The sequence below is a fragment of the Moraxella sp. ZY200743 genome, from assembly GCF_050885545.1.
Taxonomy (GTDB): domain Bacteria; phylum Pseudomonadota; class Gammaproteobacteria; order Pseudomonadales; family Moraxellaceae; genus Moraxella; species Moraxella haemolytica.
In genome coordinates, this window is the sequence record NZ_CP091313.1 from 1 (window position 1) to 922,746 (window position 922,746).

841 protein-coding genes, 26 tRNA genes, 9 rRNA genes, 2 other RNA genes, 23 pseudogenes, 1 CRISPR repeat array and 3 riboswitches (1 of these 905 only partly in view) are annotated in these 922,746 nt (G+C 42.3%); of the genes and pseudogenes, 513 read left to right on the forward strand and 388 right to left on the reverse strand.

Translation table 11 applies throughout. The annotated features are described in order from the left end of the window. From dnaA to gyrB, 4 genes are all read left to right on the forward strand, one after another. A complete protein-coding gene (gene dnaA / locus L3D27_RS00005) occupies window positions 1-1,398 on the forward strand; it encodes a chromosomal replication initiator protein DnaA (protein ID WP_432481207.1) in 1,398 nt (465 codons plus the stop codon). 79 nt (window positions 1,399-1,477) lie between these two features. Next, window positions 1,478-2,635 (forward strand): DNA polymerase III subunit beta, encoded by a 1,158-nt coding sequence (dnaN, locus tag L3D27_RS00010; protein ID WP_432481208.1) that lies wholly within the window; start codon window positions 1,478-1,480, stop codon window positions 2,633-2,635. 2 nt (window positions 2,636-2,637) lie between these two features. After that, window positions 2,638-3,777, forward strand: coding sequence for a DNA replication/repair protein RecF (gene recF, locus L3D27_RS00015; protein WP_432481209.1), 1,140 nt, complete (start codon window positions 2,638-2,640; stop codon window positions 3,775-3,777). Between the two features lie 138 nt (window positions 3,778-3,915). Further along, a complete protein-coding gene (gene gyrB / locus L3D27_RS00020; protein ID WP_432481210.1) occupies window positions 3,916-6,372 on the forward strand; it encodes a DNA topoisomerase (ATP-hydrolyzing) subunit B in 2,457 nt (818 codons plus the stop codon). A gap of 23 nt (window positions 6,373-6,395) precedes the next feature. Here gyrB and L3D27_RS00025 read toward each other — a convergent pair whose 3' ends face one another. Then, a complete protein-coding gene (locus tag L3D27_RS00025) occupies window positions 6,396-6,542 on the reverse strand; it encodes a hypothetical protein (protein WP_432481212.1) in 147 nt (48 codons plus the stop codon). Window positions 6,543-6,554: 12 nt separating this feature from the next. On the opposite strand from L3D27_RS00025, the gene guaA reads away from it, so the two are divergent. Next, window positions 6,555-8,117: a glutamine-hydrolyzing GMP synthase gene (gene guaA, locus L3D27_RS00030; protein WP_284673687.1), complete on the forward strand. Its 1,563-nt coding sequence runs from the start codon at window positions 6,555-6,557 to the stop codon at window positions 8,115-8,117. Window positions 8,118-8,186: 69 nt separating this feature from the next. Here guaA and L3D27_RS00035 read toward each other — a convergent pair whose 3' ends face one another. From L3D27_RS00035 to copM, 3 genes are all read right to left on the reverse strand, one after another. Further along, window positions 8,187-8,741, reverse strand: coding sequence for a DUF2059 domain-containing protein (locus L3D27_RS00035; RefSeq protein ID WP_284673688.1), 555 nt, complete (start codon window positions 8,739-8,741; stop codon window positions 8,187-8,189). Window positions 8,742-8,884: 143 nt separating this feature from the next. After that, a complete protein-coding gene (locus tag L3D27_RS00040; RefSeq protein ID WP_432481213.1) occupies window positions 8,885-10,732 on the reverse strand; it encodes an ABC transporter ATP-binding protein in 1,848 nt (615 codons plus the stop codon). Between the two features lie 150 nt (window positions 10,733-10,882). Next, window positions 10,883-11,560 carry a CopM family metallochaperone gene (copM, locus tag L3D27_RS00045; protein ID WP_432481214.1) on the reverse strand — a complete coding sequence of 226 codons (678 nt, stop codon included), beginning with the start codon at window positions 11,558-11,560 and terminating at the stop codon, window positions 10,883-10,885. 372 nt (window positions 11,561-11,932) lie between these two features. On the opposite strand from copM, the gene L3D27_RS00050 reads away from it, so the two are divergent. Beyond that, entirely contained in the window at window positions 11,933-13,180 is a 1,248-nt protein-coding gene (locus L3D27_RS00050; RefSeq protein ID WP_432481215.1) for a D-amino acid dehydrogenase, read from the forward strand. Between the two features lie 31 nt (window positions 13,181-13,211). Beyond that, window positions 13,212-13,562: a RidA family protein gene (locus tag L3D27_RS00055; RefSeq protein WP_432481924.1), complete on the forward strand. Its 351-nt coding sequence runs from the start codon at window positions 13,212-13,214 to the stop codon at window positions 13,560-13,562. 90 nt (window positions 13,563-13,652) lie between these two features. On the opposite strand, the gene L3D27_RS00060 is transcribed toward L3D27_RS00055, so the two are convergent. Then, complete coding sequence (locus L3D27_RS00060; RefSeq protein ID WP_432481216.1) at window positions 13,653-14,933, reverse strand: valine--pyruvate transaminase; 1,281 nt, start codon at window positions 14,931-14,933, stop codon at window positions 13,653-13,655. 607 nt (window positions 14,934-15,540) lie between these two features. Here L3D27_RS00060 and cas1f point away from each other — a divergent pair. The 5 genes from cas1f to cas6f all read left to right on the forward strand — a co-directional run bounded on the left by cas1f (window position 15,541) and on the right by cas6f (window position 22,352). Next, on the forward strand, window positions 15,541-16,509 hold the full coding sequence (gene cas1f / locus L3D27_RS00065; protein ID WP_432481217.1) for a type I-F CRISPR-associated endonuclease Cas1f: 969 nt from the start codon (window positions 15,541-15,543) through the stop codon (window positions 16,507-16,509). After that, window positions 16,506-19,553, forward strand: a complete 3,048-nt coding sequence (locus L3D27_RS00070; protein WP_432481218.1) for a CRISPR-associated endonuclease Cas3'' — start codon at window positions 16,506-16,508, stop codon at window positions 19,551-19,553. Before cas1f ends, L3D27_RS00070 begins: the two co-directional genes overlap by 4 nt. Window positions 19,554-19,766: 213 nt before the next feature. Next, on the forward strand, window positions 19,767-20,711 hold the full coding sequence (gene cas7fv / locus L3D27_RS00075; protein WP_284673694.1) for a type I-Fv CRISPR-associated protein Cas7fv: 945 nt from the start codon (window positions 19,767-19,769) through the stop codon (window positions 20,709-20,711). A 16-nt stretch (window positions 20,712-20,727) separates the two neighbouring features. After that, window positions 20,728-21,750, forward strand: coding sequence for a type I-Fv CRISPR-associated protein Cas5fv (gene cas5fv / locus L3D27_RS00080; protein ID WP_432481219.1), 1,023 nt, complete (start codon window positions 20,728-20,730; stop codon window positions 21,748-21,750). Further along, window positions 21,750-22,352 carry a type I-F CRISPR-associated endoribonuclease Cas6/Csy4 gene (gene cas6f / locus L3D27_RS00085; protein ID WP_432481220.1) on the forward strand — a complete coding sequence of 201 codons (603 nt, stop codon included), beginning with the start codon at window positions 21,750-21,752 and terminating at the stop codon, window positions 22,350-22,352. Before cas5fv ends, cas6f begins: the two co-directional genes overlap by 1 nt. 49 nt (window positions 22,353-22,401) lie before the next feature. Here cas6f and def read toward each other — a convergent pair whose 3' ends face one another. After that, window positions 22,402-22,914: a peptide deformylase gene (def, locus tag L3D27_RS00090; RefSeq protein ID WP_432481221.1), complete on the reverse strand. Its 513-nt coding sequence runs from the start codon at window positions 22,912-22,914 to the stop codon at window positions 22,402-22,404. Window positions 22,915-23,089: 175 nt separating this feature from the next. On the opposite strand from def, the gene hisB reads away from it, so the two are divergent. Beyond that, window positions 23,090-23,686: an imidazoleglycerol-phosphate dehydratase HisB gene (gene hisB / locus L3D27_RS00095; protein WP_432481925.1), complete on the forward strand. Its 597-nt coding sequence runs from the start codon at window positions 23,090-23,092 to the stop codon at window positions 23,684-23,686. Between the two features lie 11 nt (window positions 23,687-23,697). Beyond that, window positions 23,698-24,339 (forward strand): imidazole glycerol phosphate synthase subunit HisH, encoded by a 642-nt coding sequence (gene hisH / locus L3D27_RS00100; RefSeq protein ID WP_284673698.1) that lies wholly within the window; start codon window positions 23,698-23,700, stop codon window positions 24,337-24,339. Window positions 24,340-24,519: 180 nt separating this feature from the next. Here hisH and fabF read toward each other — a convergent pair whose 3' ends face one another. Both fabF and L3D27_RS00110 read right to left on the reverse strand, forming a co-directional pair. Further along, window positions 24,520-25,824, reverse strand: a complete 1,305-nt coding sequence (gene fabF / locus L3D27_RS00105) for a beta-ketoacyl-ACP synthase II (RefSeq protein WP_284673699.1) — start codon at window positions 25,822-25,824, stop codon at window positions 24,520-24,522. Between the two features lie 514 nt (window positions 25,825-26,338). Next, a complete protein-coding gene (locus L3D27_RS00110) occupies window positions 26,339-27,547 on the reverse strand; it encodes an anhydro-N-acetylmuramic acid kinase (protein WP_432481222.1) in 1,209 nt (402 codons plus the stop codon). A gap of 229 nt (window positions 27,548-27,776) precedes the next feature. Between L3D27_RS00110 and L3D27_RS00115 the strand changes: the two genes are divergently transcribed. The 7 genes from L3D27_RS00115 to L3D27_RS00145 all read left to right on the forward strand — a co-directional run bounded on the left by L3D27_RS00115 (window position 27,777) and on the right by L3D27_RS00145 (window position 35,039). Beyond that, window positions 27,777-28,193 (forward strand): DUF7606 domain-containing protein, encoded by a 417-nt coding sequence (locus L3D27_RS00115; RefSeq protein WP_284673701.1) that lies wholly within the window; start codon window positions 27,777-27,779, stop codon window positions 28,191-28,193. A 500-nt stretch (window positions 28,194-28,693) separates the two neighbouring features. After that, window positions 28,694-30,225: ribosomal RNA gene (locus L3D27_RS00120) — 16S ribosomal RNA — on the forward strand. Between the two features lie 61 nt (window positions 30,226-30,286). Continuing rightward, a tRNA-Ile gene (locus L3D27_RS00125) sits at window positions 30,287-30,363 on the forward strand. Between the two features lie 4 nt (window positions 30,364-30,367). Further along, window positions 30,368-30,443 (forward strand) — tRNA-Ala (locus L3D27_RS00130). 267 nt (window positions 30,444-30,710) lie between these two features. Continuing rightward, a 23S ribosomal RNA gene (locus L3D27_RS00135) occupies window positions 30,711-33,568 on the forward strand. Window positions 33,569-33,699: 131 nt separating this feature from the next. Next, a 5S ribosomal RNA gene (rrf, locus tag L3D27_RS00140) occupies window positions 33,700-33,813 on the forward strand. Together the 16S, 23S and 5S rRNA genes with 2 tRNA genes alongside form the textbook arrangement of a ribosomal RNA operon. Before the next feature lie 173 nt (window positions 33,814-33,986). Continuing rightward, a complete protein-coding gene (locus L3D27_RS00145; protein ID WP_432481223.1) occupies window positions 33,987-35,039 on the forward strand; it encodes a hypothetical protein in 1,053 nt (350 codons plus the stop codon). 72 nt (window positions 35,040-35,111) lie between these two features. Here the strand turns inward: L3D27_RS00145 and erpA are convergent, their stop codons facing one another. Beyond that, window positions 35,112-35,444, reverse strand: a complete 333-nt coding sequence (gene erpA / locus L3D27_RS00150; RefSeq protein ID WP_284673703.1) for an iron-sulfur cluster insertion protein ErpA — start codon at window positions 35,442-35,444, stop codon at window positions 35,112-35,114. 109 nt (window positions 35,445-35,553) lie between these two features. Here erpA and L3D27_RS00155 point away from each other — a divergent pair, with 109 nt between their 5' ends. The 4 genes and pseudogenes from L3D27_RS00155 to L3D27_RS00170 all read left to right on the forward strand — a co-directional run bounded on the left by L3D27_RS00155 (window position 35,554) and on the right by L3D27_RS00170 (window position 40,290). Then, window positions 35,554-37,479, forward strand: a complete 1,926-nt coding sequence (locus tag L3D27_RS00155; protein ID WP_373628449.1) for an ABC-F family ATP-binding cassette domain-containing protein — start codon at window positions 35,554-35,556, stop codon at window positions 37,477-37,479. Window positions 37,480-37,481: 2 nt separating this feature from the next. Further along, window positions 37,482-37,679, forward strand: a pseudogene (locus tag L3D27_RS00160) (DnaJ domain-containing protein); the annotation flags it as partial. Window positions 37,680-38,218: 539 nt separating this feature from the next. Further along, the gene (locus L3D27_RS00165; RefSeq protein WP_432481224.1) at window positions 38,219-39,187 is read left to right on the forward strand and encodes a YheT family hydrolase; all 969 of its coding nucleotides are present in this window, start codon (window positions 38,219-38,221) and stop codon (window positions 39,185-39,187) included. Then, a complete protein-coding gene (locus tag L3D27_RS00170) occupies window positions 39,187-40,290 on the forward strand; it encodes a metallophosphoesterase (protein WP_284673707.1) in 1,104 nt (367 codons plus the stop codon). The genes L3D27_RS00165 and L3D27_RS00170 overlap by 1 nt, the downstream gene beginning before the upstream one ends. A gap of 107 nt (window positions 40,291-40,397) precedes the next feature. Here L3D27_RS00170 and dapB read toward each other — a convergent pair whose 3' ends face one another. The 5 genes from dapB to L3D27_RS00195 form a co-directional block, all read right to left on the reverse strand. Next, complete coding sequence (gene dapB, locus L3D27_RS00175; protein ID WP_284673708.1) at window positions 40,398-41,201, reverse strand: 4-hydroxy-tetrahydrodipicolinate reductase; 804 nt, start codon at window positions 41,199-41,201, stop codon at window positions 40,398-40,400. Between the two features lie 141 nt (window positions 41,202-41,342). Then, window positions 41,343-45,287, reverse strand: a complete 3,945-nt coding sequence (locus L3D27_RS00180; protein WP_432481225.1) for a S6 family peptidase — start codon at window positions 45,285-45,287, stop codon at window positions 41,343-41,345. A 613-nt stretch (window positions 45,288-45,900) separates the two neighbouring features. Further along, a complete protein-coding gene (gene dnaJ / locus L3D27_RS00185) occupies window positions 45,901-47,052 on the reverse strand; it encodes a molecular chaperone DnaJ (RefSeq protein WP_432481226.1) in 1,152 nt (383 codons plus the stop codon). A 294-nt stretch (window positions 47,053-47,346) separates the two neighbouring features. Then, the gene (locus tag L3D27_RS00190) at window positions 47,347-48,324 is read right to left on the reverse strand and encodes a DsbC family protein (RefSeq protein ID WP_284673711.1); all 978 of its coding nucleotides are present in this window, start codon (window positions 48,322-48,324) and stop codon (window positions 47,347-47,349) included. 61 nt (window positions 48,325-48,385) lie between these two features. Next, complete coding sequence (locus L3D27_RS00195) at window positions 48,386-49,087, reverse strand: pseudouridine synthase (protein WP_432481228.1); 702 nt, start codon at window positions 49,085-49,087, stop codon at window positions 48,386-48,388. 82 nt (window positions 49,088-49,169) lie between these two features. On the opposite strand from L3D27_RS00195, the gene L3D27_RS00200 reads away from it, so the two are divergent. Beyond that, a complete protein-coding gene (locus tag L3D27_RS00200; RefSeq protein WP_432481229.1) occupies window positions 49,170-49,775 on the forward strand; it encodes a YigZ family protein in 606 nt (201 codons plus the stop codon). Between the two features lie 51 nt (window positions 49,776-49,826). On the opposite strand, the gene L3D27_RS00205 is transcribed toward L3D27_RS00200, so the two are convergent. Both L3D27_RS00205 and L3D27_RS00210 read right to left on the reverse strand, forming a co-directional pair. Further along, on the reverse strand, window positions 49,827-49,982 hold the full coding sequence (locus L3D27_RS00205) for a hypothetical protein (protein WP_284673714.1): 156 nt from the start codon (window positions 49,980-49,982) through the stop codon (window positions 49,827-49,829). A 338-nt stretch (window positions 49,983-50,320) separates the two neighbouring features. Then, window positions 50,321-50,497: a hypothetical protein gene (locus L3D27_RS00210; RefSeq protein WP_432481230.1), complete on the reverse strand. Its 177-nt coding sequence runs from the start codon at window positions 50,495-50,497 to the stop codon at window positions 50,321-50,323. A 36-nt stretch (window positions 50,498-50,533) separates the two neighbouring features. Here L3D27_RS00210 and L3D27_RS00215 point away from each other — a divergent pair, with 36 nt between their 5' ends. Together L3D27_RS00215 and rraA are read left to right on the forward strand one after the other, a co-directional pair. Next, window positions 50,534-51,445 (forward strand): pseudouridine synthase, encoded by a 912-nt coding sequence (locus L3D27_RS00215; protein ID WP_432481231.1) that lies wholly within the window; start codon window positions 50,534-50,536, stop codon window positions 51,443-51,445. A 120-nt stretch (window positions 51,446-51,565) separates the two neighbouring features. After that, window positions 51,566-52,066 carry a ribonuclease E activity regulator RraA gene (gene rraA / locus L3D27_RS00220; protein WP_373628459.1) on the forward strand — a complete coding sequence of 167 codons (501 nt, stop codon included), beginning with the start codon at window positions 51,566-51,568 and terminating at the stop codon, window positions 52,064-52,066. Window positions 52,067-52,229: 163 nt separating this feature from the next. Here rraA and L3D27_RS00225 read toward each other — a convergent pair whose 3' ends face one another. Continuing rightward, window positions 52,230-53,384, reverse strand: coding sequence for an RNA-guided endonuclease InsQ/TnpB family protein (locus tag L3D27_RS00225; protein ID WP_432481232.1), 1,155 nt, complete (start codon window positions 53,382-53,384; stop codon window positions 52,230-52,232). Next, window positions 53,381-53,978, reverse strand: a pseudogene (locus L3D27_RS00230) (IS607 family transposase). The gene L3D27_RS00225 and the pseudogene L3D27_RS00230 overlap by 4 nt, the downstream one beginning before the upstream one ends. 371 nt (window positions 53,979-54,349) lie before the next feature. Here L3D27_RS00230 and sstT point away from each other — a divergent pair. From sstT to L3D27_RS00260, 6 genes are all read left to right on the forward strand, one after another. Next, a complete protein-coding gene (gene sstT / locus L3D27_RS00235; protein WP_284673718.1) occupies window positions 54,350-55,561 on the forward strand; it encodes a serine/threonine transporter SstT in 1,212 nt (403 codons plus the stop codon). Between the two features lie 185 nt (window positions 55,562-55,746). Beyond that, entirely contained in the window at window positions 55,747-56,658 is a 912-nt protein-coding gene (locus L3D27_RS00240) for a LysR family transcriptional regulator (protein WP_284673719.1), read from the forward strand. Between the two features lie 178 nt (window positions 56,659-56,836). Beyond that, complete coding sequence (locus L3D27_RS00245) at window positions 56,837-58,033, forward strand: aromatic amino acid transaminase (protein ID WP_432481233.1); 1,197 nt, start codon at window positions 56,837-56,839, stop codon at window positions 58,031-58,033. A gap of 252 nt (window positions 58,034-58,285) precedes the next feature. After that, window positions 58,286-61,174: a transferrin-binding protein-like solute binding protein gene (locus tag L3D27_RS00250; RefSeq protein WP_432481234.1), complete on the forward strand. Its 2,889-nt coding sequence runs from the start codon at window positions 58,286-58,288 to the stop codon at window positions 61,172-61,174. Between the two features lie 38 nt (window positions 61,175-61,212). After that, complete coding sequence (locus tag L3D27_RS00255) at window positions 61,213-64,032, forward strand: lactoferrin/transferrin family TonB-dependent receptor (protein WP_432481235.1); 2,820 nt, start codon at window positions 61,213-61,215, stop codon at window positions 64,030-64,032. A 346-nt stretch (window positions 64,033-64,378) separates the two neighbouring features. Next, window positions 64,379-65,806 (forward strand): surface lipoprotein assembly modifier, encoded by a 1,428-nt coding sequence (locus tag L3D27_RS00260; protein ID WP_432481236.1) that lies wholly within the window; start codon window positions 64,379-64,381, stop codon window positions 65,804-65,806. 84 nt (window positions 65,807-65,890) lie between these two features. On the opposite strand, the gene L3D27_RS00265 is transcribed toward L3D27_RS00260, so the two are convergent. After that, entirely contained in the window at window positions 65,891-67,390 is a 1,500-nt protein-coding gene (locus L3D27_RS00265) for a leucyl aminopeptidase (RefSeq protein ID WP_373628523.1), read from the reverse strand. Window positions 67,391-67,668: 278 nt separating this feature from the next. On the opposite strand from L3D27_RS00265, the gene L3D27_RS00270 reads away from it, so the two are divergent. Both L3D27_RS00270 and lptG read left to right on the forward strand, forming a co-directional pair. Continuing rightward, the gene (locus L3D27_RS00270; protein ID WP_432481237.1) at window positions 67,669-68,883 is read left to right on the forward strand and encodes an LPS export ABC transporter permease LptF; all 1,215 of its coding nucleotides are present in this window, start codon (window positions 67,669-67,671) and stop codon (window positions 68,881-68,883) included. Beyond that, window positions 68,880-69,968, forward strand: coding sequence for an LPS export ABC transporter permease LptG (lptG, locus tag L3D27_RS00275; RefSeq protein ID WP_432481238.1), 1,089 nt, complete (start codon window positions 68,880-68,882; stop codon window positions 69,966-69,968). Before L3D27_RS00270 ends, lptG begins: the two co-directional genes overlap by 4 nt. Before the next feature lie 170 nt (window positions 69,969-70,138). Here lptG and ompR read toward each other — a convergent pair whose 3' ends face one another. Beyond that, window positions 70,139-70,873: an osmolarity response regulator transcription factor OmpR gene (gene ompR / locus L3D27_RS00280; protein WP_432481239.1), complete on the reverse strand. Its 735-nt coding sequence runs from the start codon at window positions 70,871-70,873 to the stop codon at window positions 70,139-70,141. A 294-nt stretch (window positions 70,874-71,167) separates the two neighbouring features. Here ompR and L3D27_RS00285 point away from each other — a divergent pair, with 294 nt between their 5' ends. Continuing rightward, entirely contained in the window at window positions 71,168-73,534 is a 2,367-nt protein-coding gene (locus L3D27_RS00285; protein WP_432481240.1) for a helix-hairpin-helix domain-containing protein, read from the forward strand. A gap of 121 nt (window positions 73,535-73,655) precedes the next feature. Here L3D27_RS00285 and gltA read toward each other — a convergent pair whose 3' ends face one another. Continuing rightward, window positions 73,656-74,933, reverse strand: coding sequence for a citrate synthase (gene gltA, locus L3D27_RS00290; protein ID WP_284673728.1), 1,278 nt, complete (start codon window positions 74,931-74,933; stop codon window positions 73,656-73,658). Window positions 74,934-75,944: 1,011 nt separating this feature from the next. Between gltA and sdhC the strand changes: the two genes are divergently transcribed. The 7 genes from sdhC to lpdA all read left to right on the forward strand — a co-directional run bounded on the left by sdhC (window position 75,945) and on the right by lpdA (window position 85,432). Further along, window positions 75,945-76,334: a succinate dehydrogenase, cytochrome b556 subunit gene (sdhC, locus tag L3D27_RS00295; RefSeq protein WP_284673729.1), complete on the forward strand. Its 390-nt coding sequence runs from the start codon at window positions 75,945-75,947 to the stop codon at window positions 76,332-76,334. Next, on the forward strand, window positions 76,334-76,690 hold the full coding sequence (gene sdhD / locus L3D27_RS00300) for a succinate dehydrogenase, hydrophobic membrane anchor protein (RefSeq protein WP_284673730.1): 357 nt from the start codon (window positions 76,334-76,336) through the stop codon (window positions 76,688-76,690). The genes sdhC and sdhD overlap by 1 nt, the downstream gene beginning before the upstream one ends. A 46-nt stretch (window positions 76,691-76,736) precedes the next feature. Beyond that, window positions 76,737-78,587: a succinate dehydrogenase flavoprotein subunit gene (gene sdhA / locus L3D27_RS00305; RefSeq protein WP_284673731.1), complete on the forward strand. Its 1,851-nt coding sequence runs from the start codon at window positions 76,737-76,739 to the stop codon at window positions 78,585-78,587. Between the two features lie 102 nt (window positions 78,588-78,689). Beyond that, window positions 78,690-79,400: a succinate dehydrogenase iron-sulfur subunit gene (locus L3D27_RS00310; protein ID WP_284673732.1), complete on the forward strand. Its 711-nt coding sequence runs from the start codon at window positions 78,690-78,692 to the stop codon at window positions 79,398-79,400. A gap of 400 nt (window positions 79,401-79,800) precedes the next feature. Continuing rightward, window positions 79,801-82,635 (forward strand): 2-oxoglutarate dehydrogenase E1 component, encoded by a 2,835-nt coding sequence (locus L3D27_RS00315; RefSeq protein ID WP_432481241.1) that lies wholly within the window; start codon window positions 79,801-79,803, stop codon window positions 82,633-82,635. 73 nt (window positions 82,636-82,708) lie between these two features. After that, window positions 82,709-83,926, forward strand: a complete 1,218-nt coding sequence (gene odhB, locus L3D27_RS00320) for a 2-oxoglutarate dehydrogenase complex dihydrolipoyllysine-residue succinyltransferase (protein ID WP_284673734.1) — start codon at window positions 82,709-82,711, stop codon at window positions 83,924-83,926. 60 nt (window positions 83,927-83,986) lie between these two features. Beyond that, on the forward strand, window positions 83,987-85,432 hold the full coding sequence (lpdA, locus tag L3D27_RS00325) for a dihydrolipoyl dehydrogenase (RefSeq protein WP_432481242.1): 1,446 nt from the start codon (window positions 83,987-83,989) through the stop codon (window positions 85,430-85,432). Window positions 85,433-85,734: 302 nt separating this feature from the next. Here lpdA and L3D27_RS00330 read toward each other — a convergent pair whose 3' ends face one another. Continuing rightward, a complete protein-coding gene (locus L3D27_RS00330; RefSeq protein WP_432481243.1) occupies window positions 85,735-87,003 on the reverse strand; it encodes a YadA-like family protein in 1,269 nt (422 codons plus the stop codon). Window positions 87,004-87,411: 408 nt separating this feature from the next. On the opposite strand from L3D27_RS00330, the gene L3D27_RS00335 reads away from it, so the two are divergent. From L3D27_RS00335 to L3D27_RS00345, 3 genes are all read left to right on the forward strand, one after another. After that, window positions 87,412-88,278, forward strand: coding sequence for a UTP--glucose-1-phosphate uridylyltransferase (locus L3D27_RS00335; protein ID WP_432481244.1), 867 nt, complete (start codon window positions 87,412-87,414; stop codon window positions 88,276-88,278). Window positions 88,279-88,479: 201 nt separating this feature from the next. Beyond that, the gene (gene pgi, locus L3D27_RS00340) at window positions 88,480-90,108 is read left to right on the forward strand and encodes a glucose-6-phosphate isomerase (protein WP_284673738.1); all 1,629 of its coding nucleotides are present in this window, start codon (window positions 88,480-88,482) and stop codon (window positions 90,106-90,108) included. Then, window positions 90,105-91,325: a UDP-glucose 6-dehydrogenase gene (locus L3D27_RS00345; protein ID WP_284673739.1), complete on the forward strand. Its 1,221-nt coding sequence runs from the start codon at window positions 90,105-90,107 to the stop codon at window positions 91,323-91,325. Before pgi ends, L3D27_RS00345 begins: the two co-directional genes overlap by 4 nt. Window positions 91,326-91,454: 129 nt before the next feature. Here the strand turns inward: L3D27_RS00345 and L3D27_RS00350 are convergent, their stop codons facing one another. Continuing rightward, a complete protein-coding gene (locus L3D27_RS00350; RefSeq protein WP_432481245.1) occupies window positions 91,455-92,465 on the reverse strand; it encodes a M48 family metallopeptidase in 1,011 nt (336 codons plus the stop codon). 2 nt (window positions 92,466-92,467) lie between these two features. Continuing rightward, window positions 92,468-93,556, reverse strand: a complete 1,089-nt coding sequence (locus L3D27_RS00355; RefSeq protein WP_432481246.1) for a YjgN family protein — start codon at window positions 93,554-93,556, stop codon at window positions 92,468-92,470. A gap of 318 nt (window positions 93,557-93,874) precedes the next feature. On the opposite strand from L3D27_RS00355, the gene rdgB reads away from it, so the two are divergent. The 8 genes from rdgB to L3D27_RS00395 all read left to right on the forward strand — a co-directional run bounded on the left by rdgB (window position 93,875) and on the right by L3D27_RS00395 (window position 103,850). After that, window positions 93,875-94,486 carry an RdgB/HAM1 family non-canonical purine NTP pyrophosphatase gene (gene rdgB / locus L3D27_RS00360; RefSeq protein ID WP_432481247.1) on the forward strand — a complete coding sequence of 204 codons (612 nt, stop codon included), beginning with the start codon at window positions 93,875-93,877 and terminating at the stop codon, window positions 94,484-94,486. 278 nt (window positions 94,487-94,764) lie between these two features. Then, window positions 94,765-96,099, forward strand: coding sequence for a trigger factor (gene tig, locus L3D27_RS00365; RefSeq protein ID WP_432481248.1), 1,335 nt, complete (start codon window positions 94,765-94,767; stop codon window positions 96,097-96,099). Window positions 96,100-96,239: 140 nt separating this feature from the next. Then, the gene (clpP, locus tag L3D27_RS00370; protein ID WP_432481842.1) at window positions 96,240-96,887 is read left to right on the forward strand and encodes an ATP-dependent Clp endopeptidase proteolytic subunit ClpP; all 648 of its coding nucleotides are present in this window, start codon (window positions 96,240-96,242) and stop codon (window positions 96,885-96,887) included. Window positions 96,888-96,896: 9 nt separating this feature from the next. After that, window positions 96,897-98,153, forward strand: a complete 1,257-nt coding sequence (gene clpX, locus L3D27_RS00375; RefSeq protein ID WP_284673745.1) for an ATP-dependent protease ATP-binding subunit ClpX — start codon at window positions 96,897-96,899, stop codon at window positions 98,151-98,153. Between the two features lie 132 nt (window positions 98,154-98,285). Further along, a complete protein-coding gene (locus L3D27_RS00380) occupies window positions 98,286-99,551 on the forward strand; it encodes an NRAMP family divalent metal transporter (RefSeq protein WP_432481249.1) in 1,266 nt (421 codons plus the stop codon). Between the two features lie 161 nt (window positions 99,552-99,712). Beyond that, window positions 99,713-101,869, forward strand: coding sequence for a fatty acid oxidation complex subunit alpha FadB (gene fadB / locus L3D27_RS00385; RefSeq protein ID WP_432481250.1), 2,157 nt, complete (start codon window positions 99,713-99,715; stop codon window positions 101,867-101,869). Window positions 101,870-101,900: 31 nt separating this feature from the next. Next, window positions 101,901-103,073: an acetyl-CoA C-acyltransferase FadA gene (gene fadA / locus L3D27_RS00390; RefSeq protein ID WP_432481251.1), complete on the forward strand. Its 1,173-nt coding sequence runs from the start codon at window positions 101,901-101,903 to the stop codon at window positions 103,071-103,073. Window positions 103,074-103,337: 264 nt separating this feature from the next. After that, window positions 103,338-103,850 (forward strand): hypothetical protein, encoded by a 513-nt coding sequence (locus L3D27_RS00395; protein ID WP_432481252.1) that lies wholly within the window; start codon window positions 103,338-103,340, stop codon window positions 103,848-103,850. Window positions 103,851-104,105: 255 nt separating this feature from the next. On the opposite strand, the gene panF is transcribed toward L3D27_RS00395, so the two are convergent. Continuing rightward, window positions 104,106-105,530 carry a sodium/pantothenate symporter gene (gene panF, locus L3D27_RS00400; protein ID WP_432481253.1) on the reverse strand — a complete coding sequence of 475 codons (1,425 nt, stop codon included), beginning with the start codon at window positions 105,528-105,530 and terminating at the stop codon, window positions 104,106-104,108. After that, window positions 105,527-105,811, reverse strand: coding sequence for a YhdT family protein (locus L3D27_RS00405; protein ID WP_432481254.1), 285 nt, complete (start codon window positions 105,809-105,811; stop codon window positions 105,527-105,529). Before L3D27_RS00405 ends, panF begins: the two co-directional genes overlap by 4 nt. Before the next feature lie 158 nt (window positions 105,812-105,969). Here L3D27_RS00405 and L3D27_RS00410 point away from each other — a divergent pair, with 158 nt between their 5' ends. Further along, window positions 105,970-106,689 (forward strand): nitroreductase family protein, encoded by a 720-nt coding sequence (locus L3D27_RS00410; RefSeq protein ID WP_432481255.1) that lies wholly within the window; start codon window positions 105,970-105,972, stop codon window positions 106,687-106,689. Between the two features lie 125 nt (window positions 106,690-106,814). On the opposite strand, the gene ykgO is transcribed toward L3D27_RS00410, so the two are convergent. From ykgO to hisIE, 7 genes are all read right to left on the reverse strand, one after another. Beyond that, on the reverse strand, window positions 106,815-106,955 hold the full coding sequence (gene ykgO / locus L3D27_RS00415; protein WP_284673755.1) for a type B 50S ribosomal protein L36: 141 nt from the start codon (window positions 106,953-106,955) through the stop codon (window positions 106,815-106,817). A 108-nt stretch (window positions 106,956-107,063) separates the two neighbouring features. Beyond that, window positions 107,064-108,044 (reverse strand): tRNA dihydrouridine synthase, encoded by a 981-nt coding sequence (locus L3D27_RS00420; RefSeq protein ID WP_284673756.1) that lies wholly within the window; start codon window positions 108,042-108,044, stop codon window positions 107,064-107,066. A 14-nt stretch (window positions 108,045-108,058) separates the two neighbouring features. Beyond that, window positions 108,059-109,546, reverse strand: coding sequence for a UvrD-helicase domain-containing protein (locus L3D27_RS00425; protein WP_373628525.1), 1,488 nt, complete (start codon window positions 109,544-109,546; stop codon window positions 108,059-108,061). Window positions 109,547-109,635: 89 nt separating this feature from the next. Continuing rightward, complete coding sequence (tatC, locus tag L3D27_RS00430; RefSeq protein ID WP_432481843.1) at window positions 109,636-110,379, reverse strand: twin-arginine translocase subunit TatC; 744 nt, start codon at window positions 110,377-110,379, stop codon at window positions 109,636-109,638. 59 nt (window positions 110,380-110,438) lie between these two features. Further along, complete coding sequence (tatB, locus tag L3D27_RS00435) at window positions 110,439-110,957, reverse strand: Sec-independent protein translocase protein TatB (protein WP_373628501.1); 519 nt, start codon at window positions 110,955-110,957, stop codon at window positions 110,439-110,441. A 17-nt stretch (window positions 110,958-110,974) separates the two neighbouring features. Continuing rightward, on the reverse strand, window positions 110,975-111,199 hold the full coding sequence (gene tatA, locus L3D27_RS00440) for a Sec-independent protein translocase subunit TatA (RefSeq protein ID WP_284673759.1): 225 nt from the start codon (window positions 111,197-111,199) through the stop codon (window positions 110,975-110,977). Window positions 111,200-111,288: 89 nt separating this feature from the next. After that, complete coding sequence (hisIE, locus tag L3D27_RS00445; RefSeq protein WP_432481257.1) at window positions 111,289-112,104, reverse strand: bifunctional phosphoribosyl-AMP cyclohydrolase/phosphoribosyl-ATP diphosphatase HisIE; 816 nt, start codon at window positions 112,102-112,104, stop codon at window positions 111,289-111,291. A 217-nt stretch (window positions 112,105-112,321) separates the two neighbouring features. Here hisIE and rpmI point away from each other — a divergent pair, with 217 nt between their 5' ends. Beyond that, the gene (rpmI, locus tag L3D27_RS00450; protein WP_029102391.1) at window positions 112,322-112,519 is read left to right on the forward strand and encodes a 50S ribosomal protein L35; all 198 of its coding nucleotides are present in this window, start codon (window positions 112,322-112,324) and stop codon (window positions 112,517-112,519) included. 14 nt (window positions 112,520-112,533) lie between these two features. Next, a complete protein-coding gene (gene rplT, locus L3D27_RS00455) occupies window positions 112,534-112,890 on the forward strand; it encodes a 50S ribosomal protein L20 (protein WP_432481258.1) in 357 nt (118 codons plus the stop codon). 179 nt (window positions 112,891-113,069) lie between these two features. Here rplT and L3D27_RS00460 read toward each other — a convergent pair whose 3' ends face one another. Next, entirely contained in the window at window positions 113,070-114,089 is a 1,020-nt protein-coding gene (locus L3D27_RS00460) for a porin (RefSeq protein WP_284673761.1), read from the reverse strand. A 337-nt stretch (window positions 114,090-114,426) separates the two neighbouring features. Here L3D27_RS00460 and pheS point away from each other — a divergent pair, with 337 nt between their 5' ends. From pheS to L3D27_RS00495, 7 genes are all read left to right on the forward strand, one after another. Then, window positions 114,427-115,455 (forward strand): phenylalanine--tRNA ligase subunit alpha, encoded by a 1,029-nt coding sequence (pheS, locus tag L3D27_RS00465; RefSeq protein ID WP_432481259.1) that lies wholly within the window; start codon window positions 114,427-114,429, stop codon window positions 115,453-115,455. Window positions 115,456-115,546: 91 nt separating this feature from the next. Continuing rightward, window positions 115,547-117,946, forward strand: a complete 2,400-nt coding sequence (gene pheT, locus L3D27_RS00470; protein WP_432481260.1) for a phenylalanine--tRNA ligase subunit beta — start codon at window positions 115,547-115,549, stop codon at window positions 117,944-117,946. Between the two features lie 44 nt (window positions 117,947-117,990). Further along, window positions 117,991-118,290, forward strand: a complete 300-nt coding sequence (locus tag L3D27_RS00475; RefSeq protein ID WP_284673764.1) for an integration host factor subunit alpha — start codon at window positions 117,991-117,993, stop codon at window positions 118,288-118,290. Window positions 118,291-118,504: 214 nt separating this feature from the next. Continuing rightward, window positions 118,505-118,768, forward strand: a complete 264-nt coding sequence (locus L3D27_RS00480) for a type B 50S ribosomal protein L31 (RefSeq protein ID WP_284673765.1) — start codon at window positions 118,505-118,507, stop codon at window positions 118,766-118,768. A 237-nt stretch (window positions 118,769-119,005) separates the two neighbouring features. Beyond that, entirely contained in the window at window positions 119,006-119,893 is an 888-nt protein-coding gene (locus tag L3D27_RS00485) for a cell division protein ZipA C-terminal FtsZ-binding domain-containing protein (RefSeq protein WP_432481261.1), read from the forward strand. Window positions 119,894-120,004: 111 nt separating this feature from the next. Further along, the gene (ligA, locus tag L3D27_RS00490; protein ID WP_432481262.1) at window positions 120,005-122,080 is read left to right on the forward strand and encodes an NAD-dependent DNA ligase LigA; all 2,076 of its coding nucleotides are present in this window, start codon (window positions 120,005-120,007) and stop codon (window positions 122,078-122,080) included. Between the two features lie 91 nt (window positions 122,081-122,171). After that, on the forward strand, window positions 122,172-123,080 hold the full coding sequence (locus tag L3D27_RS00495; RefSeq protein ID WP_432481263.1) for a DMT family transporter: 909 nt from the start codon (window positions 122,172-122,174) through the stop codon (window positions 123,078-123,080). Between the two features lie 55 nt (window positions 123,081-123,135). Here L3D27_RS00495 and L3D27_RS00500 read toward each other — a convergent pair whose 3' ends face one another. Further along, a complete protein-coding gene (locus L3D27_RS00500; RefSeq protein ID WP_432481264.1) occupies window positions 123,136-123,669 on the reverse strand; it encodes a hypothetical protein in 534 nt (177 codons plus the stop codon). Between the two features lie 35 nt (window positions 123,670-123,704). Beyond that, window positions 123,705-124,172, reverse strand: coding sequence for an Lrp/AsnC family transcriptional regulator (locus tag L3D27_RS00505; protein ID WP_284673769.1), 468 nt, complete (start codon window positions 124,170-124,172; stop codon window positions 123,705-123,707). 172 nt (window positions 124,173-124,344) lie between these two features. Here L3D27_RS00505 and rarD point away from each other — a divergent pair, with 172 nt between their 5' ends. Further along, window positions 124,345-125,289, forward strand: a complete 945-nt coding sequence (rarD, locus tag L3D27_RS00510) for an EamA family transporter RarD (RefSeq protein WP_432481265.1) — start codon at window positions 124,345-124,347, stop codon at window positions 125,287-125,289. 89 nt (window positions 125,290-125,378) lie between these two features. On the opposite strand, the gene smpB is transcribed toward rarD, so the two are convergent. Beyond that, window positions 125,379-125,846, reverse strand: coding sequence for an SsrA-binding protein SmpB (gene smpB / locus L3D27_RS00515; protein ID WP_284673771.1), 468 nt, complete (start codon window positions 125,844-125,846; stop codon window positions 125,379-125,381). A gap of 221 nt (window positions 125,847-126,067) precedes the next feature. Between smpB and nfsA the strand changes: the two genes are divergently transcribed. The 21 genes from nfsA (at window position 126,068) to typA (ending at window position 146,991) form a co-directional block, all read left to right on the forward strand. After that, entirely contained in the window at window positions 126,068-126,850 is a 783-nt protein-coding gene (gene nfsA / locus L3D27_RS00520; RefSeq protein ID WP_432481267.1) for an oxygen-insensitive NADPH nitroreductase, read from the forward strand. Between the two features lie 94 nt (window positions 126,851-126,944). After that, window positions 126,945-127,037, forward strand: a riboswitch (TPP riboswitch). A 33-nt stretch (window positions 127,038-127,070) separates the two neighbouring features. Continuing rightward, window positions 127,071-127,778 (forward strand): ABC transporter ATP-binding protein, encoded by a 708-nt coding sequence (locus L3D27_RS00525; RefSeq protein WP_284673773.1) that lies wholly within the window; start codon window positions 127,071-127,073, stop codon window positions 127,776-127,778. A gap of 8 nt (window positions 127,779-127,786) precedes the next feature. After that, the gene (locus L3D27_RS00530) at window positions 127,787-128,530 is read left to right on the forward strand and encodes an ABC transporter permease (protein WP_284673774.1); all 744 of its coding nucleotides are present in this window, start codon (window positions 127,787-127,789) and stop codon (window positions 128,528-128,530) included. 42 nt (window positions 128,531-128,572) lie between these two features. After that, window positions 128,573-129,556: an ABC transporter substrate-binding protein gene (locus L3D27_RS00535; protein ID WP_284673775.1), complete on the forward strand. Its 984-nt coding sequence runs from the start codon at window positions 128,573-128,575 to the stop codon at window positions 129,554-129,556. Window positions 129,557-129,699: 143 nt separating this feature from the next. Continuing rightward, window positions 129,700-130,197 (forward strand): pantetheine-phosphate adenylyltransferase, encoded by a 498-nt coding sequence (gene coaD / locus L3D27_RS00540; RefSeq protein ID WP_284673776.1) that lies wholly within the window; start codon window positions 129,700-129,702, stop codon window positions 130,195-130,197. 9 nt (window positions 130,198-130,206) lie between these two features. After that, window positions 130,207-130,461: a YfhL family 4Fe-4S dicluster ferredoxin gene (locus tag L3D27_RS00545; RefSeq protein ID WP_284673777.1), complete on the forward strand. Its 255-nt coding sequence runs from the start codon at window positions 130,207-130,209 to the stop codon at window positions 130,459-130,461. Between the two features lie 19 nt (window positions 130,462-130,480). After that, an RNA gene (gene rnpB / locus L3D27_RS00550) (RNase P RNA component class A) lies at window positions 130,481-130,824 on the forward strand. Window positions 130,825-130,927: 103 nt separating this feature from the next. Next, window positions 130,928-131,004: transfer RNA gene (locus tag L3D27_RS00555), tRNA-Met, on the forward strand. A gap of 384 nt (window positions 131,005-131,388) precedes the next feature. Further along, window positions 131,389-132,920, forward strand: a 16S ribosomal RNA gene (locus L3D27_RS00560). Between the two features lie 61 nt (window positions 132,921-132,981). After that, a tRNA-Ile gene (locus L3D27_RS00565) sits at window positions 132,982-133,058 on the forward strand. Window positions 133,059-133,062: 4 nt separating this feature from the next. Next, a tRNA-Ala gene (locus L3D27_RS00570) sits at window positions 133,063-133,138 on the forward strand. A 267-nt stretch (window positions 133,139-133,405) separates the two neighbouring features. Continuing rightward, window positions 133,406-136,263, forward strand: a 23S ribosomal RNA gene (locus tag L3D27_RS00575). Window positions 136,264-136,394: 131 nt separating this feature from the next. Next, window positions 136,395-136,508, forward strand: a 5S ribosomal RNA gene (gene rrf, locus L3D27_RS00580). 159 nt (window positions 136,509-136,667) lie between these two features. Then, the gene (lepA, locus tag L3D27_RS00585) at window positions 136,668-138,467 is read left to right on the forward strand and encodes a translation elongation factor 4 (RefSeq protein ID WP_432481268.1); all 1,800 of its coding nucleotides are present in this window, start codon (window positions 136,668-136,670) and stop codon (window positions 138,465-138,467) included. 45 nt (window positions 138,468-138,512) lie between these two features. After that, the gene (lepB, locus tag L3D27_RS00590) at window positions 138,513-139,613 is read left to right on the forward strand and encodes a signal peptidase I (protein ID WP_432481269.1); all 1,101 of its coding nucleotides are present in this window, start codon (window positions 138,513-138,515) and stop codon (window positions 139,611-139,613) included. 24 nt (window positions 139,614-139,637) lie between these two features. Then, window positions 139,638-140,408 carry a ribonuclease III gene (gene rnc / locus L3D27_RS00595; RefSeq protein ID WP_418001268.1) on the forward strand — a complete coding sequence of 257 codons (771 nt, stop codon included), beginning with the start codon at window positions 139,638-139,640 and terminating at the stop codon, window positions 140,406-140,408. Between the two features lie 136 nt (window positions 140,409-140,544). After that, the gene (gene era / locus L3D27_RS00600) at window positions 140,545-141,540 is read left to right on the forward strand and encodes a GTPase Era (RefSeq protein ID WP_432481271.1); all 996 of its coding nucleotides are present in this window, start codon (window positions 140,545-140,547) and stop codon (window positions 141,538-141,540) included. A 205-nt stretch (window positions 141,541-141,745) separates the two neighbouring features. After that, window positions 141,746-142,507 (forward strand): DNA repair protein RecO, encoded by a 762-nt coding sequence (gene recO / locus L3D27_RS00605; protein ID WP_432481272.1) that lies wholly within the window; start codon window positions 141,746-141,748, stop codon window positions 142,505-142,507. A 61-nt stretch (window positions 142,508-142,568) separates the two neighbouring features. Then, window positions 142,569-143,324: a pyridoxine 5'-phosphate synthase gene (locus L3D27_RS00610; protein WP_432481273.1), complete on the forward strand. Its 756-nt coding sequence runs from the start codon at window positions 142,569-142,571 to the stop codon at window positions 143,322-143,324. 292 nt (window positions 143,325-143,616) lie between these two features. Beyond that, window positions 143,617-144,930: an OmpA family protein gene (locus L3D27_RS00615; RefSeq protein WP_432481274.1), complete on the forward strand. Its 1,314-nt coding sequence runs from the start codon at window positions 143,617-143,619 to the stop codon at window positions 144,928-144,930. A 216-nt stretch (window positions 144,931-145,146) separates the two neighbouring features. After that, window positions 145,147-146,991: a translational GTPase TypA gene (typA, locus tag L3D27_RS00620; protein WP_284673784.1), complete on the forward strand. Its 1,845-nt coding sequence runs from the start codon at window positions 145,147-145,149 to the stop codon at window positions 146,989-146,991. A 193-nt stretch (window positions 146,992-147,184) separates the two neighbouring features. Here typA and mutM read toward each other — a convergent pair whose 3' ends face one another. Both mutM and L3D27_RS00630 read right to left on the reverse strand, forming a co-directional pair. Then, the gene (gene mutM, locus L3D27_RS00625; protein WP_373628054.1) at window positions 147,185-148,099 is read right to left on the reverse strand and encodes a bifunctional DNA-formamidopyrimidine glycosylase/DNA-(apurinic or apyrimidinic site) lyase; all 915 of its coding nucleotides are present in this window, start codon (window positions 148,097-148,099) and stop codon (window positions 147,185-147,187) included. 11 nt (window positions 148,100-148,110) lie between these two features. Beyond that, the gene (locus L3D27_RS00630; RefSeq protein ID WP_432481275.1) at window positions 148,111-150,480 is read right to left on the reverse strand and encodes a RelA/SpoT family protein; all 2,370 of its coding nucleotides are present in this window, start codon (window positions 150,478-150,480) and stop codon (window positions 148,111-148,113) included. A gap of 511 nt (window positions 150,481-150,991) precedes the next feature. Here L3D27_RS00630 and L3D27_RS00635 point away from each other — a divergent pair. Further along, window positions 150,992-152,794 carry a DEAD/DEAH box helicase gene (locus L3D27_RS00635; RefSeq protein ID WP_432481276.1) on the forward strand — a complete coding sequence of 601 codons (1,803 nt, stop codon included), beginning with the start codon at window positions 150,992-150,994 and terminating at the stop codon, window positions 152,792-152,794. A gap of 55 nt (window positions 152,795-152,849) precedes the next feature. Here the strand turns inward: L3D27_RS00635 and rlmD are convergent, their stop codons facing one another. The 4 genes from rlmD to L3D27_RS00655 form a co-directional block, all read right to left on the reverse strand. Further along, a complete protein-coding gene (gene rlmD / locus L3D27_RS00640; protein ID WP_432481277.1) occupies window positions 152,850-154,283 on the reverse strand; it encodes a 23S rRNA (uracil(1939)-C(5))-methyltransferase RlmD in 1,434 nt (477 codons plus the stop codon). A gap of 141 nt (window positions 154,284-154,424) precedes the next feature. After that, a complete protein-coding gene (locus tag L3D27_RS00645) occupies window positions 154,425-155,927 on the reverse strand; it encodes a tripartite tricarboxylate transporter permease (protein ID WP_432481844.1) in 1,503 nt (500 codons plus the stop codon). Window positions 155,928-155,930: 3 nt separating this feature from the next. Further along, window positions 155,931-156,383: a tripartite tricarboxylate transporter TctB family protein gene (locus L3D27_RS00650; RefSeq protein ID WP_284673789.1), complete on the reverse strand. Its 453-nt coding sequence runs from the start codon at window positions 156,381-156,383 to the stop codon at window positions 155,931-155,933. A 78-nt stretch (window positions 156,384-156,461) separates the two neighbouring features. Next, window positions 156,462-157,511 (reverse strand): Bug family tripartite tricarboxylate transporter substrate binding protein, encoded by a 1,050-nt coding sequence (locus L3D27_RS00655; protein ID WP_284673790.1) that lies wholly within the window; start codon window positions 157,509-157,511, stop codon window positions 156,462-156,464. Between the two features lie 333 nt (window positions 157,512-157,844). Between L3D27_RS00655 and L3D27_RS00660 the strand changes: the two genes are divergently transcribed. Further along, complete coding sequence (locus L3D27_RS00660; RefSeq protein WP_284673791.1) at window positions 157,845-158,576, forward strand: sulfite exporter TauE/SafE family protein; 732 nt, start codon at window positions 157,845-157,847, stop codon at window positions 158,574-158,576. 79 nt (window positions 158,577-158,655) lie between these two features. Here L3D27_RS00660 and L3D27_RS00665 read toward each other — a convergent pair whose 3' ends face one another. Beyond that, entirely contained in the window at window positions 158,656-159,435 is a 780-nt protein-coding gene (locus tag L3D27_RS00665) for a 3'-5' exonuclease (protein ID WP_418001269.1), read from the reverse strand. Between the two features lie 34 nt (window positions 159,436-159,469). After that, a complete protein-coding gene (gene cysM, locus L3D27_RS00670; RefSeq protein ID WP_284673792.1) occupies window positions 159,470-160,378 on the reverse strand; it encodes a cysteine synthase CysM in 909 nt (302 codons plus the stop codon). Window positions 160,379-160,527: 149 nt separating this feature from the next. On the opposite strand from cysM, the gene L3D27_RS00675 reads away from it, so the two are divergent. The 4 genes from L3D27_RS00675 (at window position 160,528) to L3D27_RS00690 (ending at window position 170,364) form a co-directional block, all read left to right on the forward strand. After that, complete coding sequence (locus tag L3D27_RS00675) at window positions 160,528-163,524, forward strand: ATP-binding protein (protein ID WP_432481278.1); 2,997 nt, start codon at window positions 160,528-160,530, stop codon at window positions 163,522-163,524. A 278-nt stretch (window positions 163,525-163,802) separates the two neighbouring features. Next, window positions 163,803-167,747: a phosphoribosylformylglycinamidine synthase gene (gene purL / locus L3D27_RS00680; protein ID WP_432481279.1), complete on the forward strand. Its 3,945-nt coding sequence runs from the start codon at window positions 163,803-163,805 to the stop codon at window positions 167,745-167,747. Between the two features lie 213 nt (window positions 167,748-167,960). Beyond that, window positions 167,961-169,217, forward strand: coding sequence for a sodium/glutamate symporter (gltS, locus tag L3D27_RS00685; protein WP_284673795.1), 1,257 nt, complete (start codon window positions 167,961-167,963; stop codon window positions 169,215-169,217). Window positions 169,218-169,356: 139 nt separating this feature from the next. Beyond that, window positions 169,357-170,364: a hypothetical protein gene (locus L3D27_RS00690; RefSeq protein WP_432481280.1), complete on the forward strand. Its 1,008-nt coding sequence runs from the start codon at window positions 169,357-169,359 to the stop codon at window positions 170,362-170,364. Window positions 170,365-170,468: 104 nt separating this feature from the next. Here the strand turns inward: L3D27_RS00690 and L3D27_RS00695 are convergent, their stop codons facing one another. Beyond that, the gene (locus L3D27_RS00695; RefSeq protein ID WP_432481281.1) at window positions 170,469-171,470 is read right to left on the reverse strand and encodes a bifunctional nicotinamide-nucleotide adenylyltransferase/Nudix hydroxylase; all 1,002 of its coding nucleotides are present in this window, start codon (window positions 171,468-171,470) and stop codon (window positions 170,469-170,471) included. A 221-nt stretch (window positions 171,471-171,691) separates the two neighbouring features. Here L3D27_RS00695 and nfuA point away from each other — a divergent pair, with 221 nt between their 5' ends. Next, the gene (nfuA, locus tag L3D27_RS00700; RefSeq protein WP_284673798.1) at window positions 171,692-172,327 is read left to right on the forward strand and encodes a Fe-S biogenesis protein NfuA; all 636 of its coding nucleotides are present in this window, start codon (window positions 171,692-171,694) and stop codon (window positions 172,325-172,327) included. Between the two features lie 121 nt (window positions 172,328-172,448). On the opposite strand, the gene L3D27_RS00705 is transcribed toward nfuA, so the two are convergent. Both L3D27_RS00705 and L3D27_RS00710 read right to left on the reverse strand, forming a co-directional pair. After that, window positions 172,449-173,450 carry an adenosine kinase gene (locus L3D27_RS00705; RefSeq protein ID WP_432481282.1) on the reverse strand — a complete coding sequence of 334 codons (1,002 nt, stop codon included), beginning with the start codon at window positions 173,448-173,450 and terminating at the stop codon, window positions 172,449-172,451. A 132-nt stretch (window positions 173,451-173,582) separates the two neighbouring features. After that, a complete protein-coding gene (locus L3D27_RS00710; RefSeq protein WP_373628042.1) occupies window positions 173,583-174,032 on the reverse strand; it encodes a universal stress protein in 450 nt (149 codons plus the stop codon). Between the two features lie 310 nt (window positions 174,033-174,342). On the opposite strand from L3D27_RS00710, the gene tauD reads away from it, so the two are divergent. The 4 genes from tauD to L3D27_RS00730 all read left to right on the forward strand — a co-directional run bounded on the left by tauD (window position 174,343) and on the right by L3D27_RS00730 (window position 180,467). Beyond that, a complete protein-coding gene (gene tauD / locus L3D27_RS00715) occupies window positions 174,343-175,197 on the forward strand; it encodes a taurine dioxygenase (RefSeq protein WP_432481283.1) in 855 nt (284 codons plus the stop codon). Window positions 175,198-175,244: 47 nt separating this feature from the next. After that, window positions 175,245-176,690 carry an APC family permease gene (locus tag L3D27_RS00720; protein ID WP_432481284.1) on the forward strand — a complete coding sequence of 482 codons (1,446 nt, stop codon included), beginning with the start codon at window positions 175,245-175,247 and terminating at the stop codon, window positions 176,688-176,690. Between the two features lie 225 nt (window positions 176,691-176,915). After that, window positions 176,916-177,221 carry a PepSY domain-containing protein gene (locus L3D27_RS00725; RefSeq protein ID WP_432481285.1) on the forward strand — a complete coding sequence of 102 codons (306 nt, stop codon included), beginning with the start codon at window positions 176,916-176,918 and terminating at the stop codon, window positions 177,219-177,221. A gap of 261 nt (window positions 177,222-177,482) precedes the next feature. Then, window positions 177,483-180,467, forward strand: coding sequence for an insulinase family protein (locus tag L3D27_RS00730; protein WP_432481286.1), 2,985 nt, complete (start codon window positions 177,483-177,485; stop codon window positions 180,465-180,467). A 57-nt stretch (window positions 180,468-180,524) separates the two neighbouring features. Here the strand turns inward: L3D27_RS00730 and glyS are convergent, their stop codons facing one another. The 3 genes from glyS to glyQ all read right to left on the reverse strand — a co-directional run bounded on the left by glyS (window position 180,525) and on the right by glyQ (window position 183,772). Further along, window positions 180,525-182,603, reverse strand: coding sequence for a glycine--tRNA ligase subunit beta (glyS, locus tag L3D27_RS00735; RefSeq protein WP_432481287.1), 2,079 nt, complete (start codon window positions 182,601-182,603; stop codon window positions 180,525-180,527). 73 nt (window positions 182,604-182,676) lie between these two features. After that, the gene (locus L3D27_RS00740) at window positions 182,677-182,820 is read right to left on the reverse strand and encodes a hypothetical protein (protein ID WP_284673806.1); all 144 of its coding nucleotides are present in this window, start codon (window positions 182,818-182,820) and stop codon (window positions 182,677-182,679) included. A gap of 19 nt (window positions 182,821-182,839) precedes the next feature. Further along, the gene (glyQ, locus tag L3D27_RS00745) at window positions 182,840-183,772 is read right to left on the reverse strand and encodes a glycine--tRNA ligase subunit alpha (RefSeq protein WP_284673807.1); all 933 of its coding nucleotides are present in this window, start codon (window positions 183,770-183,772) and stop codon (window positions 182,840-182,842) included. A gap of 269 nt (window positions 183,773-184,041) precedes the next feature. Between glyQ and L3D27_RS00750 the strand changes: the two genes are divergently transcribed. Both L3D27_RS00750 and L3D27_RS00755 read left to right on the forward strand, forming a co-directional pair. Further along, a complete protein-coding gene (locus L3D27_RS00750) occupies window positions 184,042-184,329 on the forward strand; it encodes a hypothetical protein (RefSeq protein ID WP_432481288.1) in 288 nt (95 codons plus the stop codon). A gap of 217 nt (window positions 184,330-184,546) precedes the next feature. Beyond that, window positions 184,547-184,912, forward strand: coding sequence for a hypothetical protein (locus tag L3D27_RS00755; protein WP_432481289.1), 366 nt, complete (start codon window positions 184,547-184,549; stop codon window positions 184,910-184,912). A gap of 68 nt (window positions 184,913-184,980) precedes the next feature. On the opposite strand, the gene L3D27_RS00760 is transcribed toward L3D27_RS00755, so the two are convergent. Continuing rightward, window positions 184,981-185,238, reverse strand: coding sequence for a PspC domain-containing protein (locus L3D27_RS00760; RefSeq protein WP_284673810.1), 258 nt, complete (start codon window positions 185,236-185,238; stop codon window positions 184,981-184,983). Between the two features lie 141 nt (window positions 185,239-185,379). Between L3D27_RS00760 and nadR the strand changes: the two genes are divergently transcribed. Next, the gene (gene nadR / locus L3D27_RS00765) at window positions 185,380-186,276 is read left to right on the forward strand and encodes a multifunctional transcriptional regulator/nicotinamide-nucleotide adenylyltransferase/ribosylnicotinamide kinase NadR (protein ID WP_432481290.1); all 897 of its coding nucleotides are present in this window, start codon (window positions 185,380-185,382) and stop codon (window positions 186,274-186,276) included. A 9-nt stretch (window positions 186,277-186,285) separates the two neighbouring features. Further along, window positions 186,286-187,017 (forward strand): nicotinamide riboside transporter PnuC, encoded by a 732-nt coding sequence (gene pnuC, locus L3D27_RS00770; protein ID WP_432481291.1) that lies wholly within the window; start codon window positions 186,286-186,288, stop codon window positions 187,015-187,017. 82 nt (window positions 187,018-187,099) lie between these two features. Here the strand turns inward: pnuC and pgsA are convergent, their stop codons facing one another. Further along, window positions 187,100-187,747 (reverse strand): CDP-diacylglycerol--glycerol-3-phosphate 3-phosphatidyltransferase, encoded by a 648-nt coding sequence (gene pgsA / locus L3D27_RS00775; RefSeq protein ID WP_432481292.1) that lies wholly within the window; start codon window positions 187,745-187,747, stop codon window positions 187,100-187,102. A gap of 307 nt (window positions 187,748-188,054) precedes the next feature. Between pgsA and L3D27_RS00780 the strand changes: the two genes are divergently transcribed. Beyond that, a tRNA-Gly gene (locus L3D27_RS00780) sits at window positions 188,055-188,130 on the forward strand. Between the two features lie 20 nt (window positions 188,131-188,150). After that, window positions 188,151-188,226, forward strand: a tRNA-Gly gene (locus tag L3D27_RS00785). A gap of 214 nt (window positions 188,227-188,440) precedes the next feature. Here the strand turns inward: L3D27_RS00785 and L3D27_RS00790 are convergent. Then, window positions 188,441-188,656: a helix-turn-helix domain-containing protein gene (locus L3D27_RS00790; RefSeq protein WP_046699028.1), complete on the reverse strand. Its 216-nt coding sequence runs from the start codon at window positions 188,654-188,656 to the stop codon at window positions 188,441-188,443. A gap of 123 nt (window positions 188,657-188,779) precedes the next feature. Between L3D27_RS00790 and L3D27_RS00795 the strand changes: the two genes are divergently transcribed. Together L3D27_RS00795 and L3D27_RS00800 are read left to right on the forward strand one after the other, a co-directional pair. Next, window positions 188,780-188,995, forward strand: coding sequence for a hypothetical protein (locus L3D27_RS00795; protein WP_284673814.1), 216 nt, complete (start codon window positions 188,780-188,782; stop codon window positions 188,993-188,995). Between the two features lie 11 nt (window positions 188,996-189,006). Then, window positions 189,007-190,266, forward strand: coding sequence for an Arm DNA-binding domain-containing protein (locus L3D27_RS00800; RefSeq protein WP_432481293.1), 1,260 nt, complete (start codon window positions 189,007-189,009; stop codon window positions 190,264-190,266). 505 nt (window positions 190,267-190,771) lie between these two features. Here L3D27_RS00800 and L3D27_RS00805 read toward each other — a convergent pair. The 3 genes from L3D27_RS00805 to L3D27_RS00815 form a co-directional block, all read right to left on the reverse strand. Beyond that, entirely contained in the window at window positions 190,772-192,901 is a 2,130-nt protein-coding gene (locus tag L3D27_RS00805; protein ID WP_432481294.1) for an SNF2-related protein, read from the reverse strand. Further along, window positions 192,901-193,920 (reverse strand): hypothetical protein, encoded by a 1,020-nt coding sequence (locus tag L3D27_RS00810; protein ID WP_432481296.1) that lies wholly within the window; start codon window positions 193,918-193,920, stop codon window positions 192,901-192,903. Before L3D27_RS00810 ends, L3D27_RS00805 begins: the two co-directional genes overlap by 1 nt. 62 nt (window positions 193,921-193,982) lie before the next feature. Then, window positions 193,983-194,297, reverse strand: a complete 315-nt coding sequence (locus L3D27_RS00815) for a hypothetical protein (RefSeq protein WP_373628027.1) — start codon at window positions 194,295-194,297, stop codon at window positions 193,983-193,985. Window positions 194,298-194,735: 438 nt separating this feature from the next. On the opposite strand from L3D27_RS00815, the gene L3D27_RS00820 reads away from it, so the two are divergent. Next, the gene (locus L3D27_RS00820) at window positions 194,736-196,460 is read left to right on the forward strand and encodes an ATP-dependent nuclease (protein ID WP_432481297.1); all 1,725 of its coding nucleotides are present in this window, start codon (window positions 194,736-194,738) and stop codon (window positions 196,458-196,460) included. Continuing rightward, window positions 196,453-197,784, forward strand: coding sequence for a UvrD-helicase domain-containing protein (locus tag L3D27_RS00825; RefSeq protein WP_432481298.1), 1,332 nt, complete (start codon window positions 196,453-196,455; stop codon window positions 197,782-197,784). The genes L3D27_RS00820 and L3D27_RS00825 overlap by 8 nt, the downstream gene beginning before the upstream one ends. A gap of 104 nt (window positions 197,785-197,888) precedes the next feature. On the opposite strand, the gene L3D27_RS00830 is transcribed toward L3D27_RS00825, so the two are convergent. The 4 genes from L3D27_RS00830 to L3D27_RS00845 form a co-directional block, all read right to left on the reverse strand. Continuing rightward, window positions 197,889-198,338 (reverse strand): DUF4113 domain-containing protein, encoded by a 450-nt coding sequence (locus tag L3D27_RS00830; RefSeq protein WP_432481299.1) that lies wholly within the window; start codon window positions 198,336-198,338, stop codon window positions 197,889-197,891. A 161-nt stretch (window positions 198,339-198,499) separates the two neighbouring features. Then, a complete protein-coding gene (locus L3D27_RS00835) occupies window positions 198,500-199,156 on the reverse strand; it encodes a hypothetical protein (protein ID WP_432481300.1) in 657 nt (218 codons plus the stop codon). Then, window positions 199,119-199,577: a LexA family protein gene (locus L3D27_RS00840; protein WP_432481301.1), complete on the reverse strand. Its 459-nt coding sequence runs from the start codon at window positions 199,575-199,577 to the stop codon at window positions 199,119-199,121. The genes L3D27_RS00835 and L3D27_RS00840 overlap by 38 nt, the downstream gene beginning before the upstream one ends. Window positions 199,578-199,638: 61 nt before the next feature. After that, window positions 199,639-200,568 (reverse strand): LysR family transcriptional regulator, encoded by a 930-nt coding sequence (locus tag L3D27_RS00845; RefSeq protein ID WP_284673824.1) that lies wholly within the window; start codon window positions 200,566-200,568, stop codon window positions 199,639-199,641. 335 nt (window positions 200,569-200,903) lie between these two features. On the opposite strand from L3D27_RS00845, the gene L3D27_RS00850 reads away from it, so the two are divergent. From L3D27_RS00850 to pcaD, 17 genes are all read left to right on the forward strand, one after another. Beyond that, window positions 200,904-202,247, forward strand: a complete 1,344-nt coding sequence (locus L3D27_RS00850) for an MFS transporter (protein WP_432481302.1) — start codon at window positions 200,904-200,906, stop codon at window positions 202,245-202,247. Between the two features lie 206 nt (window positions 202,248-202,453). Next, on the forward strand, window positions 202,454-203,566 hold the full coding sequence (locus tag L3D27_RS00855; RefSeq protein WP_432481303.1) for a muconate/chloromuconate family cycloisomerase: 1,113 nt from the start codon (window positions 202,454-202,456) through the stop codon (window positions 203,564-203,566). A 38-nt stretch (window positions 203,567-203,604) separates the two neighbouring features. Next, window positions 203,605-203,895 carry a muconolactone Delta-isomerase gene (gene catC, locus L3D27_RS00860; RefSeq protein WP_432481304.1) on the forward strand — a complete coding sequence of 97 codons (291 nt, stop codon included), beginning with the start codon at window positions 203,605-203,607 and terminating at the stop codon, window positions 203,893-203,895. Between the two features lie 100 nt (window positions 203,896-203,995). Continuing rightward, window positions 203,996-204,919, forward strand: coding sequence for a catechol 1,2-dioxygenase (catA, locus tag L3D27_RS00865; protein ID WP_432481305.1), 924 nt, complete (start codon window positions 203,996-203,998; stop codon window positions 204,917-204,919). Window positions 204,920-205,006: 87 nt separating this feature from the next. Continuing rightward, window positions 205,007-206,050: an MBL fold metallo-hydrolase gene (locus L3D27_RS00870; protein ID WP_432481306.1), complete on the forward strand. Its 1,044-nt coding sequence runs from the start codon at window positions 205,007-205,009 to the stop codon at window positions 206,048-206,050. A 54-nt stretch (window positions 206,051-206,104) separates the two neighbouring features. Then, the gene (gene benA / locus L3D27_RS00875; protein ID WP_432481308.1) at window positions 206,105-207,490 is read left to right on the forward strand and encodes a benzoate 1,2-dioxygenase large subunit; all 1,386 of its coding nucleotides are present in this window, start codon (window positions 206,105-206,107) and stop codon (window positions 207,488-207,490) included. Then, window positions 207,487-207,996 carry a benzoate 1,2-dioxygenase small subunit gene (gene benB, locus L3D27_RS00880; protein ID WP_432481310.1) on the forward strand — a complete coding sequence of 170 codons (510 nt, stop codon included), beginning with the start codon at window positions 207,487-207,489 and terminating at the stop codon, window positions 207,994-207,996. Before benA ends, benB begins: the two co-directional genes overlap by 4 nt. A gap of 208 nt (window positions 207,997-208,204) precedes the next feature. After that, on the forward strand, window positions 208,205-209,215 hold the full coding sequence (gene benC, locus L3D27_RS00885) for a benzoate 1,2-dioxygenase electron transfer component BenC (RefSeq protein ID WP_432481311.1): 1,011 nt from the start codon (window positions 208,205-208,207) through the stop codon (window positions 209,213-209,215). Window positions 209,216-209,331: 116 nt separating this feature from the next. Next, a complete protein-coding gene (locus L3D27_RS00890) occupies window positions 209,332-210,528 on the forward strand; it encodes a M20 aminoacylase family protein (protein ID WP_373628009.1) in 1,197 nt (398 codons plus the stop codon). A 19-nt stretch (window positions 210,529-210,547) separates the two neighbouring features. Further along, window positions 210,548-211,942, forward strand: coding sequence for an MFS transporter (locus tag L3D27_RS00895; RefSeq protein WP_373628008.1), 1,395 nt, complete (start codon window positions 210,548-210,550; stop codon window positions 211,940-211,942). Between the two features lie 77 nt (window positions 211,943-212,019). After that, a complete protein-coding gene (locus L3D27_RS00900; RefSeq protein WP_284673835.1) occupies window positions 212,020-212,820 on the forward strand; it encodes a 1,6-dihydroxycyclohexa-2,4-diene-1-carboxylate dehydrogenase in 801 nt (266 codons plus the stop codon). Between the two features lie 44 nt (window positions 212,821-212,864). After that, complete coding sequence (locus L3D27_RS00905) at window positions 212,865-214,046, forward strand: benzoate/H(+) symporter BenE family transporter (RefSeq protein WP_432481313.1); 1,182 nt, start codon at window positions 212,865-212,867, stop codon at window positions 214,044-214,046. 55 nt (window positions 214,047-214,101) lie between these two features. Then, window positions 214,102-215,502, forward strand: coding sequence for an SLC13 family permease (locus L3D27_RS00910; RefSeq protein WP_432481314.1), 1,401 nt, complete (start codon window positions 214,102-214,104; stop codon window positions 215,500-215,502). A 19-nt stretch (window positions 215,503-215,521) separates the two neighbouring features. After that, window positions 215,522-216,208 (forward strand): 3-oxoacid CoA-transferase subunit A, encoded by a 687-nt coding sequence (locus tag L3D27_RS00915; RefSeq protein ID WP_284673838.1) that lies wholly within the window; start codon window positions 215,522-215,524, stop codon window positions 216,206-216,208. A gap of 11 nt (window positions 216,209-216,219) precedes the next feature. Further along, a complete protein-coding gene (locus L3D27_RS00920) occupies window positions 216,220-216,870 on the forward strand; it encodes a 3-oxoacid CoA-transferase subunit B (RefSeq protein WP_284673839.1) in 651 nt (216 codons plus the stop codon). A gap of 23 nt (window positions 216,871-216,893) precedes the next feature. Further along, window positions 216,894-218,099 (forward strand): 3-oxoadipyl-CoA thiolase, encoded by a 1,206-nt coding sequence (gene pcaF, locus L3D27_RS00925; RefSeq protein WP_284674539.1) that lies wholly within the window; start codon window positions 216,894-216,896, stop codon window positions 218,097-218,099. 10 nt (window positions 218,100-218,109) lie between these two features. Then, window positions 218,110-218,886 carry a 3-oxoadipate enol-lactonase gene (pcaD, locus tag L3D27_RS00930; protein ID WP_284673840.1) on the forward strand — a complete coding sequence of 259 codons (777 nt, stop codon included), beginning with the start codon at window positions 218,110-218,112 and terminating at the stop codon, window positions 218,884-218,886. A gap of 114 nt (window positions 218,887-219,000) precedes the next feature. On the opposite strand, the gene L3D27_RS00935 is transcribed toward pcaD, so the two are convergent. From L3D27_RS00935 to L3D27_RS00945, 3 genes and pseudogenes are all read right to left on the reverse strand, one after another. Next, a complete protein-coding gene (locus tag L3D27_RS00935; RefSeq protein WP_284673841.1) occupies window positions 219,001-219,513 on the reverse strand; it encodes an IS3 family transposase in 513 nt (170 codons plus the stop codon). After that, complete coding sequence (locus L3D27_RS00940; RefSeq protein WP_284673842.1) at window positions 219,474-219,800, reverse strand: IS3 family transposase; 327 nt, start codon at window positions 219,798-219,800, stop codon at window positions 219,474-219,476. The genes L3D27_RS00935 and L3D27_RS00940 overlap by 40 nt, the downstream gene beginning before the upstream one ends. Before the next feature lie 32 nt (window positions 219,801-219,832). Next, window positions 219,833-220,120, reverse strand: a pseudogene (locus L3D27_RS00945) (transposase); the annotation flags it as partial. A 1,107-nt stretch (window positions 220,121-221,227) separates the two neighbouring features. On the opposite strand from L3D27_RS00945, the gene L3D27_RS00950 reads away from it, so the two are divergent. Both L3D27_RS00950 and L3D27_RS00955 read left to right on the forward strand, forming a co-directional pair. Further along, complete coding sequence (locus L3D27_RS00950) at window positions 221,228-221,353, forward strand: hypothetical protein (RefSeq protein WP_284673844.1); 126 nt, start codon at window positions 221,228-221,230, stop codon at window positions 221,351-221,353. Between the two features lie 488 nt (window positions 221,354-221,841). Further along, on the forward strand, window positions 221,842-223,386 hold the full coding sequence (locus tag L3D27_RS00955) for a peptide MFS transporter (protein WP_284673845.1): 1,545 nt from the start codon (window positions 221,842-221,844) through the stop codon (window positions 223,384-223,386). 135 nt (window positions 223,387-223,521) lie between these two features. Here the strand turns inward: L3D27_RS00955 and asd are convergent, their stop codons facing one another. Beyond that, on the reverse strand, window positions 223,522-224,361 hold the full coding sequence (gene asd, locus L3D27_RS00960; protein ID WP_432481316.1) for an archaetidylserine decarboxylase: 840 nt from the start codon (window positions 224,359-224,361) through the stop codon (window positions 223,522-223,524). Between the two features lie 150 nt (window positions 224,362-224,511). Between asd and dtd the strand changes: the two genes are divergently transcribed. Beyond that, on the forward strand, window positions 224,512-224,964 hold the full coding sequence (dtd, locus tag L3D27_RS00965) for a D-aminoacyl-tRNA deacylase (protein WP_373628001.1): 453 nt from the start codon (window positions 224,512-224,514) through the stop codon (window positions 224,962-224,964). A 57-nt stretch (window positions 224,965-225,021) separates the two neighbouring features. Here the strand turns inward: dtd and L3D27_RS00970 are convergent, their stop codons facing one another. Both L3D27_RS00970 and L3D27_RS00975 read right to left on the reverse strand, forming a co-directional pair. Beyond that, on the reverse strand, window positions 225,022-226,416 hold the full coding sequence (locus L3D27_RS00970) for a D-amino acid dehydrogenase (protein ID WP_432481317.1): 1,395 nt from the start codon (window positions 226,414-226,416) through the stop codon (window positions 225,022-225,024). After that, window positions 226,349-227,086 (reverse strand): YgfZ/GcvT domain-containing protein, encoded by a 738-nt coding sequence (locus tag L3D27_RS00975; protein WP_432481318.1) that lies wholly within the window; start codon window positions 227,084-227,086, stop codon window positions 226,349-226,351. The genes L3D27_RS00970 and L3D27_RS00975 overlap by 68 nt, the downstream gene beginning before the upstream one ends. A 164-nt stretch (window positions 227,087-227,250) precedes the next feature. Here L3D27_RS00975 and L3D27_RS00980 point away from each other — a divergent pair, with 164 nt between their 5' ends. The 5 genes from L3D27_RS00980 (at window position 227,251) to lysM (ending at window position 233,138) form a co-directional block, all read left to right on the forward strand. Then, entirely contained in the window at window positions 227,251-227,589 is a 339-nt protein-coding gene (locus L3D27_RS00980; RefSeq protein WP_284673849.1) for a zinc ribbon domain-containing protein YjdM, read from the forward strand. A 70-nt stretch (window positions 227,590-227,659) separates the two neighbouring features. Continuing rightward, window positions 227,660-228,955, forward strand: a complete 1,296-nt coding sequence (hemL, locus tag L3D27_RS00985) for a glutamate-1-semialdehyde 2,1-aminomutase (RefSeq protein ID WP_432481319.1) — start codon at window positions 227,660-227,662, stop codon at window positions 228,953-228,955. A 160-nt stretch (window positions 228,956-229,115) separates the two neighbouring features. Then, the gene (gene secA / locus L3D27_RS00990; protein WP_432481320.1) at window positions 229,116-231,914 is read left to right on the forward strand and encodes a preprotein translocase subunit SecA; all 2,799 of its coding nucleotides are present in this window, start codon (window positions 229,116-229,118) and stop codon (window positions 231,912-231,914) included. Window positions 231,915-232,106: 192 nt separating this feature from the next. Then, a complete protein-coding gene (locus tag L3D27_RS00995) occupies window positions 232,107-232,379 on the forward strand; it encodes a hypothetical protein (protein WP_284673852.1) in 273 nt (90 codons plus the stop codon). Between the two features lie 276 nt (window positions 232,380-232,655). Further along, on the forward strand, window positions 232,656-233,138 hold the full coding sequence (gene lysM, locus L3D27_RS01000) for a peptidoglycan-binding protein LysM (protein WP_373627996.1): 483 nt from the start codon (window positions 232,656-232,658) through the stop codon (window positions 233,136-233,138). A gap of 62 nt (window positions 233,139-233,200) precedes the next feature. Here the strand turns inward: lysM and L3D27_RS01005 are convergent, their stop codons facing one another. After that, window positions 233,201-233,539 (reverse strand): hypothetical protein, encoded by a 339-nt coding sequence (locus L3D27_RS01005; RefSeq protein ID WP_373627995.1) that lies wholly within the window; start codon window positions 233,537-233,539, stop codon window positions 233,201-233,203. A 494-nt stretch (window positions 233,540-234,033) separates the two neighbouring features. Here L3D27_RS01005 and L3D27_RS01010 point away from each other — a divergent pair, with 494 nt between their 5' ends. The 10 genes from L3D27_RS01010 (at window position 234,034) to L3D27_RS01055 (ending at window position 241,529) form a co-directional block, all read left to right on the forward strand. Further along, window positions 234,034-235,812, forward strand: coding sequence for an acetolactate synthase 3 large subunit (locus tag L3D27_RS01010; RefSeq protein WP_432481322.1), 1,779 nt, complete (start codon window positions 234,034-234,036; stop codon window positions 235,810-235,812). Continuing rightward, the gene (gene ilvN, locus L3D27_RS01015; protein WP_284673856.1) at window positions 235,812-236,324 is read left to right on the forward strand and encodes an acetolactate synthase small subunit; all 513 of its coding nucleotides are present in this window, start codon (window positions 235,812-235,814) and stop codon (window positions 236,322-236,324) included. The genes L3D27_RS01010 and ilvN overlap by 1 nt, the downstream gene beginning before the upstream one ends. Beyond that, window positions 236,324-236,611 carry a putative quinol monooxygenase gene (locus L3D27_RS01020; RefSeq protein WP_373627992.1) on the forward strand — a complete coding sequence of 96 codons (288 nt, stop codon included), beginning with the start codon at window positions 236,324-236,326 and terminating at the stop codon, window positions 236,609-236,611. Before ilvN ends, L3D27_RS01020 begins: the two co-directional genes overlap by 1 nt. Window positions 236,612-236,647: 36 nt before the next feature. After that, window positions 236,648-236,827, forward strand: coding sequence for a hypothetical protein (locus tag L3D27_RS01025; protein WP_432481324.1), 180 nt, complete (start codon window positions 236,648-236,650; stop codon window positions 236,825-236,827). Window positions 236,828-236,877: 50 nt separating this feature from the next. Continuing rightward, complete coding sequence (locus L3D27_RS01030) at window positions 236,878-237,246, forward strand: PIN domain-containing protein (protein ID WP_432481325.1); 369 nt, start codon at window positions 236,878-236,880, stop codon at window positions 237,244-237,246. Window positions 237,247-237,291: 45 nt separating this feature from the next. Continuing rightward, window positions 237,292-238,314: a ketol-acid reductoisomerase gene (gene ilvC / locus L3D27_RS01035; protein ID WP_284673857.1), complete on the forward strand. Its 1,023-nt coding sequence runs from the start codon at window positions 237,292-237,294 to the stop codon at window positions 238,312-238,314. A gap of 156 nt (window positions 238,315-238,470) precedes the next feature. After that, on the forward strand, window positions 238,471-238,890 hold the full coding sequence (locus L3D27_RS01040; RefSeq protein ID WP_284673858.1) for a hypothetical protein: 420 nt from the start codon (window positions 238,471-238,473) through the stop codon (window positions 238,888-238,890). 319 nt (window positions 238,891-239,209) lie between these two features. After that, complete coding sequence (locus tag L3D27_RS01045; RefSeq protein WP_284673859.1) at window positions 239,210-239,422, forward strand: cold-shock protein; 213 nt, start codon at window positions 239,210-239,212, stop codon at window positions 239,420-239,422. A gap of 379 nt (window positions 239,423-239,801) precedes the next feature. Beyond that, the gene (locus L3D27_RS01050) at window positions 239,802-240,551 is read left to right on the forward strand and encodes an electron transfer flavoprotein subunit beta/FixA family protein (RefSeq protein WP_432481326.1); all 750 of its coding nucleotides are present in this window, start codon (window positions 239,802-239,804) and stop codon (window positions 240,549-240,551) included. Between the two features lie 45 nt (window positions 240,552-240,596). After that, window positions 240,597-241,529 (forward strand): FAD-binding protein, encoded by a 933-nt coding sequence (locus tag L3D27_RS01055; protein WP_432481328.1) that lies wholly within the window; start codon window positions 240,597-240,599, stop codon window positions 241,527-241,529. 116 nt (window positions 241,530-241,645) lie between these two features. Here L3D27_RS01055 and L3D27_RS01060 read toward each other — a convergent pair whose 3' ends face one another. From L3D27_RS01060 to L3D27_RS01075, 4 genes are all read right to left on the reverse strand, one after another. Further along, entirely contained in the window at window positions 241,646-242,506 is an 861-nt protein-coding gene (locus L3D27_RS01060) for a metallophosphoesterase (protein ID WP_432481330.1), read from the reverse strand. A 6-nt stretch (window positions 242,507-242,512) separates the two neighbouring features. Next, complete coding sequence (locus L3D27_RS01065; RefSeq protein WP_432481331.1) at window positions 242,513-243,304, reverse strand: TrmH family RNA methyltransferase; 792 nt, start codon at window positions 243,302-243,304, stop codon at window positions 242,513-242,515. A 71-nt stretch (window positions 243,305-243,375) separates the two neighbouring features. Next, window positions 243,376-244,374, reverse strand: coding sequence for a class 1 fructose-bisphosphatase (locus L3D27_RS01070; protein WP_284673864.1), 999 nt, complete (start codon window positions 244,372-244,374; stop codon window positions 243,376-243,378). Between the two features lie 473 nt (window positions 244,375-244,847). Further along, on the reverse strand, window positions 244,848-245,729 hold the full coding sequence (locus tag L3D27_RS01075) for an AraC family transcriptional regulator (protein ID WP_373627984.1): 882 nt from the start codon (window positions 245,727-245,729) through the stop codon (window positions 244,848-244,850). A gap of 149 nt (window positions 245,730-245,878) precedes the next feature. Here L3D27_RS01075 and L3D27_RS01080 point away from each other — a divergent pair, with 149 nt between their 5' ends. From L3D27_RS01080 to L3D27_RS01090, 3 genes are all read left to right on the forward strand, one after another. Next, window positions 245,879-246,217, forward strand: coding sequence for a carboxymuconolactone decarboxylase family protein (locus L3D27_RS01080; RefSeq protein WP_373627982.1), 339 nt, complete (start codon window positions 245,879-245,881; stop codon window positions 246,215-246,217). A 69-nt stretch (window positions 246,218-246,286) separates the two neighbouring features. Further along, complete coding sequence (locus tag L3D27_RS01085) at window positions 246,287-247,150, forward strand: cysteine hydrolase (protein WP_284673867.1); 864 nt, start codon at window positions 246,287-246,289, stop codon at window positions 247,148-247,150. Between the two features lie 75 nt (window positions 247,151-247,225). Beyond that, on the forward strand, window positions 247,226-248,164 hold the full coding sequence (locus tag L3D27_RS01090; RefSeq protein ID WP_432481332.1) for a dicarboxylate transporter/tellurite-resistance protein TehA: 939 nt from the start codon (window positions 247,226-247,228) through the stop codon (window positions 248,162-248,164). 353 nt (window positions 248,165-248,517) lie between these two features. Here the strand turns inward: L3D27_RS01090 and L3D27_RS01095 are convergent, their stop codons facing one another. From L3D27_RS01095 to trxA, 3 genes are all read right to left on the reverse strand, one after another. Then, a complete protein-coding gene (locus tag L3D27_RS01095; protein WP_432481333.1) occupies window positions 248,518-248,850 on the reverse strand; it encodes a hypothetical protein in 333 nt (110 codons plus the stop codon). 369 nt (window positions 248,851-249,219) lie between these two features. Beyond that, window positions 249,220-250,494 (reverse strand): transcription termination factor Rho, encoded by a 1,275-nt coding sequence (rho, locus tag L3D27_RS01100; protein ID WP_373627979.1) that lies wholly within the window; start codon window positions 250,492-250,494, stop codon window positions 249,220-249,222. Between the two features lie 191 nt (window positions 250,495-250,685). Then, window positions 250,686-251,006, reverse strand: a complete 321-nt coding sequence (trxA, locus tag L3D27_RS01105; protein ID WP_284673871.1) for a thioredoxin — start codon at window positions 251,004-251,006, stop codon at window positions 250,686-250,688. Between the two features lie 46 nt (window positions 251,007-251,052). Here trxA and L3D27_RS01110 point away from each other — a divergent pair, with 46 nt between their 5' ends. Continuing rightward, on the forward strand, window positions 251,053-251,217 hold the full coding sequence (locus L3D27_RS01110) for a hypothetical protein (protein WP_284673872.1): 165 nt from the start codon (window positions 251,053-251,055) through the stop codon (window positions 251,215-251,217). A gap of 30 nt (window positions 251,218-251,247) precedes the next feature. Beyond that, complete coding sequence (locus tag L3D27_RS01115; protein WP_284673873.1) at window positions 251,248-252,000, forward strand: RluA family pseudouridine synthase; 753 nt, start codon at window positions 251,248-251,250, stop codon at window positions 251,998-252,000. 80 nt (window positions 252,001-252,080) lie between these two features. Here the strand turns inward: L3D27_RS01115 and L3D27_RS01120 are convergent, their stop codons facing one another. From L3D27_RS01120 to L3D27_RS01135, 4 genes are all read right to left on the reverse strand, one after another. Then, window positions 252,081-252,410, reverse strand: a complete 330-nt coding sequence (locus tag L3D27_RS01120) for a beta-lactamase hydrolase domain-containing protein (protein WP_284673874.1) — start codon at window positions 252,408-252,410, stop codon at window positions 252,081-252,083. A 159-nt stretch (window positions 252,411-252,569) separates the two neighbouring features. Further along, entirely contained in the window at window positions 252,570-254,279 is a 1,710-nt protein-coding gene (locus L3D27_RS01125) for a SulP family inorganic anion transporter (protein WP_373627977.1), read from the reverse strand. An 89-nt stretch (window positions 254,280-254,368) separates the two neighbouring features. Next, a complete protein-coding gene (locus L3D27_RS01130; protein WP_432481334.1) occupies window positions 254,369-254,764 on the reverse strand; it encodes a hypothetical protein in 396 nt (131 codons plus the stop codon). Window positions 254,765-254,893: 129 nt separating this feature from the next. After that, on the reverse strand, window positions 254,894-255,220 hold the full coding sequence (locus L3D27_RS01135; protein ID WP_432481335.1) for a BolA family protein: 327 nt from the start codon (window positions 255,218-255,220) through the stop codon (window positions 254,894-254,896). A gap of 149 nt (window positions 255,221-255,369) precedes the next feature. On the opposite strand from L3D27_RS01135, the gene L3D27_RS01140 reads away from it, so the two are divergent. Then, a complete protein-coding gene (locus L3D27_RS01140) occupies window positions 255,370-255,543 on the forward strand; it encodes an oxidoreductase-like domain-containing protein (protein WP_284673878.1) in 174 nt (57 codons plus the stop codon). Then, window positions 255,536-256,771, forward strand: coding sequence for an NAD(P)/FAD-dependent oxidoreductase (locus tag L3D27_RS01145; RefSeq protein ID WP_432481336.1), 1,236 nt, complete (start codon window positions 255,536-255,538; stop codon window positions 256,769-256,771). Before L3D27_RS01140 ends, L3D27_RS01145 begins: the two co-directional genes overlap by 8 nt. Window positions 256,772-256,834: 63 nt before the next feature. Here the strand turns inward: L3D27_RS01145 and aat are convergent, their stop codons facing one another. After that, the gene (gene aat / locus L3D27_RS01150; protein ID WP_432481337.1) at window positions 256,835-257,587 is read right to left on the reverse strand and encodes a leucyl/phenylalanyl-tRNA--protein transferase; all 753 of its coding nucleotides are present in this window, start codon (window positions 257,585-257,587) and stop codon (window positions 256,835-256,837) included. 142 nt (window positions 257,588-257,729) lie between these two features. After that, window positions 257,730-258,671 carry a thioredoxin-disulfide reductase gene (gene trxB, locus L3D27_RS01155; RefSeq protein WP_432481845.1) on the reverse strand — a complete coding sequence of 314 codons (942 nt, stop codon included), beginning with the start codon at window positions 258,669-258,671 and terminating at the stop codon, window positions 257,730-257,732. A 358-nt stretch (window positions 258,672-259,029) separates the two neighbouring features. Here trxB and L3D27_RS01160 point away from each other — a divergent pair. The 3 genes and pseudogenes from L3D27_RS01160 to topA all read left to right on the forward strand — a co-directional run. Further along, window positions 259,030-261,726 (forward strand): annotated as a pseudogene (locus tag L3D27_RS01160) (DNA translocase FtsK); the annotation flags it as partial. 117 nt (window positions 261,727-261,843) lie between these two features. Beyond that, window positions 261,844-262,389, forward strand: coding sequence for a hypothetical protein (locus tag L3D27_RS01165; RefSeq protein WP_432481338.1), 546 nt, complete (start codon window positions 261,844-261,846; stop codon window positions 262,387-262,389). 223 nt (window positions 262,390-262,612) lie between these two features. Beyond that, a complete protein-coding gene (topA, locus tag L3D27_RS01170) occupies window positions 262,613-265,249 on the forward strand; it encodes a type I DNA topoisomerase (protein WP_432481339.1) in 2,637 nt (878 codons plus the stop codon). A 209-nt stretch (window positions 265,250-265,458) separates the two neighbouring features. Here topA and L3D27_RS01175 read toward each other — a convergent pair whose 3' ends face one another. The 8 genes and pseudogenes from L3D27_RS01175 to L3D27_RS01210 form a co-directional block, all read right to left on the reverse strand. After that, complete coding sequence (locus tag L3D27_RS01175; protein WP_432481340.1) at window positions 265,459-265,869, reverse strand: hypothetical protein; 411 nt, start codon at window positions 265,867-265,869, stop codon at window positions 265,459-265,461. Between the two features lie 161 nt (window positions 265,870-266,030). Then, on the reverse strand, window positions 266,031-266,159 hold the full coding sequence (locus L3D27_RS01180; RefSeq protein ID WP_432481342.1) for a hypothetical protein: 129 nt from the start codon (window positions 266,157-266,159) through the stop codon (window positions 266,031-266,033). Between the two features lie 3 nt (window positions 266,160-266,162). Further along, window positions 266,163-266,306, reverse strand: a pseudogene (locus L3D27_RS01185) (DUF1016 N-terminal domain-containing protein); the annotation flags it as partial. Window positions 266,307-266,338: 32 nt separating this feature from the next. Then, complete coding sequence (locus L3D27_RS01190) at window positions 266,339-266,530, reverse strand: DUF1016 N-terminal domain-containing protein (RefSeq protein WP_432481343.1); 192 nt, start codon at window positions 266,528-266,530, stop codon at window positions 266,339-266,341. Continuing rightward, entirely contained in the window at window positions 266,527-267,576 is a 1,050-nt protein-coding gene (locus tag L3D27_RS01195) for a hypothetical protein (protein WP_432481344.1), read from the reverse strand. The genes L3D27_RS01190 and L3D27_RS01195 overlap by 4 nt, the downstream gene beginning before the upstream one ends. After that, a complete protein-coding gene (locus tag L3D27_RS01200) occupies window positions 267,569-269,278 on the reverse strand; it encodes a hypothetical protein (protein WP_432481345.1) in 1,710 nt (569 codons plus the stop codon). Before L3D27_RS01200 ends, L3D27_RS01195 begins: the two co-directional genes overlap by 8 nt. Continuing rightward, complete coding sequence (locus L3D27_RS01205; protein ID WP_432481346.1) at window positions 269,278-270,351, reverse strand: AAA family ATPase; 1,074 nt, start codon at window positions 270,349-270,351, stop codon at window positions 269,278-269,280. The genes L3D27_RS01200 and L3D27_RS01205 overlap by 1 nt, the downstream gene beginning before the upstream one ends. Window positions 270,352-270,443: 92 nt before the next feature. Then, window positions 270,444-272,027 (reverse strand): peptide chain release factor 3, encoded by a 1,584-nt coding sequence (locus L3D27_RS01210; protein WP_432481347.1) that lies wholly within the window; start codon window positions 272,025-272,027, stop codon window positions 270,444-270,446. Window positions 272,028-272,335: 308 nt separating this feature from the next. Between L3D27_RS01210 and L3D27_RS01215 the strand changes: the two genes are divergently transcribed. The 3 genes from L3D27_RS01215 (at window position 272,336) to L3D27_RS01225 (ending at window position 277,390) form a co-directional block, all read left to right on the forward strand. Continuing rightward, window positions 272,336-272,701, forward strand: coding sequence for a diacylglycerol kinase (locus L3D27_RS01215; RefSeq protein ID WP_432481348.1), 366 nt, complete (start codon window positions 272,336-272,338; stop codon window positions 272,699-272,701). Between the two features lie 95 nt (window positions 272,702-272,796). Then, a complete protein-coding gene (gene polA, locus L3D27_RS01220; RefSeq protein ID WP_432481349.1) occupies window positions 272,797-275,694 on the forward strand; it encodes a DNA polymerase I in 2,898 nt (965 codons plus the stop codon). A gap of 190 nt (window positions 275,695-275,884) precedes the next feature. Beyond that, window positions 275,885-277,390, forward strand: a complete 1,506-nt coding sequence (locus L3D27_RS01225; protein WP_284673891.1) for an anthranilate synthase component I family protein — start codon at window positions 275,885-275,887, stop codon at window positions 277,388-277,390. On the opposite strand, the gene L3D27_RS01230 is transcribed toward L3D27_RS01225, so the two are convergent. From L3D27_RS01230 to L3D27_RS01255, 6 genes are all read right to left on the reverse strand, one after another. Then, window positions 277,391-277,648 (reverse strand): YkgJ family cysteine cluster protein, encoded by a 258-nt coding sequence (locus L3D27_RS01230; RefSeq protein ID WP_432481350.1) that lies wholly within the window; start codon window positions 277,646-277,648, stop codon window positions 277,391-277,393. Further along, window positions 277,641-278,141 carry a hypothetical protein gene (locus tag L3D27_RS01235; RefSeq protein ID WP_284673893.1) on the reverse strand — a complete coding sequence of 167 codons (501 nt, stop codon included), beginning with the start codon at window positions 278,139-278,141 and terminating at the stop codon, window positions 277,641-277,643. The genes L3D27_RS01230 and L3D27_RS01235 overlap by 8 nt, the downstream gene beginning before the upstream one ends. A 262-nt stretch (window positions 278,142-278,403) precedes the next feature. Next, window positions 278,404-278,724, reverse strand: a complete 321-nt coding sequence (locus L3D27_RS01240) for a hypothetical protein (RefSeq protein WP_373628716.1) — start codon at window positions 278,722-278,724, stop codon at window positions 278,404-278,406. Between the two features lie 9 nt (window positions 278,725-278,733). Then, window positions 278,734-279,306 (reverse strand): hypothetical protein, encoded by a 573-nt coding sequence (locus tag L3D27_RS01245; protein WP_432481351.1) that lies wholly within the window; start codon window positions 279,304-279,306, stop codon window positions 278,734-278,736. Between the two features lie 48 nt (window positions 279,307-279,354). Continuing rightward, window positions 279,355-280,224, reverse strand: coding sequence for a chemotaxis protein (locus L3D27_RS01250; protein ID WP_432481352.1), 870 nt, complete (start codon window positions 280,222-280,224; stop codon window positions 279,355-279,357). Between the two features lie 350 nt (window positions 280,225-280,574). Beyond that, on the reverse strand, window positions 280,575-281,351 hold the full coding sequence (locus L3D27_RS01255) for a helix-turn-helix transcriptional regulator (protein WP_432481353.1): 777 nt from the start codon (window positions 281,349-281,351) through the stop codon (window positions 280,575-280,577). Window positions 281,352-281,464: 113 nt separating this feature from the next. Here L3D27_RS01255 and L3D27_RS01260 point away from each other — a divergent pair, with 113 nt between their 5' ends. The 17 genes from L3D27_RS01260 (at window position 281,465) to gorA (ending at window position 300,118) form a co-directional block, all read left to right on the forward strand. Beyond that, complete coding sequence (locus tag L3D27_RS01260; protein WP_432481846.1) at window positions 281,465-281,704, forward strand: helix-turn-helix domain-containing protein; 240 nt, start codon at window positions 281,465-281,467, stop codon at window positions 281,702-281,704. A 288-nt stretch (window positions 281,705-281,992) separates the two neighbouring features. After that, a tRNA-Thr gene (locus tag L3D27_RS01265) sits at window positions 281,993-282,068 on the forward strand. An 83-nt stretch (window positions 282,069-282,151) separates the two neighbouring features. Then, a tRNA-Tyr gene (locus L3D27_RS01270) sits at window positions 282,152-282,235 on the forward strand. Between the two features lie 29 nt (window positions 282,236-282,264). Continuing rightward, window positions 282,265-282,338: transfer RNA gene (locus L3D27_RS01275), tRNA-Gly, on the forward strand. 4 nt (window positions 282,339-282,342) lie between these two features. After that, window positions 282,343-282,417 (forward strand) — tRNA-Thr (locus tag L3D27_RS01280). Between the two features lie 735 nt (window positions 282,418-283,152). Beyond that, a complete protein-coding gene (gene tuf / locus L3D27_RS01285) occupies window positions 283,153-284,343 on the forward strand; it encodes an elongation factor Tu (protein ID WP_284673437.1) in 1,191 nt (396 codons plus the stop codon). A 154-nt stretch (window positions 284,344-284,497) separates the two neighbouring features. Continuing rightward, window positions 284,498-284,573: transfer RNA gene (locus L3D27_RS01290), tRNA-Trp, on the forward strand. Window positions 284,574-284,636: 63 nt separating this feature from the next. Next, window positions 284,637-285,113: a preprotein translocase subunit SecE gene (gene secE, locus L3D27_RS01295; RefSeq protein WP_284673898.1), complete on the forward strand. Its 477-nt coding sequence runs from the start codon at window positions 284,637-284,639 to the stop codon at window positions 285,111-285,113. 31 nt (window positions 285,114-285,144) lie between these two features. After that, a complete protein-coding gene (gene nusG / locus L3D27_RS01300) occupies window positions 285,145-285,675 on the forward strand; it encodes a transcription termination/antitermination protein NusG (RefSeq protein ID WP_432481354.1) in 531 nt (176 codons plus the stop codon). Between the two features lie 124 nt (window positions 285,676-285,799). After that, window positions 285,800-286,231, forward strand: coding sequence for a 50S ribosomal protein L11 (gene rplK / locus L3D27_RS01305; RefSeq protein ID WP_432481355.1), 432 nt, complete (start codon window positions 285,800-285,802; stop codon window positions 286,229-286,231). Further along, window positions 286,231-286,932 (forward strand): 50S ribosomal protein L1, encoded by a 702-nt coding sequence (gene rplA, locus L3D27_RS01310; protein ID WP_284673901.1) that lies wholly within the window; start codon window positions 286,231-286,233, stop codon window positions 286,930-286,932. Before rplK ends, rplA begins: the two co-directional genes overlap by 1 nt. A 311-nt stretch (window positions 286,933-287,243) precedes the next feature. After that, window positions 287,244-287,747 (forward strand): 50S ribosomal protein L10, encoded by a 504-nt coding sequence (rplJ, locus tag L3D27_RS01315; protein ID WP_373627928.1) that lies wholly within the window; start codon window positions 287,244-287,246, stop codon window positions 287,745-287,747. Window positions 287,748-287,816: 69 nt separating this feature from the next. Further along, window positions 287,817-288,188 (forward strand): 50S ribosomal protein L7/L12, encoded by a 372-nt coding sequence (gene rplL, locus L3D27_RS01320; RefSeq protein ID WP_284673903.1) that lies wholly within the window; start codon window positions 287,817-287,819, stop codon window positions 288,186-288,188. A gap of 634 nt (window positions 288,189-288,822) precedes the next feature. Then, entirely contained in the window at window positions 288,823-292,932 is a 4,110-nt protein-coding gene (gene rpoB / locus L3D27_RS01325) for a DNA-directed RNA polymerase subunit beta (RefSeq protein WP_432481356.1), read from the forward strand. A gap of 80 nt (window positions 292,933-293,012) precedes the next feature. Then, complete coding sequence (gene rpoC, locus L3D27_RS01330; RefSeq protein ID WP_432481357.1) at window positions 293,013-297,242, forward strand: DNA-directed RNA polymerase subunit beta'; 4,230 nt, start codon at window positions 293,013-293,015, stop codon at window positions 297,240-297,242. A 188-nt stretch (window positions 297,243-297,430) separates the two neighbouring features. Beyond that, window positions 297,431-298,657: a phosphoglycerate dehydrogenase gene (serA, locus tag L3D27_RS01335; protein WP_284673906.1), complete on the forward strand. Its 1,227-nt coding sequence runs from the start codon at window positions 297,431-297,433 to the stop codon at window positions 298,655-298,657. An 81-nt stretch (window positions 298,658-298,738) separates the two neighbouring features. Continuing rightward, complete coding sequence (gorA, locus tag L3D27_RS01340) at window positions 298,739-300,118, forward strand: glutathione-disulfide reductase (protein WP_432481358.1); 1,380 nt, start codon at window positions 298,739-298,741, stop codon at window positions 300,116-300,118. A gap of 93 nt (window positions 300,119-300,211) precedes the next feature. Here the strand turns inward: gorA and bioD are convergent, their stop codons facing one another. The 4 genes from bioD to nadD all read right to left on the reverse strand — a co-directional run bounded on the left by bioD (window position 300,212) and on the right by nadD (window position 303,473). Continuing rightward, the gene (gene bioD / locus L3D27_RS01345; RefSeq protein WP_373627923.1) at window positions 300,212-300,880 is read right to left on the reverse strand and encodes a dethiobiotin synthase; all 669 of its coding nucleotides are present in this window, start codon (window positions 300,878-300,880) and stop codon (window positions 300,212-300,214) included. An 8-nt stretch (window positions 300,881-300,888) separates the two neighbouring features. Next, window positions 300,889-302,211 (reverse strand): adenosylmethionine--8-amino-7-oxononanoate transaminase, encoded by a 1,323-nt coding sequence (bioA, locus tag L3D27_RS01350; protein ID WP_432481359.1) that lies wholly within the window; start codon window positions 302,209-302,211, stop codon window positions 300,889-300,891. Between the two features lie 183 nt (window positions 302,212-302,394). Continuing rightward, on the reverse strand, window positions 302,395-302,778 hold the full coding sequence (gene rsfS, locus L3D27_RS01355) for a ribosome silencing factor (RefSeq protein ID WP_432481360.1): 384 nt from the start codon (window positions 302,776-302,778) through the stop codon (window positions 302,395-302,397). A gap of 50 nt (window positions 302,779-302,828) precedes the next feature. Next, a complete protein-coding gene (nadD, locus tag L3D27_RS01360) occupies window positions 302,829-303,473 on the reverse strand; it encodes a nicotinate (nicotinamide) nucleotide adenylyltransferase (RefSeq protein ID WP_432481361.1) in 645 nt (214 codons plus the stop codon). A 327-nt stretch (window positions 303,474-303,800) separates the two neighbouring features. Between nadD and uvrA the strand changes: the two genes are divergently transcribed. Together uvrA and L3D27_RS01370 are read left to right on the forward strand one after the other, a co-directional pair. Continuing rightward, entirely contained in the window at window positions 303,801-306,668 is a 2,868-nt protein-coding gene (uvrA, locus tag L3D27_RS01365; protein WP_432481362.1) for an excinuclease ABC subunit UvrA, read from the forward strand. A gap of 269 nt (window positions 306,669-306,937) precedes the next feature. Further along, the gene (locus L3D27_RS01370) at window positions 306,938-307,672 is read left to right on the forward strand and encodes a single-stranded DNA-binding protein (RefSeq protein WP_432481363.1); all 735 of its coding nucleotides are present in this window, start codon (window positions 306,938-306,940) and stop codon (window positions 307,670-307,672) included. Window positions 307,673-307,830: 158 nt separating this feature from the next. Here L3D27_RS01370 and L3D27_RS01375 read toward each other — a convergent pair whose 3' ends face one another. Next, window positions 307,831-308,973, reverse strand: coding sequence for a glutathionylspermidine synthase family protein (locus tag L3D27_RS01375; protein WP_432481364.1), 1,143 nt, complete (start codon window positions 308,971-308,973; stop codon window positions 307,831-307,833). Beyond that, on the reverse strand, window positions 308,970-309,608 hold the full coding sequence (locus L3D27_RS01380) for a hypothetical protein (protein ID WP_373627919.1): 639 nt from the start codon (window positions 309,606-309,608) through the stop codon (window positions 308,970-308,972). Before L3D27_RS01380 ends, L3D27_RS01375 begins: the two co-directional genes overlap by 4 nt. 239 nt (window positions 309,609-309,847) lie before the next feature. On the opposite strand from L3D27_RS01380, the gene L3D27_RS01385 reads away from it, so the two are divergent. From L3D27_RS01385 to ccmE, 3 genes are read left to right on the forward strand one after another with little or no spacing between them, the layout of a single operon-like run. Further along, on the forward strand, window positions 309,848-310,651 hold the full coding sequence (locus L3D27_RS01385; RefSeq protein ID WP_284673914.1) for a heme ABC transporter permease: 804 nt from the start codon (window positions 309,848-309,850) through the stop codon (window positions 310,649-310,651). A gap of 11 nt (window positions 310,652-310,662) precedes the next feature. After that, window positions 310,663-310,902 (forward strand): heme exporter protein CcmD, encoded by a 240-nt coding sequence (ccmD, locus tag L3D27_RS01390; protein ID WP_284673915.1) that lies wholly within the window; start codon window positions 310,663-310,665, stop codon window positions 310,900-310,902. 51 nt (window positions 310,903-310,953) lie between these two features. After that, window positions 310,954-311,460: a cytochrome c maturation protein CcmE gene (ccmE, locus tag L3D27_RS01395; RefSeq protein ID WP_432481365.1), complete on the forward strand. Its 507-nt coding sequence runs from the start codon at window positions 310,954-310,956 to the stop codon at window positions 311,458-311,460. A 138-nt stretch (window positions 311,461-311,598) separates the two neighbouring features. Here the strand turns inward: ccmE and L3D27_RS01400 are convergent, their stop codons facing one another. The 4 genes from L3D27_RS01400 to L3D27_RS01415 form a co-directional block, all read right to left on the reverse strand. Next, on the reverse strand, window positions 311,599-312,423 hold the full coding sequence (locus L3D27_RS01400) for a MetQ/NlpA family lipoprotein (protein WP_373627916.1): 825 nt from the start codon (window positions 312,421-312,423) through the stop codon (window positions 311,599-311,601). Window positions 312,424-312,591: 168 nt separating this feature from the next. After that, window positions 312,592-313,281, reverse strand: coding sequence for a methionine ABC transporter permease (locus tag L3D27_RS01405; RefSeq protein ID WP_284673918.1), 690 nt, complete (start codon window positions 313,279-313,281; stop codon window positions 312,592-312,594). Beyond that, window positions 313,271-314,320, reverse strand: a complete 1,050-nt coding sequence (gene metN, locus L3D27_RS01410) for a methionine ABC transporter ATP-binding protein MetN (RefSeq protein ID WP_284673919.1) — start codon at window positions 314,318-314,320, stop codon at window positions 313,271-313,273. The genes L3D27_RS01405 and metN overlap by 11 nt, the downstream gene beginning before the upstream one ends. A 123-nt stretch (window positions 314,321-314,443) precedes the next feature. Continuing rightward, the gene (locus tag L3D27_RS01415; protein ID WP_284673920.1) at window positions 314,444-315,391 is read right to left on the reverse strand and encodes an NAD(P)-dependent oxidoreductase; all 948 of its coding nucleotides are present in this window, start codon (window positions 315,389-315,391) and stop codon (window positions 314,444-314,446) included. Between the two features lie 253 nt (window positions 315,392-315,644). On the opposite strand from L3D27_RS01415, the gene rapA reads away from it, so the two are divergent. From rapA to L3D27_RS01430, 3 genes are all read left to right on the forward strand, one after another. Then, window positions 315,645-318,506 (forward strand): RNA polymerase-associated protein RapA, encoded by a 2,862-nt coding sequence (rapA, locus tag L3D27_RS01420; RefSeq protein ID WP_432481366.1) that lies wholly within the window; start codon window positions 315,645-315,647, stop codon window positions 318,504-318,506. Between the two features lie 41 nt (window positions 318,507-318,547). Beyond that, window positions 318,548-318,898, forward strand: a complete 351-nt coding sequence (locus L3D27_RS01425) for a 5-carboxymethyl-2-hydroxymuconate Delta-isomerase (RefSeq protein ID WP_284673922.1) — start codon at window positions 318,548-318,550, stop codon at window positions 318,896-318,898. A 126-nt stretch (window positions 318,899-319,024) separates the two neighbouring features. After that, complete coding sequence (locus L3D27_RS01430) at window positions 319,025-320,533, forward strand: YifB family Mg chelatase-like AAA ATPase (protein WP_284673923.1); 1,509 nt, start codon at window positions 319,025-319,027, stop codon at window positions 320,531-320,533. 133 nt (window positions 320,534-320,666) lie between these two features. Here L3D27_RS01430 and L3D27_RS01435 read toward each other — a convergent pair whose 3' ends face one another. Next, window positions 320,667-321,344: a phosphoglycolate phosphatase gene (locus L3D27_RS01435; RefSeq protein ID WP_432481367.1), complete on the reverse strand. Its 678-nt coding sequence runs from the start codon at window positions 321,342-321,344 to the stop codon at window positions 320,667-320,669. A 492-nt stretch (window positions 321,345-321,836) separates the two neighbouring features. Between L3D27_RS01435 and L3D27_RS01440 the strand changes: the two genes are divergently transcribed. Continuing rightward, complete coding sequence (locus L3D27_RS01440; protein ID WP_432481368.1) at window positions 321,837-322,379, forward strand: outer membrane beta-barrel protein; 543 nt, start codon at window positions 321,837-321,839, stop codon at window positions 322,377-322,379. A gap of 144 nt (window positions 322,380-322,523) precedes the next feature. On the opposite strand, the gene minE is transcribed toward L3D27_RS01440, so the two are convergent. From minE to L3D27_RS01465, 5 genes are all read right to left on the reverse strand, one after another. Continuing rightward, complete coding sequence (minE, locus tag L3D27_RS01445; protein ID WP_284673926.1) at window positions 322,524-322,799, reverse strand: cell division topological specificity factor MinE; 276 nt, start codon at window positions 322,797-322,799, stop codon at window positions 322,524-322,526. Between the two features lie 3 nt (window positions 322,800-322,802). Next, window positions 322,803-323,618, reverse strand: a complete 816-nt coding sequence (minD, locus tag L3D27_RS01450) for a septum site-determining protein MinD (RefSeq protein ID WP_284673927.1) — start codon at window positions 323,616-323,618, stop codon at window positions 322,803-322,805. Window positions 323,619-323,869: 251 nt separating this feature from the next. Continuing rightward, complete coding sequence (gene minC / locus L3D27_RS01455) at window positions 323,870-324,586, reverse strand: septum site-determining protein MinC (RefSeq protein ID WP_373627907.1); 717 nt, start codon at window positions 324,584-324,586, stop codon at window positions 323,870-323,872. Between the two features lie 143 nt (window positions 324,587-324,729). After that, entirely contained in the window at window positions 324,730-325,830 is a 1,101-nt protein-coding gene (locus L3D27_RS01460; protein WP_373627906.1) for a hypothetical protein, read from the reverse strand. A gap of 83 nt (window positions 325,831-325,913) precedes the next feature. Continuing rightward, entirely contained in the window at window positions 325,914-326,879 is a 966-nt protein-coding gene (locus L3D27_RS01465; protein WP_284673930.1) for an acyltransferase, read from the reverse strand. Between the two features lie 480 nt (window positions 326,880-327,359). Here L3D27_RS01465 and L3D27_RS01470 point away from each other — a divergent pair, with 480 nt between their 5' ends. Together L3D27_RS01470 and L3D27_RS01475 are read left to right on the forward strand one after the other, a co-directional pair. Beyond that, window positions 327,360-328,007 (forward strand): OmpA family protein, encoded by a 648-nt coding sequence (locus tag L3D27_RS01470; RefSeq protein ID WP_432481369.1) that lies wholly within the window; start codon window positions 327,360-327,362, stop codon window positions 328,005-328,007. Window positions 328,008-328,173: 166 nt separating this feature from the next. Further along, on the forward strand, window positions 328,174-328,782 hold the full coding sequence (locus L3D27_RS01475) for a M48 family metallopeptidase (protein ID WP_432481370.1): 609 nt from the start codon (window positions 328,174-328,176) through the stop codon (window positions 328,780-328,782). Between the two features lie 9 nt (window positions 328,783-328,791). Here the strand turns inward: L3D27_RS01475 and L3D27_RS01480 are convergent, their stop codons facing one another. Next, entirely contained in the window at window positions 328,792-329,706 is a 915-nt protein-coding gene (locus L3D27_RS01480) for a hydrogen peroxide-inducible genes activator (protein ID WP_284673933.1), read from the reverse strand. A 175-nt stretch (window positions 329,707-329,881) separates the two neighbouring features. Here L3D27_RS01480 and ahpC point away from each other — a divergent pair, with 175 nt between their 5' ends. After that, a complete protein-coding gene (ahpC, locus tag L3D27_RS01485; RefSeq protein ID WP_284673934.1) occupies window positions 329,882-330,448 on the forward strand; it encodes an alkyl hydroperoxide reductase subunit C in 567 nt (188 codons plus the stop codon). A 175-nt stretch (window positions 330,449-330,623) separates the two neighbouring features. Here the strand turns inward: ahpC and L3D27_RS01490 are convergent, their stop codons facing one another. Continuing rightward, window positions 330,624-330,845 carry a YdcH family protein gene (locus L3D27_RS01490; protein ID WP_284674546.1) on the reverse strand — a complete coding sequence of 74 codons (222 nt, stop codon included), beginning with the start codon at window positions 330,843-330,845 and terminating at the stop codon, window positions 330,624-330,626. A 228-nt stretch (window positions 330,846-331,073) separates the two neighbouring features. On the opposite strand from L3D27_RS01490, the gene ahpF reads away from it, so the two are divergent. Then, entirely contained in the window at window positions 331,074-332,630 is a 1,557-nt protein-coding gene (gene ahpF / locus L3D27_RS01495; protein ID WP_373627902.1) for an alkyl hydroperoxide reductase subunit F, read from the forward strand. A 375-nt stretch (window positions 332,631-333,005) separates the two neighbouring features. Here ahpF and L3D27_RS01500 read toward each other — a convergent pair whose 3' ends face one another. The 6 genes and pseudogenes from L3D27_RS01500 to L3D27_RS01525 all read right to left on the reverse strand — a co-directional run. Further along, complete coding sequence (locus L3D27_RS01500) at window positions 333,006-334,472, reverse strand: APC family permease (protein ID WP_432481371.1); 1,467 nt, start codon at window positions 334,470-334,472, stop codon at window positions 333,006-333,008. A 107-nt stretch (window positions 334,473-334,579) separates the two neighbouring features. Beyond that, window positions 334,580-335,836 (reverse strand): 4-aminobutyrate--2-oxoglutarate transaminase, encoded by a 1,257-nt coding sequence (gene gabT, locus L3D27_RS01505; protein ID WP_432481372.1) that lies wholly within the window; start codon window positions 335,834-335,836, stop codon window positions 334,580-334,582. Between the two features lie 62 nt (window positions 335,837-335,898). Then, window positions 335,899-337,269 (reverse strand): annotated as a pseudogene (locus L3D27_RS01510) (NAD-dependent succinate-semialdehyde dehydrogenase); the annotation flags it as partial. Then, window positions 337,269-337,365 (reverse strand): annotated as a pseudogene (locus tag L3D27_RS01515) (IS1595 family transposase); the annotation flags it as partial. The pseudogenes L3D27_RS01515 and L3D27_RS01510, both read right to left, overlap by 1 nt. 231 nt (window positions 337,366-337,596) lie before the next feature. Next, window positions 337,597-339,267: a DUF262 domain-containing protein gene (locus L3D27_RS01520; RefSeq protein ID WP_432481373.1), complete on the reverse strand. Its 1,671-nt coding sequence runs from the start codon at window positions 339,265-339,267 to the stop codon at window positions 337,597-337,599. Window positions 339,268-339,376: 109 nt separating this feature from the next. Next, window positions 339,377-339,481 (reverse strand): annotated as a pseudogene (locus L3D27_RS01525) (NAD-dependent deacetylase); the annotation flags it as partial. A gap of 111 nt (window positions 339,482-339,592) precedes the next feature. On the opposite strand from L3D27_RS01525, the gene L3D27_RS01530 reads away from it, so the two are divergent. Both L3D27_RS01530 and L3D27_RS01535 read left to right on the forward strand, forming a co-directional pair. Further along, window positions 339,593-339,793, forward strand: coding sequence for a hypothetical protein (locus L3D27_RS01530; RefSeq protein ID WP_432481374.1), 201 nt, complete (start codon window positions 339,593-339,595; stop codon window positions 339,791-339,793). A gap of 2 nt (window positions 339,794-339,795) precedes the next feature. Further along, window positions 339,796-341,151: a DNA cytosine methyltransferase gene (locus tag L3D27_RS01535; RefSeq protein WP_432481375.1), complete on the forward strand. Its 1,356-nt coding sequence runs from the start codon at window positions 339,796-339,798 to the stop codon at window positions 341,149-341,151. A 44-nt stretch (window positions 341,152-341,195) separates the two neighbouring features. On the opposite strand, the gene L3D27_RS01540 is transcribed toward L3D27_RS01535, so the two are convergent. The 5 genes from L3D27_RS01540 to gatC all read right to left on the reverse strand — a co-directional run bounded on the left by L3D27_RS01540 (window position 341,196) and on the right by gatC (window position 346,847). Next, entirely contained in the window at window positions 341,196-341,897 is a 702-nt protein-coding gene (locus L3D27_RS01540; protein ID WP_432481376.1) for a hypothetical protein, read from the reverse strand. Window positions 341,898-342,187: 290 nt separating this feature from the next. Further along, window positions 342,188-343,657: an Asp-tRNA(Asn)/Glu-tRNA(Gln) amidotransferase subunit GatB gene (gatB, locus tag L3D27_RS01545; protein ID WP_432481377.1), complete on the reverse strand. Its 1,470-nt coding sequence runs from the start codon at window positions 343,655-343,657 to the stop codon at window positions 342,188-342,190. A 33-nt stretch (window positions 343,658-343,690) separates the two neighbouring features. After that, window positions 343,691-344,632 (reverse strand): class A beta-lactamase, encoded by a 942-nt coding sequence (bla, locus tag L3D27_RS01550; protein ID WP_036364342.1) that lies wholly within the window; start codon window positions 344,630-344,632, stop codon window positions 343,691-343,693. 54 nt (window positions 344,633-344,686) lie between these two features. Then, window positions 344,687-346,162, reverse strand: coding sequence for an Asp-tRNA(Asn)/Glu-tRNA(Gln) amidotransferase subunit GatA (gene gatA / locus L3D27_RS01555; RefSeq protein ID WP_432481378.1), 1,476 nt, complete (start codon window positions 346,160-346,162; stop codon window positions 344,687-344,689). 382 nt (window positions 346,163-346,544) lie between these two features. Continuing rightward, window positions 346,545-346,847 (reverse strand): Asp-tRNA(Asn)/Glu-tRNA(Gln) amidotransferase subunit GatC, encoded by a 303-nt coding sequence (gatC, locus tag L3D27_RS01560; RefSeq protein ID WP_284673943.1) that lies wholly within the window; start codon window positions 346,845-346,847, stop codon window positions 346,545-346,547. A 280-nt stretch (window positions 346,848-347,127) separates the two neighbouring features. On the opposite strand from gatC, the gene L3D27_RS01565 reads away from it, so the two are divergent. From L3D27_RS01565 to rplQ, 30 genes and pseudogenes are all read left to right on the forward strand, one after another. Continuing rightward, entirely contained in the window at window positions 347,128-347,727 is a 600-nt protein-coding gene (locus L3D27_RS01565; protein WP_432481379.1) for a Maf family protein, read from the forward strand. Between the two features lie 76 nt (window positions 347,728-347,803). Beyond that, a complete protein-coding gene (locus L3D27_RS01570; protein WP_373627891.1) occupies window positions 347,804-349,270 on the forward strand; it encodes an Rne/Rng family ribonuclease in 1,467 nt (488 codons plus the stop codon). A gap of 520 nt (window positions 349,271-349,790) precedes the next feature. Further along, window positions 349,791-350,102, forward strand: coding sequence for a 30S ribosomal protein S10 (gene rpsJ, locus L3D27_RS01575; protein WP_003656991.1), 312 nt, complete (start codon window positions 349,791-349,793; stop codon window positions 350,100-350,102). A gap of 50 nt (window positions 350,103-350,152) precedes the next feature. Next, a complete protein-coding gene (gene rplC, locus L3D27_RS01580; protein ID WP_284673946.1) occupies window positions 350,153-350,791 on the forward strand; it encodes a 50S ribosomal protein L3 in 639 nt (212 codons plus the stop codon). A gap of 14 nt (window positions 350,792-350,805) precedes the next feature. Then, the gene (gene rplD / locus L3D27_RS01585) at window positions 350,806-351,408 is read left to right on the forward strand and encodes a 50S ribosomal protein L4 (protein ID WP_284673947.1); all 603 of its coding nucleotides are present in this window, start codon (window positions 350,806-350,808) and stop codon (window positions 351,406-351,408) included. Next, the gene (gene rplW, locus L3D27_RS01590; protein WP_432481380.1) at window positions 351,405-351,734 is read left to right on the forward strand and encodes a 50S ribosomal protein L23; all 330 of its coding nucleotides are present in this window, start codon (window positions 351,405-351,407) and stop codon (window positions 351,732-351,734) included. Before rplD ends, rplW begins: the two co-directional genes overlap by 4 nt. A gap of 11 nt (window positions 351,735-351,745) precedes the next feature. Beyond that, a complete protein-coding gene (gene rplB / locus L3D27_RS01595; protein ID WP_284673949.1) occupies window positions 351,746-352,573 on the forward strand; it encodes a 50S ribosomal protein L2 in 828 nt (275 codons plus the stop codon). Window positions 352,574-352,585: 12 nt separating this feature from the next. Then, on the forward strand, window positions 352,586-352,861 hold the full coding sequence (rpsS, locus tag L3D27_RS01600) for a 30S ribosomal protein S19 (protein WP_284673950.1): 276 nt from the start codon (window positions 352,586-352,588) through the stop codon (window positions 352,859-352,861). A 9-nt stretch (window positions 352,862-352,870) separates the two neighbouring features. Beyond that, entirely contained in the window at window positions 352,871-353,200 is a 330-nt protein-coding gene (rplV, locus tag L3D27_RS01605; protein WP_036364312.1) for a 50S ribosomal protein L22, read from the forward strand. 2 nt (window positions 353,201-353,202) lie between these two features. Then, a pseudogene (gene rpsC, locus L3D27_RS01610) lies at window positions 353,203-354,034 on the forward strand (30S ribosomal protein S3). Continuing rightward, complete coding sequence (gene rplP, locus L3D27_RS01615) at window positions 353,932-354,345, forward strand: 50S ribosomal protein L16 (RefSeq protein WP_029102635.1); 414 nt, start codon at window positions 353,932-353,934, stop codon at window positions 354,343-354,345. Before rpsC ends, rplP begins: the two are co-directional and overlap by 103 nt. Next, on the forward strand, window positions 354,345-354,542 hold the full coding sequence (rpmC, locus tag L3D27_RS01620; protein ID WP_036364307.1) for a 50S ribosomal protein L29: 198 nt from the start codon (window positions 354,345-354,347) through the stop codon (window positions 354,540-354,542). Before rplP ends, rpmC begins: the two co-directional genes overlap by 1 nt. Further along, the gene (rpsQ, locus tag L3D27_RS01625; protein WP_284673951.1) at window positions 354,539-354,811 is read left to right on the forward strand and encodes a 30S ribosomal protein S17; all 273 of its coding nucleotides are present in this window, start codon (window positions 354,539-354,541) and stop codon (window positions 354,809-354,811) included. Before rpmC ends, rpsQ begins: the two co-directional genes overlap by 4 nt. A 133-nt stretch (window positions 354,812-354,944) precedes the next feature. After that, window positions 354,945-355,313, forward strand: a complete 369-nt coding sequence (gene rplN, locus L3D27_RS01630) for a 50S ribosomal protein L14 (RefSeq protein WP_029102638.1) — start codon at window positions 354,945-354,947, stop codon at window positions 355,311-355,313. Window positions 355,314-355,329: 16 nt separating this feature from the next. Beyond that, window positions 355,330-355,647: a 50S ribosomal protein L24 gene (gene rplX / locus L3D27_RS01635; RefSeq protein ID WP_029102639.1), complete on the forward strand. Its 318-nt coding sequence runs from the start codon at window positions 355,330-355,332 to the stop codon at window positions 355,645-355,647. A gap of 20 nt (window positions 355,648-355,667) precedes the next feature. After that, a complete protein-coding gene (gene rplE, locus L3D27_RS01640; RefSeq protein ID WP_284673952.1) occupies window positions 355,668-356,204 on the forward strand; it encodes a 50S ribosomal protein L5 in 537 nt (178 codons plus the stop codon). A gap of 10 nt (window positions 356,205-356,214) precedes the next feature. Then, window positions 356,215-356,520: a 30S ribosomal protein S14 gene (gene rpsN, locus L3D27_RS01645; protein ID WP_373627878.1), complete on the forward strand. Its 306-nt coding sequence runs from the start codon at window positions 356,215-356,217 to the stop codon at window positions 356,518-356,520. An 11-nt stretch (window positions 356,521-356,531) separates the two neighbouring features. Then, window positions 356,532-356,930 carry a 30S ribosomal protein S8 gene (gene rpsH / locus L3D27_RS01650; RefSeq protein WP_284673954.1) on the forward strand — a complete coding sequence of 133 codons (399 nt, stop codon included), beginning with the start codon at window positions 356,532-356,534 and terminating at the stop codon, window positions 356,928-356,930. A 188-nt stretch (window positions 356,931-357,118) separates the two neighbouring features. Beyond that, window positions 357,119-357,652: a 50S ribosomal protein L6 gene (rplF, locus tag L3D27_RS01655; protein WP_373627876.1), complete on the forward strand. Its 534-nt coding sequence runs from the start codon at window positions 357,119-357,121 to the stop codon at window positions 357,650-357,652. A gap of 15 nt (window positions 357,653-357,667) precedes the next feature. After that, window positions 357,668-358,018, forward strand: coding sequence for a 50S ribosomal protein L18 (rplR, locus tag L3D27_RS01660; protein WP_284673956.1), 351 nt, complete (start codon window positions 357,668-357,670; stop codon window positions 358,016-358,018). Window positions 358,019-358,020: 2 nt separating this feature from the next. Then, on the forward strand, window positions 358,021-358,518 hold the full coding sequence (rpsE, locus tag L3D27_RS01665; RefSeq protein ID WP_284673957.1) for a 30S ribosomal protein S5: 498 nt from the start codon (window positions 358,021-358,023) through the stop codon (window positions 358,516-358,518). Window positions 358,519-358,535: 17 nt separating this feature from the next. Continuing rightward, window positions 358,536-358,715, forward strand: coding sequence for a 50S ribosomal protein L30 (gene rpmD / locus L3D27_RS01670; RefSeq protein WP_284673958.1), 180 nt, complete (start codon window positions 358,536-358,538; stop codon window positions 358,713-358,715). Beyond that, window positions 358,715-359,155, forward strand: a complete 441-nt coding sequence (gene rplO / locus L3D27_RS01675) for a 50S ribosomal protein L15 (RefSeq protein ID WP_373627873.1) — start codon at window positions 358,715-358,717, stop codon at window positions 359,153-359,155. The genes rpmD and rplO overlap by 1 nt, the downstream gene beginning before the upstream one ends. Window positions 359,156-359,159: 4 nt before the next feature. After that, window positions 359,160-360,506 carry a preprotein translocase subunit SecY gene (gene secY / locus L3D27_RS01680; protein WP_284673959.1) on the forward strand — a complete coding sequence of 449 codons (1,347 nt, stop codon included), beginning with the start codon at window positions 359,160-359,162 and terminating at the stop codon, window positions 360,504-360,506. Between the two features lie 23 nt (window positions 360,507-360,529). Continuing rightward, the gene (rpmJ, locus tag L3D27_RS01685) at window positions 360,530-360,646 is read left to right on the forward strand and encodes a 50S ribosomal protein L36 (protein ID WP_036364264.1); all 117 of its coding nucleotides are present in this window, start codon (window positions 360,530-360,532) and stop codon (window positions 360,644-360,646) included. 137 nt (window positions 360,647-360,783) lie between these two features. Beyond that, the gene (rpsM, locus tag L3D27_RS01690; protein ID WP_284673960.1) at window positions 360,784-361,140 is read left to right on the forward strand and encodes a 30S ribosomal protein S13; all 357 of its coding nucleotides are present in this window, start codon (window positions 360,784-360,786) and stop codon (window positions 361,138-361,140) included. A gap of 19 nt (window positions 361,141-361,159) precedes the next feature. Then, window positions 361,160-361,552, forward strand: coding sequence for a 30S ribosomal protein S11 (rpsK, locus tag L3D27_RS01695; protein ID WP_036364258.1), 393 nt, complete (start codon window positions 361,160-361,162; stop codon window positions 361,550-361,552). Window positions 361,553-361,564: 12 nt separating this feature from the next. After that, complete coding sequence (gene rpsD, locus L3D27_RS01700; protein ID WP_277808221.1) at window positions 361,565-362,206, forward strand: 30S ribosomal protein S4; 642 nt, start codon at window positions 361,565-361,567, stop codon at window positions 362,204-362,206. A gap of 26 nt (window positions 362,207-362,232) precedes the next feature. After that, window positions 362,233-363,237: a DNA-directed RNA polymerase subunit alpha gene (locus L3D27_RS01705; RefSeq protein ID WP_432481382.1), complete on the forward strand. Its 1,005-nt coding sequence runs from the start codon at window positions 362,233-362,235 to the stop codon at window positions 363,235-363,237. Window positions 363,238-363,254: 17 nt separating this feature from the next. Continuing rightward, window positions 363,255-363,614 (forward strand): 50S ribosomal protein L17, encoded by a 360-nt coding sequence (rplQ, locus tag L3D27_RS01710; RefSeq protein ID WP_284673962.1) that lies wholly within the window; start codon window positions 363,255-363,257, stop codon window positions 363,612-363,614. Between the two features lie 173 nt (window positions 363,615-363,787). Here rplQ and L3D27_RS01715 read toward each other — a convergent pair whose 3' ends face one another. After that, entirely contained in the window at window positions 363,788-364,357 is a 570-nt protein-coding gene (locus L3D27_RS01715; RefSeq protein ID WP_373627867.1) for a Sua5/YciO/YrdC/YwlC family protein, read from the reverse strand. A gap of 18 nt (window positions 364,358-364,375) precedes the next feature. After that, window positions 364,376-365,110 carry an elongation factor P hydroxylase gene (locus tag L3D27_RS01720; protein WP_284673964.1) on the reverse strand — a complete coding sequence of 245 codons (735 nt, stop codon included), beginning with the start codon at window positions 365,108-365,110 and terminating at the stop codon, window positions 364,376-364,378. A gap of 162 nt (window positions 365,111-365,272) precedes the next feature. On the opposite strand from L3D27_RS01720, the gene L3D27_RS01725 reads away from it, so the two are divergent. From L3D27_RS01725 to L3D27_RS01795, 15 genes are all read left to right on the forward strand, one after another. Further along, window positions 365,273-365,845, forward strand: a complete 573-nt coding sequence (locus L3D27_RS01725) for a YceD family protein (protein ID WP_432481383.1) — start codon at window positions 365,273-365,275, stop codon at window positions 365,843-365,845. A gap of 250 nt (window positions 365,846-366,095) precedes the next feature. Further along, the gene (gene rpmF / locus L3D27_RS01730) at window positions 366,096-366,278 is read left to right on the forward strand and encodes a 50S ribosomal protein L32 (RefSeq protein WP_284673966.1); all 183 of its coding nucleotides are present in this window, start codon (window positions 366,096-366,098) and stop codon (window positions 366,276-366,278) included. Between the two features lie 211 nt (window positions 366,279-366,489). Then, window positions 366,490-367,443, forward strand: coding sequence for an ACP S-malonyltransferase (gene fabD, locus L3D27_RS01735; protein WP_432481384.1), 954 nt, complete (start codon window positions 366,490-366,492; stop codon window positions 367,441-367,443). Then, window positions 367,440-368,168 (forward strand): 3-oxoacyl-ACP reductase FabG, encoded by a 729-nt coding sequence (gene fabG, locus L3D27_RS01740; RefSeq protein WP_432481385.1) that lies wholly within the window; start codon window positions 367,440-367,442, stop codon window positions 368,166-368,168. The genes fabD and fabG overlap by 4 nt, the downstream gene beginning before the upstream one ends. Before the next feature lie 249 nt (window positions 368,169-368,417). After that, the gene (gene acpP, locus L3D27_RS01745; RefSeq protein ID WP_284673968.1) at window positions 368,418-368,651 is read left to right on the forward strand and encodes an acyl carrier protein; all 234 of its coding nucleotides are present in this window, start codon (window positions 368,418-368,420) and stop codon (window positions 368,649-368,651) included. 479 nt (window positions 368,652-369,130) lie between these two features. After that, on the forward strand, window positions 369,131-369,709 hold the full coding sequence (locus L3D27_RS01750) for a hypothetical protein (RefSeq protein ID WP_432481386.1): 579 nt from the start codon (window positions 369,131-369,133) through the stop codon (window positions 369,707-369,709). A 162-nt stretch (window positions 369,710-369,871) separates the two neighbouring features. Further along, window positions 369,872-370,225 (forward strand): hypothetical protein, encoded by a 354-nt coding sequence (locus tag L3D27_RS01755; RefSeq protein WP_432481387.1) that lies wholly within the window; start codon window positions 369,872-369,874, stop codon window positions 370,223-370,225. A gap of 3 nt (window positions 370,226-370,228) precedes the next feature. Then, on the forward strand, window positions 370,229-370,444 hold the full coding sequence (locus L3D27_RS01760) for a hypothetical protein (RefSeq protein WP_373627860.1): 216 nt from the start codon (window positions 370,229-370,231) through the stop codon (window positions 370,442-370,444). Window positions 370,445-370,471: 27 nt separating this feature from the next. Then, window positions 370,472-371,353 (forward strand): hypothetical protein, encoded by an 882-nt coding sequence (locus L3D27_RS01765; RefSeq protein WP_432481388.1) that lies wholly within the window; start codon window positions 370,472-370,474, stop codon window positions 371,351-371,353. Window positions 371,354-371,361: 8 nt separating this feature from the next. Then, entirely contained in the window at window positions 371,362-371,652 is a 291-nt protein-coding gene (locus L3D27_RS01770) for a hypothetical protein (protein WP_432481389.1), read from the forward strand. A 26-nt stretch (window positions 371,653-371,678) separates the two neighbouring features. Further along, a complete protein-coding gene (locus L3D27_RS01775; protein ID WP_432481390.1) occupies window positions 371,679-372,182 on the forward strand; it encodes a hypothetical protein in 504 nt (167 codons plus the stop codon). Beyond that, complete coding sequence (locus L3D27_RS01780) at window positions 372,122-372,946, forward strand: hypothetical protein (protein ID WP_432481391.1); 825 nt, start codon at window positions 372,122-372,124, stop codon at window positions 372,944-372,946. The genes L3D27_RS01775 and L3D27_RS01780 overlap by 61 nt, the downstream gene beginning before the upstream one ends. Continuing rightward, complete coding sequence (locus L3D27_RS01785) at window positions 372,943-373,806, forward strand: hypothetical protein (RefSeq protein WP_432481392.1); 864 nt, start codon at window positions 372,943-372,945, stop codon at window positions 373,804-373,806. The genes L3D27_RS01780 and L3D27_RS01785 overlap by 4 nt, the downstream gene beginning before the upstream one ends. Window positions 373,807-373,968: 162 nt before the next feature. Then, entirely contained in the window at window positions 373,969-374,985 is a 1,017-nt protein-coding gene (locus L3D27_RS01790; RefSeq protein WP_284673975.1) for an aspartate carbamoyltransferase catalytic subunit, read from the forward strand. Between the two features lie 87 nt (window positions 374,986-375,072). Further along, window positions 375,073-376,236 (forward strand): dihydroorotase, encoded by a 1,164-nt coding sequence (locus L3D27_RS01795; protein ID WP_432481393.1) that lies wholly within the window; start codon window positions 375,073-375,075, stop codon window positions 376,234-376,236. Window positions 376,237-376,325: 89 nt separating this feature from the next. Here the strand turns inward: L3D27_RS01795 and L3D27_RS01800 are convergent, their stop codons facing one another. Next, the gene (locus L3D27_RS01800; RefSeq protein WP_432481394.1) at window positions 376,326-377,819 is read right to left on the reverse strand and encodes a YihY family inner membrane protein; all 1,494 of its coding nucleotides are present in this window, start codon (window positions 377,817-377,819) and stop codon (window positions 376,326-376,328) included. A 296-nt stretch (window positions 377,820-378,115) separates the two neighbouring features. Here L3D27_RS01800 and wrbA point away from each other — a divergent pair, with 296 nt between their 5' ends. Together wrbA and L3D27_RS01810 are read left to right on the forward strand one after the other, a co-directional pair. Further along, window positions 378,116-378,712, forward strand: coding sequence for an NAD(P)H:quinone oxidoreductase (wrbA, locus tag L3D27_RS01805; protein WP_432481395.1), 597 nt, complete (start codon window positions 378,116-378,118; stop codon window positions 378,710-378,712). A 77-nt stretch (window positions 378,713-378,789) separates the two neighbouring features. After that, on the forward strand, window positions 378,790-379,206 hold the full coding sequence (locus L3D27_RS01810; RefSeq protein ID WP_432481396.1) for a hypothetical protein: 417 nt from the start codon (window positions 378,790-378,792) through the stop codon (window positions 379,204-379,206). A 145-nt stretch (window positions 379,207-379,351) separates the two neighbouring features. Here the strand turns inward: L3D27_RS01810 and L3D27_RS01815 are convergent, their stop codons facing one another. Continuing rightward, complete coding sequence (locus L3D27_RS01815; RefSeq protein WP_432481847.1) at window positions 379,352-379,996, reverse strand: DUF3108 domain-containing protein; 645 nt, start codon at window positions 379,994-379,996, stop codon at window positions 379,352-379,354. A 354-nt stretch (window positions 379,997-380,350) separates the two neighbouring features. Between L3D27_RS01815 and L3D27_RS01820 the strand changes: the two genes are divergently transcribed. The 8 genes from L3D27_RS01820 to L3D27_RS01855 all read left to right on the forward strand — a co-directional run bounded on the left by L3D27_RS01820 (window position 380,351) and on the right by L3D27_RS01855 (window position 389,392). After that, entirely contained in the window at window positions 380,351-381,802 is a 1,452-nt protein-coding gene (locus L3D27_RS01820; RefSeq protein WP_432481397.1) for an alpha/beta fold hydrolase, read from the forward strand. 265 nt (window positions 381,803-382,067) lie between these two features. Next, window positions 382,068-382,370, forward strand: a complete 303-nt coding sequence (locus tag L3D27_RS01825) for a co-chaperone GroES (protein ID WP_284673982.1) — start codon at window positions 382,068-382,070, stop codon at window positions 382,368-382,370. Window positions 382,371-382,511: 141 nt separating this feature from the next. Further along, window positions 382,512-384,143 (forward strand): chaperonin GroEL, encoded by a 1,632-nt coding sequence (gene groL / locus L3D27_RS01830; protein ID WP_284673983.1) that lies wholly within the window; start codon window positions 382,512-382,514, stop codon window positions 384,141-384,143. A gap of 223 nt (window positions 384,144-384,366) precedes the next feature. Continuing rightward, window positions 384,367-385,809 carry a tRNA 5-hydroxyuridine modification protein YegQ gene (gene yegQ / locus L3D27_RS01835; protein ID WP_432481398.1) on the forward strand — a complete coding sequence of 481 codons (1,443 nt, stop codon included), beginning with the start codon at window positions 384,367-384,369 and terminating at the stop codon, window positions 385,807-385,809. Window positions 385,810-386,038: 229 nt separating this feature from the next. Then, complete coding sequence (locus L3D27_RS01840; RefSeq protein ID WP_284673984.1) at window positions 386,039-386,359, forward strand: DUF4298 domain-containing protein; 321 nt, start codon at window positions 386,039-386,041, stop codon at window positions 386,357-386,359. Between the two features lie 21 nt (window positions 386,360-386,380). Continuing rightward, complete coding sequence (locus tag L3D27_RS01845) at window positions 386,381-386,638, forward strand: YfhL family 4Fe-4S dicluster ferredoxin (protein ID WP_284673985.1); 258 nt, start codon at window positions 386,381-386,383, stop codon at window positions 386,636-386,638. A gap of 209 nt (window positions 386,639-386,847) precedes the next feature. Beyond that, window positions 386,848-387,069, forward strand: coding sequence for a CsbD family protein (locus tag L3D27_RS01850; protein ID WP_284673986.1), 222 nt, complete (start codon window positions 386,848-386,850; stop codon window positions 387,067-387,069). Window positions 387,070-387,361: 292 nt separating this feature from the next. Beyond that, window positions 387,362-389,392, forward strand: coding sequence for a TonB-dependent receptor domain-containing protein (locus tag L3D27_RS01855; protein WP_373627841.1), 2,031 nt, complete (start codon window positions 387,362-387,364; stop codon window positions 389,390-389,392). Window positions 389,393-389,641: 249 nt separating this feature from the next. On the opposite strand, the gene L3D27_RS01860 is transcribed toward L3D27_RS01855, so the two are convergent. The 4 genes from L3D27_RS01860 to lptM all read right to left on the reverse strand — a co-directional run bounded on the left by L3D27_RS01860 (window position 389,642) and on the right by lptM (window position 393,443). Further along, on the reverse strand, window positions 389,642-390,640 hold the full coding sequence (locus L3D27_RS01860; RefSeq protein ID WP_432481400.1) for a tyrosine recombinase XerC: 999 nt from the start codon (window positions 390,638-390,640) through the stop codon (window positions 389,642-389,644). A 62-nt stretch (window positions 390,641-390,702) separates the two neighbouring features. Then, window positions 390,703-391,608 (reverse strand): diaminopimelate epimerase, encoded by a 906-nt coding sequence (gene dapF, locus L3D27_RS01865; RefSeq protein WP_432481401.1) that lies wholly within the window; start codon window positions 391,606-391,608, stop codon window positions 390,703-390,705. A 230-nt stretch (window positions 391,609-391,838) separates the two neighbouring features. Next, window positions 391,839-393,167 (reverse strand): diaminopimelate decarboxylase, encoded by a 1,329-nt coding sequence (gene lysA, locus L3D27_RS01870; protein ID WP_432481849.1) that lies wholly within the window; start codon window positions 393,165-393,167, stop codon window positions 391,839-391,841. 114 nt (window positions 393,168-393,281) lie between these two features. Further along, window positions 393,282-393,443 carry an LPS translocon maturation chaperone LptM gene (lptM, locus tag L3D27_RS01875; protein WP_284673990.1) on the reverse strand — a complete coding sequence of 54 codons (162 nt, stop codon included), beginning with the start codon at window positions 393,441-393,443 and terminating at the stop codon, window positions 393,282-393,284. Window positions 393,444-393,731: 288 nt separating this feature from the next. On the opposite strand from lptM, the gene L3D27_RS01880 reads away from it, so the two are divergent. Next, on the forward strand, window positions 393,732-394,919 hold the full coding sequence (locus tag L3D27_RS01880; protein WP_284673991.1) for an acetate/propionate family kinase: 1,188 nt from the start codon (window positions 393,732-393,734) through the stop codon (window positions 394,917-394,919). 343 nt (window positions 394,920-395,262) lie between these two features. After that, window positions 395,263-396,327, forward strand: a pseudogene (pta, locus tag L3D27_RS01885) (phosphate acetyltransferase); the annotation flags it as partial. A gap of 87 nt (window positions 396,328-396,414) precedes the next feature. Here pta and yaaA read toward each other — a convergent pair. Next, window positions 396,415-397,197, reverse strand: coding sequence for a peroxide stress protein YaaA (gene yaaA / locus L3D27_RS01890; protein WP_284673993.1), 783 nt, complete (start codon window positions 397,195-397,197; stop codon window positions 396,415-396,417). A 184-nt stretch (window positions 397,198-397,381) separates the two neighbouring features. Here yaaA and L3D27_RS01895 point away from each other — a divergent pair, with 184 nt between their 5' ends. Together L3D27_RS01895 and L3D27_RS01900 are read left to right on the forward strand one after the other, a co-directional pair. Next, window positions 397,382-398,458: an enoyl-CoA hydratase/isomerase family protein gene (locus L3D27_RS01895; RefSeq protein WP_432481402.1), complete on the forward strand. Its 1,077-nt coding sequence runs from the start codon at window positions 397,382-397,384 to the stop codon at window positions 398,456-398,458. After that, a complete protein-coding gene (locus tag L3D27_RS01900; protein ID WP_284673995.1) occupies window positions 398,449-399,285 on the forward strand; it encodes an HpcH/HpaI aldolase/citrate lyase family protein in 837 nt (278 codons plus the stop codon). Before L3D27_RS01895 ends, L3D27_RS01900 begins: the two co-directional genes overlap by 10 nt. Window positions 399,286-399,304: 19 nt before the next feature. Here L3D27_RS01900 and epmA read toward each other — a convergent pair whose 3' ends face one another. The 8 genes from epmA to L3D27_RS01940 form a co-directional block, all read right to left on the reverse strand. Beyond that, the gene (epmA, locus tag L3D27_RS01905) at window positions 399,305-400,270 is read right to left on the reverse strand and encodes an EF-P lysine aminoacylase EpmA (RefSeq protein WP_432481850.1); all 966 of its coding nucleotides are present in this window, start codon (window positions 400,268-400,270) and stop codon (window positions 399,305-399,307) included. A gap of 19 nt (window positions 400,271-400,289) precedes the next feature. Further along, window positions 400,290-401,351 (reverse strand): 4-phosphoerythronate dehydrogenase, encoded by a 1,062-nt coding sequence (locus tag L3D27_RS01910; protein WP_432481851.1) that lies wholly within the window; start codon window positions 401,349-401,351, stop codon window positions 400,290-400,292. Between the two features lie 28 nt (window positions 401,352-401,379). Continuing rightward, entirely contained in the window at window positions 401,380-402,534 is a 1,155-nt protein-coding gene (locus L3D27_RS01915; protein WP_432481403.1) for an AI-2E family transporter, read from the reverse strand. A 126-nt stretch (window positions 402,535-402,660) separates the two neighbouring features. Continuing rightward, entirely contained in the window at window positions 402,661-403,128 is a 468-nt protein-coding gene (locus L3D27_RS01920) for a YaiI/YqxD family protein (RefSeq protein ID WP_284673998.1), read from the reverse strand. Between the two features lie 209 nt (window positions 403,129-403,337). Then, window positions 403,338-404,459, reverse strand: coding sequence for a 5-(carboxyamino)imidazole ribonucleotide synthase (locus L3D27_RS01925; protein ID WP_284673999.1), 1,122 nt, complete (start codon window positions 404,457-404,459; stop codon window positions 403,338-403,340). Window positions 404,460-404,579: 120 nt separating this feature from the next. Next, on the reverse strand, window positions 404,580-405,116 hold the full coding sequence (purE, locus tag L3D27_RS01930; RefSeq protein WP_284674000.1) for a 5-(carboxyamino)imidazole ribonucleotide mutase: 537 nt from the start codon (window positions 405,114-405,116) through the stop codon (window positions 404,580-404,582). A 137-nt stretch (window positions 405,117-405,253) separates the two neighbouring features. Continuing rightward, window positions 405,254-406,165, reverse strand: coding sequence for a metallophosphoesterase (locus tag L3D27_RS01935; RefSeq protein ID WP_432481404.1), 912 nt, complete (start codon window positions 406,163-406,165; stop codon window positions 405,254-405,256). Between the two features lie 120 nt (window positions 406,166-406,285). Beyond that, the gene (locus L3D27_RS01940) at window positions 406,286-406,894 is read right to left on the reverse strand and encodes a rhomboid family intramembrane serine protease (RefSeq protein ID WP_284674002.1); all 609 of its coding nucleotides are present in this window, start codon (window positions 406,892-406,894) and stop codon (window positions 406,286-406,288) included. A gap of 413 nt (window positions 406,895-407,307) precedes the next feature. On the opposite strand from L3D27_RS01940, the gene L3D27_RS01945 reads away from it, so the two are divergent. Both L3D27_RS01945 and L3D27_RS01950 read left to right on the forward strand, forming a co-directional pair. Beyond that, window positions 407,308-408,924 carry an OmpA family protein gene (locus tag L3D27_RS01945; RefSeq protein WP_432481405.1) on the forward strand — a complete coding sequence of 539 codons (1,617 nt, stop codon included), beginning with the start codon at window positions 407,308-407,310 and terminating at the stop codon, window positions 408,922-408,924. A gap of 162 nt (window positions 408,925-409,086) precedes the next feature. Next, a complete protein-coding gene (locus L3D27_RS01950) occupies window positions 409,087-409,839 on the forward strand; it encodes a pseudouridine synthase (RefSeq protein WP_432481407.1) in 753 nt (250 codons plus the stop codon). 23 nt (window positions 409,840-409,862) lie between these two features. Here the strand turns inward: L3D27_RS01950 and L3D27_RS01955 are convergent, their stop codons facing one another. Then, on the reverse strand, window positions 409,863-411,623 hold the full coding sequence (locus L3D27_RS01955) for a M61 family metallopeptidase (RefSeq protein ID WP_432481408.1): 1,761 nt from the start codon (window positions 411,621-411,623) through the stop codon (window positions 409,863-409,865). Window positions 411,624-411,811: 188 nt separating this feature from the next. On the opposite strand from L3D27_RS01955, the gene L3D27_RS01960 reads away from it, so the two are divergent. Beyond that, a complete protein-coding gene (locus L3D27_RS01960; RefSeq protein ID WP_432481409.1) occupies window positions 411,812-412,297 on the forward strand; it encodes an FKBP-type peptidyl-prolyl cis-trans isomerase in 486 nt (161 codons plus the stop codon). 338 nt (window positions 412,298-412,635) lie between these two features. Here the strand turns inward: L3D27_RS01960 and nqrF are convergent, their stop codons facing one another. The 6 genes from nqrF to L3D27_RS01990 are packed head-to-tail and all read right to left on the reverse strand — an operon-like array spanning window position 412,636 to window position 418,723. Next, window positions 412,636-413,871, reverse strand: coding sequence for an NADH:ubiquinone reductase (Na(+)-transporting) subunit F (gene nqrF, locus L3D27_RS01965; protein WP_373627823.1), 1,236 nt, complete (start codon window positions 413,869-413,871; stop codon window positions 412,636-412,638). Window positions 413,872-413,881: 10 nt separating this feature from the next. Then, on the reverse strand, window positions 413,882-414,490 hold the full coding sequence (gene nqrE / locus L3D27_RS01970; protein WP_284674008.1) for an NADH:ubiquinone reductase (Na(+)-transporting) subunit E: 609 nt from the start codon (window positions 414,488-414,490) through the stop codon (window positions 413,882-413,884). Next, complete coding sequence (locus tag L3D27_RS01975) at window positions 414,490-415,149, reverse strand: NADH:ubiquinone reductase (Na(+)-transporting) subunit D (RefSeq protein WP_284674009.1); 660 nt, start codon at window positions 415,147-415,149, stop codon at window positions 414,490-414,492. The genes nqrE and L3D27_RS01975 overlap by 1 nt, the downstream gene beginning before the upstream one ends. 1 nt (window position 415,150) lies before the next feature. Further along, window positions 415,151-416,137 (reverse strand): Na(+)-translocating NADH-quinone reductase subunit C, encoded by a 987-nt coding sequence (locus L3D27_RS01980; protein ID WP_432481410.1) that lies wholly within the window; start codon window positions 416,135-416,137, stop codon window positions 415,151-415,153. Further along, on the reverse strand, window positions 416,124-417,350 hold the full coding sequence (locus tag L3D27_RS01985; RefSeq protein WP_373627820.1) for an NADH:ubiquinone reductase (Na(+)-transporting) subunit B: 1,227 nt from the start codon (window positions 417,348-417,350) through the stop codon (window positions 416,124-416,126). The genes L3D27_RS01980 and L3D27_RS01985 overlap by 14 nt, the downstream gene beginning before the upstream one ends. Before the next feature lie 26 nt (window positions 417,351-417,376). Then, complete coding sequence (locus L3D27_RS01990) at window positions 417,377-418,723, reverse strand: Na(+)-translocating NADH-quinone reductase subunit A (RefSeq protein ID WP_432481411.1); 1,347 nt, start codon at window positions 418,721-418,723, stop codon at window positions 417,377-417,379. A 460-nt stretch (window positions 418,724-419,183) separates the two neighbouring features. Here L3D27_RS01990 and hisA point away from each other — a divergent pair, with 460 nt between their 5' ends. Next, window positions 419,184-419,909, forward strand: a complete 726-nt coding sequence (hisA, locus tag L3D27_RS01995) for a 1-(5-phosphoribosyl)-5-[(5-phosphoribosylamino)methylideneamino]imidazole-4-carboxamide isomerase (protein ID WP_432481852.1) — start codon at window positions 419,184-419,186, stop codon at window positions 419,907-419,909. A 328-nt stretch (window positions 419,910-420,237) separates the two neighbouring features. Here the strand turns inward: hisA and L3D27_RS02000 are convergent, their stop codons facing one another. Further along, window positions 420,238-421,032, reverse strand: coding sequence for a helix-turn-helix domain-containing protein (locus tag L3D27_RS02000; protein ID WP_432481412.1), 795 nt, complete (start codon window positions 421,030-421,032; stop codon window positions 420,238-420,240). Window positions 421,033-421,200: 168 nt separating this feature from the next. Here L3D27_RS02000 and L3D27_RS02005 point away from each other — a divergent pair, with 168 nt between their 5' ends. From L3D27_RS02005 to L3D27_RS02025, 5 genes are all read left to right on the forward strand, one after another. Further along, the gene (locus L3D27_RS02005; protein WP_432481413.1) at window positions 421,201-422,163 is read left to right on the forward strand and encodes a proline racemase family protein; all 963 of its coding nucleotides are present in this window, start codon (window positions 421,201-421,203) and stop codon (window positions 422,161-422,163) included. 1 nt (window position 422,164) lies between these two features. Next, the gene (locus L3D27_RS02010; RefSeq protein WP_432481414.1) at window positions 422,165-423,442 is read left to right on the forward strand and encodes an NAD(P)/FAD-dependent oxidoreductase; all 1,278 of its coding nucleotides are present in this window, start codon (window positions 422,165-422,167) and stop codon (window positions 423,440-423,442) included. Window positions 423,443-423,484: 42 nt separating this feature from the next. Further along, window positions 423,485-424,351, forward strand: a complete 867-nt coding sequence (gene dapA, locus L3D27_RS02015) for a 4-hydroxy-tetrahydrodipicolinate synthase (protein WP_432481415.1) — start codon at window positions 423,485-423,487, stop codon at window positions 424,349-424,351. Window positions 424,352-424,362: 11 nt separating this feature from the next. Then, window positions 424,363-425,850, forward strand: coding sequence for an aldehyde dehydrogenase (locus L3D27_RS02020; RefSeq protein ID WP_432481416.1), 1,488 nt, complete (start codon window positions 424,363-424,365; stop codon window positions 425,848-425,850). Window positions 425,851-425,946: 96 nt separating this feature from the next. Further along, complete coding sequence (locus L3D27_RS02025; RefSeq protein WP_432481417.1) at window positions 425,947-427,389, forward strand: alanine/glycine:cation symporter family protein; 1,443 nt, start codon at window positions 425,947-425,949, stop codon at window positions 427,387-427,389. Window positions 427,390-427,934: 545 nt separating this feature from the next. Here the strand turns inward: L3D27_RS02025 and L3D27_RS02030 are convergent. Then, window positions 427,935-429,173, reverse strand: coding sequence for a hypothetical protein (locus tag L3D27_RS02030; RefSeq protein ID WP_432481418.1), 1,239 nt, complete (start codon window positions 429,171-429,173; stop codon window positions 427,935-427,937). A gap of 151 nt (window positions 429,174-429,324) precedes the next feature. Continuing rightward, window positions 429,325-431,571, reverse strand: coding sequence for a ribonuclease R (gene rnr / locus L3D27_RS02035; protein WP_432481419.1), 2,247 nt, complete (start codon window positions 431,569-431,571; stop codon window positions 429,325-429,327). Window positions 431,572-431,663: 92 nt separating this feature from the next. On the opposite strand from rnr, the gene rimI reads away from it, so the two are divergent. After that, window positions 431,664-432,152, forward strand: a complete 489-nt coding sequence (gene rimI, locus L3D27_RS02040) for a ribosomal protein S18-alanine N-acetyltransferase (RefSeq protein ID WP_284674020.1) — start codon at window positions 431,664-431,666, stop codon at window positions 432,150-432,152. Between the two features lie 81 nt (window positions 432,153-432,233). On the opposite strand, the gene infC is transcribed toward rimI, so the two are convergent. The 3 genes from infC to thrS all read right to left on the reverse strand — a co-directional run bounded on the left by infC (window position 432,234) and on the right by thrS (window position 436,280). Then, window positions 432,234-432,731, reverse strand: coding sequence for a translation initiation factor IF-3 (infC, locus tag L3D27_RS02045; RefSeq protein WP_373627930.1), 498 nt, complete (start codon window positions 432,729-432,731; stop codon window positions 432,234-432,236). A 94-nt stretch (window positions 432,732-432,825) separates the two neighbouring features. Further along, the gene (locus L3D27_RS02050) at window positions 432,826-434,139 is read right to left on the reverse strand and encodes an ATP-binding cassette domain-containing protein (RefSeq protein ID WP_432481420.1); all 1,314 of its coding nucleotides are present in this window, start codon (window positions 434,137-434,139) and stop codon (window positions 432,826-432,828) included. A 206-nt stretch (window positions 434,140-434,345) separates the two neighbouring features. Then, window positions 434,346-436,280 carry a threonine--tRNA ligase gene (gene thrS / locus L3D27_RS02055; protein ID WP_432481421.1) on the reverse strand — a complete coding sequence of 645 codons (1,935 nt, stop codon included), beginning with the start codon at window positions 436,278-436,280 and terminating at the stop codon, window positions 434,346-434,348. 284 nt (window positions 436,281-436,564) lie between these two features. Between thrS and L3D27_RS02060 the strand changes: the two genes are divergently transcribed. From L3D27_RS02060 to L3D27_RS02125, 14 genes are all read left to right on the forward strand, one after another. Then, window positions 436,565-437,512 (forward strand): metal ABC transporter substrate-binding protein, encoded by a 948-nt coding sequence (locus L3D27_RS02060; RefSeq protein WP_284674024.1) that lies wholly within the window; start codon window positions 436,565-436,567, stop codon window positions 437,510-437,512. 397 nt (window positions 437,513-437,909) lie between these two features. Next, window positions 437,910-438,935 (forward strand): metal ABC transporter ATP-binding protein, encoded by a 1,026-nt coding sequence (locus L3D27_RS02065; RefSeq protein ID WP_373627803.1) that lies wholly within the window; start codon window positions 437,910-437,912, stop codon window positions 438,933-438,935. Further along, complete coding sequence (locus L3D27_RS02070; RefSeq protein ID WP_373627801.1) at window positions 438,928-439,803, forward strand: metal ABC transporter permease; 876 nt, start codon at window positions 438,928-438,930, stop codon at window positions 439,801-439,803. The genes L3D27_RS02065 and L3D27_RS02070 overlap by 8 nt, the downstream gene beginning before the upstream one ends. A 44-nt stretch (window positions 439,804-439,847) precedes the next feature. Further along, a complete protein-coding gene (locus L3D27_RS02075) occupies window positions 439,848-440,675 on the forward strand; it encodes a metal ABC transporter permease (RefSeq protein WP_432481422.1) in 828 nt (275 codons plus the stop codon). 69 nt (window positions 440,676-440,744) lie between these two features. Beyond that, the gene (locus L3D27_RS02080) at window positions 440,745-441,755 is read left to right on the forward strand and encodes a threonine aldolase family protein (protein WP_432481423.1); all 1,011 of its coding nucleotides are present in this window, start codon (window positions 440,745-440,747) and stop codon (window positions 441,753-441,755) included. Window positions 441,756-442,382: 627 nt separating this feature from the next. Next, a 16S ribosomal RNA gene (locus L3D27_RS02085) occupies window positions 442,383-443,914 on the forward strand. A 61-nt stretch (window positions 443,915-443,975) separates the two neighbouring features. Further along, a tRNA-Ile gene (locus L3D27_RS02090) sits at window positions 443,976-444,052 on the forward strand. 4 nt (window positions 444,053-444,056) lie between these two features. Then, window positions 444,057-444,132, forward strand: a tRNA-Ala gene (locus L3D27_RS02095). Between the two features lie 267 nt (window positions 444,133-444,399). Next, a 23S ribosomal RNA gene (locus tag L3D27_RS02100) occupies window positions 444,400-447,257 on the forward strand. 131 nt (window positions 447,258-447,388) lie between these two features. Continuing rightward, window positions 447,389-447,502 (forward strand): 5S ribosomal RNA (gene rrf, locus L3D27_RS02105). A 60-nt stretch (window positions 447,503-447,562) separates the two neighbouring features. Beyond that, window positions 447,563-448,099, forward strand: a complete 537-nt coding sequence (locus L3D27_RS02110) for a pilus assembly FimT family protein (protein WP_284674029.1) — start codon at window positions 447,563-447,565, stop codon at window positions 448,097-448,099. Window positions 448,100-448,110: 11 nt separating this feature from the next. After that, complete coding sequence (locus tag L3D27_RS02115) at window positions 448,111-449,145, forward strand: 5'-nucleotidase (protein WP_284674030.1); 1,035 nt, start codon at window positions 448,111-448,113, stop codon at window positions 449,143-449,145. Between the two features lie 68 nt (window positions 449,146-449,213). Next, a complete protein-coding gene (locus L3D27_RS02120; RefSeq protein WP_432481424.1) occupies window positions 449,214-450,056 on the forward strand; it encodes a TatD family hydrolase in 843 nt (280 codons plus the stop codon). Next, window positions 450,053-450,823, forward strand: coding sequence for a tRNA threonylcarbamoyladenosine dehydratase (locus L3D27_RS02125; protein ID WP_284674032.1), 771 nt, complete (start codon window positions 450,053-450,055; stop codon window positions 450,821-450,823). The genes L3D27_RS02120 and L3D27_RS02125 overlap by 4 nt, the downstream gene beginning before the upstream one ends. Window positions 450,824-450,885: 62 nt before the next feature. On the opposite strand, the gene efp is transcribed toward L3D27_RS02125, so the two are convergent. Then, the gene (gene efp / locus L3D27_RS02130; RefSeq protein WP_284674033.1) at window positions 450,886-451,455 is read right to left on the reverse strand and encodes an elongation factor P; all 570 of its coding nucleotides are present in this window, start codon (window positions 451,453-451,455) and stop codon (window positions 450,886-450,888) included. Window positions 451,456-451,600: 145 nt separating this feature from the next. Here efp and epmB point away from each other — a divergent pair, with 145 nt between their 5' ends. From epmB to lpxC, 3 genes are all read left to right on the forward strand, one after another. Then, complete coding sequence (epmB, locus tag L3D27_RS02135) at window positions 451,601-452,617, forward strand: EF-P beta-lysylation protein EpmB (RefSeq protein ID WP_432481425.1); 1,017 nt, start codon at window positions 451,601-451,603, stop codon at window positions 452,615-452,617. Between the two features lie 57 nt (window positions 452,618-452,674). Beyond that, window positions 452,675-452,751, forward strand: a tRNA-Val gene (locus L3D27_RS02140). A gap of 199 nt (window positions 452,752-452,950) precedes the next feature. Further along, window positions 452,951-453,868 (forward strand): UDP-3-O-acyl-N-acetylglucosamine deacetylase, encoded by a 918-nt coding sequence (lpxC, locus tag L3D27_RS02145; protein WP_284674035.1) that lies wholly within the window; start codon window positions 452,951-452,953, stop codon window positions 453,866-453,868. A gap of 328 nt (window positions 453,869-454,196) precedes the next feature. Here the strand turns inward: lpxC and L3D27_RS02150 are convergent, their stop codons facing one another. After that, window positions 454,197-454,712, reverse strand: a complete 516-nt coding sequence (locus tag L3D27_RS02150) for a hypothetical protein (RefSeq protein WP_373628070.1) — start codon at window positions 454,710-454,712, stop codon at window positions 454,197-454,199. A gap of 272 nt (window positions 454,713-454,984) precedes the next feature. Between L3D27_RS02150 and L3D27_RS02155 the strand changes: the two genes are divergently transcribed. Next, entirely contained in the window at window positions 454,985-455,647 is a 663-nt protein-coding gene (locus L3D27_RS02155; protein WP_432481427.1) for a CHAP domain-containing protein, read from the forward strand. Window positions 455,648-455,744: 97 nt separating this feature from the next. Here the strand turns inward: L3D27_RS02155 and L3D27_RS02160 are convergent, their stop codons facing one another. Together L3D27_RS02160 and L3D27_RS02165 are read right to left on the reverse strand one after the other, a co-directional pair. After that, entirely contained in the window at window positions 455,745-456,344 is a 600-nt protein-coding gene (locus tag L3D27_RS02160; protein ID WP_432481428.1) for a hypothetical protein, read from the reverse strand. A gap of 69 nt (window positions 456,345-456,413) precedes the next feature. Further along, the gene (locus L3D27_RS02165; RefSeq protein WP_284674040.1) at window positions 456,414-456,734 is read right to left on the reverse strand and encodes a YhbY family RNA-binding protein; all 321 of its coding nucleotides are present in this window, start codon (window positions 456,732-456,734) and stop codon (window positions 456,414-456,416) included. 176 nt (window positions 456,735-456,910) lie between these two features. Between L3D27_RS02165 and L3D27_RS02170 the strand changes: the two genes are divergently transcribed. The 3 genes from L3D27_RS02170 to L3D27_RS02180 all read left to right on the forward strand — a co-directional run bounded on the left by L3D27_RS02170 (window position 456,911) and on the right by L3D27_RS02180 (window position 460,524). Next, window positions 456,911-457,543 carry an RlmE family RNA methyltransferase gene (locus tag L3D27_RS02170; RefSeq protein WP_284674041.1) on the forward strand — a complete coding sequence of 211 codons (633 nt, stop codon included), beginning with the start codon at window positions 456,911-456,913 and terminating at the stop codon, window positions 457,541-457,543. A 125-nt stretch (window positions 457,544-457,668) separates the two neighbouring features. Then, the gene (gene ftsH, locus L3D27_RS02175) at window positions 457,669-459,567 is read left to right on the forward strand and encodes an ATP-dependent zinc metalloprotease FtsH (protein WP_284674553.1); all 1,899 of its coding nucleotides are present in this window, start codon (window positions 457,669-457,671) and stop codon (window positions 459,565-459,567) included. A 177-nt stretch (window positions 459,568-459,744) separates the two neighbouring features. After that, window positions 459,745-460,524, forward strand: a complete 780-nt coding sequence (locus L3D27_RS02180) for a lysophospholipid acyltransferase family protein (RefSeq protein ID WP_284674042.1) — start codon at window positions 459,745-459,747, stop codon at window positions 460,522-460,524. Window positions 460,525-460,606: 82 nt separating this feature from the next. On the opposite strand, the gene L3D27_RS02185 is transcribed toward L3D27_RS02180, so the two are convergent. The 5 genes from L3D27_RS02185 to L3D27_RS02205 form a co-directional block, all read right to left on the reverse strand. Beyond that, window positions 460,607-461,095 carry an FKBP-type peptidyl-prolyl cis-trans isomerase gene (locus tag L3D27_RS02185; RefSeq protein ID WP_432481429.1) on the reverse strand — a complete coding sequence of 163 codons (489 nt, stop codon included), beginning with the start codon at window positions 461,093-461,095 and terminating at the stop codon, window positions 460,607-460,609. 163 nt (window positions 461,096-461,258) lie between these two features. After that, window positions 461,259-461,774 carry a signal peptidase II gene (gene lspA, locus L3D27_RS02190; protein ID WP_373628078.1) on the reverse strand — a complete coding sequence of 172 codons (516 nt, stop codon included), beginning with the start codon at window positions 461,772-461,774 and terminating at the stop codon, window positions 461,259-461,261. Then, a complete protein-coding gene (gene ileS, locus L3D27_RS02195; protein WP_432481430.1) occupies window positions 461,767-464,553 on the reverse strand; it encodes an isoleucine--tRNA ligase in 2,787 nt (928 codons plus the stop codon). Before ileS ends, lspA begins: the two co-directional genes overlap by 8 nt. Window positions 464,554-464,645: 92 nt before the next feature. After that, window positions 464,646-465,110 carry a hypothetical protein gene (locus L3D27_RS02200; protein WP_284674046.1) on the reverse strand — a complete coding sequence of 155 codons (465 nt, stop codon included), beginning with the start codon at window positions 465,108-465,110 and terminating at the stop codon, window positions 464,646-464,648. Then, a complete protein-coding gene (locus tag L3D27_RS02205; protein WP_432481431.1) occupies window positions 465,107-465,874 on the reverse strand; it encodes an MFS transporter in 768 nt (255 codons plus the stop codon). The genes L3D27_RS02200 and L3D27_RS02205 overlap by 4 nt, the downstream gene beginning before the upstream one ends. Window positions 465,875-466,395: 521 nt before the next feature. Between L3D27_RS02205 and L3D27_RS02210 the strand changes: the two genes are divergently transcribed. After that, complete coding sequence (locus tag L3D27_RS02210) at window positions 466,396-467,709, forward strand: solute carrier family 23 protein (protein WP_432481853.1); 1,314 nt, start codon at window positions 466,396-466,398, stop codon at window positions 467,707-467,709. A gap of 227 nt (window positions 467,710-467,936) precedes the next feature. After that, window positions 467,937-469,439, forward strand: coding sequence for an alanine/glycine:cation symporter family protein (locus L3D27_RS02215; RefSeq protein ID WP_284674048.1), 1,503 nt, complete (start codon window positions 467,937-467,939; stop codon window positions 469,437-469,439). A 213-nt stretch (window positions 469,440-469,652) separates the two neighbouring features. Here L3D27_RS02215 and fdxA read toward each other — a convergent pair whose 3' ends face one another. The 4 genes from fdxA to ampD all read right to left on the reverse strand — a co-directional run bounded on the left by fdxA (window position 469,653) and on the right by ampD (window position 473,236). Next, on the reverse strand, window positions 469,653-469,976 hold the full coding sequence (fdxA, locus tag L3D27_RS02220; RefSeq protein WP_284674049.1) for a ferredoxin FdxA: 324 nt from the start codon (window positions 469,974-469,976) through the stop codon (window positions 469,653-469,655). 295 nt (window positions 469,977-470,271) lie between these two features. Beyond that, window positions 470,272-470,769, reverse strand: coding sequence for a hypothetical protein (locus L3D27_RS02225; RefSeq protein WP_284674050.1), 498 nt, complete (start codon window positions 470,767-470,769; stop codon window positions 470,272-470,274). A 140-nt stretch (window positions 470,770-470,909) separates the two neighbouring features. After that, window positions 470,910-472,460 carry a murein biosynthesis integral membrane protein MurJ gene (gene murJ, locus L3D27_RS02230; RefSeq protein WP_284674051.1) on the reverse strand — a complete coding sequence of 517 codons (1,551 nt, stop codon included), beginning with the start codon at window positions 472,458-472,460 and terminating at the stop codon, window positions 470,910-470,912. A 152-nt stretch (window positions 472,461-472,612) separates the two neighbouring features. Then, window positions 472,613-473,236 (reverse strand): 1,6-anhydro-N-acetylmuramyl-L-alanine amidase AmpD, encoded by a 624-nt coding sequence (gene ampD, locus L3D27_RS02235; protein ID WP_284674555.1) that lies wholly within the window; start codon window positions 473,234-473,236, stop codon window positions 472,613-472,615. Between the two features lie 43 nt (window positions 473,237-473,279). Between ampD and L3D27_RS02240 the strand changes: the two genes are divergently transcribed. Further along, complete coding sequence (locus tag L3D27_RS02240) at window positions 473,280-475,064, forward strand: Lnb N-terminal periplasmic domain-containing protein (protein ID WP_284674052.1); 1,785 nt, start codon at window positions 473,280-473,282, stop codon at window positions 475,062-475,064. A gap of 73 nt (window positions 475,065-475,137) precedes the next feature. Then, on the forward strand, window positions 475,138-475,977 hold the full coding sequence (locus L3D27_RS02245; protein WP_284674053.1) for an NAD-dependent epimerase/dehydratase family protein: 840 nt from the start codon (window positions 475,138-475,140) through the stop codon (window positions 475,975-475,977). A 71-nt stretch (window positions 475,978-476,048) separates the two neighbouring features. Here L3D27_RS02245 and L3D27_RS02250 read toward each other — a convergent pair whose 3' ends face one another. The 11 genes from L3D27_RS02250 to L3D27_RS02300 form a co-directional block, all read right to left on the reverse strand. Next, window positions 476,049-478,412: a penicillin-binding protein 1A gene (locus L3D27_RS02250; protein ID WP_284674054.1), complete on the reverse strand. Its 2,364-nt coding sequence runs from the start codon at window positions 478,410-478,412 to the stop codon at window positions 476,049-476,051. A gap of 328 nt (window positions 478,413-478,740) precedes the next feature. Beyond that, entirely contained in the window at window positions 478,741-479,907 is a 1,167-nt protein-coding gene (gene prpF / locus L3D27_RS02255) for a 2-methylaconitate cis-trans isomerase PrpF (RefSeq protein ID WP_432481432.1), read from the reverse strand. A 5-nt stretch (window positions 479,908-479,912) separates the two neighbouring features. Beyond that, a complete protein-coding gene (locus L3D27_RS02260) occupies window positions 479,913-480,317 on the reverse strand; it encodes a type II toxin-antitoxin system death-on-curing family toxin (protein ID WP_284674056.1) in 405 nt (134 codons plus the stop codon). Next, window positions 480,317-480,487: a hypothetical protein gene (locus L3D27_RS02265; protein ID WP_046696179.1), complete on the reverse strand. Its 171-nt coding sequence runs from the start codon at window positions 480,485-480,487 to the stop codon at window positions 480,317-480,319. The genes L3D27_RS02260 and L3D27_RS02265 overlap by 1 nt, the downstream gene beginning before the upstream one ends. A 47-nt stretch (window positions 480,488-480,534) precedes the next feature. Continuing rightward, the gene (locus tag L3D27_RS02270; RefSeq protein ID WP_284674057.1) at window positions 480,535-482,355 is read right to left on the reverse strand and encodes an ATP-dependent nuclease; all 1,821 of its coding nucleotides are present in this window, start codon (window positions 482,353-482,355) and stop codon (window positions 480,535-480,537) included. Between the two features lie 37 nt (window positions 482,356-482,392). Next, window positions 482,393-484,972 carry a Fe/S-dependent 2-methylisocitrate dehydratase AcnD gene (gene acnD / locus L3D27_RS02275; protein WP_284674058.1) on the reverse strand — a complete coding sequence of 860 codons (2,580 nt, stop codon included), beginning with the start codon at window positions 484,970-484,972 and terminating at the stop codon, window positions 482,393-482,395. A gap of 1,078 nt (window positions 484,973-486,050) precedes the next feature. After that, window positions 486,051-487,211 carry a bifunctional 2-methylcitrate synthase/citrate synthase gene (gene prpC / locus L3D27_RS02280; protein WP_284674059.1) on the reverse strand — a complete coding sequence of 387 codons (1,161 nt, stop codon included), beginning with the start codon at window positions 487,209-487,211 and terminating at the stop codon, window positions 486,051-486,053. A gap of 145 nt (window positions 487,212-487,356) precedes the next feature. Continuing rightward, window positions 487,357-488,124, reverse strand: coding sequence for a sulfite exporter TauE/SafE family protein (locus L3D27_RS02285; RefSeq protein ID WP_284674060.1), 768 nt, complete (start codon window positions 488,122-488,124; stop codon window positions 487,357-487,359). Window positions 488,125-488,133: 9 nt separating this feature from the next. Further along, window positions 488,134-488,916, reverse strand: a complete 783-nt coding sequence (locus tag L3D27_RS02290) for a TauD/TfdA family dioxygenase (RefSeq protein WP_284674061.1) — start codon at window positions 488,914-488,916, stop codon at window positions 488,134-488,136. A gap of 63 nt (window positions 488,917-488,979) precedes the next feature. After that, the gene (gene prpB / locus L3D27_RS02295) at window positions 488,980-489,870 is read right to left on the reverse strand and encodes a methylisocitrate lyase (protein WP_284674062.1); all 891 of its coding nucleotides are present in this window, start codon (window positions 489,868-489,870) and stop codon (window positions 488,980-488,982) included. Between the two features lie 289 nt (window positions 489,871-490,159). Then, window positions 490,160-491,095 carry a LysR family transcriptional regulator gene (locus tag L3D27_RS02300; RefSeq protein WP_432481433.1) on the reverse strand — a complete coding sequence of 312 codons (936 nt, stop codon included), beginning with the start codon at window positions 491,093-491,095 and terminating at the stop codon, window positions 490,160-490,162. Window positions 491,096-491,490: 395 nt separating this feature from the next. Between L3D27_RS02300 and L3D27_RS02305 the strand changes: the two genes are divergently transcribed. The 3 genes from L3D27_RS02305 to L3D27_RS02315 all read left to right on the forward strand — a co-directional run bounded on the left by L3D27_RS02305 (window position 491,491) and on the right by L3D27_RS02315 (window position 494,240). Beyond that, the gene (locus tag L3D27_RS02305; RefSeq protein ID WP_284674065.1) at window positions 491,491-491,757 is read left to right on the forward strand and encodes a DUF4212 domain-containing protein; all 267 of its coding nucleotides are present in this window, start codon (window positions 491,491-491,493) and stop codon (window positions 491,755-491,757) included. Window positions 491,758-491,760: 3 nt separating this feature from the next. After that, window positions 491,761-493,536, forward strand: coding sequence for a sodium:solute symporter family protein (locus tag L3D27_RS02310; RefSeq protein ID WP_284674066.1), 1,776 nt, complete (start codon window positions 491,761-491,763; stop codon window positions 493,534-493,536). A gap of 236 nt (window positions 493,537-493,772) precedes the next feature. Beyond that, window positions 493,773-494,240, forward strand: a complete 468-nt coding sequence (locus L3D27_RS02315; protein WP_284674067.1) for a hypothetical protein — start codon at window positions 493,773-493,775, stop codon at window positions 494,238-494,240. Window positions 494,241-494,428: 188 nt separating this feature from the next. On the opposite strand, the gene L3D27_RS02320 is transcribed toward L3D27_RS02315, so the two are convergent. After that, window positions 494,429-494,941 carry a helix-turn-helix domain-containing protein gene (locus L3D27_RS02320; RefSeq protein ID WP_432481434.1) on the reverse strand — a complete coding sequence of 171 codons (513 nt, stop codon included), beginning with the start codon at window positions 494,939-494,941 and terminating at the stop codon, window positions 494,429-494,431. Between the two features lie 62 nt (window positions 494,942-495,003). Here L3D27_RS02320 and L3D27_RS02325 point away from each other — a divergent pair, with 62 nt between their 5' ends. The 10 genes from L3D27_RS02325 (at window position 495,004) to gdhA (ending at window position 506,771) form a co-directional block, all read left to right on the forward strand. Then, window positions 495,004-495,999, forward strand: a complete 996-nt coding sequence (locus L3D27_RS02325; protein WP_432481435.1) for a TerC/Alx family metal homeostasis membrane protein — start codon at window positions 495,004-495,006, stop codon at window positions 495,997-495,999. Window positions 496,000-496,037: 38 nt separating this feature from the next. Beyond that, on the forward strand, window positions 496,038-496,613 hold the full coding sequence (locus tag L3D27_RS02330) for a TerD family protein (protein WP_432481436.1): 576 nt from the start codon (window positions 496,038-496,040) through the stop codon (window positions 496,611-496,613). An 81-nt stretch (window positions 496,614-496,694) separates the two neighbouring features. Beyond that, window positions 496,695-497,372, forward strand: coding sequence for a hypothetical protein (locus L3D27_RS02335; protein ID WP_432481437.1), 678 nt, complete (start codon window positions 496,695-496,697; stop codon window positions 497,370-497,372). 176 nt (window positions 497,373-497,548) lie between these two features. Continuing rightward, a complete protein-coding gene (gene ggt, locus L3D27_RS02340) occupies window positions 497,549-499,321 on the forward strand; it encodes a gamma-glutamyltransferase (protein WP_432481438.1) in 1,773 nt (590 codons plus the stop codon). A gap of 239 nt (window positions 499,322-499,560) precedes the next feature. Further along, a complete protein-coding gene (gene tsaD, locus L3D27_RS02345) occupies window positions 499,561-500,589 on the forward strand; it encodes a tRNA (adenosine(37)-N6)-threonylcarbamoyltransferase complex transferase subunit TsaD (protein ID WP_373628102.1) in 1,029 nt (342 codons plus the stop codon). 221 nt (window positions 500,590-500,810) lie between these two features. Continuing rightward, on the forward strand, window positions 500,811-501,788 hold the full coding sequence (locus tag L3D27_RS02350) for a DUF1852 domain-containing protein (RefSeq protein WP_373628103.1): 978 nt from the start codon (window positions 500,811-500,813) through the stop codon (window positions 501,786-501,788). Between the two features lie 88 nt (window positions 501,789-501,876). Further along, window positions 501,877-502,914, forward strand: a complete 1,038-nt coding sequence (locus L3D27_RS02355) for a methionine synthase (RefSeq protein ID WP_432481439.1) — start codon at window positions 501,877-501,879, stop codon at window positions 502,912-502,914. A 77-nt stretch (window positions 502,915-502,991) separates the two neighbouring features. Next, window positions 502,992-503,483 (forward strand): flavin reductase family protein, encoded by a 492-nt coding sequence (locus L3D27_RS02360; RefSeq protein WP_284674077.1) that lies wholly within the window; start codon window positions 502,992-502,994, stop codon window positions 503,481-503,483. A gap of 248 nt (window positions 503,484-503,731) precedes the next feature. Further along, complete coding sequence (locus tag L3D27_RS02365) at window positions 503,732-505,183, forward strand: C13 family peptidase (protein ID WP_284674078.1); 1,452 nt, start codon at window positions 503,732-503,734, stop codon at window positions 505,181-505,183. 247 nt (window positions 505,184-505,430) lie between these two features. Continuing rightward, window positions 505,431-506,771, forward strand: coding sequence for an NADP-specific glutamate dehydrogenase (gdhA, locus tag L3D27_RS02370; protein ID WP_284674079.1), 1,341 nt, complete (start codon window positions 505,431-505,433; stop codon window positions 506,769-506,771). 279 nt (window positions 506,772-507,050) lie between these two features. Here gdhA and L3D27_RS02375 read toward each other — a convergent pair whose 3' ends face one another. From L3D27_RS02375 to L3D27_RS02390, 4 genes are all read right to left on the reverse strand, one after another. After that, window positions 507,051-507,893, reverse strand: coding sequence for a sulfite exporter TauE/SafE family protein (locus L3D27_RS02375; RefSeq protein WP_284674080.1), 843 nt, complete (start codon window positions 507,891-507,893; stop codon window positions 507,051-507,053). Between the two features lie 19 nt (window positions 507,894-507,912). Further along, window positions 507,913-508,101: a cbb3-type cytochrome oxidase assembly protein CcoS gene (ccoS, locus tag L3D27_RS02380; RefSeq protein WP_284674081.1), complete on the reverse strand. Its 189-nt coding sequence runs from the start codon at window positions 508,099-508,101 to the stop codon at window positions 507,913-507,915. Window positions 508,102-508,297: 196 nt separating this feature from the next. Then, window positions 508,298-509,758: a protein adenylyltransferase SelO family protein gene (locus L3D27_RS02385; protein WP_284674083.1), complete on the reverse strand. Its 1,461-nt coding sequence runs from the start codon at window positions 509,756-509,758 to the stop codon at window positions 508,298-508,300. Between the two features lie 95 nt (window positions 509,759-509,853). Beyond that, entirely contained in the window at window positions 509,854-511,035 is a 1,182-nt protein-coding gene (locus tag L3D27_RS02390; RefSeq protein ID WP_432481440.1) for an acyl-CoA desaturase, read from the reverse strand. Between the two features lie 355 nt (window positions 511,036-511,390). On the opposite strand from L3D27_RS02390, the gene L3D27_RS02395 reads away from it, so the two are divergent. Beyond that, window positions 511,391-512,002: a TetR/AcrR family transcriptional regulator gene (locus tag L3D27_RS02395; protein WP_284674085.1), complete on the forward strand. Its 612-nt coding sequence runs from the start codon at window positions 511,391-511,393 to the stop codon at window positions 512,000-512,002. A gap of 178 nt (window positions 512,003-512,180) precedes the next feature. Here L3D27_RS02395 and nhaA read toward each other — a convergent pair whose 3' ends face one another. Beyond that, window positions 512,181-513,404 carry a Na+/H+ antiporter NhaA gene (gene nhaA / locus L3D27_RS02400; protein ID WP_432481441.1) on the reverse strand — a complete coding sequence of 408 codons (1,224 nt, stop codon included), beginning with the start codon at window positions 513,402-513,404 and terminating at the stop codon, window positions 512,181-512,183. A 124-nt stretch (window positions 513,405-513,528) separates the two neighbouring features. Here nhaA and L3D27_RS02405 point away from each other — a divergent pair, with 124 nt between their 5' ends. The 6 genes from L3D27_RS02405 to L3D27_RS02430 all read left to right on the forward strand — a co-directional run bounded on the left by L3D27_RS02405 (window position 513,529) and on the right by L3D27_RS02430 (window position 519,049). Beyond that, complete coding sequence (locus L3D27_RS02405; RefSeq protein ID WP_284674087.1) at window positions 513,529-513,669, forward strand: hypothetical protein; 141 nt, start codon at window positions 513,529-513,531, stop codon at window positions 513,667-513,669. Window positions 513,670-513,809: 140 nt separating this feature from the next. Further along, a complete protein-coding gene (gene coaBC, locus L3D27_RS02410; RefSeq protein WP_284674088.1) occupies window positions 513,810-515,096 on the forward strand; it encodes a bifunctional phosphopantothenoylcysteine decarboxylase/phosphopantothenate--cysteine ligase CoaBC in 1,287 nt (428 codons plus the stop codon). Then, window positions 515,093-515,821, forward strand: coding sequence for a sulfite exporter TauE/SafE family protein (locus L3D27_RS02415; protein WP_432481442.1), 729 nt, complete (start codon window positions 515,093-515,095; stop codon window positions 515,819-515,821). The genes coaBC and L3D27_RS02415 overlap by 4 nt, the downstream gene beginning before the upstream one ends. A 211-nt stretch (window positions 515,822-516,032) precedes the next feature. Then, a complete protein-coding gene (locus tag L3D27_RS02420) occupies window positions 516,033-517,742 on the forward strand; it encodes an AMP-binding protein (protein ID WP_432481443.1) in 1,710 nt (569 codons plus the stop codon). 132 nt (window positions 517,743-517,874) lie between these two features. Next, window positions 517,875-518,591: a ribonuclease PH gene (rph, locus tag L3D27_RS02425; protein ID WP_284674091.1), complete on the forward strand. Its 717-nt coding sequence runs from the start codon at window positions 517,875-517,877 to the stop codon at window positions 518,589-518,591. Beyond that, on the forward strand, window positions 518,591-519,049 hold the full coding sequence (locus tag L3D27_RS02430; protein ID WP_432481444.1) for a hypothetical protein: 459 nt from the start codon (window positions 518,591-518,593) through the stop codon (window positions 519,047-519,049). The genes rph and L3D27_RS02430 overlap by 1 nt, the downstream gene beginning before the upstream one ends. 30 nt (window positions 519,050-519,079) lie before the next feature. Here the strand turns inward: L3D27_RS02430 and hemJ are convergent, their stop codons facing one another. From hemJ to serB, 5 genes are all read right to left on the reverse strand, one after another. After that, window positions 519,080-519,505: a protoporphyrinogen oxidase HemJ gene (gene hemJ / locus L3D27_RS02435; RefSeq protein ID WP_284674093.1), complete on the reverse strand. Its 426-nt coding sequence runs from the start codon at window positions 519,503-519,505 to the stop codon at window positions 519,080-519,082. Window positions 519,506-519,602: 97 nt separating this feature from the next. Next, entirely contained in the window at window positions 519,603-521,444 is a 1,842-nt protein-coding gene (locus L3D27_RS02440) for an autotransporter domain-containing protein (RefSeq protein ID WP_432481445.1), read from the reverse strand. 54 nt (window positions 521,445-521,498) lie between these two features. Next, window positions 521,499-522,551: a biotin synthase BioB gene (gene bioB / locus L3D27_RS02445; RefSeq protein WP_432481446.1), complete on the reverse strand. Its 1,053-nt coding sequence runs from the start codon at window positions 522,549-522,551 to the stop codon at window positions 521,499-521,501. A 132-nt stretch (window positions 522,552-522,683) separates the two neighbouring features. Next, entirely contained in the window at window positions 522,684-523,163 is a 480-nt protein-coding gene (locus tag L3D27_RS02450) for a hypothetical protein (protein ID WP_432481448.1), read from the reverse strand. Between the two features lie 186 nt (window positions 523,164-523,349). Further along, window positions 523,350-524,453, reverse strand: coding sequence for a phosphoserine phosphatase SerB (gene serB, locus L3D27_RS02455; RefSeq protein WP_432481449.1), 1,104 nt, complete (start codon window positions 524,451-524,453; stop codon window positions 523,350-523,352). A 293-nt stretch (window positions 524,454-524,746) separates the two neighbouring features. On the opposite strand from serB, the gene L3D27_RS02460 reads away from it, so the two are divergent. The 11 genes from L3D27_RS02460 to L3D27_RS02510 all read left to right on the forward strand — a co-directional run bounded on the left by L3D27_RS02460 (window position 524,747) and on the right by L3D27_RS02510 (window position 536,122). Continuing rightward, the gene (locus tag L3D27_RS02460; protein ID WP_284674098.1) at window positions 524,747-526,048 is read left to right on the forward strand and encodes a hypothetical protein; all 1,302 of its coding nucleotides are present in this window, start codon (window positions 524,747-524,749) and stop codon (window positions 526,046-526,048) included. Between the two features lie 139 nt (window positions 526,049-526,187). Then, window positions 526,188-526,415: a PA3496 family putative envelope integrity protein gene (locus tag L3D27_RS02465; RefSeq protein WP_284674556.1), complete on the forward strand. Its 228-nt coding sequence runs from the start codon at window positions 526,188-526,190 to the stop codon at window positions 526,413-526,415. Between the two features lie 97 nt (window positions 526,416-526,512). Further along, window positions 526,513-527,034, forward strand: a complete 522-nt coding sequence (locus L3D27_RS02470; RefSeq protein ID WP_432481450.1) for a YecA family protein — start codon at window positions 526,513-526,515, stop codon at window positions 527,032-527,034. Between the two features lie 89 nt (window positions 527,035-527,123). Then, window positions 527,124-527,525 (forward strand): YbjQ family protein, encoded by a 402-nt coding sequence (locus tag L3D27_RS02475; RefSeq protein WP_432481451.1) that lies wholly within the window; start codon window positions 527,124-527,126, stop codon window positions 527,523-527,525. Window positions 527,526-527,540: 15 nt separating this feature from the next. Further along, complete coding sequence (locus L3D27_RS02480; protein ID WP_284674101.1) at window positions 527,541-528,035, forward strand: YbjQ family protein; 495 nt, start codon at window positions 527,541-527,543, stop codon at window positions 528,033-528,035. Between the two features lie 119 nt (window positions 528,036-528,154). Continuing rightward, complete coding sequence (locus L3D27_RS02485; protein WP_432481452.1) at window positions 528,155-531,025, forward strand: valine--tRNA ligase; 2,871 nt, start codon at window positions 528,155-528,157, stop codon at window positions 531,023-531,025. Between the two features lie 73 nt (window positions 531,026-531,098). Beyond that, a complete protein-coding gene (locus L3D27_RS02490) occupies window positions 531,099-532,241 on the forward strand; it encodes a hypothetical protein (protein WP_432481453.1) in 1,143 nt (380 codons plus the stop codon). 11 nt (window positions 532,242-532,252) lie between these two features. Then, complete coding sequence (locus L3D27_RS02495) at window positions 532,253-533,542, forward strand: DNA cytosine methyltransferase (RefSeq protein WP_432481454.1); 1,290 nt, start codon at window positions 532,253-532,255, stop codon at window positions 533,540-533,542. Between the two features lie 373 nt (window positions 533,543-533,915). Next, window positions 533,916-534,695, forward strand: a complete 780-nt coding sequence (locus L3D27_RS02500; protein WP_432481455.1) for a DpnI domain-containing protein — start codon at window positions 533,916-533,918, stop codon at window positions 534,693-534,695. Beyond that, the gene (locus L3D27_RS02505) at window positions 534,682-534,852 is read left to right on the forward strand and encodes a DpnD/PcfM family protein (RefSeq protein WP_432481456.1); all 171 of its coding nucleotides are present in this window, start codon (window positions 534,682-534,684) and stop codon (window positions 534,850-534,852) included. The genes L3D27_RS02500 and L3D27_RS02505 overlap by 14 nt, the downstream gene beginning before the upstream one ends. A 358-nt stretch (window positions 534,853-535,210) precedes the next feature. Next, on the forward strand, window positions 535,211-536,122 hold the full coding sequence (locus L3D27_RS02510; RefSeq protein WP_432481457.1) for a DUF5655 domain-containing protein: 912 nt from the start codon (window positions 535,211-535,213) through the stop codon (window positions 536,120-536,122). Here the strand turns inward: L3D27_RS02510 and L3D27_RS02515 are convergent. Both L3D27_RS02515 and L3D27_RS02520 read right to left on the reverse strand, forming a co-directional pair. Continuing rightward, a complete protein-coding gene (locus L3D27_RS02515; protein WP_432481458.1) occupies window positions 536,106-537,020 on the reverse strand; it encodes a histone deacetylase family protein in 915 nt (304 codons plus the stop codon). The two genes, L3D27_RS02510 and L3D27_RS02515, sit on opposite strands and share 17 nt — an antisense overlap. 27 nt (window positions 537,021-537,047) lie before the next feature. Further along, window positions 537,048-537,656 carry a YbjN domain-containing protein gene (locus L3D27_RS02520; RefSeq protein ID WP_432481459.1) on the reverse strand — a complete coding sequence of 203 codons (609 nt, stop codon included), beginning with the start codon at window positions 537,654-537,656 and terminating at the stop codon, window positions 537,048-537,050. A gap of 152 nt (window positions 537,657-537,808) precedes the next feature. On the opposite strand from L3D27_RS02520, the gene ccmA reads away from it, so the two are divergent. Next, on the forward strand, window positions 537,809-538,432 hold the full coding sequence (gene ccmA, locus L3D27_RS02525; protein ID WP_432481460.1) for a heme ABC exporter ATP-binding protein CcmA: 624 nt from the start codon (window positions 537,809-537,811) through the stop codon (window positions 538,430-538,432). Continuing rightward, window positions 538,429-539,103: a heme exporter protein CcmB gene (locus L3D27_RS02530; RefSeq protein ID WP_284674110.1), complete on the forward strand. Its 675-nt coding sequence runs from the start codon at window positions 538,429-538,431 to the stop codon at window positions 539,101-539,103. Before ccmA ends, L3D27_RS02530 begins: the two co-directional genes overlap by 4 nt. Before the next feature lie 70 nt (window positions 539,104-539,173). Here the strand turns inward: L3D27_RS02530 and L3D27_RS02535 are convergent, their stop codons facing one another. The 5 genes from L3D27_RS02535 to L3D27_RS02555 all read right to left on the reverse strand — a co-directional run bounded on the left by L3D27_RS02535 (window position 539,174) and on the right by L3D27_RS02555 (window position 542,254). Beyond that, the gene (locus tag L3D27_RS02535; RefSeq protein ID WP_284674111.1) at window positions 539,174-540,025 is read right to left on the reverse strand and encodes a nitrilase-related carbon-nitrogen hydrolase; all 852 of its coding nucleotides are present in this window, start codon (window positions 540,023-540,025) and stop codon (window positions 539,174-539,176) included. 27 nt (window positions 540,026-540,052) lie between these two features. Then, window positions 540,053-540,253 (reverse strand): sulfur carrier protein ThiS, encoded by a 201-nt coding sequence (thiS, locus tag L3D27_RS02540; protein WP_284674112.1) that lies wholly within the window; start codon window positions 540,251-540,253, stop codon window positions 540,053-540,055. Window positions 540,254-540,294: 41 nt separating this feature from the next. After that, on the reverse strand, window positions 540,295-540,660 hold the full coding sequence (locus L3D27_RS02545) for a DUF423 domain-containing protein (protein ID WP_284674557.1): 366 nt from the start codon (window positions 540,658-540,660) through the stop codon (window positions 540,295-540,297). Between the two features lie 67 nt (window positions 540,661-540,727). Continuing rightward, window positions 540,728-541,582: an RNA polymerase sigma factor RpoH gene (gene rpoH / locus L3D27_RS02550; RefSeq protein ID WP_284674558.1), complete on the reverse strand. Its 855-nt coding sequence runs from the start codon at window positions 541,580-541,582 to the stop codon at window positions 540,728-540,730. 324 nt (window positions 541,583-541,906) lie between these two features. Next, a complete protein-coding gene (locus tag L3D27_RS02555) occupies window positions 541,907-542,254 on the reverse strand; it encodes a sulfurtransferase TusA family protein (protein ID WP_284674113.1) in 348 nt (115 codons plus the stop codon). A 183-nt stretch (window positions 542,255-542,437) separates the two neighbouring features. Between L3D27_RS02555 and L3D27_RS02560 the strand changes: the two genes are divergently transcribed. Further along, complete coding sequence (locus L3D27_RS02560; RefSeq protein WP_432481461.1) at window positions 542,438-543,925, forward strand: M48 family metalloprotease; 1,488 nt, start codon at window positions 542,438-542,440, stop codon at window positions 543,923-543,925. A 103-nt stretch (window positions 543,926-544,028) separates the two neighbouring features. Here L3D27_RS02560 and L3D27_RS02565 read toward each other — a convergent pair whose 3' ends face one another. The 8 genes from L3D27_RS02565 to sodC form a co-directional block, all read right to left on the reverse strand. Then, window positions 544,029-544,475 (reverse strand): GatB/YqeY domain-containing protein, encoded by a 447-nt coding sequence (locus tag L3D27_RS02565; RefSeq protein ID WP_432481462.1) that lies wholly within the window; start codon window positions 544,473-544,475, stop codon window positions 544,029-544,031. 68 nt (window positions 544,476-544,543) lie between these two features. Then, window positions 544,544-545,371, reverse strand: a complete 828-nt coding sequence (gene rsmI / locus L3D27_RS02570) for a 16S rRNA (cytidine(1402)-2'-O)-methyltransferase (RefSeq protein WP_432481463.1) — start codon at window positions 545,369-545,371, stop codon at window positions 544,544-544,546. A gap of 128 nt (window positions 545,372-545,499) precedes the next feature. After that, window positions 545,500-546,189 carry a ribosome biogenesis GTP-binding protein YihA/YsxC gene (gene yihA / locus L3D27_RS02575; protein WP_432481464.1) on the reverse strand — a complete coding sequence of 230 codons (690 nt, stop codon included), beginning with the start codon at window positions 546,187-546,189 and terminating at the stop codon, window positions 545,500-545,502. A gap of 197 nt (window positions 546,190-546,386) precedes the next feature. Next, window positions 546,387-546,740, reverse strand: coding sequence for an integrase core domain-containing protein (locus tag L3D27_RS02580; protein WP_432481465.1), 354 nt, complete (start codon window positions 546,738-546,740; stop codon window positions 546,387-546,389). After that, window positions 546,712-546,936 carry a DDE-type integrase/transposase/recombinase gene (locus tag L3D27_RS02585; RefSeq protein WP_284674118.1) on the reverse strand — a complete coding sequence of 75 codons (225 nt, stop codon included), beginning with the start codon at window positions 546,934-546,936 and terminating at the stop codon, window positions 546,712-546,714. The genes L3D27_RS02580 and L3D27_RS02585 overlap by 29 nt, the downstream gene beginning before the upstream one ends. After that, a complete protein-coding gene (locus L3D27_RS02590) occupies window positions 546,920-547,228 on the reverse strand; it encodes a hypothetical protein (RefSeq protein ID WP_432481466.1) in 309 nt (102 codons plus the stop codon). Before L3D27_RS02590 ends, L3D27_RS02585 begins: the two co-directional genes overlap by 17 nt. Window positions 547,229-547,285: 57 nt before the next feature. Then, on the reverse strand, window positions 547,286-548,077 hold the full coding sequence (locus L3D27_RS02595; RefSeq protein WP_432481468.1) for a hypothetical protein: 792 nt from the start codon (window positions 548,075-548,077) through the stop codon (window positions 547,286-547,288). Between the two features lie 116 nt (window positions 548,078-548,193). Continuing rightward, window positions 548,194-548,733: a superoxide dismutase [Cu-Zn] SodC gene (sodC, locus tag L3D27_RS02600; RefSeq protein WP_432481469.1), complete on the reverse strand. Its 540-nt coding sequence runs from the start codon at window positions 548,731-548,733 to the stop codon at window positions 548,194-548,196. Between the two features lie 205 nt (window positions 548,734-548,938). Here sodC and L3D27_RS02605 point away from each other — a divergent pair. The 4 genes and pseudogenes from L3D27_RS02605 to L3D27_RS02620 all read left to right on the forward strand — a co-directional run. Next, window positions 548,939-550,152, forward strand: a pseudogene (locus L3D27_RS02605) (IS3 family transposase); the annotation flags it as partial. 146 nt (window positions 550,153-550,298) lie between these two features. Beyond that, window positions 550,299-550,727: pseudogene (locus L3D27_RS02610) on the forward strand (replication initiation protein); the annotation flags it as partial. Window positions 550,728-550,784: 57 nt separating this feature from the next. Next, window positions 550,785-551,276, forward strand: a complete 492-nt coding sequence (locus L3D27_RS02615; protein ID WP_432481855.1) for a hypothetical protein — start codon at window positions 550,785-550,787, stop codon at window positions 551,274-551,276. A gap of 852 nt (window positions 551,277-552,128) precedes the next feature. Beyond that, on the forward strand, window positions 552,129-552,551 hold the full coding sequence (locus L3D27_RS02620) for a DUF417 family protein (RefSeq protein WP_373628137.1): 423 nt from the start codon (window positions 552,129-552,131) through the stop codon (window positions 552,549-552,551). Window positions 552,552-552,684: 133 nt separating this feature from the next. Here the strand turns inward: L3D27_RS02620 and L3D27_RS02625 are convergent, their stop codons facing one another. The 3 genes and pseudogenes from L3D27_RS02625 to L3D27_RS02635 all read right to left on the reverse strand — a co-directional run bounded on the left by L3D27_RS02625 (window position 552,685) and on the right by L3D27_RS02635 (window position 556,257). Beyond that, a complete protein-coding gene (locus tag L3D27_RS02625; protein WP_432481470.1) occupies window positions 552,685-553,725 on the reverse strand; it encodes an IS481 family transposase in 1,041 nt (346 codons plus the stop codon). Window positions 553,726-553,822: 97 nt separating this feature from the next. Then, window positions 553,823-554,299 (reverse strand): DEAD/DEAH box helicase family protein, encoded by a 477-nt coding sequence (locus L3D27_RS02630; protein WP_432481471.1) that lies wholly within the window; start codon window positions 554,297-554,299, stop codon window positions 553,823-553,825. After that, window positions 554,300-556,257 (reverse strand): annotated as a pseudogene (locus L3D27_RS02635) (site-specific DNA-methyltransferase). Between the two features lie 314 nt (window positions 556,258-556,571). Here L3D27_RS02635 and L3D27_RS02640 point away from each other — a divergent pair. From L3D27_RS02640 to L3D27_RS02660, 5 genes are all read left to right on the forward strand, one after another. After that, window positions 556,572-556,871: a hypothetical protein gene (locus tag L3D27_RS02640; protein ID WP_432481472.1), complete on the forward strand. Its 300-nt coding sequence runs from the start codon at window positions 556,572-556,574 to the stop codon at window positions 556,869-556,871. A gap of 297 nt (window positions 556,872-557,168) precedes the next feature. Further along, window positions 557,169-557,465, forward strand: coding sequence for a c-type cytochrome (locus L3D27_RS02645; RefSeq protein ID WP_284674126.1), 297 nt, complete (start codon window positions 557,169-557,171; stop codon window positions 557,463-557,465). 328 nt (window positions 557,466-557,793) lie between these two features. After that, window positions 557,794-558,486, forward strand: a complete 693-nt coding sequence (locus L3D27_RS02650; protein WP_373628146.1) for a c-type cytochrome — start codon at window positions 557,794-557,796, stop codon at window positions 558,484-558,486. Window positions 558,487-558,622: 136 nt separating this feature from the next. Next, a complete protein-coding gene (locus L3D27_RS02655; protein WP_432481473.1) occupies window positions 558,623-559,717 on the forward strand; it encodes a hypothetical protein in 1,095 nt (364 codons plus the stop codon). Next, on the forward strand, window positions 559,705-560,058 hold the full coding sequence (locus L3D27_RS02660) for an RnfH family protein (RefSeq protein ID WP_432481474.1): 354 nt from the start codon (window positions 559,705-559,707) through the stop codon (window positions 560,056-560,058). Before L3D27_RS02655 ends, L3D27_RS02660 begins: the two co-directional genes overlap by 13 nt. Window positions 560,059-560,174: 116 nt before the next feature. Here L3D27_RS02660 and L3D27_RS02665 read toward each other — a convergent pair whose 3' ends face one another. Then, entirely contained in the window at window positions 560,175-560,546 is a 372-nt protein-coding gene (locus L3D27_RS02665; protein ID WP_284674130.1) for an outer membrane protein assembly factor BamE, read from the reverse strand. 354 nt (window positions 560,547-560,900) lie between these two features. Between L3D27_RS02665 and fur the strand changes: the two genes are divergently transcribed. Then, window positions 560,901-561,335 carry a ferric iron uptake transcriptional regulator gene (gene fur, locus L3D27_RS02670; RefSeq protein ID WP_284674131.1) on the forward strand — a complete coding sequence of 145 codons (435 nt, stop codon included), beginning with the start codon at window positions 560,901-560,903 and terminating at the stop codon, window positions 561,333-561,335. Window positions 561,336-561,465: 130 nt separating this feature from the next. Here fur and L3D27_RS02675 read toward each other — a convergent pair whose 3' ends face one another. Further along, entirely contained in the window at window positions 561,466-562,506 is a 1,041-nt protein-coding gene (locus tag L3D27_RS02675) for a type IV pilus twitching motility protein PilT (protein WP_284674132.1), read from the reverse strand. Between the two features lie 187 nt (window positions 562,507-562,693). On the opposite strand from L3D27_RS02675, the gene L3D27_RS02680 reads away from it, so the two are divergent. Together L3D27_RS02680 and L3D27_RS02685 are read left to right on the forward strand one after the other, a co-directional pair. Continuing rightward, window positions 562,694-563,386, forward strand: a complete 693-nt coding sequence (locus L3D27_RS02680) for a YggS family pyridoxal phosphate-dependent enzyme (protein WP_284674559.1) — start codon at window positions 562,694-562,696, stop codon at window positions 563,384-563,386. Between the two features lie 133 nt (window positions 563,387-563,519). Beyond that, the gene (locus L3D27_RS02685) at window positions 563,520-564,581 is read left to right on the forward strand and encodes an NADH:flavin oxidoreductase/NADH oxidase (RefSeq protein WP_432481475.1); all 1,062 of its coding nucleotides are present in this window, start codon (window positions 563,520-563,522) and stop codon (window positions 564,579-564,581) included. A gap of 374 nt (window positions 564,582-564,955) precedes the next feature. On the opposite strand, the gene L3D27_RS02690 is transcribed toward L3D27_RS02685, so the two are convergent. Next, window positions 564,956-565,228: a YkgJ family cysteine cluster protein gene (locus tag L3D27_RS02690; protein ID WP_432481476.1), complete on the reverse strand. Its 273-nt coding sequence runs from the start codon at window positions 565,226-565,228 to the stop codon at window positions 564,956-564,958. Between the two features lie 11 nt (window positions 565,229-565,239). On the opposite strand from L3D27_RS02690, the gene L3D27_RS02695 reads away from it, so the two are divergent. The 3 genes and pseudogenes from L3D27_RS02695 to L3D27_RS02705 all read left to right on the forward strand — a co-directional run bounded on the left by L3D27_RS02695 (window position 565,240) and on the right by L3D27_RS02705 (window position 567,407). Continuing rightward, the gene (locus tag L3D27_RS02695) at window positions 565,240-565,380 is read left to right on the forward strand and encodes a hypothetical protein (RefSeq protein ID WP_284674134.1); all 141 of its coding nucleotides are present in this window, start codon (window positions 565,240-565,242) and stop codon (window positions 565,378-565,380) included. A gap of 368 nt (window positions 565,381-565,748) precedes the next feature. Beyond that, window positions 565,749-565,832: pseudogene (locus L3D27_RS02700) on the forward strand (IS1595 family transposase); the annotation flags it as partial. Window positions 565,833-565,874: 42 nt separating this feature from the next. After that, on the forward strand, window positions 565,875-567,407 hold the full coding sequence (locus L3D27_RS02705) for a class I SAM-dependent methyltransferase (RefSeq protein ID WP_432481477.1): 1,533 nt from the start codon (window positions 565,875-565,877) through the stop codon (window positions 567,405-567,407). Between the two features lie 121 nt (window positions 567,408-567,528). Here the strand turns inward: L3D27_RS02705 and L3D27_RS02710 are convergent, their stop codons facing one another. The 3 genes from L3D27_RS02710 to L3D27_RS02720 all read right to left on the reverse strand — a co-directional run bounded on the left by L3D27_RS02710 (window position 567,529) and on the right by L3D27_RS02720 (window position 569,479). Continuing rightward, entirely contained in the window at window positions 567,529-567,744 is a 216-nt protein-coding gene (locus tag L3D27_RS02710; RefSeq protein ID WP_373628152.1) for a hypothetical protein, read from the reverse strand. A gap of 207 nt (window positions 567,745-567,951) precedes the next feature. Then, on the reverse strand, window positions 567,952-568,146 hold the full coding sequence (locus L3D27_RS02715; RefSeq protein ID WP_432481857.1) for a hypothetical protein: 195 nt from the start codon (window positions 568,144-568,146) through the stop codon (window positions 567,952-567,954). A gap of 13 nt (window positions 568,147-568,159) precedes the next feature. After that, window positions 568,160-569,479 (reverse strand): hypothetical protein, encoded by a 1,320-nt coding sequence (locus tag L3D27_RS02720; protein WP_432481478.1) that lies wholly within the window; start codon window positions 569,477-569,479, stop codon window positions 568,160-568,162. Between the two features lie 81 nt (window positions 569,480-569,560). On the opposite strand from L3D27_RS02720, the gene L3D27_RS02725 reads away from it, so the two are divergent. Next, window positions 569,561-569,704, forward strand: a complete 144-nt coding sequence (locus L3D27_RS02725) for a hypothetical protein (protein ID WP_432481479.1) — start codon at window positions 569,561-569,563, stop codon at window positions 569,702-569,704. A 158-nt stretch (window positions 569,705-569,862) separates the two neighbouring features. Here L3D27_RS02725 and L3D27_RS02730 read toward each other — a convergent pair whose 3' ends face one another. The 4 genes and pseudogenes from L3D27_RS02730 to L3D27_RS02745 form a co-directional block, all read right to left on the reverse strand. Further along, a complete protein-coding gene (locus tag L3D27_RS02730) occupies window positions 569,863-570,594 on the reverse strand; it encodes an SGNH hydrolase domain-containing protein (protein WP_432481858.1) in 732 nt (243 codons plus the stop codon). 542 nt (window positions 570,595-571,136) lie between these two features. Then, complete coding sequence (locus tag L3D27_RS02735; protein WP_432481480.1) at window positions 571,137-571,322, reverse strand: hypothetical protein; 186 nt, start codon at window positions 571,320-571,322, stop codon at window positions 571,137-571,139. Then, the gene (locus tag L3D27_RS02740; RefSeq protein WP_432481927.1) at window positions 571,304-571,435 is read right to left on the reverse strand and encodes a hypothetical protein; all 132 of its coding nucleotides are present in this window, start codon (window positions 571,433-571,435) and stop codon (window positions 571,304-571,306) included. The genes L3D27_RS02735 and L3D27_RS02740 overlap by 19 nt, the downstream gene beginning before the upstream one ends. Before the next feature lie 74 nt (window positions 571,436-571,509). Continuing rightward, window positions 571,510-571,758 (reverse strand): annotated as a pseudogene (locus L3D27_RS02745) (transposase); the annotation flags it as partial. 382 nt (window positions 571,759-572,140) lie between these two features. Here L3D27_RS02745 and cysS point away from each other — a divergent pair. Further along, window positions 572,141-573,574, forward strand: coding sequence for a cysteine--tRNA ligase (cysS, locus tag L3D27_RS02750; RefSeq protein ID WP_432481859.1), 1,434 nt, complete (start codon window positions 572,141-572,143; stop codon window positions 573,572-573,574). Between the two features lie 157 nt (window positions 573,575-573,731). On the opposite strand, the gene L3D27_RS02755 is transcribed toward cysS, so the two are convergent. Together L3D27_RS02755 and L3D27_RS02760 are read right to left on the reverse strand one after the other, a co-directional pair. After that, window positions 573,732-575,036 carry a homoserine dehydrogenase gene (locus tag L3D27_RS02755; RefSeq protein ID WP_432481481.1) on the reverse strand — a complete coding sequence of 435 codons (1,305 nt, stop codon included), beginning with the start codon at window positions 575,034-575,036 and terminating at the stop codon, window positions 573,732-573,734. A gap of 156 nt (window positions 575,037-575,192) precedes the next feature. Next, window positions 575,193-576,002, reverse strand: a complete 810-nt coding sequence (locus tag L3D27_RS02760; protein ID WP_432481482.1) for a DsbC family protein — start codon at window positions 576,000-576,002, stop codon at window positions 575,193-575,195. Between the two features lie 354 nt (window positions 576,003-576,356). Here L3D27_RS02760 and guaB point away from each other — a divergent pair, with 354 nt between their 5' ends. Beyond that, window positions 576,357-577,829 carry an IMP dehydrogenase gene (guaB, locus tag L3D27_RS02765; protein WP_432481483.1) on the forward strand — a complete coding sequence of 491 codons (1,473 nt, stop codon included), beginning with the start codon at window positions 576,357-576,359 and terminating at the stop codon, window positions 577,827-577,829. A 75-nt stretch (window positions 577,830-577,904) separates the two neighbouring features. Here the strand turns inward: guaB and L3D27_RS02770 are convergent. From L3D27_RS02770 to L3D27_RS02785, 4 genes and pseudogenes are all read right to left on the reverse strand, one after another. Next, window positions 577,905-578,448: pseudogene (locus tag L3D27_RS02770) on the reverse strand (IS3 family transposase); the annotation flags it as partial. 108 nt (window positions 578,449-578,556) lie between these two features. Continuing rightward, window positions 578,557-578,835: pseudogene (locus tag L3D27_RS02775) on the reverse strand (IS3 family transposase); the annotation flags it as partial. 5 nt (window positions 578,836-578,840) lie between these two features. Continuing rightward, window positions 578,841-579,032, reverse strand: a complete 192-nt coding sequence (locus L3D27_RS02780) for a hypothetical protein (protein ID WP_432481169.1) — start codon at window positions 579,030-579,032, stop codon at window positions 578,841-578,843. A 57-nt stretch (window positions 579,033-579,089) separates the two neighbouring features. After that, window positions 579,090-579,386, reverse strand: a complete 297-nt coding sequence (locus tag L3D27_RS02785; protein WP_432481168.1) for a helix-turn-helix domain-containing protein — start codon at window positions 579,384-579,386, stop codon at window positions 579,090-579,092. 708 nt (window positions 579,387-580,094) lie between these two features. On the opposite strand from L3D27_RS02785, the pseudogene L3D27_RS02790 reads away from it, so the two are divergent. Continuing rightward, window positions 580,095-581,072: pseudogene (locus L3D27_RS02790) on the forward strand (phage tail tape measure protein); the annotation flags it as partial. 366 nt (window positions 581,073-581,438) lie between these two features. Here the strand turns inward: L3D27_RS02790 and L3D27_RS02795 are convergent. The 14 genes and pseudogenes from L3D27_RS02795 to fic all read right to left on the reverse strand — a co-directional run bounded on the left by L3D27_RS02795 (window position 581,439) and on the right by fic (window position 594,092). Further along, window positions 581,439-582,275 carry a tetratricopeptide repeat protein gene (locus L3D27_RS02795; protein ID WP_432481860.1) on the reverse strand — a complete coding sequence of 279 codons (837 nt, stop codon included), beginning with the start codon at window positions 582,273-582,275 and terminating at the stop codon, window positions 581,439-581,441. A gap of 284 nt (window positions 582,276-582,559) precedes the next feature. Continuing rightward, window positions 582,560-585,382, reverse strand: a complete 2,823-nt coding sequence (locus L3D27_RS02800; RefSeq protein ID WP_432481484.1) for a lactoferrin/transferrin family TonB-dependent receptor — start codon at window positions 585,380-585,382, stop codon at window positions 582,560-582,562. A gap of 126 nt (window positions 585,383-585,508) precedes the next feature. After that, window positions 585,509-587,329 (reverse strand): transferrin-binding protein-like solute binding protein, encoded by a 1,821-nt coding sequence (locus tag L3D27_RS02805; protein WP_432481485.1) that lies wholly within the window; start codon window positions 587,327-587,329, stop codon window positions 585,509-585,511. Window positions 587,330-587,540: 211 nt separating this feature from the next. Beyond that, window positions 587,541-587,891, reverse strand: a pseudogene (locus L3D27_RS02810) (aminotransferase class I/II-fold pyridoxal phosphate-dependent enzyme); the annotation flags it as partial. Between the two features lie 475 nt (window positions 587,892-588,366). Next, window positions 588,367-588,759, reverse strand: a complete 393-nt coding sequence (locus L3D27_RS02815) for a hypothetical protein (RefSeq protein WP_432480698.1) — start codon at window positions 588,757-588,759, stop codon at window positions 588,367-588,369. Continuing rightward, window positions 588,735-589,223, reverse strand: a complete 489-nt coding sequence (locus tag L3D27_RS02820) for a hypothetical protein (protein WP_432480699.1) — start codon at window positions 589,221-589,223, stop codon at window positions 588,735-588,737. Before L3D27_RS02820 ends, L3D27_RS02815 begins: the two co-directional genes overlap by 25 nt. A 157-nt stretch (window positions 589,224-589,380) precedes the next feature. Beyond that, a complete protein-coding gene (locus L3D27_RS02825) occupies window positions 589,381-589,731 on the reverse strand; it encodes a hypothetical protein (RefSeq protein WP_432480700.1) in 351 nt (116 codons plus the stop codon). Next, on the reverse strand, window positions 589,691-590,020 hold the full coding sequence (locus tag L3D27_RS02830) for a hypothetical protein (RefSeq protein ID WP_432480701.1): 330 nt from the start codon (window positions 590,018-590,020) through the stop codon (window positions 589,691-589,693). Before L3D27_RS02830 ends, L3D27_RS02825 begins: the two co-directional genes overlap by 41 nt. A gap of 49 nt (window positions 590,021-590,069) precedes the next feature. Further along, a complete protein-coding gene (locus L3D27_RS02835) occupies window positions 590,070-590,609 on the reverse strand; it encodes a hypothetical protein (protein ID WP_432480702.1) in 540 nt (179 codons plus the stop codon). 90 nt (window positions 590,610-590,699) lie between these two features. Continuing rightward, window positions 590,700-591,134: a hypothetical protein gene (locus tag L3D27_RS02840; RefSeq protein WP_432481486.1), complete on the reverse strand. Its 435-nt coding sequence runs from the start codon at window positions 591,132-591,134 to the stop codon at window positions 590,700-590,702. A 141-nt stretch (window positions 591,135-591,275) separates the two neighbouring features. Beyond that, window positions 591,276-591,623 carry a helix-turn-helix domain-containing protein gene (locus L3D27_RS02845; protein WP_432481487.1) on the reverse strand — a complete coding sequence of 116 codons (348 nt, stop codon included), beginning with the start codon at window positions 591,621-591,623 and terminating at the stop codon, window positions 591,276-591,278. Window positions 591,624-591,633: 10 nt separating this feature from the next. Beyond that, window positions 591,634-591,834, reverse strand: a complete 201-nt coding sequence (locus L3D27_RS02850) for a helix-turn-helix transcriptional regulator (protein ID WP_432481488.1) — start codon at window positions 591,832-591,834, stop codon at window positions 591,634-591,636. Window positions 591,835-592,076: 242 nt separating this feature from the next. Continuing rightward, window positions 592,077-592,898: a hypothetical protein gene (locus L3D27_RS02855; RefSeq protein ID WP_432481489.1), complete on the reverse strand. Its 822-nt coding sequence runs from the start codon at window positions 592,896-592,898 to the stop codon at window positions 592,077-592,079. A 105-nt stretch (window positions 592,899-593,003) separates the two neighbouring features. Then, window positions 593,004-594,092 carry a protein adenylyltransferase Fic gene (gene fic, locus L3D27_RS02860; RefSeq protein WP_432481490.1) on the reverse strand — a complete coding sequence of 363 codons (1,089 nt, stop codon included), beginning with the start codon at window positions 594,090-594,092 and terminating at the stop codon, window positions 593,004-593,006. 505 nt (window positions 594,093-594,597) lie between these two features. On the opposite strand from fic, the gene L3D27_RS02865 reads away from it, so the two are divergent. From L3D27_RS02865 to L3D27_RS02880, 4 genes are all read left to right on the forward strand, one after another. Further along, complete coding sequence (locus L3D27_RS02865; RefSeq protein WP_432481491.1) at window positions 594,598-594,855, forward strand: hypothetical protein; 258 nt, start codon at window positions 594,598-594,600, stop codon at window positions 594,853-594,855. 273 nt (window positions 594,856-595,128) lie between these two features. Beyond that, window positions 595,129-596,139, forward strand: a complete 1,011-nt coding sequence (locus L3D27_RS02870) for an IS1595 family transposase (RefSeq protein ID WP_432481492.1) — start codon at window positions 595,129-595,131, stop codon at window positions 596,137-596,139. A gap of 8 nt (window positions 596,140-596,147) precedes the next feature. Continuing rightward, on the forward strand, window positions 596,148-596,948 hold the full coding sequence (locus tag L3D27_RS02875; protein WP_076555225.1) for a DNA-methyltransferase: 801 nt from the start codon (window positions 596,148-596,150) through the stop codon (window positions 596,946-596,948). Further along, window positions 596,945-599,653: an N-6 DNA methylase gene (locus L3D27_RS02880; RefSeq protein WP_076555224.1), complete on the forward strand. Its 2,709-nt coding sequence runs from the start codon at window positions 596,945-596,947 to the stop codon at window positions 599,651-599,653. The genes L3D27_RS02875 and L3D27_RS02880 overlap by 4 nt, the downstream gene beginning before the upstream one ends. A gap of 233 nt (window positions 599,654-599,886) precedes the next feature. Here the strand turns inward: L3D27_RS02880 and L3D27_RS02885 are convergent, their stop codons facing one another. Both L3D27_RS02885 and L3D27_RS02890 read right to left on the reverse strand, forming a co-directional pair. Next, the gene (locus L3D27_RS02885; protein ID WP_432481861.1) at window positions 599,887-601,122 is read right to left on the reverse strand and encodes a tyrosine-type recombinase/integrase; all 1,236 of its coding nucleotides are present in this window, start codon (window positions 601,120-601,122) and stop codon (window positions 599,887-599,889) included. A gap of 254 nt (window positions 601,123-601,376) precedes the next feature. Then, window positions 601,377-601,453 (reverse strand) — tRNA-Arg (locus L3D27_RS02890). Window positions 601,454-601,726: 273 nt separating this feature from the next. On the opposite strand from L3D27_RS02890, the gene L3D27_RS02895 reads away from it, so the two are divergent. The 4 genes from L3D27_RS02895 (at window position 601,727) to queF (ending at window position 605,155) form a co-directional block, all read left to right on the forward strand. Continuing rightward, window positions 601,727-602,275 (forward strand): c-type cytochrome, encoded by a 549-nt coding sequence (locus L3D27_RS02895; RefSeq protein WP_284674155.1) that lies wholly within the window; start codon window positions 601,727-601,729, stop codon window positions 602,273-602,275. Window positions 602,276-602,494: 219 nt separating this feature from the next. Continuing rightward, window positions 602,495-603,472: an ABC transporter ATP-binding protein gene (locus tag L3D27_RS02900; protein WP_284674157.1), complete on the forward strand. Its 978-nt coding sequence runs from the start codon at window positions 602,495-602,497 to the stop codon at window positions 603,470-603,472. Further along, entirely contained in the window at window positions 603,469-604,239 is a 771-nt protein-coding gene (locus L3D27_RS02905) for an ABC transporter permease (RefSeq protein WP_432481493.1), read from the forward strand. Before L3D27_RS02900 ends, L3D27_RS02905 begins: the two co-directional genes overlap by 4 nt. A 76-nt stretch (window positions 604,240-604,315) precedes the next feature. Next, entirely contained in the window at window positions 604,316-605,155 is an 840-nt protein-coding gene (gene queF, locus L3D27_RS02910) for an NADPH-dependent 7-cyano-7-deazaguanine reductase QueF (RefSeq protein WP_432481494.1), read from the forward strand. A gap of 131 nt (window positions 605,156-605,286) precedes the next feature. Here the strand turns inward: queF and L3D27_RS02915 are convergent. Next, window positions 605,287-605,362, reverse strand: a tRNA-Glu gene (locus tag L3D27_RS02915). Between the two features lie 162 nt (window positions 605,363-605,524). After that, window positions 605,525-606,013, reverse strand: coding sequence for a YajQ family cyclic di-GMP-binding protein (locus tag L3D27_RS02920; RefSeq protein WP_373627438.1), 489 nt, complete (start codon window positions 606,011-606,013; stop codon window positions 605,525-605,527). Window positions 606,014-607,182: 1,169 nt separating this feature from the next. Here L3D27_RS02920 and L3D27_RS02925 point away from each other — a divergent pair. The 5 genes from L3D27_RS02925 to L3D27_RS02945 all read left to right on the forward strand — a co-directional run bounded on the left by L3D27_RS02925 (window position 607,183) and on the right by L3D27_RS02945 (window position 615,651). After that, a complete protein-coding gene (locus L3D27_RS02925) occupies window positions 607,183-607,689 on the forward strand; it encodes a toxin-activating lysine-acyltransferase (RefSeq protein ID WP_019520343.1) in 507 nt (168 codons plus the stop codon). A gap of 35 nt (window positions 607,690-607,724) precedes the next feature. After that, a complete protein-coding gene (locus tag L3D27_RS02930; protein ID WP_432481495.1) occupies window positions 607,725-610,508 on the forward strand; it encodes an RTX family hemolysin in 2,784 nt (927 codons plus the stop codon). Window positions 610,509-610,572: 64 nt separating this feature from the next. Continuing rightward, a complete protein-coding gene (locus L3D27_RS02935; RefSeq protein WP_432481496.1) occupies window positions 610,573-612,786 on the forward strand; it encodes a type I secretion system permease/ATPase in 2,214 nt (737 codons plus the stop codon). Window positions 612,787-612,832: 46 nt separating this feature from the next. Beyond that, on the forward strand, window positions 612,833-614,260 hold the full coding sequence (locus tag L3D27_RS02940; protein ID WP_432481497.1) for an HlyD family type I secretion periplasmic adaptor subunit: 1,428 nt from the start codon (window positions 612,833-612,835) through the stop codon (window positions 614,258-614,260). An 83-nt stretch (window positions 614,261-614,343) separates the two neighbouring features. Then, the gene (locus L3D27_RS02945; protein ID WP_432481498.1) at window positions 614,344-615,651 is read left to right on the forward strand and encodes a TolC family protein; all 1,308 of its coding nucleotides are present in this window, start codon (window positions 614,344-614,346) and stop codon (window positions 615,649-615,651) included. A 148-nt stretch (window positions 615,652-615,799) separates the two neighbouring features. Here L3D27_RS02945 and rnt read toward each other — a convergent pair whose 3' ends face one another. The 3 genes from rnt to argG form a co-directional block, all read right to left on the reverse strand. Then, a complete protein-coding gene (gene rnt / locus L3D27_RS02950; protein WP_284674165.1) occupies window positions 615,800-616,480 on the reverse strand; it encodes a ribonuclease T in 681 nt (226 codons plus the stop codon). Beyond that, window positions 616,480-617,538 carry a dihydroorotase gene (gene pyrC / locus L3D27_RS02955; RefSeq protein WP_432481499.1) on the reverse strand — a complete coding sequence of 353 codons (1,059 nt, stop codon included), beginning with the start codon at window positions 617,536-617,538 and terminating at the stop codon, window positions 616,480-616,482. Before pyrC ends, rnt begins: the two co-directional genes overlap by 1 nt. A 341-nt stretch (window positions 617,539-617,879) precedes the next feature. After that, on the reverse strand, window positions 617,880-619,220 hold the full coding sequence (gene argG, locus L3D27_RS02960) for an argininosuccinate synthase (protein ID WP_432481500.1): 1,341 nt from the start codon (window positions 619,218-619,220) through the stop codon (window positions 617,880-617,882). A 295-nt stretch (window positions 619,221-619,515) separates the two neighbouring features. Here argG and L3D27_RS02965 point away from each other — a divergent pair, with 295 nt between their 5' ends. Further along, window positions 619,516-620,025, forward strand: coding sequence for a L,D-transpeptidase (locus tag L3D27_RS02965; protein WP_284674168.1), 510 nt, complete (start codon window positions 619,516-619,518; stop codon window positions 620,023-620,025). Between the two features lie 65 nt (window positions 620,026-620,090). Beyond that, complete coding sequence (locus tag L3D27_RS02970; RefSeq protein ID WP_284674169.1) at window positions 620,091-621,113, forward strand: LysR family transcriptional regulator; 1,023 nt, start codon at window positions 620,091-620,093, stop codon at window positions 621,111-621,113. Between the two features lie 176 nt (window positions 621,114-621,289). Here L3D27_RS02970 and L3D27_RS02975 read toward each other — a convergent pair whose 3' ends face one another. The 3 genes from L3D27_RS02975 to L3D27_RS02985 all read right to left on the reverse strand — a co-directional run bounded on the left by L3D27_RS02975 (window position 621,290) and on the right by L3D27_RS02985 (window position 624,308). Further along, entirely contained in the window at window positions 621,290-621,913 is a 624-nt protein-coding gene (locus L3D27_RS02975) for a FixH family protein (RefSeq protein ID WP_284674170.1), read from the reverse strand. Between the two features lie 249 nt (window positions 621,914-622,162). Then, a complete protein-coding gene (ccoG, locus tag L3D27_RS02980; RefSeq protein WP_284674561.1) occupies window positions 622,163-623,518 on the reverse strand; it encodes a cytochrome c oxidase accessory protein CcoG in 1,356 nt (451 codons plus the stop codon). Window positions 623,519-623,924: 406 nt separating this feature from the next. After that, window positions 623,925-624,308, reverse strand: a complete 384-nt coding sequence (locus L3D27_RS02985; RefSeq protein ID WP_432481501.1) for an SCP2 sterol-binding domain-containing protein — start codon at window positions 624,306-624,308, stop codon at window positions 623,925-623,927. Between the two features lie 780 nt (window positions 624,309-625,088). Between L3D27_RS02985 and ccoN the strand changes: the two genes are divergently transcribed. From ccoN to ccoP, 4 genes are read left to right on the forward strand one after another with little or no spacing between them, the layout of a single operon-like run. After that, on the forward strand, window positions 625,089-626,579 hold the full coding sequence (gene ccoN, locus L3D27_RS02990) for a cytochrome-c oxidase, cbb3-type subunit I (RefSeq protein ID WP_284674172.1): 1,491 nt from the start codon (window positions 625,089-625,091) through the stop codon (window positions 626,577-626,579). Between the two features lie 10 nt (window positions 626,580-626,589). After that, window positions 626,590-627,228 carry a cytochrome-c oxidase, cbb3-type subunit II gene (ccoO, locus tag L3D27_RS02995; RefSeq protein ID WP_373627449.1) on the forward strand — a complete coding sequence of 213 codons (639 nt, stop codon included), beginning with the start codon at window positions 626,590-626,592 and terminating at the stop codon, window positions 627,226-627,228. Beyond that, window positions 627,228-627,404: a cbb3-type cytochrome oxidase subunit 3 gene (locus L3D27_RS03000; protein WP_284674174.1), complete on the forward strand. Its 177-nt coding sequence runs from the start codon at window positions 627,228-627,230 to the stop codon at window positions 627,402-627,404. Before ccoO ends, L3D27_RS03000 begins: the two co-directional genes overlap by 1 nt. Beyond that, window positions 627,401-628,471: a cytochrome-c oxidase, cbb3-type subunit III gene (gene ccoP / locus L3D27_RS03005; protein ID WP_432481502.1), complete on the forward strand. Its 1,071-nt coding sequence runs from the start codon at window positions 627,401-627,403 to the stop codon at window positions 628,469-628,471. Before L3D27_RS03000 ends, ccoP begins: the two co-directional genes overlap by 4 nt. A 155-nt stretch (window positions 628,472-628,626) precedes the next feature. Here ccoP and L3D27_RS03010 read toward each other — a convergent pair whose 3' ends face one another. Further along, entirely contained in the window at window positions 628,627-629,586 is a 960-nt protein-coding gene (locus L3D27_RS03010; RefSeq protein ID WP_432481503.1) for a hypothetical protein, read from the reverse strand. 226 nt (window positions 629,587-629,812) lie between these two features. Here L3D27_RS03010 and L3D27_RS03015 point away from each other — a divergent pair, with 226 nt between their 5' ends. Continuing rightward, the gene (locus tag L3D27_RS03015; RefSeq protein WP_432481504.1) at window positions 629,813-631,060 is read left to right on the forward strand and encodes a lipoprotein-releasing ABC transporter permease subunit; all 1,248 of its coding nucleotides are present in this window, start codon (window positions 629,813-629,815) and stop codon (window positions 631,058-631,060) included. A 9-nt stretch (window positions 631,061-631,069) separates the two neighbouring features. Beyond that, window positions 631,070-631,744: a lipoprotein-releasing ABC transporter ATP-binding protein LolD gene (gene lolD, locus L3D27_RS03020; RefSeq protein WP_284674178.1), complete on the forward strand. Its 675-nt coding sequence runs from the start codon at window positions 631,070-631,072 to the stop codon at window positions 631,742-631,744. Window positions 631,745-631,808: 64 nt separating this feature from the next. On the opposite strand, the gene L3D27_RS03025 is transcribed toward lolD, so the two are convergent. Further along, window positions 631,809-632,447 (reverse strand): DUF2062 domain-containing protein, encoded by a 639-nt coding sequence (locus tag L3D27_RS03025; protein WP_432481505.1) that lies wholly within the window; start codon window positions 632,445-632,447, stop codon window positions 631,809-631,811. A 334-nt stretch (window positions 632,448-632,781) separates the two neighbouring features. On the opposite strand from L3D27_RS03025, the gene orn reads away from it, so the two are divergent. Then, complete coding sequence (gene orn, locus L3D27_RS03030) at window positions 632,782-633,372, forward strand: oligoribonuclease (RefSeq protein WP_373627453.1); 591 nt, start codon at window positions 632,782-632,784, stop codon at window positions 633,370-633,372. Between the two features lie 140 nt (window positions 633,373-633,512). Here the strand turns inward: orn and L3D27_RS03035 are convergent, their stop codons facing one another. From L3D27_RS03035 to L3D27_RS03060, 6 genes are all read right to left on the reverse strand, one after another. Then, complete coding sequence (locus tag L3D27_RS03035) at window positions 633,513-633,845, reverse strand: DUF3144 domain-containing protein (protein ID WP_284674181.1); 333 nt, start codon at window positions 633,843-633,845, stop codon at window positions 633,513-633,515. Between the two features lie 226 nt (window positions 633,846-634,071). Then, window positions 634,072-635,238, reverse strand: coding sequence for a methionine adenosyltransferase (gene metK / locus L3D27_RS03040; protein ID WP_432481506.1), 1,167 nt, complete (start codon window positions 635,236-635,238; stop codon window positions 634,072-634,074). Between the two features lie 248 nt (window positions 635,239-635,486). Then, complete coding sequence (locus tag L3D27_RS03045) at window positions 635,487-635,684, reverse strand: hypothetical protein (RefSeq protein ID WP_284674183.1); 198 nt, start codon at window positions 635,682-635,684, stop codon at window positions 635,487-635,489. Window positions 635,685-635,819: 135 nt separating this feature from the next. Further along, window positions 635,820-636,101, reverse strand: coding sequence for a colicin immunity domain-containing protein (locus L3D27_RS03050; protein ID WP_432481507.1), 282 nt, complete (start codon window positions 636,099-636,101; stop codon window positions 635,820-635,822). After that, entirely contained in the window at window positions 636,098-637,297 is a 1,200-nt protein-coding gene (locus tag L3D27_RS03055) for a colicin D domain-containing protein (RefSeq protein WP_432481508.1), read from the reverse strand. The genes L3D27_RS03050 and L3D27_RS03055 overlap by 4 nt, the downstream gene beginning before the upstream one ends. A gap of 191 nt (window positions 637,298-637,488) precedes the next feature. Further along, window positions 637,489-638,649 (reverse strand): MFS transporter, encoded by a 1,161-nt coding sequence (locus L3D27_RS03060; RefSeq protein ID WP_432481509.1) that lies wholly within the window; start codon window positions 638,647-638,649, stop codon window positions 637,489-637,491. 249 nt (window positions 638,650-638,898) lie between these two features. Here L3D27_RS03060 and L3D27_RS03065 point away from each other — a divergent pair, with 249 nt between their 5' ends. From L3D27_RS03065 to secB, 7 genes are all read left to right on the forward strand, one after another. Continuing rightward, window positions 638,899-640,206, forward strand: a complete 1,308-nt coding sequence (locus tag L3D27_RS03065) for an FAD-dependent monooxygenase (protein ID WP_432481510.1) — start codon at window positions 638,899-638,901, stop codon at window positions 640,204-640,206. Between the two features lie 79 nt (window positions 640,207-640,285). After that, a tRNA-Ser gene (locus L3D27_RS03070) sits at window positions 640,286-640,376 on the forward strand. 37 nt (window positions 640,377-640,413) lie between these two features. Next, window positions 640,414-640,504 (forward strand) — tRNA-Ser (locus L3D27_RS03075). Window positions 640,505-640,640: 136 nt separating this feature from the next. Then, window positions 640,641-641,702, forward strand: coding sequence for a ribosome small subunit-dependent GTPase A (gene rsgA, locus L3D27_RS03080; protein WP_432481511.1), 1,062 nt, complete (start codon window positions 640,641-640,643; stop codon window positions 641,700-641,702). Between the two features lie 145 nt (window positions 641,703-641,847). After that, window positions 641,848-642,267, forward strand: coding sequence for a rhodanese-like domain-containing protein (locus tag L3D27_RS03085; RefSeq protein WP_432481513.1), 420 nt, complete (start codon window positions 641,848-641,850; stop codon window positions 642,265-642,267). 126 nt (window positions 642,268-642,393) lie between these two features. Further along, complete coding sequence (locus tag L3D27_RS03090; protein WP_284674189.1) at window positions 642,394-642,654, forward strand: glutaredoxin domain-containing protein; 261 nt, start codon at window positions 642,394-642,396, stop codon at window positions 642,652-642,654. 89 nt (window positions 642,655-642,743) lie between these two features. Then, window positions 642,744-643,181 carry a protein-export chaperone SecB gene (gene secB / locus L3D27_RS03095; protein WP_284674190.1) on the forward strand — a complete coding sequence of 146 codons (438 nt, stop codon included), beginning with the start codon at window positions 642,744-642,746 and terminating at the stop codon, window positions 643,179-643,181. A gap of 146 nt (window positions 643,182-643,327) precedes the next feature. On the opposite strand, the gene L3D27_RS03100 is transcribed toward secB, so the two are convergent. The 9 genes from L3D27_RS03100 to L3D27_RS03140 all read right to left on the reverse strand — a co-directional run bounded on the left by L3D27_RS03100 (window position 643,328) and on the right by L3D27_RS03140 (window position 652,597). Beyond that, window positions 643,328-644,089 (reverse strand): YdcF family protein, encoded by a 762-nt coding sequence (locus L3D27_RS03100; RefSeq protein ID WP_432481514.1) that lies wholly within the window; start codon window positions 644,087-644,089, stop codon window positions 643,328-643,330. After that, window positions 644,056-645,144: a UDP-N-acetylmuramate dehydrogenase gene (gene murB / locus L3D27_RS03105; protein WP_432481515.1), complete on the reverse strand. Its 1,089-nt coding sequence runs from the start codon at window positions 645,142-645,144 to the stop codon at window positions 644,056-644,058. Before murB ends, L3D27_RS03100 begins: the two co-directional genes overlap by 34 nt. Beyond that, a complete protein-coding gene (locus L3D27_RS03110) occupies window positions 645,125-645,595 on the reverse strand; it encodes a low molecular weight protein-tyrosine-phosphatase (protein WP_432481516.1) in 471 nt (156 codons plus the stop codon). The genes murB and L3D27_RS03110 overlap by 20 nt, the downstream gene beginning before the upstream one ends. Before the next feature lie 300 nt (window positions 645,596-645,895). Further along, complete coding sequence (locus L3D27_RS03115; protein ID WP_373627463.1) at window positions 645,896-646,321, reverse strand: RNA-binding S4 domain-containing protein; 426 nt, start codon at window positions 646,319-646,321, stop codon at window positions 645,896-645,898. A gap of 32 nt (window positions 646,322-646,353) precedes the next feature. Beyond that, window positions 646,354-646,773: an ASCH domain-containing protein gene (locus tag L3D27_RS03120; protein WP_284674195.1), complete on the reverse strand. Its 420-nt coding sequence runs from the start codon at window positions 646,771-646,773 to the stop codon at window positions 646,354-646,356. A 58-nt stretch (window positions 646,774-646,831) separates the two neighbouring features. Beyond that, window positions 646,832-648,559: an arginine--tRNA ligase gene (gene argS / locus L3D27_RS03125; RefSeq protein WP_432481517.1), complete on the reverse strand. Its 1,728-nt coding sequence runs from the start codon at window positions 648,557-648,559 to the stop codon at window positions 646,832-646,834. Window positions 648,560-648,843: 284 nt separating this feature from the next. Next, window positions 648,844-650,385, reverse strand: a complete 1,542-nt coding sequence (gene ilvA, locus L3D27_RS03130) for a threonine ammonia-lyase, biosynthetic (protein ID WP_432481518.1) — start codon at window positions 650,383-650,385, stop codon at window positions 648,844-648,846. A 505-nt stretch (window positions 650,386-650,890) separates the two neighbouring features. Next, on the reverse strand, window positions 650,891-651,640 hold the full coding sequence (locus L3D27_RS03135; protein WP_284674198.1) for a YebC/PmpR family DNA-binding transcriptional regulator: 750 nt from the start codon (window positions 651,638-651,640) through the stop codon (window positions 650,891-650,893). Between the two features lie 42 nt (window positions 651,641-651,682). Beyond that, complete coding sequence (locus L3D27_RS03140) at window positions 651,683-652,597, reverse strand: LysR family transcriptional regulator (RefSeq protein WP_432481519.1); 915 nt, start codon at window positions 652,595-652,597, stop codon at window positions 651,683-651,685. Between the two features lie 100 nt (window positions 652,598-652,697). Here L3D27_RS03140 and L3D27_RS03145 point away from each other — a divergent pair, with 100 nt between their 5' ends. The 4 genes from L3D27_RS03145 (at window position 652,698) to L3D27_RS03160 (ending at window position 655,787) form a co-directional block, all read left to right on the forward strand. Next, window positions 652,698-653,387 (forward strand): pirin family protein, encoded by a 690-nt coding sequence (locus L3D27_RS03145; RefSeq protein WP_373627468.1) that lies wholly within the window; start codon window positions 652,698-652,700, stop codon window positions 653,385-653,387. Between the two features lie 140 nt (window positions 653,388-653,527). Continuing rightward, the gene (locus L3D27_RS03150; RefSeq protein WP_284674201.1) at window positions 653,528-654,073 is read left to right on the forward strand and encodes an NADPH-dependent FMN reductase; all 546 of its coding nucleotides are present in this window, start codon (window positions 653,528-653,530) and stop codon (window positions 654,071-654,073) included. 97 nt (window positions 654,074-654,170) lie between these two features. Further along, window positions 654,171-655,004, forward strand: a complete 834-nt coding sequence (locus L3D27_RS03155; protein WP_432481520.1) for an ion transporter — start codon at window positions 654,171-654,173, stop codon at window positions 655,002-655,004. A 60-nt stretch (window positions 655,005-655,064) separates the two neighbouring features. Further along, a complete protein-coding gene (locus tag L3D27_RS03160; protein ID WP_432481521.1) occupies window positions 655,065-655,787 on the forward strand; it encodes a rhomboid family intramembrane serine protease in 723 nt (240 codons plus the stop codon). Here the strand turns inward: L3D27_RS03160 and L3D27_RS03165 are convergent. Further along, entirely contained in the window at window positions 655,771-656,565 is a 795-nt protein-coding gene (locus L3D27_RS03165) for a UDP-2,3-diacylglucosamine diphosphatase (RefSeq protein WP_432481522.1), read from the reverse strand. The genes L3D27_RS03160 and L3D27_RS03165 overlap by 17 nt on opposite strands. A 102-nt stretch (window positions 656,566-656,667) precedes the next feature. After that, window positions 656,668-657,177, reverse strand: a complete 510-nt coding sequence (locus L3D27_RS03170) for a peptidylprolyl isomerase (RefSeq protein WP_373627474.1) — start codon at window positions 657,175-657,177, stop codon at window positions 656,668-656,670. A 231-nt stretch (window positions 657,178-657,408) separates the two neighbouring features. Between L3D27_RS03170 and L3D27_RS03175 the strand changes: the two genes are divergently transcribed. From L3D27_RS03175 to recJ, 3 genes are all read left to right on the forward strand, one after another. Beyond that, complete coding sequence (locus L3D27_RS03175) at window positions 657,409-659,166, forward strand: glutamine--tRNA ligase/YqeY domain fusion protein (protein ID WP_432481523.1); 1,758 nt, start codon at window positions 657,409-657,411, stop codon at window positions 659,164-659,166. 234 nt (window positions 659,167-659,400) lie between these two features. After that, window positions 659,401-660,336: a 4-hydroxy-3-methylbut-2-enyl diphosphate reductase gene (ispH, locus tag L3D27_RS03180; RefSeq protein ID WP_284674206.1), complete on the forward strand. Its 936-nt coding sequence runs from the start codon at window positions 659,401-659,403 to the stop codon at window positions 660,334-660,336. Window positions 660,337-660,391: 55 nt separating this feature from the next. Continuing rightward, window positions 660,392-662,161 (forward strand): single-stranded-DNA-specific exonuclease RecJ, encoded by a 1,770-nt coding sequence (gene recJ, locus L3D27_RS03185; protein ID WP_432481524.1) that lies wholly within the window; start codon window positions 660,392-660,394, stop codon window positions 662,159-662,161. A gap of 252 nt (window positions 662,162-662,413) precedes the next feature. Here recJ and L3D27_RS03190 read toward each other — a convergent pair. The 8 genes from L3D27_RS03190 to leuS form a co-directional block, all read right to left on the reverse strand. Further along, window positions 662,414-662,489, reverse strand: a tRNA-Asn gene (locus L3D27_RS03190). Window positions 662,490-662,525: 36 nt separating this feature from the next. After that, a tRNA-Lys gene (locus L3D27_RS03195) sits at window positions 662,526-662,601 on the reverse strand. A 71-nt stretch (window positions 662,602-662,672) separates the two neighbouring features. Next, window positions 662,673-662,748, reverse strand: a tRNA-Lys gene (locus L3D27_RS03200). A 126-nt stretch (window positions 662,749-662,874) separates the two neighbouring features. Beyond that, entirely contained in the window at window positions 662,875-664,881 is a 2,007-nt protein-coding gene (locus L3D27_RS03205) for a MacB family efflux pump subunit (protein ID WP_432481525.1), read from the reverse strand. Window positions 664,882-664,940: 59 nt separating this feature from the next. After that, on the reverse strand, window positions 664,941-666,242 hold the full coding sequence (locus tag L3D27_RS03210; protein WP_432481526.1) for an efflux RND transporter periplasmic adaptor subunit: 1,302 nt from the start codon (window positions 666,240-666,242) through the stop codon (window positions 664,941-664,943). A 322-nt stretch (window positions 666,243-666,564) separates the two neighbouring features. Next, complete coding sequence (gene holA / locus L3D27_RS03215; RefSeq protein ID WP_432481527.1) at window positions 666,565-667,593, reverse strand: DNA polymerase III subunit delta; 1,029 nt, start codon at window positions 667,591-667,593, stop codon at window positions 666,565-666,567. Window positions 667,594-667,602: 9 nt separating this feature from the next. Next, window positions 667,603-668,085, reverse strand: a complete 483-nt coding sequence (locus L3D27_RS03220; RefSeq protein ID WP_284674210.1) for a hypothetical protein — start codon at window positions 668,083-668,085, stop codon at window positions 667,603-667,605. Window positions 668,086-668,126: 41 nt separating this feature from the next. Next, on the reverse strand, window positions 668,127-670,724 hold the full coding sequence (gene leuS, locus L3D27_RS03225) for a leucine--tRNA ligase (protein ID WP_432481528.1): 2,598 nt from the start codon (window positions 670,722-670,724) through the stop codon (window positions 668,127-668,129). 104 nt (window positions 670,725-670,828) lie between these two features. Here leuS and L3D27_RS03230 point away from each other — a divergent pair, with 104 nt between their 5' ends. Beyond that, the gene (locus tag L3D27_RS03230) at window positions 670,829-671,185 is read left to right on the forward strand and encodes a Spx/MgsR family RNA polymerase-binding regulatory protein (RefSeq protein ID WP_432481529.1); all 357 of its coding nucleotides are present in this window, start codon (window positions 670,829-670,831) and stop codon (window positions 671,183-671,185) included. Between the two features lie 223 nt (window positions 671,186-671,408). Here L3D27_RS03230 and argB read toward each other — a convergent pair whose 3' ends face one another. Further along, a complete protein-coding gene (argB, locus tag L3D27_RS03235) occupies window positions 671,409-672,314 on the reverse strand; it encodes an acetylglutamate kinase (RefSeq protein ID WP_432481530.1) in 906 nt (301 codons plus the stop codon). Between the two features lie 107 nt (window positions 672,315-672,421). Beyond that, window positions 672,422-672,886 carry a dUTP diphosphatase gene (dut, locus tag L3D27_RS03240; protein ID WP_432481531.1) on the reverse strand — a complete coding sequence of 155 codons (465 nt, stop codon included), beginning with the start codon at window positions 672,884-672,886 and terminating at the stop codon, window positions 672,422-672,424. Window positions 672,887-673,220: 334 nt separating this feature from the next. Between dut and L3D27_RS03245 the strand changes: the two genes are divergently transcribed. Both L3D27_RS03245 and L3D27_RS03250 read left to right on the forward strand, forming a co-directional pair. Continuing rightward, entirely contained in the window at window positions 673,221-673,589 is a 369-nt protein-coding gene (locus L3D27_RS03245) for a CidA/LrgA family protein (RefSeq protein ID WP_432481862.1), read from the forward strand. Further along, a complete protein-coding gene (locus tag L3D27_RS03250) occupies window positions 673,582-674,307 on the forward strand; it encodes an LrgB family protein (protein ID WP_432481532.1) in 726 nt (241 codons plus the stop codon). The genes L3D27_RS03245 and L3D27_RS03250 overlap by 8 nt, the downstream gene beginning before the upstream one ends. Window positions 674,308-674,550: 243 nt before the next feature. On the opposite strand, the gene htpX is transcribed toward L3D27_RS03250, so the two are convergent. The 4 genes from htpX to lptD form a co-directional block, all read right to left on the reverse strand. Further along, entirely contained in the window at window positions 674,551-675,456 is a 906-nt protein-coding gene (htpX, locus tag L3D27_RS03255; protein ID WP_432481533.1) for a protease HtpX, read from the reverse strand. A gap of 245 nt (window positions 675,457-675,701) precedes the next feature. Then, the gene (locus tag L3D27_RS03260) at window positions 675,702-676,448 is read right to left on the reverse strand and encodes a lytic transglycosylase domain-containing protein (RefSeq protein WP_432481534.1); all 747 of its coding nucleotides are present in this window, start codon (window positions 676,446-676,448) and stop codon (window positions 675,702-675,704) included. A 214-nt stretch (window positions 676,449-676,662) separates the two neighbouring features. After that, complete coding sequence (locus L3D27_RS03265; protein WP_432481535.1) at window positions 676,663-677,976, reverse strand: peptidylprolyl isomerase; 1,314 nt, start codon at window positions 677,974-677,976, stop codon at window positions 676,663-676,665. 156 nt (window positions 677,977-678,132) lie between these two features. Beyond that, window positions 678,133-680,784 (reverse strand): LPS assembly protein LptD, encoded by a 2,652-nt coding sequence (gene lptD, locus L3D27_RS03270; RefSeq protein WP_432481536.1) that lies wholly within the window; start codon window positions 680,782-680,784, stop codon window positions 678,133-678,135. Between the two features lie 217 nt (window positions 680,785-681,001). Between lptD and L3D27_RS03275 the strand changes: the two genes are divergently transcribed. The 4 genes from L3D27_RS03275 to L3D27_RS03290 all read left to right on the forward strand — a co-directional run bounded on the left by L3D27_RS03275 (window position 681,002) and on the right by L3D27_RS03290 (window position 683,184). Beyond that, on the forward strand, window positions 681,002-682,018 hold the full coding sequence (locus tag L3D27_RS03275) for an aminoglycoside phosphotransferase family protein (RefSeq protein ID WP_284674220.1): 1,017 nt from the start codon (window positions 681,002-681,004) through the stop codon (window positions 682,016-682,018). A gap of 138 nt (window positions 682,019-682,156) precedes the next feature. Then, window positions 682,157-682,864, forward strand: a complete 708-nt coding sequence (locus L3D27_RS03280) for a nucleotidyltransferase family protein (RefSeq protein ID WP_432481537.1) — start codon at window positions 682,157-682,159, stop codon at window positions 682,862-682,864. Between the two features lie 162 nt (window positions 682,865-683,026). After that, a tRNA-Val gene (locus L3D27_RS03285) sits at window positions 683,027-683,102 on the forward strand. A 5-nt stretch (window positions 683,103-683,107) separates the two neighbouring features. Further along, a tRNA-Asp gene (locus L3D27_RS03290) sits at window positions 683,108-683,184 on the forward strand. Between the two features lie 376 nt (window positions 683,185-683,560). On the opposite strand, the gene metG is transcribed toward L3D27_RS03290, so the two are convergent. The 9 genes from metG to rsmD all read right to left on the reverse strand — a co-directional run bounded on the left by metG (window position 683,561) and on the right by rsmD (window position 691,725). Then, window positions 683,561-685,600, reverse strand: a complete 2,040-nt coding sequence (gene metG, locus L3D27_RS03295) for a methionine--tRNA ligase (protein ID WP_432481538.1) — start codon at window positions 685,598-685,600, stop codon at window positions 683,561-683,563. Between the two features lie 125 nt (window positions 685,601-685,725). Further along, a complete protein-coding gene (locus tag L3D27_RS03300) occupies window positions 685,726-686,115 on the reverse strand; it encodes a stringent starvation protein B (protein ID WP_432481539.1) in 390 nt (129 codons plus the stop codon). Window positions 686,116-686,117: 2 nt separating this feature from the next. Further along, a complete protein-coding gene (locus L3D27_RS03305; RefSeq protein ID WP_432481540.1) occupies window positions 686,118-686,765 on the reverse strand; it encodes a glutathione S-transferase N-terminal domain-containing protein in 648 nt (215 codons plus the stop codon). A gap of 192 nt (window positions 686,766-686,957) precedes the next feature. Beyond that, a complete protein-coding gene (locus tag L3D27_RS03310; protein WP_284674225.1) occupies window positions 686,958-687,680 on the reverse strand; it encodes a cytochrome c1 in 723 nt (240 codons plus the stop codon). Continuing rightward, the gene (locus tag L3D27_RS03315; RefSeq protein ID WP_284674565.1) at window positions 687,680-688,897 is read right to left on the reverse strand and encodes a cytochrome b; all 1,218 of its coding nucleotides are present in this window, start codon (window positions 688,895-688,897) and stop codon (window positions 687,680-687,682) included. Before L3D27_RS03315 ends, L3D27_RS03310 begins: the two co-directional genes overlap by 1 nt. A 23-nt stretch (window positions 688,898-688,920) precedes the next feature. Next, window positions 688,921-689,505, reverse strand: a complete 585-nt coding sequence (gene petA, locus L3D27_RS03320) for a ubiquinol-cytochrome c reductase iron-sulfur subunit (protein ID WP_284674226.1) — start codon at window positions 689,503-689,505, stop codon at window positions 688,921-688,923. A gap of 533 nt (window positions 689,506-690,038) precedes the next feature. Next, the gene (gene rpsI, locus L3D27_RS03325; protein WP_284674227.1) at window positions 690,039-690,425 is read right to left on the reverse strand and encodes a 30S ribosomal protein S9; all 387 of its coding nucleotides are present in this window, start codon (window positions 690,423-690,425) and stop codon (window positions 690,039-690,041) included. Between the two features lie 10 nt (window positions 690,426-690,435). Next, window positions 690,436-690,867, reverse strand: coding sequence for a 50S ribosomal protein L13 (rplM, locus tag L3D27_RS03330; RefSeq protein WP_373627496.1), 432 nt, complete (start codon window positions 690,865-690,867; stop codon window positions 690,436-690,438). 273 nt (window positions 690,868-691,140) lie between these two features. Continuing rightward, window positions 691,141-691,725, reverse strand: a complete 585-nt coding sequence (gene rsmD, locus L3D27_RS03335) for a 16S rRNA (guanine(966)-N(2))-methyltransferase RsmD (protein WP_284674229.1) — start codon at window positions 691,723-691,725, stop codon at window positions 691,141-691,143. Window positions 691,726-691,976: 251 nt separating this feature from the next. Here rsmD and L3D27_RS03340 point away from each other — a divergent pair, with 251 nt between their 5' ends. From L3D27_RS03340 to adk, 6 genes are all read left to right on the forward strand, one after another. Next, window positions 691,977-693,287 carry a hypothetical protein gene (locus L3D27_RS03340; RefSeq protein ID WP_432481541.1) on the forward strand — a complete coding sequence of 437 codons (1,311 nt, stop codon included), beginning with the start codon at window positions 691,977-691,979 and terminating at the stop codon, window positions 693,285-693,287. Between the two features lie 190 nt (window positions 693,288-693,477). Further along, on the forward strand, window positions 693,478-695,490 hold the full coding sequence (locus L3D27_RS03345) for a heme lyase CcmF/NrfE family subunit (protein ID WP_432481542.1): 2,013 nt from the start codon (window positions 693,478-693,480) through the stop codon (window positions 695,488-695,490). Between the two features lie 5 nt (window positions 695,491-695,495). Further along, window positions 695,496-696,074: a DsbE family thiol:disulfide interchange protein gene (locus L3D27_RS03350; protein WP_432481543.1), complete on the forward strand. Its 579-nt coding sequence runs from the start codon at window positions 695,496-695,498 to the stop codon at window positions 696,072-696,074. 9 nt (window positions 696,075-696,083) lie between these two features. Further along, entirely contained in the window at window positions 696,084-696,587 is a 504-nt protein-coding gene (locus L3D27_RS03355; RefSeq protein WP_284674233.1) for a cytochrome c-type biogenesis protein, read from the forward strand. Then, window positions 696,584-697,843, forward strand: a complete 1,260-nt coding sequence (gene ccmI / locus L3D27_RS03360) for a c-type cytochrome biogenesis protein CcmI (RefSeq protein ID WP_432481544.1) — start codon at window positions 696,584-696,586, stop codon at window positions 697,841-697,843. Before L3D27_RS03355 ends, ccmI begins: the two co-directional genes overlap by 4 nt. Before the next feature lie 201 nt (window positions 697,844-698,044). After that, window positions 698,045-698,701: an adenylate kinase gene (gene adk / locus L3D27_RS03365; RefSeq protein ID WP_432481545.1), complete on the forward strand. Its 657-nt coding sequence runs from the start codon at window positions 698,045-698,047 to the stop codon at window positions 698,699-698,701. 87 nt (window positions 698,702-698,788) lie between these two features. Here adk and L3D27_RS03370 read toward each other — a convergent pair whose 3' ends face one another. Further along, window positions 698,789-699,448 carry a hypothetical protein gene (locus tag L3D27_RS03370; protein WP_432481546.1) on the reverse strand — a complete coding sequence of 220 codons (660 nt, stop codon included), beginning with the start codon at window positions 699,446-699,448 and terminating at the stop codon, window positions 698,789-698,791. A gap of 159 nt (window positions 699,449-699,607) precedes the next feature. Between L3D27_RS03370 and L3D27_RS03375 the strand changes: the two genes are divergently transcribed. After that, the gene (locus L3D27_RS03375) at window positions 699,608-700,030 is read left to right on the forward strand and encodes an HIT family protein (RefSeq protein WP_284674566.1); all 423 of its coding nucleotides are present in this window, start codon (window positions 699,608-699,610) and stop codon (window positions 700,028-700,030) included. 147 nt (window positions 700,031-700,177) lie between these two features. On the opposite strand, the gene L3D27_RS03380 is transcribed toward L3D27_RS03375, so the two are convergent. Beyond that, window positions 700,178-700,951, reverse strand: coding sequence for a ferredoxin--NADP reductase (locus L3D27_RS03380; protein ID WP_432481547.1), 774 nt, complete (start codon window positions 700,949-700,951; stop codon window positions 700,178-700,180). A 172-nt stretch (window positions 700,952-701,123) separates the two neighbouring features. Between L3D27_RS03380 and tsaA the strand changes: the two genes are divergently transcribed. From tsaA to L3D27_RS03395, 3 genes are all read left to right on the forward strand, one after another. After that, complete coding sequence (gene tsaA, locus L3D27_RS03385; protein ID WP_284674567.1) at window positions 701,124-701,846, forward strand: tRNA (N6-threonylcarbamoyladenosine(37)-N6)-methyltransferase TrmO; 723 nt, start codon at window positions 701,124-701,126, stop codon at window positions 701,844-701,846. 95 nt (window positions 701,847-701,941) lie between these two features. Further along, window positions 701,942-703,037 (forward strand): peptide chain release factor 2 gene (gene prfB, locus L3D27_RS03390; protein WP_432481548.1). Its coding sequence is split into 2 segments (ribosomal slippage): window positions 701,942-702,013 and window positions 702,015-703,037, totalling 1,095 coding nucleotides; the frame shifts between segments, so codons are not numbered across the junction. Between the two features lie 151 nt (window positions 703,038-703,188). Further along, window positions 703,189-704,703, forward strand: a complete 1,515-nt coding sequence (locus tag L3D27_RS03395) for an acetyl-CoA hydrolase/transferase family protein (protein WP_284674239.1) — start codon at window positions 703,189-703,191, stop codon at window positions 704,701-704,703. A 221-nt stretch (window positions 704,704-704,924) separates the two neighbouring features. Here L3D27_RS03395 and L3D27_RS03400 read toward each other — a convergent pair whose 3' ends face one another. Beyond that, a complete protein-coding gene (locus tag L3D27_RS03400) occupies window positions 704,925-706,208 on the reverse strand; it encodes an acetyl-CoA C-acetyltransferase (RefSeq protein ID WP_284674240.1) in 1,284 nt (427 codons plus the stop codon). A 275-nt stretch (window positions 706,209-706,483) separates the two neighbouring features. On the opposite strand from L3D27_RS03400, the gene L3D27_RS03405 reads away from it, so the two are divergent. From L3D27_RS03405 to hpt, 4 genes are all read left to right on the forward strand, one after another. After that, the gene (locus tag L3D27_RS03405; RefSeq protein ID WP_432481549.1) at window positions 706,484-707,845 is read left to right on the forward strand and encodes a 3-oxoacyl-ACP reductase; all 1,362 of its coding nucleotides are present in this window, start codon (window positions 706,484-706,486) and stop codon (window positions 707,843-707,845) included. Between the two features lie 133 nt (window positions 707,846-707,978). Beyond that, window positions 707,979-708,857, forward strand: a complete 879-nt coding sequence (locus L3D27_RS03410) for a MaoC/PaaZ C-terminal domain-containing protein (protein WP_284674242.1) — start codon at window positions 707,979-707,981, stop codon at window positions 708,855-708,857. A 158-nt stretch (window positions 708,858-709,015) separates the two neighbouring features. Beyond that, on the forward strand, window positions 709,016-710,275 hold the full coding sequence (locus L3D27_RS03415) for a serine hydrolase domain-containing protein (RefSeq protein ID WP_432481550.1): 1,260 nt from the start codon (window positions 709,016-709,018) through the stop codon (window positions 710,273-710,275). A 63-nt stretch (window positions 710,276-710,338) separates the two neighbouring features. After that, complete coding sequence (gene hpt, locus L3D27_RS03420) at window positions 710,339-710,875, forward strand: hypoxanthine phosphoribosyltransferase (protein ID WP_284674244.1); 537 nt, start codon at window positions 710,339-710,341, stop codon at window positions 710,873-710,875. Window positions 710,876-711,153: 278 nt separating this feature from the next. Here the strand turns inward: hpt and ilvD are convergent, their stop codons facing one another. Continuing rightward, window positions 711,154-713,052, reverse strand: coding sequence for a dihydroxy-acid dehydratase (ilvD, locus tag L3D27_RS03425; protein WP_432481551.1), 1,899 nt, complete (start codon window positions 713,050-713,052; stop codon window positions 711,154-711,156). Between the two features lie 651 nt (window positions 713,053-713,703). Between ilvD and L3D27_RS03430 the strand changes: the two genes are divergently transcribed. Beyond that, window positions 713,704-715,335 (forward strand): BCCT family transporter, encoded by a 1,632-nt coding sequence (locus tag L3D27_RS03430; protein WP_432481863.1) that lies wholly within the window; start codon window positions 713,704-713,706, stop codon window positions 715,333-715,335. Window positions 715,336-715,427: 92 nt separating this feature from the next. Then, window positions 715,428-717,101: direct repeats of the CRISPR family, unit length 36 nt; unit sequence ATCTACAATAGTAGAAATTAAGGAAGGTCGTTAGAC. 129 nt (window positions 717,102-717,230) lie between these two features. Here L3D27_RS03430 and cas2 read toward each other — a convergent pair. The 6 genes from cas2 to nth all read right to left on the reverse strand — a co-directional run bounded on the left by cas2 (window position 717,231) and on the right by nth (window position 725,565). Further along, on the reverse strand, window positions 717,231-717,500 hold the full coding sequence (gene cas2, locus L3D27_RS03435; RefSeq protein WP_284674246.1) for a CRISPR-associated endonuclease Cas2: 270 nt from the start codon (window positions 717,498-717,500) through the stop codon (window positions 717,231-717,233). After that, entirely contained in the window at window positions 717,500-718,504 is a 1,005-nt protein-coding gene (cas1, locus tag L3D27_RS03440) for a type V CRISPR-associated endonuclease Cas1 (protein ID WP_432481552.1), read from the reverse strand. The genes cas2 and cas1 overlap by 1 nt, the downstream gene beginning before the upstream one ends. A gap of 15 nt (window positions 718,505-718,519) precedes the next feature. Beyond that, window positions 718,520-719,086 carry a type V CRISPR-associated protein Cas4 gene (gene cas4, locus L3D27_RS03445; protein WP_284674248.1) on the reverse strand — a complete coding sequence of 189 codons (567 nt, stop codon included), beginning with the start codon at window positions 719,084-719,086 and terminating at the stop codon, window positions 718,520-718,522. Between the two features lie 61 nt (window positions 719,087-719,147). Continuing rightward, entirely contained in the window at window positions 719,148-722,939 is a 3,792-nt protein-coding gene (cas12a, locus tag L3D27_RS03450) for a type V CRISPR-associated protein Cas12a/Cpf1 (RefSeq protein WP_432481553.1), read from the reverse strand. Between the two features lie 224 nt (window positions 722,940-723,163). Then, window positions 723,164-724,543 carry an APC family permease gene (locus L3D27_RS03455; protein ID WP_432481864.1) on the reverse strand — a complete coding sequence of 460 codons (1,380 nt, stop codon included), beginning with the start codon at window positions 724,541-724,543 and terminating at the stop codon, window positions 723,164-723,166. A 374-nt stretch (window positions 724,544-724,917) separates the two neighbouring features. Then, the gene (gene nth / locus L3D27_RS03460; RefSeq protein ID WP_284674570.1) at window positions 724,918-725,565 is read right to left on the reverse strand and encodes an endonuclease III; all 648 of its coding nucleotides are present in this window, start codon (window positions 725,563-725,565) and stop codon (window positions 724,918-724,920) included. Between the two features lie 282 nt (window positions 725,566-725,847). Between nth and L3D27_RS03465 the strand changes: the two genes are divergently transcribed. Beyond that, window positions 725,848-726,444 carry a 4'-phosphopantetheinyl transferase family protein gene (locus L3D27_RS03465; protein WP_373627518.1) on the forward strand — a complete coding sequence of 199 codons (597 nt, stop codon included), beginning with the start codon at window positions 725,848-725,850 and terminating at the stop codon, window positions 726,442-726,444. 79 nt (window positions 726,445-726,523) lie between these two features. On the opposite strand, the gene gcvP is transcribed toward L3D27_RS03465, so the two are convergent. The 4 genes from gcvP to gcvT form a co-directional block, all read right to left on the reverse strand. Further along, window positions 726,524-729,370: an aminomethyl-transferring glycine dehydrogenase gene (gene gcvP / locus L3D27_RS03470; RefSeq protein ID WP_432481554.1), complete on the reverse strand. Its 2,847-nt coding sequence runs from the start codon at window positions 729,368-729,370 to the stop codon at window positions 726,524-726,526. A 239-nt stretch (window positions 729,371-729,609) separates the two neighbouring features. After that, window positions 729,610-729,990, reverse strand: coding sequence for a glycine cleavage system protein GcvH (gene gcvH / locus L3D27_RS03475; protein WP_373627521.1), 381 nt, complete (start codon window positions 729,988-729,990; stop codon window positions 729,610-729,612). A gap of 50 nt (window positions 729,991-730,040) precedes the next feature. After that, window positions 730,041-730,283: a hypothetical protein gene (locus tag L3D27_RS03480; protein WP_284674253.1), complete on the reverse strand. Its 243-nt coding sequence runs from the start codon at window positions 730,281-730,283 to the stop codon at window positions 730,041-730,043. Between the two features lie 169 nt (window positions 730,284-730,452). Then, complete coding sequence (gcvT, locus tag L3D27_RS03485; protein ID WP_432481555.1) at window positions 730,453-731,550, reverse strand: glycine cleavage system aminomethyltransferase GcvT; 1,098 nt, start codon at window positions 731,548-731,550, stop codon at window positions 730,453-730,455. Between the two features lie 136 nt (window positions 731,551-731,686). Beyond that, a riboswitch (glycine riboswitch) is annotated at window positions 731,687-731,816 on the reverse strand. Between the two features lie 16 nt (window positions 731,817-731,832). Further along, window positions 731,833-731,961, reverse strand: a riboswitch (glycine riboswitch). A 104-nt stretch (window positions 731,962-732,065) separates the two neighbouring features. On the opposite strand from gcvT, the gene L3D27_RS03490 reads away from it, so the two are divergent. The 5 genes from L3D27_RS03490 (at window position 732,066) to rplI (ending at window position 734,294) form a co-directional block, all read left to right on the forward strand. Then, window positions 732,066-732,386: a YcgL domain-containing protein gene (locus tag L3D27_RS03490; RefSeq protein WP_432481556.1), complete on the forward strand. Its 321-nt coding sequence runs from the start codon at window positions 732,066-732,068 to the stop codon at window positions 732,384-732,386. A gap of 147 nt (window positions 732,387-732,533) precedes the next feature. Further along, complete coding sequence (locus L3D27_RS03495; RefSeq protein ID WP_432481557.1) at window positions 732,534-733,013, forward strand: hypothetical protein; 480 nt, start codon at window positions 732,534-732,536, stop codon at window positions 733,011-733,013. Window positions 733,014-733,157: 144 nt separating this feature from the next. Then, a complete protein-coding gene (gene rpsF, locus L3D27_RS03500) occupies window positions 733,158-733,556 on the forward strand; it encodes a 30S ribosomal protein S6 (RefSeq protein ID WP_284674257.1) in 399 nt (132 codons plus the stop codon). Window positions 733,557-733,573: 17 nt separating this feature from the next. Next, the gene (gene rpsR, locus L3D27_RS03505; RefSeq protein WP_076556033.1) at window positions 733,574-733,801 is read left to right on the forward strand and encodes a 30S ribosomal protein S18; all 228 of its coding nucleotides are present in this window, start codon (window positions 733,574-733,576) and stop codon (window positions 733,799-733,801) included. Window positions 733,802-733,817: 16 nt separating this feature from the next. Then, the gene (rplI, locus tag L3D27_RS03510) at window positions 733,818-734,294 is read left to right on the forward strand and encodes a 50S ribosomal protein L9 (RefSeq protein ID WP_277809231.1); all 477 of its coding nucleotides are present in this window, start codon (window positions 733,818-733,820) and stop codon (window positions 734,292-734,294) included. Between the two features lie 270 nt (window positions 734,295-734,564). On the opposite strand, the gene L3D27_RS03515 is transcribed toward rplI, so the two are convergent. The 5 genes from L3D27_RS03515 to msrB all read right to left on the reverse strand — a co-directional run bounded on the left by L3D27_RS03515 (window position 734,565) and on the right by msrB (window position 737,959). Further along, window positions 734,565-735,308 (reverse strand): amino acid ABC transporter ATP-binding protein, encoded by a 744-nt coding sequence (locus tag L3D27_RS03515; protein ID WP_432481558.1) that lies wholly within the window; start codon window positions 735,306-735,308, stop codon window positions 734,565-734,567. 11 nt (window positions 735,309-735,319) lie between these two features. Further along, the gene (locus tag L3D27_RS03520; RefSeq protein ID WP_432481559.1) at window positions 735,320-736,033 is read right to left on the reverse strand and encodes an amino acid ABC transporter permease; all 714 of its coding nucleotides are present in this window, start codon (window positions 736,031-736,033) and stop codon (window positions 735,320-735,322) included. Between the two features lie 74 nt (window positions 736,034-736,107). Beyond that, a complete protein-coding gene (locus tag L3D27_RS03525) occupies window positions 736,108-736,950 on the reverse strand; it encodes an amino acid ABC transporter substrate-binding protein (protein ID WP_373627530.1) in 843 nt (280 codons plus the stop codon). A 436-nt stretch (window positions 736,951-737,386) separates the two neighbouring features. Continuing rightward, window positions 737,387-737,485 (reverse strand): transposase family protein, encoded by a 99-nt coding sequence (locus L3D27_RS03530; protein ID WP_373627531.1) that lies wholly within the window; start codon window positions 737,483-737,485, stop codon window positions 737,387-737,389. A gap of 54 nt (window positions 737,486-737,539) precedes the next feature. After that, the gene (msrB, locus tag L3D27_RS03535; RefSeq protein ID WP_432481560.1) at window positions 737,540-737,959 is read right to left on the reverse strand and encodes a peptide-methionine (R)-S-oxide reductase MsrB; all 420 of its coding nucleotides are present in this window, start codon (window positions 737,957-737,959) and stop codon (window positions 737,540-737,542) included. A 293-nt stretch (window positions 737,960-738,252) separates the two neighbouring features. Here msrB and L3D27_RS03540 point away from each other — a divergent pair, with 293 nt between their 5' ends. The 5 genes from L3D27_RS03540 to L3D27_RS03560 all read left to right on the forward strand — a co-directional run bounded on the left by L3D27_RS03540 (window position 738,253) and on the right by L3D27_RS03560 (window position 745,169). Beyond that, the gene (locus L3D27_RS03540) at window positions 738,253-739,815 is read left to right on the forward strand and encodes an aminotransferase class I/II-fold pyridoxal phosphate-dependent enzyme (RefSeq protein ID WP_373627532.1); all 1,563 of its coding nucleotides are present in this window, start codon (window positions 738,253-738,255) and stop codon (window positions 739,813-739,815) included. Between the two features lie 367 nt (window positions 739,816-740,182). Beyond that, window positions 740,183-741,859: a nitrite/sulfite reductase gene (locus L3D27_RS03545; protein WP_432481561.1), complete on the forward strand. Its 1,677-nt coding sequence runs from the start codon at window positions 740,183-740,185 to the stop codon at window positions 741,857-741,859. Between the two features lie 21 nt (window positions 741,860-741,880). Further along, window positions 741,881-742,393 carry a DUF934 domain-containing protein gene (locus tag L3D27_RS03550; protein WP_432481562.1) on the forward strand — a complete coding sequence of 171 codons (513 nt, stop codon included), beginning with the start codon at window positions 741,881-741,883 and terminating at the stop codon, window positions 742,391-742,393. 230 nt (window positions 742,394-742,623) lie between these two features. Continuing rightward, window positions 742,624-743,979: a siroheme synthase CysG gene (gene cysG / locus L3D27_RS03555; protein ID WP_432481865.1), complete on the forward strand. Its 1,356-nt coding sequence runs from the start codon at window positions 742,624-742,626 to the stop codon at window positions 743,977-743,979. Window positions 743,980-744,146: 167 nt separating this feature from the next. Then, complete coding sequence (locus L3D27_RS03560; RefSeq protein WP_432481563.1) at window positions 744,147-745,169, forward strand: mechanosensitive ion channel family protein; 1,023 nt, start codon at window positions 744,147-744,149, stop codon at window positions 745,167-745,169. 190 nt (window positions 745,170-745,359) lie between these two features. On the opposite strand, the gene sthA is transcribed toward L3D27_RS03560, so the two are convergent. Together sthA and ppsR are read right to left on the reverse strand one after the other, a co-directional pair. Continuing rightward, on the reverse strand, window positions 745,360-746,853 hold the full coding sequence (gene sthA / locus L3D27_RS03565) for a Si-specific NAD(P)(+) transhydrogenase (protein WP_432481866.1): 1,494 nt from the start codon (window positions 746,851-746,853) through the stop codon (window positions 745,360-745,362). Between the two features lie 116 nt (window positions 746,854-746,969). Then, on the reverse strand, window positions 746,970-747,854 hold the full coding sequence (ppsR, locus tag L3D27_RS03570) for a posphoenolpyruvate synthetase regulatory kinase/phosphorylase PpsR (protein ID WP_284674267.1): 885 nt from the start codon (window positions 747,852-747,854) through the stop codon (window positions 746,970-746,972). Window positions 747,855-748,117: 263 nt separating this feature from the next. Here ppsR and ppsA point away from each other — a divergent pair, with 263 nt between their 5' ends. The 13 genes from ppsA to pyrF all read left to right on the forward strand — a co-directional run bounded on the left by ppsA (window position 748,118) and on the right by pyrF (window position 761,073). Then, complete coding sequence (gene ppsA / locus L3D27_RS03575; RefSeq protein WP_284674268.1) at window positions 748,118-750,481, forward strand: phosphoenolpyruvate synthase; 2,364 nt, start codon at window positions 748,118-748,120, stop codon at window positions 750,479-750,481. A 138-nt stretch (window positions 750,482-750,619) separates the two neighbouring features. Continuing rightward, window positions 750,620-752,266: a tetratricopeptide repeat protein gene (locus L3D27_RS03580; RefSeq protein ID WP_432481564.1), complete on the forward strand. Its 1,647-nt coding sequence runs from the start codon at window positions 750,620-750,622 to the stop codon at window positions 752,264-752,266. 323 nt (window positions 752,267-752,589) lie between these two features. Then, the gene (locus L3D27_RS03585; RefSeq protein ID WP_432481867.1) at window positions 752,590-753,693 is read left to right on the forward strand and encodes an MFS transporter; all 1,104 of its coding nucleotides are present in this window, start codon (window positions 752,590-752,592) and stop codon (window positions 753,691-753,693) included. A 19-nt stretch (window positions 753,694-753,712) separates the two neighbouring features. Then, entirely contained in the window at window positions 753,713-753,976 is a 264-nt protein-coding gene (locus tag L3D27_RS03590) for a hypothetical protein (RefSeq protein ID WP_432481565.1), read from the forward strand. A 51-nt stretch (window positions 753,977-754,027) separates the two neighbouring features. Continuing rightward, complete coding sequence (locus tag L3D27_RS03595; protein ID WP_432481566.1) at window positions 754,028-754,936, forward strand: RDD family protein; 909 nt, start codon at window positions 754,028-754,030, stop codon at window positions 754,934-754,936. A 66-nt stretch (window positions 754,937-755,002) separates the two neighbouring features. Next, complete coding sequence (gene ung / locus L3D27_RS03600) at window positions 755,003-755,722, forward strand: uracil-DNA glycosylase (RefSeq protein WP_432481567.1); 720 nt, start codon at window positions 755,003-755,005, stop codon at window positions 755,720-755,722. Continuing rightward, on the forward strand, window positions 755,704-756,309 hold the full coding sequence (tadA, locus tag L3D27_RS03605) for a tRNA adenosine(34) deaminase TadA (protein WP_432481568.1): 606 nt from the start codon (window positions 755,704-755,706) through the stop codon (window positions 756,307-756,309). Before ung ends, tadA begins: the two co-directional genes overlap by 19 nt. 53 nt (window positions 756,310-756,362) lie before the next feature. Further along, window positions 756,363-757,052, forward strand: coding sequence for a (d)CMP kinase (gene cmk / locus L3D27_RS03610; RefSeq protein WP_432481569.1), 690 nt, complete (start codon window positions 756,363-756,365; stop codon window positions 757,050-757,052). Continuing rightward, complete coding sequence (locus tag L3D27_RS03615) at window positions 757,049-757,261, forward strand: hypothetical protein (RefSeq protein WP_432481570.1); 213 nt, start codon at window positions 757,049-757,051, stop codon at window positions 757,259-757,261. Before cmk ends, L3D27_RS03615 begins: the two co-directional genes overlap by 4 nt. A 412-nt stretch (window positions 757,262-757,673) precedes the next feature. After that, window positions 757,674-759,347 (forward strand): 30S ribosomal protein S1, encoded by a 1,674-nt coding sequence (gene rpsA, locus L3D27_RS03620; protein WP_373627555.1) that lies wholly within the window; start codon window positions 757,674-757,676, stop codon window positions 759,345-759,347. A 305-nt stretch (window positions 759,348-759,652) separates the two neighbouring features. Further along, window positions 759,653-759,961 carry an HU family DNA-binding protein gene (locus L3D27_RS03625; protein ID WP_284674279.1) on the forward strand — a complete coding sequence of 103 codons (309 nt, stop codon included), beginning with the start codon at window positions 759,653-759,655 and terminating at the stop codon, window positions 759,959-759,961. A 38-nt stretch (window positions 759,962-759,999) separates the two neighbouring features. Further along, window positions 760,000-760,365 (forward strand): LapA family protein, encoded by a 366-nt coding sequence (locus L3D27_RS03630; protein ID WP_432481571.1) that lies wholly within the window; start codon window positions 760,000-760,002, stop codon window positions 760,363-760,365. A gap of 9 nt (window positions 760,366-760,374) precedes the next feature. Beyond that, window positions 760,375-761,073, forward strand: a complete 699-nt coding sequence (gene pyrF, locus L3D27_RS03635) for an orotidine-5'-phosphate decarboxylase (protein WP_432481572.1) — start codon at window positions 760,375-760,377, stop codon at window positions 761,071-761,073. A gap of 89 nt (window positions 761,074-761,162) precedes the next feature. Here pyrF and ybeY read toward each other — a convergent pair whose 3' ends face one another. From ybeY to folE, 5 genes are all read right to left on the reverse strand, one after another. Beyond that, window positions 761,163-761,591, reverse strand: a complete 429-nt coding sequence (gene ybeY, locus L3D27_RS03640; protein ID WP_373627608.1) for an rRNA maturation RNase YbeY — start codon at window positions 761,589-761,591, stop codon at window positions 761,163-761,165. A 94-nt stretch (window positions 761,592-761,685) separates the two neighbouring features. Beyond that, window positions 761,686-762,753 (reverse strand): PhoH family protein, encoded by a 1,068-nt coding sequence (locus L3D27_RS03645; RefSeq protein WP_373627559.1) that lies wholly within the window; start codon window positions 762,751-762,753, stop codon window positions 761,686-761,688. A 148-nt stretch (window positions 762,754-762,901) separates the two neighbouring features. Next, a tRNA-Asn gene (locus L3D27_RS03650) sits at window positions 762,902-762,977 on the reverse strand. A 112-nt stretch (window positions 762,978-763,089) separates the two neighbouring features. Beyond that, a non-coding RNA gene (gene ssrS, locus L3D27_RS03655) (6S RNA) lies at window positions 763,090-763,284 on the reverse strand. Window positions 763,285-763,409: 125 nt separating this feature from the next. After that, window positions 763,410-764,015, reverse strand: a complete 606-nt coding sequence (gene folE / locus L3D27_RS03660; RefSeq protein WP_284674572.1) for a GTP cyclohydrolase I FolE — start codon at window positions 764,013-764,015, stop codon at window positions 763,410-763,412. A gap of 295 nt (window positions 764,016-764,310) precedes the next feature. Between folE and argC the strand changes: the two genes are divergently transcribed. From argC to folD, 7 genes are all read left to right on the forward strand, one after another. Further along, window positions 764,311-765,381 (forward strand): N-acetyl-gamma-glutamyl-phosphate reductase, encoded by a 1,071-nt coding sequence (gene argC, locus L3D27_RS03665; protein WP_432481573.1) that lies wholly within the window; start codon window positions 764,311-764,313, stop codon window positions 765,379-765,381. A gap of 51 nt (window positions 765,382-765,432) precedes the next feature. Next, window positions 765,433-765,645: a heavy-metal-associated domain-containing protein gene (locus L3D27_RS03670; protein ID WP_284674285.1), complete on the forward strand. Its 213-nt coding sequence runs from the start codon at window positions 765,433-765,435 to the stop codon at window positions 765,643-765,645. A gap of 418 nt (window positions 765,646-766,063) precedes the next feature. Further along, window positions 766,064-768,334, forward strand: a complete 2,271-nt coding sequence (locus L3D27_RS03675) for a heavy metal translocating P-type ATPase (RefSeq protein WP_432481574.1) — start codon at window positions 766,064-766,066, stop codon at window positions 768,332-768,334. A gap of 133 nt (window positions 768,335-768,467) precedes the next feature. Continuing rightward, on the forward strand, window positions 768,468-769,250 hold the full coding sequence (locus tag L3D27_RS03680) for a hypothetical protein (RefSeq protein ID WP_432481575.1): 783 nt from the start codon (window positions 768,468-768,470) through the stop codon (window positions 769,248-769,250). A gap of 70 nt (window positions 769,251-769,320) precedes the next feature. Further along, a complete protein-coding gene (locus tag L3D27_RS03685) occupies window positions 769,321-769,683 on the forward strand; it encodes an ATP-dependent Clp protease adaptor ClpS (protein WP_432481576.1) in 363 nt (120 codons plus the stop codon). 132 nt (window positions 769,684-769,815) lie between these two features. Next, on the forward strand, window positions 769,816-772,140 hold the full coding sequence (gene clpA / locus L3D27_RS03690; RefSeq protein ID WP_432481577.1) for an ATP-dependent Clp protease ATP-binding subunit ClpA: 2,325 nt from the start codon (window positions 769,816-769,818) through the stop codon (window positions 772,138-772,140). A gap of 52 nt (window positions 772,141-772,192) precedes the next feature. After that, a complete protein-coding gene (folD, locus tag L3D27_RS03695; RefSeq protein WP_432481578.1) occupies window positions 772,193-773,047 on the forward strand; it encodes a bifunctional methylenetetrahydrofolate dehydrogenase/methenyltetrahydrofolate cyclohydrolase FolD in 855 nt (284 codons plus the stop codon). A gap of 60 nt (window positions 773,048-773,107) precedes the next feature. Here the strand turns inward: folD and L3D27_RS03700 are convergent, their stop codons facing one another. After that, window positions 773,108-773,902, reverse strand: coding sequence for a M15 family metallopeptidase (locus L3D27_RS03700; protein WP_284674291.1), 795 nt, complete (start codon window positions 773,900-773,902; stop codon window positions 773,108-773,110). A gap of 105 nt (window positions 773,903-774,007) precedes the next feature. Beyond that, on the reverse strand, window positions 774,008-775,099 hold the full coding sequence (gene truD, locus L3D27_RS03705) for a tRNA pseudouridine(13) synthase TruD (RefSeq protein WP_432481579.1): 1,092 nt from the start codon (window positions 775,097-775,099) through the stop codon (window positions 774,008-774,010). A 304-nt stretch (window positions 775,100-775,403) separates the two neighbouring features. Here truD and L3D27_RS03710 point away from each other — a divergent pair, with 304 nt between their 5' ends. The 4 genes and pseudogenes from L3D27_RS03710 (at window position 775,404) to rclC (ending at window position 779,646) form a co-directional block, all read left to right on the forward strand. Then, complete coding sequence (locus L3D27_RS03710) at window positions 775,404-777,224, forward strand: acyl-CoA dehydrogenase C-terminal domain-containing protein (protein ID WP_432481580.1); 1,821 nt, start codon at window positions 775,404-775,406, stop codon at window positions 777,222-777,224. Window positions 777,225-777,360: 136 nt separating this feature from the next. Beyond that, window positions 777,361-778,053 (forward strand): annotated as a pseudogene (locus L3D27_RS03715) (acyl-CoA dehydrogenase family protein); the annotation flags it as partial. A gap of 199 nt (window positions 778,054-778,252) precedes the next feature. After that, the gene (locus tag L3D27_RS03720; RefSeq protein WP_432481581.1) at window positions 778,253-778,588 is read left to right on the forward strand and encodes an ATP-binding protein; all 336 of its coding nucleotides are present in this window, start codon (window positions 778,253-778,255) and stop codon (window positions 778,586-778,588) included. Between the two features lie 449 nt (window positions 778,589-779,037). Further along, a complete protein-coding gene (gene rclC, locus L3D27_RS03725) occupies window positions 779,038-779,646 on the forward strand; it encodes a reactive chlorine resistance membrane protein RclC (protein WP_432481582.1) in 609 nt (202 codons plus the stop codon). A 249-nt stretch (window positions 779,647-779,895) separates the two neighbouring features. On the opposite strand, the gene L3D27_RS03730 is transcribed toward rclC, so the two are convergent. From L3D27_RS03730 to dnaE, 9 genes are all read right to left on the reverse strand, one after another. Then, complete coding sequence (locus L3D27_RS03730) at window positions 779,896-781,728, reverse strand: phosphoenolpyruvate carboxykinase (GTP) (RefSeq protein ID WP_432481583.1); 1,833 nt, start codon at window positions 781,726-781,728, stop codon at window positions 779,896-779,898. Window positions 781,729-782,132: 404 nt separating this feature from the next. Further along, window positions 782,133-782,678 (reverse strand): acyl-CoA thioesterase, encoded by a 546-nt coding sequence (locus L3D27_RS03735; protein WP_284674295.1) that lies wholly within the window; start codon window positions 782,676-782,678, stop codon window positions 782,133-782,135. A gap of 42 nt (window positions 782,679-782,720) precedes the next feature. Then, window positions 782,721-783,746 carry a 23S rRNA pseudouridine(2605) synthase RluB gene (gene rluB / locus L3D27_RS03740; RefSeq protein WP_373627581.1) on the reverse strand — a complete coding sequence of 342 codons (1,026 nt, stop codon included), beginning with the start codon at window positions 783,744-783,746 and terminating at the stop codon, window positions 782,721-782,723. A 143-nt stretch (window positions 783,747-783,889) separates the two neighbouring features. Then, on the reverse strand, window positions 783,890-784,519 hold the full coding sequence (gene scpB, locus L3D27_RS03745; protein ID WP_432481584.1) for an SMC-Scp complex subunit ScpB: 630 nt from the start codon (window positions 784,517-784,519) through the stop codon (window positions 783,890-783,892). 85 nt (window positions 784,520-784,604) lie between these two features. After that, entirely contained in the window at window positions 784,605-785,543 is a 939-nt protein-coding gene (locus tag L3D27_RS03750) for a segregation and condensation protein A (RefSeq protein WP_284674298.1), read from the reverse strand. A 1-nt stretch (window position 785,544) separates the two neighbouring features. Continuing rightward, window positions 785,545-786,609: a tryptophan--tRNA ligase gene (trpS, locus tag L3D27_RS03755; protein ID WP_373627584.1), complete on the reverse strand. Its 1,065-nt coding sequence runs from the start codon at window positions 786,607-786,609 to the stop codon at window positions 785,545-785,547. A 49-nt stretch (window positions 786,610-786,658) separates the two neighbouring features. Then, window positions 786,659-787,447, reverse strand: a complete 789-nt coding sequence (gene cysE / locus L3D27_RS03760) for a serine O-acetyltransferase (protein ID WP_284674574.1) — start codon at window positions 787,445-787,447, stop codon at window positions 786,659-786,661. Window positions 787,448-787,598: 151 nt separating this feature from the next. Further along, window positions 787,599-788,405 carry an RNA methyltransferase gene (locus L3D27_RS03765; protein WP_373627585.1) on the reverse strand — a complete coding sequence of 269 codons (807 nt, stop codon included), beginning with the start codon at window positions 788,403-788,405 and terminating at the stop codon, window positions 787,599-787,601. A gap of 75 nt (window positions 788,406-788,480) precedes the next feature. Next, entirely contained in the window at window positions 788,481-792,233 is a 3,753-nt protein-coding gene (gene dnaE, locus L3D27_RS03770) for a DNA polymerase III subunit alpha (protein WP_432481585.1), read from the reverse strand. 212 nt (window positions 792,234-792,445) lie between these two features. Here dnaE and L3D27_RS03775 point away from each other — a divergent pair, with 212 nt between their 5' ends. From L3D27_RS03775 to recD, 3 genes are read left to right on the forward strand one after another with little or no spacing between them, the layout of a single operon-like run. Then, window positions 792,446-796,507 carry an exodeoxyribonuclease V subunit gamma gene (locus tag L3D27_RS03775; RefSeq protein ID WP_432481586.1) on the forward strand — a complete coding sequence of 1,354 codons (4,062 nt, stop codon included), beginning with the start codon at window positions 792,446-792,448 and terminating at the stop codon, window positions 796,505-796,507. Next, the gene (locus L3D27_RS03780; protein ID WP_432481587.1) at window positions 796,497-800,390 is read left to right on the forward strand and encodes a UvrD-helicase domain-containing protein; all 3,894 of its coding nucleotides are present in this window, start codon (window positions 796,497-796,499) and stop codon (window positions 800,388-800,390) included. The genes L3D27_RS03775 and L3D27_RS03780 overlap by 11 nt, the downstream gene beginning before the upstream one ends. A gap of 57 nt (window positions 800,391-800,447) precedes the next feature. Further along, window positions 800,448-802,436, forward strand: a complete 1,989-nt coding sequence (gene recD / locus L3D27_RS03785) for an exodeoxyribonuclease V subunit alpha (RefSeq protein WP_432481588.1) — start codon at window positions 800,448-800,450, stop codon at window positions 802,434-802,436. On the opposite strand, the gene dusB is transcribed toward recD, so the two are convergent. Next, complete coding sequence (dusB, locus tag L3D27_RS03790) at window positions 802,428-803,417, reverse strand: tRNA dihydrouridine synthase DusB (protein WP_432481589.1); 990 nt, start codon at window positions 803,415-803,417, stop codon at window positions 802,428-802,430. The genes recD and dusB overlap by 9 nt on opposite strands. Before the next feature lie 211 nt (window positions 803,418-803,628). On the opposite strand from dusB, the gene L3D27_RS03795 reads away from it, so the two are divergent. Beyond that, window positions 803,629-803,853 carry a hypothetical protein gene (locus tag L3D27_RS03795; RefSeq protein WP_432481590.1) on the forward strand — a complete coding sequence of 75 codons (225 nt, stop codon included), beginning with the start codon at window positions 803,629-803,631 and terminating at the stop codon, window positions 803,851-803,853. A gap of 52 nt (window positions 803,854-803,905) precedes the next feature. Further along, entirely contained in the window at window positions 803,906-804,943 is a 1,038-nt protein-coding gene (locus L3D27_RS03800) for a tyrosine-type recombinase/integrase (RefSeq protein WP_432481591.1), read from the forward strand. Here the strand turns inward: L3D27_RS03800 and L3D27_RS03805 are convergent. The 3 genes and pseudogenes from L3D27_RS03805 to L3D27_RS03815 all read right to left on the reverse strand — a co-directional run bounded on the left by L3D27_RS03805 (window position 804,940) and on the right by L3D27_RS03815 (window position 808,361). Beyond that, a pseudogene (locus L3D27_RS03805) lies at window positions 804,940-805,924 on the reverse strand (phage portal protein). The gene L3D27_RS03800 and the pseudogene L3D27_RS03805 sit on opposite strands and share 4 nt — an antisense overlap. Further along, window positions 805,921-806,595: a DNA-methyltransferase gene (locus tag L3D27_RS03810; protein WP_432481592.1), complete on the reverse strand. Its 675-nt coding sequence runs from the start codon at window positions 806,593-806,595 to the stop codon at window positions 805,921-805,923. Before L3D27_RS03810 ends, L3D27_RS03805 begins: the two are co-directional and overlap by 4 nt. Next, window positions 806,595-808,361: a terminase large subunit domain-containing protein gene (locus L3D27_RS03815; RefSeq protein WP_432481593.1), complete on the reverse strand. Its 1,767-nt coding sequence runs from the start codon at window positions 808,359-808,361 to the stop codon at window positions 806,595-806,597. Before L3D27_RS03815 ends, L3D27_RS03810 begins: the two co-directional genes overlap by 1 nt. A 158-nt stretch (window positions 808,362-808,519) precedes the next feature. On the opposite strand from L3D27_RS03815, the gene L3D27_RS03820 reads away from it, so the two are divergent. The 6 genes from L3D27_RS03820 (at window position 808,520) to L3D27_RS03845 (ending at window position 812,698) form a co-directional block, all read left to right on the forward strand. Continuing rightward, window positions 808,520-809,332, forward strand: coding sequence for a GPO family capsid scaffolding protein (locus L3D27_RS03820; protein ID WP_432481594.1), 813 nt, complete (start codon window positions 808,520-808,522; stop codon window positions 809,330-809,332). Window positions 809,333-809,342: 10 nt separating this feature from the next. After that, complete coding sequence (locus L3D27_RS03825) at window positions 809,343-810,356, forward strand: phage major capsid protein, P2 family (RefSeq protein WP_432481595.1); 1,014 nt, start codon at window positions 809,343-809,345, stop codon at window positions 810,354-810,356. A 9-nt stretch (window positions 810,357-810,365) separates the two neighbouring features. Beyond that, window positions 810,366-811,052: a phage terminase small subunit gene (gene gpM / locus L3D27_RS03830; RefSeq protein WP_432481596.1), complete on the forward strand. Its 687-nt coding sequence runs from the start codon at window positions 810,366-810,368 to the stop codon at window positions 811,050-811,052. A 186-nt stretch (window positions 811,053-811,238) separates the two neighbouring features. Beyond that, a complete protein-coding gene (locus L3D27_RS03835) occupies window positions 811,239-811,688 on the forward strand; it encodes a head completion/stabilization protein (protein ID WP_284673106.1) in 450 nt (149 codons plus the stop codon). Then, window positions 811,685-811,891, forward strand: coding sequence for a tail protein X (locus L3D27_RS03840; protein ID WP_284673105.1), 207 nt, complete (start codon window positions 811,685-811,687; stop codon window positions 811,889-811,891). The genes L3D27_RS03835 and L3D27_RS03840 overlap by 4 nt, the downstream gene beginning before the upstream one ends. Window positions 811,892-811,894: 3 nt before the next feature. Next, entirely contained in the window at window positions 811,895-812,698 is an 804-nt protein-coding gene (locus L3D27_RS03845) for an N-acetylmuramidase domain-containing protein (RefSeq protein ID WP_432481597.1), read from the forward strand. Here the strand turns inward: L3D27_RS03845 and L3D27_RS03850 are convergent. Next, window positions 812,695-813,003 carry a HigA family addiction module antitoxin gene (locus tag L3D27_RS03850; RefSeq protein WP_373630525.1) on the reverse strand — a complete coding sequence of 103 codons (309 nt, stop codon included), beginning with the start codon at window positions 813,001-813,003 and terminating at the stop codon, window positions 812,695-812,697. The two genes, L3D27_RS03845 and L3D27_RS03850, sit on opposite strands and share 4 nt — an antisense overlap. A gap of 17 nt (window positions 813,004-813,020) precedes the next feature. Continuing rightward, on the reverse strand, window positions 813,021-813,302 hold the full coding sequence (locus tag L3D27_RS03855) for a type II toxin-antitoxin system RelE/ParE family toxin (RefSeq protein WP_373628916.1): 282 nt from the start codon (window positions 813,300-813,302) through the stop codon (window positions 813,021-813,023). Between the two features lie 64 nt (window positions 813,303-813,366). Between L3D27_RS03855 and L3D27_RS03860 the strand changes: the two genes are divergently transcribed. Together L3D27_RS03860 and L3D27_RS03865 are read left to right on the forward strand one after the other, a co-directional pair. After that, window positions 813,367-813,897: a phage tail protein gene (locus tag L3D27_RS03860; RefSeq protein ID WP_432481598.1), complete on the forward strand. Its 531-nt coding sequence runs from the start codon at window positions 813,367-813,369 to the stop codon at window positions 813,895-813,897. Further along, window positions 813,894-814,352, forward strand: a complete 459-nt coding sequence (locus L3D27_RS03865) for a phage virion morphogenesis protein (RefSeq protein WP_432481599.1) — start codon at window positions 813,894-813,896, stop codon at window positions 814,350-814,352. The genes L3D27_RS03860 and L3D27_RS03865 overlap by 4 nt, the downstream gene beginning before the upstream one ends. A gap of 43 nt (window positions 814,353-814,395) precedes the next feature. Here the strand turns inward: L3D27_RS03865 and L3D27_RS03870 are convergent, their stop codons facing one another. From L3D27_RS03870 to L3D27_RS03920, 11 genes are read right to left on the reverse strand one after another with little or no spacing between them, the layout of a single operon-like run. After that, a complete protein-coding gene (locus L3D27_RS03870; RefSeq protein WP_432481600.1) occupies window positions 814,396-814,872 on the reverse strand; it encodes a D-Ala-D-Ala carboxypeptidase family metallohydrolase in 477 nt (158 codons plus the stop codon). 9 nt (window positions 814,873-814,881) lie between these two features. Continuing rightward, window positions 814,882-815,211 (reverse strand): hypothetical protein, encoded by a 330-nt coding sequence (locus L3D27_RS03875; protein WP_432481601.1) that lies wholly within the window; start codon window positions 815,209-815,211, stop codon window positions 814,882-814,884. Continuing rightward, entirely contained in the window at window positions 815,208-815,504 is a 297-nt protein-coding gene (locus L3D27_RS03880; protein ID WP_080946064.1) for a phage holin family protein, read from the reverse strand. Before L3D27_RS03880 ends, L3D27_RS03875 begins: the two co-directional genes overlap by 4 nt. Beyond that, on the reverse strand, window positions 815,501-815,947 hold the full coding sequence (locus tag L3D27_RS03885) for an enoyl-CoA hydratase (RefSeq protein WP_432481602.1): 447 nt from the start codon (window positions 815,945-815,947) through the stop codon (window positions 815,501-815,503). The genes L3D27_RS03880 and L3D27_RS03885 overlap by 4 nt, the downstream gene beginning before the upstream one ends. Next, entirely contained in the window at window positions 815,940-816,530 is a 591-nt protein-coding gene (locus L3D27_RS03890) for a DUF4376 domain-containing protein (RefSeq protein WP_432480801.1), read from the reverse strand. The genes L3D27_RS03885 and L3D27_RS03890 overlap by 8 nt, the downstream gene beginning before the upstream one ends. A 1-nt stretch (window position 816,531) precedes the next feature. Continuing rightward, window positions 816,532-818,559 carry a phage tail protein gene (locus L3D27_RS03895; protein WP_432481603.1) on the reverse strand — a complete coding sequence of 676 codons (2,028 nt, stop codon included), beginning with the start codon at window positions 818,557-818,559 and terminating at the stop codon, window positions 816,532-816,534. Then, a complete protein-coding gene (locus L3D27_RS03900; protein ID WP_432481604.1) occupies window positions 818,556-819,098 on the reverse strand; it encodes a phage tail protein I in 543 nt (180 codons plus the stop codon). Before L3D27_RS03900 ends, L3D27_RS03895 begins: the two co-directional genes overlap by 4 nt. Further along, window positions 819,095-819,868: a hypothetical protein gene (locus L3D27_RS03905; protein WP_432481605.1), complete on the reverse strand. Its 774-nt coding sequence runs from the start codon at window positions 819,866-819,868 to the stop codon at window positions 819,095-819,097. Before L3D27_RS03905 ends, L3D27_RS03900 begins: the two co-directional genes overlap by 4 nt. Before the next feature lie 2 nt (window positions 819,869-819,870). Continuing rightward, window positions 819,871-820,764: a baseplate assembly protein gene (locus tag L3D27_RS03910; RefSeq protein WP_432481606.1), complete on the reverse strand. Its 894-nt coding sequence runs from the start codon at window positions 820,762-820,764 to the stop codon at window positions 819,871-819,873. 15 nt (window positions 820,765-820,779) lie between these two features. Beyond that, window positions 820,780-821,118 (reverse strand): GPW/gp25 family protein, encoded by a 339-nt coding sequence (locus L3D27_RS03915; RefSeq protein WP_373627429.1) that lies wholly within the window; start codon window positions 821,116-821,118, stop codon window positions 820,780-820,782. Then, entirely contained in the window at window positions 821,118-821,693 is a 576-nt protein-coding gene (locus tag L3D27_RS03920) for a phage baseplate assembly protein V (RefSeq protein WP_432481607.1), read from the reverse strand. The genes L3D27_RS03915 and L3D27_RS03920 overlap by 1 nt, the downstream gene beginning before the upstream one ends. Before the next feature lie 167 nt (window positions 821,694-821,860). Between L3D27_RS03920 and L3D27_RS03925 the strand changes: the two are divergent. The 4 genes and pseudogenes from L3D27_RS03925 to L3D27_RS03940 all read left to right on the forward strand — a co-directional run bounded on the left by L3D27_RS03925 (window position 821,861) and on the right by L3D27_RS03940 (window position 824,039). Beyond that, a pseudogene (locus L3D27_RS03925) lies at window positions 821,861-823,027 on the forward strand (phage tail sheath protein). 42 nt (window positions 823,028-823,069) lie between these two features. Next, window positions 823,070-823,585, forward strand: a complete 516-nt coding sequence (locus L3D27_RS03930; protein ID WP_432481608.1) for a phage major tail tube protein — start codon at window positions 823,070-823,072, stop codon at window positions 823,583-823,585. Window positions 823,586-823,626: 41 nt separating this feature from the next. Further along, window positions 823,627-823,914 (forward strand): phage tail assembly protein, encoded by a 288-nt coding sequence (locus tag L3D27_RS03935; RefSeq protein ID WP_432481609.1) that lies wholly within the window; start codon window positions 823,627-823,629, stop codon window positions 823,912-823,914. 5 nt (window positions 823,915-823,919) lie between these two features. Further along, window positions 823,920-824,039, forward strand: a complete 120-nt coding sequence (locus L3D27_RS03940) for a GpE family phage tail protein (protein WP_373627403.1) — start codon at window positions 823,920-823,922, stop codon at window positions 824,037-824,039. A gap of 45 nt (window positions 824,040-824,084) precedes the next feature. Here L3D27_RS03940 and L3D27_RS03945 read toward each other — a convergent pair whose 3' ends face one another. After that, complete coding sequence (locus tag L3D27_RS03945; RefSeq protein WP_373627402.1) at window positions 824,085-824,225, reverse strand: hypothetical protein; 141 nt, start codon at window positions 824,223-824,225, stop codon at window positions 824,085-824,087. Between the two features lie 31 nt (window positions 824,226-824,256). Between L3D27_RS03945 and L3D27_RS03950 the strand changes: the two genes are divergently transcribed. Genes L3D27_RS03950 through L3D27_RS03965 form a run of 4 tightly spaced genes read left to right on the forward strand, consistent with a single transcriptional unit; the run spans window position 824,257 to window position 828,806 of the window. Beyond that, the gene (locus tag L3D27_RS03950; RefSeq protein WP_432481610.1) at window positions 824,257-827,517 is read left to right on the forward strand and encodes a phage tail tape measure protein; all 3,261 of its coding nucleotides are present in this window, start codon (window positions 824,257-824,259) and stop codon (window positions 827,515-827,517) included. Next, window positions 827,399-828,142, forward strand: coding sequence for a hypothetical protein (locus L3D27_RS03955; RefSeq protein ID WP_432481611.1), 744 nt, complete (start codon window positions 827,399-827,401; stop codon window positions 828,140-828,142). Before L3D27_RS03950 ends, L3D27_RS03955 begins: the two co-directional genes overlap by 119 nt. Window positions 828,143-828,156: 14 nt before the next feature. After that, window positions 828,157-828,648 (forward strand): phage tail protein, encoded by a 492-nt coding sequence (locus L3D27_RS03960; protein ID WP_432481612.1) that lies wholly within the window; start codon window positions 828,157-828,159, stop codon window positions 828,646-828,648. Further along, window positions 828,645-828,806, forward strand: coding sequence for a hypothetical protein (locus L3D27_RS03965; protein ID WP_432481613.1), 162 nt, complete (start codon window positions 828,645-828,647; stop codon window positions 828,804-828,806). Before L3D27_RS03960 ends, L3D27_RS03965 begins: the two co-directional genes overlap by 4 nt. Window positions 828,807-828,932: 126 nt before the next feature. On the opposite strand, the gene rpmG is transcribed toward L3D27_RS03965, so the two are convergent. The 6 genes and pseudogenes from rpmG to alaS form a co-directional block, all read right to left on the reverse strand. Further along, window positions 828,933-829,088: a 50S ribosomal protein L33 gene (rpmG, locus tag L3D27_RS03970; RefSeq protein ID WP_003659281.1), complete on the reverse strand. Its 156-nt coding sequence runs from the start codon at window positions 829,086-829,088 to the stop codon at window positions 828,933-828,935. 39 nt (window positions 829,089-829,127) lie between these two features. Continuing rightward, window positions 829,128-829,364 carry a 50S ribosomal protein L28 gene (gene rpmB, locus L3D27_RS03975; protein ID WP_432481614.1) on the reverse strand — a complete coding sequence of 79 codons (237 nt, stop codon included), beginning with the start codon at window positions 829,362-829,364 and terminating at the stop codon, window positions 829,128-829,130. Between the two features lie 266 nt (window positions 829,365-829,630). Continuing rightward, complete coding sequence (locus L3D27_RS03980; protein WP_284674306.1) at window positions 829,631-829,969, reverse strand: HopJ type III effector protein; 339 nt, start codon at window positions 829,967-829,969, stop codon at window positions 829,631-829,633. 141 nt (window positions 829,970-830,110) lie between these two features. After that, window positions 830,111-830,278 (reverse strand): annotated as a pseudogene (csrA, locus tag L3D27_RS03985) (carbon storage regulator CsrA); the annotation flags it as partial. Window positions 830,279-830,471: 193 nt separating this feature from the next. Continuing rightward, the gene (locus L3D27_RS03990; protein WP_284674307.1) at window positions 830,472-831,758 is read right to left on the reverse strand and encodes an aspartate kinase; all 1,287 of its coding nucleotides are present in this window, start codon (window positions 831,756-831,758) and stop codon (window positions 830,472-830,474) included. A gap of 262 nt (window positions 831,759-832,020) precedes the next feature. After that, entirely contained in the window at window positions 832,021-834,684 is a 2,664-nt protein-coding gene (gene alaS, locus L3D27_RS03995) for an alanine--tRNA ligase (protein ID WP_432481615.1), read from the reverse strand. A gap of 304 nt (window positions 834,685-834,988) precedes the next feature. Between alaS and L3D27_RS04000 the strand changes: the two genes are divergently transcribed. Further along, window positions 834,989-835,201: a hypothetical protein gene (locus tag L3D27_RS04000; protein WP_432481616.1), complete on the forward strand. Its 213-nt coding sequence runs from the start codon at window positions 834,989-834,991 to the stop codon at window positions 835,199-835,201. Between the two features lie 194 nt (window positions 835,202-835,395). On the opposite strand, the gene purB is transcribed toward L3D27_RS04000, so the two are convergent. Further along, window positions 835,396-836,784 (reverse strand): adenylosuccinate lyase, encoded by a 1,389-nt coding sequence (purB, locus tag L3D27_RS04005; RefSeq protein ID WP_432481617.1) that lies wholly within the window; start codon window positions 836,782-836,784, stop codon window positions 835,396-835,398. 251 nt (window positions 836,785-837,035) lie between these two features. On the opposite strand from purB, the gene L3D27_RS04010 reads away from it, so the two are divergent. Further along, window positions 837,036-838,139, forward strand: coding sequence for an adenine-specific methyltransferase EcoRI family protein (locus tag L3D27_RS04010; RefSeq protein ID WP_432481618.1), 1,104 nt, complete (start codon window positions 837,036-837,038; stop codon window positions 838,137-838,139). A 115-nt stretch (window positions 838,140-838,254) separates the two neighbouring features. Here L3D27_RS04010 and mnmA read toward each other — a convergent pair whose 3' ends face one another. Next, the gene (gene mnmA, locus L3D27_RS04015; protein WP_284674311.1) at window positions 838,255-839,370 is read right to left on the reverse strand and encodes a tRNA 2-thiouridine(34) synthase MnmA; all 1,116 of its coding nucleotides are present in this window, start codon (window positions 839,368-839,370) and stop codon (window positions 838,255-838,257) included. 62 nt (window positions 839,371-839,432) lie between these two features. On the opposite strand from mnmA, the gene ispF reads away from it, so the two are divergent. The 4 genes from ispF (at window position 839,433) to L3D27_RS04035 (ending at window position 841,503) form a co-directional block, all read left to right on the forward strand. Then, window positions 839,433-839,912: a 2-C-methyl-D-erythritol 2,4-cyclodiphosphate synthase gene (gene ispF, locus L3D27_RS04020; protein WP_432481619.1), complete on the forward strand. Its 480-nt coding sequence runs from the start codon at window positions 839,433-839,435 to the stop codon at window positions 839,910-839,912. Between the two features lie 152 nt (window positions 839,913-840,064). Continuing rightward, complete coding sequence (locus tag L3D27_RS04025; RefSeq protein WP_432481620.1) at window positions 840,065-840,640, forward strand: cysteine hydrolase family protein; 576 nt, start codon at window positions 840,065-840,067, stop codon at window positions 840,638-840,640. 66 nt (window positions 840,641-840,706) lie between these two features. Next, window positions 840,707-841,042 carry a Grx4 family monothiol glutaredoxin gene (grxD, locus tag L3D27_RS04030; RefSeq protein WP_284674314.1) on the forward strand — a complete coding sequence of 112 codons (336 nt, stop codon included), beginning with the start codon at window positions 840,707-840,709 and terminating at the stop codon, window positions 841,040-841,042. Window positions 841,043-841,179: 137 nt separating this feature from the next. After that, on the forward strand, window positions 841,180-841,503 hold the full coding sequence (locus L3D27_RS04035; protein WP_284674315.1) for a hypothetical protein: 324 nt from the start codon (window positions 841,180-841,182) through the stop codon (window positions 841,501-841,503). 71 nt (window positions 841,504-841,574) lie between these two features. Here the strand turns inward: L3D27_RS04035 and L3D27_RS04040 are convergent, their stop codons facing one another. From L3D27_RS04040 to dnaB, 10 genes are all read right to left on the reverse strand, one after another. Next, window positions 841,575-842,813: a ribonuclease D gene (locus tag L3D27_RS04040; protein WP_432481621.1), complete on the reverse strand. Its 1,239-nt coding sequence runs from the start codon at window positions 842,811-842,813 to the stop codon at window positions 841,575-841,577. A 5-nt stretch (window positions 842,814-842,818) separates the two neighbouring features. Further along, window positions 842,819-843,412, reverse strand: a complete 594-nt coding sequence (recR, locus tag L3D27_RS04045; protein ID WP_284674317.1) for a recombination mediator RecR — start codon at window positions 843,410-843,412, stop codon at window positions 842,819-842,821. 6 nt (window positions 843,413-843,418) lie between these two features. After that, window positions 843,419-843,751 (reverse strand): YbaB/EbfC family nucleoid-associated protein, encoded by a 333-nt coding sequence (locus L3D27_RS04050; RefSeq protein WP_284674318.1) that lies wholly within the window; start codon window positions 843,749-843,751, stop codon window positions 843,419-843,421. Between the two features lie 151 nt (window positions 843,752-843,902). Further along, window positions 843,903-846,179 (reverse strand): class 1a ribonucleoside-diphosphate reductase subunit alpha, encoded by a 2,277-nt coding sequence (gene nrdA, locus L3D27_RS04055; RefSeq protein ID WP_284674319.1) that lies wholly within the window; start codon window positions 846,177-846,179, stop codon window positions 843,903-843,905. A gap of 414 nt (window positions 846,180-846,593) precedes the next feature. Further along, on the reverse strand, window positions 846,594-850,175 hold the full coding sequence (gene putA / locus L3D27_RS04060) for a bifunctional proline dehydrogenase/L-glutamate gamma-semialdehyde dehydrogenase PutA (protein ID WP_432481622.1): 3,582 nt from the start codon (window positions 850,173-850,175) through the stop codon (window positions 846,594-846,596). Between the two features lie 262 nt (window positions 850,176-850,437). Next, a complete protein-coding gene (locus L3D27_RS04065) occupies window positions 850,438-851,520 on the reverse strand; it encodes a L,D-transpeptidase family protein (protein ID WP_432481623.1) in 1,083 nt (360 codons plus the stop codon). A gap of 135 nt (window positions 851,521-851,655) precedes the next feature. Next, window positions 851,656-852,384: an SIMPL domain-containing protein gene (locus L3D27_RS04070; protein WP_373627383.1), complete on the reverse strand. Its 729-nt coding sequence runs from the start codon at window positions 852,382-852,384 to the stop codon at window positions 851,656-851,658. A gap of 261 nt (window positions 852,385-852,645) precedes the next feature. Further along, window positions 852,646-853,566: an ornithine carbamoyltransferase gene (argF, locus tag L3D27_RS04075; protein WP_432481624.1), complete on the reverse strand. Its 921-nt coding sequence runs from the start codon at window positions 853,564-853,566 to the stop codon at window positions 852,646-852,648. 108 nt (window positions 853,567-853,674) lie between these two features. After that, a complete protein-coding gene (alr, locus tag L3D27_RS04080; RefSeq protein WP_432481625.1) occupies window positions 853,675-854,802 on the reverse strand; it encodes an alanine racemase in 1,128 nt (375 codons plus the stop codon). Window positions 854,803-854,859: 57 nt separating this feature from the next. Next, on the reverse strand, window positions 854,860-856,287 hold the full coding sequence (gene dnaB / locus L3D27_RS04085) for a replicative DNA helicase (protein WP_432481626.1): 1,428 nt from the start codon (window positions 856,285-856,287) through the stop codon (window positions 854,860-854,862). A 133-nt stretch (window positions 856,288-856,420) separates the two neighbouring features. On the opposite strand from dnaB, the gene pdxA reads away from it, so the two are divergent. Continuing rightward, window positions 856,421-857,521 carry a 4-hydroxythreonine-4-phosphate dehydrogenase PdxA gene (gene pdxA / locus L3D27_RS04090; protein WP_432481627.1) on the forward strand — a complete coding sequence of 367 codons (1,101 nt, stop codon included), beginning with the start codon at window positions 856,421-856,423 and terminating at the stop codon, window positions 857,519-857,521. A 134-nt stretch (window positions 857,522-857,655) separates the two neighbouring features. On the opposite strand, the gene L3D27_RS04095 is transcribed toward pdxA, so the two are convergent. From L3D27_RS04095 to L3D27_RS04150, 12 genes are all read right to left on the reverse strand, one after another. Further along, a complete protein-coding gene (locus tag L3D27_RS04095) occupies window positions 857,656-857,865 on the reverse strand; it encodes a hypothetical protein (protein WP_284674327.1) in 210 nt (69 codons plus the stop codon). An 834-nt stretch (window positions 857,866-858,699) separates the two neighbouring features. Then, on the reverse strand, window positions 858,700-858,918 hold the full coding sequence (locus L3D27_RS04100; protein WP_432481628.1) for a helix-turn-helix transcriptional regulator: 219 nt from the start codon (window positions 858,916-858,918) through the stop codon (window positions 858,700-858,702). Between the two features lie 166 nt (window positions 858,919-859,084). After that, window positions 859,085-859,705, reverse strand: coding sequence for a hypothetical protein (locus tag L3D27_RS04105; RefSeq protein WP_432481629.1), 621 nt, complete (start codon window positions 859,703-859,705; stop codon window positions 859,085-859,087). Next, a complete protein-coding gene (locus L3D27_RS04110) occupies window positions 859,695-860,561 on the reverse strand; it encodes a recombinase RecT (RefSeq protein ID WP_432481630.1) in 867 nt (288 codons plus the stop codon). Before L3D27_RS04110 ends, L3D27_RS04105 begins: the two co-directional genes overlap by 11 nt. Further along, a complete protein-coding gene (locus tag L3D27_RS04115) occupies window positions 860,539-860,844 on the reverse strand; it encodes a hypothetical protein (protein WP_432481631.1) in 306 nt (101 codons plus the stop codon). The genes L3D27_RS04110 and L3D27_RS04115 overlap by 23 nt, the downstream gene beginning before the upstream one ends. Next, window positions 860,844-861,026, reverse strand: a complete 183-nt coding sequence (locus L3D27_RS04120; protein WP_432481632.1) for a hypothetical protein — start codon at window positions 861,024-861,026, stop codon at window positions 860,844-860,846. Before L3D27_RS04120 ends, L3D27_RS04115 begins: the two co-directional genes overlap by 1 nt. Before the next feature lie 114 nt (window positions 861,027-861,140). After that, window positions 861,141-861,287: a hypothetical protein gene (locus L3D27_RS04125; RefSeq protein WP_432481633.1), complete on the reverse strand. Its 147-nt coding sequence runs from the start codon at window positions 861,285-861,287 to the stop codon at window positions 861,141-861,143. A gap of 82 nt (window positions 861,288-861,369) precedes the next feature. Next, entirely contained in the window at window positions 861,370-862,098 is a 729-nt protein-coding gene (locus tag L3D27_RS04130; protein WP_432481634.1) for a BRO-N domain-containing protein, read from the reverse strand. Between the two features lie 258 nt (window positions 862,099-862,356). Further along, entirely contained in the window at window positions 862,357-862,674 is a 318-nt protein-coding gene (locus tag L3D27_RS04135) for a hypothetical protein (RefSeq protein WP_432481635.1), read from the reverse strand. A 56-nt stretch (window positions 862,675-862,730) separates the two neighbouring features. Next, window positions 862,731-862,916 (reverse strand): hypothetical protein, encoded by a 186-nt coding sequence (locus L3D27_RS04140; protein WP_432481636.1) that lies wholly within the window; start codon window positions 862,914-862,916, stop codon window positions 862,731-862,733. An 827-nt stretch (window positions 862,917-863,743) separates the two neighbouring features. Next, window positions 863,744-864,607: a hypothetical protein gene (locus L3D27_RS04145; RefSeq protein WP_432481637.1), complete on the reverse strand. Its 864-nt coding sequence runs from the start codon at window positions 864,605-864,607 to the stop codon at window positions 863,744-863,746. A 31-nt stretch (window positions 864,608-864,638) separates the two neighbouring features. Beyond that, window positions 864,639-865,379 (reverse strand): LexA family transcriptional regulator, encoded by a 741-nt coding sequence (locus tag L3D27_RS04150; protein ID WP_432481638.1) that lies wholly within the window; start codon window positions 865,377-865,379, stop codon window positions 864,639-864,641. Window positions 865,380-865,542: 163 nt separating this feature from the next. On the opposite strand from L3D27_RS04150, the gene L3D27_RS04155 reads away from it, so the two are divergent. Genes L3D27_RS04155 through L3D27_RS04190 form a run of 8 tightly spaced genes read left to right on the forward strand, consistent with a single transcriptional unit; the run spans window position 865,543 to window position 868,920 of the window. Then, the gene (locus L3D27_RS04155) at window positions 865,543-865,728 is read left to right on the forward strand and encodes a helix-turn-helix domain-containing protein (RefSeq protein ID WP_432481869.1); all 186 of its coding nucleotides are present in this window, start codon (window positions 865,543-865,545) and stop codon (window positions 865,726-865,728) included. Between the two features lie 43 nt (window positions 865,729-865,771). Continuing rightward, window positions 865,772-866,260 carry a hypothetical protein gene (locus tag L3D27_RS04160; protein ID WP_432481639.1) on the forward strand — a complete coding sequence of 163 codons (489 nt, stop codon included), beginning with the start codon at window positions 865,772-865,774 and terminating at the stop codon, window positions 866,258-866,260. Beyond that, the gene (locus L3D27_RS04165) at window positions 866,257-867,108 is read left to right on the forward strand and encodes a replication protein (protein WP_432481640.1); all 852 of its coding nucleotides are present in this window, start codon (window positions 866,257-866,259) and stop codon (window positions 867,106-867,108) included. Before L3D27_RS04160 ends, L3D27_RS04165 begins: the two co-directional genes overlap by 4 nt. Then, window positions 867,101-867,751: a hypothetical protein gene (locus tag L3D27_RS04170; RefSeq protein ID WP_432481641.1), complete on the forward strand. Its 651-nt coding sequence runs from the start codon at window positions 867,101-867,103 to the stop codon at window positions 867,749-867,751. Before L3D27_RS04165 ends, L3D27_RS04170 begins: the two co-directional genes overlap by 8 nt. After that, entirely contained in the window at window positions 867,748-868,161 is a 414-nt protein-coding gene (locus tag L3D27_RS04175) for a hypothetical protein (protein ID WP_432481642.1), read from the forward strand. Before L3D27_RS04170 ends, L3D27_RS04175 begins: the two co-directional genes overlap by 4 nt. Then, on the forward strand, window positions 868,158-868,520 hold the full coding sequence (locus tag L3D27_RS04180; protein ID WP_432481643.1) for a hypothetical protein: 363 nt from the start codon (window positions 868,158-868,160) through the stop codon (window positions 868,518-868,520). The genes L3D27_RS04175 and L3D27_RS04180 overlap by 4 nt, the downstream gene beginning before the upstream one ends. Further along, complete coding sequence (locus L3D27_RS04185; RefSeq protein ID WP_432481644.1) at window positions 868,517-868,765, forward strand: hypothetical protein; 249 nt, start codon at window positions 868,517-868,519, stop codon at window positions 868,763-868,765. The genes L3D27_RS04180 and L3D27_RS04185 overlap by 4 nt, the downstream gene beginning before the upstream one ends. Further along, the gene (locus L3D27_RS04190; RefSeq protein WP_432481645.1) at window positions 868,762-868,920 is read left to right on the forward strand and encodes a hypothetical protein; all 159 of its coding nucleotides are present in this window, start codon (window positions 868,762-868,764) and stop codon (window positions 868,918-868,920) included. The genes L3D27_RS04185 and L3D27_RS04190 overlap by 4 nt, the downstream gene beginning before the upstream one ends. A gap of 75 nt (window positions 868,921-868,995) precedes the next feature. Here L3D27_RS04190 and L3D27_RS04195 read toward each other — a convergent pair whose 3' ends face one another. Together L3D27_RS04195 and L3D27_RS04200 are read right to left on the reverse strand one after the other, a co-directional pair. Next, window positions 868,996-869,406 carry a type II toxin-antitoxin system HicB family antitoxin gene (locus tag L3D27_RS04195; RefSeq protein WP_432481646.1) on the reverse strand — a complete coding sequence of 137 codons (411 nt, stop codon included), beginning with the start codon at window positions 869,404-869,406 and terminating at the stop codon, window positions 868,996-868,998. Between the two features lie 49 nt (window positions 869,407-869,455). Continuing rightward, complete coding sequence (locus L3D27_RS04200) at window positions 869,456-869,638, reverse strand: type II toxin-antitoxin system HicA family toxin (RefSeq protein WP_432481647.1); 183 nt, start codon at window positions 869,636-869,638, stop codon at window positions 869,456-869,458. Window positions 869,639-869,977: 339 nt separating this feature from the next. On the opposite strand from L3D27_RS04200, the gene L3D27_RS04205 reads away from it, so the two are divergent. From L3D27_RS04205 to L3D27_RS04250, 10 genes are all read left to right on the forward strand, one after another. Further along, the gene (locus tag L3D27_RS04205) at window positions 869,978-870,217 is read left to right on the forward strand and encodes a hypothetical protein (protein ID WP_432481648.1); all 240 of its coding nucleotides are present in this window, start codon (window positions 869,978-869,980) and stop codon (window positions 870,215-870,217) included. A gap of 301 nt (window positions 870,218-870,518) precedes the next feature. Beyond that, entirely contained in the window at window positions 870,519-871,298 is a 780-nt protein-coding gene (locus L3D27_RS04210; protein WP_432481649.1) for a BRO family protein, read from the forward strand. 57 nt (window positions 871,299-871,355) lie between these two features. Beyond that, the gene (locus tag L3D27_RS04215) at window positions 871,356-871,625 is read left to right on the forward strand and encodes a hypothetical protein (RefSeq protein ID WP_432481650.1); all 270 of its coding nucleotides are present in this window, start codon (window positions 871,356-871,358) and stop codon (window positions 871,623-871,625) included. A gap of 9 nt (window positions 871,626-871,634) precedes the next feature. Then, window positions 871,635-872,162, forward strand: coding sequence for an antA/AntB antirepressor family protein (locus L3D27_RS04220; protein ID WP_432481651.1), 528 nt, complete (start codon window positions 871,635-871,637; stop codon window positions 872,160-872,162). Continuing rightward, window positions 872,146-872,613, forward strand: a complete 468-nt coding sequence (locus L3D27_RS04225) for a hypothetical protein (RefSeq protein ID WP_432481652.1) — start codon at window positions 872,146-872,148, stop codon at window positions 872,611-872,613. Before L3D27_RS04220 ends, L3D27_RS04225 begins: the two co-directional genes overlap by 17 nt. Next, a complete protein-coding gene (locus tag L3D27_RS04230) occupies window positions 872,610-872,798 on the forward strand; it encodes a hypothetical protein (RefSeq protein WP_432481653.1) in 189 nt (62 codons plus the stop codon). The genes L3D27_RS04225 and L3D27_RS04230 overlap by 4 nt, the downstream gene beginning before the upstream one ends. Further along, complete coding sequence (locus L3D27_RS04235) at window positions 872,795-873,118, forward strand: hypothetical protein (RefSeq protein WP_432481654.1); 324 nt, start codon at window positions 872,795-872,797, stop codon at window positions 873,116-873,118. Before L3D27_RS04230 ends, L3D27_RS04235 begins: the two co-directional genes overlap by 4 nt. A 38-nt stretch (window positions 873,119-873,156) precedes the next feature. Beyond that, window positions 873,157-873,411 (forward strand): hypothetical protein, encoded by a 255-nt coding sequence (locus L3D27_RS04240; protein WP_432481655.1) that lies wholly within the window; start codon window positions 873,157-873,159, stop codon window positions 873,409-873,411. A gap of 29 nt (window positions 873,412-873,440) precedes the next feature. After that, window positions 873,441-873,740, forward strand: coding sequence for a dATP/dGTP diphosphohydrolase domain-containing protein (locus L3D27_RS04245; RefSeq protein WP_432481656.1), 300 nt, complete (start codon window positions 873,441-873,443; stop codon window positions 873,738-873,740). Continuing rightward, complete coding sequence (locus L3D27_RS04250) at window positions 873,721-874,113, forward strand: antiterminator Q family protein (protein ID WP_432481657.1); 393 nt, start codon at window positions 873,721-873,723, stop codon at window positions 874,111-874,113. Before L3D27_RS04245 ends, L3D27_RS04250 begins: the two co-directional genes overlap by 20 nt. A gap of 116 nt (window positions 874,114-874,229) precedes the next feature. Here the strand turns inward: L3D27_RS04250 and L3D27_RS04255 are convergent, their stop codons facing one another. Continuing rightward, window positions 874,230-874,439 (reverse strand): hypothetical protein, encoded by a 210-nt coding sequence (locus L3D27_RS04255; RefSeq protein WP_432481658.1) that lies wholly within the window; start codon window positions 874,437-874,439, stop codon window positions 874,230-874,232. 662 nt (window positions 874,440-875,101) lie between these two features. Between L3D27_RS04255 and L3D27_RS04260 the strand changes: the two genes are divergently transcribed. The 25 genes from L3D27_RS04260 (at window position 875,102) to L3D27_RS04380 (ending at window position 896,792) form a co-directional block, all read left to right on the forward strand. After that, complete coding sequence (locus L3D27_RS04260; RefSeq protein WP_432481659.1) at window positions 875,102-875,842, forward strand: BRO-N domain-containing protein; 741 nt, start codon at window positions 875,102-875,104, stop codon at window positions 875,840-875,842. Between the two features lie 222 nt (window positions 875,843-876,064). After that, window positions 876,065-876,541, forward strand: a complete 477-nt coding sequence (locus L3D27_RS04265) for a hypothetical protein (protein ID WP_432481660.1) — start codon at window positions 876,065-876,067, stop codon at window positions 876,539-876,541. Next, entirely contained in the window at window positions 876,541-878,016 is a 1,476-nt protein-coding gene (locus L3D27_RS04270) for a terminase (RefSeq protein WP_432481870.1), read from the forward strand. Before L3D27_RS04265 ends, L3D27_RS04270 begins: the two co-directional genes overlap by 1 nt. Beyond that, on the forward strand, window positions 878,016-879,434 hold the full coding sequence (locus L3D27_RS04275; RefSeq protein WP_432481661.1) for a DUF4055 domain-containing protein: 1,419 nt from the start codon (window positions 878,016-878,018) through the stop codon (window positions 879,432-879,434). The genes L3D27_RS04270 and L3D27_RS04275 overlap by 1 nt, the downstream gene beginning before the upstream one ends. Next, a complete protein-coding gene (locus tag L3D27_RS04280; RefSeq protein ID WP_432481662.1) occupies window positions 879,412-880,956 on the forward strand; it encodes a minor capsid protein in 1,545 nt (514 codons plus the stop codon). Before L3D27_RS04275 ends, L3D27_RS04280 begins: the two co-directional genes overlap by 23 nt. Further along, window positions 880,953-881,153, forward strand: a complete 201-nt coding sequence (locus tag L3D27_RS04285; protein ID WP_432481663.1) for a hypothetical protein — start codon at window positions 880,953-880,955, stop codon at window positions 881,151-881,153. Before L3D27_RS04280 ends, L3D27_RS04285 begins: the two co-directional genes overlap by 4 nt. A 95-nt stretch (window positions 881,154-881,248) precedes the next feature. After that, window positions 881,249-881,866 (forward strand): hypothetical protein, encoded by a 618-nt coding sequence (locus L3D27_RS04290; RefSeq protein ID WP_432481664.1) that lies wholly within the window; start codon window positions 881,249-881,251, stop codon window positions 881,864-881,866. A gap of 2 nt (window positions 881,867-881,868) precedes the next feature. Then, window positions 881,869-882,885: a hypothetical protein gene (locus L3D27_RS04295; RefSeq protein WP_432481665.1), complete on the forward strand. Its 1,017-nt coding sequence runs from the start codon at window positions 881,869-881,871 to the stop codon at window positions 882,883-882,885. A 10-nt stretch (window positions 882,886-882,895) separates the two neighbouring features. Beyond that, window positions 882,896-883,099, forward strand: a complete 204-nt coding sequence (locus L3D27_RS04300; RefSeq protein ID WP_284674360.1) for a hypothetical protein — start codon at window positions 882,896-882,898, stop codon at window positions 883,097-883,099. A gap of 54 nt (window positions 883,100-883,153) precedes the next feature. After that, entirely contained in the window at window positions 883,154-883,501 is a 348-nt protein-coding gene (locus tag L3D27_RS04305; RefSeq protein WP_432481666.1) for a hypothetical protein, read from the forward strand. Window position 883,502: 1 nt separating this feature from the next. Then, a complete protein-coding gene (locus L3D27_RS04310) occupies window positions 883,503-883,877 on the forward strand; it encodes a glutamate 5-kinase (RefSeq protein WP_432481667.1) in 375 nt (124 codons plus the stop codon). Then, entirely contained in the window at window positions 883,864-884,211 is a 348-nt protein-coding gene (locus L3D27_RS04315; RefSeq protein ID WP_432481668.1) for an HK97 gp10 family phage protein, read from the forward strand. Before L3D27_RS04310 ends, L3D27_RS04315 begins: the two co-directional genes overlap by 14 nt. Window positions 884,212-884,213: 2 nt before the next feature. Continuing rightward, the gene (locus L3D27_RS04320; RefSeq protein ID WP_432481669.1) at window positions 884,214-884,603 is read left to right on the forward strand and encodes a phage tail terminator-like protein; all 390 of its coding nucleotides are present in this window, start codon (window positions 884,214-884,216) and stop codon (window positions 884,601-884,603) included. A gap of 85 nt (window positions 884,604-884,688) precedes the next feature. Further along, window positions 884,689-885,201: a Rha family transcriptional regulator gene (locus L3D27_RS04325; RefSeq protein ID WP_432481670.1), complete on the forward strand. Its 513-nt coding sequence runs from the start codon at window positions 884,689-884,691 to the stop codon at window positions 885,199-885,201. Window positions 885,202-885,227: 26 nt separating this feature from the next. Further along, window positions 885,228-886,145: a phage tail tube protein gene (locus L3D27_RS04330; RefSeq protein WP_432481671.1), complete on the forward strand. Its 918-nt coding sequence runs from the start codon at window positions 885,228-885,230 to the stop codon at window positions 886,143-886,145. Window positions 886,146-886,329: 184 nt separating this feature from the next. Then, window positions 886,330-886,782 (forward strand): hypothetical protein, encoded by a 453-nt coding sequence (locus L3D27_RS04335; protein ID WP_046702037.1) that lies wholly within the window; start codon window positions 886,330-886,332, stop codon window positions 886,780-886,782. A gap of 645 nt (window positions 886,783-887,427) precedes the next feature. Then, window positions 887,428-888,180, forward strand: a complete 753-nt coding sequence (locus L3D27_RS04340; RefSeq protein ID WP_432481672.1) for a hypothetical protein — start codon at window positions 887,428-887,430, stop codon at window positions 888,178-888,180. A gap of 300 nt (window positions 888,181-888,480) precedes the next feature. After that, entirely contained in the window at window positions 888,481-888,624 is a 144-nt protein-coding gene (locus L3D27_RS04345; RefSeq protein WP_432481673.1) for a phage antirepressor N-terminal domain-containing protein, read from the forward strand. 264 nt (window positions 888,625-888,888) lie between these two features. Further along, window positions 888,889-889,716: a phage antirepressor N-terminal domain-containing protein gene (locus L3D27_RS04350; RefSeq protein ID WP_432481674.1), complete on the forward strand. Its 828-nt coding sequence runs from the start codon at window positions 888,889-888,891 to the stop codon at window positions 889,714-889,716. A gap of 289 nt (window positions 889,717-890,005) precedes the next feature. Then, window positions 890,006-890,188 (forward strand): hypothetical protein, encoded by a 183-nt coding sequence (locus L3D27_RS04355; protein WP_432481675.1) that lies wholly within the window; start codon window positions 890,006-890,008, stop codon window positions 890,186-890,188. Next, on the forward strand, window positions 890,151-890,978 hold the full coding sequence (locus L3D27_RS04360) for a DUF6414 family protein (protein WP_432481676.1): 828 nt from the start codon (window positions 890,151-890,153) through the stop codon (window positions 890,976-890,978). Before L3D27_RS04355 ends, L3D27_RS04360 begins: the two co-directional genes overlap by 38 nt. Before the next feature lie 74 nt (window positions 890,979-891,052). Next, a complete protein-coding gene (locus tag L3D27_RS04365) occupies window positions 891,053-895,132 on the forward strand; it encodes a tape measure protein (RefSeq protein ID WP_432481677.1) in 4,080 nt (1,359 codons plus the stop codon). Window positions 895,133-895,341: 209 nt separating this feature from the next. Then, a complete protein-coding gene (locus L3D27_RS04370; RefSeq protein ID WP_432481678.1) occupies window positions 895,342-895,674 on the forward strand; it encodes a phage tail protein in 333 nt (110 codons plus the stop codon). Between the two features lie 66 nt (window positions 895,675-895,740). Continuing rightward, window positions 895,741-896,121 carry a hypothetical protein gene (locus L3D27_RS04375; RefSeq protein ID WP_432481679.1) on the forward strand — a complete coding sequence of 127 codons (381 nt, stop codon included), beginning with the start codon at window positions 895,741-895,743 and terminating at the stop codon, window positions 896,119-896,121. A 5-nt stretch (window positions 896,122-896,126) separates the two neighbouring features. Then, window positions 896,127-896,792, forward strand: coding sequence for a phage minor tail protein L (locus tag L3D27_RS04380; RefSeq protein ID WP_432481680.1), 666 nt, complete (start codon window positions 896,127-896,129; stop codon window positions 896,790-896,792). Here L3D27_RS04380 and L3D27_RS04385 read toward each other — a convergent pair. Continuing rightward, the gene (locus L3D27_RS04385) at window positions 896,789-897,196 is read right to left on the reverse strand and encodes a type II toxin-antitoxin system HicB family antitoxin (protein WP_432481025.1); all 408 of its coding nucleotides are present in this window, start codon (window positions 897,194-897,196) and stop codon (window positions 896,789-896,791) included. The genes L3D27_RS04380 and L3D27_RS04385 overlap by 4 nt on opposite strands. 58 nt (window positions 897,197-897,254) lie before the next feature. Continuing rightward, window positions 897,255-897,443 carry a type II toxin-antitoxin system HicA family toxin gene (locus tag L3D27_RS04390; RefSeq protein ID WP_432481026.1) on the reverse strand — a complete coding sequence of 63 codons (189 nt, stop codon included), beginning with the start codon at window positions 897,441-897,443 and terminating at the stop codon, window positions 897,255-897,257. 130 nt (window positions 897,444-897,573) lie between these two features. On the opposite strand from L3D27_RS04390, the gene L3D27_RS04395 reads away from it, so the two are divergent. Then, on the forward strand, window positions 897,574-898,359 hold the full coding sequence (locus L3D27_RS04395; RefSeq protein WP_432481681.1) for a C40 family peptidase: 786 nt from the start codon (window positions 897,574-897,576) through the stop codon (window positions 898,357-898,359). Here L3D27_RS04395 and L3D27_RS04400 read toward each other — a convergent pair. Together L3D27_RS04400 and L3D27_RS04405 are read right to left on the reverse strand one after the other, a co-directional pair. Continuing rightward, window positions 898,322-898,627, reverse strand: a complete 306-nt coding sequence (locus tag L3D27_RS04400; protein ID WP_284674377.1) for a HigA family addiction module antitoxin — start codon at window positions 898,625-898,627, stop codon at window positions 898,322-898,324. The two genes, L3D27_RS04395 and L3D27_RS04400, sit on opposite strands and share 38 nt — an antisense overlap. 7 nt (window positions 898,628-898,634) lie before the next feature. Beyond that, window positions 898,635-898,916, reverse strand: a complete 282-nt coding sequence (locus L3D27_RS04405) for a type II toxin-antitoxin system RelE/ParE family toxin (RefSeq protein ID WP_284674378.1) — start codon at window positions 898,914-898,916, stop codon at window positions 898,635-898,637. 57 nt (window positions 898,917-898,973) lie between these two features. On the opposite strand from L3D27_RS04405, the gene L3D27_RS04410 reads away from it, so the two are divergent. The 7 genes from L3D27_RS04410 (at window position 898,974) to L3D27_RS04440 (ending at window position 906,010) form a co-directional block, all read left to right on the forward strand. Continuing rightward, window positions 898,974-899,540 carry a tail assembly protein gene (locus L3D27_RS04410; protein WP_432481682.1) on the forward strand — a complete coding sequence of 189 codons (567 nt, stop codon included), beginning with the start codon at window positions 898,974-898,976 and terminating at the stop codon, window positions 899,538-899,540. 10 nt (window positions 899,541-899,550) lie between these two features. Further along, on the forward strand, window positions 899,551-903,549 hold the full coding sequence (gene gpJ, locus L3D27_RS04415) for a TipJ family phage tail tip protein (protein WP_432481683.1): 3,999 nt from the start codon (window positions 899,551-899,553) through the stop codon (window positions 903,547-903,549). A gap of 45 nt (window positions 903,550-903,594) precedes the next feature. Beyond that, window positions 903,595-903,954, forward strand: a complete 360-nt coding sequence (locus L3D27_RS04420; protein WP_432481684.1) for a hypothetical protein — start codon at window positions 903,595-903,597, stop codon at window positions 903,952-903,954. Continuing rightward, window positions 903,951-904,412, forward strand: coding sequence for a hypothetical protein (locus tag L3D27_RS04425; RefSeq protein ID WP_432480820.1), 462 nt, complete (start codon window positions 903,951-903,953; stop codon window positions 904,410-904,412). Before L3D27_RS04420 ends, L3D27_RS04425 begins: the two co-directional genes overlap by 4 nt. Next, window positions 904,376-905,023, forward strand: coding sequence for a hypothetical protein (locus L3D27_RS04430; RefSeq protein WP_432480821.1), 648 nt, complete (start codon window positions 904,376-904,378; stop codon window positions 905,021-905,023). Before L3D27_RS04425 ends, L3D27_RS04430 begins: the two co-directional genes overlap by 37 nt. A gap of 106 nt (window positions 905,024-905,129) precedes the next feature. Further along, window positions 905,130-905,447 (forward strand): phage holin family protein, encoded by a 318-nt coding sequence (locus L3D27_RS04435; protein WP_373628935.1) that lies wholly within the window; start codon window positions 905,130-905,132, stop codon window positions 905,445-905,447. 26 nt (window positions 905,448-905,473) lie between these two features. Beyond that, window positions 905,474-906,010: a TIGR02594 family protein gene (locus tag L3D27_RS04440; RefSeq protein WP_432481685.1), complete on the forward strand. Its 537-nt coding sequence runs from the start codon at window positions 905,474-905,476 to the stop codon at window positions 906,008-906,010. A gap of 55 nt (window positions 906,011-906,065) precedes the next feature. Here the strand turns inward: L3D27_RS04440 and L3D27_RS04445 are convergent, their stop codons facing one another. The 6 genes from L3D27_RS04445 to rpoD form a co-directional block, all read right to left on the reverse strand. Then, window positions 906,066-907,424, reverse strand: coding sequence for a tyrosine-type recombinase/integrase (locus tag L3D27_RS04445; RefSeq protein ID WP_432481686.1), 1,359 nt, complete (start codon window positions 907,422-907,424; stop codon window positions 906,066-906,068). Window positions 907,425-907,580: 156 nt separating this feature from the next. Then, window positions 907,581-907,667 (reverse strand) — tRNA-Leu (locus L3D27_RS04450). A gap of 95 nt (window positions 907,668-907,762) precedes the next feature. Then, entirely contained in the window at window positions 907,763-911,542 is a 3,780-nt protein-coding gene (locus tag L3D27_RS04455; protein ID WP_432481687.1) for an AAA family ATPase, read from the reverse strand. A gap of 3 nt (window positions 911,543-911,545) precedes the next feature. Continuing rightward, the gene (locus tag L3D27_RS04460; RefSeq protein WP_432481688.1) at window positions 911,546-912,826 is read right to left on the reverse strand and encodes an exonuclease SbcCD subunit D C-terminal domain-containing protein; all 1,281 of its coding nucleotides are present in this window, start codon (window positions 912,824-912,826) and stop codon (window positions 911,546-911,548) included. A gap of 64 nt (window positions 912,827-912,890) precedes the next feature. After that, window positions 912,891-913,217 (reverse strand): YbeD family protein, encoded by a 327-nt coding sequence (locus L3D27_RS04465; RefSeq protein ID WP_373627376.1) that lies wholly within the window; start codon window positions 913,215-913,217, stop codon window positions 912,891-912,893. 217 nt (window positions 913,218-913,434) lie between these two features. Further along, a complete protein-coding gene (gene rpoD / locus L3D27_RS04470; protein ID WP_432481689.1) occupies window positions 913,435-915,297 on the reverse strand; it encodes an RNA polymerase sigma factor RpoD in 1,863 nt (620 codons plus the stop codon). A 295-nt stretch (window positions 915,298-915,592) separates the two neighbouring features. On the opposite strand from rpoD, the gene L3D27_RS04475 reads away from it, so the two are divergent. From L3D27_RS04475 to L3D27_RS04490, 4 genes are all read left to right on the forward strand, one after another. Further along, window positions 915,593-916,111: a hypothetical protein gene (locus L3D27_RS04475; RefSeq protein ID WP_284674388.1), complete on the forward strand. Its 519-nt coding sequence runs from the start codon at window positions 915,593-915,595 to the stop codon at window positions 916,109-916,111. A gap of 91 nt (window positions 916,112-916,202) precedes the next feature. Next, a complete protein-coding gene (locus L3D27_RS04480) occupies window positions 916,203-916,508 on the forward strand; it encodes a hypothetical protein (protein WP_284674389.1) in 306 nt (101 codons plus the stop codon). A 155-nt stretch (window positions 916,509-916,663) separates the two neighbouring features. Then, complete coding sequence (glnA, locus tag L3D27_RS04485; RefSeq protein WP_284674390.1) at window positions 916,664-918,073, forward strand: type I glutamate--ammonia ligase; 1,410 nt, start codon at window positions 916,664-916,666, stop codon at window positions 918,071-918,073. Between the two features lie 99 nt (window positions 918,074-918,172). Then, window positions 918,173-919,420 carry an FAD-dependent monooxygenase gene (locus tag L3D27_RS04490; RefSeq protein WP_432481690.1) on the forward strand — a complete coding sequence of 416 codons (1,248 nt, stop codon included), beginning with the start codon at window positions 918,173-918,175 and terminating at the stop codon, window positions 919,418-919,420. A gap of 143 nt (window positions 919,421-919,563) precedes the next feature. Here L3D27_RS04490 and L3D27_RS04495 read toward each other — a convergent pair whose 3' ends face one another. Continuing rightward, on the reverse strand, window positions 919,564-920,472 hold the full coding sequence (locus L3D27_RS04495) for a lysine exporter LysO family protein (protein WP_284674392.1): 909 nt from the start codon (window positions 920,470-920,472) through the stop codon (window positions 919,564-919,566). A gap of 207 nt (window positions 920,473-920,679) precedes the next feature. On the opposite strand from L3D27_RS04495, the gene L3D27_RS04500 reads away from it, so the two are divergent. Together L3D27_RS04500 and rlmKL are read left to right on the forward strand one after the other, a co-directional pair. After that, entirely contained in the window at window positions 920,680-921,864 is a 1,185-nt protein-coding gene (locus L3D27_RS04500) for a mechanosensitive ion channel family protein (protein ID WP_284674393.1), read from the forward strand. 102 nt (window positions 921,865-921,966) lie between these two features. After that, window positions 921,967-922,746: the start of a bifunctional 23S rRNA (guanine(2069)-N(7))-methyltransferase RlmK/23S rRNA (guanine(2445)-N(2))-methyltransferase RlmL gene (gene rlmKL, locus L3D27_RS04505; RefSeq protein WP_432481691.1), read on the forward strand. Its footprint extends 2,043 nt past the window's final position; 780 of the gene's 2,823 nt are visible here — the first part of the coding sequence; its start codon is at window positions 921,967-921,969; the stop codon falls past the right edge of the window.

Consider the following 922,746-nt stretch of genomic DNA (forward strand, 5'->3'; position numbering starts at 1 on the left):
ATGTACTTGTTTGATGAAGATGGGGAGAGCCCGCCTAAGTTGCCTAAATCGCAACCAACTTCGGTAGAGTTTTGGCAACAGTGCTTAGAATTTTTGTCTTCTGAGGTGTCAGAGGTGGATTTTACAAGCTGGCTTGCCCCACTACAGCCGAGCTTAGATGGCGGTGCGTTGGTGTTATCTGCCATCAATCACTATTTTGTAGAGCATGTCAATAAGCATCATCTTGAGCTGATTAAAGAGGCTGTCAAGCGTTGTGCTCCACCAGAGGTAGGTGAGGTTCGTTTGGCGGTTGCCAAGGTAATTGAGGTTGAACCAAAAGGCGATAAGCTTACTTTGAAAAAAAGCAAGGTAAGTACGCAGATTGATGAAAGTGAGCAAATAGAAGAGCATTATACTTTTGATGCTTTTGTTAAGGGTAAGTCTAACGCCTTTGCTTATAATGCTTGCTATGATTTGGGAAAAAAGGCAGGGAGTAGTCTATACCCTTTGGTGTTTTTGTATGGCTCATCAGGATTGGGTAAGACGCATCTGATGCATGCGGTGGCACACCGTTACCAAAAAGCTGGGTTGAAGTTTTGTTGTTTGACCAAAGACCACTTTTTTCGCATCACCAAAGAGGCATTTCGAGATAATAAAGTGGACCAGTTGGTCAAAAGGATTTGTAAGGCGGATTTGCTGATTATTGATGATATTCATCTAATTAACGCCAAAACCGCACCACAAGTATCTGAGCTACTGTTGACAATTTTTAGTGAATTTGGCAAAAATAAAAAACACCGCATTATTTTGGCATCGGACAGACAGCCAACTCAACTAAATAACTTTGATGAACGCTTTAAATCACGGTTTTCTGGTGGGCTAAACTTACTGATTGAGCCACCTGATATTGATATGCGGGTGCAAATTTTGGAAAAAAAGGCAAGTATCTTAAACATGGGGCTGCCTAAGGAATGTGCATTATTTATCGCCCAAAATGTCGCCCCTGATGTTCGCCGCTTAGAGGGTGCGTTAAATCAAGTGCATGCAAGTTTTACCATGTCAGAGGAGCCTGTTAGTTTATCCTTAGTGCGTCACGCCATTAAGGATCATGTTGAGGCACGAGCTAGGGCGGTTAATGCTGATAATATCCGTGATTTGGTCGCTCAGTATTATGGTGTATCCGCCAAGGATTTGATGGGTAAAAAACGCAGTCGTAATATCGCAAGACCACGCCAGATGGCGATGGCGCTGATTCGTGAGTTAACTCAAGACAGCTTTCCTGAGATTGGACAGTTTTTTGGTGGGCGAGACCACACGACCGTAATGCACGCTTGCAAGGCGATTGAAGAGTTGCGTTTAAGTGATGTAAAGGTGGAAAAAGCCTATCAAGCCTTAAAAGCAACATTGGAATTTGAATGATGAATGCTGTAGCCAAACAAAACTTGTGTTTGTCTTAAAAAATGAGTAACATAGATGCATTAAAAATTAGGAAGTAGCAATGAAATTAACCATCAATCGTAACACCCTGATTAATGCCATCAGCCTTGTGGCAAAGGCGGCAGATAAGCATCACCGCTTAGGACCTATCTTGGCAAATATTAAGTTTGTTTTAGAAGATGGTCTGTTGACTTTGGTGGCGTCTGATTTGGAGCTTGAATTAACCGCTCGGGTGCATCTACCAGAAGGTGCTTGCATTGAAGCAGGTGAGACCACTTTACCTGCCGAAAAACTGTTTGTGATTTGTAAGGCGTTGTCTGATGAAGTGGTAACGCTTGATGTTGGTGATTCACGCTGTTTGGTGGTTGGTGGCAAGATTAAATATACCTTAAAAACCTTGCCTGCTAAGGATTTTCCAAGCATTGGCACACCAAGCGTGGCTACCGCTATTGATATTAATCGTGCTGCCTTATTTGATTTAATTAATCACACCCGTTTTGCCATGGCAACCCAAGATGTCCGTCATTATTTGACGGGTATGCTGTTTGAGATTCATCAAGACAAACTGACGGTTGTGGCGACAGATGGGCATAGATTGGCGGTGGCTCACAGAGTATTGAGTGCCAGTTATGATGAACGCCGTGTCATTATCCCTGGTAAAGCGGTGGGTGAGCTTGAAAGACTACTGAGTGAAATTGTTAAGTCTACAGAAGATGAGGTGGTGTCGCTAGGCTTTGATGAGCAGTTTTTGCAGGTATCTTTGACATTTGGTAGTGACAGTGATTATGTAGGTATGCAGGTAACTATGGTGGCACGCTTGATTGAGGGTAAGTTCCCAGACTATCGCCGAGTGTTGCCACCAAGCTATGATAAGGCAGCGGTATTTAATAAAGATGAGGCGGTTGAGGTATTGCGTCGCCTGTCGGTATTGGTCAGCAAAGAGTCGCCAGGCGTGCTGTTTGATTTTGCAGAGGCTGATAAAGTCAAAGTAAGCGTACGCAACCAAAGAGAGCAAGATGAAGCAGAGGAGTATCTTTCTGTCAGCTATCAAGGTGAGCCACTTGAGGTATCATTCAATGAAACCTATCTGCGTGCAGTACTAAGAGTCTTGCATGGCGATATTCGCATTGAGATGACTGAGTCGGTAAAACCTGCACTCATCTACCAAGTGGGTAATGAGATGAATTATCAATATGTTGTTATGCCGATGCGTGTATAGTTATGATTCATCAATTACGCGTTCATACACTGCGTAACTTGCATCAAGTTTCACTGTCATTAGCGGATTGCAATCTTATCATTGGTCAAAATGGCAGTGGCAAAACATCGCTTTTAGAGGCGGTGTTTTTGCTTTCTCGAGGCAAAAGTTTTCGCCATCATGAGCCCAGACGGTACATCACACATCACGCTAAAGCCTGTACCATTTGGGCAAGGATTGATGGTGATAAGACCATTGCCATCCAAAAGCAGCTGGATGCTGCTTCGCTTGCCACCACGACACTAAAAGTTGATCACAGCGTGGTCAATAGCCAGAGCGTCTTGTCATTTTTATTGCCAACCTTATTGATTGATCCGGCTGGCATGGCGGTATTAGAAGAGGGTAGTGCCAATCGCAGACAGTTGCTTGATTGGCTATCGTTCCATGTGGAACCAAAGTTTTATCCTGCTTGGCTAGCCTATCAGCGTCTATTAAAACAGCGTAACACCTTGCTAAAATCCGCCTATCTACCCATCAATGAGCTAGGGGCGTGGGATAGAGAGTTATCGTCTTATGCTTCTGTTTTGCACAAGCATCGGCGAGCGGTGTTTGATGAGTGGCGAGGTTTTTTTGATGCGATGGTGGGGCGACTTTTACCCAGTTATCAAGAGCGGATTTATCTTGCTTATCAAGCAGGGTTTGATGATAAGTTGGGGTTGTTTGATATACTGCAATCTCGGTCTGCTCAAGATAGAGAGCTTGGATATACACGCATCGGAGCACATCGTGCTGATGTTACCATACTGTTAAAGCAGACGAATGAGCAGGGCGAAAAAATCAGAGAGCAGGCGGTTAATGTCTTGTCTCGTGGTGAAAAAAAACTGCTGATTACCGCCCTAAAACTCTCACAATTACAGATGATTTGTCAGTATTTGGATGGTATAAAGCCCGTGGTGCTGATTGATGATATTGATGCAGAGCTTGATGAGCAGGCGGTGGATTTATTGCTTGGGGTTTTGCTATCACTGCCTTGTCAGGTATTCATCACAAGTTTGCAGATGGACATCAAAGATAAAATTACTGATAAACTGCGACATCTTAATAGGGGTTCTGGGCAGTTTAAGGTGTTTCATGTGGAACAGGGTGATGTGGAGATGGGTTAGGTTTGAAGTGATATATAACCGCCGTCCGTGCAAATTCATGACTTTTTGCGAAAAAAAATGCTATAATAGACAATCATTTTAATTTTTAGTCATGCCTTTGCAGGCAAAAAAATTAAGCATAAATCTTAAGGAAGTTTCATGATTGAGCAGCCACAACACGGTGATTCTACCGATACCCAGAATACTGAATACAGCTCAAAAAATATCCGAGTTTTGCGTGGGCTTGAGGCTGTGCGTGTCAGACCAGGTATGTACATCGGTGATACAGATGATGGTACAGGCTTGCATCACATGGTGTTTGAGGTGGTGGATAATGCCATTGATGAGGCATTAGCTGGGCATTGTGATGAGATTAACATTGTCATTCATGAAGATGAATCAGTTTCGGTCATGGATAATGGTCGTGGCATTCCTGTAGATATTCATCCAGAAGAAGGGGTGTCGGCAGCTCAAGTGATTATGACCGTGTTGCACGCAGGTGGTAAGTTTGATGACAATTCCTATAAGGTGTCAGGCGGTCTGCACGGTGTGGGTGTGTCGGTGGTCAATGCTTTATCCAAGAAACTCACCCTAAACATCTGGCGTGATGGTTATTTGTACACCCAAGATTACACTGATGGTGTGCCCAACTTTGATTTAAAGCAGGTTGAACCTACTGATAAGACTGGCACACAAGTGAGATTTTACCCAAGTGGTGAAATTTTTAGTGGTACGGTGTTTGATTATGATATTCTTGCCAAACGCTTGCGTGAATTATCTTTTTTAAATTCAGGTGTACGCATCGTCTTAACTGATGAGCGTGATGATAAGGTGCAGGTTTTTGAGCATAAAGGCGGTCTGTCTGAGTTTGTTACTTTCATCAATGAAGGTAAACAAACGCTCAATGATATTTTCCATTTTACCGCGCAGACAGCAGATGGTATAGGTGTGGAGGTAGCACTACAGTGGTCGGACAACTATAATGAAAAAGTGTTGTGCTTTACCAACAATATCCCCCAAAAAGATGGTGGTACTCACCTGTCGGGTTTTCGTTCAGCACTTACTCGCTGTTTAAATCACTACATGGAAGCTGAGAATATTGGTAAAAAAGAAAAAACTCAGATAACAGGTGATGACGCACGAGAGGGTTTGGTTGCGATTGTTTCGGTTAAGGTTCCTGACCCAAAATTTAGTTCACAAACCAAAGATAAGCTAGTTTCTAGCGAGGTAAAATCAGCGGTTGAAGCCACCATGCATGAACGATTGAGCGAGTATCTGCTTGAAAATCCAGCCGCAGCCAAAGCGATTGCAGGTAAAATTATTGATGCTGCTCGTGCTCGTGAAGCGGCTCGTAAGGCACGAGAAATGACTCGCCGTAAGACTTCGCTTGATATTGCAGGCTTGCCAGGAAAGCTGGCGGACTGTCAAGAAAAAGATCCTGCTTTGTCTGAATTGTATATTGTCGAGGGTGATTCGGCAGGTGGCTCTGCCAAGCAGGGTCGCAATCGTAAGATGCAGGCAATCTTGCCACTTAAGGGTAAGATTTTAAATGTGGAGCGTGCTAGATTTGACAAGATGTTATCATCTGCTGAGGTGGGCACGCTGATTACAGCACTTGGTACAGGCATTGGTGCTGATGAATATAATGTTGAAAAACTTCGCTATCATAAAATCATCATCATGACCGATGCCGATGTGGACGGCTCGCATATTCGCACATTGCTATTGACTTTCTTTTTCCGTCAAATGCCAGAACTCATTGAGCGTGGGCATATTTATATTGCTCAGCCACCACTTTATAAGGTTAAAAAAGGCAAGCATGAGCTGTATTTAAAAGATGATGAAGCATTAAAATCATATCTGTTATCATCAACCATTGATGATAATCAGTTGTTCTTGGACCAAAATACCCCTGCGGTAACGGGCGTGGCACTAGAAAAGTTGCTTAATGACTACAACCAATCACAAGTCATCAAACATCGCTTGCAGAATAAATATCCATCAGAGTTGCTAGATGCACTGACGCTCATCCCAAAATTCTCGGCTGATTTTGGCAATCAAGCTGTCATGCAGTCATGGGTAGATGAGCTGCAAATAAAACTAAACCAATCAGCAGGGCATTTGTCGCCGAAGGTGGAGTTGATTGAAGTAACAGGTGGTGATGATGCCCAAAAGCAACAATGGCTGCCACGAGTAACGATATTTGTCCATCGTTTGCCACAATATTATACGCTAGATTCAGCATTCCTAAACTCATCGGAATATGCCCGATTGCTTAAATTTTCTAGCCAGTGGAATACCGTGCTTGGCGATGGGGCGTTCTTGCGTCGTGGCGATAAAGATTTGGTCATCAAAGATTTCCATCATCTGTGGGAATACATGATGACAGATGCACGCCGTGGCATGACCATTCAGCGTTACAAGGGTTTGGGCGAGATGAATGCTGATCAGCTTTGGGAGACGACAATGGATCCTGAAAATCGCCGAATGTTAAAAATTACCATTGAAGACGCCATCGCTGCCGATCATCTGTTTAATTGCTTGATGGGTGATGAGGTTGAGCCACGCCGTATATTCATTGAGGAGAACGCACTCAACGCTGAAGTGGATGCTTAATCAAATCAATAAAAAGCCCAAATTTATGTTTGGGCTTTTTTATGGCGATGGGAAGCACCAAGCATTGCTTTTTTGGTGCTGTCATCAGAATTATTGGGTGGGCAAGTGGTGTAGTGGTCGCCATTTTCTCTAAAAAATGCTAAAATAGCCATATTATCTTTACGCATCACAAAGGACGCACCATGACCGCAAACATCACCACCGACCGCATTTTGATTTTGGATTTTGGCTCGCAGTACAGTCAGCTCATCGCCCGCCGTGTGCGAGAGGCTGGTGTGTATAGCGAAATGTATGCCTATGACATCACGGATGAAGAGATTCGTGCTTTTGCTCCTAAAGGCATCATCTTATCAGGTGGTCCTGAGAGTGTGCATGAGGCAGGCTCACCACGTGCACCAAAAGCGGTGTTTGAATTGGGTGTACCTGTACTGGGCATTTGCTATGGTTTTCAAACGATGACCGAGCAATTAGGCGGTAAGGTTGAGGCGGGCGACATCAAGGAGTTTGGCTATGCCAAAATTGATATTGTCCAAAACGATGGCTTGCTTAATGGCATGGCGGATGCACAAAATCAATCGCAAGTGTGGATGAGTCATGGCGATAAAGTCACCAAACTTGCTGAAGGTTTTGGTGTTACCTCCAGTACGCCAAGCTGTCCTTTTGCGTCTGCCTCCGATGAAAATCGCAAACTGTATGGCGTGCAATTTCACCCAGAGGTTACCCATTCAGAAAAAGGCGAACAGCTGATTAGCAACTTTGTGCATGGCATCTGTGGCTGTGGCAATGCGTGGAATTCGGATAATATTATTGAGCTTCGTATTCAGCAGTTGCAAGAGCAGATTGGCGATAATCAAGTATTGCTGGGTCTATCAGGTGGCGTGGATTCATCGGTGGTGGCAGCACTCTTACACCGTGCCATTGGCGATAAGTTGACTTGTGTGTTTGTGGATAATGGACTGCTGCGTCTCAATGAAGGCGATCAAGTCATGCAAATGTTTGCTGACAATATGGGCATTCGCGTGATTCGTGCCGATGCTGAAGAGCGTTTTTTAAATGCACTGGCTGGCGTAACTGACCCAGAAGCCAAACGCAAAATTATTGGTCGTGAGTTTATTGAAGTATTCTCAGAAGAAGCTCGTAAACTAGATGGCATCAAATTTTTGGCACAAGGCACGATTTACCCTGATGTCATTGAGTCTGCCAAATCCAAGCATGGCAAGGCTCATGTGATTAAGTCTCACCATAATGTTGGTGGTTTGCCCGATGATTTGGCGTTTGAGTTGGTTGAGCCTTTGCGTGATTTATTCAAAGATGAAGTGCGTAAACTTGGCGTGGCATTAGGCATTCCTAAACATATGATTTATCGCCATCCGTTCCCAGGGCCGGGTTTGGGTGTGCGGATTTTGGGCGAAGTCAAGAAAGAATATGCCGATATTTTGCGTGTGGCGGATGATATTTTTATGCAAGAGCTGCGTGCAAGCGGTTGGTATGATAAGACCGCCCAAGCCTTTGCCGTATTTGAGCCTGTTAAGTCGGTTGGTGTGGTGGGCGATGGTCGCCGCTATGCGTGGGTGATTGCCCTTCGAGCGGTGGAGACGGTGGATTTTATGACCGCTCGTTTTGCTCATCTGCCTTATGATTTAGTAGATAAAATCTCAACTCGCATCATGAATGAGATTGCCGATGTCTCTCGTGTGGTCTATGATGTATCAAGTAAGCCGCCTGCGACGATTGAGTGGGAATAATCATGGTCTTGGCATTGTAGAACGCCATAAACAAACCCCCTTGTATCATAAGGGGGTTTATTGTTGGTGCTATTTAAGAAGTTCTTTTACTTTGTCTTCAAATGCCGGTAAGTGTTTTTTTGTTGCTTCTTCAACCTTTTGTAAAAACTTCGCATCTTTACTGATAATGTCAATCGCTTTGTTGCTTACCTCATTCATTATCATATTTTCTTTAACGACAATATCCTGACCGATGGGGGATTGATAAAAATTAATCATCGCATCAACTTCTTGTTGGGTGTGGTGCTTTTTGGCGACCTGTAGATAAATTTGTTTGGTCTTTTCAAAAAGTTCGATGGTGTCATCAATGTCTTGCCATACGGTTTCGCCAAATTCGTTGAATAGAATTTCAAGCTGTGCTTTTTTGTCATCAGGCAGGTGTCGAAAGCCAGGTCCGAGTAAAGCTGATTGGGTCAATGAGCTGGTAAAACCAAGCTTCATGCTATCTTTTAAAACTTGCTCGGCATGAGTAACTTGCATCAATTGGTCTAATGATGTATCGCTAGGGGTCTGGGCAATGGCATAAGTGCCAAATGTTAATCCTGCCAATAAATATGCTGTGATGATGCCTTTTTTGAGTGTCATGATAATTCCTATTAAATGAAAATCATTATCTATTATATCAAAAAGATGGATTCTGTCAAGAAGACTGGCTGTTTGCACCAAAAACAAAACCCTAAATCGTATATGATTTGGGGTTTTGTTTTTGGTGGTTAAAATGGTTGGGTTTATTCCATCTCACCTAAAAACCCACCAGATTGCCTTGCCCAAAGACTGGCATAGACGCCGTTTTTGGCGATGAGTTCATCATGGCTGCCCATCTCAATGATTTGTCCTTTGTCCATCACCACCAGCTTGTCAAGACTTGCAATGGTGGATAGACGATGAGCGATGGCGACAACGGTTTTGCCCACCATCATATCATCTAGGCTTTGGGTGATGGCATATTCAACCTCACTATCTAGGGCGGATGTCGCCTCGTCCAAAAGAAGAATTGGGGCATTTTTGAGCATTACACGAGCGATGGCGATACGCTGACGCTGACCACCAGAGAGTTTTACGCCACGCTCGCCCACTTGGGTATCTAGCCCTGTGTTGCCGTATTTATCTTGTAGGGTTTGGATAAAGTCCCATGCGTGGGCAGCTTTGGCAGCGGCGATGATGTCTTCATCGGTGGCATCGGGTTTGCCATAGGCGATGTTTTCACGGATGCTGCGGTGCAATAGGGCGGTATCTTGGGTTACCATGCCAATGTTCTTGCGTAGGGAAGTTTGGGTAACATGGCTGATGTCTTGACCATCAATATAGATGCCACCACTATTGATGTCATAAAAACGAAGTAGTAGGTTAACCAAGGTGGATTTTCCTGCACCGCTTCTGCCGACCAAGCCGACTTTCTCGCCTGCTTTAATGCTTAAATGAAACTGCTTGAGCAACTGGCTTTGGTTGTCATCTTTGCCATAATTAAACGACACATTGTCAAAAACAATCTCACCACGAGTAACGCTAAGTTCATGAGCGTCTGCCTTATCAGTAATGGCGTGGATAGTGGTTAGTGTACTCATGCCATCTTGTACTGTACCGATATGTTCAAATAGGCTTGCTACCTCCCACATGATCCACTGAATCATTGCTTTTAGGCGTAGGGCGATGCCAGATGCAACTGCAATCGCTCCGACTGTTACCTCGCCCATCATCCATAGATATACACCAATGGCGGTGCTACCGACAATCATGAATAATGAGACTGTTTCACTGGTGGTACTAAGCATGGATACCCATCGCATTTGAGCGTGTACTGTTACCATAAACTCTTGCATGGCGGATTTGGCATGGCGAAGTTCACGGTTGGAATGGCTAAATAGCTTGACCGCACTGATATTGGCATAAGCATCGGTTACACGCCCTGTCATTAAGGCACGAGCATCTGCTTGGTTGCTGGCGGTTTGTCTTAGGCGTGGCAAAAAGAACTTTAGCATTGTTGTTACAACAATCAGCCATAGGACAAATGGGGCAAATAACCAAATATCCAACCCTAACAAAATCACGCCACTGGTAATCAAATATGCCAAGACGAATGACACCATCTCTGCCATCGTCATGATGGTATCACGCACGCTCAAGGCAGTCTGCATGACCTTGGCAGAGACTCGTCCGGAGAATTCGTCTTGATAAAACTGCATGGATTGTCCTAGCATGTGCTTATGAAACCACCAACGCAGTCGCATGGGAAATACGCCTTGTAGTACTTGAAAACGCACCAGATTACCGATAAATTCGCCAATGATTGACAGTATGCACAGACCCAGTATCATGATGATGGTCTGCCCTTTTTCCTGCCAAAGGGTTGTGGGTGTATAAACAGTCAGCCAATCCACCACATCACCCGCCCAAGCAAATAGCAACGAGCCAAATACCCCAAGCAGAATTGATAGTATCATGCGAATAAAAATCCAAAATCTCGCCCCTTCGCTACACGCCCACAGGAATGAAAAGAGCTGACCTTTGGTCATGATGGGCATGTCGTTGTCTGGATATGGATTGATTTTGCGTTCAAAATAAGAAAATAAAGACATGATTTGGCTGTTTATTATAAAAATTGGTTTTATTATAGCAGATTTTGATTGGCGGTTTTGTGCTTTAAGTTGGACAAAAACCACACCCAAAGAGTGTGGTTTTATGAAAAGGTCTATATTTTTGATGGGTGTATTACCCAGTATCAAAGCTTATTTTGTGTTGGCTAACCAATCTTGCATTTGTTTGATTTCTGGCGTTTGGGCGTTTTTGATTTGAGTTGCCAGTGCTTTGATATTAGCATCTTTGCCATATTTTAGTTCGATGTCTGCCATTTCAATGGCACTTTGATGATGGGGAATCATGCCTTTAACAAAAGCGATGTCAGGATTTTCATCCATGATGCCATTCATCATCTCGTCATGACCTGATAGTTGTTCATAATCTTGAATGTGCGAGCTGTCATCACTGGTTAATGACGCATTGTCTTTTAGCCATGATTGCATGATGTCAATCTCTGCTTGCTGACCGTCAATGATGGCTTGAGCCAATTTTCGAAGCTCATCATCTTTGCCATATTTTAGTTGGATTTGAGCCATGGCAACTGCCCCTTCGTGATGGGGAATCATGCCTGCCACAAATGCTGTATCAGGGTGGGCGTGCTTCATGGCGGCTGTCATTTTATCGTGCATGACCTGCATGGCTTCCATGTATTCTACAGCATGTGCAGGTGCGTTATCGGCATGATGATGTGCATGGCTGTCCGTTTCGGTGTGTTGGGCGGTGTCTGTGGCAACGGGTGCGTCAGATGTTGCTTCTTGTTTAGGCTGACTACAAGCGGTTAAAGCGATGAGTGTAGAAATTGTCAGTATGGCGTGATAAGTTTTCATTAGATAACCTTTAAAATGGATAACAAAACAGCTCTTGGCGGTCTTGCTTTTTAGTGTGGATTAAGAAATATTATAACAAAAGATACTATAACATAAGTATGAAGATTGTCAAATTAGGCGATGAGTTCTAATCAGACGACCTTGAAAAATTTGTCAAATCGGTGCTAATGGGTGGATTGATATATCTTTGAATTTAAATGATATAATCACTCTTTGCGATTAGGGCGATTAGACTTGGGTTTGTTTGGATTGATTTTTTGCAAATGTCTTGTTTTCGCTGTGGGTATGATATAGAATATCTGTAAGGCTTGCTATTGGCAAGCTATTTTATTTTGCCCCTTGTTTTATTATTGTTCATATATAAGGACTGTTATGAAGATACTTATCTTGGGCGGCGGTGTGATCGGTGTAACATCCGCTTATTATCTTGCTAAAATGGGCGTAGAGGTCACTGTCATAGACCGTCAGCATGATGTTGCTGAAGAGACGAGCTTTGGTAACGCAGGACAAATATCCCCTGGTTATTCAACCCCTTGGGCAGCCCCTGGTATTCCTATCAAGGCCGCCAAATGGCTTGTGCAAAAACACGCACCATTTTCCATCGGACCTGATGGCTCATGGTGGCAGGCAAGTTGGGCAATGCAAATGTTTGCTAACTGCAATGAGTCTTGTTATGCCATCAACAAAGAGCGAATGATGCGTGTTGCAGAATATAGCCGTGATTGCTTGCGAACATTAAGAGATGAGACAGGCATTCAGTACGAACACCGCACCAAAGGTACGCTACAGCTGTTTCGTAAGCAGGCACAGTTGGATGTTGTTGGGCGTGATATTGAGGTTTTAAAAGAATGTGGGGTGGCTTATGAGCTACTCAACAAAGACGACCTAGTAAAAGCTGAGCCTGCCTTGATTCATGCCAAAGATAAACTGGTTGGGGGTCTAAGACTACCCCATGATGAGACAGGTGATTGTAATTTATTCACAAAACGCCTAGTGGACATTGCCAAAGGACTGGGTGTAAAATTCTTGTTGAATAACAACATTCACGCCATTCATCACAACGGCAATCGCATCACAGGCGTATTGACGGATGAAGGTATGTTAACCGCTGATGGTTATGTACTGGCGATGGGTAGCTATTCACGAGAAATGGGACAAACTTTGGGTTTGGATTTACCTATTTATCCTGTAAAAGGTTACTCGCTGACCATACCTATCATTGATGCTGACAACGCCCCTGTATCAACTGTACTTGATGAAACTTATAAGATTGCCATTACTCGCTTTGATGACCGCATTCGTGTGGGTGGCATGGCAGAATTAAGCGGATTTAACCTGATGCTAAATCCTGCTCGCCGTGCTACGCTTGAGATGGTGGTGAGTGATTTATTTACAGGAGGTGATTTGTCAAATGCGACTTTTTGGACAGGGCTTCGTCCAATGACTCCAGATGGCACACCCATCATCGGTGGTACTAAGTTTGATAATTTATTCATCAATACAGGACATGGTACGCTTGGCTGGACGATGGCGTGTGGTTCAGGCAAACTTATTGGCGACATCATCACAGGGCAGATGCCTGAGATTAGCCTTGATGGGTTGTCGCTGGCACGGTATTGAGAAAATTTGGTTATTTTATTAGGAGAGAATGATGACAACCATCACCAAACTAGACAGTAATGCCACTTTAAGTGAAATTGCCATTCATGGTGGCATGGTTTATTTGGCAGGGCAAGTACCCAATGATGACAGCCTAGATATTACAGGTCAATCCAAAGAGGTGTTTGCCAACATTGATGCTGCTCTGGCTAAGGCAGGTTCAGACAAATCAAAAATGCTATCAGCACAGGTGTTTATTACCGACCTTGCCAACTTTGATGCTTTTAATACAGCATGGAATGAGTGGATAGATGGTGTTACACCGCCTGCTCGTGCAACCGTTGAGGCCAAGCTAGTCAATCCAAATTGGTTGATTGAAATCATGGTCATTGCCGCGATTTAATTGCCTAGCTAAACTAAACCCCTTGAATCATTGATGTATTTTAATGCTTCAAGGGGTTTTTATTGGGTTGGTAAAGGGTGTGGGTGGTGCTTAGCCTTGTTGATAAATTTTTCTTACCACTTCACCAATAGTAGCAATGCCTTTGATTAGGGTGTCATCATCTTGGGCGATAGATAGGCGGATACATTCATGTGCGTGCGGATAATTATCGGTATCAATGCCTAAGAAAAAATGCTCGCTTGGAATGATGAGCGTGCCTTTTTCTTTTAAAATTTCGTACAATTTGGTTGTAGAAATTGGGAAATTTTCAAACCATACCCACAGGAAAATCGCCCCTTCAGGTTTATGAATTTTAACCGGTAAATCACAAAACTGCTCTTTTAAGAGTTTGATGGCAAATTGGGCTTGCTTGGCATAAAATGGACGAATATGCTCATTGGATAGGCGTACGATGCTATCATCGGCGAATAATGGTGTCGCAATCGTTGCTCCAAAACGCACAGGCGAGAGATTGACGATGGCATTCATCGCACTCACGGCACGCACCACATCGCTATTTGCTACGATAATACCTGTTCTGGTGCCAGGCAGTCCGATTTTTGATAGGCTAAAACATAAGATCGTCTGTGTATCCCAGTTGAGTGTTGCTTGGGTGTGGATGATGTTGGGAAAGGGAGCGCCATAGGCATTATCAATGATCAGCGGAATGTTGTATTTTTTTGCAAGTCGGTCTAATCTTGCCATTTCCTTATCGGTCAGCACATTGCCTGTAGGGTTGGTGGGGCGAGAGCAACAGATTGCTCCGATTTTGCCATTTGTAAGTTCTGGTAGATTTTCAAGTTTGTCAAAATCCACTCGATATTTAAAAAATCCTTCTTCGCCATCGTGATTGATCTCTTCGATGATGGGCGGTATGGATAAAAAATGTGTGTCATCAATATGGGTATCCGCATAGCCAACATACTCAGACGCCAAAGGCAACAAAATTGCCTTTTCACCATCATCAAAATGCCCAGCAAATAAATTAAATAGATAAAAAAATCCATTTTGTGAGCCGTTGGTCAAGACGATGTTATCCGCTGTCAGCCCCCAACCGTAATGACGATTAAAAAAATCTACCAAAGTGGCGATGAATTTGGCATCACCTTGCGGGGTGGAGTAATTTGCCATGCTCTCTAAGGCGTGTCGGTCATTTGCTATCTTAATAAGAGTGTCTTGAAAGACAGTATTAACCGACCTGATTACTGCTGGATTACCACCACCGAGCATATTGATGGGTTTGTCGCTTGCTAGGGCTTTGCCCAGATCGTCCATCAGCTGTAAAATACCGCTATTTTTGGTGAATTTCTTACCGAAGCTTGAAAATTTCATTGCCTGCCTGCTGGTTGCTTGCTTTGTTGGGGTTTGGTGTCATATTTTATGCCAATTCATCAAAAATTAAAATATAAAGATCATATGTTCCACATGAAACATATGATCTAAAAACATAGCTTGGAATTTACTTAAACTGTTAAGATTTGTCTAAGCCACCTATGCGGTGTAAGACTCATGCTTGTGTCTATGGATATCAATATCATTTTTCTAAGCCACCTATGCGGTGTAAGACGGTGAATCTATGACACTAAACAATGATGATAATTTCTAAGCCACCTATGCGGTGTAAGACAGCAACGGTAAAACCGCCAGCTTTGTTATTAATTTCTAAGCCACCTATGCGGTGTAAGACTAGATATTTTAGATAAAAAACCAATAAAATTCAAGGTAGTTAGCAAATTTTTTGCTAAAAAACCAATGATTTTTTCCCTAATTATAATTTATTGATTTTATTAAGTTTTTAAATAGTGTCAAAAATAAAGGGTGAAAATCACCATCTTTTTACACTTGATTATAAAATAGCTTTGCTCATAATTCAAACCTTCTTGACAAGGACCAATCATTGTGGTTGAATTTAAAAAAACTTTACATTGAGTTGCGGATAATGGACATCCTTAAACCTACTGACCTAAAAGCCATTCTGCATTCCAAACGAGCTAATATTTATTATCTGCAATATTGCCGTGTGATGCAAAAGGACGGACGGGTATTGTATCTGACAGAAGGTCAAAACGAGAATCTTTATTACAATATTCCAATCGCTAACACCACCTGTATTTTATTGGGTACAGGTACTTCCATAACTCAAGCGGCGATGCGACTATTGGCAAGTGCAGGGGTGTTGGTGGGATTTTGTGGGGGTGGTGGCACGCCTCTTTTTACTGGCTGCGAAATAGAATGGCTCACACCGCAATCTGAATACCGACCAACAGAATATGTACAAGGCTGGTTGTCGTGGTGGTTTGATGATGACAAACGCTTAATCATCGCCAAACAATTACAATTAGCACGACTTTGTTTTTTGCAAAAAGTTTGGCAAAAAGATAAAGACTTTAAATCTTATGGTTTTGATATTAAGGATGAGTTTGTTGCCAAACTGCTTGATCAATATCAAAAAGAGATTGTATTACAAGACAGTAATCATGATTTGCTCGCATTAGAAGGACGAATGACCAAAGAGCTTTATAAAATCGCCGCCCAAAGCACCCGCAATGCAGGATTTCATCGTGATGTTGATGGCATTGATAAAGCCAACCGGTTTTTAAATCATGGCAATTATTTAGCCTATGGTTTGGGGGCAACCACCACTTGGGTGCTTGGCATTCCGCACGGCTTTGCGGTGATGCATGGTAAAACAAGGCGTGGGGCATTGGTGTTTGATATTGCTGATTTAATTAAAGATGCGATTGTGTTGCCACTTGCTTTTATTTGTGCAAAAGACAATGCCAGCGAACAAGAGTTCCGCCAAGAAGTATTAAACTATTTTACCGATTATCATGCACTTGATTTTATGTTTGATACGGTTAAGGAAATGGCATTAACAAAGGATTTTTCAAAAAGAGAAGGGCAATGAATGTTATCTTTATTTCAGAGTGCCAGAAAAAAGCCTTAAATCGTACTCGCAAAGTATTGGATGCTTATGCCAACCGCATTGGCGGTAATGCGTGGCAAACTGCCATTACCGAAGAAGGTTTGGCGATGGTCAAAAAATTACTTCGCCAATCGGCAAGCAAAAATACGGCAGTGAGTTGCCATCGCATTGCCACTCGAAATCGCACGGAACTGGTTTGGATGGTGGGCAATAAAGACAAATTTAATGAACAAGGGTTTGTACCCGTTAATTATACAGAAAAGGCAGTTTTTATGGATTTACCAATTGAAACCAAAGGTATTTTAGCCAATACACACGGACAACCATTAAGCCAGCATTTATTTGCGGTGGGCTATTTGGCATATCATATTATTGAAAAATTAAATATAGACAACCCTAATTTATCAAAATCAGCATTTATCGCAGGGATATTGCACGATATTGGCAAACTTGACCCCAAATTTCAAGAATGGGTAACAAAAAAATATAGTCCCAATAGCGATGATGAGTTGGATAATATCATATTGCCTGATGATGGTGTACATATTAGCAGTAATGATAAAGGGTTTTCTAAATTTAGTTTTGAAAAATATCCCCGTCATCACGAAATATCTTGGTTGTTGGCAAATTCTTTATTAAGAGATGAAAAATCATTAAATAAAAGTCAATTAAAACAAATCTTTCATGCCATTTATTGGCATCACACTCGTCCTTATCGTAAAAAAGAAGATGAAAAATATTTTGAAACCGCTCGTGGTATTGATAAAAAATGGCAAGAATATGTAAAATTAGCCCCATTAAAGAATCAAATTTCTGCTGTTTTTAAAGACATTCAATCTTATATTGAACATTTTGATTATCCTATTGCCCTACCAAAATTCAAAGATGATTATGAATTAAGTGACAATGACCTACCAGATTATAGAGAATATGATAATTTAGCCGATAAAATTGATGAATTTACCGTTAATATTCAAGATAATGCCCTACATAATTTAGTGCGTATGGCGGTAATTAGTGCCGATAGAATGGTCTCTAAAATGTCGCCTGATGATTTGGCAGAATATTTGGCGGAAAAATCCTTAATTCACGCCCTAGATAATGAATTAAATCATGGCAATTTATTATCATCACATATTGAACATTGTTTAAATCAGTTTAATAAAAACCACCCCAATAGCGAAAGAAATAAAGCACAAACAATCTGTGCTGACCAATTAAAGTCGGTTGGCGAATATACAGGCTTTGACAAAAATTATATCGCCGTATTGCAAGGACCTGCTGGCTGTGGTAAAACCAAAATCGCCCTAGAATGGGCGTTTAAAACAGACGCCAAACAAATCATTTGGGTTTGTCCAAGAGTGCAAGTATGTTTGGGGATTTTGCAAGATTTAACAGGAAAAGATTATTTACCAAATGCCAGTATTGAAATTTTTACGGGCGAATACAAAAAGATTATAACAAATCATCAAACATTTGATGATGCATCTGATACCAACCCAAATGATTATTTTTCTGGGGATGTTGTGATTACCACCATTGACCAAATGGTAAATCACATTATTTCTCATCAAAAAATTACGGGCTTATTAAAATTTATGCAATCACATATTGTGTTTGATGAGTTTCACGAATTAATTGTTCAGCCTGCCCTAAACTTATTATTTGCTGAACTGATTGAGATGAAAAAACACCAAAAACAGCATGCCAATACATTGCTGGTTTCGGCAACACCGCATTATTATTTCATTCAAAATGTATTGAAATTGGATAATAACGACATTGTCAAAATAGACAGTTTTAATACTGCTCAATATCGTATTTCTTTGCAATCTTATGACGAAACTTGTGAAAATAATCCATTGGCGCATCAAAAACAGGACAGTCAGAAAAAAACCTTTGTGATTAGCAATACCGCCCAAAATGCTCAAATCGGTTTTTTAGTACATCAAAATGATGAAAATGCCATTTTATTGCATTCCAAATATACTCGCCAAGATAAGGCGGATTTATTTTATCAAGTTTTTGAATGTTTTAAACAAAATGGCAATGGCGATTATGACATTTTGCGTAGTGGACCGATTGTACAAGCGTCATTAAATATTAGCTGTGAAAAAATGCTGACTGAAATGACGACCGCCGAAAATTGGTTACAGCGAATGGGGCGACTTGACCGTTTTAATTTAAATGGACAAGTAAATGATTATATTACTATTTACCCAAATTCTGCCATAAGCGGTAAACAAACCAGTAAAACCGCCAAATTTTTAGCCAATATGAATGGCTGGTACAGCAGTGTGGCTTGGCTGAATTTTTTACAAAATTATTTAAAAGATAAAGACACAGATACCGTTTACATCAATGAATTGTATCAAGTTTATGATAATTTTTATCAAAATGCACAATGCCAAGAAAAAATTCAAAACGATGTACTCGGTGCTTTAAAAGAAAGTGTGAAACTTATCAATGATAAAGTTACCGACCCAATCAGTACGCCTGCAAACAAAAAATCAAAAGACGGTGTGATGAAAATGTCTAAAACTTCATTGCGTGGCGATAATTGTTTTGTGCAAATGGCGGTGTGTGAAGTGGACAATCAATTAACACCAACATTTATTGATGAATATGCTTATGATGAAGATACCGACCATAGCGAAATTGTTGTTGGGCTGACTGAAAGCATCAATCGCATTCAAGGTGGGCGTTTTGAAATGCGAGACAGCAATAAAAACCTATTGGCATTTATGCACAAAAAACATCACAATATTATGAATACCAAATTGGGCGATAATCGCATTAAGGCAAGTAAATTTGATTGGGAATTATTAAAATTGGCTCGTTCGCCCCAATACCCAATTTATTTAAGTTATACGCCCAGTGATTTAGAACCGATTGGCGGAGAGCGAGAACGCCATGAGTTTGCGATGTATTATGTTAGATCAACCAAGCAACCTGTGGGAACAATGCCCATTCAGTTATTGAGAACCCCACAATCCGAAGATGGTGGGGTGGATGAAGCAGAATGAAAGAAACCACCTATGCGGTGTAAGAAACATAAAATACCACTATCAATTACTAAGCTACCTATGCGGTAGTTGCGTGTATTTTAGCACCTTTTGAAATATTTTTCTAAAATACCACGATCAAGGATTTATTTTTGAAAGGCAGAGTGTTACCATACAACCTTTGGTAAGGCTTTTGCCTTTTTCAATCGTTATTATTTATCAATGGAGCAAATAATGCAAAAAATTGCTGGTATTAAAAGCGTTGATTTTAAAATTCAAGCGTTTGGACACGGTGTGGTCAATTGGAATGGTCCGACTACATTAAGCAGTGAAGGGCGTACCGTGGATAATCACACTTTGCCTAAATTGCGTGGTTATAGCAATTTAACGGGCAAAATTAAAGATGAAACAGGCTACAAATACAAAAAAGAAGCGACCGATATTGATTTTAAACAAACGCCTTTATATATTAGCCAAAATTGTATTCGTCATCATTTATTCCGTGAACAAGCCTATGATTTGCACTTTGCCAATGACAAAGGCTTGGATAAAGTATTGGCATCGTTAACAGGATTAATTCGTGGTTATGTTGTGCCGGCCAGCCAATGCAAACGCACCAGCCCATTATTGTTGGAAGATTTTGTGGATATTTTGGGTAATGGTAATTTTGAGCAATTTGGACAAGCTGGCGAGAGAGACAGTTCATCGTTTTTCTCCAAAACCACTTTTGGTGATACTGAATATATCGCTTATGGTTCTATTAGCATTGAGCAATTACAATTTATTTCACTGGATAATAAATTTGACCGTTGTGCCATGATTATTAAAGACAACCAAGGCGAACAAATTGCCAAACAAATCCAAGATTTTATTCAATCTTTGGATAATACTCGCACGCCAAAAGCCACATTCCACGCTAATTATGTGCGTAAAGGCACGATTTATGAACAAGGCGAAGTGGGTATTTTATTGGACGATGTGGCGATTGATATTTTGATTGATACCACTTTAAATCTGATTCGTGATTTGGCAATTCGTCAAGCCAAAGGCTATATGTATGTAGATAATATTGAAGTGGATTATAATGACAGCAATAAAATGATGCGAATTAAACGCAGTCCTAATGAAGTCAAACCAGAACAATCAGGTCATTATGCAGTTTATTTTGAAGCCAAATGATATTGGGGGATGAATAATGCGAATTATCATTGAATATGAAGCCTCTTGGCGAAATTCTTTTTTGGACGGCTCTAATGATGAGCCGTTACCCAGAAAGGGGCGTAATTTTATTGGCTCAATGACCGAATTGAAAAGGCCTGAAAGCTTTTTGCCCAGAGAAGTTAGTAAAAATACGGTGTTGGGGATTTTAAGTCGTTTGATTGGCGACCAAAGAAAATTGTATCAAGCACGGCAAAGCCAAGATTATTATTTTGCGGATTTGGAAGATTTTATTGATTTTAAAGATAATCCCAACATTATCAATCACGAAATTGCTTATATTCGCAATATGAAAGGCAGTACTGACCAAAATGCCTTTACAGGTATGATTAAAGTTAATGACCCGATATTTTTGTCAGATTATTCTTATGAATTTTGGAATGTATTGTCGTTAAATATTGATGAATTATGTGATTTTATTATCAATGATAAAGCAATTACTGATTTTAAGATTGATAATCCAATTTCACTTGACCCTATTGCTATTTTAAATCGCCTTGGAACCATTGGAAAATCCAAACCAGTGGACTGTATAGATGTCATTAAACTAGCGTCAGACAAATTAGCAAGTTTATTTGATAAATACAAGCCATTGAATACTAAAGGCTTGCAACTGATTTTACCAATGTATTGTTCGGCATTGTATTTGCAGATGCAGCGATTGGCAAAGCGTTTTGACATGACTACCGCCAAGTCTAGAATGGGTGGGATTAGTGGCATTTCTAATAATGGTTTTACGCCCAAAGATTTTATGGACAAATACACAACAGGGGCGAAAAAAATAATTTATGGCAATCCCTATGTGCGTGAAGAGTTTATCAAAGGTGAAGGCAAAATCAACCACACTTTAAAAAAGGTAAGCGGGAAACTGGAAATCATTTTAAATATTGAACCACAAAAAGCCATTGAGCTGAAACAAATGATTGATAATGCAGGCGTATCGTCATTTTATTTGGGCAAGAAGGGCTTGGCGTATGTAACAGACATTCGGGAGAAATAATGAATTATTATCTTGAAATCACGCTGATTGATGGTGAAAAATCATTATACGAATTGTGGGCAGCTTTGTATTTACAAGTGCATTTTTCATTGGTAGCAATGCAAAAAATGAATACTCACAATATTGGTGTCAGCTTTCCCAATTACCGTTTTATACAAAAAGACGGTAGAACTTTTGCCAGTTTGGGTGATAAATTGCGGATTTTTGCTAATGACGAAGAGCTTTTAGGGGTTTTTATGGCGGATTTGCAAAATCGCTTGAATGATTATGTAAAAAATTGGGAAGGTTTTTTGCATTTTAAATCGATTAAAGCTGTTCCTGAAAACCATGGCCACGCCATTTTTAAACGCTACCATGCCAAAAACATGGAAAAAGTCGCCCAAGAATTTGCCGAATTTAAGGGTATTGATTTTGATACGGCTTTGACCCATTGCCAAACACACAAAGCCCAGCCCAAACACCATCCGTTTATCCGCCTAAAAAGCGAAACCACAGGGCAAGATTTTTGTTTGATGATTGAAAAACAAACCGTAGAACAGGCTGTCATTGGTAAGTTTAGCAGTTATGGCTTAGGCGGGGCGAGCGTGCCTGATTTTTCATAACCATAAAAAACACAGTCGTTTTTGACTGTGTTTTTTATGAGTGGTAAGCTTAGCCTTTTTTTGTAATGACTTTGCGTACTTTTTCTCGTGCTCGGTCTTGTTTTAGGCGAGATAAATAGTCCACAAAAACAATGCCTTTTAAGTGGTCAAGCTCATGCTGAATGCACACCGCTAACAAACCGTCTGCTTCAATGCTAAATCCCTGCCCGTTTTCGTCCAGTGCTTCGATTCGCACTCGAGCAGGGCGTTCTACCGTATCGTACACCTCAGGAATGGACAGACAACCCTCTTGATAAGGAACAAGCTCATCGGTCAGAGGGGTAACTTTAGGATTGATATATACTTTTGGTTGTGGCTCTTCATCTTCTTTGGCAAGGTCCATCACCACTACTTGTATATGTCTGTCCACTTGCGTGGCAGCAAGTCCGATACCTCGTGCATCATACATGGTATCAAACATATCCTGAATTAAGGTCTTGATGTCATCATCAATGTTATCCACTTCTTTGGCGACCGTACGCAGGCGTGGGTCAGGGTAATTTAAAATCGGTAATAATGCCATAATAACTGCTCATTTTTTATTAAATCGTCCCATTATAATGCAAAGCCCAATGATTGGCAAAATTTATTGCTATATTGATGATAATTTCCCCAAAAGTCGCTTATTTTTGTGTAAAATGATCAGTTTGTATCATTCACCGGTCTTTTAGCCAAAAATATCTTTATCAGGAATAATGATGACAACACCACGCACCGCCCAGATTACCAGAAATACCGCCGAGACGCAGATTTTTGTGACCATCAACATTGACGGTACAGGCATTAGTAAACTTGATACGGGTGTGCCATTTTTGGATCATATGCTAGAGCAGATTACCAGACATGGTCTGTTTGACTTAGAAATTAAATGTGTGGGCGATACTCACATTGACGATCATCATAGTGTAGAAGATATTGGTATTGCTTTGGGTCAGGCATTAAAAATTGCTTTGGGTGACAAAAAAGGCATTCGCCGTTATGGTCATTTTTATGCACCACTTGATGAAAGTTTAAGTCGTGTGGTGGTGGACATTTCAGGTCGCCCAAGTTTGCACATGGACATACCGTTCACCCGTGCTTATGTGGGCAAGCTCGATGTGGATTTATTTAGTGAATTTTTTTATGGATTGGTGAATAATGCTGCCATTACTTTGCACATTGATAACCTAAAAGGTAAAAATAGCCACCACCAGATTGAAAGTGTGTTTAAAGCATTGGCACGAGCATTGCGTATGGCGTGCGAGATTGATGAGCGAGCCAATGGTGCGTTGCCATCAACCAAAAATGTATTATAAGGTACTTTTTTATGACAAAAATTGCATTATTAGACTATGGCGTGGGCAATCTGTATTCGGTTGCCAATGCTCTAAAAAAGGTGGGTGCAGATGTCATCATTACTAATGAGCCTGCCAAGATTGATGTCTCTGACAAGGTGCTACTACCAGGGGTTGGGGCAATTGGTGATGCGATGCGTTACATGATGGATGCTGGTGTGGATGTGGCGGTCAAAAAGGCATTAAATGAAAAACCTGTCATGGCAATCTGCGTGGGTATGCAGGCGATGTTTGATTACTCAACAGAAGGTGGGCAAGTGCCATGCCTAAGCGTTATTGCAGGCAGTGTACAGCGATTTGATGCCAGCTGGACAGATAACGGGCAGGCTATTAAGATTCCGCATGTGGGGTGGAATGTGGTAAATGCCGATACCGACCATGTGCTGTGGCAAGGATGTGCTGGTAGGCACTTTTATTTTACACACAGCTACTACTGCGAGCCTAATTTTGATGATGAGAGAAATAAGGATATCATCGTGGCGACTTGTGATTATGGCAAGGTATTTTGTGCCAGTGTCATTAAAGACAATTTGTTTGTCACGCAATTTCACCCAGAAAAAAGCCATGATGCAGGTCTAAAACTACTATCCAACTTTGTTGAGTGGCAACTTTGATGTTTCATGTGGAACATTGATGGTGTCATGGGGTGTATGGTTTTTTGGTGGAATGCCAAACACACATAGAAGGACCAATAAACGCTCAAGAGAGTATTAAAAATAAAATGCACATCACATCCGATGTGCATTTTCATTTAGGTCAATAGCCAGTGGGATAGGCTTTTTTGAATAATGTCATCAGTTTTGCCAGCGGGCAAAGACCAGACTGCCATTTGTACCACCAAAACCAAAGCTGTTGCTAATGGCGTAGTTGAGATTGTTTACTTGTCTGGCTGTATGAGCGATGTAGTCTAGTGTACAGCGTTCATCAGGATTATCTAAGTTGATGGTGGGTGGCAAGGTTTGGTTTTGTAGGGCAAGCACCGTAAAGATTGCTTCAACCGCCCCTGCTGCACCGAGCAGATGCCCTGTCATGGATTTGGTAGAGCTTACCAAGATGTCATCGCCAAAGACGGCTTGAATGGCGGCACTTTCAGCGACATCGCCAGCAGGCGTGCTGGTGCCATGGGCATTAACATATCCAACTTGGTTAGCATCAATACCTGCATCATTTAGGGTATTTTTCATGGCACGCTGTGCTCCTTCACCATTCTCTGGTGGGGAAGTAATGTGGCTTGCATCATCGCTCATGCCAAAGCCAATCAGTTCTGCCAAGATGGTCGCTCCACGAGCCTTAGCGTGAGCTAGGCTTTCAAGTACCAACGCACCAGCACCATCACCAAGAACGAAGCCATCACGGTCCTTATCAAAAGGGCGACTGGCTTTAGTTGGTTCGTCATTGCGAGTGGATAGGGCATGCATCGCTCCAAAGCCTGACATGCCAAGAGGTGTAGAGGCTTTTTCGCTACCACCGACCAGTACTGCATCCAGATCGCCATAAGCGATAAGACGAGCTCCAAGTCCGATGGCGTGTGTTGAGGTGGTGCAGGCGGTTGCGGTGGCAAGGTTTGCCCCTTTTAATCCGTGGCGAATCGCAATCAGACCTGCTGGCATATTAACAATTGCACCAGGAATGATAAAAGGTGAGACCTTTTTTACTCCATGTGTTTTTAAGGTGTCTCGGCTGCTTTCAATGGTGCCAATTCCACCGATTCCAGAACCCATCACGACGCCAAAACGCTCACCACCAACATTGATGGGTAGGCGATCGCCTTTGGTGCTGTCAATCAGACCTGCATGATGCAGTGCCTGTGCAGAGGCAACCTGTGCATAGCACATGAACTCATCATAACGGCGGACTTCTTTGGGGTTTAGATGCTCTTTGGCATCAAAGTCTTTCACCATTCCTGCAATTTGTGAGCGTAGTTCTTCAACAGGTGTGCCATCAAAAAAAGCATCAATCTTAGTAATGCCACTGATACCATGAGTAAGGTTATGCCAAATGGTGTCAAGGTCATTGCCCACTGGTGTGATAGCCCCCATGCCAGTGATGACGACACGCTGATGGTCTGGACGCTGGGAGTAAATGATTTTTTGTGTCATGGCGATATTCCATTAAAAATTGACTTGGCATCAAGTGCCAAGAGTGCATTCATGTTTTGTTACAAATTGCCTTATCTTAGCATGATTTTTTAGTGATGAAAAGTTTACAAGTGTATTTTTATGCTAATGGGTTTTATTGATGTTATTTGTTTGGTTGCATAAAATATCGTAGGTCTGTGCCGTGCTTTATCCGAAAACAAGACAATAAGCCATTGAGTTATTTAGAAGATGCTGAATTGATAGGACTAATGGGTATCTGCTAATGAGTACTTGACTTGCTTTTACCCTTGATTGTTTGAGCTGTTTTGACCGTATTTGACAAACTGAGACAGCCCATAAGTTTGATGAATGCTCTTTATTATCAGATGATGGCTTGTTCAACGCTCACTGCATTAAGAATCATGTTTAATCCAGTGAATATAGGCTTATTTATTGGTAAAGTTGTCATCATGCCTTAAAAATAAAAACCGCAATTTATGTTATGCGGTTTTTGTTTTATGAAACGATAAGTTATTTAAGGAAAGCACACCTGACCTAGCACCACACTTTGACTTGCACCTGTTACACTTGGCAAATTGCCAGTACGCAAGAGCATGGTTTGGCGAGCTAGCCAAGCAAAGGCTAAACTTTCAACAAGCATGGGCGGAATACCCATGTCATCACTCAAATGAATCTGCCAATTAGGCAGATGAGTGGCAAGTCGTTCTATGAGATAGTCGTTTAACGCACCGCCACCACAAACGACCAGCTTGCCGTGCTTGGCAATTTGTAGTAGTGCATGAGCAACGCTGACGGCAGTCAAATCAATGAGCGTGGCTTGAACATCAGCGGCGGTGTAGGGAATAGGATTTGTCTTGTCAAAGATACTTAGTTCTTGGTCAAGCCATGATAAGTTAAACTCTTCTCGTCCTGTGCTTTTTGGATAAGGTTGCCCAAAAAATGGGTGGGTTAATAGCTGACCAAGTAAATCGGGGATAATTTGCCCAGTTTTTGCCCAGTTGCCATCTTTATCAAAATCTTTCCCAGTATGGCGTTTACACCAGCCATCAAGCAATAGATTGGCACAACCTGTATCAAAGCCAATGGTTGCACGCTCGCCGTTAGATAATAAAGTAATGTTGGCAATACCGCCTAGATTTAGCACGGCTTTTTCGCCGTGTTCGTCAAAGTTGTTAAAAATTGCTTCGTGAAATGCAGGAGTAAGTGGTGCTCCTTGACCACCCACCGCCATATCACGGCGACGAAAATCACTGACGACAGCGATGCCGGTGCGTTCAGTCAATACATTTGGGTCGAGCAATTGGAGGCTAAAATGCCATTTTGGGCGATGACGCACCGTTTGTCCATGACAACCAATCGCACAGACGCTCTCGGTCTCTACTTTTGCCTTATGAAGCAGCTCCAGCACCACAGATGCCGCCAACTCACCATAAAACACACTCGCCCAGCCAAATACATCAAGCTCGCTTTCAAAAGCAAGACAATTTTTCTGAATGTAGTCGCTCACACCATTAGGTACAGTAAGAGCCAGTAGGGCGGCTTTTAGGTCGTCAGGAAAACGAACGCTATGGCTTTCAATGACCACAGGACGCTCATCATCGAATCGACACAAGACCGCATCCAAAGCATCTAAGCTTGTGCCGCTCATCATGCCGATGAAATAAGGCTGATTGTCTATGTTTGCCCAGTCTAAGGATTCGTGTTGTAGAAACTCGTTCATCATGATTTGCCATCGCAAAAAGTCAAAGCATAGCAAATTTTCCAAGAAATTGTAATCATCGTCGTAAAATGTAATGATTTTTTGCAAAAAAGGGATTTTTGGGGTCCAATATTGCTTGGTAGCAATAAATTTTAACCATATTGTGCTACAAACCCTCGCTTTTTAGACCTATAGTTTCATCATGGAACAGTAAGGCTCCATATTCTGTGTATTGTCACTATAAGGAACAATAATGAAAGCTCTAAAAACAATCGCCCCAGTTCTTGCCCTTGGTTTGGCTTTTGCAGGTACTGCACACGCACAAACGATGGACGCTCGTCAAGCCGATGCGACAGCAACCAAAGTTCGCCAAGTAACTTACCAATGCAACGCAGGTGGCAGAGTTACGGTCAATTTTGGCTTTAATAAGCACAATCTGCCAACTTTCGCCGAAGCTCGTTTGGGCGGTAAGACTCGGTTCTTGCCAATCAACTTGTCAGCATCGGATAATGTAGACACCAATTTTGGCGACGAGAACAGCTGGAACATCAGCACCGATGCTTTGACATTGAACAACTACCACAAGTCTAGCTTGATGGTACAAGATTCAGACTCAAGCATCGCTTACAAAAATTGCCGAGTCGTCAGCACTAAGAGAATTAAAGGCTGACAGTCAAAAGCCGATGTTGATTCTACAAAAAACAGCCCACACCCGGGCTATCCCCCCTTAAAAAACCCCATAAAAACCAATCACCTACAAACTTTCTACCACATTCTTAAAAAAACCCCTTTACAACCAAAAAAATCAAGGTATAATACCCACCACTCAAGCACAGCAAGTCATAAAAAACTTATTTAAATTCAATAAGTTAAAAAATTTGAGACGAGAATTAACAAATCTCAAAAAAACTTTAAAAATTTTTAAAAAAAGCTTGACACCAAATAAAAACAGCGTATAATACGCACTCATTCGCTGGACGACAACGAATGACACTATTTAAAATCCAAACTAAAGAACAACTTGTGTGGATTTTTGCTAATACAAGATAATACAAAAATTATCATTTATCAAGCAAAAATACTCAAAGTTAATTCATTTACACGATGAGCAAATTTGCTAGTAATAAATGAGCCAAGATTGACCCACTTAATGGGTTACTTAGAAAGATTAAACTGAAGAGTTTGATCATGGCTCAGATTGAACGCTGGCGGCAGGCTTAACACATGCAAGTCGAACGATGACGCTCTAGCTTGCTAGAGAAGATTAGTGGCGAACGGGTGAGTAATGCTTAGGAATCTGCCTATTAGTGGGGGATAACGTAGGGAAACTTACGCTAATACCGCATACGTCTTACGAGAGAAAGGGGGCTTTTAGCTCTCGCTAATAGATGAGCCTAAGTCGGATTAGCTAGTTGGTGGGGTAAAGGCCTACCAAGGCGACGATCTGTAGCTGGTCTGAGAGGATGATCAGCCACACTGGGACTGAGACACGGCCCAGACTCCTACGGGAGGCAGCAGTGGGGAATATTGGACAATGGGCGAAAGCCTGATCCAGCCATGCCGCGTGTGTGAAGAAGGCCTTTTGGTTGTAAAGCACTTTAAGTGGGGAGGAAAAGCTAGTTGCTAATACCAGCTAGCCCTGACGTTACCCACAGAATAAGCACCGGCTAACTCTGTGCCAGCAGCCGCGGTAATACAGAGGGTGCAAGCGTTAATCGGAATTACTGGGCGTAAAGCGAGCGTAGGTGGCTGCTTAAGTCAGATGTGAAATCCCCGGGCTTAACCTGGGAACTGCATCTGATACTGGGTGGCTAGAGTAGGTGAGAGGGAAGTAGAATTCCAGGTGTAGCGGTGAAATGCGTAGAGATCTGGAGGAATACCGATGGCGAAGGCAGCTTCCTGGCATCATACTGACACTGAGGTTCGAAAGCGTGGGTAGCAAACAGGATTAGATACCCTGGTAGTCCACGCCGTAAACGATGTCTACCAGTCGTTGGGTCTCTTGAAGACTTAGTGACGCAGTTAACGCAATAAGTAGACCGCCTGGGGAGTACGGCCGCAAGGTTAAAACTCAAATGAATTGACGGGGGCCCGCACAAGCGGTGGAGCATGTGGTTTAATTCGATGCAACGCGAAGAACCTTACCTGGTCTTGACATACAGAGAATTCGCTAGAGATAGCTTAGTGCCTTCGGGAACTCTGATACAGGTGCTGCATGGCTGTCGTCAGCTCGTGTCGTGAGATGTTGGGTTAAGTCCCGCAACGAGCGCAACCCTTTTCCTTAGTTACCAGCGATTTAAGTCGGGAACTCTAAGGATACTGCCAGTGACAAACTGGAGGAAGGCGGGGACGACGTCAAGTCATCATGGCCCTTACGACCAGGGCTACACACGTGCTACAATGGTAGGTACAAAGGGTTGCTACACAGCGATGTGATGCCAATCTCAAAAAGCCTATCGTAGTCCGGATTGGAGTCTGCAACTCGACTCCATGAAGTCGGAATCGCTAGTAATCGCAGATCAGAATGCTGCGGTGAATACGTTCCCGGGCCTTGTACACACCGCCCGTCACACCATGGGAGTTGATCTCACCAGAAGTGGTTAGCCTAACGCAAGAGGGCGATCACCACGGTGGGGTCGATGACTGGGGTGAAGTCGTAACAAGGTAGCCGTAGGGGAACCTGCGGCTGGATCACCTCCTTAACGATATTATCTGATTAGCAAGAATTCACAACAAGTTGTTCTTTAGTAAGATGTTTAAAACGGGTCTATAGCTCAGTTGGTTAGAGCACCGTGTTGATAACGCGGGGGTCATAAGTTCAAGTCTTATTAGACCCACCATATTGGGGTTATAGCTCAGTTGGTAGAGCGCCTGCCTTGCACGCAGGAGGTCAGGAGTTCGACTCTCCTTAACTCCACCATATTTAAACATCAAAAGCATACATAAGCAATTTGATAAGAGATTTCTTATTTATGCTTTAACTTTATGAACTGACGAAGTTCATATCATTATTTAACAACGAAAATATGAGTCTGGGTTAATTATTTAATTCCAACAAATAATTAACCATTCCAATCACACTCCACTTCTTTTATAGAAGGTGATTGGATAAAGTAAAGAGAACTGAATCAAGCGTAAACATAGGTAAATCGTTACACATTACCCATAAGACCCCTTGGGGTTGTATGGTCAAGTAATGAAGTGCACATGGTGGATGCCTTGGCAGTCAGAGGCGATGAAAGACGTGATAGCCTGCGATAAGCGTCGGTGAGGTGGCAATATCCTGTGACCCGGCGATTTCTGAATGGGGAAACCCACCTATCATAAGATAGGTATTCTATTCTTTGGATAGAAGGCAAACCGGGAGAAGTGAAACATCTCAGTACCCCGAGGAAAAGACATCAATTGAGATTCCCCAAGTAGCGGCGAGCGAACGGGGAGGAGCCGATCAAATTTACAGTAGCAAAATGGCGTGGGAAAGCCAACCATAGTAGGTGATAGTCCTGTATGCGAAACTGTTTATGAGACATATTAAGTAGGGCGAGACACGTGAAATCTTGTCTGAAGATGGGGGGACCATCCTCCAAGGCTAAATACTCCTGACTGACCGATAGTGAACCAGTACCGTGAGGGAAAGGCGAAAAGAACCCCTGTTAGGGGAGTGAAATAGAACCTGAAACCGTGTGCATACAAGCAGTCGGAGCGGACTTGTTCCGTGACGGCGTACCTTTTGTATAATGGGTCAGCGACTTATATTCTGTAGCAAGGTTAACCGTTTAGGGGAGCCGTAGGGAAACCGAGTCTTAATAGGGCGTCTTAGTTGCAGGGTATAGACCCGAAACCGAGTGATCTATCCATGAGCAGGTTGAAAGTGCCGTAACAGGCACCGGAGGACCGAACCCACTGTCGTTGAAAAGCCAGGGGATGACTTGTGGATAGGGGTGAAAGGCTAATCAAACTCGGTGATAGCTGGTTCTCCCCGAAAGCTATTTAGGTAGCGCCTCGGACGAATACCATTGGGGGTAGAGCACTGTTTCGGCTAGGGGGTCACACCGACTTACCAAACCGATGCAAACTCCGAATACCGATGAGTACTATCCGGGAGACAGACGGCGGGTGCTAACGTCCGTCGTCAAGAGGGAAACAACCCAGACCGCCAGCTAAGGCCCCAAATTCCTAGTTAAGTGGGAAACGATGTGGGAAGGCACAGACAGCTAGGATGTTGGCTTAGAAGCAGCCATCATTTAAAGAAAGCGTAATAGCTCACTAGTCGAGTCGGCCTGCGCGGAAGATGTAACGGGGCTCAAACTAGGAGCCGAAGCTGCGGATTTAATTGTTTCAATTAAGTGGTAGGGGAGCGTTGTGTAAGCCTGTGAAGGTGTATCGTAAGGTATGCTGGAGGTATCACAAGAGCGAATGCTGACGTGAGTAACGACAATGCGAGTGAAAAGCTCGCACGCCGGAAGACCAAGGGTTCCAGTCCAACGTTAATCGGGGCTGGGTGAGTCGACCCCTAAGGCGAGGCCGAAAGGCGTAGTCGATGGGAAATTGGTTAATATTCCAATACTTGTTTATGATGCGATGGAGGGACGGAGAAGGTTATGTCAGCCTGGCGTTGGTTGTCCAGGTGGAAGGATGTAGGTAGGTTTAGTAGGCAAATCCGCTAGACTATTACTGAGATCTGATAGCAAGCCAGTTTACTGGCAAAGTGGCAAATACCATGCTTCCAGGAAAAGCTTCTAAGCGATAGTCATAAACAAATCGTACCCGAAACCGACACAGGTGGTCAGGTAGAGAATACCAAGGCGCTTGAGAGAACTCTGCTGAAGGAACTAGGCAAAATGGTACCGTAACTTCGGGAGAAGGTACGCTGCCGATGGTGATAAGACTTGCTCTTTGAGCTGTTGGCAGTCGCAGATACCAGGCTGCTGCAACTGTTTATTAAAAACACAGCACTCTGCAAACACGAAAGTGGACGTATAGGGTGTGATGCCTGCCCGGTGCTGGAAGGTTAATTGATGGGGTTAGCGTAAGCGAAGCTCTTGATCGAAGCCCCAGTAAACGGCGGCCGTAACTATAACGGTCCTAAGGTAGCGAAATTCCTTGTCGGGTAAGTTCCGACCTGCACGAATGGCATAATGATGGCAGCGCTGTCTCCAGCAGAGACTCAGTGAAATCGAAATCGCAGTGAAGATGCTGTGTACCCGCGGCTAGACGGAAAGACCCCGTGAACCTTTACTACAGCTTTACATTGAACTTTGACCTAACTTGTGTAGGATAGGTGGGAGGCTTTGAAGTGGTGACGCCAGTTGCCATGGAGCCAACCTTGAAATACCACCCTGGTTATGTTGGGGTTCTAACTTAGATATAACAGTATCGAGGACAATGTATGGTGGGTAGTTTGACTGGGGCGGTCTCCTCCTAAAGAGTAACGGAGGAGTACGAAGGTGCGCTCAGAACGGTCGGAAATCGTTCAAAGAGTATAAAGGCAAAAGCGCGCTTAACTGCGAGACCCACAAGTCGAGCAGGTACGAAAGTAGGTCTTAGTGATCCGGTGGTTCTGTATGGAAGGGCCATCGCTCAACGGATAAAAGGTACTCTGGGGATAACAGGCTGATACCGCCCAAGAGTTCATATCGACGGCGGTGTTTGGCACCTCGATGTCGGCTCATCTCATCCTGGGGCTGAAGCAGGTCCCAAGGGTATGGCTGTTCGCCATTTAAAGAGGTACGCGAGCTGGGTTTAGAACGTCGTGAGACAGTTCGGTCCCTATCTACCGTGGGCGTTGGAAATTTGAGAGGATCTGCTCCTAGTACGAGAGGACCAGAGTGGACGAACCTCTGGTGTTCCGGTTGTTTCGCCAGAAGCATTGCCGGGTAGCTACGTTCGGATGGGATAACCGCTGAAAGCATCTAAGCGGGAAGCCCACCTCAAGATAAGATTTCCCTAAAGAGCCGTTGTAGACTACGACGTTGATAGGTTGGGTGTGGAAGCATGGTGACATGTGTAGCTAACCAATACTAATTGCTCGTTTGGCTTGACCATACAACACCCAAGTGGTTTAAAACCATTTCATGTGTTGTATAAGTAAGTGTAAAGATTTTACCTAACAAGCTTGAATCAATCTTGAATAAAAATAAAAAAACAGACTCATACAGCGTTGTTAATCCTTTTACGCTGACGACAATAGCAAGATGGAACCACCTGATCCCTTCCCGAACTCAGAAGTGAAATGTCTTAGCGCCGATGGTAGTGTGGTTCGCCCATGTGAGAGTAGGTCATCGTCAGCATCTTATTTCAAACCCCTCACATTGGAAGATGTGGGGGGTTTATGTTTGGGGTTGGGTTTCATATTGTTACTTTAAGTGTACTAAAGGCATACTGAAAATTCATGAGAAATCATTTACAATGAATTAAATACTAAGGTATTGTTTTTATTCACTTTTTATAGGTTTTAGTAATTATGAAAATTCATACAACAGTGGCTAGACGCCCATCTTGGCGTGGTATTCTTGCAGGACTTTTGATGGGTCTTGTGGTTTCTATGATGATGTTAGCCTTAGCATTGGTGCTAAGCTCATTTTTATCGCTAGATCTTCGCGGTGCAGGTATTGCAGCGGGCATTTATGCTGCCGTAACCGCTTTATTGAGTGCATTTGTGGCTGGCTTCTTTGCTGTCAAAGCCTCCGCACCAGAAGCCTTATTTGGTGATGGTACTGACATTCTACCAAAAGATGCAACATTGACAGGCATTCTGACCGCAGCTGCGATCGTGGTGATTACTTCTGTTTTTGCAATGAACAGCGTATCAGGTATTGTAAGAACTGCAGGAAATGCGGTTGGTACGACAGCAAGTGCTATAGGTGGGGCTGCTAGTGCTGTAACCTCAACAGCTGCTACCGTTGCCGGTGCTGGTGCGGTAGCTGCTAATTCAGATGGCAATCTTGCAGGCCGTGCAGAAGAGCTGTATCAAAAAGCAACTGGTAACATCAATCGTCAAGATATTGAAGCATGGGTTGCCAAGAATAATGATGCTTTTAATCAATCGCAAGTACATGCAACGGTGAATGTACTAGAAGATATGTTAAACAAAACTCGCAATGATGTCGCTCAAATGGATTTTACCAATCTTGATACTTGGAAAAATATTGATGAGTATGCTAAACAGCGTGCAGATGAGATTGAGACTGTATTGACTGGCGATGAATTGATTGACCGTTTACAAGCAGAAGGTCTAAATCAAGCTCAAGCTGTTGAAGTTCAACAAGAAACATTAGCTTCTTATCACGAATATCTTGATAATACTAAGCAAGCCGTTGCTGATGCTCGTGCAACCATGAAACAAGCATTGCAAGTTGCCGAAGATACTGCTCGTAAAGCAGCTCTATACTCTGGTCTTTTCTGGTTGATAAGCACGCTATTAACTTTCTTGGCAAGCATCATTGGTGCAAGAACAGCTGCCGCTAATTATAGACTGTCTGTCTCACCAGTAGTATTGCGTGATGAGCGTAAATAATTCATGATTAAATCAATAAAACCTGCAAGTTAGCAGGTTTTATTTTTGATCTAAATTTGACTAAAAATCGCCTTAAATTGAAAAAGACGATCCGCAACCACAAGTGGTGGTGGCATTAGGGTTGTTAACCACAAAACGAGAACCTTCTAGCCCTTCAATATAGTCAATGGTCGAGCCATGCAAGTACTGATAACTTAGACTGTCTACAACTAAAATTGCATCGCCATTTAAAAAAGTGGCATCATCTTCTTCAACTTCTTCAGCAAAGTCAAAGCCATAAGAAAAACCTGAGCAGCCACCACCTGTAACATAGACTCGTAGCATGAGCGAATCATTATTTTCGGCCATCTTTAGTTTTGCTAACTTTTTGGCGGCATTGTCCGTGAGTGTCATGAGATTGTTCATTGTCGTCTCTGATTGTTTTTGTGTTGGTATTATATCATAATCGGCAAGATTTTAATTATACAAGGAATGTCTCTGTTATAATAGATGGCAAACTGTTTGGAAGTATCTTATGATTGATTTTAAAAATGTGTCGGTTCGCCGTGATGGCAGGTTGCTGTTTAGCGATGTCAATTTACAGCTGCACAAATCGCAAAAAATTGGTCTGACAGGCAATAATGGCACAGGTAAATCCACCTTGTTTGCTACTTTATTGGGCGAGCATCAGACGGATGTGGGCAGTGTTGAGATGCCAAGTGATTGGCAGATTGCTCACATGGCACAAGAAGTGCACGCAACTAAGATACAAGCGATGGATTATGTGCTGTCTGGTGATGGTGAATGGTATGAGTTAAATCAAAAATTACAAAATCAATCGGCATTGTCCGCCGAAGAGATTGCTCCTATTTATGGGCGGTTTGAGGAGATTGATGGCTTTCGTATACCGACTAAGGCTGCACAGATTCTCTCAGGTCTTGGCTTTAGCGATGGTGATCACACTAGAGAAGTGGCAACTTTCTCTGGTGGCTGGCGGATGCGACTCAATCTTGCTCGTACACTCATGCACCGTGCTGATGTTTTGCTACTTGATGAGCCGACCAACCATTTGGATTTGGATGCGATTTTGTGGTTGGAAGAGTGGCTTGCTAAGTTTGATGGCTTGATATTGTTAATTAGTCATGATAAGGATTTTTTGGATGCGGTGGTGGGACATATTTTGCACATTGAGCAGGGCAAGATTACGCTGTACTCAGGCAATTATAGTCAATTTATTCGTACTCGTGCCGAACGCCTTTCTCAGCAAGCACAAGCCTATGAAAAACAGCAAGCAATAAAAGCACATTTGGAGAATTTTATCCGCCGTTTTGGGGCAAAAGCAACCAAAGCCAAACAAGCCCAAAGTCGTGCCAAACAGCTAGAGCGTATGGCTGATATTGCCCCCGTGATGGCGGATTCAGCTTTTAGTTTTGAGTTTTATCCGCCAAGTCATATGGCAAGCCCATTGATTGTACTGGATAATGCCACCATCGGTTATGACAAACCGCTCATGACAAAGGTAAATTTACAAATCACGCCTGAAGTGCGTTTGGGTATCTTGGGGGCAAATGGTGCGGGAAAATCAACCCTAATTAAGGCGTTGGTTGGCGATTTGCCATTGCTTGGTGGTGCATACAAGGTGTCAGAAACTTTAAAACTTGGGTATTTTAATCAGCATCAGATGGATGCGTTAGATGGCAATGCCACGCCGATGATTCTGCTTCGTAGGCTAGCAGGGGCAACCTCAGATGCTGATTTACGGGCATTTTTAGGGAGTTTTGATTTTCGTGGCGAGAAGATTGATACGCCGTGCTATCTTTTCTCAGGTGGTGAGCGTGCCAGATTGACCCTAGCACTCATCGTTTGGCAGCGTCCGAATGTACTGGTGCTTGATGAGCCAACCAACCATTTGGATTTGCAGATGCGAGATGCACTCATGCTTGCTCTACAAAATTTTGAAGGGGCGTTAATTTTGGTATCGCATGACCGTGGATTGATTACTTCAGTTTGTGATTCTCTCATCTTGGTAGCTGATGGGCGAGCAGAAGAATTCGCTGGCGATATGGTTGATTATGCTGAGCATCTAAGACACGCAAGATTACAAAGGCAAGCTAAGACGGTCAGTTTAAATACGCAAAACAAAGTTGCCAATCAGACATTAGGGCTGTCCAAAGAAGAAAAGCGTAAACTGGCGGCTCAAAATCGTGCCAAGACTGCACCACTGCGTAAAGAAATAGAAAGGCTGGAAAAACAGCTAGACAAACTTTCTGATGAGCTGAGTCGTGTTGAAGAAACCTTGTCCGACCAAAGCCTATATGATGATGCTAATAAAGAGAGGTTGTTGTCTTTGTTATCTGAGCAATCTAATTTACAATCTGAGCTTGGCGAGGTAGAAGAGTTACTACTTTTGGCGATGGATAAGCTTGAGTGCTTAGAGCAGTCATTAGAACAAGGTGGCTAGTGATGAAACATGATGTACCTGTTGATTATTATGCGGTTTTGGGTGTGTCAAAGTCAGCAAGCAAAGATGAGATAAAGCGTGCTTATCGCAAACTTGCCACACGCCATCATCCTGATAGAGTGGGAGAGGGTGGTGAGATTGTGCTTATCAATGAAGCCTATGCCACTTTAAAAGATGTGGAGAGTCGTGCCAGATATGATGCTTATCACACCATTTATTGTAGTGTGATGGGCAAGGCGGTTCATCAAATTGGAAAAAAACTGCAACAATCGCCCACAGCTATGGCAAATCTACAAAAAGCCCAAATCAAGGTGCATCAGCTGATGCGTGCCACCGAGCGGCGTTGGCAGACATTGGAGTATGATTGGCAGCATGATAAGGGTGCTTTTAAAAATGCTAAAATCTTAATAGATAAAGCATGGACGATGTTCAAGCAAGCCCAAAGCCACACCAAACAACAAGCACTGCCTGTACTTGTCATTAGTGCTGATGTCGCTATGCATGGCGGACAAGTTGGCTTTGTGCATTTTGGTAGGAATATTCGCACCACGCTACCTAAGGGGTTATCAGATGGCTTGCAGGTTAAACTTGTCATTGATGGTGCGGAGGCATGGTTTGTAATCAAGGTGTCTGATGTATCATGTTGATATGGACGGCTGTGGTTAGGTGCGTATTGAAATTTAGCAAAACCTTGCCTTGATGGATTTATAGATTTGTTTTTTAAGGAATGATAAGAGAGATGATGAATACAACTTTTGCTCCGCCTTTTTGGCTAAAAAACCCACACATTCAAACAATCCTACCAAAATTTTTGGTGAAAGATGCACTTGATTATGAACGCCATCTTTACAAAGACAGTTTGGATGAGAGTGATGTGGCATTTGATTATCTACTGGCGGATGATGTCTTGGTAGATGGTAAATACCAAAAACCGTTGGTTGTACTGTTTCATGGCATGGAGGGTTCAAGCCAAAGTCATTATGCACGAACGCTTGCTAAGCAGGTGCAGACGGCAGGTTTTCATTTTGTGGTGCCTCATTTTCGCTCGTGTGGCGGCGTGGCGGTATCTGGCAAGATATTTTATAATGCAGGCGATACTGCAGAGTTACACCATTATTTAGGTATCTTAAAACAGCAATATCAGACCATCTATGCGATGGGCGTGTCTTTAGGTGGTAATGCCCTTGCCAAATACATGGGCGAGTATGGCACTGATGCCATCTGTGAGCGTGCGGTGGTGGTGTCTGCTCCTGTGGACTTGGCGAGTGCGTCGATTGCGATGGATCGACTGCTTGGCAAAAAAATCTATACGCCATATCTGTTAAATCCTATTATTAAAAAAGCACTGGACAATCAGATTACTGCTGATGAAATCACTGCTCTAAAGCGTGCTAAATGTATGGGTGATTTTGATAATATATTTACCGCACCTCGCCATGGTTTTGTCTCTAAAAATGATTATTATCGTCAAGCGTCCGCTTTGCCTTATTTAAAGGAAATAGTCAAGCCGACACTCATCATCACCGCTAAAGACGATCCGTTTTTGGGGGTAACGGCGGAGCGTGGCGATGTTTCATCACAAGTTGTTCTGCTAACTACCGAGCATGGCGGTCATATTGGCTTTATTGATTATGATTATGCTACTCGTGCATTTTGTATGGATTATATTCCAAAGCGGGCATTGGCATTCTTTGAGGGTTGTGTGTGATGCGAATGCTATTTTTGGTGGTCATTGTCATTTTATTTCAGCTGTTTACTTTTATTGTCGGTCGTGGGCTTGAGTGGTTGGTGCGCCCGTATGTCGCCAAGCCTAGACGATGGATCACGCCGGCGTTCTTTGTGGTGAGTAATGTGTTTTTGGCGGTGTTGTTCTTCGGTCAATTTCGCCTTGGTGTGGGCTATCTGGCGGTGTTGTGGCTTGGCGTGCTAACCGTGATGATGGTGGTTTTGGCATCGTTTATCTTGCGTAGGTTATCGCTTGATGGGCGGTTTTCTACCGTGATTAGGGTATTTGCTGTTTTGGTGTTTGGTGTGTTGGTGGGGTTGTCAGTTTATAATGCCTATACACCGACCGTGCGATATCTGTCGGTGCAAATTGATAAACCGATGGCAAAGCCTGTACGCATTGGGTTGGTATCAGATTTACATTTGGGCAGTCTGTTTGGTGCCAATCAACTAGATAGACTATCTGAGTTATTAAAAGATGAGCGAGTTGACCTATTACTCATGGCAGGCGACATCATGGACGATGATACAAAAGCCTATGACGAACAGAATATGGCGGCGGCGTTTGCACGAGTGGTTACAGCTACCACAGATGGCGTAGTAGCAAGTTTGGGCAATCATGATTTGTATGATACCGATGCTTACCTTGATATTGTTCAGGCGATCCGTGAGGCAGGAGCGACTTTGCTTGATGATAAGGTTGCGACCATTTATGCAGGCGGTGTACCACTTTCTATTATTGGTCGCTTTGATGATCATGTGCTTAATAGACAAAGCAGTGATGAGTTGTATGGTCAGCTTAGTCAGCAACAACAGTTACAGCCTGTAATCCTGCTTGATCATCGTCCCAGTCAGATCGATGAGAATGTCAAGTTGCCCATAGATTTGCAGGTGTCGGGACATACGCATAATGGGCAGTTGTTTCCTGCCAATTTTATTGTAAAAATGCTAAACCGTGTTGCTTATGGGTATAGACTCATCAATGGCACACACATCGTGGTATCATCAGGCTATGGTTTTTGGGGCATACCTTTGCGTTTGGGCAGTCAGTCAGAGCTATGGGTGATTGAATTGTCAGGTAAGTAGGTCTTATTCATCAACCGCAAAAAATTAAAGAGTAAATAAAAAGCGTTTTGATAATGAACGCTTTTTTATTTACTTGATAACCTAGTCAAAGCTGTGCAAGCCAGTATTTAACTGGCTTTTAAACCTAAGACATCTTGCATGTCGTACAGACCTGCTGGTTGCTTGCTTGCCCAAATGGCAGCACGCACTGCCCCTGCAGCGAAAGTTAGGCGACTCATTGCTTTGTGTGTGATTTCGATGATTTCGCCATTCATGATGAACTCGACCGTATGCTCACCGACAATCTCACCGCCACGAATGGCGTGCATACCAATCTCGCCTTGACTGCGTTTGGTCGCACCTTGACGACCATGAACAAGGGCGGTTTTTAGGCTTTGCCCACGAGCGGTGGCAACCGAATTTGCCATCATTAGGGCTGTGCCAGACGGTGCATCAATCTTATGTTTGTGGTGATGCTCAATAATCTCAACATCAGCATCTAACCCCAATACCTTGGCTGTGGTGGCAAGTAGATTTAGGCTTAGGTTGACACCTGTTGAGAAGTTGCCTGCATAGACGATGGGAATGGTTTTGCTTGCTTCTTGTAATTTGGCTTCTTGTTCATCACTAAGACCAGTTACACCCATCACAAGGGCGGTCTTATGGGTAGTGCATTGAGCGAGTACTTCATCTAGTGCTTCAGGTAAGCTAAAGTCAATGAGTGCGTTAATTCCTGACACATCCAGCGTGCTTAGAGCAACGCCATTTTTGCCTGTCCCAATAAACTCACCGGCATCTACCCCAATGAGACTTGAGATACCACGCACAAATGCACCTTTTAGGGTGGTGTTTGGATTGTCTTGGGTGGCTTGTAGTAGCATTCGCCCCATGCGACCTGACGCACCCATGATGCCGATATTTAGGCTATTCATGCTTTGTCCTTATATTAGATGATTTGATGTGTTTTGATTATAACAAACCTTGTGTGGTTTTTCATCAGTATCTGTAAAGAAAAAACCGATGAAAAACCAAAAAATCTCGCCAAAATTGATGTTTTGGTGAGATAATGGCAATTACCAAGTATAGCCCAATCGGATACCTGCTTTGGTTTGCTTATCTGTTTCGTCACCATAATGCTGTTCAACCTGCACGCTGGCATTTAACAATCCTCGTTGCACCATCACACCAACATTGGCATATTTATCATCGCCAAAGTGTTGTGCAAAGCGATGATTATTGACCGATACCACACCCATTCCTTGATTATGCTGATAACCCAAGCCGATACTTGGGGTGATGGTCAATGTGCCATAACTTAGGGCGGTTTGTAGCTGGATATCGCCACCAATTTGGTTGATATGCGTGCGGTCTAGTGCGATATTTGCCCCATTGAGATGATAATTTGCCCCATCAAGTTTGTGATGGCGAGCATAGACGCTTGGTAAGATTACGATTTTTTCGCCAAATTGATGATTAATGCCTATGCCAACGCTTGAAAAATGACGCTTGTTATGATTGCTTGCCACTACGGCATTGGTGCGACCAAAGCCTAAATCCAACATAAAGGCAGTATCATGCCAATGATATTTGGCAAAAATATTAGCAAGCATGCTGTTTTGTTCAGTATGCATACTATCAGCCAGTTGAGCGGTACTGTTTTGTTTCGTGATGGCGACGCCGTAGCGTAGATTGTCCGTTTGGCGACTTAAGCCAAGCTGTTGACTGTTGGTTTTGCGGTCATATGGACGGTATAAATTGCTTTGATGCGTGCCTTGACTATGATCAGCTTGCAACCAGATACCGCTCAAATTACCATGTAAAGTCTGACTTAGGCGATGACTCAGCGATAAAATATCGTACGCCTGCAATGATAAATCTGACAACGCAGCATTGGTATAACGGCTGATGATGTCAGCTTGTTTTTGTTGAGCTAAACGCTCACGCTCTGCTTGTTCAGCCTTAGCCTTTTCTTCTGCTTCACGAGCTAAACGCTCTTTCTCTGCTTGCTCTTTTGCTAAGCGTTCCGCTTCTAGTCTTTCTTTTTCGGCTTGTTTGTCCAATTCTGGATTGTACAAATAGAACGCTTGTGCGTCATTGCCCAGCGTATAACGGTACGCTCCCAAATCCACAGCACTGTTCGCTAGTGTTATGGTCGGGTTGTTTTGGTTGCCCAGTGTCTTGATGAGTGTGAGCTTGCTGTTTGGGGCGGCAGGTTCTGCACCGTCATTGGCAATGTGCAAAGTGTGCTGACCTGCGGTCGTGCCATGCACCACAATCTGATCGCCCAGTAGGTCTTTGATGCGGGTGCGATAATAAATCTGGCTACTGCCTGTCAAATCGCCCAAAACATTTAGGGTGTGAAAGTCGCCATCTTGGCTGAGTTTGATGGCACCACTGTTGAGTGTCAAATTGCCAATCGTGCCATTTTGATTCATCTGCCATTGACTATGATTGAGTTTTAGATTGGTGTTTTGAGAACCCAAGATAGAACCTGTCCAATCGGTGGCGGTCAAGGTTGCCCCAGCGTTGCCATCAAGATGGACATCGCCTTTCAAGACGGTATCTACTCGATGAGTTTGCTGGTCGGTAGGCGACAGCGTTTGGCAGTCAATCAAGCCGTTATAGTCTGAGCGAACGCACAGTTTGCCCTGACTGTTTGGCAAAAATCCAATGTCAAATTTGGCATTGTTTTTCCCCACCAAATTGGCATAGATGGCATTTGCCCCTCGTGCCGACATGACGGTGGCGTGATTATTGGCGTTGATGGTTTTGGCAGTATATTGTGTCTCTACCCAAGTGTTTTTATTGGGGTCAAAATCTTTTTGGCTAAGATGGTCAAACGCCTTTGGTGTGGGTCTGCCCGCCAAAATAAGTGTGCCATCTTGGGCGGTCAAGTCATTGACAAAACTACCGCCTGTCAGTAGCCATTTTGCCTGTTTATTTGTGGGATTAAAGACGACATTAAGCTCGCCTTGTTGTTCTGTATTGCCCAACTGACCTGCAAAAGCGGTCATCACGCCTTGACTGTCCAGCAAGGCTTGTTTGGCATTTTGGGCTTGCGTGGCATCACTGCCCAAATCGATGTAGTTGGCGGTATTTGCCCCAGATTGTCTGTCCAGATGGGCATTGCCAATGACGGCATAATGTCCGTTTTCATCCTTGCCAAAGACAAAATCACGAGACGAACGCCATGTCAAAGTAGAAGCCGCTTGGGTGTTGTTATTGATGATTTTGGCACCGTCGTCAACATTGTGCAGGTAGTCGGTGGTGATGGATTGACCGTTTAAATCTAGCACACCGCCTTTGTGTCCAAAACGAAAATCGTTGTTTTTGACTTGGTTGGCACGGTTGAGAATGACTTGACCACGACCGCTGGTCAGCTCTACATATTTGGCAGCTTGTCCGTCTTTATCCAGCACAACCGTGCCATCGCCCACGCTGATGCCGCCTTGATTGTTGCCTTGCCCACTGATGGTCAGCGTGCCAGCACCCAGCTTGGCAAGATATTCGTCGGTTTGTCCAAGCTGGCTGTACACAGTGATTTTTTCTTTGATACCAACTTGGTAATCCACATGACTACCATCGCCCACATAGATACCACCGCCTGTGTGCGTCTTGTTATCGCCTGTGATGAGCAGGTTGGTTGGTGCGTCTGTACCAATATAAAGTGAGCCGCTTTTTTGATCAATGTCGCTGGTAAGTGTTAGTGTACCACTGGTGTCAATGTACACATCTTTGTGTTTTTCTACCAAAGTCTCGTTAAGCTGTGTGTCATCCTCTTTCTGTTGCCAGACCAGCGCGTCCGATGTAAGGGGGGCTATGGCATTATTGTATTCGGTCAGTTGTTTGAAATATGGGTCAAACAGGGTGTATTGGTCGCTATACGCATTGACTCGGTTGATGCGGTCTTGGTTGGTCGCACCGCCATTGCCACTTTGTACAAAACCGATCAATTCCCATTGCTGGGTCAGTTTGTTAAATCCATAAAGACCGCTGCCGCTATCACCCGGCTGAATGGCAGCAGCTAGGGGCAGACGCTTGCCATCTGGTGTGACGACAGGGGTGTCATTGGCATCATAAAATTTGCGATAATCGGTGTCTTCGCCAGTCAGATAAAAGGACAGATTGTTGACATCGGTGTTGTTTTTGCTGTAATTGACAGAAAGTTCTGGTTTTAGGGCAGGGGGCAGACCTGCGGTCAAAAATTCATATACAAAAGTATTTGTGCCCAAGTCTGTATGATGTGGGTACACGCCTTGGAATGATACAGGATCACCTGTGTTTGGGTCTACCATTTCTAGCACGCCAGCACCCACATGAACAAAAGCACTGTAATTTTCTACCTTAAAGTTGCCCATGTCATCTAGGCTTGGTGTCGGTGCGGTTTCGGTAACTAGCTTGTGCAAGCGTGGTAGGGCAATGTCATACACAGAGTTTATGTTATAATATGCCCAAAAATCATTTTCTAGGTTGTTAGAAGTTGCTTCATCTTCGGTCTTGATGATTTTGCGATTGTCAAAACCTGCTGGGTAGCGATTTGTATGCACACCGTGTATATTGAGGTCTTTTTCCATGTCGTTGCGTTTGACGACAAAATAGTGATTTTTTGGGGCGTGATGACTGTCATTTGCCCCAAAGCTCAGTCCATCGTACACCAGTTGCAAATTGCTAGCGGCGGTGTTGGAACGATCTTTGGCAAATTGTTGATGGTCTTGCCCGAGCAGTACATGGGTCGGATTGTGCTGTACTGTCCCTGTTAGCTGTGGTGAGATGAGCGTAACCACGCCAGATTTGGTATTGGCGGCACTAAAATCAGGCACGGGCACACCTGCTGGCAGTAGCGTACCGATGATGTCGCCATTTTTGTTGCGAATCACAATGTCGGTTGCACCAGCTACAAATTCGCCTTTATTTTCGGCAAAATCTCGATAGGTTTGCAAATCAATGTCATCACGAATACTAGAAGCATGGGCAATATGGCTGGCAATGGCGGTGGCAAGAAGGGTGCGTTTTAGCATAAAAAATCCTTTGTTGAATCTTATTAGGGAAAATTTTTTGTTATTATTCAATAAAAAATACCCAAAAGCAAGACAGACAATCTGTAAAACTTCACTTTTTGCAAAGATTGGGTAAAAACCCCCCAACGATTGCTGGGGCTTGAAGTGATGGGGTCTGTTAGCTCGACAAAAAGATGATACAAACAATTTTAACTTTTACAAGTTAAAATTGATATAGACGGCGTTGTAAAAATTATTTAATCACTGTTGCATAAAGTGCGGTTACCAAAGCTACCTAAGGATATAATGTTGTTTTCTTATTAATATTTGTTTGGCTTGTATTTTAGTAATTCTTGCCTTGCGTTCTTTAGCTTCGACCTCCAAGTGTTCAACAATATTTTTCTAAGCCACCTATGCGGTGTGCTACTAGATATTTTATATAAAATATCTTATGTAATCAAGGTTTATGGTGTGATATATTAAAAAGACCAATATTTTTTTTGTTTATTGATAAACCCTTGATTTTATTTTTAAAAATTATAAACAATAAGTGTCCACATATTGATTTTTGGTGAGTGATGGACTGATTGCAAAATTGAAAAAGCACGGCTTGTTACCGTGCTTTTTCAATAGATTAGTCAAACAAATCTTTGACATCATCTTTTATTTTATCAAAAAAGCCTTTTTTCTTGGCATTGGCAATATTTTCCTTGCCGAGACTCGCTTTGAATTGACGCAACAGCTCTTTTTGTTCATCACTTAGGTTGGTTGGGGTCTCAACGATGATACGACAAATTAAATCGCCCACCATGCCACTGCGTACAGTCGTAACACCTTTGCCACGCACTCGTAGCAGTTTGCCAGTTTGAGTGCTTTCAGCAACTTTGATTTTTAGGCGACCATCTAGGGTTGGTATCTCAACTTCATCACCTAAGGCGGCGGTGGCTATATCTACAGGAATATCCATGTGCAAATCCGCACCGTTGCGGGTAAATATTTCATGATCTTTGACATGAATCTCTACATACAGATCGCCATTTGGCATACCAGTATCGCCTGCCTCACCTTTGCCTGCTAGACGCACACGGTCGCCATTGTCCACACCAGCGGGAATGGATACCTCTAGAGTCTGAGATTTTTGTTGTTTGCCTTCGCCATGACAGTCTGGGCAAGGGTTCTTGATGGTTTTGCCAGTTCCATGACAGTTAGGGCAGGTCTGTTGCATAACAAAAAAGCCTTGCTGTACACGCACTTGACCATGACCGCCACAACTGGTACAAGTAACGATGTCGGCGTCTGATTTCGCCCCTTTGCCATGACAGGTGGTACAGCTGACCGATGCACTAAAGTTGATTTCTTTTTTACAGCCTTTAACCGCTTCTTCGAGTGTTAAAGCCAGTCGGTATAATAGGTCATTGCCCTTGCTAGCACGAGAGCTACGAGAACCACCAAAAAAGTCGCCAAAACCACCACCGCCGAACTGTCCAAAAATATCGCCAAAGATGTCGCTAAAATCGCCACTAAAGCCACCTGCACCACCAAATCCGCCATTATTCATGCCTTGTTCAAAGGCGGTATGACCCATGCGGTCATAACTGGCACGCTTTTGGGCATCGGATAATACCTCATATGCCATCGTGGCTTCTTTGAATTTTTCTTCGGCACTTGGGTCGTCTGGGTTTTTATCGGGGTGGTATTTCATTGCCAGACGGCGATAGGCTTTTTTGATTTCTTTCTCGTCTGCTGATTTATCCACACCTAGGACGGTATAAAAATCTCTACTCATGTTAATTCCACAATATCAAGATAGTTTTGCCTTTAATGGTGGTTGTGTCTGTTTTATCAAGGCAGATGATAAGAAAAATTAAGAAAATTATGAAAATGAAGCAAAGCGGGTAGATGTGTCATTCACCAACACAGGCTGAGTTGGTGAATGACTAAGTTGAACCAAGCAGTAAAACCACAAAAGGATAATCAACCGGGCTGTTGTGAATAGGTTGCTTGTTTATCAGCCATATTAAAAAATATGCCCAATTCATCAATGGTTCGTTGGATGATTGATGACATCACCAATCGTTAGCTACTGGGCATTGACAAAATCAATCAGCTCGCTTGTGTCAATCTGTCCTTCAAAGAGTGTGCCGTTTTCATGAAAAATGGCAGGCGTGGCAAAAATGGCTAAGGCGTGGGCGATCTGTTGGTTACTGGCAAGTTTGTTGTCTAAACTTTGACAATCTTGGGCGGTGTGAATGTCTTTCATGGCAGCACTTAATAGTGCAGCTCGCTTGTCATTATCAGATTCGCACCAGATTCTAGCCATAGGAACATGCGACTCATCATAGATGGGGTAGCCGATGGCCTTGACGGTGATGCCTTGACTATTTAGTTCATGGATTTTTTCATGAAAAATCCTGCAATACGGACAATGAATGTCAGTGGCCACATATAAAGTAGCATGGCGTTGACCTTTGGCAGGGTAGGTGGTTAAGGCTTGCTCATCAAGTTGGGTAAAAACATGGCGGTTTTTGGTGAGTTCAAACTCATCATCAAGACCTGCTAAGCGACCATTTTTGATGACAGAAATCTCTGAATTGATGAAATATTTGCCATCACTACTCACCAAAAAGGTCGTGCCACTACCTGACACGCCCCACAGTAGTCCATCAACATTTGTGTGATAAAACATACTTTGCTCATTGATGTTTTTTAGAGCGGTCATGTTGTTCAGTAAGGCGGTTTTATGGGTGTTGCTGATGGGTGTACCTGCCTTTCCTGAGCTGATTTGTCCATTGATGGGGGTGATTGGGCTTGGGTTTGGTTCGATGTTGCCACCAATGATGTAGCTTAGGTCATCAGTGATGAGTAGTGGTTCTTGATCACCTGCCAAACGAATCTGTGTGAGTGATGTGATGGGGCTTGGGCTAATATCTGCAATCGGTACAATCAGCCCTGCATCAAAGAGCGTACGGCGGATATCGTCATGCGTTGGTGCGGCGTTGGCGGTGTGAATGCTTGCCATGATAATGAGACTTGCAAGTATAGACTTGATGATGTTCATAGATTTCATATGTGTTACTAATAAATATTGTGCGTAAGTGTTTAATTGATGATATTGACTATTAAAACTGAACCACTTCTTCTGCTGTCAAAAATCGGCATTCGCCCATCTCTAGACCGTCTAGGTTGATTGCACCGATACTGGCTCGGTGAAGCTCGATGACTTTATTACCAAAATACGCCATCATGCGTTTGACCTGATGATACTTGCCTTCGGTGAGTATCAAAGTAGCGTGTGTCTCATCGCTAAAAGACAGCTGAGCAGGACGAGTTTTAACATCATCACCTTCTAATAAGACGCCATTTGCCACCTGCTTGATGGCGTTCGCTTGTTCATCGGCAGTCATGGGGTCGGCAAGGGTGAGTTCATAGCGTTTGGGCTGATGGCGTTTGGGGCTAGTAACTCGGTGTAGCCACGCCCCATCGTCTGATAGGAGCAATGCTCCTGTGGTATCAACATCAAGCCGTCCTGCGATGCGTAAACTTGATACTTCTGGCACAGCGATCAGCTCGGTTACGATGGGGTATTCTTTGGCTTTTAGGGTGCATTCAAATCCATCTGGTTTGTATAGCAGAATGTAGCGGTTGCCGTCCGCCACGGATAAGGGTTCGCCCGCCCACAACACTTCATCATCTACGCCAATGTGCGTGCTACCATTTTTGTTGATTTCGTCATTGATGGTAACCTCGCCTCGGTGGAGTATCTTTTTGCACTCACTACGAGACAGCCCAGTCGCTTTGCTTAGAAATTTATCAAGTCTCATGATTTTTATCGCTTAAATAAAGTAAAATAATGGGTTAAAATAGCCTTAGTCTATCATATTTACCCAGATTAACAAATAAAAAATGACCTATCACACTCCTGCTATCCCCTGCCAAGCTGTCTATGAAATCAAAAAGAGCGAATTTCTCGCCTTTGCTTATCCCATTAACAATAAAAGCGATATCATGTTTCATGTGGAACATTTACGCCAGACCTATCCTGATGCTCGCCATCATTGCACCGCTTATATCATCGGTGATCCACATAACACCACATCGGCAGGCTTTGATGATGATGGTGAGCCAAATGGTACGGCAGGAAGACCGATTTTAAATGTTTTGCAACATAAGGGCATTGGTAATGTGTTGGTCGTGGTGGTGCGATATTTTGGGGGGATTAAGCTTGGGGCAGGGGGGTTGACTCGAGCCTATGCGACCGCAACACAACTGGTGGTAGATGAGATGACACTGACCATCTTTGTGCCTAAATCTGTGCTGACCGTTGCCACCACCTTTGCTCACGAAGCCCAAGTTCGTTATTTGGTTGGGCAAATGGACGGTGAGATTTTATCGGTGGATTATGGTGCTGATGTCGTGATGAGTGTGCAGATGGATAGCGAAAAAGTGAGTGAATTTGGCGGTGGTCTTGGGGTTTATGGGTTGCTTTTGGACGAAGAGAGCGAAGAATAAAAAAATCCTTTAAAATTCGCATCTTAAAGGATTTTTTGGTGGGGTTATTGATTAGATTTTACATGCACCGCCTTCACAATCATCAATAGCGGTGTCGCTGTCAAAACCGCCACTGACTGCACTGTCGGCAAAGTCGCCTAGCATGACATCAAAGTCTAGTTCATCAAAATTGACATCAAGTTCATCGGATTGGGTTTGTGCGTTCATAACATACCTTTAATGTTTGGTCAAATCTAAGAGAGTGATTAGTGAGCCATTATATCAAAAATGACATCAAAAAACTGCCAAAATTAGCAAGGTGTGCAGATATTGGCGGTTGTGCAATTGTTTATCATCATTTTATAATTAAACATAAAGCCACAGAGAAAACCCTGTGGCTTTATGTTATCTTACTTTTCCATCTACTCCATGTTTGTAATCCATCACTTATCAGCGTTCATCCATGTGGCGTATCCATTTGCCATCTCCTTGCTGATGTGCGTATTATGCCAATTTCTGATATGTATGAAAATACGCTAATATCGTAAAGTTGTGTAAGAAAATGCTTACAAGAAGTTTACCACATCGGTGGTGTCTATCTTGGCAAGCCTGCTTGTCCTTGCCATAAATATAGCTAAAAGCTGATGCCAGATGCTAAGCATTGCCAAGCTCGTTGCCCAAAATAGATAAAACACTTTATAATACCCCCATGATGACCACTGGTTCAACTCTTTATTACTCATGCTAAAGCCAAAAACTAAACCAACATTAGAAACAAAATGACAGCCAAGCCCAAAGACTTACCCATGCTAGACGGTGTATCCGCCAGTATGATTTATCTAGGGAAAATGGATGCTGTGGTGCAACCAAAGCGTCTTTTTGATTTTTTGTGCCAAAAGTTCGCCCACATTGCTGTTGATGAATGGCGACAGCGGTTTGTTGATGGGTTGGTGTTTTGGGATGATGGTGTGCCTGCTTGTATTGATGATGAGTATGACTATGGGCGGACGATTTATTATTATCGGTTTTTAAAACATGAAATCATTGTGCCGTTTTCTCATGAAATTATCTTTGAAAACCAAGAATTGATGGTGGTGGATAAGCCACATTTTTTGACCATAACACCCAGTGGTCAATATGTACAACAGACACTACTGACTCGCCTAAAAAAAGACAGTGGCAATTCCAAGTTATCGCCCATTCATCGACTGGATAAAGAAACGGCAGGGCTGATACTCATCAGTAAAAATTCTGCCACTCGTGGGCTTTATCAATCCTTATTTAAAAGCCAAAACATCAAAAAAATCTATCACGCCATAGCACCTGTTAGGCATGATTTAATGTTTCCGCTGGATTTGCACTTACATCTGGTGCGAAAAGAGCCGTTTTATACCATGAAAGTGGCAGACGGCACGCCCAATTCTCACACGCACATCACCCATCTTCAGACAAGGGGCGACTGGGCAAAGTATGAACTATATCCCACCACAGGCAAGTTACATCAGTTGCGTGTGCATCTAAGTCATCTGGACATTCCCATCAAAAACGACCCATATTACCCTACGGTACGCCATAAAGCACCTGATGATTTTGGTTCACCGTTGCAACTGCTAGCAAAGTCGTTGTCTTTTATTGATCCTATTACTGGCGAGCTGATGGCTTTTGAGTCGAAGCGTCAGTTGGAATTCTAGCTTGCAGGTATGATTGACAAAGGTGTTAGGAGATGCTAATGTGGCAAAATCCGCACAGCTGATGGCAAGATTGGCAGGTGGATGATTGATGAGACATAGATTGTTATCAAGGAGTGTGCGATGAGCGAATTTGTTACTTGTGATTTATTGGACGAAAATGAGGATAAGGATATTGGGGTTGTCAGCCCAAGCATTGACGGTAAGTGTTTTAGGAATTTTGGTGGTAAGTTGGCATTTGGCGGGCAAGCCGTTACTGTAAAATGCTTTGAGGATAATTCTCGTGTTAAAGAGCTGTTGGCAACCAAAGGTGAGGGCAGAGTGCTTGTCGTTGATGGCGGTGCTTCCATGCGTTGTGCATTGCTTGGCGATATGATTGCAAAAGGGGCAGTAGAGCAGGGTTGGGCAGGCGTGATTGTCTATGGGTGCGTGCGTGATGTTGATGAATTGGCTGTGCTTGATTTGGGTGTGCAGGCATTAGGATGTATTCCCAAAAAATCCACCAGAAAAGGTGTGGGTGAGACGGGCATTACTCTAAATTTTGGGGGTGTGAGTATCTGTGAGGGCGACTATGTCTATGCGGATAATAATGGCGTTTTGGTTTCTAAGATCAAACTATTATGATTGCCCAGATTGATGCTTTACTGTTCCTTAAAACCTATCTAAACTTACCCAAAGGCAAATTTAGCGTTTAATTTCTACTTCATCACCCATTGCTCTTGTCATTTGACTTAAGACTTACATAAGCTCCATAGACTAACACGGTAGAACCTACCGCTTGTTGAAATTAAGATAAAGTTAAGACTTTATCCGCCTGTTTTAAAATGTTTAAGCTTGCATTGACATCACGGTCATGATTTGCCTTACAATTTGGACAAGTCCAATGACGTGTTGCTAATGTCAAGTTTTCTTTAGTTACTACAAAACCACAACATGAACAGGTTTTACTACTTGGATAAAATCTGCCCACTTCTTTGACGGTTTTATTGTGTATATTGGCTTTATAAATCAGTTGTCTTTTAAACTCATAAAAACCCAAATCGCTGATAGCAAGGCTTAGTTTACGGTTTTTTACCATACCTTTGACATTTAAGTTTTCTATACAAATCACATCAAATTGTTTAACAAGCTTGCTTGTTAATTTGTGCAAAAAGTCTTTTCTGACACAACTGATTTTATGGTGCAATCGTGATAGCTTGGTTTTCGCTTTTTCACGGTTGTTACTGCCTTTTTGTTTTCTTGATAAAGATTTTGACAATCTTTGTAGTTTTTTAAGTTTGCTTTTTAAAGGTTTTGGTGCTTTAACTTTTTCGCCATTGGATAATACCGCCAAGTCTGTAACCCCTAAATCAATGCCAACACTTTTGTGTGTTTTGGTATTTAATTTTGGTAGATTGTTGATTTCTACGCCAACAGACACAAACCATTTACCGCCTTTTTTAAAAACGGTAGCATTCATCAATTTACCCATAAAACGCAAGTTTTCTGTTAATTTTACAAAGCCTAGATTTGGGATTTTTATCTTTTTGCCAATGATTTTGAACTGGTCATTGGTTAGGCTAAATCTGTCATTCACGCCTTTGGTTCTAAATTGTGGGTATTTGGCTCGCCCTTTAAAAAAGTTGTCAAATGCCTTGCCTAGCTGAATAATGGCTTCTTGTGGGGAGTATTTGGTAACTTCGCTCATAAAGGGGAATGCTTGCTTTTTTATGCTATTAAGCTGTTTTCTTAGTTTAAATTGGCTTGGGTTTTTAAGTTTGCTGTTGTCAACTTGTATGCCATTTTTTAAGCAATCATTACGGTATTTTTTATCGGCTTCGTATTGTGTTTGCCATTCATTTAACGCCCAGTTATAGGCAAAGCGAGCCACTCCGCAAGCTTTTTTAAAATATGTCGCTTGTTTGTTATTTGGAGCAAGCTCTATGATGTGTCCTAATATCATGGCTGTTCTTTGACCATTTGCTTGACTTGTTTTTTGTATTTTCTAAGCCCATACAATCGGCTACTAAAGCTATGAATGATGGCAAGCATATCTTCAACCAGCTCTTGTTGTGGCGATAGTTTTTCTTGATTGGCAACCACAATTTGACAGTTATGGCGGTTTGCCATGTGTTCAAAATAATTAAATCCAAAACGTGCAAGACGGTCTTTGTGAGCGACATACAAAGTTTTTATCTCACCAATTTCTATTCTGTCCATAAGTGATAAAAAAATTTTGCGTTTAAAGTTTAAGCCGCCACCGACTTCACTATGCCATTCATCAACGGCGATGCCTTGTGCTAAACAAAAGGTTTGCATGGCTTCTAGTTGTGATTGCAAATCGTCTTTTTGAGCATGGCTTGACACTCGGCAATAAACAACGATTTTACCTTGATTGTTTGGCTTTTCAAGATTTAAGACTTTAAATATATCATCATCAGTATAAACACGGTGGTTGGTTTCCGTTCTAAGTGGTACAAGGCGTTTTTCTCTATCCCAACGCCTCAATGTAGATACTGACACACCGTTTTTTAGCAAATTCTTTGGGTTTATACATGATTAATAACCTATCTATTTTATAGTATTATAGATAGTTTAGATATATTTTCAATGCCTAGTTAATTGCTCTAAAAACGCCTAAATAAGGGCGTTTTTTGGTTGTAGGCGGTCATTCATGACGATTAGTTTGGCTAAGGTGAGTATTTTTGTATCAATGTATCAAAGAAAATTAGGTATAATTATGGTGTTTTTTGTCAAATGACCATCGGTATGCCTAACACGATGTTTTTTGTTCAGAATTTTCTCAATGATGGAAAACGCAGTGGATGACGATTGATGTGGTAGAATGTTGGGTTTTTTGAATCTTTAAATACTTAAAAGTAAATGAGTACATGTTGGCTCATTGATCAATATTAAGCAGGAGTTTGTATGCGTGCTTTGGTAAACGCCTATCTAAAAGCAGGACTAGTACCCATGATTATTTTAGGGTTGGTGCTTGGGGCGATTGTGGGGGCGGTGTTGCCTTCGGTTGGTGCGGCTGTCGGCATTTTGGGGTCGATTTTTGTGGGTGCGTTAAAGGCAGTTGCTCCGATTTTGGTATTCTTCTTGGTGATTGCAGCGGTAACTTCTCATCGTGGCGGTGGCGATTTACGCATCAAACCTGTGTTTATTCTGTATTTGGTAGGGACATTTACTGCGGCATTGACAGCGGTTGTGGCAAGTTTTGCTTTTCCAACAGAGCTTGCACTCGTAGCGGCAGAGGGCATGGAGCAGACGCCACCACAGCATCTGAAGGAAGTCTTGACTACGCTACTAATGAATCTGGTGGCAAACCCTGTCAAATCATTGGCAGAGGCGAACTACATGGGTATCTTGACTTGGGCGATACTCATTGGCTTGGCACTGCGTCATGTCAGTGAGGCTACTCGCCAAGTGGCAACCAGTCTAAGCAGTGCCATCACAAGCGTGGTCAAGTGGATCATCGCCTTTGCTCCAATTGGTATCTTTGGATTGGTGGCGGTAACCGTCGCTGAAACAGGACTTGAAGCATTGTTTGGCTATGCTCATTTGCTAGCGGTGTTGGTGGGTTGTATGTTATTCATCGCTTTGGTGATAAACCCCATCATTGTCTTTGCCATGACTCGAAGCAATCCTTATCCGCTGGTGTTGGCGTGTCTGCGTGAATCAGGTGTAACGGCGTTTTTTACTCGTTCATCGGCGGCAAACATTCCTGTGAATATGAATCTTGCACGCAAACTTGGACTCAATGAGGAGACCTACTCAGTAACCATTCCTTTGGGGGCGACCATCAACATGGCAGGTGCTGCCATTACCATCAATGTGCTGACCTTGGCGGCAGCTCATACACTAGGTATTGATGTGTCATTTGGTTCGGCATTGTTGCTTGCCATCATTGGTAGCTTGGCGGCTTGTGGTGCATCGGGTGTGGCAGGTGGCTCACTGCTACTGATTCCGATGGCGAGCAATTTATTTAGCATTCCTAATGACATTGCCATGCAGGTGGTAGCGATTGGCTTTATTATTGGTGTGGTGCAAGACTCGGCAGAAACGGCGTTAAATTCATCAACCGATGTGCTGTTCACGGCGGCGGCTGACCCCAAATACCACTATAAGGGCTAAAAAGCCAATCATAAGAAAACCGACCATCATCAGGTCGGTTTTTGTTTTTGTGCTTGTGCATTGTATGGGTAGGTAGTGATTAACATTCAAAATAAATTGATATTATTTTTTTGTGTAACTGCTTGTATCTTGGTGATTATGATTTATAATAATAACTTATACATATATTACTAGGATTGATAATCGTGAGTACCACACTGCGTCAGCTACGAGCTTTTGTCTTGGTTGCTGAACAAAATAGCTTTACTAAGGCCGCTGAAACTTTGTGTTTGACTCAGTCTGCTCTAAGCGGTTTGATTAAAGAGCTTGAACAAAATCTAGATGTCAAGCTCTTTGACCGTACGACTCGCAAGCTAAACCTATCTGATGCAGGAATGCGACTACTGCCACAGGCTCGCCGTGTGCTAAACGAAATGTCTGTGCTAAATGAAAAAGTCTCCAATCTTAAATCCTTGCATCAAGGTCATGTGCGTTTGGCGGTCTCGCAGCAGCTTTCAGCATCTACGATGCCCAAGTTCATCGCTAAGTTTTGTGAGTTGCATCCACACATTCAAGTAACTTTGACGGATTGTTCGGTTGATGATGTGGTTGACCACATTGAGAATTTGGAAGCGGATTTGGGTGTTGCTCCTGAGCGAGCCTATTCTAACGACTTGCAGACGGATACATTATTTCGCTCACCATTTTATTTGGTACTGCCCAAGTCGCACCCTTTTGCCAATAAAGACAGCGTTCGTTGGACGGATTTGCTCAATGAACGACTAATTACCTTAAATGGACCTTTTATCAAGTCGCTACAAAATGAGCTACCTGCCCCGATTTCTAGCCGTATTTTTAATCCTGACTTTGAGGTGAATTTCTTGTCCACGGCACTAGGCATGACCAGAATGGGCTTAGGTGTTACCTTGTGTCTTTTATATGCTGCCGAATGGGTGGAACAAAACGGTCTGGTCATGCGACCCATTGCCGAACCTGTGGTAGAGAGAAATTTTTTGTTGTACACGCACAAAAACCGTTCGCTATCCCCTGCTGCGATGGCGTTTAAGGCATTTTTGATTGAAAATGCTCATGAGTTTTTGGTCAGCCACCCTAAGTAGCAAGGCTAGATGATTAAATGATGGCAGATGCGTATTGATTATACCAATTTAACTGCACAAAGTGCGTATTTTCAGTTATACTGTATCTGCTGTTATTGCTTGATGGTTTTAATGACAATTTTTTATTATTTTTTGTTTGATAACTTTGCCAATCGGCTTTTAACTCAAGGAAATTGATATGTTTAATCATGTTGAGCGTTATGCAGGCGACCCAATTTTGGGTTTGATGGATAAATTTGCACAAGACTCTCGTACCGACATTAAGGTAAATTTGGGTGTTGGCGTGTACTATACAGAAGATGGCAAGCTACCTGTGCTTGAGTGTGTCAAGACAGCCGAAGCACAAATCGCCAATCCACCACGCCCACGAGGTTATCTGCCGATGGATGGTCTGACAGGTTATAAAAAAGCCTGTCAAGAACTACTGTTTGGTAAAGACAGTCAGGCGGTAGCAGAAGGTCGAGTGGCGACGATTGCTACGCTGGGCGGTTCTGGTGCATTGAAAGTAGGTGCAGACTTTATACATCAATGGTTTCCGACTGCTAAGTGCTATGTGTCAAATCCAACTTGGGGCAATCACATCAGCATCTTTGAGGGGGCTGGTATTGAGGTGGATAAATATCCTTACTATGATGCTGCCACCATTGGTGTCAAATTTGATAAGATGTGTGAGTTCTTTAAGGGCTTAAATGAAAATGATGTGGTGCTACTGCATCCGTGTTGCCACAATCCAACAGGCGTGGATTTATCAAATGAGCAATGGGACATTGTGCTTGACATCATCAAAGACAAGAAACTCATCGCCTTTATGGATATTGCTTATCAAGGCTTTGGCGATGACATGAATGGTGATGTGTACGCCATTCGCCGTGCTGTTGAGTTGGGCTTGCCGATTTTTGTGTCAAATTCATTCTCAAAAAACCTATCTCTTTATGGTGAGCGTGTCGGTGGCTTGTCGGTGGTTGCACCATCAGCCGAAGAAGCACAACGAGTGCTAGGTCAATTAAAATTCACCGTACGCCGTATCTACTCAAGCCCACCATCACACGGTAACGCAGTGGTTGATATCGTCATGAATGATGATACTTTGTTTGCCCAGTGGGTGAGTGAAGTTTATGAAATGCGTGATCGCATTCGTGAGATGCGTCAAAAATTACAAGATACTTTGACCGCTAAATTGCCTGAGCGAGATTTTAGCTACTTTACCAAACAGCGTGGTATGTTTAGCTTTACAGGGCTGACGGCTGAACAGGTGGTGCGTCTGCGTGAAGAATTTGCCGTATATATGGTAGAAAACGGTCGTATGTGCATCGCAGGCTTGAACAATAAGAATGTTGAGTATGTCGCCAATGCAATGGCAGAAGTACTAAAATAAATAAGCGATAACTTAACCTAATCAAAAAAACCGCTCAAATTAGAGCGGTTTTTTTGATGGTTGTGCAGGAATGATGTTTGTTTTTAATTGTTATTGATAATTGTTATTGTTTTTTTATTTATTATCAAATATAATGATATTTGAGAAAGTTAATGTCAATCTTGTATTTTTTTATTACATAGGATAACAAAATGATAAGGTTGTCGTAAGTATTGACTGAATTCTGGTTTATTTTATTGCTTGGAGCTTGATATGTCTGACCCAACTTATACGCTAAAATTTACCCCATTACCTTTGGTGCTTGCCATCAGTACAGCCTTATTAACTGCCTGTGGTGGTGGCAGTTTTGGCAATCCTAATCATATTGAATCGGGCGTTAACCCACTGGTCGCACCTAAGTCTGACAAAACCCCAGATGCGTCAGACAAGAAAGAAGTTGAGAAATTATCGCCTGAACAGGCACTGATTCAACCCACAGTGGGCAGTGTCGCAGCCATTCCAAAACGAAATGTGTACTCTGATGCCGAAAAGGGAGAAGAAGAGCGAAAAGCCATTGGTGTCGCTGACATCAGCGGTGCAGATGCTGACACCATCAAAGCACTCAAAGAGAAGCTGGCTAAGCAGTACCCTAATAAAAAAATCTATGAGAATACTAAGACTAATAAAAATTATAAGTTTGTCAAGGCTGGTTGGTTATTCTCTGAATTTTATGCCACAGATCTTAATGCAGAAACAACAGACAAGCCAAACACCAGATACCACATCGGTGATGGCTATGTCTATTATTATGGCGAACAGCCAACCATGGGCTTTGCTAAAGGCAAGGCGAAATATACAGGACATTGGGATTTTTCAACCGATGCCAAAAGAGTGCGACTTACAAAGACAGATAGTGGTGATGGCAAAAAGGCAGAATTTATTGGCGGTGGTTCTGCATATGGCATGGATGGAAAGTTTGGCGACCATCTTGGTGCCACCAGTTTTGCTGAGACCTATCCTTCAGAATATGCACCGAGAGAGGGTCATCATAAAGCAGAATTTGAGGCAGATTTTGATAACAAAAAACTTACAGGCAAGCTAAGCACTCAAAAGAAAGATGCCACCAATAAGGATGCAAAGCCGTACTATGTGGACAGATACACCATCGATGCCACCATCAAAGGCAACCGCTTTACTGGTAGTGCGACTGTACCACAAGATCAAAAGGACAATAATCTTACCTTGTTTAATAAAGATGCGACCAATCGCTTAGAAGGTGGCTTCTATGGGGATAAGGCTCAAGAACTGGCAGGTAAATTCTTAACCGATGATGAGTCGGTGTTTGGGGTATTTGCTGCCAAGCAAACAGGCGATGCTGGGGAGCTTGCCAAGCACTATGATTCACTGTATGTGGATATTACCAAAGACGAAAAATTCAATCCAAGAAAGGTAAGTAGTATCAATGACTTGCTTGTCTTGGGTGATATCAGTCAGCTTGTGGTTAATTCGCAGGTCATTGATTTATTACCACAACAAGGTGGTAAGAAAGTCTCACAAAAAACGGTTGCACTGCCCACAGGTCAAAAAGCGGTCATCACTAACTTTGGCACATTAGATGGCGTGCTAAATGTCGGTCATATCGCCAAGACAGGAATAAGCAACCAAAAAACACTGTCTCAGGTCATCGAAGAGAACAAAGCACAGACAGAAGAAAGAAAAAAAGCACTGGAAGAGAAAATCGCCGCTGCTAAACAAAAAGCCAAAGATCAGTTTATGGATAAAGTAGAGAGCTTAAGAGATGAATTGCGTAATATTTTGAGTGAATATATTTTGGCGGAAGAAGAGAGGCGAGAGAAAGAAGCTTTGAGCAAAACCATCTTGAAGCAGGTGTTGTCAGGTTATGGCAAGCAAGATGGGTCGCAAGAAGAGCAACAAATTATGAAGTTGTTGGGCGAGCTGGTTGAAAATAGCGATTTTGATGAAGAAGATGGTTCAGGTGATGAAGCATTTGATAAAAGTCAAGCAGTGATTGATAAAATTATTTCCATATTCGAGAAGGGTGAAAAACACAATCCGAATGATGAGAAAAACTGGCAACACCTGATTAAAGCAGATAAAGAAGTCCTAGCTTTGGCAGAGACCGACAAAAAGAATGCAGATGATTATAGTCCTGGTGCGATTCGACTCGCACAAGACCAGTTGCGTGCTAAGATTCACCAAGATCAACAGGAGTTGAGCGACATATTGAGTGAGCATCATACATTTGCTTTGTTAGAGGATGGTCTAGCTGATGCTTCGGAAGCACAAGACATACCTGCTCGCATCAAAGCTAAGATTCTAACTTATTATAGTAATACTCACCATACTAGCATTGAAAAGAAAATTAAGACTTTTATAGATGCTATTGATGAAAAAGTCAAAGTAGCAAAAGAAGAGTTGGCAAAGGTAAGTGGGGTTGAAGCTCAGGAACAGCAAATCTTGAAAAAACTCGAGCATGATATTGAGGATTCACAAAAAGCACTGGTTGGGCTGATTGCGTCAGGTGATAAGGCTGATGTTGATAATAAGGATAATCTGATGGTTTATCTGCTCAAGATGCCACAGGTAAGAGACATGACCATTGATGATTCGCTAAATGGTTTTTATGTTCTAGGTGAGCAGACAGTAGCCAGTGAGATTCCGAAGACAGGGCAGGCTCAGTATCAAGGTGCATGGTATGGCAGAATCCATAATAATCGCAGTTGGAGCGTTACACCAGCTGAGACCAAGGCTCAGTTTGATGTTAATTTTGATAAAAAAACATTAGAGGGTACGCTCACTGAGAATAAATCTAATGATCCGACTTTTACTATCGCTGCCAAGATTGAGGGTAATACCTTCTCTGGTACAGCAATCGCCAATGAAAAAGGTATTTATGTAGATAAATATCTTGATATTGCAGGGGGCGTGATTAAACAAAATCCAGTGCTGAGTGATAATTTACAAGGCAGTTTTTATGGTAAAGATGCTAAGCATTTAGCAGGTGGTTTTTCTTTTGATGGCGTATTAACCAAATATGATGGTACGAACACTTCTGAAGATGCAATAGATACTTTAGAAACTGTGATTGGTGGCGGTGTGTTCTATGGCACCCAAGACGATAAAAAGAAAGTAACCCAATAACCCAATAGCAATCATCAAATAAAGATAAGAGGAAAAACATGAAAACTGTTAATTGTCGTTTGACTCATCTGAGTTTGGCGGTGTGTGCGGTGTTGTTCGGCGGCATCACACCGGCAATCGCTGATGATGATAAGAAAAATGAACACACCAATGTAAATGTGAACACGCCAAACATCGTGCTAGATGAGATTGCTGCGGTCATTAAAAAACGCCCAACCAAAAGAAGCGAAGAGGTAACAGGGCTTGGTAAGACGGTCAAGACCGCAGAAGAAATCAGCGAAAAACAAATCCTATCGATTCGTGATCTGGTACGAGACACCCCTGGCGTGGCTGTTGTTGAACAGGGTCGTGGAGCCAGTTCTGGATACACCGTGCGAGGCATGGATAAAAACCGTGTGGCGGTTACGGTAGATGGTCTAAACCAAGCACAGTCTTATTTGGTACAAAAACGGCAGGACGATGATGGTCGCGAAGGCAGTGGTGCGATTAACGAGATTGAGCTTGAGAATGTCAGTGCGGTGCAAATCAGCCAAGGGGCGAGCGGTACAGAATCTGGTAGTGGTGCACTAGGTGGTGCGGTGAGTTTTCGTACCAAAAGTGTCGATGATGTGCTAGATGGCGACCAAAAGTTCACTACTTTTTATAAAGGGGCGTATGCCAACCGTGATAAGCAAATCATGCACTCGGTAGGTGCTGCCTTTCGTAGCGACAAAGTAGATGCACTGGTGCAATACACCGACCGCACCAAAGATTCGGTGCAACCACACAAAGACATTCTTAAAACCCGGTATCGTGTCTGGCGTTGGGCAAGCACGCCTGAGGATTTTAAAAACGGCGGCATTGAATTTGATAAATACAAATTCGTCATTGCTGAGGAATGTGCAGACTATCAAAATAACATCGATGGCTGCCAAGCCAAACCAACTGTCTCTAGTAAGCCAGTCTCAGAGGACATGAGTGCCAAAAACTACACCGGTAAAAGCCGTGTGATGGGTGATCCGATGGACTATGAGTCGGGGTCTTATTTGGCAAAATTTGGCTATAACATCACCGATGGTCAAAGATTAGAAGCCATCTATGAAAACACCAAACAGCAGTACGATACCAGAGACATGACCAAAGAGGCGTATCATTTGGTGGACCACCCAAATCTCAAAGGCGGTCCGTTAAACGCCAGTGCGAACAGTAAAAAAGTCTATACAGGTCAAAACTATCATGAAGGCTTTGTCAAAGCAGACTTCATAGGGGCTCAATATGCTCAAGCCAGATTCATCAATGAGCGACACAACAAGACTCGTTGGGGTCTAGACTATCAGCTTAAAGGTGGTGATGTTCTGGGCGTGTTTGATAAGGCAAACATCAGCTTTGACCGTCAGTCGGTCAATATTGACAACTTTGCCATCACGAAAGCCTGCTCGGTTTATCCAAATGTGGACAAAGATTGCAAGCCAAGTCCTGATAAGCCAAATTCTAGTGAATCGACCAACCGTACGACTTACAATGAATTGCACAATTTGATTCGTGCTAATTTTGCCAAAAGCTGGCATGGCGAAAAAATCACGCACAATATCCAAGGCGGTGTCGGTTTTGATAAATTCAAATCGACTCGTGGCATTAGTGATTTGCATACCAGAAGATACCTACAAAACTTCAAATTCCTAGCTGATAAAAAGAACAAAGACGGCGAATTTATCCAAGTGTGGTCAGCGGACAAACCCACACTAGACCACCTTGATATCTGCCGAGATATGCCAGAGAGACTGGGTGAGGCTCGCAAATGTGGCGACAGTGTCATCACAGGTTATAATGCCTATGCTAGCTTAAAAGACACGATTCACTTTGGTGAGCGCACTGACTTGAGTATTGGGCTACGCCATGATAAGCACAAGTTCAACACTGATGATGACTGGACCGGTACTGGCAAATATAGTAATACTTCTTGGAATGTTGGCTTGGCGTTTAGACCGACTGACCGTATCGAACTGCTGTATCGCATCTCATCAGGCTATCGTGTCCCAAGTTTCAAAGAGCTGTTCGGCTATCGCCTAGATGGGCAAACCAAAGAACAAACAAAAACGCCACCATTTGATAGAATTTTCCGTCATGAGGTAACCAATGTGCGTCCAGAGAAAGCCTTGAACCAAGAGATTGGGGCGGTATTTGGTGGTAATTTGGGTAATTTGGAGGTCAGCTACTTTGACAACCGTTATGAGGATTTGATTGACCTAACGCTCAAAAGTTTCCCTGGTGCGACACCACTGTTGCCGAGCAACAACATTTGGGCATATCGTAACTACCAAGATGTGCATTTAAATGGCTTTACGCTGGGCGGTAAGCTGTATTTTGATGCGTTGTCAGACAAACTGCCATCAGGATTGACAGGACGATTGGCTTATCTAAGAACCAATGTCAAATCTAACAAGCTAAAAGATGTGTTTGTTAATGCAGATGGATATTTCTTAGATACCATCACGCCCACCCGTTATGTCTTGGGTCTAGATTATGCTGCTGATAGTGATAAGTGGGGCATGGGAGCAACTTGGACCTTTACAGGTGCTAAAAATGAGGACGAGCTAAAAACAAAAGCTTTCGTCCCAAGTGGAGAAAGTTATGAGCGACGGGCAACGAACGCTCGTAGTGGCAAATGGCAGACGCTAGATTTATCGGCGTTCTACCGCCCCAACCAGTATATTACTGTGCGTGGTAGCATTCAAAACGCATTGAACCATCGCTATAGCACTTGGGAATCGTTGCGTCAGACTTCTATCACTTCTGGCAATGCACACGAGCAAGGTTCGTTCAATCAGTATGCCGCCCCTGGTCGCAACTTTGTTGTATCGCTAGAGATGAAATACTAATCGCTGTAGAGCTTAGGCTTAATTCATCGTATCAGAGATTAAGCCTAAACAATAAGGCTCATACGCTTATGATATGACCTATGTACGCCCACCATATCATCAATACGATACTAAAGTGGGCGTATTTTTTTGTGGCATAAGACGATGGGTGTTAGATGTATTTTATTGTTCATGGTTACTGCTAATCAAGATTGAACCATCAATATAATTTTGCCAATGCGTAAGTTTACTGTTGGTTGTAGACTAAGTCTATTAGGTGGCTTTAGCGTTATTTGCTTTTAGGTAATATCAGATAAAAATGTGAGAAACTATCATGTGTATAAAATTTGTTGGAAAAAAAACATCTGTGAAGGTGTTATCAGGTTTGATGCTGTCATTGATGATGCAGGCTCATGCCAGTCAGATTGACGAGCAAAGCCAAGATGACAGAAGGCGACAATCTGCCTATCAGCCTTTTGTTCTGCCTGCCGTACCTGCCGATCCAGAGTTGCCTATCGCCAACCCAAAAACGCAGGCGATGATGGTTGATGAACAAGCATTGTTAGAGCAATCAGAGCTATTAGCAAGAGCGATGCTGTCAGCATTGGTATATCATCAGGCTGATGGCGTAGAGGTGCTATTGCCCATCTATGAAGCACAGCCGAAAACGCTGATAGAAGCACCAATGATTATCTGGGCGAGAGCGACCTTAGCAACCAAGAAGCAAGACCATCGGACGGCCACTGCCTTATATCAAGAGCTTGTTAAGGACTATCCTGATAACCAACTTTTTAAAGCACGACTGGTTCAAAGCCTAGTTGCCCATCGTCAGTATAAAGAAGCACACGACATCATCACGACCGACCCCATCTTAGCGGTGCAGATGGCACCTTATGTTAGGGCGATTGATGAGATGGGCAAAACAAACATTCGTATCGGAGGCAATCTGATTATTGATAAAAACATCAATAATGCACCTAGGAGCCGTGATTTGGGTGGTGGTTGGACAGCAAACGAACCCATCTCGGCACATGGCTTGGCGTCAAATGTTGGTATCTCCAAGCGATTCTTGCTAGAGCAGGGTGTATCAATCACGCCAGAGCTTGGTGTTCGCAGTAAGTTATACCGTGATGCCAAGCAGTATAATGAAGTTGCAGTACGCTCATCTTTTGGGATTGGTCTGCGTGATGATAAAGGTGGTCTTAGCATCGCACCTTTTCATGAAATCACTTATTATGCGGGGGGAGGTAAGGATAATCACAAGCTGACGCATTTTTCTGATAGTCTGGGTGTGCGTGTTAGGGCTGATAAGATGCTTGATAATGGTGGGCAATTCTCAACCCAAGCAGAAATTGCCAAAAATCGCTATCAGACTCGTAAGCATCTAGATGGGCATAGTACGAGCATTTCTCCTAGTTTTAGCAAGCGATACGCCGCTTTGGGTAATGCTTGGCTTAGTGTGGGGGCGGATTTTAACTATGTCAAAACCAAAGATAAAGATGATTCGTACCGCAGGTTTGGGCTGACAGGTGGACTCACCAAGCAGTGGCAAGATGTCGGCATGAGTGCCAATGTCAGCTATGCCAAAAGACGCTATCTAGCACCCATGCCTATTTTTAAGCAAACGCAGGTCAATGATGAATATGGTGCTGGGGTCAGCCTTTGGCATGATAAGTTAAAATACAAGAACTTTATGCCACGCCTAACTTGGCAATACCAAAAAACTGACAGTAGTATCGCCTTGTATCGCCATGATAAGAACCGAGTGTTTGTTGAAATCACAGGCAGTTTTTAGATGGTTGATGACTGTTTTTGTCAAAAATAAAACGCCCACATGAGGCGTTTTATTTATTTAGCTTGTTTGTTCAACACTCATCAATCAGCTGACTTGTGATTTTAGGTATTGCATCAACATTGGCACAGGACGACCTGTCGCCCCTTTATTGCTACCGCTAATCCATGCAGTACCTGCGATGTCAAGGTGTGCCCACGCTTGACCTTCTTTGATGAAATGCTTCAAAAAACACGCTGCGGTGATAGAGCCACCTTCACGACTGCCGATGTTTTGTAAGTCGGCGAACTTTGATTTTAGTTGGGCGGCATAACCATCATCTAGTGGCATTTGCCAAATTAGGTCGCCTGCGTATTCGCCTGCTGACTCTAGGGCAAATAGCGTGTCTTCGTCATTACTAAATACGCCTGAACGCACGCCACCTAGTGCGATGACGCACGCACCTGTCAAGGTGGCAGCATCAATGATGGTGCGTGGCTCATAGTTGTCTTGGACATAGCACAGAGCATCGCACAGTACCAGACGACCTTCGGCATCGGTGTTTAGGATTTCAACACTGGTGCCGTTCATTGCAGTAACGATGTCGCCTGGGCGAGTGGCAGTGCCTGATGGCATATTCTCAGCACAAGCAAGTACGGTAACAATATCAAGTTCAAGACCTGCTTCACACACAGCTTTGGTTGTGCCTAACATGGCGGCTGCACCACCCATGTCAAACTTCATCTCATCCATGCCTGCACCTGGTTTTAGTGAGATACCACCTGTATCAAAGGTAATGCCTTTGCCCACTAGGGCGATAGGATTGGATAGTTTGGATTTTTTGTTCTTTTTGGTTTTGCCAAAGTATTCGATGATGACCAATTTGCCTTCTTCAGCAGAGCCTTGTGAAACAGCCATGAAACAGCCCATGCCCAGTTTGGCGATTTCTTTTTCACCTAAAACGGTAACTTCAACTTTATCGCTGTATTCTTTGGCAAGTTTTTTGGCTTCTTTGGCGATGGCACTTGGGGTTAGGAGATTGGGTGCTTCATTTGCCACATCACGAGCAAGGCTTTGACCGATAAAAGTCGCTTGAGCGTACTCAAGAGCGGCTTTGTAGTCTCTTTCGCTGTCTTTGTTGTTAATGAAGTTGATGGCGGTCAGTTGGTCGGCATCGGCTTTTTGGCTCAAGTGGCGGTCAAAGCGATAACCGGCATTTAGAATGCTCAGCACAAACTGTGTGAAGTGCTTTTGGCAGATTGTATCGCCCCAGATGATGGCGGCGGATTTTTGGTTTTTAATGGCTTTGTAGGTTGCGTCCCCTACCTTTTGAATGTTGGTTGCCAACTTGTCAAGTTTGCCCACGCCGATAATGGTAATGCCGGCACGGTCGCTGTCTAGGGCATAATCACTGACGCTATCGCCCAGTGTTGCTTTAAAGCCAGACTTTGCGATTAAGGCTTTGGCGTGTTCTGTATGTTCGCTGTTGTGATTACCCAGTATTACCCCTTCGCTGTCAGCGAAAAATACCAGTTGCGGTAGTGGGTTGGTTTTGGTGGGTTTTTTTAGGGTGAGTTTTGGATTGACTTGTAGTGTTATTGACATGATGTATCCTTGTTTGATGCCGTTTGTAGTTTAAAGGGGCTGTCAAGCTGATGGAGCAATTAGCATGACAAACGCCCTAGTTTAGCACATTTAACATACATTATGGAATGATATTCATAAAATAATATTCATCAAACAAGGTGTGCATGACATGATGGGTGGTATGAAATAAATCGTTGCGTTTTTATGGCTAAAAATAACAAAATCACGGTACAATCACGCCTTTTTGGTGTGGTTTTTTGCTATAATAACAGGTTATTTTATCTAGATTGGATAATGCTGTGATTCTACGCCGCTACATGATACGAGAAGTTGCTACGACCACCGCCTTAGTTTTGGGGTTTTTGGTGGTGATGCTTTTGGGTGGGCGATTGATTCGTTATTTTGGAATGGCAGCAGAAGGCGGTCTAGATGTTGGTGTATTGTTTGCCTTGATTGGCTATAACTTGCCATATTTTTTGGAGTTGATTTTTCCGCTGTCGTTTTTTATTGGACTTATGCTTGTTTTTGGGCGACTTTATGCTGACCATGAGATGGCGGTCTTCAATGCCAGTGGTATCAGTCGTGGACGAGTGGCAAGATTGCTGATGCCTTTGGTGGTGATTGTATTTTTTGCCCAAAGTGCCATCACCATTTGGGGTAAGCCGTGGGGTGTAGCAAAAGCGACCAACATTTGGCAAGAGCAATCCGCCCTAGAGGTGTTTGATCTCATCACACCAAAAAAATTCATCAGTAGCGGTGATTACCATCTGTATGTGGGCGATGTTGGCAAAAATAGAGAATATCTAAAAGATGTCATCGTCATTCAGATGGCAAGCAACCAAAAAATAGATGCCACAGCATTTGGCGACATCAGTCGTCAAGATACCAAGACCGCCGCCAAAGCTGAAGTAGCCGTTCAGCAGATTCCAACCAAATTATTAAGCGAAAAAGACAGTATTATCTTTGCCAAATCTGCCACGCAGGTGGCAAGCGATGATGGTGTGGTGCGACTAGACTTACATCAAGGGCGACGCTATGAAGTTGACGCAACCAGCAAAAAATACAGCCAAGTTGGTTTTGAACGCTATCGCATCAGTCTATCAGCGAGCAAGACTGACGACCTAAAATCAATGAAAATTGAAGGTTGGAGTACGCCAGAACTGCTCGCCAATTTAAACAAAAACATCTCAAATCCAAGCGATAGCCAAATCCATGCTGAGCTTGGCTATCGTCTGAGTTTGCCTTGGCTTATCATCATCGCTGTCATGTTAGCACCATCTTTGGCACAGGTGCGACCACGACAGGGGCGGTGGTTGAAGTTGATTCCTGCCATTTTTATTTTTGTGGTCAATGTACTCATTATCATTTCCCTAAAAGAGAGTATTGCCAAAGGCAAGATGGGCGGTTGGGCATATCCTGCGGTGCTTGCGGTACTGTTTTTGATTGCCTTATATATCAATTATCATGAACGCACCATGACACGACTGCGTCTAGGGCGGAGAATTCGCACATGAAGTCTTATATCTTGGCACGCTATGTGATTTATGCCGCCTTATTTGCGATGTTAGGGGCGGTGATTGGGCTATGGCTGTTGCAGATGGTTTTTGCCTACTTGGGGGAGCTTGAGAATCTGAGTGATACTTATACGGTCAAAGACGCATTGACTTTTATTTTGTATCGCTCGCCATATTTTTTGGTGCAGTTCATTCCGACTGGTGCATTGCTGGGGGCGGTGATTGGGCTTGGGCTACTGGCGGGCAATAGTGAGCTGGTGAGTATGCAGGCAGCAGGTGTGAGTAAATATCGCATCATTGGTTGGGCGATGTTACCTGCGAGTATCTTTGTGGTGATTTCGTTGGCGGTGAATCAGTTTGTTCTGCCCATCACCAACCAAAAAGCCGACACCATCACGACACACAACACCCAAGATAGGCTTGTTTCTATCAATGGTTATTGGTCGGTCAGTGAGCATGATACAGGGCAAGATATCGTCTATATTAGTTATGCTGACAGCGAAGGTAAACTGGGCGAGATCAAGCGATACACATTGGATAATAATAGCAATCTGACCGTTGCCATGCGGGCAGTATCAGGCAGTTATGATGGGCAATCAGACACTCGTTATAATTGGACCATGAATGATGTTGATGTGGTGAATATCCAACAAAGTGGCGTCAAACAGCGTCATGACAGTAAAAGACAGCTAACGCTTCCTATCGCTCCGACTGATGTGCATCTGCTGACTCGTGAGCCTGAAGATATGTCACTGACTGACCTATATGCCCACAGACAGCTGATGAATCATCAAGGCATATCATCTGCTCGTCATGAGCTAAAATTTTGGCAAAAACTGTTCTCGCCATTTGCGGTGCTATCTTTGGTATTGGTGGCATCGTCATTTGTTTTTGGTTCACTACGCTCGCACGGTTTGGGGCTTCGTATCGTTGTGTCGTTATTGACAGGACTGTTATTTAGCTATTTGACCGACTTGACAGGTTTTATCGCCTTAGCCACCAAATTTTCACCTTTTATTATGGCACTATTACCCATCATCATTAGTACGGTAGTGGGGATATATCTTTTACAAAAACGCCAGTAGATGGCTTGGTTGGATTAGCATGGCGTGCCTAAAAAATCAGTGCCTTTATCTTTTGTTTAATCTGTCTTTTTGCTTAAACTGAGTGGTTTTTTAAGAAAGTTTTGACGGATGTATTGATTTGATAAATAAAAAAAGAGCAGGTAATCCTGCTCTTCTTCATTTGCTGTGTCTTAACCTTCTGCTCCATCTGGAACGAATACATAACCTACGCCCCATACGGTCTGAATATAGCGAGCTTGCGATGGATTGTCTTCAATCAAGCGACGCAGGCGAGATACTTGCACATCAATAGAACGCTCCATAGCTCCCCATTCACGACCACGAGCCAAATTCATGAGTTTATCACGAGTCAAAGGCTCTCTTGGGTGCTGTACTAGGGCTTTTAGGACGCTAAATTCACCTGTGGTTAGGGTAACGACATTGCCATCACGCTTTAAGGTGCGAGTAGATAAATCTAATGCCCAAGGACCAAATTCTACGACTTCTACCTGTTGGCTAGGTGCACCAGGCAGTTCTCGGTTTTGTCGGCGTAGTACAGCCTTGATACGAGCCAGTAGCTCTTTTGGGTTAAATGGCTTGGGCAGATAATCATCTGCACCTGATTCTAGTCCTGCGATACGGTCAGTGTCAGAGCCTTTGGCGGTGAGCATGATGATGGGTATGTCTGAATTTTCGGCACGCAGACGCTTACAGATACTGATGCCATCTTCGTCAGGCAACATTAAATCAAGTACGATGAGCGAGAAAATCTCACGAGAGATGAGTTTGTCCATCTGCTTGCCATCGTGTGCCATACGCACCACAAAACCGTCATCTTCTAAGAAACGCTGAAGCAGTGTACGCAAGCGAACATCATCATCAACAACCAAGATGCGATGAGCGATATTTTCGTTCAATTCTGTCATGTCTTATCCTTAGGGTGTGTGAATTTGCGATTGTTGTATTTAGTGTACAACATCACACAAAAAAATGTAACAAGTTTTTGGAGACTTTATTAAATTTTTGACAAAAAATTGACACCAACAACTCATCATGCCACACCCAAGCCATAAACAAAGCAATCTTGGCAAACAATCACAAGTTTCGCCAGATATGATGAGACGGTAAACGAAGTTGGATTTTGTGCTTTTTGGAGTGCTATGGCAATGATACTGTGATAAAATAGGGGTATTTTTAGGTTTATTTTAAAGAATTTGCTTATGACAGACTCGGTTTTAACTTCTATCAATCATCAAGCCATCTATGACCAGCTCGCCAAAGAACATGGTATCAAGGCGACTCAAGTGGCGGCATTTGCCCAGTTGTTCGATGATGGTGCAAGCGTACCTTTCATTGCTCGTTATCGTAAAGAGCAGACAGGTGGTTTAGATGATGCGGTACTGCGTTTGCTAGAAAAAGGCTTGGCGACCGAGCGAGATTTGGCGGAGCGACGCCTAAAAATCATTGCTCTGTTGACCGCACAGAACGCCCTAAGCGATGAGCTGACCGCACGCATTGAGACGGCAAGCACGAAACTTGAGCTTGAAGAGATTTATCAGCCGTATCGCCCCCGTCGTCGTTCGGTGGCATCTCGTGCCAGATTGGCTGGACTTGAGACGGTTGCACACGATATCCTAGCAGGCAAAAATCCTGTAGAAGCCCTGACTGGTTTTAGCTGTCCTGATACTTTGACTGATGAGACAGGTGAGACTTTTGAGGCAGATTTTAAGGATTTGGACAAGCAGTTGGCAGGTGTGCAGGCGATTATCCTAGATGCTTGGGCGCAGGATTTAGATTTGCTCGATGCGGTGCGTTTAGGTTTTAATAAGACTGCCAGCATTCGCTCAGAGCTTATTGATGAAGATAAACGAGAGGTAGGCGAGAAGTTCAAAGACTACTTTGAGCATAGTGAGCCATTTGCTAAGCTGTCTAATCATCGTTTGCTTGCTATGTTGCGTGGTCGCCAAAAAAATGTACTGGTGTTGCATGTTGATGGCGAAGATGAGCCGTTTGTTGAGCAAATCAAAAAACACTTTAATATCAATGAGACAGCGGATAATGGTGTCTTTTTGGCACAGACGGCAGAGAAGTTGTGGCATGCCAAGTGGCGAGCTCAGATTGAGCATCGTTTGCTGACAGAACGCCGTGTGGCGGCTGAGACAGATGCCATTGATGTCTTTGCTGAGAATCTAAAGCATCTGCTCATGACCGCTCCTGCTGGTCGCAAGGTCATCTTGGGTGTGGATCCAGGCATTCGTCATGGAGTAAAAATGGCAGTCATCGATGCCACAGGCGATGTGCTAGCAACCGAAACGGTGTATCCGTTCGAACCTTATAATAAAGTTGATGAAGCAAAAGATAAGATTGCCAAACTCATCAAAGAGCATGGCGTGGCATTGGTTGCCATCGGTAACGGCACTGCCAGTCGTGAAAGTGAAATGCTGATTAAAGAAGTGATTGGACAACAGCAACTAAACGCCACTGCATTGGTCATCTCAGAGGCAGGGGCGTCGGTGTATTCAGCGAGCGAACTGGCGTCTGCTGAATTGCCAAATCTAGATGTGTCGGTGCGTGGGGCAGTATCGATTGCCCGCCGTCTACAAGACCCCTTGTCCGAGCTGGTCAAGGTAGAACCAAAAGCCATCGGTGTGGGGCAGTATCAGCACGATGTCAACCAAGCCGAGCTTGAGTCCAGTCTTGATAAAGTTACTGAGGACTGTGTGAACGCAGTGGGTGTAGATGTCAATACGGCAAGCCCTGCCATCTTGGCACACATTGCAGGCTTAAACAAAAATGTCGCTCAGCAGATTGTTGATTATCGCCGTGCTAATGGTGCATTTAAAAACCGTGATGAACTAAAAGCCGTGCCACGCTTAGGGGCAAAAACCTTTGAACAAGCGGCAGGTTTCTTACGCATTAAAGATGGTAATGAGCCGTTAGATGCCACAGGTGTGCATCCTGAGAGCTATGGACTGGTGTATGAAATTTTGCGTAAGGCGGACAAATCACTCTCAGAAGTACTGGGTAATGAGACGCTTGCCAAGTCGCTAAACGACAGCAGTGATAATTTTAGTCAGCTTGCCACTGTGTTAAATGAGCTTGCCAAACCTGCACACGACCCACGAGGCGAGTTTAAGACTGCCAAGTTTCGTGATGATGTCAATTCCATCAAAGATTTATCTGTTGGTATGATATTAGAGGGTGTGGTAACCAATGTTACCGCTTTTGGTTGCTTTGTGGATGTGGGTGTGCATCAAGATGGGTTGGTGCATATCTCAGAGTTATCCGATGAGTTCGTAGAAAACCCTGCTTCTGTCGTCAAGCCTCAAGACATCGTGAGTGTGCGTGTGATTTCGGTAGATGAAGCTCGTGGGCGTATCGGCTTTAGCATGAAATCAAAGAGCGAACAAGCCAATGATGATAAGAGCGACAAAGAGAACAAAAACAAGGATAAACCCAATAAAGAGCGTGCAGATAAGCCAAAATCTGGTCGCAAATCCACCAAGTCAGATAAATCTGCTAAAACTCAAGAGAGAGCCGATAAAATGGGTAGTTTTGGGGCATTACTAAAACAAGCAGGATTATAAACTAAATGTTTTAAAATAAACCATCTTAGGGTGGTTTATTTTTTTATCCCACCAATGTTAATCCAAAACTTTATGATTGACCAAAAAAATCCCCCAAGTGGGGGATTTTTTGTACGCAAAATTATTTGCGGTCTTCAATCTTAACAAAAGAACGGTGGGTCTCACCAGTATAACGCTGGCGTGGACGACCGATTTTGAAGGCTTCTGAGTGCATCTCTGTCCAGTGTGCAATCCAACCTGCGGTACGAGCCAGAGCAAAGATTACAGTGAACATTGAGGTTGGGATACCAATCGCTTTTAGAATGATACCAGAATAGAAGTCCACATTCGGATATAGCTTACGCTCGATGAAGTATGGGTCAGATAGAGCGATTTTTTCTAGTTCCATCGCTAACTGTAGTTTTGGATCATTAACACCAAGTGCACCCAATACCGCATCACAAGTTTCTTTCATGACTTTGGCACGAGGGTCAAAGTTCTTATAAACACGGTGACCAAAGCCCATTAGCTTGGCTTCTTTGGTTTTAACTTTTTCCATGAATGGAGCGACATTCTCGATGCTACCAATCTCATCTAGCATGGTAAGAACGGCTTCGTTTGCACCGCCGTGTGATGGTCCCCACAAGGCTGCGATACCAGAAGCGATACACGCATAAGGGTTGGCACCTGTTGAGCCTGCCAGACGCACAGTAGAAGTTGATGCGTTTTGTTCGTGGTCGGCATGCAAGGTGAAAATTTTGTCCATTGCGTCAACCAATACAGGATTTGGACGATAATTCACATCACCTGGAGTGGCGAACATCATGTATAGGAAGTTTTCGGCATAGCTGAAGTCTTTTCTTGGATACAAAAATGGCTCGCCAATAGAATATTTGTAGCTCATTGCTGCTAAGGTTGGTACTTTTGCAATCAAATCTACCGCAGTCTCATCACGATGCTTGACATCAGAGATATCTAGGTGATTGTGATAGAATGCAGACAATGCACCAACCACGCCAATCATAATCGCCATTGGGTGAGCATCACGGCGGAAACCTTCAAAAAACTTACGCAGTTGGTCATGTACCGCCATCTTGCTAGAGACGCGTGCATAAAACTCGTCTTTTTGCTCGGCGTTTGGTAGGTCGCCGTATAGTAGGGCGTAGCATACTTCTAGATAATCAGCGTTGTCTGCTAGTTCATCAATGGCATAGCCACGGTGTAGCAACTCACCTTTATCGCCATCAATGTAGGTCAGCTTAGATTCAACTGGGGCAGTCGCCATGAAGCCTGGGTCATAAGTCCAAAAACCTGCTTTATTGACCGCACTGATGTCTAAGACAGGGCGACCTAATGTTGTCTCCAATACTGGCATCTCATATTCTGTGCCATCTACAATTAATTTTACTTGCTTTGACATAATAAACCTCTTTGGTTGTTAGCGTCCATTCTGCATCATACTAGATGAGAGATGACGAGTTGAATCGCATCTTCGTTAATTCGTTTAATCGCAAGATGCGACATCCTTGTTGAGCTTTTTTGTGCATATCTTCTCAAAATACACACCAAACTGGTGTGATGATACAAAAACTTTGCACAACTTACAAGCCCCCATCAGAAAATTTTGCTTGTTTGGCTTGTGCATGAAGCACAATTTCGTTGTGATATTTGGTGCTTGATGGGTATTTGATGATGATTAAAACTGGATAAACTTTAAGAATAACAAAATAACCATGCTAGTTAAATCAAAGCTAATGACATCTACAGTTTATCTCCATGATTTTAGGGGTAATTCATCGCTTTGACAAGCGTTTTTATCCTTTGGACATTATTTGTAACAATATTGTATGGACGAATTGCATGGGCGAATGATACGACCCGCCACACAATTTGTGATCAAAATAGACATCTCTACTAAGACCACCTAAATTTCATGGCAAAAGCTCAGATAGCAACAATCTTAAGCAGATTTGGCTGTGATATTGCGATTGTTTTTTATTAGTTACAAAAAATTGCTACATTTTTGATAAAAAGATCTAAATTTATTTGTAAAATTTTATCAAGCGTTTTATAATTCCGATATTTACCAACCTACTTTTATAAATGATAACCACTTGCATTGCAAGACTTTTTTGGTATCGGGCTTAATCGCCAATCAGATTGCCAACTCTTGGATAAGCTCATCTTATAAAAGTGTATTTTTTATGGTGTTCGCTGTGTGGCGTTTCAATTTTTAGCTGCATCGTTTTTTATTTAGTTTGGTTAAAATTTGTTTGGCTTGTCTGGTTTATAACAAAAATAAGAGTGATTGATTTTGTTGGACTAATTGCGTTAACTAATTTTACTGAACCAAGAAATAAGAATTTGTATCTAAAATGATGCACCCCGTCAGCCAGCTCTCCTTGCCCTTTGCGGCGTAAATTAGATGAGGATGCCCGCTGTGAAAAGCAACCGACCGATAAATTTACCTCTTAGTCAAGTGATTGCGGTGAACTCAAAATCACCAATCGCCATGGCTTCTATCTTGCACCGTGTTTCTGGCATTGTGCTATTTTTACTTGTTCCTGTGATGCTGTATCTCTTGCAAGTCTCATTGTCATCTCCTGAGGGTTTCGCCTCAGTGTTTGATAATGTCTTGGTTCGTTTTGTGGCATGGGTTTTTGTGGCGGCGACCGCTTATCATTTTGTGATGGGTGTTAAGCACTTGCTTGCAGACCTTGGCATGAATGAAGAATTTAAGTCTGGGAAGACCGCTGCCATCATCAGCTTTGTGATTGCGGCAATCTTGATTGTAGCTTCGTTTGTATGGGTGATGTTCTAATGTCTAGAAATAATTCAGGTATTAAAAGTGCGACAGGTCTAACTGGTTCAGGCTCTCGTGATTGGATCTTGCAACGCATCAGTGCGGTTGTGCTGGCAGTTTATGCTGTGGTAGTTGTGGGATTTTTCCTATTCAATCAAGTTGATTACACCGCTTGGCACGGCTTTATGACAAGCCTACCAATGAAGCTATTTAGCTTGGTGACGATTTTATCGCTTGTATTCCACGCATGGGTAGGTATGTGGACGGTATTTACTGACTATGTTAAGTCATCAGGTCTGCGTTTGGTGCTACAAGCAGCTGTCATCGTGGCTGTTTTGGTTTACCTGTTTTGGGGTGTGATGATTTTTTGGTAATCTGCCAGTCATCAACTGATACATTGATAACATTTTAGGAATTAACATGGCATCAGCACAAGATAATACAATTAATAACATTCCAACGCTCAACTTTGACGCAGTCATCGTTGGTGGTGGTGGTTCTGGTATGCGTGCATCATTGCAGCTGGTTGAAGGCGGCATGAAAGTGGCGGTACTGACCAAAGTTTTCCCAACTCGTAGCCATACCGTAGCAGCACAAGGCGGTATCGGTGCATCATTGGGTAACATGAGCAATGACAACTGGCATTTCCACTTCTATGACACCGTCAAAGGTTCTGACTGGCTAGGCGACCAAGACGCTATTGAATATATGTGCCGTGAGGCTCCAAAAGTCGTCTATGAGCTAGAGCATATGGGTATGCCGTTTGACCGTAATGCAGACGGCACGATCTATCAGCGTCCATTTGGTGGGCATTCTGCCAACTATGGCGAAAAAGCTGTACCTCGTGCCTGTGCCGCTGCTGACCGTACAGGACACGCTCTACTGCACACCTTATATCAAAAAAACCTTGAAAAAGGCACTCAATTTTTCGTTGAGTGGATTGCTCTTGACCTCATCAAAGATGGCGAAGGCAACATCAACGGTGTGGTGGCTTTAGACCAAGAAACAGGCAATATCTCTGTATTCCAAGCCCAAACAACTGTTCTGGCTACTGGTGGTGCAGGTCGTATCTTTAAAGCCTCTACGAACGCCTATATCAACACAGGCGATGGTTTGGGTATGGCGGTGCGTGCAGGCATTCCACTACAAGACATGGAATTTTGGCAATTCCACCCAACAGGTGTGGCAGGAGCTGGCGTGCTATTGACCGAAGGCTGTCGTGGCGAGGGTGCTATCCTTCGTAACAAGCACGGCGAGGCATTCATGGAGCGTTATGCACCGACCCTAAAAGACCTAGCACCTCGTGATTTCGTTTCTCGTTCTATGGACCAAGAAATCAAAGAAGGTCGTGGCTGTGGTCCTAATGGCGACTATATCGTGATGGACATGACGCATCTGGGTCATGCCGAAATCATGAAGCGTTTGCCATCGGTGTTTGAGATTAGCCATAACTTCGCTAATGTGGACATCACCAAAGAGCCAGTACCAGTTGTACCAACCATTCACTATATGATGGGTGGTATTCCAACCAACATTCACGGTCAAGTAACCGTACCTGTACTAGACGGTCAGGTAGATGAACAAGGTCTATATACTGAAGGTCGCATCATCAAAGGTCTGTATGCCATCGGTGAATGTGCGTGTGTGTCAGTACATGGTGCGAACCGATTGGGTACGAACTCTTTGCTTGACCTTGTGGTGTTTGGTCGTGCAGCAGGTCAACATATCCTAGATGAGTTTGCAAAATCTGACCATGGCTACAAGCCGTTAGACCCACGAGTGCTAGACTTCACTCAAGCTCGCCTTGATAAGCTACAAAACTCTACTGAGGGCTATAATGCCCAAGAAGTTGCTGATGAAATCCGCAGTATCATGCAGTCTCACGCAGGCGTATTCCGTACCCAAGCGTTGATGGACGAGGGTGTTGAGAAGATTTTGGCACTTGCACCAAAAGTTGAGCAAATCTATCTAAAAGACAAATCAGCTGTCTTTAACACCGCACGCATCGAAGCACTAGAAGTGGCGAACCTGTATGAAGTTGCTAAGGCGACCATGCTGTCAGCTGCCCTGCGTCATGAGTGCCGTGGTGCCCATTCTGTGCTAGATTACGAGCGTCCTGCTGATGATGAGTATGCACCACTAGGTCGTAACGACCATGAGTGGATGAAGCATACGCTTTGGTATTCAGAAGGCAACCGTGTGATTTATAAGCCTGTTCGTAAAAAGCCACTGACTGTGGACTATTGTGAACCACGAGTTCGTACTTTCTAATTTCGTTTCATATTCTTAGATGTGTTGGAATAATGACCCATAAAACATAGCATTGTGTCATTATTTCAGCCATCATCAAAAAAAATTTTGTGGAGAAGTACCATGAGTCGAGGCACTCGCATTGTAGAGATTTATCGCTACGATCCAGATAAAGACAATGCCCCTTATATGCAAACTTATGAGATTGAGCTACTAGAATCTGATCGTATGTTGCTAGATGTGTTGTTGCGTCTTAAAAAGATGGACGAAACACTTACTTTCCGCCGCAGCTGCCGTGAGGGTATCTGTGGTTCTGATGGCATGAATATTAATGGCAAAAATGGTTTGGCGTGTTTGATTAACATGAACACCTTGCCAAATAAGATTGTGGTGCGTCCATTACCTGGCTTGCCTGTGATTAAAGATTTGGTTGTGGACATGAACCAATTCTATGCCCAGTACGAAAAAGTACACCCATACCTAATCAACAGCCAACCTGCACCACCAAAAGAGCGTTTGCAGTCGCCCGAAGACCGTGAGAAGCTAAATGGTCTATACGAATGTATTTTGTGTGCATGCTGTTCTACTTCTTGCCCATCGTTCTGGTGGAACCCTGATAAGTTCCTTGGACCATCAGCACTATTGAACGGCTACCGTTTCATCATTGATAGCCGTGATAGCGATACCCAAGCTCGTTTGGCTCGTCTTGATGACCCATTTAGCTTGTTCCGTTGCCGTGGTATCATGAACTGTGTGTCGGTATGTCCAAAAGGTCTAAACCCAACCAAAGCCATCGGTCATATCCGTAATATGTTGCTTGATGTAGCAGGCTAACTGCTCGTTGGGCGGTATCAAAGGTCTTATCTAAAGATAAGACCTTTTGCTTTGCAATAGCTGATGATGAACAGCCAACAGGGTGGTTGTCATGAGTTTAACCAATGACACACAAAATGGCTTAAAGTAGGAAATTTTATAAATAAGTGCTGATTATCATCACAAAATGAATAATGATGATGGTTGTTTTGCTGATTTTTACGAAAATTTACGACCATGCACATTTTTAAAAACATTCCAACTTGTTATCTTGCATTAAATGGCGTACACTATACGGTTAATATGCGTCTCATTTGAAAGCATGGACGCATAGGTAGATATTTAGGTCAATATTTAGACGATTGGTTCACTTATTGATGAGATTTTATCCTAAAAATTCACCAAGAAAATGGCGAACATTATGACAAACAGTAAAGACACGGTGGCATATCAAAACACCGAATTAGCAGCAGATGGTGCAGCGTATATTGAGGCGTTGTACGAAGATTATTTGGCAGATAAAAATAATGTTAGCGAAGAATGGCAAGCCTATTTCGCCAATTATCGCACCGATACAGATGCACCGCATAATGCCATCAAAGAGCAGTACCTGCTACTGGCTCGCAACCAAACCAATGCCCGTCCTGTTGCACAAGGTGCAGATAGATGCGACCCTAAACAGATGGCGGTACAACAGCTCATCTCTGCGTATCGTCGCCGTGGTCATCGCAAGGCCAATCTTGATCCATTAAATCTACAAAACCGTCCTGCCATTGAAGAGCTGACTTTGGCATATCACGGCTTATCTGAGGCTGATCTGGATACGGTATTCCCAACCAACTTGATGAGCATTGGCAAAAATGAAGCCACTTTGCGTGAGATCATCGAGATTTGCGAACGCATCTATTGCGGTAGTATCGGCTATGAATATATGCATGTCTTTACTGCTACCGAGAAAAAGTGGTTTGAGGACTATATTGAATCTAATCAAGGTCATATCCGCTTTGATAAAGACAAAAAACTTGAAATCTTTGATCGCTTGACCGCCGCCGAAGGTCTAGAAAAATACCTAGCTCGTAAATACACAGGCGTAAAACGCTTCGGTATAGAAGGTGGCGAAAGTTTTATCCCTGCGGTACACGAGATGATTCAGCGTGTGGGTACTTATGGTGCCAAAGAAGTGGTCATTGGCATGGCTCACCGTGGTCGCTTGAACCTATTGGTTAATATCATGGGTAAAAACCCATCAACATTGTTTGATGAATTTGATGGCAAAATTCAGCCAACCGTAGGCTCAGGCGATGTGAAATACCACAACGGCTTTAGCTCAAATGTCATCACCAAAGGTGGTGAGCTACACCTTGCTTTGGCTTATAACCCATCGCATCTAGAAATCGTCTCTCCTGTCATGCTAGGTTCGGTGCGTGCTCGTCAAGCCAGACGCTCGGAAAAATACGGCTATGAGATTGATAACAAGACCGTACTGCCTATCGTGGTGCATGGCGATGCTGCCTTTGCAGGTCAGGGTGTCAACCAAGAGACTTTCCAGATGTCGCAGACTCGTGCCTACAAGACAGGCGGTACTTTGCATATCGTGATTAACAACCAAGTGGGCTTTACCACCAGTCGTCCAGAGGACGCTCGTTCAACCGAGTATTGCACCGATGTGGCGAAGATGGTTCATGCACCGATTTTGCATGTCAATGGCGATGACCCAGAGGCAGTGGTGTTCGCTTCTCAGCTACTGGTGGATTATCGCAACGAGTTCGGTCGTGATATCGTGTTGGATATCGTCTGCTATCGCCGTAACGGACACAATGAGTCAGATGAGCCATCAGCAACCCAGCCACTCATGTACAAAATCATCAAAAAACTGCCAACCGCACGCACGCAGTACGCAGATAAATTGGTGAAAGAGGGTATTATCACCAAAGATGAAAGCACCCAAATTGAAGACAACTACCGTGTGGCACTAGACAACGGTCAAGATGTCGCACAAGGTTTGGCTAAGGAGCCAGACACTAGCTTGTTCGTGGACTGGTCGCCGTATATTGGGCATAAGCTAGAAGATGACTGGGATACAGGCGTTGATATTGAAAAATTAAAGTCCTATGGTCGTGCGATGGCAAAAGTGCCAGAGGGCTTTGAGCTACAACGCCAAGTCGCCAAAGTACTAGAACAACGCCTTGCCATGCAGACAGGCGAAGAGCCACTCAACTGGGGTGCGGCAGAGACTTTGGCATATGCGTCATTGGTTGATGAAGGATTGTTGGTGCGTATCACAGGTGAAGATGTGGGTCGTGGTACTTTCTCTCATCGTCATAGCGAACTGTACAACCAAAAAGATGGCAGTATGTACATTCCGCTACAGCATATCCGTGAAGGTCAAGCTCGTTTTGCTACTTATAACTCACTATTGTCAGAAGAAGCGGTGCTTGCCTTTGAATATGGCTATGCCACCACCATGCCAAATGCTTTGGTGGTATGGGAAGCACAGTTTGGCGACTTTGCTAACGGTGCACAGGTCGTGATTGACCAGTTCATCTGTTCTGGCGAGACCAAGTGGCAGCGTCTGGCAGGTCTTACCATGCTATTGCCACACGGTTTTGAGGGTCAAGGTCCAGAGCATTCTTCAGCTCGCTTGGAGCGTTATTTGCAGTTGTGTGCTGAGGATAATATGCAAGTCATCACCCCAACGACACCTGCACAGATTTTCCATGCGTTGCGTCGTCAAGTGGTGCGTCCTGCTCGTAAGCCACTGATTGTCATGTCGCCAAAATCATTGCTTCGCCACCCACTTGCCACATCCACTCTAGAAGAGCTAGCGAATGGCAAATTTGAAACCGTGCTACCAGAGATTGACGCACTAGATAATCATGCAGTAACTCGTGTGGTGCTGTGTGGTGGTAAGGTGTACTATGAGCTACTTGACCAGCGTCGTAAACTGGGTCTTAATCACATCGCCATTGTGCGTGTGGAGCAGTTGTATCCGTTCCCTGCTGAGCGTGTGAAGGCTGAACTTGCCAAATATCCGAACGCCACATCTGTTGTGTGGACGCAAGAAGAGCCGAAAAATCAAGGAGCGTGCTACTTCATCATGCCAGAGCTGTACGACTTGGATACCAACCTATCCATTGAAATGGCAACTCGCCCTGCGGCTGCTGCCCCTGCGACAGGCTCACCAAAGATTCATAATGCACAGCAAAAAGCCCTGATTGCCGAAGCATTGGGTGTTGATGCTGAAGTGTTACAATGATTGATACACCAAACCGATGCTAAGTCGGTTTGGTCTTTTGCCATATTTTATTGATTATAATTAGGAGTTCATCATGTCTCAAATTAAAGCCCCAGTATTCCCAGAGTCGGTACAAGACGGCACTATCGTTGAATGGCATATCGCCGAAGGCGAGCAGGTCAGCCGTGACCAACTGCTTGCTGAAGTTGAAACTGATAAGGTTGTGCTAGAAGTCGTTGCCCCTGATGATGGCGTGATTACTAGCATCATCAAAGGTGTGGACAGCACGGTGCTATCTGATGAGGTGATTGCCGAGTTTGAAGCAGGTGCAACCGCTGCAGCACCATCAGCACAGACGCCAAGCGAGTCAGAAGCTGCTAAAGGCACGACCATTGACCCTACTTCTGTGGCAGCCCCTGTACAACCAAAAGCGACCAATGAAGGCGATTTTAAAGACCAATCGCCTGCTGTCCGTAAAGCCGCCAAAGAAACAGGTGTTAATCCTGCCGATGTTCAAGGTTCGGGTCGTGGCGGTCGTGTTACCAAATCTGACATGATCAACCCAACGCTAAAAACCACCTCTGGTAGCGTGATTGCCACTGCGGTGGGTGAGCGTGCTGAGACTCGTGTGCCAATGACTCGTCTGCGTAAGCGTATCGCTGAGCGTCTGTTGTCAGCAACCCAAGAAACAGCGATGTTGACCACTTTCAACGAAGTGAACATGAAGCCTTTGATGGACTTGCGTGCTAAGTACAAAGACCAATTTGAGAAGCGTCATGGCGTAAAATTGGGCTTCATGTCGCTATTTGTTAAAGCGGCGACCGAAGCGTTGAAGCGTTTCCCTGCGGTTAATGCTTCTATTGATGGTGATGATATCGTGTATCACGGCTATTATGATGTGGGCGTAGCGGTGTCTTCTGACCGTGGTTTGGTTGTGCCTGTGCTTCGTGATACCGACAACATGGGTCTGGCTGATATTGAAGGCGGTATTCGTGATTATGCCACCAAAGCCCGTGAAGGCAAGCTGTCTATTGATGAGATGACAGGTGGCACATTCACCATCACCAACGGCGGTGTGTTTGGCTCACTACTATCAACCCCAATCATCAACCCACCACAAACTGCTATTTTGGGTATGCACGCCATCAATGAGCGTCCGATGGCGGTTAATGGTCAAGTGGTTATCCTGCCGATGATGTATCTGGCTTTATCTTATGACCACCGCTTGATTGATGGTAAAGATGCGGTACAATTCTTGGTAACCATCAAAGAGTTGATCGAAGATCCTGCACGCCTAATTCTTGATATCTAATCTGTTATTTAGATGCCTATCGCAAGGTGGGCATCATTCATTACAAAAGAGAGAATAATAATGAAAACTTCATATGATTTGGTTGTAATCGGTGGTGGTCCTGGTGGTTATGAAGCTGCCATTCGTGCCGCTCAGCTTGGATTTAGCACCGCCTGTATCGAAAAACGCATTCATAAAGGCGAGCCTGCTTTGGGCGGTACTTGCCTAAATGTGGGCTGTATCCCATCAAAGGCTCTGCTAGACAGCTCACACCGCTATGAAGCAACTCGCCACGAGCTAGACGAGCATGGTATCACCACAGGCGATGTCGCCATTGATGTCGCCAAAATGCTAGCACGCAAAGACGGTATCGTCAAAGGCTTGACCGCAGGCGTGGCAGGTCTATTAAAAGGCAATGGTGTGGACTGGCTACAAGGCGTGGGTACTTTGCTTGATGGCAAATCTGCCGAAAAACAAGTCAAATTCACCGCTCATGATGGCACCGAGACCACCATCACTGCTAAGTATGTGATTTTGGCGGCAGGTTCTGTGCCGATTGAGATTCCTGTTGCTAAGACTGATGGCGAGTATATCGTAGATAGCACAGGTGCTTTAGAGTTTAGCGAAGCACCAAAACGCCTAGGCGTGATTGGTGCTGGCGTGATTGGCTTGGAGCTTGGCTCGGTATGGCGTCGCTTGGGTTCAGAAGTGGTTGTGTATGAAGCCATGCCAGAGTTTTTGGCAGTGGCTGATAAAGACATCTCAAAAGAAGCTGCCAAACTCCTTAAAAAACAAGGTCTTGACATTCGTGTGGACACCAAAGTTACGAACGCTGAGGTGGTGAATGGTGAGGTGGTGGTTACGACTGATATGAAAGGCGAGGTTAAGACCGAGACCTTTGATAAGCTTATCGTCTGCGTGGGTCGCCGTGCGTATAGCGAAGGTCTATTGGCTGATGGCTGTGGCATCGAGCTGACCGAGCGTGGCTTGGTAGCGGTAGATGACCAATGCAAAACCAACCTAGATGGCGTATATGCCATTGGCGATTTGGTGCGTGGTCCGATGCTTGCTCACAAGGCGATGGAAGAAGGCATGATGGCGGTAGAACGCATTCATGGCGAAAAAGCCCAAGTGAACTACGATACCATCATCAGCGTGATTTATACTCACCCTGAGATTGCGTGGGTGGGTCTGAGCGAACAAGCCGCCAAAGACAAAGGTCATGAAGTTAAAACAGGCTCATTTAGCCTAGCTGCTAACGGTCGTGCCTTAGCTCAAGGCGAAGGTCAAGGCTTGATTAAAGTTGTGGCAGATGCCAAGACTGACCGTCTGTTGGGCTTGCACATGGTGGGCGTGGGTGCAGGCGATATCGTACATCAAGGCATGATTGCTCTTGAGTTTGTGTCTAGCGTTGAAGATTTGCAGCTGATGACATTTGCTCACCCAACAGTATCAGAAGCCGTGCATGAAGCGGCACTGTCGGCAGATGGTCGAGCGATTCACGCCATTCAGCGTAAAAAACGCTAATCTGAGCCAAAATAGCAAATCCAAAAAACACCCACACAATGGGTGTTTTTTTGTGCTTGACTTTTGTCTGACCTTGTCTTGAATGATACACGGCTTGGTGGCTTTATAGCTTGGTATATGGCTTTATACATGGGCTTGTGTGTGGCTTTTAGGATTTGGGTTGGTTGTGATGGTAAGAAGTCATGCTGTCCATCTCAACTACGCAAATACGCAAATCCACAACAAAGGTCCACAACAAAAAAACCGCTCAAAATCATTTGAGCGGTTTTTATTGCCAGTATTGTTAGACAATACAGCGTGCATTATTTCCAGCGGTAGCCTGCACCTGCACCGAAAGTACCAGAGCCAGAAGAGTTCAATGAACCACCCAGCTTGTAGGTGAACTTACCAGTTTCGCTAGCACCAGTAAAACCAAGTGCGATGGCACTTTCGCCATTATAGAAGCCTGTGCCACCAGTGATGTACTGGCTGCCTGCTGCTGGTGCTGGCATCATGGCAAGAGCAACAGAACCTGCAATACCGGCACTTAGGTCTTTGTCCAGTCTGTTGATTTTACCATTAAGGTTTTGATGTCCTGACTGTAGCGTGTTGATTTTGGTGTCAAATGCATCTACTTTATTGCCAAGTGTGTTCACTTGCTCTTGGTCCGCCTTTTTCTTCAAATCGGCTCCAATGGTGCCAACTTCTGTTTGCAATTTAGCGATATTGCCTTGGTTTGTACCTGCGATAGAAGCTAGGTAAATATCCGCTTGTTGTAGAGCATCAACAGCAGATTGATTTGCTTTGGTTGCGATGGCAGCGGTGTTTTGAGCGATGGCAATGCTGTTGGTGTCTGCAGTTTCAGCAACTGCATTGACATATTTTACTGTATCAACGATGTCATTGGCGTTCTGAGCGATGGCAGCGGTGTTTTCTGCGATTTTACCTTGTTGCTCGTTGTTTACTGAGACAGCATCATCTGCAACCGCTTTGGCTACTCGTGCTTCTTCTTTCAAGGTATCAAAATCAGCTTGGCTTGCTTTGGTTGAGATTTGATTTAATACATCAGCAAAAGTTTCTTGAGTATTCTTCTCTTGGTTGCCTAGTAGCGTCAATACAGTTTCAGTATCTGCTTTGGTCGCTAGAGCAGCATCAACATCAACTTTATTTGCTTTGATCGCTAGAGCAGCATCAACATGTTCAGCCATACTTAAGATGTCATATTGGGTTCTATGAGCCCACTCTGAAAAGTCGTCTAAATCAGCTTCGGTTCTATAAGTCCAATCTGAAAATTTTTCTAAATCAGCTTCATGGTTGACAGCGACCTTATAGAGCAGTCTTAAATACTCTTTATTCTGAGAACTGTCGAAATGATTGTCGAAATGATCCTTTATTACTTCGAGTGGATTTTCTGGCTCTGACGAAGCATCAGTACTATCTTGAGCAAACGCTTGGCTGGCAGTTGCACTTGCCAATACGGTCAACGCCAATGCTGAGGCAACCACTCGACCTTTAGAACGAGAAGTGGCGATTTCTGAGCAAACCACAGATTGACCAAGCGAGTTGCGTTTGACTTTAAAGATTTTATTCACAAGATAACTCCTATCTGATATCTGATTTGTGATGAAAGGTAAATAAGAACCCAGTGTGTAGCTTTTGGGCACCCATCGCCATATGTTTTAACATTGTTTTGCTTTATGGTAACAAAACATCGCTTTTGTGTCAAATATATTTTAGCATCATTTGAAGCCTTGCTATAAAAAATTTTTTTTTTGGATTTTTTGGGTGCATAAGATGAGCGGATGTATTATTGGTGAGATGGGTCATTTGCCTGCATTGTCATTATGCGATGTGTGTTATAATCAAACATTGATTGAATGTCATGAGGTTGAATGGTCATGATGGATCATTTGGCTGGTCTGATGCTCAAGGTGTCATGACTTTTTTGAATTGCTGTTATTTAATCATAGTAGCCATTGTAGATGTGATAGGTAGTTTAGATGAAATCAGTAACTTATGCCATCATTCCTTGTGCAGGCTTTGGCACACGGATGCTCCCGCTTTCAAAAGCCATCCCAAAAGAGCTGTTACCACTTGGTAACAAGCCCGCCATTCACTATGTCGTCATGGAGGCGGTGCGTGCTGGCATCAAAAATATCGTGCTTGTCAATCACGCCCAAAAGAGTGCGATAGAAAATTATTTTGACACCAACAGCGAACTAGATACCCAACTTCGCTCAAAAGGCAAAGATGACATGGCAGATGGGCTGACTGTGTTGCCAGATGGTGTGCAAATCATCAGCGTCCGCCAAGGCAAGCCTTTGGGGCTAGGGCACGCTGTGCTTTCGGGGCGTGCGGTGGTGGGCGACCGTCCTTTTGCGGTGCTACTGCCTGATGTGGTCATCGATCCTTATCACACCGACTATGCAATGCACAATCTGGCTTATATGCTTGATCAATTTGCCAGTACAGGTCGCAGCCAGATTTTGGTTGAACCTGTGGCAAAAGAAGACATTCACAAATACGGCATTGCCAAACTCAATAACGCCCAGACCCTACAAAAAGACGAACAAAACCAGTCCTTTGCTGTCATGGGCTTTGTAGAAAAACCAACCGCCGATGTTGCTCCATCAAACTTGGCGGTCGTGGGTAGATATGTGTTTGACCCTAAGATTTTTGAGTATCTTGATGGGGCTGTCCCAAGCGTTGGCGGAGAGATTCAGCTGACCGATGCCATCGATGCGTTGATTGGCAGTCGTGGTGTGGATGTGGCGACCATGGTGGGCGATAGTTTTGATGCCGGCGACATGACCAGTTATATGCGTGCGTTCATGTACTTCGCCAACAAGCAACTCGCCGAGAAGTAAATCACCAAAAAGCAACTGACTAAAAACGGCTTACAAAAAACAGTTTGCAAAAACAGCTCTCTGGGCGGTCATCAAGTCAGATGGCATTATCTTTTGTGTTGTTTTTTTGGTTTTTGGTGGTAAGTCTTTGGTGGTCTGTTTGAGACACGCTTGTCTTTTGGTTCATGACCTAAAGTTTATGTGGAATTGCAGGATAATATCATGCTCAATACAACACACTCAACAACTTGGCAATCTCTTTGGTCTTATGCCACCACGCCCCTAGATTTGGGCGATTTGTTTTGGTCTGACCCTAAGCGAAGCGAGAGATTTAGTGCCAGTGCTTGCGATATTTTTATGGATTTTAGTAAGCAGGCGATTGATGATGAGATTTTGGCGGATTTATTGACGCTAGCAGATGAGTTTGAATTATCCAGTAGGATTAATGATTTATTGACTGGCAAAAAAATCAACGACACCGAAAACCGCTCAGCCCTGCACACCGCCCTTAGACTGCCTAAAGGCGAGACGCTGATGGTGGACGGCATTGATGTGGGCGGTCAAGTCCACGCCAGTTTAGAAAAATGTGCAACGATGGTGGAGCGTATCCGCACCAAAGTATGGCGTGGCTATTCTGGCAGGGCGATGAGCGATGTGGTCAATATCGGAGTGGGTGGGTCTGATCTTGGACCATTGATGGCAAGTGTCGCTTTAGATGAGTGGGCGGATACCGATACTCGTGTGCATTTTGTCTCTAATATGGACGGCACTCAGCTTGATACTTTGCTAAAAACTCTAAATCCCCAGACCACTTTGTTCATCATCTCTTCAAAATCTTTTGGCACTGCCGATACGCTCGCTAATGCACAGACGGCTTTGTCGTGGCTGTTGTCTTTTTGTGATCATAGACCGACGGTTTTACGCCATCATTTTATTGGCATTTCTACTCGCCCTGACAAGATGAGCGAGTGGGGAATCCATGACGATAACCAACTACTGCTTTGGGACTGGGTGGGTGGACGCTTTTCTATGTGGTCGGCGATTGGGCTTGCCATTGCGATTAAGGTGGGCATGGACAACTTTTATGAGCTGTTGGCAGGGGCAAGCGACATGGACAGACACTTTGCCCAAAGCTCGTTTGAACAAAACCTGCCAGTGCTGTTGGGTCTGCTTGGCGTGTGGAATGCGACATTTTTGGGAATCAATGCCCATGCTGTCTTACCCTACGATGGACGGCTGAAATTTTTTCCCAATTATCTCACTCAGCTTGAAATGGAATCTAATGGCAAATCAGTGGCACGCAACGGTCAAAAAGTGGCTTATCAGACCTGCCCAATTTTATGGGGAGATATTGGGTCAAATGCTCAGCACGCTTTTTATCAGCTGTTACATCAAGGTACTCAAAGGGTATCGTGCGACTTTATCACGCCCATCAACCGCTACGACAACCACCAAGCACATGACAGACAATTAGACAATCAGCATAAATTATCACTGGCAAACTGCCTTGCCCAGTCGCAGGTGTTGGCGTTCGGCAATCGTGCCTTGCCTGATGAATTAAGAAATCATGATGATCAATTTAGCCAATTTAAACAATATCGAGGCAATCAGCCGTCCACCACCTTGCTACTGAGTGCTTTATCGCCCAAGACGCTAGGTTCGCTCATCGCACTGTATGAGCACAAAGTCTTTGTGATGAGTGTGATTTGGCAAATCAACCCTTTTGACCAATGGGGCGTGGAAGTCGGCAAGGTGATGGCACAAAGCGTGTTTGGCGTGCTAAATGGCAATATGGGTAGCTTTGATGGCTCTACCAATCATTTACTAAAAGTCATTTTGGATAACAAATGAAACAGATTCAAATCATTGGCATCAATCATGAGAGTATCAATACCGCCATATTTTTGGCAAGTCATGCTTGGCAGGTGTCTATTTTGGCAAGCCAACAACAGATAGATGAAGTCTTGATGCCTTATCAGTTTGACCGTCAATTGTCGTTATTGTGGCAGTTTTATGTAACTGATAACAAAATCATCATTCAAGCCGACCTAAAGCCGACCCCTTATTATTGGCTGTTTTTTGATGAGCATCATGATAATGACTGTCTTAATCTTGACCTAAATCCAAGCTCACAGGTCATCTTAAGCGGTGCAAAGCCATTGGGGTTTTTTGATGATTTTGCAGAGCGGTTAGCGACCAACTGGGTGTATTATGTGCCATTTAATTTTTTAAAAGACGGTAACAATTTTAATGCGTTTTTTCATATTGAATTATTGCTGATTGGCGAGAAATTACAGGGCAGCGTTGATCATTCTGATGTGTTGGCGTCTTTGATAAAAAATAGCGACAAGCACTATTTTGCTGATATTAAGACCGTTGAATTGGCAAGAGCAAGCATCATAGGAATGCTTGCCACACGGCTGTCCTTCATCAATGAGATGGCACGACTGGCTGATGGTGTCGGCGTGAATATCAAGCAGATTGAGACGATGATGGGGCTAGATAAGCGTATCGGCTCGCATTATCTAAAAGCAGGTTGGGGATTTGGTGGTAAAACTTTGCCCAATGAATTGGCACACTTAACCCAAAGTTTCCATGATAATGGCGTGGACACTTCGCTATTAAAAGCAGTGGCAGATGTCAATGGCGACCAAAAAGAGCTGATATTTAGAAAGTTTTGGCAGTATTTTAATGGTGGGATTGAGAATAAGCAGGTGGTGATTTGGGGGGCGGGTTATCGCACCAATACCCCAAAGACCACTGGCAGTGCCATTCATGCCTTACTAAAACTGTGCTGGGCGTATGATATTAAAACTTGCGTTTATGCGGTCAATACTGCCGATGAACTAAAAAGTCTATATGGCGATCAGCCGTTATTCCAACTGCTAAGCGACCCATACACGCTCACAACCGCCCACGCCTTATTCATCATCAACTGGTCGGAGAATGAGCTGATTGATATGGGCAGATTAAATAACTTTACCTTGCCGATATTTGATGCCAAAAATGTCTTTGATGATGAGCAGGTGTTGAGTTATAAAGGGTTTTATACAGGCGTGGGCAAGTAAGTCTGACAAGATGACAAGTGATTGGATGGTGGCACACGCTTAAATGAAGTGGTGGCTGTCTTATGGAGATGACCTAAAAAAACCGCCCAATTATCACAAGGGAATAATTGGGCGGTTTTTTTGATGGGTTTATTTGCTGTGTTGATTGACCTGCTCGATACGCTTGTTGGTGTCAGGGTGGGTGGAGATGATGGACCAATGCCCTTGTTCGCCGTGTTCTTTTTGCATTTTTTCAAAAAAACTGGCGAGATGTTTGGGAGAAATGCCCAAGCGTGTCAGCTCATTGATGGCAAACCTGTCTGCTTCTAGTTCTGCTTTTTGGGAGTAATGACTGCTCGTCAGTAGCGTAGGCAAGGCGAGCAAGATATCAGAGGTGTCGCCTGTGATGATGACGATGAGTACACCCAAACCCAAGCTACTGATGGCTTGTTCTAGACTGTGGCGGTGTACCAGATGCCCTTGTTCGTGGGCAAGCACGGCGAGAATCTCATTATTATCATCACTTAGCTTGATGAGTTCATCGGTGATGACGATGGTGTTGTTGGGAATGGCAAAGGCATTTGCACCAAGAGAGTCGCCATGGCGCACCAGTATTTTGGCTTTTGGGTTGCTATCTAGCTTGTCATATAGGCTGATGATTTCGTCTTGGCGTGCTTGGGGCAGGGTGCTTGGCAAGGTGAGCTCCATGACATAGTCTTCTGCCTGATCACCAAGCCTAACTAGCGTATCTGCAGGTAGGCTCTGGGCGAGATGGTGAGAGGCGGTAGGAATGCCGTAGCGAAATAGCCCAAAGACGAACAGGCACACCACGATGAGACTTGTTCCTATCCAACTCCAGCGAGTCTCCATCTTTTTGATGTTGCCAAACAGTTTTTTGTTGTCAAGTGTTAGCCAATCAGGAATGACCGCCAACTCAGCCCTTGCCCCATCATGAAACATCAGTACATGGGGCGAGTTGTCAATGGCGGGTAGGTATTCACAGTCTTTGATGAAGTAGCGTTGTTCATGTGAGCCATGCTTATTTTGCCATGTGATGACAAAGCCGTCCGCCTGCCCTTGATAAAAGATGGGGCTTAAGCGTGCTAAATGAGGCTTGCTGATTTTGCCATCAAAATAACGAATGTTAATCGCTTCTGCCATGATTACCACGAGACATCAAAATCAAATACATCACTAATCTCTTCGCCAATCGGTGAGACATGGTCTGCACTTGGCGTGGTGAGCATTTCAAAGTCATCATAAGCGACCAGTGAGAGCGTCTCTGTCTTATAGCGGTGCAAACGCACGCTCGCCCATGGATAAAGCAGACCCAGACTTATGATGATGGCGATGTAATTGGTTAGGTTGATTAGGGCAAATTTCATCACACTAAAATTCACCAACTCAAAGCGATTATCCCCCAAAGTCAGCTTGCCCCAGATGGCTTTATGTAGATAGCCTTGCACGAGCGGTATGATGAGTAGTATGCCCACATAGAACAGCCCAATCATTATCGCAAATATAGATGTCATCGTATCGTTATCCATATCAGAGATGATATCCATATAGCCACCAAAACCAATAATAGCAGAGATGACCATCATCAAGATGAATAGTACTATTGGCAATAGCATGGCTTTATAATAATCCAGTACGCTGGTGTTAAAGTTGAATTTGAGCTGTCCAAAATAGGTGTTATCAAATTGATAGTGTTTAAACAACCAAAGACTAAATGGCATGAGCAGACCAAAACTGACAAGGTTTAATAATACAATGGCGATACACATCATATATAAAGTGCCAAGCGTACCCCCAAAGCCAAAGCGAATGTTGTTGTACTGACTGTTTCTTGCCATAAAACGCATGGTAGAACGAATGAGCCATGGAAATAAAACAAACAAAACAAGAAAGCCGGCGATGGCAAGCTCTGGCGAAAAATTACTAAAAATATTGATTACTAAATAAACCACAATGGCAATCATTCGTCCAATTAAAATCCGTTTTGGGCTGGCGGTAAAGTCAAAAGTCTCTCCGCCGATTTCAGTATTGCCATAAAAATACCGCAGACGACGCACTTTCGCCCACGGCGAATAGATACCTAAGGTAATGATGGTCAAAAACAAATTGACAATCCAAATCTTAAAATAAGCCGACCCACTGCCATAAAAGGTAAAGCGATGTGTGCTGGGTGTCGCTGATGATCTGGGTGTGATAGAGGTCTGTGCCGTCAGTAAGGTATTGTCGTCATGCATAATCTGTCCTATTGATGTGAAGTCTATTATTGCAAATGCTAAACTAACAACTGTTGGGCGGTATGTATTGTTGATTAACATATAAAAGATATTGTAGCAATGTTATTCCAAAAGATAAATGCTTATTTTGGGGTATGCGTGTGTAACTTTGACCTATTCAGCGGTCATTGGGTGAGCTTTTGTGCCAGTGTTATCAAGGTTTTTGTGCTACAATGGTGCATGATGTCAGTTATCATAAGTCATCGCAGGTCATCATCAGGTGAGACAGCCCAAAAATTAACAAGTTAACTATTTTTTTAGGTTTTGTGGAGTGAAGTCATGTTGGATAGTCAAAAAATCGTCTTAGCCAGTAATAATAAAGGCAAACTGGCTGAGTTTCAGGTGTTGTTTGATGAGACAAATTTGGGGCTGACCATCGTCCCACAAGGCGAGCTTGGCATTGATGACGCCATCGAAGATGGTCTGTCGTTCGTGGAGAATGCGTTGATTAAAGCACGCCATGCAAGCAGTAAGAGCGGACTGCCTGCCATCGCTGATGACAGTGGACTGTGTGTGCCTATTTTGGGGAATTTTCCAGGGATTTATTCGGCACGATTTGCAGGCGAGCATGGCAATGACTTGGCGAATAATAACAAGCTACTTTGTGAGCTAGCACCTTTTTTTGAAAAGGGCGAGACGGTGGAGGCTTTTTTTGTTTGTGTGCTTGCCCTTGTTCGCCATCAAGATGATCCATTGCCAATCATCGCACAAGGTCTGTGGCGTGGGCAGATTTTGCCACAGCCACAAGGCGAGCATGGTTTTGGCTATGACCCGCTTTTTTGGCTACCAGAATTACAAAAAACTTCAGCACAGTTAGACAAAGCCAAGAAAAATAAAATCAGTCATCGAGGTCAAGCATTGCAATCACTGATATCAATGCTAAAAAGTTAAGCTAAAGCCAAACTGCTCGACCGATTGGTTATCAAGGGTTTGATGGGTGGTGGTTTGATGTCCACAAGCCACCTGCTACCACAGATACAGCATGATGTTTATCGCTCTTGGTGTGATGCAATCTTGATAAACTGGGGGCCTGTCTTTTGCTTGTTATTTTTATGGAAAAAAGCTATAATGGCTATCTTTTAAGAATTTTATGGCATCTGTTGCCTGTTTGGATTTGTATTTTTTTGTTTTAAGCTATTGATTTTTAATAATTTTTTAAGGTAATTACCATGAGCAATTTAGACATCACAGTCAATGTACTGTCGGACAAAGAGACTCAACTGACTGTAAAAGTCCCTGTCGCTACCATTCAAAGCCGTGTTGAAAGCCGTATCCGTTCTGTGGCAAAGACTGCCAAGATTGACGGTTTCCGCAAGGGCAAAGTGCCAGTTAGCCACATTCGTGCCCAGTATGGTGCAGGCATTCAACAAGAAGTCATCAACGATGTGATTCGTGATACGGTATTTGAAGCCATGAGTGAGCAAAAAGTGCGTGCTGTTGGCGTACCAAATATTGATGATGTGAAACTTGAAGATGACTTTTTGGTTTATCAAGCCACTGTTGAGACTTTCCCAGCGGTAGAAGTTCAAGGCATTAGCGAGATTAAAGTAGAACGCCAAACTGCCACCGTATCTGATGAAGATGTAGATACGATGATTGAAAACCTACAAAAGCAACGCCAAACTTACGAGACCAAAGACGGTGCGCTAGAAGATGGCGATGAAGCGACTTTTGATTTTGAAGGTACGATTGACGGCGAGAAGTTTGAAGGTGGTGCAGCTGAAGATTATCGCTTGGTCATCGGTTCAGGTCGCATGATTCCTGGTTTTGAAGATGGCATGAAAGGCATGAAAGCTGGCGAAGAAAAAACCATCAAGGTAACTTTCCCTGCAGACTACCAAGCTGAAAACCTACAAGGCAAAGAAGCAGATTTTAAAATCAGCGTTAAAGAAGTTAAAACACCAAAACTACCAGAGCTAAACGAAGAGTTCTTTGAGCTGTTTGGTGTTAAAGAAGGTGGTCTTGATAAGCTAAAAGCCGATGTTCGCAAGAACATGGAGCGTGAAATCAAGAATGCAGCTCGTAACCAAGTCAAGCAAGCTGCTTTTGACGCATTGCTTGAAAAGAATGAATTTGATGTGCCAAAAGCAATGCTAGAGCAAGAGATTAACCGTCAGCGTGAACAAATGCTACAACGCTTCGCTCAGCAGTTCGGTACTAATCCAAACAGCTTTGGTGCAGATATGCTACCAAATGAGTTGTTTGAAGACCAAGCACTTCGTGCGGTGCGTTTGGGCGTATTGGCTAGCCAAATCATTGAAAAACAAGGTCTTGAAGTTGACCAAGAGCGAGTTACTGCATTCATTGCAGAAGCAGCAGAGAACTATGAAGATCCGTCTGAGGTCATCGAATACTACACCAACGACAAGCAGCAGCGTGCCGGTATCGAGGCTGTGGTACTAGAAGATCAAGTGGTTGACTATCTGCTTTCACAAGCAAAAGTAACCGATAAAGAAGTGAAATACCAAGATTTATTGGCAGCTGCACAGCAAGCACAGCTATAATCTCTTTGGGCTTACAATAAATCCATAAAAATACCCCAAACAGTGTTTGGGGTATTTTTTAATTAGTGGTAGAATAGCAGAAATTTTTCGTTTTTAATTTAGTGAATGATTAGTAAATAATGGGAAAATCAATGAACCACATGAAACATAATCCGTATTATGATCAACTGATGGATACTTACCACGCACCACGCTCCGCCCTTGTACCCATGGTGATTGAGCAGTCAGGGCGTGGCGAGCGTTCGTTTGACATTTTCTCTCGCCTACTGCGTGAGCGAGTGATTTTCTTGACAGGTCAAGTAGAAGACCACATGGCGAATTTGATTGTCGCTCAGCTTTTGTTCCTAGAAGCAGAGAATCCTGAAAAAGACATTCATCTATATATCAACTCCCCTGGTGGTGTCGTAACAGCAGGCATGGCGATGTTTGATACCATGAATTTTATCAAGCCTGATGTATCGACCATCTGCATGGGGCAGGCGTGTAGCATGGGGTCGTTTTTATTGGCGGCAGGGGCGAAGGGTAAACGCTATGCCTTAGCGAACAGCCGTGTCATGATTCATCAGCCATCAGGTGGAGCACAAGGTCAAGCAACCGACATTGAGATTAGTGCGCGTGAAATCCTAAAAATCCGTGAACGCCTAAATCGCATACTTGCCGAGCGTACAGGTCAACCACTTGAAAAGGTTGAGCGAGATGTAGAGCGAGATTATTGGCTAGATGCGTACGAAGCACAAGAATACGGCTTGGTTGATAGCGTCCTTGATAGACGCCCAGCACAGCTGTAAGGGGGCGTCATGACTGATACACTAAATACTTGCTCATTTTGCGGTAAGAAAAAAACCGAAGTCAAAAAACTAATTGCAGGCGATGGTGCTAGCATTTGTAATGAATGCGTAGCACAATGTGGGGATATGCTTGCAGGTGCCGGCATTGACGCTGAGCCGTTGAATGACTCATCAGCCAAAGATGCCGATGCGTGGGAAAATGCCAAGCTACCAACCCCAAAAGAGCTACGAGCTCATCTGGATGAATATGTCATCGGTCAAGACACGGCAAAAAAAGCCTTATCGGTAGCGGTCTATAACCACTACAAGCGACTAAAATCCGCCAAAAAAGATGAAGCGACAAGCAAAGAGAAAGTTGAGCTTGCCAAAAGTAACATTCTGCTAATCGGACCGACAGGGTCAGGCAAGACGCTACTGGCTCAGACTTTAGCACGCCTACTAGATGTGCCATTTGCCATGGCAGATGCCACAACCTTGACCGAGGCAGGCTATGTGGGCGAAGATGTGGAAAACATCGTCCAAAAGCTACTACAAGCCGCCGATTATGATATCGAGCGTACCCAAAAAGGCATTATTTATATTGATGAGATTGATAAAATCACCAAAAAAAGTGAAAATGTCTCCATCACTCGAGATGTTTCAGGTGAGGGTGTGCAACAAGCACTCTTAAAAATCATCGAAGGCACAGTAGCGAATATTCCGCCACAAGGTGGACGCAAGCACCCACGCCAAGAGATGATTCAGGTGGATACAAGCAATATTCTCATCATCGTTGGTGGGGCGTTTGCAGGGCTTGACCGTATCATTCAACAGCGTACTGAGACGACAGGCATGGGCTTTAATGCCACCGTCAAGGCAAAAAAAGAGGCGAAAATCAGCGAGCTGTTCCGTGAGGTTGAGCCTGAGGATTTGGTGAGATTTGGTATTATTCCAGAGTTCATCGGTCGTCTGCCTGTCATCGCTACGCTAGATGAGCTTGATGAAGAGGCGTTGGTTCAGATTTTGACCGAACCAAAAAATGCCCTAACCAAACAATATCAGTACCTGTTTGAGATGGAAGGGGCGAAGCTGAACTTTGATGAAGAAGCCCTAACCGCCATCGCCAAAAAAGCCATGAAGCGAAAAACAGGGGCGAGGGGTCTTCGTTCTATCATTGAAAATGCCCTGCTTGATACCATGTACGAATTACCAAGCATGGAGGGTGTCAATGAAGTATCGGTTACTCGTGAGGTCATTGACGAGGGTAAAGAGCCTGTGATTTCTTAAGCATAAGCCCTAGTTGGTGATTTTCAACTGGGGCTTATTTATGGTTGTATTTTTTGCAGTGATAAATATTGCCAAGCCTTTTTTATTATTGCAACTGACCTATGCCACCTAGCTTTGTATAGCCAATTTGGGATGAATATTAGCCTGATTGTTAGGAGTAATGCAGTGATTACAATGAATTGGAAAGCCTTTGGGCCTGGTATTTTGATGGCATCGGCTGCCATTGGGGCTTCGCATTTAATTTCATCAACTCAAGCAGGGGCTTTGTACGGTTGGCAACTTGCCATCTTTATCGTGCTTGCCAACTTATTTAAATATCCCTTTTTTCGTTTTGGGGTTGATTATACTTATGAGTCTGGCAAATCTTTGGTAGAGGGCTATGCCCAAAAAAGCCGTGCTTATCTTTATCTATTTTTTGTGATGGCATTCATCTCAGGGATTATCAGTACAGGGGCGGTGGCGATGCTCTGTGCGGTTATTTTGGGGGAGTTGTTGCCAGAGAGTTGGTCGCTGTCTATCCCTATGCTGTCGGTCATTTCGGTATTGGCAAGTTGGTTGTTTTTGGTGGCAGGTCGCTATAAATTGCTAGATGGTGCTACCAAATGGATTGTCATCTTATTGACCATCACCACCATTTTGGCTGTTGCCATCGCCATGGGAAAACCATCAGTGGTTGCCCCTGATTTTGTGCCTGCCAGTCCTTTTAATTTGGCGGCATTGGGGTTTATTGTGGCACTCATGGGTTGGATGCCAGCTCCTATTGAGATTTCTGCCATTACTTCCTTATGGACCATACAAAAACGCCGTGAGAATCCTAAGCTGACCCATGAGCAAGGATTGCTTGATTTTAATGTGGGTTTTTTGGCATCGGCGATACTTGCCATCGTGTTTTTGGCACTTGGGGCGTTGGTGCAGTATGGTTCAGGTCAAGAGATTCAGTTGGTGGGTGGTAAATATGTTGGGCAACTGATTGGTATGTACACCCAAACCATCGGCGAGTGGTCTGGGCTACTTGTGGCGTCCATTGCGTTTTTGTGTATGTTTGGCTCGACCATCACGGTGATTGATGGCTACGCTCGTCTTAATGCTGAGTCGGTACGATTGATTCGCAAGAAGCATCATTTTGGTAAACACACCTTGCGTGCATGGCTGAGCTTTTTTAGTGTGGCAGGCTTGGTGCTGATTTTATATTTTGGGTCGGCATTGACCAGTATGCTAAAATTTGCCATGATTATGGCGTTCGTTTCTGCTCCTGTATTTGCATGGCTAAACTTTGCATTGGCTCGTGAACAAGAGCATCTCCATAGATGGCTAAGGGTGCTGTCTTGGGCAGGGTTGGTGTTTTTGACGGGCTTTGCATTGTTGTTTTTATCACACTTTTTTGGCATATTAAGCTAAATCGCTTAAAAGCCCTGACGCTTAGATGGTGGCAGGGCTTTTTTCATGACTTGTCAGTCAATTTTTTAAAAAATCCTACCGCAAATGACAAAAAGTTTGTTATATTAAAATAACTTTCTAGTAAAACCCATCAGTAAATTCATCAACAAAGGACCATGATAATGACTGAAATTTTTAAAGGCAATAGCCTAACATTGACTTTAGTGAATGGTATCGCCAACTTGTGTTTTGATAATCAATCACAAAGCGTCAATAAATTTGACGCCAAGACCAATGCTGAATTTACCCAAGTGGTTGAACTGCTTGAGGGGCGAGATGACATACAAGGTCTTGTTGTAACATCTGGCAAAAAAGTATTCATTGCAGGGGCGGACATCACCGAGTTCGTTGGTCATTTTCAGCGTTCAGCAGGCGAGATTGAATCATGGCTACTTGATATCAACCGCACCTTTAACCGCTTTGAGGATTTGCCGTTTCCAAAAGTCTGTGCTATCAATGGTGCGGCGTTAGGCGGTGGTTGTGAGATGACTTTGGTGTGCGAGTATCGTGTCATTGGTGCATCAGGTCAGGTGGGTTTTCCTGAGACCAAGTTGGGTATTTTTCCAGGATTTGGCGGTTCGGTACGAGCCCCCCGTATCATTGGGGTGGATAATGCCCTAGAGCTGATTGCCAAAGGCAATGCCCTAAAGCCTGCTGATGCCATCAAAGCGGGCTTGGTTGATGCGGTGGTGTCAGATGAGTATCTTGAACAATCGGCACAAGATTTGGTCAAAAAGTGTATTCAAGGTGAGCTTGATTGGCAGGCAAAACGAGCGGAGAAGCTGGAGCCTGTTAAGCTAAATGCGACCGAACAAATCATGGCGTTTAATTCTGTCAAAGGGGCGATTTTTGCCAAAGCCAACCCTAAGCATTATCCTGCCATTGCTCTTGCCTTAGAAGCGGTAGAAAAGCACGCCAATCTTAACCGTGATGAGGCGATTAAGGTGGAGGCGGCCAATTTTGTCAAAGCTGCCAAGACACCACAAGCACAGGCACTTGTGGGGGTGTTCTTAAATGATCAGCTTGTCAAAAAGCGTGCCAAAGAGCAATCTAAAGATGCCCATGATATCAATGAGATGGCAGTGCTTGGTGCAGGCATTATGGGTGGTGGTATTGCTTATCAAGCGGCGGTTAAAGGGCTACCCATCATCATGAAAGACATCAAGAGTGAACAGCTTGATTTGGGCATGAATGAGGCGAGCAAACTGCTTTCTAAAGAAGTTGAGCGAGGTAAAATCAATGCCACTAAGATGGGTGCGACACTATCAAAAATCCGCCCAACGCTCAATTATGGCGACTTTGCTACCCCTGATATCATCATTGAGGCGGTGGTTGAAAATGAGAAAGTAAAAAAATCAGTGCTTGCCGAGACCGAAAGCCTGATTAAAGATGAGGCGATTTTGGCATCTAATACTTCCACCATCAGCATTACTGAGCTTGCCACTGCACTAAAACGCCCAGAGAATTTTGTGGGTATGCACTTTTTTAATCCTGTGCATCGTATGCCACTTGTTGAGGTGATTCGTGGCGAAAAGACAAGCGATGAAGCGATTGCCACTACTGTTGCTCTTGCCCAAAAAATGGGCAAAACGCCGATTGTGGTTAATGATTGCCCAGGATTTTTGGTGAATCGTGTGTTATTCCCTTATTTTGGGGCGTTTGATTTGCTCATCAAGCACGGTGCAGACTTTGTGAAGATTGATAAAGTCATGGAAAAATTTGGCTGGCCTATGGGTCCTGCCTACCTGCTTGATGTGGTGGGAATTGATACAGGAGTACACGCCAGTGAAGTGATGGCGAACGGTTTTCCTGACCGCATGAAACCAGAGTATCAAACTGCTACGAGCGTGATGTTTGCCAACAATCGTTTGGGTCAAAAAAATGGCTTTGGTTTTTATCGGTATGAGCTTGATAAAAAAGGCAAGCAAAAAAAATCAGTTGATGCGACTGTTTATGAGTTGCTACAACCTGTGCAAGATACAAATGGCGTGTCATTTGATGACCAAGAGATTATTGACCGCTTGATGGTGGCGTTTTGTAATGAGACGGTGCGTTGCCTAGAGGAGGGCATTGTCGCCAGTGCTGGTGAGGCAGACATGGCGATGTTGATGGGGTTGGGATTTCCACCGTTTCGTGGTGGACCGTGCCGTTATATCGACCAAGTTGGTGTAAGCGAGTTTGTCGCTCTTTGTGATCAATATGCACATCTTGGTCGTGCGTATGAAGCCCCAGAGTTGCTTAAGCAAATGGCAAAAGACAAAAAAACATTTTACGCTTAATGATGAATCAAGAAGAATTTAAGGAAAAATTATGACAACTCTATCTCCAAAAGATGTGGTGATTGTTGATGGTGTACGCACCGCCATGGGCAAATCCAAAAATGGTATGTTTCGTCATGTACGAGCTGAAACCTTGTCAGCTAAGTTGATGAAGGCATTGATTAAAAGAAATAATCTGGACCCTAATGAGCTTGAAGATGTCATCTGGGGTTGTGTGAACCAAACCTTAGAACAAGGTTGGAATATCGCCCGCCATGCAAGTCTATTGGCAGGCATTCCTAAGCATGTATCAGCCCAGACTGTGAACCGTCTGTGTGGCTCGTCCATGCAAGCATTGCATACTGCCGCCGCTCAAATCATGACCAATCAAGGCGAGGTGTTCATCATCGGTGGGGTTGAGCATATGGGTCATGTGGCGATGATGCATGGTGTGGACTTAAACCCAAGCAGTTCAAAGCAAATCGCCAAAGCGTCAAACATGATGGGTCTGACCGCAGAGCTGTTGGGTCGCATGAATGGTATTAGCCGAGAAGAGCAAGACAAATTTGCTCTAAATTCGCACCTAAAAGCCGCCAAAGCCACCGTTGAAGGACGATTTGACCGTGAGATTGTGGGCGTGGAAGGGCATGATGAAGCAGGTAATTTGCAGTTATGTACAAAAGATGAGGTCATTCGTTTTGATGCCAGTTTAGAAAGTTTACAAAAACTACGGCCTGTCTTTGACCCTGCCAATGGCACAGTAACGGCAGGTTCGGCATCGGCACTCTCAGATGGTGCGTCTGCCATGTTGGTGATGTCCGCCCAAAAGGCCAAAGCATTGGGATTAACCCCAAGAGCTCGCCTTCGTGGCATGGCAGTGGCAGGCTGTGATGCTGCCATCATGGGCTATGGTCCTGTACCTGCCACCCAAAAAGCATTAAAGCGTGCAGGCGTGAATATCTCTGACATTCAGACGATTGAGCTGAATGAAGCCTTTGCCGCTCAGGGCCTATCGGTATTAAAAGGTTTGGATCTTTACGACCGCCAAGACATTGTCAATCATCATGGCGGTGCAATCGCTCTAGGGCATCCGCTTGGTTGTTCAGGTGCACGAATCACCACCACTTTATTAAATGTGATGGAGCAGCAAGATACCGAGTTGGGGCTTGCAACGATGTGTATCGGTCTGGGTCAAGGTATCGCCACCATCATTGAGCGAGTATGATGATTTTGGCTTTCTTAAAATCCAAGCAGTCGCTTGGATTTTTTTATGAGCTTAAGTTTGGTGTTGCTGTCTATGAAGAGATGGTTTGTAAAAAATTATCAATCTATCATCTTAGGCTTAATGATTGGTGTATGCAAAAAAAGGAGTAATGGTGAAAAAAATCATACATGATTGTTTTATTTAGGATACAATTTGACGGACTTTCAAGTGCAATTCATGGTATGATAATACCAATTTTTTATGATACTTTTTTTGAGGGGAGAAATGATGAAATTACGCAATGCCATGTTTAACACCATGTTCGCTGTTGCCTTGACAACAATGGGTATCTCTGCCCATGCCATGTTGCCTACGCCAAAAAACGCACAGCAGGCATCTGATATCCTACAGATTGACCAAAGAGTGAATGCGTTCTTGGTTCATCAAGATGCAACAGGAAAAGAAGTCTTGCAACCATTGACCGCAAGTGATAATGTAGCTCGTGGCGAGATTGTGGAATATCAAGGGCTATTCACCAACCAAGACACCAACCGTGTGCGTAGCATGATAGCGACACTAAACATTCCTGAGGGGGTGGAGCTTGTTGGTGCGGTTGAGCCTGCCATTGTGAAGGCAAGCACTGATGGTCAGCGTTTTGTTCATATGCCGATTCGTGCTAACATCAACGGACAGGTTCGAGAGTTACCACTGAGCTACTACAAGGCATTACGCTGGACGGTTGAGGATTTGGGTATTGGTGCGACAGCGGTCGTCAAATATCGTGTGCGTGTCAAATAACGCACGATTTGAACTGGCAATCTAAAATCTTGCCAATAGAGTCTTAAAGTTGGCGTTGTGATTAACCAAATCAAGATTGCAACGCCACTTGTATTTTTAGGTTAACAATTAACAGTAGTTTTAAGTTGAGCCAATCGTTTTTTGTCATCACTCAATAGTGGCTGATACTTTTTGATGAGTTGATGGACGATGAACCGACCGCCATGTTAGGCTATTGCCTTGATGACCAATCAATAGCCACCCAATTTTTTATCATTATTCTCCTAGTTTATTGCCCACCAAAAATGCCACAAGCCCAATAATGAGTGTAGGCACTACAGCGTGCAAATCCCAAAAGCTGATTTTAAAATAAGCAAAGATAATGTAGCAGGTCAGTCCTGATAGCATGGAGGCAATAGCTCCTATGGCATTGGCTTTTTTGTAATACAACCCAAAGATCAACACCCACAAGAAAGTCGCTTCAAGCCCACCAAAGGATAAAAGATTTAGCCAAATGAGCATATCGGGCGGATTGAACATGGCGACAGCTGCCAAAATCACGGTAAAGATGAGCGTCAGAAGAGTGGAATAGCGTTTGATTTTCGCTTCATGTTGAACCTCTTCAGGTCTGATAGATAAGTATAAATCCTTGATGAGTGTGCTTGATGACTGAATCAGCATGGAGTCAATTGATGACATGATTGCTGCCATGGGGGCTGCTAAAAACACCCCTGCCACAAAGGGTGGTAATACCGTCATCATGAGAGTTGGAATGACCTTGTCAGGTACATCAAGCTCTGGTATGACAGCCCGAGCCAACACCCCTGCTAGGTGCATACCTAAGACCAGTACACCCATGACCATCGTGCCAACCAATATCCCACGATGGAGCGAGCGACTGTCCTTATATGCCATTGCACGAATGGCGGTGTGAGGTAGCCCAATCAAACCAAAACACACAAGCACCCAAAACGAGAGCATAAAGGTCGCTGATAGTTTATCATCAACGCCTGTGGGCATAAGCAGGCGTGGGTCAATGCTATGTAAGGTTGTCATGGCACTATCAATACCGCCTGTTGCCATCACTGTACCACCCAGCAGCAGCACCGTACCAATCATCATCACCAGACCTTGCACGGTGTCAGTTAAGACCACCGCTCTAAATCCACCAATAAAGGTATAAAGCCCAATCACGAAGGCGAACACACCAATGGATAGTTCATAAGGTAGTCCTAGTGTGGCTTCCAAGAGACGACCTGCACCAATAAACTGTACCACCATCATGCCAAAGAATGCAAGCAATAAGGATAGGCAAGCCAGCCATACCACAACTTTGTTTTGGTAGCGAGCATAGAGTAGGTCGTTAATCGTGATACTGCTTGTCTTGCGAGCCAAGATGGCAAATTTTTTGCCTAGCGTGCCAAGAGTTAGCCATATCGCTGGGACTTGTATCATAGATAGTAGCACCCAGCCTAGACCATATTTATATGCTGCACCAGGTCCTCCAATGAATGAGCTTGCCGAGATGTAAGTCGCCACTGTCGTCATCGCCAGTACGAAACCACCCATAGAGCGAGAGCCAACATAGTACTCACTCAAAAATTCGCCTGATGAGCGTTTTTGATAAGCGTGCCACGCCACCGCAAAGACAAAAAACAAATACAGACCAAAAGGTATCAGAATATGAATGTTGATGTTCATACATGACCCCCTAAATCATTATCATCATTGAGTTTGTCATGACCTTCCAAATCCATCTCTTTATATACTGTCTTTAAGACAGCAAGGCTAATCAAAACAAATAAGATGGGCAGGACAATACAGCTTAGCTCAAACCATAATGGAAAACCTAAAAATCCTGTGCCATCAGGCATGAAATAGCCAAAAACAACCCACCCAATAAGATATAAAAGGGTGAGATAAACTGACCATTTGGCTTCACGGTTTAGCTGGTGGGTTGGGGAGGGTGTGTGCTGTGGCATGGCAATGATTTGTCTGATAAATCAAGATGTTGGGGTTCATTTGAAAAAAGGTCGTTAGTGTAGCATAAAATGTGATGGCAAATTGTAAAAAATTTGACTAGAATAGATGCAGTCTTAGAGCATCGTATTGATGTAAGCCTTATGATATTGGAGATAAGATGAGTCTGCATGATATTTTGAAATATCGCCGTTCTGTTCGTGATTATTTGCCTGTGGATATTGACGATGCGATGGTTAAGCATTGCCTTGAGCTTGCCACCTTAGCACCCACCAGTTCAAATATGCAGTTGTATGAGTTTTATCACATTACAGATAAAGCCATGCTCGGTCAAATTGCCAAAGCCTGCTTATCACAAGGAGCAGCAGCCACCGCCAATCAATTGGTGGTTTTTGTTATTCGTCCTGATTTGCACCGAGTACGAGCTAAGACGGTGTTTGATTTTGAAAAACAAAATATTCAAAACTACAGCCCTGTCGATAAAGTCGCCTCTAGGATTAAGCGGTTTGATACTTATTATAATCGCTTGATGCCACTGTTGTACAACCAAAGCCGATTTATCCCAAAAGCTCGTGAGGCGCTGGCTCGTACGGTTGGTAAGTTTCGCCCCATTCAGTCGGAAATCTCGTTTGATGATATGCGTATCGTCATGCACAAAAGCTGTGGTCTTGTTGCTCAGACTTTCATGCTGGCGATGAGCGAGAAGGGCTTGGATACTTGTCCGATGGAAGGCTTTGATGGTCGTGTGATTAAGGAGCTACTAAACCTACCAAAAAGTAGCGAGATTAACATGGTGGTTTCTTGTGGTGTGCGGAGCGATAAGGGCGTTTGGGGAGATAGGTTTCGTGTGCCATTTGCTGAAGTTTATCACAAGATTTAGCTGAAGCGTAATCAATACTGCCGTCAAGGCGGTATTTTTTTGTTAATGTTGTAAATATTGGTGTGGTTTTAAGGTTTATAAATACCGCTTGATATAAGCGGTATTTTAACTTACCTACCGGGCTGTTATTTTTTCTTTTTGCCACCTTGCACGGCTTTAAAGCGAGGATTTGATTTGCAAATCACAAAGGTGCGTCCACGACGACGGACGACTTGGCAGTCTTCGTGGCGATTTTTGGCGGATTTTAGTGAAGATAGCACTTGCATGATGTTTCCTTATAAATGTTATAACATAACCTTCAAAAAGCATTATACGCCCATTTTCCTGCTTTGACAAGAGCATATGGGCGGATTTTAATTTTGGGGGACGAGTAGTCAGTCAGATGTATTGCGACTTGTTGTTAGAGCGTCAATGATGGTGTCTTTATTTTTTAGGCGTTTGATGGTGTGCCACAGCGTTTCTGCTTCAAGATAGCCTTTGGTGAGCATGCCAAGCCATTGCTTATAGCGACCAATTAAGCCTGATTGATTGTCTGTGTCGTCATCTAAAAATTCAATTTGAGCGTCAACGAGTGCCTGCCAGCTTAGTTCAATGTTTTGATTATGAATCTGGGCAATCAAATCAGGACGAGTAACCGCACCACGACCAAGCATAAGATGGGGTGTATTAGAGCGAATCATACAGCGGTGAGCATCATCTGCTGTCCAAATCTCACCGTTGGCGATGATGGGTAAGTCTAAAGTGGTAAAAGGTTCAATAAGCTCCCAATAGGCAGGTGGTTTATATCCTTGTGTTTTGGTGCGGGCATGAATGGTTAGCCAGCTGGCACCAGCACTGCGGACGGCGTCGCCAATTTCTTTCATCTTGGAGGTGTCGGTATAGCCTAGCCGAATCTTGGCAGAAACAGGCGTAAAGGAAGGCGTGCTGTGGCGTACAGCATGGATGATGCGATGAATACTCTCTGGCTCATCTAGTAGCACCGCACCGCCTTTGTGGTTATTGACTGTCTTGGCAGGACAACCAAAATTCAGGTCAATGGCGTGTGCCCCAAGTGAGATGGCGGTGGCAGCACTTTGGCTCATGGTGTCAGGGTTGTTGCCCAGTAGCTGTACATGAATGGGTGTGCCACTTGCTGTTTTGCCATCGGTGTGTAACTCTGGCACATATTTGTAGAATACATGAGCAGGCAAAGGATAATGCGTTACCCGAATGAACTCACTGACAGACCAGTCATAGGGTGTGCCAAGTCGTGTGGCGATGTCAGTTAATATCCGCCGCATGAGTGGGTCGGTCAGCCCTTCCATTGGTGCAAGTAGGCGAACAGGGTGGGTGAATAGGTGTGAAAATGTGTTCATGGGGTCGGCTAAAATTATTTATAAATCAATTTTTTATCATCAAGTGCTAAACTTGCCATCAAATCACCAATATGGTGTATGTCTAGGACTTCTTTGGCACGAGTGCAAGCGACATACAGTAAGCGTAATTCTTCAGGAGAGATTTTGATGGTGTGGCGATTGATGTCGTACAAAAAATCATCGCTAATTTGTACACGAGACCATTCCAGCCCCTTTGCTTTGTGGGCGGTGGAAACCACATAATCTGCGTGGCTTTGGGTGGTTAGACTTTTAATGGCACTGGAGATTGTCTGTGTGCCATGCTCTTCGATGAGCTTTACCCAAGTTTTTAAATCAGACCCTTCGCCTGTCTCGCTAAATTCTTGCACTTCTCCCCAATGCTTAAAAAAAGCAAGCTCAGGCACGCCATAGGCAGATTTACCTGTTTTTAGGCTCTCGGCGGCATGACAAAACCGTAAAATTCGCTCACTATCAGCTTGTAGGGCGACTTTATGCCCTGCTTTTAGCCCTGTTAGTAAATGGCTGATAGCAGTGGCGTTGGTACGACACAAAATCGCATCTTTTTTCCCCTGAGCAAGCAGTTTGGCAATACGGCTTGAGATGGCAGGGTTGCCTTTTAGGGGGGTTTCTTCTTGTAGGGCGGTTAAAAATATATTGGCAACTTTGGCAATCTCATCACCAAAGCGAAACGATTGCGTTAGTAGGGTCTGTGGATAAGGTAGGCGTTTCATGGCATTTAATGCCCCACGCCATTCATAAATTTGTTGATGGGCATCGCCTACATAAATGGTTTGTTTGTCTTGGCGAATGAGTGCACCCATCATCAAGGGGTCTGCGTCTTGTGCTTCATCAAATAAAATAAAGTCAGCAGGAATGATGGGGTTAGATAGTGTCCATAGTTTTAGGTAAATGTCGTGTCCGATGCCTGACTGATGGCGTGGGTCAATAGATTGTAACCATCGCATTTCTAGGGCAGGGTATAGTAGCTCTTGCAAGTGTTCACCATCAGCTTGGCTTAGCCATGATGGTGGAGTGATGTGGCGTGGGGCAGGATAGGCACTCGATGTTTTACAAAAATTGGTCAAGCCTTCACTGACGATATTGGCAAGTTTGGCGGGGGTGAGCGTAACTGATTTGTTAACACCGTCTATCTTTCTTTCCACTTGAATGGCGGATAAATTTAGCTCGCTAGCCAGTCGGCTGGGCGTTAGGCGTGGTAGACTAACCTTGGCGGTTACATCACGATTAACATGGCGATAAGCAAGAGAGTGGAAGGTCTGGCAGCGTACATTTCTTGGGAATTTGCTCTGAGCTTCGTTGGCGATGGACTTGTTGAATGCTAGGTACAGCCCCCGACCATTCATGTGGTCGCTGATGAGTTTTAAGGTGGTGGTTTTACCTGCACCTGCATAGGCAACGATTTTGAATGATTGTCCTGTCATTGCCATCTGTAAGGCAGCAAGCTGCTCATCGGTGGGTGCGTAGGTGGTGGCTGAACTCATGGGCAGATTAACTGATGACAAAACCGCATCATTATAGCATAGTTTTGTAAGGTTGTCGGCTTGACTTATGATGTCAAGATTGACAAAGATTATGGCTTATCGTTTGCTTGAGAAATAGCGTCTTTAGGGGAGGGTTCTTTGACCAAAATCTTTGCCATCAATAGACCAAACTCAAACAGTAGGCACATTGGAATGGCAAGCATGAGCATACTTGCTCCATCAGGTGGTGTAACGATGGCAGCAATAAAAAAACAACCAACGATGATATAGCGTCGTTTATCCGCCAACGCTTTTGGGCTGATGATACGCATTAGCACCAATAGCAAGATTGCCACAGGTATCTCAAACATCACTCCAAATACAGCAAAAAGCTTAATCACAAAATCAAGATAGCTTTGAATGTCTGTCATTGGTAGGACATTATCAGGTGCAAACATCACAAAAAATTTGAGTGCAGGAACAAGCACCACAAAATAAGCAAACGCCACACCCACATAAAATAGTATGATGGCAGATAATAGTAATGGTAAGGCGGCTCGTTTTTCGTGCTTATAAAGAGCAGGTGAAACAAAGCCCCAAATCTGTGCAAGAATAAACGGCACAGTCAAAAATAGCGACACAAAAAAGGTTAGTTTAATTGGTGCTAAAAACCCAGATGCGACATCAGTGGCGATGAGACTGGCTTCTTTGGGCAATAGAGCAACCAGTGGGTTTGAGATAAAATCATATAATTCTCGGCTAAATCCAATCAATGCCAAGAACACCACGATGACCACCAAAAACATACGAATAAAGCGAGTCCGTAGCTCAGCAAAGTGTGCCATGAATGGCATATCGCCTTCATGACTGGGTGTGTGTTGCTTGGAGATGTTGATATCAGGGGTTAAATCGCTCACGCACCCCCCTGATGTAGCAGTTTATCTGCTTGATGATTGGGTAAAAAAGGCGGTGGTGGCAGACGGCGTTTTTTGTCATACTCGCCCAATAAGAACCAGCGGTTCACCATTGGCATATTAAATGCGGTTTCAAGTACTGCTGTTTTTTGGGCGTTGTGATGGTGGATTGGTGATTCATCATCATTTGTGCTTGTTTGCCAGCTTTCTAGAATGTGGTGTTTGTTGGTGTGAGCGGTTTGTTCGGTCTGATCTATGGTGCGTTGGAGCTTGACTACTTGCTGTTTCATTGCCGCTTCTGACTCTTTGATTTTGGCAAGCTCGGCTTTGAGTTCTTCTTGAACTTCTAAAAGCTGCATTTCGCTGACAAACTCACTTTGCAGGCGTGCTGACATACGGCGAAATTTGCCGTACCATTTGCCCAGTGTGCGTGCTGCCAATGGCAGTTTTTCAGGACCAAGCACGATGAGTGCAATGATGCCAAATAAAGTCAGCTCAAAAAAACCAAGATTTGCCACAAATAAATCCTAAGTGATCAGCTGTCGCTTGGCTTGTCGTTTTTGATTTCTTTGATTTCAGCGATTATGGGTTTATTGTCGCTGTCAGAAAGTTTAGGTTTGTCTTCATCTTTAACAGCATCCTTAAAACCTTTAACAGCAGAACCTAAATCTTTGCCTGCATTTTTAAGTTTGCTTGTGCCAAAGATTACCACCACTACCAATAATAAAATGATCCAATGCGTGATTGAAAAACTACCCATAACCCATCCTTAAAAGATTACTTTGTTGTTTTAAAAATAGTCTAACACAAAATTTTAATAAAATGATGAAAATTTAGCTCATTTGGCTGTTATGACTGTACTGTACGGCTATTTTTTTCATCAATGCCCGACAACCCAAAGCGTCTGCCAAGCTCATCTAGTACTGCCTGCCCTGATAAGCCCAAGTGGTGCAAGGCGACCAAACCATGAAACCAAGTGTCCGCCACTTCATAGACAAGCTCGGATGCCGCCTTGTCATCATCAACGCCTTGGGTGCGAACAAGTTGCAGTTCTTTGGCAGAGATGATGGATTCAGTTGCTTCTTCGCCTACTTTTTCTAGGATTTTGTTTAATCCTTTGTGGTATAAACTTGCCACATAAGAGCTGTCTTTGTCAGCAAGTTTTCTTTCTGCTAGGATATCATCTAGTTTTGCGATGATGTTATCTATGCAAAGAGTGGCCGTGGTGTTTTTGTTGTGAACATGGTCGGCTTGGTTGCTTGTTGAGCTGTGAGACCTACCATAAATCTCATCAGGATTTTTGATGACCTGATCCACGGTTATCCATCTGCCTTCAGTGGTATCTAGCTTGTCATAAAAGCATGAGCGACGCCCTGTATGGCATGCGATATCACCAATCTGCGTAATGATTAGCACGATGACATCTTTATCACAATCGGTGCGTATTTCATGAACAATTTGAGTATGACCTGAGCTTTCGCCTTTATGCCATAGCTGATTGCGAGAGCGAGAGTAGTACACTGCTTGCCCTGTTTGTGCGGTAAGTGTCAGTGCTTCACGGTTTTGCCATGCCAACATTAGAATTTGCCCTGTATCACGGTCTTGGGCAATGGCAGGAATCAGCCCATCGGCATTAAATCGTAGAGCGTTAAGATAGTTCATCATTATCTCCTATTTTGCGATATTTTAGCACACTATCTAATGATCTGACTAATCTAAATGAGATAAAACATCTGCTGGTTTGTATTATTTGTCATAGTCAAGTCTTGCAATTTATTTTGTTATCTTTTATAATGTTGCTCCCACCTTCCGTTATTTGTTTTGAACAAATTGACAAAAAGGTTCATCGGTTGGACAACCAACCTTTAACAAAGAGGTTACCATGAAAGTAAAATTAAAAACCAAGCGTGGTGCAGCTAAGCGTTTTAAAAAAACCGCTAATGGTTTTAAGCGTAAGCAAGCCTTCAAACGCCACATCTTGACCAAAAAGTCTCCTAAGCGTATCCGCCAACTTCGTGGTTGCGTGATGGTTCATGTCGCTGATGTTCCATCAATCCGCCGTATGTGCCCATACATTTAATTTAGGAGAATATAATGGCTCGTGTAAAACGTGGTGTACAGGCTAACCGCCGTCATAAAAAAGTTCTGGCTCGTGCAAAAGGTTACTACGGTGCTCGCTCTCGTGTGTATCGTGTTGCTGTACAAGCTGTGATGAAAGCAGGTCAATACGCATACCGTGACCGCCGTAACAAAAAACGCTCTTTCCGCCGTCTGTGGATTGCTCGTATTAATGCAGGTGCTCGTCTAAATGGTTTGTCATACAGCCGTCTTATCAATGGTCTTAAAAAGGCAAGCATTGAGATTGACCGCCGTATTCTAGCAGACATCGCCATGCATGATGCAGCAGCATTCACTGCAATCTGCGCAAAAGCAAAATCTGCTTTGGCATAAGTCTAAGCATATATTTAGTTTCGACTAAATTTAAAAACCGCAATACTCCGTGTTGCGGTTTTTTATTTACCTGCGTTTTGAAAGTGGGTAGTTGCTTATTTGAATGATTGGTCTATAAACAAGCCCACTCAATGAGTGGGCTATTTTCTAACTTTACCTATGGAGATGATGGTAGGGTGTTAGAAGCGATATACTGCACCTAACTCAACACCTTTTTTATCAACTTTGGTTTTATTATATTCTTCTTTAGAAAAACCGACATTAGCAAAACCAAGTAGATTTTTGCTGACATCATAAGAGGCACCCACATTCAGACCAACTACCTCTCCATCACCATAACCTTTATAGTTATCGGTATAAGAGATCTCAGCCCAAGTGGTTACAGAGTCTTTGGGTTTGTAAGCTACACCAGTAAACAATGCAAGCTCGTTATCATTGCTATTGTAGTCGGTGTATTGAGCTGTGCCATGCACCGACCATTGGTCGTTAATTGTATATTCACCAGAACCAAGTAGTGAATTTAGGTCATTGCCTGCACGAGTATAAGCGACATTTAGTGAGGTTTTATCTTTAGTGTATTGAGCACCGACAATGACAAAATCACGATCAACTGATTTTTCCTCTCCATTTTTAAAAGTAATAAAAGAGCGCGAACCTTTTTTACCTTCATCCATACCATAGTGTATGAATGCGGTAGTAGTGTCGCTGTTGAATTTTGGTGTAGTATATAAAAAGCTATTATTTACCCAGTTACCTGCATGGCCAGAAAATGGACCAATGCCTGTCCCCCATAGCCATGCATTGCCTGTAACAAGATCATCGTCTTTTGAGATGGTGCGACCTGCTTGTAGACGGCCATAATCTGCATGGTTTAAGGCAATCCAACCTTGACGAGCAGAAAAGTTGGCACTAGTACTTTCAGCGACATCAACTCGATACTCTAAGCGATATTCTAGGTCAAGTTTATCTTTGAGCTTTTCTGAACCTTTAAAGCCGATACGAGAGTTACCTGTTGTAAACTTGGGTCGAGCCGAGTCTTTGGTGGTAATACCATTTTTGGTGGTTTCGGCACTTTCACTTGCAAAAGACATACGAATTTGACCATAGATGTCGGGGGCAGCAATGGCGACAGTAGAAAGTGTTGCAATGCTGGCTAGGGTGGCGACTTTGAGAGAAGTAGCTAAAACAGAATGTTTCATAGAAGTGTTTCCTTGTGGCTGATAATCCATGCACCATCAGTGACTTTAGTCCAAAAAGTGTAATAGTGCGACAGCAAAAATTTGCAATTCTACAATAAAGTATCAAAAATGCAATCTAAATATACAAATTTAAGACAATTATGTCAACAGGGTTTTGAAAAATTGTAAAATTTTTTTACATAAAATGATTTTTAAGAGTGGTTGTGCCCATTGGTATTTGTTGATTGGCAGAATAATTATTGTAACCAAAGCAAATCGCTTATTGATATTTGAAAATGAATTATTTACAATAAGTTGTTTATTTTTCTATAAAAAATCTGATAAAAGTTGTACATTTATGACCACAATACCCACCTTGAATCAGCCTTTAGCGAATCTTACAGAGCAGGATTTTGCTACATTTGGCGAATCGGCTTGCTCATTAATCCAGCACGCTCAAAGTGAAACAGAGCTGCAAGAACTTAAAGTTGCCTTGCAAGGCAAAAAAAGCGACATCACCATCTTGTCCAAGCAGATGGGTTCTTTAGATGCTGATGGCAAAAAAACCTACGGTGCATATTTGCATGAGTTACGCACCAAGATAACCGTAGCATTTGATGAGCGTGGACAGCTTTTGGCACAAAACGCCCTAAATGCTAAACTTGCCAGTGAGACAGTTGATGTCAGTTTGCCAGCACGAGGTGTGGCGATTGGTGGACTGCATCCCATTACGCAGGTAACCGAGCGTATGAAGCAGTTCTTTACTCAGGCAGGATTTAGCGTGGCGACAGGTCCTGAGGTGGAGAGTGATTATTATAACTTTGAGGCACTTAATATCCCAGATCATCACCCTGCTCGATCGATGCACGATACTTTTTATTTTGATGCCAATTATCTGCTGCGTACACATACTTCAGGTGTGCAGATTCGCACGATGGAGAAATCGGAGCCACCACTTCGCATCATCTGCCCTGGGCGTGTGTATCGCTCCGATAGCGACCAGACGCATTCACCAATGTTTCATCAGATGGAGGGCTTGATGATTTCTAAATCATCTAACTTTGCTGAGTTAAAAGGTGTGATTCATGAGTTTTTAAATGCTTTTTTTGGCAAACAGATGACCGTTCGTTTTCGCCCATCTTTCTTCCCATTTACCGAACCATCTGCTGAAGTGGATATCTTATCAGACAATGGCAAATGGCTAGAGGTTCTGGGCTGTGGTATGGTTCATCCACAGGTGCTGCGTAACTGTGGCATTGACCCTGACGAGTATACAGGATTTGCTTTTGGTCTTGGGATTGAACGCTTTGCCATGCTGTATTATGGTGTGAATGACTTGCGTTTATTTTTCCAAAATGACATCAGATTTTTAAAGCAATTCGCCTAAGAATTGGGCGACTGATGAATGGAAGCGGTCAAAATGAGTGGCAGGCCCAATCTTGATGAATATTGACACAAAATAGAGTTTTGAGAAATTTATGAAAATCAGCGAAAATTGGCTAAGACAATGGGTAAACCCCACCAACACTTCAGCAGAGCTTGGCGAACAACTGACGATGGCAGGGCTTGAACTTGATGATGCCCAGATGGTTGCACCGCCATTTAGTAGTGTGGTGGTTGGGGAGGTTATTACCTGTGAACAGCATCCAGATGCTGATCGTTTGCGTGTTACGACCGTCAATATCGGTCAACCAGAACTGCTACAAATTGTGTGCGGTGCACCGAATGTGCGAGCAGGGTTAAAAGTAGCGGTAGCGACAGTGGGTGCGGTATTGCCACCGGTTGACGGCAAAGAGTTTAAAATTAAAAAAGGCAAACTGCGTGGTGTAGAATCTCAAGGCATGCTATGCGGTGCTTCAGAGATTGGCTTGGTTGATGAAATTGATGGCTTGCTTGAGTTGTCGCCTGATGCACCCATCGGTGTCTGTGTGCGAGAATATTTAAATTTAGATGCCATGATTTTTGACATTGCCATCACACCAAATCGTGGCGACTGTTTTAGTGCATTAGGTATTGCTCGTGAGATTTCGGTGATTAACCGTTTGTCATTAAATCACCCAGTCATCACTCAGGTTGCCCCAAGCATTAGCCAGACTCCCAGCGTTAAGGTGCTCAGTGATGATGCTTGCCCACGCTATTTAGCCCAGTATATTGGTAATATCGACCGCACGGTTAAAAGTCCTGCTTGGTTGATGGAGCATTTGACAGCGTCAGGGGTGCGTACACACAACTTTTTGGTTGATGTTACCAACTATGTGCTATTAGAGCTTGGTCAGCCACTTCACGCCTTTGATGCTGATAAAATCGTAGGCGATATTGTCGTACGACTGGCACAAAAACAAGAACAGGTGGTACTACTCAATGAGCAAAGCATTACTTTGACAGGTGATGAGCTGGTCATTGCCGATGATGAAGGTGTGCTTGCCTTGGCAGGTATCATGGGAGGGCTGCGTTCTGCTGTTAGCGATGAGACGACCAATATCGTGCTTGAGTCGGCACATTTTCATCAGCTTGCCATCGCAGCACGAGCCAGACGCTTTGGGCTACATACCGATGCCAGCCAGCGATTTGAACGAGGCGTGGATTTTGAGTTGCCATTGACGGCAATAAACCGTGCCACAGCATTGATTTGTGATATTGCAGGCGGTGAGGCAGGTCAGATTACCACCGTTGAAAACACACAAAAACTGCCTAAGCGTGAGGCAATTCATCTACCGTTAGCTAAGATTGAACAGCTATTGGGCATTAAGCCATCTGCTGATGAAGTGCTAGATATCTTAAATCGCTTGGGAATTGATAGTACAATCAACGGTGATGGTCTTATCTGTCAGCCACCAAGTCATCGTTTTGACATAAGCATTGCCGAAGATGTGGTTGAAGAGGTGGCTCGTATCTATGGTTATGATAAGATTGAGGCGACTTTACCAAGTTTTGCGGTGGACATGAGTCATGACGATACGGCAGATTTGACTTATGCCATCAAGGCAGTATTGGCGACTTCAGGTTATTTTGAGGCAGTGAGTTTTAGCTTTAGCGATGCCAAGATTGAGGCACTATTCAATGATGATCAGTTGGGATCGGTTCTGCCACTTGCCAACCCGATTTCATCAGAGCTTGCGGTGATGCGTCGTACTTTGCTATCTAGTATGTTGCCTGTGGTATCGTATAATCTAAAACGCCAACAATCTCGTGTGCGTCTGTTTGAAACAGGGTTATCGTTTATTGGTCAAGACATCAAAGATTTGGTACAGACCCCAAGTCTTGCTATCGTTGCTACAGGTCTTGTGGCAGATGAGGGCATTTATGACAAGCGAGAAATGGACTTTTTTGATTTAAAGCATGATATTGAAAGTCTATTGCCAAAGCGTCTAGATAAGAGTGCAGTTGAATACCAACGAGCGGATTTGGCGTTCTTGCATCCTGGTCAAAGTGCTTATCTGGTAGTGAATGGAGAAAAACTAGGTTGGTTTGGTCAGTTGCACCCAAGTATTGCCAAAGCACTTGATTTGCCTAGTGTATGGGTAGCACAATTTGCTTTAGAGAGTTTGATTGACCTGCATCGTGCAAAAAATACCATTCATTCACCAAGTAAATTCCCAAGCGTTCGCCGTGATTTGGCATTTTTGGCGGATACTTCGGTGGTCTGGCAAGATTTGATTGCGGATATTCGTGGGGCGGCAGGGCAATATTTGAGCGATTTGTGGCTGTTTGATGTCTATCAAGGCGAGCATTTACCAGAGGGTAAAAAATCATTGGCGTTTGCGATGTTATTTCAAAATGCCGATGCCACACTTGAAGACGAAGCCATCAAGACCGCAATGGATGATGTCGTCAAGGTTTTAACTGACAAACACGGCGTGCAGCTTCGTGACGGCTGATTAACACATCAACTGAAGGTACAATGGGATAACAAGGAAAAATCATGAGTGCATTAACCAAGGCTGATATGATTGACCGCTTGACCATTCGCCTACGCATCACTCGCCAAGATGCTAGGCAAATTGTCGATAAGTTTTTTGAAGAAATTAGTCAAAATTTGGCAGATGGCAGAGAGGTTAAAATCTCAGGCTTTGGCAATTTTGTACTAAAAGACAAAAAACCAAGACCGGGTAGAAATCCAAAAACTGGCGAAAGCATTCCTGTCAAAGCAAGGCGAGTAGTTACTTTTAAGGCGGGTCAAAAATTTCGTACTCGAGTTGAGATGGAAAGCGACCACCAATAATAATCTGGGCAAAAGCTAGCTTATTTTTAGTTGAAAAGTGGGTATGCCTTTGTTATAATATCGGTTCATTTTTCCCACTTAAGTTGGCTAATAGATGATAAGGCATGGTGCGACATACCAAAGTTGGTTGGTGATGGCGTGGCTATGTTTGATTGCCTAAGAATTGGTTTTGCGGGCAGTTTTTATTAGTGCTTAGGTTTATTGGACAATTATCATGCGTAAAGACATTCACCCAGATTACAAAGAAGTTCTATTTCACGACACCAATGCTGATGTGTACTTCCTAACTCGCTCAACCGTTGCCACTAAAGCAACTCGTGAATACGAAGGTAAAGAGTACCCATATTTCCCGCTTGATATCTCAAGTGCTTCTCACCCATTCTACACTGGTGAGCAACGCAAGGCATCTAACGAAGGTCGTGTTGCCAGCTTCAACAAGCGTTTTGGTGCGTTTGCAAGCCGTGGTAAAAAAGCCTAATCATATTTGTGCTTTACAATGTGCTCAAAAACCGTCCTTATGGGGGCGGTTTTTGGTGTTTGGGAAATGATTATATGAGTTGTGCTAAAATACAATAAAATTGGTTGATTTTCTGAACAAATAGATGACGAATCAAGCACATCGTGATAGACTATGCGTATTTATTGACTGACTTTTTGAGTCTCATCTGAAGACGAATAAACTGGGGTAATTATGGAACAAAGTGTGCAATTGCTCATGACCATACTGGCTATGGTTGCTGGGCTGATTTTGATTGTGCTAGCGGTAGTGCGTCTTATTAAGGCGAAGCAGGTGGGTGATGTTGAAACAGATGTTCAGCACAAGGACGGTTTGCCCATCACACCAAGAGATGAGCGTATGTCGCAAACAGCCACTAAAGCGACGCCACAAGATGATGAAGATACAGATGCACTAAGTAATATGGCGGCGGTCGCTGCATCATCGCCTGTAGTAAATGCCGATAGGACGCCGGAGTCGCCCACTAAGGCGTCAGCAATTTATGAAGCACCAATTGACCAAAACTCCACTCAGGTGAGCGGTCTGGACGAGCAAGTTCATGATTTGGATGTGCCAGACTTCCAAGAAGCAACTGAATTGACTCAGCCTGCTAGCGAACAAAAAGCACCGCTAATAGACAGATACTTATCTCAGGAAGTCAGCTCTGATCAAAACAATGGACCATTATTAAACGCTAAAGATACTGTAACCATTGTCATCACGCCACGCAATTTTTTTACGGGCTTGCCAGGTAAGAGTATCTTGGGGCTGGTGCGTGAATATGGGCTAAAATACGGTGTAATGGAGATGTTCCATCGTTACGAACATGAGAATGGCACAGGTGATTTGTGGTTTAGTATGCTTGGGGCGAATGATGCAGGCGTGCAATCTTTTGACCTAAACACTTTATCAGAAAGTCGTTTTAATACCATTTTGTTGTTCTTGTCATTGCCACATCCTTACGCTTTGCGTGGTTTTGATAGCATGGTATCGACCGCACAGATGATTGCTAGCGATATTGACGCAGATTTGTACGATGAGCAAGGCGAGCTGTTAAACGATGAAAGACTTGCTAAATTGCGTGCTGATATCGCCAATTATCAATAATCAATGAATTGATGCAAAACCGTCTTTTAAGGCGGTTTTTGTGTTATTTGCCAAGACAACCCTTGCCACAAACCACCGTCAAAACCTATCAACCCAATATTTGAGTGAGCCATGACAGATTTATTCAGCTTTAATGACCAATCTAACAACCAAGACGCATCTGATGAGATGGGCGTTATTGGGCGGATGCGTCTTTTGATTGACGCCCTAAAAAAACACAATCACGCCTATTATGTACTAGATAATCCAACCATCTTGGATGATGAATATGATAGCCTAAGACAACAGCTGATTAAGCTAGAGACTGATTTTCCTGCCCTAAAACAGCCTGACAGCCTTACAGATAAAGTGGGTGATGCCCCTTTGCCTGCGTTTGTTCAGGTGCCACATGACCTTGCCATGTTGTCTTTGGGCAATGTTTTTAGCCTAGATGAGTTATCCGCCTTCATGAATCGTATTAACGATCGCCTAGATGCTAAAAATCAGAATCCTGAATACGAAATGGAGTTGAAATTAGATGGTCTGGCAGTATCCTTAAAATATGTGAATGGTGTGTTTACCCAAGCCATTACTCGTGGCGATGGGCGTATTGGTGAAGACATTACGCACAATGTCCGCACTATTTGTAACTTACCACAGGTATTGCCCGCCTGCCAAGATATTGCTTTGCTTGAGGTGCGTGGTGAGGTGCTAATGCCAAAGGCAGGTTTTGAGAAATTAAACCGCCAAAGCCAAGAGCGTGGAGAAAAAGTCTTTGCCAACCCCAGAAATGCTGCCGCAGGTTCGCTTCGCCAGCTTAATCCTGCCATTGCCGCTGCTCGTCCTTTGGCGTTCTATGCTTACTCGGTAAATCAAGGATTACCCCAGAATATCGCCACTCAAAGCGGGGCTTTGCAATATCTACAGACGCTCGGCTTTGAGACTGCACCTTTTGATACGGCTGCCACGCCCATAGGTGTGCAAGATTTCTATGAACACATTATCAAGACTCGTGCTAGTTTGCCGTTTGAGATTGATGGCGTGGTAGTGAAAGTTAATTCATTGCAGCTACAAAGTGATTTGGGTTTTTTAAGCCGTGAGCCACGCTGGGCAACTGCTTATAAGTTTACGGCTGAAAGTGCCGTAACCAAACTTTTGGCGGTAGAATGGCAAGTGGGGCGTACAGGTCAGCTTACCCCTGTGGGTAAGCTAGAGCCTGTCAATGTGGGTGGTGTTACGGTAAGCAATGTTACTTTACATAACTTTGGCGAGATTGGACGGCTTGGACTGATGGTTGGTGATATGGTTAGCATTCACCGAGCAGGCGATGTCATTCCAAAGGTATCGAGTGTATTGGCTGAGCTTAGGGGTGCTGATGTTAGCCCTGTGTATCTGCCGAAGAGTTGCCCTGTTTGTGAGTCTGAGGTGGTGTTGCCAGAAGGAGAGGCTTTGGCACGCTGTACAGGTGGTTTGTATTGCCCCGCTCAATCAAAAGAGGCTTTGGTGCATTTTGTCTCACGCCGTGCGATGGATATTGATGGCCTAGGGGAGCAGTGGCTGATTAAATTCTTTGAAATGGGATTGATTAAGACGGTGGCGGATATCTACACGCTAAGCAATCACCAAGAGCATCTTGTAACGCTAGAAGGTTTGGGTGAAAAATCCGTTGCTAATATGCTAAATGCCATTGAAAAATCAAAAAATACCACACTGTCTCGCTTTATTTTTGCGTTAGGCATTCGTGGGGTGGGTGAGTCAACAGCACTGAATTTGGCACACTATTTTTGTGATTTTGAGGCACTAAGACAGGCGGATGTTGCTACGCTTGTTGGTGTGCCTGATGTGGGCGACATCACCGCCCATAGTATCAATGATTTTTTTGATAGTGCACACAACAATGAGGTCATTGATGCACTACTAAATTCAGGTGTGGCATGGGAGGCGATGACCAAGAGTGCTTTAAATACACCGCTTGAGGGTCAGACTTGGGTGGTAACAGGTACGCTGTCTGCGATGGGGCGAGATGAGGCAAAAGCTCATTTGCAGGCGTTAGGGGCAAAAGTATCAGGCTCGGTATCTGCTAAGACCGGTGTGCTACTGACGGGTGAAAAGGCGGGCTCTAAGCTAGCTAAGGCTAACGAGCTTGGCATAAAAATCGTTGATGAAGAGGCGTTCTTGGCTCTGCTTGGTGAACATGGGCGTGTGTGATGCTACTAAGAGCAAATATGGTGTTGTGCTTGACTTTACTAATGGTTATGATGGATTATCAAATATAAATATTAAGTTATGAATAAGGCAAATGATGGGCAATCAGCATACGCAACCTAGAAGCAAAAGTGATGTACTGTCAATGGCTGGACTGTTGATTGGTTGTGTTTTGTTTGGACTTGGGAGTTTGATTGTTGCTCATGTTGATGGTCTAGGTGGCTTTGCGATGGCGTTCTGGCGACTGTTCATCTCAGCCTGTATTTTCTGGGTGCTTTCCATGATTTGTCGTCAAGCCTTTCCCACTAGCAAAAAATCCATTGCTTTGGCTTTGGCATCAGGAGTGGCATTGGGGCTTGACTTGGCATTGTGGCATGAGAGCATCTATGCAGTAGGACCGGGTATCTCTACCTTGTTAAATAGCTTACAAATATTCTTTTTGGCATTCATTGCTTTTTTGTGGTTTGGTGAAAAACAAAACAAAATACAGCTGATGAGCCTTGCCATGGCATCGATTGGTGTGATATTCATTGCTAGCCCTGAGTTTGCAACCAATGATTCGGCATTATGGGGCTTTGTTGCTGGTATTGCTTCAGGCGGTTTTTTGGCGTTATCAATGGCGTATATTCGCCGTGTACATGAAGTAGCCAAAGTTGCCATATTGCCTATGATGACCATCATTGGTACAGGTGGAACAATGGCACTTTTGCCCATGATGTTTTTGTGGAATGATGGGCAAATTTTGCCAATGACCATGAGTGAGTGGGGCTGGGTTTTGGTTTATGGTGCTGTCATGCAGTGCTTGGCTTGGGGCTTGATTGGTTATTCCATTCCAAAGTTAGCATTATCTTTGACAGGGCTTTTGTTGTTGTCTGAGCCTGTAGCAGCACTACTCATTGATTATTTTTGGTTGGATAAAGCGATCAACGCATGGCAATGGGGTGGGGCATTTTTGGTGATGCTTGCCATTTATTTAGGTTCATTTGGGGCAAAAAACCATTAATGTTGCCATCAGCCAAAAAAGAGATACTCCTTTTTTGGCTGAATTGTTCATTGGATTATTGTTTTGGTGTGATTTTGATGGGTAGCACCAGACCTTCGCCAAATTTATCGGCAAAGATATAGTCTCGTTCATCAGCGATGACATTGTCTGTGGTATGGATAATGAGAGCCATATTTGCTCCATCTACAAGCTCATGACCTAGATAACTGTTCTCAAGTTGGTCAAGTAGTTTGCCTAAGGCTTCAGGGGATGCCATGCTTACGATAATGCTGTGCTGTGCTTCGCCATCGCTGATTTTATGGGCAGTGGCGTAGTTTTTGACTGCTTGGCTATCAATGGCGATGGGGTATGGATAGTTTGCTAGGTCGGCTCGGGGTGTTTTTGTATCAATGAGCGACCAGTCGATTTGAATTTTACCATCCGGTGTGGTTATGGGCTGTGACTCGATGGCGTCATCAGCATCAGATAAGATATCAGTTGGTGCTTGGCTACTATGTGCGTTGGTGGTGCTTTTTGTGGTCTGTAATGGTTCAGGTTGTGTGCAGGCAGTCAGATAGCACAATAGACCAAGACTTAGAATTTTTTTCATGATAAACCTTGAGTGATAAGAATGTGAAAATGCGTTTATTTTAGCGTAATTTTTGTACCAGATTTAATAAAATTCATGACGAATTGACTATTAAAATGATTAACATTGTTTTCGCTGGTCAATAACCTGCGTGTAAAGGCGTGGTAGTCCCGCATGTTTTGACTGTTCACTACCAGCATGAAGTCATAATTTCCAGAAATCTCATAGCACATCATCACCTGCGGTTCAGCAGACATGATCCGCTCAAACCGTTGTTGCATGGAAACATTAGAAGTGGCCATTTTAATCATGACTAACACTGTCAATCCATAGCCGACTTTCAGTGGATTGATGATGGCAACCTGACGGTCAATAACTTGTTGTTCGATGAGTGTGTTGATTCTGCGTTGGGCGGTAGCGATAGAGATGCGTGCATGCTCAGCAATGATTTTTAGGGGTGTGGTGGCATCATCTTGTAGTAGGTTTAAGATGACTTTATCGGTATCGTCTAGAGTGTGATTCATGGCAGAGTATTCATAAAATAATTTTACGCAATTCTTTTAGTCTGTGAGAAATTTTATCAAAAATATAAAAAATTTGCAAAATAAAAGCATATTTTATAAAAAATCCAAAATTTTTATCAACAACTTCCCTTAAAATAAGTGCGATGATTTAATGCAAAAAAAGCAGGCATTCATGAGCAATAACACATCTACCGCCATCAATCAATCCACAAACACGAGTCGTCAGAAATTCATCCTAGGGGTGGTCCTGGCAGTTTTTGCCAATGTTTTGTTTGGTGTGCTTTATTCTTATGGTCAATGGCTATCGCCGTTGTCGGGTACGAGCGTGTTTTTGTGGCGAATGGTAATGATTTTGGGGTGCCTGCTCATCTTTTTGGTGTTTAGTGGTCAAATCAAGAGCGTTATCGGCGACCTAAAAGCGGTGCATGGTGTTAAGGCGTGGGCGTGGTTGCTACTGCCGACCCCGATTTTTGGTAGTCAGCTATGGCTATTTATGTGGGCACCGTTAAATCAGCAGGGCGTACAGACGGCGATGGGGTATTTTTTATTTCCTTTGGCGATGGTGCTGTTTGGTTGTATATTTTTTAAAGAAAAACTGACCAAGGTTCAGTGGCTTGCTGTATTGTTGGCGGTGGCGGGTGTGGCATTGGAGATTATGCGGACAGGTGAGCTAAGTTGGGCGACTTTTTGGGTCTGTATGACTTACCCCATCTATTATGTCATGCGTCGTGTACAAAAGGTGCGTGCCATCACAGGCATGTTTGTGGATGCGGTGCTAATCGCCCCATTTTGCTTGATATACCTATTGATGTATGATCAGAATGTGAGTATGGTGTTGCAAGATGGTTGGTTATTTCTAAAAGTCGTAGGGTTGGGTGTGATTAGCATATTGGCACTACAATCGCATCTAGAAGCAAATCGACTCCTGCCTGTTAGTCTGTTTGGTTTGGTGGGCTATCTTGAACCTGCGTTGCTGTTCTTGTTGGCAGTAACGGTGCTTGGCGGTACATTTACACTAGATATGCTAGCTAGCTATGGATTGATTTGGGCAGGTATTTTATGCTTGATAGTACAAGGCATGAGTACCATCAGTGGTAATAAAAACAAGCCTGCCTAACTTTTTTGATGGCATCATTAGCATATCAAAGAGATTAAACACACAGCCTCTTTGATATGGCTTGTTGTCAATGTTGTAAATAGGCTAATTTAGCGTAAGTCCGCCTTAAAGCCACGCTTTTTATCCATTTGCCAATCACGCTCTTTGAGAGTCGCTCTTTTGTCGTGTAGTTTTTTGCCTTTGGCAAGAGCGATTTCACATTTGACTCGTGATGCTTTCCAATAGCATGACAGTGGCACGACCGCATAGCCTTTTTGATTGACCATGCCAAATAATTTGTCAATCTCACGGCGGTTTAATAGCAACTTTCTGGTACGAATGTTGTCAGGGTTTATGTGAGTTGAACTGGTTAATAGCGGTTGAATGTGTGCTCCGAACAAGAATGCTTCGCCATTTTTAAAGATAACATAGGCATCGGTGATGGTCATTTTGCCTGCTCGAATGGATTTAACTTCCCAGCCTTCTAAGGCCAATCCTGCCTCAAAAGTTTCTTCAATAAAATATTCATGCCTTGCTTTTTTGTTGGCACAGATTTGGTTACTTGGTTTTTTTGCCATGATAATTGTCCAGTTTTTGTATTTTTTGTTTAATCTTGATTGGTATTATAACAAATTATCTTAGCAGATAAAGTAGCCCATCTGTTAATTGTGAAAATCTGCCCCAAAATACAAAAAATTGTCAAATCAATTTGCCTTTGTGGTTGATAATTGATACCATGCTAGCTTATATTGATTTTTATAGTTTTTTGATAATTAACAAACTAAAAAGGAATGCGTTCATGCTAAACAGTGCATCTACCATTGAAACCCTGCTCAATCACCGCTCAATACGCAAATACACAGGCGAGCCGATTTCTGATGAGGCGTTAACTACCATCTTGGAAGCAGGGCGTGCAGTATCAACTTCTAGTTTTTTGCAGGCAACCAGTATCATTCGTGTGATTGATACCAATAAGCGTACCGCTTTGCGTCAGATTTCGTGCGACATGAGTGAAGAGGAATACACTCAGGCATTGGCAGAGGGTAAGCGATTGGGTCATGGCTATGTAGAGTCATGTGCAGAATATTTGGTTTTTTGTATGGATGCTCATCGCCACAATCAGCTTGCCGATGTGCAGACAGACTGGATGGAAGTGACGCTTATTGGTGCTATTGACGCAGCACTTATGGCACAAAATATCCTTGCCGCCGCCGAGAGCTTAGGTCTAGGTGGTGTATATATTGGCTCGCTTCGCAACGATATTGAGCGTGCAGGTGAAATTTTGGGCTTGCCAAAGCATGTTGTGCCATTGTTTGGATTATGTTTGGGGCATCCTGATTGGGAATCTAAGATTAACCAATCACAAAGACCGCGTTTGCCACTACAAACGCTGGTTTCTACTGATACTTATCAAATCGCTAGCGATGATGTGCTTGCCACTTATAATGAGCAGGTGCGTGAATACTATCAGGGGCGTGGTCTTGATTTGGATTGGAAGGCTCAAATTGCTGCAACATTTGGTGGCGAAGTGCGTCCTTTCATGTTAGACTACCTACAAAAGCAAGGTTTTGCCAAACGCTGATTAGCCTAACAAAACCTTTATTATTATAGTCATGATTTAACCGTGAGTGGTTTTATGAATTATCTTGGCTTATAATTGCTCAAATTATAGTTATTTTGTTTAGTCGGGGTGCTGTCATAGATGGCTGAGATGATACCCGTGAACCTGTTCAGTTAATGCTGTCGTAGGAAACTAACCATGTTGATCATTCCTTGTGCCGCTTTGCTTGGCGAGGTAATCCATGATGTGTGTTGAGATTGTGGGTTTATCGTTCAAGTTTGGCGAGCAGTCTATTTTTCATGATTTTGATTTCACCTTGCCAAAAGGGCGGTTTACTAGCCTATTGGGTGCATCAGGTGTGGGCAAATCAACCCTTCTTCGCATCATCGCAGGACTTGAGCAGAATTTTACTGGTCGGATAGGTTTTGCTGATGGCATTCAATTATCCTATTTGGCTCAGCACGACTCTTTGTATCCGTGGCTGTCTGTCTTGGACAATGTGCAGTTATCCGCCCATTTGTCAGGACAAAAAACACCGCACACCAAAGAGGAGGCGTTGCTTTTATTAAAAAAAGTCAAGATGGATGCCTATTTACACAAAAAAACCTATGAATTGTCAGGTGGACAGCGTCAGCGGGTAGCATTGGCTCGCACTTTGATGATGAAGGCGGATTTGGTGTTGATGGACGAGCCGTTTTCAGCTCTTGATGCGGTAACTCGTCATGAGTTACAGGCTCTATCTTATGACTTACTACAACAAAAAACTGTCCTGCTTATCACCCATGATCCCCAAGAAGCGATTCGTCTAAGTGATGATATTTATGTGCTAAAACAGTCCCCTGCTGTAATTTCTACTAAAATTAGCCCAAGTGGTCGCCCTGTCAGACAACTTGACGATGGTGAGTTTGGTGTATTGCACGCACGACTTTTGAGTGAACTTTCGGTTTAGGGGTGGTGATGAAACTGATTAAAATACCCTTGATTGCACTCATACTCATCTTGTTGTGGCAGTTTGTGGTAAGTATCTTTGAGTTGCCCCGTTATATCCTGCCAAGCCCAATGATGGTGTTGGATACTTTTTTGGTCAATACACCGCTGATTTGGCATCACACCAAGGTTACTTTGCTTGAGATTTTATTGGGTTTGGGGGTTGGTGCTGTCATGGGAGTGTGTTCGGCATTGCTTCTTAGTAGTTCAAGGCGAATTTCATCGATTTTGTTGCCATTGCTTGTCATTTCGCAAGCGATTCCCGTATTTGCCATTGCACCGCTTTTGGTGTTATGGCTTGGTTATGGCATTGCATCTAAGATTGTCATGACTGTGCTTATTATTTATTTTCCAGTAACGACAGCCTGTTTTGATGGACTTTGCCAAACCCCAAAGGCTTGGCTAGATTTAGCAAAGACTTATCGTATCAGTGCATGGCAGACGCTCTTAAAAGTAAAATTGCCTGCTGCTTTGCCTGCATTGGCGTCAGGACTTAGAATCGCCATCTCTATTGCTCCGATTGGTGCAGTGGTAGGCGAGTGGGTTGGTTCATCTGAAGGGCTAGGATATCTTATGTTACACGCCAACGCCAGAATGCAGGTGGATTTGATGTTTGTGGCATTATTTGTACTATTGATCATTGCGTTGGTGTTGTATTTTGCGGGCGATTGTTTATTAAAACGCCTAATTCCATGGGCGACTCATATGCATTAATCATGTTTGTTTACAACAACCAAAAAGTAAAGGAGTTTTATTGTGATCTCTAAATTTTTATCAGGTGTGGTGGTACTTGCGATGGTGGGCGTGCTGACAGCTTGCACTCCCAATAAGGATAAACAAGCAGATACCGCCATGCCAAGCACCCAAAAAGTATCACTGCTACTTGATTGGTTTGCCAATCCCAATCATGCCGCCATTATCGTTGCTAGGCAAAAAGGCTATTTTGATGATCAGGGTTTGGAGGTAGAAATTATTGAGCCTGCCGACCCATCTATGCCGCCGAAGCTTGTGGCAGCCCAAAAAGCAGACATCGCCATTGATTATCAGCCACAGCTTCAACAGCAAGTTGCAGAAGGTCTGCCTTTGGTAAGAATTGGTACGGTCATCGACTCGCCATTAAACAGTCTGGTGGTATTAAAAGAGAGTGGTATTTCTAATCTTGCCGATCTAAAGGGTAAAAAGATTGGTTATTCAGTCAGTGGTTTTGAAGAGCTTTTGTTAAAAACCATGTTGGCTTCTGCCAGTCTTGATGCAAAAGATGTTGAATTGGTTAATGTTAATTGGTCTTTATCGCCATCATTACTTAGTGGTCAGACAGATGCGGTGATTGGTTCGCTTCGCAACTTTGAACTCAATCAACTAAAACTTGAAAAGCATGAAGGTTTGGCATTCTATCCTGAACAACACGGTGTGCCTGCTTATGATGAGCTGATTTTTGTCGCTCATAAGCAACGCATTCAAGAAGAGAAACTGGCTCGTTTTATGACGGCCATTCAGCAGGCGACAGACTTCATCAAGACCAATCCAGATGAAGCATGGAAATTGTTCGTTTCTTATAAGCCAAACGAGTTGGGTAATGAATTAAATCGTCTGGCGTGGACAGATACTTTGCCACATTTAGCGGATAATCCAAAGGTGTTAGACAAAGCGCGCTACGAGACGATGGCGAATTTTATGCAACAACAAGGTCTAACTAAGTCTCTACCTGATGTTAGTGAATATACGGTCGAGCTGCCATGATGAATGGGATAATTGAGTAATGGTTTGATAAAATGCGACTTGCTAGGAAGTTGGTGCATCCTTATAAATTTCTATCAAAATTGGTTTAAAGTTCATAAAAATTTTGGTAGCATAAGCACCTAATTTTTAAAAAGCGATGTGTCATGACTAATCATGCCCAAAAAAAAGCTCTCTATCCTGGTACTTTTGACCCCATAACTAATGGTCATGTGGATCTTGTCAAGCGAGCATTAAGATTGTTTGATGAGGTGGTCATTGCCGTAGCATTCGCTCACCATAAAAAACCTTTGTTTAGTTTTGATGAGCGAGTGGCATTGGTGGAGTCAGTTTTTGATGGCGATCCAAGGATTTCTGTAGTGGGTTTTGAGGGACTCTTGGTGGATTTTGCTAAAGAGCAAGGAGTTCAAGCAGTCATTCGTGGACTTAGGGCAGTGTCAGATTTTGAATATGAATTTGGTTTGGCGAACATGAATCGCAGTTTAGATGAGAATTTTGAAGCGGTATTTTTAACGCCATCTCAAGAGTATTCATTCGTTTCATCAACTTTGGTGCGTGAGGTAGCAAAGTTGGGTGGTGATGTTTCAAAATTTGTGCCACCTTGTGTCTTGGCAGGTTTTGAACAGAAGTTTTTAACAAGATAAGCTGAATTTATGGCATTAAAAATTACACAAGAGTGCATCAATTGTGATGTATGTGAACCTGTATGTCCAAACGAGGCAATATCAGCAGGCGATGACATTTATGTCATTGACCCTAATTTGTGTACTGAATGTGTTGGGCATTTTGATACACCCCAGTGCGTGGATATCTGTCCTGTAGACTGTATCCCAAAAGACCTTGATCACTTTGAAGACCAGATGGCATTGTTGCAAAAATTTCATAGAATAACAGGACAATCAGCCTAAACTGTGCTATAATAGCCACTTGGCAAACCAGACAATCGCCACTTCTATATAGAAGGGGAGGAAAGTCCGGGCTACATAGGGCAGAGTGCTAGCTAACGGCTAGGGGGCGAAAGCCTACGACCAGTGCAACAGAGAGCAGACCGCCTATATTTATATGGGTAAGGGTGAAAGGGTGTGGTAAGAGCACACCGCATGACTGGCAACAGTTCATGGCATGGTAAACTCCACTCGTAGCAAGACCAAATAGGTGTCCAACGAGTTGCCCGCTTGGGACACGGGTAGGTTGCTTGAGCGTATTAGCGATGATACGCCTAGATGAATGATTGTCCACGACAGAACCCGGCTTATCGGTTTGCCCGCTTTTTTAATTTCTTAAATATTTAAAAATATTTAAAAATATTTAAGAAATTGCAAAAATTAGCATTGACAGCAGTTAAAACTATCTGTATAATTTGCACCCTGTAATGGCGATGTAGCTCAGCTGGTTAGAGCGCACGACTCATAATCGTGAGGTCAAGAGTTCAAGTCTCTTCATCGCCACCAATTACAAATGATAATAATTAAAATTTTTTCAAAAAATACTTGACTTAATTTTAATATATTATATAATGTTATCTCAGCTAACGAACAAGCCTTTTTAATCTGAAAATTGTCATTAAAAACAAATTTCAAAAATTTTTAAAAAAAGCTTGACACCAAATAAAAACAGCGTATAATACGCACTCATTCGCTGGACGACAACGAATGACACTATTTAAAATCCAAACTAAAGAACAACTTGTGTGGATTTTTGCTAATACAAGATAATACAAAAATTATCATTTATCAAGCAAAAATACTCAAAGTTAATTCATTTACACGATGAGCAAATTTGCTAGTAATAAATGAGCCAAGATTGACCCACTTAATGGGTTACTTAGAAAGATTAAACTGAAGAGTTTGATCATGGCTCAGATTGAACGCTGGCGGCAGGCTTAACACATGCAAGTCGAACGATGACGCTCTAGCTTGCTAGAGAAGATTAGTGGCGAACGGGTGAGTAATGCTTAGGAATCTGCCTATTAGTGGGGGATAACGTAGGGAAACTTACGCTAATACCGCATACGTCTTACGAGAGAAAGGGGGCTTTTAGCTCTCGCTAATAGATGAGCCTAAGTCGGATTAGCTAGTTGGTGGGGTAAAGGCCTACCAAGGCGACGATCTGTAGCTGGTCTGAGAGGATGATCAGCCACACTGGGACTGAGACACGGCCCAGACTCCTACGGGAGGCAGCAGTGGGGAATATTGGACAATGGGCGAAAGCCTGATCCAGCCATGCCGCGTGTGTGAAGAAGGCCTTTTGGTTGTAAAGCACTTTAAGTGGGGAGGAAAAGCTAGTTGCTAATACCAGCTAGCCCTGACGTTACCCACAGAATAAGCACCGGCTAACTCTGTGCCAGCAGCCGCGGTAATACAGAGGGTGCAAGCGTTAATCGGAATTACTGGGCGTAAAGCGAGCGTAGGTGGCTGCTTAAGTCAGATGTGAAATCCCCGGGCTTAACCTGGGAACTGCATCTGATACTGGGTGGCTAGAGTAGGTGAGAGGGAAGTAGAATTCCAGGTGTAGCGGTGAAATGCGTAGAGATCTGGAGGAATACCGATGGCGAAGGCAGCTTCCTGGCATCATACTGACACTGAGGTTCGAAAGCGTGGGTAGCAAACAGGATTAGATACCCTGGTAGTCCACGCCGTAAACGATGTCTACCAGTCGTTGGGTCTCTTGAAGACTTAGTGACGCAGTTAACGCAATAAGTAGACCGCCTGGGGAGTACGGCCGCAAGGTTAAAACTCAAATGAATTGACGGGGGCCCGCACAAGCGGTGGAGCATGTGGTTTAATTCGATGCAACGCGAAGAACCTTACCTGGTCTTGACATACAGAGAATTCGCTAGAGATAGCTTAGTGCCTTCGGGAACTCTGATACAGGTGCTGCATGGCTGTCGTCAGCTCGTGTCGTGAGATGTTGGGTTAAGTCCCGCAACGAGCGCAACCCTTTTCCTTAGTTACCAGCGATTTAAGTCGGGAACTCTAAGGATACTGCCAGTGACAAACTGGAGGAAGGCGGGGACGACGTCAAGTCATCATGGCCCTTACGACCAGGGCTACACACGTGCTACAATGGTAGGTACAAAGGGTTGCTACACAGCGATGTGATGCCAATCTCAAAAAGCCTATCGTAGTCCGGATTGGAGTCTGCAACTCGACTCCATGAAGTCGGAATCGCTAGTAATCGCAGATCAGAATGCTGCGGTGAATACGTTCCCGGGCCTTGTACACACCGCCCGTCACACCATGGGAGTTGATCTCACCAGAAGTGGTTAGCCTAACGCAAGAGGGCGATCACCACGGTGGGGTCGATGACTGGGGTGAAGTCGTAACAAGGTAGCCGTAGGGGAACCTGCGGCTGGATCACCTCCTTAACGATATTATCTGATTAGCAAGAATTCACAACAAGTTGTTCTTTAGTAAGATGTTTAAAACGGGTCTATAGCTCAGTTGGTTAGAGCACCGTGTTGATAACGCGGGGGTCATAAGTTCAAGTCTTATTAGACCCACCATATTGGGGTTATAGCTCAGTTGGTAGAGCGCCTGCCTTGCACGCAGGAGGTCAGGAGTTCGACTCTCCTTAACTCCACCATATTTAAACATCAAAAGCATACATAAGCAATTTGATAAGAGATTTCTTATTTATGCTTTAACTTTATGAACTGACGAAGTTCATATCATTATTTAACAACGAAAATATGAGTCTGGGTTAATTATTTAATTCCAACAAATAATTAACCATTCCAATCACACTCCACTTCTTTTATAGAAGGTGATTGGATAAAGTAAAGAGAACTGAATCAAGCGTAAACATAGGTAAATCGTTACACATTACCCATAAGACCCCTTGGGGTTGTATGGTCAAGTAATGAAGTGCACATGGTGGATGCCTTGGCAGTCAGAGGCGATGAAAGACGTGATAGCCTGCGATAAGCGTCGGTGAGGTGGCAATATCCTGTGACCCGGCGATTTCTGAATGGGGAAACCCACCTATCATAAGATAGGTATTCTATTCTTTGGATAGAAGGCAAACCGGGAGAAGTGAAACATCTCAGTACCCCGAGGAAAAGACATCAATTGAGATTCCCCAAGTAGCGGCGAGCGAACGGGGAGGAGCCGATCAAATTTACAGTAGCAAAATGGCGTGGGAAAGCCAACCATAGTAGGTGATAGTCCTGTATGCGAAACTGTTTATGAGACATATTAAGTAGGGCGAGACACGTGAAATCTTGTCTGAAGATGGGGGGACCATCCTCCAAGGCTAAATACTCCTGACTGACCGATAGTGAACCAGTACCGTGAGGGAAAGGCGAAAAGAACCCCTGTTAGGGGAGTGAAATAGAACCTGAAACCGTGTGCATACAAGCAGTCGGAGCGGACTTGTTCCGTGACGGCGTACCTTTTGTATAATGGGTCAGCGACTTATATTCTGTAGCAAGGTTAACCGTTTAGGGGAGCCGTAGGGAAACCGAGTCTTAATAGGGCGTCTTAGTTGCAGGGTATAGACCCGAAACCGAGTGATCTATCCATGAGCAGGTTGAAAGTGCCGTAACAGGCACCGGAGGACCGAACCCACTGTCGTTGAAAAGCCAGGGGATGACTTGTGGATAGGGGTGAAAGGCTAATCAAACTCGGTGATAGCTGGTTCTCCCCGAAAGCTATTTAGGTAGCGCCTCGGACGAATACCATTGGGGGTAGAGCACTGTTTCGGCTAGGGGGTCACACCGACTTACCAAACCGATGCAAACTCCGAATACCGATGAGTACTATCCGGGAGACAGACGGCGGGTGCTAACGTCCGTCGTCAAGAGGGAAACAACCCAGACCGCCAGCTAAGGCCCCAAATTCCTAGTTAAGTGGGAAACGATGTGGGAAGGCACAGACAGCTAGGATGTTGGCTTAGAAGCAGCCATCATTTAAAGAAAGCGTAATAGCTCACTAGTCGAGTCGGCCTGCGCGGAAGATGTAACGGGGCTCAAACTAGGAGCCGAAGCTGCGGATTTAATTGTTTCAATTAAGTGGTAGGGGAGCGTTGTGTAAGCCTGTGAAGGTGTATCGTAAGGTATGCTGGAGGTATCACAAGAGCGAATGCTGACGTGAGTAACGACAATGCGAGTGAAAAGCTCGCACGCCGGAAGACCAAGGGTTCCAGTCCAACGTTAATCGGGGCTGGGTGAGTCGACCCCTAAGGCGAGGCCGAAAGGCGTAGTCGATGGGAAATTGGTTAATATTCCAATACTTGTTTATGATGCGATGGAGGGACGGAGAAGGTTATGTCAGCCTGGCGTTGGTTGTCCAGGTGGAAGGATGTAGGTAGGTTTAGTAGGCAAATCCGCTAGACTATTACTGAGATCTGATAGCAAGCCAGTTTACTGGCAAAGTGGCAAATACCATGCTTCCAGGAAAAGCTTCTAAGCGATAGTCATAAACAAATCGTACCCGAAACCGACACAGGTGGTCAGGTAGAGAATACCAAGGCGCTTGAGAGAACTCTGCTGAAGGAACTAGGCAAAATGGTACCGTAACTTCGGGAGAAGGTACGCTGCCGATGGTGATAAGACTTGCTCTTTGAGCTGTTGGCAGTCGCAGATACCAGGCTGCTGCAACTGTTTATTAAAAACACAGCACTCTGCAAACACGAAAGTGGACGTATAGGGTGTGATGCCTGCCCGGTGCTGGAAGGTTAATTGATGGGGTTAGCGTAAGCGAAGCTCTTGATCGAAGCCCCAGTAAACGGCGGCCGTAACTATAACGGTCCTAAGGTAGCGAAATTCCTTGTCGGGTAAGTTCCGACCTGCACGAATGGCATAATGATGGCAGCGCTGTCTCCAGCAGAGACTCAGTGAAATCGAAATCGCAGTGAAGATGCTGTGTACCCGCGGCTAGACGGAAAGACCCCGTGAACCTTTACTACAGCTTTACATTGAACTTTGACCTAACTTGTGTAGGATAGGTGGGAGGCTTTGAAGTGGTGACGCCAGTTGCCATGGAGCCAACCTTGAAATACCACCCTGGTTATGTTGGGGTTCTAACTTAGATATAACAGTATCGAGGACAATGTATGGTGGGTAGTTTGACTGGGGCGGTCTCCTCCTAAAGAGTAACGGAGGAGTACGAAGGTGCGCTCAGAACGGTCGGAAATCGTTCAAAGAGTATAAAGGCAAAAGCGCGCTTAACTGCGAGACCCACAAGTCGAGCAGGTACGAAAGTAGGTCTTAGTGATCCGGTGGTTCTGTATGGAAGGGCCATCGCTCAACGGATAAAAGGTACTCTGGGGATAACAGGCTGATACCGCCCAAGAGTTCATATCGACGGCGGTGTTTGGCACCTCGATGTCGGCTCATCTCATCCTGGGGCTGAAGCAGGTCCCAAGGGTATGGCTGTTCGCCATTTAAAGAGGTACGCGAGCTGGGTTTAGAACGTCGTGAGACAGTTCGGTCCCTATCTACCGTGGGCGTTGGAAATTTGAGAGGATCTGCTCCTAGTACGAGAGGACCAGAGTGGACGAACCTCTGGTGTTCCGGTTGTTTCGCCAGAAGCATTGCCGGGTAGCTACGTTCGGATGGGATAACCGCTGAAAGCATCTAAGCGGGAAGCCCACCTCAAGATAAGATTTCCCTAAAGAGCCGTTGTAGACTACGACGTTGATAGGTTGGGTGTGGAAGCATGGTGACATGTGTAGCTAACCAATACTAATTGCTCGTTTGGCTTGACCATACAACACCCAAGTGGTTTAAAACCATTTCATGTGTTGTATAAGTAAGTGTAAAGATTTTACCTAACAAGCTTGAATCAATCTTGAATAAAAATAAAAAAACAGACTCATACAGCGTTGTTAATCCTTTTACGCTGACGACAATAGCAAGATGGAACCACCTGATCCCTTCCCGAACTCAGAAGTGAAATGTCTTAGCGCCGATGGTAGTGTGGTTCGCCCATGTGAGAGTAGGTCATCGTCAGCATCTTATTTCAAACCCCTCACATTGGAAGATGTGGGGGGTTTATGTTTGGGGGGTTGACTGAATAATTTCATCTCTTATCTTTGAATTGTCTGTGCTTTTTTGAATAAAAACTGCTACAATACCCTGTTATTATTTTTTATTTTGTGACCCATCTTACTCATGACAGATCTTACTCATATCCGTAATTTTTCAATCATTGCTCACATTGACCATGGTAAAAGTACACTTGCCGACCGCTTCATTCAGGTGTGTGGCGGACTTTCTGAAAGGGAAATGCAAGCTCAAGTCTTAGATAGTATGGACATTGAGCGAGAGCGAGGCATTACCATTAAGGCACAGTCGGTTACTTTGTATTATAATCACCCAAATGGTGAGCAGTACCAATTAAATTTTATTGATACGCCAGGCCATGTGGATTTTAGTTATGAGGTTTCTCGTTCGTTAGCGGCCTGTGAAGGTGCATTATTGGTGGTAGATGCTGCTCAAGGTGTTGAAGCACAGAGTGTAGCGAACTGTTATACAGCAGTTGAGCAAGGGCTTGAGGTGCTGCCTGTGCTGAATAAAATTGATTTACCGCAGGTTGAGCCTGAACGAGTGATTGAAGAGATTGAGGATATCATTGGTATTGAGGCGGTAGAAGCACCTCGAGTATCAGCGAAAACAGGTCTTGGTATTGATGAGTTGCTACAAACTTTAGTGGAAACCATTCCTGCACCAACAGGCGATAGAGATGCTCCTTTGCAGGCTTTGATTATTGATTCTTGGTTTGATAATTATTTGGGTGTGGTATCGCTAGTGCGTGTGCGTGAAGGTGAGGTGCGTACAGGCGACCGTATTTTTGTTAAATCAACAGGTGAAAGCCACTTGGTAACTTCTATTGGTGTATTTACGCCAAAACGCTTGGAGACGGGTGTGTTAAAGGCGGGCGAAGTTGGTTTTATTATCGCAGGCATTAAAGACATTCAAGGTGCACCTGTGGGCGATACCATCACTTTGGCTAAGACCCCTGAGGTGGAGAATATTCCTGGCTTCCAGAAGGTAACACCGCAAGTTTATGCGGGTATGTTTCCGATTGATTCAAGTGATTTTGAAAAATTTCGTGAGGCTTTACAAAAGCTACAAATCAATGATGCAGCCTTATTCTTTGAACCTGATACTTCAGATGCTTTGGGTTTTGGATTTCGTTGTGGCTTTTTGGGTATGCTACACATGGAGATTATCCAAGAGCGATTGGAGCGAGAGTATGACCTTGATTTGATTACCACTGCACCATCGGTCATCTATGAGGTGGTTAAGAAAAATGGCGATGTTGTCTATGTTGACAACCCATCTCGTCTACCTGATGTGGGCGTGATAGCTGAATTTCGTGAACCGATTGCCAGATGTCATATCCTTGTTCCACAAGAGCATCTGGGCAATGTCATTACTCTTGCTATCGAACGCCGAGGCGTGCAGGTGGACATGAAATTTATGGCTCGCCAAGTACAAGTAATCTTTGATATCCCAATGGGCGAGGTTGTGATGGATTTTTTTGATAAATTAAAATCTGCTTCTCGTGGTTTTGCGTCGCTAGATTATGGTTTTGAGCGTTATCAAGCAGATAAATTGTCTCGTGTTGATGTGCTGATTAATGGTGAGAAGGTTGATGCTCTTGCCATGATCTGCCATCAAGAACATGCACGCCGTCGTGGCGGTCAGCTGGTTGAGAAGATGAAGGAGTTGATTCCACGCCAGATGTTTGATGTGGCGATTCAGGCCGCCATTGGTAGTCAGATTATTGCTCGCTCCACTGTTAAGGCAATGCGTAAAGATGTTCTTGCTAAGTGTTACGGTGGCGATGTCAGTCGTAAGAAAAAACTGCTTGAAAAACAAAAAGCAGGCAAAAAACGCATGAAGCAAGTAGGCTCTGTAGAAATTCCGCAAGAAGCATTTTTGGCAGTGCTAAAAGTTGATAGTTAATATGATGTGTGAATTTTGGTTGATTAATAAAGTTGGGGTGTTGTTGTGAATTTTGACATCAATTTAATACTGGTACCAGTAACCATCGTCTTTTTATTGGTGTGGTTGGTGGATAAATTTGTCCTAAAACAACATCAAGTCATTAAGTTGTCGGACAAAAAATTAAGGCAGGTACAAAAACAGCTTAATGAAGCTAAGCAAGTCTTGCACGGCCGTTTAAAAGAGCATGGGCTGTCAGATGATATTGATGTATTGGTGCCAACACAAACCACACCCCATGAAGTGATGCAGGCACACAATTCTTATCAGCGTGCTAAGCAAGAGCTTTTGTTGGCTCAAGTGGATAAAGAGGGGCAGTCTGAGAACTTCTTGGTGCGTTGGGCGTACGAATTCTTACCAATCTTATTGTTGATTGTAATTGTGCGTTCTTTTGTTATTGAGCCATTTACCATTCCATCAAGCTCAATGGTACCAACCTTGCATACAGGTGATTTTGTGGTGGTTGATAAGTCATCCTATGGCCTTCGCCTGCCTGTTACCCACACCAAAATCTTAAATACAGGCAGTCCAGAGCGTGGCGATGTGGCGGTATTCCGCTATCCTTTAGAACCAAATATGTACTACATCAAACGAGTGATTGGTCTACCAGGCGATACAGTGTCTTATAAAGATGGGAATTTGTCTGTTAATGGCGAACAGGTTGCTACTAAGAAAGTTGAGCATGGGATTGATGATGAACTTTTAAATATCTTGATGCCTAAGCAGATTCAAAATTATGTGCTAAGCGATGATGAGCGTGCTAGACTGGGGCGTGAAGAAGAAAAATTTGCTCATTATTATCAAGAGTCGTTGGGCGAGCATCGCTATTTGGTGCGTTATCTGGGTGATTTAAATTCATCATCACAAGGTGATTTTCTAAAAGAAGTAGCACCTGAGGTCATCGCTTCAGAGGGTAAAGAATGGTCAATTCAAGTGCCAGCAAATCAATACTTTGTATTGGGAGATAACCGAGACAGCAGCAAAGATTCTCGTTATTGGGGTTTTGTGCCAGAGGAGAATTTATCAGGTAAGGCGACTTATATTTGGATGCATAAAAAGCCTGGCTTGAATTTACCAAGTTTTTCTCGAGTGGGTGCGATCGATTGATAATATGGATTGTTAGGACGATAAATGAACCAATCAGATAAAATCATGACCCATGGACGCAAGGCAACTTCGTTAGATAAATTGACGCATTTTGCCAATTTTGAACAGGGGCTACCTGTTTTATGCGAAAAATTGGGTTATGAGTTTGATGACCCAAGTTTATTAAGGCGGGCATTGACGCACCGTTCGTATAACCCCAAAGAAAGTTATGAACGATTGGAGTTTTTGGGAGATGCGTTACTTGGTATGATGATTGCAGAGGCATTGTTTTTGCATTTTCCACGCCATGATGAAGGTAAGCTCACTCGTATGCGTGCAACTTTGGTACGCCAAGAGACTTTGGTGCAGATTGCCGAACGGCTTGAATTATCTAGACATTTGATTTTGGGTGTGGGCGAGCGAAAGGGTGGAGGTCGTCATCGTGCGTCTATCTTGGCGGATGCGGTGGAAGCAATCGTTGCGGCGGTATATCTTGACAGTGGTGATATCAAGCTTGTCAAAAATTTAGTGAAAACTTGGTATGAATCGCTCATCTTGGAGGTGGGTGAGGAAAAAGTACTAAAAGATGCCAAATCTCGCCTACAAGAGTGGCTGCAGGGCAATCGCATGACCTTGCCAACTTATGAGCTTGATGAGATTATTGGCAATGCCCCCAATCAGGTATTTGTTGTAACTTGCTGTGTAAATATTGAGGACATCAAGCCTATTACACAAATGGGTGAGTCTCGCCGTATTGCTGAGCAAAAGTGTGCCGAGTTGATGATAAATCAACTTAACAAAACCCAAACTGCTTAAATTGGCACATTTCATCATACAAACCTTGATGAGTTTTTTAAACCCGCCTTTTAAATTGGGCGGTTTTGTGCTTTAATAGCATGGACTTTATCTGATTGATTTTAACGCTAAACAAATTTGAATAACAAGGAAAAATATGACTGACAACCGTTCGACTGCCGATAATGATGATGTGATTTTGGCATTTTTTGATGATAAACCAACATTAAATCTAGATGGCTTTAAGTCTGGCTTTGTGGCGATTGTGGGTCGTCCAAATGTTGGAAAGTCCACACTCATGAATCATCTGCTTGGACAAAAACTCTCCATCACTAGCCGAAAACCACAGACGACTCGCCACCGCATACACGGGATTTTGACTGATGAACAGATGCAAATTGTGTTTGTTGATACTCCTGGTATTCATGCCAAAGAGGTCAAAGCGATTAATGAACGCATGAATAAAGCGGCGGTGTCAGCGTTGTCTGATGTGGATTTGGTATTATTTGTTGTTGATGGATTGCAGTGGCGTGAAGATGATTTATTGACCTTGGAAAAACTTTCAGCGACCAATCTGCCTGTTGTACTGATTATCAATAAAGCAGATACCATTAAGGATAAGTCGCTGATGTTGCCTGTGATTGAAAGTTTTAATGAGAGCTTTGATTTTGCGGATATTGTACCAGTCTCAGCACTTCGTGGATATAATTTGCCACGCCTAAAAGAGGTAATTGGCAAGTTTTTGCCCATTCGTCCGCCTATTTTTGATGCCGAACAAATCACTGATCGTTCTGAGCGGTTCTTGGCAAGTGAGATTATCCGAGAAAAAATCATGCGTCAATCAGGCGATGAAGTGCCGTATGATTTGACCGTGCAAATTGATACTTTTAAAGATGAGCCTGCTCATAAAGACTCAGAGACAGGTAAATGGCGTAAGGCGATGACTTTTATTGATGCGACCATATTTGTTGAACGAGCAGGGCAAAAGACCATCATTATCGGTGATAAAGGCAGTCGCATTAAGCAAGTCGGCATCGATGCTCGTAAGGACATGGAGGCACTGTTTGATCGAAAAATCATGCTCACCCTATGGGTGAAGGTGAAAAAGGGTTGGTCAGATGATGAGCGTGCCTTGACAAGTTTGGGTTATTAAGGCAGTGATGAATGTGCTGATGATGCTAGGTGTGCTTGCCCCATTATTTGTGCAAATATTGGTAAGAGAATCAAGTATTGCCTAGACATCATCACATGGCTACTGTGCAATACCAAATGAATGATGAGTTTTTAAGTAGGTGGTAAAAAGATTTCTTATAGTTTCTTATTCAAGAAATTCCTAAATCATAGGTTCTTAGACAACCATGAAAAATCAGCGACTGACAGGCTACCTTTTACATACACGACCCTATCAGGAAAAGCGAGCTATTTATCAGCTATTTAGTCATGAATTTGGGTTGGTACACGGAGTAGGTGCAAGAGGTATGCCTACTTTTGTGTTACTTGAGCTGTTTGCTGGCGGAAAAAATGAGCTTAAGACATTCAGTCAGATTCAGTTGTCAGCACGGTCAGTATTAAAGCCTGTCATGGGGCAGGTGCAATACGCACTACTGTATATGAATGAGGTGCTAAGTCGCCTGTTGCCTTTGGAGAGTCCTTGTCCAACGCTTTGGCAGGTTTATCATGAAGAAGTGATCGCACTGCAAGCATTGGGCAATCTTGAGGCATCAGGCAACACTCGTCATCTTAAGGTGTCTTTACGGCGGTTTGAGAGGGCGTTATTTGATGAGCTTGGAGCAAGCATTGATTTTATCTATGATGCTGTGGGTAAGAAGATTGATGCAGAGGCTTATTATCGTTTTGTGCCAGAGATGGGGTTTATCTTGACTACATCATCCATCATTCATCAAGCACAAAGTGAGGGAAAGAAAGTGAGCCGAGTGTCTTATCTGGGTTGTGATTTGCTACTCATGGGGCGGGCAGATGGTGATGAGAAAATCTATTATCAAAAGATAGAAGAATTTGGTCAACTGCAACGAGATGTCATGAATTATCTGCTGGATTATAAACCATTGCACAGCCGAAAATTGTGGCAACAAAGTTTATTTTATCAGCAGTCATCATAGTTGGCAAACTTTGTTGTGTTGGTGTATGTTAATGTAAAAATGGTTAGGAAAAAGGTGTTTTATGTCAAATTTACCACTGCTTGGGGTTAATATTGACCATGTGGCGACACTTCGTAATGCACGAGGGGTTGATTACCCCTGTCCGATACAGGTGGCACTATTGTGCGAGCAGGCGGGTGCAGATGGTATTACGCTACATTTGCGTGAAGATCGCAGGCATATCAAGGACGCTGATGTCTATGCCATGAAAGATAGGCTAGCTACTCGCATGAATCTTGAGATGGCGGTAACCGAAGAAATGCTAGCCATCGCCCTTGATGTCCAGCCAACTTGGGTGTGCTTGGTGCCTGAAAAACGCCAAGAAGTTACCACAGAAGGTGGTCTTGATGTGGCAAATCTAAGAAGATTGCCGGAATTCATTCAAGCCTTGCAAGAAAAAAACATCTTGGTGTCGTTATTCATTGATCCAGAGTTTCATCAGATAGATACTGCCATCGCCTGTGGTGCTGATGCCATCGAGCTACACACAGGAGCGTATGCTGAGGCAGGGCTGTCGGGTAATATGCAACTTGTCAGTGATGAATTGAGTCGTATCAAACAGGCGGTGCGATACGCAAAAGAGCAGAGTGATACGCTACTTGTGAATGCAGGGCATGGCTTGACACGAGAGAATGTGTCCAGTATTGCTTGTATCGAAGGTATCCATGAGCTTAATATTGGGCATTCGCTCATTGCAGATGCGATATTCATGGGGATTGGCCAGGCAGTCAAAGAAATGAAAACGGCCTTTGCTTCAAAGCCTATTGATATACGCTAAAGTATGCTAAAATAAGTGCTGTTTAGTATTTGCTTATTTTTTGATGAATGGTTGTTTAAAATTTAAGAGCCATTGTAAATAATTAGCATTTTAATGTAATGTTATGTAACGATCATCCAAAAAAAGGTTGTAAAATTCACCCATTGCCGTTAAGCTAGATATATCTATCTTTAAATTAAGGGTTGTCTGCGAAAGTAACTGTTGGCAGATGACCAACTTAATGGTAGAATAAGACATTGGTAATGTTATATTACATAATTTTTTAAAACCAACCATTCCTTCGGAGGAAGTTATGAAATTCAATAAAATCGCTCTAGCGGTACTTGCTACTGCAACGACCGCAGCTTCTGCTGGCGTAACTGTGAGCCCACTACTACTAGGCTATCATTATAATGATGAGGCTCATGACAAACAGCGTGAAGTGTTGCGTACTGGTAAAACACTTGAGACCAATCAAAAGCATACTGATGGTGTTGCTCTTGAGAGTGATCTATGGGTAGGTGCTGCACTTGGCGTAGAACTAACCCCATCTACCCAACTACAAGTTGAGTATGGTTTGTCTAGTGCGGATGCACAAGCTTCTAAGAAATCAGCAGAAATGGCCGCAAACCGTTTTGATTCAGAGCAACAAACTATTAGCGGTAACTTCCTAATCGGTTTGGGTAATTCTAATGCCAAGTTAAAGCCATATGTTTTAATTGGTGCTGGTCAACAAAAAACTAAAGTTGAGAACCAAGTAGCTTATACTGCTGACGCAGCAAACGCACCTTATGGCGACATCGCTCAAAATCAACAAGTTGCTGCAGGCACTAAAGTTACTAGCTCAAAAGATACGATTGGTAACATCGGTCTAGGTGCTCGCTACCTAGTAAATGACGCATTGGCTCTTCGTGGTGAGGCTCGTGCGATCCACAACTTTGACAACAAATGGTGGGAAGGTCTAGCTTTGGCAGGCTTGGAAGTAACTCTAGGCGGTCGCTTGGCACCAGCTGCTGTGATTGTAGAGCCTGTAGTTCCTGTGGTACCTGTAGAGCCTGTAGTTCCTGTGGTTGAAGAGCCAGTGGAAGAAATCACTGTTGTAGAACCTGTTGAGACTATCATTGATAGCGATTTTGATGGTGTGCCAGATCACCTAGATGCTTGCCCAGATACGCCACGCAATGTAGTGGTTGATGCACGTGGCTGCCCACAAACTGTCGTACTAGAGGAACAACTACGCCGTGAACTACGCGTATTCTTCGACCGTGACCAGTCTGCAATCAAACCACAATTCCGTGAAGAAGTTGCAAAAGTTGCACAGTCTATGAATGAGTTCCCGAATGCTACTGCTGTTATTGAAGGACATGCATCTAAAGACAGCAACCGTTCAAGTGCTAAGTACAACCAACGCCTATCAGAAGCTCGTGCAAACGCTGTTAAGCTAATGCTAGCTAACGAGTTTGGTATCGCACCTAACCGTCTAAGTGCTATTGGCTACGGCTTCGACCGTCCAATCGCTCCAAACACTACTGACGAAGGTCGTGCGTTGAACCGCCGTGTAATCGCTGTGATTACTGGCAACAAATCAACTACTGTAGAGCAAACTAAAGATATGGTTGTTCGATAATCAATCCCTTGATTATTAAGTGGTTAAAAGAACCGTCATGATTGACGGTTCTTTTTTTATTTTGGGTTGCTTCTTTTACTATGGCTAAAATCATGATATAATAGTTGACTTTTCTTATTGTACTTAAGTTCTAAGAAGACTGTCCCTATTGGGCAATTTATGCCCATTCAAGTTATTTTTTGCTGAATTAGCAATCCTTATTTTATACGAGTATTTATGGCAGACGACATTAAGCATTTGCGTAACATCGCAATCATTGCCCATGTTGACCACGGTAAAACGACTTTGGTTGATAAACTATTGCAACAATCTGGTGCGTTAGGCGAGCGTTCAGGTGAGATTGAGCGTGTGATGGATTCCAACGCTTTGGAAAGTGAGCGAGGCATTACCATCTTGGCAAAAAACACCGCCATTCGTTGGACTGATGGTCGCACAGGTACTGAATACCGCATCAATATTGTGGACACCCCAGGCCATGCTGACTTCGGTGGAGAGGTAGAGCGTGTGATGTCGATGGTGGATTGTGTGCTGTTGCTGGTTGATAGTCAAGAAGGTCCAATGCCACAGACTCGCTTTGTTACTCAAAAAGCGTTTGCTCGTGGACTTAAGCCGATTGTTATCATTAACAAGATTGATAAGCCTGCCGCACGAGCTGATTGGGTGATTGACCAAGTGTTTGATCTGTTCGACAGCTTAGGTGCGACTGATGAACAGCTTGATTTTCCTATCGTCTACGCATCTGGAATCAACGGCATTGCAGGTCTTGAGCCAGATAATTTAGCGGCTGACATGACCCCACTGTTTGAGACCATTGTGGATATCGTAGAATCGCCTAAGGTTGATGCCGATGGTCCATTCCAAATGCAAATCTCAAGCCTAGACTATAACAGTTTTGTTGGTGTTATTGGGGTGGGTCGTATTCAGCGTGGCTCGGTGAAAACCAACACACCTGTTACCGTGATTGATAAAGATGGTAATAAGCGTAATGGACGCATCTTAAAAATCATGGGGTATCATGGACTTGAGCGTGTTGATGTTGATTCTGCTCAAGCAGGCGATATCGTCTGTGTAACAGGTTTGGATAGTTTAAATATTTCAGACACCATTTGTGACCCATCTAATGTTGAGGCGTTGCCTGCATTGTCGGTTGATGAGCCGACCGTATCGATGACTTTCCAAGTCAATGACTCGCCTTTTGCAGGAAAAGAGGGTAAGTTTGTTACTTCTCGTAATATTCGTGAGCGTCTTGACCGTGAGTTGATTCATAATGTCGCCTTGCGTGTTGAGGATACTGACAGTCCAGAGAAGTTCAAAGTTTCAGGTCGTGGTGAGCTACATCTATCTGTGCTTATTGAGAACATGCGTCGAGAGGGCTTTGAGCTGGGTGTATCTCGTCCACAGGTTATCATGAAAGAGATTGATGGCGTGATGTGCGAGCCTTATGAGAATGTTACTTTTGATGTTGAAGAACAGCATCAAGGTGCAGTTATGCAAGAGATGGGAGAACGCAAAGGCGAGCTAACCAATATGGAGGTTGATGGCAAAGGTCGTATTCGTATCGAAGCGACAGTGCCGTCACGAGGACTGATTGGTTTTCGCTCAGCATTTTTGACCATGACATCAGGCACGGGCATCATGACTTCAAGCTTTAGCCATTATGGACCTGCCAAAGAGGGTTCGGTGGCAAAACGCCAAAATGGTGTATTGGTATCTATGGTAACAGGTACTTGCTTGGGTTATGCCCTATTTAGCTTACAAGAGCGTGGTCGTCTTTTTGCTAAGCCACAGCTTGAGGTCTATGAAGGCATGATTGTGGGTATTAACTCTCGTTCTGATGATATGGTGGTAAACCCAACAAAAGCAAAACAATTAACCAACATTCGTGCGTCTGGTTCGGATGATGCAATCATCTTAACACCTGCATTGGATTACACTTTGGAGCAAGCTTTGGAATTCATCGAAGATGATGAGTTGGTTGAAGTTACACCAAAATCAATTCGTATTCGTAAGCGTTATCTAACAGAAAATGAACGCAAGCGTCTTGGTCGTAAGAAAGACTGATTTGATTATCCTTAAAAAACTGCCCATGAATAAGCTGTTTCATGGGCAGTTTTTTATTTATTATGTATCATTGATAAGCATAGTTGAGATGGGTGAGCGGTGATGTGGTAAGTTTAAGCATGATATCATGCTTTTAAATAGATGACTATTGAGTGATAAAAATCTATGGTTCTTAAGTTTTGGTGGTTTATGGCTATTCTTTGGTTGTGGATAATGGCTGACAAGTGGGACAATAGACGCTTGCTCGCCCACAGATTTTTTGATTTTCCAGAATACTACCGCATTGGGTGCAGGGCTTGCCGTGATTGCCATAAGCAAGCAAAGTCTGCTGAAAATACCCCGTTTTGCCACCACCTACCGTAAAATCACGCAAAGTTGAACCGCCTTTTTTGATGGCTTCTGCCAAAATCTGCTTGATGTGCTTGACCAGCTTGGCAATTTGCTCTTTGCTGATTTGATGGGCGGGTTTGGCAGGGTGAATGCCTGACAAAAAAAGACTCTCGGCAGCATAGATATTACCCACGCCTACCACGACCGTTTGGTCCATGATGAGAGTTTTAATGGGTTTGGTTATGGCTTTAGTGGGCTTAGCACAAGGACTATTGGTATCATTGAGTCTATGGATATGCCGATATAGATAATCAGTATTAAAAGCATCATCTAAAGGCTCAACACCCAGATGAGCTAAGAATCTATCTTTTGCATTGTCCTTATTATCAAGATGTGCGTCATTATCCGCCCAAAGTATGATGCCAAAACGGCGTGGGTCGTGGTAATGCAGGGCGACATCGCCAAAGCTGATGATGAGATGATCATGTTTTCTGGCGATGGGAGCATTGCTGTTGATGGGGTGTTGTTGCAAGCTACCTGACATTCCTAAATGAACAAGTAGTACCTTATTAGCATTATCTGCATTATGACGAAAATGCAAAAGTAGATATTTGGCTCGGCGTTCTACCAAGGATAATTGAAAGCCAATTAAGCCATCTAAATCATGTGGCATCATGTAGCGTAGCTTGGGCTGATGTACATGAACAGCGGCAACGGTTTGATTAAGTAGTGGGTCTAAGCTTTTTTTGGTGGTCTCAACTTCGGGTAATTCTGGCATATCAATCACTATTAGTTGGTACTGCGTCTGGCGTGCAGAACATCAGGTTGTTGTTCAATCTTGGCAAGCAGGCGTGACAAGTGTGCCAAACCTGCCACTTCAACATAAAATTTCATATGACTGATGGTCTCGTCAGATGAGATGGTTTCGGCACGGTGAATATTAACTTTTTCTTTATCAATGATATTGACCAAATCACGAAGTAGCCCTTTGCGATTATAAGCTTCGACATGAACGGTTACAGGCTGATAACGCCCAAAAGCTGTCTGCCAATTTGCACTGATATGGCGTTCAGGTTCTTTATCAATCAATCTTAGGTATTCAAGGCAACTGGCGTGGTGAATGCTTACGCCATGCGACACGGTAACAAAACCAGCAATCGGTTCGCCATGCACGGGTGTACAGCACCCAGCCAGATGGATTTCAACATTATCAAGCCCTTGTAAGTCAATTTGATATTTGTTGGGGCGAGATGGCGTTTTGATTTCAATGCTGCCTTCATCAACAGGTGGTGTGTTGAGATTTAGGCGATGACTGATTCTACCAACCAACTGCACCACGCCCACATCGCCCATCACTAAGGAGACGAACAAATCTTCTTCATTTTTGGCATTAAATTCTTCTAGATAGTCGCTAAGCTCTACCTGACTTGGGTTGATGGAAAATCTATCAAGCTCACGCAAGAACATGGCACGACCGAATTCAATGTTCTTGTCTCTATCTTGTTTGTTAAACCATTGGCGAAGTTTGGATTTGGCACGGTTGGTATGAATGTACCCAAGCGAAGCAACGAGCCAATCACGATTAGGCTCTCGGTTGGACTTGGTGATGATTTCTACTTGGTCACCTGTCTTGGGCTGATGTGTGAGTGGCACATAGCGTCCATTAACCTTTGCTCCTTGAGCTCGGTTGCCAACTTCAGTGTGCACATGATACGCAAAATCTAGGACGGTTGCTCCTTTGGGTAGCTCGGTAATGTCGCCATCACGGCTAAAGACATAGATGCGTTCGTTGTCTTCTAAATCGAGTTCGTCATCTAACTCAACATTTTCTAGTTTATCATTGCCAAGTAATTGGCGTAGTGAGCTGATTTTTTGAGTTAAATAGTCGTCTTTTTTGGCTTTTAGACCTTCTTTATAATTCACATGAGCCGCTTTGCCAAGCTCTGCTTCAAAGTGCATGTCAAAGGTGCGTATTTGTACTTCTAGTGTGCGATGATTGGCAATGACGGCAGTATGTAGCGACTTGTAGCCGTTCGGCTTAGGGTTGGTGATGTAGTCATCAAACTGCTCTGGAATATGTCGCCATAGTCCATGCACAATCCCTAAGGTGTGATAGCATTCGGTATTGGTATCAACCAACACTCGCAAGGCACGAATGTCGTAGAGCTGGTCAAATGATAGGTTCTTCTTTTTCATCTTACGCCAGATGGAGTAGATGTGCTTGACACGCCCCGATACTTCTGCCTTGATGCCTGCTGTGATGAGTGCGTTACTTAAATCAGCTTGAACAGTTTCAATGTAGAATTCTCGTTCGCTGCGTTTTTCGGCAAGTAGGTTGGCGATTTTTTTGTATTCGTCAGGGGCAAGGTAGCGAAACGCTAAGTCTTCTAATTCCCATTTAAGCTGAGCGATAGATAGGCGGTGTGCCAGTGGTGCGTAGATGGTCATCACTTCACGAGCAACTCGCTTTTGGCGATCGGGGGGTGCAAAAGACAGTTCACGCATGGCAAAGGTGCGTTCAGCCAGCTTGATGAGTACGGCACGAACATCGTTGGTGGTGCTGATGAGCATACTATAAATAGTGGACAGCTGATCTCGTTGTTCGCTTTCAAAATAGTCTTCTAGGCGTTTGTTCTCTTCGATACTTTCAGACAGTCGCCCCATTGCCAGTGTGTCTGCGACCAGATGGGCGATGTCTTCGCCAAAATTATGTCTGATGGTGTCAAGGCTGACCAACTCTCGGCGTGCTGTGCGATAAAGCATGGAGGCAACCAAGGCGTTCTCATCTTGAAATAGATATGCCAAAATATCTGCCATGCCGATGCCTGTGGCATAAGCACCTGAGCGACTAGCGTGAGGCTTGCTTGCTTGCACCCTAACAAAGTCGCAAGCACGGCGAAGCATCGGCAAATCGTCTTTGCCAATGCGTTCAGCAACGGTGGATAACCAAGTTTCCACATCAATGTCGGACTCACTGATGGTGGCAGGGGTCTGCGTCTGCTCGGAATGATCTAGAGTGGTTTTTAGTTTTGGGTGAGCCAGCTGTGCCTTAAAATCTGGGTGTAGCTCTTTGGCAACCAAACTTGCCGCCAATGTCGCACTGTCGGTGTCGCTATTTTCGCCGCTTAGTAGTGGTAAGCCTTCACGAATTTGTACCACGATATGTCCTTTTGGTTGTTTTAGGGCGAATACCAATCCTAGCTTACTTAAAAGTTGATTTTGGGTTCGCCTAGAGTGTCAGTGGGGATATTATGGCATTTTCTGAATATTTTTGAAAGTAAAATCCCATAAATTAGCGTGCATTTATTGAGTAATTATCCATCAAATATATTTTAATATTTCTTCTAAATTGGTATCTTTTGTGATATAATTAACAAACTGTCAACTTGTTAGCCAATGGCTCAATGATGACAATATATAATTGATGACATCGCATTTTTTGAGTTTGTATGTTCGGTGCTTGGATGGGAAAACCCTTAAAAAAGTACACTTACTCTGCCGTGTGGCAAAAATACCTTTCTGATTCGCGATGATTTTGATGAGCTGTTGCTCAATTCCCACCCCGACAAAATGCCAAAATATTTCGCCTTAAACTCGCCATTGATTTGGTGGCTTGATGTTTTTTCTCATCTCGTGGTTTGATATATACAAGAATACATAAAGGTTATTTATGCCCCAATTTGATGATGCAGGTGCAATCGGCACGCTGCCTAATGATTCTGCTGTCCTTGAAAATAGCAAAGAAAAAAGTGAGTCAGATGGTCTGACTTTTGAAGATTTATCACTCAATAAGCCTATCTTAAAAGCTCTGGTTAAAAGCGGCTACACCAATCCAACACCCATTCAAGCAGGGGCGATTCCCCATGCACTATCAGGTCGTGATTTGCTACTGTCAGCACAGACAGGTTCAGGCAAGACTGCGGCATTTGTATTGCCTATCTTAGATAAACTGAGTCGCCAAAGCTGTCTTGATAAGCACATCTATGCACTGATTTTGACACCGACTCGTGAGTTGGCTCAACAGGTACATGATAATGTACGCCGTTATGGGGCGAATTTGCGTGGAATGTATAGCATTCCTTTGGTGGGTGGTTCGCCTTATGGTGGTCAGATTCGTGCCTTAAGAAAGGGTGTTCAGGTTGTCATTGCCACACCTGGTCGTCTGATTGACCACATGAACGAAGGTCGTGTGGATTTGTCCAAACTTGAGGTGTTGGTGCTAGATGAAGCCGACCGCATGCTTGACATGGGCTTTGCTGATGATATTCAGACCATCTTGCAAAATGCTCCGGCATCTCGCCAAACCGTCATGTCATCAGCAACTTGGGATGGTGCAGTGGGCAAGATTGCCGAAAGTTTCACTAACAATCCTGAGAAAGTCTCTATTAAGGTTGAGAGTGGACATATTGAAGAGTCGGTGTATTTTTGTGATGATTTTCATCACAAAAATAAGATTCTGTTGGAGCTGTTGGGCAATCAAGATATTAATCAAGCCGTGATTTTTGCTGCCACCAAACGCAGTACAGAACAGCTAACTCAGACACTGACTGACGCAGGGCTAAAAGCACGCTATTTACATGGTGATTTGCCACAAGGTAAAAGAAACCGCATCATCAGTGATGTCAAAAGCGGTAAATGCGACTTTTTAGTGGCGACCGATGTGGCGGCACGAGGCATTGATATCTCTGCCATCAGTCATGTGGTGAACTATGATTTGCCTCGTCAGGTTGAAGACTATGTACATCGTATCGGACGCTGTGGGCGTGCAGGGCGTACAGGTGTGGCAATGAACTTGTGTAGTTTTGATGATCGTGGGCAATTAAGAAATATTAACCGCTATCTAAAACGCACCATGAGCGAAGAGACCATTGAAGGTTTTGAGCCTAAGCGTCCCCCATTTGAACAAGAAGAATGCCGTAAGAATAACCCACGAAAAAAAGACGGTCGCCGTTTTGAGGGCAGACGAGCTGAGCAAGGTCATCGTCAGGACCGCACAAACAAAAAAGCGAGATCTTCTTATGACCGACAAGAACGCCAAGATTGGCATGACCGTCCAAAGCGTCAAGATCGTCGGCAGGAAAATTATACATCAGATGCTCCTCGTGAGTGTACCTTTGAAAGTAGGGGGCGTGAGTTTGATGGTAATCGTAGCTACCATCGCCAAAGTCACCACCAAGATGGTCGCCAATCTCGCCCACAACATGACAGACGCACAGATGGCTTGTATGCCAATACGCATGAGCATGGTAATACACGCCCTAAGCGTCATTCTGATAAAGAATCAGGGTATGGCAGTCATGGCGAATTTCGCAATCGCTCTCGCCAAGAGCATCGCAATGAGCGTCAAGATAGACCAACAAACAAGTTGTACAAGACGCCAAATCAGGGCATGAAAAAGCCAAGAGTGGTAGAAGAGGTATTTTCTTCTAAGCGTCAAGATAGGGCACCAAAACGCCGCTTCCAAGTAAACTAACAAAACCCAAATAAAAAAGCACGCCAATTGGTGTGCTTTTTTATTTGAGCTGACTTTATGATTGGTTGTTTTGAGTTGGGCTGATGGGGTGGATTTTTTCAAAGCGAGCAATGCTCTCAACATGACCTGTATGGCAGAACATATCCATAACGCCAGTATGCGTGAGACGGTAGCCTTGGGCGATGATGGTAGCGGTGTCTCTGGCAAGCGTGATGGGGTCGCAAGAGACATAGACGATGCGTTTGGCTTGAAAGTTGCCTAAATACGCCATGACGGTAGCAGCCCCTGAGCGAGGTGGGTCAATGAGCAAGGCATCAACACGCTTTGCCCAAGGCTTGTCTGAGAAATCTTGGCTTAAATCCTGAGTGTAGAACTCGGCATGACAAATGCCGTTTTGTGCTGCATTCATGGTAGCACGCTTGACCATCTCAGCACTGCCTTCAACACCTATGACACGCCCTGTTTCGCCCACACAGCGAGCCAAAGGTAAGCTAAAATTACCCAGACCGCAGAACAAATCAAGCACGGTCTCGCCTTTTTGTAAGTCTAATAGGTCGCAGGCGAGCAGAACCATTGGTGAGTTTACCGAAAGATTAACCTGCGTAAAATCAAGCGGTGAGCATTCTAAGCGTATGTCAAAATTTGGCAGTTGATAAAACAGCCCACCTGATGGCGGTGTACTTTGAGTGTTTGGCAATTCATTGCTATCAATACGATGCACACTGTTTTCACCATGCGGTTGTAAATACAATTGCCAGTTTAGATGTTGACAGAGCTGGATGAGTGATTGTCTGTCTTGTTTGTTGAGCTTTTGGGTATGTCTGATCACCATTGCTACTTGTGATGACTCATCACCTGTGGCAAATTCAAGGTGCGTAATACCACCAACTCCTTTAAGCTGGGCGAGCGTGGCTTTTAGCGTCTTAAGATGATGGTTAATTCGATTATCCAAGATGGGGCAGTCATCAATATCGGTGAGAAAGTTGCTGTTTTTTTTACGAAATCCAACAATGAGTTGCCCACTTTTTGGTAAATGGCGAACACCAAGTCTGGCTTTAGTGCGATAGCCGGTACGCTTGCCGACCACAGGAGTAAGCCAATGGTTTGGGGTAACTTTGGCGTGATGAGTAAGATGATTGGCAAGCACGGACTGCTTATGTTTTAGTTGCTCATCAGCGTGCAGATGTTGCAAACTACAACCACCACACACACCAAAATGCCGGCAAAAAGGCATCTGTCTTTTGGTGCTGGGGCTGAGCACTTCTATAGCTCGTCCTTCATCAAAGGATTTTTTATTGCCTGTGATGGCGACTTTGACTGTTTCATTGGGCAAGGCAAAATCAACAAAGACTTTTTTGCCACTGTTGTTGCCATGTGTGTCGTCATAGCTTGCGATGCCACGCCCATCGTGTGTTAAAGCATGGATGTTTAGGATAACAGGCTGTGTTTGGGTTTTTGCGTGCTGATGAATGGGGCGATGCTTGGTCATGCTAAAAGAGCTACTGATGAATTGCGGTTATTATAGCATGAAATGATGATGCAAAATCATCATAAAAATCATGATGATAGGGTTGTGTTATTTAGATGGTGCAACCAAAAAAGCCCACCATGACGGCGGGCTTTTTATGAGTTAGGCAATTTTTTTGATTTTTTTGCCTTTAATGGCACGGTAAATTGGTAAAATAACCATCACCACTGCCAATGCCCAAAGCACCATTGAAATTGGGCTTTGCCATAGTATGCCTAGGTCGCCTTGAGAGATGGATAATGCACGGCGAAGGTTGGATTCCATCAGATGACCAAGTACATAGCCTAAAATGAGTGCTGATAATGGGAAATGTAGTTTACGCAGGAAGTAACCAAACACACCCAATGCAATCATTAATACCAGATCAAAAATGGTACTGTGAATTGAATACACGCCCACGAAGCTCACCGCAGCGATGGCAGGTATTAAGATGTAGTTTGGAATGTCTAGTAGCTTGGCAAAAAACTTAACAAGTGGTAAGTTTAAGGCAAGCAAAATCACATTACCGATGAATAATGACGCAATTAAACCCCACACGATGTCAGGTTGCTCCGCAAATAGTTGAGGACCTGGCGTGATGTTGTAAAGCGTCAACGCACCCATCATGACCGCTGTTGTGCCAGAGCCAGGCACCCCAAGAGTGAGCATGGGAATGAACGAACCGCAGGCAGACGCATTATTAGAGGCTTCTGGGGCGGCGATACCACGCAAATCGCCATCACCAAATTTGCCGTTTTCGCCTGCAATCTTGCGTTCATTGGAATAAGTCATGGCAGAGGCGATGGTAGCACCTGCACCAGGCAAAATACCGACCACAAAGCCAGTCAGACCACTACGAATGATTGCACCCAAAGAGAATAGAAACTCTTTAAGGTTTACCATGCCACGCTTGCCCTGTTCTAGAGCCTTTTGACCAGCACTGGTGTTTTCTAGCATGATTAAAATTTCGCTCACACTAAAAAAACCAATCACAATCGTAGTAAAAGCAATGCCGTCTGATAGATTGACTGAACCGAAAGTGAAGCGATATACACCTGTAACAGCATCAACCCCTACGGTTGCAAGTAATAATCCGATAAGAGCGGCGATGCCTGTTTTTAATGGTGCATCACCCACCAGACCACTTAGGCAAGTAATGGCAAAAACCATTAAAGCAAAATACTCGGCAGGACCAAATGAAATCGCCCATTTTGCCAAGAGTGGAGCAAACAATACCACACCTGTGATGGCAATCATTGAGCCAATGAAGGAGCTTAAGGCGGATAAAGATAAAGCAATACCGGCTTTGCCTTGCTTGGCAAGCGGATAGCCATCTAGTGTGGACATGATTGCCGCTGCATCACCTGGAACATTGATTAAAATTGCCGAGATGCGACCGCCATACTCACAGCCTAAATACACAGCAGCCAATAGGATTAGGGCACTTTCAGGTGGTAGACCTAAGGCATATGCAATCGGTAATAAAATCGCCACGCCATTGATTGGTCCTAGACCTGGCAACATACCCACAATCGTCCCAATGAATGCTCCGATGAGAGCAATCAGTAGGTTTTGAGGTGTAGTAGCAATGGCAAAGCCATGCATTAAAAAATCAAAAGTTTCCATCATTTACCCCAAAATTGACCCAAGTACACCTGCAGGTAAGCTGACCTCAAGCGGACCATTAAATAAAAAATAAGTAGCAACTGCCATAATGGTTGATGCAATTAGGGCTTTTAGCCAATGCCCGCCAAACAGTACGCCAACAACCCATGCCATCAAGGCGGTGGCGATGATGTAGCCCAACATCTCAAAAAGAACAGCATACAAAATCATGGCAATAGTACATAGTACTAAATTTTTGATGATGGGAATATTTAGTCCAAGCTGAATTTTTTCGCTAAATTTAGCAGGGCGAAAAGCGATGATGGCGGTCAATATTGCCAATAAAACCAATAGCATGACAGGGTAAGGTCGTGGACCTATTGGGTCATATGAAATTGGTGCGGTATAGCCCCATGCAATAACAAGCAAAATGAGAGATACCAAAAGCATGAGCCCTGAAAATATACGGTCAACCATACAGTTTCCTTTTTTCCTTTAGAAAAACCAAATCCTAACAGATAGGATTTGGTTTGTGATGAAATGGTAACAGGGGTGTTACTTGGCTTGCTCAGCGGTCTTTACCAAATTAAATTCATTAGATAGAGCGTGTAGCTTTTGTGTTTCATCATAAATGTATTGCGTCAGTTCATCACCTGTCATGGCAAATGGGAATAGCTCACGGTTGGTGCGAAGTTCAGCAAACTTCGGATCGGCAAGCATTTTGTCAAACTGACCTTTCCACCAGTTATAAGACGCATCAGATGCTTCTGGTGCCATGTAATAACCACGAATTACAGGCCATTGAATATCAAAGCCTTGTTCTTTGGCAGTAGGAATATCTTTAAAGCCTTCCCCCTCTAGACGCTCTGGAGCGAACACAGCAAGTACACGCAACTTGCCTGCCTTAACATGTGGCATCACCTCAGCTAGACCTGCTGACACAACTTGGATGTGATTGCCAAGTACGGCTGTAACCGCCTCGCCACCACCTTCCATCGCCACATAACCCATGGCATCTGGGTTGATTCCTGCTGCTTTAGCAAGTAGGGCTGTTTGCATCCAATCTTGACCACCGACGCTACCACCTGCACCGAAAGTTACAGATTTAGAGTCTTTTTTTAAGGCGTCTACTAGGTCAGCTAGGTTCTTGTATGGTGAGTCAGCATTAACCGCCACCATGCCATAATCTGTACCTACTGCTGCAAGCCAACGCACATCTTTTTCGGTGAATTGACCGAATTTGCCTTGTGATAGATTTAGGATGGAGCCTGTTGAGAAAGCAACGATTGCATCGCCATTTTTACGGTCATTGGCAACAATTTTGTTATAAGCTACTGCACCTACGCCACCAGGCATATAAGTAACACGCATTGGTTTATCAATCAGTTCTAAATCCTGAAGACCTGATTGGGCAAGCTTACAAGTTAAATCAAAACCACCACCTGGCTTGGCAGGAGCGATACACTCTGGGCGTTTAGGTGCTTGTGTCACTACTTCTGTGCCAGCTGCAGCATCCGTGGCTTGTGCTGTTTCTTTTTTGTCGCCACCGCAAGCAGCTAGGGCAAGAATAGATAGGGTGATGGCACCGTGCTTAAATAGTTTCATAATATCAACTCCGGATATAAGATATAAGAATTCTCAATGGGTCTGCTGTTCAGATCTATTGGGAAGTATGCAGTAAGACTGTAAAAAGCCGTTTTAGTCTTTTTGAAACTATATGTATTATAGCGGAAAGAAAAGTAGCTTGGCAATTACAAAATAGAAAATATTTTTATAAATATGCCATGATTGAGATAAAATAAGACAGACTTGCGTTGTGTTGTTTTTGTTGTATTTGCTTTTAGAGTTGATGTCGGTGTTGTTTGTTGTTGAGCTTCTTGGCTTGTGTTTTTTTAAGAATGTTGCTACATTATTCTCCCTATCATCGGTGCGTTTGTTATGTTAGATCATCTTATTTTGGTCATCATTAATTTTTTTACTTCGGCTTTGGCGGGCATCACAGGGCTAGCAGGCGGTACGATTTTACTTGGGTTAATGCCCATGTTTTTGTCCGCCAGTGCAATCATTCCTATTCATGCCACCACTCAGCTAGCAAGCAATGTAAGTCGTGTTTGGCTTGGCAGGCGTGATGTGGTGCTGACTTATTTTCGCCCATTCATTGTGGGAGCATTGATAGGGGTGTTGTTTTTTGGCATGGCGGTAAAATTTGTTAAACTTGACTTAATTCCGTTATTTATTGCCTTTTATATCCTTTTGACTCAGTGGTCCGGCACTGTCAATCGCTTATTAAAAAGTTTAGAGAATTTTTATCTGATCGGTTTTGTGCAGGTGGGTATTGGGCTGTTTGTTGGTGCTCCTGGACCTTTGCATATACCCATGTTGATGAAAAAATATGATAATAACGATGTCATTGTTAGTACAGGTTCGCTGATGATGACTGTTGTGCATGTTTTTAAATTGATTGTTTATATCATTTTAGGTTTTAGTTTCATTGAGCATTGGCGATTGATTGTACTGATGGCGTTATCGGCATCATTTGGCTCATGGGTTGGCGTAAAACTGCGTAACCGCCTGCCGATGGCATGGTTAAAAGCTACCATGCCATGGCTACTTAGTGCCATTGCCATTAAGATTATTTATGATAATGTGGATAAATTGGGTGTGTTTTGATGGGTGGAATGGGGGCTCTTAGGGTTGGCAGGGCAGACAAAATAAAAAGCAGGTAAATGACCTGCTTTTTGGTTGATGTCTAGTTGGTTTGCCATGCTTGCAAAAAGCGTTCGTGGCGAAGTGTGCCATCGTCATTGGTGATACTGGCAACAAACTCATGTGTCTGCTCGCTGATACGCTGGCAAAGCTGTGTATCCGCCTTGCCTGTTAAGATAAGCCAGCGTAGATAAACCAACCAAGTGTTTAATACATCAGATTCACAGTAGGTGGTTAGCTTTTGCCATTCGTTATTTTGCACCATTGGCATGACCTGAGAGCCATCTATATCGCCCTTACCTGCAAAGCCACACAGTGAAGCGATGGTGTCTAGCTTTTGTTTGTTGTAGCCGTTATAAAGCGATAGCTTGTCCATTAGGTCAATGTGCATCTCGCCATAGCGATACAGATAGTCGGGTTTTTTGTCGGCATTAAACAATGCAGGAGCACTGATGCCATGATGTAAAGCACGATACAGCAACACAGGAATGTCAAAGCCTGATCCATTCCAACTTACCAAAGTGGGTTTTTTGTCAAAAGCACGAAAAAAACTCGCCAAAATCTCATGCTCGTCTTTGTTGTCCAATGATAAAGATTTTAGGGTAAACTGTCCATGTTCCACCCAAAGAAATGACAAACAAGCAATTTTATGCAAGGGCAGACGCATAAAGTCATTTCCTGCTTCGGCATGGCGTAGGGCTGTGAGTGCAATCAAGGCATCATCATCATTTAACCCCTGTAGTTCAGGATAAAGTCGTCTGCCTGTCTTAATATCAGGAATGGTTTCGATGTCAAAGACCAAAACAGGATTATTCATGTTCATAATGTGCCTTGTGAATGCTTGTTTGGTAGATTGGTCAGTTGTCCACTACACCGAATAGACCTGTGGATAGATATCGGTCACCACGGTCGCAGACGATAAAGACGATAACTGCATCAGGGTTGTCTTTAGCGATTTGGTGGGCCGCCCAAGCTGCACCCCCTGATGACACCCCACAAAATACCCCTTCTTCTTTAGCAAGTCTACGCATGTAGGTTTCGGCATCTTGTTGATTGACATCCATCACCTTATCCACCAAAGACGCATCAAAAATACCAGGTAGATATTCTGTTGGCCATCTGCGAATGCCTGCGATACTAGAATGTTCGTCAGGCTGTAGACCAATGATTTGTATGGCGGGGTTTTGCTCTTTTAAAAATTTGCCAACCCCCATAATTGTGCCTGTTGTGCCCATTGAACTGACGAAATGGGTGATTTTACCGTTTGTTTGTGCCCAGATTTCAGGGCCTGTGGTCAGATAGTGTGCTTCTTTGTTATCGTTATTATTAAACTGGTCAAGCACGATGCCAAGCCCATCTGCTTGCATTTGTAGTGCCAAATCTCGAGCTTCTTCCATGCCTTGCTCTACTTCAATCAAGGTCGCCCCATAAGCAGTTACGGCATCTTTACGCTCTTGGGTGGAGTTTTTTGGCATAATTAGGGTCATCTTATAGCCTTTCATGGCGGCTACCATAGCAAGAGCGATGCCTGTATTGCCACTGGTTGCCTCAATGAGTGTATCGCCTGCTTTAATATCGCCACGCTTTTCGGCTTGGTCAATCATGTTAAAAGCAGGGCGGTCTTTGACAGAGCCTGCTGGGTTATTGCCCTCTAGTTTGGCAAGTAAAGTCGCCTTAGTATCCTTGTTCAGTCGATTTAGTTGTACTAAAGGGGTATGCCCCACACAATCTGCCAAAATGGTGGTCTGGGTGATGAAATTACTCATAAACAATCCTGTTGTTATTATAAACGACAAAGAAGAATTATCGGACTAAAAATTAGTCTATTATAACACACTCTTTTTTCAAAAATACGCCAAAAGCGTGCTAAACTACCCCAAGAGACAATCTGTGGTTGGTAGATGATGGCTTGTGTATGAATAAAGTGCGTTTTGGTCTAAAAAGTGCCTACGGGCAGTTGATTTTACTGGTGTTTTTGCCCATTGCGGTACTGGCGATGGTTGGTGGTTATTTGGTGTTTAGTGAGGTGCGTCGTGCGGTCTTATCTGAGCAAGACATACTGGCACAAGCGGCATTGCTTCGTTATGAGACAGCGGCACGACCACGATTAGAGCGATATGGACTGACACAGGCAGAGGCTTTTTTTGATGAAGTGTTTGTTAATGCGGTACTACCTTATAATGCCCATAACCATCAAAAAACCACGACATTAAGCGATACATTAGAAAGCCTAAATCAAATGCGGCAGCAGCGAGTACAGCGTCTTGCCATCATGAATGATAAAGGAGAGCCTTTGCATTCATTTGGTATGAATGCTGATGCCAGTTGGACAAGTTTTGATGTATCAGCACCTCATGTTCTAAGGCTTAAGACCTCACAGGGTGTGGCGTATGGCAATCCTGTGAGTGTCAATGGCAAGCAGTTTTGGTTGTTTGTTGAAATGGACAACAAGCCTTTGACCTTGACCTATTATCATGTGTGGCTTGCTTTGTCCATCACAGGATTGATGACGATTTTGTTGCTCTTATTGATTTTAAACAGCTACTCAAAACGCTGGATTACTCCAATTTATGAAATGCGACTGTATCTACAGCGACTTGATGTAACAAATCTATCAAACCCCACCTCAGTTAATGTAGATGGTGAGTTTTCTTTATTGCAGAAGGATTTTTTAAAGGCATTAAAACGGTTGGATGGCAGCTTTAATGAACTAAAAAACCATGCCGAAGAGACGGAAAGGGATTTGCAACAAGCCTTTGACGAGATGGAGATGCAAAATATCTCCATTCGTAATGCTCGTGATGCAGCCGTATCCACCAGTCAAGCCAAATCGGCATTTTTGGCGAACATCAGCCACGAACTAAGAACACCACTGAACAGTATTGACGGTTTTATCAACCTACTGGCTCGCAAACAAGGACTAACAAGCGAACAAAATCTATATGTGCAAACCATCAAAAAATCATCAGCACACCTATTGGCTTTGGTGAATGATGTGCTTGATTTTTCTAAGATTGAAGCAGGAAAACTTGTACTTGAACATCATGAGTTTGACCTGTATGCCACGATTTATGATGTGGTGGATATGTTATCTCCAGCAGGACTTGAAAAGCACCTGCGACTGGCGGTGTTATTTTATCATGATGTGCCAACCAAAGTGGTGGGCGATAGTCTGCGAGTGAAGCAGATTTTAACCAATTTAGTGGGCAATGCGATTAAGTTTACTGACGCAGGCGGTGTGGTGGTGCGTGTCGGCTTATCTGATGTTCACGATGGCTATCTAAATATTGCTGTTGAAGACACAGGCAAAGGTATTAGCGAAACGGACAAAGCACAGCTGTTTAAGAGCTTTAGCCAAGGGGATTTGTCGGTAACTCGCCGTTATGGTGGTACAGGTCTTGGGTTGGTGATTTCTAAACAACTTACCATGATGATGGGTGGCGATATTGGCTTTTTTGACAATAACAGCGAAAATATCGCACCAACAGGGGCGACTTTTTGGTTTGAGATGCCTACCAACATAGATATTCCTGACGAGATGAATGGCGAAATGATGGCTAGTAAACCAAATATGAACGCCAATGTGTTGGTTTGGATTAACCATGCTCCTGCGGTGCAAGTATTAAAAGCAAGTCTTGCAGGGACAGGCGTGGTCATCACAGAGGCGATTGGTTTGGCTGATTTGCTTGAACAGCTAGATGATACGCACGAATTTGATTGGGTGATTGTTGATAACTTTGGACAGGATGCCGCCCAAGATGATATTGGGGCGATTTTAAGGCAGATTCGCCTTCGCTATGATGGCAGACTGATGGCGTATGGTTATCAGGTGGGTATGGATGCTGCACTGCTTGAACGCTATCATGCTAATGCTCTGTATGAACCGATGGATAAAAGACAGCTGTACGAACTGTTGTCAAATCAGCCCAACCAGTTGGTCGCCAAACCCATCAGACAGCAGAGATTTACAGGCACTCGTGTGTTGGCGGTTGATGACCATTTGCCAAATCTGCTTGTGCTTGAGGCATTGCTTGGAGAGCTTGGGGTGGAGGTTGTCATGGCGGGCAGTGGCTTTGATGCCATTGAAATTATGACCAAGACTGCAACATCGCAGGGGTTGCCGATTGATTTGATTTTTATGGATGTGCAAATGCCTAGAATGTCAGGGCTTGAAGCAAGTATTGAAATTCGCAAAATTGAACAAGCCCACCTGTCTAAGCCTGTGCCGATTATCGCCTTGACTGCACATGGGCTATCTGATGAAAAAGACAGGTTGGTCGCTGCAGGATTGAATGATTATGTGGGTAAGCCTATCGGTCATCAACAGCTACTGCAAACTTTACAGCGTTGGCTTGGGCATGATGATGCGGATAAGGCGGTGTTGCTTAATCAGCAATCTGATGACATGCCATATCAAGAGATGCAGTTGTTTGATGATAAATTTGTCAATAAGATTGATGGCATGACTCATACGACAACACCAATCAACACCACGCCTAGTGCCACGATGGAGCTTTTGGACATTGACTGGCAAGATGCCTTAAGTCGTGCAGCAAATAAAGCTGAGCTTGCTGAGAAACTACTGACCATGATGATTGATAATGCCGAGCAAGAAAAACAGTTGCTTGAGCGTGCATGGGCAGACAGAGACAGAAAGACGCTTGCCGACCTTACGCATCGTATGGTTGGGGCATCACGATATACAGGTGTACCCAGACTGCGTCAGGCAGCACAGGACTTTGAGAGTCGGTGCCGAGCTGATATTACAGAGGTGAGTGCTAGCCATTTTGTGAGTATGCGTCCTAGCTATCGTGCGTTGATAGATGCACTTGATGATTTGGGGACGGTGGACCTAAAGGGACAGCTTGCCAAGCAGGTACTTGATGAGAATAAAATGAATTGGAAAATGTAGTCTAAGATGGGGCTTTTGTGTTGACTGGATTTGTTGTTTGTCCAAAAGCCAGTAAGCTATAAGGTAATATTTATTCACCGAATGATGAGCACATGGCTCAATTTAAATTACTGGTTTAATGTGATTATGGATTTTTAGAATGCGTTGAAATTTTGTGCGATTTTTATGGGCAATTTGCCTTGATTGCCTAATAAAAAATCAGTGATCATCTGTTATATCTTGGATTATCTGTTATAATGGCAGTATTTATTTTTCATCATTTGACAAGGGCATTGTTCATGATTAGTACCATCGCAGGACATCGTTTTTTAACGGATTTTCAAGCCAAGAAATTGGCGACACAGCTTAAGGAGAAAGCAGGACTAAAGATTAGTGCGGTAGACAGTCAGCAGGTTTATGTTTTTGATGATATCGTTGATGGCGATGACCATAAAAAGGTCATCAATTTGCTTAATCAGGGCGATGAAGTTGCTCTAAAGACTGCCCAAAAGGGTCAGATGCAAGTGGTGGTATCGCCACGCTTTGGGACGATTAGCCCATGGGCATCAAAGGCAACTGATATTTTCAATAATTGTGGCATTAAGGTTAATCGTCTTGAGCGAGTGGTGGTTTTTACTTTATCAGGTGACAATCTACCTGCTAAATTGCCCGCCACTGCCGAAAATATCCTACATGACCGCATGACCCAAAGTTTGGTGTATGAGCTAGATGATGTTAAGGCTTTGTTTGTTGATGGTGAGCCTGCCCGCCTAGAGTATGTAAACATCATGCAAGATGGTCGTGATGCTTTGGTGCGTGCAAATATTGAATTTGGTTTTGCCTTGTCTGAAGAAGACATTGATTATTTGGTGGATAATTTTACGCAGTTGGGACGCAACCCGACCGATGTAGAACTCATGATGTTTGCTCAGGCGAACTCGGAGCATTGCCGTCATAAGATTTTTAATGCCGAATGGACGATTGATGGTGAGGTGCAACCAAAATCATTATTCAAGATGATTAAAAATACGCACGAGAAAAACGCTGATGGCATTTTGTCTGCCTATAAGGACAATGCAGCGGTGATGTCAGGCTTTGCGACATCTCGTTTTTACCCCAACAAAAATGCGTCAGGCGAGTCGCAGTATGGCTTTCATGACGAACAAATTGACATCTTAATGAAGGTTGAAACACACAACCACCCAACCGCCATCGCACCATTTTCAGGAGCATCAACAGGGGCGGGCGGTGAGATTCGTGATGAGGGTGCAACAGGTCGTGGCGGTAAGCCCAAGGCAGGGCTGGCGGGTTTTAGTGTATCGCATCTGCACCTGCCGAATATGCCTGAAAAATGGGAGGTCTTAGGTCAAGTTTCTACCAAAGACTACGGTAAACCTGAACGCATGGCAAGTGCTCTTGACATCATGATTGATGGTCCGTTGGGCAGTGCCGCCTTCGCCAATGAGTTTGGTCGTCCGAATTTAAACGGCTATTTTCGTAGCTTTCAATTAGATACTTCTGCCAAGCAGGACGGCAGCCAGATGCGTGGCTATCATAAGCCCATTATGATAGCAGGGGGCTATGGTAATATTAAACGCAACTTAGTGCAAAAAAACGCCATTACTGAGGGCGATTTGCTTATCGTACTTGGCGGACCTGCCATGCAGATCGGTCTGGGTGGTGGTGCAGCCAGTTCTGTAGATAGTGGCAAGCTTGATGAAGGGCTAGATTTTGCATCGGTGCAACGAGATAATGCCGAGATGGAGCGTCGTTGTCAAGAAGTGATTGATGCGTGTTGGGCGATGGCAAAAGATGGCGAGGATAACAACCCTATCATTTCTATCCATGATGTGGGTGCAGGCGGATTATCCAATGCCATGCCAGAATTGGTCGATGATCATGAACTGGGTGCTCACTTAAACTTAAGAAAAGTACCATCGCTTGAACAAGGCATGTCGCCGATGGCAATTTGGTCAAATGAAGCTCAAGAACGCTATGTGCTTGCCATCTCGCCAAAGAGTGAGAAACTTTTTGATGAAATTTGTGCTCGAGAACGCTGTCCTTATGCCATCTTGGGTACAGCAACAGCCGTGCGTGAACTAAAAGTTGATGACAGTCTGTTGCCAGAGCAACCTGTGGATATGCCAATGCAGGTGTTATTGGGTGGTACGCCACGCATGAAACGCAGTTTTAACCGCACGCATAGCGAGCTTTGCCCACTAGATGTATCAGGTGTTGATGTTCGTGAAAGCATCAAAGATGTACTACGCCATCCAACGGTCGCTAGCAAGTCGTTTCTTATTAGTATTGGCGATCGTTCCATCACAGGTATGGTAACCCAAGATCAGTATGTCGGTCGCTATCAGGTGCCTGTGGCAGACTGTGCGGTAACAATGTCAGGACTACTGGCTGATACAGGCGAAGCGATGGCGATGGGTGAACGCACGCCTGTGGCACTCATTAGCCCAAAAGCATCAGCTCGTCTGGCGGTGGGCGAAGCATTGACCAACATTGCATCAGCACGCATCAATAAAGTGTCAGAGGTTACGCTATCTGCCAACTGGATGGCAGCGTGTGGCGATGACAAAGAAGATGCAGCCTTGTTTGATGCTGTACACGCCATCGGCGAAGAGCTTTGCCCTGCCTTAGGTATTACCATCCCTGTCGGTAAAGACAGCCTATCCATGAAAGCAGGCTGGAGTGATGATGGCATAGAAAAGAGTGTCAGCTCACCCATGAGTCTTATTATCACAGCTTTCGCTCCTGTTCAAGATGTCGCCAAGACCATGACGCCTGAGCTTGCGAATGCGGACGCTAGCTTGTATCGTTTGGATTTATCAGGCGGAAAACTGCGTTTGGGTGCATCCATCTTTGCCCAGACATTAAGTCAGCTTGGCGATGATTGTCCTGATGTAGAAAATCCGTCCACTCTGGCCAATTTCTTTGCGTTTATCCAAGCGGCGAATGAAGCAGGCGTGATTTGTGCGTATCATGACATCAGTGATGGTGGTATGATTGCAACGGTTGCTGAGATGCAGTTCGCAAGCCGGCTAAAAATTTTATTAGAGCTTGAAGATAATCATCTATTAGGGCAGCTGTTCGCTGAAGAGTTGGGCGTGGTCATTCAAGTGCTACCACAAGATGAAGGGCGACTGATTGAGCTGGCAAAGACGCATCAGGTGGCAGATTTACTCAGTGTGATTGGTCATACTTTTGCAACACCAATCGGTGGGGCAAACCAAGATACGCTTGATATCATCACCTCAACGCTGTCATTGACTTTCACTCGTAGCGAGTTGCAACAAGAATGGAGTAAGGTAAGTCATGCCATCGCTTCCATGCGTGATAATTCTGCTTGTGCTGACCAAGAATTTGCCTTGATTGCTGATGCCAACTATCATGGTTTGATTGCTGATGCGAATTTTGAGTTGGATTTGGCGGTGGAAGCTCCTTATGTGAATAGTCGCACCAGTCAGCCTAAGGTTGCTATTTTGCGTGAGCAAGGTGTGAATGGTCATCTAGAGATGGCAGCAGGCTTTGTGCGCGCAGGCTTTGATGCGGTGGATGTGCACATGAGCGACTTGATGAGCGGACGCATTAACCTAAGGGATTTTGAGGGTTTGGTGGCGTGCGGCGGTTTTAGTTATGGTGATGTGTTGGGTGCAGGCTCTGGTTGGGCGAATTCTGTCTTATTCCATGATGAGCTTCGTATGCAGTTTGCTAGATTTTTCCATCGCCCAGAGACTTTCGCTCTAGGTGTGTGCAATGGCTGTCAGATGATGAGCCAATTAAAAGAGTTGATGATTGGTGCAGAGCATTTTCCACGCTTTACTCTTAATCAATCAGCACGCTTTGAAGCACGCACGGTCAATGTAAGAGTAGAACGCACCAAGTCTGTCCTACTAAAAGGCATGCAAGGCAGTATCTTGCCGGTAGCAGTGGCACATGGTGAGGGCTATGCACAGATGAACGATAGGTCGATGAATGAGCTTATTCGTCATGGTCAGATTGCACTACGCTATGTGGATTCACAAGGCTGTCCGACTGAGCATTATCCACTTAATCCAAACGGCTCGCCGCAGGGCATTACAGGTGTATGTAGTACTGATGGGCGTGTTACTTTAATGATGCCACACCCAGAGCGTACACTGCGTGCGGTGAATCACTCTTGGAAGCCTGATGAATGGAAGAATGATGGTGCGTGGATGCGTCTGTTCCGTAATGCTCGTGCATTCCTTCGTTAGTCTTTGAGCTATCTTAAAAACGAACATCTTGATATGTTCGTTTTTTTGTTTTATGGTACTACATGGGGTTGGGTAAGATTTTGCAATCGCAGAGTAAACTTGTTACAATACACGCCGTTTAAAAAGGCAATTGTATTGGAAAGTAGCAACCATATCTTTTAAGATGGATATGTTATGCGTGCCTTTTTTGAGATTTTTGTTTTTGGAGTTGTTATGGAAATTGTATTAAATGGCTATTATACCTTGATTTTAGCCACGCTGGTCTTGCTACTTGGCAAGGTACTGGTTAAGAATATTAAGTTCTTGGAGCATTTTAATATCCCTGAACCTGTGGCAGGTGGCTTGGTGGCGGCAGCTGTTATCTATACGCTACACGCAGTTTTTGGTTATTCTTTTATATTTCAAAAAGAGCTACAGACTGCCTTTATGTTGATGTTTTTTGCATCTATCGGACTGTCAGCTGACTTTAGCCGTTTAAAGGCAGGTGGTGTACCATTGCTTGTGTTGTCTGCTTTGGTATCAGTATTCATCATTGTTCAAAACGCCGTTGGTGTAGGCTCAGCGATGCTACTTGGCATTGATCCAATGTTGGGTCTGGTGGCAGGCTCTATCTCATTGACGGGCGGTCATGGCACGGCAGGTGCATGGGGTGCGACACTTGAGCAAACCTATGGCGTGGCGGCAGCGACCACATTGGGTATTGCGTGTGCGACTTATGGTCTGGTGTCAGGCGGTATTATTGGTGGACCTGTGGCACAACGCCTCATCAATCGATTAGGAATCAAACCTCAGGCTGTGACGGCGAACACCGCTCATGGCAAATCGCTAGATGGCGAGCCAAACATCAATGAGAAGGACTATGCTTCTGAAGAGATGTTTGAAAAAGCAGATAGCACTCGCTTGATTACCGCCATCTCTGCGGTTGAAACTTTGGCATTGTTTGCGGCGTGTTTGGCATTTGCCGATATCATGACAGGCATAGCAAAAGGTACTTGGTTTGAGTTACCGACCTTTGTTTGGGCGTTATTTGGCGGTGTGGTGATTCGCAATGTCTTGACCACTATATTTAATTTTGATATGTTTGACCGTGCCATTGATGTATTTGGTAATGCTGCCTTGTCGCTATTTTTGGCGATGGCACTGTTGTCATTAAAACTTTGGGAGCTTGCTGGTCTGGGCTTGCCAATTTTTATCATTTTGGCGATTCAAACAGTGGTTATGGTACTGTATGCGATTTTTGTTACCTTTAATGTCATGGGTCGTGATTATGATGCAGCGGTACTTGCAGCGGGTCATTGTGGTTTTGGACTTGGGGCAACACCGACGGCCATTGCTAATATGCAAGCAATCACTGACCGCTATTTGCCATCACACAAGGCATTTTTGATTGTGCCGATGGTGGGAGCGTTTTTTGTGGATATTGTAAACGCCATCGTATTGCAGATATTTACTAAACTGCCATTTATGTAATTGATGCATGTGTATCATGTGTCATATTCATATGACATGATTAACCAAAAAACCCTGCATGATGCGGGTTTTTTGTGCTTGTTTTTTCAATCAAATGTGCTACAATCCTTGCTAAAATGACCAATACGCATCCATCAAAATGAAGAATCTATTAAAATACACGCTGTGTATAACGACTGGGCTAGCAGGAGTTGTTTATGCCCAAAATCCAGAAACGGTGTCCGATGAGATGGGTGCGTTATCTGTGCCAAGAGATGAGATGCGGACGACTTGGCTGGATAAAAAACGCTACGATACCAAAGACTATCTAAACAAGACCGCTGATAAGTTGGACCGATGGTTTGGGCAGACCGACCCAAGTAATCCTGCCTATGCATCATTAAGAGTGATGGCTGATATACATTGGGATGAGTATGATGGCACAGCCATCAAACCCCGTGTTCGTGGCAAATTAAAACTGCCTACCCTAGAGAATCGGCTGAGTGTCGTCTTTGGTGATGATAATTTGGATACCGATACCAAAGGTGGTATGCATAATGATGGGCGTGCAATCACTCGCACCAATCGGCGATTTGACAGACGCCAAAGCCGACAAGAGAACTCATCGCTTGGGATTAGATGGTCAAAATTCCAAGAAAACAAAAATATTGAGACTGACATTGATTTGGGTGTGCGTTCTGATGATGTTTATCTAAAAATGCGTGCAGGTAAGCGATGGGAGCTATCACAAGGAGTCAATGCCTATTTTGAGCAGATGTACCGCTATGGCTCAAAAAGCGAACACTATGGGCGGACGACTTTGGAATTTAGCCAACCGCAATCAGACAGTCGTACTCTCATTAACCGTACGCATTTGCATTACACCCATCAAGATGTTGAGGATTTAAACTGGGCAAATAGTTTTTATCAGCAACATCATTGGTCAGCCAAGTACGGTCAGCGTGAATTTAGCTACGGCATTTATGCAGGTGGTCATATCGAAAATAAAAAAGTCAGCCTAAATATCTATGGTCCTTATGCCAGCTATCGTCAGCCTGTATGGCGTAAATGGCTGTTCTTACAAGGTGATGTTAGCTATTATAATAATAAGTCTGAAAATAAAGACCATCGTGTCGGTGTGTTTGGGCGTGTGGAGATGGTATTTTAACTGATTGGATAACCAATGGTGTGTATAATTAAAAAGACAGCTGTTTAGGCTGTCTTTTTAATTATAACTGTCGTATTAAAGTTTATCGTATTAAAACTTGAGAGTTAAATTCCTAAAATGTTGGTGATGATACTATAGTGATCTTCAAACATTTTTTTGCCATCTAGAGCATGAATGGGCAGCCAAAACACGCCTTTGGCATCATCGCCTGCTTTGACGGTGGGTAGGTCATCGCCTGTCAATTCAAAATGAAATACTGTGGTAATCGTGCGACCTCGTAAAGAGCGGTCAGGTGCATCAAAAGTATGGCGAGATTTTAGGGTGTTGTGGTTAATACTTAGTCCAGTTTCTCCAGATAGTTCACGCAACACACAATCAATCAAACGCTCGTCAATGTCCAAAAATCCCCCAGGTAATGCCCATAGCCCATTGCCGTATTCACCTCCACGCTCAACGAGCAAAATGTGTCCTGATTGCACGATTAGAGCATCAGCGGTGGTAAAGATGGGTGGATATGGGGTGTTTTGCCATTGTTTCTTAAATGCTTGAATATGGTGGTATTCATCATATAGCTTAACATAGTTTGTTGTATGCTTAAATGCCTGTAAAAACTGCCAAGAGGCATCAGGCATACGCTCATCAATGATACCATCGGCGAAGTACAGCTTTCTAAGTGGTGTGGCGGATAAATTCTCAAAGCTAGGAAGTTCAATCGCTCCCCAATTTGGAAATAGCGATAAATAATACGAACTGTCATCTTTATTGTGTCCGATGATGCCGATGCGTGCGTTCGCTTCTGTGGTGTGCACGATGGCAGTCTGGATATTTTGTAACCATTTGTGGTCATTGTACAGTGTGTCATCAATGGGTAGGCAGTGGATTCTTTTGCGGTCAGTATCACCGAATGCACCGAGTATCATCTGGGTACGCTCCTCAAAAGTAAAGGGGTTTTTGATGGTGCGTGGACTGTTGGCAGAGCCGATGAGCATGATGACTTGCCGAGCTTTGCTTAATGCTTTTTTAACGACAAATTCATGCCCATGATGAAAGGGTTGAAATCGTCCAATAAAAACCAAATGGTCAAATTCGTCATTCGTGTCAGTCATATATTATACCTATCGTCAGCCATAAAACCACTCAATAATAGCAGAAAAATCCATAAAATGAGAAAAAAGTTTATCAAACTACCTTGATAAAGTCCTTTTATGTTACCATATAAATGGCAATAAACCGACTGATTTGGTCAAGATTATCATTATTGACAACTTGTCTAAGCTTTTTTAGGTTTCTCAATCAACTCATTTTTATATCAATACAGAGAACAGTCATGAGCGATATTCAAGAAGACACCCAAGATACCCCATTAAGTAGCAATATCATCATCACGCCATCGGCACAAGGTTATCTTGCTGAGCTACTTGCCAAACAAGAAGTTGAAGGCATTGGCGTGCGCATCTTTGTAGAGTATCCTGGTACGCCTCGTGCGGAATGCTGTATGAGTTATTGCCAGCCTGATGAGGTTGATGAATCGGATTTGCAGATTTTGTTTGAGGCATTCATTGCCCATATTGACGCACCAAGCATTCCTTACCTACATGATGCAGTCATTGATTATAATAAAGACCGCTTTGGCGGGCAGTTAACTTTCCGTGCACCAAATTCAAAAGTACCGCAAGTCGGTGCTGATGCCAGTGTTGAGGAGCGCATCAATTATGTCCTACAATCAGAGATTAACCCAAACCTTGCCAGTCATGGCGGTATGGTAGAGTTGGTAGATTTGATTGAAGATGAAGCAGGCTTGACAGCGGTGCTGAAATTCGGTGGTGGCTGCCAAGGCTGTTCAGCGGTGGATGTTACCTTGCGTCAGGGCGTAGAAGTGCAACTAAAGCAATCAATCCCAGAGCTAACCCAAGTGGTTGATGATACCGACCATAGCATCTTGGATAATGCGTATTATAAATAATTTACAATCATTCAAACGCTTTAGAGTGATGAATGGGAGTAAGTACTTACTCCCATTTTTATATTCATCAAAAGCCATCTAAAATCAAAAGTTTGTCATTTTTTTTTGGTGATATTTGTCATCAGCCTAAAATCTGGGCTTTAATGGACTGGTACTCTTGGGTAGATAGGCGAGGACCGAACTGCATGACGATGCGACCTGCAACATGGGTGGCAAGTTTTCCACATTGTTCTAATGAATAACCGTTGGTCAATGCGTATAAGAAAGCTCCCGCATAGTTATCGCCTGCACCATTGGTATCAATGGGGCTATCGATTGATAGTGATGGTACGCTAAGTATGTTGCCAGATTGGGCGATGAGCGTTGGTTTGTTGCCATTGGTAATGACTACCAAATCGGCAAATTTGCCTAAAGCTTGAATGGCTGTCTCTTGGCTAGTTGCACCTGTGTAGAGTATGGCTTCTTCGCTGTTGCAAAAGATGGCATCAACACCGCCTAAAAGCATGCCATCTAACCCATCTTTGGCGAATTTGACCACTGCAGGGTCGGCAAAACTGACGGCCACTTTGACACCCTGCTCTTTTGCTTGCTGGCGTAGGCTTGCGATACCGTCCGTGATGGATGGCGACATGGCAAGATAGCCTTCTAAGTAAAGCCACTTTGCCCCTTGTAGGGCGTTGGGATTGATATTTGTCTTGTTAATCTGACTGCTTGCGCCTAGATGTGTCTGCATGGTGCGTTCGCCATCTGGTGTAACCAGTACCACGCACGAGCCTGTTGTGCCGTTGGTATCGATGGCAACACTGGCATCGGTGGTAACGCCTGATTGCTCAAGGTCGGATAAATAAAAATCGCCCATGTCATCGCCACCCACTCGGCAGTTATAAAATGCACGACCACCTAAAGAGGCAAATGCCACCATGCTGTTGGCGGCCGATCCACCGCCTGCTTGTTTGGCAGGGTGGTCGCCTGCTTGAGTGAGTGTGGCAAATAGAGTGTTTTGGGTGTCTGATTCGGCAAGTGTCATATTGCCACGAGTTAAGGTGGTGGCGGTTAGGGTTTCGTTACTGATTTTAAATTCGGTATCCACTAGGGCATTACCTATGGCAACAATATCAAACATGATGTTCCTAAGTTTAGTGTAAAAATGATAAGACAGTCAATAAAATAGGGCAATCACGCCCAATGCACTCATCATCAAGGGGTTGTGTGCATGATAGTTTTTCATCTTTAATCTGAATAAAAGATGAAAAACTTACTCAGTGGCCAACTGTACGACAAGCAAGTCGCTATCAACATCAGGCAAGATGCTATCAGCAGTCGCTCCTGCCAACCATGCCGATAGCCCTGTGCGTTTATGGCGACCGATGACCACAAGGTCAATGGCGTTATTTTTACAGTAATCCACGATGCCTTTGCGTCCTGAGATGGCGGTTTTTATTTTAACATTATGGGCGTGAAGGCTGTTTCTGGCTAGCACTTGGGCAAGGCGGAAGCGTGCTTCTTGACAGCGTTTATTATCAATCTCTTCGTGCAGTGCCGATGCCGGTATCAGCTCATAGCCAAAGCCAAACATGGTCTCTTCGACAATGTGCAGTACAGACAGTTGGGCGTTTGGCGATGCGTCCAAAATCCATTTTGCCTTGGTAGCAACCAAGTCTGTATCATCTCTTAAATCCGTTACCAGTAAAACATGTTGATACATTACGACTCTCCTGTGGTTGATGAGCAGATGCTCAAGGTGAATGATTTATCGTTAATGAAAGGATTATCTTATTAGTACAATTTTAGTATAACAAAAAACCTGACCACCGTCAGCTAAATTCTATTAAAAATGAATTTTTGACTACTTGAATGATTTTGCCATACTTATGCGGATAATTACTTAACTAATTCTTTTTTGGTGTTTTAAATTTTGATGATTTATCACTAATATAATTGAGTCAATCATTTCTTATGATTATATATTTTTCATTATTTGTTAGTTTTTTGGTTGTTATTTTCAAGGATTTCATATGACAGCACAGATTCTGATCATCAAGCCTATCAAACAAACCATCGGTGCCATCATCGAGGGCGTGAATTTAAACGAGCTAACCGATGAAGCACTTGCTCAGATTAAGCAGGCTTTGTTGGATCATCAGGTAATTTTCTTTCGCAATCAGGATTTGACAACTGACGCACAAGTCAATCTTGCCAAATCATTTGGTAGTTTACATATTCATCCAGTCTTTCCAACTGTGCCAAATGTGCCTGAAGTCATCGTGCTAGACAGCCATCAGACCGACCTAAAAGACAATGAGCTTTGGCATACTGATGTTACTTTTAGTAAGACGCCACCACTAGGCTGTGTACTAAGAGCGGTCAAAATCCCACCATCAGGTGGTGATACCCTATGGGCAAGTGCAACGGCAGCATTTGAAGCACTAAGCGGTGATATCCAGGAAAAAATCAAAGGCTTGACCGCACTACACGATATTCGCCTGTCATTTCCAAAAGAGCGTTTTGGTGGTGTGAGTGAAGCAGAAAAAGTCCGTTTAGAGGAGATTTATCATAACAACCCACCGGTGGTACATCCTGTGGTGCGTACCCACCCTGACACAGGCAAGCCAATTTTGTTTGTGAGCGAGGGTTTTACCGCCAAGATTAACGATTTGCCAGAAGAAGAGGGTAAGGAGCTGTTAGATTTTTTAACACAGCACGCTGTCAAAGAAGAGTTTCATCTGCGTTGGCAATGGCAAGAAGGCGATGTTGCTATTTGGGATAACCGTTGTACGCAGCATAAGGCATTGTTTGATTATGGTGATGCCCATCGTATCATGCACCGTGCTACCATCAATGGCGATGAGCCTTACTATGTGATTAACTAACCATGTTATCAGCTAAAAAATCTGTGATAATGCACTAAGGATAAGCGATGAGTGGTTCTGGTCAATCTCATAAAACATCAAATCAAGGATTTAAAGCCAGTTGGGTCTATGCCATGGCGGTAGGCTCTGCGGTTGGTTGGGGTGCTTTTGTACTGCCTTACGAATGGCTTTTATCATCAGGACTGATTGCGGTTGTTGCAGGCTTTGTGATTGGGACACTGCTTGTTGGTGTGATTGCCATCAACTATGGTTATGCCACTAGGTCTTTGCCTGTAACAGGCGGTGGCATTGCTTTTGCTTTAGCGACTTTTGGGAGAGTGCATGGCTTTATTGCAGGATGGGCACTCATGCTTGGCTATATGGGTATCATCGCCCTGAATGCGTCAGCGGTTACTTTGGTATTAAGACTTGTTATTCCTGATATGATGATGCAAGGTGCGTTATATGAAATTTCAGGTTGGACTGTCTATGCTCCTGAAGTCTTGGTGGCATCACTGTTTTTGGTGGGATTTGCTTACTTGAATATAAAAAATACCGCTATCTCTGGACGGGTGCAGGTCTTGGCGGTCGTGCTGATGCTTTTGGCGGTGGCAACTGTGCTGTTTGGTACTGGTATCCATTATGTTACACATCAAGAACGACTACCGCTACTACCACCTGATGGTGTGGGGTTTTGGTCGGCAGTGGGGGCGATTGTTGCTTTTGCACCGTGGGCGTATGTGGGTTTTGATGGCATTCCACAACTGGCAGGCGAGTTTCGTTTTTCTGCAAACAAAATCATGAGACTGCTTGTTGGCAGTATTGTCAGTGCCAGTTTTTTGTATGTGGCGGTTATCTTGTCGGCGGCATTCGCCTTAGGTGGGCAGATGGCGTCATTTGCTGGTAGTTCATGGGAGATAGGTCATGCCATCTCATCGGTGATGGGTAGGTTTGGTTTGGTGCTGATGGTTTTGTCGGTTAGCATGGGTGTTTTGACGGGTTTGAATGGTTTTTATGTGGCGGCAAGTCGTGTTATCTTGACCTTAAGTCGCAGTCAGATGCTACCTGCATCACTTGGGCGACTTCACTCCATATACGGCACGCCATCTTATGCGTTTTATGTTGTCATGGCAGTCTGCCTGATTAGTCCTTGGTTTGGTCGTGCGGCACTGCTTTGGATTGTGGATATGACCAGCGTTGGTATTGCTGTTACCTTTTTTTATACTTGTGCCTGTGCTTATAAATTGGGTCGTGATGGGGCGGTATTTGGTATGAGCGTTCAACAAAAGAGCAATGCACAAAGGATTATTGGTATCTTAGGCATGGTCATCTCGGTAGGGTTTTTATTATTGTTGCTATTGCCGAACTCAGCTGGTGCTCTTAGCCTGCCATCACGATATATGCTGGTGCTATGGGTGCTACTTGGTATTTTGTTTTATGTTGTTAGGCGGGCTGATTTGTATCGCACAAGTGATGCTGAGTTAAGACAGGTGCTGTTTGATCAGGTTTATTGATGGAGTAAAATCAATGCAGAGTGTCATTTGATATTTTTTAGATTGGGTTAATTTTTTATGAGAATTTATCAAGATTGGGTAAAAAAAGTATTTGAAGTATTGCATAAATAAAACAAATTATTAATATAATCAAGATAACAAGAAAAAATAATGGACTTTGATGGGTGAAGCTGTTATTGTAACTGCATAAATTTTTAAGTTAATCTTAGTCTTAAGGAGAGTTTGATGATGAAGCGTATCATATCAACCTTAGCATTATCAGTATTTGCCATGTCGTTTACTGCGACTGCATCAGCTGATGAAGACAGACGCATCTATCAACAAAATAAAGCTCAATATATCTCACACGCCAAAGCAGGCGAGATTGCCAAAGCTCATGTTCAAGGCACTGCTGTTAAGCAAGTTGAATTTGACCATGACAGAATGTACGGTGCTCATTTTGATGTAGAGATAATAACTGCACAAGGTGAGTATGATGTCAAAGTTGATGCTAAGTCAGGCAAAGTCATCTCAAGTAAATTTGATGACTAACCTAGACACAACCAGTCATACCAAAAGCAGTTAATTAAAAAAAATCGCAGGTTTTAGACTTGCGATTTTTTTAATTGCGTTTTTATTCATGATTCAAAGATTGGAATGTTTAAATGTATATCAATAAGACCATGCAAGCATTCATTTTTTGGGTTAAATTATGCTAAACTATGGCTTTTTACTGCTATTTTTATCGTTTCACCAGTAAATTGGTAACCAATTTTTTAAGCAACTTAAGATAATAAAAGCAAGGAATTAATCATGATAACCACCAAATCCGACAATACCCCTAAACAACACCCAAGCCCAGCCTTTGAATGGCTTGGCACCACAAAAATCGAAGCCTTAGATATTGATGTTGAGCATTATCGCCATAAAGAGACAGGGCTGGTGCATTTTCATCTTGCTTGTCAAAATGATGAAAATGCTTTGATGATTGGCTTTGCTACCCAACCAATGACTTCTCGTGGCGAAGCCCATATCTTGGAGCATGTGGTTTTATGCGGTAGTGAAAAATATCCTGTCAGAGATCCATTTTTTAGCATGATTAAGCGTTCATTGCAGACTTTTATGAATGCGATGACGGCGGCAGATTGGACGGTTTACCCTTTTGCGACACAGAACAAGAATGATTTTTTTAATCTATTGTCCGTCTATGCTGATGCGTGTTTTTTTCCAAATATTCATGAACTGGATTTTGCCCAAGAGGGTATTCGTGTTGAGATCAATGATGACGGAAAGCCTGAGTACCACGGCATTGTTTTTAATGAGATGAAAGGAGCGATGAGTGGTGAGATTGATCAATTATACTACGCTTTGACACCGCATCTATTCCCAACAACTACCTATCATTATAATTCAGGTGGCGATCCAGAGCATATCATCAAGCTAACCCATGAGGATTTGTTAAAATTTCATCAGGCGCATTATCACCCATCAAATGCCATTGTGATGAGCTTTGGTAACATTGAGGCAGTCCAAATCCAAGAGCATCTACAAAAGAATGTACTGGTGCGATTTGATGATGTCAGTCGCCCTAAGATTGGCAAAAAATTCGCTTCTGTGCTTGAACAGCGACTAGATGAGCCAGTAAGAGTTTTTGATACTTATACCGCTGATGATAATGGCGGACAAAAAACCCATCATGTGCTGTCTTGGCTACTTCCTAGTATCAAAGATCCAAAAGAACGCTTGGCAATGCGTCTAATGGAAGGGGTGCTTGTTGAGCATTCAGGCTCGCCGCTGCGTGCCTACCTAGAAAGTTATGCCCATGCAACCGCTCCTAGCCCACTGCTAGGATTGGATGACAGTCATTATGAGATGGTGTTTTATGCAGGGGTGCGTGGTTCGGATGTTGATTATGCTGATGATGTGGAGGCGGGCATCTTAGGTCTGCTACAGCAGGTGGTCGCAGATGGTGTGAATCTTGAGACAATCGAAACGGTGCTACATCAAATAGAGCTGGACCAACGACACATTGGTGGCGATAGTATGCCTTATGGGCTAACACTCATGCTTGAGGCGTTTAGCACAGTGGTGCATGATGGCGATCCTTTAGATGTTTGGCAGATTGACGAGCATCTAAACTGGTTAAGACAACAGGCGACAGACCCAAGTTTTATGCCATCACTCATCCAAAAACACTTAATTGACAACCCTCACCGAGTGCGTTTGACTTTATCACCTGACAAGGATAAGGCACAAGCACTCATTGATAAAGAGCAGGCGACAATAGATGCACTTGATCGGTCATTAACTGATGAAGATAAGACAGATATTCGCCAACGCATGATGGACTTACAAGCTCGCCAAGCGATGGCGGATGATGTTGATTTGTTGCCAAAAGTAGATTTATCAGATGTGCCAAGTGATATCGCATTTGTTCATGCTAATAAGCAACCCATTGCTTTAGATGGTGAAATGCGTACTTTGTATGAATATCATGCAGGTACGAATGGGCTTTATTATTATCAAGTGGTGTCAGAGCTTGGTGGGTATGCTGATGAGATTTTGGGCGATCCATTATTGCCAATTTATCTAACCTTGCTATCAGAAGTGGGTATAACTCAATATGATGCCAGAGCATTTCAGGCAGTGCAAGCAGCCCATTCGTCAGGCGTAACAGCACGCATCAGTCAGCGTACCGATGTGGCAGACAAAGACAAGATGAGTAGTTATTTTGTGGTGGCAACCCGAGCATTGAACCGAAAACTTGAGGCGATTGATTTGGTCAGTCAGGTGCTCGATGAGACGATTTTTGGTGAATCAGATCGCATTCGTGAATTACTACAACAAAAACAGACCAGTTGGCAATCTCGCTTGACTGGAGCGGGTCATGCCTATGCGATGCAAACCGCCAGTCGCAACATGAGTCAGCTTGCCAAGATTGAATATGCTTACTCTGGGCTACCTGCATTGTCTGTATTAAAGGCGTTTTTAGCAGAAAGCGGTGATGAAAAATGGTCAATTTTATCGGCACGATTGGCAGCCTTGCACGCACGCATCATCGCCTTGCCTAAAGATGTGATTTTGGTCTGTGAAGCTGAAGCTTCCGATGTTTTAAAAGGCAAGATAGTAAGTACGCTTCATACCAAGCCATTGGATGCTATGCCCACTTTAGCACCGATTATTTTTGATGAGCTGGCGGATATTGCTAAGCAGGGTGATGATGAGGACATTGCTTGGCTTATTTCAACCAATGTTTACCACAATGCCGCTGCCTATGCTGCCACCACTTCAGATGGTCCTGATGCGGCCGCACTTATGGTGTTGGCGTTGTTTTTGCGTAATGGATATCTGCATACTGCCATTCGTGAGAAAGGTGGTGCGTATGGCGGTGGAGCGACCTTTGATGGCAATGCCGCTGCCTTTAAGTTCTTTAGTTATAGAGACCCAAACTGTGCAGCAACTTTTGAGCATTTTACCAATAGCATTGACTGGTTACTTGACAATGAGCATCAAAATGAGCAACTAGAGGAGGCGATTTTGGGCATTATTGCAGGTATGGATAAGCCAGGTTCACCAGCAGGCGAGGCGGTCAAATCCTGTTTTGCCATATTACACGGCAGAGATAAGGATTATCAGCAGAGCTTGCGTGCTAAGATTTTATCAGTCGGTATCGATGACTTAAAACGAGTGGCTCGCATTTATCTAAAAGATAAACCATGCACAAAAGCAAGTCTTGCACCGCTTGAGCAAGAATCGCAAATGACCGAACTTGGTTTTTCCGTCAAAAAACTTTCTTAAAATACACCATAAAAAAGCCCTGTTATCAAGTAGGGCTTTTTTATGTGGTGAGTGTTATTAGACGGCAAGCTCACCCACATCCGCCACACTCAAAAACAGTTCACGCACTTGCTTTAACAAGGCAAGGCGGTTGTTTTTTAGTGCCGTATCATCAGCATTGACCATCACCGTATCAAAAAATTCAGTGAGTGGCACATCAAGACTCACCAAAGTTTTTAAAATACCTTGGTAATCAGCCTTGCCTAATAGGGGTTGGCACGCATTTTGGGCATTGGTAAGGGCGATAAACAATGTCTTTTCGGCAGGTTCGCATAGTAAACTGTCGTCAATATCCGCCTTAATCTCACCATCAGCTTTTGCCAAAATATTGCCCACTCGCTTGTTATTTTGTGCCAAAGTTTTGGCAGACGGCTCGTTCTTAAAGTTCTCTACCGCCCAAATGCGTTCATCAAAATCAAGGGGTATATGCGGATTAATCGCCTGCACCGCCAAAATCGTATCCACCGTTACGCCTTTGTCTTCGTACATTGGACGATAGCGAGCTTGGATAAACTCCATGACATCGGTCAGGGTTTTTGTTGCATTATCTAATTTGCCATCATAACCCAAAATTGTTTGTTCAATTAATTTGGTCAAATTCAGCGGTAATTTCTTTTCAATCAAAATTCTAAGCACGCCGATGCTAGCACGGCGAAGACTAAACGGATCTTTTGAGCCTGTTGGTGCTTGATTGATGCCAAAAATCCCCACCAATGTATCTAAGCGGTCGGCAAGTGCTAAGCATAAACCAATGCTGGTTTTTGGTAGCTCATCGCCTGCAAACTTAGGCAGGTACTGCTCGCCAATCGCATCTGCCACATCGCTAGGCTCACCACTAATGCGGGCGTAATAAGTGCCTGCAATGCCTTGTAATTCTGGAAATTCGCCAACGAGTGTGCTTGCCAAATCGCATTTTGACAAAAGAGCTGCACGAGTAGCATTATCCACATTAGCACCGATTTGTGTGGCGATAAAGGCAGATAGCTTGGCAATGCGTTCGCACTTTTCCCAAATTGTGCCAAGTTTTTCTTGAAAGACACGAGTTTTTAGGTTGTCGGATAATGCAAATAGGGGTTGCTTTTGGTCTTGCAAAAAGAAAAACTCAGCATCTGATAAGCGTGGTCGGACGACTTTTTCATTGCCCAAAATTACCGCAGATTTATCTTTGCTGTCAATATTACTAATAAAGATAAAATAAGGCTGTAATTTACCATCTTTGGTTAGGCAAAAATATTTTTGGTCAGCTTGCATGGTGCTAATCAAAGCCTCTTGCGGTACTGCCAAGAATCGCTCTGGGAAAGTCGCTCGTAATGCCACAGGGTAATCCACAAGGGCGGTTACTTCATCCAATAGGTCGCTAGGCACGATGGCATCCGCCCCCACTTCATCGGCAAGGCGGGCAACTTGCTTGCTAATCTTGTCTTGGCGTTTGGCAAAATCAGCGATGACATAGCCAGCTTCAAGTACGCTTTCGTATTCATCAGCACGAGCAATCTCCACAAAATCAGGAGCATGAAAGCGGTGTCCGCAGGTTTTGTTGTCTGTTTTTAACCCTTGAATGGTGGCGTCAATCACCACATCATCACGCATCAGCACCACCCATTTGACAGGTCGTACAAACTCGTGCTTATCAGCACCGCTTCGCATCCGCTTGGCAATCGGTAAATCATCTAAGGCTTTTTGGATAAGGCGTGGTAATAACTCATCTATTCTTTCGCCTTTGACTGTCAGCTCGTAGCCGATGTATTCGCCTTTTTTGTCAGATAAGGTGATTAAATCATCCTTGCTAAGGTTTAGACCATTTGCATTAAGCCCTTGTAAAAAGCCTTGACCTGCTTTTGTTAGCTCGCCTGTCTCATCAAAAGCGGATTTGAGTGCCGGTCCTTTTTTGATTTCGGTTTTGTCAGGAGTAACCTCCCCTATATTAAAAATCTGCACCGCCAAACGGCGTGGACTAGCATAACTTTTGATGCCATCAAAGGCAATTTGAGTATCTGCAAGCGATTTTTCAAGGCTTGCTTTCAAGGCGGCTTCTAGGTTTTTTAGGGATTTTGGCGGTAATTCTTCACAGCCAAGTTCAAATAAGATTGTGTTCATTGTTTGACCTTTTTTACTTATATCTGACAAATTGGGTTTATTGTGATTTATTTGCTAAGCGTTTTTCTAAAATTTACAAAAATTTATCAACGCTTAGTTGTTCTTTTCTAACAGACGGCATAGGTCTTGGCTTGGCATTTTGTAAGTCATGCAAAAACTGTTCAATCGCTTGTTCATCACGCACAATAAATTGTTTGTCAAAGGATGCGGTACTCATCGTTTTTCCTTTTACATACTCATTCGTTATTTTCCGTTGGCAACCACTTCTCCAATGCTTCCTTTCTATGCTCTTCATCGGCAAGTGGAAAGCCCAATTTGGCACGAGCTATCGTGTAGCTTTCTGCTACTTTACGAGCCAGTGTGCGTACTCTTAGAATAAATCTTTGGCGTTCGGTAACCGATATTGCCCCACGAGCGTCAAGCAGGTTAAAACTGTGGCTTGCCTTTAACACCATCTCATAGGCAGGCAGTGGTAAGTTGACACCCACCAAGCGGTCAGCTTCTTTTTCATAAAAATCAAACAGTTCAAACAATTTATCCACATCGGCATATTCAAAGTTATAAGTGGACTGCTCTACTTCATTTTGATGAAAAACATCGCCATAAGTAACCTTGCCAAATTCACCGTCTGTCCATACCAAATCATAGACGCTATCTACGCCTTGAATGTACATGGCAAGGCGTTCAAGTCCATAGGTAATCTCGCCTGTTACAGGAAAGCACTCAATGCCACCCACCTGTTGAAAATAGGTAAACTGGGTAACTTCCATGCCATTTAGCCACACTTCCCAGCCTAGCCCCCATGCTCCTAAAGTTGGTGATTCCCAGTTGTCTTCTACAAAACGCACATCGTGAGTAAGGGTGTCAATCCCCAAAGCCTTTAACGAACCTAAATACAGCTCTTGAATATTGGCAGGATTGGGTTTTAGAATGACTTGAAACTGATAGTAATGTTGTAGGCGGTTGGGATTTTCGCCATAACGACCATCGGTGGGGCGGCGAGAAGGCTGAACATAGGCAGCGTTCCATTTTTCGGGAGTTAATGCACGCAAAAAGGTGGCGGTGTGAAAAGTCCCTGCACCCATTTCCATATCATAAGGCTGTAAGATTACACAGCCTTTTTCTGCCCAGTAGTTTTGAAGAGTTAGAATGATTTGTTGGAAAGTCATGATAAATAGTACCCAATAATTGGTAAAAAATAATTTGATTAAAAAACTTATTACTGTACACAAAAGCGGTAAAATTAGCAACCGCTTTTTGGTAAATGAGGCTGTTTGGATGATGCTGAAAATTTCTAAAAATTTGATTGATTTTTTTATTGGTAGGTATTATTATTGAACAGACAAATGGATTTTTTAGGTGCTGCAAATACAACCTTGTTTGCTTAGCAAACTAAAATTTGCTGTTATAAGCTAATGTTTTTATCAAAGGATGAAGTATGAAAAAAACATTAAGTTTAGTTTCAATCGCTCTATTTGGTATGTTGTTTTATAATACATCTTATGCGGACTCTTCTGTCTTGAGCGATAATTCAAGTACTACCATCTCATCTTTGACAATCCCATTTGCATCAGATAACATACCATTGGGTATTGGTGGCGTTCAAAATATTGGAGGTTATAACGACCGATTTTTCGGTGAGGGTAATGATGCGTTTGCAAAGGAAAGATTGAGTGGGGCAGTCGGTTATCAAGAACCCACCAAGCTGCTGGTATTGGACAGCTAATAAGGCATTTTGGTAGGGGTTATGAAATTGTAGATACTACCTATGGAGTTGGCAAGCATTTTGTTGAGCGACAAAAAGAAAGATGGGATGAGCAAAAAGAAGAAAGAAAGATTAGAGACAGTGAGCAACAATATAAGGAATGGCGTAGAGAATGTCGGACAGGATGCCAAATTCCGCCCAGAGTAGAATATATGGAAAACGGTCTATTTAGATAGCCATGAAACGCCATCAACTTAATGTCAAGATAAGCAATGCAGGAGGAATGATTGTGAGCAATCTACTACTAAACCCACCCAAGCATCAGTGCCATGAATGTCAAAGCCAATGTGATTACCATCTAAGCATTGGTAAATACGCCATTTTTAGCTGTCCAACTTGCGAATCTAAATTTTCAATTTGGCGAAGTTTTGCTTACTTTGCAGGTGTGTCGCTGTTGGTAAGGCTGATTTTAAGAATGCTGGGGATTACAAGCATTTCTGATACTTTTCTTGTTGCCTTGTTCGCTATTGGTATGGCGGTTTTGGTGGCATTTAGTGCTTTTGGCAATCATATTTGGACGCTGAAAATTAAAAGACTCGAATAGTTTTGGGAATGATATTATCAATAAAAAAGTTGCCTTATGATAGGGCAACTTTTTTATTTGATCAAGCATCAATAAGGCTGATGCTCTATGGCGTAGGAGCTGGCAGTCGCTTCGGGCATGACCAGCCACATCAATAGATAGGTAAGTGTCGCCATTGGCAAAGTAACACCTGCACTAAAAATGATGATTGCCCAAAATAAAAGCCGAATATGGGTAGGCTTCCAACCTAGATACTCTGCCAATCCACCCAGCACTCCAGCGAGCAGGCGGTTCTTTTTTGAGCGATGCAGACGATGTAAACGATGCGATTTAATCAATTGTGCCATAAAAACCTTATTTATTTTGTTAAATTAGAGAATTGTCTGTATAATACAATGCGGTTAATCCATACACTTTACAAGCCGATTTGGGGTATATTCGCCTATTGTTACAAAAGTCATACCCAACTTCACCAATGACATTATATTATGACAGCACATGGACTTCTTATTGGGCGATTTGCCCCATTGACCCAATCTCATCTACAATTCATCAATGACTTAGCAGGCAAGGTTGATGCCTTACACATCGTTGCTTTAGCTCCCAATCACGCCACCGTTACCGCTCAAGACACCGCCCGCTGGCTACAAGTATCCTATCAGGGTTTGGGTTTTATTCACATTCACACACTAGCAAGTCTGAATTTGACCAATGCTGATACAGATGCCATTTGTCAAGTGTTAAACCTTGACCGTCCTCAGCTCTTTGATAATATCACCCCAACTACGATCCACTTTGAGACGCTTGCCCCTGCTTGTCGTTATTTTTATAGCACCAAAATCGCCATTGTCGGTGGAGAAAGCTCTGGCAAAACCACGCTGATTGGCAAATTAGCAGGGCATTTTGGGGCAGATGTTGTGCCAGAGATGGGGCGACTTTATGCAGGTACGCATCTTGGTGGAACAGAAGTGGGTTTGCAATACAGTGATTATACTGCCATCGCAACCAATCATGCCACTGCTATTTATCAGTCCTGCCAAAGTGCTTTGACGCTTATTGATACCGATTTTATTACCACGCAGGTTTTTTGTGAGGTTTATGAAAACAAAACCCATCCTGTCGTTAATGCCTTTATTGATGAGTTTTATGATGACAACAACCCTTTTCAAATAACCCATACTATTTATTTGGATAATAATGTCAAATGGGTTGCTGATGGCATGAGGCGACTTGGTAATCAACGAAGTGTTTTTGCCCAAAGGTTGTTGGATGAATACGCCACTTATGACAGACCTTTATATGTCATTGATAGCGATGATTACCATCAAAGATATTTAAAAACGGCAGAAATCATCAATGATATTTTAAAAAACAAAACTTATTAAGGGTAATAGATGCGTATTCAATTTTTAGATAATTTATTGGACAAATGGGCGACAGCTTGGATAGTTGGTTGGTTCGTCTGTGGTGTGTGTGCATTGTTCGCAGGCTTTTGGCTAACGACAGAGCGAACTACTTTGGATTGGTTTTATCTTGGCGTATCTGTTGTTGGACTACTTTGCGTGGTGGGTTTATCATTTCGCAAAAATTTCGTGGGCAATGGCTTTGGTATGCTTGCCACAGCAGGAGAGGTTGTGGTGCAGGGTACAGCAGGGGCGGTTGGTCTGATGCTTGCTCCTATTTTTAACTTTTTTACGCACACTTACGGTATGATTAACTGGTGTGCATACACCAATGATGATGGTGAGATGTTGCCAAAGTCTTCTAATAAATACATTTGGAGTATCACGGCGGTATTTATCGCTGCAGGCTTGATGTTATTTCCGATTATCAATGAGTGGCTTGTTGCCCAAGGCTATGGCATCGTTGAAGATGATGGCAGTAGGTTTTTGGGTGTGATCAGTTTCTTTTGGATAAATGTGGCTGCTTTTGTGTTGTCCATCACAGCACAAGTGGCGATGATTTTGCGATATTCATTTAACTGGTGGCTGTGGATTTTGGTGAATTTTGTGTGGCTGATTGTCAATATCATGTCGGGTAATATTATTTTTGCCATTCAGACAGTGATTTATCAGATTAACGCCATTGTTGGTCTATACGGTTGGCAGCGTAGTGAGTACGACTAAGTTATTGTGATGGGCAACTAAAATAAAGAACCCATCAAATAGCAGATGGGTTTTTGATATTTTTGGGCTTGAGTTGGTAGTATCAGGGCTGTTTGAGATAGGGCCATGCCGCCTTTAAATAGATCATCATTGACCATAAGGTTAGCACGACTGCAATCACCATAAGTACATAACCAATGAGTTCTAGGCTTTGCCAATTTAGGAGTAGTACTGAGATGGCTATCATTTGGAATGTGGTTTTTAGTTTACCTACATAAGACACAGCGACACTTGTTCTTGCTCCAAGCTCTGCCATCCATTCACGCAGTGCAGATACTGCAATCTCACGAGAGATGATGACAATCGCACAAGTTGCCATAACGATGTTGGCGTGCCATTGCACCAAGGTAACAAGGGCGGCTGCCACCATGAGTTTGTCTGCCACGGGGTCCAAAAACCGACCAAATGCTGAGGTAATATTCATCTTGCGTGCCAAATAGCCATCAAGCCAATCGGTAATCGCTGCCAAAATAAAAACGAAGGTCAATAAAAAATGACGAAGCATGCTGTCGCTATATTCTAGCATACCAAGCCGTGCGATGGCGTTATTGGTGATGGCAGGTACACCGATACCCAGTGCAGGTGGCCAATAAGCAATGGCAATGAATAGCGGAATCATGACAATGCGGGCGATGGTGAGATTGTTTGGCAGGTTAAAAATAGTGTCTTTAGACTGGCGATGGTCGGTCATGGACTTCTCTTTACTAGACTGGCTATGCGGTTGTTTTTGGTGGCTTATGATACCTTAATTTCTGCCATTTTTGGCGAATTATTTGTATATTTTGGTGAAATTGGTATTTTTTTGGACTGCCATCAGTAAGATGGGGTCGTCTTATTGATGGTATTTTTCAACTGCCAGATAAACAATTAAGCAATCGCCATAATATTTTTGAAAAATTTAAATATTTTTAAAAAAATATATTGACAACAAAATAAAAATCTATATAATACGCACCCATACAATGATTGTTAGATTTAATAGTTTGTTAAACTAAATTGCGGGAATAGCTCAGTTGGTAGAGCACAACCTTGCCAAGGTTGGGGTCGCGAGTTCGAATCTCGTTTCCCGCTCCAAATTGCAACACTTAACTCATGCGGGAATAGCTCAGTTGGTAGAGCACAACCTTGCCAAGGTTGGGGTCGCGAGTTCGAATCTCGTTTCCCGCTCCAAATTCTAAAAAGCCTAAATCGAAAGATTTAGGCTTTTTTATTGTTTAAACTCAATGGGTTATAATAAAAATTTATTTATAAAAAATTACTCAGGGAAAGAGAGGCGATTCGTGCTTAGAGCTTTGCGTGACCAAAACGTGACCATCGTGAAAATTTCATATTTTTTAAAAAGCCTGAATTGACACCAACCCTCATTTTTCATTTCGCCTATTTTTTATTCATTTTCATCATCTTTTTCATAGATAATGATGTCTCCCGGTGTGCAGTCTAACAACTTGCAAAGCTCATTCAGAGATTCAAAATCTATACGAGTCACTTCGTTGTTGTACATTCTATACAATGTAGATCGTCCTAATTTTGACATTCGATCTGCATCGGCTACTCGTATGCCTTTTTGGGCAAATAAAACTGGTAAATTAAGCTTAATCATCAAAAAAAATCCCATAAATGATAAAAAAATACTTGCAAATGATAATTTTATAAGATAAAATATGATCATTAGTGATAATAAAGATATTACTAATGAAAACTTTATCTTAAATGGAGAGTCATTATGACACAAACCTACCTCACAACTCAAGAGCTTTCCCATCGCATCAAGTATGATGAGAGAACCATTCGCAACCAATTAAAAGACAGTGTTTTGCTTGAAGGTGTGCATTACATATGTCCCTTTGGTGGTCGTAAAATCCTGTACATCTGGGAGCGAATCGAAAAAGACATGGCGGAGTATTTTAATCAATCTTCACTTTGTATGGCATTACAGTAATAGGAGGCATTATGGCCAGTATAAGAGAACGCTACGGGTTTCTTGTTGTGGACTTTCGTTACATGAACACCCGCTGCCGAGAAAAAACCAATCTAACCGACACACCTGCCAATCGAAAGAAGCTTGCAAAGATTCTAGAGAGAATGGAGGCTGAAATATTACTTGGTAGTTTTTGCTATGAGCGGTATTTCCCAAAAAGCGACAAGGTTGACTATTTTGAAGATCTGGGTGAAAGACGACAAAACTTACAAAGTGGCGTACCACTCTTTGGAGAGTTTGTTTGGCAATGGTTTAATGAAAGGTGTATTGAATGGCGGGCAACTTATCAAGAAAAGCTTAGAATCATCATCAATAAGTATTTAATACCTGTCTTTGATAAGCGTGCCATATCAAGAATAGATAGAGCGGATGTGTTGGTGTTTCGTGCTTCTCTCGCCAAAGTGACCCACAAAACGACCAAACACACCCTGTCAGCTACCAGAATTAACTCAATCATGGCAACTTTGTACATGATACTAAAAGAAGCGTCAAAACGCTACAACTTTAATGATCCTACTGTTGACATCAGACAGCTTAAGGTTGAAAAAAGTGACATCACGCCACTAAGTATTGATGAAGTATGGCGTTTTATTGGTGCTGTCAGAGCTGACTTTAAAAACTACTACATCGTCCGATTCTTTACAGGAATGCGAACCAGTGAAATTGATGGATTGACATGGGAGCATGTAGACTTTGAGAAGCGTCAAATCAAAATCAGACAGGCGCTGGTCAATGGTGTGATGGGTCCTCCTAAGACCACCGAATCCTCTCGTGAGATTGACATGGCTCCATTTGTGTATGAGGCACTCTTGGCACAAAAGAAAGTGACCTTTGATAAGTCTGAATTTGTGTTTTGCACCCGTGATGGTGAACCACTCAGCTATCGCAATGTAAATCGCAGGGTCTGGCATCCTACTTTAGGGTTTTTAAGACTAAAAGCAAGAAGCACCTATCAGACACGTCATACAGCAGCCACGCTATGGCTTGCAGCAGGAGAGGCACCAGAGTGGATAGCTAAGCAGATGGGTCATGTTAATACCATGATGCTCTTTAAAGTCTACAGTCGCTACATACCTAATGCCACAAGACAAGATGGCAGTGCCTTTCATGCGCTGTTGATGCAAAGCAAACATGGTAAAGATGCGTTTTATTTGGCAAATTTACCCAAGCCAGATACCAACGATTTAACATGGGATAATCACGAATTTGTGCTAATTCCTCCAAATTTCTAGCTTGATTTTTATCGCGTTTGATCTGTTTGATTTTCTCATCAATATCGGCAATCTCTTGTTCGCTTGCCTTTATTTTATCTTCCGCCCATTTATCCAGCCTTTGGCTTTCTTGACTTAATAACACACGCTGGCTTTCGCTGTGGCGTGCGGTGAGTGCAGAGATGGCTTGTTTGGCATTGTCAGCCAAATGGCTGGGCATTGTAGAAATGCTTTCGCCCATTGTTGCTGAAACACTCAATAATTTGCGACAAAAATCATCATCAAGCCATTCATTATGAGTATTTTGAGCGGTAAAAACAATTTCTTCATGTGTTTGTTTTTCGCCATAAAACCCCACTTTATCCACCCAAAGCCAACCTGATTGCCCTTGATGTTGCTCAATAATGGACAGCTTACTGTGATGATTACCATAATCAAATATCAAAGAAGCAATTGGCGTATCGGTATTTTGACACACTTGCAAACAATATTCGCCCAATGGGTGATTTAAGCGATAATCATAGCCTTACTGCCCATTTTTGGCTTGCAAAATATAAGTACCAGCCTGAAAATCTTGTGGCGGCCTATGTAAATAAAATTTACGATTTTGTGTATCAAAATTGGCATTATCATTTAAAGCAAATAGCGTTGCCCACCAAAAATAACGACTGGTTTTGTCAAGCAGACTTTGGCTTTGTGATAATTGTAATTTGAGTTTTTCTTGCACATCTTCATCAAAATAATCCAAAATTTGACTGTTAGCTCGTTCTAAATTGGCTTGAATTTGGCTTTCTAACTCTTTTTGCAATTCATCAAAAGCGGTTTTGATTTCATCTGAAGTACGGCAATTTTCATAAATTTGATGAATGCGTTTTTCAAAATCCATACCATTTTCTATACGCCCCAATATTTCATCGGATACACCAAAGACGCCATCAAATAATTTGAATTTTTCATCTAATAATTGCAAAATGCGTTGGTCGGCTTCATTTCTTTGATTTAAAAAATTGATGACCACCACATCAAATAATTGCCCATAACGATGACACCGTCCAATTCTTTGTTCCACCCTTTGTGGATTCCACGGCAAATCATAGTTAATTAGTAAAGAACAAAATTGTAAATTTACGCCTTCGGAAGCTGATTCTGTGGCAATCATAATTTGGGCGGTATTTTCAAATTCATCAATTAAAGCACTTCTAACATCTACTGCTTTTGAACCTGTGATTTTATGTTCATTGTTTGGATTGTTTTTCCATTGTTGGTAAATTCGCTGACTATTTTTGTCATTATTGCTGCCTGAAAAACAAACAATTTTATTGTCATAACCATTATGACTCAAAAACTCAAATAAAAAGGCTTGTGTACGCACACTTTCGGTAAAAATAATGGCTTTTTGTTTTGCACCCAATTCACGCATTTTATCAAAACCTGTTTTTAAAGCGTTTAATAAGGATTGGGCTTTACTGTCATTTTTTAATGCACTGGTTGCCTTGATAAAAGATTGAATTTGAGCAATTTCTTGATTTAAAAGAGAAACATCAGTTTCATCAAAAACATCTTGATTGTCATCATCATTTTCCCATTCATCAAATTCTTGAGTAAAATCTCCTTCAATTTTATCTAATTGTGATAATAAATCTTTTTGCGGTAATTGATTTTTAATTGCCAGCAGTCTATCTAAAATCACTTGCAAAGTATCGGCAATGGCATAAGGGCTAGATGCCAAAAGTTTTCTTAAAATCAAGCCAATCAAATGGCGTTGGCGTTTTGGTAGAGCAATGCTGTGTTCTTTACGAATAAAATCAGAAATGGCTTCATAAAGCTGTTGTTCATCGTCATTGGGATAAAAGTTTTGGGTAATGGTGTGGCGTTTGGTATAGCGAATGTATTCACTCACATCTTTTCTTAAAGTGCGTTTGACAACTGTTTTTAGGCGTGTTTTTAATTCAGCATTGTTTTGCCCACCCACAAACTCACGGCGAAAGCCTTTTTCATCGCCAAATAATTCATCGTCCAATAAAGTGGATAAACCATATAATTCCATTAAACTGTTTTGTAGCGGTGTGGCGGTGAGTAATAATTTCTTACGCCCATTAAATGCCGTTTTTAAGGTTTGCCCCATTTTACTGCTAGAACGATGGGCATTTCTTAATTTATGAGCTTCGTCAATAATCACACAATCAAAATAATGCCCTGCCAAAGTATCGGCAAATTTACTGGCATATTGATAAGAAACAATGACAATTTCTTTGCCCACTTTATCAGACAAGAATTGAAAAACATCATTGCCAAACGATTTTAATATCGGCTTATCCAAAATAATGCTGGGCAAACCAAATTTATTTGCCAATTCATTTTGCCATTGTTTTCTTAATACAGCAGGGCAAACGACCAACAATCGCCGTTTGCGTTCTGCCCATAATTGACACAGCACCAAGCCTGCTTCAATGGTTTTGCCCAAGCCCACTTCGTCCGCCAATAAAACGCCTCTGTCCAACGGATTGTGCAGGGCAAAAATGGCGGCATCAATCTGATGTGGATTTAAATCCACTTTGGCATTAAACAAACCTTGGCTAATGCGTTCTACACCAGTATCAGATTGACATAAAATGGCATTGGCAAAATATTTGGCTTGGTGTGGCGTAATGTTCATTATGTTTCCCAAGTAACTGTATTCAAATAACTATCGTCCAAAATGGCATTGAATAAATGCTGTAAATAATCTATGCCATTGATATTTTCCATAAACAAAATATGTTTATCAGCAAAGTCTTGATAAGTTTTACCAAAATGATTTAATGCTCCTGTTTCTGCTGTATCGGTGCTTGGGGTAATGGATAAAATAAAACTATTTAAAGTCAATTTATCCAAATTTAGGCTGCCTGAAAATTTCTTTAATTCATCAAACAACATAAATTTAGGGTCATCAAATGACAACTGGCGTATGCCTTTGGGGTCAATAAAGCTAAGCCATTGTTCATTGCTGTTTTTATCCACCAGCCACAATAAAAAATCAGGATAAAAATCGCCTGCCAGTGCAAATCCCAAGCCTTTGGCTTTATTAGACGCATTACGAAGCAGATACAGCTCTTTATCGCCTATCCACTGTTGTAATTTGCCTGTATCGTGTGCATTTTGCAAATCGGTAACAAACATTTTTTCGCTTTTTTCTTGCATTAACAAAGGCTTTAATGAAAATGGCACATTGTCTTTATCGGCAAGACTGATGATTGGATAAAACAAATGCCTATCAAAACAAATGGCGTGTACATTACCGTCCTTACCGTCCTTCTCAAAGCCCATTACTTTTGCCAAATCTCCACTTTCTACCCAATTTTTTAATTCATTAAGTTTGGTTTGGTAATTTGGCACACCATCATCTTCATTGGGGTGTATTTCAAACACATAATTTTCCAATAAGGCTTTATGATGATTGCCAATTTCTTGCATTTGATAAAATTGCCCTTCATATGCCCCTTTGAGTTTTTTATAAAAGACTTCCACATAAATCAACAGCAAATCCAAAAGGATTTTCTCTTGTTTTTGAATGTCGGCAAAACTTTGTATTTGTAATTCACTTTGGGGAATGTACAATTTATACCAGTCGGTTTTTTTGGCAAAAGTTTTTAATCTGTCTTTATCTAATTTTAAATTATTAAACGATTGCCACATTTTGTGGTTTAACAATGCCAAATAGAGTTTATCCCAATTCACAAAATCAAAAATAAACGCATTTAAATGCCCTTTTGTTTTTGGTTTTCGGTGATTTTTAGGGCATTATCACGGCTGGTAATCGCCTGGATTTTGGGATACAAATCCAAAACCGCCACAGGCATTTTGATATTGGCGTATTTTTGGGGAATTTCAAATAGCGTTACCGTTTCACGGCGTTTAAAACTTTTTTCACGATTGCCTTTATAGGCTTCGTCCAATTGCAAAGTTTTTAGGGCAATATCTTTGGGCAAATTGGGCTTGGTATCAAAAGAGATGGTAATCACTTCGCTGGTATCTATGCCTTCATAGGATAAATAATCACGGAAAGTCTGCATATAAATCGCCCAAAAAAGGTGAGCAAATGGCGATACACGGCGTTTTGAATGTCGCTGTTTTCTTTGAGTTTTTTATTGGCGACTTGGGGAAGTGTGTGGTTGAGATAGTGCTCAATTTGCTCGTTTCGGCTGTTTAAAATGCGGTAAATGCCAAAGTCCAAATCGGCACGGTCAATTTGAAAGATTTCGGATAATTTTTGGGTGAGTTCGGTTAAGGCAGATATGGCGGTTCCTGTGTTTAGAGTAGTGGTATTTTATTATACTATATAATGCCATATCTGTGAGATGCTATTCACTTATAGATTTTTCTGAGAACTTCAGCCCTGATCATGAAAGCCCTATTGTCGATGTTGTGCTATTTTTATTCTGTGGTAAAAAAGTAAAATGATAGAATTGAAGATTGGCACACATTGATTTGTGGTAGATTAAAGGTGATGTATGAAGCTCAAAAAATTAAAAATTAAGAATTTTAGGAATTTTGATAATTGTGAAATTGAATTGTCAAATAAAAACCTAATTTTTGGCATGAATGATGTTGGTAAAAGCAATTTAATTTATGCTTTGCGCTTACTATTTGATCGCCGCACGAGAAATAGTCAAATTTTTGATACAGATTTCCATGCCTGTACTACATTTAAGCCTATAGAAATATCTTGTTATTTGGACATATCAGAAGAAAATGAATTTAATGATATTATTATTGCTAAGGCTGAAAATGCGAGTGTGGACGATAATCAATATTTTATTATCAAATTGTCTATTGAGTTAGAAGATAATAAATTTATTAGCAATTTGTACTGGGGTTCTGAGAATGAAAATTTATTAGCAATTCCCATGTGCGGATTAAATCGTACCGTGCTAGATGATATCTTTTATTGCGTATTTATTCCATCGCAAAATGACATGACATCTAAATTTAAAGAATTTAAAAAAGAATTGTTAGGCAGCCATGAGAAACATGTCGATGACAAAGATATTGAGCAAACAATACGAAATTTAAATAATTCAATCAATGCTGAGATATCAAAGCTGTCTACAGTAAAAACTATGGAATCAGATTTAAATGAACAGCTTGAAGTATTTGATAAAAATTATCAAATAAAGATATCACCAAATCATACTTTCGGTGATTTTCATAATAATTTAGATATTTATATGTTTGATGCAAAGCATGCAGAAGATGGGGTTGAAGCAAAAATATATCCCACATCAGGCGATGGAAGAGTCAGGAAGGTAATGTATTCTCTTATAAGTTATCTGCTTAATAAGGGCCAAGCTGCCGATGGCAAGATTCCAATTTTATTAATAGAAGAGCCTGAAAATCATCTTTTTATTTCATCACAGATTGAGTTATCCAAAACTATTTTTAATAAAGAATTCAGCCCTTATTTATTTTTGGTCACTCATTCACCACAATTATTTTTTAAAATTAGTGATGAGGCTAATTTAATTCGTTTGTTTAAGCAAAAACAAAAGATAGCAATTCATTCAGAAATTGCCAATATAGGAGCTCAATACAACAGCCTTAAAAATATTTTAATGGAAAACTTAGCACAATGTTTATTTGTTAATAGAGTTTTATTGGTTGAGGGATCATCTGAGAAATTACTTTTTGAATGGGTATTAGATACATTAGGGTGCGATAGAACAGATATTATTGTGCAAAGTATTGCGGGCATCTATTTTGATAAGTATATTCAAATATTAAAAGGATTAGGTATTAAGATTATTATTAAAACAGATAATGATATTACTAAAGTTTCACGAAAAGATGAATTAACCGCATTAGGATTTAATCGTTGCATTGATTTATTCAATTTACTCTGTGATTGCGAAGAAAAAGAAAAGTTAGACAATATTGCCTTGGGACCTGATGCATCAGAATCTACCATTTTAGAAGCAAAAGAAGATTTTAGAAACAAAATTTTAAGCAATAAAAATTGTTTTGATGAGTTTTCTCGCTTAGGAATATATCTATCAAAAATTGATTTGGAGCATGATTTGGCAACATGCCTTGATAAAGACGATAAATTTGTTAAAGATTTGCAGGAGTCAAAATGGATAAATATGTGGGAATTTACCAAAAATGCCACACATGCTGAAGCCAAGAAAATTTTTTATCATGAGAACTTTAAATGCTTAAAGGATTTGGTTGATGAATAATTTTAATCTAACAGATGAGCAAAAAGATATCGTTGAGCCAGAACAATTTTCATCAGCCATGATTATTGCTAATGTGGGTTCGGGAAAAACCAATGCATTGGTTAGAAGAGCAATCAATCAGACCAAAGGAATTAAACCTTGGAAAAATATTGCAATTATTAGTTTTACTAACAAAAGTGCTGATGATATTTTGAAAAAAGTAAAAGAATTAAATGGAAGTCAAATTATTGCTATGACATTTCATTCGTTCTTGTTGCATCATGTTTTAGCGTTTAATGAATCTTTTAGAAGCCAAAAAATCTTATTTGATTTTAATCCAGATAATAGCTCAAGTAGTTTAAAAGAGTGGTTAAGTAAGGTTATTGATAGAAAAATTATGACATCTAATGGTGGAAAGTCAAAAAATGATTACTTATTTGAATACGCAATCAAATGCCTTGAACAAAATAAATATATCAGAAGATACTTAAAAATAAAATTTGAAGCAATATACATTGATGAGGCACAAGATAATAATTTCTTGCAATATAAAATTGTAGAGTTATTTTTATCTTATGGTATACAAGTTGTTTTGGTTGGGGACCCACAACAAGCCATTTATGGATTTAGAGGGGCTGATTCGCAAAAATTTAAAAGCATGGCAAACAATCCATATTTCAAAGACCAAGTTTATCAATTAAGCAGAAATTTTCGTTGCCATTCTTTAATTGATAGTTGTGCAAAAAGCTATGCTATCCCACAAGCAAATAGTATATCTTGTGAGGATGGAACTTCATACGGAGTATTTGCTGATATATCCGCTGAAAAACTTGTTGAGAAATTTAGTGAAGAAAAATTTAATAATGAAGGATTGTGTTTTTTATTTTGGAGTACAGGAAAAAGTCGAGCCATTATCAAGGAGCTTGATTTAGCTTTAGTAAAAATTCCTGATTTTATTGAAAGCCAACAAGACTCGCAGTATCAAAATTATTTAGATTCATTATTTAAATTGTATTTCTCAAAATCAATAGAAGAAGTATACTTTAAGGAGAAGTTCTTATCCCATATTCATACAAGAATAGCTAGAAAATTAATACAAGACTTTAAAAACGATCTATGTATTGATACACTAAAATCATTAAATGATCATGTTGGAATAATAAATCCCAGTCATTTTTCAGAAATTATAGATTGCATCAACCTTGATACTACAAAACAGTTTTATCAGTTGGATAAAACACAGAATATTGCAATGACCATACATTCTACCAAGGGGTTGGAGTTTAGAAATGTTGTTTTGCAGGAAAATGATTTTGGGGGAGAAATGCCGAAATGTTTTATGTAGCGTGTACTAGGGCTGAAAAACGCTTGTTTTTTGTATAAAAATATATCTTAATAAAGAGTTGTCCGGCTCTGAAAAATAGTTAAGCTAGAACGCAATAAAGAGACTTATCTAACCACAAGCAGCCCATTAATATCCGTTGTAAAGCAAGGACTTAAATGATCTCTTCTCATCTGCCAGTCTTTGTTTAATAATCCTGTGCCAAGGGTGATGCTGTTCTTTCCAAAGCGTGTCATCACCCCATCCCAAGCTGTTATTAATCTATCATCGTCAGATGCTTCATCAAACAGCAATGACTGCTCAAAAGGTCCTTGGCTTAATCCACCAAGCATAATGCCGCACTTTTTATAACGATATTGAGGTTTGTATATCTGCTTTAATAATTCTTGAGCTGCTTGATGAAGGCGTATCACATCATCACTGGCATGAGGCAATCCGATGGTTTTTAACCCACTGTACTGCTCATCTTGTCTAAATCTGTCTGTATGGATAAACACACTGATGGTATGAGCTTTTACTGTGCTCTTTTCTAAGTGCTTGCACACCGCTTTTAACATGATGCGTCACTGCTGACTGTAAAGCTTGTAAATCACCAACCAACTTACCAAAACTTCGACTGCGCACAATATGACGTCTGCTTTGTGCTTCTTCTAATGCCAAGCAGGATAAGCCTTTCATCTCTAAATGTATCTTTGCCACAGTGATGTTAAAGTGATGTCTAATAAAGCTTTCGTCTGCTTGTACAAAATCCCAAGCTGAATGGATGTTCATTGCTGCCAATTCCCCAGATTTCACCCACAGGCTCGCTTTTTAAAGCGCGCTGCTGCACATCAAAAGACCAATCAGTCCACACCACAACCTCGCCAAAGTGCTTAGAGTATTTTTTAGCAAGGTGATTGCAGAATTTGGCCAATGTCTTGGTCGGGGCAATGCTAACACAGGTGGGTATGCCCACCCACTGCATGACACGCTGTTTAATCTGTCTGCCCAGCCCTTGTAAGTCTTTGATGCCGCTTAATTGCGCAAAGCATTCATCAATCGAATAAATCTCAACAGCAGGCACCATACCCTCAATGGTTTTCACCATGCGATTAGACATGTCGCCATACATTTCATAATTGCTGCTAAAAGCAAACAATGAGCCTTGAGACACCAGATGCTTAACCTGAAAGTAAGGCACGCCTATCTTAATGCCCAAAGCTTTGGCTTGTGCGGTGCGTGATACCACACAACCATCGTTATTGGATAAAACAACAACCGCTTTGTCTTTTAAGGCAGGTCTAAATACTTGCTCACAAGAATAATAAAAACTGTTACCATCAATCAAGGCATACATTCTAGCGACCCCATGCGCCCCGTGTTTTTTTAATGACATGAGACACCACGCCCACAATGGACCATTCATCACCATCACTGGGTATGAAGTTAGGATAATCGCCACTGTTGTTCTCAGAATGTAGCTCAAAGCCATGTGCACCTTTTACCAAGCGTTTAATGGTAAACTCATTGTTCACATTTGCCAGCACAATGTCATTATGCTCTGCCATGGGCGATCGATCAACAATAAGCAGATCATCTAAATCAATGCCTGTATCTAGCATGGACAAACCACCACAGCGAATCATGATGGTTGCAGGTGGGTTAGTCACCAAAAGCTCATTTAAGTCAATCTCATTGGATAAATACCCTTCAGCAGGACTGGGGAAGCCTGCAGCAACTTTCTTTTGATACAAAGGGATGTCTAATTTGCTTGGTGTGTTTGATAAATAAAGCACATCATCAGGCAATCTGCCCATGTACTTTGATGGCTTAAGGTGATAAGAGGCTCTTTTGGTAGCCAATTATCATGGAAGGATTCTAAGGGTTGGGTGGGCAGTTTAAAGTTATTTGTTTATTAATTCCGATTTGTTGGTAGATTATTTCAATAGTTTTTAGTAATAACTGAATGAATTCACCATCATCCCCATTTCGGAAAGACAAAAATATAGGGCTGACTGCACCGGCATCTAGTATGGGTAGATATTTTAGGTTTGCCATTGAGATGGCTTTACTGTTTTGTGGCACAATGGATATACCTTCGCCAGATGCGACCATCCCAAGTGCGAGTTGGATGTTGGAAATATAACGAATGCCTTTTGGACTAAGACCGTGTTCAGCAAAAACATTTTTAATGTAGTTTGCGAAGGTGTGGTCGCCAACATTTGGATAGCACCAAAGCACTTCATCAGTGACATCACTCAAATATACCCCGTCAAAACCGATAAAACGTGGTTCGCATTCATTGACTGCTAGCACCAAGGATTCATCTCTGAGCAAAATTCTTGCGATGGAAGGATCGCTAAATTTTAACCGACCAAAACCTACATCAATTTTTCCCGATTTGAGCGCCTCGATTTGTTCTAAAGTGCCCATTTCAACGAGTTCGATATTGATGTTGGGCAGCAGTTTTCTGAATTCAAAAATAACTTGTGGTAATAACCCTAAAAGCAGCGAGCCGACAAAACCTACCTTTAAGGTTTTATCGGCTTGTCCAACTCTTCTTGTCATGGAAACCATCTGCTCCATATTGCCCAAAATTCTTTTGGCATATTGATAAAAAAATTGCCCTGCTTCAGTTGTCTTAATAGGTCGGCTACCGCGTTCTAATAGTGGCAAGCCTAACTCATCTTCTAGATTTTGGATTTGTCGACTTAGCGGTGGTTGAGCGATGAATAGTCGTTCGGAGGCCTTAGTAAAACTTTGCTCTTCTACAACAGCAACAAAGTATTTAAGATGACGAATATCCATGTCTTAATTCCATAATTTTGTATTTATATCTATAGGATATCAAAAATATTATATTTTTAAAGTATTTTTTTATAGGAGGCTCATCTTAAACTTATTGAAAAAAATAAAAAAATTAATAATTTCAATTAATTACATAATATATTTATTTTTTCTTGTTTAAACAAGTATGGTTTTATACCAAAATAGTCTAAATCCATATTTATTTGATTTTGCAATTTGTTTAAAAATCAAATAAATTTGCACCTACAGCTAGTCAAAATTTGACAAAATTTAGCTAGTTGAATTGTAAAGAGATTTTTTGAAAATTTTACCATATTTTTAACTAAGGAGTGGTTATGAGTGAACAGGTTCTCCAAACAGTAGCCAATAAACCCGAGCGGGTGAGTATTGATGATTTTATTGACCATGCTAAATTTACACCATTTCATTGGAAGGTGTTGTTGTGGTGTTTACTTATTATTATTTTTGATGGATATGATTTGGCTATTTACGGGGTGGCACTACCCTTGTTGATGGAGCAATGGAGTTTGACATCGGTGGAAGCTGGATGGCTTGCCAGTTCTGCATTGTTTGGTATGATGTTTGGAGCGATTGGCTTTGGGACATTATCCGATAAGCTGGGGCGCAAAAAAACGATTATGCTGTGCATTTTGCTTTTTGCAGGGTTTACTTTTTTGGGTGCATTTGCTGAGACTCCCGTACAGTTTGCTGTATTGCGTTTCATTGCTGGGCTAGGGATTGGTGGTGTTATGCCTAATGTGGTTGCGCTGACAACCGAGTTTGCTCCAAAGCGCATGAAAAGTACGCTAGTGGCGGTGATGTTTAGTGGTTATGCCATTGGAGGCATGGCATCAGCTTTGCTTGGTAAGGCTCTTGTGCCAGTGCATGGTTGGCAGATTGTGTTTATGCTGGCCGGTATTCCTGTGCTTTTATTGCCAATCATTTGGGCGATGTTGCCAGAATCGTTATTTTATCTAAAACGCAAGGGGCGTGATGCAGAGGCTAAAAAGATCATTGCTAAAATAGACCCTGCGTACGCTAATAAAGATTATGAGATTGAACCGATTGTTGTAACTTCAGAGGATTCTGCTCCTTTAAAAGCTTTGTTTCAGCAGGGCAGAACGGTCAGCACCATCATGTTTTGGGTTGCTTTCTTTATGTGCCTGTTAATGGTTTATGCACTTGCGAGCTGGTTGCCTAAGCTGATGATTGGTGCAGGGTATTCATTGGGGGCGAGTATGCTGTTTTTGTTTGCTTTGAATATCGGTGGTATGATTGGCGCGATTGGCGGTGGTGTTCTTGCTGACCGTTTTCATATCAAGCCTGTATTGGTATCGATGTTTGCGCTAGGTGCGGCCTCACTTATTCTGTTGGGGTTCAATAGTCCAGCTCCTGTATTATATACACTTATTGCCATTGCTGGTGCAGCGACCATTGGTTCTCAAATTTTACTTTATACTTTTGTTTCGCAATACTATCCATCTGCGGTACGTTCGACAGGCATGGGATTTGCCTCTGGTGTAGGAAGGATTGGAGCAATCGTTGGTCCTGTGCTTACAGGTGCTTTGCTTGGCTTGCAGCTTGCTCATCAAATGAACTTTATGGCAATTGCAATTCCTGGTCTAATTGCAGCAGTGGCGATATTCTTGGTGGACATCAAAAATTCTAGCACTAAGTAAGACTTGGATGCTAAAAAAACCGCTTTTAAAGCGGTTTTTTGTTGGTGAAAAATTGAGTGTTTATACTCAATAACTATACTTATAAAGTATAAAAAAATGCAAAAATGATATTTGTTTTTTTATTTATATTCTTTTAGAGTATAAAAATGCCCATCCCAAGTAAGGAAGGCAATATAAATTGAGTTAAAAAAATAATCGGGAATACTGTGTATCAATTAGAAACGTTCATCTTGGACATACCAACCATTCGTCCACATAAGATGTCAGTGGCAACCATGCAAAAGCAAACCCTTGTGTTAGTGAAGATAACCTCTGCTGAAGGGATTGTGGGTTGGGGTGAGGCGACAACCATTGGTGGTTTGTCCTATGGCGAAGAAAGTCCTGAGAGTATCAAAACCAATCTGGACATGTATTTCGCTCCCTCATTAACCAGTATCAGCGGCGAGATGAACATTGCTCAAATTACGCAGATGCTTAATAAAAACATCATTGGCAATCGCTTTGCCAAATGCGCGGTACAAACAGCATTGTTTGATATTTGGGGTAAAAAATTAGGTTTACCTGTCAGTGAGCTATTAGGTGGTCGGATGCGTGATAGCTTACCTGTGCTGTGGGTGCTTGCCTCAGGCGACACTGACAAGGATATTGCTGAAGCCAAGCAGATGATTGATAGTGGTCGGCATAATATTTTTAAGCTAAAAATTGGTTCAAAAGCGGTAGAAGAAGATGTGGCACATGCTGTCGCTATCAAAAAAGCACTTGGGCGGGATGTAAGTATCCGTGTGGATGTTAATCGTGCGTGGAGTAAAATGCAATGCATTAAGGGTATACAAGCATTGCAAGATGGTGGCATTGATTTAATTGAACAACCCTGTGCTATTTTTGATACCGAACTTTTAAAATATCTAACCGACCGTTTTGATGTGGCGATTATGGCAGACGAAGCAGTTATGGCACCACAAAACGCCTACACACTTGCCAAAAATCGCTGTGCTGATGTGTTTGCTGTCAAGATAGAGCAAGCGGGCGGACTTGTTGAGGCATGTGACATTGGCAAGATTGCCACTTTTGCAGGGATTGATTTGTACGGTGGCACCATGCTAGAAGGGGCGGTGGGGACGATTGCATCCGCTCATGTATTTAGCACCTTTGAGAGTTTAGCTTATGGTACAGAGCTGTTTGCACCGTTGCTTTTGACCGAAGAAATTCTAAAAACTCCTCTGGCTTATGAGAATTTTGAATTAAAAGTACCAAAGGGTGCAGGGCTTGGCATTGAGCCTGATGAAGAAAAAATCTCGGCATTAACAAGACATTCATAAGTTTTAAGTGTATTAAAACACAAACATAAGGAGACGTTATGCTTTATCATGTCAAAATGGACGTCAACATCCCAGTTGACTTTGACAAACAAAAAGCCGATGAGATTAAGGTGGTTGAAAAAGCCTACTCGCAGGAGCTTCAAAGACAAGGTAAATGGCGACATTTATGGCGAATCTCTGGCCAATACTCCAATATCAGTATTTTTGATGTGGAGAGTAATGAGGAGTTGCACACCATATTGCAGGGATTACCGCTTTATCCCTTTATGAATATTGAGGTTATGCCCTTAAATCGCCATCCTTCATCGATTCATGATGATGACAGCTGATTTTTAATTTACAAAAGTGGCTATGCACTCTCATAGCAATTAACCCAACCGTAGCCAGCCATTTGGAGATGCCAGCTACACCATGACAAGGAGAAGAAGTATGAACCGTCAAGAAATTGATGCTTTGGTTAAAAAAATGAATGTGGACACCGCTACAGGTGAAGTGGACGCTCGTGTGCAAGAGATTGTGGTTCGTCTTTTGGGTGATTTGTTTGAAGCCATTGTGGATTTGAACATCACCCAAACTGAGCTTTGGAAAGGCATGGAGTACCTTTCTGATTTGGGCCAGGCCAACGAAGTAGGATTGCTTGTACCTGGTCTTGGTTTAGAGCACTTCATGGACTTGCTTGAAGACGAAAAAGACCGTCAAGCTGGCGTAGAACAAGGCGGTACACCTCGTACCATTGAAGGCCCACTGTATGTGGCGGGAGCTCCTGAGAGCGTGGGCTTTGCCCGCATGGACGATGGCTCTGAATCTGACAAGATTGACACGCTCATCATTGAGGGTGTGGTGACTGATGTGGATGGCAACATCGTACCAAATGCCAAAGTGGAAATGTGGCACGCTAACGGTCAGGGCAACTATTCATTCTTTGATAAATCACAATCTGATTTCAACCTTCGCCGTACCATTTATACCGATGAAAACGGTCGCTATCGTGCCCAAACTACTATGCCAGTTGGTTATGGTTGTCCACCGAATGGACCAACGCAAGCCCTGCTTGACAAGCTAGGTCGTCATGGTCAGCGTCCATCGCATGTTCACTACTTCATCACGGCTGACGGCTTCCGTAAGCTCACCACTCAGTTTAACATCGAAGGCGACAAATACCTCTGGGACGACTTTGCGTTCGGTACTCGTGAAGGCTTAGTGGCGGTGGCGACCGACAAATCAAGTGTACAGGATTTGGCAAAATATGGACTTGATAAGCCATTTAAGCACATCACCTTTGATTTTAAACTAACCAAAGACACCCAAACCGCCCCAACTACCGAAGTGGACAGAAGACGAGCTCAGGGCTGATCGTTGTTATCGGTAGATTGTATCTTAGCAATAGGGTTAAGATACAATCCCCATAATCCACAACATAACCTACAAAAGGAGTGGTAAATGAGTTATCAAGTTACAAAAGGATTGTCTGTTTTGGCGGTGTCGGCATTGTCCCTAAGTCTGATGGCGTGTTCGACAACATCGGTTTCGTCCCAATCGGCTGTTCAGGCAAATCCTGAATACCTACACGCACCAAGCACCCACCCAGCACGCCTTGCCCCAAAAGAAGGTGAAATGAGAGTAACCTTATTGGGTACAGGTAGCCCAGTGCCGAGCGTTCATCGCTATGGACCTGCAACTTTGGTACAAGCTGGTGGTCTTAATATTTTGATTGATGCAGGGCGTGGCAATGCGGTGCGTTTGACCCAAGCGGGTGTACCACTTGGCAAAATTGATGCGGTATTTTTTACCCATTATCACTCTGACCATACCAATGGTTTGGGCGATTTGTGGATGACGGGTTATATTCCTGCGTTTGGTGGTCGCAGTAGCGGTGCATTAAATGTTTATGGTCCGACTGGGGCAAAAGCATTGGTTGAAGGCTTAAAAATCGCCCATGCTGATGACATTAAAGTGCGTGTTGCTGATGGCGAACTAAAAGCGGAAACGACGGGGCTTGTTGCTCATGAATTTGAGGGTGAGGGCGTCGTGTTTAACCAAAATGGTGTGGTGATTACCGCCTTTGATGTGCCACATGATACCAAAGGAGCGATTAAGCCAAACTTGGGCTATCGTGTGGATTATGCAGGGCGTTCGGTGCTCATTAGTGGCGATACCATTCCCTCGCCAAATGTCATCAAATACGGCAAAGGTGTAGATTTGCTCATTCACGAAGTGGCTGAATTTAAAGACACCAATGCCCTACCGCAAGTCTATGCTCATCATACCAACCCACGCCAAGCAGGCGAGATTTTTAGCCAAACCAAGCCAAAAATGGCGGTTTATACCCATGTTGTCAATGGCGTATCGGCAAAAATCATCGGTATTCCTGACGAAGAATTGATTGAGCGTACTCGTGCCAATTATCAAGGAGCGTTAAAGGTTGGACGGGATTTGATGAGTTTTTCGCTCAACGCAAATGGCGTTGAGGTGTATGAACCTTAATTGTTATTTCATTTAAATTGTATTTGACCCCAGCTTGTGCAAGGAGAAAATAAAATGCCAAAGATTCCTGTTGTCAATACCAGTCATTTAGACCGCATTGACGAGCTTTTAGTAGAAAATCCAGAAACTGGCGAATATAAAGTTCATCGCTCTGTATTTACCGACCAAACTTTATTTGATTTGGAAATGAAATATATCTTTGAGGGCAACTGGGTGTATTTGGCACATGAAAGCCAAATTCCAGAAATCAACGATTATTATACGACTTATATTGGTCGCCAACCAATCATCATTGCTCGCAACAAAGATGGCGAATTAAATGCGATGATTAACGCCTGTTCACATCGTGGGGCTCAGCTTTGCCGTTACAAAAAAGGCAACAAATCCTCCTATACCTGCCCATTTCACGGTTGGACATTTAACAACTCTGGCAAACTTTTAAAAGTCAAAGACCCTAAAGACGCAGGTTATCCTGAAAGTTTTAATAAAGACGGTTCGCACGATTTGAAAAAAGTCGCTCGTTTTGAAAGCTACAAAGGCTTTTTGTTTGGCAGTTTAAATCCTGATGTCCTGCCACTTGAAGAATATCTTGGTGAAGCGACCAAAATCATTGACATGATTGTCGGTCAAGCTCAAGATGGCTTAGAGGTGCTTCGTGGTTCATCAACTTATACTTATGAGGGCAACTGGAAACTGACCGCCGAAAATGGTGCGGACGGCTACCATGTTTCCGCGGTGCATTGGAATTACGCTGCCACCACCCAACAAAGAAAAGAAAAACAAGCAGGGGCGGACAATATCCGTGCCATGAGTGCAGGCGGTTGGGGCAAACAAGGCGGTGGCTCATACGGTTTTGAACATGGGCATATGCTTCTTTGGACACAATGGGCAAACCCAGAAGACCGTCCAAACTACGCCCAATACGACACTTATAAAGAGCTCTACGGCGAGGCGATGGCAAAATGGATGATTGAGCGGTCTCGCAATCTATGCTTATACCCTAACGTATATCTGATGGATCAATTTGGATCCCAAATCCGGGTACTGCGTCCGATTAGCGTTAATAAAACTGAAGTAACCATTTATTGTATCGCACCTGTGGGTGAGGATGCAGAGGCTCGCCAAAGACGTATTCGCCAATATGAAGATTTCTTTAATGCATCAGGTATGGCGACCCCAGATGATCTAGAGGAGTTCCGCTCTTGCCAGGTGGGCTATGCCGGAATTGAGCTTGAATGGAATGACATGTGTCGTGGAGCAACTCATTGGGTGCATGGACCTGATGAGGTTGCTGATGAAATCGGATTAAAGCCTAAACTAAGCGGTGTCAAAACCGAAGATGAGGGATTGTATTTAGCACAGCACGAGCATTGGATAGAAATGATGAAGCGTGCCATTTCTAATGAACGCAAGCTTGAAAAACATGGAGAAGTTGCATGAATAATGTACCAGTAGTATCAGCAGAATTACAGAATAAAATCAGTCAGTTTTTGTATCAAGAAGCTCGCTTTTTGGACGATGAGCAGTGGGACGATTGGCTAAACTGTTATGCTCCAGAAGCATCTTTTTGGATGCCAGCATGGGACGATGATGATACCCTCATCACAGACCCAATGGCGGAAATTTCCTTGATTTATTACCCAGATCGTCAAGGGTTAGAAGACCGAGTGTTTCGTATCAAAACTGAGCGTTCATCAGCAACCATTCCCGATACTCGCACAAGCCACAATATTAACAACATTGAGGTAGAAAGTGTAGAAGGTATCAAGGCAACGGTACGCTTTAATTGGCATACGCTTAGTTTTCGCTATAAGACGATTTCTCAGCATTTTGGTATGTCTCGTTACGAAATTGATATTTCGGACGATGATTTTAAGATTTTAAGTAAATATGTTGTATTAAAAAATGATTATATTCATCAAGTGATTGATGTTTATCATATCTAATCCACATACTTCTTAATGGTGCGTGGGTTTGACAAGAAGTGCAGTTAATTAAGTTGGACCCATTCACTCCAGAAGCATTTGATGTATTTAGACTGATGAAGCTGTTTAATTGTTTTAAAATAATTATTCTAACATTAGTCATCTAATGTTATTACCAAAACTAGCTAGTTGCCAGTTTATTAATTTTTTTAAGATAAGGATATTAGCCATGTATAATGTTGCTTTACAGTTTGAAGATGGGGTTACACGTTTTATTCAAGTGGGGGAAGGGGAAGTCTTATCTGATGCTGCTTATCGCCAAAAAATGAACATTCCGCTAGATTGCCGAGACGGAGCGTGTGGCACTTGCCGAGCTTTTTATGAGTCTGGGACTTATGACATGGATGGCGACATGTACATTGAGGACGCCCTAAGCCCTGAAGATGCTGAAAAAGGCTATGTTTTGGCGTGTCAATGTTATCCAACTTCAGATTCGGTCATTCAGATTTTGGCAAGTTCTGCTGTGTGCAAAACCCAAATCCATGCTTTTAGTGGTACGCTGACCGATTTACAAAAAGTCTCCGATAGCACCATTTGTTTTGAAATTGAATTGGATAACAATGAACCAGAAATCAGCTTTTTGGCAGGGCAATATGTTAATGTGAAAATTCCAAACACTGATGAAACTCGTTCTTATTCTTTCAGTTCAAAGCCAAACGACCGCAAAACCAGCTTTGTGGTGCGAAATGTCCCCAATGGCAAGATGAGTTCGTTCTTGGCAAATACCGCCAAAGTGGGCGACAAAATGAGCTTTACAGGACCTTTTGGCAGTTTTTATCTGCGTCCGATGGTTCGCCCAACACTGTTTTTGGCAGGTGGTACGGGGATTGCGCCGTTTTTATCCATGCTTAAAGTGCTTGACGAAAAAGGTTCGGATTTTCCTATTCGCATGGTGTTTGGCGTGACCAATGATGAGGATTTGGTCGGCATTGATGCGCTAGATGACTCTAAGGCGAAACATGACTGGTTTGATTATCGTACAGTTGTGGTCAATGAGATGTCCACCCATGAGCGTAAAGGCTATGTCACTGCTCATATTGATGATGACTGGCTAAATGGCGGCGATGTGGATATTTATCTGTGTGGACCTGTGGCAATGGTTGATTCGGTGCGTGATTGGTTGGAAGTTCAGAACATCACGGCGCAAAACTTCTTGTTTGAGAAGTTCTCAGCCAATTAAGATGGCGGCAAAATGGATTGCTTGTAAATTTCATAAAAGTCATTAAAATCTTTTTTACCCCTAGTGGTCAGTACCTAATGGCTGAAATTTGTCATCATCTATCAAAAGGAGTAAATATGTCCCTGTCTAATACCATTGCTATAAACCCGCAGCATTTGAGTGATTTGATGAGCGAACAGGCGTTTTTTGCGAACATTCGCCAAACCATCCACCAAAATCCTGAGCTGGGTTTTGAAGAGGTTGAAACCAGTAATCTCATCGCCAAGTACCTGACCGAATGGGGCTATACGCTACATCGTGGACTTGCCAAAACAGGCATTGTCGCCACCCTAAAAAACGGTAACGGCGATAAAGTCATCGGACTGCGTGCCGACATGGACGCTTTGCCCATCGTGGAAAAGACGGGCAAACCTTATGCCAGCCAAGTCGCAGGCAAATTTCATGGCTGTGGGCATGACGGACACAGCACCATTTTGCTTGCTTGTGCCAAACAGCTTGCCAAAACTCGCAATTTTAATGGTACGGTGCATTTGATTTTTCAGCCTGCTGAAGAGCTGCTTTATGGCGGTCGTGTCATGTTAGAGGACGGCTTGTTTGACAAATTTCCTTGCGATGTGATTTTTGCCATGCACAACATGCCACGCCTAGCGACAGGCGAGTTTTATTTTAAAACTGGGGCGGTCATGGCGTCCTCCGACACTTTGCATGTCCATGTCAAAGGCGTGGGCAGTCATGGGGCGATGCCTGAATACGGCATTGATGCGACTTTGGTGGCGTGTCATATCGCCATTGCCCTCCAAAGCATTGTCTCTCGCAATGTCAGTCCGCTTGAGCAAGCGGTGATTACGGTGGGGCAACTCACCTCTGGCAATGTCCCCAATGTGGTCAATGATTCTGCCCTGTTAAAATTAAGCGTTCGCACCCTAAATGCTGAAGTGCGCAAAAAGGTGCTATCTCGCATTACAGAAGTGGTGGAATTTCAAGCCAAAAGTTTTGGAGCAAGTGCCGAAGTCGAACATATCAACGGCTGTCCGCCCACCGTCAATGGCAGTGATGCGACCGAATTTGCCGTCAAAGTCGCCCAAAATTTGGTGGGCGAGGACAAAGTGCATACAGGCATTGCTCCGCTTATGGGAAGCGAGGATTTTGCCTTTATGCTAGAGGCTAACCCCAACGGCAATTACTGCTTTGTCGGCAATGGGGGTGGTGATTCTGCGTGCATGGTGCATCACCCAGAATACGATTTTAATGATGAGATTATCGCTACGGCTGGGGCGTACTTTTGTGGTCTTGTGGAAAACTATTTGAAGTGATTTAAAAAAAGGATTTTTTATGACAACAACACAAACACAAAATGGGTTTCGTGGCAACGACAAACTGCTCATCGGCATGGTGCTGGGGGTTTTGACCTTTTGGCTGTTTTATCAGTCGATGTTTAATGTCGTGCCGTCCATTCAAAAAGATTTGGGCATGTCAGATACCTCACTCAATGCGGTGATTAGCTTAGGCTCGCTGTTTTCTGGCTGTTTTATCATTTTAATGGGCGGATTGGCGGATAAATTTGGGCGAGTGCGTTTGACTTATGTGGGCTTTACTCTAAACATCATCGCCTGTTTGGTGCTGTATTTTAGCACCAATCCTTTCATCTTTGGGCTTGGGCGAGTGCTTCAAGGTCTGTCGTCCGCCTGTATCATGCCAGCGACTTTGTCCATCATCAAAAATTATTATCACGGAGCCGAACGACAAAGGGCGTTTAGCTTTTGGTCGATTGGCTCGTTCGGTGGTTCAGGGCTTTCGTCTTTTGTCGGTGGGGCAATCGCCACGAGCATGGGCTGGAAAAGCATTTTCTTGTTGTCAATCGCCATTTCGGTGGTCGGTATGCTTCTCATCAAAGGCACGCCAGAGAGCAAATCGCACGAGGTTTCTACCAGTCGTTATGACTATGTGGGGCTGTTTAGCTGTGTGATTGGGCTTTTGTGTTTAAATTTGCTCATCACCAAAGGGTTTGGGCTTGGGTTTACGAATGGTTTTACGCTAACCATGCTCGCTGGGGCGGTGGTGATGGGGATTGTGTTTTTTCGCACCGAAATCAAGAAAAAACATCAGGCATTTTTGGATTTTTCGCTGTTCAACAGTCGTGGTTATAGTGGGGCGTGTTTGTCCAACTTCTTATTAAACTGCATGGCAGGCACGATTATCATTATCAATACCTATTTGCAAAAAGGACATGGCTTGACTGCATTTCAAGCAGGGGTCAAATCTTTGGGCTATGTCGTCATGGTCATGATTATGATTCGTGTGAGCGAAAAACTGCTACAAAAATTCGGCTACAAAACCCCAATGTGGCTCGGCACGGCAATCACGGCGGTTGGAGCATTGGGGCTGTCCATGACCTTTGTGTCGCATGAAGTGTATATGTGGTGGGTCATTGTGTCTTTTGCGGTGTTTGGCTTTGGTTTGGGTTGTTATTCTACCCCTGCGGCGGACTGTGCGATGGTCAATGTACCTCTTGATAAAGCAGGCGTGGCGGCAGGTGTGTTTAAAATGGCAAGTGCTTTGGGTGCGTCCTTTGGCATCGCCACAGGAGCGACTATTTTTAGCACCTTTAAGGATGCTGGCGTGCATTTGGCAGGTCAATATGCCCTCTTGACGATGGTGGCTTTTGGTGTACTAGCAACATTGGCAGTGCTGGTAATGATTCCTAAAAAGACTGCGCAATCGGTTTAACGCCGCTATGTAGGGATTTAAAAGACCCTTCTATTTTAAATCAAAGCATGACAACATGAAGTATAACAGGAGTAATCATGTCGAGAACCAAGCGTTTTAAAGATAAGGTGGTGATTGTGACAGGTGCAGCTCAGGGAATTGGGCGTGGCGTGGCTTTGCAAGTCGCCAAAGAGGGGGCAAATGTGGTGCTGGTGGATTTTTCGGATTTTGTGCAAGAAACCGCCGATGAGATTGCCAAATTACAAAAAACTGGCAAAAAGGGCGATCATCTCATCGTCAAAGCCGATTTGGAACAGTATGCAGGAGCCCAAGAAGTTGCCAAGCAAACCCTTGAAAAATTTGGTCGTATTGATGTGCTGATTAACAATGTCGGTGGGGCGATTTGGATGAAGCCGTTTGAGGAATTTGCCGAAAATGAAATCATCAAAGAAATCAACCGCTCGTTGTTTCCAACTTTGTGGTGTTGTCATGCGGTGCTACCTTGTATGATTAGCCAGCAGTCAGGCGTGATTGTCAATGTGTCGTCCATCGCCACTCGTGGCATTCATCGCATTCCTTATTCTGCGGCAAAAGGCGGGGTAAATGCCTTGACCGCAAGTTTGGCATTTGAACACGCCAAAGACGGCATTCGTGTCAATGCGGTGGCGACAGGCGGTACAGACGCTCCGCCACGCAAAATCCCAAGAAACACCAATCCCCAAAGCGAGGACGAAAAACGCTGGATGCAAGAGGTGGTTGAACAAACCATTGACCGCACCTTTTTGGGGCGTTATGGCACGATCGACGAGCAGGTTAATGCGATTTTGTTTTTGGCGTCCGATGAGTCGTCCTATATGACAGGCGCGGTCATGCCTGTGGGCGGTGGCGATCAAGGATAGCTTTTTACCCATCACTGGAAAAATATGGCTGACACGGAGTGTGGATGATGAGCGTATTTAGGGATTTTAAGCAAGATTTTTCTTTGTCGGCAATGGTGGCGGGTTTGCTTGCGGTAACGATTTCTTACGCAGGACCGTTGGTGATATTTTTTCAGGTGGGGCAGTCGGCAGGTGTGGATAACGCCATGATGATTTCATGGATTTGGGCGGTGTCAATTAGCTCGGCAGTTGGCAGTATTTTTTTATCTTTACGCCACAAAGTGCCGATTTTGCTCGCTTGGTCAATCCCTGGAACGGCACTTTTGGTCAGCCTGTTTCCCAGCATTAGCCTTAATGAAGCAGTGGGGGCGTATCTCATCGCAGGCGTGATGAGCCTTGCCATTGGCATGAGTGGCTATTTTGATAAGGTATTGCATTGCATTCCGCAGGGCATTGCAGGTGGTATGATGGCAGGGATTTTGTTTGGTTTTGGCGTGGGAGCGTTTTTGTCATTTAGCAGTGAACCGATGTTAGCCTGTGCCATGCTGGCAAGTTTTTTGGTTGCCAAACGCTTTTTGCCTCGTTATGCGATTGTGTGGGTGCTTTTGATAGGGCTTTTGGTGGCGTGGTTATTGGGACTCATAAATGGTAGCCAAGCTTTTGAATTGAGTGTTGCCAAGCCCATATTTATCGCCCTAGAATTCTCGTGGCAGGCAGTGTTTAATTTGGCATTGCCGTTGGTGATTTTAAATTTAACAGGGCAATTTTTACCTGGAATGGCACTCATTAAGCTTAATAATTATCAAGTATCCAGCCAGCCCATCATCAATAGTGCAAGCCTACTGTCGCTCGCTGTGGCGGTGTTTGGGGGCATTAGTATTGTGCTGGCGGCGGTAACATCGGCTTTGTGCATGGGCAAAGATTGCCACGAAAACTCTGACAAACGCTACATCGGCGGTGTGTTTAATGGCGTGTTTTATCTGGTGGGGGCGGTGTTTGCAGGTTCTTTGGTGGGCTTGTTTGCCATGCTTCCCAAAAGTTTAATCGCCATGCTGGCAGGCTTGGCGTTGCTTGGGGCATTATTGACCAATCTTGGCATTGCCATGCAACACAGCGAACAAAAAGAGCCTGCGTTAATCACCTTTTTGGTAACAGCCTCAGGCATGAGCTTGTTTGGGCTAAGTTCGGTGTTTTGGGGCATTGTATTTGGCATGGCGAGTTTTTATTTTTATAAGCTGAGATGGTAAAAATAAAAAGGATTGATTTATTGATGTGGTAAATGATTTGGCAATGGAGTGAATTATGGCGCAACAAAACGAAACTTTGTATCAAGGAGGTTTTGCCAAAACCCCAAAAAAGATCTATCGTGGCATTGGTATTATTTCCATAGCAGCAGTCGTTGCCTATCTTTTATATGCTGTGATTTTACCATTTGATGCTAATGCCAATAAAGGGCTTGCCATTTTGTTTTTTATTGGGGTGTTATGGTTGACTGAAGCAGTGCATATCACCGCAACAGCTCTGTTTGTTCCTGTTTTGGCGGTATTGGCTGGTGTGCCAGAATTTAATACCAAGTCGGCGTTTGCTAATTTTGCGGATCCAATTATTTATGTGTTTGTCGGCGGGTTTGCGCTAGCAGCAGCGTTAAGTGTGCAAAAACTTGACCGAAAAATTGCCCTTTGGATTATGCGTCTATCAAATGGACATTTGGGACGAGCGGTAATGATGATGTTTTTGGCGACCGCAGGACTGTCGATGTGGATTAGTAATACCGCCACAGCGGCGATGATGGTGCCATTGTCACTGGGGTTGCTTACACAGCTTGATAGAGAAAAAGACAGAAATACCTGCATTTTCATCTTGCTTGGTGTGGCCTATTCGGCAGGGATTGGTGGCATTGGGCTGCTTGTGGGTTCACCACCCAATGGCATTGCTGCCAAACAGCTTGGCATGGATTTTATGGATTGGCTAAAAGTGGCTTTACCATTACTTGTGGTGTTATTGCCCACCTTGATCGCTACCATGTATTTGATTTTAAAACCAAATTTGAATCAAAAAATCGTGGTTAGTGATGAAGAAATTCCTTGGACGCCTGCTAGAATTTTAACGATTGTTGTTTTTGTCATAACGGCGACCTGTTGGATTTTTGGTAAGCAGATTTCAGGGTATTTTGGTTTTGATAGCCCTGACACCATGATTGGTATGATGGGAGCCTTAAGTGTGATGGTACTTGGTCTTGCTACTTGGAAACAGGTCAGCGAGCGTACCGAATGGGGTGTTTTATTGTTGATTGGTGGCGGTTTTACCTTATCAAATGTGATGAAGCATTCAGGAGCTTCAGCGGTGCTGGGCGAACAACTTGCCACGCATTTGGCGGGTATGCCTGTGATTTTTATTATTTTTGTGACCGCTTGTTTTATGATTTTCTTGACTGAATTTACCAGCAATACAGGTTCAACCGCCTTGATGGTGCCAATTTTTGCGTCTGTTGCCACACAGCTTGGTTTGCCAAATGAGCTTTTGGTGATGGTTATTGCCATTGGTGCATCTTGTGCCTTTATGATGCCTGTTGCTGCCCCGCCTAATGGCATTGCTTTTGCTACGGGCTATATGGCTCAAAAAGAGATGGTAAAGGTCGGTTTTTTCTTAAACTGGGTTGCTATTGGAATTGTTACGCTGTGGGCGTATGTGTTGTTGATATAATTTTTAAAAGGAGTAAACAATGATTGATAAATCCAGCCAATCACTCACCCAGGTGATGAGTCAAATCAAAGACGGCTCAATCATTCTCATCGGCGGTTTTGGACCGGCAGGTCAGCCTACCGAGCTGATTGATGCACTCATTGATTGTAATGTCAAAGATTTGACAATTGTGAGTAACAATGCAGGCAATGGCGATTATGGATTGGCACGCCTGCTAAAAACAGGAGCGGTGAAAAAAATCATCTGCTCATTTCCTCGTCAAGCTGACTCGTATGTCTTTGATGAGTTGTATCGTGCCGGTAAGATTGAGCTTGAAGTTGTTCCGCAGGGCAATTTGGCTTGCCGTATTCAGGCGGCAGGTATGGGGCTTGGGGCGATTTATACGCCAACAGGGTTTGGTACACTGCTTGCCGAAGGTAAAGAGACTCGTCATATTGAGGGCAAGGATTATGTGCTTGAATACCCAATCAAAGCCGATTTTGCCCTTATCAAAGCCCATAAAGGCGACCGTTGGGGCAATTTGGTGTACAACAAATCGGCTCGTAATTTCGGTCCTATCATGGCAATGGCGGCTGATGTTACCATTGCTCAGGTGGGTGAAGTGGTAGAGCTTGGTGAGCTTGACCCTGAACACATCATCACGCCAGGTATCTTTGTGCAGCATATCGTTGAGCTAACCTCTGTAACGCACGCCATGACAGAATAAGGGAAAATATCATGACTTATCAAAAACTAAGCCGGGACCAAATCGCAAGCCGTATCGCCAAAGACATTCCAGAAGGGGCGTATGTCAATCTAGGTATAGGACTGCCAACCAAAGTGGCCAGCCACTTACCCAAAGACAAAGAGATTTTTTTACATTCTGAAAACGGTTTGCTCGCCTTTGGTCCGCCCCCAGAAGCGGGGCAAGAAGACCCAGAGCTTATCAATGCTGGTAAAGAGTTTGTTACCATGCTCACAGGTGGTTCGTTCTTTCATCATGGCGATTCGTTTACGATGATGCGTGGCGGTCATTTGGATATTTGTGTATTGGGTGCTTTTCAAGTTGATGAAGATGGCGACCTTGCCAACTGGCACACAGGCGAGAGTGATGCTATTCCTGCGGTAGGCGGAGCGATGGATTTGGCAGTGGGAGCAAAACAGGTGTTTGTTGCAACCGAACATACAACCAAAAAGGGCGACCCCAAAATTGTCAAAAACCTCACCTACCCAGTAACGGGCAAAAAATGCGTGGATAGAATCTACACTGACCTATGTGTGATTGATGTTACACCGGAGGGTCTAAAAGTCATTGAAAAAATTGAAGGTTTGGCTTTTGGGGAATTACAACGACTCACAGGGGCAAGTCTGATTGATGCAACCATTTAAATAAAAAATTAAGGGGAATTATGATGCAAAACGCTTATATTATTGATGCCATTCGCACACCATTTGGGCGTTATGGTGGGGCATTGTCAGGCATTCGTGCTGATGACTTGGGGGCAACTGTTATCAAGGCAATCATGGAACGCAATGGCAATGTAGATTTTAGTCAGGTTGATGATGTGATTTTTGGTTGTGCCAACCAAGCAGGTGAGGACAACCGCAATGTTGGTAGAATGTCTGCTCTACTGGCAGGAATGCCAACAACGGTACCTGCAACGACCATAAACCGTCTATGCGGTTCATCACTTGATGCCATTGCAACCGCCAATCGTGCCATTAAATCAGGCGAGATGAATCTCATCATCGCAGGTGGGGTGGAGAGCATGAGCCGAGCCCCTTTTGTGATGGGTAAGGCACAGACGGCGTTTGGGCGGTCTCATCAACTAGAAGATACCACGATGGGTTGGCGGTTTATTAACCCTAAACTAAAAGAGCTTTATGGCGTGGATACCATGCCACAGACCGCAGAAAATGTCGCCGAGCAGTTTAACATCAGCCGAGCAGACCAAGATAAATTTGCTCTAAGAAGCCAGACACTTACCAAAACCTCCCAAGATAAAGGTTTTTTTGATAAAGAAATCATTTCGGTGTCTATTCCACAAAAAAAGGGCGAGCCAATTTTGGTGGATAAAGATGAACACCCACGAGCCGATACAACCCAAGACGCTTTGGCAAAACTCAAACCTGTGGTTAAGCCAGATGGCACGGTTACCGCCGGCAATGCCTCAGGTATCAATGATGGGGCGTGTGCGGTACTGATAGCCTCTGATGAAACGGTAGAAAAATTTAATCTTGTCCCACGAGCCAAAATTATTGCTAGTACAACCGTTGGTATTGAGCCACGCATTATGGGTTTTGCCCCTGCTCCTGCCATTAAAAAACTGCTTGCCATGACTGGGCTTGGTCTTGATGACATGGACGTGATTGAGCTTAACGAGGCTTTTGCTGCCCAAGCCCTAGCGTGTACTCGTGAGTTAGGTTTGGCTGATGATGATAGCCGTGTCAATCCCAATGGCGGTGCGATTGCCTTAGGACACCCATTGGGTGCGTCAGGGGCAAGGCTGGTAACAACTGCTTTAAATCAGCTTGAACAGACAGGTGGTAAATATGCTCTATGCAGTATGTGCATTGGGGTGGGTCAAGGGATTGCGTTGATTATTGAGCGAGTTTAAGGGGTGCAATATGCCAATTTTTACCAATAATGAAGTCAGTTTAAATTACCAAACTTTTGGTGATAAGACAAAACCGGTCTTGATTTTTTCCAATTCATTGGGAACAAATCAAAACATGTGGCAAGCCCAAATTGACGCTCTACAAACAGACTTTTTTATTGTCTGTTATGACACACGTGGACATGGCGACAGCTCCACACCAGAGGGGAGCTACACCATAGCACAACTTGGGCAAGATGTGGTGGATTTGTTGGATTATCTTGACATTAGACAGGCGAATTTTTGTGGTATTTCTATGGGTGGTTTGACGGGTATCTGGCTTGCCATTCATCACCCAAGCTACTTTAATAAGATCATCGTCTCAAATACCGCCGCCAAAATTGGCAACCAAACCGCTTGGCAAGAACGAGCAGACAGCGTACGTGCTAATGGCTTGCAAGGCATTGCTGATACCGCCCCCAGCCGATGGTTTACTGATACTTTTATCAAAAACAACCCTGAGAATGTCAAACATCTTAGCCAAAACCTTGCCAAAGGCGACAAAGATGGTTATGCCAACTGTTGTGAAGCATTGGCGATTGCCGATTTGCGTGATGACCTAAAAGATTCGCAAGTGCCAATGCTGGTCATTACGGGCAGTGCTGACCCTGTAACCACTGTCGCCGATGGTGAATTTATTGTGGAGCATGCCCCCAATGCCAAACTTACCATTATTGAGGCTTCGCATATTGCTAATGTTGAGAAAGCAGAGGTATTTAATCAGACTATTAAATCTTTTTTAAATTAATTAAGGTTAGGTGAGGTAATTAGCATAGCTAAATTCAGCCTGTACCAGCCAGCTATTTTCAAACAACCTCTAAGAAGGTTTTGTTAAAAAACTGTCGTTCTTTTTCGACAGGGCTTAGGTAGTTATTAAAGCTGTGGGTCTGATTTGACTGTAATAGCCATGGATATAACTTGCCGAATCTACTTTTGCTTCATGAATGTTCTCATAGCCATGTTTTGGCATCCATTCGGTTTTAAAACTTCGAAAGAAACGTTCTGTTGGTGCATTATCCCAGCAATTGCCTTTTCTACTCATACTGTGTGTCATCTTACATCTGGCAATAGCATCGGCAAAGGTTCGACTGGTGTAATGCGTTCCTTGATCTGAATGAAATAACACACCAGTTGGTTGAAAGCGTATGGTATAAGCCATAGCCAATGCTTTAGTGGTCAGCTCAATGTTTGGACGATCACTCATGGCAAAGCCAATGATGTGTCTGGCATATAAATCCATCACCATTGCCAAATAACAAAATCCTGCTTTGTTGTGAATATACGTCACATCCGATACCCACACTTGATTGGGTGCAGCTGGTGCAAACTGTCGTTTTAGCAAGTTGTCATGCACTGTATGTGCTTGATCAGCCATACGATAGTGCGATGCTTGATGCTTTGGCGACTGATGAGTCCTTGTGCTCTCATTAATTGACGCGCTTTATAGCGTGTTAGTTTAATCTGATGAGCACGACTGACCATAGCAGCAATACTTCTAGATCCTGCCGATCCTTTAGAGCAATCAAAGGCTTGTTTTACCCATAAGCGTAGCTCAATCTCTTTGCGTGTTGGCAATCTGATTCTTTGCTTGGCATAATAAGTACTTCGGTAAATACCAAATAACTGACACAGCTTTGCTTTACTGATGCTGTATTGCCCCATCAATTGCTCTATTAGCGGGATAGTAAGTTGTCTTGAGCCAATAGAGCGGATGCCTTTTTTAAAATATCTCGCTCAAGTCTTAGCTGGGTATTTTCTTTACGAAGTCGTTCAAGCTCTCGTTGTTCTGGTGTTAGAGCATGACCTGTGGCTAATGGCTTGCCTTGAAGTTCAAGACGATAACGTTTAAGCCAGTTTTCTAAAGTAGATTTACCGATATCATATTGCTTAGCAACATCAACAACACGCTGATTCTGCTCTTCAATGAGTTTTACCATTTCTAGTTTAAATTCGGTGCTGTACTGCTTACGCTGTTTTGTCATGAGAGATTACTCCTAGTTTGGGGTAATATAACCTCTTATGGGGTTATCATTCTTAAGGGGGATGCAAATCCCCATGAATTCGACATTAGTCAGGGAGGCAAGTGCCAAAAAATATTCCCGTAATAAGTAAGCGTGACTATTGTTATTGGGCAATAAATGAGCCAATGCTAATCGGATATCATGCTCATCCATGTAGACTCTCCTCAATAAGATCAGCAAAGGTGGGCATGGGGATGTTCTTTGGGGCTTTGGCTAGATAGTAATCCCAGCTTTTCCTGCTAATATTTTTTGGTTAAAATTTTTTGAATGGTGGGCTTGCCACCGAGTATATCAATAACTGTACTAGAGGGGCATTCGGACAGTAATTTTGGGAAGATGTGCAAACTAACATTTGACACAAGAAACACGTCAAACAAATGATTCCAAGCCTTCTTATTGACTTCGTTATCGCTAAGCGTTACTTCCTTGACATAGATTTTATCCCCATTCTTTATTTTTAGGCAGGATGAAAAATTGGTATAGAAGTAATAGCGACTCTCTCGGTGAACTACTTCGATATAGGAAGTGTCAGAGGTGGAGAGTGGTAGATTGGCAGAATTTTCAATACAAATTGATAGCACTTTTTTGCATGTTGATGGACTATCAGATTGTCGTGGACAATTATCAATTTGACGTGCGTTTTTTTGTTAGCGGATTTTATTTTTTGTGTGCAATTAAAATTAGGTTGGTATAATTTTACCCTAAATTTAGGGTGTCTGCAACGACACAAAATTAAATAAATTATGTATTAGTAAATGAAAATATATTAAAAAAATTCCATCAAAAGCCTTTAAAATACTAGCTTTACATATAATATAGGTTTATATAATTTAGGTGGCTGACATTGCCAAGGTTGGGGTCGCGAGTTCGAATCTCGTTTCCCGCTCCAAATCTTAAAAAGCCTAAATCAAAAGATTTAGGCTTTTTTGTTATTTAGCCTGACTAAACTAGAAAAATTAATAAGATGTAACTTGAGTGCCATCATTTGCTAGCAGAATAACAATCTGGTGGGTCTAGCATGGGCATTCTCCAATGATGATAACTTAAAATTCATTGGCAACGACAGTGATGGATAATAAATTGATGGATGGTTTGGCGGTATCCTTAGATTATGACGCCCTTGCTTTTATTAACAAAATGGCAAAAGTTACTGACTTTGATAATCATACTTTTATTGTTCATTGCCACCGCTAGGCTAAATGATGAGATTGAGCGAATGATGAATAACCGATAGATAAATACGATAATGTTAGCTTTGCTGATGCAATGATTAATCAAGTGCAAGTTTCCATCAAAACATCATAAAAAATACAGCAAGATTATCAGCTTGTCAAAGCATTAGTAAGATTGACTGAGGATGGTTTTGATGTATAAATACAATCTTGACGGCATGTTAAGATTTAATTGTGACAAAAAGTGTTTGTTGGAGTCAAAATTGCATTGTTATCGTAAATTAGGCAGTTCGCTTCATCTGCCAAGACCGGATTTTAAAGCTGTTATACCCAAGATTATTAAGGATTTAATGCAAATAGTTATACAAAAGTAAGCCGATAACCATCACCAAATTTTTATAAAAATAAAAAGGAGTTACAGATTTTATTTTGGATTATGATACAATGTCTGGCATTCTTTTGCACCTTGCGTGCTTGTAATTCACCAACTGATTTAGGGATAAACAATTTATGAATGAAAATTCTAAATCAAGCGATTTTAAAACGCTTGACATCGCCTTTATGGGGCACCCAAAACCCTTGCGTTCTTTATTTTTCACTGAGATGTGGGAGCGTTTTTCTTATTATGGTATTCGTCCGCTTCTTGTATTGTTTATGACGGCGGCCATTGCACAAGGTGGCTTGGGTATTGACGATGCCAATGCGTCATCGATTTATGGTATTTTTGCTGGGTCAATGTATTTGATGCCGATTTTAGGAGGCTGGCTTGCCGATAATTGGCTTGGGCAGGAGCGAGCGTTGTGGTGGGGGAGTATCATCATTGCGTTAGGGCATTTGTCCATTGGTATGTCAGCATTTTTGTCTATTCAGTTTTTCTTTTTGGGGCTTGTGCTTTTAGTCATTGGCTCAGGATTATTTAAAACATGTATTTCAGTCATGGTTGGGGCATTATATGATAAAAATGACGCTAGGCGTGATGCAGGCTTTACACTATTTTATATGGGAATTAATTTAGGGGCGTTCTTAGCACCTTTAATTACAGGGATTTTTAAAGAGCAACAAATGTGGCACGCAGGCTTTACAGTGGGCGGTGTGGGCATGCTGATCTCTTTGGCAATTTATAAACTTTTTGGTAAAAAAAATCTCACCGAATTTGCTAACGCTAAAAATACAGCCGCCAGTTGGGAGCAGCCCAAGCAGGTGCGAGCCAATGTTGGTAAATTTGTTGGGGTTGGCGTCATTGCTTTATCAGCATTTATCATACTGGTGATGATGGGTGTGATAACGCTAAATCCTGTTTTGATTGCATCTGTTATGACCTATGTGATTGCAGGGTCGGTAAGCCTTTATTTTGCCTATTGTTTTGTGTCGCCAGTTTTTACCAAACCTGAAAAATTACGATTGCTTGTGTGCTTTTTGCTTGTGGTTGGTTCAACCTTTTTTTGGTCAAGTTTTGAGCAACAGCCAACCTCTTTTAATTTATTTGCTGAGCGTTATACTGATTTAAATGCTTTTGGCATGAAGATTCCTACTGTATGGTTTCAGTCGTTAAACTCTTTGTTTATTTTGGTATTTGCACCGATTGTGAGTATCATGTGGGTAAGACTTGCTGCCAAAAAAATCCAGCCTAACAGCATGGTTAAGTTTGCCTTAGGTATGTTTTTTGCCGCTGCAGGTTTTGTCCTAATGATTATTGCCAGTCAAGGCGTGGTGAATAACGGTGGCTTAGCATCGCCTTGGTGGCTTGTAGGTAGCTTGTTTTTATTGACAATTGGTGAGCTTATGTTAAGTCCTGCGGGACTATCTAGCATGACCAAACTTGCTCCCGACCGTATGCAGGGTGTGGTGATGGGATTATTTTTTGCATCTATTGCATTGGGCAGTCTTGTGGCATCATTCTCTGGTGGCTCGGTATCGGCAGATACGATTGAAAACTTGCCAAAACTATTCACCACACTGACCATTTTCTTAGTGGTGTGTGGCGTAATTTTAATAGCGGTGAGTCGTCCTGTAGCACGAATGTTGAAAGAAGCTGATAATAATGTAGAAATATAAAATATTAAAAATCCGCCTGAAGGCGGATTTTTTGATTAATACTGGTGTTATATTGATTAAGTATTATTAATAAATACTTGTGGGATTTATCATCTTATATGGTTAAGATGAAGACAGCAAAAAAAGATAATAAAACTAGTATAAGCTGTTCACCCGCCCAATCTTTTGCCCCATTTTTACGACCGACCTATGAATGAATTCATCGCCCCATACGGCATGGGCAGACTTTGGTAAGACGATGATGGCGGTAGAACCCAAGTAGAATCGTCCAAGTTCATCGCCTTTTTTTAGGGCGATGTCATGTGTGCGGTGCTGAATATAAGGCGTGCGTTTGATGTCGCCTGTTGCTACTGAGCTAATCCCTGCAACAATCATCGCTCCAACCAACACGACGAATGCACGCCCAAATTTGGTCTCAAATTCACACACCAAGCGTTCATTGCGAGCAAATAGGTCGGGTACATGTAAGGCGGTGGTGTTATTGACCGAAAACAGTGTTCCTGGCACATAGCGTGTGGCGACTAGTCGACCATCAAAAGGCATATGCACACGGTGATAGTTTGTTGGGGCAAGATAAATGGTGGCAAACGAGCCATCGGTAAACGCCTTGCCCACTTCAAAATCTGCCAATAACTGACCGACATCATAATCACGCCCCTTAGCTTGAATCAGCTGACCATGTTTGATGGCTCCAATCTGGCTGATTTTGCCGTCAGCAGGGCAAGCAATGCCATCTGGTGTGCTGTCTATGAGACGAGCACCTGCCTTTAACTCACGAGTAAAAAAGTCGTTGAAGCTGTCATAATCATCAAGACTGCCACGCTCGTATTCTGCCAAATCAATACCATAAGCACGGGCAAAGCCATGCACAAAGGCTTTTTTGATGATGGGGTTGTCGCTTTTGGCAAGATGACCTGCTACTTTAGATAATGTTTGTTGTGGGACGATGTTTTGGGCAAGCGTAAATAGGTTCATGGTATTTCCAATTGGTTAAATTGTTTTATTTTAACCGATATTTGCTATAATGGATATTTTTATTTGTATCACACCAAGCTAAGCGTCTAGGTATGCCTATCAGTGTCAATGATTGCTTAACCAAATATTTTTAACTGACAAGGTGAAAACATGAAAGCCTTAATTCAACGAGTCAAGTCTGCTCATGTGGCGGTAGATGGTCAAATCATCGGTAAAATTGATGCTGGCGTGCTTGCCTATATCGGTATTGGCAAAGAAGATGATAATGAGACAGCACGCAAGCTCATTGATAAGATTTTGACCTATCGAATTTTTGAAAATACCACCGAAGCTGACAAATTGGGCAAAATGGATAAATCCGTATCTGATGTTCAAGGTGGTTTATTGCTGGTTTCGCAATTTACGCTGATGGCTAAGACGGATAAGGGTCGCCGTCCTGATTTTGCTCCTGCCATGCCGCCAAGTGATGCAAAAGCATTATTTGAACAATTGGTGGATTATGCCAGATCGGTTTACCCTAATGTCCAAACTGGTGAATTTGGGGCAATGATGGCGGTCAGTAGCATCAATGATGGACCAATTAACTTTTTGTTGGAAGTGTAGTCTCTTTAGTCTGTCTCGCCCCAATTCGCTTAGCTGTCATTGTTTTGGTTGTTTGTGCTATTTATGACCGACAAAAGCAAAATCTACAGGCGGTGTTTGCCCTGTCATTAAGTACGATAACGCCTTTGCTGAACCGCACGCATGGGTAAAGCCAAGTGTGCCATGCCCTGTGTTTAGCCACAGATTATCAATCAGATTATCAGAAGTCCTGCCGTGCCAAACATTGCCCAAATAAGCACGCCCAATCAGTGGCACATTTGATGGGGTCATCGGACGCAGACCTGCCCAATAGTTCGGCTCGTCATAGTTTAGGGCATCACCAAACAGTGCTTGTACTCGCTGAGTTAGTGCCTGACAGCGAGTCGGGTCAAGGTCGGTATTATAGCCATTAAACTCTGCCGTGCCTGCCACACGCAAAACATCACGCTCATAAGTAGTAAAGCGACTCATCACCAGTTTGTATTCATCATCAATTAGACTAATCTGTGGCACTCGAGTGCCATCACGCACCGCATAAGTCGCTGAATAACCCTTAGCAGGAAAAATGGGCAGGTGTACGCCAATTGGGTCAAGTAGGCGTTTACCATAGCTTGCCAGACATATAACATAGTGGTCGCTTTGATGGGTCTGTTGGGTGATGCCTTGGCGAATTGTGATGTGGCTGATGTGTTTGTCATCTAAAGCGATGTTGTCAATGTGGGTGTCATAAAGAAAAGTTACGCCACGACTTTGACAATAGCTGGCAAGCTTATTGGTAAAAATATGGGCATTGGCAGACAGATCGGCATCTGTATAAGTCGCTCCAACAAGGGTACTGCCCAGTGCGGACAAGGAAGGTTCTAGAGCGACCGCTTCATTGGGCGAGATGAGTGTGCGATGACAGCCTAGTGTTTGCATGCGTTTGGTGGGAGCGATAGCGGATTGGTATTCGCTGACACTGGTATAAAAATGCATGATGCCCTGCAACCGTTGTTCAAAATCTAGTGGTAGGTTTGCCATCAGCTCTTTTAGAGTGCGTCTAGAATATAGCCCCAATTTGACCATTTGCTGTAAGTTGGCATCGGCACGGCTGGCACGACATTCTTGCAAAAATCGCCAGATAAAGCGTAGCTGTTCAGCATTGGTATTTAGTCGATATAATAGCGGTGCGTTTGGTTTGCTAAGCCATTTTAGTGCTTTTATTGGAGTGCTAGGGTTTGCCCAAGGAGTTGCATGGCACACTGAAATTTGCCCTCCATTGGCAAAACTCGTCTCCATTGCAGGCTGACTTTGACGGTCAATGACTGTAACATCAAAACCCGCCTCTAACAGATACCATGCACTTGTAACGCCTGTAACGCCTGCCCCGAGTACCGTAACACTGGGTTTGGCTGTCTGATGGGCATTAGCCACGAGATACACCACCTGTGAGTGGCTTGGGCAGGTCGAGCAGTTGCCCTGCTTGGGCAACATCTGTTGGTGTGCCGATGACTAGGCAGTCGTAACCGCCATCTACCGCAATGCCATTAACGATGTGTACTTTGCCGATTTTTTCGCCAGATATCACTGTGTTTGTTGTGTTGTCTAGGGTGTTAGCTGTTAGTAGCACACGGTGTAGGTATGCCTTAGGGCTGGCTTTAAAGTACAGTCGAGCGATGATTTCTTGTCCTAAGTAGCAACCTTTATCATAGTCCACTCCCCCGCGCTGATGCAGGCGAAGCTCTTGGGGTTGAAAAAGCCCTTGGGTGAAGGTGGTTATCCAATAGTTGCCTGTTTTGATGCTCAAGCCTGCCCAAGCATCAAAGTCGGCACAAGATGGATTGTTATCAAAGGTCGGTAAATTGTCTATGATGGCAGGATAAATGGCGATGGGCTTGGTTGTGGTAAATTTGGAGAAGACGCCGTATTTGTTGATATGGGCAACCAAATCTTCCATACAATCAGCACCAGTGATGAGCGTAAAGGTGTCATCACTGGTGCGAGCGACCCACAGTCCAAACCTGACTCGCCCCTTGAGATCGCTGATGGCACAAGCTTGGTATGCCTTGCTTAGCGTATCAACATTGACGGTCAGTTGACCTTGTAGGAATTTAGCGGCATCTTGACCTGTTAGGGTGATTGCTTGAAAATGTGTGGTTGTCATGGTGTTATTTCTGCGATGATGAAAATTGGAAAATATTAAAATCATGGTTTTTGTGCTTATTATTGTAGCATTTTTAGGTTAAGATTAACATTTTGTATTAACAAAAAACCGCTAAAGTCTGCTATACTAAACGATTATTTTTTTATGATGATTTAGGAATGACGATGAGCCTACCTACCTGCCCAAAATGCAATGAAGATTATACCTATGCCGATGGAGAGCTGTTGATTTGTCCAATGTGTAGCCACGAGTGGATCGCAGGGGAGTTACAAGCTGATGTACCTACCATCAAAGATGCGGTGGGCAATGTGCTTGCTGATGGCGATAGCGTAACTGTGATTAAGGATTTGAAGGTTAAAGGTTCGTCCACGCCAATTAAGGTTGGTACGAAAGTTAAATCCATTCGCCTGATTTATGATGCACCTGATGACCATGACATTGATTGTAAGGTTGATGGCTTTGGGGCGATGAAATTAAAATCATCTGTCGTAAAAAAGGCTTAATGCTTAACCATTATTTTATATCGCCTTAGAAATTCACTCGTGGAAGTTGAATCAGCCATAAGGAGACGCAATGACTCAAGTAACTGCCGACCAAATATTATTTGAAAAAGCCAAACGCCATATCCCAGGGGGGGTTAATTCTCCTGTTCGTGCCTTTACTGGTGTGGGGGGTACGCCTGTTTTTATCAGTCGTGCAAAAGGGGCGTATATCTATGACACCGAAGATAAGCCCTACATAGATTATGTTGGTTCATGGGGACCTATGATTTTGGGTCATGCTCATGATAGTGTCATTGAAGCGGTTAAGATGGCTGCTGCTGATGGCTTGTCGTTTGGTGCACCAACGCCGTTTGAGACGACAATGGCGGATTTGATTTGTGAGTTAATTCCGCACATTGAACTGATTCGCATGGTGTCATCTGGCACAGAAGCAACCATGAGTGCCATTCGTCTGGCTCGTGGCTATACAGGGCGAGATAAAATCGTTAAATTTGAAGGCTGTTATCATGGTCATTCTGATAGCCTGCTGGTAAAGGCTGGTTCTGGTATGCTAGATATTGGCGAACCGACATCAAAGGGTGTGCCTGCCGACTTTGCCAAGCATACCGTTACCTTGCCCTATAATGATGTAGCGGCATTAAAACAAGCCTTTGCAAAGTTTGGTGGCGAGTTTGCCTGCGTTATTTTAGAGCCGATTGCAGGCAATATGAACATGGTCATTCCATCTCAAGAGTTTCATGATGCCTTGCGTCAGCTGTGCGATGAGCATGGTGTGGTATTGATTTTTGATGAGGTTATGACAGGTTTTCGTGTGGGATTAAAAGGGGCAAGTCATCATTTTGGCATTACGCCTGATTTGACCACCTTTGGCAAAATCATCGGAGCAGGTCTGCCTGTTGGAGCATTCGGCGGAAAGCGTGAGATTATGGAACATATCGCCCCTTTGGGTGGAGTGTATCAAGCAGGTACGCTCTCTGGGAACCCACTTGCCATGCGTGCAGGCAAGGCGATGTTTGATGAGCTTGTTTGCCCAAACTTCTACGAAGAACTGACCGCTAAAACCAAGTATCTACTAAAGGGCTTGCAAGAAAAAGCGGACAAACATGGCGTTGTCTTTACTACTTGTTCGGTAGGCGGCATGTTTGGTATGTTCTTTAATGATACCTTGCCAAAGAATTTTAACGATGTGGCAGGTGCAGATACCAAGCGGTTTAATCAGTTTTTTCACGCCATGCTCAAGCAGGGTGTGTATCTTGCTCCATCTGCTTTTGAGGCGTCGTTCATGTCATCTGCTCATACTTATGAGGATTTGGACCGAACCATTGAATGTGCTGACAGGGCGTTTGGTGAATTGGCATCAGGTTAAGAATGAGCTACCAAGTCAAGCAGTCTGGTGGTTTATCAATGATAAAATGAGACTTATATCTGATGGATGTATGTAGAGTCTCCCTTGATTTTTTATCATCAATAACCATCAATCATTATTATAAAAAAATTTTGCCCTATGCAATTTGGAAAGATTAACCATGTTAAGTAAAATTATTGGTAGTGTTATCGGTACTAAAAATGAGCGTGAACTAAAGCGTATGCGTAAGATTGTGGCGACAATCAACGCCCTAGAGCCTAGTATTTCTGCGTTATCTGATGATGAATTACGCCAAAAAACCACCGAGTTTAAAGAGCGTCATGCTAACGGTGAAAGTTTAGACAAGCTACTACCAGAGGCGTTTGCGGTGTGTCGTGAAGCATCTAAACGAGTCAATGGTATGCGTCATTATGATGTACAGCTCATTGGTGGCATCACACTCCATGAGGGCAAAATCGCCGAGATGAAGACAGGTGAGGGTAAAACCCTGATGGGTACGCTAGCCATGTACATCAATGCCATCAGCGGTAAAGGCGTGCATGTTGTTACGGTTAATGACTACTTGGCAAGCCGTGATGCGGAGCTAAATCGCCCGTTATTTAATTTCTTGGGGTTAACGGTTGGCGTGATTTATAGTCAGCAGCCGCCACATGAGAAGTTTGACGCCTATCGTGCTGACATCACTTATGGCACAAACAACGAATACGGCTTTGATTATCTGCGTGATAACATGGTATTTAGCCTTGATGAGAAAAAGCAGCGTCCTTTGAACTACTGTATCATTGATGAGATTGATAGTATTTTGATTGATGAGGCTCGCACACCACTGATTATCTCAGGTCAGGCAGAAGATTCTGCCGAGCTGTACTCACTAATCAACACCATCGTGCCACGCTTGATACGCTCAGAAGATGAAGAGGCGAACAAGGAGAATAAAGATGGTGATTTTTGGATTGATGAGAAAAACCGTGCCATTGAGATTAGCGAAAAAGGCTACGAGAAGATAGAGAAATTTTTAATAGAGGTGGGTGAGCTTGGCGAAAAAGAAAGTTTGTATAGTCCTGCTCGCCTACCGCTATTGGCTCATGTACAAGCTGCCATCAGAGCACATCATATTTTCATCAAAAATATTCACTACATTGTCCATGAAGGTGAGGTCATCATTGTTGATGAAAATACAGGCCGTACCATGCCAGGGCGTCGTTGGAGCGAAGGTCTGCATCAAGCGGTAGAAGCCAAAGAAGGGGTTGAAATACAAGCTGAAAACCAGACGATGGCAACCACCACTTTCCAAAATTACTTCCGCCTATATGACAAACTATCAGGCATGACAGGTACGGCAGATACCGAAGCGGCAGAATTTAAGTCTACTTATGACTTGGATGTGGTCATCATTCCAACGCATCGTCCGATTGCTCGTATTGACATGGATGACCAAATTTTCTTAACCAAACTGGGCAAATATCAAGGCATCATCAAAGAGATTCAGCAAATCACTGCCAAAGGTGCTCCGGTACTGGTAGGTACGGCGACCATTGAAGCATCTGAAGAGCTATCACATCTACTTGATCAAGCAGGCATTGCCCATAATGTCTTAAATGCCAAGCAACACGAACGAGAAGCGGAAATCATCGCTCAAGCAGGCAGACCCCGTGCTGTTACCATCGCCACCAACATGGCAGGTCGTGGTACGGATATCATTTTGGGTGGCAACTGGCAAGCTCAGGTTGAAAATCTACACGAATTGACTGAGAATCAAAAAGCTGAGCTACAAGCTGACTGGCAGATTAAGAATGAGCAGGTGAAAGCAGCAGGCGGTCTGCATATCATCGGTTCAGAACGCCACGAATCTCGCCGTATTGATAACCAGTTGCGTGGTCGTGCTGGTCGTCAGGGCGACCCTGGTCAGTCAAGGTTTTTCCTATCTTTGGAAGATGACTTGATGCGTATTTTTGCAGGCGAGCGTGTGGTTAATATGTTCCGTGCGATGGGTCTAAAAGAGGATGAAGCGATTGAGCATAAGATGGTTTCTCGCTCCATTGAGGGTGCTCAGGGCAAGGTTGAGGCACGAGACTTTGATGCCAGAAAAAACCTACTCAAATACGATGATGTTGCCAATGAACAGCGTAAAGTTATTTATTCGCAGCGTGATGATTTACTTGGTCAAGCCAATCTAAAAGAATCCATCAAAGAGATGCACCATGAGGTATACAATGCTTTGATTGCACAGTTTGTGCCGCCTGGCTCGGTTGATGACCAGTGGAATATTGATGGGTTAGAAGATGAGATTGAAGACGCATTTCGTTTTTATATGCCAATCAATGATTGGCTTGATGCTGACCGCCGTCTTGATGAAGAGGGTTTGCGTCAAAAAGTGGTGGAGACGGCAATCGCTCGCTATGAGGACAGAAGAGCTCAGATGGGTGAGGACAGTGCGGTTCAGCTTGAGCGTCATTTTATGCTACAAAGCCTTGACCGCCATTGGAAGGAGCATCTTACCCAGATGGATCAGTTGCGTAAGGGCATTCATCTTCGTAGTTATGCTCAAAAGAATCCAGAACAAGAGTATAAGCGTGAGTCTTTTGAGTTATTTCAATCCATGCTTGGTGCGATTAAATCAGATGTGGTGCAGGACTTGGCTCGCATCCATGTGCCAACACCAGAAGAATTGGCTGCTTTAGAAGAAGAACGCCGTCGACAAATTGAACAGATGCGAATGCAGTTTGAACACGAAGTGGCGGGTGCGAGTGATGAGACGGCACGCAATGTATCTAATGAAGGACAGCCTGTCTTTACTCAAAATATCACCTTTGTGCATACGCCTACTGCCATTGATGAAACCCAAGCAGAGCGTATGGCAGATGAAGATGTCATCATTCCGCCAAACATCAACCGTAATGCACCTTGTCCGTGTGGCAGCGGTCTAAAATATAAGCAGTGCCATGGCAAGATTTCTTAATGGGCTGTAAAAAGGGCGTTTGGAATGATGGTTACAATCTTTTTGATTACCCATAAATAGACGGGTGTTCGCCTGTCTGGTTTTTATTTTTTGATGTGCTGATTTAAATAATAAAAGCCATCTTTCCATATGGGCTGTGATATCATAAAATAGACACCTTAGTGATGATGGTGATTGGTTTTGGAGAGGGTGATGCAAAAGTTTGTTTATGCAGTATTAAGTTTGGTGGTTATGGTGAGTGCCTGTTCAAAAACAGAAGAATCGCCGATAGAAAAAGCAGAAATGATGGAGGTTGTGCCAATGTCTGCCGAGCCTGCCGAGCCGACTGTACGACCTGCTACTGATGATGAGACTGTAGATATTGATACGAACAACCAAGCATTAACAATGACCGATCAAGATGAGATGGAGCAGGAAATCATAGAATCAGTGGATGGGGAAATCCCATCGGAGCTGATTCGGTAAGCAGTGAGATTGACTTAATAAAACCAAAAGACTGCTTGCTGTAAACCACACCCCAAAAGTTAGATGCTAAACTAACCTTTGGGGTGTTTTTAATGGCAAATACATTTTATAACAATTTCATAGCAAAACTTGGTGATTTATGTGATGAAATTGAGTTAAGATGACAGTGTAATTCTTGCTGACAGTCTTTTTTGACTGATAGATAGATAATTTTAATTTAGACTGCTTTAAGTTTGGAATTTATCAGTGGTCTTATCAATAAATGGGAGTTTTATCATGAGTATTTTTAGTTTTGCCAAAGAAATCGGCGACAAGATTTTTAATCGTAATAAACAAGAACAAGTATCTACTGATGCTACACCAGCAACCACCGAACCAACCGCACAAGAAATTGCTAACTTGCTACTTGCTCGCATACAAGCCAATGCTAATATTAACGCCCTAAAGGTCAGCTACAATGGCGATACTGACACGGTGGTACTGACAGGTGAGGCAGCATCACAAGCCGACCGTGAAAAAGCAGTGCTAGCAGCAGGTAATGTACAGCATGTTGCACAAGTGGACGACCAGCTGACTGTGGCAACGCCAGAGCCTGAGTCTCGTTTTTATACCGTACAATCTGGCGATACACTATCTAAAATCGCCAAAGAAATGTACGGCAATGCCAATGAATACAATAAAATCTTTGAGGCAAATCGCCCACTACTTACGCATCCTGATAAAATTTATGTTGGTCAGGTGCTTCGTATTCCTGCATAAGTCGTAGATTAAAAAGACCGTTATAGAACGGTCTTTTTTATGAGTATTGTGAGCGGTTTTGATTATTGGCAGTGAGCTTGTAAGGCTTGTTCGGTTTGGGTTTTTCTGTCATGTATTTGTTTGGCAGTCATCTCGTGGCGACTGCCTTTAGCGTCAATCTCGTATATTACACCATTGGCACTAAGTGCAGCTAAGTTATCACGCAGGGTCTGGCATTGTTGCTGTTTGATGGGGTTGTGAGTGATTGGAGTCTTGTGATGAAAGTGCAGAACCTGAAAGCTACCTTGTGGCGGTAGCTGACTATAACGAGGCTCGCCATGCGTGCCAATGCTATAATAAATCGGCAGGGCGAATGTGTGCATGGACAGGCAGATAGCAAGCAGTGATAGATATCTTATCATAAGGTCTGATGAGTAACTAGATGGGTTTATTGTAGCATGATTAGCTGGGAGTATGATGAAATAGTGGGTATTATTTGACCTTAATCTGGCATTTAAAATGGAAATCATGTATTCAATAATTGTTAAAAATAGATAAAAAGCAGTTGGCAAAATGCTCATTTTAGGGTAATATACTCAAATTGATTTTTAATAACTTATTATTCAAGAAGTTATTTATTTTATAAACAATAGTTATTGATTGATAATTATTGAACAATTCAATAAAAGTCGGCGTAGCTCACTCAACAGCTCCGTTTGTTATCAAACCATGAACAAATTACCGTTTGCTTGTGCGTTTTTTAACATTGCTTGGACTTATCGGTCTGCAAGACAGTAGAAATTCATCCTTTCTTTGCCCTGTGGGGCTGTCTTTATATGCCTTTTGTCCTTTTGGGTCTGTATCGAGCCATGTCTATTTGGTAAATTTATCCCATGTTGGATAAAAAGGATACACCATGACATACAGTGCATTTCATGAAAATCAAGCCAAACTTGCTCGTGGCGAAACCGTTACCATGAGTGGTGGCGAGTTACTTGTACAAGCCTTGGTAGATGAAGGCGTAACACACATTTTTGGCTACCCTGGCGGGGCGGTACTGCATATCTACGATGCCCTGTTTAAGCAAGATAAAATCGAGCATATCCTAGTTCGCCATGAGCAGGCAGCAGGACATATGGCTGATGCCTATAGTCGTGTAACAGGGCGTACTGGTGTTGTGCTTGCCACATCAGGACCTGGTGTAACCAATACCGTTACCGCCATTGCCACTGCCTTTATGGATAGTATTCCGATGGTTGTTTTGGCAGGACAAGTGCCAAGCACGCTGATTGGTGATGATGCTTTCCAAGAGTGTGATATGGTCGGCATTTCTCGCCCTATTGTCAAGCACAGCTTTGTGGTGAGAGACCCAAAAGACATTCCTGCCATCATCAAAAAAGCCTTTTATCTTGCAAGCTCTGGCAGACCCGGACCTGTGGTTGTTGATATCCCTAAAGACATGACCAATCCTGCCGATAAGTTTGATTACTTCATGCCAGAGTCGGTCAATCTGCGTTCTTATCAGCCCAACCTTAAAGGTCATGCCGGTCAAATCAAAAAGGCGGTGGATTTACTGCTATCTGCCAAACGCCCTATACTGTATTCAGGGGGTGGTGTGGTTCAAGGTGGTGCTTCTGATGAGCTTCGTGAGTTTGCCAATCTATTAAAACTACCTGTAACCAGCACCTTGATGGGGCTTGGGGCATATCCTGCCACGAGCGAGCAGTTCGTTGGTATGTTGGGTATGCACGGCACCTATGAAGCCAATATGACCATGCATCATGCTGATGTTATTGTGGCGGTAGGGGCAAGATTTGATGACCGTGTTACCAATAATGTCAAAAAATTCTGCCCAAATGCGACCATTATCCATATTGACATTGACCCAACTTCTATCTCAAAAACCATTACCGCTCATATCCCTATTGTCGGTGATGTCAAGCCTGTCTTGACAGAGATGGTGAATGTCATCAAATCAAGCGACAGACGCCTTGATGAGCACGTTCTGAATGATTGGTGGAAGCAGATTGGTGAATGGCGTAAGCGTCATGGACTGCGTTATGGTGCTGACACAGACGCACCCATTCACGCCATCATGCCGCAGCGTGTGGTTGAGACGCTTTATAAACTGACAGACGGCAAGGCAATCATTACATCTGATGTTGGTCAGCATCAGATGTTCGCCGCTCTTTATTATAAATATGACGAGCCACGCCAATGGCTAAACTCTGGTGGACTTGGCACGATGGGCGTGGGCTTGCCTTATGCGATGGCGGCCAAACTTGCCCGCCCCGAAAAGACGGTGGTGTGTATCACAGGCGAAGGCTCAATCCAGATGAATATCCAAGAGCTGTCCACCTGTTTGCAGTACAATCTGCCTGTTAAGATTTTGAATTTAAATAATGCTCAGCTTGGCATGGTAAAACAGTGGCAAGATATGCTCTATGAGGCTCGCCATGCCCAAAGCTATATGCAATCGTTGCCTGATTTTGTCAAACTTGCCGAAAGTTATGGGCATAAAGGCGTCAAAATCACCAATCCTGCAACGATGGAAGCCGAGCTAAAAGCAGCCTTAGAGATGGACGGCTTGGTGTTCATTGATGTCTATGTGGATAAGGCAGAGCATGTCTATCCAATGCAAGTGGCAGGACAATCCATGCGTGATATGTGGTTATCAAAAGGGGAGCGTACCTAATGGCACAAGTACAAAAACATCTGATTTCTGTGTTGATGGAAAACGAAGCAGGCTCGCTGTCTCGTGTGGTTGGGCTATTTAGCCAGCGCGGTTATAACATTGATACGCTCAATGTGGCGGCGACCGAAGACCCTACGCTATCACGACTAACCTTGACCACGATTACCACCGCTGATAAGATTGAGCAGATTACCAAACAACTGCACAAACTCATTGAAGTCGTCAAAGTCCAAAACCTATCTGAGGTCTCTGGTGGTAATCAGATTGAGCGTGAGCTGATGCTCATCAAAGTGCGAGCAACTGGGGCATACCGTGAAGAGGTGTATCGCACGGTGGATATATTCCGAGCCCAAATCGTGGATGTGTCCGCAAACCTTTATACCATTCTTATCACAGGCGATGCAGGCAAGTTGGACGGCTTTATTGAAGTTGTTGGGCGTGATAAAATTCTAGAAGTAGTACGCTCTGGCGTGATTGGCATTGCACGGGGCGAGCGGACGCTTTCTTTGTGATGGCAAAAGTTGTCTTAAAAGGTCATATCATCATTCCTAAAACCAATCGGCAAGTTATTTTAGATGAACTTAAAAAACATATTGACTTAACACGTCAAGAAAGAGGTTGTTTAATATTTCAAATCACACAAGACAACAGCGATGCCGATAAGTTTTGGGTTTATGAAGAATTTGTGAACAAAGAAGCCTTCGACTTTCATCAAGCTCGTGTGCGTTTGTCTGCGTGGGGCGTGGTATCTGCTGATGTAGAGCGACATTATGAGCCGTTAATCATGATAGATGATTAGTATTGATTATCTATTAAAATGATTTAAGGAGATAAAATGATTATAGAGCTTGCCAACCTACCGCCAATGGTGCAGGCATACATCAAAGATGAAAAACAACTACAAGTCATTGTCAAAGATGAGCAGGTGCATTTAATGCCCTTACATCAATATGTATCACAACCAACCAAAAAATCCGATTTTGCAGGGGGGGTTGGCACAATTTGCGAATTCTGACTTAATACCAAAAGAAGAACAAGCGGTAGAGATGGCAATCAGGAAAAAATATGGCATTGATTGATACAAATATTTTGTTGTGTTTTTTATTGCAAGACCACGATATATTAAGCCAACAAGCCAAGCAAATCATTGATGATAATGATGTGATTTGTTTAAATGCCGTCATTTATGAAGTCATTCACGTATTACAAAGCGTTTATAAAATTGACGGAGCATTGATTGCTGATAAACTTTTGATACTATTTGAAAATGATGTGATTGAAAGTGAAAATAAGTCAGTTATCCTAAAATCCTTATCAATTTTTAAAGAAACTTCTGTGGATTGCTTGTTAATTGCTTATCGCATCATTGATAATAGCGTAATTTTTTCTTTTGATAAAAAAGTCAATAATTATCTAAACAGAATAAGTTTTTAATTAACCCACGCCCTTAAATTACGGGCATTATTTAAGGAAACTCGTATGAGCTTAAATATCTATTATGACAAAGATTGTGATTTGTCTATCATTCAAGGCAAAAAAGTTGCCATCATCGGTTATGGCTCGCAAGGTCATGCCCACGCCCTAAACCTAAAAGACAGTGGCGTTGATGTTACTGTGGGTTTGCGTGCAGGCTCTGCTTCTTGGAAAAAGGCTGAGAACACTGGTCTAAAAGTTGCCGAAACTGCCGAAGCGGTCGCTGGTGCTGATGTGGTGATGATTTTGACCCCTGATGAATTTCAGCGTCAGCTTTATAAAGAAGTGATTGAGCCAAATATCAAACAAGGTGCAACGCTTGCTTTTGCTCATGGTTTTGCCATTCACTATAACCAAGTGGAACCTCGTGCCGACCTTGATGTGATTATGGTTGCACCAAAAGCTCCTGGTCATACCGTGCGTTCTGAGTTCGTCAAAGGCGGCGGCATTCCTGATTTGATCGCTATCTGGCGTGATGTATCAGGTCAAGCCAAACAAGTGGCGTTGTCTTATGCCTCTGGCGTGGGTGGCGGTCGCTCTGGCATCATTGAAACCACCTTTAAAGATGAGACTGAGACCGACCTATTCGGTGAGCAAGCCGTTCTGTGTGGCGGTGCGGTTGAGCTTGTCAAAATGGGCTTTGAGACTCTAGTGGAAGCAGGATATGCTCCAGAGATGGCGTATTTTGAGTGCTTGCATGAACTAAAACTGATTGTGGATTTGATGTATGAAGGCGGTATTGCTGACATGAACTACTCAATCTCTAACAATGCAGAATATGGCGAGTATGTAACAGGTGTAGAGGTCATCAATGACCAATCTCGTGAAGCCATGCGTCATGCGTTGAAGCGTATCCAATCTGGCGAATACGCCAAGATGTTTATCGCTGAAGGTCAACTCAACTATCCATCAATGACCGCTCGCCGCCGTAACACTGCCGAGCATGAAATTGAAAAAACAGGTGCCAAATTGCGTGCGATGATGCCTTGGATTGGCGGTAATAAAATCATTGATAAAGAGAAAAATTAATCTTTTTTGATTGATTGACAAAACAGCTGTCCTTTAAGACGGCTGTTTTGTTTTGGTTTTTTTGATTAAAAATTCTATGTGCTGTGTTAAATTTTAATAAAATTCATGTAAAATAATGGCTTTTTGGGTGTAAATGTATGAGTAAAGGGGTGTGCGGTGTTGGTAAGTTTTGAGCAGATGTTTGTCATGGCAAGTGCTGTTGTGGCGGTGTTGGTGTGGATTGAATCAAGCTGGACCTTAAAAAATGCAGGCAAACTTCCTGAAGTGAGTGCGTTTGCTATCATCAGTCTGATCAGCTCAGCATGGTTTGTGGCATCTGGCTTGGCGTTGTTTTTCTTGGAGCTGGACAACCTGCAAATGAGCGTGGCGGCTGTTTATGGTCTGTACTGTGTGGCAGGCTGGTTTTATAGTGCCAAACTCATCTCGGCAACGAATATTGATGACCCTAGGGATTTGGTTATTCCTGAAAAGTATCTTAATTTTAGCCGTTCATTTGCATTGGTTTTTTTGGCGTTGTGCATCTTTGTGCTTTTGGTGCCAAAACTGCCCATTGTCACCGCCTTTGGTTACAAATAAATATGCAATCGGTAAAAATAATCCCCAATTTCCCCGCAGAATCTGCTATAATTAAACTTGACTTCGGTCGTGGTATTTATGTATCTTTGTTTTTACCAAACGCTTAGGCGAGTGTTAAAACGACTTTGAAACTTGCGGACAAGTGGGTTTTAGGGCGTATTTGAACCATCTGTGAACTTGTTGAACTTAGTGATAGCTTGATTTATTGTATTGGTTGAGTAAGCGTCTTTCTACATTTAGGCTTATTTTGCAGTTTTGGCAACATAAATATTTATTTTCGGTAATTTTGCCATTTTCAATCATATATAGGAAAGTTCTCATGTCAAACAAAGTTCAAGGCACAGTAAAGTGGTTCAATGAAGCCAAAGGTTTTGGTTTTATTGCCCAAGACAATGGCGGTCAAGATGTTTTCGCTCATTACAGTGCTATTGTAGACAGCGGTTTTAAAACCCTAGCTGAAGGTCAAAAAGTTGCTTTCATTCTAGGCGAAGGCAAAAAAGGTCTACAAGCTGAAGAGATTAAAAAACTTTAATCTTATAAAGTAATCTTTATAAAACACCCAAATATTTTTTGGGTGTTTTTTTATGGACATTGTTTGCGAGTGATTTTTGGTATGGAGATTTTATGTGTTGGTATTGCTTGATGGCTAGGGGACGGCTTTAGGTGCTAAGATGTATTTGGGGCTATCTTGGCGATTGGTGCTTTAAGAGATGATGGCGTAAGAGACAATAAGACAAGAAATAATAAGATAAAAATTTTGGTGCGTCATTTATGAATCATGACCGCCCATTCACACGAACAATTTGACCAAAAATTATAAATTTTAGATAATCTGTCATGGCACAAAGCTAATAAATGTGATATATTCTTAGCAGTTATCATTTCTTAAACGACTAAAAACGGAGTGAACCATGAAGGTATTAGTTGCTGTAAAGCGTGTGGTTGACCACAATGTGAAAGTACGAGTTAAGGCAGATGAATCAGGTGTGGAATTGACCAATGCCAAGATGAGTATTAACCCATTTTGTGAAATCGCCATTGAAGAGGCGGTGCGCCTAAAAGAAAAAGGCATTGCAACAGAAATCATCGCCGTGTCTATTGGGGCAACTCAATCTCAAGAACAGCTTCGCTCGGCATTGGCACTGGGTGCAGATCGTGGCATATTGGTTGAGACTGATGCCAAGACCTATCCGCTACAAGTCGCCAAAATCCTAAAAGGTGTGGCGGAGTCTGAAGGTGCAAGCATCATTTTGTTGGGTAAACAAGCCATTGATGATGACAACAATCAAACAGGTCAAATGCTGTCGGCACTTATGAATGCTTCCCAAGGTACTTTTGCTTCAGAGGTGGTGGTGAATGGCGATAAAGTAACGGTAACTCGTGAGATTGATGGCGGATTGCAGACGGTTGAGCTGTCTTTGCCTGCCATCATCACAACTGACCTGCGTCTAAACGAACCTCGTTTCCCAAAACTGCCAAACATCATGGCGGCCAAGAAAAAACCTTTGGATATCAAAACGCCTGCTGACTTTGGGGTGGACATGAGTTCAAAATTAAGCACTCTAAAAGTAGTAGCTCCTGCTGAGCGTAGTGCAGGCGTGAAGGTAGCGAGTGTTGATGAGCTGATTGATAAACTTAAAAATGAAGCCAAAGTCATCTAAGATGGTGTATGATTATCACAAAGTCGGTCAAAAAAGGATAAAAATATGAGTATATTAGTCTATGCTGAACACGATAATAATGAACTAAAATCTGCAACCTTATCGGCCATCACGGCAGCTGGTCAAATTGATGCTGATGTGCATGTTTTGGTGGCAGGTGCAAACGCACAAGCTGTCGCTGATGCCGCCACTCAAGTGGCAGGCGTGAGCAAGGTGCTTTTGGCGGACAACCCTGCTTTTACTCATCAACTGGCTGAGAACATTGCACCATTGGTGGTAGAGCTATCAGGTGTGTATAGCCACATCATCGCCCCTGCAACCACAACAGGCAAAAACTTTTTGCCACGCACGGCAGCCCTTTTAGATGTCAGCATGGTATCAGACATCACGGCGGTCATTGATGCCAAAACCTTTGAACGCCCAATTTATGCAGGCAATGCCATCGCGACTGTACGAAGTGAAGAAGAGAAGATTGTCCTAACTGTGCGTACAACTGCCTTTGATGCCGCTGCTACCACTGGCGGTAGTGCAAGCATTGAGAATGTCGATGTTGGCAATGATGCAGGCAAATCGCTATTCATTAAAGAAGAGCTTGCCAAATCCGACCGACCAGAGTTAACCTCGGCAGGTATCGTGGTATCTGGTGGTCGTGCCTTAGCAAGTGGTGAGAACTTTACCAAATATATCGAGCCACTGGCGGATAAATTGGGTGCGGCAGTGGGTGCAAGCCGTGCAGCGGTAGATGCAGGATTTGTACCAAACGATCTACAGGTTGGTCAAACAGGCAAAATCGTTGCACCCAATCTATACATCGCTGCAGGTATCTCAGGTGCGATTCAGCACTTGGCAGGCATGAAAGACTCTAAGGTCATCGTGGCGATTAATAATGATCCAGAAGCACCGATTGCTCAAGTAGCGGATTATTTCTTGGAAGCTGATATTTTTACTGCACTGCCAGAGCTGACTGAGAAGCTATAAACCGAGAAGTTACAATAAGCTAAAAATGCCAAGCCATTAAGATGCTAGATCATCAATATGGCACGCATGAATCAGTAACAAAAATCCCTATCTTGGATGATGGGGATTTTTTTTGGTTAGTCGTTAGGTATGGTCAAAAATACTAATTCTGGACGATTAAAGATTCTGGGGATAAAGCGTGTGGATTTTGTGGCAAGTCCACGACTGACGATGAACTGGCTGTGTTGGCTGTAAGATTGGCTGTTGTCAAAGTGATATTCACCGCCTGCGTATTTTGGAAACAAGCCTTGATTTGGGGCGAATAAGCCATTTAGCACATAAGGAATACGCCATTGACCACCGTGTGCATGACCGCTAACGATAAAATCAAAGGGGTACTGTAGATAGCTATCAATATATTCAGGGCGATGAGCGAGTAGGATATTGATGTTGCTTGGATTGGCAGACTGTCCAACCGTGCGTAAGTCTTGATGAAATTTTTCTATCAGAACAGGGTCTGATACGCCATGAATGCGTAAATTACTGGCTTTGCCATCAATCGGCACAACCGCACTTTCACCGTGTAGAATCTTAATGCCGTAGCGTTGGATTTTTTGTTCTATCTTGGCATACTCGTTAGCTGGCAGATATAGCTCGTGATTGCCATTGACATAGTACACATTCGGTGTGATGGCGGTGAGCTGACTAAGCAGAGTATCGGTGTGCGTTTGTGGCATTTGATCATCATAAATATCGCCACCCAATAAAATCATCTCAGGGCGTCTGTCTTTTAGTGGTTTAATCAACTCAATCTGCCCATCGCCATAAAAATTACCATGTAAGTCGGTGATGATGGCGACGGTGATGCTCTGATCATCTGGCGTGCCTTGATGAGCGTGGTATTCTTTGATGATGAGTCTATCATCGATGGCGATGAGTGTGATGACGGCTAAGATAACAAAGCTCATCAGTAATCTTGGGGTTAGTCTGTATTTCATGATGTTTTATGATGAGATGGGTGGCTTGGCAAACTGACGCTGACGCAGTATCTCATACAGGCATACACTGCCTGCTACGCCGACATTTAGGCTTTCTTGTCCGTATTGGGGTAGGGTGAGAGGGGTGGCACTCTCTAGTAGTAGCCTGTCCACGCCAGAACCTTCATGCCCCATGATTAGTGCCAACGGCTGGGTCAAGTCTTTATGGTAGATCAGTCCATCTGCGTGCGAGGTCGTGGCGTATAATGGCACTTTGACGAACTCAAAAATCTCATCAATACTCACATTGTCATAGATATCTAAGCTAAAATTCGCCCCCATACCGGCCCTAAGTGTCTTAGGATTGTAGGTGTGGGCTGTGCCTGTGGTGCAGATTACAGTATCAAAACCTGTGGCACTGGCTGTTCTAAGTAGTGTGCCTAGATTGCCTGTGTCTTGAATGCCATTGATGATCAAACAGTCTTTGATTATCTTTTGGTGTAGTGTCAAATTTGGTATCGTGATGACCGCCATGATTGGCAAGCACTCGCCTAGCGTGCGGATGTTTTTATATAGAGTGTCGCTGATGATGACAGGCTGTTTATTGAATCTGCTTATCAAATCTTGGATTTCGGCATTTGCCAAACCGCTTTCGCTGATGATTGTGGTGATGGGTGTTTTATTTGCTTTTAGGTAAGCGTCTAATAAATGCACTCCTTCAATGACCGTTTGAGCTAATTTTTTGCGTTTTTTTGGGTCGGTGAGTAGGGCGTGGGCGGTTTTGATTAGGGGGTTGTCTTTACTTGTGATTAAGTTCATTGTGATGACCGTTTTTGAAAAAATAAAAACCGACAAATTGATGGTTTTTATTTGTATGAAGTTGATTGCAATTATGCAGGCTCACCATTTGCCAAAATTCCTGCCTGATCGTGTAGTGCCTTGACATACGACACTTCTTCTTTTGCACCCAGTACCACAGGGATACGCTGATGGATACTGGTAGGCGTGATGTCCATGATGCGCTGTACACCATCTCTACTGGCACCGCCTGCTTGTTCTATGATGAAGCTCATGGGGTTGGCTTCGTACATGAGACGAAGTTTGCCAGCTTTGCCGGCAATCTTGGTATCAAATGGATACATAAATACCCCGCCACGCATCAAGATGCGATGCACATCGGCAATCATCGCTGCCACCCAACGCATATTATAATCTTTGTTGCGTACACCTGCATCGCCTTGAGTTAGCTCTTCAATGTACTGTGCAATGGGCGGTAGCCAATATCGGCGATTAGAAGCGTTGATGGCGTATTCGGCGGTATGTACGCTGATTTGGACATCATCGTTAATGAGTATGTAGCTTTGGGTGGCAGGGTCTAGGCTAAACATCGCCACACCTGACCCAAAAGTTACTGCTAGCATGGTGGAAGTGCCATAGATAAAGTAGCCAGAGGCGACTTGGTGTTTGCCTGCTTGTAAAAAGTCTGTCTCTACTGCTTGTTGTCCTTGATTATGATAAGGCAAGATAGAAAAAATCGTACCAACAGTCATGTTGATATCAATATTGCTTGAGCCATCTAGCGGATCAAAAGCGACTAGTAGTGTGCCACCAGCATTGGCAGGGCTAATCTCGTCAAGCTCTTCACTTGCCACACCTGCACAGTTGGGGTTGGCAAGTAGGGCATCGAGCAGTAGATCGTTAGAGATGACATCAAGTTTTTTTTGGGTTTCGCCCTGCACATTCATGGCATCTGCTTCGCCATGAATACCCGCCAATGCCCCTTTATCAAGCAGGTGGCTGATGGCGATACTGGCTTTAGCAAGCGTAGTCATGGTGCTAGCAATCGCTGAAGTGGTGTGGGTTTCTAGGTATTGGGCAAGGGTGGCCATGTAGTGTCCTTTATATAGATACATCAGTATAAATGCTCACAAGCATTCGCTTATGAAAGACTGGATATTTGTTATGTTTAGGGTTGGTCTTAGTTGGACAATCAGGTTGTTTGAATGTGATTATTTTAACATGATTTGGCAGGCTTTGGCTAATGTTTCAAGGTTTTTATCCAGTCAGTCAAGCCAAACACGGATACCAATTAGGCAAGGATAAAAACTAAGCTAAAAAACTAAGCCTTGTTAGTCAAGCAATCTAGTTCTTAGTCTTAGTTTTGCGACCTAATCTTTAATGTGCCATCTAAGATTGTGAGGTGTGGTTCATGGGTGTGGTTTATTGATGTGCAATCATTTTAAGTTTTTGCTCAATGTATAATAACATCTTGTTGGTTGTAAAGATAAAAGACAAATGGACTGTGTTCTAGATGTTAGTCTAGCCAAAGACCTATAAGTGGTAATCTGTGAGAAGTGCCACACTATGTGAGCCGATAAGTACTTGGAGAGACGCCATAGTGTGCCTTAAATGCACGATTAAAATGTGTCTGTGAGCCAAAACCTGTCTCAATGGCAATTTGTAAGACCGACTGCTGACTGGTACGCAAAAGCTTTGCGGCATATTCAAGACGCATGGTTTTGACAAAGGTATGTGGTGCTACTCCCAATGTTTTTTGAAATAGCCTAACGAGTGTTGAGCGAGATAAATGCAATTGTTCGCACATTGCAGATATACTAAAATCATCGTCAGGTTTGCTAGCAATCTTTGCAATCAATTCTGATAATCTAGGATGCTGATATGCCCTTAATACACCGCCTAGTTTTTCGGCAGGCAAGGCACGCAAAACATATACGAGTATTGACTGAGCTAAATTATCAACCAAAAACGCATTACCCATTTGCTTGGGATTTTGAGATTCGTCAATCATCAATGCTACTAACGGATGTAGCGTTTGTTCATTTAAAGTTACAATAAAAAAATCTGGCAGGCTTGCCAATAAGGTACTGTGCTTATCTGCATAAAAGTTTAAGCAGAGCATTGTACAATCGGTCTGATTGCTAATTTGATTGACCAAAAACGCCCCTGACATACTTTGAATGGCACAAGTGGTATCAACCAAACGATGCGTACCAGTATTGACATTTTGTATGCAGTGGTTTATTCCACAAAATAAGGCGATATCACCAGCTTTTAAGATATAAGTTTTGTTTTTTACCACAAGCTGTACTGTGCCTTTGGTTACGATGTGTAGCATGGTTTGCCCTGCTGTGGGCTGTTGTTCTATTTGCCACTCACCCCCCAAACGACAATCTATATGTACGCCTGCATGAAGTTGTGCCAGCGTTAATAAGCTATCTAACATAAACCTTCCTAATGAATTAATTGTACTATTTTTTGAAACAAAAAGATAAGTACAACAAATAAATATCTTTATAATAGCACCATCGCAACGCAATTATACTTTAATATTGCGACCAATCAAAAACTAATTTTTAATAAAGGAGACTGCCCATGTCTTTTGCTGACTGGAAACACATCACCAACCACACCAAACAATCTTTTGGCAAACTGGGTAAAACCAACCCAAAAATGCTAGAAGCCTATCAGGCTTTAGATAGTGCAGCTGCCGCTGAAGCTCTGGACGAAAAAACTCGTGAGCTCATCGCAATCGCTGTTGCCATAACCACTCGTTGTGAAAGCTGTATTGGTGTACACGCTCAAAAAGCTCTAGCTGCAGGAGCAACTGATTCGGAAATTGCAGGGGCATTGGCAACAGCCATCTCATTGAATGCAGGTGCTGCTTATGCTTATTCACTGCGAGCCTTAGAAGCGATAGAATCCCACAAATAAGATGTCTTGTCATTGATTGTTTTTTATCAACATTGTTTAATTTAAAAAGTAGTTATTTTAGAGGTAGTCATGCAAAATACAGACATCAACCAATCGCAATTACCAGATGATGGAGCAAAAATTGATCAAAACCGCCGTGATGCGTTGGGTTTTGGTACAGTCGCAATGGCAGCTGGTGTGATGGGTGCATTGGGTATTGGTGGTCATGCTCACGCCAAAACAGCTGCGACAATAGTGGCCGACCCTTATGCTGAACCAAAGCAGTATGGGCTAGAGCGATCTGGTATGACCATCAATCCTAAGCGAGTGGCTTTGGTGGTTGTGGACCCACAAAATGATTTTTTGAGCCCAAATGGTGTCATGTGGGAAGTCTTAAAAGACAGTATCCAACAAAACAACACCGTAGAAAATATTGAAGCTCTGTTTCAGGCTGCAAAAAAGGTTGATATGCCTGTCTTTGTGTCGCCACACTACTATTACCCCACCGACCATCAGTGGCAGTTTATGGCACCGGGCGAAAATTTTATGCACACAACCAATATGTTTGCTCGCAAAGGTGCTTATACCATGGAAGGTTTTGAAGGTTCTGGTGCTGATTTTGTTGAACGCTATAAAAAATATATCTATGACGGCAAAACTGTCATCGCATCGCCACACAAAATTTTTGGTCCAGAGACTAATGATGTGGTGTTGCAATTACGCAAGCATAAAATTGACCAAGTCATTTTGGCGGGCATGGCAGCAAATTTATGCATTGAATCGCATTTGCGTGAACTTGTAGAGCAGGGTTTTGAGGTCGCTGTTGTTAAAGATGCTACCGCAGGACCACGCATTCCTGAAGGTGATGGTTATTTGGCGGCATTAATTAATTATCGTATTATTGCCAACGACCTTTGGACAACCAAAGAAGCTGTTGCCAAAATGGGTGCATGATATTCTTTTATCAAAAACGCACAAATCTTTTTGTGCGTTTTTGTTTTTGGGTTATTGGCTAATAAAGAGAAGTGTATGCACACCAATCATGGGTTTTTTGATAAGTTATTGCTACCACCTATCGCTTTTTTTGGCATACCAATGGGTCTAGGGGCGTTAAGTATTGCGTGGTATCGTGCCGAAAATGTATTTTTGGTTAGTCATTATGTTAGCACTGCATTAGGTTTGGGGGCGTTTGCCATTTGGCTGTTTTTATTCATTTTATATGTTTGCAAAGCAGTTTCTTCTCCCAAGCATTTTTTGGGTGAATTGCATTATTCAGCACGATTGTCATTGCCAGTGCTGATACTAATTGGTGCAATGGTTGTGGGTGAAATTTGGGTTTTATGGGGATATGTTAATATTGGTCAAGCGTTTATTATTGCTTCAATTCTACTACAGCTAAGCTACAATGTTTGGCAGATTGGCTCTTTATGGCGTGGCGATACATTTACTCAAAATACCACACTGCCACATTTTTATTTGCCCACCATTGCAGGTAATTTTATTAGTGCTAACGCATTAGCATTACTGGGTTACAAGGATTTGGCATTGCTATTTTTTGGTGCAGGTATGTTTGCATGGATGATGTTTGAGCCTGTGCTATTGCAACATATTCGCACTCAAAGTGTTGTGAAAGAATTGCGTGCTACTTTTGGTATTATTTTGGCCCCTGCTTTTGTAGGAGCAAGTGCCTACATATCGGTGGTGGGCACGGTAGATATTTTTGTAAAAATGTTGTTTGGTTACGGTATTTTGCAGTTGTTGTTTTTGTTGCGATTATTACCATGGATTGCTAAAGGAGGTGTAGGACCAAGTTTTTGGAGTTTTTCATTTGGTTTGGCATCTATGGCTAATGTCTCGGTATTGCTTTATCAGCACCAAAGTTTGTATTTTCTTGATATGGTATTATTTGCATTTGCCAATATGGTTATATTAATACTGATGGGAATTAGCATCAGGGCGTATCGGTAATTTATAAAAAAAGGTCTGTAAATTTGACCGGTAAATCTGGTAATCTGGTAATCTGGTAATCTTGTGCTTGTGGTGTTTTTATGGTCGTTGGGGTGTTTTATAGCTTCTTTTAATAAAGTTGTGGCGATTTAACATTGATAAGTTTTAACCACTGTATATCCTAATGGTTTTTGGTTTTGAAGCGTGCGTGTACTGATGGTAAATTGGCTGGTAGGTTCTTGATAGGGATTGTTAAGTTGTGCTAATGTCGTTTGTTGGTGGCTTTGCGAGTATGCCATAGACCTGATGGTGTGTTTTTTTGGTATATAAAAAAGAGCCTAAAATTAGGCTCTTTTTTATAGAGAAAAGAGAGATTATTTCTTTTCTGCAGCATCAGCAGCGTCTTTTGCAGCATCAGCAGCTTGCTCAGCAGCTTCTTGTGCATTTTCAGCGGTAGCTTCAGCTTGTTCGCCAGCACCAGCTTGTGCATTAGCGGCAGCAGTAGCAGCGGTTTCAGCAGCTTGTTCTGCAGTAGCAGCAGCTTCTTGTGCAGCAGCGTCAGCAGGAGCTTCAGCAGCGGCTTCTTGTGCTTCTACAGCAGCTTCTTGTGCAGCAGCGGCAGCGTCAGCAGCTTCTTCAGCAGGCTTTGAGCAAGCAGTTAGAGCTAGAGAAGCGATAAGAGCAGTTAGAGCTAGTTTAGTTTTCATGGTAGTCTCCATAGATTAAGTGAGTTGGCAATCGTATGAATGAAATATTTAGAAAAATCTAGGCAAGTGCAAATACACTTGCCTTTCAGTTCCATATATCTTAGCATACTTTGTTGTAAAGTGAATTATATAGTAATTTTGCAAAAATAAAAAACAATATTCTTTGAGAATTGTTGTAAAAATGTAACAAAATATTTCTACAACATTGCCTTAAAGGGTTTGTCTCTCATTGAGCTAAAAATATACCATATAGATGTTTGTTTTCTTGCATCAATAGAATCTATACGGCTGTTTATAATAACACAAAGCCCACTCAATCGCAAATACCCTGTATTTATCTAACGACATGATGGGCAGATTGTGGTGTTTTTAAGATGAGCTTGATGCTTTTTTGGTCATGTTGCTAAAAAATTCATCGTTGGTCTTTGAGTCTTTTAGGCGATCAATCAAAAACTCAACGGCTTGCGAATCATCCATTGGTTGTAGCAGTTTTCTAAGCACCCAAACTCGTCTGAGCGTCTCTTCATCAAGCAGTCTTTCCTCACGGCGAGTGGATGACTTTTTGATGTTGATGGCAGGGAATATACGGCGTTCAGCAAGGTCTCGCTCAAGGGTGATTTCTTGGTTGCCTGTGCCTTTAAACTCTTCAAAGATGACGCTGTCCATCTTTGAGCCTGTGTCAATTAGGGCGGTTGAGATGATGGTTAAACTGCCACCTTCTTCAATGTTGCGTGCCGCACCAAAAAAACGCTTAGGGCGTTCTAGGGCGTTGGCATCCACACCACCTGTTAGGACTTTACCACTTGAAGGAATGACAGTATTATAAGCACGAGCCAAACGGGTAATGCTATCTAATAGAATAACGACATCCTGCTTATGCTCGACCAAGCGTTTTGCTTTTTCGATGACCATTTCAGCGACTTGAATATGACGCTGTGGCGGTTCGTCAAAGGTAGAGGCGACCACCTCGCCACGCACGGTACGCTGCATTTCGGTAACCTCTTCAGGGCGTTCATCAATAAGCAATACGATCAGATAGCACTCTGGATGGTTTTTGGCGATGGCTTGGGCGACATTTTGTAGTAGTACTGTCTTACCTGCTTTAGGCGGAGCGACGATGATGGAACGCTGACCTTTGCCGATGGGGGCAATTAAGTCAATCAAGCGACCTGTTAGGTCTTCTGTTGTACCATTGCCTTGTTCTAGCGTTAGCTGTTTGGTGGGGAAAAGAGGGGTTAAGTTCTCAAAGATTAGCTTGTGGCGACTGCGGTCTGGCGTATCAAAGTTAATCTCACTCACCTTTAAAAGAGCAAAATAGCGTTCTTGTTCTTTGGGTGGGCGGATTTGCCCTGCGATGGAGTCGCCTGTTTGTAAGTTAAAACGGCGAATCTGACTTGGGCTGACATAGATGTCGTCAGGACCTGCCAGATATGAACCCTCTGATGACCGCAAAAAACCAAAACCGTCAGGCAAAATCTCTAGCACGCCATCTCCATAGATGGGCTCGCCATTGCGGGCGTGGGTTTTTAAGATGGCAAAAATGATGTCTTGTTTACGGCTGCGTGCCATGTTCTCAAGCCCCATTTGCTCGGCAATGGATAATAGCTCGGCAACGGACTTTCTTTTAAGTTCGGTTAGGTTCATGGGTAGGTCTTTGGGGATTTGTCATAAAAGAGATGGTCAAATAGTATGGCGACCAAAAAATATGAAAAGTATAGAGAATGTCGCTAGATGTGTGCGACTGGTGCATAATAATACGAGTTTTTTGTCATAAAATCAAGGGGCGAATAAAAAAAGACCTGCAAAAAGCAAGCCTTTCTTTTTTCTTTGGAAGTTTATAGATGCTTATCAAGCAAATCGGCAAGTTCTGATTTTGGACGACTGCCAACGATGGTATCTACTTTTTCGCCATTTTTAAAGACAAATAGGGTAGGAATACTACGAATGCCATAGCGTGCAGCAGTTTCTGGGTTGTCATCAACATTGACTTTAACGATGCTGACACGACCTTCATAGTCTGTCGCTAAGTCTTCTAGGGTTGGAGCGATGGCTTTGCATGGACCGCACCAAGGTGCCCAAAAATCTACAAGCACAGGATTTTTAGATTCTAAAACATCTTGGTTAAAGTTGGCGTCAGTGGTGTTAATGATAGACATAATTAAGCCCTTTTTTTTGGGTGAATGTAAGTAGTAAATGGTGTGTATGGCAAATTTTTCAAGTTTGGTGGTTGCGAAATTTGCAATGCTTTTGGGTGCATACGATACTTGGATAATGCCAAGTATCGCAGTCATTGAATGTGCTATAATAACAAAAATCTACCAAAAAGGCAGTGTTTTTGCCATTAAATTTGTCAATAATCAGCATTAACTTCACCAAACCAATCCTAATAATGTACCGATGAATCAAATTACTAAGAAGCATGACCGCCTAAGCGATGATAAAATCATTGCCATGAATGCCCAAGAGACGAGTTTTAATGACGGATTTTTTCAAGATTTTATTCAATCCATCACCGTTTATGAAGATGAAGATATTTGGGTGGGTAATAAGCCAGCGGGACTGTTGAGCGTTGATGGGCGAGTGCTGAAAGTTAGCCTACAATCACGGCTACTTAGGGTCTATCCAAACATTAAGCTGATTCATCGGCTGGATATGGATACCTCAGGGCTTATCATTTTTGCCAAACATGAGCAAGCCCAAAGCCATATCTCAAAGCAATTTATAGACCGCATTCCCACCAAAGAATATCAAGCGGTGGTGTTTGGTACGGTGCTAATGGATGATAAACAAGGCGTAATTGATGTGCCTGTGCGTTATGAACCAAGCACTAAGCCACGCCATATTGTTGATACCACATGGTCAAAAAATGCTCTGACGCATTATCAAGTACTGCATCATGAACTGCGTACTGACAACAAGGGCGATGTGTATCCTGTTACACGAGTTGCCCTAAAACCCATCACAGGGCGTAGTCATCAGCTACGAGTACACATGGTGCATATTGGTCATGTGATGATAGGCGACCCTATCTATGCTGAGAGCGTGGCCTTAGAGCTTGCTCCACGCCTAAACCTGCACGCCCACAAACTTCGCCTAAAACACCCAGTGAACGGGGCGTGGATGAACTGGCAAAGTGAAGTGCCATTTTAATGGTGCGACTGATACAAATAAAACCCATATTCATGCGAGTTTTATTTGTATATGGGCTGTAGTATCTGGGCGAACAAGTTTTATAATAGACCGCTGACTATTGCACTTTGATATAGCCTTTTGGCACGGCTACCTGTGCCACAAAAGACCATCACAGGGCTAGGTAGCTCACCTAGTATCTTGGCAAACTGCGTTACCATATCAAAAGACAAACTTTCTCCATCAATCGGTAAATGACGGTACGCCAACCCTGTGCTGTTGGCACTTTTTTCCAGTTCGTCTGCTGTCGGTTGATTGCTACATTCGTCATCAAAACGAAGATTGATGATGCTTTTAAAGCCAAGATTGGCAATAGCTTGGCATTGGCAAGGATAGATTTGTTTATATAGGGTGATGGTGTTGGTGTTCATGTTATTATCCGTATAAATGGTTGTCAAGCTATCAAAAGATGTGCCTATCTTAGCGAAGTTTTTACCATGATTCAATGTTAATTTCGCATAAGGTTATTCCAAAAAAATAAAAATTAGCAAAAATTTTATCAATTAGGAATAAAAGCTCGCCGACCAATATTACATACCACCCCAGTCATCGCCCTTGTATTTTAGAGTATCAAAGGCAAGTTTGGTGCTTAAAAATATCTTGCCAGACAGATTGTTTAATAAGTCGCTGTCTTTTAGAATGTCCATGACAGGACCTTTAACTTCAGCAAAATGCAGGCGTTTGCCTTGATTTTTGATTTCTTGATTAAAAGACAACAGCATCTCTTGTGCGGTTAAATCAATGTGATTAACCGCAGTCATGATAATGATGACATTACGGCAGTCTGGGTGTGCGTAGTAGAGCTTACGCAGGGTATCGTGAATGGTAATGGCGTTGCCAAAATATAGGCTTTCATCAATGCGTACCATCAGTAAATCATCAAAAGTAGTGGCCTTGTGCCGAGCAATGTCTCGAAAATGACCACTATCGCCAATTTGCCCAATGATGGCGATATTCACACGATGCGAGCGATAAATCATCAAAATAAAGCTCATCAAAAGACCGGCAATCAGCCCAATGTTCAACCCAAAGATAATCGCTGTAAAAAAACACAACACAAAGCAAATAGCGTCTGCTTTGTCGTGTTTTAGGGCGGATTTTAGGGTGCTGATATCCACCATGGAGATGACGGAGCTTACGATGATGGCAGAGAGAACCGCATAAGGCAAGCCTGTAAGGTATTGCCCAACAAATACCAAAATCATCAAAATGCCAATCGCACACACCACTGATGCAAAAGGTGTTTTTGCCCCCAGTCCTATATTTAAGCTGGTTCTAGAGATACCGCCTGCCACTGTAAAGCCACCCGATAGACTGCTGGCAATATTGGCAAAGCCAAGCCCTAGTAGCTCTTTATTGTTATCAAAGGGTTGTTCATGAATGCGGGCGTAGTTGCTAGCAACTGCTGAACTTGAGATGAAAGCCACCAATGCGATGAGCAGTGCTGACGGCAAAAGGTCAATCAAGACGCTAAAAGATAAGATGGGAACACTCAGCTTTGGTAATCCTGTGGGCAGCGGCTCAAGCAGTCGTAAATCTAAGGCTTGCCAGTTGAACTGATTTGCCAAGATGATGGACAGTATGGTGATGACAAAGACCGTCATTCGTTTGGCGAAATCTGCTTTGGACTTGGGTAGCCATGCCCATAGTATGCTAACATAGCGGTTTGCTAGCAAGATGATGAGCGTGCCAATGCCAAGTAATACGGTGCTTGATTTGAAGTGAAAATCACTTCCTTGTAGGTTGCCAATGATGTCAATAAGGCTACCACCGATGATGGGCAATCCTGTGATGTTTTTTATTTGACTAATGACAATCAAGACTGCCGCCGCACTGACAAAGCCACTTGATACACCACGACTGACAAATTGCATGATCCAACCAATTCTAAACAAACTGGCAAAGCATAAAATCATACCAACCATCATCGCCAAAGTGATGGATAATGCCAGATATTCGGTTGTATTTGGGGTGTAGCCTGATAAGGCACTGGCGGTCATGATAGCGGTTACTGCCACCGGTCCGACCGCACTGACATTGCTTGAGCCGATATAGGCATAGACCAAAGTGGGGACGATGGAAGCGTATAACCCTATGATGGGCGGTAAGCCCGCTAAAGTAGCATAACCAAGACTTTGGGGAATGACAAGTACCGCCATCATTAAGCCTGCAATTAAGTCATTGCTGATGAGTTGTGGGCGTTGTTTTAGAGTATTAAACCAAGCAGGAATGATAAACATGACAAAAAAATAAGCCGTAAAAAATGCGACTTATTTTGGGGGATTTTTATGCAGTTGTCAAAATTTTATTGTTTTATATGGTTTTTGTGTTATTTTTCGCCATAGATTTTGATGTTTTGGGCAAAAGCACAATTTTTTTGACGAGCAGCGATGAGCATTGCATCATGTTCACCATAAAGCCGAGCAAGAGTATTGGTGCGTGCAGTGCGAGCTGATGAACCAGAGCCTACGCCAAAACTGATGGTTGGATAAATACCACTACGACCGCCAGTAATACCGATACCGATTCCTGTTGATGATAATGAAATCTGCTGATTTTGGGTTTTTTCAGCAAGTATGCTAACACGAGCCACCTCACTTTGTAGGTAATGACAATCATGGGTAGTGTAGTTATTTGGGCTGATATATTGGGGTACAATGTTGGTGGTGGCACAGCCTGTCAAAGTTACGGCGAGTATTGTTAGAGTAATGCTTATTTTTCTCATGGTTGGTATTTTATATTTGTGGTTGGTTTTGATTACTCAAAAGGCGATAAGTGTTATTTGCTGAGTTGGCGGTAGTGACATCTATTTGGTTTAGATGGTTGGTTATTTACAGGTTAATATCCATTCAAGTTAATGTAGATGTTGTCCTGCACAGTTGGGGCTATTGGGGGCTCGACCTAATGCTGTCCATTCATCTGGTGTATAGGCGTGAATGGCGAGTGCGTGAATGCTACCGCCATTTGCCATCAAAAGTGGTTGAACTGCCAAATACACCATCTGATGTCTTGCCACCAAGCGTTTGTCAATAAAACCTTGACTGACTACCACTAGCTTAAAATGGCTTTCTTTGCCCTCAAAATAACCTGCGTGTTTGTGGCTTTCGTTCTCAAGCGACAGATGGGTGGGTAGGAGGGTTTGCATGGCTTGGATGATGGCATCTTGGGTGGGTGTGTTCATTATAACTCTTACTGATCGCAACAAAAGACGGTGGATAAAAGACAGTAGGTGCGTTTTTATGTCAATTCAATTATAATAAAAGCCAATCAAAATACAAGTACCAGCTACAAAAAAGCACAAAACTTCTCATGATTTTTAAAGGTAATCCCATGACAGATATGATTGATATTCCGCCACCACCAGAGCCACCAGAAGATGATGAATGTTGCAACAGTGGTTGTGAGGAGATGTGTGTGTTTGAGATTTATCGTCGTGAAAAGTTGGAGTACGATGCCAAATACGATATGCTAACACGCACCACAAATGACAATCGCCATGACTAAGTTGGCTGATGAATATATAGATGTTGTCGTCATCGGAGCGGGGGCATCAGGATTGTTTTGTGCATTTCAGACTGCACTTTATGGTAAGCGAGTGCTGGTACTAGACCATGCCAATAAAGCAGGTAAAAAGATTCTCATGTCGGGCGGTGGGCGATGCAACTTCATCAATCGTCATGTGTCTGCTAATGAATTTATCGGTCAAAATCGCCACTTTGTCAAATCTGCCCTTAGTCGTTATACGAGTGATGATTTTATTAAATTGGTGGAAAAACATGGCATCACCTACCACGAAAAGGCACGAGGTGAGCTGTTTTGTGATAATTCGTCTAAAGATATTTTAAATCTACTGCTTAATGAATGTAGCACGGCAGGCGTGGAGATTCGCTTAAACACAGCAATACAAAACATTAAAAAAGACACTGATTGTGATGACTTTCATCTGAGCGTATCGACAAAAGCTGGTAAATCTTATGAGATTGGTTGCCGTTCGTTGGTGATTGCCACAGGAGGGTTGTCGATTCCAACTCTAGGGGCAAGTGGCTTTGGTTATCAAGTTGCCACGCAGTTTGGACATACGATTATGCCTACTCAGGCTTCACTTGTGCCATTTACCTTTACTGACCAGTTGGGTGAGTTGATGAAGACGCTAGCAGGACTTAGCCTTGAGGTTACTGCTTTTAATGATAAGGCGAGCTTTCAGTTACCCATGCTCTTTACTCATCGTGGGTTGTCAGGGCCTGCCATGCTACAGTTATCAAATTATTGGCAGTTGGGCGAGATGATTGGCATTGATTTGTTGCCATCTTGTGATGTATCGGAGTTGCTGATTACCGCCAAAAAGATGTGTCCAAAACAGCACATTCGTACCGTGCTTGCACCACATTTTCCAAAAAAGCTGTTAATGGTACTACAAGCCATCTTTTGGGAGAAATTTTGCGATATTGAGCTGGCTAATATTAAAGATAAGGACTTAATTGATATTGCTAAACGCATCAACGCATGTCAGATTAAGCCTTCAGGCACAGAAGGCTATCGTGTGGCGGAGGTTACTCGTGGTGGTGTGAATACTGATGAGGTTAAGGGCAAGACAATGGAGAGCAAATTATGCAATAGGCTGTATTTTATCGGTGAAGTACTTGATGTAACAGGGCATTTGGGTGGTTTTAACTTCGCATGGGCTTGGGCGAGTGCTTATGTGTGTAGTGAGGCGATAGGGGTGGATTGGTGATGGTTACTAAGACCAAAAAGTAAATAACCACCGCAGATTGTATTGCCTAAGAAGTGCGTTTTTTTATTGCGTTGTTGTGAGTTGTACTAAGTCGTTGACCACCATGCTTCCTGTCATATGGGGTGTGTCGGTGTGGTTTAAGGTGGTAAGCCTATCAAGAAAATCAGATTTTTGAATCAAATCTGCCCCAAGGCTGATTAGATGGGGGTTTTCAAGTTGGCAATCAATCAGTTTAACACCTGCTTGTTTTGCCAATATCGTCATTGCCCAAAAAGCAATCTTGGAGGCATCGGTGCGAGTATGAAACATACTCTCGCCACAGAATATTGCCCCAAACTGCAAGCCATACAGTCCGCCAATCAGCTCACTGTCTTTTGGTACACCTTCCCAAATCTCTACGCTGATTGCCACACCAAGTTCATGTAAGCGTGCATAGGCATCTAGCATCTCATCGTTTATCCAAGTGTCGTTAGCGTAGCTTCTTGGAGCTGCACAGGCACGCATAACTTGCCTAAAAGCAAGGTTGGTGCTGATTTGCCAAGCATTCTTTTTGGCGGTGCGAATGAGTGATTTTGTTGGGTGGAATTCATCTGGGTATAGCACACAGCGAGTGGGCGGACACCACCAACAAATAGGGTCGCCATCTGAATACCAAGGAAATACCCCTGTGCGGTAGGCATTGAGCAGGGTGGCGGTGGATAAGTCTGCCCCTGCACCCACAAAACCATTTTCATCAGCCATATCTACCACGCTATTAAAATCAAAGGCAGAGCGATCAGCAATGGCGTGTAAGTCAGTAAGGCTTGGGAGGTGCATGGAGGTCATCGTTGGGTTGGTTTGATTGGCGATATTAAGACTTTAAAATAATAACACAAAATTGGTGTGCTTAGAATCACTAAAAAGGCGAGTTAAAAACACGCCTTTTTTGGTTATTTGTTAGTGATTAAGATGTCGGTAATCACAAGCCATCTAGGTATTTTTCGGCATCAAGGGCTGCCATACAGCCTGTACCTGCCGATGTGATGGCTTGGCGGTAGATGTGGTCAGCAACATCACCTGCAGCAAACACCCCTGATACGCTGGTGGCAGTGGCATTACCATTTAGTCCACTGTTTACCACGATATAGCCATCTTTCATGGTGAGTTGACCATCAAAGATGGCGGTATTTGGCTTATGTCCGATGGCAACGAACATGCCCATTGCGTCTAGTTGCTTGGTAGTGCCATCAGTGTTTTCAATGATAACGCCTGTTACGCCCATCTCGTCGCCTACGACTTCTTTGACGGAGCTATTCCACTCAATAGAGATGTTGCCGTTTTTGACTTTCTCAAACAGTTGGTCTTGCATGATTTTTTCGGCACGCAGGCTATCACGGCGATGCACGAGTGTTACATGGCTTGCAATGTTAGATAGATACAATGCTTCTTCAACAGCAGTGTTGCCACCGCCAATGACGACCACTTTTTGATTTTTATAAAAAAATCCATCACAAGTAGCACAGGCTGATACCCCTTGCCCCATGAATTTGGCTTCGCTTTCTAATCCTAGATACTGAGCAGTTGCCCCTGTAGCGATGATGAGTGCATCACAAGTATAACTGCCACTGCCACCATTTAAAGTGAAGGGACGATTGGTTAAATCCACGCTAGAAATGTGGTCGTAGATGAGCTGTGTGCCAAAGCGTTCGGCATGTTCTTTCATTTCTTCGACCAGTGCTGTACCGGTCAGACCATGGCGACCACCTGGCCAATTATCAATCTCGGTGGTGGTGGTCAGTTGCCCGCCGACAGTCAAGCCAGTAATGATGGCGGGATTGAGATTTGCACGAGCGGCATAGACGGCTGCTGAATAGCCAGCAGGACCTGAGCCTAGGATGATGAGTTGATGGTGTGCCATGATAATTCCAAATGAGCCAATATCTGAATAAATCCAATAAACCTTAAAAAGCGTTTTAAAGCAGTTTGCCAAAGTATAGGGGAGGTGGGACAAAAAAACAAGATGGAATCATGAAATTTGCTGATTTATTGGCAAAAATGAGTAAATGATACATTAGAACCTGCGTTGTTGGGGGTGTTGTGAGTGCTTTTGTAAAATGGTGTGAAATATTTTGCGATATCAAGCAGTTATCCTATATAATATCTGGTTTATTCATCTATCATCATTTTTTGCCATGAAAATAAATCAGCTGTTACAAAATGAGTCCATCAATCAACTCTTAGGTAGGTTGCCTTTGGTACAGCGTCTGCTGTTTAGTGTGGTTGGTATGGCAATTTTGGCATTTTTGTTCATCTCTTTGTTGTCTTACAACCCAACCGATCCTGCATGGTCGCATATGGGTAGTAGCCAAGAGGTTAGCAATGTGGGCGGTCGTTTGGGGGCCTGGCTTTCTGATATTTTATTGTCATTTTTTGGTTTTGGGGCGTGGTTTTTATTGCTTGTGCCAGCTTATGAACTTGCCAAGCTGTGGTGGGGTCGTAATTCTGTTGTATGGGTTTTGCGTGTATTGGCTTATGCGTTTTTGTTGGCGTGTATCAGTGGTATTGCCGCACAGCTAGGTGCATGGTGGCAAGACAAGGCGGCAGACTTTGGTGGTGTTTTAGGGTATGAGTTCATGGCATCGCTGTCAAGTGTGCTAGGCGTGCCAGTATCGGTGGGCTTTTTGGTGTTGATGGCATTGCTTGTGGCAACTTTAACCTTTGATATTCATTGGTTGTCTTTGTGGCGACAATTTCGCAATACCCCAAGTAATGATGACATGACAGATGAATCATCGCCACAGACAGACGAGGGCTGGGGTGATGATGAACTGATTATTAGTCAAGTAAAACCAAAAGTACCAGCCTATCAACCACATAATCACGAGGGGGCACTTGAGAGCTTCTTGGTGAATTCTGGGCTGCGTGATGAGCTACTGGCAAAAAAACAAGCCGAAGAGGAAGCGAAAAAACAAGAAGAAGCTAAAAAACAAGAAGAGATTCAAAAGCAGGTAGAGGCTCAAAAACAAGCCGAGTTTGCTGTACAAGACTATGGTAGTATCGATGGTATTGAGCAAACTCAAGATGAACAAGATGATGTTTTTGTTCAGGATGTGCAGATAGATTCTCAAGCTGGTGATGTGATGGATTCTCCATCTGACCCATTAGAGTATCAGCCTTATAATGATACAATCCATCAAGCCGATGATCAGCTTGACCGGCAAGACATTTATAGAAATAATGCTGATGCTGATGCTGATGCTGATGCTGATGCTGATGCTGTGGCAACAATTGAGCATATTGATTACAATGCTATTGGTGTCATAGAGCGGTCAGATGAACCCACCGCTTTTGGCGGAGTGGACATGGCTTCTTTGACCAGTTTATATGACACCCCTGATGACAAAGATGAATCAGAACCTGCCAAACCGTTGGTGAATAAAATGGCAGGCGTGGCGTCAGGTACGGTACGACCGAAGTCGCACGCCATGAGCGAGCTTGAATATCGCATGAGCCTAAGTCCTGTGCCATCTCTTGATATCTTGGATCCAAGATCTCAAAAAATCATCACCTATACGCAAGAAGAGTTGCAACAGCTTTCTGAGTTGCTAGAGATTAAAATGCAGGAATTTAATATTAAAGCCAGCGTTGTCTCGGCGATGGTTGGTCCTGTAGTAACTCGCTTTGAGGTGGATTTGGCACCAGGGGTTAAGGCAAGTCGTGTGATTAAAATTTCGCAGGATTTGGCACGCTCCATGCGAATGACTTCTTTGCGTGTGATTCCTGTGATTGCAGGCAAATCATACATCGGCATTGAAGTGCCAAATCGCAAACGCCAAATCGTTGGTTTGATTGAGTTGTTAGATACCAAAGAGTATCAAGATCCAGAAGCAGGCATTAGTATCGCCATTGGTGCAAGCATTAGCGGAAAACCGATTATTGCGGATCTTGCCAAAGCACCGCATATGCTGGTTGCTGGTACGACAGGCTCTGGTAAATCGGTACTGGTGAACTCATTTTTGATGTCCATGTTATTAAAATATACGCCAGATGAGTTAAAACTGGTGCTGATCGACCCAAAACAGCTTGAGCTTGCCAACTATGCTGACATTCCGCATCTGCTTACGCCTGTGATTACCGATATGACAGAGGCAACCGCTGCATTGAACTGGTGTGTTACTGAGATGGAGCATCGCTATCGACTGATGAGTAAGTTGCGTGTGCGTAATATTGCTGCTTTTAACCAAAAAATCATTGAAGCTGAAAGACTGGGCGAGCCTATCTTAGATCCATTATGGAGTGCGTCCGAGCATGTAAGTGGTACTGTGCCACGCCAAAAACCGCTACCAAAAATTGTCGTTGTGGCAGATGAATTTGCTGATATGATCATGCAGTTAGGCAAGACTGCTGAAGAGCCGATTGTTCGCCTTGCCCAAAAATCTCGAGCTGCAGGCATTCATCTGATTTTGGCGACACAGCGACCTGTGGCGACGGTTGTTACCGGTCTTATCAAGTCCAACATTCCTGTGCGTGTTGCTTTGCGTGTCAACTCGGCAACAGACAGTCGCATCATCATTGAGGAGTCTGGTGCTGAGAATATGCTTGGACATGGTGATATGATGTTTTTAGCACCTGGTGCGATTGAGACAGAGCGTGTACACGGAGCGTATGTTAAAGACGATGAGGTCAATCGTGTTACTGATGCTTGGCGTGAGCGCGGTGTGCCAGATTATATTGACCTTAGCCAAAGTTATACTTTTGAAGGTGAAGGGTCTGGCGATAGTGGCAGCGGCATTGATGATGAGTATTTTGATTTGGCGGTGGCACACATTTTGGATACTCGCAAGGTTTCTATCTCTGCATTACAGCGTAAATTTAGCATCGGCTATAACCGTGCTGCTCGCATCGTGGATATGATGGAGGAGCGAGGTGTGGTAAGTGCTGCTGATAATACCGGCAAACGCCAAATTCTCATGTAGTGCTATCTGTATGCACAAATGCAGTCCCATCGTAAATAAGTGTTGTGGTTGGCTGACCTTTGTGATTAAAAATTTTTTGGGCGGTCTTGATGAATAAAAGGTTGGTTTGGAGTAAGGATGGATTTGCAAGGTTATTTACCGCTCATTGTGGTGCTTGGTGTGGCTGGGTTTTTACTTGGCAATATATTTGCCTTAAAGCCGAAGGCAGGAGAGGTGCGAGTGGCGGATTTTCGTCTGCTAGCAAGAACATATGGCTTTAACCCTAAATTGATTTCTAGACCAGATTGGCTACCCACCAGAGTACAACAACACAGTCATCATGCTCCAAAAAATGATTTGGTGGTCAGTTATGGTGTTGTTTGTGATGAGTGGCGATTGTCTTTTGTGCGACTGATTGTCAAAGATGGTAAGTGGTGCGTGGTGGATGCTGACAAGGGGATTCTTTATGATAAAGCCGATGGCGTGACACTTCCAGTAGAGATAATGAGCCACGCTTTAGGACTACAGGTTAAAGCGAACAGTGTTGTGCTGTATTGGCAAGATGTTCATTATCAATCATCAAGAGGGGTACAAAAACTAGATAAAAAGCTAGCCCAAGCTGACTTACAAACACTCAAGCAAGCCCTGCTAGATTTTGGCAATCAACTCAATCAGCGTGCATGATAGATAAGATATCAAAACATAGATAATCAAAACCTAAAAGACCAACAGCAATTAGGATAAGCGATACAAATTACGCTGCCATCTTGTCATGATGGGGAATTGTGTGTTATTTTATAAAAAACGATACTTGGGCATCGTGCCCACAGATAAACGCTTAATTTTAAACACATCATCAAGCCAAGACAGTTTGGTTTATTTTATAAAAAAGTTTAAAAGGTAACTCATGGCATCATCCACCAAAAAAACCACAAAATCCAGTCAGACCGCCCCAAAAGTCTCTTCCAAAGGTAAATCACTGGTTATTGTGGAGTCGCCCGCCAAAGCCAAAACAATCAATAAGTATCTGGGCAATGATTTTATTGTGCGTTCTAGCGTGGGTCATGTGCGAGATTTGCCTGTAAGTGGTACAGATAAGACCAAAAAAACCAAAAGCGATGAGACAGGATTGTCTCGTGAAGAAAAGTCGCAGCGAGCCTTGGTTAGACGCATGGGGGTGGATCCAGAGCATGATTGGGCGGCGGTCTATGAGATTTTGCCCAACAAAACCAAAGTAATCAAAGAGCTAAAAGCACTGGCTAAAGATGCAGATGCCATCTACCTAGCAACCGACTTGGACCGAGAAGGAGAAGCGATTGCGTGGCATCTAAAAGAAGTCATCGGCGGTAGTGATGACAAATACAGTCGTGTGGTGTTCAACGAAATTACTAAAGCTGCTGTACAAAACGCCTTTGAACGCCCAGACAAGCTGAATATTGACCGTGTTAACGCTCAGCAGGCAAGACGCTTTTTGGATCGTGTGGTCGGCTTTATGGTATCGCCGTTGCTGTGGGCGAAGGTGGCTCGTGGATTGTCAGCAGGGCGTGTCCAAAGCGTAGCAACTCGTCTGGTGGTTGAGCGAGAGCGAGAAATTCGTGCCTTTGTTCCTGTGGAATATTGGGAGATTCATACCAATAATCAGGCAGGTGGCGAGACTTTGCGATTAGAGGCAGTCAAGCATCAAGGTAAGACCTTAAAACTTGCCAATGAAGATGAGACGACCGCCATCGTTAATCTGCTATCTTGTGCCGATTTTACCGTCTCTGCCATTGAAGAAAAACCTACGCAATCAAAGGCATCTGCACCGTTCATCACATCAACTTTGCAGCAGGCAGCAAGTACTCGCTTAGGCTTTAGCGTCAAAAAAACGATGATTTTGGCTCAGCGTTTGTATGAAGCAGGTTTTATTACCTATATGCGTACTGACTCAACTTTTTTGAGCCAAGATGCGTTGATGGCAGTGCGTGGCTATATCCAAGAGAATTTTGGGTCGGCATATCTGCCAGACAAGCCTAATTTTTATAGCAATAAGCAAAATGCTCAAGAGGCACACGAAGCGATTCGTCCTTCTAATGTCGCCATCAAAGCAAGCCAACTGACGGCGATGGAAAGAGACGCTCAGCGTCTATATGAGCTGATTTGGCGACAATTCGTGGCGTGTCAGATGACGCCTGCTCGCTATCGTTCGGTAAATCTACTGGTGGACGCCGGCGGTGTGGAACTAAAAGCAAAAGGGCGGACACTTGTTTTTGATGGCTACACCAAAGTTCAGCCACCTGCCAAAAGTGATGATGTGTTGTTGCCAAATGTGCAAGTAGGTGAAAAACTGCCACTCATCAACATTGAACCTAGTCAGCATTTCACCAAGCCACCTGCTAGATATTCTGAAGCCAGTTTGGTTAAAGAGCTTGAAAGTCGTGGTATTGGGCGACCATCAACTTATGCGTCCATCATTTCTACCATTCAAGAGCGTGGCTATGTCCGCCTTGAAAATAAACGCCTATATGCCGAAAAGATGGGTGATATTGTTACTGAAAGATTAATTGAGAGTTTTCCTGATTTGATGGACTATGCGTTCACTGCAGGATTAGAAGATAAACTTGATGAAGTGGCTCAGGGTCATCAAGACTGGAAGGTGGTGCTTGATGCGTTCTATGGTGATTTTAAGGGCAAACTAGATACTGCCAAAGGCAAAGACGGCATGCGTCCGAACAATCCAACTAATATTCCAGATGTACATTGTGATTTGTGTAGTCGTCCTATGCAGATTCGCACGGGGTCAACAGGGGTGTTTTTGGGCTGTACAGGCTATAATCTACCCCCTAAAGAACGCTGTAAAGGCACAAAAAATCTCATGCCAGTATCGGCACTTATCTTTGATGCTGATGATGAATCAGCAGAGGTCAATGCTCTGATGGAGAAAAAACGCTGTCCTAAATGTAATGCGGCGATGGAGAGCTATGTCGTTGATGGCGGTCGTAAGTTACATATTTGTGGCAATAATCCTGACTGTGATGGCTATGTACTTGAACATGGTGTTTTTGAAGTGGCTGGTGCGGATAATAATCAAGCGGCACCGACCATTGACTGCGATAAATGTGATGGGCATATGACGCTAAAGACAGGGCGTTTTGGGGCATATTTTGCGTGCAATCAATGCGATAATACCAGAAAGGTGTTAAAAAATGGTGAAGCGGCTCCGCCACGCATGACGGCGATTAGTATGCCAAACCTGCGTTCTCAAAAATTTGATGATCACTATGTGTTGCGTGAAGGAGCGGCGGGACTGTTTTTGGCAGCAAGTAAATTCCCAAAAATCCGTGAAACCCGTCCGCCAAAATTAAGTGAGCTTCGCCCCATCAAAGATGAGCTTGAGCCAAAATTTGCTTATCTGTTTGATGCTCCTGATGTTGATGATGCAGGCAACCCAACCATTCTTCGCTGGTCTCGCAAAAATGCTGAACAGTATATCGGTTCAGAAAAAGATGGCAAGGCAACTCGCTTTGCTTTGGTGTGGCGTGATGGCAAGTGGGTACAAGATTAATCATCATCTATCAAGATAACCTACCAAAGATGTTTTGTCCAAGACGGTCAAGCATAATAAAAAACCAACAAAAAGCCAATCTGTTCTGATTGGCTTTTTGTTTTATTGGGCTATCGGCTTACTGCCTTTATACCAAAATCTCATATCTTTTAGGTAATGGAGATAAAAAATAAGACAACCTAATGATTGTCTTATTGTGATGCTATTTTTTAGGATTTTTGAAAAAGATATAAACAAAATGAGGCGGTAACCTTAAAATTATTTTGGGTTTTTAGGGTGGTTTTTTTGTCTAATTTGGCCTTGTAGGTGTAGGGAGTCATGTCTATCAAATCAGATAGACTCTGGCTGTCCAAGCATAGCGGTGCGTCAATCTGCCACTCATCTATCAGCGTAAACTCTGGCGATAATTCTGCGATAAATTTGGTGGGCTCATGTAGATTGACACGCTCAAACAACTGCTGACGCATGGCGTACAGATGGTGTGGGGCGGGCGTAGCGATGAGTAAATAACCGTTTGGTTTTAGCACTCTTGCCATCTGACTTTTTGGTAAAGGGCTAAACAGACTTGTGCAAATATCCATGCTTTCATCTGCTACAGGCAACACTGTACCTGTACCCACCACCAAGTGATGTGTTTGCCGATGTCAGTGTTTTTATACGTTTTGGACGCTGTCATAATGGCGGTTTTGGCAAGTGTAAGTTTTGCCTTGTAAGTTTAAGTCGGTGTGGCAAATGGAGCAGATGATCATGGGTATTATTAATGTTGGTTGTGTTATTTGTTTTATGGGCGGTTGGTGGTTTTAAACTCTTGATAAAATTCTTTATCGTCATCATAACTTGGTGGGTTTAATAAGACGATTTTACCATTTATTAACTCATTATAAATTTGAGTGGCTTGTTGTTTACCCATTACTCAAACCTTAATCTTGCTCGCTTTGTCGCTGGCTAATTGCACAAAATGTATCCAGCTTAATTGTGCAGACAGTGCCTGCACAATTTGTTTTTGTGGAAAAGTTTGATAAAATTTTATCATTTGTAATAAATTGCGTTTACTCCACCCCTTACCAAATTAAGCGGTTAAATCATTGGCTAAATTTTGAATGACTTTTTGCCATAATCAGCCCGCTCGCCTTGCAAAATATGCGTAGAAATTCGCTCGCCAATATGCCAATACAGCAAAGTTAATTCAGCATTAACACTAACAGCAAGGTTTTGTTTGCTGGTTTGAATGAGTGTGATAATGCTTTGGGTTAATTCTTGGTTGGTGGGAATTGGGGTCATAAACTATTTCCAACCCAAATGGCTTTCCAGCCATTTTCCTGTCTTTTGTGGTTGTACGCCTCTATTGCAACACACTCTACCTGATGTTTCGGTGTGTATTCTTGAATCAAGTCAAGAGATGTGTACACACCTCCAATACTTGTCCTAATAATAGCAAAAGAGTTTTCAACAATTTTTAAAGTTCCACTTAACCTCATAAGTTGGAATGGTAGTTCATCTATATCAACAACCTCATAATTATCTACATAAAATTTATCATTATGTAAATACCCAAATGCTTTGATTGGTGTTCCAATAGGAAATTTTTCAACTTCTGGAAAGTCTTGATAATAAATCGGAAAACCTATATCACCATCTTTTGTCTCATGAATAAAACTAAGTCCACGCTCATTGTTGATGTTGTGTATATAGCCAATTTTTTCTATATAATCATAATTTGCAATATTTAAATTGCTCTCATTATTCTTGTTGCCAGAAAAAAGTTTTGTTATAATGCTTTCGTCTAAAACCAATTTGGTTGACTTGCTATCATCAAATTTTTCTATATTTTCAACTTTATCATCTAGTAATTCATTATTTGATTTACTATCATTTTCAGGTTTAATATTTTCATCTTTTTGTGAATGGTGTTTTTGAATTTCATTGCCATAAACAAAATCAAAAAACTCTGTTATATCAAAATAAATAAAATAAGCCAAATCCACCCCACCAATTTTTATGGTAGTTATTTTACGACCTGTATTAGGACAAATATCCCTACACAACCTTTCATCAAGAGTAATACACACTTTTTTCTTAAAGGATACGCTATTGGACTCTTTAATAATATCTCCCAAAAAATTCAGGTAAAATTCTGGAAAAATACTCTCCTTTCTTTTAGATTTGTCAAAATCAAGTAGAGACAAATGTTTATCAAAATCAACAACTTCGTAGACAGCAGTTCCAATAATATTCTGAATAATTGGGTGAGCAACACTATTCAAAAAATCTTGATAAAGATTTCCTTGCAACCCAAAAACAAAATTACTTTGAAATTTTTCAACCATTTAAGTATATCTCTTGAATCTTAATAAAGTTCATTCTAACCAATCCTATATTACAGTCTAGGATTTTTCCATCAATAACAACATCATTCTCATTTATATCATAAAATGGAATACGAAATTGATTGTTGATTGTCTCATCAATTATTTGTGATAAACAAAATTCATAAGCCAATGATTTGATAATGCTTGTATTTACTCTATCGTTACTTCTGTAATTTTGATTATCAAAAATGTTGTGAGAATAATATTTCCAATCAATAACAAATACGGTTTCCTGTTGTTGATTCCCTTTCCATCTGCCAAAAACATCTTGATACACTTCATCATATGTGTCTTTTGGTATATTCTTTAAACTAAATCCATATCTGCCATTTGGTATATATTGATAGCCTCTTAGTGAGCTTTGGATAATACCTTTTGTGCGATAAAGATTGGAAAATTTTTCTGCAAATAATCTAAAAATTCTTTCCGAAACTTCGGTAATATTTGAAGTGTTGATTTCTGATATATTTTTATTAAAAGAAATATCTACATTTAAGCGATTTGAACCAAAAGATATGATTGATTTTACTGGCGTTGTTTTAATCAATAAAATTTTTCTAGCAATCGCTATATTTAATGGATTTTCATTAAATTGACTATTTAGAACTGGCTTTGTTATAATATCAGGTCTAATCCAACGCTTAAACCCATTAAAATCAAGGTAAAATGGGTTATTTGGAATGATGCTTTTATCAATCCATACATAATCTTTACTTAAATTATTTTTGTATTCATTTAATGGTAATGTACTATCGCAATATAGAATATTATATTCTTTGTGATTGGCAACCATATAGTTGCACATATCTTCCCAAATATAGCTAAAATTATTAATACCCCAAAACCCTTGGTTACTATCCCCATCAAACTCTAAACTTCCATACAAAAAATGCTCTACCGACTCATAAATGTCCCAATATTGGTAATTTTTATAGGCAGTTGTTTTGTGAATATTATCCAAGCAATCTTTTAGAATGCTGATTGTTGATTCAAAAGAATGCTCGGAAAATAAACTTTGTTCTGGGCTTAGGTATTTATAAGAAAAGTTAAAGGAAATTTCTTTGATTTGTTCAGATAATTCTTTCTCCAACTCACTTGCTAATTCTTTATAGATATAGCAAAATAATTCAATCAATTCGGACGGCACGCCACGCACAATGTTACGATAGCCAACCATATTTTCAATAAAAATGGCGTGATTACTTAGAAAAATTCCCTTGTCCAAATAATTTTCAATTTTGGAATAATCCACCTCTTCAATCAAGCCTAGCTCTTGGATCAAAGATTCAATTTCTAACTCTTGATAAGTTTTGAATATTTTATCAATCAAATCAATTTTGCTATACAAAACAGTTTCGTTATTGTCTTCATCGGTAAAAATATATGCCCCATTATTATTTTCAATTTTGGCATTATCTTTATTTTGTTCATCTTTATCCAAATACCGTTCTTTGTTTTGACGGAATTTTTCAAAAGTACGATACATTGCAAAAAATAAATTTTTGACATTATCATAATTAACTTTAAAATTTTCAAACCCTTTGGGTAAGGTAAATGCCATTTTGCCCAAATATTTATCTTTGCGAATGCCAACAAATGAGCCACGATAACAATTTGGCTCATTTGGTTGAACAATGGCTAATTCATTAAAATTAAACATTATCTTTCCTGTATGGCTTTAACAAATTCCTTGACCTTTATGGCAAAATCACCAAAAGTAACCAATTCATCTTTATCCATATCCAAAAGTTCATACAAAGGCTTTTTATCTCTATTAAATACACTATCCCAAATAAAAAACATCAATTTACTTTGAATGATAGAATATTCAATTTGATTTTGAGAATTAGCTTTAATGAAATATCTACCAATTTGCTTATCTTCAATACCACGAATATAGCTATGGTTGGATTTGATAAATTGATTAAGCTTGGCGATAAAATCAAACCAATCGCTTTCAGATTTAAAAGCAATGCCGTCCGTTTTTACCAACTCAGAATTAACATCAATAAATTGCCACTCCCAACGGCGTTTAAAAGCGGTATCCATATGATAAATGGAATTATCCGAAGTATTCATTGTGGCAATAATATGGAGATTTGGTGGGATTTTGATTGTTTTATTTTCTAAATCAAAATTTAGAATCTCTTTAACCTTGCTATTTAGGGTTTTTAATAAAACTCCACCAGATTTATTGTATGGAGCTAGGATGTATTTATCGGATTCGCCCTCTTTATAGCTTGTACCGCCTATTAATTTATATAAGGTATCAAACATAACACCATTAATGCTTGTATCATAGCTAGACCAACCATTATCATCTCTATCTAATAATTGAAAAATAGAACCAAAAATAGCTGATGAATTTCCACGATTGATTTCATCAATAACTAGAACAACATTTTCAGGTGTTAACGGTTGACCTTGTTCGTTAACCTTTTGGTTGCTTTTTTCATCATAAACATTTAATATATTTTTATAAGCACGAGCTAATGCCTTTAAAAAATGCCCTTCATAAAAACGATATTCTACATCTTTATCTTTTGTAATTGGCAATAACTTCCCCATAAAATCCCCATAAGTGTATTCAGGGTGAAATACTGCTTTAATTACATTTTCAGGATTTGTTTTTTCAATTATTCCTAATTCATTAGGAATGATTTCATCTTTAATCAAATAGCTTTTCCCTGTGCCGGGGCTACCAAAGATGATTTTTTGAATAGGCTGTGTCATTGCTTTTTCCTAAAATTAACCAAATTTAAAATAAGACAGAACTTGTGTTCACAAATTCTGTCCATTATACACCAATTTTTATGCTTTCAAAATCAATGCTCCCTAGTCGCCCGAAACTCCACTTCTGGATACCGCTCTTGCATGAGCTGTAAATTGACACGACTGGGAGCAAGGTAAGTCAAATAACCACCACCGTCCACCGACAGTTGGTCATGGGCTTTTTTCTTGAATTTCTCAAACGCCACTTTATCATCACAATGTACCCAACGCACCGTTGCGATAGAAATCGGCTCAAACGCACATTGTACTTTGTATTCTTCAGCCAAGCGATGAGCCACTACTTCAAATTGTAGCACGCCTACCGCACCCAAAATAAGGTCGTTGTTGATTTGGGGCATAAATACTTGTGTTGCTCCTTCTTCGGAGAGCTGTTGCAAGCCTTTTTGTAATTGCTTGGATTTTAGGGGGTCTTTTAGCACCACACGGCGGAATAGTTCAGGAGCGAAGTGTGGAATGCCTGTAAAATTTAAGGTCTCGCCACTGGTGAAACTATCGCCAATCTGGATTGTGCCGTGATTGTGCAGACCAATAATATCGCCTGCGTATGCTTCTTCTAGGCTTTCACGGTCGCCTGCTAGGAACATCAATGCGTCCGAGACACGCACCTCTTTGCCAATGCGTACATGATTCATTTTCATGCCTCTTTCGTATTTGCCAGAGCAAATTCGCATAAAGGCGATACGGTCTCGGTGTTTGGGGTCCATGTTGGCTTGAATTTTAAAGACAAAGCCTGTAAAACTTGGCTCATCGGCACGAACAATTCTCTCTACAGCGGTATGGTCTTTTGGGGCTGGAGCATATTTGGTTAGGGTATCTAGCACCATATTGACGCCAAAGTTACCCAGTGCTGTACCAAATAGCACTGGCGTTTGTCGTCCTGCCAAAAACTCCGCTTCGTCCCAATCACCGAATGCCATTTCAGCAAGCTCTACTCCCTCAACAAACTCGTTCCACAAAAGCTCACCCAGACGGTTTTTGATACTGTCGTGGTTATAACCGTCCAAACTTTCAATGGCGGTGATTTGTGTGCCAAAGCCTTTTTTATAAAGATAAGTTTTGCCGTCCAAAAAGCTGTACACACCGACAAAATCCTGCCCCATGCCAATAGGATAGCAAAATGGCACGCATTTGATTTTTAGTACGCTTTCAATCTCATCAAGCAAGGCAAGTGGATTTTGGATTTCACGGTCCAGCTTATTAACAAAGCTGATGATCGGTGTGTCTCGCATGCGACAGACTTCCATCAGCTTGATGGTGCGTTCTTCCACACCTTTTGCCCCATCAATGACCATCAAGGCAGAGTCTACAGCCGTCAGCGTGCGATAGGTGTCTTCACTAAAATCAGCGTGTCCGGGTGTATCTAGCAAATTTACCATGCAATCAGCATAAGGAAACTGCATGACCGATGTGGTGATAGAGATACCACGCTCTTGTTCCATGCTCATCCAGTCTGAGGTAGCGTGTTTGTCGGTTTTGCGAGATTTGACCTCGCCTGCACTTTGAATGACCTGTCCCCACAATAGCAGTTTTTCGGTCATTGTGGTCTTACCTGCGTCAGGGTGACTAATAATAGCAAAAGTGCGTCGTTGTTGGATCTGTTCTAGTGTTTTTTTCATAAAAATTACCAAAAAATAATGCGATTGATTTGGGCAATTATAGCACAGCTAAGAAAAACCTGCATTTGTGATGCAGGTTTTAGATGAAATAAGATGGTTCTGGCTAAATATCATAACTGTGGCTAATCACTTAGCATCACCCAATGATTTTGGGTGATGCTAAGTGATGGGTGGCTCCCTTTGCCTTTTTTATCAAGCTAAAAAACCGCTCCAGATGAACACGAAAAAATCATCTTATACTTCAGATGTTGGCTTTGTGATAGAATTGATCGGTGCTATAATCAGCCATTATCTCATAGGAAAAGTTCATGTCCGAATTCAACAAAACCAAAGGTATAAAACGCATCATGAAAACCTTATCTTATTCTAAAGATGGTTTTAAAGTTGCTTTAAAAGAACCTGCTATTTTTCAGCTCTTGTTGTTACATTTGCCCCTAGCAGGCTTGGCACTGTTGCTTGATTTTACTTTGGCGGTTAAGATGGTGTTAATCGTTGGTTCGTTTTTGTCGCTCATTGTGGAGTTTATTAACACCGCTGTGGAAGCTGCCGTTGACCATACTTCCATGGAAATCCACCCCCTTGCCAAAATCGCCAAAGATGTTGGTTCGTCAGCTCAGTCTTTGGCACTCATACTGGTGGCGGTGCTGTGGGGTATGGCGGTTTTTGGTACTTAAAAAAGTCATTGTGTTTACTGTTAGCTTATCAAAAGTTACCATCACGGTAGAAATTTTGGGTATAATAGAATAAATTTTTCCTATGTTTAATACCCATGACCTACACCACCATTCCAAATCTTGCCACCTTTGACACCACAAACATTGACAAAAACCGTCCCCCTGTGGTGTTGGTGGATGGCTCGTATTACCTGTTTCGTTGCTTTCATGGTTTGCCACCGCTTGCCAACAAAAACGGCTTGCCCACCAATGCCATTCGTGGCGTCCTAAATGCTTTAGGCAAACTCATCAAAAGATATCATCCTACTCACATGGCGGTCGCCTTTGATACCAAAGCACCTACCTTTCGTCATGAGTTGTCGCAAGCCTATAAAGCTCACCGTCCGCCAATGGATGACGACTTGCGAGTGCAGATTCCTTATGTTCATCAGATGATTGAAAAATTGGGCATACCGCTCATCAAAATTGATGGTTTTGAGGCAGATGACATCATCGGTACGCTTGCCCACACCGCTTGTCAGAACGGCTATCCTGTGATTATCTCCACAGGTGATAAGGACATGGCACAGCTTGTGAACGATTGCGTGATTTTGGAGGATAGTTTTAAGGATAAAATCACCGATGTGGCAGGCGTGCTTGATAAGTTCGGTGTACACAACACCCAAATCGCCGACTATCTAACACTCATGGGCGATGCCTCAGATGGTATTGCAGGCATTCCTAAAGTTGGGGCAAAAACCGCCAGTAAGCTACTTACCGATTATGGTGATATTGATGGTATTTTGGCGAATTTGGCAAACATTAAAGGCGTGGTTGGCAAGAACATTGCCGAACATCAAGACGACATTCCCCTAAATCGTACGCTTGCTACGATTGTTACTAATTTAAAGTTGCCTATGTCGTTTGATGAATTAAAGTTGGACGATAGCCAAAGTGCCAGCTTAGAACGAGCCAAAGCACTGTACCAATTATTCAATGAGCTAGAATTTAAAAAAGAAATGGCAGAGCAAGCGGCGTTATTAAGATTGGCTGATGAATCTGTCAAGAAAGATGTACTGGTCAGCACCGATAATGATTTTGGCAATCATCAATCAAATGATGACGCATTAATCCGTGATTTGTCAGATGGACTGGGCGTTAAGCCTTTGCCCATCAAAGATGGTGGGTATCGCACCATTACTACTCTTGATGATTTTAATGTCTTGATTGGTCAATTAAAATCCAGTCCTTATTTTGCCATTGATACCGAAACCACCGACATTAACTGGCAAAAGGCGAAGTTGGTTGGCATTAGCATTGCCACCGCCAATTATGAAGGTTATTATATCCCTGTGGGGCATACGGGTGATTTTGATATTTTGATAGACAGTCAATTAGACATAGCATTTGTGCTAAATGAGCTAAAGCCTATTTTACAAGACCCTAAGATTGGTAAAATCGGTCAGCACATCAAGTACGACAGCCACATCTTAAAAAAATACGGCATTGAGATTATTAACTGGCAGATGGATACCATGTTGGCCAGCTATGTGATTAACAGTGTCGCCACTCGGCACAACATGGATGATTTGGCAAGTCATTATCTGGGTGTAAATACCACCACTTTTGAGGAGGTGGCAGGCAAGGGGGCAAAACAGATTAGTTTTGATAAGGTAGCACTGGACAAAGCAAGCGACTATGCTTGTGAAGATGCGGACATTACTTATCGTTTATTTAGTGTGTTTGATGAATATCTACAGCAAGATAAAAATGCCAAAGATTTGCTTGAAAAATTAGAAATTCCCACCGCCCAAATACTTGCCCAAATGGAATATGACGGCATTTTAATTAAGCCTGAATTTTTAAATCAGTTGTCATTGACATTTGATAATCAAATTTATGGCTTGGAGCAAAAAGCCCATGAGTTGGCAGGGGAGGCTTTTAACCTTGCCAGTCCAAAACAGCTTGGAGAAATTTTGTTTGGTAAATTGGGCATATCAGGTGGTAAAAAAACCAAAACAGGGCAATATTCTACTTCAGAGGCGACCCTTGCCAAGATAGATCATCCACTTGTAGAGATTGTGCTAGAACATAGAAGCTTGTCCAAACTCAAAAGCACCTATACAGATGCACTCATCAAGGCTTGCGATGAGAGTGGGCGAGTGCATACCAGTTATCATCAGGCTTTGACGAGTACAGGGCGGTTGTCATCATCAGATCCTAATTTACAAAATATCCCCATTCGTACGGAGACAGGTCGGCAGATTCGTAAGGCCTTTGTTGCACCAAAGGGGTGTGTGATACTGGCGGCGGATTATTCACAAATTGAGCTTAGGCTTATGGCTCATTTTAGTGGCGATGAGAGTCTGATTAGTGCTTTTAATAATAATTTAGACATTCACACTGCCACCGCTGCTGAGATTATGGGTAAAAATCTAGATGAGGTTACATCCATTGAGAGGCGTTCGGCTAAGGCGGTGAATTTTGGGCTACTGTATGGCATGGGTGTGTTTGGGCTTGCCAAACAGCTTGGCGTAACCAATGATGTGGCTAAAGATTATATCCAACGCTACTTTGCCAGATATCCTGCGATTAATGACTATATGGACAACACAAAAAATCATGCCAAAGAGATGGGCTATGTTACCACAATCTTGGGTCGTAAACTCTACACCCCTGATATCAACTCATCTAATGCAATGATAAGACAAGGGGCACAGAGAGCCAGTATTAACGCCCCCTTGCAAGGCAGCGCTGCCGAAATCATCAAACTTGCGATGATTGCGGTCAATCAGACTCTACCCAAAGACCATGCCAAACTGCTACTCCAAGTCCACGATGAGCTTGTCTTTGAGGTGGATAGTGATAAGGTAGATGAGATTGGAGAGCTGATTAAAACTGCCATGCAAAATGTGCTAACCGACACCGCCCAAAAGTTGGGTTGGGTGGTGGATTTTGCCGTACCACTTGTGGTGGAGATTGGTGTGGGGCAAAATTGGGACGAGGCTCATTGATGGGCTAGATTGATGGTTGGTGGAATGCAAGACCATTGAGAAAGATTTGATGAAATAGCCATAAAAAGCCTTATTTGCCAATAGGGCTTTTTTATTTTCAAATCGCAACCTTAGTAGATTTATGATAAAATAGCCATCAAACACCGCCATGATGCACGATTAACAACAAAAATTCATTCAAGGACTTATCATGATTAGCCAACACAAGTTTGATTGCTTAGCAGAGCAGGGCTATACGCACATTCCCCTTGTCAAAAAACGCCTGATGGATGATGCAACCCCTGTGTCAGTCTTCGCTAATTTGCGTAAATTTTTTACATCAGCGTATTTGTTTGAGTCGGTGGTGGGCGGTGAACGCTGGGCAAGATATTCGATGATTGGATTGGGCTCAGATATTATCATTGAATACCTTGATGATAAGGTGGTATTAAAAGACACTCGTGCTGATACTGTTAGTACCTACGATGAAAATCCTTTTGATTTTATTCGTCAATTTATGGCAAATTACCAAACACCAAGCCAAAACGAACTGCCCGAATTACCTGCATTCAGCGGAGGGCTTGTGGGCTATTTTGGTTATGATATGATACGAGTGATTGAGCCGTCTGTAGGAGCGTCTCACGCCCCAAATCCCTTGCAGTTGCCTGATATGTGGTTGACTTTATCATCATCGGTGGTGGTTTTTGATAATCTAGAGCATACTTTATCCATCGTTGTTTACGCCGACGCCAAAGCCAAAGATGGCTACAAAAAAGCACTAAGACACCTAGATGTCATTGAAAACTTGCTTTCGCATAAACCTGATTTGTCGGTAAAAAAACAACCGTTGCCACACTTTATTTCACAAACTGGGCAAAATAAATTCTGTACCGATGTGGATCGCATCAAAGAATACATCAAGGCAGGCGATGTCATGCAGGTTGTACCCGCTCAGCGTTTGTCAGGTGAGTTTGATGGCGACCCATTGGCGGTGTATCGAGCTTTGCGTTATCTAAATCCATCGCCTTATTTATTTTTAATTGAGGCTCAGACTTCTGGTGATGAGTCATTTGCCATTGTGGGTGCATCGCCTGAGATTTTGTCTCGCATTGAGACAGTGGGTGATGAACGCAAAGTAACAGTAAGACCGCTTGCGGGTACTCGTCGGCGTGGCGTGGATTTGGCGGAAGATTTGGCGTTGGAAGCAGAGCTTTTAGCTGACCAAAAAGAGATTGCTGAACACTTGATGCTCATTGACTTGGGGCGTAATGACATTGGGCGAGTGTGCGACATCGGTACGGTAAAAGTTACAGATAAAATGTTCATTGAACGCTATTCGCAAGTCATGCACATCGCCAGCAATGTTGAGGGCGTGGTATCGGCGGATAAAGATGCGTTAGATGTGTTCTGTGCTACCTTTCCTGCCGGTACGCTCTCAGGGGCTCCCAAGATTCGTGCCATGCAAATCATAGATGAGGTTGAGCCTGTTCGCCGTAGTGTATTTGGTGGTTCGGTCGGTTATTTGGGTTGGTCTGGCAACATGGATACTGCCATTGCCATTCGTACTGCTGTACTAAAAGACGGTCAAGTCCATATTCAAGCAGGGGCAGGGGTGGTCGCTGACTCCAACCCTGCGGCTGAGTGGGACGAAACCAACAAAAAAGCCCTAGCCATCGTCAAAGCGGTTGAGATGGCGTGTGGTGGGCTTGCGGTTTAATTATAATTTTTCACAGATTTGTAAATTTGGCTGAACAAAGTCGTCCCAAGCGATGTGTTTGGCTAAATGTTCTTTATAATAATTTTCTACCTGACAAATAAGCGGGCGATCGTCGTAAATTAAACATAAATTGGTGCCATCATCAAAATGCCGACAAGCACCATCGCCACGATTCAAATAAGCGGTATGCTCACTTAAATTGACATGGCGACAGCATTTGCCACAGGAAGTGCATGGAAAAGGCGTAAGATTATCCATGTAATTTTTTAGCTTTGTTGTGTAGCCATGACATGGTACTGGCACTATCTCCCATTTTATAGGGTAGGTCTATGCCACGCCTATCTACTTCGGCTTGCAAGATTTGCCCTTTTTCAGTTTCATTGCTAGCGTAGCTAAGAGCATTGGATAGATCTTTTAGTTCCTGAGGGTTGAGATTGAACTCTATTTTAGCAAGATTGGCAACATAGATGTTTAGTTTGGCATTGATTTCTTTCATATGATCCAAAAAGGCATCGTATTTATTTTTGAAACCATTTAAATATTGCCACACTTTCTGCATGATGGGGCTGTGATAAATCAAGTAACGAATACCCATCATTAAAAGACCTGTGAATAACGCACTAATAAAAGCGGCAACCTCTGTGCCAAAAGGGAAGGTTAAGATTGTTGCCAATTTCTGATGAAGCATAACGCCTAGTATGGTAGCAATGCTTGCAAGGATAAGTTGGGTAATCTCTCTCCAAATCGCCAAATGTTAACCGTTGAGGGTTCAACACCAAAAGTTTGACGATCTGTACTAAGTTGCTAAAAGATTCACGAATGAGCTTTCCCACCAGTTTTGTACTGGTTGAAAAAATATTTAAAACAGTTTTGGTGATGCTATTTAGGATGCCAGCAATAAAATTATCTTTAAAGGCATTCAATACATCTTGAAATCTTAATTTGACTCTGTTGAAAATACTCTTCAAGGCACTCTTTAATTTACCCCAAAGCATCTCAAGGCTGAAATCTGTTTAGCATTTCTTTAAAATATCTGGTATAGCTTTTCGTAATTCAAACCAAATTTCTGCCAGTATTAGTCCTATAGCCTGCCTTGCCCCCATGCGAAATCCTTGGCTAATGGCGGTTTGCCCTGCATTTTTAAGAAATTTGCTACTGGTATAATAAGCCTTATTAATATCTTTATTATATACACGGCGTGCTTGTTTATCAGCCTCCATTATTGCGTTTTTATCAACACTTTTTAGGGCTTTGAGATGTTCTTCATTCTTGCGTATTTCTTGTTTTAAATCTAAGACCTCCTGACCATGAGCATCCGGTGGTAGGCTAGCCAATTTTTTTTGTTATCTTGGATTTTTTTGCTCGCAATTCTTGATGGTTTTAGGGAGAGTTTCATTCAAATATTTTTCAATAGAATGTTGGCTTTTGGTAATATTAATTTTGTCATATGTGGACTGAAAATTGCTATTTTGATTGGCAAGATCTGGACCATCTAGACCTGCCAAAACTCTGCCTGCGTCATCATGAACTTCTTTGGCAGATATAATATGGTCAAGATGACGCTTCTCACCTTGTTTCATTGTTGTATTGCGATAGGCATCATGCAATTCACCTAATTGATGTTTTTGCTTATCTTCTCTGCCTTTGTTGATATAATTTTTATGTGAATGATAAGCATGAGCATCATAGTCTCCCCGATTTTCATAGGTAGACCGAGCTTCATCAGTTGCCCATATGCCTTGACGGGCATTGTGAATGGTATCTACATCACCGCCTTTTTTATCTTCAAATAGTAAAAAATCCAAGCCAAAAGTGGTTACAAGGCTATGAGTAACAGTCCTGTTCAGCTCGCCTGTCCAATCAAACTTTTCTGTTGTTATCATTGCTACCTGCCAAATTAAGGTGCCATCAGTCATTTTAAATGTATCCAAAATGACTGATGGATGATAGAGATTGAGTATTTTTTATGATGCGTATTGCTTACTGGCTATGACTGCTTCATCCATAACCTCTTGCATTTGCTCATCATTTAGGACATTGAACCCATCTTCTTGTTGTAATACAGGCGAGCCGTTTTCATTATAGATGATCTCGCCATCGCTTGTTTTGATTTTAAATATGGGTATGGTCATGACATCTGCTAGTATGCTAGCAAGGGTATAACCATTTTCAATTTCTCGATGAATAGCCTTGTCTTGTTCAATGATGTCAAGCCTGTCGGTTTTCACGAGTTCTGCTACGGCTTTTAAATCATCTAAGTAATATATAAACTCTCCATAAATGTCATCAACATTTTTGGTGATAACTTCGACATAGCTAGTCAAATTTTTTAAATAAGCACATGATTTATTTACTTGTTGGGTGTAGTCTCTTACTTCCTGTCTGATTGACCTTGCTTTTTCTAGAGCGTCTTCGGCATGGGAGGCAAAAGCCCAACCTGTTATGGCAATCACAGGTGCTGCAACCACGCCACTTAGAATCATAGGGCCTCCAGTTATACCTAAGCCACCTGCTGCCAATGAACCACCACCAATGGCTGCCATGGTTGCATTGTAAGCTACTACACCTGATAGAGCGGCTATCGGTGTGCCTGTAGAAGCTGCTGCCAATGCCATGGTGCCACCATAAACAGCGTAAGCTACTGCACTACCACCTGCTACACCGCCAACAAGTTTGCCTGCATAAGCAATGGCGTTCATAGAGATGGCTTCAATTTTTTGTAATTCTAACTCTGGAAGATCAATAGTCAAGGGTTGCTTCTTATTGCTGTTGATTTTACCCAATAGCTCATCTGCAATTTCTTGAGACTGATGTATGTCCTGCCCAATTTTCAAGTAAAGCTCACCTAGATCGTCCAATCTTTTTTTAGCACGCTTATCGGCTTTTTCTAGTTGGGCTTTCTTAGACTCATATTGATCTTTGGCACGCTCAAGAATCTCATCGCGGTGTTTTTGTCTTGATAGCCGTCTTAGGCTTTTTTAGCACCATAAATAGTACTTGCCGCAGCAAGACCGCCTAGAATAAGTGGTAATGGCATGGTTCGTCTCCTTAAAAAATGCTGATAATCAGCGGGTTTAAAATAAATTTAATTTAAATATGACCTTAATTCACTCTCAAGCCTATCTTGCCATTCTTTTGGCTCGATAATGGTCAAATGCGGTATCCAACATCGTATAATGGGCGATCATTCGTCATAATGCCAAACGGTGCTTTGTACGAGCCAGTTGCCACCGGCTTGCTCAGAGATGATGGATTGTTTGGGTAAAATTTGCCTTTGCTGAAAATAGGATATGACCTTTTGACTAACATTGATCAGAACGGTTATTTCTTGTTGCCCAAGCCAAATACTAGCATCGCTTCTAATAATTGCTTCAATGTTGCCATGCTTGACAAAGTGGTCTGCGCTGATACTTAAACTGTGAATTTTGCCCAATCGATAGCTTTTTAATTTTTCATTTTCCATGCCTACTAAGTACCAGTACCCTTCTTTAAAAATCAGTTTATAGGGATGGATACTGCGTTCTTTGTTGTCATAATGACAGTGGATGATTTGGCGATGGATAATGGCATGATCTAGCTGTTTCATCATTTCATTGAGCGTTTGACTGTTTTCATAGGAATGATGATGAATGTGATATGGGCTGTCTGAATTCTGCCGAATCAGTTCTCTTAAAAACCCAATATCCATATTTGGTAGCAGGTTGTGAACACCGATGAGTTTTAAAAGCTCGCTAAATTCTTTGTGAGTTAAATTAAACCGTCGTGTATTATCCAGATAAACGACCCCTCGCTCACGCACAAGAGGTAGGTAACATTCCATGCGATTCAAATCACGGCGAATGGTCTTATCACAAACATCGTATTCTTTCGCTATCGCTTTAGTGCTTAGCTTCTCGTTGCTGTTTAGACGGATAAAAATATCGGCAAATCTGTCTGCCAATCGTTCGTGTTTATTGCTCATGTGTTTTATAATCGTTTGTTGCCTTGTTAATATATAGCAAAACGCCAATAATTGCATGAAAAAATTGTACTCATTTTGAGTAAATCATGCAATATGATGTAAATAAGTCGGCTATGACTAAAAGTATTCACACCGCTCAAATGATGAGTCTGCGAACATGGTTGTATCATGAACGCAAAGCTCAAAACCTATCCATGCGTACACTTGCTCAACGATTGGGTCGTCCTCACTCCTTCGTCCAACGGGTAGAGAATGGCGATCGTCGTCTGGATATGGTTGAATTTGTTCAATATTGCCAAGCTCTCAATGTTGACCCTAGGGTAGGGCTTGAACTGATTCTTTGTATAGAATAAATCATATGATGGACAGGTTGTGTCCGTAATAATAAGATTTGTTCTTTAAATTAAAAATTAATTGATGACAACCTTATCATTATTAAAATGGGACGATTACCCATAAAAAATACAGATATGGCGGTGGCAGTGAAATACCTGACATTGAAACATGATTTGGATATTAAGAATCTTTGATAAAATAAATCAATAAAAAACAATAGCTTATAAAATTATTTTAAAATTAATAAAAAAATAACTTGCACAATATGAAATTTATGTTATTATACGCACCACTTAGGAAACACCGCCGGCTTAGCTCAGTTGGTAGAGCAACTGACTTGTAATCAGTAGGTCGCCAGTTCGATTCCGGCAGCCGGCACCACTCCTAAGAAATCTTTCAGATATAGCCCTGTTGTTGGGCTTAATCTTTTAAATGACTATTAAAAGATATATCTGTACCAAATTGGTGGGGTTGGGGAGCGGTCAAACCCAACAGACTGTAACTCTGTCGCGAAAGCTTCGAAGGTTCGAATCCTTCCCCCACCACCATATTTATCCTACCTTATATTTGCTGCCCTGCGGGTGTAGTTTAGTGGTAGAACCTCAGCCTTCCAAGCTGATGGTGCGGGTTCGATTCCCGCCACCCGCTCCATTTTGCTCTTATAGCTCAGCGGTAGAGCACTCCCTTGGTAAGGGAGAGGTCTCGAGTTCAATTCTCGATAAGAGCTCCATTTTTATTAGCTTTTTAATAAGTTTGTCCGTTAGATTTACTTGTCATTTAGATTTTTATTTTCTGTATTCTTAGCTAGAATATGGATTTTTTTGTATTTAAAAAATCCATATTGCCAACTTTATGCCAGAGGCAAATTTTGGCAAATGATGGTAATTATTGGTGAGACAAGAACCGTCATTCATGCAGATGAAAGCCTACAATAAAGCAATACCGCTTATTGGTGTTGGGTTTGTCTTTTGATGGCGATTATACTAAGTGTATGTTGGCTGTATGCCCATCTTATTCTATGACTTTAGAACAGTTCTCCTGTAGTTTTGCACCAAATGGGTGTATATGTGCAACAAAATGGCTATCAAAGCACGCAATGATGACAACCAAAAACAGCAAATATTGACTAACTTCTGAATGCACAAAGGATGTTAAATTGATATTTGGCTTGACTGTTTATTGGTGATGATGTTTTATTTAGTAGGTGTACTGATTGCTTGTGAGAAATGATGATGTGGGGGTTTTATGGGGCATCTTTGCTGTTGCTGACTGATATACAGATTGGGTGATGGTGATTTTTGTGAGCCACGCCATGCGAAGAAAAGCCATGTAAAACCTGTTTGATGGTTGCAAACACTTGGTTGTGTGTTATAATAGAAGAGATATAGCAAATAATTTGCTAGATGGCTCGATAGAATAATGGGCAATCATTATTTTATTTTTTAAACAACATGAGGATATACTTATGGCCAAAGCCAAGTTCGAACGTAACAAACCACACGTAAATGTAGGCACCATCGGTCACGTTGACCACGGTAAAACCACACTAACTGCTGCTATCGCTACTGTTGCTGCTAAGCACCACGGTGGTGAAGCTAAAGACTACGCTGCTATTGACTCAGCTCCTGAAGAAAAAGCACGTGGCATTACCATTAACACTTCTCACATTGAATACGACACTCAAGCTCGTCACTACGCACACGTAGACTGCCCAGGTCACGCTGACTATGTTAAAAACATGATCACTGGTGCAGCTCAAATGGACGGTGCCATCTTGGTTGTTGCTGCAACTGACGGCCCAATGCCACAAACTCGTGAGCACATCCTACTATCTCGTCAGGTTGGCGTACCATACATCATGGTATTCATGAACAAGTGTGACCTTGTTGATGACGAAGAGCTACTAGAGCTAGTAGAAATGGAAGTGCGTGAACTTCTATCTGACTACGACTTCCCAGGTGATGACACACCAATCATCAAAGGTTCTGCACTACTAGGTCTAAACGGTGATCAAGGTCAATATGGCGAACCAGCTATCCTTGAGCTACTAGACACTCTAGACAGCTATATCCCAGAGCCAGAGCGTGACATCGATCGTCCATTCCTAATGCCAATCGAAGATGTATTCTCAATCTCTGGTCGTGGTACTGTTGTAACTGGTCGTGTTGAGTCTGGTATCATCAAAGTTGGTGATGAAGTTGAAATCGTTGGTATCAAAGACACTGCTAAGACTACCTGTACTGGTGTTGAAATGTTCCGTAAGCTACTAGACGAAGGTCGTGCTGGCGAGAACTGTGGTGTACTACTTCGTGGTACTAAGCGTGAAGAAGTTCAGCGTGGTCAAGTACTTGCTAAGCCAGGTTCAATCACTCCGCACACTCAATTTGACGCAGAAGTATACGTACTATCAAAAGAAGAAGGTGGTCGTCACACGCCATTCCTAAATGGCTATCGCCCACAATTCTACTTCCGTACTACTGACGTAACTGGTGCCATCACTCTACAAGAAGGTACTGAAATGGTTATGCCTGGCGACAACGTTGAGATGAGTGTCGAGCTTATCCACCCAATCGCTATGGACAAAGGTCTACGCTTCGCTATCCGTGAAGGTGGTCGTACTGTAGGTGCTGGTGTTGTTGCTAATGTTAAAGGCTAATCTTTAACAAACCAACACAAACCAAAACAAAGCATCAGCTTTAACCCAAAACCCCTGCCAGAGATGATGGGGGTTTTTGGTTGGGTGGTAAAAAATTATAATTAAGACTTGTATTTTTAAAAAAACCTGCTATAATAGCAGTCCTTAACACCTTAGGCGATTGGCTCAATTGGTAGAGCATCGGTCTCCAAAACCGAGGGTTGGGGGTTCGAGTCCCTCATCGCCTGCCATCTTATCTTTCCATACCATTCTTTTAATCATAAAAAATTGGTCACTCCAAGGCAATCTTCTGCATGAGCGATAATAAACATTTTGATTCACAAGCTGAAACTGTGGCGTCAAATAGCTCAGGCCAGCAAAAAAAACCAATTATCATATCCAAAGAAAATGTTGTCGAAGTTGCAAAAAAGCGTTCGGGAACAGACTACATTCTTTGGCTTTTAGCGATTGTTGTGTTGATTGGTGCAACCCTTGCTCCTGAATATTTGCCAAGATACTGGGTTTATGCAAATGACATTTGGATTCAGCTTGGAATTACGGTGGTTTTGGTTGTTTTTGCTATTGTGTGTTTAGCACTTACTCATCAAGGCAGAGCTTTTAAGACCTTGCTAAAAGATGCAGGCATTGAGCTAAGACGAGTAACTTGGCCAAGTAAAGACGAAACCATTCGCTATACTTGGCAGACAGTTTTGGCAATAATTATTTTTGGGCTAGTCATTTGGCTTTTGGATAATGTTTTTAACAAAATTGTTGGTTTTATTTTAAATTAATTCATTTTTAAATTGATTCAAGGGTGATGCGATGCGTTGGTATATTATCCAAGCATTTTCAGGTTATGAAAAGCAAGTACAAAGGTCTTTGATTGAGCGTATCAAACGCAGTGAATTTGCTGAATCTTTTGGTGATGTGCTTGTGCCAACCGAAGAAGTTATCGAGATGCGTGACGGTAAAAAACGCACAGTTGAGCACAAACTGTTCCCTGGTTATGTCTTGATTAATATGGAGATGACCGAAGATACTTGGCATATCGTTAGAAGCTGTCCGAATATCACAGGTTTTATCGGAGGCACTCCAGAAAACCCAGCACCTATTACCAAAGCTGAAGCTGACCGTATCTTAAACCGCATTCAAAAGGGTAGTGATGCCCCTCGTCCAAAAACCATGTTTGAACCTGGCGAAGAAGTGCTGGTGATTGATGGTCCATTTACCGACTTTAAAGGCTTGGTTAAAAAAGTTGATTACGATAAATCAAAATTACATTTGACTGTCAGCGTGTTCAATCGCCCAACGGAAGTTGAGCTTGAGTTCACTAAAGTTGAAAAGATTAATTAGTTTTGATATAATTTAATTTTTGCTCTAGGCGTTGCTTAGGGCTTTTCGTTGAATTAAATATTGATTTAATTCTTAACCCTGGGGAGCTATTTTAGCGTTATTACCCACCATTGGAGAGAATCTCATGGCAAAGAAGATTGATGGCTACATCAAGCTACAAGTGCCTGCTGGTAAGGCAAACCCATCACCACCGATTGGTCCAGCTTTGGGTCAAAAAGGTGTGAATATCATGGCTTTTTGTAAAGAGTTTAATGCAGCATCTGCAAACTTTGAGCCAGGCTTGCCAATCCCAGTTGTTATCACTGTTTTTAACGACAAGTCTTTCACTTTCATCATGAAGTCGCCACCTGCGGCAGTCCTACTGCGTAAAGCAGCTGGCATTGCTAAAGGTTCTAGTATACCTAACAAAGACAAAGTTGGTACAGTAACTCGTGCACAACTAGAAGAAATCGTAAAAACCAAAGAGGCAGACCTAACCGCTGCTGAACTTGAAGCGGCAATTCGTACTATTGCAGGTACTGCTCGCTCAATGGGTCTAAATGTGGAGGGTGTATAATGGCTAAGCTAACTAAGCGTCAAAAGCTAATCAACGAGAAAGTTGATACTAAAAAACTATACACCATCGAAGAAGCAGTTGCGATTTTGAATGATTTGCCAGCAGCAAAATTCAAAGAGTCTATTGATATCGCCATCAATCTAGGTGTTGACCCTCGTAAGTCAGACCAAGTTGTTCGTGGTGCTACCAATCTACCTGCAGGTACTGGTAAAACTAAGCGTGTTGCAGTATTTGCTCAAGGTGCGGCTGCTGAAGCTGCTAAAGAAGCTGGTGCTGATGTTGTTGGTTTTGAAGACTTGGCAGAAAGCATTAAAGCTGGCAACCTTGACTTTGATGTGGTAATCGCATCTCCAGACGCAATGCGTGTGGTTGGTCAATTGGGTACTGTACTTGGTCCACGCGGTCTCATGCCAAACCCAAAAGTTGGCACAGTAACTGCCGATGTTGCTACTGCGGTTAAAAACACCAAAGCAGGTCAGGCACAATACCGTGTTGATAAAGCAGGTATTATCCATGCTTCTATCGGTCAAGTTGGTTTTACTGGTGAGCAAATCGAACAAAACGCAACTGCTTTATTGAACGATTTAAAGCGTGCCAAACCAGCGACCTCTAAAGGTATTTATATTAAGAAAATTACCTTGTCTAGCACCATGGGTCCTGGCATCGCCATCGATCCAGTACCGCACCGTGCGAACAAGTAAGAGATAATTGTGGCGGACGCTTAGTCAGATAATTCTTGATTTTTTCGGCGTTTTGCTTATAATACTCAATTTTGTTGCTAGTTTTCCCGTTATCAAAATTAGCAACGCCATATTTTTAGTTCAGCACAGCGGGTTGTGCTGTCTAAGACCGTAGGTGTGATTGATTGTTTTCAAGCAATTACCTAAATTATGAATAAAACCATAAGCCTACGCAGACGGAAAGACGATAAGTCGCCGTATTTTGGTGTAGATTTTTTAAATCTATAAAACTTGCTTATTATCCGCATGGATAATAAATATGGAGACAACCCATGGCACTAAATCTTCAAGACAAACAAGCAATTGTTGCTGAAGTAAATGAAGCTGCCAAAGGTGCGCTCTCTGCTGTTGTTGCCGATTCTCGTGGCGTAACAGTAGCACAGATGACCGAACTTCGTAAATCGGCTCGTGCAGCAGGTGTTGATATGCGTATCGTGCGTAATACTTTATTACGCCGTGCCCTAGAAGATACCGATTTTGCTTGCATGAACGATACATTCGTTGGTCCTACTCTAATTGCATTTTCAAATGAACACCCAGGTGCAGCAGCACGCTTGTTCAAAGAATTTGCAAAGGGCAACGACAAGTTCGAAATCAAAGGCGCAGCTTTTGAAGGCGAATTTATTGATGCAAAATCAATCGATAAACTTGCAACACTACCAACCTACGACGAAGCTATTGCTCGTTTGATGGGTACAATGAAAGAAGCGGCAGCTGGCAAACTTGCTCGTACTTTGGCTGCACTTCGAGACAAACTGCAAGCAGAAGCGGCTTAATTTTTCCAAATATTTTAAAAATTATCCGTTTAATTTATTTTATACTCTTATTTCATAGGAACAATTGCTATGTCACTAACTAACGAACAAATTCTAGATGCAATCGCAGAAAAATCAGTAATGGAAATCGTTGAGCTTATCTCTGCGATGGAAGAAAAATTCGGCGTGTCTGCAGCAGCTCTAGCAGCAGCTCCAGCAGCTGGCGGCGAAGCAGCAGCAGCTGAAGAAAAAGACGACTTCAATGTTGTTCTAACTTCTGGCGGCGACAAGAAAGTAGCTGTTATTAAAGTAGTTCGTGAAGTAACTGGTCTAGGTCTAAAAGAAGCTAAAGACCTAGTTGAAGGTGCTCCACAAACTATCAAAGAAGGTGCATCTAAAGCTGAAGCTGAAGAGCTTAAGAAGAAACTTGAAGAAGCTGGCGCAAGCGTTGAGCTTAAGTAATTTTAGTCATCAGTTGCCATTGATGATTTAATGGTCTGATTAAAATTATTTAAAAAAAGCCAATTTTGCATTTGCAATTTTGGCTTTTTTATTGCTTTTAAATCAAGGTTTGGTATATATACCAAATCTATCATGCGTTATCTTGCTTTGGTTCATCTGATGGCAAGTGGTTTTGTCATACTTGAAAATAATTTTTATTGTAAAATATGCAGTATTTTAGACAACGACTGTTTGATTGATATATTTGCAGATTGTTAGATTGGCTACCTAGCTGGATTATCCCAAATTGATGCAAATTATTTATGTTATGCTTGCTTTTTATGATTATTTTTGTTAGAATTTATTATTTGACCTTTTGTGTTAGTTGTTCTTGTCAAGCAGAAAACACAAACTAAAAGGACAAACATACCCTATGCAAAACGACTTAATTTGTGATTAACCAAAGAAATGGCTAAATATCGCTTGGTATTTGGCATTTTGTCGTGTTTGTTTGATATGCAGTAGGGGCGTATCTGACAAATTGCGTGGGTTTTATGGGCGTTTGACAGCCGTCCCTTTATTGACAGTATTTCATTTTTGAAGGTTGGCTCTTGTTTTTGCAATGGGCTTTTCCAAATTAACGTAAGGAATCTTAATGGCTTATTCTTATACCGAAAAGAAACGCATTCGTAAAAGTTTTTCTAGACTTCCAGACGTCATGGATGTACCGTATCTATTGGCAATCCAAGTAGATTCTTACGAGCAGTTCTTACAAGAACACAAAAAGCCAAAAGAGCGTGCTAATGTTGGTCTGCAAGCTGCTTTTTCATCAATTTTCCCAATCGCTAGCCACTCTGGTAACGCTGAGCTTCAGTTTGTTGAGTATTATTTGGGTGAACCTGAATTTGATGAGCGTGAGTGTATCATGCGTGGCTCAACTTTTGCTGCACCACTGCGTGTAAAAATTCGTTTGGTCATTAAAGATAAGGACAGCAAAGATAAAGATAGCAAGGCGGCAATCAAAGACATTCGTGAGCAGAGTGTCTTTATGGGCGAAATTCCGCTGATGACCGACAATGGTACTTTCATCATCAATGGTACCGAGCGTGTCATCGTATCGCAGCTGCATCGTTCGCCAGGTGTTTTCTTTGACCATGATAAGGGCAAATCGCATTCAAGTGGTAAGGTGCTTTATAATGCTCGTATCATTCCTTATCGTGGTTCTTGGCTTGACTTTGAGTTTGATGTTAAAGATTTGGTGTATGTGCGTATTGACCGTCGCCGTAAGTTGCTTGCCACCATTATTTTGCGTGCAATCGGTATGGAGACAGCAGACATTCTATCTACCTTCTTTGAAACGGTTGAGGTTTATAAAGGTGATGAATCGTTTGAAATTGAGCTGATTGCTGAACACTTGCAAGGTGAAATGGCTCAATTTGACATTGTATCGCCTGAAGGTAAGGTCATTGTTGAGCAAGGTAAGCGTATTAATGCTCGCCGTATCAAGGAAATCCAAGCATCTGGTATGACAAAACTTGCTGTGCCTGACGAGTATCTATATGAGCGTATTTTGGCAGAGGACATTGTTTATCACGATGAAGTGATTGCCCGTGCCAATACCTTAATCGACCACGATCTTTTGGTAAAATTGGCGGACAAGAGCATTAAAGGCTTTAAGATTTTGTTCACTAACGACATTGACCATGGTGCGTACATTGCCGATACCTTGCGTGCTGATACCGTGATGTCTCGTGAAGAGGCATTGATTGAGATCTACAAGGTGATGCGTCCAGGTGAGCCGCCAACGCTAGAAACTGCTGAAAAATTGTTTGAACAAATGTTCTTTAGCCAAGAGCGTTACGATTTGTCCAATGTCGGTCGCATGAAGTTCAATCGCCGTTTGGGTCGTGATTTTATCGATACTGATGACATTGATGTACAGCGTGAACAAGGCGTACTATCTAATCAAGACATCATTGATGTACTAAAAGAGCTGATTGAAATTCGCAACGGTCGTGGCGAAGTGGATGATATTGATCATCTGGGCAACCGCCGTATCCGTTCAGTGGGCGAGATGACCGAGAATCAATTCCGTATTGGTTTGGCTCGTGTGGAGCGTGCAGTTAAAGAGCGTCTGACAACTGCAGAGTCAGATAGCCTATCGCCACAAGATTTAATTAACTCAAAACCTGTGGCAGCAGCGATGAAAGAATTCTTTGGTTCATCGCAGTTATCACAGTTTATGGATCAAAACAACCCGCTTTCAGAGATTACCCATAAGCGTCGTGTATCAGCACTTGGTCCTGGTGGTTTGACTCGTGAGCGTGCAGGCTTTGAGGTGCGAGATGTGCATAATACGCACTATGGTCGTGTCTGTCCGATTGAGACACCTGAAGGTCCAAACATTGGTTTGATTAACTCTTTGGCAGTATTTGCTAAGACCAATAACTTTGGCTTTTTGGAGACGCCGTATCGCCGTGTTATCGATGGCAAGGTAACTGACGACATTGAATACATGTCAGCCATTGAAGAGGTGGGTTCGGTGATTGCACAGGCAGACTCGCCAATGAACGAAAATGGCGAACTGACCGAAGAGATGGTCATGGTGCGTTATCAGGGTGAATCGGTGCGTATGGGTGTGGATAAGGTTACCCATATGGATGTATCGCCACGCCAAGTTGTCTCGGTGGCAGCGTCTTTGATTCCGTTCCTTGAACACGATGATGCTAACCGTGCCTTGATGGGTGCGAACATGCAGCGTCAAGCTGTACCGACTTTGCGTTCTGATAAACCGCTTGTGGGTACTGGCATGGAGCGTCATGTGGCTCGTGATAGTGGTGTGTGTGTGGTCGCTAAGCGTGGTGGTGTGATTGAAGAAGTTGATGCCAGCCGTGTCATCGTGCGTGTTAATGAGAGCGAGATGACCGTTGGTGAAGCGGGCATTGATATTTATAATTTGATTAAGTACACCCGTTCCAACCAAAATACCTGTATTAACCAACGCATTATTGTCAACGAAGGCGATGTGATTGCTCGAGGAGACATCTTGGCTGATGGACCATCGACCGATTTGGGTGAATTGGCACTTGGTCAGAACATGCGTGTGGCGTTCATGCCGTGGAATGGCTATAACTTTGAGGACTCCATCTTATTGTCCGAGCGAGTGGTACAAGAAGATCGGTTTACCACCATTCATATCCAAGAGCTAACCTGTGTGGCTCGTGATACCAAGCTAGGCCCCGAAGAAATCACTGGCGATATTCCGAATGTGGGTGAGGCAGCGCTTGCCAACCTTGATGAGGCAGGTATTGTCTATATCGGTGCTGAAGTGGATGCGGGTGATATTTTGGTCGGTAAAGTAACACCAAAAGGCGAAAGTCAGCTAACCCCAGAAGAAAAGCTACTTCGTGCCATCTTTGGTGAAAAGGCAGCCGATGTTAAAGATACTTCACTTCGTGTACCATCATCAACTAAGGGTACAGTAATTGATGTGCAGGTATTTACTCGTGATGGTTTAGAAAAAGACAGTCGTGCCAAAGCCATTGAAAAGGCAATGTTGGACAACTATCGCAAAGACTTAAAAGAAGAGTTGGTGATTTTTGAAGCGGCGGCTCGTGGTCGTATCGTACATCTGCTTGATGGCGAGGTAGTAAGTGGCGGTGCAGGCTTTAAGGCAGGTACAGTATTGACAGCAGTGGATATGGAGAATTTATCTCTTGAAAGTTTGTTGGACATTCAACCCGCCAAAGAGGAAGTCTCTGAGCGTTTGACCCAAATCTCTGAATATCTGACTGACAAGCAAAAAGAGATTGATAACAAATTTGCTGAGAAAAAACGCAAATTGACCGCAGGCGATGATCTGGCACATGGTGTACAAAAAATCGTTAAGGTGTATTTGGCAGTGAAACGCCGTATTCAACCTGGTGATAAGATGGCAGGTCGTCATGGTAACAAAGGTGTTGTTTCTCGCATCATGCCTGTTGAGGACATGCCGTATGATGAAAAAGGCAATCCTGTTGATATCGTACTAAACCCACTGGGTGTACCTTCTCGTATGAACATCGGTCAGGTGCTAGAGACGCATTTAGGTATGGCGGCTCGTGGTCTTGGCGACAAAATCAATGAGATGATGCGTGCTCAGGCAGCTGTAGGCGAACTTCGTGAATTCTTGGATAAGATTTATAACAAAGTTGGCGGCGAGCAGGTGGATTTAGACAGCTTGTCAGATGAAGATATCTTGGCAATGTCTGAGAACCTGTGTGCTGGTGTGCCGATGGGTACAGCCGTCTTTGATGGTGCTAAAGAGAGTCAAATCAAAGAGCTTTTAGAGTTGGCAGGTCTTGATAAATCAGGTCAGCAAACACTGTATGACGGAAGAACGGGCAAGAAATTTGACCGTCCTGTTACGGTGGGCTATATGTATATGCTTAAATTGAACCACTTGGTTGATGATAAGATGCACGCTCGTTCAACAGGTTCATACTCACTAGTAACACAACAACCACTTGGTGGTAAAGCACAGTTTGGTGGTCAGCGTTTTGGTGAGATGGAGGTTTGGGCACTTGAGGCATACGGTGCAACTTATACTTTACAAGAGATGTTGACTGTGAAGTCGGACGATGTTGAAGGTCGTACACGCATGTATAAAAACATCGTTGACGGTGAGCAATACATGAACCCAGGTATGCCAGAGTCGTTTAATGTATTGACCAAAGAAATTCGCTCACTGGGCATTAACATTGACTTAAAAGAAAAGAAAAAATAAGCCAAGCCTAAAAGATGAGCATTGATCCAGACACAAGGGTGTCTGGATTACCGAATTGACGAATATAACGGAGAATCCTTTTGAAAGATTTATTAGACATCATGAAAGGCCCTGCCGATACAGGCATCAAAGAGTTTGACAGTATTCAGATTTCTTTGGCAAGCCCTGATACCATCAAATCTTGGTCGCATGGCGAAGTTAAAAAACCTGAAACCATCAATTATCGTACCTTCAAACCTGAGCGTGATGGTCTATTCTGTGCCAAAATCTTTGGGCCTGTCAAGGATTTTGAATGTCTGTGTGGTAAATACAAACGCCGCAAATTCCAAGGCATCATCTGTGAAAAATGTGGTGTAGAAGTTACTGCCGCTAAAGTGCGTCGTGATCGCATGGGTCATATTGAGCTTGCCAGTCCTGTGGCTCATATCTGGTTCTTAAAATCACTACCAAGTCGCATCGGTCTATTACTTGATATTACGCTTCGTGATATTGAGCGTGTTCTATATTTTGAAAGCTATATCGTTACTGATCCTGGCATGACTGCTCTTGAAAAGTATCAATTGCTTGATGATGAAGAATATTTTACCGCACTTGAACAATATGGCGATGAATTCATTGCTAAAATGGGTGCAGAAGCGGTTCAAGACCTATTAAAAGATATTGATGTTGATGGTGAGATTGATGAGTTGCGTGCGGAGATTCCACAAACCAGCTCTGAAACCAAGCTAAAAAAGATGGCAAAACGCTTACAGCTACTTGAATCATTCCGTGATTCTGGCAACAAGCCTGAATGGATGGTAATGACCATTTTGCCAGTATTGCCACCTGATTTGCGTCCGCTTGTGCCACTTGAAGGTGGTCGCTTTGCTACCTCTGATTTGAACGACTTGTATCGCCGAGTTATTAACCGTAATAACCGTCTAAAACGCCTACTTGAGCTAAACGCCCCTGATATTATCGTGCGTAACGAAAAGCGTATGCTACAAGAAGCAGTGGACGCATTACTTGATAATGGTCGTCGTGGTCGTGCAATTACTGGCTCAAATAAACGCCCACTAAAATCACTTGCTGACATGATCAAAGGTAAGCAAGGTCGCTTCCGTCAAAACCTATTGGGTAAGCGTGTAGACTATTCTGGTCGTTCGGTGATTGTGGTTGGTCCTACTCTTCGTCTGCATCAGTGCGGTCTGCCTAAGAAAATGGCACTTGAGTTGTTCAAACCATTTACTTACGCCAAGCTACTACAAAATAATATTGCTCAGACTATTAAAGCCGCCAAGAAAATGGTAGAGCGTGAAGAGCCTGCGGTTTGGGATATGTTGGCGAGCGTGATTCGTGAACACCCTGTATTGCTCAACCGTGCACCAACGCTACACCGTTTGGGCTTGCAAGCATTTGAACCTGTGCTGATTGAAGGTAAAGCAATTCAGTTACACCCTCTTGTCTGTGCGGCATTTAACGCCGACTTTGACGGTGACCAGATGGCGGTGCATGTGCCATTGACATTAGAAGCTCAGCTTGAAGCCCGTGCACTGATGATGTCAACGAACAACATTCTATCGCCAGCTAATGGTGAGCCAATTATCGTACCGTCTCAGGATGTGGTCTTAGGATTGTATTATATCAGCCGTAGCCATATCGGTGCTAAAGGCGAGAACATGGTGTTTAGTACGGTCAATGAAGCACTGCGTGCGATTGGCTCAGAAGATTTGTCGGTCAATGCTAAAATCAAAGTTCGTGTTACTGAGACCATCATTGATGAAAGAACCGATGAAAGAACCACCAAAACCGAAATTAAAGACACTGTTGCAGGTCGTCTTTTGATTTGGAATATCATGCCAGAAGGTATGGCATTTAGTGAATGCAACCTTGAGATGACCAAGAAAAACATCTCTAAGCTACTTAATTCATGCTATCGTAAACTGGGTGTGAAAGAGTCGGTTCTTTTTGCTGACCATTTGATGTATCTAGGTTTTGCCCAAGCGACCTTGTCGGGCATTTCTATTGGTATGGAAGACATGGTCATTCCACCAACCAAAAAAGAGATCATGGATGCTGCCGATTCAGAAGTGCGTGAGATTGAACAGCAGTTTGAACAAGGCTTTGTCACTGCAGGTGAACGCTATAACAAAGTCGTTGATATCTGGTCTAGAACTTCTGATAAAATCGCCAATGCGATGATGGATAACCTATCAACCGATGAAGTTGTGAACAGCGAGGGTGAAGTTGAGCGTGAAAAATCTTTCAACTCAATTTATATGATGGCGGACTCTGGTGCTCGTGGTAGTGCCACGCAGATTCGTCAGCTTGCTGGTATGCGTGGTCTGATGGCAAAACCAGATGGTTCGATTATTGAGACACCAATTAAAGCAAACTTCCGTGAAGGTCTGACGGTACTTCAGTACTTTATCTCAACGCACGGTGCGCGTAAGGGTCTTGCTGATACCGCACTTAAGACAGCGAATTCTGGTTATCTAACCCGCCGTTTGGTTGATGTGGCACAAGACTTGGTCATTACCACTGATGACTGTGGCACGCAGGCAGGTCAGCGTATGACTCCTGTTATTGATGGTGGCGAGATTGTTGAGCGTCTAGGCGACCGTGTATTGGGTCGTGTTATTGCCAAAGATGTGCTTGATGCTGACAATCAAGTGATTGCAGAGGCAGGTACTTTGATTGATGAGCGTATGGTTGAAAAGTTAGATGCCAATGCCATTGATGAAGTTTATGTGCGTTCGGTGATTACCTGTGAGTCAGGACATGGGGTGTGTGCTAAGTGTTACGGTCGTGATCTGGCTCGTGGACACCTTGTGAATATCGGCGAATCTGTGGGTGTCATGGCGGCACAGTCTATCGGTGAACCTGGTACACAGCTGACCATGCGTACATTCCACGTGGGTGGTGCGGCATCGGCAGCAGCTGTTGATAACAGTGTATCGGTAGGTAGCAATGGTTCTGTGCGTTTCCATAACATGAAGACTGTTGAGCATGCTGATGGTCATCTGGTGGTTGTTTCTCGTTCAGCTGAAATCGGTGTGGCAGACAGTCAAGGTCGTGAGCGTGAACGCTATAAAGTGCCTTATGGTTCAAATATCTTGCTTCGTGATGGTGCAGAAGTGGCTGCAGGCGATGTCATTGCCAAATGGGACCCACACACCCACCCAATCATCACCGAGTTTGCAGGTACAGCACGCTTTAGCGACATCACTGATGGCATGACCGCTACTGTAAAAGTGGACGAAACCACCGGTATGAGCTCTTTTGAAATCTTGGCAAGTAAAGACCGCCCAAGTATTGCCAAAGACTTGCGTCCTGCGATTATCTTGGATACTAAAGAAGGCAAAGAAGTGGTTTACTTCCTGCCTGCCGAGACGGTTATCCGTGTATCAGAAGGTGAGCAAGTAACAGCAGGTTCGGTGCTTGGTCGTGTGCCACAAGCCACTTCTGGTACTAAAGATATTACTGGTGGTCTGCCACGAGTTGCCGACCTATTTGAAGCACGCCGTCCAAAAGATCATGCAATCATGGCAGAAATGAGTGGTGTGGTGTCATTTGGTAAAGAAACTAAAGGCAAAAACCGCTTTATCATCACCGATGAAGATGGCAATGTCCATGAAGAGCTTATTCCAAAATGGCGTCAAATCAATGTGTTTGAAGGTGAAACGGTTGAGCGTGGCGAGGTGGTATCTGATGGTCCGCTAAATCCCCATGACATCTTACGCCTGAAAGGTGAAACAGCACTTGCGAACTACATTGTAAATGAAGTGCAAGAAGTGTATCGCTTACAAGGTGTTAAGATTAACGATAAGCACATTGAAGTTATTGTGCGTCAGATGTTGCGTAAAGTTGAGATTGTTGATGGCGGTGATTCTAGCTACTTTAAAGGCGACCAAGCTGAATATACCAAGATTCGTGCTCTCAATGAGGAATTGATAGCCAATGACAAGTTCCCAGTACAGTATGAGCGTCAGCTATTAGGTATTACCAAGGCATCGCTTGCAACGGAGAGCTTCATTTCAGCAGCGTCGTTCCAAGAGACTACCCGTGTCCTAACAGCAGCAGCAACAATGGGCAAAGTCGATGACCTAGCAGGTCTAAAAGAGAATGTCGTGGTTGGTCGTCTGATTCCGGCAGGTACAGGTTTGGCATATCATCAAAACCGCCAACGCAAAGCACAGCTAGAAAAAGAGGCTGAGATGGCAAGTGCAGATATTGGCTTGAGCGATGAACTGCTCACTCCTATTGAAACTTTGCCAACAGAAGACAGCTTTGCTAAAGCCTTCGCTGATGAATTGGGACAAAACAGCTAATCAGCTCATCAAAAAGCTCATCATATGTGGTGGGCTTTTTGTTTATAACGGTATTTAAGGCGGTATCACAAGTTGGAATTATCTGAATTAGTATCGCCAGTTTTATGGATATTTAAGCGAAGATAATTTGCAATCAATATCTGATGTGTGACATACTTTTTGCTTACCTTATTAGTTGAGAGTTTTTTATGACCTTATCACTCCAAAAAGACAAAATTCGCTTCTTATTATTAGAAGGTGTGCATGAAAATGCCCTAAAGGTGCTAAATGATGCAGGCTATACGAATATTGAATACATTAAATCAGCACTTGATGAAGCCGTTTTGATTGAAAAAATCAAAGATGTGCATTTCATTGGTATTCGTTCTCGCACACAGCTGACTCGTCAGGTGCTAGAATCTGCCGAAAAGTTGATTGCAATCGGCTGTTTTTGTATCGGTACCAACCAAGTGGATTTGGATGCAGCTCTTGAGTTGGGTATTCCTGTGTTTAATGCACCATATTCAAATACGCGTTCGGTTGCAGAACTGGTACTTGCCGAGACCATCATGCTCATGCGCGGCATTCCTGAAAAAAATGCAGTTGTGCATCGTGGTGGTTGGAATAAGTCTGCCAAAGACAGTTATGAAGTGCGTGGAAAGACGATGGGTATTGTCGGCTATGGTTCTATCGGCTCACAACTGTCTGTGCTGTGTGAGGCACTGGGAATGAAAGTGATTTATCATGATGCGGTTACCAAACTTCCGTTGGGCAATGCTTCGCAGGTGGGTAGTTTTGATGAACTGCTTGCTCAAGCAGATGTTGTTACCCTGCATGTCCCTGATTTGCCAAGCACTCGCAACATGATGACCAAGACAGAATTTGCCAAGATGAAAGACGGTGCGTTGTTTATCAATGCGGCTCGTGGCGGATGTGTGGATATTGATGCATTGGCTGATGCACTAACCAGCGGTAAAATCTTAGGGGCGGCGATTGATGTTTTCCCAAAAGAACCAAAGTCAGCTGATGAAGAGTTTGCCTCGCCACTGCGTAAGTTTGATAATGTTATCTTAACTCCGCATGTGGGTGGATCAACCCAAGAAGCACAGGCGAACATTGGTCTTGAAGTAGCCGAAAAATTCGTGAAGTATTCGGATCAAGGCGACACCACCAGTGCGGTGAATTTCCCGAATGTTTCTATCCCATTCACCACAGGTACGCACCGCCTATTACACATTCATCGCAATGTTCCAGGCGTATTGTCTCAGATTAACGCATCATTTGCTGATGCAGGCATTAATATCGCCGCACAGTCTTTGATGACTAAAGGCGATATCGGTTATCTGGTGATGGATGTCGATGACAACGATTCATGCAAGGCAATGGAGCGTCTGCGTGCTGTGCCTGAAACCATTAAGGTGCGTGTTTTATTCTAAACGCAGACTTAGAAGATTGCTTTTATTTTATAGTACTTTTCTTGGTAAAATACAAAGAAGATGATTTAGATGGAGAGTATCATGATAACTGATTTTGATGTGCAATTTGATTATGATTATATCGCTATTGGTGGTGGGTCTGGTGGCATTGCCTCTGCCAACCGTGCAGCAATGTACGGACAAAAAACCGCCATTATTGAAAGTACGCACATTGGCGGTACTTGTGTGAATGTCGGCTGTGTACCAAAAAAAGTCTTGTGGTATGGAGCGAATCTAGCGGAGCATATCCATAAATACGCACCCGATTATGGCTTTGGGTTAACTGTAAAAGAGTTTAATTTTAAAACTTTGGTGGATAATCGCACCGCTTATATCAATCGCATTCATCAATCCTATCAAAAAGGCTTTGATAAAAACAATGTTACCGTCATTCGTGGCTTTGCTAAATTTATTGACAAGCACACTCTTGAGATTGATAAGGGTAATGGTGAAAAAGAGACGGTTACCGCTCGCCATATTCTCATTGCCACAGGGGGTAAGCCGATGGTTCCCAATATTGATGGGGCTCAATTTGGCGAGACTTCTGATGATTTTTTTGAATGGGAAAATTTACCAAAATCAGTTGCAATCGTTGGTTCTGGCTATATCGGCGTAGAGCTTGCAGGAGTGTTAAATGCTCTTGGGGTAGAGACGCATTTGATTGTGCGAGGCGATCGAATCTTAAAGAATTTTGATGAAGCAATCATTGATGAACTTGGTCATATTATGCAAAATGATGGCATTATTTTTCATTATCAAAAAGAACCAAGTAAGATTGACAAGAATGATGACAATTCATTAACCATTCACTGTGGCGATACAATCATTACAACTGAAAAACTTATCTGGGCAACAGGGCGAAAAGCCAATACGGATCAGTTGAATTTGGATAAAGTTGGGGTAAAAACCAATAATAAAGGCGAAATCATTGTAGATGAATATCAAAACACAAGCGTAGATAATATCTTTGCGGTGGGCGATATCATACAAAATGGCATACAGCTTACCCCCATAGCGGTAGCGGCCGGACGCAGACTGTCTGAGCGACTATTTAACAACAAACCGAACGAGCGTTTGGATTATCATAATGTCCCTAGCGTAATTTTTAGTCATCCGCCTGTTGGTACAGTGGGCTTGTCTGAAAAAGAAGCAAAAGCCCAATTTGATGATGTTAAAGTCTATACCTCTACCTTTACACCAATGCTATCTGCCATCACCAGTCATCGTCAACCTTGCAAAATGAAGCTTATCTGTGCAGGTGATGATAAAAAAGTCGTAGGACTGCACGGCGTGGGCTTTGGGGTGGATGAGATGATTCAAGGCTTTGCTGTGGCGATCAAGATGGGAGCAACCAAGGCAGACTTTGATGATACTGTTGCCATTCATCCGACAGGGAGTGAAGAGTTTGTAACAATGAGATGAGTTAGACTTACCATAAAAAAGACAAATCATATTGGTGATTTGTCTTTTTCTTATTTGCGTAAAGCGTGTATCTGTGTTTTAATTCAGTTTAATTTATTTTCCTATCACTCTCTCAAATCCAATCATCTGCCCATCAATCAGTCGCATGAATAGGGTGTCTGGGTAATTATCCGCCACATATTTTTGTAAAAATGCTAAAGTGTCACTACTGATGTCTGGGTCGGTGTCAAAGTGATGGTTAAACACCATGCCAAACAGAGTAAGTCCACGAGAGCGTATCGCTTCAAGGGTCAATAGTGTATGATTGATACTGCCTAAGCGTGCCGATGTTACCACGATGACAGGATAACACTGTGTGGCAATGTAGTCTAGTGTGAGCAGATTATCGGTGATTGGTGCAAGCACACCACCTGCTCCTTCTAGTAGTACGATGTCAAAGTGAGTGTGTAGTTTTTTGGTGGCGTGTGTGATGATGTCGGTATTTAAAGAGCGGTTTTCTAGGCGTGCTGAGAGATGCGGACTGGCGGGCTTGGTCAGGACAATGGGGCAAGTTGTGCCGTCTATGTCAAGCTCGTGCAGTTTTATGCCCATCAGCTTTCGATGAGTTATGATGTCATCAGCAATGTCGCCTGTTACACCTGTTTGGATTAATTTTTGGGTGATGACAGAGTTGCCATGTAACATTAGGTGGCGAGCCAGTATGCCTGTGGCATAGGTTTTACCAATATCTGTATCTATGCCTGTGATGAAGTAGGTGGTCATGATTAACCTTATCTTTGGTGGTTAAAATATTCGTGCAGTAACTTGATGAGATTGGCACATAACATCTTTAAGTCCTCATCGCTTATAACATAAGCAGGCATGAGATAAACGAGTTTGCCAAAGGGTCGCACCCAAATGCCATATTTGGGCAATAGTCGCTGAAAGGTTGGCATATCTATCATCTGCTTCATCTCAATGACTGCAATTGCTCCAAGTACTCGCACATCATAGACCTCCTTCCATGAAATTAGCTGTTGTAGGTGGGTGTTTAGTTTGTTTTGCATTTTCTGTGCTACATAGGCACTGTCGTGCTGCCATACTAGGTCAATGCTGGCAGAAGCAATCGCACAAGCAAGCGGATTGCCCATAAAAGTTGGGCCGTGCATGAGTGCAGGGTAGGGGCTATTGTGTAGAGTGTCGGCGATTTTGGCTGTACTCATTACTGCTCCAAAACTCATATAACCCCCTGTCAATGCTTTACCCAGTGTCATGATATCAGGGCAGATATTAGCGTGGCTGACAGCGAACATCTGTCCGCTTCGTCCAAAGCCTGTGGCAATCTCATCGCAGATGAGTAATACATCGTAATACTGACACAAGGCGTGCAGATGTGCTAGATATTGGGGTGAATAAAACCGCATACCGCCTGCACCTTGCACGATAGGCTCGATGATGAATCCTGCTAGCTTGTCATGATACCGCCCAAAAAAATTATCCATCTGTAAGCGAGTATCATCATCTAGGGGTGTATCAAATCCCATCGGCGGTGCTGGCAAAAAGTACTGTACAGGTAATTGACTACCATACAGGGTGTGCATGCTGTTCACAGGGTCGCAGACGCTCATGGCGTGCCAAGTATCGCCATGATAGCCAGAGTGTGTGCTACCGAAAGCATTTTTATGTGGTGTGCCACGAGCCATTTGATATTGTAGTGCCATTTTTAGGGCGACTTCTACCGCCACGCTACCACTATCAGCATAAAAAATTTTGGTTAGGTTTTTTGGGGTGATGCCAAGCAGTTTTTGCCCAAGCTCTATGGCGGGCGTATGAGTCAGCCCACCGAACATTACATGGCTCATTTTACCGATTTGCTCTGTTACGGCTTGGTTTAAAATAGGGTGATTGTAGCCGTGAATGCTTGCCCACCATGATGACATGCCGTCAATCAGTGATGTGCCATCAGCCATATACAGACGCACGCCGTTGGCATGGCTAATGAGATGATTGTCATAGCTTGGTGGTAAGCTGGCGTATGGATGCCATAGATGTGTACGGTCAAAGGTGGTTAATTGGTCTAAGATGTCAGGGTTGGTCAAATCATAAAGATTCATTTACATCTGCCCTAAAATATGTGTGGATTTGGGGTATTATAAAGGATTTACTAACTGTGGAACAATCTTTTTGGCAATCGGTCAAACCAAACAGACCGATCAATAAAAAAACCGCTCATCAAGAACGGTTTTATCTATGATTTAAGCATGATGTATCTTAAAGCAGTTTGACTGAAAGTCAAATCATGCTTTTTGTACAGCCAAAGCTTGCAGTGCTTCGGGCGATGACCATAAGCCTTCTAGGTCATAGAATTCACGGGCTTCACGAGTCATGATATGCACGACTACCGCTCCTAAGTCCACAAGCGTCCAATCGCTGTCTTTGTCGCCTTCACGACCTAGTGGCATAAGCCCTGATTCCTTGGCTTTTGCTCCGAGCTTATCCGCCAGTGCTTTAACATGGCGTTTGGAGGTGGCATTGGCGATGATGATGTGTTCAGCTACTTCGGTTAAATGCTCTACTGTCATCACGGTGATTTCGGTAGCTTTTAGGTCGTCTAGTGCTTCGGTAGCAAGGGCGACTTGTTCATCTAAAGTCAGTTTTTGGGTGTTGGTTTGGTTTGTCATTGTAGATACTTTAAAATTTTTACCAGATAAACTGATTATTATAGCACATTTTAATCAGTTTCGCCATAAAGTGCGTTGCGGTAAATATAATCTAGCACACTGGGGGCTAAGCCCTCGCCTGCTTTTGGGTCTTTTTTGGCAATCTGTGTCCGAATTTGGCCAGATGACATGGCATAAATGGGGGTGTGGTCTTGATAAATTTTACCGTTGTTATCCAAAAAATCACCCAGATTATCGGTTAAATTCTCCAAAATCTGTGGGCTAAATTCGCCATGTTGGATAAAATCACCACGCCAAAATGCCCAAATTTTGACAAAATCTAAAATCTCATTGCTATCTTTCCAAGTCGGTAGAGTGTACAGGCTGTCTTGCCCTAGGATAAAAATCAGTTGGTCGTTAGGGTGGGCTTGCCTAAGTAGTCGCACGGTATCAATGGTGTAGATGGGCGGTGTACGGTCAAGTTCGCAGGTCTCAATGCCAATCGGCGTGCCATCGGTGGCAAGGCGTAACATGGTAAGGCGATGCTCATCAGTCGTAGGCTTACCCTTAAATGGGTTACCCTTGGTGGGCATGAGCGAGACGCTGATGGGGTCGGTGGCAGCCTGACTTAAAGCATTATGCACGCTCATTGCCATTGATAGATGTGATGAATGCACAGGGTCAAAGGAGCCACCAAGAAAGGCACGAATGGTCATGGCTGATTGGGTAAATGGATTTGTGCTAGTGTAGCAGAAGTTGGTTAGAGTGGCAAATGACCTAGCCTTCCGTCTTATTATGAAAGGAAAAAAAGAGAGGTTAATCTTTGATGGGCTTTGTAACTAGCCTTTGAATGTTGAAAAAGAGCGATAAATTAACAAAATGATAAAAACGATGAACATAACCTGTGTGATGATTGCCCATCGCCTGAGTAATCATCAGTGCTGATGAGATAATTTGTTTAAATAAACCTTAATGTTGCTTTAAAAATCACATCTTTACCCCATTAAGTCAATATCAATCAGATAATCCATCAAAGGCAACCTATGGCACACGAATTTATCAGCATTAAAGGTGCTCGTACGCACAACCTAAAAAATATCGATGTGGACATTCCACGAGATAAGCTTGTGGTGATTACAGGTCTTTCAGGTTCTGGAAAATCATCGCTCGCTTTTGATACGCTTTATGCTGAAGGGCAACGCCGTTATGTAGAAAGTTTATCCGCTTATGCTCGCCAATTTTTAAGTCAGATGGATAAGCCTGAGGTGGATAGTATTGAGGGTCTTTCTCCTGCCATCGCCATTGAACAAAAATCCACCAACCACAACCCTCGTTCTACCGTTGGTACGATTACCGAAGTCTATGATTACCTACGCCTACTATTTGCAAGAGTTGGTACACCCCATTGTCCAGAACATGACTTGCCAATGGTCGCCCAAACGGTCAGTGAAATGGTGGATGATATTCTTGCTAAACCTGATGGCACAAAACTGATGCTTCTAGCACCTGTTGTGCGTGAACGAAAGGGCGAGCATCTTGCCCTGTTGGAGAGTTTGCAGGCACAAGGTTTTACCAAATTTCGCATTGACGGTGCGGTCTACGATGTGGACGAGCTACCCACTCTTGCTAAGACGCACAAACACACCATTGAGGTGGTGGTGGATAGATTCAAGGTGCGAGATGATTTGGGTAATCGAGTGGCAGAAAGTTTGGAGACCGCCTTAAGATTGGGTAATGACATTGTCATCGTCCATCATATGGACGGAGCTGATGAAGCTGTTTTGTCCGCTAAGCATTCTTGTCCTGTCTGTGATAGGGTGGTTAGTGAGTTAGAGCCACGCCTTTTTAGTTTTAATAATCCTGCTGGGGCTTGCCCATCGTGTGATGGTCTGGGCAAGCGTCAGTATTTCTCTGCTGAGCGGATTGTTACCGAGCCTGCAAAATCCATCAATCAAGGGGCAATACATGGTTGGGACAAACGCCATGCTTATTATTTTGGGCTGTTGACCACAGTCTGTACGCATTTTGGTATTGATATGGATAAGCCGTGGCAGGAATTACTCAAAAAAGAGCAAAACATCATCTTAAACGGTTCTGGCAAAGAAAAGATTGTCTTTAATTTTACCGATGAAAGGGGGCGTAAGACAACTAAGACCGTACCGTTTGAGGGGATTTTACCTTATCTAGAACGCCGTTATCATAGCACTACTAGTAACATTGTGAGAGATGAGCTGGCTCAATACCTTTCGGATACTACTTGTAATGTCTGCAATGGTGTGCGTCTAAACGACATTGCTCGTCATGTCAAAGTGGACGGTCGTGGCGTGGGGGATATCATTCATCTTCCCATCGGTCAGGCATGGCAATATTATGAAAATCTGCACATTAGCGGACATAAAGGCGAGGTGGCGGATAAGATTTTTAAAGAAATTCGTGAACGGTTGGGATTTTTGACTAAGGTGGGCTTAGAATATCTAACCCTTGCTCGTTCTGCTGAGACATTGTCAGGAGGTGAGGCACAGCGAATCCGTTTGGCAAGTCAAATCGGTGCAGGGCTCATGGGAGTCATGTATGTGCTTGATGAGCCGTCCATCGGACTGCACCAAAGAGATAATGACCGTTTGTTATCCACTCTAACGCATCTTAGGGATTTGGGCAACACGGTTATTGTCGTGGAGCATGACGAAGATGCCATCTGTATGGCAGATTATATCATTGATATTGGTGTGGGAGCAGGCGTGCATGGCGGAAGAGTGATTGCTGCAGGAACGGCAGATGAAATTGCCAAAAATAATGACTCCTTAACAGGGCAGTATTTGTCAGGTAAAAAACGCATTGAAGTCCCTAAAGTTCGTCATACTGCCAAGATGGGTGAGGTCAAAAAAGGCAAAAAGACGGTATCTGAGCCTTTATATATCCGTCTAGAAGGAGCAAAAGGCAACAACCTAAAAAATGTTAATCTAGAAATTCCCATCGGTGTGATGACCTGCATCACAGGTGTGTCAGGCTCTGGCAAATCTACGCTCATCAATCGTACGCTCATGCCACTATCTGCCACATACCTAAATAATGCCACGACATTAGTACCCGAAAGTTACGATAAAATCACAGGGCTTGAGCATCTTGATAAGATGGTGGATATAGACCAAAGCCCCATTGGTCGTACCCCTCGTTCTAATCCTGCTACTTATACAGGGGTGTTTACGCTCATACGAGACCTATTCACCCAAACGCCTGAGGCAAGAGCTAGGGGATATAAAGCAGGGCGTTTTAGCTTCAATGTTAAGGGTGGTCGCTGCGAGGCTTGTCAAGGCGATGGCATGATTAAGGTGGAAATGCACTTTTTACCCGATATGTATGTGCCGTGCGATGTCTGTGATGGTAAACGCTACAATCGTGAGACGCTAGAGGTGCATTATAAAGGCAAGTCCATCAGTCAAGTGCTAGACATGACGGTGGAAAATGCACTTAGTTTCTTTGAGGCGATTCCTGCGATTCATCGCAAATTAGAAGCACTCATGCAAGTGGGACTGGGTTATATTCAGCTTGGTCAATCTGCCACGACATTATCGGGAGGTGAAGCCCAAAGGGTGAAACTTGCCAAAGAACTTGCCAAACGAGACACAGGGCAGACTTTATATATCCTAGATGAACCGACCACAGGACTGCATTTTCATGATATCAAAAAACTACTTGATATCCTGCACACCCTTAGAGATAAGGGTAATACGGTGGTGGTTATTGAGCATAATCTGGATGTAATTAAGACTGCTGACCATATCGTTGATTTGGGCTACGAAGGTGGTGATGGCGGTGGCATGATTGTTGCGACAGGAACGCCAGAGGAGGTGGCACAAGATGAGAAATCTCATACAGGGCGTTTTTTAAAAGGTGTGCTTGAAAAGGGATAAGTAGCAAAATTTTTGATGGTTGATTGTGCATCTGATGACGGTAGCGATGATGATTTATGCTATCGTCATGATGGAGCAGAAACATGATGGGTGTTTGATTAAATTTGCTACCATGAAAGCAAATTCCCAAAGATGCACAAGGCGAGCAAAAAAAGACTGGTAATTTTGCGAAATTTTCGTTAAAGTAGGCATACAGGCTTAGTTGAATAACAAGAATGGTCTGTGTAATAGGTGTTTTATATTTATATTAGTTAATGATAGAGTAGCTTATGAGTAGTGTGAATAAGGTAATCATTGTTGGTCGCTTGGGCAATGACCCAGAAGTGCGTTCTTTTCAAAATGGCGGCGGCGTTACGAATATTTCAGTAGCGACAAGCGAGCGTTGGACAGATAAAAATACAGGCGAGCGTAAAGAGCAGACAGAATGGCATCGCATCAGTCTCTTTAACCGCTTGGGAGAGATTGCAGCTCAGTACTTGCGTAAAGGCAGTATGGTTTATATTGAAGGTAGCCTACAGACTCGTAAATACACAGATTCACAAGGCATTGAGCGATATAGCACAGAGATTCGTGCGTCAGAGATGCGTATGCTAAGCTCAAATAATGAGCAAGGTGGCTTTGGAGGCAATCAAGGCGGTTTTGGTAATAACTATAACGGCGGTAACAACTACGGCAATCAAGGTGGCTACCAAAACCAAAATAACCAACAGTGGGGCAATAACCAAAATCGTAATTTTAATAATAATTACAACCAAGATTACCCACAGGCAAATCAGGGTTTTGGTAATCAGGGCAATCCGAATACTCAATATCAAAATGGATTTGCCAACCAAGCCAATCAGGGCGGACAGCCACCAATTCAAAGTCCAAACGCCAATCAAAACAACATGGCACAAAACAATTCTTTTGGTACGCCTAGTATGGCAAAACCAGAATCCACACCACCTGCTGCCAGTAAGCCAACACCTTCTATGGTGGTGGCAGATGATGACATGCCGTTTTAATTCATCAAGACTGGCAGTAATAACAAAAAAACAGCTGTATTTCAGCTGTTTTTTTGTTTTTGGATACCTTTTTGATAATATGATTGCTTTGTGGGTGTCACAAACCTTTGTTGGTTGAGTGCTGATTATGCGTTCGTTTAAACGCATAAATTAAGACATTAGCGGAAAATATGTGGCACAAAAAGACTGGTATCCTTGGTGATGGCAGTATAATCTTCTCGTACGCCAATGCCTGCTGCACCATGCCCAACAATCCAGCTGCCAACTAAAGTATGCATGGTTTGACCTTGATTGTTGGTAAAGGTAGGTAGGGCGTGTGCTTGCTGATAGACATGACCTTCTTTGCCATAAATACCCTCAGTTTGCTCGGTTTTATTATCATGATACAGTGTGATATTTGCCCCTTCACGAGAAAAAAAGGGTTTTTTGACATAATTGCCACCAAGCATTTTTTCATCAAGATAAGCAGGCAGTAGATTTGGGTGATTGGGGAATAGCTCCCATAGTACAGCAAGCAGAGCTTTGTTGCTAAACAGTAGTTTATAAGCAGGTTCGATAAATTGGGTGCTACTGTTTGCAATGTATTGTCCAAACTCTTCTTCAACAAGCCACTCCCAAGGGTATAATTTGAACAGCTGATGAATGGAGTTTTCTTGTAGATCTACGAATGCTTTATCATGATGGCGATAACCAATGTCGTGAATATCAATAAACTGTGTATCAAGACCTGCCTGTATCGCCACATCTTGTAGGTAGCGAGTGGTAATGTAGTCTTCTTGATTACCGGCAACAGCAGTAAAGTATAATGGATGCTCACTTTTTAGGGCTTGAAATTCCAACAAAAGACGCTCGTGAATGCTGTTGAATTGGTCAGCGTCAGACAGCTCGCTACCTCGTGCGTGTAGCCAATACCACTGTGCCACGCTACCTTCAAAAAGTGATGTGGGTGTGTCGGCATTGTACTCATACATTTTGGGTGGATTGGTGCCATCATAGCATAAATCAAAGCGACCATAGAGAGTTGGCAGGCGTGCCTTAAAACTCTGTTCAATTAAGGTGGCGGTGTGATCATTGATGCCCAATTTATCATAATCGCCTGTTTGTATGATGTGATTGGTGGCAGCAAAGTACATACGATGTAGGTCTTCGGTAACACGCTCAAGCTCATCAATCTGCGACTCGCTAAACACATAACACGCATCTTCTTGCCAGTAGTTGCCATCAACACTGTGGTAATCAAAGCCGATGCGATTCATCTCATCTTGCCAGTTGGGGCGTGGGGTGATACTGATGCGTTTCACGAGGTTGCCCCAACGCTTGAGCTTGAAGCACTGTTGCCAAAGCCGCCACGAGTTGTGCCATCTTGGTTCTGAGCTTGGGGACTTTGATAATTTTGTGTGCTTTGGGCGGCACTTTGGCGAGTGCCTGTGTTTTGATTGCCGATAGCATTATTGGCATTGGCGGTGTTGGTATTTGTACGATTGACTGGTTGCTGTGTGGTGGTTGGTGTCTGAGAGGCACGAGATGCGTCCGCCACTCGGTTGTTGGCGGCTTTGGTTGCAAGGTAGCCTGCCGCTGCACCTGCCGCTGCTCCCGCCAGCAAAGCCGTACCAGCACCCATGCCATCTTGTGCTTCGCTTGTTGTAGCTTGTTCATCGACCTGCTCTTGGGGTAGTATTCCTGTTGCTTGTGCTTCTAGTTCGGCAGCAGCGGTATTCACGGCTTCTGCTTGTTGGCGTGCTTGGGCGGCAGCTAGGCGTGCTTGGGCTTCAGCAAGCTCTCGTTCAGCGTCTGCCAATAATTGCTCATTGGTTTTTGGGGTATCGTTTGGAGCTGGATAGCAGGCACTAAGCCCAATGGCACTGGCACCTAGTAGAACAAGTGAGATGTGAGAGGACTTGCGAGACTTTCTAGAAAGTGGGACGGTGTTTGACATTAACTTTTGACCTCGGTTTAATTGAATAAATGATTAAAATTGATAATATCATACGAAGAATAATATCGTATAGTTAATAATATTATGCGGATAAATGAATGATTTTACAAGAATTTTTTGCATCAAAAAAATTGCTTGTTTTTGGTAGGTATATTCCCCAATTGGTCAAGTCGTGATATAATTTAGGTGATTTATGGTCAGTATTTTGATTTCTTTATCCAATCAAGTGGTAATATCCCATGTCTGATAACACTCGCAATAGAGGTGTGCAAACAGGTTTTTTTGGTCGTCTGTGGCAAGGTTTTTTGACGACAGTTGGCACAGAGCGGTTCTTTCATATTTTTTCACCATGGGTGAAATGGCTGTCTGTGATTGCAGTAGTGCTGTTGGGTGTGGGAACGGTTTGGGGTCTGGGTTTTGCACCACCTGACTATCTACAGGGCAACAGCTATCGCATCATCTTTATTCATGTGCCGGCGGCCAGTCTTGCGATGAGTATTTATTTTGCTTTGGCAGCACTTGGTGTGATTTTTTTGGTATGGAAAATCAAAACTGCCAACATTGTCGCCCAAGCCATTGCCCCTATTGGATTCATCTTTTGTGTGCTAAGTTTGCTGACTGGCTCTATCTGGGGCAAGCCCACTTGGGGTACTTATTGGGTGTGGGACGCACGCTTAACCAGTATGCTTATTTTGGCGTTTTTGTATGTGGGTGTTATGGCGTTATTCTCCGCTTTTGAACATAGCCAAAACCGTGGTAAGGCAGCAGCAATCTTATCCGTTGTGGGGGCGGTTAATTTACCCATCATCAAATATTCGGTAGAGTGGTGGAATACCTTGCATCAAGGGGCGACTTTTACCATCACCAACGCCCCAAAGATGTCGCCAAGTATGTGGGTGCCACTATTGGTGATGCTACTTGGTATGTATTTTTTGGTGGCGGCACTTGCCATCTATCGTACCAACTCTTTGATTTTATCCCGTGAATATAATAAAGCATGGGTACAAAAACTACTCAACAAGCCAGCAAACCATTCATCATAAGGTAGCAAGCGATGACACCATATTTTTCAACTTTTAGTGATTTGATTGATATGCAGGGGCATGGTGCATTTGTATGGCTGTGCTATGGCATTACTTTTTTATCGCTCGTTGCATTGATTATCTATGTCATCTCTGAACGCAAAAACACTTTAATTAGGCTAAAGCGACAATCAGGATCTCATCAAAAAAATGATCGCCTAACCAATAAACAACGAAAGGCACTGGGTAATCAGCACGCTAGCCAATCCTGATTTTTAAGTGCGATAGCAATACAAACAGACAATCCAAAAAAAGATACCGTCATGAACAATGTAAGACAAAAAAAACTGATGTGGGTGATTGCCATGCTTATTGGGACAATCATTGCAGTTGGGCTGATTTTATACGCCATTCGCCAGCAGACTGACTATTATTTTGATCCGACTGCCATCGCCACAGGGCAAGCTCCTGAAGCAAAGCGTATTCGTGCAGGTGGTATGGTGGTGGCAGGTAGTGTCAAGCGAGACCCAGTCGATCAGCTAAACATTCAGTTTCAGATCACTGACTACAAAAAAATCGTGCCTGTAACCTATCGTGGGGTTTTGCCTGATTTGTTTGCCGAAAACTCTGGTATTGTGGCAACAGGCGAGTTAAAAAACGGTGTCTTTGTGGCGTCAGAAGTGCTTGCCAAGCATGATGAAAACTATATGCCGCCAGAAGTAGCAAAATCTCTCAAGCAAGAACACGCAGCACAAGGCACGGATGTCAGCGGTGAACAGTTTGCACCTGCTGTACCAATGAGTGAGATTGATGGGCGATCAAGTGATTAAGTGAGCAAACATAATGTTTGGCATTCTTTGATGATTAGATATTGGCTGCCTTCAACAATTTGATTTACCTAAATCATTTAAATAAACCTCTTTGAGCAATGAATACTCAAAGGGGTTTTGCTTGGGATAAGGCTTGAATTACCAGCCTTTAACCACGCCGTCTTTAAATTGTTTTTTCGCTTCAGCTTCCACTTCATCAGTTTGATAGGCTTTAACGAAGTTTTGTACCGCCTCTGAATCTTTATTGTCGCTACGAGCCACGATGATATTGACATACGGTGAATCTTTAGCCTCAACAAAGATGCCGTCTTGAGCGGTTAAGCCTGCCTGACCTGCATAGTTGTTATTAACAACTGCTAGGGCAACATCATCTAGAGCACGAGCTGCCACAGAAGTATCTACTTCTTTGATGACTAAATTTTTTGGGTTTTCAATGATGTCTAGCGATGTTGAAAGTAGGTTGGTGTTGTCTTTTAGCTTGATCAGACCTTGTTTTTCAAGCAAAATTAACGCACGAGCTAGGTTTGATGGGTCGTTTGGTACAGCGATGGTTGCACCGTCTTGTAACTCATCAAGTGATTTGATTTTTTTAGAATAGCCAGCCAATGGATATACGAAAGTATTGCCCACGATTTCAAGGTTGGTCAGTCCTTTTTTCTTGCTGTCTTCGTCAAGATAAGGTTTGTGTTGCATGGCGTTGGCATCTAGATCGCCTTTGGAGACAGCTTCGTTTGGTAAGGCGTAGTCGTTGAATTCAACATATTCAACAGTCAGACCGTATTTTTCTTTGGCGACTTTAGCAGCTACTTCTGCCACAGCGTGTTCAGGACCGCTCATTACGCCTACTTTAATGGTTTGAGCGTCAGCAGGGGCGGATTGCTCAGCTTGTCTGTCGTTGCCACAACCGACCAATGCGATGCTAGAAGCTAGGACGCACAGTCCAAAAAATTTATTTAATTTCATGATGATTACCCTGTATGGTAAAATGGATGATGATAAAAATGCCTATAAAAAATAACATTTTGGCATATTAAACCACAAATCGCCAATGCAATTCAATATGCAATGAAGAAAAGTTTAATCATTTAGTTATTCTTTTTTGGAATATGTTATTTGATGGATTATTGTCAATCATCGGTGATCAACCCGTGTCGCCAAAGCATCACCTAATTTTTGGCAAATCATGACAATCGCAACAATGATGATGGTTGCAATCCATTTAACATAAACCATGCCACGATGCTCGCCGTAGCTGATGGCAAGATTACCCAGTCCACCACCACCGACCACACCTGCCATCGCTGAATAACCAATGAGTGTAACGAGTGTTAAAGTGATGGCATTGATAATCATGGGCAGGCTCTCTGGCAGATAGTATTTGCTGATAACCTGCCAATGTGTTGCCCCCATTGATTGTGCTGCTTCGGTCAGCCCTGTGGGAATTTCAGCAAGTGCGTTAGCGGTTAGGCGTGCCATAAAGGGAATGGCGGCAGCACTTAATGGGACGATGGCAGCGGTTGTGCCAAGCGTTGTTCCTACCAAAAAGCGTGTTACAGGCATCAATACAATAAGCAAGATAATAAATGGCACAGAGCGACCAATGTTGATGATGGCATCAAGCAGGCGAAACAAAGCTATGTTTTGTAGAATTCTTCCTTTGCCTGTTAAGAATGCCACAAAACCAAATGGCACACCCACCAGCACGGCGATCAAAGTTGCCACCAGACCCATATAGATGGTCTCATAGGTGGATTGAGCGACCATCTGCCACATCTTGGGGTGTAGCTCGGTCATAAAATCGGTATAAATCTTATCCCACATAACCCAAAACCTCCAAACCTACACCGTGTGCCGTCAAGTATTCATTTGCCTGCATGATGGCGGTTGAGCTACCCATTAGCTCGGCAATGGTAAAACCAAATTTCACACCACCTACATAATCCATCTGCGAAGTTAAGATGCTAAATTCTACACCAAACTGCTTACTCGCTTGCGAAAACAACGGCGAGTCCACAGAGTTGCCACTAAATTCGTATTTCACCACAGGATAAGCGGTATCATGACTGGGTTTGGTGTGTAGCTTTGCTAAGAACTCGTCGGGCAATCCTAGATGAAAGGTGGAATCAATGAATGTTTTGGCGACTTGTGTTTTTGGATTGGCAAAAATCTCGCTTACTTTGCCTTGCTCTATTAGCATGCCTTTGTCAATCACTGCCACTTTATCGCAGATGCGTTTGACCACATCCATTTCATGCGTGATGAGCAAAATGGTGATGCCAAGCGTTTTATTGATATGCTTTAATAATGCTAAGATGGTTTGTGTGGTAGCAGGGTCTAAAGCGGAAGTTGCTTCATCGCACAGCAACACTTTAGGGTCTGATGCCAAAGCTCGTGCGATGGCGACTCGCTGTTTTTGACCGCCTGACAGATTGGCAGGATAGGTGTCGTGCTTATCGTTTAATCCGACAAGTTGGGTCAGCTCGCCCACTTTTTGGCGAATCATACTTTTGGGCGTGCCTGATAGTTCAAGTGGTAGGGCAATGTTCTCAAAGACTGTGCGAGAGTGCAACAAGTTGAAATGCTGAAAAATCATGCCAATCTTTCGTCTTGCCTTGATTAGCTCAGCTTCAGATAAGTTGGTCAGCACTACGCCATCAACCGTTACTGTACCTGAGCTTGGTCGCTCTAGTAAGTTGACGCAGCGGATGAGAGTGGACTTACCTGCCCCTGATGAACCGATGATGCCAAAAATCTCGCCTTGCTTAATCGTAAGATCGGTTGGCTGTACGGCGGTGAAGCTGGTGGACTGCCCATCTTTTTGAATGTGAAATACCTTGCTGACTTGGTGCAACTGTATCATAGATGTGGTCATAAGTGATGAAATATTGTCAATAAAATCAATAAAAACTGTGCAAAACCACATAGTATAGCACAGTTTTTGATTTGGCGACTGTATCTGTGTTGGGTGTTGAAAGGGTCATCATTAGACTGTATAAGTTTTGATAAACTCATCTATCTGCGTACAAAGAATCTGCCACAGCCTTGCTTGTGCATCTAGGCTACCCCATGCGTTGTGCGGTGTAAAAAAGACTCTGGGGTGGTCTTTTAGGGTGAGTAGTGGGTCATCATCAGTGAACGGTTCGGACCCAAACACATCAGCACCATAACCTAAAATCTGACCTTGTGTTAATGCCTGTGCGATGGCATGACTATCCACCACACCACCGCGTGCAACATTGATGATGGCGGGCTGTTTTTGCATTAGGGCGATGGTATCATGATTGATAAGATATGCTGTATCGTCAGTTAAGGGGCAATGCAAGCTGATTACATCGGCTGCTGCCAACACCTCTTCAAAGGTGGTGTAGTTGTCATCTCTTGGTGGTTTGCCACGGCGTTCGGCAAGTAGTACTGTCATGCCAAAAGCTTGTGCAATGCGTGCGACATTTTGACCGATATTACCACCGCCAATGATGCCTAAGGTCTTGCCCGATAAATCAAAAATTGGTTCATCAATCAAACAAAACCGCCCATCTGCCTGCCAAGTACCATCGGTCGCCTGCTTGTGATAGGTGCTGGCGGCTCGCATGACATTAAGCATGAGCATAAAGGTATGTTCTGGCACGGTTACGGTTGAATAGCCTGTAACATTTCGCCATGCCACACCTTGTTCATCACAGGTCTTAGTATCGATGTTGTTGATGCCTGTGGCGGTTATATGAATGAGCTTAAGATTGGGTAGGCTTTTGATGATGTTGGCGGTGAGATTAACTTTGTTGGTAATGATGATGTCGGCATCAGCACAGCGTTCAATGATGACTGCTTCGTCATTAGGTGTGTTGTCATAGCGGACATATTCACTGACGGATATGGGTAAGGACAAATCGGTCTTGTTTGAAAAAGTGTCGGTGTCTAAAAATACAGCTTTCATGGGTGTGCCTTAATATGAACAGATGGTGTGCTAATCATAGTGACTGATGAGATGGTTTATCATATCGTACAATCTAATAAATATCAAACGAAGTTGGTTTATCCTTTGATGAACATTTTAGCAAAATCCAACCACTTGAAATCATTGAAATCGCCATCATCAATAAACAAAGTGCTAAATGTATAAATTTTTAGTAAAATAGTTTATTTATAACGATAATTTAATTTTGCATAAACCTTAAAAAGAGTGTTGTATGAGTCAATTTGCCATCGGTCAGCGTTATCTGTCGGATTCTGAAAGTAATCTTGGGCTTGGGGTTGTCATTGATGTTAATGACCGTTGCGTATCAGTGTTATTTCCGCAGTCTGAAGAGACTCGTGTCTATGCCAAAGCATCTGCTTTACTGTCTCGTGTGGTGTTTTGTGCTGGCGATACAATCAGTGACCAAGATGGCAATCAGTATGTTGTGGCACACTGTGAAGATGTCTCTGGGGTCATGCGTTATCATCTCACTTGCGGTAAATCGCTGATGGAGACTCGTTTGGCGGCGAACATTACCCTTGCTAAGCCATTGGAGCGACTGTTGGCAGGTCGCATTGAAAATGGCGAGCGATATGACTTACGCCAAGATGCCCTAAAATTACAAGCCATGCTATCACGCCATCCCTTGCGTGGCTTAATGGGGGCTCGTGTGGACATCATTCGCCACCAGCTTTATATTGCTCATGAAGTTGGCAAACGCCTATCGCCTCGGGTGTTGTTGGCAGATGAGGTGGGTCTGGGCAAGACCATTGAAGCTGGGCTTATTATCCACCAACAAATCATCACAGGCAAGGCAGGTCGTGTGCTTATCTTGGTGCCTGACAGCTTACAATACCAATGGATGATTGAGCTAAAACGCCGATTTAATTTGAATTTCTCGATTTTTGATTTGGTGTGTACGGCATCGATTAAAGAGCATAACCCTGAACAAAATGTCTTTGCGACCGAGCAGTTCATCATTGCAGGTATTGATCTTTTATTAGACCATCATGACTTGTATGAGCAGGCATTTGCTGCAGGTTTTGATTTACTTGTGGTGGATGAGGCACACCATTTGCAATGGGGCAGTGACAACGGTGGCAATGATAAATATGAATTGGTGGCAGATTTTGCCAATCACACCGTAGGCGTGCTGTTATTAACCGCTACGCCAGAACAGCTTGGTATAGAGAGTCATTTTGCTCGCTTAAGATTGCTTGATCCGCATCGTTTTGATGATTTAGATGATTTTATTGCATCGCAAGAGGCTTTTGCTGATGTGGCGATGGTTGCTAACTTACTCATCGAGGGTCAGTCATTATCCGATAAGCAAATCAAAGCGGTCGCAGGGCTGCTTGGCTTTGAGGTGGCTCAGCTTGCCGATATCAATCATAACGACAAACTTCGCACGCACATCATCAACGAGCTACTGGATCGTCATGGCACAGGGCGTGTGCTGTTTCGTAATACTCGTGATAGTGTGCAAGGTTTTTATGGTCGTACCAGTATTCCGTATCCACTGCCCCTACCGACTGCTTGGCAGGGGACACATTACACGCATGGTAAATTGCGTGAGCAGCTGTGGGGCGAGGAAAACTATCCAGATGGCTCTTGGCTTGAATCTGATCCACGAGTCAGCTGGTTGATTGACTTATTAAAAGAAAAACTTCGCCACAAAAAAGTGCTACTCATCGCCAGAAGTGGAGCAACGATTGAGAGTCTTGAGGCGGTGTTGCGACTGCACGCAGGTATTCGTACGGCAATTTTTACTGAGCAGATGAGCTTGTTGGAGCGAGATCAAGCGGCGGCATATTTTGTCGATGTTGATGGTGCACAGATTCTGCTATGCTCAGAGATTGGCTCGGAGGGGCGTAATTTTCAGTTTGTTCAGGATTTGGTATTGTTTGATTTGCCCGCCAATCCCGATACGCTAGAACAGCGAATCGGTCGTCTTGATCGCATTGGGCAGATTGCCAAGATTAATCTGCATGTGCCTTTCGTTGCAGGGACTGCCCAAGAACGCTTGTATAATTGGTATGACGGGGCTTTAAATATCTTTAATCAAATCAGCCCAACCGCCCAAACTGTGCAAGAGCATTTTATTGCTGATCTAAAACCTTTGCTTGAAAGTGGCAATGACAAAGAGAGTTGCGAAGCACTTGCTCAGCTTATTGCACAAGGCTCGGTGTTGCGTGCCGAGCTAGAAGAAGAGCTACAAATGGGCAGAGACAGACTGCTTGAATACAACTCATGCCGTCCGAATGTGGCATCTCGCATTGAGCAGGCGATGGCAGAGCTTGATGAAGCGGAGCTACTACCGATGTTCCTTGACCGTTATTTTGAAGCGGTGAACATTGACTATAGCATACAGCGTGATGATTCATGGGTAGTGCATCCTATTGACAGTCAAGAAGCAGACATTGAAGGTGTTGATTCTTTGCCTTTTGGCGAAGATGGCATGACTTTAACCTTTAATCGCAAGCAGGCACTTTGTCGTGAAGACATGGACTATATGACCTGTGAACATCCGCTTGTTACTGGTATTCTTGAGCTTGTTACAACAAGCACTTTTGGCAATACGCAGGTTGCTTTACTGAAATCGGCCGCTATGCCACAGGGCATGATTTTGGTGGAAAATCACTTCCGTGTGGAGGTGGTTGCACCTAAGCACCTAAACCTATCTGCCTATTTGCCGCAGCAGGTATTAAGAGTGCTTTTGACCGAGCAGGGCAATGACTTGACGACACTTGCCACGCCAGAAAAAATCATGCCACTCATTGAGCGATTGGATAAATCTCGAGCCAGACAGGTCATTAAAGCACGCACCGTTGTTATTGAAACACAAGCAAATAAGGCAAAACAAATCGCCCAAAATCAGCTTGCTACTATCGCCCAAGAGAGCATCGCAAGCTATCAAGAGTATCTAAATAAGGAAATTGGTCGCCTAAAACGACTTCAGCAGGTCAACCCCAATGTCCGAGATGATGAGATTTTGGCATTAGAGAAAATGCTTGCTCAGGGCGTAGAGGCATTAAGCAATCTTTCTTTGGTGCCTGATAGTATTCGTGTGTTGGTGTGTGTTAAACCAAGCTAATTGTTGTATTACTAAGACACAAAAAACCTTAAGGAAAAGCCATGCCACATCTAACCATAGAGATTAGTCAAGACCTAAAGATTGACGAGGCTCAGTTACTGATGCATCTGAATCAAGCCCTGTTTGCAACAGGAGAATTTAAGGCAGCTAAAGACATCAAAAGTCGAATTCATCGCACTGATGCCAGCTTGATTGGACTTGGTGATGATGGTTTGTTGTTTGTCTCAGCACGCCTTGCCATCATGGCTGGGCGTAGTGAAAATACCAAACACGAGTTGGTTGCTTTGGTATTAAAAAACCTGCAAGAAGTGGTGGGCAAATACAACACCCAAGTACAATACACAGTGGACTTACAAGAGCTGTCTTCTTATTATCAAAAAGTCATCGCCTAATAGCCATGTTGCCATTCATGGTTATCATCAATGAAATGGCTAGCGATTTAAAACATTATCTTAAGAAAAGTCATCTTAAGACAGGCTATCAACCATGGCTGATGAAAATCTATTTAAGGGAATATCATGTCGTTTGCACAAGTTTTTACTCGTTCGGTCGTTGGTTTGCACGCTTCATCGGTGATGGTGGAGGTGCATCTGTCTCAGGGTATGCCTGCTTTGACGATTGTGGGTCTGGCAGAGGCGGCAGTGCGTGAGAGTAAAGATCGTGTGCGTTCAGCACTCATCAATAGTGATTTTGATTTTCCTAGTCGCCGCCTGACAATTAACCTTGCCCCTGCAGATTTGCCAAAAGATGGCTCAAGGCTTGATTTGCCGATTGCGATTGGTATTTTGGCGGCAAGTGGTCAGCTTGATGAACGGATTTTAAAGGATTTTGAATTTGTGGGCGAACTTGCCCTAAATGGAGAGCTTCGCCCCATCTCTGGAGCGTTGGCGATTGCTCTTGCCATCAAGCAGATGGACAAGCCAAAAGTGCTTATCGTCCCAAAAGATAATGCACAAGAAGCCACTAGGGTGTCTGGGGTGGTGGTGCTTGGGGCGGACAGTTTGCAGGCGGTATGTCGCCATTTAGATGTAGTGTGTGGGATAAGTCATGAGCAGAGTGATTTGATTGCACCGACTATCGTGCAGCCAACTCAAGATGAGGCGGTTTATCCGTTGGATTTGGCAGATGTCAAGGGTCAAAACCATGCACGCAGAGCACTTGAGGTGGCAGCGGCAGGTGGACATTCATTGTTATTTAAAGGACCACCAGGTTCAGGAAAGACCTTAATGGCAAGCAGATTACCCAGTATTTTGCCACCGTTAATGGATGTGGATGCCTTGGAGGTGGCGAGCGTGTATTCGGTGGCAGGTGTGCCTTGTGATTATGGCGTGCGTCCATTTAGGCAGGTTCATCATACGGTCTCTGGTGTGGCCTTGGTTGGTGGTGGCTCACGCCCAAAACCAGGAGAGATTTCGTTGGCTCATAAAGGCGTGCTTTTTTTAGACGAATTGCCAGAATTTGATAAAAAAGTGCTAGAAGTACTAAGACAGCCCATTGAATCTAAACAAATCATCATCAGTCGTGCCAACAGTCAGGTGGCGTTCCCTGCCGATTTTCAGCTTATCGCCGCCATGAATCCTTGTCCGTGTGGTTATCATGGTGATGGAAGTAATCGTTGCCATTGCAAGAGCGATCAGGTGCGTCGCTATCAAGATAAGGTGTCAGGACCGCTACTTGATAGAGTTGACTTACATATCCATGTGCCTGCATTGCCGTTAGATGATCTGCAAAACGCTCCTGCAGGAGAGAGTTCATCAAGTGTTAGGGCTCGTGTGGTTAAGGCTCATCAAAGACAGCTAGACAGACAGGGCAAGCTAAACAGTCAGCTATCACCCAGCGAGGTGGATCGATTTATCCATCTAGGCGAGTCGCAGCAGATGCTGATTAAGACTGCCCAAGCCAGATTAAATCTATCTGCTCGTAGTTATCATCGCATCCTAAAAGTTGCCCGCACTTTGGCGGATTTGGCAGATGCTAATGAGATTGGTGTGACTCATGTGGCTGAAGCATTGAGCTATCGTGGCTAAAATGAGTAATAATGAATAATTAAAGGCCTAACAAAGCGGTAAACTGGCAACTTTGTTGGCTATCCATATTACCTGTTGATGTCGTTCATGTAATTGCTATAAGCAGACGGCATCATCAATACAGTGCAGGTGGTCAGTCATCACGATGGTGGTTTAGAATAAACGCTACCAACGAACCAAAGTCATCAAAAATCGCATCAGGCTTGCTGATTGCGATTGATTCACCGTAATTATAACCATAGCTTAGGGCAAGCGTTGTCATGTTTGCACTTTTGCCTGCTAAGATGTCATTTTTTGAGTCGCCTACCATGATGGACTGACAGACATCAATACTTAGTGTTTGACAAATGTGGTATAGCGGATTGGGATTGGGTTTTTTGGTGGATAGGGTATCACCACCAACCACGCAATCAAACATATCCAACCAGCCCATATTGGCCAAAATCTGTGGTAAAAACTGGGTGGGTTTGTTGGTGCAGATGGCGAGCTTGAATCCTTGTTGCTTTAGGCAAATCAGTCCTTCTTTGACATTGGCATAGGCGGTTGTGTTGTCATGGCAGTTGTGATAAGTTGTCAAAAATAACTCATGAGCTTCATCTAATCGCTCGAGAGTGATACCTGCCCAGTTGATGGCACGCTCAACCAGTTTTAATGAACCATTGCCCACCCAAGTCCGTACAAGCTCTTCGCCAGCAGTACAGCTACCCAAGATTAGCAAAGTCTTATCAATGGCGTCTGTCAAATCAGGCACGCTGTCAATGAGTGTGCCGTCTAGGTCAAAGATAACAAGTGATTTTGGGGTGGTATTCATTTTTCTGGTCTTTTTAATGATTTTGGTCAATGACCTTAAAACTAAAAATGACGCAACTGGCATCAAACATACCATGCTGACAGTTGGTTTATCATTTTGATGGGTTGGGCGGTTATTTAGGCATTGTAGCATAAATTATTTTTTTAAAAAACTTACCAATGGTGCAATAAATAGCCATTTACCATCAACCATGCCGAACGAATGACTAAAAATCTGCCTATCGTTGTTTGGATTGACAATCTTATTGTTTGAATAAAATGACGGCGGGTCTAGAAATGCTAACGGAATGTTGCAAGAAATGAGAAAATGTTGTTAATATGGGAATAATGTTTGCAAAAATTTACATTTTAATCTATAAACACATACAGCTATTAAGAAATATTCTGTTACTATAGTCTCAATGCCACAGAGCGTAAGTTTTAGCTCTTGGCGTATTTTAAAAACTTTATAAACAAAAGCAAGCGGTGCTTAACCGCATTTTAGGAGAACTCAATGAAAACTCTAAATAAAGCAATCCTAGCACTAGGCATCTCATCAGTTTTGGCAGTAAGTGCAAACGCCTCCATCACTTATGGTTCATTGACATCAGGTCAGCCTTATGTTGGTTTGAAAGCTGGTCAGATTGATATCGATGGCGTTCCAGGTAAAGCGACTGCTTATGGCATTTATGGTGGCTACAACTTTGATCAAAACTTGGGTGTAGAAGTAGAATATATCGATTCTAAGAACAAAAATTATACTACAAGTGCAGGCAGCTACAAAGCTGATGCCAAAACTTATGGTATCTATGGTACTTACCGTTATAACTTCAACAATACACCAGTTTATGCAAAAGGTAAGCTAGGTCTGGCAAAAACTGATATAGAGAAGAAACAACTTAATGGTGCTAGCACTGTTAAATCAAATACCACTGGTTTAGCAGGTGGTGTTGCAGTTGGTTTTAACGCCACACCAAATGTTAGCCTAGAAGCAGGCTTTAACTACCTAAATTCAAATGCTAACATGGGTAGTGTTGGTGCTCACCTAAAATTCTAATCTAATAAGTTTATTAGAACAGAATCAAAAACAGCCGTCATCATGATGGCTGTTTTTTTTGTTTTAAGTTGTCTAAAGTACAAATACGGTTAAAATAAAGCAGTACCACAGACGGGTACTGCTGTATCAACTGGCTACAATAGATTATTTGCGGTCAGGTAAGCTGATGCTCATCTCTAGCATATCAATATCATCTTCGTAATGATGATTGATATTGACATTGTCCAACTGTACGCCATTGACATATTTATTGACCACCTCTAAAATCTCTCGTTTCATTTGTTCGATACGGTCAGAAGTTAGGCGAGTGTTTAGACGGTTGGAGCTTGCAACGATGACCTTTAAGCGGTCTTTGGCAATATCAGCACTGCTTGGTGTTTCATTACCACCAAATAATAATGCCCAAAATCCTTTTTTCATGGATTAACCCCCAAATAGCTTAGCAAAAAAACCTTTCTTTTTCACTTCTATATGACGAAGTGGACGTTCTTCACCTAAGAATCTTGCTACGATGTCATCATAGCATTGACCTGCGGCTGATTCTGGGTAGTGGATTACGGGCTGACCATGGTTTGATGCTTCTAGCACGGCATTGCTTTCAGGGATTACACCGATGAGTGGCACACGCAGAATTTCGTTGGCAATGGTGTCAAGATCCATCATCTCGCCTTGAGCGACACGCTCTGGATTGTAGCGATTGATTACGAGATGCTCACGCACTGATGAACCTTCTTCAACTTTTTTGGTACGAGATTGCAAAATACCGATGATGCGGTCAGAGTCTCGCACGCTCGATACCTCTGGATTGGTTACGATGAGTGCTTCATCGGCGTGGTACATGGCAAGCTGTGCGCCACGCTCAATGCCTGCTGGACTGTCGCAGATGATATAGTCAAAACTTAGGTCTTCTGATAACTCTTTGATGACATCTGCTACGCCTTCATCGGTCAGAGCATCTTTATCACGGGTTTGTGAAGCAGGTAGGATATATAAGTTTTCTAGTTGTTTATCTCTGACTAGGGCTTGAGTTAGTTTGGTATTGCCACTGATGACATCAACAAAGTCATAAACGATACGATTCTCACAGCCCATGATCAGATCAAGATTTCGCAGACCCACATCGAAGTCGATGATGGCAGTTTTGTAACCTCGCTTCGCCAAACCTGCACCAAATGATGCACTTGTGGTGGTCTTGCCAACGCCACCTTTACCTGAAGTAACTACAATAATTTTCGCCACAGTGGCACTCCTTATTATCCAAAATAGCACACTGTCAAAACCTATGGTGGATAAGCCTATGGATTTGACAAAAAAATGTTAAATTTTATTAGCTTAGCATAGCACATTTTGCTTTTTTATCATAGATTATCTGATGGCTAGATAAAAAGCACAATATCAAACCATCGGTTGCTAAGATGACCACCATTTGCAATACAACCATGGGTAAACCACCAAAAGCTTTATCTGCTTAGTAGGTGGTTTTTATTTTCTTAATCGGGTAGTCTGTTAAATACCAAGCCTATTTCTTGATCGTAGCTGACCTTGACCGCTTTGCCAATTAGCTCGCTAGGGATATCTTCAGATAAGCAGTAAGTGCCTGCGACCGCAACTAGGGTTGGGTTGAATTTTTGACAAAATATGTGTGCATCCTTGTCGCCTGTCGCACCTGCCACCAAGCGACCTAAACCATGACCGTAGATATGTAGATTGCTGTCGGTAATGGCTTCTCCACCTTGATTGACACCACCTAAGATGGTTAGGTCGCCACCGAAGTGATGGACGCTTTGTCCTGAGCGTATCAGCTGTTCATGCAGATTTTGGGTGCTGATGGTCTCATCAGGTAGGTCAGGGTGGTCAGCTTTGTTGGCTGATTGTGTATTTTGCGATTTGGGTTTTTCGGTGGTGGCTAATTGATCTAGGCGTTTACCATCAGCAGGTAAGATGGCAAGACGCAGTTTTTTTGCTTGCTTGTTGAGTGCGCCATCGACCACGCCAATAGGCTGTACACCAAGTTTCCATAACAGCTCAACCAATTTATCCAAATCTAAGTCGGTATCACTGTCAATCATGACAGGAATATTCTTGGTGATTTGACTGTCTTGTAGTGTTTTGGTCAATTCTTTTTGAATATCGCCCAAGTTGTCAGTATTGATTTTGATTCGGCTAAAGGTTAGCATTTTTCCGAATAATTGAATGGCTTTACTCATGATAATCAACCGTTAATTGTTTGGTTAGAATACAACAATGCTTTTATTAAAAGTAAGATTGTAGCATTTTTTTAATGGTGAAAAAACACCGCTCAGGCATTATTTTACAGGCTGTTTGCATTGGTCATCTTTTATGAATCCCATCAATGTTCTGACACGGCTGTTTTTAGTTGCACGCTGTGTTTCCATTGCTGAATTTTAATTTGTTGCTCAAAGGCAGTGATGCTATCTTCAACAATGTTGAAAATCAGATGTTGCAAGGCGGTTCGGTCGGTGTCAATACTTGAGACGCCTTTGGCGATTTGTACCATCAGGGCATCTAGCGTCTGAGGTGAGAACAGATGAGCATTGATGGCGGTGGTAACATTTTCACCGATATGCTTGCCAATATGAGTGATTTGATTTTCAATCAGATGTCCTGCTATCGGAATGAGTTTAAGATATTTTCGGAACTCGGGTGTGTCTATAAGAGCTCGTTCAACCGCAAGTCCAATATCACTAGATAGCTGTTCGCCTGTTTGGTGCATAAATGCCTGTTGAAGTCTAGGGCTAAGCTCATCTCTTAACAGTTCAAGCAAGGCGGCCTCAAAGGTATCCCGATTTTTATTGATGGTGTCTTGAATGAGTTTGTCGTGTGTGTTTGAGTGTCGCAGTTGTTCACGGATATTATCAGTGGCGGTTAAGATGACACGGTCAGACAGCTCTTCAAGTACCACGCTATAATAAAATTTTCCCGAGTTAATCCAGCGTTTTGGAATGATTTGAATGCCAACATCATGCAGTCTTTTGATGATGACACCTGCACGCAAAAGACGCAACGCACGCAACGCAGGAAAGCAACCAAGTGTCTCGTACCAATGCACAAAAGGAAAGAAAAACCAGCGATGATAAGTATGATCGACAATCGCAAGCACCCAGCGAATAGACAGCTCAATCACCCAAAATGCAGTAAATATACCGCCGATGAGTGTCAGTTGCTCATGATGATGGTGTTGATAAGTCATCAATAATCCTTCAAGCCCTGTCCATTTGGCAATATAACCGCTCAACGCACTCATTAAAATGTTGTCGGCAAAAATCAACAACAAATCCACCACAAGCAACGCCAGCATGATGATGTCGTAGGCGATTTTTAGATGTCTGGGACGCTGTTGGTGCTCACCACCAAATAATGGTATGACATCTTGTGGAACTTCGTGTGGCTGTGGAATGCTCAACTCGTCTAGCTGGGGTGTTTGTCGCATGGTAATCTTAGTTGGTTATTGGTGAAATGACAGTGATCTGATGTGCACAATGATGGGCTGTCAGGCCGTATCTTAAAAGACTGTTAGTCAAATTCATTGAGCATAGCATCAATACGGCGGTCTTTGGCTTGCCATATCTCATCAAGCCAAGCAAACAGATTGGCTTTGACTTCATCATTTTGGTTGTATTGTCCATCTTTTAGTGCCAAAAACAGCTCACCATCCATGTTTAGATGACGAATATCTACGCTAAGGCGAGACAGTTTTCCTTGCCATAGGTCGCTATATTGTGGTGTGCCATCTGGGTAAACTAAGGTCATATCCAAGATGCCGTCAATTTTATCACCAAGACTACTGATGGCAAGTGCCAATCCGCCTGCCTTAGGTCTTAATAAGTGTTTGTAGGGGGATTTTTGAGCAGTATGTTTGGCAGGGGTGAAGCGTGTACCCTCCAAATAGTTAAGTAGCACAAAGGGCTTATCAGCAAGCAGCTCACAGGCACGGCGAGCTTCGTTTAAGTCTCGGTTGGCAAGTTCGGGGTTTTTTTGGATTTGTTCTTTGGTGTGCCGTTTCATCATCGGAAAGTCAAGAAAATAAAAGGTCTGCCCAACGATGGGGATATAAATGAGCTCATGCTTAGCAAAAAATCTCGTGATGGGCAAGATGCCTTCACTAACATACTGAATAATACTTGTATCCACCCATGACTGATGGTTACAAATCAATAGGTATTTACCGTTTGGATTTAGGTCGTCAGGCACGCTAATACGCCAGTCTTTGGCGGGCAAAACTTTATCAATGATTAGGTTGTTTGAATGAATCCAATAATTTGCCATGCCGATGACGGCTTTATCAGCGATTTTGGATTTTTTGAGCATTTTAGCTAAACCTGCAGTATATAAAGGGATGGATAATCCAACACTGTTAGCGACAATACTGCCTGCACCGATGGCAAATGAGAGTTTTTGGGCAAGTTTTGGGGATGTGTCATATAGTTTTTGAAAAAAGGGCAAAGTACTGCGTTGTTTTTTTTGGGTGGCTGTATTCATAAGATTATCCGAGTTGGTATTTTGATGGCTTATCTAGAGCTTGTTTTTGAGTGTTTTTGCATTTATTATTACCGATGATGCAATAAAATATTCAAAATATGCCACCGCAAGAAAATTACATTTATTTTACCAAATTTTTATTAAAAAGATGAATAAATGTTTCTTAAATGATGCAGAAAACCGCTGTTGAAACTTTTTGATACAATATTGATGATAATTTATCGTCATTTAATTAACAGATGATTGGTGTAGGATGGCAGGTGTTGTGAAATTTGGGTGTGATTTTATAAAATGATGAACAATGAGAGAAGGTTATGCGTAGGAAGTAGATGGCTCCATAAAAACTACACCAATAAGATACAGACTTATAACAGATAAGTAGGTTTTTTCATTCATAATACATTACAATAAGCGTCCCAATGTACATTTGGGTTCATGTGGATTGCTTTGAATTGATTTTAAGACCTTAAGGAGTCTATCATGAACATCAAAATGAAACTATTGGCAGTATCTGTAGCATCTAGCGTAGTCATTGCAGGTTGTGCCAGTACAGCTGTCCAAGTTAATGACAATGCCGAAAAAGCTGGTATTGGTGCATTGGCAGGTGCTTTAGGTGGCTTGGTTATCTCTAAGGCTACAGGTGGTGAAAAGACAAGTCGTGATGCTGCCATTGGTGCGGTGGTTGGTGCAGGCGTTGGTGCATATATGAGCAAGCAAGAAGTTCGCCTAAAACAGCAGACCGCAGGCACGGGCATTGGAGTTACTCGTGACCCCATGACCAATAATATTCATCTATCAATCCCAGAGGCGATTACTTTTAATGTGGGTCGCTATGACATCAAGCCAGGATCATACAGTACTCTAAACCAAGTGGCGGCCACCCTAAATCAGTATCATCAGACCAATGTGGTTGTGAATGGTTATGCGTCTATTGAGGGTAGTCGGAGTGCCAACCAAATTTTATCACAAAACCGAGCCAATGCCGTTGCGAACTATCTGACCAATCGTGGCGTAAGTGCCAGCCGCATCACTGCCATCGGTCGTGGCGTAACCACCCAGTTTGGCAATGGTTATGAGCCAAACCGCCGTGTTGAATTAACCATTATCGCCCCAAAAAGTCTCAATTAATCAGTTTAGAGACTTTGTAATTATCATAGAATAATAAAAAACAGGTTGGGCAATACCAATCTGTTTTTATTTTATGTGGATTGTTTATTGTGTCTGGTATAATTGTAACTAGACTTTACCTTAAACCGACCTTTGTGGCATCCTTTTTTAATTAAGCAAAACGCACATGGATATAACCAATTTAACACTGCTGTATGCTGAGCATGGCATTCGCCTTGTCATCACCAAAAAATCGGTGAAGAACATCAATTTTCGTATTAAATCAGGCGAGTGCTTGGTAAGCGTACCATATTTGGCAGATGAGATGGTGGTGATTAAGGCGGTGCAAGGCCGTCTAACTTGGGCATACCATGCCAGTAATAAATTAAAGCAAAGACAGGAATCCTTGCAGTCTGGTTTGATGACGCTGTGGGGTGAGACGGTTGATTGGTCTTTAGATCAAGAAGTGGTGCTGGTGTTGTATCGTCAGGCATTGACCGAAAAAATCCCCGCCTTGATGCAAAAATGGCACCCCATCGTTGGCAAAAGTGCCAAAGAGGTGCGTATCAAAACCATGACAACCCGATGGGGAAGCTGTAATACTCGTGATGCTAGAATTTGGCTTTCTACTTATCTGCCGGCCTATCCTTATGAATGCACTGAATATGTCTTTGTGCATGAACTATGCCATCTGATTCATGCCAATCATGGGCAATACTTTTGGCAAGAAGTAAAAAAAGCCATGCCAGATTATGAGCGTTGGCATGGTCTTTTAAGGGGTCGTATTGATGGTTAAATATTGCTCTTACGCTTGTTGTGAGTCGCTGGCATCAGCAGACAAGGTTTTACTAAATATCTCGCTAAGCAGACGCACATCATCAACTCTGGCGTAATTGAGACGAGTAATGAATGCCAATCGGCGATGTGGACCTTTCTCGGCTAAGGGCATGCTATTAATATCATGCGTGTTAGACAGTTGGTCAAGTGCCATTTTTGGTATGAGTGTCGTACCCATGCCTGATAATGCCATCTGTATGATTGTGTTTAGGCTAGCATCAGAAAAACCTGTTCTTATCTCTGCTTTATTCATCTGACACACCGACAGCACCTGATCGGTTAGGCAATGCCCCTCGCCCAGCAATAATAGATTGGTCTTGGATAGCTCATCGCTTGTGATGTGTTTGGCATCGATATGTTTTTTGCCTTTTGGGAAAATTGCAAAAAAGTCCTCCGCCCAAAACTCAAATACATGCAATCCTTCTATGGGATAAGGTAGGGCGATGATGGCGGTATCAATATGCCCATAGCGTACCTGCTCGATGAGTCGTTCGGTTTGTTTTTCGGTGATGGACAGTTCAAAATCTTGATACTGTTCTTTTAAGGTGGGTAATACTTTTGGCAGTAGGTAGGGGGCGACAGTTGGGATAATGCCGATGGACATGGGGTAGGCGAGTGGCGATTGATGGCTATGAGCACGAGTTATCAAATCGTTAATCTCGCTAAAGATACGCTGTGCTCTGTCCAAAATCTCTTCGCCAATGGGTGTGATGAGTACCTGCTTGTTATTACGCTCAAAAATCTGTGTATCCAACTGTTTTTCAAGTTCGGCAATCCCTAGACTCAAGGCGGATTGAGAAATATTGCATTCTTCGGCGGCACGCTTAAAGTGTTTGTATTTGGCAACTGAAAGTGCAAATTCTAACTGGCGTAGGGTAATCATAAAATACCTTTTTTAAATGTTAAAATGCAAAGTCTGTGCACCTAGATCATATTAAAGCAAAATAAAACCGTTGGCAGTTTTAACGGTGGAAACGCTCGGCTTTTTTCGTTATAATAACAAAGTAGGCAGTAAATTGCTACTGCATAATTCAACCCACAATAAAAAAGGTGAAGTTATGACCGCAATCATCAATCAACATATCCCAGAATTTACTACCGAAGCATTCGTTAATGGAGAGTTCAAAACCATCTCTACTGCCGATGTTAAAGGCAAGTGGGCAATCTTCATGTTCTACCCACACGACTTTACTTTCGTATGCCCAACAGAACTAGAAGATATGGCTGATCATTATGAAGAGCTAAAAGCTCTTGGTGTGGAAGTATATGCTGTATCTACCGACACACATTTTGTTCATAAAGCATGGCACGACGCTTCGCCTGCGATTGGTAAAGTAAAATACCCGATGCTAGGTGATGGCACTGGTGCGATTACTCGTGGCTTTAATGTCATGATTGAAGGTCAGCACGCTGCACTTCGTGGCACTTTCTTGGTTGACCCAGAAGGATTGATTAAGGTTGCTGAGATTCATGATTTAGGTATCGGTCGTTCTGCTAAAGACATGATTCGTAAAGTAAAAGCTGCTCAGTATGTGCGTGATAATGATGGTGATGTTTGTCCAGCGGCTTGGGAAGCAGGTCAAGAGACCTTGAAGCCTAGCCTAGACTTGGTTGGTAAAATCTAATCTTGGGATTTAAAATCAACCAAATTGGTATCTAAGCTAGCATAAAAGCAATAAAAATCGTCTCGTTTGGGGCGATTTTTATTGCTTTTATGATTTAGGTATAACAAAGACTTAAAATAAAGCCCAAGTCTTACAACTTGGGCTTGTAGCATAAGCAGTGATGGTTAATGACCAATCATGCTTTGGTTTGTAGGTATTTATATAGCTCGTCTTTGAGTCCAAGTTTTTTACGCTTGAGACCTTCAATCTCTTCAGCACGGCTAGCAGCTGCCACAGGGTCATTTTCTAGATTGGTGATTTCTTCGTCTAAATTATTGTGTTCATCAAAAAGCTTGATAAAATGCAGGTCATTTTCAGTTTTTAATTTGGTAATAAGTTCTCGGTATTCTGGGAACATGACATTCTCCTTGGGTTTCATTGGTTTTTTACACCCTATTTTTTGGGGTGTAAAAGTATCTTATCAAAATTACCCTGCTTTAGCAAGGGTTAAAAAGTGCATAAAATGGGCGGTATGGACACTTGAAAAATAGTGTTTAAAAATCTAAATTTACATTTTGGGCGGATAACCTTATAATGTGATGATACTGCTTTTTTATCAATATAAATTCAATTTTAGGTAAATACCATGTTAGATAAATCATTACTTGATGCTGTTACTACATATAGTGCCAATATGAGTCGCCCAATCCAGATGGTCATTGGTCAAGGTGAACACGCTAAGCGTGCTGAACTGATTCATTTTCTTGAGCAGATTGCTAATTGCTCGGATAAAATCGGTTTTGATAAATCGGTTGTGGATATTGATTTGTCGCCCATGAGCTTTAAAATCACCACAGAAAATAAAGATACAGGCATCGTATTTAGTGGCATACCAGGAGGTCATGAATTCACTTCATTGATTTTGGCAATTCTGCAGGCGGGTGGGCATACGCTAAAATTGGATGAGAGTATTCAGGATTTGGTCAAGCGTATTCAACAGCCACTAAAATTCCAGACCTTTGTTTCTTTGTCTTGCCATAATTGTCCTGATGTGGTACAAGCCCTAAATCAGTTTGCTCTGCTTAATCCTAGCATTGACAATGAAATGATTGATGGCGGTGTTTTCTCAGAGCTTGTGGCAGATAATAACATTCAGGGTGTGCCTGCAGTCTTTTTAAATGGTAAGCCGTTTTTAAATGGTAAGGTAGATACCGCACGCATCATTGATAAATTACAAGCTGAGTATCCAGACCTATTGGCGAAGGGTGTGACAGAACAGCTTGAAACTCAAGATGTTACTGTCATTGGTGGTGGACCTGCAGGTTCGGCTGCTGCCATCTATACCGCTCGTAAAGGTCTTAAAGTAGCGTTGGTTGCTGACCGTATTGGTGGGCAAGTCAAAGATACCCAAGACATTGAAAACCTAATTTCTATACCACTGACCAATGGTAATACTTTGGCGGCAAATCTTTCAACCCATATCAAAGAATATGACATCACTGTCAAAGAGCATGTGAGTGTATCTGCCATTGAAGAGGTTGAAGAGGGTTATCAAGTAACACTAAATACAGGCATGAGCTGGACTTCACGCACGCTAATCATTGCCACAGGAGCGAAATGGCGTAAACTTGGTGTGGCTGGCGAAGATGAAAATATTGGTAATGGTGTGGCGTATTGTCCGCATTGTGATGGTCCATTCTTTAAAGGCAAGCCGGTTGCGGTCATCGGTGGCGGTAACTCTGGTGTGGAAGCAGCACTGGACTTGGCGGGCATTGTTAAGCATGTTACGGTGTTAGAATTTGGCGACAAATTGCGTGCTGACCAAGTGCTGATTGACAAGGCTGAAGCTCGTGATAACATCACTATTATCAAAAATGCTGCCACACAGCAAATTACTGCTAATGGTGGCAAAGTGGACGGCTTGATTTACCAAGACCGAGTGTCTGGTGAAAATGTAACATTGCCTTTGAATGCGGTATTTGTACAAATTGGGCTGGTGCCAAGTTCTGAGATGGTGAAAGATTTGGTTAATATCACACCGCAAGGTGAGATTGAAATTGATGCCAAATGCCGTACCAATAAAGCAGGTATCTTTGCCTGTGGCGATGTTACCACTGTGCCGTATAAGCAAATTAATATTGCAATGGGTGAAGGTTCAAAAGCAGGTTTGTCTGCCTTTGAATATCTAATGATGAATTCTTGATTGATAATAAAATCAAAACACGCTCATAATGGGCGTGTTTTTCTGGGGGTTTTTATATACCAACCGAAACCCAAATATACTACAATACCAACCTAGCAGTAAATCATAAAAGACCACCAATGACATACTCACCCAACTTAAGCTTCATTAAGTGGTTTTGAGGTCAGATTGAGGGATTCGGCAAGATTGGATATTGGATTGCCTTAACAAGTTGTTCTTTTATTTTATGTGGATTTGTGGTGGTTTTTTGGGTTCAGTTGATATAAAGTAATAGGGAAGTCTTTTTTATTTGTTGTAGTTAGATTGTATATTTAAGTATCAAAAACACCCCAAAGCCCTATAAAATTTTGGGGTGCGGTTTGGTTTGATTGGGCATTATTTTTCAAATGCCCGACTTGGTATTCCTTGCTCTTTTAACCATTGTTGATTTTTTGTTTTGACGGCATGAATTTCTTCATCCATAAAGGCTTGAGATTTTCCAGGGAATTTGTTTAAAGCATAAATGTACAACACGACGCCCAATACCATCCATCCTGCAAAAATTGCCCATTCCATAGGGGTGAGTGCGGAAGCACTACCAGGCAAATACAAAGATGCCATTGCGATTGCACAGATAACAGCAATCACACCGACCGTCTGACCCAAGGGAATGATGATAGGACGCACCATAGAAGTTGGCTCTTTGATACGCAACACCAAAAATGCTAAAGCGACCAACATATAAGCTATGATAACCCCAAAGCCACTTGCATTCACCAGCCAAACAAGCATTTTACGTCCAAATAATGGGGCAAGTGTCGCTAGGCTACCAAGTAGCAAAATGGCAGTTGCGGGCGTGTTGTATTTTGGGTGTAATTTGCCTAAAAAAGCAGGTAGCATATACGATTTTGACATGGCATAAATCAAGCGACTGCCACCAATCAAAAACGCATTCCAACTAGACAAGATGCCCAAAATCCCTGCAATAACAAGCAATGTACCTGCCCATTTGCCATTCCATGCCAAAGTCATGGCATCGGCGGTTGCCAGTTTGGACTCAGTGGCTTGGGTCATATCCAGTACCGAACCAACGCTCCACGCCACACCCATGTACCAAACCACTGCAATAATGAGTGATATCATCAAATACAGGGCGATTTTTGGGCGAGTTAGGTCAATTTCTTCGGCAGCTTGGGGAATGATATCAAAGCCAACAAACAAAAATGGAATCATAATCATCACGCTCATAATACCCGACCATTTGTTTTCCGTAAAGGTCGGTACTCTGTCAAACCCTGCTTCTGGATTAAAAAGTAATGCCCCAATAAACAGCATAATACCTACTGATAAAATACCGAAGACAGTCAATTTTTGAAACCATGAGCTTACTTCAATACCACGAATGTTCAGCCAAGTGACTAAAATAGAGCCAATAATTCCAACCAGCACCCAAGTGGCATATACATCCCAGCCTGCGACATTATAAAGATAACCTTGATTATAGTTTGGAATCAGATATTCAACCACCGTTGGCAGGGCAACTGCTTCAAATGCTACCACTGCTAAATAGCCAAATAGCATACACCAAGAGCATAAAAAAGAAATGTGAATGCCCATCGCACGGTGTGTATAAGTATGTTCACCACCTGTAACAGGCATCGATGCAGCAAGCTCGGCGTAGGTCAAACCGATAAATAACATTGCCAGACCACCCAAAAAAATTGCCAAAATTGCTCCAATGAGCCCTGCTGACTGCACCCAGCCACCTGCCAAGACGACCCAGCCCCAACCAATCATTGCCCCAAATGCTAAGGCAATGACATCGCTGGTTTTTAAAGATTTTCTAAATTGTATTTGTGACATAGTATCTCCTTGCTGTTATGGTAAGTTGTATTTACCACAATGATTCCTTATATTTGAAGGTATGCAATGCATTGACCAATTCAATGCCGCACACCTCACAACCTTATTTACGGCAAAGATTTAAAGATAATTGCCAATGCCTCGTCCAATACTTCATCTTGTATAGTCAAAGGCACCATCACACGAATGCTGTTAAAATACATACCGCAGGTGGCAATCATTAGTCCGTTTTCAAAGCAGTTGTTTTTAAGTGTTGTCGCCGCCGACGCATCAGGATTGCCATCTTTATCCACAAGGTCAAAGGCGAGCATTGCCCCTTTGTGGCGGATATGGGCGATTTTAGGGTGGTTTAATCCTGCTAAGAAAGTAGCGATTTTTTCGCCAATTTGACAACTTTTTTCTAGCAAATTTTCTTCTTCAATAATTTCTAATACTTTTAATGCCGCCACACAACCTAAAGGACTACCTGCATAAGTACCACCCAATCCGCCTGCTTGCGGTGCGTCCATAATATCGGCACGACCAATGAGTGCTGAAATTGGATAGCCGCCTGCCAAACTCTTGGCACTGGTAATCAGGTCAGGCTCAACGCCAAGTTGCTCGGCAGCAAACAGCGTACCTGTCCGTCCAAAACCACATTGCACTTCATCAAAAATCAATACAATGCCATGCTCATCACAAATTTCACGCAGTTTTTTGGCGTAGCTTGGGGTCAATTGATGAAAGCCTCCTTCGCCTTGCACGGGTTCTACAATGATGGCTGCTACTTCAGATGGGTCAATATCCGCCTTAAAAATCATCTCCAAATCTTTTAAGGCAGCTTCTTCGCTAACACCTGTTGCTGGCGATGGGAATGATGCATGAAAGATGGAAGCGGGCATTGGACCAAAGCTTTTTTTATAGGGAATGACCTTGCCTGTCAAACCCATTGTCAAAAGTGTGCGGCCATGCCAACCACCAACAAAGGCAATGACGCCTGCACGCCCTGTTTTGGCACGAGCAATTTTAATAGCATTTTCAACAGTTTCAGCACCTGTGGTTAGCAAAAATGCTTTTTTGTCGCCACTGATGGGGGCTTTTTCGCACAATTTTTCGCACAAGGCAACGTAGCTTTCGTAGCTTACTATTTGCCCTGATGTATGGGAAAAATTGTCCAGTTGTGCCTTGACTGCCTCTACAATTTTGGGGTGGCTGTGTCCTGTATTGAGCACACCAATACCTGCTACAAAGTCAATGTAGCGTTTGCCGTCCACATCCCAAATTTCGCTGTTGTTGGCTTTTTGAGCAAAGACAGGAAATGAAACACCAAGCCCTTTGGGTAGGGTTTTGAGACGGCGTGCCAATAAGTCTTGATTAGTTGCCATAAAAATACTCCTTATGTATCTGGCTAAAAAATTATGAAAAAATCGTATTTAGAAATGATCAATTAACCAACATCTGCACACCAATATTTGATGGTAATGTAGTCTTCAATACCGTATTTTGAGCCTTCACGTCCAAAACCGGACTGCTTGACACCACCAAATGGGGCAACTTCCGTTGAAAGCAGCCCTGTATTTTGGGCAACCATGCCGTATTCTAGCCTTTCTGACACACGCCATGACCTTCCCAAATCATTAGTATAAAAATACGCTGCCAAGCCATAGATGGTGTCGTTCGCCTGTTGAAGTACTTCTTCTTCGGTGTCAAAAACAAACACAGGGGCGATTGGACCAAAAATTTCTTGGCTAAAAATATCCATATTGGATGTAATGTCGGTGATGATGGTTGGGTTAAAGGTGAGCTTGCTAATAGGATTTTTATCGCCCCCTGCGATGAGTGTCGCCCCTTTATCTAAGGCATCTTTTAATAAACCTTGTACTTTTTCCATTGCCTTGTCATTAATCAGTGGTCCGATGGTGATATTTTCGTCCAAGCCATTGCCGACTGTTAGGCTGTTAAGTTTATTTGCAAAGCGTTTTAAGAATTCGTCTTTAATGCCTGCCTGCACATAAACACGGTTGGTACAGACACACGTTTGCCCCGCATTTCTGTACTTAGATACCATTAAACCATCAATAGCTTTATCAAGATCGGCATCATCAAAAATGATAAAGGGGGCGTTGCCACCAAGCTCTAAGGATAGTTTTTTTATTGTGTTGGCACATTGCGACATTAAGAGTTTGCCAACAGCTGTTGAGCCTGTAAAAGAAAGTTTGTGTATGCGTGGGTCGGATGTTAAAACGCCACCTATAGTACTGGCATCGCCTGTCACCACTTGCAAAACACCATCAGGTAAGCCTGCCTGTCTTGCCAGTTCCATCAGGGCAAGTGCGGAAAAGGGTGTTTGGGTGTCAGGCTTAACAATCATCGTACAGCCAGCTGCAAGGGCGGGGGCGACTTTTCTAGCAATCATTGCTGATGGGAAATTCCATGGTGTGATGGCGGCACATACGCCAATGGGCTGTTTTAAAATGGTATAACGCAAGGCTGGGTTTGGAGCGGGAATGACATCGCCATAGACACGCTTGCCTTCTTCGGCATACCAGCGAATGTAACTGTTGGCGTAGTTAATTTCACCCTTTGCTTCAGCTAAGGGCTTGCCTTGCTCTAAGGTCAAAATGCGGGCAAGGTCATCAAGATTGACATCAATCAAATCTGCCCATTTATGCAAAATTTTACCTCGTGCGGCGGCGGTGAGTTTTGCCCAGTTTTTTTGGGCATTTGTGGCGGCAGTTACCGAATGGGTGACTTCTTCGGCAGATAAATCAGGTACATTTCCCAAAAATTCGCCATTAAAGGGATTGTGAATGGCAATCACTGCTGTGATGATGTACCGTAATTAAATCTAAACTCACATTCTTTGATAAAAAGATGAAAAGTTTTTCTTGTTAATACCATTGTATTTGCTAAGTGCTCAAATGCCTTTATGAATGCCACCAAAATAGCTTTCATCAAGCCTTATCTTGCCATCAAGGGGTTTTTAGCTTTTTGAGCTAAATGACATTCTATCGCAAGTTAAGATTTTTTGGCGGAATAAGGCTGTTATTTAAGTGTGACTGTCTAAGTACTCCTAACAAATAAAACAAACCCCAAGTTATTTTGGGGTTTGTTGTTTTGGGTAGTTGTTTTTTATAGCAAATATTTAATGCTTATGTTTATCAAAAAAAGCAATTAAGTCTTTTTTGATTTGCTTTTCTCGTTGGGTAATATCTTCTTTTAGCCAGTCATCTTTTGGATAATTTGCCAATTCTTGTATAACAGTAATTTTTGATTGGCTGTATTTTTCTTTCTTTTTACCAAAATAACCATTACCTGCTTGGATATTTAGTTTTGTTTCAAGAACAATTTTATTCCCAATATTATTCAAATAAGTATCCGCATCATTTTTGTTCCAACCATTGTAATTGGTGTTTTGCCATTTGGTTGGAAAAATATGCTCAATATCAAAATTACCATCTATTAAGTCTTTTTGATTTTTATTTAAATAAGCGTGTAAAATCAATAAAGCTCTTGTTATTCTTGATGATGAATGCTCACTAATTCTTTGCAAAAACAAATCACTATGTAATTCAAAATCATATTGGTATTGATGATTGGTTGATTTTTCAAATGCAACACAGGCTTTAAAAATATTATCTTTAATTGCATTGACGGTGGGCTTATCAATAAATTTTGCAAATAAAAATGACAATAAATTTTCCAACATCTGTTCAAAAAGACTTTCAAAATTTTCATCATCTTTATATTTCATAAAGAAAACACTTACCGCATATCTCCAATAGTCATTGGGGTAATGACGAAAGCAATTTAACCATTTTTTTGAATTGAGTGAAAATTTGTAATTAACACCACTATCTTTATAGTTTTGAAAAATAAACTTCCAAAAATTTGCTAATTCAAGAATTTCTAAAATATTAACTTTATCAAGCTGTGTGGATTTATTTTCTGTATAAAATCTACGCAAGCCAATTTCTTTTCCAGCATTACCGTCCCTTGCTCTTAAAATGTGCATATAATAACGAAACACATCATCAATACTAATATTGGCTTGTTTACAAATTTGCGTTAATTCTTTCCAAGTATCGGTAAAGTCTTTTCTATCTTTGCTCTTTTTATACAGTTGAGCCTTAAAAATATCTGCATCAGATAGCGGTAAACCACGATTATTTAATGTGGAAAAAATTGTGAGTGCAGTATCTTGGGTATCGCATTCAATCGGTAAAATAATACATTGGCTAATAATGGTAATGCACAGTTCTTTCCAAGCCATTGGACTTTTTTGTGCAAACTCATTACACTTTTTTTGAAAAAACAAATAATTTTTTGAATAATTGTCATTGTTATTTTGGTTGGCGATACCATTTTCTAAAATATCACGAAATATTAAGTTGTCTTGCTCGGTAATGACTTCTGAGACGATGTGAATTTTGCTTTTGTCATCTACTTTTTGGGAGATTTTATTGATATCCCAAAGGCAAGGAGCTAATTGGTTTTTAAGACCAATAACTTGTTCATCTTCTTGCATTTCTTCTAATTGCTTATAAAATGCTCTCAATAATAACATCAGCGATGTGGTTCGTTGCTGACCGTCAATTAGTTCAGATTGCTTTTTGTTTGGATAATAGACAATTGTTCCCAAAAAATAATTATCGTCATCACTTTCTTGATTATTAAAAAAATCAATAATATCATTCCAAAGCGTTTCACAATTTTCAATATCCCACTCATAAGGTCTTTGATAATCTGGAATAAAAAAATGTGTATTTGTAAACAATTCACTAATGGATTTTTTATTAACGGTGAGTTCTGCCATTGCATCGCTCCTGAATTTACTTAAAAACTTTAAAAAAATTCAAACACCAATTTGGTATTTGAATTTTATCGCATTAAATCAACTTCTTCAACAATTCATTCACCTGTGCTGGATTGGCTTGCCACATACCACTATTGCCCCGAAAGTCAGGTAAGCCAGAATCCACGCCCATGCCCGCCCCTGCACTAATCAGCAGGCTATCGGCGGAGCGGATTAGGGTTTTGCTAAATAAATATGGTTGTTATTCTAGTACAACCACAAAAATATTGATAAATCAATCCAATTAGATTATAATAGGATTATTTATACAATCTTATGGTGCAATATGGCTAAAAAAATTCAAGTTTCATTCTCTGATAAACAAATGGAACTTTTGGAACATTTTAAAGGTGAATTAGGCGAAACAGATGCTGAAATTGTCAGAAATATCGTAATTGCATGGTTGGCTGAAAAAAGTTTTATTACTACGATTGCCAAACAACGTTTGGCAGAAACACACAGTAGCCATCAAGAAATGGATAAATAAATATGCTTAAAATTCAAACAGTAGGTAGTGTATGTTCAGGTATTGAAGCGGCTTCATTAGCTTGGCAAGATTTCAATTTTGAATTTAAATGGTTTTCTGAAATCGCCAAATTTCCATCTGATATTTTAAAACAAAAATATCCCCATATTCCCAATTTGGGAGATATGTCAAATATTCCTGACTTATTAAAAAGCAATCAAATTTTTGCTCCTGATTTGATTTGTGGCGGTACGCCCTGCCAAGCATTTTCTTTGGCAGGTATCAAAAATGGTTTAGATGATGAACGTGGTAATTTAACCTTAAAATTCATCGATATTATTGATGAAAATGACAAAATTCGTTTACAAAATGGTCAAAACCGTACAGTTGTTTTTTGGGAAAATGTGGAAGGGGTTTTAACTGATAAAACCAACGCTTTCGGTTGTTTTATTTCATCGCTGGCGGGTTTGGATACGGTTATTGAAAAGAAAAAATGGGCTTCGGCTGGTATTTTAAAAGGTAAAACTCGAAACATTGCTTGGCGAATTTTAGATGCCAAATATTTTGGCTTACCACAACAACGTAGACGATTGTATGTCGTTGCCACAGATACAAACTTTTTTCCTGAAAATATATTATTTGAATTACATGACCCCAAAAATAATCACATTAACAATATTTCATTTCCCAAAAGTGAGTTGATTTTTCATAAAGACAATGTGAAATTTGAAGTTTTTCGTGAATTTACTGATTGTTTGTACTCTGCCTATGGTACAAAATGGAATGGTAATGCGGCTGCTTATAATGGCTCATTGTTTATTGCACAAAATAATAAATTACGTCGCTTATCGCCGTTGGAATGCGAACGTTTAATGGGATTTCCTGATGATTACACTTTAATCAATGGAGCAAGAAAAACCAATAGATACCAAGCGATTGGCAATTCATGGGCTATCCCTGTTGTAAAATGGATTGGGGAACGTTTCAGGCAGCCTGAAATTTTTAATTTAGCAGAATATCATCAATTTATTTTTGCCAATGAACAAGAAATTTTGGAAGCAAAATATTATGATTTAAGTAATGGTATTGTCCATTTAAATCATGAAATTGCTTTAAATTGTACCGAAATTCCTGAAAATGCGACTTTTGGGTATATGTACCAGATTGTTTCTGCTGATGCTCCTGATGATATTTTTATTTCTCCTACTGGATGTTATGGCATTATTAGAAGAAAAAATGAAAGAAATATCAAAATAAACCAACGGCTTGAAAAGGTCTTACTGGAAATTTCTTCACAAGAAACGTTAGCAGAAATTGAAAAAAAATCATTGGTTCAGAAGCGTGGTAAATACAGTGTAAATTACACATTAGGTTTATGAGTCGCAAATCATGTACAGAAAATATATTTTCTGTACATGATTTTTTATTTTAATTTTTTAATCAATTCATTACGCCAAGTTTCAATATCATACCAAGCACAACCAACACAGCCCTTTTCCGCTTCTTTTCCTTTTTTTGGAATAGACTTATCCCAATCTTCTGTACCTTGATAGAAAAATGGAATACCAAAAATAATACCACGCTTGCCAGTTTGAAAGCAGGTTCTGCATACTTCTCGTTTTTGTTGATTGCGTTGGTTACTTAATAATTGAAATTTTTGACGAATTTCTTCATCAGTCATTGTATCTAAATTTTCTTCTTTGGTATTATCATCCCAGCGAATTTCAGAAAATTTATGGTCCGGTAATACATGACTATTGGGTTTATTTTCATAAACATCAATATTATTAAGTACATTTAATATTCTTTTTCGCAGTTCTTTACTCCAAGTTTCGTAACCATTACCTGTTAAATTCCCCCTTGCTATGGGCAACATGATTAAGTGGGTGGTATTTTCTTTGCAAGTTTTACAAAAATGCTTGGTATCAGTTGCAATCGTATAACCCATTTCTTTTAAATCTTGTATTCTGCGAGCGAAGTTTGGATTATTTGGTAATGTACATTTAATACATTTCCAACCACCGATTTTTAAACCATCAAAAAATGATTTTGTGGTTTCTGCTTTTTTATCTTGCCAAAAATTATCTTGTTCTTTCAACCAATTTTGGTGGTTGTTGGGGTTCATATTCTCATAAATCAAATTTAGATAAGCGTGAATTTCATTTCTATCATTGGGGTTATCTTGAATAGAAACACCTGTTCTACGATATTCAACAGGTACTCACCCATTCCAAATAGTATATTCATATTGAAACTCAACATGAATATACTCTTCTGATGCTTTGGAATGCTTAATTCTGTTGTAACCATTAATAAGTTTAATGTTTGGATTTAATTTGCTCAAATTGCACACCTCATTCATATGATATTTTGCAACAAACCCCAAACACCAAACGATATTTGGGGTTTATTTTATCAACCAATCAACTTCTTCAACAATTCATTCACCTGTGTTGGATTGGCTTTACCACGACTGGCTTTCATCACTTGTCCGACCAGTCCATTAAAGGCTTTTTCTTTTCCGCCTTTATATTCATCAACCATTGCTTGATTATTTGCCAAAACTTCTTTAATAATCGCTTCAATCGCCCCTGTGTCGGTTTCTTGTTTTAGCCCTTGCTCATCAATAATGCCATCGGCACTTTTATCAGATTCCCAAAGATAATTAAACACTTCTTTGGCGATTTTACCACTGATGGTATTGTCCAAAATACGGGCGATAAGTCCTGCTAAGCGTTCGGCATTGATGGGTGAATTGATAATGCTTAGCTCGTTTTTATTTAATGAGCCTAATAAATCGCCCATGATCCAGTTGGCTGCAATTTTGGCATTATTCTTACCGACTTTTTCAATAACTTCTAGAAAATAATCAGATAATTCTCGGCTGCCGTTTAACACATTGGCATCATAAGCTGATAGACCTAACTCATTGGCAAAGCGTTCTTTTCGCACGCTTGGCAACTCTGGCATTGCTTTTTTAATTGCTTGTAATGTTTCATCGCTAATCAGCACAGGCAATAAATCAGGGCAAGGGAAATAGCGATAATCGTTGGCCTCTTCTTTGGTTCGCATTGCTCGTGTTTCGTCTTTTTGAGGGTCATAAAGCCTTGTGGCTTGAATGATTTTTCCGCCATCTTCTAGCACATCAATTTGACGCTCAATTTCTGACTTAATCGCTCGTTCAATAAAGCGAAATGAGTTTAGGTTTTTTAATTCACAGCGAGTGCCAAAGGGTGTGTTCGGCTTATGCACTGAGACATTGATGTCAGCACGGAAACTGCCTTCTGCCATAATCGCATCTGATATGCCAAGCCATGTAACCAGTTCGTGAATGGTTTTAACATAGGCAACTGCTTCGTCTGCTGAGCGAATGTCAGGTTCGGAGACGACTTCAATAAGTGGTGTACCAGCACGGTTTAAGTCCACGCCTGTCATCTGTGGCACGGCATCGTGTACGGATTTACCTGCGTCTTCTTCAAGGTGGGCTCTTGTGATGCCAATGCGTTTGGTGTATTCATCTTTTGCCCCTGCGTTTACAAGGATATCAATATAACCTTGCCCTACGATAGGGTGTGCCATTTGGCTAGTTTGATAGCCTTTTGGTAAGTCTGGGTAGAAGTAGTTTTTGCGGTCAAAGGCGTTCATTTGTCCGATTTGGGCGTTTACCCCTAAGCCAAATTTGACCGCCTTTTCAACGACATCGGCGTTCAACACTGGCAATACGCCGGGCATTGCCAAATCAATGATGTTGGCTTGTGTGTTGGGTTCTTGCCCAAATTCGGTACTGGCGGGCGAGAAAATTTTGGTGGCGGTGTTTAATTGGCAATGGATTTCAATGCCGATAACAACTTCATAGCCGTCAATTAGGGGGGCTTGGTTAGTCATAAATTTTCCTATTAACTATAAAAATTTAATGGGTTATAAAAATGGATAAATTTCTTTACCAATTTGTGCCATTATTTCATCTTTTTGATTTTTAAAATCAAGGGATTTACCATCATGTGGCTGAGTGATAAATAAGCTGACAAAATAAGATTTATTATTTTCATTCCAAATCACAGCAATGATATTTTTTGATTCACTACCTGTGCCTGTTTTGTCGCCAATTCGCCAATTTTTTGGTAAATATTTTCTCAATAAATTATCAGCAACTTTATCATTGATAAGCCAAGTTATCAACTGTTCTTTGCTTTGATTGGATAGGATATTGTCTGTAATCAATGCTTTTAGGCTTCTTGTATAAGGAATTGGTTTTGCGGTATCACTGGTTTCACCATAATGTGAGCGATTTAGTAAAGGTTCATTATTTGCTAACACCATATCCGCCCCAATCTCTTTCAAAAATTGATTGAATGCAGTCAAGCCCCCAGCTCTATCCAACAAGATATTGGCAGAGCCATTATCACTCAGTGTTATGGTAGCTTCGCACAATTCACTAATAGAAATTGGTTTATTTTCATTAAAGTATTTTTTGCAGACAGGAGAATATTCTATCAAATCGCTTTCTTTAATAATGATTTTTTCATTTAAATCCAATTTTCCTTTATCTACAAGTAATAATATATGGCTTGCGATAAAGGCTTTAATGGTGCTATTAACAGGAAAATATTCATCACCACGATGGCTGGATATTTCACCACTGTCAGCAATAATCGTCATACCAATTTTGGCATTAAATTTATTTTCCCAAATTGGCAATATTTCTTTTAATTTATTTTGTAATAAATTTGGATTTTTTGTTATCTTGTCATTAGGTAAATGGTTATTGGATAAACTCGTTTTGCATCCAGTTAATAAATTGCCAGAAAAAATAATAGGTAGTGCCAATAAGGTTTTTTGTAAAAAATGACGGCGTTGCATCATTATCTCCTTTTATTGCTTGGGATAAATTTATCATTTATCCCAAATCCAAAATCACTTCACCAAATCCGGCATCTCTTGATGAAACTTGGTATTCGCCTGATACACATGAGCGGTTTTTAGAAGTTCGCTTTCCGCCCAATGTTTGCCAATCAGCTGTAAGCCCACAGGCAAGCCACCAACAAAGCCCACAGGGTGCGACAAACTTGGTAAGCCCGCCAAATTCACGCCAATGGTATAGACATCGCCCATATAGATTTCGGCAGGGGAGAGATTTTCGCCAAGTTTATAGGCAACCGTTGGGGCGGTTGGCGTGGCGATGATGTCGCAGGTTTCAAAGGCTTTTAAAAAGTCGTTTAAAATCAATCGTCTTACCTTTTGAGCCTTGACATAATAGGCATCAAAATAACCTGCACTTAGGGCATAAGTTCCCATAATGATACGGCGTTGCACTTCCGCCCCAAATCCTTCTGAGCGACTGCGAGTGTACAAATCCTGCAAATCGGCAGGGTTCTCACAGCGGTAGCCATAGCGAACACCGTCAAAGCGAGATAGGTTAGAGGAAGCTTCGGCAGGGGCGAGCAAGTAATAAGTGGCTAGGGTGATTTGTGGATCGGTCAAATGCACATCCACCAAAGTTGCTCCTAAATCTTGGTATACCCGTAAGGCTTCTTCAATTTTGGTTTTGACATCAGCATTTAGTCCTGTACCAAAATATTCTTGAGGTATGCCCACTTTTAGTCCGCTAAGTGGTTTGTCGCTTGGTACTTTGTCAAGCTCGCCCACCCAGTTGGGTACTTGTAAATTGACACTCGTACTGTCTTTTGGGTCAAAGCCTGCCATCGCCTGTAAAAGATAGGCACAATCTACAGCTGACCGCCCAAACGCTCCTGCTTGATCTAGGCTTGATGCATATGCCACCATGCCAAAGCGAGATACTCGCCCATAAGTGGGCTTGATGCCTGTTACCCCACAGAAACTGGCGGGCTGGCGAATTGAGCCACCTGTGTCTGAGCCTGTAGCAACAGGCACAAAGCCACTTGCTACCGCAGAAGCACTGCCACCAGACGAACCGCCAGGCACTCGATCCAAGTCATAGGGATTGTGTACTGCTCCGAAGTAGGATTTTTCATTGTCCGAACCCATGGCAAATTCGTCCATGTTGAGCTTGCCAAGACTGATAAATCCTTGATTTGCAATATTTTCTACCAAAGTGGCATTATAAGGGGCGACAAAGTTTGACAGCATTTTTGAGCCACAAGTGGTCAAAACGCCTTGGGTGCATAAGTTGTCTTTGTGAGCCATCGGTACGCCCAATAGGGGGCGAGTGTCGCCATTTGCTCTTAACTCATCGGCAAGTTTGGCTTGTTCTAGGGCAGATTCAGCCGTTGCGGTAATAAAACTATTGATTGCCTTATCGTGGGTGGCGATACGGTCTAAAAAGTGCTGGATTAATTCAACCGAGCTAAATTGTTTGGTTTGTAAACCATCGGCAAGTTCACGGACGGACAGGGTGTGGAAGTTTGTCATGATTTTCTCTTAATTGGTATGTTTTAAAGTAAGTAATCTTGGGCTATTGCTTTGTTGATTTGGGGTTGTATGACCTTTTGACGCATGGTCTTTAAAAAAGTTTTTGTGTGGGCGATGTTCTTTTTGATGCTTAAGCTTATAAAAATAAAGTTTTAATACTTTTGGCGTATTTTAAAAACTTCTATCATCTGCCCAAACACTGATCATGTTTGAGATATTGGATGGGGTCTGTGTTTAAGACTCCAAGTTTTTATCCCTTATGGCTCAAATGTTACCAAATCAAGTTTTGCCCCTGTGATATGCTTCTTATTGCCATCTGTGTGATACAAGATGCACTGTTGGCGACAAGGTTTAGGTTGCTTCATGGGGCTTAGTCATTGTGCTATTCAATCACCTGCGGAACCAAATATAACCCATCTTGTACAGCGGGGGCGATCTTTTGATTGGCTTCACGATTGACCCCAAGACCGTTTGCGTCCACTACATCTGGGCGTAGCATTTGCACGCCATCATGAACATTGGTCAGGGGTTTAATATCATCAGTGTTCACTTGTGATAGTACATCCATCATGGATAAGATTTTGCCAATATCTTTAGCGTAACTGTCGCACTTGACATCGTCAATGGCAAGGCGAGAGAGTTTGGCGACATTTAAGATATCAGTACTGGTTAGGGTATTGCTCATGATTAATCCTATTTGCTGACTTATTTAGTAGAAAAATGCTTTGGTATCGGTTGTATAAAATGGTGCTTATTGTAACATATCTTGATAATTGACAACATCTTTAACACTTATTTTGCTCAAAACTTGACCATAAAAATCCCAAAAAAACCATGTGTCTTACTTGTTTTTGGGGTTTTTGGGTGTGAAATAAGGTATAATTTGAGCTTGTCGTGCTTTTTTAAGACTTTAAATGAAAGCTGGTTGGTCATGGGTACTGATAGATTAGAGGGTTTGGTATGCTGTGATTTTAGCATCTACTTCGCCACGCCGTCAAGAGTTGCTAAGAGTGGCAGGTGTGGATTTTGATATCATGAATGCACCGATTGATGAATCTTGCTATGACAACGAGCGTGCGACAGATTATGCCATGCGTATGGTGCATGCCAAAGCGGATAGGGCGATTGAGCTGATGGGTGATGATGAAGCACTTATTATTACTGCAGACACCATTGGCGTGTTAGAAGATGGTCAGGTGCTGACTAAACCCACCGATAAAGACGATGCTTTTGCCATGTGGGCTAAGCTATCAGGGGCGACACATGAGATTTGGACGGCGGTGTGTGTCAGTGGTATTCAAGGTGGTCGATTGACTGCTAGGCAGAGCATGATTTGCCGTACTCAAGTCCACTTTGTGAAACTGAGCAATCAGATGATGGTGCGTTATTGGCAGACAGGCGAGCCTGCGGATAAAGCAGGAGCGTATGCCATTCAGGGCGGTGCGATGGCGTGGGTTAAGGAAATTAACGGCAGTTATACCAATGTGGTGGGGTTACCCCTTGCTCAAACGCTAGAGCTGATGACTCAGGTGGTGGATATGATGAAAACTGATTGTACTAATTAAAACCAAAATATCACTCATTAAAAAACCAATCGTATTTAAATACAATTTACAAACAAACTTAAAAAGACCAATTAGCATGACCAAAGAAATTTTAATCAATCATCTGCCCATGCAGACACGCCTTGCTGTGGTACAAGATGGCGTACTTGATGAGATATACATTGAAAATCATCGTCAGCTAGGACAAGTTGGCGATGTTTATTTGGGAACGGTGGTGCGTATTTTGACAGGTATGCAGGCGGTCTTTGTGGATATTGGTTTGGCTCGTACAGCCTTTTTGCACATTGATGATGTGAAACAGTCCGCCCAAAAATCTAACTTTAAGATAGAGCAGTTATTTTATCAGGGTGAGCGTATCTTGGTGCAGATTATCAAAGGTGGGGTGGGGGATAAAGGGGTAAGATTGACCACGGACATTGCATTGGTCGGTCGTTATTTGGTCTATCGCCCTTTGGGTGTGGGTGTTGGCTTGTCATCACGCATTAAACCACAAAAAGAACGCCAACGATTAAAGCATGTGCTATCCACCCTAATAACACAAAAAGGCGTGATGGGGGGTGTCGTTGTGCGTACGGCAGCGACCAAGATGGATGAAGATGGTCTAGATGGGGATTTAAATCGTCTGTATCATCTTTGGCAGGCACTCAGCGATGGTTTCACCAAAGCTAAAACTCACAAGCTCAAACATCAGCTCATCCATCAAGAGCTACCCTTGCCTTTACGCCATCTAAGAGACAGTTCGTTTGATGATTTGCAAATTTGGGTGGATGATGAACAGATGTATCACAGTATTCAGGATTTTTTCTTGCAAATTGTGCCATCTGGTCTATCACAGCTTCATCGGTACGCCCACCATAAGCCACTGTTTGATAAGTACGATGTAGAAGAACAAATTCAGCAGGCACTAAAGAGTAGGGTTGATTTGCCTTTAGGCGGTTATTTGGTGATTGACCAAACCGAAGCCATGACAACCATTGATGTCAATACGGGTTCATATGTGGGTAAGCATTCGCCACAACAGACCATCTATCAGATTAACTTAGAGGCGGTTTGGGCTATTGTCAGACAGATTCGTTTGCGACAGCTTGGCGGTATCATCATTCTCGATTTTATTGACATGAAAGCACAGCACCATAAAGATGCGGTATTAAGCACCCTAAAGCACGAACTAAGCCGTGATAAGACGCCAACGCATATCATGTCCGTAAGTCCATTGGGGCTGATTGAGATGGCACGCAAACGAACCCATCAGAGCCTTGCTCAGCAGCTTTGTCAGCCTTGTGAGGCGTGTTGCGGTACTGGTATGGTAAAAAGTAACGAGACGGTTGCTTTTGAGATTATTCGCAAAATTGTGCAGACGATCGGGTGTTCTGCTCACAAGCCTATTGTCATTGATATTCTTGCTGCCCCAGTGGTGATAGACCATTTAGCTGTCCATGAAAAAAGCATGGTGCAACACTTGGAGCATACGCTCAATGCACAAATACAACTAAAAGTTGCCACCAACTATCATCAAGAGCAGTACGCCATCAGCCATCATTGATTATTTTTAAAAGATGATGTTAAAATAGCTGAAAAAATAAATGAGCCTGACGTTGTTTTTGGTATGGTTAATGAGATAAGCCCAAAAGATTGGGGTATGTTTGTCACAAAAACACAAGAGCCAATAAGCGAAGAATATCCAATAAAAATATTGTCATTCACCCATAAAAACTGAATAAAAAACTTGCATTAAGTCATTTTTAATGTATAATATGGTTTCATTATATTTTAGCGTTGCGCTTTTTGATCCGCTTTATCGTGATTGAAAAGAATAAATTTGATAAAAATTGTTCTCTACAAAAATGATAGAGAATTAAAAAGGACAACGCCACAGCCGAAGCATCGTTTTTGGCACTATAACAACACCCCTGCTGTCTAGTATTTTTACATGACGGGCAGGGATTGGATTATTTTGTCTAAAAGCATTGCTTTTGACAAAAGAGTTGAAAAAAATGGTATAGCTGAAGTCATCTTGTGATGATGGAAGTTTTATAAAGCACTTAATTTAGGAGCTTGTTGGCATGGCTAACCAGAGAATCCGTATCCGACTAAAGTCTTTTGACCATCGTCTGATTGACCAGTCGGCACAAGAGATTGTCGATACTGCAAAGCGCACAGGCGCACAAGTTTGTGGCCCTGTTCCCTTGCCGACTCGTATTGAGCGGTTCAATGTATTGACATCACCACACGTCAACAAAGACGCTCGCGACCAGTATGAAATTCGCACCCACAAACGCATGATTGACATCGTACAGCCTACTGATAAAACAGTAGATGCATTGATGAAATTGGATTTGGCTGCCGGTGTTGATGTTCAAATCGCCCTAGGCTAATTGAACTTAACTGGTTTAATATAAACTATTATTAAAGTAAGAGGTCTAAAATGGCGATTGGTTTAGTCGGTAAAAAATGCGGCATGACCCGAATCTTTACTGAAGCAGGTGTATCTATCCCTGTAACAGTAGTCGAGGTTGACGCAAACCGCATCTCTCAAATCAAAACAGTAGACACCGATGGCTATAACGCAATTCAAATCACTACTGGTGTGCGTCGTGACAGCCGTGTAACTGCTGCCCAAAAGGGACACTTCGCAAAAGCTGGCGTAGCCGCTGGTCGTGGTGTTTGGGAATTCCGTGCAGACGAGAGCGAATTAGAAGGTCGTGAAGTCGGTGCAAACATTTTGGTAGATTTATTTGAAGTTGGTCAGCTAGTTGATATTACTGGCCAGTCTAAAGGTAAAGGCTTCCAAGGTGGTGTAAAGCGTCACAACTTCCGCACTCAAGATGCAACTCACGGTAACTCTGTATCACACCGTGTACTTGGTTCTACTGGTCAAAACCAGACTCCAGGTAAAGTATTCAAAGGCAAAAAGATGCCAGGACAAATGGGTAACAAGCGTGTTACTGTACAAGGTCTTGAAATCGTGTCTATTGATGCTGAAAAAGGTGTACTGGTTATCAAAGGCGCACTTCCAGGTGCTAATGGTGGCGATGTAATCGTCCGTCCGTCAGTCAAAGCCTAGTTGAGGGGATTAACGTGAATTTAAAAACTGTTACAGGTGCGGCGGTTGAACTATCAGAAACGACTTTTGGTCGTGAGTTCAATGAAGCCTTGGTACACCAAGTCGTAACTGCATACCTAGCTGGTGCTCGTCAAGGTACTCGTGCACAAAAAACTCGTGGCGAAGTTTCTGGCGGTGGTAAAAAGCCATGGCGTCAAAAAGGTACTGGCCGTGCTCGTGCTGGTTCTATCCGTAGCCCAATTTGGGTTGGTGGTGGCCGTGCATTTGCAGCAAAACCACAAGACTGGTCACAAAAAGTAAATAGAAAAATGTATCGCGGTGCAATGCAATGCATTTTGGCAGAGCTAGTACGCCAAGAGCGTTTGGTATTGGTTGACAACATCACTGTTGATGCACCAAAAACCAAAGGTTTGGTTGCAAAATTAGCAGAGCTAAATGCACCACGCGCATTGATTGTTACTCATGAAGTTGATGAGAACTTGTACTTAGCTGCTCGCAATATCCCACATGTAAATGTATTGGGTACTCGTGAGGTTGACCCTGTAAGCTTGGTTTCTTTTGATAAAGTTATCATGACTGTGGAAGCTGCCAAACAATTTGAGGAGACACTAGCATGAGTAACGCAAGATTATATCAAGTGCTAAAAGCCCCTGTATTCTCTGAAAAATCTCAGCGTCTTGGCGACAGCTTGGGCGTTCAAGTTTTCAAAGTTGACAGCAATGCAACAAAACGCGACATCAAACAAGCTGTTGAGCTAATGTTTGAAGGTGTTGAGGTTGTTAAAGTAAACACCCTAAATACTAAAGGTAAAACTAAGCGTTTTGGTCGTGTTGTGGGCAAACGCTCTGATGTTAAAAAAGCGTATGTAACCTTAAAATCAGGTTCAGGCGTACAAATCGGTGCTGGTGAGGAAGTCACTAGTGAAACAGCGACTAACGAATAAGGATACAAGACATGCCTATCGTAAAAGCAAAACCTACATCACCAGGTCGCCGCTTTGTTGAAAAAGTAGTGCATCCACACCTTTATAAAGGTCGTCCTTATGCACCACTTGTTGAATCAAAAGCAAAAACTGGTGGCCGTAACAACAACGGCCGTATCACTACCCGTCATATTGGTGGTGGTCACAAACAACATTACCGTCTGATTGACTTTAAACGCAATAAAGATGGTATCGTTGCAACTGTTGAACGCATTGAATACGATCCAAACCGTACTGCACACATTGCTCTATTAAAGTATGCAGATGGTGAGCGTCGTTATATCATTGCACCTAAAAAATTGGCTGTAGGCGATCAGGTTCAATCTGGTGAGAATTCTCCAATTCGTCCAGGTAACTGCTTGCCACTTAAAAATATCCCAGTGGGTACTGTTATTCACAACATCGAACTAAAAATTGGCAAGGGTGCACAAATCGCTCGTTCTGCTGGTGCTGCAGTTCAGCTGTTGGGTCGTGACGGTGCTTATGTGATTGTTCGTTTGCGTTCGGGCGAGACCCGTCGTATTCACGCTAATTGCCGTGCGGTTATTGGTGAAGTGTCCAACACTGAAAATAACCTAAAATCACTTGGTAAAGCAGGTGCAGCACGCTGGCGTGGTGTTCGTCCTACCGTTCGTGGTACGGCAATGAACCCGATTGATCACCCACACGGTGGTGGTGAAGGACGCAATTTTGGTAAACATCCTACCAGTCCTTGGGGTCAGAAAGCTAAGGGTCTTAAGACTCGCTCTAACAAGCGTACTGACAATATGATCATCCGTCGCCGTCGTGCCAAGAAATAAAGGAAAAGTTTCATGCCTCGTTCATTGAAAAAAGGCCCATTTATCGATGCGCATTTGTTTGCCAAGGTTGAAGATGCTCTTGAGAGCAACAGTCGCAAACCAATCAAGACTTGGTCACGCCGCTCGATGATTCTGCCACAAATGGTAGGTCTAACCATCTCAGTTCACAATGGTCGTACTCATGTACCTGTTATTGTGAGCGAGCAAATGGTTGGCCATAAACTTGGTGAATTCGCCCCAACCCGTTCATATCGTGGTCATGGCGTTGATAAGAAATCTAAGAGATAAGGTGCTACCATGGAAGTAACTGCAAAATTACGTGGTGCTGCTATTTCGGCACAAAAAGTAAGATTGGTTGCGGACGAAGTTCGTGGTAAGCCAATTGAGCGCGCTTTGGATATCTTGACCTTTAGTAATAAAAAAGGTGCTAAACTGGTTAAGAAATGCTTGCAATCAGCCATTGCTAATGCTGAGCACAACAATGGCTTGGATATTGACACTTTGCGTGTTTCCACCATCTATGTTGATGAAGGCATTACTTTGAAGCGTATTATGCCCCGTGCCAAGGGTCGTGCTGACCGCATCAGCAAACGCACTTGTCACATCACTGTTAAAGTAGGAGCATAATCATGGGTCAAAAAGTTCATCCAATTGGTATTCGCTTGGGCGTTGTCAAAAAGCACAATGCAAACTGGTACGCAAGTCCAAAGCAATACTCAGAATACCTACTAAACGACTTTAAGGTGCGTGATTTTCTACGCAACAAGCTAAAAGAGGCAATGGTAAGTAATATTAGTATTGAGCGTCCTACGGGTGCTGCTAAGATTACCATTCACTCAGCTCGTCCTGGCGTGATTATCGGTAAGCAAGGAGCGGATATTGAAGCTCTGCAAAAAGAACTTACCAAAATCATGGGTGTTCCTGCACAAGTTAATATCAAGGAAATCACTCAGCCTGACCTAGATGCTCGTTTGGTTGCTGTTGGTATCGCCAACCAGCTAGAACGCCGTGTGATGTTCCGTCGTGCGATGAAGCGTGCGGTACAAAACAGCATGCGTTCAGGTGCTCAAGGTATTAAAGTTGAGCTATCTGGCCGTCTAGGCGGTGCAGAAATCGCTCGTACTGAGTGGTATCGTGAAGGTCGTGTGCCTCTACATACTCTTCGTGCTGACATCGATTACGCAGAAGTGCGTGCAGAAACCACTTATGGTACCATCGGTGTAAAAGTTTGGATTTTCCGTGGTGAAATTCTAGATGGCATGAACAGCGTCTATAACCCAGTGGTTGAAGAGAAAGCCCGTGCACCAAAACGCCGTGGCCGTACCAACAGCCGTCGTAATTCAGACAAGGGGTAAGCTATGTTGCAACCAAAACGTACCAAATTCCGTAAAATGCACAAAGGCCGTAATACAGGTCTTGCTCAACGCGGTAACACCGTTGCATTTGGTGAAATTGGTCTAAAATCTATCGGTCGTGGTCGCATGACTGCTCGCCAAATTGAAGCAGCTCGTCGTACCATTACTCGTCGCATTAAGCGTGGCGGTAAAATTTGGATTCGTGTATTCCCAGACAAGCCAATTACCGAGAAACCTTTAGAAGTTCGTATGGGTAAAGGTAAAGGTCCAGTTGAGTACTGGGTAGCTGAGATTAAGCCTGGTAAAATGCTATACGAAATCCAAGGTGTCAGCGAGGAATTAGCGCGCGAAGCTCTAACTTTAGCATCGGCAAAACTACCCTTTAAAACAACTATTGTTAAACGGACGGTTATGTAATGAAAACCAACGAATTACGCGAAAAATCAGTAGAAGAGTTGGCTCAATTGCTTGACGAAAAGCAGCTTGATGCATTCCGTCTGCGTATGGCAAAAGCTACGGGTCAGCTGGGCAATACTCACGAAGTTAAGGCAAATCGTCGTACGATTGCAAAAATCTTGACTTTGATTAACGAAAAACAAAGAGGCGACGCATGAGCGAGAACATCCAAACTCAAGAAGTTGGCGTTGTAACTGGTAAAGTTGTTAGCAACAAAATGGACAAATCTATTACCGTCCTTGTTGAACGCCAAATTCGCCACCCAATGTATGGCAAGCAAGTTCGCCGTTCTACCAAGCTAAAAGCTCACGACGAGAATAATGTTTGTCAAGAAGGCGATATCGTTCGTATCAAAGAAACTCGTCCTATCTCAAAAACCAAGTCTTGGACTTTGGTTGATGTGGTCGAGACTGCGGTAAAAATTTAAGTGATTTGCATTAAAAGTCATTTACTAGTATAATGTACATCTTTATAGATGTTCATCCATTAAATATGTACAAGCATTGTGCATATTTAATGGCGAATGGCTTTTATTGCTTTATTTATTATGGAGTAATGCGATGATTCAGACTGAAACAATGCTGGAAGTTGCAGATAACAGTGGTGCAAGACGCGTTCAGTGTATCAAAGTACTGGGTGGCTCGCATCGTCGTTACGCATCAGTTGGCGACATTATCAAGGTAACGGTTAAAGAAGCCATTCCTCGTGGTCGTGTTAAAAAAGGCGACGTGATGAATGCGGTAGTTGTGCGCACTAAGAAAGGTGTGCGTCGTCCAGATGGTTCTGTATTACGTTTTGATGACAATGCGGCGGTTATTCTAAACAATAACAAAGCCCCAATTGCAACTCGTATTTTTGGACCTGTTACCCGTGAACTACGTGGTGAACAATTCATGAAAATTGTTTCACTAGCACCTGAAGTACTGTAACCTTTTAGAGGCTATTATGGCAAAGTTACGCAAAGGCGACACCGTGGTTGTGATTGCTGGCAAAGATAAAGGCAAGCAAGGCACAATTTTGGCGGTTAAAGCAGACCGTGTAAAAGTTGAAGGCATCAACATTGTAACCAAACACCAAAAACCTAACCAAATGCTAGGTAAAGAAGGTGGCATTGTTAAGCAAGAAGCATTTTTACACATTTCAAATGTTGCAATTTATAATGCAGCAACCCAAAAAGCAGATCGTGTTGCTTACCAAGTAAACGAAGAGGGCAAAAAAGTCCGTATCTATCGTTCTACTGGTGAAGTAGTGGCGACTGCATAAGAGACCAAGGGTATATAGTAATGGCAAGATTAAAATCTTTATACAATGACGAGCTAAAGCAAAAAATCAAAGATGAGCTTGGCTTGGAAAATGTAATGCAAGTGCCAAAAATCACCAAAATCACTCTAAACATGGGTGTTGGCGGTGCGGCACAGGATAAAAAACTATTAGAAGGTGCGTTGGCTGACATGACCGCAATCGCTGGTCAAAAGCCTGTAGTAACCAAAGCACGCAAATCAGTGGCTGGCTTCAAAATTCGTGAAGAATGGCCGATTGGTTGTAAAGTTACTCTTCGTGGCGAACAGATGTATGAATTCTTAGATCGTCTTATTGCCATTGCGATTCCTCGTATTCGTGATTTTCGTGGCTTTTCAGCAAAAGCATTTGATGGTCGTGGCAATTACTCATTGGGCATCAAAGAGCAGATCGTTTTCCCAGAAGTTGATTTTGATAAGATTGATCGCATCCGTGGTCTAGACATCACTATCACTACTACAGCTGCTAATGATGATCAAGGTCGTGCATTGCTAAAAGCATTCGGCTTCCCATTTAGATAAGGTAAACGTTATGGCTAAGAAAAGCATGATTAATCGCGAACTAAAACGCGAAAAAACAGTTGCTAAGTACGCCGAAAAGCGTGCAAAATTAAAAGCGGTAATCAGTGACATCAATGCAAGTGATGAAGAGCGTCTAGATGCAATGCTTGCTCTGCAAACACTACCACGCAATTCTTCACCAGTACGCCTACGCAATCGTTGTGGCTTAACTGGTCGTCCACATGGTTATTTCCGTAAATTTGGTTTATCACGAAATAAATTGCGTGAGCGTGTAATGCAAGGTGATGTACCTGGCGTTCGTAAAGCAAGCTGGTAAGGAGTATCGCAATGAGTATGCAAGATCCTGTTGCTGATATGCTAACCCGCATTCGCAACGCACAATCAAGAAACAAGCCATCTGTTGCAATGCCTGCTTCTAAGCTTCGTAAATCTATTGCTGACCTATTGGTTGCAGAAGGTTACCTGGCTGGTGCAGAAGTTAGTGACATTGAGAATGGCAAAAAAGTTCTAACTGTAGAACTTAAGTACTACCAAGGAAAAGGCGTTATTGAGACTCTAAAACGCTACAGCCGTCCTGGTCTTCGTCAATACCGTGGTAAAGATGAGCTACCAAGTGTTCAAAAAGGCTTGGGTGTTGCCATCATTTCTACAAGCAAAGGCATCATGAGTGATCGTGCTGCTCGTGCTGCTGGTATTGGTGGTGAAGTAATAGCATTGGTTGCCTAATAAACAACTGATAAAATTACAAAAAGATAAAAATCCTTGGTTTACGCCAAGGATTTTTTCTGTTATAATAATTTGCTTATTTAAATAATCTCTAAGTTTTATGTACAAAACTTTTATTTTTATTTAAAAAAGCATGGTTTCATTGCCATCATTTGATGGCGTTTTATTATCATTTAAGGAAAACTCCTATGTCTCGTGTGGCTAAAGCCCCTGTAACGCTACCAGCTGGTACCAGCGTTACTTTGAACGGTCAGCAGGTTGAAGTTAAAGGCAAGAACGGTTCTTTGTTTTTACGCCTGCATGATTTGGTCGAGCTAAAACAAGAAGATGGCGTTGTTACGCTTTCTCCTATTGCTGACACTAAAGAAGCGTGGATGCACACTGGTACAGTGCGTGCATTAATCAACAACATGGTTCATGGTGTAAGTAATGGTTTTGAGCGTCGCCTACAACTTATCGGTGTTGGTTATCGTGCACAGGTTGCAGGTAACAAAGTAAACCTAAGCCTAGGCTTTTCTCATCCAATCGAGTATACGCTACCTGAAGGCGTTACTGCAGAAAGCCCAAGCCAAACTGAAATCGTTTTGAAATCAAGCGACAAGCAAAAGTTGGGTCAAGCAGCAGCAAAAATTCGTAGCTTCCGTCCGCCTGAGCCTTATAAAGGTAAAGGTGTTCGTTATAGCGACGAAGTGGTTCTTCGCAAAGAAGCTAAGAAAAAATAAGTAAGGTGAGCAAACATGTTCGATAAAAAATCAGCTCGTCTTCGCCGAGCGAAAAAAACCCGTGCACACATCCGTCACTTAGGCGTTAATCGTTTGACTGTCACTCGCACTCCACGCCATATCTATGCTCAAGTTATCTCACCAACAGGTGGTGTCGTTGTTGCTCAGGCTTCAACTTTAGATGCTACTCTTCGTTCTGGTGCTACTGGTAATGTTGAAGCAGCAAAAGCTGTTGGTGCACTCATCGCTGAGCGTGCAAAAGCAGCAGGCATCACTAAAGTTGCATTTGACCGTAGTGGTTTTAAATATCATGGCCGCGTAAAAGCACTAGCAGACGCAGCCCGTGAAAATGGATTGGAGTTCTAATCATGGCAAAAGTTGAACAAACTGACGGTTTGGTAGAAAAATTGGTTGTTGTTGATCGTGTAGCAAAAGTTGTAAAAGGCGGTCGTATCTTCTCTTTCACTGCTCTAACAGTAGTTGGTGATGGTAATGGTCGTGTAGGTTTTGGTCGTGGTAAAGCCCGTGAAGTGCCTGCTGCTATCCAAAAAGCACTTGAAGCTGCCAAGCGTAACATGATTACTGTTGAATTGGCAGGGCATACCCTACAACATCCAATCAACGCACGCCATGGTGCATCTAAAGTGTATATGCAACCAGCATCTGAAGGTACAGGTGTTATTGCTGGTGGTGCAATGCGTGCAGTTCTTGAAGTTGCAGGCGTTCAAAACGTATTGGCTAAGTGCTACGGCTCAACTAATGCAGCCAATGTTGTACAAGCGACTTTCAAAGGCTTGCGTGACATGGTTTCACCAGAACAAGTTGCCGCTAAGCGTGGTAAATCTATAGAAGAAATTTTGGGTTAAGAAGTAGGTAAGTTACGATGAAAACAATTAAAGTTACTCAAGTAAAATCGAGTAGTCATCGCTTAGCAAGCCACAAAGCTTGCCTAAAAGGTTTAGGACTACGTCGTATCGGTCATACTGTTGAAGTTGAAGACACTCCTTCAATTCGTGGTATGGTAAATCGTGTAAATTACATGGTTAAAGTGGAGGAAGCGTAATGGGTCTGCGTTTAAATGAATTAGCACCTGCACTAGGTGCAAAAAAGACCGCCCAGCGTCGTGGTCGTGGTATCGGTTCTGGTCTTGGTAAGACTGGTGGTCGTGGTATCAAAGGTCAAACTTCACGCTCAGGTTCAAGCATTCCAGCAGGTTTTGAAGGCGGTCAAATGCCGATCTATCGCCGTTTGCCAAAATTTGGTTTCACCAGCCAACTAGCACTAACTACTGCTGAAGTTCGTCTGTCTGAGCTAAATAAAATCGAAGGCGATGTGGTTAGCGTTGACACTCTAAAAGCTGCTAACATTATCCGTGGCGATATGAAGCGTGCTCGCGTCATCCTATCTGGCGAAATTAGCCGTGCTTTGACCTTTAAAGGTGTAAAAGTAACTAAAGGTGCAAAACAAGCAATCGAAGCTGCTGGCGGTAGCATCGAGGAGTAATGTCGTGTCAAAACATTCAGCGTCCAAATCAAATATTCCATTAAATCCTTTCGTGTTTATCCGTAAATACGACGAGCTTTGGAATCGTATTCTTTTTTTAATTGGTGCGTTGATTGTTTATCGTCTAGGTTCACATGTACCTGTACCAGGCATGAATCCAATACGCTTGGCTGAGTTTTTTGAAGCTGGTGAGAATACTTTTTTGGGCATGTTTAACATGTTCTCTGGTGGTTCTCTTGAGCGTATGTCCATTATGGCACTTGGAATCATGCCTTATATCTCAGCATCGATTGTGGTGCAGATGATGTCGGCTGTTGTGCCTTCTTTGGAAGCACTTAAAAAAGAAGGTGAAGCAGGGCGTAGAACATTAAATAAATATACCCGCCAAGGTACTTTGGCATTGGCTTTTGTGCAGGCGGTGGGTATGTCGGCAGGGTTAATTTCACAGAATCTAACTCTATCGACAGGTTCGAGTTTCTATATTCCTGCGGTAACATCTCTTGTTGCAGGTTCCATGTTTTTGATGTGGTTGGGTGAACAAATTACTGAGCGTGGTATTGGTAACGGTATTTCTATGCTGATTCTTGCCAGTATTGTGGCAAGTGCACCAAACATGATTGGAGGCATCTTTGCTAATAGCACAGGTGGCAGTAAGGAGCTTTTAACCGCTTTCGTTTTTGCCATTTTGGGTATTGCTGTTACTGCTGCTATCGTTTTTATTGAACGAGCTCAACGCAGAGTGCCAGTGAACTATGCTCAAAAACAGCAGGAAGGACGCAAGGTTTATGCTCAGCAGCAATCTCATTTGCCATTAAAAATCAATATGGCGGGTGTGATTCCTGCAATTTTTGCCAGTTCTTTGCTTATGTTACCAGCCAGTTTGGGACATTTTTCAACTCCAACTGAAAACCCAACGCTGTTCCAAAGTTTTATTCAAAATATTTCTTTGGTTTTGCAGCCTGATGCACCGCTTTATTTACTGCTTTTTGGTGGGATGGTTATCTTCTTCTGTTATTTTTATACAGCTTTGATGTTCAATCCCAAAGAGGTTGCTGAAAACCTAAAGCGTAGTGGTGCATATATCCCAGGTATTAGACCTGGACAACAGACCAAGCGTTATTTAGACTTTGTTTTAAATCGCCTAACATTTATTGGTGCAATGTATATGGCAATCATTTGCTTGATGCCAATGATTGTACAATCATCATTTGGTCAAGCCATTCCGTTAGGTGGTACATCTTTATTGATTATGGTAGTTGTTTTGATGGATTTCATTGCTCAGATTCAAGCACATTTGATGACTCATCAATATCATAATCAGACTTTAATTAAATCGCCAAACAACCAATAGTTGGTGTACTTTAGGAGCATGACATGAAAGTTCAAGCATCAGTTAAAAAGATTTGCGGCAGTTGCAAAATTGTTCGTCGCAAAGGCAAGGTTCTAGTTATCTGTAGCTCAGAGCCACGCCACAAGCAACGCCAAGGTTAATTGTTACAAATTAATCCTTGCAAATTAGTAGCGGATAATGTATTATCCGCTAATTGCCATATCAATCTGTTATTTGAATAGATTGTTAGAGTAAACCTAGCAAATACAATTGTATTTGTGCTAATGGAGAGAAGTTAATGGCTCGTATTGCCGGTGTAAACATTCCGGACAACAAACACGCTGTGATTTCACTAACTTACATTTTTGGTATAGGTCGTACTACAGCTAAGCAAATCCTTGCTACTGTTGGTATCAACGAAACCACTAAAATTGGTCAGTTGGATGATGTACAGCTAGATGCTGTCCGTGCTGAAGTTGCAAATTACACTACTGAAGGTGACCTTCGTCGTGAAATTTCAATGAATATCAAGCGTTTGGTCGATTTGGGTTGCTACCGTGGTCTTCGCCACCGTCGTGGTCTACCTGTAAATGGTCAACGCACTAAAACTAACGCGCGTACCCGTAAAGGTCCACGCAAAGCAATTAAAAAGTAACTATTTAGGAAGCTAAAAGATGGCAAAAGACACCCGTAGCCGCAAAAAAGTGGCTCGCCGTTCGGTATCTGAAGGTATCGCCCATATTCATGCGTCTTTTAATAACACCATTGTAACCATTACCGACCGTCAAGGCAATGCATTGGCTTGGGCCACCTCAGGTGGACAAGGCTTCCGTGGTTCACGTAAATCAACACCTTTTGCTGCACAGGTTGCTGCTGAAGTTGCTGGTAAAGCAGCTCAAGAGACCTATGGTGTTAAAAATGTTGATGTCTTGGTTAAAGGTCCAGGACCAGGTCGTGAGTCTGCGGTTCGTGCATTAGGTGCATTGGGTTATAAAATTAACAGCATTAGTGATGTAACCCCAATTCCACACAACGGCTGCCGCCCGCCTAAGAAACGCCGCGTTTAAGGAGAAAGACACATGGCCCGTTATATTGGTCCAAAATTAAAATTATCACGCCGTGAAGGTACTGATTTGCAGCTCAAATCAGGTGTAAAGCCTTATGATGTGAAAACTAAGAAAGCTAGTCGTGCACCTGGTCAGCATGGCAACAGCCAAAATAAAACTTCTGAATACGCATCGCAACTTCGTGAGAAGCAAAAAGTAAAACGCATGTATGGCGTGCTTGAGCGTCAATTCTCAAACTACTATAAAGAAGCTGCCCGTATGCGTGGTGCAACTGGTGAAAACCTATTAGGCATGCTAGAGCGTCGCTTAGATAATGTTGTGTATCGTATGGGTTTTGGTGCAACGCGTGCAGAAGCTCGCCAGCTTGTTAGCCATCGTGCAATCTTGCTTAAAAAAGCAGGTCGTGATGAGTTTGTTCGTGTGAACATTCCATCAATCCAAGTACAAGATGGTGATGTAATCGCTGTTCACGAAAAGTCAAAAGAGCAATTGCGTATCAAAAATGCTATTGAACTTGCGACTCAACGCGGTATTCCAGAATGGCTAGAAGTTGATCACAGCAAACTTCAAGGTACTTTCAAAACTGCACCAGAGCGTAGTGAACTACCTGCTGAAATCAACGAAAGCTTGATTGTTGAGCTATATTCTAAATAATCCGAATTAATCATCGAGGTGACACTATGACAAATGCAACTGAGTTTCTAACACCTAGCACCATTCATGTGGATGCGGTTAATGAAACGACTGCTAAGGTCACGCTCGAGCCGTTAGAAAGAGGTTTTGGGCATACGCTAGGTAATGCCCTTCGCCGTATTCTACTTTCTTCATTGTCTGGTGCTGCAGTTATTGAAGCAGAGATTGAAGGTGTGGATCATGAATATTCTACACTTGAAGGCCTGCAAGAAGATGTGCTTGATTTGCTTTTAAACCTAAAAGGTTTGGCAATCACACTGCATGACCAAAATGAAGCTTATCTGACTTTGGACAAGCGAGGTGCAGGTGTTGTTACTGCTGCTGATCTTGAGTTGCCACACAATGTAGAGATTGCTAACCCTGATTTGGTGTTAGGAACTCTTAGTGAGCGTGGTCATCTGAAGATGCGTTTGCGTGTAGTAACAGGTCGTGGCTATGAGCCTGCCAACCAACGCCGTGAAGATGCAAACTCTAAAGCAATTGGTCGCTTAAAACTTGATGCAAGTTTTAGCCCAATTCTGCGTGTTGCTTATGATGTTGAAAATGCTCGTGTTGAGCAGCGTACCGACCTAGACAAGCTTATCATTGAGCTTGAGACTAACGGTACCATCGATCCAGAAGAAGCAATTCGTAAAGCGGCAACCATTTTGCAACAACAAATCGCAATTTTTGTGGATTTGGAAGCAGAAGAAGTGGTTGAGCCTGTCAAAGAGAAAGAAGAGATTGACCCTGTGCTATTACGCCCAGTGGATGATCTTGAACTAACGGTTCGCTCAGCAAATTGCTTAAAAGCTGAAAACATTTATTATATTGGCGATTTGGTACAGCGTTCAGAAACTGAACTGCTTAAGACCCCAAATCTTGGTAAGAAATCATTGACCGAAATCAAGGACGTACTTGCGTCTAAGGGCTTGGAGTTAGGCATACGTTTAGAGACATGGCCACCAAGCGATTTGAGAGTTGATGATCGTTTTTCTTATCGTAGCCGTTAATTTAAAGGATACTGACCATGCGACATCGTAATAGTGGCGTAAAGCTGGGTCGCACCAGCAGCCATCGTAAGGCAATGTTCCAAAACATGACTAATTCTTTGTTTGAACATGAGCTAATCAAAACCACTTTGGTTAAGGCAAAAGAGCTACGCCGTGTAGCTGAGCCTCTAATCACATTGGCGAAAGAAGATAGTGTTGCTAACCGCCGTTTGGCATTTAACCGCACTCGTAACAAGGTAATTGTTGGTAAACTATTCAACGAACTAGGTCCTCGTTACAAAACTCGCCCAGGTGGTTACCTGCGTATCATCAAGTGCGGTCATCGTGATGGCGATAATGCACCGATGGCATATGTTGAGCTAGTTGACCGCCCATAATCGGTTTTCTACTCAAAAAAATCCCAGTCTAGACTGGGATTTTTGTTTTGGTGCTTTAAATTTTAAATGATGAGACTTGGATTGTTATTTATGACGGTTGGGTGATTTGATTGGATTGAATTTATTGTATCTGCATTTACCGCTAAAATGTATGTCATGTATGTCAAAGCGATCTAATCTGATAAATCACTCAAATCAACGACTTCTATTGTTTGGATATTTTCAATCATATCAATATTGACCAGTACATCAATTTGATTGCTTAATACATCTTCAATGTCATAGGGGGTCTCGGTGTTCATCAATTGACCATCTAGGTCGCTGATGACCAAAGGTTCGCCAACAATATCAAGTAGGGAGGCAAGTGGTGTGTATTCGCTAAACTGTATGCCAATCAACTTCTTTTTGTTGAGCAGGTGCTTGGGTGTCTGCTTACTTGCTTCTAGAATAAATCGTTTGGCAGATGTGTCGCATGATTTGATTTGGCGAAATTGGGCATTGTTGATGTTGGCGTAGTTTGTCGCATCGCTGATGTTTTTGCAGATCAGCGTTGATGGCTCACTTTGTACGATTTGATTGATATGAGCAAGATGATTTGTTGTATGCTTAGCCTGAGAGTGTGTCAATAAAGCATAGCCTGATTCGGTTGGATAAGCGATAATTTTGCCTTCTTTTAATGTATTGGCGATTTGTTCTAGTAGTCTGGTTTGTGGATTTTTTGGGTGTAAATAAAGTGTTTGCATGACTTATCTCTTGTATTGTTAGTGAAAGTGGGTTGGTGTAAATCCTTGACAAAGGCGTAGCAATATCCACAGCAACCTTTTGGCATCTCTAGGCAGGGTGTTTGGCGTGCTTAGATAGTCTTGTGCCTTAGCATAAACATCGGTGGCAAAAGTGCTTTTACTGGTATCAAAATCTGCATTCAGATTGTCTTGAGAAACATAAAAATAGCGTCCACAGGCTTGATTGAGTAAGCACTCAATGGCTTGGGGCTTGATTTCTACTTGTTCAAAGATGGCTTGGGTCTGTTCATTTCGTCCGTCCGATTCATACCAATAACCAAAGTCATTGAGAGTGCGTCTTGCTTTGCCGGCGATACACCAATGACTGATTTCGTGCAGGCTACTGGCAAAAAAACCATGAGCAAACTCAATTCTTGCAGGATTTTTGTCGTCAGCAGGGAAATATTCAGGTTCGCCATCGCCCCGAACGAGCGTGGTGGGCATCATGCCAATGTCGGGTTGGTTAAATAAGTGATTAAATAAACTGATGAGCCAGTCGGTGAGTGCCTTATCATCATTTTTATCGATACTCTGCCAGTGTGAGGCATATGTTTGCCATGCTGTGGCATCAATGTTTTGACTGAGTTTGGCAATGTCTTTTGTGAGAGATTCATCAAAAAACAACTGTTGCCATAGTGATTGAATGTGTATTTTTTGGTCAGATGGGTTGATATTAAGATTTGGGGATAATGTGCTAAAATCAACAGATTGCATAAAAAACACCATGAAATTTTGTTGTTTGTTATTATAGCATTATTTATTTGATGGGCGTTGAGGATAATTTTGTCAGTCAAGTGTAATCAAGCATTATAAAAATTATCGTGAAAATTTATTGATTTTATGAAATAATAAGGCAATACGAATTAGGAATTTATAATGAACAAGGCAACAAACCCATCTTTAGATTTGGCAAATAAAGAATTTCCTGCCAATATCGTGCTTGAAAAGTGGGCGGATATTGGTTTTGTGTGGTCTGGCGAGGTGGCGGTGGCGAGCTTTGAGCGTCTGTCCACTCATGTTAATCTAACCAATCAAACAAGACAGCATAAGAACCTGACCGTTCAGGTTAATTTACAAAAAACTTTAGGCATCTTGTGGCTAACTTTTGATGTTGTTGGTGAGCTTATCGTGTCCTGCCAGCGTTGTTTGGAGGATATGAATATTGACATAATCAATCAGTATCGTTTGGCGATTTTATCGCATGAGAGCCAAATTGAGCAGGTAAAAGACGCTGAATATGTACTGGTTGATGAAATCAATGGCGAAGGGGTGAGAAAAATGCTACCCATTAAAGATTTGCTTGAAGATGAGCTGCTACTTGTCTTGCCACTATCGCCACGCCACAGCGAATGCGAGATGCCGATTGAGATGGTAGATGCCAATGACGATGATGAGATGGCGGATAACCCATTTGCGGTACTGGTTGCATTAAAAGGCAAGCTTAATTAAAAGATTATTTGGCATAAATTGGCATAAAATAGAAAGTTTTGTAATTTTTTGCGTTTATGCTTTGAAAATAGTGAAATTTTTTAGTATAATACAGCGTTTATTGTGCTTATTAAAGATGTCAAAGCAAAAGGTGCTATGCTTTGAGTTGTGTTAATGCAACGGTCATCCATAAAACGCACGACCATTTTTATTGTTTATTTGGCGATTTAGGTGTTAAATTGCCTTAATTTGACGAATTTTAGGAGCTATCATGGCAGTTCAACAAAACCGCAAAAGCCGTTCACGCCGCGACATGCGTCGTTCACACGACCGTATGGTAGTGAGCACTATCAGCATTGATTCTACTACTGGCGAAAAACATCTTCGCCACCATGCGACCAAAGATGGTTTCTACCGTGGTCGCCAACTGTTCAAGGTAAGCCAAAACAGCTAATCGGTAGATTATGATTGCAAAAGCCAGGCTGTATTGTTCATCAATACACTTGGCTTTTTTGTGCTTACGATGAGCAAGATTTTGTTATGTTATATTAAAAATTTACACAAAAATTAGTAAACAAATGTTTATTTTTTTATGATAAAATGCACATCAATTTTTATGTTAATTGTTTAAATGCAGTGATTAAAAATCCATAACAAGGTGTTTTATGACAGAAAATAATACAGCCAAACGCATTGCCGTTGTTTTTCCAGGTCAAGGTTCGCAGACTGTGGGAATGATGAATGAGTTGGCAGAGCATTTTTCGGTAGTTAAAGCGGTCTTTGATGAGGCGAGTGCAACTTTGGGTTTTGATCTCTGGGAGATCACTCAAGACGAAGAGCGTCTGCACAAGACACAGTACACACAACCTGCATTGGTGGCAGCGAGTGTCGCCATTTGGCGTGTTATCAGTGAAAAATTATCTGCTCAAGGTTTGACGCCTGTGTGTTTGGCAGGGCATTCTTTGGGTGAGTACAGTGCGTTGGTGGCAAGTGGCGTATTAAGTTTATCTGATGCGGTTAAACTTGTGCATGAACGAGGAAAATATATGACAGATGCGGTTCTTGGTATTGATACGCAGATGGCGGCGGTGCTTGGGCTAGATGATGAGCAAGTGGTTAGCCTATGCGAAGACGCAACCAATCAAGCAGGCATCGTCAATCCTGCCAACTTCAATAGTCCAGCTCAGGTGGTCGTAGCAGGTACAGAGGTGGGTGTCTGCCATGTGCTGGATGCGGTTGAGAATTTGGGTAAAAAAGCAGTCGCTCTTAAGGTATCCGTGCCATCGCATTGTGCGTTGATGAATCCTGCCACCGATAAATTAGCGACCTTGCTTGGCGAAACGACATTCAATCTGCCACAGATTCCTGTCATACAAAACCGCCATGCACAGGTTCATGAGAGTATCAGTAAGATTAAAACTGCCCTAATTGAGCAGTTGTCCATGCCTGTACAATGGGCAAAAACCATGCAAAAACTGGCGGATAAGCATATTGATGTTGTGATTGAATGTGGTCCAGGTAATGCTCTGTCAAATCTTGCAAAACGCCAAGCACAGCCAATCACCGCACTGCCAAGTGATAAACTGGATCGTATTGAGAAATTGGAGAATTTAGCATGAGTAGAAAAATTGTTTTAGTAACAGGTGCAAGTCGTGGCATTGGTCGAGCCATCGCTCAGCGTTTCGCTGATGAGGGTCATTTTGTCATCGGCACAGCAACGAGCGAAAAAGGTGCTTGTGCCATTGAAGAGTATTTGAGTGAATCAGGTGGTATCGGTCGTGTGCTTGATGTGTGCGATGATGAAGCCATTGATAAACTGTTTGAAGAGATTGATAGCGTCTATGGTGGCGTGAATGTGTTGGTGAACAATGCAGGCATCACCAAAGATGGGCTTTTGATGCGTATGAAAAATGAAGATTGGTTTGATGTGCTTGATACCAATTTAACATCTATCTATCGCACTTCTCGCCGTGCGGTGCGTAGCATGATGAAGGCTCGCTTTGGTCGTATCATCAATATCACTTCGGTGGTGGGTCAGATGGGTAATGCAGGTCAGGCGAACTACGCTGCCAGTAAAGCAGGTGTTGAGGGGTTTACTCGTGCATTGGCAAGAGAGATAGGCTCTCGTGGCGTTACAGTAAACTGTGTAGCACCAGGTTTTGTGGAGACTGACATGACCGAAGAGCTTGATGAGCGTCTGATTAACTCCATGCTTGATGCTGTGCCACTTGGTCGCATGGCTCAACCTGAAGAGATAGCAGCAGCCGTTACTTTCTTGGCAAGTGATGAAGCAAGCTACATCACAGGCGAGGTACTTGCTGTCAATGGTGGTATGTATATGTAAGGCATGATACAGTGATAATCAAATTTGGCATTCATCATGATGGCAATGACGATGGATAAAATCATTGACAAATGACGAGCTTGTGATTATCATTGAGTGCAAATTGTGAACATATGTATCCATAAAACTTGCACTATCGGCAAAAATGTTTTATGATATATACATTGAAAAAATTATTGTAAGATAAGTCGCTAAGTTCGGCATGGTGTCGATACTGGCGTTTATCCATTTCATTAAAAGGAAACTCTCATGAGCGATATCGAAGCTAAAGTAAAAGACGCAGTGGCTGAGCAACTTGGTCTAAATGTTGCTGACATCAACAATGAAGCATCATTTATGGATGACTTGGGTGCTGACTCTCTAGATTTGGTTGAACTGGTGATGGCATTTGAAAGCAACTTTGGTATTACCATTCCTGATGAAGATTCTGCTGAATTGACCACCGTACAAAAAGCCATTGACTATGTAACTGCTAAGCTATAATTGCCAAGCACCATGGTAAAGACTGCTTGGATTGAACCACGCCCTAAATCTTAGATAATAGATGATGGGCTAGGGTGTTCTTCAGTGGTTTTACTTAAGGCGAAAATGGGGACTAAGTTTCTTAATCAATAGGGCTTAGTCCTTTTAGTTTGGTTGTTAATCTTGCTTGATGGGTGTCTTTTATGAGTTGGTTTTGGGGTTATTGCTTTTTTGGGTTGTTGATTAATTTAGCCTATCATTGATACATAAAATATAAAACTAGTAACAAATCAGTCATAAAATTACAATAATATATAAATATTTACAAAAAAAAGATTTCATTCCCCTCCCCATGCGTATAATGGCACATAATAGGCTGGTAGAGCGTATGGGCTGTCCTAGTGTATTCTTACCCACTTATATTTTATAGGCCGTGCTGACCGCAGGGCCGTTTTTTCATCGGATTATAGATCATTAAAATGTTAAAAAAATTGCGACCCATGGCGGTATTGGGTGCTAGTGTATCTGTGGCAACAGCTCAAGTAAATTCTATCTCTGGTTCTATGGACTTGCAGGTGGAGCTACCTGATGTGCTCGTATTGTATCACTGGCAAACTGTAGGTATTGAGTTTCATTCTGCCATCCGAAATGTGGCAATAGGTTGTGGCACTGGCATTGGTAATTTTGGTAGACCGGATATTGAAATTAAGGATAATGATTCAATAAATGGTGCAGATCTAACAGATGACCAACTAGTTACTACCAGTACCCCTAATACTAAAAGTGAAAACAAAATTTCGGTTACTCTAAAAGATGCGTGGGCGGTACGCAGTATATCAGAAAATGGCGTCAAATTAAGCATTTGGAATTCAGATGACACACATAAGAGCGATTCAGATCCAACTTCTATAGTTAAAACTGAAAATGTTAAGGTTAAAAGTAATGGGGGGTCTGGACCCTCAATTGATTTGGTAGACTCTAAATGGACTCCTACCAAAGGTGATATTACTTTTGACTTAAATTTTGAACAAGTAAAAAAACAGGGCTGCATAAATCAGATGGGCAGACTTTTCTCTTGAAACTGGAAGCTAGACAATAACCTCGATCCTAATCTATCCTGATTAACTTAAATAAAAAGCATCAAACACCGGTGTTTTATGCTTTTTATTCAAAGAGTTTGTTAAAATGCCAATGCTATTGTTGAGAGTTGGCACAGTTGATGAAGTAGATGAGTAACTGCTATGAATACCATACAACGCATAAAGTACATCCATATCGCCATCATGACCACCATCGTGGCGACACTTGGCATGACCAGCCACGCTGCTAGCTTGCAGACCACCGTAGAGCGAGACGCACAGGGTTCAAGATTGGTCGTGATACAAAAAGACGCACATGGGCGTGAGATAGACATGCCACCACCCCAGTTGGTGGGCATCTCGCCACCGAGTATCAGCGTGATGGCTCACGGCAGGGTTGATGAGTCGGTTACTTTTTATAACTATGGCGAAGAGCCTAAGCTGATAGAGCTGTCTTTGCTAGACGCTGATGAACAGCTGACAGCCATAGAAGATGGGGCTAAGATACAAAGTTGAACTGTGGTCGCACCGCAGTCATTCACGGTGCCATCTGGGGGCTATCAGACCATTCGTCTGTCGTTTCGCCCACCTGCTGACCTGCCCAAAACAACCCATTGTGGACTATTGGTCATCAATCAAAAAATCCAAAACCCCATCGTAGAGCAGACAGAGTCGTCAGCGGTGGTAAAAATCGGCTCGCAGTATCAGTTGCCCATTCGTATCATGCACCGCTGATGACAGATGATGGGTTGAGGCGTGGCTATGATAAATAGAGTACTTCGTGGGGCGATCATTGTAGCGATGACAGGGGCTGTGGCATTGCCTGCATGGGCAGGCGAGCTACAGTTGGTCGGTCTAAAGATTAACCACCAAGACAAAGGTGGTATTGATGCACTGTGGCATGATGAGCGTTATTATGTCAGTGTGTCTGATTTGGCTGTGCTTGACATCACCACTGACGACCAAGAAGAGAGTATGCTATTTAAGACACCGCTTGGAGAGGCGAAGATTGCTTTTGATGAGCTGGTGTATCATGATGGCTTGGCGTATATTTCGTTTGATTCACTAAAGCTACTAGGCATTACGGCAGAGTATCTGCCATCGGATTTACAGATTCATCTGATGGTAGCAACCCTACCCAAAAAACAACCCGCCCCAAAACCACGCCCCATTGTTACGCACACGCCAAGTGTGGCAGGATTACAGGGCTTGCAGATGAACACTCAGCTATCAGGTCGTATGAACAACGATGATAAGGTGCGTGATCATCATCAGCTAGATGCTTTTGGTTATGCACTGGGCGGTACTTGGGGCGTATCAGTCAGTAAAGACAATGACGAAAAAACCAAACTTGATAATGCCTACTGGCTAACATCAACGCCCAAGACGGCCATCAGACTTGGTAGCACCAATACCGTGTTTAATACCATCACAGGTCTGAATGTGGCTTTTAGCAGTGCCAATATCGCAAGACATCTAACAGGTCATGTAGATGGCAAAACCAGTGCGCTGATAGACGCACCTAGCCATGATTATCAGCACATCAAAGGTGTGGGTGTGGCAGGCGGTCTGGCAGAACTTCGTATCAACGGCAGGACGGTGGCTCGTGTACAAAGTTTGCTTGATGGTCGGTATGAGTTTTAAATCTGGATATGTCAGCCATTGACCGCCACAGTCTGATTGAGGTGGCGATATTTGACAATCCGCTATCGGCTGTGCCTATGCGTGTAGAGCGTGTGTCTTTGGGCAAGCGTTATGGCTCAGTGGCGACCAATGAGCTATTGGTGCAAGCCGGTGTTGGTCGTCTGGGCGTGTTTGATGAGCATAGCGAACAGACCGCTTACGCACACCTTGCTTATGGCTTGCATAATAAACTTAGCCTAAGAGCAGGGCTAAAGCATCAGCAAAATCAAGATAACGACTGGCAGGTGGGGCGAACATAGCACCGAACCGCTACACCAACATAGATGTGGACTATCATCGTGATGGTAATGTTCGTGTAGATGCTCGCTACGAGAAAGAAGTGTGGCGAGCGAACTATCGCTACGCTCGCTCCACTTATGATGACTGCCATCATCTAGGACTGTATTACACCCCCAATGAACGCACGCACATGTCAGTTACCCAAGATGGCGATAATACCAGTTCATATGCTCGTTTTCATCTAAGCGATCGGTTAAGTCATGACTTGCAGTATCAGTCGCATAATGACTATTGGCGTTATCATGCTAGCTATCGCCATCTACAGAGCCGATTTAATAGCAATTATCAATACAGCGTTGATCCGCATAAACACCATTTGTCATCATCGCTACGCCTAACAGACAGAACCACGCTACAGTCAGGGGTGTATGTAGGGCATAGTGGTAATAGCACGCATGACAACAACGAGCCTTTGGTATTGAAAGTAGCTTGCAACACCGCCTATCTAACCATCAATCGCTGTCTGTGGGTGCGTCTTGGCATAACTTGACCAAAAAAGACAATGTTGCTTTGCAGTTTTATTGGCAACACCGCACAAAAAAAGGCATTGATATCGGTGCAAGCTATCGCCATGGCGGTAATGCTTGGCGTGGGTCTTATGAGAACCGCATCGGCAAGGTGGATCTTAGCGACACTAAGCGTAGTGAAGGCGAATGGTTCTTGCGTATTGGCCTAAATACCTACAAACCCCCTGCTAGCTTGCCAAAATTGGGCAGGTATGTCGCCAGTGGCAATGCTGGTGGGCAGGCGGTGATTACCTTGTTGCATGACTATGAAGATTTTAAAATAACGCCTGATGAACCGATGTTCTTTAATGTGAATAACAAACTGACATCAGCCAATCTGCTGTCTAGCACCAACAAAAAAAGCACCTATCTGATAGACCTACCCAAAGGCGTGTATGAGATTGAGCTAGACGGACGCAACATACCGATTGAGTACGCCTTGCCAAATAAGGCGGTGGCAAAGATAGATGCACGCTTGCCTACCCATATTCAGTGGCAGATGACCCAGTCCTATGGTATTCGTGGTCGCATTTCGGTTGGTGGCGAACAGGTGCAAGCATGGAAAGATGATAAAAACATGGCTCATACTAAGACCGATAAAAATGACTATTTCTTATTAGATGGACTGCCAAAGGGTAAGTATATCATTCGTGCTGATGGTCATACCCCTAAGCAAGTGGTCGTGGTAGATGACTATGTTCTTGGCGTGGTGCTAGACGCAGCATCAACTGAAGCGAGATATCGATGAACAAGCTAACAGATTTTTTAACACTTCCTGCAACATTTTCCCCAAAAAAATCAACGATGATATGGGGTGTATTGTCTTTTTTGACGATGTCGCAGGCTTATGCAGGGGACTGCTATAGTGATCCAGATATTGATAATGGCAGGGTAATCAGCGGATATGCCGAAGTTGGCAATCATAATGGTGTTACAATCTATGGCTGTTTTCGTGATATCAATTTGGCAGCACTGCAAAGAAAAATCAATGTATCTGAGAATGTGATCATCAGGGGAGATAGTCAGGCAATCGGCGTGGGGCGAACCACAAAAGTGGCAGACTTTAGCGTAAGCTCTGTGGAGGTGACCGGTCCTGATTTTCCTGACACACCGCTTTCACAGAACCATGTCTTTAAAGAGGCGAAAAGTTTGCGTGATTCGTTACAAGAAGCGTTTCATTTTGCTACTTTTGCAAGAAACGCCACCCTTAGAGATAAGAGTAGGAACCGAGATTTTCTTAACGAATGTTGTCAAGGATTATCAAGACCTAATCATGGTAATTATCGAGGAACCATGAGAGACTATCTGGTCCAAAATGCTCATCGGTTTACGGTCAATGGTCAGCCTGCCAGCCCTGTTATTCCGCCACAACAGATAGACTTCTTTACTCATAAAATTGCCACCAAACAGGTTGAGGTTGGTAACGGCGTAAGCATGACGGTTGATTTTGTATCCAGAGCACGAAATGGCTTTTTTTATGCCAAGGCAAGAGGAGGAGAGGGTTGGGTTTATTGTCTTCTCACCGTAGGGGTGCAGGCGAGCGTGGATCTAAACACTGCCAAGCCAGGTGTTCATACATTAAACATCGGCTATAATAGTGGTAATTAAATCACTTAGTAATCATCTTCATCATGATGGTTGCTAAGCGGTCGGTAAAGGTTAGGTGTTTTTTGTTTGGCAAATATGGGCAGAACCAGTATAATGTAGTATAATGCATCAATTTTTACTGTATTCTTGCTGTATCTAAACCATATTTAAATAGGAGACACCATGAAGGACCTTGACATTTGCACTCGTCTACAGCAATCTTTGGCTCGCCCACAACTGACTGATGATTGTATTTGTCATTTTATCTGTGTGGAAGGGCTGTCTCGCCTTCAGCTAGAAAGTATCCTTGATAAGGCGATGGGATATTTTGATGGTCATGGACGACTGATTAATACCGATGAGTTGGTCGGTAAGACAGTCATGAATCTGTTTTTTGAAAATTCTACTCGCACACGCACCACATTTGAGGCAGCACAAAAAAGACTCGGTGCTAATGTACTTAATCTTGACATTGCCAAATCAAGTGCCAACAAGGGCGAGAGCCTGCGTGATACACTATGGAACCTAGAGGCGATGAGTGCTGATATGTTCGTGGTGCGTCATTCATCTAGTGGTGCGGCTCACTTTATGGCGACTGAGGTTACACCAAATGTTGCCATCATCAATGCAGGCGATGGCTGGCACGCCCACCCCACCCAAGCCATGCTTGATATGCTGACCATTCATCGTGAATTCTGCCTAAAACATAATAAATCGTTTGACGAGCTGTCTGTTGCCATCATTGGCGATATCAAGCACAGCCGAGTGGCACGCTCGGACATCTCGGCACTGACCACACTTGGGGTAAAAGACATTCGAGTGGTTGCTCCGCATACGCTATTACCAAAGGGCATTGAGCGGTATGGCGTAAGCGTCTTTGATAATATGGAAGAAGGTCTGGCGGGTGTTGATGTCATCATTGGGCTTCGTATCCAAAACGAGCGTATCGGCTCGCCGTTACTGCCATCAACTTCAGAATATTTTAAGGTATATGGCATCACTGAGGATCGTGTCAAACTTGCCAATCCAAACGCCCTTGTCATGCATCCAGGTCCGATGAATCGTGGTGTTGAGATAGCGTCAAGCGTGGCTGATGGTAAGCAATCTGTGATTTTAAAGCAGGTCAATAATGGCATCGCTGTGCGTATGGCGGTGATGGCAATGGCGATGCATGGACAGCAGTCATTAAGGGGTGTTTAGGGGGTTTTATCTCTGATGGCATATTTATATAGAGCGTTTCGCAGGCAGGACATTTAATTTTTTAGGATAAAGATTAGGATAAAGATAATGAAAAACCTACTCCCAAATGATTGGCAATTTAATACTGAGCTTCTAAAAGATACCGATACTAGCAATGCATGGCTTATTCCACCGATTGTCGATTTGTGTGCACGCCTGCGTGAACCAGGTCATCAGTCGCATGGCACATTGGCAAGCGAGGGTAGGGCGGCAAGAGAAAACGGCATTTTGCATATCGTATTACCACCTGATACCAATCCTGTGCTAGAAAGTGGGTCATTATTAAAGGGTCTGCGTGAAAAAGCCTTTCAAGATGGCGGTGTGTATCTGCATATTTTGGGGGCATTGACGCAAGGGCTAGATGGCAAGCAACCAGCCAATCTGTCAGGGCTAAAGCATGGCGGTGCTATTGGTGTTACCAATACCGCCAAAGGATTTGATTCTGATTTGGTCATGCTTCGTACTTTGGAGTATGCTTCTACTTTTGATTTGAAAGTGTTTTTTTATCCTGATGAGCCAAGCCTATCTACTGGAGGTGTGGCACACGATGGCTATATCGCTTCGTTTCATGGGTTGGCAGGCATTCCGTGGCTAGCTGAGACCATCGCACTATCAAAACAGCTTTTGATGGTGGAGGAGACTGGGCTTACAGCTCATTTTAGCCAGATTACTTGCCGTACTTCGGTAGAGCTGATTCGTTGGGCAAAATCTAAGGGCTTGCCGATTACCTGTGATGTCGTCATGCATCAGCTTCATCTGACCGATGACGACATAGAAGGGTATAATGCCCACACCTATGTTCTGCCACCACTTCGCTCTAATACCGATCAGCAGGCACTCATCAAGGGACTGCAAGACGGTACGATTGATGCCATCTGTTCTCATCATGAGCCACTATCAAGCAGTGCCAAGCAAGCCCCATTTGCTGAGAGTATGCCAGGTATTAGTAATTTTGATACCTTTGTTTCGCTTGGGTGCAAACTGGTGGCGGACGGTATTTTGACCGCTGAGCAACTGGTGGATAAAATCTGTCTCAACCCTGCCAAGATTGCAGGCATTCAAGACTACCAAGCTGTTGGTGGTGCGGTACTCGTAGACCCAGCCCATGCTTGGACGGTAAATAAAGACACCATGCTGTCAGCAGGTAAGAATACGCCATTTTTGGGGCAAAAGCTGACCGGAAAAGTGGTGCAGACTTTCTTTGATGTGTGATGTTGTTGCCATCATCATTAAAAAACCGCTCTGATGTTGAGCGGTTTTTGTTTGGGTTGTTTAGACTGACAACAGGGGTGTTTGCTATTTTAGCCCTTGCTTGATGTCGTCTTTGGTTTTTTACCCTTACCAAAGAAATGACGGGTTTTTTTGATTAGCCGAACAGCTTTGGTCAGACGACTTTCGGTGAATGATGCTTTGCCATTGGGGATAATCATGGTGTCGCCATCGTTATCTATCTCACGGTGGGTACTGCTAGAAAAGCCGTCTGCATCGCTCTTGGTGTCTGCATCTTCATCAACAATGCGCACGATTTTGTCTTTTTGACGCAAAGGAGTGATATCAAATAGATGTGACAGTCTGACATCTAGCTCGCCTTTAGCGGTGCGTTCAATTTTGGTCAAGTTTTTATAAATCTCAACAAACCAAGGGTCGTAATCCGCCGCCTTTAGCATATCTAGTTCATCTTTGATGGGTAAAGGATAGGGTAGAGTCTTATAAAATTGCCATAAACTGATGCTACTTAAGTCTGTTTTTAGGATATATTCATCATTTTTGGTGTGGGTGATTAGATCAGCGTCAACCAACTGCTCAAGATATAAGCTCCACTTTGGCAACTCACGGCGACCTAGCACTTCACGCAATTCATGCTCGCTGACGGTTTTGCTTTCTTTGTAGCGTTTGTAAGCTAGGTTTAGCATATCAAGCAAGCTAAGGAGTGGGTGGCGTGTAGGCACTTCTTTGGTATCAAAGATGGTCAATGTATAGCTAATCTGCACACCAAGCAAGATAATGTTCCACGAAAGATAAATCCAAAGTAGAAAAATCGGCAAAGCGGCAAATGCCCCATAAATCGCTTCATAGCTAGTGAAATTGGTCATCACAGTGCCAAATACTCTGCGTAAAATCTCAAAGAGTGCCGCAGAGATGACACCTGCGATGGCGGCATTTTTTAGGGGAACTTGAGCCTTTGGAATGAACCAATACATGCCAATAAAGCCTGCGGTGGTAATTAGCACAGAGATGATGTATGCCCAGATTGACCAGTTAATGCCATAACCGGCAATTTGACGATTTAAAAAATCCACGCTTTGAATGGCACTAGAAGCACCAAATGCCACACCAAGCACAATCGGACCTAGTGTAATGAGTGTCCAGTAGCGAATGATGCTTGCTGTACCGCCAGTGCGTTCTTTGACACGCCAGATTTGATTAAAGGCGGTTTCTATGGTGATGAGTGTCATGATGGTGGTAATGAATAAGCCAAGCACACCCACAACGCCCAGATTGCTTGATTTTTCAGCAAAACTATTAAAATACTCGCTAATTTGTGCACCTGATGATGGCAAAAGGTTGTTATAAATCATTGACTGTAGCTGCTCTCTCATGCCTGATAAGGCAGGTATGCTAGAGAACACCACCAAAATCACGGTTAAAATCGGCACAAGCGACAGCAGTGTTGTGTAGGTTAGGCTAGCTGCTTTTTGAAGGCAGTCGTCTTCGTTAAAATGCCGAATTAGTAGACGCAAGTACATGAACCAGCCATGATGAGCAAAAGGCAGTTTGTTTAAAAAATTCGTCATAAATCATTCCGTGTTCGCATTGCTGTTACAAAAAATTATGATTGATTAGTGTAACAAATATCTGATATTTTTAAAGTATTTTTTGTAAGATGTGGTAAATTTTTGCTAGTGTTGGGTGTGATGATTGTTAAATTCTGATTGATTTGGCGTGTGGTTTTTAGGCTTTTTGCGTTATAATGAATGACGCAAAAAGCCTGATGGTCTTGATGGTGGTCTGGTTGTTTTATCGCCTAAGATTTTGCTTGAATGAAGGGTGGTTAGACAAGGTAAGCTGACAAAAATTGATGGAGAGAATAATGAGTGAACATTATATTTTGGTGCTATATGATACCAATCAAAACCGCACAAAAGAACTCGCCTACGCCATTGCAGAGGGGATAATGAATGCAGGCGTGAGTGTCAAGATACGCCGAGTGCCAAAAGTTTCAGCACGCACAGAACAGCTTGACCCTAGCATTCCTGATGATGGAGATTTGTACTGTACGGCAGATGAGCTGTCAGGCTGTATGGGGCTTGCGGTGGGCAGTCCGACTCACTTTGGCAATATGTCAGCTAGCATGAAGTACTTTTGGGATAACACGGTAACCCAGTGGTTATCAGGTCGTCTGCAGGGCAAGCCTGCGTGTGTCTTTAGTAGTACAGGTACGCTACATGGAGGCAATGAGGCGACTTTATTGAGCATGATGATACCGCTTTTGCATCATGGTATGCTGATGGTGGGCTTGCCTTATGCACACGCAGAGCTGAGTCGTACTACTCGTGGTGGAACGCCTTATGGGGTGACAAGCGTGGTTGGGTCATCGCACGAATTTGCCATGATGGCAGATGAACGAGTGCTGGCGATTCATCAAGGCGAGCGACTGGCTTGTATTGCTCAAAAGTTGATTGATTAACAACACCAATTAACGCCAGTCATATATCTGTTCTACAGACAATTAACCAATCACATTCACCAGACATCTTATTTGACATGAAAACCAACAAAACTCAAAAACCCACCAAACCCATCAAGCCTATCCACATCAAGCTCATCGCCTGCTTGTGGACTTGGCTTGTTTTTGCCATCATTGGCTATCCTGTGTTGGTGGCGGTGGCGACAGGTGTGTCATTGGTGAGTGGTGTGCTGATACAGATGCTAATATTGCTACCTGCTTTGTTCTCTACCCCCTATGTCTTGCGTGGTAACTCGCCTTATGCGTTGATTGTGGTGAGTTTGGTACTACTTGTCTATTTGGGGGTATCAGGTGTTTTGGTGTTGATTGGTTATTATGAGTCTGCTTCTGTATTGATTTGGGGTGGGCGACTGGTGGAATTTGTGCTGATTGGTGGAGTTTTGTATTATTTGTTTGTGTTATTAAGATGTCTACCACCCATGCATAGGCAGTGAGTGTATGGATTGTAGGCGTACTGTTTTTGATGCCATTGGCTTAAGTATGCTTGCTTGATAAAAGCTAAAAAATCAAAGCCTTTAAGGGCTTTGATTTTTTTTGTTTGGCTATTTGTTTAGCCAGAGTGCATGACTTGGTAGGGTTTTAGTTGAATTTGGTTAGCTCCATTGAGATGGATTTGCCATCGCTTGTTTGGCTGACTTTAACAGGTAGGTAGCTTAAGCTTGGGGCGAGCCAAAAACTGGTGGTGCGACCACGACCATCATGCACACGGTCAATTCTAACGACTTCATAAGTGCCAGCAGGGACGGTGATTTTTGAAGTGCCAGATTTTTTGAATTTGGTGGTTTCTATGCCGGACTTTTTGACTAATGAATAAGAGCCTGTAAACCTACCATTGATGAGTTCGTGGCGAATTTGGGCTTCTAGGCTTAGGTCGTCATAGGCTTGCTCACCCATCTTAAAGGTACTGGTTTTGCCTTTATAGGTAGAATTGACGGTTTTTGTGTTGTTATTAAAGGTAATATTGTGCGTATTTCCCAAGCCCAAAAATTTCACCGACATGGATGAGCTTGATGGGGCAATCTTATTACCTGACAGGTTAAATTTTGCCGATTGGCTAAGTGTGGCAATGCCTGCAGCCAGTCCTTTGACGCTATAGTGATAGCCATTGCCAGATTTGGTGAGTGTGCGAGTGGCGGTGCCGTTCTTGCCATGAGCTTTGATGGCATAAGTCGCTGAAAATTCTGACAAATCAGCTGCATAAGCCGTAGCACCGCTGATTGATATACCTAGCCCTAAGATGGCGATATAGGTGTTTTTGCTTGTTGTTGTTAATTTTGTAAATAAACTCATGAATGATTCCTTTTTAATTTTTACAATCTGTGATGATAGTGTCATATGATAATAGACAAGAATTGTTACAATTTCAAGATAAATGTGTGAATATTTTGTAGATTATCTTAGTGATATTTTTGTTGAGAACAGCGATCAAAGTTCAAGCCGATGGCAATCAGTGATGTTAATGATAGTGAGTTGTTATATTATTCATTATTTTTTATGACATGATGATGTTGTCGTCATGTCATTATTTTGTTATAATATAGCTATTTTTGTTGTTTGTCTTTTGTGGTGATTTTGTTGATGATTAAATCTTTTTTTAAATATTTGGGTTTTTTGTTGTTGGGTGTGGTATTTGTTCTAGGTTGTGGTTATTTATATTTAATCTCAAAACAAGTCCAACAAGGCGATGTTACTTGGCATTCTTGCTATCGCCCCAGTTACTGGTCGTGGTTTGTGATACCGCCATCTGTCAAGTTACAATGTGCAACCGTTGTTGTGCCTGTAGATTATGATAAACCTGATGGCAAAACTTTTGAGCTTGCACTGACTCGCCTGCCTAGCCAAACACCCAATCCGATTGGTGATTTGTTAATCCTAAATGGTGGACCAGGAGGGCATAGCCTAGACATGAGCGATACACTCATTGCTGATGATGAATACGGTCAGCGTATCAAAGATAATTTTAATCTGATTGGCTACACTCCCAGAGGCATTGCTCCTGCCAGTCCTGTCATTAGTTGTGGTCAAGCCACAGAAGATGATGATGCCAAAACCTATCTGGATGCCTGTATTGCAGAGATGGGGACGGATATTTTACCGTTCATCAGTTCAAGAGAGGTCATCAAAGACTTGGACAACATTCGTCAAAAGCTAGCACAAGAGACTTGGTCGATGATTGGTTATTCTTATGGCACTAAACTTGTTGCCAATTATGCCAAATACTACCCAACCCACCTAAGAGCAGGCGTTGCCGATGGTGTGGTGGATACCGCTGAATCTTTGACGACTATTTTGATTAACCACAATAAGCAGGCACAGGCAACTTTTGAGGATTTTATGGAGGCTTGCCAAGAGGATTGTCCTTTTGCTGATAAAAGCAGTCAAGGCTTTATTCAAGCCCTAAAAACCATAGAAAATAAAAATCTAAAAGACGCCAAAGACAACCCAATTGATGCTGCAAGCCTACTTGGTGTGTTTATTGAAAATCTAAATAATGGAGATAACTGGGCGGATTTACGCACGATGTTTGCACAATTAAATGAAAATAAAACAGATACTTATAAGACGCTGACCTTATATAGTGAGCTTGGTAATATTGGCTTTAATGAAGATGCTTTAAGTTTGATTAACTGTGCTGACTCTGCCCCAAGGCTTAGTAGGGAGGACTATCTAGGCTTTGCCAAACAGCTTGATGGTGTCGCCACCTTTGATAATCTTGAGACCAAAAGTGATGAGGAATATTTAGATGCTTGCTATCATTGGCAATGGCAGGCAACCGATGCCCAAGATGAGCATCTGGTCAATGACCAAACGCCAAACTTGCTATTCGTCTCTTATGAACACGACCTAGCGACACCGTATGCCAATGCCAAGACGATGGCACAACGCTTTGACGATCCGCTCGTTGTGATTTTAGGTAAGCATGGGCATACAGCCAGTCTATTTGGGGCGAATGCTTGCGTGGATCAGCATGTTAGTGATTATCTACTAAATCCTAAGATGGACTTTGGCAAAAAGCTCTTGATGTGCTAAGCCCAAAACGCTTTGGTAATCAAATGTTGCGGTGCTGATTGATTGCGATAATTAAGTTGATTGCATCAAAAGCACCGCATTTCTTAAAAAGTGTGCAGTATAAAAGACTTTGGTTAAAAAAAATTTTAATTTTTCCCTTGAAAAACTTTGTGCATAACACCATTTTTTAACCGATCCATTTTGATGGTATCGCAAGGCAAAGCTGGCACTGACCACATTGCCTTGTCATCTTTATTATATCAACAAAAAAACTGGAGAAATTCTTATGTCAATCCGTCCTTTATATGATCGCATCGTCGTCCGCCGTACCGAAGAAGAGCAAAAAACTGCAGGCGGTATTTTACTTCCAGGTTCTGCCCAAGAAAAACCGCAACAAGGCGAAGTCATCGCTGTGGGCAATGGTTATCATGTTGAGAATACTGGACTGTTCTCAAATGGTGTGCGTCCTTTAGATGTCAAAGTGGGCGACAAAGTATTGTTTGGTCAATATGCAGGTCAGGTCGTTAAAGTTGATGGCGAAGAGTTGCTAATCATGAAAGAATCTGATGTGTTGGGTGTGTTGGAATAATTGATTTTCCGCCACTTAAGCTGTCCACACAGTAAAAAACCGTGATTTTTCCAAGCTGATTAAAAGCGATTTGGTAGCTTAATGGTTTTTTGGTTTAAATTGTAAACAATCGCATTTCAATAATTTAAGAGAGTATTAAAAATGGCAAAAGATGTAAAATTTGGTGTATCTGCCCGTGAAAAAATGATTGATGGCGTAAATATCCTAGCAAATGCCGTCAAAGTAACCTTAGGTCCTAAAGGTCGCAATGTCGTGATTGACAAGTCTTTTGGCACGCCAACCATCACCAAAGATGGCGTAAGCGTTGCTAAAGAGATTGAGCTTGAAGATAAGTTTGAAAACATGGGTGCTCAGTTGGTGCGTGAAGTAGCATCAAAAACCAACGATGTGGCAGGTGATGGTACAACCACTGCAACCGTACTTGCTCAAGCCATCTTAACTGAAGGCATGAAAACTGTCGCTGCCGGTATGAACCCAATGGATCTAAAGCGTGGTATTGACAAGGCAACTCGTGTTGCCGTTGAGCAAATCCATGCTTTATCTACCCCTGCAGATGATTTTAAGGCGATTGCTCAAGTTGGCTCAATTTCAGCCAACTCTGATAGTAAAATTGGCGAGCTTATCTCAGAAGCCATGAAAACTGTCGGCAAACAAGGCGTGATTACTGTAGAAGAGGGTTCAGGCTTTGAAGATACCTTAGAAGTGGTTGAGGGTATGCAGTTTGACCGTGGTTATATCAGCCCATATTTTGCTAATAAGCAAGACAGTCTAACTTGCGAATTTGACAACCCATTTATCCTACTGGTGGATAAAAAGATTTCTAATATCCGTGAGATTGTGCCACTATTAGAACAAGTCATGCAAACTAGCCGTCCGCTACTGATCATCGCCGAAGATGTGGAAAATGAAGCGTTAGCAACGCTTGTGGTGAATAACTTGCGTGGCGGTCTTAAAGCTTGTGCAGTAAAAGCTCCTGGTTTTGGCGATCGTCGCAAAGCCATGCTACAAGACATTGCTATCTTGACTGGCGGTGTTGTGATTTCAGAAGAAGTTGGCTTAAGTCTAGAAACAGCGACGCTTGAGCATTTGGGTACAGCCAAAAAAATCACTGTGGGCAAAGAAAATACAGTGATTGTTGATGGTGCAGGCGACAAAACTCAAATTGACAGCCGTGTAGATGCCATCAAACGCCAAATTGAAGAGTCTACTTCTGATTATGACAAAGAGAAGCTACAAGAGCGTGTTGCTAAGCTCTCTGGCGGTGTTGCTGTGATTAAAGTTGGTGCAGCCACCGAAACCGAGATGAAAGAGAAAAAAGACCGTGTTGATGATGCCTTGCACGCCACCCGTGCAGCTGTGGAAGAGGGCATTGTACCTGGTGGCGGTGTGGCGTTGGTGCGTGCATTGACGGCATTGGCTGACCTAAAAGGCGACAATGACGACCAAAACGCAGGCATTAACATTCTAAGACGCGCAATGGAAGCACCGCTTCGCCAAATCGTAACCAACGCAGGCGAAGAGGCTTCTGTGGTTGTGAATGAAGTGAAAAATGGCTCTGGCAACTACGGCTACAATGCAGCGACTGGTAGCTATGGCGATATGCTAGAGATGGGTATTCTTGACCCTGCTAAGGTAACTCGCTCAGCCCTAGAACATGCCGCATCTGTGGCAGGTCTGATGCTAACCACCGAAGTGATGATTACTGAGCTACCAAAAGAAGAGCCAGCCATGCCAATGGGTGGCGGTATGGGTGGCATGGGCGGTATGATGTAATCCTTGCCAGTCATTCAATAAAACCTTCCAAGCGTGAGCTTGGGAGGTTTTTTAGATTGATTATCATGATTATAAAAGGCGTGTTGGCATTCGGTTTTTTAAGAGTTGTTATTGTCTTTGGATTTTAATAAAACAATGGTTAAATCCTACAAATTTACTATGATTTTTGTTGTTAAAATTTGCTATAATAAAGCAAAATCAATAACACAAAATAGCCAAACCTATGAGCCAACTGAATCGCAAACCTGAACTTCTATGCCCTGCCGGCACCTTTAAAAATATGCAGTACGCTTTTGCTTATGGAGCAGATGCGGTATATGCAGGGCAGGCACGCTATTCTTTGCGAGTACGCAATAACGACTTTGATGAAGACAATCTAAAAAAAGGCATTGACTATGCCCACTCTTTGGGTAAAAAGTTTTATGTGGTGGTGAATATTCAAGCCCACAATGCCAAATTAAAAACTTTCATTGAGGACATTCGCCCTGTTATTGAGATGAATCCTGATGCACTGATCATGTCGGACGCAGGCATGATTATGATGGTGCGTGAGCATTTTCCCCATCAAGACATTCATCTGTCAGTACAAGCCAACGCCGTAAACTGGGCGACGGTCAAGTTCTGGAAACAAATGGGCGTGAGCCGTGTGATTGTTAGCCGTGAATTATCCTTGAAAGAAATTGAACAAATCATCTTTGAGGTTCCTGACATGGAGATTGAGGTGTTTGTTCATGGGGCGTTATGCATGGCATATTCTGGACGCTGTTTGTTGTCAGGATATATCAATAAACGAGATGCCAATCAAGGCACTTGCACCAATGCGTGTCGTTGGTCTTATAACACTTATAAGGCAACCGAAAATGAAACAGGCGACATTGTGCCTGTCATGCAAGACAGTAAACAAAATGCCATCTCTAATGCCGAAGTATTTATCCCTAACCAAAGCGAAAACAGCATTGCTAATGTGAATTTAAATGGTGATGTGGTCATGGGCGATGAGTATGTGGAGAAACCGTCTGATGAAGTGGTATTATTGGAAGAGCAGGGTCGCAAAGGCGAATTGATGGCGATGTATGAAGATGAGCATGGTACCTATATCATGAACTCTAAAGATTTGCGTGCGGTGGAGCTTGTGCCAGAATTAACACAAATGGGCGTGCATTCATTAAAAATTGAAGGGCGTACCAAATCACATTATTATGTGGCTCGCACCGCACAAGTCTATCGCCGTGCCATTGATGATGCCATTGCCGGCAAACCATTTGATACCAGTTTAATCACTGCCTTAGATGGGCTAGCAAATAGGGGTTATACTGAAGGCTTTTTAAGACGGCATGTGCATTCTGACTATCAAAATTATGAATACGGCTCATCAAAAACAGACCACCAACAATTTGTAGCAGAAGTGCTTGATGTTACAGACGATAAACTAACTTTGACCGTCAAAAATAAACTCAGCGTGGGAGATGAGATTGAGATTATGACTCCGCAAGGCAATATCGTTTATCGCCTTGATAAACTATGGGATAAAAAAGGCAATGAAATAGATGCCGCCTTAGGTTCTGGCTGGATATGCCAAATTGATAATCCTTTTACTGAGTTGGGTTTTGATGTGTTGCAATTTGCCCTTGTGATGAAAACAGTAGATGAGCCGGTTTTTACTTAAAAACAACAACGCCGTGATTTTTTATTATGGCGTTTTTTATGAAAGAACAATATGCCAATCAAGAAAAATTATGAACTCACCAACACATGAAATCACCCCATACTTAAAAGATGATCTTAAGTCGTCCTTTTATATCTTGCCAATTTTTATATCATCAAGTAGGCTTTAGATTTGGTGGGTGGTGAATGATATGCTATAATGACCAAAATCACAAACTTAGGAACAACCGATGACCACCCAAAACCGAATTAACGAAATCCAAGCCATCTATAAAGAGTGGCTGACTGTCTTTGAAAGACTACAGACCGCCAAACAAGACTTGGCAAAAAGTGCCGAACTGATGAGTCAGTTAGAAGATTTTTATTTTGATGGGCAATGGCGTGAGATTTATGAAGCCATTGAAAACGGCGAAAACTTTGATCTGACAACAGATGGCGAATACAGTGTGATGAGTGAAGATACATTATGGAATGCCTTTAATGATCAACAAGATCTATTGTGGGATAATTTACGCTTTGCTGTGAAGCACCTTGATAAAAAAGATGATTAAGGCAACCGATAAGCTGTTTTAATGGCACTAAAAATCACCACCGATTGCATCAATTGCGACATTTGCGAGCCAGAATGCCCTAACGAAGCCATTTTTTATGACCAAAAAGGGCAAAAAACCTATGTCATCAACCCAGACTTATGCACCGAATGCGTAGGCTTTTATGAAGAGCCGACCTGTGATAAGGTCTGCCCGATTGACTGTATCATCAAAGATGATGCTCGTTTGGAAACCACAGACGAGCTGATGGCAAAATATAAGCGAATTTGGGGAAAGTAGTTTGGCTTGGTTGATTTAAGTCTGGCGAACTGTAGTGTGGTCATTGTCCCAAAAAAACTCTAATAGAACTCTTGTATTGACAAATGTCGCACACTGATGATACAGTTAAATATCAACACCAATGCCGTTTTGTATTTTAATCAAGAATGTATTAAGCACTGATTTGATAAAGGGCAAAAACTTTTAATAAATAATCTTAGGAGAATGTGATGAGCAATGACAGACTACAAGGCAAATGGCAGCAGCTAAAAGGCGAAATCAAGCAACAATGGGGCGAGCTGACTGATGATGAAGTTGTCAAGTTGGACGGCAAGACGGACAGTCTTATTGGTGTGCTTCAAGAGCGTTATGGCAAGGCAAAAGATGCCATCGCTCAAGAAGTCAATGAATGGCTTGATAAGCTTGATAATGATGACAAGACAACGCCTTGATGTGTCTTAACAGTCTTGCTTGGTTTTGTATGCTAAGCAGTCATCAGATAAATCAATCAAAACCTCAGCTGTATCTACAGATGGGGTTTTGTTTTTTTGTGCTTAAGTGATGATTTACCCAAAAATATTGCCGATATTTTTTTGTTATAAAAACATAAATGATAGCAATTTTTATTTGCAAATTTATTTTTAGTTATGTATAATTGTTAATACTTACTTACCAAACGCTAAAATTTTGTAATGTATTTAGAATTTTGGCACTTTATTGTTTTTAGACATCATAAGGTATGATATGAATAAGACTCTTAAGCGTCTGCCACTTGCTGTGGCTATATTAAGTGCACTTGGCACACAGTCTGCTGTTGCTCAAGTCTCTCAAGATGAGTCGTCAGTTGTATTGGACACCATTCATGCAACGCTGGACCGTCAAGGTGCTAAGGTTAAAACAAATGTTGTAACCTTGCAAGAAAAAGATAAATCTACTGAAACAGACTTGCGTGGCTTGCTAAAAGAAGAGCCTGCCATTGATTTTGGTGGTGGTAATGGTACCTCTCAATACATCGCTATTCGTGGCATGGGTCAAAACTCGGTAGATGTTAAGATTGACGGTGCTTATACCGACAGCCAAATCCTTTATCACCAAAGTCGTCATATGCTTGACCCATCAATGGTGAAAATTGTCAGCGTTCAAAAAGGTGCTGGTTCAGCATCAGCTGGCATCGGTGGCACCAATGGAGCGATTATTGCTAAGACTTTGAGTGCTGATGACCTATTAAAAAATGGTCAAAATATCGGCTTTAGAGTAGGAGCGGGCTATAGCTCTAATGATGAACATTCTTATAATGCGGCTGCTTATGGTAAGTCGGACAATGTTGATTTTCTATTAAGTGCAAACAAAGTTGACCAAGATGACTATACAGCAGGCAAAGATAAGAAAATTGCCTTTACTGCCCTAGATAAGACTAGCTATTTGGCAAAAGTCGGAGCAAATTTTGGTAATCATCGTTTTGAACTTAGTCATCTAAGTCAAGAAAACAAAGGTGTTCGTCCAATTCGTGAGGAATTCATCAACTTTAATACAGAGTCGCAAGATCCTCAATATCGTAAAGTGAAGACCGAGAATACCAACTTGCAATGGAATGCCAAGAATTTGGGCGTGGTTAGTGGGGTAGATGCCAATGTGTATCACATCGTCAATTCTCGCTACACTACAGACGATAGTAAGGCAGGCTACGCAGGAAAGTTAGCGGGTTCAAGCAAGTCTAGGATTGACACTAAAGGTTTGAACATTAATCTTGATAGCCAGGTCAATGATGATGTTCTGCTAAAATATGGTGTAAACTACCGCCAACAAGAAATCACGCCAAACCGCTACAAAGCTGGCATCGTCAATCAAGAAAAAACAGATACGGGCTTGTATGTAGAAGCAATTGCTGATATTGGTAAGTTGACCGCTACAGCAGGGCTTCGTTATGATCATTTTGATATCAAAGATATGACAGGTGGGCGTGTTAAAGGCGATAATTTAAATCCAAGTGTTGGTTTAATTTATCAGGCAACGCCAAGTCTTAGCTTTAGTGCCAACCACAGTTATGCCACTCGTAGCCCAAGATTGTATGATGCTTTGACAGCTCACGGATATCGTGCTGTGGTTAAAGTAACCGACAGTCTAAAAGCAGAAAAAGCTCAAAACACTGAGATTGGTTTCAACTTCAATCAAGGCAATGCTTTTGTTAATGGTAGCTATTACTGGCAGAGTATCAATAACCTGCTAAAAAGTGCAAGTAATGGTAGCAAGCATGAGAATGGCACAAGTATTGATGAAATGAAAAATGTTGGCTATGCCAAAAACAAAGGTTATGAGTTAAATGCTGGCTATAAATGGCAAGGTCTAACCGCTCGCGTGGGTATATCGGACAGTAAGCCTGAATTCTACAGTTCGCAAAACTTTAGCAACCGTGAATATGCATCACGACTCGGTCGTACTTGGACGGCAGCTTTATCTTATCGTTTCGCCCAACCAAACCTAGAGGTAGGCGTGCGTCATCGCCGTGCTGATGATGTTATTGGTGATTCAGCTTGGACAGGTAAAGTTGTTAGTACTGACCCAAGAAAAAATCACGACCCTAAGAAACTGCGTCCTGGCTACAATACCACAGATGTGTTCGCCAACTGGAAACCTTTAGGCAACGACAAAGTCAATGTTAATATGTCGGTTAATAATATCACTGATGAATATTACACTTCGCATATTTCTAGTTCTGGTGTGGCACTTCCTGCTGTAGGTCGTGAATACCGTATTGGCGTGAACTTCACTTACTAATCTGAATAGTTTTTTAGGTTTTTTCTCCACCCACCCTGTTATTAACAGGGTGGTTTTTTATTTTATACTTTGATAAAAAATATAGACCGGTCAAAACCTATCTACGATTTTTGGGCGATTAAAAACTCATACCTGCCAGAGGCGGTAATAAAGATGGTGTGGTCTAAGGCGGATTTGGGATTAAGTTAGGCTAAGATAGAGCTGATTTTGTGGGTGTTTGGTCTTGGCTGATTGATGAAGTTAAACCAATCAATCATCTATGCTATCTAGCACATGAGCCACTGCTCGAGGATGTGCTTTGTCATAGACACGAGTAAGTGCTCCAAAATCAACTTGGGTGTAAATCTGAGTGGTACTGATATTGGTATGACCAAGCATCTCTTGAACTGCACGCAAATCACCGCTTGATGACAGCATATGTGAAGCAAAACAGTGCCTGAGTAAGTGCGGGTGCAGATGTTGGGCAATGCCTGCATTGGTGGCACAGACTTTTAAGCGTAATTGTATGGCTCGGTTACTAAGCCTTGTGCCATGTCGCTCACTGATGAATAAGGCGTCCGTGCCTTCTTGCCACAGAGTGCGATGCGGTAGGTAAATCTTTAGGGCATCGATGGCTTTTTGACCTACAGGAGCTAAGCGTACTTTATTACCCTTACCCAAGATGCGTACCATGCCTGCACGCAGGTCAATATCACCAACATCAAGATTGGAAAGTTCGGACAGACGCAAACCGCTACTATACATAAGCTCAAACATTGCTCTGTCTCGTATCCATAGCCTTGCTTTGTTGGCATCGTCAGGCATGGGTTGGTCAAGCAGCTGCATCATCATGTCCACATCACCAAGTTTTGGCAATGGTCTAGGCTGTGCTTTTAAGCGGTAGCCTGTGGTGGGGTTATGTTTGATTTGACCTGATTGAATGAGATGAGCGTAGAATTTACGAATGGCGGACAGCTCTTGTTTTGCACTGGTGGATTTGATATTGTCTTTTTCTAGGCGTTGGGTGATATAGCGGGTTAAATCCTTTTGATCAAACAATAAGTAATCGCCTTGTAGTCTGACATCTTTTTCTATGAAGTTCATGACACGCATCAAAGTGGTGGTATAAGCGGTGATGGTGTGTGCTGAATAGTTTTGTATTGATAATACATCAAGCCATGCCTGAACGATACTCCAATTTTTGGATAGTTGGGTATCTTGTTCGGCAGGGGGGCTGATGAGTTGGTTTAGTAGGTTGTTTAGACGCATAAGATAAGAGCGATACCAAAGGTAGAAAACCTACCTTTGGCAGGGTTAATCAATCAAGGCTATCATGATGAGTAGTCGCCTGTTGTATTGGGTGCTGTGCTGATGCCTGCTTGGGCTGATAACCCATCTGGGCTAAATACGCCCTCAAAGACAAAGGCGGTCGGACCTGTCATCATGACAGGATAGCCTTCTTGCCAGCGAATGGCAAGACTGCCACCGTACAGCTGAGCACGAATATCTACGCCTTCATCAAGCCAGCCTTCTTTGATGCCTGTTACGACTGCCGCACACGCCCCTGTGCCACAGGCTTGGGTCTCTCCCACCCCTCGTTCATAGACACGCAGGCGAATGTGTCTTTGATTGACGATTTGCATGAAGCCAACATTGACATGCTCAGGAAAAGCCTTGTGTGACTCAATTAATTTGCCAAGTCGTTCTACATCGGCGGTAAGCACATCATCAACTTTAATGATGGCATGGGGGTTGCCCATGTTGGCGATGTAAAGTTCAATCGGTTCGCCATCAACATTTAGACGGTAGCAGTTGCCAATTTTGGTAATGGCTTGGGGGGTAAAAGGAATCTCGTGTGGTTCAAATTTTGGTTTGCCCATGCCAACTTGTACCCAGCCATAGCGGTCAGTGGTCAGAGTGATGATACCGCTGGCGGTCTCAACACGAAGTCTTTGTTTAAAAGATAGTTTGCGAGCCTGTATAAAAGATGCAAAGCAACGAGCACCATTGCCACATTGACCAACTTCTGTGCCATCGGCGTTGAAGATACGATATTTAAAATCCACATCAGGGCGACTTGGTGGCTCAACAATGAGTAGCTGGTCAAAACCGATGCCCAGATGGCGGTCTGCCAATAGACGCACCAGTTCGGTGGTGAGAGTCATGCGCTGTGTTACTAGGTCAATAACCATAAAATCATTGCCTAGACCGTGCATTTTGGTAAATTCGATTAGCATTGTTATCCCTTATGTCTTTAAAGCATCAAGATGGGCATTCCTTACCTAAAATCTATCCATATATAGCATGACTATCTTATCATGATGTATCAGAATTTGCCTAGTAAATTTCACAAATTTCAATGAACTGATGAAAAACGGTAATAATCTGGTTTTTTTATTGATTTTTGATTTGGTCATTCATCAAAAAAAAGCACTCGCTCATGAGTGCTTTTTGGATTGATGGGTGGTCAGATGGATTCGCCACGCCATAGGTCTTCAAGCGTCTCTCGCTCTCGTACGATGCGATGCGTGCCATTGTCAACCATAACCTCAGCAGGGCGTGGACGACTGTTGTAGTTACTTGACATGGTAAAGCCATAAGCTCCTGCACCTGTTACTGCCAATAAGTCGCCCACTTCTAGGGCAAGATGACGGTCTTTGCCTAAAAAATCGCTTGACTCGCACACTGCACCAACAATATCCCAAGTCTGTGCCTGTTTGTTGTCATCAAGGGCGGTGTTAATGATTGCCATGACTGATTCATAAAGAGCAGGGCGAATGAGTTCACTCATGGACGCATCAACAATGGCAAAATTTTTGTGATCAGTGGGCTTTAGGGCAATGGTACTGGTCAATAACACCCCTGCATTGGCGGCGATGTTGCGTCCAGGCTCTAGGTGTAGCCCAAGATTATATTTTGCTTGTAGGCTAAGTAGCTTGGGGAGCAAAGCTTCGGCAAACTCATGCACACTAACAGGGCTTTCGTCAATATAGCGTACGCCCAAACCACCACCAAAATCAAGATGTTTTAGTTTAATGCCACGATTGGCAAGCTCATCAATCAGCTCAATCATCTTATCTAAAGCATCAACAAAAGGTTTGACCTCGGTTAGCTGTGAACCGATGTGGCAATCAATGCCGATGATGTCAAGATGGGGCAGGGTTTTGGCATATTCATAAGCACTGATGGCAATGTCATGTGAGATACCAAATTTATTATCTTTCATGCCTGTAGAGATGTAAGGGTGTGTTTTGGCATCAACATCAGGATTGATGCGTAGAGCGATGGGGGCTTTTACCCCCATGCTTTGAGCGACTTCATTGATGGTATCAAGCTCGCTCATGGCCTCAACATTAAAGCAACCAATACCAGCTTGCAGGGCTTGAGCAATGTCGCTTTTGGTTTTGCCAACACCAGAATAAACGATGCTGTCGGCTTGACCACCTGCTTTTAGCACACGAGACAACTCACCGATTGAGACGATATCAAAGCCAGCCCCTGCTTTAGCAAGAGTGGATAGTACTGCAAGGTTGGAATTTGCCTTGACTGCATAGCAGATATGCACATCGTTTAAAGCACTAAAACTCTCAACATAAGCAGTATAATTGGCCAATAAAGTGTTCTTAGAATATACATAAAGCGGTGTGCCATACTGCTCTTTTAGGGCATGGGCATTCACGCCATCAATGTGGAGTATGCCGTCTTGATAGTCAAGGGCAGGCAGGGCATCAACAAGTTGGGTGGCGTTAATATGAAGCGTGCCATCGGTGGTTTGGCTTACCGTACTAAAAGTCATCATACATTCTCAAAAAAAATAAAAAGTAATAAAATAATAAAAGTGATCGGAGTTGGCAGGTTATTTGTATCAAGCGTTAATATGCCGATAATTAAGCGAGAGTATTTAAGCCGATTAGTAATCGTTTGGGCTGGTGGCGGCTGATTGTTCTTGGGTTTGGGTGGTTGGGATTGTTTGGGGTTTTTCGGGTAAGTATAATGCCCCTTTTTGACCACAAGCAGTCAGGCTGATGGCAAGAAGTGTGCAGAGTAAGGTGGGGATTAAAGTGGCTTTCATGGTTGATTTTTTTGTTACGAATTGAAAAATTATTTTACCTAAATTTTAACCAAATACCAATTAATTTTCAAAAAATTAGTCTAAGATGATGAATTTAAAGGAAAAAAGTTGGTGGTATCTTGATAATCACTGACAGGGTTTGGTAAGATTTGCTAAAGACTTTTGGGTGATTTATTGCTATAATGCCAAAGAAAGCATTTGGCTTTCTTGGGGCTTGTATTCCTAATATTTGGCGATACAAGCTCTAAGATTTTCTACCCATCCAAATTTAGGATAAGGAAATAAATAATGTCATTAAATAATCCAACCTTAGTGCTTAACTGCGGTTCTTCATCTATTAAATATGCACTCATCAGCGAAGATGGCGAAAGCCGTATCGAAGGTTTGGCAGAAGCATTGGGCAATAGCGATGCTCGTATCAAGCACAAAGACCTAGATGGTAATAAAACCCAAATCAATATTCCAAATTCAGGTGCTCATGCCGAAGCTCTACAAATCATCTTAAATGACCTAATCAGTGAGTATAAGCCTGTAGCGGTTGGTCATCGTGTTGTACATGGTGGTGATAAGTTTAAATCAGCGACCATCATCACCCAAGAGGTGCTAGAGGCGATTGAATCACTAGCGACGCTAGCACCACTGCACAATCCTGCTAATGCAGCAGGCATCAAGGCGATATCTGCCATCTATCCAGATTTGCCACAGGTGGCAATTTTTGATACTGCGTTCCATCAAAGTATGCCTGAGCACGCTTATCGCTACGCCATTCCAAAGGAATTGTATACCGAGCATCAAATCCGTCGTTACGGCTTTCATGGCTCATCGCACGCCTATGTATCAAGCCGTGCTAGCGAGCTGACAGAGGCGGCAGGCGAGCATGGTTGGATTGTGGCTCACTTGGGTAATGGCTGTTCTGCTACAGCGATTTATGATGGTAAGAGCTTAGATACTTCTATGGGTATCACGCCGTTAGAGGGCTTGATGATGGGCACTAGATCTGGGGATATTGACCCAAGTATGCACATTCATTTGCATCGCACCTTAGGTCTGTCTATTGAAGAGATTGATACACTACTGAACAAAAAAAGTGGTCTGCTAGGCGTTTCTGGCATATCAAATGACATGCGTAACCTTGAGCAGGCTGACGCAGAGGGCAATGCCGATGCTTCATTGGCACTGGATATGTTTGCTTATCGCACCGCCAAATACCTACTTGGTCTGACCGCTGCTTTGCCAAAACTAACAGGGATTGCCTTTACAGGTGGTGTGGGCGAGAATGGTACTGCCATGCGTGAAAAAATCATCAGTCATCTAAAACACATCGGTGCAAAAATTGACAGCGATAAAAATGCAGCCTTGAGACTGGGTGCAGAGGGTAGTTTTCATGCTGCAGATTCCACCTTTGAGTTTTGGGTAATCCCAACCGATGAAGAATTCCAAATCGCCAAAGAGACGAAAGTTGCTTTGGGTTTGTGATTGGTATTTTTAAGGAATGATTATGACGACAATTTTATTAGTACCAGTACAAGATGTTAATCTTGACGGCTTGATTGCCAAAGCGGACAAAGTTGCCTTTGATCCATTGGCGACTTTTGGGCAGTCTGAGTTTGAATCTGCCTTAGCAAACAAAAACTTGGACGATTTGCTTGAGCTTGTATATGCCAAAGTTCAAGAAAATGGCGATGACATTCAGCTAGTGAAAGGCATCAGCCTTCAGCATTCGTACGCTAGCCGTGTGAATGGCGACTTGGCAAAAGCACTTGATGCTGATGTGATTTTGGTAGGTGATAATGAAGCACTGTTAAATATTGCTAAGGCAGAGTTTGCTGAGCGTGTTATTGGGCAAGTGAGCGAAGATGGTGAACTGACGGCTCTTATCAAGCCAAGCACTCGTGCAAAAAATCTATCTCCATCAGCATTTCGCCATGAGTTGGTCAAAAAAGCACAAGTCGCCAAAAAACGCATTGTCCTACCAGAAGGCGATGAACCACGCACCATCGAAGCTGCAGCGATTTGCCAGTCTCGTGGCATTGCTCAATGTGTGCTACTTGGCAATCCTGACAAGATTCGTGCGGTGGCGGACGAGCATGGCGTAACTTTGCCTGACGACATAGAAATCATTGACCCCACAACCATTCTTGATAAATATGTTGCTCCGATGGTAGAGCGCCGTAAGGGTAAGATTGATGAAGCAGGTGCAAAATCTGCTTTGGAGGACTCTGTTTATCTAGGCACAATGATGCTACAAGTTGGCGATGTAGATGGTCTGGTTTCAGGTGCGGTACATACGACCGCAGATACCATTCGCCCAGCATTCCAGCTGATTAAGACCGCTCCTGAGTACAGCTTAGTATCGAGTGTGTTTTTTATGCTACTGCCTGATTCTGTAGTGGTATACGGCGACTGTGCGGTCAATCCAAATCCGACTGCCGAGCAGTTGGCTGAAATTGCCATTCAATCAGCAGAATCCGCCAAAGCCTTTGGCATTGACCCAAAAGTTGCACTCATCAGCTATTCAACCATGAACTCTGGTGCAGGCGAGGATGTGGATTTGGTTAAAAACGCTCTGACCATCGTGCGTGAAAAAGCACCAGATTTAAAAGTAGATGGTCCTTTGCAGTTTGATGCAGCTTGTGTGCCATCTGTGGGCAAACAAAAAGCTCCTAATTCTGCAGTAGCAGGCGAGGCAAATGTCTTTATCTTCCCAGATCTAAATACAGGCAATACCACCTATAAGGCGGTACAGCGTACAGGTAATGTAATCAGTGTAGGTCCAATGCTTCAGGGTCTTAATAAGCCTGTCAATGACTTGTCTCGTGGCTGTTTGGTAGATGATATTGTTTATACCATCGCCTTGACCGCCATTCAGGCCATCGATGCTTAATCGGCTTTGATGTGAATCTGATAAAAATCCCTGCTACATAGCAGGGATTTTTTGTTTTGTGATGATGTTGATTGGTTGAATGATGGATTATGTCCGTTCAGCTCTTTTAAACACCCATTCGTCATCACTGCTTGCGTTTTCATCAAAATAATAGCCGTCTGTATCAAAGTTTTTGAGTTCATTGGGGTCTGTGATATTGTGTGTACAGGCATAGTTTACCATCATGCCACGAGCTTTTTTGGCATAGAAACTGATGATTTTATATTGCCCATTTTTTTGATCTAAAAATTTTGGTGTGATGATGGTGGCGTCTATTTTATTGGGCTTGACTGCTCCATAGTATTCGGTGGAAGCAAGATTGATGAGTACATTAGAACCACTTTGTTGGATACGCTCATTGATTAGGTCGGTGATGGTATCACCCCAGTATTGATAAAGGTTGTCAGCGTTTGGCGTTTTTAATTTTGTGCCCATCTCCAAGCGGTAGGCGAGCATATTGTCAAGTGGTTTTAGCAGTCCGTACAGCCCTGATAAGATGCCTAAGTGCTTATTTAGGTATAAGATTTCATCTTTATTTAGTGAATAAGCGTCCAAACCTGTATAGACATCGCCATCAAACAGATAGACGGCAGGTTTAGCCAAGTTATTAAAAGGGTATGCCCAATCGGCATTTCTTGCGACATTAAGCTCGGCAATCTTAGCAGAGATGTGCATTAATTCTTGTAAGTCTAAGACATCTTTGGTTTTGAGTGTCTTCATTAAATCAATGGCGTGCTCAATCAAAGAAGGCTGGCTAAGATGGTCGCTAACATCAATGGGCAGGGCAGTTTTTTCATCTAGGTTTTTGGCAGGAGATAATAAAAAATACATGGGCAATCCTATGGGGTGCTTGTTGTGTTACTTGCTTTATATTATAGGTAAAAACCATCAAAATACAAAGTTAAAATTGCCAATTCATGTATTTGGGTGCCTTATCATTGATTGCCCCCATAAAATCTGTTATGCTAAATTGGCACTGATGAATAAGATTGATATGAATGAATAAGGAGCGGTTATGACGGATTTTGTTTTATTTCGCTTGATGCCTACTACGCAAGGCAAGGCGGTTGCTGTGATTACATTGAACAACCCAAAAGCTCTAAACGCCCAGAACCTAGCGATGGTCAAGCGTACCCATGAGCTGTTAAATATGTGGCGAGATGATGAGTCGGTGGCGATGATTGTGCTACATGGAGCTGGCGAGAAGGGGCTGTGTGCAGGAGGTGATATCAAGGCATTGTATGGCGATACGGACGGTACAACTGCTCACGAATTTTTTACGCATGAATATGGGCTGATGTACGCCATGCACATTTATCCTAAGCCGATTTTGGTATGGGGGCGTGGCATCACGATGGGTGGCGGTATGGGGCTGTTTACTGCATCTAGCCATAAAGTTGTTACCCAAAATACGCTGATGGCAATGCCTGAGGTGTCTATTGGATTGTTTCCTGATGCAGGAGCGTCTTATTTTTTAAACCATTTGGCAGGCAAGGTTGGGTTGTTTTTGGGCTTGACAGGTGCAAGGTTTACAGGGGCGGATGCTTATGCTTTTGGTGTGGCGGATTTTGCGGTTAGTCATGAGCGATTTGACGATGTATTAACCCATCTTTGCCAAATTGACTTTCAGGATAATGCAACCAATCACCATTTGTTATCAGCTTGTTTGAATGAATTTCACGACATCTCTATCCTAGCAGACAGCGGATTGTTAAATGCGTTTGATGACATCAATACACTGATGAATGCAGGAAGTTTGGCGGATATTGATAAGGCTTTAAAGGATTATCAAGGTGATGATGAGTTCATTAAATCTGCCATAGCACTGTATAAGCATGGTTCGGATACAACTAAGGCGATTACCTTTAAGATTTATCATGACCTAAAAACTGGTAAAAAAGACCATTCATTACGCCAAATCTTTGACCTAGAGACCATCATCGGTACTGCCTGCGTAGAAAAGGGCGACTTTAAAGAGGGTGTGCGAGCCTTGCTGATTGATAAAGATAAAAACCCAAATTGGCGATATACTCTATCTGATATGCCGACTGGCTATATTGATGAGTTTTTTGGGGAGGCTTCATGCAATTAGCCTGCTTTTCAACTTATCTGTTCGTCCCTGCCACTCGCTTAGATAGAGTGGCTAAGGCTATGGATAGTGGTGCGACCCACATCATCATTGATTTAGAGGATGCTGTAGAGTCAAGCCATAAAGCAAAGGTGCGTGCCAACCTAAAGGATTTTGATCGCCAAAGTAATCGGCCGTATTGGTTGCGTATCAATGCGGCACATACTTATGATTATGCTCATGATATTGAGCTATTAAATGATCTAAATCATGTGCAGGGCGTGCTACTACCAAAGGCGGAATCTGCCTTGTCTGTTACCGCTGTGCATCAGGCGACATCGTTGCCTATTATTGCTGTGATTGAGACGGCTAAGGGCGTATTAAACATTCCGCAGATTGCTACCGCTACAGGGCTATTTGCCATGACTTATGGCTGTTTGGATTTGAGCAAGTCGTTAGGCTTACTACCAAAAACGCCATCAGCGAAAGTGGTGTTTGATAAAATCCGCACAGAACTGCTACTGCATTCGGTTGCCAATCAGTTATCCGCACCGATTGAGACGATTTTTGCAGATTTTCATGATGGGCAGGGTGTGGAGAGATTTGCTCGATATGCCAAAGAGTTCGGTTTTGGCGGACAGTTGCTCATACACCCAAATCAAGTTATCCCTGTACAGCGTGCCACCGCCCCTAGCGATGAGGTGATGAATTTTGCCAAAAAAGTATTGGCGACACATAAAGAAACAGGGCGGGCGGTGTTCTCAGTTCAGGGTGAGATGGTGGACTTGCCTGTCATTGATTGGGCGAAAAAACTGCTAGGGCTACCACCAGATAAGGCATCAGTTGATTAAAATAAACCACCTATTTGTATCAAGCACGCTCAGTAGGTAAGGCGATGGCTTGTGTGATATCAGATAGATTGGCACTCACCATCAGCAGTCTGTCCACACCCAAGGCGATACCACTGCATGGCGGCAAATCATCGCAGGCACGCACCATGTTCATGTCAATCGACATGATGGGGCGACCTAATCTCTCTCGCTCAGCGTTGTCTGCATAAAAGCGTGTCAGCAGTTCATCGCTTGATGCTAGCTCATCGTAGGCGTTGGCGATTTCTATGCCGTTGATATACAATTCAAATCTTTTGGCGACTAGAAAGCCCTCATCATCACGGGTGGTTTTGGCAAGAGCAGCGGTAGCAGGCGGGTAGTTTGTTACCAAAGTTGGTGCATCTTTGCCCAAATGTGGCTCAACCAAATGACTAAATAATAAATCAAGCCAACCTTGTCTGTCATCACCCATGTCTAGTGTGATGTTGTGTGCTTTGGCACAATCACGCATCTTATCAATACTGCTTAAAAAAGGGTGGATGCCTAGTGATTCAAAACTTTGGCGGTAACTTGTTTTTTTGAGTGCGATGGGTTGATTAAATACCAAGCTGATAAGCTCCCTAAGCTCGCAGGCAAGCTCATCAAGCCCAAAGTGTGGGCGATACCATTCTAGCATGGTAAACTCAATGTTATGTTTATGACCACTCTCATTATCTCGAAAGACAGGGCATATCTGATAAATCGGTACTTGCCAAGTGGCAAGTAGGCGTTTCATCGCAAACTCTGGTGAAGTGTGTAGATAGCCTGTTGTTGCCTTACCTGCTTGATGAAAATTAACGGATACAGAATCAATGAATACATCGGTGTTGCCTGTATGAGACAGTAATGGGGTGCTAACTTCAAGGACGCCTTTATCGGAAAAAAACTGGCGAATCTTGGCAAGCAGGACGGCACGCTTTTGGGCGTGGACTAGGCTTTGGGTGGGTTGATATGTCATGATGAAAATATTGATTTAAAAATATGATTTAGTATTGCCATTCGTGGCGTAGAGCATAGTGCTTGCGTAGGGCATCAAAATCTTGGGCGGATACACCGTCCTTATTGACCGCTCTTAGACTTTGGTCATCTTTGTATATATCATAAAAATATCTTAGCGTGCTTTGACTGTCTTGTGTGACACTTTTTTTAAAGTTTGCCCAATGATAACAATTAGGTGGTAGCAAGGCTTCAAGGTTTTGTATGATTGGTAAATCAAATGCTTTGCAAAAATCTTGATAAATCATGTCTGTACCACGCATTTTACCTTCAATCGTATAGCCTGCGATGTGTGGTGTAGCAAGGCTAATCTGATTAAGTAATACCGCATCAATGCTAGGCTCGTATGGAAAGACATCTAAGGCTGTGCGTAGCTTTTTGTCGGCAATGGTAAGCAGTAAATCCGCCTGATTGATAATCTCGCCACGAGCGGTATTAATCAGTATGGCGTGGCTTTTTAGGTGAGATAAGACGGTTTTATCAAATAATTGATGCGTTGGATAATCGCCTGTGTGGGTGAGTGGTGTGTGTATGGAGACGATGTCGCTTTGTGCCAACAGTTCGTATAATTCGCTGTTATTTAACTGTGATTTTGGTAGATAAGGGTCATATCCTAATACCTGCCAGCCCAAATCCTGTGCGTATTTGGCAAGGGTGCTACCAATATTGCCAAGCCCGATAATGCCAAGAGTGGTGGGTGTGTCAATAGAGTGTGAGCGTAGGTGCAAGATGGCACAGATGACATATTGAGCGACCGAGTGCTTGCTTGATCCTTGAGCATTGGCAAAGCAGATACCCTTACGGTGTAGATAATCAATATCAATGTGGTCAGTGCCGATGGTTGCTGAACCGATAAAGCGAATCTTACCAAAATCGCTGATGGTTTGTGGGTTGATGGGGGTTACCGACCTAACAAATAAAGCGTCAGGCTGGTGTTCATCAAGAGCGACTTGATTAATGCAACGCCCTTTCATTTTGATGAGACGAATGTCATGATGAACAAGATAGTCATCTAGATTGGCAATATTTTCATCAGCGATGATGGTAATCATGGTGTCAATACTCTTATCTGGTTGCTGGCTAATGACCATCATCTGGTGTGTGCTTAGGATTGATATCAACCAAAAGTCCTGCACCATCACCTACAACGAGTTCGCCATCTTTTTTGGCGAAGATTTCATTTTTGTGCTGACTTACCCATTCACGCCATACGGCAAGTCCAATGGCAAGCACCACAGGACCGATGAATAACCCCACAAATCCGAACGCTGTCAATCCACCAAGCACCCCAATAAAGATGATGATAAAAGGAATCTTAGTTGCACCACTAATCACGATAGGGCGAATCAGATTATCCACCCAGCTAATCACCAATATTCCCCATAAGCCAAGTCCGATGCCTTCGGTGGTATGACCCTGCGACAGTAGCCATAAAGCGACACCACCCCAAGCAAATGGCGTACCAAAAGGAATGAGTGCCACCACAAAGGTAATGACGGTAAGTAAGATGGGGTTTGGTGCTCCTGCTATCGCATAGCCCACTCCTGCTAGTAGGGCTTGTACCACTGCTGTAAGACCGATACCATAAATGACAGCCTGTGTTGTTGCTCCTACAGAGTCAATGTAGTTATCAATGCGGTCGCCGATGATGTTTCGCATGGCTTGGCGAATTTGCTTCATTAGAATATGACCGTCTCGATAAAAGAAAAATAAAGTCATTAAAGCCATGCCAAGTTTGGCAAGATTTTTTAGTATGGCATCAAATGCCATCTTGCCATAGTATAGATGCGACTGCACCCACGTACGCACTGCTGTCATTGATGCTTCTGGGTCTTTATTGATTTCCCATAGGATATTTTTAATCTGCTGACCGATGACAGGTAGGTTTTTGATGTTGTTGGGTAAATCAATGTAGCCTGCCTGCAAGCGATGAATTGCCATGCTATAAAAACTGATGACTTCTTGCTGTAAGAAAAAAACACCTGCCACCAGTGGTACGCCGATTGCCAAAGAGATGCCAACCGTCATAATGAGTGCACTTAGCGTTGGGCTAAGATGAACCTTTTTGTGAAAAAATCGGTACAAGGGAAAGGTGATATACGCCAAAATCGCCCCCCAAATGGCAGGCGAAATAAAAAACTTGACTATCTGAAAGCATAAGATGATTAAGATGGTAAGCAAGGTTAGGGCGAGTAGGCGTTGTAGTGCGGCTTCTTTGGTCCAAGTTTCTAGCATGAGAGGTGTGTTCAGGTGGCAAAATATGAGTTTTATTATGCCAAATTTTTTGTCATTGTGCTTGAGGTTTTTGTGGTTTTTTGCATATTTGTGTTGCTAAAATTTAAGTGGTATCTTAAAGCTGAATCAACCTTTACCACCACTGCTGATTACCAGTCTATTTAGTCCATTAGCGAAGGCCTGTTTGTCTTTATCGCCATAAGGCTTTTGACCGCCCATCTGTTTTGGGTCTAGTACGCCTGTTCCACGCAAGGTTTCCATGAAATCTCTTGCGTTTAGTTTGGGCTTGATGTTGTCTAAAGTGAATTCTTCGCCACGACTGGTTAAAACCTTTGCTTTTTTGCCCAGTACATCGTTAGCAAGTGGAATGTCGCTTGTGATGACCAAATCGCCTTGATTGGCATTGCTGACGATATATTCATCGGCTTTATCAAAACCTTGATTAACCACAATCATGTGCAACCGAGGAGATGGGGGTAATTTAATAAAGCGATTTGCCACAAAAATAGCTTCTACACCTGTGCGATTGGCAGCCTTAATGATGAGTTCTTTGGCAATGATGGGGAGTGCGTCTGCGTCTATGTAGATTTTCATGGTGCGGTGCTTGGTATGAGTCTGGTACTAGCTTGGTAATGTATGCTGTGGCGTTTGATGACTTGATGGGGTTGTCAGTCTGTTTTATTGGCTCATGACTACAGATAAAGTATGAAAATAAGCCTTTGTCGTCTGATACAACATACAAATGACTATAAACAGGCAATGACAACACGCCAAAAGCAAGGCTAATTATCGTTAGTTGGGTCTTAGTTATCCAGACCTAGCTTATTTGGTAGCAATGACACAACCTTTGCTACTGTCTCGTCTAGTTGGTCGCTGTCGGTTGGCATGATGGTGATGTGGGCGATTTTACGACCTTCTCTTTCATCTTTGTGATAGTGATGAAAGTACACGCCATCAATAGCAAGGATTTCTTGTAAATTTGGATAGCTGCCAATCACATTGAGCATCACAGATGGCTTAATCATGCTAGTATCGCCAAGCGGTAAGCCTGCCACTGCACGCATGTGATTTTCAAACTGGCTACACACCGCCCCTTCAATGCTGTAATGCCCAGAATTATGTACTCGTGGGGCGATTTCATTGGCAATCAGCCCGTGTTCTGTTACAAAGAGTTCTAAGGTTAAAATGCCGACATAGTTGAGATGTTCAAGCAATTTTTTGATGTTTTCTTGGGCTTGACTGGTTAGATGTTGGGCGTCTGGGGCAGGAGCGATGGTTTTGGCAAGAATGCCATCTTTATGGATATTTTCTACAAGAGGATAGTAGCGAATCTCACCACTTTGTGAACGCACAGCGATGATGGAGACTTCTCGACTAAAGTTGATGAAGCCTTCAGCGATGAGTGGGGCAGTCGCACACGCCTGACCAAGCTCGCCCCAAGCGGTGTTGATGTCGTCAGCTGTCTTGATGACAAATTGCCCTTTGCCATCATAGCCACCCCGAGAGGTTTTTAGTACTAAGGGTAGTCCTAGTTCATCACAGGCTTGTTGTAATTCGTCTTGGGAGTTGACCGCCAAAAATGGCACGGTAGTGATGCCCAGTTTATTGAACAGATTTTTTTCGTTTAGGCGGTCTTGGGCGATGAATAATGCTTGTGATGGTGGATAAAGTGTCTGCTGTTCTAGGCGTTGGGCGACATCTAAAGGCGTGTTCTCAAACTCTAGGGTAACAAGGTCGCACGCTTTGGCGAAGTTATCAAATTGGGCGGTTGTGTAGACTTGCCCTGCCAGTGATGCAGGCGGATTGGGTGCGTCTTCTAAAAATACCGTCTTGATGCCTAATGGGCGAGCAGCATTACCTAGCATAAGACCAAGCTGACCACCACCGAAGATGCCGATGGTGCGAATGGGGGCGAGTGTTGTCATAGTAAACCTTTTAACCTTGTGCGTAACTTGTTTGTGGTGTTGATGATTGCTTGATTGTTTAACGGATAAGTGACTAAATATTAAGCAAAATCGCCCCTAGGTGGGACGATTATTTGTGTTTTAATTGATAATACCAGGTGTTGGGTTATCTAGGATAGATTGGGTCTGCTTGGTGCGAAATTCACTTAACTTTTTGCCCAATGCTTCATCAGTGATGGCAAGCATTTGCACAGCTAGCAATCCTGCATTATATGCACCTGCCCCACCGATGGCAAGCGTACCGACCGAGACACCACGAGGCATCTGAACGATAGAAAGCAAGCTATCCCAACCTGAAAGTGTGCTTGATTTGACAGGTACGCCAAGCACAGGCAAATCTGTTTGGCTAGCACACATACCTGGCAGATGTGCTGCACCGCCTGCCCCTGCGATGATGATGGACAGCCCACGAGTTTTGGCTGATTTGGCATAGTCAAAAAGCTTGTCAGGGGTGCGATGTGCTGAGACGACCTGACACTCAAAAGGCACGCCAAAGTCGGCAAGTACTTGGGCGGCTTCAATCATGGTTGCCCAGTCTGACTGACTGCCCATGATGATGCCAACTTTAGGTATGCCATCTGGCGAGGCGATGGGTGCAGGTTGTGCTTGGCTAGACATATTTTTTTCCTTAAAAATGGTGCTATGAAGCGATTTATTATATCAAAGTTTTACACAAAGTTAGCGAAAAATTGATGTCATTCATGCCAAAGGGGATAAATCGCTGTTTTTGGTGAACGACTTGGCAGTGTGTTGTATTAACCAATAAACTGTACAAAATTATTTAAGCTAATGGTAGGGTTGTCTGTGTCAAATTGATAAGCGGTTAAATACCCATCTTTACCTGCCGAATAGTCAGTGCAGACAACTTGAGAAGATAAAGGCAGGGGTTCGCCTGTCAGCCAATAATGTCCGATGATAATGGGTTTGGTTGTGCCTAGATAAAAATCAATCGGACAGACCAAATCATCAGGTAGGTCGGATATGTCGCAGTTACTGGCAGCAGATAACTTAACGATGGGCTGTTTTAGGTCGTTCTCCCACCAGCGAATGCGGATATCTTGTCTAAGATGACCCATGCTATCTTTGATGTAGATGTCATTAGGTAGTGTTGTCTGCAAGCCTGCTAACAGTTTTAAGATGTGGTGGCGAGTCTCTTTGGGTAGTTTTTCAAAGTTATTTTGACTTAGTCGCCCATTATACAGATGGGGAGTAAGTGCTTGAATAGCACGGGCATCATAGCAGGCGTGAACGACAATGAATTCATCAAATTCAAGCCAAAGCGGTAACTCAAAAAAGCGAGACAGCCAATACCGATGGCGTGGCGAACCTTCGCCAACAGCGTCCAAAAAAGCCTGATGTACTTCATTTTGGCGTGGGGTGGGTGTATAGATTTGCTTGCCTGCTTGATCGGTTGAGGCATAACCGATGGCATTATATTCATGATTACCCATGACGGCTAAGGCTTGATGATTATCTAGCATATCAAAAACAATGCTTAGCGTCTCAAGCTGTAATTGCCCACGGTCAATCAAATCGCCAACAAATATCGCCATGTGATTGGGCGGGGCGATGTGGCTTGTGCCATCATGCTGGTAGCCAAGCTGACTTAACAGCCCTTGTAGCTTGTCTGCTTGACCATGTATGTCGCCAATAATGTCGTAAATCATATCAAAATATATCAGCCAAATTGTTTTTTAAAGATTTATTGTTCAATACCAATGCAAAAAATCACGCTTTAAGCATTATTATCAACACTGCTATAAACATTATTCTATCTGATCACACCGTTAAAAGTTTGGTCTTAATAGGGCATTTATAAAGTGCAGTAACAACGCAGGTTCTATAGCGATGGTGGCGATGACACCAAAGGCAGCACCGAATAGATGTGCTGAATGGTTGGTATTACCCATGCCACGGCGGTCAGCATAGAGACTATAAGCGGTATATAGTACAGCAAAAATAATGGCAGGGATTGGTAAAACACCAAAGAAATACAAAGTCTCCCACGGTGCAAACAAAACAAAACTAAACAGTACCGCTGATACTGCCCCTGATGCACCAAGGCTTAGGTAGCGAGTGTTATGTTTGTTTTTTAGATAAGTGGGTATGATGGCAACGATGACGGATAGCACATAAAATGCCACAAAACCTAAAGAGCCAAACTTGGCGATATAAAAACGCTCAATCACACGACCAAAGAAGTACAGCGTAAACATATTAAATAATAAGTGCATGCCATCGGCATGAATAAAGCCATGCGTGATAAAACGGTCATATTGTTTAAAACGACTGACCGAAATGGGGTCAAAAATCAGCCGTCCCATGATGTTTCTGTTTTGCCATGCAAGCAGGCTAATGATGACGGTAATGGCGATGATAGCGGTGGTATGGTTCATGTGGTGTTACTGGTACTGGAAAATAAATTGGCTAAATATTGGCATAATGATAAAAAGACTGCCAAGTAGAAAGAGCATAAGTAAATAGTATAAGTATAACAGGTTAAATCAATTTGGCAAATTGCAAACTTGCAATACCAAAAAACAAGCCAGATAAGCTGATGTAGCCAAAAGATATTTAGATAACTAATGGAGTGCGGTACAGCTTTTGTGTAAAAAAATCGACTTTATATTGAGATTGATGATAGTTTTGTTTGAGTATTGTTGCCAGCCCTTTATTATTGGCGAAAGTTAAGTCACAATAGCGATATTAACAAATTTGTTCCTGCACAGTGTATTTTTAGCGGTGTGTGGAATTGTTTGTTAAATACACTAATAATATGAATACGCCAAATCAATCCACTGGAGTTTTTATGAGTCTTATCAATACCCTTTCCCAATCGGTTACTCCGCATGTTTTAGCAGCGACTGCAACTCACGCAGGAGATAATACCACCAAATCAAAACTACTTTCTGCATTCTACGCCATCTTTGTCTCACGCCTAGCAGATGAAGCTGTATATAATCGCCTATTGGCACTAAGTCCTGTGGATTTAGATAATGGTCGTACTGTTTTTGATGTGGTGTTTAATGACAACGATGTCAATCACGCCACCAGTCTCAATGACAAACTAGCAACCGAGTTTAACCTACCTGCAACAACCGCCAGTACCTTAACCGCTGTATCAGCACCACTTATCCTACAAAAGCTAAAAGAGCTGTCGGACGCTGCTGTTTTGCCAGTGTTTTTAAAAGACAATTCATCTGCGTTTAGCTCACTTGTTCCATCATGGGCGTATGCCTTATTGCCTGTTGGTTTATTTGGTGGAAAGAGCGTTGCAAGCCAGTTGGACGCCAAGCCTGTTGAGCCACAAAAAGTCGCTCCTGAAACCATTGCAGCCAAACCTGTAACAACCACGCACATGGGGCATGATGAGCAAGAAAAGGGCGGTTTCTTAAAGAGCTTATTACCAATCATTGGACTAATCATTTTGGCAGGTCTGGCATGGTTGCTACTACGCAGCTGCCAAGACAGACCAGTGCCTGTAGCTGCCCCTGCTGAAAAACCAGTCGAGTCAGCTCCTACAACCACTGTGGCAACAGATGCTACGCCTGCCACTTTAAATATTGCTGTTGATGAGACTGGCGATGCCATCTATTCATGTCATGGTCAGGCGGGTACAGAAAGTGTTCTTGGTAGTATCCGCATCGCCATTGCAGGTGTGTTTGGTGTTGATAAATGCAAGTTACAAACAGCAACTGGCTATTCTGATACCATGCCAACAGCAGAGCATCTACCTGCCATCTTGGGTTTAATGAAAGGTGTGCCAAGCTCAAGCGTGAGCATCGCTGATAAGGTCATTCGCTTTAATGCAGCTAATGAAGCCGATATTCAAAAGTTAATTGATGGTGCTAAGGGTATTTTGCCGACTGACTTTACTGTAGAAGTAGAGCCAAAACTTGATATTGCGGCTGCTGTGGCAGAAAGTATCAATTCAGCTAAAGAGATTATCTCTCGACTTGGCGATAAAACAGCGACTGATGATATTATTCGTGCTTTAAACCTACAAATCATCAACTTTGAGGTTGATTCAGACGAAATCCCCGCCGAGAACAAAGAAATCCTTGATTTGGCAGCCATGAAAATGGCAGACCTGCCAGAGCTGACCCTAAAAATTATCGGTCATACTGACAATCAAGCATCGCATGAATATAACAAAACACTATCAGAACAGCGTGCTGCCGCCGTCCGTGATTATCTGGTATCAAAAGGTGTGCCTGCTGAGCGTCTTAGCATTGAAGGTGCCAGTTATGACCACCCAGTAGCCTCAAATGCTACCGAACAAGGTCGCTTCCAGAACCGCCGTATTGAGTTTACTTTATCTCAAGCAGGCGAGCAAATTGCAGCAGTGGGTAACGCACCCACCAGTAAAGCAACCAAAAAAGCACAAGCCAATCAAGCATCAGAGGCTAAGACTGACAAAAAATAATTGATGGATTTGTCCATGACTTGTTAGGCTTAAGGGCTGAATTTAGAAAATTAAGTTTGGAAAATTCAGTTTGGGTGATTTGTCCAAGCAATCAAAACCAGATGATGTTAAACTATCATCTGGTTTTTTATTGATTTTATAAGCGTGTTGGTTTAATTGGTGATGGAAAAGTTGGTTTTGTTTAATAAGCCGTATGGGGTGCATAGTCAATTTCGTAAAGAGCATGACCAGATGCAGACTTTGGCGGATTTTTTTGATGATAAGAGTTTGCGTGTCGCAGGGAGATTGGATAAAGATAGTGAAGGTCTGCTTATCTTAACCAACAGCGGTGGTATTAATCATGCCATCACCACGCCAATGCACAAAGGCGGCGAAAAAAAGTTTGGTAAGACTTATTTGGTGCAGGTAGAGAATAATCCGACTGCTGAGCAGATAGCACAGTTAGAACAAGGGGTTATGCTAAAAGATGGTAGGACGCTACCTTGTCAGGTGCGACTGCTAGATGAGTTGCCCATTAACCTATGGGAGCGAAACTCACCCATTCGTGAACGAAAAGCAATACCAACGGCATGGCTTTCCATTACCATTTATGAAGGTAAAAACCGCCAAGTTCGCCGCATGGTTGCTCATGTGGGTCTGCCGTGTCTTAGGCTTATTCGTTACCAGATTGGCGTGTGGTCGCTGGCTTGGGGTGGCTGTCAGCTCGGTGTGGGCGAATCTTATGAAATTACCATGGATAAACAAACAATGGCTCGCTTAGGTCTTAGCACCCTTGATAATGGCTCATCAAATCCCAAAAATAAGCCAAGCGGTCGCATAAAATACAACAAAAGAGTTACCGCTTCTCACAAAAGGCACAAGACAAATAAAGGTGCTTATTCATCAAAACCTTTAAAGCCGTCCGCTTTATCGTAAAGTGGACGGCTTGAAAATCAAGTTTAACCAAGCCATTGGTTTGGACGGTTTTCTTGTAATGTAAATTGACGATATTCATAGGTGTCGAAGCCTACTTCAAATATCATCAACTCATCACGGCGAAAGGCGTGTATGCTGACACTTTGGTGGTGACAAGATTGATGTTTGCTTGCGGTTTGTAACTGTTTTTGGTTGGCTTTGATACCATCTATGGCGATGATGACATCGCCTGTAGATATACCTGCCAAACTTGCTGCACCGTGACGCACCAAATGCTTGACGGTCAATCCTACACCAGATTCATCACAAGTCATACCCCAAGGCTTTTGGGTGGTTTGGGCTTGAATGGTGATGCCAATGTCGCTTAACATCTCTTCAATTGGCAAGGCGACACGACCAACCACATAATCATCAAAGAATGATTGCCATACCGCATAAGGAATAAAGCCTGTGATGACCTCGCCTAAGTTTTCATGTGTCATGCCAAATCGCTTGTTATCTTGGGCAAGGGCTTTTTGATAGAAGGCTTTAATGACATCAAACAAGCGATACTTGCCATTTGAGTGCTTAATAAGGGTTAAATCAAGCAACAAGGCAATCAGTGCCCCTTTATTATAATAACTGACGCCCTGATTGGTGTAGTTTTCATCAGCACGATATAGCTTAATCCACGCATCGAAGCTAGATTCTGCCACGCTTTGCAAATCCCTACCTTCAGTCTGATAGTAGCGATTGATTGCTGCTGTTAAGCGGTTTAAATAAGAGACTTTGTCAATCACGCCAGAGCGTAGCAACATAAGGTCATCAATATAACTGGTAAAGCCTTCAAACACCCATAATAATGGCGTAGGAGCTTCTGTTTGCAGGGTTGTTGTCATCATGACATCAGGTCGCACAGTCTTAACCCACCATGCGTGAAAATATTCATGGCTACACAGACCCAAATACCGCTGATAATCATCGCTTGGTATGGCAGGTTCAAAGGCGGTGGGCAGGTCGGTGCGTGGGCTGACTAGGGCGGTTGAATTGATGTGTTCTAATCCACCATAATCACTGCCTGTAATCATTGTCATGAAGGTATAGTCATTAAAAGGGGCTGTACCCAGTTCATCTAGGTAGGTTTGGCAGATTTTGGCGACATCTGTTTTTAGACGCTCAAGATTGCCACGATGCTTGCCTGCAATAAAGAAGCGGTGTGGTAAAGCTGTGCCATGCTCATCATGCACCACAAAATCAAACTCATCTTGACTGGCAATCTCAAAAGGATAATCATAGCATTCAAAGGCGGTTATGGGAGAAAGCTGGTAAGATACCAAATCATCATCACTATGCTTGGTATGACCAAGACCGCAAGCAAGCGTTGCGTTGGGGTTTTTGGCATAAAAAGCATTTGGCACTTGCAAGGTGATATTGGCAAGATTGTTTTCCCGCCCTTGCACCATGAGTAAGAGTGAGCTAAAGTTACCAAACAAGCGAGTATTATCAACAAAAGCTGCACGCACTGACAAATCATGACAGTAAACCTCGTAATGCACCTTGACCTCATCGCCTGCCTTGATGTGGCTCAGCTGATAGCTGTTTTTGGATAACTTGAGAGAGTCGCACAGTTTGCCGTTATGTTCATACTGCACCAAAGTGATGTTTTTACTAAACTCACGAATCATGTAGCTACCTGCTATCCAAGTGGGTAGCCACAGTATCGGTGCATCCTCGCCCGCCACAAAACTTAGTGATACATCCACCAAATGGGCGTAAAAACGGCGAAAATTAACTAAATAGTTCATCTTTATTTTCTCATGATGGTTGGTTTGGTATATCATAGCATTTTTGGTGTGAGCTTAAAAGTGATAAGCACAAAAGCAGGTTTTTGCAATTTTACCAAACAATTTGCCAAAAGTCTGTTATAATGGGTGGGAATATGTTTGTGGTAGTGATGCCACTATCCAATGAATCTTTTTAAAGGAAAACTTTTATGACAGCAATCAGCAAAGACACCATTGTTCAGTTTAACTATACCCTCACCAATGAACAAGGCGAAACTCTTGACCAGTCTCGTGGCGAGCCATTGGCTTATTTACATGGTCATCATAACATCATTGCAGGCTTAGAAGCTCAAATGGAAGGTAAAGTTGCTGGCGATAAATTCGTTGCTACTGTTGCTCCAGCCGATGCTTATGGTGAATACTTGGCAGAAGCGGTGCAATCTGTACCTCGTGCTAACTTCCAAGGTATGGATAATATTGAAGTGGGCATGCAATTTCAATCGCAGACTGATGATGGTCATGTGATGCTTGTTACCGTTAAAGAAGTCACGGACGAAGAAGTGGTGGTTGATGGTAACCATCCGCTAGCGGGTCAGACGCTAACCTTTGATGTAGAGATTGTAGAAGTGCGTGCTGCTACCGCAGATGAAATTGCTCACGGTCATGCACATGGTGTGGGCGGACATCATCATTAATAAACTGACTGATTAGCAAAACACCCCAAACACTAATGGCTGTTGAGGTGTTTTTTTATTTAATGGCTGTCTATGTTGTTCGTGGCAAATGGTTTGTTTGATTGTCGTAAGTCAATGGGTGGTTTAAGCTGATATTGGTGCACTGGTTCTCTTAAAATAATAAAAGCTCTTTAGAGACGAAGTTTACTTTGCTCATACACCCATGGACTAAGTGGTATCCAAGGCCCATCAAGTACGCCAAGCAAATAAGATTGCTTATTTGGATTGAAAAGTGGATTTGATGATTTTGATTGAAATAAAAAACCCGTCCAAATAGGACGGGTTTTTTGAGCTGATTATTAGCCCCCGAAGTCATCAAGCAAGATATTTTCATCTTCTACGCCCAAGTCTTTGAGCATTTTGATGACAGCAGCATTCATGACCGGTGGCCCACACATATAGAACTCACAGTCTTCTGGAGCCGGGTGGTCTTTTAGGTAGTTTTCATACAGAACATTGTGAATAAAGCCTGTATAACCTTCCCAGTTGTCTTCTGGCATTGGGTCAGACAGGGCGACATTCCAAGTAAAGTTTGGAAATTCTGCCGCTAGACCATCATAATCCTCAACATAGAACATCTCACGCTTGGAGCGAGCCCCATACCAAAAGCTAATCTTGCGGTCAGATTTTAGGCGTTTTAGTTGGTCAAAGATGTGCGAACGCATCGGTGCCATACCTGCACCACCACCGATAAAGACCATCTCTGCCTTAGTGTCTTTGGCGAAGAATTCACCATAAGGACCTGATACGGTAATCTTATCGCCTGGCTTTAGGCTAAATACATAAGATGACATCTTGCCAGGCGGAATGCCTTCGCCACCACGAGGTGGGGGACTGGCGATTCGGATATTAAATTTGATGATGCCTTTTTCTTCTGGGTAGTTTGCCATAGAGTAGGCACGAATCACGGGTTCATCAACTTTTGAGGTGTATTGCCATAGGTTGAATTTATCCCAGTCTTCATGATACTCTGGGTCAATGTCAAAATCTTTGTAATGCACGGTATGTGGTGGTGCTTCTAGTTGCACATAGCCACCTGCACGAAATGGGACAACCTCGCCCTCTGGGATTTTAAGGGTAAGCTCTTTAATAAAGGTTGCCACATTGTCGTTTGAGATGACCTCACATTCCCATTTTTTAACATCAAAGAATTCAGGGTCAATCTCAATCGCCATGTCTTGCTTGACCGCCACTTGGCACGCCAGACGCATGCCATCACGAATCTCGCCTTGGGTAAAATGACCTTCTTCGGTAGGCAAAATATCACCACCGCCAGAGATGACCTTACAGCGACACTGACCACAAGTGCCACCACCACCACAAGCTGATGATAGGAATATGCCTTGATTGGCAAGGGTCTGTAGAAGTTTACCGCCTGCTTCGACCGAGATGTTATTATCAGGGTTTTCGTTAATATTAATGTTGATATTGCCTGTACTGACAAGCCGACTGCGTGCGATGAGAATCACCACCGCAAGGCCCATAATAATGGCGGTAAACATTATTACGCCAAATATTGCTGTTCCAAATTCCATTCTTTTCCCCTTATAACGACATACCGCCAAAAGACATAAAGCCTAGCGACATCAGTCCTACGGTAATAAAGGTAATGCCAAGACCACGCAAAGGTGCTGGCACATCAGAGTATTTGAGCTTCTCACGAATACCTGCCAGTGCTGCAATCGCAAGTGCCCAGCCAGTACCTGCACCCACACCATAGACGATGGACTCGCCAAAGTTATAGTCTCGCTCCACCATAAACAGTACGCCACCCATGATGGCACAGTTTACGGTAATCAGCGGTAGATATACACCCAGTGCGTTATATAGGCTTGGCATGAATTTATCCAAGAACATCTCCATGATTTGTACTACCGCTGCAATCAAGGCGATATAAGAGAGTAGTCCTAGGAACGATAAATCCATGTCAGGATAACCTGCCCACGCAAGTGCTCCATCTTTTAGTAGGAATTGATACAACAGGTTGTTCAGTGGTACGGTGATTGCCATGACCACGATGACTGCAATGCCAAGACTGATCGCTGTTGAGACTTTCTTGGAGATGGCGATGAATGTACACATGCCCAAAAAGTAGGCAAGTGCCATATTCTCAATAAACACCGAAGTGATAAATAAATTTAGATAGTGTCCCATTAGTGTGCTCCTCCCTTAGAATTTGGCTTGATGACAAATTCGGCAGGCTCAACTTGATTTGGTTTCCCAAGACGAATGATGGCAATAAACAGAGCGATGATAAAGAATGCTGATGGTGGTAGAAGGAGTAAGCCATTTGGCACATACCAACCGCCATCAGTAACTTTGCTTAAAATCTCAATGCCAAAGAGCGAACCATTGCCCAGTAGCTCACGAATCACTGCCACAAAAATCAGCACTGCTGAGTAGCCAAGACCATTACCGATACCATCTAGGAAGCTAGGAATTGGTGGATTACTCATGGCAAAGGCTTCGGCACGACCCATGACGATACAGTTGGTGATAATCAGACCAACGAATACCGATAGAGCCTTGCTGGTGTCATAAGCGACTGCCTTTAGGATCTGATCAACCACAATCACCAACGAGGCAATGACAACCATCTGTACAATGATACGGATAGATGATGGGATATTGTTGCGAATGATTGAGATAAAAAAGCTAGAAAATGCCGTTACCAAAGTCAAGGCAATACTCATAATCAATGCGTTTTTAATACTGGTCGTAACCGCCAGTGCCGAACAAATGCCCAAAATTTGTAGTGCGATGGGGTTGTTATTAAATATCGGCTTGGTTAAGATTTCTTTGGTGTTAGCCATTTTATGCCCCTCCTTTTTTCAGATTGTCCAAAAATGGCTTATAGCCTTGTTCGCCAAGCCAAAATTGTAGCAAGTTATGCACACCACGACTGGTCAAAGTCGCACCACTCACACCATCTACATAGTTTGGATTTGGCTTGGGTGTGCCTGCTTTGACAACGCCTGTAGCCACTTGACCGTTCTCATTGTAGGCTTGCTTGCCTACCAGCTGATTACGCCATTTTGGCTCAGCCACAAGTGCACCTAGACCTGGGGTTTCTTTATGCTCATAAAAGCTAATGCCCTTAATGGTGTTCAAATCACCCTCTAAGGTCAAAAAAGCGTACATCGTGCCCCAAAGACCGTAGCCGTGCACAGGCAGTACCACAAGCTCTGGCTTGCCTTCTGCATCAGGCTTGACATAGATCTTGGCAAATTTTGGAGTTGCCTTGATGCCTGCTGGATCTTCTGTTAACGGATTGTTAAGTTTTGGGTCTTTAGAGGCTGCATTGGCATCATAAGCACTAACATCGCCAATCCCCACAGATGATAATTCCTCACTGGTGGCGTATTTGCCTGTGGCAAGGTTGACTAACTTAACCTCAAAGTCTTTAAACTTATCATCAACTTCACTGCTTGTGGCAGTTGCTTCTGCCAAACCACCTGCAATCAAGATGTTCTTGTTGCGGTCAAGGGCTTGGTTGGCTTGTTGTTTTGGTTTTAAACCAACAGCGACTGCCGATACCAAAATCGAGCAGACCAAACACAAGATTAAGGCAACCATTAGAGTCTGACCATTACCGCCTTTTTTTGGGGTCGGAGCATCTGCTTGGTTGTCTTGCACATCTTCGCTTTGAGCAATACTAGATTCTTGGTTGTTCGTCTTTAACACTGCTTCGTCATTGGCATTTTCGTCTGCTTTTACCTCATCTGGTAGAGAGTCGTTGGTTTGACCACTTGGTGTGATAAGGTCGTTCGCCCTTGCTTTATCAATATCATTTTGAGACATAATGCATTCTCCGTGCTGTTTGGCGTTTGATGTTGGCTTGGGTTACAAAGTAATCAAACAAAGGTGCAAACAAGTTAGCGAATAAAATCGCCAGCATGATACCCTCTGGGAACGCAGGGTTAATCACACGAATGACCACTGTCATAAAGCCGATAAGTAGTCCATACGCCCAGCGTCCTGTGTTGGTGTGTGCGGCGGATACGGGGTCAGTTGCCATAAATACTGAACCAAACATAAATCCACCAACAACCAAATGCCAATGAGGTGCAAGCCCCATCATTGGATTCTCACCGCCAATCATATTAAAGATAAAGGCAGTAACCACAAGACCGATGATAGAACCTAAAATCACTCGCCAACTGGCGATTTTCATATAGCAAAGTACGATACCGCCAATAATGATCGCAAGGGTTGAAACCTCACCAATAGAACCTTGCATTTGCCCTAAGAATGCTTGACCCCAAGATAGGGTATTGCCATAAGCATCAACAAATTTGTCCGCTGTGATACCTACTGCTGCTTGCCCTAGTGGGGTTGCACCAGAAAAGCCGTCCACAGCTGTCCATACCGCATCGCCTGACATAGATGCAGGGTAAGCAAAATACAAGAACGCACGCCCAGCCAATGCAGGGTTTAGGAAGTTTTTACCTGTACCGCCAAAGACTTCTTTAGCAACGACCACACCAAAGCTAATGCCAAGTGCAACCTGCCATAGTGGCGTGTCTGGTGGTAGCGATAGGGCAAAGAGTACTGAAGTTACAAAGAAACCTTCGTTCACTTCATGCCCACGCACGACTGCAAAAATAATCTCCCACAAAATACCCACCACAAAGGTTACGGCATAAATTGGCAAAAACTGCATCGCTCCATAAGCAAAAGACGCCAAAATGCTATTTGGGTCATAGCCAAAAAGCCCTGTAATGATGGTACGCCAGCCATCAGGAGTAATGCCAGCGTGAGCCATGTAGGTCAATGCTTGAAAGCCGACATTGTACATACCCCAAAACATCGCAGGGAAAGTACATAGCCACACGGTAATCATAATGCGTTTTAAGTCAATGCCATCACGGACATGAGAGGCACTATAAGTTTGAGAGCTTGGTTGACGAAAGAAAGTGTCAAACATCTCAAAAATGGCATAGTATTTTTCGTATTTTCCGCCTTTGGTAAAGGACGGTTCCATACGGTCAAAGATATTGTGAATAAATTTCATCGCTTCTTTTTCCTTGTTGTTATGTCCTAGCCTTCAGCTTCAATACGAGTTAAGTTATCACGCAAAATGTCGCCAAACTCATATTTTCCAGGCGATACAAAAGTGCATAACGCCAAATCTTCTTCATCAAGCTCCAACGCTCCAAGCTCCACTGCTTTTACAATATCTTCTGTGATTAATGCACGCAGTAGCTGGGTGGGTAGATAATCTTGAGGCATTACTTTTTCATAAGAGCCAATCGGCACCATTGCACGAGGTGAGCCGTTGGTGGTGGTAGTAAACTTGTATTTCTTGCCTTTGAAAAATTGCGATAAGTAGATTGGCAAGAATGAGAAGCGGTTTGTTCCCAAAGTAAAAAAGTGCATGGTGGGGCGTTCAAAACCTTCCGCTAAGACGGATACTTGATTGTGAAAGCGACCTAAATGAGCAACAGTAGAGCTGTACTTACGACCTGATAACACCGAACCTGAGATGATGCGATTTACCTCATCTGTCAGCTCGCCACGAGTCAATTCTGCCAAATCTGCTCCCCGAGTAGTGCGAATTAGGCGTGGGTTTTTGACTGCAGGGCCTGCCAAACTGATGATGCGGTCGGTATAAATTTTACCTGTGGTAAATAGCTTACCAATAGCAATCACATCTTGATAACCAATCGTCCAGACTTGTACGCCACGAGCCAGTGGATGTAAAAAGTGAATATGCGTACCTGCATTACCCGCTGGGTGTTTGCCTGTAAAGCTGTGATATTCGGTGCTGTTAGCGACATTGGTTGCTTTGGCTGGGGCTGTCTGACCATGGCAGACAAATGTCTTTGGTGATAAGGTTGAGATGATTGCTAAGCCGTCATTGAATGCCTCAATATCAGCATTGATGATGTCGCTGGCATCGGCACATAATGGGTTGGTGTCGGTGGCGGTAACAAAAATCGCTGACGGTGTGCTGTCAATTTCTGGTGTGCGACTAAATGGGCGAGTACGAAATGCTGTCCACTCGCCTGATGCAACCAATTGTTCTTTAACAACTTCTGTATCAATAGATGCCAAATCTTTAGAAGAATAGGCGTTAAAAGTGATTTCTGGTGCCGTCGCTTCATCAACAGCGATGACGATGCTTTCAAAGACACGACGCTCGCCACGATTGATGGCCACCACATGACCACTGGTTGGGGCGGTGTATTTGACACCTGCACGCTTTTTATCTTCAAACAGCACTTGTCCTTTGGCAACAATATCGCCTTCCTTGACACTCATGGTCGGACGCATACCGATGTAATCATAACCGATAAGGGCGACTTGAGTTGGCGTGTGCTCACTAATCTCTTTGGCGGGTTCGCCCATGATGGGCAGGTCCAAGCCTTTTTTGATGGTAATCATAAGCGCATACTTAAATTAAGACCAAAACACACCAGCACAGGCAAATCCAACATCAAGTATTGTTGTGGCTGCCCAAAGGCTGGCTACCAAGATCCTAAAAACATCCAAAACTTACTGGCGTGGTCATGCCAGCTGGTAAGTTGATTTTGTCTAAAGGTGTGTATGTGTGGGTAAAAGTGGGTATGTGCTTTATTGCTAAAACTTTACCAAGTTGCCCCAATTCATACAATAATCCTATCAATTATACGCTAAATTATCAAAAATTTACAGAGTTTTTAGTGATTTGGCTGTCAAAAAGTTCATCAAATCCATGATATTTAATGATTTTTCAGTTAATCTAAAATTTTTGTATAAAAAATTAAAAATATTGCCTAAATTTATTATTATTTGTTACAATCGCAGGGCTAATCATTTTGGTTGTTTTTTGTTATTTGAAAAGAAAAAAGAGTGTCTTATGTCTATGTTAATTATTCCTGCAATCGATCTTAAAGATGGTAAATGTGTCCGTCTCAAACAAGGACGCATGGAGGATGATACGGTATTTAGTGATGACCCTGTTGCCATGGCGACACAGTGGGTGGCACAAGGGGCAAGACGCTTGCATTTGGTGGATCTAAACGGGGCGTTTGATGGCGTGCCTGTACATAAAGAGGTGGTTGCCGCCATCGCTAAAGCTCATCCACAATTGCCCATTCAGTTGGGTGGCGGTGTACGCAGTCTTGAGACCATTCGCCATTATCTAGAGGTGGGGCTAAACTATATCATTATTGGCACTAAAGCTCTTGAAAATCCTGAATTTGTTGATGAAGCTTGCCGTGAGTTTGCAGGGCATATCATTGTTGGTATTGATGCTAAAGATGGCTATGTGGCGACACATGGCTGGGCAAATGTTACCGATACTCGTGCCACCGACCTTGCCAAGCGATTTGCTGATGCCGGTGTGTCGTCCATCGTTTATACCGATATCGCCAAAGATGGCATGATGCAGGGTGTTAATATTGATGAAACAGTCAAGCTTGCTAAATCTTGTGGCTTGCCCATCGTTGCATCTGGTGGGGTAACTAATATGTCAGACATTGAGCAACTAAAGCCTCACAGTGAGTATTTGCTTGGGGCGATTACAGGGCGTGCCATCTATGAAGGGACGCTGGATTTATCAGAAGCACAGACCTTTTTGGATAAATAAGCACAATAAAAAAGAGCGAGATGATTCGCTCTTTTTTATTGGACGGCATTTAGTTGTTTTGATGGGCATTCAACACCCAAATTGTGCCATTGCTAAGTAGTAGATAAGCAATGCCTTGTGTCAACAAGTCTACTCTACTGGTAATAGTTTAATAACTGTATTAAAAGTTAATAGATTAACTTGACTTTGAAATCAGGTGATGAGCAATATAATCATCCCCGCTTATCCTGCAAATGCCAAAATGATGCAATGGCTCGTGTTAATCATAGTACGGCTTTTTCAATTTTGTGATATAAAAGCAATGTATGGCAAAGTGCTATAAGTACAGCTAAATCATCCTTTTGCGAAAATCACTGGGTGACAAACCTGTAAGCTGCTTAAACTGTCTACTAAATGCACTGTGGTCTGTATATCCGCACTGAATGGCAATCTCAATCACCGATTCATTGGGGTTTTGTAGTAATTTGACAGCTTTTTCTAGACGAATTTTTTGCAACATTTGCTGTGGTGATAGATTTAATACTGAACGAAATAGTCTCTCCAGTCCAGAAATGCTAAGTCCTGCTATGGTTGCAAGTTTATTGATGGTAATTTTGTGCTCAGCATTGTCTTGCATATAATTAATGATTACTGCAAGCTTTTCATGGGCTTTTAATTTGTAGCTATTATCCTTGTCAATATCAATGGAAACACCGACCATTGCTATGATTTCATTTGTTTTCTTATAAATTGGGATTTTGTGTGTAATACACCAACCTAGCTTGCCAGATGGATAAGTATGTAGTTCTAACCTGTCTACGATGGGAGAGCCTTCCAAAACTTTTAGGTCTTGTATCATATACTCCCTCCCTTGTTTGTCGCCAAACATCTCAGTAGGAGTTCTGCCAATAATTTGTGCATCATTATTGACATCTAGTCTAGTTTTTAACGTTTGATTCACCGCCATGTATTGTGCTTGAGTGTTTTTTATAAAAAACACTGTTGAGCTTAGCAGATCAAGAAGGGGAATGATGGCTTGGATACTGGTGATGAAGCTATCAAAATCATTAACCAGATATTGGATATCGGCACTATTTTTATTAAACCCTAGTATTTGTAATTGGGGTAAGGCGTATGTGTGCATGCTTTTTGCTCCAAAGTATGGTGCATTGTATCAAATCTGAATGATTGATTGTATGCAAATTGTGCTAAATTCGGCGTTTTTTTAAAGAAATATATCAAGCTTGGTTTTTAAAAAATCACTAACATAAACTCAAGGATTAATTGAGGCATTAAAACAGGAATAAGATTTATGAGTCATCAAAATTTTTCTCTACACCTAATTGACTCGCACACAGGAGGTGAGCCTACACGCATGATTTATAAGGGATTTCCTGAATTGATTGGACGGAGTGTTGCTGAGAAGTTGAAGGATTTTAAACAAAATTATGACCATCTTCGCCGATCTATTATCTTGGAACCTCGTGGTAGCGAAGTGATGGTTGGTGCCTTGCTTGTGCCGCCAAGTGATGATTCTGCTGTGGCAGGTGTTATCTTCTTTAATAATGAAGGATATCTTGGCATGTGTGGACATGGCAGTATTGGCGTGATTACTTCTTTGGCCTATCAAGGGAAAATTGGTGTTGGCGATCATCGATTAGAAACTCCAGTTGGGATTGTTACAGCAACACTGCATGAAGATGGTAGTTGTAGCATTCGTAATGTGCCATCTTATCGTTACCGCAAACAAGTGGTGGTAAATGTACCTGACCTAGGCATTATCCATGGTGATATCGCATGGGGTGGTAATTGGTTCTTCTTAATCAATGATCATGGGCAAGATTTGCAACCTTCAAATATCAAGCAATTAACGCAAGTGAGTCTAAAAATTAAATCAGCACTTAAAAATCAGGGTATTATAGGTGATGATGGTGGCGAGATTGATCATATTGAACTGTTTGGCAAATCTAATATCGCTGATAGCAAAAGTTTCGTTCTTTGTCCAGGTGGGGCGTATGATCGTTCACCCTGTGGGACAGGCACTAGTGCCAAAGTTGCTTGTTTGGTTGCTGATAATAAACTTAAGCCAACCACCATTTGGCGGCAGGAAAGTATCATTGGTAGCGTATTTTTGGCAAGCTATGAGCTTGGTGATGATGGCTATAATCAATCTGAAAGCGTAACAATTATCCCAACAATCAGAGGAAGTGCGTATATTAGTGCTGAAACCAAACTTGTAATGCAGGCGGATGATCCATTTCGTTGGGGGTTTTAAAATGAGTGAAATTAAGACTGATGCTGATTTTTATATCATTGGTGGCGGTGTGATTGGATTGTGTACGGCAATGCGATTGCAGTCTCAAGGTCAGTCTGTGGTAATTTTGGAGGCTGGTACGGTAGGTGCTGGTGCTTCTTTGGGCAATGCAGGACATATTGCAACGGAGCAGGTTTTTCCCATTGCAGATCCAAGCGTTATTAAGCAACTACCCTCAATGCTCTTTGATCCGCTTGGTCCGTTGAGATTGGATTGGGCTTATTTGCCAAAACTGTTTCCGTGGGCAATCAAGCTGTTGTTATCTATGAGAGATGAGTCATTTCAAAGAACTCATGAGGCGTTAAAGCAGATAAATGGTGTTAGCCTATCTGCTTGGCAGAATTTTGCAGACAAGTGGGGCTTGGATAAGTGGGTTCATACTCACGGCTCTCTGCTGACAGCTGAATCCCAATCTTCTTTATTGCAACTAAAGCAACATGGTGAGAAATTAGTTGCTCTTGGTGTGGCAAATGACTTTGTTTCTCAAGATGAGCTGGCAGAACGAGAGCCTGCATTGGCAAGCAATCAATTAGGTGCGTTATTTTTCCCTAATACCGGTCATATCAGTAATTTAGAGGGGGTATACAAAGTATTGATTACTCACTTTGTTGGGATGGGTGGTGTCATTTGCGAGAATTGTAAGGTCAATAAAATTGACGCCACAGAACAGACTGTGCGTTTGATAACTACTAAGGGTGAGATTCTTGCTCCGCACATTATAATTAGTGCAGGAGCATTCTCAAAACCCTTGGTAATGCAAGCGACAGGCGTTGAAGTTGCACTGGATACAGAGCGGGGCTATCATTTGATGCTACCCAATGAATCAAGCCGTCTTTGCGTGCCCGTAACAAGCATGGACCGTCGTTTTATTATGACGCCGATGCATGCAGGACTTAGATTGGCGGGTACGGTTGAATTTGCAGGGCTTAAAAAGCCGGCCAATATGCAGCGTGCTTATAACCTGCTTAAGCTTGCCAACCCCATGTTTAAGCAAAATTTAGATGATTCACAATCTGAACCTTGGATGGGATTTAGACCTTCTACAGCAGATTCATTACCTGTTATTGATAAGCTTGGAAGGGTTTATCTGAATTTTGGACATCAGCATTTAGGGCTAACACAAGCAGTGATCAGTGCACAACTAATTAGTGATTTGTACTTTAATCAACCATCAGCTATTGATCGCAATCCGTATAAGCTAGAGCGATTTGGTCGCTCTAATATAGGTGATTTTGATTGACAGTTAATTTAATTAAACATAGCTAAATCAAGGAGAAGCTATATGAATATCCATGGTATTTTGGTGCCAATTGTTACTCCATTTGACAAAAATGGTGCAGTGGATGTGCCAACATTGCAAAAGTTGGTTACTTCTTTTATTGACAAAGGTGTGGCTGGTATCGTTGCTTGCGGTACAACTGGTGAATACTACACCCTATCACAAAAAGAGCGTGAAGTGGTAATGACAACCATCGCCAAGTATGCCAAAGGCAAAGTCAGTCTGATTGCTGGGGTGAATAGCTTGTCAACTGACCACACCATTGAGCTTGCTCATCAAGCCAAGGAGATGGGTTATGAGGGGTTAATGCTATCAGCAAACCCATATAGTCTGCCGGAACAAGCAGGCATTATTGCTCATTTTGAAAAAGTGGCCGATGCGGTAAAACTGCCAATCATTATGTATAATTTTCCTGCTCGAGTGGGTGTGAATATTGAATTTGAAACTGTTAAGCGTTTATCTAAGCATCCTTACATTGTGGGCATCAAAGAAAGTAGTGGTAATTTTAGCCACGCACTTCGTATGCTACAAGCTAAGTTTGAAAATTTTGAGATTGTTTGTGGCTGTGATGATCAGCCTGTTGACTTCTTCTTTTGGGGGGCAAGAAGTTGGATTGCGGGGGCTGCTAATGTCTTTCCAGAAGAGCAAGTTGCGATTTATCAAGCTGCTTGCAATGGCGATTGGGATGAGGCACGCCATATTATGACAGAGATTTATCCCGCCATTCATTCAATGGAATCTGGCGATTATAATCAAAAAGCCAAAATTGGTTGCTTGAAAGGTACAATTGATGTTGGTGGCGTACGCTTGCCATTGGTTGATGTTCGTGATGAAGATAAACAAGCGTTTTTATCATTGTTAAATGGTTAAGGTTGTGTATTATGATGGCAAAAAATAAAGAAGCTGTTTTTGAGGCAGCAAAGCAGGGTGTATTGTATGCAGGCAATTTAATTGTTGATGCCAGTCCGTGTCAAGCCACAATGCCAAACACTACTCCAATTGACAACAGTGTCATTGGTAAAATTGACGATGCCACCGAAGAACATGTCAATCAAGCGGTGGCATCAGCTCGTAATTGCTTTAATAAAGGTACTTGGAGGGATAAGCATCCTGCTGAACGAAAGAAGATTATGCAAGCATGGTCGGCTCTACTAAAAGAACATGTCGAAGAATTGGCGGCATTGGACTGTATTGATGCAGGCAAGCCAATTAGTGAGTGCATCAATACCGATATGCCAGCAACGCTAGACACTTTTGATTGGTATGCTGAGGCGATTGATAAGGTTTTTGGCGAAGTTGCACCAACGGATAATGGTGTTGTTTCATGGATTGTTAAAGAGCCGATTGGTGTGGTGGGTGCTGTACTACCATGGAACTTTCCAGCTCAAATGTTTGCATGGAAAGTAGCACCTGCACTCATCATGGGTAACAGCGTTATTGTAAAGCCTGCTGAGCTTACCAGTCTTTCAGCGTACCGCATGATTGAATTGGCTTATGAGGCAGGTGTACCAAAAGATGCCCTACAGATGATCTGTGGTCGAGGTGAAGTGGTGGGTGCTGCTATTGGCAAGCATATGGATATTGATATGGTATCCTTTACTGGTTCAACCGAAGTTGGGCGTTTATTCTTGCAGTATTCGGCACAAAGTAATCTTAAAGAGATTGTTTTGGAGTGTGGGGGTAAAAGTCCGCAGATTATCTTTGAGGATGCTATCATTGATGAAAATATGATTAACAATGTACTATCTGCAGCATTTTGGAATATGGGTGAAAACTGTAGCTGTGGCTCTAGATTGTTGGTGCATAGCAGTAAAAAGCAGCTTCTACTTGAAAAGTTGATTGAAGGCTTGTCTGCTTGGAAAATTGGCGACCCACGCCATGACGATGTTGTCTTAGGACCCATGATTGAACAAGCACACTTGGACAAGGTGGTTCATTACCTAGAAACCGCCAAATCAGAGGGGGCGTCACTGGTAACGGGTGGCAATTTGCTTTCAGACTTGGGTAGTGGATGGTATATCGAGCCGACGATTTTTGATAATGTGACTGCTGACATGACTTTGTTTAAAGAGGAGGTATTTGGTCCTATTTTGGCTGTGACGACATTTGAGAGTAAGGAAGAAGCTATCAATTTGGCGAATGATAGCAGTTACGGTCTAGCTGCATCGTTCTATACCCAAAGTCTTAAGTGTGCATTGACGGTTGCCAGAAAAATACAAGCAGGCACAATATCTATTAATGGATTTTCAGAGGGTGACATCACAACCCCATTTGGTGGCTATAAGCAATCAGGATTTGGTGGTCGAGATAATGGGATTGAGGCGTTGGAGCAATACTGTCAAACCAAGACCATTTGGGTGATTTGCTAAGTAATAAGGACATTCAAGACCCTACCATGCATTAAATGCAAAACCTTTGGGATGCATATTCCATTGGCGGGGTTTATACAACTCAAGGAAATGAATATGGAAGATTTCATCAATACCGTAGTAGGTTATATTTGGAGTGATGCTCTGGTGTATCTGGCTTTGGCTGTAGGCATCTACTTCACCATCGCTACAAAAGGTGTGCAATTTCGCTATCTAAAAGAAATGATTCGTCTATTGTTTGATAAGAATAATTCAGATCAAGGTGTTACTTCATTTCAGGCGTTTTGTATGGCGTTATCTGGTCGTATTGGCGTGGGTAATATTGCTGGCGTAGCTACTGCGATTGCAGCTGGTGGTCCAGGGGCGGTTTTTTGGATGATTGTCATGGGACTGTTGGGCGGTGCCAGTGCTTTTATTGAATCTACTTTAGCACAAGTCTATAAAGAAAGCTCAGATAAGCAGTATCGTGGTGGCTCGCCTTATTATATTGAAAAAGGCTTAAAGATGAAGTCTTTTGCGATATTTGTCGCCGCTGTAGTTTGCCTATCGTACGGTGTACTTGTGCCAGGCGTGCAGGCAAACACCATCAGTGATTCATTCAAAACCGCTTTTGGATTATCGCCCATAGTGACAGGATTGATGGTCATTGTGCCTTTGGCTTTTATCATTTTTGGTGGCATTAAGCGTATTGCTAGATTTGCCGACAAAGTCATTCCTTTTATGGCAATCTTCTACATTCTTATGATGTTGGTGATTTTAACCTTTAATGCCGTTGCCATTCCTAGTATGATTGCTTTGATTGTAAAAAGTGCGTTTGGTATGGATGCTGTGTTTGGTGGCATCGTTGGTATGGCAATTTCTTGGGGTGTTCGCCGTGCAGTCTTCTCTAATGTTGCTGGTGCAGGCGAGGCGACATTCAGTTCTGCTGCTGCAGAAGTTTCACATCCTGCCAAGCAGGGTCTCGTACAGGGATTTTCTGTCTATGTGGACACAGTGCTTGTATGCACCGCTACAGCATTGATGATTTTGTCAACAGGCATGTATAATGTTCAAGGTCCAGATGGCGCTATGTTGGTTGAAAATATGCCTGGTGTTGCCGCTGGTACAGCATTTACCCAAGCGGCGGTTTCAACTATTTTTGCTGACTTTGGACCAGCATTTGTTGCATTGGCTATATTCTTGTTTGCCTGGACCTGCTTGCTTGCCTATTATTATATTGCCGAGACAGCCTTGGTATACTTGGATAATCAATTGCGTTATCCTTATTTAAAAACTGTACTTAAGGTCGTATTTTTGATAATCTGTTTCTTTGGTAGCGTGCAATCAGCAGGTATGATGTGGGCATTGGGCGATATTGGTTTTGGTGTTATGTGTTATTTAAATTTCATCGCCATCCTGCTGCTAAGCAGAGTAGCTTTCAAGGTTCTAAAAGACTATGATAATCAGATGAAGCAAGGCTTAGATCCAGTATTTGATCCCAGAAAGGTGGGTATTGAAAATGCAGATTTTTGGGTGGAGTATAGCGATAAACACCGCTGATGAATACCTAAGATATGTATCATTGAATGGGGTGTTATTAAAAACAGCACAATAAATACCTTCTCACTACAATCCCCACCCTATTCTTTAATGGATATTTTCCTGTTTGCAGAAAAGGGAATATCAAGTGGGGGGTGGGTTGAGTATAACCCTGCAAGAAACTCCCAATAAACTTCTGTATTTTGTGTTTGATTGGTCTTTGATAATAGTGTAAGGACTGTTTAACATGACTAAACAGTCCTTCTGATACCTTATCAAGTCGTTTTTGCATGGTGGTTCTGACTGATAGGTTGTGCCTCTTAGCAAGCTGTTTATAAGTTTATTTTCCTTGTGTGTATTCTTGCCAAATTTGATCATTGCTGATGTCAGCTCTCTCAACAAAATACCAAAAAACATTCCTACGCCGTCTTTCTTGCTTACCTTGTTTTTTACCATTGCTCTTGGTATTTGTAGAGTCATGGTTATGGCATGTTTTTTAATTTCCATAAAACCTATTTAAAACCATATGGCATCAGACTTTGAGTGGGACAGAGCAGGGATTTTGTCTATTGAGTCTGAGCATTCAACACCCAAATTGTGCCATTGCTAAGTAGTAGATAGGCTTGATTATCATTGGAGAGAATTTTGATGATTGGTGCTGGTAAGTTATCAGATAAAGATACAATATCGCCCTCGGTGGTCAAAATACTGATTTGACGATAGCCTTTATGGGGAATGAGAGCAAAATTGTTACGACCTGCCACCATATTGGTATCAAATTCACCAATCGCATGATTAGAGTAACCTTCGCCCAAGACTTTTTCATTCAGTTGATCGCCAGATTGTATGTATTTGACAAACCGTCCGACCAAATGGGGCATTTGTATGGCATAAAGATTATCACCAAACACAAAAGGTGACTGCCAGCGATTGTTTGATAAAGGCGTGCTTTGGGCAATGATTTGTAGTTGGTTATCTACATTGCCAATAACAACCGTGCTTGCTCCATACCCACCACCTGCAATGGTTGTTACCAAATGATTGCCCTTGCTGTGAGGTAAAATCTCAAAGGTATTTGCCTCAAAAACCAAGCCTCTAACCGTTAAGGGCTTGCTAAGCGGTGTAAGACTATGCCGTTCTAAAAATTGCACCTGCCTTGCCTCAATATCATCGCCTAGTACGCCATGCCGATAAGTTCTGCTGTCTGGGTGGGATAGGACGGCAATGTGTCCGTTGGTATTATCGCCTGTAAAATTGATTTGTACAGGGCGAGCGTCTGGCATGACAGAACCAAAGCGAGCAACTGCTTGTACACGATTTCCTACCACTTCAAGGCGAACAAGGCTTGCCGTACCGTCATCATGAGCCTCCACAGCAATGGTTGCCAAAGGTAGCATGAGCATGGCGGAGTGGGGCGATAGGCGAATGGATGAGTGGTAACGCTGTCCATTTTGGATTAGGTTAAAGTAACCATCTTTGTCGGCAAAAGCCACTTTATCAAACTTTGCCACAGCGGAGACGCTTGATGATACGCCCTTAGCGAGTTTGATTGGTTTGTCTGGGTGTGGCACTTGCCAAAGCTCGGCTTTGTCATTGATGATGAGTGGACTGGTGTCATCAACAAGGGTGATTTGTTTGGCAACTCCCACTTCAGATAAATCAAGCTCGCTGAACGCATAAAACCGCTCACGCATGGACTGACTGGTTGAGCTTGTGTGTTCGGTGCTGGGTTTGGCACAGGCGGATAAGTTTGCCCCAAGTAGGGTAAGACTTAAGGTTAGGGCGAGTTTGCGAAAATGATTCATTTTACTGCACATCCAAAGTTTTAATGAGTTTTCCTGTATGGTCGTAGCGTTCAGCTTTGGTGATTTTGCCGTGTTGATAAAGTATTCGACTCATCGTTGTGCCTGTTTCATGATGAATACTCCAATGACTTTTACGGTTAGGTTGAGTGGTTTAGGATTTTTTCTTTTTACCTTTATTGGTTTTGGTTTTTTTGGGTGTTTTGTCCGTCTTTTCTACCAATGCAAAGTCCACCTGCAACAAATCCATATTCACGCCAGCAACCTTAATCAAAAGCTGTTCGCCCAGTTTAAAGATACTACCACGCTCGCCAATGAGTGCTTGCTCTCGCTCATTGTATTCATAATACTCAGCTGATAGATTTGAGATGTGAATTAGCCCATCGATAAATAGATCATTGAGTGTGATGAATAGCCCAAAATTTGTTACGGTGGTGATTGTTCCCATAAATTCATCACCCAAGTGCTTTTGCATATAATGGCACTTCAACCATGCCTCTACATGGCGGCTTGCCTCTTCAGCACGGCGTTCGGTGATGGAAGTTTGTTCACCTGCTTCATCTAAGGTTTTATAAATCGTGTTTTTAGATTTTTTTCCTGTTGTTTTATCCTTAATGGCTCGATGGAGCATAAGGTCGGGATAACGGCGAATTGGACTGGTAAAATGGCTGTATTCATCATACGCCAAACCAAAATGACCGATATTATCAGGGCTATAATTTGCCTGCATCATAGAACGCAGTAGCATAGAGTGAATGCTTTGGGTATCAGCTCGTCCTTCGGTCGCCTTGATGACTCGTTGATAGTCGGCATGACTGGGCGATTCATCAGGGAAGGATAAGCCAAAGGATTTAAGATATTCAGAAAGTTTGGCGGATTTTTCATCGGATGGCTTGTCATGGTTGCGATACAAGGCAGGTAAATCGTGTTTAAGAGCAAAATTTGCCCCACAAGTATTAGCAAGTAGCATCATCTCTTCAATGAGTTTGTGAGCATCGCCACGAGTGCGTTTTTTGATGTCTTTAATGTCGCCATCTTTGCCAAAGACGATGTAACTTTCCGCTGTTTCAAACGCCATTGCACCACGCTCGGTACGCTTTTTATCCAAAATTTGATAAAGTTGATACAGGGTATCTACCGATTTACACACAGCAGGGTTCTTGACCAAATCATCAGGCAAGGTCTCATTGGTGGGGTCGTCAAAATAAGCATTTACTTGATTATAAGTCAAGCGAGCTTGCGAATGCATGACAGCAGGATAAAACTCATAGCCTGTTACCTTGCCTGCTTTAGATAGCTTAATATCCGCCACCATACAAAGGCGATCTACTTTGGGGTTGAGTGAGCATAGACCGTTAGACAGTACCTCTGGGAGCATGGGAATTACACGGTGGGGAAAATACACGCTTGTGCCACGCTCATAAGCATCTATATCAAGAGGCGACTGGGGGGTTACATAGTGGCTGACATCAGCGATGGCAACCACCACACGGTAGTTGCCTCCTGCCCGTTTGCACGCATAGACCGCATCATCAAAGTCTCTTGCATCCTCGCCATCAATCGTGATGAGTGGTAAATCTCGCAAATCCACTCGCCCTGCACAATCTGCCACAGTTGGCTCACCATAGCTGTCTGCTTGTTCTAGTGTAGCTTTACTAAACTCAAACGGTATGCCGTGATTTAGTAAGGTGGTCTCAATGATTAATTCACGGTCGTTTAGGTGGGTTAGAACCTCACTGATTTTGCCTGTGGCGTATTCTTGATAAGTGGGCATATCAATAATTGCCACTTTGACGCTATCGCCCACACCCACGCCAAAGCGTGCCACCTCATCATCGGTCAGTGTGATGGGTTGATGACTATTTGCTCCTGATAACTGAACAAAGTAGCCGTCATCATCACGCTGTATGATACCAACAAACTCAGTACTGGCTCGGCTGATGATGTTTGTAATGCGAGCCTCTGGGTTGCCACGAAATTCGCTTGCCACAGCCTCTACCACATCACCATCAAAGACCACACGCATTTGTTTTTCATGGACAAATAAGTCGGGCATGTCATCTAGTGTGATAAAACCAAAGCCTTTAGGATTGGCGATGATTCTGCCCGTTATGGTGGTAGGTAAGGGTGCAATGCTAAAATGAATGCCATCAGTGCGTTCTAATTGCTTGTCTCTTAGCATTGCTTTTAAGCGGTTGGTTAGGGCAAAAAATCTCTCTTCGTCGCCCAAAATTTCAAAATGTAGTCCCAAACTTTCCATTGTGGCAGGTTTGCTGTCGTTATTTAATTGGGCAATGGTTTGTAGGATAAGCAGGCGTGAAGGAATGGGGTTTTGGTATTTATTTGCCTCATCGTGGGCATTGGGGTCGTTCCAGATAGGTGTTGTTTGATTTTTTTTCATAAACTTCTCATCAAAATTTTTACAATTTTACTAAAAATAAAATAGATTTTCGTTTATCATATCACACTTTTAAGGGAAATTTTTAGTTAAATATGATGGCTACAGTATTTCAAATTGATGACGCACGCCGTGCTGAGCAGGGTGGTTATGTCAGTCAAATAGCTCGCATTGAGCGTGAGCTGTTTTTTGATGCTTGGGACAGTTTGTCGGTCTGTTCAATGCTGTCGCAGTTTGGGGTTGGGCTTTTGATCGCATTGAATGATGAAGATGAAGTGGTGGGTTATTTGATTTATCAGATTGTCTTTGAGGTGGCGGAGGTCTTACGCATTGCGACAGATATTGGTTTTCAAAAACAAGGCATGGGCAAGATGCTTCTTGATGAGTTTGATGTGTTGTGCAAGGATAAGGGGGCGGAAAGAATACTGCTGGAGGTGAAAGCTGATAACACCTCTGCAATACGCTTATATACAAGGCAGGGTTTTCATCAGATAGATGTTAGAGTGGGTTATTATAAAGATGAATGGGGGGTGGTTGATGCTTTAATCATGCAAAAGGAGTTGTCATCAGCCGAGTATCAATAACCATCAATATGAAAAAATGGCATAAAAATAGCAAGAGTAAATATTCTTGCTATCTATGCTCTTTTGCTAAAGCATGGTCGGTTATTTCTTTTTGGCAGGACCTAATAGCATGCCCATTTGACGACCTTCAACTTTAGGGGCTTGTTCCACAGTTGCTACTTCTTCGGTGTCTTTGATGATGCGTTCTAGCTGAGCCTTACCAATTTCTTGGTGAGCCATCTCACGACCACGAAAACGGATAGAAACCTTGACTTTGTCTTTATCTTCCAAAAATTCCACAATCTTGCGTAGCTTAACCTGATAGTCTGCTTCTTCGGTGCCTGGTCTAAGCTTGATTTCTTTAACTTGGGTTTGCTTTTGGTTCTTTTTGGCTTCTTTTGCTTTTTGTTTTTGGTCGTACAAATAGCGTTTATAATCCATAATTTTAGCAACGGGTGGCTTGGCATCAGGGACGATTTCAACCAAATCCAGTCCTTCGTCGCTGGCGGCTTTTAAAGCAGTTTTTAAATCTACCACACCCAATTGCTCGCCATCTTCTTTGACTAAGCGAACTTCTTTGGCACGAATATCTTCATTGATATTTAAACGGTTTGACGGTTTAATGATGGTTACTCCAAAAATAAAAAATCACCCCATTATACTTAAGCAATAATAAAATTGCAAGAGTTTTGTCCTAATGTCGGACTTCCACCACCAATGTACTTGTTGCGATTTCATCAATCAATTCATCAAGGGTGGCTTTATTTTCTTTGTCTAGGTTGGCGTCCCATTCATCAAGAATGATGACATCGACATCGTTTTTGTGATTTTCAATCTCAATCAGCTGTGAAAATAATTTTTGACCGGTTGATTTTTGATCATTTTGACGAAAAAACAAATCATGACTGACAGACAGATAAAAAGCCCTGCCTGACAACCGTGTCTTTAAGTGTAGCAACAGACTGCTTTTGCCAGCACCATTACACCCCCTAATCGTCATTCTGCCAGTTGTTGGCAAATCACTCAGATCAAACTCGCTTAGTGGAATGTCGTTGATAACCATCTGCTGAAAATCAATCCTGCTTAATACATCGACATCAGGTGCATTTAAAGAATGCTTCAAGCCAGTCAATTTGGCTTTGATGCTAGAAAAATTGGTCTGATGAAAAACAAGTGCTTGCCCCATTTGCAGAAGCTGGATTTGTCTTGGTAGTGTCGCCACCAACAACGCCAAAAATACATAATCTTCATGATTTTGAATGAACAGATACGAAATAAAACCCAGTACAGGCAACATGAACAATATCATGTCAAGACTTGAAATCAGATGATTGAACGATTGGTTGGCGACTTGAAGTTTTTTTGAGCGTTCAAAATGATGTCGGTAAATTTTAGTAAAAATGCCCATGTTATATCGATTAAAAATGACGACATGGTCCCAGATTCTATTTAAGGTGGCGATGAAAGAGATTCTGGATTTTTGAGACATGGTGGACAGTCTTGATATGTTCTTTTGATGATAAAAAATAAACATCTCCACAAGCAAAAACCCACAGACATAAGCCATCAGTAGGTAACGATCGAGAAAAAATCCCAAAATCAACACATTGATTGATAAGTTTAAAATCAATGCCACACCATCAAAGACGAAATCAAGCGTGTCATCAATCACAGATTTACCCTCTTGGCTGACAAAGACCGTACTTTGGGCTTTTAATTGTTTGTCGCTTAACAAAAAAGTTTTGCCACAAAAGATCTTAACAAATCTTTGCACATAATCATCTAACAACTCAAATTTTGACTTTTCCAAATAAACACTTGCCAAATAAGCAGGAACATACACAACGACCAATGACACAACGAAGCCAATCAAATTGATCAAAAAGTCCTGATGTTGAGCGATGTCTATGGCAAGCTTGGCAATGAAATAGGTGGATAAGCCGACAATCACTTGTTGTACGACCAAAAAAGCGAGTGAAATATATAATGATGGTGTGATGATTTTCATAACAAAGAATAATAAAGCCACTTACTGATATATCTACTCACCGTATGTGACTGGTTAATAAAAAAGCATGATTTAAAAATAAAGCTATTTTTTAAATCTGTAAGGATTTGATTGAGATTTGGAGTATTTGTGAACACTCAAATTAAGTGTTAATTTAAAAAATCCACCCAGAATTGCCTTTGGATGGATTTTTTAATTAAGCCAAATTATTCGCTATCTGCCTTCGGCTCAATTCTACCTTTTTTCTCAATCGCTGTATCCAACACTTTGATAAAGTCATCAAGCAACATACTACCTAGATTCTCGCCTTCACGAGTGCGGACATTGACCGTGCCACTTTCTACTTCTTTATCGCCTAGAACTAGCATAAACGGAATGCGTTCAAGGGTGCGTTCACGGATTTTAAAGCCGATTTTTTCGTTACGCAAATCACTCATGGCACGGTAACCTTTGTCGTTTAAGGTTTTAACAGTGTCTGCCACAGCATCGGCTTGCTTATCTGTGATATTCATTACTACGATTTGTTGAGGGGCAAGCCATGCAGGGAACCAACCTGCATAATGCTCAATCAAAATGCCAATAAAGCGTTCAAATGAACCTAAAATCGCACGGTGAAGCATCACAGGACGGACTCGCTCGCCTGTTTCGCTGATGTATTCTGCCCCTAGTCGATCAGGTAGGTTAAAGTCTAGTTGGAGTGTGCCACATTGCCACACACGACCCAAGCAGTCTTTTAGGCTAAATTCAATCTTAGGTCCATAAAACGCTCCTTCACCCTCTTGTAGCTCCCATGCAAGTCCTGCAGTATCAAGAGCATATGCTAGGGCTTTTTCAGCATCGTCCCACAGTGCATCCGCCCCAACTCGTTTTTCTGGGCGAGTGGAGAGTTTCATTTGTACTTCATCAAAGCCAAAATCTTTATAGACGGCAAGAGTGAGTTTAATGAAGGCTTGGGCTTCATCTCGGATTTGTTCATGCGAGCAGAAAATATGGGCGTCATCTTGCACAAAGCCACGCACACGCATGATGCCATGTAGTGAGCCTGATGGTTCGTTACGGTGGCACGAGCCAAATTCGGCAAGGCGTAGGGGCAGATCACGATAGGACTTTAATCCTTGATTAAATACTTGCACATGACAAGGGCAGTTCATTGGTTTGACAGCGTAATCTCGTTTTTCGCTTGATGTGGTGAACATCATTTCGCCATAATTTTCCCAATGTCCAGATTTTTCCCACAGACTTCTGTCCACGACTTGTGGCGTTTTGATTTCCAGATAGCTGTTGTCTTTTTGTACTTTACGCATATATTGCTCAAGCACTTGCCATACCGTCCAGCCATTGGGATGCCAAAACACCATGCCTGGTGCTTCTTCTTGCAAGTGAAATAAATCAAGTGCTTTGCCGATTTTGCGATGGTCTCGTTTTTCGGCTTCTTCTATGCGTTTGATGTAAGCGGCAAGTTCTTTTTTGTCCGCCCATGCCGTGCCGTAGATGCGTTGCAACTGCTCGTTTTTAGCGTCGCCTCGCCAATACGCACCGCTCATTTTGGTCAGTTTGAATGCCTTTAAAAAGCGAGTATTAGGAACATGTGGTCCACGACACATATCAATGTATTCTTGATGGTAATACAGTCCCATCGCCGTCTCATCTGGCATATCATCAATTAAGCGAAGTTTATATTCTTCGCCACGAGCCTTGAATACTTCAATGACCTCATCTCTTGGGGTCATTTTTTTGATGACATCATAATCTTGATTGATAAGCTCATGCATGCGAGTTTCAATCACTCCCATATCCTCTTGGGTGAAGGGCTTATCGCTATAGATGTCATAATAAAAGCCATCTTCAATCACAGGTCCTATGACCATTTTAACTTCTGGAAACAGTTGCTTAACAGCGTGTCCTAAAAGGTGAGCACACGAGTGGCGGATGATTTCTACGCCCTCAGCGTCTTTTGGCGTAACGATTTGTACGGTCGCATCTTCGGTGATGGGATCGCATGCGTCCACAAGTTTGCCATTTACTTTGCCTGCAACGGTGGCTTTGGCAAGACCTGCACCGATGGATTGAGCGATGTCCATGACGGTTGTTGCACCGTCAAAGTGCTTGACATCGCCATTGGGAAGGGTGATTGCGACCATAAGAGTACTCCTAAAATTGGCGTTGGCAGTGATATTTGCTACCATCAAATATTTGACCGCTACCAGTGGATTTTAAAAAAACAAAAAGATTTATCTGGTTTGCTAGATAAAAAGAGCTATTATAACAAATTTTTGAATAATAAAAACAAGGGATTTTGATATACTGCTGATGTCATCATGATATGCAATCACTTGACTAATTAAATAAAAACAGTTATTATTATCATATACAATGTTATCATTAAGAGTGCAACAAATTCAAACAACTTAAAAAAAGAGGATATATGATAAATAACAGCCTAAAAAAAATGCTCCCTGCATTCATTGGCTCGGTACTACTATTAACCGCTTGCGGTGCTGATAAGCCTGCTGAACAAAGCAAGGATACCTTGTCTGTTCAAAAGGATAAAATGATGGTTGTAACGACTTTTACCATCATTGCTGACATTGCCCAAAATGTGGCAGGAGATGTGGCAGATGTTGAATCTATCACCAAAGCAGGGGCGGAGATTCATGATTATGAACCGACCCCAAAGGACATTGCTAAGGTTAAGGAGGCGGATTTAATCTTGCATAATGGCATGAATTTAGAACGCTGGTTTGATAAATTTTACCAAGATGCCAAAGATACGCCTGAGGTGGTTGTTACCGAAGGCATCACGCCCTTGATGATTAAGGCTGGTTCTTATAAGGATTTGCCAAATCCGCACGCTTGGATGTCGCCAACCAATGCACTGATTTATGTAGAAAACATCAAAAATGCTCTGATTGCTCATGACCCAAAAAATAAAGATATTTATATTAAAAATGCCGAAGTTTATCGCCAAAAAATCAAAGCATTAGATGAACCGCTGCGTGCTAAATTTGCAAGCATTCCAAAAGCTCAGCGTTGGCTAGTAACAAGCGAGGGGGCGTTTAGCTATCTTGCAAAAGATTATGGGCTTAATGAGGCGTATCTGTGGGATATTAATGCTGAACAGCAAGGCACTCCTAAGCAGGTCAGAACGCTCATTGAAACCATCAAAACTCACAAGATTCCTGTGGTGTTTAGTGAAAGCACCATCAGTGACAAACCTATCAAGCAAGTCGCTAAAGAGACAGGTGTTTCTTATGGTGGCGTGCTGTATGTTGACAGTCTGTCCGAGCAGGGTGGTAAAGTGCCAACATACCTTGACCTATTAGATGTAACAACTTCTACCATTGTGCAGGGTTTTGATAAGGCAAAAAAATAGCAAAACAATTCTAAAATTTGGCAGGATAGTAGTCTTGCCAAATTTTTTGTAATTTTGGATATTTATCGGTACAATAATCATGATTGGATTGAAAAATGCCCGATGATCTATAGCATTGTTAATTTATTGAGCTATTAGATGATTAAGTGTGTTTTGATTGATTTTTTCAATCAATAATCTTATTTTAAATAAATTTTAAAAGTCAAACTTGTGGTTTAAAATATAAAAACCTTATTTCTGTTAGGGTTTTTTATATTTGAAAAGTTGCCAGTTGCAGTCTTTTGATGCTTTTTTAAATAAAAGAATATCGTCATTATTCTTTTTTGATTTAACAAACATGACAATCGCCGTTATGCCTGTTGCCATATTTGTTAAATTAACTGTTTTTTAATGATTTATGGAAAAAATTTCTCGTTTGGTTGCCAGTATTGATGTTAAGGCGTTAAATGTCCGTTATACCAATGGGCATCACGCTCTTGATGATGTTAACTTCACCCTAATAGGTGGTACGACTTGTGCTTTGGTCGGCGTTAATGGTTCTGGTAAGTCCACATTGTTTAAATCCATTATGGGGTTGATTAAACCTCAGACAGGGCAGATTTTGCTCTGCGGTATGCCAATTCACCAAGCCCTAAAACGAAATTTGGTCGCTTATGTCCCTCAAAGTGAGGAGGTGGACTGGCAGTTTCCTGTGTCAGTTTATGATGTGGTGATGATGGGTCGTTATGGCTACATGAATTTTTTGCGATTGCCCAAAAGCATTGATAAGCAAAAAGTGGCGGACGCTATGGTAAGAGTGGACATTAGCCATCTAAAACACCGCCAAATCAGTGAGTTGTCTGGCGGTCAAAAAAAACGAGTATTCTTAGCAAGAGCACTCGCCCAAGAAAGTCGGGTTATCCTATTAGATGAACCATTTACAGGCGTGGATGTCAAAACCGAAAAAGCAATCATGGCATTGCTAGATGATTTGCGAGCTGAAGGGCATCTGATTTTAATCTCAACGCATAATTTAGGGACGATTCCAGAGTTTTGTGATCAGGTGGTGATGATAAATCGTTCCATTGTGGCAGAAGGGGCAACCAAAGACACTTTTACCCAAGAAAATCTAGAAAAGGTTTTTGGTGGCGTATTAAGGCAAATTCGTTTATCTGGCAAGGATTTGCATGATGATGACGATAATCGCTCAGTAACGATTTTGGCAGATGATGAAGTCCCAGCGGTGTTTTATGGTATTCAGCAAGGCACGCCAGAGAGTGTCCACTGCACCGCCAGTGAGATGAGTCAAGCAAGTCAGGCGAGCCGTATTGGTCAGGTAAATATGAACCTGCCCAAAAAACCCAAAAACGACGGCGTGCAACTATTTAACCCTAAGGCGAACACAACCATATCATCAGTGACTCAAGGAGAGAATCGTGATTGAATTATTCTCCTTACTGACTGAGCCTTTTGCTTATGAATACATGCTTAAGGCAATGGCGTTGTCATCATTGGTTGGTGGGGTGTGTGCATTGCTATCTGCTTATCTTATGCTCAAAGGCTGGTCGCTTATTGGTGATGCTTTGTCTCATGCGGTTGTACCTGGTGTGGCGATTGCGTACGCATTGGGGTTGCCTTTTGCGGTGGGAGCATTTTTTTCGGGCATTTTGGCGGCTTTATCAATTTTATGGGTAAAGTCTTTAACTCAGCTTAAAGAAGATGCGGTCATTGGTTTTATATTTACTGCTTTTTTTGCTTTAGGACTGTTCATCATCTCTATCAGCCCCACCCCAGTTAATGTCCAAGAGATTATCTTTGGCAATATTTTGGGTATTTCTGATGGGGATATGATACAAGTTGGCATTGTCATGGGCATGGCACTTGTTTTTTTACTCATTTTTTGGAAAGATTTGCTTGTGGTCTTTTTTGATGAGATTCATGCTAGGTCGGTGGGGTTATCCCCAAAAGTTTATCAGGTGCTATTTTTTATTTTATTGTCAGCTTGTGTGGTTTCGGCCTTGCAGACAGTGGGGGCGATTTTGGTCATTGCGATGGTGATTACGCCAGGAGCAACCGCTTATCAACTGACCGACCGTTTTGCATCCATGCTGTTGATTGCAGGGTTTTTGGGGGTGATGACAGGTGGCGTGGGTGTGTATTTGAGTTATTATCTTGATGGGGCGACAGGTGGGATTATTGTGTGTTTGCAGACTTTGGCGTTCATTTTGGCTTTTTTGTTTTCGCCAAAGTTTGGTATCATTACTGAGCGACTAAAAAGAAAAAAAGCCCAACAAAGTGCGATACACGCCTAAAGTTTACCTAATTAACCAATTTTATTGTATAGCCTGATGACATCATGCCAATGCTAGATTTATTAACCAGTCCGCTTACCCATACTTTTATGCAGCACGCACTCATCTCGGCTTTGGCAGTGGGGGCGGTGTGTGCCATTTTATCCTGCTTTGTGGTATTAAAAGGGTGGAGTCTTATGGGGGATGCCATCAGCCATGCTGTATTTCCAGGTGTGGTTGTGGTTGCTTGGTTAGAATTGCCGATATTACTCGGAGCGTTTATGGCAGGATTGCTTTGTGCGACTTTAGTGGGGTTCTTAAAGAATAATACTCGCATAAAGGAAGATACGCTCATGGGGATTGTTTTTGCAGGGATGTTTGCATTAGGTCTTGTGATGTTTACCAGAATTGACACCGACCAGCATTTAAAACATATTTTGTTCGGCAATCTTTTGGGTATTGATAAGGCTGTTCTTATGCAGACCCTTGCCATCTGTGGGGCAGTGCTGTTTGTGGTGCTATTAAAAAGCAAAGATTTACTACTGTATTCATTTGACTCACATCATGCAAAAGTGGCGGGATTATCGCCTAAGTTCTTGCACTATGGATTGCTTATCTTATTATCCGCCACCATTGTGGTTGCCATGCAGGCGGTGGGCGTTATTTTGGTGGTGGCAATGCTTATTTCACCAGGGGTTACCGCCTTTGTGCTGTGCAGACGCTTTTATACCATGTTGGCTGTGGCTGTGGCAAGCTCTTGTTTGACAAGTTTTTTTGGTGTCATCATTAGTTTTCACTTAGATTCAGCGACAGGGGCTACCATTGTATTATTGCAGGCACTGGTATTTATATTAGCGGTAATATATGCTAAGTTCAAACAAAAGCGTATCTAACAGTAACTTGCCCCAATCAACTGCTTCTTAAGAAAATTAGTACACGAAACAGAAGTATAAGGAACTTTCATGAGAAATTTTGCATCGGACAATTATTCAGGGGTGCACCCAAATGTCATGCAAGCACTGGCTGCTGCCAATATCGGACATGTGCTGGCGTATGGTTATGATGAATATACCGATTCTTTACAGCAGATTGTCCGCCAGCATTTTGGTGATAAAGCTCATGCTCTACCAGTATTTAATGGGACAGGGGCAAATGTAGTAGAGCTGCAATCCCTTAACCTGCGTTGGGGTGCGGTTATTTGTGCTGAGTCAGCACACATTCATCAAGATGAAAGTACTGCTCCGCAGGTTGTGGGTGGATTGAAGCTTTTAGCAATCCCAACAAGTGATGGTAAGCTTACCCCAGAGTTGATAAGGACGCAGATGTATAATATCGGCAGTGAGCACAGAGCTCAGCCGAGTGTGGTGTACATCAGTCAGACAACCGAATTTGGTACTTGTTATACGGTTGATGAAATTCGTGCAATTTGTCAGGTGGCTCATGAGCATCAGATGAGAGTTTTTGTTGATGGAGCAAGGTTGTCAAACGCAGCAGCTTACTTGGGCGTTGATTTTCAAGAGATGATTTTTGAAGCAGGCGTGGATATGGTATCGTTTGGTGGCACAAAAAACGGACTGATGATGGGCGAGTGTCTTATCACCTTTGACGAATCGTTAGCACAGTCGCTAAAATTTCTTAGAAAAGTAGGGCTACAGACCGCATCTAAAATGCGTTTTATCTCAGCTCAGTTTATTGAGCTGTTAAGCAATGATTTGTATCTGCATAATGCTAAGCATGCTAATGATATGGCGACTTTATTAGCGGATAAATTAAAGGAGCTTGATATCAATCCAATTTACCAAGTGCAATCAAACGGCGTATTTGTCAAACTCTCAGAAAAGGCTGTTAAATACGCACGCCAAAAATATGCCTTTTATGATTGGGATACTCAAGGAGTAGTGCGTCTGATGTGTAGCTTTGATACCACAAAAGAAGATGTTGTAGATTTGGTCAATTTAATCAGGCAAAATTAGTTTTATAGTATTATATTAATGGCATTATATAGAGCTAACATCAAAAAATCAGAAGGAATCTTAAGCAAAGTGGCTTAAAATTCCTTCTTAAATTGAAGTACTTGATAACAGTCCATCGTGATGAATCAATGGTTTGTTAAAAGAATACTGATTTTTCAACAAAAAACCCCAACAAAATCAACAACCTAAAAAATTAATTAACTTTTTTCAAAAATACCTATTGACCTTAGATGATTTCCCTGTATAATACGCACTCATTCGAACGATGGTTGGTTACAAAACATCAACAAAAAACAAGTTTGAAACCAAATATAAAAGCAAGCCAAATCAAGCCTTTTTAATCTGAAAATTGTCATTAAAAACAAATTTCAAAAATTTTTAAAAAAAGCTTGACACCAAATAAAAACAGCGTATAATACGCACTCATTCGCTGGACGACAACGAATGACACTATTTAAAATCCAAACTAAAGAACAACTTGTGTGGATTTTTGCTAATACAAGATAATACAAAAATTATCATTTATCAAGCAAAAATACTCAAAGTTAATTCATTTACACGATGAGCAAATTTGCTAGTAATAAATGAGCCAAGATTGACCCACTTAATGGGTTACTTAGAAAGATTAAACTGAAGAGTTTGATCATGGCTCAGATTGAACGCTGGCGGCAGGCTTAACACATGCAAGTCGAACGATGACGCTCTAGCTTGCTAGAGAAGATTAGTGGCGAACGGGTGAGTAATGCTTAGGAATCTGCCTATTAGTGGGGGATAACGTAGGGAAACTTACGCTAATACCGCATACGTCTTACGAGAGAAAGGGGGCTTTTAGCTCTCGCTAATAGATGAGCCTAAGTCGGATTAGCTAGTTGGTGGGGTAAAGGCCTACCAAGGCGACGATCTGTAGCTGGTCTGAGAGGATGATCAGCCACACTGGGACTGAGACACGGCCCAGACTCCTACGGGAGGCAGCAGTGGGGAATATTGGACAATGGGCGAAAGCCTGATCCAGCCATGCCGCGTGTGTGAAGAAGGCCTTTTGGTTGTAAAGCACTTTAAGTGGGGAGGAAAAGCTAGTTGCTAATACCAGCTAGCCCTGACGTTACCCACAGAATAAGCACCGGCTAACTCTGTGCCAGCAGCCGCGGTAATACAGAGGGTGCAAGCGTTAATCGGAATTACTGGGCGTAAAGCGAGCGTAGGTGGCTGCTTAAGTCAGATGTGAAATCCCCGGGCTTAACCTGGGAACTGCATCTGATACTGGGTGGCTAGAGTAGGTGAGAGGGAAGTAGAATTCCAGGTGTAGCGGTGAAATGCGTAGAGATCTGGAGGAATACCGATGGCGAAGGCAGCTTCCTGGCATCATACTGACACTGAGGTTCGAAAGCGTGGGTAGCAAACAGGATTAGATACCCTGGTAGTCCACGCCGTAAACGATGTCTACCAGTCGTTGGGTCTCTTGAAGACTTAGTGACGCAGTTAACGCAATAAGTAGACCGCCTGGGGAGTACGGCCGCAAGGTTAAAACTCAAATGAATTGACGGGGGCCCGCACAAGCGGTGGAGCATGTGGTTTAATTCGATGCAACGCGAAGAACCTTACCTGGTCTTGACATACAGAGAATTCGCTAGAGATAGCTTAGTGCCTTCGGGAACTCTGATACAGGTGCTGCATGGCTGTCGTCAGCTCGTGTCGTGAGATGTTGGGTTAAGTCCCGCAACGAGCGCAACCCTTTTCCTTAGTTACCAGCGATTTAAGTCGGGAACTCTAAGGATACTGCCAGTGACAAACTGGAGGAAGGCGGGGACGACGTCAAGTCATCATGGCCCTTACGACCAGGGCTACACACGTGCTACAATGGTAGGTACAAAGGGTTGCTACACAGCGATGTGATGCCAATCTCAAAAAGCCTATCGTAGTCCGGATTGGAGTCTGCAACTCGACTCCATGAAGTCGGAATCGCTAGTAATCGCAGATCAGAATGCTGCGGTGAATACGTTCCCGGGCCTTGTACACACCGCCCGTCACACCATGGGAGTTGATCTCACCAGAAGTGGTTAGCCTAACGCAAGAGGGCGATCACCACGGTGGGGTCGATGACTGGGGTGAAGTCGTAACAAGGTAGCCGTAGGGGAACCTGCGGCTGGATCACCTCCTTAACGATATTATCTGATTAGCAAGAATTCACAACAAGTTGTTCTTTAGTAAGATGTTTAAAACGGGTCTATAGCTCAGTTGGTTAGAGCACCGTGTTGATAACGCGGGGGTCATAAGTTCAAGTCTTATTAGACCCACCATATTGGGGTTATAGCTCAGTTGGTAGAGCGCCTGCCTTGCACGCAGGAGGTCAGGAGTTCGACTCTCCTTAACTCCACCATATTTAAACATCAAAAGCATACATAAGCAATTTGATAAGAGATTTCTTATTTATGCTTTAACTTTATGAACTGACGAAGTTCATATCATTATTTAACAACGAAAATATGAGTCTGGGTTAATTATTTAATTCCAACAAATAATTAACCATTCCAATCACACTCCACTTCTTTTATAGAAGGTGATTGGATAAAGTAAAGAGAACTGAATCAAGCGTAAACATAGGTAAATCGTTACACATTACCCATAAGACCCCTTGGGGTTGTATGGTCAAGTAATGAAGTGCACATGGTGGATGCCTTGGCAGTCAGAGGCGATGAAAGACGTGATAGCCTGCGATAAGCGTCGGTGAGGTGGCAATATCCTGTGACCCGGCGATTTCTGAATGGGGAAACCCACCTATCATAAGATAGGTATTCTATTCTTTGGATAGAAGGCAAACCGGGAGAAGTGAAACATCTCAGTACCCCGAGGAAAAGACATCAATTGAGATTCCCCAAGTAGCGGCGAGCGAACGGGGAGGAGCCGATCAAATTTACAGTAGCAAAATGGCGTGGGAAAGCCAACCATAGTAGGTGATAGTCCTGTATGCGAAACTGTTTATGAGACATATTAAGTAGGGCGAGACACGTGAAATCTTGTCTGAAGATGGGGGGACCATCCTCCAAGGCTAAATACTCCTGACTGACCGATAGTGAACCAGTACCGTGAGGGAAAGGCGAAAAGAACCCCTGTTAGGGGAGTGAAATAGAACCTGAAACCGTGTGCATACAAGCAGTCGGAGCGGACTTGTTCCGTGACGGCGTACCTTTTGTATAATGGGTCAGCGACTTATATTCTGTAGCAAGGTTAACCGTTTAGGGGAGCCGTAGGGAAACCGAGTCTTAATAGGGCGTCTTAGTTGCAGGGTATAGACCCGAAACCGAGTGATCTATCCATGAGCAGGTTGAAAGTGCCGTAACAGGCACCGGAGGACCGAACCCACTGTCGTTGAAAAGCCAGGGGATGACTTGTGGATAGGGGTGAAAGGCTAATCAAACTCGGTGATAGCTGGTTCTCCCCGAAAGCTATTTAGGTAGCGCCTCGGACGAATACCATTGGGGGTAGAGCACTGTTTCGGCTAGGGGGTCACACCGACTTACCAAACCGATGCAAACTCCGAATACCGATGAGTACTATCCGGGAGACAGACGGCGGGTGCTAACGTCCGTCGTCAAGAGGGAAACAACCCAGACCGCCAGCTAAGGCCCCAAATTCCTAGTTAAGTGGGAAACGATGTGGGAAGGCACAGACAGCTAGGATGTTGGCTTAGAAGCAGCCATCATTTAAAGAAAGCGTAATAGCTCACTAGTCGAGTCGGCCTGCGCGGAAGATGTAACGGGGCTCAAACTAGGAGCCGAAGCTGCGGATTTAATTGTTTCAATTAAGTGGTAGGGGAGCGTTGTGTAAGCCTGTGAAGGTGTATCGTAAGGTATGCTGGAGGTATCACAAGAGCGAATGCTGACGTGAGTAACGACAATGCGAGTGAAAAGCTCGCACGCCGGAAGACCAAGGGTTCCAGTCCAACGTTAATCGGGGCTGGGTGAGTCGACCCCTAAGGCGAGGCCGAAAGGCGTAGTCGATGGGAAATTGGTTAATATTCCAATACTTGTTTATGATGCGATGGAGGGACGGAGAAGGTTATGTCAGCCTGGCGTTGGTTGTCCAGGTGGAAGGATGTAGGTAGGTTTAGTAGGCAAATCCGCTAGACTATTACTGAGATCTGATAGCAAGCCAGTTTACTGGCAAAGTGGCAAATACCATGCTTCCAGGAAAAGCTTCTAAGCGATAGTCATAAACAAATCGTACCCGAAACCGACACAGGTGGTCAGGTAGAGAATACCAAGGCGCTTGAGAGAACTCTGCTGAAGGAACTAGGCAAAATGGTACCGTAACTTCGGGAGAAGGTACGCTGCCGATGGTGATAAGACTTGCTCTTTGAGCTGTTGGCAGTCGCAGATACCAGGCTGCTGCAACTGTTTATTAAAAACACAGCACTCTGCAAACACGAAAGTGGACGTATAGGGTGTGATGCCTGCCCGGTGCTGGAAGGTTAATTGATGGGGTTAGCGTAAGCGAAGCTCTTGATCGAAGCCCCAGTAAACGGCGGCCGTAACTATAACGGTCCTAAGGTAGCGAAATTCCTTGTCGGGTAAGTTCCGACCTGCACGAATGGCATAATGATGGCAGCGCTGTCTCCAGCAGAGACTCAGTGAAATCGAAATCGCAGTGAAGATGCTGTGTACCCGCGGCTAGACGGAAAGACCCCGTGAACCTTTACTACAGCTTTACATTGAACTTTGACCTAACTTGTGTAGGATAGGTGGGAGGCTTTGAAGTGGTGACGCCAGTTGCCATGGAGCCAACCTTGAAATACCACCCTGGTTATGTTGGGGTTCTAACTTAGATATAACAGTATCGAGGACAATGTATGGTGGGTAGTTTGACTGGGGCGGTCTCCTCCTAAAGAGTAACGGAGGAGTACGAAGGTGCGCTCAGAACGGTCGGAAATCGTTCAAAGAGTATAAAGGCAAAAGCGCGCTTAACTGCGAGACCCACAAGTCGAGCAGGTACGAAAGTAGGTCTTAGTGATCCGGTGGTTCTGTATGGAAGGGCCATCGCTCAACGGATAAAAGGTACTCTGGGGATAACAGGCTGATACCGCCCAAGAGTTCATATCGACGGCGGTGTTTGGCACCTCGATGTCGGCTCATCTCATCCTGGGGCTGAAGCAGGTCCCAAGGGTATGGCTGTTCGCCATTTAAAGAGGTACGCGAGCTGGGTTTAGAACGTCGTGAGACAGTTCGGTCCCTATCTACCGTGGGCGTTGGAAATTTGAGAGGATCTGCTCCTAGTACGAGAGGACCAGAGTGGACGAACCTCTGGTGTTCCGGTTGTTTCGCCAGAAGCATTGCCGGGTAGCTACGTTCGGATGGGATAACCGCTGAAAGCATCTAAGCGGGAAGCCCACCTCAAGATAAGATTTCCCTAAAGAGCCGTTGTAGACTACGACGTTGATAGGTTGGGTGTGGAAGCATGGTGACATGTGTAGCTAACCAATACTAATTGCTCGTTTGGCTTGACCATACAACACCCAAGTGGTTTAAAACCATTTCATGTGTTGTATAAGTAAGTGTAAAGATTTTACCTAACAAGCTTGAATCAATCTTGAATAAAAATAAAAAAACAGACTCATACAGCGTTGTTAATCCTTTTACGCTGACGACAATAGCAAGATGGAACCACCTGATCCCTTCCCGAACTCAGAAGTGAAATGTCTTAGCGCCGATGGTAGTGTGGTTCGCCCATGTGAGAGTAGGTCATCGTCAGCATCTTATTTCAAACCCCTCACATTGGAAGATGTGGGGGGTTTATGTTTGGGGTTGGGTTTCATGATTGAAAAGCATCAAGAAGGATTTGGGTTGTTTGAGATGATGATTGTGCTATTCATCATTTCCATCTTATTATTTTTTGCCTATCCTTATTATGAAGTATTGGCGCAAAGATTTGAATCTAATGCGGTGCGTCGCTATATTTATGAGTCTATTCGTGTGGCAAAAATAGAAAGCTATGTACAAGACAAGGATGTGATTATTTGTGCGATGAATACATCAGATCAGTGCAGCAAGGTGGCTCAACAGAGGCTTGTGGTATTTTTGGATAACAATCATAACAACCAGTTTGACATAAAAGACGATATTGTTAGCAGCCAACCATTAATTTTAAAATATGGTATAATCGATATGCGTGCTTCGCTAGGTCGAGATTACATGAAGTTCATGGGTGATACAGGTAAACCCCGTGGTAATTTTGGACATATTAAATATTGTAATATTGCTGATAATAAGCAGAACAGCTTTCAAGTAGTGATTAATGCTCACGGCGTGGTTTCTTTAAAACAAGGCGACATGATTGAGATTGGTTGTTAGGTGGTGGTTAGATGGCGGTGGATTTTTCTCAGACTTTGATTGTGGCAATTTCAGCATCGGCATTATTTGATTTATCTGCCATTGAGGATAAATTGCTTACATTAACCCAACAGAATGCAAAAACTGCCGCTAAGCGTTTTCGTGAGTATATGCAATCTCAGGAAAGTGAGCCGTTGCAACATGGTGCAGGCTACCCACTTATTCGTGCCTTATTAAATCTCAATAAGTATCAACAATCAAAGGATTATCATGATGAATCGCCTTTTGTAGAGGTTGTGATTGTTTCTAAGTCCACGCCTGATATGGGTATACAAGTGTTAAATGCAATTCGTACGCACGGTTTGGGTATTACTCGTTCTGCCTTTATATCAGGAGCATCGGTGGCAGATTATATCAAAGACTTTGATGTGGATTTATTTTTAACAACCAATCAAGAGGATGCTCAAAAGGTAGCTGATGCTAAAATTTGTGCTTGTGCGATTTTAGATGCAACCCCTATTGATATCTCTGAGTTAGATACTGAGCAAGTGCGTATCGCTTTTGATGGTGATGCGGTGCTGTTTGATGAAGCTGGTGAGTTGGTATTTCAACAACAAGGTCTGCAAGCATTCCATCATCATGAAGATGAGTTAATGGATTTGCCCATGCAAAAAGGCCCTTATGCGGATTTTTTGATTAAGCTGTCTAAATTGCAAAATAAATTGCCCAATGAGACTGAAGATGCGGTGCACAACCCAATTCGTATTGCTTTGGTTACCGCTAGAAATGCCCCTGCGGATATGAGAGCGATTAAAACTTTGCGTGAATGGGGCGTAAGTGTTGATGTGGCATTCTTTTTGGGTGGGCTTGGTAAAACTAGGGTACTAAAAACTTTTGCTCCGCATATTTTTTTTGATGATTCCATCAGGCATATTAATGCAGCACGGAGTGTGGTACCATCTGCCTTAGTGCCATATCACTCTACTTCTCCACTTAATGAATTGACTAAATCTTTAGACAGCCAAGTTTTTCAACCGGTTAATCCATGTGCGCAGAAAAAATCATAAAGAACAACACGGTTAAAACTTCGTTGTTGTCATTTTATTATTGTTACCAAGATGAAGTAGCCTAAAAAATGACCATTGAATTGATTGATACCCATACACATTTTGATGTGTCTGATTATGATATGACGCGAGATATGCTCACCAAAAGAGCCTACGATGTTGGTGTGCGTCATTTGTTGCTTATTGGTCTTACGGCAAAAAACTTTGAACGGATGCTTAAAGTGCATAAGTTGGTATCTAATCAGCAGTTGGTTCAAGCTCATTTGGCATTTGGACTACATCCTTTATACATCTTTGAACATTGTGATGAAGATTTATCAATGCTTGATGCGTACTTATCTGCTCATCAAAATATTGCTATTTCGGAAATTGGGTTGGATACTTTTGATAAGTCGTTGGCGATACCTGAGATATTTGCCAAACAAGAGCGGTTTTTTATTGAACAAATTAAGCTTGCTCAAAGTCATGACCTGCCCATCATTTTACACATTCGTAAGGCACATGGGCGAGCATTGCAGATTCTAAAAGCACAAAAATATTCTGCTAAGGCACTAGGTGGTATTGCTCATAGCTTTAGTGGTGGTGAGCAAGAAGCACTTGCTTTTGTAAAAATGGGATTTAAATTGGGTATTACAGGGCAAATCACCAATCCCAATGCGAAAAAATTACGCCGAGTGGTCATGATGTTATTTCGCCAATTTGGAACATCGCCTTTTGTGATTGAGACTGATTGCCCCGATATGATGCCAGTGCCTTGCCAACACCAAGGATTTTTGAATGAACCTGCCAATTTGACCTATGTGCTTGACGAGTTGGCAGTCCTATTTAAGATGGATAAAGAAGTACTGGCAAGGCAACTGTGGCAAAATACGAACGAAGCTTTGCGTCAAAATTGGATTTATAAATCATGAATGATGAGATGTTGAGTGCTCGCGGATTTACTGGCACTCGTACGCTGTATGGTCAAAATTTTGAGAAATTCTGTCAGGCTCATGTCTATGTGATTGGTGTGGGTGGTGTAGGTTCTTGGGCGGCCGAAGGTCTTGCTCGAACGGGCGTTGGTGAGATTACTTTGGTGGATTTGGATGTGCTTGTTGAGAGCAATATCAATAGACAATTACCCGCCTTAGCTTCGACGCTTGGTGAGTCAAAGATAGAGGCGATGGCATACCGACTAAAACAAATCAATCCTAACCTTGTGCTAAACTTGGTTGATGATTTTGTTACGCCTGACAACATTAAGACCATACTGCCTACCAAAGAGATGGTGCAAGATGCCTTAGCGATGGGTCGCCGTATTGTGGTGCTTGATTGCGTTGATGACATGAGTGCCAAACTTGCCATCGCCTTGCACTGCCGATTTAATAAAATAAGATTGGTTGTCTCAGGTGGTGCAGGCGGTAAAATTGACCCAACTCAGATTCAGGTTGCCGACCTAAAAGATGTGAGTCAAGACCCACTACTTGCTAAGCTGCGAGTTCGCCTTAAAGAGAAAAATATCAGTCAAAATAAAAAGGGTAAATTTGGCATCAAGTGTGTTTATTCTGCTGAGCAGTTAAAATTGGCGACAGTGTGTGAAAGTGGTCTAAACTGTGGTGGTTATGGCTCAGCGGTGGCGGTAACAAGCGTGGTGGGTATGGTGATGGTATCTGAGTGTCTATCGATGATTGCTAAATAAATAAGGCTTTGGCTTGAATATGGTAATAAAAAATCCCCAAAATTGGGGATTTTTTATTAGGATTATACACGAGAGAGGTATTCACCTGTACGAGTATCAACCTTGACAATCTCTTCTTGCTGTACAAATAGTGGTACACGAACGACAGCACCTGTTTCTAGGCGTGCAGGCTTACCACCACCGCCAGAAGTATCGCCACGAAGACCAGGGTCTGTCTCAACGATTTGTAGTTCAACGAAGTTTGGTGGGGTAACACTCAATGGTGTGCCGTTAAAAAGGGTGATGGTGCAAAGTGCGTTTGAGTTTTCTTTTAGCCATTGTGCTGCATCGCCCATGGCGTTTTTATCAGCAGACATTTGCTCAAAGGTTTCTGGGTGCATGAAATGCCAAAACTCGCCATCATTGTACAGATAGTTCATTTCGGTATCAAGCACATCCGCACCTTCTAGGTTATCGCCAGATTTAAAGGTTTGTTCTAGAACTTTACCAGTTTTTAGATTGCGAAGTTTTACACGGTTAAAGGCTTGACCTTTACCTGGTTTTACATATTCGTTTTCGATGATGGAGCAGGGGTTGCCATCAAGCATAACTTTTAGACCTGCTTTAAAATCATTGGTAGAATAACTTGCCATGATGATTACCTTTTTTAAAAAAGAAAAACTTGTTAAAAAACAAACTGGGGCGAAAGTGCGGTATAATAAAACGCCCGAAAATGTCGCTAAACAGCACATTATATATAGTTTTATTGAATGTTGTCAAAAGATAATGAACGATTTTATGAAAAATTCCGCCATACCAGTGGTTGATGAATTAAAAAGTACTACTTGGCAAGAGGAGCTTGGTCAAGCGGTCAGTAGCGTCCATGAGCTGTATGAGATTTTGGGTCTTGATTGTACTAAAATACACACCCCTAAGTCATTTGGGCTAAAAGTACCAAGAGCTTTTGTTCGTAAGATGAAGCAAGGTGATTTAAACGACCCTTTGCTCTTGCAAGTATTGCCAGATACGCAAGAGACAATAGCGATGGCAGGATACAGCAACGACCCTTTGCTTGAACATGAACATAATCCCATTAAGGGGTTGTTGCACAAATATAAAAGCCGTGTGTTGATTACGACCACAGGGGCGTGTGCGGTGCATTGTCGTTATTGCTTTCGCCAGCATTTTGATTATCAGGCGAATATGCCAACAGCTGCTCAAATGGGAGAAATTGGGAGTTATATTGCCGCTTGCGATGACATTGATGAAGTGATTTTTAGTGGTGGGGATCCATTAAGTCTAAGTCATCGCCGTTTGGCATTATGGTTTGAGATGATAAATGCTCTGCCCAATATCAAAACCATTCGCATTCATACTCGTCTGCCAGTAGTGTTGCCAAGCCGTGTTGATGATGCGTTACTAACCTTATTAAAAAATTCGCCTAAGAACATTGTCATGGTGTTGCACATCAATCATGCCAATGAAATAGATACGGTTTTGCAGGATAAATGCCAAGCCTTAAAACAAGCGGGTATTACGCTATTGAATCAAACTGTGCTATTAAAAAGTGTGAATGATGATGTAGATACGCTATGCAAACTGAGTCATGCGTTGTTTGGGGTAGGGGTGTTGCCGTATTATCTGCATGTACTGGATAAGGTGCAGGGGGCGGCTCATTTTGATGTGCCTATTGCTCGAGTGGTGGAGATTTATTGGCAGATGCTTGAGCGATTGTCAGGATATTTGGTGCCAAAGCTAGTTCAGGAACTGCCTAACAAGCCCTATAAGACCCCTGTTAATCTGTATCGTGAATAAAAAGTAAAAAAGTGCTTGCAAAATTTTCAAAAATTGATAAAATAATCAACACTTTTTAGGCGTATAGCTCAGTTGGTTAGAGCACCACCTTGACATGGTGGGGGTCGATGGTTCGAGTCCGTTTACGCCTACCATATTTAAACCCCTGTAACCGTAATGGTTGCAGGGGTTCTTCTTTATATTTGTTGTAAGTGGTGATTCTTTTATTAAGTAAACTAAATGTAGTCAAGCAATTAAAGATGAAATTTTGCGGATTTGATTTGTCAGTGGATGACAAAGTTGTGATGAAGTGATAAACTATTTGTTAAATATTTTGTAACATTTGGAATAGCCATGATTTATGAACGCACCATCGCTCAAGAGATTACAGCGACTGGCATCGGACTTCATAGTGGAAAGCAGGTGGTGCTGACCTTATCGCCTGCCGAAGCTGGTGCGGGTATTGTCTTTGAACGCATGGATTTGAATAATGCACATATTCCGATGAGTGCCAGTTTGGTACAAGACACCATGATGTCGTCCAATCTGGTTTGTGGCGAGGCTCGTGTCGGTACGATTGAGCATTTGCTATCGGCAGTGGCGGCGTGCGGTCTTGACAATCTTGTCATCAAGGTTGATGCTCCCGAAATGCCTATCATGGATGGCTCTGCAGCACCGTTTTTGCATCTGATTCATCAGGCCGGCATTCAAGAGCAAGACGCCCCCAAGCAGTTCTTAAAGATTGTAAAGTCCGTGCGTGTTACTGATGGTGATAAATGGGCACAGTTTGAGCCTTATGATAAGGGGTTTTTGATGGATTTTGAGATTGATTTTGATCATAAAGCCATCAAAGCTACCAACCAAAAAATTAGTCTAGACTTTAATACTGCCAATTTTGCCCAAGAAATCGGCAGGGCACGTACTTTTGGATTTTTAAAGGATTTGGAGTACCTAAGAGCCAGAAATCTAGCCCTAGGCGGTAGTTTGGATAATGCAGTGGTGCTTGATGACACTTCGATTTTAAATAAAGAAGGTCTCCGTTATCCTGACGAATTTGTCCGTCACAAGATGCTTGATGCAGTGGGTGATTTATTTGTTATCGGGTATCCGATTTTGGCACATTTTTCTGCTTATAAATCAGGCCATGCGGTGAATAATATGCTAATTCGTGCCGTGCTTGCTGACCCAAGTTGCTATGAAATTGTAAGTTTTTGTAACAAAGAAAACGCACCCATTGAATATTTAGAGCCTGTTTTTTCTATCAAAAATTAAGTCAAATTTGCTAAATAACCAATAATAAGTAAGTTTTGTGCAATTAAATAGTAAGATTGGATGGGTTTTGCCAACTGCATTATCAAGCTGGTTATTACAATCAAGGAAAAACCGCCAAATTGTAGCATCAGGCGGTTTTTCTTTTGATAAGCCTTTGTGATTCTAGGCTTTAACAATGGCGAGCCATCAGTTATCGTAGAATACGAATCATTGATTGATGTTGGCATGATGGTCTGATTTTGGTTTTTTTGATTACATAACTTTACAAAACTAGGCAATATTTACCCATCTATTCACAAAACTATGACAATAAACAGTCGTTCACTGATTAGTCATTACTCAGACGCAATAGTGCTTGCTTTAACCCTTCATGGGTGATGACAGTCGTTGCGGTTTGGTTTATAATACGCTTCGTGTTTTCGCTTAAGGTTTTTTTGGAACTGAATTGGCGAGAGTCTGATGATTGAGTTTTTGGCGTTACTATGACGCTAAGCTCTTCTAAAAAACAAAACCGTTTATCATATGCACGCAAAGCTTGAACACAACTATCGGTAAGATAGCGCATATGATTGGCAGCGGTTGTTGAAGGTAGAGCTATTGTAAGGCGATGCTTGTCTACATGAGCAATGATGCAGTCGTTAAGTAGCTCACTTGGAAACAGTGCTTGTAAAGCATTTTTTACCAAAATACCATAAGAGTGCCGTTGTTCTATCTGCTCTGCAAGGTGTTTGGGAATGCTTGCACCAGCGGCGGCTTGTTTTTCAAGCGTGCTTGCTAAGTGGTTTGGGGTGTTATTTTTGACCAACAAATCATCAATATGCTTTGGTTTTGTTAAATCGGACATACTCTTACCTATTATAATGCCAAAAAACCATGGACATGGTGTCCAACAGAGCAAGTGTATCATGCCTTACGAGTAGATTACCAACAAAATTGTATGGCTTTTTAAAAGACTGTTAAGCTGTGTTGTTTTTTGTTGTATGTGTATTGTGTTAGGTAATCTTGGTGCATTCGGATGTGTATCGCTGTTCACAAGCTTTTAATCAAAACCCAATTAAGGCCGACCAAACAAAGGGGCTAAGCCAAGTATGTTTTGGGCGTGCAAGGACTATATCTATGAAAAGAGTATTTTGGTTGATGTCAGCAGTTGGGCTGACTTTTGGACAATCTAGTATTGCCCAGTCAAATAGCATCCAAGTAGATCAAGTGGGCTATACGAATGTTGATGTGGTAAATATTGATGATACCATCAACCAGTTGATTGCTAGACAGTCAGCGACACCAACATCATACACCAACCAATATTCAAACGCATCAAATCTTAGTGGTAATTACCAGTCTTTAGCCAAACCTGCTCCGCTCACTGCAAATAGTGCACCAAGTATTGCTGCTAAGGCTGCTTCAAGAGTGGCACATGGTAAGAGTATGGGTCGCTGTGCTTTGTATGTTAGAAAGGCCTTGCAATCAGCAGGTTATGAGTTTACTCCAAACCCATCAGCGTATCAGTATGCAAATGGCACATTAGCAAGTGCAGGATTTACCAAAATCAGCAATGATAATTATCAACCGCAGATTGGTGATGTGGTTGTATTTAACCGCACTGCTCGTAACCCACACGGTCATATTCAGATTTATGATGGCAATCAATGGGTTTCTGACTATCGCCAACCAAAATTCAGCCCATATAGTGCACATAATGGCTATACCGTGTGGCGTGATATGCGTCATGCGGATGCATCGGCAGACACAGGCATTATGTTGGCTTTAAATGAACAATAAACGATGAACTGATATAGAACCGACCAATAAGGTCGGTTTTTTTGGCACTCAAAGAGATTTATTTGCACAGGGTGTCTGATGGGGGTGGAGTTTTGAGTTAGTCTTGAACTAGAGTTTGCCAAAATGCCTTGTTGTGAAAGTCGGGTGGGCTTGCATGGCAAGAAGCATAAAAAATGGGTGTGCCATTATGATATAAGGTGGCGGTAGTATTGATGTTGTTGATGTTCATCTGCTTAATGCCATCGAGTGTAACGCCTAAGTGATAGACATTAATTGTGATTTGATTTTGATAAATATGTTCGTTTTTATTGACTGTTACAGAGCCATCTGCTCGCATGGGCGGTAGCGTGCTTGGTGAGCGATAATCATCAAAGCGATACAGATTAAATGCACCATTTGGCGAAAAATTCAGCTCAAAGTAAGATTTGCCATCACCGCCTTGCAAATCAAAAAAGCATTCTAGGCAATGCTCTTCCCATAAAAAATCTTGGCGTTCTAGTTTGTCAGTAGGGTGGTAGGATACATCTAACCAGTCGCATTGCTCAATATAATAGCTTAATTGTAGGGTGTCTTTTTGGGTGCTGACGATGACTTGTATTTTTGGGGCGTCATCTGTAGTGGGTGTGAGTATAAAGCGTTTTGTCGTGGATGGTATAGCCAACCGATGAAAAAACAGGTGATGTGAATGTATGGTCATGATTTTTCTAAATGACTAAGATGGAATTGCTTAAATAAAAAGTCGCTTATACAAACGACTTTTTGATGATTAGTATCCAAATCTTGCTAAGTTAGACAGCTTAGGATTGGGTTCTGGGTTTTTGCGAAGTAACAGTACCATGCGTCCAATGTGATGAATGACTTCACTCTCGGTTGCTTCTGCCAGTGTATTTGCACACTCTTTTCTTGCGTCAGAAGAGCCTGCAGGAATTTTGATTTTGATGAGTTCGTGGTCATGCAAGGCACGCCCAACTTCTTCAATAACAGCAGGGCTAAGACCATCGCTACCAACGATGACAACAGGATTTAGGCGATGACCGATGCCACGCAACTCTTTTAGGTCTTGTTTTTGTGCTTTTTTGTTGCTCATAAATATTTCCAAAGTGAAAAATTTGCGAATTTTATGAACATTATAGCAGAAATTATCCCAAATTATCTGAGAAAATGGTAAACTAGAGCGTTATTGAATTTATTTAGTAAAATTTATCATAGACATGACGGTGATTGTTGAACGCTACCGTCGTTGTTACGGATTATTAAGGCATCATGGCAACTCGCATCACCAATAAGAAATTTTCAAAATCTAGTCGTGCTTGGATGAAAGAGCATATTGATGATTTTTATGTGCAAAAAGCCCAAAAAGATGGCTATCGTGCTAGAGCGGCTTATAAATTGCTTGAGATTAACGAAAAGACAGGTCTTATTAAAAAAGGCATGACGGTGGTGGACTTGGGTTCTGCCCCTGGCTCGTGGTCGCAAGTAGCAGGTCAGCTTGTGGGTGATGAGGGTGTGCTGATTGCTTCTGATATTTTACCGATGGATACTTTGGAGAATGTTACCTTTATTCAAGGTGATTTTCGTGAACAGGAAGTTTTTGATAAAATCATGGCTGAGGTTGATGGGCGAAGCGTCAATGTGGTACTCTCTGATATGGCACCAAACACTTCAGGTATGTCGGCAGTGGACATGCCACGCATGATGTATCTGTGTGAGCTGGCGGTGGATTTTGCTTTAAAGGTGCTACCAGAAGGCGGTGCACTTATCATGAAAGTTTTTCAGGGTGAAGGTTCGCCTGAGCTTCGTGCCCAAATGCAAAAAAAGTTCAGTAAAATTAAAAGTATTAAGCCTGCTGCTAGCCGACCACGATCAAAAGAAATGTTCTGGGTGGCGATTAAATAGATAATCTGGCTTGAATTTTTAAAGACAATCCGCATATTAACTAAAACTGCACATGGTGCAAAACAGGGCAAGCCCCTAAAAATCAGCGAATAACGCTAAGTAATATAGGAAAATTAGTGAGCGACATGGTAAAAAGCACTTTATTGTGGCTGGTTATTATTGGCGTGGTGGTTGCGATTTTTAGCAATCTAGACCGTACCAATGCCGATGCTGACCAGTTGAATTATTCATCATTTGTAACGGCCGTTGCCAAAGGCGAAATCAAGGAAGTGAAGATTGATGGCGAAGAGATTACGGGCACCAAAGTTAATGGCTCGGAATTTGAGACAGTGCGTCCCCCCATCAGTGATGATGAGTTAATGCCACTGTTGCGTGAGCATAATGTGGAGGTGCAAGGAACTTTGCCCGAGCGTCAAGGTCTAGGCTCTCAGCTATTGATTGCCGCCTTTCCCATTCTCTTGATTATTGGTTTGCTGTGGCTATTTATGCGTGGCATGGGTGGTGGTAGTGCAGGCGGCGGCATGGGTGGGCGAAACCCTATGAGCTTTGGTAAATCTAAGGCTAAAATGCTGTCTGAAGATCAAATTAAAGTTACCTTTGCCGATGTGGCAGGCTGTGAAGAATCCAAACAAGAAGTTGTGGAGATTGTTGACTTTTTAAGAGACCCTGACAAATTCACCAAGCTTGGTGCAACCATTCCACGAGGCGTACTGATGGTAGGTCCGCCTGGTACAGGTAAAACCTTGCTTGCCAAAGCCATCGCAGGCGAAGCAAAAGTGCCGTTTTTTTCAATCTCGGGTTCTGACTTCGTGGAGATGTTCGTTGGTGTGGGTGCTAGCCGTGTGCGTGATATGTTTGAGCAAGCCAAGAAAAATGCCCCTTGTATCATCTTTATTGATGAGATTGATGCAGTTGGTCGTCATCGTGGCTCTGGCATGGGTGGCGGTCACGATGAGCGTGAACAGACTCTTAACCAGTTGCTTGTTGAAATGGACGGTTTTGAGGGTAATGATGGTGTTATTGTTATTGCAGCGACTAACCGTGTTGATGTGTTGGATAAAGCCTTATTGCGACCAGGTCGTTTTGACCGCCAAGTATCTGTTGGGTTGCCTGACATTAAAGGTCGTGAGCAGATTTTAAATGTGCATCTAAAAAAACTACCACAGACCATTGGTGTCGATGTGAATGCACTTGCTCGTGGTACACCAGGATTTAGTGGAGCTCAGCTTGCCAACCTTGTTAACGAAGCTGCTTTATTTGCCGCTCGTCGCAATAAGTCGCATGTGGACATGAACGACTTTGAGGATGCCAAAGACAAGCTCTACATGGGACCAGAAAGAAAATCTATGGTGTTGCGTGAAGATGAACGCCGTGCCACAGCTTATCATGAAGCAGGTCATGCCTTGGTTGCTCAGCTGTTACCAGGTACTGACCCTGTGCATAAAGTTACTATCATGCCACGAGGCTGGGCATTGGGCGTAACATGGCAGTTGCCAGAACAAGATGCTGTTAGCAACTATAAAGATAAGATGCTAAACGAGCTTTCCATCTTGTTTGGAGGTCGTATCGCTGAAGAGATTTTTGTGAATCGCAAGTCTACAGGGGCGAGTAATGACTTTGAGCGTGCTACCAAAATGGCTCGTGCGATGGTTGCTAAATATGGCATGAGTGATAATCTGGGCATCATGGTCTATGAGGCTGAAGAGCATGGTGGTTATATCGGTGGTTCAACTCGCACCATCTCAGAGGCGACACAACAAAAAGTTGATGATGAGATTCGCCGTATCTTAGAAGAACAATATAATGTGGCATACAAGCTCATTGATGATAATCATGACAAGATGCACGCCATGGTGGATGCACTCATGAAGTGGGAAACCATCGATCGTGAGCAGTTTTTGCAAATCATGAATGGCGAAGAACCTCGTGAACCAAAAGAATATCAGCATGAAGTGCTGGACATTACTGTGGGTGCACCAAAATCGCCATTTGATGAGCTACCGCCACCATTACCTACTGCTTAACCATGGCAATAAAAAACAGTGTCGTTATGACGCTGTTTTTTATTGCCTGTCAATCTGTTCTACCAATAATCTTTTTAAATTTAAACACTCGTTCACTAAAAATGCTTGCAATTTTACCAAAAGTCTTATAGCATGATTATTTTTATTTTCTAAAATCAATTGGTAAGAAGTATTATTATGGCAGGTTTTTTAAAAACTCAATTTAATCGTGGAAAAAAAATCACAGGCATGGGGCTGACACTTGTTGGTGGATACCGAGCTGCTAAGCGTATCGGTGCATTTGGCGAGGTGCCACCTAGAGATGTCCTGCCTAAGTACATTCAAACCTTTTGCAAAAAGATGGCAAATTCATTCGGTGTGCAGGTGGTGCAGGTTGAGCGTGTTCCGCAGATGCAAGGGCTATGGGTTTGCAATCATGTCTCATGGCTTGATATCCCTGTGGTAGGTAGTGTTGCTCCTGTGTTTTTCTTATCGAAGGCGGAGATTGGTGAGTGGTTTATTTTTGGTCGTCTCGCTAAGGCAGGCGGTACACTATTTATTAAGCGTGGGTCTGGGGATTCTGCCAGTGTGAGTGAACAGATTGCTGACTTTTTGCGTGGTGGTTCATCAGTGGTGTTCTTTCCTGAGGCAACAACCACAGATGGCAAACAAATCAAAAAAATTCATGGTAAGCTATTGGAGGCTAGCATACAGACAGGATTGCCCATCCGACCGATGGTTATTGCTTATGTGGATCAAGATGGCAAGTTGTCGGATGATGCTGCTTATTATGGTAAGCGTACGATGGCACAAAGCTTAAAGAGAGTTGCTGACAGTAGTGGTATTACTGCTTATGTATTACCGCTAGATCCAATATTTCCAGAGAATAAAAAGAGAAATGAGCTAACTGCTGAGTTACAACAGGTGATGGAGATGGGATTGGCGGAATTACATAAAAGGGTATTAAAATCCAACTAAGGATGATAAACAACAAAAACAAATGATTGTTTTTGTTGTTTTTTTTGATGACTAGACCGCCTAAGAGTTCAGTGATGATTGATTAGACAAATTTTAGACTGCTTTCGCCTTTTGGCGTTACCTTAAAAATTTGCACCTTAAACAGCACCTCTTGCCCTGCTAATGGATGGTTAAAATCAACCTCAACCTCATCGTCGCCAACCTTGCTAATCACCCCAACAAGCGAGTTTTTGCCTTTATCATTAAACTCCATCATCATTCCGACTGCAGGATTCGGCTCAGATAAGGAAAACTTGGCTCGAGGGAAAGTTTGTACATTGTCGCTGTTCCACACGCCAAAGGCTTGTTCTGGTGGTAGGTGGGCGGTTCTGACATCGCCTGCTTTTAGATTGATGAGAACCTGCTCAAAGCCTAAAAGTAGACTCTCATCGCCAACAGTTAGGCTGACAGGCTCATGACGCCCAAAGGTTGAGTCAATCACTGTGCCATTGGGTAGGCTGACTTCAAAATGCAGACTGACGACACTGCCGTGGGTGATACGAATCTCTTCATTAGGTAGAATTGGATTCATGGGTTGCTTAGCCTATATTGATTAAATTTGCTTAGTTTATCATAGGCGTAATTGATAGTAAAATATCCAACGAGCGTTAGAAGGCTGTGCTAAATCAATTTTATAAGCATAATAAAAAAGGGCGAAAAACCACACCCTTTTTAATGCTGGCATCATAAAGGCGCTAAAGTGTTTTGGGCTGCCGTTTTTTTTCTAAAAACAACATATCATAAACAACCAATACCATGCCTATACAGATACCAATATCGGCAATATTAAAAATCGGATAATGCCAAATATCAGCATAATGGACATGAATAAAATCAATGACATAGCCATAAAGAAAACGGTCAACTACATTGCCAATTGCACCGCCTAGCACCAATGCCAAGCCGAGCGATAATGCTTTAGCCATGCGTGGAACTTGCCGTATATAAACCGTGAGAAATACTGCTACTGCTAATCCCAAAACAGCAAAAAACCATTTTTGCCAGCCTGCTTGGTCAGCCAAAAAGCTAAATGCTGCACCATGATTATAGGCTAAAGTCCAATTTAGTAGAGGCGGTATGACATCTACTGTCTCATACAGTTCAAAACGACTATTAAAGTATATTTTAGTGATTTGATCAAGCATGAGTACAACAAGAGCGATGAGATAATATTTCATCGCGTTGTTATTGGATGGGGTGATATTAGGCATAATGACGCACTTCTCCATCACCTTCAATGTTGGTTATACAGCGACCACACAATTCAGGGTGTGCTTTGTGTGTGCCAACATCCGTACGAATGTGCCAACAGCGGGTGCATTTTTGCCCTTCGGCAGGCGTGATGGCGATATTCAACTCTGTCCCTTGAGAGATGGTGGCATCACTGGTAATAAAGACAAAGCGTGCCTCATCGCCTAGTTTTGCTAGGGCTTGATGGGTTTTTTCTTCGGCACTGATGGCAACCTTAGCTGTCAGGTTTGAGCTGATTAGCTTCTCGGTGCGAGCATCTTCGATGGCTTTATTAACCAAATCTTTAGTGGATAATATCGCTTGCCAGTCATCTTCTGTGATGTCGTGCATGGCGGGCGTTGGTAGCTCGTACCACAGCTGAGTAAAGACATATTTGTCATCATCTTTGTTGGTGCGAACCAGTTCCCACGCTTCTTGGGAGGTGAATGGTAAAATTGGTGCAATCCAGCGAATGAGTGCTTGTGCGATATGATAAAGTGCGGTTTGGGCCGAGCGTCTTGGCTGACCGTCTGCACGAGTGGTGTAGGTGCGGTCTTTGATGATATCCAGATAAAAACCACCCAAGCTTTGTGAACAGAACATGGAAATGGCTTGCACCACTTGGTGAAAGTCCATGTCGTCATACGACTTGATGACGGTTTGTTGGGTTTGACTAGCAAGATGTAAGATGAATTTATCAACACTGACCAAATCGTCAATCGCCACAGCATCGGTCGCCACATTAAAGTCGCTCGTGTTAGCCAATAAGAATCGCATGGTATTGCGAATACGGCGATAGTTATCTACCGCCCCTGCAAAGACTTTTTGTCCTGCACTCATTTCGTAGCGATAGTCGGCAGAGGCAATCCATAGGCGGAGCATATCCGCCCCTGTTTTATCGATTTCTTTTTGTGGTTCGATGATATTGCCCACGGATTTACTCATTTTATGGCCTTTTTCATCAACCACAAAACCATGTGTCAAGACCTGCTTAAACGGTGCTCGCCCATAAATGGCTTCAGAGGTTAACAAAGAGGTCTGGAACCAGCCACGATGTTGATCCGAACCTTCTAGGTACATATCAGCAGGGTTGGTTAAGCTGTCATCTTGACCAAGTACAGTAAAATGCGTTGTTCCAGAATCAAACCAAACATCTAGCGTGTCAGTAACTTTTTGATAGGTATTGGCATCATCACCTAAGAATTCACGAGCATCTGCGTCAAACCACGCTTCAATACCACCTTGTTCAATCACTTGGGCAACTTTTTCGATCAGCTCGCTAGTATTTGGGTGTAGCTTACCCGTATCCTTATGAATAAAAAAGGCAATCGGCACTCCCCAAGTGCGTTGGCGAGAGATACACCAATCAGGACGGCTCTCCACCATGGCCTCAATGCGGTTTTGCCCCCATGAAGGTGTCCAAACGACTTTCTTGATATCTTCTAGAGCTTTTTGACGCAGTCCGCCTTGCTCCATGCTGATAAACCACTGAGGTGTGGCACGAAAGATAATCGGTGTTTTGTGTCGCCAGCAGTGCGGATAGCTGTGGGTGATTTTTTTGTGGTTTAATAAATGCCCACTTTCTTCTAGACTTGCAATAATCTTTGGCTGCGCTTTATAGATATGCTCACCGACAAAAATTGTGGCTTCTGGCAAATAAACGCCATTCACTCCGACTGGGTTTTCGGTCGGTAGGTCATTGGCACGCCCAACATTATAGTCGTCCATGCCGTGAGCAGGAGCGGTATGTACCAGACCTGTACCACTATCAGCTGTTACATGTTCACCTATGATAAACGGAACTTGGCGGTCACAGATGAGCGGATGTTGGGCTTTTAGGGCGGTTAGTTGTTCGCCTTTGATGCTAAATAAGGTAGTATAATTCTCAATCCCTATGGATTTGGCAAAATCATCTTTTAGACTATCTGCCACGATATAGATTTTATCGCCAGTTGTCAAAAACGCATACTTAAGCTCGCTGTGGACAGCAATCGCTTGGTTGGCAGGCAAAGTCCAAGGGGTTGTTGTCCAAATCACAGCCTGCAGCGTACCTGATAAATCGGCGGTTACTGCTAAGTTTTCACGACCTAAAACATCAAAAGCAACATAGATGGCGTCTGATTGTTTGTCTTGATATTCCACCTCGGCTTCAGCAAGGGCAGAGCCACAGTCCAAGCACCAATTGACAGGCTTTAAACCTCGCACAATATGCCCATTGTCATAAATTTTGCCCAAAGCACGCACAATGCCTGCTTCGGTGGCAAAATTCATCGTCAAATAGGGGTTGTCCCAATCCCCTAGCACGCCCAGTCGCTTAAAGTCTGCCATTTGTAGCTGGATTTGGCTGTTGGCATAGTCTCGGCAATGCTTGCGAAATTCGGTGGCATTAACTTGTTGACCAACTTTACCAACTTTGGCTTCTACTTTTTGTTCAATTGGCAAGCCATGACAGTCCCAGCCTGGCACATATACCGCATCAAAACCTGAGAGATTTTTGGATTTGGTGATGATGTCTTTTAATACTTTATTTACGGCATGACCTAAGTGGATTTGACCGTTGGCATAAGGGGGGCCATCATGTAAGATGTATTTTGGTAAGCCTTTTTTGGCGGTACGAACTTTTTTGTAAAGTTTGTCTGCTTCCCATTCGGCTAGCCATTTTGGCTCTCTTTTGGCAAGGTCGGCACGCATGGGAAATGGGGTGTCGGCAAGATTTAGGGTGTTCTTGTAGTCGGTGGCTGGATTGGTTGGCTGACTCATTTTATTGGCTCTAAAATCAAGAGAAATACTAATTATACCCCAAAAAACAGGCTTTATAAAGACAAACTTGCCCCAAATACTGCAATCGGTGTTTATGAATACAGTTTGGGATAAAGCGTGCCATAATGACCATCCAATCTCTCATCGCCAATTTGATAGATGTGAGCGATGGTGGTATTTTTAATGACTACCCAAGACAATATCAGCATGATAAAGCCTACTGTACCATAAAAATAAATCAACACATCGTGTCGTAACGCCCAAGTCGTCAATACCACCCCAACAGGAATGAACGCAATACAACACGCCAAAAAGACAAATTCAAAACTGGTGCGAACATGCTTTGGGGTAGCGGTACAGCGAATGTGCATACTGCTGATATTAAACATGACCACGCCAACACCCATCATCGCAAGTGCAATACAAAAGCCATAAAAATTATCCACCACAGACAGCACAATCCCAACCGCCACCAATAAGATGCTGAATGCGACAGTCCTTTGCTTGCCAAGTGATTGATTAACTATTTTTAACAAATAAGCACTGCCAACCATCATACCGATACCAAAAAACTTTCGGCAATGCCAATATAAAACGCAGGTAATTTGAATTGGTAGGCAATCTTATAGGGAACGATATAAGCAATGATTGGCGTGATGATAAAATTTGTCAATGATGATACCAAAACCATCAGTCTTTCGATGGGATTGTTAAGCAGGATGTTAAAAGTGTTTTTTGATGGGTGTTCTGGGCTTTGTTTTAATTTGATGTCTTTTATGCCATAAAATAAGAGACTGCTTATTAAGGAGAAAATCATACAAAATAAGATGATTGTCTGGGCGTTAAAATAATGAATGACAAACCCAGAGATGGCAGGGGATAAGATGGTATTGATGGCATTGACAAAGCCCCGCACCTTAAAAGCGTGCGATTTGTTATCATCAAGATACAAATCGTTGGTAAGGCTTGTCCCCAGCGGATTTAAAAGAATACTAATCATCGGACTGATGATAAAAATCATGCCAAAAATAAAATAATGCTGCACAAATGACAATGCTAAAAAAGACAGCAGGCAAATCAAACAAAAGCCAATTAGGGTCTTTTTGCTGTGAATGGTGAATGACGATTGATGGTATATACAAGAAAATAAGAGTAACGCCAATACCTGACACGCCCAAGAGATACCAATAAACACGCCCAAATGTTCAGACTGATGAAAGGTGGTGAGCATGAGCCAAACAAATAAAAGTCCGATCGTTCTGATGCTTGTATTGAGTAGAGTTTCTGTAAATTGATAGAGATAAAAATCTTTATGCTTCATCTTCTCTCCCTTGGGGTGTTTTGCACCTTATCTTAGCTGTATGCAAACTTTGGTGTAAATGCTATGGTTTTATTAAGCCATAGGCATTAAACGGGTGATGTCATAGATGAGCTGTGTTGCAATATCCATTGGGGTAAAATACCGACTTCTTGTCATGAATTCTTATTTTTATGCGATTGCAATTATATGATTGTTGCCAAGTCTAGCAGCCTTGTTTTGGTATTCACTGAGTTAATATAACATACTTTTACTCTCTTGTGGTTTTTTTATTGTCGATAACATCAGCTAAAATTGATAAAAAATATGGCAATTTTTGTAAAATTTTGTTATAATTTTGCGATTTTTTTAATCGGTACGCCATAATGACTTTTAATGTTCTAAACTGTTTTAGCAATCAATCAGCATACCGCCTAGTAACGGTGCTAAATAAGTCATTGAAAAATATCTATTTTTTTAAAATAACCAATAGCCTTATCGTTATTGGTTTTTTATTACTCCAAAATCAATAAAATAAGGGTAATATTATGTCGTTTTTTCCAAAATACCGACCTTATACGGGCAATCTTGATACTACGCCTGTCGCCACGAATGAATACCTGCCTGTTACGCAGACTGCCATGCTCGGCATTCAGCATGTGCTAGCGATGTTTGGGGCGACAGTTTTAGCACCGATTTTGATGGGCTTTGATGCCAATCTTGCCATCATGATGAGCGGTGTTTGTACGATTTTGTTCTTTTTGATGACAGGCGGGCGTGTGCCGAGCTATTTGGGTTCGTCTTTTGCCTTTATTGGGGTAGTGGCGGCAGCGACTGCTCACGCCACTGGCTCTGGTGCAAATCCTAATCTTGGTGTGGCATTGGGCGGTATCATTGCTTGCGGTATTTTGTATGCGGTGATTGGGTTTTTGGTGATGACAACAGGCACCAAGTGGATAGAGAAGCTGATGCCACCTGTGGTTACTGGTGCGGTGGTGATGATTATTGGACTAAATCTTGCTCCTGTTACGGTCTCATCTGTTGCTGGCAAACCATTTGAACTGTGGATGACTTTGGTAACTGTGCTTTGTATGGGCATGATTGCAGTATTTGCACGAGGATTCATGCAGCGTCTGCTACTACTACTTGGCTTGGTGCTTGCCTACATTATCTATGCCATCGTAGCAAACGGTTTGGGGTTTGGTGCACCGATTGATTTTAGTGTTATTGCTCAAGCGGCATGGTTTGGTATGCCGAGCTTCTCATCGCCTGTATTTGATATGAATGCCATGCTCATCATTGCACCTGTTGCGTTCATTTTGGTTGCAGAGAACTTAGGACACATCAAGGCGGTTGGTGCGATGACAGGTGAAAACCTAACGCCACATTTGGGCAAGGCATTCGTTGCAGATGGTGTAGCGACCGCATTGTCAGCCAGTGTGGGTGGTACAGGCATGACGACCTATGGCGAGAACATTGGAGTGATGGCGGTAACTCGTGTATATTCAACCATCATCTTTGTGGTTGCAGGGGTGTTTGCAATTTTCTTGGGCTTATCACCAAAATTTGGTGCACTCATTCAGACAATCCCTGCACCGATTTTGACAGGTGCTTCCATCGTGGTATTTGGTTTGATTGCCATTGCAGGTGCAAAAATCTGGATTGATAATAAGGTAAACTTTGCAAATAACAAAAACCTCATGGTTGCTGCCATCACCATCATTTTGGGCACAGGCGATTTTGGGTTAATGATTGGCGAGTTTAATTTGGGTGGTATTGGTACAGCAACTTTCGCTGCCATCTTGCTGAATTGGTTTTTAAGTTTAAAAGAAGCAACAAAGACAGAGCAAGCTCATTGATGGTTAAAAATTGACCGCAATTGTTGCTTGATGGATAACGATATTTACAAAAGGTTTGCATATTTGTAACAAAAGCCTTATAATAAGTACATCTATCCATTGCTAATGTATCAAGTGATTTGATGGCAACAGGCGGCAGCCACGATGAGTTGTCGCCTTTTTTCGTACTTAGTGCTATTGATTTAGTATGGTTATAAATTCACAAAAATAAAAATATGGGGTCAATCATGTATGATAATCCATTTTCTTGTACTGCACAGCCAACTTTCGTTGAAGGTCTGCATTGTGTGGTAAATGCGTTTAGTGCACCGCTTTGGGATGTCTTGCTGTGGCTACTGATTATAGCCGGTTTGTTTTTTACCGTGATGTCAGGTTTTGCACAGTTTCGCCTATTTGGTCGCAGTGTTAAGACCATGTTGGGTAGTCGCACAGGTCATGATGAGCGTCAGGGAATCTCTGCATTTCAGGCTTTTGCTACAGGCTTGGCAAGCCGTGTTGGTGTGGGTAACATCGCAGGGGTGGCACTTGCCATCGGTATCGGTGGTGCAGGGGCGGTCTTTTGGATGTGGCTGATTGCCTTGATTGGTATGTGTTCAGCATTGGCAGAATCAAGTCTGGCTCAGTTGTTTAAGATTAAAGATGAAGCAACAGGACGGTTTCGTGGTGGTCCTGCTTACTACATTGAGCAAGGACTAGGTCAAAAGTGGCTTGGGCTTGTGTTTGCCTTGGCTTTGATTGTGTGCTTTGGCTTTGTGTATCAGTCAATTCAATCAAATACCATTACGCTGTCAATTCAATCGGCGGTAGGTTGTACTGCTCAAGATGATGCGTGTCAGAGTGATTGGCAGATTTATAAGCACATCATTGGTGCGGTATTGGTGATATTGGCTGCCCCTATTATTTTTGGTGGTATTAAGCGAGTATCAAAGATTGCTGAAGTGATTGTTCCTGTGATGGCGACAATCTATCTATTGGTATCGGCTTATGTCATCTTGATGAATATTGGCGACCTGCCTGGTGTTATTACGCTGATTTTTAGCAAGGCGTTTGCTTTTGAGGCGGCAGGTGGCGGTCTGCTTGGTTCTATGGTGTCAATGGCAATGATGCAGGGCATTAAGCGTGGTCTGTATTCTAACGAAGCAGGTCAAGGCTCTGCCCCAAATGCGGCAGCGGCAGCGAGTGTTAAACATCCTGTGGAGCAAGGCACTATTCAGATGCTCGGTGTATTTGTTGATACGCTGATTGTCTGTTCTTGTACGGCATTTGTGATTTTACTTGCGACCATGCCAGAAAACGCAGCCGATCTATCTGGTGTACAGCTTACCCAAGCGGCCCTTGAGAGCCATGTGGGCAGTTGGGGTCAATATTTCTTAGTGGTAATTTTGTTCATGTTTGCATTCTCAACCATCATTGGTAACTATGCTTATGCAGAGTCAAATATGCAATTTTTGAAAAATAACCCTGCGGTATTGACGCTGTTCCGCTTGTTGGTGCTTGGCTTTGTATATTTTGGAGCGGTAACAAAAGTGGCAGTTGTTTGGGACATGGGTGATTTGACCATGGGAATTATGGCTTTCATCAACTTAATTGCCATTTTACTGCTATCAAGATATGTATTCTTGCTTGTCAAAGATTATACCAAGCAAATCAAGGCAGGCGTAGCAGAGCCAGAGTTTAAACTGGATAACTACCCAGAGCTTAAAGCAAAAATTAAATCTGATATTTGGTAATTGTATAATAAAAAAGACCTGCTATTGTGGCAGGTCTTTTTGTTTGGCTAGGTTTCGTGTTGATTGGGTATTGGTATAGACCCGTTCTATGTAAACTTTGGTAGTTATGGGTACTTATGATCTTTTATAATGAATGGCTGGGGGTAAAGATAGTGGGTATAAAAAAGCCCATCACAATGGGCTTTTTAAAGAATATACCGTCAATATTGCTAATTAACGCTCAAGATATTGAATCTTACCTGCAACACCGTCCCACTTTTCATGCTCTGGCATTGGGTTTTTTTTCTCGGTGATGTTAGTCCAAATTTGTGATAACTCTTCGTTTAGGGCGAGATATTCTTCTTGACCTGATGGGATTTCATCTTCGGAGAAAATGGCATTGGCAGGACATTCTGGCTCACACAGTGCACAGTCAATGCACTCATCAGGATTGATGACCAAAAAGTTCGGACCTTCATAAAAACAGTCCACAGGGCAAACTTCCACACAGTCGGTATATTTGCACAGCACGCAGTTATCGGTTACAACAAAAGTCATGGGAGTACCTTGGCTAAAAATGGCTAACAGGTAGCAATAAGTTTATTATCAAAAATGCACAATGTATGGGCATGTATAAAACGAGCTATATTTTAACTTGTTTATGAGATTTTCTCAAACAAAACCTGTCATTTTATTATGCCAAAATAGAAAAATGATTGATGAAAACTGCAAATAGCAAGCGTCATTAAGCAAGATGATGACCCATGTTGGCTTAATGACGCTTTGATGACATTGGTGAACTAAACTTAGATAAGCAAATAGATTGCTGATGGGTTTAGTGTGTTGATGCATATCAGTTCGCCTTTAGCTGAGCTTCTTTGGCGACTTGATAGCAATGATCAATATGTTCAAAGGCGATTTTTTTGAAAATCATATAACCAATGGTGGCAGCGACCATTTGACCGCCAAGTGGTACATATTTAGCAACTTGCTTACCAATGATACGACCACCAAACCCTTGAATGGTCTTATTTACCACGCCACGAGTTGCCACTAGACCACCAATGGCAACGATACGGTTTTGAATGCTTTGTTTGCGGTCTTGTTCGCTGACGCTACTGTTTGGGTCTGTCGGTTCTTGCAGTTCGAATCTTTTGGTGATTTCAGGCAAGAGTTTGGACAGCATGCCAACATCAATCGCTACATCTATGAATGGCACAGGAATGATGGCGACACCTGCCGAGATTTTAGCACGAGATTTGGCAAGAGTGCGACACTCGGCACGGACTTGTTCAAGGTCTAGATTTGGATTGAAGTCTTTAGCGATGGGCTGAGAGATTGGTTTTATCATGATTTGTTTCCTTTTTAAATGGGTTGGTGATATATCAATTTATTGTACATGATATACAACCCATTATTGTACATGATATGTAACTAAGCTGTAACGATATGAGTTGTTTTGTGTAGAATTAGCACACTAAGTACGAACCATTAGTGATGCTTGAGATGGCGTGGGCGAAAGCCTGTGCTAAGCAATGCTATGCCATAGACCAATGCACCCATCACACAGATGCCCAAAAGAGTAAAGATTCGCATCAATGTACCGCCATCGGTTGGATAATAGGGCAGTAGCATGGATAATGCCAGCACCATTGCAAGGCTTGATATAACAAATTGTAAACCCATCTTTTGCCAATGCTTACATAAGCGAAAGATGTCTCGCTTATGTAAGAAATAGTAAAGAAGCCCTGCATTAACAAAACTGGCAGCGGTGGTTGCTAATGCTAAGCCACCATGTAGTGGAAGCTTCATCAAATAAAAAATACCAATGAATAGTACACTAAAAATCATGTTAGCAAATACAGAGATGATGCCAATCTTAACGGGGGTCTTGGTATCTTGCCCTGCAAAAAAGGCGGGGGCAAAAATCTTGATGAGCATAAAGCCTAAGATGCCACCTGATAGGCACTTTAGGGCAAAACCGCTCATCAGAGCATCATTTTGGGTGAATTCGCCACGCACAAACAAGGCATTCATCAGCACATCAGACAACATGAACATGGCAAGTGAAGCAGGTAGTCCCACAAGAACAACCAGCCTTGCTGCCCAGTCGAGTGTTTTTTTGAAGGTGTCATCATCGGCTTTGGCACGACTGGCGGACAGACTTGGCAAAATCACTGTGCCAATTGCAACGCCAATTAGTCCTAGCGGTAGCTCGCTTAAGCGTTCGGCAGCATAAAGCCAAGATACCGAACCGCCAATCATCAGCGAAGCAAAAACAGTATTTAGCAGTAGGTTGATTTGAGTAACGGATACGCCAAAGATGGCAGGGAGCATTAGTCTTAAAATGCGTACCACGCCTTCGTGCTTGAATTCTATTTTTGGGGCGATGAGTAGCTTTTGGCGATACAACTGCGGTAGTTGAATCAAAAGTTGTAGTAGCCCAGAGATGGCAACTGCATAGCCTAATGCCATGATGGGTGTATCAAACATTGGGGCAAAGAGTAGTGCTGCCAAAATCATGCAAACATTAAGCAATACAGGTGCAAAAGCAGGAGTAGCAAAACGACCATAGCTTTGCAAGATACTGCCAAAAAATGCCGTCATAGAAATAAATAGCAGATAGGGGAATGTCAGTCTTAATAGTTCGGTAGCTGCCACAAACTTGATGGGGTTGTCTTTAAACCCAGGAGCGAACAGATGAATGATAACTGGTGCGATGGCGATGATAATGACAGTTAAAGTAAGCAGTATAACGCTTAGCACGCCTGAGACACGGCTGATGAGTATCTGAACTTCGTTGAGCGTGCGTTTTTCCTTGTATTCGGATAAGATGGGGACGAAGGCTTGGCTAAAAGCCCCTTCGGCAAATAAACGACGCAAAAAATTTGGGATTTTAAAGGCGACCAAAAAGGCATCCATCAACCCACCGGCACCAAATACACCCATCAAAACAACATCACGCAACAAACCTAAGATGCGAGAGAGCATGGTCATGGCACTAACCACCATGGTTGAGCGAAAAAGACGAGATTTTGCCATAATACAGCTTAACAATAAAAAAGAATATTATAATGGATTTTTGTAGAGTTCGTATGCAAAAGTTTATGTAAATTTTTAGCTGACTACTGTGAGCTTTATCAGTAATAAAAAAGCTGTGGCAAGGGGTGGTAAGATAAGGATTTTGGTTGAGCTTAGATGGTTGTTTTGATTTTACTATCGTTATTATTTAGGCATAGTGTTTCAATCATTTGTCTGATTCTTGACCAATCAAAAAACTTGCCAGGATCGCTTTTTCGGGTTGGTGCGATATCGCTATGCCCCATTAGATGACGCATTGTCTTGGGGTAGGCTTGGTAAATGGCATGAATGACCTGAGCCAGTGCTGTATATTGAGCATCAGTAAAGGGCGAAAAATCATCTCCTTCAAGCTCAATGCCAATGGTAAAATCGTTGCAATTTCTCCTGCCTAGATAGACCGACTCTCCTGCGTGCCAAGCCCGATCATCAAAATTAACAAATTGTACGATTTTGCCGTTTCTTTTAATGAACAAATGGGCAGAGACCTTCATCGTATAGATGGTGGTAAAGTACTCATGATCATTTGGGTTTAGTTGATTTTGAAAAAAGGCTTCAACAAAGTGTATGCCATTTTTGTCGGTTTGTTCAAATTGGGATGGTGGCAGGCTAATATTATGAATGACGATACCGTCAATAGTGGGCGTGCCATCAATGGTGGGGCGAGTGTTAAAATTGGGCGATGGCATGAAGTTTGCCCCTTCTAATACGCCATTTTTTATGCTGAAATGCGTCATGATGATGGTATACTAAAGGTATATCTATTATTGTAGCAAAATTATCATGAATACGAAACGCTTTTGTTGGATTTTATTGGTGGTGTTGATGACAGGTTGTGGTATGGCAGGCTCATTGGCAACAGCACGGGCAGCACCGCTACAAGATAAGATTGGTGTGGAAAATCAACTACCTTTTGCACTTAGTGATGTGCAAATTGATAAGCTGTCCCAACATGTGCTGTGGAGACGGCTGTTGATGCTTGGTGATGGCGGATACGCTAAAGATAAAAACCGCATTGATACAGAGACATTTTTCTTGTCGGATGATGGGCATACAAACCCAAAAAGTGAACTGATTGCCATGCTATCGGCAATAGCGGTAAATGACCAGAAGATAATTTGTCGTTTTCCTGCACGAACGCATTTTTTAAAGACCGAATTGGTCAAGTTAGGTGTTAATGTGGTGGCATCTGATGCAGGCTGTCAAGAATTTCGTACATGGGCGGATAAAATAGATGCGCGACAGTTGTCGTTTGTCTTTGCCGAAGAGCATGGCAATAATATTGCTTCGGCTTTTGCACATGCGTTCATGCGTATTGATGGTGATGAGCGTGCTACTGTCATGAATTATACAGTGGCAAGTAGTGCAGATGATGGTTTGATTGCCAATGCGATTAAGCCGCTGACAGGTCGCTATGCAGGCGTGATGGAGATTTTACCTTATCGTGTAAAATCTGATGATTATCTGGTTAAGGACGAAAGAGACTTGTGGGAATATCGTCTTGATTTAACACCATCTCAGGTTGATCAAATCATGCGTCATCTTTGGGAAGTGAAAGATTTGGCACGCTCTTATTATTTAACCCATGATAACTGTGCTACTGAGATTGCTCGTCTTGTTGATGTGGTGCGTGCTGATAAATCGCTACTGTCCATGTTTGGCATGGTAACTACGCCTGCTCAGGCTGTCCAAGTACTTGATAGGCAAGGTATCATCACAAACACCACCTACCACCCATCAAACGCCACAAAACACCAAGCCATCATGACCAACAGCAATGCATTTGATATGACTGCCATTCAACCAAATAACAACAATCCTGTTACTGCCAGTCCAACGCATCGCTTAGGTATGGCAGTATCTTATGATGAGCGGTATGTAGATAAAACGGGCTATCATGTGAGTATCCGCTCAGCTTATCAAGACGCACTGGACAACCCTGCTGGTGTGCGTAAGTTTCACGAGGTAATACTACCGTCCATCGACTTAGCCTATCAAGATGGCAAAATTCGTCTCAATGAACTGACGATATTTAGAACAACCAGTCTAAACCCAGCCAATACCGCTAAAGCTTATCTTGGCGGACAAAGTCAAAAAAAGGCGTGGGCAACACGAATGCAGCTTGGATTAAAACAGGCAGTTGATGCTTCAGATGAACAAAACGACACGCATCTGGTGGCAGACATTGCCCTACAAAAGGGCAGGTCTTGGACGCTTGGTAAGCCCAAGGCTCAGACGGGCGATATGGCAGATATGGTATGTTATGTGCTAGGTGGCACAGGAGGACAGATTGGCAAGGTTAATCAGGGCTATCGCATGGGGTTGAAGTTTAGTGCGGGTTGTATTTATCATCAGACGGATAGATGGCGAATGACAGGGGAGATTGAAGTGCCGTATTGGTATCACAAAGACGATGCGGGGCGGTCAAGTTATGTGCAGCCTGAGCTAAAACTGGGTGCACAGTACGACCTAAGTCGTTATCATGCTTTAAGAGCAACTGCCAGTATCCAAAAGAACCATAGCCAAAACAACCATGCTGTTAAATTTCAAATACTGCGTTATTTTTAGGCCATGAAAGAAGGCTGCAGTATTTGAATGTTCTTAAAATAAACGATGTGATGAGTTTTTTAAATGGGGCGATATGAATAATTATCATCAAAAATGCTATCTTGTCATTGGGCAGGGCGATATTGGATTATCTTTGACCAGACAGCTTGCCCAAACAGGGTGTCAGGTTGTTGGGCTATCACGCACTGCCAAGTGCCATGCCAATTTGCCCATCACGCATTGGCAAATGAACGCCTTAGAGTTGGATGCCAAACGACTGCACAATATCACACACATCGCCATTATTGTTTCGCCCGATACACAAAAGGATAAAGTGCGGGCATATCAAGACAGCTATCTTGCCATTTGTCAGCATATGGCATCTTTGGCGGATGAGTTGCCACAGATTCGTCAGATTTTATTCGTATCATCAACAGCAGTTTATAGTGAAAATGCAGGCGAAGTGGTTAATGAGCAGATGATTGCACAGCCTAGTACACCAACTGCCAAGGTGCTGTATGATGCAGAGCAAGTCATTGTGAAAGCCTTTGGGGATAAGGCGGTGATTGTCCGACCAAGTGGCATCTATGGGGTATCAAGACGGCGTATGCTAAGGCTAGCGAAGACGGCACATGGCGATGGTGTACCAAGCCAACATTACACCAATCGAATCATGGATACCGATTTGGTGATGGTGCTTTGGCATATTTTAATGCAAAGTGAGCCAAAGCCCATTTACATAGCGACCGACTTTTGTCCTGCTAGTAGCCGAGAAGTACTTGATTTCTTGTGCCAAAAATTACAATATCAGCCACTGAAGGTGATTGATGCTCCCGCCACAGGCAAGCGACTTGTAAGTAACTTACCCAAAGAGTGGTTGCAATTTGGTGATTATCGTCAGGGATATACACACATTGTGGGTAATTTAACTTGATATTTTTGGGGTATACCACCCAGCAAAAGATGGTGAATTAGCACCATCTTTTTATTTACATTAAGGGGTTTTTATTTGCCTTTGGCTGTAGTTGGATCTTCTAATGGAATCCATTGTTTTGGAGTGTTGCGTAGCTGTTGGCGACTAAAATTCACCCAAATCGGCAAGGCGGCAACACCACCATATTCTCTTGTACCCATTGGTGCAGGGTTATCAAAGCCAACCCAAACCACCGTTGAGCTGGTTGGATGCACGCCAGCGAACCAAGCATCTTTGGCTTCGTTAGTTGTGCCTGTTTTGCCACCCACATCAGATCGCCCTAGTGCCAATGCTTTTTTGGCTGTACCACTGGTGATGACTTCTCGTAGCATTTCTGCCATTTCATAAGAAGTCTGATGACTGATGACTCTGGGTGCTTGCTTAGCCGTAGTATGGATGATGGTTTTGTTTGGCTTTAAGCGATCATGTTTTGTTGTGGCATTGGGACTGCTATCGGTAGGTTGGTTGTCCTTTGTGACTGTCTTTTGGACTGCTTTGCTGTTTGCTGACCGTTGTGCTTTGGAAAGTTCCTTGTTGTGGCATGGAGCACAAGCTTGGGCGGGGTTTGCCTGAAAGATGGTCTCATTGTCAAAATTATAAATGCGATCGATGAAATAAGGTTGTACACGATGACCACCATTGATAAGAGCAGCAAAACCTGTTGCCATCTGTAAAGGCGTTGCGTTAGCGGCACCTAGTGCCAATGCTAAAGTTTCAGGCAGGCGTTCTTTTTCAAGCCCTAGCATATCTAGCGTTTGGCGAGCTTCATTCAGTCCTGTTGCACGCAACAGACGAATGGATGGGGTGTTTCTTGACAAGGCGAGAGCTTGCCGTACTGACATATATTCTGTGTACTTGCCATCGGCATTTTTGGGCTGCCATTTGCCTATACGAATGGCAGCATCTGAAATAAGACTATCTGGTGTGTATTTTCCTGACTCTAGGGCGGCAGCAAATATCAGTGGTTTGATGATAGAGCCAGGTTGGCGATAGCCTTGGGTAACACGGTTGAATTTGCTGTGGTTAAAGTCAAATCCACCTACCAAAGCACGAATTGCTCCGTTTTGTGGGTGAATCGATATCAAAGCACCTTGAATTGATGGTGGTTGGGTCAATCTCCACGCAGTCTTTTCTTGGTTTAAGGGCATGACTCGCACGATATTGCCTACTTTTACCATCTGATGGGCATTGCTAAAGCGACCGCCCACACGACCTGAACCGATGGATCGGCGAGCCCAGTTCATGCCAGACCATGGAATGGTGATGGTATGACCTGATTGCAGTATGGCTTCAAAACTTGAATGATTAACTTTGACAACTTTGGCAGGATACATGTTGTCAAAATTTTTAAATTTATCTAAATCACCATTTTGAGATTCTGGACCTTGCCAACCGTTACCATGACGGCTGTCATAGCTTTTTAGTCCTGCAACGAGAGCATTTTCGGCGGCAGTTTGCTCTTGGCTGCTGACGGTGAGCTGTACACGCCAGCCACTATCCATGACTGATTTACCGTATTTTTTAACCAAAGCACTTCTTGCCATTTCCGCCAGATAAGGCATATTCATGTCAAGTTTTTCTTGATACAGGTTGAGTCCGATGGGGGCAGCTACTGCTTCATCATGCTGTGCTTGGCTGATGCGTCCTTCTTTTAGCATACGCCCGATAATCCAGTTGCGGCGTTCTAAGGCTCGTTTAGGATTGATGACAGGGTTGTAAGCTGATGGGGCTTTTGGCAAACCGGCAATCATTGCCATCTCAGCGATGGTGAGTTGGTCTAGCGTTTTGCTATAATAACGGCGAGCTGCAGCAGCAATGCCGTATGCACCTTCGCCAAGATAGATTTTATTGACATATAAGGTTAAAATTTCATCTTTGGCCATCTCATTTTCTATTTTTCTGGCAATGAACAGCTCGGTTAATTTACGATCAAGCGTGCGTTCGGCACTCAAAAAATAGTTCTTTGCCACCTGCATGGTGATGGTTGAGCCACCTGTTCGGGTGTCGTCATTGGTAATCACTTCAGTGATTGCACGCCCAATGCCCTTGACGCTGATACCACTATGCTCAAAAAAGCTAGAATCTTCTGCTGATAAGAAAGCATCAATCAGGTGCTTGGGGATTTGTTCGTAGCTAACCGGCATAGAAAAGCGGTTGCCATACTGACCAATCAGCTTATTGTCCGCCGTATAAATCTGCAAAGGCATTGCAAAACGATTGGCATCAATGTTTTTTACATCTGGTAAGGTAGGCTCAAGATACATCGCCATGCCATAAAAACCGATGGGAAAGGCAAGCACCAAAATTAAAAGCAGGGCGATAATGGCAGCTAAACAGCGTAAAATCACAGAAAGTATTGACGCATTAAGCATTGTGGCGGTATTGGTTTGAGTCATGTTGGTCTTTTTGATTTGGTGTGGCGATTGCCTGTAGCCACTGGATTTTACTTCATTGAATGGTCATTTTACCATTTTATTAAAAAAATGCCAGCCCTGTATTTTGCGTCTCACAAAAGACTGATTGATGTTTTGTGATTGGCTTTTTTTATGCAAAATCATGAATGTATTTAGTATTTGGGTTGTTTTATTGCAGTTTTAAGGTGGGTAATGACTAAAGGTGCTTGTTTGGTTTTTTTGATGTACTGCTTGTGAAGTAATAAAACTGCTAAAAATAATATACAAAATGGGCAAGTTATTTTTTAATTCGCCCATGGATCGTTTGTGTTTAAAAACTATCGGTAGGTACAAAGACATTGCCGACCATAAGCCGTCTTGCACTGCGGCTCATAGATACTCTGCGAGCCACCCATTTGCCATTCACGCATTCAGACTGTCCACCAACGGTAAGTCTGCCTGATGGGTGTCCAAAACAAACTTCGGTCAAACGCCCACCACCTGCCACTTCATTGACAATCGTACCGACTATCGTTCCTGCTGTACCAATCGCTACGCTTGCTGTACCCATCATGGCATGGTGCAACTGCCCCATACTCATCGCACGAACCAACAGATTGATGTCACTTGCTTTTACGGTTTTGCCACTTGATGAAATGTACTCAACAGGCGGTGCAACCCATGCAATTTTTGGCGTGTGTTGGCGAGTTTTAGCTTGTTGAATATCATCAATTAAGCCCATTTTAACCGCCCCATAAGCACGGATTTTTTCTAATCTGGCTAGGGTTTCGCTGTTTGAATTGATGTCCGCTTGCATTTCTGTGCCTTTAAAGCCCAAATCGCTTGCGTGCAGAAATATCGTGGGAATGCCTGCGTTAATCATCGTAACTTCAAACTCGCCCACATTAGGCACGGACAAAGTGTCCTTTAAATTGCCTGTGGGGAACATCTCTCCGCCCTCGTCCACAGGGTCTATAAATTCAATTTTAATTTCACTGGCTGGAAAAGTTACCCCATCAAGCTTAAAACCACCTGTTTCTACCACTTGACCGTTCTTGATGGGTACATGGGCGATGATGGTTTTACCGATATTTTGTTGGTAAATTTTGACGGTGCAAATGCCATTTTCTGGGATTTTATCCTTAGAAATCAATCCGTTAAAAATCGCAAAACTGCCCACCGCTCCTGTTAAATTGCCACAGTTGCCCGACCAGTCAATCATCGCCTTGTCAATCGCCACCTGCCCAAACAGATAATTGACATCGTGTACGCCGTCTGTGGCAGGCGAGATAATCACGACCTTTGATGTGCTTGATGAGCCGTTGCCCATACCGTCAATTTGCTTGCCGTAGGGGTCTGGACTGCCAACGACTCTAAGTAATAAGGCGTCTCGTGCCTGCCCTGCCATTTGGCAAGGCTCTGGCAAATCCGCCAAATTAAAAAATGTACCTTTTGAAGTACCGCCACGCATATAAGTGGCTGGGATTGGGGTTTGCATTTTGGTTATTCCTTTTGTGGATTTGTGCTACTTATATATTGATGATATAAAATATCCGCAAATTCAATTTCAGTTAATTCACCAATGACCAAATCACGCATTGCATCCGCCATTAAAATATGGTCTATCGTAATTTCATAATCATTGAGCGATAAATATTCTAGGGCAACCGCCAATCCTGTGCGTTTATTGGCATCAGATAAAGCGTGAGCCATTGCAATGCTATTTGCATATTTACTGGCAATTTCAAAAACATCATTTAAGCCTTCATACAAAATCGCATTATCAATCCGAGATAATGCCCCTTGTAATTTGCCAATATCCGCTTGTCCTTTCATTCCTTTTTCGGTAGAAAGAATGTAGGTATTAATTTCAATGACCCGTTCAAATGGAAAACAAATAATTTCCATTACATATCTGCCAAGCGTTTAAAGGTTTCTTTATGGGTTCGCAAAACCAATTTTGTTTCAGATTTAATAATCTGTTGCCCTTGTTCGCCTGTTAAATCTAGCTTTTTGGTTGCAGGGATTTTTGGGCGATTGGTTGGGTTAATGCCGTATTTTGAAAGTTTGTTGTTCATAAAATTTTCCTTTGGGCGTAAGGTGCGTTTTACGCACCGTTTTGGAGTTATTCACACAGCCAATCTACAAGCTGTTTAATTGTATCAAAGTCAGAAATGACACTGTCCACATTTTCACTATCTAACCTATGTTTGTAGTTAGCCCATACTTGTTCATTTTTTTCAGCTAACCCCAAATGAGTTTCAATAGTGCCTTTTGTCCATAACCAAATTTGCTTTTCCTTAAGTAAGTTATGAAGCTTATGTATGGATTCACTTGATTCATCTTGTTGGGCCAAAATTTTATAGCCATAAGAAGCTGATATTTTTCTTTTTTCTCCATTGATTTTGGTTAGCTCACCTTTTCTAGGCAATTTATCTTCACCTATCAAAATTTCAGAATTATTTGCTAAGTTTTCTAAAACTTGAATTAAGGACTTTCTATCAGCATTACTTTCTTCTATAAACTCCTGTTTGTGGGCTTCTTTGAAAGCATAATCCAAATCTACAATTACCTTTGTAGGAATACCTATTTCTTGAAGTACGGTTAATGCTTTTTTGATGTTGCCAGTACCACCAACACTAACCAAAGCAATTTTTTCTTGTGCTAGTGTCTTTCCTTTTAATTTTTCAAAAATAAAAGGTAATAGCCTATGCTCTGTTGTACCTTCAACTAACAAAACTTTCTCAGAAAATAGAATTTTGCTAGAATTTGTTAAGCTAAATAGTAATTCTCTTTGGGATATGGTATCAGATATAACAGAATTCACGGCTTGTGAAAGGCTAGTCAGACAGACAGTTTTTTTTTCGCTCTTTCTTATTAGTAAGGTATTTCCAATATCTTCCGAAGTAATCATTTGAGCTGAATGAGTGGTAAAAATTACTTGATAGCCATTTTTGGATAAATACTTTAATGCCACTCTTAGTTGCTCTATTGCAGTAGGGTGTAAATATAGTTCTGGCTCATCTATCAAAAGTAAGTTTGTAGCAAAATTTTCTGTTGCATTTACTTCTGCCAAACTTCTAATGAGTGCCATTTGAATGGAACGTTGTGAACCGTGTCCATAATACGATAGATTTCTTGCAGTATCATCGCTTTCAAAAACCTTAATTGTTCCTGACTTGAATATGTCTGAGATATTGGGTGTTTCAAAATGTAGCTTTATTTGAACGCCCGAAAAGAAATCATTGATATTTTTATTTATTTGATTATCCAAATCTGATAAATCAGACAATCTCTCACTACCATCAGATGATATTTTCTTGTTTATTTCATTTAGGGATTTACTAAAATCTTCTGAATATCTTTCAGCTACTGATTTAAGCATTTTGTCCAGCAATTTGCCAATAGTAGTTGTATTTTTTGCTTTTGTTGCATCTTCTTCGGCATTATCCATAGCACTAATTTTAATAGGCTCTGGCAATAAAATCTTAATGGCATTATCAATACCATTGGGATTATCTACCCAAGTTGCGTTATTCTCATCATAAACACTAAGATTAACATTAGTTGCTTTGTCATCTATTTTATGCTGTGTTCTTTTTATTTTTAAAATTCCATTTGATATGTAAGGTTCAATCGATTTTCTTTGTTTAATTTCCATTTTATCAAGTCTTTCTTCGGTAATTCCTGAAATTTTACCAATAACTTCTACTGGCTGATTTTCATCAAAAAAGTCAGCTTTTGTTAGTGCAGATTTTTTGAGTAACCATTGAATGGCTAATAATACATTTGATTTTCCAGCATTATTATAGCCAACTAAAGCCGTATAAGGTGATAATTTGGTATTAAAACTTTTGCAAGAACGATAGTTGTTAATTGTAATTTCATCTAAAAAGTGCATATTAAATTCTCCAAATTTTGCTAGGAAACAAGACAATTCTACCACAAAATTGCCTTGTCTTTACACCAATTACAACTCTCCTTTATCCAAGAAATTTACTCGCAAACTCCCTTAGCACACCCCCCGCCTTATAGGTTTTGACATCACTATCGCTATCCAGGCGGCATAAGACAGGCACTTTTTCAATATCGCCATTTTTGCGTTCAATGACAAGTTCTAATTCACAGCGAGCTGAAATTTCCCCTTGTACCGCATAAATTTCTGTACCGTCTAATTTAAGGGTATGGCGATTTTGACCGTTTATAAATTGCAGCGGCAACACGCCCATTCCCACAAGGTTGGTACGGTGAATGCGTTCAAAGCCTTCTGCGACAATCACTTCCACGCCAGCCAAACGCACGCCCTTTGCCGCCCAATCCCTACTTGACCCTTGTCCATAATCCGCCCCTGCAATGATGATAAGAGGTTGTGAGCGGTTCATATAAGTTTCTATTGCCTCCCACATTCTCATCACCGTGCCATCTGGTTCAACTCGTGCCAGTGAGCCTTGTTTGATTGTACCATCAGCGTTTTTGACCATTTCATTAAAGAGTTTTGGATTTGCCAAAGTTGCTCGTTGTGCGGTCAAATGGTCGCCTCGGTGTGTAGCATAAGAGTTAAAATCCTTCTCTGGCACACCCATTTTTGCTAGATATTCTCCTGCTGCCGAATTTTTGATGATGGCATTGGACGGCGATAAATGGTCGGTGGTGATATTATCAGGCAAAATGGCAAGCGGTCGTAAGTTTTTAAGTTCACATTCTTTTGCCAATGCTCCCTCCCAATAGGGCGGACGGCGGATATAGGTGGACTTTTCACGCCAATCATACAGCGGACTTTGGGCGGTTTGTGAATTGCCCAAATCAAACATTGGAATGTAGATTTCTTTAAATTGCTCTGGTTTTACGCACTTGGCGACAATCTTGTCAATTTCATCATCTGATGGATAAATATCTTTTAGATAAATCGGCTTGTCGTTATGATAGCCTAAGACATCATTTTCAATGTCAAAACGAATCGTGCCAGCAATGGCATAGGCAACCACAAGGGGCGGACTTGCCAAAAATGCCTGTTTTGCTTGTGGGTGAATGCGTCCATCAAAATTGCGATTGCCTGAAAGCACTGCTGTGGCGTACAAATCACGATCGATGATTTCTTGCTCAATTTCAGGTCGTAATGCACCACTCATGCCATTACAAGTCGTGCAGGCAAAGCCAACAATGCCAAAGCCCAATTTTTCAAGTTCGGATAATAATCCTGCTTCTTGCAAGTACAATTTGGCTACTTTTGAACCAGGGGCAAATGATGATTTGACCCAAGGCTTGCGAGTTAAACCCAATTCATTCGCCTTCTTCGCCAACAGTCCTGCGGCAACGGTGTTTCTTGGGTTGGAAGTGTTGGTACAACTCGTTATCGCGGCGATAATCACCGCTCCGTCAGGCATTAGACCATCTGTGCGATTTTCTACCACGCCTGCAATACCTTTTGCCTTTAGCTCGGCCGTTGCTACTCGTGCGTGTGGGTTGGAAGGACCTGCGATATTACGAGTAACGGTAGATAAGTCAAATTCTAATACTCGTGGATAAACTGCCTTGGTCATTGCTTCTGCCCACAGCCCAATGGTTTTTGCATATTGTTCAACCAATTTAACTTGTTTAGGCTCACGACCTGTCAAAGTCAAATAATCCAAAGTGTTTTGGTCAGTATAAAATAGTCCAGCACTTGCCCCATATTCAGGGGTCATATTGGCAATCGTTGCTCTATCGCCAACTGACAGACTGTCTGCTCCTTCGCCAAAAAATTCCAAATACGCCCCAACCACTCGCTCGTTGCGTAAAAACTCAGTTAACGCCAGTACGATGTCGGTTGCTGTAATGCCTGCTTGCTTTCTGCCGATTAAATGCACGCCAATGATATCGGGTGTACGCATCATTGACGGTTGTCCTAACATCACGCATTCAGCCTCTAGACCGCCTACACCTACCGAAATTACACCTAGTGCATCGGTATGTGGTGTATGGCTGTCTGTACCGACACAGGTGTCAGGAAATGCTACACCATCTTTAATCTGCACCACGGGCGACATCTTTTCTAAATTGATTTGGTGCATAATGCCGTTGCCAGCAGGAATCACATCAACATTTTTAAAGGCGGTTTTTGTCCAGTTGATAAAATGAAAACGGTCATCATTACGGCGGTCTTCAATGGCACGGTTTTTGGCAAAAGCGTCAGGGTCATCGCCGCCGTGTTCCACCGCCAAAGAATGGTCTACAATGAGCTGGGTTTGTACCACAGGATTGACTTTGGAGGGGTCTCCGCCAGCTTGGGCAATCGCATCACGAAGTCCTGCTAAATCGACTAAAGCCGTCTGACCCAAAATGTCGTGGCACACCACTCGTGCAGGATACCAAGGAAAATCAAGCTCTTGCTTATTACCGATAAGTTCATTTAGATAATCGGTAAGTTTTGGGTCATCGCTACAATTTCGTACCAGCTGTTCGGCAAGTACTTTGGCGGTGTAGGGAAGTGCTTCATACGCACTTGGGCGAATGTCGTTAATTGCCTGTTCTACATCAAAGTAGTCTAATGCAGTATCGGCTAAGGGTTTACGGTAGTTTTTCATTGCTAAGTTTCCTTTTCTTTGGCTGTGAAAAAATTTATTTAAAACAGAATATGTTTTATAGGGGTGAAAAATATCGCTTAGTTGATTTATAAGGTCTGCTGGTAATGGATTTTTTAGATTTTCAAAAAACACATATTGTTTGTACTCTTCGTTTTTTTGTGTTTCAAAATGAAAAATACAAAGATTGAAATCACTATCTCGTGAAAATTTTCCATCACTATCAAGCAATGAAATAGTATGTTCCCCTCCTTCAAAACTATTAGTTTCGTATATTAAATCACCTCTTTTGCCATAAAATGCAGGATATATGAATCCGCTATGGATTCCATCATATAAATTTCCAGTATAAGGCAAACATTCTTTTGGTTGACAAAGGAAAGACATATTTTTAAATGACATCATCAATATTTTATAAGGATAACTTTTTGTTTGTTTTGATGATTTTACATCTCTGATTTTTTTTATTATTTTTAATATTTCAGTTGTTCCAAATGGTTTGTATTCATTAAATGCAGAAAAAATATTCTTATTGGGATTGTTTTTAAAAAATAATTTGATATTTTTATTTATTTTTGCATTATCTAAATTTTTTTGTTTGATGCAATCTCTATGTTCATTAACAGAAACGCATTCAAAAGCAATATTTTTTCCATTAATTGTAGCACAAAAATCAGGTGTGGAATTTTCATTATCTTCTAATAAAAAATTTCCATAAGAATACATAGGTTCCAACATATGTAATTCATTGATGAAATTTTGAATATTAACATTGTCTTTTTCGTCTTTAAATCTTTTCAGACGCTCTTTGTCAATAGCTTTGTTGTCTAATGCTTTTCTAATTAAACTCTCCAAATCAAATTTATTGTTCATATATAAAATTTCAAATAAAGGATTGATAGTTGCTTTTCTGGATAAAGCCCCTTGCTCCAATTTTAGTTTTTCTATATATTCATCTCCTAATAAATCAAATAGTATAGGAAATTTACTTTCTATTTCATTTATTTCTCTCATAAAGCACTCCAATTTTAAAAACAAAGGCACATTTTCCCAATTAAAAATATGCCCTTGTTTTATTGAATTACCGCTCACCCATCGGCACAAATTTTAAATCATCAGGACCGGTATAATTGGCTGATGGACGGATAATTTTGCCATCTGAACGCTGTTCTAGCACATGAGCCGACCAGCCTGCGGTACGAGCGATGACAAACAGTGGGGTAAACATTGCGGTCGGCACCCCCATTTTTTGATAAGACACCGCAGAGAACCAATCAAGATTTGGGAACATTTTTTTCTCGTTCCACATTACGCTTTCCAAGCGTTCGGCGATGTCAAATAAACGCATATCGCCTGTTTCCTCCGATAGGTCTTTGGCGACTTGCTTAATGACGACATTTCTAGGGTCAGCAATGGTATAGACAGGGTGTCCAAAACCAATGATAATCTCTTTTTTGGCAATGCGTTCTTTAATATCGGCTTCGGCTTCATCAGGCGTGCGATAGCGTTTTTGAATGTCATAAGCGACTTCGTTGGCACCGCCGTGCTTTGGTCCTTTTAATGCTCCAATCGACCCACAAATGCACGAATAAATATCAGACCCTGTGCCAGCAATGACACGACTGGTGAATGTGGACGCATTGAACTCGTGCTCAGCATATAAAATCAGACTGATGTGCATTGCTTTAACATGGCTGTTGTCTGGTCGTCTGCCGTGCAATAGATGCAAAAAATGCCCACCAATGCTGTCTTCTTCGCTCTCCACACTGATACGCTTGCCATTGTGGCTGTATTGATACCAATACAGTAGCATAGAGCCTAGACTTGCAATTAGTTTATCAGCAATGTCTTTAGCCTCTGACGCAGGCTGGCTCTCACGCTCGGGGTGTACGCAACCAAGCATGGATACACCTGTTCTCATCACATCCATCGGGTGTGTATGGGCAGGCAGGCTCTCTAATACTTCAATGACCCGAATCGGCAAACCACGCATGGATTTTAATTTTTGTTTGTAGGCTGTCAGCTCAAATCGATTGGGTAGGTGTCCGTGGATGAGTAGATGAGCGACCTCTTCATATTCGCAGTTATTTGCTAAGTCTAAAATATCATAACCACGATAATGCAAATCATTGCCTGATTTACCAACGGTGCAAAGAGCGGTATTGCCTGCGATTTGTCCGCTTAGGGCGACTGATTTTTTGGGTTTAAAGCCGTCAATTTTGGGTAGGGTTTGTTCACTCATAGCAGTGTTCCTTTTGTCCTTAATGGGAAGAATGATAATTTAATGGCATTAGACGGTTAAATTATCGGTTTTTGGATAATTATGCTTGGATAATTATCCGTTTTTTAAATATCCTTTTTAAAACTGGGTGGGGATATTTAAATTTTTACAGCTTTAAAAATCCAGAGTGCCCAATTTTTAAAGCCAATATTAACAATATTATAAAAATTAACATTTTAAAAATGTTAGTACTAATTTTATCTCTTAACCATATACCAATATATAGACCGATAATAGAAAATATGGTTAGAAAAAATATCAATCCATATTCATTTTTATCAAGTAATAAATATTGATTTCTTAGCATATAAATTTGAATAATTTTTGCTAATAAAAAACATAAATTACTTGCTTTTGTGATACGATTTTTATCATCTGTTTCACTAAATAAAAACATAAGTAATATTGGGGACATTGCATTAGTAGCACCACCAACTATCCCAGCTAATAACCCAAATAAAACCATATTTTTATTATTAGGATTTACTTTAATGCTTTTAGCTTTTCCATACATATTCAATAATCCGTTTATTGAATAATATAGGGTAATACTTGCCATTAAAATATATAAATAAGATACTGGTAACATTAAAAGCATTTTTACACCTAAAATACTTCCAATAACACTACTAATAGCAAGCAATTTATAAGCTCTTAGGTAGTAAATTATTTCTTGATAAATGCTTTTTTGATTATTGCTACATAATACCAATATACTCATCAAAAGACTGGGTAATGCTACCAATGCAACTACCTTAGATAGGGGCATAACAAATGCTAAGGAAGTAGTTCCTAGCATTGGAAATGCCATACCTGTAATTCCGTGCAATATTGAAGCAATAACAAAAACAATAGATTGTATTATCTCTTGCACAAAATCCCCCTAAATGGTAATTCTAGCTCTAACATAATGTCTAGATTTATCTGTATAATCTGTTCTAGCGTGCAAACCATTGGAATTATCAATAATGATTAAATCATCATCTTGTGCGGAAAACTCTTGAATATTATTGGAGTTTTTTATCAAACTTACCATATAATCAAGAGCATCTATCATTTCTTGCGTTACCTTATCTTTATTTTCTAAAATGCCTTTGTAAATACAATCATCTCTAAATCTAATCATTTGACTATCATTGGGCAAAATAGTTCCCCATACAACACCATCTCTTTCCCCAAAGGATTTTGGTGTTTTAAATGGATGCTGATTATTTGCAAGAATATTTGGATATTGCAATCCAAGTTCTGTATTTGATAGTTCTTTCTTAATATCAGATGAACTTAAAAATAGAGAATTCCCCTCATCGTTAGCAGATTTTACAACATACATTACCAAGTAATTTTCTGGATTTTCACTAAAAGACGAATCGCTATGAAGTGAGCATTCTCCAACATCTTCCGAAAATGTAATTTCATTGTTAGTTGCATAGTCATCACCACGATATTTAATATCCCAAAATATGGATTTTAAATTATCATCATTTTTATGATTTGTTAATTTTCCTAATTTAGAAAGAAAGTCAAATAATTTTTGATTTCTCTCTACTTCATCACAATTACCAATATTTAAACCACGAACAATACAATATCCAACATTGCTGACCTTTTCGTGAATTTTTTCCAATAGATTGACATTGGTAACAGATAGAATATGGTTTTTACTCATAGTAGATAACCTTATTTAATTAGTTGATTGAAAATTGATTGCTTTTGATTTATGAAGAAATCATTAGTTAGCTTTTGCGTTAATATACCTCCTATCCAAATAATCCTCAAAAGCGTGGTAATTAATGCGTTCGTATAATTCACTGCGAGTTTGCATTGTGTCTATGACATTTTTTTGTGTGCCGTCAGCTCGTATGGCATTATAGACATTCTCTGCTGCCTTATTCATTGCTCTAAAAGCTGATAGTGGATATAAGGCGAGTGAAACGTCTACGCTTGCTAATTCATCGGTGGTATAAAGTGGCGTTGAGCCAAATTCGGTGATGTTCGCCAAAATCGGCACGCCTGTCGCATTGGCAAATTTTTGATACATCGCAAGGTCGGTAATTGCTTCTGGAAATAGCATATCTGCCCCGGCCTCTACATAGGCACACGCTCGCTCAATCGCACCGTCTAAGCCTTCTACTGCTAAGGCATCGGTACGAGCCATAATCACAAAATTGTCATCGGTACGAGAATCTACAGCCGCTTTGATTCTATCTACCATCTCTTGCGTGGAGACAACGGCTTTATTTGGGCGGTGACCACAGCGTTTTGCACCAATCTGGTCTTCAATGTGCATTGCTCCTGCCCCAAATTTGATTAAAGATTTTGTGGTGCGGGCAATATTAAACGCACTCGCCCCAAAACCTGTATCGGCGTCCACCAGCAGGGGTAAGTCGCATACATCGGTAATGCGGCGAACATCGGTAAGTACATCATCAAGATTAGAAATGCCCAAATCAGGCAAGCCAAGAGAGCCTGCTGCCACACCACCACCTGATAAATAGATGGCTTTAAAGCCTGCTCTTTTGGCAAGTAGTGCATGGTTTGCGTTAATTGCACCGACAACTTGTAAAGGTCTTTCATTGTTGACGGCTTGACGAAAATTAAGACCTGCTGAAGTGATACTCATGATGGTTATCCTTTGTTCTTAAAAGCAGCAAAAGCTGGCTGGGATTGAATGATGTTTACAAATTAGTGTGTAAGTAAGGCCTATATAATAGGCGACTAAATGATGGTGATATGATTTAGTATAGTCATAAGTTTGAAATATTGCCATAGACGAGTTCTAAAAAACACTCATCATAAAGATGAGTGTTGCAATACTATACAGAAATTAAATAATATACTTTGTGTTTTGCAATATTATGGGCGGATTTATACAAATTTTGGATATTATGTAAAATATTTAAAATATTTTGTTACAAATTTATCAATAAGGGGTTTGTTTGTATGATGCCTTTTTTTTCATAGACAGTTTGGATTGATTTTAATAGTGTAGTGATGTTAGGGTTTTGGTTGTCCAAAAGTGTATTAAGATATATGGGGGAGGTGGCATTATCAGGGCTAAGTGGTAGGTAGGTGATTTTTTCTTGATGAATTCCCTTTAGGCTTATTGGCACGATGGTGACGCCTTCACCTGCTGACACAAGCCCTAAGGCAATCTGCATATCTCTAACCTTTTGAGTATTTTTTGGAATAAGATGTCGTTCGTAAAATAAATGTAAAAGAGGATCAAACTCTTGTCCTGTACTCAATAGTATGGGTGTGCGATGATACAAGATTAACATCTCATCATTTAATGATTTAAAAGAAATGTTGCTTTTTTTTGTAAGTTGATGATTCATCGGCAGGGCAACAACCAGCCGTTCATGTCGTAAGAGTATTTGTTTGATGAATGATTCTGACGATAAAAAACGACCAAAGCCGACATCGATTTCGCCTGCTTTTAATGCACGATTCTGATCACCAGAGCTGATTTCTGTCAGTCTAACATCAAGGTTTGGCAGTTGTACTCTTAGCTCGCCTATTACATCAGGCAGCAGTCCATATGAGATTGATGCCACAAAACCGATTCTTAAAGTATTTGGGGTGTATTTACCAAAAGTTTGGGTGAGTGTGATGAGTTCATTTAGCTCATGCAGGTTTTTTTTGGCGTGATTATAAAAAAAGATACCTGCCGCTGTTAACTGTATTGGTCGATGGCGACGGTCGATGAGTTGTTGTCCGAGCGTCTGTTCAAGCTGGGCAATATGGCGAGATAAGGTGGGTTGTGAGATACCTAGCATCTTGGCGGACTGGCTGATATTACCCGTCTTTGCTACATGAATAAAGGTGTTGAGATGAGATAAATCCATGATTTATGCCAAGTTTAAAAATAGTATAATTAGAATAGCACAAAATCATAGTTTTGTGTGGTATGACTTAAATTGAGTTGCTATGAGTTGCTATAATGTTGCGGTAGGGTTAAAAAATTCTCAAATTTTCCACAAAAATACTTGAAATGCTAAAAAACTATGCTATCATGCGATCTACCAAATTTTATTTATATTTTATGGAGCCTAGTTCATCACGCAAGCTAAGTCAAATAAAGATGGTGTTTGGTTGATGGACTGGTGAGAATTGTGGCCTACTTTCTTAACAGGATTTAATAAGTAGTAACAATTTTTAGGGCTAGGAGTGGTCTTAAGAAGGATTTTGTTAAGGAAGTGAATTTTTAAATTGCAACTATGCAATTTACAAGGAGGTTACCATGTCGCATGGTACAGAACACGATGTCGTGGGCTACTGGAAAGCCAATGTACGCCTCATCATCGGTTGCTTAATTGTTTGGGCATTATGCTCGCTCGGTTTTGCTATCATACTTCGCCCAGCATTGATGGGCATCACTTTCATGGGTACAGACCTTGGACTATGGTTTGGTCAGCAAGGTGCTATTCTTGTTTTTGTCGCTTTGATTTTTTTCTATGCTTGGCGTATGAACAAGCTGGATAAAGAATATGGCGTAGAGGAGGAATAAGCCATGAGTCAGTTTTGGATTAACCTATTTTTTGTTGGTGCTTCGTTCGTGCTTTACTTTGGGATTGCACTGTGGGCGCGTGCTGGCTCAACAGAAGAATTCTATGTTGCAGGTGGCGGTGTTCACCCTGTTGTGAACGGTATGGCAACGGGTGCTGACTGGATGAGTGCTGCGTCATTTATCTCAATGGCAGGTATGCTAGCGATGGGTGGCTATGCTGCGTCGGCCTATTTGATGGGTTGGACGGGTGGCTTTGTATTGCTTGCATTATTGCTCGCCCCTTACCTTCGTAAGTTCGGTAAATTTACTGTACCTGACTTTATTGGCGATCGTTTCTATTCTAAATCGGCTCGTCTGATTGCGGTTGTCTGCCTTATTCTTGCATGTACAACCTATGTTATCGGTCAGATGACAGGTGCTGGCGTTGCTTTCTCTCGCTTCTTAGAAGTTGATAAGAATACAGGTCTTATCATTGCTGCTGTTGTGGTATTATTCTATGCTGTATTAGGTGGCATGAAGGGTATCACCTATACACAGGTTGCTCAGTATGTGGTATTGATGATTGCCTATATCGTGCCTGCGATTTTTATTTCTTTAAACATCACTGGCAACCCTATCCCAGCTTTGGGCATGTTTGGCAATGATGTGGAAAGTGGCATGACCATGTTGTCTAAGCTTGACGCATTAGTAACCGATCTGGGTTTTGCTGCTTATACTGCCGATGTACCTGATAAACTAAATATGTTCTTGCTGACTTTATCGTTGATGATTGGTACTGCTGGTTTGCCACATGTTATCATCCGCTTCTTTACGGTTAATAAAGTATCCGATGCTCGTTCGTCAGCAGGCTGGACATTGGTATTCATCGCCTTGCTATATACGACCGCTCCTGCGGTAGGTTCTATGGCTCGTATGAATTTGGTTGAGACTGTATATCCAAATGGTACAGCTTCTGCACCGATTGATTATGAAGCTCGCCCAGAATGGATGAAAAACTGGGAACAAACAGGTCTTTTGAAGTTTGAAGATAAAAATGGTGATGGCAAAATTGATTACTATAATGACAACTCAAAAGACGATGCTTTCTTGGCAGCGGCTGAAGCCAAAGGCTTAAAAGGCAATGAATTGGTTGCTAACAATGACATCATGGTGCTTGCCAACCCTGAGATTGCAAACTTACCTGGTTGGGTTATTGGTCTGATTGCAGCAGGTGGTATCGCAGCGGCGTTATCTACTGCAGCAGGTCTGTTGCTAGCCATCTCGTCAGCCATTTCGCATGATTTGATTAAAATGGTGCTCAAGCCAGACATTTCGGATAAAGGTGAACTAAATGTCGCCCGTGTCGTGATGGTATTATCGATTGCGGTAGCCACTTGGTTGGGTATGAATCCGCCAGGCTTTGCGGCACAAACAGTCGCCTTGGCGTTCGGTATTGCAGGCTCTTCGTTGTTCCCTGCCTTGATGATGGGTATATTCTCAAAACGCATTAACAACAAAGGTGCGGTTGCGGGTATGCTAGCAGGGTTGATCTTCACCTGTATATACATATTCTTGTTTAAAGGTTGGTTCTTTATTCCAGGTACTGCAAGTCTTGCTGATGATGCTTCTGGTTGGATATTTGGTATCAATCCACTTGGTATCGGTCCGATTGGTGCATTGCTAAACTTCGTGGTCGCATTTGCGGTATCGTATATGACAGCACCGCCACCACAAGAGATTCAAGATCTTGTTGAAAGCGTACGCTATCCTAAAGGTGCAGGTGCTGCGATTGATCACTAATCGCAAAGCCTTCAAAAAATGCAAGTCTTAAGGGCTTGCATTTTTTATTGCATATTTGCACTCATGACTAACGATATGAAATTATTTATATGTCAAGTCAAAGTGTATAAAAGGGTTGAAAAAAACTAACTATTCAAGCAGAATGCTTTGTGATATAGTTTGGATACTGTATGATGACTTATGATAATCATCAAAGCATTTGGCAAACTGATTGGTAAATTTAAGGAAAAATAACGATGTTTTGGGAATTGATTGCAACTTTTTTGACAGGATTTATGGCGGCAGGCGTGGTGATGTCATTACGACTTATCATCAAAAAATTACCAAAGTGGATTGTGCCGGCAGCAGCAGGGCTTGGTATGATTGGTTTTCAGGTGTATAGCGAGTATGATTGGTTTGACCATACCAAAAACCGTCTCCCAGAGGGAGTGGTCGTGGTGGCGACGCATGAATCATCTGTATTTTATCAGCCTTGGTCGTATTTTATTGCACCAACCACTCGCTTTGTGGCTGTCGAAAAGATAGTAGGTGAGTCAGGTCTTGTTAGGCAAGCGAACTTATACTTTTTTGAAAGACGCATGTCGGCAGAGCATACGCCCATTTTGGTGGATTGTCAGAATAAACGCCAATCTGACTTCTCAAAAGTACCAAATTGGGGCATAACGCCAATGACTAATAATATCGTCATGGCAGTATGCAATTAAAGTGTTCTAAAGATTAATAGCAATAAAAACCTTGATTATATCATACCAGAAAATAGATAATTTTGTAGTAGTTCTCATTGTGTACACATCTTATAGATGATTTGAGTAATAAGTTTAAAACCAAAGTTAGTAAAATAAAAGTGAGTATTTAAATAAAAAAGTCCTGCCAGTGCAGGGCTTTTTTTGGTTTATGAATCAGATTTTGAATTTTTCTTTAACAAAGTAATAATTTCTTTTAGTGAATCAATCTCATTTTGTTTTTGTTCTAGTAGCACATCTTTATTTTGAAGTAATTCATCTTTATGTCTCAATAACATCTTTAGTTTTTCGTTGTCAGTGGCAATACTATCATTTGTTCCACAGTAAGCTGTATTATTATCTGAACTTTCGTTATTCATTAAAAAATAAATATTTTTATTGCTATTTTGCATCAGTTCAAGCACATCCAACTCAAAAATCTGTGCTATTTGTTCTAGTTTGGCTAATGTCAGCTTGGTCTCTCCGCGTTCAATCTTAGCGTAGCCATTAACAGACATGTGCAATTTATTTGCCATCTCCTCTTGAGACCACTGATTTATTTCACGCATGATTTTAATTTTTTGGGGAATGTTTTTCATATTGCCTACTTTTTGGGTAATTTTCACCACAAATGTGTTTTTTATAAATATTGCTTGTTGGTGGTTGAAGTTGCTTGTCATCATTATAATTTCATTATATTTTTTGTCGCTTTAATTGGCAAGTATTTTTTTAAGTAAGGATTTGTATGCAGGGTTTTGGTTTTCCAATTGAAACGATTGTAATATTTTTTGGTGTGATTGTCATTTCTGTTTATTTAGATTTATTTGCTCACAGAAACACTGCTGAAATTAGCATAAAAGATGCATCGCTTTGGTCTGTCTTTTGGATTGGTCTTGCGATGCTATTTTATAGTTATTTGTGGTGGCGATTTACACCTGAATTTGCCAATCTTTATCTGGCAGGATATGTTCTAGAAAAGAGTTTATCCATTGATAACCTAATGGTCTTTATGGCAATTTTTTCATCATTTGGTATTGCAGGCAAGTTGCAACATCGAATTTTGTATTGGGGAATTATCGGTGCTTTGGCTTTTAGGGCGATATTTGTAGCAATCGGTACAGGGCTTTTTGTTGCCAGTCCTTGGGTTGGTTTCTTGTTCTCTGCATTTGTCATTTGGAGTGGGTTTAAAATGCTACAAGGCAGCGATGATGATAGTAAAGAAATTGAAGATTATTCTAATCATTGGAGCGTGCGATTGATGGGTAAATTTACACCTATTTATAGCCGACTTTTTGGCGATAAATTTTTTGTCAAACATGGTGAGCTTAATGCTGAACAATTAGCTGTAACGACAAGAAAAGGTTTGCGTTATGCCACCCCTGCTTTTTTGTGCCTAATGGCGATTGAGACATCTGATGTGGCTTTTGCTTTTGACTCTGTACCTGCGGTTATTGCGATCACTCAAGAGCCATTATTGGTGTATGCGGCAATGATTTTTGCCATTTTGGGGCTTAGAAGTTTGTATTTTGTACTAGCTGCATTAACCAAATATTTGGTGTATTTAGAAAAGGCGGTGGTTGCGTTATTGTTTTTTATTGGCTTTAAAATGGGTTTGCAGTCGTGGAATCATGCCATTAGCGACACAGGCATTCATATTTCAGCAAATACAAGTTTAATAATAGTTTTATCTGTTCTAGCAAGCGGTGTGATTGCATCGTTTATTTTTCCTGAAAAACAATAACTGTTTTTCTTTTTCACTTGACACAATGGAGAATGATTATGTTAGTATCTTTATCAAGAGGCGGTAATGTCAGCTTGAGCAAAAGCGACCCTAGCTTAACCAAGCTTATTATTGGTTTGGGTTGGGATGTGCGTTCAACTGATGGTGTGGATTTTGACCTTGATGGCAGTGCTTTTTTGTTGGCTAGCAACGATAAAGTGCGTTCAGATAATGATTTTATTTTTTATAATAACTTAAAGTCAATTGATGGTAGCGTGGAGCATACAGGTGATAATCGTACTGGTGAGGGTGATGGTGATGATGAAAGTCTAATCATTAATTTAGATAAAGTGCCAGCAGGTATTGAAAAGATTGCCATTGCTGTAACCATTCATGATGCCGACATTAGAAGACAAAGTTTTGGTCAGGTTTCCAATGCATTTATTCGCTGTGTAAATGGGGTAAGTGACAGGGAAATCGCTCGTTTTGATTTAAATGAAGATGCTTCTACCGAAACCGCCATGATTTTTGGGGAAGTGTACCGCCATAATGGCGAGTGGAAATTCCGTGCTATCGGCCAAGGTTTTTCAGGTGGTTTAGGAGCTTTGGTACGCAATTATGGTATTAATATCTAATAAATAGCTATTGACAATAAAGAGCGGTTAATTATTCGCTCTTTATTTTTTAGGGTTGGTTCTTATGATTAGGAGTGCATAATGGCAATTGATGTAACCAAAAAACCAAAAATTTCACTGAGTAAAATTGTGCTAGAAAAATCTGGCGATGCAGCAAGAGTAGACTTATCCAAAAATAATGACAGTGCTATCGTTATTAATTTAAACTGGTCTCAAAGCAAAAAACCTAATGGATTGCTAGCTGGTTTATTCCAAAAACATCAAGAGATCGATTTAGATTTGGGTTGTTATTATCAATTAAAAAATGGTCAATCAGGTGTCATTGATGGCGTGCAATTTTCTCACAATCGTGGCGGAGCAAGAAACCAACAAACCGCACAAGGTTGTTATACACAATCACCTTGGGTATGGCATTGTGGAGATGATAGAGTTGGTAGTAGTGCGACTGGCGAAAGTATTCTGGTTAACCCACAGGGTATTTTAGATATTAGACAGCTAATCGTTTATTGTTTTATTTATGATGGGGTTGCCAAGTGGAATGAGTCTGATGCCATTGTAACAATAAAAATACCCAATCAACCTGATGTTGTGGTTGAAATGGGCAGACAGACTGATGGCAGAAAATTTTGTGCGATTGCTATGATTGATTTTTCTGGTAATCATATGACAGTACGCAAGCAAATTACCTTTCATCGTGGACATGAAGACTGTGACGATTATTATAAATGGGGCTTTAACTGGGGAGCTGGTTCTAAATAGTCTATTGATGTTTAAAAACCGCCTTAGTGCGGTTTTTTGTCATCTTTGAGTCTTTGTTTTATTAGAGTCATCACATTTAGCTTGGCAACTTTATCAAAATAATCATATACAAAAATATGATGCCTTGTTAAAATACAGTTAAATTCTAGAAACAAAATTTTATTAAGGAATATCCAATGAAGGCTGCTTTATCTTTGATGATGGTATTTGTTTTGTCAGGTTGTGTGGCAACACCCACCACGCAAACCAAAACTGCCAAACCTACAACTAACATCAGTGAACGAAAAAAACAAGACATTGCCCCAGAAATTGGCTATGGTTTAACTGACCAAAAACTGACGCACGCCAAACATTTTATGGTAGCTACCGCTAATCCTATTGCCACGCAAGCAGGCTATGATATTTTATTAAAGGGTGGTACAGCCATTGATGCTATGATCGCTGTACAGAGCACGCTTGGCCTTGTTGAGCCGCAATCATCAGGACTTGGCGGTGGGGCATTTGTTGTCTATTGGGATAATAAAACGAAGCAGTTAACAACTTTTGATGGGCGGGAAACTGCCCCACAAGCGGTTGATGGTGAGTTATTTATGAAGGATGGTAAGCCTATGGGCTTTATGGATGCAGTCGTTGGCGGTCGCTCGGTTGGTGTGCCTGCTATCCCCATGCTTATGGAAACCTTGCACAAAAAATATGGTAAATTAGCATGGCAAAGCCTATTTGATACACCCATTGGTTTAAGCAAAAATGGTTTTTATGTCTCAAAACGCATGGCAGACTCTATTAAAAGTAATCAAAAAACCTTAGCAAATTATAAATCAACTGCTGATTACTTTTTGCCAAATGGCAAACCTTTGCAAGAGGGTGATTTGCTAAAAAATAATGAATACGCAAATACCTTAAAAATGCTTGCTGCAGAAGGTTCACGCCCATTTTATCAAGGTCGGTATGCCCAAAACATCGTAGGTGTCGTCCAAAATAACAACGGTGCATTAAGTATGGCGGATTTTCATGATTATAAAGTCATACAAAAAGAGCCTGTCTGTGCCAATTACCGCAGCTATCAAGTGTGTGGTATGGACGCACCAAGCTCTGGGGGTATTGCGGTTGGGCAGATTGTCGGTGTGCTCAATCAATTTTCAAAAGAGCAATTACCAAAAGATGACCCAAACACGCTAAGAATCTTGGGTGATGCGTCAAGGCTTGCATTTGCTGACCGTGAAAAATATGTAGCTGACCCCGAATTTGTCAATGTGCCAAGCCAATTTTTGATGTCAGACCATTATCTAAAAAACCGTGCCAAACTTATCAAAAACAGCAATACTGCCCTTGATATGGTTCAAGCAGGCAATGTGCCCAATTTACAAAGCAAGTATGCTGCTGCCCCAAGTCTAGAATTACCGTCTACAAGCCATATTAGCATCGTGGATAAATATGGCAATGTATTATCCATGACCACATCAATCGAAAATGCGTTTGGTTCAGGGCTTATGGCGAATGGTTATTTATTAAATAACGAATTGACTGATTTTTCTTTTGAGCCAACCAAGAGCGGTAAATATGTCGCCAATCGTGTTGAAGGTGGTAAGCGTCCACGCTCATCAATGGCACCTACTATTGTGATGCTAGATGGTAAGCCGTATATGGCAGTTGGTTCGCCAGGCGGTAGTCGTATTATTGGCTATGTCGCCAAAACACTGGTGGCACATATTGATTGGGGTATGGATATTCAACAAGCGATTAATTACCCAAATGTTTTAAACCGCTTTGGTAATTATGAGCTTGAACAAAACAGTGATGCAATAGACTTTAATGATAAGCTCATTGAGTTTGGCTTTAAAACTGATATTCGGGATTTGAATTCAGGCGTTCAAGGTATTGTGATTACGAATGCAGGTCTATCGGGCGGTGCTGACCCACGCCGAGAGGGTAAGGTTATGGGGCGTTGATACTATTTTGCGATCATTTTAAATTCTAATAATCATAACAGCATAAGAGGTAGCTCAAGTAATCCGATAAATGATGCAGGTCTTTGAACGCATGTTTAGCTATCTTTTTTGGATTTTTTAAAGATGTTTAAGACCTTAGGCTATTTTGGTCTATTACTTAAGTTATGCCATATTACAAACTGTATCATAAAAATCATGTTATAATAAAGTGCTAAATGATTTGAAAAACTTGAGAAATTATGAAAGTATTGGGGCTTGAGACATCTTGTGATGAGACAGGGCTTGCGATTTATGATAGCCAAATGAATGATGGAAAGGGCGGTGTACTCGCTCAAGTGCTGCATAGCCAGATTGAACTGCATGCTACTTATGGTGGCGTTGTGCCTGAGCTTGCTAGCCGAGACCATATTCGTAAACTTGTACCGCTTTTTCATGATTTGTTGGAGCAGGCGAATATCTCAAAGCACAAGATTAGTGCTATCGCCTATACCAAAGGTCCAGGATTGATTGGTGCTTTGATGACAGGAGCGTTGTTTGGGCGGACGCTTGCTTATGGGCTTGGCGTGCCCGCCATTGGTGTGCATCACATGGAAGGACATCTGTTAGCACCTTTGTTGGGTGATGATGTGGCATTTCCTTTTGTCTGTTTGTTGGTTTCAGGTGGGCATACCATGCTTGTGCGAGCAGATGGGGTGGGTCAATATGAAGTTTTGGGTGAATCTATTGACGATGCAGCAGGCGAGTGCTTTGATAAAGCAGCAAAGATGCTAAATCTGCCTTATCCGGGCGGTCCAAATATCGCACAACTGGCGGTCGGTGGGGATAAGAATGCCTATGAGCTACCACGCCCCATGTTGGGCAAAGGACTTGATTTTTCATTCAGTGGCATGAAAACTGCTATTCATAATGTCATCAAAGACACGCCAAATGCCGATAAGGACCCTGTGGTTCGTGCCAATATTGCAGCAAGTTTTGAGTTTGCAGTTGTTGATACACTGGTTAAAAAATGTATTAAGGCATTAAAGCAGACAGGACTAAAACGCCTTGTTATTGCAGGTGGTGTGTCCGCCAACAGTGAACTTCGATTAAATCTAGAAAAACAGCTCGCCAAAATTCATGCCACCGTGCATTATGCACCAAAAGAGCTATGTACGGATAATGGAGCGATGATTGCTTATGCAGGATACTGCCGTTTACAGATGGGGCAGAGTGATGGACTATCGGTTTCGTGTGTGCCCAGATGGGATATGCAAAGTTTGGCAGTCTAGTTGCCGTTTTGTTTGTTGGTTATTTGTGAGCCATGTGTCGGATTTTTGGTAAATTGAAGAAGCGTAAAGTAAAAATAGTTGGGCTTGTGAGGTAACTTGAATTATTTTCAATTATTTTTAAAAATATATCATTTTTATTCAGCTAAGTTTTGTGGTTTAATATACATGTCTTTTAAGCAGTTGTGAAAAACAGCTGACAACCACTAAACATAGGTGATGACATGACAACACAATTTAAATGCCAAGTTCATACCCTTGAATTTGATGAAAATTATGAACCAGCCAGTAGTACTCGCTTAACCACTAACTTTGCCAACTTGGCTCGAGGCGAGAACCGCAAGCAAAACTTACAAAATGCCATTAACATGATTGACAATCGTTTTAATGATTTGGCAAATTGGGACAATCCTAATGGCGACCGCTACTCAGTAAAGCTAGACATTGTGTCTATTGATATTGATGTGGCAGGTAAGGGCGAGTTCTTCTCAGGTCTTGAATGGCTAAAAACTTCAGTGATTGACCATAAGACTGGCAAAACCATCGATGGCATCATCGGTAATAGCTTCTCATCTTTTGTGCGTGATTATGATTTTAGCGTGTTGCTTCGTGAATATAACGAAGGCAAGAGTGAGTTTAGCGTACCAGCAGGTTATGGCGATTTGCATGGCAAATTGTTCAAACTCATGGTAAACTCGCCAGAATACCAAGCTCAATTCAAAAAACCACCCGTCTTGTGCTTAAGCGTGGCAACCACCAGAACTTACCACAGAACAACCAACGCTCACCCAATTTTAGGTGTGGAATATGTGCAAAATGACTATTCATTGACTGATGAATACTTTGCCAAGATGGGCTTAAAGGTTCGCTACTTCATGCCGCCTAATTCGGTTGCACCGTATGCGTTTTATTTTGATGAAAATGCTGATTTGCTCAATGATTATACCAACCTTGAACTAATCAGTACGATTGCCACAATGGAAGCTTTCCAAAAAATCTATCGCCCAGAGATTTATAATGCTAACTCGGTGGCAGGGCAGGTGTATAAAGGTAGCTTGACTTATCAAGACTACTCACTGACCCAAGTTGAATATGACCGTGTGGAGCGTACCGAGCTTGCCATCAAGCAGGGTAAGCTTGCAGAAGAGCAGTTCATCAAGCCCTATAAAGAGATTTTAGATGCTTGGTTAAATGAAAAATAATTAACTTTGGTTCAAATCAGCTGATAGAATCATCGGCTGATTTGGCTTTTTTGTATCACATGAGATTTTAGGCTTTTAGGAAAACACAATGAGCAAACTTTTACTCCCTACTTCTACTGCCGGCAGTTTACCAAAACCTGCTTGGCTTGCCGAACCTGAAAAACTATGGTCGGAATGGAAATTCTCAGGCGATGAATTGCGACAAGCCAAGCAAGATGCCTTGTTGGTGTCACTTGCTGAGCAAGCCGCTGCTGGTATTGATATTGTGAGCGATGGTGAGCAGACTCGCCAGCATTTTGTAACGACATTCATCGAACATCTAGACGGTGTGGATTTTAATAAACGAGAGACTGTTCGTATCCGCAATCGTTATGATGCTAGCGTGCCTAGCGTGGTAGGGGCGGTATCACGCCCTAAATCGGTATTTGTGGAAGATGCCAAGTTCTTGCGTGCACATACCGATAAACTCATCAAATGGGCGTTACCTGGTCCGATGACGATGATTGATACGCTGTATGATGGGCATTATAAGAGTCGTGAAAAGTTGGCGTGGGAATTTGCCAAAATCCTAAACGATGAAGCAAAAGAACTAGAAGCAGCAGGCGTGGATATTATCCAGTTTGATGAACCTGCTTTTAATGTGTTTTTTGACGAACTTAGTGATTGGGGTGTGGCAGCTTTAGAGCGAGCAGTAGAGGGTCTAAACTGTCAAACAGCGGTACATATTTGCTATGGCTATGGCATCAAGGCAAATACCGATTGGAAGCAGACGCTAGGCAATGAGTGGCGGCAATACGAAGAGAGCTTCCCGTTACTACAAAAATCAAGCATTGATATCATTTCATTGGAATGTCAAAATTCTAAAGTGCCAATGGACTTGATTGAACTGGTGCGTGGTAAAAAAGTCATGGTGGGGGCGATTGATGTGGCAACCAATACCGTTGAAACACCAGAGCAGGTGGCGGATACTTTGCGTAAAGCTCTACAATTTGTGGATGCAGATAAGCTATATCCTTCTACCAACTGCGGTATGGCTCCTTTGTCTCGCACGGTGGCACGAGGTAAGCTCAACGCCCTTAGTCAAGGAGCACAGATTATCCGTACCGAATTGACAGCGAATCGCTAGGCGTATTTGTACATAAGGTGTGCATGTCGCACCTCATGTTTACTTTGATAAACACTGATTAGATTTTAAGAATTAACATGGTATCTGTAACAGATTTTAAAGATGCGATGGCAAAGCTAGCCACTGCCGTGCATGTCGTAACCACTGATGGCGAACATGGTCGCTACGGCTTTACTGCATCGGCAGTAGCAAGCGTTACCGACTCACCACCCACGCTTCTTGTGTGTATGAATACAAGCATTCGCTTTTATGAGGACTTTGTCAAAAATGGCGTACTGATGGTCAATACGCTAACTGCCAAGCAGTCGCATTTATCCAACGCCTTTGCATCTTCGTTGAGTGCAGAAGAGAGATTTGCTACTGCCAGTTGGACGACTTTGGCAACAGGTTCGCCACTTTTGGAAGAAGCTCTCATTGGTTTTGATTGTAAGATTCGTGAAATTAAGGAAGTAGGCACGCACGGCATCTTGATTTGTGAAATTGTGGCAATCAAGCATGGCGATAGTAATGAGGCGTTAACTTACTATGAGCGTGGATACCATCAAGTTGCCCCACAGACGGCATTATAGATTGATGTATTTATTGATGAAATTGCACAAAAGGGCGAATCTGTTCGCTCTTTTTTATGCCTGCTTTTTTATTGGCAATCAACTTATGTTTACTGCAATCACTCAGTATGGGTTGTTATCTTGTTGAGCTGATTTAAGGTGTTGATAAATTTATCTTGCTTAGATGATGCTATTTTGAGAAAATAGGCTGTTTGGTAGATGTATCGTTAATCATCAATCCACCCACTAACCTTAAAAAAGAGTTCGCCTTGCCGTTATCTGAATCATCTTTAAAATTTGAATCCTTACCAGGGTTCTTTGCCAGTCTATATTCTAATATCTTAGCTGCATTAAAAATGCTGGTTGGTAGTACTCGTGCATTTTCGCTGGTTAAGCCAACTTTTGGGCAGTTTATATTATTCTTATTGACAGCTTCAGGGTCAAACATTTTGTTTGGCTACTTGTCGGCACATGAAAGTGGCTATTTTAATGAACAAGGACTCATCAGTTATCTGATTTGGCCAGTCATTATCTTGGTGGCAGGCATCATTTTGGCAAAACGCACGATGAACTATTCGTTATTGTTTGTGCCTGTGATTTTGTGGCTGACTGCTGATACGATGCTTGTGTTATCACAAAGTGCCATCCAATTTTTGGATATTAAGGGTCTGTTGCCATCATCTTTATATGGTATTTTGCCTAATTTATTCATGTTGCTGTTTGTATGGCAGACGGCATCGTTGTTGTGGATTTTTGCCAAAAAGCTACATTGGCAGTGGTGGGAGCGACTGTTGATGATTGCTGGTGCGGTAGCATTACTGATTGTCTGGCAAAAAAACACCGCCGACCAACCGATTTTTAAGGTTAAGGAAGTTGTACCAACGCTAAGTGAGCAGCAGTTCTATGAGCAGTCAGCACTGCTGGAGCAAAAGCTATCTGCCATCGCCAAGGGGGTTAAGGGTAAGAGTGAGTGGTATTTTGTGGGGGTGGCAGGTTATGCAGAACAAAATGTCTTTGCCAAAGAAATTGAACAAGCACATCAGCTGTTTGAAGCTCGTTTTGGGGTAAAAGATCGTGCACTCATGCTGATTAACAACTTGTACACTTGGGATACTCATCCCATCGCCAGTCGCACAAGTTTGGCTCAGTCGCTAAAGAATATCGGCACAAAGATGAATCCTAATGAAGATGTGCTATTTTTGACATTAAGTTCACATGGGGCGGTTGATGAATCAGGTAGTATATTGGGGGATTTGGTGATGACTAACCCTCCTTTGACGCTTGACTCCATTGATCCTGTGTGGCTTCGTGGAGCACTTGATGCATCAGGTATTCGCTGGCGTGTTATTGTGGTGTCATCGTGCTATTCAGGGTCGTTCATTCAGGCTTTATCAAGTCCGACTACCGCCATCATTACCGCCAGCCGACCTGATCGTGCATCTTTTGGTTGTAGCAATGACGCTGACATGACTTATTTTGGTCGAGCATTTTTTGCAGAGAGTATGCGTGAACAAACGACGTTAACTGGAGCATTCTCTCAGGCTCGTCGCCGTATTGGCGAGCGAGAAGCACTCATGGGATTTGAGCCATCTGAACCGCAAATGGTGATGGGAGCGATGATGCAAATCGCTTTACCTGAGCTTGAAAAAACATTGTTTGATCGCACCAATAGCCTAAGTGTAAAGTTGCCTAAGTTTGATCACCTAGAGATTGTTAAATAAAAAAATCCTGCCTAATGGCAGGGTTTTTTATGGATTAACTCTTTGGAATGATTAAAGTATATATTTGATAAAACTAATTGATGAGTTGATATATATCATAAATTCAGATATATGTATAAAAAATTGTGAATAATGTTTGCATTTTATTTAATTTTTGATTATATTATCCTTGCTAATAAAGGCATTAACAGAAATTATGAATTTCTATTAATAAAATATTTTTTATTGTCAACATAGGAAGATTGCCATGACTATTCAAGCTACTATCGCTAAAATTGAGCAAAACTACGCTCATCAGCCAGAATTTATCCAAGCTGTTAAAGAAGTTGCCATGACTATCGAGAAGGTCTATGGCGATAACCCAAAATACGAAGCCTTGCAGGTATTTGAACGCCTATGTGAGCCTGATCGTATCATCTCATTCCGTGTAAACTGGGAAAACGATAAGGGTGAGATTCAAGTAAACCGTGGCTGGCGTGTACAGTTTAGCAATGCCATCGGTCCTTATAAAGGCGGTATCCGTTTCCACCCGACCGTAACCGAAGGCACTCTAAAATTCTTAGGTTTTGAGCAAATTTTCAAAAATGCCCTAACTGGTTTGCCAATGGGTGGTGCTAAGGGTGGTTCAGACTTTGACCCTAAAGGCAAGAGCGAGGCTGAGATCCGCCGTTTTTGCTACGCATTCATGCGTGAGCTTCATAAAAATGTCGGCAAAGATATGGATGTGCCTGCAGGCGATATCGGTGTGGGCGGTCGTGAAGTGAACTATATGTTTGCGATGTACAAAAACCTAACTCGTGAGTTTGAGGGGGTGCTAACTGGTAAAGGCGTAGGTCATGGTGGTTCGCTCATTCGTACTGAGGCGACAGGTTATGGACTTGTTTACTTCCTTGATAATATGCTAAAAGTCAACAACGATAGCCTAGAAGGCAAAACCGTCCTAGTATCAGGTGCGGGTAATGTGGCACAGTACGCTGCCGAAAAATGCCTACACTTGGGTGGTAAAGTCATCACTTTCTCTGACTCAAAAGGCACGCTCGTTGATAAAGATGGCTTCACCCAAGAGAAGATTGACTGGGTTAAAGCTCACAAAGAAAATGGCAAAGCTTTGGCTGACTATGTATCAGAGTTTGGTGGCGAGTGGTTAGAAGGTCAAAAGCCTTGGCAGTTTGATGCTGAAGTGGCTCTGCCTTGTGCCACCCAAAACGAAGTTAATGCTGACAATGCCAAAGCCCTTGTGAAGCATGGCGTCAAATATGTTGGCGAAGGTGCAAATATGCCACTGACAGCCGAAGCGATTGATATTGTGCGTGACAATGGCATCGCTTATGCTCCTGGTAAAGCTGCCAATGCTGGCGGTGTGGCGGTATCTGGTCTTGAGATGAGCCAAAACTCAGTGCGTAAGTACAAGTCTTTTGAGGATTTGGATTTGGAACTTCAAAAAATCATGAAAAATATTCATGAAAGTGCCAAGGCTGCTGCTGAAGAGTACGGCACAACCGAAGGTGCGATTGACTATATGACAGGTGCTAATGTGGCAGGCTTTACCCAAGTTGCCAATGCACTTGTGGCTTACGGTTATCTATAATCGCTCTTTTGTTAATGAATAAATACTATTAACAAGTTTTACTAAAATAAACACCCCAAAAGCCAGATGCCTTTGGGGTGTTTTTTATGACAACATATAATCATCTGTTATAAGGCATGATTTATGACGGATTATCTGTGAAGAATTATAATCTTGGTGGCATGATTGAATCAAACTAAAGCAAAAGATGGCTTTACCAAGAGCTCACCCCAACCAAAAGGCATCAGAAGTTGGGGTGATTGGTTGATTTAATTCTTGGGCAATGATGATTTATGATATTTAATGTGTGTGATGCGAGCTGTGATTTTGATGTTGGGTATGGCTGTGATTGTCTTGCGTGTGATGGTGTTCAGTAAAGCTATGCTCGGTGTGATGATTGTGAATATGATGTTGGTGGTTGCCAACGAAATGACCATGCCCAGTGTGGTCGTGTCCGTGCATCATGTGCATGATGGTGGGCGATAAAGCAACCAAAATCCCTGATATTAGCATTAATGCACCACTGAACTTGCGTAGGTTGAATTTTTTTACCGTTTTTTGCAAAAAGGCAAGTATGCTATCAGTAGCGATAAGCATCGGCAGTGAACCTAAGCCAAAAAATAGCATGAATGTCGCACCAACCAAAGCATGGGTATGTAGGCTTGATATGCTGACCGCCATAACCAATGCACCATACACTAAACCACAAGGCAAAAACCCCCACAATATTCCTGCTAAAAATGCCTTAGAAGGACTATCAATGGGCAAGACCTTTTGACGCACTGGAGCAAGTTTGTTCCATAGTCCTAGACCTAATTTTTCAAGGCGGTTTAAAGCAGGTAAGCCAAGCATGAGCAGGGCAGCAAAGATGAGAGCCGCTCCAAGCAAAATTCGTGGCATGGCGTTATTTGTTAAAAATGGTGCAATGAGCTGGCTACCTATAAGCGTTGCCAACACGCCCAATGCCATATAACTGGTCAGTCTGCCAAGATGATAAGTGGCAACCAAAAGTCTTCTTTTGGCGGGTGAAAGATGTCGCATTGAGATGCCAAATGCAGTAACAATACCACCACACATACCCAAGCAATGTGGCGAACCAAAAAAGCCCATAGCAAGGGCTGCCAGTAATAAAGAAGCTGTCATGAACCACCTTCAGGATATGTTAATTTACATGGTTGTTTGGATTGTTGGCTAGGGATTTTCGGCGTGCTTGCCTGTCATCTAAGATAATCTGTTCTGGTGCGTTGTCTAGGTCTTCAAACTGATTGGATTTCACAGCGTACCAAATCGCCCAAATCGCCACAATGAACAAGATAAGACTTAAAGGAATGAGCAAGTAGATACTAGGCATAATAATCCTTGTTATAAATTGATGACAAACTGCCAATCATCATGATATGGCTTTATTATAACATACTATGGCAGGTATTACCAATAAAGAGCTTGCTTATGAGTGATTTTTTACTGGGCGACCACAATGGCACATGGCAGATGGTGCAGGCTTTTAATGGTTTTGGTTGCATTGCCATGATTGTTGATTGCATTTATCAAGACATACAGCTGATGGGTAGCATATCGTGCTGTTGTGTGGGCAGTGTATCACTGGGTTTGGCAATATCTTGCACCGTAAATGGTGTCTTTAGTAGCTGAAATAACCGCCCAATCTCGCCAAAATCCCCTGCTAGCACGGCATCTATTGCGTCTTGTGCCATACTATTTCTAAGTATGTACACAGGATTGGTTTGTTTCATAAGACAGGTGGCATCTGTTTTATTTGTGGTGTGTTCGATGAGCTGTATGTATCTTGTCGTCCAATCCATCCATGAAGTTTGACCATCTTGAGCGTCTATCTCTGCTGTGAGTGTGTCTAATAGTGCTTGCTCGTGTGGCGATGGCATATTATCCACTAGGGCAATGAGTGCCCGAAAACTGTTGGTATAATCAAGTTCATAAGTTTTTAAGAGACTTACAAATTCATAGGCAAGATTGACGCTGTCTTGGCGATGAGGCAGTCCTAATTTTTTGCATATCCCTTCATTATAAGTATGATAAAAAGTCTCTTGGTAACTATCCAGGCTTGCCATCATGGTTTCTTGTTTTATTGACAGCAAGGCAAAGCAAGATAGCCATTTTTGTAAATTCCAATGCCCAATGGTTGGTTGGTTTTGATAGGTATAGCGACCATGATGGTCGGAGTGGTTATTGATCCAAGTTGGGTTAAACCGCTCCATCATGCCAAAAGGACCAAAGTCTAGTGTTGAGCCTGTAATGTTTAGGTTGTCTGTGTTCATCACACCATGACTAAAGCCGATAAGCTGCCAATGGGCGATGAGCTTGGCGGTATTTTGACAAACCTGTTTTAAAAATTCATCAAGGTCATTTTTGGGTAAATGTGGATAATAAGTTGCAAGCATCTCGTAGGTAAATTCGCTAAATAGCTTAGGCTGGTATGCTGCAATCCATTCAAAATGCCCAAAACGCACATGGCAATCATTGACTCGTAGCAGGCTTGCGGCTTTGACCATCTGTATGCGAGCAATCAGCGTGTCTGAGACAACAAAACCTAAAGCGTTTGAACTTTTGATGCCTAGGCTAGATAGGGCATGACCGCCTAGATACTCACGCACGGTACTATCGACCATCGCTCGCCCATCACCAAAGCGAGAAAAAGGCGTGCGTCCTGAACCCTTTAAGTGCAGGTCGGTGAGTTTGCCATCTTTATTAATAACTTGAGTGAGTAATAGACCTCGTCCATCGCCAAGCTGTCCTGCCCATTGTCCAAACTGATGTCCTGCATAAACCATCGCCAATGGACAAAACTCATCAGCAAAAGCATTATTATCTCCACCAATGATGCCTTGCCAATCAAGTGCGTCAAAGGGAATATCAAAAATACGCTCATACAAGTCATGATTAAAATGCACCAGTAAGGGATTTTCTAGCGGTAGGGCGGCTTGCCTGTGGTATAAGATGGGGTCTAGAGTGAGATAATGATGATGGTATTTCATGGGTATGCTCGTTAATTTAGCCCATTGTATCACAAACAGCCATAAAAAACCCTTTGTCATTGAACAAAGGGTAAGGAGAAAAACGATGTTGGTACTTATTGGACCGATTTACCTTTTAACTGCAAGTAAGCATTCTCAATGCGTTCACTGTGTGCCAAGATTTTGGCTTCTACTTGAGCAAATTGTTCCTTTAATTTCTCATCGGCTTCATGCAGACGATTGACAAATTCGGTACGCTTAAGTTCAACAGATTTTGCTTTTAGAGCGTGCCATTCTTCTACCGTTTGGGTGAACGCATCATATTCGGCACTGATGCGTTCTTTAAAGGCAAGCAGGCGATCATCTAGACTCTTTTCGTTGCTTTTTTCAATGCGAGCTTGGGCACGCTTGAACTGCATGATGACTTCGGCGTGCTTGATGGTTACATCATCAACTCGTTTTAGGTCTTTGGCAAGTCCGACTTTGTGTAGCATGCTGATGAACCATTTGGTTGGGTCGTATTGCCACCATTTTACGCCATTGCGATAGTCATATTGAAAGTAATGATGGTAGTTATGATAACCTTCACCCCAAGTAAAGATGGCAAGAATTGGGTTGTCTCGTGCGGTGTTTTCATCAGTATATGGTCTGCTGCCAAACATATGGCACAGCGAGTTGATAAAAAAGGTGAAGTGATGAGTTAGCACCATACGAAGCAGACCTGCAATTAAAAAAGTGCCAAGCATATCGCCCGTCAATATACCTGCCAAACCAACCACCACGATATTGGTTAAGATTACCCAGATGCCATAATATTTATGCTGAAGTTGTAGTAGTTTATCTTTTTTAAGGTCGGGAATATTTTTGTAGTCGTATTGACCGCTTGGATATTTACGAAGCATCCAATTCATATGGCTAAACCAAAAACCACGCTGTGATGAGTATGGGTCATCATACTCATCGTCAACATGACGATGATGAGTTCTGTGTCCAGAACACCAGTCAAAGGCTGAACTCTGTACAGCTAAGGTTGCCCCAAGCAACAAGAAGTATTTGATGATGGGGTGTGCCTCATAGGATTTGTGTGCCCATAGGCGATGATAACCTGCTGTAATGGATAGCCCTGTCCACGCCATAAAGAAAGCAAAAGCTGTCCAAACGGCAGGATTGACACCATGTGTCCACAGATACCAAGGCACAAGTACGATGGCAAGCAGCGGGGTTGATAGCAAGATAATGGCTGGCACCCAGTTGATGGGGGCGTTCTCAAAGGCTTGCGGATTTCTTTCGACGCTCATATCGGGGTCCTGTTGGTTAAAATAGACTGGAATGATGGTTAGTAATATTATTATATTGTAGCCTAATTTTTTAAAAAAGTGAACATTTATTCACATTAAATTAACTGAACTTTGTAAATGTTATTATTGATTTTATCAATCATATCGTAAATTTTGATTGGCGGTGGCTTTTGAGAGTTTTTCGATGAATTTTTAAGAAGTTTTTGGTGAAATTGGTGTTTTTTGTGGTGTGAGTTTGTTATAATTTTTTGTTAGCTTGCTTGCTAGACAACAGACGCTTTTGGGCATTGTAGAGATTGTATTTACTAACTGGTTGATGCAGGCAGCTACTTGGTTTAATTTTGTAAGGACTGATATGTCAAATCGCAAGGAATTATTTGAAATTAGGGAAACTAAAATCCTGCAAGCTGCTGAGCAACTCATCTTAGAATCAGGCGAAGGCGATTTGACATTAGATAGCTTAGCGTGGCATTTGGATTTGGCAAAAGGCACACTGTACAAGCATTTTGCCAGTAAAGATGAACTGTTACTTAGGATTCTCATTGACCATGAAAAACGGCTATTCGCCATGAATCAGACCCAAGATGGGGCGGCAGCAGGCGTTGCTCGCATGGTATTACAACAACTACGACTGCCACAACGAGCGATGCTGTTTAACCATATTGAAGAGCGTCTGGCGGGTACATCGTCAGGGCTTAATAAGATATTTGCCGAGCTATATCGTATCCGCCGTGAACGCATGAAAAGACTGCTTGAAATCGCTGAACAGTATCTAAAGGAACAAAAAAGTGCGATGACGGTGCGAGATTATGTGGCGAGCATTTGGGCGGTCGGTCAAGGCGGTGCAGGATTGCTCAATTCAAGTTTTTATCAGCGGTATTTGGGTAGTAGGGAGACTTTAAAATATGCTCTTGTGCAACAACTGCTTGATTTACCAAAACTGTATCCACTTGATCGTGCTGATTGATGAGTCTGACGCTTGTCATCATGCTTGCTTTGGCAGGCTTTGTTTTTGATATTTTGACAAAAATGGCGTCAGCATGATTGTTGATGCTGACGCCAGTCATGGGTTGTTTGTGTTTATTTATAAGGATGGTTTTTGACACGCTAAAAGTCGGTAAGTCTAGATTGATATTGCTTCATCATCAAGATTGCTCACTGGTTCCTAGATACATACCGTCATTTTTAGCAAGGATTGGGTGATCGGTATCTTTAATATTGGCTCTTAACATCATGTAGCCTGCAACACCAGAGATGAGCGAACCTAAGATGATGCCTAATCGTGGGTCGTAATCTTCAGGAATGCCACCAAAGGCAAGACCCGATATGAATAGCGACATGGTAAAGCCGATACCGCACAGCAGTGATACCCCATATATCTGTTTAAGATTTGTCCCTTTGGGTAGTTGTACTAAGCCTAATTTTACCACCAAGAGTACAGGTAGCATAACGCCAATTTGCTTGCCGACAAATAGACCTAGTGCAATACCTAACGGCACACCATGAATAAGACTATCTAAATTCGTACCGGCAAGAGAAATACCTGCATTGGCAAAAGCAAATAGTGGTAAGATACCAAAGGCAACGGTGTTGTGCAAGTCGTGCTCTAGCTCTTCTAATGGCGAGTGTTCTGGGTCTTTTTTATTGCGAAGTGGGATAAAGAGTGCCAACAACACCCCTGCCAATGTTGCGTGTACGCCTGATTTTAACATTGCAGCCCACAACACCGCACCGATCAGTAGATAGGGCGTTAAACGCACAACATTAAGGCGGTTTAAGATGAATAAAAACGGCAGACAAACAGCCGCAATACCTAGCGAAACCAAGGACAGCTCGGAGGTGTAAAATAGTGCGATGATAATGATTGCCCCCAAGTCATCAAAAATGGCGATGGATACCAAAAATACTTTTAGGGCGTTGGGTACTCGGTTACCAAGTAGGCTTAATACGCCGATAGCAAAGGCAATGTCGGTGGCAGTTGGAATCGCCCAGCCTTGCATGGCAATGGCATTACCGTGATTTAGTCCTGTATAAACTAAGGCGGGAGCTATCATACCACCTACTGCACATAAGGCAGGCAGGATAATCTGCTTGACATCAGACAGCTCGCCAATGAGGGATTCTCGCTTTAGCTCTAGCCCCACCAAAAAGAAAAAGACTGCCATTAGTCCATCGTTAATCCAATGATGGGCATCTTTATTGATGCTAAATTCGCCAATCTGAACCACAACGGGGGCATGAATAAAGCTGTTATAAAAGTCATACAAGGGTGAGTTAGCGACAATCATTGCCAAGATAGCAGCGACCGCCAACACAATGCCTCCAGCGGCTTCTAATTCAAAAAATGCTTTAATTCGGTTCATTGGCATAAGTATTATTCTCTTGACTAAAAAATAAACAATCTTAGAAATATATCATAAAAACTGATGGGGCTAAAGGTCTTTTATGATATTTTGCGTAAAAAATTATAAAAAATATCATTTTATGCTTTTGATGAGTAGACTAGAATTTGATGGCGTCTATGGCAAAATCACGGCGAGCGATATTGAGCATTTGCCAACTGATTGCGTTATTAACTTGGCAATAAAAACCGTCAGCTTGTTGGTTGGGCTACTAAAATTACAACTGGTCTGATGACCTGATATTTTATTGGTATTAAAAAATAGGACAGGCTAGATAAAACATTAATCATACTAGGTAGGGCAAAAGCGTTCCACACCCACGCCTAATCTGTGCTAAAATATGCACTATTTTTAACCTTTACATCTCTTATAATGAATCACGCCTTCCAGACCAAAAATATACTCCTTGCCATCACAGGTGGTGTCGCCGCTTATAAATCTGCTGCTCTTGCTCGCTTGCTCATGAAGGCGGGGTGCAATGTGCGTGTCATGATGACTGATGCGGCGTGCCAGTTCATCACGCCTTTAACTTTGCAGGCATTGACGGGTCAAGAGGTGCATACTCAGCTACTTGATGAGCAAGCAGAGCGAGGCATGGGGCATATTGAGCTTGCCAAGTGGGCAGATGTGGTGGTGATTGCCCCTGCTACAGCCAATATGATTGGTAAACTGGCTGGTGGCTTAGCAGATGATTTGGTGGGTACGGTGTGCTTAGCAACTACCGCACCAATTTTGATTGCCCCTGCGATGAATCAGGCGATGTATGGACAAAAAGTCGTCCAAGAAAATCTGCATAAATTACAAAAATTTGGTCATATAATCCTAAATCCTGACAGTGGCGAGCAGGCGTGTGGCGATGTGGGAGCTGGCAGATTGCCCGAACCTGAAGATTTGTGCGAGCGAATTTTGGGTTATTTGCGTCGTTGTTCGATACCCCAAAATTTGACAGGCAAGACCGTTGTTATCACCGCAGGGGCGACAGTAGAATCCATTGACCCTGTGCGTTACCTATCCAACCATTCTACAGGAAAAATGGGCTATGCCATCGCTCGTGCCTGTCTGGATATGGGTGCAAAGGTTATTATTATTGCAGGTAAATCGGTTCATCTGCCCACGCCAATAGGTGCGGATAAAATCACCATCACAACGGCAGATGAGCTGTTGGTTGCTTGTCAAAGTGTGATGCGTGATGATGGCGATACCATCTTTATCGCCACCGCTGCCGTTGCTGATTATAAAGTCAAAACTGTCGCTACCCAAAAAATCAAAAAAAATGCTGATAATGACGCTCTGGTCTTAGAGCTTGTCAAAAATCCTGATGTGCTTGCCACTATTGCCAAAGAATTCCCCCGTGCTTTTATGGTTGGGTTTGCTGCTGAGACTCAAGATACCGAAAATTATGCCAAATCCAAGCTTGTCAGTAAAAACTTGGACATGATAGCGGTAAACGATGTGTCAGATACTTCCATTGGCTTTGGTGCAGATGATAATGCCATGACGGTGTTTTTTGCTCAAGCCTACGCCAAAGACAAAAGACTACTTGCTAAGGCAAGCAAAGATGATATCGCAGCTCAGCTTGTTTTGATGATTGGTGAAACAATGCTGTTAAAACAAGCCCAATTTAATCAACAAAGCCAAGCTAAGAGCATGATAGTATGAAAACCTTGACGCTGGAGGTGTGGTTGATCGCCTTATTTTTGGTGGCGTCATTATTGCATGGTATTGCAGGCATGGGTTTTCCGCTCATTACTATTGGTGCATTAAGCTCGCCTTATGGTTTGGCAGAAGCGATTATCATTGTGCTGATACCAACAGCGGTGTTAAACCTAATTGCATGGCTGTTTGGCAATGGTAGTATTTGGCATAACTTTAGCCATTACCTTAGAAAATACTGGATGTTGATTGTTGTTTCGGTGATTGGTAGTGCTTTGGGTGTGTATCTGCTACTTGTTATGAACTCAGCATATCTGATGTTGACTTTGGCCGTTGCGGTGCTGTGGTACGCCATCATGAGTCTTTTGGGTAAAAAAATCGTTCTGCCTAATAACCTAGTATCATTGATGATAATTGGTCTGGTTGCAGGTGTGATTGGTGGGGCGACCAACGCCACGTCATCGGTGTTATTGATGTACTTATTATCCATCAGTGATGATAAATTTACCATCATCAAGCTAGGCAATCTATGCTATTTTGTTAATAAACTAGTACAAGCCATCATTTTAAAAGATGCCATCATGAGCGTGCCAAGCCAAACTTGGGTTGTGATTGCTTTCTTAACGGTGTTGTCTGTGGTAGGGATTGTGCTTGGTGGACGGCTTGGCAGTTGTTTACCCAAAGAAAAATTTCGCTTATTGACTTTGGTGATTTTGTTGCTACTTGCATAAAAGTTGGTTATCAAGCGGTGCAAATGCTATGGTTATCTTAGTGGCGGATTATTTTGGTGTGGGTCTTTCACAAAACATAAAAATTGATTGGCAAATCCAAAAAAATGGTGTATTTTATTAGAAAATTTTAATCGCAATATTTGGCGTTATGTAATATTGTGCCGATAGGTCGAATGAGATCGGCTGCTTCATGTAAAAAAAGGAATAGATTATGACGACATCTAACTTCGCACTCCCAAAAGATCGCTTGTGGTATAAGACCTACGAACAGTATGGCGTTGATTATGATTTTGAGATACCAGAACATATTAATTCGTTGGCGGATAGTTTTGAGGAGTATATCGCCACTCATAGAGAGAATAATGTGCTAACTTTCATGGATAAGTCCATGACCTATAGCGAGTTAGATGTAGCAAGTTTAAAGATTGCAGCGTATTTGCAGTCGCTAGGGCTACAAAATGGCGATAAAGTAGCGGTCATGATGCCCAATGTGCCACAATATCTCATCACGATGTTTGGTATTATTCGTGCAGGTTATACACTAGTCAATGTCAATCCGTTATACACTAGCCATGAGCTTGAGCATCAGCTCAATGATAGCGATACCAAAGTATTATTCATCTTGGAAAACTTCGCCAAAACTTTTGCTGATGTCAAAAACAAGGGGCAGGTAAAGCATGTCGTGGTCGCCAGTATTGGCGATATGTTGGGTCTAAAAGGCTTGGTGGTAAATCTGGTCGTCAAACACATCAAAAAAATGGTACCAAGCTATCAGTTGGATAATGCCGTCAGCTTTAAAGAGGCGTTAAACAAAGTTCCGCACAGTAATTATAAACGCCCACAATTAGAACTTGATGATGTGGCAGTGTTGCAATACACAGGTGGTACAACTGGTGTGGCCAAAGGTGCGATGCTGACCCATCGTAATATTATTGCCAATGTTAGACAAGCAAGCAACTTCGTGCAAACGGCATTTCCTAATGGCGTAACAAAAGGCGAATATGTAACGATTGCTCTACCACTTTATCACATATTCTGCTTCATGGTGAGCCTGTTGGCGATGCGTATCGGTTTTTCGTTATTGTTGATTCCAAATGCTCGTGATTTTAACGACTTAACCAAACAGCACAGCAAGTATCGCCCGGCTTTCTTTATGGGCGTTAATACGCTATTTAATGCACTGACGAACCATGAAGGCTTTAAGAATATTGACCACAGCAACTTAAAGTTTAGTCTTGCAGGGGGTATGTCTGTCTTACCTAGTACTGCCAAAGCGTGGGAAGATATGACAGGTTGTTATATCACCGAAGGTTATGGACTATCAGAGACTTCGCCTGTACTGACTGTTACGCCACCACCGGCAGGCTATTCCGGCAGAATCGGTGTTCCTTTGCCACACACAGATATCCGCTTGCTTAATGATGCGGGCAACGAAGTGCCATTTGGTGAGCCGGGTGAAATCTGTGCCAAAGGTCCACAGGTCATGAAAGGCTACTATAAGCGAGATGATGAAACCGCCAAAGTGATGACTGATGATGGATTTTTCCGCACAGGCGATATTGGCATTATTGATGAAGAGGGGTATATCAAGATTGTTGACCGCAAAAAAGATATGGTCTTGGTGTCTGGCTTCAATGTCTATCCAAACGAAGTTGAAGCGGCAATCTCCGCTCATCCAAAAGTGCTAGAATGTGGGGTTATTGGTGTGTCGGATGAGTATAGCGGTGAAATGGTGAAAGCCTATATTGTTAAAAAAGACGAAACTTTAACTGAGCAGGAAATCAAACAATGGGCAAAAGAACAGCTAACAGGCTATAAACGCCCAAAAATCATTGAGTTCATCAATGAATTGCCAAAATCAAATGTCGGTAAGATTTTGCGTAAGGATTTGCGTAAGCTTGAAGAACAAAATAAACAATAAGTTGCCATTGGCGATGTAGTTTTAAAGAAAAAGACCTAAGTGGGTCTTTTTCTTTGGATAATGTTTTGTATTATTGGGCGGAACTTGATAGAATATCCTTGCATTAATAAACATAAAAAATGAGTAAAAATCATGCGATACAATAACCGTGCATTCAATGAAATGCGTCCCATCTCATTCACCAGAAATTACACCAAGCACGCTGAAGGTTCGGTATTGGTATGCTTTGGCGATACCAAAGTGCTGTGTACTGCTAGCATTGAAGCGGGCGTACCACGCTGGCTAAAAGGGCAGGGTCAAGGTTGGCTGACAGCTGAGTACGGTATGTTGCCTCGTGCCACAGGCACACGCACCCAACGAGAGGCGGCTAAGGGCAAGCAATCTGGACGCACCCAAGAGATTCAAAGACTTATTGGACGCTCTTTGCGTGCGATGCTTGATTTATCAAAACTGGGAGAAAATACCATCTACATTGACTGCGATGTCATTCAGGCAGATGGCGGTACTCGCACAGCAAGCATTACAGGGGCGGCGGTAGCACTCATTGATGCCCTAGAGACTTTGCAACGAGACAAAAAAATAACCCAAGACCCATTATTAGGCTTGGTTGCGGCGGTGTCTGTTGGCATCAAAGATGGTCAGGCTTATTTGGATTTGGATTATAGCGAAGACTCAACTTGTGATACCGACTTGAATGTGGTAATGACGCAGGCGGGTGGCTTTATTGAGATTCAAGGGACGGCAGAAGAAAAGCCCTTTACGCCTGATGAAGCAAATGAGATGCTTGCTTTGGCATATTCTGGTATTCGCACACTGATTGATGCACAGCAAAAGGCATTGGGCTGGTGATGCAGGTTATAGAAGATGGTGTGCAAATAAGGCTGATAGGCAAGACTTGCGATTATTTGTTTATTTGGGCATTGGCCATGCTACTTTGTTCGGTGCTAGTAGCGGTGATTTGCTTTACCATGCCTGTTCCTTATGCTATCGGTGCGGTGGCATTATGGGCGGTGCTGATGTATTTTTTTAATCAAAAAAAACATACCGCCAAGACGCAACAATACCATGCTCAAGGTCTGCTTGTGATAAAACAAGGATTCTTTAGTATCAATGGCATGAATGTTAGGCTAAGTGAGAATGCTTGGATACAGGCTGACCAAGCCCAGCTAACCATTTGCGATAAAGGATGCTGCCATCACTTTGTGGGCTTTGCTGATGAACGAGAAGTTGTCATTGCCAAAGCGGTGCTTGAGGGGCAAAAAATAGCCATCAGACAAACAACCATCAAGATGGGCACACCCTCTTGATGGTTTTTTAAATATGGGTTTGGTTGGCAATTAAAATGGTTTGACCACCACCAGTACAACTACTGCTACAAGAATAAAAACAGGAACCTCATTAAACCATCGCCAATAGACATGGCTTTTTAACTTGGGGTTATCCATCAGACGCATCCGAAAACGCCCGCATAGCAGGTGATAGATGGTTAGGAGAATGACAAGTGTGAGCTTGGCATGTAGCCAGCCTTGTGTTTTGTACACCTGCCAATTCATGATGACCATTGATAGACCTAGCACCCATGTGGCTATCATTGCAGGAGTCATAATCCCACGATACAGCTTACGCTCCATAACAACAAAGCGATCTAGGCTTATCCTATCCTCACTCATGGCGTGATAGACGAAGAGGCGAGGTAAATAAAAAATCCCTGCAAACCAGCAGATCATCGAGATGATATGAAAAGCCTTAATATAGTCAAACATGAGAAGCCATCAGCAATATAAAAATTGTAGATAAAATAAAAAGTGGCATGATACCACTTTTTATTTGACTTTGAAAGTTGATTATTCAAAGAGGTTATTAAAACGCCCATGCGGTACTGATGAAGCCACCAGTATTGGTATCTGTACCATGCTTGCCATCTAGATGTGTAGCATAAGCACCCACGCCTATTTGGGTGCGACCGATTTGACCTTTTAGGCCCAATGTGGCACTTGTGGCATGAACTTTATCACCCACGACAGTGGTGTTAAAGCCTTTGGCGTATTCAGGCACTGATGTGAGAGCGGCATTGATCACACGGTCATTTTCCTTAAACTCGTGAGTATGGCTTACTCCACCTGTAAAAGTTACCTTTGGCGTGATGACATAATCCATATCAATGCCAACCTTACCTTGCAAGGAGTTGATGTCTTGCTTATGGAATCTCATGGCGGTAGACAGTGCAAGTTGGTCTTCTGTCAGTGCGTTTAAGGCTACTTTTTGCGTGTTAACACCAATATAAGGGCGAATGCTTGCTTTGTCTAAACTGATGTTATAGCCAGCTTGCATACCAGCATGGAAGCGTCTGGCAGCTGCATTGGCACTGTGCTGGCGTGCTTCACCTTTCCAAGCGATTCGGCGATTGGTATTGACTGTTAGGCGATCGATGCCTGCATTCATACCTAGGTATAGATTGTTGAATACATGGCGATGATATACACCAACACCAATGTTCTTAGCCTCTGCACTTAAGGTATTAGATAGGGCATAATCTTGGTTTTGATGGTTTAGATATGCTCCTGTATGGCTACGCTCGCCTGCAATGTCGAGCCCTGTGGTAAGCGAACCATTGCTACCTGCAAGAGCATCTACCCATATACCATGTTTTTGACCATTTAAACGATTTAGGCGACGGCTTAGATGCTCATTGTTAATGGTACCTGTATTAAGTATCTGCTGAGGCAGTTTGCTCACTTGAGTAGGTGCATCAATGATGGAGCGGTAATACTGTGCCAAGATACTGTGAGTGCGTCCTGATGGATGAATTTCATCAGCAAAGGCGAAGTCTTCATTGGCTGTAGGGGTCTGCCAAGAGCTTTGGTCGCAAGTAACTGAGATTAATGATGATGGTAATTGTGGATGAATAGGCTTGCATCCGTAGGTGTCGGTATGTTTAAAGCCAAAAGCCTCTTTGTTGCTTACTGCTTCTTGAAGCAGGGCAAAAGTGTTGGCAGGAATGACATTTGCGTCGCTTTGATTGAGACCGGTGTATAGTGTGCTGTTGTAGTATTGAGCGGCAATGGTGGCAGATGCTTTGTTTGGGTCATTAATCATACGAGGAGTTAGACTGACATCAGGTAGATTTGGCACCAAGATTTGCTTTGCTCCTGAGTCGCTTAGACGCTTGACTGATTGTATTTCAGACTGTGCAGCATCTTGTAGAATTTTAATAGAATCTAAGATGCTGTGTTTTTTATCACTGGCTTCTAGTAGGTCATTTGCACCAATCCAAACGGCATAAAGTGCTTTGGGGTCAGCTTTATCATGTTTGTTAAAATAACTGTCAATTTGTTGTTTTACAGAGGGGCTTGTGGCAATACCAAGAGGTTGCACCACCTCGAATTCTGCTCTAGCACCACCAACAGCATAGTTTGTTCCTGTTAGTGTTTGGTTGTCATTAGGTTCGGCAGTATGTCCATAAGAGTGAGCAAGTACGCCAGCCCATGTTGTATCAGGGTTTGTGGTAAAAGAAGGCTGAGCCTTTGTATTAAAGATAAGTCCAATTAAGCCATTATCGTTGATTTGTTTAGCAAAATTACCTGTGTCCGACAGACTGTCTCCAAATACAATGACTTGGCTGTACGGCTGTGCATGAGTACTTAGAGCAAGGGATATGGTCAAGCCTAGGGCTGACTGTTTAAGTAAGGTGGATTTTTTCATGGGATTTAATCTCTTTGAGTGGAAACAGAAAAATATTTGCTCATAAAGCTTTGATTAAGCAAATAGCGGACAGTTTTCAGGCAGATCCTGAAATTCATCTTTGCCTGTCATGGCATTAACGATGGTGGGTTTGGGTTTGGGTTGTTGGGCGATAAGTCCTAATTCAGCCATGAGTCGATCATCGTTGGCTTGGGACTGATTGCCTGTGGTCAGTAGCTTATCGCCATAAAAGAACGAGTTTGCTCCTGCCATAAATGCTAATGCCTGCTCGCCATCGGTTAGGCTTTCACGCCCTGCCGATAGACGCACATAGCTAGTTGGGCAGCAAATACGAGTAACTGCAATCGTACGAATCCATTCAATGACGGATAACCGACCTTCTTCTAGAACCTTATCGCCAAGTGGTGTGCCTTTGATGGGGACAAGCAGATTGACAGGAATGGATTGGGGGGCTACAGGCATAGTGGTTAGTTCATGTATCCAATCAATGCGATCTTCACGGCTTTCGCCCATGCCCACGATAGAGCCACTGCATACATTGATACCGGCTTTGCGTACATGGTCTAGGGTTTTTAAGCGGTCATCATAGGTGCGAGTAGAGGTAACTTGATTGTAATAATTGCGAGAGGTATCAAGGTTGTGATTGTAATAATCAAGACCTGCGTCAGCAAGCATTTGGGCTTGCTCAGATTGTAACATCCCTAAAGTCATGCAGGTTTCAAGTCCTAAGGCTTTAACTTCACGAATCAGTTCGGTCAGATAGGGCATGTCTTTGGCTGAAGGGTGCTTCCAAGCGGCACCCATACAAAAACGAGAAGAGCCAGATGCTTTGGCTTGTTTTGCAGCATTGATGACTTTTTGGACTTCTAGGCGTTTTTCAGCTTCAAGCCCTGTTTTATCACGGTAATGACCTGACTGTGAACAGTAGCCACAGTCTTCAGGGCAGTTGCCTGTTTTGATGGATAGTAGGGTGCTGATTTGTACTTCATTGGCATTGAAATGCTGTCGGTGTACACTTTGAGCCTGCATCAGCAAATCCATGAGTGGCAGGTCGAACAGGCGAGAAATCTCTTCTTTACTGCGTCTTATTGCTGTGTTGTTGTTCATTAGCAGTCCTGTCAAAAATAAACTGAAATTTATCAGTAAACAAATGTTCCTTATTCTAACAAACTTTATAAAAATAGTAAACAAGTATTCAAAAAAGACGCCATCATTGCTATGATGAATCAATTAGGTAAGTTATTTACCAGTCTTGCTTTTAATGGCATTAACAACCTGCTCAACATAAGGCTTGACTTGGGCAATATAGCCTTTATATTCATCAGGGATTTTTGTGGCGTGCTTGGCAACTCCTGCAAACCAAAGCACAAGCTTATAGTCTCCTGTGATTTTGACATCGCCATTTTGTACAGCGGTCATAAAAGCGGCGATATCACCTTTGGTAAGTAGCTTAACACCTGTGTTGGAATCCTTAAAATCAATGGTTAAATCCGCTTTGTCTGTTTTGCCTAGCGACTGACTAAACGAGCTTTGTGTAAACTCATAAAAACGCTCAGCGGTTGGGCTGATGAACTGGATGCTGATATTTTTGTCGGCAATGAGAGAATTTAGCTCATCATTTGAACGGCTTTTAATGAGCGAGCTTAAACGAAAGCCTAAAGTGGCAAGTAGGGCATCTAAGGCATCTGCTTTAATATCTAAAAAAGGCACTATAAACATATCAAAACTCAAAAATAAAAAGTGAATAAGGGCTAATAATTAGCTAATTGATAAAAACTCATCAAGTAGTATAACAAAAATTTTTCACGAAAAGCTAGCTATTCAAATCATGATTATTATGTTTTTGTGTTTTATTTGACGGTTTTGGTGGTACATGTGCAGTTGGGCAAGTCAAGCGTACATCAATCAAGTGTGTACATCAAAACGATGACCCAAGGCATATAGCACTCCTTCAAGCCCTGTAATATTGATGGCTGCATCAGCTTTGGCTTTAACAATAGGTTTGGCATGATAAGCGATGCCTATATCGCTGATGTGCATCATTGGTAAATCATTTGCCCCATCGCCAACGCAGACCACTTGGTGCATACCGAGCGAGTGTGCGTTTGCAATCTTAGCAACGATGGCAGCCTTTTTGTTGCCATCAATGATATTGTCATCTATTTGCCCTGTTAATTCACCACCCAAAACAGATAGGGTGTTAGCGTGATATTCATCTATGCCGAGCGTTTGAGCGACATATTGGGCAAATGGCGTAAAACCACCTGAAATCAGTACTGTATGATAGCCCAACGCTTTTAGTGCCTTGATGGTGGCGTATGCACCTGAGCTAAAGGTAATGCGTTTGGCGATGATTTCGTCAATGACCGATGCCAAGACCCCTTCAAGCAGTGCCACACGGCGAGCAAAACTGGTTGCAAAATCAATCTCACCACGCATTGCCTGCTCGGTAATCTCTAAAACCTTATCCTCAATGCCACAGAATCTAGCAATCTCAACGATAACCTCTTGTTCAATTAAGGTAGAGTCCATGTCAAAGCACGCCAAACGGTGGTCGTGCAACACTTGACCGACAGACAAAATGTGTACATCGGCATCATTATCAAGCCTATCTGCCAAGTAGGTGCTAAGCTGTTCATCAATGATATGAGTGGCCGCTTTGCGTTCGCCATCGCTCATCTGGATACATTGGGCTTGGGCGAGCAGATAGCGATGAACAGAAACATCAGCTAGCGGTTCTTGAACTTCTATGAGATGGGCATTTGTTTTGGCGTTTTCATCATCATGGACAATGATGGCTTGCCAGTTTGCTTGAGTATCCACCCATGCCTGTATGAGCGAATCAACATTGCCGTGCGGACGCTTGACAACGACCACGATGGCAAAGATGGGTAATTGTTCCAAAGGAGCGGTAGTTATGCTCATGCCTATGGGTAGTACATTGGCAACAGAATTTAGGGCGTTTTGCCATGCTTGACTATGCTTTGGTAGGGCGTAAGTGATGCTCATGTATGGATAACCCTGTTTTCTTGGTGATGAATATGGGCTATCATGCCCAAATATCAAAAAAAATACAACCCTCATTCCAAACTTTTTACCCTTTGGTATCAAAAATATAACCAAGATTGTGTTATTGTTTGGGTATTTTTAGAAAAAACACTGATTTTTTGGCAAAAATAGATAAATTTTAGCTAAAGATGCAGCAATTTTTAGCATAAGCGTGGTAAAATGGTTGTTCTCATCAAGTTATTTACCCATTGTTGCCACAATCCTTGGCAGGGGGTTTTAGGTTTTTGTATCTTATGACTTTCTTAGCACCACGACAAGGGCTTTTTGCCGTATTTATTTTGGTTAGTTTATGTCTGCATACTTTGTTTTTTGTGCTCAGTGAAGAGCGTGAAAGCAAAGATAGATACCGCATTTCTGCTGAGCAGTCAATCGCTGAGCTTACCTTGGAGCTAAAAGCACCACTTGCTAACAATGACCGTATCAGCATGAGCGTGCTAGCAGATAAATATGCCAAAGATTATGAGCTGTCTTTTGTGGGCATCTATGACGCTAAAGATATCCTGATTGTACCTGTGGGCAGTGAGAATGATGCAGGTATTTCCCTAAAGGGGTCGGTGGTCTCGGGCAGTGATGCACTAGGTAGCGTGGTGGTAAAAGCCCCGAGCATCAGTCGTGCTAAGATTATCTCAGAACATTGGCTATTTTTGCTTGGTGCATTGGCATTGCATATGATTTTGTGGTTGATATATGGCTATATTGCCCGCCCAACCAGTGAACTAAGAGATAGTATCGCCAAAAAAGTACGCCTAGAACTACTGGATAAAGGTCTCTTGGTACAGCAGACTACGCAGTCGCTAACTGCAACCGCTAAGGCAAATGAAGATGTAAATGACAAAGGCGAAGACAAAGACAGGGGTAAAGCCGTCCCATCGGTGAATTCATTTCTACAAAAAGCCAGAATTCAGCAAGAAATATCAATGGGTGATACGCAGGCAAATACTCATGATGTGACTGACACTATCTCTGATCAAGCTGGTTACATGGTTCAAATACTGCTTGAAGACCCAAATCAACTATTATCCACCGTAAGCCATGACAATAAAGTGGCGTATTTCGCCTTATGCAATCAGCTACTAGATAGGTCGCTAAAAGAGCTGTTGAATCTGACATTATTGGTGGGTGTGCAAGCAAAAGTGATTAAATATTATGATGATAAGGGTGCAAAAGTCGTCATCAATGGCAACGACCGTGCCAAACAAGCAACAGCAGCAGTATTCTTATCAAAGCTCATGCTTATGCTGAATCAGGCGGTGTACGATAAACATCGTGAAATCAAACGACCTGCATGGCAAATTCGCACCGCCGTTAGTAGCGTACAGCATGCTAGTGTGGTGTTGGGATTGACCAATAAACGCAAAGAAACGCCACTGATTCTGATTGATGAACAAGCTCAAGAAGAAGTAAAAGTGTATGTTGAGCTTGTGCGGTTAGATAACCCCAAATCCATTCACGAGCGTGAAAGTCGCAGTCTTGCCAGTGTGAGTAGGGCTACTGCTGAGCGATTACGCCAAGCGATGGAAAAAGTGCTGTTATAAGAATGCTATCATAAAAAAATTCAAAAATACTTGACATTTTTATAAATAACTTATATAAGGCTGTTGGTGGTTGATAAAAATGCAATCAAAAGTCATTCTATCGGCTACCTAATGAACAGATGATTAATGGGGAGTCATGATGAGCGAAATTGATGATTTTGATGATGACAACTTTGAAGAAGATACCGATGCAAAATTGGTAGATGAAGTCAAAGCAAAACCTTTGGAAAAACGCCTAAAAATTGATGCACTGCTAGAGCAACAGCGTTTAAAAAAGCTCGAGCAGGCACTTGAGCAGGAAGATGATTTTGCTGAGTTTGATTTAGATGATGATTTTGACGACTTTGACGACTTTGACGATTTTTAACCTGTTAAGTAACGGCAAATTAAGATGATGGGATTTGTACCTGTTGGTATAAATCCTTTTTAAATGATATACCTTGATAATGATTAAGAGAGCAACAATGAACAAACAAGCATTATTTGATTATCTAGAATCCGATGCCAATCAATTCGGACCAGATCCGATTGCTGCACATGGTTTTTTGACAGCAACGGTTGTAGGCAAGCCTTTGCCAAATTGGCTATCGGCATTTTTTGAAGGCGGTGAACAGCAAGTTGCTGACGAGGTCAAGCAGGCATTGCTAGCATGGCAACAAGAATTGCACGACACACTAAAAGCAGAAGAACCGATTGAATTGCCTTTTAATGCCAGTGAAGAAGCTGAAGATTTTAGTGAAGAAGGGGATCTGGCGGCGTGGGCCATCGGCTTTGTTGATGCCATGTACTCTGATGAGAATGTTGATTGGTTTGATGATGAAAGCACCGAAGAAGATGTGGCGATGCTTACCCTGCCAATGGTGCTTTTATCCGGCATTGATCCAGAAATGGACGATATGCGAGATGAAGAGACGCTGGCACAGATGGCAAATGCCCTTGAAGACAATATTACCGAGCTGTTTTTGTTGTTCCATACAGATGATTGATGATGGTTGTTTTTTAAGCAAATTGTGCGTAAAATGGGTCTTGGTTGACCCATTTTTTATGTCAAAATCAACAAACAGCGGAAAAAATCATGCAATTATCCAATCTAGAGCACTTGCCCAATCACACCATTACTGAACGCTTGGATGTGGTCTATGGTAGCACGGTGCGTACCAAACATGTGGGTAAGGACTTTTTGGCAGGGCTTAAAAATATCATAGGCGGTGAGCTTGTTGCCTATACCGAGCTACTCGAAGAAGCACGCCAAGAAGCTCTTGACAGAATGATTGCTAAAGCGGTGGAGCTTGGAGCAGATGCGATAGTGGGCGTGCGGTTTGCTACTTCTAATGTGGCAGCAGGTGCGTCTGAAATCTTTGTTTATGGCACAGCGGTTAAGGCAATAAGAGAGCCTTTTGTGCAGACTACCGCACAAGCCATACCACAGCAAGATTTGCAATCAAATCAGGCATCAACCATGAGCCTGTTTGAATAAATCTGGGGCGATGCCATGAATATGATTGCACTGCTTTTGCAGAATTTTCAAATCGTTACTGTCATTATTTTGGTGGGTGTGGGGTGGTATTTTGGCACAAGATCCGAACGCAAGCATCTGGCAAATTTGGATGCTGACGAAAGGATTTTGGCGTATATCGTCATTTCAAATGAACGCTTTTATCAGCCTGATACTCATGCAGATGGCGTACTGGTCTTAGGTTCGGTATCTATTGCTCAAGACTATTTTAAATTGATGTATTCTGGTGTTTTAAGCCTATTTGGTAAAAACCTAACCGTTTATGAAAGACTGCTTGAACGAGGACGGCGTGAAGCGGTGGTGCGAATGAAAAAGCAAGCACAAAAGAGCGGTTATAATCACATCTATGGTGTGAGAATTGAGACATCAACGATAGGTAATGGCGGTGTGGAGGTGCTTGCCTACGGCACGGCAGTGGCCAGTTTGGATAATTTTAATGTATCCTTACAGCCTACCCATCTAAACCAGTAACGCCCACCGTAATAACTTTTTGTTGGTTTCTACCCCTAGCTTTGGTTACCAAAAAATCCCCACAATCCCCTTATTTTTTGCTAAAATAGGGGGTATTTTTTCATTAAAATTTTGGAGTTATGATGCGTACTTTGGATCAGTTGTCCGCCACTTATAATCCTGCCGATATTGAAGCAGGCATTTATGATAAATGGGAACAAAAAGGCTATTTTAAACCTACCACCGACAAAGACAAATCCTTTTGTATTGTTTTGCCACCACCTAATGTAACAGGCTCACTGCATATGGGGCATGGCTTTAATAATGCCATTATGGACGCACTGACTCGCTATCATCGCATGAAAGGCTACAACACGCTATGGCAAGGCGGTACTGACCACGCAGGCATTGCTACGCAAATGGTGGTAGAACGCCAGCTCGGTTTGCAAGGTATCAGTCGCCACGACTTAGGGCGTGAGAAGTTTTTGGACAAAGTGTGGGAGTGGAAAGAGTTATCGGGTGGCACAATCACTAGCCAAATTCGCCGTTTGGGGTCAAGCGTGGATTGGTCTCGTGAACGCTTTACGATGGACGATGAGCTGTCCGATGTGGTCAAAGAAGTGTTTGTTCGCCTATATGACGAAGGTCTGATTTATCGCAAAAAACGCCTTGTGAATTGGGATATCAAGTTGCATACCGCTCTATCGGATTTGGAGGTAGAAAACCACGATGAGCAAGGTTCGCTTTGGCATTTTAATTATTATTTCGCTGATAAAAATTTAACAACGATAGATGGTAAAAATTACCTTACCGTTGCCACCACTCGCCCAGAGACACTGCTTGGCGATACGGCGGTTGCGGTTAATCCTGATGATGAAAGATATGCTCATTTGATTGGTAAAACAGTTATTTTACCTATTACTAATCGTGAAGTACCCATCATTGCTGATGATTATGTGGAAAAAGAATTTGGCACAGGTTGTGTAAAAATTACTCCTGCTCATGATTTTAATGATTACGATGTAGGTGAACGCCATCACTTGCCTTTAATTAATATCTTTGATAAAGATGGTTGTATTTTGACCGAATTTGATGTGATTGGACAAGATTCAATTTCAGCTCCGACTGAGTATGCAGGACTTGACCGCTTTGTTGCTCGTAAAAAGTTGGTTGAGCAGGCTACCAATGAGAATTGGCTTGAAAAAATAGAGCCACACGCTTTAAAAACGCCAAAAGGCGATCGTTCTGGTACGGTGATTGAGCCATTACTAACCGACCAATGGTATGTCAAAATTGATGAACTTGCCAAACCTGCCATCGATGCAGTGCAAAATGGCGATATTAAATTTGTGCCAGAGCAATATACCAATATGTATATGGCGTGGATGCGTGAGATTAAGGATTGGTGTATTAGCCGTCAGCTTTGGTGGGGGCATCGCATTCCTGCGTGGTATGATGACAATGGTAATTTTTATGTGGGGCGTAATGAAACAGAAGTTCGCCAAAAATACAATCTAGGCGATATTGCTTTACGCCAAGATGATGATGTGCTAGATACTTGGTTTAGTTCGGCTCTTTGGACATTTAGTACATTGGGTTGGAAAGGTGATGAGAGTGATTTTGATAATCAAATCTTACAAAAATTCCACCCAACTTCGGTGCTGGTAACTGGCTTTGATATCATCTTCTTTTGGGTTGCCCGAATGATTATGATGACTTTGCATTTTGTCAAAGACAAAGACGGTAAACCGCAAGTGCCTTTTAAGACGGTTTATGTGCATGGGCTTGTTCGTGATGGCGAAGGTCAAAAAATGAGTAAGTCAAAAGGCAATGTATTAGACCCACTGGATTTGATTGATGGCATTGATTTGGAGAGTTTGGTTGCCAAACGCACCACAGGACTGATGAATCCTAAAGATGCCACCAAAATTGAAAAAGCCACCAGAAAAGAATTTGAAAATGGCATCAATGCTTATGGTACAGATGCGGTGCGTTTTACTTTTTGTGCATTGGCGAACACAGGGCGAGACATTAAATTTGACTTAAAACGAGTAGAAGGCTATCGTAATTTTTGTAATAAAATTTGGAATGCTACTCGCTTTGTCTTGATGAATGTTGATGGCAAAGACATTGATACTGATGCACGCCCAGAGCTTTGGGAGTTGCCAGAACAGTGGATAGTAAGCCGTCTGCAAAAAGCAGAACAATCGGTTAATCTTGCTTTTGATACTTATCGGTTGGATTTGGCAAGTCAAGCGATTTATGACTTTATTTGGAATGAATATTGCGACTGGTATGTGGAGCTGACCAAGCCTGTCTTAAATGACCCTGAAGTATCTGATGACAGAAAAGCCCAAGTGCGGTATGTCTTATTATCGGTGATGGAAGTTGCCCTACGCCTTGTACATCCAATCATGCCGTTTATCAGTGAGGAAATTTGGCAGACGCTTGCCCCAATGATTCATCGTGGTGGAGAGAGTATTATGCTAGCTCCTTATCCAATAGCCGATGAAAGCCGTATCAATGAGCAAGCCGAAAATGATATGGCGTGGTTACAAGGCTTGATTGGGGCGGTGCGTAATATTCGTGGTGAGATGAATTTGGGCAATAGCGTCAAATTGCCTGTGTTATTGCAAAATATCACGGATAGCGAAAAAGCACAAATTACCCGCATTGAGCCTTTATTTAAAGCCCTTGCTAAGGTGGAAAGTATCACATTCTTGGCAGATGATGAAAAAGCTCCTTTGTCATCATCGAGCGTGGTTGGCAATGCGGTGGTGCTGGTGCCGATGAAAGGCTTGATTGACCCTGCGGTAGAACTTGCTCGCTTGAATAAGGAATTGGATAAACTCACCAAGCAATACGAACAAATCAAAACCAAACTTGCCAACGAAGCTTTTGTTGCCAAGGCACCTGCCAATGTGGTAGAAGCTGAAAAAGCAAAATTGGCGGAGTTGGAAGTGCAGATTGGGAAGGTTAAGGAGAGTGTGGGAGAAATTCAAAATTTATAACCCTCTCAAAAATGTAGTAACCTATGCTAAATAGCAAGCATTAGCATAGGTTAAACCATACTGGGATAAAGCAATGAATTTAGAACAAAATTTAGAACAAATAGTCTTACAACAAGACAAAATCCGTGAAAAATACTTTCACGATTTGGTTATTCAAAATACCAATATTCAGTCGGATTTATTGTCGGCTTTGGATTTGCCAAGTGATTTGTCAAGGTTAAAACTTATTCACGAAGATCGATATATCAATGGTATTATTGCGGATTTTACATTGATTTATGATAATCATATTCAAGCAATCATTGAATGTAAGGCTGGTGATATTGGTGTAACCGATTATGTGCGTGGCATTGGGCAAGTATTACAATATGAGTATTTTTATGAAAATGAAATTTCTAAATATTATCCTTATAAAAACGGTGGATTTAATAGTGTTTTGTTAATTCCGTCATCGGTATTTTTAAATAAAAACTTTAATATTGCATTATTTAAATACCCTATAACAACCAAAATTATTGAAATTAATGATGTGAATAATGCAGTTCGCTTAATTACCCAACAAGAGTTGGATAACTTTAAAGAGCAAACTAAAAATAACTTGATTAGTATTTCTCAATATTATGTTAGAGATACACGACTTTTTGAAATATATATGCTACTTCGTTATTTGTGTTTCTTAAAAATCAAGAATACCAATGAAGTTAATCGCAGAGAAATTGAATTAGAAATGCAAAAAACTAATTCAATCAATAATCGCAACTGGCGAAATGTTTGGATTAGTTTGTCATCTTTTGGTTTTATTAATGGTCATAATATGCCAACAGAAACAGGCTTAAAGATGGGAATGCTTGATGTCAATCAATTTTTGTTGATAATGTACAAATCCTATGTAAAGCCCTATGCGGATATTTTGATGAATTATTTTGTAGAAAATCCAAATCATCTAAATAAAGGTTTACAAGAAATTAAGCAGGATTTTTTGGATAAATACAGTGGTAACGAAATTTTATTTTTGACGCAGTCTCAAACTCGCTATTTGTCGTCTTGGCTTAATATTTTAAGAGATGATTTTGGTTGTCTTGATTTTCAGGCCAGAAGCAGCAGCCGAAATTTAAATTATAATCCAGCGAATTTGAACGATGATTTTTTGTTAAAAGAAATTTCCAAATATACCAAAGCTAATCCCTATATTGCTAATTTACAAACTATTTTGTGAGAATTGATTTAATGAATATGAAAACAAACAAAGATTATACGATTTTTGAAACTTTTGTGGGAGCAGGTGGCTCTCATATTGGCTTTAAACAAAATGGGTTTAAATCGGTTTATGTAAATGATGATAACAAAGATTGTATTGATACTTTATTGTTAAATAATCCTGAAATCAAACAAACTGCTTTTGTGGATTGTCGTAGTGTTTTGGATATTGATACCGATAATTTATTAAATAATATCAAACTAAAACAAGGCGAACTGGATGTGATGTTTGGCGGTATTGTTTGTAAAGGATTTAGTTTGGCGGGGGAGCGTTCACCCAATGATGAACGCAATTATTTTTACCATCAACAATTAAAATTGGTGGAAATTACCAAGCCAAAAATAAGTGTGATTGAAAATGTTAAAGCCTTTTCTAACGGTCAAGTATTGTCCGAAAGTACACCACAGACTATTCGTGATGAAGTGGATAGAATTTGGCAGGAATTAGAAAATTATAAAGGTCAAAAAGCAGAGTTACGAAAAAAAAATAAAATTACACCTGAATTTGAACAAAAGGGGTTGGATTTGCGTAAACAAAAAGAAAGACTATTGGCTATTTTAAAAGAAAATAATTATCTTATTTCTGTTTTAGATGATTTGTACCAGATTTATGACAGAATTGGTTATAATGTTTCGCATAAGATTTTAAATACTGCTTGGTATGGAGCTTCAACCAAGCGAGAGCGGATTATTATTGTGGCGGTGCGTAAAGATTTGCCTAATAATTTTGAGTTTCCATTTCCTATCTATCATTCCGATGAGATATTAACTAAATTGGATTTTGATAATATTGAAAATGTGGAGTTTTTAAAACCAATTTCTATTGGCGAAGCATTATCAAAAATTGATTATTCCAATAAAGATGACATAGATAATCACCCAATGAACCATTCGCCAAAAACCGTAGAGCGATTTAAATATATCAAAGCTGGGTCTAATATTCAAGAAACAATGCACGAAATTCCAGATGATTTAAAAATTAGCAGTTTTTATTCTCGTGGTAATACAATGCGATTGTCTATGGAATTATTAGCCCCAACGCTTGTGCCGGGACACAGTAATTTTCCTGTACACCCCATTGAACACCGAAGTATTACGGTGCGTGAAGCGTCCGTTATTACGGGCTTTCCAATGGATTATAAATTTATTGGCAATCACTCAAAACGCTGTGAACACGTTGGTAATGCAGTACCGCCCCCTTTGGCAAGTGCTATTGCAAAAGAGTGTATTAAGTTTTTGGATAGAATGGAAACCAACTAAGTTTATCAAATAAAAAGATTCTTGCCGCCCCTCTTTTTAAGCCCCTGTACAGCCAACAGGGGTATGATTTAAAAATTGACAACCCATTCACACCCTGCAATAATCATCAGTAAGATCAACACAGGAACAAAAAAATGAAAACCCAATCCCTACATTTTAAAATCACAGAATAAGACACATAGCATCTTATTTGTTTGCCAATGGTAACTTTTAAATGACAAAATAAGCAATAACTGTAATTGATGATAGAATGGGACATTTTATAGTTTAACTTGGCAAATTGTAATAGCAATTAAACGGCATACAATTAGATAAGATTTGGTCAATAATCATACTATAAAATATAAAAATAATTTAGGGTGGTTATATAGCAATGAATTTATATCTTAATACAAACTTAGCAAATGGATACAGTAGTAAAACGCAAATTGCAAGAGTTCTAACTGAAAATTGGGTTCTATATAACTCATATTGCCTCAAGTGCGGAAATTTACCATTATCTGAATTTGCAAATAATCGCCCTGTGGCTGATTTTTATTGTCAAAATTGTTTTGAGGAATTTGAGCTAAAAAGTAAAAACGGTCGCTTGCCAACTATGATAACAGATGGTGCTTATGCAACAATGATAGAGCGTATCAATGCTGATAATAATCCAAACTTTTTCTTTTTAACTTATGATAAACAGTGGTGTGTTAATGATTTTTTGATTATACCAAAACAATTTTTTACTTCCAATATTATCATTAAAAGAAAGCCTTTATCGGCTAATGCAAGGCGTGCAGGCTGGGTTGGGTGCAATATTGATATATCTAATATTGCAGATTTTGGCAAAATTTTTTTAGTCAAAAACTCACAAATCATCAATCAAACTCTGGTAAAAGAACAATTTAATAATACCTTATTTATTCGTACAAAGAATACAGAGGCAAGAGGTTGGATATTGGATATAATGATGTGTATAGACAGTATACCAAAAGATAATTTTAGTTTAAATGATGTTTATTCTTTTGAGCAAATATTAAAAACAAAATATCCAAGCAATAATTTTATCAAAGATAAAATTAGACAGCAATTACAATTATTGAGAGATAAAGAGCTAATTGAATTTGTCTCTCGTGGTCAATATAAAAAGGTAAAAAATGCAAACTTATAAAATACAAATTCAAGAAACTTTATCAAAAACTGTCGAGATACAAGCAAATAATATTGACGAAGCCATTCAGGTCGTACAAAAATCTTATCAAAATGAAGAGGTTGTGCTAGATTGGGGCGATTTTGTTTTGGTGGAATTTCATGATGCTTCTGATTAAAAGTATTATCCCTATTATAGAGCGTAACGGACACTGCAGGTACACTATTGGACAGGAGTTATATTGGCATTGAGCAGGATGATAGTTTTTGGAATTGTCAAAAAAGCGTTATCAAGCCATTACGCCAAGCCTAAAAAATGAATTCAAACAAAAAATTCGTGAGCAGATTAGTGTGATTTGATTGCCATTAAGTCTTTTACCATCCCAAACACCACTCTATACCCCTGTGCAAGTACATGATATCAAGGTGTTTTGCATAAAACACTTTTATGCTATGTTGTTTTGTAGTATGATTGAGAGCCGATTATTGTGTAAAACCAATCATTATCTTTGCTTAAAAAATTATTCAAGGCACCCAATGAATCTATTTCATCTACAAAATACAAACTTAACTCCTTTATCTGAAACACCCTTTTTGTTAGAAAAGGAAATTCAAACCTTATGCGAAACTAATTTATCCCAAATTAGTGAATTGATTTTTGTCAAATCCGAATTTAGCATTAAAAATAGACGCATTGACACATTAGCATATGACCCAGAAAATAACAGTTTTGTGATTATTGAATATAAACGAGATAAAAATTATAGCGTGGTAGACCAAGGGGTTTCTTATCTTAGTTTGATGCTAGAATACAAGGCTGAATTTATTATTGAATATAATGAAAGTTTAAATGAAAATTTAAAGCGAGATGATGTGGATTGGTCGCAAAGTAAAATTATCTTTGTTGCTCCAAGTTTCAGTGAGGATCAAAAACAATCCACTAATTTTAAAGATTTTGCTATTGAACTTTGGGAAATCAAACGCTTTGACGATATCGTATTTATCAACCCAATTACCAAAAGCAAATCTGCCCCTAGTATTAAACAGATTAAGTCTAATTTAGCTGGCGATAAAAACGAACTTACCAATATTATCAAAGAGGTAAAAACTTATGATGAAGAAGATCATTTAATCAATAAACCCGATGAAATCAAAGAACTTTATCAAGAATTTAAATCGGCTATTTTAAATTTGGCAGATGGTATTGAGAGTAAAGCAACCAAATTGTATATTGGTTTTAAAACACAGTCTAATTTTTGTTCTATTTATGTCTTAAGAAATGGTCTAAAAATATGGATCAATCTTAAAGCTGGTACCTTAAAAGACGAAAAAGGACTTTCTCGTGATGTTAGTAATATTGGGCATCACGGATTAGGGGATTATGAATTAAAAGTTAACAATAATCACCATAAAGAATATATTATGAGCTTGATTAAACAAGCGATTTAAATACATCGCAGACCACCCCAAACACCAAACTATGCCCCTGCACTATCACATCAATATCAGGGGCATAGCCACCGCCCATGGTTACCACCGTTGGTAATCCCTTGTCAAACAGTGTCTGAATCACATACCGCTCTCGCTCATACAACCCATTCATGGTTAGGTTTATCCGTCCAAGCCTATCATCGGCAAGCACATCTACCCCTGCTTGATAAAATACAAAATCAGGATTAAAACCATCAAGCACTTTGGGTAAATGCTGTGTTAACAGCGACAAATACTCATCATCGCTCATGCTATCAGCAAGATGAATATCCAAATCTAATTTGGGTTTGTGATAGGGATAATTTTTCTCACCGTGCATACTCATCACAAAGACATTGGCATTATCCGCCATAATGGACGCATTGCCATTGCCTTGATGAACATCTAGGTCAAGGATTAAAATCTTTTTGGTAAGCCCTTGGTCTAACAGTACATGGCTTGCCACACAAACATCATTTAAAATACAAAAGCCCTCACCACTATCTGCAAAGGCGTGATGCGTACCGCCAGAAGTGGATAGGCTAATGCCATCTGTCAAGGCATATTTGGCACACTCGATTGTCGCTCCAACAACCAGCCTTTCACGGTCTATGAGTTCTTGACTCATCGGCAAACCGATTTTACGGCAGTCTTTGGGTGGTAGTGTCTGTGTATTTAGGGCGTGCCAGTAGTTGGCGGTGTGCGTGGTTAAAATCTCATCAACAGTTGCCATTGTCGGTGTAAAAAATTGAGAGAGTTTGGCAATGTCATCAGCAAGTAGTTTTTTTGGTAACAATGCGTACTTTGCCATCGGAAAACGATGTCCTGCTGGCAGGGGTAGGCAAAAAGCGGGGTGATGGGCGATTTTAAAGGGCATGGCTAATGGTTGGTGGTGCGTATGGTTTTATTGGGATTGATTGGTGGGGATAAAAAAGCCACCATCGCTTTGTGATTCGGTCTCATCAGCTATCTCTAGGTAATCATGTACGATAGGGCTAGGCTCAACCTCGCCCATGACCTCGTTGAGCAATCGCCAAGCCAGTTCTGTTAGTCCAGACAAGCCTTGCAAATAGCAGGTGAGAGCCTTATCGCTTAGGGTGCTAAACTCGGCATCAACTGACATTTTTACACGCACTTCACCATCGGTGGGGTCAAGCTCTATGCTACCAAAAGCGATGTTTAAGTTGGTGTGAGCAATTTTCATGAGCATGGGTGCGTAGTGACTGGGCGGTACAGTCTGGGTGAGTACGCCAAACATTGCCATAAGCTGATTTTGTTCATTGATGCGAAACACGCAGGTCCAGTCTAATGAATTATCCGAGAAACTTAAAATCACATGATGTGTGCGACCATCAGTCTTGGGGCTGGGTTTGCGATGTTCGTAGTGCCAGTCTTGGGCACTAAGCCATGCTGTGATGCGGTCGGTGATGGGGTGGGGGCTTGTGCTTAAGGTCTGCTCTTGAGTGGGTTGTATTTTTGTGAGTAAATTTTTTAGCTTGTTGAAGAATTTCATAATGTGTGCGTTCGTTATTTTTGGTGAAATTGTAGCCTAATGGGGTATATTATGCAAAACAAATATCAACTAAATTGCTAAAATTGCATAAATCAGTTTTGATTGTGTGGGATTTTTGGTATTATTAACCATATTTTTAAATGATGACAGATATGACGGTTTTTACTCAATCGCCCATTGTTACGCTTGATGCCATTGATGTACAGCGTGGAGAGTTTGTGCTGTGTCAGGGTGTGAATTTGACGCTTAATGCAGGCGATATATGCCACTTGATTGGTGAAAATGGACTGGGTAAGACAACGCTGCTATCACAAATTGCAGGACTGCTACCGATTGTCTGTGGGCAGGTGATGTATCATGATGATGTCGTAAGTCCAGTTTATGTGTCGCATCAGCTTGGGATTAGCGGTAGTTTGACGGTTCGGCAAAATTTAGAGTTTTTATTGTCTTTATATGGGGCGGATACACACCGTGAAGTGATAGATTTTGCTCTTGAGCAGGTGGGGCTTTATGGTTTGGGTGATGTATCTAGCGTACAGCTGTCAGCAGGGCAGATGCGAAGAGCGGGGCTGTCTCGCCTGTTCGTCTTAACGCCTAGAGAGTCAAAGTTTTGGTTACTTGATGAGCCATTAACGGCACTTGATGTTGACATGGTAAAACGCATGGAATATCGTATCGCAAACTTTGCAAAATTGGGTGGTGCGGTGCTGATGACTAGCCATCAAAGTACCGAGCTAAGAACGAGTGTGCTTGATTTGGCGGAGTTTGCGTTATGATGAAAAATGCCTTTGCTACGATGTTGCTAAGAGAGTGGCATATTAAAAGACAAGGAGCGGTGCAGTGGCTATTCCCTTTGATGATTTTTTTGATTATCATCACGCTGTTTCCACTTGCAATAGGGGCTGAACCTGCACTCTTGTTACGCTTGGCAACTTCTGCCATTTGGATTGCAGCTTTATTGTCGCTAGTGATGGGTGTTGATGACCTATTTAAAGCTGATATGGAAAATGGCACGCTAGCACAGCTTGTGGTGTCAGGGGCGTCGTTACCAATCTGGGTGTTTGCCAGATTGCTTGTGCATTGGGTATTTAGTGCAGGTTCCGTCTCTTTGTTGTCATTGCTTGCCATGCCTTTATTTAATATGCCGCTTGGTGATACGCTCATGCTCATGTTGTCTATTTTGGTGGGTTCGCCGCTCATGCTTATGTTATCAGCGATTGCCAGTAGTTTGACCTTGAGTCTAAAAAATGGTGCGGTACTTGTGCCACTTGTTGCCTTGCCCATGCAGTTACCTGTGTTGATATTTGCTACTGGTGCGGTTGATTTGTATGCCACTGGACTAAATGGGCTGCCGACTTTGGCACTGCTTGGGGCAATGAGTATTATGGCGATTATCATCACGCCATGGGTGGTGGCACAGATATTAAAGATGGTGTGGTCAAATTAGCATCAAGAATCAATCTAGCAAATAAACCAAAACCGCTAAACATATGGCGGTTTTGGTTTATTTGGTTGGATTAGTTAAGACGATGACAGTTAAAGATTGGCATACTTTGGCGGATGTGCTCTTGTTTGGTCTTGTCAAACTCTCCATAAACAACCAAATAGCCCGCTTCGCCTACTTCACTTTGATGGCTATCGGCAATCACTTGCCCATGAGCGTCCACCATCATTGCATGACCCCAAGTTTCTCGGCTCTTACTACCGATGTGGTGAATGCCTCCTTGCGTACTACCAATCATCATGCACTGACTATCTAAGGCACGAGCTTGTAGTAATAATTGCCAATGTGCCTCCCCTGTCTTATGAGTAAAGGCGGCAGGTACGCTGATGATGTCAGCTCCCAATGCTCTTAGTTTTTGAGCCATCATAGGGAAGCGGACATCAAAGCATATCATCAGTCCTAAGTTAATCTTTTGGTCTTGTATGCTTAGGGGGACAACCACAAGCTCATCACCTGCCTCAAAGGTCTTACTTTCGTCATAGCTACCTGTGCTGTCATTGACGGTGGCACGAAACAGATGAATCTTATCATAACGAGCGATTTGACGGCCGTTTGGGTCAAAAACTAGGTTGGTTTGGCGGTATTTGCCATCTGATACAACAGTGCCATTATGACGCCTATTACATGGCAGTGTACCTGCAACCAGATGTATCTGATGTATTTTGGCGAGATTTGACAGGGTGTTACAAATCTCATCAAAACGCCAAGCCAGTTCGTTTTGTCTGCCCATGACACACATATTTTCAGGTAATACGATGATGTCAGTGTGCGGTGCGACATCGGCGATGGCACGACCTATGATGTCAAGATTGGCATCAATGTTGGTCTGACTATTTAGTTGAATGCTAGCAATACGAATGGTCATGGCATACTCTATAATGAATGAAGATAATTAGCCGCCGCCTACCGCTTGCACGACCTCGATGGTCATGCCATCATTGATGGCGGTGTTGGAAAGTTGTGATTTTGGTATCAGCATACCGTCAATCTCAACGGCAAATCTGCCTTCGGTCATTGCCAGTTCGGTCAATAAATCAAGGACGGTGGCTTTATCGGTGGCGAGTGATTCGCCATTTAGGGTGATATTTTGCATGGCTATTGGATTTTGGTTGTTAAGATTGATTGGGTGAATTGTTAGTTTGATTGTGCGGTTAATCTGCCAAAAACAAGTATCAGCCATCCGCTAATCATAAGTATGCCACCAACTGGCGTAATCATACCAAGCCATTTGGGTGCACCCAAAGCGATGGCATACAGTGAACCGCTAAAGATGATGATGCCACATTGCAAAAAATACGCAGGCAGAGTCATTTTGTAGCGACCTGTAGCATTCAATACACCGATGGCAAGCAGACCTAATGAGTGTATGAATAGATACAAGGTTGCTGTATCCCAAATGCCTAATTCATACGCACCTGCAAAATTTTTAAGTCCATGAGCACCAAATGCACCAAGGGCAACGCCAATGGCAAGATTGATGGCGGCAATTTTTATCCAAATCATAAAAAACTGTGCTATTTTATCAAAATTTATTTATATCAGCCTTATGTCAGCAAAACCTTTGATGTCAGTCGCTTAGCATGGTGCTATCTATAGTCATGGCTTCTCGGATTTTATCCATGGCGTTTTTTTCAATTTGGCGGACTCGCTCGGCAGAGATGTTATACACTGCGGCTAGGTCGTGTAGGGTGGATTTTTGGTCAGCAAGCCATCTTTGGGTAATGATGTCTCGTGAACGCTCATCTAGCTCTTCCATGGCTTCTTTTAAGGCACTGGTGGTATTTTCTTCCCAGTCGGCCTCTTCAACCACATCAGCAGGGTCAATGGCATCTTCTAAGAACAGTTGTGGTGCATATCTCCCATCATCTTCATCGGAGTCTTGCATTTCAAATGATGCATCATAGCTGGTCAAACGAGATTCCATTTCAAAGACTTGTTTGACGGTAACATTTAGGTCTTTGGCGATGGCTTCAGCTTCTTCTTGGGTGAGCTGGTTGCTGGATTTTTTAAGACTTCTTAGGTTAAAAAACAGCTTTCTGTGTGCTTTGGTGGTCGCAACCTTGACGATTCGCCAATTTTTAATGACGAACTCATGAATCTCTGCCTTAATCCAATGTACTGCAAATGATACCAGTCGCACACCTTTGGTTGGGTCAAAGCGTTTTACTGCCTTCATCAGACCTAAATTACCTTCTTGAATCAGATCGGCTTGCGACAGTCCGTATCCAGAATAACTGCGAGCAATATGAATCACAAATCTTAGGTGGCTCATGACAAGCAGGCGAGCAGCTTCAACATCGCCGTCGTGGTAGTAGCGTTCAGCAAGCTGCTTTTCTTCGTCAGGTGTCAAAATAGGAATTTGATGAACTGTATTGATGTACGCACCAAGATTTACGCCAGGGGCTGCCAAATGTGTTGGCATGGCAGGGACTAAATCACGGGTGGCGACTTCATGATTGGGTGTATCGCCATGCGTAATGATGGTGCGAATGGCGGGCGTGATGGTCTTGATATCATCTATGCCTTCATGGTCGTCAAGCCCTTCATAATCATCCATATCATGCACATGAAAACCATCGCCAAGTGCCAATTCATCCATCTCATCAATGGCGTACTCACCGTTATAATCATCAAAGTTACTCATGTCATCTAAATCATCATAATCATGAGTGCTGTTGTATTTTTTTGTCATAAATAGTGCTTAGGCAAATAAATTCTTTTGGGTCTATTGTAAGGCTTAACCGACCTAAACGCTAGCTTTTTTTGTGATGATAAAGTGAAAATAGTTTGCTGTATTGTGGCCGTCATCACTTTGCCAAGTTGTTATGGATAGCCCTTGTTTTTGACAAAATGCCACTAGGTCTGTTTGGGAGTTCTTATCACTGGCAATCAGGTACAAACTCTCATCAGTCGCAACGCCTCTTAGGGCGATTTTTGCTTTTAGTAATGGCATGGGGCAAGCTAAGTTACGAGCATCAAAAAAAGCGGACAGTGTTATGTTGTTATGCTTGCCTGCGAGTGCTTGCTGAATGTCGGTTAGTTGCTCTGTTGTTAATTGAAGCATTAAAGATGGAGTAAAAGTAATGGTTGTCATGTAAGGCGTTCTTATGTGTGGTTTTTTATGGTTGGTTTAATGGGATATTTGGGCGAGTTTATATTTTACAAGATAAAAAGAATGATTTGCACTGTTTAATAAGATGATTGTGGTGATGAATAACGGAGTTGGGTTTTGTGGTGATTTATAGTAAGATGATACAAATCGTTCTATAATGAATCCATGATGAAAAAAACACCCCTAGCCATGCTTTTGCTATCGATACCCTTGATAATGCCGGCAGTAGCTTATGATGGACAACAAACGACCGTCAAAGCGCCAAGTCTGATGGCAGGTGTGGGCTTTAACGAGCAATATCATCACCGACAAATTGCCCTATGGTCTTTGCGACAGATTCATGCCAATATACCTTTGGTTGATGATCCGTGGTCGGTTCAGCTGTTGCATGGCATGGCAAATCAGATGAATGCAACAGTCCGACAGCAACCTGTCATTGCCATGCCACTCATCAATGACAATCAGGTTAATGCTTTTGCTGTGCCAGGTGGGGTGATTGGGCTAAATACAGGCGTGGTGTTGTCAGCAGATGGGCTAGATGAGGTGGCGAGTGTCTTGGCTCATGAGATAGCTCATTTAAGCCAGCGTCATTATGAACAGCGTGCAGATAATCACAAAAAACTCTTGGCGTGGCAGTTGGGTGGGCTATTGACAGCATTGGCGGCAAGTGCAGCAGGTGGCGATGCGGTATTAGCTGTGATGGCCGGCTCTCAAGCGGGGATGGCAGAGAGTGTTGCTGCTCATAGCCGAGAGCATGAGCGAGAAGCAGATAGGGTAGGTCAGCAGATATTATCTAAATCGGGTTATGATGCCCATGCCATGCCTAGATTTTTTCATCAGTTGCACCGGCAGGTTTCTTTAAATCAATCCTCAAGCGTTTTTATTCCTAGTTTCATGCAGTCGCACCCATTCACGATGGAGCGATTGTCTGAGGCGACCGCTCGTGCATCTCGCTATCCTACCGTGCCCATGAGTGATAAGCAAAACCAAGCTCGGCTGTTTGATTTATTATACTGGCGACTAAAGTATCTGACTCGTCAGACAAATCTGTCAGAACTGACGGTTAATGTCAAACAAAGTCAAGGGGCAAGATTGGCACTGGCAATGTTTTTCATGGATGATGGTCAATATGACCAAGCCCAAAAGACGCTTGATGAAGGTAATTTTACTCATGATGAGTTGTTATTCGTACTTGTGCAGGCAGATTTATTGAATGCACAGCATCGTTATGAGGAGGCGGTTCGCCTACTAAAGCCATTGCAGGCCATCTATCCTGAACGGCGAGATGTGCGATTGTATTTGGCAAAAAATCTCATCGCAACACAGCAAGCCCCTCAAGCGATTGCATTATTGCAAGATTTAACCAAAAAAACTTCGCACGATGTGCAGGCGTGGCAACTCATGCAACGAGCCTATGAATCTAAAGCTTATGGCGATCATGATGAACGCAGTCAAGAAATATCTACCATTTACGCATTGCAAGCTCGCTCTTGGACTGAGTTTTGGACGGATAAACACGAAGCTGCTTTGCGGTCTAACGCCCAAGCACTAAAAATCGCCAATGCTCATAAATCACTACAGTCATTGGTTGCGATGTTACAGGCCGATAAAGAACAGATTGTCATGGCAAAAGACTTTAAGCCAAGATTTTAGATGGGTAGACTCATGGTTGTTAAATCCAATAAAAAGCACGCCATACGGGTGTGCTTTTTTTGTTGATATAAACTGTAAAATAAACCCCATAAGTTTTGATGGGTTAGGCGGTCAAAGCCTTTTTGACAAGCACTGATATGACGCCAGCATCAGCCCGACCTGCGGTCTTATCTTTGACAGCATTCATCACACGCCCCATGTCTTTCATGCCAGATGCACCTAATTCATCAATGGTCTCGTTGATGATGGCGTTGAGTTTGTCATCGGATAATTGCTCAGGTAAAAAAGCAGAGATGACATCAATCTCAAATTGCTCTTTTTGTGCCAAATCATCACGCCCATTGGTGGTATAGATGCTTAGGGACTCTTGGCGTTGCTTGATTTGTTTTTGTAAAATCGCCAATATGTTTTTATCATCAAGCTCGGTTTGCCCATCAATCTCTACTTGCTTAATGACAGCCTGCACATTGCGTAGCACCTTGACTTGTTCCATGTTTTTGGCTTTCATGGCGGTCTTGATGGTATCGGTTAGGGTGGTTTTTAGGGTCATAAGAGTATCCTTTATTAAGTTGTAAAAGTTAGGTAAGAAATGATGTGTTTTTGGTGATATCAACCAAGCTATTGTTGTAGCTCAAGCAATCTATCATATACCACGCTTTTTTTAATGCCTAGCACATCTGCCACGATTGCACTGGCTTTTTTTGGTGGCAGTTCTTTGGCAATGGCAAGTAGCCAATCATCATAATCGGCTTTTTGTACTGGTTGGGTGTTGCCTGCAACAACCAACACGATTTCGCCACGCTGTTGGTTGGCATCGTTTTTTACAAATGCCAATAAATCAGCCAGTGGCAATTTTTTTATTGTTTCAAAGGTTTTGCTAATTTCACGGCATAGCGTAACTTCTCGTTCGCCACCAAACACATCCACCATGTCGGACAGGCACTCCACAATGCGGTGTGGTGCTTCATAAAAAATCAAGGTCTCGGTGTGTGAGTCATACAGTCTTAAGGTTTCTTTGCGTCCATGTTGCTTGGCGGGTAAAAACCCTACAAAACTAAACTTATTAGATGGCAATCCTGCAACAGACAACGCCCCAATGACCGCACACGCCCCAACAATGGGAACGACGCTCACACCCGCATCATGGCACGCTTTAACCAACCTAAACCCAGGGTCTGAGATAAGCGGTGTTCCTGCATCTGAAATCAAGGCGATTGATTGACCGTTCTGTAATCGTTCGGTAAGCCGTGCTGTCTGTATGTCGGCATTATGCTCGTGATAGGCAGTGGTGGGCGTGGTAATGTTAAAGAAACTTAATAATTTAGAGCTTGTACGAGTATCTTCACACGCGATCACATCGACCGATTTTAGGGTGTCAATTGCCCGTTTTGTCATGTCGTTTAGATTGCCAATGGGGGTGGCAACAACATATAAAATGCCTGTCATGGTATTTTGCCTTTTTTGGGTAAATAATGATTATTGGTCTAATTTGGGTAGGTTTAATTTGTCTTTGAATGTATAATTTTACAAAAATCTTTGACTGTCTTTAACCATCTTTTTTAACCAGCATTGTTCTAATCACTACTTTGCAGTTCATTATTTGCTATGTTTTGGCTTACCAAATCTGTATCCGTTAAATCCAGATTTTCCCCCAAGTGTAGCCAATTTCCCAATACATCTGCCAATTCATCGAGCCCTTCTTTATTCAATGCTGAAAACAACTGAATAGAAAAAGGTAGTTCTAGAGCTTGTAATTGTTTTTTTATTTGCAATAGTGCGGTTTTGGCAGCCCCACGCTTTAATTTATCTGCTTTGGTCAGCAGTACATGCACAGGCAAACTACCATCTTTTGCCCAATGAAGCATTTGTTCATCAAAATATTTTAGTGGATGGCGAATGTCAGTGAGTAAAATTAGACCTGTTAGACTTTCACGATGCACAAGGTAGTTTTCAAGCTCTTTTTGCCACTTGATTTTCATCGCCTCTGGTACTTGAGCGTAGCCATAACCTGGTAAATCAACGATACGACTATGCTGACAACCAACATCAAAGAAGTTAATCATCTGCGTACGCCCTGGAGTTTTTGATGAGCGAGCAAGCTGTTTTTGGTGAGTGATGGTATTGATGGCGGATGATTTTCCTGCATTGGAACGCCCTGCAAATGCCACCTCAAAGCCTGTATCAGCTGGGCAAAGTTTTAGGGTGGGGGCGGATAATGCAAAGGTGGTCTGGCGAATGATTTTTTGGTAGTCGGTGGTGGTCATGGCTTGCAAATTTGTGGTTTGATTTGTCGTAAAAATAACCAATAGTGTATCATGAAAGCCATAAAATAGCGACAATAAAGGAGTGTGTATATTTAAAGAAAGGAGTGTGTATATTTAAAGCGAATTGGTTTGGGCTTATCAACGCTATTATGTAGCAGTTGCACAAAAACTGCCTAAAAAAATAAACTGTAATAAACTCAACCGTTATGTACACTCTGCCCAAAATAGAACCCTAACCACTCATAAGGAGTAAAAGTCAAAGCTTTTCCTGTAGTCCCATCTTTCTTAGTTAAAGATGAATGTGGTCTAACTGTGTTGTAGAAATTAAGAAATCTGGTTAATTCTTGCTTTCTATGTTCACTACTGACAAATTCGTGTTTATCGTGCCAAAGCTCCATTAATGTTCGTATCACTCGTTCAGCTTTACCGTTGGTTTGTGGTCTACCTACTTTGGTAAATTTTTGGTTAATATTGTTGGCATAGCAGACTTTAACAAACTCATGGTCTTTGGTGCCTTTGTATTTAAGTACCGTTATCTGAATACACCACATCAATTTGGTAGGGACACGGTTCTATCATTTGTTCTGCCAAAAACTGTGCTGCACTAAAAGCGGTTTTGTCAGGCAGTATGGCAGCATACAGTTCACGAGAATAATCATCTATGACAACAAACAGATATTCTCTAGGACTGTTTGTGGTTTGTCCTTTGAGCAGAGGTAAGCGTTTGGTATCAATGCACCATTTCACCAAGATAAGATTTGTTGTAGCGTTTGGCTTGCTTTCTAAGTTTATCTTGGATGAATTTTTCAACTTTAGCTAAGCGTTTAATGCCATGTTTGGCTTGTTTCAAGCGATTGTTGGTGCCGGTTTGGGATTTTAATAACTTAACACGAGCAAGTTTTAAGACCTTGTAGATGGTAGGTCTTGATACTTTGTACTCCAATACTAGCGAAGTTACCGATTGCTTATTCTGGTGATAAGCAGTCCAAATCGCTTCCCTGTGGTGGGGAGGCAGTCTTGTGTTTTTGTGTATGTTCATTTGCAGTATTTTACCTTAATACTGTAAATAACGGGAGTTTATCTTACAAATAAGTCTTTAAGTACTTACTTTTTTAGATCTCAAAACTTCTCGTATTAAGGACACCACCTGATCGTCTTTAAACTGCGTTTGAAACACCAATTTAGTTTCACTTTTAATATCGGCAAAAAGTTGTTGCGCATGCTTGATTTTTTGCTGTTCTTCTTGACGCAAATCATCGCCGCCTGAAACATTTTTGCTTTCTAAAACCAAATTCAAGGTTTCGCCTGAATCGGTTTTCACAATATAAGCAAAATCAGGGGAATACATTTTGCCACCAGCTACAGGAATTTTGATGGAATTTTTTGGAATTTTGGTAAACACAATCACTTCTTGAATCCGATTATCCGTGATGTTTTCACGCTCCAATTCGCTGTCATAAAACACACTTTCAAACAAAAATTCTTCTAGCGGATTCACTTCATCAAACTGCGTACCCAAATCAGAAGCATTCACTTCGGATAAAGCATTACCTTGATTATCGGTAAATTTTGTTGGGTGTACACTGCCACCCACGCGGCTATAACCCACTTCAAACGCACTAAACGAATTCAGCAAAAACCAACGGTCAAACCCTGCCTGAATCGCTTTAATCGTCTGTTCATTCAGGTATTTTGAAATATCCAATACATCACGCACGGCAAAAAATGCTTGATGTAAGGTTTGCATTTGAATCAAAGCCGTTTGCGATAATTTGAGTAAAAAATCACGATAGCTCAATGTGTTAATGGATTCAAATATTTCATCATACACACTTTCGCTGTTTACTGCTGTTAATAATCCGTTGCTGACTTTAATCTCCTGTTGCACGGTGCGTATGCCTATTGGCTTGAATTTGTAAGCATTGTCGCACAAATATTGTGTGAACAAAATCAAAAATGCCGCTTCATCTTTGATTTTGTATTGCAACTTAACTAGATCAAATTTTATTTAATTACACCACACGCCATTCGAGAACCACCACCACCAAGAGGAGCCGGGTGGTCTGAGTGGTTATCGCCGCCTTCGTGGATCATTAATGAACGACCTTTAATTTCATCTAATTTTTTCAAGCGAGGGGCTAATACTGGATTAGTTGATGTACCATCGTGTAAAACGGTTAATGCAGGTAAATCGCCTAAATGAGCATCATCAGACCACGGTAAGCCGTGATGTGGAGCTTTATTAGGGTTCCAGTGTCCTCCTGCGGCTAAGCCTGCTGTGAGCTTGCCACCTTTTTCTTTTGCATCACAGCTTGGGTTTTCGTGAATATGGAAGCCGTGTAAGCCTTCTGTTAAATCTTTTAGATTTGGAGTAAATACTAAGCCGTATTTAGATTCAGTAATTTCTACTGTACCAATATCTTTATTGCCTTTTTCTACATCAAGAAGTTGAATCGGCACGGTAATTTTTTCCAGTTCGGCTGCTGTTACCGAAAAGCTGAATAAAGAACCTAATGCAATTGCTAATGCTGTTTTCATTTTCATAAGACTGCCCTTTTTCATAGATAAGCCGTTAATTGGCAATTCATTTTAACCATAGCAGTCAAATTTTGTCAAGTTCTAAGGCTAATGTTGCCGCTGATTTTGTGGCACTTTCAATTGCGGATGCTGAAATTTCAATGCCAGTTAATTCTGATCTGCACCCCAAAAGTTGGACTAAACAACCAACTGATTAAGGTGCAGATTTTTTATGACTAAATATAACCAATCTTTCAAACAACAAGTGATCGAATTTTATCTTCAAAATGATAAAAATCGCTCGCTAACCAGACGCCATTTTCAGCTGGCCGACCGCACACTAAAACGTTGGATTAAACAATATAATCATAATGGAATCAATGGGTTAGCCTGCTTAGGTAAGAAGCGAAACTACGCTTTGGAATTTAAATTATCCATTGTGCAAGCGGTTAAAAACGGGCAGTTTTCCGCAGAAGATGCTTGTCTTTACTTTGGCATTGCCAATTCGGGCAGTGTCAGCCAATGGTTGCAAGCCTTTGATAAACAAGGTATAAACGGTCTATTGCCCAAACCAAAAGGTCGTCCGACAATGAAACCGAAATACCCGAAAATGCCTCCTCCACCGAAAACTGAAGAAGAACGCTTACGTTATCGGATTCTGGAACTGGAAGCGGAGGTGGCTTTGCTAAAAAAGTTGCAGGAATACAACCAAGAAAAAATGCGGAAAAAGCAAATTTCGTGAACGCATTGCGAAATCGGTTTCCACTTGAAATCCTATTGCCACTTATCGGCTTAAAACGCAGCACTTTCTTTTACCATCTTGGTGCTAAAGTGAATAAAAATGCGGAGATTGAGCAGAAAACTGCTGAGATTTATCACAAAAACAAGGGGAACTACGGTTATCGTCGTATTACGTTAGCCTTGCGTAGAATTTGGGCAATCAACCATAAAAAAGTCCAAGCAATCATGCAGAACTTAGGTTTAAAAGGGAAATGCAAACGCAGAAAATATCGCTCGTATCAAGGCGAAGTGGGCAAAATTGCGGACAATCTACTGAGACGAAATTTCCAAGCAACCAAGCCCAATGATAAATGGGTTACCGATGTCACGGAATTTAAATGTGCGGAAGGTAAGCTATACCTCTCTCCAATCAAGGATTTATTCAATGGTGAAATTATCGCCTATTCTTTAGCAAAAAATCCGAATGTTGAGCTGATTAACCGAATGATGAGCCAAGCTGCTACAAGGCTTAATGGCGCAAAACCGATATTACATTCCGATCAAGGTTGGCAGTATCAAATGGTAGATTTTAGAAAAATTTGCCAATGTAATGGCATTACTCAAAGTATGTCAAGAAAGGGAAACTGCTTGGATAACGGCACAATGGAGCGTTTTTTCGGGCGACTCAAAACGGAATGTTATTTTGGCAAGCAGTTTGAAACCTTTATAAATCCCTTATATATCAATGTTTTATAAATTTATACGACAACAAATTTCCTGTTGTGGACAACTTTGCTTTAACTTGGTGTTGTCTTATTATTGACAACAGTATATTATTTAAATGTTGTTAATAACAGGGAATTTGTTGTTTTATGGGAAATAATCTAGTTGTGGTAAAGGCTAACAGCCTTATTGAAGCCAGTTATAGATCAAGTATTGATGAAGTGCGGATTTTGGCTTTGACGATTGGAACAATGGATCCAATGTCAAACCAAAAAATCTTTGATTTTACCGTAGCTGATTTTGTGCGTGAGTTTCCCGAAATCAGTATGGATAATGCCTACAAGCAAATTTAAGCAGCAATTAAACGAATTTATGAGCGTAGTGTAAGAACCGAAGATAGCAACGGGGTTACAGAATTTCGTTGGGTCTCTTCTCGAACATATTTCAAGAAAGAGGGGCGTTTTAGAATTGCTATGACCGATGAGGTTATGCCTTATCTAACTCAGCTTAAAGGGCAATTTACACAATATCAGCTTAAAAATATCGCTTATTTTAATAGCGTTCACTCAATCCGAATTTATGAGTTGATTACGCAATATCGTAACGTTGGAAGTAGAGAAATTACCGTTGAAGATTTGAAAAAATGGTTGCAAGTTGAAGATAAGTATCCACGTTTTAACTCTTTTAATCAGAGAGTAATCGAGCCTGCAATTACAGAAATTAACGAAAGATCTGATTTGTTTGTTGATATTGAGCAGATCAAGCGAGGACGAAGTATTTATGCTTTAAACTTTACAATCAAGAGCAAGAAAAGTACGGTTGGAACTGAATTAAAACGCCCACCGTTTCCGCATAAAAACAAGTATGGGAAGTATGTTACCTTGAACAAAGCCAACCCTAAAATGAGTAATGCTGAATACGGTAATTATGCGAAAGATTGCCTAAAAATCCTTGAAGATTTTTATTCTGATATAGCTAATGTTACAACGGAAGATTTGCGGAATTATTGGGTATTTTTAACGTGTAACGCCAGCTTTAAATCAAAGCTAGGTAAGCGTTCTGATTTTGTGAACGAGTTGCAAAATCGTGGGTTCAAGATTGTGAATTGTGAATTAGTTAAAGCGTGAAAATACTATGAATAGCAATTTTTTGCTGATATTCAGCATAATGGTACAACTTATTCACTTTCTCATTTAAACCCTTTTGAAATTAGTTTTTACGGTCAAAAAGTAAAGAAAGAACTCAAATTAAGCGTTATTTTTTCTGATCATTGTTTTACTGAAAGGGCAGATAAACAACGCCGTTCATCAGAGCGAATATTCTCTCTTAAGAGATTTAATCTATCGCTGATGTTACCTGAAATTCTAAAAGGTATGTGCAACGAGAAAGTAAAAGTTTATCAGACATCTGCAAGATGTAATTTTGCTTATGTAGTTCAAATTGAGAATAACGGCCAAGAATATAATGTCTTTTTTGAAGTCAGGAAAAATACCAAATCAAAGCTAACAGACTTAGTGTTACGTGTCGAAAGTGCCTATGTTTTTGATGAGGGAAACGAACTTCAATATAGCGGAAACATCAGATTTCTTATACTTTGTCAGAAAATTTATTTAGGTGAGAAAGTTGAGAGTAGAAAAGATTAGACTTGATTTTCAAATATACAAACCGCATAATTAAAACATAACTTACGGCGACCCGATGAAATTGATCGTAAGACGGCTCGAAAGAGTAAGGTGCGATGCCTTGGCAAGTGTATTCGGGATAATTTAGGTGATTAGCTACCGTAAATTCCAACAATGCAACACTGGTTTCACTGGGTGTAACATTGACGAGTAATTCTGTACTGTTCATTTTATTCTCTATGATAGCTTTGATTAATGGTGCTGAAAATACCGATTTTCATTTTAAATTGCAAATACTTGTCAGAAACACGCTTGATCTATGTTTAATATACTTCATTTTTTAACTTAGGTATGACGATGAGAGCACTTATCCACACTTTTCGTAGCACGACTTTAGACATCACGATTTTACGTCTTAGCGTATGTCTAATCTTCTTTACTTTCGGTATGACAAAATGGTTTGATTTTGAGGTGGAAATCCTTAAGCCGATGATCAGTCCGACTTGGTTGAATTTTCTCTATGAGTGGCTAGGCTATCACGGCACAAGTTATTTCTTAGGTGTGGTTGAAGGGATTGCTTATATAGCACTTGCCGTTGGCTATTGGAAACCTAGGTGGGGAATTATCGGTTCAATGACAGTATTACTGGTTTCATCTGTTACACTTAGCATGTTGCTACAGCTTGGTTTTAACAGCTTTATTTTCAAGGATATTCTACTTATCGGCGCAGGATTAGTATTATTAAAATACGATCTAAACCGCCTTTACTCCCACGAATAGCTCACGTTGTTTTTTTATCTGCCCCAAAAGTTGGACTAAGCCGTGAGCAATACAGAACTCAGTCCTTGAATTAATGTAGAAGATCAAACCTAATCTGACAGTCCCCCGTTTAAAAATAGCTGTGTCTGTCAGATTAATTTGAGCTTAAATTCTTTTCTGCCCAAATGCGTTTTCCATCAACTAATGTCTCCATCGGTGTTCTTCCACAGCACATTTTTCCTTGATGGGTTCGATGATGGTTATAATACATTAACCATTCATCTAAGTCAGCTTGCAATGCCTCTAAATCCATATAAATCCGTTTTCTGAATGCCACTTGGTAGAACTCCTGCAAAATCGTTTTGTGAAAACGCTCACAGATGCCGTTTGTTTGTGGGTGTTTCACTTTGGTTTTTGTGTGCTCTATGTCATTGATAGCCAAATAAAGCTCATAATCGTGATTCTCAATTTTCCCACAATACTCACTGCCTCGGTCTGTCAGCACTCGTAACATAGGTAACCTCTGGCTTTCAAAGAATGGTAATACTTTGTCATTTAGCATATCAGCAGCAGTGATAGCCGTCTTCATTGCATACAGTTTTGCAAATGCCACTTTACTATAAGTATCAATAAACGTTTGCTGATAAATACGACCCACACCTTTAATATTGCCGACATAAAAGGTATCTTGTGACCCTAAATAGCCGGGGTGGGCAGTTTCAATCTCGCCACAAGCCATATCGTCTTCTTTCTTCCGCTCCAAGGCTTGTATCTGTGGCTCACTCAGAATAATGCCTTGCTCTGCCACCAATTTTTCGAGGGCAGTTAAGCGTTGCTTAAAATTAGCTAAGTGATGTCTCAACCAAATGGAACGTACACCACCTGCAGAGACAAAAATCCCCTGTTTACGCAGTTCATTACTCACTCGAACTTGACCAAAAGCAGGATTATCTAAAGCGAATTGTACAACCGCTTTTTCTGTGGATTCATCCACACGATTTTTAATGTTGGGAACACGTCGATTTTGATTTAGTAATGCCTCAACACCGCCTTGTTCGACAGCCTGTTGATAGCGATAAAAAGTATCTCGACTCATCCCCATTACCTTACAGGCTTGTGAGATATTACCGAGTTCTTCTGCTAAATTTAATAAACCGGTCTTGTGTTTAATAAGTGGATTGGTAGAATAAAACATGAGAGTTTCCTTTTTTGTTTAGATTGAATTTGACACTCATATTCTAAACGGGAAACTCTCACTTTTTATAGTGCATTGTCAGATCAAGTCTGATCTTCTACAGCATAGACGATCTTTTCGTTTTGTTTTTTTGACTTTCAATCACATACAGCTTGATTTCTTTCTCGCCATACAAACCTGCAAAATCCTTGCGAAAATGCTCGGCAAGCGAAGTGCTTTCTAAAAATTGTTTCGTTCCTGCTTTAATAGAAAGCGTTGGCACCACCACAATAAACTTAAACACACCCAACACACGGTTTAGCTCAAACATGGTTTTGGTGTAGGTATAGGTTTTTCCTGTGCCTGTTTCCATGGCAATATCCAGCACATTGCTGCCTGAAAGCGGTATGTCCTCCACGCTGTTGGCTTTTTGGATTTTCTGCAAATTATCCATTTTCAGGCTGTCCGAAAATACGATTTCGGGATTTTCATCGCGGCTACCGTGTTTTAAATGCACGCGGTCAAACACACTCAAAACCGATTCAATCGCCCATTCTTGGTGTGGTAAATTTTTTTCATAAGTAAAACCAGCCATTTAAACCCTCGCAAGCACGCTTAAATTGTTCAAACCTTTTTTATTGGCATAAGTTTTAACCGCTTGTGCCAATTCTTTTTGGATGGCACTGTCCATATTTGCGCTGAATAAAACGATGCGTTCAGGCACAAAATCCTTATCGTTGTCCAGCTTTTCAATCAAGGCTTTGACGCATTCAGAATGAAAACCGCTTGCCAGCAAATACAGATGATGGCGGCAGTAATAACCGTGTAACCCGCCAAATGAATGGTTTGGACTTTTTCAGGCAGCATTGAGCCGTCATACACGCGCCAAGTGGTTAAAAGCGTGTGCAATTGTTCATCATTCAAAGCCGTATCTGTGATATGCAGTAGATCAGGCTGAATGGTGTCAAAATCGGTTTTTAAGGCAGCCTGAAAATCAAAAAGTGGCACGGTTTCAAAGATTTTGAAACCCAAATCGCCTGAATAGTCGGGGTTTTCGGTGCGGATTTTGGTGGCACTTCGGATAATGCGTTCTTTGGTGATTTCAAAAATATTATGAGGTTTCCCAATATTATCTAAAAATCCAATTGTATTTTCTAAAGATTTTCTTTTTTCTGATGTTGCATTTTTAAGTGCTGCATCTAAATCTTCTGGTAACTGAGCAAGAATGAATTTTCTGTTTCCGCCCTTTTCCGCATTGAGTTTCATCACTGCATGAGCCGTTGTGCCTGAACCAGCAAAAAAATCCAAAACCACATCATTGTCAACACCTTTAAATGTTGATGAAAGCACCACTCGGGTCAATAATTCCAAAGGCTTGGGATTTTCAAAAGGAGAATTTCCCTTTGCAACCGAAAATAACTCTTCTAACTCTCTGATACCATCAGCAGTCAAATGCTTGTTGATGGAACCCATATTTAAAATGCTGTGGAATTTTGAAAAATCTTCTGATACTTTTCTCAATTTGCCAATAATTGTCTTACCGTATGATTTAGGCACTAAAATATATTCATTATTTTTAATTCCCAAATCAATTTTTTCTTTAAATTCTTCTCCCTTTACAGAAATAATATCTTCATAATGTAAATTGCCATATTTACCAAACTCTTCCCTAATGGCATCTTCTTGAATCCAATAAAGCTCACCATCAATAAACACTTTTTTCCCGCGAATGTCTTTGGGTCGTTTTAGATTATCAAATTTAGTGATGTTTTTCGCATAAACAAATGGGATTTCATGCCCATTGACAACGTATTTCGCATTTCCGCCACCTTCTGACGTATTAACAATTAAGTCTTTGATAAAATTCTCTTCCCCAAACACTTCATCACATAAAACCTTTAATTGTGCCTGTTCATTGTCATCAATGCTGATAAAAATCACGCCATCATCGCGCAACAATTCACGCGCCACATACAGACGCGGATACATAAATGTCAGCCACGCACTGTGCGAATTGGACTTTTTCGCGGTAAACTCCAGTACGCGCTTGGCTTCGTCCAAATCCATGCCACCCAATTGCGCCAGCTGTTGCGGCGTGAATTTGCGGTCGTCTTGATACACAAAGCCGTCTGAACCCGTGTTATACGGTGGGTCAATGTAAATCATCTTAATTTGATTTTTGTAGGCGTTTTTCAGGTGTTTCAGCACTTCCAAATTGTCGCCTTTAATCAGCAAATTTTCGCTGTTGGTGTTTTCAGGCTGCCTGTTGTGTGCCGTATCTTCTGCCAGCAAAGTTTCAGGGGGCGTGTCTTTTAAAATACGCGCATAAGATTTACCCAGCCAATTTAAGCTGTAACCCTCTTTTTGCGTGGCAATGCCGTCTGAATGCAGGATTTCCGCCATTTTTTCAGGCAAAAATGCGCCGTGTTTGTCAAAGCAGTTGGGGAAATGCTGTTTTAAGATTGCGAGCCGTTCGTTTTCGTTTTGTGGAAATGTTTGGTTTTCAGGCTGTGTGTTTGACGAAAACAAGGTTTCTTGGGTAAGTTTAGTCATCACTTACCACCTTGTTCTTTATCTGTGCTGTGCTGTGAAAGCATGGAGGTTCCTTAAATTTAAGTTAAGGGGTTTATCTGGAGTTTGTTTGATTAAGCGACTTTGATTTCATCACACCCAATGAAAAAACAAAATCAAATCCAATTAAAAACCAAAACAAGCCAAAACAATAAGGGGATAATATAGCAGAATCTCATATCAGCAGCGGCATTGCCAGTAGAATTGATAAACTTATCAAGCACAAACAGGCACTACAAAAACAAATCCAAGAGATTGACCAACAAATTCACATTCTCACCCAAGCTGCTAAAATCATGGGCGAAATAGACCAACTGCCCAAATTAAGAACATCCGCTTTTAAAAATAGTATCAAAACCCTAGTAGTGCAGGTGCTAAAACAAACAGATAAGCCATTATTAACGCATGAAATCGCAAAACAAGCACTGATGCTAGACAGTGCCAAAAACACAAGTGCAGAGCCTGATAAAAGACACAGCAAAGCCGTTTATAATGCACTAAGACCACTGGTTCAACAGGGCTTAGTCATCCAAACAGGAATAAGAAAAGGCGAAATACGCTATCAGTGGGCGACAAATACCTTAGAAAGCAGCTAAATCCATTAGACAGACAATAAAATCAAAGAAAAAAGCAGCCAAAGAACTGCTTTTATTGTGGTTGGTTTTGTGCAAGTGCTACATAATGGCGCTTATCAATCATCATAAAAATGCTGTTGCCAGTCCGCTTTGATGGCAAGTATCACAAAATTTAATAAGACTTGTGAGTAATCAGCTTGATAACAACCCTTAATTGTAATAATTACCAAATATCCCTTGCATCTTAGCAAAAAACTTGCATAATAAAGCCAATAGAGAAAACGGTCGTTCTCTTATTGAATCCTAGCGGAAGTTATTATGTCAAAATTACTACAAACAATCGTTACAAGCCTTGCTTTATCGGTTGCAAGCATTACCCATGCTGATGTTGCTAGTATCTATAAAGATACCTGTGCTACCTGCCATGACAGTGGTGCTCTAAATGCTCCTAAAAAAGGCGATAAAGCCACATGGGATCGGTTAAAGACCCAAAAAGGAGTGGATACTTTAATTAAAAACACTCGTCAAGGAATGCCAAGAATGCCTGCGATGGGGTTGTGCCAGACTTGCAGTAATGATGATTTTGCTCGGCTGATTGAATACATGGAAAAATAAATTGAATAATGAGTGGTGGTAGGCTCATTGTTTGCCTATCATGAATAATATTTATGATTATTTATAAATATTGAATATATTTTAATAAATAATCAGCAACATACATTAGATTGGTTAAATTTTGCCTTATTTTTCAAAGAAAGATAAAAAAAATGAAAAAAATGTTACTAAAACCACAATTTCTGTAGGAAAATTTAGTGAAGTCTTGCTATAATAGCAGATATTCTGATGTATTGATTTGCATCAAAAGATTGATGTCGTGTACTTTGAGTTATTTTGAACAAAACCCAAGACTTGGGCATTGCCCAGTAGTTAGTAGGAAATTGTTATGAAACCTGCCAATAAAACCACTTTCGCCAAACTTGCCCTTGCTATGGGTTTCGGTATTGCCAGCATGGGTGCTAGTGCCATCGTTACCGTACCAAGCTATGACATTGAAGCGGGTAAGAAAATTGTTGATGTTAACTGTGGTGCGTGCCACGGTGTTGATGGTGTTAGCGTTGCACCTGCTCAGCCAAATTTGGGCGGTCAAAATGTCAAATATCTATACAAGCAACTTGTAGATTTTAAAACCAAAGCTCGCCGTAACGGTGTGATGGAAGCTCAACTTGCCAATCTTACCCAGCAAGACTTGGCGAATGTTGCAGGTTATTATGCTTCTCAAGCTCCTTGGGCACCAGGTTATGGTAATAAAGCCACTTACGCCGCTGCTCAAAAATTGTATCTAGGTGGTGATAAGACTCGTGGTATCATTCCTTGTGCTGGTTGCCATGACCCTAAAGGCTCTGGCAATGAGTGGGCTGCTTTTCCACGCTTGGGTGGTCAGCATGCAACTTATCTAGCCACACAATTAAAACTGTTCCGTGCGGCAGGTCGTGAAGATGAAGGTCTGGTGGCCGAACAAGTGCGTACTAATGACTCTGCCAAAAAAGGCGAGAAAGGCATGATGCAGATGGTTGCTGCCAAACTGTCTGACAAAGACATTAAGATTTTATCAGAGTTCTTGGCTGCTGTTCACTGATTTTAGCAGTGTTTTAAACATGATTTGAATAATCATCATCAAAACTGACAAAAAGCCCCATCTGGGGTTTTTTTGTTGTCTACGTATTGATGTGGTTTTGTGATACAATGGAGTATCTTTTTTATAAGGCTAGACTATGTTTCAAAGACAACTGATGTTTTTTGTGGCGTGTGCATTGCCGTTGTTATTTGCACACCAACTTCCACCAAACATGGCAAGGGAATTGGATTTTTGGCTAATTTGGCTTGTGGCGATGAGTGTGGTTGGGCTACCCGTTTTGTTTGCGGAGTTTGCTCTGTCGGCTCGTAGCGGTCAGACCCCTTGGCTTGGTATGCAAAAACTCACCAGAGAGGCAGATGCGTCTATGGTATGGCGAATCTTTGCAGGATTGTCGGTACTGGTGTCTATTCTTATTGCTGCCAATATTGTCTCTTATGTGGCAGGGGGTTTTAAGATGCACATGCCACAAGTGGCTGACAATCTTGGCGTGCCAAGCATAGGCATTGCAACAGCCTTAAGTATTGTTGTGTTGATTTTAAGTCTGCTAAAGGCTCGCTTATTGCCTGTAGGTTTGCTTTTGATTTTGGTGGGTTCGCTGATATCGCTATTTGATGGTGGTCTGGCCAGTGGTGTGAGCATACCTGTGCTTACGCAGGTTACGCTTGGTGAGTGGGGTCGTGCCGTGTTGCTTGCACTACTGTCGGTGGGTGTGGGTACGGGTCTGTATTGGTTCGGTAGCGTCAATGCGACCTTAGAGGTGGTCGATGCTAAGAAATCTTTGACAGGCATGATTTTGCCGATTTGGTTTACACAGCTTATTTTTGGTTCATTGGCACTGTTGGCAGGCAGTGCGATGGTTAATCAGACCTCCTTTGTGGTGGCAGGCATTGGTATGTTGTTGGTCGCAGCGTTTTTGTTGTCCTATGCCGGTGGTCAGCTGATTGCTCGTTTTGGCATGATGGCAGGTGGAGTAATTTTATTGGTGCTTGGTTTGGCATTTGGTTTATTACCATCAAGCGTGCTACTCATTGTTCTGTCGGTCATCAGTTTGGTTGCGGTTGTTGTACTGGCGATATTTGCAGGCTTTGTGATGAAAATCAGCCATTTGCGTAAGATACTAAATTTTGGTAGCGAGCTTCGTTATAATGTCTGGCGTGTACTGATTCGCATTGTTGTGCCTATGGCGGTCTTGGTTGCTTTTGTGGGTTTGGTAACAGAGTGGCTGATGTAATGGTGCGTGTGGCTTTGGCTTATGTTGCCAAACAAGGCGAGCAACTGTACACCGAGATGGATGTTCCTGATGGTACAACGGTCTGGCAAGTTTTGCAGATGAGCGGTTGGCTTGATATGCCGATATTGTCTGAGTTTGCCAGCTGGTGTGCGGACAATCAGCACGCCAGTCCCAATCATAAGGCTTGGTATGTCGGTATTTATGGACAAAAAAAACGCCTAGATACACCACTGCATGATGGCGATAGGGTGGAGATTTATCGTGCTTTATCATATGACCCAATGACCAGACGCAAACAAAAATCCAAAAAACAAGTTAGAAATAAAAGTCTAAACCCATGATGATTCGTTGGTGGCTTAATGCTTTATCAATCATTAAAAACAAAAAGCACGCAAAATTTAGCGTGCTTTTTTATTGTTGTGATGGCTGTCTATGGTCTAGAGTGAGACCACAAGTGTTATTGGGCTTTTTGTGTTTTTGTAGGTAGGCTATCATGCCCATCAATACGCACCACACGACCATTTTGAAAGTAGATGCTCATGTATTGACTGGCATTTTTGATATTAGTCTTGCCTTCTCTTTTGCCCACAGTGCCTGCGGTGTAGTCATAGATATAATCCCAACGATTAGGATTTAGGGTGTCATGCACAGCAGGACTACCGAGTAGATACAGCACTTGGTCGGCACTCATACCCACCTGAATCCGAGAGGCTTTTTCTTGGGTGATGGGTGTGCCTTGAGGCAAATCGATGGTATAGACACGAAATATGCTACAACCAGATAGGGCGGTTATTGATGCCAGCAGGGTGGCTGTTAGGATTTTTTTCATGGTGTTGTCTCTGATGGTATTATCTTTTGATTATTTTGCAAAGGGGTGCTTCGCCATTTAAATTTTTAACATATTAAACGCAAGTGCCTAAATATGCAAGTTTTTTGTGCCGTATTTTTGGTGATTAAATGCAGGTTTTAGTGTGAAAAACAGCGATATGCTGTGGATATGGGTTGATTTGTTTAATGGGAGTTATTGACAAATTTGTACTTAAAATATATGGGTTTTGGAGTGTAATTTACAGGAAAATGTGATAAAGTATGTTTCATTCATTTTATAATTGATTATCAGATGATAATAAACCATTCATGAACATTTGATAAAATCAATCATAACGACATAGGTTAGACAATTATGGCATTTACCAATAAAGATTTACGCAAAGCAGGGCTTAAAGTAACCCTGCCACGCATCAAGATTTTAGAACTCTTGGAGACCGCAGAGCATCATCACATGAGTGCAGAGGATGTGTATCGTGCGTTGGCGACACAAGGGGAAGATGTTGGCTTGGCAACTGTGTATCGTGTGCTGACCCAATTTGAGCAGGCAGGCATTGTTGAGCGACACAACTTTGAAAATAATCTGTCAGTATTTGAGATTGTCCAAGAAGACCATCATGACCATTTGGTGTGCGATGTTTGTGGTAAAATTGTTGAGTTTAACAACAAAGTCATCGAAGATGAGCAAACCAAAGTGGCACAGCAGTATGGCTTTAAGCTGTCGGCACACTCTTTGGTGTTGCACGGGGTGTGTGATAAAGAAGAGTGTCAAAAGACGCTAGATAATTAAATTGATTAAAAAAACAGCCAAATTTGGCAAGTGTTATATTAGATTTATTCACAAAAATAACCTACTTGTTTAGGTTATTTTTGTTTTTATTGGTCGTGAACAAATTAGCTGTTAAATTCATTAAGCGGCACTAAAGTCGTTCAGGCTCATTGGCAAAACTTAGGGCGGTTTGTCTATCAATCAGACCTTGATTAAGTAGCTGTCTTAGACTACCATCAAAACTCATCATGCCATCAGACATTCCTGTTTGTATTGCCGAACGCATCTGGGCAACTTTGTTTTCACGGATTAAATTGCGAATGGCAGGTGTAGCCATCATGATTTCAAAGGCTGCCACACGCCCACCGTTGATTTTTGGGATTAAGGTTTGGGAGATGACGGCTTGTAGCGATTCTGAAATCATGGAACGAATTAGGTTTTTTTCGTGAGCATCAAAGACATCAATAATGCGATCAATGGCTTTGGGGGCGTTGTTGGTATGTAAGGTTGCAAGGACTAGATGACCTGTTTCTGCCGCTCGTAGGGCAAGGCGAATACTGGATAAATCACGCAGTTCGCCAATTAAAATCACATCAGGATCTTCACGCATGGCAGATGTTAGTGCCTGCTCAAAATCATGCGTGTCTTTTTTAATCTCACGCTGGTTGATGAGAGCAATTTTAGAAGTGTGTATGAATTCGATGGGGTCTTCAATGGTTAAAATATGTATGGGGCGATGCTGATTCATATAATCAATCATGGCAGCCAGCGTGGTGGATTTACCTGAGCCTGTCGCCCCTGTGATGAGTATCAGACCTTGATTTAATTGACATAATTTTTTGAAAGTGTTACTAGGGTCTAAGTCGTCAATATGTGGTATTTGGTCGATAATCAAGCGAAAGACTGCCGATATACCACGGCTTTGATAAAAAGCATTGGCACGAAATCGGCACAGTCCGACAATCTCAAAAGAAAAGTCCAGTTCTTTTTGTTGTGTCAGTTCATCAAGCTGTTTTTTATTTATTATTTCACTAAGTAGCCGCATGATGTCATCATGACTAAGCACAGCAGTCTGAATCGGCATGATATCGCCATCAATACGCAAACGAGGCTTTTCGCCTGCAGATAAGTGCAAATCTGAGGCGTGCATCTGTTTGGCATAGCAAAGCAGGTCGGCAAGTGTTGTAATCATGTTGGCGTTCATGGTGGATTTATGAGTTATTAAATCATGTTTTTGGGTTGATAAACAATCATTTTATGTAAATTTTATAAAATTGCTTAAAAAGATTAGGTGGTCATGATACACTGATATGGTAACAGTAAATATGATAAACCTAAGTACTTTATTAGGTAAGGAACAAGAGATAAAAGAGATGGTCATGCGACAAGACGAACTGTTTAACCATTATAGACAAGTTACCAACGCACTCAATCAAGCAAATGAGCAAAGCAAACAAAAAACCCTAGCCAAACTGCTTGCGGTATCTAAAACCAAGCCTGAATCTGACATTAGAACATTATTTGACTGCGGACAGCGTGATTTTGGTGAGAATTATCTGCAAGAGGCGATTGGTAAGCAAAGTCAGCTAACCGATTTGCCAATCACATGGCATTATATTGGTAGTATTCAGCGGAATAAAACCCGAGACATCGCCACTCATTTTGATTGGGTGCATACCATTGAACGAGAGGTGATTGCAAATAGACTCAATGAGCAACGAGGTGAGCTGCCCCCACTTAATGTGCTAATTCAGATCAATATTGATGATGAGAATACCAAATCTGGCGTACAGCCCGATGAACTACTCACTTTGGCACGGCAGGTGGAAAGTTTGTCAAAGCTGTGTTTGCGTGGCATGATGATTATCCCTGCCAAAGACAGTCATGATGCGTTTGTGCGAGCCAAAGCATTGTTTGATGAGATGGCGGATTTGGGTGAATTTGCCCATTGGGATACTTTGAGCATGGGCATGAGTGCAGATATGGAAGATGCGGTGGCAAATGGGGCAACAATGGTGAGAGTGGGAACGGCTCTATTTGGAGCTAGGAACTATGGACAGTCGTCTGATTGATTATTCATTTTTAAAATGATGATAACAATCTGACTGTGGTTACAAAGCTGTCTTATTTGTAACAATAATAAATATTGCTAGTATGGCAAGCTTGCTATAATAATCTGATTCATGTCTATTAGGAATATTTAACATGGCAAAAATCCGCCAACTTTTTACCCCTTTTTCTATCAAAAACCTAGAATTAAAAAACCGTGTCGTTATGCCGCCAATGTGTCAATATTCAGCAACTGACGGCATGCCAAATGATTGGCATTTTGTCCACTATACAAGCCGTGCGGTGGGTGGTGTGGGTTTGATTATCGTGGAGATGACCAATGTTGCCCCTAACGGTCGCATCAGCCCTAATTGCTTGGGACTGTGGAATGATGCACAAAAAGACGCTTTCAAAAAAATCGTGGACAGTGTTCACGCCCATGGTGCTAAAATCGCTATCCAAATCGCTCATGCAGGTAGAAAAGCTCAAGACGAACCGAATGCTGTAGCCCCAAGCCCCATTCATTATGGTGAGCTAGATTATGCTGGGCAAAATCTGATTACGCCAAGAGAGCTGAGCACACAAGAAGCCAAAGACTTGGTGCAGGCCTTTACCAATTCAGTCAAAAGAGCGGTGGATGCAGGCTTTGATGCGATTGAGCTTCACGCCGCACATGGTTATTTGATTCATCAATTTTATTCGCCAAAATCCAATCAGCGTAACGATGAATACGGTCAAGATAAAGCATTGTTTGGTGTGGAAGTCATCAAGGCGTGTAAGGCGGTAATGCCTGCGGATATGCCTTTGATTGTTCGCATTTCTGCCCAAGAATATGGCAAAGATGGCTTTGACAGCGATTATGGTGTGGAGATTGCTAAGCGATTTGCGGACGCAGGGGCAGATATGCTTGATGTGAGTGGTGGTGGCGATGGCGTATTGCACAAAGGTAATCACCCAGAGATTTGTGCAGGCTATCAAGTGTCGCTTGCTCGCAAGGTCAAAGAGGTAACAGGCAAGCCTGTGATTGCAGTAGGCTTGCTTGACAACCCCGCCCTTGCCGACCATGTATTATGTGCAGGCGATGCCGACCTTGTGGCGGTAGGGCGTGGGCTTTTAAGAGACCCTTATTGGGTATTAAACGCCCAATATCAACAAAATCGGTCAGATAGCTCTGAAATGCAGTTTGTACCACGACAATATGAGCGTGGATTTATGTGATTTAAAATGATGTGATTACACCGCTCTACATATTATTTGGAGCGGTGTTTTTTGGGTATGTGGAGTATTTAGTGATGGGCTAAAATGTTTTGACTGTCATTTTGGCAAGTTGTTTGACGATGACCGCTCTTGTAAATAACACGCACACCGATTAAATCATATACTTAACTGACCGTGTTTATGCACTAGAAGGTCAAGTTGATAATATCGCTGTGATTAAAAATGATAATATTCTATATATTATGGATATGCAAATTGCCAATAGCCATGCTGGTATTAAAAGTCAAATTAGCAAAATCAGCCCAAAACTTATCAGCTATGGACGGTTATGAGACCATCTAAATTTTGGTATTAAAATTTATAAAAAGTAAGTGCTATTTTGGCGTTTGGTTTTGAAGTTGATGGCAAGCTTCAAGATTGAGATTGACGAAAGTCTCCCAATCTATTTTATTCTGAAAATGCATCTGGTAATAACGCTCAACTTGGCAAACTAATGGGCGAGTCTCATAAATCTGGCATAGATTGGTATCGGTATCCAAAAATTGACAAATACCATCGCCCTTGTTCAAAAAAGCAGTTTGTTCGCTTTTATAGACATGGCGACAGCATAGACCGCAAGCGATGCAGGGGAAGGGTTTGTGGGTCAAGTAATTTCGCCTTGATAGTTGTTATTGATGATTTGTTTGGCTTTGTAAATATTGTTGTTAGCATCGCTCAATACAAGGTGTATTATAGCATGGTTTGGCGTGGGTTGGGGCTGGATTTAAAAACCATTCGTGATTCTTTTGATGTCATTTAAAATAAATTAAAGCAAGATGGCAATCTCATCAACAAAGGCGAAAAAGATGATGAAAGTTTGGCGGATTTTACTGATAAAAGCATTTGTTCAAAACTAGCCGATAAGACTTTTTATAGCTCGGTTACGGCTGTTTTGATTTCGCCTAAGATGAAAGGCTTTTTTGGGGTCTGAGAAAGACCAATATATACTTTGAAAAGTGCTTATCCATTAAACAATAAAAAAGTCAGATAATAGAAACAAAAGAAATGCCATTTTATGGATTGCTTTATCTGATAGAAATAGGCATTTGATGCAAATAAATCTGGATTTTATTTTAATATTTTTTTAAAAACTAAATAATTTAAGGTATAATAATTACCCTGAAACGAATATTCTTAAAGAAATGTGAATTTCGGTTTAACTTTAACACACCAAAAGAGCAGTAAAAACACTGCAAATGGTGTGGAATTTAGGTTTTATTTACTACAACCCCTTATTTTTTTGGAGATGTTTTAATGTTTGACTGGTCTGAAGGCTATATGAAAGATATCAATTATACAGTGGGGTATTATCCGGATCTGAATCCGCAACGCTGTATTTTGCCTTTGTTGATGGAAAATATTGCCCCGCCGGCTATTTTGGATAATCAGTATAATGCCTGCGAACTTGGTTTTGGAATGGGGGTATCGATTAACATCCATTCAAATAATAATGCCCAATGGTATGGTACGGATTTTAATCCTGCTCACGCACTCTTTGCCCAAAATCTTGCTCAAGGTAAGGAAAATTTATTTTTATCCGATCAATCTTTTCAAGCGTTTTGCACCAGAGAGGATTTGCCGGACTTTGACTATATCAGTCTTCACGGTATTTTCTCTTGGATTTCGCCGGAAAATCAGCAAGTTATCGTTGATTTTGTTGAGCGTAAGTTAAAGGTTGGCGGCGTTTTGTATATTAGTTATAACGCTCAGCCGGGTTGGTCAACAAAAGCACCATTACGACATTTAGTTGAACAATATTATAAGATGCAGCCTTCAATGCAAGGCAGCGGTGAGAATTTAAAATCTGCATTATCCTCAGTGCAACAAACCGTATCACTCTGTTCGGCGATGTCTAAGAAAGCACCACTGCTTGTAGAAGAAATAGAACATATAGCCGGTATGGATGCTCGTTATGTCGCTCACGAGTATTTGAATGAACATTGGCAACCAATGTACTTTAGTGAGATGGAGGCGTATTTAAAGCAAGCTAAAATGAGTTTTGCGTGTTCTGCAAACTATGTTGATGATTACACATTATCACTCTTTAATGAAGAACAGATGGCATTTTTGGCGGGCATTAAAGATCCTTCATTGAGACAGACGATAAAAGATTTCTTTTTAAATCGGACATTTAGACGAGACCTGTGGGTTAAGGGCAAAAGAGAGCTAACCGATATAGAAAAAGAGCAAATTTGGAATAAACTGAGCATTATTCTAACAACAGACAGAGAAAATGTTAAAAACACATTGACCTACGGTGTTCAGGTTAATTTGAACGAAAAGTATATCAATGCACTGTTGGATATTTTATCGGATTATAAAATTCATTCGGTTGCGACCCTACGGAAGAAACTAGAGAAAGAGATTCCGACAAAGGCATTTTTTGAACTGTTGGCTATTTTAGAGGCAAGAAATGAAATTATGCTGGCACACTCCGATGATGTTATTGCTCGGAATAAGAAGTCGTGTGAGCAACTCAACCAGCGGATTGTCGATCATGCACTGAGTCCAACGGAGATGGGTGTGATGGCTAGCCCTGTAACGGGATCGGGGATTTACTGCAATGATGTTGAATTGCTTTTTATTGCCGGATATTTACAAGGCATTAAGCAGGATAAATTGGAAAACCATGCTTGGAAGCGTCTAAAGGCAATGAACAAATCCTTGACTAAAGACGGGGAATTGTTAGAAGGCGAAGCAGCCAATTTAGCTGAATTAAAAGAACTTAAAGCCGAGTTTGTGAAAAAGAAGTTGAACTTATTGAAAGGATTGCAGATTTTATCATAATCGTGCGTTGAGGTGGATTTACCGTTGTTGTGAAAAAGCCAAAGCTAATACCCTCAGTACGCCTGTGCTTGTACTGGGGGTATTTTATGGGCTGTTATATTGTGGCACTTTATGAATCCAACTATCCGTATGATTGAAAGGTCTTATTTTGGTGGCAGGTATTGGCATACGGATTGCTCAGCGTCGCAAGCCAACGCACATTCTGATTATTGAGATAGAAAAACTGTGCTTGATTGGTTAGTAGAAAATCCAAATCAGGGCGACTATTCGCCTCCCCCAACCCCAACGGCACCAGCTCAAACTGCTCACTTGGCAACTGCTCATTCAACCAATCCACCCACGGCTGTCAGTGGCTGCGGGTATAAGCTTCCCCTGCTGGGCGAGAATGCCGATTTGCCATGTTTCGGCAAGTACCGTGTGGGAGAGCAGTAGAAGAAAGAGAAATAGGTGTTTCATTTTGGAGCGTTGGAGAATTGATATGTTTATCATAATCGGTTGAACTGAAATTGGCAAAATCCTACTGCTTTTTGCCGCTTGTTTAGGCTCAGGTTTTCTCTGCGATAAATTCCACAAACTTGCTCGCTATCGCAGACGGATAACGCTGTGAGGCATACAGCATAAGCAATTCATAATCAGGCTTTTCAAGCTCAGGCAAAATCTCTACCACACGATTGTTTCTTATCCATTCGTTTGCCGTAAAATCAGCTACTTGCCCAATCGCTTGCCTCTGCAAAATCATATACTCCACCGCATCATTCTTTTGGATTGTGTTGGATAGGTATAATTGCAATTCTATTTTCCTCTTTAAAAATAAAATCTTGTAGTTTTCCAAGATTAAATAATTCCGTGTGGCCAATTGCTGTAAATTGAATCGCAGATTGTTGTGCCAAATTCAATCCAAGAGAAATTCTATCTTGTATTAAGGTAATCCAACTTGAATGGCGATATTCATTTTTATAAATAATTTCTGAAGCATTAGTATTATAAGGCGGGTCAATATAAATACATTTAACTTGCCCTTGATATTTGGCTTGTAATAAATTGAGGGCTTGGAAATTATCACTATGAATGATAGTACCGCCGATTTGATTGTCCAAATCATCAAAAGTCGCCAATAATTTGGCTTGAAAGGCGTGATTAAACAAAGAAGTATTGATAACTAAATGCACATTTTCACGCTTGATATTCTCTGCACCATATAAGTTTTGCCATTCTTGAATTTGCTTTTCGTTGGCAAAAATTTCATCATAAAACTGACTTGGAATATTATCCAGCGTAATTAAATAATGACAATCGGCAACAAATTTTTTCTTTTCCCAAAGTCGTTTTTGAAAATTTTCCAATTGTGCCAAAAAGGCAATAATATCAAAGGCAATGGCACGCAAAGTTTGAATTAAGTGTAAATTTTGGGCAATATGGTCGGCGGTTTGGGCATTGTCAATATCGTCCAAATTCATCACTTCGTTTTTGATATAAAAATCCAATTCACGCTTTAAAAATCCACCCAAATCTTTATGAATAAAATAATCGGCGGTGTTTTTGGTGGTGTAATCGCTTAAATGTTTTTCTAATAGCGTGCGTTCTTTATTTTTGTCTGTTGGGATTTTTTCTGTCAGTGCCTGCCAGTTTGTTGCCACCGTTTCATTGGCAAAAATGGTTGCCAAATCGTCTGCCAAAATTTTGTTTTGTTTGGCGGATTTGGGAAAGGCTTTGTAATCAAATAAAATGGTTAAAACTTGCCCGTTATCAGACTCGTAAATGGGTAAAATTTCATTGTCATTGTCATCGATTTGGGCATTGGCAAGGGCAAAAAAGCGTTTGGAATCGTTGTCTTTTTGATTGTCTTTGGCGGTATCAGCTTGATTTAATTTAAAAAAGACTTCTCGTCCGTCCGATAATTTAAAGCGGTAATTGGCAAAGTTTTCTCCCGACTTGGTGTAATATTGGTCTTTGTTTGCCCAATGGAGTAATACTTCTTCGCCATTGTAGGGAATGGCGTAGGTGTCGCCTTTGTAACGACGCTGACTGATAAAATCGCCTTCTTCATAATATCGCCCAAAAAAGGTAAGCAAATGGCGATACACGGCATTTTGGACATCTGTGTTGCCACTTAATTCATCGGCAGCTTTTTTAGGCAGGGTGTGATTAAGATAATGGCTAATTATGCTGTTCTCTGCGTGGGCGGTGGCGTGGAAATTAATCCAAGTGATAAGCTAATTTCTGTCCCGCTTGTGGGGGCAGGGGGGGTAAATCCTGCTCATCCTTACCGCACTTTTAGTCGCAGGGTTGGCATTTAGCAGTGAAACCGCTCGGCATGATTTCTTTCTACTTTTTGTTCCTCAAACAAAAAACCGCCAACAAGCGGTCATTTTTTGAAAAAAATTTGCAAATATCGCCCTAGCGAATGGGCGGAAGAAAAGCGTGCCAATTTTAGCACGCTTTTGCTCAAACGACACTACTTACTCAATTTCTCTACCTCATCTGCCATAAGCAAGCGTTCATTTTTATGGAACCGTTCTGCCATATAGAATGAGCCGAAAGAATTTAAGTGATCTTGATCGATATAAAGCGGAATACCATTAATAAAATATTCTTTAGGCAAATATTTTGTTGGATTAACCCATTGAACATTAGGAATATCTTTAATCAAATTAAAGATATGCTGATTGCTTTCTGCTTTATTTCCTAACTCTTCAATCGGTTTTAAAAACCGCTCTAAACCATATTTCTCTAAAAACACAGATCTTAAGGGAGAACGATCTGCCACTTTCACATCAGCGAACACATACACTTTTTTCGTTTTAGCAAAATATGTCACCAAATTTATAAATTTCTGATCAAAATCTTCAATAAAAAATGCTTTTGGTATCATTCTTGGTACAGGGCCATTATTCCGTTTTAAATCATAAAACATAGAAATCATCACAATGGGATAAGGCTCATATTGTGCCAATAAACTTTCACATTCCGGCTGTGCTTTACCCTCTCTAGTCAAAGGCAAATGACATTTAGCAGGTATCTTAATATTCCCTATTGCCCAACCTTCACGATTGCCGATATAGTGAAAGAAAGGATGTAAATGCCCTGCATGTGAGTCGCCAAAAACGGCAATCTTTTTAGCCAGCTTATCATCCGCTGCGACAACATACTCAGGTATTTCTTTAAATGCGTTATTTCTTGTTGTTATTTGTTTTTTTCATTACCAAGTTATAACTGATTAAGCAAACCGAAGGAATGAGATAGATAAGCACAAGTGCTTTTTTGAATGAAAGGGCCGATTTTCGAATCGGTTTCTCCAATAAAAAATAACTTAATAAGGAGCAAATAAAAGTTGCACCAAGAATAATGAGAACAACATTAAAACTTAATTGCTGCTTTGCCGTGATATAATGCACCCAAGCAATAAACAGCCAGTGGAATAAATATAATGAATAAGATAGCTTTCCGATAAACACCATTGGCTGAGAAGAAAAGAGTTTCTTTATCAGACTTTAGCTGTTTTCCATTGAAGAAATTAATATTGCCGTTAAGACACAAGGCAACAATAAACTGCCATTTAGTAATAAAGGCATATTTTTATGGAATAAAAACAAGCAAGCTAATAATGCGAAAAAGGCAATGAAACTCACGCAGTATTGAGACTTTTCCTTCCATTTTATCGGCTTTATAACCGCTAATATAGACCCAACTAATAGCTCCGGAAAGCGTAAGTTTGACGCATAATAGGTGTTATTTAATCCTAATGCCGAATAAATTGAGTCGGGTAATAAATAGGTAAGCGTAAAAAATAAAAACAGGAAAAATCCGTTTAATTCTTCGTGTATAGAAGTGATGGAATGAAAAATCCCCTGCCATTATTTCTGTGGTAATAATTTTAGTGATTAAATAGCCCGAAATCACAAAGAAAATATCCACCCCAATAAAACCGCCCGAAATCCAGCGATCATCAAGATGGTAAAAATAACAGAAAGAACTGCCAATGCTCTTAGTCCATCAATTTCAGGACGATCAGTTATGGTTGGTTTCATAAATCATTGATTTCTCATTTTGGGACTGACATAGATTAGCCCTAAATCCCACACCATTTTCGCAGTGTTTTTAACTACTCTTTTGGTGTTCCAAAGTTAGACCGAAATTCATATTCCTTCAAGAATAAAGGGAGATTTTTTCGGTCAATTCTGCTGTATTTTCGGAGCGTTCGTTTCGCTTGGCTCCAAAAATTTTCTATGCCGTTGATGTGATTGACATTACCAGTAAATTTTGTAAAATGCAATACCCAAAAGTAACCAAACCTACTGATATCTAAAGTATTATATATCTTTTTAATGGCTGTATCAATAATGCTATTCGGTTATACCTTTTCTCAAATAATGTAAATGTAGGTCTTAATTTTAGCATTGAGCATGGTAAGGATAAAGACTGCAATAATTCAATCAACTGATGTTGTTTATAGGTATTTAAATACCTTTTTATGGCTTTCTGGCATAATCTGAGATGGTTGTTTTGTATAATCCTGTATTTTCTCATGAAACCCACAATCAGCACTCATTCATCAAGACATCCGGCAATCTAACAATGCTGATTTTTATAACATATCCATTATCCCTGCGGACATTGTTGTCTTTTTCTTGTCGTGATTCTCTTAAGAGATTTATGGCGAAACGATGGCATTTTTGTGGAATTTTAGGTATGATAATGCGTTTAGTCAGTCATAATACGGATAAGCCATGAGTATGTTCACCAGTCATCAGCACGACCTAGTCATCTATAACACCATGAGTGCAAACAAACAGCCTTTTGTGCCGTTACAAGCAGGCAAGGTGGATATGTATGTTTGTGGCATGACGGTATATGATTATTGCCATATTGGACATGCTCGTGTGATGGTGGCGTTTGATGTGATTTATCGTCATCTATTGGCATTAGGTTATGATGTTTGTTATGTGCGTAATATTACCGATATTGATGACAAAATCATCAATCGTGCCAATGAAAATGGCGAGACGATTGCCGAGCTTACCACAAGATTTATCACTGCCATGCATGCAGACGCTGACGCTTTAGGCTGTCTGCGTCCAAGCATTGAGCCAAAAGCGACCGAGCATATCGGCGAGATGCAACATATTATTGGTACGCTGATGGATAAAAATCACGCCTACACCAAAGGCGGAGATGTGTATTATGCGGTGGATAGCTTTAAAGAATATGGCAAGCTCTCTAAGCGAAATCTTGACGATATGCAAGCAGGTAGCCGTGTTGAGGTGGCAAGCGACAAGAGCAATCCATTTGATTTTGTACTGTGGAAAAAAGCCAAATTAGGCGAGCCAGCATGGGCAAGCCCGTGGGGTGATGGTCGTCCGGGTTGGCATATTGAATGCTCGGCGATGAGTGGGGCTTGCTTGGGAGAGACTTTTGATATTCATGGTGGCGGGCATGATTTGCAGTTTCCGCATCATGAAAATGAGATTGCTCAATCTGAAGCCTGTACAGGCAAGACCTATGCCAACCATTGGCTACATGTAGGGTTTATCAATGTTGATGGCGAAAAGATGAGTAAGTCTTTGGGGAATTTTTCAACCATCAAAGAGGTGCTTGCTAAGTTTCATGGCGAGACCATCAGATTTTTTATCCTATCGAGCCACTATCGTAGTCAGGTGAACTTCTCTGATGTTGCTTTAAATGAGAGTCATACCGCCATCAGTCGTTTATATCATGCTCTAAAATCAGCCGAGAGTGTAGGTAAGGTTGTGGTTGATGATGCCATCGTTTTGCAGGATTTTGCTAAAGGTTTTGTCAAGGATTTTATCTTGGCGATGAATGATGATTTTAATACACCAAAAGCAGTGAGCGTGCTGTTCTTGGTGGCAGGCGAGATTAACAAGGCGATGAAAGCAGGTGATGAACAAAGTGCCTTACAATATGGCTTGCTATTAAAAACCTTAGCGAGCAATCTTGGGTTATTGACTGCGTCTGCCAGCAAGTTTTTGCAAGCCAGTGTAGATGATGATGGATTGTCTGCTGATGTGATTGAAGCACTCATCAAGCAGCGAGCAGAAGCGAAGGCAAGCAAGGATTTTGCTCGTGCTGACCAGATTCGCCAACAATTAAAAGAGCAGGGCGTGGAGCTTGAAGATGGCCGTGCAGGGACGACTTGGAGACGAGCTTGACGGATATTGATGTAGCTAAGCCCACATCGGTTGGTTTTTAAATAGAAAAAGAGCACCACTCATTGATGCTCTTTTTCTATTTCAAGTTTTGTTTCAGATTTTTTTAAATGCGATGGTACAAGACCGCATTTGATGGTCATGAATAACTTGCCAATAATCACTCATCTAAACTTTCTAGGCGAATACGAACGACAGGTTCGGTAACGGCAGATAGTTTTTCTATTTGTTTAATGGCTTGATTCATTTGTTTTTCTAGGACGGGTAGTGTCAAGATAATGATTGGCACAAGTCCTGATTTATGGGCATCTCTTTGCAAGATGGCGTCAATATTAATGCCGTTATCACTTAGAATGCGAGTGGTGTCAGCCAGTACACCCAGTTCATCTTTGACAGTCAGTCGCAGATAATAACCGCAGGTCATCTCATCACTAGATAAAATGCGAGTATCTGATAGCTCTTCTGGCACGAACGCAAGATGGGGAACATCGCTTGGTGTGGCGGCAGTGATGACATAAATCAAATCCATCACATCTGCCATGACTGCCGATGCGGTTGCACCAGCACCAGCACCATCGCCATAGTACAGCGATTGACCCAGTGGATGGGCATCAACCATCACCGCATTTTTTACGCCATGCACATTGGCAAGTAGGGTGGTGTTTGGGATTAGCGTTGGGTGAACACGCAGTTCAAAGCCATTTTCACGGCGAATGGCAAAGCCTAGATGTTTAATGTTGTAGCCCAGTTCTTTGGCATAGACCACATCTTGTAGGCTGACTTTGGTGATGCCTTCGCAATATACTTTGTCAAACTGAATGGGAATACCAAAGGCAATAGATGCTAGTAGTGATAGTTTGTGGGCAGCATCAATGCCTTCAACATCAAAAGTAGGGTCAGCTTCAGCATAGCCTAGCACTTGAGCTTCGGCAAGCACATCACCAAATTTGCGATTCTTGGTCTGCATTTCAGTCATGATGAAGTTGCCTGTACCATTGATGATACCAGCCAACCAGTCTATTTTGTTGGCGGCTAGGGCTTCACGAATGATTTTGATGATCGGAATGCCACCTGCTACCGCTGCTTCATAACGCACTTGTACGCCATATTCATCAGCAAGTGCAAAAATTTCGTTGCCATATTTTGCCAGTAGAGCCTTATTGGCGGTAACAACATGTTTTTTATGGCGAATGGCGTGCATGATGACATCTTTGGCGATATCAGTACCACCGATGACCTCAATGACGATGTCCACATCATCAGCTTGGGCAATGGTCATCAGGTCAGCATTCTGTTGAATGCTAGGGTCAATATCATCACGGTGGCGGCGTGTGCCAACATGGGTGATATTGATGACATGACCACTGCGACGAGCCAACTCATCGGTATTGTCTTTTAGTAGATTGACCACGCCAGTACCGACAGTACCTAAGCCTAATACGGCAAGATTAATGGTTTTGTTCACAAGACGCTCTCAGATTCTGTCTATTTTAATAAAAGATGGGTGCTTAACTTATCATAACTTTGACAAACTTGCTAGATGCTTCACAAAATTTTTTATCTTCTGTTTTGTGTTCTCTTGTGTTTTAGCAAGTCTCCTAAATCACTAAGTATTTCACCATCAATCTTTATATTCAATCGCAAGTTTGGCAAGCTCTTTAGCGGGTAAATAACCACCAATTTGTCGCCCTGATTCGGTAAAGACGGCAGGCGTACCGCTGACACCGATTTGATGACCAAGCTCTATATGACTTCTGACAGGGTTGTCGCAGGCGGGTGCGGTGATATTTTCGCCTTCTTTAGCTCGTGTTAAAGCGTCTTGACGATTGCTACTACACCAGATGGCCTCGGTGAGTTCGATAAATCTATCGTTTCTAGGCCAAGCCAAATAACGCACCTCGATACCTTGGGCGTTAATGTCATCAATTTCGCTGTGTAGCTTTTGACAATAATGGCAAGTTGGATCAAAAAAAACATAAATGGCCGCTTTGGTCTCATTTGTGGCAGGGAAGGTGATCATCTCAGTCGGATCTACTTTGGTGAGTTTTTCTTTGGTGAGTGTGGACTGAAGGGCGGCAGTAATGTCAACTGGTCTTTCGCCACCAATATTGGCAATTTGCCCTTGGATTAGATGTTCGCCTTTGGCATCTGAAAACATGGGCGGTGCTTCATCAAAACTTACCCAATAGATACCGTCCATTGAAGTGGGTGTGGCAGACTTTACGGTCAGCTCAACGCCTGATTTTTTTAAATTTGCTTGCAACGCCGACACCAATGGGTCATTGGAGTTGCCTTGCGGTGTGGTCTGTTTATTGGCTGATTGACTGGTGCTTGTTGTTGAGACCTGAGCGTTAGAATTTTCGCTACATGCACTCAAAACAAGTGCCAAAGATAAAGATGATGTGGTGATGATGGTACGCAGCTTTATCATTGTGTTATTTTCCATTAAGGTTGTGGTAAAAAGTTTCAGGGATTATCGGTGATTGGCTGGGATTACTTAATAATCTTTATGGCTATTGATTCATAAAAATTAATAGTAATGCGGTGTGTATTTTAGTTAAAATTTATTAATTATGCCAAAATTTTTCTATAAATACCAGTGGTATGTTAGGGATTTTTGCTAAAGAAGTGTTGGATATATGTTAAAAATATCAAAAATCATTTGCTTTGTTGTCGTAATTTTTGATAGAATACATCGTTATTTTACAACCTGCATAACCTGCCTTTTGATGACTGTTTAGTTCTTCTGTCATTACAAGCAGGTAAGCTCTAAAGGAAATAACCTATGCTACGCATTGCCTACGATGCACTCACTTTTGATGATGTGCTACTATTGCCTTCCTATTCAGAAGTCCTACCTAAAGAAACCACCCTAACCACTCGCTTAACCACCGATATCAACCTTAATCTGCCAATCATCTCTGCTGCCATGGATACTGTAACAGAATCTAAGATGGCGATTGCAATGGCACAGCTTGGTGGACTAGGTATCATACATAAGAACATGAGCATTGAGCATCAAGCCAGTCGTGTTCGCCATGTCAAAAAATTTGAGGCAGGTACGGTTGCTGATCCTGTAACGGTTTATCCGGAGGTAACCGTAGGTGAGCTACTTCGTATTACTCGTGAGCATAAAATCAGTGGCGTTCCTGTGGTTGAGCGTGGCACAGATAAGGTTGTAGGTATCGTTACTCATCGTGATTTACGCTTTGAGACCAATTTGGCACAGCCTGTGGCGAATGTCATGACTCCAAAAGAAAAGTTGGTTACGGTCAAAGAGGGTACGCCACAAGAGACTATTAAGGCACTGCTACATGAGCACCGCATTGAAAAAGTGGTGGTGATTGATGATGATTTTAGACTAAAAGGCTTGATTACAGTCAATGACTTTACTAAAGCTGAAAATAACCCAAATGCCTGCAAAGACGAAAAAGGTCGTCTGCGTGTGGGTGCGGCTGTCGGCACAGGTTTGGATACAGAAGCTCGTGTTGAAGCACTGGTTGCGGCAAATGTCGATGCGATTATCGTAGATACTGCACATGGGCATTCAAAAGGCGTAATTGATCGTGTGGCGTGGATTAAAAAGAATTATCCAAATATTCAGGTAATCGGTGGCAATATTGCCACAGGTGATGCGGCATTGGCACTCATGGATGCGGGGGCAAATGCTGTTAAAGTTGGGATTGGTCCAGGTTCTATCTGTACCACTCGTATCATTGCAGGTATTGGCGTGCCACAGATTAGTGCCATTGATAATGTTGCAACAGCACTGCAAGATCGCATTCCGCTCATCGCTGATGGTGGTATCCGCTTCTCTGGCGATATGGCAAAAGCGATAGCTGCAGGGGCGTCGTGCATCATGGTGGGCAGTCTTTTGGCGGGTACAGAAGAAGCTCCAGGTGAGGTAGAATTATTCCAAGGTCGCTACTACAAAGCATATCGTGGCATGGGTTCGCTAGGGGCAATGAGTGGGCAAAATGGCTCATCTGACCGCTACTTCCAAGATGCCAAAGAAGGTGTGGATAAACTTGTTCCAGAGGGGATTGAGGGTCGTGTGCCTTATAAAGGTCCTGTAACAGGCATCATCAATCAGCTGACTGGCGGTTTGAGATCATCAATGGGATATACAGGCTGTCGCACTATTAAAGAGATGCGTAAGAATACGACTTTTGTAAAGGTAACATCAGCAGGCATGAAAGAATCTCATGTCCATGATGTGCAGATTACCAAAGAAGCACCAAACTATCGCCAAAACTAACCCAACAAAAAAACACCCCATTTTTGAACCAACCCCCAAATCTTAAACACAGGATTAAAGGCTAGGTTGATAAAACTAAGTGGTTTCGCTAAGGACTAAGTTTTTGTACTTTACAGGACTTAGTCCTTTTAGCTTGCTCTTTATTCTATCATGATTGTAGTGGTGTATGTACTCATCAATGGTGATTTTAAGTTCATCAAGACTTGTAAACTTAGTTTGTTCATAAAAGACTTCCTGTTTTAGTGTGCCAAAAAAAACTTTCTATCACTGCATTATCAAGACAGTTGCCTTTTCTTGACATACTTTGGATGATACCATTGTTCTTTAAGGTTTGTTGATAATCAAACATCTGATAATGCCAACCTCTATCAGAATGGATAATAAGTTTATCATCTTTACCAAGCCTACAAAGTGCGTTACTTATCATCTCTTGTACCAACTCATAAGTGGGTCGTTCTTTGATGGTGTAGCTGATGATCTCCCCATTAAACAAGTCTATAACGGGGGATAGGTAGAGTTTGTGGTAAGTTTTGTTGTTACTTTTACCACTGCTATTGGCATTATCATCACCTCTGCTTGATGCAACTTCAACCTTCAACTCTGTGATGTCGGTTGCCCACTTTTGATTAGGCTTTGTGGCTTGAAAGTCTCTTTGTAGCACATTGTCTTTTATCTTGTCTTGTTGTTCACCTTGATAAGATGAATAAGGTTTGTGTCTTTTTTGTCTGATTTTAGCTTTTAAACCCATGACTTGCATTAAGCGTTGTACCTTTTTGTGGTTGATGACAATACCTTGACTGGCAAGTTGGTTGTTCAGTTCTGCATAAATCCTACGATAGCCATATCTGCCTTTATGGGTATCGTAGATGTGCTTGATGTACTCTTTTAAGGATAAATCTTTGTCAGGCTTTTTGTTTTGATGAATGTGGTAATAAAACACACTTCTTGGCAAGTTAGCAATACCAAGTAAGGTGTTTAGGGCATGCTTATGCCTTAATTCTTGCACGATGGTTATTTGTTCTTTGTTTGTTGTTTCTGACGAATTAAGGCATCTAGCTTTGTTAGGTAGTCGTTTTTTGCTCTAAGGTAAGCCAGTTCAGCTAATAAGTCATCAACGCTTTTTTCATTGTCTGGTTTGGTTTGCCAATGGGATTTTGGTTTGCTTACTTGGTTTTTGTTGGTGCTGTGGCTTGAATTAGACATTATTTTTCTGCCTTTGGGTTTTGGGGCATTCCCCATTATACCAAAGGACTGATAAGACTAAAACCAATTGAGTAAAAGTGCGTGATTGCTAATGTTAAGCTCTATTGCCAATTGATGAGAGGGTTTACCAGCCATCATTTCTAAAACAGCGTTGTGTTTAAAATCTGTATCATAGACAGCTTTGGTATTGCGTCTTTTAATACCATCAATGCCATGTGCTTGGTAGAGTTTGACCCATTGTTTAACAATGCTGTCTGTGGGTAGGTTAAACTGTTTATCAGTTTGTTTGTAGCTGTGTCTGCCCTGATAATATGCTATTGCAGACAACTTAAAGTTGGTTGTGTATTTTGCCATAGAAAAGCACCCCAAAGGTTAGAGTGTCTAACTTTTGGGGTGCGGTTCATCGTTGGGTGATTTTTTTATTAATAAAGCAGATACAACTGACTTTATAATAATAAATGGCGCACCTAGCGGGCATCACACAAAAAACATAAGTTATTGATATTTAAATAATTATTTTATATTAAATTTCAGTTATACCAGTAAATATACCAGTTTTTTTCAAAGTAACCCCCTGTTTTTGCCATTTTTACCCCATTTTTACCACATCATGCAGGCGTGCGAAAATTGGCGAAAATAGGGGCGGTTTTATGTAATTTTATGTAACTTTGTTACAGCCCCCACTTTCTCCGTCTTTTCGGAAGTTTTTTTCAAAACAGAATTTTTTTATACACGAATAGGGGCGTGGTGTCCGCTGGTGGGTGTTTGGCATTTTTTGCACACCCCCCGACTGGTGTTGGTGGTGGATATACCCCCTATGGAATTTTGCCCACACGGAAAAAGTATTAGGGTGGCGGTCTTTAAAGGTAAGGGCTTTTCACTTTAAACCTACCCCATCACATACCAGCCAGCACGGTCGCACGGTTCACGCCTGCTGTTCGGTGCTGGGGCGGTCGGTTCGGTCGGTGCTGGTGCTTATCTTTGTTGCTGGCTATATCTAGGCGGTGGGACTGGTGTTTGCGTGCTTGTTTTTATTATCAACATATTCACACCTTTTTAATGATGAATTTAAAAATACACCCTATCATTGCCAAAAAGCAATTTCAAGAACTGTCTGACGAAATTCTACACCTATCTACCATTCGCCCAATGTCTGCCACCGACATTGCCAACATTGTGGCATTGGGTGGTCAATCAGGCATTGCCAAAGAGCAGTTAATGCAATTTGCTGACAGTGCAGTCAAAATGGGCGTGGCGTTTGACATTTCCGCCCAGCAAGCAGGTCAATCAATGGCGGAACTTCGCTCCGCTTTCCAGTTAGACCAAAAAGGTGTGGAAACCCTTGCTGACAAAATCAATTATCTTGGCAATACCACCCCTGCTGCTGCCAAAAGCATTATGGAAATCGTTCAGCGAGTGGGGGCGTTTGGCGAGGTTGTTGGTTCATCAGCAGGGGCGATTGCCGCTGTTGGTGCAACCATTCGTGGCATGGGGGTGGCTGATGAAGTTGCTGCTACTGGCATCAAAAATATGTTTTTGGCACTTAGTAAGGGTGAGAATACAACCAAAGGACAAAAGGAGGCATGGAAAAAACTTGGTCTTGACCATGAGTAAATCGCCAAAGATATGCAGACCAATGCTGAGGAGACAACGCTCAAAGTATTGGAATCTATCTCAAAACTTGAAAAGCATAAACAGGGGCAAGTCCTTGAGTCGTTATTTGGTAGTGAGTCTTTACTGGCTATCGCCCCTTTGCTATCGCAACTTGATACACTCAAAGGCAATCTAGGCAAAGTTAGCGACAGTATGCAATACGCAGGCTCGATGAATAAAGAATACGAAGCACGAGCCCAAACCACTGCTAATAATTTGCAGACGCTCAAAGGTCATATGACCGCTCTGGGGATTACCATTGGCTCAGTGGTGTTGCCTGCGTTAAATGGATTGATTGATGATTTAAAGCCTGCTATTGAAACAGTTATCGACTTTGCTAAAGCCAATCCTGAACTTGTTGCCACGCTATTTAAGGTGGTGGCTGCTCTTTTTGCCTTTAAAGCAGGCTCATTGGCGGTTCGATTTGGTTTTAATCTGTTATTTGGTGGTCTTTTATCTGGGTATGGGGTAGTAGCTCGTTTTATAGGTGCTTTTAGGCTGGTTAATGCGTCCATTCGTCTTTTCCAGATGGGTAGGAGCTGTCTCCGCTTTGAGATTGTTTGGGTTGTCTGCTCATCAATTCGCCCTGCCATTAGTCTGTTTACAGGTGGGTTTAAATTGATTCGTTCAGGGGCGACTGGCTTTGTGTCTGTACTGGGCAAAATCATGACTTTTGCAAGGCTATTTGGTTCATCGCTTGTCAGTGTAGGCATAAAAGTCGGTCAAGCCTTTATGATGATTGGACGAGTGGCTTTAATAGTAGGTCGCATGATGATGGCTAACCCCATTCTTTTGGTAGCGATGGCAATCGCTGGTGTGGCGTATCTGATTTACAAGAATTGGGATACTATTAAGCCAATGCTTGTGGCATTCTGGACGAGCATCACACAGGCGGCAAGTGCTGCTTGGCAATGGCTTGTCGGTATTTGGAATGGCTTTACCACTTGGTTTAGCAGCTTGTGGAATGGTATCACAGCTTGGGTAAGTGGTGTTTGGACAGGTATCATAAATGGTGCAACAGCCGCTTGGCAATGGCTGGTTGGTATTTGGAGCGACTTTACCGCTTGGTTTGGTAATCTTTGGACGGGCATTACTGCCTGGGCAGGCAACGCTTGGACAGCGATAACAACAGGGGCAAGTGTTGCTTGGGGCTGGCTTGTTGGTATTTTTATCGACAATAGCACTACCGCCAATATGAATATTCGTCTTGGTCAGCTTATCAATCGCTTTGGCATAAGGAGCCATCTGCTCAGCCAATACAGGATCAGCTGCAATGATGGTGTATGCCTCCTTGTATTGACGATGGGCAATTAGGCTTTGGGCTAGGTGTGCTTTAAACAGCTGATTATCTGGATAATCTTTAACCAGATTTTGATATAAGGTAATAGCGGTGCGGTGATCTTGATGCTTCGTGGCAATGGTCGCTTTCGCCCAAGTAACCATCGGTGTCTCTATCAATGCTTGTGGCTGTGCCTCATAAATGGGCAATAAGATCTCTACACCATCACTCTGATGATACACCAATGCCGATAACATTGCCCTTGCTAACAGCTCTGGCTGTGCCAACAGCATCTCATCATCCACCGTCATTGTCTCTGTCTGCTTGATATCGATGGGTAATTGCGTTTTGGTAGGCTCAGGGATTTTAAAAGGCTGATCAACAGATTACAATCGTCTGTCATCTTAGCTTTGTTCATCGATCCGATTGGCATGAGCCTGCATGAATGGCAAAAGCACAGCACCAATGAGCAGCGACACGGACATATTTTTTATAATACATTGATACATGGTAATTTCTCATAACTCTGTCAAATCGCCAAAAAATAAGGCTCAACCCAATCATGTGATGGATTAAGCCTACATTCTAACGACACCTAAAACTTCATCTCCAACGCCAGCGTATAATTTCGCCCTGGGGCAGCGTAGCGAGCATGACTTGTACCGACATCTTGATTGACAGCATTGATGGATGATTGACGCACACTCTCCCAAGTACTGTATTTATAGTTCATCAGATTATACACGCCTGCTCTTAGTGTGATGTTGTCATGAGGCATATAATAGCCAGTTAAATCGTGTATGTACCAACTGCGACTACGCTTACTGGGTACAGCGATGGCAATCTCATGACCATAGTAGGCACTGCCGGTTAATTCATCAGGATTTTTGGCTTTAGAATAGGTCAAGCTGTGATTAAATCCCCATTTGCCACTGGGTGCATCATAGCCGATACCTGCGACCACACGAGATGGCTGAATGGCATCTAAAATCGGGTCAGTGGTCATGGTATAGCCATCGTAGATATGTCGGTCTTTGACCTTGACACGATTATACGCCAGATTAGAATACAGACCGTCTGGCAGTTTGTCATAGACTCCATACCAGTCTATTTTACCCAAAACATTGATGCCCTCTAAAGTGATGTTTTGGATATTATAATAATCGCTCAAGGTGTACTGACCTCGTCTGTTGCCTTTGGCGATAAGGTCTTTGTAGTGATTGCGAAAATAGCTCGTCTCAATCGTACCAAATCGCCCTTGTAAGCCAACACCAAACTCATGGTTGGTGGATTTTTCTGGACGTGGGGCGATGCGATTTTTATAATCTTTGTCAGCAATGTCATTATCTTTGCCTGATGCACCCACCCGAATGCCATACATCTCATAAAAGGCAGGCACTCTAAAGCCGTTAGAATAACGATAAGACAGTGCCAAATAGTCTTTGGGGTGTACTGTAAGCCCTGCATTGTATGACCAATTTTTATAATTATCCACCGCCGTCCAGTCATCATCAGTACTAAAGCGGTGATTATCATAACGCACCCCAAGCCCCAAATCCACCTTATCACCCAGTGCAATGTGGTCTCTTAGTGCCATAAAACTGTGCTTGCCTGTGATGATTCTTGGTTCACAGTTATTATTGTCAGTACTTTCGTTGTTGCAAGTAATGGCTGATTGTAAGGTTACAGGCACTCGTTTATAAATGCGAGGTTTGTCATAACTGCCATTATGACCCTGCTTATATTCATTATTATAACCGCCAGATGCATAGCTGTATGCTAGAGCACCACGCTCTAGTGTGGATTTGACATCGCCTATCCCAATCAGTGTCTGAAAGCGATGTTTGGATTTGCCAAGTTCAAAGTTCTTTTGTAAATTAAGCTGAGCTAATTTGAGTTTTTCTTCGTATTGATTAAATTCACGTCCAGACCATGACCATGGCTTATCCACACTTGCCTGACAGCGACTCATATTGGGATAATCACTGCAACGCTGTAAATACACCGTGCTATCCACGCCGATGGTTTGATGGTCTAGACTAAGCAATGCTTTATCAATCAGTCCTGTTTGAGAGGGACTCTTAAATTCATACGACACACCAAAGCGCTTTTTTTGGTGTTCTTCATCAAAAAATCGAGTGCGACTGTATCTAGCACCATATCTACCACTTTCTCCTTTATTAAATACAAGTCCTGACAGTGGATTGTCCGCCACATCAACGATACCAGAATTGCCCACCGCAAGACCCGTCTCAGCATTGATACTGCCTTGAGTTAAATCTACGCCTTTAGGGATGTCTGCTTTGGTGTAATAAGCAGGTAGGGTCATGTCCTGAATATTATAGTGCTGTTTGGTATGCTCTATGACCATGCCCAAACGATGGATATCACTCACATCATAACCTGCCTTATAGAAAATGGATTGGCTTTTATAATCCATCGGATTGGCGTGCACTCTGTCGATGCCTGTATAGTCTTTGGTGCTGGCGGTGCGTGTTGGATAGCGGATTTTGTCTGCCTGTTCCCGCTCTTTACTGCTTAAGGCAGGCGAGGTACGAATGGGCAAGACATCGCTGTTAATACTAGCAAATGGCAAAGGTGTGCAGTCCAGTGTTGGACAATCATCTTTGACTAAATAATAACTTCTGCCATAAGTGTCAGGCTTACGCAAGTCATAACGATCAAAGTAGCCTTCTAGTGGCTGATAGCTGTGTAAATACTCATCAATGGCTTTATGACTTTTGATCTCTTTACCCTCTTTGTGGGTATAGATAAGCAGGTTATCAAATTTGCCCATCTTAAATGCCCCAGCCACTGACTGTATCCATTGGTCGTTTTTACTGCTGTAGGCAGTTTTAGTGTCCAATCCCCAACTCTGACCTTCCTTGATGACATCAGATGAATCTTTGGTGGTCAGCCCCACTGCACCGCCCAATGCACCACTGCCATACTCTGCTGAGCTTGAGCCTTTGCTAAGCTCAATACTTTTGATGTTCTCGTATTCCACCTCATTGATTGCCCCAGAGCCAGCCTGTGTTTGGATTGAGCGATAGGATTGGGCTTGAGACAAACCATCAACCACGATGGCAACACGATTTTTATCCACGCCACGCATGGCATAACCTGAGGTTGCTCCTCGCCCTTGCTCAACCACGCTGATACCTGGGTCATAGCGTGTCAAATCACGAATGCCAAGAACCATCTCTCTATTGATGTCTTCAGTGCGCTTGACGACTTTGCCAAGCCCTGTAATTTCGTTGGTTTTACGGGTTGCTTGACGCTTAATTACCGCATTTAGTGCCTCAAGCTCAACACTTGGGTCATCGTTTTCATCAGCAAAGGCGGGCGTACCACACATCGCCATACTGACCGCTAAAAATAGCAGGCGGTATCTTACTTTTAACTCATTATGATTCATCGTGATTTTTCCATAAACTTGACAAAAAGCCACCCTAAGACACCCAGATGGCGACTTTTTGCTTAAAATTTGGGATTTGTCTTATCTGTCTTTTTGCTTGATTTGGGCTAAACAAATCATCTTAGATTAGGGTGTTTGGGTTTGGCGCTTAGCCCCAAAGACTACACCGATTTTATCCTCGCCTGCCTTATCATGGTGTATAACTCCGCCAAGCTCGCTGGCATCAGCACCATAAAACCCTCCATAAAAATTAGCATTGATATGGGCAATGGCAGAGGCACCCGTACTACTTGGGTCAAGATTAAAGCCACCCTCACGAGTTGTGGCTTTACCACTAAATCCATTAGCATTAATGACCCCGTTTAAGTTTAGGATTGGCAATTCCTCCACACCATTATCGCCGATAAGTTTACCCAAAAATTCCTTTGTGCCAAAATCTACATCAAATCGGCTACGAGCACCCAATGGCTCACCTGAAGCAGACACCGACCATTTGCGACCATCTTTACTGACGATATCGCCCTCCCAAGTACCCCGATAGTGTGCTTTTCCTGCTTGGGGAATTTTGTCAATATCAGTACGCTCACCCACCAAAAATAGCTTGCCATCTTTAATGGTGATGACACCATTATCATCATTGATTGCACCATAAGAACCGAATTTGACATAGTCTAGGTTATTACAGCAGACCGTTACTGACAGCTTTTTGCCGTCATGCTCCACTTGCCTTGTATGAACAAAATCCATGTCAGCAAAGCTCTTAACATTATCTGGTAAGAGTGGCAGACGCTTGCCGTTAATCACAAGATGACTGACTTGACCAAAAGTATCCATCCTGGATTTTTGTACAGTGTCGCTGTCAATCACTGTCGCATCAAATCGGGTTTGTAGTTTGGCATCGTCCAACGCTTCACGCTTTGCCCCAAACACCCCAAACAGCGACTTATCCTCTGCCAAAAATTTACCTGCCATTTCTTCGGCTTTTTCTCCAAAAAATCCACCCTCCATCACACCATCTTTACCAAAAATACCATGAGTTTTATCTTGAGCAATGGCAGTGCCCACAAAACGATTGCCACTTAATTTGCCGTCTATATGATAGCGGTGGGCATCTACCTGCTCTCCTGCTTTGCTTTCGGTAGCGACATAGCCATGACTGTATAAATCGCCTGTGAGCGTCTTATTTGTAAAGTCTACCTCAAAGCGACTTCCATGAGCAATCTTGGCATTTTTGATGTTGTTATTGACATAAGCATCAAGCGGTGTTGCACCTGACATATTGGCAGGTGATGACTGATTATCCCGTGTAAAGCCACTTGGGGGCTGGGTGCGAGTTTTATCAGTATCTGAAGTAAAGTCCCATGTGCCAGTATAGATGACCTTTTGGGTTGGTAAGATGGTGGATGGTATGACGCCTTGATAAAATACATAACCACGAGAGCCCGAATACATCTGACGCTTGCCATCTGCTTCTGTTACAAAGCTCACCCCCGCCTCAGCATCAATGATATAACCTGAGCGTACATATTGCATATCACGAGTGCGTGATAATGTCCCTTTGTCATGAGAATAGACAACCTCACCACTTGCCCTAGGTTGCTTGTTTAAGATGTCTTCATAATATTTGGGCAAATCCTCAAGCGTATGATTGATGGCTTGGACTTCACCGATTTGAACACCATCTGTTCTGTTGCCTCGTCTGGGTATTTCGCTGATAAAGCCGAGTGCTGGCTCCTCACTACTTATATCCAATGTGCGTCTTTCACCTTTTTCATCTTGATAAGTCGGTTCTTTGGGAGTATTGGAGTTGCCAGTGTTCTGGCTGGCTCCTTGCGTGTTTAAACTACTGACATTATCTAGGTCAAAGCTGCCTTTTCCGCTAGCACAAGCAGTCAATAATAAGCCACCAACGATAATGGCAAGTGGTTTTTTTGTGTAAAATTTCATACAATATCCATAATGATTTGCAATATTAAAATAAAAATCAGTATCATTTGAGAAATATTGATAATTATAAATAACATCTAATATGATGTCAATATAAAAGAAATATTATTTTATTTCTTTGAGTTGATAGTAAAGGATAAATGACCAATCAGTAAATTATCCAATCCCTTATCAGTACTTCATCTCAAGCGATATGATAAAATTTCGCCCTGATGCGGCGTACCGTAAATTTTAACTGACCAAGCACTCGCTCGGCTTCATCTGCGGACGGTGCAACCACCGACAAACCGCCAACACGCTCACCGTAGAGAGAAAGGTTTTTTGAGAATGAATTTGATGCAAAAATCGGCAAATCCATCTCAACAGCACGACGAATGGCATAAGCATCTGCATCCATGTCATCATCAAAGCCCTGATGGGCAATATCCATAAAGGCAATGAGTTTTTTATCTTTGATGATGTCGAGTACAGTATCCCACTGCTCATTGGTCAGATCCACACCTGTTGGGTTGTGGCAACATGGGTGCAGTAGCACCACATCATTTTCATTTAGACCCCCAAAAGTCTGCTAAGTCTGCTAAGTTATTCAAAAAAAGCCCTGTAAGCCTTACGCCATAAGGGTTAAAAACTTTTCACCCATTTGCTAAGTTTTGCTAAGTTATTGGCAATTTTACCCCAAACACCCTTAAAACCAGCACAACCACGACTACACCAAACACTATCAATCCCTTTATCTATAAGGCTTTGCGGTGTTTTACTATTAAGATTGAATAACTTAGCAGATATGGGAATAACTTAGCAGGGCTGGCAGTGGCTGGAATGGTCGCACGGTTCAGCCTGCTGTTCGGTGCTGGTGGTCGGTTCGGTCGGTGCTGGTGCTATCTTTGTTGATGGCTATATCTGGGCGGTGGGGCTGGTGTTTGCGTGCTGTATGCTTTGGCGGTTGTTATATTCAAACAAAGTACCGATAAAAAAACAACAAGGGCGAACGCTTACCCTTGTTGTTTGTATTGCCTGTATGATCAAAGGCGGTTGGGCTAACATTGATTTAATAATGCTGGGTTTAGCTCTATCACACGCTTTGGACGGCGGTTTGTGGTCTCGGTGTCCAGATAGATATAATTGTTATCACTTAACAATTCTAATGCTGTTTCTAGTGTTTGTTTAATTCGTAAATGCTGGGGCGTTACGCTCGTTTGTAGATATGACAAATAAAACTTATCTTGCCCTGTCTCTTTGGCTTTTTTAACCAGCCATTGTAACAGCTTTTCAGCGTCTGTAATATCTGTGGCAATGTCATCATAGCGTCTGCGTTCGCTTGCTGAATAATCCACAATCGCTATCGCTCCTTTGATGTCGTCAGATTCTATGGCGTTTTTGCCGTTGAACCATGCAAATAACGCTCCTAGCCGTGTAGCATTCTCCACCATACGACTAGCATAGGCTTTGGCGTTGTGGTTAATACCGCCTTTTGTTGGTTTTTTTCTACCTCACACCAATAGTCTTGCGTGATTTTTAGAGCTGGAATCGTCCATGCTAGGCGTTTTCTTTTATCATCTGCAGGTGGTAGCTCTAAGAAGTTTTGGCATTTTTTCCAATAAGTTTGCAAGGTCTCATCCATCATAAAATTATCCGTGATAAGCTGGCGATAGCGTGCATAAAAACTGACTGGGTCGGGCTTGTCATCGGTATCAAATCGCATGGCGTGCTGATGATTGCCCATGCCATGCTTGCCAACCGCTCTATTTTCGCTTGTGGGGTGTGGGTGGTATGATTGCCCATGTGGGTGCTGGGCGTGGCTGTGTGCGTTTTGCTGACTGGTAAAAGGTCGCTTGTTAAAAAATGCGTTTTTGGCAAATAATGGGCGGTTTAATAATTCGTGTGCGTTTGTCATGATAAATTCCACTGATACAATTTTAATCATTACTTGGGCTGGTTCGGTCGCTCGGTTTGGCTGCTTTGGTTTGCCATGTCGATAAATCCAGCCATCAGACAATAAAAGCCATTCACCCAAAATAGATAAATGGCTTTTTGGGCGTCTTGTACTTTGGTTAGGCTGGTTTGTTGTGATTGGGCTGGCGTTTCGTTGGTAGCAGTGCCAGCAGGTCTTTTTTGTTGTGTTCAGCGTTATTTGCCATGTTCCAACACGCCTGCTGGATAAGCTCGCATAAAGTTTCAAATGAAGTCAAATCATCTTTATGATGGCGTAACAAATCCATTGCTTGCCCTAACAGACAAAACTGCTCATTTGCCGTGCCAAAATCATAGGCATAACACTCAACATCATTTACTGATATGGTAATGCTTGGTGTTAGGCGGTCATGTCCGATACTTTGGGCGTTGGTGTTGCTGGTGGTTTGGTTAAGATTGGCGGTTGTGCCAGTGTTGATAACTACATTCATGATATTTTCTCCTTAGATTAAAATTGTTCTGTGATGGTTTTAATGGCGACGCTGATGCTTTCATTACTTGCGATGCTTTGGGCGTGTTTGATTGCGTCTGAAAGCTCGTCAAATGCTGGCAAGTGATAACAAGGTGCTTATCTTTGCCATTGGCAAACACACAAGCAGGCGGTAAAAACGCATGAATGTCTTTAAATGCTATCGCTTGGCTGGTGTATGGCGTGTTTTGGTTGCACGGTGGGCAAATATGCACGGCGTTGGCTGGTGTGGCAAGTACAAACTTAATCATCTTGCACCTCCTTTGGCAAAAACACGGATAGCAGGCGTGCTAAATAACGCTACAATGCGTTCTGTGATGGTTTTTGGCTTAGGTGGTACACTTGCCCATTTCGCTCATTGATTAGCTTTACCAGCTCATTCATGGCGTTGTAGATGGCATTGGCTTTATCGCCATGTCCTGCGTATGGATTTTGGGCGTGTAGTTCGCTATGGCGGTGGTATTCGTCTGCTAGGACGGTTAGAGAATGGGATAAGATGGGGTTTGCGGTCATGATTGACGCTCCTAGTAAAGTTTTGAGTAATTTACCCAGTAATGGGCGGTGTGGTCTCACTCTCGGTCTTACTAGTGACCGCTTTACATATTCGCCAACTGGCTTATTTTGTAATATCAACCACACCATAAAGGGGCGAAAATTTGCCAGCATGGGCAAAGTTTGCGTATATGATGGGTTTACGCTTACACCAATGCCAGCTTTGGCGGTGTTTGGGCGTAAAAAAAGCCAATGTAAACCGTTTGGCGTAACGGCTAGTAAGTTTTGAGAGAGACGCTCATCATATTTCACGCCTGCGATTTTGTCAGGTGAAATATTTTTAATCAATTCTTATTTTAATGAAATTTCTTTCATGTTATAATCTCTTTTGTGATTGAAATTTGTGTTTTTTATTGTTCGTTTTTCCACATTTCGCCCCTAATTCGTTAGGGGCGTTTTGTTTTTTTGGCAATTTAGCCCTGCATTATCCCAAATCTGTTGTAATTCATCATAGGTTAGTGCTGGCAAAATACCATTGTATAGCTGGGTTGGGTTACTTAGCCCTTGAATATTGAACAGATGCATTGCTTTGATAAAATGCAGTTTGCAGATTGTCTCTGTGTCTAGTTTTGGGCGGTTGCTTTGGGCTTTTTGGGTCAAAAATTCTCTTAAATTGTCGATGTGTGCCACAAATTCCCTAAAGCTCATTATCAACTGGTATCCAGTTTCTAATAATTTAGGGAATGTTGTTCGCATACTGTCCCAATACCAAATATTCATATCAACCGCTTTTGGCTCTAGTGGCTCACTGGGCAATAAACGCAACATTTCTTGAATTTGCTGTTTGCTGAATGAATGATAGGTTTTCGCCATAATAAATTCGCTCCCATTATTTACTTTGCTTTTGCAGGCGTGGCGGTGTGGTTGCTTACGCCTGCTGGTTAGTGGTTAATATGGATAATCATCATCAGTTATGCCATCGTTGCCATTTTTTGGGTTTGGTCTATCATGGTTTTATTTCCCTTGTGGTTTACCATTGTTTTGGCGTTTGGTTTTGGGCTTGGTGGTTTTTGGTTTTGCCGTTCGTGCTTGTGCTACGACTTGATAAATGCTTGCCGTGCCGTCTAGGATTTCTTGATAACGCTTACGGGCGTTGGCCTTATCTTTGATGAAATAGACTTTGTAGCGGGAATTTGGGCTATTTTGCCAACGCCAATCAATGACAAACCCCATCTTTTTTAGCTCAGAAATTCGGGCTGACAAGCTGGCTATGTTCATGGTGTTAATGGCGTGCTTGATATGTACTTCCACACCGTCTAGCATGGCTTGATGGTTTTTTTGATTGTGGGAAATGGGTAGCATGGTTTCGCTCCTATGATGGGTGCTGGTTATTGTTTGGTGCTGGTGGTCTGGAAATGGCTGGATAGTCATCAACCGTTTCTAGGCGGTTAATCCAATCCAAAATATCGCTGTTACGCCATGCGGTCATTGCGGGGGATAACTTAATGGGTGCTGGAAATTTACCAGTCTTTACCCAGTTATAAATCGTGGATTTGGATAAACCAGTCATCATGCACGGATTTAATTCTGCTAATGCCTTGTGCTGGGAAAGTGTCGTTTGAATGGGTCATAAAATACGCCTTTGTTGTTGGTTGTTTTTTGCTAGTTCCGTAATACTCCATTGCTTTGTAATACTGTCTAGCGGTGGATAAGGCGTATTGTAAACGGTTGATTTTTAAGAACAATAAAACACCCCCTTGCTACATGAGTAAGGGGGTTATTTGGGGTGATAGGGGGGTCTTACATTTTCTGTGTTCACTCAATTTGGGTGGTTGAGTGTTCTTTACGGTCTTTATCTGCTTGTTTTAATACGCTCTCTATCCATTCATAGTTTTTGTTTTCTTGGTTGTCGTACTGAAAAATATGCCTGACGGTTTCGGCATAGCTTGTAAAACCCTGTTTTGTCATGATGTTTAAGTATTTTTTTTCTAGCCTTGCCCTTTCTTGTCTTTTATGTTCGGTTGCTTTTAGGGCGTGTTGTTTGCCTTGCTCTCGTTGGATTTGCTTATGAATGGCGGTTTTGTCATCATCGGATAAAAGCTCAAATTTTAAGATTGTATCTTGTGGCAGTCCATACAAATACTTAGCACCGCCTAGCACTTCCAAAGATTTATTAGCAAGTGCCATAGCATAAAACGCATTGCCATTTTGATATAAAAAACTGGCAAGGTGTTTTAGGGTAAGGGATAAAGCTATTAGTTCTACTACTTTTTGGCGTATGGCAGGCGTGGGCGGTGTGTGTAGGCTTGATTGCTCAAAGCTGGCAAAAAAATTATCAAGGGCGGTGCTAAACAATGTGTTTTTATTAAAATAACTAACTAATAGGGCGTAAGTAAAATTACCACCGCTATTTATTATAACTTCCATGATAACATCAGTGCAAATGCTGATAATATCAGAAATACACTTATCAAATTGCGTTTGATGGTCTGCTGGCAGGGGTGTATCAGCGAAAAAAACAAGTGCAAGACGGTATATATCAATTGTATTTACACCTAAGTTGCTTTCAAACAATGCTTTTGTATCAGCAATTTGGCTCAATTCTTTTAATTTATTTTCCCATTCGGTGTGTTTCATCTCATACCTTACCCATACCTTAACCAAAAAAAGAGTGCAGGCGGGGCGGTCTAAGGTATGAAAAATAACCGCCGTTCGGTTAATTACTCCTAGCCTGCAAAAGGGTTAAAAATGATTGTCGCTACTTTGTAGTAGTCTCATTAGTGCTGGATTGATAAACAGCTTTTCTTTGCCAGCTTGCATTTCATTCAATACGCCTATTTCACACAATTTGGCTAAGTAGGTGCTGGCGGTTTGGCGTTTGGCAATGCCTTTATCAACCAAATTGTTAATCCGACAATACGGCATTTCAAAAATCACATCAACCAATTCACGGCTATAAATCTTGGGGGCGTTGTCTTTGATAAAATTAGCGGTGTTTTGGTGTAGCTCTTTGATTGCCAAAATCTTTTTAGTTGTCCAATCGCTTGTTTCCTTAATGGCAGTTAGCATATACACTAGCCAATCTTGCCAGTTACCATCAGCCGTTACGCCCATCAAGCCTTGATAATAGCCAGCTTTATTTTGAATGATATAACGGCTTAAATACAAAATAGGCAAATCAAGCAAGCCTTTATCAATCAAATATAAAATATTGATAATCCGTCCAGTTCGCCCATTGCCATCAAAAAATGGGTGTATTGCTTCAAACTGATAATGTGCGATTGCCATTTTTACCAATGGGTCTAAATCATCGTGAGCGTGTAAGAAATTTTCCCAGTCCGTCAATAGTGCTTTGATGGCGTTTGGGTCGTCTGGCGGTGTATAAATCACTTTGCCTACGCTGTTTTGTAATACCGTGCCTTTATGGGTGCGTATGCCTAACTGTGAATTTTTGATGGTTTGGCAAATGGTTAAGGCGGTGTTTGCGGTTAATGGTCGCTCTTTAATCGCTTGTATGCCATCATAAAGGGCAGTGCGGTATCGCAAGGCTTCTTTGGTGGCGTGGTCTGCCACATTGTCATCATGGGCGTATTGAAAAAGTTTATCGGTGGTGGTTACGATATTTTCAATTTCGCTACTTGATTGGGCTTCTAGCAAGGGAATGGCGTTAATCAGCATGGTTTGATTAGGGATTAGCTCGCCTGCTTGTTTTAGACTGGCAAGGCTTGAGCGTGCCAATACGCACAATTTTAGCACGGCTTTGGTTTCCACATCGTGCAAAGGTGGCAGGCGTGGCAAATCATTATAGGGGCGGTTTGGGTCAAATGTCATCTTTATAAAATCCAAATTTTTAAACATGATAGCATAGATATGTTTATGTCATCAACATAACATACCCATCATCTTTAAAAAACCCGAAAATTTAAAGATGATAGCCCCGCTAAGCTATTCCCATGTTTGCTAAGTTATTCCCACCCCTGCTAAGTTATTCAATCATGATGGCAAAACACCGCCAAGCCTTATAGATAAAGGGATTGATAGTGTTTGGTGTAGTCGTGGTTGTGCTGGTTTTTATGGTATTTGGAGTAAACTTTCCAATAACTTAGCAAAACTTAGCAAATGGGTGGAAAGTTTTTAACCCTTATGGCGTAAGGCTTACAGGGCTATTTTTGAATAACTTAGCAAACTTAGCAGACTTTTGGGGGTGTATTTTTAAATTCATCATTAAAAAGGTGTAAATATGTTGATAATAAAAACAAGCACGCAAGCCCTAGCACTGAACCATGCCAAACGCTGATTAGGGCGAAAATAGGGCGGTTCGGTCGGAATGGCTGGAATGGCTGGAATGGCTGGAATGGCTGGAATGGCTGGAATGGCTGGAATGGCTGGAATGGCTGGAATGGCTGGAATGGCTGGAATGGCTGGAATGGCTGGAATGGCTGGAATGGCTGGAATGGCTGGAATGGCTGGAATGGCTGGAATGGCTGGAATGGCTGGAATGGCTGGAATGGCTGGAATGGCTGGAATGGCTGGAATGGCTGGAATGGCTGGAATGGCTGGAATGGCTGGAATGGCTGGAATGGCTGGGAAATGAAAAGTTATATCATAACCTATAAAAAAATGGCAGGCGTGGCAAGCCTATAAAAAATCAACACCGCCAAAGCTGGTAAAAACACCGAACAAGCACGAACGGCAAAAAATACCAACGGTGCATAAAAAAATCAAAGACGGCAAACGGCAAAAGGATAAATATATAAAAAAATATTATTTTTTTTATTTTTTGGCTGTGTTTTAAAATTTGATTGATGTGGTGCGTCAGATTTGCTATAATCCCCATACTATCAAGCGGTTATGGGGATTTTTATTTATGAAAACCACACACGAAATTGATGTACTCAAGCAACTCTTTGAAAACCTGTCTGAGCGAGATAAACAGCAGTTTTTAAGCCAAATTACCAGTAGCCAATCTGCAATTCAAAAAGTGATCCAACCAAGAGACGTAAAAGCCTGTCCACATTGTCAATCTGCTCATTTTGTGAAGAATGGTAAGCGTAATGGCAGACAAAATTTCCTTTGTCGTGATTGCAATAAAGCCTTTGTTGAACAAACTGGCACAATCTTATTCAGTATGAAAAAAGATATTGCGGTATTAGAAAAGTACGTTCATTGTATGATTGAAAAATACTCGTTGCGTAAATGTGCTGAAATTTGCGACATCAATCTTGCTACCGCCTTTGCTTGGCGGCATAAAATCTTAGACGCTCTGCAAAAGATGATGGAGCAAGTAGAATTAGATGGTGTAGTGCAAGCTGATGAAACCTTTACCACGATTTCCTATAAAGGGCATCACAAAAATTTTAACTTGCCACGCCCACCACATAAACGAGGAACAGTGGCGACAAAACGTGGTTTATCGAAACAGCAAATCTGTGTTCCTGTGGGTGTAAATCTAAATGGGCTATCTATTGCTAAGATAGCGAATTTAGGTCGTCCCAATGTAACAGATTTGCAGAAAGTCTTAGGCGGTAAGATTGCCCAAAATTCCGTGTTTGTGACGGATTCGCTCCGCTCTTATCAGAAATTGTCGTTCGATATGGGCTTAAATCATATCCGAATCCCGAGAAACAAATATAAAAATGGCGTATTCAACATTCAGACCGTGAACAACTATCACAAACGCCTGAAAGATTTAATCTTCGGTACATTCAAAGGTGTGGCAACAAAGTACCTAAATAATTATCTCGTGTATCACAACTTTGTGAACTTCGCCAAAGATACGAAGAAGAATAAAGAAGTCGTCTTATTCGATTTTATTCGCAATACGTTTTGTCAAAGTAGAACGTTTGAAATCTCAAAACGCCCTGCATTACCTATCTAGGAGGTAAAATGAATAATCAAATTTCTATTCAAGATATGCAAAATACATTATTTGAGGGGGATTGTCTGGAAATTATGAAAAAATTTCCTGACAATTCCGTGGATATGGTTTTATGTGATCTACCTTATGGCACAACTCAGAATAAATGGGATAGTGTAATAGATCTCAATTTATTATGGAAAGAATATAACAGAATTGTTAAGCCTGATGGAGCTATTGTTTTAACTTCACAAGGTGTATTTACCGCTAAATTAATTTTATCTAATGAAAAGGATTTTAAATATAAAATTGTTTGGGAAAAATCAAAACCAACAAATTTCTTAAATGCTAAAAAACAACCTTTGCGAAAATATGAAGATGTTTGCGTATTTTATAAAAAACAGCCTACATATAATCCACAAATGAAGCAAGGCGAGCCATACAATAAAGGTATTAGAAAAGATCAGCTGACCGGTAGCTATGGAGATTTTAAACCACAATTAGTAAAAAGTGATGGAGAGCGATACCCTACCGATGTAATTTATTTTAAAACTGCTGAAAGTGAAGGGGAAGTTTTGCATCCAACACAGAAACCAGTTGAGTTAGGGCGTTATCTCATTAAAACATATACAAATGAAAACGATCTCATTTTAGATAATACATTCGGAAGTGGGAGTTTTTTAGTTTCCGCAGTATTAGAAAATAGACGTTTTTGCGGAATTGAACAAAATCAAAATGCTACATTATTTAAAGATAAGCACATTGACTATATTGATTTAGCTTTAAATAGATTGAATAAAGCTGGTGCAAATGTAAGGGTTGTAAGATGAGCAAGGCAAAATTAAATTACAATGAAAGAGCGTGGGCTATTGATGTGATTAGTCATATCAATTTATTTTGTTCTAAAAAGAACTTATTCGTTAAGAAAGCAGGTGGCGAGAGAACTTTAAAAGATCATAGCAAGAAAACCCTTTTTCCAGATGTTCTATTGTATGGTAACGAGGGGGTTGGTGAAGTTATTCAAGGCTGGGAGTTGAAAATGCCTGATACACCAATTACCGATATAGAGTTAATAGAAAATGCAAAGTTAAAAGCTAATAAACTTGGCTTAAACTCATTTCTTTTGTGGAACGCAAAAGAAGCAGTACTCTACATTAGGGAGAGAAATAGTTTTTCAATCAATAAAACTTGGATAGAATCAGACATTAAGAACAGAGAAGATGTGGAAACACATCAAAATAAATGGAAATATATACTTGAAGATATAATTACTTATATATCAAAGATAATTTCTGATTCAAGTTATAAGACAGTCGGACTATTAGAATTAAGCTCCAACTTATATGTGAATAGTTTAGAGAGCTTTAAGCAAGATTTATCTCTCAATTTTGAATCTAATGCTGTTAAAAACTTTGATTTTGATATAGAGATTACAGAGTGGTTTAATGAAAACAAAGCAAAAGGCGATAATAAGTATTCTGTATTAGCAGATTTTTCTATTCTTTCTTGGGTGAACAGGTTATTATTTTCTCACTATCTAAAAACATTTAATCAAAATGCCGAAATAATTAACAACCTAACTCCAGCTTCATCTGTCGATGATGTTATTGAAACATTTGAGAAAATTACAGAAAAATGTGATTTTATGAATGTGTTTCTATCTAATGTTGGAGATAAATACATTGGCAGTAAATTCTTATCATATTGGTTAGGATTGAATGAGTTATTAAAAGAGATTCGATTTGATAAGATAGATAGCGACTATTTGCACAATGTTATTGATTCTGCATTATTACATTCAAGGAAGAAAGTTGTTGGACAATTTTCTACTCCAATAAATTTAGCTTATTTCCTTACTAGTATAACGATCAAGAATCGCACAGCCAATATAATTGATACATGTTGTGGAAGCGGCACTATTCCAAAAGCAGTTTACCAAATCAAGCGAGAATGCAAAATTCCACCTAATGAAGCCTTAAATCAAGTGTGGGCTAGTGATAAATTTTCATATCCATTACAACTTTGCTCTATTGCATTATCAGACCCACAAGCATTAGGCAGTCTTGTTCAAGTGTTTCAGCAAGATGTTTTTGAATTACAACCGAATGCCAAAATTTCCTTTGTAGATCCATTTGTTGAGCAAGTTGTAACAAAAGAGTTACCAATTATGCACGCCGTTGTTTCTAACTTACCATTTGTAAGATTTGAAACGGCAGAAATTCCCAATAGTGATAAGCTAAATAATTTAGGGTTAAGTAAAAAATCAGATTTATACGCTTATATCATATTTCATCTTTCTAATTTGATTGAAGAAAATGGCAGAATAGGTGTTGTTATTTCAAATTCTTGGTTAGCAAATGAATGGGGAGAGCAGTTTAAGGAAAATTTATTAAAACATTTTAAAATTTTAAAAGTAATTTGCTCTTCAAAAGGAAAATGGTTTGGGAATGCAGATGTTGTTGCAACCCTATTAGTTTTGGAGAAAGACAATCAACATTCCGAATATGAAATAGATTTTATAACTACAAACACCTTAATCAAGGATTGGGATGAATCTGTATTGACCGAAATGGTTACAGCCACGCTAAGCTCTAAAATACAATCAGTTCACTTATCAAAGGCAACACATAAAGTTGAAAAAATAAGCAAGTTTCAAAAATTAGGTATTTCTTGGAATGCTCTGTTTAGCAATCTTGATTGGATTGACTTAGTTGCAGATAAGTTAACAAATGTTAGCAACTACATCAAAATAGCTCGTGGAGAACGTAGAGGTTGGGATAAAATGTTCTATCCCGAAAGTAAACATAAAATTGAATCTGACTATATTAAGCCTGTTGTAATGAGTTCAAAAGATTTGCCCGACTCTTTAATAGGAGAAGCAAAAAATGAAGCATTTTGCTGCTCAGAATCTATTGAAGTATTAAAATATAGGAATCATCTAGGTGCATTAGAATGGATTTCTAAATTTGAAAATGGCACAAATACAAATGGAAAACCGTTAGTCAAAATTTTAAGCCGAGCTAATCAATTTTGGTATGAAATGAAACCAAATGCTTTGGCTGATATGGTTATATCAATGAACCCCGATAAAAAGATATGCGTTTATCGACTAAAAGAACGTTCTTTTGTTAATCAACGATTGATTAGTTTATCTGTAAAAGATACGGAACAGTTAAATATAATGCACGCTTTATTAAATAGTGCAATTTCATTGTTCTATATTGAGAGTATTGGTTTTGGTCGGGGTTTAGGTGCGTTGGACTTAAATTCAACAACAATGTCAAAAAAATTGATGATATTAGACCCTAATTTACTATCTAGCGAACAGATAACAGAAATTGTAGAGAAATTTCAATCTATTTTAAATAGAAGTACATTAGATCTCCCGAATGAGTTACAACAAGAAGATCGCATTGAGTTTGACAAAGCTGTATTAAGTGCATTTAACATTACACTAGACCCCAAAATCATCTATGATAGCTTGTTAAAGATCTATAACATCCGGCAATCGGTAAAGGACGATAAAAATAGATAATAAAAATCAAGGCGACACTTAGTCTCCTTTAAAAACTTAAAAATCAATCAAATCTTAAAACACAGCCTATTTTTTATATATCTTTTTGGGTGGTTTTTTTGTTTGAATTAGCTCGTACTGGCACAAATCTTTACACTTTTTTTGTTATATTATAACATTACATATATTCTTTAAAATAAATACCCCCTTTTGATTTGTATTTTTAATCATTTTTGGGCGTGCAGGCGTGCTATTTACTGCATGGCTTGGATTTCTAGCGGTTGTGTGTCTGGTGTATGGCTGTCTTTTGCTTTTTTATTCAGTCGCTCTAAAAATAGGGTAAGTTGGTCGGTGCTGGTGTCAGCAGTTAGGCGGTTTTGGTAGGTTTTGAAGTCGCTTTGTCGGACTTCATCAACGATATTTGCCCAATCGTTCATTATTTGAATGCGTCTGGGTAGCATTTGGGCATCATTGTACGCCCGTTCGGTTTTGTCTCTGCTGATATGGGCTAGTTGTAATTCAATGGCTTTGGGGTTGTACTGCATTTCATAAAGGCTGGTACTTGCCAATCCACGAAAGCCGTGTCCAGTCATTTTGCCTTGATAGCCCATGCGTTTTAATGCGGTTGTAAAGGCGTTTTCACTCATTGCGCCTGTCTTGCTTCGCTGGCTATACAGCACATAATCACTATTAAAGCCAAAAGATTTGATTTGCTGTAGTATCTCTATCACTTGCGGGGCAAGTGGGACGATGTGGGGTAAGTCGTTTTTCATGCGGTGGGCTGGTATTCGCCAAACTTTGGCGTTTAGGTCGATTTCTTGCCATGTCATGCCTAGCAGTTCGCCAGTTTGTACAAAAGTATAAGCCAAAAGATAAAGGCCGTAACGGGTCATGGGTTCAATGTTGGCGGTGTCGATGTCTAGCATGAGTTTGGGTAATTCTTGTATTTTAATTCGTGCGTATTTGGTCTCTTTGTGTGTGATGGTGCGTCTGATATTTCTTGGAATGGAGTTATATAGGTTTGGCGTTAATTGTTTGAGTACAACAAAGCTATAAATGCTGTTGAGTTGTCCAATGATACGCCGTGCGGTGTATGTAGCCCCTTGATTGGTTAGGTTTTCTGTCAGTGTTAAAATGTCGGTCAGATTAACGGCATGAATGTCCTCTATGCCAAACGCTCTTTTGATGTGATTGTTATAAATGCTTAAATCTCGTTCATAGGTTTTGATACTAACATTATTTTTTTGATGATGTAGCCATTTTTGGGCGAAAAAATCAAAAGAAGTCTGATTGTCTTTTTTGGCTTTTTCAGCCTTGATGATGTCTTTTGGGTTTTTGCCTTGTTCTAGTAATTCTCTGATTTTTAGATTTTCACTTCGTGCATGGCTTAGGCTCATGGCTGGATATTTGCCCAAAGTGATTTCATGTTGCTTGCCCATGTAACGATAAACCGCCATAAATACTTTATTGCCTGTATTTCTTACATACAGCCAAAGCCTGCCAGCGTCAGCATATTTATCTGGTCGGTTCGGTTTGCATTTTCGGACGGTTTAAGTTTTTTAATGGCGGTATCTGTAAGGCTCATGCTGGTATATTTCCTGTATTAAATTTTATACCAGTAAATATACCAGTTTTTTCGTGGATTTAAACGGTTTTATACGGACGGTATAGGACGATAAAACCAATAAAACCCTTTAAAATAAAAGGGTTCAAATACTGATTTGAACCCTATAGGAATATTATGTGGTGCACCTAGCGGGAATCGAACCCACGACCTTCAGCTTCGGAGGCTGACACTCTATCCAACTGAGCTATAGGTGCTAAGACTTAAAAAGAATATCGGTGCCTATTGGGCATGGCGAATTTTAGCAAGTTTTTATAAAAAATGCCACCCATTCCCACAAAAAGCGAGAAATTTTTAAAAATATTACTAATTTTTTGCTGATTTATTGAGATATTACATAAAAAGCATGGCATTTTACCTTCCTTTTCCCTTATAATAGCAGGGAGAATTTTTAATCATTTGGGCGTGTGCTAGCAAATCGCTGAATCAGCCCAAGACACCCAGAGTTTTTTGCTCAAGGCTAAGATGAGATGATGACAATGAAAAAAATTGTAATGTTATCTGCCGCCGCTACGCTGGCGATTTTCACAATGGCAAGTCAAGCTCAAGAAGCTACTCAGCCTACAACCACAAAAGAAGTTGCTAAAACTCAAGAAGTGGCAGCATCTGACAACCCTCAAAAATCAGCAGAGTCTATCCCTGAGGATAGCGAGCAGGTCAAAAAACTGATTGCGTTATACCCAAAACTCATCTCACGCATTGCCCCTTATGGCAAAGTATGTTTTGATGGCGAAGAGTGTGACATTAACATCACCGTACTTGCTCCTGCTGTAGAAGGTGAGGCACGCCCTGGCGATATGCTGTATAAGGCAATCTGTGCAACTTGCCATGATGCAGGTTTGGTGGGTGCACCAAAGACTGGTACTTCTGATTGGGCGTCTCGCATTGCTAAAGGCACGGCGACTTTATATGACCACGCCATCAATGGCTTTAACGCCATGCCTGCTCGTGGTGGTGCTGACATCTCTGATGATGAAGTAAAAAATGCTGTAGATTACATCATCAGTCAGTCTAAATAACCTGTTGTTATGACCAAATGGCTTAGGTGCGCAGACTCACTTAGGCTATTTGGTTTTTTTATTATTGCTAAATTGTCAAGACGATGTGGCGAACTGGTGGCAAAATTTAGCAAGGTGGCGTCATTCATCAAAGTTTTAAACCGATTGATGAGTGATTGGTTTGTCATTTCAACTTTCGCCTCCATATACATTACTTACTCTTAATGAAACGATATTTACATGACCAGTCCTGCTTTAAAGATTACCAACCTAAAAAAAACTTATCCCAATGGCTTTACCGCTCTAAAGGGCGTGGATTTGACCGTACCACAGGGCGAATTTTTTGCCTTGCTTGGGGCGAATGGGGCGGGCAAATCTACCATGATTGGGATCATCAGTTCGCTTTTTCCACCTACTGATGGCAAAGTGGAAATCTTTGGTATAGATTTACATAAACAGCCAAGCCTTGCCAAGTCCCAATTGGGTGTTGTTCCTCAAGAATTTAATTTTAATCAATTTGAACAATGCCTTGATATACTCATCACTCAAGCAGGTTACTATGGCATCAAAGAATCAGAGGCGTTGCCACGAGCTGAGTTTTTGCTCAAAGAGCTGGGGCTTTGGGATAAACGCCATACCAAATCACGCTCACTCTCTGGAGGCATGAAACGCCGTCTGATGATTGCTCGTGCCTTAATCCATCGACCCAAGCTCTTGATATTAGATGAGCCAACTGCAGGCGTGGACATTGAGCTTCGCCGTTCCATGTGGGATTTTATGGTGCGTATCAATAAGGAGGAGGGTGTCAGCATTATCCTAACAACGCATTATTTAGAAGAAGCCGAGCAGTTGTGCAGATATATCGCCATCTTAAATCATGGCGAGATTCTGATTAATACCGAGATGAAATCACTACTTACGCAGTTATCTTTAGAAACTTTTGTGTTTGATTTAAAAGATGAGCAGGCTACTTTGCCACAAATTAGCACTGCCCACCGTGTGCATCTGGCGGATAAAAAAACCTTAGAGATTACTTTGGATAAATCACAAAGTCTAAATGCGGTATTTATTGAATTAAATAACCTAAACATAGAAGTGCTAAGTATGAGAAATAAAGCCAACCGTTTAGAAGAATTATTTATGGGTGTGGTGGATAGTCATTTTCATCAGAATGGCGTGAACGAAGAGAACCGACTAAATGACAGAGAAGAATCATGAATACCCAATTTATTGCTTTTTATACCCTATTATGTAAAGAAATAAAACGCATTTTACGCATTTGGCCACAAACTTTATTACCCCCTGTCATTACCATGACGCTGTATTTTGTGATATTTGGGCAGATGATAGGCAGTAGAGTGGGGGAGATGGGCGGTGTTAGCTATATGCAGTTCATCGTACCAGGTCTGATTATGATGGCGGTGATTACCAATAGCTACTCGAATGTTGTCTCATCATTTTTTAGTACCAAATTTCATGGCAGTATTGATGAGCTTTTGGTATCGCCCATATCTAAGCACGCCATATTATTAGGTTATGTTTGTGGTGGCGTGTTTCGTGGGCTTGCCATCGCTTTGATTGTGAGTATTGTGGCATTATTCTTTACCAAATTGTCAATCGCTCATGTGCCAATCATGCTAATCACGGTTATTGGTACATCGGCATTATTTTCGTTGGGTGGATTGATTAATGCGGTATTTGCTCGCTCATTTGATGATATTTCTATCGTGCCAAGTTTTATTTTAACACCCCTAACATATTTGGGTGGGGTGTTTTATTCTTTAGAAAACTTATCGCCATTTTGGCAAAACTTATCGCTACTAAACCCCATCGTGTATATGGTAAATGCCTTTCGTTATGGTATTTTGGGGCATTCTGATGTCAATGTCGATTATGCTTTACTGGCGATTTTGTTATTTTGTGTGATATTTTATGGTGTGGCGTATCAACTATTAAAAGATGGCAGACGCATCAGAATATCTTAATTTATAAATAAGACTTGATGGGGTGGGACTGACCACCTAAATTGATGGTATTAACTGATTTGTAAAAGGTAAAAAAATGAGTATTCATGGTGTATTGGGTGAAACCACAAGCTATCCTAAAACCTATGACCCTAGTATTTTATATCCCATTTCACGACAACTTGGGCGAAATGAGATCATCAAAGATGTGGGTTTTGACAAGGTCTATCACGGCGTGGATATGTGGCAAGCCTTTGAATTATCATGGCTAAGCCCTATTGGTGTATCACAAGTGGCGATGGCTCGATTGTTCATTCCTGCTGATTCGCCAAATATCGTAGAATCCAAATCCTTAAAATTATATCTAAATAGCCTAAATTTTACCAAATTTAGCACTGCTGACGAATTAAAAGCCACCCTGCAAAAAGACTTATCGGTCTGTGTGGGGGCTGATGTTGCTGTGGAAATCATCGGTTTAGATGGCAGTGAGTTAAACATTGCCAAGCCAATGGGGGTTTGTATTGATGGTGCGTTAGATGATGTGAATGAAGAACTGGTTTTAACTGATGATATTGACAGCAGTTTTTTAAAAAATACCAAGTGGGGCAAATTAACAACCCATCAATTCTATAGCAATCTGTTACGCTCGAACTGCCCTGTTACCAACCAACCTGACTGGGGGGTGGTGCAGATTGAGATGACCAGCGACCATCAAGTGGATTTTGGCAATGTTTTAAAGTATATTTTGTCATTTAGACAGCATAATGGTTTTCATGAACAGTGTGTGGAGCGAATCTTTGCTGATATGATGACATATTTTCAGCCAACATCGCTAAGAGTGCTTGCCAACTATACCCGCCGTGGAGGTATTGATATTAATCCTGTAAGGGTATTTAACAGTGAGGTGGGGCAGATTGGTCGAGTGGTGCGTCAATAATGCTAATCGCCTAAATATCAATAAGAAACCGCCTGCTCTTGTGAGAATTGGCGGTTTCTATATGGATGATAAAAATAAACTTGTTAATAAAAAAACAGCCCTTAAAATATTAAGGGCTGTTTTTAAAATATTGGCACTCCATAGGGGATTCGAACCCCTGTTACCGCCGTGAAAGGGCGGTGTCCTAGGCCTCTAGACGAATGGAGCACAGGACTGTAAAGTTAATCAATGAATAATTACTTTACCAACTTTTGAACGCTTTCACCGTATCTCTCAAAATTGGGGCTATTATATCAAGTTATTTTTATTCGTCAAGAATTTATTTTAAAAAATATTAAAATAGTTTATAACTTGTTGATTTATATATATTTAATCTTTGAAATTGTTAAATTGTAATGGCACGCCAAAAGATTTTTCTTTCAATAACGCCATTGTTGCTTGCAAATTGTCTCTTTTTTTATCGGAAACACGCACTTTGTCGCCTTGAATGCTGGCTGAGACCTTTAAATCGCTCTCTTTGATGGCCTTGCTGATTTTTTTGGCGGTATCGCTGTCTAGCCCATCTTTTAGGTTAATGACTTGCTTGGTGTGTTTGCCTGACTGACTCTTTTCTTGGGGGTCTAGGGTTTGTAGGTCCACGCCTCGCTTGATGAGCTGTTTTTCAAAGATGGCGTATACATTATCAGCCTGTAGTTCGTTATCAGTAGTGATGGTAACGGTTTTGGCTTTGTCATTCATCTCAACTGTGATATTACTGCCTTTAAAATCAAAGCGAGTGGCGATTTCTTTTTCGGTATTGCCGATGGCGTTACGCACTTCTTGGGCATTAAGTTCAGAAACGATGTCAAATGATGGCATAATATTTCCTCTTTGATGGGTGTTATGACAAGTTTTAGCAATCTGTTTTTTTGGATGTCTAAAGACTGGTAGAAATACTAAACCCTAGTCAAATATTGTAATCACATATTAAGGTTATGTTATCACACAATGCCATCAAAAGCGATGATTTTGTGATGAAAGGGGGTGTCTAAAAATGTGCACGAACTTTTGTTATTAGTTAGAGCTCTTTTCGGATTCTGCCCAATCTGAAAAATACGCTTTTTGGTTTGACTTCTTCGGAGTCCTATGTTGATCAACCTGCTTAATTCTATGTGAAAATTTGTAGTATGATTATACTGAGTTGGTTGATTTTTTATTATTGCTATATTATAATAACCAAAAGATTAAATAATTTTAAATTTTATTGTTTTGCTGTATAAATAATTCCATTAAATACTTTTTTAACTCAATTAAAAATGATAAATCTCAAAAATTAGATTTACTTTTAAATTGCTCTCTACGATTGCGGCAAGACAATTTTTAAAAGCGTTTAATTTAACCAGTAAATGCTCATTAAAATATGTTTGACAGATAATTTATGATTGGCTTTTTTATCTGCCTTATTGAGTAGACTGATGTTTTTCTTTAGTAACTGGCTTTTGGCATTGTATTCTTGAATGTCTTGATAGTCAGAATGCACTCAAATGTGACCATTTGAATCTTTATGGTTTGATGACTCTTTTCGCCTTACTATTTTAAGCTGTCTAAAGGATGTTTTGGTTGCATCAATTAGCACGGTGTCAATATTAGTGTCTGTCCATAATGACTTTTGATGAGTTGTGCAAAATCTTTTATGCTTATTCGGTATGCTTTCTATCTATATGATGGTTTTGTATGCCGTACTTTCGTTAATCCCAAAGTCCTAGCTTGGATGAATGAACCTTGGTATTTTTGGCGGTAGTTTAAGGCTGTTATAAGTTTTTTTGGGATTATTTTGGCTTTCCATCGCTTGGTATAGACTCCTTGGCGTGGGTAAACATATGCTGATAGGTTGCTCGTTCTGTACCAAAGTAATGTTAAATGATATTTTGAATTAAATTGGTATTATGATTCTTTGGTTTAGGGGGTATCAAATTGTGTTGAGCTGAAGTTAATGTATAAATCTATTTGAGTTACTTAATTTAAAAAACTTAGAGAGTTGAATACTCATGAATGATAATTTTACAGAACTTGGAGCGATTACTTGGCTGTGGGCTAATTCTAATTTGCATAAGAATTGGACGCTTTCTCTCTTAACAACAAATGTTATTCCAGCAATTGAAACGAAGCAGTATGTACTGCTAAGAAGAGATAATATGCCTGTAGCATATTGTAGTTGGGCTAAGCTTAGTTTGGAAAACGAGGTTAAATATATTAACGATGTTACCTCTCTTAAGTTGGAAGATTGGCAGTCGGGTAACCGAAACTGGTTTATTGACTGGATTACCCCATTTGGCGATAGTCTGAGACTGACAAAACACATGAGAGAGTTGTTTGCAGATGAATTGTTTAGAGCTATCCGTGTGGAAGAAAATTCGTCGCATGGTAAGATAACTGAATTCCATGGAAAATCTGTTGATCCAAAGTTGGCCTCAAAAATGTTTGCACAATACCACGAAGATCTGATGAGCAAACTATCAACTCAAAATAATTTTATTATATCTAAAGATAATTAATTCAAACCTTTTTAAAACAATTAGGGTAAATAGCCATGTCTAAAATAAATGTAATTAAAACTAATATTCAAGCCAGTTTAAGCTCCACTAAGTCTGGACTAAAAAGTCTTTATTTGGCCATTCCTAAGGACTATGATCTGCAAAAGGAAGGGAGCTTAAATAACTTCATCAAAGCTGCCGATGAGTTAGGAATTGCTCGTTTGGCAGAAGAGCCTAATCACACTGAAACAGCAAAAAAATCTATTGATACGGCAAATCAGCTACTCTCTCTTACACAAACCGGTGTTGCTATCTCTGCAACAAAACTAGATGAACTCTTAAAAAAACATTCTGCCAATAAGTTGGCACAAGGACTGAAAAGTGCAGAGAATATTGATCATCAATTAGGAGATGCAAGTAGTGTGTTGGCAACCCTCAGTTCTTTCTTGGGTACTGCTTTGGCGGGCATGGAACTTGATTCTTTGATCAAGCAAGGCGATGCTGCACCTACTGATTTAGCGAAAGCCAGTATTGAATTGATCAATGAAGTGGTTGGCAACCTATCTAGTAGCGTTCAAACAGTTGAGGTATTTTCTGCACAGCTGGCAAAGCTAGGCTCCACTATATCGCAGGCTAAGGGTTTCTCTGGCTTAGGAAATAAGTTGCAAAACTTAAATTTCTCTAAAACCAGTGTTGGTTTGGAAGTGATTACTGGTTTGTTATCAGGTATTTCTTCAGGTTTTGTTTTGGCGGATAAAGATGCATCAACTGGTAAAAAAGTGGCTGCAGGTTTTGAGTTAAGCAATCAAGTTGTTGGTAATGTAACAAAAGCAATTTCTTCATATGTTTTAGCACAACGCGTTGCTGCTGGTCTATCAACTACCGGCGCAGTTGCTGCTTTAATCACCTCATCAATTATGTTGGCAATTAGTCCTTTGGCATTTGTGAATGCGGCGGATAAATTTAACCATGCCAATGCTCTTGATGAATTTGCAAAACAATTCCAAAAATTCGGCTATGATGGAGACCATCTATTGGCTGAATATCAGCGTGGTGCAGGCACTATTGAAGCTTCGTTAACTACAATTAATACGGCATTAGGTGCAGTTTCTGCGGGTGTTTCTGCCGCTGCTGTAGGATCTGCTGTTGGTGCACCTATTGCCCTATTGGTCGCTGGAGTAACGGGATTAATCTCTGGTATTCTAGAGGCATCTAAGCAAGCAATGTTTGAAAGTGTTGCGAATCGTTTGCAAGGTAGAATTCTAGAGTGGGAAAAGCAAAATGGTGGTCGGAACTATTTTGATAAAGGTTATGACTCTCGTTATGCTGCTTATTTGGCTAATAACTTACAATTTTTGTCTGAGCTAAATAAAGAGTTGGAAGCTGAGCGTGTTATTGCTATTACACAACAACGCTGGGATAATAATATCGGTGAGTTGGCAGGTATTACCAAGTTGGGAGAGAAAGTTGAGAGCGGAAAAGCTTATGTAGATGCTTTTGAAGATGGTAAAAAAGTGGAGGCCGGTGTTAATATTACATTAGATGCCAAGACTGGAATTGTAGACATCAGTAATTCAGATGGCAAGAAAACTCAAGCATTACACTTTACTTCACCATTATTAAGTGCAGGTAAAGAATCTCGCGAACGCATAAGTAATGGTAAATATTCTTATATCAATAAATTGAAATTTGAGCGTGTTAAAAATTGGCAGATCACTGATGGTGAGGCAAGCTCTAAATTAGACTTCTCTAAAGTTATTCAGCGTATTAATGAGCAGGAAACTGTAGAGGAAATTGAGCTGATTGTAAATGCTGGTGCTGGTAACGATGATATCTTTGCTGGGCAAGGTAAAATGAATGTGGACGGTGGAGCCGGACACGATCGTGTTTTATATAGCAAAGATGGTGGCTTGGGTAATATTATCGTAGACGGCACACATGCAACTGAAATGGGCAGCTATATCGTTAATCGTACAGTGGCTAAAGGTGATATTTATCATGAAGTTGTGAAACGCCAAGATACTGCGGTAGGTAAACGCACAGAGACTCTTGAGTATCGTGATTATGAATTGAGACAAGTTGGATATGGGTATAAGTCTACTGATCAATTAAAATCCGTAGAAGAAATAATTGGCTCTCAATTTAATGATAACTTCAACGGCTCCAAATTCACTGATATCTTCCACGGTGGAGATGGAAATGATCTACTTGATGGTGGTGCTGGCGATGACCGTTTATTTGGTGGCAAAGGTGCAGATCAACTTTTAGGTGATGATGGAAATGATCTACTTGATGGTGGTGCTGGCGATGATGTATTAAATGGCGGTGCTGGCGATGATGTATACATTGTTCGAAAAGGGGATGGGAATGATACGCTGTACGATGCTAAAGGTAATGATAAATTGGCATTCGCAGATGCTAATTTATCAGAGTTAACTATTGAGCGTACTAAAGAAGGTATATTGATTAAGCGCAATGATAATTCGGGTAGTATTAATATATCAAATTGGTACATTACATCCAAATTGGTGAATTACTACGGTCATAAAACTGATAACAAAATTGAGCACCTTATTGGCAAAGATGGTACTTATATTACCTCTGAGCAAATTGATAGCCTTTTGGAAGACAAACAAGTTGGTGAGAAAATCACATCTCAACAATTGCAAGAGCTTGCAAACAAAAATAAGAGTCAAGAGATATCTGTATCGGACATTGCAAGCAGTTTAAATAAGCTAATTGGCTCAATGGCGTTATTTGGTACAGAGAATCCTGTGAGCTCCAATGCCCTGCAACCAACTACACAACCGGTTCATGGTATTTTAGCTCCAAGTGTTTAGTGATTTAATTTACTAGACAATATCACCACCCATATCATTGGTTATAGATTATGAAACTAGTGATATGGGTGGTGATGCTTCTTTAATTAGACTTAATTTACAAACCCTTAATAGTAATTTAGTTATGATAGATTATGCTCAACAACCTGCTCTATCTGCTCTGGTTATCCTTGCCAAATACTATGGTATTTCTGCAAGTCCAGCAGACATTATGCATCAGTTTTCTGATAATACAAAAGGAGACCTGAATGAAATTGAATGGATGTTGGCAGCAAAGAAATTGGAATTAAAGGTAAAGATTATAAAACAGCCTTTAGCTCGATTGTCAATGATAACACTTCCTGCTTTGGTGTGGTGTGATAATAAGCCCGATTTAGATCAAAATTTAAACTCTCATTTTATACTAACTAAAATTGATGGGGTGGGATCTGCTGCAAAATATCTCATCTATGATTTGATCGAAAATCGTCCTATGATATTAGATGCAAGTGAGTTTTCTGAAAGATATTCTGGTAAGTTAATGCTAGTAACTTCCCGTGCGTCAATATTGGGTTCATTGGCTAAATTTGATTTTACTTGGTTTATTCCTGCGGTAATCAAATATCGTTATATTTTTTTTGAAGTTATTATTATTTCAGTGGTGCTACAGATTTTTGCTCTGATTACGCCATTGTTTTTTCAGGTTGTGATGGATAAGGTATTGGTGCATCGTGGTTTTTCTACTCTGGATGTGGTAGCGATTGCCTTATTGGTAGTAAGTTTATTTGAAGTCATTTTAAGTGGTCTACGCACTTATATTTTTGCTCATACAACCTCTCGAATTGATGTAGAGCTAGGAGCACGATTATTTCGTCATCTACTCGCTTTACCACTTGCTTATTTTGAAAGCAGAAGGGTGGGTGATACGGTTGCACGCATACGGGAGCTGGAACATATCCGCAATTTCTTAACTGGTCAAGCTCTCACTTCAGTTTTAGATTTGGTGTTTTCTTTTATATTCTTGTTTGTAATGTGGTATTACAGCCCTACTTTAACACTGGTAGTTTTGGCATCATTACCAATATATGCGTTTTGGTCTGCCTTTATTAGCCCAATTTTACGCACTCGACTAAATGATCAATTTGCACGCAATGCAGATAATCAATCTTTTTTAGTGGAAAGTATTACTGCGGTTGGTACGGTAAAAGCAATGGCGGTTGAACCTCAAATGACCCGTCGCTGGGATAATCAATTAGCAGCTTATGTGGTTTCTAGTTTTCGGGTAGCTAAGTTGGCAATGGTTGGGCAGCAAGGAGTACAACTCATTCAAAAGATGGTTGTTGTGGCAACTCTATGGATTGGTGCAAAATTGGTAATTGAAGGCAAGCTATCGGTAGGTCAATTAATAGCATTTAATATGCTGGCAGGTCAGGTGGCCGCTCCTGTTATTCGCCTGGCACAGCTATGGCAAGATTTTCAGCAAGTAGGTATTTCAGTGGCGAGATTGGGTGATATTTTAAATAATCCAACTGAGCATTCTACATCTCGCTTAACTTTGCCTGATATTAAGGGTGATATTACATTTGAAAATGTTGATTTTCGCTACAAAATAGATGGGCATTTAATATTACAGAATTTAAATTTACAGATTAACGCTGGAGAGATACTAGGTATCGTAGGACGCTCTGGTTCAGGTAAATCAACATTGACAAAATTAGTACAGCGTTTATATGTACCAGAAAATGGGCGAATATTAGTTGATGGAAACGATTTGGCATTAGCTGATCCCGCTTGGCTGCGTCGCCAAGTGGGTGTTGTTTTGCAGGAAAATGTGTTACTCAATCGTAGTATTCGAGATAACATTGCCCTAACTGATACGGGCATGTCATTAGAGTTTATTATCCAGGCTGCCAAGATGTCTGGGGCACATGACTTTATTATGGAATTGCCTGAGGGTTATGATACGATTGTTGGAGAGCAAGGTGCAGGCTTGTCAGGTGGACAACGCCAGCGTATCGCTATTGCGCGTGCTTTAATTACAAATCCGCGTATTTTGATTTTTGATGAAGCTACCAGTGCATTAGACTATGAGTCGGAAAGAGCCATCATGCAAAATATGCAGGCAATTTGTCAAGATAGAACAGTCTTAATTATTGCACATCGCCTATCTACTGTAAAAATGGCACATCGCATTATTGCGATGGACAAAGGGAAGATTGTGGAGCAGGGTACACATCAAGAATTGTTGCAAAAAGAAGATGGTTACTATCGTTATTTATATGATTTGCAGAATGGATAAGTTTGTTCTATTAATGCTATTATTAAACATTCAAGGAAAATAATTCATGTTTATACAAGCACTTAAAGATTTTTTTATTCGTTATGTGACCGTTTGGCGAAATACATGGGCAGTGCGAGACCAACTAACCCCTCCTAAGCGTACTAAAGAAGAACTCGCTTTTCTTCCTGCACATCTAGAACTCACTGACACACCTGTATCCAGCTCTTCTAAGTGGACAGCTAGAATAATCATGATATTCGCCCTATTTGCTTTGCTATGGTCTTGGGTTGGACGGATTGATATTGTTGCCACAGCTTCGGGAAAAATTTCTTCAGGTAGTCGTAGTAAAACTATTCAATCTTTGGAAACAGCCATAGTTAAAGCTGTGTATGTGCGTGATGGTCAGAATGTTCAGCAAGGAGAGGTATTGGTAGATTTGGTGGCGGTTGGTTCAGATAGTGATGTCGATCAGTCCGAAAAAGCCTTGCAATCAGCACAATTATCCAAACTACGCCTTGAAGCAATTTTATCAGCATTGAATCACCGTATCAGTCCTAAGATTGATTTAGCATATGCAAAGTCTTTAAATATTTTAGAATCGGAAATTAATGAAGCCCAAACTTTGGCCCAAAATCAATATCAAGCATGGTTGGCACAAGATGAACAATTAAAATTAATCTTAAAGGGGCATCAGGCGGAATTACAGTCTGCCCGATCTCAAGAACAAAAGTTGGTTGCGGTTGGTGCAATTGAACGCCAAAAGACTGATGACTATCGAAAGCTTAAAGCAGAGAACTTTATATCCGAGCATGCCTATCTGGAGCAAGAAAGTAAATTACTTAGCAATCAGAATGATTTACAAAGTACGCGTAGTCAGATTCAAAAAATACAAGCTGCAATCATGCAAGCTGAACAAAACCGTATGTTATATACTCAAAATCTAAAACGCGATACATTAGAATCTTTGCGTCAAACCAATGAGCAAATTAATCAATACACTGGTCAAACTAATAAAGCTAAGCAGCGTCAGAAATTGCTAAGTATTAAATCGCCTGTTAATGGTACCATACAAGAGTTAGCAACTTACACTTTAGGTGGAGTCGTACAAGCAGCACAAAAAATCATGGTTGTGGTGCCTAATGACAATCAAGTGGAAGTAGAGGTATTGGTGCTAAATAAAGATATCGGCTTTGTAAAGGTTGGTCAGGATGTTATTGTCAAAGTTGAGAGTTTTCCTTATACGCGTTATGGTTATTTGACAGGCAAAATCAAAAGCATTAGCCATGATGCCGTAGAACACCAACATTTAGGATTGGTATATACTGCACTTGTTGCTCTTGATAAAAGCACATTAAATATAGATGGGGTAACAATCAACTTAACACCAGGGATGAATGTTACTGCTGAAATTAAAACGGGTAAACGCCGTGTTTTGGATTATATGTTAAGTCCATTGCAGACAAAAGTTGATGAAAGTTTTCGTGAGCGTTAATTTTTCCTGCACTTTTATTTAATTTGATAAACTGAGTATTGTAATAAGAATTGTTAAAAGCATCCGAATCAACCAGAGAAACCATGAGAAATATAAAAATGAAAAAGTATGTTTATCCTTATTCACTTTCTTTACTCTTTTTTATGAATAGTTCTCCTACTTATGCGTTTAATTTGCAAGAAGCGTGGTTTGCTGCACAACAAAATTCTGCAGATTATCAGGAGGCGTTTTATCAAAAAAATGTTATTCAAGAAAAACAACGGCAGGCCAAATCAGTTTTCTATCCACATCTTTCTGGGAATATCAATTATCAGAATCAACCTCATTCTTCGACTTCTATTAAAGAAAATTATGGTTGGGATTTACAGCTTAGTCAAACTTTATTTGATGGAAGTGAGATTGCCAAATATCGTCAAAGTATCTACAATAGTAAGGTGGCTGAGAAAAATTATAGTGATGCTAAAGAGCAACTATTATACAATGTGGCAGAGAATTATTTTAATTTGTTACTTAGTAATGAAACAATCATTGCTTATACAGCAGAAAAAATATCTTATGAACAACAGGTTAGGCGTGCTCAGGCATTATTTGACAAAGGTGTTGCTACAGCACTAGATATACACGAAGCTCAAGCGGGTTATGACAATGCTGTAGCACAAGAGATTGCCGCAATTGCAAAAAGACAAATTTTGGAAAATCAGCTTAATAATTATACAGGGTTGGATAGTAAACAAATTGAGCCTATCTCTATCCTTGATCAAATTGATGATTATCTTTTACAGATTAAAAAATATAGCCTAGATGAATGGCAATCGATTGCTTTGGAGAATAATCATAGGTATTTAGCACAAAAATATGCTGTTAACAGCCAAGAAGAGGCTGTTAAAGCTGCTAAAAATAATCGTTTACCTACACTCAAAGGGCAGATTAAATATCAAGATGTATCATCTCCCAATAACTACAAAGCTGATGATAAACAAAGAAATGCTACAATACAATTGCAGTTTCATATTCCTTTGTTCGCAGGTGGAGACCTAAATAGTAAAATAAGTGAAGCAATGAATCAATATGAGGCAACCTATGCTCAATTAGTTGCTATGGAGAGACAAATTAAACTGGCAATACGCCAAGCTTATGCTGAAAGTAATGCTATGTACCATCAAATTCTTGCACAAGAACGCGTACTTAAAAGCAGACAACTCCAACTCAAATCAACTGAAACAGGACAAATATACGGCATAAGAAACCATTTGGAGGTAATACAGGCTAGGCAGGGAGTAACAGAGGCAGAGCAAAAACTTGCAGAGACTAAATATAAATTCTTGATGGCTTACCTCACACTTATTAAAGAAAGTGGTTTAGAGTTGGAAGAGAATATAAACATTATTTGATCGAATTGGCTAAACTTTGAATTAAGCCAAGGGTGTACTAAAAGATAAAATCTGCGTTTTGGTGATTTTAGATTGTAAACAAAACATAATTATTTTGCGTTTTTCATAATACATCATACCAAATTAATGGCATGATGTATTATTAATATTATGATTCGCTTGTTTCTGCCGATTCTATTTCAGCATCAACGCTTGGCATGGCGGTCAGCATGGGCAACTCATTAAATACTTTACAAAATAGCTCGGCGGTTTTTTGAGTGTCGTATAATGCTGAGTGGGCATGATTATTATCAAAGTCAATGCCTGCCATGACGCAAGTCCTTGCTAGTACTGTATGACCGTATGCCAAAGCGGATAGGCTTGCTGTGTCTAGTACGCTAAACGCATGAAAGGGCGAATGATTTTTGCTATTGGTGCGGGCGATGGCGGCATTTAAGAAGGTAAGGTCAAAATGAGCATTATGCCCCACCAAGATACACTGACGGCAATCAAACTGCTTACGAACTTCTTTAAGTGCTTTAAAAATGCGTCTTAGGGCGATTTTTTCATTCTCGCTGATTGCCTTGCGAAAGGGACTATCAGGATTGATGCCTGTAAATTTTAAGGCGGCAGGCTCAAGGTTCGCTCCAGCAAATGGCTCAATATGGGCGTTTAGTGGCTCGCCTTGATACAGATTGCCTGTATCATCCATCAAGATGGGAATGCAAGCAATCTCAAGCAGGGCGTCTGTTTGAGCGTTAAAGCCTGCAGTCTCAACATCAACCACCACAGGCATAAAACCACGAAAACGCTCTTTTAGGGTTGTTGGTTTATTGGCGAACTTTGTCATCACAACACCTGTCTCCAAGCTAGGGTCTGACCTGCCAATAGTGGCGTAAGCGTCTTGCCATCTAAGTAGTCATAGGACTCTGTGACGGTTTGTTCTTGTTTAACTAGAGTAATGGTGCTGGTATTGATGGGCAAGCCATAGAAGCTAGCCCCAAAACGACTGGCAAAGCCTTCTAGTTTATCCAAAGCCCCTACGCTTTCAAAGGCGGTGGCATAAAGTGGTAGAGCGTGTACGGCAGAATAGCAGCCAGCACAGCCACAAGCGGACTCTTTGGTGTGGGTAGCGTGAGGTGCAGAGTCTGTACCCAAGAAAAATTTGGGATTGCCAGAGGTAGCAACTTCTAACAAGCGTTGCTGATGCTTTGCTCGCTTTAAAATCGGTAAACAATAAAAGTGTGGTTTAACACCGCCAACGAGTAGATGATTGCGATTAAATAATAAATGTTGAGGTGTAATGGTCGCTGCGATGTGCTTGTCTTGTGCCAAGCAAAAATCAGCAGCATCGGCAGTGGTGATGTGCTCCATGACGATTTTTAACTCAGGAAAATGTTTGATAATGACGGATAAAATCTCGTCCAAAAAACGCTTTTCACGATCAAAGATATCCACATCGCTATGAGTAACCTCTCCATGCACCAGTAATGGAATGCCGTGTTTTTGCATGGCTTCAAATACAACCGCTCGCCCCAAAATATCAGTAACGCCATCTGATGAGTTGGTGGTTGCTCCTGCAGGATAAAGCTTGACGGCTTGCACCACGCCTGAGACTTTGGCACGCTCAATTTCATCAGGCGTGGTCTGATCGGTCAGATATAGCACCATGCGTGGGTCAAATTGGTCTTTACGAGTTTTGCTGATGTCCGCCTTTGCCAAAGCAGTCAAAATCCGCTCTCGGTAGGCAATGGCGTCTGCGGTTGTCTTGATGGGTGGCACAAGGTTTGGCATGCAGATGATGCGGTTAAAACTTGTGGCGGCGTGCGGTACGGTAGTGCGTAAAGCATCACCATCACGCAGATGAATGTGCCAATCGTCTGGCTGAATCAGGGTAAGTGTGGTCATGGCTGGTTCGTTATTGACTGACTAATGATGAATGATAATGACTACTTATTGTTAATATTTGGTATTTTAGCATGAAATGGGTGGGGTGTACGAACATTTGTGGTATATTTTGCAAGTTGCATGACTGTGTGAGTACATAAATGATACTTGCGTTACAAAAGACAAGTCATTGATTTTTTGTGATACTCAAAAGGTTGTAACCATTTTTATGCCATTTGTATTATCCAAGGCAGGGTAGCATCTGCATCTGGGTGCGTGGTACTTTTCGTTGGTATAAATTTATTTAATATGTCAACAAAAAAGCACACACAATATCAGTGTGTGCTTTTGGGGAAAATGGGCTACTTTTGTTCAAGTTGCGGCACAGCATTGCCACTACCTACACCAAGCAGACCTGTTTGGGTATAGATGGCTAGCTTATGGCGAGTATCGGTGATGTCTAGATTACGCATGGTCAGCTGTCCGATACGATCTAGTGGTGTAAATGCTGCATCTTCAACTTTTTCCATAGATAGGCGTTCTGGTTGATAGGTTAAGTTGTCAGATTCGGTGTTTAGGATACTGTAGTCGTTGCCACGACGCAATTCTAGCGTTACTGCACCTGTGATGGCACGAGCCACCCAACGCTGGGCGGTTTCTCTTAGCATGAGTGCTTGGCTATCAAACCAGCGACCTTGATATAGCAGACGACCCAAACGCAGACCATTGATTCGGTATTGTTCGATGGTGTCTTCGTTGTGAATGCCTGTTACCAGACGCTCATAGGCGATGTGTAATAGTGCCATGCCAGGGGCTTCATAGATGCCACGAGATTTGGCTTCGATAATTCGGTTTTCGATTTGGTCGGTCATACCCAAACCATGACGGCCGCCGATTTCGTTGGCTTTTAGGATTAGGTCAACAAGATTGTTGATGCGTTCGCCATTGATGGCAATAGGCACACCTTCTTCAAAAGTAACGCTCACCTCTTCAGCATCAATCTTGACATTCTCATCCCAATAGCGTACGCCCATGATGGGTTCAACAATCTTATGGCTGGCGTTTAAGAATTCCAAATCTTTAGCTTCATGCGTAGCTCCAAGCATATTGCTATCGGTAGAATAGGCTTTTTCTTTACTCATTTTATAATCAAAGCCGTTATCAATCAAAAACTGGCTCATCTCAGCTCGGCCGCCAAGCTCATCGATGAAAGACTGGTCAAGCCATGGTTTATAAATCTTTAATTCTGGGTTGGCAAGCAGACCATAGCGATAAAAACGCTCAATGTCATTGCCTTTATAAGTTGAGCCATCACCCCAAATATTAACCTCATCTTCACGCATGGCAGTAACCAGCATGGTGCCTGTTACTGCACGACCTAACGGCGTGGTGTTAAAATAAGGCATTCCGCCTGTGGTTATATGAAATGCACCGCAGGCAATGGCGGCAATGCCTTCTTGGGCAAGCTGCATACGGCAATCAATCAGGCGTGCCTTAATTGCACCGTACTGCTCGGCTTTGGCAGGGATGGCGTTGTAGTCGTCCTCGTCAGGCTGACCTAGATTGGCAGTGTAAGCATATGGCAAAGCACCTTTTTGCTTCATCCAAAGTAAGGCGGCGGAAGTATCAAGACCGCCAGAAAAAGCGATACCAACTTTTTGACCTTCAGGCAGGTGCTGTAAGATGGTAGTAGTAGTTGACATAAAAAACTCCAAAAAATAATGAAAATTTCAAAAATTATAGCACTTTTACTGGGCTTTTGGGGTTGTTTTTTATTTTTTAAAAAAAAATTACTGATTACACGAGAAAGTGTAAAAACATGAATAAGTATAAAAAATGATAAGAAAACATGAAAAGATGATAAATTTACCATCATTTCTTAAGAAAATAGGGAAAAATCTGGCAAAATTTGCTAAACTAACATTTTATAAAATATCTATCATTTTTTAACTTAATACTCCTTGAAATTTTTATTGAATTGTTATTATCTAGGTGGTCATGAATTCAACCGCAGACAGCATTCATTTACACATTGATACCACTTGCCAAAAACTTAGTGTTTTTAGGGGTAAGGGGCTTGTTTGTGCCTTTAGCATATCCACCGCTAAAAATGGAGTGGGGCAGTTTGAGGGGACGGGGTGTACACCACTTGGCAGGCATATAATCAGTGATAAAATCGGTGGTGAATATCCTGTTGGTGCAGTCTTTGTTGGTAGGCGATTTACAGGCGAGATTTATGATGACAAACTTGGGCGGGCATATTCTGATAGAGATTGGATTTTGAGCCGTATTTTGTGGTTAAAAGGCACAGAAGATGGGTATAATCTGGGTAAAACAGCAGATGGCATGGTCTGTGATACGCACGCACGCTATATCTACATACATGGCACGCCTGATACTGAGCCGATGGGTGTGCCGATGTCGCATGGCTGTGTGCGTATGCGTAATAGTGATGTAGTGCGACTATATGACATGGTTGGTGTGGGTACGCCTGTGCTGATTGTATAGTAAGCAGGTGGCACAACATGGGTGTGTGCTGATGAGTTTTTAATCGTAAGATGATAAGGGCAATCATGAACCTACAAAAAGTTGATTTAAACCTACTGGTACATCTTGATGTATTGCTACGAGAAAAGAATGTTACTCGTGCTGCCGAACAGCTTGGTATCACCCAGCCTGCGATGAGTAATATTCTGCGTAGGCTTCGCTCTTTATTTAATGATCCGCTATTGGTGCGTTCAAGTGAAGGCATGACCCCTACCGAGCGAGCAGGCGAACTACAGCCACGCATTCGTGAAATTCTCTCTGATGTCAGCACTCTGCTTGAGCCACGCACAGAGTTTCGCCCTTATAGTACATCTAGAGTATTTCGCATCATGACCTCTGATTATGCCGAGGCGACTTTAGTGCCACGCTTGGTCAAGGCACTTCGTAGCGAAGCACCGAATGTCATTTTGGACTTTTTAACTCCATCTGATGTGTCCTACCAAGACATGGAGCAAGGGCGTGTGGACTTGGCGATTAACCGCTTTAATGAAATCCCTCAAAGCTTTCATCAAGTACTGGTATGGCGTGATACTTTTAGTTGTTTGTTATCAGCAGACAGTCCATATGTGAGCAGATTTAATCTCAAAAACTACCTAAAAGCCCAGCATGTTTGGGTGTCTAAGACAGGCATGGGTGTGGGTTTTGGGGTCAATCCTGAAAAATCAGGTGGTCTAGGCTCTATTGATCAAGCCTTGCAACGACTAGGACAAAAACGCCGAATTAGTGTTTTTACTCGCCACTATCAGATGCCCGCCATGCTTGCTGCCAATAAAGATTTGATTGCAACTTTGCCGACTCGTGTCGCCAAGCTACAAGCACACAACAATCCACAGATTATTGTCAAAGAACCGCCATTCTTTATTCCAGAGTTTGAACTCACAATGGCATGGTCGCCCTTGCTGCAGCACCACTCTGCACACCGCTGGTTAAGACAGTTGATTTTACATGTGGCTCGTCAGGTTATTGCAGAAGAAGAAAAGGCTGATGATTACCAAAGCGGTCAATCTGATGTATTGTTTGATGATTTGAATAATAAATTTGGATTTTAAGAACAAAGAAGATGAAGGATGCAAAAGGTAAATGGTAAAAAAAGGGTGAATGATGCAAGCCATAAAACCATTACCAAACATAAAAAACCCTAGCTGATTACTGGGTTTTTTATGGTTATTTTTTGGATTTTTGCTGTTTTAAGATGGTATGGTTGTTATGAAAGTTGCTATTAATATTACTGGTTTTGCTGATTAAATCGTTTGTCTCTTTGGTCGGGTAAGGCACCATCATTATCATCAAAGCTAGATAATGGAGCCATGACGGCATTTTTGGCAGGGAGTTTTTGCACATGAATCAGTCGCCAGTTGTGAATGCCATCATTATTGACTTGTAGGTAATATTTGGCAGGTGTATCATCAAGATAGACCTTGCCCTCATAGATATTATCGCTGATATGTCTGATGCTAAAATCCCTGTCTTTACTCTCATCGGTGGCGTGTGAAATACTAACGGCAAGAAGTTTTGGGTATTGTAGTGGTGTACCGTCTTTTAGTTTTCCGCTTTGTAGGCTGTCTTTAGGGTAGCGAAGTTCAAACCTAACCTTATCACCATCAAAACGCATCACACCAGAGATATCAAGGTCATGTGCCAGCTTATCTCGTGTGGCGTCTTGATAGAGAGTTTTGCCGTCCATGTACCAATCATCTCGTACGGTACTGTCTTGAATCTTGATGGAATAGCCGATAAAAAACAGGCAAACCACCACCACAAAAGCAGGCAGACCAACCACAAAAATAGTCATAAAAGGGTTTTTGTACCAAGGTTCTTTTTGAGATGTTTGTTTTTGGTTGGTATTCATGATAATGAGGCTATAAAAAAATTTACTCTATTTTAGCATATTTTTAATCAAGCCAAAATATTGTTAGTTTAAAAATTCCAAATGTAAGATGGTTTAAACTTAATATATCTTAAAAGCTGATTGGCACTAGCATCTTTAGCTAAAACTAATCCATCCTTGATGATTGTCTAACTCTCATCAACAACCACAAAAAACACCCCAAGAAAGATACTTGGAGTGTTTGCTTGGTTTTAATGACTGGCACTGTGTTTATTGTTTTGGTTGATGGATAAAATTATCATCAGCACTGGCACTATATTTGCCATCTTCGGTATAGACCGTGATGGTGATTGGTGTTGTGCCAGCTTTGATGATATTGGCATCACCGATGATACTGACAGGCAAATCATACGGCTCATTCGCTTGCAATGGGATTTGTTTGAAGCGAGACTGTAGCGTCAATCCTTCGGTAGGCTCTAGGCGTACCTTGTAAATTTGCCTTTCGTCTGTTTTGTTGACGATTTTTAGGACATAGCTGTTTTCTACTTTTCCATGCTTGACAGTGCTGATTTGTCTGCGGTCATGGCGAATTTCCATCTCCAATGGTGCACGACCTGTAGCGACCAATGTCGCTGCGGTGATGGCGGCACCTAGTACAAATATATAGGCAAAGATACGAGGGCTGATGACTTTGGTTTTTTGTTTTTCGAGCAGTTGTCGCTCGGTGGTGTAGCGTATCAGTCCACGAGGATAGCCCACTTTGTCCATGATTTCATTACACGCATCAACACAAGCAGCACACTGAATACATTCCACCTGCAATCCATCACGGATATCAATCCCTGTTGGACATACTTGAACGCACATGCTGCAATCTACGCAGTCGCCATAACCCTCTGGGTGATCACCTCGTTTGCGTGCACCACGAGGCTCACCTCGTTCGTAGTCGTAGGAGACCAGTAGCGTGTCTTTGTCAAACATTACCGACTGGAAGCGACCATAGGGGCATAGATGTACACACATATGTTCACGCATATAGCCTGCATTGGTCTGAGTTACAAAGGTGATTAATATAAAAAACACCCAAGTAATTTTGCCCCAACCCATAAAAAATGGCGTATGCCCATTAAAGAACAGATAATCTGTTCCTACAATAAAGGCGATGAATGTCAAAGCAGTAATCGCAGAGAACACTAGCCAAACACCATGGATAAGCAGTGTTTTTAGGATTTTTTGAGTATTCCAAGGTGCTTTGTCAAACTTGATGCGTTGATTGCGTTCGCCGATGACCCATTTTTCTATATGCTGATACAGATGTACATAGATGGTCTGTGGGCAGGCATAGCCACACCACACACGCCCAGCATATACCGTAACCATAAATAGCGTCATGGCAGCAATGATGAACACGAATGCAAAGAAATAAAAATCCTGTGGCATAAAAGTTGCCCCAAAGATATGAAACCTTGGTTCAATCACATCTAATAAAATCGCCTGTCTGCCATTCCAGCGAATCCAAGGTGCAACCAAAAAACCAACTAATATCGCATACATCACCACAAGACGGATATTTTGGTATTTACCCTTGGCAAAGCGTGGGTGCACACGATGTTTTGTCGCATCCATGTCTTTAGAATGTGGAATGATTTTTTCTGGAGGTGGGCGTTGTTTTTTTGGTTTTTTTGGGGTGAGTTCTGCGGGTGCTGGCTTGGACGCTTGGTCTGCTTGATTGGCTGGCACCTTTGACTGGTTTTGTGAGTCTGGCATATAGACACCTTGTATGGCTGACTGTAAATATATCGGTTGATAAAATCAGCAAAATTGCTTGATGTGTTCTTAGGTCTTATTTTTATATCTTGGCGTTATTATAGCATTTTTGATAAATAGAAAGCGTAACTTTTGACTGATTATTTTATAATATGAAACACTATTTATCCGAATCCTAAAAACACCCAAATTTGAGTAGTTTTTAGGATTATGTCTAGACAAATGCATAAAACTTGAATAAAACCTTAAAACAGGATAGTTGTCATTAAAACTCAGTATGGCTTAAAATTTCCTTAAAGAGTGCTTTTTGTTCAGGGCTTGGTTTGGCAGATTGCAACGACATGATGGCACTCATGTCGCCATCAATGCGGATTTTGCCCATCATAAAGGCTTCTATGGCAATATTAGTGTCGCCTGTTTGTATGATGTCTTTAAGTGTTTGTTGGTCAATTCTGATGGTGCTAACAGCGTGATCTGCATGACCTTGGTGGATTTTACCATCTTGTAGGTGTAGTAGGGCAGAGGTGTCTTGTTCAATGGTAATATTAATGATGAGTGTCTGCAAGGTGGGTGGTAGGTTTAGTTCACCAGTTTGGGCGTTAAGTTGGCTTACAACATCAAACCATGCCTGTGATAAAAATTGTGCCATTGGGTCATCTCCAAGATTCTTAAAATAAATAGTAGGGCAAGCCAACTTTAAATAACGATTGCGTCATGGGGTTGGCTTGTGCATCATGGGTGTATTATAAATCAAAAAACCGTCAATTAAATGGCTAAATGTCATAAAATTCAAACGCAAAGGGCGGTACAGGAAGTGATGACCAAATTGTAAATATTTGTGACAGATGACAGATACCTTGCATTGGCTATTCAAAAATCATGATTACCGACCATTTTGCCATCCAAATATCCCCTAAATTCAAGTTTTTGTTTTAAAAAAATCCGTCAAGATGGGCTGAAAATGGATAAAAATGCCTAAAATCACAAAATTTTGCTAAAAATTCAATTATTTTTACAAAAGATAGCCTAAAAATTACATTTGTGTTGTATAATAAAAGCTGAGAAGTATTGTTAATACCCTATTATCAATATGGAATTAAAATAGGTTTGGTTTGCACAATATTAAATAGTGCTACCAAATCATGCAAGCCAAGCAATTCATCAGCCAAGCAAGCATAACTAATACACATTGTATAGATTTGATGATCTTTGCTGTATTTTCCTTAAAAAAATTAAGGGTTTTTATCTTGGCTGGCTTGTAAGTTGATGATATTTGTATTGCTTTGCGTTAAAATATATAAAAGTACAAATCAAAAAGCGTTGATTTTATCGCTGATGGCTGATTGATGATGAAGATAAATTAGACAGCATCAAGCAACATCAGCAATGAAATTCGCTATACAAATCGGGCTGCACAGGAAAATATCCAATGAGTCTAACTAATACAGCAGTAGCACCGAATATTGACCGTGAGTATGAAATCACTATTGTGCGTTTCTTTACCATCATGGCAGTATTTTGGGGCATCGTTGGCATGACAGTGGGTGTGCTTATCGCATCACAGCTTGCATGGCCAGCTTTAAACTTTGATACATCTTGGCTATCTTTTGGACGCTTAAGACCGCTACATACCAATGCGGTGATTTTTGCGTTTGGGGGGTCAGCACTTTTTGCAACATCTTATTACATCGTTCAGCGTACCTGTCAGACACGCTTGTTCGCTCCATATTTGGCTTGGTTCACATTTTGGGGCTGGCAAGCCATCATTGTCTCGGCGGTTATTACCTTGCCTTTGGGCATTACTTCTAGTAAAGAATATGCTGAGCTAGAATGGCCGATTGATATCGCTATTGCATTGGTGTGGGTTGCTTATGCTATTGTGTTTTTTGGCACTTTGATTAAGCGTCAAACTGCGCATATCTATGTGGCAAACTGGTTTTTTGCCGCCTTTATCATCACGATTGCACTACTTCATATCGTGAATAACTTGGCGGTGCCAGTAGGTCTATTCAAGTCATATTCGCTATATGGCGGTGCGACAGATGCGATGGTTCAATGGTGGTATGGTCATAATGCGGTAGGCTTTTATCTGACGGCTGCTTTCTTGGGCATGATGTATTACTTTATTCCTGTGCAGGTTGGTCGCCCTGTTTATTCTTACCGTTTATCTATTGTTCACTTTTGGGCATTAATTGCTTCTTATATGTGGGCAGGCGGACACCACTTGCATTATTCAGCATTACCTGACTGGACTCAGTCTTTAGGTATGGTGTTCTCGCTTATCCTGTTTGCACCTTCTTGGGGTGGTATGATTAATGGTGTTTTGACACTGTCAGGCAGTTGGGACAAATTGCGTACTGACCCAATCATCCGCTTCTTGATTGTGGCACTTTCTTTCTATGCCATGAGTACCTTTGAAGGTCCAATGCTTTCTATCAAAGCTGTAAACGCTATCAGCCATAACACTGACTGGACGGTAGGTCATGTGCATTCTGGAGCACTTGGCTGGGTGGGTATGGTTACCATTGGTTCTATCTATGTGCTATTGCCGCGTATTTGGAACAAAGCAAAAATGTACTCAACCAATCTTATTACGGTACACTTTTGGCTTGCGACTACAGGTACGGTTCTATATATCGTAGCACTATGGATTTCTGGTATTACTCAAGGTATGATGTGGCGTGCTACCAACCCAGATGGTACTTTGGCTTATGACTTTATCCAAACCGTTGTTGTATCACATTGGCCGTTCGTGGTGCGTACATTGGGTGGGGCGTTGTATGTTGCAGGTATGCTCGTGATGGCTTATAACTGCTATAAGACCATTAAAATGCCGAGCATTCCTGAAAAAATCGCCAAGCCTGATGAGGTAAACACAGGTCGTGATGAAGTATTTGATAATGACACCATCAAGGCTTAAGGGGAAAATCATGTCAAATATTACTCATGAAATTGTTGAAAAAAACACAGGCTTACTGGTTGTCTTTATTGTCATTGCAATTAGTTTTGCAACCTTGGTTGAGCTAATCCCACTGATTTATGACACCAATGCACCCGATCAAGGTGGTGTAAACAAACCTTTGCCAAATATGCGTCCTTGGACAGCACTTGAGCTAGAGGGGAGAGATGTTTATATCCGTGAGGGTTGTCATGTTTGCCACACTCAAATGGTTCGTCCACTTCGTGCTGAAGTGGAACGCTATGGACCATATAGCCGTGCAGCAGAATCCACTTGGGATCATCCGTTCCTATGGGGTTCTAAGCGTACTGGCCCTGACTTGGCTCGTGTAGGTGGTCGTTATTCAGACCAGTGGCACAAAGACCACTTGATTGACCCACGCTCTGTTGTGCCTCAATCCGTGATGCCTTCATATCCTTGGCTTGCTAAGAATGAAGTTGATGGCGTAAAAGTACAGCAAAAAATGCGTATCTTTAAAGATCGTTTTGGTTTGCCTTACACTGAAGAAGACATTGCAGCAGCACCTGACCAAGTTCAGGGAGCAACCGAGCTTGATGCATTGGTTGCTTACCTGCAACAACTTGGTATTGCAATGCAGGGTCAACGCTAATGAACTGGGGCGTTTTACATAGTATTGCAACCGTTGCGGCTTTTATTGCCTTTATCGGGATTGCATGGTGGGCGTACTCGCCTAAGAATAAAAAACGCTTTGAAGAAGATGCACAACTTGCGCTTGATGACAAGAATTTCTTGTCATCGCACGAGCGCACTAAGGATATACAATGAGCTTTTTTTGGGGTTCTTGGATTACTGTCCTATCACTTGCTTGCTGGTTATTTATCTTCAGCGTACTTGTGTGGACATTAAAATCTAAACCTGTCTTAGAAGAAGATGAAACGACAGGGCATTCATACGATGGTATTAGAGAGTATGACAAGCCATTACCAAAATGGTGGCTGGTTATCTTCTTTGGTACACTAATTTGGGGTTTGGGCTATTTTGTGCTATTCCCCGCTATTCAGCCAAATGTCTGGAAGGGCATTACAACGGTTGAGGTTGATGGTCAAGAAGTGCCTTGGACATCAGAAAACGAACTTAACAGCCAGCTACAAGCCAACAATAAAGTATTTACTGAAAACTTTGAACAAGGCATTTTGGCAAATGCAGGTGCAACTGAAGCAGTTGCTGTACTAGCAAAACTTAATGAATTACAAGCTCATAAAAAAGACGAAGCTGAACCATCAAAAGAGCTTCAAGACCAAATTGATGAGCAAGTAAAATTGCTAGCACCTTATGTGGATAAACTTTCAGCCGATCCTGAGGCACTAAAAGCAGGTAGCCGCCTATTCTTGCAAAACTGTGCATTATGTCATGGCTCGAACGCTAAAGGTTCTTTGGGTTATCCAGACCTAACGGATAATGACTGGCTATATGGCGGTGAGGCGGAGAATATCCTAATTACTATTCATAATGGTCGTGTGGGTGCGATGGCGGCATGGCAAAAGCAACTGGGTGAATCTGGTGTGCGTGCTGCTGCTGATTATGTGCTTAGCATCTCTGGCAACCAAAACGGCTATGATTTAAATGCAGCCACTGTTGCTCAAGGCAAAGCCATCTTTGAAGCAAACTGCGTGCTGTGCCATGGTCCTGATGCTAAAGGTATGACCGCAATAGGTGCACCGAACTTAACTGATGATATTTGGTTATTTGGTGGAGACCGTGAGTCTGTCCGTACTACCATCCGTCATGGTCGTTCTGGTGTGATGCCTGAATGGCAGACCAAGTTGGGTAATGAGCGTATCATGTTGCTTGCAGCTTATGTGCGTTCACTGTCGCAAAACCCAACAGAATAACACGCTGTTATTAAAAAAGAGCCGTTAATCGGCTCTTTTTTGGTTTCTGATTAAAAAGCAAGTACCGCCCCTGATTAACCAAAGTGATTGACAATAAACAAAAAACAGTCAGAGTGTTTATTCTGATTGTTTTTTGTGGCTGACTGAATTATTTTTTAAGAGATTTTTTGGTTTTGGCTGTAGATGGCGGCCTGCAGCCAAATATTAGCTTGGATATAGTCATGCACCTTAATTTTTTGTGTGTCATCGGTGGTAACTGCAGCGATACGCACCACCAGAGGACTGGCATCAGGCTCACGCAAAATTACCACATCAAATAAGGTGATGTCTTTATTAAAAAACTGAGTTTGGCTAATGCCAAGTACCTGACCTTGACACCAAGCCTCATCTTCTTGACCAAAAGTGTCGCCAAAAAGATAAATACAGCTGTGTCCAAAGTTAATCTCAACAGGGGCGAGCGTCTCACCATCATCAAGATTGGGCTGCCATGCACGAATTTTATCATCAATATCATCAGGAACTTGACCGCTATTTTGACTGACAATGTCATTAAATGCACGATGATAGCGAATGGCAACAGGGTCTTCTACCAAGATGGTTTCGTCTTGATTGCTTGGTTCAATATGGTATGCCCATGCACTAAAATTGACATAGTAGGTTTTTGGGGTTTTGTATTCTGTACGGTTGACGGCATACAGTTGGTCAAAAGCGTAGATTGTTGCACCATCTTTGGTCTTTAGGCGTAAAATGGCGTCTGAGGTCTTTTCACAGCGGATGATGCGTTCTATGTGGCATTCTATTCCGTACGGACTATTGACCGCAGGAAAAGCGTTCACAAATGCTTTTGGTATACCATCTTCTAGACTTAAGATTTGTTTGATGTGGCAAGGTGTATCATTGGCAATAAGTATCTTGTTATCTGATGCATGACTTTGGGCCAATCCACTAGATAGGTGGGCTGTCTCAAGCATTGACTGTAGCCAGTTGGGAACATCTTGATTGATGTCATCGGTCAAGATTGCCCAGTGGTCGCCATGTCCTGCGTTTTGATCGCAAGGCAAATCCACTTTAGCGGGTGGCACTTCATGTTTGTAAGTATAACGCATCTGGTTCATACAATATTCTCAAAAGATATTTTCAAAATTTACCATTTAGATAGGGAGTTTATCTAAAAAATCAAGACAAAAACTTATCTAAAACTCATCTGATGTGTCATTTTATATAAAACCATCAAAATATGTATCAAAATCATCATTGTTAGCGACTCGCTGTGAATTTGTGATGTTAATTTGTGCTAAATGGTGTAAACTATGGCGATTATTCATTAAGAGAAAGTTGATTATGTTTCGTCCATTAGCGTTATTTATTGGGCTAAGATATACAAAAGCTGAGCACAAAAAAGGGTTTATCTCTTTTATTTCGCTCATCTCTATGATCGGCTTAGCATTGGGCGTGGCAGTACTTATTACGGTATTGTCGGTGATGAATGGCTTTGACCGTGAGATGAAAACTCGTATCTTGGGTATGATTCCGCAGGCGTCGGTGATTTCCTATGGAATCATTCCGGATTGGCAAGATTTATCCGACAAAATCATCAAGCAAGATCGAGGGCAAAATATCAAGGCAACCGCCCCCTTTATCCACCTGCAGGGCATGGTAGCAGCCAATGGGCAGGTCGCTCCTGTGATGATATCAGGCATTGAGCCAGAATATGAAAAGCAAGTTTCTATCGTAGATAATCATATGACCAAAGGTAGTTTTGATGATCTAAAAGCAGGTGAGTTTGGTATCGTATTGGGCAAGAGTACAGCAGATGGATTGGGTCTTGATGTGGGTGATAAAGTAACGCTTGTGCTTCCTGAAGCGTCATCATCGCTGATAGGGTTGATACCTAGATTTAAGCAGTTTACGCTTGTTGGGACTTTTAATATTGGTAAAGATGTAGATGGTATCCTAGGCTTTGTGGCGATGCGTGATGCCGGTGTGATGCTAAGGCTGCCTGAAGGGGCACAGGGGATACGCTTGCTGATGCACGATGTTTTTAAGGCACCTGTTGCTGCCAATGAAGCGGCCAAACTCGATGACAATCTGTATCCTGATGATTGGACAAGCACTCATGGCAATCTATTTAATGCAGTTAAAATGGAAAAGTCTATCATCGGATTACTGCTGTTTTTGGTGGTGATTGTTGCGGCGTTTAATATCGTTTCAAGCCTTGTGATGTTGGTTACTGATAAAAAATCAGACATTGCCATCTTAAAGACTTTTGGGGCATCATCTAAGCTAATCATGCAGGTATTTTTGGTGCAAGGCATGATTATTGGTGTGATTGGTACGGTCGTGGGTACGATTTTGGGTGTGGTGCTTGCCTTGAGCGTTAATGACATTGTTAACTTTTTAAGCGGTTTGTTTGGTGTAACTTTAATGCCGGCAGGTGCGTATCCTGTGGATTTTTTACCATCAGAGGTTCAGGTGCTTGATATTGTAGTCATCGTTTTGGCATCGTTTTTATTAAGTTTTGTTATGACCATTTATCCTGCACTGCGTGCATCTCGCATTCAGCCGGCACAAACATTGCGTTATGAATAAGGAGATGGCATGAGCATTATTTTGCAGGCAAAAAATATCACAAAAACTTATGATGAAGGACGGATTCAAACCACTGTATTGACTGGGTTGGATTTAACCATTTGCAAAGGTGAACGAGTCTCTATTGTTGGTAGCAGTGGTTCAGGAAAAAGCACGCTGCTACACCTGTTGGGTGGTCTAGATACTCCAACGGCAGGAGAGGTATGGTTGCAAGGCAAATGTCTAAATCAGCTCAACGAAACAGAGCGTGGTGATTTGCGTAATCAGCATTTGGGATTTATTTATCAATTTCATCATCTGTTGGCAGAGTTTACTGCTACCGAAAATGTCGCCATGCCCATGCTGATGCGTGCTAATGTTCCCATCGGTGAGGTACACAAGAGGGCTAATCGTCTGCTTGAGCGTGTGGGACTTTCACATCGGATGCACCATAGACCAAGCGAGCTTTCGGGTGGTGAGCGTCAGCGAGTAGCCATAGCTAGAGCATTGATTACCAATCCTGCACTCATTTTGGCAGATGAACCGACCGGCAATCTAGATGATTACAATGCCAATGCTGTTTTTGAGTTGTTGTCAGAGTTGCAACATGATTTTGGTACGGCATTACTTATGGTAACACATGATAGAAATCTGGCAGCTAGGGCGGATAGACAGCTTGAGATGCGTGGTGGTCAGTGGGTTTGATGAAGTAGCTGAACGCTTAACAAAAACGCCTTTAAAGAGGCGTTTTTGTTTTATTCGGTGGTGCTTAAATAGAAAAATCTTCAGGGTTGTTATCTGTTTGAGATTTGGCATCTCTGAGTTTATGACCTTTTTGGGTGCGAAATCTGGGGGCTTTGGTGTTGTAACCTAAGCGTTTTTGCCAACTATTAACGATGTAGTACTGCCATAATACTCGAAATAACAGCCCTAGAACGGCACTGGTGATGATGCCACATACAACCAAACCCAATGTGAATGCTTTGAGTGAAAATAGGTGATTAGCAAAAGGGTTGACACCATTTCCTGTTACCCAAAGACTAAAGTCTGAGATGACAATCCCAATAGTGCGAATACCAATCATCGGTTCACCCAATAAGAACGCCCCTACACAATAAGATGCCCAAAATACAGGAATGGTGGTTAAAGGATTGGTAATCCAAGTTAGGGCAATTGCCATTGGTATGTTGGCTCGCAGTAACAATGCTCCGATGATAGCAAGGGGCATCTGACCTGGCAAGGGAAAAAATGCACACAGTACACCAATGTATACCGCTCGTGTCAATGCACCACGGTTCATGTGCCATAGGCGAGGGTCGGCGATGAATGGAGCAAACCACCCCATGATTCTACTTTCACTCAACTTTTCTGGCGTGGGTAGCCATTTTTGTAATTTTTTCTTGGGCATAACGACAATCTAAAAGTTAAGAACAGCCATCAATGACGGATGTTATCTAAAGAATATTATAACAAAAAAAACTAAACGCAGAGATGGTCGGTATCCTTGTTAATCATTGTTTTTTGTATATGAGCTTTATGTCAATATAAAAAACAAAGAAGTAAATTATCCAATTCTAGCATACCATGACACATAAAGACAAATAAATTGCAGTCTTTATGGTTTGAAAAAATACTTTAAAAATAACTACTTGATATCATAAAAGAGTTCTGCAAGCATGATCAAGGTGTGATAAAATGCCAATATTGATCAACAACCATCAAAATATAGAAGTGATACAACGATGAGTGATAAAATTCAGATTAACCATCCAAAACCTAGCAAAAAACCCACCAAAAAAGCCTTGATCTGGATTGACCTTGAGATGACGGGGTTGGATACTCAAAATGATGAGATTATTGAGATTGCCACTATTGTTACTGATGATCAACTTAATATTTTGGCAGAAGGTCCTGTGATTGCTATTAAGGTGTCAGATATTGTGCTAAACGGCATGGATGACTGGAATAAAAAGCAACACGGTCAATCAGGTTTGATTGACAGAGTGCGTCGTAGCACGATGACGCTAATGGATGCGGAAAATGCGACACTGGAGTTTCTCGCCAAGTGGTGCGATGAGGGTGTATCTCCAATGTGCGGCAACTCAATTTGCCAAGACAGACGCTTTTTGGCACGCCAAATGCCACGACTTGAACGGTATTTTCATTATCGCAATCTAGATGTATCAAGCATCAAAGAGCTATGCTATCGTTGGCGTCCTGATGTGGCAAGCGGATATCAAAAGGGTGGGGCTCATTTGGCATTAGATGATATTCGTGATTCTATTCGTGAGCTTCGTCATTACAAGGCGCATTTTTTTAAATTGCTGGATTGATGAGTGAAATTGTGTGGTGCAATCCATTTCCGCTTTAGCCACCGAATAAAAAACCGCCTTTTTTGATGATGGGCGGTTTTTTGCAAACAGGTTCTTAAATGCTTTTAACATTTAGTGTGTTTTAACAAAGATTTTAAGAATTATTTTTTAATATTGGTGTATTTTTCAAAGTTCTTGATGTAGTCGTCTAGGTTGTCAGACAGCATTTGTTGGTATTGGGCGGTGTAAAATTTGATGATGTCATCTTTTTCTTTTTCAAAATCACTTGCTTTAGTAAAGCCAATGGAAGCGACAGATGCACTATAACGAGCTGACGCATATAGTAAAGATGAGCCAACTTGACCTGCGTGTGATTGTGGAGATAGCTGACTGTTGGCAAGGTTGATAAACGCATCGGCACGCTCATAAAAAGCATTGACTTGAGCTTGAAACTCTTCAGGACTTAGGTTGGGCTTATTGGTTTGTTCGCTCATGAGATTTTCCTGTTGGGTTTATTGATTTAAAACGCTTGTTGGTTTGTTTGGTGTCAAGACTGATAAGATTAAAATCATGTCATATCAAGAAGATAAAAACCAAAAGATGATGGAGTGTAAAAGTAATGCATTACGCTTGTGATATATTACGATGATTGCCAAAATTACAAGATTAGCTAATACTGAGCTAAAACATGATAACTTTGGCAATATTATCTGTATCTAACTATAGACCTGCATCTGCTCGTAGAGCTTCAGCACGATCGGTTTTTTCCCAAGTAAAGGCATTATCTGAGCCTGTACGCCCAAAATGCCCATAACTGGCGGTAATTTCGTACATTGGTTGCAATAAGTCTAGCATGCGTGTGATGCCATAAGGGCGTAGGTCAAAATGTACACGAATCAAGCGTTCTATTTCTTGGTCGCTGATTTTGCCAGTATTAAAGGTATTGACCGAGATAGAAGTTGGTTCTGCCACACCAATGGCATAAGATACCTGCACCTCGCAGCGGTCAGCCAGACCTGCAGCCACGATATTTTTGGCGACATAGCGACCTGCATAAGCAGCACTTCTATCTACCTTGCTTGGATCTTTACCAGAGAATGCCCCACCGCCATGGCGTGCCATGCCACCATAAGTGTCCACGATAATCTTGCGACCTGTCAGGCCGGCATCACCCACAGGACCACCGATGACAAATTTGCCTGTTGGGTTGATGTGGTACAGTGTGTCTTTATGCAGTAGTTCGCTTGGAATAATAGGTTTAATGATTTCTTCCATCACAGCCTCTTTTAGGGCAGTGTGGCTGATGTCTGGATTGTGCTGAGTGGACAAAACCAGAGCATCTACAGCAATAGGTTTGTGATGGGTGTCATAACGCAAGGTAACTTGTGCTTTGGCATCTGGGCGAAGCCAACTTAGTGTACCATCTTTACGAAGTTGGGCTTGACGCTCCATCAAGCGATGGCTTAGTTGAATGGGTGCAGGCATCAGTACATCAGTCTCATTTGTGGCGTAGCCAAACATTAAGCCTTGATCGCCTGCCCCTTGGTCTTCTGGACGACTTCTATCCACGCCTTGGGCGATTTCTGGCGACTGTTTGCCAATCATGTTAATAACCGCACAGCTATTGCCATCAAAGCCCAAATCAGAATGATTATAGCCGATTTTATTGACGGTAGCACGCACAATACCTTCAACATCAATATCAGCATGCGTGCTGATCTCGCCTGCTAAAACAATTGCCCCTGTCTTAGTAAGGGTTTCGCAAGCGACACGAGCGTCTTTATCTTGGGTTAAAATGGCATCAAGTAGAGCGTCTGAGATTTGGTCTGCCATCTTATCTGGATGACCTTCAGAGACGGATTCTGAGGTAAATACTTGGTAGTTCATAGATAATCACTTATAAAAATAGATAAAAAATTATGCGAATTTTGGTGGCTTTTCTAGGCTTGACAAAATGGTCTGATGACCGAACGCACAAGGTGGACTGCGTTTGTGTTTATTGTGCAAATATCAATGTACACAATACAAATAAAATCACAAGGCATTTGGTGGAAAATTATAAGATATTTTTAATAAAATTACCAATGAATATTTTTTTATATTTGAGTGGGCTTAAAGGAAGGGTCTTGGTGGTTTTAGTTGAGTCTAAATTGATTGGGTTTTTTGAAAGTTGTAAAATTATTAAGCCTAAGGGTTTGGTTTGCCAGATTAATCTTGGTCTTCTTTTCAGCCAGCAGTGTTTCGTTGTGTTTGCGTAGGCGTTCAATTTCTGCTTGTGCCGCTTGAAACTGCTCGGCTGTGATTTGGGTTTCTTGATTGTTTTCGTCTGTCATGGGTTACTACCTTTTGTTTGCCGTTACAAGCGGCGTAAAAAAACCCTTTCGAATTCGAAAGGGTTTGGGGTTAAGTGATCAAAAACGCCATTTTTAAGGCGTTTTTTCTCATCAATGCTTTATGTTTTAAGGGTTTTATGGTTTGATCAGTCCAACTGACTTTAATGTCTGCTCAACTTCTTTTCTAAACTGAGTTTCGTTAATGTTAATGTCGGGGTCATCATCAATACCATCTAGCCCTAAATCAGGGGCAAATCTATCACAAGCCGAAAAGATATGCCACCCAGCCGTTGCCTGCTCATCGGTAACAGTCTCTTTTCTTGGAGTACGCCAAGCCTCTAGGTATTTCATCATAAATTCTTCAGCTTGATATTTGCCTTGATGAAAATCCGAAGCTAGTTTAAGCAATGTAGTCAAAATAAAATACCCTTATTCATGTAATACTCATACTGTTTTTTACTTTCTGGGTCATCTAGTTTAAAAGTAAATGCCGTAATAAACTCACCAGTTTCTTTGATAGCAACAGCAACCATCGTACCACTATTATAATACACAATACTGTTTTTGACATCACGATAAGTGCCTTTTGCGGTGGTTTTTTCATCTGCCAAATGCTCTAAAATCGCTTGTTGATAGGTTAATAAAGTATCTGCATTCTTTTTACTAATATCAATGCCAAAATCAGTAGCGTGCTTAAACTTACGATCAAGCTGTGAGCGTGTAAAGGTTATTTCGCCAAATCTTGTATTTTCTACCAATACGCCTTGACGGTTTTTTAAAATTTTGGCTTTATCAAAAACCTCCCCAAACACCACAGGCTCTAATTTTGCCATCTCATCTAGGGTTAGTGGCGTAAAGTTTTTATCCAGTTGCAAGGATTTAAACTTTTCTATACTCATACCACCATCACGAAACAGCTTACCCCGTGTCTTGCCTAATACCTCGTCTTGATAATGGGCTGGTTGGTTTTTTAGCCATTCATAATAGGTCTGATTTTCTACCACGCCATGCTCGCTTGTACGCTGTTTTGGAGCGATATAGCCGTCATAGATGATTTCAAAGCTACTTCTACAGTTGAAATGATAAGGCGGATAAGTGGCTTTATCTAAGGTCATTACCACACCGTCCAAATGGCGACAAATGGGGCTGGTGCGTCTGTCTAAGGTTGCGATAACCTTAATGCCTTTGATGATGTCTTTGTTATCGTTGATAAAGGCTTGCTTTGCCTCACTTGCCATTATCGCCGTACCTGTATGGGCAAGGGTTTTGGCGTGTCTTGTACTGATATTCAAAATACCGTCTTGATAGCGATTGGCACGACTGCCCCTTATCATCTGAATTAATTTGGCATTATCTAGGCTTTTGCTATGGGCTAGGCGTATGGCACGGATAATCCGCTCGCTTTCATTTTCGCCAAATGCTTTAGTTAATTCATCTAGGCTAATGCCCACATTGGTAGTTAGATGTAGCGGCTTATCAAAAACTTTATCGGCGTACGCCATTAAGCTTTTTGGGCTGTTTAACCGTTGTCTGGTTGCCTTGTAAGCCTCATCACTATGTACCTTGTAGCGATGAGAAAAAAGCGTACGCCAATTTGCTTTTAAGCCGTCCACATACGCCCCAAACAAGCCTTGTAGCTCTTTATCGGCATTTGTGGTTAATTGCTTGATTTCACGAGCGTTTAGGCTTTTGACTTCACGGTTGAAGATTGTTTTGGAAATGGTTGGTTGATTGAATTTAGGGTTTTGCTGTGGTTATGATGGATGATTAACTGAATGATTGGTCATAAGACTGGTTTTTGATTTTATTTTTTCATGAGTGCTAAAGCCACTGATAAAGCAAGTATTTGCACGGCAATGATGAGCATAACTGTAAGCCACCATTGCCCATGTGCATAGGCAATGCCACACGCCCACGCACCAATGCCACCGCCACCATAGTAGCCCATATAGTATAGTCCAGAGGCGAGTGAACGCCCTTTGGTAACTTGGCTACCGATATAGCTGATGGTGGCAGACTGGGTGATGAATACCCCTGACGACATGATGGTAAGTCCTATGATGATTGCAAGCAATGGCGTGCTTAGTGTGATAATCATGCCAATAATGGAGCAGAGCACCGCCCCTATGATGACCCAAATCATACCAAAGCGTGCAATCAGTCTGCTTGACATGGGTGTGATAATCATGCCAATAAGATATAGAGCGAAGAGATTGGCAAGATGTGAGGTGCTGAGCTGATAAGGTGCGTCCGATAAGTGCAGACCAATAAAAGTAAAACACCCCACAAGGGAGAATAGTACGCAACCACCCAAGAGACAAGCACTCATCAAGTGGCGGTTTTTGGTGTGGGAAAATAGCAATGACAGGGAGTTGGTAAAATTACCACTTTTAACAAAATGATGTGATTTTGGTAGTGTTTTAAGCACCCATATCGCCCCAATGAGTGTGCAGATTGCCATCACACCATAACCGTATCGCCAGCCGATCAGCTCGTGTAAATGCCCTGCAATAAAACGCCCACTAAATCCCCCAAGCACCGTACCTGTTACATACAAACTCATCATCTGAGTGACATGGTTGTTGTGCTCTTCCCCTATATAGGCAATCAATACAACTGTAATCCCAGGTATCGTCAATCCTTGTAAGAACCGCCAAATTGACAGTTCATTGACCGACCCACTTGCACCAATCATGCCTGTGGGTATGGCAAGTAGCAGTAATGAACCGACAATAAACACCTTGCGACCGAAGGCATCTGATAGCATTCCCATAAAAGGCGAGATAAGGGCGATGGCAAGTACGGTTGCACCTACCGCCACACCAATGGCAACTTCTGAAGCATGAAAATCTGTCATCAAGGTCGGCAAAATCGCTTGCACCGAATACACTTGTAAAAAGGCAAAAAAACCAATCATGGCGATGGTAAATTTTGCAGTTAGGGTAGGTGTATTATTGGTGGTCATGGCGGTGGTGAAATAAGAAGCAGGGAGTTTATTGTAGCATGATTATTCCTTATTTGTCCGATGTCAAAGGCAGAAATTTTCAACATGATGATGGATAAAAAACACCGTATACTAGGGGGATTTGTGGTACAATTTTAGCTAAGTTAACTGTTGGTTTATTTTTAATTTGTGCTTTACCCATGTGATGAGTTTGACCAATGTTAGCTTGTTCACTTTGATACCACCCAAAAGCGTTGCTATTGTAGGACCATGATGAATATAGCCATCCACCATACCCAGACCACGAGCGAACCAAACACTGTAGCACAGTTACCAGCCGACAACCATGTCATCATCATTGGTGGCGGTCAGGTGGGGCTGTCTTTTGCATTGTTGTTGGCACATCACGGCATTTATAGTACGCTGATTGAGCAGGCGACTTATCCAGTCATCAGCCCTGATGACGATGTGGGTCGTACTCAATATCTAGACAGTCGCAATACGGCACTTTCACGGCGTACGGTACAAATTTATACTGAGATTGGACTGTGGCAACAGATGCAAAGCCATGCTTGTCGTATTGATGGCGTGGAGATTGGTGAGTTGGGTAGTTTTGGGCGAGCCAGATTAGATAAGCAAGCAGAAGGTGTGGAGAGCTTTGGTCAAGTCATGGAAAATGCTTGGATGGGGCGGCAGCTACTACTGGCGGTGCAGGATAATGCATTCATCACATTGATTGATGGGGCAAGTGTGGTGGATATTCGTCAAGATGAACAGGTGGCGGCAGTTGAATTTAGCAAAGATGGGAAGAATTTGTGTCTTGATGCACCACTTGTAGTAGCTTGTGATGGCAGGGATTCGGTGTCTCGTCGCCTGCTGAATATTGATGTGGATACGCACGATTATCGGCAGGTGGGCATTGTGGGTGTGGTGCAGACGGATAAGCCACATCAGCATATTGGCATTGAGAAGTTTTCACCTGTTGGGCCTTTGGCGTTATTACCTTTGACGGACGGTCGTGGTGATGGCAGTGATGGCACAACTCAGGGGTATCGCCGCTCGGTGGTGTTCATTTGCAAGGCAGGTGAGGAGATTCGTTATCTGCAAAATGATGAGTATTTTAAGACAACATTACAACAGGTGTTTGGTGAGGATGCTGGGCGGTTTGTGGCGGTGGGTCGTCGTGGTGCTTATCCGCTTATGAAGGTGCTGGCTCATCGCCAAGTGGTGGGTCGTTGTGTGGTTATGGGCAATGCTGCTCACACTTTGCATCCTGTGGCAGGTCAGGGATTTAACCTGTGTTTAAGAGATGCTTACGCCTTAGCTGGTATGCTTGCTCATCAAAAAAAGCTCAATCCAAATTATGATTTGGGTAATTATGCCAATCTAAGAGCGTATGAAAAAGCACGGCAAACCGACCAAAAACGAGTGATTCATTTTTGTGATACGGTGGTGCATGGCTTTAGTAATAGCAATCCTGTGATGAAATTCGCTCGTAATGTTGGGCTGATTGCTTTTGACAAGATTCCAGGTGTCAAACCATTAGTGGCAAGTTATGCCATGGGGCTAAAATCCTAACCATCTGATTAGAAAAATTTTTCTAAAAACCAAAAAAATACTTGCAATCTAACAAAAAATCGTTATAATACACGCCTACGGAAGCTTGGCAGAGCGGTTGAATGCACCGGTCTTGAAAACCGGCGTGGGTTTGTAGCCCACCGAGAGTTCGAATCTCTCAGCTTCCGCCATTATTCTTATTCCATCTTTGATGGATTTACCGCTTTAGGAAGCTTGGCAGAGCGGTTGAATGCACCGGTCTTGAAAACCGGCGTGGGTTTGTAGCCCACCGAGAGTTCGAATCTCTCAGCTTCCGCCATTATTAAACCACCCAAAACAAAAGGGTGGTTTTTTTATTATTCCATCGTCAGAACCTAAAAACTGTAAAATATTTGTCCAAAAGCCAAATTTACGATAGAATAAAAACTCTCATCCGTCCTTATTGATCATTGCCCATGTCTTTAATCCGTCGCCGTAAACTAACCAAAAACCAAACCCGCCAAATCCAAAAAAACCAAGATAAAATCATCGATGATGGCACGCTTGTTGGCGGAGTGATTGTTTCACATTTTGGAAGGCAGCTTGATGTACAGATTACCGAATTACCCCAGATTATTGAAGAGGGTGTAAGCCTTGCTGTTGGTGATATCTGGCGATGTCATGCTCGCACCAACTTACCAATGATGGCATCAGGCGATGGTGTAAAATTTAGCATTGATACAACGGCAAACTTAGGGCGGATTGAGGTGCTGTCTAATAGACGCACGCTGATTGCTAGACCTGACCGCTATAACAAGGTTAAGCCCATTGCTGCTAATGTAGATACCTTGGCAATCGTTTTTTCGCCGCTACCCAAGCCTGCAACCAATCTGATAGACCGTTATTTATTGATTGCCAGATTAAGTGGTGTGCAACCTTTATTGGTGCTCAATAAGGCGGATTTGTTGGCGGATTTTGCTGATGTTGAGAAGATTTATAAAGAATATCAACTACTTGGCAGTAAATACGGTTTTGAGATTATTAAGACTTCAAGTGTTACTTTGGGTGGATTGAGTGAGTTAAATGCTCACCTACAAGGTAAATTAACCATTTTTGCAGGTCAGTCAGGTGTGGGAAAATCCAGTCTCATCAATCAGTTATTGCCCAACGCCAATCAGTCCACCAACATCATCTCTGTGGGTTCTCAGTTAGGACAGCACACCACTACCACCAGTAGTTTACTGGCTTTTGATGATAGCGAGCTATCAAAGGGCGGTATCATTGACACACCCGGCATTCGTGAATACGGTATTTGGCATTTATCGGACAATGACATCATGGTGGGGTTTGATGAGCTTTATGAACGGCGAGGTCAGTGTCAATTTCGAGATTGTAATCATGCTCAAAATGCTAAAGGTTGTGCGTTTTGGCAGGCGGTATTGGCAGGCGAGATACTTGAACGCCGTGTTGAGAGTTTTAATGAATTGGTAAAAGAAGCAAAAATGAATGCGTCATCTGCCAGAAATCAATTCAAATAACTTGATAATAAAAAGTGGGGTGCTGAACTAAGCATGGCACTGGCTGTGCTAAAAGCCATATAGACATAAAGCACCTAAAAGTAAGTGCAATTTAATGTGGTTATCGGTATAATAAGACTTTTGATTCATTAAATTTGGAGTAACTGTGGAGCGTTGGCTGACTTTTATGGGTAATCACCCAGTATTATTCGGTATCTTGGCGGTACTGATTGTGGCATTTTTTATGGTGGAAGGCAAGCGTAATGGCAAGAAGGTCTCTCCTAATGAGCTTGGACTACTGGTTAATAACCAAAACGCACGCATCATTGATATTCGCCCTGCCAATAAGTTTGCGGTATCGCACATCGCAGGCAGTCGCAACATTCCTTTTACTGAGCTAAAAAATCACCTTGATGAACTAAAAGCCATCAATGAGCCTGTGGTCATCGTCTGTGATTTGGGTATGCAATCAGGGGCTGCGGTCAGCTTAGTAGGGAAACCAAACTTCATGCGTCTAGCAGGCGGTATTCAGGGTTATCAGGCGGCAGGGTTGCCTTTATCAATGGCGAATAAAACCAAAAAATAAGAGAGTTAATGGGTGATTCAATCAATAGTTGCTTGAAAAATCAACGACCATCCCAATATAACTTTTATCTATTGAGGCGGGATTGCCTAAATAGATTGAATTTTTTATCAATACAAGGTTGGTATTATGACCCAAGTAACCCTATACATTAAAGAAGAATGCCCTTATTGTCGTGCCGCTGTACAATTATTGGCAAACAAAGGGGTGTTATATAACGCTATTAGTGTCTATGACATGACCGCTGATGAGAAAGAAGCACTGGCTGTAAAGACCAATCGTTATCGCACTGTGCCACAGATTTTTATTGGTGAGACATTCATCGGTGGCTTTGATCAACTAAACAAGCTAAACCAAAGTGGCGAGCTTGATGCCATGTTGGCAGAGTAATAATATCTCGATGGCGAGTTGATGACTTTTTAGTCTTTTAGTAACCCACTTATCATCTATATTTTGTAATTCTGTAAAAGGAAAATATCATGACAGAACAAACCCAACCACAACTTGGTCTTGAGCGTATCTATATCAAAGACCTATCTTTTGAAGTGCCAACAGCTGAAGTATTTACCAAAGAGTGGCAACCAGAGCTTGATATCAGTCTTGCTACTGCATCGATAGACTTAGATGAAGACCATAAAGAAGTCGTACTTACTGTTAATGTTACTGTAAAAAATGGCGGTTCAACAGCGTATATCGCCGAAGTGCAACAAGCAGGCATTTTCTTATTAAAAAATATTCCAGAAGGGGATTTGGAACACTTGCAACAAGCATACTGCCCAAATATCCTATTCCCATATGCTCGTGAAGCGATTAGCGATTTGGTGTCTCGTGGCAGTTTCCCACAGTTGCTCCTTGCCCCAGTCAACTTTGACCAAGCCTACCTACAAGCCCAAGCAGAAGCAAAGGATAATGCCTAAGCTAGGTATCTAGAACGGGTTTTAAAAATAAGCAGTCTTATGATTGCTTATTTTTTTATTTAGTGTTTGAAGATGGGCCTATCTTGGGTAAAAGACTTTGTATCTGAGTAATTAATCAAATAATTAAAATGCCCATGTAGAGAGTACTAAGAGAAGATTTTTGCCTTGCGTCTAGGGGTGCTGATTTCTTCTAGGGTGATTTGATTAAAACTTCGGCAGTTTGGCTGTGGGCGAAAAATATCACGGGTTAAGGCGGCGATTTCATAGATGGCACGGCGAGAATGTATTAGATTGTTATCAATATTTGTCCAGCTAAGTGGCACAGCAAGCGGTGCAACAGCAGGGGTGGTTGAAATATTCATGCGGGCAAACTGGCGGCGAGCCCGAGCCATGTGGTAGCGGTCGGTGATGAGATGTACATGAGCAGGAAGTTCGTGATAAGAGAGTAGTTTGGCAGTAAAGACGGCATTTTCACAGGTGTTCATGCTGGCATTGTCACTGATGATGATGGGTCTTGGTTTGGCACTAGAGAGTGATAGCTTAAGATAATCTTGTAGCCATGGTGACTCAACACCACTTGTAATGATGGGTAAGTGGGTTTGCTGATAAGTGGTGGCGGTAGCATCAGCACGGCTTTGGCTATAATGGTTTAAGATGATGTGATTATTTTTTTTGGTGAGACCACCACCAAGCACTACCAAAGCCGATGATGCTTGGTGGTCGTCAGACAGCGTAATGGCACTAAAAGCATTAAGAAAAAGCACGCTTAGATTGGCAAAAATTGGCGTAAATGGTGAGATAATAGCAAAGATAACCACCAGTGCCACAATAATGAATGTTCGCCAAATGATTTTTAGTGTTTTTTGCCGTACTGTCATGGAGAGCTTTGACCGTCGGTGGTTATCCATACAGGTTCACGCACAAGTTGAATGCCAAATTTTTGTAAAATGGTGTCAATGATCAAAGATTGTGTCGCCTTGATATCATCTTGACTGGCAGTGTACGGAGTATGATTGGTTAGTACCAGTGCTTGTTTTTCGTGAGTGAGTATTGGAAAAATCCCCTTGCCTTTAAGTCCTGCTTGGTCAATGAGCCAACCTGCAGGGATTTTTATGTTGCCATCATCAATGGGGTAGCTTGGCAGGGTGGGATACTGTGCTTGCAATGTCTTAAAATCACTCATGGCGATGATGGGATTTTGAAAAAAAGAACCGCAGTTTGCCAATATGTTGGGGTTGGGTAATTTATCAGAACGAATCTGCACAACAGCATCAAAGACATTTTTGGGGCTTGGGGTGTCTTTGTGCTGAGCTTTGGCAAACTTATGCGATATGACAGCTAGGTCGCCATAGTTGGTGAGTACTTTATCGTTACTTGTATGCAGTTTGAACACAACATGACTAATCAGGTAGCGATTGGGGCTGTCCTTAAAAACACTGTGCCGATACTCAAACTGACAAGCAGTGTTGTCAAATTCAAGTTGCTCACCTGTCGTTAAATCAAAAGCGATAACGTTGATAATAAAATCAGAAACCTGTACGCCATATGCTCCAATATTTTGCACAGGGCACGCCCCCACAAGACCTGGTATGAGTGCCAAGTTTTCAAGTCCATACCAACCTTGATGTAAGCAGTGCTGAATAAAGTGATGCCAATTTTCCCCGCCTGCCACCTTGATATTGACGCCATCGTCATCATACGCAATCACCTCAATGCCTTGGTATCTAGGTAGTAAGACTAGACAATCCAACCGGCTTGGTAGTAGCACATTACTACCCCCAGACAGCACAAAAATGGCTAGGCCTTGTTGTTTGGCGAAGTTGATGGCATGGGTAATGTCATCTTTTAATGTGTTGGCATCATCTAAAATCATCGCATGACTGGCGATACAGGATAATGCCATGGTGTTATTTTTGGTGAGATTGTACTGCTTGATGATTTTATCATGCGTTGTTTCGGTCATGATTTACCTCTTGTTGCCAGCGGTCTAACCAACGATGGCTGACTTGTTCAATATGCTTGAGCATACTTTTAAAATCACTCATGTCGCCATAGTAAGGGTCGGCAACTGCTACATCATCAAACATGGTTACTTGTGCGGTCGCATCGGATGGCATGATTTTTTGCAGGTCTTTTAGATTGTTATGATCCATCGCAAAAATTATATCAAAATCGTAAAAATCATGTTGCTGAACCTGTCTGGCTCTTAGAGTGGATAGGTCATAACCTTGTTGGTTGCCCGTAGTGATGGCTCGTTCATCAGGCGGGCTGCCGATATGATAACTGGCAACACCTGCTGAATCAAAGCGTATATCAAGCCCTTGTTTTTTGGCATGCTTAGCCATGACGGCTTCAGCAGTAGGACTGCGACAGATATTACCAAGACAGACAAATAAAATAGATGTTGGATACATAGATATTTTTGCTCAAAAAACCTGCAAAGCAGTATCTAAATTAAGTAGTGGATAATAAAAGTGGCACAAAACCATTAAATGTTCATTTTAACACAAAAAACCCAATCATACAGGTGCTATTGTCGGTATTGAGTGATATGAACCGCTAAATTGCCTAAATATTTTTATGTTTATAAAGTAAAAGATAATCTTGAGTGATTGGCTGTGTCAATCATCCATCTTTTACGCTAACCTAATTTTTGGAATTATATGGCTAGGTAAAAGTATGCTAGTAGGATACACGCATGCTAATTTTATGGTTTACCAACCACTCTTAAAGCGTGCTAAATCTCTGCGTTGTTTCTTGTCAGGCTTGGTGTCGGGGCGAGCAAGGTTTTGTAGTTTTCTTTGCTCGGCAAAAAACTCTCTTGTTGCTATGCTTTCTTGTGTCTCTTCGTACAGCGTGGCGGCCATGGTGGCATTACCACGATTTTCTGATAATGCCTTAATGACTACAATTTTTTCTTCTAACCGAGTGGCATGTCCTTGCCTGATGGCTAAGGTATCGCCCACTTGGAGTTCACGGCTTACTTTAATTTTTTGTCCATTCATGTGTACTTTGCCAGATTCGATGGCTTCTTTGGCAAGAGTGCGGGTCTTAAAAAACCGAGCCGCCCACAGCCATTTATCGGCACGGACTTTGTGTGGGGTGTTTTGGTCGGTGTTTGGGTTTGGTGTTTTTGTCATGGGTTATTATCTTTGATTGACTTGCGATATGGTCATAGGATTTTGATGACTTTAAATATTTCAAACAGTAGCCACATTTTATCATCAAACACCTCAAACTGTTCAAAAAATTGCTGATGAGTATCTTGCCAGTAGGCTAATGACAAATCACCTTCACCCTCTTTTTGTGCCAATTTTTCATCCACATCACAAAAGCGAATGATGAATTGGGCGGTGTTTTGAATAACACAGCGTGGGAGTCCATCTCCATCTGTAATAACCTGTAGACTGCCAACAGGACAAACAGGATCGTCTAAATGCCATTGTAAGGCGGTGCAAGTGGCGGTTTTTGTACCGCTTATTACCAGTTGGCATAACTCATCTGCCATTTGTGGACTGTTACCAAATGACCAGTGGGGCAGGGAAGAGATATCTAGACAGTCTGCTTGAGTGCTATTTAGTTTGTCAAACATGATTTACTCTTATTTTAAAAAATTACCATTAAGGGTTTCTTAATGGTAATTGATGAGTTTACATTTTCTCAACGGTCTTAATGCCCAATAAATCCAATCCTAATTTTAGGGTGTCAGCGGTGAGTTTAGCAAGCAAAAGACGGCTGGTTTTGATGGGTTCATCGGCAGATAAAATCGGACAATGCTCATAAAATGATGAGAAAATCCCTGCCAGTTCATACAGATAAAGTGCTAGAACATTAGGTGTGCCGTCTTTAGCAAGCGTGCGTAACGAATCTTCAAATTGCAGTAGCTTAAGGGTAAGCGTCCGTTCGTGTTCGTCATTAACTAAAATATCGCCTGTCAACTCATCAGGATTGAGTTCTGCTTTAGAAAAAATCGACCGTACACGAGTGTAGGCATACTGCATATAAGGGGCGGTATTACCTTCAAATGATAGCATATTATCCCAGTCAAACACATAGTCGGTGTTGCGGTTTTTGGATAGGTCAGCGTATTTGACCGCACCGATTGCAACCGCCTTAATAAGAGCCTGTTTTTCGCTTTCGCTCAGTTTGGTTTGGCGTTCACTCATCAATGTTGTGGCTCGCTCAATGGCTTCATCAAGTAGGTCGGCAAGTTTTACTGTGCCACCTGTGCGAGTCTTAAAGGGTTTGCCATCTTTACCTAGCATCATACCAAAGGTAAAATGATTCATCTTAAAATCATCAGGAACAAATCCGCCAAGTCTAGCGATTGCCCACGCCTGCTTCATGTGTTGGGCTTGGCGTGCATCAGTAAAGATGATGACTTCATCAGCTCCTAGTGTCTTGTAACGATAATGAGCGGCAGCGATGTCGGTGGTGGTATATAAGAAACCGCCATCATTTTTTTGGACAATCACTCCCAAAGGATTGCCTTCTTTATTTTTGTATTCGTCCATATAGACGACTGTCGCCCCATCATCTTTGGTGGCAATGCCTTTTTCAATTAGGCTATCAACCACGCCTTGTAGCATTGGGTTGTATAGACTCTCGCCCATAATGTCTTTTTTGGTTAAAGTAACATTGAGTCTGTCATAGGTGGCTTGACACTGATTCATGGTAACATCTACCAGTTGCTGCCAGAGTTTTAGGCTGTTTTCATCACCGCTTTGGAGCTTGACGACATTTTGGCGAGCGGTAGTGGCGAAGTCTTCATCGCTATCAAACTTAGCTTTGGCGGAGCGATAAAATTCTTCAATATCGGACAATGCCATCTCGTCAGTGTCGCCAGTTTGTACAAGCTCAAGGTAGGCAATCAGCATGCCAAACTGTGTACCCCAGTCGCCAATGTGGTTGGCACGAATGACGGTATTGCCTAAAAATTCTAAGGTACGCACCATGCTATCGCCAATAATGGTGGAACGCAAATGTCCAACATGCATTTCTTTGGCGACATTGGGAGCAGAATAATCCACGACAATTTTTTTACCGCCTGTGGTATCAATGCCAAGCGTAGGGCTGTTTAGGGCGACTTGAGCAGATTTTTCAAGAAAGTCATTGGCAAGAAAAATATTGACAAAGCCTGGATCTGCAATTTCGGTTTTAGCGATAAGCTCATTGGCAGGTAGATTGTCTAGCACGCTTTGGGCAAGTTCTCTTGGGTTTTTGCCTAGTTTTTTGGCAACTCCCATCATGCCGTTGGCTTGGTAGTCGCCAAATTCTTTTTTGCTTGATGGCTTAATGACGGGGTCGGCACCCATGTCTGCCCCTGCACTGGTCATGGCGGTGGTAAATAGGTCGTGTAGCTTAGATTGAATGTTCATGATGACTCTTATGGTTTATCAAAGTGAATAAAATCAATAATAATGAAAAATAGGAATAAACAGATAATAATACCAAAAAACAACCAATTTTTGGAAAAAATTTATCACATAAATATTGATGCGGTCATGATGGTGTTAGATGATTTTTATTTGTCTTAAAGCTGTTGTTGTATCGGTTTTGAAGGGGGTTGGCTGATTTTTGGGCGTGATGATTATTGAGTATCATGATTAAAAGTCTCTTGCAAAAAAAAGACGAGTTTTAATAAAGCTCGTCTTTTTGTTGGTTACTTTAAAAACACTCCGTAGCCAATATTGTTCGTTAAATCCTCACATTCATAGCCAATCTCGGTCAAAGCATCTACAATGTGTCGCAATGAGTTTTTATTGGCCTGTAAGCCAACCAGTACTCGACCTTCAGCAGCACCGTGATTGCGGTAGTGAAATAGCGTAATGTTAAAATCTTGCCCTAGCTTTTCAAGGAAATTTAATAATGCCCCAGGGCGTTCAGGGAACATGATGCGAAATAGGCGTTCATCGGTCAGTCGTCCATGCCCACCAATCAGATAGCGGATATGTGTTTTGGCAACTTCATCATCGGTTAGGTCATAAGCTTCATAATTGTCTTTATCAAAAATCCGCATTAAAGTGGTTCGTTCAGCTTGCCCTTCTTTTAAGCCAATACCGACAAAGACTTGGGCGACTGCTGGGTTGGTGGCATCTAGCCGATAGTTAAACTCGGTGATGTTTCGCCCCTCTAGAACACGGCAAAAATCCAAAAATGCCCCTGTCTGTTCTGGTAATCGCACCGCAAAAATTGCCTCTTTGTTCTCACCAATCTCGGTGCGTTCGGCAATATAACGCAAGCGATCAAAATTCATGTTCGCCCCTGATATGATTGCTACGCAGTTTTTGCCTGCTAGGTTATGCTCTTTGGCATATTTTTTAAGACCTGCCAGTGCTAATGCCCCAGACGGTTCAACGATATGGCGATTTTCCTCAAAGATGTCTTTGACGGAGGCACAAATTTCGTCATTATTACAGGTTATCACATCATCAACAACCTTGCGTTGACCATTTGATTTGGTCAAATTGACGACATCAAAAGGAATCTGACCGATTTGGGCGACCGCCACACCATCGGCAAATAAGCTAACCTGTGGCAGGCGAGTTCGCTCACCATCGGCTAAGGCGACTTTTAGGCAAGCAGAGCCTTCAGATTCTACTGCAATGACTTTGACATGAGGGGCAACCTCGCCTAAAAATGCTGCTACGCCTGCAACAAGCCCACCACCACCGACAGGCACGAAGACATACTCCATCTCTCTCCAGTCTTGCGATAGCTCTAATGCTACCGTGCCTTGACCTGCAATCACAAGCTCATCATCATAAGGGGCGATGTAGGTCATGCCATCGGTATTTGCCTTATCCATAGCAAATCGGTTGGCTTCATCAAAGCTATCGCCATGCAGATAGACATTGCCTCCAAAAGCCTTGACCGCCTGCACCTTGATATCAGGGGTGGTTTTTGGCATGACAATTAGGTTGTTAAGTTTTAAGCGATTTGCTGAATAAGCAACCCCTTGAGCGTGATTGCCAGCAGAGGCACAAATAATCCCCTTTGCCTTTTGTTCGTCTGATAGCTGACTGATTCGGTTGTACGCTCCACGCAGTTTAAAGCTAAATACAGGTTGCAAATCCTCTCGTTTTAGGCGAATGTTATTACCAAAGCGAGTGGATAACTTTTCTGCTTTTTCAAGCGGTGTACGAACGGCAACATCATAGACGGTGGCTGTGATGATGGCACGGACATAGTCGGATAGGGTCATAAGGTTTCCTTAGTATCTTATTTTACAAATTTTGGTTAGCGATTTGGCTTGTTGGGTTTTTGTGATGAACTTGCTTGTTTTGACTGATTGGGTTTAAACATGGCTGTTAAAAGTGTGCTTTTAGGACAAATGACAATCTGTAAATTTTGCCTGAGTGTTTATCAATCACTACCCTTAATCAGCTGTGTCATGAATCTGCACATCAACCATATGGTTGCCAATCAAGCCAATGTTGCTGTCATTATAAACTTATTGTAGGCGAGTTTAAAACATTTGCCAATCATCAGTTGATAAAAGTTTTTATTTTAATAAGTTTTGGCGGGCGAAATAATCATAAAATCATTAGCCATCACGCCATCAGTATAAGCCAATGATGAACTGTTACGCCTAAGATTGCAAACTGGTGTGTTGTTTTGTGGGTGTGATGGTGATATTTCTATGTACATAGGGTAAAAAATAAGATTGGCAAAAACCAATCTTATTTTATGTGTTAAGTTATGAAGTTTTAAGCATCTAACTGTGCCATCACTTCATCGCTAAAATTGACATTGGTATAGACTTCTTGGACATCGTCCAAGTCTTCTAGCATATCAATCATTTTTAGTACCTTTTGAGCATCGTCAATGTTATCAATATCAGCAGTTGTGCTTGGCGACATGGTAACTTCAGCACTATCCGCTTTTAGACCTGCTTCTGCTAAAGCATCCACCACCGCACCAAAGTCGTTTGGTTCTGTGATGACCAAAAGGCTCTCACCGTCATTTTCAATATCACTTGCCCCAGCTTCTAGGGCGATTTCCATGACTTTGTCTTCAAGTGTAACATCATCAAATACAATCTCACCACGCTTAGAAAACAAATATGCCACCGAACCTGATGTACCAAGATTGCCACCATGTTTAGAAAATGCGTGGCGTACCTCGCCAACAGTACGATTGACATTATCGGTCATCGTCTCTACAATGACTGCCACACCGCCTACGCCGTAGCCTTCGTAGGTAATCTCTTGGACATTGTCTCCTTCGCCACCACCTTGACCTCGCTCAATGGCGCGCTTGATGACATCTTTGGTCATGTTGGCAGCATTGGCTTTTTCTAAAACAGCACGAAGACGGGGGTTGTTGGCTGGGTCTGGATCACCACCTTTACTTGCAGAGACGATTTCACGGATAATTTTGGTAAAGATTTTGCCTTTTGCGGCATCTTGCTTGGCTTTGCGATGCTTGATGTTCGCCCATTTACTATGACCTGCCATATTACACCTTTAAAAATAAAAATTGAAATGAAAATGGCGACATTATACAACAGTTGTGGGATTTTTTCTATGGTCATTGTGTCCTAGTGCTTCTAATTGCCCAACATTTTCTTTCAAAAAATCAATCATGTATCGCACCTTAATTGGCAGAAGGCGAGTGGCGGTCAAAATGATAATTGGCACAGGTTTGCCCTGCCAATCAGGCAATACTGGTATAAGCTCTGTGTCAGCTGCAATATTGGGTAGTAATGCTATCCCAAGTCCTTGTTTGGCCAGTCCACTTAGTAGGCGAAAGCTGTTGGAATGATAGAGCATTTTGGGGTGGGTGGTCAGCACCTGCGTATCACAAGATAGCTCCCAATCCAAAACCCCTAAAAATGCCAAACCGTGATGATGAGCCAGTTCATCAGGTGTTTTGGGTGTACCAAACTTGTCTAAGTAGGCTTTTGATGCAAATAACCGCAAGCTAGATTGGCTTAAAGGGTGGACGATGTAGTGATTTTCTTTTGGTATGCCTGCCCGTATTGCCATATCCACACCGCCTGCCAAAAGGTCAGTTTTTTGGGCGGAGACATCAATGTGGAGTTGGATTTTAGGATATTTTTGATAAAATTTAGGCAAAATGGTCATGAGCCAATCTGCAATTTCGTTATTCACAGATAATTTTAATACCCCTTTGGGTTCTATTTTTAGGCCATTCATCGCCTGATGGGTGCGATTAATTTCATCTACGATGGCTGTTGTGCGTTCAAAATAAAATAGTCCTGCTTCAGTGAGTTCTAATTTTCGTGTGGTGCGGTGAATGAGTTTTAGCCCCAGATGATTTTCAAGTTCATTGATTTTTCTGGATAAGGTGGACTGGGGGATATTTAGAGTTTGGGCAGTTTTGCTAAAACTTTTGTTTTTAACCACTGCCACGAACAAAACCAAATTGGCTAATTGTTGAGGATTCTGCATTATTATACCATATATGGATAAATGTTATCTATTATAGCTATTTATTGGATAATAAGAAAGCTCTATAATATCTCATACTTCATAACATATGAGAAAAAATATGCTCTATATTAGAAAATCTTCTGAGCGTGGTCATGCTAATTACGGCTGGCTAGATACTCACCATAGTTTCTCCTTTGCAAATTACCATGACCCTGCTTTTATGGGTTTTTCTGACCTTAGGGTCATCAATGAAGACCGCATTGCTCCAACCATGGGTTTTGGCACACATCCGCACAAGGATATGGAGATTTTGACCTATGTATTAGAAGGTGCTATTGCCCATCAAGACAGCATGGGGAATGTCAAAGATTTTCAGGCAGGCGAGTTTCAGATTATGTCGGCAGGCACAGGCGTTACGCATTCGGAGTTTAATCCAAGTGATGACACAACCTTGCATCTACTGCAGATTTGGATACAGCCTAATGTGCTTGGCGTTACCCCAAGATATGATCAAAGACGCTTTGCCGATAAGCAAGGGGGCGTGCTGATTTTATCGCCAACAGCTGAGCATGAGTCATTTCAAGTCTATCAAGACATGAAATTATGGCGATATCAATATGCCAAAGACAGTACTGATACCATCACTTTGGATACCAATCGCCACTACTGGTTACAAGTGGTCAAGGGAAGTTTTTCTGTCAATGGCAATACTGTCTATCAAGGCGATGGCATGGCAGTTGGTGAAGAGAGTGTGCTTGATGTTATGATAAATGAGGATTGTGAGTTTTTGTTGTTTGATTTACGCTGATGATTGTTAATTTTAATCGCTTAATATTCATCTATTGTTTTAGACCAAGTGCTAAGAAATTACTTTTTGTCGTTGGTGATACACAGATGGTGCAACCAATGATGAATTTATCAATATGTTAGGTTTTAAAGAGAAGGGTTATGACAAAACAAGTTGCCGTGCTTGTCGGTTCTGCAAGCAAAAGTTCTTTTAATCATTTGGCGGTAAAGTATTTGCAAAAAATCGCTCCAAGTTCGTTGGTATTAAACATCGTTGAGATTGGTGATTTGCCTTTATATGACCGTGATTTTGATGGTATGGATATTCCTGCTTATACTCGTGTGCGTCAAGCAGTCAAGGCATCAGATGCAGTGATTTGGGTGTCGCCTGAGCATAATGGTGGTTATTCTGCGATGCTTAAAAATGCTATTGATGTGGTGTCTCGTAACCCAGAAGGAAGCCTATGGATTGGCAAACCGCTTGGGTTAATGACGGTCAATGCCAGTGGTAGTACAAAAGCGATTGATGCGTTGCGTGTTATTGCGTCTGCACCTTATATCAATATGCCAACTCTGCCGTTTGGGGCGAGCATTGGTGGGATTTTTGCAGGAGCGTTTGATGGTCATGGTGAGCTGGTTAGTGAGCCTGCTAAAGCCACTTTACAGGGTTTTATGACTGCCTATGCAGACTTTGTAGAGAGCTTCTGATTTTATTTTTTAAAAACCACCAGTCAAACTCATTGGCTGGTGGTTTTTTATGAGAATTTGGGCTAAAATACATCAATTTGAAAAATCAAGAGTATTAATGCGTCCCATTCATTCCTATCGTAAGACACTACCCCTAAAAGAGCGCATTCATGTCGTCATTGAAGGCACGGACACTCGTGCAGGTAAATTCTTTGATGTCATTTTGCTACTTGGCATTGTGCTAAGTGTGGCGGTGGTTATGCTTGATAGTGTACTGATTTTTAGGTTGCAGTATGGACGGCTATTTCTCTATGCAGAATGGTTTTTTACGGTATTATTTACCATAGAATATATTTTACGGCTATATTCCGCCCCTGACCGCCGCCGTTATGCCTTTAGTTTTTTTGGTGTGGTGGATTTATTGGCACTATTGCCAACTTATTTAAGTCTATTTTTTGTGGGAACGCAGTATCTTTTGGTGGTGCGAATTTTACGCATCTTGCGTATTTTTCGTATATTCAAATTGCGTTCTTATATGCAACAGGCGGGGTTTTTGGCGGCGGCATTTAAGACTTCTCAGCACAAAATCATTGTTTTTTTCATTTCTTTATTGCTTTTGGTTACCATTTTTGGTTCGGTGTTGTATGTGGTTGAGGGTCCAGAAAATGGCTTTACCAGTATTCCTTTGTCTATTTATTGGGCGGTCGTTACCTTGACAACGGTCGGCTATGGCGACATTTCACCAAAAACACCCATTGGTCAAGCGATTGCAAGCATGGTGATGATAACCGGTTATGCCATCATTGCTGTGCCGACAGGTATTTTTACTGCCGAGCTAACCCGCACGATGCGACCGCAGTTACATCCTATCAGTTGCCCAAAATGTGGTAAATTTGGTCATGCTTCTAACGCTAAATTTTGCGACCGATGTGGGCATGATTTGCACATCTAATCCATCTTTATCTTTAGCCATGTATTTTGATTTGATGGCTTATCTTAGGGCCTATGCTTGATGAATATCCAAACTTTATCCAAAAAAGCACCCATCACATTAGTCCTAATCGTCTCTTTTGTGGTGGTGGCGTGCTATCAGCTTCTACAAGGCGTAGGTCTTGATAACCCAAGTTCAAAAGATTTAATCGCTTTTGGTGCCAATTTTTTGCCCTTGAGTTTAACTTATGAGCCGTGGCGATTGGTTTTTAGTGTCTTTTTGCACATCGGATTGATTCATCTGTTGTTTAATGGTTTTGCCATGTATTATTTTGGCATGGTGGTTGAGCAGATAGTTGGCAGGCTACAGTTTTTGGCGTTGTTCTTATTATCGGCAGTGGGTGGTAATCTATTAAACCTTTACATCACTTGGCAGGAAGTCTTAGCAGATGGACGCTTTGGTGTATCGGCAGGAGCATCGGGCGGCATCATGGGTTTTGGTATGTTTTTGTTGGTATTGGCAATCACAAAGACACCCACCATGTTTGTACTAAACACCAAAAGTCTGGCAATCATCATGGGGTTAAACTTTGTGATGGGCTTGACTATTGATGGGATTGATCAGGCAGCTCATTTGGGTGGTGCGTGTATTGGGGCATTGTTCGCCCTATTGATTTGGGCGGTGAGTCGATGGCGACTGTCTGGCGTGTGTTTTTGGTTGTTGTCTATGGTACTGTTACTTGTCTATGGTTTGATATGGTGGTATCTTCATAATGAGATCATGGCGGTTATGCACGCCATTTAAATGTCCATAAATCCACTTGATTGCCCACCATCACCCCAATCACCGCTTGCACGCCACCGTCTTGATGTCGCCAATCACCCAAAACTACTCTTTTTTTGTTGGTCATCTCATGAATGGCAGGGTGGTGTGTATGCCCATGTATGAGTACATCGCAGGTCATCAAGGTTTGTTGTACAGCTTGAGAATTGACATCCATGATGTGCTTGGACTTGCCGGATTTGTCATGAGTGGACTTGGCTTTGATTTTGTTGGCAATTTGTCTTCTTTTGGCAAGTGGTTGTTTTAAAATCAGCCAAGCAATAAGGGGGGTTTGGACAATCTTACGGTAGCGTTGATATGCTTTATCATCAGTGCAAAGGCGATCGCCATGCTCTAATCTGTAAAGCTGACCAGACTGTAAAAAATAGGGCTCCTTAATCAACCTGCCTTCAAATTCATCGCAGAGTGTCTGACGAATGGCAAAATCACGATTGCCATGCATGACATGAATCTTGGCTGTTGTTGATAAGTGTTGCAGGGCTGATAAAATGGGTGTTAAAAAATGCTGTTTTTTTTCATTATCGTTTAGACTTAGGTAGTCATCATCGCCAATCCAACCATCAAGCCAATCACCCAAAATATACAAATGCATTAAATTTGGCAAAAAAGACAAATCTTTTAGGAGTGCCAAAAACGCCTGATTTAAAGCAGGTGTGTCTGCTGATAGGTGTAGGTCGCTGACAAAAACCGTGCTGATATCATGCGGACGAGTGGTGATGAGATGATTAAAATTTTGCATATCTGATGGAGTGGAAAAAAGAAGGGCGAATTATTTTCGCCCTAGTCTTTAAGATGGATTTGGTGGACTTTATCAATAAAATCACCTTAAAGTATGCTAAAATTATTTTGAAATTACTTTAGCAGAGTTAATCACGATTGGCTCGCGTGGCACATCACTGTGATAGCCATAGCGACCGGTTGGTACACCTTTGATTTGATTGACCACATCCATACCATCGGTTACTTTGCCGAATACGGCATAACCCCAACCTTGTGGTGTTGGGCTGCTATAATTTAAAAAGTCGTTATTTTTAACATTAATAAAAAATTGGGCGGTTGCTGAATGTGGGTCGTTGGTGCGAGCCATGGCGATTGTGCCAATGTCATTTTTTAGACCGTTGTCCGCTTCATTCTTAATTGGTGTGCCAGTACGCTTCTCGTTCATGTCGCTATCCATACCACCGCCTTGAATCATGAAGCCATCAATCACACGATGGAAAATCGTGCCATCATAATGACCGCTTTCAACATAGTCAAGGAAGTTGGCAACGGTAACAGGGGCTTTTTCGGCATTAAGTTCAATCACAATCGCACCATGGGTGGTGTCAAGCTGTACAATCGGCATATCCATAGGTATTCCTATTTAAAATTAACAGTGAAATTGACGATATTATAGCAAAGTTTTGGCACAATGGGAAATGCTCAATAAAAATCAGAGTAATTGCATGGAAAAAAATTGTTGACTGCTTGATAATTCTTTATTTAATAAAAATATGCTAGAATAGTGAGATTGACACGACTTGTTTAATTATTTGATGCTTTTTGTTTGATGCTTTAAAAAAATCACCAATTGGAAACTGTTATGACTGAGATGCTATCTGAAAAAAACGACTTTATTCGCCAAATCATCCGTGATGACCTAGCTGTTGGGAAACATGATGGCATCATCACTCGTTTTCCACCAGAACCAAATGGCTATTTACACATTGGTCATGTTAAGTCCATCTGCCTAAATTTTGGTGTGGCAGGTGAGTTTGGTGGTGTGTGTAATTTGCGTTTTGATGATACTAACCCTACCGCTGAAAAGCAAGACTATGTAGATAGTATCAAAGAAGATGTCAAATGGCTTGGTTTTGAATGGGCGGGCGATGTTCGCTATGCGTCCCATTATTTTGATCGGTTGTATGAATGGGCGGTACAGCTCATCAAGCAAGGTGATGCTTATGTTGATTTTCAGACACCTGATGAGATTCGTGAACATCGTGGCGGTTTTGGCAAGCCATCTGTTGAGTCGCCACAGCGTAACGCTACGATTGAAGAGAATCTTGCTCGTTTTGACGACATGAAAAACGGCAAATACAAAGAAGGTCAGGCGGTACTTCGTGCCAAGATTGACATGAATCATGCCAACATGAACATGAGAGACCCTGTCATCTATCGTGTCATGCACGCCCATCATCACCAAACAGGTGACAAATGGTGTATTTATCCAATGTACGACTACGCTCACCCATTATCGGACGCCATTGAGAATATTACACATTCGCTATGTACATTAGAGTTTGAAGATCATAGACCTTTTTATGATTGGGTAGTAGAAAAGGTGGGCTTTGTTAAACCGCCACACCAGTATGAATTTAGTCGTCTTAATATTGATCATACGCTAACTTCTAAGCGTAAGCTAAAACGCTTGGTGGATATGGGTGTGGTATCAGGGTGGGATGACCCAAGAATGCCAACAGTGGCAGGCATGAGACGCCGTGGCTATCCAGCTGAAGGGTTAAGAGACTTTTGTGAGCGAATAGGTATTTCTAAGACCGATGGCGTGGTGGATTTTCGCCAGCTTGAATTTAGTATTCGTAATGCTCTAGAGAATAAAACCGCTCGGGGCATGGCGGTACTTCGCCCATTAAAAGTTACGATTCAGAACTTTGATGAGGCGGTGGCAGATTTTAAGCATCTTAAAAAAGATACGGTTAAAGCTTGCTTGGATAATGGCGTATTATGGCTAACTCAGCCAAAGCACCCAAATGTGGATATGGGCGAGCGTAAAATCCCGTTCACCAAAGAAATCTATATTGACAGAACCGACTTTGAGGTCAGTCCGCCAGCAGGCTATAAGCGACTGTCGCCAGAAAACCCTGAGATTCGTCTGCGTAATAGCTACATTCTAAAAGTGGAAGAATACATCACTGATGAAAAAGGTGAGGTGGTTGAGCTGATTGCAACCATCGATGCTAAGACTTTGGGCAATAATCCAGAAGGTCGTAAGGTTAAAGGGGTGATTCATTGGGTATCTGCCACGCATGGTGTTGATGCGATTGTCCGTATGTATAATCATCTGCTATTAGAAGATGATGAAATTCATCCAGAGGTTACTTTGCATGAAAAAGACATGCTAGATGCTGATACCGATGCCGATACACTATGGATTAAACAACACCTAAATCCTAACTCGCTCACTACTTATCAAGCGGTTGTTGAGCCGTCTTTAGCGAATGTTGTGGGCGGTGAGCGGTTCCAGTTTGAGCGTGAAAGCTACTTTGTAGCAGATACTGTGGAATCTACCAAAGATTTGCCTGTGTATAATCAAATTGTTAGTCTAAAAGATGGTTTTTAATCAATATTTGAATGAATAATTACTAATCAAAAAACCGTCAGTGATTGAACCACACCCCAAAAGTTAGACACTCAGATTCTAACCTTTGGGGTGTTTTTATTTGACCGTTTGCTTAACTAACCAAATAAAACAGCCATAGGATAAATGAAATAAAAATTCTAGCCAGTTAATGCGTAAATGGCGTAAATGTGGTAAAGTAGTTAGCTAAAATGAAGATAAAATAGAGAAGATGATATGAAGATTCTATTGGCTAATCCACGAGGATTTTGTGCGGGTGTGGATAGGGCGATTGCCATTGTGAATGAGGCATTGCGTCGTTTTAATCCGCCGATTTATGTGCGTCATGAAGTGGTGCATAATAAATTTGTGGTGGAAGACCTTGCCAATCGTGGAGCGATATTTGTTGAAGAGCTTGATGAAGTCCCTGATGGGGCGATTGTGATTTTTTCGGCACATGGCGTCTCAAGGGCGGTAGAAGATGAAGCGACTCGCCGAGACTTGACAGTCTTTGATGCCACCTGCCCACTGGTAACAAAAGTACATATTGAGGTGGGTAAATTTGCCCAAGAAGGCATGGATGCTATTTTAATTGGTCATGCAGGACACCCTGAAGTAGAGGGAACGATGGGGCGTTTTGATACTAGTTTTGGCGGTCGCATTCATCTGGTGGAAGATGCTGATGATGTCGCCGGCTTGAATTTTGATGAGGATAAAGAACTTGCCTTTGTAACACAAACAACTTTATCAATGGACGATACGGCAGTGGTCATTGATGCATTAAAACATAAATTTCCTAAAATCAACGCACCCAGAAAAGATGATATTTGCTACGCCACCCAAAATCGTCAAGATGCGGTCAAATCTTTGGCAGAACAATGTGATGTTGTGTTGGTTGTTGGCAGTCCAAATTCATCAAACTCTAATCGCTTAAGAGAGCTTGCTGAGCGTTTGGGGGCATGTGCTTATTTGATTGACAATGCCGGTCAGATGGATAAGGCGTGGTTTGATGGCGTGGCGTGTGTGGGTGTTACTGCAGGTGCATCAGCTCCAGAGATATTGATTCAAGAAGTATTGGCGACTTTGCAGTCATGGGGGGCAGAAGATCCCCAAGAGATATGTGGCATTGAAGAGAATGTTACTTTTAGTCTGCCTAAGTCTTTGCGTACTTGATGAATATAGCATAAGTAAAGCACAATCAAAGAAACTCAATAAAAAGAAGAACAAAATGACAAAACTTAATTTATCGCCACGCCACATGGGTGAAGTGCCTGAGGAGCTGGTGCAACAGTTTGGTTCATTAACGCTGGCTCGTGTCTTTTTGGCACGAGGTGTTGATGATGTGTTACTGCTTGATACTTCGGTGGGCAGTCTATTGCCTGCAAGTGAGCTAGCAGGACTGGATAAGGCGGCAGCCTTGATTGATCACGCCATTGACGACAAAAGAATCTTAATCGTTGGCGATTTTGACTGTGATGGAGCGACTTCGACCGCCTTGATGGTTCGTTGTTTAAAAGAGATGGGTGCTGATGTGAATTTTTTGGTGCCTGATAGATTTAAGTTTGGCTATGGTTTGACACCAGAGATTGTTGAGTATGGCGTAGCACAATTTGACCCAGAGGTTATTATTACGGTGGATAATGGCATTTCAAGCCATGAGGGTGTTGAGCGTGCCAAAGAGCTGGGTGTGCAAGTCATCATCACCGACCACCACCTTACTACCAAAGCATCGCCAGAGGCTGCTGCGGTGGTCAATCCAAATCAGCAAGGTTGTAATTTTGGTAGCAAGTCTTTGGTGGGTGTTGGAGTGGCATTTTATGTGATGGGGCGAGTGGCTCGCATTCGTAGAGAGACTGGAAAAAAAACCACGAGTGTTGCCAAATATTTGGATTTGGTAGCGTTAGGCACAGTAGCTGATGTTGGTACGCTTGACCAAAATAATAGAATCTTGGTAACGCATGGGGTTAATGCCATTCGTGATGGGCGTGCCTGTCATGGGGTGCTTGCCATTCTTGAGCAATCTGGGCGATACCATGAGAAAATCAGTAGTGATGACTTGGGTTTTGCCATCGCACCACGCATTAACGCTGCAGGGCGTATGGATAATATGCAAACAGGGGTGGAATGTCTGCTTGCTGACGATTGGAGTACGGCATATACGCTGGCACTTGAATTAAATAAACTCAACCACTCTCGTCGTGCCATTGAGACGCAAATGCGTGATGAGGCATCGCAGATTATTCAAGACCTGCACCTAAATTCATCTGACGAACCGACCCTACCACGAGGCATTGTCCTACATCAAGATAATTGGCATCAAGGGGTGATTGGTATCGTGGCAGGGCGAATTAAGGAGCGACTATATCGTCCAACGATTGTATTTGCTCCTGCTGATGCGAATAAAGTTGGTGATGAAGATTGGATCAAGGGGTCAGCACGCTCTATAGCAGGCGTGCATATCCGTGATGCCATTGAGTCGGTGGCAATCACACATCCTGAATTAATTGCTCATTTTGGTGGTCATGCGATGGCAGCAGGTCTAACCATTAAAAAACGCCATTTTAACACCTTTAAAACGGCTTTTTTGGCGGTGTTAGACGGTTTTGATGAATCAGTATTTAACGAAGAGCATTTCACTGATGGTGAGCTTGCTCCTCAGGATTTTAGCTTAAATTTTGCTCATCGGCTCAAAAATGCTAGCGTGTGGGGCAATGGCTTTGCACCACCAAGTTTTGATGGGGTGTTTGAAGTGCTGAATTTTCGTGTCATGAAAGACAAGCATCTAAAGCTAACACTCCGCTTGCCAGAAGTTCAGTACCCCATTGATGCAATTTGGTTTAATTTTGATGCGGATAAATGGGATTATCGTGCCAGTCGTGTGCATATTTTGTTCGCCCTAGATATCAATGAATGGCAGGGTAATCAAAGTTTGCAATTACTCATCAAGGATTTAGCGGTTAATCAGATTGCACCGATGGTTGCACCGCACCGTATGTGATAACACCCCTTGTCTTTGGCAAGGGGTTTTTGGCTTGTTTGGGTTGTGATTTTTTGATGATGCTTGCTTGATAGATGTGTTGTAGGGTTGATGGATTAAAGGTTGCTTGGGCTAAAGTATAGTCATCAAGGTTTAAAGTTAATAAGCTAAATGACTGTTGCGACTCTTATTGATATTGCTGTTTTTTTGTGAGTGGTGATAGATAAAATCAAAAAAACAAAAGCCCTTTCTTATGAAAGGGCTTTTTTAATATGGCTCCCCAACCTGGGCTCGAACCAGGGACACACGGATTAACAGTCCGATGCTCTACCGACTGAGCTATTGGGGAATATTAATTCTTTAAATTATCGGTCTATTTAAAGAATGGTGGGTCGTGCAGGATTCGAACCTGCGACCAATTGATTAAAAGTCAACTGCTCTACCAACTGAGCTAACGACCCAATTTGTGTTGAGTATTATACTAGATAATTTCAACTTTGCAAGTATTTTTTTACTTGAATTATTAGGATAATGGTGGGTCGTGCAGGATTCGAACCTGCGACCAATTGATTAAAAGTCAACTGCTCTACCAACTGAGCTAACGACCCTTATCGCTAATGTGGTGCGTATTATACACCATATTTTTAACTTTGCAAGTGTTTTTTCAATTATTATTTAAAAATAATTAAAATAATGGTTTTTTATAAATTATCTAAAAAACCATTATTTTGGGATTAGTTATGTGATAGCGCTTCCACAGGGTTTAGGCGTGCGGCATTTCTGGCAGGTAAAAATCCAAATATAATGCCGATTAAAGTTGAGCAGACAAAAGCTACGATGATGGAAGTTGGCGAATAAATCACCCCAATATTATCACTGCCAAGACTGTTAATGACTGCTCCGATGCCAAAGGCAAGTAAAATGCCTAAAATACCACCCAATACGCAAACCAACACCGCTTCTATCAAAAACTGCTGCATGATGTCAGACTGTCTTGCTCCGACCGCCATGCGTACACCAATTTCGCTTATGCGTTCGGTAACAGAAACAAGCATGATATTCATGACGCCAATACCGCCAACAATGAGTGATATGATGGCAATTGATGAGATGAGTAATGTCATGGTGCTTGTGGCGGATTGGACAGTTTCTTTGATGCTGTCGGTATTCATGATATCAAAATCATCTGTACCATGCCTAGATTTGATGAGGTCAAAGATGGCATTCTCTGCGATGTCAGAGGGTGTGTCGGTATCTACGAGTACCACGAATAAATTGATATGGCTTGTGCCTAGCATGCGGTGCATGACGGTTGTGTAGGGCATATAGATGTTTGGGGTGTTGGTATTGTGTCCAAATGATGAATTTTTGGCAGAAAGTACGCCAACGATTTGCCCTGGCATATTACCCACCATCAGCATTTGACCGATGGGATTGCCTTGTCCGTTAAAAAAAGTTTTATAAGCATTTTGATCAATGATGATGTCTTGAGCAAGAGCGGATATGCTAGCATCATTAAAGCCTTGCCCCATCTCAAGTTTTTCGCCTGTTACCGCCAAATAATCCTGACCAATGCCGTTGATATTGCCTGTGGCTTCGGTATTCTTATAACGGATAGAAACGCTGGTATCCACCTGTGGGCTGACAGACTGAGCATAAGGTTGTGCGGCGACGGCATTGGCATCATCAACAGTTAGATTATCGTAGCCATAGCGACGGCGTGGGTCGCCATAAGGATACCCATCAATAACGGTGATGGTATTGGTTCCTAGTGCGTTAATGTCATTTAAAATTTTGGCTTGCGAGCCTTGACCTAACCCCACAATTGACACAACAGAAGCAATGCCAATGATGATTCCTAGCATGGTGAGTAGCGTCCGCATTTTGTGAGCTTTCATGGCATAGATGGACATTTTAAAGGCTTCTTTTAGGCGGTCTAGCACGCTCAGTAGGGCATTGTTTGAGTCAAAGGACTGCTTGCTGATGGCGGTGCTTTGATGGGTGTTTTGTATCTGATGGTTATTATCTTGTTGCTTGGCATTGTCTGTGTAATAATCAGCGATGACACGACCATCTTTTAATTCAATCACACGCTCAGCTTGGCTAGCCAAACTTGGGTCATGCGTTACCATAATAATGGTATGCCCATCATCTTTTAGACGGTGCAAGATATTCATGACTTCCTTGCCTGAGCCACTATCTAACGCTCCTGTCGGTTCATCCGCCAAAATGATATCACCCCCATTCATTAAGGCTCGGGCAATAGAAACTCGTTGCTGTTGTCCGCCTGAGAGCTGATTGGGTCGATTATTGATTTTATTGGCTAACCCTAACTGGGCAAGTAGCTCGGCGGCACGCTTGCGTCTTTTGGCGGTGCTTGTGCCTGCATAGACTGCAGGAACGGTAACATTATCTAAAGCATTGATGTCGCCAAGCAGATGATAACGCTGAAAAATAAAACCAAAATGCTCACGACGCAACTTAGCAAGCTCTTCGCCATCCATGTTATCAACCGATTTGCCAAAGATGGTATAGCTTCCACTTGTGGCTTTATCCAGACAGCCTAAAATATTCATCAGTGTGGACTTGCCAGAGCCTGACTGACCAATGATGGCAACCATCTCACCTTGATAAAGCGTTAAATTAATGCCATGCAAAATACGCACATGATCATCGCCTGCCTGAAAATCACGAATGAGATTTTTCACTTCAATGAGCGGTTTTTTTGGGTGTGTTGTCATATAGTGCCATGTATATTGTGTTGTTTGGTTGGTGGTTTTGATGTCTTTTGCTTATCGCATCATCGGCGGTCTGTTGAGTTTTTATTTTGACCGCCTTTACCTGATTCTCCAATGACGACTTTATCACCTGCTTGTAGACCTGATTTTATTTCAGCGTTAATGCGGTTATTTAGACCAACTTCTACCTCTACAATCTTGGCATGACCGTCTGCATTCACCACTTGTACGGTGTGTTTATTGCCCACGCTTTGTATGGCGGCAGAAGGAATTGTTAGAACATTTTTGACTGAATCGATAATGATATTGACTTGCGTGGTCATGTCAATGCGAAATTTTCTCTCGGTATTGTCCACATCAAGATAGCCAATATAGTATACAGCCGAATCGGTGCTACTATTGGTGCTAATGTTCTCAGGGGCAGGGTTAATCCCAGTTAATACCGCATCAAACTGTTCGTCAGGCTTACCGATGATATTAAAACGAGCAGGGAGACCTGTCTTGACATTGATGACATCAGCTTCTGATATTTGGGCGTTGATGCGTACACGACTTAAGTCGGCTAATGTAACAATCGTGGGAGCGGACTGCATGGCATTAACCGTTGTCCCTTCTTTTTGGGTAATAGAAACTACTGTGCCATCCATCGGTGCGGTGATGGTGGTATAACTAAGGTCCTCTTGGGCGGTGGATAGATCGTTTTGGGCTTTGTTAATGGCGGCTTTTTGACTTTGAATGTTAGCACGAGCAGCATTGACATCATTTTTGGCATTTTGAATGTTAGCACGAGCAGCATTGACATTCTCCTGTGCAACCTCAACAGCAGCTTTGGCATCGTCGTAGTCTTGATGACTGACTGCATTGATTTCTACCAAGCCAGACAAGCGTTCTAGTGCCTTTTTAGCTTTATTAAGTTCGCTTAGGCGTGCATTTAGGATGGCAGTATTACTACTGATACTGCCTTGGGCGGATTGTAGGTTGCTTTGGGCTTGGGCGAGTGATGCGTTAGCTTGTTGTAGGTTTGCCTGTGCGTTTAACACGGTGTTTTTTTGTCCTACTTGGTTGATTTGAGCGATGATATCGCCTTTTTTAACCTCATCACCAATTTCAACATATAGCTTGACTATTCTGCCCGATACCTGAGCCCCAACATCAATGCTTTTGATGGGTTTAACTTTGGCTGATGACATAACCACGCTTTCGATATCGCCCATCGTTGCTTCGGCTGTTAGATAATTAGGCGGAGCATCTTTGGTCTTAAAGAAATGATAAGCTAAGGCTGATGATAATAAAATAACCAGAATGACGATTAGCCATTTTATCATGGGTGGTAATTTGTGTTGCTTGGTGAATATTATAGTCATGGCTCGGCTTTCCAATTTTAGTATTTAACTAAAATCAATCTTATGCTACTGATAAAACGATGCAAAGATGATTTGAATATAAAATGACGATTTGATTATAACATGATCATCGGTTTTAAGGTTGATAAAATGCTTGGCTTGAATAACAAAAGAGCGATAAGTCTTTTTTGATAAAATTTATGGGCAATGCTTAAAGTGTATAAGTTTTGATTGAGCTACTTAATTTGGCGGTTACTGGCATAAGAGTGGATATTTAAAATGATGATTGTTGCTAGATTGATTAACTGTGAGTGGTTGGGGGTTTTAGTTAGTCTGCTTTAACTTAGTGTATACGGCTTTGTTGTGATGATAAACCGCACATTGATAGACACAGTTGCCTCATCATTAACCAAACATCGGCATCATAAATGCCTTTAATGGCACAGTCAATCTCATAAATCCATCTAAGCCAATTACCACTCATGCCATGTGTGCGGTGGGCGGTTTGGGTGTATGATTGAATTTTGCTTTGCCAAATACCCAGATCACCTGCTGATTTGCCTGATTGTAACTGTAAAATAAGCCTTGCGTCTTTATTCAATGCCCATAATATGATGCTCGGGGCAGTGCCAACATCTTGTAGGTGCTGTAAGATATTCAAGGCTTTGGTAGCATTTGCCATGAGTAGTTGTTCGGACAAATCAAATACGCTAAATTCAGCCCCATTAACCAAGCAGGTATTTAGCATGGCAAGGTCAATAGGTTGTGCGTTATTTGGGTATAATAAAGACAGTCGCCACAGGTTCTGATGAGCGGTCAGTAGATTGTTTTCGGTGTGTGATAATAAAAGTTGCCACGCATCGGGTGTTAGGGTGATCCCTAATTGCTTAGCTTGTACCTGCAAAACATCATGACGCATCTGCTCGTTATAAATATTGGCATCAATAATAAGACCATGCGTGTCAAATAACTTAACCGCTTTGGTGGCTAGAGACTTTTTATCTTGTTTGGGTAAGCACCAAATCAGATGATGGGGGGTGCTTTGGGCAATACGCTCAAGTGTTGCCATAATGTTGGCAAGACCTTCTTTGTCGGCTTTAGGTTTATGATTGCCACTAATAATGATTGCACTGGTATCACCAAATAGACTTAAGCTATCAAGTTCAGTAACCACCTCGCTCCATGACTTAGAGCTACTAAGCTCAATGCGTTTGATGGTTTGTTCATTGGCACGCCAGATGGGACGACAGGCATCAATCAGCCAAGAAATCATGAGTGGCTCATCAGAATGCACCAACCAAAAACCTGTAATGGGTGGTGCATTTTGTGCAGTTAATAACTGCTTAAATAGTGGTAAAAAACGCTGCTGCATGAGCCTATCTTATTTTGATTTGGCGTAATACTGTTCGGCGATACGCTGTGCCAGATGTTCATACAGCCATTGCTTGGTTTTTTCGCCTTGCTGATCTAGCGTGATGATACTAGCTTCGTTATATTGATAGCTTTGTTCTACTTGGATTGGGTGTTTGTGTGTCTGATTGTTAATTGTATAACTGACATCCGCCATCAATACCAAGCGAACCTCTGTCAATGTACCTACCAGTTCATAACGGCGAAAACGCAAGTTGTCCACCTTAATAGTGTTGGTGGCATCAGCTTGGTTTGTGATGCCAAGTAGCTGTAGCTGTTTTGATAAGGGTTGCTTGAGTGCTAACGCTTCTTGATTGTCCGCCAGTATGATACTTGTGGTGGCATATAAGGGGCTGGCTGATACGCTATTTTGGGTGCCACGCAGGGCAAAGCCACAAGCACTAAGGCTTGTTGCTATTGCCATAACTAGGACAGGTGCTAGGGTTTTTTTCATAAAGTTTTCCTAAGCAAATATGACCTACAGTGTGGTTTGTGTTATCCTGCAACAACAAAGCTGACCAGTTTGTTTGGTACTACGATGGCTTTTTTGATGTCGCCTGTTATGAATTTATCCACACCTTCAGCTGATTTGGCAAGTTCAATCAAGCTATCATTGTCTAAACCAGTAGCAACTTCCATCTTGCCACGCACTTTACCATTGACTTGAATGACCATTGTCATGGTGTCACTTACTAATGCTGATGTGTCAAGTGCTGGGAAGGTAAGTGTGCGACTATCAAAACCAAACGCTTCTAATAGATGCTCTCCCACATGAGGTGCGTATAAAGACAGTATGGTTAGTAGGGCGATGAGTGATTCGTGGCGAGTTGCCAAATCACCATCATCTTTTACTGCAAATGCTCCAATGTCATTAGCAAGTTCCATCAATGATGATACAGGTGTGTTGAGAGTCAAATGTTCACCTAAAGCTGTATCAATCTTAGAGATGGTCTCGTGCGTCTTACGGCGTAGGTCTTTGGCAGGTTTTGATAAATTGGTAGTATCAATGACAAGGGCTGACTTATCCACGCCTTTGATGGCAGTTAGATGCTCATCGCTAAGTCGCCATACTTTCTTGACAAAATTGTAAGGACCTTTTAGGGCAGAGTCCGACCACTCTAGCGTTTGGTCGGCAGGAGCGGTAAACATGGTATAAAGTCGTACTGTGTCCGCTCCGTACTCATTCATGATGGTCTGTGGGTCCACACCATTGTTTTTGGATTTGGACATTTTTTCTATTTTGCCGATGATGACAGGCTTGCCATCTGCTATCAGTACTGCTTCATTGCCACGCACTTCTATCTCATGGGGGAAGTAATAAGTTTTTGAACCATCATTATTTTCACGGTAGAAAGTCCCTGCTAGTACCATGCCTTGTGCCAGTAGGTTCTCAAAAGGTTCTGCCCCTTTAACCAATCTTTCATCACGCATGACTTTATGGAAAAAGCGAGCATACAACAGATGTAAGATGGCGTGTTCAATACCGCCTACATATTGGTTGACAGCTAGCCACTTGTCTGCACCTTCTCGACCGACCATTTGGGTGTCATCATGGGGAGTGGTGAAACGCTGAGCGTACCAACTACTTTCCACAAAAGTATCAAAGGTGTCGGTCTCACGCTCGGCAGATTGACCGCATTTAGGGCAGGTGCAGTTGACGAATTCTGGCATGGATTTTAAGGGGTTGCCTCGACCATCAGGTACGACATCAGTTGGCAGTACGACAGGCAAATCGCTCTCTGGCACAGGCACTGTTCCGCAATACTGGCAGTTGATCATTGGAATAGGGCAACCCCAATAACGCTGACGACTCACGCCCCAATCACGCAGGCGGTATTGAGTGGTAATCTTGGCTTTCTCTCCCACTAATTCTAGGATTTTGGTGGTGGCGGTGTCTTTGTCCATGCCATCAAGCACGCCAGAGTTTATGCACACACCGCCTTTGTCAGAATACCACTCTTGCCATGCGTCTGTGCTGTACTCTTTATCTTTGAAAGTAATGACTTGTTTGATGGGTAGGTCATACTTTTTGGCAAATTCAAAATCTCGCTCATCATGAGCGGGCACACCCATTACCGCCCCTGAACCATAACTCATCAGGACATAGTTGGCAACCCAAATAACCACAGGATCACCTGTTACAGGATGCGTGGCAGTTAAGCCTGTATCCATGCCGACTTTTTCAGTCTTGGCAAGTTCTGCCTCTGCCACAGAGCCTTGTTTGCATTCGCTGATAAAGGCTTGTAAAGCGAGGTTGTCTTGGCTAGCATAGGTGGCAAGGGGGTGCTCGGCAGACACTGCAAGATAGCTTACCCCCATTATGGTATCAGGGCGAGTGGTAAAGACAGTGAGTTTGTCTACTTGTCCGTCTAATTCATAAACAAAATCAAGCTCCATGCCATGGCTTTTGCCAATCCAGTTATGTTGCATGGTAAGTACTTGTTTTGGCCATTTGTTTTCTAGCAGTTTTAAATCGTCAAGCAACTCGTCTGCATAATCTGTGATTTTAAAATAATACATTGGGATATCATGCTTTTCAACAAGTGCACCTGAACGCCAACCACGACCATCGATGACCTGCTCGTTGGCAAGTACGGTATTATCCACAGGGTCCCAGTTTACGGTGGAAAGTTTTTTATAAACCAAGCCTTTTTTATAAAGTTGTAAAAACAGCCATTGCTCCCATTTGTAGTATTCAGGGGTGCAAGTGGCAAACTCACGAGACCAGTCAATTGATAGACCTAACGACTTTAATTGACCACGCATATGCTCAATATTTGCCATTGTCCATTTATAGGGAGCGACTTTATTGTCAATGGCGGCATTTTCGGCAGGTAAACCAAAAGCATCCCAGCCCATCGGTTGCATGACATCGTAGCCCTTTTGACGATAATAGCGACTTAGCACATCGGTGATGGCGTAGTTGCGTACATGCCCCATGTGTAGCTTGCCACTAGGGTAAGGGAACATTGAGAGCATGTAACGAGTGGGTTTGCCGTTATCACAGTTATCCGTGTGGTAGCGGTTATCGGCTTGCCATTTGGCTTGTTGTGTCTGTTCAATGGATTTAAAATCGTAATCGTTTAGGCTCATGGCTATCTCAGATAATTATTGGGTAAAATATTGGAAAATTAACAGGTTATTATAGCGTAATTTTGATATAATTTGCCAATATTTTTATATCTTAAGGGGAAGTCATGCTGACCATTTATGGCATCAAAAATTGCAACACCATGAAAAAAGCATTTGATTTTTTAAATCAAAATGGCATAGCGTATGAATTTTTTGATTATAAAAAGTCGGTACTTAGCCTAGAGCAGTTTAAAAAATTCGTGGCGACTTTTGGTGAAAAGACCATCAATAAACAAGGCACAACTTATCGTAAGTTTGATGACACCATCAAAAATACACTCATGAGTGGTGATGTCTCTGCCATGTATGAGATGATTAAGGATTATCAAAGTGTGTTAAAACGCCCAATTATCATGGGTGATGATGTGGCTTTGATTGGTTTTGACGAGCATGAATGGGGTGGGGCGCTTGGCGGAGAGTGAGATTGGTCATTATGCTGATTAAAATAAGCATAATGGCAAAATGTATAAAGACGCTAGTCATAACAAGATTTTGCGAGTTTTTGACTTTGGTGGTATTTTGGCATTAACCATCAATAGCAATGTTGTCGTCTGTGTGAATCTGTGTGAAGGTGAAGTTTGCCTAATTCATCATTTATTGGAGTTTTTGGTCATTAGCCACCTTCACACAAATGACTTTGTTAAATTAATTGATAAAGTCTGATTCTCTTAAAATCTGTGTGCCTACACCTTCATCGGTAAAGATTTCTAGTAAGCAGGCGTGCGGAACTCGCCCATCTACGATGGTGGCACTTCTAAGCCCTGCTTTAACAGCATCTAAAGCTCCTGAGATTTTAGGTATCATGCCACCACTAATCGTGCCGTCAGCGATGAGATTATCAACATCGGTGGGCGACAAACTGGTCAATACACTGCCCTCTTTATCAAGCACGCCTTTAATGTTGGTCAGTAGCAATAAGCGTTCAGCATTTAAAAACTCTGCCACTTTGCTTGCGACAAGGTCGGCATTGATGTTGTAGGTCTCGCCTTTTTCATCTACGCCAAGTGGGGCAATGACAGGAATAAAATCGCTATGGATTAGCATATTGATTACTTCTGTATTGACATGAGCCACTTCGCCCACAAAGCCCAAATCAATGGCATTGCCATCTTTATCGGTCATGGCAAGTTTGGTTGCTTTGATGAGATTGGCATCTTTGCCAGTCAAGCCAATTGCTTGTCCGCCATGCTTATTGATTAGGTTGACAATGGATTTGTTCACACTGCCACCTAGTACCATCTCTACCACATCCATCGTCTGTTTGTCGGTGACTCGCATGCCGTCTATGCGGTCAGATTCACGACCAAGTTCATTCATGAGATTATCCACCTGTGGACCTCCGCCGTGTACTACCACAGGATGAATGCCTACGGTTTTTAGCAGGACAATATCACGGGCAAATGAGCTTTCTAGCACAGGGTCGGTCATGGCATTACCGCCGTATTTGATGACAATCAATTTATCTTTGTAACGCTGAATATAGGGTAGGGCGGTGGTGATGACCTCACTGGTGTGTTTGGCTTCGTCTAAGGTTAGGGATTTGTGTTGCATGGCTATTCCTTTGAAAGTATTGGTAAATGGATTGGTATCCGCTTTGCTTGATTGAATTGGGATAAATAAAAATTACTACTGGGTAACCAAGTCAATGTCATCATCAATCATTTAATCCCAGAGCTACCAAACCCCCCTGTGCCACGCTCACTATCATCACTAAACTGATCTACAATTTCAAAAGAAGGACGAACGACAGGTACGACCATATACTGAGCCATGCGTTCGGCAGGATTTAGGATAAAATCAGCATCACTTCTATTCCATACTGATACCATAAGTTCGCCTTGATAGTCAGCATCAATCAGCCCCACCAAGTTACCAAGTACAATACCATGCTTATGCCCAAGTCCTGAGCGAGGCAGGATAATCCCTGCATAATTTGGATCTTTGATATAAATCGCCATGCCTGTGCCGATGAGTTTGGTCTCGCCTGCACGGATGATAACAGGCTTATCAATGCAGGCACGCAAATCAATGCCGGCCGAACCGTCTGTAGCACGAGTAGGTAGTGGAAAGTTTGAGTCTGTACCGATTTTGGGATTTAGGAGTTTGACTTGGACTGTGTTCATGAGCTGTCTTTTGCTATCTGTTAAAATGAGTTTGAAAAATAATTGACCAAATGGATTGGGTGAAACATAAAAAGCAGTACATAAAGCAATCTGACAATATGCTAATAACCTGCCTATTATGTGGTTAATGTGGCGTTCAGTGCCATTTGGTTTGCTGTTATTATGAGGTATTTATATACTGATTTACCCCAAAATAAAAAGATGAGCTGATGATACGAGTGATTGACAATGAAATCAAGTAAAAAACACTAAAAAATTGTAAAAAATCCCATAAAGTTTGGTGAATTGATGCCTTTGCGATACAATAGGTGTGTTTTGATTTTGAGAAAATGTGATGCTACTAAAAGCGTTCTTGGTTATCTTTGCGTGTTTATTCCTTGGTCAGGTGATTGTCATGGGATTTGATTTGCCCTTACCTGCCAGTGTAATTGGGCTGCTACTATTATTTATTTCATTACAGATTGGATTGGTTAAGCTAAAGACGGTGGAAAAACTTGCCAAAGTGATGCTTGATCATTTGGTGCTGTTGGTCATTCCTGTGTGTATTTCTATCATGCAATACCTTGATGTCATCGCTGATGATGCGTGGATATTGATAGTAGCGACGGTTATCAGTACTTTAGCTGTGCTGGTGGTTACAGGCAAAAGCTATGAATGGCTAAGGCATCTACAAAAATCAACAAAAGGGGTGAAAAATGGCTGAAAGGTCGGTATTGATGCTGTTTTTTGAGCTAAAAAACAGCCCGTTTTTGTTGATTTTTATAATGGTTGGTGCGTTTGAGCTGAGTGTTTGGTTAAGACAAACCTTAAAGCAACCACTCATTAACCCCACGCTCATCACGACTGTGGTAGTCATCGCATTTTTAAAGCTGTTTGGTATTTCTTGGGAGAGTTTTGAGCGAGCCAGTGGTTATCTTAGTTTTTGGCTACAGCCTGTGGTGGTGTGTATGGCGGTGCCTTTATACATGCAGTGGCAAAAAATCCGAGCCCAATGGCTGCCTATTATTGTTTCTCAGTTCATCGGTTCTGTGGTCGGTATCATAACGGGTGTGTGCCTTGTACAGCTTTTAGGTGGTAGTGAGGATAGTGTCATTGCCATTGCCGCTAAGTCTGTTACCATGCCGATTGCTATTGAAGTTACTAAAGTGTTAGATGGGGTGGTGGGTATCAGTGCGGCAATGGTGTTAATTGCAGGTGTGGTAGGGCAGATCATGGGGGTGTATGTGCTACATCAAGCACGCATCAGACGGGCAATGGCTCAAGGGTTATCATTAGGGACGGCGTCGCACGCTTTAGGGACGGTGCGAGCCATGCAGATGAGTTCTCATCATATGGTATATGCAACAGTAGGGCTGATTTTAAATGGGGTATTGACAGCTTTTATCGCCCCTGTGATTGTACCGTGGCTGATTGGATTATAGATAACAAAAGGATAGCAACCTAATATTAAAAATACTTTGGGTGAACCTAAGAGATTTTTTGTCGGTGGTATCAAAGGTTTTAGATTGGCTTTTTTAATACCTAATAATAGACGACCTAAAATAAGTCGTTCATGAGCAATGGGTGTATTTGATTGATGGCAGGATTTTTAGTGGCATTGCATAATACAATACAAAAACACCGCCAATGACGGTGTTTTGGTTGGTTTTGATGAATACTGCCGATCAATGTGGCAACTTTTGTAAAGAAGCAATGCGATCATCAAGCGTTGGGTGGCTACGGAACAAGCTGGCAATGCTAAAGCCTTGTGATTGACCGCTTGAAATGGCAAAGGCTTTCATGCTCTCTGGCATTTGGTCTGGGTGGGATTGAGCAGGGCGAAGAGCATTTAGTGCGGCGATCATATTATCACGACCTGCTAGGCGAGCCCCCATTTCATCGGCACGATATTCACGCAGGCGAGAGAACCACATAACAATCGCACTTGCCAAGATACCCAACAAAATATCCATGACAATACTGGTAACAAAGTAAGCGATGCCAGGAGAATCACTTTCGTTCTTAAATATCGCCCGATCGACAAAATTACCGATAATGCGAGCAAAGAACATCACAAAGGCATTGACGACACCTTGAATAAGTGCCAGTGTTACCATATCGCCATTTGCCACATGACCGATTTCATGAGCAAGTACCGCTTCAACTTCTTCTGCTGTCATGGTGTGTAATAGTCCTGTTGAGACAGCAACTAGGGCGTTATTTTTGTTCCAACCTGTCGCAAAAGCGTTTGGCTGTGGGTTATCAAAAATACCAACTTCAGGCATGCCGATACCAACGGTCTTTGCTTGCTTGGCAATGGTATCAACAAGCCATTGTTCTGTACCATTTTTTGGGCTTTTGATAACGAGCGTGCCTGTGGATTTTTTTGCCATCCACTTTGACAAAAATAACGAGATGATAGAACCTACCATGCCATATACAAGACACATAACAGCGAGGCTGACATAGTTTAATCCATTTGAGCCATGCACACTGCCCAAGCCAAAGACGCTAGATAAAACACCAAAAACAATGCTAAATACGATTAGAACCGCTATGTTGGTTAATAAAAACAAACCAATTCGCATCATAGCTAATTTTTCCTTTTTAAAAGAATTTAAAATTGGATGATAAAATTACTGAATAAAAAATCAGATAAACATGAAAAAATCTGATTAATGTTATTATAAGGATAAAACTAAAAATTAAAAGCCTTTTACCACCTGATGCACAAAAAATAAACACAATAAGTTGGTATAATTCACAAAAATGGGTAGTGAATCAAAAGTTTTGGCTTGCATTTGGTTCATTGCTGTGCTTGGCGTTGATGTATGGTTTATTCACCGTCTGTAGTGGTGTTAATGTTAATGCCTGTGGGCCGTTCAATCTTTTTGATGGTGGTTGTCATGCTTAAATCCATATTCATCGCTAGCTGATATCCGCCTTGAGATAGATTGGTGTCGTGAGCATATAGGTTTTGATGGCGACTATTAACCTTGTGTACATAGTTTCGTGTTTCTTTAAATGGTGGAATGCCACCATATCGCTTGACATTGGCATGACCTGCGTTATAGGCGGCGATGATGTGGTCTTGATTTGAAAATTTTTGACTAAGCCATGCGATATATTTAACCCCACCTTCGATATTATCAGCCGGATCCCAAACATTGATCACGCCCATATCACGAGCGGTGCCGGGCATGAGCTGCATAAGTCCTTGAGCTCCCATGGGTGATTTGGCGTATGGGTTAAATGATGATTCGGTATGTATGATTGCTTTGACTAAGGCGGGATCTACGCCATGACGAGTAGCAGACTCTCTGATGAGAGTATCATAGGTGTTATTACCAATGCTTCCAATATTTTGGCTGTACGGTATGCTATATTGGATGGGTTTGGTGGGCTTTGTGCCATAGTGAATGTCGGAATCGTATTGACTACTGCTGATATAAGTAAATTTACTTGCACCGCTACCGTTAGACTGAATGATTGTTAATAATTTATCATCAATCTGTGCATAAGCAGAAAGGGTGGATGTGCTAAGTGATAAGGCGGTAAGGATAAGCGAAAGGGTTTTTTGCATGATATTTGTTTGGTCAAAAATTGCGTGCATGTAGCACAGACTTGGTAAATACGCCCAAGCTTCTTTTGTGTGCTTTGGTAACCAAAGTGGGTCATTCTTGCACTCATCTTGATGGCATGATACAGGTCTTGCTGTATTGTCTTGAAAATATCTAAAAATAAAAGGGTGTTAATAAGCACCCTTTTATTTAAATCATCATCAAAAATCTTAATGCTTACTCAAAAATTTTGATGTAAGCAGAGGCTTTCATTTCTTGAATCCAGTCTTCTTGGGCTTGCGGAGCGATACGCTCAAAGATGATCTCACGAGCAATATTTTTGTGAACTTGTGAGGTAACATCACGCTCTCGTATATTATCTACCTTTAGAATATGCCAACCAAACTGTGAGCGAAAAGGTGTGGAGTAGTCGCCTTTTTCGGTGTTTTTCATCACCGCTTCAAATTCTGGTACCATCTGGTTTTCACTTACCCAACCTAGGCTACCTTGTTGCTGTGCTGAACCTGTATCGTCAGAATAGGTGGCCGCCAATTGAGCAAAGTTTGCCCCTTTTTGTAGTTCATTGTACAGTGCGTTGATTTTTTGTTCAGCAAGTGCGGCATTTTGGTTGTCATCAACGCGTACTAGAATGTGGCTGGTTTGCCATTCTGGCATGATGACTTTTGAGCCATCAGATTTTTCTACCACTTTGACGACATCAATGCCTGTGCTACTAACAATAGGATTGGTTGTTTCGCCTGCTGCCAAAGTGGTGATTTGTGGTGCTAGCTGGCGTGGTATGGCGTTTTGATTGATTAGCCCTGTATCCGCCCCTTGTAATTGTGGCTCATGGTCTTTGAACTGATTGAGTATCATACCAAGTGATTTACCACTTTGTAGAGCGACAGCAACTTCTTTGGCGACATCGTGAGCTTTGGCTTTATCTTGACTGTTGGCATTGTCCCTGTAGGGAATACGAATATGCACGAGATGATATTGCGACTGTTTGATGCTGGCAGCCTCAGGAGACTTCAAAAAAGCTTCAATCTCTTGGTCGCTGATATTGATGCGGTTTGACATTTGGTGTTGCCACAAAGCGGTAATCGCACCATCTTCGATGAGCTGATTGCGTAAAGCGGCATAGCTACCTTTTTGCTTGGCGTCAAGGGTGGCTTGTAGTTCAGATAGTGATTTTAGACCTTGTGCATGAGAGATTTCAAGCAGTTGGCGGTTGATGACTTCTTCATTGGGGGTAACGCCTGCACGATTGATGATACCCATTTGTAGTTTACGGACAATAAGAGCATCTAGGGCGGCGTGTTGAATTTGAGCAGAAGTGGCATTGATGTTATTGGCTCGGTATTGTGCATTTAGAGCGGCGATGGCGGCAACCAATTCACTCTTTAAGATGATTTCGTCATTCACCACGGCGATGATACCATCGGTGCCTTGAGAGATGCTGATATTAGCGAGTGCCATCGGAGTAACACCAAGTGTCGCTGTGGCAAGCATACCCATCAATAAAGGGCGGATTAAAAATTTGCCTTGCATGAAAGTTCCTTTAATTTTTAAAGTAGTTGCTAAAAGGTTATTAACAAAAAATCTCATTAAGTGTAGCATTTGCCACGCTCATCGTCAAACCCATGAGATAAATTTTACCAAAGTGTTTGAATGGGTAACGATTGGGCAAGATAAATCATTTGGTGTTTAGTAAGATTGTTGCCATACAGATTGGGTGCTGTCATAGCCAATTACTTTATCGCTCATGAGGCGATTTAACCGACCGCCACTGGTTATGCCGTTTAGGCGAATCTCCGCCATGATGGTGTTGTTTGCTCTGGCTTCTGGGTTTAGGCTATTTCTATAGCGGCGTACATAGACCGACAGCCCATAACAGCAATCTTCGTAGTTGATACCGACTAACGCATCTAATAATCGGTCGTTGCGATAGTCGTACTGAGCTTGGCTTAGGACACGCCAGTGATTGCTGATGGGAAAAATAGCAGCGGCAGTATAAGCGTGCAAAGGCAGTTGATTAAAAGCCGGAGTTTCTTTGCGATTGATGACACCTAGGCTATATAGGCTATGCTCTTTTGGTTGATAGCGTAGTTGTGCATTGATGTGATTTAGGTCATAATTGGGCGTGAATGAACCATCTGATTCTACCCATAGGTTGTTTATTGGTTGTGCACTAACCTGCCAAGCCAATCCTGAGTTGCCATTGTGCTTGGCGATGTTATCCTTTAAACCAACTTTTAAGTTATCCAAATAAAACTGCTGTGCCACACCAGTATGCAGGCGAGTATTGCCATCTTTATCAATGTAGCGATAACTAAGAGCAGGTGTGATGGCATGCAAGTCTTGAATGCGGTCATGACCTAGTAACCATGAGTCAGACAATAGCTGGTCGTAACTGATGGCGGCATAAGCAGCTTTAAAATTTGGAATATTGCGTTGGTCTTTATAGGGGGTATGGTTATATTTGATGCGAGGGGATAGCACCTGATAACCATCCAAGCTACCATCAAACCAACCAAAAGGTGAGCCTGATTTTTCAAAGAAAGTTGCGGTATCTAGGCTAAATTGTGGGGCGAAGACTGAATAAGTGCCTTTTTTGCCTATTAAATTTTGTGCTGTCAAGCTATCTTCATCGTAAGAGGCATATAGATGGTTAAGGCTTAGTTTTGGCGTAAGATAGCCCCACGAACGCAGCATTGGATAGCTTGCTGAGAGCTGATTGTACATACGCAAACCGCTTTTTTCGCTTTCTGAATTATCATTGATGGATTTTTTGAAATAAGCAATATTATGCGTACCTGTAATATCAAGTTTATTTAGTGAGCTTGGGATACGAAGTTTTTGACCTAAGGCATCATCAGACTTGGGTAGGGTGTAATCTACCATCAGTTGTGGCAATTTTGAATAGGGTTTATCCTTATCGGCAATGGGCGTACCGTTATGATTTGTACCGCCTAGCGTCTGAAAGGTCTCTGCACGAAAATCAGCATTGAGATGTTCGTTATAATAATTCACCCCAATGCGTCGTGGCAGGTTTAAAGGATTGTTTTTAAGCCCTAGTGTGTCAAAGTCATTTAAATAATCAGTATCTGATACATGGCGATAAGTGGCATAGGCAGAGAGATTATTGATGTTTTTGGCATGCCATTCATGATCAAAGAATACATGATAGCGGTCTTTATTGTTGCGTTTGCGGTCGTTGGGTAAATAGGCGACATCAAAAGTACCTGAGCCATATTTTTTGGTCAAATAACGAAATTCAGCACCAAGCATGGGGTTTTTGTTACTAAACAGGGTTGGTGTTAGCGTTGCATCAAAGTTGGGGGCCAAATTAAAATAGTAAGGAGTATCAACCTGCACGCCATCACTAGAATTGATTCCCACATTAGGTAATAAAAATCCACTGCTACGGCGAGCATCAATAGGAAAATTAAAATACGGCAAGTAAAATACAGGTATGTCTTTGATTTTGAGTGTGCTGTTTTTGGCAATGCCACGACCTGTGTTGGTGTCAATTTCAATGCTGTCTGCATTTAGATGCCATTTGCGTTCAGTGGGCGGACAAGTAGTAAACATGACTTCGTCCATCTGATAGTTGGCGTCGTTGATTTTTTTTAGCTCTTTGGCGTGACCATGTGCACCGATGGTAGTGCTAGCAAAGGCGACATCTTGGGCTTTAGCGGTTTTGTCTTTAGCATTGTATTGCAGTTTATTTGCCACGCCAATGATGCCTGCACTGCTTTGATTGGTTTCATTTAGCTTTTGCTGACTACTGGATTGATTGACTGGAGTGTGAGTGGGTGTATCGCCAAAGATGACTTGACCTGTTGCTGTAGATTCGCCTGTTTTTGGGTTGAAAGTGATTTTGTCGGCAAAAACTTGTTGACCATTTTGTTCTAAGATGACATTACCTGACAATTCGGCATATTCGTCATTGCCATAATAGCCATAGTCTGCTTGGGCGTAATAAGTACCATCAGTAGCGTCTGGCTTGATTTGCCCATAAGCGTTTTGTTCTGATGAGTGCATGATTTGTGCCTGCGACTCATTCGTTACTTGTCGGTCGGCTGGTTGCTCGTGTCCTAGCTCTTGAGTAAGAGATGTGCGTTCTTGTCTTGGGTGCACCCATACACCTTGACAGCGTGCTTCATCATTAGACTTGGTATGATAGTAGCTAGATAGGCGCTCAAGGCTACTGTTTTTTTTGATAGGCTGACCGGATTGTGGTGTGTAAGCCAAAGCGTTGGTTGGCGACAACGCACCAAATAATGCCATGTGAATGCTGACAGCCAAGCATAGTTTGGCGTGCTTTGGTTTAAGTAGGGTGCTTTTTGGTTTCACAGTCAAAAACCTTGTATGTTGTCTTTTGATGATAAAGTGTCGTGATGATAAAGCATCGTCATGATTTTTTTGGTTATTTTACACCATTTTTTATGAAAGGTTGTAAGATTTTCATCATGAAATATGGCGATTTTAGCAGAAATTTACAGTACGATCACCAAGAAACATGGTAAAATCTGACCCATCTTTACCAATTTTTATGAGTCTGGGGGCTTATATGACAACACGCCATGATGAGATGATGGTTTTTTTGAATGCCAACCTTGCTACAGGGTTTAGAGTAGAAAGTCTAGCAGGCGATGCCAGTTTTCGCCGTTATCATCGCATATATCTGCCAAATGTCGATGAAAATGGCGTGCCTGTAACTTACCTGCTCATGGATGCACCACCTGATAAAGAAAGTGTGGCAGAGTTTGTTAATGTCGCTGACATGATGTCGGACACGGTGAATGTACCGCAGATTATTGTTCGTGATATTGAGCGTGGCTTTTTGTTATTACAAGACTTTGGCACGGTTGAATTTGCTCACCTTATCCGTGATGATAAGGCAAATGTTGATGCCTATTATACCAAGGCTTTGCAAACCTTAGTTGGGTTGCAAAGTTTACCCACTAAAGTAAACCTGCCTGAATATAGCAAACAAAAACTGTCTGACGAAATGGCGTTATTCACCGAGTGGTTCTTGCCTTATGTTGGGGTTTTGCTCAGTGATGAAGCTAGAGATATCATGCGTGACTTTACCGCCTATCTGCTAGAGAATATCGTAGCACAACCAAAAGTTGTTGTGCATCGAGATTATCACAGCCGTAATTTGATGGTGGACAAAGGCAGTGATGCCTTGGGAGTGATTGACTTTCAAGATGCGGTCATCGGAGCGTATACTTATGATTTGGTAAGCTTGGTGCGTGATGCTTATGTGGATTTTGATGAATCTTGGGTGAATGCTAAGATTGCCGAATTTCATCAGCTAAAACAGCTTCATGGCGACATTGATGACTTTATCAAGGAAGTAAACATCATGGGTGTACAGCGTCATCTTAAGGTGCTAGGTATTTTTGTGCGCCTCTATCAAAGAGATGGCAAGGCTCGCTATTTGGCGAATATTCCTAAAGTCATGAAAGATTTACTAAATGAGCTTGACTGGCTACAAACACATGGTGAAACAGCGGTTGTGCCATTTAAGAGTTGGTTAAACTCGGTGGTTCTGCCTGCTTATCATGCCAAGTTTTCCTAGCAGACTATACGATGGTGAGAAAGTCTGATGGTGGTTGGCTTTATGGCACATTGATGCAAGAACAGCCATTACAAAAACAACCATTATAGGCAAGTTTGTTTTATCAAAATATTTATTTCATTGATTAAAAAGGAAGTCATGAGCATTACACAAGCGATGATTTTAGCGGCAGGCAAAGGTACTAGAATGCGTCCTTTGACTTTAACGACCCCCAAGCCTTTGGTTCCTGTGGCGGATAAGGCACTGATTTTGTGGCACATTGAGCGACTTCGTAGCGTGGGAATCTGCGATATTGTCATTAATGTGGGATATCTTGGTCGGCAGATTATTGATGTGCTATCAGGCATGGATTTAGGGGTGAATCTGCGGCTTTCTGATGAAAGCGTGCTTGATGAGCCACTTGAGACAGCAGGGGGTATTAAGTATGCTTTGGCAAATGGGCTATTAAGAGATGAGCCGTTTATTTTAATTAATGGTGATGTGTGGACAGAGTATGATTTTTCTGGCTTGATTAACCATAAACTGTCTGAGCATTTGGCACATTTGATGCTTGTTGAGAATCCAGAACATAATCTGGCAGGGGATTTTTCCCTAACTGGTAATTTAGTACAGCCAAAAAGCGATGATGCACCTAGCCACACTTTTGCAGGCATTAGCGTGCTGTCGCCTAGACTGATTGATGCGGTGGAGGTAGGCGAGATAGCTCCGCTTGCTCCGTTTTTAAAAACAGCCATGCTAAACAATGCGGTAACAGGGGATATCATGACTGATAAATGGGTTGATGTCGGTACTCTGGAGCGGTTGTCTTATGTTGATGCCTATGCCAGAAAACTAAAGATTGATTAAATAGTTAATAAAATCATAATCTTACAAAATATTTTAGATTTTTATGAAAAAAAGAATTGACACTCTGATAAAAATCTATATAATACGCACCACAACGAACGAACAATGAAGTTGCTTAATATAGTATTTATTTAATCAATTTCAAGTAGTTCAACAGAACATGGGCGGTTAGCTCAGTTGGTAGAGCGTCTGCCTTACAAGCAGAGGGTCAGCGGTTCGAATCCGTTACCGCCCACCATGTTCGCAGCGGTAGTTCAGTTGGTTAGAATACCGGCCTGTCACGCCGGGGGTCGCGGGTTCGAGTCCCGTCCGCTGCGCCATCTTATTTCAAACTTATATGAGTTTGACTTTTTTACCCCAAGTCTCCCCTGTCTTGGGGTTTTTTTGTTTATGTTTTTTGTTTGCAAGTTGTGTTTTCTTTGCAAGTTGTGTTTTCTTTGCTGTCGCATATTTGAAGAAAAAAGCATTGCTCAAGTCGTACAAGGCCTGCCTGTTGGGTTAAACCGATGTAGGTAAGTGAGGCGTCTATGGTGGCTGTGTATTTGGTGTGGATGGGCTATAATATAAACTTTTACTGTGCTTGTGGTGTGATGAGCGGTGGTTATCATCAGATATGCAAGGTATGAGTAATTGAAACCTTACTGAATAAATATCCTAAAAAAATCGCTGATGTTTTATCAGCGATTTTTTAAATGCTTAGGCTAGTACTGCTCCTGCGGTCATGCTATCAGGCAATAAAACAACTGTCAGTTGCCCATCTTTTTCGGCCGATAAAATCATGCCTTCGCTGATGCCAAATTTCATCTTGCGGGGAGCAAGATTGGTAACGCAGATGACGGTTTTGCCTTGCAAATCTTCAGGTTTATAAAATTTAGCAATGCCACTAAATACATTTCGTGGGTTATTCTCACCGACATCAAGAGTGAATTGTAATAGCTTATCCGCTCCTTCTACCGCATTGCACTCAAGTACTTTGGCGACTTTCATCTCAACTTTGGCAAAATCGTTAATGCCGATAAAATCGTTTTGGTTGGTATTTTCCATAGCTTTACCTTCTTTTTTGTCTTTTTTGCTGTCAGTAGATTGTAGGTTTTCTTTCGAGTCATCAACCATTGCTTGTACTTTCTTGGGGTCAATGCGTTGTAGAAGCGGTTTAAACTCGTTGATGGTTTGGGTTAATACATCAAAACGGGCATCAAAATTTAAGCTCTCTACATTCAAGAATGCTTGTGATTCATTTGATAATGTTGGTAATACTGGCGATAAATAGACCATGATTTTATGGAATAGATTTAGCCCAACCGAACAGATATCTTGAACATCTTGGCTGTTTGGGTGTTCTTTGGCGATTGCCCATGGTTTTTTGTCGTCAATATACTGATTGGCAAGATCGGCAAGTGTCATAATTTCACGAATGGCGGTACTAAACTCACGGTTCTCGTAGTGCTTAATAATGCTGTCGCCTGCTTGGATAAATCGGCTTACCAATTCAGGTTCTACGCAAACATCGGACAGCTTATTGTCAAATTGAGTGTTGATAAACTTGGCACAGCGACTGGCAATATTAACGACTTTACCGACCAAATCAGAGTTTACTTTGGCGATAAAGTCATCAAAATTTAAATCTGAATCCTCTACTTTATCGGATAATTTGGACGCAAAGTAATAACGCAAGTACTCAGGGTTTAGGTGTTTTAAGTAGGTCTCAGCTTTGATGAATGTGCCACGAGATTTACTCATTTTTTCGCCATTGACGGTCAAAAACCCGTTGACAAACAGCGAAGTTGGCGTGCGGTAATTTGCTCCAGATAGCATGGCAGGCCAGAACAAGGCATGGAAATAAACGATGTCTTTGCCGATAAAATGATAGACTTCAGCAGTGCTATCAGCTTTCCAATAATCATCAAAGGACAGTTCGGTTCGTTTGGATTTGATATAATTTTCACAGCTAGACATATAGCCAATGGGGGCATCCACCCACACATAAAAGTACTTGTCCTTAGTGTCAGGGATTTTAAAGCCAAAATACGGTGCGTCTCGACTAATATCCCAGTCATTAAGCCCTGCTTCAAACCATTCATCTAGCTTGTTGGCGATAGAGATGGGTAGTCTGCCTTCGTCTCTTGTCCATTTTTGCAAAAATTCAGCAAAGTTTGGTAGGCTAAAAAAGTAATGGTCGGACGATTTTTCCACAGGAGTTGCACCACTTAGGGTGGAGCGTGGATTGATGAGTTCGGTGGCATTATAGGTTGTGCCACACACTTCACATGAATCGCCATATTGGTCGTCTGCCTTGCATTTTGGGCAAGTGCCTTTGATGAAGCGATCAGCTAGGAACATTTGTTTTTCAGGGTCAAAAAGCTGAGTTACAGGGCGAATGGCGATATTGCCTGCTTGCTTATTAGCAAGATAAATCTCTTCTGAACGCTTGCGGTTGGCATCAGAGTGGGTGCTGTCATAGTGGTCAAATGACACACTAAATCCTGCAAAATCTCGTTCATGCTCAACCTGCACGCCTTTAATTTGCTCTTCTGGGCTAATGCTGTTCGCTTCAGCTCGGAGCATGATGGCGGTGCCGTGAGCATCGTCAGCACAGACATAAATGACATCATGACCCATAGACCGCATGGCTCTTACCCAGATGTCGGCTTGGATATAACCTAAAAGATGTCCCATGTGGATTGAGCCGTTGGCATAGGGCAGGGCATTGGTAACTAATATTTGGCGTTTTGTCATGGCATACCTGTTTTTTCGTTTATCAAAAGAAATGGGTAAATTTTACTATAAATGTTTTATAAAATCACATAAGCAATCAAGATAATAGTTTGGTCGCTTCATAATGACAGTCGTTGCTTGATTGTTTAATCCACAAATTTTAAGCCATTGTGTTTTGATGGCTTGGTATCTGACTGGGTCGGTGTTGTATTTGTGTATTCGTTTGGATCAAAAAATAAGCCTTCGTTAGGATTTTCTTTGGCATAAATACCAATAACAGCTGCCATAGGAATCCACAAATTCTGAGAAACACCGCCAAAGCGTGCTGAAAAAGAAACGACATCGTTATCAATGCGTAAATCTTTGGTGGCCTGATAGGATGCAGCAAGTACTAAGCGTCCATCAATGGCATATTCTAATGGGGCAACCAAATCAGGGTGGGTGGCATCGATGAGTAGGTAGGCGGTCAAATCATTGTCTTCCATCCATTCATGTAAGGCACGAACCAAGTGAGGGCGTTTTGGGGTGAAAGTCATGGCTACTCCGTGTATTTATCCAGATAGTTGGGTAGAGGTTTTAGGCTATTTTTGAAACTTTGGCGTAAAAATAGTCGTTGTTGATAGTTGATTAGTGGTTTGCAGATATGAGCTGGCAAATGCACACCCATTTTGGGCAGTCGCCAAAAGAGTGGTGCTAATAAGATATCACACCAGCCGAACTGTTCGGATAAAAAATACTCGTGCTTATTAAATAGAGGCGAAAGCGTAATTAGGGAGTTGGATAGACTTTGTCTGGCAATTTTGGCTTGCATCTCGTCAAAGCTATCAGGATGAGTAAGGAGCGTTCTTCCAAGTGATAGCCAATCTGTCTGCAACCGCCACGCAAGTTGTCTGGTTAAGGCACGCTCTTTTGGTGTGGCTGGTAGCAGTTTGGCTGCTCCGTGCCGTTCTTCTAGATACTCAAAGATGGTATTTATCTCATATAGTACCAAATCACGATTAACCAATATGGGTAAGGTTGCATAAGGATTTAGTTGTGCCAGTTCTTCAGGTCGTTCGTCTTGGATGTAGGCAAGTTCGTATGACAGCTGCTTTTCTTCAAGCAATAATCTAACCACATGGCTATCATAGCCATCATTACCATACAGAAGGAATTGCGACGGTAAAAGATGAGAAAAGTCTGCCATATGGTTAATTAACAATAAAAAAATAAGCCCTAGTTTATCAAATTTTATGCTGAAAGTCTTGGGAAATTCTTAGTTTTGTATTTTAATAATCTAAATCGCTCTTTTGATTGATGCTTCTATAAAAACGATAATAAGGTTGGCTGATATAAAAAATGCCAGTGATAAACACTGGCATTTTGGGTTATTGTTAAATTACTTAACATCTTTCCAGAATTCTTTGTTGAGTAGATAAACTGGAATAAGCAAGATGAGTAAAAATAAAATCACCCAAGCACCATAGACTTTGCGGTCGTGGCGGACAGGTTCAGCCATCCATGCCATAAAGTTGACCAGATCGCCTACACGGTTCTTGTACTCTTCTTCACCAAGTTCTTGCTGAAGGTTGTGTAGAACATGTGGCATGGCTGCATTGGCAAGCACCAAGTTGTTTGCACCCCAAGGGCGACTTGGGTCTTCGTAGAATGACAGTAGGTAGGTATATACCCAGTCATCACCACGCAGACGAGTTACCAATGATAGATCTGGTGGTGCTGCACCAAACCAAGCACCTTGCACTTCAGGATCGATACCTGCAGTGATGTGGTTGCCGATTTGATCTGTACTTACCATCAAATATTTTTCAACCAATTCTGGCGGTATATCCAAGTCTTTTGCAATGCGTGAGTGGCGTACATATTGAGCAGAATGACAGCCAACACAATAGTTCATGAACATGGTAGCACCACGCTGCAATGAACCTTTGTTGGTTAGGTCAATGGGTGCTGTACTGCATTCTAGTGTCGTTTTTGTGCCATCGGCTTCGGTATACTCACCACAGCCATGACCACCACCAGCCATCGCTGATGGGCTTGCTACGATACCAGCACCTGCTAAAAGCAGACCTGCACCTAGAGTTTTTAGGTTAAATGCTTTCATTAGTGACCTCCCGTAACACGCTCTGGCGGTTGCTTGCACTTCTCAATTGATGTGTAGAACGGCATCAAGATGAAATACAAAAAGTATAGAATGGTACAAATACGACCCACAATAGTTCCTGTTGGTGTAGAGGAGACGCCACCTAAGTAACCTAAAACCAAGAAGCTGACTACAAAAATAGCAAGAGCAATCTTGGATAGGGTGCCTTTGTAACGCATAGAGCGAACAGGTGAGCGGTCTAACCAAGGTAGAACGAACAAGATAGCGATTGCACCAAACATTACAATGACACCAGGCAAGGCAGAGCCAAACATAGAAGGTGTTGCACGCAGCATCGCATAGTAAGGCATGTAGTACCAAACAGGGGCAATGTGTGCCGGTGTTTTCAGGGCATTTGCAACTTCAAAGTTTGGTTTTTCTAGGAAATAACCACCACCTTCAGGGGCGAAGAATACTACTGCAAAGAAGAATATTAAGAATACCACGATACCAACCATGTCATGCACAGTGTAGTAAGGGTGGAAAGGTACGCCGTCTAATGGTACACCATTTTTGTCTTTTAGTTTTTTGATGTCAATACCATCTGGGTTGTTTGAACCAACATGGTGTAGGGCAACCAAGTGCATGAATACAAGTCCAACCAAGATAAGCGGGATAGCGACAACATGCAATGCAAAGAAACGGTTTAGCGTAATGCCTGAGATGATGTAGTCACCTTTTACCCATTCACCTAAAGCATCGCCAATAAATGGAATGGCGGCAGGTAGATTAAGGATAACCTGTGCACCCCAAAATGACATATTACCCCAAGGTAGCAAATAACCAAAAAAACCCTCAGCCATTAAGCATAGGTAGATTGCCATACCGATAATCCACACCAATTCACGAGGTTTTTGATAAGAGCCGTATAGCAAGCCACGGAACATGTGCAAATAAACAACCACAAAGAATGCAGAAGCACCAGTTGAGTGCATATAACGAATTAACCAACCGCCTTTAACATCACGCATGATGTATTCTAGCGAGGCGAATGCACCTTCAGCACTTGGGTTAAACATCATGGTGAGCCAAATACCAGTAACAAGCTGATTGACTAACACCACCATAGATAGGACACCGAAGAAATACCAGAAGTTAAAGTTCTTTGGTGCATAATACTTTGACATATGATATTCATAAGTCTCAGTAGCTGGGTAGCGTGCATCAATCCAGTTCATCAATTTTTTAGCGATACTCATGATTACGCCTCCCCAACAGTCAAGATGCTGCCATCAATGCTGTATTCTGGAATAGGTAGATTTAACGGTGCTGGCATACTGCGATAAACACGACCTGCTAAATCATACATCGAACCGTGGCAAGGGCAGAAGAAACCACCCATCCAATCCGCACCGCCCAAGTCAGCAGCACCGACCTCGGGTCTAAATATTGGTGCACAACCTAAATGCGTACAAACACCCTCAACAACCAAGATATTTGGTTCTCTTGAGCGAGTTTCATTCTTGCAGTATTCAGGCTGAACAGACCCATCAGAATTTGGGTCGGCAAGTTTTGGGGTAACTTTACTTAAGTTTGCCACCATTTCATCGGTACGCTTAACCACAAAGATGGGTTTGCCACGATATTTTACGGTAATCATTTGACCGTTTTCAATACCACTGATGTCTGTAACAACAGCGGCACCCGCAGCTTCCGCCTTTGCACTTGGATACCAAGAACGCACAAATGGGGTGGCGATTGCACCAACACCAACCGCACCAATGGCGGCGGTTGTTGCAATTAGGACTCTACGGCGTTTAATATTCACGCCTTCGGCATGGCTCATTAAAACTTCCTCCAGAATAAAGAATGGGAAAAATCCCATACTGGGTGTGTGGATATGGTAGGAGTTATTCAACGATACCATGTCCACATTTGCTGTGCCTATTTTACTAGTTTCTAAACATGTCTATTTTAAGCTATTTTTGTCATAAAATAAATTGTTCTGTTGCTAAGTTGTGAAAAAAGTCGCAAAATTTTTAATGAATTAACAAAAAAGATCATTTTTTGGTAAAAATTGCGCAATATCCAACTCACTTAGTAGGAATTAGGATGATTTTATTTTTAATTTAATTAAACTTATATTTAAAATAAATTTGATAATTATAACAGTAAACTTATGTCCATTTTTAACCTTATATTCAGTTTGAACAAAGATAAGTGATTTTTAGTCATGATTTTTTATAAGTGACCGATTTGATGGTAATCATAAAAAATTATTAAAGTCAGCTTTCAAATACACCTAAGGGCATGAGATATTAAGGCATTAATATAAAAAACTCTCGTAGAACGAGAGTTTTTTTTTGGGGTATTGCGAGATTAACGCTTTGAGAACTGTGGACGACGACGAGCTTTGCGTAGACCAAGTTTCTTACGTTCAACTTCACGAGCATCACGAGTAACGAAGCCAGCTGCTTTAAGAGCAGGTTTTAGGCTTTCATCAGACTCGATAAGTGCACGAGTGATACCATGACGAATTGCACCTGCTTGACCACTTGCACCACCACCAGTAACGGTGATGTATAGGTCATAGTCGTTGGTTACTTCTAGTAGTTCTAGTGGTTGACGAACAACCATACGAGAAGTTTCACGACCAAAGTATTCATCTAGGGTTTTGCCGTTGATAACGATGTTGCCAGTGCCTTTAGACAGAAAAACACGGGCAGTAGAAGTCTTGCGGCGACCTGTACCATAATTGCGTTCCATGTTGTTCTCCTTAGATGTCTAAAACTTGTGGCTGCTGAGCTGCGTGTGGGTGTTCTGTACCCGCATACAGTTTTAGCTTTTTAATCATCGCATAGCCCAAAGGACCTTTTGGTAGCATGCCTTTTACCGCTTTGTGTAGCACATCTTCTGGCTTGTGGGCTAGAAGTTTGGTAAAGTTGGTCTCTTTGATGCCGCCTGGATAACCAGTGTGGCGATAGTATTTTTTGTCCTGAGCTTTTTTACCAGTAACGGTAATTTTGTCAGTGTTGATAACGATGATGTAGTCACCAGTATCAACATGTGGGGTGTACGATGGCTTGTGTTTGCCACGCAGACGAGAAGCGATTTCGCTCGCTAGGCGACCCAATGTTTTACCTTCAGCGTCCACGACATACCAGTCATGTACAACTTCAGCGGGTTTGGCACTGATAGTAGTAGTCATATAAAACCTATTTAGTTGAGTTTGAGAGTTGACAAATAAAAAGCCGAAGCCTTGATTTTACTTGCTTTAAGAGTTGGGAAACGAAGGGCTCTCAAAAAACAGCGGTAATTATAGCTTAAATTCTAATGATGTGCAATAATAAATTGCGTATTTAATGCATTTGGTTGCTTTGTTAGTATTGGTGATGCTTGCTTGGATTATTAATATTTAGTCTGTTTTATATAATAAAACCTTGAGCGTAGGTTGATATATTGCATTGATGGTGGACTGATATCAATTCATGGTATTGGATTTTATACTAACAAGGTATGCCAAGGCTTGTCCAACTTTGGTATGTTTGATGATGGTGATGGGTGTATTGATGATGTGTTCAATGGGTTTATCGCTTTCTACATATAATTGTGTGCCATGTGTGATAAGCTTATGTTCTATGAGCTTATCAATAATGGGTTGCCATAGATTTAGAGCGTAGGGCGGATCAATGAAAACCACATGAAAAGGCGTGGCTAATGTCGGAATGACGGATAAGCAGTCGCCTTGAAAGATGGTGGTGTTATGAAGTGCTAATTGAGCGGCAGTTTGTTTTAATTGTGATGCTTGTTGTTTATGAAACTCAATAAAAGTAGCGAAAGCAGCCCCTCTTGATAGGGCTTCAAATCCTAATACCCCTGAACCTGCACAGACATCAAGTATATGAGCGGACTGAATGTCTGCCATCAGCCAGTTAAAAATCGTTTCACGCAAGCGGTCTGGTGTGGGTCGCAAACCTTCAGCATCAATAAAGCTAATACTACGGCGTTTATGCTGACCGCCGATGATTCGTATTTGATTGGTTTTTTTTGGGAATTTTGCTTTCATTGATCTATTGATTTGATATAGTAATCTGATAATAAATAAAATAAGATTCGGTGGGTTTTGGAGTTATTATAACATAGTGCTTAGGGTATTATAAAACTGTTTGAAGCTAATTTTAGTTGAATGAAATGCTTAAAAGAGAAGATGATTAAAAATATTAATCATAATGACAACAATTGCAAGATTAAGAAAAACTGACACCCAGTACAAAATATGCTAAAATAATCAACGCTTTTACTGACAATGATTGACCTATGTTTAGTTCCATTTGGCAAGCCCTTGCAGAACACCCAGAATTCATCGCCATGCTTACCATTCCGCCTGTTACTGCTTTTGTAACTTGGGCTCATGTATGGATGGCACTTGAGATGTTATTTTACCCTATTAAGTTTTGGGGTATTCGCATTCGTGGGCTACCATTTGGACTACAAGGCTTGGGTTGGCAGGGTATTGTACCCACCAAAGCAGGTAAAATTTCAGGAATTATTGTTGATCAGACTTTATCTAAATTGGGTAATTTGGATGAGTTTTTTCAGGCGATGGAACCTGAAGAGATGGCACAGTTCATTGCTGATGCAGTGGATAAAAATCTAGAGCATCTGATTGATGAGATTATGCTAGAACGCCATCAAGGATTATGGAATGGTATGCCTTACGCCATTCGCCGTCGTATCTATGCATACACTCATAAAGAGCTATCAAATATTATGAAATCTTTGGTACTGGATTTGACGCATAATGTTGAAAATCTTGTGGACATGCGTCAAATGATTGTACAAAAGATGGAAAATGATCGCAAACTGATGGTGGATATGTTTTTAAGAGTGGGTAGAAAAGAAATTAACTTCATTTGGAAGATTAGTGCCTTAATTGGCTTTGTTTTTGGTATTCTTCAGATGGGGATTTTTTATTTTGTGCCGCAGCATTGGACTGTGCCTTTTTTTGCGGCGATCTGGGGGGCTTTGACTAACTGGATTGCCATTTGGATGGTGTTTAACCCTGTTGAGCCAAGACGCATATCATTTTTACGAGTGTTTAGTCGTGATGAATCGGGTATTCGTTGGCGGTTGCCACACATTCATTGTTATTCTTGGCAGGGCGGTTTTATGAAGCGTCAAGATGAGGTGTCTAGCGTCTTTGCAGAGATTGTTGTTAATGAATTGGTTACCCTAGAAAATATCATGCATGAGATGATGTATGGAATAAAAGCGGATAAAACTCGAGCGTTAGTCAAAAAACACTTGTATGATTTGCTTGAATCACCTGTGGTGTCAGCCAGCCTAAAAATCGGCATGACCAGCCGTGAGCTTGATGAGTTTAAAGATACCATCATTGACAAATCTATTGACGCAACCATGATACCAATCCGAGATCCTAAGCTGAATGTCTCAAGAGCCAGTAAGATTTTTGGATTATTTGAGAGTCGGATTCGTGCCTTATCCCCACAAGAATTTCAAAATCTGCTACGACCCGCCTTTAAAGAAGATGAGATGACCTTGATTGTGCTTGGGGCAGTTACAGGGCTTTTGGCGGGTTGGCTACATCTGATGGTGGTATTTTTTTGACAAGAGCAGGATTAGAGCAGTTGGTTGATGATTGGCAATAAATATTCATCAGCCATCACGATTTACCAGTCTATTAAATATTCGTCTTAGCCAGTGTTCATTAGATTGCCAGCAAAGATGTCTTTCATTTCACTGTTTATTTTGTGCCAATTATCAATACCAAAAGATGGTATATAGAAGGTATGTTGTTATGCTAATTACAGAATTGGGCTATTTTGCCCTGATTTTAGCGTTGGTTATTGCGATTTTGCAAGCCATTTTACCCGCCATCGGCGTTATTAAAAACCAAGTGCAGTGGCAACGCCTAGCACCAAGTTTGGCAACGGCATTGTTTGTGGCAATGGCAGTGTCTTTTGGGGCATTAATGATAGGCTTTCTTTATAATGATTTTAGTTTGGTGTATGTAGCAAGCCATTCTAATAGCTTGCTACCTTGGTACTATAAATTGTCGGCAACTTGGGGTGGTCATGAAGGCTCGCTACTGCTTTGGATGACGATTTTGGCAACTTGGTGTATGTTGGTTGCGGTATTTAGTCGTGGCTTACCACTTGATATGCGTGCTCGTGTGCTGTCAATACTTGCGATGGTGCAGGTCATGATGTTGCTTATGTTGATTTTTACTTCCAGTCCTTTTGAGCGTACCTTGCCAAACATTCCTGTGGATGGTGTGGATTTAAATCCATTATTACAAGACCCTGGTTTAATTTTTCATCCTCCGATGTTGTATATGGGTTATGTGGGGTTGGCAGTGCCTTTTGCTTTTTGTATGGCGGCACTGTGGGCAGGGCGTCTTGATGCGGTATGGACTCGTTGGTCTCGCCCTTGGACGGTAGTGGCTTGGGGGTTTTTGACGCTAGGGATTGCCCTTGGCTCTTGGTGGGCTTATTATGAGTTAGGCTGGGGTGGCTGGTGGTTTTGGGATCCTGTAGAGAATGCGTCTTTGATGCCATGGTTGGCCGTAACCGCTTTGATGCACTCTTTGGCTGTTACCGAAAAACGAGGTGTGTTTAAGGCATGGACAATCATGCTGGCGATTTTTGCCTTTGCTTTATCGCTATTGGGTACATTCTTGGTGCGTTCTGGTGCGATTACTTCGGTGCACTCGTTTGCGGCAGACCCAACTCGTGGCTTGGCGATTTTGGCGATTTTGGGGGCGGTGATTGGCGGTGGTTTGTTAATGTTTGCCTTGCGTGGGTGGCGATTGACCGTTGAGAGTACTTATCAGCTTAAATCTCGTGAAACTGCTTTGGTGGTTAATAATCTTGTCCTGCTAGTGGCGACTTTAGTGGTTCTGCTTGGTACTTTATACCCCATGCTTGCCGATGCCTTTAAATGGGGGCAGGTATCAGTAGGTCCCCCTTATTTCAATGCGTTGTTTGTGCCTGCAACTTGGATCTTACTTGCCTTTATGGGCATTGGTGCGAATCTGCGTTATAAATACGACAGTCGACCACTGTTTGGTATGATGATGACAGGTGCGATGAGTGCTTTGGTGCTTGGTGCAGTCATTGCTTACATGATGAGCCTGCTTGAAGAAAGCGTACATTTTGACCATGGTATGTACATTACTGCCATCTTATCAGCGTGGGTGCTTGTCTTGATGGTGCTAGATATCAAAGACAAAACTCGTCATGCCAAAGGGTTTGTGAATGGTCTTAAAAAACTAACACCAAGCTATTATGGTATGCAACTTGCCCATGTGGGTCTTTTGGTTACTGCATTGGGTGTTGCAGGGGTCTCTGCCATGAGTCTAGAAAAAGATGTGGCAATGACGGTCGGCGATAGTGTGCATGTGCAAGGCTATGATTTTTATTTGCAGGACTTTGATGTCATAAAAGGATCAAATTATGATGCCACTCGTGCTACCGTACAAGTTAAGAAAAATAATCAGCTTATCGCAACATTATATCCAGAAAAGCGTAACTATGTTGTCTCAATGATGCCAATGACCGAAGTGGGATTGCACCCAAGCCCCTTAAATGAGCTATACATTGCATTGGGTGAGCCGATTGTCAGTGATGATGGCAAAACAGACTTAGATACATGGGCGGTGCGTGTCTATGTGAAGCCGATGATTCGTTGGCTATGGTTTGGGGCGATTTTGATGTCGTTGGGTGGTCTAATTGCCATATTGGATAAGCGTTATCGCATCAAAAAAATAACAACCCATTCTAGTTCTAATCTGAAATCATTTGTGGAGTAATGCTCATGGCAAAGTCAAATAAGCGTGTGTTTTTTATCATACCTTTGGTGGTGTTTTTGCTTGCGATGGTAATGTTTTATTTTCGTCTAGGAAAAGAAACGGATATTAAAATTAGTACTTCAATGAACAAACCCTTGCCTGAGTTTAGTTTGCCATTGTTGTCAGATACTTCACGCATGATGACCAATCAGGATTTACCCAAAACACCATTTTTGCTTAATATCTGGGGTTCTTGGTGTCCAACCTGTAAAGTGGAGCATCCATTTTTGATGCAACTGCATGAAAAAGGCGTACCACTTGTCGGTGTGAATTATAAAGATGAACTCTCTGACGCATTAGGATATTTAAATCAGTATCAAGACCCATTTATCTACTCGGTGCAGGATTTAGATGGGCAGTATGCCATTGATTTGGGATTGACAGGTGCACCTGAGACATTTGTGGTTGATGGTGCAGGCGTGGTATATAAGCATATTTTGGGTGAGGTTAATCAGACAAACTGGGCAAATGAGATTCAGCCGTGTTTGATGGCGGTAGGTGATACAACATTATCTGAAGATGCCAAAGTACAGGCGTGTAGCTAAGAGGGTGTGATGAAAAAAATTATATTGGCGGTCATATTGGCGGCAGCGGTCGGTTCGGCATGGGCGGATATTGATGTTCTTGAGTTTAAAACGCCTGAAGATGAAACTCGTTATCGAGCACTGATTGAAGAGTTGCGTTGCCCTAAATGCCAAAATCAAAATTTGGCAAGCTCTGATGCCCCCATCGCTTTAGACTTAAAACAAAAAACCTATCAGATGATCAGTGATGGCAGAAGTGATGCTGAGATTCGTGGTTATATGTTTGAGCGTTATGGCGACTTTATTAGTTACAAACCACCCATTCGCCCATCAACATGGATTTTATGGTTTTTCCCACCAATTTTGTTGATATTGCTTGTATTGGGCTGGGTAATTAAGGCGAAGAGGCAACGCAACCAAGTAATGAATGTATCTGATGAAGATATTGACACCCTAAATAGCCAAGAAGAAGCAGAGTTATCAAGGATTTTAAATACGCACAGCACGCCAAATGATAAGAAGGGTAAGTCATGAGTCAAAGTTTATTATTGTTTTTTACCTTATGTGCTGTTTTGGCGGTGTTGGTGGCTTTGGTGGTGATTTTCCCATGGTTAAAAAGTCGCCGAGCGATGGATAACCGTTTGATGGCGGTTAATGTGGAGGTGTTTCATCATCGTATTGCGGAGCTTGATGCTGATAAGCAAGCAGGTGTGATAGATGAAGCGTATTATCATGCTCAATCTACCGAGCTAAAACGCCAGCTGATAGCCGCCCAAAAACATGAGGATCGATATGCACCTGTAGGCACTAAGTCAAGGCTGATTGTCATGGTGTGGATTCCGTTTTTGGCGGCATTGGCTTATTTGACAACGGCTGATCGCACTCCTGTATTTACGCTATGGGAAGCTCAAGATAGAGTGGGGCAGGTTGCGGACGACCTATTAACAGGCAAGATTGATACACCACCAGAGTGGGCAACTAAAGATAGTGCTGCATTAATTTCTGCCATGCAAACCAATGTGCATACTCATGCTTATGATGCTAACCGCTGGATGCGACTGTCTGAGCTGTTTACTGCTTTGGATGCTAAGCCACAGGCATTAGAGGCTTTAGCTCGTGCTAATCGATTGGAGCCTGATAATGTTGAGATTGCCATGACCTATGCACAGGCAAGTTTCTTTATGAATAATGGCTCATTAGACCCAACCGTAAAAGAAATCGTACTTGGTATATTGCGTAGCACACCTGAGCATGAAGGTGCACAGATGATGATGGCGATGGGAGAGATTCGTGCGGGTAATTTTGTGAATGCAAAGGCGTGGGTGCATAAGCTTCGTTCAAATATCGCCGCCAAATCTGGAGATAGAAGCGAGGCGTTGGCTAGTATTGATACTTTGCTTGAAAACATTAACACTCAAGAAGCTAAGGCGGCTCAAGGTGTCAAAGTCGGTGTTGGTATTGACACAAAACTTATGCCCCAGATTCAAGAAGGCGATGTATTGTTCATCTCTATTGTCTCTAGCAAGGGTGGTGCACCATATGCTGTTAAGCGACTGCCTGTCAATCAAATCCAAAATGGGCAGTTTGAAGTATCGCTTAGCGACTTAGATGCCATGATGCCTGAACGCACGCTCACGGTCGGTAGAGAAAATGATGAGCTTGTTGTGAATGCTCGCATCAGCCATTCAGGTAGTGCGATCTCTGAATCAGGAGATTTGTCTGCAAATCCTGTACCGCTTACTAGGGCAACCAATGCTGTTTTCTTGACAATCTCACAGGTTATCCCCTAACGGCAAAAATGATTCCAATCGGCTAAGATAACGAAAATAGCACCATGATTTTGGGTGCTATTTTTTTATGAATAGTAAGTTGTGTTTTTTTATGAGTTTGGGGGATAAAATCGTTAGTGTGTAAAAATCACTTGAACAATCTGTCTTGGTGATTTATAGTGTAAGGTCTATTAAAGGTTGTTTTATTGTTTGGAGAATATCATGCTTCGTATGATTTTATTAGGTCCACCAGGTGCAGGTAAAGGCACACAAGCACAGCTAATCTCAAAGGAATTTAATATCCCTCAGATATCAACAGGCGATATGTTGCGTGCTGCCATTAAAGAAGGTACGGAGTTGGGCAAGATTGCCAAAAGTGTGATGGATGCAGGTCAGTTGGTTTCTGATGAGCTGATTATCAATTTGGTTAAAGAACGCATTGCACAATCTGACTGCACGCATGGCTGTATTTTTGATGGCTTTCCACGAACCATTGCCCAAGCACAGGCTTTGGCGGATGCTGGCGTGAATATTGACCATGTGATTGAGATTGGTGTGCCTGATGATGAGATTGTCAGTCGCATGTCAGGTCGCCGTGCTCACTTGCCATCTGGACGCACCTACCACATCATTCACAATCCCCCTAAAATTGAAGGCAAAGACGATGTTACAGGCGAGGACTTGGTACAGCGTGATGATGATAAAGAAGAGGTGGTTAGAGACCGCTTATCGGTGTATCATGCACAGACATCGACGCTAATCGGTCATTATCAAGCGGTGGCTCAGTCAGGTGAAAATGCTCCTGCTTATCACAAGTTTGATGGCACAAAAGACATTGACACGGTTCGTGATGAAATTTTTGCGGTATTAAAAGGCTAGTTGGTCAATTCTGCAATATAAAAAGACCTTGACTATTAAATCAAGGTCTTTTTTTTGGCTAAAATTAGTTAGTCTTATGTGTGGCGTTTAGTACTCTTGTTGCATTTGATGATGAGCCATTACTTTTTGACAGATGGATTCTTGTACATACGCCAACGCCTGTGGTATGCGGTCTTTTAGGGTATTTAGTGTATGGGTGGTGGCCAAAGCGTGGGCATTGGGCAGGCGAGTATAGCCATCGTGAGTGGGTATGATGTATTCTTCATCGCCAAAATCAAGGCTAATGAGCGATTTGGCAGTATTTTTGTGTAGAATATTGACATTGCCTGTTAGGACAAAGTTGGTGGATTCATCTTTGATGCTTTGGGTTGGGTTTGTGGTGTAGATTGCTTGCGTATCTTTGGCGGTATTGGTAAATTGTAGGTGCAAAGCAAGGGGAAAATCATCGCAAACAATGACGGTTGTACCACTGATTTTGATGTGTGTGGCAGCTTTAATGGTGTCATCAGGTAAGCTTAGCCAACGACAGGCGGTCTGTGCTGTAACTTTTTCGTTCATCATCTTAAGCATGGACACATCAAGAGGTCTGTCAGCTTTGATGTCATCGCTTAGGCTGTCATAATGTGCCAAAAACATCATGGGTAGATCTTTTTCAATGATGAATTTATCAATCTTGACATTATGTGTGCGAAAAATAAATTCAGGTTCGGTGAGTATTTCTTGCAGGATAAAGCAGCTGTTGGTCATAAAGGCTAGTTGTATTAAAAATTAAATTTACTATACCATAAAATTTTGTTTTTCGCTAAAAACAGATCGGTTTTTGTAAAATAATTTTCATTGTGCGTATTGAGATTTATGCTACAATGATAATAAAGATACATTGGTTATTTATCTTTAAAAACGGAGCTGATGATGACTTATGACAACACCAATATTTTTGCCAAAATCTTGCGTGGCGAGATTCCCTGCCATAAGGTCTATGAAGATGACAAAACGCTGGCTTTTATGGATGTGATGCCACAGGCGGTGGGTCATGTGCTTGTGATTCCTAAGTGTGAAGCGGTGGAATTGACCGATTTGCCGTGTGAGTATGCCTGTGCAGTATTTAAAACAGCTCAAAAGGTAGTTCATGCTCAGCGTCAGGCCTTGGGTGTAGATGGCATCGTTCAGATGCAGCTGAATCACGCCAAAGCAGGGCAAAGCGTATTTCATTACCATATGCACCTAATTCCTACCCATATTCATGAGCTGGGTAATCACGCAAGTGCTATGGCAAATCAAGATGAATTGGCACAGCTTGCAGCCAAGATTTGTGCTCACATTACATAATTTTATCTTTGCTATCTTTGATACTCTTTGTGGTATAAGGGTGTAAAAATTGTTTGTTCATTTCGCTATCATAACAGCAGATGAACGGACTTAAAAATCAAAAACGCACCGTGATAATACGGTGCGTTTTGTTATTAGTGGGGCTGATTAACCCACAAATGCACGCTCAACCACATAGTCGGCAGGCACGCCCATGCGTGGTGAGATGGTCAAGCCAAATTCATCTAAAATGGCACAAGTATCACTATTCATCGCCATGCTACCACAAATCATCACACGGTCATCGTCTTTATTCATGGTGGGTAGTCCGATGTCTGCAAAGAGCTTTCCTGACTTGATGAGATCGGTAACACGCCCTGTGTTTTTAAATTCATCACGAGTTACGGTTGGGTAGTAGATGAGTTTTTCACGCACCCATTCGCCAAAGATTTCATCGTTTGGTAGTTCATTTTCAAAAAAATCACGGTATGCCAAATCCTGTTCATGACGCACGCCATGCACTAGAATTACTTTTTCAAAGCGTTCGTATACTTCAGGTTCACGAGTGAGCGATAAAAATGGAGCCAGTCCTGTACCTGTGGCAAGTAGGTATAGGTGCTTGCCAGGCAAAAGGTCATCTAATACGAGTGTGCCTGTGGGTTTTTTACTGATGAGTAACTCATCGCCTACTTGGATGTGTTGTAAGCGTGAGGTTAGAGGTCCATCTTGAACTTTAATTGAGTAAAATTCAAGCTCCTCAGCCCAAGCAGGGCTTGCGATAGAGTAGGCACGCACAAGCGGTTTGCCATCTACCATTAGACCAATCATGGCAAATTCGCCACTTCTAAAACGCAAGCTATCACTACGAGTGGTTTTAATGGTAAATAGGCTGTCTGTCCAGTGATGAACATAAGTAACTGTTTCGCTGATGAATTTTGACATGGTGAAAGTCCCAAAATGATAACAAGTGTTGTTTTTTGCTAAATTTTACCACAAAATCAGCAGAATAAGAAATCTGTGCTATGATAGCGATATTTGAAATGAACTGTTATTAACTTTTTGGCATAAGCACTGTTAATTTTAGCATAAACCATCCAAATACGCCATGAATCGCATTACTTCACATACGCTACCCATCATCGGTTATCATCACTCCCCCTTGTCCCAAAAGTTTGGTGTTCCTCGGCAACCAAACCTTGTCGCTGTTAAAAGCCATATTGATTTTGTTGCTCCGTATGCGATATCTGACGCTTTTGTTGGTATCGAGCGATATAGTCATTTGTGGATTTTGTGGCTGTTTCACCATAATAAAGGGCAGGCAAATTTTCGTCCGCAAGTGCGTCCACCACGGCTAGGCGGTAATGAGAAAATTGGAGTATTTGCCACACGCAGTATGTACCGACCATCAGCAATTGGGCTGTCGGTTGTGCAGTTTGATAGATTGGAAGTGATTGATAATCAAGTGATTTTACATATCATTGGGGCGGATATGGTAGATGGTACACCGATATTGGACATCAAGCCTTATTTAGCATTTGCTGACAGTGTGAGTGGAGCAAAGGGTTTTTCCAAACCGACTGTTCGGTCTGTATTGTGGAGCAATCAAGCTGAAACGGATTTTATGTATTTTTTACAAAGTAACGCACTGCGTTTAGATGACCAAGTCATTATTACCAAGCTGATTGCCCAAGACCCACGAGTCGCCTATCGTCAGCACGAAACAAATCTTGTATCGGTCATGCAATATCGGTGCGTTGATATTAACTTTTATATGAATGATGATGGTGCTATGGTGATTGAGTGTATTAAAAACAGCCAAGTTTGCCATGACACATGAAAATCCATGCTTAAAAAATAGTCAAATGGTAGAAAATTTGCTATAATTTTAGGTTATTTTATTAAAGCCATCATTAAATTTGTAAGGTAATTATCATGGAAATCGCCCCATATCAAGACCAAATCAAAGACTTAGAAGCTCGTGGTAAAGAGCTTTGGGGGTATCTTTGACGTTGAGGGTAAAAAAGAACGCCTAGAAGAGGTTAATTTAGAGCTAGAAAACCCTGATATCTGGAATAATCCTGAACTGGCTACAAAGATTAGCAAAGAAAAATCAGTACTAGACGGCATCGTTGGCACGGTTGATGGTTTGTCGGTGCGACTTGATGACGCACGAGCGATGTTGGAGCTGGCTGTTGAAGAAGATGACAAAAGTCTACTCGCCGATGTGCAAGCTGAGTTGGATGAAGCATTAAAGAGTGTAGAGGATTTAGAATTTAAACGAATGTTTAGTGGTGAGATGGACGCTAATAACTGCTATTTAGATATTCAAGCAGGTTCAGGCGGTACAGAAGCTCAAGACTGGTCAGAGATGCTGTTGCGTATGTATTTGCGTTGGTGTGAATCGCATGGGTTTAAAGCAGAGGTGTTGGAAGTGTCCGAAGGTGGTGTGGCAGGAATCAAGTCAGCGACCATCGCAGTCAAAGGTGATTATGCTTTTGGTTGGCTTCGTACAGAGATTGGCGTACATCGCTTGGTGCGTAAATCACCTTTTGATAGCAATAATGGTCGCCATACTTCGTTTTCAGCGGTGTTTGTTTCGCCTGAGATTGATGACAATGTTGAGATTGACATCAATCCTGCAGATTTACGCATTGATACTTATCGTTCTAGTGGGGCGGGTGGTCAGCATGTAAACACCACCGATTCAGCCGTGCGTATCACGCACCAACCAACAGGCGTGGTCGTGGCGTGCCAAAATGAGCGTTCTCAACACGCCAACAAAGACACGGCGATGAAAATGCTGCGTGCAAAATTGTATGAATTAGAAATGCAAAAACGCATGGAAAAACAGCAGGCTTTAGAGGATAGTAAATCTGACATCGGCTGGGGAAGTCAAATCCGCTCTTATGTGCTTGATGATTCACGCATTAAAGATTTGCGTACTGGTGTTGAGACTTCCAATACTCAGGCGGTACTAAACGGCGATTTGGATAAATTCATCGTAGCGAGTTTAAAATCTGGGTTGTGATTAAACCGTTTTATTGCTAGGAAAAAGCAGTTGATTAAACTTAATAAGCCCGTCATAAATTTTGATATTTTTGGGTTTATTTTGGGTGGTTTTGTGATACAATCATATCCACCAAGTTTTAGGTTAATTGAAAAAACATAAGGAGACAGATATGTCTATTGAACGTATCCGCAATACATCGTTGCGTGAAAAAGTAATGAGTGCTGAGCAAGCCGCCGAGTTTGTCAAGGACGGCATGAACCTTGCGATTACTGGTTTTACAGGTGCAGGTTATCCAAAGGCACTACCAACAGCGATTGCCAATAAAGCTAAAGATGCTCATGCCAAAGGAGAAAAATTTAGCATTGGTATGGTAACAGGTGCATCTACTGCTCCAGAATGTGATGGCGTGTTGGCAGAGGCGAACGCTGTGCATTTTCGTTCACCTTTCCAGTCTGACCCAACTTTGCGTAACAATATCAATGCGGGTAAAACTGCTTATCAAGACATGCATCTGTCGCATGTAGAACAACAGATGCGTCAAGGTTTTTATGGTAAATTTGATATCGCCATCATTGAAGCAGCTGCCATTACTGAAGATGGCAAGATTATTCCTGCCATGGGTATTGGACATGGTGTTGAAGCTGTTAAGAACGCTGAGAAAGTCATCATTGAGATTAATGCGGCGTTGAGTGAAGGCTTGGAGGGTATGCACGATATTTATGCTGAAGTCGGACTACCACCGCACCGCAAACCAATCCCTATCGTGGGTGCATTTGATCGTATCGGTACACCTGCTCTAGATTGCGATAGCGATAAGATTTTGGGTATCGTGCTGACGAATGCTGGCGATCGTAACTCCAAATTTGCTGAGCCTGATGATGTTTCAAAAGCCATCGCCGCCCAAGTTATTGATTTTCTTGATCATGAAGTTAAGGCTGGTCGTTTGCCTAAGAGCTTACTGCCTTTGCAATCAGGCGTGGGGAATGTCGCTAATGCGGTGATGGCAGGTCTGCTAAATGCACCATTTGACGATTTGGTAGGCTACACTGAAGTTCTACAAGATGGTATGCTTGATCTAATTCTTGCTAAAAAGATGAAATCAGCATCTGCTACCGCCTTATCATTTAGCCCTGATGCGTTGGCTCGTTTTAATGAGAACATTGAGTTCTTAAAAGACAAGATTATTTTACGCCCGATGGAAATCAGCAACAATCCAGAGATTATCCGTCGCTTGGGTGTGATTGGCATGAACTCAATGATCGAGGCGGATATTTATGGTAATGTGAACTCAACACATATCATGGGTACTAAGATGATGAACGGTATTGGTGGCTCTGGCGACTTCACTCGCAATGGTTTCTTCTCGTTCTATGTCAGTCCATCAACTGCTAAGGGCGGGGCGATTTCTGCCATTGTACCAATGGTTAGCCACCACGACCACACCGAGCATGATGTGATGTTTATTGTAACAGAGCAAGGCATGGCGGATCTGCGTGGTAAGTCTCCTCGTCAGCGTGCTAAACTCATCATTGATAACTGTTCACATCCTGATTATCGTGATATGTTGCGTGATTATTATGACCGTGCTGAAAAAGCAGGTGCCTTGCATACACCGCACCTACTACTAGAAGCATTATCATGGCACCAACGCTTCATTGAAACTGGTGATATGCGTATCAAGTAATCAGACAGCTTGGATGATATCCATAAAAATACGGCGGTTAATGACTGCCGTATTTTTATGTCGCAGTAAAAGTCTATACGCTATAAATAATAAGATTAGAAGTCATTGTATAAACTTTATGAATCCGGCCGGCATGATTAAACCGTCTAAAGTTGTAATAGTTAAAAAAGCACCTACCGATGTGATGGCAGGTGCTTTTTGCTTGCTTTATTGTGTATTTTTTAGCGTTCTAGAATGCAAGTTACGCCTTGACCGCCAGCAGCACAGATTGAAATCAACGCACGCCCTGAGCCTTTTTGTGCCAAAAGTTTGGCAGCGGTAGCCAAGATACGACCTCCTGTGGCGGCAAACGGGTGTCCGGCAGCAAGACTTGATCCGTTCACATTAAGCTTGCTACGGTCAATTGAGCCAAGTGGTGCGTCAAGCCCTAAGCGATGTTTGCAGAATTTTTCATCTTCCCATGCTGCCAAAGTGGACAGTACCTGTGAAGCAAATGCCTCATGAATCTCATAAAAATCAAAGTCTTGCAAGGTCAAGCCTGCACGCTGTAACATTTTGGGTACGGCATAGGCAGGTACCATCAACAACCCTTCGGTAATACCGTCTTTGCCGATGAAATCTACCGCCGCTGTCCGCTGATGGGTGATGTAGGCAAGCGGTTCATAACCATGTTCTGCTGCCCAGTCATCGCTAGATAGTAATACGCATGATGCACCGTCAGTCAGTGGTGTGGAGTTGGCAGCGGTCATGGTAGGGTTGATATTTTTCTTACCAAAGACAGGCTTTAGACTGGCGAGCTTATCAAGTGTGGTGTCAGCACGCAGGTTGTTGTCTTGAGTCAGTCCTTTGTAAGGGGTAATTAAGTCGTCAAAAAAACCTTCATTATAGGCACGAGACAGGTTTTGATGGCTATCAAATGCCAATTTGTCTTGTTCGGTGCGACTGATGTTCCACTCTAGAGCGGTGATTGCTTGATGCTCACCCATGGATAGGCGAGTTCGTGGTTCGCCATTTTCAGGGAATGCAAGCAGTTTTTTTGGATTGATGGTGCTTAGAGCTGCTAGGCGAGCTTTAGTGTCTTTGGCGGTGTTTAGGCGTAAGAGTGACTTTCTAATACCATCACCTAGAGCAATCGGTGCGTCTGAGGTGGTGTCTGTGCCACCTGCAATGCCACTATCAATGATACCAAGGGCGATTTTATTAGCAACCGCAAAAGCAGCCTGTAGCCCTGTGCCACACGCTTGGGAGATGTCATAGGTGGGTGTGGTGGCAGGCAGACTGGTGTTTAATACAGCTTCACGAGTTAGGTTCAAATCTCGACTGTGCTTTAAGACTGTACCAGCCACAACTTCGCCAATCTCTTTATCTGCCAGATTAAAGCGACTAACCAATCCTTCTAGGGTGGCACTGAGCATATCAATATTACTGGCATCAGCATAGGCACCGTTTGAGCGGGCAAAAGGAATGCGGTTTGCACCTAAGATGGCAACTTTTTTAATGGTCATAAAAACTCCTTAATAATCGGTTTAAAGAAATTAGCTTAGTGAATAAAGCTAGATTAGCATTATTTTATAAAAAATGGAAAGATTGACTTAATTTGTAACAATAATTTTTATAAGATTAAATTTTGCAAAATAATAATTTGATCAGAGAGGCGGGTGCATGTTTAAGATTTCTTGATGAAAAATCTAGGGGTTTTTGGGTGGCATAATGGTTTTTTTATGTTAGAATGGGTAATTTATTATTGATAAATTCATTCATGAAATGGAGGGGTAAAGCTATGAGCGACCGTTATGGTGAGTTGGTTCAGTCATCTTTGGGAAGAAAAGTTGCCAAAAATCTTGGTTTGCCGTTGCCGATTAAGCTGGACCGTTATGAAGCAGGTCAACCTGTTATTCGTGGTGAAGTTGCTTTGGCGGTATCAGTTGGCGATGATACTTTGGTGGCGGATGCTTTGCAGGATATTTTGGTAAAACTTGATGCCAAAATCACCACACAACAAGACTTACATACCAAGCTAAGTGATGAGAATGCTCGCTTTAAGGTGGCGATTTTTGATGCGACAAATATCAAAAACACCGATGAGTTAAAGCAGGTGTATGAGTTTTTTCACGCCATCGCCAGACGCATCAAATCTTCTGGACGCATTGTCATCATCGCTCGTCCGTCATGTTGTACAGGTAGCGATGTGGGCTTTGCTTTGGCTCAAAGAGCCTTGCTTGGTTTTACCAAATCAGTTGCCAAGGAATTTAAAAAAGGCATTACTGCCAATGTCATTTATACACAAGTGGGAGCAGAGGCTCATCTTGAGCACGCATTAAGATTCTTCTTGTCTGCCAAGTCCGCTTATGTATCAGGTCAGCCCATCACCTTGACTGTGGGCGGTCAGGTAGATACGAGTGATTTTGATGATGCAAAACCGTTGGCAGGCAAAAAAATCCTTGTAACAGGTGCGTCTCGTGGTATTGGTGCGGCGGTAGCACAGGTTTTAGCAAGAGATGGTGCTAAGTTATACTGCTTAGATGTGCCACAAAGCCTAGCAGAGCTTCAGGTAGTGGCAGGAAATTTGGGTGGTCAAGCCTTGCCACTTGATATTACCAATGAGAATGCTGCTAAAGAGATTTTGGAGCAATGCGGTGTACTAGATGGCATTGTTCATAATGCTGGAGTTACTCGTGATAAGACTTTGGCAAATATGAGTGAAGATAAATGGGATTTGGTGTTAAGCATTAACCTAAAGGCCATTCATACCATCAATGAGTATTTGATTGCCAATGGTGGGGTGAGTGATGTTGCACGCATCGTCTGCGTGTCATCAATCTCAGGTATTGCAGGTAATTTGGGTCAAACCAACTATGCCATGAGTAAGGCTGGTGTCATCGGTTTGGTAGAGGCAACAGCACGGACATTTGACGGTTCAAATAAGACCATCAATGCGGTTGCACCAGGATTTATTGAAACTAAGATGACCAGTCTTATTCCATTTGCTATCAGGGAGGCGGGACGGCGTATGAATTCTATGAGTCAAGGTGGAGAGCCTGTGGATGTGGCAGAAACCATCGCTTGGCTACTATCGCCTAAAGCATCAGGCTTAAATGGTAATATTGTACGAGTCTGTGGTCAAAGCGTGCTTGGAGCTTAATGTTTTGTTGAGTTTTGAGATATTTAGCAGCCAAATGGTCTAAAAATATGACGGTTTGGCGACTTAAAAATCCTAACAATTATATTGCAATATAACGATTGTTGATTGCATTTTATGTACATGAAGGTATCTTATGGCAGAACAACATTTTAAAGAATTGCCAAAAATGCACACCACTTATGCCAATGTTATCAAAAGTTTGATTCCTATTGGCGATAATAAGGCAAAGACTTTGCCTGAATCGATATATCAAGTGGATCATCTGGCCATTGATGAGCAGAATTTAAGAGAGTATCGTAAAATCTGTGGGTTCATCAATGACGGTCGTGTACCACCAACTTATTTTGCGGTGTTGTCGCAGACTTTGCAGATGAATATGATGGCAAAGCCAGATTTTCCCTTTGCCATGCTTGGCTTGGTGCACATAGAAAACAGCGTAACACAGCATCGCATTATTTATGATAGTGAAACGGTGTCATTATCGGTGCGTATTGCTAATTTAAAGGCACATGACAAGGGTCAGCAGTTTGATTTTATCACCACGGTTAGTATCCAAGATGAGCTGGTGTGGGAAGGGGTATCAACCTACCTTTCACGCCAGAAAAAAACTGCCGAAGAGCGAGCTCGTCCAAAGACTGTGGAGACGCCAACCCCTAGACTTGAGCCGGACGATAATCATTGGGCGGAGCTGATTAACATTCCTGAAGACATTGGTCGTAGATACGCTTTTGTGTCTGGGGACTTTAATTTGATTCATTTGCACCCTTTATCTGCTCGTGCCTTTGGCTTTCCCCGTGCCATTGCACATGGTATGTGGTCAAAAGCAGCAAGCATTGCTCAGTTTCACGACTTACCTAAGGCTTATCGTGTTGATGTGTCATTTAAAACCCCAATTTTTTTGCCATCTAAGATAGACTTTGTGGCTCGCACAGAAACAGATGGTCGCAGTTTTGCCTTGTATGCTGCAGGGACTGACAAACCGCATTTATTGGGTCGCATTACTTTTTTATAGTAAGTCTAATGTGTAGACATGAATAAAATGGCATAAAAACAATCAAAAAACTGGATTGATGTTCAGTTTTTTGATAAATGCCCATAGCAAGTTGTCTTGTTAATTTTGGGTGGTTTGACTAATGCAGATTTTGAGATTTGAGATAATAAGAGTGATGTATGGCAGATTGGCAGGTTTTTAATGGGGTGTTGTCAGCCCTGCAATTTGATGAGTCGCCCGCAGGTGGTGTGGTTGTGGTTTATCAAGATGGTCGTGAGATAGTAAATGCTTCTGTGGGTCATGCTTTGCCCCAGATGGCATGGCAAGATACGGTCTTGTCGGTGAACTTCTCCATTGGGAAGGGGGTGCTGGCGACATTAGTGGCGGTATTGGTATCTAAAGGATTGTTGGATTATGATACACCGATTAGCCATTATTGGCAGAACTTTGCCAATAATGGCAAGCAGAGCATTACTTTGCGTCAGATATTAACTCATACATCAGGATTGTTTAATATCACGGCTTTGACGCAGTCGGTTGATGACTTGTTGGATTGGCAGGCGATGGGCAGGTTGATTGAAAATATGCCTATTGATACACCACGAGGACAAGAGTTGCATAACTATGCCAGTGCATACAGTGCCTTGGTGTCTGGGTGGGTGATAGGTCATACCATTGAAAGGGTGCTTGGCATGAAGCTACAAGCAGTGCTTGATGAATATTTGGCTAAGCCACTTGGTGTAGAAGGGCAGTTATACTATGGTGTACCTGATGACAAGGTACACTTAATCGCCAAGCCTGTGCGTTATTTTGATGGTCTACAAGGTGTCAAAAGAAAGCCTGTGCTAAAACCAGATACGCCGATGGTGTTGCAAAGTCTAAGCAAGATGCCTGCTGCTGCCATTTGGCGAACAGCATTAAATGGAAATGATATGACGACTGCTAATATCAATAAGCTATATTTTGACACTTCCAAGATGAATCTGGCAAATTATAAGAATGCCTTGATGCCCAACGGTAGAGATGGTATTGAGTATCATCATACCGATGTATTAAAAGCTGTTATCCCTGCCGCCAATGGTGTCTCTACCGCTCAAGCACTTGCTAGAATATATGCAATGCACGCTAATGACGGTGTGTGGCAGGGGAAGACTTTGATTAACTCTGAAGTTTTGGCGGATATGAGGCGAGTGCAAGTTGATGGATTTGATGCTGTCATGCCTGCTAATATGCGATGGCGAACAGGCTTTCACCGCTTGTTTAGCCTACAAGATGTAAGCGAGGCATATGGGCATATGGGCTATAATGGCTCAGTGGCATTTTGCGATCCTAAGCGTCGCTTGTCAATGGCGTTCATTCATAATTTTGATACAACCATGCTCAATGATGTACGACAATTCGCCTTATCTGAGATGGCAATTCATCTAGCATCTTGTTAAGGCTTGATAATCCATGGATTATATAATAAAATAATCTCTTTAATTTTCAAAAAAAGACTACTTATGAATACAGAACCTGCCATCAATGTGATGATTTCTCAAGAGGAAATTGCCGTTAAAGTCAAAGAACTGGGTGCTGCCATCAATGCTCACTACGCCAATAGCGATAAAGCATTAATTTTGATTGGACTTCTGCGTGGTTCGGTTATTTTTATGGCGGACTTATGCCGTGCGATTGACAAACCACATGAACTTGATTTTATGACAGTGTCAAGCTATATCAATAAAACCACTGTATCAAGTGGTGATGTCAAAATCCTAAAAGATTTGGATAGCGAGATTGCAGGCAAGGATGTGTTGATTGTGGAAGACATCATTGATTCAGGACGCACTCTATCAAAAGTGGTAGAAATCCTAAAAACTCGCAATCCAAACTCCATTGAGCTGTGCACTTTGGTTAGTAAGCCATCACGCCGTGAAATTGAGATGGATGTTAAGTTTTTGGGTTTTGAAGTTGAGGATCGTTTTATTGTAGGCTATGGCTTAGATTATAATCAAAAATATCGCCACATTCCTTTTATTGGTGAGATTGGTCTTTGAACTAAAGATTGATTGTGTACCTTATTTGATTAAAAATCATTGGTATCATTCAACCTACTACTAAAGTATACCCTGTCATCATGATGGGGTTTATTTTTTTATGGCTTGTGTTGTGCTGATGAGTTATGGAAAAGATTGAGTGGTAAAAGATATCAATGACCGTATTTTGATGGTTAATTTTTCTTATTTAGACTATCACATCAATGACTTAATCCATGTGCAATGCAAAAAATAAAGGAGAGATTGTCGTCTCTCCTTTACTCTCAAGTTTTGGGTATTTATTCCACTTGACTGACATCTCTTACCGCTCCTGTGTCAGCACTGGTGGTAAGTGCTGCGTAGGCTCGTAAGGCTTGTGATACTTCACGCTGACGATTGACGGGTTTGAAGGCTTGCTTACCTTTTGCTAGCATTTGTTCACGACGGCGGGCAAGTTCATCATTGCAGACATCAAGATGGATAGACCGATTTGGAATATCAATAATGATGGTGTCAAATTCTTTTACAAGGGCAATGTTGCCACCTTCTGCCGCTTCTGGGCTTGCATGTCCGATGGATAACCCCGATGTGCCACCGCTAAATCTGCCGTCTGTCAATAAGGCACACGCCTTGCCTAGTCCTTTTGATTTTAGATAGGAAGTTGGGTATAGCATCTCTTGCATACCAGGTCCACCCTTTGGCCCTTCGTAGCGAATAATGACAATATCGCCTGCGACGATTTGATCTGCCAAAATCGCTTCTACTGCACTGTCTTGGCTTTCAAATACTCTTGCACGCCCTGTAAATTTTAAAATGCTTTCATCTACGCCTGCTGTCTTAACCACGCAGCCACGAGTAGCAATGTTACCAAATAGTACCGCCAAACCACCATCTTGACTGTATGCAAATTCTTTACTGCGGATACAGCCACTTTCACGATTGACATCAAGATTTGACCATTCTTTGTTTTGGCTAAATGCTTGTGTGGTGCGAATGCCAGCAGGGGCGGCGATGTAGAGATTTCGTGCATCTACATTGTCGGGGTTCATGATATCCCATTTGTTCAGTGCGTCTTTTAGCGTGGCACTATGCACCGTTGACACATTCGTGCGTAACAACCCTGCACGGTCAAGCTCGGCTAAAATCGCCATCACACCCCCTGCACGATGCACATCTTCCATGTGGTATTTTTGTGTGGCTGGAGCAACTTTAGATAGGCAGGGTACTTGACGGCTAAGATGGTCAATATCTGCCATTTTAAAGTTTACGCCTGCTTCGTGTGCTGCTGCCAGTAAGTGCAAAATCGTATTGGTGCTACCACCCATAGCAATATCAAGACTCATCGCATTCATAAAGGCATCTTTGGTGGCGATAGAGCGTGGCAAAATGCTGTTATCGCCTTGTTCATAATGGCGTTGAGCGAGCTTGACTATCATTCTGCCAGCTTCCAAGAACAGCTCTTTTCTTTTGGCGTGTGTGGCAAGTAGTGAGCCATTACTTGGCAAGGATAGCCCCAATGCTTCGGTTAAGCAATTCATTGAATTGGCGGTAAACATACCAGAACAAGAGCCACAAGTAGGGCAGGCTGACCGTTCAACGCTCATCACATCTTCATCGGAAATTAAGTCATCGGCAGCGTCAATCATAGCGTCCACAAGGTCAAGTTTACGCACTTTTTTGCCGTCATCGGCGGTGATGGTTTCATGTGTGGTATGCCCATCTGCCAATTCACTTGCCAAGACTTTACCAGCTTCCATCGGACCGCCAGAAACAAAGATGGTGGGTATGTTCAGACGCAAGGCTGCCATCAGCATACCAGGGGTGATTTTATCGCAGTTGGAGATACACACCAAAGCATCGGCACAATGAGCGTTGACCATATATTCTACACTGTCGGCAATCAAATCACGGCTAGGCAGGGAGTAGAGCATACCACCATGCCCCATTGCAATGCCATCATCAACAGCAATGGTGTTAAATTCTTTAGCAACACCGCCTGCCTTTTCTATTTCACGGGCGACCAGTTGCCCTAATTCTTTTAGGTGAACATGTCCTGGTACAAACTGGGTGAATGAGTTGGCGATGGCGATGATTGGCTTATTAAAATCATCATCGGTCATGCCTGTGGCACGCCATAAGGCTCTCGCCCCTGCCATATTGCGACCAGATGTAGAAGTTTTTGAACGGTAGGTTGGCATCGTTTATTTTCCTTGTTGGCTTGGACTTGGTCTATAGAAGCACGCCAAGTTAGCTAAGTTTATTTGCTTTATTGTAACATTTTTTTAAGGGTTTGTGAGAGCAAAAAGAGTGTTTCTTTTATATGAAAAAGTATAAAAATGAATTATGATTATAAACAAAGTTGCACAATTTTGGCTAATATTTTTTGGTTAATTTTTGCAGAAAATTGTTTTTTTGTACCCCTAGCTCTCACAAGGCGTATCTTAGGCTTGGTGAGATGACATAAGAGTGGTCGAAGTTTAACTCCTTGATGGATTATAAAGATTATCTTATAAAAAAAGATGATAGATGGACGCGTGGACGGATTTGCTTATTTACCAAGGCGGATAAAAATGCTTTGGCGTTGCCTATTTTTTAAGCCTTGACATAAAGTTGTTAGATAAAATCTGGTGGTATTTTTGGCATTTTTCTTGAGAAAACTGGGTGGCTGTCTTGCCTGCAATTTGCAAATTATTGCTAAATCTGTTAAATTTGTAAGCAAGGCTAATTAATACAAACATGATGATTGAACTTGTTTGTATTAATTAACTGTTTTGATTGAAGTAATTTAGATATATTTTTAATTGATAAGGATAAGTATGACGACACCAGAACAACCTAAGTCCAGTGCTATGCCTCAAGTTGAGATAAAGCGACTGGGTATTTTTCCGCAGGTAAATGTGCCTGTATTTTTAATATCAGCATTACTGATTGTTGGTTTTATTATTTTTGGGGCGATGTTTAGTGAGTTGGCGGGTCAAATTTTTGGCAAGGCACAAACGCTCATCACTCGACATTTTGGCTTTATGTTCATTATCTTAATGAATGCAGCCTTAGTATTTTGTGTGTATATATCATTAAGTCGCTATGGCGATATTCGCCTTGGGGCTCAAACAGAAACACCTGAATATAGCTTTGGTTCATGGATTGGAATGCTGTTTTCAGCCGGTATTGGTATTGGGCTACTTTATTGGGGTACGGCTGAGCCTCTGTATCACTTTGTGAAGCCACCTATTGCCGACTCTAGTAGTGTAGAGAGTGCTAAGCAGGCGATGCAGTTGTCGTTTTTGCATTGGGGTTTGCACGCTTGGGCGGTGTACTCAGTGGTGGCGTTGAGTCTTGCTTATTTTCACTATCGGTGCGGCTTACCGCTGTCAATTCGTTCGGTGCTATTTCCATTGATTGGTAAGAATATCTATGGCAAATGGGGGCATGCGGTCGATATTTTGGCGGTGTTTGGTACGATGTTTGGTGTGGTAACCTCGCTCGGTCTTGGTGTGATGCAACTTGAAACAGGACTTGGGCAGATGTTTGGTATTGAACCAAGTCTTGTATTTAAAATCGCCCTAGTAGCAGGCATTACCGCTTGTGCGGCATTTTCTGTGATGGCAGGACTTGATAAGGGGGTGAAACGCCTAAGTGATATCACTATTATTGGTACGCTCATCATGCTTGCCTTTATGATTATAGCAGGTCCAACCCAGTTTATTTTAGATAGCTTTGTGGAGAATATAGGTAACTATGCAGGCAATATCATCACGCTAGGGCTTTGGAATGAAGCCTATATGGATAGCGATTGGCAGGGTGCTTGGACAATCTTTTATTGGGCATGGTGGGTAAGTTGGTCGCCATTTGTGGGTATTTTTATCGCTCGTATTTCTCGTGGTCGTACCATTCGTGAGTTTATTTTTGGTGTGCTATTTGTGCCGATGCTCTTGTTGTTTTTGTGGTTTACGGCCTTTGGTGGTGTGGCGATCAATATGGAGTTGTCTGGAGATTTTGGTTTATCAGCGGCAGTGCTTGCTGATTCAGGTAGTGCGATTTTTAAATTTATTGAATATTACCCATTTACGCAAGGCTTGGTGGTAGTAACACTGGTGATGATTGTGCTGTGGTTTGTAACCAGTGCAGACAGTGCCAGTCTTGTGGTGGATATGCTAACTGCAGGTGGTAACACCAATCCACCAAAAATCCAAAGACTGTTTTGGGTAACATCAGAAGGCATCATTGCGGCAATCTTGCTAGCAGCAGGAGGGCTTTCGGCGTTGCAAGCAGCAGCGATTGTGGCAGGACTGCCCTTTGCTCTTGTTATCTTTGTGATGATGTACTGTCTGATTCGTGGACTTGGGCGAGATCGTTTGACCTTATACCGTAATAACCAATGGTATATTACCGAAGAGTCTGCCGAGCATAATAGTGCTAACGAGATGGTGGATGAGCATCTGTTACCAGGACCGCCCCCAACCACAGAAAAAGCAGACTAATAGCAATAAAAAAATCGGACCTATTTGTCCGATTTTTTATTTTATTTTTTAGTTGCGATCCTAAAAAATTAAACAGTTGTTTGGCTATATTTGTATATGTTGATAGAAATTAAGGAAGGTCGTTAGACAAAAAGAACTTGAAAACAACCAAGAAATCTACAATAGTAGAAATTAAGGAAGGTCGTTAGACCCATCGGTGTTAGTAAGATTGATATGGATCTACAATAGTAGAAATTAAGGAAGGTCGTTAGACTCACGCACCGCATAACTCATCACTGACATCTACAATAGTAGAAATTAAGGAAGGTCGTTAGACAAATGCTGTAATCATCGGGATATGATATCTACAATAGTAGAAATTAAGGAAGGTCGTTAGACCTGATTTTAGGGGCGACTGGTACAGGATCTACAATAGTAGAAATTAAGGAAGGTCGTTAGACACGAAAGTGCCCAAACCTCTACAGAGATCTACAATAGTAGAAATTAAGGAAGGTCGTTAGACAATCATATCCGCACTTGCAAGCTCTACAATCTACAATAGTAGAAATTAAGGAAGGTCGTTAGACAAATAATAATAAATAAAATAAAATAAATCTACAATAGTAGAAATTAAGGAAGGTCGTTAGACAGAGGACGCCACGCCAAGTTTAGTCTCATCTACAATAGTAGAAATTAAGGAAGGTCGTTAGACACCGCTCTTACCATAGCCACGCTCTATATCTACAATAGTAGAAATTAAGGAAGGTCGTTAGACTCTGAGTTGTTGCCAATACGCACCGCATCTACAATAGTAGAAATTAAGGAAGGTCGTTAGACTGTACACGTCCCTGTACTTAACGCTAAATCTACAATAGTAGAAATTAAGGAAGGTCGTTAGACGTTTATGGAGTTTGTCAACCGTGACACATCTACAATAGTAGAAATTAAGGAAGGTCGTTAGACATTGCAGTAATCCACTTCATCGGTTCGATCTACAATAGTAGAAATTAAGGAAGGTCGTTAGACACTGCAAGGGCTGTACTGACAACCGAATCTACAATAGTAGAAATTAAGGAAGGTCGTTAGACTGAGCGTAGAGGTTCTAGTCTAGGGGAATCTACAATAGTAGAAATTAAGGAAGGTCGTTAGACACGAACACCCCTAACGCCCTAATTTCGATCTACAATAGTAGAAATTAAGGAAGGTCGTTAGACAAAATTAAGCGGTAAACATCTGGCTCGATCTACAATAGTAGAAATTAAGGAAGGTCGTTAGACCTCGCCATCGCTTCATCAAAATCTTCTGCATCTACAATAGTAGAAATTAAGGAAGGTCGTTAGACGACAAGAGAGCTGTTGCGAAATTGTTTATCTACAATAGTAGAAATTAAGGAAGGTCGTTAGACCTTAAACCTGCCCTATGGGTGGATGGAATCTACAATAGTAGAAATTAAGGAAGGTCGTTAGACTTTTATGTACACCAGCTTCATCAAGGCATCTACAATAGTAGAAATTAAGGAAGGTCGTTAGACTTGATTTTTGGGATATGCTTACCAATGCATCTACAATAGTAGAAATTAAGGAAGGTCGTTAGACACCAATATGTTTTAATATGAGAATATTTTATCTACAATAGTAGAAATTAAGGAAGGTCGTTAGACCACAGATAGAAATACGGAACGACTCGCTAATCTACAATAGTAGAAATTAAGGAAGGTCGTTAGACGCCATCGCACACGCAAAAGCACTGATATCTACAATAGTAGAAATTAAGGAAGGTCGTTAGACCCGTTTTGGGGTATTTTTACTAATTTTTAGCGGATTTTGATTAAAATTTAAACAAATTTCACTCATTTTTACCCCAAAAACTCAAAATTTACAGCAGGAAGACTAAGGTTTGTAAGTTTTTAAATAACATTACAGTACTAATAAATCCTGTGTGCGATGAACAGCATTGCCATAACGCAACACTTCTCGTTCTGTAAACCTAAATATTATAACACTGTCTGCTCCACAAAACAAGGGTTCAAACTCGTGTTTGATTCTTTGGGTAACAATATTTAAAATACGCTCGCTATTTTGGATTTCGTACACTGAATATTGCAAACGGTCGCCATATTCCATCAAAAACTTAGCAAATTTCGTTCGCACCTTATTGTTACTGATATCATAACTGACAATAATCATCAAATCTCCTTATCTTCAAATAAATCAAAACTTGGAAAATCATAATCTTGCTTTTCGTCATTGATTTTCATAAACAAGCGATAATAATCACGAATATAAATAAAAATTGCCTGTTTATGAGTGATGATTGCATTCATTAATATGGCATGATATTCTCGGCTGTGCTGGGTTTTTAAATGGTATTGCAGTTTATTTTGGCCAAAATGTTCTGCCTTAAATTGACCCAAATTAAAAGATATTAAAACTTGCCTATCAATAATACAGCGAAATGGCTCTACAAAATCACATACCAGTGATTTTCTTTTAAACCATAATTGGTGCAATACCCCTTGATAAACATCAAAACCAAACAATCTTAAATTACATTCAATATAATTAAAAAGTAGCGTATAACCCATATCCAAAACCACATTAACAGGATCTAGTTTTAATCTAGGTTTTCTGCCTTGCCACTTAAAATGTTTTGCTTGCATAAAATGATATTTAAAAAACAACTTTGCTGAATTACCCTCAATACCCATTAAAAAATCCAATCGGTCAGCGGTTAAGCAGCGTTCTTGATACTGTTTGAGTTCGTTGATTGCCGTTTTTAGTTCATCGCTTTTTTGACGCAGATTCTTTAATAAAACAATGTGTCCATGAATCTTGCTAAATACAAGCTGATTGGCAAGCGTTTGTTTTAATTTGGCAGTCATGAAATATTGCTTTTGGCGTAATAAGAAATTCGCTTCTGCTGCATGACTGATAAACATCATCGGTCGCAAGCGTTCGTTTAATAAAATGAGGGCTATGTTGTATTTTTGGCAGTAATCAATCGTAACACTTGTTAAGGTTAGATGACCAATGCTGACGATTGCGAGCACTTTATTTTTAGATAATCGTGTTAACACTTCACCATTGTCATCTTTAATGACGATATTGCCTTGTGAAATAACCAGATGTTTTAGTTCGGTATTGGTTAATAAAATTACTTGTCGATATTTTAGATCAGCTTGATTGAGCATCTGTCATCCCTGAAGTCATTTTAATGATAACGAAGTTTGGTCGCATAAAGCAGCATAAATACAATATTGGCATTTGTTTGGATTGATATTACTCAAAATGATACTGGGTTCATAATGACGAATCTTATTTAAATATGCTTTGAACCATTGTGTTGTCTCATCATTAGGTAGAGCAAGTGGATAATGCTTATTGTCATCTTTAGAATAAAATCCTAAATAATCCACCTTAAATCCCATTTCTATCAAGCAAAAATATTGTGCATAAAGTTGTAATTTATAACCATCATAAATGGTTTTAATCTTTTTCTTGCGTTCAATGAGTTTTTTACTTTGGGTAAAATATTGGTCAATTTTCCCCATTAAACCATACTCTTCTGAATACACAAATATGCCTGTTAAAATATCTTTTTTGGTGCTATAACTGCCGTTATCCACCGTTTCATGGGCTTGTTTGCCAGCGACTTGCGGTGTATCATGATACTGCTCTTCATCTAATCCTTGATAAACATTGTGCAGATAAATAGAATAAGGACAAAAAACAAAGTCGTTTAACTGACTGATATTTAATACATTATGTTCCATAATATCATTTAATTATCCATAAAAATTAGGCTCAATTTTTAAAATTGAGCCTAAAAACTATCTAATGGGTTTGAACAAATTTAAGCCATTCTTGATTGCTAATAGCCAGTTTCAATGAATCCAAATCATCACTTGCTTTAATTTGATTTAATACCCACAAGCCTTTTTTGGCAATATGATACGCACCATTGGCGTCAGCATCATTTGGTAAGCGGTTGTCAGCCTTGCGACTATCAAAAAACTCACCGTTTTTATTTGCTACAGGCGATAAAATAAAATCATCGCCTGTATTGGCGTTGCTATATCGCATAGATACCAGTACTTTTAGATAATAATAAAGACTGCTATACAGATTTTTACTATTATTATTGCAAATCGCATCAATTAAATCATTGCCAGTTTGATAATTGATTTGATGTTTATTAAATAATGCTTTTAGACAATCATTGATATTGATTTTGTCTATAGTTTTTTTGGTATTATTATAAGCATAACGCACATCGCCATGTGAACAAATCACCCAATGGGTTTTTGAGCCATTTGCTTTATCGGTAAAGTTATTATAATCCAATGCAAACTCAAAATAATCTTTGCTAGCGTTATAATAAATGCCATCAAAATTCTTAAAAAATGCTTTGGCTTTGTCTGTATTTTCATAGTTTAGTGGCAATAAATTAACAAAACCTGTAGTAGGGTCAATCTTACTGGTATTCCAAGCAGGCACATAAAACAAAAATCCTGTCTGCTTACCAATATCTTTAATATCTTCAAATTTATTGGTTAATTGCAGTGCATTTCTAATACCGCCTAATTCATTTGGTGGGTTATCTTTTGATACCAAGTAATTGAGTTTTTTAATAAGTGCATTTTCAAAGTTTTGATACACTTGCTTTTCAACCTTAAACCGTCCACGCTTAAAGCCAAAATTCAAATCTTCCAACACAACAATGGCATTGTATTTAAGCATCAGCTGGCTGATATAATGCACCACTTGACTTAAATAACCTTGCTTAATTTCTTTGATATTTTCAATCTCTCCCCAGTTTACACGAGCCTCCAAACGCTCTTTTTCTTTGTTATCCAAAAGAGCATGATAATTGACTGTTAATTTAATGCCGTTATGACCAGTATTAACAATCTCATTTAAAGACTTTTGTTCAACAATTTCACCTTGGCTATTGATGACACTGACATATAATAAATGGCGTTCACCACGGTCAATGCCAATGATATGGATATCTTCGTTACTATTTTTAAGTGTTTGATTGACATTTTTATTAAATTCTTTAAAGCCAGTGCCATGAACACCAAAATTCATCGTAATGGGAATATGTAATAAGAACTTATCCTCCGTATAGCGTTTATCTTTGATGATTGTGTGGGTGGCAATTTTATCCTGATTGGGGTTGTTGGGGTTTTTCATCGTCAGTTTTTCATAAGCAGGGTGCTTTGCCACATCATCAATATTTAATGATGCCTTGCGATAAAAAATCTCCGCTTCGCCATTTAGTTTATAAATCACATTTTGTAGATTTTCTGGGCTAAATAATTCCTTAAAATACAAAGTATGCAAATTCTTATTGCCGTAAGATTTTGCAGAAAAATCTTTATTGTAAATTTGGAATAGGTAGAGTTTTCCTTGTTCTACCAAGTTATCAATATAACTGCTGTCAATATCGGTAAAGAAAACTTTATACCCTTGTGGTTCAACTTCCTTATAAAAATCACTTAAATCTTGATAATTGCTGGTGTCAGAAAATTGAAAGCCAAACTCTCGCCATTCTGAGTGCTTATTGATGCTAGTTTTAAAGAAGTCGATCAGGCGATGACAATCAGATAGATTGAACAGTTCACCTTTTTTGTGTGTACCTTTTTCGTATTTCTCCAAAATGTCCTTAGAGGGCGAATAATAATCAATATTGCTTTTTGCGAAAAATACTTTTGGCAACATCTTGTTTGGACCGGGTAATAGTTTATAAACCATTTTTTGATAAACATCTTGGCTTGTGGCAACTGGGGCTTGGTCAAAGACTTGTTTATGTGATTTATCCAAAATCGCTAGATAATAGTTATCATTTTTTTGTAAAATAATGCCAAAGTTATCCTTTTCTTTATTTAAGTCCCAACCATTGAGTAAGGTGGCGTTATCAAAATTGAGTTTGTATTTTTCTGCAGTAAAGGCTTTTTGTGAAATATAATCACGCACTTTGTTATAAAGTGAGCTAAAATGCTTCAAATCATCATGCAAGGGCGTAAACTCACCATAAAATGTCTTATCCTCATTTAATCTGGTGTCGCTACCGATGGCTAATGGCTTAATAAAATGCACCAAAGCCATCACGCTATCTAAAAATAACTTTAAATTGACAATGTCATGAGATTTTTTGTGTTTATAAAAGTTACGCTCACCAGTAGGATATTCTTTTTCCAAAAATCCTTTGATGGTGCTAAATTTATTGTCAATGTTTTTGATTAAGGACAATTTTTGAGCATCAGCATTGATGGAGCATTGTGATAGATAATCTACTATGCTTACAAACGCAACATCCTCTTGTTTTTGACAATATTGACCTAATGCCTGCTCCAAAGTGGCAATGCTATGCTCGGATTTGATAAATGTTTCTCGTTCTTTATTGAGTTTATTTTTGGCATTATCCGTTTTGGCTTTGGTAAGTTTGTTGTTAAATTCGGTATTGATGGTGTTGGCATAATAATCAGATAATGCCTGATTAATGATATTAAAATTGCCATATAAAATGTGTGAAATATGCGTTAATTGACCATGATGGATGTATATACCATTTGGGTCGTAATCTTTAATATGATTTAATATGGTGTCAATTTTATTAAAATCATCGTGATAAGTACGATAAAAGTCATTAATTGCACTACAAACTTCGTTATCATCTCCAAACCTTGTTGGTAAAAAGGATAGGCTTTGTTTGTCGCTCAATAATTGTTTGTGCAGGGGTTTTAGTTTGGCAACTTTACATTTATTTTGTTGATTATATAGATTGATAAACTCATTAATACCCTGTAATTTTGTGCCATTATCCAAAACTTTACCACCCAATAACGCATTGTAAGCACTAATACCAGATTGGGATAATAGATGATTATAAAACTCAATATTCAATAAATCATCAATACCAAATTCATCAAAATAATCAGTAATTTGATTGTTGATATCAAAAAGCTGTTGATACAGTTTTGGGTGACTATTTTTGATATGATGCAAAATCTGAATATTATCCACAAATCTGGGTAGGTTTTCGTGAATTAAGCGATAAGCAATGGCGGTGTGTTTGGCTTCGTGGCTATATAGGTTTTTTCGGTTTTCATAAAAGCCACTAAAATAAGTACTAAAACCGATAAACTGCTCGATGAGTGCAATTTTTGGCGATTCTTCACCTTCTTTTTGAATGACCCACTTTGTCAAATCGCCTTGCTCTTTTTTACTACCGAACAATTCTTTGGCAAACAAACCTTTGAACCAGGCTTTGGTGGTATTGTCTTTTTCAAACTGCTTGACAATTTGTTTGCGTAATTGCTCTTGTGATTTTTCTAAATCTTTATGTAATTTGTCGTCTTTTTTACTGTTTTTTAGTGCCAGATAAGTATGCTGAAAATCAGACAGCTGTGCTAGATGAGTGTCTGTTAACGCCAACTCAATAAAATCACGATGATAGTCATCTAAAATCGGTTTTATTTTTTGATAACTTTCGGCAAGTGTAGCGTCTTGCTCCAAAAAGTTTTTGGCTTTGATGTGTTCAAGTGTTTTACCAATAGGCTTTAATTCAAAACGCAAGGTTTTGGAAAGAGGGTATTGGCGGGTGAAATTGGTGAATAGCATATGAATTCCTTTTATGTATTGAAGGGGTTGGATCAATCTTGGTGTTTGGCACGGATAATTTTATTATAGTGCGAATTTGATGCCATATCAACTAGTCTGTGTGTAACCACATCTGTTTTATGAGTGTGTTTTTAATACTTGAATAAACTGTCTGTACTCAAAAAGATGAGTGGTTAGTAGTATAAAAAAATCGGACCTAGTTGTCCGATTTTTTATTCTAAGAGTTACTCTTGATGGGTGGGTATGGGCTTTGAAAAACCTTTGGTCAACCATAAAAGATAGACAAATCCCAATAAGCCCCAAGATAGCCCAGCGTATAGCGAGGTGTTTTCGACATTAAGCCACATAATAAAGATGGTGATAAAGCCAAGCGTTGGCACGATGAGATTTAAAAAGACTTGTTTGGGACTGTGCAATCTGCGGTTTTTGAGAGCGTATTCAAAAATGACAGACAGATTGACAAAACTAAATGCCGTCAGTGCCCCAAAGCTGATCAAATGTACCACAAAATCCAAATCCACAAAACCACCCATTAATGCCACCAAACCTGCAATTAAGATATTAAAGACAGGTGTGCGTAATTTTGGATGAATATAACCAAAGACACGGCGACTAATCACACCATCACGACCCATCACATACATCAATCGTGAGACGCCTGCATGAGCTGAAATACCTGAGGCGACAACGGTTATGATGCCAAAAGTCAAGACAATGGATTGAAACAGCGAACCACCCACGAGCAATAAAATTTCGGGCTGAGTCTCGTCAATTTGGGTGAAGTATGTACTTGGATTGCCTGAAAAATAAAGCTGAATGAAGTAAGTACTGACGATAAAAATAAGACCCGTGATGAGCGAGGTTAAAAAAATCGCTTTTGGTAGTTTGTTTTTTGCATCTTTGGTTTCTTCAGCCAGTGTGGATAGAGAGTCAAAACCTGTAAAAGAAAAACACAAGATGGTTGCCCCAGCGATGAGTGGCATAATCTCGGTGGTGGCATTAAAAAATGGTGTCAAACTCCATAACTGGTAAGCATGAGCGGCGTCAATCACGCCATCGGCATTTAGCCCTTGGCTAAGTTTGGTATAGACTAGGTAGGTAAAAAAGGCAATGATGAGCAATTGACCTGTAACAATCCAACTATTAAAGTACGCTACGATTTTTGCTCCAAGTAGATTGACGATTGTCATGATGGAGGTGAATGCCACCACCCAAAACCAAGTGTTTACCTCAGGAAATAACGCACTAAAATAAATGACTGCTAATACGATATTGACCATTGGCATAAGCAGGTAATCTAGCCAGCTAGACCAGCCAACCATGAAGCCTACCGTAGGGTGAATCGCTTTTTGGGCGTAAGTATATGCAGAGCCTGATGATGGGTAGGCACGAATCATCTGTCCATAACTGAGCGAGGTTAGCAAAATGGCAATGAGTGCTAAGACATAGGACATGGGTGTGTGCTGATGACTGGCTTTTGAAACCATACCGAAAGTATCAAAAAGAGTGGTGGGTTGAATGTATGATAGACCGATGATGATGACATGCCAAATGCCTAAATTGCGACTTAAAGTTACAGGCTTGGTAACAGTAGAGGTGGAGATGGGTGTATTCAAAGGAAATCCTCCAAAAATTGCCGATCAGTCGCTAATATGGTGCAATCTGACCTAAGGAAAAAAGACACGATTGAGTGTGAACAATTTTTAAAGAGTAAGACAACAAGTCTGTTTTTTTAGGCGAGACGGGTTTTTAGTGGGATACTCCAGTGGTTTTTTTGAGAATGATGGTGTGAGTCAGTGATTCTCAAGTGGATTGATGGCTTTGGCCAAGAATTTGGCAGATTATAAGGCAAAACCACCAAATTGTCATTAAAAATTTGGGGTAATATACATGAAAAAAAATAACAAGTTTAGCTATCGTACTTATACGGATATATCAGTCTAACAGGCAATATCAAGCACGGATTTTAATTTATGATTTATCCTAAGTCTGCCCATTTATCTTTATCTTTAAACATACATTCATCAAATACGACACATGAACCACATTTTGGGCTTCTTGCCATGCAAGTGTATCGTCCATGCAATATGAGATAGTGGTGAGCATCCACAAGAAATCGATTCGGAATGCGTTTCATTAGGGCTTTTTCTACAGCAAGTACAGTTTTGCCTGTGGCAAGCCCTGTGCGATTACCCACTCGGAAGATGTGCGTATCAACTGCCATGACAGGCTGACCAAAGGCGGTGTTTAAGACGACATTGGCTGTTTTTCTACCAACCCCTGCCAACGCTTCAAGTTCAGCTCTGGTATGTGGTACTTGTCCATCATGCTTATTGATTAGGTCTTGACAGGTTTTGATGATATTGGCGGCTTTGGAGTTGTATAATCCGATGCTATTGATATACGATTTTAAACCGTCTAGCCCTAATTGCAGTATCGCCTGCGGAGTGTTGGCGACCGGAAATAGTTTGCCTGTGGCGATATTGACGCCTTTATCGGTTGACTGGGCTGAGAGCATGACGGCGATGAGTAGCTCAAATTCGTTGCTATAATTAAGCTCGGTAACTGGCTCTTTGATGTGTTCAGAGAGTTTTTGAAAAAATGCCAAGCGTTTTTCTTCATTCATCGGACGAGATGCAGGCGTATCAGCAGTTTTAGCGATGGATAATTTGTCTTTTTGTGAGCCAGATTTTGCTTGGCTGATGGCTTTGGAAGTGGGTTTCTTTGTGGGTTTGGTTGTCATGGCGATATGCTAGATAAAAAGATTATTATAACATGGCTTATCTTAGTGTGAAAATAGGCACATCTGCCATCATCAACGCAAAGATTGCAAGAAAATCCTTGAAATTTGCTTGGATATCCAGTAATTTGATGGTTGATTAGTCAATGTGTGAATGGGCATAATATCATGATTTATCTACATCATCAGATTTTAGTCAATGGCGTAAACAACCAAGGCATCAGGCAGACGATGCCATCAAAAGCAGACTTGCGTCAATCTCGCCATCAGATATTAAGCCAGTTTTGTGGTCGGCATGGATTGCCTACGCCCAATTATGACAAACAAATAAATGGTAAGCCGATTATTACTAATAATCATTTGGTATTTAATCAGTCGCACCATGATACTGCCTATGTACTAGCGTGGTCGTTGAGTGTTGCTGAGCTTGGCGTGGATGTTGAGAGTGTGTGCCGTCAGGCTAATTTTGAGCAGTTGGCAAGACGGTATTTTCATGCTGATGAATATCGGTATTGGCAAGAGAATGACTGTGATGTGCGACTATGGTTTCGGCTCTGGACGATTAAAGAAGCAGTGATAAAAGCAAATGGCATAGGTATCCGCCTAGCCTTAAGAGAACTAAATGCTAAATTTATCAATAGGCATCAAGGCGAGATTTTTCATGATAAGATGGGTTGTTATCGTTTTGAATGTATTGACATGGGCGATGATGTCATTACCATAGCTTATACTGGCGATGTTTGGCAGGCGTGGACATTAAAATAAAAAGTCTGCATGGTAATAAGAATAAAAATACCGCTCAATAGAGCGGTATTTTGTGAGTATTGCTAAGCAATATCACCCATCAATCTTCATAATTATCAATAGAAGGGCAAGAGCAAATTAAGTTCTTATCGCCATAGACATCGTCCACACGACCAACGGTTGGCCAGAACTTGTGAGCCTTGACATATGGCAATGGGAATGCTCCCACTTCACGGCTATATGGTCTGTCCCAATCGCCTACGATGACATCTTGGGTGTGTGGTGCATTGATCAACGGATTGTTATCGGCTGTCCAACCATCAGCACCTGCTTTCACTTTTAAGGCTTCTTGCTTGATTTGCTTTAATGCACTAATAAAGCGGTCAAGCTCATCTTTGCTCTCAGATTCGGTTGGCTCAATCATCAGTGTGCCTGCCACAGGAAAGCTCATGGTTGGTGCATGAAAACCATAATCCATCAAACGCTTGGCGATATCGGTTTCGGTGATGCCAGTCTCTGCTTTTAATGGGCGAATATCAATAATGCACTCGTGTGCCACCCGTCCATTTTTGCCTGTATAAAGTACGGGGTAGTCATCTTTGAGGCTCTGGGCGATATAGTTGGCGTTCAATAGGGCTTGCTTGGTGGCAGCAAGCAGTCCATCACGCCCCATCATTGTGATATACATCCATGAAATAGGAAGGATGCTTGCCGAGCCATAAGGGGCAGCTGACACAGCCGATTGACCATTTTGGGCGTTAAACACAGGGTTTATGCTGTGACTTGGGATAAATGGTGCAAGGTGTGATTTTAGCCCAATCGGTCCCATGCCAGGACCGCCACCGCCGTGCGGAATACAAAAGGTCTTGTGTAGATTCATGTGTAGCACATCAGCACCGACATCAGCAGGACGCATGAGTGCCACTTGGGCGTTCATATTAGCACCGTCCATGTACACTTGACCGCCATGCTGATGAATCAAGTCGCAGATATCACGAATACCTTCTTCAAATACACCGTGTGTGGACGGATAGGTAATCATTAATGCCCCTAGCTTATCGCTATGTTGTTCGCATTTGGCGACCAAGTCATCAAAGTCCACATTGCCATTATCATCGGTTGCAACCACGACCACTTGCATGCCCATCATTTGGGCAGTAGCAGGGTTGGTTCCGTGTGCTGAACGGGGAATTAGGCAGATATTACGGTCGTTTTGACCCAAGCTTTGGTGGTAACGGCGAATCGCCAAAAGTCCTGCATACTCGCCAGACGCCCCAGAATTGGGCTGCATTGAAATTTCATCAAAGCCGGTAATCGCCTTTAACTGTATTTGCAGGCTATCAATCATCGCCACATAGCCTTTGGTGTCGTCCTGTGGGGCGAATGGGTGAACATTGGCAAATTCATTCCAAGTAATCGGCAACATCTCGCTAGTAGCATTTAATTTCATTGTACAAGAACCAAGAGAAATCATTGAGCGGTTCATTGCCAAGTCTTTATCTTCTAGTGATTTTAAATAACGCAGCATCTGATGTTCAGTGTGATAGCTGTTAAAGGTTGGGTGTGTGAGAATGTCATCTGTGCGGTTTAATGCACCAAGCACATTTTCTACCTTATCAAGATTACCAGTTACCCCAAAAATCTCACATAATTCAGCAAATTCTGCTTCATCGGTCAACTCATGAAAAGATACACCTACTAGATCATCTTTATGAAAAAGATTGTAGCCTTTTGATTTTGCTGTTTTGACAAGCTCGCTTGCTTTGTCAGTTTTGATGATGATGGTATCAAAAAACACATCGCTAACAGGCGTAAATTGGCTTTTAACCGCATTATAAAATGCCACTGCCAACGCATGAATACAACTGGCGATACGCTGCAAACCTGTCGCTCCGTGATACACAGCATACATACCTGCTAGATTGGCAAGTAGCACTTGGCTTGTGCAGATGTTTGAGTTGGCTTTTTCACGGCGGATATGCTGTTCACGAGTTTGTAGTGCCATGCGTAGGGCGGTGTTGCCTTGTGCATCTTTTGATACGCCAATAATACGACCAGGGGCAGAGCGTTTGTCTTTGTCTTTAAAGGCAAAATAGGCAGCGTGTGGACCACCAAAGCCCATCGGAATGCCAAAACGCTGAGTACTACCTAGAGCAATATCAGCTCCCATATCAGCAGGTGATTTGAGTAGTACAAGGCTCATGATATCGGCAGCCACGATGGCGTAAGCACCGTTATCTTTGACGGTTTTGATGATGTCGGTCAAATCGGCTACATCACCGTCTTTGCCAACATATTGGAAGTACGCTCCAAAAAAATCGCCCGTCTTAGCAACTTCAAAATCGCCAACCACCACCTCAAAGCCAAAATATTTGGCACGAGTATTGATGACATCAAGTGTTTGTGGATAAGTGCGTGCATCTACAAAAAATTGCTTTGATTTGGACTTGCTACAACGATTCGCCATAGCCATTGCCTCAGCGGCAGCTGTGGCTTCATCAAGCAAACTTGCCCCTGCCAAATCCATACCTGTTAAGTCAATACATACTTGCTGGAAGTTTAATAAAGCCTCTAGGCGACCTTGAGCGATTTCGGCTTGATAGGGGGTGTAGGCAGTGTACCAACCAGGATTTTCTAGTACATTTCTTTGAATAACCGCAGGCAAGCGAGTAGGTGAGTAGCCCTGACCGATGTAGCTTTTGGCAACCACAATGTCGTCTGCCATTGCACGAAGTTTGGCAAGGGCGTTGTGTTCACTCATTGCCACTGGCAAATCAAGAGCTTTACCTAAACGCACCGATTGTGGCACAACAGAGTCCACAAAACTATCCAAATCACTTGCACCGACTTTGGCTAGCATTGCGTCAGTGGCGGATTTATCATTGCCCAGATGACGATGCACAAAGGCATTTTCGTAAAAAAGTTCGGAAAAGTTGTTAAAAGCCATGATATGTCCTTATTTGGTTAAGGTTGGTTAAAATTTAATTAAAAATGGTATTTAAAAATGCAATTTTTAATTAAATTTATTATCAATGTAATAAGGTGGTAAGTATGGTTAATTAAATCTTGTGAATTGTAATTTCAATCATGCTATGCACCAATTTTGGGTGTGAAAACAGTAAATACACATATTTGCAAGCTGTAAAGCCAATAGCGTAAGCTCAGATTGAACTTACGCTATTTTTCTTATAGACTGCTCTCGTACTCGTCTGCACTCATTAGGCTGTCATAATCGGCAGGATTGGCAGGTTTGATTTTAAAGAACCATGCTTTACCATATGGGTCTTCATTAGCAAGCTCTGGGCTGTCCACAAGCTCATCGTTAATCTCAACGATTTCACCGCTAATAGGAGCGTAAACATCACTTGCCGCTTTAACAGATTCAACAACGGCAATCTCTTCGTCAGCCGAGACGGTGCGACCAACTTCTGGTAATTCTACAAATACCACATCGCCAAGCAAATCTTGGGCGTGGTCGGTAATGCCAACAGTGATGATACCGTCATCTTCAAGTTTTAGCCATTCGTGACTGGCAACATATTTTAAATCACTTGGGGTATTGCTCATAAAAGCTCTCCTAGTTAAGGTTAAAAAATTATAATAGGGTGATTGGTTGCTTATTTTTCACATTTTCCTGTAGCATCATTATAGTGTCCACCATAATCTAGGCAAGTATCTTTAGCACCACAACCCGCTAATAGCAAAGCTGTTGCCATAATACATATTTTCACACTCAGGCCTTTTTTAAAAAGATTACCCGTTGCTTGCACAGACTTTGCTAGCGTCATCTCTTGGATTGCTTTTGGGCATAACCTTTTGTGGCTGGCTGTATATCTTGATTTGTTTGGAATATGACTCATGAAAACTCCTAATTAGGTGTTGCTATTTAATGAATAAGCGATGTTGATGACATCATAATCATTAAGAATGTTAAGTATTAAACCACATAGATAATCATTTTCTATCATATTCTGTGCTTGACAAACTTATATTAGCAATGCCATCATTTTTTATTGTTTAGAGATGCAATCAATCAAACTGTTTTTTGCCATTTCTAACAAAGGGTAGTTTTAATACTCGTACGCCAAACTCTTTGCCACGCATGATAATTTTGGCGTGCGTGCCATCAAAATCAGCAGGTACACGAGCGATGGCGATGGATTGATTGAGACTTGGGCTAAATACGCCACTGGTGGTAATGCCTTCACCTTTATCGGTAATGACGGTCATTCCTGAACGCATGACGCCTTTTTCTTCTAGTAATAAGCCCACTTGTTTGGCTTTTACACCATCGGCTTTTAGTTTGACTAGTGCTGTTTTGCCAATAAAATCACGGTTTTCGTCTTTTAAATCCACCGTCCACGCCATGCCTGCTTCCAGTGGGCTGACTTCATCGGTCATATCATTACCGTATAGATTCATGCCTGCTTCCATACGCAAAGTGTCTCTTGCCCCAAGTCCACATGGAGCAACGCCAGCTTTTACTAGGTCATTAAAAAACTCTACCGATTGATCAGCAGGCATGATAATCTCAACGCCGTCTTCGCCTGTATAACCTGTACGAGCGACAAACCAATCACCACCCAAATCCACCCCAACGAATGGTTTTAGAGCGGTTACTTTATCCGCCCATTCAGGCTTGGTGGCAACTAATTTTTCTATTGCTTTTGGGCCTTGCACGGCAAGCATTGCCAGTTCGTAGCGGGGGGTGATGGTAACGCCAAATTCAGCACCCACCTTATTAAAGTGTGCCGAATCTTTTTCACGAGTAGCACCATTAGATACAATGCGATAGGTGGTTTCGTCCTCGCTTGTGCGATAGACAATTAAGTCATCAATCACGCCACCTTGTTCGTTTAGCATGCCTGAATACAAGGCCTTGCCAACAAAGGAAAGTTTGGCAACATCATTGGTAATTAATTTTTGAAAAAATGCTTTTGCGTTGTCGCCTGCTACATCGGTAACCAACATATGCGAGACATCAAACATGCCCGCATCTGTTCGTACAGCGTTGTGTTCTTCGATTTGAGAGCCATAATTGACGGGCAATTCCCAACCACCAAAATCCACTAATTTGCCATTGTGGGCGGTGTGGGCATGAAATAGGGGGGTGCGTTGTAGAGACATCTGTATTTCCTTAAAAAGTGCCTGAAAAATAATCATTTAAAAAATCATTGTTTCAAAATCATTGCGTTAAATTTAGATTACACCATAGCAAGAGCATTGATTTACCCATCGTGAAGCTAATATTTTAACTATTTTAAGCACCCCATCTGTCCTGTTACCTGAGATTTTCAATCATCAAACCAATGATATTGATTCATTGAGATTTAAAGATTTTCTTCCCTTCGGTAGGTACTAATTCCTATGTACCATTCTCCAGATTTTTTTGATAAAGCTGTGATTTATCTAAATTTTTCAGTCCATTTACCTGAGCGATTATGGGAGTGGTTTACGCCTTCGGTGTTGGTTTTAAATTGATCAAAAATATGGCTTGATCAAATAACAGTTAAAACCAATCTCTCCTGAAAAATTACGCCCTTATTATGAAAAATAATGCTACAATTTACAAGAGAAATTTTTAAATTTTACAAAATAAATGCCAATTATTGAGAAATTTTAAGTTGATAAGAGGAGATGATATGCATTGTGATGTGTATAAATTTGCAAAAAATGAAGATTGGTATGTTTATATCGCCCGACCAGATTATCCCAATGACACCGATGAGCTAAGAGATTGGCTAGGTATTTTACCATCTGAAATTCGCCAAAAATTAGGACTTGGTTCGTTTGTCATGCATTTAGATTTAAATGCTCGTGATAAGTTGGCAAGGGTGGATATTTGTGAGGTTAAAGCAAAACTTGCCGAACAGGGCTATTATGTCCAACCGCCACCTGCGGACATTTTGGCGGCACAAGCCATGGCTAAAGCTAAGGCATTGCAAGATAAGCAATATGATTAAATCAGACTACCGACAAACCTTATAATGATTGACAAGACTATTGGTCGTTTGGTGTTTTATCATTCTTAGCGAATTAACCCAATAAATTTTAGTAGCATTGCTAGATGTGTGCTAAAATACATCAATCTTAGTAAAATTAGATACATTATGGAATGGATTAAAAATCTACCCTTAGATGCCATCAGTGAGAGGTTGGCAGGCTTGATAGTTTGGTGGTCGAATCTGGTCTCGGATATTCCCGATCAGCAGTTGCCATTGATGGTCTATATCGGTGCTTCTATATTGGTGCTGCTACTTTGGCTTGTGGTTGTGCGTATTTTACCGATTTCAGTGCGTGGGGTTAGTTGGGTATTTGTAGCGGCGGTATTATTTGCACCAAGTGCCGCCACTGGAGATTCTGGGGCGATTGCACCTGCTGTCATCAGATTATTCCACTCTTTGCTCATGAAAGATTTTGCTGGTATTGTTGGTGATTGCCTGCCGATTTTGGCGACATTTGCGGCATTTTTGGTTATTGGATCGATTTGGCAGATGTTGCGTAGTGTGATTGAGGGCAATACCGCCAAAGCAGAGGAATTTGCCCATATCCAAGAGCAAAAACGCCAGTTGCAAGAGCATCATCTTTAACTTTTTATTTTTGTTATAATAGTGATTGTTGGCTTGAATTCTAAAAAAATCTGTGTATAATATACCGCTTGTGATTTTACCTAATTTCACATCTCCTTGCTACCATCATCAGATGGTGGCTGTTTTAATCCGTAGGGAGTCCTTATGAGACATTATGAAGTGGTGCTACTGGTACACCCAGACCAAAGCAACCAAGTTGCCGATATGGTAACTAAATACCGTTCTATTGTAGAAGAAAATGGCGGTGCTAACCACCGTTTAGAAGACTGGGGTCGCCGTCAATTGGCATACCCAATCAACAAAATTCACAAAGCACACTATGTACTTTTGAACATCGAATGTAACGAAGCAACCCTAGCTCAGCTAGAAGAGCTATTCAGATACAATGATGCAATCATTCGTAGCCTGGTTATCCGTCGTGAAAGTGCGATTACTGAGCAATCTCCTTTGGCAAAAGAAGCTGAAGATAAACGCACCCGCAAAGCCAACCGCCGTAACGATGTTCGCACTCAAGAAGTTGAGAGCGAAGCTGACAGCGAATAATTTTAAGGAGATAACTCATGGCACGTTTCTATCGTCGTCGCAAATTCTGCCGTTTTACCGCTGAAGGCATTAGCCACATTGATTACAAAGATGTAGAACTTCTAAAGCAATACATCAGCGAAAATGGCAAAATCGTCCCTAGCCGTATCACTGGTACTTCTAATAAATATCAACGCCAATTGGCTGTTGCTATTAAACAAGCTCGCTATTTGGCTCTATTGCCATACACCGACAACCACAAGTAATTAACGGAGAGAAATCATGCAAGTTATTCTATTACAGCGTGTCGTTAATCTTGGTAAACTTGGCGAGACTGTTGATGTAAAAGCTGGTTACGGTCGTAACTATCTAATTCCACAAGGCAAGGCTTTGCCTGCAAACGAAGCAAACATTGCTAAGTTTGAAGCTCGTCGTGCTGAGCTAGAGGCACAAGAAGCCAAAGAGCTACAGGAAGCTCAAAAGCGTGCTGATGCACTTGCCGATGTTAATGTCATCATGCGTGCTAAATCTGGTGATGAAGGCAAGCTATTTGGTTCTATTGGTACTCGTGATATCGCAGATGCACTAACCAAATCAGGTCTAGAAGTTGACCGTGTTGAAGTAAAACTACCTGAAGGTCCATTCCGTCAAGTAGGTGAGTACAAAGTTACTATCCAGCTTCACCACGATATTTCTGCTGAAATCTTGGTAACCATTTTATCTGAAGATGCACCAGTTGCTGATGAAGATGATGAATAATTATTTTTCTAAATAATTATCTAAAAAAGAGCCTTTTATGGGCTCTTTTTTAATGTTTAAACCACACTGAGTAAGCTGATGATATTTTGTTGAAAGTAAGTTTTTGGTAGTGGATTTGTGATGGTCTGTATGGCGAGATATTGTAAATACCTAAAGGTCGGTTAAGTATAAATACTCATTGAGGACTGTTGTGATTGGGCTTGGTATTTAGGGACTTAAAAAACCGCAATTAATTTTAATCTGCGGTTTTTTATTGATGGTGTGCCTAGGTCAGTGGTGTATTTTTTGTAAGAATTGACGAACTCTTGGGTGTGTTGAATGATAAAAAAGCTGTTCTGGTGTGCCTTCTTCTACCACAATGCCGTCATCCATTAAAACAACTTTATCCGCCACATCACGAGCAAAATTGATTTCATGCGTTACCACAACCATGGTCCAGCCGTCATTGGCAAGCTGTTTCATGGTGGCAAGCACATCTTGCACAAGCTCTGGGTCAAGTGCTGATGTTGGCTCATCAAACAGCAGTAATTCAGGCTTAATTGCTAAAGCTCGTGCAATGCCCACTCGCTGTTGTTGCCCACCTGATAATTGATAAGGGTATAAATCCATCTTATCAGCCAAACCCACCTGAGTTAGTAGCTGCTTAGCTTCATCAATGACCTGTGCCTTGGGGCGATTTTGGGCAATTATGGGGGCAAGTGTTAAGTTTTCTAAAGCGGTTTTATGGGGAAATAAATTGTAGGATTGAAAAACCATGCCGGATTTGCGTTGCAGTTTTAGGCGAATGTCTTTTTTGATGGGTTTTGCAAAATTGATAGTAAGTGAGTCATCATCAAAGTGCATTGTGCCGCCATCAGGCATTTCAAGCCCATTTAAACAGCGTAAAAATGTGGTTTTGCCAGAGCCTGATGGTCCTAAGATAACCACTACTTGACCTTTATCAATGGTTAGGTCAATGCCTTTTAGGATATGATTTTCTCCAAAGGTTTTTTGGATATTTTTTATAGTAATCATAATAAAATCAATTATTTAGCAATATGTTTGTCAAAATGCACTTCAAGGCGTGATTGTAATAAACTTAAAATAAAGCAAATTACCCAATAAATAATTGCCGCTTCAATATATACAAGCATAAACTCATAAGTGCGTGCAGCGACATTTTGGGCTTCTTTGAATAGTTCGGTTACCAATACCAAAGATGCCAATGATGTCTCTTTAACTAAACTAATAAAGGTATTAGAGAGTGGCGGTATGGATACACGAAAGGCTTGGGGTAAAATGATGTAACGAAAAGTCTGTGCATAGGTGAGACCAACTGTCGTGCCTGCTTCCCATTGACCTTTAGGGATTGATAAAATAGCTGCTCGCACTGTCTCGGACGCATACGCACCAACATTGAGCGAAAATGCGATAATCGCTGTTGGGAACGGATCAAGTTTTATGCCGATGGCAGGCAGACCATAAAAAATAATAAACAACTGCACAAGCATGGGCGTGCCACGAATGGCAGAGACATAAGTTCTTGCAATAAAATAAAGTGCGTTATGCCATGCATTAGTGCGTGGCACAATGCGAATTATTGCAACCGCTAGGGCAATAATAAGTCCAAGAGTAAAGGAAATTATGGCAAGTGGGATAGAATAGATAAATGCACCTTTTAGCATGGGTAAAAAGGCGTCAATGACAATCTCGGCACGAGTGTCTGTCATAAAAGGCAGTTGGCTTAATAAAGATTGCATGGCATATATACATAAAGAAATAGAATAAAAGACCAAAACCACCAAAACGGTGGTTTTGAAAAAAGGCACTTGCTTTATTTTTGGCTAATGTCCGCCCCAAAAAACTCATTGGAAAGTTTGGTTAGAGTGCCATCTGCCTGTAAGGCTTTGGTTGCCTCGTTGAATTTTTCAACCGAAGCGGTCTCATCCTTACGGAAAATTACACCTGCCCCTCGTTTTTCGCTGTCATCGGCAGACAGTTTGATTTCAAGATCGCTATCAGATTTGGTTTTTAAGTAATCAAGCACCGCCAGATGGTCGTTGATGGTCATATCAGCACGACCTGTTTTGACCAGCTCTACTGCCTGAGCAAGTCCGTCTACGGCGACAATTTGAGCACCGTATTTTTGTGCCATCTCGCTATAATTGCTGGTTAAAGATTGGGCGGATTTTTTGCCTTTAATTTCTTCCCATGAGCCAAAATGAATGTTTTTTGGTGCAACCAATACGGCATTTGACCAACTGTATGGCTCGGATTTGTTATATTTGGCTTGGCGTTCTGGAGTGGTAAGGCTTACTTGATTGGCAACGACATCAAAACGACCTGCGTCCAGTCCTGATAGCATTCCGTCCCATTGGGTTTCTTTAAATTCTACCTTCATGCCAAGTTTGTCAGCGATGGCTCGCACCACTTCCACATCATAGCCTGTCAGCTTTCCTGTTTCGTCATGATAGGTAAAAGGAGGGTAGGTGCCTTCTGTACCTACCACCAAAACGCCACCGTTTGCTATACGCTTGTACAGATCGGTTTCATCTGCTAGAGTGGTGGTATCAGTAGTTTGGTTGGTTGCTTCTTTTGTCTGTGGCTGACTTTGATTACCGCAGGCAGCAAGCATGGTTGCAACCATCAAAAAGGGTAGGGTTTTTAATAAAGTCATGTTGATATTCCGTTTTAAATTATCTTATTTATTATATAGTAATTTTTTAGGTTTAGATATGATTTTTTGGAATATACAAAATCCTTAAATGCATGAATGTTCTTTATTAAAGAGGCGAAGGTTAGGCTCTGCAATAAAAATCAAGGCGATAAAGAATTTGATATATCCAATATGCTTATGGCAATATGAAAAAATCCAAATAACAAATCCGAACTACAAATACCTGTAAGAGTGGGGATTTAATCCGAGGTAATTATTAGGCCTTTTTCCAGACTACCCCCAACTTAAAATTATAAATAGCAGAAAAAGATTTACTCTTAATATAAATCTTTTTCTGTGATTACAATAATGACATGATAAGATTTTAAAACGCTTGTGTTTTTCAAGGATATACTCAATCAGTTGCTCGCTTGAATGGTAATTGATGGTTTGCTTTTTATTTAATTGCTTTACAAACAGTACTTTTGGTAATACCAAAGTCTTGGGCTATGTGAAATTGACTGTGGTATTCTTTGTAGTATTTTAAGGTTATCATTATCAAGGTAAAAAAACCAGCGGTGCTTGGGTAGATGTCGTGTAATACATGGCGTTATTCAGCTTTTTCAAAGCTTAAGGCTGCTGAATTGATGCAATATCTTAGACCTGTTGTGTCCTGAGGACCGTCTGGGAATACATGCCCTAAATGACCACCACAATGATGACAGTTAATCTCAATGCGTCTCATGCCATGCGACAAATCAAGTGTTTCATCTAAGGCATTACTACTAATGCTTCTGTCAAAACTTGGCCAGCCGCAACCTGAATGAAATTTATGCTCACTGCTAAATAGCTTGGCATGACAGCCTTGACAATGATAAACGCCTTTATCTTCTAAATCAGTATAAATGCCTGTGAATGCACGCTCAGTACCTTTTTGTCTTAAAACATAGTACGCTTGCGGACTTAGGCGTTCTTGCCAGTCTGATTCGCTCATTTGACGAATGTCATCTTGGGTTAGTTGTTCCGTCATAATCACTCCTTATAAATCATACGGGCTTGCTAGATTGTATTTTTCAGATATAGATGGGCATGATGGCACAAAATACAAGTATTGAATGGGTTTGGGCGTTATATTTTTAATAAAAAAGACAATGTGCAAGTAAATCTTGCAATTTTTAAAAATCTTATTGATTTATGTGAAATTTTAAGTAAATTTTAAGTCAAAAAGAAAGAAAATACTTGCAAAAATCATCAAAATGACTTTAAATAGGTTGGATATTTGATTATTATTTAGAGTTTTTTAAAAATGCAAGTTGGCATCTCATGACAAACCCAAATCTTATTGAAAATCATCAAAAAATGCAAGGCGAAAGATTAAAGCGACTTCGTAAGCAGATGGGTTTATCTGCCCAACAGCTCGCCCACAGACTAAGCGAGAGCGGTACGCCGGTTAGTCGTGGGGCAATTGCTAATTGGGAGTGTGGCAAAAACGGTATTGCCAGTAGCAAACTTGCTTCTTTAGCCAGTATCTTAAATACCACAGAAAGCTTTTTATTGACAGGTCGCACGCAGATGGATGAAGACGCCCAATCTGACGACGATCAAATCCATCATCAACACTTTTCATCACAGGTGATGACCATGAATACAGCAAACACGCCTTTAAAAAAATCTGCTAAACTTGCCAATGTGTGCTACGACATTCGTGGCGAGCTACTACAAACAGCCAACCGCATGGAGGCGGAAGGGCATCGCATCATTAAACTAAACATTGGCAATCCTGAGCCTTTTGGTTTGTTGCCACCTGACGAGATTGTACAAGATGTGGCGATGAATCTTCACAATGCGTCTGGTTATTCAGATTCTAAGGGGATTTTTGCGGCACGCAAGGCGATTTTGCAGTACTATCAAGGTAAGGGGCTGTTATCTGCTACTGATGTCAATGATGTATTCATCGGTAATGGAGTGAGTGAGCTTATTGTGATGGTCATGCAGGCACTCTTAGATGATGGTGATGAAGTGCTGATTCCGATGCCAGATTATCCGTTGTGGACGGCGGCAGCAAATTTGGCAGGTGGCAAGGCGGTGCATTATCGTTGTGTTGAAGAGAATAACTGGCAACCTGATTTGGCAGATATTGAAAATAAAATCACCCCAAAAACCAAAGGCATTGTGGTAATCAATCCTAATAACCCAACAGGGGCGTTGTATTCTGATGAGATTTTGCAAGCAATTGCAGATTTGGCGGTTAAATACGGATTGGTGTTGATGGCAGATGAGATTTATGACCGTATTTTATATGATGATGCGGTGCATACACCGATGTGTACCATAACGGATAAGGCGTTGGTGCTGACTTTTAATGGTTTGTCAAAATCACATCGTATCGCAGGTTATCGCTCAGGTTGGGTGATGATTTCAGGTAAAAAAGACCATGCTGACGACTTTATTGAAGGCTTGACCATGCTTGCTAGTATGCGACTGTGTGCCAATGTGCCTGCACAGTATGCCATACAGACAGCAATGGGTGGCTATCAGTCTATGCAGGCTTTAACTGCACCATCTGGCAGATTATATAAGCAAAGGCAGTTGGCGGTTGATAGACTAAATGCCATCAAAGGCATCAGTTGCACCATGCCACAAGGGGCGTTTTACTGCTTTGCTAAGATTGACCGCAAGGTATATCCGATTGATAATGACATGAAGTTCATGATGGACTTGTTAATTCAAGAAAAAGTACTGATGGTACAAGGCACAGGCTTTAATTGGGATAAGCCAGATCATTTTCGTGTGGTTTTTTTGCCAAATCTGATTGACTTAGAAGATGCGATGGATAGGCTTGATAGATTTTTTGCCAACAAGCGTAAAGAGTTTGGTACAGAATGATGTCTTAACCGCCAACTCTTATGTGTATAAAATCTCATACATGGCTACTGCGATGGTATGGGGTGTAATGAATAACAAAAATCAACAAAGGCCTGTAGTTTTAGGCTTTTGTTGATTTTTTTGATGGATAAATTGGTCAAATCAAGAAGTTGTTAAGTGCACTAATGTAACTTAAGACTGTGATTGGTCAATGCTAATTATGCTAAAAACCCCTATCCATATGCCATTTTTGCATTTTAATTTTTGCCCTAAAATACTTAATATGGCAAGCCTGTATAAATTAAGTGTTTAAGCGATAAATTGTTGTGGTTTACGCCAAGCACTCTATCAACAACTTTCAAAGCCTACCGCCAAAGGAAAGAAGTCCATGTATCAATATTCTTATACTGACCAAAAAATCGTTGATGAGCGAGTTGAGCAGTTTCGTGATCAAACCCAGCGTTTTTTGGCAGGTGAGTTGCCAGAGGAACAGTTTTTACCACTTCGTCTGCAAAATGGACTGTATATTCAGCGTCATGCACCAATGTTGCGTATCGCCATTCCTTATGGCTTGATGGCAAGTCATCAGTTGCGTGTTTTGGCTGAGATTGCTCGTGATTACGATAAGGGCTATGCACATTTTACCACTCGCACCAACTTGCAATTAAATTGGGTGAAGCTGGAGGAAGTGCCAGATATTTTGGCAAAACTGGCAAGTCATCAGATGCACGCGATTCAGACATCAGGGAACTGTATTCGTAATACCACTACCGACCCTTATGCAGGTATTCATAGCGAGGAAGTGGTGGACCCCCGTCCTTACTGTGAAATCATTCGTCAGTGGAGTACTTTTCATCCAGAGTTTGCTTATTTGCCACGCAAATTTAAGATTGCAGTGATTGGCACTAAAGCGGACCGTGCCGCCACTCAAGTACACGATATTGGTCTGCATGTGGTCAAAAAAGATGGTCAAATAGGTTTTGAGGTCATCGTAGGCGGTGGTCTGGGTCGCACCCCTATTATCGGCAAGATGATTAATGAATTTTTGCCACGAGAGCATCTGTTAAGTTATCTTGATGCGATTTTAAGGGTGTATAATCTAGAGGGTCGTCGTGATAATAAATACAAAGCTCGTATTAAAATCTTGGTAGAGAGTTTGGGTAAAGAGGTGTTTGCCCAAAAAGTTATGGAAGAATGGCAACACCTAAAAGATGGTGATTTGACCCTGACCGATGCACATTTTGCGAAGGCAGAAAGTTATTTTACCACGCCTAATTATGAACACATTGATTCTCTTTTGGCTCAAGATCAACTGCAAACATACTTAGCTAATGATGAGTTTAGCAGATGGTATGAGCATAATACCGTTGCCCATAAGGTCGCAGGCTATCGTGCGGTGGTTATTTCATTAAAAGCGGGTATTGTCAATGGCAAATATATCCCATCGGGTGATATGACAGATGGTCAAATGTTTGCTTTAGCGGACTTGGCGGATAAATACAGTTTGGGTGAAATTCGTGCAACTCATCATCAAAACTTGGTACTGGGTGATGTTAAGATGACTGATTTATATGCTTTATGGCAAAAACTATCAGCACTTAATTTGGCTCGTGCTAATATCGGTACGCTAACAGACATGACAGTATGTCCTGGTTTTGACTATTGTGCGTTGGCAAATGCTACCACTCATAATATTGCTGCTAGCATTGAAGAAAAATTCCAAGACTTAGATTACTTATACGATTTGGGCGATATTCGTTTGAATATGTCAGGTTGTATGAATGCCTGCGCTCATCATCATGTGGGAGATATTGGTATCTTGGGTGTGGATAAAAAGGGCGAACACTGGTATCAAATCAGTTTGGGTGGTAGTTCTAGCGAAAATGCTCGTTTGGGTCAGATTCTAGGTCGTGCTGTGGCGGCTGACGAGGTGGCAGATACCATTGATACTATTGCTAAAGTTTATCAAAAGGAAAGGGTGGTTACAGGTGAGTATGTTGAGAGCTTTGCTCAGGTGGTTGAGCGTGTCGGTGTTGCACCATTTAAAGCGGCGGTTTACTCATAATTGATGGATAAGGAGAGTGTTATGAGCATGCAAATCATTAGTCTAGACAGTAAAGCAAATATTCATGAAAGTGTGGGCGAATTTTTTTTAATTTCATCTGCTGATGAAGCCCCTGCTTATGCCGGTTTTGATATTGGTATCATCAAGAAGAGAGCTTATGGTGATAGTACGCTACTAAGCACGCCAAACGATTTTCATGAGACTCGTGGACTGCTATTGACAGCGGACAATGCCATTGATGAGGTGAAAGAAGTGCTAGAAGAGGCACTGGTGAATTTATTTGTTGTGTATGTCTCTGATTTTAAAGATGGGCGTGTATTTAGTCTGGTGCGTCAATTAAGACAGTTAAGCGAACAGGCAGAAATCGTCATTGCAGGCGAATTTGGTCTTGATCAGGCGGCGTATTTTTATAAGTCGGGTGCTAATGCCTTTGCGGTGGCATCAGAGCGTATCAGCACCCTAAAAAATACCCTAAATGACCTAAAAACTGCACATGACGGCATATCTGCTGGTGCTTTGCCGATGTTTCGCTAAGTATTGTTGCCAGTATTGGATTGGCAGCAGATAAAACTGACTGACAAATCCAAGCCTAATAATCATGGTTATTGTGCTTGATGACCTGATCGGCTTGGTTTATTTTTACTTTATAGATACAGCTGACCGAACACAAGACCATCTCTTTTGTTGGGATTTTTAACCATCAAGTTTTGCCAAATGCTTGCTTACCAAGTTTTTGTGTGAAATGACAATGTGATGAGTGCATGATGAATACTTTGCCTTTATTTTTTAATTTAACCCATCAAAGTGTGCTGATTATTGGTGGTGGCGATGTTGCCAAGCGTAAGGCGGACTTGTTGCATAAGGCGGGGGCAAGTTTGGTTGTGTTGGCAAAGCATTTTGATGAATCGTTCTTGGCTTTTTTAAAGATGCATCAGCATACCATCATTCACAAAAGCTATGAAAGTGCAGATTTGCACACCTTGCCAAGACCTGCTGTTATCATCTGTGCCACTGACGATGACAGGCTTAACCATACGGTATATCATGATGCCAAAAGTCTGGGTATTGCCATCAATGTGGTGGACTGCCCAGCTTTATGTGATTTTATTTTTCCTGCCATTGTGGATAGAAGCCCAATTGTCGTTGGTGTCTCTAGCAATGGCAAAGCTCCTGTGTTGGCACGGCTGATTCGAGCTAAGATTGAAAGTCAGTTGCCATCAAACATTGGTAAATTGGCTAAGCTAGCAGGCGAGTTTCGCCAAATCGTCAAAGAAAAACTACCTACCATTACTGAGCGTCGGTATTTTTGGGAAGGAGTGTTTGACCGTGCTTTGTCGGATAAGCAGGTGGGGGTGTTGTCTGATGAACTTGATGATTTTATGAATCATCAACAAAAATCAGGTGAGGTATATATCGTGGGTGCAGGGGCTGGAGATCCAGATTTATTGACCTTTAAAGCACTCCGCCTAATGCAACAAGCAGATGTGGTGCTGTACGATGCACTGGTGTCTGATGAAATTTTGGATTTATGCCGAAGAGATAGCGACAAGATTTTTGTTGGTAAAAAACGCCAAAACCATGCTAAAGCACAAGATGAAATTAATGAGCTGCTTGTATGTTATGCCAAAAAAGGTAAGCGAGTGTTACGCCTAAAAGGTGGCGACCCCTTTGTTTTTGGTCGTGGGGGCGAGGAGGTTCAGGCTTGCCAGACAGCGGGCATCCCTTATCAAGTGGTGAGTGGGATTACGGCAGCATTGGCTGCTAGTAGTTATGCTGGCATTCCTTTGACGCATCGTGGCGTGGCGACTGCGGTACGCTTTTTGACAGGATGTTATCAAACCAATGAACATTTTGGTGGCTTAAAGAGCTTGTATCAAGATGATGAAACGCTAGTATTTTATATGGGGCTTCATGCACTTGAGAAGGTGGTAGGTGGGTTAAGAGCATCAGGCGTATCTTCTGATATGTCAATAGCAATCATCTCAAATGCCAGTTTGCCCACTCAGCAGGTGCTTATTGGCACGCTTGATGATATTATTCAAAAAAATGCACAAGCCAAGATGGCTGCACCTGCCATTATCATCGTAGGGCGTGTGGTGGAGCTGTATCAGCCTAAATAAGACGCTCGTTGCTATGAATTGCCATTAAGCGTGGTTGGTATGGGTGCTCATGATACTTTGGTACTTTGCGGTTGTTGTTATTTTTAAATATCCTAAAGTTGTTGAGATGACTTTTTACAAAAATTAGGCTAAAATAAAAAGTTCAATTATTAATTAGTGTTTAAAATATGACAGATTCTATTGATCGCAACGCTTCTTCTGAGTTGGTTTCACAGACTGCCGAAGAAATTAAAAATGTTGCTGAGACAACCAAAGAGGTAACAACAGCCACCGTTAAAGGGTTGGAAAATAGCACCAATCATGCACTAGAATTTCTAGGTATGCCAATTGATGTCAATACTTTAATAAAAAATAGCATTGATTTGGGCATCAATCTTGTTTTGGCATTATTGATATTCTTTATTGGTAAATGGGTTGGTAAGCGTATCTTGGCGGTGATTAACCGTATGTTAAGCAGGACGCATCTTGACCAAACGGTACTGAATTTTTTAAATAATTTGCTATATGGCGTGATGATTGTAGCCATCATGTTGGCTGCACTAAATAAATTGGGTATCAATACCAACTCATTCGTGGCAGTGCTTGGTGCAGCGGCGGTTGCGATTGGTATGTCCTTAAAGGATCAACTGTCCAACCTAGCAGCCGGTGTGATGATTGTGATTTTTCGTCCTTTTGGGCGTGGCGATGTTGTTGAGGTGGGAGGTAAGTTGGGTACGGTGATTGATATTACCCTAGTTAATACCAGAATCCGAACAGCCAGCAACCATGAGATTATTATCCCAAATGGCGACATCATGACGACTTCTAGTACCAATTTTTCATCATTGCCCAATCGCCGTATTGAGGTATTGGTTGGTATTGGTTATCAAAGCAATATTAAAAAAGCCAAAGAGCTTATGCTACTGACGGCATCAAAGCATGATTTGGTGCTAGGTAATCCAGAACCGTTGGTGCGTGTTACTGCACTTTCTGAAAGTTCGGTGGATTTGACTTTGTATGCATGGACGGAAAATGGCGATTGGTTTGGTGTGCAGTGCGATCTATTGGAGGAAATTAAATATGCCTTTGATGAAGCGGGTGTAGATATTCCATTCCCGAATCGTACATTGCATATTGAAGGATTGCAGGACTTGTCAGAGCTGATTAAACAGCAAGGAATTACTGATGCCAACAATGACAAAACGCCATAATCAGGGTTGTTTTTATTCGTTAAATGTGGCAAGTGATTAGAATCAAGCAAAGTTTTGATTGTAAACCATAAAAAATACCGCAAAGGCATATTTGCGGTATTTTTTATCATAAATAGCACCAATGAGGTAATGCCTATTGGCAAGTAGTTTTTAAGGGCTTGGTATGAATGACTCATACCAAGCCTATGAATTAAAAAATGCGATTCATGCCATTTAATGCTGCCACACGGTAGGCTTCTGCCATTGTTGGGTAGTTGAAGGTGGTACTAAGGAAGTATTCCAAAGTGTGATGGCACTTCATCACCGCCTGACCGATGTGGATAATCTCAGAGGCGTGGTTGCCATAGCAATGAATGCCGAGAATTTCCAAGGTTTCACGATGGAATAGAATTTTTAACACGCCTGAGCGTTCACCGATGATTTGAGCTCTAGCCAAATGCTTAAAGAATGCTTGTCCGACTTCGTACGGTACTTGATCTCGGGTAAGGTCTTCTTCGGTTGCCCCAATACTTGAAATCTCAGGAATGGTATAAATACCTGTCGGTACGCTATCGATGAACTCGGCATATTTATCGCCCACCATAAAACCTGCAGCATTACGCCCTTGGTCGTAGGCGGCAGAGGCTAAAGATGGCCAACCGATGACATCACCTACCGCATAGATGTGCGGTACACTGGTACGATAAGTTTTATCAACTTCTAGCTGACCTCGGTTATTGGCGGTCAGTCCTACAGCTTCTAGGTTTAGGCTATCGGTGTTGCCTGAGCGACCGTTGCACCATAAAATGGCGTCCGACTTAATTTTTTTGCCACTTTTTAGGTGTAGAACAACGCAATCGTCATGTGTTTCTAGGCGATCAATTTCTTCATTATTACGAATGCGTACACCAAATTGACGAAAGTCATGAGAGAGGGCGTCGGAGATTTCGTTGTCAAGATAGCTTAGTAATTGATCTTTATTGTTGATGAGGTCAACCACATAGCCAAGACCTGTAAAGATGGAAGCATACTCACAACCGATGACACCTGCACCGTAAATGATGATTTTGCGGGCAACATAATCCATTTGCAAAATCTTATCAGAATCAAAGACGCGTGGGTGGTCAAAGTCTAAAAAGTCAGGACGATAAGGACGAGATCCGACCGCAATTACCGCCTGATTGAAGGTTAGCGTTTTTTTCGCACCATCTTCAGCGTCTTCAACCTGCAGAGTGTGTGGGTCTAGAAAACTGCCCCAACCTTGAATAATTTCAATGCGATTGCGTTCATAAAATAGGCGATGAGTATTCACTTGACTTAAAATCACTCGGCGAGCTTTGCTAAGCACCTTATTCAATGGGACTTGAAAGTTATCCGTAAATGAGCTAAAGATAGGGTCTCGTCTCATGGAGATGATATTAAAGACGGATTGACGCAGTGCCTTACTAGGAATGGTGCCAACATGAGCACAGTTGCCACCCACTTGTTCACGAGGGTCGATGACAGCAACTTTTAGCCCTGATTTGGCAAGTTTCATTGCTGCTGCTTCACCTGCAGGACCAGCACCTAGTACGATGGCATCGTATTCATAATTGTGTTTTTTATGCTCTTTGATACTTTTTTCTTGATGAAGTTCGATGCGTTGTCCGTCTAGGGGGCTGATGAGTGTTTGATGAATGAGATCAACATCAGTTTGTTCATACATCTGAGTGGTGATATCCTCGGGGGTAATTTTAGGTTCTGTACTGACATTGGATTGGTTTTTTTTACTCATGGGATTCCTTATTGGTTGATTGTCATGTTAATCTTGTGCTAATACAATTAGCCAATGCGTCTTGCCAGACCTGATACCTGTAAAATCCTTGTGGCAATCTCTTCAACGCTCATTTCAGAGACATTAAGATTGGGGATTTTTTGGGCGGTGTAGATGGCTTGAATGGCTCGTTGTTCTTCTTGGCATTGAGCAAGTGACGCATAGCGAGAGCCTGCCTTTCTTTCTTGGCGGATACGCACGAGTCTTTCAGTATCGATGGTAAGTCCAAAGAGCTTATGGCGATATGGCTGTAAAACTTTGGGTAGATTGCTACTGTCCAAATCATCTTCGGTTAAAGGGTAATTGGCGGCACGAATGCCAAATTGTAAGGCGAGATATAGGCTAGTTGGTGTCTTACCAGAACGAGACAGCCCCACCAAGATAATGTCTGCTCCATCGTAGTGAGTGGTTCTTGCTCCATCATCATTATCTAGGGCGAAATGTACCGCATCAATACGAGCTTTATAATCCTCACTGTCTACCTGTCCATGTGCAATGCCTGCGTGTGGGTCAGGATTTTCGCCAATCTCATTGGCAATACGAGTAATCAGTCCTTCATAGATATCAAGGTTTGTGGCGTCTGCCCCATTGATGACGCTACGAATATCATCGCTGACGATGGTGTCAAAGACCAGTGGTTTTAGTCCTGATAGGCGGTGCGATTCATTGATGCGTTTGACCGCATCGTGTGCAAGTTCGGTGCTATTAACATAAGGAATGATTTTGATGTCAAATTTGACATTGCCAAACTGGCTTAATAAAGAACGCCCAAGTGTTTCGGCGGTAATGGCGGTGCCATCAGAGATAAAAAATGCACTGCGAAGTGGTGTATAATCCTTGGTTTCTTTGGTCTGATGGTCTAACTGGCTAGGTGTGGGGGTGTGAATGTACATGGCTATCCTTATTGTCGTGCCACAGATAAATGCTTGAAATTATAACATAAAAACAGATGTTTTTGTAGGATAAAATTCTGCTAAGTAAACCGACTTGCCAATCACTGTCTTTGAAATTTTTATTGAAACCTAACACACTCACAAGCATATTTTATAAATAAATATCTATATTTTTTTGTAAAATATATTGTATTTTTTATTGAGTATTGGGTCATTTATCGTTATAATTTGGGAAATTCTTAGTATAGTATTAGGGTGTTTTTATGGCACAAGTTATTCCATTTAGCCAACTTGGCAAGGATGATGTTGAGATTGTTGGTGGTAAGAATGCATCGCTTGGTGAGATGATTAGTAATTTGGCAAATGTTGGTGTATCTGTACCAAATGGCTTTGCTACGACTGCTGACGCATTTAACCGTTTTTTAAACGAAACAGGTCTTTTGGATAAAATTAATGCTGAATTAAAAGGCTTGGATGTTGATGATGTTGAAAAACTGGCTGAAGTCGGTGCTAAGGTGCGTGATTGGGTCATCGCTCAAGACTTACCAAAAGATCTAGAAGATGAGATTCGCCGTACCTATGATGAGCTGACAGGTGGTCAAGATGTTGCGGTGGCGGTGCGTTCATCAGCTACAGCAGAAGATTTGCCTGATGCATCTTTTGCAGGACAGCAAGAGACTTTCTTGAATATTCGTGGCATTGATAATGTATTGATTGCCATCAAAGAAGTTTTTGCTAGCTTGTATAATGACCGTGCCATCGCCTATCGTGTACATAAAGGCTTTGAGCATGCAGGCGTGGCATTATCAGCAGGGGTTCAGCGAATGGTACGCTCGGAAACTGGCACCTCTGGCGTGATGTTCACTCTAGACACCGAGAGTGGCTTTAATGAAGTGGTGTTTATTACAGCAAGCTATGGTCTTGGTGAGATGGTTGTCCAAGGGGCAGTAAACCCTGATGAATTTTATCTGTCAAAAGCGCTACTTGCTCAAAACCGCCCTGCGGTGGTTCGTCGTAATTTAGGCTCAAAACACATCAAGATGGTCTATGGTGATGAGGGTAGTACCAAGCGTTCAACTAAGATTGTTGATGTAGAAAAGGCAGACCGTCAGCAGTTTGCTTTATCAACCGATGAACTGACCGCTCTTGCCAAGCAAGCACTGATTATTGAGAAGCACTACGGCTGTCCTATGGATATTGAATGGGCAAAAGATGGTGATACAGGCGAACTATTTATCGTGCAGGCACGCCCAGAGACAGTGAAATCTCGCCAAGACAAAACAAGCATGGAGCGTTATGTCATCAACTCCAAAGGGGCAAAAGTGCTGTGTGAGGGTCGCTCTATCGGTCAGCGTATCGGTTCTGGAAAAGTGCGTATCGTTAGCAATCTCAATGAGATGAGTAAGGTTGAAGAAGGTGATGTGCTGGTGTCTGACATGACCGACCCAGATTGGGAGCCGGTGATGAAGCGAGCGTCTGCCATCATTACCAATCGTGGCGGCCGTACTTGTCATGCCGCCATCATCGCTCGTGAGCTTGGCGTACCTGCCATTGTTGGCTGTGGTAATGCCACCGAGCTTTTAACAGATGGTCAGGCGGTTACTGTATCATGTGCTGAGGGCGATACAGGATTTATTTATGATGGCAGGCTTGATTTTGAAGTGCAAAAAAACTCCATCGCTACCATGCCAGAGCTTGCCTTTAAAGTCATGATGAATGTCGGCAATCCAGACCGTGCGTTTGATTTTGCTCAGATTCCTAATGAGGGCGTGGGCTTGGCACGACTAGAATTCATCATCAACCGCATGATTGGTGTGCACCCAAAAGCCTTATTAAATGTAGATAGCTTGCCCCAAGAAACTCAATTGCAAGTCTTTGAGCGTATGGCAGGCTATAACTCGCCTGTGGAATTTTACATCAATAAGCTGATTGAGGGTATTTCTACTCTTGCGGTAGCGTTTTATGATAAGCCTGTGATTGTGCGTATGAGTGATTTTAAATCCAATGAATACGCCAACTTGATCGGTGGTAAACTCTACGAGCCACACGAAGAAAATCCAATGCTTGGTTTCCGTGGGGCAAGTCGCTATATTTCGGATAATTTCCGTGATTGCTTTGAGCTTGAATGCCGTGCGTTAAAATATGTGCGTGAGGAGATGGGCTTGACGAATGTCAAAATCATGATTCCGTTTGTACGCACCACCACAGAAGCAGCCCAAGTGATTGAGCTACTAGAAAAAAATGGCTTAAAGCGTGGTCAAAACGGTCTTGAGATTATCATGATGTGCGAGTTGCCGACCAATGCTTTGCTTGCTGATGAGTTTTTGGAGTATTTTGATGGTTTTTCCATCGGTTCAAATGACTTAACTCAGCTTACACTTGGTCTTGATCGTGATAGTGGCATTGTTTCGCACCTGTTTGATGAGCGAGACCTTGCGGTCAAAAAACTGCTTAGTATGGCGATTGAAGCGTGTCGCAAACAAGGCAAATATGTCGGCATTTGCGGTCAAGGACCTTCAGATCACCCAGATCTTGCTCGCTGGTTGATGGAGCAGGGCATTGATTCGGTATCCCTAAACCCTGATAGCGTACTTGATACTTGGTTATTTTTAGCAAAGGATAAGTAATTAAAAATTTGTTGTTTTCCTGCAAGTCTTGTTTTTGTTGCAAAAATAGGGCTTGCAGGATTTTTTATACAATACAATAAATTTTTGTTGACTTTATAACTATGTTATGATACAAGTATTGGAACCATTCTTAGCTTAATGGAGTTTTTTACGGTTGAAGTTAAAAAATTGGAATTGGTTGTTCATCACGATACTAGAAATGTCATTGCTTTCTCTTCTGTAAAAGATTTGTTTAGAAAACTGGGTCTGAATGAACAAAACTTTGATCCAAGTCTATCTAAAAATCTATATCTGTTTTATCCCACTGATATGGTTGTAAAATCTAATTTTTATCAGTGCAATCTTAGTTTGACAGAAAAAATTCCTTTGGAGCAAAGAATTCGTTATAGAACCAAAAATGTTTTGGATTCGGTATACGCTAAGATTATTGACTATATCAACAAAAACATTGATGGAGAAAAATTATCTGTCTATGTTGTATGCAACTCTTATTTGGATGAATTTAGCCAGAGGTTTTTTGAGATGGCTCAAAAATTTGGCGGTTGGGAGGTTTCCTGTAAAATTCAGCATAATTACTCTTTAAATTCAGATAAAAATCAAAATAATGATGAAAATTTATATAATAAATTAAGTACACTAAAATCCAATGGAAAAAGTGATTTTGATAAGGGTTTGTATGATGATTTAATTAATATCTCACTTGAATATTTAAATGCTGGCGATGCTTTGACTGCAAAAAATATCTGTAATTTTGTTAAGAATTTTTATAGCGATTCTGATTTATGGAATACTCTTTCTATATCTGAACAAATGCTAAGAAATCCAATAATGTCTGAATATTATTTAGATTTAATATTAAATAACAATAATATTGAAAAATACAAAAATGGTTCTAGATATTCTAAGGCTATGCTATATGCTAGAGTACACAGTAAAGAACTTCAAAGTATAGAAAAGTCAGAGTCTTTATTGAATCAAGCCTATAATGAAATTACAAGCTCTGATGAGTATCTAAATAATGTTCCAAATGCAATTTTTTCAGCTTTATTTAATCGTAATGGGTATGCTTTGATTTTATTTCGAAATAATAAAATAGAAGAGGCAAAAAATTTAATGATAGATTGTATTGCTCAAATTGACAATATATCAATCATTGATGGAGAAGAAAAATTAGAATTGTATCGTTCTGTTTTGGTGTACAATTTGGCTCAATGTTATGAAAGGCTTGGCGATTATAATAATGCCATCATCTCTTTAAATAAACTTTTGGATAAAGATAAGTTAATGGATACTTATTATTTGGATTTGGTAAGAGTTTATGGTTATTTAAATGATATAGATTCTGCGATTTTTAGTTGCAGACAGACAACATTAATCAACCCTTACAGTCATCAAAACTGGGCAACCCTTGCTTATTGGCAATTACAAAAAACATTGTATTTAGATTCAGCATTTAACTATTATTATGCTTATAAATTGTGTCTTGATCCTAAAAAGTCTTTAATGTATCTAAATGATGCTCTCTACTCAAAAATTTTATCCAAAGAACAAGATTGTTGTCCTGATTTAGAAGCGGTGTTAAAGAATTTTGTAACAAATAAAGAATTATTTGGCTTTGATGAAAGTGAGGTTGTAAAGTCTTTTAGTTTATTGGCGGAAACAGAGTTGTGTAAAGGTAATCAGAAGCAAGCTCTTGATTATTTATCATTAGCACTGGTTAAATTTCCCAATAATAACATTTTAAAACAAAACTATGAATTTTTAAGTTCTTTATATTTTGAATAAAACACGGCTAAATGATGTAGAGTCGATTTAGCCGTGTTTCTACATCTTTTGCTAAAGCTTACTTCATATGATAAAGTAGATCATGATTGACTTTTTCATTTCTGGCACTTGAATTGCTAGTTGCATAGCAGTCTCCTTTTCAAGTGAGTTGAAATTTTTCAAAATGTCAGATTTTTTCTGACATTTCTTAATATACAATATATTTTTTAAAAAGTCAAGAGTTTTTTATGATTAAAGAAATTTTTTTTGCTAACCCAAATGTAAAGCGGTATGCTTTTTTTATGCTCTTTTTTCAGATGGGTATGGCAATATCACTGGCTTCTATGCCAATTTATTTTAAAAATGAAAACGCCATCTCCGCCTACGGAATGGCATATTCGGTTATGGCGGTAACAGGGGTGTTTTCTTTTGTTTATGGAATGTTTGTAGATAAAATTGGTTTTGCCAAAGCCTTGTTATTTGCTTTATTATTATACGCCCTTGCTTTATCTATGCGGGTATTTACGCACCCAGTCATTGCGGTTATGACGGCAATAATCGCAGGTGTTGGTGCATCTACTGCCATTCTCGCCAATCGCTCTTGGGTTCTACAAATTTCTGAAGACAGTACCCAGAATACCACCAAATTAACCGCAATGCGTTCTATGATTGTCAATATTGCTATGTTGGTTGGGACGGGTCTTGTATCGTTGGCGGTGTATGTATTTGGTTCTATTTATTTTTGGTTATTGTTAATGGCAGGCGGTTTTGTTTTTATGTCAAGTGTGTTTGCTTATCAGAATATTAAGTTTGATAAATTGAAAAAGGTAGCAATTAAGCCGAAAGAAAAAATATCCATAAAAAATATTTTAACCTTATCTACTATTTTGTTTATTTTATCTAATTTTGTTGTTGGTTTTTATGTTGGTTTATTTAAGCCTTACTTGATTTTGATGTTTGTGGAGTATGGTGTTTCCGAATCTAAGTCGGTATTTATTTATCTGATGACGACCGTTATGTCTATTTTGGTAAATATGCTATTATTGAAATATAATAACAAATTTAAAAATATGCCTTTTATTGGATTTTTTGTTGCAATGATGGGTTATATTTTGTCTTTTTTGCTAATGTCTTTTGGCTTGTATTATGGTTTGGCTCTTTGGGTGCTGGTGTTAGCAACTTTGGCGAGAAGTGCATTTACTGGATTATCTTCATCTTTTGAAGAAGTATTAGAATATGAATTTCTTGATAAAGCAACTTTGGCGATGGCTTTGGGTTTTACCCAAACTGCTTTTTTGGCAGGAGATGCTGTTGGTTCATTGGTTACAAGTTTATGGATTGTACCAAAAAATATAGCAGATTATGCCCAGATTTGTTTATATTGTGCAGTATTGGCAGCTGTTCATATGGCGATTATTTTTTTGTTAAAGTTATTGATAAAAAGATAGTATTGGTGTAAGGTGTGTGATGCACCGTCATGACGGAAGGTCATTTCAACTGTTTTTTTGGATTGTCATCACCAAATCAATGTGTGATGAAACAGCATCAATGTTGTTTAAATATGTCATGATGGGTAGGGGTGCAATACATCATTCAAGTCATACCAGCAATCAATTTAACTTGTTATGTTTCATTAATCCTGCACTCATGACATTAAATGAAAAACTAAGAAAACAAATCATCATCAGACGAAATTTGTTCATTGAGAAAATTCACATTCAATTATTGTAACTTGCCACATTTTCGTTTAAAATAAAAAAATTTCATCATGACGACAGTAAAATGAAAATTTTTTTAGCTAGAAATAAAGTTCAAGCAGGTCCATACACTCTCGAAGAGGTCAATATCATGCTTTCATCAGGAGCGGTGGTTCTTGATGATTTGATGTGGCATGCGGGAATGAATGGTTGGCAAAAAATTGGCGATGTTACTGGTGGTCAACTAAGTTACCAGCCAAACACCACCAATTTGCAGTCAGCCAATCAGTCAGCCCAGCCATCAAGTCAGCGTGGTTTTGGCGATAATGTTGAGTTCAAAACACACGCAGATAAGCGTGTGAGTGTTGCTGAATTATATGGCAAAAAAACTGACACCTCTATTACGCCCAATCAGACATCTGTGGTGCGTACTGCCGATAAAGTTGGCTTGACTTATGCAACGCTGAGCAGTCGTTGCTTGGCTTTGGCGGTAAATCTAACCTTATTCATTATTGCATTCTTACCCTTTATTTCTAGTTTGGTTAAGTTAAACCCTGACCAACAAAAAATGACAACAGGTAGCTTTGAAGCTCGTATGGCATATGCCCAGACACTTGCTGAGCAGATTCCAACTCAAGTAGCAACCATGACTCTCCTTATGCTTGGCGGATATTTTTTGATTCAGTTGCTACTTATCACCATGCGTGGGCAATCGTTTGGTAAACTGGTTACCGGCATTCGTGCTGTTGATGAAAAGACTGGCAAACTACCGTCATTTGGTGCTTTGGTAGGTGTTCGCACCATTTTATTGCTGGTAATTTATTGGCTTGCGATGGCACTGCCTTTTAATTTAGCGTTAGTACTGGTTGCGGTGAATTACTTTTTGGCAGCTAAGAGTGATAAAAAGCAAGGCTGGCATGATAGATTGGCAAAAACTGTTATTGTCAAGGCGCATTCTGATCAGCTTAATAAAACCAAAACGCACAACAAATAATCCAAAATCATGGTTGGACGGCATAAAAAATTAAAAACAGTCGTCCAATTTTCAATATGGTTAGTCATGAATACTCAATACACCTCCGACCAACTCACCGCCTTACAAAAAGTCCAGTTGCCCGATGATTGGAAAATGGCGTTATGCGATGTTCTGCTGTCTGCCACTATGGACAATCTGCGTGCATTTTTGCAACATGAATATGCACAGAACAAGACCATCTATCCTTCTAAATCATTGATTTTTAATGCGTTAAATACCACACCTTTATCAAGTGTAAAGGTCGTCATACTGGGGCAAGATCCTTATCATGGGGCGGGGCAGGCGATGGGATTGTCATTTAGTGTTCCCAAAATCATCCCCAAGCCACCAAGCCTGCAAAATATCCTAAAAGAATTGGCGATGGATTTAAATATTCCTGTATCGGCTCATGGCGATCTGACGCACTGGGCAAATCAAGGCGTATTACTGCTTAATGCTACGCTCACCGTTGAAAATGGGCAGGCAGGTTCTCATCAAGGTAGGGGCTGGGAAGAGTTCACCGATGCAGTGATTGATGTCATCAATAAAAAAACCGACCATACGGTATTTATCCTTTGGGGCAGTTATGCCAAGAAAAAGGGGCGGTTTATTGACACCTCTCGCCATTTGATTTTAACCGCCAATCATCCATCCCCTTTATCGGCGAACCGTGGTGGATTTTTTGGTTCTCGTCCGTTTTCGCAGACCAATGATTATCTTGTCAGACACGGCAAAGGGGCGATTGATTGGATGCTACCACAGTAATGGCGTATCGTGGCATTGCATATGACCTTGTGTCTAAAATGGCGTGTGTTTTGCCAAATTTTAGCTCCTTGAAATTTTGGTCGCCTACCGATGTTGTCATGATGAATCAAGCCTTAACCCTTGCCAGATATGGGTCGGAGCGTGGCGAGATACCTGTGGGGGCTGTGGTGGTGCATGACGGGCAGATTTTGGGTGAAGGCTTTAATTGCCCGATTGGTACGCACGACCCAACGCACCATGCCGAAATTGTTGCTTTGCGTCAGGCGTGCAGGCGGGTGCAAAATTATCGCTTGCCGATTGGCAGTACGCTGTATGTTACATTAGAGCCGTGTACCATGTGTTTTGGTTCACTCATTCATGCCCGTGTGAGCCGTGTGGTGTTTGGGGCGTATGAACCAAAAGCAGGGGCGGTGGCAAGCCAGTTAAATCTTGCCAAAGAGCCTTTTTATAATCACACCATCGCCATTCAAGGTGGGCTGTTGGCAAATGAAAGTTCAATGATGTTAAGCCAATTTTTTAAACAAAGACGAGCTGATAAGAAAAAGGCGAGAATTGAAAGCCAAATCAATGAAGGGTGTAAAGTCTAATGACGGATTTTCATCTTACCAGTCATTTTGTAAAAATATTAAAGAGAACTTTTATGACAACCCCAAAAATCATCACCATTGACGGCCCTTCGGGGACAGGTAAAGGCACGGTGGCATATCGTCTTGCCGAGCATTTTGGTTTTGAGTTGTTAGATAGTGGGGCGTTGTATCGCATCATTGGTCTGATGGCATTTAAAAACGGTTTGCTTGACGATACAGAGATTGACGAGCAAAAAGTTGCCAAATTAACCCAGTCTTTAAACCTATCTTTTCGCCCTAATACCACCACAAAAACAGTGGAAATCCTAGTGGATAATACGCCCTTAACGGACGACATTCGCAATGAAATCGTGGGCGGATATGCATCTAGGGTAGCTGTATTGCCAAGCGTGCGAACGGCTTTATTTGACTTACAAAAAAACATGGCAAAAGACAAGGCGGGGCTTGTGGCAGATGGGCGAGACATGGGGACGGTGATTTTCCCCAATGCCCCTGTTAAGGTATTTTTGACCGCAAGTGCTAAGGCTCGTGCTGACAGACGGGTGCTACAATTACAAACAGCAGGCAAAGTGGTGGATTATCATGCGATTTTGGCAGACATCATCGCCCGAGATGAGCGAGATGAAAATCGTGCCGTCGCCCCAAGTCGCCCTGCCATAGATGCCCTTGTGATTGATAGCTCAGACAAATCGGCAGATGTGGTGTTTGATGAGATTTTGGCGTTTGCACAGGGTAAATTATGATAATGCTTACTCCACTTAGCACCACACACCAAGATGAACTGTCTTATGAGTTAAACGATGAACAAATGCAGTTCACCACCCTGCCAAAAGACTGGTTTGATGATGAGCTTGTGGATGCTTATAGGGTGGTGATTTTGAACGATGGCTTGCATCGGGCAGTGGGGTTTTGTGCTAGATTTTGGATAGGACAAATACCGCTACACCGATAATTCTAATGCCGTCCTGCTTCGCTCGATGTCAATAAACCCTGCTTTTCAAGGTATGGGATATGCTAAAAACGCTCTGAATTTCAAGTGCTTATAAGAATTTTGTAAAACGCATATCCCCCTTTGTAATGAGATTGTACTTGGGGTAAATCACGCCAATGCGTCCGCCCAAAGACTTTATGAAAAGGTGGTGGGTTTTATAAGGCAAGTGCGAACCGTTATGGGGCAAAAGGGCAGCAGTGGGTGTATTATCTTAAAATAAATCGCTATCTATTTTAATAAATATCTGATATAATTATTGGGTTTATCATATTTTTGTGTTGCTATTTGAGTCAAAACCAGCACCTCTCAATAGCACACATCACTTGAACCGTACTGTGCTGGACAGGCTACGGCTAATTTTAAGGTATTACTAATGAGTTTATCATTTGCTGAACTGTTTGAACAAAGCAACGCCAACGAAATCAAAGTTGAGATCGGTGCTGTAATTTCTGGTACAGTCGTTGCCATTGACAACGAGCGTATCACTGTTGACACTGGTCTGAAATCAGAAGGCTTTATTGTGCGTTCAGAATTCTTGAACGAAGCTGGCGAACTAGAAGTTGCCATTGGCGATAAAGTTGATGTTGTTGTTGAAAAAGTTGACAACGGTATGGGCGAAACTGTTCTTTCTCGTGAAAAAGCGAAGCGTGAAGAAAGTTGGCGTGCTCTTGAGCAGCTTCATGAAAATGACGAAATCGTTACTGGTCTTATCTCTTCTAAAGTTAAAGGTGGCTTTACTGTTGAGATTGGTTCTGTGCGTGCGTTCCTACCAGGTTCATTGGTAGATGTTCGTCCTGTTCGTGAAACCACTCATCTAGAAGGCAAAGAGCTAGAGTTTAAAGTCATCAAGATTGACAAGCAACGCAACAACATTGTTGTATCTCGCCGTGCCGTTATGGAAGCTGAAAATTCAGCTGAGCGTGATGAGCTACTAGCTAAGCTAGAAGAAGGTATGGAAGTTCAGGGTATCGTTAAGAACCTAACTGACTACGGTGCATTCGTTGATCTAGGTGGCATTGATGGTCTACTGCACATCACTGATATGGCATGGAAACGCATCAAGCATCCATCAGAAGCGGTAGAAGTTGGTCAAGACCTTAAAGTAAAAGTATTGAAGTTTGACCGTGAGCGTAACCGTGTATCTCTAGGTCTAAAACAACTTGGCTCTGATCCTTGGGGAGAAGTTGAGCAAACTTACCCAGTAGGTACCATCACTAAAGCTTGTGTAACTAACCTAACTGACTACGGTTGCTTTGCAGAAATCGCAGAAGGTATTGAAGGTTTGGTGCATGTGTCTGAAATGGATCATACTAATAAAAACATCCACCCATCAAAAGTTGTTCAAGTGGGCGATGAAGTTGATGTTATGGTTCTTGAAATTGATGGTGAGCGTCGTCGCATCAGCTTGGGCATCAAGCAAACCATGCCAAACCCATGGGAAGAGTTTGACAAAAACCATGCCAAAGGTGACAAAATCTCTGGTACCATCAAGTCAATCACTGACTTTGGCTTGTTCATCGGTCTAGAAGGCGGTATTGATGGTCTGGTTCACCTATCAGACATCTCTTGGACTGAGTCTGGCGAAGAAGCTATCCGCAACTATACCAAAGGCGATACTGTAGAAGCTGTTGTTCTACAAGTGGATGCAGAAGCTAACCGTATCAGTCTAGGCATCAAACAGCTTAACTCTGACCCATTCAACGAGTATCTATTGGCTAACGACCGTGGTGCTATCGTAAAAGGTTCGGTTAAAGAAGTAGATGCTAAAGGTGCTGTTATTACTCTAGCTGATGAAGTAGAAGGCTACCTAGCTGCTGCTGACATCGCTCGTGAGCGTACCGAAGATGCTTCTAAAGTACTAAGCGTTGGTGATGAAGTAGAAGCAAAAATCGTTCGTATTGACCGTAAATCTCGTGGCATCACTCTATCTGTGAAAGCCAAAGATGAAGCTGATGAGCGTCAAGCCATCAGAGAGTTATCAAACACTGCAGCGGAGAATCAGCCTAAAACCCTAGGCGATATCTTTGCTAATCAGCTAAAAGGCTAATTTTAGTCCTAGCAATAAAAAAGGGTGACAGTCGTTGCCCTTTTTTATTGCTAATTTTTAGTCATGTACTGTAAATGCTAATTATATATGATGACAGGATGGTGGATTGCCAACTGATTACATAGTTGGGATATTAACGGATTTTTAGTTATGATAAAATATCTAACAAAATAATGAAAACTAACAAAAAATTCATTCACATTTGCCAATTTTTCCGTTATTATTAGCATCTGACGAAAATCTTACTAAAGATTGCATGTTTGTTAAGTAAATTGATGGATGATCCATCAACCAAGGTGGGGTATATGCAACAAGCTCAGCAAGTGATCAATAAATCTGACCTAATCTCAAATTTAGCATCCGCATGCGATGGCATAGAAGAATCAATTGTTGATGAAGCGGTGCGTGAAATTATCGGTCTGATGGTTGATAGCTTATCACATGATGGTCGCATAGAAGTTCGTGGCTTTGGTAGTTTTTGTCTGCATCATCGAGATGCTCGTAATGCCCGAAATCCTCGTACCGGTGAGACGGTCGCTGTTAAGGCGAAAGCCGTGCCATATTTTAAGCCGGGCAAGGCATTAAGAGAAGCGGTGGATGCAATTAACGACTGATTTCATGCATATCATTTTATTTTAAATAGAGAAGTTCCATGCATATTATTTTGATTATTCTTTTGATAGCAGTCTGTGCTTATGCCATTGGCTTGGTGCTGATGAACAATAGTGAAGTTGCGGTGAATTTGATGTTCTCGCATGTACCGACAATGAATCTTGGTTTGTTGTTGGTTGTTACAATTGCACTTGGTATTGTTCTGGGAATGTTGCTTGCTTTGCTTGTTTTCCGTGTACTTCAAAATAAATGGGAAATTAGCCGTCTAAGAAAAGAGCTGAAACTTGCCCAATCACAGCTGACTGAAGCAAATATTAAACTGGCTCAACAAGCTGAAATTCGTCCTGTGGATACTGTGATTATAGAGAATGCAGCACCAAGTACCACACCGGCGTCCAATCTATAAGTTAAGCTCATGGTTAAATCTCCTATTATTGTCGCTGTTGATAAACACGACTTGTCTGGGGCGTTGATGTTGGCAGATGCCTTAGATCCAACGCTATGTCGCCTAAAGGTGGGCAAAGAACTTTTTACGGCTTGTGGCCCAAAGGTGGTGCAAGAATTCCATCAGCGTGGCTTTGAGATTTTTTTGGATTTAAAATTCCATGATATTCCCAATACCATCGCTCAGGCGGTGCTATCAGCTGCCGACTTGGGTGTGTGGATGGTCAATGTACACGCCATGTCAGGTTCAAGGGCAATGGCACTTGCTAAATCACGCCTACAAGCAGGCGACTATCAGACGCTACTGATTGCTGTTACGGTCTTAACCTCAATGGCGAATGAAGAATTGGCAGAGCTTGGCATCGCAGGGGATATGACCTCACAGGTGTTACGATTAGCAACCTTAACCAAAAATGCCGGTTTAGATGGTGTGGTGTGTTCCGCTCAAGAAGCTCGCCTATTAAAGCAGCATTTGGGTGATGATTTTAAACTCATCACCCCTGGTATTCGCCTAGCTAGCGATGCTAAAGACGACCAGCAGCGTATCTGCACACCAAAAGAAGCCTTGAGCTATGGATCGGATTATTTGGTAATTGGTCGTTCTATCACAGGTGCGGATTGTCCTAATGATAAATTACAATTGATTGTAGATGAGTTGTCGGTTATTTAAGCCGTGCCTTATTCAAATAAAAAAGCAATCCGACAAGATTGCTTTTTTGGTTTCGTGTTTAATTAATGACTAAACAGCAACTTAAGAAGCTAGGCGTAGGGGTTACTAATACCCAATCCTTGCAAAATCTCAATCTCAAAACCCTCCATCTCGTCTGCATCCATATCGCTGATTTCATGATCAAAACCTAATAAATGCAAAATACCATGCACAATGAGATGGGTGAGGTGGAATTTAAAAGTTTTATTTTGTTCATTTGCTTCACGCACCACAACATCATGGCAGATGATGAGTTCGCCTAGTGGTATCTCACCCATCATCTCAAAAACATCAGGCGGTAGTTCGCTTGGATAAGACAAGATATTCGTGGCGTAATCTTTGCCACGAGCCTCCAAGTTTAGCATTTTACCTTCAATAGCGTTAGTAATGTAGATGTCTAGCGTCTTGGATTGACGCCAGTAATCCATCGCATCCTCAAAGTAAGCAAAACAAACGCCTTTATTGAGTTTATCGCTCATGATAGATAGTGTGTGGTCTATGACTTGACTTATATATTTCTCATCATAGCGTTGACTGTCGATTTCATCGTGATAATCAATATAGAACAGGGTTTTAGCCATTATTAGGTTCCGCATCATTTTGGTTTTGTACTTCTTGGGTTTTGGCAAGCTCTTTGGTGAGTTGTGCAGCCTTACGCTCAGCTTTAAGCCTTTCTTGTTCATCATCAAAGGCGTCATAGGCCTGAACGATTTTTTGTACCAAATGATGACGCACCACATCTTTGCTGTCAAAGCGAGTGATGTGAATCTCATCAATCTTGGATAAAATATCCAAAGCTTGGGAGAGACCCGACTTGTGCCCACGGGGCAAATCCACTTGTGTCATGTCGCCTGTAATTACCGCACGAGAGCCAAAACCTAGTCGGGTAAGAAACATCTTCATCTGCTCTGGTGTGGTATTTTGTGCTTCATCAAGAATCACAAAGCTATTATTCAGTGTGCGACCACGCATATAAGCAAGGGGGGCTACCTCAATGATTTGTCGCTCAAGTAGCTTGCCTACTTTTTCAAACCCAAGCATTTCATATAAGGCATCATATAGCGGACGCAAATAAGGATCAATCTTTTGGGTTAAATCGCCTGGTAAAAAACCTAATTTTTCGCCCGCTTCAACAGCAGGTCGTACAAGTAAGATTCGCTCAATCTCCCCACGCTCTAGCATATCTACGGCACAAGCCACCGCCAGATAAGTCTTACCTGTGCCAGCAGGACCTACGCCAAATGAGATATCGGAGATAAGGATTTTTTTGACATATTCTTGTTGATTGTAGCCTCTAGGGGTAATTTTACCTTTGCGAGTTCTTAGGCTAATGTCGGCATAAAGAGGCTTTTTGTTTTGGGTGTCTGATTTAACAGCATCTCGTGCCAGACTTGATTGGATAATGAGATGCAACTCTTCACCATCGATGTCATTGTTGGCAATCTTAGCAAGTTTGTTAATAATGAACTCACCACGCTCAACCATGTTAATATCACCTGTTAAGATGAAATTGTTTTGTCGTTGTATGATTTGGATTTCTAGGCGTTCTTGTAGGTATTTTAGATGCTTGTTGTATTCGCCAGCTAAATTGCGTAGCTCGTTAGTATCTAGTGCTAGGGTAAGCGTACGGGTAATGCTCAAGAATTTTTCCTTAATTTTGTCATAAAATATAAAAAGCGATGATGGTCATCTGTGGTTATAATAAGGATTTGTATAGAGATTTTCAAGCTAAAAAACAAAAAAGCCTTTCGTATTGAAAGGCTTTTTTGTTGCTGTTTCTAGCAGAAAATGGCTCCCCAACCTGGGCTCGAACCAGGGACACACGGATTAACAGTCCGATGCTCTACCGACTGAGCTATTGGGGAATATCTAGCAAGTCGCTTAAGATGGTGCGTATTATAACAGGTTTTTTATGCTTGTCAATAAAAAAATGAAATTTTTATCAATTTTTTGGTATTTTTATTAAAAATAAGCAATAAAAATACCAAAGTGCCGCTGCAAAGGGGTTACCATGAACCGTGAAGTTCAAGGCGGAAGGCATCACTATTTATTATGGCTTCCTGATACATCGCAAAGATGCAGGCCTGCTCAACAAAAAATAGTAGTCATGCGTTCCTAAAGTAAGATTATCGGCTCAGGAATACGCTCTGCTGGCGAACACTTCAGTGGGGGTCATTATAACATCTTTTGGTTAATTTTCAAGTTGGCTTTGGCTTATTTGGTGGTTAAGTTGTTGGTTTTTTGGGATAAAAAACCCATAAGAGTGTCTCTTATGGGTAAATGAAGTGATGGTTGGATTAACCAAAAGCAGGACTTCGTCTTGGAATGGCATCCAAAAATTCACCACGAGCTTGGTTGTTGGTGGTGAATTCGCCCAGCATGCTGACCGTGCGAGTGGTGGATTGTTGCTTGCCGACACCACGCATCATCATGCACATATGACTGGCATCCATCACGACCGCCACGCCACGACACCCTGTTAATTCTTCAATGGCAATGGCAACTTGCTTGGTGAGATTTTCTTGAATTTGTAAGCGACGAGCATACATATCAACGATGCGTGCTACTTTGGATAGACCAAGTACCTTGCCATTAGGCAGATAGCCGACATGAGCTACACCATAAAAAGGTAGTAGATGATGCTCACACAAAGAATAAAATTCAATATTTTGCACCAACACTAACTCAGGATTGTCTGATGCAAAGATGGCATCATTAGCAACAACCTTAAGCGACTGATGGTAACCACGAGTTAGGTGGCCAAAAGCCTTGGCTGCACGCATGGGCGTATCTAAGAGTCCTTCTCTGCTTAGGTCTTCGCCGCTACCTTTGATGATATTGGCGTAGTGGTGAGCGATCTGCTCATAATCGGGGATAAAGTTGGTGTTATCGGATTTTGACATGGTCATATGTGGTTTAAGAGAGCTTGAGAAAATTATTAACAATATAGCTTAACTTAAAATCAGATTTTATCAAGTCAAAATAGCAAAAAATAGTAAAAATTTTTAAAAATTAGCAAAAGGTTTGGTTGTAGTTGATGGTGAATGTTAAAAAGCGGTTTTAAATTCGCTAAAAATGTGGTTGTGTTGGTTTGTAAATTGCTTATTTTGTGATAATGACTGGCACAGTTAAGGGGATTGGTGGTACAATTTGTAGTGTTTTTGTATTTTAATATCTAATTTTGGCGTGGAGAGGTGTATGTCAGAGCAACAAAAGCAGATTAAAGTGGGTATTGTCGGTGGTACGGGTTATACAGGCGTGGAGCTGATCCGTCTGCTGTCTTGTCATCCGCTAATAATGATTGCCATGCTAACTTCTCGCACAGAGGTAGGTAGGCAGGTAAGCGAACTATTTCCGAATTTGCGTGGTATTTGTGATATCGCCTTTAGCGATGCTGATGATGAGAAGCTAACTGAATGTGATGTGGTGTTTTTTGCGACACCGCATGGGGTTGCGATGAAGTCGGCACCGTTATTAACAAGTCGTGGGGTAAAAATCATTGATTTGGCAGCGGATTTTCGTTTGCAAGATTTGACCGCTTTTCAGCGGTGGTATGACATGACGCACGACTGTGAAGAGATTTTGAGACAATCGGCTTATGGACTGCCTGAGATTAACCGTCATTTAATTAAAGACGCTCAAGTTGTCGGTAATCCTGGTTGTTATCCGACTACTGCCATCTTGGGTTTGGCTGCCATTATTGCAGAACAAAACCGTCAAAGTACGCCACTGATTGATGAGCATATCATCATTGATGCTAAATCTGGCATCTCTGGTGCAGGGCGTAGTGCTAAGCTGAACTTGATATTTAGTGAGACTTCGGATAATTTTAGTGCGTATGGCGTGTCAGGTCATCGTCATTTGCCAGAGATTGAACAAGGGGTTCATGGGTTGCTTGGTTCAATATTTAACCATAAAATTCGCTTTGTACCGCACTTAGTGCCGATGATTCGTGGTATGTTTAGCACTATTCATCTGACCTTAACCAAGGCAGGACAGCAAGTCGATTGGCAGGCGGTGTTTGAATCAAGATTTAAAGATGAGTTTTTTGTTGATGTATTGCCAAAACAGGTGCTTCCACAGACTCGCCATACTCGTGCATCTAATTTTTTAAAAATTGGCATTCATCAAGATGGAGATATCTTGACAATTATGGTGGTACAGGACAATCTGGTTAAGGGTGCAGCAGGGCAAGCAGTACAAAACATGAATATCATGTTTGGGCTAGATGAAAAACTGGGTTTGGAAGTTGTGCCTGTAACACCATAAAGTAATTTAAGCTGTATTTGAAAATATAAAGTACTATTTTGGAGAGAAAAAGTGAGTATTGAAACTTTGACCTTAAAGGTTTTTGGAATGACTTGTGGTGGCTGTAAAACTTCGGTCAATAATGCATTGGTTGAGCTTGCAGGTGTGCAGGCAGTCGAGGTAAGTTTGCCACTTGAACAGGCGGTTGTTACTTATGATGATGAGCTGATTGATGAGAGTCAAATCATAGAGACCATTGAAGAGATGGGATTTAGCACCACTTAGTGTGTAAGACCTTCAGGCGTCGTGGAGACTCAATCACTGTTTTTGCATGACAAATAAATAAAACATATTTTTCATATCCCTTTTATTAAAAAAGTGCTAGTCAAATAACCATAAATCCTGCTAGCTTCATTGAAAAATATATGACTTTTTATTTTTGTACAAATGCAGAAGTTGGTCACACTTGATGAAATGGATAAAAAACCGAAAAAAGTGATTTTTTCGGTTTTTTTATTGGGTGGTTTGGGTTTATTGGGATATACAATGCGATCATCTAAAGAGCATTAAGATTGCTTGCAGTATGCATGATGCTAGAACGGCTGTGCCTAAATTCGGTATCTATCTAAAAGTATCGTTGAATATTCTTTATTTGTACCCATGTAAGATTAATATGGCAGACAAAAAGATAATAGGTAAAAGCATGAGTACACCCACCCAAGATCCCATTAAGCAAAGATACGCCATCTTAGGCATGACTTGCCAAGCCTGTGCCAACCGCCTAGAGAAGGTATTACATAAAAATCCTGCTGTGGTGTCAGCACAGGTGAATTTTGCCACTGAGACACTCAGTATCACCCATCATCAGGCAGATGCTCAAGAAGTGTTGTCATGGATTAAGAAAGGGGGGTTTGAGGGTAAGCTGATTGATAATGAGCATAACCGAGCAAGTAAACAGGCTGACAATGCGTCAGATTTTCCTTGGTACTTGGTGTTATTGTGGGGGCTGTCTTTGCCTTTTTGGGTGGGTATGGTCGGCATGATGGTGGGCAGTCATTCGCTGATGATACCTGTATGGATGCAGTTTTTGTTGGCAAGTGTGGTACAGTTTGGCTTTGGTTGGCGGTTTTATATGGGGGCGTGGGCGTCGCTTCGTGGCGGTCTTGCCAATATGGATACGCTAGTAGCCTTAGGCACGACAGCGATTTGGGCGTATTCAACCTATCTATGGCTAAGTATGGGGCAACAGTCTCATCATCAAGTTTATTTTGAGGCATCGGTGATGGTGATGGCGTTTGTCAGTCTGGGTAAATACCTAGAGCTACGCACCAAGCAACAAAGCCTAGATAGTATCTCTATGCTGATGAGCTTGGTGCCAACTACCGTCCCTGTGCGACAAGGTGAGCGATGGGTTACGACCAAGATGGCACTTGTCAATGAGAATGATATTCTGCTAGCTCGTATGGGTGATCGCATCGCTGCTGATGGCGAGATGATACTGGGCGAGGGCCTGGTGGATGTGGCACACTTGACAGGGGAGAGTCAGCCCATCTTTAAAAAAGTGGGTGATACAGTGCTAGCAGGAAGTATTGTGCTAGATGGTGGTTTTGAATACCGAGTATCAAAGTTGGGTGAACATACCGCTTTGGGTGATACCATCTTGGCACTTGGTGAAGCTCAAGGAACAAAAGCCAGTATTGCTAGAATGACCGATCGTGTAACAGCGGTGTTTGTGCCTGTCGTGGTGGTGATTGCCATATTGGTCTTTATGATCAATTGGTTGATGTTGGGCGTGTTTGATGAAGCATTGATGCGAGCGGTGGCGGTGTTGGTGATTGCTTGTCCTTGTGCTTTGGGGCTTGCCACGCCTGCTGCCATCATGGCAGGCATGGGAACAGCAGCACGGCATGGGGTGCGTTTTAAGGACGCAGTAAGTTTGGAGGCGGCAGGAGCAGTTGATACAGTTGTCTTTGATAAGACAGGTACGCTGACGGTGGGCGTGCCTAGCATTGCAGCGGTTTATTTGGCTGATGGTGCAAGTTACGATGAGGTATTGATGTTAACAGCAAGCCTTGAGCAATACGCCAATCATCCGCTAGCAAATACACTAGTGAACACTGCTTTACAGCAAAACTTAAGTCTAAAAGAGATTGATAATCCTACCACCATTGTCGGACAGGGCATGATGGGAGAAATGGCGGGCGTGGGTGTGATTAAAGTTGGAGCGCTGGGTTTTGCGGGCTTTGATGGCGATTTTAAGGAGCTAAGTCGGTCGCAAAAAGCGAACATCATCTATCCACACGCTACCTTAATGGATGATGAGCCATCCTTATCCGTCTCTAACCATCATCTCTTTGATAACATTTGGCAAATCGCCACGCAGGTTGCTTTATCGGTTGATGGGCGTGTTTTGGCTGTATTTGCTTTGCTTGATAAACCAAAAGATCATGCCAAAACTGTCATCAATCATCTACAACAAGATGGCATCAATGTCATCATGATGAGTGGCGATCACGATGGTGTGGTGGCACATATCGCAGGTGAGCTTGGTATTGATAACCACTATGGCAAAATGTCACCACGAGACAAGGCAGATGAAATCATCAAATTGCAACAACAAGGCAAACAGGTGGCGATGGTGGGTGATGGTGTGAATGATGCACCAGCGATGGCAGCTGCTCGAGCGAGCTTCTCGGTGCATGATGCGGCAAGTATCGCCAAGCACACGGCTACCGCTGAGATTATTGGTGACTCAGTAACGCACGCCCATCATGCGGTTGTCATCGCAAAAGCTACGCTTGCCATTATTAAGCAAAACTTATTTTTTGCTTTTATTTATAATGCCATTGGTATCGTATTGGCAGGTGTGGGATTGCTTAACCCAATTATTGCAGCGGCGGCAATGGCGTTGAGCTCTATCTCGGTGCTTGCCAATGCTTTGCGTCTAAAGCGATTGAAATTAAATAAGACTTAGAAATCAAGTCTGGTTTGGGCTGTATGAGAGCGAAGTGTTTTTGTGAACTTTTAGATTTTTTGATAAAATAGTTAAAAGTCTAATGAGATATTTGCTATAATAACTAAATTTTGTTTGGTTTATTGTAAAGATTATGTCAAAAACATTACAATCACAACATAGAGCGATTCACTCAAAGAGTCAAGCGGGCTCTACCGCACAAATCTTAGCACTCTTTTTGGTGGCATTGGTGTTTACATCGCTGGTTGTGGCGTTTGTTGGTTATCGGTTTGGTCATCGTCAAGGGCTATACACCGCTAAATACGCTGCTATTGAGACAGGAAAATCTACAGATGTAAGTACATTGTCTGCTGAAAATATCCGCCTAAAACAGCAGATTGATGCCATCACCAAAGAGCGAGACATTAGCCTTAACAATATCGAACGCTTAAATACAGAGCAAAACAATCTGGAAATTAAAAATCTACAGCTTACTCAAGTCAATGATTTGTTAAAATCATCGGTGGCAGCACAAGGTGGTGTGGCGTTAAAAGTGATTGGGTCTGAGATTGTTGCTTTGCCTGAAAATATATTTGAATATCGCTTTGATGTTGCCATGATTGATGTATCAGGTAGGGCGGTGAGTATGATACCACGCCTAACACTGCTTAATGCTACCAGTATGGTGGAGATTCCGCTAGAGCCATCAAATTATCAGATTGATGGTGTGGCAAATATTCGTGGGCGTTTTGTGATGCCAAAAGGTTTTGTGCCACGCCAGATGAAACTTGAGCTGATTGCAGGTGAACAAAAAATTCAGCAGTTGTATAATTGGCGGGTTGGTAAAATCATAGGTGATGCACCGACTTCATTATCAGAGGTGGGGAGCATAAACAAAAAAACCAATCAAAAGCAATTAACCAAAGGTCGGGCGTAGGCTCGGCTTTTTGTTGGGTATGTATAAGACTATTATTAACAACCACTTAATTATGAATAATGATTTACTTATGAGTATATTCTCCTATCAAAATCATCAAATGAAGCCATCAGGGATGTCCTCTGATATGGACTCTGATGTCGCCTTAGATGAGATAACGGATGTGGCGACCGAACGCCTAGAGCCACTGCTGTATTCGGTCGTTTTACATAATGATGATTATACGACAATGGATTTTGTGGTTCATGTCTTGGTTGATGTCTTTGGGCATACGCTGGATAAAGCGGTGGAACTGATGTATTGTGTTCATGAGAAGGGTCGTGCGGTGGTGGCAGTTTTGCCATACGATATCGCTGAAATGCGAGTCGCTCAAGTAACTGAATTGGCTGAAGCGTTGGAGTATCCGCTTTTAGCTACACTTGAAAAAAATTAAGATGGAAGTTTGAGTTTTAATAATCCATTGATAACAAAAACCTTTGGTAATACCCGAACAGCAATAATCAGGCTTACTAACTTTGCCTAATTGTGCAGCTTGGGGTAAAAAATTAGATATGGCAGGAGAGTGATGTTTAGTACGGATTTTCAATTGGTGCGTCAAGAAATTGAGCGTTATACCAAAAATCATCGCCATGAGTTTATTACGGTAGAGCATTTGTTGCTTGGTTTGTTAAGCAGTCCTAATATTCAGGAGATGTTTGGTGATTTTGGTGTGGATATTGATAAGCTTGGCGATGCTCTAAAGATTTATTTGGCGGACTATATTCCAAAAACAGCTGATGATAGGCTGACTGCCAAACCCACCAAGAGCTGTGAGCGAGTCTTGCAAAGAGCCATCTGGCATCAGCAATCTAGTGGTACAGAGCGTTTGATTGATTGTGTGGATATTTTGGTGGCGATTTTTGGTGAAAAAGACACGCAAGCACTACATTTACTAACGACACATGATGTCAGTAAACTGCGAGTGCTTCGTTATATCTCACATCGTGGTCAGTCAGAAGAGTTAGAGTCTGCTGATTCTGCTGACAATAAGCCTAGACAGACAACCACCAAGATTAAAAATCCTATCCAAGCATTTACCATCAATCTGAACGAAAAAGCCAAAGCGGCAAAGATTGACCCGCTGATTGGTCGTGAGGCAGAGATTGAGCGTACAGCCCAAGTGCTGTGTCGTCGCCGCAAAAATAATCCTTTGCTTGTGGGGGAGGCAGGTGTGGGTAAAACTGCCATTGCAGAGGGTTTGGCATGGCTTATCGTCCATGATAAAGCACCAAAACCACTAAAAAACACCATCATCTATGCCTTGGATATTGGGTCTTTGGTGGCGGGAACGAAATTTCGTGGCGACTTTGAAGACCGCCTAAAAGCCATCTTGCACGCCCTAAATAGCGAGCAAGATGCAGTGCTGTTTATTGATGAGATTCACACCATGATTGGGGCAGGCTCAACCATGAGTAGCATGATGGATATGTCCAACCTTATCAAGCCTGCTTTGTCAAATGGTGAGCTTCGTTGTATTGGTTCGACAACCTTTAATGAATACCGTCAAATCTTTGAAAAAGACCAAGCATTATCTCGTAGATTTCAGCGTATTGATATAGCAGAACCCAGTCAAGCTGATGCACTGGGTATTTTAAAGGGTTTAAAGGATAAATATGAGTCGCATCATCATGTTTATTATACCGATGAGGCACTCGAGGCGGCGGTGTCTTTATCAGCACGCTACATTCAAGATAGGTTTTTGCCTGACAAGGCGATTGATGTGATGGATGAGGTGGGTGCACGCACTCGGTTTACTGCCAAAGATGATGGAATAAATGCGGATAGCCCCACGGTTATTGATGTGGCGATGGTTGAAGAGGTGGTTTCAAAAATTGCTCGCATACCACCAAAATCTGTCTCAAAAGACGATAAAGAAAGTTTAAAACATTTAGCTTATAATCTCAAACATGTTATTTTTGGGCAAGATGAAGCAATTGATGGCTTGGTTGATGCCATCAAATTATCACGGGCTGGACTAAAACCAGTTGATAAGCCTATTGGTGCCTTCATGTTTTCAGGTCCAACAGGCGTGGGTAAGACAGAAGTCTGTAAGCAGCTTGCCTTAGCCTTGGGGGTGGAGCTTGTACGCTTTGATATGAGTGAATACATGGAATCTCATACAGCTTCACGCTTGATTGGTTCGCCGCCAGGTTATGTGGGATTTGACCAAGGTGGGCTATTGACCGAAAAAATCCATAAACACCCATATTCCGTACTACTACTTGATGAGATTGAAAAGGCGCATCCCGATGTGTTTAATCTGCTGTTGCAAGTCATGGACCATGGCACATTGACGGACAATAATGGTCGTGTTGTATCATTTAAGCAGGTGGTTTTGGTCATGACGACCAATGTTGGTGCTACAAGCATTAGCCGAGCGTCTATGGGTTTTACACATCAAGACCACACCGGTGATAATGGCGAAGCGTTAAAGCGTGCCTTTACGCCTGAGTTTCGTAATCGCTTGGACGCTATTGTCAATTTTGCACCGCTTGATGAGAAAGTTATCATCTCTGTGGTGGATAAATTCATCGCCGAGTTACAAACCCAGCTTAATGATAAGCAAGTTGTACTAGAAGTAGATGATGCAGTACGCCAGTATCTTGCCAAAAATGGATATGATAGGCTTATGGGTGCACGCCCGATGGCAAGACTTATCCAAAATGAAATCAAAAAAGTGCTGGCAGAGATGATTTTATTTGGTGATTTAAGTCAGGGTGGCACAGTGCAGATTTCACTTGAAACAATTCATGCAGACAATGTCGGTGAGACAAATAAAACCGATGACGCACCGCTAGAAAAATTACGCTTTGATGTGGTACAATCCACCCATCAAGAGTTGTCTGTTTAGACGGTTGGTGATATGGTTTTTGGCTAATTTTTATTTAATAAAGGAAGGCTTTATGGTACAGATTTTAGATGGCAAGGTGTTGGCAAGCTCGGTTGAGCATGAACTATCGGTACGAGTGGCGACATTAAAAGACAAGACGGGTCGTACACCAATTTTGGCGACCATTTTGGTTGGCGATGACCCAGCATCAGCGACTTATGTGCGTATGAAAGGCAACGCCTGCAAGCGTATCGGCATGGATAGCATTCGTGTGGAAATGCCTAAGAATACCACCACTGAAGAGTTGCTTGCCAAGATTGACGAGCTAAATGCCAACCCTGATGTTCATGGCATTTTGTTGCAACACCCTGTGCCATCACAGATTGATGAGCGTGCGTGTTTTGACCGTATTAGTCTGGATAAAGATGTTGATGGCGTTACTTGTTTGGGCTATGGACGCATGGCGATGGGTGAGTCAGCTTATGGTTCTTGTACGCCACAAGGCATCATGCACCTGCTTACTCATCATAATATTGAGCTGTCAGGCAAGCATGCGGTGGTGATTGGTCGCAGTGCTATTTTGGGTAAGCCAATGGCAGCGATGCTATTAAATGCTAACTGCACGGTTACCATATGTCATTCACGCACCCAAAATCTTGCCGAGCATGTTCGTAATGCTGATATTGTTGTTGGTGCGGTGGGTGTGCCAGAGCTGATTAAAAAAGACTGGATTAAGCAGGGGGCAATCGTTGTGGACGCAGGATTCCATCCAACGCCAGATGGCGGTTGTGGCGACATTGAGCTTGATGGCATTCAAGCGGTGGTAGCAGCCTACACACCTGTTCCAGGTGGTGTTGGTCCAATGACAATCAACACTTTAATTCGTCAGACGGTAGAAGCTGCCGAGAAGGAAGCAGGTATTTGCTGATATTGATTGTTTTTAAAATTAAACCGTTCTTTTGAGCGGTTTTTTCATATCAACCAATCATTATCCGCTACCATCATTGCTTTGTGATTCTTGTTCTGTGTTGTCGTCAAAGGTGGGTTCTGCTAGATGTTCATAGGGCTGACAATATCGTGGTGCAAATAGGCTTTGTCCATGCTCATCACCAATATATCGCCAGTGCCATGATTCTTCTGATACACCGCTTTTTTCGGAATACTCTTTGGTGAATGTCTGTTCCCAACCGTATTTATGGGCATGATCAAGTAGCCATTGATAGCCTTTGGTCTTGGTGAATTTCTCATCAATCGGAGCAAAATCTACCGCATATCCTGTGTGATGTTCGGAATATCCTGCAGGTGAGGAAGTGTGATAGATGGTCTCAATGGGCTGTTTTTGACGAAGCTTACGCTTGATGATGGCATCTTGGGCACGCACTGAGCGAAAAATAGAGCTTGGGTATAGGGCTACTTTATCTTTAGCGGCAGCCTTAACCAATGTTTGTAGTGGTTCTTTGACATCTTTATGAATGAGTTTGTTCTCATGCTCTTGGTCGCCATAACCACTCCATACCAGATATTCAGCAATCACTTCATCATAAGCAAAATGCTCAATATTGACTTTTAGGGCATCTGGTGAGCAGATGGGCTTAGGTGGTGTGTCAATCGTGTTTTCTTGAGAATGGGTATATGCTAGGCTATCTTGGGTGTTTAATTGTGCTAAGATTGCTTGAATGGTTTTATCATCTGTAATATCTAACGCCTGTGCCTGCGTGGCCATTAGTGTTGTTAGCATGATTAAAGATAGGCGTGTTAGCTGTGTGGTTTTTTTAATGAACATATGCTTAATTCAAATCAGACTGTGTGATAGATATATTATACGGATTTAATCTGTAGATGCGATAGGTTGGGTATACAATGTGCGTGGTTGCCAAATGACCGTCCATTAAGATTGCTCGCTAAGAATGCTTGGGTGATTTGGCTCGCTTAGCACATCAATAAAGGCTGATAGCACCACTGTGGCAAATGTACCTTTAGGTAGGGTGAATTCAACCACCAAAGTCGTATCATCTTGCCATTGCCATACTAACTCATGCACCAAAAGGCGAGTGGCACGGCGAGCCATCTTGATGCCTACTTTTTCTAAGCCTTGAACAAGTGTGCGGTATTTGTCATCATGAAAAATATGATTTTCAGTGGCAAGTGCATCTTGACTGGCTTTATTATCGCCTACGCCATATAAGGCGATGGTGGGGTGTATGTCATGTATTTGTAGCCGTTTAATGATTGTGTCATCAATGTCTGCAGTAAAAATTGAACCTGTGCCATCAAGATTGAACACTTCTCCCGTTAAGGGTTTGTCCCAACTGTCATCTGCCACACGAGTAGCCAAAATCTCATTAAATAGATGGCTACGAGCCGATGAAATAAGCAAGCTATGGCGTTCTAGGTCTTTTTTATGAGGTTTGTAGGGTTTATCGCTGTTTAGTAACTGTTCAAAAAAAGCAATCGCTTTGGTGATGTTTTCACCACCATTACCAAACCGTTGTTCGCCAAAATAGTTTGGTACGCCATGTTGCAAGAGATGTTCTAGTCGTGCATTGATGGCGAATTGATCGCCTTTAATGTTTTTTAAAGTGATGCAAAAGTGATTGTTCTTGTGTGTGCCACGATTGAGCTTGCGACCATGCCAAGCTGATTTTATGATGTGTACTGCTTCATTGGCGTGGAGCTTGTCTTTAATAAAATCATCAAAATTGCCATCAGGTAGGGTTTTGGTGGGTAAACGCAGACTAAACCATTGGTAGGTTTTGGCATGACGGTCTTTTAATCCTGAATACCCCACATCACGACTAGGGATGTTTGCCCAGTTTGATAGCAGGCGTGCAACAAAAGTGGTGTTGAGATTGATTTTCTTGACATATACCCATAAATGCTCACCCACACCATCAAAATCTAAGGTTAGCTGTTCGGTAACGATAAAATCAGCGGGCGTTTGTTTTAGTGTGGCGGTAATGGACGGCGAATGTATGGACATGATGGATGGCTAATCTGAGTAGTTGGTCAATAGACGGTATTAAACCATGTTTTTGGGTTTTTCTCAAACTTTATTCGGATATTTGGCGTATTTGCTTAATTGACCTAATTAAAAAAGACAATGTAATTGCCAATAAAAACAGCGAATGAATCTAAATGGTGCTAGTGGGTTTTAACCAATAACCAAAATAATGACAAGCATTTAAAATGACTGCTCAGTCTTTTTCAGGGCATTGCAGGAATGGTTGCTTTATTTTACAGTTAGTCATGTGATTGTTTGATATTATTTTCTATGGAGATGGATTATGCAATATATCGCACCGATTCGTGATATGAAGTTTGTGATGCACGAACTGTTAGACTCACAAGCCCACTACGCCAACATTCCTGATTATTGTGAGCTAGACATTGATACGATTAATAGCTATCTTGAGGCGGCGGCGGACTTTGCTCAGTCGGTACTATCTCCGCTCAACCGCACAGGCGATATTGAGGGCTGTGCCTTTAAAGATGGTGCGGTAATAACGCCGACAGGTTTTAAAGAGGCTTATGAGCAGTATTGTGAGCTTGGTTTTGCAGCATTAAACGCTGACCCAGACTTTGGTGGTCTTGGGTTACCAACTTCACTGTCAAGTGCGGTCAGTGAGATCATGGGTGCAGCAAACTGGTCATTTGCGATGTATCCGGGTTTGTCGCATGGGGCGATACAGACCATTGAACATCATGGCACTGATGAACAAAAAGCAACTTATCTAGAGAAGATGAATACAGGTGTCTGGTCAGGGACAATGTGCCTAACCGAAGCACACGCAGGTTCGGACTTGGGCATTATTAAGACTCGTGCTGTGCCGAATGCTGATGGTAGCTATGCCATTACAGGACAAAAAATCTTTATTTCGGCAGGTGAGCATGACCTTACTGAGAATATCATTCACATTGTTTTGGCACGCTTACCTGACGCCCCTGCTGGTACGAAAGGGATTTCGCTATTTATTGTGCCAAAATTCTTGGTTAATGGCGATGGAACGCTGGGCGAGCGTAATGGCGTGGCGTGTGGCTCTATTGAACATAAAATGGGCATCAAAGCATCAGCAACTTGTGTGATGAATTTTGATGGGGCGACTGGTTATCTGATTGGACCAAAGAATCGTGGTCTTAACTGTATGTTTACCTTTATGAATGTTGCACGCATTGGCACGGCAATTCAGGGCTTGGCAGCATCAGAATTTGCCTTTCAAGGTTCACTAAAATATGCCAAAGACCGCACTGCCATGCGTTCGATTTCTGGAGCAAAAGAACCTAATAAGCCTGCCGATAGCATCATTCATCATCCTGCGGTCAGAAATATGCTACTGACTCAAAAAGCGTTCAGTGAAGGGGGTAGGGCTTTGGTATACTATCTATCTTGGTTTGTTGATATTGTGGCAAAGGCTGATGGAGCGGAGGCTAAATTTGCTGATGAAATGCTGTCATTATTAACACCGATTGCCAAAGCATTCTTGACGGAGACAGGGCTTGAATCAGCCAATTTGGGTGTGCAAGTCTATGGCGGTCATGGCTATATCAGTGAATGGGGTATGGAACAAAATCTGCGTGATACTCGCATTGCTTGTTTGTATGAGGGAACAACAGAGATTCAATCCTTAGATTTGGTACGCAAGGTGCTAGGTTCACAAGGTAGGTTGTTGACAAACTTCACCAAAATCATCCATCAGTTCTGCAAAGAAAATCAAGATGATGACCGTATGGGGCAGATGATTGGTCAGCTTGCCAAATTAAATAGGCAGTGGGGCGATATCACCGTACGCATCGGCATGCAAGGCACGCAGAATCTCGATGCTGTGGGTGCAGCAGCGGTAGATTATCTATTTTTTAGTGGTTATGTAACGCTAGGCTACTTATGGGCAAGAATGGCAGTAGTGGCTTATGCCAAGCTTGATGAGATGAATGCAAGTTTGGATGTGGACAAGTCTTTGCAAGGCGAATATGGTTTTTATGATGCCAAAGTAAAAACGGCAGAGTTTTATTTTGCCAAGCTCATGCCACGCACTTTTGTTCATGTTGCACGCATCAATAGTAGCCATACGACTTTGATGGCGATGACAAGTGAGCAGTTTGCTTTTTAAAATGGCTAAATTAAAACCGATTGATGGTGGCTTAATTGAGCCAGCAGTTAGCAAACCACTTTTATCTTGACCTGATGGTCAAAATATGTTTTGATAAAACTGTCTTATTGCATTCAGAATATAAAAGGAGTTAGTGATGACTTTGACCTATACCGCACCTTTGGACGAAATGCGTTTTACGCTAAACGAAGTCTTTGACGCACCAAATTTATGGAAAAATACACTGGCATTGTCGCATATGGATGGCGATACGGTGGATATGATTTTAGAGGAGATGGCAAAATTTAGTCGTGAGGTACTACTGCCACTGAATCAGTCAGGCGATGAAGAGGGTGCAACATATCTAGGTGATGGTAAGGTTGCCACCCCAACAGGCTTTAAAGAAGCATTTCGTGCGTACAGCGAGATGGGCTGGATTGGCTTGGGTGGTTCGCCTGAATTTGGTGGGCAGGGTATGCCAAAGATGGTCAGTATGCTCACCGAAGAGATGATGTTCTCGGCGAACCAGTCCTTTGCTTTATATCCAAACTTGACCGTTGGGGCGAGTCTGTGCTTGCAGGCTGGAGGTAGTGATGAACAAAAGGCAACTTATTTGCCTAAGCTCTATACAGGTGAATGGTCAGGGACGATGTGCCTAACTGAAGCACACGCAGGAACAGACTTGGGTATCATTAAGACCCGTGCCGTACCGAATGCTGATGGCTCTTATAACATCATGGGGACGAAGATTTTTATCACAGGTGGTGAGCATGATTTGGCGGATAATATTATCCATCTAGTGCTTGCAAAAACACCTGATTCCCCTGCCGGCTCAAAACAAAACTCGATCATGGCTTCGACGGTGTTTAAATTACTAAAGTCTTTGTTTTTAATGGGGTAAGAGCAACCCTCATCAAACATCAACCAAGCGGTATCACATCCTAGATAGCCCGCCAGTTGTTTAAGCTGGGCAAAGGTAGGTTCAAGATCACCATCAAACCAACGAATCACTTCATCAGCTCTTTCATAGCCCAAATCATAAGCGATGCGTGCAGGCGATAGCTGTCGCACCATTGGCACCTTGCTCAATTCAAATAAGGCCGTGTTTAATCGTTCTTGAACCGCACCCAATCGCTTGGTTTTATGATGGCGAGCAACATGGCAGTATCGCCAAGGTTAAGCAAAAATACTGCAATGTGGATTTGTTAATCATTGATGACTTTGGCATTGGTGAATTACTACCGCAGATATGTCCTGTATTGCTTGATATTATTGATAAGCAATCCAGCGTTGGCGGTCTGCTGATAACCAGCCAATACCCTGTCGCAGCTTGGCATGGATTATTTCCTGAGGCAACCATTGCTGATACGCATCATTCACTCTGAGTATATCCTATTGCATTAACAGGGAGCCTATGCGAAAAAAATGACTTATATGATCAGTTAGATTTATCCAAATAACAATCATATAAACAGCAAATGACCAGCATTTATCGGAATGACTGGCCATCTTAAATTGGAATTGGTGTCCATTTTAGACTGGAATAGGTGGTCAGAAGGGCGTGGATTTTGCAATAAATTGTTTGGGTGGTTTAGATTTGCTGAAGAATTAACTTGTTGTTTGTATTAGTTTGTTTCATAAAGACACATTTGAATTATAATTGATAATAAAACAATATATACAGCAAAACTAATTACATATGAAAAAACTTTATAAGTAAATATAAATATTGAATATAGAATTCAATAGGTATACAATAAAAATCAAGCTAGGGACTGCGTGCCATGGTTCTTAGCGGTGGCTATACTGATTTGGTAATGCAATTGGATTGTGTATGGACGCTAAGTTGGAGACTGTCATGAGTTTATATGATGCCTATCAAAGTTTTGTTGAAAAAGTAGCTCGTTCTGAACACATCGGTGTGCATTTGTGCCGTATCTCTATTGCTATTGTGTTTTTATGGATTGGTTGGCTAAAATTCATTCCTTATGAAGCTGATAGCATTGTGCCATTTGTTGCCAATAGTCCTTTTATGAGCTGGTTGTATAATGATCCTGCCAATTATCTACAGTACATGAATGGTGAGGGTGTGCTAAATGAAGTAAACCGTGCTTGGCATGAAATGAATAATACTTATGGTTATTCTAATGGGCTCGGTGTTGTTGAGATTGCCTTTGCATTACTGTTGCTATCACACTATATTTCGCCTAGAGTTGGGTTGGTTGGTGCGACACTCTGTTTTTTAACACCATTTGTAACTTATACTTTCTTGATTTTCACGCCAGAAATTTGGGTGCATGGTGAAGATGCCCACACAGGATTTCCATATTTATCAGGAGCAGGGCGTCTGGTTTTAAAAGATGCTATGATGACAGCAGCAGGTTTTGTAGCAATGGTTGATTCCGCCAAAGCTATTTTACGCAATCAGAATAAATTTACTTAATTTGAAAAAATAGCATTTAGTAATTATTTATTGTAGTATCAAATATATTAAATCAAGTGTATTTTTAAGGGCTTTTTATAAAAGCCCTTTTTGCTGGATTTATAATTTCTTGTGTGATTTTGCAAGTTTCATTCTCAATATTTAATCAAAAAAAATCGTACTATTATTAATGATTTGATAATCGTTAATAATAGTGATATAAAAACACCCTAATCATGATTAGGGTGCTATGTTACTGTTTATATTATATTAAGTATTTTGTATGTTATTAACCAACTTAGCTTGATGGTCAATTAGGGTTTGTGGCATACGCTCGCCTAGTTTTTCAAACAAGACTTTGTGATCTGCCAGTTCTTTTATCCAAGCATCTTTATCTTGACTGGTTAACAAATCAAATTCCTGTTCGCTAAAATCAGATTCTGCCCAATTGATGTCATTATAAGTTGGAACAAGACCAATCGGCGTATGAACAGCATTGGCACTGCCTTCACAACGGTTAATAATCCATTCTAGTACACGCATATTCTGTCCAAAGCCAGGCCATACGAAGTTGCCATCGGCATCACGGCGGAACCAGTTCACCTTAAACATTTTGGGTAGTTGCGTGCCATGAGCTTGGGTTAGTTGTTCTAGTTTTTCACCCATTTCTAGCCAGTTGGTAAAATAATCAGCCATGTTATAGCCTGCAAATGGCAACATTGCAAATGGATCACGGCGTACCACACCTTGTGCACCTGTGGCGGCGGCAGTGGTTTCAGAACCCATGGTGGCGGCTTTATACACGCCATCTACCCAGTCAAAGGCTTCAGATACTAATGGCACAGTGTCGGCACGACGACCACCAAAGATGAATGCAGAAATTGGCACACCTTCAGGGTTTTCCCATTGTGGGTCGATGGAAGGGCATTGAGCTGCCGATACAGTAAAGCGAGCGTTGGCATGTGATGCTTTTTCACTACCGTCATGTTTTTCTCGCTTCCAGTTGATGAGATTTTCTGGTGTTTCTTTGGTTTTGCCTTCCCACCATGCTTCACCATCTTCTGTCATGGCGACATTGGTATAAATAACATCGGAATGCAATGTACTCATACAGTTGGAGTTTGTTTTGGTATTTGTACCAGGAGCGACACCAAAGAAGCCTGCTTCTGGATTGATGGCGTATAGTTTGCCGTCAGCTGATGGTTTAATCCAAGCGATGTCATCGCCAACAGTTTCAACTTTCCAGCCTTCATAGCCTGCCGGTGGAATCAACATGGCAAAATTAGTTTTACCACAGGCCGATGGGAATGCTGCAGCGATATAATGTTTTTTGCCTTGCGGATTGGTTACACCCAAGATAAGCATGTGCTCAGCCAACCAACCTTGCTCACGACCCATGACAGATGCAATGCGAAGTGCTAGGCATTTTTTGCCAAGTAGGGCGTTGCCACCATAGCCTGAACCATAAGACCAGATTTCACGAGTTTCTGGGAAGTGGACGATGTATTTGTCATCATTACAAGGCCATGCCACATCTTTTTGACCTGCTGTCAGTGGTGCACCCACAGAGTGAACGCAAGGCACAAAATCGCCTGATTCGCCAAGTGCATCATAAACTGCTTTGCCCATACGAGCCATTTTACGCATGCTCGTTACGACATAAGGGCTGTCGGTCAGTTCAACACCAATGTGGGCGATATGGCTACCCAAAGGACCCATGCTAAACGGCACAACATACATGGTGCGACCTGCCATGCAACCATCAAATTTTTCATTTAAGATGGCACGCATCTCGCTCGGGGCTTTCCAATTATTGGTTGCACCAGCATCAATCTCTTGTTCTGAGCAGATAAAAGTGCGGTCTTCTACACGAGCCACATCAGAAGGGTCGGAAAATGCCAAATAAGAATTTGGGTGCTTTTCTTCATTGAGCTTAATCATGGTGCCATTGTCAATCATCAGATTGATTAGGCGGTTATACTCTTCTTCTGAGCCATCGCACCATTCAATGCGAGCGGGCTTGGTGAGAGTTGCGATTTTGGCAACCCAATTTATTAGGGCTTGGTGTCGGACAAAGTCTGGTGCGGTAATTGTTGTGGTCATGCGATTATCTCAATCATAAAAAATGAAAGTAAAACCTATTTAAAAGAACTTAAAAACAATAGCATCATTACTTATTTCGTGATGATGGGAAGGCTGTCAATATTGGTTACTTGACAGTCTGTCATATATTATGCAAAGATTTATAATTGTGCAGTCTTTGCTTTTTTTGTGTATTAAAACATATTTTGATACAATTGATAATAAATATTTATAAAATAAATGGTCATATTTTTGGATTTTATATATTGGTTGCCTTGTTATACTTTGGCTTGCTTTGTGGTAATAAGTGGTTGTTGGTATTGCATTTAGTGTATGTTTATTTGATTAATGAGACGCAATTAAATTCTACCCAATAGATTGCATCTATTATTGCATGAGACTGTGATAAAATCTGTCATATAAAGCTACTCACTTGGATAAGGACGCAGTCTGTCTGTTTCAATCCACGCCTGCACCCATTCATCGGGTGGCAGATTGATGTCGGTGTAGCCTAGGCTGTCCAAGACTTCTTTGGTGGGTAGGGTTTTGCCAGATTTAAAATTTGTAACCGCAGTACGCAATAAAGCATGGCAGGTGCATTTACCCTTGACCCACATCGTCTGCTCAATATAAAACCAGCGTTCATCAATCGCACAAATACGAGTTTTCATTGTAACCTTATCAAAAGCACGAATTCGCTTGCGATACTGAATGGTACTGCCCGCCACCACCAAGCCCCAGCGATTTTTGATGAGCTTTGCCCCAAGTCCTGTACGAATGGCAAAATCAGTACGACCTAAGTCAAATAGCGTAAAAATCCGTCCATTGTTCATCTCAAGAAAATTATCAATGTCATTCACATTGGCGGTGAAATGATATTCGCTGATATCAGTCAAACTTAAGCCATCTCCTTGTTTGAGACTAAGCGAGCTTTTGATGATTGTTTTGGTTAAGCGTAAAAACGGATACATGATAACTTCCTTGCGATGAGCTATTTGTTGTCATCAAACTTGTCAAACCTGATAAAACTTGGCGTTTTTTAGGTTGGGCGAATTTGATTTTTCGGTACGCTCTTTTGATTGCGATCTGCCTTTATGGGTAGATTTGCCGTTCATACGGTTGCGGCGTTCTTCTTCTCGTTCATGTCTTTCGTGCTTTTGACGGCGAATCTCACGAGATTTTAGTGGTTTTTTATGAATGCGAGCTTGTTTTTCTTTGGTGGCAGTGTTTAAGCCTGTACCAATGCGAGGGCGTAGACCGACCGTTTCGATGAGTTTGCCGATTTCTTTGGCGTCAAGCTCAATAAATCGCCCTGTACGCAGCTCTTTTGGTAGTAGCACAGTGCCGTAGCGAGTACGAATCAGGCGTGAGACTTTAAGTTCTTGGGATTCGAACATACGACGCACTTCACGCTTACGACCTTCTTTGATTTTGACATGATACCACTTATTAACGCCAGCACCGCCACCTTCTTTGATGTCATCAAACTTTGCCATGCCATCTTCAAGTTCAACGCCACGAGTTAAATTCTGGGCAATTGTTGGGGTTACCTCGCCTAGCACACGCACCGCATACTCACGAGTTATCTCGCTTGATGGGTGCATGAGCCGATGAGCCAATTCGCCATCGTTGGTAAATAGCAGTAGCCCTGATGAATTAATGTCTAGACGACCGACCATGACCCATCTATCACCTGTCAATTTGGGCAGACGATCAAAGACGGTAGGGCGACCTTCTGGGTCGGATGCGGACGAAATCTCGCCTTCAGGTTTATAATAAGCGATGACACGGCGGCGTTTTTCTCTTTCTGCTTTGATGCGTACAAGTCGCCCATCAACACGAATCTCATCAGTGGTGGTGGCACGGTCGCCTAGAGTCGCGATTTGCCCATTGATGGAGACACGCCCCGCCTTGATGATGTCTTCTAGACCACGCCGTGAGCCTAGACCCATGCGAGCGAGTAATTTTTGGAGTTTTTCGCCTTCTGGACGAGATTGGGTGGACTCTTGTGTGTCGGTGATGCTGGTCATGTCGTTCATGATGATGTTCCTGTGGTTGGAAAATAACATTTCACAATGTTAAAAGATTTTATGATAAAGGGTTGATGTAGATTTGGCAAGTTAAAAATACAAATAGTAACTTTTTATCAGCTGTTTTATGATTAAGCAAGCATGATGATTGGTTATGGGGGGCTTGAGTGTGTATCATTGGGTTTTAGGTTTGGCAATTCGGGCAGTGGTGGTAACTCATCAAGACTATTTAGACCAAACGCGTCCAAAAAAGCAGGCGTGGTGTGCAGTAGGGCGGGTTTTCCCAGTGTGTCTTTATGACCTTTTTCTACAATCCAACCCTTATCAAACAGTTGTCTTAGGATATTACTAGAGATGGTAACGCCACGCACCTGTTCGATGTCCCCACGAGTAACAGGCTGTTTGTAAGCGATGACGCTTAAGGTTTCAAGTAGGGCTTGGCTTAGCGTTTCAAGTCGCTCGGGGAAAATCTGCTGAATAAGTCTTGCGTAGCTATCCTTAATCTGTAGGCGATAGCCACTGGCGGTTTTGCCTAGTGCCAGTACACTGCCTGAGAGTCGCTCTTTTAGGATAATAAGTGCCATCTGCAGTTCGTTATGACTCATAGATAGGTGCTTTTTTAGGTCATTGTCGGTTAAAGGGGTTTCACTGGCGTGCAGTAAAACTTCAATGTAGCGACTCAAAGCCTCGGCGGTGGCATGTTCTTCAAGCAGGGCTTGGCGTTCGTCAAGCGGTTTGTCATCTGCGATGTTTAAAGGTGTGGGACTGATTGATTGTTCCATATGTTTTATTTGTTTGTATTGGCGGTTATGGGTGGGTTCGGTTTTGGGTGTTGATTGGCTTATCTGATTGATGGTGAGATGATACCTAGTGTAGCCAATATAAGGTCTGTTCATCAATGGCATATGCGATATGCTCAACATCAACTGCTTGCTTGGCTGATGATTGGTCGTTTAGCGATGCTGATTGTTTTTGTTTTTTTGGTGCAGGATTGATAAATAAATCATCTGCCTTGATGTCGTTGGAGATCATCACCTCACCAAAGCCAATCAAACCTCGTTTTATCAGTTCTAATATTGCCACAAAACTTACCACCACGCCCAGTTTGCCTTGAGTGGGATTAAGAAGTTCTTTAAAAGTTGCTTTGCCTTGTTTGCTCATGGTTTGGCTGATGTCAGCTATGCGTTCAGGCAACGGCACAGGGTCGGTAGCGACCGTATGTATCTGATGGTCAGTCTTAATGTGCATATTGACTAGACTATTGATCAAAATATTGGGCGAATATTTTGGTAGCTCAGCACGCATTGCCTGAACACTAGGCAGGCTTGTCCATGCTAAAAATACATCTCTTTCAAGACGAATTAAACCGTCTAGTCGTTTGGCAGCTTCTTTGATTTGGGCATATTCTTCTAGCTTTCTAATCAGCCTTGCTTTGGGACTTAGTTCATCATCAACAATATCGGGCTGTGGCAGTAGTAGTTCGCTTTTGATGGCGATGAGTGTACTTGCCATTAGCAAATAATCGCCTGCCAGTTCAAAATATTCTTCATCTAAGTCTTTGATATAGCTAAGATACTGCTCGGTAATGGGTAAAATGGCTGTTTCGGTCAAATCAAAGTTATTTTTTTTGACCAGATACAATAAAAAATCAAGCGGACCTGCAAATTGCTCAAGCCAAATAGCAAACGCCTGTGGTGGAATGTACAGGTCTTCAGGTAGGCTTTCAACAGGTGTATCAAAGATACGAATCGTGTTGGTATCTTGATTGGTGCCAGTCTCGGTGCTATGGGTTGTGCTATTTGTCATGTTATTTAAGTTTAGCAAGCGGTTTGATGCCAACAGCACGGCGAGTCTTCTCTAATTGTTTATGTGCCACACGGCGAGCCTTAGCTGCCCCCATTTGTAGGATTTCTTCTAACTCTTTGGGGTTGTTCATTAGTTCAAAGTAGCGAGCACGCATTGGGGCGATTTCATCATTGATTTTGTTAAATAAAATCTCTTTGGCTTCGCCCCAGCCGATACCACGGCGATAATGGTCTGCCAGTGCTGCGATTTCATCAGCATTAGCAAAGGCACGATAAATCTCAAAAATGGTGCATTCGTCAGGATTTTTTGGTTCTTCTGGGGCTTGTGAATTGGTAACGATTTGTGAGATGGCTTTTTTTAGGGCTTTTTCTGGGTCAATTTGTGGATTGCCATCGCCAAACAAAGGAATGGTGTTGCCGTATGATTTGCTCATCTTACGACCATCAAGCCCTGTCAATAGTGGGGTGTTTTCATCAACGACAGCATTTGGCTGAACAAATAACGACTTGTATTTAAAATTAAAAGTCCCTGCGATATCCCTTGCCATCTCGATGTGTTGCACTTGGTCTTTACCAACTGGCACATGGGTGGCATTAAACATTAAGATATCTGCTGCCATCAACACAGGGTAGCTAAACAATCCCATGGTAATGCCAAAATCAGGGTCGTGGTCTTCTTTGGCGGTATTGATGTCTACTGCTGCTTTATAGGCGTGAGCACGGTTCATCAATCCTTTGGCACATGAGCAGTTAAGCACCCAAGCAAGCTCTGGAATTTCAGGAATGTCTGACTGACGATAAAAGGTAACTGCTTGTGGGTCAAGACCACACGCAAGCCAAGTGGCAGCGATGGCACGAGTAGAACGGTGGATTTCGTCAGGGTTGAAGCATTTGATGAGTGCGTGAAAATCCGCCAAGAAGAAGAATGCATCACCTTCATTTCGTGCGATTGCTTCGTTGGCAGCTTTGATGGCAGGGCGAATTGAGCCAACATAATTGCCTAGATGAGGGATTCCTGTGGTGGTGATGCCTGTTAGAACTCGTTTTGTCTGTGCGGTGTCGTTCATGAGTTATCCTTATTGTATTTTTGTTGATGTGTGCTTTGATTGAGATTTATTAGGATTTTAGTACATCCAAATCTTCTTTACAAATGGGACTATGTGCCTGCTGACAAAAATCAGGATCAAGTTTGCAGATGGCGGATTGCAGTTCATCGATGCGTTTGTCTTGATTTTGGATATGAGCCAGTAGGGCGGCAATGCTAGTCGCCACGGGGTCTTGGGTGTCTGGTTTTAATCCGTAGGCGTTGAACAGTTCATCGGCGGCTTGGCTTTGTTCTTGACTGACTTTTGGGGCGGGTTTTTTATCGCTACGATCAATCATGCGTGCGGCAGAGCCGACCATGGTGGCGTTGTCAGGCACAGGCTTAACAACGACAGCGTTTGAGCCAATTTTGGCATTATCGCCTACAGTAAATCCCCCCAAAATCTTTGCTCCAGCACCCACCACGACATTATTGCCTAAGGTAGGGTGTCGTTTCGCCCCTTTTTCCCATGACACCCCACCTAAGGTTACACCATGATATAAGGTAACATCATCACCAATCTCTGCTGTCTCACCGATCACGACACCCATGCCGTGGTCAATGAATAGGCGTTTGCCGATTTTGGCGGCAGGGTGAATCTCAATGCCTGTTAGCACACGGCTGACATGCGATAAAGTGCGTGCAACAAATTTATGTTCATGCGTCCATAAAGTGTGGGCAACACGATGCAAAGTGCGTGCGTGAATACCAGGATAAGCAACACACACTTCTAGTTTGGTGCGTGCAGCAGGATCTTTTTTGAGCACAGCTTCCAAATCATCATTGATGGCATCGCCAAGTGCTTTGATTTTTTGAATGATGGACACAGCGTTATCCTTGTATTGAGTGTCTGTGATTAAAAAGTTTAATATGGTATGCCAAGTTTAATAGGGTGTAACACTTAATAGGTGTGGGTATATTTTAAAGTATTCTTACCATCTTTGCCAACATCAATGCGTGTTTTTGGCATGCTTAATGTAATTTTTGTTCAATTTTGGCAAGCAGTGCACTGAGTAGGGCGTATTCTTTTTGGTCAAGTTGTATCCGACTATTCATGCGAGATAAGCGATTGGGTAAGTTTTTTAGGTCGTGAGTGTCTGCCAAGCCAAGTCTGCACATCAAACTGATGATGCGGTTGTTGAGTTTGGTTTTTTGAGTATGAGTGATGGCAGGCTCGTCCCAGTCTTGGCGAATGGTAAGATAAAAACCATCATTGGTGGTATCATCATGGACATCATCACTTGGGCTTTGAGAAAAATAATGATAGATGAATGATGCGATAACCTGTATGGCGGATGCGACATTAAGCACAGGATAAGCAGGGTTAGCAGGGATTTGGATATGGTAATCCGCCAAAGCCAGCTCGTCATTAGTCAGCCCCCTATCTTCTCGCCCAAAGAGTATGCCGATGGTGGTGTTTTGTTCACTGTTTGCATAAATTGTATGGGTATCAAAGAAATTTGCCAGAACCTTAGCCCCTTGCTGTGGGGTAATGGTGGGTCTTGGTAGGTGGCGTGTGCGAGCCGATGCTGCCAAAATGAGTGAGCAGTCCGCCACCGCTTCATCAATACTATTTGCGATACGAGCTTTATCTAAAATCGTTGTCGCACCTGCGGCATGGGCATGACTGGTCTCATCAATGGGTAAACGGGGATTTACCACCACCAAATCGCTAAGACCCATTGTGTGCATGGCACGAGCGGCTGAGCCAATATTGGCAGGCAAGGTAGTACCAACCATGATGATGCGAATGTTAGATAGGTGTGCTAGTCGGTTCATGAAAGCTTATCGCTACTTGTGAATATGAGTGTTTGGGTGATTGGTCTAATGAATATCTTAGGTTGCATGGTTGTGTCATTTGAGTAATAAATTCTCAGGCGGTAATAGAGCCTGTAAGCCACTAATAATGGCATCACTAGGATGTAGCCGAAATCGCTCATTTACCAGTAGCCGACTGATGCTACAGTCATCATACAAAAATAAAGATACAGGCAAACAGCCATCTTTGATGAATGTTGGCGTTGTCGTGGTTAGCTCGTTGCCTTCTTCGTCATACGCAATGGCATCTTCAATATCTTCTTGGGTATCAAAGATGAGCGATGTGTCATCAGGGGGGCTGTTTTCTTTGAGTAGTGAGATGATGCCTGATAGCGTCTGTGTATCATGAGCGTGTAGCTTAATATTTACTGAACTTAGGTGTTTTAAGCGTGCTTGGGTGAGAGTCATGGCATCTTGCATTCTAGCAAAAATACGCCCATCATTCTCACGCACGCTCAATTTGGCAATGATGATGACGCCGTTTAGGTCAGGTAGCATCTCCCAATCTTCTTTGGCGATTTTTTTGAGTTCTGTGGCGTTTGGAGTTTTGGCCTCTAAGACCGATTTTAATTGGTTGAATTTATCAGTAAAACAGCTGACTTCCACACGGCAACTGCCATCATCTAGTGTGATGGCTACTCGGTTGCCAAAGTTTGCAACATCAATCACCAATCCTGCCACTCGTGCGTATTTATTATAACCTGTATCTGATAACTCAGATAGGTGGGTTATGTTGGTGTATTTTTTGAGTTCGTCTCTATACTTGTCAAGGGGGTGTCCTGTCAGATATAGCCCAAGTGTGTCTTTTTCGCCTTTAAGACGAGTTTGATTGCCCCAAATCACAGATGGTAGCTCTGGTGCGACAGACAGATCGTCATCAACTTCGCCAAACAAATCAAAAGTACCTGCCAGTTCGTTTTGTCGATTTTGTTCGGCGACCTGCATGGCGGCAGGCAATTGTTCCCATAGTCCGCCACGAATATGATGGCGTAACTCTTGGGTAGCAAATTCTGGCTTGATATGCACTGCCAAATCATCAAAACAGCCTGCACAAATTAGGGCCTCTAAGGCTCGCTTGCCGACTTTTTTTATGTCTACACGATTGCAAAAGTCATAAAGATCTTTGAATGCACCATCTTTTCTGGCCTTAACAATGCTTGCTACGGCATCTTCACCCACGCCTTTTACTGCACCCAACCCATAGATAATCGTCTTGTCATCTTGGACGACAAATCGCCAGTCGCTATGGTTCACACTTGGTGGAATGACCGACAACCCAAAGTTTTCTTTGCAATCAGAAATCAAAAATACGATGGCATCAGTATCGTCCATCTCCGATGTTAAGACGGCTGCCATGAATTCGGCAGGGTAATAATATTTTAAATAGGCGGTTTGATAAGCAAGTACACCATAGGCTGCCGAGTGTGATTTGTTAAAGCCGTAGCCTGCAAATTTTTCTACCAAATCAAATATCTGACCTGCCAGCTCGCCTAAGACGCCTTGTCCGATTGCCCCATCAACAAAAATGCTACGCTGTTTTGCCATCTCTTCGGGTTTTTTCTTTCCCATTGCACGGCGTAACATATCAGCACCGCCTAGCGTATAGCCTGAGAGAATCTGGGCGATTTGCATGACTTGTTCTTGATAGACGATGACGCCATAGGTTGCCTTAAGCGGCGGCTCTAGCCATTCATGCTGAAAGTCTGGGTGTGGATAGGCGGGTTCTTGAATACCATGTTTGCGGTCAATGAAGTCAGTTACCATGCCAGATTCTAAAGGTCCTGGTCGGTACAAGGCACACATCGCAATCACATCTTCGATGTTGGTGGGCTTTAGCTGTTTTAGGTATTTTTTCATGCCTGAACTTTCAAGCTGAAATACAGCGGTGGTGTTGCCTGACTGAAGCACCGATTCATAAACTTGGCCATCGTCTAAAGGTAGTTTTTCAAGATCAATGGGCTCTTGACCGAGTTTGGCACGAGTGATGTTAATGTTATCAACCGCTGCCTGAATGACGGTTAGGTTTCGCAGCCCTAAAAAGTCAAATTTTACCAGTCCTACTGCTTCCACATCATCCTTATCAAACTGGCTGACAGGATGCCCTTCATCATCGCAGTACACCGCACTAAAATCGCTGATACGATTAGGGGCAATGAGTACACCACCTGCGTGTTTGCCGACATTGCGAGTCAAACCTTCAAGTTTTTCTGCCATATCCCAAATTTCTTTGGCGGCATCGTGGTCAGGGTGTGTTGAGTCGTCTTTTAGGAGCTCTTGGAGTTGTTGTTCTTCTTTTAGGGCATCAGCCAGTGAGATACCAGGGGTTTTTGGAATGAGTTTTGACATTTTGTCGGCAAGACCCAAAGGCTTACCCTGTACTCGTGCCACATCTCGCACGACTGCACGAGCTGCCATTGTACCAAAGGTGATGATTTGTGAAACGGCTTGACGACCATAGGTATGACCGACATAATCAATAACTCGGTCTCGCCCTTCAATACAAAAATCAATATCAAAGTCAGGCATGGAGACACGCTCAGGGTTTAAGAAGCGTTCAAATAGCAAATCGTATTCTAGCGGATCAAGATCGGTGATGTTCAAACTATATGCAACTAGCGATCCTGCTCCTGAGCCACGACCAGGACCGACAGGAACGCCGTTGGCTTTTGCCCAGCGGATAAAGTCCATAACGATGAGAAAGTAGCCTGGAAAACCCATTTTTAAGATGATATCTAATTCATAATCTAGGCGTTCTTGATAAGATTGGTAGATATCCCCCCATGAGTCATCTCGGGTGTCAATGGGGTATAGTTTGGCTAGGCGTTGGTCGAGACCTTCGGCACTAATTTTGCGAAAGAAACTCTCGATGGTCTCGCCATCTGGAATGGGGAATTCTGGCAGGACATTGATACCAAGTGTTAGGCTGACATTGCACCGAGAAGCGAGCAAGCTAGTATTTTCAATGACTTGTGGAATGTCCAAAAACAGCTCTGCCATCTCGTCTTGGCTACGAAAATACTGTTCTTGGGTGTATTTTTTTGGGCGGTTTGGGTCATCTAGGGTGTAGCCTGTGGCAATACACACACGAGCTTCATGTGCGTCAAAGTCGCTACTTATTTCATCGTCCTTTCCTATGCTAATGCCTTTTGGTACAGGATTTAAAAAACGCACATCATTATGGGCGATGATGGGAATGCCTGCTTTAGAGCCATGAATGACGACTTGCTTGTTGTAGTCGTTGTCCGTGCTATGCGTGCGTTTGATGCCAAGATACAGACGATCGCCAAAGACATTTTGCCACGGTTCAATAGTAGCGACGAACATCTCTGGGTGAGTGCCTTTTAGGGCGATGGTGGCTTCGGAGCGGTCGGTTAAGATGGCAATGATGCCGTCATTGCGTTCAAATAGGGCATCTTTGGTGATGATGGGGGTATGAACGGATACCGTGCCATTATCATTCATGGGACGGCCGGTATAAGCGTCTGACAATAGACGAAGTAGGTTTTTATAGCCATCATTATTCATGGCATAGAGAATGGCGGTATGACCATTTGCTTCGGCATGATGATCAATGGCATCACCGATGGTGGCCTCTAGCCCGATGATGGGCTTAATGCCTGCTGCTGTGCAGGCTTTGTAGAACTTGACCACAGCGAACATGTTGTTCAAATCTGCCAGACCCAGTGCTACTTGTCCGTCTGCTTTGGCGGCTTTAACCAGTTCTTTGATACGCACGATGGAATCAACGATGGCGAACTCGCTATGTACGCCCAAATGCACAAATGCCATGAATGTCCTTTGATGTTGCTAGGTGTTAAGCATAAAAGGATAGATTATAGCATTGATTGGGGGTTTTTTTAAGTGCTGGCGTGAAATATCTTTTAGGGGTGCTGACTATATTTAATTTTTAAATGGCTAAATCCATCAAATCAAGGTACAATTCAAGGTGCAATCTTGATTGCTGTTGTCATCATTTTTATCCCTTAAATATTCAAAAAGCCATGTTCCAAATCATCCAATCTAACGATACCGACACACTTGTCGATCAGCTCATCGAGTTTTATCAAAAAAACGACCAATATGGCAGTCTATCAGAGGCGATTTTTAGTCCTTTTACTGTCATTGTGCCATCTATGGTGCTTGGGAATTGGCTGACCAAAGAAGTTGCCATGCGAGCAGGGATTAGTACGCTTTTAATAGCACAGTTTTGGGGGCAATATCAATGGCGCATGATTGATAAGGTGCTGGGTATTGATGCAAAAAATAATGAACATGATGCAGTAGCGGTGCCTGAGGTGGCGGTATTGTCTGCTTCGGTCATGCGTTGGCGACTTTTTGGCTTTTTAAATGAGACATCAGCCCAACTGATTGAGCAGATTATTGATGATGAAACGCATGTACTACATTTGTTATTCAAGCCGTTGTCAGATAAGGTAGAAGATGGTTATGTCTTAGAACCGAAGCGTCTATGGCAGGCGTGTGATGAGCTTTCTAAAGTATATGTTCGCTATCTGACCCATCGCCCTGAGTGGCTACACGCTTGGTCATTTGGTCTAGATTTGCCTGTATCGGTTGAAGAGATGATTCGTCAAAAAGATAAATTTGGCGATGAATTCGGTCGAGATGATGAGACGCCGTCTTGGTTATTGGAGCATTATGAATCACTAGAGCGATTGCTCCGGTTTTTATGGCAGACATTATTTTTTGAGGTGTATGAGTACCGTGAGATGCTTGAGAGGCGTTTTTGGGCGGTGCTTGATGGTGAACGAGGTGAAGCGACAAGACAGCAGGCAATCAATGCTCTACCCAAAGATTTGTATTTGTTTACCGTGCAACAGATGCCCCAAGTGGAATTGTTGTTCTTAAAGCGGTTATCGCTTGTCATCAATGTGCACTTGTTGCATTTTAACCCATCAAGAATGTTTTGGGCGGATATTGTTGATAAAAACTGGCTGATGACTCAAAAGATCATCAGGCCGAATGCTGTTTATTTAAAAGACTATGGTCATGGGTTGTTATCCAGACTAGGCAAGGAATCTCGTGAGACTTTTGCCATGTTGGCAGATATGTCTGGAGGCGAGTTTTATTATCAAGGCATAAATAATAGCGATATCAATGATGTCAACAAGAGTCAGCAAGATGATGTTTTTTTGGTTGATTGGCAAGATAGATTTATTCCACATACAGGCAAAGGGATTTTAAGTGGGCTAAAACAAGACATTCTTATGTTGGGTGAGGGCGATGGTAGCGTGGCGATGGACGAGATGTTGTCTGTTTTGGGCAATAAAACCCATCAAAAACCCACCATGACCTTAACAGAACAATCCAATTACGCCTTACCTGAGCTTAGCATTCATGCTTGTCATAGCCTAAAGCGACAGCTTGAAATTGCTCGAACGATGATTGCTAAATATCTGAATACCGAGTATGCCGATGGCAAAAGACAGCTGTCGGATGTGGTGATTTTATTGCCTGATGTTGATGTGGCTCAAAATGTCATTCATTCGGTATTTCCTGAAGGGGTGGGTATTGATGGCATGCGATTGCCGGTTAAAATTACAGGCATCACTGACCGCAGTATTGATGAGCTGATGACAGCATTGACCGGCTTTTATCGCCTGCTTGGAGCAAAAGATGCTCGCTTTTATGCTGAAGAGTTTTATGAATGGCTGATGAATCCTGCTGTATATGAGAACTTTAGCCTAAGTTTTGATGAGGCGTATCGAGCCAGAGAGTTGCTCGGTCTGGCAGGCTTTAAGAGGGGTTTTAATGCCGAGCACCTAAGCCAAACTCTGCACGATGAAGACACCGACTATCGCTACACTTTTAGTTATGCACTTGATCGTATTGTTATGGGTTTTATTGCACCAGATGCTCAGCACGCAAGTGATGTGCTATACCCCTTTGATTGGCAAAATGTTCATACATCAGAGGCAACTTTGCCATTGGGTGGTATCGGTCTTGATGATGAGCCTATCGTTTCGGCATTGTGCCGTATGTACGAAGCATTGGGTAAATTTGGCAATGACTACCAAAAAGTGGATACCGCTCAAGCATGGTTACATAAGATAGAAAGTGAGGTTATTGATACTTATTTTTCTGCCATCAAGCAAAGCGTACAGATGCGATCCATATTTGATGCAAAAAATGCCATGCTCTCAAGCCTAAGAGCAAATACCAACTATCACAAACGCACGCATCATCAAGGAGTGTATGTCTTACAAGATGACATTCGATTAAGTCTGGAGTTTGTGCTTGATAGTCTGACTGCAGCGGTGGGTATGCAGGCAATCTCAGCTGAGCCATCTGGAGTGATTACGGTGGCAAGGTTTGGGGCGTTAAGAAACATTCCTTTTGGGTTGACCATCATGCTTGGCATGGACTTATCTGCCTTTCCAAGACAAGATAGGAATACTCGACTGGATTTGATGAAAGCAGGGCTTAAGCGTCGTGGCGACCGTACGAACGAAGATGATGACAATGGGGCGTTTTTGGATGCATTGCTTTGCACCAAAGATGCCTGTGCTATTTTTTATAACGGCATGAGTCCTGATGGTAGCACGATGCTCTTGCCCGCATCACCTGTAGGGGAGTTGATTGAGTTTCTCAAATCAGAGGTATATTGGCAAGTAGATGATGTGGCAGATGAGGCATTGATGGCACTCGGCGGTATGTTGCCAGAGTTGATAGCACGGCATCTGGTTACTTATCATCATGCCATGAATTTTGAACAGGGGGTGTTTTATCAAGCAAAAGATGTTGAGGCTGATGATGATTTTCAGGCGTATCTAAATAAACTGATTGATGCACAAAAGCATGAACAAAGGCGACATTTGCCACCTGCACCGATTTGGCAAAAGGTACGCCGTGTGATTGATGAATATCAAGAAGGGTCGGCAACAACGCTTGTTACACTGCCAACAGATGATGAGATGCGATACATTACTGATGTCTTGATGGATAATCTGGCAATGGATCAACAAAATAATGCAAGGGGTCAGTCTGTTGATGAACTGCTTGATAAGTATCGCATTGAAGTGCCAAATTATCTAAGCATTAAAAACATGCTGTATGTGATTAAATCGCCTGCCAAAGCCTACCTAAAAGGCAAATTTGCCCTAGATGATGAGATGGCAAATGATGAGGCAAATGAACCTTTATCTCTGGATTATTGGGGTGGCTGGCAACTTCATCAGATGATACTGCAGGCATTTCGGCTAGGGGTATTTGATGGCATGCCAATGAATGCAATTAACCCAAAAACTTTATCTGATGTCATCAACAATCAGCAAAACAATGAAATAACACAACTGCACACTGTGCATCATGATGCACTGTTGCCAGCAGGTGCGGTACGAATGAGTGTGCTACAAGATGGGCTTGACTTTGTGGTTGGTCAACTAGAAGCAATGCTTGGCGAGCTTGGCGAAACTCTAAATAGGGCTGCATCGCCAGATGATTGGCAGTACTCAAAGGTGCTAAGTGGATTGGAGGAGCAGACGGTAGCAATGACGCTAGGCTCACATCGCCTAAAACTGATGGCAGATATGCCTAAAACAGATGAAACAGTATGGAAAAATATGTCGGTCAGTCGAGCATCTGCGGAGCGTTTAATAGACTTTTGGCTACACCATCTGCTATGGCAGGTACATCGTCAGACTAATGAAAAAGACGAACAGCTTGGATATGGTAGAAGTATTTGGCGATTCAAAGAAGCGTCCCAACAGTTAAAAGCATTAAAAAATCTGGCAGGTCAAACAACCTATGAACTAAGCCCTGTGCGTGCTGATAAGGCATCTAAACTACTACAAAATTTCATCATCTTTACTCTGCTTGGTTCAAAGCTACCCATCATACTAACCCCAATCAATGCTCTGCTGATGGCAAGGTTGCAGGGTGATACATCAAGCATTGGCAGTGCATGGGTGAATGAGATTTATGCGTTGATGATTGGCGATAGTGATCCAGAGCAGGTGCTGACATCGGCAGGGCAACTAAGTGAGCCATTATACGAGGAGCTATTAAAAAATATTCGAGCATTTGGGGTGAGTGATGAGCAATAAAGTAGAGAATAAACAATCAGCCAACGCAGTAGCGTCCAATGGTCAGGATATGCCACCTGCCATCGCTTGCACCTTAAAAGGAGCATACCTGATAGAAGCATCGGCAGGTACAGGTAAGACTTGGACATTGACGGGCATTATTTTGCGATTGTTCATTGAAGAAAAATACAATGTACAGCGTATGATAGCCACCACTTTCACTCGTGCTGCAGCCGCTGAGATGCAAGAGCGTATCCAAGAACGCTTGACGGTGTTTTATCGCTATCTGTTGTGGTTAAAATCCAGCCAAGAGATGCACGCACACTGGTTTGATGATGCTTTAGCTCTTGATGAGCGAGCCGATGAGTTGGTTGCTACTGCACTGGGGGCGAAGATTGTCGGAGCTGATGACCTCATCAATGTACATCTTATCAAACATCTTTTGGTTGATGGCGTGCCTGCTTTTGATGAGGCGATTCGTCGTGTGGGTCTGCTATTGGCTACTTTGGATAAGCTGTTTGTGGGGACGCTAGACAGCCTTGCTCAAAAATGGCTCAAAGAATTCTCCACAGAGATTGGACATCAGCCCAAAGCAGATATTTTATATGACAGTTCTGATATTAGTATCGCCATCATTCATGATGGTCTTAGGCAGGCACATACTCAGGTAATGAGTCAAAATCCCAAACTGTATGAGATGATCCGCCACGAAAACATATTTGGCGATATTGATCAGGCGTATCAATCAATCCAAGTTGCCATGAATTTTTTTAATGTGCCATTTAATGATGAGGCAACATTGATTGATGATCAGTATGTCGCAAGCCTACAAGAAATGGTGCTGGCGTTCACCAAGCTAGATACATCAGTGGTGGATAAGTTTTGCGATAAAGAGTATCGTGATTCGGTGGGGGTGCGTGCCACAGGCAAACTATTAAAACATTGGCATCGCTTGTTTGAGATTGTGCAGACGATGGCAGAGCATGGCACATCATTTGTTCGCCATCTAGATAAAACGCACACCGATTGGCTGTCTGCTGTTCATGAAGCCTTAGAAAAAGACAATGTGTTTAATAAAAAACATGATGAGAATGCCAAACGACTGCTGATGGGTTTTATTGATAAACATCTAACTGCTTTGGTGTTCATCTATGAGAGTATTTGTCAACTACCCAATCAATACCGTACTCATCTGTACAAAACCCTTGCCCTTGCAGTCCGTGCCAAGACACCGACTTGGCTTGAAAATCAAGCCAAAACGACCTTTACCATTCAGATGCACAGGCTAAATCAGGCTTTGGCAAACAACCCAAGCCTTGCTAGGCATATTCGCCATCATTATCCTGTGATTTTGATTGATGAATCCCAAGATGTCAATGGAGCTCAAGTTGAACTGATCCAGCAGGTATATTTGTCTTATTTGATAAAGCAGCTAAATAAAGACAAGCCATCTTTGGGATTTTTGTTGTTGGTGGGCGATCCCAAGCAGGCGATTTATCGGTTTCGTGGTGGGGATGTCGCCAACTATAATCGCATGAAAAATACGGGCGTGGCGAATGCTCGCTATCCCATCATCAATCAACAGCTGTCTTTGTCTGTCAACCGCCGTTCAAATAAAGCCTTGATTGAGTCATTAAATGCGTGGTTTGATGATGGCAAGGGCGAGCATGGCAATCTTGGTGAGGGTATTTATTATCAGACCATTACTGCCCATAATGAGAGCCAAAGGTTGTCTTGGCAGGCGGATACTCAAGATGAGCGACCAAGCTATCTAGGTAGGCAGCCATTAGCCATGTTGCACTTAACTGCTAATGCCCAATCGCCCATCAGTCAGCTATTAGCATGGCATATCAACAGCCTATTACAAGGCGGTCATACCATCAACACACAGGCAGGTGAGCGTGCCATCATGCCAAGCGATATTGCGGTATTAAGCTATAAAAATAAGTGGCTGCTAGCGGTCAAAGAGCATTTAGATGCGTTAAATATCCCAGCCATCGCCGCCCAAGAGACCAATGTCTTTAGTACGCAGGCAGGGCGTGATTTATATGCTTTATTAAGTGTGTGTGTGGAGATGAGTAATGTAGAAAAATTAGGTCGGCTATTGACTTCATCTTTTTTTGGCATGAGTCTTGATGAGGCGATGTCAATGCTTGGTGTTGATGATGAAATAGAAGGTCAAGCAAAATCAGAACTACTGATCTATCTGAATCAAGTCTTTGAAAGATGGCTACAGCACGGCGTGGCATCGGCATTGAATTTGGCACTGGCAAAGCATCCATTCATGAAAGACGGTTCGCTATGGCTTAGCGTTGCTAGCTTTGGCGAGCGGTATTTGGCGGATGCGTGGCAGATTTTAGAGCTGATTAGCACCCAAGAACATTTGCAGGCGTTGGCACTCATTGAGTGGTACAAGATGCAGATGTGTGGTGGCGACATACCTGATGCTCATAAACGACTGCCACTACCTAGCGAGTCTGGCGTGAATATGATGACCATTCATAAATCCAAAGGGCTTGAATTCCCTATTGTGTATGTGATTGGGCTTGATGAAGCGGTATCGGAAAATGGGACGCTATTTTATCCTTATACTGATACACAGTTCAATCGCCATTTATCCCCCAAACCCATTGGAAAAGACGGCGTAAATTATCAACAGCTTGATCTAAACGAAAGTATTGATGAACGCAAGCGGTTGGGTTATGTGGCACTGACTCGAGCATCTGAACAGATGTATGTGGTGGCAAAGGATTTGAATAAGCGACTAAATACACACCAAAGACCGCTGTTTTTATGGTGTGATTGTGCTGACAGTGCTACGCTCTCCTTGCCATCTAGAATGCAAGGCAAGATGGATTGGCTAAGTTTAGAGACTGATGACTATATCACTAAGCCCTATTCGTCCAATGATGTCAATCTTGTTCCTATTGACTATCTGGCATGGCATGAGATCATGCATAAGACGGTGTTTTATGGTGCGGTGCAGACGAGTTTTACAGCACTCATTAGCCAGTTAGATTACAAAACCAAAGAGTTGCTTGCAGTTACGCCAGACCATGATGAGTTGGTGGCTTTGACCGATTTGGAGACAATGGCGGACGAAGAAGCGTGTCATGATGACATTCGCACAACTTTCATGCGTGGTATGCTGGCGGGGGATTTTTTACATCAAGTCTTACAAAAAATAAACACTAAGGGCGAACCACAAGACAAATTATACAATATCAGTCGTGCGATTGATGAGGTGGCAAGGTATCTAGGAGTGCTTGACTATATGAGTCAAGATGCTCAAAGGGCGATGGGTATGCCTACTTCTGATAACAAGCATACTTTGCACAGACAGCTTGTGCTATGGATGAATGATGTCATTCATGCACCTTTTGCTGCTTCAGGAGTAAATTTGGTATCTTTGACTGATTCATCAAGCGTAAAAGAAATGGGATTTTTGCTTGGGATAAAAGAGGGCTTTAGCATTGATGAGTTAAATGCTGCTTTTGAAGCATATAGCGATAAACCACTTAGCCTGACCAAAGATGATTCATACCAACCCTTATATCGCTACTTAAAAGGTGGGATTGATTTGGTATATGAGCATGAAGGGCGGTTTTTTGTGGTGGATTATAAATCCAATTTTTTGGGCAATGGCATTCAAGCGTATCATGAGCAGGCATTGTTTGAGTCAATGGATAGGGCAGGCTACTGGCTACAAGCAGCGATTTATCAAGTGGCTTTGCATCGCTTATTAAAGATGCGTGTTAAAGACTATGTGGGCAATGAGCATCGCTATTTGGGTGCGGTGGAATATTTATTTTTGCGTGGTGTGGCTGATGATGAGCGGTTGGGTCGCATGGTGTGGCAAGTGCCGATAGAGTTGGTACGCCGTTTAGACGAGCTGTTTCGGTAATGGCTCTATATTTTAGAGTATTGAAAATAAAAAGTACTAATTGATTGAGAAGACATCATGAATACAATCGCTATTGACCGATATTTAACCGCACGCATTGCCGAAAATGCAAAGTGGTACCGTCATAAGAATCTGCTACAGGCAGATTACATGATTGAAGACATTAAGACACACTTATTTTATGTGATGAGTCTTGCTGGTATGTTATCTTTGTCTGAAGGGCATACGGTGCTAGTTGTGCCAAAACAACAGGGCGGTTGGCGGAGTTTTTTTGAGCCTGTCATGGATTATCTGCTGTCTTGGGTGAAAGATGGGCGGTTCTTGGTGGATTTTGATGAGATATTTATGCAGATTGATCATCATCAAGATAAGGCAAATCTAAAAGAGATTGTTGGTTGGTATTGTCGTACTTTTCATCGTGCCATTAGCCCAAATATTAAAACGACTTGGACGCTTGACTCAAAAGATGGTCTTGATGGTGTCTTTTTGAGCTTATTAAAGGTTTATTATTTCATCAAGTTTGTTTTGCATGATGACATAAAAGAGCTGTCAAGTTTCATACATGACACGCCTTTTGTTGATGATTATCAAGTAGCTCAATCAAGTCGTCCGCTCATCATCAAAGATACGCAGGAAGAATTTTATCTTTGGTCAAATAGGGCATGGCGTGCTGAACGCATGGTGATGCAACACATCTGGAGAATCTGTACAGTACAGATGACGCCTTTTGATATATCCAATCTGCCATCTACGCTCAACCATGAACAAAGATTGGCGATTGAAACGGTGAGTCGTCAGGCATTTACCATCATTACAGGCGGACCAGGGACGGGCAAGACTTTCACCGTTGCACAGATTGTTCTAGCATTACTCAAACAAAACCCTGATACCGACCTTGCGTTGGCGGCACCGACAGGTAAGGCGGCACAGCGTATGAGCGAATCATTAAAGGCTTCTTTGGCAAGATTTGACATACAAGTGGAGTTACCTGAGCCTAAAACTATTCATCGCTTGCTTGGCATTGGTCGGCATGGTACGCCCAGATATCATGATAATCATACCATGCCACATGACATAATCATCATTGATGAAGCGTCTATGCTTGGGGCGGAGCTGTCTTGTAGTCTGTTGGCGGCAGTCAAGACAGGGGCTAGGCTGATTTTACTTGGTGATGCATATCAGTTGGCGGCGGTTGAAGCAGGAGCGGTGTTGGCGGATTTGTGCCGTGTTGATGCCTTGCAAAGTCATCGTGTGCATCTTGTGGAGTCAAAACGCTTTCATGCAGATTCTGATGTGGGCAGACTTGCCAATTTCATCAATAACAGTGCTGATACCATGCAAAAGGGCGAGGAGCTTATCACTCTTATGCAAACGAGTAATCAGCTGTCTTTTGTTAATATTGATGGCAAGTCTCATTACTATGAACAGCTGTCAGATGGTTATGTGGCTTATTTTGAGCAAAGTAAGAGACTGCTTGCACAGTTGCGTCATGATGATGAGCCAAGCAGATATCAAAAGATTCAGGCTCTATTTAATACCCTAGATCAATACCGAATCTTGTGTGCGTCCCACATTGGCGATGCAGGCGATAGTAAAATAAATGAGTTTTTATCAAAAAAACATCGTGGATGGTTAAATACCAAGCCCAGTGCTTCGGCGTGGTATCATGGTCGTGTAGTGATGGTGCAGACCAACCGCTATGACTTGGGTTTATTTAATGGCGATGTTGGGATTTGTTTGTATGATGGTCGTGAGATGGCGGTGTATTTTAATGCAGAGACTCTAAAAAAAGTTGCTATTGGTATGCTAGGTGGTGAGACTGTTACAACCGCTTATGCCATGACGGTGCATAAATCTCAGGGTTCGGAGTTTGATAAAGTGGCAGTGGTATTTGATGATGACAATGCTCGTTTGTTGTCCAAAGAGCTGATTTATACTGCCATCACTCGTGCTAAAATATCAGTTGGTATTTATACGACAAATCAGGCTTTACAGATTGCAGTGAGTACGCCAACAGTACGCACCACAGGGCTTGAGTTACTGTGATTGTAAAAATTTCTTCACGGCGGCAAATTGTCCTTTGGTGGTGTCTTCTTGATACATGGCTTCACGAAAGGCATTAGAATTGGGTATACCGCCTGTATACCAAGCAATGTGTTTTCTGGCAATGCGACAGCCTGAGTACTCCCCATAGAATTGATACAGCTCTTCTAGATGGTTTAGGACGATGTGTTGTAGTTCGTCTATACTGGGTTTGGGTAGGAGTTCACCTGTGCTAAGATAGTGATGAATATCACGAAATATCCAAGGGTTTCCTTGTGCTGCTCGTCCTATCATCACCGCATCTGCACCAGTCATCTCATAGACGGCTTTGGCTTTTTGGGGGCTGTCAATATCGCCATTGACAATAACAGGAATGCTAAGAGTTTGTTTTACTTCTTTAATCAGTTCATAGCGAGCTTGTCCTGTGTAAAAATCTTCTCTGGTGCGACCATGAATGGCAATGGCAGCGACACCAGCAGCTTCGGCAATCTGAGCGATTTTTAGAATATTTTCTTGACCGTTGGCAAAGCCGAGCCGTGTTTTTAGAGTAACAGGTACATCAACAGCATCCACTGCACTCTCAAGCAGAGCTTTGACCAAATTCTCATCTTGAAGTAGAGCGGAACCTGCCAGTTTTTTGCACACTTTTTTGGCAGGACAGCCCATATTAATATCCACGATTTGTGCACCATTTGCCACTTGGAAGCGAGCGGCTTTGGCTAGCTTGTCAGGTTCTGCTCCTGCGATTTGTGCTGAGATGGGGGCGATTTCACCATCAAAATTGGCACGATAAAGCGATTTTTTGCGTGCATAAAGTGCAGTATCAGCGATAATCATCTCACTGACGGCATGACCTGCCCCAAATGATTTGCACAGCCGTCTAAAAGGATTATCGGTAACACCTGCCATAGGTGCTACAATTAGCCTATTAGTGATGGTTTGATTTTTGATGGCAAGTGGGGTGAGTAGGGGGTGTTTGTTCATAAATATTTGATTTTATTGATATTAAATAGAAAATAACGGTAATTTTATCAAAATAAATTTAGTAATTTTGGTGCACCTGATGATTGCTATTGGCTAAAAAATTTGGTATATTTCGGCATATTTTAGCATATTTAGGAATATGATTTACAGCATATTTACGACAGTTTTTAAAAATGATGTAAATATAATTTTGTTGCAAATTGGAGTGGATATGGGAACCATCACAAAACGCAAAACTAAATCTGGGCAAATTAAATACCTTGCCACCGTTCGTATCAATCGCCAAGGTGCTCCTGCATTTTCACAGTCCAAAACTTTCAACAAAGAGATGTTAGCAAAAGAATGGATTAAAAAACTTGAATCGCAGATACAGATTGACCCACGCATTTTATTAACAAAAAAAAGCGACAGGGCAAACGCTAGCAGAATATATTAACAGATATATTGAAGAAGTCCAAGACCAGTTCAATGACAAATATGCTGCAAATATGCTGCGTATCGCTGGCTATGACATTGCCAAACAGTCAGTGGCAAACCTAACAAGACAAGACTTTGCTGACTTTGCAATCTCTCGTCGGCGTGGTGATGTTTTTAAAATGATTGATGGGGTATCACCCTCAACAGTGCTACACGATTTGAATAATATCTCGGCGGTACTAACCCATGCTATGATGGTTTGGAATGAGCCAATCACGCAAGTGCAGATGGAGCTTAAACAGGCGATCTTTGGGTTAAAAAAATCCAGAATCATCACCAAAGCACCTGAGCGAGACCGCCTGCCTACCATGCATGAATTACAGCTCTTGACCAACTTTTTCTATCAAGATTGGTATCGTGGTCGCCAAACAATTCCTATGCATCTCATCATGTGGCTTGCCATTTATACAGGGCGGCGGCAAGGCGAGCTGACGAGTATGCGTTTGGCTGATTTTGACCGCAATCATCATCAATGGCTAATCAGGGATGTTAAAAATCCAGACGGCTCTAAGGGCAATCATAAGTATGCTCATCTAGAGACGCATACTCTGACAGTGATTGAGCTTTTGCTTGATGATAAGGTGAGAAATAGAATGCTTATGCTGGGCTATAATGAAGAGCTTTTGTTGCCGTTAAATACCCAGACAATCTCATCATACTGGGCAAGAGCCTGTAAAATCTTACAAATTGACGATTTAAAATTTCACGACCTGCAGCACGAAGCTGCCACACGCTATGCTGAAGACGGTTATACCATACCCCAGCTGCAGACCATCACTTTGCATGCTTCTTGGAAATCTCTGCAACGCTATGTAAATCTTAAAAAACGGGCTGAGCGACTCGAATGGCATGATGCCTTTGCATTTGCTGGTATGCAGCTTGATAAGCACCTACTATCCCATCAATCAAGCCATGACCCAGCAAAGATCACCATCACACTACCCATCGATGCTGATGTTGTTGAGTATTACCAGCAGCGTGGAAAGCATTGGCAGGATGAGATGAATCAGGTGCTTCGGGCTGCCATGCTTGCTAAAATTGATGATTAGGTGTGCGATAGGGCGGATTTAATCTCATAATCCCTAAACCTCACAATCTCATTCCCAGCCCATTCATTGATGATTTCCAGCCGAGCTTGTAGTGGCATGATTTCATTTCGCCAAAACATTTCAGATGCATCGCGGATTGATCCAAAACCGCCAGCGTTGGTTGGTACGATACCCAGTAGTTGTGGTGGAATGCGTAACGCTGACAGCACATCGTCACGGCTGATGTTCTTGATTGTGCCGAAGTCATCTTTGGCGGCGATTTCTGACACTGGGATAATTTGAATGCCGTCCTTTTTGCCATTCGGACTATAAAAAAACAAATTGCGGAAATTGCCCGGTCCTTTGCTGTCTTTTAATGCTTGGCGGAGTGCGTCAATGTCATTGGGGTCGTGCAGGGTCATTGACATACAAGATAAAGCCTGCGTGCGAGCCGTTATTGTAGTATTTGCGGCGAAATAGTGTCGCTGATTCGTTGAGCCATGCTGACTGTAGGGCAGCGTAATACTCAGGCTGACCATAGATTTCTTGGTTGATGTCGCATTCTTTGATATGACAGATTCGGCTAGTAAATTCATGCTCTTGATAACCCAAATCATCACTATGTAGCATAAAGAATCGCCCATCTTTGCCAGCTCTGGTGTATTTGGCAAGAGTGGGGCGATAACCTACCACCTGCCCACGCACACCAGTCAGCTCTTCAAGGTAGGCATTACCACACCAGATAAAGTCTAGGGCGATTTGTTCAAAGGCTTTGCGACTTAATTTGGCGTGTGGGACGAATAAATTGGCAAGAAAATTGCGTTTAAAGATGATACCGCTTGACAGATAAGGGGTGGATTTATAGGCTTTGGACAAGCCGTGTAAATTCACAGGCGGTTCGTACCAGCGACCGTTGTGCCAGCATTCTACATAGTCAAAAATTTCTCGGTCGTGCATGGCGACAGGCTCGCCAAAGGTAAAGGCGATGGGTTGGTTTGTCATGATGTTTCCTGTTCGTTAAGTTGATTGTTAATGCGATTTTTGGCGACCGAAAAATAATGATCGTCCAGTTCAATGCCAATAAAGTTTCGCCCCGTACCAACGCAAGCCACGCCTGTTGATCCACTACCCATAAAGCATTCTAGAATGGTTGCGTTTGGTCTGGTGCATTTTTCTATTAAGTATTGCAATAATTCAATCGGTTTTTGATTTGGGTGTATTAAACTCCCCCCTATGCGATTAAAACGCACAATATCGGTTGGGCGTTTGCCATTAAACCTAAATCCATGATTGCAATAAAAAATAATGCTTTCATATCTTGAGCCAAAGGCTCTTTTTAGGTCTCCCATGCCATGTGCGACCTTATCCCAAATGATGATGTTTTTGGGATTGATGCCGAGGGATTTTAACTCGTCAATAAATATTTGTTGTTTATCCCATCTTGTGAAAATCATGCCACAACCGTCTTTGCTTAATAATCGTGGTAAATGTGCGATAAATTGAGTAAATGGCGTTTCATCATTTAAGATTTTGTCAAATTTCTTGACCTTGTATCTGTGCGACGACTGATAATTGATGCCATACGGTGGATCGGTCAGCACCATATCCACCGAGCCATCTGGAATTTGTTTTAAAATATCCAAGCAGTCGCCTTGATGTAAGTCGATATTCATTAAGAAAACTCCATAAAACTCGTTGTTTGTTCGGTTTTGCCCTCTAAAGGCTCGTTATATAAAGCGTGCATTAACGCCCAAGCTAGATCAGCATGACCGATGTCATCATTACGACTGGCGACAAAGGTCATTTGCCGTTGGCTTGCGGTGAGCGTCTTTTTGATGCTCATTAGGCTATGGGCGATGTCGGTATGTCCTGCGTCAAATTCTAGCCGTCCGTTTTTAATCACATCCCAAGTCTTTAACACAAGTTGGGTTTTGACCTCTGGGCTGTAGCTAAAAGTCGTAACCGCTGGGAAAAACGACCGCACCAATTGAGCCACGCCCGTTCCCATGCCTGTCTGATCGATGCCAATGTACTGCACGTTGTAACGCTGGGTAATGCCTTTGATGATGTTTGCTTGAGCGGCAAAGTCCATACCCTTAAACTGCTGGCGTTCTAGCACACGAAATTTGCCATTTGCCACGGCAGGTGGTGCGACCACCACAAGCCCTGCACTGTCGCCAGTCTCTGCAGGGTCATAGCCCACCCACACAGGTTTATTGGCAAAAGGACGACTGTGTAAGGGGCGAAAATCTTCACGCCACATTTCCCAAGAGTCCACCATACACGGCTGTAATAGATTGAGCGGAAAAATACTCTCGCCGTCATCGACAAATTCGCACATCAAAAGGTTGGCAAAGTCTGTTGCTGAATATTCAAATCTAAGCTCATCAATATCAAACAAATCACAGCCGCCAGCTTGTGCGTCCATAATCGTTACCACTTGCCGCCAGAGTTTGTCATCACAGCGTTTGCCGTCTTTGAGTGCTTTGTGCGATACATCAATATTAAGGTGCTTGTCTTTGGGTTTGCCCTTGTTAAATCGTGAACCTGTCCAAAAGGTGTAGGCTTCGTGTGCCATGGTGGACGGCGTGGAAAAGTAAGTTTTTCGCCATTTTTTGTGCATTGCCATGCCTGAGGCGACTTTGTTTAATTCATCAAAGCCATAAACCCAAAAAAATTCGTCAAAATAAAAATTGCCATGATGACCCTGTGCAGTGCGGGCGTTCGTGCCAAGGAAGTTGAGACTTGCCCCATTTGACAGCACGATCGGGTCGCCTGACAGCTCCACGCCACAGGCAGAGTGGGCGAACTGCTTGATGTATTCTTTAAAAATATGGGCTTGTGCTTTACTGGCGGATAAAAAAATCTGGTTTCGCCCTGTGGTCACAGCGTCCACCAGAGCTTCACGAGCAAAATACCAAGTCGCACCGATTTGTCGAGATTTTAGAATCACACGAGTTCGCTCATCGCCTGCTTGATACCAAGTGCGTTGATAGTCAAACAGCGACTCTTCAAAGGCAAGCACCAATTTTTCCGCCGCTTCATCATCAAAAGTATTGGCTTTGCGTTTTTTGGCTTTGCCCCGTTCTGATACTTTGGGGTTTAAATCGGCTTCGTTGCCACCGTCTCGGTAGCGTTCTAGTCGCACAAATTCTTTGTAGTTTTTAAACAGTTCGGACAGCTCTTTATAGTCGCCAGAGTTTTTTTTGTCTTTCATGACAAGGGTCATTAGCCGTATTTGTAGGGCTTGTTCGACCCTGTTATCACTCATCACTTTATCCCACTTATCACGAGCCTTCCAGCTGGCAATGGTGTTTTCGTTTTCGCCCAGAGCTTCTGCGATGTCGGCATTACGCCAACCAAGCCAAGATAAAAATTTGGCTTTTAGGCGGTTATCAAAAACAAGTTCAAGATTGGCAATGTCGGTCAAATTACTCATAAAGCAAACAAAATAAAATTTGCCTTATCTTAGCTGTCATTAGCATGTGCGTGGTGGGTGGCTTGTTGTAGATATGGGTTTTACAACATTGGCGGTTTGTTTTATTGGCGGTGGTGGGTTAGTCTTTTGCTGTCTATGATTTTTTTGGAGATTGACACATGAAATGGTTTCGCATTGCCGTATCTGGGCAAACGACCGACGGACGAGAAATCCAGCGAGAATGGATCGAACAAATGGCGGCAAGCTACGATCCTAGCGTCTATGGCGCACGCATCAATGTTGAGCATATGCGTGGCTTTATGCCAGATGGCGACTTTGGCGCTTATGGCGATGTGCTGGCGCTCAAAGCCGAGACTATCACGGTCAATGGCGAAGATAAGCTTGCGCTATTTGCCCAAATCAAGCCAAATGACAAACTCAAAGTCTTAAACGCCAAAAACCAAAAAATCTACACATCGGTGGAGATCGACACCAACTTTGCCAAAACTGGCAAGGCGTATCTGGTGGGCTTGGCGATCACAGACAGCCCAGCAAGCCTAGGCACTGAAATGCTGACCTTTTGTGCTAATGCTAAGCAAAATCCCCTTGCTGACTGCAAACAGTCAGAGGGTAATCTGTTCACGGCGACGGTATTGACGGACTTTGATTTTAGTGAGCCTAAGTCATTGGCTGATAGTATCGTAGAGCGTATCGCTCAGTTTTTCACCGACAAAGACAGCCAAGACAACCTAGACGAGCAAGGCGACTTGGAAGGTCAAGAAGAGATGGTAGATGAAGTTGAAATCGTTGATCTGACCAAGTGCCTTGACGAATTGTGTCAGCAATTCAAAGAACAGCTGGACGCCAAGTCTGACGAGATCCGCGAGCTAAAACAACAAGTGCAGACGCTAAGCACCCAGATTGACAGTATTGTCATCACCCCAAGCCGCCCGCCAGCGGTAGGCACTACCAACGCCCATATCGACTGCTAAGGAGCAAATCATGCGTAACGAAACACGAGTATTATTCAGTCAAGCGATGGCGAGCCTAGCTGCCATCAATAAGGTCAATTCGGTTCACGAAAAATTCACAGTTGAGCCATCTGTACAACAGACCTTAGAAACCAAAATTCAAGAATCCAGCGACTTTTTGAGCAAAATTAATACTTATCTGGTGCGTGAAATGAAAGGTCAGGGCATTGGTCTTGGCGTAACCCGTCCGATTGCCAGCCGTACTGACACGCAGGCAAAAGACCGCCAGCCGATTGATCCGACCATGCTGGATTCTCGCCAGTACGAATGCACCAAGACCAATTTTGACACAGCGATTAGCTACGCCAAGCTCGATCAATGGGCGAAATTCCCTGATTTTTATGCCAAATTCCGTGATGTCATCGTCAAGCGACAAGCCCTAGATCGCATCATGATTGGCTTTAATGGCGTTAAAGTCGCCAAAGAGACTGATTTTAGCACCAATCAACTTTTGCAAGATGTCAATATCGGCTGGTTACAGCACCAACGCACCGAGAACGAGTCTCGCACGCTCAAAGCTGGCAAAGACAGCCAAAAAATCAAAATCGGCAAAACCGAAGAATGCGACTATCACAACCTAGACGCACTGGTGATGAATTTGGTTGATGAGATGATTGACCCATGGCATCAAAATAACCCTGATTTGGTGGTGATTACCAGTCGCAAGATGGTGGCGGATAAATATTTCCCACTGGTCAATAAAGAGCAGCCAAACAGCGAAAGCCTAGCCGCCGACACCATCATCGCCCAAAAACGCATGGGTAATCTGCCTGTTTATGCCGTGCCGTTTTTCCCAGAAGGCACGATTTTGGTAACGACTTTTGACAACTTGTCCATCTATGTCCAAGAAGGGGCACGCCGTCGAACCATCGTAGATAACGCCAAACGAGATCAGATTGAAAACTATGAATCCAGCAATGAAGGCTATTTCATTGAAGATTTGGGGTTGGCTGCTATGGCAGAGAACATTGAAATCGTGGCATAAGGGGGTGGTATGAACCTTGCTAGGGCACATTTTGAACGCCAAAATGCCAAACAAACCGCCGAAAAAATGGCGGTCTATGGCGAAATGCAACATGCAACGACTTATGAGCTAAAGCTTGCCAATCTTGCCAATGATAAGCACAGACTAAAACAGCTTCAGAGTTTGGAGCTTAAAAATGATTTGAAGACCAGACTTATTGATGACTACATCCCTTATTGTGAAGGGGTGTTGTCGTCAGGTGGGGGCGTACAAGACGAAGTGCTGATGACAATCATGGTGTGGTGTATCGATTTGCGTCGTTATGATTTCGCTCTTAAGATTGCTAGATACGCACTACAACATGAACTCATCATGCCTGATAGTTTTAAGCGTTGCGTGGCTTGTGTTGTTGTTGAAGAGATTGCTGAGATTGAGATTAAAAGACTCAAGCAAGATGAATCAGCAGCGATTGACACCCTAGAGTCATTGCACGAATTGCTCAATGACGACAGTCTATCAAAGACAGCGCGTGATATGCCAGATGAAGTTCGTGCCAAGCTATATCTTGCCATCGGTCGTCATTATTTGATGCAAGCCAAAGAAATAGGCAAAGGGGCAGATTTGGCAGTCAATGCGTTGTCTGCGGCACTGTCTTTACATGATAAATGTGGCGGCAAGTCAGACTTGGCACAAGCCAAAAAATTAGCCGCTGCTTAACAGGGTGCCTCGCACTAACACGGGTCTGCTGATACGCCGTAAGCTGATTTATCTTGCTTAAAGTCGGTCAGCCGTTCCCGTGTTTTATGAAAAAATGATGGCAAATGACCTATCTATGTGCAGCTCGCCGCCGAATGAGGGAATATCACACCCCATCGGATTTTATTTGTATTTTTGGGAGAGTGTATGAGTTTGATTGCTGGTGGTGACTTATCCACAGCCTTATCAGATATTAGTGGCGGGGAGTTTTTTCCGTCGATCAGCGTGGCGGATGTGCGTGATTTTGTACGTATCGATGGCTCGGTGACTGATTTTCGCTTGCAGCAGCTCATCTTAGAAGAGGTGCTGGATGTACAAAGATTGTTGATGCCATTGGTAGGTCAGGCACAACGATTGACCGACTTATCCACAGTACGGCTCGATGGTCGCCCATCGCATGAGATTTGGTACTTTAGTGCCATTGCCAACGGCGTGGGGGCGAAAGTGTGCGAAAAATATCGCAACTACGACACGACAAACAAGGGCTATGACAAAGCCTACGAGCTGTCAGCAACCATTGATGAATATCGCCGTAATAAAATGTGGGCAATCGCACAAATGCAGGGGCGTAATCAGACAGTGGTGGAGCTGATATGAACCGCATTATTTATAGCATACAAAACGACAGCATCGATGCCATCAGCCATCGCTACTATGGCAAATCGGTCGTTGAGCAGATATTGGCGGTCAATCCGCACCTTGCCAAAGAAGATGTCATCTTGCCCATTGGCACAAAAGTCATCTTGCCTAGTCTTATCACAACCAACCCTGTCAAACAAACCATTCAACTATGGAGCTAAAACATGAAGCTACTTAAATACGGAAACAAGGGCGAACAAGTCGAACGGCTACAAGTCAAACTGAACGAAAATGGTGCCAAACTTGCCGTTGATGGTGATTTTGGGCGTGCTACCGAAAAGGCGGTGATGGCATTTCAGCGGTCGGCTGGCTTGGCGGTAGATGGTGTGGTCGGCATCAAGACATGGCAGGCATTGTATGGCGAACCGTCCATACATCTGTTGTCTATGGCAGACTATGAGACAGCCGCCAATGAGCTTGGTGTGCCTGTCAATGTCGTGCGTGCCTTTGCCCGTGTTGAGAGCCGTGGGGCAGGCTTTATTGATGGGCGTCGTCCTGCCATGCTCTTTGAACGCCATGTGTTTTATCGCCTGCTAAAAGCCAAGCACGGCAAGGGGTATGCGGACAAATACGCCAAATCACACCCTAGCATTGTAAGTCCAAAGACAGGCGGCTATCAAGGCGGTGCGTCTGAATATGTACGGCTGAATTTTGCCAAGACCATCGATGAAGCCTGTGCATGCAGCTCGGCAAGCTGGGGTATGTTCCAAATCATGGGCGAGAACTGGCAGGCATTGGGTTATGAATCCATCGATGACTTTGTGATGCAAATGCAGACAAGCGAGAGCCACCAGCTCGATGCCTTTGTGCGATTCATCAAAACCAAAAAAGGGCTACTAGACGCACTGCAAAAAGGCGACTGGGATAAGGTATTTACCCTATACAACGGCAAAGACTACCAAAAGCTGGGCTATGATTATAAGTTTTTGGCAGAGTTACGCCGACTCGATGGACTAAGCCTTGGTTAAGCATAGCTAAACTGCCCAAAATCATAGGGCGTAATATCGTCTAGCTGGGCGGTTTGCTCGGCGATTTTTAGGTCATAGGACTGTTGCAGATTTAACCAAAACTGAGCAGTAGAGCCAAAATAGGTCGCCAATCGCAAGGCGGTGTCAGCACTGACACCACGCCGCTCACGCACAATGTCGTTAATGCGTGCGGGTGTAACACCGATTGCCTTGGCTAGGGCATTGGCAGACATATTGAGCGGTATTAGATATTCTTCACGCAGAATTTCACCGGGGTGAATGGGTCTCATGCCGTCGGACATCATTGTTATACTCCTTAGGTTTAGTGGTAGTCCACAATCTCAACATCGGATACGCCATCATCGCCCCAGATGAAGCAGATGCGGAACTGGTCGTTAATGCGAATGCTATATTGACCTTCTCGGTCGCCCACCAGTTTTTCAAGATGATTGGCAGGTGGTGAGCGTAAATCTTGCAATGAAACGGCTTGGCTAAGCATTCTTAATTTGCGTTCGGCAACGGATTTAAAATTGCTAAAAACTCGTGTGTTGCCTGTCTCAAATAAGAGTTGCGTGTCTTTGCACTTAAAGCTGACGATTGCCATGATTTATCCTTTGCGGTTTTATTTATTATATATTGATAAACGATAAATAACAAGGCTTATTTGTATGAAAAAACCCAATCAACTTCGAACCCATCTACTGGCGAGCCTACCAGAGCTTGCCAAAAACCCTGACCGCTTGCTGATTTTTGTGGATGAAGGGCGGATGGTCAATACGCTTGCAAACGGCTTATCGTTTGAATATCGCTACACGCTCAATATCATCATCACCGACTTTAGCGAAGACATGGCAGCGGTGGCGGTGGCACTCTACGCATGGCTGCGAGAACATCAGTCAGAGCTGATGGCAAATCTTGATAAGGCAAAAGATGGCGTAAAATTTGTGGCAGATATTTTGGATAACCGCAAGGTTGACCTATCCATCACGCTACCACTCACCGAACGAGTCATCGTCAAAGAAACGGACGGCAAGGCGGTCATCAGCTACCCACCAGAGCCGAGCTATACACGCCCAGAGACGGCAAAGACAGTACGGCTCATCGATGCCAATGATGGGGTGGTGCTAGGAGAGTTCCCGACTGGTATGCCAGAAGAAAAATGGCTGCTGACAATGCCACTGGTGGACATCAGTAGATGAGCAAGTTATCCTACCTGCCAGAACATCTGGAGCGTATCATTGATGGGTTGTCTGATGGGCAAATGTTAAAGCTCAAAAAGACGCTCGCCCAGAAACTCCGCAACAACCAAAAAAAGCGTATCACCGCCCAAAAGAATGTGGACGGCTCTGCCTACACGCCAAGAAAACCGCAAAAACGCCGTGGGCAAAAAAAGCGTGTGCGTGCCAAGATGATGAATACCATCAAAAACGCCGCCCACATGAAAACCGAGCAGATGGACGAGGGCTTCACCGTGGGCTATGTCGGACGCATGGCACAAGTCGCCGAAGTCCATCAATATGGCTTGACGGCTCGTGTGAATGCCAAAACTGGTGCATCAGCCGCCTATCCTGTGCGACAGCTTTTGGGTATCTCGGACGAGGATAAGCAGATGATTGATGAGGCGGTGCTTGATTATATAGAAAATCTCATTTAAAGACGCATAAAAAAACCACCAAGCGGTGGTTTTTTATTTCCCATTACCTAAGCCCACTCAAATACACCGTACGACCACCACGCTTGACAGCGGTCAAGACTTGCCCACGCTGTCGCCCATTGGGGTGTTTGTAGCCTAAATGAATCCATGAATTTGGCGAATCTGGGAATTCTAGGATTAGCTGGTCAAATTTAATGCCACGCTCCTTTAATTCTGCCACCAGATAGCGGGCGACTTTGCGAGTGTCGCCAAAGGCTGGGGCGGTAAAGTCAATCGCAAGCCCGTAACAGTGTGCCGATGTGGTGCTGCCACCGATGGCACGGTTGAGCATGGGTGAGCGATAGCCTGAGCTCACACGCATTGGCACGCCCAAGATGTCCCTGACTGGTTGCCATAGCCCACGAGCTGACTGGCGTAGGTTGGTCGTGGCTCGCTCGTCTGGGGTGTTGTTGAGCCTAAGTCGTGTGGCAGTGTCTGAGCGTGTCAGCTCGGCTAGGGTAAAGTTTTTGGTGAGTTGCATATTATCTCCTTATCTGCGTTTGGATTTTTTAAGCATTTGGCGGTGTAGCTCACGATAGGCAGCATCGTGGGCGGCTGTCTTGACCGCCTGTTTCGCCGTTTCTTTGACTGATGGTGCGTCATCGCTTTGCGTATGTAGGCTTGGTTGATAAATCTTACGCCCCAGCATGGTTAAGACCAGCATTACCCCACCTGTGATAAAGGCGTGGTACTTGGTGGGGATAATCTGATAATCTACCGCCACTTGCAGGGCGGGGATGAGTACCAGCATGATGAATGCCCCGAGTGCCGGTAGTTTTACGGATAAATATTGAAAGACATTATCTTTGATAAAAGTCATTTTTTAACTCCTTTGGACAGATAATTTTTGATAAAGTCAGCCAGCCAATGCGTGCCAAAGTAGCCAATGGCGGACGCAATGCCGACACTTGCCGTCTGTGGAATGCCGAACCAGTCCAAAAACGACCAGATGCCGATAGCGAACAGTCCGCACATGATGGATTCTAATAAATCCACACGCCCACGCTGTGCTTTGGTGCGAAATACTGCCATCAGTGTCGCCATGACAAAGCTCATGGTGGCGACCTTGGTGTGCAACCACACCTCCGATAGATAGTTGTATAAATCATTCACCGATGTTCTCCTGCTAAAATCAAATCATATAAATCACTGGGGCTAAACCGCCAGCCCTTATCAGAACCAAAGATGGCGTTATAGCACCACTCACTACAAAAATACCGCTCCTGCGACTGGTGAAATAGTGCTACCGCACCCAATGCACCCCACAAGTCATAGCCTGCTCCTTGGGTGTGCTTAAAATAGGCTTTTACTTGCTCGTGTGTGATGGATAATGGTGTTAGCTCCCATTTATCAGACGGCAAATCCATCACTTTACATCGCACACCACCATCGCGGTAGCTACTTGTATAGCATTCATAACGACCGTCAGGCAAGGCAATGGCAATCTCACAATGGCTGTATTTGCCCCTTGTAAAAAACTTGGTGATACCATCGCAGATGCGGTGGGATAGCTTGCTGGCTCGTCCGTGGTAGCTTGCCAGATAGACTTTATTCATTGGTTGCTCCTTGTTCATAAATGGCTGTCCAGCCCTTTGAATAATCGTATTCCAAGGGATTTTGTGCCTGCAACATTGCCAAACGGTGCTTTTCAGCATTGGCAAAGTCGGCTTGTTCGGCTTGCAGAATCGTCATCGCAAGCTCGGTCAAAAGTGCTTTGGTCATCGGCACAAAGCTGTTATCCATCGTTTTCCACATAAGGTCTGACGGTAGCTGTGGCAAAATCTGCAACGCCAAGTACTGCGTGCGAGAGCTGTCGTCCGTATGAAACCACTTTTTGACCGATTTGACATAAACCCCGCCACGAGTGATGGTGTGGCGTTTTTGTTTGATGGCTTCCCATGCATCTTGCTGTGCTTGGTTTTTATCAATAGATAACACCCACTTACCATTGATATATTGATGATAAATAGATGGTCGTTTAATGGCAGATAAATCCGCTAAGATGTGATAACCATCATTGATTTGTTCTAATAGCTTGGTGTGTTCATCTTTTGAGATTTCTACTAAATCATCAGGTAAGTCATGATATTCAAAACTGGTATCATAAAATGTTTGCTTACTTGGGCTAAACTTTATCATGTTAGTATCCTATTGCTAAAATAAAGAGAGTGTAATCATCTGTGGTCGTACTTGTGTTTATTACTTTTTTAAATATGCATTTGAGTATCCAATTGTGTTGTGTCCAAACAATATCTGCGATATAGCTACTGGCAGAGATATTGGGTTTGGCTACAAAGGCGTTTGTGCTTACCACTTTATTGGGAAACTGCACTGGCATTGTATAGGTATGCTCCAAAGAATCTAAGTTGTGGAGTCTGACATTTTTTGACACCCATTGGATAATCGTGCCATCTGGAAATTTCAAATAACCATTATCAGAGCGTAGTGATTGCACATTAAAATTAAAAGGAATGGTAATGTCTCTTGTGCCGTCAAATGCCACACCGTTGATGGTGCGTGGGGTTTGGAGCTTTGTTGCCGTTGGCGAGTTACTATCACGAGTAACAATGAGTTTACCTGCTGCATCACTTGATACCGTAATACCATTCGTGCCTGTGATTTGGGTGGATGAGCCAACGGACGCTGTTTGTCCTACGCCACTTGCCACAATGTTTAAGAATGTGTTGCGGTTTGTCGTGGCACGATTTGCCGTGCCTGTGGCGGTAGTGGCGGTTACAAGTCCGTGCGTCTGTGTCAGTCCTGCGGTAACTCGTCCTTTGGCATCTACCGTAACCGAGTTATAAGAGCCTGCGGTTACGCCAGAGTTTGCAAGGGTTAGGGCGATATTGGCATTGGCTGAGCCATCAAAGCTGGCTTGCCCTGTGCCATCGCCTGTAATGGCAAGGGTGCGGGCGGTTGGAGCGTTGTCTTCGGTGGTGGCTAGGCGTTTCCAAGGCGACCATCTCCTATAAAAAGCACGCATATAGACAATGGCTGTCTCATACTTACGAAAAATTTGTACAACGCCAGCTGCTCTTACAACTTCAAGGGCAAAGGCACGATTGCTCGGAGTATTTGCAATGTCTCGTGCATACGCATCGGCTTCGCAATAATAAAACCCGATTTCTTTGTAGTTATCCAAATCACCCCTGGTAATCTGAGTGGGATTTGTAATGACGGCTGGCTTTCCGTCAATCTCGTTCCAAGTGTGGCGGTGGCTTAATGGGGCTTTAGTATTGTCAGTAATTGTGATGTTTTGCGTGCCGTCAAACTCAATACCATTGATTCTTACAGCCCTGGCCAGCTTATAAGCAGAGGGAGCACTTCTGCCGACATCTAATTTCTTGTTTAGGGCATTAACTGCCTGACCTAATGCGTATTCTGATACCGCAAGTGTTTTGTCTGTACCATTGGTTTTATGGGATAGCTGAACAATACCTGCCACAGAATCAGATGCTTTGTCAATCTCATGACTGTGCGTGTTTGCTGATACAGTATTAGTGCTGGCAGCAGTAATCTTACTGGGTGTACCAAGAGCAATATTGGCATCACTAGATAAACTGCCACCACCTGTTAAGCCATTGCCTGCAATAATTTCCACGGATTTATCCGCTTTATCATCGCCGAGTTTTTTGCCCATATTAGCGGACAAAGGCTTATCGACATCAGTACTGGTGAGATTATCAACCACCTCAGCATAACCCACAAAGTTATCATCCACCCATTTTTTTGTAACATAGACAAGGGAGCTGTCCATGGCGACATTGACCACAGATGCATTCTCGACCGCTAGGATAATGCGAATTGACATCTCACGGGCACCGCCCTCATCTTGGGTGGGCTTGTAGGTTGCAGGAAATGACCCAACGGCGATAAGTGTGCTGCCAGCATATAGCCCAATTTCACGCATAGTATAGCCGCCAGAAGATGATGGGATGACAACACCAACCTCAATCCAGTTGTCATTAGTGCTATGGCGTTCGACGCTATTGACGGGCAGGCGGTGCTTTTCTGCAACCAGTCGACTTTGATTGGCACTCGGAGTTGGTGTAGAACCATTACCGTCGCCGACTGCCAGATGGGTGATGTTTAGTCTGGTGTTGCTCGCGATGGCGGCAGTGATTTGGGCTTTGCCGTGATTGGTGATGATCGTGGTATAGTTACTCATGCGTTATCCTTTTTTGGGTAGATGATGATTTCATCGCCTGTCTGTAAGGCAGCAGCGGTATGAATATCTGAGCGTGGGGTGAGTGTGATGGTCATGTTGGTCAGGTGGCGACTGACAGGCTTAGCATCATTAATGAGTCTGTTAAGCTCAAGATAGATGGCGTAACTTAGTTCATTGCCCGCGGTAGATAGCTCCAGTTTGAAAGACCCAGCAGGCATCTCATCTTCGCTTTGCCACCACTCGATGAATTTGGCTTCATAGCCAAAATCAGTCAAAATCTGCCTAATGGCAGCAATCGTTCCCTTAATTTCATGTCGATAAAATGACCTTTTTATCAGCTCTCTTTTTAAAGATGGTTGCCAGTTGTTATCCCAGCTATCCACCGAATACTGCCACGCCAAAAAGCTCAAAAAATCATCAGGAGCATCATTGATGCGTGATAGACTGCTGATATTGACATCTAGCCGTGTGTTGTCTGCCGACACATCGGTGATGATGCGTTCAAATTGAGTGCTGTTTGGCGGTAATAGTTGGCTCACTCTATATCTCCTAGATTCTGAACAATCTCTTGCTCTCTGTCCGACAATTGCCAAACAATCTGATTATCTTTGGCTTGTAGTTCTTTGGCTTGTAGTTCTTTGGCTTTGTCGTTACTGATCAAAAGACCGCCACCGAACAATGTTTTTTTATGCTCTTTTTGGCTTTCAAGCTTACGAATAAAAACACTTTCATTAGCCGACACGCTAAATTCAACCCCTGCCTTACATAATTTATTTAAATTATTTACCATCAGCACATTGGGCGGATATTGGTATTTTGGTAATTTTGGCTTTTCTTTCTCCAATGAACTTAGGGCGTTGTATAATACTGGGGCGGTCATCACTCGCACATCGCCTAGCAAATTAGTAACAAAACAAGTATCTACCGCTGCCCCATTATCATAAGTGATTTTAGAGGGGGCAATAATGGCAGTATAATCACAGTTTTGCATTGGGCTAAACACCGTCAAAGCAGGGGCAAACAAAAAGAATTTGATATTATTTTTAATATAAAAATCTATGATTTTTGACAAAATACTAAAAGGTGGATTGTCAATGACTACCGTATTTTCGTCATAATTTTTGGCTGCCGCTTGATAATCGCCATTAGGATAAAATGGGCGTTCTACTATCAAGCCGTCCAAGTTTAAAATGTGTTCATTGACATAATCTAAGACCACATCATAGACCGCTGGCGGTGTGAAGGTGTCATCGCTTGTCGTGCGTTTTTCAAATCTTTGTAGCCAGTTGTAATATTCGTTGCTGTTCATAATCACTCCACGCCCCCAATGGTGATATTAATGTTCGTGCAGTAGCCTGCTTGTGATGCATCTAAGATGATGTCCGTGCGTGGCTCGATAAGCTCAACACGAGACACGCCGTCAATGTGTAGGCAAGCATAGAGTGCCGACAGACGCACCGAGCGACCCAGTCTATTATTGTCTTTGGTGTAGTCGCTGATGCGTTGGGTGGCATTGGCAAGCAGGGTGGCGGCTTCTGGGTCTTTGCCGATGTAAAGTTTGGCACGGATTTGGTAATTGGTGATGCGAGCAGACTGTACGGTAACACGGTCAGCAATAGGGCGGACGCTCTCAGCATTGACTGCTTTTGTTACGATGTCCAAAAGCTCTCTCGATGCTTCGCCTGTCTCACTATCGCCTTGTAAAATGGTGATATTCACTACCGCAGGGGATGGACTAACCACTGAGACATTAGCGACACGACCATCGGCAGATAAGCAATGATATTTGTACGCCGATTCAGGACCTGCCACACTCAGACGGTCAAAGGCTCGCTGCACACGCAGCCGAAACACATCATCGGATTCATAGACTGCTGGAGTGTCTTTGGTGGCAGGAGTGGCGATGAGTCGCTTGACATTGAAATTAGCAGCGATGTGGTCTAGGTCGGAGCCTGTGGCGTAGGCGAGTAGACACGCACGAGCAGCGGTGTTGATGCGACTTCGTAACACCAGTTCACGATAGGCGTTTTCTTCAACGAACTTGGTCAAAGGTTCTGACTCTCTGTCTAAGATGGCACGGATGCCGTCCTGCTCATCAATATTAAAGCGTGAGATGAGAGCTGCCTTTCTGTCTGCCAAAATCGCTTCATGGTTAAGACTTTCTATCATCTGAGGTTGTGCTAACCTACTAAAATCTATACTCATAATTACCTCTTTATGTCATCCAATCAAAGATACATTCACATCAAGCGTCGTATCAATGCTGATATCTGCCAAATGGCTGTCTAGCCGAATGTCAAGCACGCCATGCGTAATATACTCAATCTCGATACTCTCGATGATGATGCGATCTTCCCACCGCAATAAGGCACTATAAATCGCTGAATACGCTTGTAAAATCAGTACATCATCAATCGGTCTATCCGCCAAATCAGGCAGTAGCGAGCCATACTCACGACGCATGACGCGACTGCCAATAGGTGTGGTCAAGATGTCAGCGATGGATTGGCTGATACTTTGTATGTAGTCCAGCTGCGTGCCATCATCTCTACTGATCATCACATTGCTCCTGATGTCATCGCACCATCACCTTGCTCACGGTGCTTGTGTTTTTGTAGGCTAATACTGCCTGCCACAACATCGCCTGTGGCTTCAATTGAGCCATTGACTTTGGTGTCGCCATTGATAGTTACTCCACCAGATGCGTTAATCGTCGCACCATCCTTAGCATTGATGGTGATGCCACCATCTGCACTGATGGTTGCCGTGCCACCTGCGGGCAAAATCGCTGATAAAGCGTGTGCCTGTGTGTCATAGGTGATGGTACAGCCATCTTCGAAGTGCCTAGTTTTAACACTGGCTGATTGGCTGGGTGCTGGTCTGTCGTCATGATATACCCCCATCAGTACTACCGCCTGCATCATCTCGCCACTGGGGGCAAAGACAAGCACCTGCTCGCCGACAGTAGGAGCATCCCAGGTGGTGTCTGTGCCTGCTCTGGTGGTCAGCCACGGCAGTGGGGCAGTTATGATACCGACACAGTCCACCACACATCTGGCGGTAGTGTGGTCGACACTTGCTACTGTGCCGATACGGATGAGATTTTCTAGTCGTCTGATGATGTCGTAAGTCATGGCAAATTCATTAAAAATTTTGCTCTATCTTACCCATCTGATGGGTGGATGTGGGGTATGGCGTGTTGTAGATGGGGGATTTACAACATAAGTGGCAGGATTTTTTGGGCGTGGGCGGTTATGCTAGGGGTGTTTTTGATTTTATGTCTTACTCAATAGGAGTTTATATGTCTGACTATCATCATGGTGTCAAGGTACTGGAGCTTAGCGGTGGCACTAGACCCATTCGTACTGTCTCAACCGCTGTCATTGGTCTTGTTGCTACCGCTCAAGATGCCGATGCGGTATTTTTCCCCGAAAACAAGCCTGTACTCATTACTAGTGTCCAAGCCGCCATTAGTAAGGCAGGCAAAGAAGGTACTCTGGCAAAAGCACTTCAAGCAATCGCCGAGCAAACCAATGCGGTAACGGTGGTGGTGCGTGTTCCTACTAAATCAGATGAATCAGAACAGGCGACATCTATCATCGGTGCGACTGATGATGGCATATACACGGGCATGAAAGCTCTGCTGACCGCAGAAGCCAAATTGGGTGTTAAACCACGCATTCTAGGGGCACCGGGGTTAGATACACCTGCGGTGGCGACTGCGTTGGTGGCACTGGCTCAGCAACTTAGAGCCTTTGCCTATGTGTCGGCACACGGAGCAAACACCAAAGAAGAAGCCAAAGCCTACCGAGATACGCTTGGTGGTCGTGAAGTGATGGTCATCTGGCCCAACTTCTTGGCATAGGACACCAAGACCAATGCCAATGTGTCCGCCCCTGCGGTAGCGTATGCTCTGGGGCTGCGAGCCAAGATTGACCAAGAGCAGGGCTGGCATAAGACCATCTCGAATGTGCCTGTCAATAGTGTAACAGGCATTGATAAAGATGTATTTTGGCAGCTGCAATCATCAGCTACAGACGCAGGTTATCTCAATGAAAACGAAGTTACTACACTCATCGGACGAGATGGCTTTCGTTTTTGGGGGTCTCGTACTTGTACTGCTGACCCACTGTTTGCTTTTGAGAACTACACTCGCACCGCACAAGTGCTGGCAGATACCATCGCAGAATCACACCTGTGGGCGGTGGATAAGCCACTACACCCAAGTCTGATTCGAGACATCATTGAGGGCATCAATGCCAAATTCCGTGACCTAAAAGCTCAGGGCTACATCATCGATGGTCAGTGCTGGTATGACCCAGAGCTTAACAGCAAAGAGACCTTAAAAGACGGTCAGCTGCAAATTGACTATGACTACACACCCGTACCACCACTAGAAAACCTAACCTTGCGTCAGCGTATCACTGACAGCTATTTGGCGGATTTTGCAGGTCGTGTAAACGCTTAAAACGCAAATTGGTAAATTTGATGACATTATTTAGGAGCTAATATGGCACTACCAAAAAAATTAAAGATGATGAACCTGTTTAATGAAGGTAATAGCTACCTTGGTCAGACAGGCGAGGTTACTTTGCCAAAACTTGGACGCAAGTTTGAGGATTGGCGTGGCGGCGGCATGAATGGTGCTGTGAAGGTGGATTTGGGCTTATCAGACGACATCAGTGAGCTGGAATGGAAACTCGGTGGCATTGATAAACTTGTCCTTGAACAGTTTGGCACTCAGACGGTCGCAGGTGTGGGCTTGCGTTTTGCAGGCTCTTATCAGCAGGACGATACAGGTGAGACCACGGCGGTGGAGATTGTCGTGCGTGGTCGCCACGAAGAGATTGATTTGGGTTCGGCGCAGTCTGGCGAAGATACCGAAGTTACCATCAAGACCATCTGGAGCTATTATAAGCTCGTCATCGATGGCAAGGTAGTCATTGAAATTGACATCCCAAACATGGTCGAAATGGTAAACGGCAAAGACATGCTGGCAGAACATCGTAAAAATATCGGTGCTTAATTTTTTATCATACTTTTTAATCACACAAGGAAACAAACCCTATGAGTAACACCAAACAAATCACCCTAACCCACGGCGTCAAGCTGGGCGACAATACCATCACCGACATCACGGTAAATAAAGCCTTTGTCAGCCACCTAAAAGGCATCAGCCTAACCAAGCTGTTCAACATGGAAACCGAAGAGCTGCTTCGGCTCATTCCACGAGTAACCACACCAAGCATTCCGCAGCCAGCACTAGAACGCATGGAGATTGCTGATTTTACCTATCTGGTGGGTGAAGTGGTTGGTTTTTTGGCGGCGGACAGCACGGCTACCCAAGACGAGTAGAAGAAGTGGTCGCCAATCTGGCAGTGGTGTTCGGCTGGACGCTTGCCGATTGTGCTGATTTTACCATCGATGAGCTGATGGATTGGAATGCTTTGGCGATAGAACGCCATCAGCCAGCGATATAAAAAAAGCCCCGCCGATTGGTGGGGCTTTTTGTAATGTCTGATGATTTACATCTCAAAGAGTGCAAGCAGACCATACCAAAAGATTGGAAATAGGATAATGCCAACAACAAGCATCCCAATGAGAGCGATGGTAAAACGAAGAATACCAAGAAATATCTCAACTAAAATCATACTGTTGTCCTGCATATTTATTTATCTTAGCGAAGGTTAAGCTATTATGAGTGTTTTATTTTTAAATGTCAATATCAAAGGCAATGACCAGCTAAGCAATGCCTTGGACAAGATGAATAATGCCGCCAAAAAACTCAATGATGGCATCAAAGACACCCAAAAGCATTTGGCATCTTTGAGCAAAATGCAATTAAAAGTCAGTAGTTTTGAAAAGCTAAAACAAGAAACCAGCGACGCCCAAAAAAAGCTAGAAAGCTACAAAAAAACCGCCGAAGCCCTAAAACAGCAGCTGGCAGCAGGCGGAAAAAATCCAGAGCTTACCAATCAGCTTAAGACCATCGAAAAAGAAGCTAAAAAACTTCAAGGTACTGTTGATAAAAATACACCAGCTCTAAAAAAAATGCGTCAAGAGCTTAATAATGCTGGTTTGAGTGGCATGAGCATGGCAGATGCTCAGCGTAAACTTAAAGAAGATATTGAGGCGACCACCACTGCCATCAGTAAACAGCAAACACAGCTAGAGAAATTTAATAAAGCCCAAGATCACTATGACAAGATGAAAGGCATCAGCAATAAGGCAGCTGGTGTGGCAGGATGGACATCAAAGGCACTTATTACTGGTGGTTCCGCCCTAGCAATACCTGTCAAAATCGCTATAGATGCCGAAAAATCTATGGCAGATGTTGCCAAAGTTGTTGATGGTTTAAAGGTTGATGGCAAAGTCACCCAAGAATATCATCAGTTTGAAGCACAGCTTACCCAGATGTCAAATCGGCTGGGTAAGAGTTTTGGGGATTTGGCAGCCATCATGGCAGGTGGTGCTCAAGGTGGTATTGCCAAAACAGAGCTTTTGGCATTCACCGAAGCAGCGACTAAAATTTCTATCGCTTGGGACATGACGGCATCTGATGTGGGGCAAGCACTCGCTGAACTTCGCTCTACTTTAAAGATGTCTCAAAGCGAAGTGCAGGGGCTGGCGGATCAAATCAACTATCTGGGCAACAACTCTACCAATAACGCCAAATATATCCTAGAAGTGGTGCAATATTCAGGTTCGGTGGGTGCGGCGGCAGGTGTTGCAGGCGAACAAATTGCAGCGATGGCAGCGAGTCTGTCAGGCATTGACGCATCAAGTGCCAGTACAGGCATCAAGAATATCATCAAATCGCTCACCAAGGGCAAATCCGCTACTAAAAGCCAACAAAAAGCATGGCAAGAGCTGGGGACGACTGCCGAGCAGATGGCGGTGGAGATGCTCAAAGATCCACAAAAAGCCATTGAAAATTATCTACAAATGCTCGGCAAATTGCCAGAAGAGCAGCGTTTGGCATTTGCTGCCATGATTAGTGGCGATGAAGCTCTGCCAGTGCTATCGCAAATGATGAACGATCCCACCAAGTTTTCTCAATACGCCGCTGATATTAAGGATAAAAATAAGGTTGGCGGTTCGGTCGATGAGGAATACAATTCAGCCACATCAACAACCGCTCATCAGCTTGAGAGAGCCAAAGTTAAGCTACAAAATTTCGGCAAGGATTTTGGTAAGTATTTATTGCCTGTGGTGGGCAAGATTGCCGATGGCTTTTCTGCCATCTTAGATAGGGTGAGTGCGTGGATGACAGCAAACCCACAGCTTGCCAAATATCTGGCGATGGCAGCGGTGGGGGTGATGGCGATTTTGGCAGGTGTTACAGCGGTGGCTGGGGCGATGGCATTATTGGTTATGCCATTTGCTTGGCTAAATTTGATGATTGCCAAAGCGTCTTTTGGTGCGTTGAGTTTGGGCGGTATTTTTAAGGGTTTATTAAGCCCTGTGTCATCACTCAAAACCGCCTTTGGGGCAATCAAAACATTTGCTGTTGGCAGCTTTGGCAAGCTTGTGGCATTGCTTGCAAAATTTAGCTCGCTGTTTGGCACGCTAGCCAAATCCTTGCTACGCTTCGGCGGTCTGCTCGGTAGGCTGGTGGTTTGGCTAAACCCTTTAAAGCTCCTACCAGCGATGATAGCAGGGGCGAAGACGGCGTTTATCATGCTAAAAGCGGCAGCGATGGTAGCGGTAGGTGGTATTAAGGCGTTTGGCGTGGCACTACTGACCAATCCCATCACATGGGCGGTGGCAGCGATTGCAGGATTGGCATTTGTCATCTATAAATACTGGAATCCGATTAAGGCGTTCCTTGCTGGTGTATGGGATGGCATCAAAACTAAAGCAGCACCGCTCATTTCGGCATTTAATGAGATTGGTAGTGCCATATCGCCTGTGATTGATTGGTTTAAAAATTTATTTAGCATCACGCAAGTGGGCGAAGGTCGTGCCAGAAGTCTGGGGCAGGCATTTGGCAGCGGCTTGGTAGCGGTATTTAATGCCGTAACCACACCCATCCAAACCACATGGCGACTGCTTAAATGGCTGTGGGATAGTATTTCTGGGCTATTTAGTGGTCAGATTAGCGTTGGCGATATTTTTGCCGATTTGTGGGCAAAATTTGACGGTGCGGTCGCCAAAATCAAAGAGTGGAAGGATAAAGCCGCTAAGCTGTGGGATGATTTTTGGGGTGTGTTTAAATCCAAGCAATCAGAAACAGGCACGGCAGGGGGTACGGCTGGCGTCGATGGCGGTGGCTTTTGGTCGTCTTTGGCGAATGGTTTTGAGACCGCCAAAAACACCATCAGCGAAAAAGCAGGCGGCATATGGGAGTCTGCCAAAGCCAAATTTGACACCGCCAAAACCACACTATCTACCAAAGCGGGCGAAATCTGGTCATCGGTCACCAATGTGATTAGCGGTAGCAGCGGTGCTGACATCGGCATAACCATCAACGCTAAGGTGCAAGCCATCTTGATAGCGATTGCCACAGCGGCTGCGACTATCTCTGCTACCTTTATTGGTCTGATTGGTGTGGTGAGTGCCAGCGTCATTGGCATCATTACGGTGATTGGGTCGGCATTTGCCAGCATTCCTGTGATTGTCGCTGCGGCGATGGCTGGGGTGCCTGCCGTCTTTGCCGCATCTTTAAGTACGCTACCTGCGATTACCGCCAGTGTGTTTTCAGCCCTTGCGGTGGCGGTCGGTGCTGGCATGGCGGTCATGGCGACCGTCGTGAGTGCCAGAATGATGGCGGTCGTGAATGTCATACGAGCTGGCTTTGCTCGCATTCGGCAAGTAGTGGCGACAGCTTGGCTCTGCGATGAGCGGCAATCCGATTTTGGCAAAAATTCAAGCCGCCATGAATGCGATTCTTGCCTACCTAAACGGCATCAAGGGGAGATTTTTTGCCATCGGTGCCGACATTGTGGACGGACTTGACGCTGGCATGAACTCACGGCTTGGCGTGCTTCGTAAGACGGCAGCTCAGATGGCAGCGGTGGTCGAAGACGCATCAAGAAAGCGACTAGACACGCACAGCCCCAGCCGTGTAATGATGGCGGTGGGTCGTAATGTGGTGGCAGGTCTTGATGTGGGCATGGGTAGACGCTTTGTGCCGATGTTGAAGAACTTTCGGGCGAATGTTGGGCGACTGGCAAGCCCTGAGAATGTCGCACGAATCACTAAGGCGATGGATGGCATCGGTAGGGCGACAGGTTCGGACGATGTGGCAGGCGACTTGGTTCGTATGGTTGCCCCTGCACTTGGCAAGAATCACCTGCTTGGCCATCTGCTAGACATCAGTGTGTCAGGACTCAGTGCCTACGCCAAATATCAGACCACCCCCACTCCAAAGCCTGTCAGCATTAAGCCTGTGTCATCAGCCCCCGCAATGATGGCAAACGCAGTCAGCAGCCAGAGCATGAACACAACGAGTAACTTCACCATTCATATTCACGCAGATAAGGGCATGGACGAACGCAGCCTTGCCCAAAAGGTGCGAGCCGAGCTAGAACGCTATGAGCAGACCAAAGCCGCTCGCTACCGTGCCAGATTGACCGATTAATAGGAGATGATACCATGATGATGATTCTGGGTATGTTTGTATTTCGCATCAGCACCGCCGCTTATCAGTCGCTTGTCCAAAAGACCGAGTGGCGACACGAGAGCAGTAGCCGTGTTGGGGCGATGCCAGCTTATCAGTTCGTGGGGCGTGGTGAGAACACCATCACGCTTGAAGGGGTGATTGTCCCTGAGTTTGGTAATCAAAAGTCCTTGGTAAAACTTGCCGAGATGGCAGACAAAGGCAAGGCATATCCGATGATATGTGGCAACGGTAGGGTATGGGGTCAGTATGTGATTAAGTCGGTTAATGAGACGCATACGGTCTTTTTTAAAAATGGCTTGGCAAGAAAGGTGGCATTTAGCATTGAACTTATCCAAATCACCACCCCGCAGGTACTCAAAAACAACGCCCTAAAAGCCGCAGGCAAAGCGTCTCTTGACACCGCTGCCGCCTATGGCATCGACACCAGCCCCATCACGGGCATCATGAATGCAGGGGGTGCATGATGAATGAGCGTATCACTGCCCTAACCAGACAGGGCAAAACCGTCCTATATGCAGGGGCAACCACCCTAAACCTATTCATCGACGACATGGCACGCACCTTGGAGCGAGCTTACCCACAGCTCATAGGTGCTACAATTAGCCTATTAGTGATGGTTTGATTTTTGATGGCAAGTGGGGTGAGTAGGGGGTGTGTCATGGTTTGGAACTGTTATCATAAAGCCAATAAAAAAGATGAGAAAAAGACCACCATGTGGTGGTCTTTTGCGGTTCTTAAAAGCAAATCATTACTTGATTTTGGCTTCTTTGAACAGTACATGCTGGCGAATTTTTGGATCAAATTTTTTGATTTCCATTTTACCAGGCATGGTACGCTTATTTTTGGTGGTGGTATAGAAATAACCAGTACCAGCAGTAGAAACTAGTTTAATTTTATCTCTCATGTTCGTATCCTCTTATGAATCTAAATAAAAAATCTACAATTAGATTTTTTGACCTTGTGCGCGTAGGTCAGCAAGCACTTTATCAATGCCGTACTTGTCAATGATACGCATACCTTTAGATGATACACGAAGGCGTACGAAACGATTTTCAGACTCTACCCAAAAACGATGATTGTGCAGATTTGGTAGAAAGCGACGACGGGTTTTGTTATTTGCGTGTGATACATTGTTACCCACTAGCGGGCGCTTTCCAGTCACTTGACATACTCGAGACATGGTGAACTCCTAATAATATGTGGCACGGATATTGAGCGGTATCGGGTGTGCCGTTTGGACAAGGTGCCTTATAAATGGTATGGACATAGCACAGGTTTGACCAAACTTATAAAGTTACACCATTCTTTTTTGTTGTTAAAGGCGACAACAATCAAGAAATGGCAGAAAATTAAAGCCAAAATTATACAGAAAATTTACTGGTATTTCAAGTAAATTTCTAAGAATTTTAAATGATTTTGTGTTGATGTTTGCCCATCAGTCTACGATTAGCGTGGACTTAGTGCATTTTTTTCCAACCCAAAACCCTGCCAGCCATAGTGCATGAAGTTGCGAATATTGGCGTGGTCGCTACCTTCTGGAGTGGCAAGTACAGATTCATAGTGCTCTGCAAATAGTTTTAGGGTGTCAAGCTGATTTAGACCATGTAGCTTGGCAAGACTAAATACTTTGGCAGAACCTTCATTGGTTCTAGCAGGATTCATAACTTCTCCATTACGAAAATCAACAGGGGTGTAATGGTAATGGGCGTCAATAAAATTTAGCACATCAGCGAATTTAAACTCGCCAGTTTCAATGCTGTTTAGTAAAGATGAGATATTGCTCATGATGTCTCTTTTTATGAATTTTCACTCAAATCGTTCGTTGCTGACTGATTATAGCACTGATTAACGGTTGAAATAATCGTCATCGTCAAAAGATGGTGGGGCGAAGTTGCCTTGTTCTAGGTGGCTCATGTGTGCCTGCATAGAACGCTCATGTTGAATGCGTTGGTAGATTTCTTCACGATGAACCGCAATGTCTTTTGGGGCATTGACACCCAAGCGAACTTGATTGCCTTTAACACCAAGCACAGTAACGCTGACTTCATCGCCAATCATTAGAGTTTCGCCGACACGACGAGTTAGAATTAACATAGTATCGCTCCTTGCACGAAAAAAAGTTTAAATAAGTCAAAACACACTAAAAAATAAAAATACAAATTATAAAATACCCAAGTCGCTATTATAAAACGCCTTGGGTATTTTGTCAGCTGATTTTGCGATAAGTTATGTAAATATTCTTATCAGAAACCAAAACCGCTGTTGTAAAATCGCTGATGATGCAAAATTATAAGCCAGCGACTTTACTTTCACCATCTTCACGGTCAAGACCAAAGGCGGTATGCAAAGATTTTACAGCTTTTTCTAGATGTTGTTCTTGGATTAGGACAGATACCTTAATTTCAGAAGTTGAGATCATCTGCAGGTTGATATTTTGTGATGCCAAGGTTTCAAACATTTTGCTTGCCACGCCTGCATGAGAACGCATACCCACACCAACGATAGAGACTTTCACAACTTTGTCATCGCCGACAATCTGAGTAGCACCGATGTCGTCTTTAACTTTTTCTTCTAGGATTTTGATGGCTTTGTCATAATCGCCACGAGGTACGGTAAAGCTAAAGTCGGTTACGCCATTTTCTGCGATGTTTTGAATAATCATGTCCACTTCGATGTTTGCAGCACCGATAGGGCTTAAAATGGCAGAGGCAATACCTGGGCGGTCAGGCACGCCAAGTAGTGCAATTTTGGCTTCATCACGATTAAAGGCAATACCTGAAATTACAGCGCGTTCCATATCATCTCCTTCGTCAATGGTAATCAAAGTACCGACATTTTGTTTAAATTCTTCATCAAAAGCACCATCAGTGCCTTCATCAAAACTAGACAGTACACGAAGCGGTACTTTGTATTTACCTGCAAATTCTACCGAGCGAATTTGCAGCACTTTTGAGCCAAGCGATGCCATCTCTAGCATTTCTTCAAAGGTAATCTTATCTAGCTTTTTGGCTTTTGAGGTAACTCGTGGGTCGGTGGTGTAAACACCATCAACATCGGTGTAGATTTGGCATTCATCGGCACCGATGGCAGCAGCGATGGCAACGCCTGTGGTGTCTGAACCACCACGACCAAGTGTGGTTAAGTCGTTATGTTTATTTACACCCTGAAAACCTGCAACGATAAGAACTTTGCCATCTGCCAATTCTTGTTTTAGGTTGTCAGCGTCAATATGTTCAATGCGCGCTTTGGTATGGGTTTCATCTGTTTTAATGGCGACTTGACGACCTGTCATGGATTTGGCATCAACACCCAAGTCTTTTAGTGCCATAGCAAGTAGAGCGATAGAAACCTGCTCACCTGTGGCGACCATTTGGTCGTATTCTCGTGGGTCTGGGTCGTTGCTGATTTCTCGTGCCAGACCGATGAGACGGTTGGTCTCGCCACTCATGGCGGACACAACTACGACAACTTGATGACCGTGGTCATGCCAACGCTTGACACGAGCTGCGACATTCTTGATGCGACTGGTATTACCCATTGAAGTGCCGCCATATTTTTGTACGATTAACGCCATTGTGTTTACCTTTTGTTTAAAAAATGGTAGAAAACCCAAAGGTTGTAAATAAAAGTTCGCAGATTATAACTCAATTCATTGTTAAAATAAACTGATGAATTGATTATAAAAATCTATAAATACCCCAATAATTTGGAATATTTTGTAAATAATCCACCAGTGTGATTAAAAAGGCATGATTTTGCTTACTGTCTTATTGGCGTAAGCCATCATTTGTGATTGGCTTGCCAATATCATGCCTTTTCATGGTGGTATTGACTGCTTAGGATAGCTGTTCTGCCAATGTCGCTACCAAATTTGCTAATGCTTTATCCACACCATCGGCATTGTTTGCACCGCCTTGGGCGAAATCTGGCTTACCGCCACCTTTGCCATCAAGGGTTTCGCAAAGTGATTTGATGATGTCTCCTGCTTTAACTTTTGAGATTAAATCTTTAGAAACACTTGCGGTCAGTGCGACTTTACCGTTGGTAATGCTTGCTAGAATGGCGATACCATCGGATAGTTTTGATTTGATATCATCTGCCAAACCACGCAAAAACTTGGCATCTAGATTGTCTAGTTTAGCAATCAAAACAGGCGTGCCACCAATCATTTCAACCTTATCCATTAGGGATTTGGCTTCAAGATTTGCCAGTTTTTGTTCTAGGCGTTCAAGCTGTTTTTCAAGCTCACGGTTACGCTCACTAAGGCTACCAACTCGTACACCAATCTCATCACGCTTAGCCTTAAAATTGCTTGCTAAAGTAGCTAAAGTCTTTTCGCCTTGTTGCATATAATTGATTGCACCCATGCCAGTCAAGGCTTCAATGCGACGAACGCCTGCGGCAATACCGCCTTCTGAGACGATTTTAAACAGACCGATTTCTCCTGTATGTACAACATGAATACCGCCACACAGCTCAATAGAAAAGGGTGTTTTGTCGGCTTTTTCGCCCATAGTAAGCACACGCACGGTCTCGCCGTATTTTTCACCAAACAGTGCCATTGCTCCTTTTTGTAGAGCCTGCTCAATAGGCAAATGTTCAATCTGAACAGGGCTGTTTTTTTGAATTTGTTCATTAACCATGCGTTCGATGGTCAATAGGTCATCTTGACTGATTGGTTCATCATGTGAAAAGTCAAAACGCAATACCTCTGATGACATCAAAGAGCCTTTTTGGGCGACACCAGTACCTAATACGGTGCGTAGGGTGGCGTGTAGTAGGTGGGTTGCTGAGTGGTTTTTAGCAGATGCACGGCGAATGTCTTCGATGACTTGTGCATGGGCATTTTGGGTGTTTTTAATGGTCCCTATTTTTACTGTGCCATAGTGAATGATGGCAGCACCTGATTTTTTGGTGTTTTGCACTTCAAAGACGCCAGACTCGGTGCTGATTTCGCCAAGTTCGCCAACTTGACCGCCACCTTCGGCATAAAATGGTGTGGCAGAAAGCACAACAACACCTGCATCGCCTTCGTGTAGCTCAAAGATTTCTTTGCCTTCTTGATACAGTCCTATGATTTGACTGTTGTGTTCTGATGAAGTATAGCCAACAAAGTCGGTTGGGTTATCTACTTTGATGGCAGTGGTATAATCTAGGTCAAATTTGCCTGCATCACGAGCTCGAACACGCTGTTCTTGCATATGTGCTTCAAAACCTGCCTCATCAATATTGATGTCACGCTCACGGGCGATATCGGCGGTTAGGTCTGTTGGGAATCCATAAGTGTCATATAGTTTAAAGACGGTCTCGCCAGCCAATGTATCGCCAGTATTTAGGTTTTCTAGTTCGCCTGACAGCAGACGCAACCCTTGAGCCAAAGTTTTAGCAAATTGCTCTTCTTCTTTTAAAATAACTGATTCAATTTCAGTTTGTTTTTCAATAAGCTGTGGGTAGGCTTGCCCCATTTCTTTGGCAAGGAAAGCCACAAGTTTATGGAAGAATGCGTCTGTTGCACCCAATTTGTTGCCATGACGCACGGCACGACGAATGATACGACGCAACACATAGCCACGACCTTCATTGCTTGGACGAACGCCATCGGCAATAAGAAATGATACCGCACGAATGTGGTCGGCGATGACTTTAAATGATGGTTCATGGGTGCTATCCACACCGATGATGGCAGCGGCTGCATCCATCAGATTGACGAATAAATCAACTTCGTAGTTGCCATATTTGCCTTGTATGACTGAGCTGATTCTCTCAAGTCCCATGCCTGTATCAACCGATGGCTTTGGCAATGGCTCTAAAGTGCCATCTTTTTGGCGATTAAATTGCATGAATACGCAGTTCCATACCTCTACATAGCGATCGCCATCTTCTTCGGGTGTGCCAGGCAAACCACCTTCAATATGATCCCCATAATCATAAAAAATCTCTGAACAAGGACCGCAAGGACCAGTATCGCCCATCGCCCAAAAATTATCTGATTCGTACTGTTTGCCTTTATCGCCAATACGAATGATGCGTTCAGGGGCAAGCCCCACTTCTTGATGCCAGATATCAAAGGCTTCATCATCAGTGTGATACACGGTTACATATAGGCGTTCTTTGGGCAGGGCAAGCCATTGCTCTGAGGTCAAAAATTCCCAAGCGAACTTGATGGCATCTTTTTTGAAATAATCACCAAAGCTAAAATTGCCCAGCATTTCAAAAAAAGTGTGATGGCGGGCGGTGTAACCGACATTATCAAGGTCATTGTGCTTACCACCTGCACGCACGCATTTTTGTGAGCTGACGGCACGATGATAATCTCGTTTTTCAACCCCTAAAAAAGTATCTTTAAACTGATTCATACCTGCATTGGTGAATAGCAGGGTGGGGTCATTGTGCGGGATTAGGCTTGACGATGGGACTGGTGTGTGATTTTTGCTGGCAAAAAAATCAATGAATGCCTGACGAACTTCATGCAGCTGTAGAGTTTTAGTAAGATGACTCATAAAAATTCCTTAAAATCACATCACTGATGTGCTTTTTGCTAAAGATGCTAAATCATTTTTGTGAAAAGTTGATGATGCTTAAGTAAGACGAAACTTTAGGCAATCATAAATCGTTAATTTTATCATAAACTAACCCAAATAAAAGCAAATTTTCGTTAAATTGCCCGACTTTTTCGTTTAAGTATAAAAAATGGTAATATCACAAAAAAATTAGGGATTTTTTTAAAAACTACTTAATATTTATGCAAAAAAGATGTATAAATAACACAGTAGTTTTATTCCATAATTTATTTAGGGGTATATCATGAACATTCCATTACTCACCGCCATGTTTTCTATCGCCTTTACTGTTGCGGTAGGTATTTTGTTGATTATTGCTTTTGTTACAGGTTTTGATAGCACGCCTTATATTTTGGGTGCAGTTGTTATTGGTGCACTCATCAGCTTGCCCATTGCAGTGATTATTACCAAAAAGGTCAGTGCTTTGACTGGTGGTTCAAATCAGACTTCTGATTAAACTTTGCAGCCAAAAAAAATCTAAGCCAAAGACATCACTTGGTTTAGATATGAAATTTTGGTGCTTCTTATTGATTTTATTGGTACTGATACGCCATCGGCAGTTGGTTGGTGCTATAAATTAAAAGGCAGTGCGAGTACTGCCTTTTAATTTGATTGATTGGCAATGACTTTAAATAATCAATTACTTTTCAATTACTTTAAATGGTCTTTTAATTTTTTCGCCTGTTCATCAGCATTGCCGATATAGGTTGCAGGTATTAGGTTAGCTAAGCGTTTGCGGTCGGTTTCTGGTACGGCTTTTAATTCATCGCCATTCACAAAATCCGTCATCATCTGTCTTGTCATCGCCTGTCCACGAGTGAGAGCTTTTAGCTTCTCATAAGGCTTTTCTACATTGTAGCGACGCATGACTGTTTGGATTGGCTCTGCCAAGACTTCTTGGGCGTTGTCTAGGTCTTCTGCTAGGCGTTGTTCGTTAAGTTCTAATTTACCAATACCTTTTAGGCAGGCTTCAAAGGCGATTAAACTTTGAGCAAAACCTGTGCCCATATTACGCAGTACCGTGCTGTCAGTCAAGTCTCTTTGCCAGCGTGAGATGGGTAGTTTTTCGCCTAAGTGTGCAAGAATGGCATTAGCAAGACCCAAGTTGCCCTCGCTGTTTTCAAAGTCAATGGGATTGACTTTGTGGGGCATGGTTGAGCTACCTACTTCACCTTCTTTTAGTTTTTGTTTGAAATAGCCTAGTGAGATATAGCCCCACACATCACGGTTAAAGTCAATCAGAATGGTATTAAAACGGCGTAACCCATCAAATAATTCTGCCATATAATCATGCGGTTCAATCTGTGTGGTATATGGATTGAATGTCAAACCCAAACTTTCTACAAAATTTTGGCTGTGTTTTGCCCAGTCAATATTAGGATAGGCGGATAAATGAGCGTTATAGTTTCCTACCGCACCGTTAATCTTGCCAAGCAGTTCTACCGCTTTAAACTGCTTGATTTGGCGGTGCAGACGATAGGCGACATTCGCCATTTCTTTGCCAAGCGTTGTCGGACTGGCTGTCTGTCCGTGCGTGCGAGACAGCATTGGCACATGGCTATATTTATCCGCCAAATCTGCAATGTCATCAATAATCTTTTGCATGGATGCTACTAAAATATCACGACCTGATTTTAGCATCAAGGCGTGCGATAGATTGTTAATATCTTCTGATGTGCAAGCAAAATGAATAAACTCGCCTGCATTTTTTAATTCATAAATATCAGCAATTTGTTCTTTTAAAAAATATTCCACCGCTTTAACATCGTGATTGGTGGTGCGTTCTATTTCTTTGATGCGTTCGGCATTTTCTAATGAAAAATTATCAATAATGGCATCTAATTTGGCATTGGTGTCAGCAGAAAAAGGCTGAATTTCACCGACTTCTGGGTGATTGGCTAGAGCTTGTAACCAGCGGACTTCAACCGTAACACGAGCGTGCATTAAGCCAAATTCGGACAGATAAGGACGCAAGGTATCGCATTTGGACGCATAGCGACCGTCTAGGGGGGATAGGGCGGTTAGTTGATTGAGAGACACTTTTAAAATCCTTAAAAAAATGATGAGAATGATTAGATTGCAAATTTTGGATTATAACAAATTTTGTCGTTTTTAACCAGTTGCATTTTGATTGCAAGTCGTTGGGTATATGTAGATAATTGGTTTACTTGTGTAGGTGGCTAAATTTTTGTATAATGCTATGTCATAAATTGAACTTGACAAAGGGTAAATGATGCACACAGCACACAGCATAGCCTAAGTTTTACCTGCACGCCTATTGGGGGTGTGCAATGAGCAAACACATCTCTAAAGCCTTTTTGGAAGCCAAAACAGGCGTCAAACAAGACCCTACACCTACCAAGCCTAAGCACACCACACAAAGCAAGCCCACCAAAGCTAAAAAAGCGACCGCCACAGACGGCGGTAACAGCACTCTACACGCCGCAAAGCGTGCCAAAAACGATGAATTTTATACCTGCCTTGCCGACATAGAAAACGAACTACGCCATTATAAAGACCATTTTAAGGACAAAATCGTCTACTGTAATTGCGATGACCCCTACGAGAGCAATTTTTTGCAGTATTTTTTGTTAAATTTTAAACGCTTGGGGCTAAAAAAACTCATCACCACAGGCTATGCCACCAGTCCCATTGCAGGCACGCAGTTATCGTTATTTGAAGATGAGTTACCCGCTTATCGTAAAGCCCACAAAATTGAAATCACAAGCATTGATGATTTAAATTTGACAGACAATCAAATCATTAAATTAAGCGACTTACCCAAAAAAACCCAAGGCATCAAAATCACCAGTCTTAATGACAGCAAAGCCAAAGACGGCACGGTATATTTGGGTGGGGATTTTAGAAGCAAAGAATGTATTAAACTGTTGTGTGAAGCGGATATTGTCGTTACCAATCCGCCATTTAGTTTGTTTCGTGAATATATCGCACAGCTTGTGGCATACAATAAAAAATTTTTGGTAATCGGTAATCAAAATGCCATTACTTATAAAGAGATTTTTCCTTTAATTAAAGATAACAAATTGTGGTTGGGAAATCATTCGGTAAAAATATTTGTCGTACCAACTTTCATTCAAGCCAAAGACAATATTAAAAAAGGCGATGATGGTAAATATTACGCTAATTTTGGCAATGTGTGTTGGTTTACCAATTTAACCCACTCCAAACGCCAAGATTTACGGACATTTAGCGATAAAGACCGCCAAAAAGCCTATCAAGCCCAAAAGGGTATTTGCAAAATTTGCAATGAGTATTTTACAATAGATAACATGGAAGCTGACCATATTATTCCATGGGCAAAGGGCGGTAAAACCACTTTTGATAATTGCCAAATGCTATGCCAAAAATGCAATCGTACTAAGTCGGGGAAGTAATTGTTATTAAAATACCATTAAAAAGATGCTAAAAATAGCCATTGTATTTTTGTAGTGGCTATTGGTGTAGGCAGTCTTTTATTTTAGTTTTGTTTAAACCAAATACAAACTAAATCTAAACCAAACACGGTGCATCACACCAATCAATCACGCCCCCACCTAAGCAAACATCGCCATCATACAAAACCACCGACTGCCCAAGCGTAACGGCTCGTTGTGGCTCATCAAACACCACTTTGAGCGTATCGTCTTGAATAAACACGGTGCAGGCTTGGTCGGGCTGACGATAGCGAGTTTTGGCGGTAAGTTTTGAGCCGTCTTTGGGTGGACTGATGACCCAATCTAGTTTTGTGGCGGTCAAAGTGGTTGAGTGTAGTAGGGGGTGATTATGCCCTTGACCGACAATCAAGCGATTGTTCTTTAGGTCTTTTTGCAGTACAAACCAAGGCTCATCAGGACGACCAGAGACACCCCCAATGCCAATACCTCCTCGCTGACCAATGGTGTAATACATCAACCCATCGTGTGTGCCAAGTGTTATGCCATCATCACTGATGATTTCTCCTTTTTGGGCAGGCAGATAGGTCTGTAAAAAATCCTTGAATTTTCGTTCGCCAATAAAGCAGATGCCTGTACTGTCTTTTTTCTTGGCGGTTGCTAGGTTGTATTTTTCGGCAATCGCCCGCACTTGCGGCTTTTCTAATTCACCGACTGGAAATAAGGTTTTGGCGATTTTGTCGCCACCGACCGCATACAAAAAATAGCTTTGATCTTTGTTGCCATCAAGTCCACGCAGTAGCTGTGCTTTATTGTCCATGATTTGTGAACGGCGAACATAATGCCCTGTGGCAATATAGTCTGCACCCAGTGTTAAAGCGTAGTCTAAGAACGCTTTGAATTTGACTTCTTTGTTGCACAAGATATCAGGATTGGGCGTGCGACCTGCTCGATACTCCTCCAAAAAATGCTCAAAAACATTATCCCAATATTCTGCCGAAAAATTGGCAGTATGCAATGGTATGCCTAGCTTATCTGCCACCGCTTGGGCATCTGCCAAATCAGTCAAGGCAGTGCAATATTCTGTACCATCGTCTTCTTCCCAGTTTTTCATAAAAAGCCCCTCTACTTGATAGCCTTGTTCAAGTAGTAGGGCGGCTGATGCTGAGCTGTCCACACCGCCTGACATTCCGACGATGACTTTTTGGGTGGTGTTTGGCTTTGTTATCATCATGTATTAACCATAAAATTTTGCTATAATATTAGGGTATTTTAACAAATTATAGGAGAAAAACAATGATAAAAATCGGTCAAGGACTAGATGTTCATGCTTTTACAGATGGTGAGTTTGTTACGCTTGGTGGTATCAAAATTCCTCATACGCACGGTATTAAAGCCCATTCGGACGGTGATGTCCTGCTTCACGCTCTCATGGATGCGATGCTTGGGGCGTTGGCTTTAGGGGATATCGGTATGCATTTTCCTGATACAGATGACCGCTTTTGTGGGGTGGATAGCAAGGTGTTATTAAAAGAGGTTCATAAAAAAGTAACCGAAAAAGGCTACAGTCTGATCAATGCTGATATGACAGTGATTTGTGAACTGCCCAAACTTGCCCCACATAACAAAGCGATGCGTCAGTGCATTGCTGATATTTTAAAAGTAGAAGAGGACTGCATTAGCATTAAAGCCACCACCAATGAAAAGATGGGCTATCTGGGGCGAGGCGAGGGGATTTTTGCAAGTTGTGTGGTGCTATTGCAAAAGATGGGGTAGTTGTTTTAATCATGGGATTTGATGGCACGGAGGCGTTTGGGTAGTAACTTTTAAAGGTGTGGTTTTTATCGTTGGTTTTGGTGTTAAAATGACTAGGGTGCTTTTTAAGGTTACTTGCTAATTTTTTATTATTAATTTCTGACAGGAGATTTATGTTGGATAAAAATACCGCTCTTTTATTGATTGATTTGCAATTAGGATTTGATGACCATGCCTATTGGGGTGGCAATAGAAACAACCCAAATTGTGAGCAAGTTTGTTTTGATTTATTGGCAAAGTGGCGTGCGTATCAGATGCCCATTTTTCATATTCAGCACAATTCTACTGAACCAAACTCACCTTTAAGACCCAACCAGATTGGCAACGACTTTAAGCCCCTAACCGCCCCAATGGGTGATGAAGTGGTTATTGGCAAAACGGTTAATTCTGCCTTTATTGGCACAAATTTAGAACAGCAACTAAAAAGTCGTGCGATAACCAACCTTGTCATTATTGGCTTAACCACCAATCATTGTATTTCTACCACCACACGAATGGCAGGAAATCTGGGCTTTCATGTGATTGTGGTGGCAGATGCTACAGCGACTTTTGACCGTCTGGGCTTTGATGGTAAGCACTATGATAGTGAGCTTGTGCATCAAATTAGCCTTGCAAACCTACATAATGAATTTGCAACTGTGTTAATGAGCGATGTGCTTTTGGCGGATAAATTTTGGCAGAGTACTTGAAATCTGCCAAACCGCCACCAATGTATGATACAATGCAGATAAATTCAGTTTCATTTTGGAGTAATCATGACCGACATCAACCCTCAAATCAAAGAGCTGATTGAAAACCAAATCAAAGACCATAGTGTGCTTTTGTATATGAAAGGCACACCACAATTTCCACAATGTGGATTTTCTGCCCGTGCGGTGGAGGTATTAAGCCAAATCGGTCGCCCTTTTGCCTTTGTTAATATCCTAGAAAACCCTGAAATTCGCACTACTTTGCCCATCATCGCTAATTGGCCTACTTTTCCACAGCTATGGGTTAATGGCGAGCTAATTGGTGGTAGCGATATCATTTTACAAATGTATCAAGCAGGCGAGTTAAAGCCACTGATTGAAGAGCATAGCCCTGAAGTGTGATTAAAAGTCGCTAGCAAAAGCCTTTTTTATTGATTGACTGTATCAATTAACTGTATTAAGCTGTTGATAACCTTGGGATAATTGTCAAAAAATCATTGCTAAAGTAGTGAATTGTTGGTCTTGATGGGTAAAAAATAATGCAAAAAATCAAACAGATTTCTGAAGAAATTTTAACTTTGTGTGAAAATGCGAACACTGCTTTAAAAGCGATTCATTTGATTGTTCAGCATGGTAGTGCAAGTGAATTGGCTTGGCAGACGGTGTATAATCGTGTGATGGCGGATAATGATGTTGATGGGGCGTATTATTTGGCAAATTTTACTCAAAAGATTGATGATTTGCCATTTGATGGGTTGCCACTGATTGAGATGGTGATGAATGGTGATGACAAGAACATGAAATTATCACTGATTGATAAAATGCCCAAACAAATACAGCAGGAGTATTTGAGCAGGGTTTAGTTATCCTTTTTATTATTCATTCTTTGTCATTTTTCCATGCAGGTTATATCCATCTCAACATGACGGTCAATCTAAGGTTGAGATTTTATACCAAGTCCTGCGGTGATTTGGGCTTTATAAGTCTTTAATAAAGGCAAAACGGTATCAATTATCCAATCTTTGCGATAGCCTTGTAAGCCTAATGGTAGATGTTCGGCATTTAAGTCATGTGCCACCATCAGTAATAACTCGCTAATCCACCGTCCACGCAAAAGCAGATTTTCTGGAATGTGATGTGTGTGGCTGTAATCAGTGATGGCTTGATCAAGAGATTTCTTAAAGATTTTTTCCTTACTACGATAAACAGGTGGTGGTAGAGGTGGTAGTGTTTTTTGTGGTTGAGATTTTACGGTACGAATGATGTGGATAATCTCATCGCCATACTTACGCAATGCATGGCGATTGATGGTGGTTTGTGCCAGTTGCTTGATACTTTCTGGTAGCATTTCAATGATTTCACGCATTGCTTGTTTGTTAATAATGAAAGTTCTTGGCTCGTTAATGTTGCGAGCCAGCGATTCACGCCATGCCACTAAAGATTGTAGCACACCTATTTGAGTGCGGTTGTATTCAGGAGAGCTAAATTCTAGATACAGCATCTCATCGCTGATATGGGCGGTATCATGTAGTTCTTTGGCATAAACATTGCTGTCTTCAATGACATGACCAAGTAATTGATTTTCATCAAGTTTTTGTTTGACGCTTTGATAAAGTGTCAACAGATAACGCACATCATTGGCGGCATAGCTTTCTTGTTCTTGACTTAGTGGTCGTACCAGCCAATTAGATTGGCTCTCGCCTTTGTCAATCTCAATGCCAAGAATTTCAGCGACAGACTGGCTGTAGCCTGCTTGTAATTTGCCTGTCAAATAAGCAACGCCAATCTGCACATCAAAGATATTGGTTAGAGGGGCGTTTTTTGCTAATAGATAAAAAATACCCAAATCTTCACCGCAAGCATACCAAACCATCGTCGGCACTTCTATCAAGGCTTGCCAAAATTCAGTTAAATCCAATCTAGGTGCGTCAACCAAATAGATGCCACGCCCAGTATTGACCTGTACGAGTGCTAAAATGGGGTAATAGGTGGTGCGTTTGATGAATTCGGTGTCTAAGGCGACCACATCCACCTCATCGATTTCATCAATCAATGCGTAAAGCTCATCTTCGTTGTGTACCCATGAGACGGGCAGGTCATGATTTTGATCTTCTATATGATCAGCACGAAAAAAGCCAAAGCGTGTGTCGCTATTTGAGGGTGTTGTAGTCATGTTTTTTAGATAAAAGCACGGTTTTGTAGAGCTTGATGCAAGGTTAAGCTATCCACATATTCTAGTTCACCACCCATTGGAATGCCCTGTGCCAGTCGGGTGATTGTTTCAACATGGGGGCGAGTGGCATCGGTGATAAAAAAGGCGGTGGTTTGTCCTTCTACTGTGGCTCCGGTCGCCAAAATTAACTCTTTGATGGGTTCTTGTTTTAGGCGGAAAATAAGCTGGTCAATGTTTAGATCATCAGCGTTAATACCGTCAATTGGCGATAAATGACCACCCAATACAAAATATTTGCCACGATAAGCACCGCTTTGTTCAATTGCCACCACATCAGCAGCACTTTCTACGACGCACAACAGACCATCATCACGGCGTACATCGCTACAGATGGGGCATATCTCTTCATCGCTGTAAGAGTGGCATTGGCGACACTCGATAATCTCATTCATGGCGACACCTAAGGCTTGTGATAAACTAATGCCTTGCAAGCGTTTTTTGGATAGCAGATGTAGAGCCATGCGTTGAGCGGTCTTTTGTCCAACACCGGGCAGATGTTGTAGCTCTTTGATAAGATGGTCAAATTTTGGGGTTAGCATGATCAATTAGCCAAACAGACCTTGCATGCCCTTAGGTAAACCCATGCCAGTAGTTGCACTTGCCATGACCTCTTCAGACAGCTCATCGGCTTGGCGAACGGCATCATTAATGGCAGCTGCTACCAAATCTTCAATCATGTCAGGATCATCGTCCATAAGACTTGGGTCAAGACTGATGCGTTTGACCACATGGCGACCTGTCATGGTAACTTTTACCAAGCCATTACCCGATTCGCTATGTACTTCTTTGGTAGCAAGGCTAGCTTTGGCAGCTTCAACATTCTTTTCTACCTGCTTTTGCATGGCTTGGGCTTGTTGCATGAGTGCTTGAATGTTCATGATATTTTCCTAATTAAAATTTTATGATAAGTGATGTCAGTAAATTTTAAAAAATTTATCCATCAATCGTGTTTTTATTGATGAAATTATAGCATATCTTTAGGGCAAAAATCCAAATGGTATATAAAGCTAGCTTGGATTGATAACCATGTTAGATTTTGCAAGTACCAGAGGTACAGCCATCATCAATGTCGCCTTGACTGTCGTCAGCACCATCACGAGTATTATGATAATACAGTGTCTTAACGCCAAATTTATAAGCGGTTAGCAAATCTTGAATCAACACCTTCATGGGGACTTTATTGCCTTCAAATTTTGATGGGTCATAATTGGTGTTGGCGGAGATGGACTGATCGATGAATTTTTGCATGATACCTACAAGGCGTAGATAGCCATTGTTATCAGGCATCTGCCAAAGCAACTCGTACTGTTTGGCAAGTTTTTCAATATCAGGCACAACCTGTTTTAAAATACCGTCTTTAGACTGTTTAACAGATACCAATCCACGAGGAGGCTCAATACCATTAGTGGCATTAGCGATTTGGGAGCTGGTTTCAGATGGCATAAGGGCACTGAGTGTTGAATTACGCAGTCCGTATGTTTTGATGTCGGCACGCAAAGATTCCCAGTCAAATTGCAACGGTTCTGGACAGATGCTGTTCAAGTCGGCTTTATAGGTATCTATCGGCAAGATGCCCTTACTATAAGTCGTCTGATCAAACCAAGGGCAGGCACCTTGTTCTTTAGCGAGCTTGTTAGATGCCTTTAATAGATAATATTGCAATGCTTCAAAGGTGCGGTGAGTCAAGGATAATGCTGCAACATCTGAATAGCGAGTGCCATTTTTGGTGAGATAATAGGCGTAGTTAATTACGCCAACACCAAGTGTACGGCGGTTTAGACTGCCTTTTTTGGCGGCGGCAACAGGATAGTCTTGATAGTCAAGCAAAGCATCAAGAGCACGCACAATCAGCTCGGCCGGCTCTTCAATATCTGAGATTTCATTAATTTTGCCTAGATTAATGGCTGATAAAGTGCATAGGGCAATCTCGCCATTTTCATCATTGATATTATCAAGAGGCTTGGTCGGTAGGGCAATCTCCATGCACAGGTTAGACTGGCGAATCGGTGCAATGCTTGGGTCAAACGGGCTGTGTGTATTGCAGTGGTCAACATTTTGAATATAGATACGACCTGTACTGGCACGCTCTTGTAGCATAAGGCTAAATAGCTCTCGTGCGGAGATGGTGCGTTTTCTGACATTGTCATCTGCCTCATATTGCGTGTACAAGCGTTCAAATTCTGCTTGATTGGCAAAGAAAGCTTCATATAGACCAGGTACATCTGATGGCGAAAACAGCGTGATGTTTTTATTTTGGATTAGGCGAGCGTACAGCGTTTTGTTTATTTGTACACCATAGTCCATATGGCGGACACGGTTATCCTCAACGCCACGGTTGTTTTTTAGGACGAGTAGGTTTTCTATCTCTAGGTGCCACATTGGGTAAAATAAAGTTGCTGCACCGCCACGAACGCCACCTTGTGAGCAGGATTTGACCGCAGCTTGGAACATCTTGAAAAATGGAATACAGCCAGTATGTTGGGCTTCACCGCCACGAATGGGTGAGCCTAAGGCACGGATTGCTCCTGCATTAATTCCGATGCCTGCACGCTGTGAGACATAACGGACGATGGCAGAAGTGGTGGCGTTGATGCTGTCTAGGTTGTCTGCACATTCAATCAGCACGCATGAGCTAAATTGGCGTGTTGGTGTGCGAACGCCTGCCATGATAGGGGTTGGCAATGAAATATAAAAATTAGAAGTGGCATCATAAAAACGCTTGACATAGTCAAGTCGCTCGCTCTTATCATAACCTGCAAACAAGCACATACCTACGAGCATATATAGGAATTGTGGGCTTTCATAGACTTGCTTGGTAACTCGGTCTTGTACCAGATATTTACCCATCATTTGCTCAACTGCTGCATAAGCAAGGTTCATGTCTCGGTCATGGTCAATGTAGCTACCAAGTTTGTCAAATTCATCTTTGGAGTAGTCTGCCAAAATGTGCTTATCGTATTTACCGCTATTGGTTAGTTTGACAACATGGTCGTATAGGTGTGGTGGCTGGTATTGACCATAGGCAATCTTACGCAGATGAAAAGTGGCTAAGCGTGCTGCTAGATACTGATAATTAGGCGTTTCTGCTGAGATTAGGTCGGCCGCTGCTTTGATGATGGTTTCGTGAATATCTTTGGTACGAATGCCATCATAGAACTGGATATGAGATTTTAGTTCAACTTGTGAAACCGAAACATTGCTTAGACCTTCGGCTGCCCAAGTGATGACTTTGTGGATTTTTTCTAAATCAATGGGCTCTAATCGTCCATCTCGTTTCGTAACTTTAATTTTATCGATGTGTACCATGGGCATGTTCCATATTTTATTAAAAGTTGCGGAAAAAAACTGCAATCAAAGATTTAATGCCATCATGACCATGCTGTTAAAAAGTATTGCTTTTCAAGCAGTTAAAGGCATAAAAATGGCGGTTTTGTTGATGAGGGGGTTAAGCTGTCATCACTACATCTAGGCGTATATCTTTTAATGTGGCACAATATATCCTAAAAAAAATAAAAATGCTAGCTTGTTTTTTTTTTGATTTTATGAATGACTTGGAGGAAAAATTTATGATGGTTCTGTATGCTAAATCTGATAAGGGGTGCAGATTTGTCAATAGGTTAAAAATTTTTTTTATTTTAAATTTTAAAATATTATATTAATTTTGATTGGTTTTATAAAATAATACGCACCACTGGGATGCGTATTATTTAGGCTGTTAGGTTAGGCACTTGCCATTAAGCTGGCGTTACCGCCTGCTGCGGTGGTGTTGTAGCTTTGGCTGATTTCATGATACAGGCGTGCTACATCAAGACCGTCTTTGACATCAATCACACGGCGAATTGCACCATCTAGCGTTGCCAATCTTACCCGTTCATCGCTTGACATTTCTGTGAGAGCGATGATGATATCATTGGTATCAGCACCAGCGGATTCTATGACGCTAAGCAGGCTGCCAAAATGTTCTGCATGAGTAGAGAGTTCATGTTCTGGCGTAATGTGGGTGTGTATATTGTTGGTTGCTAAAACCATCAAAGTTTTAACCGCATCAATGGCATTGCCACCGTAGAGCGTAACAGCATGTGGTGCACGCCACGATAGGGTGTTGCATTCACCTGTTGGCCCTGGTAGGTTAATGTATGCACCGTTTAGTGCCGAAGTGCGTGCAATATTTGCCGCTGTTTCTAGCTGTGTGGCATCGGTGATTAAGCCTGATGTTTTGGCGGCTGTTATTATTTGATTGATGGCGATTTCATTGACCGTTGCAGGAAAATCAACCGCTGGGACAGACCAAGTACTAAGACAGCTTAGACGCTGTAGGTAGAATGGACCACCTGCTTTTGGCCCTGTGCCACTCATCCCATGACCACCAAAGGGTTGTACGCCCACAACTGCACCAACGATGTTGCGGTTGATATATACATTGCCTGCTTCGATACGGTCGGCGATACTCTCAATGGTGCTATCAATACGGCTATGGATACCATGTGTTAAGGCAAAGCCTTTTTTGTTGATGCTGTCAATCAAGTCGTCTAACTCATGAGCAGCAAAGCGAACCACATGTAGTACAGGTCCAAAAACTTCCTTTTTAAGTTGTGATAAATTTTGTAGTTCAAACATGATAGGGGTAACAAAAGTACCCACATCTGTTGAGCGGATTTTCACTTCATGAAATGGAGCGATTTGTTTTAAGGTATTGATGTGGTTGAGTAGGTTTTCTTGTGCTTCAGCATCAATCACAGGGCCTACATCGGTAGATAGATAGGCAGGATTGTTCACTATCAGTTCATCCATTGCCCCCTTAATCATCTCAATCATATGGTCGGCTACATCTTCTTGGATGCACAAGATGCGAAGTGCTGAACAACGCTGACCTGCTGAGTCAAATGCAGATGCCAATACATCGGTGCATACTTGCTCAGGTAGGGCGGTACTATCAACAATCATGGCATTCATGCCACCTGTCTCAGCGATGAGAGTGGGGTTGTCATCTCGCTGTGCTAAGGTGTGGTTAATGCGTTTGGCAACATCGGTGGAGCCTGTGAAAATCACGCCATCAATGCGACTGTCTGTGGTCAATGCTGCCCCTATGTCGCCTGCACCCAAGACCAATTGCAAGGCATCTTGTGGTACGCCTGCTTCGTGTAACCAAGTTACTGCCAGATGGGCGATAAGGGAGGTCTGTTCGGCAGGCTTAGCAACAACCGTATTGCCTGCCGCTAGGGCTGACACCACCTCACCAACAAAGATGGCAAGCGGAAAATTCCAAGGGCTGATTGCCACCATTGTGCCAACAGGACTATTTAGGTTTAGGCGTTCGGCTTCATCGGCATAATAACGACAAAAATCAACCGCTTCACGCACCTCAGCAATGGCATTTAGCAAGGTTTTGCCTGCTTCACGCACGGCAACCATCATCAGCAGTGCCATGTATTTTGGCGACTCTAACATATCAGCAAAGCGACGCAAGATATTTGCACGCACTGTTGGTGGGGTTGATTGCCAGCTATTTTGGGCATCAATAGCAGCAGAGATGACCTCTGGCACAGAAGCGGATTCTAAAAACGAGACATGTCCAACAATGTCAGCATGATTGGCAGGGTTGATTACCTGATGCGGAGCTTGGTGTTCTACATTAACGCTAACGATGGATTGAATGTTAAAATCAATACCCAGTGCCTCATTCATATCGGCTTCTAATTGGGCAAGCACATGCTCATTGCTTAGGTCGATGCCGTACGAATTTAGGCGGTTGCCATAGATGTGGCGTGGTTTTGGTGTTAATGGGTTACTGGTGATATGATTGACATCAATCTCATCTAAAGGCGAGATGGTTAGTTCATCAATGCTAACTTTTTCATCAACAATGCGGTTGACAAATGACGAGTTTGCACCATTTTCAAGCAAGCGACGCACTAGATAAGCAAGCAGGGTTTTATGTGTGCCAACAGGAGCATAGATGCGTACACGGCGACCTAAATTTTGTTCACCGACAACTTGGTCATAGAGAGTCTCGCCCATGCCATGTAGGCATTGGAATTCAAAATCTTTTCCTTCGCCCATCTTATAGATGGTGGCAAGGCTTTGGGCGTTGTGCGTAGCAAATTGTGGGAAAATGGCATCTTGTGCATTCAGTAGTTTTTGGGCACAAGCTAGATATGAGATATCGGTATGAACTTTGCGTGTATAGACAGGGTAACCGTCCAGACCATCAACTTGAGCCCATTTGATTTCGCTATCCCAATACGCACCTTTTACTAGACGAATCATGAGACGCTGGTTGTTGCGACGAGCAAGATCAATCAGATAATCAATCACATAAGGACAGCGTTTTTGATAAGCCTGTACCACAAAACCAATGCCGTTAAAGCCTGCCAAATCAGGGTCTGATACCAACTTTTCCATCAAATCAAGTGATAGTTCCAAACGATTGGCTTCTTCTGCATCAATGTTTAGACCGATGTTGTATTCTTTAGCAAGCATGAATAGTGCTTTTAAGCGTGGCAACAGCTCAGTCATCACTCGTTCATGTTGGGTACGAAAATAGCGGGGGTGAATGGCAGAGAGCTTCACAGAGATGCCATTGCCATCATAGATACCACGACCTTTGGCGTCTTTACCAATGGCATGAATGGCGGTAACATAGTCATTATAATAACGGTCTGCATCAGCAGCAGTCATCGCAGCTTCCCCTAGCATATCAAAGCTGAAGCGATAGCCTAGTTTTTCACGCTCTTTACCGTTTCTTAGGGCTTCATCAATGGTTTGACCTGTAACAAACTGTTTGCCAAGCATTTTCATGGCGTAGTTGACGCCGCCACGAATGAATGGTTCACCACCTTTTTGGATAACACGAGTTAGGGCAGAGCCTAGTGATTTTTCGTTAACATCGGTGGTTAATTTGCCTGTTAATACCAAGCCCCAAGCAGCAGCATTAACAAACATAGAAGGGCTATTACCAACATGGCTCTTCCAGTCGCCATCAGCCAACTTATCACGAATGAGCTTATCACGAGTGGCGTTGTCGGGGATGCGAAGTAGGGCTTCGGCAAGGCACATTAAAGCAATACCTTCTTCGCTTGACAAAGAAAATTCGTGCATGAGTGCATCCACACCTGACGATTTACTGCGGTCAGCACGCACTTGAGTGATGAGGCGATGAGATAGTTTGCTGATTTCGGTTTTTTGACTTTGGGATAACTGCAATGTTGAAGCTAGATTTTGTACAGCTACTTGTTCATCAAGTCGATAGGCATTGGTAATGGCATCACGCAAATGACTTTGAGAGTGGGTGAATTGGAACATGCTTTGTCCTTATAAAATGGTATGAAAGGGTAGATTTTATTATACAATGATTTGAGATGGTGATTGATATCACTTATATGTGCATTATTATATCATTATCATAAGAATGTCATCAATAAAAGTCATGAGTCATGTTTAAATAATGTGCATAAATGTAAAAGGGCGTTGTTTGATATTGGAAAAACCAATAAATTAGCCAAAAGTAGTGGACTTTTGGCTAATTAAATTATGGGTCTGATTTTCTTGATGGGTGGCTACCAGATTAGCGAATCTCAACCGATGCACCGTTTTGAATATTGGCATATAGTTCAAGTACATCCCAGTTGGTCAGACGCACACAGCCTAAAGATGATTGGCGACTGATACCCTCAGGCACTGGTGAGCCATGAATGCCATAGCTTGGTTTGTTTAGACCAAGCCATACCACACCAACAGGGCTGTTTGGTCCTGGCGGTAAAATGAAAGTTTTTTTGTTGGTCTCGCTTTCACGATTGACAGTGGCTTTGTAGTGTGGCATTTTAACTTTATTGACTACTTTGTATTTACCCCCTGGCGTGGAAGTAGCGACACCGCCAACGGTAGTTGGGTAGGTTGCCACCAGTTTATCGTCATCATAGGCATATAGGATTTTGTCTGTCCGATCGGCTATTACACGAGTGATGCGACCAGAGAAAGGTTTTCCTGTGTTGATAACGGTGATGGTCTCGCCTTCAACGAAGTTTTTATTTGGGTTGAGTTTTTCAAGATAATTAACAGACATATGGAAGCGTTCGCCCAACATCTCTTGAATATTTTCGTAGTTCAAGGCTTTTAATTTGGAGCGTGATTCGGCACTGCTTGGTAGTGCTTTATATGAGCCTTTGACATCATCGGCGGTGATGGTGTATGAGACAAGTACAGGTTGATTTGGGTCAATATCTTCAATCAATGCCGCCCAAGTTGCCTCGTCCATCTTTCCTGTTGGTTTTAGGTCTTTGATTTTTTGGAAATTAATCAAGGCTTTTTTGCTGTTCATGCCCCAACCGCCATCAATCGGACCAGGCGATGCGTGATTCCAGTCAAGTAGCACTTGTAGCTTTACCGTCATGGCGGTATTGACTTTCATGTTAGGCGACCAAGTGGACTGATTGACCGTCTTGGCGTAGTCTGATAAATTGACTGTTGTTATTCGTTTGCCATCTTGCTCAATGCTTTTGATGGCACTGGTGTCAGTATCAGCAAATTCTACCGCTTCACCTGTAACAATATCATCTTCTGCACTGGTTTCATTGGCATAAGCAGTGCTTGCAAGACCTAGACAAAGAGACAATAAAGTGCTAATAAATAATGGTTTTTTGTTAGCCATTGGTATGTCCGATTTAAAATTTTAAATTAAAATATTTATTTCAAAAGTAAAACGCACTCATCATAACATAAAATAATGAGTCTTAAAAGTCAAATTACGAGTGGTTACGCACCGCTGACTGTTGTATTTGGCAGCTTACTTGGCTAATGATTGATTTACCAGTTCAATCGTACCGCTTGCTTGATAGATAAGCGTGGTGGTGCCACTTTCAAAATTAGCTTTGATGCCATCGTTGGTGTTTTTTGCCATTGACATTGCAGCCATCGGGTATACATGACGATGATTTGCCCCATCTAACTGCACTGAAACGATTTTGTAATCAGTTGCTCCAAAGGCAAGGCTGATGGCTTGTGCTTGCTCCAAAAAGTTCTTGGTGGCATTTAGGGTGAGACGTTTTTTGATGTTATTTTGTGTATTCTTTGAGACACTAAAAGATACATCATTAACCATCATGATGGACTGCAAATCACTGATGAGCTGACCGACTTCCTCAAAGTTTTGGCTTTTTAATTGTATTGATACATTGCCAGTAAAGCCTGTGATGGTGTTGTTTTTATCATAATTTGGATAGGTGCTTTGACTTTCTGTTTTTATGCTGACATTGGGGTATTTTTTGGCGATGGCTAGGGCATCGTTCATGGTTTTGTTTAAGATTTTGGCGATTTCTTTGGTGGTTTTAGCTTGGGCGGTTTTGGCTAGCCTTGCTTGAATTTCGTCATTAGCAACCTCTTCTTGTGCTTCCACCTGAAAGCTGATGCGGTTATAGGCTTGGTTATCATGGGCATGGCTAAATGTTGCAAGACTACCCATTATCCCCAAACTTAATGCGATGCTAAGACGAGTGATTGTGGACAAAGTGGTCATGAGTTGCTCCTTTGGAGTTCATTTTTGATAAGTCTGAATGAATGACGATGAATTGATGAATAATAGATTGGCAGATAGTAGATTGGTAAATAATGAAAAGCTAGCTTAAATATAATAAAAATCATCGTGTTGGGTTGTTTGCTTTTGGTGAATATTGGCTAATGTTATAAAAATTGTATGGGTATTGTTTTGTAGATTGGTAAGGCTGTTAATGCCGTCATCCAAAAGACGCATCATGGTGGTGATGCGTCTTTTTTGGGGTTAATCAAGCTTAATTTTGTCTTTTAATAAAAATTCCATGAGTGCTTTTTGGGCGTGTAGGCGGTTTTCAGCTTCGTCCCATACCACCGAACGAGCATCATCTAATAGGTCATGACTGATCTCTTTGCCACGATGAGCAGGTAGGCAGTGCATGAATAATACCTCCTTATCAGCAGTATCTAGCAACTTAGGGGTGATTTGAAATCCTACAAAGTCTTGTTCACGCTTTTTTTGTTCAGCCTCTTGTCCCATACTTGCCCACACATCTGTAACCACAAGGTGTGAGCCTTTGACAGCATCAGCAACGCTGTTGGTTAAGGTTAAGCGATGGCTGTATTTGGTGGTAAGTTCGCTATTTGGTTCATAGCCCTTTGGCGTGGCAATATTTAGATGAAAATCAAACTGCTCGGCGGCTAGAATGTATGAATTGCACATATTGTTGCCATCGCCGACCCATGTTACGGTTTTGCCTTTGATATCGCCTTTATGTTCAAAAAAAGTCTGCATATCAGCAAGCAGTTGGCAGGGGTGGTAATCATCGGTCAAGGCGTTGATGACAGGCACAGATGAATGCTTGGCAAAGGTCTGTACACGCTCATGGGCAAAGGTGCGAATCATGACAATGTCGGTCATGGAGCTAATCACACGAGCAGAATCTTCAATGGGTTCACCACGCCCCAGCTGAGTATCATTAGGTGATAAAAATAGAGCCTGACCACCAAATTGCCCCATGCCTGTCTCAAAAGATACACGAGTGCGAGTGCTAGATTTCTCAAAAATCATGGCAAGTGTACGCCCAACAAAAGGGCGATAAACCTCGCCTGCATGTTGCATTTTGCGAAGTTCGCTGGCACGATTGATGACTGTGCGAAGCTCTTGTTTGGATAGGTCAAGTAGAGTAAGAAAATGACGAACACTCATGAATATTCCTTTGCTTTATTAGGAAAAAATTTGAGTATATCAAAGCTTATTTTAAATGGCTAGTGGTTTTTACAACTTGAACCAAGTGATTGGTATCCCATATGGGGATTAAATGACAACTTTGCGTATCGGTCTTGTGGTGGTGCGACACATTATCTCATAGCCAATTGTCCCTGCATTGGCAGCGACCTCGTCAATACTTGGGGCGTCATCACCTCCCCACAAAATGACAGGCGTGCCGACATCGCAGGCTATTTCGGTGATATCTATCATCATGATATCCATCGTTATACGCCCAACTATCGGTGCAAGTGTGATTTTACCATCGATACTAACACCAACAGATGCATTCTTGATGACTCTGGGGTAGCCATCGCCGTAGCCACAGCTGACGATACCAATACGGCTTGGTTTGTTTGCTTGCCATAAAGCCCCATAGCTTACCGATTCACCTGTATCTACAGACTGCACCGCCATGATGTGCGAACTAAATATCATCGCAGGTTTAAGTCCAAGCGTGCGGTGTGTAATATGGCTAAAGGGGCTAGCACCATATAAGGCAATGCCTGTACGCACCCAGTCATGATGCTCGTTAGGATGATTTAAAATTCCGGCTGAATTACATAATGATGCTTGAATATCGCTACCAACACTGCTTTGCAGTTGCTCAAGTAGCACATTAAAACGAGCAATTTGTTTGGCGGTGATGGGGCTATCTGTTTCGTCAGCACAGGCAAAATGACTGGTCAATATGAGCTTATAGCCCATATTGTATAGGGTGTTGGCAGCTTTTATTGTCTCATCTTTATCAAAGCCTAAGCGGTTCATGCCGGTATTGTATTTTAGCCAAATGGTGCGAGTAAAGCTGTTGTTGCAGGCGGGATATTTGATGGCAAAATCAAGCTGTGCTTGACTATGGATAACACAGCCAAAGCCTTGCTCTAAAGCGATTAGCCATTCGTTTTCGTCAAATACACCTTCAATGAGAACAATTGGTCGTCTGATATCTAAAATATCACAGACTTTTTTAACCTCTAGGGCTTCACTCATGCACGCCACGCCAAAGGCATCGGCATCTTTTAATCCTGCCAGAGCGTAAGCAATGCCATGCCCATAGGCATTTGCCTTGACCATTGCCATAACTTTGGCGGGGTGGTTGGCATTTAGGCTGTTTTTGATGGTGGATAGATTGTGTGCTAAAGCATTTTGGTTGATGGTCAAGGTGGTGTTTCGCATTGCTGAGTGTCGCCTATGGGTATGTTGATTGAATGTTATTGGGTGGTTGATGATAAATCACATCTCTTCTTCATAATCTTCAGGCATACCATAGCCTTCGATAAAGTTGGTAAAGCGAGTGAATTGCCCTTCAAAGCGTAATGGCACAGTGCCAATCGGTCCATTACGCTGTTTACCAATAATAATCTCTGCAAAACCTTTATTATCCGCCTTGTCTTTATTATACACCTCATCACGGTAGATGAACATGATCAGGTCGGCATCTTGCTCAATGGCACCAGATTCACGCAAATCGGACATGACAGGGCGTTTGTTGGGTCGCTGTTCAAGACTTCGGTTCAGCTGTGATAAAGCAACGACAGGGCAGTTCATTTCACGAGCCAGTGCTTTGATGCTACGACTGATTTCGCCAATTTCACCAACACGGTTATTCTCCATGCCAGGGATTTTCATAAGTTGCAAGTAGTCAATGATGACCATGCCCAGACCGCTTTTGTGGTTTTTGGCGATACGGCGGCAGGTGGAGCGAATCTCAGTTGGCGGTAGATTGTTGCGAGCATCTACATATAGGTGCTTATCTTGAATCATGGTAATGGCGGTGGATAATGCCGCCCATTCGTGTTCACTCATGTTACCAGAACGCAGATTGGTTTGGTTGATTTGCCCCAGTGATGACAACATACGAGTAACGATGGATTCAGCAGGCATCTCCATAGAAAATACCACCACAGGCAATCCCTGCATGAGTACTGATTCTGCCAAATTCATCGCAAAAGTCGTCTTACCCATTGATGGGCGAGCTGCCACAACAATCATATCGCCTTTTTGTAGCCCTTGTGTTTTGTTGTTTAGCTCTTCAAATGGCGTGGCAAGACCAATCATTGAGCCATCTCTTGCCTTTAGTTCAGCCAGCTGATTGGTAACATTCATTAGAATGTCGGTAATGTTTTGTACTCCCTGCTTGCCCACACCGCTGGTGTAGTTTTCGTTGATGCGAAAAATATCCGCTTCGACCGTATCTAGGATATCGCTTACTGTTTGTTTTTTTGGGTGGTAGGCGAGATTTAGCATATTGTTGGCGGATTTAATAAGCTGACGATACACCGAAAACTCACGCACTCGTTCGGCATACGGCACCAGATTAAATAGCGTTCCTCTGCTTTGGTTAATCTGCATGAGATAGTCTTCACCGCCTGCAGCATTTAAAAGATTTTGGGCGTTGAGATAGTCATAAACCATCAGGCTATCATAAGGCTGATTTACCCTTGATAGATGTGTGATTGCCCGAAAAATATGCTTATGCCGTTCGCCATAAAAATCATCATCGGTAATGATGCTATCAATCTTTTCAAAGGATTCATCAATACTCATGAGTGAAGCAAGCAAAGCTCGCTCAATCTCAATACTATGAGGCGGTTGAAGGCTTAATAAGTCATCGCTACTATCATGAGTTTCTTTATTGGTTTTTTTGGTGCTGGTTGTCATGAATAAGTGTTCTTTTTTTAATATGATTGCTAAAATTTAGACACAAATTTTAGCACAAAAGCGATATAATAAATACTAAATTAAGTACGAAATTTATTCACCAAAATCTAAGATTGGATAAGAGAAAATCATCATGAATGACGCCATGCCTACAGCAAGCAAACCCCTACTTATTACCACAGGCGAGCCTGCAGGTATTGGCATGGATATTGTCATCGATGTCTTGTGCCACCATCGTGATGAGCTATCTATGCCGATTGTTATCACGGCAGACGTGACCGCTTTTTTTCAAAGAATGTCTGAACTAAAAGTGGTTGGTTTGATTGATGAAATGCCGATATTTAGGGTGATTGATGAGCAGGAAGTTTTTGATACCAACCAATTCCTAGCTGATTGTGTATATATTATTCATACGCCTTGCAATGATGCTGTCATCTCTGGAAAGTTAAATGTGCAAAACGCCTACATGGTTGAAAGACAGCTTAGATTGGCACATAATTTGGCATCTGCCGGCGTGGTTGGGGCGATTGTTACTGCACCTATTCAAAAGTCGGTTATGATAGATGCCGGTATTCATCTAGATGATGGGCAGATGTTTTGTGGGCATACTGAGTATTTTATGCAAAAAGCAGGTTGTGATAAGGTAGTGATGATGCTAGCTAATGCCAAAATGCGTGTGGCACTTGTTACCACCCACATTCCTTTGAGAATGGTTGCTGATGCCATCACGACCATCGAGGTGCAACAGACGGTCGCCATTACCGAGTGGGCAATGCGTGAACAATTTGGTATAAAGCACCCAAAAATTCTAGTGTGTGGTCTTAATCCCCATGCAGGCGAGGGCGGTCATCTTGGTGATGAAGAGATTTGTATCATCAATCCAGTTTTGCAAGCATTTCGTGATAAGGGTGTGGACATCAGTCTTGCCATGCCTGCTGATACGCTATTTACTGACAAATATCTGTCTCAGGCAGATGCCATCATCGCCATGTATCATGATCAAGGGTTAGCTCCTTTAAAATCACATGGTTTTGGAGATACGGTTAATATCACGCTAGGATTGCCTTATGTACGCACTTCGGTAGATCATGGTACTGCTTTGGACTTGGCGGGAACTGGCAGAGCAAGTAGCAGTAGTTTGGTTCAAGCAATTAAGATGGCACATCAAATGATGAGCGGTAAACAAGAAAATCAACCAACCACAACCCAAAATATCATAAGTCTTAAAGAATAAGTCGTAATAGGTGGGAGTGGCAGATATGCCATCAAAGCCGACAGAAAATTTCTTAATAAAACCTTGTCCACACGGCAGACTAAGCACTTGTGAAATTTATGGCGACAGCTGACAAAGACAGATGGCTTTGGTGGTTAGGCATCTACGATGTTTTGATTGGCATACATCTGCAATGCTTCAGTTACGATTTGGGCTTGTGATTTGCCTGTTTGTTTAGACAAATCCTTGACCAGAGCCACCGTATCTTCATGCAGTTTAAAGGCTTTATTGACAATGCCACGGTGTGCCATGCTGTCTTCGTTGATTTGGTGGCGTGTCTTTGGGTTTGATATAGTTTTTGGCATTTGACAACCCTTTAAATTATTGCTAAGATAATCACAAGTTTTAGGAGAAACTGGGTGCTTGCACCACCCAGCTCAAGCCTTTTGGCTGGACTTAGTATTACCAATCAGATGTGCTGAATAATACTAAGATTAAAACGATTGCGATTTTGAACATTTTCATCGTTCATCTCCTAGGATAGCCACCACTTGACTTAGGTCGGTGGCGGTAACCTATCAAGACTCGGTGTTTCAACTCAACTGCTTATTGTCTGATGAGCGGTTTTTATTGGGTAAAAATCATGAAAACCATCCAGTTACCCGGTATTTTAGCCAAAAAGTTTGGCAGATTTTTCAGCTTAATGTTAAATCCATCTAGGCGAACATTTGATAGTCCATTCTGATAAAAACCCCATCACAATATGACCTGCACCCCAAAAGTTAGATGCTCGGTTTTTAACCCTTGGGGTGTTTTTTATGACAAAACGCACCATTGTAGAACCAATTAAAATAAACCAAGTATATTCTTTGTGATAAATAGGATTGGTAATATGTGAGATGGAGTGGCGTTAAGGTAATATAAGTGATTTTTACGCAGTGAAATGATACAAAAAAACAACCCTTGAAAGCTCATGTTTTCAAGGGTTGTTTTATTTTAGCGAGCTTTTATGAACGCTGAATTGGTACCAGTGGTCGGATTTAAATTTATAATTTAAGTTATTGATTTTATTATATTTTATATAAATAAAATAATCATAGGGTACAAGATAGGGTGCATTTGAGAGAAACGATAATTTGGCATATAACAATAAAAAATGGTGTGGATATAGTATCATATCCACACCATTTTTTGTCATTTTATTCTGCTTGCCATTGCATTGGGTTTTCCAGCCATGCATTAACTTCATCATTCTTCCACACCGTGACGCTTGCATTTATTCGTTGTGGTTCTGGAAATTTGCCATCTTTGCATTTTCGCCACAAGGTCGTGCGTCCGAACGGCAATAGAGGCAAAATATCTTTGGCTTTGGATAGTCCACCAGCCACTAATGGCATTTCTTTATTATTCACTTTCATTTCTCATTCTCCAAGCTATTCACATTCACCCCCACTTAATTTAATTTTTGGTGGTGTTGTAAAAATAAAGATGTTCAGTCGGTACTTCCAAGTCTGGATTTTCCCAATAATCAATCATCTTGTGTGTTTGCTTGATGTGTTTGTCTAGTTTTTGCATAGTTTGCTCCTACGGCAATCTGCCTTTTTGGGTTAATTTATCCAAAACTTCTTGATAATACGCTCTTGCAAGCTCAATTTTATTAATGAGTTCCTGCTCTTTTTCGGCATCTCGTTTTACCACATTGCCAACGATGATACGGTCAGTCATGGGGATATGCTCAAACTCATGCACGCCATCATCAAACTGGCAAAGATGGGTGGGTGTATCAACAAGACAATGCACTGTACACGCTTTGTCTTTATCATATAACCACATGTAGCCCCTTAGTTGCCATTCATACACGGTTGGGGTCAGCATCTGGCTGGCAAAACTCTTAATATCCCAGCTGGTCTTGATGTCAATGATGGTATCACCATCTATCAAATCACATTCGCCTGTGATGTAGTCATTGGATAGTCTGACATCGTTCTTTTTTAGATTTTTGAAAAAGACGGTGTTAAACAGTTCAATGCTGTCGTTTTCACATTCAATGCCTTTTTTGGTGTATTTATTGCCAAATAATATCGGTGTTGCAAACCTGCTCTCTATTGCCAATTTTTCTATCACACCTTTGGCGGTGGCAGATAAGCCACCACCGCTTCTAGGTTTGGTCATTAAGTCGTCAAGGCTTGAACATCTAATTAACATGATGCACCTGCTGCTGATAGGCTGCCGCCACTTGCTGAGCTTGCTCAAAATTCAAATCATAACGCCCAAAAATTTCATCTTGGCTCATCTGGCTGGTTAATGCTAGGATTTGGGGCATCTGCTCATCAGTTACCGCCAGTTGTCCGCCTGTTTGCTCATTGTCAGTGTAGCGATATTCGCCGTCTACGATGACCGACTGGTCGGCTTGTATGGCGGTGGCAAGCGGTGTATCAATAGATAGCGGAGCTTGCTTAGATAACAACAGCTTGATGACGGTTTTTTGTGCCATCGCATCAAAGTTATCTTTCCATACTCCAAAGCCTTTTTTGGCGGTTTGGCTGTATTTTTGAGCATGGGCGTTTAGCTCTTCCATGCTCATTGATAGATGGGCTTCATAGCCATTTAAAAGCTGGAAGTATGCGATATAACCTGTCTTTTCACCGCTTGGCGGCTTGGGTAGTAGACTGGTTAGGCGGTTGTATACATCTTGTTCGGTGTCATGCTCATACACCGCACAAGCATTGATACGCTTAAATTGCCCTGTTCTTTGTGCAAGCTGGATAAAGCCTTTATATCCAAGCTGGAATTGTGCTTCTGTGCGGTTTGCCTTGTTGTTTCTAAAAGGCACAATGTAAGCAAAGCCCAAGTTATTGTTAATCGGTAGATTAAGCGTTGCTGCCATTAGTGCTGCACTAAATACCGTCTGCGGGTCGGCATTTTTTAGCATGTCGTTAGAATTAACTACTTGTAGTACAGAAGTGGTAAAGCTGGCGGCATTTTTGCCTAAAATCTCACCAAGTTTTTGCTGGGCGATGGGGCTATTAAAAAACCCCTTAATGGATAGTTGATTGGTCATTGCGTCTCTCCAGTTCTATTTGACGGTATGTATTAACGAATTGGGCGATTTTGGCGTTATCTTTATCCATGATGACTGCATGGATATTCTTAAGAATGGTTGCGATATAGCGAAGCTCGCCATTTTCTTTTGCTAAAATGTCACGTTGTGCGGTTAAGTCTGCAATGACAGACTGTAACCGCTCGTTTTCGGCAACATTTTGGGCATGGCATTTGTGCCACTCTTTATTTTCGGCTTGCAGTGCTGCCATATACTGCTTTGTAGCGTGTTTTTTGCTATTCATTAGCCCACCATCAATTCATCAACATACTCACTGGGCGTATCTTTGACTTTCTGCCGCAGTTCCGTCAACTCGTCGTGTTGTAGTTTGTTGATCAATTTCAAATTTTGGATTTCCTTTAATGCGTCCAAGTACAATGCGGTCAGTTGGGCGATTTGTTCGGCGTGGTATTGTGGGATTTGCATGGTTATCTCCATAGACTTGTTGTAAAAATTGATTGGCGTGCTGATTTGCGTCTCGCATCTCGTCAAGTGTAGGGCTTGTCAGCACGATTAGCGTTAAAAGGGGTGCCAAGGCTTTCATTGGGCTTTATATCCAAGTTCTGCTTTGTACCGCTCAATCTTGGCTTGTTCAAGCTCATATTCTTTATCACAAGATTTGAGACTACCAGCGACGAACAGCACGCCAGCAATTGCCCAAATCATCATTCCTGTAAGTGTTTTCATGGTAAATTCCTAAATTTTGGGTGCAAAAAGCCCTTGCCCTGCAAAATACAGAGCAAAAACTTAGTAAAAGGGGATTAAAAGATTAAGCGATAAACCGCTGTCTTAATGCCAAGACATTGCGTTCATTGCGTGCTAGGTAGTCTTGTGTGTCTTCTAGGTGGTGCAATAGCCCTTTGACAATCGTTCTGATGTCGTTAAGCTCAGTTTGAGCTTTGCGGTTTTGGTATAGGGCATCGGTTAGGACATTTTGAATGAAAGGGATATTTAGGCGTGGTACGCCACCCATCATCAAACTATGGACATAGGCAACCGCCTTTGGCAAATCCTCAATGGCAATCTCATCAATGGACGATACGCCCATATACTGATGCACCAAAGCATAGGCTTCTGGGTGCATGATGCCAAGTTTGCCACATAGGGCGGTTACGGCTTGACGCAGTGGGGTGCGGTCATGGGCAGTGGATTTGGGGGTGGGGGTTTGATATGAGCCTGTTTTGCGAATGCTTGGTAAGACTTCATCAAAGACCCAATTTTGGAATTTGACCGCTTCCGCCTTATTGCTACGGAAAATCACACGGTATAGGTTGGGTTCGTTGATGAAAGTTGCCAACTTTTTACCGCTTTCGTGGCTGATGTAGATTTTTTCTACACCAGCTTTATCTAATTGTTTTGCAACAATATCACGGCTATTTTGGATTTCCAAGACATTTGCCACATCAGGCAAACAAAACCAAATACTACCATCTTGGTTGTTGGTAGCAGTACGCACGGTTAGAGTTTCGTAGATGAAAGTAGAGATTTGATTGTTCATAAGAACTCCGAATATTTAGTTGGTAAATACCACATAGGGTGGCGGGCTTCAACTACCGTATTCGGACGGCGGAACTTATTTCCCAAAGGGTGTTGTATTAGGTTCTCTCGACCCGCCATAACTGGCAAGATGGATTTATGCGTGGGATTTGCGAACGCAAGGCATAAAAAAACCGCTAGGCTGTCGGGTGCGGATAACCGCCGAATATTTAGTAGTACGAATATACTACCATAACCCAATAGCCTTGTAAAGATTTTTTTAATACCAACCCGCCACGCTTTTACCCCATTTCAATTCATTATCAAATAGGGATTGGTAGGCGTTATAGAACTTATCGCAATCAAGCTCTTTTTTGACTTTTTCAGCCATTTCATCAGAAATGGGGTAGGGCTTATCGTTCTCATCCATTCCTTGGATATCCAAGATGATGGGCGTATATTGTAGATAGCTGTACTCACGCTCATAATCATCATCATGTACACGCTCGCACTCGTTATCCAATGTCAAAGCAAACCACAGTTCGCCAATCTCTACGGTGGCGGTGTCTTTGCCTATGCTGTAGATGTAGATGCTCATACTAAGCTCCAAAAGTTAATCCGACATTGCCCACTGAATGAATGGGCAATAGCTGATTAGCTTTGTACAAAGATTGCGTAAAATTGGTTTTCAAACTCTTTTACCAGCTCTCTAGTCCGCTTGACTAGGTCGTCTTCAACTGTTACCCAAATTACGTCATGTAGTCCGCCACGGCTTTTTTGTGCTTTGGCTGTGATGCCATGTTGTTTAAGATGGGCTTTGATTTGTCTTGCAAGGCTCATAATGCTCTCCTAAAGTTAATCCGTGATTGGCAACTGTTAAGTAATGCTTACAAGTTGCCAATGGCTGATTAACTGTTTCCAAAATGGAACAGGTTCACTCCGTTATCTGCCACGGTGGTGTGGGCTTTGTTCGTCAGATTTTAGATTTGGTTCGTCTAACTTCGTCTAAACTCCGTGATTTTCCCTGCACGGTAGGGCTTCCTGATTGTTAAATAGTTATTCAAGCGGTCATCTCGTCTTGATGTGTGTATTATGCAATATTGCATTAATAAAGTCAAGCATAATTGCATTAAAAAATGCAAAAAAAGAGAAAAAGTGCATAAACTCATGAAATTTAATGCAATTTTTCTCTAAAAAAATTAAATAAATCTGCCAAAATAGCAACCGTAAAGCACAAAAAAACCACCCGTGGAGGGTGGTTTGTGGTTAGGTAGAATTAGACTTTTATATTTTCTATAACCAAGAAAAACTTATATGTTGTGCGACAAGCAAAAATACAGGTTGTGATGACCAGTCCAATGATCAACACAAATAAAAAGTGCTTGATATAAAACAAAGAAATTAAACATAAGACAATAGACAAAAATAATAACAAGCTCAAAGCCTTGCTGCTTAACATAAGATTGTCATAATGCCCTGTTATTTTCATATTCTTAATAAGAATGTTTGAAGATAGACTGGTGAGAATTGCCAATAAAGCAAAAAGAAAACCCAAAAAAGTCCCAAATAAAGAAATAATTACCTTGGCGAAGTCCTTTTGGTCAGCTGTGGTCATTGAACAAAGGTGTGAGATTGATAAATAGCAGACAATAGCAGCCCCTAAACCGCTAATTAGCAGCCATTTGATAAGCTCTTTGTACTTTTTCAATTTCATCCAGTTTTTCTATATAGGCATGTAAAATTTTTTTATACACATCTGCGTGCTCATATTTATTCTTAGTGTAAGAGAAATTATCATCAATGTAAAGAATTTTTGTTGCAAGAAGATTGATGGGGGACAACTCCTCGCCCTCTAAAGTCTCGGCTTTTACCTCAAGTTTGGTGGCTCCCAGACCCATAATGTTAGTGACATTACTCAAAATGTCTAACAACCAACCATGCTTCTTTCGTCGATTAATCTTAACGGTTAAGTCTATCTGATCACCCCCTGATTCAGACAGTGCTTTTATGGCTTTACTACTCCACAAATCACCATCATCATAGGCGAATAAGGGAGATATGGGCATCGCATAAGACAGCTCAAACACATTTTTGTTATTAAGAAGTGCCGCGATAGATGACTGCTCCAACAGCTGAATCATACCAATTTTTCTTCCCAATAGGTAAGTTAGGCAGTTACGAAAGTGCGTATAATGGCTGGCTTGCTTATTACGAACATAGCCAATGATGTCATACTGGGGAAAGTACATAAAATGATTGACTTCAAAAATCGCCTCATTATCTGCCAAATCCAGTGGTTTGCCATCACTGCCCGCCTCTCCATATTCTATGCCATCATCTGGGCGAAGTTTGCGGAATACTCCCGCCACCCGACCACTCGAAAACGATGTTAAATGATGCACATCTCGACAATAATCCTTGGCAGGGTAAATATGAGACTGACCAACCAAAGAGTTCATAGCATCGCATAGCTTTGGAGTGCCGCCATCAACATCTGTATAATAAATTTTATAAAATTCTATTGTTGCCATATTGTCTCCTTATCCCAATTCTTTATTTCTCTTACCACACCACCAAGCTAGACCAATTCCAGACCCAGCCAATGATTTCAATATGCTCATTATCCAGTTCATCGCCTGTGATGACTTCGTCTGTGTATCGCTCATTATGACTGCGGATAACCAGACCGCCGTCAGGGCGTGGTATCAGATACTTGACACGGAGCATATTACCATGACGAAATGCGTAGATTTTGCCTTCTCGTATGTCCTTTTTGCTTGTATCAATGGCAATCATTGAACCATTTAGTATCAGCTCCTCCATGCTATCACCGACCAGCGTTGTACATATCACTTTGCTAGGATTTGCCCCTGCACGTCTGGCGGCGGTGTAGGCATATCTTATCTTACGCCGACCATCATCATAGACATCAGCCTCAAAGCCGCTACCGCCTAAAAACTCGGTATCTTTGTAAAAAGATACTTCAAATTCATCATCTTGGAGCGGCGTTTCACTATCCCAAAAGCCCATCTGTTGAGTATCGCTTTCGTTGATTTGGTTTTCACGAATAGGCAGACTCATCTCATTGCTTAAATCTTTGTATCGTAAATCAGCAACACCTACACCAAAGAAATCTGCATATTGCTGTAATACGCTATCCCTCGGGTTTTTTGTATCGCCCTTTAAAATTCTACTTGTGGTGCTTTGTGTGATGCCTGACTTATCTTGCAGTCCATTTGCGTTTAGCCCTTTTTTAGACATTAAAAATTCAAGGTTTTTGGCAATAATTGAAGTCTCAGACATGGCAAGTCTCCGATACAAAGTATGTATCTACATTATAACAAAAAGAATGCAAAAACGCATTATTCTAACAAAAAATATATTGCATTAAAAATTCATTGATTTTAATGCAATATAGCATTATAATATGGGCTTTAATGCAATTATGAGAATTATTATGCAAGCAATGCAAATTTTACAGAAGCTCAAAGCGGAATATGGGATAAATCCGACGCAAGTCGCAAAGCGGACTGGTATCACGCAATCCACAGTTCAGCGAATCTATACGGGTCAGACTAAGGACTGCCGCTCAAGCAACTATCACAAGATTAAAGATTTGTACGAAGAAACAAAAACCCCTAGCACGAACTAGGGGGCGATGTCCATTGTCGTTTAACTTATAAGGAACAAACTAAATGAACGAATCCATTATACAGCAAAATCACGGCAATATCAAGCCGACACATCGTGTTGATTTACCCTGCAAACACGAGAAAGCCAAGCGTAACCAAGAGCTAAACGCAGAGATTGAAGCGTATATAGCGAGTGGCGGCAAGATTACCGTACTTGATAGCTCAGAACCAAAGCCACGCCCACCGCATAGCGTGAAAGACCATAAAACAATGGGATTGAAAAAGCCCAAGGCAAAGCCCAAGGCAGAGTCGGTTCAAAAATACGGACTATCTAGTAAGCAGTTCATGCGTCATAAGCAGTGGATTGATTACCTTAAAAGGGGTCATCTGATGAGCATTGGCGATGTTCGAGCAAGGTTTGATTTCACACAGCCAATCAGAACAGCTAAAGTCATCAACAAACGAGCAGGGCGAACAGTCATCAAGCAAATAAACGCTGTTTACATGGGCAGAATAACAACACTTTTTAAATACAACGGAGATAGCAAATGAGTAAATTTATAGCCAACAGCTTTCAGCTACCAAACGCATTCGTTGATGAGATGCTTTGCAAGCTTAGCGGCAATGCCTGCAAAATTTACTTGCTTATCGTCCGCAAAACTCGTGGTTGGCACAAAGAAGCCGACAAAATCAGTTATTCGCAAATCCAAAAAAGTACGGGTATCAATCATCGTGCAACAGTCAGCAAAGCAATCGATGAATTACTAGAAATTGGGTTAATTTCTGTTCAAAAAGGCGATGAAAGATCAATGAGCGAATACCGCTTAAATGATGATTTTTGTGGTTCAAAAAATGAACCAGATAAAAAATGCACTAGTTCAAAAAATGAACCAGCTGGTTCAAAAAATGAACAAGAAGCTGGTTCAAAAAATGAACATACAGAAATACATTATATTAAAAACACTAAAGAGAAATACAGAGAGTATGAACACACGCACCAAAATTTTCAAAATCCGAAAAATCCAATCAGCAAAAAAACACAATCGGTTGATAACGGGATTTTGGAAAAATCAAAATCAAAAACCACAAAACCAAAAATTACTTATGAACCACCAATAGATTTAAAACCAACCGAAAAACAAATTACAAAATGTTTGGAAAATGGATTAAATGCCAATGATGAATTTGATAATTTTGTTAATTGGGCATTAGCCAATGGCAAAGGGTATGCAAATTGGTCAATGGGATTTAATACTTGGATAAATAATTCAATCAAATTTAAATCAAGTAAACCACAGTCAAAAAACCGAGAAGCAGAATTTGCCGAATTAAAAAATGCTTGGGGATATGGTTTTTATGACAGAAACGAACAACAGCAAATCGGATTAACTCATGAATAATTTACCACAAATCCACATTGAAAGTCCTGCTCATTTGGTGGAAGTGATTAGCACATTAGCCACAGGCTCATTTGAAAATCGCTATGGCAGTAAACCACTAAACAGCGTAATTGCCACTTTTGGATTTGTAACCCAAGATTTAACCCAGTTGCAAATGAACATTGGCATTGCCAAGATGGTAGAAATGGGATTTTGCCCTGATGCGGCATTGTTTCGCCGTTGGTGCTTGGGGTTAAATGGTTTTGATAATTCTGATGCCATCGCCGACAGCTACATCGGCAAAAATGCAGCACTGGCAAATATCTTAGCCTGGCTTGACAATCCTAAAACCAAAATCACCCTCGCCCAAAAACAGGCTTATGATGCGGTATATCATATGTTCAGGGACATTCACAGCGATTATGACAAGAACCACGCTTACGCTGCATTCAAAGACCATTACGAATTCATCGTGCAAGCCCTTGTGAGCGATAGAAAGCCTTGCCAGTACTATGAGCCACCTGTAACGCTACAAGCACCACAGGACGCACCACAGGCTCATATAGCGGTGCCCAATGAGCGAGCCAAAGAGTTTATTGCTGGCATCTTTGGAAAAATATACAAAAATCCAAAAAATTCAAAAACCATGGGGCTTTCGGCATGATTCTAATCGGTATTGATGCAGGCGTGAATACAGGCTTTGCCAAGTCTTATGATGGGACGCTGGTTGAGGTCAAAACCTACTCAATCATCGAGGCGATGAGAGTGGCAGCATTTACCATCGGTCAGGCTAAGCGGTACGGTCATGACCTAACCATCTACATTGAAGACGCAAGAAAACGCAAATGGGTAACAGGCGGTCGTGAGAAGTTACAAGGCGTAGGTTCGGTCAAGCGTGATTGTGGGATATGGGAAGAGTTTTGTTTGTATTACGATGTGGATTTTGAATTGGTCGCACCTAAGAACAACCGCACCAAGCTGACGGCAAAGCAATTCAAAAAATTAACAGGCTGGAAACACAGAACCAATGAACACGGACGAGATGCAGCGATGCTGATTTGGGGGCGTAAATGAACTTACTTAGTCGCATGATATACAAAGGCTCAATCATCACGCCATTGGTGGGCGAGCATAGCGAAGAGAGTGTGGATAACAATGTGCAATTCACAGGCGATTTTGCCAAACCATCATTACGAGCGGTCATCTTATCAGGCAAGCATCGCTATTCATTTAACATCAAGCTAAGAGACTCACAAGGCGAGCTGTTGGAAGAGATTGATTGTGATATGCCTGACGACTATCTGACAGCTGATGAGATGCGTCAACTTGCCCAAATGTTAAGTGCCGAACAGATTAATGAATGCCAAGCAGATGTCATCAATCTAGCCAAAAGCACGATAACCATTTCACTATTACACGAGAAAAAACGATGAAATTTCAAATTCCAGAAATTCTTTGGGTAACACAAAAAGAAAAGGGCTTTGATGGGCATTGTAGAGTTACGCACATCAGCAAAAATGCTTTTATTGAGTATGCCATACAGGTGGAGGCAGGACTGTTTTACTGTTACTACGGTGGCAGATTTAAAGAGTTTAACAGCTTGGAGAATGCCAAAAAATGGGTGCAAGAGGTACATTACCCTGCACAAGTCGCTAAATACTTCAAGGTGGCAGCATGACTTGTTACTACAATCCCACCACGCATCAGACCGCCAAGGTCAATAAAGCAGACAAGGACGGTAATGTGTGGGTTGAGATAGATGGGGGAATGCCCGTAAAAATGAATTGGCATGAGTTTTTAAGAGAGTTTAACACTTTATGCACCCTTAGATGATAAGGGTAAGATTATTTAACAACTTAGAGATTTTTAGGGGGCAAAGACGGTTGATTTGACCGTCTTTGTAAAGCCTTAGATAGCAAGTTGCAAGCGTTTGCCAATCGCACTAAACGCCTTTTCTAGCATTTCTAATTTGCTGGAATGGGTCAAATCCCAAAGGCGGTCAATCTGCTTTTGATTGACCGACAGACGGCGGGCAAGCTCTGCTTTGGTAATGCCTTGTTTTAACATTTCATCGTATAGGGCAAGTTTGGTCTGCACCGATACAGGCAAATAAATGGCGTGTTCACCGTCTTGTAGTTCGCTTGGGGCGGGAATTGGCAAGCGTTTATCCATATAAAAGACAAACGCACTTTCTAGGCAGTCCACCGCCTGTGTCATTGCGTCATCTACATCATCGCCGCAGGTAATGGCTTCTGGAATATCCCGAAAACGCACCAGTAGCGTGCCGTCATCATCGGTAAAAGTGGCAGGATAGTACATAATTTTCTCCATTAGGGGGTTAAAAATACAGCTTGGCGGAAGTTGGGGCTTATAACCCCAACTGTTCTATGATGGCTTTTCGCATTCCTTCTTTCATTTCTTTGCCTTTGTGAAAGGGGTAAGTGGTGCTTTTATCGCCATAGGTGGCAAGTCTGTGTGAGCCTTTACCACGCTTTTTGTCTATTTGTACGCCTTGCTCTTTGAGCCAGCGTTCAAATTCTGTGTATTTCATAAATACTCCGCTTTGCTGTGTATGGGTGCTATCATAAGGCATTTATGTCGTATTGTCAAGACATTTTTGTCTTATTTTTAAAAATATTTTTACTTGACAAAGGGGTGATAGGTGGGCTATGATATGTGCAAGGTGTCGAAACCGAAACAACATAGCGTTGCCCCATATACGAAAATGTGGTTTTTTTGTATCTAAAATTCCTTATCGTAATCCAGTCTAGGAATTCCTAGAGTGAAAAGTTTATGTTAAGGGGGCGGAGAAATAAGGTAGCTTGCCACACGAATAATTCCGCCTGACTGAATGCAGGTTTTGAGCCGTAAACCGCCCTATGGTGCTATTATGAATGGCAATGATTTGTGTAAAAAATTCTTAGAAGCAGGTTGGTGGGGTGTACCCTGTTGGGTTAGCTTTTATAGTGAGCAAGATGCCCTAGAACGCAAAAACTGTCAATTTATTATTGAATTTGATAAAGAATTCGGTCATTTTATGGGTGATGATGTCGGTCAGTATGAATATGTAATACCATTCAATCCAAAAACCGCACAACCATATACAGAAAATGACATTCAACCCACTTAGTAAGGTGGGTTTTTTGTTGGTCGCTTCCGAGTAATCAAATTGATTACCTGAAAAAATATCCCCAAAAGCCGTTGACTTTTTGAAATAGTCTATGTAGAATAATGAACAAGGTGCTAGAAACACCAAAACAAACAGCGTTACCCTACATACGATAATGTGGTTTTTTTGTGCCTATACATTTCTGTTATGGGCAAGATGAACCTATCCGTGAGGACGGTTGCACGACTGTTTGCGTGTTTTCTACATCTTGCCCACCCCTTACTAGAAATAAGGGAAATCCAACAAACAGAGGTATAGCAAAATGCAACTCACTTTTAATCAAATCAATTTTCAGCCAATCAATAAAGCCAATCAAATTTGGCTAACCACTTCACAGCTTGCCGAAGCATTAGAATATTCTGATGTTCGTGGTATTACTAACATTTACAATCGCAAGGCTGATGAATTTTCGGACGGTATGACCGCCCTTATTGACAACCCACAAATGAAAAATGCCAAAATTCGCATTTTCTCCCTGCGTGGTTGCCATCTTATCGCAATGTTTGCTCGTACCAAAGTGGCAAAACAATTCCGCCAATGGGTGCTAGACATCTTGGATAAAGAAGTGGGCGAGCCTGTACAGGTAGAGCCAAAAATCAGCCCAGCCGAGCGTTACCAAATCCAAAAAGCCGTTAAGCAAAAATGCCTAAACAACAAAGTGCATTATCAGACCATCTATAATGCCTTGTATGATGCTTTTGGCGTGGCAAGTTATAAAGACCTATTGGCATCTGAGTTTGATAATGCGATGGCGTTTATTGAGAGTTTTTCGTTCACGCCTGCCGAAAACCAAGCCTTGTATGAAGTTCTGGCTGATAACGCCATGCACCTACGAGACTATCTAAAAATGCTAAAAGTCTTGAAGGGCTTGCCCATTGTCAGTGATAGTATGGGTCGTAACACCTTTGAGCAAGTTGTCGATAGCTACAACGCCATCATCGCCCTTGCCAATCAATTGGGGCTAACCAACCGCTATAATCAGCCGATGTTTGGTCATAACTGTATCAATTTTTATCATGGCAATGCGTTAATCACCCGATAATCCCTAAAAATCTCTAAACCTCCTTTTTTAAGGGGGTTTTTTGTTTTGGAAAATTTTATGAAAAGACTTGAAAAATTAAGAGCTTTACCGTGCTGTCAATGCCATGCACCACCACCATCACAAGCCTGTCATGCTAATTGGGGGCAGTTTGGCAAAGGTATGGGGATTAAGGCAAGCGATGACTACACAATCCCACTTTGCAACGCTTGCCATCAATGGCTTGACCAGTATCAAGAGATGGATAGGGATAAGGCAAAGGCGTGGTTTTTGGAGAAATGGGCGTTTGTGAATGGGGCATTACAGCAAAATGATGAAACAGTATTTTAAGGAGGTGTTATGTTAATTCATCAAATCAAAGTATTACAAAGCAATATTGGCAATGAAACTGTACAGACGGTGAACGCAAGAGAGTTACACAAGGCGTTGGATAATAAACGCCGATTTGCCGACTGGATTAAAGACCGTATCAATGATTATGGTTTTGTGCAAAATGTGGATTATGTTTTGATTTCACAAAATTGTGAAATCAAAGGGCGTGGTGGCGATAGACGAAGTATTGACTACCACATTACCCTTGATATGGCAAAAGAGCTATCCATGGTGGAAAAGACCGAAAAAGGCAGGCAGGCACGCCGTTATTTTATTGATTGTGAAAAGCGTGCTTATTTGACGGATTTGTCATTGATGGTGCAGATTGCTGATGTATCGGCTCAGGTGGCGAGATTGACGGATGATTTATCGGTGGCAGGTCGTGTGCTATGTCAAGGCGGTAAAGTGATTAAGCCTAGGCTGGTAAAGCAGCTAAAAGCGTTGGAAAGCCAATTACAGCCATCTTTGCCGTTCGCCAATGAAACAGCGTTTTAGAATTATTGATGATGGCATCTTGTCAAACTGCGTGGCAAGCATTTTAACAAGGAAGCAAGCAGGCGAGATTGTCAATGTCATCATTACCGATAAAGACGAGACACGCTCACAAGCTCAAAACCGCTTGTATTGGCAATGGGTGCATATCTTGGCAGATAAAAAGGGCTGGTCGGATGATGAGATGCACTTGTATCTAAAACGCAAATTTTTGGCACTGATTTTGGCAAGAGATGATGGCGAAATGTTAGAGACGATTGAAAGTCTAAAAGTCGCCAAAAATCATCTACCAGTGGTGCAATATGAACGCATTGCCCGAAGTGTGGCAGACGGCATCAGAAGTAGCAGGGTGAATACCAAGCAATTTACCGAATATTTAAACATTATTGAGCAATGGGCGTACTTACAAGGCGTGGCATTGCCAGTACCAGATGATTTAAGGTGGGTGAGATGAGTGATTTAGAGATTATTATTTGGTTGCAATGGGCGTTAATTGTACTGCTCATTGGTTTTTGTATTTATGTTTTTAATGCTTTTGTTGAATTGTCAGCGATGTTAAAAAATCGCAAGACTTATGTCATTGTTGATGGCAAAGCATACATTTTAAAAGATAACAAACTAGTGGAGATTGCGAGATGAGCCAACTTATTCAAACAACACCAACTGAATTTAGATTTGATAGTGAGCTTAAGCGTTATCTGGCTAAATTTTTTACCGACCGAGAACTTACCCACCGAAATATAGCTGATGCGCTTGGCTGGGATGTTTGCAAGGTCAGTGGGTATCGTAGCGACAGATGTAGATTAACCAATGATGACGCCAAAACACTATCCAACTATTTAAACTCATTGGGTGGAGATACCACACCCGAGCAATTAATCAAAATGCAAAAAACTGGCGTGTATGTTGATTTGGTGGAAGTTGATAGGAATTTCCGAAATCTTTTTGGATTGGAGTGAGTAGAATGAGATCGATACTAAGAATCTTAACAATATTTGTGAATGTATTTCTTGTGTGGTTAATTTATAACGACCTATCAGGATTGTTTGATTTGCCAAAAGTTAGTTACCCATTGGCTGTGATGTTATATATGACAATCTTTGCCTTTACCGTTCTTTTTCTGCTAAGCACAACAACACGCAAGAAAATTTCAGAACTTAGCGATGAAGAGCTGAATTTGACGGCGCTGGTGCGAGTTACTTTATTGATTTTTTGTGTAGTGGTTTACTTTATTGCCAGGGCGTTTGTGTAGGAGATTGAGAAGTGAAAGATGGTTTATTTATGAATGGGAAAAAACACGACCAAGCCAAGCCCAGATTTAGCCTGCTACCGTCCGCCCCTTTGTGGCAGGTGGTAGAAGTGTTGGAGTTCGGTGCGAATAAATACGGAGCTGATAACTGGCGTCATGTACCCAATGCCCGTGAGCGGTATTTTAACGCCGCTCACCGCCATCTAAATGCGTGGTGGGCAGGCGAGAAAGTGGATAGTGAAAGTGGATTACCGCACCTTGCTCACGCTGTTTGCTGTCTTTTGTTTTTGATGTGGTTTGATGGGGTGGACGATGCGAAACCTAATTCGTGAATGGGGAATCTGGTCAAGGCACAACGGCTATGAGACGCACAACACGCCCCTATTAGCCTTTATGCGTGCCAATGGTGCAGTAAGCTATGGTAGCTATAATGAGCCGAACATCACAGATGAAGAAGCCTTGGCGGTGGATAAGGCGGTGTGTCAGCTTAAGTGTGAGTTTGTGGTATTGTACAATGTGCTATTTGCCTATTATGTGCTGGGTTGGTCGTACCGTCAAATATCAAGACGGTATCTGACACCACTTGAATATCCGCATCAGGTGGGCATGGATGATAGTGATATTAGAAAGCGGTTTGTACATCATTCGGCGGTGGCAAGAATGCTTGATGAGGCAGAGCGCATTGTTTATCAAAATATTCATTGATAAAAAACAGCTAGACAACCTAAAAAATATCGCCCTTGCCGTCTTTGCCTCCAATGCGATTAGTGCTTGGATAAATAAGATTAAATGACCTTGACAAGGTGTGGGGAGTGCACCAATCAAGCCCCTTGTTCTAAGCGTTTGGCATACTCAATAATCGCCGCCTTAATCGCCCCTGCTCGGTTGCCGCCATGATGGGCTTTGATGAGTTGTAGAGCGTCATAGGCTTCTGTGTCGTATTGCCCTAGTAGCACACGCACATCTTCTAGGGCTTTGGCAGTGTTTTTTTTGACGGCTTTGATTTGAGCGTGTGATGTCTTAATTGTCATAAAATACCCCTTGATTTTTTCAAATTAAATGGCATAATAAAGATAAGGAGTGGTTAAGGGTTAGCCCCCTAACCAAACCCCCAGTAGTTGCCGCTACTTTCGGGTTACCTGTTTAATACGCTGGTGTAGCGATTAAGAGCAGGATTATTAGGGCGATGATTTTGACTAGTGTGGTCATCGTCCAACTCCTTATGTTTACCGCTAGTGCTAGTCACTAGCACCTACCTAGCAACCCTTGCTAGATGTGCCTATTATATATTGACTTAGATAATTTGTCAATATATAATTTAAAAAAATCCGCTCATTATTTGGGTGGATTTTTTTTATTTGACAAATGGCGAATGATGGGTTATGATGATTGCACATCGGCAAAATCCGATGTCAGACTTGGCGGTCTGAATTATCAACTAGAGCAATAATCCGCTCTTTGAAGTTTGAAGAAAGCGGTTTTTTTGTTATACAAGCTCACAAAAAAAGGGTGTACCAAATTGTTACCCCCTTTATCAAAGGATAAAATCCTGATATGGTAGAGCTTGTAGGGACTTCGCAAGAAGTGCTGTTTACTAGTTGGAACAGTCCGCCAACCCTGCAAGCCCTACCACCCTAAACTTGGCGGTTTACTGTGGTAGGTTAATTTAAACTTATCAACTAGGAAACCGACTATGTCAAATTTAATTACCCAACTCAATTTTCAATCAAGCCAAAATGTTCGCATTGCGATTGATGAAAACAAGCAACCTTGGTTTATGGCTAAAGATGTTTGTAACATCTTGGGCTATGAAAATCCACGCAGAACAATTGATTTGCATTGCAAAGAAAATGGCATTCAAAAAATCCCAACACCAACTAAAGGTGGTCTGCAAAATTTGTCATATATCAATCAACCTAATTTATTGCGTTTGATTGTCAAAAGTCGCAAGCCTGAAGCTCAAAAATTTGAAGAGTGGGTCTTTGAAGAAGTTTTGCCAACCATTCTAAAAACAGGCACCTACACCACCCCCACCGTCCAATCCAACCAACTTTCCGACAAAGACTGGACAAACTTAAAACATCTGGTATGGCTATGCGAGAATAATTTTCATTTTAAAAAATCAGCAAGCCACGCCATTTGGGCACGCCTGCGTGCGGTAACAGGGGTCAAAAGCCCAGCCAAATTTAGCCGTGAACATTTACCCATTATTGCCACCGAGCTTGAACGCATTTTTAGAATGAGTGAGCAGTATGCACGCACGATACAAGCCACCGAACGGCTGATTATCCGTAATGTGCTAAAATATGGCGATGATGAGCCGATGGATTTTTTCTTGGCTGAAATGGTAGAAAAAGCCACCGACTACAACCAAGCCAAAGCCGAGCGGTTGCCTGCGTTTTTTGGCAAAGAATTGTTAGAATTGGTTGCCTAACCACAATCTTAAAAAACACCCTACACGGTTTTGACTGTGTAGGGTATTTGTGCTTGCCGTCGTAGCCAAAAAATAGCTAAAAAAACCCTTGATTTTTGCGACAGCAGGGGGTAGAATTATGGCATACTTGAAAAAGCTACAGCCTAAACGGTTGTGGCTTTTTTGTTTATCCAGCCCTTGCTTTTGCAGGGGCTTTCTTGTTGGGCAAGGCGGTAAGTCCTTATGACTAGTGTTGCAATATCAGCGAGCCGTTACGCCCAACGCTTTTTGCCCACAGGAGGGCTTATGACAGCAAATAAGCCCAAAATGGGCAGACCAACGATTTACAGCGAAGAGATTATTACAGAATTTTTGTATCGCATTGCCAAAGGTCGCTCGGTGGCAAGCGTGTGTCAAGATGATGATATGCCACACCGTGCGACAATCTATGAATGGCTTGCTCAATATTCTGACTTTTCCGACAGATACGCGCGTGCGAGTGAGCAGAGAGCCGACCATTATTTTGATGAGATGTTGGATATTGCAGATAAGGCATTACCTGAAGAAGTGCAAAAAGCCAAATTGCAGATTGACACACGAAAATGGGTATTAGCAAGAATGAACCCTAAGAAATACAGCGACAAGCACAAAGACGATGGCGATAATGCGGTCAGTCTGATGGCAGATTTGATGAAGGAGTTATCCAACAAGGGGGAATGATGCTACACAATCTAAAAGACCCCTTGTATCGCCTAAACAACCTGTATTACATCACCGATAAGACGGGTAAAAAGGTCAAGTTTAATATGACTGCTGAACAGCTAGAATATTGGCAAAATGAACATAATCGCAATATCATCTTAAAAGCTCGTCAGCTGGGATTTACGACGCAAGTATGTATCATTCAGCTGGACAAAGCATTATTTGAAAGTGATAAATGTGCGTTGATTGCACACACGCTACACGATGCCAAGCGGTTGTTTCGTGAAAAGGTTAAGTTTGCCTATGATAACTTGCCAAAAGCCATTCGCCTTGCTAACCCCATTAAGATTGAGACCAAAGATGAGCTGGTTTTTGACAATGGCGGCTCAATCACGGTCAGTACATCCTTTCGTGGTGGCACGCTACAACGCTTGCATATTTCTGAATTTGGTAAAATCTGTGCCAAGTATCCTGACAAGGCTCGTGAGATTGTCACGGGGGCTTTTGAGGCTGTGCCGATGGGCGGTAAAATCACATTAGAGTCCACGGCAGAAGGACGGCAGGGTTATTTTTATGAATACAGCCAGATGGCTGAAAAACTTGCCCTAGCAAATGCGACATTAACCGCCCAAGATTGGCGGTTTTTCTTTTTCTCGTGGTGGCAAAACAAAGATTATCAGATGCCCAAACAACCCATCTGTGAGCGTTTAACGGCTTATTTTGATGGCTTAGAGGCGAAATACGGCATTACCCTTAGTGATGAACAAAAGTCTTGGTATGCGTCAAAAGAACGCACATTGGGCGATGACATGAAGCGAGAATATCCGTCAATCCCTGCCGAGGCGTTCGCCCAATCCATTGAAGGGGCGTATTACGCCAAACAGTTCGGCTTTTTGTATGCCAATGAGCGTATTGTGGATGGGTTGCCTGATAATAGCCATTTGCCAGTATCTACCTTTTGGGATTTGGGGGTATCGGATAGCACAACCATTTGGTTTATCCGTCAAGTAGGCGATGAATATCATGTGGTGGATTATTACGAAAATAGCGGTGAGGGCTTAAATCACTACCTCAAGGTGCTAAAAGATAAAGGCTACAACTATGACAAGCACATCGCCCCACACGACATTGATAATCGGCAACTGGGGGCAAACCGTGCCAAATCATTACGAGAGTTAGCCAGTGATGGTTATGAGATTGATGGGCGGATTTACCGCATATCGTTCGATGTGGTGCCACGCACGAGCAATGTTAATGAAGACATCGAAAAGGTCCGCCAAATCCTGCCCAAATGTGCCTTTGACAGTCTCAAGTGCGAACAAGGTATTAAAGCCTTAGAAAGCTACCGCAAAGAATGGAATGATAAATTGGGCGTATGGCGTGATAGACCGTTACATGATTGGTCAAGTCATGGGGCGGACGCATTCCGCTATTTTGCGGTGCATCAAAGCAAGCCTGTACTGGCGACTGATTTTAAAGTGAGTTTATATTAATGAACCCTGACCATATTCTACCCGAACTTCTGCCGCACTTTGCCAAATGGCAGTTGGTGGCGGACTGTTATGCAGGCGAGACAGCAGTAAAAGCAAAAGGCGAGCTGTACTTACCCAACCCTAGCCCTGCAAGCGAACCCCCGGATGTCAAAGCTAAACGCTACAAAGACTATCAAACACGGGCGGTATTTTACAACGCCACACGAAAGACCGCCAAAGCCTTGAGTGGACTTGCCTTTGCCAAATATCCTTTGCTTGATTTGCCCAAAAATTTAGAGATTTTAAAAACGGATGTGGATGGGGCAGGTACGGATTTAACCCAGCACGCCAGACGAGCCTTGACCATGCTTTTAATCAAAGGGCGTGGTGGGCTTTTGGCGGATTTTCCCATCTCAAAAGGTGGCACAAAAGACAAAACCAAGCATTTACGCCCTGTGGTTAAATTGTATGAGCCAGAACAGATTATTAATTGGCGTACAGCAACCATTGATGGACAAAAGAAACTCACGCTTGTAGTGATTAAAGAAAGCTATGTCAAGTCTGATGATGGCTTTCGTGCGGAATATGGCGAGCAATTACTGGTTCTGCGGTTGGTTGATGGTGTGGCTACCAGCCAAATTTTACGCAAAGACGGTGTTGGTTATCAGCCTTTTACCGATCAAGCATTGATTTATGATTTTGCTCAAAAGCCTTTTGATGTCATTCCGTTTAGTTTTATTGGGGCAGATGATAATGATGAAACCATTGACGATGCCCCTTTGTATGATTTGGCAATGCTAAACCTTGCTCATTACCGTGATAGTGCCGACTATCAAGAAAGTAATTTTATTGCAGGTCAGCCTACCTTGTTTATCACGGGGGTTACGAATGAATGGTATCGGGATGTGTTAGCCCCCAATGGCGGTGTGCATTTGGGGTCAAGGGTGGGGCAGATTCTAGGCGTAGGGGCAACCGCTCAACTGCTACAAGCCGATGCCAATAACGCCAATTTTGAAGCGATGAAACATAAAGAAAGTCAAATGGTCGCAATCGGTGCAAGATTGGTTGGCAACACAAGCAATAAAACCGCAACAGAAGCAGGGGCGGAGATTGCCGAGCAAACATCATTACTGGCAACCATTTGCAATAACTTATCGGACGCTTATAGCCGTTGTTTTGGCTATCTGGGGCGTTTTGTGGGGGCTGATGGGGTGCCAACTGTCAGCTTTAATACCAACTTTGCCACCAATAAGATGACCGCCCAAGAACGCCAACAGCTTATCGCAGAATGGCAAGGGGGTGCAATTAGTTGGTCTGAAATGCGTGCAAAACTGGTAGAGGATGAAATCGCTACCATTGAAGATGCTGATGAAGCAAAAGCATTGATTGACAGCGAAATGCAGGGCTACAATCTACATGAAATCTCTGATCAACCTTGAAAGGCTAAAAACCAAGCTAACCGATGAGTTTGGCATAACCCTAAAAGCGGTGGACAACTACCTACAAAAAGCCGTCTTTAATCGTGAAGTCAAAGAGCTAAATCATCGTGAGATTAAGCAGGTCCTAACCAATGCTGATAAAGAGCTACAAGGCTTGTTTAAAGCGTACATGGACGGCTTAAAATCAAATTGGCGTACGCTTTTTTCTCATCGCTACAAGGTACATAGTGATGAGGCTTACAAGGCAACCAGACAACGGTTAAACAGCCCAAAAAGCTTAATGGCGTACGCCGATAAAGTTTTTGATAAGCCGCTACATCTAACTACCAATGTGGGCATTAGCCTAGATGAATTAACTAAAGCATTTGGCGAAAATGAAAGCGAGCGGATTATCCGTGCCATACGCCTAGCCCATAGCAAAAGCCTAGATAATGCCAAATTAATTCAGATGATAAGGGGCAGTCGTGCCAATCGCTATCAAGACGGTATTTTGAATATCAGTACAAGACACGCCAAAACCCTTGCCCATACAGGTACGGCGATAATGGCAAGTGAGGCAAAGCAAGCCTTTATCAACGATAACAAAGACATCATCAAAGGCATTAAGGTTATCGCAACCTTAGACAGACGCACCAGCCCCATTTGTCGGCATTTAGATGGTCAGTTTATGCCACTAGATAAGGCTGTGCACCCACCTTATCATTTTAATTGCAGAAGCTCATTTGAAATTGTGTATGACGGCTATACACCGCCTAAGCACAGAGCGAGCGAGTTTGGCGTAACCGAGAATGTCAGTTATTATGAATGGCTAAAAGGGCAAGATAAAGCCTATATCCAAAGTGTGCTTGGCAAAAGAAACACCGAAATATTCCTGTCTGATGGTATGAGTGCCGATAAGTTTAAGCGGTTAGGCTTTGATAGGGTGTTTATGCCAATGGGGCTTGATGAGCTATTAAATCTTGAAACACCACCTGTTAAGGCGTTGTATCAAAAAATGAAAGCTGCTGAGCCCAACATCACCCAAGACATGACCGCCATTGTAAAACAAGTGGGGGTGGTGCTATCAGGGCTTGAACACCGCTTAAAAAGCCAAGGGTCATTACAAAGAAAGGTAGCGAGTGAAGTGCTTAAAGGCAGGGAGCTTGATAATATCTTGCCAAAAATGCGTGATATTATCCGCTATACTGCTATATTGGATGATGTAAACTTTGTTGATCAGTATAAAGCTGTAATTGATGGTCTTGAACAAGTAGGCTATAAGATTGTGGCTGTTAAGAATACTTGGCAAGATGGGCAGTCATACAAAGGTATTAATACCTTTGTGGAAAAAGACGGCGTTGTGTTTGAGCTACAATACCATACCCATGATAGCTTTACCTTGAAAAATGGCAAGTTACACACTCTTTATGAGGAGTTTCGCCTTGATGAGACATCATTGGAACGCAAAAACGAGCTGTGGTTGCAGATGGTACAGTTAAGTGCTAAAATAAAACAACCAAATAACATAGAAAAAATTAAATGACCTATTATCTGCTTGATAAAAAGCTGTTAATGCGTGGCGACCCCAACAATGTAGCCACCTATGAGAGCTTTGTTGATGGTAAATGGCGTGAAGCCAGCTATTTGGGTTGGCAAATGCTTTACGGCGATTTAATTAAAGATATAGATTACCAAGAAATTACCCAAGACGAAGCTCAAAAACTAATTAACCAAGCCTAGCACCCATAGTTAAATTTTTCAACCCCAAACCCTTTGCAATCGCAAGGGTTTTTTATTGTCCGCAATTTGTAATTGCATAACATAGGTAGTAACCCATGACAGACGAAAACAATCAAGAAACCCAAATCACAGCCGAGCAGTTTCAAGCGGCACAAGCAGAAATTGAACGCCTACGAAAGCATAACGAAACGCTACTTGGCGAAAAAAAGGCAGAGACCGAAAAACGCAAAGCCGAGCAAGCCGAAAAAGACCGCTTAGCCGAAGAAACCGCTAGAAAAAAAGGCGATTTTGAAACCTTAGAAAAGCAATACCAAGACAAAATCGCAGGGCTTGAAAAGCAATTAGCTGATAACATTGCCCAAAGAAATCAAGATTTAATCAAGGCAGAGTCTGCCAAGATTGCCAGCCAGTTATCCACCAATGCCCATAATCAAGAAATCTTGCAAATGCTCATTGAAAAACGATTGATCGCCGATAATGGGCAAATCAAAGTAACTGACAGTAACGGTAATTTAACCATTTCTACATTGGACGATTTAGTAAAAGAGTTCAAAGATGGGGGTAAGTTTGACAGTTTGATTGACGGCACAAAGGCCAGTGGCACAGGGGCAACAGGTCAAAGTCAAAAACAAGCCCAAGATTATAGCGAAGCCGAGCGAGTCGCTTTGGCACAGTCTAACCCAACTTTATTTAATCAATTATTCATGGAGTAATCATGCCCAAATTAAGAGAAATTTTTAATAAAAATGTGGTGTTGTCTTATCAAGTTAAAGACAACCTGCAGCGTTCAAAGTTTTATCAGTCAGGAGCTTTTGTGTCAGATAGTCGCCTAAGACCACTACTGACAAGCGGTTCAAAAACCTTTGAAGTGCCATTTATCCACCCTATTGACGGCAACCTTGAAGCCAATTATGGCAACACCATCATGACCGACATTGCCATGCCAAGAAGTATCGAAGCAAGTAAGTCAAAAGGTCGTGTGGCGTTTTTGAACGAGGGCTTTATTGAGAGCCGACTGGAGAACTATTTAACGGGCAAATCGCCTTTGAGTGAGATTGCCAAAATGTTAGACGGATTTTGGCTGACTCAAATGGAAAACCGAGCGATTGCTACCGTGTTTGGTTTGATGAATTATGACCATACCAACGGTAAAAAGCTTACCCATGACATTTCAAAGACCACCGCTGATGATGCATCAGGCTTTGATGTGAATGCCTTTATTGATGCCGAAGGCACGCTTGATGAGGCTTATCAAGGCAAAGGCATCATGATTGTTCACCCGCTCATTGCCACCAAAATGCGTAAGCAACGCCTTGTGGAGCGTGTAACGACTGCCGACGACTTAAAGCCTGTTGAGACTTATAATGGACGCACCGTTATTCAATCTAAGGTCGGCACGGTTATTGGCACAGGCAAAAACGCCAAATATGTGTCTTACCTGTTGGGTCGTGGGGCATTCGCTGCCGACATGGTGGTAGGTCAAGATGATTTAGAGATAGAACGCACGGCAAACACTGGTAATGGTGCAGGTCATACCACGCTTTGGACGCGTCGTCATGCGTTAATCCACCCACAGGGATTTAGCTTTATTGCTGAAGATTCTGCATTGACAGGCGGTACAAAGAATGAAGCCTTATCAGCAAGCTGGACAGACCTACAAACAGGCACAAACTGGCAACTGGATGCAACACCAGAACAAACGCCAATTCGCTTTTTAATTACCAACCTATAAGGAGTAACCCATGGGACTACCAAAAGACAAAGTAAAACCTGCTTATAACTACACTTACCCATCAGAAAGAGACTACTTTGACGACTCAAAAAGTGCGGTAGGAGCAATGAAGGTTACCGACACTGCCAAATCAGGCGGGGATTACGGCATTAAAAATCCAGAAAAAACAGAAGCTTTGACTGGCACGAAATCTGAGACTGGCAAAGTGGAATAATCACAAAACCCCTATAAGAACTTTACCTTATGGGGGTTTTAGAATGGGGCATTTATGACGCAAGACGAACTAAACCTGCCTGATGCCAATGAAGACGCACTACTTGCGGTCAATGCTTGGCTATCACGCCATCAGATACAAAAGCCATACCATGATAATGTCAAACAGGCAGGGCGATTAATAGCCAAAGCATATCTGGCAGGCGAGCTATACCAAGCACGCACTGAAGGCGTTGTTGTTACCAAATCGTCAAAAGCTGGTGATGTATCGGTCTCAAAAACCTATGCAAGCGGTCAAGATGGTCAAGCGATGGGGCAATACGAGATGATGGCTTTGGACTTAATTAAGCCGTTCATCATCACGTTTGGTGGTATGGCAAGCCTGACTGTGATGAGGGGATAATATGAGGCTAAACAGTGAGATTACCGCTGACATTGCTAACGCATTTGATACAGATCTATCTGATGCCGTGACAGAGTTTATCGCAATTAGACATGTTCATGGCACGAATGATTGGGCGATTAACGATAACACAGGCAAAGACGAAGAGTATCAAGGGCGTGGGGTATTTGGCTCATATAACGCTTATGAGATTGACGGGCAGACGGTCGCCGTGCATGACGTGAAATTGATATGCTTGCAATCTGAAGTGGACGAAGTGCCATTGATTGATGACGTGATTAATGACATGCGTGTGCTAAATGTCAGTAAAGACCCTGCTAATGTGACATGGGTAATGCAACTAAGGGGGCTTAACTATGGGCATGAAGTGGGATAAACCGCCTGGCGATTTTATCAAGCAAATCACAGACGAGCTAGACAAGCAGTATCGCACCTTTGCCATCGATTGCTATAACAACGTGGTTGAGCTCTCTCCTGTAGATACAGGCACATACAGGCGGTCACATCACGTTAGCATTGGTGCACCTAGCATGGCTCAAACGGGTGCAGGCCGTGGGGCTATCATGGGGATTGCAAAAGGTAACTATCCAACAATCTTTATTCAAACCAATTCGCCTTATTCAATCCGCCTTGAAAACGGCTGGTCAAAGCAAGCCCCGACAGGTGTGTATCAAAACGCTTATAACAACGCAATGGCAAGAATAGGGTAAGCATGAACAGTACAACAATCGAACGGCTTATATTGAGCCACATTGCACGGTGGGAGCATTTTGACCCTGCCCTAATGGGTAAGGACAATGTAAATTTCAAACCGCCTAAAAAGGGCGTTTGGGGGCGTGTAACGGTGCTTGGCGGTATCAATCACATCAACAGTGTGAGCGATGAACCGTGTGTGCTTGAAGTTGGTACGCTGATTGTGCAGTTATTCACAGCCGAGAATAGCGGTACAGTTGAAATCAAAACACAAGCCGACAGCCTTGCCAAGCACCTAAAAGCCAAACAGCTAGAGCGGTTGGAATTGCTAGCCCCTAGCATTATCAACGTGCCGTCTAATGACGGTATTTATCAAATCAATGTGAGTGTGCCGTATCGGTACTACTAAATTTTTTAAAGGCATTCCCTACAGATCATCTTGCCAATCTGTGGGGATTTTTTATGTGGCAAGAATTTTTATGTTCGGAGCGAATATGAATGAATTAGTAATGGTTGATGATGGACAACCAAAAACAACAACCCTACAAATTGCACAGGGTTTGGAGTTAAAGCACAAAACTGTTTTCCAATTGGTAAATAGTTATTTGCCTGATTTTATGGAATTGGGAGAGATTGTATTTAAACAAACGAATTCGGCATTTGAAATGCGAAATTCCACACAAGGTCGTTGGACGAGGTATGCTGAACTCAACGAACAGCAAGCCACATTTTTAATGACCCTTATGCGAAATAGCCCCAAAGTGATTGCCTTTAAAAAAGCATTGGTGCAGGCTTTCTTTTATGCTCGCTCACTGCTACAAAGTGAAACCATGGAGCTAATGCAACAACACGCCTTGCTTAGCGACTTAAAAGAGCGTGAACAGGCGTTTGCCAGTTTGTGCGGTAAGGGTCTATCCGATTGGAAGAAAAGACGAGATGACCTAAACACCGCCATTTTATCCGTCCAAAAACAAATGCAACCCCAATTACCTTTCAACCGCCCTTAAGGGGCTTTTTTATTGGAGTAAAAACTATGTCAAGTGGTGCTCGTGTCGTATCAGCATACGCAAAACAAAGCGATAAAACATTACCCCTTACAGGGTGGAAAATCTTACCCAATATCACAAACGGCTTAACCGTATCCACCGAGCTGACAAATAGTGAAATGCTATCAGGCGGACGTATCGGCAAGGCAGGCATGGTAACATCTGCAACCGTGCAAGGCGATATCGAAACTGAGATGATGTTTGGGGCTTATGATGACTTATTGGAAGGTGCTTTTTGGAATGATTGGTCGGGCGATCGTGCATCGCCAAAAACACTAAGCATTGGCACAACCAAACACCAGTTTGCCATTAGCAAGGACTTTACCGACATTAATGTCAATCACGCCTTTTTGGGGTGTGTGGTGTCAAGTTTTGGGCTAACGGTTGATACATCAAGCCTTATCAAGATGAAATTTGGCATGACGGGTATCGGCTATCAAGAAAGTACAACCGAGTCATTTGCCAAAACCCCCACGCCAACACCCGATACGGTCAAGGCAAGTGGCTTTTCCATTGGCGAAATTAAAGTGAACGGCACTAAGCTTGATGTATGCGTGGAATCGTTTAGTCTTGATATTGACAACCAAACCGAAGTACAAAAATGCTTGGGCGATAACATCTATGGTGGTAACATACATGCCATGCTTGCCAACATTAGCGGTAGTATGACGATTGCATATAGCCCAGAAGCACACGACATCATCACTAAGCAGCTAACAGGTCAAACGCTAAGCCTTGAAATCCCTATCAAGTTTGCGGACGACAAGCGTTATGTGATTAAAATCCCCAAATTCCAAGTATCGGGCGAGATTCCAAGCCCGTCAGGCACGGATTTGGTAACAGTTGATGTGAATTACACGGTTGTTGATGAAAGCCCAATTATTGAGCGACACACTACAGCGTAAATAAAAAACCGCCAATTATTTGCAGTAATTGGCGGTTTTGTTAACTCCTTTTGAAATGGAAAAGGAATTAACCTTGGACCATTATATCAAACTTCTTAATCTTGGTGGGATTAGCGGCATTCGGTTTATTGCTTTTTGCTTTACCTGCCATTATCACGGCTATTAAATTGTAAGGATGAACAAAATGACTTTTAAACTAGATATTTTAAAAAAACCCAACCTTGAAAAGATTACAAAAGAGGTAAGCATTGGCGGCATTGAATTAACAATCAAACTTGAAAGGGATGAGGCGTTAGAAAGTGCCATCGATAAGATGCAAACTCCGAACATTGAGCGTATCGCACTAGATGATTTAAGACGAAAAAATCAAGGGTTGTCAAAAGACACAACATGGCTATTCATTGTTGGCGAATACGCTATCGATAAATGGAATGTGGTAGATGCTGATGATATGCCACTAGCCATTAATGGTGATAACTTCATCTTGCTAATCAATAGCCTGCCACCTAAAGAACGTGGCGAATTAGTTGATGCTGTTCTAGGTGCTTTCTTCGTGGGTCGCCTTGAATACAAAAAGATGACGGCTGAAGTCGTAAAAAAGCCATCGACCGCTACAAGTGGCAAACCCAAGAAGTAAAGCTAAACGCCAAGCGAAAAGAGATTTACAAGCGACTTGGCATGGCATTGCCAAATGAAGTGGCTGGCGACTTAGTCAGCGATAACTGCATACAGATATTTGTGTTAGCTAACAGGCAAAGGCGTTATATTGACGGCATAGCATTACCCTTGAGTGTACGGGATATTAGCGATGTATGCGAACATTATCGCTACTATGTGCCCAGGTGGCTGCTTGATTCCGTGGTGTTCGCCCTTGATGATATCTGGCTGGATAGCTTTAACAAAAAATCTAAATAAGCAAAAACCCAAGTGTTAGTGCACTTGGGTTTTGGTTGTTAAAAACAACAGATGGTAGAGTTATTATAAATGTTTCGTAATCACAAATCAAGTAAATTAATCGTAACGGGTAGAATGACACCCAAGGGGGCGGATATGGTAGGTATTTTGCTGGCAATAGCAGGGCTTATTTTTGCAACATTGTTGGGTGTTGCTATTATTATAGCGGTGTATTATTAATAATGGCGATTGCCCGATATTATAATGTAATCATCTATTGCCAAAATGTAACGGCTCGTGTAAATTGTCAATCAAGGCATAAAAAATAGCTTAACAAATTAGCAAAAATGTTGTAAAGTAACACTACTGTATAACATGGAGTTGATTTATGAAGAAGTTTTTCCCCAGTATCTTTGCGTTGGCTGTGTTGTCAGGGTGTGCCAGTGCCACCAGTTATCAAACTGCTTATGTCAACAGAAATCCAAGCCTAGAATTGTTTGAGAATGAGCGAGCTGGTTTTGGTTGTGATAGCTTAACATTTTATTTGAGTGATCATATTTTAGGAAGTTACAAAGAAGAAGTGCAATTTCCAAATCCACCAAAAACCGTTTACTTGGGCGGTGGCAAACTTAATGAGATGCGGACATTTAAGATAGAGTGCCCTGCTTTGTCAGCAAGTTATGACGGCAATGTAATCACACTAAAATCCAACGACTACATGAGTATTTGGAAAAGAGTTGGCGTGGTTAGTGGAATACCATTTTATTCAGCATTTGGCTACAAGTACCCATCAATCAAGGTTGATCCATGGACTGCAAGTCTAAATTTTGATCCAATAACATTTCAGGTCTTTACCGACTCTGAAAGAATGTATTTTATAGAAGAACAAAAAACATCAGCTTTCAGTAGTTACAAAGATGTGGTTATTGGATATAAGGTAGATGGTGGAACTCTACAACCTTTGCTGTACGATGGAAAATTGCAAGACAATTATCAAGATGTACTCAGAAAAGCAAATGTTATACAGCTATTCTATAAAAGCAGTGCATCGTATAGAAAGCCAAACTACGAATCTATCTACATAAACAAACCTAATGGTTTGATAAAGATTTATAGAGAACATCCATTCCCTAGTGAGTGAAAATAAAAAACCCAGTCTTTACAGATTGGGTTTTTTGTTGTATATTATATTTAGAGCCTCGAAAACTCTACCCAAAGTCGTTACCCACAAGCGTCAATGTGGTATTTTTATGTCTAAATCTAGACAATCTCTTTGCATATTTCCTAAAAGTTAATCCGAAATATTTTTTGAGATTATGCCGAGAGGGTGATGGTTATACAATACCGAAAGGAAAAGCCGTCCGCTGTTACTTTGGGCAGTTTCGAGCCTCTTGGCACCCTATTTTAGGGTAACTTTAATCGAAAAAACCAAAGGTGTCTTATGACAAATCAAATCCAAACCGTAAACTTCCACAAACAATCTTTACTTACGCTCCAAAAAGACGGTATCGCTTATGTGGCGATGAAGCCTATTTGTGAGAATATCGGTCTTGATTGGGAAAGGTTTTTTTACAAAAGCACTTGACTTTCATCGTTTACAAAGATAGAATACACACAACCTAGCAAAATCTAGGTTCGGAATTGGCGTTCCGTTTTCACAAGGCGATAGTACACGCCTTAATGCGTGTTTTTTTATTGCATAAATATCCTATCTTTTTATGGTGGGTTATGTGGGAGTGTCTTTGACACGCCGTCCCTTGTGAGCGGTACGCCAATCCTGCATAACCTACCGCCCTACATCTTGGCGTTGTTCGGTGGTGGAATTTCAATCAATCACAAGGACAATATTATGTCAAATCAACTTACCTCCATTGACTTTAACAGTCAAACAATCCTTACGGCTCAACAAAACGGCATTATCTATACCGCTATTAAGCCTATCTGTGAAAACATTGGCTTGGCGTGGAATGCTCAACTTGAACGCATTAACCGTGATGAAGTGTTAAATTCAACTGTTCGTATGATACGAATGGTTGCAAATGACGGCAAAAACCGTGAAATGCTATGCCTACCAATCCACTACTTAAACGGCTGGCTATTTGGTGTAGATACAAACCGTGTGAAAGCTGAAATCAAAGAAACGCTGATTACTTACAAAAGAGAATGCTACCAAGCCTTATTTGATTATTGGAATAATGGCGTGGCGGTCAATCATCGTCTATCATCAGACGACACCCTGCCACTTCGCAATGCGGTGAGTATGGCAACAGGGATTTTAAGATTGGACTATGCGACGATTTATAAAATGGTGCATCAGCGTTTTGGTGTGGACGAAATCAAAGAATTAAGCCATGAGCAAATTGGGCAAGCAGTAGAATATGTGCATGGTTTGTTATTGCAACATGGCAGAAAATCCGTGGATAATGCCATGCTTTATGATGTGCTTGCCAATAGTGCCGTACACCTAAGGGACTATGTGCGACTGATTAAGCAGATGAAAGGTATCATGTTCTTTGATGATGACATGGGTAGAAATGTGCATGACTTTGTGGTGAATAATGTTAGAGATATTGCACAAATCGCCCATGACATGAAACTGACAAACAAATACGGCAAACCGATGTTTGAGCCGAATCGCATTAATTATTATGGCGGTAATGCCATTATAATGAATTAAACAAAATCACAGAACATAAATTTTGTTTTGCCAATCTTGAGAATTGATAAACAAAGTTAGACAAAACACCCTGCTTTTTAGTGGGGTGTTTTTTTATAACCGTCCTTTTTGAGTGAAAGGATGTGGGTAAAAACCCAGAAGTTGTGAGTTTTTAAGATTTGTTTGGCATGTGATTGGGCGGATATTGTGTTTGACTAATGTAAACAAATGGTTGAAATTGCTTGGTGCTTATTATATTATAGTTTTAATGATACTTTTTGGTATTGTTATTTGATAAGGAGGAGGGTGTATGCAGGATAATGTTAAAAAATCAGATGCAATTCACCATTCTGCTCAACTTTTGCGCAATATGTTTAGCAGTCTAAACCAAGCAATGAGCAGAGAAACCGAAAAATTTCACAATGAGCAGAAAAAGGTAAAAGAGGAGATTAACCGTGGGGCAAGAATCACAAACCACGAAATCTCTCTTTGATTTCCTGTATCTAGATAATATCAAAATTCGCTCTTTTTATGCTCAGCTGACCGGCTTTGGCTCAATATCTAGCGTTAAAGCGAACAATGCTCAAAATAGCTCTTTATTACAGGAAGGGGTTGTTGGTGTGAATGCTGTGGCAAAGGTTGATGTTAAGCTTAATTATACAGAAGCTGAAAATCAATCTAGTGAAAAGACCTATGATGCCGCACCAACCATGCCTAGAGAAATGATTAACAGGCTGGATGAATTAGGCTTTATTAGTCGAGAACTTGGCAAAAAAACAGCAGGCAATTTGGTTTTGTTAAAAGGTGCGTTAAGTATTACAGATATTGAAACACTGAAAAATCTGCTTGAACCAACATTTTGCGTTGCAGCTGAAGAAGAATTTAAGCATCTGTATGGCGAGAAGAAAAAACAGGCAATCAAGAAAAAGATTGATGATAGTAAGCCAACAGTTCAATTGATTAAGGCTATTCCGTATGCACTGGAAGCCAGGCTAAAAGTCGGTAAAGATATGGTGTGGATGACATTAAACCGTGAAGAAATGGTTGGTAATCCGCACGATATTAACCTAAAGCATGGCAAGGTATTATTTGGCGAATATTATGTGCTAGGCGTGTTAGATGCTATCCCAAACGATGATATGAATATAGATATGGACACGGGCAGCTTTGGTGATGTAATCCTGGAGTTGTCGCAGTCACTCAAAGAAACAATGGGTAGGAATGAGAACAGTTATGGTATCACTCCGATTGCTATATTTAGAGTAATTCTAGCTAATGAATAAAACGCAAAAATAACACAATAGATTTTATTAAAAAATCAACCGTCCTTTTGGGCGGTTTTTTTATGGGGAAAATTATGCCAACACAAACATATAGGTTAGACATTCAGGTTGATGCACAAAAAGCCCAAGATGCGCTTTTGACTGTTAAAAAAAGAATGGATATTATCGAGCAGGCGACCGGTGATGCAGGGCAGGGCATCACTCGCTTTAACGATAATGTTAATGATGCCGCTAGATCGCTTGACAAATTTGTATCTGGCTCAAAGCCAGTACAACAAAATCTAGCCAAACTCAAAAACAACATAGATGAGACTACAAGTGCAAGCAAGCGACTTGACAACTCGCTTAAAGGCTTATCGCCAACACTAGGCAGCGTTGCAGCACAAATGGCGGGTATCTTTACCGTTAGCACAGCCATTTCAAAAATGGATGCATTTACAGGTTTGCAAAACCGCCTAAAACTGGTCACCAAAAGCACCGATGAGCTTAGCCAAGCCATGCAAGCTACCTTTAAGATTGCACAAAACACAGGCTCTGACTGGGATAGTGCGGTTTTAGTATTCCAAAAGTTTTCGGAGAACGCAGAGCGATTAAACCTAGATCTTGCAAAAACTGCAAAACTAACAGACACAGTATCAAAAGCTGTTGCTATTAGTGGTAGTAGTGCAGAGGGTGCAGCCGCCGCCCTAACACAATTCGGTCAAGGCTTGGGTTCTGGTGTATTGCGTGGTGATGAATTTAACTCGGTAAACGAGAACGCAAACGGCATCATCAAAGCCTTGGCGTATGGTCTTGGTGTAACATCTGGCGAATTGCGCACCATGGCGAATGAGGGCAAGCTAACAGGCGAAGTATTAGCCGAAGCCCTAGACAAAGCTAAGCCTTATATTGATGAAATGTTTTCTAAGACTGATTTCACTATCGGCCAATCAATGCAAATGCTTTCAAACTCAATGACACAGTTTGTTGGTGAAGCAGGTAAGGCGAGCGGAGCGGCTAGTGCGTTATCTGGCTCCATCCAAATTCTAGCCAATAACTTCAATGCCGTAGCTGATACAACAATGGTAGCAGGGATAACATACGCAACCTATGCCATTACACAAAAAACCCAATCGGTTTATGCTTCTATCACAGCTTTGCTTGCTGAGCGTGCAGCAAACGCACAAAAGGCCCAATCTGAATTGGTAGCAGCGCAAAGTGAGGTGGCGACTACACAAGCCAAGCTTGCAAAGGTGCAAGCAAGTTATAAGTCGGTAGCTGTATTGCGTGGTGAGGCGGTGGCACAGGCTCAATTAACCGCTGCTACTAACGCAGCAACTCAAGCACAAATCAATCTTGGTAAAGCTAAAGAGGCAGTCGCAGCAACAGCAGGTGGAATGCGTGGTGTCATGGCGAGATTGGCTGGCGTTATGGGTGGACCTATGGGGCTTGCCTTGATGGTTGGTGGCGTTGCAGCGTCTTACATGTTGCTAAAAGACAATACGCAGAAAGCTGATGCGGCTTTAGAAACCAATAAAAAGACGGTTGCGGAGTTATTGGAGGAATATCAAAAGCTTAACGAGAACCAAAAACAACTAGTGCGAGACGAAATAACCAAGGAGATCAAGGAAAAAACACAAGCTTATAAAGACCAAATTAATGAACTAACTATTCTTACCGCTAGAATTGCAAACAATTCAGGGGCGACAGCGGAACAAAAAGCTGAAATCTTTGCAGCTATGCAAGCCCTTAGAGATAAGACAATATCGGCAGAAGAGTTAGCGGTTAAAGTTCGCGGCATGGGCGTGGCAAGTGAAGATTTTGCCATGAAGCTGACCAAACAAGCATCTGAAACGCAGAAAGCCAAAGATAAACTAGACCATGCTGAAAGCATTGGCAGAGCCTATGAGAATACAGCTTACAATGCTTCTAATGCTTCTAGCGATTTAACCAGTCAAATGGATAATGTGGCAGGTGCTGCATCTAATGCTGCTGACAAAATGGCAGGATTGACACAAAAAGCGCAGGAATACCTAAATACTATCTCGCAAAATGCATTTTCAGACAGAATGACCCTTAACATGATGAAGATGGGTTATTCAGAAAAGGTATCTAGGGAGTTTGCGAGGGTCCATCTTGCTAACAATGGGGTTATTAATACTGAAATAGCAAAAGAAATATTGGACGCAGATAAAGCACGGGAGGACTTAAGGAAATATAGAGAGTCTCAAAAACCTAAATCAAGCGGAGGTTCTGGCGGTAGTCGCACAAGCGGTAAAGGTAGCAAGACTGGTAGTAAAGCTAAAACCGAAGCAATTTTAATTACAGCTCAAGAGCGTGCCGCATGGGACAAAGTCAAACAGAACGCTATCAAGTATGATTTTGCAAGCATTGAAAAGCAATACAATCTACCTTCTGGTATTTTGGCTTCAGTGCATATGCAGGAAAGTAAGGGTAATGCAAATGCAGTAGGCCCAGAAACCAAGTATGGCAGAGCAAAAGGCGGTTTTCAATTTCTTGATGGTACATGGCAGCAGTATGGCAAAGGCAGTGTTTACGACCTAGCCAACGCTGCACCAGCCGCTGCCAAGTATTTACGCCATTTGATTGATGAATTTGGTGATGTAGAAAAAGCAATTGCTGCCTACAATACTGGACCTGGAAACATTAAAAAGCACGCATGGTCAACAATCATGTCTGACCGATATGCACGCATGAAGAACGGTAAAGGACAAACATTTCATTACGTTAAAGGTGTAAGCCGTTATATGCAGGCATACAATGGCGGCAAGGATCAGGCATATACAGCGAATGAAGTAGCGGAGCAAGCGGCCAACTATGCCAAACAACAAGCCGATCTTGCTAAAAAGCAAGCAGAAGCACGAGAACGTATCGAATATGAACTTCTAAGTGCTCAAGCCAAAGCAAAAGTGGACCATGAGAAAAGAATCAAAGAACTCATGGAGGCGGGTTTTGAACCAGAGGTAGCAGCAGCTTATGAAGAAATCCTTGTTAATCGGTTTAACCTAAATGCTGCCTATCAGGATAAGCAATTAGCTTATGACTTATACAGCTTTAGACTTAGTGCAAGAGAACGTTTAGATGCCGAGCGTGACTTGGCCCTTGAAAAAATCAAGATTGATGCGGATTTGACTGATGAACAAAAAAAGTATTACAAGCAAGCAGTGCTTGATAAATACGACTTTGATGTACAAAAGTTTGGTGACGCACAGGCTAAGAAAATCACAGATTTAGAAAAGCTGGTTAGTGGTATCGGACAGGGTGGGCATGCTAATGCCATGACGGACATTCTAAATCAGCACAACATGAGCAGTCTTAACTATGGCAAGTTGCAGATTAACCGCCAAATGGTTGCGCGTGAACAAGAACAGCTTATGAACTATCAAAATGTGGTTGATTCTATCAACGCACTTGATGAAGTCGGGGAATATGTTATCACTAACGCCCTTGAACGTTACCGCCTACTACAAGAAGCGGAAACAGCCCATCAATCTGAGATGCAAGCCATCAGAGAGCGAGCGGCTGAAGAGATGCGACAGCATGAAGAGGACAACCTTAATATGACTTTGAAAAGATATAGCACAATGTTTGGGGCATTGGCAGGACTTGCTAGGGGTTATCAAGGCGAGCAGTCAAGCACTTATCGAGCCATGTTTGCCGCATCAAAGGCTTTTGCCATCGCTGATACTGGTATTAAGATGGGTAGTGCGATAGCACAAGCATGGGCTGACCCATCGGCTGTAACCATATGGCAGAAAATGGCGAACGCTGCAAGGGTTGCAATTGAGCAGGGACATTTGGTGTCCATGATTAACGCCATCAATCCCAAGGGTTTTAAGACTGGTGGCTATACAGGTAACATTGGCGTAAATAGCATCGCAGGCGTGGTTCACGGGCAAGAATACGTTATGAATGCCAAAGCCACAAAACGCATTGGTGTTAATAACCTTGAGCGATTGAGCAACGGGGAAGGTATTGGGGGCGTTAAAGTCATCATCAATAACTACTCAAATGAAACTGCTACTGCTGAACAAATGCCAAATGGCGATATCATGGTCACGATCGGCAAGGTGGCTAAATATATTGCTCAAGATGAGATACAGAAATATCACCATAGTCAGCTAAGGCAGGGCGGTATATATTACGGTAGATAAACAAAAACCCAACTGGTGCAAACAGTTGGGTTTTTTATTACCCCTTTAAACGACACTTAATATGGTAAATTTTAACATAGAATTGGAGAATTACCTTTGGAAAATATCATTTTATTGGGTGTTTTCGCTATTTTGTTGGTGCTGATTTGGCAGTTTGGCAATATCTTAAATGCTGTTGTTAATTTCCTAAAATTTAGAGACCGCAAAAAATGAAAATATTCACTTGGGACATCTCAAACGACAGTAGCGAAAGCACATCAACCAATGCATCACATATAAGTTTTGGTGATGGCTATGAGCAATCTGTCAGCTTTGGGATTAATAATAGCCGTAAATCATGGCAATGTACCAGGACAGATAATAAAGCGGTAATCGATGAGATTTACCGCTTTTTAATTGCCACAAATGGGGTGGAAGCCTTCAATTTTCAGCCCATCAAAAGTGAGCCTGCCATTAAAGTTAGGCTGGACGGTCAAATCAGCCGCCAAAAGCAGGGCGGCGATGTTTGGCAAATCAGTTTTAATTTAAAACAGGTTTTTTAACCGTCCAAATCGGACATTTTACGCCCCAAACCGTCAAGCGGTGGGGCTTTTTTTATGGAGAACACCATGACCCAAACCCTAACCACCCTAACACGTCTTGAAGCGACCACACTCAACAGCTTTATCTCGCAAATTGATTACTGGCGAAGTCTGTACGGCGACAAAGCCAATAAGGTTGAAATCGTCTATTATCCTGAAGATGACGGCTTCGAGGCAATGAACGGCGAAGAGAATAATGGCATTTTAAAACGCAATCGCACCACTATCTTTCGTGCTGAAATCTTAGCTTGGGCGACCAACCAACTTAACCAGCTTAAAGGTTGGGGTAATGACAAAGCTGTTACCGTCCTGCATTTAGTCTATGCTAATGATGAATTTGGCGTGGCGGTGGAAGTTACCGACAAGACTGCCGAAAATGTCAGCGATGAAGCGGCAGACAGCGAGTAACGCTTATGAGCTTTAATGCAGACATACAACAAAGCACCGTACAAGGTTTAATCACCTTGTACGAGCTTGATGCAAGAGCATTAGGCGGTGAGATTTACCGTTTTCACGGTCATAATGACGGCGTCATCACTTGGCAAGGACAACAATTTCACCCTATTGCCATCAAAGCAGACGGACTAGAAATGCGGTCGGACGGTCGTGCTTCTGCTCCTACTTTGACAATCCATAACGACATTGGTGGCATACCCCAAGCCTTACGCTTTTTATGCCTTAGATATGGCGATTTTGTAGGGGCTAAATTAAAAGTCATTCACACATTAGCAGAATATCTGACCAGTGCTGATGAACAAAATTATAAAATCCAAAACTGGTACATTGAACAAAAAACATCAGAAAACAATACCACCACCACTTTTGAGCTGTCAAACCCTGTGGACTTTGAGGGCTTAAAAATCCCAGTGCGTCAAATCACCAGCTACTGCCATTGGGCGGTGTGTGGTCGTTATCGTGGCGAAGAGTGTGGTTATCTTGGCACGGCAAGATTTACCAATGACGGTAAGCCAACGGATAATCCAGAGCTGGATAAATGCGGTGGTCGCTTGTCGGATTGCAAACTTAGGGGCAACGAACAGAGATTTGGCGGCTTTCCTGCCAGTAGTTTGGTGAGTTAAGCCAAATCTGCCATCGCAAGCTGTGCCAAATAATTAGAACGGCTTTTGTATAATGACTTATGGGCGGACACTTTTTCATCAATTTTGGTGATTAATAGACTGGGTAGGGTAACATTGATTTTTTCGACTTTACCCATAAACGCAGACATATCTACTTCCACGACCGCCCATAGCATACCTTGATAATCTGGGTTGTCTTGATGGTAAAAGATAGGGTGTGCGGTGGGTAGAAAATCACCGTCTTCTGCCATGCTCTCTAAATGCAAGCTAATGGCTTCATAGGCGTTTTTAATCGCTTCATCTGGGGTGTCGCCTGTACTAAAACACCCTGCAATATCAGGCACAATCACGCCATAGCATTCGTGTTCATTGGCAGGTTTTTCAATGGCAATGGGAAATAACATACTTACTCCTTTTTAAGGGTTTAAAATTGTTTTTAAGTAGCTTTTGAGTGGGGCTAGATTATTCTAGCCCTGCTTGTTTGATAATGCTTTTTAGTGTTCCGATTGGTAGGCTTTTACGACCGCTTGGGATAGTAACCTTGCCCTCTTTGGTTGGGTGCTTGTAGTGCTTATGAGAGCCTTTTTGTGCTACAAGATACCAACCATCATCGGTAATTCGCTTTATCATTTCATCGCTACTTGGCGGCATTTTAAACTCCAATTTGCTTAATATGGGGTTATTATAACCCTAGATATTAGTTAAGTCAAGAGTTATTAGGGTTATTTTCATAAAATTATTTCACACTGCCTAATATGGGCGGTTTTTTATTGGAAAAAATATGCGACTCACCAAAACCCTAAAAGACCAAATCATATCCCACGCTTGGGACGATTACCCCAATGAGTGTTGTGGCGTTATCATCGGTGGTCAATATTACCCTTGCACGAACATCGCCCCCAATCCTACCAATGCGTTTGAGATTGACCCCGATCAATTTATTAACTTATCCAAGCTTGGCGAAATACAGGCAATTGTCCACAGCCACCCTGATGGCGAGCCTTTGCCATCTGAAGTGGATAAGGTGCAAATGGGACTACATGACATAGATTGGGTGATTGTGGGCTTAGGTCCTACACCCACAGGAGCGAAATACTGCGACATCAAACGCCATAAGCCCACCACTTATCAAAGCCCACTTTTGGGGCGTGAATATCATCATGGCGTACAAGATTGCTACAGCTTAGTGCGTGATTATTACGACCGTGAGCTTGACATCACACTGCCTGATTTTGCAAGGGCTGATGACTGGTGGGAAAACCCAAACCACGAGCCACTATATGAGCAGAATTTTGAAAAAGCAGGCTTTGTAAAGGTCGATAACCTACAACAGCACGATGTTATTTTGTGCCGTGTTGGTCGCACCTATCACATCAACCATGCGTTGATATTCATAGGCGATGGCAAATTAAACAGCGAAACCACACCACCTGCCATCGGTAACACCCTAATCTTGCACCACCCACACGGACGGCTTAGTGTGCGTGAGATTTATGGTGAGAGCTGGCAAAGACGCACCGCGATGGTGGTTAGACATAGGCAGATTGCGGAGCAAATAATGGCTTGATGTTAGAGTAATCTATTTTTGCGTTGTGTTCGGCTTGCCATAGGTCATAGGCTTGTTGCATATTAAGCCATAGACTGGGCGTGGTATTTGGCAACAAATGACTGATGCGAAGTGCCATATCTGCAGAGATACCTTGCTTGCCATTCAAAATGCGACTAAGATTAGCCCGTGTAACGCCAAGACGGCTTGCCATCTCAGTAACAGTCATCGTGGCAATGTATTCTTTTAGTAGTAAGCCAGGGTGCGGTGGGTTGTGCATTTTCATCATAATTCTCCTAGTGATAATCTTGATAATCAACAATCTCGGCATTGCCATCATCATTAAATTTGAAAGTTAAACGCCAGTTGCCATTGACTGACACTGACCAGTGACCGACCAAGTCGCCTTTTAAGGCATGGAGTTGCCAACCTGGAACATCCATTGCAAAGACGGTTTCAGCACTGTTTAGTGTGGATAGTTGTAAACTTAATTTGTTTTTATGCTTAACTTGAATACCAGTGGTTGAACCGGTAGTAAAAAACTTCTCCAAACCTTTATGTTTAAATGAAACAATCATCTTTGCAATCCGTATTGTGTATAGATACATTATACAAAACAAATAAGGAGAATTCAAATGAAAACCATCGAACTACACGGCATTTTAGCCAAAAAATTCGGCAGATTTTTTAAATTAGATGTCAAAAGTGCCAAAGAAGCCTGCCATGCGATTGCTTGTCAAATCCCTGCTTTTAAAGCATTTATGATGCGTGCTGAGCAAGACGGCATCCGCTTTGCCGTATTCAACGGCAAAAAGAAAAATGAGCGTACCAACATCGGTGAAAATCAGCTTAACGATACCACCACTGCTAACCACATTCACATCGTTCCCAAAGTCATGGGTAGTGGCGGCAAAGCAATGGGCTGGCTACAAGTGGTGGCTGGGGCGGCGTTGGTGGCGGTCGGTGTGCTTGTGCCAGGAGCACAAGCATTGATTGGTGCTGGTGTGGGTCTGATGATTGGCGGTGTTGCCAGTCTACTGATGCCCACCCCCAAACTAGACCCTGCTAATGAAGACGGCAACAAGCCAAATAACGGCTTTGGCGGTGCGGTAACGACTGTAGCACAAGGCAATCCTGTACCCATTTTGTACGGTGAGAGAGAAGTGGGTGGGTTTATTGTGTCGGCAGGTATTAGAGTTTAAGAGTAAAGATATGAACATACACGGCTCAAAAAAACAAAAAGGTCAAGCAAGAAAACCAACCATCGCCACCGATGATTTGGTTTCTACTGGCTACGCACAAATCTTATACGGTCTTTGTGAAGGCGAGATTGCAGGCTTAGCAGACGACGGCAAATTCATTCTTCTTGAGAACACACCACTCATCAATGACAACGGACAGCCAAACTTTGATGGCGTGTCTTGGGAGTTTCGCACAGGCACGCTTGACCAAACCCACATTGCAGGCTTTCCAGCTGTTGAAAACGAACACAACATCGGTGTTGAGTTACGACACGACAGAGACTGGACAAGACAAATCAATAACCGTGAATTGTCAGCGGTGCGTGTGCGTCTAAACTTTAATGCTCTTAGAGAGCAAAAAGAAAATGGCGACATTACAGGTTATGCCATTTCTTATGCTATTGATGTACAAACAGATGGCGGCAGCTTTGTTGAAGTCTTGACCGATACCGTGCGTGGTAAAGCATCACAGGGCTATAAAAAAGCCCACCGCATTGATTTGCCCAACTCTGGCACAGCCAAACGCTGGACAATTCGTGTTCGTCGTATCACACCTAATCGTGATAGCGAACTGGTCGCTGATACGATGAGCATTGACGCACTGACTGAGATTATCGACGCCAAACTGTCTTATCCTTGCACGGCACTGCTTGGCATCTCTTATGACGCCAAAACCTTTAATAACATTGCTAAAATTGCGGTACGCTTAAAAGGCAAGATTATCCAAGTGCCCAGTAACTACAACCCAGAGACACGCCAATACACAGGATTGTGGGACGGCACATTTAAGCTTGCTTATTCTAACAACCCTGCGTGGGTGTTTTATGACCTTTGCACTCACAAACGCTATGGCTTAGGCGAGAGATTATCTGGCATGATGGATAAATGGCGACTGTATCAGATTGGGCAATATTGTGATGAACTTGTTGATGATGGCAAAGGCGGTAAAGAACCACGCTTTACGGTGAATGTCTATATTCAAAAAGCCGATGACGCTTATCGTGTCTTACAAAACTTAGCTTCTGTGTTTCGTGGACTATCATTTTGGGATGGACAAAACATTGTCGTGGATAGCGATACGCCCAAAGAGCCTGTTTATACCTTTTCCCCTGCCAATGTGGTGGGTGGCGAATTTAGCTACACAGGCACACGAGCAAGGGATAGACACACTTTGGCAAAAGTGGCGTGGGACAATCCAGAGAATAACTTTACCACAGAATACGAGCTAATCCCTGATGAGGGGGCAATCGCTAAATATGGCGTGCGTACGCTAGATATTTCAGCTTTTGGCTGTACATCACAAGGACAAGCACAAAGAGCAGGACTGTGGGCGTTAAAAGCCGAGCAGTTAGAGACACAAACGGTGAGCTTTAAAACAGGTTTGATGGGCTTTATCCCCCAAGTTGGGCAAGTGATTAACATTGCCGATAATGTGTTTGCAGGGCGTGCCATCTCTGGCAAAATCGTGGCACTTAGCACCGACAAACGCCAAATAACCCTTGACCGTGCGGCAGGAAAAGTGGGCGATATGCTCACCGTAAACGGTACGGACGGTGTGCAGTCTGCCAAAATCGTGTCTGTGCGTGATACCATACTAACCCTTGATAAACCCATCAATGCCCAAAGCAAGCATATTTGGGCGGTCATTTCGGACGATTTGAAATTAAAACAGTTTCGCATTTTAACCATCGCCCAAAACGATGATGCCACCTTTGACATCACTGCCTTAGAGTACAACCGCCAAAAATATCAAGCGGTGGACAATGGAGCTATTGTAACTCAAGAGCCATTTACCGTGCTCAAAGTCGCCACAATATCCGCCCCAAAATCAGTGAGCTTGACGGCGAGCACTCGCACGGTGCAAGGGCAAGCCGTAACCACGCTGACAATTAACTGGGAGCAAGTGCAGGGAGCGGTATCTTACATCGTCAAATGGCGAAAAGACGATGGTAACTGGCAAACCTTGCCCAAAATATCAGGGCAAAGCGTAGACATTGATGGGGTGTATGCAGGCAACTATACGGCACAAGTACAAGCCATTGATGCTTTTGATAATGAAAGCCTAGCCACCACAAGCCAATTAACCAATATCACAGGCAAAACAGGCAAACCGCTAAAACTGTATTTATTTAAAGTAAAAGGCGGTCTGTTTAGTATGTACCTTGACTGGATATTTAATCACGGCTCAGAAGACACCAATTATACAGAGATTCAAATAAGCCCTGACGGACAAGCAAACATTGCTACGCTGGCGGTATTTAGTTATCCGACCAACAGCCACACGATTACAGGCTTACAGGGCAACTTGACCCAGTTTTACCGTGCCAGAATTGTAGATAAATTGGGCAATACATCAGATTGGACAGACTGGATAAGTGGCACGACATCATCAGATGCCGCCAAAGTGCTGGACTTAATCAGTGGTCAGATCAGTGAGAGTCATCTAGACCGTGCACTCAGGGAGCCGATTGCTAAGATTGATGCGTTTGATGGCAAGATCAATCTGTTCAACGCCAAAATCCCTAGCATTGAGCAAGCGGTGCAACAAGCCAACGCACGATTGCCCCAGTTAAACCGCAGCATTGATGAGCTCATGCGTGATAAAAATGCCAAAAGTCAAGAAATCGCTAACATCAGGCAAAATTTGGGCAACACCACCACCCAAATCCGAGATGTTGCCACCAGCACAAGCAACCTGACAAGACGATTGGGCGAGATGACGGTTAACCAGCAGCATAACAATGATACGCTGAACGCAAGAATCCAGTCCGTGCAAGACAGCGTCGCCACCAAAGAACAAGCCTTGTCAGAGCGTATCAATAACATTGACACTGCCTACAAGCAAGCTGATAGAACCACCAACGCCAAAATGCAACAGATTGAGCAGACGCAGTCCACGAATAATCAAGCGTTATTCAGTCAGATTCGTCAGGCAAAAGCCGAGTTCGCCGAAAAAGAGCGACAAGCCAATGCTAAGATTGGACGGTTGGAGCAGTCCATCAGCAACAAAGAGCAAGCCATCAATCAGATGCGTGAGACGATGAACGCCAAGTTCACCAGTCTAAGCGACAACCTGCTTGTTGGTGGCGATGAGACGAAAGTATCAACCGATTGGGGTATCAGATATCCAATCAAAGAGCGATTGTCCGCAGGGCAAAAGGTAAAAATCACCTTAAAAAATGCCCAAAACCTCACCTCTGTGGCGGTGTACAATTCTGGTGCATCAAGCTCAGCTAAAATCGGAGACTTACGCAAGGTGGGCGATGAATGGGTAGGCGAATTCGCTTGGAGGATTTACGGCTCTAACAATGAGCTGATACTCTACCGCCAGCCACGAAGCTCAAGGCAGTCTGTCCAAGCCGTACTCGCCAAGCATACCGACACCACGGCATTGATTGATGAGGTAAAACGAACACTTGCTGAAAAAGAACAAGCCTTGTCAGAGCGTATCGGACAATTAGATACCACCCTAAACGGTCAGACCACAAGCATCAGAAATGTACAGCGGTCAGTCAATGGCGTGCGTGCGATTAAGACGGTAACGGTGGATAATAATGGCTTTATCAGTGGCTATGGCTTGATGAGCGATTTGCAAAATGGGCGTGTTACAAGCCGTTTTGGTATCAATGCCGACCAAATCTACTTTGGAGCGACAACCACCGCCAAAAAGCCGTTTGTGTTTACGACCCGCACTACCACCATCGATGGTGTAAGCTACCCTGCGGGGGCGTGGCTTAATAGTGCCAGTATTGCCCGAGCGTCCATCAATATGCTGCACATCGCCGACAGTATTCAATCTGACAACTATGTTGCAGGTCGTCAAGGCTGGCGATTATTCAAAGACGGCAGGTTTGAGCTCAACAACACATTTGGTGATGGTTCAAGTTTGGAGCTTAACTCAAAAGGCTTGATTGTTTGGTACAACAAAGCCCAAGGTAAAAAGGCGGTGGAACTTGGGATATTTAGCTAAAAACAGGGTGGGCAACTGCCCTGTTTCTTTATGTGAGGTATGTCTATGATAACAGGCTTAAAATTATGGGATAGAGATAGTCGTGAGATTAGCAACATCACAGGTCGTTATCCCAAATTTATCGGCAATAAAGTAATTAGTGCATCTGAAAGACGGAGTATTAATTACACCATCCCACAAGGCACGACACGCATTGTCGTGCCTGTATATATGTCTCGTAATGATAATTTATCAGTACCTCCTGATGCTAAAGATGTAGAAGAAGAGTATGTTTATACGAATACTTACAATCTTTGGGGTATCGATATTAACTACACTAATTCAGGGTTTGAATACAGTACAGAACAAGCAGGCAATGCCGATAAACAAAAACCACCAATTAAACTTTACTGGGGGTATGTATGAGTTTTAGAACTTTTAATCAACAAGGTCAAAAATTATTAGATAGTGATGAAGCTGTATTTAGCTTTGTTAAGTCTGGTAGGTTAACAAGATTACTTGATACACCTTTTGAAAAACATAAGAGAGAATACTGGTATAGAGCTAAACGCTTAGTTATTAATTCTAAATTGAGGAGAGGTTATACAGATATTTACACACCTGAATACTGTATGTACTATATTGACCTGCCCAATGCCATCAGTCCCATTGCAGGGGTGTATTATGATGGTTTAAGTAGTCAATGTAATCCTGTGGTGTATCTAAATACAGGCTATTTCAATGGCATAGCACGGCTGATGTTTTATTCAAATGGCAGGTTATCAGATGCTGAGCTTGCCAAATTTCACATTTACATTTTGATGTTAATGTCATCAAAGAGGATAAAGTGGGTATCAATCTGTATGACAGACAGGGCAATGTAACATTTAGCTCTCGTAGCGTGCCATTGTCTTTACAGACCAAAACCACACGGCAACACATCCCCAGTGATATTAAATTACTATCGAGTGATGAAGCTAGACTGCTGACTCGCCATGTTGAACATTATTATGATTATGGTGTGGACTATTATAACAATCAAACAGGCAGCGACCGAGCGATGATTGACAAACGAAAAAATCATGGCGTGCCATTGTCTAGGTTGTTGCCAGCACGTATTACCAAACGCTGTGCTGGTATATTAAGCCCAAAGCTATCAGTCGGATACTATCCTTATGATACCACCGAGCTGACAAATGCGATTGGTGATTATGACGGGTACTATCAATTGGAATTTTCGGCAGGCGAAACCTACCCTCATTTTATGACACCCGTGGTGCTTGCGTGTGTAGGCTGTGTTGATGGCAATCATATTAAGATTGTACCTACATTTGAGCGTATTAATCAAAATGGTACTGTGAAAGATATAAAACAAGAATTCACAACAAGAAACCTAATATTTAATCATGATGTAATAAATATTTATTTTTCTGAAATTGATAATCTACCATTCCCATTCACAGGAGGCCATCATGACATAACACCACCCCCATAACCACCACCGCCCCATCTCAACCATGGGGCTTTTTTATTAACCAAGGAGAAAAAATGAAACACAACATCAAGCTCAACATCACAGTGGACAGAACATAGGAATAATTATGATCGAAAAAGACCCAACCACCTACACCATCATCACCTATCTATGGGTGGGACTGCTGGCGATGGCAGGTGGACTGGTTGCGTTCATTAGGCGACTTAACAAGCAAAGAAAGCCTGAGAAGCTTACAGTAGTGTTCATTAAGCTCGTTGGGGAATTGATGGTGTCAGCATTCGCTGGCTTCGTCACATTCTACCTCTGCGAATACCTAGAGACCGAGCCGCTATTGACAGCGGTGGCGGTCGCCATCAGCGGTCACTTGGGCGGTAACGCCATCGATGCCATCGGCAAAAAAATCAATCATATATTTAGCCCCTGATTGGGGCTTTTTATTGGAGCACAAAAATGAAAAATGAATTAAAATGGGTGCAAATCGCCCGCCAGTACATCGGACAACAAGAAATCAAGGGGGTCAAGCACAACCCATTGGTGGTGGAGATGTGGACAACAGGCTTTACTGCCACAAATCAAGCCCACCGCCTAAAAGAAAAAGTATGGCAAAATGACGAAACACCATGGTGCGGTGCATTTGTCGCATTTGTCATGGCAAAGGCAGGATTGTCGCATCACATTCCAAAATCTTTCCCATTGGCTCGTTCATGGGTGACGGCAGGCAGTAAGCTCAATAACCCCGCTTATGGCTGCGTGGTGGTGTTTAGTCGCAATGGTGGTGGTCATGTAGGGTTTTGTGTTGGTAGAGATAAGCATGGTAATATTATGGTGCTTGGTGGAAACCAAAGTAATCAAGTAAATATCAAACCTTTCTCACCATCTCGTGTCCTGGCTTATCGCTGGTGTGGTACACAGTCTATGCCTGCGACACATCGGTTTGCGTTGCCTGTTTTTGCGAGTAACGGTAAAGTCAGCACGAACGAAGCATAAAAACACCCCCAAGCCTTATGGTTTGGGGTGTTTTTTTATTGGCAGGATAAACTGTTTATGCGTCCTGCAACATCTTTGCTAACCCATCTTTGCCCAGCATATTAATCAACGCTTGTAAAATATCGCTCGGTTTCTCTCGATACACACCCTTATAGTGTGTTGTATCTCTGCCATTAGCTAGGTCATCAATATAATCTGCCCATGTCTGCATAAGCTCACACCGCTTGGCGTACAAATCTGCTCGCATATAAGGATTATCGCCCTTGATTTGGTGTCCTAGCATCATCTCTGTAATCAAGTCGCTATAATCAAGCTCGCCCATCAAAATGCTTTTGGCACTTGACCGAAAACCGTGTGATTGGTGCAATCCGTCATACCCTAAGCGTTTTAGGGCGGTGTTAGTCGCTCCGTCTGATATGTAGCCGTCTTTAGTGTCTTTGGCGAATACATAGGGCAAGTGTCCTGTGAGCTTATGCTGTTTTTGCAAAATTTTGATGACTTGACGGGGTAGGGGGGCGGTCATTTTTTCAACCATTTTTATCCCGCTATTAGATTGCCCTTTGATGGGGATAAGCTCCCATTTGCTATTGTCCAAGTCTAAATCCGCCCATTTCATCGACCGAATATCGCCATTTCGCACGGCGGTGTAGGCAAGCAATAGCATATTGTGGCGGGTGTGGTCGTCCATTGACTTGTCATCAAAAATATCTTTAAGTAGGCGTGCAAAATCAGATGGCTTAACCAATGCCTTGCGGTTGCCATATTTGACGGTGGTTAATAGATGGCTGGTTTTGGCGTTGGCGATGTCGCTCATCGGATTATGCGTGCAGTAGCCGTGTAGTGTCGCCCACGCAAAAATATCTATCAAATGCCCCCTGCACCTGTCCGCCATATCGCTTGGTTTGGTGGGGTCGGCTCGTTGGCGGTGGGTGCGTTCTATGTCTTGTAATAATTCTATCAAGTCGGCGGTAGTGATTTTATCTATTGGCGTTTGCCCAAAGCGTTTGATAAATAAATTTAGGCGGTATTGTCGCCTTTTTGCTGTATTGCCTTTCCAATTTTGTTTATCTGCCCACATTTGGCAAATCACATCAAAAGTATTGCTAGCTAGGCGTTTGCGTTCTTTTTCCAATCGTTCAAAGTGGGTTTTTGGGTCTATGTCGTTGGCGATTAATTCGTTTAGTTCCTGCCATTTTTCAAATGCTTTTGTCATTGTGATAGCAGGGTAGTCACCCAGAAAATATTTAGCTGTTTTACCGTCTTTGGTATAACGATACACCCATGACTTGACCGAACCGTCTTTTGTGGCCCGCACTCGGATAAATAGGCGGGGCTTGCCGTAGATTTTGGCGTGATATTCTTTTTCTTCGGCTTTTAAGGCGATGATTTGTTTGTCGGTTTTGATTTCTGTCATGGCAAAAAGTCGGGGTGCAAAATAGGGTACAATCATTATGCAACAAAATGAAAAACCCTGCAACAGCACAAGATAAAGAAAAACCCCCGAAACCTTGATTTTTAAAGGATTTCGGGGGTTTTCTTAGGTTTTTTGAAATGCTTTGAAAAGCATAAATGGTACCAGTGGTCGGACTCGAACCGACACGCTTTTAAGGGCAACGGATTTTGAATCCGTCGTGTCTACCAATTTCACCACACTGGCATAAGTGGCTGTTATGAAACATATTGCGTATTATATAGGAATTTTAAGATTCGTCAAGTGTTTTTTGTAAATTTTACCAATTTTTTTTATCAAATTTAGGATGCTAATTGATGAACACCCAAACCTAATAGGCGACTTGTGCCATTGGCGGTTTTTTGTACTACGATCTGTGTGCTGATTCGCTCTTTTAGTGTCGTAACATGTGAAATGATACCGATCATCTTGCCTTCATCTTGTAGTGCGGACAGTGTTGATAGAGCGACATCGAGTAGCTCTTCATCCAGTGTGCCAAATCCTTCGTCTAAGAATAACGAATTGATGCTGATATTTTCGCTACTCATGGCGGACAATCCAAGTGCTAATGCAAGGCTAATGATAAAACTCTCACCGCCAGATAAGTTTTTGGTGCTGCGTTCTTCGCTACCTTGATGGGTGTCGATGATATTGATTTCAAGTAAGTTTTTCTCATCATGCGTATTGTGCTGAAGAATATATCGTTCACTCATGCGTTGTAGTATCGCATTGGCATGATGTAGCATGAGTTGCAAGGTAAGACTTTGCACAAAATTACGGTATTTTTTGCCATCGGCTGAACCGATAAGCTCATTTAATTTACGCCAAATGGTAATATCTTGTTTCTTTTGATGGATTTCTTGGGTTAACTGGCTGTGTTTTTCACGATCAAGTGTCGCATCAAGTAATATCTGCTGATTTTTTCCCAAGTTTTGTAGTAGGACTCGCTCTTGCTGTACAATTTCTTGTTTTTGGGCTTGTAACTCGGATAAAGAGACTTGCTGACAGGTGGTGTCTGTCAGATGTTTTAATAGCTGTTGTTCTTGCTCAAGGGTCTCACAAGTTTTTTTGATGGCGTAATCAATGGCATCTGACTGGTTCTGTAAAGACAATCTATCTGCTTCTTCAAGATAAGATGCTAAAAAATGTGCCGCATCATTAAAGCCATGTGTAATCAATGCCTGATGAAATTCATTGGTAATGCCGTCAAACTTGCAATTAAGATGATCCAATCGCTCATTGACTTCCTGCTGTCTTTGTTTGATGGTTGCTAGTGTATGCTGATGCTGATGTTGTGCTAGTGTTGCTTGGTTGAGTTGTTCGCTTGCTTGCTCGATACGCTCCATCAGCTGGCGTGTCTCATTCTCAACATCCTTATCATCAAAAAGTGCCCATCGCCTTTGCTGTAAGCTACTAAGCTGCTCGGTGATGGTTTGTAGTTGCTTGGATATTGCACATTCATCATCGCTTAGGGTCTGTATTTGTTGTTCTTGATTGCTAAGGTGTATGTCAAGCCCATCAAGTTTTCGTTCTAACTCTTGATATTTGGTTTTGGCGTGTTGATGATGTTCAAAATCTTGTTTGATTAGATGAATGGTTTGCAAGATATTGTGGTGAATTGCCGTCCAATTTTTAGGGTTAGTGTGTGTGATGATGGGGATGTTTTTCCCTAGCTTATGGCAAAGATGATTAATTTGCCCCAAAGTTTGGTTGATGTCATCGGTCAGCTCATCAAGCTCCTGCTGGCTGTTGGCGAAACTTTGCTTGGCCAAAGTGATTTGGTTGCTAATTAGCTCGCCGTCTTGTTTGATTGCTTGACAGGTCTCATTTGCCTGATTGAGAAGGGTGGTGATTTGGGTGATTTGTGGTTCTAGTGCTTGATATTGTTGCTGTTTTTGGTGCAATTGGTCAAGAGATTTTTTGATTTGTATTTGATGATTGGATAGTTCATCTGGCGTGATGGTTGGTGTTGGTAGTTTGTTTTCTTGGGTGAGTGTGTTGATTTTTGTGATAAGATCGTTGATTTTTTTGTCGTGAGCATGACTCTGGGCAGATAGCGTTGCTAACTGATTTGCGGTGTTGTTAATGTTGTTTTGTAGGATAAGGTTGTCCTGAGTGTGCTTTTGCAAAGCACTGTTTGTTGTTTTTAGGTGCTCACGAGTGTGTGTGATAGTCTCATCAATGTTAGTGTCCACTTGGGTTTTGGTATGACCGCTATTATCCTTGTAAGGATGCTCACATGAGCCACATAACGGACAGGGCTCGCCTGTGGCTAATTTGGCAAGGCGTTCTTGTAAAATTTGAACTTCTTGTTGAAGGGATTTATTATTTTCTAAAGCAATAAGTGTATTTTCTGCTTCTGCTAATTGCTGCTGTAGTGTATTTATCGTCTGTGTTAGCTGTGATGATCGCTCGTTGTCCGCTTTGATGGTGTTTTGGTGTTCATTGATGAGCAGATGGCGTGCTGATTGTTCTTGATATAGTGTGTATAATTCGGTGCATGTATGATACAGCAAGGTGTGCGTGTGAATGCTTTGTTGCAATGACAAGCCGTAAGAATGTAGGTTGTCGGTCGCATCAGTACTGATGTTATTAAGATCTTGCTGTAGTTGGCTGTAGGTTTGTTGATGGTTTTTTAGTTGAGAGTTGGCATATCGATATTCATCTCGTTTTTGCTTAATGTCTGCTTCAAGTGCATCAAGTTTGGTTTTGTTTTTTTGGGTGTGTTGTGATAGCTGTTGCCATCTGACCTGTTGACGGTCAAACTCTTGTGTTAGGGCAGTCAATACACCTAAGTCTTGACTATCATCGTCACTCATGTTTTGAATACTCTCCTGCAAGCTAAAAAAATCAGCTTTAAGGGCGGTCTGTTCATTGGTAAGTTCGCTTAGTCGCTGTTTGGCTTGGTTAAGTTCATGCTGTTTTTGGCTGTGCTGTGTACCAAGCTCGATTTGTTGCTGACTTAGCTGAGTAATCTGTATATCAAGCCCTTGTACTTCTTGGAGTAAAGGGGTGGTGGTTTTTTGAGCTTCTTTGGCATCCTTTAGTGCTTGATTGGCAAGTTTTTGTTTGGTGTTTGCCTGCTCAAGTAGGGTCTGCATGCCTATTTGTTTTTGGCGAAGCTCGTGCTGTTCATTGGTCAGCTCGGTTTTTTGTTCGTTTAGATTTTGGTAATGTGTGTATGTACCGTACAGTTTTAGTGCTTTATTGGCAAGGTGCAATTTATCAAGTTGTGGAGCAAAGTTGTTTTTTTCGTGTTCGTACTTTGCCAAAGATGTGGTCAGATTGGCGACTTTTTGTTCGCAGGCAAGTTTATTTTCTTGGGTTTTGATGTGTTTGTCAATGTTGATAAGCTGGTCTTGATGGGTTTTTAGTGCTTGTTCATCGGCATGAATGCTTGCCTTTAGGGCAAAAAAATCATCATCACTCATGACTTGATTATCGTCAAGTCTGTCTTGTAATACAGTCAGTTCCTGAAGTTTTTGTTTTTCGGTCAAGTGGGCTTGCATGCTGATTTTGGCATAGATTTCTGTACCGGTGATTTGCTCTAAAATCTCACCTTTTTCGCCAGCATCCGCCTTTAAAAAAGCAGCAAAATTGCCCTGTGCAAGCATCACCGACCGAGTGAATTGCTCAAAAGTCATGTGCATGATTTCTACAGCTTTTTTATCACAAAGGTTTGACTTGGTTTCAATGAGTTCGCCTTGGTCGTCTTGGGCGTGCTTAATACGGCTGATTTCTCGGCGAATGGCTTGAAGTTTGCCATCTGCTTTGTTGCCTGCTCGCCGTTGCTGCCACGCAAAGCGATACAATTTGCCCGCCATGTCAATATCTACTTGTGCTGCACATTCGCCTGTTCCTAGGCTCATCAGCTCATTTTGACTGGCACTGATTTGTTTGATGCGTGGCGTTTGCCCATAGATGGCAAGACAGATGGCATCTAAAATGGTGGTTTTGCCTGCACCTGTCTGACCGATGATGGCAAATAAGCCGTTACGCATGAAAGCATCACTACTAAAATCAATGTGCCAGCTACCTTTAAGGGAATTTAGGTTGGTAAATTTTAGACTTAAAATTTTCATGAATCATTCTGCGTGTTGGTCGCTGTCGTGTACAGCACTCAAAAGAATTTGATAAGCGGTTTTAAGTTGTGTTTGTTCGCCTTCATCAATGCCTTTTTTGTTGAGTAATTGTGTAAAAACATCCATCTCACTGAGTGATTTTATATTCAGAGCTGTCGGCTGTACGGCAAGGGTCTTTTTATACAAAGCCTGATTTTGTATGCTTAATGCTAAGATATTGGTATCTTTTAATAGTTCTCGTATGTCTTGGGTAAGAGTGGGGCGTAGTGCAGATCCTGTATAGATAACTTCCGCCCAGATGCTGTTAGGTTCGTCATAAAGCTGGGTAAGTTCATTGATGATATCATCCCAATCACCCGTGATGCGAACCAGTCTTTGGAATACAGGAATGGACAGGGTGTGAATTTTTGGTGGTTGTTCATCAGTAAAATCAATAATGAGTACTTGTTTGGATTTTCCTACTTCTCCAAAACCCATGGCAATCGGTGAACCGCAGTAGCGAATGTGTTCACAGCCTGCAACTTTTTGTGGTGCGTGGATATGACCTAAGGCAACATAATCAATCGCTTCATCAAAAATACTGGCAGAGACTTGCCCAAGCGTGCCGACATACAGCTCTCGCATACCGTCATCATGAGATGATGTGTGCGACCCTGCAATGAATAGATGACCCGTGGCAATGATGGGGACTTTTTTGTGATGCTCGGTTAGAATGCGTGCTTGTTGCTCTTTGGCATGGGTGGTGAGTTTCTTGTAGTGGTTGGCGATTCCGCTTATGGTATCATATTCTTTATTTTTTATGTCATCAAATATCCCACTATCACGAACATCTTTATCACGCAAATAAGGTACGGCCAGTATGATGGCTTCTGGTATGCCATCGTTATTTAATATGAGTAGCTCATCATCCACTTGACTGCTTGCCATGCCGATGACATGGATATTTAGGAAAGTTAAGATGGATTTTGGGGCGTCCAAGAAGGTTGGGCTGTCATGATTGCCTGCGGTGATGATGATATGGCGACAACTGCTTTTAGCAACCATACCCAAAAAGCGATAATACAGTTCTTGGGCTTTGTTGCTGGGTGTCATGGTGTCAAAAACATCACCTGCAACAATCAAAACATCAACTGCTTGAGTGTTGATGCAGTCCACCAACCAATCCAAAAACTCAACAAACTCTTCATAGCGTTGCTGTTGATGAAGTCGTTTGCCAAGATGCCAATCTGAAGTATGTAACACACGCAAAGTAGTGGTACTTGGTTTTGGTGGTGGAGTGGTCATGACATAAAAGCTGTGTGATATTGATAAATATGGGTGATAGCACGCTTAACGATAAAGATGGGTTTTATACAACTGTCTTTACGGTTTTTGCTTTATCAAGGGCGGTATATAATCGATTGACTTCATCGGCAGAAGTTAAGTACAGTCTGGTTCTTAAAGCGTGAAATCTGCCTGTTTTAGATGGTTTGATTTGAATGCTTGCAGCATCAAATTTAGGAAAAATCTCTGCCAAAATTAAAGTAACTTCATGCAACAAAGCATCGTGTTCACCTTCATGACCAATGATACTAATGGGATAATCCATTGGAAAATTCCAAAGCTCTGGGTTTTGGATTTCTGTGCGTTTGGCATTGGTTGCGGTGGGTTTGCGGTTTAGGTTGGTAAGTTTCATAGCGGCTACCTGATTATTTATTATGTTATTTGGTGTGGTAAATAGATGGAGTCTTGTGGTGATTTTTCAAGTTGTCTGGCGGATTGTCCTAAGGACTGTTTTTTAAGTAATCCATCAGAAACGAAAAATAAAATAACCACGCAGGGTGGCTATTTTATTGTCAAAAGCTGATTGGTTAAGCCAATCCTTGACTGACTTGAGCGGTCCGACTTGCCCTTTAATCATTTTCAAGAAATGAACGCAGATGCTCAGAGCGAGAAGGGTGGCGAAGTTTACGCAGGGCTTTGGCTTCTATTTGGCGAATGCGTTCACGGGTAACATCAAATTGTTTGCCAACCTCTTCTAGGGTGTGATCAGATGCCATGTCAATGCCGAAACGCATTTTGAGTACCTTTGCCTCTCGTTCGGTTAGGTTGTCTAGCACCTCACGAGTTGCTTCACGCAACCCTTCAGCGGTGGCACTATCTACAGGACTTGAGATGGTGTTGTCTTCGATGAAATCACCCAAATGGCTATCCTCATCATCACCAATCGGAGTCTCCATAGAGATAGGCTCTTTGGCGATTTTTAGGACTTTGCGAACTTTCGCCTCGTCCATATCTAAGCGTTCGCCCAACTCTTCTGGTGTGGGTTCACGCCCCATTTCTTGCAACAGCTGACGACTAACACGGTTAATTTTATTAATCGTCTCAATCATATGTACTGGAATACGAATTGTGCGTGCTTGGTCAGCAATAGAGCGAGTGATGGCTTGGCGAATCCACCATGTGGCATAGGTGGAAAACTTATACCCACGGCGATATTCAAACTTATCCACAGCTTTCATAAGACCGATATTACCCTCTTGGATAAGATCAAGGAACTGCAAGCCACGGTTGGTGTATTTTTTGGCAATGGAGATGACCAAACGCAGGTTGGCTTCAACCATGTCTTTTTTAGCACGGCGGGCTTTTGCCTCACCGATTGCCATTTGGCGAGCCACCGCCTTCATGTTTTTGACATCCATTTGTAGTTCATTTTCGTGAGCTAGGATGTTTTCTTGTAGGGCGATGACTTCAGGTAATACCTTTTCTAATGTCTCAGCAAAGGCAGGTTTACCATCAATGCGAAGGCGTAGCCAATCAAGATTGGTTTCATTGCTTGGAAAGGTTTTTTTAAACTCGTCAATCGGCATCTTGCCACGACGCACCACCAAACGCATGATTTTGCGTTCATTATTACGAACATCTTCATACACTTCACGCATGAGCGTCATGACTTGGTCAGATAGACGGTTATTTAGTTTAATGAGCATAAAACGAGATGCTAATGCATCATAAGCTGCCTTAGCTTCCTTACTGCCACGACCGTGCTTTTCTAGGGCTTGTTGTGATTTGGCAAATAGAGTTTGAATCTCTTCAAAGCGGGTACGCACTTCTTCAGGGTCAAGGTTGCTGTCATCATCGCCGCCAGCAGCATCCATACTTCCGTTTTCTTCGTCATCGTCTTCTAGGGCATTAACTTTGTTTTCTTCTTTGATGTCTGTTAGGTCGATTTCGTTGTCATCTTTGAGTTCAAATTCATCATCACCAAGATTTAAAAATCCTGAGACGATATCGGAGATTTTCTTTTCGCCTGTCTCGATTTGGGCGTATTCATCAAGCACGAATTTTACTGTACCTGGCCAGTAAGCCATAATGTACTGCACTTCTCGAGTACCTTCTTCGATGCGTTTGGCGATGCCAATCTCACCTTCACGAGTCAGCAAATCTACAGTACCCATCTCACGCATATACATACGCACAGGGTCGGTTGTGCGACCTGGCTCGGTCTCAACGCTCGCTAAGACGGCAACGGCTTCATCGGTAGCCATGTCGTCATCATTACTTGAGCTGGTCAAGATGATGTCATCTTCATCTGGGGCAACTTCGTATATAGGAATGCCTACATCGGTTAGCATCTGAATGATGTCTTCAATCTGGTCGCTTTCTGTAACTGATTCAGGCAGTTGGTCGTTGACTTCGGCATAAGTCAGATAACCTTGTTCCTTGCCTAGCTGAATCAAAGTCGCTAGCTGAGAATTAGAATGTTGTTCGCTCATGAATACTCGCTTTGTTATTATTTGCTTGACCTAAAAAAATACTGGATATTATAGCACAGATGCTAACAATATGGGGGTATTTGTGATTTTTTAAACCCTTGCTAAGAAATTTATGTCTTGATATCAAAGTCTATCCTAACATTCACAAAAACTTCAGACAAAAGATAAAACTTAAGCTAGCAAAATCACATAAATATCGGTAAAATAACCAAGCTGATTTGACATGATGGGTTTTTTACAAGTGAGTGCTTTGCCCATGATATTACTCATTGAGATATTACCAACTGGTTGATTTATGATTGTACGATTTACCCCAAAATTTATTGGTTTTGGCACGCTATGTTTGCTGATTTTTTTGGTTGCCTGCCAAAAGTCGGACGAGCAAGATATAAGTACAATCACGGCACCGAGCGACACGCAGGTAAGCGTGCAGATGGATGCTGTGGTGGGGTGTTATACCGTTAGTCATGATGAGCCTGCTCAAATAAAAATCAGTCAAGATGATGGCGTTTTGGTCATGCAGATGAAAGAACCAAAAGGTAGCTCATCTGTTTGGGATAAACCCGAACCACTTGAAGTGCTGAATATACCGACAGGTTGGCGGTATTTTAAAGCAAATGGATTTGATATAAGTCAAGATGATATTGAACAGATTGTTGCACGAAAAGATGGTGCGATGGTTTTGGCACAGGTCAAAGAATCCATCAAAAATATCAATCCATTGTTGGATAGTCGCCATATTATGTATATTGTTCATGGCTCAAACACGGTTTATCAAGTGTCTTGCGATGATGATTTGATTGATTTACTTTGATTATGTTTGTGGTTGGTTGGTGTGTCAATCTTAGATTGATATCAAAGAATTTATAAGATAAATAGCGTTGATGAGATAAAAAAGGTGTCTGATGGGTATTGTTGGTTCTATCATTTTTGGGGCGATTGTTTATGTGATTGGTTTTGTCATTCATCGCAAGCACCTTTTACGCCACCAAGTCAATCACGAACGATTCTCTCTAACACACCCACTGATTATTAAATATCTACTGGCTTGTTTTGTCATCATGCTGGCGGTTAGTGCATTGGTTGGTCGCTTTTTATTAAACCACGAAACATTTGACTGGGCGTTTATCATCATTAACAGTCTGATTGCAACAGTGGTATTTTATTTTGGACTCAATCCTGACACCACCCAGATGAACTTACCTAATTAAAAAACCGAATTATTAATATATTTGATTAATAATTCGGTTTTTTGATAAGTTTTAATGAAACCGCTCAAATTGTCAAAAATGATTGACAGATGATAAGAAGGGCTTTAATATCTTACCGTTTAGTGTACTTATGTTTATGATTTTGGAGTGAAATTATGTCTAATAAGCTGTTTGATTTGATTGAATCATCGGGTGCAAAGTGGGTGGATTTTCGTTTTACGGACACGCATGGTAAAGAAAAACACTTAACTTTCCCTGTCTCAAGCATTGATGAAGATGTTCTAGAAGACGGCAAAATGTTTGATGCGTCAAGTGTGGCAGGCTGGAAAGGTGTTGAGGCATCGGACATGATTTTGTTGCCAGATGCTAGCACAGCCTATTTAGATCCTTTTTTTAGTACGCCAACCATCGTTGTTGCTTGTGATGTTATTGAGCCTGATACCTTACAAGGCTACGCTAAAGACCCACGCTCTATTGCACGCCGTGCAGAAATTTATCTAAAATCAACAGGGATTGGCGATACTGCGTTCATCGGACCTGAGCCAGAGTTTTTTGTGTTTGATGAAGTCAAATGGGATATTGATATGTCAGGTGCTAGAAGCCAAGTTATTGCAGAGGCGGCGGCATGGAGTGCTGATAACGACTATCAATGGGGTAACTTAGGTCAACGACCTGCGGTCAAGGGTGCTTATGCAGTTACTGCTCCTGTAGATCACTATCATGAAATGCGTTCTGTGATGTGTGACCGCATTGAAGAAGTGATGGGGGAGGGTCGTATCGAGGTGCACCATCACGAGGTGGCAAGTTGCCAGCTTGAAATTGGTATCTCGTTTAATACCTTGCTTAAAAAAGCAGATGAAGTACAGCAGTTTAAGTATATTGTACAAAATGTTGCCAATCAATTTGGCAAAACTGCAACCTTTATGCCAAAACCGCTAGTTGGTGATAATGGCTCTGGCATGCATGTCAATATGTCCATCTCAAAAGATGGTGTCAATATGTTCTCTGGTGATGAGTATGCAGGACTATCTAAGATGGCACTATATTTTATCGGTGGTATCATCAAGCATGCTCGAGCATTAAATGCCATCACCAACCCAAGCACAAACAGTTATAAGCGTCTTGTGCCACACTATGAAGCACCGATTAAACTGGCATATTCGGCATCGAACCGCTCGGCTTCTATCCGTATTCCACATGTCAACAGTCCAAAAGCGGTGCGTATTGAAGCTCGCTTCCCTGACCCATCAGCCAACCCATACCTGTGCTTTGCTGCACTCTTGATGGCAGGTCTTGATGGCATTGAAAACAAGATGGATCCAGGCGAGGCAGCCGATAAGAACCTATACGACCTACCACCAGAAGAAGAAACTCTAATTCCAACGGTGGCAGAAAACCTAGAGGTGGCACTCAACGCTTTGCGTGATGACCATGAGTTCTTATTAAAAGGCGGTGTGTTTAGCAAAGAGATGATTGACAGCTACATCGACCTAAAAATGAAAGAAGTACACCGAATCAATGAAGTGGTTCACCCACTTGAATTTGATATGTACTATCGTGTATAACCGATGAAATATAAAAAAGTGCAAGTTCGCCTTGCACTTTTTTGTTGTCAATGATTAAATAAAAACCAATGTGCTTTTTGGTATTTTAGTTGGTATTTTTTGAGCGTTAAAATAATGGTTGATAAAATCTGCACTGATGTTTTTATTGTGGGCGGGGGTGTGGTAGGCATGACGCTTGCTATTGGGCTTGCTAGCCTTAAAAAACAAGTCGTCTTGATTGATGCTAAGCCTGCCATGAGTAATGAACAGCGACAAGCAGCTTTGGCTTATCGTGATGCTCGGGTGTATGCACTGAATTTGGCAAGTTTGGCGTTATTTGAATCCATCGGTGTGGTGGACTTTGTGCGTCGTGCTGATTATACGGACATGAAGGTGTGGCAAAGTGATGGGCGTGGTGAGTTAAATTTTGCCAAAGAATCTATTAATCCGCCGATTTTAGGTAGTATGATTGAACCCATCGTCATCGATGAAGCACTATACAAACGAGCACGCCAAGCAGATTTGGCACAATATTTGACCGTGCTACATGACAGGCGGGTCGATGAAATCTTTGGCTTTGATATTCGCCATGACGGCATCAGCCTTCGCCTTATTTGTGATGCTGGCAACACCACCCTAGTGGACACCAAGCTGTTGGTGGGTGCTGACGGTAGGAGTTCTGTTGTTAGGCGATTATCTGGCATTTTGGTGGATAAACTTGACTATCAGCAGACCGCCATCTGCTGTGCCATCAAGACTGATAAGCCACATGAGCATACTGCACGCCAAGCCATGCTACCATCAGGCACACTGGCATTACTGCCTTTGGCAGATGTATCAGCAGAGGATGATGGGTGTTGGCATTCGGTGGTGTGGACACTACCCACTCAAATGGCAAAGGAATATTTGGCACTACCCCATGATGAGTTGATGCATAAATTAGCTCTTGCTAGTGGTTATGAGCGTGGGCGGATTCATCGCATTGAGTCTGTTGCCAGTTTTGCTTTATCTGCTCAGGTTGCCAAAAGCTATACCGCACCGCATACTTTACTGATTGGTGATGCTGCTCATGGCGTGCATCCTTTGGCAGGACAGGGGTTGAATTTAGGATTGGCGGATGTGGCGACATTGCTACAGCTTATCAGACAGTCCGACCAAGATAGCAAGCATTTATTGCGTCGTTATGAGCGAGAACGGTGTTCATATAATAAAGTGATGATGCATGGGTTTTCGTTGATTAACTATGCTTTTTCAGGGAGTTTGCCACAAAAAGAGCCACTGAGATTTATTCGTGCTGAGATGGTAAATTTGGTGGGTAAATCTCGCTTGTTGATGAATTTTTTTAATAAAAAGGCAGGGGGTGGTTAGGTTTCATTCATAAAGATTGATTGATTATTTTGGCTTGGCATTTATATGGGCAATCTTATCTTACCACTTAAAATCATGTTTCTGTGAGTAATGGCGTATATCCGAAAAACAATAAAGCCATGATGATCAGTCATGGCTTATCATTAACCTAATGCGCTAAAAAACACCATAAAAATCGGTGAGATGATATTGGTAATAAAACCAAAACTGATGATGGTGGGAATGATTTGTGTACCGCCTGATGCGGTTAAAGTTGGCAAGGTGAAGTCAAGACTGGTAACGCCACCAAGCCCAATCGCCGCTGATGATGAACGACGCATCATCCAAGGGATAAAGATGAATGCAATGATCTCTCTTAAAAGATCATTTAGTAGGGCGACACTACCCCACACTGCCCCATAAGCATCGGTCATCACTGTACCAGAGAGTGAATACCAACCAAAGCCTGAGGCGAGTGCTAGACCTTTTGTGATGCTTACCTCGTCAAATAATAGAGCAAAAGCTACACCACCAAAAAGTGTCGCCGCCGTAAAAATGACACTAATTTGTAAGCCTCGCTTGTTTAGCATCGCCTGTGTTAATGTAACACCAGACCCCTTTAAGCTGACGCCCACAAGGAATAAAAGTAGCATGAGCAGTGCGGTGGTTGTACCATTTGGTGGTAATAAGATTGGGGGTAGAAACCTTGCCATGATAAAACCCAGTGCCAAACAGCTGATCTGCATCAAGCTACCATGTAGGCTGATTTTGGTCTTTTGGGCAGGGGATTTGCTGTGATGCTTAATGGGAATAAGTTTGTCAAAAAGATACAGTGCAACTGAGCCAAAACCAACAGTGAGTGCGGTCAAAGTGCCTAAATATAAAGTAATTTCGTCAATTTTTTGGCTTAAATTATCTACCAAGCCAAGCTCAATACCAATGACGATGAGAATTAAAAATACCAAATAATTAAGCAAGCGTTCGGCAGTGATTACCCAGCTTGGGCGACTAGGTAAGCCAAATCCGACAAACATTGGCGTTACTATTAAAATCAGCGTCAGCAATCCATTCATTATTATTACTTCACTTGCTAAGATAGGGGGTGGTCGGTTTGGGCTTGCGATCCATAAAAAAGTAAAAAACACAGTAAATAAAGCATATTTTTAGCGATAATTTTGCTACAATAACGCAAAAATTCATTGTAAGCAAGATGCAGCACACTTTTTGGCTTACAAATGGATATTGTAACATTAATATGCCACAAACGCCACAGTTAGCCTATGAATAGTCAAGCCATCATGGATTTTTTTGAAAAAATCATCAAAGATCTTTATCAAAGTGTTTATCTGTTTTTGGGTGGTTCGCTTGATGATAATATGAACTGGACCGAGCGGGGTCTGGCGTTGTCAGCGACAGCAATTAAGATTATCATTTTGTTGTCCTTGATTGGCTTTATTTATTGGCTGTTGGTTTATTGCATCAAGCACGCTCGGGCATTTTTGCATCTATCCCAGCGACGAATGCGTATCATGCGTGCCATCCTTCGCTATGTGTGGTTTGTAACAAGTTTGATTGCAGTGATGATGCAGATTGGCTTTCATGCCGATACAGTTAAGGCGACAGCAAAGGCATCAGGCTGGATCGGTTTTTATTATGTGCTATGGACGACATCAGGAAGAATGCTAAGCGGTGTACTAAAACATTATGAGTTAAACGCATCGATAGAACAGCTGTTTAAAAACATGATTTTGGTTTTGGTGCTTGTTTTGGCATTGGCTAGTGTGCTTGCACAGTTTGGCTTTGATATTGTGTCATTGGTGGCAGGTCTGGGTATTGTGGGTTTGGCGGTGGGTTTTGCAGCCCAAAGTACGCTTGCCAACTTCATTGCAGGGATTACCATTTTGGTGGAGCAATCATTTCAGGTGGGTGATTGGATTCGTTTAGGGGATAAAGAGGGGAGAGTGGTGAAGATTTCATTGCGTGCCACCCAAGTTCTTGACCGTGATAATATCATCATTATTATTCCAAACTCTACCGTCGCCTCATCAGAAGTGGTTAATCTAACCTCTAAAAAGATGATTCGTTTTGATGTCAAAGCTCGCATTGCCTTAGATGCTGATATCAATCAGGCAAGAAGCATCATTGTTAAGACTTTATCGGCAGATGAGGTGGTGTTAAAACATCCAGCACCTATGGTAACTGTCAGTGAGGTGGGTGAATATGGTGTGTTTTTTATCGTGCGTTTTTGGGTTGCACCGCTGTCAGTAGCTCGTATTCCTGTCATCAAAGAGAATATCACCGAAAAAATCAAACAGGATTTGGATGATGCGGGCATTCATGCACCTTATCCGCATATGCGTTTAATGATGAATGGCGAGTCGTGGATGCAGCTTGCACCACATAAACCATCTGCTGACAACTTGAATGAAACCCTAGATGGTGCAGAACCTAAAAATCAGCTTTAATGGAACGGCTTAGGGTTATCATTAAAGGCAGTTTCGATGGTGAAGATGGCTAATGTATGCTATAATAGATGGTTTTGATTGCATTGTCTTATTGAGAATTCTATGAGTAGCACCACCCCTGTTCTGATCAACCCCTTTTGTCAGTTTGATACTCATGCTTTTGAGCTTGTTTTAACCTGTGCTGATGGGCTTGAAAATGCACTATTGATTGAGCTTAAGTCCTTTGGGATTGATGCTCACATCACTCGTGTGGGGCGTATTCGTGCAACAGTCGATCTTTCTCAGTTCTATCATTTGTGCCTATATAGCCGTGTGGCGAGCCGTATTTTACTGCCGATTGGCGAATATCATTTTAAGCAAAAACAGACCATCACCAATCAAATCTCAAAAGATGACAAAGGGCGTGCCATCAGTCGCACCATACAGACGCAGGTGATTGATGAAGATGTGCCAGAAGCATTGTATCAGTTTACTGCTCGTTACGACTGGACGCAGATTTTTGACCTAGATCATAGCTTTGCTATTCGCCTATCAACCGATAAGCGAATGACTATTAATCAGCAGTTCGCCACCTTGCGCATTAAAGATGCGATTGTGGATACCTTTAATCGTAAACTTGGGGCTCGTCCTGATGTCTCAAAGACGCCTGATATTCATATTTTTGCAGTGGCGAATAATCAGTTTGCTGAGTTGTTTTTGGATTTATTGGGCACCAGTTTGCACCGCCGTGGCTATCGTGTTGTTAATACCGCCGCTCCTTTAAAAGAAAACTTAGCAGCCGCCTTATTGTACGAATGCGGTTGGCATACAGGGCAACACGATGCACTCATTGACCCAATGTGTGGTTCGGGGACTTTCATTACAGAAGCCATGCTGATGCGT

Bases quoted from the DNA above. Each gene is read 5' to 3' on its own strand.
- dnaA (WP_432481207.1), top strand. From the start codon at position 1: ATGTACTTGTTTGATGAAGATGGGGAGAGCCCGCCTAAGTTGCCTAAA.
- dnaN (WP_432481208.1), top strand. From the start codon at position 1,478: ATGAAATTAACCATCAATCGTAACACCCTGATTAATGCCATCAGCCTT.
- recF (WP_432481209.1), top strand. From the start codon at position 2,638: ATGATTCATCAATTACGCGTTCATACACTGCGTAACTTGCATCAAGTT.
- gyrB (WP_432481210.1), top strand. From the start codon at position 3,916: ATGATTGAGCAGCCACAACACGGTGATTCTACCGATACCCAGAATACT.
- guaA (WP_284673687.1), top strand. From the start codon at position 6,555: ATGACCGCAAACATCACCACCGACCGCATTTTGATTTTGGATTTTGGC.
- L3D27_RS00035 (WP_284673688.1), bottom strand. From the start codon at position 8,741: ATGACACTCAAAAAAGGCATCATCACAGCATATTTATTGGCAGGATTA.
- L3D27_RS00040 (WP_432481213.1), bottom strand. From the start codon at position 10,732: ATGTCTTTATTTTCTTATTTTGAACGCAAAATCAATCCATATCCAGAC.
- copM (WP_432481214.1), bottom strand. From the start codon at position 11,560: ATGAAAACTTATCACGCCATACTGACAATTTCTACACTCATCGCTTTA.
- L3D27_RS00050 (WP_432481215.1), top strand. From the start codon at position 11,933: ATGAAGATACTTATCTTGGGCGGCGGTGTGATCGGTGTAACATCCGCT.
- L3D27_RS00055 (WP_432481924.1), top strand. From the start codon at position 13,212: ATGACAACCATCACCAAACTAGACAGTAATGCCACTTTAAGTGAAATT.
- L3D27_RS00060 (WP_432481216.1), bottom strand. From the start codon at position 14,933: ATGAAATTTTCAAGCTTCGGTAAGAAATTCACCAAAAATAGCGGTATT.
- cas1f (WP_432481217.1), top strand. From the start codon at position 15,541: ATGGACATCCTTAAACCTACTGACCTAAAAGCCATTCTGCATTCCAAA.
- L3D27_RS00070 (WP_432481218.1), top strand. From the start codon at position 16,506: ATGAATGTTATCTTTATTTCAGAGTGCCAGAAAAAAGCCTTAAATCGT.
- cas7fv (WP_284673694.1), top strand. From the start codon at position 19,767: ATGCAAAAAATTGCTGGTATTAAAAGCGTTGATTTTAAAATTCAAGCG.
- cas5fv (WP_432481219.1), top strand. From the start codon at position 20,728: ATGCGAATTATCATTGAATATGAAGCCTCTTGGCGAAATTCTTTTTTG.
- cas6f (WP_432481220.1), top strand. From the start codon at position 21,750: ATGAATTATTATCTTGAAATCACGCTGATTGATGGTGAAAAATCATTA.
- def (WP_432481221.1), bottom strand. From the start codon at position 22,914: ATGGCATTATTACCGATTTTAAATTACCCTGACCCACGCCTGCGTACG.
- hisB (WP_432481925.1), top strand. From the start codon at position 23,090: ATGACAACACCACGCACCGCCCAGATTACCAGAAATACCGCCGAGACG.
- hisH (WP_284673698.1), top strand. From the start codon at position 23,698: ATGACAAAAATTGCATTATTAGACTATGGCGTGGGCAATCTGTATTCG.
- fabF (WP_284673699.1), bottom strand. From the start codon at position 25,824: ATGACACAAAAAATCATTTACTCCCAGCGTCCAGACCATCAGCGTGTC.
- L3D27_RS00110 (WP_432481222.1), bottom strand. From the start codon at position 27,547: ATGATGAACGAGTTTCTACAACACGAATCCTTAGACTGGGCAAACATA.
- L3D27_RS00115 (WP_284673701.1), top strand. From the start codon at position 27,777: ATGAAAGCTCTAAAAACAATCGCCCCAGTTCTTGCCCTTGGTTTGGCT.
- L3D27_RS00145 (WP_432481223.1), top strand. From the start codon at position 33,987: ATGAAAATTCATACAACAGTGGCTAGACGCCCATCTTGGCGTGGTATT.
- erpA (WP_284673703.1), bottom strand. From the start codon at position 35,444: ATGAACAATCTCATGACACTCACGGACAATGCCGCCAAAAAGTTAGCA.
- L3D27_RS00155 (WP_373628449.1), top strand. From the start codon at position 35,554: ATGATTGATTTTAAAAATGTGTCGGTTCGCCGTGATGGCAGGTTGCTG.
- L3D27_RS00165 (WP_432481224.1), top strand. From the start codon at position 38,219: ATGATGAATACAACTTTTGCTCCGCCTTTTTGGCTAAAAAACCCACAC.
- L3D27_RS00170 (WP_284673707.1), top strand. From the start codon at position 39,187: ATGCGAATGCTATTTTTGGTGGTCATTGTCATTTTATTTCAGCTGTTT.
- dapB (WP_284673708.1), bottom strand. From the start codon at position 41,201: ATGAATAGCCTAAATATCGGCATCATGGGTGCGTCAGGTCGCATGGGG.
- L3D27_RS00180 (WP_432481225.1), bottom strand. From the start codon at position 45,287: ATGCTAAAACGCACCCTTCTTGCCACCGCCATTGCCAGCCATATTGCC.
- dnaJ (WP_432481226.1), bottom strand. From the start codon at position 47,052: ATGAGTAGAGATTTTTATACCGTCCTAGGTGTGGATAAATCAGCAGAC.
- L3D27_RS00190 (WP_284673711.1), bottom strand. From the start codon at position 48,324: ATGAACATCATCAAGTCTATACTTGCAAGTCTCATTATCATGGCAAGC.
- L3D27_RS00195 (WP_432481228.1), bottom strand. From the start codon at position 49,087: ATGAGACTTGATAAATTTCTAAGCAAAGCGACTGGGCTGTCTCGTAGT.
- L3D27_RS00200 (WP_432481229.1), top strand. From the start codon at position 49,170: ATGACCTATCACACTCCTGCTATCCCCTGCCAAGCTGTCTATGAAATC.
- L3D27_RS00205 (WP_284673714.1), bottom strand. From the start codon at position 49,982: ATGAACGCACAAACCCAATCCGATGAACTTGATGTCAATTTTGATGAA.
- L3D27_RS00210 (WP_432481230.1), bottom strand. From the start codon at position 50,497: ATGAGTAATAAAGAGTTGAACCAGTGGTCATCATGGGGGTATTATAAA.
- L3D27_RS00215 (WP_432481231.1), top strand. From the start codon at position 50,534: ATGACAGCCAAGCCCAAAGACTTACCCATGCTAGACGGTGTATCCGCC.
- rraA (WP_373628459.1), top strand. From the start codon at position 51,566: ATGAGCGAATTTGTTACTTGTGATTTATTGGACGAAAATGAGGATAAG.
- L3D27_RS00225 (WP_432481232.1), bottom strand. From the start codon at position 53,384: ATGATATTAGGACACATCATAGAGCTTGCTCCAAATAACAAACAAGCG.
- sstT (WP_284673718.1), top strand. From the start codon at position 54,350: ATGCGTGCTTTGGTAAACGCCTATCTAAAAGCAGGACTAGTACCCATG.
- L3D27_RS00245 (WP_432481233.1), top strand. From the start codon at position 56,837: ATGTTTAATCATGTTGAGCGTTATGCAGGCGACCCAATTTTGGGTTTG.
- L3D27_RS00250 (WP_432481234.1), top strand. From the start codon at position 58,286: ATGTCTGACCCAACTTATACGCTAAAATTTACCCCATTACCTTTGGTG.
- L3D27_RS00255 (WP_432481235.1), top strand. From the start codon at position 61,213: ATGAAAACTGTTAATTGTCGTTTGACTCATCTGAGTTTGGCGGTGTGT.
- lptG (WP_432481238.1), top strand. From the start codon at position 68,880: ATGAAGTCTTATATCTTGGCACGCTATGTGATTTATGCCGCCTTATTT.
- ompR (WP_432481239.1), bottom strand. From the start codon at position 70,873: ATGACAGAATTGAACGAAAATATCGCTCATCGCATCTTGGTTGTTGAT.
- L3D27_RS00285 (WP_432481240.1), top strand. From the start codon at position 71,168: ATGACAGACTCGGTTTTAACTTCTATCAATCATCAAGCCATCTATGAC.
- gltA (WP_284673728.1), bottom strand. From the start codon at position 74,933: ATGTCAAAGCAAGTAAAATTAATTGTAGATGGCACAGAATATGAGATG.
- sdhC (WP_284673729.1), top strand. From the start codon at position 75,945: ATGCCCGCTGTGAAAAGCAACCGACCGATAAATTTACCTCTTAGTCAA.
- sdhD (WP_284673730.1), top strand. From the start codon at position 76,334: ATGTCTAGAAATAATTCAGGTATTAAAAGTGCGACAGGTCTAACTGGT.
- sdhA (WP_284673731.1), top strand. From the start codon at position 76,737: ATGGCATCAGCACAAGATAATACAATTAATAACATTCCAACGCTCAAC.
- L3D27_RS00310 (WP_284673732.1), top strand. From the start codon at position 78,690: ATGAGTCGAGGCACTCGCATTGTAGAGATTTATCGCTACGATCCAGAT.
- L3D27_RS00315 (WP_432481241.1), top strand. From the start codon at position 79,801: ATGACAAACAGTAAAGACACGGTGGCATATCAAAACACCGAATTAGCA.
- odhB (WP_284673734.1), top strand. From the start codon at position 82,709: ATGTCTCAAATTAAAGCCCCAGTATTCCCAGAGTCGGTACAAGACGGC.
- lpdA (WP_432481242.1), top strand. From the start codon at position 83,987: ATGAAAACTTCATATGATTTGGTTGTAATCGGTGGTGGTCCTGGTGGT.
- L3D27_RS00335 (WP_432481244.1), top strand. From the start codon at position 87,412: ATGAAATCAGTAACTTATGCCATCATTCCTTGTGCAGGCTTTGGCACA.
- pgi (WP_284673738.1), top strand. From the start codon at position 88,480: ATGCTCAATACAACACACTCAACAACTTGGCAATCTCTTTGGTCTTAT.
- L3D27_RS00345 (WP_284673739.1), top strand. From the start codon at position 90,105: ATGAAACAGATTCAAATCATTGGCATCAATCATGAGAGTATCAATACC.
- L3D27_RS00350 (WP_432481245.1), bottom strand. From the start codon at position 92,465: ATGGCAGAAGCGATTAACATTCGTTATTTTGATGGCAAAATCAGCAAG.
- L3D27_RS00355 (WP_432481246.1), bottom strand. From the start codon at position 93,556: ATGCATGACGACAATACCTTACTGACGGCACAGACCTCTATCACACCC.
- rdgB (WP_432481247.1), top strand. From the start codon at position 93,875: ATGTTGGATAGTCAAAAAATCGTCTTAGCCAGTAATAATAAAGGCAAA.
- tig (WP_432481248.1), top strand. From the start codon at position 94,765: ATGAGCAATTTAGACATCACAGTCAATGTACTGTCGGACAAAGAGACT.
- clpP (WP_432481842.1), top strand. From the start codon at position 96,240: ATGAAACATAATCCGTATTATGATCAACTGATGGATACTTACCACGCA.
- clpX (WP_284673745.1), top strand. From the start codon at position 96,897: ATGACTGATACACTAAATACTTGCTCATTTTGCGGTAAGAAAAAAACC.
- L3D27_RS00380 (WP_432481249.1), top strand. From the start codon at position 98,286: ATGAATATTAGCCTGATTGTTAGGAGTAATGCAGTGATTACAATGAAT.
- fadB (WP_432481250.1), top strand. From the start codon at position 99,713: ATGACTGAAATTTTTAAAGGCAATAGCCTAACATTGACTTTAGTGAAT.
- fadA (WP_432481251.1), top strand. From the start codon at position 101,901: ATGACAACTCTATCTCCAAAAGATGTGGTGATTGTTGATGGTGTACGC.
- L3D27_RS00395 (WP_432481252.1), top strand. From the start codon at position 103,338: ATGATGAAATTACGCAATGCCATGTTTAACACCATGTTCGCTGTTGCC.
- panF (WP_432481253.1), bottom strand. From the start codon at position 105,530: ATGAACATCAACATTCATATTCTGATACCTTTTGGTCTGTATTTGTTT.
- L3D27_RS00405 (WP_432481254.1), bottom strand. From the start codon at position 105,811: ATGCCACAGCACACACCCTCCCCAACCCACCAGCTAAACCGTGAAGCC.
- L3D27_RS00410 (WP_432481255.1), top strand. From the start codon at position 105,970: ATGAGTCTGCATGATATTTTGAAATATCGCCGTTCTGTTCGTGATTAT.
- ykgO (WP_284673755.1), bottom strand. From the start codon at position 106,955: ATGCAAGTGCTATCTTCACTAAAATCCGCCAAAAATCGCCACGAAGAC.
- L3D27_RS00420 (WP_284673756.1), bottom strand. From the start codon at position 108,044: ATGAACACATTTTCACACCTATTCACCCACCCTGTTCGCCTACTTGCA.
- L3D27_RS00425 (WP_373628525.1), bottom strand. From the start codon at position 109,546: ATGAGTTCAGCCACCACCTACGCACCCACCGATGAGCAGCTTGCTGCC.
- tatC (WP_432481843.1), bottom strand. From the start codon at position 110,379: ATGCCATTCATGGCACACTTTGCTGAGCTACGGACTCGCTTTATTCGT.
- tatA (WP_284673759.1), bottom strand. From the start codon at position 111,199: ATGGGTAGTTTTTCAATCACGCATTGGATCATTTTATTATTGGTAGTG.
- hisIE (WP_432481257.1), bottom strand. From the start codon at position 112,104: ATGATGAACTATCTTAACGCTCTACGATTTAATGCCGATGGGCTGATT.
- rpmI (WP_029102391.1), top strand. From the start codon at position 112,322: ATGAAAGTAAAATTAAAAACCAAGCGTGGTGCAGCTAAGCGTTTTAAA.
- rplT (WP_432481258.1), top strand. From the start codon at position 112,534: ATGGCTCGTGTAAAACGTGGTGTACAGGCTAACCGCCGTCATAAAAAA.
- L3D27_RS00460 (WP_284673761.1), bottom strand. From the start codon at position 114,089: ATGAAACATTCTGTTTTAGCTACTTCTCTCAAAGTCGCCACCCTAGCC.
- pheS (WP_432481259.1), top strand. From the start codon at position 114,427: ATGACCACAATACCCACCTTGAATCAGCCTTTAGCGAATCTTACAGAG.
- pheT (WP_432481260.1), top strand. From the start codon at position 115,547: ATGAAAATCAGCGAAAATTGGCTAAGACAATGGGTAAACCCCACCAAC.
- L3D27_RS00475 (WP_284673764.1), top strand. From the start codon at position 117,991: ATGAGTGCATTAACCAAGGCTGATATGATTGACCGCTTGACCATTCGC.
- L3D27_RS00480 (WP_284673765.1), top strand. From the start codon at position 118,505: ATGCGTAAAGACATTCACCCAGATTACAAAGAAGTTCTATTTCACGAC.
- L3D27_RS00485 (WP_432481261.1), top strand. From the start codon at position 119,006: ATGACCATACTGGCTATGGTTGCTGGGCTGATTTTGATTGTGCTAGCG.
- ligA (WP_432481262.1), top strand. From the start codon at position 120,005: ATGACAGATTTATTCAGCTTTAATGACCAATCTAACAACCAAGACGCA.
- L3D27_RS00495 (WP_432481263.1), top strand. From the start codon at position 122,172: ATGATGGGCAATCAGCATACGCAACCTAGAAGCAAAAGTGATGTACTG.
- L3D27_RS00500 (WP_432481264.1), bottom strand. From the start codon at position 123,669: ATGAAAAAAATTCTAAGTCTTGGTCTATTGTGCTATCTGACTGCCTGC.
- L3D27_RS00505 (WP_284673769.1), bottom strand. From the start codon at position 124,172: ATGAATCACACTCTAGACGATACCGATAAAGTCATCTTAAACCTACTA.
- rarD (WP_432481265.1), top strand. From the start codon at position 124,345: ATGAGCAATAACACATCTACCGCCATCAATCAATCCACAAACACGAGT.
- smpB (WP_284673771.1), bottom strand. From the start codon at position 125,846: ATGGCAAAAAAACCAAGTAACCAAATCTGTGCCAACAAAAAAGCAAGG.
- nfsA (WP_432481267.1), top strand. From the start codon at position 126,068: ATGCTAAACAGTGCATCTACCATTGAAACCCTGCTCAATCACCGCTCA.
- L3D27_RS00525 (WP_284673773.1), top strand. From the start codon at position 127,071: ATGATGTGTGTTGAGATTGTGGGTTTATCGTTCAAGTTTGGCGAGCAG.
- L3D27_RS00530 (WP_284673774.1), top strand. From the start codon at position 127,787: ATGAAACTGATTAAAATACCCTTGATTGCACTCATACTCATCTTGTTG.
- coaD (WP_284673776.1), top strand. From the start codon at position 129,700: ATGACTAATCATGCCCAAAAAAAAGCTCTCTATCCTGGTACTTTTGAC.
- L3D27_RS00545 (WP_284673777.1), top strand. From the start codon at position 130,207: ATGGCATTAAAAATTACACAAGAGTGCATCAATTGTGATGTATGTGAA.
- lepA (WP_432481268.1), top strand. From the start codon at position 136,668: ATGACAGATCTTACTCATATCCGTAATTTTTCAATCATTGCTCACATT.
- rnc (WP_418001268.1), top strand. From the start codon at position 139,638: ATGAACCAATCAGATAAAATCATGACCCATGGACGCAAGGCAACTTCG.
- era (WP_432481271.1), top strand. From the start codon at position 140,545: ATGACTGACAACCGTTCGACTGCCGATAATGATGATGTGATTTTGGCA.
- recO (WP_432481272.1), top strand. From the start codon at position 141,746: ATGAAAAATCAGCGACTGACAGGCTACCTTTTACATACACGACCCTAT.
- L3D27_RS00610 (WP_432481273.1), top strand. From the start codon at position 142,569: ATGTCAAATTTACCACTGCTTGGGGTTAATATTGACCATGTGGCGACA.
- L3D27_RS00615 (WP_432481274.1), top strand. From the start codon at position 143,617: ATGAAATTCAATAAAATCGCTCTAGCGGTACTTGCTACTGCAACGACC.
- typA (WP_284673784.1), top strand. From the start codon at position 145,147: ATGGCAGACGACATTAAGCATTTGCGTAACATCGCAATCATTGCCCAT.
- mutM (WP_373628054.1), bottom strand. From the start codon at position 148,099: ATGCCAGAATTACCCGAAGTTGAGACCACCAAAAAAAGCTTAGACCCA.
- L3D27_RS00635 (WP_432481276.1), top strand. From the start codon at position 150,992: ATGCCCCAATTTGATGATGCAGGTGCAATCGGCACGCTGCCTAATGAT.
- rlmD (WP_432481277.1), bottom strand. From the start codon at position 154,283: ATGACCAAGCATCGCCCCATTCATCAGCACGCAAAAACCCAAACACAG.
- L3D27_RS00645 (WP_432481844.1), bottom strand. From the start codon at position 155,927: ATGGAAACTTTTGATTTTTTAATGCATGGCTTTGCCATTGCTACTACA.
- L3D27_RS00650 (WP_284673789.1), bottom strand. From the start codon at position 156,383: ATGGTTGACCGTATATTTTCAGGGCTCATGCTTTTGGTATCTCTCATT.
- L3D27_RS00655 (WP_284673790.1), bottom strand. From the start codon at position 157,511: ATGAAACTATTTAAGCACGGTGCCATCACCCTATCTATTCTTGCCCTA.
- L3D27_RS00660 (WP_284673791.1), top strand. From the start codon at position 157,845: ATGTTAGATCATCTTATTTTGGTCATCATTAATTTTTTTACTTCGGCT.
- L3D27_RS00665 (WP_418001269.1), bottom strand. From the start codon at position 159,435: ATGAACATGAATAATCCTGTTTTGGTCTTTGACATCGAAACCATTCCT.
- cysM (WP_284673792.1), bottom strand. From the start codon at position 160,378: ATGAGTAATTTCATCACCCAGACCACCATTTTGGCAGATTGTGTGGGG.
- L3D27_RS00675 (WP_432481278.1), top strand. From the start codon at position 160,528: ATGAATAAAGTGCGTTTTGGTCTAAAAAGTGCCTACGGGCAGTTGATT.
- purL (WP_432481279.1), top strand. From the start codon at position 163,803: ATGATTAGTACCATCGCAGGACATCGTTTTTTAACGGATTTTCAAGCC.
- gltS (WP_284673795.1), top strand. From the start codon at position 167,961: ATGGAAATTGTATTAAATGGCTATTATACCTTGATTTTAGCCACGCTG.
- L3D27_RS00690 (WP_432481280.1), top strand. From the start codon at position 169,357: ATGAAGAATCTATTAAAATACACGCTGTGTATAACGACTGGGCTAGCA.
- L3D27_RS00695 (WP_432481281.1), bottom strand. From the start codon at position 171,470: ATGACTGACACGAATGACGAATTTGACCATTTGGTTTTTATTGGACGA.
- nfuA (WP_284673798.1), top strand. From the start codon at position 171,692: ATGAGCGATATTCAAGAAGACACCCAAGATACCCCATTAAGTAGCAAT.
- L3D27_RS00705 (WP_432481282.1), bottom strand. From the start codon at position 173,450: ATGTTTGATATTGTTGCCATAGGTAATGCCCTAGTGGATACCGAATTT.
- L3D27_RS00710 (WP_373628042.1), bottom strand. From the start codon at position 174,032: ATGTATCAACATGTTTTACTGGTAACGGATTTAAGAGATGATACAGAC.
- tauD (WP_432481283.1), top strand. From the start codon at position 174,343: ATGACAGCACAGATTCTGATCATCAAGCCTATCAAACAAACCATCGGT.
- L3D27_RS00720 (WP_432481284.1), top strand. From the start codon at position 175,245: ATGAGTGGTTCTGGTCAATCTCATAAAACATCAAATCAAGGATTTAAA.
- L3D27_RS00725 (WP_432481285.1), top strand. From the start codon at position 176,916: ATGATGAAGCGTATCATATCAACCTTAGCATTATCAGTATTTGCCATG.
- L3D27_RS00730 (WP_432481286.1), top strand. From the start codon at position 177,483: ATGATAACCACCAAATCCGACAATACCCCTAAACAACACCCAAGCCCA.
- glyS (WP_432481287.1), bottom strand. From the start codon at position 182,603: ATGAACACAATCTTATTTGAACTTGGCTGTGAAGAATTACCGCCAAAA.
- L3D27_RS00740 (WP_284673806.1), bottom strand. From the start codon at position 182,820: ATGAGTACCGCATCCTTTGACAAACAATTTATTGTGCGTGATGAACAA.
- glyQ (WP_284673807.1), bottom strand. From the start codon at position 183,772: ATGACTTTCCAACAAATCATTCTAACTCTTCAAAACTACTGGGCAGAA.
- L3D27_RS00750 (WP_432481288.1), top strand. From the start codon at position 184,042: ATGAAAAAAACATTAAGTTTAGTTTCAATCGCTCTATTTGGTATGTTG.
- L3D27_RS00755 (WP_432481289.1), top strand. From the start codon at position 184,547: ATGAAACGCCATCAACTTAATGTCAAGATAAGCAATGCAGGAGGAATG.
- L3D27_RS00760 (WP_284673810.1), bottom strand. From the start codon at position 185,238: ATGGCACAATTGATTAAATCGCATCGTTTACATCGTCTGCATCGCTCA.
- nadR (WP_432481290.1), top strand. From the start codon at position 185,380: ATGACAGCACATGGACTTCTTATTGGGCGATTTGCCCCATTGACCCAA.
- pnuC (WP_432481291.1), top strand. From the start codon at position 186,286: ATGCGTATTCAATTTTTAGATAATTTATTGGACAAATGGGCGACAGCT.
- pgsA (WP_432481292.1), bottom strand. From the start codon at position 187,747: ATGACCGACCATCGCCAGTCTAAAGACACTATTTTTAACCTGCCAAAC.
- L3D27_RS00790 (WP_046699028.1), bottom strand. From the start codon at position 188,656: ATGATTAAGCTTAATTTACCAGTTTTATTTGCCCAAAAAGGCATACGA.
- L3D27_RS00795 (WP_284673814.1), top strand. From the start codon at position 188,780: ATGACACAAACCTACCTCACAACTCAAGAGCTTTCCCATCGCATCAAG.
- L3D27_RS00800 (WP_432481293.1), top strand. From the start codon at position 189,007: ATGGCCAGTATAAGAGAACGCTACGGGTTTCTTGTTGTGGACTTTCGT.
- L3D27_RS00805 (WP_432481294.1), bottom strand. From the start codon at position 192,901: ATGAACATTACGCCACACCAAGCCAAATATTTTGCCAATGCCATTTTA.
- L3D27_RS00810 (WP_432481296.1), bottom strand. From the start codon at position 193,920: ATGTGGCAATCGTTTAATAATTTAAAATTAGATAAAGACAGATTAAAA.
- L3D27_RS00815 (WP_373628027.1), bottom strand. From the start codon at position 194,297: ATGCAGACTTTCCGTGATTATTTATCCTATGAAGGCATAGATACCAGC.
- L3D27_RS00820 (WP_432481297.1), top strand. From the start codon at position 194,736: ATGAAGCTCAAAAAATTAAAAATTAAGAATTTTAGGAATTTTGATAAT.
- L3D27_RS00825 (WP_432481298.1), top strand. From the start codon at position 196,453: ATGAATAATTTTAATCTAACAGATGAGCAAAAAGATATCGTTGAGCCA.
- L3D27_RS00830 (WP_432481299.1), bottom strand. From the start codon at position 198,338: ATGTTAAAAGCGGTGTGCAAGCACTTAGAAAAGAGCACAGTAAAAGCT.
- L3D27_RS00835 (WP_432481300.1), bottom strand. From the start codon at position 199,156: ATGTCATTAAAAAAACACGGGGCGCATGGGGTCGCTAGAATGTATGCC.
- L3D27_RS00840 (WP_432481301.1), bottom strand. From the start codon at position 199,577: ATGGGCAGATTGCCTGATGATGTGCTTTATTTATCAAACACACCAAGC.
- L3D27_RS00845 (WP_284673824.1), bottom strand. From the start codon at position 200,568: ATGGATATTCGTCATCTTAAATACTTTGTTGCTGTTGTAGAAGAGCAA.
- L3D27_RS00850 (WP_432481302.1), top strand. From the start codon at position 200,904: ATGAGTGAACAGGTTCTCCAAACAGTAGCCAATAAACCCGAGCGGGTG.
- catC (WP_432481304.1), top strand. From the start codon at position 203,605: ATGCTTTATCATGTCAAAATGGACGTCAACATCCCAGTTGACTTTGAC.
- catA (WP_432481305.1), top strand. From the start codon at position 203,996: ATGAACCGTCAAGAAATTGATGCTTTGGTTAAAAAAATGAATGTGGAC.
- L3D27_RS00870 (WP_432481306.1), top strand. From the start codon at position 205,007: ATGAGTTATCAAGTTACAAAAGGATTGTCTGTTTTGGCGGTGTCGGCA.
- benA (WP_432481308.1), top strand. From the start codon at position 206,105: ATGCCAAAGATTCCTGTTGTCAATACCAGTCATTTAGACCGCATTGAC.
- benB (WP_432481310.1), top strand. From the start codon at position 207,487: ATGAATAATGTACCAGTAGTATCAGCAGAATTACAGAATAAAATCAGT.
- benC (WP_432481311.1), top strand. From the start codon at position 208,205: ATGTATAATGTTGCTTTACAGTTTGAAGATGGGGTTACACGTTTTATT.
- L3D27_RS00890 (WP_373628009.1), top strand. From the start codon at position 209,332: ATGTCCCTGTCTAATACCATTGCTATAAACCCGCAGCATTTGAGTGAT.
- L3D27_RS00895 (WP_373628008.1), top strand. From the start codon at position 210,548: ATGACAACAACACAAACACAAAATGGGTTTCGTGGCAACGACAAACTG.
- L3D27_RS00900 (WP_284673835.1), top strand. From the start codon at position 212,020: ATGTCGAGAACCAAGCGTTTTAAAGATAAGGTGGTGATTGTGACAGGT.
- L3D27_RS00905 (WP_432481313.1), top strand. From the start codon at position 212,865: ATGATGAGCGTATTTAGGGATTTTAAGCAAGATTTTTCTTTGTCGGCA.
- L3D27_RS00910 (WP_432481314.1), top strand. From the start codon at position 214,102: ATGGCGCAACAAAACGAAACTTTGTATCAAGGAGGTTTTGCCAAAACC.
- L3D27_RS00915 (WP_284673838.1), top strand. From the start codon at position 215,522: ATGATTGATAAATCCAGCCAATCACTCACCCAGGTGATGAGTCAAATC.
- L3D27_RS00920 (WP_284673839.1), top strand. From the start codon at position 216,220: ATGACTTATCAAAAACTAAGCCGGGACCAAATCGCAAGCCGTATCGCC.
- pcaF (WP_284674539.1), top strand. From the start codon at position 216,894: ATGCAAAACGCTTATATTATTGATGCCATTCGCACACCATTTGGGCGT.
- pcaD (WP_284673840.1), top strand. From the start codon at position 218,110: ATGCCAATTTTTACCAATAATGAAGTCAGTTTAAATTACCAAACTTTT.
- L3D27_RS00935 (WP_284673841.1), bottom strand. From the start codon at position 219,513: ATGGCTGATCAAGCACATACAGTGCATGACAACTTGCTAAAACGACAG.
- L3D27_RS00940 (WP_284673842.1), bottom strand. From the start codon at position 219,800: ATGGGGCAATACAGCATCAGTAAAGCAAAGCTGTGTCAGTTATTTGGT.
- L3D27_RS00950 (WP_284673844.1), top strand. From the start codon at position 221,228: ATGGATAATAAATTGATGGATGGTTTGGCGGTATCCTTAGATTATGAC.
- L3D27_RS00955 (WP_284673845.1), top strand. From the start codon at position 221,842: ATGAATGAAAATTCTAAATCAAGCGATTTTAAAACGCTTGACATCGCC.
- asd (WP_432481316.1), bottom strand. From the start codon at position 224,361: ATGAACCTATTTACGCTTGCCCAAAACATCGTCCCACAACAAACATTA.
- dtd (WP_373628001.1), top strand. From the start codon at position 224,512: ATGAAAGCCTTAATTCAACGAGTCAAGTCTGCTCATGTGGCGGTAGAT.
- L3D27_RS00970 (WP_432481317.1), bottom strand. From the start codon at position 226,416: ATGTTGCCCAAGCAGGGCAACTGCTCGACCTGCCCAAGCCACTCACAG.
- L3D27_RS00975 (WP_432481318.1), bottom strand. From the start codon at position 227,086: ATGACAACCACACATTTTCAAGCAATCACCCTAACAGGTCAAGATGCC.
- L3D27_RS00980 (WP_284673849.1), top strand. From the start codon at position 227,251: ATGAGCCTACCTACCTGCCCAAAATGCAATGAAGATTATACCTATGCC.
- hemL (WP_432481319.1), top strand. From the start codon at position 227,660: ATGACTCAAGTAACTGCCGACCAAATATTATTTGAAAAAGCCAAACGC.
- secA (WP_432481320.1), top strand. From the start codon at position 229,116: ATGTTAAGTAAAATTATTGGTAGTGTTATCGGTACTAAAAATGAGCGT.
- L3D27_RS00995 (WP_284673852.1), top strand. From the start codon at position 232,107: ATGCAAAAGTTTGTTTATGCAGTATTAAGTTTGGTGGTTATGGTGAGT.
- lysM (WP_373627996.1), top strand. From the start codon at position 232,656: ATGAGTATTTTTAGTTTTGCCAAAGAAATCGGCGACAAGATTTTTAAT.
- L3D27_RS01005 (WP_373627995.1), bottom strand. From the start codon at position 233,539: ATGATAAGATATCTATCACTGCTTGCTATCTGCCTGTCCATGCACACA.
- L3D27_RS01010 (WP_432481322.1), top strand. From the start codon at position 234,034: ATGACATACAGTGCATTTCATGAAAATCAAGCCAAACTTGCTCGTGGC.
- ilvN (WP_284673856.1), top strand. From the start codon at position 235,812: ATGGCACAAGTACAAAAACATCTGATTTCTGTGTTGATGGAAAACGAA.
- L3D27_RS01020 (WP_373627992.1), top strand. From the start codon at position 236,324: ATGGCAAAAGTTGTCTTAAAAGGTCATATCATCATTCCTAAAACCAAT.
- L3D27_RS01025 (WP_432481324.1), top strand. From the start codon at position 236,648: ATGATTATAGAGCTTGCCAACCTACCGCCAATGGTGCAGGCATACATC.
- L3D27_RS01030 (WP_432481325.1), top strand. From the start codon at position 236,878: ATGGCATTGATTGATACAAATATTTTGTTGTGTTTTTTATTGCAAGAC.
- ilvC (WP_284673857.1), top strand. From the start codon at position 237,292: ATGAGCTTAAATATCTATTATGACAAAGATTGTGATTTGTCTATCATT.
- L3D27_RS01045 (WP_284673859.1), top strand. From the start codon at position 239,210: ATGTCAAACAAAGTTCAAGGCACAGTAAAGTGGTTCAATGAAGCCAAA.
- L3D27_RS01050 (WP_432481326.1), top strand. From the start codon at position 239,802: ATGAAGGTATTAGTTGCTGTAAAGCGTGTGGTTGACCACAATGTGAAA.
- L3D27_RS01055 (WP_432481328.1), top strand. From the start codon at position 240,597: ATGAGTATATTAGTCTATGCTGAACACGATAATAATGAACTAAAATCT.
- L3D27_RS01060 (WP_432481330.1), bottom strand. From the start codon at position 242,506: ATGAAATACAGACTAACCCCAAGATTACTGATGAGCTTTGTTATCTTA.
- L3D27_RS01065 (WP_432481331.1), bottom strand. From the start codon at position 243,304: ATGAACTTAATCACAAGTAAAGACAACCCCCTAATCAAAACCGCCCAC.
- L3D27_RS01070 (WP_284673864.1), bottom strand. From the start codon at position 244,374: ATGGCCACCCTTGCCCAATACCTAGAAACCCACACCACTTCAGCGATT.
- L3D27_RS01075 (WP_373627984.1), bottom strand. From the start codon at position 245,729: ATGTTAGATAGCTTATTAACGCTGGCACAACTTCATGCAGGCGTACAT.
- L3D27_RS01080 (WP_373627982.1), top strand. From the start codon at position 245,879: ATGTCTTTTGCTGACTGGAAACACATCACCAACCACACCAAACAATCT.
- L3D27_RS01085 (WP_284673867.1), top strand. From the start codon at position 246,287: ATGCAAAATACAGACATCAACCAATCGCAATTACCAGATGATGGAGCA.
- L3D27_RS01090 (WP_432481332.1), top strand. From the start codon at position 247,226: ATGCACACCAATCATGGGTTTTTTGATAAGTTATTGCTACCACCTATC.
- L3D27_RS01095 (WP_432481333.1), bottom strand. From the start codon at position 248,850: ATGAAAACTAAACTAGCTCTAACTGCTCTTATCGCTTCTCTAGCTCTA.
- rho (WP_373627979.1), bottom strand. From the start codon at position 250,494: ATGAACCTAACCGAACTTAAAAGAAAGTCCGTTGCCGAGCTATTATCC.
- trxA (WP_284673871.1), bottom strand. From the start codon at position 251,006: ATGTCTATCATTAACACCACTGACGCCAACTTTAACCAAGATGTTTTA.
- L3D27_RS01110 (WP_284673872.1), top strand. From the start codon at position 251,053: ATGGCAAATTTTTCAAGTTTGGTGGTTGCGAAATTTGCAATGCTTTTG.
- L3D27_RS01115 (WP_284673873.1), top strand. From the start codon at position 251,248: ATGAATCAAATTACTAAGAAGCATGACCGCCTAAGCGATGATAAAATC.
- L3D27_RS01120 (WP_284673874.1), bottom strand. From the start codon at position 252,410: ATGAACACCAACACCATCACCCTATATAAACAAATCTATCCTTGCCAA.
- L3D27_RS01125 (WP_373627977.1), bottom strand. From the start codon at position 254,279: ATGTTTATCATTCCTGCTTGGTTTAATACTCTAAAACAACGCCCACAA.
- L3D27_RS01130 (WP_432481334.1), bottom strand. From the start codon at position 254,764: ATGAGAAAAATAAGCATTACTCTAACAATACTCGCCGTAACTTTGACA.
- L3D27_RS01135 (WP_432481335.1), bottom strand. From the start codon at position 255,220: ATGAACACACCCACCCAAGATGCCATCATCCAAGCCATGCAAACCCTC.
- L3D27_RS01140 (WP_284673878.1), top strand. From the start codon at position 255,370: ATGACAGATATGATTGATATTCCGCCACCACCAGAGCCACCAGAAGAT.
- L3D27_RS01145 (WP_432481336.1), top strand. From the start codon at position 255,536: ATGACTAAGTTGGCTGATGAATATATAGATGTTGTCGTCATCGGAGCG.
- aat (WP_432481337.1), bottom strand. From the start codon at position 257,587: ATGCACCTCCCAAGCCTTACTGACTTACACGCCATTGCTGATCGCTCT.
- L3D27_RS01165 (WP_432481338.1), top strand. From the start codon at position 261,844: ATGGATTTGCAAGGTTATTTACCGCTCATTGTGGTGCTTGGTGTGGCT.
- topA (WP_432481339.1), top strand. From the start codon at position 262,613: ATGGCATCATCCACCAAAAAAACCACAAAATCCAGTCAGACCGCCCCA.
- L3D27_RS01180 (WP_432481342.1), bottom strand. From the start codon at position 266,159: ATGGGTAAACAACAAGCCACTCAAATTTATAATGAGTTAATAAATGGT.
- L3D27_RS01190 (WP_432481343.1), bottom strand. From the start codon at position 266,530: ATGACCCCAATTCCCACCAACCAAGAATTAACCCAAAGCATTATCACA.
- L3D27_RS01195 (WP_432481344.1), bottom strand. From the start codon at position 267,576: ATGGTTGAAAAATTTCAAAGTAATTTTGTTTTTGGGTTGCAAGGAAAT.
- L3D27_RS01200 (WP_432481345.1), bottom strand. From the start codon at position 269,278: ATGTTTAATTTTAATGAATTAGCCATTGTTCAACCAAATGAGCCAAAT.
- L3D27_RS01205 (WP_432481346.1), bottom strand. From the start codon at position 270,351: ATGACACAGCCTATTCAAAAAATCATCTTTGGTAGCCCCGGCACAGGG.
- L3D27_RS01210 (WP_432481347.1), bottom strand. From the start codon at position 272,027: ATGAAAAAAACACTAGAACAGATCCAACAACGACGCACTTTTGCTATT.
- L3D27_RS01215 (WP_432481348.1), top strand. From the start codon at position 272,336: ATGTCCGAATTCAACAAAACCAAAGGTATAAAACGCATCATGAAAACC.
- polA (WP_432481349.1), top strand. From the start codon at position 272,797: ATGACCTACACCACCATTCCAAATCTTGCCACCTTTGACACCACAAAC.
- L3D27_RS01225 (WP_284673891.1), top strand. From the start codon at position 275,885: ATGATTAGCCAACACAAGTTTGATTGCTTAGCAGAGCAGGGCTATACG.
- L3D27_RS01230 (WP_432481350.1), bottom strand. From the start codon at position 277,648: ATGGATAATCTTACGCCTTTTCCATGCACTTCCTGTGGCAAATGCTGT.
- L3D27_RS01245 (WP_432481351.1), bottom strand. From the start codon at position 279,306: ATGACTGATGGCACCTTAATTTGGCAGGTAGCAATGATAACAACAGAA.
- L3D27_RS01255 (WP_432481353.1), bottom strand. From the start codon at position 281,351: ATGAGCAATAAACACGAACGATTGGCAGACAGATTTGCCGATATTTTT.
- L3D27_RS01260 (WP_432481846.1), top strand. From the start codon at position 281,465: ATGACTAAAAGTATTCACACCGCTCAAATGATGAGTCTGCGAACATGG.
- tuf (WP_284673437.1), top strand. From the start codon at position 283,153: ATGGCCAAAGCCAAGTTCGAACGTAACAAACCACACGTAAATGTAGGC.
- secE (WP_284673898.1), top strand. From the start codon at position 284,637: ATGAGCGATAATAAACATTTTGATTCACAAGCTGAAACTGTGGCGTCA.
- nusG (WP_432481354.1), top strand. From the start codon at position 285,145: ATGCGTTGGTATATTATCCAAGCATTTTCAGGTTATGAAAAGCAAGTA.
- rplK (WP_432481355.1), top strand. From the start codon at position 285,800: ATGGCAAAGAAGATTGATGGCTACATCAAGCTACAAGTGCCTGCTGGT.
- rplA (WP_284673901.1), top strand. From the start codon at position 286,231: ATGGCTAAGCTAACTAAGCGTCAAAAGCTAATCAACGAGAAAGTTGAT.
- rplJ (WP_373627928.1), top strand. From the start codon at position 287,244: ATGGCACTAAATCTTCAAGACAAACAAGCAATTGTTGCTGAAGTAAAT.
- rplL (WP_284673903.1), top strand. From the start codon at position 287,817: ATGTCACTAACTAACGAACAAATTCTAGATGCAATCGCAGAAAAATCA.
- rpoB (WP_432481356.1), top strand. From the start codon at position 288,823: ATGGCTTATTCTTATACCGAAAAGAAACGCATTCGTAAAAGTTTTTCT.
- serA (WP_284673906.1), top strand. From the start codon at position 297,431: ATGACCTTATCACTCCAAAAAGACAAAATTCGCTTCTTATTATTAGAA.
- gorA (WP_432481358.1), top strand. From the start codon at position 298,739: ATGATAACTGATTTTGATGTGCAATTTGATTATGATTATATCGCTATT.
- bioD (WP_373627923.1), bottom strand. From the start codon at position 300,880: ATGACCACCTACTTCATCACAGGCATAGATACAGATATTGGTAAAACC.
- bioA (WP_432481359.1), bottom strand. From the start codon at position 302,211: ATGAATCTTTATGATTTGACCAACCCTGACATCTTAGACCAATTAACC.
- rsfS (WP_432481360.1), bottom strand. From the start codon at position 302,778: ATGACAAACCAAACCAACACCCAAAAACTGACTTTAGATGAACAAGTC.
- nadD (WP_432481361.1), bottom strand. From the start codon at position 303,473: ATGACCATTCGTGCCTTTCTTGGTGGCTCCTTTGACCCTGTGCATTCA.
- uvrA (WP_432481362.1), top strand. From the start codon at position 303,801: ATGGCACACGAATTTATCAGCATTAAAGGTGCTCGTACGCACAACCTA.
- L3D27_RS01370 (WP_432481363.1), top strand. From the start codon at position 306,938: ATGAGTAGTGTGAATAAGGTAATCATTGTTGGTCGCTTGGGCAATGAC.
- L3D27_RS01380 (WP_373627919.1), bottom strand. From the start codon at position 309,608: ATGTCAAACACCGTCCCACTTTCTAGAAAGTCTCGCAAGTCCTCTCAC.
- L3D27_RS01385 (WP_284673914.1), top strand. From the start codon at position 309,848: ATGTCTGATAACACTCGCAATAGAGGTGTGCAAACAGGTTTTTTTGGT.
- ccmD (WP_284673915.1), top strand. From the start codon at position 310,663: ATGACACCATATTTTTCAACTTTTAGTGATTTGATTGATATGCAGGGG.
- ccmE (WP_432481365.1), top strand. From the start codon at position 310,954: ATGAACAATGTAAGACAAAAAAAACTGATGTGGGTGATTGCCATGCTT.
- L3D27_RS01400 (WP_373627916.1), bottom strand. From the start codon at position 312,423: ATGAAATTAAATAAATTTTTTGGACTGTGCGTCCTAGCTTCTAGCATC.
- L3D27_RS01405 (WP_284673918.1), bottom strand. From the start codon at position 313,281: ATGTGGGATAAGATTTATACCGATTTTATGACCGAGCTACACCCCAAG.
- metN (WP_284673919.1), bottom strand. From the start codon at position 314,320: ATGATACAGTTGCACCAAGTCAGCAAGGTATTTCACATTCAAAAAGAT.
- L3D27_RS01415 (WP_284673920.1), bottom strand. From the start codon at position 315,391: ATGAAAGCTGTATTTTTAGACACCGACACTTTTTCAAACAAGACCGAT.
- rapA (WP_432481366.1), top strand. From the start codon at position 315,645: ATGAGTCAATTTGCCATCGGTCAGCGTTATCTGTCGGATTCTGAAAGT.
- L3D27_RS01425 (WP_284673922.1), top strand. From the start codon at position 318,548: ATGCCACATCTAACCATAGAGATTAGTCAAGACCTAAAGATTGACGAG.
- L3D27_RS01430 (WP_284673923.1), top strand. From the start codon at position 319,025: ATGTCGTTTGCACAAGTTTTTACTCGTTCGGTCGTTGGTTTGCACGCT.
- L3D27_RS01435 (WP_432481367.1), bottom strand. From the start codon at position 321,344: ATGAATACCACCCCAAAATCACTTGTTATCTTTGACCTAGACGGCACA.
- L3D27_RS01440 (WP_432481368.1), top strand. From the start codon at position 321,837: ATGAAAACTCTAAATAAAGCAATCCTAGCACTAGGCATCTCATCAGTT.
- minE (WP_284673926.1), bottom strand. From the start codon at position 322,799: ATGAAAAAAGGATTTTGGGCATTATTATTTGGTGGTAATGAAACACCA.
- minC (WP_373627907.1), bottom strand. From the start codon at position 324,586: ATGAGTAAAGCCATTCAATTATTCGGAAAAATGCTAACCTTTAGCCGA.
- L3D27_RS01460 (WP_373627906.1), bottom strand. From the start codon at position 325,830: ATGCGACAAACACCCCAGCTAGACGAGTTGAGCATTCCACAGCCACAC.
- L3D27_RS01465 (WP_284673930.1), bottom strand. From the start codon at position 326,879: ATGAATACAGCCACCCAAAAAAAACAACGCAGTACTTTGCCCTTTTTT.
- L3D27_RS01470 (WP_432481369.1), top strand. From the start codon at position 327,360: ATGAACATCAAAATGAAACTATTGGCAGTATCTGTAGCATCTAGCGTA.
- L3D27_RS01475 (WP_432481370.1), top strand. From the start codon at position 328,174: ATGGATATAACCAATTTAACACTGCTGTATGCTGAGCATGGCATTCGC.
- L3D27_RS01480 (WP_284673933.1), bottom strand. From the start codon at position 329,706: ATGATTACCCTACGCCAGTTAGAATTTGCACTTTCAGTTGCCAAATAC.
- ahpC (WP_284673934.1), top strand. From the start codon at position 329,882: ATGACCGCAATCATCAATCAACATATCCCAGAATTTACTACCGAAGCA.
- L3D27_RS01490 (WP_284674546.1), bottom strand. From the start codon at position 330,845: ATGTTCCCAGAATACCGAGAACTTATTACCAAATTAAAAACTGAAAAT.
- ahpF (WP_373627902.1), top strand. From the start codon at position 331,074: ATGTTAGATAAATCATTACTTGATGCTGTTACTACATATAGTGCCAAT.
- L3D27_RS01500 (WP_432481371.1), bottom strand. From the start codon at position 334,472: ATGTCACAAATACAATTTAGAAAATCTTTAAAAACCAGCGATGTCATT.
- gabT (WP_432481372.1), bottom strand. From the start codon at position 335,836: ATGGCAACTAATCAAGACTTATTGGCACGCCGTCTCAAAACCCTACCC.
- L3D27_RS01520 (WP_432481373.1), bottom strand. From the start codon at position 339,267: ATGGCAGAACTCACCGTTAATAAAAAATCCATTAGTGAATTGTTTACA.
- L3D27_RS01530 (WP_432481374.1), top strand. From the start codon at position 339,593: ATGGCTAAAAAAATTCAAGTTTCATTCTCTGATAAACAAATGGAACTT.
- L3D27_RS01535 (WP_432481375.1), top strand. From the start codon at position 339,796: ATGCTTAAAATTCAAACAGTAGGTAGTGTATGTTCAGGTATTGAAGCG.
- L3D27_RS01540 (WP_432481376.1), bottom strand. From the start codon at position 341,897: ATGAACCCCAACAACCACCAAAATTGGTTGAAAGAACAAGATAATTTT.
- gatB (WP_432481377.1), bottom strand. From the start codon at position 343,657: ATGACTAACCAAGCCCCCCTAATTGACGGCTATGAAGTTGTTATCGGC.
- bla (WP_036364342.1), bottom strand. From the start codon at position 344,632: ATGCAACGCCGTCATTTTTTACAAAAAACCTTATTGGCACTACCTATT.
- gatA (WP_432481378.1), bottom strand. From the start codon at position 346,162: ATGACAAACTTCCACACCCTGTCCGTCCGTGAACTTGCCGATGGTTTA.
- gatC (WP_284673943.1), bottom strand. From the start codon at position 346,847: ATGAGCAATACCCTAACCAGTACTGATATCTTAAATGTCGCCAAACTC.
- L3D27_RS01570 (WP_373627891.1), top strand. From the start codon at position 347,804: ATGACCAAAGAAATTTTAATCAATCATCTGCCCATGCAGACACGCCTT.
- rpsJ (WP_003656991.1), top strand. From the start codon at position 349,791: ATGGCTAACCAGAGAATCCGTATCCGACTAAAGTCTTTTGACCATCGT.
- rplC (WP_284673946.1), top strand. From the start codon at position 350,153: ATGGCGATTGGTTTAGTCGGTAAAAAATGCGGCATGACCCGAATCTTT.
- rplW (WP_432481380.1), top strand. From the start codon at position 351,405: ATGAGTAACGCAAGATTATATCAAGTGCTAAAAGCCCCTGTATTCTCT.
- rplB (WP_284673949.1), top strand. From the start codon at position 351,746: ATGCCTATCGTAAAAGCAAAACCTACATCACCAGGTCGCCGCTTTGTT.
- rpsS (WP_284673950.1), top strand. From the start codon at position 352,586: ATGCCTCGTTCATTGAAAAAAGGCCCATTTATCGATGCGCATTTGTTT.
- rplV (WP_036364312.1), top strand. From the start codon at position 352,871: ATGGAAGTAACTGCAAAATTACGTGGTGCTGCTATTTCGGCACAAAAA.
- rplP (WP_029102635.1), top strand. From the start codon at position 353,932: ATGTTGCAACCAAAACGTACCAAATTCCGTAAAATGCACAAAGGCCGT.
- rpmC (WP_036364307.1), top strand. From the start codon at position 354,345: ATGAAAACCAACGAATTACGCGAAAAATCAGTAGAAGAGTTGGCTCAA.
- rpsQ (WP_284673951.1), top strand. From the start codon at position 354,539: ATGAGCGAGAACATCCAAACTCAAGAAGTTGGCGTTGTAACTGGTAAA.
- rplN (WP_029102638.1), top strand. From the start codon at position 354,945: ATGATTCAGACTGAAACAATGCTGGAAGTTGCAGATAACAGTGGTGCA.
- rplX (WP_029102639.1), top strand. From the start codon at position 355,330: ATGGCAAAGTTACGCAAAGGCGACACCGTGGTTGTGATTGCTGGCAAA.
- rplE (WP_284673952.1), top strand. From the start codon at position 355,668: ATGGCAAGATTAAAATCTTTATACAATGACGAGCTAAAGCAAAAAATC.
- rpsN (WP_373627878.1), top strand. From the start codon at position 356,215: ATGGCTAAGAAAAGCATGATTAATCGCGAACTAAAACGCGAAAAAACA.
- rpsH (WP_284673954.1), top strand. From the start codon at position 356,532: ATGAGTATGCAAGATCCTGTTGCTGATATGCTAACCCGCATTCGCAAC.
- rplF (WP_373627876.1), top strand. From the start codon at position 357,119: ATGTCTCGTGTGGCTAAAGCCCCTGTAACGCTACCAGCTGGTACCAGC.
- rplR (WP_284673956.1), top strand. From the start codon at position 357,668: ATGTTCGATAAAAAATCAGCTCGTCTTCGCCGAGCGAAAAAAACCCGT.
- rpsE (WP_284673957.1), top strand. From the start codon at position 358,021: ATGGCAAAAGTTGAACAAACTGACGGTTTGGTAGAAAAATTGGTTGTT.
- rpmD (WP_284673958.1), top strand. From the start codon at position 358,536: ATGAAAACAATTAAAGTTACTCAAGTAAAATCGAGTAGTCATCGCTTA.
- rplO (WP_373627873.1), top strand. From the start codon at position 358,715: ATGGGTCTGCGTTTAAATGAATTAGCACCTGCACTAGGTGCAAAAAAG.
- rpmJ (WP_036364264.1), top strand. From the start codon at position 360,530: ATGAAAGTTCAAGCATCAGTTAAAAAGATTTGCGGCAGTTGCAAAATT.
- rpsM (WP_284673960.1), top strand. From the start codon at position 360,784: ATGGCTCGTATTGCCGGTGTAAACATTCCGGACAACAAACACGCTGTG.
- rpsK (WP_036364258.1), top strand. From the start codon at position 361,160: ATGGCAAAAGACACCCGTAGCCGCAAAAAAGTGGCTCGCCGTTCGGTA.
- rpsD (WP_277808221.1), top strand. From the start codon at position 361,565: ATGGCCCGTTATATTGGTCCAAAATTAAAATTATCACGCCGTGAAGGT.
- L3D27_RS01705 (WP_432481382.1), top strand. From the start codon at position 362,233: ATGACAAATGCAACTGAGTTTCTAACACCTAGCACCATTCATGTGGAT.
- rplQ (WP_284673962.1), top strand. From the start codon at position 363,255: ATGCGACATCGTAATAGTGGCGTAAAGCTGGGTCGCACCAGCAGCCAT.
- L3D27_RS01715 (WP_373627867.1), bottom strand. From the start codon at position 364,357: ATGCAAACACTTTATTTACACCCAAAAAATCCACAAACCAGACTACTA.
- L3D27_RS01720 (WP_284673964.1), bottom strand. From the start codon at position 365,110: ATGCAATCTGTTGATTTTAGCACATTATCCCCAAATCTTAATATCAAC.
- L3D27_RS01725 (WP_432481383.1), top strand. From the start codon at position 365,273: ATGAACAAGGCAACAAACCCATCTTTAGATTTGGCAAATAAAGAATTT.
- rpmF (WP_284673966.1), top strand. From the start codon at position 366,096: ATGGCAGTTCAACAAAACCGCAAAAGCCGTTCACGCCGCGACATGCGT.
- fabD (WP_432481384.1), top strand. From the start codon at position 366,490: ATGACAGAAAATAATACAGCCAAACGCATTGCCGTTGTTTTTCCAGGT.
- fabG (WP_432481385.1), top strand. From the start codon at position 367,440: ATGAGTAGAAAAATTGTTTTAGTAACAGGTGCAAGTCGTGGCATTGGT.
- acpP (WP_284673968.1), top strand. From the start codon at position 368,418: ATGAGCGATATCGAAGCTAAAGTAAAAGACGCAGTGGCTGAGCAACTT.
- L3D27_RS01750 (WP_432481386.1), top strand. From the start codon at position 369,131: ATGGCGGTATTGGGTGCTAGTGTATCTGTGGCAACAGCTCAAGTAAAT.
- L3D27_RS01755 (WP_432481387.1), top strand. From the start codon at position 369,872: ATGAATACCATACAACGCATAAAGTACATCCATATCGCCATCATGACC.
- L3D27_RS01765 (WP_432481388.1), top strand. From the start codon at position 370,472: ATGATAAATAGAGTACTTCGTGGGGCGATCATTGTAGCGATGACAGGG.
- L3D27_RS01770 (WP_432481389.1), top strand. From the start codon at position 371,362: ATGTCAGCCATTGACCGCCACAGTCTGATTGAGGTGGCGATATTTGAC.
- L3D27_RS01785 (WP_432481392.1), top strand. From the start codon at position 372,943: ATGAACAAGCTAACAGATTTTTTAACACTTCCTGCAACATTTTCCCCA.
- L3D27_RS01790 (WP_284673975.1), top strand. From the start codon at position 373,969: ATGAAGGACCTTGACATTTGCACTCGTCTACAGCAATCTTTGGCTCGC.
- L3D27_RS01795 (WP_432481393.1), top strand. From the start codon at position 375,073: ATGAAAAACCTACTCCCAAATGATTGGCAATTTAATACTGAGCTTCTA.
- L3D27_RS01800 (WP_432481394.1), bottom strand. From the start codon at position 377,819: ATGACGAATTTTTTAAACAAACTGCCTTTTGCTCATCATGGCTGGTTC.
- wrbA (WP_432481395.1), top strand. From the start codon at position 378,116: ATGAGTGAACATTATATTTTGGTGCTATATGATACCAATCAAAACCGC.
- L3D27_RS01810 (WP_432481396.1), top strand. From the start codon at position 378,790: ATGAAAACCAACAAAACTCAAAAACCCACCAAACCCATCAAGCCTATC.
- L3D27_RS01820 (WP_432481397.1), top strand. From the start codon at position 380,351: ATGATTAAATCTTTTTTTAAATATTTGGGTTTTTTGTTGTTGGGTGTG.
- L3D27_RS01825 (WP_284673982.1), top strand. From the start codon at position 382,068: ATGTCAATCCGTCCTTTATATGATCGCATCGTCGTCCGCCGTACCGAA.
- groL (WP_284673983.1), top strand. From the start codon at position 382,512: ATGGCAAAAGATGTAAAATTTGGTGTATCTGCCCGTGAAAAAATGATT.
- yegQ (WP_432481398.1), top strand. From the start codon at position 384,367: ATGAGCCAACTGAATCGCAAACCTGAACTTCTATGCCCTGCCGGCACC.
- L3D27_RS01840 (WP_284673984.1), top strand. From the start codon at position 386,039: ATGACCACCCAAAACCGAATTAACGAAATCCAAGCCATCTATAAAGAG.
- L3D27_RS01845 (WP_284673985.1), top strand. From the start codon at position 386,381: ATGGCACTAAAAATCACCACCGATTGCATCAATTGCGACATTTGCGAG.
- L3D27_RS01850 (WP_284673986.1), top strand. From the start codon at position 386,848: ATGAGCAATGACAGACTACAAGGCAAATGGCAGCAGCTAAAAGGCGAA.
- L3D27_RS01855 (WP_373627841.1), top strand. From the start codon at position 387,362: ATGAATAAGACTCTTAAGCGTCTGCCACTTGCTGTGGCTATATTAAGT.
- L3D27_RS01860 (WP_432481400.1), bottom strand. From the start codon at position 390,640: ATGCGTCTAAACAACCTACTAAACCAACTCATCAGCCCCCCTGCCGAA.
- dapF (WP_432481401.1), bottom strand. From the start codon at position 391,608: ATGCTAATCGAATTTACCAAAATGCACGGTCTAGGCAATGATTTTATG.
- lysA (WP_432481849.1), bottom strand. From the start codon at position 393,167: ATGACTTTTAGTACGGTAAGCCAAACCACCGATGGCACGCTTCATATT.
- lptM (WP_284673990.1), bottom strand. From the start codon at position 393,443: ATGAAAGCCACTTTAATCCCCACCTTACTCTGCACACTTCTTGCCATC.
- L3D27_RS01880 (WP_284673991.1), top strand. From the start codon at position 393,732: ATGTCATTAAATAATCCAACCTTAGTGCTTAACTGCGGTTCTTCATCT.
- yaaA (WP_284673993.1), bottom strand. From the start codon at position 397,197: ATGTATTTTTTATTATCTCCTGCCAAAAACCTAGATGAAAAAACTGCC.
- L3D27_RS01895 (WP_432481402.1), top strand. From the start codon at position 397,382: ATGACGGATTTTGTTTTATTTCGCTTGATGCCTACTACGCAAGGCAAG.
- L3D27_RS01900 (WP_284673995.1), top strand. From the start codon at position 398,449: ATGCAATTAGCCTGCTTTTCAACTTATCTGTTCGTCCCTGCCACTCGC.
- L3D27_RS01910 (WP_432481851.1), bottom strand. From the start codon at position 401,351: ATGATTACCATCATCGCTGATGAAAATATTGCCAATCTAGATGACTAT.
- L3D27_RS01915 (WP_432481403.1), bottom strand. From the start codon at position 402,534: ATGCTAGAAACTTGGACCAAAGAAGCCGCACTACAACGCCTACTCGCC.
- L3D27_RS01920 (WP_284673998.1), bottom strand. From the start codon at position 403,128: ATGAAAATCTACATAGACGCAGACGCACTCCCCATCATTGCCAAAGAA.
- L3D27_RS01925 (WP_284673999.1), bottom strand. From the start codon at position 404,459: ATGACAACACTCGCCCCCATTCGCACCATCGGCATCTTCGGTGGTGGT.
- purE (WP_284674000.1), bottom strand. From the start codon at position 405,116: ATGTCTAGCCAAGCACAACCTGCACCCATCGCCTCGCCAGATGGCATA.
- L3D27_RS01935 (WP_432481404.1), bottom strand. From the start codon at position 406,165: ATGATTTACGACATTATTGGCGACATACATGGTCAAGCAGACAAGCTA.
- L3D27_RS01940 (WP_284674002.1), bottom strand. From the start codon at position 406,894: ATGAACCATACCACCGCTATCATCGCCATTACCGTCATCATTAGCCTG.
- L3D27_RS01945 (WP_432481405.1), top strand. From the start codon at position 407,308: ATGAGTCTTATCAATACCCTTTCCCAATCGGTTACTCCGCATGTTTTA.
- L3D27_RS01950 (WP_432481407.1), top strand. From the start codon at position 409,087: ATGGAAAAGTTGGTTTTGTTTAATAAGCCGTATGGGGTGCATAGTCAA.
- L3D27_RS01955 (WP_432481408.1), bottom strand. From the start codon at position 411,623: ATGAACTATTTAGTTAATTTTCGCCGTTTTTACGCCCATTTGGTGGAT.
- L3D27_RS01960 (WP_432481409.1), top strand. From the start codon at position 411,812: ATGACAGCAATCAGCAAAGACACCATTGTTCAGTTTAACTATACCCTC.
- nqrF (WP_373627823.1), bottom strand. From the start codon at position 413,871: ATGGAATTTGGAACAGCAATATTTGGCGTAATAATGTTTACCGCCATT.
- nqrE (WP_284674008.1), bottom strand. From the start codon at position 414,490: ATGGGACACTATCTAAATTTATTTATCACTTCGGTGTTTATTGAGAAT.
- L3D27_RS01975 (WP_284674009.1), bottom strand. From the start codon at position 415,149: ATGGCTAACACCAAAGAAATCTTAACCAAGCCGATATTTAATAACAAC.
- L3D27_RS01980 (WP_432481410.1), bottom strand. From the start codon at position 416,137: ATGTCTCAAAATGATATTGATAAAGCAAGGGCGAACGACCTTATCACA.
- L3D27_RS01985 (WP_373627820.1), bottom strand. From the start codon at position 417,350: ATGAAATTTATTCACAATATCTTTGACCGTATGGAACCGTCCTTTACC.
- L3D27_RS01990 (WP_432481411.1), bottom strand. From the start codon at position 418,723: ATGATTACCATCAAAAAAGGCTTGGACCTGCCCATCATGGGCGAACCC.
- hisA (WP_432481852.1), top strand. From the start codon at position 419,184: ATGTTAATTATTCCTGCAATCGATCTTAAAGATGGTAAATGTGTCCGT.
- L3D27_RS02000 (WP_432481412.1), bottom strand. From the start codon at position 421,032: ATGCACACATACGCCTTACCCCAATTACAAATACTAGGGTTTAATAAA.
- L3D27_RS02005 (WP_432481413.1), top strand. From the start codon at position 421,201: ATGAGTCATCAAAATTTTTCTCTACACCTAATTGACTCGCACACAGGA.
- L3D27_RS02010 (WP_432481414.1), top strand. From the start codon at position 422,165: ATGAGTGAAATTAAGACTGATGCTGATTTTTATATCATTGGTGGCGGT.
- dapA (WP_432481415.1), top strand. From the start codon at position 423,485: ATGAATATCCATGGTATTTTGGTGCCAATTGTTACTCCATTTGACAAA.
- L3D27_RS02020 (WP_432481416.1), top strand. From the start codon at position 424,363: ATGATGGCAAAAAATAAAGAAGCTGTTTTTGAGGCAGCAAAGCAGGGT.
- L3D27_RS02025 (WP_432481417.1), top strand. From the start codon at position 425,947: ATGGAAGATTTCATCAATACCGTAGTAGGTTATATTTGGAGTGATGCT.
- L3D27_RS02030 (WP_432481418.1), bottom strand. From the start codon at position 429,173: ATGAATCATTTTCGCAAACTCGCCCTAACCTTAAGTCTTACCCTACTT.
- rnr (WP_432481419.1), bottom strand. From the start codon at position 431,571: ATGAAAAAAAATCAAACAACACCTATCTGGAACGACCCCAATGCCCAC.
- rimI (WP_284674020.1), top strand. From the start codon at position 431,664: ATGATGGCTACAGTATTTCAAATTGATGACGCACGCCGTGCTGAGCAG.
- L3D27_RS02050 (WP_432481420.1), bottom strand. From the start codon at position 434,139: ATGAAAATCATCACACCATCATTATATATTTCACTCGCTTTTTTGGTC.
- thrS (WP_432481421.1), bottom strand. From the start codon at position 436,280: ATGGTCGCAATCACCCTTCCCAATGGCGATGTCAAGCACTTTGACGGT.
- L3D27_RS02060 (WP_284674024.1), top strand. From the start codon at position 436,565: ATGATAAATAACAGCCTAAAAAAAATGCTCCCTGCATTCATTGGCTCG.
- L3D27_RS02065 (WP_373627803.1), top strand. From the start codon at position 437,910: ATGGAAAAAATTTCTCGTTTGGTTGCCAGTATTGATGTTAAGGCGTTA.
- L3D27_RS02075 (WP_432481422.1), top strand. From the start codon at position 439,848: ATGCCAATGCTAGATTTATTAACCAGTCCGCTTACCCATACTTTTATG.
- L3D27_RS02080 (WP_432481423.1), top strand. From the start codon at position 440,745: ATGAGAAATTTTGCATCGGACAATTATTCAGGGGTGCACCCAAATGTC.
- L3D27_RS02110 (WP_284674029.1), top strand. From the start codon at position 447,563: ATGATTGAAAAGCATCAAGAAGGATTTGGGTTGTTTGAGATGATGATT.
- L3D27_RS02115 (WP_284674030.1), top strand. From the start codon at position 448,111: ATGGCGGTGGATTTTTCTCAGACTTTGATTGTGGCAATTTCAGCATCG.
- L3D27_RS02120 (WP_432481424.1), top strand. From the start codon at position 449,214: ATGACCATTGAATTGATTGATACCCATACACATTTTGATGTGTCTGAT.
- L3D27_RS02125 (WP_284674032.1), top strand. From the start codon at position 450,053: ATGAATGATGAGATGTTGAGTGCTCGCGGATTTACTGGCACTCGTACG.
- efp (WP_284674033.1), bottom strand. From the start codon at position 451,455: ATGGCAAGTTATTCTACCAATGATTTTAAAGCAGGTCTAAAAGTTATG.
- epmB (WP_432481425.1), top strand. From the start codon at position 451,601: ATGAAAAATTCCGCCATACCAGTGGTTGATGAATTAAAAAGTACTACT.
- lpxC (WP_284674035.1), top strand. From the start codon at position 452,951: ATGATTTATGAACGCACCATCGCTCAAGAGATTACAGCGACTGGCATC.
- L3D27_RS02150 (WP_373628070.1), bottom strand. From the start codon at position 454,712: ATGTCCGATTTAACAAAACCAAAGCATATTGATGATTTGTTGGTCAAA.
- L3D27_RS02155 (WP_432481427.1), top strand. From the start codon at position 454,985: ATGAAAAGAGTATTTTGGTTGATGTCAGCAGTTGGGCTGACTTTTGGA.
- L3D27_RS02160 (WP_432481428.1), bottom strand. From the start codon at position 456,344: ATGACCATACATTCACATCACCTGTTTTTTCATCGGTTGGCTATACCA.
- L3D27_RS02165 (WP_284674040.1), bottom strand. From the start codon at position 456,734: ATGAGCAACAAAAAAGCACAAAAACAAGACCTAAAAGAGTTGCGTGGC.
- L3D27_RS02170 (WP_284674041.1), top strand. From the start codon at position 456,911: ATGGCAACTCGCATCACCAATAAGAAATTTTCAAAATCTAGTCGTGCT.
- ftsH (WP_284674553.1), top strand. From the start codon at position 457,669: ATGGTAAAAAGCACTTTATTGTGGCTGGTTATTATTGGCGTGGTGGTT.
- L3D27_RS02180 (WP_284674042.1), top strand. From the start codon at position 459,745: ATGGCAGGTTTTTTAAAAACTCAATTTAATCGTGGAAAAAAAATCACA.
- L3D27_RS02185 (WP_432481429.1), bottom strand. From the start codon at position 461,095: ATGAATCCAATTCTACCTAATGAAGAGATTCGTATCACCCACGGCAGT.
- lspA (WP_373628078.1), bottom strand. From the start codon at position 461,774: ATGCCTAATATCACCCCATCCAATAACAACGCGATGAAATATTATCTC.
- ileS (WP_432481430.1), bottom strand. From the start codon at position 464,553: ATGAGTCAGCCAACCAATCCAGCCACCGACTACAAGAACACCCTAAAT.
- L3D27_RS02200 (WP_284674046.1), bottom strand. From the start codon at position 465,110: ATGATGGTTGGCAGTGCTTATTTGTTAAAAATAGTTAATCAATCACTT.
- L3D27_RS02205 (WP_432481431.1), bottom strand. From the start codon at position 465,874: ATGAAGCATAAAGATTTTTATCTCTATCAATTTACAGAAACTCTACTC.
- L3D27_RS02215 (WP_284674048.1), top strand. From the start codon at position 467,937: ATGTATGATAATCCATTTTCTTGTACTGCACAGCCAACTTTCGTTGAA.
- fdxA (WP_284674049.1), bottom strand. From the start codon at position 469,976: ATGACTTTTGTTGTAACCGATAACTGCGTGCTGTGCAAATATACCGAC.
- L3D27_RS02225 (WP_284674050.1), bottom strand. From the start codon at position 470,769: ATGATAAAACCAATCTCTCAGCCCATCGCTAAAGACTTCAATCCAAAT.
- murJ (WP_284674051.1), bottom strand. From the start codon at position 472,460: ATGGCAAAATCTCGTCTTTTTCGCTCAACCATGGTGGTTAGTGCCATG.
- L3D27_RS02240 (WP_284674052.1), top strand. From the start codon at position 473,280: ATGAATACGAAACGCTTTTGTTGGATTTTATTGGTGGTGTTGATGACA.
- L3D27_RS02245 (WP_284674053.1), top strand. From the start codon at position 475,138: ATGAATAATTATCATCAAAAATGCTATCTTGTCATTGGGCAGGGCGAT.
- L3D27_RS02250 (WP_284674054.1), bottom strand. From the start codon at position 478,412: ATGACTCAAACCAATACCGCCACAATGCTTAATGCGTCAATACTTTCT.
- prpF (WP_432481432.1), bottom strand. From the start codon at position 479,907: ATGCAAACCCCAATCCCAGCCACTTATATGCGTGGCGGTACTTCAAAA.
- L3D27_RS02260 (WP_284674056.1), bottom strand. From the start codon at position 480,317: ATGGAAATTATTTGTTTTCCATTTGAACGGGTCATTGAAATTAATACC.
- L3D27_RS02265 (WP_046696179.1), bottom strand. From the start codon at position 480,487: ATGAACAACAAACTTTCAAAATACGGCATTAACCCAACCAATCGCCCA.
- acnD (WP_284674058.1), bottom strand. From the start codon at position 484,972: ATGAAAAACTACCGTAAACCCTTAGCCGATACTGCATTAGACTACTTT.
- prpC (WP_284674059.1), bottom strand. From the start codon at position 487,211: ATGAGTGAACAAACCCTACCCAAAATTGACGGCTTTAAACCCAAAAAA.
- L3D27_RS02290 (WP_284674061.1), bottom strand. From the start codon at position 488,916: ATGAGTAAAAACCATATTCTATCTGTTACCAATGTCAATCTATTGGAA.
- prpB (WP_284674062.1), bottom strand. From the start codon at position 489,870: ATGAGTATCACTTCAGCAGGTCTTAATTTTCGTCAAGCCGTCAACAAT.
- L3D27_RS02300 (WP_432481433.1), bottom strand. From the start codon at position 491,095: ATGGATTTATCTCATCTCAACACCTTTATTCATGTAGCAAAGACGGGT.
- L3D27_RS02305 (WP_284674065.1), top strand. From the start codon at position 491,491: ATGTCGCATGGTACAGAACACGATGTCGTGGGCTACTGGAAAGCCAAT.
- L3D27_RS02310 (WP_284674066.1), top strand. From the start codon at position 491,761: ATGAGTCAGTTTTGGATTAACCTATTTTTTGTTGGTGCTTCGTTCGTG.
- L3D27_RS02315 (WP_284674067.1), top strand. From the start codon at position 493,773: ATGTTTTGGGAATTGATTGCAACTTTTTTGACAGGATTTATGGCGGCA.
- L3D27_RS02320 (WP_432481434.1), bottom strand. From the start codon at position 494,941: ATGATGACAAGCAACTTCAACCACCAACAAGCAATATTTATAAAAAAC.
- L3D27_RS02325 (WP_432481435.1), top strand. From the start codon at position 495,004: ATGCAGGGTTTTGGTTTTCCAATTGAAACGATTGTAATATTTTTTGGT.
- L3D27_RS02330 (WP_432481436.1), top strand. From the start codon at position 496,038: ATGTTAGTATCTTTATCAAGAGGCGGTAATGTCAGCTTGAGCAAAAGC.
- L3D27_RS02335 (WP_432481437.1), top strand. From the start codon at position 496,695: ATGGCAATTGATGTAACCAAAAAACCAAAAATTTCACTGAGTAAAATT.
- ggt (WP_432481438.1), top strand. From the start codon at position 497,549: ATGAAGGCTGCTTTATCTTTGATGATGGTATTTGTTTTGTCAGGTTGT.
- tsaD (WP_373628102.1), top strand. From the start codon at position 499,561: ATGAAAGTATTGGGGCTTGAGACATCTTGTGATGAGACAGGGCTTGCG.
- L3D27_RS02350 (WP_373628103.1), top strand. From the start codon at position 500,811: ATGACAACACAATTTAAATGCCAAGTTCATACCCTTGAATTTGATGAA.
- L3D27_RS02355 (WP_432481439.1), top strand. From the start codon at position 501,877: ATGAGCAAACTTTTACTCCCTACTTCTACTGCCGGCAGTTTACCAAAA.
- L3D27_RS02360 (WP_284674077.1), top strand. From the start codon at position 502,992: ATGGTATCTGTAACAGATTTTAAAGATGCGATGGCAAAGCTAGCCACT.
- gdhA (WP_284674079.1), top strand. From the start codon at position 505,431: ATGACTATTCAAGCTACTATCGCTAAAATTGAGCAAAACTACGCTCAT.
- L3D27_RS02375 (WP_284674080.1), bottom strand. From the start codon at position 507,893: ATGACAGCTTCTTTATTACTGGCAGCCCTTGCTATGGGCTTTTTTGGT.
- ccoS (WP_284674081.1), bottom strand. From the start codon at position 508,101: ATGCCTAGTATCTACTTGCTCATTCCTTTAAGTCTTATCTTGTTCATT.
- L3D27_RS02385 (WP_284674083.1), bottom strand. From the start codon at position 509,758: ATGAAATACCATCATCATTATCTCACTCTAGACCCCATCTTATACCAC.
- L3D27_RS02390 (WP_432481440.1), bottom strand. From the start codon at position 511,035: ATGAGCGTCGAAAGAAATCCGCAAGCCTTTGAGAACGCCCCCATCAAC.
- L3D27_RS02395 (WP_284674085.1), top strand. From the start codon at position 511,391: ATGTCAAATCGCAAGGAATTATTTGAAATTAGGGAAACTAAAATCCTG.
- nhaA (WP_432481441.1), bottom strand. From the start codon at position 513,404: ATGCCAATGAACCGAATTAAAGCATTTTTTGAATTAGAAGCCGCTGGA.
- L3D27_RS02405 (WP_284674087.1), top strand. From the start codon at position 513,529: ATGAGTAGACTAGAATTTGATGGCGTCTATGGCAAAATCACGGCGAGC.
- coaBC (WP_284674088.1), top strand. From the start codon at position 513,810: ATGAATCACGCCTTCCAGACCAAAAATATACTCCTTGCCATCACAGGT.
- L3D27_RS02415 (WP_432481442.1), top strand. From the start codon at position 515,093: ATGAAAACCTTGACGCTGGAGGTGTGGTTGATCGCCTTATTTTTGGTG.
- L3D27_RS02420 (WP_432481443.1), top strand. From the start codon at position 516,033: ATGACGACATCTAACTTCGCACTCCCAAAAGATCGCTTGTGGTATAAG.
- rph (WP_284674091.1), top strand. From the start codon at position 517,875: ATGCGATACAATAACCGTGCATTCAATGAAATGCGTCCCATCTCATTC.
- L3D27_RS02430 (WP_432481444.1), top strand. From the start codon at position 518,591: ATGCAGGTTATAGAAGATGGTGTGCAAATAAGGCTGATAGGCAAGACT.
- hemJ (WP_284674093.1), bottom strand. From the start codon at position 519,505: ATGTTTGACTATATTAAGGCTTTTCATATCATCTCGATGATCTGCTGG.
- L3D27_RS02440 (WP_432481445.1), bottom strand. From the start codon at position 521,444: ATGAAAAAATCCACCTTACTTAAACAGTCAGCCCTAGGCTTGACCATA.
- bioB (WP_432481446.1), bottom strand. From the start codon at position 522,551: ATGAACAACAACACAGCAATAAGACGCAGTAAAGAAGAGATTTCTCGC.
- L3D27_RS02450 (WP_432481448.1), bottom strand. From the start codon at position 523,163: ATGTTTATAGTGCCTTTTTTAGATATTAAAGCAGATGCCTTAGATGCC.
- serB (WP_432481449.1), bottom strand. From the start codon at position 524,453: ATGAGCATCACTTACGCCCTACCAAAGCATAGTCAAGCATGGCAAAAC.
- L3D27_RS02460 (WP_284674098.1), top strand. From the start codon at position 524,747: ATGACTTTCTTAGCACCACGACAAGGGCTTTTTGCCGTATTTATTTTG.
- L3D27_RS02465 (WP_284674556.1), top strand. From the start codon at position 526,188: ATGAGCGAAATTGATGATTTTGATGATGACAACTTTGAAGAAGATACC.
- L3D27_RS02470 (WP_432481450.1), top strand. From the start codon at position 526,513: ATGAACAAACAAGCATTATTTGATTATCTAGAATCCGATGCCAATCAA.
- L3D27_RS02475 (WP_432481451.1), top strand. From the start codon at position 527,124: ATGCAATTATCCAATCTAGAGCACTTGCCCAATCACACCATTACTGAA.
- L3D27_RS02480 (WP_284674101.1), top strand. From the start codon at position 527,541: ATGAATATGATTGCACTGCTTTTGCAGAATTTTCAAATCGTTACTGTC.
- L3D27_RS02485 (WP_432481452.1), top strand. From the start codon at position 528,155: ATGATGCGTACTTTGGATCAGTTGTCCGCCACTTATAATCCTGCCGAT.
- L3D27_RS02490 (WP_432481453.1), top strand. From the start codon at position 531,099: ATGAATTTAGAACAAAATTTAGAACAAATAGTCTTACAACAAGACAAA.
- L3D27_RS02495 (WP_432481454.1), top strand. From the start codon at position 532,253: ATGAATATGAAAACAAACAAAGATTATACGATTTTTGAAACTTTTGTG.
- L3D27_RS02500 (WP_432481455.1), top strand. From the start codon at position 533,916: ATGAATTTATATCTTAATACAAACTTAGCAAATGGATACAGTAGTAAA.
- L3D27_RS02505 (WP_432481456.1), top strand. From the start codon at position 534,682: ATGCAAACTTATAAAATACAAATTCAAGAAACTTTATCAAAAACTGTC.
- L3D27_RS02510 (WP_432481457.1), top strand. From the start codon at position 535,211: ATGAATCTATTTCATCTACAAAATACAAACTTAACTCCTTTATCTGAA.
- L3D27_RS02515 (WP_432481458.1), bottom strand. From the start codon at position 537,020: ATGCCCTTTAAAATCGCCCATCACCCCGCTTTTTGCCTACCCCTGCCA.
- L3D27_RS02520 (WP_432481459.1), bottom strand. From the start codon at position 537,656: ATGAAATTCTTCAACAAGCTAAAAAATTTACTCACAAAAATACAACCC.
- ccmA (WP_432481460.1), top strand. From the start codon at position 537,809: ATGACGGTTTTTACTCAATCGCCCATTGTTACGCTTGATGCCATTGAT.
- L3D27_RS02530 (WP_284674110.1), top strand. From the start codon at position 538,429: ATGATGAAAAATGCCTTTGCTACGATGTTGCTAAGAGAGTGGCATATT.
- L3D27_RS02535 (WP_284674111.1), bottom strand. From the start codon at position 540,025: ATGACCATTCGTATTGCTAGCATTCAACTAAATAGTCAGACCAACATT.
- thiS (WP_284674112.1), bottom strand. From the start codon at position 540,253: ATGCAAAATATCACCCTAAATGGCGAATCACTCGCCACCGATAAAGCC.
- rpoH (WP_284674558.1), bottom strand. From the start codon at position 541,582: ATGCCAACACATTTGGCAGCCCCTGGCGTAAATCTTGGTGCGTACATC.
- L3D27_RS02555 (WP_284674113.1), bottom strand. From the start codon at position 542,254: ATGACAACCATTACTTTTACTCCATCTTTAATGCTTCAATTAACAACA.
- L3D27_RS02560 (WP_432481461.1), top strand. From the start codon at position 542,438: ATGATGAAAAAAACACCCCTAGCCATGCTTTTGCTATCGATACCCTTG.
- L3D27_RS02565 (WP_432481462.1), bottom strand. From the start codon at position 544,475: ATGACCCTAAAAACCACCCTAACCGATACCATCAAGACCGCCATGAAA.
- rsmI (WP_432481463.1), bottom strand. From the start codon at position 545,371: ATGACAGGCATTTTATATGTTGTTGCCACCCCCATTGGCAATCTAAAC.
- yihA (WP_432481464.1), bottom strand. From the start codon at position 546,189: ATGACCACCACCGACTACCAAAAAATCATTCGCCAGACCACCTTTGCA.
- L3D27_RS02580 (WP_432481465.1), bottom strand. From the start codon at position 546,740: ATGTGGTGTATTCAGATAACGGTACTTAAATACAAAGGCACCAAAGAC.
- L3D27_RS02590 (WP_432481466.1), bottom strand. From the start codon at position 547,228: ATGAACATACACAAAAACACAAGACTGCCTCCCCACCACAGGGAAGCG.
- sodC (WP_432481469.1), bottom strand. From the start codon at position 548,733: ATGAAAATGAAAACAGCATTAGCAATTGCATTAGGTTCTTTATTCAGC.
- L3D27_RS02620 (WP_373628137.1), top strand. From the start codon at position 552,129: ATGAGAGCACTTATCCACACTTTTCGTAGCACGACTTTAGACATCACG.
- L3D27_RS02625 (WP_432481470.1), bottom strand. From the start codon at position 553,725: ATGTTTTATTCTACCAATCCACTTATTAAACACAAGACCGGTTTATTA.
- L3D27_RS02630 (WP_432481471.1), bottom strand. From the start codon at position 554,299: ATGGCTGGTTTTACTTATGAAAAAAATTTACCACACCAAGAATGGGCG.
- L3D27_RS02640 (WP_432481472.1), top strand. From the start codon at position 556,572: ATGGGCGAAATAGACCAACTGCCCAAATTAAGAACATCCGCTTTTAAA.
- L3D27_RS02645 (WP_284674126.1), top strand. From the start codon at position 557,169: ATGTCAAAATTACTACAAACAATCGTTACAAGCCTTGCTTTATCGGTT.
- L3D27_RS02650 (WP_373628146.1), top strand. From the start codon at position 557,794: ATGAAACCTGCCAATAAAACCACTTTCGCCAAACTTGCCCTTGCTATG.
- L3D27_RS02655 (WP_432481473.1), top strand. From the start codon at position 558,623: ATGTTTCAAAGACAACTGATGTTTTTTGTGGCGTGTGCATTGCCGTTG.
- L3D27_RS02665 (WP_284674130.1), bottom strand. From the start codon at position 560,546: ATGAAAAAAATCCTAACAGCCACCCTGCTGGCATCAATAACCGCCCTA.
- fur (WP_284674131.1), top strand. From the start codon at position 560,901: ATGGCATTTACCAATAAAGATTTACGCAAAGCAGGGCTTAAAGTAACC.
- L3D27_RS02675 (WP_284674132.1), bottom strand. From the start codon at position 562,506: ATGATTACAACACTTGCCGACCTGCTTTGCTATGCCAAACAGATGCAC.
- L3D27_RS02680 (WP_284674559.1), top strand. From the start codon at position 562,694: ATGCGACAAGACGAACTGTTTAACCATTATAGACAAGTTACCAACGCA.
- L3D27_RS02685 (WP_432481475.1), top strand. From the start codon at position 563,520: ATGGCAAAAATCCGCCAACTTTTTACCCCTTTTTCTATCAAAAACCTA.
- L3D27_RS02705 (WP_432481477.1), top strand. From the start codon at position 565,875: ATGTTTGACTGGTCTGAAGGCTATATGAAAGATATCAATTATACAGTG.
- L3D27_RS02715 (WP_432481857.1), bottom strand. From the start codon at position 568,146: ATGATTTTGCAGAGGCAAGCGATTGGGCAAGTAGCTGATTTTACGGCA.
- L3D27_RS02725 (WP_432481479.1), top strand. From the start codon at position 569,561: ATGGCTAATTATGCTGTTCTCTGCGTGGGCGGTGGCGTGGAAATTAAT.
- L3D27_RS02740 (WP_432481927.1), bottom strand. From the start codon at position 571,435: ATGAAACCAACCATAACTGATCGTCCTGAAATTGATGGACTAAGAGCA.
- cysS (WP_432481859.1), top strand. From the start codon at position 572,141: ATGTTCACCAGTCATCAGCACGACCTAGTCATCTATAACACCATGAGT.
- L3D27_RS02760 (WP_432481482.1), bottom strand. From the start codon at position 576,002: ATGATAAAGCTGCGTACCATCATCACCACATCATCTTTATCTTTGGCA.
- guaB (WP_432481483.1), top strand. From the start codon at position 576,357: ATGCTACGCATTGCCTACGATGCACTCACTTTTGATGATGTGCTACTA.
- L3D27_RS02780 (WP_432481169.1), bottom strand. From the start codon at position 579,032: ATGTCTAATTCAAGCCACAGCACCAACAAAAACCAAGTAAGCAAACCA.
- L3D27_RS02785 (WP_432481168.1), bottom strand. From the start codon at position 579,386: ATGGCAAAATACACAACCAACTTTAAGTTGTCTGCAATAGCATATTAT.
- L3D27_RS02795 (WP_432481860.1), bottom strand. From the start codon at position 582,275: ATGACGGTGGATGATGAGATGCTGTTGGCACAGCCAGAGCTGTTAGCA.
- L3D27_RS02800 (WP_432481484.1), bottom strand. From the start codon at position 585,382: ATGAATCATAATGAGTTAAAAGTAAGATACCGCCTGCTATTTTTAGCG.
- L3D27_RS02805 (WP_432481485.1), bottom strand. From the start codon at position 587,329: ATGAAATTTTACACAAAAAAACCACTTGCCATTATCGTTGGTGGCTTA.
- L3D27_RS02815 (WP_432480698.1), bottom strand. From the start codon at position 588,759: ATGGTGGAGAATGCTACACGGCTAGGAGCGTTATTTGCATGGTTCAAC.
- L3D27_RS02820 (WP_432480699.1), bottom strand. From the start codon at position 589,223: ATGACAAACGCACACGAATTATTAAACCGCCCATTATTTGCCAAAAAC.
- L3D27_RS02825 (WP_432480700.1), bottom strand. From the start codon at position 589,731: ATGAATGTAGTTATCAACACTGGCACAACCGCCAATCTTAACCAAACC.
- L3D27_RS02830 (WP_432480701.1), bottom strand. From the start codon at position 590,020: ATGATTAAGTTTGTACTTGCCACACCAGCCAACGCCGTGCATATTTGC.
- L3D27_RS02840 (WP_432481486.1), bottom strand. From the start codon at position 591,134: ATGGCGAAAACCTATCATTCATTCAGCAAACAGCAAATTCAAGAAATG.
- L3D27_RS02845 (WP_432481487.1), bottom strand. From the start codon at position 591,623: ATGCTACCCATTTCCCACAATCAAAAAAACCATCAAGCCATGCTAGAC.
- L3D27_RS02850 (WP_432481488.1), bottom strand. From the start codon at position 591,834: ATGATGACTGGTTTATCCAAATCCACGATTTATAACTGGGTAAAGACT.
- L3D27_RS02855 (WP_432481489.1), bottom strand. From the start codon at position 592,898: ATGAAACACACCGAATGGGAAAATAAATTAAAAGAATTGAGCCAAATT.
- fic (WP_432481490.1), bottom strand. From the start codon at position 594,092: ATGACATTTGACCCAAACCGCCCCTATAATGATTTGCCACGCCTGCCA.
- L3D27_RS02865 (WP_432481491.1), top strand. From the start codon at position 594,598: ATGGCTGGAATGGCTGGAATGGCTGGAATGGCTGGAATGGCTGGAATG.
- L3D27_RS02870 (WP_432481492.1), top strand. From the start codon at position 595,129: ATGAAAACCACACACGAAATTGATGTACTCAAGCAACTCTTTGAAAAC.
- L3D27_RS02875 (WP_076555225.1), top strand. From the start codon at position 596,148: ATGAATAATCAAATTTCTATTCAAGATATGCAAAATACATTATTTGAG.
- L3D27_RS02880 (WP_076555224.1), top strand. From the start codon at position 596,945: ATGAGCAAGGCAAAATTAAATTACAATGAAAGAGCGTGGGCTATTGAT.
- L3D27_RS02895 (WP_284674155.1), top strand. From the start codon at position 601,727: ATGATGACAATGAAAAAAATTGTAATGTTATCTGCCGCCGCTACGCTG.
- L3D27_RS02900 (WP_284674157.1), top strand. From the start codon at position 602,495: ATGACCAGTCCTGCTTTAAAGATTACCAACCTAAAAAAAACTTATCCC.
- L3D27_RS02905 (WP_432481493.1), top strand. From the start codon at position 603,469: ATGAATACCCAATTTATTGCTTTTTATACCCTATTATGTAAAGAAATA.
- queF (WP_432481494.1), top strand. From the start codon at position 604,316: ATGAGTATTCATGGTGTATTGGGTGAAACCACAAGCTATCCTAAAACC.
- L3D27_RS02920 (WP_373627438.1), bottom strand. From the start codon at position 606,013: ATGCCATCATTTGACATCGTTTCTGAACTTAATGCCCAAGAAGTGCGT.
- L3D27_RS02925 (WP_019520343.1), top strand. From the start codon at position 607,183: ATGAATGATAATTTTACAGAACTTGGAGCGATTACTTGGCTGTGGGCT.
- L3D27_RS02930 (WP_432481495.1), top strand. From the start codon at position 607,725: ATGTCTAAAATAAATGTAATTAAAACTAATATTCAAGCCAGTTTAAGC.
- L3D27_RS02935 (WP_432481496.1), top strand. From the start codon at position 610,573: ATGGGTGGTGATGCTTCTTTAATTAGACTTAATTTACAAACCCTTAAT.
- L3D27_RS02940 (WP_432481497.1), top strand. From the start codon at position 612,833: ATGTTTATACAAGCACTTAAAGATTTTTTTATTCGTTATGTGACCGTT.
- L3D27_RS02945 (WP_432481498.1), top strand. From the start codon at position 614,344: ATGAGAAATATAAAAATGAAAAAGTATGTTTATCCTTATTCACTTTCT.
- rnt (WP_284674165.1), bottom strand. From the start codon at position 616,480: ATGACAAAGTTCGCCAATAAACCAACAACCCTAAAAGAGCGTTTTCGT.
- pyrC (WP_432481499.1), bottom strand. From the start codon at position 617,538: ATGACCACACTTACCCTGATTCAGCCAGACGATTGGCACATTCATCTG.
- argG (WP_432481500.1), bottom strand. From the start codon at position 619,220: ATGTCAACTACTACTACCATCTTACAGCACCTGCCTGAAGGTCAAAAA.
- L3D27_RS02965 (WP_284674168.1), top strand. From the start codon at position 619,516: ATGAATTCAACCGCAGACAGCATTCATTTACACATTGATACCACTTGC.
- L3D27_RS02970 (WP_284674169.1), top strand. From the start codon at position 620,091: ATGAACCTACAAAAAGTTGATTTAAACCTACTGGTACATCTTGATGTA.
- L3D27_RS02975 (WP_284674170.1), bottom strand. From the start codon at position 621,913: ATGAATACCAACCAAAAACAAACATCTCAAAAAGAACCTTGGTACAAA.
- ccoG (WP_284674561.1), bottom strand. From the start codon at position 623,518: ATGGATGCGACAAAACATCGTGTGCACCCACGCTTTGCCAAGGGTAAA.
- L3D27_RS02985 (WP_432481501.1), bottom strand. From the start codon at position 624,308: ATGGCACAATTTTTATCACAGGCATGGTTTGATGTTGTAAGCCAACTT.
- ccoN (WP_284674172.1), top strand. From the start codon at position 625,089: ATGAGTCTAACTAATACAGCAGTAGCACCGAATATTGACCGTGAGTAT.
- ccoO (WP_373627449.1), top strand. From the start codon at position 626,590: ATGTCAAATATTACTCATGAAATTGTTGAAAAAAACACAGGCTTACTG.
- L3D27_RS03000 (WP_284674174.1), top strand. From the start codon at position 627,228: ATGAACTGGGGCGTTTTACATAGTATTGCAACCGTTGCGGCTTTTATT.
- ccoP (WP_432481502.1), top strand. From the start codon at position 627,401: ATGAGCTTTTTTTGGGGTTCTTGGATTACTGTCCTATCACTTGCTTGC.
- L3D27_RS03010 (WP_432481503.1), bottom strand. From the start codon at position 629,586: ATGAACCAGATGCGTTATACTTACAAACATGAAGTGCCACCCGCTAAA.
- L3D27_RS03015 (WP_432481504.1), top strand. From the start codon at position 629,813: ATGTTTCGTCCATTAGCGTTATTTATTGGGCTAAGATATACAAAAGCT.
- lolD (WP_284674178.1), top strand. From the start codon at position 631,070: ATGAGCATTATTTTGCAGGCAAAAAATATCACAAAAACTTATGATGAA.
- L3D27_RS03025 (WP_432481505.1), bottom strand. From the start codon at position 632,447: ATGCCCAAGAAAAAATTACAAAAATGGCTACCCACGCCAGAAAAGTTG.
- orn (WP_373627453.1), top strand. From the start codon at position 632,782: ATGAGTGATAAAATTCAGATTAACCATCCAAAACCTAGCAAAAAACCC.
- L3D27_RS03035 (WP_284674181.1), bottom strand. From the start codon at position 633,845: ATGAGCGAACAAACCAATAAGCCCAACCTAAGTCCTGAAGAGTTTCAA.
- metK (WP_432481506.1), bottom strand. From the start codon at position 635,238: ATGAACTACCAAGTATTTACCTCAGAATCCGTCTCTGAAGGTCATCCA.
- L3D27_RS03045 (WP_284674183.1), bottom strand. From the start codon at position 635,684: ATGACAGACGAAAACAATCAAGAAACCCAAATCACAGCCGAGCAGTTT.
- L3D27_RS03060 (WP_432481509.1), bottom strand. From the start codon at position 638,649: ATGACCACCAATAATACACCTACCCTAACTGCAAAATTTACCATCGCC.
- L3D27_RS03065 (WP_432481510.1), top strand. From the start codon at position 638,899: ATGATGAATATAGCCATCCACCATACCCAGACCACGAGCGAACCAAAC.
- rsgA (WP_432481511.1), top strand. From the start codon at position 640,641: ATGTCTTTAATCCGTCGCCGTAAACTAACCAAAAACCAAACCCGCCAA.
- L3D27_RS03090 (WP_284674189.1), top strand. From the start codon at position 642,394: ATGACCCAAGTAACCCTATACATTAAAGAAGAATGCCCTTATTGTCGT.
- secB (WP_284674190.1), top strand. From the start codon at position 642,744: ATGACAGAACAAACCCAACCACAACTTGGTCTTGAGCGTATCTATATC.
- L3D27_RS03100 (WP_432481514.1), bottom strand. From the start codon at position 644,089: ATGGATAACCACCGACGGTCAAAGCTCTCCATGACAGTACGGCAAAAA.
- murB (WP_432481515.1), bottom strand. From the start codon at position 645,144: ATGACCGAAACAACGCATGATAAAATCATCAAGCAGTACAATCTCACC.
- L3D27_RS03110 (WP_432481516.1), bottom strand. From the start codon at position 645,595: ATGTATCCAACATCTATTTTATTTGTCTGTCTTGGTAATATCTGTCGC.
- L3D27_RS03115 (WP_373627463.1), bottom strand. From the start codon at position 646,321: ATGACAAAAACACCAAACCCAAACACCGACCAAAACACCCCACACAAA.
- L3D27_RS03120 (WP_284674195.1), bottom strand. From the start codon at position 646,773: ATGTTTGACAAACTAAATAGCACTCAAGCAGACTGTCTAGATATCTCT.
- argS (WP_432481517.1), bottom strand. From the start codon at position 648,559: ATGAACATTCAATCTAAGCTACACGACCTATTTACCACCGCCATGACC.
- ilvA (WP_432481518.1), bottom strand. From the start codon at position 650,385: ATGACCCTATCCGACTATGTCCGTGCCATCATCACAGCCACCGTCTAT.
- L3D27_RS03135 (WP_284674198.1), bottom strand. From the start codon at position 651,640: ATGGCAGGTCATAGTAAATGGGCGAACATCAAGCATCGCAAAGCCAAG.
- L3D27_RS03140 (WP_432481519.1), bottom strand. From the start codon at position 652,597: ATGCAGAATCCTCAACAATTAGCCAATTTGGTTTTGTTCGTGGCAGTG.
- L3D27_RS03145 (WP_373627468.1), top strand. From the start codon at position 652,698: ATGCTCTATATTAGAAAATCTTCTGAGCGTGGTCATGCTAATTACGGC.
- L3D27_RS03150 (WP_284674201.1), top strand. From the start codon at position 653,528: ATGACAAAACAAGTTGCCGTGCTTGTCGGTTCTGCAAGCAAAAGTTCT.
- L3D27_RS03155 (WP_432481520.1), top strand. From the start codon at position 654,171: ATGCGTCCCATTCATTCCTATCGTAAGACACTACCCCTAAAAGAGCGC.
- L3D27_RS03160 (WP_432481521.1), top strand. From the start codon at position 655,065: ATGAATATCCAAACTTTATCCAAAAAAGCACCCATCACATTAGTCCTA.
- L3D27_RS03165 (WP_432481522.1), bottom strand. From the start codon at position 656,565: ATGCAAAATTTTAATCATCTCATCACCACTCGTCCGCATGATATCAGC.
- L3D27_RS03170 (WP_373627474.1), bottom strand. From the start codon at position 657,177: ATGGATATGCCGATTGTACAGCTTGACACCACCCATGGTGCGATTGTG.
- L3D27_RS03175 (WP_432481523.1), top strand. From the start codon at position 657,409: ATGACTGAGATGCTATCTGAAAAAAACGACTTTATTCGCCAAATCATC.
- ispH (WP_284674206.1), top strand. From the start codon at position 659,401: ATGAAGATTCTATTGGCTAATCCACGAGGATTTTGTGCGGGTGTGGAT.
- recJ (WP_432481524.1), top strand. From the start codon at position 660,392: ATGACAAAACTTAATTTATCGCCACGCCACATGGGTGAAGTGCCTGAG.
- L3D27_RS03205 (WP_432481525.1), bottom strand. From the start codon at position 664,881: ATGACAACACACCCAAAAAAACCGCTCATTGAAGTGAAAAATCTCATT.
- L3D27_RS03210 (WP_432481526.1), bottom strand. From the start codon at position 666,242: ATGACTATAATATTCACCAAGCAACACAAATTACCACCCATGATAAAA.
- holA (WP_432481527.1), bottom strand. From the start codon at position 667,593: ATGCAGCAGCGTTTTTTACCACTATTTAAGCAGTTATTAACTGCACAA.
- L3D27_RS03220 (WP_284674210.1), bottom strand. From the start codon at position 668,085: ATGAAAAAAACCCTAGCACCTGTCCTAGTTATGGCAATAGCAACAAGC.
- leuS (WP_432481528.1), bottom strand. From the start codon at position 670,724: ATGAGCCTAAACGATTACGATTTTAAATCCATTGAACAGACACAACAA.
- L3D27_RS03230 (WP_432481529.1), top strand. From the start codon at position 670,829: ATGCTGACCATTTATGGCATCAAAAATTGCAACACCATGAAAAAAGCA.
- argB (WP_432481530.1), bottom strand. From the start codon at position 672,314: ATGCAACACAAATCCCTAACCTTAGACGAAGCCAAACACACCAGTGAG.
- dut (WP_432481531.1), bottom strand. From the start codon at position 672,886: ATGAACACAGTCCAAGTCAAACTCCTAAATCCCAAAATCGGTACAGAC.
- L3D27_RS03245 (WP_432481862.1), top strand. From the start codon at position 673,221: ATGCTACTAAAAGCGTTCTTGGTTATCTTTGCGTGTTTATTCCTTGGT.
- L3D27_RS03250 (WP_432481532.1), top strand. From the start codon at position 673,582: ATGGCTGAAAGGTCGGTATTGATGCTGTTTTTTGAGCTAAAAAACAGC.
- htpX (WP_432481533.1), bottom strand. From the start codon at position 675,456: ATGATGCGAATTGGTTTGTTTTTATTAACCAACATAGCGGTTCTAATC.
- L3D27_RS03260 (WP_432481534.1), bottom strand. From the start codon at position 676,448: ATGCAAAAAACCCTTTCGCTTATCCTTACCGCCTTATCACTTAGCACA.
- L3D27_RS03265 (WP_432481535.1), bottom strand. From the start codon at position 677,976: ATGCAAGGCAAATTTTTAATCCGCCCTTTATTGATGGGTATGCTTGCC.
- L3D27_RS03275 (WP_284674220.1), top strand. From the start codon at position 681,002: ATGACAACACGCCATGATGAGATGATGGTTTTTTTGAATGCCAACCTT.
- L3D27_RS03280 (WP_432481537.1), top strand. From the start codon at position 682,157: ATGAGCATTACACAAGCGATGATTTTAGCGGCAGGCAAAGGTACTAGA.
- metG (WP_432481538.1), bottom strand. From the start codon at position 685,600: ATGACAAAACGCCAAATATTAGTTACCAATGCCCTGCCCTATGCCAAC.
- L3D27_RS03300 (WP_432481539.1), bottom strand. From the start codon at position 686,115: ATGACTTTCACCCCAAAACGCCCTCACTTGGTTCGTGCCTTACATGAA.
- L3D27_RS03305 (WP_432481540.1), bottom strand. From the start codon at position 686,765: ATGGCAGACTTTTCTCATCTTTTACCGTCGCAATTCCTTCTGTATGGT.
- L3D27_RS03310 (WP_284674225.1), bottom strand. From the start codon at position 687,680: ATGAAAGCATTTAACCTAAAAACTCTAGGTGCAGGTCTGCTTTTAGCA.
- L3D27_RS03315 (WP_284674565.1), bottom strand. From the start codon at position 688,897: ATGAACTGGATTGATGCACGCTACCCAGCTACTGAGACTTATGAATAT.
- petA (WP_284674226.1), bottom strand. From the start codon at position 689,505: ATGAGCCATGCCGAAGGCGTGAATATTAAACGCCGTAGAGTCCTAATT.
- rpsI (WP_284674227.1), bottom strand. From the start codon at position 690,425: ATGGAACGCAATTATGGTACAGGTCGCCGCAAGACTTCTACTGCCCGT.
- rplM (WP_373627496.1), bottom strand. From the start codon at position 690,867: ATGACTACTACTATCAGTGCCAAACCCGCTGAAGTTGTACATGACTGG.
- rsmD (WP_284674229.1), bottom strand. From the start codon at position 691,725: ATGAAAGCAAAATTCCCAAAAAAAACCAATCAAATACGAATCATCGGC.
- L3D27_RS03340 (WP_432481541.1), top strand. From the start codon at position 691,977: ATGTTTAGTTCCATTTGGCAAGCCCTTGCAGAACACCCAGAATTCATC.
- L3D27_RS03345 (WP_432481542.1), top strand. From the start codon at position 693,478: ATGCTAATTACAGAATTGGGCTATTTTGCCCTGATTTTAGCGTTGGTT.
- L3D27_RS03350 (WP_432481543.1), top strand. From the start codon at position 695,496: ATGGCAAAGTCAAATAAGCGTGTGTTTTTTATCATACCTTTGGTGGTG.
- L3D27_RS03355 (WP_284674233.1), top strand. From the start codon at position 696,084: ATGAAAAAAATTATATTGGCGGTCATATTGGCGGCAGCGGTCGGTTCG.
- ccmI (WP_432481544.1), top strand. From the start codon at position 696,584: ATGAGTCAAAGTTTATTATTGTTTTTTACCTTATGTGCTGTTTTGGCG.
- adk (WP_432481545.1), top strand. From the start codon at position 698,045: ATGCTTCGTATGATTTTATTAGGTCCACCAGGTGCAGGTAAAGGCACA.
- L3D27_RS03370 (WP_432481546.1), bottom strand. From the start codon at position 699,448: ATGACCAACAGCTGCTTTATCCTGCAAGAAATACTCACCGAACCTGAA.
- L3D27_RS03380 (WP_432481547.1), bottom strand. From the start codon at position 700,951: ATGTCAAAATTCATCAGCGAAACAGTTACTTATGTTCATCACTGGACA.
- L3D27_RS03395 (WP_284674239.1), top strand. From the start codon at position 703,189: ATGTCTATTGAACGTATCCGCAATACATCGTTGCGTGAAAAAGTAATG.
- L3D27_RS03400 (WP_284674240.1), bottom strand. From the start codon at position 706,208: ATGACCATTAAAAAAGTTGCCATCTTAGGTGCAAACCGCATTCCTTTT.
- L3D27_RS03405 (WP_432481549.1), top strand. From the start codon at position 706,484: ATGAGCGACCGTTATGGTGAGTTGGTTCAGTCATCTTTGGGAAGAAAA.
- L3D27_RS03410 (WP_284674242.1), top strand. From the start codon at position 707,979: ATGGCAGAACAACATTTTAAAGAATTGCCAAAAATGCACACCACTTAT.
- L3D27_RS03415 (WP_432481550.1), top strand. From the start codon at position 709,016: ATGGCAGATTGGCAGGTTTTTAATGGGGTGTTGTCAGCCCTGCAATTT.
- hpt (WP_284674244.1), top strand. From the start codon at position 710,339: ATGAATACAGAACCTGCCATCAATGTGATGATTTCTCAAGAGGAAATT.
- ilvD (WP_432481551.1), bottom strand. From the start codon at position 713,052: ATGCCAACCTACCGTTCAAAAACTTCTACATCTGGTCGCAATATGGCA.
- L3D27_RS03430 (WP_432481863.1), top strand. From the start codon at position 713,704: ATGCCTCAAGTTGAGATAAAGCGACTGGGTATTTTTCCGCAGGTAAAT.
- cas2 (WP_284674246.1), bottom strand. From the start codon at position 717,500: ATGATTATTGTCAGTTATGATATCAGTAACAATAAGGTGCGAACGAAA.
- cas1 (WP_432481552.1), bottom strand. From the start codon at position 718,504: ATGCTCAATCAAGCTGATCTAAAATATCGACAAGTAATTTTATTAACC.
- cas4 (WP_284674248.1), bottom strand. From the start codon at position 719,086: ATGGAACATAATGTATTAAATATCAGTCAGTTAAACGACTTTGTTTTT.
- cas12a (WP_432481553.1), bottom strand. From the start codon at position 722,939: ATGCTATTCACCAATTTCACCCGCCAATACCCTCTTTCCAAAACCTTG.
- nth (WP_284674570.1), bottom strand. From the start codon at position 725,565: ATGAATGAAGAAAAACGCTTGGCATTTTTTCAAAAACTCTCTGAACAC.
- L3D27_RS03465 (WP_373627518.1), top strand. From the start codon at position 725,848: ATGATTTATCTACATCATCAGATTTTAGTCAATGGCGTAAACAACCAA.
- gcvP (WP_432481554.1), bottom strand. From the start codon at position 729,370: ATGGCTTTTAACAACTTTTCCGAACTTTTTTACGAAAATGCCTTTGTG.
- gcvH (WP_373627521.1), bottom strand. From the start codon at position 729,990: ATGAGCAATACCCCAAGTGATTTAAAATATGTTGCCAGTCACGAATGG.
- L3D27_RS03480 (WP_284674253.1), bottom strand. From the start codon at position 730,283: ATGAGTCATATTCCAAACAAATCAAGATATACAGCCAGCCACAAAAGG.
- gcvT (WP_432481555.1), bottom strand. From the start codon at position 731,550: ATGTCTCTACAACGCACCCCCCTATTTCATGCCCACACCGCCCACAAT.
- L3D27_RS03490 (WP_432481556.1), top strand. From the start codon at position 732,066: ATGCATTGTGATGTGTATAAATTTGCAAAAAATGAAGATTGGTATGTT.
- L3D27_RS03495 (WP_432481557.1), top strand. From the start codon at position 732,534: ATGGAATGGATTAAAAATCTACCCTTAGATGCCATCAGTGAGAGGTTG.
- rpsF (WP_284674257.1), top strand. From the start codon at position 733,158: ATGAGACATTATGAAGTGGTGCTACTGGTACACCCAGACCAAAGCAAC.
- rpsR (WP_076556033.1), top strand. From the start codon at position 733,574: ATGGCACGTTTCTATCGTCGTCGCAAATTCTGCCGTTTTACCGCTGAA.
- rplI (WP_277809231.1), top strand. From the start codon at position 733,818: ATGCAAGTTATTCTATTACAGCGTGTCGTTAATCTTGGTAAACTTGGC.
- L3D27_RS03515 (WP_432481558.1), bottom strand. From the start codon at position 735,308: ATGATTACTATAAAAAATATCCAAAAAACCTTTGGAGAAAATCATATC.
- L3D27_RS03520 (WP_432481559.1), bottom strand. From the start codon at position 736,033: ATGCAATCTTTATTAAGCCAACTGCCTTTTATGACAGACACTCGTGCC.
- L3D27_RS03525 (WP_373627530.1), bottom strand. From the start codon at position 736,950: ATGACTTTATTAAAAACCCTACCCTTTTTGATGGTTGCAACCATGCTT.
- L3D27_RS03530 (WP_373627531.1), bottom strand. From the start codon at position 737,485: ATGATAACCTTAAAATACTACAAAGAATACCACAGTCAATTTCACATA.
- msrB (WP_432481560.1), bottom strand. From the start codon at position 737,959: ATGACGGAACAACTAACCCAAGATGACATTCGTCAAATGAGCGAATCA.
- L3D27_RS03540 (WP_373627532.1), top strand. From the start codon at position 738,253: ATGACAAACCCAAATCTTATTGAAAATCATCAAAAAATGCAAGGCGAA.
- L3D27_RS03545 (WP_432481561.1), top strand. From the start codon at position 740,183: ATGTATCAATATTCTTATACTGACCAAAAAATCGTTGATGAGCGAGTT.
- L3D27_RS03550 (WP_432481562.1), top strand. From the start codon at position 741,881: ATGAGCATGCAAATCATTAGTCTAGACAGTAAAGCAAATATTCATGAA.
- cysG (WP_432481865.1), top strand. From the start codon at position 742,624: ATGAATACTTTGCCTTTATTTTTTAATTTAACCCATCAAAGTGTGCTG.
- L3D27_RS03560 (WP_432481563.1), top strand. From the start codon at position 744,147: ATGACAGATTCTATTGATCGCAACGCTTCTTCTGAGTTGGTTTCACAG.
- sthA (WP_432481866.1), bottom strand. From the start codon at position 746,853: ATGTATGAACAAACTGATGTTGATCTCATTCATCAAACACTCATCAGC.
- ppsR (WP_284674267.1), bottom strand. From the start codon at position 747,854: ATGTACATTCACACCCCCACACCTAGCCAGTTAGACCATCAGACCAAA.
- ppsA (WP_284674268.1), top strand. From the start codon at position 748,118: ATGGCACAAGTTATTCCATTTAGCCAACTTGGCAAGGATGATGTTGAG.
- L3D27_RS03580 (WP_432481564.1), top strand. From the start codon at position 750,620: ATGGAGTTTTTTACGGTTGAAGTTAAAAAATTGGAATTGGTTGTTCAT.
- L3D27_RS03585 (WP_432481867.1), top strand. From the start codon at position 752,590: ATGCCAATTTATTTTAAAAATGAAAACGCCATCTCCGCCTACGGAATG.
- L3D27_RS03590 (WP_432481565.1), top strand. From the start codon at position 753,713: ATGCACCGTCATGACGGAAGGTCATTTCAACTGTTTTTTTGGATTGTC.
- L3D27_RS03595 (WP_432481566.1), top strand. From the start codon at position 754,028: ATGAAAATTTTTTTAGCTAGAAATAAAGTTCAAGCAGGTCCATACACT.
- ung (WP_432481567.1), top strand. From the start codon at position 755,003: ATGAATACTCAATACACCTCCGACCAACTCACCGCCTTACAAAAAGTC.
- cmk (WP_432481569.1), top strand. From the start codon at position 756,363: ATGACAACCCCAAAAATCATCACCATTGACGGCCCTTCGGGGACAGGT.
- L3D27_RS03615 (WP_432481570.1), top strand. From the start codon at position 757,049: ATGATAATGCTTACTCCACTTAGCACCACACACCAAGATGAACTGTCT.
- rpsA (WP_373627555.1), top strand. From the start codon at position 757,674: ATGAGTTTATCATTTGCTGAACTGTTTGAACAAAGCAACGCCAACGAA.
- L3D27_RS03625 (WP_284674279.1), top strand. From the start codon at position 759,653: ATGCAACAAGCTCAGCAAGTGATCAATAAATCTGACCTAATCTCAAAT.
- L3D27_RS03630 (WP_432481571.1), top strand. From the start codon at position 760,000: ATGCATATTATTTTGATTATTCTTTTGATAGCAGTCTGTGCTTATGCC.
- pyrF (WP_432481572.1), top strand. From the start codon at position 760,375: ATGGTTAAATCTCCTATTATTGTCGCTGTTGATAAACACGACTTGTCT.
- ybeY (WP_373627608.1), bottom strand. From the start codon at position 761,591: ATGAGCGATAAACTCAATAAAGGCGTTTGTTTTGCTTACTTTGAGGAT.
- folE (WP_284674572.1), bottom strand. From the start codon at position 764,015: ATGTCAAAATCCGATAACACCAACTTTATCCCCGATTATGAGCAGATC.
- argC (WP_432481573.1), top strand. From the start codon at position 764,311: ATGTCAGAGCAACAAAAGCAGATTAAAGTGGGTATTGTCGGTGGTACG.
- L3D27_RS03675 (WP_432481574.1), top strand. From the start codon at position 766,064: ATGAGTACACCCACCCAAGATCCCATTAAGCAAAGATACGCCATCTTA.
- L3D27_RS03680 (WP_432481575.1), top strand. From the start codon at position 768,468: ATGTCAAAAACATTACAATCACAACATAGAGCGATTCACTCAAAGAGT.
- L3D27_RS03685 (WP_432481576.1), top strand. From the start codon at position 769,321: ATGAGTATATTCTCCTATCAAAATCATCAAATGAAGCCATCAGGGATG.
- clpA (WP_432481577.1), top strand. From the start codon at position 769,816: ATGTTTAGTACGGATTTTCAATTGGTGCGTCAAGAAATTGAGCGTTAT.
- folD (WP_432481578.1), top strand. From the start codon at position 772,193: ATGGTACAGATTTTAGATGGCAAGGTGTTGGCAAGCTCGGTTGAGCAT.
- L3D27_RS03700 (WP_284674291.1), bottom strand. From the start codon at position 773,902: ATGTTCATTAAAAAAACCACACAGCTAACACGCCTATCTTTAATCATG.
- truD (WP_432481579.1), bottom strand. From the start codon at position 775,099: ATGTCCATACATTCGCCGTCCATTACCGCCACACTAAAACAAACGCCC.
- L3D27_RS03710 (WP_432481580.1), top strand. From the start codon at position 775,404: ATGCAATATATCGCACCGATTCGTGATATGAAGTTTGTGATGCACGAA.
- rclC (WP_432481582.1), top strand. From the start codon at position 779,038: ATGGACGCTAAGTTGGAGACTGTCATGAGTTTATATGATGCCTATCAA.
- L3D27_RS03730 (WP_432481583.1), bottom strand. From the start codon at position 781,728: ATGACCACAACAATTACCGCACCAGACTTTGTCCGACACCAAGCCCTA.
- L3D27_RS03735 (WP_284674295.1), bottom strand. From the start codon at position 782,678: ATGTATCCGTTTTTACGCTTAACCAAAACAATCATCAAAAGCTCGCTT.
- rluB (WP_373627581.1), bottom strand. From the start codon at position 783,746: ATGAACGACATGACCAGCATCACCGACACACAAGAGTCCACCCAATCT.
- scpB (WP_432481584.1), bottom strand. From the start codon at position 784,519: ATGGAACAATCAATCAGTCCCACACCTTTAAACATCGCAGATGACAAA.
- L3D27_RS03750 (WP_284674298.1), bottom strand. From the start codon at position 785,543: ATGACAAATAGCACAACCCATAGCACCGAGACTGGCACCAATCAAGAT.
- trpS (WP_373627584.1), bottom strand. From the start codon at position 786,609: ATGAACGACACCGCACAGACAAAACGAGTTCTAACAGGCATCACCACC.
- L3D27_RS03765 (WP_373627585.1), bottom strand. From the start codon at position 788,405: ATGAACCGACTAGCACACCTATCTAACATTCGCATCATCATGGTTGGT.
- dnaE (WP_432481585.1), bottom strand. From the start codon at position 792,233: ATGGCATTTGTGCATTTGGGCGTACATAGCGAGTTCGCCATCGTTGAT.
- L3D27_RS03775 (WP_432481586.1), top strand. From the start codon at position 792,446: ATGTTCCAAATCATCCAATCTAACGATACCGACACACTTGTCGATCAG.
- L3D27_RS03780 (WP_432481587.1), top strand. From the start codon at position 796,497: ATGAGCAATAAAGTAGAGAATAAACAATCAGCCAACGCAGTAGCGTCC.
- recD (WP_432481588.1), top strand. From the start codon at position 800,448: ATGAATACAATCGCTATTGACCGATATTTAACCGCACGCATTGCCGAA.
- dusB (WP_432481589.1), bottom strand. From the start codon at position 803,417: ATGAACAAACACCCCCTACTCACCCCACTTGCCATCAAAAATCAAACC.
- L3D27_RS03795 (WP_432481590.1), top strand. From the start codon at position 803,629: ATGGGAACCATCACAAAACGCAAAACTAAATCTGGGCAAATTAAATAC.
- L3D27_RS03800 (WP_432481591.1), top strand. From the start codon at position 803,906: ATGCTGCGTATCGCTGGCTATGACATTGCCAAACAGTCAGTGGCAAAC.
- L3D27_RS03810 (WP_432481592.1), bottom strand. From the start codon at position 806,595: ATGAATATCGACTTACATCAAGGCGACTGCTTGGATATTTTAAAACAA.
- L3D27_RS03815 (WP_432481593.1), bottom strand. From the start codon at position 808,361: ATGAGTAATTTGACCGACATTGCCAATCTTGAACTTGTTTTTGATAAC.
- L3D27_RS03820 (WP_432481594.1), top strand. From the start codon at position 808,520: ATGAAATGGTTTCGCATTGCCGTATCTGGGCAAACGACCGACGGACGA.
- L3D27_RS03825 (WP_432481595.1), top strand. From the start codon at position 809,343: ATGCGTAACGAAACACGAGTATTATTCAGTCAAGCGATGGCGAGCCTA.
- gpM (WP_432481596.1), top strand. From the start codon at position 810,366: ATGAACCTTGCTAGGGCACATTTTGAACGCCAAAATGCCAAACAAACC.
- L3D27_RS03835 (WP_284673106.1), top strand. From the start codon at position 811,239: ATGAGTTTGATTGCTGGTGGTGACTTATCCACAGCCTTATCAGATATT.
- L3D27_RS03840 (WP_284673105.1), top strand. From the start codon at position 811,685: ATGAACCGCATTATTTATAGCATACAAAACGACAGCATCGATGCCATC.
- L3D27_RS03845 (WP_432481597.1), top strand. From the start codon at position 811,895: ATGAAGCTACTTAAATACGGAAACAAGGGCGAACAAGTCGAACGGCTA.
- L3D27_RS03850 (WP_373630525.1), bottom strand. From the start codon at position 813,003: ATGATGTCCGACGGCATGAGACCCATTCACCCCGGTGAAATTCTGCGT.
- L3D27_RS03855 (WP_373628916.1), bottom strand. From the start codon at position 813,302: ATGGCAATCGTCAGCTTTAAGTGCAAAGACACGCAACTCTTATTTGAG.
- L3D27_RS03860 (WP_432481598.1), top strand. From the start codon at position 813,367: ATGAAAAAACCCAATCAACTTCGAACCCATCTACTGGCGAGCCTACCA.
- L3D27_RS03865 (WP_432481599.1), top strand. From the start codon at position 813,894: ATGAGCAAGTTATCCTACCTGCCAGAACATCTGGAGCGTATCATTGAT.
- L3D27_RS03870 (WP_432481600.1), bottom strand. From the start codon at position 814,872: ATGCAACTCACCAAAAACTTTACCCTAGCCGAGCTGACACGCTCAGAC.
- L3D27_RS03875 (WP_432481601.1), bottom strand. From the start codon at position 815,211: ATGACTTTTATCAAAGATAATGTCTTTCAATATTTATCCGTAAAACTA.
- L3D27_RS03885 (WP_432481602.1), bottom strand. From the start codon at position 815,947: ATGAATAAAGTCTATCTGGCAAGCTACCACGGACGAGCCAGCAAGCTA.
- L3D27_RS03890 (WP_432480801.1), bottom strand. From the start codon at position 816,530: ATGATAAAGTTTAGCCCAAGTAAGCAAACATTTTATGATACCAGTTTT.
- L3D27_RS03895 (WP_432481603.1), bottom strand. From the start codon at position 818,559: ATGAGTAACTATACCACGATCATCACCAATCACGGCAAAGCCCAAATC.
- L3D27_RS03905 (WP_432481605.1), bottom strand. From the start codon at position 819,868: ATGAACAGCAACGAATATTACAACTGGCTACAAAGATTTGAAAAACGC.
- L3D27_RS03910 (WP_432481606.1), bottom strand. From the start codon at position 820,764: ATGAGTATAGATTTTAGTAGGTTAGCACAACCTCAGATGATAGAAAGT.
- L3D27_RS03915 (WP_373627429.1), bottom strand. From the start codon at position 821,118: ATGATCAGTAGAGATGATGGCACGCAGCTGGACTACATACAAAGTATC.
- L3D27_RS03920 (WP_432481607.1), bottom strand. From the start codon at position 821,693: ATGACTTACGACATCATCAGACGACTAGAAAATCTCATCCGTATCGGC.
- L3D27_RS03930 (WP_432481608.1), top strand. From the start codon at position 823,070: ATGGCACTACCAAAAAAATTAAAGATGATGAACCTGTTTAATGAAGGT.
- L3D27_RS03935 (WP_432481609.1), top strand. From the start codon at position 823,627: ATGAGTAACACCAAACAAATCACCCTAACCCACGGCGTCAAGCTGGGC.
- L3D27_RS03945 (WP_373627402.1), bottom strand. From the start codon at position 824,225: ATGCAGGACAACAGTATGATTTTAGTTGAGATATTTCTTGGTATTCTT.
- L3D27_RS03950 (WP_432481610.1), top strand. From the start codon at position 824,257: ATGAGTGTTTTATTTTTAAATGTCAATATCAAAGGCAATGACCAGCTA.
- L3D27_RS03955 (WP_432481611.1), top strand. From the start codon at position 827,399: ATGAGCGGCAATCCGATTTTGGCAAAAATTCAAGCCGCCATGAATGCG.
- L3D27_RS03960 (WP_432481612.1), top strand. From the start codon at position 828,157: ATGATGATGATTCTGGGTATGTTTGTATTTCGCATCAGCACCGCCGCT.
- L3D27_RS03965 (WP_432481613.1), top strand. From the start codon at position 828,645: ATGATGAATGAGCGTATCACTGCCCTAACCAGACAGGGCAAAACCGTC.
- rpmG (WP_003659281.1), bottom strand. From the start codon at position 829,088: ATGAGAGATAAAATTAAACTAGTTTCTACTGCTGGTACTGGTTATTTC.
- rpmB (WP_432481614.1), bottom strand. From the start codon at position 829,364: ATGTCTCGAGTATGTCAAGTGACTGGAAAGCGCCCGCTAGTGGGTAAC.
- L3D27_RS03980 (WP_284674306.1), bottom strand. From the start codon at position 829,969: ATGAGCAATATCTCATCTTTACTAAACAGCATTGAAACTGGCGAGTTT.
- L3D27_RS03990 (WP_284674307.1), bottom strand. From the start codon at position 831,758: ATGGCGTTAATCGTACAAAAATATGGCGGCACTTCAATGGGTAATACC.
- alaS (WP_432481615.1), bottom strand. From the start codon at position 834,684: ATGAGTCATCTTACTAAAACTCTACAGCTGCATGAAGTTCGTCAGGCA.
- L3D27_RS04000 (WP_432481616.1), top strand. From the start codon at position 834,989: ATGAACATTCCATTACTCACCGCCATGTTTTCTATCGCCTTTACTGTT.
- L3D27_RS04010 (WP_432481618.1), top strand. From the start codon at position 837,036: ATGAGCAAACACATCTCTAAAGCCTTTTTGGAAGCCAAAACAGGCGTC.
- mnmA (WP_284674311.1), bottom strand. From the start codon at position 839,370: ATGATGATAACAAAGCCAAACACCACCCAAAAAGTCATCGTCGGAATG.
- ispF (WP_432481619.1), top strand. From the start codon at position 839,433: ATGATAAAAATCGGTCAAGGACTAGATGTTCATGCTTTTACAGATGGT.
- L3D27_RS04025 (WP_432481620.1), top strand. From the start codon at position 840,065: ATGTTGGATAAAAATACCGCTCTTTTATTGATTGATTTGCAATTAGGA.
- grxD (WP_284674314.1), top strand. From the start codon at position 840,707: ATGACCGACATCAACCCTCAAATCAAAGAGCTGATTGAAAACCAAATC.
- L3D27_RS04035 (WP_284674315.1), top strand. From the start codon at position 841,180: ATGCAAAAAATCAAACAGATTTCTGAAGAAATTTTAACTTTGTGTGAA.
- L3D27_RS04040 (WP_432481621.1), bottom strand. From the start codon at position 842,813: ATGACTACAACACCCTCAAATAGCGACACACGCTTTGGCTTTTTTCGT.
- recR (WP_284674317.1), bottom strand. From the start codon at position 843,412: ATGCTAACCCCAAAATTTGACCATCTTATCAAAGAGCTACAACATCTG.
- L3D27_RS04050 (WP_284674318.1), bottom strand. From the start codon at position 843,751: ATGAACATTCAAGCACTCATGCAACAAGCCCAAGCCATGCAAAAGCAG.
- nrdA (WP_284674319.1), bottom strand. From the start codon at position 846,179: ATGGTACACATCGATAAAATTAAAGTTACGAAACGAGATGGACGATTA.
- putA (WP_432481622.1), bottom strand. From the start codon at position 850,175: ATGTTCCAATTCACCCACTCTCAAAGTCATTTGCGTGATGCCATTACC.
- L3D27_RS04065 (WP_432481623.1), bottom strand. From the start codon at position 851,520: ATGGCTAACAAAAAACCATTATTTATTAGCACTTTATTGTCTCTTTGT.
- L3D27_RS04070 (WP_373627383.1), bottom strand. From the start codon at position 852,384: ATGACCACTTTGTCCACAATCACTCGTCTTAGCATCGCATTAAGTTTG.
- argF (WP_432481624.1), bottom strand. From the start codon at position 853,566: ATGAGTGTTCGTCATTTTCTTACTCTACTTGACCTATCCAAACAAGAG.
- alr (WP_432481625.1), bottom strand. From the start codon at position 854,802: ATGCGAAACACCACCTTGACCATCAACCAAAATGCTTTAGCACACAAT.
- dnaB (WP_432481626.1), bottom strand. From the start codon at position 856,287: ATGACAACCAGCACCAAAAAAACCAATAAAGAAACTCATGATAGTAGC.
- pdxA (WP_432481627.1), top strand. From the start codon at position 856,421: ATGAATGACGCCATGCCTACAGCAAGCAAACCCCTACTTATTACCACA.
- L3D27_RS04095 (WP_284674327.1), bottom strand. From the start codon at position 857,865: ATGCCAAAAACTATATCAAACCCAAAGACACGCCACCAAATCAACGAA.
- L3D27_RS04100 (WP_432481628.1), bottom strand. From the start codon at position 858,918: ATGAAAGTGAATAATAAAGAAATGCCATTAGTGGCTGGTGGACTATCC.
- L3D27_RS04105 (WP_432481629.1), bottom strand. From the start codon at position 859,705: ATGTTAATTAGATGTTCAAGCCTTGACGACTTAATGACCAAACCTAGA.
- L3D27_RS04110 (WP_432481630.1), bottom strand. From the start codon at position 860,561: ATGACCAATCAACTATCCATTAAGGGGTTTTTTAATAGCCCCATCGCC.
- L3D27_RS04115 (WP_432481631.1), bottom strand. From the start codon at position 860,844: ATGAATAGCAAAAAACACGCTACAAAGCAGTATATGGCAGCACTGCAA.
- L3D27_RS04120 (WP_432481632.1), bottom strand. From the start codon at position 861,026: ATGCAAATCCCACAATACCACGCCGAACAAATCGCCCAACTGACCGCA.
- L3D27_RS04125 (WP_432481633.1), bottom strand. From the start codon at position 861,287: ATGAAAACACTTACAGGAATGATGATTTGGGCAATTGCTGGCGTGCTG.
- L3D27_RS04130 (WP_432481634.1), bottom strand. From the start codon at position 862,098: ATGAACAATCAAATCTCTACTTTCATCTACGAAACTCTAACCGTGCGT.
- L3D27_RS04135 (WP_432481635.1), bottom strand. From the start codon at position 862,674: ATGAGCATCTACATCTACAGCATAGGCAAAGACACCGCCACCGTAGAG.
- L3D27_RS04140 (WP_432481636.1), bottom strand. From the start codon at position 862,916: ATGAGCCTTGCAAGACAAATCAAAGCCCATCTTAAACAACATGGCATC.
- L3D27_RS04145 (WP_432481637.1), bottom strand. From the start codon at position 864,607: ATGGCAACAATAGAATTTTATAAAATTTATTATACAGATGTTGATGGC.
- L3D27_RS04150 (WP_432481638.1), bottom strand. From the start codon at position 865,379: ATGTCTGAGACTTCAATTATTGCCAAAAACCTTGAATTTTTAATGTCT.
- L3D27_RS04155 (WP_432481869.1), top strand. From the start codon at position 865,543: ATGCAAATTTTACAGAAGCTCAAAGCGGAATATGGGATAAATCCGACG.
- L3D27_RS04160 (WP_432481639.1), top strand. From the start codon at position 865,772: ATGAACGAATCCATTATACAGCAAAATCACGGCAATATCAAGCCGACA.
- L3D27_RS04165 (WP_432481640.1), top strand. From the start codon at position 866,257: ATGAGTAAATTTATAGCCAACAGCTTTCAGCTACCAAACGCATTCGTT.
- L3D27_RS04170 (WP_432481641.1), top strand. From the start codon at position 867,101: ATGAATAATTTACCACAAATCCACATTGAAAGTCCTGCTCATTTGGTG.
- L3D27_RS04175 (WP_432481642.1), top strand. From the start codon at position 867,748: ATGATTCTAATCGGTATTGATGCAGGCGTGAATACAGGCTTTGCCAAG.
- L3D27_RS04180 (WP_432481643.1), top strand. From the start codon at position 868,158: ATGAACTTACTTAGTCGCATGATATACAAAGGCTCAATCATCACGCCA.
- L3D27_RS04185 (WP_432481644.1), top strand. From the start codon at position 868,517: ATGAAATTTCAAATTCCAGAAATTCTTTGGGTAACACAAAAAGAAAAG.
- L3D27_RS04190 (WP_432481645.1), top strand. From the start codon at position 868,762: ATGACTTGTTACTACAATCCCACCACGCATCAGACCGCCAAGGTCAAT.
- L3D27_RS04195 (WP_432481646.1), bottom strand. From the start codon at position 869,406: ATGTACTATCCTGCCACTTTTACCGATGATGACGGCACGCTACTGGTG.
- L3D27_RS04200 (WP_432481647.1), bottom strand. From the start codon at position 869,638: ATGAAATACACAGAATTTGAACGCTGGCTCAAAGAGCAAGGCGTACAA.
- L3D27_RS04205 (WP_432481648.1), top strand. From the start codon at position 869,978: ATGAATGGCAATGATTTGTGTAAAAAATTCTTAGAAGCAGGTTGGTGG.
- L3D27_RS04210 (WP_432481649.1), top strand. From the start codon at position 870,519: ATGCAACTCACTTTTAATCAAATCAATTTTCAGCCAATCAATAAAGCC.
- L3D27_RS04215 (WP_432481650.1), top strand. From the start codon at position 871,356: ATGAAAAGACTTGAAAAATTAAGAGCTTTACCGTGCTGTCAATGCCAT.
- L3D27_RS04220 (WP_432481651.1), top strand. From the start codon at position 871,635: ATGTTAATTCATCAAATCAAAGTATTACAAAGCAATATTGGCAATGAA.
- L3D27_RS04225 (WP_432481652.1), top strand. From the start codon at position 872,146: ATGAAACAGCGTTTTAGAATTATTGATGATGGCATCTTGTCAAACTGC.
- L3D27_RS04230 (WP_432481653.1), top strand. From the start codon at position 872,610: ATGAGTGATTTAGAGATTATTATTTGGTTGCAATGGGCGTTAATTGTA.
- L3D27_RS04235 (WP_432481654.1), top strand. From the start codon at position 872,795: ATGAGCCAACTTATTCAAACAACACCAACTGAATTTAGATTTGATAGT.
- L3D27_RS04245 (WP_432481656.1), top strand. From the start codon at position 873,441: ATGAATGGGAAAAAACACGACCAAGCCAAGCCCAGATTTAGCCTGCTA.
- L3D27_RS04250 (WP_432481657.1), top strand. From the start codon at position 873,721: ATGCGAAACCTAATTCGTGAATGGGGAATCTGGTCAAGGCACAACGGC.
- L3D27_RS04255 (WP_432481658.1), bottom strand. From the start codon at position 874,439: ATGACAATTAAGACATCACACGCTCAAATCAAAGCCGTCAAAAAAAAC.
- L3D27_RS04260 (WP_432481659.1), top strand. From the start codon at position 875,102: ATGTCAAATTTAATTACCCAACTCAATTTTCAATCAAGCCAAAATGTT.
- L3D27_RS04265 (WP_432481660.1), top strand. From the start codon at position 876,065: ATGACTAGTGTTGCAATATCAGCGAGCCGTTACGCCCAACGCTTTTTG.
- L3D27_RS04270 (WP_432481870.1), top strand. From the start codon at position 876,541: ATGCTACACAATCTAAAAGACCCCTTGTATCGCCTAAACAACCTGTAT.
- L3D27_RS04275 (WP_432481661.1), top strand. From the start codon at position 878,016: ATGAACCCTGACCATATTCTACCCGAACTTCTGCCGCACTTTGCCAAA.
- L3D27_RS04280 (WP_432481662.1), top strand. From the start codon at position 879,412: ATGAAATCTCTGATCAACCTTGAAAGGCTAAAAACCAAGCTAACCGAT.
- L3D27_RS04285 (WP_432481663.1), top strand. From the start codon at position 880,953: ATGACCTATTATCTGCTTGATAAAAAGCTGTTAATGCGTGGCGACCCC.
- L3D27_RS04290 (WP_432481664.1), top strand. From the start codon at position 881,249: ATGACAGACGAAAACAATCAAGAAACCCAAATCACAGCCGAGCAGTTT.
- L3D27_RS04295 (WP_432481665.1), top strand. From the start codon at position 881,869: ATGCCCAAATTAAGAGAAATTTTTAATAAAAATGTGGTGTTGTCTTAT.
- L3D27_RS04300 (WP_284674360.1), top strand. From the start codon at position 882,896: ATGGGACTACCAAAAGACAAAGTAAAACCTGCTTATAACTACACTTAC.
- L3D27_RS04305 (WP_432481666.1), top strand. From the start codon at position 883,154: ATGACGCAAGACGAACTAAACCTGCCTGATGCCAATGAAGACGCACTA.
- L3D27_RS04310 (WP_432481667.1), top strand. From the start codon at position 883,503: ATGAGGCTAAACAGTGAGATTACCGCTGACATTGCTAACGCATTTGAT.
- L3D27_RS04315 (WP_432481668.1), top strand. From the start codon at position 883,864: ATGAAGTGGGATAAACCGCCTGGCGATTTTATCAAGCAAATCACAGAC.
- L3D27_RS04320 (WP_432481669.1), top strand. From the start codon at position 884,214: ATGAACAGTACAACAATCGAACGGCTTATATTGAGCCACATTGCACGG.
- L3D27_RS04325 (WP_432481670.1), top strand. From the start codon at position 884,689: ATGAATGAATTAGTAATGGTTGATGATGGACAACCAAAAACAACAACC.
- L3D27_RS04330 (WP_432481671.1), top strand. From the start codon at position 885,228: ATGTCAAGTGGTGCTCGTGTCGTATCAGCATACGCAAAACAAAGCGAT.
- L3D27_RS04335 (WP_046702037.1), top strand. From the start codon at position 886,330: ATGACTTTTAAACTAGATATTTTAAAAAAACCCAACCTTGAAAAGATT.
- L3D27_RS04340 (WP_432481672.1), top strand. From the start codon at position 887,428: ATGAAGAAGTTTTTCCCCAGTATCTTTGCGTTGGCTGTGTTGTCAGGG.
- L3D27_RS04345 (WP_432481673.1), top strand. From the start codon at position 888,481: ATGACAAATCAAATCCAAACCGTAAACTTCCACAAACAATCTTTACTT.
- L3D27_RS04350 (WP_432481674.1), top strand. From the start codon at position 888,889: ATGTCAAATCAACTTACCTCCATTGACTTTAACAGTCAAACAATCCTT.
- L3D27_RS04355 (WP_432481675.1), top strand. From the start codon at position 890,006: ATGCAGGATAATGTTAAAAAATCAGATGCAATTCACCATTCTGCTCAA.
- L3D27_RS04365 (WP_432481677.1), top strand. From the start codon at position 891,053: ATGCCAACACAAACATATAGGTTAGACATTCAGGTTGATGCACAAAAA.
- L3D27_RS04370 (WP_432481678.1), top strand. From the start codon at position 895,342: ATGAAAATATTCACTTGGGACATCTCAAACGACAGTAGCGAAAGCACA.
- L3D27_RS04375 (WP_432481679.1), top strand. From the start codon at position 895,741: ATGACCCAAACCCTAACCACCCTAACACGTCTTGAAGCGACCACACTC.
- L3D27_RS04380 (WP_432481680.1), top strand. From the start codon at position 896,127: ATGAGCTTTAATGCAGACATACAACAAAGCACCGTACAAGGTTTAATC.
- L3D27_RS04385 (WP_432481025.1), bottom strand. From the start codon at position 897,196: ATGTTATTTCCCATTGCCATTGAAAAACCTGCCAATGAACACGAATGC.
- L3D27_RS04390 (WP_432481026.1), bottom strand. From the start codon at position 897,443: ATGCCGCCAAGTAGCGATGAAATGATAAAGCGAATTACCGATGATGGT.
- L3D27_RS04395 (WP_432481681.1), top strand. From the start codon at position 897,574: ATGCGACTCACCAAAACCCTAAAAGACCAAATCATATCCCACGCTTGG.
- L3D27_RS04400 (WP_284674377.1), bottom strand. From the start codon at position 898,627: ATGATGAAAATGCACAACCCACCGCACCCTGGCTTACTACTAAAAGAA.
- L3D27_RS04405 (WP_284674378.1), bottom strand. From the start codon at position 898,916: ATGATTGTTTCATTTAAACATAAAGGTTTGGAGAAGTTTTTTACTACC.
- L3D27_RS04410 (WP_432481682.1), top strand. From the start codon at position 898,974: ATGAAAACCATCGAACTACACGGCATTTTAGCCAAAAAATTCGGCAGA.
- gpJ (WP_432481683.1), top strand. From the start codon at position 899,551: ATGAACATACACGGCTCAAAAAAACAAAAAGGTCAAGCAAGAAAACCA.
- L3D27_RS04420 (WP_432481684.1), top strand. From the start codon at position 903,595: ATGATAACAGGCTTAAAATTATGGGATAGAGATAGTCGTGAGATTAGC.
- L3D27_RS04425 (WP_432480820.1), top strand. From the start codon at position 903,951: ATGAGTTTTAGAACTTTTAATCAACAAGGTCAAAAATTATTAGATAGT.
- L3D27_RS04435 (WP_373628935.1), top strand. From the start codon at position 905,130: ATGATCGAAAAAGACCCAACCACCTACACCATCATCACCTATCTATGG.
- L3D27_RS04440 (WP_432481685.1), top strand. From the start codon at position 905,474: ATGAAAAATGAATTAAAATGGGTGCAAATCGCCCGCCAGTACATCGGA.
- L3D27_RS04445 (WP_432481686.1), bottom strand. From the start codon at position 907,424: ATGACAGAAATCAAAACCGACAAACAAATCATCGCCTTAAAAGCCGAA.
- L3D27_RS04455 (WP_432481687.1), bottom strand. From the start codon at position 911,542: ATGAAAATTTTAAGTCTAAAATTTACCAACCTAAATTCCCTTAAAGGT.
- L3D27_RS04460 (WP_432481688.1), bottom strand. From the start codon at position 912,826: ATGACCACTCCACCACCAAAACCAAGTACCACTACTTTGCGTGTGTTA.
- L3D27_RS04465 (WP_373627376.1), bottom strand. From the start codon at position 913,217: ATGAAACTTACCAACCTAAACCGCAAACCCACCGCAACCAATGCCAAA.
- rpoD (WP_432481689.1), bottom strand. From the start codon at position 915,297: ATGAGCGAACAACATTCTAATTCTCAGCTAGCGACTTTGATTCAGCTA.
- L3D27_RS04475 (WP_284674388.1), top strand. From the start codon at position 915,593: ATGATTGTACGATTTACCCCAAAATTTATTGGTTTTGGCACGCTATGT.
- L3D27_RS04480 (WP_284674389.1), top strand. From the start codon at position 916,203: ATGGGTATTGTTGGTTCTATCATTTTTGGGGCGATTGTTTATGTGATT.
- glnA (WP_284674390.1), top strand. From the start codon at position 916,664: ATGTCTAATAAGCTGTTTGATTTGATTGAATCATCGGGTGCAAAGTGG.
- L3D27_RS04495 (WP_284674392.1), bottom strand. From the start codon at position 920,472: ATGAATGGATTGCTGACGCTGATTTTAATAGTAACGCCAATGTTTGTC.
- L3D27_RS04500 (WP_284674393.1), top strand. From the start codon at position 920,680: ATGAATAGTCAAGCCATCATGGATTTTTTTGAAAAAATCATCAAAGAT.